The sequence below is a fragment of the Mesorhizobium sp. W067 genome, assembly GCF_054719525.1.
Map to the genome: position 1 here is coordinate 4,601,315 of NZ_JBTTII010000001.1, position 904,462 is coordinate 5,505,776.

The 904,462-nt window shown below is 63.2% G+C and carries 868 protein-coding genes, 5 tRNA genes, 11 pseudogenes and 1 riboswitch (2 of these 885 cut by a window edge); of the genes and pseudogenes, 446 read left to right on the forward strand and 438 right to left on the reverse strand.

Annotated elements, in window-relative coordinates:
• The 4 genes from ACYG97_RS22425 to tesB all read right to left on the reverse strand — a co-directional run.
• Positions 1–1,850: the 5' portion of a DNA translocase FtsK gene (locus ACYG97_RS22425; RefSeq protein WP_023732904.1), read on the reverse strand. Its footprint begins 820 nt before the window's first position; the window shows 1,850 of its 2,670 coding nt (coding positions 1–1,850); its start codon is at positions 1,848–1,850; the stop codon falls past the left edge of the window.
• Positions 1,851–2,195: 345 nt separating this feature from the next.
• Positions 2,196–3,626 (reverse strand): ammonium transporter, encoded by a 1,431-nt coding sequence (locus ACYG97_RS22430; protein ID WP_023670498.1) that lies wholly within the window; start codon positions 3,624–3,626, stop codon positions 2,196–2,198.
• A gap of 31 nt (positions 3,627–3,657) precedes the next feature.
• Complete coding sequence (locus tag ACYG97_RS22435; protein WP_023670499.1) at positions 3,658–3,996, reverse strand: P-II family nitrogen regulator; 339 nt, start codon at positions 3,994–3,996, stop codon at positions 3,658–3,660.
• Between the two features lie 218 nt (positions 3,997–4,214).
• On the reverse strand, positions 4,215–5,090 hold the full coding sequence (gene tesB / locus ACYG97_RS22440; protein WP_023687727.1) for an acyl-CoA thioesterase II: 876 nt from the start codon (positions 5,088–5,090) through the stop codon (positions 4,215–4,217).
• A 112-nt stretch (positions 5,091–5,202) separates the two neighbouring features.
• On the opposite strand from tesB, the gene ACYG97_RS22445 reads away from it, so the two are divergent.
• Positions 5,203–6,459 carry a ubiquinone biosynthesis hydroxylase gene (locus ACYG97_RS22445; RefSeq protein WP_023732903.1) on the forward strand — a complete coding sequence of 419 codons (1,257 nt, stop codon included), beginning with the start codon at positions 5,203–5,205 and terminating at the stop codon, positions 6,457–6,459.
• A 22-nt stretch (positions 6,460–6,481) separates the two neighbouring features.
• Here the strand turns inward: ACYG97_RS22445 and plsY are convergent.
• Positions 6,482–7,120, reverse strand: a pseudogene (plsY, locus tag ACYG97_RS22450) (glycerol-3-phosphate 1-O-acyltransferase PlsY).
• Positions 7,121–7,136: 16 nt separating this feature from the next.
• On the reverse strand, positions 7,137–7,667 hold the full coding sequence (locus ACYG97_RS22455; RefSeq protein ID WP_023670503.1) for a hypothetical protein: 531 nt from the start codon (positions 7,665–7,667) through the stop codon (positions 7,137–7,139).
• Between the two features lie 197 nt (positions 7,668–7,864).
• Between ACYG97_RS22455 and ACYG97_RS22460 the strand changes: the two are divergent.
• Both ACYG97_RS22460 and ACYG97_RS22465 read left to right on the forward strand, forming a co-directional pair.
• Positions 7,865–8,455 (forward strand): annotated as a pseudogene (locus tag ACYG97_RS22460) (FGGY-family carbohydrate kinase); the annotation flags it as partial.
• Positions 8,452–10,059 carry a GMC family oxidoreductase gene (locus ACYG97_RS22465; protein ID WP_023732902.1) on the forward strand — a complete coding sequence of 536 codons (1,608 nt, stop codon included), beginning with the start codon at positions 8,452–8,454 and terminating at the stop codon, positions 10,057–10,059. The pseudogene ACYG97_RS22460 and the gene ACYG97_RS22465, both read left to right, overlap by 4 nt.
• Before the next feature lie 16 nt (positions 10,060–10,075).
• On the opposite strand, the gene ACYG97_RS22470 is transcribed toward ACYG97_RS22465, so the two are convergent.
• Both ACYG97_RS22470 and ACYG97_RS22475 read right to left on the reverse strand, forming a co-directional pair.
• Positions 10,076–10,432 carry a YciI family protein gene (locus ACYG97_RS22470; RefSeq protein WP_023670506.1) on the reverse strand — a complete coding sequence of 119 codons (357 nt, stop codon included), beginning with the start codon at positions 10,430–10,432 and terminating at the stop codon, positions 10,076–10,078.
• Entirely contained in the window at positions 10,429–10,644 is a 216-nt protein-coding gene (locus ACYG97_RS22475) for a hypothetical protein (protein WP_023687714.1), read from the reverse strand. Before ACYG97_RS22475 ends, ACYG97_RS22470 begins: the two co-directional genes overlap by 4 nt.
• Before the next feature lie 219 nt (positions 10,645–10,863).
• On the opposite strand from ACYG97_RS22475, the gene ACYG97_RS22480 reads away from it, so the two are divergent.
• Positions 10,864–11,289 (forward strand): OsmC family protein, encoded by a 426-nt coding sequence (locus tag ACYG97_RS22480; RefSeq protein ID WP_023726055.1) that lies wholly within the window; start codon positions 10,864–10,866, stop codon positions 11,287–11,289.
• Positions 11,290–11,382: 93 nt separating this feature from the next.
• On the opposite strand, the gene ACYG97_RS22485 is transcribed toward ACYG97_RS22480, so the two are convergent.
• The 6 genes from ACYG97_RS22485 to ACYG97_RS22510 form a co-directional block, all read right to left on the reverse strand.
• Positions 11,383–12,012, reverse strand: coding sequence for a YceH family protein (locus ACYG97_RS22485; RefSeq protein WP_023732901.1), 630 nt, complete (start codon positions 12,010–12,012; stop codon positions 11,383–11,385).
• Positions 12,013–12,253: 241 nt separating this feature from the next.
• The gene (locus tag ACYG97_RS22490) at positions 12,254–13,033 is read right to left on the reverse strand and encodes a succinate dehydrogenase iron-sulfur subunit (RefSeq protein ID WP_023670510.1); all 780 of its coding nucleotides are present in this window, start codon (positions 13,031–13,033) and stop codon (positions 12,254–12,256) included.
• A 40-nt stretch (positions 13,034–13,073) separates the two neighbouring features.
• Entirely contained in the window at positions 13,074–14,903 is a 1,830-nt protein-coding gene (gene sdhA, locus ACYG97_RS22495) for a succinate dehydrogenase flavoprotein subunit (RefSeq protein ID WP_023687711.1), read from the reverse strand.
• Between the two features lies 1 nt (position 14,904).
• Complete coding sequence (gene sdhD / locus ACYG97_RS22500) at positions 14,905–15,303, reverse strand: succinate dehydrogenase, hydrophobic membrane anchor protein (RefSeq protein WP_023732900.1); 399 nt, start codon at positions 15,301–15,303, stop codon at positions 14,905–14,907.
• On the reverse strand, positions 15,303–15,722 hold the full coding sequence (sdhC, locus tag ACYG97_RS22505; RefSeq protein ID WP_023683884.1) for a succinate dehydrogenase, cytochrome b556 subunit: 420 nt from the start codon (positions 15,720–15,722) through the stop codon (positions 15,303–15,305). The genes sdhD and sdhC overlap by 1 nt, the downstream gene beginning before the upstream one ends.
• A 240-nt stretch (positions 15,723–15,962) precedes the next feature.
• Positions 15,963–16,433, reverse strand: coding sequence for a hypothetical protein (locus tag ACYG97_RS22510; protein ID WP_023687710.1), 471 nt, complete (start codon positions 16,431–16,433; stop codon positions 15,963–15,965).
• 253 nt (positions 16,434–16,686) lie between these two features.
• Between ACYG97_RS22510 and ACYG97_RS22515 the strand changes: the two genes are divergently transcribed.
• A complete protein-coding gene (locus ACYG97_RS22515) occupies positions 16,687–17,058 on the forward strand; it encodes a hypothetical protein (RefSeq protein WP_023726052.1) in 372 nt (123 codons plus the stop codon).
• 37 nt (positions 17,059–17,095) lie between these two features.
• On the opposite strand, the gene ACYG97_RS22520 is transcribed toward ACYG97_RS22515, so the two are convergent.
• Positions 17,096–18,292 (reverse strand): GGDEF domain-containing protein, encoded by a 1,197-nt coding sequence (locus ACYG97_RS22520; protein ID WP_023698369.1) that lies wholly within the window; start codon positions 18,290–18,292, stop codon positions 17,096–17,098.
• Positions 18,293–18,454: 162 nt separating this feature from the next.
• Between ACYG97_RS22520 and ACYG97_RS22525 the strand changes: the two genes are divergently transcribed.
• Positions 18,455–18,766 (forward strand): hypothetical protein, encoded by a 312-nt coding sequence (locus ACYG97_RS22525; RefSeq protein WP_023732899.1) that lies wholly within the window; start codon positions 18,455–18,457, stop codon positions 18,764–18,766.
• 107 nt (positions 18,767–18,873) lie between these two features.
• On the opposite strand, the gene leuC is transcribed toward ACYG97_RS22525, so the two are convergent.
• From leuC to rplS, 8 genes are all read right to left on the reverse strand, one after another.
• Positions 18,874–20,283, reverse strand: a complete 1,410-nt coding sequence (gene leuC, locus ACYG97_RS22530; protein WP_023670518.1) for a 3-isopropylmalate dehydratase large subunit — start codon at positions 20,281–20,283, stop codon at positions 18,874–18,876.
• 72 nt (positions 20,284–20,355) lie between these two features.
• Positions 20,356–20,565, reverse strand: coding sequence for a hypothetical protein (locus ACYG97_RS22535; protein WP_197031338.1), 210 nt, complete (start codon positions 20,563–20,565; stop codon positions 20,356–20,358).
• Positions 20,562–21,197 carry a class I SAM-dependent DNA methyltransferase gene (locus ACYG97_RS22540; protein WP_023732898.1) on the reverse strand — a complete coding sequence of 212 codons (636 nt, stop codon included), beginning with the start codon at positions 21,195–21,197 and terminating at the stop codon, positions 20,562–20,564. Before ACYG97_RS22540 ends, ACYG97_RS22535 begins: the two co-directional genes overlap by 4 nt.
• A 58-nt stretch (positions 21,198–21,255) precedes the next feature.
• Entirely contained in the window at positions 21,256–22,062 is an 807-nt protein-coding gene (locus ACYG97_RS22545; protein ID WP_023683878.1) for an amino acid ABC transporter permease, read from the reverse strand.
• Positions 22,063–22,304: 242 nt separating this feature from the next.
• Entirely contained in the window at positions 22,305–23,105 is an 801-nt protein-coding gene (locus ACYG97_RS22550; protein WP_023687705.1) for a transporter substrate-binding domain-containing protein, read from the reverse strand.
• A 237-nt stretch (positions 23,106–23,342) separates the two neighbouring features.
• The gene (locus ACYG97_RS22555; protein ID WP_023732897.1) at positions 23,343–23,840 is read right to left on the reverse strand and encodes a MarR family winged helix-turn-helix transcriptional regulator; all 498 of its coding nucleotides are present in this window, start codon (positions 23,838–23,840) and stop codon (positions 23,343–23,345) included.
• Positions 23,837–24,265: an organic hydroperoxide resistance protein gene (locus ACYG97_RS22560; RefSeq protein WP_023732896.1), complete on the reverse strand. Its 429-nt coding sequence runs from the start codon at positions 24,263–24,265 to the stop codon at positions 23,837–23,839. Before ACYG97_RS22560 ends, ACYG97_RS22555 begins: the two co-directional genes overlap by 4 nt.
• Positions 24,266–24,415: 150 nt before the next feature.
• Positions 24,416–24,976 carry a 50S ribosomal protein L19 gene (gene rplS, locus ACYG97_RS22565; protein WP_023732895.1) on the reverse strand — a complete coding sequence of 187 codons (561 nt, stop codon included), beginning with the start codon at positions 24,974–24,976 and terminating at the stop codon, positions 24,416–24,418.
• 326 nt (positions 24,977–25,302) lie between these two features.
• Here rplS and ACYG97_RS22570 point away from each other — a divergent pair, with 326 nt between their 5' ends.
• Complete coding sequence (locus tag ACYG97_RS22570; RefSeq protein ID WP_023732894.1) at positions 25,303–26,055, forward strand: sulfite exporter TauE/SafE family protein; 753 nt, start codon at positions 25,303–25,305, stop codon at positions 26,053–26,055.
• On the opposite strand, the gene trmD is transcribed toward ACYG97_RS22570, so the two are convergent.
• A complete protein-coding gene (gene trmD / locus ACYG97_RS22575) occupies positions 26,037–26,735 on the reverse strand; it encodes a tRNA (guanosine(37)-N1)-methyltransferase TrmD (protein WP_023732893.1) in 699 nt (232 codons plus the stop codon). The two genes, ACYG97_RS22570 and trmD, sit on opposite strands and share 19 nt — an antisense overlap.
• On the reverse strand, positions 26,732–27,331 hold the full coding sequence (rimM, locus tag ACYG97_RS22580) for a ribosome maturation factor RimM (RefSeq protein ID WP_023732892.1): 600 nt from the start codon (positions 27,329–27,331) through the stop codon (positions 26,732–26,734). The genes trmD and rimM overlap by 4 nt, the downstream gene beginning before the upstream one ends.
• 96 nt (positions 27,332–27,427) lie before the next feature.
• Between rimM and ACYG97_RS22585 the strand changes: the two genes are divergently transcribed.
• Together ACYG97_RS22585 and ACYG97_RS22590 are read left to right on the forward strand one after the other, a co-directional pair.
• On the forward strand, positions 27,428–28,366 hold the full coding sequence (locus ACYG97_RS22585; protein ID WP_023732891.1) for a tyrosine recombinase XerC: 939 nt from the start codon (positions 27,428–27,430) through the stop codon (positions 28,364–28,366).
• Positions 28,367–28,440: 74 nt separating this feature from the next.
• A complete protein-coding gene (locus ACYG97_RS22590; protein ID WP_023732890.1) occupies positions 28,441–29,502 on the forward strand; it encodes a TraB/GumN family protein in 1,062 nt (353 codons plus the stop codon).
• Positions 29,503–30,351: 849 nt separating this feature from the next.
• Here the strand turns inward: ACYG97_RS22590 and lpdA (ACYG97_RS22595) are convergent.
• The 11 genes from lpdA (ACYG97_RS22595) to mdh all read right to left on the reverse strand — a co-directional run bounded on the left by lpdA (ACYG97_RS22595) (position 30,352) and on the right by mdh (position 42,219).
• A complete protein-coding gene (gene lpdA / locus ACYG97_RS22595; RefSeq protein ID WP_023732889.1) occupies positions 30,352–31,758 on the reverse strand; it encodes a dihydrolipoyl dehydrogenase in 1,407 nt (468 codons plus the stop codon).
• A gap of 23 nt (positions 31,759–31,781) precedes the next feature.
• Positions 31,782–32,537, reverse strand: a complete 756-nt coding sequence (locus ACYG97_RS22600; protein WP_023670532.1) for an SDR family oxidoreductase — start codon at positions 32,535–32,537, stop codon at positions 31,782–31,784.
• On the reverse strand, positions 32,534–33,040 hold the full coding sequence (locus tag ACYG97_RS22605) for a hypothetical protein (protein WP_023732888.1): 507 nt from the start codon (positions 33,038–33,040) through the stop codon (positions 32,534–32,536). The genes ACYG97_RS22600 and ACYG97_RS22605 overlap by 4 nt, the downstream gene beginning before the upstream one ends.
• Positions 33,037–33,774 (reverse strand): DUF4241 domain-containing protein, encoded by a 738-nt coding sequence (locus ACYG97_RS22610; RefSeq protein ID WP_031195599.1) that lies wholly within the window; start codon positions 33,772–33,774, stop codon positions 33,037–33,039. Before ACYG97_RS22610 ends, ACYG97_RS22605 begins: the two co-directional genes overlap by 4 nt.
• 16 nt (positions 33,775–33,790) lie before the next feature.
• A complete protein-coding gene (odhB, locus tag ACYG97_RS22615) occupies positions 33,791–35,083 on the reverse strand; it encodes a 2-oxoglutarate dehydrogenase complex dihydrolipoyllysine-residue succinyltransferase (protein WP_023710224.1) in 1,293 nt (430 codons plus the stop codon).
• Between the two features lie 47 nt (positions 35,084–35,130).
• Complete coding sequence (locus ACYG97_RS22620) at positions 35,131–38,118, reverse strand: 2-oxoglutarate dehydrogenase E1 component (protein ID WP_352759608.1); 2,988 nt, start codon at positions 38,116–38,118, stop codon at positions 35,131–35,133.
• Positions 38,119–38,246: 128 nt separating this feature from the next.
• Positions 38,247–39,152 (reverse strand): succinate--CoA ligase subunit alpha, encoded by a 906-nt coding sequence (gene sucD, locus ACYG97_RS22625; RefSeq protein WP_023732886.1) that lies wholly within the window; start codon positions 39,150–39,152, stop codon positions 38,247–38,249.
• A gap of 12 nt (positions 39,153–39,164) precedes the next feature.
• The gene (locus tag ACYG97_RS22630) at positions 39,165–39,656 is read right to left on the reverse strand and encodes a DUF1579 family protein (RefSeq protein ID WP_023706739.1); all 492 of its coding nucleotides are present in this window, start codon (positions 39,654–39,656) and stop codon (positions 39,165–39,167) included.
• A gap of 3 nt (positions 39,657–39,659) precedes the next feature.
• Positions 39,660–40,031 carry a cupin domain-containing protein gene (locus tag ACYG97_RS22635; protein ID WP_023732885.1) on the reverse strand — a complete coding sequence of 124 codons (372 nt, stop codon included), beginning with the start codon at positions 40,029–40,031 and terminating at the stop codon, positions 39,660–39,662.
• A gap of 6 nt (positions 40,032–40,037) precedes the next feature.
• Positions 40,038–41,231, reverse strand: coding sequence for an ADP-forming succinate--CoA ligase subunit beta (gene sucC / locus ACYG97_RS22640; protein WP_023732884.1), 1,194 nt, complete (start codon positions 41,229–41,231; stop codon positions 40,038–40,040).
• Positions 41,232–41,250: 19 nt separating this feature from the next.
• A complete protein-coding gene (mdh, locus tag ACYG97_RS22645; RefSeq protein ID WP_023694518.1) occupies positions 41,251–42,219 on the reverse strand; it encodes a malate dehydrogenase in 969 nt (322 codons plus the stop codon).
• Positions 42,220–42,452: 233 nt separating this feature from the next.
• Between mdh and ACYG97_RS22650 the strand changes: the two genes are divergently transcribed.
• Positions 42,453–42,881, forward strand: a complete 429-nt coding sequence (locus tag ACYG97_RS22650; RefSeq protein ID WP_023687691.1) for a GNAT family N-acetyltransferase — start codon at positions 42,453–42,455, stop codon at positions 42,879–42,881.
• Between the two features lie 209 nt (positions 42,882–43,090).
• On the opposite strand, the gene zapE is transcribed toward ACYG97_RS22650, so the two are convergent.
• Both zapE and ACYG97_RS22660 read right to left on the reverse strand, forming a co-directional pair.
• On the reverse strand, positions 43,091–44,275 hold the full coding sequence (zapE, locus tag ACYG97_RS22655; RefSeq protein ID WP_023732883.1) for a cell division protein ZapE: 1,185 nt from the start codon (positions 44,273–44,275) through the stop codon (positions 43,091–43,093).
• 30 nt (positions 44,276–44,305) lie between these two features.
• A complete protein-coding gene (locus ACYG97_RS22660) occupies positions 44,306–44,845 on the reverse strand; it encodes a protease inhibitor Inh/omp19 family protein (RefSeq protein ID WP_023687689.1) in 540 nt (179 codons plus the stop codon).
• Between the two features lie 373 nt (positions 44,846–45,218).
• Between ACYG97_RS22660 and ACYG97_RS22665 the strand changes: the two genes are divergently transcribed.
• The 8 genes from ACYG97_RS22665 to ACYG97_RS22700 all read left to right on the forward strand — a co-directional run bounded on the left by ACYG97_RS22665 (position 45,219) and on the right by ACYG97_RS22700 (position 52,400).
• Complete coding sequence (locus tag ACYG97_RS22665) at positions 45,219–45,842, forward strand: hypothetical protein (RefSeq protein WP_245260742.1); 624 nt, start codon at positions 45,219–45,221, stop codon at positions 45,840–45,842.
• Between the two features lie 98 nt (positions 45,843–45,940).
• Positions 45,941–46,102, forward strand: coding sequence for a DUF1328 family protein (locus tag ACYG97_RS22670; RefSeq protein ID WP_023671746.1), 162 nt, complete (start codon positions 45,941–45,943; stop codon positions 46,100–46,102).
• Between the two features lie 73 nt (positions 46,103–46,175).
• A complete protein-coding gene (gene dapF, locus ACYG97_RS22675) occupies positions 46,176–47,060 on the forward strand; it encodes a diaminopimelate epimerase (protein ID WP_023732881.1) in 885 nt (294 codons plus the stop codon).
• A complete protein-coding gene (gene mtaB / locus ACYG97_RS22680) occupies positions 47,060–48,379 on the forward strand; it encodes a tRNA (N(6)-L-threonylcarbamoyladenosine(37)-C(2))-methylthiotransferase MtaB (RefSeq protein WP_031261991.1) in 1,320 nt (439 codons plus the stop codon). The genes dapF and mtaB overlap by 1 nt, the downstream gene beginning before the upstream one ends.
• 12 nt (positions 48,380–48,391) lie before the next feature.
• Positions 48,392–50,377, forward strand: coding sequence for a signal recognition particle-docking protein FtsY (gene ftsY, locus ACYG97_RS22685; protein WP_023732879.1), 1,986 nt, complete (start codon positions 48,392–48,394; stop codon positions 50,375–50,377).
• Between the two features lie 62 nt (positions 50,378–50,439).
• Positions 50,440–51,111: a septation protein A gene (locus ACYG97_RS22690; RefSeq protein WP_023687683.1), complete on the forward strand. Its 672-nt coding sequence runs from the start codon at positions 50,440–50,442 to the stop codon at positions 51,109–51,111.
• A gap of 60 nt (positions 51,112–51,171) precedes the next feature.
• Positions 51,172–51,792, forward strand: a complete 621-nt coding sequence (locus ACYG97_RS22695) for a pyridoxamine 5'-phosphate oxidase family protein (RefSeq protein WP_023732878.1) — start codon at positions 51,172–51,174, stop codon at positions 51,790–51,792.
• Between the two features lie 59 nt (positions 51,793–51,851).
• Positions 51,852–52,400 (forward strand): NADPH-dependent FMN reductase, encoded by a 549-nt coding sequence (locus tag ACYG97_RS22700; protein WP_023732877.1) that lies wholly within the window; start codon positions 51,852–51,854, stop codon positions 52,398–52,400.
• A gap of 83 nt (positions 52,401–52,483) precedes the next feature.
• On the opposite strand, the gene ACYG97_RS22705 is transcribed toward ACYG97_RS22700, so the two are convergent.
• Both ACYG97_RS22705 and ACYG97_RS22710 read right to left on the reverse strand, forming a co-directional pair.
• A complete protein-coding gene (locus ACYG97_RS22705; protein ID WP_023683852.1) occupies positions 52,484–52,690 on the reverse strand; it encodes a tautomerase family protein in 207 nt (68 codons plus the stop codon).
• Positions 52,691–52,853: 163 nt separating this feature from the next.
• The gene (locus tag ACYG97_RS22710; protein WP_023732876.1) at positions 52,854–53,774 is read right to left on the reverse strand and encodes an SMP-30/gluconolactonase/LRE family protein; all 921 of its coding nucleotides are present in this window, start codon (positions 53,772–53,774) and stop codon (positions 52,854–52,856) included.
• A gap of 286 nt (positions 53,775–54,060) precedes the next feature.
• On the opposite strand from ACYG97_RS22710, the gene ACYG97_RS22715 reads away from it, so the two are divergent.
• Positions 54,061–54,228, forward strand: a complete 168-nt coding sequence (locus ACYG97_RS22715; RefSeq protein ID WP_023687680.1) for a hypothetical protein — start codon at positions 54,061–54,063, stop codon at positions 54,226–54,228.
• A 185-nt stretch (positions 54,229–54,413) separates the two neighbouring features.
• On the opposite strand, the gene ACYG97_RS22720 is transcribed toward ACYG97_RS22715, so the two are convergent.
• The 4 genes from ACYG97_RS22720 to ccmA all read right to left on the reverse strand — a co-directional run bounded on the left by ACYG97_RS22720 (position 54,414) and on the right by ccmA (position 56,821).
• On the reverse strand, positions 54,414–54,995 hold the full coding sequence (locus ACYG97_RS22720) for a DsbE family thiol:disulfide interchange protein (RefSeq protein ID WP_023683850.1): 582 nt from the start codon (positions 54,993–54,995) through the stop codon (positions 54,414–54,416).
• Positions 54,992–55,195 carry a heme exporter protein CcmD gene (gene ccmD, locus ACYG97_RS22725; RefSeq protein ID WP_023683849.1) on the reverse strand — a complete coding sequence of 68 codons (204 nt, stop codon included), beginning with the start codon at positions 55,193–55,195 and terminating at the stop codon, positions 54,992–54,994. The genes ACYG97_RS22720 and ccmD overlap by 4 nt, the downstream gene beginning before the upstream one ends.
• A gap of 122 nt (positions 55,196–55,317) precedes the next feature.
• Entirely contained in the window at positions 55,318–55,983 is a 666-nt protein-coding gene (gene ccmB / locus ACYG97_RS22730) for a heme exporter protein CcmB (RefSeq protein WP_023824364.1), read from the reverse strand.
• Positions 55,984–56,212: 229 nt separating this feature from the next.
• Positions 56,213–56,821, reverse strand: a complete 609-nt coding sequence (ccmA, locus tag ACYG97_RS22735; protein ID WP_023732874.1) for a heme ABC exporter ATP-binding protein CcmA — start codon at positions 56,819–56,821, stop codon at positions 56,213–56,215.
• Between the two features lie 285 nt (positions 56,822–57,106).
• On the opposite strand from ccmA, the gene acnA reads away from it, so the two are divergent.
• The 3 genes from acnA to ACYG97_RS22750 all read left to right on the forward strand — a co-directional run bounded on the left by acnA (position 57,107) and on the right by ACYG97_RS22750 (position 61,973).
• On the forward strand, positions 57,107–59,797 hold the full coding sequence (acnA, locus tag ACYG97_RS22740) for an aconitate hydratase AcnA (RefSeq protein WP_023715753.1): 2,691 nt from the start codon (positions 57,107–57,109) through the stop codon (positions 59,795–59,797).
• 399 nt (positions 59,798–60,196) lie between these two features.
• Complete coding sequence (locus ACYG97_RS22745; protein WP_023683845.1) at positions 60,197–60,976, forward strand: DUF1223 domain-containing protein; 780 nt, start codon at positions 60,197–60,199, stop codon at positions 60,974–60,976.
• A gap of 610 nt (positions 60,977–61,586) precedes the next feature.
• Positions 61,587–61,973, forward strand: coding sequence for a DUF2794 domain-containing protein (locus tag ACYG97_RS22750; protein WP_023683844.1), 387 nt, complete (start codon positions 61,587–61,589; stop codon positions 61,971–61,973).
• A gap of 120 nt (positions 61,974–62,093) precedes the next feature.
• On the opposite strand, the gene ACYG97_RS22755 is transcribed toward ACYG97_RS22750, so the two are convergent.
• The 4 genes from ACYG97_RS22755 to ACYG97_RS22770 all read right to left on the reverse strand — a co-directional run bounded on the left by ACYG97_RS22755 (position 62,094) and on the right by ACYG97_RS22770 (position 67,023).
• A complete protein-coding gene (locus tag ACYG97_RS22755) occupies positions 62,094–62,675 on the reverse strand; it encodes a GNAT family N-acetyltransferase (RefSeq protein WP_023698867.1) in 582 nt (193 codons plus the stop codon).
• Between the two features lie 117 nt (positions 62,676–62,792).
• Positions 62,793–63,533, reverse strand: coding sequence for a Bax inhibitor-1/YccA family protein (locus tag ACYG97_RS22760; protein WP_023671726.1), 741 nt, complete (start codon positions 63,531–63,533; stop codon positions 62,793–62,795).
• Positions 63,534–63,772: 239 nt separating this feature from the next.
• Entirely contained in the window at positions 63,773–66,322 is a 2,550-nt protein-coding gene (locus ACYG97_RS22765) for an ABC transporter permease (protein ID WP_023732873.1), read from the reverse strand.
• Positions 66,322–67,023: an ABC transporter ATP-binding protein gene (locus ACYG97_RS22770; RefSeq protein WP_023732872.1), complete on the reverse strand. Its 702-nt coding sequence runs from the start codon at positions 67,021–67,023 to the stop codon at positions 66,322–66,324. The genes ACYG97_RS22765 and ACYG97_RS22770 overlap by 1 nt, the downstream gene beginning before the upstream one ends.
• Positions 67,024–67,109: 86 nt before the next feature.
• Between ACYG97_RS22770 and ACYG97_RS22775 the strand changes: the two genes are divergently transcribed.
• Positions 67,110–67,754, forward strand: a complete 645-nt coding sequence (locus tag ACYG97_RS22775) for an arylesterase (RefSeq protein ID WP_023702600.1) — start codon at positions 67,110–67,112, stop codon at positions 67,752–67,754.
• Positions 67,755–68,027: 273 nt separating this feature from the next.
• Positions 68,028–68,624 carry an RNA 2',3'-cyclic phosphodiesterase gene (gene thpR / locus ACYG97_RS22780; RefSeq protein WP_023671722.1) on the forward strand — a complete coding sequence of 199 codons (597 nt, stop codon included), beginning with the start codon at positions 68,028–68,030 and terminating at the stop codon, positions 68,622–68,624.
• Here the strand turns inward: thpR and ACYG97_RS22785 are convergent.
• Complete coding sequence (locus tag ACYG97_RS22785) at positions 68,528–69,055, reverse strand: low molecular weight protein-tyrosine-phosphatase (RefSeq protein ID WP_023702599.1); 528 nt, start codon at positions 69,053–69,055, stop codon at positions 68,528–68,530. The two genes, thpR and ACYG97_RS22785, sit on opposite strands and share 97 nt — an antisense overlap.
• A 104-nt stretch (positions 69,056–69,159) precedes the next feature.
• On the opposite strand from ACYG97_RS22785, the gene ACYG97_RS22790 reads away from it, so the two are divergent.
• The 5 genes from ACYG97_RS22790 to ACYG97_RS22810 all read left to right on the forward strand — a co-directional run bounded on the left by ACYG97_RS22790 (position 69,160) and on the right by ACYG97_RS22810 (position 72,563).
• Positions 69,160–69,456, forward strand: coding sequence for a 4a-hydroxytetrahydrobiopterin dehydratase (locus ACYG97_RS22790; RefSeq protein WP_023671720.1), 297 nt, complete (start codon positions 69,160–69,162; stop codon positions 69,454–69,456).
• 119 nt (positions 69,457–69,575) lie between these two features.
• Positions 69,576–69,938, forward strand: a complete 363-nt coding sequence (locus tag ACYG97_RS22795; RefSeq protein WP_023671719.1) for a YkvA family protein — start codon at positions 69,576–69,578, stop codon at positions 69,936–69,938.
• Between the two features lie 314 nt (positions 69,939–70,252).
• Positions 70,253–70,756, forward strand: coding sequence for an invasion associated locus B family protein (locus ACYG97_RS22800; RefSeq protein ID WP_023671718.1), 504 nt, complete (start codon positions 70,253–70,255; stop codon positions 70,754–70,756).
• 110 nt (positions 70,757–70,866) lie between these two features.
• Positions 70,867–72,099, forward strand: coding sequence for a dual-specificity RNA methyltransferase RlmN (gene rlmN, locus ACYG97_RS22805; RefSeq protein ID WP_023732871.1), 1,233 nt, complete (start codon positions 70,867–70,869; stop codon positions 72,097–72,099).
• Positions 72,096–72,563 (forward strand): hypothetical protein, encoded by a 468-nt coding sequence (locus ACYG97_RS22810; RefSeq protein WP_023694539.1) that lies wholly within the window; start codon positions 72,096–72,098, stop codon positions 72,561–72,563. The genes rlmN and ACYG97_RS22810 overlap by 4 nt, the downstream gene beginning before the upstream one ends.
• On the opposite strand, the gene ACYG97_RS22815 is transcribed toward ACYG97_RS22810, so the two are convergent.
• A complete protein-coding gene (locus ACYG97_RS22815) occupies positions 72,535–73,176 on the reverse strand; it encodes a LysE family translocator (protein ID WP_023694540.1) in 642 nt (213 codons plus the stop codon). The genes ACYG97_RS22810 and ACYG97_RS22815 overlap by 29 nt on opposite strands.
• A 188-nt stretch (positions 73,177–73,364) precedes the next feature.
• Here ACYG97_RS22815 and ACYG97_RS22820 point away from each other — a divergent pair, with 188 nt between their 5' ends.
• From ACYG97_RS22820 to ACYG97_RS22830, 3 genes are all read left to right on the forward strand, one after another.
• On the forward strand, positions 73,365–74,597 hold the full coding sequence (locus tag ACYG97_RS22820; RefSeq protein WP_023732870.1) for an argininosuccinate synthase: 1,233 nt from the start codon (positions 73,365–73,367) through the stop codon (positions 74,595–74,597).
• A gap of 140 nt (positions 74,598–74,737) precedes the next feature.
• Positions 74,738–75,160, forward strand: coding sequence for a hypothetical protein (locus tag ACYG97_RS22825; RefSeq protein ID WP_245260741.1), 423 nt, complete (start codon positions 74,738–74,740; stop codon positions 75,158–75,160).
• Positions 75,161–75,375: 215 nt separating this feature from the next.
• Positions 75,376–75,654, forward strand: coding sequence for a hypothetical protein (locus ACYG97_RS22830; RefSeq protein ID WP_023671712.1), 279 nt, complete (start codon positions 75,376–75,378; stop codon positions 75,652–75,654).
• 100 nt (positions 75,655–75,754) lie between these two features.
• Here ACYG97_RS22830 and ACYG97_RS22835 read toward each other — a convergent pair whose 3' ends face one another.
• Entirely contained in the window at positions 75,755–76,552 is a 798-nt protein-coding gene (locus tag ACYG97_RS22835) for a lytic murein transglycosylase (protein WP_023671711.1), read from the reverse strand.
• Positions 76,553–76,846: 294 nt separating this feature from the next.
• On the opposite strand from ACYG97_RS22835, the gene ACYG97_RS22840 reads away from it, so the two are divergent.
• The 7 genes and pseudogenes from ACYG97_RS22840 to ACYG97_RS22870 all read left to right on the forward strand — a co-directional run bounded on the left by ACYG97_RS22840 (position 76,847) and on the right by ACYG97_RS22870 (position 83,328).
• Positions 76,847–77,944, forward strand: coding sequence for a zinc-binding metallopeptidase family protein (locus tag ACYG97_RS22840; protein ID WP_023726017.1), 1,098 nt, complete (start codon positions 76,847–76,849; stop codon positions 77,942–77,944).
• Positions 77,945–78,006: 62 nt separating this feature from the next.
• A complete protein-coding gene (locus ACYG97_RS22845) occupies positions 78,007–78,606 on the forward strand; it encodes a DUF1236 domain-containing protein (RefSeq protein WP_023683834.1) in 600 nt (199 codons plus the stop codon).
• A gap of 147 nt (positions 78,607–78,753) precedes the next feature.
• A complete protein-coding gene (locus ACYG97_RS22850; RefSeq protein ID WP_023732868.1) occupies positions 78,754–79,704 on the forward strand; it encodes a CPBP family intramembrane glutamic endopeptidase in 951 nt (316 codons plus the stop codon).
• Between the two features lie 383 nt (positions 79,705–80,087).
• The gene (ffh, locus tag ACYG97_RS22855) at positions 80,088–81,674 is read left to right on the forward strand and encodes a signal recognition particle protein (RefSeq protein ID WP_023732867.1); all 1,587 of its coding nucleotides are present in this window, start codon (positions 80,088–80,090) and stop codon (positions 81,672–81,674) included.
• A gap of 7 nt (positions 81,675–81,681) precedes the next feature.
• Positions 81,682–82,008 (forward strand): chorismate mutase, encoded by a 327-nt coding sequence (locus ACYG97_RS22860; protein WP_023671706.1) that lies wholly within the window; start codon positions 81,682–81,684, stop codon positions 82,006–82,008.
• Positions 82,009–82,113: 105 nt separating this feature from the next.
• Positions 82,114–82,515, forward strand: a complete 402-nt coding sequence (rpsP, locus tag ACYG97_RS22865; protein WP_023671705.1) for a 30S ribosomal protein S16 — start codon at positions 82,114–82,116, stop codon at positions 82,513–82,515.
• Positions 82,516–82,603: 88 nt separating this feature from the next.
• Positions 82,604–83,328: pseudogene (locus ACYG97_RS22870) on the forward strand (acyl-CoA thioester hydrolase/BAAT C-terminal domain-containing protein).
• Positions 83,329–83,406: 78 nt separating this feature from the next.
• On the opposite strand, the gene ACYG97_RS22875 reads toward ACYG97_RS22870, so the two are convergent.
• The 3 genes from ACYG97_RS22875 to ACYG97_RS22885 all read right to left on the reverse strand — a co-directional run bounded on the left by ACYG97_RS22875 (position 83,407) and on the right by ACYG97_RS22885 (position 84,775).
• A complete protein-coding gene (locus ACYG97_RS22875; protein WP_023683830.1) occupies positions 83,407–83,670 on the reverse strand; it encodes a YMGG-like glycine zipper-containing protein in 264 nt (87 codons plus the stop codon).
• 152 nt (positions 83,671–83,822) lie between these two features.
• Positions 83,823–84,350 carry an SRPBCC family protein gene (locus ACYG97_RS22880; protein ID WP_023732866.1) on the reverse strand — a complete coding sequence of 176 codons (528 nt, stop codon included), beginning with the start codon at positions 84,348–84,350 and terminating at the stop codon, positions 83,823–83,825.
• Between the two features lie 14 nt (positions 84,351–84,364).
• Positions 84,365–84,775, reverse strand: a complete 411-nt coding sequence (locus ACYG97_RS22885; RefSeq protein ID WP_023687655.1) for a DoxX family protein — start codon at positions 84,773–84,775, stop codon at positions 84,365–84,367.
• 357 nt (positions 84,776–85,132) lie between these two features.
• Here ACYG97_RS22885 and ACYG97_RS22890 point away from each other — a divergent pair, with 357 nt between their 5' ends.
• Positions 85,133–85,540, forward strand: a complete 408-nt coding sequence (locus ACYG97_RS22890; protein ID WP_023671700.1) for an ACT domain-containing protein — start codon at positions 85,133–85,135, stop codon at positions 85,538–85,540.
• A 3-nt stretch (positions 85,541–85,543) separates the two neighbouring features.
• On the opposite strand, the gene ACYG97_RS22895 is transcribed toward ACYG97_RS22890, so the two are convergent.
• From ACYG97_RS22895 to ACYG97_RS22905, 3 genes are all read right to left on the reverse strand, one after another.
• Positions 85,544–85,846 carry a GNAT family N-acetyltransferase gene (locus ACYG97_RS22895; RefSeq protein WP_245260740.1) on the reverse strand — a complete coding sequence of 101 codons (303 nt, stop codon included), beginning with the start codon at positions 85,844–85,846 and terminating at the stop codon, positions 85,544–85,546.
• Between the two features lie 346 nt (positions 85,847–86,192).
• Entirely contained in the window at positions 86,193–87,227 is a 1,035-nt protein-coding gene (locus tag ACYG97_RS22900) for an aspartate-semialdehyde dehydrogenase (protein WP_023732865.1), read from the reverse strand.
• Positions 87,228–87,334: 107 nt separating this feature from the next.
• Positions 87,335–87,463, reverse strand: a complete 129-nt coding sequence (locus ACYG97_RS22905) for a hypothetical protein (protein ID WP_023732864.1) — start codon at positions 87,461–87,463, stop codon at positions 87,335–87,337.
• A 190-nt stretch (positions 87,464–87,653) separates the two neighbouring features.
• On the opposite strand from ACYG97_RS22905, the gene ACYG97_RS22910 reads away from it, so the two are divergent.
• The 4 genes from ACYG97_RS22910 (at position 87,654) to ACYG97_RS22925 (ending at position 91,610) form a co-directional block, all read left to right on the forward strand.
• Complete coding sequence (locus ACYG97_RS22910; protein ID WP_460221610.1) at positions 87,654–89,495, forward strand: DEAD/DEAH box helicase; 1,842 nt, start codon at positions 87,654–87,656, stop codon at positions 89,493–89,495.
• A gap of 324 nt (positions 89,496–89,819) precedes the next feature.
• Positions 89,820–90,542, forward strand: coding sequence for a DUF805 domain-containing protein (locus tag ACYG97_RS22915; RefSeq protein WP_023732863.1), 723 nt, complete (start codon positions 89,820–89,822; stop codon positions 90,540–90,542).
• A gap of 191 nt (positions 90,543–90,733) precedes the next feature.
• On the forward strand, positions 90,734–91,162 hold the full coding sequence (locus ACYG97_RS22920) for an SRPBCC family protein (protein ID WP_023732862.1): 429 nt from the start codon (positions 90,734–90,736) through the stop codon (positions 91,160–91,162).
• Positions 91,163–91,211: 49 nt separating this feature from the next.
• Complete coding sequence (locus ACYG97_RS22925) at positions 91,212–91,610, forward strand: MarR family winged helix-turn-helix transcriptional regulator (protein WP_245259985.1); 399 nt, start codon at positions 91,212–91,214, stop codon at positions 91,608–91,610.
• An 8-nt stretch (positions 91,611–91,618) separates the two neighbouring features.
• Here ACYG97_RS22925 and leuB read toward each other — a convergent pair whose 3' ends face one another.
• The 5 genes from leuB to leuD all read right to left on the reverse strand — a co-directional run bounded on the left by leuB (position 91,619) and on the right by leuD (position 95,547).
• Entirely contained in the window at positions 91,619–92,722 is a 1,104-nt protein-coding gene (gene leuB / locus ACYG97_RS22930; protein ID WP_023732861.1) for a 3-isopropylmalate dehydrogenase, read from the reverse strand.
• Positions 92,723–92,870: 148 nt separating this feature from the next.
• Entirely contained in the window at positions 92,871–93,221 is a 351-nt protein-coding gene (locus ACYG97_RS22935) for a VOC family protein (RefSeq protein WP_023732860.1), read from the reverse strand.
• A 12-nt stretch (positions 93,222–93,233) separates the two neighbouring features.
• The gene (locus tag ACYG97_RS22940) at positions 93,234–93,617 is read right to left on the reverse strand and encodes a RidA family protein (RefSeq protein ID WP_023732859.1); all 384 of its coding nucleotides are present in this window, start codon (positions 93,615–93,617) and stop codon (positions 93,234–93,236) included.
• A gap of 338 nt (positions 93,618–93,955) precedes the next feature.
• Positions 93,956–94,870, reverse strand: a complete 915-nt coding sequence (locus ACYG97_RS22945; RefSeq protein WP_023732858.1) for a hypothetical protein — start codon at positions 94,868–94,870, stop codon at positions 93,956–93,958.
• Between the two features lie 71 nt (positions 94,871–94,941).
• Positions 94,942–95,547 carry a 3-isopropylmalate dehydratase small subunit gene (gene leuD, locus ACYG97_RS22950; protein WP_023732857.1) on the reverse strand — a complete coding sequence of 202 codons (606 nt, stop codon included), beginning with the start codon at positions 95,545–95,547 and terminating at the stop codon, positions 94,942–94,944.
• Positions 95,548–95,801: 254 nt separating this feature from the next.
• Between leuD and ACYG97_RS22955 the strand changes: the two genes are divergently transcribed.
• The gene (locus ACYG97_RS22955) at positions 95,802–96,227 is read left to right on the forward strand and encodes a GNAT family N-acetyltransferase (RefSeq protein ID WP_023732856.1); all 426 of its coding nucleotides are present in this window, start codon (positions 95,802–95,804) and stop codon (positions 96,225–96,227) included.
• 145 nt (positions 96,228–96,372) lie between these two features.
• The gene (locus ACYG97_RS22960; RefSeq protein WP_023732855.1) at positions 96,373–97,104 is read left to right on the forward strand and encodes a DUF72 domain-containing protein; all 732 of its coding nucleotides are present in this window, start codon (positions 96,373–96,375) and stop codon (positions 97,102–97,104) included.
• A 171-nt stretch (positions 97,105–97,275) separates the two neighbouring features.
• On the opposite strand, the gene ACYG97_RS22965 is transcribed toward ACYG97_RS22960, so the two are convergent.
• The 4 genes from ACYG97_RS22965 to ACYG97_RS22980 are packed head-to-tail and all read right to left on the reverse strand — an operon-like array spanning position 97,276 to position 102,279.
• Positions 97,276–98,442 carry an NAD(P)/FAD-dependent oxidoreductase gene (locus ACYG97_RS22965; protein WP_023732854.1) on the reverse strand — a complete coding sequence of 389 codons (1,167 nt, stop codon included), beginning with the start codon at positions 98,440–98,442 and terminating at the stop codon, positions 97,276–97,278.
• Between the two features lie 30 nt (positions 98,443–98,472).
• Positions 98,473–100,068, reverse strand: a complete 1,596-nt coding sequence (locus ACYG97_RS22970; RefSeq protein WP_023732853.1) for a HAMP domain-containing sensor histidine kinase — start codon at positions 100,066–100,068, stop codon at positions 98,473–98,475.
• A complete protein-coding gene (locus tag ACYG97_RS22975; RefSeq protein ID WP_023671682.1) occupies positions 100,056–100,751 on the reverse strand; it encodes a response regulator transcription factor in 696 nt (231 codons plus the stop codon). Before ACYG97_RS22975 ends, ACYG97_RS22970 begins: the two co-directional genes overlap by 13 nt.
• Positions 100,752–100,755: 4 nt before the next feature.
• A complete protein-coding gene (locus ACYG97_RS22980) occupies positions 100,756–102,279 on the reverse strand; it encodes a DUF4153 domain-containing protein (protein WP_023732852.1) in 1,524 nt (507 codons plus the stop codon).
• Between the two features lie 653 nt (positions 102,280–102,932).
• On the opposite strand from ACYG97_RS22980, the gene ACYG97_RS22985 reads away from it, so the two are divergent.
• Both ACYG97_RS22985 and ACYG97_RS22990 read left to right on the forward strand, forming a co-directional pair.
• Positions 102,933–103,829 carry an HpcH/HpaI aldolase/citrate lyase family protein gene (locus ACYG97_RS22985; protein ID WP_023732851.1) on the forward strand — a complete coding sequence of 299 codons (897 nt, stop codon included), beginning with the start codon at positions 102,933–102,935 and terminating at the stop codon, positions 103,827–103,829.
• A gap of 39 nt (positions 103,830–103,868) precedes the next feature.
• Complete coding sequence (locus ACYG97_RS22990; RefSeq protein WP_023673921.1) at positions 103,869–104,075, forward strand: DUF1737 domain-containing protein; 207 nt, start codon at positions 103,869–103,871, stop codon at positions 104,073–104,075.
• A 33-nt stretch (positions 104,076–104,108) separates the two neighbouring features.
• Here the strand turns inward: ACYG97_RS22990 and ACYG97_RS22995 are convergent, their stop codons facing one another.
• From ACYG97_RS22995 to ACYG97_RS23005, 3 genes are all read right to left on the reverse strand, one after another.
• Positions 104,109–104,390 (reverse strand): helix-turn-helix domain-containing protein, encoded by a 282-nt coding sequence (locus ACYG97_RS22995; RefSeq protein ID WP_023732850.1) that lies wholly within the window; start codon positions 104,388–104,390, stop codon positions 104,109–104,111.
• A gap of 9 nt (positions 104,391–104,399) precedes the next feature.
• Positions 104,400–104,720: a type II toxin-antitoxin system RelE/ParE family toxin gene (locus ACYG97_RS23000; protein WP_023732849.1), complete on the reverse strand. Its 321-nt coding sequence runs from the start codon at positions 104,718–104,720 to the stop codon at positions 104,400–104,402.
• A 65-nt stretch (positions 104,721–104,785) separates the two neighbouring features.
• Positions 104,786–105,208, reverse strand: coding sequence for a metallopeptidase family protein (locus ACYG97_RS23005; protein ID WP_023673918.1), 423 nt, complete (start codon positions 105,206–105,208; stop codon positions 104,786–104,788).
• A 229-nt stretch (positions 105,209–105,437) separates the two neighbouring features.
• Between ACYG97_RS23005 and ACYG97_RS23010 the strand changes: the two genes are divergently transcribed.
• The 3 genes from ACYG97_RS23010 to ACYG97_RS23020 are packed head-to-tail and all read left to right on the forward strand — an operon-like array spanning position 105,438 to position 111,179.
• Entirely contained in the window at positions 105,438–106,490 is a 1,053-nt protein-coding gene (locus tag ACYG97_RS23010) for an ImuA family protein (protein WP_023732848.1), read from the forward strand.
• Positions 106,432–107,910, forward strand: a complete 1,479-nt coding sequence (locus ACYG97_RS23015) for a DUF6504 family protein (protein ID WP_023732847.1) — start codon at positions 106,432–106,434, stop codon at positions 107,908–107,910. The genes ACYG97_RS23010 and ACYG97_RS23015 overlap by 59 nt, the downstream gene beginning before the upstream one ends.
• A complete protein-coding gene (locus ACYG97_RS23020; RefSeq protein ID WP_023732846.1) occupies positions 107,907–111,179 on the forward strand; it encodes an error-prone DNA polymerase in 3,273 nt (1,090 codons plus the stop codon). The genes ACYG97_RS23015 and ACYG97_RS23020 overlap by 4 nt, the downstream gene beginning before the upstream one ends.
• A gap of 120 nt (positions 111,180–111,299) precedes the next feature.
• On the opposite strand, the gene ACYG97_RS23025 is transcribed toward ACYG97_RS23020, so the two are convergent.
• From ACYG97_RS23025 to ACYG97_RS23040, 4 genes are all read right to left on the reverse strand, one after another.
• Positions 111,300–111,542 carry a Trm112 family protein gene (locus ACYG97_RS23025; protein WP_023687636.1) on the reverse strand — a complete coding sequence of 81 codons (243 nt, stop codon included), beginning with the start codon at positions 111,540–111,542 and terminating at the stop codon, positions 111,300–111,302.
• Between the two features lie 30 nt (positions 111,543–111,572).
• On the reverse strand, positions 111,573–112,244 hold the full coding sequence (locus ACYG97_RS23030) for an LON peptidase substrate-binding domain-containing protein (RefSeq protein ID WP_023703197.1): 672 nt from the start codon (positions 112,242–112,244) through the stop codon (positions 111,573–111,575).
• A gap of 110 nt (positions 112,245–112,354) precedes the next feature.
• Positions 112,355–113,362 (reverse strand): thioredoxin, encoded by a 1,008-nt coding sequence (gene trxA / locus ACYG97_RS23035; RefSeq protein WP_023732845.1) that lies wholly within the window; start codon positions 113,360–113,362, stop codon positions 112,355–112,357.
• Positions 113,363–113,442: 80 nt separating this feature from the next.
• On the reverse strand, positions 113,443–113,940 hold the full coding sequence (locus ACYG97_RS23040; protein ID WP_023732844.1) for a prolyl-tRNA synthetase associated domain-containing protein: 498 nt from the start codon (positions 113,938–113,940) through the stop codon (positions 113,443–113,445).
• Positions 113,941–114,157: 217 nt separating this feature from the next.
• On the opposite strand from ACYG97_RS23040, the gene ACYG97_RS23045 reads away from it, so the two are divergent.
• A tRNA-Gly gene (locus tag ACYG97_RS23045) sits at positions 114,158–114,232 on the forward strand.
• 324 nt (positions 114,233–114,556) lie between these two features.
• A complete protein-coding gene (locus ACYG97_RS23050; RefSeq protein ID WP_460221611.1) occupies positions 114,557–116,584 on the forward strand; it encodes an SAM-dependent methyltransferase in 2,028 nt (675 codons plus the stop codon).
• Between the two features lie 20 nt (positions 116,585–116,604).
• Here the strand turns inward: ACYG97_RS23050 and ACYG97_RS23055 are convergent, their stop codons facing one another.
• Together ACYG97_RS23055 and ACYG97_RS23060 are read right to left on the reverse strand one after the other, a co-directional pair.
• Entirely contained in the window at positions 116,605–117,285 is a 681-nt protein-coding gene (locus tag ACYG97_RS23055; protein ID WP_023672127.1) for a redoxin domain-containing protein, read from the reverse strand.
• Positions 117,286–117,304: 19 nt separating this feature from the next.
• A complete protein-coding gene (locus ACYG97_RS23060) occupies positions 117,305–120,589 on the reverse strand; it encodes an adenylate/guanylate cyclase domain-containing protein (RefSeq protein ID WP_023732842.1) in 3,285 nt (1,094 codons plus the stop codon).
• 290 nt (positions 120,590–120,879) lie between these two features.
• Here ACYG97_RS23060 and ACYG97_RS23065 point away from each other — a divergent pair, with 290 nt between their 5' ends.
• Positions 120,880–122,643, forward strand: coding sequence for an adenylate/guanylate cyclase domain-containing protein (locus tag ACYG97_RS23065; RefSeq protein WP_023687631.1), 1,764 nt, complete (start codon positions 120,880–120,882; stop codon positions 122,641–122,643).
• Between the two features lie 20 nt (positions 122,644–122,663).
• On the opposite strand, the gene ACYG97_RS23070 is transcribed toward ACYG97_RS23065, so the two are convergent.
• The 3 genes from ACYG97_RS23070 to ACYG97_RS23080 all read right to left on the reverse strand — a co-directional run bounded on the left by ACYG97_RS23070 (position 122,664) and on the right by ACYG97_RS23080 (position 125,513).
• Entirely contained in the window at positions 122,664–124,037 is a 1,374-nt protein-coding gene (locus ACYG97_RS23070) for a hypothetical protein (RefSeq protein WP_031261984.1), read from the reverse strand.
• On the reverse strand, positions 124,037–124,555 hold the full coding sequence (locus ACYG97_RS23075) for a GNAT family N-acetyltransferase (protein ID WP_023698122.1): 519 nt from the start codon (positions 124,553–124,555) through the stop codon (positions 124,037–124,039). Before ACYG97_RS23075 ends, ACYG97_RS23070 begins: the two co-directional genes overlap by 1 nt.
• 136 nt (positions 124,556–124,691) lie before the next feature.
• On the reverse strand, positions 124,692–125,513 hold the full coding sequence (locus ACYG97_RS23080) for a hypothetical protein (RefSeq protein ID WP_023715730.1): 822 nt from the start codon (positions 125,511–125,513) through the stop codon (positions 124,692–124,694).
• Between the two features lie 298 nt (positions 125,514–125,811).
• Here ACYG97_RS23080 and ACYG97_RS23085 point away from each other — a divergent pair, with 298 nt between their 5' ends.
• Complete coding sequence (locus ACYG97_RS23085) at positions 125,812–127,227, forward strand: adenylate/guanylate cyclase domain-containing protein (RefSeq protein WP_023715729.1); 1,416 nt, start codon at positions 125,812–125,814, stop codon at positions 127,225–127,227.
• 15 nt (positions 127,228–127,242) lie between these two features.
• Here ACYG97_RS23085 and ACYG97_RS23090 read toward each other — a convergent pair whose 3' ends face one another.
• The 7 genes from ACYG97_RS23090 to ACYG97_RS23120 all read right to left on the reverse strand — a co-directional run bounded on the left by ACYG97_RS23090 (position 127,243) and on the right by ACYG97_RS23120 (position 136,814).
• Positions 127,243–127,722, reverse strand: a complete 480-nt coding sequence (locus ACYG97_RS23090) for a class I SAM-dependent methyltransferase (RefSeq protein ID WP_023715728.1) — start codon at positions 127,720–127,722, stop codon at positions 127,243–127,245.
• A gap of 147 nt (positions 127,723–127,869) precedes the next feature.
• A complete protein-coding gene (locus tag ACYG97_RS23095; RefSeq protein WP_031196756.1) occupies positions 127,870–129,051 on the reverse strand; it encodes an ABC transporter permease in 1,182 nt (393 codons plus the stop codon).
• Complete coding sequence (locus tag ACYG97_RS23100; RefSeq protein ID WP_023672136.1) at positions 129,048–130,046, reverse strand: ABC transporter permease; 999 nt, start codon at positions 130,044–130,046, stop codon at positions 129,048–129,050. Before ACYG97_RS23100 ends, ACYG97_RS23095 begins: the two co-directional genes overlap by 4 nt.
• A gap of 2 nt (positions 130,047–130,048) precedes the next feature.
• Complete coding sequence (locus tag ACYG97_RS23105; protein ID WP_023692891.1) at positions 130,049–131,947, reverse strand: ABC transporter substrate-binding protein; 1,899 nt, start codon at positions 131,945–131,947, stop codon at positions 130,049–130,051.
• Positions 131,944–133,839 carry an ABC transporter ATP-binding protein gene (locus ACYG97_RS23110; RefSeq protein WP_023672138.1) on the reverse strand — a complete coding sequence of 632 codons (1,896 nt, stop codon included), beginning with the start codon at positions 133,837–133,839 and terminating at the stop codon, positions 131,944–131,946. The genes ACYG97_RS23105 and ACYG97_RS23110 overlap by 4 nt, the downstream gene beginning before the upstream one ends.
• Positions 133,840–133,991: 152 nt before the next feature.
• Positions 133,992–135,332 carry an adenylate/guanylate cyclase domain-containing protein gene (locus ACYG97_RS23115; protein ID WP_023672139.1) on the reverse strand — a complete coding sequence of 447 codons (1,341 nt, stop codon included), beginning with the start codon at positions 135,330–135,332 and terminating at the stop codon, positions 133,992–133,994.
• Positions 135,333–135,635: 303 nt separating this feature from the next.
• Complete coding sequence (locus ACYG97_RS23120) at positions 135,636–136,814, reverse strand: DUF3095 domain-containing protein (protein ID WP_027050460.1); 1,179 nt, start codon at positions 136,812–136,814, stop codon at positions 135,636–135,638.
• 74 nt (positions 136,815–136,888) lie between these two features.
• Here ACYG97_RS23120 and ACYG97_RS23125 point away from each other — a divergent pair, with 74 nt between their 5' ends.
• The gene (locus ACYG97_RS23125; RefSeq protein WP_023732840.1) at positions 136,889–137,977 is read left to right on the forward strand and encodes a glycosyltransferase family 4 protein; all 1,089 of its coding nucleotides are present in this window, start codon (positions 136,889–136,891) and stop codon (positions 137,975–137,977) included.
• Positions 137,974–138,732 (forward strand): polysaccharide deacetylase family protein, encoded by a 759-nt coding sequence (locus ACYG97_RS23130; protein WP_023687625.1) that lies wholly within the window; start codon positions 137,974–137,976, stop codon positions 138,730–138,732. The genes ACYG97_RS23125 and ACYG97_RS23130 overlap by 4 nt, the downstream gene beginning before the upstream one ends.
• 1 nt (position 138,733) lies before the next feature.
• Here the strand turns inward: ACYG97_RS23130 and ACYG97_RS23135 are convergent, their stop codons facing one another.
• From ACYG97_RS23135 to ACYG97_RS23145, 3 genes are all read right to left on the reverse strand, one after another.
• Positions 138,734–139,585, reverse strand: a complete 852-nt coding sequence (locus ACYG97_RS23135) for an MBL fold metallo-hydrolase (protein ID WP_023687624.1) — start codon at positions 139,583–139,585, stop codon at positions 138,734–138,736.
• Between the two features lie 111 nt (positions 139,586–139,696).
• Complete coding sequence (locus ACYG97_RS23140; protein WP_023672144.1) at positions 139,697–140,164, reverse strand: cyclic nucleotide-binding domain-containing protein; 468 nt, start codon at positions 140,162–140,164, stop codon at positions 139,697–139,699.
• Between the two features lie 34 nt (positions 140,165–140,198).
• The gene (locus ACYG97_RS23145; protein ID WP_023732839.1) at positions 140,199–142,913 is read right to left on the reverse strand and encodes an ABC transporter transmembrane domain-containing protein; all 2,715 of its coding nucleotides are present in this window, start codon (positions 142,911–142,913) and stop codon (positions 140,199–140,201) included.
• A gap of 262 nt (positions 142,914–143,175) precedes the next feature.
• On the opposite strand from ACYG97_RS23145, the gene ACYG97_RS23150 reads away from it, so the two are divergent.
• A complete protein-coding gene (locus ACYG97_RS23150) occupies positions 143,176–143,847 on the forward strand; it encodes a class I SAM-dependent methyltransferase (RefSeq protein WP_081731080.1) in 672 nt (223 codons plus the stop codon).
• Here the strand turns inward: ACYG97_RS23150 and ACYG97_RS23155 are convergent.
• The 4 genes from ACYG97_RS23155 to ACYG97_RS23170 form a co-directional block, all read right to left on the reverse strand.
• Positions 143,825–144,973 (reverse strand): glycosyltransferase family protein, encoded by a 1,149-nt coding sequence (locus tag ACYG97_RS23155; protein WP_023732837.1) that lies wholly within the window; start codon positions 144,971–144,973, stop codon positions 143,825–143,827. The two genes, ACYG97_RS23150 and ACYG97_RS23155, sit on opposite strands and share 23 nt — an antisense overlap.
• Complete coding sequence (locus tag ACYG97_RS23160) at positions 144,970–146,214, reverse strand: glycosyltransferase (protein ID WP_023732836.1); 1,245 nt, start codon at positions 146,212–146,214, stop codon at positions 144,970–144,972. Before ACYG97_RS23160 ends, ACYG97_RS23155 begins: the two co-directional genes overlap by 4 nt.
• 1 nt (position 146,215) lies before the next feature.
• The gene (locus ACYG97_RS23165; RefSeq protein WP_023732835.1) at positions 146,216–147,430 is read right to left on the reverse strand and encodes a glycosyltransferase family protein; all 1,215 of its coding nucleotides are present in this window, start codon (positions 147,428–147,430) and stop codon (positions 146,216–146,218) included.
• Between the two features lie 590 nt (positions 147,431–148,020).
• Positions 148,021–148,461: an Lrp/AsnC family transcriptional regulator gene (locus ACYG97_RS23170; RefSeq protein WP_023685065.1), complete on the reverse strand. Its 441-nt coding sequence runs from the start codon at positions 148,459–148,461 to the stop codon at positions 148,021–148,023.
• Between the two features lie 145 nt (positions 148,462–148,606).
• Between ACYG97_RS23170 and rocF the strand changes: the two genes are divergently transcribed.
• Both rocF and ACYG97_RS23180 read left to right on the forward strand, forming a co-directional pair.
• Complete coding sequence (gene rocF / locus ACYG97_RS23175; RefSeq protein WP_023685064.1) at positions 148,607–149,542, forward strand: arginase; 936 nt, start codon at positions 148,607–148,609, stop codon at positions 149,540–149,542.
• Positions 149,539–150,600 (forward strand): ornithine cyclodeaminase, encoded by a 1,062-nt coding sequence (locus tag ACYG97_RS23180; RefSeq protein ID WP_023672154.1) that lies wholly within the window; start codon positions 149,539–149,541, stop codon positions 150,598–150,600. The genes rocF and ACYG97_RS23180 overlap by 4 nt, the downstream gene beginning before the upstream one ends.
• Before the next feature lie 5 nt (positions 150,601–150,605).
• On the opposite strand, the gene ACYG97_RS23185 is transcribed toward ACYG97_RS23180, so the two are convergent.
• Entirely contained in the window at positions 150,606–151,607 is a 1,002-nt protein-coding gene (locus ACYG97_RS23185) for a LacI family DNA-binding transcriptional regulator (RefSeq protein WP_023687616.1), read from the reverse strand.
• 224 nt (positions 151,608–151,831) lie between these two features.
• Between ACYG97_RS23185 and ACYG97_RS23190 the strand changes: the two genes are divergently transcribed.
• Together ACYG97_RS23190 and ACYG97_RS23195 are read left to right on the forward strand one after the other, a co-directional pair.
• Positions 151,832–152,503: a winged helix-turn-helix domain-containing protein gene (locus ACYG97_RS23190; protein ID WP_023732833.1), complete on the forward strand. Its 672-nt coding sequence runs from the start codon at positions 151,832–151,834 to the stop codon at positions 152,501–152,503.
• A 56-nt stretch (positions 152,504–152,559) separates the two neighbouring features.
• Positions 152,560–153,948 (forward strand): HAMP domain-containing sensor histidine kinase, encoded by a 1,389-nt coding sequence (locus ACYG97_RS23195; RefSeq protein WP_023736720.1) that lies wholly within the window; start codon positions 152,560–152,562, stop codon positions 153,946–153,948.
• Between the two features lie 192 nt (positions 153,949–154,140).
• On the opposite strand, the gene ACYG97_RS23200 is transcribed toward ACYG97_RS23195, so the two are convergent.
• Positions 154,141–155,010, reverse strand: a complete 870-nt coding sequence (locus tag ACYG97_RS23200) for a helix-turn-helix domain-containing protein (RefSeq protein ID WP_023672161.1) — start codon at positions 155,008–155,010, stop codon at positions 154,141–154,143.
• Between the two features lie 106 nt (positions 155,011–155,116).
• On the opposite strand from ACYG97_RS23200, the gene ACYG97_RS23205 reads away from it, so the two are divergent.
• The 5 genes from ACYG97_RS23205 to ACYG97_RS23225 all read left to right on the forward strand — a co-directional run bounded on the left by ACYG97_RS23205 (position 155,117) and on the right by ACYG97_RS23225 (position 161,454).
• Positions 155,117–156,385, forward strand: coding sequence for an ABC transporter substrate-binding protein (locus ACYG97_RS23205; protein WP_023732831.1), 1,269 nt, complete (start codon positions 155,117–155,119; stop codon positions 156,383–156,385).
• A gap of 202 nt (positions 156,386–156,587) precedes the next feature.
• Positions 156,588–157,448, forward strand: coding sequence for a carbohydrate ABC transporter permease (locus ACYG97_RS23210; RefSeq protein WP_023732830.1), 861 nt, complete (start codon positions 156,588–156,590; stop codon positions 157,446–157,448).
• 13 nt (positions 157,449–157,461) lie between these two features.
• A complete protein-coding gene (locus ACYG97_RS23215) occupies positions 157,462–158,298 on the forward strand; it encodes a carbohydrate ABC transporter permease (RefSeq protein ID WP_023672164.1) in 837 nt (278 codons plus the stop codon).
• A gap of 13 nt (positions 158,299–158,311) precedes the next feature.
• Positions 158,312–159,391: an ABC transporter ATP-binding protein gene (locus tag ACYG97_RS23220; RefSeq protein ID WP_023715719.1), complete on the forward strand. Its 1,080-nt coding sequence runs from the start codon at positions 158,312–158,314 to the stop codon at positions 159,389–159,391.
• A 29-nt stretch (positions 159,392–159,420) separates the two neighbouring features.
• Entirely contained in the window at positions 159,421–161,454 is a 2,034-nt protein-coding gene (locus tag ACYG97_RS23225; protein ID WP_023732829.1) for an aldo/keto reductase, read from the forward strand.
• Between the two features lie 179 nt (positions 161,455–161,633).
• Here ACYG97_RS23225 and ACYG97_RS23230 read toward each other — a convergent pair whose 3' ends face one another.
• Entirely contained in the window at positions 161,634–162,089 is a 456-nt protein-coding gene (locus ACYG97_RS23230; RefSeq protein ID WP_460221632.1) for an Lrp/AsnC family transcriptional regulator, read from the reverse strand.
• Positions 162,090–162,212: 123 nt separating this feature from the next.
• Between ACYG97_RS23230 and ACYG97_RS23235 the strand changes: the two genes are divergently transcribed.
• Complete coding sequence (locus ACYG97_RS23235) at positions 162,213–163,316, forward strand: saccharopine dehydrogenase family protein (protein WP_023732826.1); 1,104 nt, start codon at positions 162,213–162,215, stop codon at positions 163,314–163,316.
• Positions 163,317–163,476: 160 nt separating this feature from the next.
• On the opposite strand, the gene ACYG97_RS23240 is transcribed toward ACYG97_RS23235, so the two are convergent.
• The 5 genes from ACYG97_RS23240 to ACYG97_RS23260 form a co-directional block, all read right to left on the reverse strand.
• Positions 163,477–164,343, reverse strand: a complete 867-nt coding sequence (locus ACYG97_RS23240) for a glycosyltransferase (RefSeq protein WP_023707473.1) — start codon at positions 164,341–164,343, stop codon at positions 163,477–163,479.
• A gap of 206 nt (positions 164,344–164,549) precedes the next feature.
• Positions 164,550–165,938 (reverse strand): dihydrolipoyl dehydrogenase, encoded by a 1,389-nt coding sequence (gene lpdA, locus ACYG97_RS23245; RefSeq protein WP_023732825.1) that lies wholly within the window; start codon positions 165,936–165,938, stop codon positions 164,550–164,552.
• Positions 165,939–166,173: 235 nt separating this feature from the next.
• Entirely contained in the window at positions 166,174–167,577 is a 1,404-nt protein-coding gene (locus tag ACYG97_RS23250; RefSeq protein ID WP_023687604.1) for a dihydrolipoamide acetyltransferase family protein, read from the reverse strand.
• A 2-nt stretch (positions 167,578–167,579) separates the two neighbouring features.
• Positions 167,580–168,593, reverse strand: coding sequence for an alpha-ketoacid dehydrogenase subunit beta (locus ACYG97_RS23255; protein ID WP_023672171.1), 1,014 nt, complete (start codon positions 168,591–168,593; stop codon positions 167,580–167,582).
• A gap of 2 nt (positions 168,594–168,595) precedes the next feature.
• Complete coding sequence (locus ACYG97_RS23260; RefSeq protein WP_023672172.1) at positions 168,596–169,828, reverse strand: 3-methyl-2-oxobutanoate dehydrogenase (2-methylpropanoyl-transferring) subunit alpha; 1,233 nt, start codon at positions 169,826–169,828, stop codon at positions 168,596–168,598.
• Between the two features lie 413 nt (positions 169,829–170,241).
• Here ACYG97_RS23260 and holA point away from each other — a divergent pair, with 413 nt between their 5' ends.
• Entirely contained in the window at positions 170,242–171,285 is a 1,044-nt protein-coding gene (gene holA / locus ACYG97_RS23265) for a DNA polymerase III subunit delta (RefSeq protein WP_023732824.1), read from the forward strand.
• A gap of 271 nt (positions 171,286–171,556) precedes the next feature.
• Here holA and ACYG97_RS23270 read toward each other — a convergent pair whose 3' ends face one another.
• From ACYG97_RS23270 to mnmE, 5 genes are all read right to left on the reverse strand, one after another.
• Entirely contained in the window at positions 171,557–172,444 is an 888-nt protein-coding gene (locus ACYG97_RS23270; protein WP_023732823.1) for a ParB/RepB/Spo0J family partition protein, read from the reverse strand.
• Between the two features lie 61 nt (positions 172,445–172,505).
• Positions 172,506–173,303 carry a ParA family protein gene (locus tag ACYG97_RS23275; RefSeq protein WP_023672118.1) on the reverse strand — a complete coding sequence of 266 codons (798 nt, stop codon included), beginning with the start codon at positions 173,301–173,303 and terminating at the stop codon, positions 172,506–172,508.
• Positions 173,304–173,368: 65 nt separating this feature from the next.
• Entirely contained in the window at positions 173,369–174,001 is a 633-nt protein-coding gene (gene rsmG / locus ACYG97_RS23280; protein WP_023708807.1) for a 16S rRNA (guanine(527)-N(7))-methyltransferase RsmG, read from the reverse strand.
• The gene (gene mnmG / locus ACYG97_RS23285) at positions 173,998–175,872 is read right to left on the reverse strand and encodes a tRNA uridine-5-carboxymethylaminomethyl(34) synthesis enzyme MnmG (RefSeq protein ID WP_023732822.1); all 1,875 of its coding nucleotides are present in this window, start codon (positions 175,870–175,872) and stop codon (positions 173,998–174,000) included. Before mnmG ends, rsmG begins: the two co-directional genes overlap by 4 nt.
• A gap of 425 nt (positions 175,873–176,297) precedes the next feature.
• Positions 176,298–177,620, reverse strand: coding sequence for a tRNA uridine-5-carboxymethylaminomethyl(34) synthesis GTPase MnmE (gene mnmE / locus ACYG97_RS23290; protein ID WP_023732821.1), 1,323 nt, complete (start codon positions 177,618–177,620; stop codon positions 176,298–176,300).
• 32 nt (positions 177,621–177,652) lie between these two features.
• Between mnmE and ACYG97_RS23295 the strand changes: the two are divergent.
• Positions 177,653–177,831, forward strand: a pseudogene (locus ACYG97_RS23295) (DUF255 domain-containing protein); the annotation flags it as partial.
• Between the two features lie 259 nt (positions 177,832–178,090).
• Here ACYG97_RS23295 and yddG read toward each other — a convergent pair.
• The 4 genes from yddG to hemE all read right to left on the reverse strand — a co-directional run bounded on the left by yddG (position 178,091) and on the right by hemE (position 182,187).
• Positions 178,091–179,017 carry an aromatic amino acid exporter YddG gene (yddG, locus tag ACYG97_RS23300; protein ID WP_023732820.1) on the reverse strand — a complete coding sequence of 309 codons (927 nt, stop codon included), beginning with the start codon at positions 179,015–179,017 and terminating at the stop codon, positions 178,091–178,093.
• Between the two features lie 167 nt (positions 179,018–179,184).
• Positions 179,185–180,450, reverse strand: coding sequence for a transcription termination factor Rho (rho, locus tag ACYG97_RS23305; protein ID WP_023672113.1), 1,266 nt, complete (start codon positions 180,448–180,450; stop codon positions 179,185–179,187).
• Positions 180,451–180,613: 163 nt separating this feature from the next.
• Positions 180,614–181,156: a protoporphyrinogen oxidase HemJ gene (gene hemJ / locus ACYG97_RS23310; RefSeq protein ID WP_023692917.1), complete on the reverse strand. Its 543-nt coding sequence runs from the start codon at positions 181,154–181,156 to the stop codon at positions 180,614–180,616.
• The gene (gene hemE, locus ACYG97_RS23315; RefSeq protein WP_023726726.1) at positions 181,156–182,187 is read right to left on the reverse strand and encodes a uroporphyrinogen decarboxylase; all 1,032 of its coding nucleotides are present in this window, start codon (positions 182,185–182,187) and stop codon (positions 181,156–181,158) included. The genes hemJ and hemE overlap by 1 nt, the downstream gene beginning before the upstream one ends.
• A gap of 283 nt (positions 182,188–182,470) precedes the next feature.
• On the opposite strand from hemE, the gene ACYG97_RS23320 reads away from it, so the two are divergent.
• The 5 genes from ACYG97_RS23320 to dnaQ all read left to right on the forward strand — a co-directional run bounded on the left by ACYG97_RS23320 (position 182,471) and on the right by dnaQ (position 186,329).
• Positions 182,471–183,409, forward strand: a complete 939-nt coding sequence (locus ACYG97_RS23320) for a pyruvate, water dikinase regulatory protein (RefSeq protein ID WP_373420152.1) — start codon at positions 182,471–182,473, stop codon at positions 183,407–183,409.
• A gap of 58 nt (positions 183,410–183,467) precedes the next feature.
• Positions 183,468–184,067, forward strand: coding sequence for a Maf-like protein (locus ACYG97_RS23325; protein WP_023698100.1), 600 nt, complete (start codon positions 183,468–183,470; stop codon positions 184,065–184,067).
• Entirely contained in the window at positions 184,060–184,887 is an 828-nt protein-coding gene (locus ACYG97_RS23330) for a shikimate dehydrogenase (RefSeq protein ID WP_023698099.1), read from the forward strand. Before ACYG97_RS23325 ends, ACYG97_RS23330 begins: the two co-directional genes overlap by 8 nt.
• 27 nt (positions 184,888–184,914) lie before the next feature.
• The gene (gene coaE / locus ACYG97_RS23335) at positions 184,915–185,499 is read left to right on the forward strand and encodes a dephospho-CoA kinase (RefSeq protein WP_031261981.1); all 585 of its coding nucleotides are present in this window, start codon (positions 184,915–184,917) and stop codon (positions 185,497–185,499) included.
• Positions 185,500–185,624: 125 nt separating this feature from the next.
• Positions 185,625–186,329 (forward strand): DNA polymerase III subunit epsilon, encoded by a 705-nt coding sequence (gene dnaQ / locus ACYG97_RS23340; protein WP_023732819.1) that lies wholly within the window; start codon positions 185,625–185,627, stop codon positions 186,327–186,329.
• A gap of 259 nt (positions 186,330–186,588) precedes the next feature.
• On the opposite strand, the gene secB is transcribed toward dnaQ, so the two are convergent.
• A complete protein-coding gene (secB, locus tag ACYG97_RS23345) occupies positions 186,589–187,089 on the reverse strand; it encodes a protein-export chaperone SecB (RefSeq protein ID WP_023672105.1) in 501 nt (166 codons plus the stop codon).
• Positions 187,090–187,231: 142 nt separating this feature from the next.
• Positions 187,232–187,732: an FxsA family protein gene (locus ACYG97_RS23350; RefSeq protein WP_023714414.1), complete on the reverse strand. Its 501-nt coding sequence runs from the start codon at positions 187,730–187,732 to the stop codon at positions 187,232–187,234.
• Between the two features lie 196 nt (positions 187,733–187,928).
• On the opposite strand from ACYG97_RS23350, the gene ACYG97_RS23355 reads away from it, so the two are divergent.
• The 4 genes from ACYG97_RS23355 to ACYG97_RS23370 all read left to right on the forward strand — a co-directional run bounded on the left by ACYG97_RS23355 (position 187,929) and on the right by ACYG97_RS23370 (position 190,696).
• Positions 187,929–188,633 (forward strand): Tim44/TimA family putative adaptor protein, encoded by a 705-nt coding sequence (locus tag ACYG97_RS23355; RefSeq protein WP_023672103.1) that lies wholly within the window; start codon positions 187,929–187,931, stop codon positions 188,631–188,633.
• 79 nt (positions 188,634–188,712) lie between these two features.
• Positions 188,713–189,813, forward strand: a complete 1,101-nt coding sequence (gene mltA, locus ACYG97_RS23360) for a murein transglycosylase A (protein ID WP_023732818.1) — start codon at positions 188,713–188,715, stop codon at positions 189,811–189,813.
• Positions 189,810–190,328 (forward strand): Smr/MutS family protein, encoded by a 519-nt coding sequence (locus tag ACYG97_RS23365; RefSeq protein ID WP_023732817.1) that lies wholly within the window; start codon positions 189,810–189,812, stop codon positions 190,326–190,328. Before mltA ends, ACYG97_RS23365 begins: the two co-directional genes overlap by 4 nt.
• Complete coding sequence (locus ACYG97_RS23370) at positions 190,328–190,696, forward strand: helix-turn-helix domain-containing protein (RefSeq protein WP_023686054.1); 369 nt, start codon at positions 190,328–190,330, stop codon at positions 190,694–190,696. Before ACYG97_RS23365 ends, ACYG97_RS23370 begins: the two co-directional genes overlap by 1 nt.
• 95 nt (positions 190,697–190,791) lie before the next feature.
• Here ACYG97_RS23370 and ACYG97_RS23375 read toward each other — a convergent pair whose 3' ends face one another.
• The 4 genes from ACYG97_RS23375 to ACYG97_RS23390 all read right to left on the reverse strand — a co-directional run bounded on the left by ACYG97_RS23375 (position 190,792) and on the right by ACYG97_RS23390 (position 194,034).
• Complete coding sequence (locus ACYG97_RS23375; protein WP_023672099.1) at positions 190,792–190,998, reverse strand: hypothetical protein; 207 nt, start codon at positions 190,996–190,998, stop codon at positions 190,792–190,794.
• 336 nt (positions 190,999–191,334) lie between these two features.
• Positions 191,335–191,952: a transglutaminase-like cysteine peptidase gene (locus tag ACYG97_RS23380; RefSeq protein ID WP_023672098.1), complete on the reverse strand. Its 618-nt coding sequence runs from the start codon at positions 191,950–191,952 to the stop codon at positions 191,335–191,337.
• 192 nt (positions 191,953–192,144) lie between these two features.
• Entirely contained in the window at positions 192,145–193,422 is a 1,278-nt protein-coding gene (locus ACYG97_RS23385; protein ID WP_023687587.1) for a polyhydroxyalkanoate depolymerase, read from the reverse strand.
• 252 nt (positions 193,423–193,674) lie between these two features.
• The gene (locus ACYG97_RS23390) at positions 193,675–194,034 is read right to left on the reverse strand and encodes a septal ring lytic transglycosylase RlpA family protein (protein ID WP_023672096.1); all 360 of its coding nucleotides are present in this window, start codon (positions 194,032–194,034) and stop codon (positions 193,675–193,677) included.
• A gap of 309 nt (positions 194,035–194,343) precedes the next feature.
• Here ACYG97_RS23390 and ACYG97_RS23395 point away from each other — a divergent pair, with 309 nt between their 5' ends.
• Positions 194,344–194,529, forward strand: coding sequence for a hypothetical protein (locus ACYG97_RS23395; RefSeq protein ID WP_023687586.1), 186 nt, complete (start codon positions 194,344–194,346; stop codon positions 194,527–194,529).
• Positions 194,530–194,849: 320 nt separating this feature from the next.
• Here ACYG97_RS23395 and ACYG97_RS23400 read toward each other — a convergent pair whose 3' ends face one another.
• The 4 genes from ACYG97_RS23400 to ACYG97_RS23415 all read right to left on the reverse strand — a co-directional run bounded on the left by ACYG97_RS23400 (position 194,850) and on the right by ACYG97_RS23415 (position 198,626).
• Positions 194,850–195,653, reverse strand: a complete 804-nt coding sequence (locus ACYG97_RS23400; RefSeq protein WP_023687585.1) for an ATP-binding cassette domain-containing protein — start codon at positions 195,651–195,653, stop codon at positions 194,850–194,852.
• A gap of 7 nt (positions 195,654–195,660) precedes the next feature.
• Positions 195,661–196,437 carry an ABC transporter permease subunit gene (locus ACYG97_RS23405; RefSeq protein ID WP_023692926.1) on the reverse strand — a complete coding sequence of 259 codons (777 nt, stop codon included), beginning with the start codon at positions 196,435–196,437 and terminating at the stop codon, positions 195,661–195,663.
• On the reverse strand, positions 196,434–197,603 hold the full coding sequence (ssuD, locus tag ACYG97_RS23410) for an FMNH2-dependent alkanesulfonate monooxygenase (RefSeq protein ID WP_023687583.1): 1,170 nt from the start codon (positions 197,601–197,603) through the stop codon (positions 196,434–196,436). Before ssuD ends, ACYG97_RS23405 begins: the two co-directional genes overlap by 4 nt.
• 69 nt (positions 197,604–197,672) lie before the next feature.
• Positions 197,673–198,626 carry a sulfonate ABC transporter substrate-binding protein gene (locus ACYG97_RS23415; protein WP_023687582.1) on the reverse strand — a complete coding sequence of 318 codons (954 nt, stop codon included), beginning with the start codon at positions 198,624–198,626 and terminating at the stop codon, positions 197,673–197,675.
• A 283-nt stretch (positions 198,627–198,909) separates the two neighbouring features.
• Here ACYG97_RS23415 and ACYG97_RS23420 point away from each other — a divergent pair, with 283 nt between their 5' ends.
• Positions 198,910–199,197 (forward strand): GIY-YIG nuclease family protein, encoded by a 288-nt coding sequence (locus ACYG97_RS23420; protein WP_023687581.1) that lies wholly within the window; start codon positions 198,910–198,912, stop codon positions 199,195–199,197.
• Between the two features lie 136 nt (positions 199,198–199,333).
• Here the strand turns inward: ACYG97_RS23420 and ACYG97_RS23425 are convergent, their stop codons facing one another.
• From ACYG97_RS23425 to tauA, 4 genes are all read right to left on the reverse strand, one after another.
• Positions 199,334–199,516: a hypothetical protein gene (locus tag ACYG97_RS23425; protein WP_023687580.1), complete on the reverse strand. Its 183-nt coding sequence runs from the start codon at positions 199,514–199,516 to the stop codon at positions 199,334–199,336.
• Positions 199,517–199,597: 81 nt separating this feature from the next.
• On the reverse strand, positions 199,598–200,458 hold the full coding sequence (locus ACYG97_RS23430; protein WP_023687579.1) for an ABC transporter permease subunit: 861 nt from the start codon (positions 200,456–200,458) through the stop codon (positions 199,598–199,600).
• Positions 200,455–201,246 carry a taurine ABC transporter ATP-binding protein gene (locus ACYG97_RS23435; RefSeq protein WP_023732816.1) on the reverse strand — a complete coding sequence of 264 codons (792 nt, stop codon included), beginning with the start codon at positions 201,244–201,246 and terminating at the stop codon, positions 200,455–200,457. The genes ACYG97_RS23430 and ACYG97_RS23435 overlap by 4 nt, the downstream gene beginning before the upstream one ends.
• 160 nt (positions 201,247–201,406) lie before the next feature.
• Entirely contained in the window at positions 201,407–202,420 is a 1,014-nt protein-coding gene (gene tauA / locus ACYG97_RS23440; RefSeq protein ID WP_023710332.1) for a taurine ABC transporter substrate-binding protein, read from the reverse strand.
• A 232-nt stretch (positions 202,421–202,652) separates the two neighbouring features.
• Here tauA and ACYG97_RS23445 point away from each other — a divergent pair, with 232 nt between their 5' ends.
• The 6 genes from ACYG97_RS23445 to ACYG97_RS23470 all read left to right on the forward strand — a co-directional run bounded on the left by ACYG97_RS23445 (position 202,653) and on the right by ACYG97_RS23470 (position 208,252).
• Positions 202,653–202,814, forward strand: coding sequence for a hypothetical protein (locus tag ACYG97_RS23445; RefSeq protein ID WP_023740227.1), 162 nt, complete (start codon positions 202,653–202,655; stop codon positions 202,812–202,814).
• 416 nt (positions 202,815–203,230) lie between these two features.
• Positions 203,231–203,707: an RrF2 family transcriptional regulator gene (locus ACYG97_RS23450; protein WP_023692934.1), complete on the forward strand. Its 477-nt coding sequence runs from the start codon at positions 203,231–203,233 to the stop codon at positions 203,705–203,707.
• A 16-nt stretch (positions 203,708–203,723) separates the two neighbouring features.
• Positions 203,724–205,091, forward strand: coding sequence for an FAD/NAD(P)-binding protein (locus tag ACYG97_RS23455; RefSeq protein WP_023672083.1), 1,368 nt, complete (start codon positions 203,724–203,726; stop codon positions 205,089–205,091).
• A 227-nt stretch (positions 205,092–205,318) separates the two neighbouring features.
• Entirely contained in the window at positions 205,319–206,752 is a 1,434-nt protein-coding gene (locus tag ACYG97_RS23460) for a pyridoxal-phosphate dependent enzyme (protein WP_023687574.1), read from the forward strand.
• Complete coding sequence (locus ACYG97_RS23465; RefSeq protein WP_023681210.1) at positions 206,749–207,930, forward strand: trans-sulfuration enzyme family protein; 1,182 nt, start codon at positions 206,749–206,751, stop codon at positions 207,928–207,930. The genes ACYG97_RS23460 and ACYG97_RS23465 overlap by 4 nt, the downstream gene beginning before the upstream one ends.
• A gap of 130 nt (positions 207,931–208,060) precedes the next feature.
• Complete coding sequence (locus ACYG97_RS23470) at positions 208,061–208,252, forward strand: hypothetical protein (protein ID WP_196814107.1); 192 nt, start codon at positions 208,061–208,063, stop codon at positions 208,250–208,252.
• Between the two features lie 29 nt (positions 208,253–208,281).
• Here ACYG97_RS23470 and ACYG97_RS23475 read toward each other — a convergent pair whose 3' ends face one another.
• The 5 genes from ACYG97_RS23475 to ACYG97_RS23495 form a co-directional block, all read right to left on the reverse strand.
• Positions 208,282–208,587 (reverse strand): UBP-type zinc finger domain-containing protein, encoded by a 306-nt coding sequence (locus tag ACYG97_RS23475; protein ID WP_023672079.1) that lies wholly within the window; start codon positions 208,585–208,587, stop codon positions 208,282–208,284.
• Positions 208,587–210,254, reverse strand: a complete 1,668-nt coding sequence (locus tag ACYG97_RS23480) for an FAD-dependent oxidoreductase (RefSeq protein WP_023732814.1) — start codon at positions 210,252–210,254, stop codon at positions 208,587–208,589. The genes ACYG97_RS23475 and ACYG97_RS23480 overlap by 1 nt, the downstream gene beginning before the upstream one ends.
• A gap of 234 nt (positions 210,255–210,488) precedes the next feature.
• Positions 210,489–213,680 (reverse strand): amino acid permease, encoded by a 3,192-nt coding sequence (locus tag ACYG97_RS23485; RefSeq protein ID WP_084023693.1) that lies wholly within the window; start codon positions 213,678–213,680, stop codon positions 210,489–210,491.
• An 885-nt stretch (positions 213,681–214,565) separates the two neighbouring features.
• Complete coding sequence (locus tag ACYG97_RS23490) at positions 214,566–214,772, reverse strand: hypothetical protein (RefSeq protein ID WP_023681214.1); 207 nt, start codon at positions 214,770–214,772, stop codon at positions 214,566–214,568.
• Between the two features lie 74 nt (positions 214,773–214,846).
• Complete coding sequence (locus ACYG97_RS23495; RefSeq protein WP_023687568.1) at positions 214,847–215,146, reverse strand: DUF1236 domain-containing protein; 300 nt, start codon at positions 215,144–215,146, stop codon at positions 214,847–214,849.
• A gap of 206 nt (positions 215,147–215,352) precedes the next feature.
• Between ACYG97_RS23495 and ACYG97_RS23500 the strand changes: the two genes are divergently transcribed.
• From ACYG97_RS23500 to ACYG97_RS23510, 3 genes are all read left to right on the forward strand, one after another.
• A complete protein-coding gene (locus ACYG97_RS23500) occupies positions 215,353–215,583 on the forward strand; it encodes a hypothetical protein (RefSeq protein ID WP_084023692.1) in 231 nt (76 codons plus the stop codon).
• A 48-nt stretch (positions 215,584–215,631) separates the two neighbouring features.
• Positions 215,632–215,940, forward strand: a complete 309-nt coding sequence (locus tag ACYG97_RS23505) for a DUF1236 domain-containing protein (RefSeq protein WP_023672071.1) — start codon at positions 215,632–215,634, stop codon at positions 215,938–215,940.
• A 200-nt stretch (positions 215,941–216,140) separates the two neighbouring features.
• On the forward strand, positions 216,141–216,485 hold the full coding sequence (locus ACYG97_RS23510; protein ID WP_023672069.1) for a low affinity iron permease family protein: 345 nt from the start codon (positions 216,141–216,143) through the stop codon (positions 216,483–216,485).
• A 101-nt stretch (positions 216,486–216,586) separates the two neighbouring features.
• On the opposite strand, the gene ACYG97_RS23515 is transcribed toward ACYG97_RS23510, so the two are convergent.
• The 9 genes from ACYG97_RS23515 to ACYG97_RS23555 form a co-directional block, all read right to left on the reverse strand.
• Positions 216,587–216,671, reverse strand: a tRNA-Leu gene (locus tag ACYG97_RS23515).
• Between the two features lie 298 nt (positions 216,672–216,969).
• Positions 216,970–217,590: a 2,3-bisphosphoglycerate-dependent phosphoglycerate mutase gene (locus tag ACYG97_RS23520; protein WP_023672068.1), complete on the reverse strand. Its 621-nt coding sequence runs from the start codon at positions 217,588–217,590 to the stop codon at positions 216,970–216,972.
• Positions 217,591–217,617: 27 nt separating this feature from the next.
• The gene (dapB, locus tag ACYG97_RS23525; RefSeq protein ID WP_023687567.1) at positions 217,618–218,439 is read right to left on the reverse strand and encodes a 4-hydroxy-tetrahydrodipicolinate reductase; all 822 of its coding nucleotides are present in this window, start codon (positions 218,437–218,439) and stop codon (positions 217,618–217,620) included.
• Positions 218,436–220,295, reverse strand: coding sequence for an ABC transporter ATP-binding protein (locus ACYG97_RS23530; protein ID WP_023687566.1), 1,860 nt, complete (start codon positions 220,293–220,295; stop codon positions 218,436–218,438). Before ACYG97_RS23530 ends, dapB begins: the two co-directional genes overlap by 4 nt.
• Before the next feature lie 278 nt (positions 220,296–220,573).
• Positions 220,574–221,593, reverse strand: a complete 1,020-nt coding sequence (locus tag ACYG97_RS23535; RefSeq protein ID WP_023687565.1) for a glucokinase — start codon at positions 221,591–221,593, stop codon at positions 220,574–220,576.
• Positions 221,594–221,745: 152 nt separating this feature from the next.
• A complete protein-coding gene (gene mepA, locus ACYG97_RS23540; RefSeq protein WP_373420153.1) occupies positions 221,746–222,828 on the reverse strand; it encodes a penicillin-insensitive murein endopeptidase in 1,083 nt (360 codons plus the stop codon).
• Positions 222,829–222,874: 46 nt separating this feature from the next.
• Positions 222,875–223,804 (reverse strand): SDR family oxidoreductase, encoded by a 930-nt coding sequence (locus tag ACYG97_RS23545; RefSeq protein ID WP_023687563.1) that lies wholly within the window; start codon positions 223,802–223,804, stop codon positions 222,875–222,877.
• Positions 223,801–224,955 (reverse strand): tRNA epoxyqueuosine(34) reductase QueG, encoded by a 1,155-nt coding sequence (gene queG, locus ACYG97_RS23550; RefSeq protein ID WP_023732812.1) that lies wholly within the window; start codon positions 224,953–224,955, stop codon positions 223,801–223,803. The genes ACYG97_RS23545 and queG overlap by 4 nt, the downstream gene beginning before the upstream one ends.
• Positions 224,936–225,628 (reverse strand): glutathione S-transferase family protein, encoded by a 693-nt coding sequence (locus ACYG97_RS23555; protein ID WP_023732811.1) that lies wholly within the window; start codon positions 225,626–225,628, stop codon positions 224,936–224,938. The genes queG and ACYG97_RS23555 overlap by 20 nt, the downstream gene beginning before the upstream one ends.
• 169 nt (positions 225,629–225,797) lie before the next feature.
• On the opposite strand from ACYG97_RS23555, the gene ACYG97_RS23560 reads away from it, so the two are divergent.
• Positions 225,798–226,604 (forward strand): undecaprenyl-diphosphate phosphatase, encoded by an 807-nt coding sequence (locus ACYG97_RS23560; RefSeq protein WP_023732810.1) that lies wholly within the window; start codon positions 225,798–225,800, stop codon positions 226,602–226,604.
• Positions 226,605–226,707: 103 nt separating this feature from the next.
• Here the strand turns inward: ACYG97_RS23560 and ACYG97_RS23565 are convergent, their stop codons facing one another.
• Both ACYG97_RS23565 and rsmI read right to left on the reverse strand, forming a co-directional pair.
• Positions 226,708–227,085 (reverse strand): YraN family protein, encoded by a 378-nt coding sequence (locus ACYG97_RS23565; protein ID WP_023732809.1) that lies wholly within the window; start codon positions 227,083–227,085, stop codon positions 226,708–226,710.
• Complete coding sequence (rsmI, locus tag ACYG97_RS23570; RefSeq protein WP_023732808.1) at positions 227,078–227,986, reverse strand: 16S rRNA (cytidine(1402)-2'-O)-methyltransferase; 909 nt, start codon at positions 227,984–227,986, stop codon at positions 227,078–227,080. Before rsmI ends, ACYG97_RS23565 begins: the two co-directional genes overlap by 8 nt.
• A gap of 172 nt (positions 227,987–228,158) precedes the next feature.
• On the opposite strand from rsmI, the gene ACYG97_RS23575 reads away from it, so the two are divergent.
• Together ACYG97_RS23575 and ACYG97_RS23580 are read left to right on the forward strand one after the other, a co-directional pair.
• The gene (locus tag ACYG97_RS23575) at positions 228,159–228,344 is read left to right on the forward strand and encodes a hypothetical protein (RefSeq protein ID WP_023732807.1); all 186 of its coding nucleotides are present in this window, start codon (positions 228,159–228,161) and stop codon (positions 228,342–228,344) included.
• Positions 228,345–228,351: 7 nt separating this feature from the next.
• Positions 228,352–228,540 carry a hypothetical protein gene (locus tag ACYG97_RS23580; protein WP_023672058.1) on the forward strand — a complete coding sequence of 63 codons (189 nt, stop codon included), beginning with the start codon at positions 228,352–228,354 and terminating at the stop codon, positions 228,538–228,540.
• Between the two features lie 22 nt (positions 228,541–228,562).
• On the opposite strand, the gene hemW is transcribed toward ACYG97_RS23580, so the two are convergent.
• The 4 genes from hemW to rph form a co-directional block, all read right to left on the reverse strand.
• Positions 228,563–229,720 (reverse strand): radical SAM family heme chaperone HemW, encoded by a 1,158-nt coding sequence (gene hemW / locus ACYG97_RS23585; RefSeq protein ID WP_023672056.1) that lies wholly within the window; start codon positions 229,718–229,720, stop codon positions 228,563–228,565.
• Positions 229,720–230,367: an RdgB/HAM1 family non-canonical purine NTP pyrophosphatase gene (gene rdgB / locus ACYG97_RS23590; protein WP_023732806.1), complete on the reverse strand. Its 648-nt coding sequence runs from the start codon at positions 230,365–230,367 to the stop codon at positions 229,720–229,722. Before rdgB ends, hemW begins: the two co-directional genes overlap by 1 nt.
• On the reverse strand, positions 230,367–230,777 hold the full coding sequence (locus ACYG97_RS23595) for a VOC family protein (protein WP_023732805.1): 411 nt from the start codon (positions 230,775–230,777) through the stop codon (positions 230,367–230,369). Before ACYG97_RS23595 ends, rdgB begins: the two co-directional genes overlap by 1 nt.
• 190 nt (positions 230,778–230,967) lie before the next feature.
• Positions 230,968–231,684, reverse strand: a complete 717-nt coding sequence (rph, locus tag ACYG97_RS23600; RefSeq protein WP_023672052.1) for a ribonuclease PH — start codon at positions 231,682–231,684, stop codon at positions 230,968–230,970.
• A gap of 148 nt (positions 231,685–231,832) precedes the next feature.
• On the opposite strand from rph, the gene hrcA reads away from it, so the two are divergent.
• The 3 genes from hrcA (at position 231,833) to ACYG97_RS23615 (ending at position 234,611) form a co-directional block, all read left to right on the forward strand.
• Positions 231,833–232,918, forward strand: coding sequence for a heat-inducible transcriptional repressor HrcA (gene hrcA / locus ACYG97_RS23605; protein WP_023681233.1), 1,086 nt, complete (start codon positions 231,833–231,835; stop codon positions 232,916–232,918).
• A 36-nt stretch (positions 232,919–232,954) separates the two neighbouring features.
• Positions 232,955–233,155 carry a hypothetical protein gene (locus tag ACYG97_RS23610; RefSeq protein ID WP_023672050.1) on the forward strand — a complete coding sequence of 67 codons (201 nt, stop codon included), beginning with the start codon at positions 232,955–232,957 and terminating at the stop codon, positions 233,153–233,155.
• Positions 233,156–233,261: 106 nt separating this feature from the next.
• Positions 233,262–234,611, forward strand: a complete 1,350-nt coding sequence (locus ACYG97_RS23615; protein ID WP_023732804.1) for a PQQ-dependent sugar dehydrogenase — start codon at positions 233,262–233,264, stop codon at positions 234,609–234,611.
• A gap of 23 nt (positions 234,612–234,634) precedes the next feature.
• Here the strand turns inward: ACYG97_RS23615 and ACYG97_RS23620 are convergent, their stop codons facing one another.
• The gene (locus tag ACYG97_RS23620; protein WP_156937162.1) at positions 234,635–235,540 is read right to left on the reverse strand and encodes a hypothetical protein; all 906 of its coding nucleotides are present in this window, start codon (positions 235,538–235,540) and stop codon (positions 234,635–234,637) included.
• A gap of 178 nt (positions 235,541–235,718) precedes the next feature.
• Here ACYG97_RS23620 and ACYG97_RS23625 point away from each other — a divergent pair, with 178 nt between their 5' ends.
• From ACYG97_RS23625 to ACYG97_RS23635, 3 genes are all read left to right on the forward strand, one after another.
• Positions 235,719–236,336 carry a LysE family translocator gene (locus ACYG97_RS23625; protein ID WP_023698059.1) on the forward strand — a complete coding sequence of 206 codons (618 nt, stop codon included), beginning with the start codon at positions 235,719–235,721 and terminating at the stop codon, positions 236,334–236,336.
• Positions 236,337–236,515: 179 nt separating this feature from the next.
• On the forward strand, positions 236,516–237,490 hold the full coding sequence (gene cysK, locus ACYG97_RS23630) for a cysteine synthase A (RefSeq protein WP_023672045.1): 975 nt from the start codon (positions 236,516–236,518) through the stop codon (positions 237,488–237,490).
• A gap of 200 nt (positions 237,491–237,690) precedes the next feature.
• Positions 237,691–238,317, forward strand: a complete 627-nt coding sequence (locus tag ACYG97_RS23635) for a glutathione S-transferase family protein (RefSeq protein WP_023706962.1) — start codon at positions 237,691–237,693, stop codon at positions 238,315–238,317.
• A 9-nt stretch (positions 238,318–238,326) separates the two neighbouring features.
• On the opposite strand, the gene ACYG97_RS23640 is transcribed toward ACYG97_RS23635, so the two are convergent.
• Complete coding sequence (locus ACYG97_RS23640) at positions 238,327–239,571, reverse strand: RNA polymerase sigma factor (protein ID WP_023732802.1); 1,245 nt, start codon at positions 239,569–239,571, stop codon at positions 238,327–238,329.
• Positions 239,572–239,578: 7 nt separating this feature from the next.
• A complete protein-coding gene (locus ACYG97_RS23645) occupies positions 239,579–239,947 on the reverse strand; it encodes a YciI family protein (RefSeq protein WP_023681239.1) in 369 nt (122 codons plus the stop codon).
• Between the two features lie 235 nt (positions 239,948–240,182).
• Here ACYG97_RS23645 and ACYG97_RS23650 point away from each other — a divergent pair, with 235 nt between their 5' ends.
• Entirely contained in the window at positions 240,183–240,644 is a 462-nt protein-coding gene (locus tag ACYG97_RS23650; RefSeq protein WP_023687546.1) for a RidA family protein, read from the forward strand.
• 282 nt (positions 240,645–240,926) lie between these two features.
• Here ACYG97_RS23650 and ACYG97_RS23655 read toward each other — a convergent pair whose 3' ends face one another.
• Together ACYG97_RS23655 and ACYG97_RS23660 are read right to left on the reverse strand one after the other, a co-directional pair.
• Positions 240,927–241,352 carry a thiol-disulfide oxidoreductase DCC family protein gene (locus tag ACYG97_RS23655; protein ID WP_031261975.1) on the reverse strand — a complete coding sequence of 142 codons (426 nt, stop codon included), beginning with the start codon at positions 241,350–241,352 and terminating at the stop codon, positions 240,927–240,929.
• Between the two features lie 179 nt (positions 241,353–241,531).
• On the reverse strand, positions 241,532–241,681 hold the full coding sequence (locus ACYG97_RS23660; RefSeq protein WP_196813601.1) for a hypothetical protein: 150 nt from the start codon (positions 241,679–241,681) through the stop codon (positions 241,532–241,534).
• Positions 241,682–242,026: 345 nt separating this feature from the next.
• Here ACYG97_RS23660 and ku point away from each other — a divergent pair, with 345 nt between their 5' ends.
• Both ku and ligD read left to right on the forward strand, forming a co-directional pair.
• Entirely contained in the window at positions 242,027–242,893 is an 867-nt protein-coding gene (gene ku / locus ACYG97_RS23665) for a non-homologous end joining protein Ku (protein WP_023681243.1), read from the forward strand.
• 11 nt (positions 242,894–242,904) lie between these two features.
• On the forward strand, positions 242,905–245,415 hold the full coding sequence (ligD, locus tag ACYG97_RS23670) for a DNA ligase D (protein ID WP_023732799.1): 2,511 nt from the start codon (positions 242,905–242,907) through the stop codon (positions 245,413–245,415).
• 108 nt (positions 245,416–245,523) lie between these two features.
• Here ligD and ACYG97_RS23675 read toward each other — a convergent pair whose 3' ends face one another.
• Positions 245,524–246,213 carry an ArsR/SmtB family transcription factor gene (locus ACYG97_RS23675; RefSeq protein WP_023732798.1) on the reverse strand — a complete coding sequence of 230 codons (690 nt, stop codon included), beginning with the start codon at positions 246,211–246,213 and terminating at the stop codon, positions 245,524–245,526.
• Between the two features lie 165 nt (positions 246,214–246,378).
• Between ACYG97_RS23675 and ACYG97_RS23680 the strand changes: the two genes are divergently transcribed.
• The 3 genes from ACYG97_RS23680 (at position 246,379) to ACYG97_RS23690 (ending at position 247,269) form a co-directional block, all read left to right on the forward strand.
• Positions 246,379–246,486, forward strand: coding sequence for a DUF1127 domain-containing protein (locus ACYG97_RS23680; RefSeq protein WP_353028860.1), 108 nt, complete (start codon positions 246,379–246,381; stop codon positions 246,484–246,486).
• An 85-nt stretch (positions 246,487–246,571) separates the two neighbouring features.
• Positions 246,572–246,928 (forward strand): NIPSNAP family protein, encoded by a 357-nt coding sequence (locus ACYG97_RS23685; protein WP_023692959.1) that lies wholly within the window; start codon positions 246,572–246,574, stop codon positions 246,926–246,928.
• Positions 246,925–247,269: an antibiotic biosynthesis monooxygenase family protein gene (locus ACYG97_RS23690; RefSeq protein ID WP_023692960.1), complete on the forward strand. Its 345-nt coding sequence runs from the start codon at positions 246,925–246,927 to the stop codon at positions 247,267–247,269. Before ACYG97_RS23685 ends, ACYG97_RS23690 begins: the two co-directional genes overlap by 4 nt.
• 159 nt (positions 247,270–247,428) lie before the next feature.
• Here the strand turns inward: ACYG97_RS23690 and mbfA are convergent, their stop codons facing one another.
• Positions 247,429–248,412 (reverse strand): iron exporter MbfA, encoded by a 984-nt coding sequence (mbfA, locus tag ACYG97_RS23695; RefSeq protein WP_023714430.1) that lies wholly within the window; start codon positions 248,410–248,412, stop codon positions 247,429–247,431.
• Positions 248,413–248,575: 163 nt separating this feature from the next.
• Between mbfA and ACYG97_RS23700 the strand changes: the two genes are divergently transcribed.
• The gene (locus ACYG97_RS23700; protein WP_023728762.1) at positions 248,576–248,896 is read left to right on the forward strand and encodes a hypothetical protein; all 321 of its coding nucleotides are present in this window, start codon (positions 248,576–248,578) and stop codon (positions 248,894–248,896) included.
• A 117-nt stretch (positions 248,897–249,013) separates the two neighbouring features.
• Here the strand turns inward: ACYG97_RS23700 and ACYG97_RS23705 are convergent, their stop codons facing one another.
• From ACYG97_RS23705 to ACYG97_RS23735, 7 genes are all read right to left on the reverse strand, one after another.
• Positions 249,014–249,385 (reverse strand): endonuclease domain-containing protein, encoded by a 372-nt coding sequence (locus ACYG97_RS23705; RefSeq protein WP_023687538.1) that lies wholly within the window; start codon positions 249,383–249,385, stop codon positions 249,014–249,016.
• Between the two features lie 96 nt (positions 249,386–249,481).
• The gene (locus ACYG97_RS23710) at positions 249,482–249,853 is read right to left on the reverse strand and encodes a hypothetical protein (RefSeq protein WP_023681251.1); all 372 of its coding nucleotides are present in this window, start codon (positions 249,851–249,853) and stop codon (positions 249,482–249,484) included.
• 314 nt (positions 249,854–250,167) lie between these two features.
• Positions 250,168–250,515 (reverse strand): hypothetical protein, encoded by a 348-nt coding sequence (locus ACYG97_RS23715; protein ID WP_023732797.1) that lies wholly within the window; start codon positions 250,513–250,515, stop codon positions 250,168–250,170.
• 505 nt (positions 250,516–251,020) lie between these two features.
• Positions 251,021–251,209, reverse strand: a complete 189-nt coding sequence (locus tag ACYG97_RS23720) for a hypothetical protein (RefSeq protein ID WP_023732796.1) — start codon at positions 251,207–251,209, stop codon at positions 251,021–251,023.
• 408 nt (positions 251,210–251,617) lie between these two features.
• On the reverse strand, positions 251,618–253,231 hold the full coding sequence (locus ACYG97_RS23725) for a reverse transcriptase domain-containing protein (protein WP_084023690.1): 1,614 nt from the start codon (positions 253,229–253,231) through the stop codon (positions 251,618–251,620).
• A 483-nt stretch (positions 253,232–253,714) separates the two neighbouring features.
• Positions 253,715–255,520 carry a translation elongation factor 4 gene (lepA, locus tag ACYG97_RS23730; RefSeq protein WP_023673259.1) on the reverse strand — a complete coding sequence of 602 codons (1,806 nt, stop codon included), beginning with the start codon at positions 255,518–255,520 and terminating at the stop codon, positions 253,715–253,717.
• Positions 255,521–255,661: 141 nt separating this feature from the next.
• Positions 255,662–256,033 (reverse strand): endonuclease domain-containing protein, encoded by a 372-nt coding sequence (locus ACYG97_RS23735; protein WP_023681256.1) that lies wholly within the window; start codon positions 256,031–256,033, stop codon positions 255,662–255,664.
• Between the two features lie 194 nt (positions 256,034–256,227).
• On the opposite strand from ACYG97_RS23735, the gene ACYG97_RS23740 reads away from it, so the two are divergent.
• The 3 genes from ACYG97_RS23740 (at position 256,228) to msrA (ending at position 258,130) form a co-directional block, all read left to right on the forward strand.
• Positions 256,228–256,929, forward strand: coding sequence for a DUF1223 domain-containing protein (locus tag ACYG97_RS23740; protein ID WP_023732794.1), 702 nt, complete (start codon positions 256,228–256,230; stop codon positions 256,927–256,929).
• Positions 256,930–257,008: 79 nt separating this feature from the next.
• A complete protein-coding gene (locus ACYG97_RS23745; protein WP_023732793.1) occupies positions 257,009–257,293 on the forward strand; it encodes a hypothetical protein in 285 nt (94 codons plus the stop codon).
• Positions 257,294–257,404: 111 nt separating this feature from the next.
• Positions 257,405–258,130, forward strand: a complete 726-nt coding sequence (gene msrA, locus ACYG97_RS23750; protein WP_023732792.1) for a peptide-methionine (S)-S-oxide reductase MsrA — start codon at positions 257,405–257,407, stop codon at positions 258,128–258,130.
• A gap of 246 nt (positions 258,131–258,376) precedes the next feature.
• On the opposite strand, the gene ACYG97_RS23755 is transcribed toward msrA, so the two are convergent.
• Both ACYG97_RS23755 and ACYG97_RS23760 read right to left on the reverse strand, forming a co-directional pair.
• Positions 258,377–259,381: a cytochrome d ubiquinol oxidase subunit II gene (locus ACYG97_RS23755; protein ID WP_023732791.1), complete on the reverse strand. Its 1,005-nt coding sequence runs from the start codon at positions 259,379–259,381 to the stop codon at positions 258,377–258,379.
• Between the two features lie 108 nt (positions 259,382–259,489).
• On the reverse strand, positions 259,490–260,851 hold the full coding sequence (locus ACYG97_RS23760; RefSeq protein ID WP_023732790.1) for a cytochrome ubiquinol oxidase subunit I: 1,362 nt from the start codon (positions 260,849–260,851) through the stop codon (positions 259,490–259,492).
• A gap of 269 nt (positions 260,852–261,120) precedes the next feature.
• Between ACYG97_RS23760 and ACYG97_RS23765 the strand changes: the two genes are divergently transcribed.
• Together ACYG97_RS23765 and ACYG97_RS23770 are read left to right on the forward strand one after the other, a co-directional pair.
• On the forward strand, positions 261,121–262,047 hold the full coding sequence (locus tag ACYG97_RS23765) for an ABC transporter ATP-binding protein (RefSeq protein ID WP_023696074.1): 927 nt from the start codon (positions 261,121–261,123) through the stop codon (positions 262,045–262,047).
• Positions 262,044–262,805 (forward strand): ABC transporter permease, encoded by a 762-nt coding sequence (locus ACYG97_RS23770; protein ID WP_023703863.1) that lies wholly within the window; start codon positions 262,044–262,046, stop codon positions 262,803–262,805. The genes ACYG97_RS23765 and ACYG97_RS23770 overlap by 4 nt, the downstream gene beginning before the upstream one ends.
• 192 nt (positions 262,806–262,997) lie before the next feature.
• Here the strand turns inward: ACYG97_RS23770 and ACYG97_RS23775 are convergent, their stop codons facing one another.
• Positions 262,998–264,029, reverse strand: coding sequence for a phosphatidylglycerol lysyltransferase domain-containing protein (locus tag ACYG97_RS23775; RefSeq protein ID WP_023703862.1), 1,032 nt, complete (start codon positions 264,027–264,029; stop codon positions 262,998–263,000).
• A 133-nt stretch (positions 264,030–264,162) separates the two neighbouring features.
• Between ACYG97_RS23775 and ACYG97_RS23780 the strand changes: the two genes are divergently transcribed.
• From ACYG97_RS23780 to ACYG97_RS23790, 3 genes are all read left to right on the forward strand, one after another.
• Positions 264,163–265,365, forward strand: coding sequence for an NAD(P)-binding domain-containing protein (locus ACYG97_RS23780; RefSeq protein ID WP_156932432.1), 1,203 nt, complete (start codon positions 264,163–264,165; stop codon positions 265,363–265,365).
• Positions 265,366–265,758: 393 nt separating this feature from the next.
• Positions 265,759–266,244, forward strand: a complete 486-nt coding sequence (locus ACYG97_RS23785; RefSeq protein WP_023687520.1) for a MarR family winged helix-turn-helix transcriptional regulator — start codon at positions 265,759–265,761, stop codon at positions 266,242–266,244.
• A complete protein-coding gene (locus tag ACYG97_RS23790) occupies positions 266,241–266,921 on the forward strand; it encodes a GNAT family N-acetyltransferase (RefSeq protein ID WP_023732788.1) in 681 nt (226 codons plus the stop codon). The genes ACYG97_RS23785 and ACYG97_RS23790 overlap by 4 nt, the downstream gene beginning before the upstream one ends.
• 118 nt (positions 266,922–267,039) lie before the next feature.
• On the opposite strand, the gene ACYG97_RS23795 is transcribed toward ACYG97_RS23790, so the two are convergent.
• A complete protein-coding gene (locus ACYG97_RS23795; protein WP_023673272.1) occupies positions 267,040–267,264 on the reverse strand; it encodes a hypothetical protein in 225 nt (74 codons plus the stop codon).
• Between the two features lie 230 nt (positions 267,265–267,494).
• Here ACYG97_RS23795 and ACYG97_RS23800 point away from each other — a divergent pair, with 230 nt between their 5' ends.
• Entirely contained in the window at positions 267,495–267,836 is a 342-nt protein-coding gene (locus ACYG97_RS23800) for a hypothetical protein (protein ID WP_023681268.1), read from the forward strand.
• Positions 267,837–267,840: 4 nt separating this feature from the next.
• Positions 267,841–268,551, forward strand: coding sequence for a phosphatase PAP2 family protein (locus ACYG97_RS23805; protein ID WP_023687516.1), 711 nt, complete (start codon positions 267,841–267,843; stop codon positions 268,549–268,551).
• A 16-nt stretch (positions 268,552–268,567) separates the two neighbouring features.
• Here ACYG97_RS23805 and ACYG97_RS23810 read toward each other — a convergent pair whose 3' ends face one another.
• Entirely contained in the window at positions 268,568–268,759 is a 192-nt protein-coding gene (locus ACYG97_RS23810; protein ID WP_023755330.1) for a hypothetical protein, read from the reverse strand.
• Between the two features lie 79 nt (positions 268,760–268,838).
• On the opposite strand from ACYG97_RS23810, the gene ACYG97_RS23815 reads away from it, so the two are divergent.
• Positions 268,839–269,108: a helix-turn-helix domain-containing protein gene (locus tag ACYG97_RS23815; protein ID WP_023673276.1), complete on the forward strand. Its 270-nt coding sequence runs from the start codon at positions 268,839–268,841 to the stop codon at positions 269,106–269,108.
• A 79-nt stretch (positions 269,109–269,187) separates the two neighbouring features.
• Complete coding sequence (locus tag ACYG97_RS23820; protein ID WP_023692975.1) at positions 269,188–270,909, forward strand: SulP family inorganic anion transporter; 1,722 nt, start codon at positions 269,188–269,190, stop codon at positions 270,907–270,909.
• Between the two features lie 18 nt (positions 270,910–270,927).
• Here the strand turns inward: ACYG97_RS23820 and ACYG97_RS23825 are convergent, their stop codons facing one another.
• A complete protein-coding gene (locus ACYG97_RS23825) occupies positions 270,928–271,785 on the reverse strand; it encodes an NHL repeat-containing protein (RefSeq protein ID WP_023692976.1) in 858 nt (285 codons plus the stop codon).
• A gap of 116 nt (positions 271,786–271,901) precedes the next feature.
• Here ACYG97_RS23825 and ACYG97_RS23830 point away from each other — a divergent pair, with 116 nt between their 5' ends.
• The gene (locus ACYG97_RS23830; RefSeq protein ID WP_023732786.1) at positions 271,902–272,702 is read left to right on the forward strand and encodes a helix-turn-helix domain-containing protein; all 801 of its coding nucleotides are present in this window, start codon (positions 271,902–271,904) and stop codon (positions 272,700–272,702) included.
• Between the two features lie 174 nt (positions 272,703–272,876).
• Positions 272,877–274,253 carry an adenylate/guanylate cyclase domain-containing protein gene (locus ACYG97_RS23835; protein WP_023673280.1) on the forward strand — a complete coding sequence of 459 codons (1,377 nt, stop codon included), beginning with the start codon at positions 272,877–272,879 and terminating at the stop codon, positions 274,251–274,253.
• Positions 274,254–274,395: 142 nt separating this feature from the next.
• On the opposite strand, the gene ACYG97_RS23840 is transcribed toward ACYG97_RS23835, so the two are convergent.
• Positions 274,396–274,692, reverse strand: a complete 297-nt coding sequence (locus ACYG97_RS23840) for a YciI family protein (RefSeq protein WP_023703852.1) — start codon at positions 274,690–274,692, stop codon at positions 274,396–274,398.
• A 64-nt stretch (positions 274,693–274,756) separates the two neighbouring features.
• A complete protein-coding gene (locus ACYG97_RS23845) occupies positions 274,757–275,584 on the reverse strand; it encodes an oxidoreductase (protein WP_023673282.1) in 828 nt (275 codons plus the stop codon).
• Between the two features lie 125 nt (positions 275,585–275,709).
• Here ACYG97_RS23845 and ACYG97_RS23850 point away from each other — a divergent pair, with 125 nt between their 5' ends.
• Positions 275,710–276,300, forward strand: a complete 591-nt coding sequence (locus ACYG97_RS23850) for a TetR/AcrR family transcriptional regulator (protein WP_023732785.1) — start codon at positions 275,710–275,712, stop codon at positions 276,298–276,300.
• Positions 276,301–276,307: 7 nt separating this feature from the next.
• Here the strand turns inward: ACYG97_RS23850 and ACYG97_RS23855 are convergent, their stop codons facing one another.
• From ACYG97_RS23855 to ACYG97_RS23865, 3 genes are all read right to left on the reverse strand, one after another.
• Positions 276,308–277,108, reverse strand: coding sequence for a YiiX/YebB-like N1pC/P60 family cysteine hydrolase (locus ACYG97_RS23855; RefSeq protein ID WP_023732784.1), 801 nt, complete (start codon positions 277,106–277,108; stop codon positions 276,308–276,310).
• Positions 277,109–277,149: 41 nt separating this feature from the next.
• Complete coding sequence (locus ACYG97_RS23860) at positions 277,150–278,088, reverse strand: CHAD domain-containing protein (RefSeq protein ID WP_023732783.1); 939 nt, start codon at positions 278,086–278,088, stop codon at positions 277,150–277,152.
• Positions 278,089–278,174: 86 nt separating this feature from the next.
• Entirely contained in the window at positions 278,175–278,672 is a 498-nt protein-coding gene (locus tag ACYG97_RS23865) for a CYTH domain-containing protein (RefSeq protein WP_023681278.1), read from the reverse strand.
• Between the two features lie 91 nt (positions 278,673–278,763).
• On the opposite strand from ACYG97_RS23865, the gene ACYG97_RS23870 reads away from it, so the two are divergent.
• The 4 genes from ACYG97_RS23870 to ACYG97_RS23885 are packed head-to-tail and all read left to right on the forward strand — an operon-like array spanning position 278,764 to position 282,468.
• Positions 278,764–279,468, forward strand: a complete 705-nt coding sequence (locus ACYG97_RS23870; RefSeq protein WP_023687507.1) for a CerR family C-terminal domain-containing protein — start codon at positions 278,764–278,766, stop codon at positions 279,466–279,468.
• Positions 279,465–280,418, forward strand: coding sequence for an HlyD family secretion protein (locus tag ACYG97_RS23875; RefSeq protein ID WP_023687506.1), 954 nt, complete (start codon positions 279,465–279,467; stop codon positions 280,416–280,418). The genes ACYG97_RS23870 and ACYG97_RS23875 overlap by 4 nt, the downstream gene beginning before the upstream one ends.
• The gene (locus ACYG97_RS23880) at positions 280,415–281,335 is read left to right on the forward strand and encodes an ABC transporter ATP-binding protein (RefSeq protein WP_023673289.1); all 921 of its coding nucleotides are present in this window, start codon (positions 280,415–280,417) and stop codon (positions 281,333–281,335) included. Before ACYG97_RS23875 ends, ACYG97_RS23880 begins: the two co-directional genes overlap by 4 nt.
• The gene (locus ACYG97_RS23885; RefSeq protein ID WP_023696062.1) at positions 281,332–282,468 is read left to right on the forward strand and encodes an ABC transporter permease; all 1,137 of its coding nucleotides are present in this window, start codon (positions 281,332–281,334) and stop codon (positions 282,466–282,468) included. The genes ACYG97_RS23880 and ACYG97_RS23885 overlap by 4 nt, the downstream gene beginning before the upstream one ends.
• A 4-nt stretch (positions 282,469–282,472) precedes the next feature.
• Here the strand turns inward: ACYG97_RS23885 and ACYG97_RS23890 are convergent, their stop codons facing one another.
• The 3 genes from ACYG97_RS23890 to ACYG97_RS23900 are packed head-to-tail and all read right to left on the reverse strand — an operon-like array spanning position 282,473 to position 284,456.
• Positions 282,473–283,072 carry a DNA-3-methyladenine glycosylase gene (locus tag ACYG97_RS23890; protein ID WP_023710377.1) on the reverse strand — a complete coding sequence of 200 codons (600 nt, stop codon included), beginning with the start codon at positions 283,070–283,072 and terminating at the stop codon, positions 282,473–282,475.
• A gap of 17 nt (positions 283,073–283,089) precedes the next feature.
• Complete coding sequence (locus ACYG97_RS23895) at positions 283,090–283,470, reverse strand: nuclear transport factor 2 family protein (protein WP_023732782.1); 381 nt, start codon at positions 283,468–283,470, stop codon at positions 283,090–283,092.
• An 8-nt stretch (positions 283,471–283,478) separates the two neighbouring features.
• The gene (locus ACYG97_RS23900) at positions 283,479–284,456 is read right to left on the reverse strand and encodes a threonine ammonia-lyase (protein WP_023673293.1); all 978 of its coding nucleotides are present in this window, start codon (positions 284,454–284,456) and stop codon (positions 283,479–283,481) included.
• Between the two features lie 195 nt (positions 284,457–284,651).
• Here ACYG97_RS23900 and ACYG97_RS23905 point away from each other — a divergent pair, with 195 nt between their 5' ends.
• A complete protein-coding gene (locus tag ACYG97_RS23905) occupies positions 284,652–286,673 on the forward strand; it encodes a hydantoinase/oxoprolinase N-terminal domain-containing protein (protein ID WP_023732781.1) in 2,022 nt (673 codons plus the stop codon).
• 132 nt (positions 286,674–286,805) lie between these two features.
• A complete protein-coding gene (locus ACYG97_RS23910; RefSeq protein ID WP_023732780.1) occupies positions 286,806–288,977 on the forward strand; it encodes a malate synthase G in 2,172 nt (723 codons plus the stop codon).
• Between the two features lie 205 nt (positions 288,978–289,182).
• On the opposite strand, the gene ACYG97_RS23915 is transcribed toward ACYG97_RS23910, so the two are convergent.
• Together ACYG97_RS23915 and ACYG97_RS23920 are read right to left on the reverse strand one after the other, a co-directional pair.
• Positions 289,183–290,715 carry a YifB family Mg chelatase-like AAA ATPase gene (locus ACYG97_RS23915; RefSeq protein ID WP_023701949.1) on the reverse strand — a complete coding sequence of 511 codons (1,533 nt, stop codon included), beginning with the start codon at positions 290,713–290,715 and terminating at the stop codon, positions 289,183–289,185.
• 248 nt (positions 290,716–290,963) lie between these two features.
• Positions 290,964–292,028 carry a glycosyltransferase gene (locus ACYG97_RS23920; RefSeq protein WP_156937160.1) on the reverse strand — a complete coding sequence of 355 codons (1,065 nt, stop codon included), beginning with the start codon at positions 292,026–292,028 and terminating at the stop codon, positions 290,964–290,966.
• Between the two features lie 76 nt (positions 292,029–292,104).
• Here ACYG97_RS23920 and ACYG97_RS23925 point away from each other — a divergent pair, with 76 nt between their 5' ends.
• Together ACYG97_RS23925 and ACYG97_RS23930 are read left to right on the forward strand one after the other, a co-directional pair.
• Positions 292,105–292,632: a glycosyltransferase family 2 protein gene (locus ACYG97_RS23925; protein WP_084023689.1), complete on the forward strand. Its 528-nt coding sequence runs from the start codon at positions 292,105–292,107 to the stop codon at positions 292,630–292,632.
• Between the two features lie 74 nt (positions 292,633–292,706).
• Positions 292,707–293,285: a glycosyltransferase family protein gene (locus tag ACYG97_RS23930; RefSeq protein WP_156937159.1), complete on the forward strand. Its 579-nt coding sequence runs from the start codon at positions 292,707–292,709 to the stop codon at positions 293,283–293,285.
• 92 nt (positions 293,286–293,377) lie between these two features.
• Here ACYG97_RS23930 and gshB read toward each other — a convergent pair whose 3' ends face one another.
• From gshB to ACYG97_RS23945, 3 genes are all read right to left on the reverse strand, one after another.
• On the reverse strand, positions 293,378–294,331 hold the full coding sequence (gene gshB / locus ACYG97_RS23935; RefSeq protein WP_023673181.1) for a glutathione synthase: 954 nt from the start codon (positions 294,329–294,331) through the stop codon (positions 293,378–293,380).
• A gap of 134 nt (positions 294,332–294,465) precedes the next feature.
• Positions 294,466–294,840 carry a GtrA family protein gene (locus ACYG97_RS23940; RefSeq protein WP_023732779.1) on the reverse strand — a complete coding sequence of 125 codons (375 nt, stop codon included), beginning with the start codon at positions 294,838–294,840 and terminating at the stop codon, positions 294,466–294,468.
• Between the two features lie 4 nt (positions 294,841–294,844).
• Complete coding sequence (locus tag ACYG97_RS23945; protein ID WP_023732778.1) at positions 294,845–295,849, reverse strand: glycosyltransferase; 1,005 nt, start codon at positions 295,847–295,849, stop codon at positions 294,845–294,847.
• Positions 295,850–295,973: 124 nt separating this feature from the next.
• On the opposite strand from ACYG97_RS23945, the gene ACYG97_RS23950 reads away from it, so the two are divergent.
• From ACYG97_RS23950 to ACYG97_RS23985, 8 genes are all read left to right on the forward strand, one after another.
• On the forward strand, positions 295,974–297,773 hold the full coding sequence (locus tag ACYG97_RS23950; protein WP_023732777.1) for a hypothetical protein: 1,800 nt from the start codon (positions 295,974–295,976) through the stop codon (positions 297,771–297,773).
• Positions 297,774–297,873: 100 nt separating this feature from the next.
• Positions 297,874–299,223: a putative bifunctional diguanylate cyclase/phosphodiesterase gene (locus tag ACYG97_RS23955; RefSeq protein ID WP_023681311.1), complete on the forward strand. Its 1,350-nt coding sequence runs from the start codon at positions 297,874–297,876 to the stop codon at positions 299,221–299,223.
• Between the two features lie 169 nt (positions 299,224–299,392).
• Positions 299,393–300,160, forward strand: a complete 768-nt coding sequence (locus ACYG97_RS23960; RefSeq protein WP_023732776.1) for an SDR family NAD(P)-dependent oxidoreductase — start codon at positions 299,393–299,395, stop codon at positions 300,158–300,160.
• Between the two features lie 5 nt (positions 300,161–300,165).
• Entirely contained in the window at positions 300,166–301,110 is a 945-nt protein-coding gene (locus ACYG97_RS23965) for a 2-dehydro-3-deoxygalactonokinase (RefSeq protein WP_031261971.1), read from the forward strand.
• Positions 301,111–301,131: 21 nt separating this feature from the next.
• Positions 301,132–301,773 (forward strand): 2-dehydro-3-deoxy-6-phosphogalactonate aldolase, encoded by a 642-nt coding sequence (locus ACYG97_RS23970; protein WP_023732774.1) that lies wholly within the window; start codon positions 301,132–301,134, stop codon positions 301,771–301,773.
• On the forward strand, positions 301,773–302,648 hold the full coding sequence (locus ACYG97_RS23975; RefSeq protein ID WP_031261970.1) for an SMP-30/gluconolactonase/LRE family protein: 876 nt from the start codon (positions 301,773–301,775) through the stop codon (positions 302,646–302,648). The genes ACYG97_RS23970 and ACYG97_RS23975 overlap by 1 nt, the downstream gene beginning before the upstream one ends.
• A gap of 103 nt (positions 302,649–302,751) precedes the next feature.
• A complete protein-coding gene (locus ACYG97_RS23980; RefSeq protein WP_023732772.1) occupies positions 302,752–303,813 on the forward strand; it encodes a D-alanine--D-alanine ligase family protein in 1,062 nt (353 codons plus the stop codon).
• Between the two features lie 90 nt (positions 303,814–303,903).
• The gene (locus ACYG97_RS23985; protein WP_031261969.1) at positions 303,904–305,157 is read left to right on the forward strand and encodes a low temperature requirement protein A; all 1,254 of its coding nucleotides are present in this window, start codon (positions 303,904–303,906) and stop codon (positions 305,155–305,157) included.
• A gap of 18 nt (positions 305,158–305,175) precedes the next feature.
• Here ACYG97_RS23985 and ACYG97_RS23990 read toward each other — a convergent pair whose 3' ends face one another.
• From ACYG97_RS23990 to ACYG97_RS24005, 4 genes are all read right to left on the reverse strand, one after another.
• Positions 305,176–305,463 (reverse strand): DUF1330 domain-containing protein, encoded by a 288-nt coding sequence (locus ACYG97_RS23990; protein ID WP_023732770.1) that lies wholly within the window; start codon positions 305,461–305,463, stop codon positions 305,176–305,178.
• 13 nt (positions 305,464–305,476) lie between these two features.
• Positions 305,477–306,190 (reverse strand): orotidine-5'-phosphate decarboxylase, encoded by a 714-nt coding sequence (pyrF, locus tag ACYG97_RS23995; RefSeq protein WP_023696050.1) that lies wholly within the window; start codon positions 306,188–306,190, stop codon positions 305,477–305,479.
• Positions 306,187–306,783: an NADPH-dependent FMN reductase gene (locus ACYG97_RS24000; RefSeq protein ID WP_023701964.1), complete on the reverse strand. Its 597-nt coding sequence runs from the start codon at positions 306,781–306,783 to the stop codon at positions 306,187–306,189. Before ACYG97_RS24000 ends, pyrF begins: the two co-directional genes overlap by 4 nt.
• Positions 306,784–306,903: 120 nt before the next feature.
• Positions 306,904–307,515, reverse strand: a complete 612-nt coding sequence (locus ACYG97_RS24005; RefSeq protein ID WP_023687486.1) for a LysE family translocator — start codon at positions 307,513–307,515, stop codon at positions 306,904–306,906.
• Positions 307,516–307,637: 122 nt separating this feature from the next.
• Between ACYG97_RS24005 and ACYG97_RS24010 the strand changes: the two genes are divergently transcribed.
• On the forward strand, positions 307,638–308,546 hold the full coding sequence (locus tag ACYG97_RS24010) for a LysR family transcriptional regulator (protein WP_023732769.1): 909 nt from the start codon (positions 307,638–307,640) through the stop codon (positions 308,544–308,546).
• A gap of 96 nt (positions 308,547–308,642) precedes the next feature.
• On the opposite strand, the gene pmtA is transcribed toward ACYG97_RS24010, so the two are convergent.
• From pmtA to ACYG97_RS24045, 7 genes are all read right to left on the reverse strand, one after another.
• Positions 308,643–309,248, reverse strand: coding sequence for a phospholipid N-methyltransferase PmtA (gene pmtA / locus ACYG97_RS24015; protein WP_023681321.1), 606 nt, complete (start codon positions 309,246–309,248; stop codon positions 308,643–308,645).
• Positions 309,249–309,365: 117 nt separating this feature from the next.
• Positions 309,366–310,496, reverse strand: coding sequence for a molecular chaperone DnaJ (gene dnaJ / locus ACYG97_RS24020; protein WP_023681322.1), 1,131 nt, complete (start codon positions 310,494–310,496; stop codon positions 309,366–309,368).
• A gap of 219 nt (positions 310,497–310,715) precedes the next feature.
• Positions 310,716–312,632: a molecular chaperone DnaK gene (gene dnaK, locus ACYG97_RS24025; RefSeq protein WP_023673200.1), complete on the reverse strand. Its 1,917-nt coding sequence runs from the start codon at positions 312,630–312,632 to the stop codon at positions 310,716–310,718.
• A gap of 371 nt (positions 312,633–313,003) precedes the next feature.
• Complete coding sequence (locus tag ACYG97_RS24030; protein WP_023673201.1) at positions 313,004–314,002, reverse strand: LLM class flavin-dependent oxidoreductase; 999 nt, start codon at positions 314,000–314,002, stop codon at positions 313,004–313,006.
• 22 nt (positions 314,003–314,024) lie between these two features.
• Positions 314,025–314,228: an arylamine N-acetyltransferase gene (locus tag ACYG97_RS24035; protein WP_023673202.1), complete on the reverse strand. Its 204-nt coding sequence runs from the start codon at positions 314,226–314,228 to the stop codon at positions 314,025–314,027.
• 82 nt (positions 314,229–314,310) lie between these two features.
• On the reverse strand, positions 314,311–315,480 hold the full coding sequence (locus ACYG97_RS24040; protein ID WP_023673203.1) for an AI-2E family transporter: 1,170 nt from the start codon (positions 315,478–315,480) through the stop codon (positions 314,311–314,313).
• Between the two features lie 109 nt (positions 315,481–315,589).
• Complete coding sequence (locus ACYG97_RS24045; protein ID WP_023732768.1) at positions 315,590–316,651, reverse strand: LLM class flavin-dependent oxidoreductase; 1,062 nt, start codon at positions 316,649–316,651, stop codon at positions 315,590–315,592.
• 234 nt (positions 316,652–316,885) lie between these two features.
• Between ACYG97_RS24045 and ACYG97_RS24050 the strand changes: the two genes are divergently transcribed.
• Complete coding sequence (locus ACYG97_RS24050; protein WP_023673205.1) at positions 316,886–317,314, forward strand: DUF6481 family protein; 429 nt, start codon at positions 316,886–316,888, stop codon at positions 317,312–317,314.
• An 85-nt stretch (positions 317,315–317,399) separates the two neighbouring features.
• Here ACYG97_RS24050 and sugE read toward each other — a convergent pair whose 3' ends face one another.
• Complete coding sequence (gene sugE, locus ACYG97_RS24055; RefSeq protein ID WP_023681326.1) at positions 317,400–317,714, reverse strand: quaternary ammonium compound efflux SMR transporter SugE; 315 nt, start codon at positions 317,712–317,714, stop codon at positions 317,400–317,402.
• A 206-nt stretch (positions 317,715–317,920) separates the two neighbouring features.
• The gene (locus ACYG97_RS24060; RefSeq protein WP_032904772.1) at positions 317,921–318,187 is read right to left on the reverse strand and encodes a hypothetical protein; all 267 of its coding nucleotides are present in this window, start codon (positions 318,185–318,187) and stop codon (positions 317,921–317,923) included.
• Between the two features lie 71 nt (positions 318,188–318,258).
• On the opposite strand from ACYG97_RS24060, the gene ACYG97_RS24065 reads away from it, so the two are divergent.
• The 4 genes from ACYG97_RS24065 to ACYG97_RS24080 all read left to right on the forward strand — a co-directional run bounded on the left by ACYG97_RS24065 (position 318,259) and on the right by ACYG97_RS24080 (position 321,504).
• The gene (locus tag ACYG97_RS24065) at positions 318,259–319,068 is read left to right on the forward strand and encodes a transglutaminase-like domain-containing protein (protein WP_023687480.1); all 810 of its coding nucleotides are present in this window, start codon (positions 318,259–318,261) and stop codon (positions 319,066–319,068) included.
• Positions 319,069–319,180: 112 nt separating this feature from the next.
• The gene (locus ACYG97_RS24070; protein WP_023701969.1) at positions 319,181–320,134 is read left to right on the forward strand and encodes a cation diffusion facilitator family transporter; all 954 of its coding nucleotides are present in this window, start codon (positions 319,181–319,183) and stop codon (positions 320,132–320,134) included.
• A 77-nt stretch (positions 320,135–320,211) separates the two neighbouring features.
• Positions 320,212–320,616 (forward strand): GFA family protein, encoded by a 405-nt coding sequence (locus ACYG97_RS24075; protein WP_023732767.1) that lies wholly within the window; start codon positions 320,212–320,214, stop codon positions 320,614–320,616.
• 81 nt (positions 320,617–320,697) lie between these two features.
• Positions 320,698–321,504 carry a class I SAM-dependent methyltransferase gene (locus ACYG97_RS24080; protein ID WP_023732766.1) on the forward strand — a complete coding sequence of 269 codons (807 nt, stop codon included), beginning with the start codon at positions 320,698–320,700 and terminating at the stop codon, positions 321,502–321,504.
• 61 nt (positions 321,505–321,565) lie between these two features.
• Here ACYG97_RS24080 and ACYG97_RS24085 read toward each other — a convergent pair whose 3' ends face one another.
• Entirely contained in the window at positions 321,566–322,819 is a 1,254-nt protein-coding gene (locus ACYG97_RS24085; RefSeq protein ID WP_023732765.1) for a DNA recombination protein RmuC, read from the reverse strand.
• Between the two features lie 103 nt (positions 322,820–322,922).
• On the opposite strand from ACYG97_RS24085, the gene def reads away from it, so the two are divergent.
• From def to truA, 6 genes are all read left to right on the forward strand, one after another.
• Complete coding sequence (gene def, locus ACYG97_RS24090) at positions 322,923–323,453, forward strand: peptide deformylase (RefSeq protein WP_023732764.1); 531 nt, start codon at positions 322,923–322,925, stop codon at positions 323,451–323,453.
• Positions 323,454–323,550: 97 nt separating this feature from the next.
• The gene (locus tag ACYG97_RS24095) at positions 323,551–323,838 is read left to right on the forward strand and encodes a hypothetical protein (protein WP_023696043.1); all 288 of its coding nucleotides are present in this window, start codon (positions 323,551–323,553) and stop codon (positions 323,836–323,838) included.
• Positions 323,835–324,260 carry a type II toxin-antitoxin system VapC family toxin gene (locus ACYG97_RS24100; protein ID WP_023732763.1) on the forward strand — a complete coding sequence of 142 codons (426 nt, stop codon included), beginning with the start codon at positions 323,835–323,837 and terminating at the stop codon, positions 324,258–324,260. The genes ACYG97_RS24095 and ACYG97_RS24100 overlap by 4 nt, the downstream gene beginning before the upstream one ends.
• Before the next feature lie 38 nt (positions 324,261–324,298).
• Positions 324,299–325,249 carry a methionyl-tRNA formyltransferase gene (gene fmt / locus ACYG97_RS24105; protein ID WP_023703799.1) on the forward strand — a complete coding sequence of 317 codons (951 nt, stop codon included), beginning with the start codon at positions 324,299–324,301 and terminating at the stop codon, positions 325,247–325,249.
• Positions 325,246–325,752, forward strand: coding sequence for a GNAT family N-acetyltransferase (locus ACYG97_RS24110; protein ID WP_023728813.1), 507 nt, complete (start codon positions 325,246–325,248; stop codon positions 325,750–325,752). The genes fmt and ACYG97_RS24110 overlap by 4 nt, the downstream gene beginning before the upstream one ends.
• 11 nt (positions 325,753–325,763) lie before the next feature.
• Positions 325,764–326,519: a tRNA pseudouridine(38-40) synthase TruA gene (truA, locus tag ACYG97_RS24115; protein ID WP_023732762.1), complete on the forward strand. Its 756-nt coding sequence runs from the start codon at positions 325,764–325,766 to the stop codon at positions 326,517–326,519.
• Here truA and ACYG97_RS24120 read toward each other — a convergent pair.
• Positions 326,516–327,121: a hypothetical protein gene (locus tag ACYG97_RS24120; RefSeq protein WP_023732761.1), complete on the reverse strand. Its 606-nt coding sequence runs from the start codon at positions 327,119–327,121 to the stop codon at positions 326,516–326,518. The genes truA and ACYG97_RS24120 overlap by 4 nt on opposite strands.
• Before the next feature lie 2 nt (positions 327,122–327,123).
• On the reverse strand, positions 327,124–328,314 hold the full coding sequence (gene dapE / locus ACYG97_RS24125; protein ID WP_023732760.1) for a succinyl-diaminopimelate desuccinylase: 1,191 nt from the start codon (positions 328,312–328,314) through the stop codon (positions 327,124–327,126).
• A 115-nt stretch (positions 328,315–328,429) separates the two neighbouring features.
• Here dapE and ACYG97_RS24130 point away from each other — a divergent pair, with 115 nt between their 5' ends.
• Complete coding sequence (locus ACYG97_RS24130) at positions 328,430–329,443, forward strand: 2-dehydropantoate 2-reductase (protein WP_023732759.1); 1,014 nt, start codon at positions 328,430–328,432, stop codon at positions 329,441–329,443.
• Positions 329,444–329,501: 58 nt separating this feature from the next.
• On the opposite strand, the gene ACYG97_RS24135 is transcribed toward ACYG97_RS24130, so the two are convergent.
• The 3 genes from ACYG97_RS24135 to dapD are packed head-to-tail and all read right to left on the reverse strand — an operon-like array spanning position 329,502 to position 331,549.
• Positions 329,502–330,272, reverse strand: coding sequence for a hypothetical protein (locus ACYG97_RS24135; RefSeq protein ID WP_023732758.1), 771 nt, complete (start codon positions 330,270–330,272; stop codon positions 329,502–329,504).
• Positions 330,273–330,293: 21 nt separating this feature from the next.
• Entirely contained in the window at positions 330,294–330,698 is a 405-nt protein-coding gene (locus tag ACYG97_RS24140) for a DUF805 domain-containing protein (RefSeq protein WP_081725464.1), read from the reverse strand.
• Entirely contained in the window at positions 330,695–331,549 is an 855-nt protein-coding gene (gene dapD, locus ACYG97_RS24145) for a 2,3,4,5-tetrahydropyridine-2,6-dicarboxylate N-succinyltransferase (RefSeq protein WP_023696035.1), read from the reverse strand. The genes ACYG97_RS24140 and dapD overlap by 4 nt, the downstream gene beginning before the upstream one ends.
• Positions 331,550–331,697: 148 nt before the next feature.
• Here dapD and ACYG97_RS24150 point away from each other — a divergent pair, with 148 nt between their 5' ends.
• Complete coding sequence (locus ACYG97_RS24150; protein WP_023681343.1) at positions 331,698–332,543, forward strand: LOG family protein; 846 nt, start codon at positions 331,698–331,700, stop codon at positions 332,541–332,543.
• A gap of 80 nt (positions 332,544–332,623) precedes the next feature.
• Here ACYG97_RS24150 and ACYG97_RS24155 read toward each other — a convergent pair whose 3' ends face one another.
• On the reverse strand, positions 332,624–333,343 hold the full coding sequence (locus tag ACYG97_RS24155) for a pyrimidine 5'-nucleotidase (protein ID WP_023681344.1): 720 nt from the start codon (positions 333,341–333,343) through the stop codon (positions 332,624–332,626).
• Between the two features lie 174 nt (positions 333,344–333,517).
• Here ACYG97_RS24155 and ACYG97_RS24160 point away from each other — a divergent pair, with 174 nt between their 5' ends.
• From ACYG97_RS24160 to ACYG97_RS24170, 3 genes are all read left to right on the forward strand, one after another.
• Positions 333,518–334,279, forward strand: a complete 762-nt coding sequence (locus ACYG97_RS24160) for a GGDEF domain-containing protein (protein ID WP_023681345.1) — start codon at positions 333,518–333,520, stop codon at positions 334,277–334,279.
• 173 nt (positions 334,280–334,452) lie between these two features.
• Positions 334,453–334,623, forward strand: a complete 171-nt coding sequence (locus ACYG97_RS24165) for a hypothetical protein (RefSeq protein ID WP_023681346.1) — start codon at positions 334,453–334,455, stop codon at positions 334,621–334,623.
• Positions 334,620–336,059, forward strand: coding sequence for a GMC oxidoreductase (locus tag ACYG97_RS24170; protein WP_023732757.1), 1,440 nt, complete (start codon positions 334,620–334,622; stop codon positions 336,057–336,059). The genes ACYG97_RS24165 and ACYG97_RS24170 overlap by 4 nt, the downstream gene beginning before the upstream one ends.
• Positions 336,060–336,255: 196 nt before the next feature.
• On the opposite strand, the gene phhA is transcribed toward ACYG97_RS24170, so the two are convergent.
• Entirely contained in the window at positions 336,256–337,092 is an 837-nt protein-coding gene (gene phhA / locus ACYG97_RS24175; RefSeq protein WP_023732756.1) for a phenylalanine 4-monooxygenase, read from the reverse strand.
• Between the two features lie 139 nt (positions 337,093–337,231).
• Here phhA and ACYG97_RS24180 point away from each other — a divergent pair, with 139 nt between their 5' ends.
• The 3 genes from ACYG97_RS24180 to ACYG97_RS24190 all read left to right on the forward strand — a co-directional run bounded on the left by ACYG97_RS24180 (position 337,232) and on the right by ACYG97_RS24190 (position 339,874).
• On the forward strand, positions 337,232–337,708 hold the full coding sequence (locus tag ACYG97_RS24180) for an Lrp/AsnC family transcriptional regulator (RefSeq protein WP_023732755.1): 477 nt from the start codon (positions 337,232–337,234) through the stop codon (positions 337,706–337,708).
• 111 nt (positions 337,709–337,819) lie between these two features.
• A complete protein-coding gene (gene bchE, locus ACYG97_RS24185; protein ID WP_023732754.1) occupies positions 337,820–339,367 on the forward strand; it encodes a magnesium-protoporphyrin IX monomethyl ester anaerobic oxidative cyclase in 1,548 nt (515 codons plus the stop codon).
• Between the two features lie 108 nt (positions 339,368–339,475).
• The gene (locus ACYG97_RS24190) at positions 339,476–339,874 is read left to right on the forward strand and encodes a RidA family protein (protein ID WP_023687463.1); all 399 of its coding nucleotides are present in this window, start codon (positions 339,476–339,478) and stop codon (positions 339,872–339,874) included.
• Between the two features lie 42 nt (positions 339,875–339,916).
• On the opposite strand, the gene argB is transcribed toward ACYG97_RS24190, so the two are convergent.
• Together argB and ACYG97_RS24200 are read right to left on the reverse strand one after the other, a co-directional pair.
• The gene (gene argB / locus ACYG97_RS24195; RefSeq protein WP_013528489.1) at positions 339,917–340,810 is read right to left on the reverse strand and encodes an acetylglutamate kinase; all 894 of its coding nucleotides are present in this window, start codon (positions 340,808–340,810) and stop codon (positions 339,917–339,919) included.
• A 100-nt stretch (positions 340,811–340,910) separates the two neighbouring features.
• A complete protein-coding gene (locus tag ACYG97_RS24200) occupies positions 340,911–341,069 on the reverse strand; it encodes a hypothetical protein (protein ID WP_023732753.1) in 159 nt (52 codons plus the stop codon).
• A gap of 411 nt (positions 341,070–341,480) precedes the next feature.
• On the opposite strand from ACYG97_RS24200, the gene ACYG97_RS24205 reads away from it, so the two are divergent.
• The 5 genes from ACYG97_RS24205 (at position 341,481) to ACYG97_RS24225 (ending at position 345,932) form a co-directional block, all read left to right on the forward strand.
• Positions 341,481–342,020, forward strand: a complete 540-nt coding sequence (locus ACYG97_RS24205) for a sigma-70 family RNA polymerase sigma factor (RefSeq protein WP_084023687.1) — start codon at positions 341,481–341,483, stop codon at positions 342,018–342,020.
• Complete coding sequence (locus ACYG97_RS24210) at positions 342,017–342,739, forward strand: anti-sigma factor (protein WP_023732751.1); 723 nt, start codon at positions 342,017–342,019, stop codon at positions 342,737–342,739. The genes ACYG97_RS24205 and ACYG97_RS24210 overlap by 4 nt, the downstream gene beginning before the upstream one ends.
• Before the next feature lie 224 nt (positions 342,740–342,963).
• Positions 342,964–343,521 carry a fasciclin domain-containing protein gene (locus ACYG97_RS24215; protein ID WP_023681353.1) on the forward strand — a complete coding sequence of 186 codons (558 nt, stop codon included), beginning with the start codon at positions 342,964–342,966 and terminating at the stop codon, positions 343,519–343,521.
• A 210-nt stretch (positions 343,522–343,731) separates the two neighbouring features.
• Positions 343,732–344,232, forward strand: coding sequence for a peptide-methionine (R)-S-oxide reductase MsrB (msrB, locus tag ACYG97_RS24220; RefSeq protein ID WP_023732750.1), 501 nt, complete (start codon positions 343,732–343,734; stop codon positions 344,230–344,232).
• Positions 344,233–344,384: 152 nt separating this feature from the next.
• Positions 344,385–345,932, forward strand: a complete 1,548-nt coding sequence (locus ACYG97_RS24225) for an FAD-dependent monooxygenase (protein WP_023732749.1) — start codon at positions 344,385–344,387, stop codon at positions 345,930–345,932.
• A 117-nt stretch (positions 345,933–346,049) separates the two neighbouring features.
• Here ACYG97_RS24225 and ACYG97_RS24230 read toward each other — a convergent pair whose 3' ends face one another.
• Together ACYG97_RS24230 and ACYG97_RS24235 are read right to left on the reverse strand one after the other, a co-directional pair.
• The gene (locus ACYG97_RS24230) at positions 346,050–347,651 is read right to left on the reverse strand and encodes a DHA2 family efflux MFS transporter permease subunit (protein WP_023732748.1); all 1,602 of its coding nucleotides are present in this window, start codon (positions 347,649–347,651) and stop codon (positions 346,050–346,052) included.
• Positions 347,652–347,672: 21 nt separating this feature from the next.
• The gene (locus ACYG97_RS24235) at positions 347,673–348,854 is read right to left on the reverse strand and encodes an HlyD family secretion protein (RefSeq protein ID WP_023732747.1); all 1,182 of its coding nucleotides are present in this window, start codon (positions 348,852–348,854) and stop codon (positions 347,673–347,675) included.
• Positions 348,855–349,000: 146 nt separating this feature from the next.
• Here ACYG97_RS24235 and ACYG97_RS24240 point away from each other — a divergent pair, with 146 nt between their 5' ends.
• Positions 349,001–349,744, forward strand: coding sequence for a TetR/AcrR family transcriptional regulator (locus tag ACYG97_RS24240; RefSeq protein ID WP_023681357.1), 744 nt, complete (start codon positions 349,001–349,003; stop codon positions 349,742–349,744).
• A gap of 66 nt (positions 349,745–349,810) precedes the next feature.
• Here ACYG97_RS24240 and yihA read toward each other — a convergent pair whose 3' ends face one another.
• The 6 genes from yihA to rpmH all read right to left on the reverse strand — a co-directional run bounded on the left by yihA (position 349,811) and on the right by rpmH (position 354,663).
• Positions 349,811–350,470 carry a ribosome biogenesis GTP-binding protein YihA/YsxC gene (yihA, locus tag ACYG97_RS24245; RefSeq protein ID WP_023673242.1) on the reverse strand — a complete coding sequence of 220 codons (660 nt, stop codon included), beginning with the start codon at positions 350,468–350,470 and terminating at the stop codon, positions 349,811–349,813.
• Positions 350,467–351,105, reverse strand: coding sequence for a CatB-related O-acetyltransferase (locus ACYG97_RS24250; RefSeq protein WP_023732746.1), 639 nt, complete (start codon positions 351,103–351,105; stop codon positions 350,467–350,469). Before ACYG97_RS24250 ends, yihA begins: the two co-directional genes overlap by 4 nt.
• Before the next feature lie 318 nt (positions 351,106–351,423).
• Entirely contained in the window at positions 351,424–351,990 is a 567-nt protein-coding gene (locus tag ACYG97_RS24255) for a fasciclin domain-containing protein (RefSeq protein ID WP_023673244.1), read from the reverse strand.
• A gap of 339 nt (positions 351,991–352,329) precedes the next feature.
• Positions 352,330–354,144 carry a membrane protein insertase YidC gene (yidC, locus tag ACYG97_RS24260; RefSeq protein WP_023681359.1) on the reverse strand — a complete coding sequence of 605 codons (1,815 nt, stop codon included), beginning with the start codon at positions 354,142–354,144 and terminating at the stop codon, positions 352,330–352,332.
• A gap of 14 nt (positions 354,145–354,158) precedes the next feature.
• Positions 354,159–354,512 carry a ribonuclease P protein component gene (rnpA, locus tag ACYG97_RS24265; RefSeq protein WP_023681360.1) on the reverse strand — a complete coding sequence of 118 codons (354 nt, stop codon included), beginning with the start codon at positions 354,510–354,512 and terminating at the stop codon, positions 354,159–354,161.
• Positions 354,513–354,528: 16 nt separating this feature from the next.
• A complete protein-coding gene (gene rpmH, locus ACYG97_RS24270; protein ID WP_008833937.1) occupies positions 354,529–354,663 on the reverse strand; it encodes a 50S ribosomal protein L34 in 135 nt (44 codons plus the stop codon).
• A gap of 367 nt (positions 354,664–355,030) precedes the next feature.
• On the opposite strand from rpmH, the gene ACYG97_RS24275 reads away from it, so the two are divergent.
• Together ACYG97_RS24275 and ACYG97_RS24280 are read left to right on the forward strand one after the other, a co-directional pair.
• Positions 355,031–356,563, forward strand: coding sequence for an ATP-binding protein (locus tag ACYG97_RS24275; protein ID WP_023732745.1), 1,533 nt, complete (start codon positions 355,031–355,033; stop codon positions 356,561–356,563).
• 195 nt (positions 356,564–356,758) lie between these two features.
• Positions 356,759–356,835, forward strand: a tRNA-Arg gene (locus ACYG97_RS24280).
• A 254-nt stretch (positions 356,836–357,089) separates the two neighbouring features.
• Here the strand turns inward: ACYG97_RS24280 and ACYG97_RS24285 are convergent.
• Positions 357,090–357,632: an autotransporter gene (locus tag ACYG97_RS24285; protein ID WP_023732744.1), complete on the reverse strand. Its 543-nt coding sequence runs from the start codon at positions 357,630–357,632 to the stop codon at positions 357,090–357,092.
• Between the two features lie 148 nt (positions 357,633–357,780).
• Here ACYG97_RS24285 and ACYG97_RS24290 point away from each other — a divergent pair, with 148 nt between their 5' ends.
• Positions 357,781–358,509, forward strand: coding sequence for a GntR family transcriptional regulator (locus ACYG97_RS24290; RefSeq protein WP_031261966.1), 729 nt, complete (start codon positions 357,781–357,783; stop codon positions 358,507–358,509).
• A 30-nt stretch (positions 358,510–358,539) separates the two neighbouring features.
• Here the strand turns inward: ACYG97_RS24290 and ACYG97_RS24295 are convergent, their stop codons facing one another.
• Positions 358,540–359,430, reverse strand: a complete 891-nt coding sequence (locus ACYG97_RS24295; protein ID WP_023732742.1) for a sigma-70 family RNA polymerase sigma factor — start codon at positions 359,428–359,430, stop codon at positions 358,540–358,542.
• 32 nt (positions 359,431–359,462) lie between these two features.
• A complete protein-coding gene (locus ACYG97_RS24300) occupies positions 359,463–359,771 on the reverse strand; it encodes a hypothetical protein (RefSeq protein ID WP_023681378.1) in 309 nt (102 codons plus the stop codon).
• Between the two features lie 147 nt (positions 359,772–359,918).
• On the opposite strand from ACYG97_RS24300, the gene ACYG97_RS24305 reads away from it, so the two are divergent.
• The gene (locus tag ACYG97_RS24305; protein WP_023728831.1) at positions 359,919–360,284 is read left to right on the forward strand and encodes a VOC family protein; all 366 of its coding nucleotides are present in this window, start codon (positions 359,919–359,921) and stop codon (positions 360,282–360,284) included.
• A 53-nt stretch (positions 360,285–360,337) separates the two neighbouring features.
• Complete coding sequence (locus tag ACYG97_RS24310; RefSeq protein WP_245260738.1) at positions 360,338–361,186, forward strand: alpha/beta fold hydrolase; 849 nt, start codon at positions 360,338–360,340, stop codon at positions 361,184–361,186.
• An 84-nt stretch (positions 361,187–361,270) separates the two neighbouring features.
• Here the strand turns inward: ACYG97_RS24310 and ACYG97_RS24315 are convergent, their stop codons facing one another.
• From ACYG97_RS24315 to ACYG97_RS24330, 4 genes are all read right to left on the reverse strand, one after another.
• A complete protein-coding gene (locus ACYG97_RS24315) occupies positions 361,271–362,257 on the reverse strand; it encodes a Gfo/Idh/MocA family protein (RefSeq protein WP_023732740.1) in 987 nt (328 codons plus the stop codon).
• A gap of 78 nt (positions 362,258–362,335) precedes the next feature.
• Positions 362,336–362,911 (reverse strand): YceI family protein, encoded by a 576-nt coding sequence (locus ACYG97_RS24320; protein ID WP_023681381.1) that lies wholly within the window; start codon positions 362,909–362,911, stop codon positions 362,336–362,338.
• Positions 362,912–362,979: 68 nt separating this feature from the next.
• Entirely contained in the window at positions 362,980–363,558 is a 579-nt protein-coding gene (locus tag ACYG97_RS24325) for a cytochrome b (protein ID WP_023687445.1), read from the reverse strand.
• Between the two features lie 151 nt (positions 363,559–363,709).
• Positions 363,710–364,600, reverse strand: coding sequence for a LysR family transcriptional regulator (locus ACYG97_RS24330; RefSeq protein ID WP_023732739.1), 891 nt, complete (start codon positions 364,598–364,600; stop codon positions 363,710–363,712).
• A 96-nt stretch (positions 364,601–364,696) separates the two neighbouring features.
• On the opposite strand from ACYG97_RS24330, the gene ACYG97_RS24335 reads away from it, so the two are divergent.
• Entirely contained in the window at positions 364,697–365,692 is a 996-nt protein-coding gene (locus ACYG97_RS24335) for an aldo/keto reductase (protein ID WP_023732738.1), read from the forward strand.
• 148 nt (positions 365,693–365,840) lie between these two features.
• Here the strand turns inward: ACYG97_RS24335 and ACYG97_RS24340 are convergent, their stop codons facing one another.
• From ACYG97_RS24340 to infC, 8 genes are all read right to left on the reverse strand, one after another.
• Entirely contained in the window at positions 365,841–366,443 is a 603-nt protein-coding gene (locus ACYG97_RS24340) for a nucleotidyltransferase family protein (protein ID WP_023672277.1), read from the reverse strand.
• A gap of 160 nt (positions 366,444–366,603) precedes the next feature.
• The gene (gene pheT / locus ACYG97_RS24345; protein ID WP_023732737.1) at positions 366,604–369,012 is read right to left on the reverse strand and encodes a phenylalanine--tRNA ligase subunit beta; all 2,409 of its coding nucleotides are present in this window, start codon (positions 369,010–369,012) and stop codon (positions 366,604–366,606) included.
• Positions 369,013–369,014: 2 nt separating this feature from the next.
• On the reverse strand, positions 369,015–369,461 hold the full coding sequence (locus tag ACYG97_RS24350) for a GFA family protein (RefSeq protein WP_023696009.1): 447 nt from the start codon (positions 369,459–369,461) through the stop codon (positions 369,015–369,017).
• Positions 369,458–370,555, reverse strand: a complete 1,098-nt coding sequence (gene pheS / locus ACYG97_RS24355; RefSeq protein WP_023696008.1) for a phenylalanine--tRNA ligase subunit alpha — start codon at positions 370,553–370,555, stop codon at positions 369,458–369,460. The genes ACYG97_RS24350 and pheS overlap by 4 nt, the downstream gene beginning before the upstream one ends.
• 251 nt (positions 370,556–370,806) lie before the next feature.
• On the reverse strand, positions 370,807–371,208 hold the full coding sequence (gene rplT, locus ACYG97_RS24360) for a 50S ribosomal protein L20 (protein WP_023672281.1): 402 nt from the start codon (positions 371,206–371,208) through the stop codon (positions 370,807–370,809).
• 39 nt (positions 371,209–371,247) lie between these two features.
• Positions 371,248–371,451 (reverse strand): 50S ribosomal protein L35, encoded by a 204-nt coding sequence (rpmI, locus tag ACYG97_RS24365; protein ID WP_006201248.1) that lies wholly within the window; start codon positions 371,449–371,451, stop codon positions 371,248–371,250.
• A 184-nt stretch (positions 371,452–371,635) separates the two neighbouring features.
• The gene (locus tag ACYG97_RS24370; RefSeq protein WP_023681388.1) at positions 371,636–372,274 is read right to left on the reverse strand and encodes a methyltransferase family protein; all 639 of its coding nucleotides are present in this window, start codon (positions 372,272–372,274) and stop codon (positions 371,636–371,638) included.
• A 132-nt stretch (positions 372,275–372,406) separates the two neighbouring features.
• Entirely contained in the window at positions 372,407–372,943 is a 537-nt protein-coding gene (infC, locus tag ACYG97_RS24375; RefSeq protein ID WP_023744911.1) for a translation initiation factor IF-3, read from the reverse strand.
• Between the two features lie 246 nt (positions 372,944–373,189).
• Between infC and ACYG97_RS24380 the strand changes: the two genes are divergently transcribed.
• The 4 genes from ACYG97_RS24380 to ACYG97_RS24395 all read left to right on the forward strand — a co-directional run bounded on the left by ACYG97_RS24380 (position 373,190) and on the right by ACYG97_RS24395 (position 376,669).
• The gene (locus tag ACYG97_RS24380; protein ID WP_023732736.1) at positions 373,190–373,960 is read left to right on the forward strand and encodes an alpha/beta hydrolase; all 771 of its coding nucleotides are present in this window, start codon (positions 373,190–373,192) and stop codon (positions 373,958–373,960) included.
• A 6-nt stretch (positions 373,961–373,966) separates the two neighbouring features.
• Positions 373,967–375,109 (forward strand): benzoate/H(+) symporter BenE family transporter, encoded by a 1,143-nt coding sequence (locus ACYG97_RS24385; protein ID WP_023732735.1) that lies wholly within the window; start codon positions 373,967–373,969, stop codon positions 375,107–375,109.
• 117 nt (positions 375,110–375,226) lie between these two features.
• Entirely contained in the window at positions 375,227–375,712 is a 486-nt protein-coding gene (locus ACYG97_RS24390) for a DUF2852 domain-containing protein (protein ID WP_023672286.1), read from the forward strand.
• Between the two features lie 198 nt (positions 375,713–375,910).
• Entirely contained in the window at positions 375,911–376,669 is a 759-nt protein-coding gene (locus ACYG97_RS24395) for a M48 family metallopeptidase (protein ID WP_023732734.1), read from the forward strand.
• An 18-nt stretch (positions 376,670–376,687) separates the two neighbouring features.
• Here ACYG97_RS24395 and ACYG97_RS24400 read toward each other — a convergent pair whose 3' ends face one another.
• Positions 376,688–376,906, reverse strand: coding sequence for a hypothetical protein (locus ACYG97_RS24400; RefSeq protein ID WP_023672288.1), 219 nt, complete (start codon positions 376,904–376,906; stop codon positions 376,688–376,690).
• A gap of 109 nt (positions 376,907–377,015) precedes the next feature.
• Between ACYG97_RS24400 and ACYG97_RS24405 the strand changes: the two genes are divergently transcribed.
• The 6 genes from ACYG97_RS24405 (at position 377,016) to ACYG97_RS24430 (ending at position 382,657) form a co-directional block, all read left to right on the forward strand.
• Positions 377,016–377,675, forward strand: coding sequence for a phosphoribosylanthranilate isomerase (locus tag ACYG97_RS24405; protein ID WP_023732733.1), 660 nt, complete (start codon positions 377,016–377,018; stop codon positions 377,673–377,675).
• Positions 377,676–377,703: 28 nt separating this feature from the next.
• Positions 377,704–378,954 (forward strand): tryptophan synthase subunit beta, encoded by a 1,251-nt coding sequence (trpB, locus tag ACYG97_RS24410; RefSeq protein WP_023732732.1) that lies wholly within the window; start codon positions 377,704–377,706, stop codon positions 378,952–378,954.
• Between the two features lie 2 nt (positions 378,955–378,956).
• On the forward strand, positions 378,957–379,796 hold the full coding sequence (gene trpA / locus ACYG97_RS24415; protein WP_023687438.1) for a tryptophan synthase subunit alpha: 840 nt from the start codon (positions 378,957–378,959) through the stop codon (positions 379,794–379,796).
• A gap of 101 nt (positions 379,797–379,897) precedes the next feature.
• Positions 379,898–380,824, forward strand: coding sequence for an acetyl-CoA carboxylase, carboxyltransferase subunit beta (gene accD / locus ACYG97_RS24420; protein WP_023687437.1), 927 nt, complete (start codon positions 379,898–379,900; stop codon positions 380,822–380,824).
• A gap of 62 nt (positions 380,825–380,886) precedes the next feature.
• On the forward strand, positions 380,887–382,212 hold the full coding sequence (locus tag ACYG97_RS24425) for a bifunctional folylpolyglutamate synthase/dihydrofolate synthase (protein WP_023696004.1): 1,326 nt from the start codon (positions 380,887–380,889) through the stop codon (positions 382,210–382,212).
• A 25-nt stretch (positions 382,213–382,237) separates the two neighbouring features.
• Positions 382,238–382,657 (forward strand): VOC family protein, encoded by a 420-nt coding sequence (locus ACYG97_RS24430; protein ID WP_023696003.1) that lies wholly within the window; start codon positions 382,238–382,240, stop codon positions 382,655–382,657.
• A 22-nt stretch (positions 382,658–382,679) separates the two neighbouring features.
• Here ACYG97_RS24430 and ACYG97_RS24435 read toward each other — a convergent pair whose 3' ends face one another.
• The 14 genes from ACYG97_RS24435 to ACYG97_RS24500 form a co-directional block, all read right to left on the reverse strand.
• Positions 382,680–382,928, reverse strand: a complete 249-nt coding sequence (locus ACYG97_RS24435; RefSeq protein ID WP_023696002.1) for a hypothetical protein — start codon at positions 382,926–382,928, stop codon at positions 382,680–382,682.
• Positions 382,929–383,000: 72 nt separating this feature from the next.
• Complete coding sequence (locus tag ACYG97_RS24440) at positions 383,001–383,282, reverse strand: cupin domain-containing protein (protein ID WP_023696001.1); 282 nt, start codon at positions 383,280–383,282, stop codon at positions 383,001–383,003.
• Between the two features lie 190 nt (positions 383,283–383,472).
• Complete coding sequence (gene trxA / locus ACYG97_RS24445; protein ID WP_023672297.1) at positions 383,473–383,796, reverse strand: thioredoxin; 324 nt, start codon at positions 383,794–383,796, stop codon at positions 383,473–383,475.
• Between the two features lie 72 nt (positions 383,797–383,868).
• The gene (gene addA, locus ACYG97_RS24450; protein WP_023732731.1) at positions 383,869–387,387 is read right to left on the reverse strand and encodes a double-strand break repair helicase AddA; all 3,519 of its coding nucleotides are present in this window, start codon (positions 387,385–387,387) and stop codon (positions 383,869–383,871) included.
• Positions 387,384–390,521 carry a double-strand break repair protein AddB gene (addB, locus tag ACYG97_RS24455; RefSeq protein ID WP_286440518.1) on the reverse strand — a complete coding sequence of 1,046 codons (3,138 nt, stop codon included), beginning with the start codon at positions 390,519–390,521 and terminating at the stop codon, positions 387,384–387,386. Before addB ends, addA begins: the two co-directional genes overlap by 4 nt.
• Positions 390,518–391,222: a nucleotidyltransferase family protein gene (locus ACYG97_RS24460; protein ID WP_031197320.1), complete on the reverse strand. Its 705-nt coding sequence runs from the start codon at positions 391,220–391,222 to the stop codon at positions 390,518–390,520. The genes addB and ACYG97_RS24460 overlap by 4 nt, the downstream gene beginning before the upstream one ends.
• Before the next feature lie 14 nt (positions 391,223–391,236).
• The gene (tsaE, locus tag ACYG97_RS24465; protein WP_023732730.1) at positions 391,237–392,748 is read right to left on the reverse strand and encodes a tRNA (adenosine(37)-N6)-threonylcarbamoyltransferase complex ATPase subunit type 1 TsaE; all 1,512 of its coding nucleotides are present in this window, start codon (positions 392,746–392,748) and stop codon (positions 391,237–391,239) included.
• Between the two features lie 8 nt (positions 392,749–392,756).
• The gene (locus ACYG97_RS24470) at positions 392,757–395,321 is read right to left on the reverse strand and encodes a sensor histidine kinase (protein WP_023672300.1); all 2,565 of its coding nucleotides are present in this window, start codon (positions 395,319–395,321) and stop codon (positions 392,757–392,759) included.
• Between the two features lie 308 nt (positions 395,322–395,629).
• Positions 395,630–397,030, reverse strand: a complete 1,401-nt coding sequence (gene ahcY / locus ACYG97_RS24475) for an adenosylhomocysteinase (RefSeq protein ID WP_023681401.1) — start codon at positions 397,028–397,030, stop codon at positions 395,630–395,632.
• A gap of 206 nt (positions 397,031–397,236) precedes the next feature.
• Positions 397,237–397,527 carry an HPr family phosphocarrier protein gene (locus ACYG97_RS24480; RefSeq protein ID WP_023672303.1) on the reverse strand — a complete coding sequence of 97 codons (291 nt, stop codon included), beginning with the start codon at positions 397,525–397,527 and terminating at the stop codon, positions 397,237–397,239.
• Positions 397,524–397,925: a PTS sugar transporter subunit IIA gene (locus tag ACYG97_RS24485; RefSeq protein ID WP_023672304.1), complete on the reverse strand. Its 402-nt coding sequence runs from the start codon at positions 397,923–397,925 to the stop codon at positions 397,524–397,526. Before ACYG97_RS24485 ends, ACYG97_RS24480 begins: the two co-directional genes overlap by 4 nt.
• A gap of 164 nt (positions 397,926–398,089) precedes the next feature.
• Positions 398,090–398,551 (reverse strand): HPr kinase/phosphorylase, encoded by a 462-nt coding sequence (locus tag ACYG97_RS24490; protein ID WP_023732729.1) that lies wholly within the window; start codon positions 398,549–398,551, stop codon positions 398,090–398,092.
• 12 nt (positions 398,552–398,563) lie between these two features.
• Positions 398,564–400,345, reverse strand: coding sequence for a sensor histidine kinase (locus ACYG97_RS24495; RefSeq protein ID WP_023672307.1), 1,782 nt, complete (start codon positions 400,343–400,345; stop codon positions 398,564–398,566).
• Positions 400,346–400,429: 84 nt separating this feature from the next.
• Positions 400,430–401,131: a response regulator transcription factor gene (locus ACYG97_RS24500; protein ID WP_010912942.1), complete on the reverse strand. Its 702-nt coding sequence runs from the start codon at positions 401,129–401,131 to the stop codon at positions 400,430–400,432.
• A 346-nt stretch (positions 401,132–401,477) separates the two neighbouring features.
• Between ACYG97_RS24500 and ACYG97_RS24505 the strand changes: the two genes are divergently transcribed.
• The 4 genes from ACYG97_RS24505 (at position 401,478) to ACYG97_RS24520 (ending at position 405,649) form a co-directional block, all read left to right on the forward strand.
• Positions 401,478–403,088: a phosphoenolpyruvate carboxykinase gene (locus ACYG97_RS24505; protein WP_023732728.1), complete on the forward strand. Its 1,611-nt coding sequence runs from the start codon at positions 401,478–401,480 to the stop codon at positions 403,086–403,088.
• A gap of 86 nt (positions 403,089–403,174) precedes the next feature.
• Positions 403,175–403,609 carry an alternative ribosome rescue aminoacyl-tRNA hydrolase ArfB gene (gene arfB / locus ACYG97_RS24510; RefSeq protein ID WP_023732727.1) on the forward strand — a complete coding sequence of 145 codons (435 nt, stop codon included), beginning with the start codon at positions 403,175–403,177 and terminating at the stop codon, positions 403,607–403,609.
• A 150-nt stretch (positions 403,610–403,759) separates the two neighbouring features.
• Complete coding sequence (locus ACYG97_RS24515) at positions 403,760–404,389, forward strand: alpha-ketoglutarate-dependent dioxygenase AlkB family protein (protein WP_023703765.1); 630 nt, start codon at positions 403,760–403,762, stop codon at positions 404,387–404,389.
• Positions 404,390–404,512: 123 nt separating this feature from the next.
• Positions 404,513–405,649 carry a phosphatase PAP2 family protein gene (locus ACYG97_RS24520; RefSeq protein ID WP_023681407.1) on the forward strand — a complete coding sequence of 379 codons (1,137 nt, stop codon included), beginning with the start codon at positions 404,513–404,515 and terminating at the stop codon, positions 405,647–405,649.
• Here ACYG97_RS24520 and coaA read toward each other — a convergent pair.
• From coaA to hisB, 9 genes are all read right to left on the reverse strand, one after another.
• On the reverse strand, positions 405,636–406,595 hold the full coding sequence (coaA, locus tag ACYG97_RS24525; protein ID WP_023672313.1) for a type I pantothenate kinase: 960 nt from the start codon (positions 406,593–406,595) through the stop codon (positions 405,636–405,638). The genes ACYG97_RS24520 and coaA overlap by 14 nt on opposite strands.
• A 132-nt stretch (positions 406,596–406,727) precedes the next feature.
• Entirely contained in the window at positions 406,728–407,051 is a 324-nt protein-coding gene (locus tag ACYG97_RS24530; protein ID WP_023681408.1) for a phosphoribosyl-ATP diphosphatase, read from the reverse strand.
• 8 nt (positions 407,052–407,059) lie between these two features.
• Positions 407,060–407,866 carry an imidazole glycerol phosphate synthase subunit HisF gene (gene hisF / locus ACYG97_RS24535; RefSeq protein ID WP_023703763.1) on the reverse strand — a complete coding sequence of 269 codons (807 nt, stop codon included), beginning with the start codon at positions 407,864–407,866 and terminating at the stop codon, positions 407,060–407,062.
• A complete protein-coding gene (locus ACYG97_RS24540) occupies positions 407,863–408,699 on the reverse strand; it encodes an arginase family protein (RefSeq protein ID WP_023681410.1) in 837 nt (278 codons plus the stop codon). Before ACYG97_RS24540 ends, hisF begins: the two co-directional genes overlap by 4 nt.
• Complete coding sequence (gene hisA, locus ACYG97_RS24545; RefSeq protein ID WP_023703761.1) at positions 408,696–409,442, reverse strand: 1-(5-phosphoribosyl)-5-[(5-phosphoribosylamino)methylideneamino]imidazole-4-carboxamide isomerase; 747 nt, start codon at positions 409,440–409,442, stop codon at positions 408,696–408,698. The genes ACYG97_RS24540 and hisA overlap by 4 nt, the downstream gene beginning before the upstream one ends.
• A gap of 3 nt (positions 409,443–409,445) precedes the next feature.
• Positions 409,446–409,736, reverse strand: coding sequence for a DUF1330 domain-containing protein (locus tag ACYG97_RS24550; RefSeq protein ID WP_023703760.1), 291 nt, complete (start codon positions 409,734–409,736; stop codon positions 409,446–409,448).
• A 1-nt stretch (position 409,737) separates the two neighbouring features.
• The gene (hisH, locus tag ACYG97_RS24555) at positions 409,738–410,388 is read right to left on the reverse strand and encodes an imidazole glycerol phosphate synthase subunit HisH (RefSeq protein ID WP_023703759.1); all 651 of its coding nucleotides are present in this window, start codon (positions 410,386–410,388) and stop codon (positions 409,738–409,740) included.
• Position 410,389: 1 nt separating this feature from the next.
• On the reverse strand, positions 410,390–410,866 hold the full coding sequence (locus ACYG97_RS24560) for a DUF2628 domain-containing protein (protein ID WP_023703758.1): 477 nt from the start codon (positions 410,864–410,866) through the stop codon (positions 410,390–410,392).
• 4 nt (positions 410,867–410,870) lie between these two features.
• The gene (gene hisB / locus ACYG97_RS24565) at positions 410,871–411,470 is read right to left on the reverse strand and encodes an imidazoleglycerol-phosphate dehydratase HisB (RefSeq protein WP_023724184.1); all 600 of its coding nucleotides are present in this window, start codon (positions 411,468–411,470) and stop codon (positions 410,871–410,873) included.
• A 256-nt stretch (positions 411,471–411,726) separates the two neighbouring features.
• On the opposite strand from hisB, the gene hslV reads away from it, so the two are divergent.
• The 5 genes from hslV to ACYG97_RS24590 all read left to right on the forward strand — a co-directional run bounded on the left by hslV (position 411,727) and on the right by ACYG97_RS24590 (position 415,997).
• Complete coding sequence (hslV, locus tag ACYG97_RS24570; RefSeq protein ID WP_023672322.1) at positions 411,727–412,278, forward strand: ATP-dependent protease subunit HslV; 552 nt, start codon at positions 411,727–411,729, stop codon at positions 412,276–412,278.
• A complete protein-coding gene (locus tag ACYG97_RS24575) occupies positions 412,268–412,795 on the forward strand; it encodes a GNAT family N-acetyltransferase (RefSeq protein ID WP_023703757.1) in 528 nt (175 codons plus the stop codon). Before hslV ends, ACYG97_RS24575 begins: the two co-directional genes overlap by 11 nt.
• A 4-nt stretch (positions 412,796–412,799) precedes the next feature.
• Positions 412,800–413,399, forward strand: a complete 600-nt coding sequence (locus ACYG97_RS24580) for a DUF2585 domain-containing protein (protein ID WP_023695986.1) — start codon at positions 412,800–412,802, stop codon at positions 413,397–413,399.
• A gap of 4 nt (positions 413,400–413,403) precedes the next feature.
• Entirely contained in the window at positions 413,404–414,717 is a 1,314-nt protein-coding gene (hslU, locus tag ACYG97_RS24585; RefSeq protein ID WP_023703756.1) for an ATP-dependent protease ATPase subunit HslU, read from the forward strand.
• A 323-nt stretch (positions 414,718–415,040) separates the two neighbouring features.
• The gene (locus ACYG97_RS24590) at positions 415,041–415,997 is read left to right on the forward strand and encodes a DUF1402 family protein (protein WP_023732726.1); all 957 of its coding nucleotides are present in this window, start codon (positions 415,041–415,043) and stop codon (positions 415,995–415,997) included.
• Positions 415,998–416,129: 132 nt separating this feature from the next.
• On the opposite strand, the gene ACYG97_RS24595 is transcribed toward ACYG97_RS24590, so the two are convergent.
• From ACYG97_RS24595 to ACYG97_RS24605, 3 genes are all read right to left on the reverse strand, one after another.
• Positions 416,130–417,347, reverse strand: coding sequence for an NAD(P)/FAD-dependent oxidoreductase (locus ACYG97_RS24595; RefSeq protein ID WP_023732725.1), 1,218 nt, complete (start codon positions 417,345–417,347; stop codon positions 416,130–416,132).
• Between the two features lie 16 nt (positions 417,348–417,363).
• On the reverse strand, positions 417,364–417,678 hold the full coding sequence (locus tag ACYG97_RS24600) for a MocE family 2Fe-2S type ferredoxin (RefSeq protein ID WP_023732724.1): 315 nt from the start codon (positions 417,676–417,678) through the stop codon (positions 417,364–417,366).
• Between the two features lie 86 nt (positions 417,679–417,764).
• Positions 417,765–418,868, reverse strand: a complete 1,104-nt coding sequence (locus tag ACYG97_RS24605) for a fatty acid desaturase family protein (protein ID WP_023732723.1) — start codon at positions 418,866–418,868, stop codon at positions 417,765–417,767.
• A gap of 174 nt (positions 418,869–419,042) precedes the next feature.
• Here ACYG97_RS24605 and ACYG97_RS24610 point away from each other — a divergent pair, with 174 nt between their 5' ends.
• The 11 genes from ACYG97_RS24610 to ACYG97_RS24660 all read left to right on the forward strand — a co-directional run bounded on the left by ACYG97_RS24610 (position 419,043) and on the right by ACYG97_RS24660 (position 428,539).
• A complete protein-coding gene (locus tag ACYG97_RS24610; RefSeq protein WP_023732722.1) occupies positions 419,043–420,074 on the forward strand; it encodes a LacI family DNA-binding transcriptional regulator in 1,032 nt (343 codons plus the stop codon).
• A gap of 372 nt (positions 420,075–420,446) precedes the next feature.
• The gene (locus ACYG97_RS24615; protein WP_023684065.1) at positions 420,447–421,388 is read left to right on the forward strand and encodes a sugar ABC transporter substrate-binding protein; all 942 of its coding nucleotides are present in this window, start codon (positions 420,447–420,449) and stop codon (positions 421,386–421,388) included.
• Between the two features lie 107 nt (positions 421,389–421,495).
• Positions 421,496–422,572, forward strand: a complete 1,077-nt coding sequence (locus ACYG97_RS24620) for an ABC transporter permease (protein WP_023710443.1) — start codon at positions 421,496–421,498, stop codon at positions 422,570–422,572.
• Between the two features lie 2 nt (positions 422,573–422,574).
• Complete coding sequence (locus ACYG97_RS24625; RefSeq protein WP_027049093.1) at positions 422,575–423,357, forward strand: ATP-binding cassette domain-containing protein; 783 nt, start codon at positions 422,575–422,577, stop codon at positions 423,355–423,357.
• 113 nt (positions 423,358–423,470) lie between these two features.
• A complete protein-coding gene (gene iolG, locus ACYG97_RS24630; RefSeq protein ID WP_023732721.1) occupies positions 423,471–424,466 on the forward strand; it encodes an inositol 2-dehydrogenase in 996 nt (331 codons plus the stop codon).
• A 30-nt stretch (positions 424,467–424,496) separates the two neighbouring features.
• Positions 424,497–425,291 (forward strand): SDR family oxidoreductase, encoded by a 795-nt coding sequence (locus tag ACYG97_RS24635; protein ID WP_023732720.1) that lies wholly within the window; start codon positions 424,497–424,499, stop codon positions 425,289–425,291.
• 71 nt (positions 425,292–425,362) lie between these two features.
• Complete coding sequence (locus ACYG97_RS24640; RefSeq protein WP_023732719.1) at positions 425,363–425,626, forward strand: type II toxin-antitoxin system Phd/YefM family antitoxin; 264 nt, start codon at positions 425,363–425,365, stop codon at positions 425,624–425,626.
• Positions 425,623–426,045, forward strand: a complete 423-nt coding sequence (locus tag ACYG97_RS24645) for a type II toxin-antitoxin system VapC family toxin (protein WP_023732718.1) — start codon at positions 425,623–425,625, stop codon at positions 426,043–426,045. The genes ACYG97_RS24640 and ACYG97_RS24645 overlap by 4 nt, the downstream gene beginning before the upstream one ends.
• A gap of 474 nt (positions 426,046–426,519) precedes the next feature.
• Positions 426,520–427,611 carry a 3-deoxy-7-phosphoheptulonate synthase gene (locus ACYG97_RS24650; RefSeq protein ID WP_023732717.1) on the forward strand — a complete coding sequence of 364 codons (1,092 nt, stop codon included), beginning with the start codon at positions 426,520–426,522 and terminating at the stop codon, positions 427,609–427,611.
• A 75-nt stretch (positions 427,612–427,686) separates the two neighbouring features.
• The gene (locus tag ACYG97_RS24655) at positions 427,687–428,046 is read left to right on the forward strand and encodes an ArsR/SmtB family transcription factor (RefSeq protein WP_023687408.1); all 360 of its coding nucleotides are present in this window, start codon (positions 427,687–427,689) and stop codon (positions 428,044–428,046) included.
• Positions 428,024–428,539: an SRPBCC domain-containing protein gene (locus tag ACYG97_RS24660; RefSeq protein ID WP_023732716.1), complete on the forward strand. Its 516-nt coding sequence runs from the start codon at positions 428,024–428,026 to the stop codon at positions 428,537–428,539. The genes ACYG97_RS24655 and ACYG97_RS24660 overlap by 23 nt, the downstream gene beginning before the upstream one ends.
• Before the next feature lie 113 nt (positions 428,540–428,652).
• Here the strand turns inward: ACYG97_RS24660 and ACYG97_RS24665 are convergent, their stop codons facing one another.
• Positions 428,653–429,288, reverse strand: a complete 636-nt coding sequence (locus ACYG97_RS24665) for a LysE family translocator (RefSeq protein WP_023732715.1) — start codon at positions 429,286–429,288, stop codon at positions 428,653–428,655.
• 126 nt (positions 429,289–429,414) lie between these two features.
• Here ACYG97_RS24665 and ACYG97_RS24670 point away from each other — a divergent pair, with 126 nt between their 5' ends.
• Positions 429,415–430,113 carry a helix-turn-helix transcriptional regulator gene (locus tag ACYG97_RS24670; protein WP_023672341.1) on the forward strand — a complete coding sequence of 233 codons (699 nt, stop codon included), beginning with the start codon at positions 429,415–429,417 and terminating at the stop codon, positions 430,111–430,113.
• Positions 430,114–430,121: 8 nt separating this feature from the next.
• On the opposite strand, the gene ACYG97_RS24675 is transcribed toward ACYG97_RS24670, so the two are convergent.
• The gene (locus tag ACYG97_RS24675) at positions 430,122–431,231 is read right to left on the reverse strand and encodes a Gfo/Idh/MocA family protein (protein WP_023732714.1); all 1,110 of its coding nucleotides are present in this window, start codon (positions 431,229–431,231) and stop codon (positions 430,122–430,124) included.
• Positions 431,232–431,444: 213 nt separating this feature from the next.
• On the opposite strand from ACYG97_RS24675, the gene ACYG97_RS24680 reads away from it, so the two are divergent.
• The 10 genes from ACYG97_RS24680 to phnN all read left to right on the forward strand — a co-directional run bounded on the left by ACYG97_RS24680 (position 431,445) and on the right by phnN (position 441,918).
• Positions 431,445–432,290, forward strand: a complete 846-nt coding sequence (locus tag ACYG97_RS24680; protein ID WP_023714510.1) for a MurR/RpiR family transcriptional regulator — start codon at positions 431,445–431,447, stop codon at positions 432,288–432,290.
• 233 nt (positions 432,291–432,523) lie between these two features.
• The gene (locus tag ACYG97_RS24685) at positions 432,524–432,859 is read left to right on the forward strand and encodes a hypothetical protein (RefSeq protein ID WP_023732713.1); all 336 of its coding nucleotides are present in this window, start codon (positions 432,524–432,526) and stop codon (positions 432,857–432,859) included.
• A 249-nt stretch (positions 432,860–433,108) separates the two neighbouring features.
• The gene (locus tag ACYG97_RS24690; RefSeq protein ID WP_023732712.1) at positions 433,109–435,043 is read left to right on the forward strand and encodes a bifunctional 5-dehydro-2-deoxygluconokinase/5-dehydro-2-deoxyphosphogluconate aldolase; all 1,935 of its coding nucleotides are present in this window, start codon (positions 433,109–433,111) and stop codon (positions 435,041–435,043) included.
• Between the two features lie 33 nt (positions 435,044–435,076).
• Positions 435,077–436,927 carry a 3D-(3,5/4)-trihydroxycyclohexane-1,2-dione acylhydrolase (decyclizing) gene (gene iolD / locus ACYG97_RS24695; RefSeq protein ID WP_352609069.1) on the forward strand — a complete coding sequence of 617 codons (1,851 nt, stop codon included), beginning with the start codon at positions 435,077–435,079 and terminating at the stop codon, positions 436,925–436,927.
• A gap of 148 nt (positions 436,928–437,075) precedes the next feature.
• Positions 437,076–437,993: a myo-inosose-2 dehydratase gene (gene iolE / locus ACYG97_RS24700; protein WP_023732711.1), complete on the forward strand. Its 918-nt coding sequence runs from the start codon at positions 437,076–437,078 to the stop codon at positions 437,991–437,993.
• 9 nt (positions 437,994–438,002) lie between these two features.
• Complete coding sequence (locus tag ACYG97_RS24705) at positions 438,003–438,251, forward strand: hypothetical protein (RefSeq protein ID WP_023694642.1); 249 nt, start codon at positions 438,003–438,005, stop codon at positions 438,249–438,251.
• Between the two features lie 179 nt (positions 438,252–438,430).
• Positions 438,431–439,243, forward strand: a complete 813-nt coding sequence (gene iolB / locus ACYG97_RS24710) for a 5-deoxy-glucuronate isomerase (RefSeq protein ID WP_023732710.1) — start codon at positions 438,431–438,433, stop codon at positions 439,241–439,243.
• 153 nt (positions 439,244–439,396) lie between these two features.
• Positions 439,397–440,122, forward strand: coding sequence for a DUF1045 domain-containing protein (locus ACYG97_RS24715; protein ID WP_023732709.1), 726 nt, complete (start codon positions 439,397–439,399; stop codon positions 440,120–440,122).
• A gap of 15 nt (positions 440,123–440,137) precedes the next feature.
• Positions 440,138–441,292 (forward strand): alpha-D-ribose 1-methylphosphonate 5-triphosphate diphosphatase, encoded by a 1,155-nt coding sequence (locus tag ACYG97_RS24720; RefSeq protein WP_023732708.1) that lies wholly within the window; start codon positions 440,138–440,140, stop codon positions 441,290–441,292.
• On the forward strand, positions 441,289–441,918 hold the full coding sequence (phnN, locus tag ACYG97_RS24725; protein ID WP_023732707.1) for a phosphonate metabolism protein/1,5-bisphosphokinase (PRPP-forming) PhnN: 630 nt from the start codon (positions 441,289–441,291) through the stop codon (positions 441,916–441,918). Before ACYG97_RS24720 ends, phnN begins: the two co-directional genes overlap by 4 nt.
• 2 nt (positions 441,919–441,920) lie before the next feature.
• On the opposite strand, the gene ACYG97_RS24730 is transcribed toward phnN, so the two are convergent.
• The 3 genes from ACYG97_RS24730 to ACYG97_RS24740 form a co-directional block, all read right to left on the reverse strand.
• Positions 441,921–442,907: an ABC transporter permease gene (locus tag ACYG97_RS24730; protein ID WP_023672350.1), complete on the reverse strand. Its 987-nt coding sequence runs from the start codon at positions 442,905–442,907 to the stop codon at positions 441,921–441,923.
• Between the two features lie 44 nt (positions 442,908–442,951).
• Positions 442,952–444,490 carry a sugar ABC transporter ATP-binding protein gene (locus tag ACYG97_RS24735; RefSeq protein ID WP_352520620.1) on the reverse strand — a complete coding sequence of 513 codons (1,539 nt, stop codon included), beginning with the start codon at positions 444,488–444,490 and terminating at the stop codon, positions 442,952–442,954.
• Between the two features lie 122 nt (positions 444,491–444,612).
• Positions 444,613–445,575, reverse strand: coding sequence for a sugar-binding protein (locus ACYG97_RS24740; protein WP_023672352.1), 963 nt, complete (start codon positions 445,573–445,575; stop codon positions 444,613–444,615).
• 580 nt (positions 445,576–446,155) lie between these two features.
• Here ACYG97_RS24740 and ACYG97_RS24745 point away from each other — a divergent pair.
• Together ACYG97_RS24745 and ACYG97_RS24750 are read left to right on the forward strand one after the other, a co-directional pair.
• Positions 446,156–447,259 (forward strand): LacI family DNA-binding transcriptional regulator, encoded by a 1,104-nt coding sequence (locus ACYG97_RS24745; RefSeq protein ID WP_031261963.1) that lies wholly within the window; start codon positions 446,156–446,158, stop codon positions 447,257–447,259.
• Positions 447,260–447,462: 203 nt separating this feature from the next.
• Positions 447,463–447,660, forward strand: a complete 198-nt coding sequence (locus ACYG97_RS24750; RefSeq protein ID WP_460221612.1) for a hypothetical protein — start codon at positions 447,463–447,465, stop codon at positions 447,658–447,660.
• Between the two features lie 358 nt (positions 447,661–448,018).
• On the opposite strand, the gene ACYG97_RS24755 is transcribed toward ACYG97_RS24750, so the two are convergent.
• The 10 genes from ACYG97_RS24755 to ACYG97_RS24800 all read right to left on the reverse strand — a co-directional run bounded on the left by ACYG97_RS24755 (position 448,019) and on the right by ACYG97_RS24800 (position 457,772).
• Positions 448,019–448,612: a hypothetical protein gene (locus ACYG97_RS24755; RefSeq protein ID WP_286461242.1), complete on the reverse strand. Its 594-nt coding sequence runs from the start codon at positions 448,610–448,612 to the stop codon at positions 448,019–448,021.
• A gap of 547 nt (positions 448,613–449,159) precedes the next feature.
• Positions 449,160–450,071: an ABC transporter permease gene (locus ACYG97_RS24760; RefSeq protein ID WP_023734807.1), complete on the reverse strand. Its 912-nt coding sequence runs from the start codon at positions 450,069–450,071 to the stop codon at positions 449,160–449,162.
• On the reverse strand, positions 450,068–451,168 hold the full coding sequence (locus tag ACYG97_RS24765) for an ABC transporter permease (RefSeq protein ID WP_023734808.1): 1,101 nt from the start codon (positions 451,166–451,168) through the stop codon (positions 450,068–450,070). Before ACYG97_RS24765 ends, ACYG97_RS24760 begins: the two co-directional genes overlap by 4 nt.
• Positions 451,165–452,688 (reverse strand): ABC transporter ATP-binding protein, encoded by a 1,524-nt coding sequence (locus ACYG97_RS24770; protein ID WP_023734809.1) that lies wholly within the window; start codon positions 452,686–452,688, stop codon positions 451,165–451,167. The genes ACYG97_RS24765 and ACYG97_RS24770 overlap by 4 nt, the downstream gene beginning before the upstream one ends.
• A gap of 3 nt (positions 452,689–452,691) precedes the next feature.
• On the reverse strand, positions 452,692–453,789 hold the full coding sequence (locus ACYG97_RS24775; protein ID WP_198029759.1) for a BMP family ABC transporter substrate-binding protein: 1,098 nt from the start codon (positions 453,787–453,789) through the stop codon (positions 452,692–452,694).
• A gap of 26 nt (positions 453,790–453,815) precedes the next feature.
• A complete protein-coding gene (locus ACYG97_RS24780; protein ID WP_023734811.1) occupies positions 453,816–455,195 on the reverse strand; it encodes an amidohydrolase in 1,380 nt (459 codons plus the stop codon).
• 1 nt (position 455,196) lies between these two features.
• On the reverse strand, positions 455,197–455,856 hold the full coding sequence (locus ACYG97_RS24785; RefSeq protein ID WP_023699368.1) for a glutathione S-transferase family protein: 660 nt from the start codon (positions 455,854–455,856) through the stop codon (positions 455,197–455,199).
• Entirely contained in the window at positions 455,853–456,698 is an 846-nt protein-coding gene (locus ACYG97_RS24790; RefSeq protein WP_023734812.1) for an aromatic ring-hydroxylating oxygenase subunit alpha, read from the reverse strand. The genes ACYG97_RS24785 and ACYG97_RS24790 overlap by 4 nt, the downstream gene beginning before the upstream one ends.
• Positions 456,695–457,348, reverse strand: a complete 654-nt coding sequence (locus ACYG97_RS24795) for a Rieske 2Fe-2S domain-containing protein (protein ID WP_023734813.1) — start codon at positions 457,346–457,348, stop codon at positions 456,695–456,697. The genes ACYG97_RS24790 and ACYG97_RS24795 overlap by 4 nt, the downstream gene beginning before the upstream one ends.
• Positions 457,349–457,505: 157 nt before the next feature.
• A complete protein-coding gene (locus tag ACYG97_RS24800) occupies positions 457,506–457,772 on the reverse strand; it encodes an acylphosphatase (RefSeq protein ID WP_031262578.1) in 267 nt (88 codons plus the stop codon).
• Positions 457,773–458,252: 480 nt separating this feature from the next.
• Here ACYG97_RS24800 and ACYG97_RS24805 point away from each other — a divergent pair, with 480 nt between their 5' ends.
• The 3 genes from ACYG97_RS24805 (at position 458,253) to ACYG97_RS24815 (ending at position 461,041) form a co-directional block, all read left to right on the forward strand.
• Entirely contained in the window at positions 458,253–459,605 is a 1,353-nt protein-coding gene (locus ACYG97_RS24805) for a tyrosine-type recombinase/integrase (RefSeq protein WP_023699405.1), read from the forward strand.
• A 329-nt stretch (positions 459,606–459,934) separates the two neighbouring features.
• On the forward strand, positions 459,935–460,525 hold the full coding sequence (locus ACYG97_RS24810) for an ankyrin repeat domain-containing protein (protein WP_023695862.1): 591 nt from the start codon (positions 459,935–459,937) through the stop codon (positions 460,523–460,525).
• A gap of 12 nt (positions 460,526–460,537) precedes the next feature.
• On the forward strand, positions 460,538–461,041 hold the full coding sequence (locus ACYG97_RS24815) for a YHS domain-containing (seleno)protein (protein WP_023707420.1): 504 nt from the start codon (positions 460,538–460,540) through the stop codon (positions 461,039–461,041).
• A 15-nt stretch (positions 461,042–461,056) separates the two neighbouring features.
• Here ACYG97_RS24815 and ACYG97_RS24820 read toward each other — a convergent pair whose 3' ends face one another.
• From ACYG97_RS24820 to ACYG97_RS24850, 7 genes are all read right to left on the reverse strand, one after another.
• The gene (locus tag ACYG97_RS24820) at positions 461,057–463,237 is read right to left on the reverse strand and encodes an adenylate/guanylate cyclase domain-containing protein (protein WP_352445469.1); all 2,181 of its coding nucleotides are present in this window, start codon (positions 463,235–463,237) and stop codon (positions 461,057–461,059) included.
• Between the two features lie 102 nt (positions 463,238–463,339).
• Positions 463,340–465,517, reverse strand: a complete 2,178-nt coding sequence (locus ACYG97_RS24825) for an adenylate/guanylate cyclase domain-containing protein (protein ID WP_286461259.1) — start codon at positions 465,515–465,517, stop codon at positions 463,340–463,342.
• Positions 465,518–465,873: 356 nt separating this feature from the next.
• Positions 465,874–466,878, reverse strand: a complete 1,005-nt coding sequence (locus ACYG97_RS24830) for an ABC transporter substrate-binding protein (RefSeq protein WP_084013687.1) — start codon at positions 466,876–466,878, stop codon at positions 465,874–465,876.
• Positions 466,875–469,646: an MFS transporter gene (locus ACYG97_RS24835; protein ID WP_084023732.1), complete on the reverse strand. Its 2,772-nt coding sequence runs from the start codon at positions 469,644–469,646 to the stop codon at positions 466,875–466,877. The genes ACYG97_RS24830 and ACYG97_RS24835 overlap by 4 nt, the downstream gene beginning before the upstream one ends.
• 720 nt (positions 469,647–470,366) lie before the next feature.
• Positions 470,367–471,383 (reverse strand): NAD(P)H-dependent flavin oxidoreductase, encoded by a 1,017-nt coding sequence (locus tag ACYG97_RS24840; RefSeq protein WP_023746415.1) that lies wholly within the window; start codon positions 471,381–471,383, stop codon positions 470,367–470,369.
• Between the two features lie 180 nt (positions 471,384–471,563).
• Positions 471,564–472,376: a 2-keto-4-pentenoate hydratase gene (locus ACYG97_RS24845; RefSeq protein ID WP_023699229.1), complete on the reverse strand. Its 813-nt coding sequence runs from the start codon at positions 472,374–472,376 to the stop codon at positions 471,564–471,566.
• A 559-nt stretch (positions 472,377–472,935) separates the two neighbouring features.
• Positions 472,936–473,976: a LacI family DNA-binding transcriptional regulator gene (locus tag ACYG97_RS24850; protein ID WP_023751121.1), complete on the reverse strand. Its 1,041-nt coding sequence runs from the start codon at positions 473,974–473,976 to the stop codon at positions 472,936–472,938.
• Between the two features lie 181 nt (positions 473,977–474,157).
• Between ACYG97_RS24850 and ACYG97_RS24855 the strand changes: the two genes are divergently transcribed.
• Positions 474,158–474,487 carry a MoaF-related domain-containing protein gene (locus ACYG97_RS24855; RefSeq protein ID WP_023699226.1) on the forward strand — a complete coding sequence of 110 codons (330 nt, stop codon included), beginning with the start codon at positions 474,158–474,160 and terminating at the stop codon, positions 474,485–474,487.
• Positions 474,488–474,521: 34 nt separating this feature from the next.
• Entirely contained in the window at positions 474,522–474,908 is a 387-nt protein-coding gene (locus ACYG97_RS24860; RefSeq protein ID WP_023699225.1) for a hypothetical protein, read from the forward strand.
• A gap of 263 nt (positions 474,909–475,171) precedes the next feature.
• Here the strand turns inward: ACYG97_RS24860 and ACYG97_RS24865 are convergent, their stop codons facing one another.
• Positions 475,172–476,578, reverse strand: a complete 1,407-nt coding sequence (locus ACYG97_RS24865) for an FAD-binding oxidoreductase (protein ID WP_023699224.1) — start codon at positions 476,576–476,578, stop codon at positions 475,172–475,174.
• Positions 476,579–476,691: 113 nt separating this feature from the next.
• Between ACYG97_RS24865 and ACYG97_RS24870 the strand changes: the two genes are divergently transcribed.
• The gene (locus ACYG97_RS24870) at positions 476,692–477,696 is read left to right on the forward strand and encodes a GlxA family transcriptional regulator (RefSeq protein ID WP_245259990.1); all 1,005 of its coding nucleotides are present in this window, start codon (positions 476,692–476,694) and stop codon (positions 477,694–477,696) included.
• Between the two features lie 299 nt (positions 477,697–477,995).
• Here the strand turns inward: ACYG97_RS24870 and ACYG97_RS24875 are convergent, their stop codons facing one another.
• On the reverse strand, positions 477,996–478,118 hold the full coding sequence (locus ACYG97_RS24875; protein WP_023699222.1) for a hypothetical protein: 123 nt from the start codon (positions 478,116–478,118) through the stop codon (positions 477,996–477,998).
• 195 nt (positions 478,119–478,313) lie between these two features.
• Complete coding sequence (locus tag ACYG97_RS24880) at positions 478,314–479,786, reverse strand: winged helix-turn-helix domain-containing protein (RefSeq protein WP_023699221.1); 1,473 nt, start codon at positions 479,784–479,786, stop codon at positions 478,314–478,316.
• 1,014 nt (positions 479,787–480,800) lie between these two features.
• Here ACYG97_RS24880 and ACYG97_RS24885 point away from each other — a divergent pair.
• Both ACYG97_RS24885 and ACYG97_RS24890 read left to right on the forward strand, forming a co-directional pair.
• Positions 480,801–480,998, forward strand: coding sequence for an RraA family protein (locus ACYG97_RS24885; protein WP_196813640.1), 198 nt, complete (start codon positions 480,801–480,803; stop codon positions 480,996–480,998).
• Between the two features lie 270 nt (positions 480,999–481,268).
• Positions 481,269–483,041, forward strand: coding sequence for an adenylate/guanylate cyclase domain-containing protein (locus ACYG97_RS24890; RefSeq protein WP_023733665.1), 1,773 nt, complete (start codon positions 481,269–481,271; stop codon positions 483,039–483,041).
• A 280-nt stretch (positions 483,042–483,321) separates the two neighbouring features.
• On the opposite strand, the gene ACYG97_RS24895 is transcribed toward ACYG97_RS24890, so the two are convergent.
• Positions 483,322–483,600, reverse strand: a complete 279-nt coding sequence (locus ACYG97_RS24895) for a DUF1127 domain-containing protein (RefSeq protein WP_023736932.1) — start codon at positions 483,598–483,600, stop codon at positions 483,322–483,324.
• A 153-nt stretch (positions 483,601–483,753) separates the two neighbouring features.
• Between ACYG97_RS24895 and ACYG97_RS24900 the strand changes: the two genes are divergently transcribed.
• Positions 483,754–484,461, forward strand: coding sequence for a winged helix-turn-helix transcriptional regulator (locus ACYG97_RS24900; protein ID WP_286461255.1), 708 nt, complete (start codon positions 483,754–483,756; stop codon positions 484,459–484,461).
• Positions 484,462–484,713: 252 nt separating this feature from the next.
• Here the strand turns inward: ACYG97_RS24900 and ACYG97_RS24905 are convergent, their stop codons facing one another.
• Complete coding sequence (locus ACYG97_RS24905; RefSeq protein ID WP_023697480.1) at positions 484,714–485,385, reverse strand: GntR family transcriptional regulator; 672 nt, start codon at positions 485,383–485,385, stop codon at positions 484,714–484,716.
• A gap of 125 nt (positions 485,386–485,510) precedes the next feature.
• On the opposite strand from ACYG97_RS24905, the gene ACYG97_RS24910 reads away from it, so the two are divergent.
• The 9 genes from ACYG97_RS24910 (at position 485,511) to ACYG97_RS24950 (ending at position 495,260) form a co-directional block, all read left to right on the forward strand.
• Positions 485,511–486,098, forward strand: coding sequence for an amino acid synthesis family protein (locus ACYG97_RS24910; protein WP_023697481.1), 588 nt, complete (start codon positions 485,511–485,513; stop codon positions 486,096–486,098).
• Positions 486,091–487,890, forward strand: coding sequence for an alpha/beta fold hydrolase (locus ACYG97_RS24915; protein ID WP_023697482.1), 1,800 nt, complete (start codon positions 486,091–486,093; stop codon positions 487,888–487,890). The genes ACYG97_RS24910 and ACYG97_RS24915 overlap by 8 nt, the downstream gene beginning before the upstream one ends.
• Positions 487,887–488,924, forward strand: coding sequence for an LLM class flavin-dependent oxidoreductase (locus tag ACYG97_RS24920; protein WP_023697483.1), 1,038 nt, complete (start codon positions 487,887–487,889; stop codon positions 488,922–488,924). Before ACYG97_RS24915 ends, ACYG97_RS24920 begins: the two co-directional genes overlap by 4 nt.
• 10 nt (positions 488,925–488,934) lie before the next feature.
• The gene (locus tag ACYG97_RS24925; RefSeq protein ID WP_023734806.1) at positions 488,935–490,404 is read left to right on the forward strand and encodes an aldehyde dehydrogenase; all 1,470 of its coding nucleotides are present in this window, start codon (positions 488,935–488,937) and stop codon (positions 490,402–490,404) included.
• 60 nt (positions 490,405–490,464) lie between these two features.
• Positions 490,465–491,469, forward strand: coding sequence for an ABC transporter substrate-binding protein (locus ACYG97_RS24930; RefSeq protein ID WP_023697485.1), 1,005 nt, complete (start codon positions 490,465–490,467; stop codon positions 491,467–491,469).
• Between the two features lie 59 nt (positions 491,470–491,528).
• Positions 491,529–492,389, forward strand: coding sequence for an ABC transporter permease (locus ACYG97_RS24935; protein ID WP_023697486.1), 861 nt, complete (start codon positions 491,529–491,531; stop codon positions 492,387–492,389).
• 1 nt (position 492,390) lies between these two features.
• Positions 492,391–493,191 (forward strand): ABC transporter permease, encoded by an 801-nt coding sequence (locus ACYG97_RS24940; RefSeq protein ID WP_023734805.1) that lies wholly within the window; start codon positions 492,391–492,393, stop codon positions 493,189–493,191.
• Positions 493,188–494,264 (forward strand): ABC transporter ATP-binding protein, encoded by a 1,077-nt coding sequence (locus ACYG97_RS24945; protein WP_023697488.1) that lies wholly within the window; start codon positions 493,188–493,190, stop codon positions 494,262–494,264. The genes ACYG97_RS24940 and ACYG97_RS24945 overlap by 4 nt, the downstream gene beginning before the upstream one ends.
• Before the next feature lie 405 nt (positions 494,265–494,669).
• Positions 494,670–495,260 (forward strand): flavodoxin family protein, encoded by a 591-nt coding sequence (locus tag ACYG97_RS24950; protein ID WP_023697489.1) that lies wholly within the window; start codon positions 494,670–494,672, stop codon positions 495,258–495,260.
• A 544-nt stretch (positions 495,261–495,804) separates the two neighbouring features.
• Here ACYG97_RS24950 and ACYG97_RS24955 read toward each other — a convergent pair.
• On the reverse strand, positions 495,805–496,164 hold the full coding sequence (locus tag ACYG97_RS24955; RefSeq protein ID WP_023697490.1) for an SRPBCC family protein: 360 nt from the start codon (positions 496,162–496,164) through the stop codon (positions 495,805–495,807).
• A 5-nt stretch (positions 496,165–496,169) separates the two neighbouring features.
• A complete protein-coding gene (locus ACYG97_RS24960; RefSeq protein WP_023734803.1) occupies positions 496,170–496,721 on the reverse strand; it encodes an aromatic ring-hydroxylating oxygenase subunit alpha in 552 nt (183 codons plus the stop codon).
• Positions 496,722–497,265: 544 nt separating this feature from the next.
• Here ACYG97_RS24960 and ACYG97_RS24965 point away from each other — a divergent pair.
• On the forward strand, positions 497,266–497,898 hold the full coding sequence (locus ACYG97_RS24965; RefSeq protein ID WP_023697492.1) for a tyrosine-type recombinase/integrase: 633 nt from the start codon (positions 497,266–497,268) through the stop codon (positions 497,896–497,898).
• Between the two features lie 62 nt (positions 497,899–497,960).
• On the opposite strand, the pseudogene ACYG97_RS24970 reads toward ACYG97_RS24965, so the two are convergent.
• Positions 497,961–499,089, reverse strand: a pseudogene (locus ACYG97_RS24970) (IS30 family transposase).
• 229 nt (positions 499,090–499,318) lie between these two features.
• Between ACYG97_RS24970 and ACYG97_RS24975 the strand changes: the two are divergent.
• The gene (locus ACYG97_RS24975) at positions 499,319–499,831 is read left to right on the forward strand and encodes a hypothetical protein (protein ID WP_023731489.1); all 513 of its coding nucleotides are present in this window, start codon (positions 499,319–499,321) and stop codon (positions 499,829–499,831) included.
• A gap of 133 nt (positions 499,832–499,964) precedes the next feature.
• Here the strand turns inward: ACYG97_RS24975 and ACYG97_RS24980 are convergent, their stop codons facing one another.
• Positions 499,965–500,855: a LysR substrate-binding domain-containing protein gene (locus ACYG97_RS24980; RefSeq protein WP_023697495.1), complete on the reverse strand. Its 891-nt coding sequence runs from the start codon at positions 500,853–500,855 to the stop codon at positions 499,965–499,967.
• A gap of 117 nt (positions 500,856–500,972) precedes the next feature.
• Here ACYG97_RS24980 and ACYG97_RS24985 point away from each other — a divergent pair, with 117 nt between their 5' ends.
• Positions 500,973–501,185 carry a DUF1127 domain-containing protein gene (locus ACYG97_RS24985; RefSeq protein ID WP_444848989.1) on the forward strand — a complete coding sequence of 71 codons (213 nt, stop codon included), beginning with the start codon at positions 500,973–500,975 and terminating at the stop codon, positions 501,183–501,185.
• Positions 501,186–501,533: 348 nt separating this feature from the next.
• On the opposite strand, the gene ACYG97_RS24990 is transcribed toward ACYG97_RS24985, so the two are convergent.
• On the reverse strand, positions 501,534–501,812 hold the full coding sequence (locus ACYG97_RS24990) for a DUF1127 domain-containing protein (protein ID WP_023697496.1): 279 nt from the start codon (positions 501,810–501,812) through the stop codon (positions 501,534–501,536).
• 152 nt (positions 501,813–501,964) lie between these two features.
• On the opposite strand from ACYG97_RS24990, the gene ACYG97_RS24995 reads away from it, so the two are divergent.
• Positions 501,965–502,672 (forward strand): winged helix-turn-helix transcriptional regulator, encoded by a 708-nt coding sequence (locus tag ACYG97_RS24995; RefSeq protein ID WP_460221613.1) that lies wholly within the window; start codon positions 501,965–501,967, stop codon positions 502,670–502,672.
• 274 nt (positions 502,673–502,946) lie between these two features.
• Here the strand turns inward: ACYG97_RS24995 and ACYG97_RS25000 are convergent, their stop codons facing one another.
• On the reverse strand, positions 502,947–503,336 hold the full coding sequence (locus ACYG97_RS25000) for a cupin domain-containing protein (protein ID WP_023697500.1): 390 nt from the start codon (positions 503,334–503,336) through the stop codon (positions 502,947–502,949).
• Positions 503,337–503,503: 167 nt separating this feature from the next.
• Positions 503,504–504,781, reverse strand: coding sequence for an alpha-hydroxy acid oxidase (locus ACYG97_RS25005; protein ID WP_245260813.1), 1,278 nt, complete (start codon positions 504,779–504,781; stop codon positions 503,504–503,506).
• 177 nt (positions 504,782–504,958) lie between these two features.
• On the opposite strand from ACYG97_RS25005, the gene ACYG97_RS25010 reads away from it, so the two are divergent.
• From ACYG97_RS25010 to ACYG97_RS25040, 7 genes are all read left to right on the forward strand, one after another.
• Positions 504,959–505,786 (forward strand): methyltransferase domain-containing protein, encoded by an 828-nt coding sequence (locus ACYG97_RS25010; protein WP_031262176.1) that lies wholly within the window; start codon positions 504,959–504,961, stop codon positions 505,784–505,786.
• A gap of 642 nt (positions 505,787–506,428) precedes the next feature.
• A complete protein-coding gene (locus ACYG97_RS25015; protein WP_023699925.1) occupies positions 506,429–507,169 on the forward strand; it encodes an SDR family NAD(P)-dependent oxidoreductase in 741 nt (246 codons plus the stop codon).
• Positions 507,170–508,519: 1,350 nt separating this feature from the next.
• Positions 508,520–512,362, forward strand: coding sequence for a GAF domain-containing protein (locus tag ACYG97_RS25020; RefSeq protein WP_198020723.1), 3,843 nt, complete (start codon positions 508,520–508,522; stop codon positions 512,360–512,362).
• A 16-nt stretch (positions 512,363–512,378) separates the two neighbouring features.
• Positions 512,379–512,774 carry an Hpt domain-containing protein gene (locus ACYG97_RS25025; protein WP_023699256.1) on the forward strand — a complete coding sequence of 132 codons (396 nt, stop codon included), beginning with the start codon at positions 512,379–512,381 and terminating at the stop codon, positions 512,772–512,774.
• Complete coding sequence (locus ACYG97_RS25030; RefSeq protein ID WP_023733670.1) at positions 512,743–514,335, forward strand: response regulator; 1,593 nt, start codon at positions 512,743–512,745, stop codon at positions 514,333–514,335. Before ACYG97_RS25025 ends, ACYG97_RS25030 begins: the two co-directional genes overlap by 32 nt.
• Before the next feature lie 18 nt (positions 514,336–514,353).
• Positions 514,354–514,647, forward strand: coding sequence for a hypothetical protein (locus ACYG97_RS25035; RefSeq protein WP_460221614.1), 294 nt, complete (start codon positions 514,354–514,356; stop codon positions 514,645–514,647).
• A 122-nt stretch (positions 514,648–514,769) separates the two neighbouring features.
• On the forward strand, positions 514,770–515,378 hold the full coding sequence (locus ACYG97_RS25040; protein WP_245259940.1) for an NAD(P)-dependent oxidoreductase: 609 nt from the start codon (positions 514,770–514,772) through the stop codon (positions 515,376–515,378).
• Between the two features lie 413 nt (positions 515,379–515,791).
• Here ACYG97_RS25040 and ACYG97_RS25045 read toward each other — a convergent pair whose 3' ends face one another.
• The 4 genes from ACYG97_RS25045 to ACYG97_RS25060 form a co-directional block, all read right to left on the reverse strand.
• The gene (locus ACYG97_RS25045; protein WP_050592417.1) at positions 515,792–516,151 is read right to left on the reverse strand and encodes a TadE/TadG family type IV pilus assembly protein; all 360 of its coding nucleotides are present in this window, start codon (positions 516,149–516,151) and stop codon (positions 515,792–515,794) included.
• Positions 516,141–516,572: a TadE/TadG family type IV pilus assembly protein gene (locus ACYG97_RS25050; RefSeq protein WP_023746404.1), complete on the reverse strand. Its 432-nt coding sequence runs from the start codon at positions 516,570–516,572 to the stop codon at positions 516,141–516,143. Before ACYG97_RS25050 ends, ACYG97_RS25045 begins: the two co-directional genes overlap by 11 nt.
• Positions 516,573–516,617: 45 nt before the next feature.
• Positions 516,618–517,817 carry a pilus assembly protein TadG-related protein gene (locus ACYG97_RS25055; RefSeq protein WP_460221615.1) on the reverse strand — a complete coding sequence of 400 codons (1,200 nt, stop codon included), beginning with the start codon at positions 517,815–517,817 and terminating at the stop codon, positions 516,618–516,620.
• 475 nt (positions 517,818–518,292) lie between these two features.
• Positions 518,293–518,484 carry a hypothetical protein gene (locus tag ACYG97_RS25060; protein WP_023699408.1) on the reverse strand — a complete coding sequence of 64 codons (192 nt, stop codon included), beginning with the start codon at positions 518,482–518,484 and terminating at the stop codon, positions 518,293–518,295.
• 1,055 nt (positions 518,485–519,539) lie between these two features.
• Between ACYG97_RS25060 and ACYG97_RS25065 the strand changes: the two genes are divergently transcribed.
• The 4 genes from ACYG97_RS25065 (at position 519,540) to ACYG97_RS25080 (ending at position 521,486) form a co-directional block, all read left to right on the forward strand.
• Positions 519,540–519,764 (forward strand): hypothetical protein, encoded by a 225-nt coding sequence (locus ACYG97_RS25065; protein ID WP_023736937.1) that lies wholly within the window; start codon positions 519,540–519,542, stop codon positions 519,762–519,764.
• Positions 519,754–519,942 (forward strand): hypothetical protein, encoded by a 189-nt coding sequence (locus tag ACYG97_RS25070; RefSeq protein WP_245260321.1) that lies wholly within the window; start codon positions 519,754–519,756, stop codon positions 519,940–519,942. The genes ACYG97_RS25065 and ACYG97_RS25070 overlap by 11 nt, the downstream gene beginning before the upstream one ends.
• A 1,116-nt stretch (positions 519,943–521,058) precedes the next feature.
• Complete coding sequence (locus ACYG97_RS25075; RefSeq protein ID WP_155924055.1) at positions 521,059–521,199, forward strand: hypothetical protein; 141 nt, start codon at positions 521,059–521,061, stop codon at positions 521,197–521,199.
• Entirely contained in the window at positions 521,184–521,486 is a 303-nt protein-coding gene (locus ACYG97_RS25080) for a DUF1330 domain-containing protein (protein WP_023670645.1), read from the forward strand. Before ACYG97_RS25075 ends, ACYG97_RS25080 begins: the two co-directional genes overlap by 16 nt.
• 54 nt (positions 521,487–521,540) lie before the next feature.
• Here ACYG97_RS25080 and ACYG97_RS25085 read toward each other — a convergent pair whose 3' ends face one another.
• From ACYG97_RS25085 to ACYG97_RS25105, 5 genes and pseudogenes are all read right to left on the reverse strand, one after another.
• Positions 521,541–521,678, reverse strand: a complete 138-nt coding sequence (locus tag ACYG97_RS25085) for an SOS response-associated peptidase family protein (protein ID WP_023696775.1) — start codon at positions 521,676–521,678, stop codon at positions 521,541–521,543.
• A 1,118-nt stretch (positions 521,679–522,796) separates the two neighbouring features.
• Positions 522,797–522,889 (reverse strand): annotated as a pseudogene (locus ACYG97_RS25090) (KTSC domain-containing protein); the annotation flags it as partial.
• Positions 522,890–523,333: 444 nt separating this feature from the next.
• Positions 523,334–524,065 (reverse strand): hypothetical protein, encoded by a 732-nt coding sequence (locus tag ACYG97_RS25095; RefSeq protein ID WP_023716274.1) that lies wholly within the window; start codon positions 524,063–524,065, stop codon positions 523,334–523,336.
• 1,260 nt (positions 524,066–525,325) lie between these two features.
• Complete coding sequence (locus ACYG97_RS25100) at positions 525,326–525,883, reverse strand: carboxymuconolactone decarboxylase family protein (RefSeq protein WP_023699254.1); 558 nt, start codon at positions 525,881–525,883, stop codon at positions 525,326–525,328.
• 82 nt (positions 525,884–525,965) lie between these two features.
• The gene (locus ACYG97_RS25105; RefSeq protein WP_245260727.1) at positions 525,966–526,760 is read right to left on the reverse strand and encodes an alpha/beta fold hydrolase; all 795 of its coding nucleotides are present in this window, start codon (positions 526,758–526,760) and stop codon (positions 525,966–525,968) included.
• 108 nt (positions 526,761–526,868) lie between these two features.
• Between ACYG97_RS25105 and ACYG97_RS25110 the strand changes: the two genes are divergently transcribed.
• From ACYG97_RS25110 to ACYG97_RS25140, 7 genes are all read left to right on the forward strand, one after another.
• Complete coding sequence (locus ACYG97_RS25110; RefSeq protein ID WP_023699252.1) at positions 526,869–527,777, forward strand: LysR family transcriptional regulator; 909 nt, start codon at positions 526,869–526,871, stop codon at positions 527,775–527,777.
• A gap of 538 nt (positions 527,778–528,315) precedes the next feature.
• A complete protein-coding gene (locus ACYG97_RS25115; RefSeq protein ID WP_460221616.1) occupies positions 528,316–528,858 on the forward strand; it encodes a sigma-70 family RNA polymerase sigma factor in 543 nt (180 codons plus the stop codon).
• Positions 528,855–529,742, forward strand: a complete 888-nt coding sequence (locus ACYG97_RS25120; RefSeq protein ID WP_023732702.1) for an anti-sigma factor family protein — start codon at positions 528,855–528,857, stop codon at positions 529,740–529,742. Before ACYG97_RS25115 ends, ACYG97_RS25120 begins: the two co-directional genes overlap by 4 nt.
• A 231-nt stretch (positions 529,743–529,973) precedes the next feature.
• Positions 529,974–530,219, forward strand: coding sequence for a DUF680 domain-containing protein (locus tag ACYG97_RS25125; RefSeq protein ID WP_023670610.1), 246 nt, complete (start codon positions 529,974–529,976; stop codon positions 530,217–530,219).
• Positions 530,220–530,314: 95 nt separating this feature from the next.
• Entirely contained in the window at positions 530,315–531,286 is a 972-nt protein-coding gene (locus tag ACYG97_RS25130) for an MBL fold metallo-hydrolase (protein WP_023699249.1), read from the forward strand.
• 30 nt (positions 531,287–531,316) lie between these two features.
• Entirely contained in the window at positions 531,317–531,796 is a 480-nt protein-coding gene (locus ACYG97_RS25135; RefSeq protein ID WP_023732701.1) for a tetratricopeptide repeat protein, read from the forward strand.
• 108 nt (positions 531,797–531,904) lie between these two features.
• Positions 531,905–532,354, forward strand: a complete 450-nt coding sequence (locus tag ACYG97_RS25140) for a DoxX family protein (protein WP_023699247.1) — start codon at positions 531,905–531,907, stop codon at positions 532,352–532,354.
• A 402-nt stretch (positions 532,355–532,756) separates the two neighbouring features.
• Here the strand turns inward: ACYG97_RS25140 and ACYG97_RS25145 are convergent.
• The 3 genes from ACYG97_RS25145 to ACYG97_RS25155 all read right to left on the reverse strand — a co-directional run bounded on the left by ACYG97_RS25145 (position 532,757) and on the right by ACYG97_RS25155 (position 535,225).
• Positions 532,757–532,833: transfer RNA gene (locus ACYG97_RS25145), tRNA-Arg, on the reverse strand.
• 162 nt (positions 532,834–532,995) lie between these two features.
• Positions 532,996–533,904: a DUF1003 domain-containing protein gene (locus ACYG97_RS25150; protein ID WP_023732699.1), complete on the reverse strand. Its 909-nt coding sequence runs from the start codon at positions 533,902–533,904 to the stop codon at positions 532,996–532,998.
• A gap of 418 nt (positions 533,905–534,322) precedes the next feature.
• On the reverse strand, positions 534,323–535,225 hold the full coding sequence (locus ACYG97_RS25155; RefSeq protein WP_084023678.1) for a D-alanyl-D-alanine carboxypeptidase family protein: 903 nt from the start codon (positions 535,223–535,225) through the stop codon (positions 534,323–534,325).
• A gap of 333 nt (positions 535,226–535,558) precedes the next feature.
• On the opposite strand from ACYG97_RS25155, the gene ACYG97_RS25160 reads away from it, so the two are divergent.
• The 4 genes from ACYG97_RS25160 to ACYG97_RS25175 all read left to right on the forward strand — a co-directional run bounded on the left by ACYG97_RS25160 (position 535,559) and on the right by ACYG97_RS25175 (position 540,045).
• Positions 535,559–537,370 carry a methyl-accepting chemotaxis domain-containing protein gene (locus tag ACYG97_RS25160; RefSeq protein WP_023732696.1) on the forward strand — a complete coding sequence of 604 codons (1,812 nt, stop codon included), beginning with the start codon at positions 535,559–535,561 and terminating at the stop codon, positions 537,368–537,370.
• 236 nt (positions 537,371–537,606) lie between these two features.
• Positions 537,607–538,698: a hypothetical protein gene (locus ACYG97_RS25165; protein WP_023732695.1), complete on the forward strand. Its 1,092-nt coding sequence runs from the start codon at positions 537,607–537,609 to the stop codon at positions 538,696–538,698.
• 269 nt (positions 538,699–538,967) lie between these two features.
• On the forward strand, positions 538,968–539,588 hold the full coding sequence (locus tag ACYG97_RS25170; RefSeq protein ID WP_023689152.1) for a nucleoside triphosphate hydrolase: 621 nt from the start codon (positions 538,968–538,970) through the stop codon (positions 539,586–539,588).
• Between the two features lie 85 nt (positions 539,589–539,673).
• Positions 539,674–540,045, forward strand: coding sequence for a hypothetical protein (locus ACYG97_RS25175; protein WP_023732694.1), 372 nt, complete (start codon positions 539,674–539,676; stop codon positions 540,043–540,045).
• 25 nt (positions 540,046–540,070) lie between these two features.
• Here ACYG97_RS25175 and ACYG97_RS25180 read toward each other — a convergent pair whose 3' ends face one another.
• The 3 genes from ACYG97_RS25180 to ACYG97_RS25190 all read right to left on the reverse strand — a co-directional run bounded on the left by ACYG97_RS25180 (position 540,071) and on the right by ACYG97_RS25190 (position 542,397).
• Complete coding sequence (locus ACYG97_RS25180; RefSeq protein WP_023732693.1) at positions 540,071–540,775, reverse strand: glutathione S-transferase family protein; 705 nt, start codon at positions 540,773–540,775, stop codon at positions 540,071–540,073.
• Between the two features lie 153 nt (positions 540,776–540,928).
• Positions 540,929–542,137 (reverse strand): beta-ketoacyl-[acyl-carrier-protein] synthase family protein, encoded by a 1,209-nt coding sequence (locus ACYG97_RS25185; protein WP_023683604.1) that lies wholly within the window; start codon positions 542,135–542,137, stop codon positions 540,929–540,931.
• Positions 542,138–542,142: 5 nt separating this feature from the next.
• Complete coding sequence (locus ACYG97_RS25190) at positions 542,143–542,397, reverse strand: acyl carrier protein (RefSeq protein WP_023671226.1); 255 nt, start codon at positions 542,395–542,397, stop codon at positions 542,143–542,145.
• Between the two features lie 235 nt (positions 542,398–542,632).
• Between ACYG97_RS25190 and ACYG97_RS25195 the strand changes: the two genes are divergently transcribed.
• From ACYG97_RS25195 to ACYG97_RS25215, 5 genes are read left to right on the forward strand one after another with little or no spacing between them, the layout of a single operon-like run.
• Complete coding sequence (locus ACYG97_RS25195; protein WP_081839797.1) at positions 542,633–543,454, forward strand: urease accessory protein UreD; 822 nt, start codon at positions 542,633–542,635, stop codon at positions 543,452–543,454.
• A 30-nt stretch (positions 543,455–543,484) separates the two neighbouring features.
• Positions 543,485–543,787 (forward strand): urease subunit gamma, encoded by a 303-nt coding sequence (locus ACYG97_RS25200; RefSeq protein ID WP_023732691.1) that lies wholly within the window; start codon positions 543,485–543,487, stop codon positions 543,785–543,787.
• Between the two features lie 11 nt (positions 543,788–543,798).
• On the forward strand, positions 543,799–544,053 hold the full coding sequence (locus tag ACYG97_RS25205; RefSeq protein WP_023732690.1) for a DUF1272 domain-containing protein: 255 nt from the start codon (positions 543,799–543,801) through the stop codon (positions 544,051–544,053).
• Positions 544,054–544,082: 29 nt separating this feature from the next.
• Complete coding sequence (locus ACYG97_RS25210; RefSeq protein WP_023689154.1) at positions 544,083–544,676, forward strand: HupE/UreJ family protein; 594 nt, start codon at positions 544,083–544,085, stop codon at positions 544,674–544,676.
• Between the two features lie 8 nt (positions 544,677–544,684).
• On the forward strand, positions 544,685–544,990 hold the full coding sequence (locus ACYG97_RS25215) for an urease subunit beta (RefSeq protein WP_023671231.1): 306 nt from the start codon (positions 544,685–544,687) through the stop codon (positions 544,988–544,990).
• Positions 544,991–545,016: 26 nt separating this feature from the next.
• Here ACYG97_RS25215 and ACYG97_RS25220 read toward each other — a convergent pair whose 3' ends face one another.
• Together ACYG97_RS25220 and ACYG97_RS25225 are read right to left on the reverse strand one after the other, a co-directional pair.
• Positions 545,017–545,514, reverse strand: a complete 498-nt coding sequence (locus ACYG97_RS25220) for a hypothetical protein (RefSeq protein WP_023689155.1) — start codon at positions 545,512–545,514, stop codon at positions 545,017–545,019.
• A 123-nt stretch (positions 545,515–545,637) separates the two neighbouring features.
• Entirely contained in the window at positions 545,638–546,000 is a 363-nt protein-coding gene (locus tag ACYG97_RS25225) for a hypothetical protein (RefSeq protein WP_023671233.1), read from the reverse strand.
• A gap of 180 nt (positions 546,001–546,180) precedes the next feature.
• Here ACYG97_RS25225 and ureC point away from each other — a divergent pair, with 180 nt between their 5' ends.
• The 8 genes from ureC (at position 546,181) to ACYG97_RS25265 (ending at position 552,408) form a co-directional block, all read left to right on the forward strand.
• Positions 546,181–547,893: an urease subunit alpha gene (ureC, locus tag ACYG97_RS25230; protein ID WP_031261934.1), complete on the forward strand. Its 1,713-nt coding sequence runs from the start codon at positions 546,181–546,183 to the stop codon at positions 547,891–547,893.
• Positions 547,894–547,985: 92 nt separating this feature from the next.
• Positions 547,986–548,579 carry a hypothetical protein gene (locus tag ACYG97_RS25235; protein WP_023732688.1) on the forward strand — a complete coding sequence of 198 codons (594 nt, stop codon included), beginning with the start codon at positions 547,986–547,988 and terminating at the stop codon, positions 548,577–548,579.
• 42 nt (positions 548,580–548,621) lie between these two features.
• The gene (locus ACYG97_RS25240) at positions 548,622–549,227 is read left to right on the forward strand and encodes a glutathione S-transferase family protein (RefSeq protein WP_023683600.1); all 606 of its coding nucleotides are present in this window, start codon (positions 548,622–548,624) and stop codon (positions 549,225–549,227) included.
• Complete coding sequence (ureE, locus tag ACYG97_RS25245; RefSeq protein ID WP_023683599.1) at positions 549,224–549,826, forward strand: urease accessory protein UreE; 603 nt, start codon at positions 549,224–549,226, stop codon at positions 549,824–549,826. The genes ACYG97_RS25240 and ureE overlap by 4 nt, the downstream gene beginning before the upstream one ends.
• Positions 549,819–550,490: an urease accessory protein UreF gene (locus tag ACYG97_RS25250; protein ID WP_023683598.1), complete on the forward strand. Its 672-nt coding sequence runs from the start codon at positions 549,819–549,821 to the stop codon at positions 550,488–550,490. The genes ureE and ACYG97_RS25250 overlap by 8 nt, the downstream gene beginning before the upstream one ends.
• Positions 550,487–550,945: a DUF3995 domain-containing protein gene (locus ACYG97_RS25255; RefSeq protein ID WP_023732687.1), complete on the forward strand. Its 459-nt coding sequence runs from the start codon at positions 550,487–550,489 to the stop codon at positions 550,943–550,945. The genes ACYG97_RS25250 and ACYG97_RS25255 overlap by 4 nt, the downstream gene beginning before the upstream one ends.
• On the forward strand, positions 550,942–551,574 hold the full coding sequence (gene ureG, locus ACYG97_RS25260) for an urease accessory protein UreG (protein WP_023671240.1): 633 nt from the start codon (positions 550,942–550,944) through the stop codon (positions 551,572–551,574). Before ACYG97_RS25255 ends, ureG begins: the two co-directional genes overlap by 4 nt.
• Before the next feature lie 66 nt (positions 551,575–551,640).
• On the forward strand, positions 551,641–552,408 hold the full coding sequence (locus tag ACYG97_RS25265; protein ID WP_023732686.1) for a class II aldolase and adducin N-terminal domain-containing protein: 768 nt from the start codon (positions 551,641–551,643) through the stop codon (positions 552,406–552,408).
• A gap of 360 nt (positions 552,409–552,768) precedes the next feature.
• Here ACYG97_RS25265 and ACYG97_RS25270 read toward each other — a convergent pair whose 3' ends face one another.
• Entirely contained in the window at positions 552,769–553,401 is a 633-nt protein-coding gene (locus ACYG97_RS25270; protein ID WP_023671242.1) for an HAD family hydrolase, read from the reverse strand.
• A gap of 220 nt (positions 553,402–553,621) precedes the next feature.
• On the opposite strand from ACYG97_RS25270, the gene ACYG97_RS25275 reads away from it, so the two are divergent.
• Positions 553,622–554,581 (forward strand): sugar-binding transcriptional regulator, encoded by a 960-nt coding sequence (locus tag ACYG97_RS25275; protein WP_023689163.1) that lies wholly within the window; start codon positions 553,622–553,624, stop codon positions 554,579–554,581.
• A gap of 22 nt (positions 554,582–554,603) precedes the next feature.
• Here the strand turns inward: ACYG97_RS25275 and ACYG97_RS25280 are convergent, their stop codons facing one another.
• Complete coding sequence (locus tag ACYG97_RS25280; protein WP_023732685.1) at positions 554,604–554,789, reverse strand: hypothetical protein; 186 nt, start codon at positions 554,787–554,789, stop codon at positions 554,604–554,606.
• Positions 554,790–554,899: 110 nt separating this feature from the next.
• On the opposite strand from ACYG97_RS25280, the gene ACYG97_RS25285 reads away from it, so the two are divergent.
• From ACYG97_RS25285 to ACYG97_RS25330, 10 genes are all read left to right on the forward strand, one after another.
• Positions 554,900–555,808, forward strand: a complete 909-nt coding sequence (locus ACYG97_RS25285) for a LysR substrate-binding domain-containing protein (protein WP_023671245.1) — start codon at positions 554,900–554,902, stop codon at positions 555,806–555,808.
• Positions 555,809–555,980: 172 nt separating this feature from the next.
• A complete protein-coding gene (locus ACYG97_RS25290) occupies positions 555,981–556,262 on the forward strand; it encodes a hypothetical protein (RefSeq protein ID WP_023683593.1) in 282 nt (93 codons plus the stop codon).
• A 242-nt stretch (positions 556,263–556,504) separates the two neighbouring features.
• Entirely contained in the window at positions 556,505–557,815 is a 1,311-nt protein-coding gene (locus tag ACYG97_RS25295) for an ABC transporter substrate-binding protein (RefSeq protein ID WP_023671248.1), read from the forward strand.
• 119 nt (positions 557,816–557,934) lie between these two features.
• Positions 557,935–558,807, forward strand: coding sequence for a carbohydrate ABC transporter permease (locus tag ACYG97_RS25300; RefSeq protein WP_023671249.1), 873 nt, complete (start codon positions 557,935–557,937; stop codon positions 558,805–558,807).
• A gap of 11 nt (positions 558,808–558,818) precedes the next feature.
• Positions 558,819–559,643, forward strand: coding sequence for a carbohydrate ABC transporter permease (locus ACYG97_RS25305; protein WP_023732684.1), 825 nt, complete (start codon positions 558,819–558,821; stop codon positions 559,641–559,643).
• 50 nt (positions 559,644–559,693) lie between these two features.
• Complete coding sequence (locus ACYG97_RS25310; RefSeq protein WP_023689168.1) at positions 559,694–560,698, forward strand: ABC transporter ATP-binding protein; 1,005 nt, start codon at positions 559,694–559,696, stop codon at positions 560,696–560,698.
• On the forward strand, positions 560,695–561,465 hold the full coding sequence (locus tag ACYG97_RS25315) for an L-iditol 2-dehydrogenase (RefSeq protein ID WP_023683590.1): 771 nt from the start codon (positions 560,695–560,697) through the stop codon (positions 561,463–561,465). Before ACYG97_RS25310 ends, ACYG97_RS25315 begins: the two co-directional genes overlap by 4 nt.
• A 46-nt stretch (positions 561,466–561,511) precedes the next feature.
• Positions 561,512–562,990 (forward strand): mannitol dehydrogenase family protein, encoded by a 1,479-nt coding sequence (locus ACYG97_RS25320; protein WP_023732683.1) that lies wholly within the window; start codon positions 561,512–561,514, stop codon positions 562,988–562,990.
• Positions 562,991–563,001: 11 nt separating this feature from the next.
• Positions 563,002–563,661 carry an HAD family hydrolase gene (locus tag ACYG97_RS25325; RefSeq protein ID WP_023729776.1) on the forward strand — a complete coding sequence of 220 codons (660 nt, stop codon included), beginning with the start codon at positions 563,002–563,004 and terminating at the stop codon, positions 563,659–563,661.
• A gap of 134 nt (positions 563,662–563,795) precedes the next feature.
• A complete protein-coding gene (locus ACYG97_RS25330) occupies positions 563,796–565,382 on the forward strand; it encodes an FGGY-family carbohydrate kinase (protein ID WP_023732682.1) in 1,587 nt (528 codons plus the stop codon).
• Between the two features lie 53 nt (positions 565,383–565,435).
• Here ACYG97_RS25330 and ACYG97_RS25335 read toward each other — a convergent pair whose 3' ends face one another.
• The 7 genes from ACYG97_RS25335 to ACYG97_RS25365 form a co-directional block, all read right to left on the reverse strand.
• Positions 565,436–566,527, reverse strand: a complete 1,092-nt coding sequence (locus ACYG97_RS25335) for an ABC transporter ATP-binding protein (protein ID WP_023732681.1) — start codon at positions 566,525–566,527, stop codon at positions 565,436–565,438.
• Between the two features lie 2 nt (positions 566,528–566,529).
• The gene (locus tag ACYG97_RS25340; protein WP_023732680.1) at positions 566,530–567,576 is read right to left on the reverse strand and encodes an NAD(P)-dependent alcohol dehydrogenase; all 1,047 of its coding nucleotides are present in this window, start codon (positions 567,574–567,576) and stop codon (positions 566,530–566,532) included.
• A 15-nt stretch (positions 567,577–567,591) separates the two neighbouring features.
• Positions 567,592–568,404, reverse strand: a complete 813-nt coding sequence (locus ACYG97_RS25345; RefSeq protein ID WP_023671259.1) for a carbohydrate ABC transporter permease — start codon at positions 568,402–568,404, stop codon at positions 567,592–567,594.
• Between the two features lie 11 nt (positions 568,405–568,415).
• Positions 568,416–569,282 (reverse strand): carbohydrate ABC transporter permease, encoded by an 867-nt coding sequence (locus ACYG97_RS25350; protein ID WP_023729771.1) that lies wholly within the window; start codon positions 569,280–569,282, stop codon positions 568,416–568,418.
• Positions 569,283–569,380: 98 nt separating this feature from the next.
• On the reverse strand, positions 569,381–570,652 hold the full coding sequence (locus ACYG97_RS25355) for an ABC transporter substrate-binding protein (RefSeq protein WP_023693095.1): 1,272 nt from the start codon (positions 570,650–570,652) through the stop codon (positions 569,381–569,383).
• 229 nt (positions 570,653–570,881) lie between these two features.
• The gene (locus tag ACYG97_RS25360) at positions 570,882–571,799 is read right to left on the reverse strand and encodes an AraC family transcriptional regulator (protein WP_023732679.1); all 918 of its coding nucleotides are present in this window, start codon (positions 571,797–571,799) and stop codon (positions 570,882–570,884) included.
• A 95-nt stretch (positions 571,800–571,894) separates the two neighbouring features.
• Positions 571,895–572,704 (reverse strand): helix-turn-helix transcriptional regulator, encoded by an 810-nt coding sequence (locus tag ACYG97_RS25365; protein WP_023732678.1) that lies wholly within the window; start codon positions 572,702–572,704, stop codon positions 571,895–571,897.
• Positions 572,705–572,817: 113 nt separating this feature from the next.
• On the opposite strand from ACYG97_RS25365, the gene ACYG97_RS25370 reads away from it, so the two are divergent.
• From ACYG97_RS25370 to ACYG97_RS25395, 6 genes are all read left to right on the forward strand, one after another.
• Positions 572,818–573,954: an ABC transporter ATP-binding protein gene (locus ACYG97_RS25370; protein ID WP_023732677.1), complete on the forward strand. Its 1,137-nt coding sequence runs from the start codon at positions 572,818–572,820 to the stop codon at positions 573,952–573,954.
• A complete protein-coding gene (locus ACYG97_RS25375; RefSeq protein ID WP_023732676.1) occupies positions 573,935–575,098 on the forward strand; it encodes an ABC transporter substrate-binding protein in 1,164 nt (387 codons plus the stop codon). Before ACYG97_RS25370 ends, ACYG97_RS25375 begins: the two co-directional genes overlap by 20 nt.
• Positions 575,099–575,160: 62 nt before the next feature.
• Positions 575,161–576,024 carry an ABC transporter permease gene (locus tag ACYG97_RS25380; RefSeq protein WP_023671266.1) on the forward strand — a complete coding sequence of 288 codons (864 nt, stop codon included), beginning with the start codon at positions 575,161–575,163 and terminating at the stop codon, positions 576,022–576,024.
• Positions 576,024–576,836, forward strand: a complete 813-nt coding sequence (locus ACYG97_RS25385; protein ID WP_023732675.1) for an ABC transporter permease — start codon at positions 576,024–576,026, stop codon at positions 576,834–576,836. Before ACYG97_RS25380 ends, ACYG97_RS25385 begins: the two co-directional genes overlap by 1 nt.
• A 28-nt stretch (positions 576,837–576,864) precedes the next feature.
• Positions 576,865–577,626: an SDR family NAD(P)-dependent oxidoreductase gene (locus tag ACYG97_RS25390; RefSeq protein WP_023732674.1), complete on the forward strand. Its 762-nt coding sequence runs from the start codon at positions 576,865–576,867 to the stop codon at positions 577,624–577,626.
• A 245-nt stretch (positions 577,627–577,871) separates the two neighbouring features.
• A complete protein-coding gene (locus tag ACYG97_RS25395) occupies positions 577,872–579,275 on the forward strand; it encodes an MATE family efflux transporter (RefSeq protein WP_023732673.1) in 1,404 nt (467 codons plus the stop codon).
• A 51-nt stretch (positions 579,276–579,326) separates the two neighbouring features.
• Here the strand turns inward: ACYG97_RS25395 and ACYG97_RS25400 are convergent, their stop codons facing one another.
• From ACYG97_RS25400 to speB, 8 genes are all read right to left on the reverse strand, one after another.
• Complete coding sequence (locus ACYG97_RS25400; RefSeq protein WP_023671272.1) at positions 579,327–580,130, reverse strand: ABC transporter permease; 804 nt, start codon at positions 580,128–580,130, stop codon at positions 579,327–579,329.
• Entirely contained in the window at positions 580,127–580,981 is an 855-nt protein-coding gene (locus ACYG97_RS25405; RefSeq protein WP_023732672.1) for an ABC transporter permease, read from the reverse strand. Before ACYG97_RS25405 ends, ACYG97_RS25400 begins: the two co-directional genes overlap by 4 nt.
• The gene (locus tag ACYG97_RS25410) at positions 580,978–582,015 is read right to left on the reverse strand and encodes an ABC transporter ATP-binding protein (RefSeq protein ID WP_023732671.1); all 1,038 of its coding nucleotides are present in this window, start codon (positions 582,013–582,015) and stop codon (positions 580,978–580,980) included. Before ACYG97_RS25410 ends, ACYG97_RS25405 begins: the two co-directional genes overlap by 4 nt.
• 183 nt (positions 582,016–582,198) lie before the next feature.
• On the reverse strand, positions 582,199–583,287 hold the full coding sequence (locus ACYG97_RS25415) for an ABC transporter substrate-binding protein (RefSeq protein ID WP_023732670.1): 1,089 nt from the start codon (positions 583,285–583,287) through the stop codon (positions 582,199–582,201).
• Between the two features lie 68 nt (positions 583,288–583,355).
• Positions 583,356–584,003, reverse strand: coding sequence for an amino acid ABC transporter permease (locus ACYG97_RS25420; protein WP_023695893.1), 648 nt, complete (start codon positions 584,001–584,003; stop codon positions 583,356–583,358).
• On the reverse strand, positions 584,000–584,656 hold the full coding sequence (locus tag ACYG97_RS25425; RefSeq protein WP_023732669.1) for an amino acid ABC transporter permease: 657 nt from the start codon (positions 584,654–584,656) through the stop codon (positions 584,000–584,002). The genes ACYG97_RS25420 and ACYG97_RS25425 overlap by 4 nt, the downstream gene beginning before the upstream one ends.
• A 6-nt stretch (positions 584,657–584,662) precedes the next feature.
• On the reverse strand, positions 584,663–585,457 hold the full coding sequence (locus ACYG97_RS25430) for a transporter substrate-binding domain-containing protein (protein ID WP_023729762.1): 795 nt from the start codon (positions 585,455–585,457) through the stop codon (positions 584,663–584,665).
• Between the two features lie 83 nt (positions 585,458–585,540).
• Positions 585,541–586,602: an agmatinase gene (gene speB, locus ACYG97_RS25435; RefSeq protein ID WP_023732668.1), complete on the reverse strand. Its 1,062-nt coding sequence runs from the start codon at positions 586,600–586,602 to the stop codon at positions 585,541–585,543.
• Positions 586,603–586,814: 212 nt separating this feature from the next.
• Between speB and gcvA the strand changes: the two genes are divergently transcribed.
• The 8 genes from gcvA to ACYG97_RS25475 all read left to right on the forward strand — a co-directional run bounded on the left by gcvA (position 586,815) and on the right by ACYG97_RS25475 (position 595,835).
• Positions 586,815–587,783: a transcriptional regulator GcvA gene (gene gcvA / locus ACYG97_RS25440; protein WP_023671280.1), complete on the forward strand. Its 969-nt coding sequence runs from the start codon at positions 586,815–586,817 to the stop codon at positions 587,781–587,783.
• Positions 587,784–587,953: 170 nt separating this feature from the next.
• Positions 587,954–589,258, forward strand: a complete 1,305-nt coding sequence (gene pncB / locus ACYG97_RS25445) for a nicotinate phosphoribosyltransferase (RefSeq protein WP_023683568.1) — start codon at positions 587,954–587,956, stop codon at positions 589,256–589,258.
• Positions 589,259–589,449: 191 nt separating this feature from the next.
• Positions 589,450–590,892 carry a hypothetical protein gene (locus ACYG97_RS25450; RefSeq protein ID WP_023732667.1) on the forward strand — a complete coding sequence of 481 codons (1,443 nt, stop codon included), beginning with the start codon at positions 589,450–589,452 and terminating at the stop codon, positions 590,890–590,892.
• 152 nt (positions 590,893–591,044) lie between these two features.
• On the forward strand, positions 591,045–592,349 hold the full coding sequence (locus tag ACYG97_RS25455; RefSeq protein ID WP_023732666.1) for an ABC transporter substrate-binding protein: 1,305 nt from the start codon (positions 591,045–591,047) through the stop codon (positions 592,347–592,349).
• Between the two features lie 159 nt (positions 592,350–592,508).
• Positions 592,509–593,390: a branched-chain amino acid ABC transporter permease gene (locus ACYG97_RS25460; protein ID WP_023683565.1), complete on the forward strand. Its 882-nt coding sequence runs from the start codon at positions 592,509–592,511 to the stop codon at positions 593,388–593,390.
• Positions 593,387–594,349 carry a branched-chain amino acid ABC transporter permease gene (locus ACYG97_RS25465; RefSeq protein ID WP_023732665.1) on the forward strand — a complete coding sequence of 321 codons (963 nt, stop codon included), beginning with the start codon at positions 593,387–593,389 and terminating at the stop codon, positions 594,347–594,349. The genes ACYG97_RS25460 and ACYG97_RS25465 overlap by 4 nt, the downstream gene beginning before the upstream one ends.
• Positions 594,346–595,071, forward strand: coding sequence for an ABC transporter ATP-binding protein (locus ACYG97_RS25470; protein ID WP_023732664.1), 726 nt, complete (start codon positions 594,346–594,348; stop codon positions 595,069–595,071). Before ACYG97_RS25465 ends, ACYG97_RS25470 begins: the two co-directional genes overlap by 4 nt.
• On the forward strand, positions 595,068–595,835 hold the full coding sequence (locus ACYG97_RS25475) for an ABC transporter ATP-binding protein (RefSeq protein WP_023732663.1): 768 nt from the start codon (positions 595,068–595,070) through the stop codon (positions 595,833–595,835). Before ACYG97_RS25470 ends, ACYG97_RS25475 begins: the two co-directional genes overlap by 4 nt.
• On the opposite strand, the gene ACYG97_RS25480 is transcribed toward ACYG97_RS25475, so the two are convergent.
• Positions 595,836–597,203 carry a sodium:proton antiporter gene (locus ACYG97_RS25480; protein WP_023732662.1) on the reverse strand — a complete coding sequence of 456 codons (1,368 nt, stop codon included), beginning with the start codon at positions 597,201–597,203 and terminating at the stop codon, positions 595,836–595,838.
• A gap of 85 nt (positions 597,204–597,288) precedes the next feature.
• A complete protein-coding gene (pncA, locus tag ACYG97_RS25485; protein WP_023732661.1) occupies positions 597,289–597,903 on the reverse strand; it encodes a bifunctional nicotinamidase/pyrazinamidase in 615 nt (204 codons plus the stop codon).
• Between the two features lie 385 nt (positions 597,904–598,288).
• Between pncA and ACYG97_RS25490 the strand changes: the two genes are divergently transcribed.
• From ACYG97_RS25490 to ACYG97_RS25515, 6 genes are read left to right on the forward strand one after another with little or no spacing between them, the layout of a single operon-like run.
• On the forward strand, positions 598,289–599,152 hold the full coding sequence (locus ACYG97_RS25490; RefSeq protein ID WP_023732660.1) for an FAD binding domain-containing protein: 864 nt from the start codon (positions 598,289–598,291) through the stop codon (positions 599,150–599,152).
• Positions 599,153–599,163: 11 nt separating this feature from the next.
• Positions 599,164–602,127, forward strand: coding sequence for a molybdopterin-dependent oxidoreductase (locus tag ACYG97_RS25495; protein WP_031244818.1), 2,964 nt, complete (start codon positions 599,164–599,166; stop codon positions 602,125–602,127).
• Positions 602,124–603,665, forward strand: a complete 1,542-nt coding sequence (locus tag ACYG97_RS25500) for a hypothetical protein (RefSeq protein ID WP_023693116.1) — start codon at positions 602,124–602,126, stop codon at positions 603,663–603,665. Before ACYG97_RS25495 ends, ACYG97_RS25500 begins: the two co-directional genes overlap by 4 nt.
• Positions 603,665–604,549, forward strand: coding sequence for a UPF0280 family protein (locus ACYG97_RS25505; protein ID WP_023693117.1), 885 nt, complete (start codon positions 603,665–603,667; stop codon positions 604,547–604,549). Before ACYG97_RS25500 ends, ACYG97_RS25505 begins: the two co-directional genes overlap by 1 nt.
• Positions 604,542–605,126: an amino acid synthesis family protein gene (locus tag ACYG97_RS25510; RefSeq protein WP_023703687.1), complete on the forward strand. Its 585-nt coding sequence runs from the start codon at positions 604,542–604,544 to the stop codon at positions 605,124–605,126. Before ACYG97_RS25505 ends, ACYG97_RS25510 begins: the two co-directional genes overlap by 8 nt.
• Positions 605,123–605,584, forward strand: a complete 462-nt coding sequence (locus ACYG97_RS25515; protein WP_023671294.1) for a MarR family winged helix-turn-helix transcriptional regulator — start codon at positions 605,123–605,125, stop codon at positions 605,582–605,584. The genes ACYG97_RS25510 and ACYG97_RS25515 overlap by 4 nt, the downstream gene beginning before the upstream one ends.
• A gap of 1 nt (position 605,585) precedes the next feature.
• Here the strand turns inward: ACYG97_RS25515 and ACYG97_RS25520 are convergent, their stop codons facing one another.
• Positions 605,586–606,701, reverse strand: a complete 1,116-nt coding sequence (locus tag ACYG97_RS25520; protein ID WP_023732658.1) for an aminomethyltransferase family protein — start codon at positions 606,699–606,701, stop codon at positions 605,586–605,588.
• 70 nt (positions 606,702–606,771) lie between these two features.
• The gene (locus ACYG97_RS25525) at positions 606,772–607,542 is read right to left on the reverse strand and encodes an ABC transporter substrate-binding protein (RefSeq protein WP_023732657.1); all 771 of its coding nucleotides are present in this window, start codon (positions 607,540–607,542) and stop codon (positions 606,772–606,774) included.
• Between the two features lie 255 nt (positions 607,543–607,797).
• Between ACYG97_RS25525 and ACYG97_RS25530 the strand changes: the two genes are divergently transcribed.
• On the forward strand, positions 607,798–608,688 hold the full coding sequence (locus tag ACYG97_RS25530; protein WP_023732656.1) for an SGNH/GDSL hydrolase family protein: 891 nt from the start codon (positions 607,798–607,800) through the stop codon (positions 608,686–608,688).
• 22 nt (positions 608,689–608,710) lie between these two features.
• On the opposite strand, the gene ACYG97_RS25535 is transcribed toward ACYG97_RS25530, so the two are convergent.
• Positions 608,711–610,393: a hydantoinase B/oxoprolinase family protein gene (locus ACYG97_RS25535; RefSeq protein WP_023732655.1), complete on the reverse strand. Its 1,683-nt coding sequence runs from the start codon at positions 610,391–610,393 to the stop codon at positions 608,711–608,713.
• A gap of 1 nt (position 610,394) precedes the next feature.
• On the reverse strand, positions 610,395–612,479 hold the full coding sequence (locus tag ACYG97_RS25540) for a hydantoinase/oxoprolinase family protein (protein ID WP_023671299.1): 2,085 nt from the start codon (positions 612,477–612,479) through the stop codon (positions 610,395–610,397).
• Positions 612,480–612,699: 220 nt separating this feature from the next.
• Between ACYG97_RS25540 and ACYG97_RS25545 the strand changes: the two genes are divergently transcribed.
• The 5 genes from ACYG97_RS25545 (at position 612,700) to ACYG97_RS25565 (ending at position 619,396) form a co-directional block, all read left to right on the forward strand.
• Complete coding sequence (locus tag ACYG97_RS25545; RefSeq protein WP_023671300.1) at positions 612,700–613,527, forward strand: ferredoxin--NADP reductase; 828 nt, start codon at positions 612,700–612,702, stop codon at positions 613,525–613,527.
• A gap of 206 nt (positions 613,528–613,733) precedes the next feature.
• Entirely contained in the window at positions 613,734–614,783 is a 1,050-nt protein-coding gene (gene deoC, locus ACYG97_RS25550) for a deoxyribose-phosphate aldolase (RefSeq protein ID WP_023732653.1), read from the forward strand.
• A gap of 226 nt (positions 614,784–615,009) precedes the next feature.
• Positions 615,010–617,382, forward strand: a complete 2,373-nt coding sequence (locus ACYG97_RS25555) for an aldehyde dehydrogenase family protein (RefSeq protein WP_023732652.1) — start codon at positions 615,010–615,012, stop codon at positions 617,380–617,382.
• A gap of 290 nt (positions 617,383–617,672) precedes the next feature.
• A complete protein-coding gene (locus ACYG97_RS25560) occupies positions 617,673–618,404 on the forward strand; it encodes an SDR family oxidoreductase (protein WP_023671303.1) in 732 nt (243 codons plus the stop codon).
• Between the two features lie 146 nt (positions 618,405–618,550).
• The gene (locus ACYG97_RS25565) at positions 618,551–619,396 is read left to right on the forward strand and encodes a fumarylacetoacetate hydrolase family protein (RefSeq protein WP_023729743.1); all 846 of its coding nucleotides are present in this window, start codon (positions 618,551–618,553) and stop codon (positions 619,394–619,396) included.
• A gap of 81 nt (positions 619,397–619,477) precedes the next feature.
• On the opposite strand, the gene ACYG97_RS25570 is transcribed toward ACYG97_RS25565, so the two are convergent.
• Positions 619,478–620,497 (reverse strand): LLM class flavin-dependent oxidoreductase, encoded by a 1,020-nt coding sequence (locus tag ACYG97_RS25570; RefSeq protein WP_023711345.1) that lies wholly within the window; start codon positions 620,495–620,497, stop codon positions 619,478–619,480.
• A 340-nt stretch (positions 620,498–620,837) separates the two neighbouring features.
• Between ACYG97_RS25570 and msuE the strand changes: the two genes are divergently transcribed.
• From msuE to ACYG97_RS25595, 5 genes are read left to right on the forward strand one after another with little or no spacing between them, the layout of a single operon-like run.
• Positions 620,838–621,395, forward strand: a complete 558-nt coding sequence (gene msuE, locus ACYG97_RS25575; protein WP_023683545.1) for an FMN reductase — start codon at positions 620,838–620,840, stop codon at positions 621,393–621,395.
• A gap of 55 nt (positions 621,396–621,450) precedes the next feature.
• Positions 621,451–622,827: an LLM class flavin-dependent oxidoreductase gene (locus ACYG97_RS25580; RefSeq protein WP_023732651.1), complete on the forward strand. Its 1,377-nt coding sequence runs from the start codon at positions 621,451–621,453 to the stop codon at positions 622,825–622,827.
• Between the two features lie 24 nt (positions 622,828–622,851).
• Positions 622,852–623,700, forward strand: a complete 849-nt coding sequence (locus ACYG97_RS25585) for an ABC transporter permease (protein WP_023711343.1) — start codon at positions 622,852–622,854, stop codon at positions 623,698–623,700.
• Positions 623,701–623,742: 42 nt separating this feature from the next.
• The gene (locus ACYG97_RS25590) at positions 623,743–624,741 is read left to right on the forward strand and encodes an ABC transporter substrate-binding protein (protein WP_023732650.1); all 999 of its coding nucleotides are present in this window, start codon (positions 623,743–623,745) and stop codon (positions 624,739–624,741) included.
• A gap of 24 nt (positions 624,742–624,765) precedes the next feature.
• Positions 624,766–625,530, forward strand: a complete 765-nt coding sequence (locus ACYG97_RS25595) for an ABC transporter ATP-binding protein (protein ID WP_023732649.1) — start codon at positions 624,766–624,768, stop codon at positions 625,528–625,530.
• Between the two features lie 42 nt (positions 625,531–625,572).
• Here ACYG97_RS25595 and ACYG97_RS25600 read toward each other — a convergent pair whose 3' ends face one another.
• Positions 625,573–625,908 (reverse strand): hypothetical protein, encoded by a 336-nt coding sequence (locus ACYG97_RS25600; RefSeq protein ID WP_245260320.1) that lies wholly within the window; start codon positions 625,906–625,908, stop codon positions 625,573–625,575.
• A 362-nt stretch (positions 625,909–626,270) separates the two neighbouring features.
• On the opposite strand from ACYG97_RS25600, the gene ACYG97_RS25605 reads away from it, so the two are divergent.
• Positions 626,271–626,504, forward strand: coding sequence for a hypothetical protein (locus tag ACYG97_RS25605; RefSeq protein WP_156937154.1), 234 nt, complete (start codon positions 626,271–626,273; stop codon positions 626,502–626,504).
• 491 nt (positions 626,505–626,995) lie between these two features.
• Here ACYG97_RS25605 and ACYG97_RS25610 read toward each other — a convergent pair whose 3' ends face one another.
• The 3 genes from ACYG97_RS25610 to ACYG97_RS25620 all read right to left on the reverse strand — a co-directional run bounded on the left by ACYG97_RS25610 (position 626,996) and on the right by ACYG97_RS25620 (position 628,491).
• Positions 626,996–627,652 carry an outer membrane protein gene (locus ACYG97_RS25610; protein ID WP_023732648.1) on the reverse strand — a complete coding sequence of 219 codons (657 nt, stop codon included), beginning with the start codon at positions 627,650–627,652 and terminating at the stop codon, positions 626,996–626,998.
• 197 nt (positions 627,653–627,849) lie between these two features.
• Positions 627,850–627,925, reverse strand: a tRNA-Ala gene (locus tag ACYG97_RS25615).
• A 173-nt stretch (positions 627,926–628,098) separates the two neighbouring features.
• Positions 628,099–628,491: a TIGR02300 family protein gene (locus ACYG97_RS25620; RefSeq protein ID WP_023671313.1), complete on the reverse strand. Its 393-nt coding sequence runs from the start codon at positions 628,489–628,491 to the stop codon at positions 628,099–628,101.
• A gap of 206 nt (positions 628,492–628,697) precedes the next feature.
• On the opposite strand from ACYG97_RS25620, the gene aroA reads away from it, so the two are divergent.
• The 4 genes from aroA to ACYG97_RS25640 all read left to right on the forward strand — a co-directional run bounded on the left by aroA (position 628,698) and on the right by ACYG97_RS25640 (position 633,913).
• A complete protein-coding gene (gene aroA / locus ACYG97_RS25625) occupies positions 628,698–630,056 on the forward strand; it encodes a 3-phosphoshikimate 1-carboxyvinyltransferase (protein ID WP_023732647.1) in 1,359 nt (452 codons plus the stop codon).
• A 240-nt stretch (positions 630,057–630,296) separates the two neighbouring features.
• A complete protein-coding gene (gene cmk, locus ACYG97_RS25630) occupies positions 630,297–630,941 on the forward strand; it encodes a (d)CMP kinase (RefSeq protein WP_023671315.1) in 645 nt (214 codons plus the stop codon).
• A gap of 204 nt (positions 630,942–631,145) precedes the next feature.
• Positions 631,146–632,843, forward strand: coding sequence for a 30S ribosomal protein S1 (rpsA, locus tag ACYG97_RS25635; protein WP_023671316.1), 1,698 nt, complete (start codon positions 631,146–631,148; stop codon positions 632,841–632,843).
• A 248-nt stretch (positions 632,844–633,091) separates the two neighbouring features.
• Positions 633,092–633,913, forward strand: coding sequence for an MOSC domain-containing protein (locus tag ACYG97_RS25640; protein ID WP_023732646.1), 822 nt, complete (start codon positions 633,092–633,094; stop codon positions 633,911–633,913).
• Between the two features lie 137 nt (positions 633,914–634,050).
• On the opposite strand, the gene ACYG97_RS25645 is transcribed toward ACYG97_RS25640, so the two are convergent.
• From ACYG97_RS25645 to ACYG97_RS25660, 4 genes are all read right to left on the reverse strand, one after another.
• Positions 634,051–634,758, reverse strand: a complete 708-nt coding sequence (locus ACYG97_RS25645) for an SDR family NAD(P)-dependent oxidoreductase (RefSeq protein WP_023732645.1) — start codon at positions 634,756–634,758, stop codon at positions 634,051–634,053.
• A gap of 187 nt (positions 634,759–634,945) precedes the next feature.
• The gene (locus ACYG97_RS25650; RefSeq protein ID WP_023732644.1) at positions 634,946–636,526 is read right to left on the reverse strand and encodes a 5-guanidino-2-oxopentanoate decarboxylase; all 1,581 of its coding nucleotides are present in this window, start codon (positions 636,524–636,526) and stop codon (positions 634,946–634,948) included.
• Entirely contained in the window at positions 636,523–637,191 is a 669-nt protein-coding gene (locus tag ACYG97_RS25655) for a TetR family transcriptional regulator C-terminal domain-containing protein (protein WP_023823892.1), read from the reverse strand. Before ACYG97_RS25655 ends, ACYG97_RS25650 begins: the two co-directional genes overlap by 4 nt.
• Positions 637,161–638,033 carry a dimethylarginine dimethylaminohydrolase family protein gene (locus ACYG97_RS25660; RefSeq protein ID WP_023732643.1) on the reverse strand — a complete coding sequence of 291 codons (873 nt, stop codon included), beginning with the start codon at positions 638,031–638,033 and terminating at the stop codon, positions 637,161–637,163. The genes ACYG97_RS25655 and ACYG97_RS25660 overlap by 31 nt, the downstream gene beginning before the upstream one ends.
• Between ACYG97_RS25660 and ACYG97_RS25665 the strand changes: the two genes are divergently transcribed.
• From ACYG97_RS25665 to ACYG97_RS25700, 8 genes are all read left to right on the forward strand, one after another.
• A complete protein-coding gene (locus ACYG97_RS25665; protein ID WP_196813600.1) occupies positions 637,960–638,115 on the forward strand; it encodes a hypothetical protein in 156 nt (51 codons plus the stop codon). The two genes, ACYG97_RS25660 and ACYG97_RS25665, sit on opposite strands and share 74 nt — an antisense overlap.
• 144 nt (positions 638,116–638,259) lie before the next feature.
• Complete coding sequence (locus ACYG97_RS25670) at positions 638,260–639,075, forward strand: ABC transporter ATP-binding protein (RefSeq protein WP_023671322.1); 816 nt, start codon at positions 638,260–638,262, stop codon at positions 639,073–639,075.
• Positions 639,076–639,129: 54 nt separating this feature from the next.
• Entirely contained in the window at positions 639,130–639,930 is an 801-nt protein-coding gene (locus ACYG97_RS25675; RefSeq protein WP_023671323.1) for a transporter substrate-binding domain-containing protein, read from the forward strand.
• Between the two features lie 156 nt (positions 639,931–640,086).
• Positions 640,087–640,800 (forward strand): ABC transporter permease, encoded by a 714-nt coding sequence (locus ACYG97_RS25680; RefSeq protein WP_196814080.1) that lies wholly within the window; start codon positions 640,087–640,089, stop codon positions 640,798–640,800.
• Entirely contained in the window at positions 640,800–641,609 is an 810-nt protein-coding gene (locus ACYG97_RS25685; protein WP_023732642.1) for an ABC transporter permease, read from the forward strand. Before ACYG97_RS25680 ends, ACYG97_RS25685 begins: the two co-directional genes overlap by 1 nt.
• A gap of 114 nt (positions 641,610–641,723) precedes the next feature.
• Entirely contained in the window at positions 641,724–642,725 is a 1,002-nt protein-coding gene (locus tag ACYG97_RS25690; protein ID WP_023714560.1) for an Ldh family oxidoreductase, read from the forward strand.
• 326 nt (positions 642,726–643,051) lie between these two features.
• A complete protein-coding gene (locus ACYG97_RS25695) occupies positions 643,052–643,504 on the forward strand; it encodes a DoxX family protein (RefSeq protein ID WP_023732641.1) in 453 nt (150 codons plus the stop codon).
• Between the two features lie 104 nt (positions 643,505–643,608).
• Positions 643,609–644,589: a complex I NDUFA9 subunit family protein gene (locus ACYG97_RS25700; protein WP_023732640.1), complete on the forward strand. Its 981-nt coding sequence runs from the start codon at positions 643,609–643,611 to the stop codon at positions 644,587–644,589.
• A gap of 15 nt (positions 644,590–644,604) precedes the next feature.
• Here the strand turns inward: ACYG97_RS25700 and ACYG97_RS25705 are convergent, their stop codons facing one another.
• Positions 644,605–645,975 carry a cytochrome P450 gene (locus tag ACYG97_RS25705; RefSeq protein ID WP_023732639.1) on the reverse strand — a complete coding sequence of 457 codons (1,371 nt, stop codon included), beginning with the start codon at positions 645,973–645,975 and terminating at the stop codon, positions 644,605–644,607.
• A 212-nt stretch (positions 645,976–646,187) separates the two neighbouring features.
• On the opposite strand from ACYG97_RS25705, the gene ACYG97_RS25710 reads away from it, so the two are divergent.
• From ACYG97_RS25710 to gyrB, 3 genes are all read left to right on the forward strand, one after another.
• Entirely contained in the window at positions 646,188–646,757 is a 570-nt protein-coding gene (locus ACYG97_RS25710) for an NADPH-dependent FMN reductase (protein ID WP_023732638.1), read from the forward strand.
• 51 nt (positions 646,758–646,808) lie between these two features.
• Positions 646,809–649,463 carry a caspase family protein gene (locus tag ACYG97_RS25715; protein ID WP_245260726.1) on the forward strand — a complete coding sequence of 885 codons (2,655 nt, stop codon included), beginning with the start codon at positions 646,809–646,811 and terminating at the stop codon, positions 649,461–649,463.
• A gap of 145 nt (positions 649,464–649,608) precedes the next feature.
• Entirely contained in the window at positions 649,609–652,080 is a 2,472-nt protein-coding gene (gyrB, locus tag ACYG97_RS25720; protein WP_023732636.1) for a DNA topoisomerase (ATP-hydrolyzing) subunit B, read from the forward strand.
• A gap of 124 nt (positions 652,081–652,204) precedes the next feature.
• Here gyrB and ACYG97_RS25725 read toward each other — a convergent pair whose 3' ends face one another.
• Positions 652,205–653,662, reverse strand: a complete 1,458-nt coding sequence (locus tag ACYG97_RS25725) for a hypothetical protein (protein ID WP_031261923.1) — start codon at positions 653,660–653,662, stop codon at positions 652,205–652,207.
• Positions 653,663–653,992: 330 nt separating this feature from the next.
• Here ACYG97_RS25725 and ACYG97_RS25730 point away from each other — a divergent pair, with 330 nt between their 5' ends.
• Positions 653,993–654,910, forward strand: coding sequence for a membrane protein (locus ACYG97_RS25730; protein WP_023732634.1), 918 nt, complete (start codon positions 653,993–653,995; stop codon positions 654,908–654,910).
• A gap of 92 nt (positions 654,911–655,002) precedes the next feature.
• On the opposite strand, the gene ACYG97_RS25735 is transcribed toward ACYG97_RS25730, so the two are convergent.
• From ACYG97_RS25735 to ACYG97_RS25780, 10 genes are all read right to left on the reverse strand, one after another.
• Positions 655,003–656,400 (reverse strand): NAD(P)(+) transhydrogenase (Re/Si-specific) subunit beta, encoded by a 1,398-nt coding sequence (locus ACYG97_RS25735; protein ID WP_023671337.1) that lies wholly within the window; start codon positions 656,398–656,400, stop codon positions 655,003–655,005.
• 6 nt (positions 656,401–656,406) lie between these two features.
• Complete coding sequence (locus ACYG97_RS25740; RefSeq protein ID WP_032885960.1) at positions 656,407–656,832, reverse strand: proton-translocating transhydrogenase family protein; 426 nt, start codon at positions 656,830–656,832, stop codon at positions 656,407–656,409.
• The gene (locus ACYG97_RS25745; RefSeq protein ID WP_023732633.1) at positions 656,832–658,109 is read right to left on the reverse strand and encodes a Re/Si-specific NAD(P)(+) transhydrogenase subunit alpha; all 1,278 of its coding nucleotides are present in this window, start codon (positions 658,107–658,109) and stop codon (positions 656,832–656,834) included. Before ACYG97_RS25745 ends, ACYG97_RS25740 begins: the two co-directional genes overlap by 1 nt.
• 101 nt (positions 658,110–658,210) lie before the next feature.
• The gene (locus ACYG97_RS25750) at positions 658,211–658,435 is read right to left on the reverse strand and encodes an aa3-type cytochrome c oxidase subunit IV (RefSeq protein ID WP_023671340.1); all 225 of its coding nucleotides are present in this window, start codon (positions 658,433–658,435) and stop codon (positions 658,211–658,213) included.
• A gap of 164 nt (positions 658,436–658,599) precedes the next feature.
• Positions 658,600–658,749: a DUF3096 domain-containing protein gene (locus ACYG97_RS25755; protein WP_023671341.1), complete on the reverse strand. Its 150-nt coding sequence runs from the start codon at positions 658,747–658,749 to the stop codon at positions 658,600–658,602.
• Positions 658,750–658,853: 104 nt separating this feature from the next.
• The gene (locus ACYG97_RS25760; RefSeq protein ID WP_023732632.1) at positions 658,854–659,621 is read right to left on the reverse strand and encodes an N-acyl amino acid synthase FeeM domain-containing protein; all 768 of its coding nucleotides are present in this window, start codon (positions 659,619–659,621) and stop codon (positions 658,854–658,856) included.
• Positions 659,622–659,788: 167 nt separating this feature from the next.
• Positions 659,789–662,131 (reverse strand): EAL domain-containing protein, encoded by a 2,343-nt coding sequence (locus tag ACYG97_RS25765; RefSeq protein WP_031204556.1) that lies wholly within the window; start codon positions 662,129–662,131, stop codon positions 659,789–659,791.
• 112 nt (positions 662,132–662,243) lie between these two features.
• Positions 662,244–665,714, reverse strand: a complete 3,471-nt coding sequence (locus ACYG97_RS25770) for an indolepyruvate ferredoxin oxidoreductase family protein (protein ID WP_023732630.1) — start codon at positions 665,712–665,714, stop codon at positions 662,244–662,246.
• Positions 665,715–665,936: 222 nt separating this feature from the next.
• Complete coding sequence (locus ACYG97_RS25775; RefSeq protein ID WP_023729725.1) at positions 665,937–666,467, reverse strand: hypothetical protein; 531 nt, start codon at positions 666,465–666,467, stop codon at positions 665,937–665,939.
• Positions 666,460–667,068 (reverse strand): CGNR zinc finger domain-containing protein, encoded by a 609-nt coding sequence (locus ACYG97_RS25780; RefSeq protein WP_023732629.1) that lies wholly within the window; start codon positions 667,066–667,068, stop codon positions 666,460–666,462. The genes ACYG97_RS25775 and ACYG97_RS25780 overlap by 8 nt, the downstream gene beginning before the upstream one ends.
• A gap of 89 nt (positions 667,069–667,157) precedes the next feature.
• Between ACYG97_RS25780 and ACYG97_RS25785 the strand changes: the two genes are divergently transcribed.
• The 4 genes from ACYG97_RS25785 (at position 667,158) to ACYG97_RS25800 (ending at position 671,703) form a co-directional block, all read left to right on the forward strand.
• Positions 667,158–668,063 carry a branched-chain amino acid ABC transporter permease gene (locus ACYG97_RS25785; RefSeq protein ID WP_023732628.1) on the forward strand — a complete coding sequence of 302 codons (906 nt, stop codon included), beginning with the start codon at positions 667,158–667,160 and terminating at the stop codon, positions 668,061–668,063.
• 197 nt (positions 668,064–668,260) lie between these two features.
• Positions 668,261–668,866, forward strand: coding sequence for a TRAP transporter small permease subunit (locus ACYG97_RS25790; protein ID WP_023683517.1), 606 nt, complete (start codon positions 668,261–668,263; stop codon positions 668,864–668,866).
• Positions 668,863–670,641 (forward strand): TRAP transporter large permease, encoded by a 1,779-nt coding sequence (locus ACYG97_RS25795; protein ID WP_023695938.1) that lies wholly within the window; start codon positions 668,863–668,865, stop codon positions 670,639–670,641. Before ACYG97_RS25790 ends, ACYG97_RS25795 begins: the two co-directional genes overlap by 4 nt.
• Before the next feature lie 33 nt (positions 670,642–670,674).
• The gene (locus tag ACYG97_RS25800; RefSeq protein WP_023695939.1) at positions 670,675–671,703 is read left to right on the forward strand and encodes a zinc-dependent alcohol dehydrogenase family protein; all 1,029 of its coding nucleotides are present in this window, start codon (positions 670,675–670,677) and stop codon (positions 671,701–671,703) included.
• Between the two features lie 251 nt (positions 671,704–671,954).
• Here the strand turns inward: ACYG97_RS25800 and ACYG97_RS25805 are convergent, their stop codons facing one another.
• Positions 671,955–673,064: a TRAP transporter substrate-binding protein gene (locus ACYG97_RS25805; protein WP_023695940.1), complete on the reverse strand. Its 1,110-nt coding sequence runs from the start codon at positions 673,062–673,064 to the stop codon at positions 671,955–671,957.
• A 294-nt stretch (positions 673,065–673,358) separates the two neighbouring features.
• Between ACYG97_RS25805 and ACYG97_RS25810 the strand changes: the two genes are divergently transcribed.
• Entirely contained in the window at positions 673,359–674,132 is a 774-nt protein-coding gene (locus ACYG97_RS25810) for a gamma-glutamyl-gamma-aminobutyrate hydrolase family protein (RefSeq protein ID WP_023695941.1), read from the forward strand.
• A 10-nt stretch (positions 674,133–674,142) separates the two neighbouring features.
• On the opposite strand, the gene ACYG97_RS25815 is transcribed toward ACYG97_RS25810, so the two are convergent.
• From ACYG97_RS25815 to ACYG97_RS25835, 5 genes are all read right to left on the reverse strand, one after another.
• Entirely contained in the window at positions 674,143–674,553 is a 411-nt protein-coding gene (locus ACYG97_RS25815) for a hypothetical protein (RefSeq protein ID WP_023695942.1), read from the reverse strand.
• Positions 674,554–674,635: 82 nt separating this feature from the next.
• Positions 674,636–675,616, reverse strand: a complete 981-nt coding sequence (locus tag ACYG97_RS25820; protein ID WP_023695943.1) for a 2-hydroxyacid dehydrogenase — start codon at positions 675,614–675,616, stop codon at positions 674,636–674,638.
• Positions 675,613–676,635, reverse strand: coding sequence for a LacI family DNA-binding transcriptional regulator (locus ACYG97_RS25825; protein WP_023671355.1), 1,023 nt, complete (start codon positions 676,633–676,635; stop codon positions 675,613–675,615). Before ACYG97_RS25825 ends, ACYG97_RS25820 begins: the two co-directional genes overlap by 4 nt.
• 65 nt (positions 676,636–676,700) lie before the next feature.
• On the reverse strand, positions 676,701–677,585 hold the full coding sequence (locus ACYG97_RS25830) for a DMT family transporter (RefSeq protein WP_033003853.1): 885 nt from the start codon (positions 677,583–677,585) through the stop codon (positions 676,701–676,703).
• 181 nt (positions 677,586–677,766) lie between these two features.
• Complete coding sequence (locus tag ACYG97_RS25835; protein WP_023695945.1) at positions 677,767–678,669, reverse strand: LysR family transcriptional regulator; 903 nt, start codon at positions 678,667–678,669, stop codon at positions 677,767–677,769.
• Positions 678,670–678,797: 128 nt separating this feature from the next.
• On the opposite strand from ACYG97_RS25835, the gene ACYG97_RS25840 reads away from it, so the two are divergent.
• Positions 678,798–679,586, forward strand: coding sequence for an alpha/beta fold hydrolase (locus ACYG97_RS25840; protein ID WP_023689240.1), 789 nt, complete (start codon positions 678,798–678,800; stop codon positions 679,584–679,586).
• On the opposite strand, the gene ACYG97_RS25845 is transcribed toward ACYG97_RS25840, so the two are convergent.
• Positions 679,583–679,990: a DUF2000 family protein gene (locus ACYG97_RS25845; RefSeq protein ID WP_023695946.1), complete on the reverse strand. Its 408-nt coding sequence runs from the start codon at positions 679,988–679,990 to the stop codon at positions 679,583–679,585. The two genes, ACYG97_RS25840 and ACYG97_RS25845, sit on opposite strands and share 4 nt — an antisense overlap.
• A gap of 46 nt (positions 679,991–680,036) precedes the next feature.
• Here ACYG97_RS25845 and ACYG97_RS25850 point away from each other — a divergent pair, with 46 nt between their 5' ends.
• Positions 680,037–680,888 carry an AraC family transcriptional regulator gene (locus ACYG97_RS25850; RefSeq protein ID WP_023732626.1) on the forward strand — a complete coding sequence of 284 codons (852 nt, stop codon included), beginning with the start codon at positions 680,037–680,039 and terminating at the stop codon, positions 680,886–680,888.
• Positions 680,889–680,893: 5 nt separating this feature from the next.
• Here ACYG97_RS25850 and ACYG97_RS25855 read toward each other — a convergent pair whose 3' ends face one another.
• The gene (locus tag ACYG97_RS25855; protein WP_023671361.1) at positions 680,894–681,364 is read right to left on the reverse strand and encodes a MarR family winged helix-turn-helix transcriptional regulator; all 471 of its coding nucleotides are present in this window, start codon (positions 681,362–681,364) and stop codon (positions 680,894–680,896) included.
• A 421-nt stretch (positions 681,365–681,785) separates the two neighbouring features.
• On the opposite strand from ACYG97_RS25855, the gene ACYG97_RS25860 reads away from it, so the two are divergent.
• Positions 681,786–682,838 carry a CobW family GTP-binding protein gene (locus ACYG97_RS25860; protein ID WP_023695947.1) on the forward strand — a complete coding sequence of 351 codons (1,053 nt, stop codon included), beginning with the start codon at positions 681,786–681,788 and terminating at the stop codon, positions 682,836–682,838.
• A gap of 248 nt (positions 682,839–683,086) precedes the next feature.
• On the forward strand, positions 683,087–684,061 hold the full coding sequence (locus tag ACYG97_RS25865; RefSeq protein WP_023732625.1) for a WD40 repeat domain-containing protein: 975 nt from the start codon (positions 683,087–683,089) through the stop codon (positions 684,059–684,061).
• 1 nt (position 684,062) lies between these two features.
• Here ACYG97_RS25865 and ACYG97_RS25870 read toward each other — a convergent pair whose 3' ends face one another.
• Positions 684,063–684,515 (reverse strand): hypothetical protein, encoded by a 453-nt coding sequence (locus ACYG97_RS25870; protein ID WP_023683507.1) that lies wholly within the window; start codon positions 684,513–684,515, stop codon positions 684,063–684,065.
• Between the two features lie 155 nt (positions 684,516–684,670).
• On the opposite strand from ACYG97_RS25870, the gene ACYG97_RS25875 reads away from it, so the two are divergent.
• From ACYG97_RS25875 to ACYG97_RS25890, 4 genes are all read left to right on the forward strand, one after another.
• Positions 684,671–686,053 (forward strand): aspartate aminotransferase family protein, encoded by a 1,383-nt coding sequence (locus ACYG97_RS25875; RefSeq protein ID WP_023732624.1) that lies wholly within the window; start codon positions 684,671–684,673, stop codon positions 686,051–686,053.
• A 35-nt stretch (positions 686,054–686,088) separates the two neighbouring features.
• Positions 686,089–687,474: a glutamine synthetase family protein gene (locus ACYG97_RS25880; protein WP_023732623.1), complete on the forward strand. Its 1,386-nt coding sequence runs from the start codon at positions 686,089–686,091 to the stop codon at positions 687,472–687,474.
• 119 nt (positions 687,475–687,593) lie between these two features.
• Complete coding sequence (locus tag ACYG97_RS25885; protein WP_023694722.1) at positions 687,594–688,829, forward strand: putative DNA modification/repair radical SAM protein; 1,236 nt, start codon at positions 687,594–687,596, stop codon at positions 688,827–688,829.
• A 2-nt stretch (positions 688,830–688,831) separates the two neighbouring features.
• Positions 688,832–690,301 carry a UdgX family uracil-DNA binding protein gene (locus ACYG97_RS25890; protein ID WP_023732622.1) on the forward strand — a complete coding sequence of 490 codons (1,470 nt, stop codon included), beginning with the start codon at positions 688,832–688,834 and terminating at the stop codon, positions 690,299–690,301.
• 95 nt (positions 690,302–690,396) lie between these two features.
• On the opposite strand, the gene ACYG97_RS25895 is transcribed toward ACYG97_RS25890, so the two are convergent.
• The 4 genes from ACYG97_RS25895 to ACYG97_RS25910 all read right to left on the reverse strand — a co-directional run bounded on the left by ACYG97_RS25895 (position 690,397) and on the right by ACYG97_RS25910 (position 695,208).
• The gene (locus tag ACYG97_RS25895) at positions 690,397–691,677 is read right to left on the reverse strand and encodes a glycerate kinase type-2 family protein (protein WP_023732621.1); all 1,281 of its coding nucleotides are present in this window, start codon (positions 691,675–691,677) and stop codon (positions 690,397–690,399) included.
• Between the two features lie 175 nt (positions 691,678–691,852).
• On the reverse strand, positions 691,853–692,359 hold the full coding sequence (locus ACYG97_RS25900; protein WP_023732620.1) for a heme-degrading domain-containing protein: 507 nt from the start codon (positions 692,357–692,359) through the stop codon (positions 691,853–691,855).
• A 312-nt stretch (positions 692,360–692,671) separates the two neighbouring features.
• Positions 692,672–693,988: a guanine deaminase gene (guaD, locus tag ACYG97_RS25905; RefSeq protein WP_023711325.1), complete on the reverse strand. Its 1,317-nt coding sequence runs from the start codon at positions 693,986–693,988 to the stop codon at positions 692,672–692,674.
• Positions 693,989–693,990: 2 nt separating this feature from the next.
• On the reverse strand, positions 693,991–695,208 hold the full coding sequence (locus ACYG97_RS25910) for a urate hydroxylase PuuD (protein ID WP_023711324.1): 1,218 nt from the start codon (positions 695,206–695,208) through the stop codon (positions 693,991–693,993).
• Between the two features lie 135 nt (positions 695,209–695,343).
• On the opposite strand from ACYG97_RS25910, the gene ACYG97_RS25915 reads away from it, so the two are divergent.
• The 3 genes from ACYG97_RS25915 (at position 695,344) to ACYG97_RS25925 (ending at position 698,560) form a co-directional block, all read left to right on the forward strand.
• Positions 695,344–696,264, forward strand: a complete 921-nt coding sequence (locus tag ACYG97_RS25915; RefSeq protein WP_023711323.1) for a LysR family transcriptional regulator — start codon at positions 695,344–695,346, stop codon at positions 696,262–696,264.
• Positions 696,265–696,371: 107 nt separating this feature from the next.
• The gene (locus tag ACYG97_RS25920; protein ID WP_023711322.1) at positions 696,372–697,313 is read left to right on the forward strand and encodes an LLM class flavin-dependent oxidoreductase; all 942 of its coding nucleotides are present in this window, start codon (positions 696,372–696,374) and stop codon (positions 697,311–697,313) included.
• On the forward strand, positions 697,310–698,560 hold the full coding sequence (locus tag ACYG97_RS25925) for an LLM class flavin-dependent oxidoreductase (protein ID WP_023732619.1): 1,251 nt from the start codon (positions 697,310–697,312) through the stop codon (positions 698,558–698,560). The genes ACYG97_RS25920 and ACYG97_RS25925 overlap by 4 nt, the downstream gene beginning before the upstream one ends.
• Positions 698,561–698,572: 12 nt before the next feature.
• Here the strand turns inward: ACYG97_RS25925 and xdhC are convergent, their stop codons facing one another.
• The 4 genes from xdhC to uraH all read right to left on the reverse strand — a co-directional run bounded on the left by xdhC (position 698,573) and on the right by uraH (position 703,892).
• Positions 698,573–699,592 (reverse strand): xanthine dehydrogenase accessory protein XdhC, encoded by a 1,020-nt coding sequence (gene xdhC, locus ACYG97_RS25930; RefSeq protein WP_460221617.1) that lies wholly within the window; start codon positions 699,590–699,592, stop codon positions 698,573–698,575.
• 74 nt (positions 699,593–699,666) lie between these two features.
• Entirely contained in the window at positions 699,667–702,033 is a 2,367-nt protein-coding gene (gene xdhB, locus ACYG97_RS25935) for a xanthine dehydrogenase molybdopterin binding subunit (protein WP_023732617.1), read from the reverse strand.
• Positions 702,033–703,514, reverse strand: a complete 1,482-nt coding sequence (gene xdhA, locus ACYG97_RS25940) for a xanthine dehydrogenase small subunit (protein WP_023732616.1) — start codon at positions 703,512–703,514, stop codon at positions 702,033–702,035. Before xdhA ends, xdhB begins: the two co-directional genes overlap by 1 nt.
• A 3-nt stretch (positions 703,515–703,517) precedes the next feature.
• Entirely contained in the window at positions 703,518–703,892 is a 375-nt protein-coding gene (uraH, locus tag ACYG97_RS25945; RefSeq protein WP_023683492.1) for a hydroxyisourate hydrolase, read from the reverse strand.
• Positions 703,893–704,075: 183 nt separating this feature from the next.
• Here uraH and puuE point away from each other — a divergent pair, with 183 nt between their 5' ends.
• From puuE to ACYG97_RS25965, 4 genes are read left to right on the forward strand one after another with little or no spacing between them, the layout of a single operon-like run.
• Positions 704,076–705,494: an allantoinase PuuE gene (puuE, locus tag ACYG97_RS25950; RefSeq protein ID WP_023732615.1), complete on the forward strand. Its 1,419-nt coding sequence runs from the start codon at positions 704,076–704,078 to the stop codon at positions 705,492–705,494.
• 32 nt (positions 705,495–705,526) lie between these two features.
• A complete protein-coding gene (locus tag ACYG97_RS25955) occupies positions 705,527–706,384 on the forward strand; it encodes a bifunctional allantoicase/(S)-ureidoglycine aminohydrolase (RefSeq protein ID WP_460221618.1) in 858 nt (285 codons plus the stop codon).
• Entirely contained in the window at positions 706,381–706,881 is a 501-nt protein-coding gene (locus tag ACYG97_RS25960; protein WP_023732614.1) for an ureidoglycolate lyase, read from the forward strand. Before ACYG97_RS25955 ends, ACYG97_RS25960 begins: the two co-directional genes overlap by 4 nt.
• A 3-nt stretch (positions 706,882–706,884) precedes the next feature.
• Positions 706,885–707,478 (forward strand): nucleoside deaminase, encoded by a 594-nt coding sequence (locus ACYG97_RS25965; protein ID WP_023732613.1) that lies wholly within the window; start codon positions 706,885–706,887, stop codon positions 707,476–707,478.
• A 10-nt stretch (positions 707,479–707,488) separates the two neighbouring features.
• Here ACYG97_RS25965 and ACYG97_RS25970 read toward each other — a convergent pair whose 3' ends face one another.
• The gene (locus ACYG97_RS25970; protein WP_023671384.1) at positions 707,489–707,800 is read right to left on the reverse strand and encodes a BrnA antitoxin family protein; all 312 of its coding nucleotides are present in this window, start codon (positions 707,798–707,800) and stop codon (positions 707,489–707,491) included.
• A complete protein-coding gene (locus ACYG97_RS25975) occupies positions 707,787–708,041 on the reverse strand; it encodes a BrnT family toxin (protein WP_023732612.1) in 255 nt (84 codons plus the stop codon). The genes ACYG97_RS25970 and ACYG97_RS25975 overlap by 14 nt, the downstream gene beginning before the upstream one ends.
• A 182-nt stretch (positions 708,042–708,223) precedes the next feature.
• On the opposite strand from ACYG97_RS25975, the gene ACYG97_RS25980 reads away from it, so the two are divergent.
• From ACYG97_RS25980 to ACYG97_RS26020, 9 genes are all read left to right on the forward strand, one after another.
• Positions 708,224–710,209 (forward strand): CocE/NonD family hydrolase, encoded by a 1,986-nt coding sequence (locus tag ACYG97_RS25980; RefSeq protein WP_023732611.1) that lies wholly within the window; start codon positions 708,224–708,226, stop codon positions 710,207–710,209.
• A gap of 154 nt (positions 710,210–710,363) precedes the next feature.
• Positions 710,364–711,950 (forward strand): ABC transporter substrate-binding protein, encoded by a 1,587-nt coding sequence (locus ACYG97_RS25985; RefSeq protein ID WP_023671387.1) that lies wholly within the window; start codon positions 710,364–710,366, stop codon positions 711,948–711,950.
• A gap of 16 nt (positions 711,951–711,966) precedes the next feature.
• Entirely contained in the window at positions 711,967–712,926 is a 960-nt protein-coding gene (locus tag ACYG97_RS25990) for an ABC transporter permease (RefSeq protein WP_023671388.1), read from the forward strand.
• 9 nt (positions 712,927–712,935) lie between these two features.
• On the forward strand, positions 712,936–713,760 hold the full coding sequence (locus ACYG97_RS25995; RefSeq protein WP_023671389.1) for an ABC transporter permease: 825 nt from the start codon (positions 712,936–712,938) through the stop codon (positions 713,758–713,760).
• Complete coding sequence (locus tag ACYG97_RS26000) at positions 713,760–715,415, forward strand: ABC transporter ATP-binding protein (RefSeq protein ID WP_023695964.1); 1,656 nt, start codon at positions 713,760–713,762, stop codon at positions 715,413–715,415. Before ACYG97_RS25995 ends, ACYG97_RS26000 begins: the two co-directional genes overlap by 1 nt.
• 64 nt (positions 715,416–715,479) lie before the next feature.
• Complete coding sequence (locus tag ACYG97_RS26005; protein ID WP_023732610.1) at positions 715,480–716,385, forward strand: alkaline phosphatase family protein; 906 nt, start codon at positions 715,480–715,482, stop codon at positions 716,383–716,385.
• A 222-nt stretch (positions 716,386–716,607) separates the two neighbouring features.
• Positions 716,608–717,174, forward strand: coding sequence for a sigma-70 family RNA polymerase sigma factor (locus ACYG97_RS26010; protein ID WP_023683483.1), 567 nt, complete (start codon positions 716,608–716,610; stop codon positions 717,172–717,174).
• A 14-nt stretch (positions 717,175–717,188) separates the two neighbouring features.
• Positions 717,189–717,857: a hypothetical protein gene (locus tag ACYG97_RS26015; protein WP_023732609.1), complete on the forward strand. Its 669-nt coding sequence runs from the start codon at positions 717,189–717,191 to the stop codon at positions 717,855–717,857.
• Positions 717,847–719,262, forward strand: coding sequence for a S8 family serine peptidase (locus ACYG97_RS26020; RefSeq protein ID WP_023732608.1), 1,416 nt, complete (start codon positions 717,847–717,849; stop codon positions 719,260–719,262). The genes ACYG97_RS26015 and ACYG97_RS26020 overlap by 11 nt, the downstream gene beginning before the upstream one ends.
• A gap of 26 nt (positions 719,263–719,288) precedes the next feature.
• On the opposite strand, the gene ACYG97_RS26025 is transcribed toward ACYG97_RS26020, so the two are convergent.
• Both ACYG97_RS26025 and ACYG97_RS26030 read right to left on the reverse strand, forming a co-directional pair.
• The gene (locus tag ACYG97_RS26025; RefSeq protein ID WP_023732607.1) at positions 719,289–720,635 is read right to left on the reverse strand and encodes an NAD(P)/FAD-dependent oxidoreductase; all 1,347 of its coding nucleotides are present in this window, start codon (positions 720,633–720,635) and stop codon (positions 719,289–719,291) included.
• A gap of 165 nt (positions 720,636–720,800) precedes the next feature.
• Positions 720,801–721,823 carry a substrate-binding domain-containing protein gene (locus ACYG97_RS26030; RefSeq protein WP_023732606.1) on the reverse strand — a complete coding sequence of 341 codons (1,023 nt, stop codon included), beginning with the start codon at positions 721,821–721,823 and terminating at the stop codon, positions 720,801–720,803.
• Positions 721,824–722,188: 365 nt separating this feature from the next.
• On the opposite strand from ACYG97_RS26030, the gene ACYG97_RS26035 reads away from it, so the two are divergent.
• From ACYG97_RS26035 to ACYG97_RS26055, 5 genes are all read left to right on the forward strand, one after another.
• The gene (locus ACYG97_RS26035; protein ID WP_023732605.1) at positions 722,189–723,541 is read left to right on the forward strand and encodes an ABC transporter substrate-binding protein; all 1,353 of its coding nucleotides are present in this window, start codon (positions 722,189–722,191) and stop codon (positions 723,539–723,541) included.
• Positions 723,542–723,776: 235 nt separating this feature from the next.
• The gene (locus ACYG97_RS26040) at positions 723,777–724,790 is read left to right on the forward strand and encodes a carbohydrate ABC transporter permease (protein WP_023668891.1); all 1,014 of its coding nucleotides are present in this window, start codon (positions 723,777–723,779) and stop codon (positions 724,788–724,790) included.
• A gap of 1 nt (position 724,791) precedes the next feature.
• On the forward strand, positions 724,792–725,946 hold the full coding sequence (locus ACYG97_RS26045) for a carbohydrate ABC transporter permease (protein ID WP_023702525.1): 1,155 nt from the start codon (positions 724,792–724,794) through the stop codon (positions 725,944–725,946).
• 5 nt (positions 725,947–725,951) lie between these two features.
• Complete coding sequence (gene bglA, locus ACYG97_RS26050; protein WP_031261919.1) at positions 725,952–727,616, forward strand: beta-galactosidase BglA; 1,665 nt, start codon at positions 725,952–725,954, stop codon at positions 727,614–727,616.
• Between the two features lie 66 nt (positions 727,617–727,682).
• On the forward strand, positions 727,683–728,795 hold the full coding sequence (locus ACYG97_RS26055; RefSeq protein WP_023732603.1) for an ABC transporter ATP-binding protein: 1,113 nt from the start codon (positions 727,683–727,685) through the stop codon (positions 728,793–728,795).
• Between the two features lie 72 nt (positions 728,796–728,867).
• On the opposite strand, the gene ACYG97_RS26060 is transcribed toward ACYG97_RS26055, so the two are convergent.
• From ACYG97_RS26060 to ACYG97_RS26070, 3 genes are all read right to left on the reverse strand, one after another.
• Entirely contained in the window at positions 728,868–729,101 is a 234-nt protein-coding gene (locus tag ACYG97_RS26060) for a DUF680 domain-containing protein (protein WP_023715518.1), read from the reverse strand.
• Positions 729,102–729,172: 71 nt separating this feature from the next.
• Positions 729,173–729,376 (reverse strand): DUF680 domain-containing protein, encoded by a 204-nt coding sequence (locus tag ACYG97_RS26065; RefSeq protein ID WP_023668886.1) that lies wholly within the window; start codon positions 729,374–729,376, stop codon positions 729,173–729,175.
• A 66-nt stretch (positions 729,377–729,442) separates the two neighbouring features.
• Entirely contained in the window at positions 729,443–729,649 is a 207-nt protein-coding gene (locus ACYG97_RS26070; RefSeq protein WP_023732602.1) for a DUF680 domain-containing protein, read from the reverse strand.
• A gap of 499 nt (positions 729,650–730,148) precedes the next feature.
• Positions 730,149–730,350: riboswitch (cobalamin riboswitch) on the forward strand.
• 117 nt (positions 730,351–730,467) lie between these two features.
• Between ACYG97_RS26070 and ACYG97_RS26075 the strand changes: the two genes are divergently transcribed.
• The 8 genes from ACYG97_RS26075 (at position 730,468) to ACYG97_RS26110 (ending at position 738,310) form a co-directional block, all read left to right on the forward strand.
• Positions 730,468–731,715: an aromatic ring-hydroxylating oxygenase subunit alpha gene (locus ACYG97_RS26075; RefSeq protein WP_023732600.1), complete on the forward strand. Its 1,248-nt coding sequence runs from the start codon at positions 730,468–730,470 to the stop codon at positions 731,713–731,715.
• 37 nt (positions 731,716–731,752) lie between these two features.
• Positions 731,753–732,853 (forward strand): FAD-binding oxidoreductase, encoded by a 1,101-nt coding sequence (locus ACYG97_RS26080; protein ID WP_023732599.1) that lies wholly within the window; start codon positions 731,753–731,755, stop codon positions 732,851–732,853.
• A 161-nt stretch (positions 732,854–733,014) separates the two neighbouring features.
• The gene (locus ACYG97_RS26085) at positions 733,015–733,437 is read left to right on the forward strand and encodes a PqqD family protein (protein ID WP_023690259.1); all 423 of its coding nucleotides are present in this window, start codon (positions 733,015–733,017) and stop codon (positions 733,435–733,437) included.
• A 151-nt stretch (positions 733,438–733,588) separates the two neighbouring features.
• On the forward strand, positions 733,589–734,638 hold the full coding sequence (locus tag ACYG97_RS26090; protein ID WP_023690260.1) for a hypothetical protein: 1,050 nt from the start codon (positions 733,589–733,591) through the stop codon (positions 734,636–734,638).
• Positions 734,635–735,378: a glycosyltransferase family 2 protein gene (locus tag ACYG97_RS26095; protein ID WP_023690261.1), complete on the forward strand. Its 744-nt coding sequence runs from the start codon at positions 734,635–734,637 to the stop codon at positions 735,376–735,378. The genes ACYG97_RS26090 and ACYG97_RS26095 overlap by 4 nt, the downstream gene beginning before the upstream one ends.
• 33 nt (positions 735,379–735,411) lie before the next feature.
• A complete protein-coding gene (locus ACYG97_RS26100) occupies positions 735,412–736,164 on the forward strand; it encodes a glycosyltransferase family 2 protein (RefSeq protein ID WP_023690262.1) in 753 nt (250 codons plus the stop codon).
• Complete coding sequence (locus tag ACYG97_RS26105; protein WP_245260725.1) at positions 736,149–736,841, forward strand: glycosyltransferase family 2 protein; 693 nt, start codon at positions 736,149–736,151, stop codon at positions 736,839–736,841. The genes ACYG97_RS26100 and ACYG97_RS26105 overlap by 16 nt, the downstream gene beginning before the upstream one ends.
• Positions 736,841–738,310, forward strand: a complete 1,470-nt coding sequence (locus ACYG97_RS26110) for a nucleotidyltransferase family protein (RefSeq protein ID WP_023690264.1) — start codon at positions 736,841–736,843, stop codon at positions 738,308–738,310. Before ACYG97_RS26105 ends, ACYG97_RS26110 begins: the two co-directional genes overlap by 1 nt.
• 45 nt (positions 738,311–738,355) lie before the next feature.
• On the opposite strand, the pseudogene ACYG97_RS26115 reads toward ACYG97_RS26110, so the two are convergent.
• From ACYG97_RS26115 to ACYG97_RS26140, 6 genes and pseudogenes are all read right to left on the reverse strand, one after another.
• A pseudogene (locus ACYG97_RS26115) lies at positions 738,356–739,094 on the reverse strand (FAD-binding oxidoreductase).
• Positions 739,091–739,702 (reverse strand): molybdopterin-dependent oxidoreductase, encoded by a 612-nt coding sequence (locus ACYG97_RS26120; protein ID WP_023690266.1) that lies wholly within the window; start codon positions 739,700–739,702, stop codon positions 739,091–739,093. The pseudogene ACYG97_RS26115 and the gene ACYG97_RS26120 overlap by 4 nt, the downstream one beginning before the upstream one ends.
• A gap of 130 nt (positions 739,703–739,832) precedes the next feature.
• Positions 739,833–740,051, reverse strand: a pseudogene (locus ACYG97_RS26125) (PDZ domain-containing protein); the annotation flags it as partial.
• 27 nt (positions 740,052–740,078) lie between these two features.
• Entirely contained in the window at positions 740,079–740,843 is a 765-nt protein-coding gene (locus tag ACYG97_RS26130; RefSeq protein WP_050587501.1) for an MBL fold metallo-hydrolase, read from the reverse strand.
• Positions 740,843–742,009, reverse strand: a complete 1,167-nt coding sequence (locus tag ACYG97_RS26135; RefSeq protein WP_023732598.1) for a diphosphate--fructose-6-phosphate 1-phosphotransferase — start codon at positions 742,007–742,009, stop codon at positions 740,843–740,845. The genes ACYG97_RS26130 and ACYG97_RS26135 overlap by 1 nt, the downstream gene beginning before the upstream one ends.
• Before the next feature lie 99 nt (positions 742,010–742,108).
• A complete protein-coding gene (locus ACYG97_RS26140; protein WP_023732597.1) occupies positions 742,109–742,876 on the reverse strand; it encodes a L,D-transpeptidase in 768 nt (255 codons plus the stop codon).
• A 229-nt stretch (positions 742,877–743,105) separates the two neighbouring features.
• Here ACYG97_RS26140 and ACYG97_RS26145 point away from each other — a divergent pair, with 229 nt between their 5' ends.
• The 3 genes from ACYG97_RS26145 (at position 743,106) to xylB (ending at position 746,615) form a co-directional block, all read left to right on the forward strand.
• Positions 743,106–743,729, forward strand: coding sequence for a LysE family translocator (locus ACYG97_RS26145; protein ID WP_023732596.1), 624 nt, complete (start codon positions 743,106–743,108; stop codon positions 743,727–743,729).
• Positions 743,730–743,753: 24 nt separating this feature from the next.
• Entirely contained in the window at positions 743,754–745,079 is a 1,326-nt protein-coding gene (locus tag ACYG97_RS26150) for a tetratricopeptide repeat protein (RefSeq protein ID WP_023732595.1), read from the forward strand.
• An 81-nt stretch (positions 745,080–745,160) separates the two neighbouring features.
• Positions 745,161–746,615, forward strand: a complete 1,455-nt coding sequence (gene xylB, locus ACYG97_RS26155) for a xylulokinase (RefSeq protein WP_023732594.1) — start codon at positions 745,161–745,163, stop codon at positions 746,613–746,615.
• A gap of 191 nt (positions 746,616–746,806) precedes the next feature.
• On the opposite strand, the gene ACYG97_RS26160 is transcribed toward xylB, so the two are convergent.
• The gene (locus ACYG97_RS26160; protein WP_023732593.1) at positions 746,807–747,169 is read right to left on the reverse strand and encodes a nuclear transport factor 2 family protein; all 363 of its coding nucleotides are present in this window, start codon (positions 747,167–747,169) and stop codon (positions 746,807–746,809) included.
• Between the two features lie 113 nt (positions 747,170–747,282).
• Here ACYG97_RS26160 and xylA point away from each other — a divergent pair, with 113 nt between their 5' ends.
• Positions 747,283–748,608 (forward strand): xylose isomerase, encoded by a 1,326-nt coding sequence (gene xylA / locus ACYG97_RS26165; protein ID WP_023732592.1) that lies wholly within the window; start codon positions 747,283–747,285, stop codon positions 748,606–748,608.
• 205 nt (positions 748,609–748,813) lie between these two features.
• Entirely contained in the window at positions 748,814–749,017 is a 204-nt protein-coding gene (locus ACYG97_RS26170; protein ID WP_023668865.1) for a hypothetical protein, read from the forward strand.
• A gap of 61 nt (positions 749,018–749,078) precedes the next feature.
• Here the strand turns inward: ACYG97_RS26170 and ACYG97_RS26175 are convergent, their stop codons facing one another.
• Positions 749,079–750,059, reverse strand: a complete 981-nt coding sequence (locus ACYG97_RS26175) for a GlxA family transcriptional regulator (RefSeq protein ID WP_023732591.1) — start codon at positions 750,057–750,059, stop codon at positions 749,079–749,081.
• A 78-nt stretch (positions 750,060–750,137) separates the two neighbouring features.
• Between ACYG97_RS26175 and ACYG97_RS26180 the strand changes: the two genes are divergently transcribed.
• From ACYG97_RS26180 to ACYG97_RS26210, 7 genes are all read left to right on the forward strand, one after another.
• On the forward strand, positions 750,138–751,061 hold the full coding sequence (locus tag ACYG97_RS26180) for a beta-keto acid cleavage family enzyme (RefSeq protein ID WP_023732590.1): 924 nt from the start codon (positions 750,138–750,140) through the stop codon (positions 751,059–751,061).
• A 14-nt stretch (positions 751,062–751,075) separates the two neighbouring features.
• Entirely contained in the window at positions 751,076–751,699 is a 624-nt protein-coding gene (locus ACYG97_RS26185; protein ID WP_023732589.1) for an HD domain-containing protein, read from the forward strand.
• Between the two features lie 2 nt (positions 751,700–751,701).
• Positions 751,702–752,796, forward strand: a complete 1,095-nt coding sequence (locus ACYG97_RS26190) for a carnitine 3-dehydrogenase (RefSeq protein WP_023732588.1) — start codon at positions 751,702–751,704, stop codon at positions 752,794–752,796.
• Positions 752,797–752,801: 5 nt separating this feature from the next.
• On the forward strand, positions 752,802–753,965 hold the full coding sequence (locus ACYG97_RS26195; RefSeq protein WP_023694246.1) for an acyl-CoA dehydrogenase family protein: 1,164 nt from the start codon (positions 752,802–752,804) through the stop codon (positions 753,963–753,965).
• 3 nt (positions 753,966–753,968) lie between these two features.
• Entirely contained in the window at positions 753,969–756,047 is a 2,079-nt protein-coding gene (locus tag ACYG97_RS26200) for an acetate--CoA ligase family protein (RefSeq protein WP_023732587.1), read from the forward strand.
• Positions 756,040–756,822, forward strand: coding sequence for a carnitinyl-CoA dehydratase (locus ACYG97_RS26205; RefSeq protein ID WP_023732586.1), 783 nt, complete (start codon positions 756,040–756,042; stop codon positions 756,820–756,822). The genes ACYG97_RS26200 and ACYG97_RS26205 overlap by 8 nt, the downstream gene beginning before the upstream one ends.
• A 123-nt stretch (positions 756,823–756,945) precedes the next feature.
• Positions 756,946–757,881 (forward strand): alpha/beta hydrolase, encoded by a 936-nt coding sequence (locus tag ACYG97_RS26210; protein ID WP_023732585.1) that lies wholly within the window; start codon positions 756,946–756,948, stop codon positions 757,879–757,881.
• A 6-nt stretch (positions 757,882–757,887) separates the two neighbouring features.
• On the opposite strand, the gene ACYG97_RS26215 is transcribed toward ACYG97_RS26210, so the two are convergent.
• Positions 757,888–758,751: a hypothetical protein gene (locus ACYG97_RS26215; protein WP_023732584.1), complete on the reverse strand. Its 864-nt coding sequence runs from the start codon at positions 758,749–758,751 to the stop codon at positions 757,888–757,890.
• A gap of 6 nt (positions 758,752–758,757) precedes the next feature.
• Positions 758,758–760,350 (reverse strand): ABC transporter substrate-binding protein, encoded by a 1,593-nt coding sequence (locus ACYG97_RS26220; protein WP_023732583.1) that lies wholly within the window; start codon positions 760,348–760,350, stop codon positions 758,758–758,760.
• A 477-nt stretch (positions 760,351–760,827) separates the two neighbouring features.
• On the opposite strand from ACYG97_RS26220, the gene ACYG97_RS26225 reads away from it, so the two are divergent.
• From ACYG97_RS26225 to ACYG97_RS26245, 5 genes are all read left to right on the forward strand, one after another.
• On the forward strand, positions 760,828–762,804 hold the full coding sequence (locus ACYG97_RS26225) for an NHL repeat-containing protein (RefSeq protein WP_023732582.1): 1,977 nt from the start codon (positions 760,828–760,830) through the stop codon (positions 762,802–762,804).
• 10 nt (positions 762,805–762,814) lie between these two features.
• Positions 762,815–766,687, forward strand: coding sequence for a DUF7929 domain-containing protein (locus tag ACYG97_RS26230; protein WP_023732581.1), 3,873 nt, complete (start codon positions 762,815–762,817; stop codon positions 766,685–766,687).
• A 304-nt stretch (positions 766,688–766,991) separates the two neighbouring features.
• Positions 766,992–767,669 (forward strand): ribulose-phosphate 3-epimerase, encoded by a 678-nt coding sequence (gene rpe / locus ACYG97_RS26235; protein WP_023684266.1) that lies wholly within the window; start codon positions 766,992–766,994, stop codon positions 767,667–767,669.
• 494 nt (positions 767,670–768,163) lie between these two features.
• A complete protein-coding gene (locus tag ACYG97_RS26240) occupies positions 768,164–768,901 on the forward strand; it encodes a GntR family transcriptional regulator (protein ID WP_023732580.1) in 738 nt (245 codons plus the stop codon).
• 269 nt (positions 768,902–769,170) lie between these two features.
• Positions 769,171–770,682, forward strand: coding sequence for a malonate--CoA ligase (locus ACYG97_RS26245; RefSeq protein WP_031261916.1), 1,512 nt, complete (start codon positions 769,171–769,173; stop codon positions 770,680–770,682).
• Positions 770,683–770,754: 72 nt separating this feature from the next.
• Here ACYG97_RS26245 and ACYG97_RS26250 read toward each other — a convergent pair whose 3' ends face one another.
• From ACYG97_RS26250 to ACYG97_RS26275, 6 genes are all read right to left on the reverse strand, one after another.
• Positions 770,755–772,809 (reverse strand): ABC transporter ATP-binding protein/permease, encoded by a 2,055-nt coding sequence (locus tag ACYG97_RS26250; protein ID WP_023732579.1) that lies wholly within the window; start codon positions 772,807–772,809, stop codon positions 770,755–770,757.
• A 72-nt stretch (positions 772,810–772,881) separates the two neighbouring features.
• A complete protein-coding gene (locus ACYG97_RS26255; RefSeq protein WP_023732578.1) occupies positions 772,882–773,994 on the reverse strand; it encodes an NAD(P)/FAD-dependent oxidoreductase in 1,113 nt (370 codons plus the stop codon).
• A 9-nt stretch (positions 773,995–774,003) separates the two neighbouring features.
• On the reverse strand, positions 774,004–775,179 hold the full coding sequence (nagA, locus tag ACYG97_RS26260) for an N-acetylglucosamine-6-phosphate deacetylase (RefSeq protein ID WP_023732577.1): 1,176 nt from the start codon (positions 775,177–775,179) through the stop codon (positions 774,004–774,006).
• Positions 775,176–776,207, reverse strand: a complete 1,032-nt coding sequence (locus ACYG97_RS26265; protein ID WP_023694234.1) for an SIS domain-containing protein — start codon at positions 776,205–776,207, stop codon at positions 775,176–775,178. Before ACYG97_RS26265 ends, nagA begins: the two co-directional genes overlap by 4 nt.
• Positions 776,204–776,986 carry a GntR family transcriptional regulator gene (locus tag ACYG97_RS26270; RefSeq protein WP_023732576.1) on the reverse strand — a complete coding sequence of 261 codons (783 nt, stop codon included), beginning with the start codon at positions 776,984–776,986 and terminating at the stop codon, positions 776,204–776,206. Before ACYG97_RS26270 ends, ACYG97_RS26265 begins: the two co-directional genes overlap by 4 nt.
• Positions 776,983–777,861, reverse strand: a complete 879-nt coding sequence (locus ACYG97_RS26275) for a glucosamine kinase nucleotide-binding domain-containing protein (protein ID WP_023668846.1) — start codon at positions 777,859–777,861, stop codon at positions 776,983–776,985. The genes ACYG97_RS26270 and ACYG97_RS26275 overlap by 4 nt, the downstream gene beginning before the upstream one ends.
• Before the next feature lie 199 nt (positions 777,862–778,060).
• On the opposite strand from ACYG97_RS26275, the gene ACYG97_RS26280 reads away from it, so the two are divergent.
• The 6 genes from ACYG97_RS26280 (at position 778,061) to ACYG97_RS26305 (ending at position 784,855) form a co-directional block, all read left to right on the forward strand.
• Positions 778,061–779,017 carry an N-acetylmuramic acid 6-phosphate etherase gene (locus tag ACYG97_RS26280; protein WP_023694233.1) on the forward strand — a complete coding sequence of 319 codons (957 nt, stop codon included), beginning with the start codon at positions 778,061–778,063 and terminating at the stop codon, positions 779,015–779,017.
• Position 779,018: 1 nt separating this feature from the next.
• Entirely contained in the window at positions 779,019–780,278 is a 1,260-nt protein-coding gene (locus tag ACYG97_RS26285; protein WP_023689958.1) for an ABC transporter substrate-binding protein, read from the forward strand.
• Positions 780,279–780,518: 240 nt separating this feature from the next.
• The gene (locus tag ACYG97_RS26290) at positions 780,519–781,448 is read left to right on the forward strand and encodes a carbohydrate ABC transporter permease (RefSeq protein WP_023732575.1); all 930 of its coding nucleotides are present in this window, start codon (positions 780,519–780,521) and stop codon (positions 781,446–781,448) included.
• A gap of 226 nt (positions 781,449–781,674) precedes the next feature.
• Positions 781,675–782,514, forward strand: a complete 840-nt coding sequence (locus ACYG97_RS26295; protein ID WP_023732574.1) for a carbohydrate ABC transporter permease — start codon at positions 781,675–781,677, stop codon at positions 782,512–782,514.
• Positions 782,515–782,764: 250 nt separating this feature from the next.
• Positions 782,765–783,826, forward strand: a complete 1,062-nt coding sequence (locus tag ACYG97_RS26300) for a Gfo/Idh/MocA family protein (RefSeq protein WP_023732573.1) — start codon at positions 782,765–782,767, stop codon at positions 783,824–783,826.
• 30 nt (positions 783,827–783,856) lie between these two features.
• Positions 783,857–784,855 (forward strand): ABC transporter ATP-binding protein, encoded by a 999-nt coding sequence (locus tag ACYG97_RS26305; protein ID WP_023668840.1) that lies wholly within the window; start codon positions 783,857–783,859, stop codon positions 784,853–784,855.
• Positions 784,856–784,881: 26 nt separating this feature from the next.
• On the opposite strand, the gene ACYG97_RS26310 is transcribed toward ACYG97_RS26305, so the two are convergent.
• The 6 genes from ACYG97_RS26310 to ACYG97_RS26335 all read right to left on the reverse strand — a co-directional run bounded on the left by ACYG97_RS26310 (position 784,882) and on the right by ACYG97_RS26335 (position 791,838).
• Positions 784,882–785,775, reverse strand: a complete 894-nt coding sequence (locus tag ACYG97_RS26310; RefSeq protein ID WP_023732572.1) for an ROK family protein — start codon at positions 785,773–785,775, stop codon at positions 784,882–784,884.
• Positions 785,772–786,575 carry an alpha/beta fold hydrolase gene (locus ACYG97_RS26315; protein WP_023732571.1) on the reverse strand — a complete coding sequence of 268 codons (804 nt, stop codon included), beginning with the start codon at positions 786,573–786,575 and terminating at the stop codon, positions 785,772–785,774. Before ACYG97_RS26315 ends, ACYG97_RS26310 begins: the two co-directional genes overlap by 4 nt.
• Positions 786,572–787,408 (reverse strand): sugar phosphate isomerase/epimerase family protein, encoded by an 837-nt coding sequence (locus tag ACYG97_RS26320; protein WP_023732570.1) that lies wholly within the window; start codon positions 787,406–787,408, stop codon positions 786,572–786,574. Before ACYG97_RS26320 ends, ACYG97_RS26315 begins: the two co-directional genes overlap by 4 nt.
• The gene (locus ACYG97_RS26325; RefSeq protein WP_023732569.1) at positions 787,408–788,487 is read right to left on the reverse strand and encodes a Gfo/Idh/MocA family protein; all 1,080 of its coding nucleotides are present in this window, start codon (positions 788,485–788,487) and stop codon (positions 787,408–787,410) included. Before ACYG97_RS26325 ends, ACYG97_RS26320 begins: the two co-directional genes overlap by 1 nt.
• Before the next feature lie 14 nt (positions 788,488–788,501).
• Positions 788,502–789,737 carry an ROK family transcriptional regulator gene (locus tag ACYG97_RS26330; protein ID WP_050590355.1) on the reverse strand — a complete coding sequence of 412 codons (1,236 nt, stop codon included), beginning with the start codon at positions 789,735–789,737 and terminating at the stop codon, positions 788,502–788,504.
• Between the two features lie 298 nt (positions 789,738–790,035).
• The gene (locus ACYG97_RS26335; protein ID WP_023732567.1) at positions 790,036–791,838 is read right to left on the reverse strand and encodes a dipeptide ABC transporter ATP-binding protein; all 1,803 of its coding nucleotides are present in this window, start codon (positions 791,836–791,838) and stop codon (positions 790,036–790,038) included.
• A 191-nt stretch (positions 791,839–792,029) separates the two neighbouring features.
• On the opposite strand from ACYG97_RS26335, the gene ACYG97_RS26340 reads away from it, so the two are divergent.
• The 8 genes from ACYG97_RS26340 (at position 792,030) to ACYG97_RS26375 (ending at position 800,526) form a co-directional block, all read left to right on the forward strand.
• Positions 792,030–793,391, forward strand: coding sequence for an LLM class flavin-dependent oxidoreductase (locus ACYG97_RS26340; protein ID WP_023732566.1), 1,362 nt, complete (start codon positions 792,030–792,032; stop codon positions 793,389–793,391).
• A gap of 15 nt (positions 793,392–793,406) precedes the next feature.
• Positions 793,407–794,183: a DUF427 domain-containing protein gene (locus ACYG97_RS26345; protein WP_023732565.1), complete on the forward strand. Its 777-nt coding sequence runs from the start codon at positions 793,407–793,409 to the stop codon at positions 794,181–794,183.
• A gap of 36 nt (positions 794,184–794,219) precedes the next feature.
• Entirely contained in the window at positions 794,220–795,863 is a 1,644-nt protein-coding gene (locus tag ACYG97_RS26350) for an ABC transporter substrate-binding protein (protein ID WP_023732564.1), read from the forward strand.
• Between the two features lie 37 nt (positions 795,864–795,900).
• Positions 795,901–796,860: an ABC transporter permease gene (locus ACYG97_RS26355; RefSeq protein WP_023689971.1), complete on the forward strand. Its 960-nt coding sequence runs from the start codon at positions 795,901–795,903 to the stop codon at positions 796,858–796,860.
• Positions 796,857–797,738: an ABC transporter permease gene (locus ACYG97_RS26360; RefSeq protein ID WP_023732563.1), complete on the forward strand. Its 882-nt coding sequence runs from the start codon at positions 796,857–796,859 to the stop codon at positions 797,736–797,738. The genes ACYG97_RS26355 and ACYG97_RS26360 overlap by 4 nt, the downstream gene beginning before the upstream one ends.
• 100 nt (positions 797,739–797,838) lie before the next feature.
• Positions 797,839–798,324 carry a hypothetical protein gene (locus ACYG97_RS26365; RefSeq protein WP_023732562.1) on the forward strand — a complete coding sequence of 162 codons (486 nt, stop codon included), beginning with the start codon at positions 797,839–797,841 and terminating at the stop codon, positions 798,322–798,324.
• A 165-nt stretch (positions 798,325–798,489) separates the two neighbouring features.
• Positions 798,490–799,929 carry an aldehyde dehydrogenase family protein gene (locus ACYG97_RS26370; protein WP_023732561.1) on the forward strand — a complete coding sequence of 480 codons (1,440 nt, stop codon included), beginning with the start codon at positions 798,490–798,492 and terminating at the stop codon, positions 799,927–799,929.
• A gap of 15 nt (positions 799,930–799,944) precedes the next feature.
• Positions 799,945–800,526 carry a DUF1349 domain-containing protein gene (locus ACYG97_RS26375; protein WP_023732560.1) on the forward strand — a complete coding sequence of 194 codons (582 nt, stop codon included), beginning with the start codon at positions 799,945–799,947 and terminating at the stop codon, positions 800,524–800,526.
• A gap of 19 nt (positions 800,527–800,545) precedes the next feature.
• On the opposite strand, the gene ACYG97_RS26380 is transcribed toward ACYG97_RS26375, so the two are convergent.
• The gene (locus tag ACYG97_RS26380; RefSeq protein ID WP_023732559.1) at positions 800,546–801,325 is read right to left on the reverse strand and encodes a helix-turn-helix transcriptional regulator; all 780 of its coding nucleotides are present in this window, start codon (positions 801,323–801,325) and stop codon (positions 800,546–800,548) included.
• A 109-nt stretch (positions 801,326–801,434) separates the two neighbouring features.
• Between ACYG97_RS26380 and ACYG97_RS26385 the strand changes: the two genes are divergently transcribed.
• From ACYG97_RS26385 to ACYG97_RS26405, 5 genes are all read left to right on the forward strand, one after another.
• The gene (locus tag ACYG97_RS26385; protein WP_023732558.1) at positions 801,435–803,594 is read left to right on the forward strand and encodes a hydantoinase/oxoprolinase family protein; all 2,160 of its coding nucleotides are present in this window, start codon (positions 801,435–801,437) and stop codon (positions 803,592–803,594) included.
• Positions 803,595–803,606: 12 nt separating this feature from the next.
• The gene (locus ACYG97_RS26390) at positions 803,607–805,811 is read left to right on the forward strand and encodes a hydantoinase B/oxoprolinase family protein (RefSeq protein ID WP_023732557.1); all 2,205 of its coding nucleotides are present in this window, start codon (positions 803,607–803,609) and stop codon (positions 805,809–805,811) included.
• The gene (locus tag ACYG97_RS26395) at positions 805,808–806,293 is read left to right on the forward strand and encodes an acetone carboxylase subunit gamma (RefSeq protein ID WP_023732556.1); all 486 of its coding nucleotides are present in this window, start codon (positions 805,808–805,810) and stop codon (positions 806,291–806,293) included. The genes ACYG97_RS26390 and ACYG97_RS26395 overlap by 4 nt, the downstream gene beginning before the upstream one ends.
• 96 nt (positions 806,294–806,389) lie before the next feature.
• Positions 806,390–807,217 carry an SDR family NAD(P)-dependent oxidoreductase gene (locus tag ACYG97_RS26400; RefSeq protein ID WP_023732555.1) on the forward strand — a complete coding sequence of 276 codons (828 nt, stop codon included), beginning with the start codon at positions 806,390–806,392 and terminating at the stop codon, positions 807,215–807,217.
• 299 nt (positions 807,218–807,516) lie between these two features.
• Positions 807,517–808,800, forward strand: a complete 1,284-nt coding sequence (locus tag ACYG97_RS26405; protein WP_023732554.1) for an O-antigen ligase family protein — start codon at positions 807,517–807,519, stop codon at positions 808,798–808,800.
• A gap of 67 nt (positions 808,801–808,867) precedes the next feature.
• Here the strand turns inward: ACYG97_RS26405 and ACYG97_RS26410 are convergent, their stop codons facing one another.
• The 3 genes from ACYG97_RS26410 to ACYG97_RS26420 all read right to left on the reverse strand — a co-directional run bounded on the left by ACYG97_RS26410 (position 808,868) and on the right by ACYG97_RS26420 (position 812,190).
• Positions 808,868–809,959: an acyltransferase family protein gene (locus ACYG97_RS26410; RefSeq protein WP_023732553.1), complete on the reverse strand. Its 1,092-nt coding sequence runs from the start codon at positions 809,957–809,959 to the stop codon at positions 808,868–808,870.
• 116 nt (positions 809,960–810,075) lie between these two features.
• Positions 810,076–811,338, reverse strand: a complete 1,263-nt coding sequence (locus ACYG97_RS26415) for a polysaccharide biosynthesis/export family protein (RefSeq protein ID WP_023732552.1) — start codon at positions 811,336–811,338, stop codon at positions 810,076–810,078.
• A gap of 174 nt (positions 811,339–811,512) precedes the next feature.
• Positions 811,513–812,190, reverse strand: coding sequence for a sugar transferase (locus ACYG97_RS26420; RefSeq protein WP_023668816.1), 678 nt, complete (start codon positions 812,188–812,190; stop codon positions 811,513–811,515).
• Positions 812,191–812,797: 607 nt separating this feature from the next.
• On the opposite strand from ACYG97_RS26420, the gene ACYG97_RS26425 reads away from it, so the two are divergent.
• The gene (locus tag ACYG97_RS26425) at positions 812,798–813,070 is read left to right on the forward strand and encodes a hypothetical protein (protein WP_023711266.1); all 273 of its coding nucleotides are present in this window, start codon (positions 812,798–812,800) and stop codon (positions 813,068–813,070) included.
• 47 nt (positions 813,071–813,117) lie between these two features.
• Here ACYG97_RS26425 and ACYG97_RS26430 read toward each other — a convergent pair whose 3' ends face one another.
• The 6 genes from ACYG97_RS26430 to ACYG97_RS26455 all read right to left on the reverse strand — a co-directional run bounded on the left by ACYG97_RS26430 (position 813,118) and on the right by ACYG97_RS26455 (position 818,831).
• Positions 813,118–814,953 (reverse strand): ABC transporter ATP-binding protein, encoded by a 1,836-nt coding sequence (locus tag ACYG97_RS26430; RefSeq protein WP_023732551.1) that lies wholly within the window; start codon positions 814,951–814,953, stop codon positions 813,118–813,120.
• A gap of 5 nt (positions 814,954–814,958) precedes the next feature.
• Entirely contained in the window at positions 814,959–815,927 is a 969-nt protein-coding gene (locus ACYG97_RS26435) for a phosphoenolpyruvate carboxykinase (ATP) (protein WP_023732550.1), read from the reverse strand.
• Positions 815,927–817,843, reverse strand: coding sequence for a lasso peptide isopeptide bond-forming cyclase (locus ACYG97_RS26440; RefSeq protein ID WP_023732549.1), 1,917 nt, complete (start codon positions 817,841–817,843; stop codon positions 815,927–815,929). The genes ACYG97_RS26435 and ACYG97_RS26440 overlap by 1 nt, the downstream gene beginning before the upstream one ends.
• A gap of 3 nt (positions 817,844–817,846) precedes the next feature.
• On the reverse strand, positions 817,847–818,221 hold the full coding sequence (locus ACYG97_RS26445) for a lasso peptide biosynthesis B2 protein (RefSeq protein WP_023702339.1): 375 nt from the start codon (positions 818,219–818,221) through the stop codon (positions 817,847–817,849).
• 25 nt (positions 818,222–818,246) lie between these two features.
• A complete protein-coding gene (locus ACYG97_RS26450; RefSeq protein ID WP_245259933.1) occupies positions 818,247–818,516 on the reverse strand; it encodes a PqqD family protein in 270 nt (89 codons plus the stop codon).
• A gap of 162 nt (positions 818,517–818,678) precedes the next feature.
• Complete coding sequence (locus ACYG97_RS26455; RefSeq protein WP_023684233.1) at positions 818,679–818,831, reverse strand: lasso RiPP family leader peptide-containing protein; 153 nt, start codon at positions 818,829–818,831, stop codon at positions 818,679–818,681.
• 478 nt (positions 818,832–819,309) lie between these two features.
• On the opposite strand from ACYG97_RS26455, the gene ACYG97_RS26460 reads away from it, so the two are divergent.
• From ACYG97_RS26460 to ACYG97_RS26500, 9 genes are all read left to right on the forward strand, one after another.
• Positions 819,310–820,434 (forward strand): nucleotidyltransferase family protein, encoded by a 1,125-nt coding sequence (locus tag ACYG97_RS26460; RefSeq protein ID WP_023732547.1) that lies wholly within the window; start codon positions 819,310–819,312, stop codon positions 820,432–820,434.
• 142 nt (positions 820,435–820,576) lie between these two features.
• Positions 820,577–821,599 carry a glycosyltransferase family 2 protein gene (locus ACYG97_RS26465; protein WP_023703574.1) on the forward strand — a complete coding sequence of 341 codons (1,023 nt, stop codon included), beginning with the start codon at positions 820,577–820,579 and terminating at the stop codon, positions 821,597–821,599.
• 127 nt (positions 821,600–821,726) lie between these two features.
• Entirely contained in the window at positions 821,727–822,122 is a 396-nt protein-coding gene (locus ACYG97_RS26470; protein ID WP_023668807.1) for a cytochrome P450 family protein, read from the forward strand.
• A gap of 121 nt (positions 822,123–822,243) precedes the next feature.
• Positions 822,244–823,143, forward strand: a complete 900-nt coding sequence (gene exoK, locus ACYG97_RS26475; protein ID WP_023668806.1) for an endo-1,3-1,4-beta-glycanase ExoK — start codon at positions 822,244–822,246, stop codon at positions 823,141–823,143.
• Between the two features lie 55 nt (positions 823,144–823,198).
• Positions 823,199–824,530, forward strand: a complete 1,332-nt coding sequence (locus ACYG97_RS26480; RefSeq protein ID WP_023732546.1) for a UDP-glucose dehydrogenase family protein — start codon at positions 823,199–823,201, stop codon at positions 824,528–824,530.
• 31 nt (positions 824,531–824,561) lie between these two features.
• Complete coding sequence (locus ACYG97_RS26485) at positions 824,562–825,641, forward strand: glycosyltransferase (RefSeq protein WP_023668804.1); 1,080 nt, start codon at positions 824,562–824,564, stop codon at positions 825,639–825,641.
• A 223-nt stretch (positions 825,642–825,864) separates the two neighbouring features.
• Positions 825,865–827,106, forward strand: a complete 1,242-nt coding sequence (locus ACYG97_RS26490; RefSeq protein ID WP_023732545.1) for a glycosyltransferase — start codon at positions 825,865–825,867, stop codon at positions 827,104–827,106.
• A 221-nt stretch (positions 827,107–827,327) separates the two neighbouring features.
• On the forward strand, positions 827,328–828,497 hold the full coding sequence (locus tag ACYG97_RS26495; RefSeq protein ID WP_023732544.1) for a glycosyltransferase: 1,170 nt from the start codon (positions 827,328–827,330) through the stop codon (positions 828,495–828,497).
• Complete coding sequence (locus ACYG97_RS26500) at positions 828,494–829,957, forward strand: lipopolysaccharide biosynthesis protein (RefSeq protein ID WP_023684224.1); 1,464 nt, start codon at positions 828,494–828,496, stop codon at positions 829,955–829,957. Before ACYG97_RS26495 ends, ACYG97_RS26500 begins: the two co-directional genes overlap by 4 nt.
• 225 nt (positions 829,958–830,182) lie before the next feature.
• Here ACYG97_RS26500 and ACYG97_RS26505 read toward each other — a convergent pair.
• Positions 830,183–831,349, reverse strand: a pseudogene (locus ACYG97_RS26505) (polysaccharide pyruvyl transferase family protein); the annotation flags it as partial.
• Positions 831,350–831,526: 177 nt separating this feature from the next.
• Between ACYG97_RS26505 and ACYG97_RS26510 the strand changes: the two are divergent.
• The 6 genes from ACYG97_RS26510 to ACYG97_RS26535 all read left to right on the forward strand — a co-directional run bounded on the left by ACYG97_RS26510 (position 831,527) and on the right by ACYG97_RS26535 (position 839,164).
• On the forward strand, positions 831,527–832,699 hold the full coding sequence (locus tag ACYG97_RS26510; RefSeq protein WP_286439494.1) for a glycosyltransferase: 1,173 nt from the start codon (positions 831,527–831,529) through the stop codon (positions 832,697–832,699).
• Between the two features lie 44 nt (positions 832,700–832,743).
• On the forward strand, positions 832,744–833,739 hold the full coding sequence (locus ACYG97_RS26515) for a glycosyltransferase family 2 protein (RefSeq protein WP_023732542.1): 996 nt from the start codon (positions 832,744–832,746) through the stop codon (positions 833,737–833,739).
• A complete protein-coding gene (locus tag ACYG97_RS26520; protein WP_023732541.1) occupies positions 833,736–834,683 on the forward strand; it encodes a glycosyltransferase family 2 protein in 948 nt (315 codons plus the stop codon). Before ACYG97_RS26515 ends, ACYG97_RS26520 begins: the two co-directional genes overlap by 4 nt.
• Complete coding sequence (locus ACYG97_RS26525; protein WP_023732540.1) at positions 834,673–835,623, forward strand: glycosyltransferase family 2 protein; 951 nt, start codon at positions 834,673–834,675, stop codon at positions 835,621–835,623. Before ACYG97_RS26520 ends, ACYG97_RS26525 begins: the two co-directional genes overlap by 11 nt.
• A gap of 75 nt (positions 835,624–835,698) precedes the next feature.
• A complete protein-coding gene (galU, locus tag ACYG97_RS26530) occupies positions 835,699–836,595 on the forward strand; it encodes a UTP--glucose-1-phosphate uridylyltransferase GalU (RefSeq protein WP_023668795.1) in 897 nt (298 codons plus the stop codon).
• 190 nt (positions 836,596–836,785) lie between these two features.
• On the forward strand, positions 836,786–839,164 hold the full coding sequence (locus tag ACYG97_RS26535) for a polysaccharide biosynthesis tyrosine autokinase (RefSeq protein WP_023732539.1): 2,379 nt from the start codon (positions 836,786–836,788) through the stop codon (positions 839,162–839,164).
• 89 nt (positions 839,165–839,253) lie between these two features.
• Here ACYG97_RS26535 and ACYG97_RS26540 read toward each other — a convergent pair whose 3' ends face one another.
• Positions 839,254–839,955 carry a metallophosphoesterase family protein gene (locus ACYG97_RS26540; protein ID WP_348524264.1) on the reverse strand — a complete coding sequence of 234 codons (702 nt, stop codon included), beginning with the start codon at positions 839,953–839,955 and terminating at the stop codon, positions 839,254–839,256.
• A 71-nt stretch (positions 839,956–840,026) separates the two neighbouring features.
• Positions 840,027–841,934, reverse strand: a complete 1,908-nt coding sequence (locus tag ACYG97_RS26545; protein ID WP_023732537.1) for a propionyl-CoA synthetase — start codon at positions 841,932–841,934, stop codon at positions 840,027–840,029.
• A gap of 358 nt (positions 841,935–842,292) precedes the next feature.
• Here ACYG97_RS26545 and ACYG97_RS26550 point away from each other — a divergent pair, with 358 nt between their 5' ends.
• From ACYG97_RS26550 to ACYG97_RS26565, 4 genes are all read left to right on the forward strand, one after another.
• A complete protein-coding gene (locus tag ACYG97_RS26550; RefSeq protein ID WP_245260737.1) occupies positions 842,293–842,949 on the forward strand; it encodes a DUF2259 domain-containing protein in 657 nt (218 codons plus the stop codon).
• Between the two features lie 545 nt (positions 842,950–843,494).
• Complete coding sequence (locus ACYG97_RS26555) at positions 843,495–843,782, forward strand: PqqD family protein (protein WP_023684213.1); 288 nt, start codon at positions 843,495–843,497, stop codon at positions 843,780–843,782.
• The gene (locus ACYG97_RS26560) at positions 843,782–844,216 is read left to right on the forward strand and encodes a lasso peptide biosynthesis B2 protein (RefSeq protein ID WP_023668789.1); all 435 of its coding nucleotides are present in this window, start codon (positions 843,782–843,784) and stop codon (positions 844,214–844,216) included. Before ACYG97_RS26555 ends, ACYG97_RS26560 begins: the two co-directional genes overlap by 1 nt.
• Positions 844,213–845,208 (forward strand): phosphoenolpyruvate carboxykinase (ATP), encoded by a 996-nt coding sequence (locus ACYG97_RS26565; protein ID WP_023732536.1) that lies wholly within the window; start codon positions 844,213–844,215, stop codon positions 845,206–845,208. The genes ACYG97_RS26560 and ACYG97_RS26565 overlap by 4 nt, the downstream gene beginning before the upstream one ends.
• 17 nt (positions 845,209–845,225) lie before the next feature.
• On the opposite strand, the gene ACYG97_RS26570 is transcribed toward ACYG97_RS26565, so the two are convergent.
• From ACYG97_RS26570 to ACYG97_RS26640, 15 genes are all read right to left on the reverse strand, one after another.
• Complete coding sequence (locus tag ACYG97_RS26570) at positions 845,226–846,251, reverse strand: nucleotidyltransferase family protein (protein WP_023732535.1); 1,026 nt, start codon at positions 846,249–846,251, stop codon at positions 845,226–845,228.
• 448 nt (positions 846,252–846,699) lie between these two features.
• A complete protein-coding gene (gene dhaK / locus ACYG97_RS26575) occupies positions 846,700–847,686 on the reverse strand; it encodes a dihydroxyacetone kinase subunit DhaK (RefSeq protein WP_023668785.1) in 987 nt (328 codons plus the stop codon).
• Positions 847,687–847,708: 22 nt separating this feature from the next.
• Positions 847,709–848,134 carry a hypothetical protein gene (locus tag ACYG97_RS26580; RefSeq protein WP_023668784.1) on the reverse strand — a complete coding sequence of 142 codons (426 nt, stop codon included), beginning with the start codon at positions 848,132–848,134 and terminating at the stop codon, positions 847,709–847,711.
• A 10-nt stretch (positions 848,135–848,144) separates the two neighbouring features.
• Entirely contained in the window at positions 848,145–849,731 is a 1,587-nt protein-coding gene (gene ptsP, locus ACYG97_RS26585; protein ID WP_023732534.1) for a phosphoenolpyruvate--protein phosphotransferase, read from the reverse strand.
• Complete coding sequence (locus ACYG97_RS26590) at positions 849,715–850,017, reverse strand: HPr family phosphocarrier protein (protein WP_023684207.1); 303 nt, start codon at positions 850,015–850,017, stop codon at positions 849,715–849,717. The genes ptsP and ACYG97_RS26590 overlap by 17 nt, the downstream gene beginning before the upstream one ends.
• A 21-nt stretch (positions 850,018–850,038) precedes the next feature.
• Positions 850,039–850,428 carry a dihydroxyacetone kinase phosphoryl donor subunit DhaM gene (dhaM, locus tag ACYG97_RS26595; protein ID WP_023690004.1) on the reverse strand — a complete coding sequence of 130 codons (390 nt, stop codon included), beginning with the start codon at positions 850,426–850,428 and terminating at the stop codon, positions 850,039–850,041.
• Positions 850,425–851,027, reverse strand: a complete 603-nt coding sequence (gene dhaL / locus ACYG97_RS26600) for a dihydroxyacetone kinase subunit DhaL (protein ID WP_023732533.1) — start codon at positions 851,025–851,027, stop codon at positions 850,425–850,427. The genes dhaM and dhaL overlap by 4 nt, the downstream gene beginning before the upstream one ends.
• A 70-nt stretch (positions 851,028–851,097) precedes the next feature.
• Positions 851,098–852,741: a dihydroxyacetone kinase subunit DhaK gene (locus ACYG97_RS26605; RefSeq protein ID WP_023732532.1), complete on the reverse strand. Its 1,644-nt coding sequence runs from the start codon at positions 852,739–852,741 to the stop codon at positions 851,098–851,100.
• Between the two features lie 64 nt (positions 852,742–852,805).
• Positions 852,806–853,819 (reverse strand): ABC transporter ATP-binding protein, encoded by a 1,014-nt coding sequence (locus tag ACYG97_RS26610; RefSeq protein WP_023732531.1) that lies wholly within the window; start codon positions 853,817–853,819, stop codon positions 852,806–852,808.
• Entirely contained in the window at positions 853,812–854,924 is a 1,113-nt protein-coding gene (locus tag ACYG97_RS26615) for an ABC transporter ATP-binding protein (protein WP_023732530.1), read from the reverse strand. The genes ACYG97_RS26610 and ACYG97_RS26615 overlap by 8 nt, the downstream gene beginning before the upstream one ends.
• Positions 854,925–854,926: 2 nt before the next feature.
• Positions 854,927–855,130 carry a hypothetical protein gene (locus tag ACYG97_RS26620; RefSeq protein ID WP_023694181.1) on the reverse strand — a complete coding sequence of 68 codons (204 nt, stop codon included), beginning with the start codon at positions 855,128–855,130 and terminating at the stop codon, positions 854,927–854,929.
• Positions 855,131–855,344: 214 nt separating this feature from the next.
• Positions 855,345–856,295 carry a carbohydrate ABC transporter permease gene (locus ACYG97_RS26625; RefSeq protein WP_023696983.1) on the reverse strand — a complete coding sequence of 317 codons (951 nt, stop codon included), beginning with the start codon at positions 856,293–856,295 and terminating at the stop codon, positions 855,345–855,347.
• The gene (locus tag ACYG97_RS26630; protein WP_033003843.1) at positions 856,292–857,239 is read right to left on the reverse strand and encodes a carbohydrate ABC transporter permease; all 948 of its coding nucleotides are present in this window, start codon (positions 857,237–857,239) and stop codon (positions 856,292–856,294) included. Before ACYG97_RS26630 ends, ACYG97_RS26625 begins: the two co-directional genes overlap by 4 nt.
• Before the next feature lie 229 nt (positions 857,240–857,468).
• Positions 857,469–858,800 (reverse strand): ABC transporter substrate-binding protein, encoded by a 1,332-nt coding sequence (locus ACYG97_RS26635; RefSeq protein ID WP_352913243.1) that lies wholly within the window; start codon positions 858,798–858,800, stop codon positions 857,469–857,471.
• A 252-nt stretch (positions 858,801–859,052) separates the two neighbouring features.
• Positions 859,053–859,751 (reverse strand): PIG-L deacetylase family protein, encoded by a 699-nt coding sequence (locus ACYG97_RS26640; protein ID WP_023732527.1) that lies wholly within the window; start codon positions 859,749–859,751, stop codon positions 859,053–859,055.
• A gap of 26 nt (positions 859,752–859,777) precedes the next feature.
• Here ACYG97_RS26640 and ACYG97_RS26645 point away from each other — a divergent pair, with 26 nt between their 5' ends.
• The 5 genes from ACYG97_RS26645 to nhaA all read left to right on the forward strand — a co-directional run bounded on the left by ACYG97_RS26645 (position 859,778) and on the right by nhaA (position 866,739).
• Positions 859,778–860,668: a DMT family transporter gene (locus ACYG97_RS26645; RefSeq protein ID WP_023732526.1), complete on the forward strand. Its 891-nt coding sequence runs from the start codon at positions 859,778–859,780 to the stop codon at positions 860,666–860,668.
• A gap of 41 nt (positions 860,669–860,709) precedes the next feature.
• Complete coding sequence (hrpB, locus tag ACYG97_RS26650) at positions 860,710–863,172, forward strand: ATP-dependent helicase HrpB (protein WP_023732525.1); 2,463 nt, start codon at positions 860,710–860,712, stop codon at positions 863,170–863,172.
• Positions 863,173–863,204: 32 nt separating this feature from the next.
• Positions 863,205–864,530 carry an ActS/PrrB/RegB family redox-sensitive histidine kinase gene (locus ACYG97_RS26655; protein WP_023729620.1) on the forward strand — a complete coding sequence of 442 codons (1,326 nt, stop codon included), beginning with the start codon at positions 863,205–863,207 and terminating at the stop codon, positions 864,528–864,530.
• Between the two features lie 86 nt (positions 864,531–864,616).
• The gene (locus ACYG97_RS26660; protein ID WP_023672848.1) at positions 864,617–865,180 is read left to right on the forward strand and encodes an ActR/PrrA/RegA family redox response regulator transcription factor; all 564 of its coding nucleotides are present in this window, start codon (positions 864,617–864,619) and stop codon (positions 865,178–865,180) included.
• A gap of 371 nt (positions 865,181–865,551) precedes the next feature.
• A complete protein-coding gene (gene nhaA / locus ACYG97_RS26665; protein ID WP_023732524.1) occupies positions 865,552–866,739 on the forward strand; it encodes a Na+/H+ antiporter NhaA in 1,188 nt (395 codons plus the stop codon).
• A gap of 53 nt (positions 866,740–866,792) precedes the next feature.
• Here nhaA and ACYG97_RS26670 read toward each other — a convergent pair whose 3' ends face one another.
• Entirely contained in the window at positions 866,793–867,293 is a 501-nt protein-coding gene (locus tag ACYG97_RS26670; RefSeq protein WP_023732523.1) for an MmcB family DNA repair protein, read from the reverse strand.
• A 450-nt stretch (positions 867,294–867,743) separates the two neighbouring features.
• On the opposite strand from ACYG97_RS26670, the gene ACYG97_RS26675 reads away from it, so the two are divergent.
• Positions 867,744–868,313 (forward strand): Rha family transcriptional regulator, encoded by a 570-nt coding sequence (locus ACYG97_RS26675; RefSeq protein WP_023732522.1) that lies wholly within the window; start codon positions 867,744–867,746, stop codon positions 868,311–868,313.
• 154 nt (positions 868,314–868,467) lie between these two features.
• On the opposite strand, the gene ACYG97_RS26680 is transcribed toward ACYG97_RS26675, so the two are convergent.
• Positions 868,468–868,650, reverse strand: coding sequence for a hypothetical protein (locus ACYG97_RS26680; protein WP_023732520.1), 183 nt, complete (start codon positions 868,648–868,650; stop codon positions 868,468–868,470).
• Positions 868,651–868,950: 300 nt separating this feature from the next.
• On the opposite strand from ACYG97_RS26680, the gene ACYG97_RS26685 reads away from it, so the two are divergent.
• A complete protein-coding gene (locus ACYG97_RS26685; RefSeq protein WP_084023673.1) occupies positions 868,951–869,571 on the forward strand; it encodes a winged helix-turn-helix domain-containing protein in 621 nt (206 codons plus the stop codon).
• A 97-nt stretch (positions 869,572–869,668) separates the two neighbouring features.
• Here the strand turns inward: ACYG97_RS26685 and ACYG97_RS26690 are convergent.
• Together ACYG97_RS26690 and cueR are read right to left on the reverse strand one after the other, a co-directional pair.
• Positions 869,669–870,621, reverse strand: a pseudogene (locus ACYG97_RS26690) (IS1595 family transposase).
• Between the two features lie 685 nt (positions 870,622–871,306).
• Positions 871,307–871,726 (reverse strand): Cu(I)-responsive transcriptional regulator, encoded by a 420-nt coding sequence (gene cueR, locus ACYG97_RS26695; protein ID WP_023690019.1) that lies wholly within the window; start codon positions 871,724–871,726, stop codon positions 871,307–871,309.
• Between the two features lie 238 nt (positions 871,727–871,964).
• Between cueR and ACYG97_RS26700 the strand changes: the two genes are divergently transcribed.
• Positions 871,965–872,582 (forward strand): L,D-transpeptidase, encoded by a 618-nt coding sequence (locus ACYG97_RS26700; protein ID WP_023692663.1) that lies wholly within the window; start codon positions 871,965–871,967, stop codon positions 872,580–872,582.
• Positions 872,583–872,763: 181 nt separating this feature from the next.
• On the opposite strand, the gene ACYG97_RS26705 is transcribed toward ACYG97_RS26700, so the two are convergent.
• The 6 genes from ACYG97_RS26705 to ACYG97_RS26730 form a co-directional block, all read right to left on the reverse strand.
• Complete coding sequence (locus ACYG97_RS26705; RefSeq protein WP_023685140.1) at positions 872,764–873,333, reverse strand: NifU family protein; 570 nt, start codon at positions 873,331–873,333, stop codon at positions 872,764–872,766.
• Between the two features lie 201 nt (positions 873,334–873,534).
• Positions 873,535–874,026, reverse strand: a complete 492-nt coding sequence (locus ACYG97_RS26710) for a universal stress protein (RefSeq protein ID WP_023672856.1) — start codon at positions 874,024–874,026, stop codon at positions 873,535–873,537.
• A 100-nt stretch (positions 874,027–874,126) separates the two neighbouring features.
• Complete coding sequence (trpS, locus tag ACYG97_RS26715; protein ID WP_023732517.1) at positions 874,127–875,194, reverse strand: tryptophan--tRNA ligase; 1,068 nt, start codon at positions 875,192–875,194, stop codon at positions 874,127–874,129.
• A 172-nt stretch (positions 875,195–875,366) separates the two neighbouring features.
• A complete protein-coding gene (gene murJ / locus ACYG97_RS26720; RefSeq protein WP_023732516.1) occupies positions 875,367–876,974 on the reverse strand; it encodes a murein biosynthesis integral membrane protein MurJ in 1,608 nt (535 codons plus the stop codon).
• Between the two features lie 58 nt (positions 876,975–877,032).
• Complete coding sequence (locus tag ACYG97_RS26725; RefSeq protein WP_023732515.1) at positions 877,033–879,828, reverse strand: [protein-PII] uridylyltransferase; 2,796 nt, start codon at positions 879,826–879,828, stop codon at positions 877,033–877,035.
• A gap of 33 nt (positions 879,829–879,861) precedes the next feature.
• A complete protein-coding gene (locus tag ACYG97_RS26730; RefSeq protein ID WP_023690024.1) occupies positions 879,862–880,704 on the reverse strand; it encodes a glycosyltransferase family 25 protein in 843 nt (280 codons plus the stop codon).
• Between the two features lie 176 nt (positions 880,705–880,880).
• Here ACYG97_RS26730 and ACYG97_RS26735 point away from each other — a divergent pair, with 176 nt between their 5' ends.
• From ACYG97_RS26735 to ACYG97_RS26750, 4 genes are all read left to right on the forward strand, one after another.
• Positions 880,881–883,388 carry a heavy metal translocating P-type ATPase gene (locus ACYG97_RS26735; protein WP_023732514.1) on the forward strand — a complete coding sequence of 836 codons (2,508 nt, stop codon included), beginning with the start codon at positions 880,881–880,883 and terminating at the stop codon, positions 883,386–883,388.
• Between the two features lie 43 nt (positions 883,389–883,431).
• Entirely contained in the window at positions 883,432–883,815 is a 384-nt protein-coding gene (gene copM / locus ACYG97_RS26740) for a CopM family metallochaperone (protein ID WP_023732513.1), read from the forward strand.
• A gap of 92 nt (positions 883,816–883,907) precedes the next feature.
• The gene (locus tag ACYG97_RS26745; RefSeq protein ID WP_023732512.1) at positions 883,908–884,753 is read left to right on the forward strand and encodes an aldo/keto reductase; all 846 of its coding nucleotides are present in this window, start codon (positions 883,908–883,910) and stop codon (positions 884,751–884,753) included.
• A gap of 1 nt (position 884,754) precedes the next feature.
• Positions 884,755–885,564: an MBL fold metallo-hydrolase gene (locus tag ACYG97_RS26750; RefSeq protein ID WP_023732511.1), complete on the forward strand. Its 810-nt coding sequence runs from the start codon at positions 884,755–884,757 to the stop codon at positions 885,562–885,564.
• A gap of 4 nt (positions 885,565–885,568) precedes the next feature.
• Here the strand turns inward: ACYG97_RS26750 and ACYG97_RS26755 are convergent, their stop codons facing one another.
• From ACYG97_RS26755 to mutS, 3 genes are all read right to left on the reverse strand, one after another.
• Positions 885,569–886,123, reverse strand: a complete 555-nt coding sequence (locus ACYG97_RS26755) for a TetR/AcrR family transcriptional regulator (protein WP_023732510.1) — start codon at positions 886,121–886,123, stop codon at positions 885,569–885,571.
• 66 nt (positions 886,124–886,189) lie between these two features.
• A complete protein-coding gene (locus tag ACYG97_RS26760; protein ID WP_023729603.1) occupies positions 886,190–886,654 on the reverse strand; it encodes a nuclear transport factor 2 family protein in 465 nt (154 codons plus the stop codon).
• 73 nt (positions 886,655–886,727) lie between these two features.
• Positions 886,728–889,457, reverse strand: coding sequence for a DNA mismatch repair protein MutS (mutS, locus tag ACYG97_RS26765; RefSeq protein ID WP_023732509.1), 2,730 nt, complete (start codon positions 889,455–889,457; stop codon positions 886,728–886,730).
• 165 nt (positions 889,458–889,622) lie between these two features.
• On the opposite strand from mutS, the gene ACYG97_RS26770 reads away from it, so the two are divergent.
• From ACYG97_RS26770 to ACYG97_RS26780, 3 genes are all read left to right on the forward strand, one after another.
• The gene (locus ACYG97_RS26770) at positions 889,623–890,804 is read left to right on the forward strand and encodes a glycosyltransferase family protein (RefSeq protein ID WP_031261906.1); all 1,182 of its coding nucleotides are present in this window, start codon (positions 889,623–889,625) and stop codon (positions 890,802–890,804) included.
• A 144-nt stretch (positions 890,805–890,948) separates the two neighbouring features.
• Entirely contained in the window at positions 890,949–893,228 is a 2,280-nt protein-coding gene (locus ACYG97_RS26775) for an NADP-dependent malic enzyme (protein ID WP_023672870.1), read from the forward strand.
• A 124-nt stretch (positions 893,229–893,352) separates the two neighbouring features.
• Positions 893,353–894,426 (forward strand): sensor domain-containing diguanylate cyclase, encoded by a 1,074-nt coding sequence (locus ACYG97_RS26780; protein ID WP_023732507.1) that lies wholly within the window; start codon positions 893,353–893,355, stop codon positions 894,424–894,426.
• Between the two features lie 71 nt (positions 894,427–894,497).
• Here ACYG97_RS26780 and ACYG97_RS26785 read toward each other — a convergent pair whose 3' ends face one another.
• The gene (locus ACYG97_RS26785) at positions 894,498–895,490 is read right to left on the reverse strand and encodes an adenosine kinase (RefSeq protein WP_023732506.1); all 993 of its coding nucleotides are present in this window, start codon (positions 895,488–895,490) and stop codon (positions 894,498–894,500) included.
• A 215-nt stretch (positions 895,491–895,705) separates the two neighbouring features.
• On the opposite strand from ACYG97_RS26785, the pseudogene ACYG97_RS26790 reads away from it, so the two are divergent.
• Both ACYG97_RS26790 and ACYG97_RS26795 read left to right on the forward strand, forming a co-directional pair.
• Positions 895,706–896,607: pseudogene (locus ACYG97_RS26790) on the forward strand (DMT family transporter).
• 198 nt (positions 896,608–896,805) lie between these two features.
• Complete coding sequence (locus ACYG97_RS26795) at positions 896,806–897,507, forward strand: sulfate transporter family protein (protein WP_023672874.1); 702 nt, start codon at positions 896,806–896,808, stop codon at positions 897,505–897,507.
• A 5-nt stretch (positions 897,508–897,512) separates the two neighbouring features.
• Here ACYG97_RS26795 and ACYG97_RS26800 read toward each other — a convergent pair whose 3' ends face one another.
• The 6 genes from ACYG97_RS26800 to ACYG97_RS26825 form a co-directional block, all read right to left on the reverse strand.
• Positions 897,513–898,511: a proline racemase family protein gene (locus tag ACYG97_RS26800; RefSeq protein WP_023732505.1), complete on the reverse strand. Its 999-nt coding sequence runs from the start codon at positions 898,509–898,511 to the stop codon at positions 897,513–897,515.
• A gap of 13 nt (positions 898,512–898,524) precedes the next feature.
• Positions 898,525–899,328 carry an isocitrate lyase/PEP mutase family protein gene (locus tag ACYG97_RS26805; RefSeq protein ID WP_023732504.1) on the reverse strand — a complete coding sequence of 268 codons (804 nt, stop codon included), beginning with the start codon at positions 899,326–899,328 and terminating at the stop codon, positions 898,525–898,527.
• Positions 899,329–899,404: 76 nt separating this feature from the next.
• On the reverse strand, positions 899,405–900,223 hold the full coding sequence (locus tag ACYG97_RS26810; RefSeq protein WP_245260722.1) for a hypothetical protein: 819 nt from the start codon (positions 900,221–900,223) through the stop codon (positions 899,405–899,407).
• Between the two features lie 176 nt (positions 900,224–900,399).
• The gene (locus tag ACYG97_RS26815; protein ID WP_023732502.1) at positions 900,400–901,059 is read right to left on the reverse strand and encodes an HAD family hydrolase; all 660 of its coding nucleotides are present in this window, start codon (positions 901,057–901,059) and stop codon (positions 900,400–900,402) included.
• A 1-nt stretch (position 901,060) separates the two neighbouring features.
• The gene (dut, locus tag ACYG97_RS26820) at positions 901,061–901,546 is read right to left on the reverse strand and encodes a dUTP diphosphatase (protein ID WP_023725824.1); all 486 of its coding nucleotides are present in this window, start codon (positions 901,544–901,546) and stop codon (positions 901,061–901,063) included.
• A gap of 85 nt (positions 901,547–901,631) precedes the next feature.
• A complete protein-coding gene (locus tag ACYG97_RS26825; protein WP_023690042.1) occupies positions 901,632–902,102 on the reverse strand; it encodes an Lrp/AsnC family transcriptional regulator in 471 nt (156 codons plus the stop codon).
• Positions 902,103–902,217: 115 nt separating this feature from the next.
• On the opposite strand from ACYG97_RS26825, the gene ACYG97_RS26830 reads away from it, so the two are divergent.
• The 3 genes from ACYG97_RS26830 to ACYG97_RS26840 all read left to right on the forward strand — a co-directional run.
• Positions 902,218–902,472 (forward strand): DUF6356 family protein, encoded by a 255-nt coding sequence (locus tag ACYG97_RS26830; protein ID WP_023732501.1) that lies wholly within the window; start codon positions 902,218–902,220, stop codon positions 902,470–902,472.
• A gap of 15 nt (positions 902,473–902,487) precedes the next feature.
• Positions 902,488–903,282, forward strand: coding sequence for a class II glutamine amidotransferase (locus ACYG97_RS26835; protein ID WP_023703538.1), 795 nt, complete (start codon positions 902,488–902,490; stop codon positions 903,280–903,282).
• 301 nt (positions 903,283–903,583) lie between these two features.
• On the forward strand, positions 903,584–904,462 hold the 5' portion of the coding sequence (locus tag ACYG97_RS26840; protein WP_023732500.1) for an amidase. It continues 495 nt past the right edge of the window; 879 of the gene's 1,374 nt are visible here — the first part of the coding sequence; it begins with the start codon at positions 903,584–903,586; the stop codon falls past the right edge of the window.

Below are 904,462 nucleotides of genomic sequence, written 5' to 3' on the forward strand. Positions count from 1 at the left end.
CGCACGCCGACCTTGGACATCTTGCGGTAGCGGTCCTCCATCTCGCGCACCGTCCATTTCAACGCCACCACGGCCTTCTTCGGGTCGGTGACCACCGGCGTCAGAAGGTGCGGGATGCCGTCATAGACGGAAAGTTCGAGCATCTTCGGGTCGATCATGATCAGCCGGCAGTCCTGCGGCGTCAGCTTGTAGAGCAGCGACAGGATCATGGTGTTGATGGCGACGGACTTGCCGGAGCCGGTGGTGCCTGCGACCAGCACATGCGGCATCTTGGCGATGTCGACGATCACCGCCTCGCCATTGATGGTCTTGCCCAGCGCCAGCGCCAGCTTGGACTTGGTCGTCTCGAAATCGCGGCTGGCCAGGATCTCCCGGAGATAGACGGTCTCGCGCTTGGCATTCGGCAATTCGATGCCGATGGCGTTGCGGCCCGGCACCACGGCGACGCGGCAGGCAATCGCGCTCATCGAGCGGGCGATGTCGTCGGACAGGCCGATGACGCGGGACGATTTGATGCCGGGCGCCGGTTCCAGTTCATAGAGCGTGACGACGGGGCCGGGCCGCACCGCGATAATCTCGCCCTTGACCCCGAAATCCTCCAGAACGCCTTCGAGCAGGCGCGCATTCTGCTCCAGCGCGTCCTTGGACAGGCTGGCGTCGCGCACCACGTTCTTCGGCTCCGACAGGAAATGCAGCGACGGCATTTCGAATGTTTCCGAGCCGATCAGCGAGGTCTGCGCCTCGCGCTGGACGCGCGCGCCGGGAGCGGGACGCGGCGCAGGTGCGGCGACGCGGGTCGCCGCATCTGACCGGAAGTTCTGCACCTTGGCGTTCGGCGCGGCACGGCGCTGGACCGGCTCGTCGTCGAGTTCGACCTCCTCGTCGCCATTGTCGAAACCGGCATCGAGGACGTCGTCATCGTCCGGATCGACGGAAACGCTGCGGTCATTGACCATGGCGGCGAAGAATTCCGGCTCGACGCGGGCGCGGCCATCCGGGCTCATCCGCGCTTCGGCGAATTCCGCCGATTCGACCCGTTCGGCGGCGCGGCGCCATGCGGTGGAGCGCTGCTCCATCTCCGGCTCTAACTCGTCGCGCTCCTGCTGGCGGCGCACAGCCCGTCGATGCATCCAGGCGCGGAAAGACAGCCACCAATGGGTAATGGCGCCGAGCGCCAGTATCCCTTCGTCGCCCTCGTCGTCGTCTTCGTCGAAGAGCAGGTCGTCCTCTCGGGGATCGGGCTCCGCGGTGCGCTCCATGACGGCAAAGCCGTTCTTGCGCGCAATCAGCGCCGAGCCATAGGCAAACAGCCACAGCGCCGGCGCAATGAGCACCATGGCAATGATGCTGGCAACGATGCCGGTCGGGTAGCCGCCAATGACCAGGCCCGGAACATTGAGCACCATGTCGCCGAGCACGCCACCGAGGCCGGTCGGCAACGGCCACGTCTTGGGCGGCACCACGCAGCCGGCCATCGCCGCCGCGAGCAGCGCGAAGCCGAACCAGGCAAGGCCGCGCTTCGGCAGCCTGTCGACGCCGCGCGCCGAAAACAGAAGAAGGCCCCAGATCACCGCCGGCACCAGGGCGGCAACCGCGGCAAGGCCGAAGAACTGCATGGCGAGGTCGGAGAATACCGCGCCCGCATAGCCCATGGCGTTGGTGACGATGTTGTCGGTGGCGTGCGAGAAGCTGGGATCGGCGACGTTCCAGGTCGCCAGCGCCGCGACGCCAAAGGCGACCAGCGCAAACAAGCCGGCGCCGACCAGCCGCCCGACCTGGCGCCGCGCGAATGCCTGGATGCCGTGCCCCGTATCGGTCAGCGCGAGCGGTGCTGAAGCCCCTGAACGCATGCTTCGTTCCCCGTCTGTCATGGACTGGCCGGGCGCATGACGCACTCCGGCAGATTCGGATGTCAGACTATCGGGGGGAAGGTTAAGGCCGCATTAACTATACGCACCCAGAGCCACGATCTTGCTCACTCCACTGTAGGCAGTCTCAACAGTTCGGAACCAATCCGGTCGACGTCTCCCCGCCGGCGGCCATCACTAGAACGTGATTGCGCAGGGACGGAGGCCTGCCAGCACGGTTGCCAAAAAGAGAGGCCCGGAATGACCCGGGCCTCAAAGCGTGAACTCCTTTCGGGAGCGTCACGACGGGATGGGAGAATGCGGGCGGCCGAGGCCGCCCCGCAAGGCTTACGAGTGGTAGGCCGCTTCGCCATGCGAAGTCAGGTCGAGGCCTTCGCGCTCGGCGTCGGCTGTCGGACGCAGACCGATGATCAAGTCGACGACCTTGTAGAGGATTGCGCTGCCGATGCCCGACCACAGCAGGGTTACCAGGACGCCTTTGCCCTGCGCCAGGAGCTGCGTGGCCGTGCCGGCATAGCCGGCGGCGAAGTCGGCCGTCGAATAGTCGACGATGCCGGCGCCGCCGAGGGCGGGATTGACCAGAATGCCAGTGCCTAGCGCACCGATGATGCCACCGACGCAGTGGACGCCGAAGACATCGAGGCTGTCATCATAGTCGAACGTGTTCTTCACCACCGAGACGAAGAAGTAGCAGACGAAGGTGGCGACGATGCCAAGCACGATAGCGCCCATCGGGCCGGCAAAACCTGCAGCCGGCGTAATCGCGACGAGGCCGGTGACCGCGCCCGAAACAGCGCCGAGCATGGAGGCTTTGCCGCGCAGCAGCGATTCAAGCACGATCCAGGCCACTGCCGCCGCCGCCGTGGCGACGAAGGTGTTGATCATCGCCAACACCGCATAGGCGTTCGCTTCGAGGTTCGAACCGGCGTTGAAGCCGAACCAGCCGACCCACAGCAATGAAGCGCCGACCATGGTCAGCGTCATCGAGTGCGGCGCCATGATGTCCTTCTTGTAGCCGATGCGCTTGCCGATCATCAGCGCGCCGACGAGACCGGCAATGCCCGCATTGATGTGAACGACCGTGCCGCCGGCGAAGTCGATGGCGCCGAAGCTGAAGATCAGGCCGGACGGGTCGGCATAGGCGCTCGGGCCGCCCCAGAACCAGACCATGTGCGCGATCGGGAAGTAGATTAACGTCACCCATAGGATAACGAAAAGGATCAAGGCGGAGAATTTGACGCGTTCGGCGAATGCGCCGACGATCAGGGCGGGCGTGATGCAGGCGAAGGTCATCTGGAAGACGACGAACACCAGTTCAGGAATGGCGACGCCCTTGCTGAAGGTTTCCGAAAGCGTCGATACGTTGACGCCGGAGAGAAACATCTTCGAAAGGCCGCCGACGAAGGCGTTGCCCGGGGTGAAGGCGAGGCTGTAGCCGTAGAAGACCCAGATGATCATGACCACGCTGGTGATGGTGAAGACCTGCATCAGCACCGACAGCATGTTCTTGGTACGAACCAGGCCGCCGTAGAAAAGCGCAAGGCCGGGAATGGTCATCAACAGCACCAGCACGGTGGAAATCATCATCCACGTGGTGTCGCCCTTGTCGACGGTAAAAGCCGGCGCTGCTGGCGCTGCCGCCGCGACGGCGGGAGCCGCCTCCTGCGCGAAGGCAGCAACCGTGCCCAATGCTCCGAGCGCTAAGGAGCCCAGCAGCGCGGAGCGCGCCACTGACTTCAAGGTGGAAGGTATATTCATTGAACTCTCCATTGGAATACGTGTTCGCCGCTCAAAGTGCGTCGGTGTCTGTTTCGCCGGTACGGATGCGCACCGCCTGATCGATGCCGAAGACGAAGATCTTGCCGTCGCCGATCTGGCCGGTCTTGGCCGCCGCCGTGATGGCTTCGACGGCCTTGTCGACCAGGTCTGTGCTAACCGCGACTTCGATCTTGATTTTCGGCAGGAAACTGACCGCGTATTCCGCCCCGCGATAGATTTCCGTGTGTCCCTTCTGACGCCCGTAGCCTTTGACTTCGGTGACGGTCAGGCCCTGGATGCCGACGGCGGTGAGCGCTTCGCGCACCTCGTCGAGCTTGAACGGCTTGATGATTGCCATCACGATTTTCATAAGGTTTCACCCTTTGCTGTTGCGGTCCCCCGCGTTTGCACACCTTCACCGATCCCAAAAAGCCCGGAGAGTGCCCAACAGGATTCAAGCTCCGTGCCAGTTGCCGAAGCAGGGTGTTAACTCATTGTAAACAAACGGATCGCTCGAGTCCCGGCGCCACGGTGCGCACTGTCAACGGACAGTCACTGATTAAAAAGTAGGCAATTTTTCGAAAATGCCTATTCCGCAGGCGGCCGCTTCAGCCGGATCAGGCCTTCTTGGGCAACCGAGGCGATCAGCGTGCCGTCGCGGGCAAACAGCGAGCCGCGGGTGAAGCCGCGCGACCCCTGCGTCGACGGGCTGTCCTGCGTGTACAGGATCCAGTCATCGAGCGGATGGCTGCGATGGAACCACATCGCATGGTCGAGGCTCGCCGCCTGGATGTCGCGGTCGAAAATGGCGCGGCCGTGCGCAAAGGTCGAGGTGTCGAGCAGCGTCATGTCGGAGAGGTAGGCAAGCACCGCCGCCTGGATGCCGCGGTCGGCCGGCACCGGGCCGGTGGTGCGGATCCAGATGTTCTGCTGCGGCTCCAGCTTTTCGCGGCTGGTGTAATGCTTCAGCATCACCGGCTTCATCTCGATCGGCCGGTCACGCTCCCAGTAGCGCTTGATGCCGTCCGGCACCGCCTCGCCGAACTTGCCCAGCAATTCGCGCTGCGACAACAGGCTGTCGGGCGGCGGCACGTCGCGCGGCATCGGCAGCTGATGCTCAAGGCCAACCTCGTCCTGCTGGAACGAGGCTTCCAGCGAAAAGATCGCCTGGCCGTGCTGGATCGCCACCACGCGCCGCGTGGTGAAGGAGCCGCCATCGCGGATGCGGTCGACCTCGTAGACGATCGGCACCTTGGTGTCGCCGGGCCGCATGAAATAGCCGTGCAGCGAATGCACGTGGCGCTCGGGCTCGACGGTGCGCTGCGCGGCGACCAGCGCCTGGGCGATGGTCTGGCCGCCGAAAACGCGCTGCCAGTCGAGCTTGGGGCTGCGACCACGGTACAGATTGTGTTCCAGCTGCTCGAGGTCGAGAATGCTGAGAAGCTCGTCCATGGCCGCCGTCATGCTTCGTGACCTCGCCGTAAGATGCTATGGCGGTTTCCGACAGGAATGGCGGGCAGTCAAGGCCGGAATGCCCCAGTGGGCGGGGATGGTCGAGACTTCGAAAGGAATTGACATGGCGAACCGCAACCCGGACGCAAAAACCCCGCTCGACGTGCTGGTCGCTGGCGCCGGCTATGTCGGCCTCGCCGCCGCCGTGTCGCTGAAACAGGCGCGGCCGGGCCTCGCCGTGGCGGTCGTTGATGCTGCCCCCGCCGGCGTCTGGCAGAAGGACCGCCGCGCCTCGGCGATCGCCGCCGCCGCCTGCCGCATGCTCGACCAGCTCGGCGTCTGGCAGGAAATCGTCGGGCAATCGCAGGCGATCACCGAGATGATCGTCACCGATTCGCGCACCGCCGATCCGGTGCGTCCGGTGTTTCTCACCTTCGATGGCGAGGTCGCGCCGGGCGAACCGTTCGCCCACATGGTCGCCAACAAGGACCTGAACAGCGCCTTGCGCCGCCGCGCGCAAAAGCTCGGCATCGACATCATCGAAGGTGTCGCGGTCGCATCGTTCGACGGCAATGGCGCCGGCATCACCGTGCATCTGGCCGACGGCGCGGCGATTGAGGCGCGGCTGCTGGTCGCCGCCGACGGCGTCAATTCCAAATTGCGCGACATGGCCGGCATCAAGACGGTGAAATGGGAATATGGCCAGTCCGGCATCGTCTGCACGGTGGCGCATGAGCGCCCGCACAATGGCCGCGCCGAAGAGCATTTTCTGCCGGCCGGCCCGTTTGCAACGCTGCCGCTCAAGCCGACCGAGGACGGCACCAACCGTTCGTCGCTGGTCTGGGTCGAACGTTCCGAGGATGCCGAAAAGCTGGTCTCGGGCGACGACCTCGTCTTCGAGCAGGAGCTTGAATTGCGCTTCGGCCTGAAGCTCGGCGAAATCCGCGTCACCGACAAGCCGCGCGCCTGGCCGCTCGGCCTGACCATCGCGCGCGCCTTCGTCGCCCCGCGCGTAGCACTTGCCGGCGACGCCGCGCACGGCATCCACCCGATCGCCGGCCAGGGCCTCAATCTCGGCTTCAAGGATGTGGCGGCCCTTGCCGAAGTGGTGGTCGAGGCCGATCGCTTGGGACAGGATATCGGCGCGCTCGACGTGCTCGAGCGCTACCAGCAATGGCGCCGCTTCGACACGGTGCAGATGGGCGTCACCACAGATGTGCTGAACCGGCTGTTTTCCAACGACATCGGCCCGCTGCGCCAGCTCCGCGACATAGGCCTCGGCCTTGTCGAACGGATGCCCAGGCTGAAGGAGTTCTTCATCCGCCAGGCGTCGGGGTTGTCCAACGGCACACCACGGCTGCTCAAGGGTGAGGCGATTTAGGCCGGGAATGAGTGCCGCTTTGTCATAGACGCGGCTCGGCTCCTGACATCAGCCGCGCAATGTTGGCGCGGTGGCGCACGATCACGTAGATGCCGCCGGCGATGACCAGCAACCGGTAGGGCAATGGTTGTCCCATGCCGCCGACGAGGGCGATCGCGGTGAGCGCCGCCAGCATCGAACTCAGGGACACAATTCGGGAAACTGCCAACACCACGGCAAATGCCGTCGCCGCGCCTAGGCCCACAGGCCAGGACATCGCCAACAAAACACCCAACCCCGTCGCAGCCGATTTGCCGCCGGTGAAATTCAGCCAGATCGAACGGCTATGCCCAAGCAAAACAGCGAGTCCGGCCAGGCATACAATCCAAGGAGCTCAAACGGGCATATCAGATATTGCCGACGGCGGCGTTGCGGAGGACCAGAAACAAAACCAACGGGCAAAGATGACCGCTGCCGCCCCTTTCAGCACGTCCACCAGAAGCACCACCAATGCTGGCCATTTCCCGAGTGTGCGCAATACATTTGTCGCACCGGTGGACTTGGAGCCGTGCTCCCGGATATCGATGCCCTTAAGCAGTTTCCCCGCCAGATAGCCGGCAGGCGTAGAGCCGATAAGGTAAGCGGCAGCCGATCCTACCACGCTCGCTATCCAGAATGACATGCGCCCGGGCTGTTTCTCAGTTGACCTCAAACCCCAGCTTCTGCCGCAGTCGCAGCATGCGTTGGTCGGCGACCTTGAAACTCTGCTCGCCGCTCTTGGCAACACGATCCAGCATCTGCAGCAGATCTTCGCGCTCATGCGGATCGAGGCGCTCGCGCAGGAAGGGCGCCAGCTTGTCGATGACGATCGTCGTGTCGTCGATCTGCGCCGCGGCCCATTTGGCGTAGACGACGGCTTCATCGGTCTTCTTCTGGTTGTCCGCAATCTGCGAGATCACCTCGCGGATGACCGTTTCGCGCTTCGGCAGGATCGGGCCGTGCTCCGCTGCCAGTGCGGTGATCAGCGTTGCCGCCGCCACCACCGGATCGTCGATCGCCGTCAGCGGCGACAGCGCCGCCTGCTTGCGCAGCTTCTTGCGCCTTATGTTGCCCTGGACGCGGCCGACGACGTCGGCGACCTCGCGCGCGGCTTCGTTCATGGCCTTCATGCGATACCACCAGAACGCCCCGGCTCCCAGCACGCCGAGAATAGCAATCAGGAAAGGCATGTCGAATTCCCCCGAAAATTGCGGCGACGATAGGAGAACTCCGGCGTTGCTTCAACACGCAAGAATTGTATCTGATGAGAAAACAGAGCTGGCCCCCTAATCATCCAGACGCCGAGATCGGACGTCCTGGGTTCAGGTCGCTCGTCACGGGCACTAATGATGCAACCGCTTAGCGATAACGCCGACTTCGCGTCGAGCGCGGTGCCCATTATGACGATCCGTTCGGCCACTGCAATGCGGCTGTCGGCGCGGTGACGCCGGCCTGGGACGATCCGATGTTCCACCCGTTTCTCTACGGGTCGTGGCAAGGGGCGGAATACCGCGCCGGCTTCTACGGCCTTGCCGGCTGGCACAAGGAAGGCCATATGCTGCGCGCGCTGTTCGAGGGCGTGATGTTCGAGCATAGGCGCCACATCAATGTCCTGAAGGACGCCGGTGTCAGCTTCGACAAGGCGGTCCTGTCCGGCGGCGGCTCGCGCAGCGAGCACTGGCCGCAAATCTTCGCCGACGGGCTTGGGGTGCCGATCACCGTGCCTGAGGCGCGCGAGACCGGCGCGCTTGGCGCGGCAATCGGCGCCGGGGTCGCGGCCGGCCTGTTCGCCGACTATGAGGCCGGCGTCGACGCCATGACCCGGTCAAGCGCCGCCTACCGTCCGAACCCGGCCATGCAGGACCATTACAACAGGCGTTATCGCGCCTATTGCGGCCTTGCCGATACGCTGCGATCGTTCTGGGCCGAACACGCCGCAGAACCGAGTAGAACACCGCCGAGTAAACCACCGCAATGACCCAACGGCTCGATGGCGACTACGACTACATCATTGTCGGCGCAGGCACCGCCGGCTGCGTGCTGGCCAATCGCCTGAGCGAAAACCCGGCGACGCGCGTGCTGCTGCTCGAGGCCGGCGGCAGCGACAATTATCACTGGGTGCATATCCCGGTCGGCTATCTCTATTGCATCGGCAATCCGCGCACCGACTGGATGATGAAGACTGCCCCCGAAGCCGGCCTGAACGGCCGCTCGCTGGTCTATCCCCGCGGCAAGGTGCTGGGCGGCTGCACCTCGGTCAACGGCATGATCTACATGCGCGGCCAGGCGGCGGACTACGATGGCTGGCGGCAGATGGGCAATGTCGGCTGGGGCTGGGACGATGTGCTGCCCTACTTCCTCAAATCCGAGGACCATCATGGCGGCAAGACCGAGCTGCATGGCTCCCGCGGCGAATGGAAAGTGGCGCGGCAACGCCTGTCGTGGCCGATCCTGAACATCGTGCAGGAGGCGGCCAAGGAATTCGGCATCATGCCGCGCGAGGATTTTAACGACGGCGACAATGAGGGGTCCGGCTTCTTCGAAGTCAACCAGAGCAAGGGCGTGCGCTGGAACACAGCCAAGGCATTCTTGCGCCCGGCGCTGCGACGGCCGAACCTCAGGCTGGTCGTCAACGCGCATGTCGAGACGGTGTTGTTCGAGGGCAAGCGTGCTATCGGCGTTTGTTATCGCGTCGGCGGCCAAACCATCGAGGCAAAGGCCAGGAGCGAGGTGCTGCTGACCGCCGGCTCGATCAACACGCCGAAACTGCTGGAGCTTTCCGGGGTCGGCGAGCCGGATCGCCTCGCCGCGCTCGGCATCGATGTGGTTCACGCCAGCCCCGATGTCGGCGAGAACCTTCAGGACCATCTGCAGATCCGCACTGTCTACAAAGTGTCGTCGGCGCTGACGCTCAACACGCTAGCCAACAGCCTGAGCGGCAAGGCGAAGATCGCGCTGCAATATGCCTTTGGCCGCTCGGGACCGATGTCGATGGCGCCGAGCCAGTTCGGCATGTTCTCGAAATCCGATCCGTCGATGGCGACGCCGGACCTGGAGTACCACGTCCAGCCCTTGTCTACCGACCGGCTGGGCGACCCGCTGCACCCGTTCCCGGCAATCACCATGTCGGTCTGCAATCTGCGGCCCGAGAGCGTCGGCTCGGTGCATACCACGACGCGCGAGCTGGCCGTGCAGCCGGAGATCCGGCTGAACTACCTCTCTACGGCGCGCGACCGCGAGATCGCGCTGCGTTCGGTGCGCCAGGCGCGCAGCATCATGACCGCCAAGGCTCTTGCCGGCTTCCATCCGGAAGAAATCCTGCCTGGTCTCGCCCACCAGTCGGACGAGGACCTGCTGCACCAGATCGGCTCGATCGCGACGACCATCTTCCACCCGGTCGGCACCTGTAGGATGGGTGTCGACGGCCGCGCCGTCGTCAGCCCGGACCTGCGCGTGACCGGTGTCGAGGGCCTGCGCGTCGTCGACGCCTCGATCATGCCGCGCATCGTCTCCGGCAACACCGCCTCGCCAGTGGTGATGATCGCCGAGAAGGCGGCGGATATGATCCGCCGGCCTGCATGACCTCGCCGCTGCTGCCTTACGACCCCGGCACGTCGTAGATCGCCCTGACTTCGACGGTGCCGATTTCGGCCAGCGGAATTTTGCCGGCGATCTCCAGCGCCTGTTCGAGAGTGTCGGCTTCGATCATGACGAAACCAAGCAACTGCTCCTTGGTTTCGGCAAACGGACCGTCAGTGATCAGCCGCTTGCCTTGGCGCCGCCGCACCGTCTTCGACGTCTTCACCGATTGCAGCGCCTGCGCGATGATCAGCTTGCCTTGCTGGTCCAATGATCGGTCATAGGCCATCGAATCGGCGTCGAGCTTGGCCAGACGCTCCGGCGTCATGGCATGGAGGTCCTTTTCCTCGCCGTAGACCAGACAGACATATTTCATTTCCAGCTCCCTTGCTGTGACGAAGCATATGCGATCACGGCGCCGGCGGCATCCCTGCCGGCAGCAGCGTGGTCGAGCACGCAGACCGCAATGCCGATCACAGCGACCGCAGCAAGCAGCCGGCCGAAGCCGGAAGGTCGCGAGCAGTCGATCTCGTGTAGACGCGCGCTTTTGTCGGCGTCGTTCCAATGGGCAGAAAACAGATTGTTCATCTTGGATCTCCATCCGCCACGAGAATCCGTGGACGCTCGCAGGACGGCCGGCGCCGATGCAAGTCGACATTTTTGCACGCACATTTTTCAGAAAAAATTTGCAGGGCACGCCGGCGTCGCATCCGGCCGAAACAGCGCGGTGGTCTTCCCCTGCCGCCGCGCTATAGTTGGAGGGAACGCCGCGTGGCCGGCGCTGTCGCTGTAATCAAGGAGAATTTTATGGACCGCACCGCAAACGCCGTCTGGAAAGGCAATCTGAAGGAAGGCAAGGGCACGCTCGACAGCCAGAGCGGCACCTTGAAGGGCACGCCCTATTCGTTCAAGGCTCGCTTCGAGGACGAGAGCGGCAAATCCGGCACCAATCCCGAAGAGTTGATCGCGGCGGCACACGCCGGCTGCTACGCCATGCAGCTGTCGCATTTCCTGGCCGAGAACGGCACGCCCGCCACTGAACTCGACGCCAAGGCGGTGGTGACGCTGGTCCCCGGCACCGGCATCACCGGCAGCGCCATCACCCTGATCGGCAAGGTACCGGGCATCGATGCGGCGAAGTTCAAGGAATTGGCCGAGAAGGCCAAGGCCGAATGCCCGGTTTCGAAGGCGCTCGGCGCCATCAAAGTATCGCTCGACGCGAAGCTGGGGTGAAACGAAGGGATTCGAAGTGAGAAACGCCGGCTTAACGCCGGCGTTTGCATTTTCAGAGGCCAGCGATCCGTCGCGCCAACGCTCCGGTGATAGTTAAGCCCCCAGCGCATCAAGCCGGGCGCGAAGCGCTGCGACTTCCTGCTCCAGCGATTCAATCCTTGCTTCCAGGTCAGAGGCCGGCAGGACCGGCGAACTCCGTTGTGCAGAGAGGGCAGCAACGTCCACGGGGCCGGCGAGCAGATGCACAAAACGGTCCTCGCGCTGCCCCGGCCCGCGCGGTATTTCCTGGATAAGCGGCGGTCGGCGGCCGATCAGCATGTCGAGTTCAGCGCGCAGGTCTTCGATCGACGAAAACCGCGCCATGCGCTCAGCTCGCGCCAGCAACTCATGCGCCGTCTGCGGCCCGCGCAGCAAAAGCAGGCCGATCACCGCAGTCTGCGGCCTCGTTAGCGAGAAGCGCTGCGCCATCTGATGCTCATAGCGCTCGACGCGCGAGCCGAACATCTGACGCACCAGCCCCTTCTGCTCGAGCAGCTTCAGCGTCCGATGCACCTCTGTCGGCTCGAGCGCCATCACAGGCTCGCGCGCCGTCTTCTGGTTGGCGGCTACAAGTGCTGCATTCAGCGTCAGCGGATAGACATCCGGCGTCAGCTCCTTCTTCTCGATCAGGCAGCCGAGCACACGGGCTTCGACCGGATTAAGGATTGGAAGCTCTTCGCTCATTGGGTTGAGTATCCTTTCTAGCGCCGGCGAGACAGCGCCCCCCTCTCTGTCCTACCGGATATCTCCCCACGCGGGGGGAGATCGGCAGCTTCGCCGACAGCGCGCCATCCTTCAACCTTGGAGATTGGCGAAAGCCGCGATGACGGCCAATCTCCCCACCCGTGGGGGAGATGTCCGGCAGGACAGAGGGGGGCGCGAAGGATCGCCGCGTCCGAGATTGCCGCGAGCGAACTCGCCTCAACTAAACCCGACGCTCCACCATCATCTTTTTGATTTCGGCAATCGCCTTGGCCGGGTTGAGCCCCTTCGGGCAGGTCTGGGCGCAGTTCATGATGGTGTGGCAGCGGTAGAGCCGGAATGGGTCTTCGAGATCGTCGAGCCGTTCGCCCGTGGCTTCGTCGCGGCTGTCGATCAGCCAGCGATAGGCCTGCAGCAGCGTCGCCGGGCCGAGATAGCGGTCGCCGTTCCACCAATAGCTCGGGCACGAGGTCGAGCAGCAGGCGCATAGGATGCACTCGTAGAGCCCGTCGAGCTTTTCGCGGTCCTCATGGCTCTGCAGCCATTCCTTGGCTGGCTCTGGCGACACTGTCTTCAGCCATGGCTGGATCGAGGCGTGCTGGGCGTAGAAATTGGTGAGGTCGGGCACCAGATCCTTGACCACCTGCATATGCGGCAGCGGGTAGACTTTGACGGCGCCGGAAATGTCGTCGCAGCCCTTGGTGCAGGCCAGCGTGTTGGAGCCATCGATGTTCATGGCGCAGGAGCCGCAAATGCCTTCGCGGCAGGAGCGGCGCAACGCCAGCGTCGGGTCGATCTTGTTCTTGATCCAGAGCAGCGCATCGAGCACCATCGGCCCGCAATCGTCCATGTCGACGAAATAGGTGTCGATGCGCGGGTTCTCGTCATCGTCGGGCGACCAGCGGTAGATGCGGTATTCCCGCAGGTTGGTGGCGCCCTCCGGCTTCGGCCAGGTCTTGCCCGGCTGCACCTTGGAGTTCTTGGGAAGCGTGAGTTCGACCATTACCTCAGATCCTTTCGGATGACGGGCTTCGGCACCATGGTCAGTATACCCTGGCCTTCGGCGCGATCTTGGCAAGACTGATGCCGCCGTCCTTTTCCGCCACCAGCGGCTCGGTGTGCACGGGACGATAGCTGAGGCTCACCTGGCCGTCCTCGCTTAGCCGGGCCAGCGTATGCTTGCGCCAGATAATGTCGTCTCGGGCCGAAAAATCTTCGCGCGCATGCGCGCCGCGGCTCTCCTTGCGCGCCTCGGCGCCGTAGACCGTGGTGATGGCGTTGGCCATCAGATTTTCCAGCTCCAGCGTCTCGACCAGGTCGGAATTCCAGATCATCGAGCGGTCGGAGACTTTCAGGTCCTTGAGCTCGGTCCATATCTGCGAAATGCGCTTGCAGCCGTTTTCGAGCGACTCCTGTGTGCGGAACACGGCGGCGTCTTCCTGCATCGCCTTCTGCATTTTCTCACGCAGAACGGCGGTTGGCGTCGAGCCATTGGCGTGGCGCAGCCGGTCGAAGCGGTCCATGATGTTTTCGACCGAGGCTTCGTTGGGCGAAGGGATCGCCGAATTGCGGTCGATGACCTGGCCGGCGCGGATTGCGGCGGCGCGGCCGAACACCACCAGATCGATCAGCGAGTTCGAGCCCAGCCGGTTGGCGCCGTGCACGGAGGCACAGCCGGCCTCGCCGACCGCCATCAGCCCGGGTGACACCCGGTCAGGATTCTCGACAGTCGGGTTCAGCACCTCGCCCCAGTAATTGGTCGGCACGCCGCCCATATTGTAGTGCACCGTCGGCAGCACGGGGATCGGCTCCTTGGTCAGGTCGACGCCGGCGAAAATCCTGGCCGATTCCGAAATGCCCGGCAGCCGCTCATGCAGCACGGCCGGATCGAGATGGTCGAGATGCAGGAAGATATGGTCCTTGTTCTTGCCGACCCCGCGGCCTTCGCGGATCTCCAGCGTCATGCAACGCGAGACGACGTCGCGCGAGGCCAGGTCCTTGGCCGACGGCGCGTAGCGCTCCATGAAGCGCTCGCCCTCGGAATTGACGAGATAGCCGCCCTCGCCGCGCGCGCCTTCGGTGATCAGGCAGCCGGCGCCGTAGATGCCGGTCGGATGAAACTGCACGAACTCCATATCCTGCAACGGGAAGCCGGCCCGTGCCGCCATGCCGCCGCCGTCGCCTGTACAGGTGTGCGCCGACGTCGCCGAGAAATAGGCGCGGCCATATCCGCCGGTCGCCAGCACCACCATCTTGGCGGAGAAGCGATGGATAGTGCCGTCGTCGAGGTTCCAGGCGACGACGCCGGTGCAGGTGCCGTCCGGTTCCATGATCAGGTCGAGCGCAAAATACTCGATGAAGAACTGTGCATTGTTCTTCAGCGACTGGCCGTAGAGCGTGTGCAGGATGGCGTGACCGGTGCGGTCGGCGGCAGCACAGGTGCGCTGCACCGGCGGGCCGTCGCCATAATTCATCATGTGTCCGCCGAACGGCCGCTGGTAGATCTTGCCCTCTTCGGTGCGCGAGAACGGCACGCCGTAATGCTCGAGCTCGTAGACCGCCGCCGGTGCCTCGCGCACCAGATATTCCATGGCGTCGACGTCGCCCAGCCAGTCCGAACCCTTGACGGTGTCGTACATGTGCCACTGCCAGGAATCCGGACCCATGTTGGACAGCGACGCGGCAATGCCGCCTTGTGCCGCCACCGTGTGCGAGCGGGTCGGGAACACTTTGGTGATGCAGGCCGTGCGCAGGCCCTGCTCGGCCATGCCGAGCGTGGCGCGCAGGCCGGCGCCGCCGGCGCCGACGACCACCACGTCGAACTTGTGGTCGACAAAGGTATAGCCGGTGGCCGATTTCGCGTCCTTGGCCAAATCAGCCTCCGAATGCCAGTTTGAGCAGGGCGAAGATCGAGGCGACGCCGACCGCTATGGTGAAAAACGTGCTGAGTGCGATCAGCGCCAGCTTCATGCCTTCGGCATGCACGTAATCCTCGATAATGACCTGCATGCCGACACGCATATGGGTGAGACCGGAAACGAGCACCAGCGCCAACACCAGCGCCACGAACGGACTGGCGAGCGCCGCCCGCACCTCGGCGAAGCCGGCGCCATTGAGCGCGATCAGGAACCCGACGAAGAACAGTATCAGCGGGATGTTGGCAATGGCCGTCAGCCGCTGTCGCCAGAAATGCCCGGTGCCTTCGCGGGCCGAGCCCAGACCGCGGACCTTGGCCAGCGGCGTGCGCATATTGTTGTTGTTCGTGCCGCTCATCACAAGGTTCCCCGCGCCATGTAGCCGGCGACCCAGATCAGCAGCGTGAGCAAGATGGAACCGGCGAGCGTCGCCCAGGCGATCTTCGATGCCGTGTGTTTCTCCAGCCCGGCGCCGGTGTCCCAGACGAGATGGCGCACGCCGCCCAGCATGTGGTGCATCAGCGCCCAGGTGTAGCCGAACAGGATGAGCCGGCCGAGCCAGGTGCCGAAGGCCCAGTTGATCCAATCGAAAGCGCCTTGCGAACTCGCCGCCGCCATCAGCCACGCGGCGACCAGCAGCGTGCCGAAATACAGCGCCCCGCCAGTGATGCGGTGAATGATCGACATCGTCATGGTGATCGGTGGGCGGTAAATCGTCAGGTGCGGCGAGAGCGGCCGTTCACGTCTGGCGGTTCGGGTGGCTGGTGATTTGCTCATGGCTGCCCCAGTTCGATGTCCGGAGCCGCGGTGGAAAGCGGCACTTGCCGCCTCGATATATGACTTCAGACAGCCGGTTTCTAATGCTCTTTTTGCACCGCGTCAAAGCCAGAAAATCGTTTTGAAAACGTCATTTAGTCTGACAAAAGGCTGCTGTTTCGCTTCAATCGATTTGGCCACCGTCGAAAGCCGGCGCACCGTTCGCTGCAGTGCGGCATTTCCTTTGCAATCGACGCCAGGCTATCGTTTGCAGGTCTGTGGTGTCGAGCCCCTCTTCATCACCAGCGCCTCGCGCGCGTCGATCACGATTGCGTCATGCGACGCGGCTTCCTGGTAGCGGCTGGACTGGTTGGCGGGTGATGCGGCAAACTCCTCGGTCGTGCCATCGGGCCTGACAACACGCAACGCCGTGCCGAGGTTCTGGATGGTGATCATGCCGCCATTGCCGCATCTGTAAGTTGCCGTGCCGACAGCAGACCGCGGCGCGGTAAGATCGGTGACGATCTTGGCTGAAGGTGCGGCAGGTGCTGTCGGAGCCGTTGCGGAAGCCGGGGGCGCCACAGGTGCGGCGGACTGCTGAGCCGGCGCGGGCGCGACAGTGGGTGGTACGGTATTCACCGCCGTCGGCGCGCCGTTCTGCGGCACGCAGGCTGCGGCAGTCAGCAAGGGGATCGACAACAGCGTCACCCGAAACGTCCGGCGTAACGCCATATGCTGTCCTCCTGCGCGGCTAACTAGCCGCGATGTTCCACCAAGATCAAGCTCACCCGACGTCAGCGTAGTTGTGTGCGTCGCGGCCGATGGTGCGGGCAAGCATGGCCGAATGATGACGCCCGGGTTTTCCATCCCGTCGGATATTAACCATGTTTGGCGAGAGATCGCCGCCGGATGCGCCTGCCCTCTTAACAAAGGTTAAGAAAAGGTTAATTTCCGATTCGATCGGGTCCACAGCAGAGAGGACACCATGCTTTCGAATTCAGGAAGAGCGCGCCTTGCGGCGCTTGTGCTGGCGACAGCCAGTCTCGGCTTCGCCGCCCCGGCAATGGCCTGGTCGCGCCATCATGACCGCGTCTATGCCGATTCCCTGGGCAATCTCGTCATCGACAGCGCCGCCGGCTACAAGCGCATCATTGTCGGCCAAGGCAGGCTGGCCAAGAAATTGTCCGACTACACCAGCGCCGGGCAGCCGGAAGCGGGACCGGAAGTCCTTTATGAAGACGAGGCGGATCACATCTCCAGGCGTGGCTGCTACCAGCCGCCGGTGTTCGTGAAGGGCCGCTCCTATATGTACGGCCTCTCCGATGGCGAAATGCCCAACCTCAGCCCTTGCCGCTGATGATCCGGCACGGCCGAGAGGCCGTTTAAGCGAGACGCTAACCGACGCTGCCTGTATCCGGGATGAACACCGTTTCCGCCCGCTCATAGGACAATCGCACGCTGTCGCGGCCGTTCTTCTTGGCCTTGTAGAGCGCTTCGTCGGCGCGCCGCATCAGCGGCTCCAGCCCTTCGTCGCCGGTGCGCGCCGCGACGCCGAAGCTCGCGGTCACCCTGGTGCCCGGCGGCAACCCGTCGACACTGCCGGCCGAATAGTGCGTGCGCACGGCTTCGGCAAACAGCCGCGCCGTGGCAAGATCGCTCAGCGACAGAAGCACAGCGAACTCCTCGCCGCCGATGCGGCCGGCAACCGCACGCGTGCCGGCGGCCGCGCGAAGCTTGGCGGCGAAGTCGGCGATCACCTGGTCGCCCGCGGCATGTCCGTATTTGTCGTTGAGCGCCTTGAAGTGATCGAGATCGGCCAGCACCAGCGCGACCGGCACCTTGGTAACAGCGCAATGCTGCAGCACCAGCAAGGCGCGCTCCTCGAAACCCCTGCGGTTGAGCAGGCCAGACAGCGGATCGGTGTGCGTCTCGGTCTTCAGCGCCTTCATCACGTCGAGCGCAGCTGCCGAGAACAGGCAGAGCGCGATCAGCAACGACAGCAGCGCGTGCGTCAAAAGCGCCGTCGTCCAGTAGGACGAGCCATAAAACCCGTCATAGCTGGTGAACGGCCCGTGCGAGATGACGACGAGCAGCGTGCGGCCGATGAAGTTCAGCCCGGACAGCAGCGACAATACGAACAGGATTTTTTCCGTCGGGCCGTTCTTGCGCACGGCGCGCAGCTCGGCGGCGACCAGCAGGCTGAGGCCGCCAAAGCCGAAATTGATCGACAGGATGCGCCAAGTCAAGTCCGGCTGGACGAACAGGAACCAGCAGAATGCCACCATCCCGCCACCCGCCAGAATGCCGATCGCGATATAGGGCACGCGCCTGCCGTAGCGTGAGATGATCGCACCGACGAGGCAACAGGCGGCGAGCGTGAAGCAGAGGTTGGAGACCAGCTTGGTCAGCACCATGCCGCCGGGCAGCGTGAAATACTGCAGCAGGAAGCCGGGCGCGGACACGCAATAGCTCGTGCCGAGCACAGCCAGATAGGGCCGGTGGCGCTGATAGAACCACAGCACGAGGAACGCCGCGCCGAGCGCCAGCGCGATCGTCGGATTGAGCAGCGCTATGAACAGGCCGGTGTCCAAAGGACGGTGACTTCCCGCTTGACGTGAGGGAAGACCTTAGAGCGCAAGCCCCAACAAGCGGTTAAGCCGGGACGAATATGCAAGTCGCCACTCATGAAGCTGGTGCACGGAACCGGGACCTGAGGCCGGCGTTTCCTGACAGCAATCAAGGAGAAGTTGTTCATGGCCGACACGATCACGCTGACCGATCACGACGCAATTCGCTCATGGGCCGCAGGGCGCGCCGGATTTCCGGCGATCGTCGATGTATCGCCCGAGACCGGAACGCAGCCGTTGCTGAGGCTCGTCTTCGGCCAGCACGCCTATCAGGACCAGGATCAGCCTGAACGCCCGGTCAACGCAGGCGGCTACGAGCTGGTCGAATGGGACGAGTGGTTCAAGATCTTCGACGAGCGCGAACTGGCGCTGGTGGTCGCGGCCGACGAACCCGGCAGCCGGGAGGAATTTCATGAAATCATCCGCCGTGCCGGCTAGGGCATATACCCCAAGGGTCTTAGAGCGGCGCGCTTTAAACAAAACCCCGAACGGTTTTGCCGTTCGGGGTTTTGCATACGCTCAGATCAGGCTTGAACCAGTCTGCGCTATTTCCAGTCGCGGATGTCGACGAAATGGCCGGCGATCGCCGCCGCCGCCGCCATCGCCGGCGATACCAGATGGGTGCGGCCCTTGAAGCCCTGCCGGCCTTCGAAATTGCGGTTCGAGGTCGAGGCGCAGCGCTCATGCGGCTTCAGCCGGTCGTCGTTCATGGCCAGGCACATCGAGCAGCCCGGCTCGCGCCAGTCGAAACCGGCGGCAATGAAGATCTTGTCGAGACCCTCGGCCTCCGCCTGTTCCTTGACCAGACCGGAGCCCGGCACGATCATCGCATCGACATGCGCACTCACCGTCTTGCCTTCGACCACCTTGGCCACCGCACGCAGATCCTCGATGCGGCCATTGGTGCAGGAGCCGATGAAGACGCGGTCGAGCGTGATGTCGGTGATCTTCGTGCCCGGCGTCAGTCCCATATAGTCGAGCGCGCGGATCTTTGACGTCCGCTTGTTCTCGTCCGTGATCTCTTCCGGATTGGGAACGACGCCCTGCACCGAAACGACGTCCTCGGGCGAGGAACCCCAGGAGACGATCGGCGGCAGCTTGGCCGCGTCGAGCACGATCACCTTGTCGAAATGCGCGCCCTCGTCGGACTGCAGCGTCTTCCAGTATTCGAGCGCGGCGTCCCACGACGCGCCCTTCGGCGCGCGCGGCTTGCCCTTGACATAGGCGAAGGTGGTTTCGTCGGCCGCGATCAGGCCGGCGCGCGCGCCGCCCTCGATCGACATGTTGCAGATCGTCATGCGGCCTTCCATCGACAGCGCGCGGATCGCCTCACCGGCATATTCGATGACATAGCCGGTGCCGCCGGCGGTGCCGATCTCGCCGATGATGGCGAGGATAATGTCCTTGGCGGTGACGCCTTCCGGCAACTGGCCATCGACACGCACCAGCATGTTCTTGGCCTTGCGCTGGATCAACGTCTGCGTCGCCAGCACATGCTCGACCTCGGAGGTGCCGATGCCATGCGCCAGTGCGCCGAAGGCGCCATGCGTCGAGGTGTGGCTGTCGCCGCAGACGATCGTCATGCCAGGCAGCGTGAAGCCCTGCTCCGGCCCGATGATGTGGACGATGCCTTGGCGGATATCGTTCTCGGAATAATATTCGACACCGAAATCCCTAGCGTTCTTGGCCAAGGCCTCGACCTGGATGCGGCTTTCCTCGTTCTTGATGCCGAACTTGCGCTCGGGCGAGGTCGAGACATTGTGATCGACCACGGCCAGCGTCTTTTCCGGATGCCGGACTTTTCTGCCGGTCATGCGCAGACCTTCGAAGGCCTGCGGGCTGGTCACTTCATGGACGAGATGGCGGTCGATGTAGAGCAGACAGGTGCCATCATCCTGGCGATCGACGACATGGTCGTCGAAAATCTTGTCGTAGAGGGTGCGCGGTGCGCTCATGTGCGTAAATCCGTCGATTTGCAAAAAGGGGAAGGGCAGACGCGCCGAAGCCTTCGGCCCGGCGAAAGCGGCTTAGCTAAGTTGGCTGGTGAGCGCGCCGGAAATGCGCGAAGAGAAACGCGACGGCAGGCGTTTTCTGTCCTGCAGCACGAAACCCTTATAGGCCGGATCGCCAAAAAGCTCTTCCATGGCGTGGCTCATACCAATGTTTTGGCTTTTCGGCAATTGCGGCGTGTTTTCGCTTCTCCCCTTGTGAGAGAAGGCGAAGAGGGCGGCGCTCAAAGCACCTCGAACACAAAAGTCTTCACCAGCGCGTCCGGCTCGGCGATCGCATAGCAGCGGAACCATGGGCTTTGCTCGGCCGGCCGCCATTTCCCGGCCCGCTCCAGCCCGTCGAACACGGCCTGGAAGCCGCCGCTGTCAAACACCTGGTCGCGCACGGTGAAGATGGCGTGGCCGCCTTTTCTGGTGATGCGGACAAGCTCGTGCAGGCCGGACGCCGGCGCATGGCTGATGGTGAACACGCCAGTCGAGAAGAAGGCGCGGAAATGCCCGTCTGGCCAGGGCAGCGGCCCGCCGAGCATTGCCTGCTTCAGATCGCCATAGGCATTGCGGCTGCCGGCGATCTTCAGCATGTCGTCGGAGAGGTCGAGCCCGGCAATGTCGTGATAACCCAGCGCCTTCAATGACGGGCCCGACAGGCCGGTGCCGCAGCCGGCGTCGAGCAGCGGTCCTTCGCCCACCTGCACATGGCGCGCCACCCAGGCGGTGATCAGGAACGGCAGCAGATAGCCTAGCGAAGCGGTTTCGCTGTCATAGGTCGCGGCCCAGTCCGCATAGGCCTTGGACAGCCCTTTCGGCGTGTCGGCCGAATAGACGGTGCCCAGCGCCGCATTGGCCTTGTCGATCGTCATCGCCTGCATCCTCCGGAATCCTGTCGTCCGCGATCGTAGCCGTGCCCGCGTCGGACTTCTATTCCTGCTGCGCCCGCCGCAGTCGTTGCTCCAGCCCCCGCAGTGCCAGCGACAGGCTGACAGTGAGGATGAGATAGATATAGGCGACGATCGAATAGGTCTCGAAGAAGCGGAACGAGCCGGCGGCGTAGATCTTGCCCATCTGCGTGATGTCGGCGACGCCGAGCACCGAGACCAGCGAGGAATCCTTGACCATGGCGACGAAGTCATTGCCGAGCGGCGGCAGGATGGTGCGGATCGCCTGTGGGAAGACGATCAGCCGGAAGCGCTGCGTGCGCGTCAGCCCGAGCGCCTTGGCAGCCTCGATCTGGCCTTTCTCGACTGACTGGATGCCGGCGCGGAAGACCTCGGAGATGAAGGCGGAATAACCGATGGTCAGCGCCATGATCGCACGCCACAACAGCGACACGTCGCGCACCAAAAGCTCGCCGAGATAGCCGGCGTTTTGCAGCGGCGCGGTCAGCGCATTCCACGCAGCCACGAAGGCCGGCGCGCCGGCGAAGGCGATCCAGAACAACAGCACCAGGATCGGCACGCCGCGGATGATCTCGACATAGAAACGAGCGATCTGCTTGAGCCAACGCGACCCCGACAGCCCCATCAGCGCAATGCCGAGCCCGACGGCGGAAGCCAGCGCGAAGGCGACCACGGTGACAAGAATGGTGATGCCGATGCCTTTGGCGACGGTGGCAAAAACCTGGGCGTAGAGATCGCTGGCGGCAATGGAGAGCGCAGCGACGACGGCGAGCGCGATCGCGGCGGCAAGCCACCAGGGAAAATCGGGTTTTGAGGTTGAGGCGAGCATCAATGCCCAACGCTGGTGAACAGCTGCGCTCGCAAGATCTGCCGATCTCCCCCCTTGCGGGGGAGATGTCCGGCAGGACAGAGGGGGGTGCTGTCCCTCCAACCTGTCAAACGGTTACAGTCACAACCTTTGGCCTCTTTGGAAAAGCTCAAAACAAAAGGGAGGCGATCCTTCACACCCCCCTCTGCCCTGCCGGGCATCTCCCCCGCAAGGGGGGTCAGCGGCCGTCGCGCCAAGACGGCCTACTGCCCCATCTTGTAGTCGAGAAACCACTTCTTGTTCAGCGCCTCGATCGTGCCGTCGGCCTTCAGCGCCGCGATCGCCGCGTTGACCGGCTTCACCAGGTCCGAGCCCTTCGGGAAGATGAAGCCAAAATCCTCGGTGCCGAGCGGGCCGCCGATCAGCTTGAGCTTGCCGCCGGAGGCATCGACATAGCCTTTGCCGGCGGTGCCGTCGGTCAGGACGACATCGACGTCGCCGGATTTCAGTGCCTGCACCGAAGCGCCGAAGGTCTCGAACTGCTTGATGCGCGGGTTCTGCTCATTGCCGTCGAGCACGCTGTAGACGGCGGTGTAGAACGGCGTCGTTCCGGCCTGCGCGCCGATCAACCCGTCCTTGAAGGCGGCGAAGGTCTTGGCGTCGGTGAAGCGACTTTCATCGGCGCGCACCAGCATGAACTGCTCCGAACGCATATAGGGGTCGGAGAAATCGACCTTCTCCTTTCGGTCGTCCTTGATGGTGATGCCGGTCATGCCAATGTTGTACTGGTTGTCGGAAACCGCCTGGATCATCGCGTCCCAGGAGGTGTTCTGGTACTCCACCTTGAAGTTCAGCCGCTTGGCGATTTCGTCCATCGCGTCATACTCCCAGCCGATCTGCTTGCCGGTCTTGGCGTCGATGAACTGCAGCGGCGGATAGGCGTTTTCCGTCACCACCACGACCTTCTTGCCGCCGAGATCGGGCAGCGCATCGGCCGCCCATGCAGCGACGGGCGCGAGGAAACAGGCCGCGAGGGCGGCCAGCAGCAGCTTCGATTTGGTCATGACACGCTCCAGGATGAGAAGCCCGCTTGCAGCCGGGCTCGCATGAAAATCCAGGCGCGACTTTAGCCGTCCGCAGACGGCTTGCAAGCCGGTCCGGTGCTCAGCGTCCGGTGAAAGCGGATTCCAATGCCTTCAACCAACGCGGTTTTAGAACGCCCCGTGGTCGGAATTTATTCCGTGATTGCGCCGCCGGCAAACCAGGCCCCTCCTGGACACGGGAACCCGTCAGATGACGGATCAGGATGGTGACGTAGCCTCACGCAGCCTGGCGACAAATCCGGTCAAGGTCCGGTGCAGCGACTTCAGCTCCTCGACTTCCAGCGGCATGGCGCAGGCAAGGCCTGCGGATACGTCCTTGATGCGGGCGCGCAGCGCCTGGCCCTTGGCAGTCGGTTCGACCAGCACGCGGCGCTCGTCGGCCGGATCGCGACGGCGGGTGACGAGACCAGCCGCTTCCATCCGCTTGAGCAGAGGCGTCAATGTCGCCGAATCCAGCCCCAGCGCCTCGCCGAGTTCGCCGACCGTGCTCGGCGCATGCTGCCACAGCGCCAGCATCGCCAAATATTGCGGATAGGTCAGGCCGAGCGGGTCAAGCAGCGGCCGATAGAGCTTGGTCATCAGCCCGCTCGCCGAATAGAGCGCGAAGCAGAGCTGCTGGTCGAGGCGCGGAACGGCGATGCTCCCGGCGGTGTCCGCCGGGACTTCGCTGGCCCTGGTTTCGGTCTTCGTCGTCATGCTGCCTTTGCCGGAAGCGCCACGGTCGAAAGCGCCACCTCGACATTGCCTTTGATCGCATTGGAATAGGGGCAAATCTGATGCGCGGCCGATACAAGCGCTTCCGCCGCCGCCTGATCAAGGCCTTTGGTCTCGGCGCCCAGTGCGACACCAAGTTTGAAGCCTTCACCATTGGGAAGCAGGCTGACGGTGGCGCTCACCGCCGCATCGTCCAGCGGCAGCTTCTGCTTGCGCGCGACGAAGCGGATGGCGCTTTCGAAGCAGGCGGCATAGCCGACCGCGAACAGCTGCTCGGGATTGGTGGCGCCACCCTGTCCGCCGAGCTCCTTCGGCAAAGCGAGGTCGACCTTCAGCAGGCCGTCGCTGGTCTCGCCGTGGCCGGCGCGGCCGCCGGTGACGCGAGCCTGTGTGGTGTAGAGTGCCATGTCAGTTCTCCATTTTATTTGTCACTATCATTTAGTGTACAAGATAATTAGTCAACAGCCATGGCCAAACTCTCGGCCGGCAATCGTTCACAGTCTGGTGAAACGAAAAAAGGCGGCCGAAGCCGCCTTTTCAAAATCCTTGGACCAGGTTTATTCGGCCGGGGTCGCTTCCGCCGCCTTTGCAGCCTCGTCGGCGGCCTTGGCGGCTTCGTCGACGGCCTTCTTCTCGGCAGCTTCCTTGGCGGCCGTCTCGCCGGCCAGCGCCTGGGCAGCGGCAACCTTCTCGGCTTCGATGCGGGCCTTCTCAGCGTTCAGCGCGTCGCGCTCCTCATCGTTCAGCTTGCGGGCGCGCACGCCGGTGTTTTCCGAAATACGGGCCGACTTGCCGCGACGGTCGCGCAAATAATAGAGCTTGGCGCGGCGCACCTTGCCGCGGCGCACGATCTCGACGCCTTCGACCATCGGCGAGTAGACCGGGAAAACGCGCTCGACGCCTTCGCCGTAGGAGATCTTGCGGACGGTGAAATTTTCCTGGAAGCCGGCGCCGGCGCGGGCGATGACGACGCCCTCATAGGCCTGGACGCGGGTGCGGGTGCCTTCGGTCACGCGGACCTGGACGCGCACGGTGTCGCCGGGCTGAAACTCGGGAAGCTTGCGCTTGGCTTCGATCTTGGCGGCCTGTTCGGCCTCGAGCTGACGGATGATATCCATCTCAATAGTCCACTTCTTGTTCTTCCGACAGTCAGAGCGTCCGACACTCGCCTTGCAGTTCCATTGACCGCTCGGCTATGCCCTTTGTCCCCGAGACATCTTGTCTTCGAAACATTGGGCAGGGGCGACTACACCGTCATTGTTGACGGGTCCGGGAGATTTTTCTCGCCAGTACGGGCGGGCACATACAGCTATTTCACTGACTTGTCACGCCTTGGCCCTGTCTTTTTTGGTCGCATGCCACCACGCAATCGTCCAGTGCAGGGTTGCGCCGGCCCTTCAAGCTTCCTAATCCGGGAGCAGCACACTTGTCCGGCGGCCTCACAATGTCTGTTTTCGACGCAGTCCTGCTCTTCCTCGCGGGTTTTCTGTCAGGCGCCGTCAACGCGGTTGCCGGCGGCGGCACCTTCATAACCTTCGGCGCCATGACGCTGGCCGGCCTGCCGCCGATCGTCGCCAACGCCACGTCCTCGGTAACGCAGTTTCCCGGTTACATCACCTCGACGCTGGCTTACTGGACCGACATCAAGCATTTCTGGCGCGGCGCGCTGCTGCTTTGCCTGATCTCGGCTTTGGGCGCGCTGGCCGGTGCGCTCATCCTGCTGGCGCTCTCAAATCCGTCGTTCCGCGCCCTCGTGCCGTGGCTGCTGCTGGCCGCAACCGCCTTGTTCGCCGCCGGGCCGTGGCTGAAACCAACGCCGAAGCCTGGGCATGAAGCCACGGTCGGCTCTCTGGCCGGTTCGCTGGCGCAGTTCGCTACCGCCATCTATGGCGGCTTCTTCGGCGCCGGCATGGGCGTCATGATGCTGGCGACGCTCGGCCTGACGCAAGCCGGCGACTATCACCGGCTGAACGCGCTGAAGAACATGCTGGCCGTTGTCATCGCCGCCGTTGCCATACTGGTCTTCGTCTCCGGCGGCGTCGTCGCCTGGCCGCAGGCAATCATCATGATCCCCGGCGGCGCGCTCGGCGGCTATGCCGGCGTCTGGGCCGCCAAGCGCGTGCCGCAAAACGCAGTACGCGGCTTCGTCATCGCCGTCGGCCTGTTTCTCGCCGTCTACTACTTTGCCAAGGGCTGAGCGGCGAGCAAATCCGGCCGGCGCTCCCTGGTCAGCTTCTCGGACTCCGCACGCCGCCAGGCGGCGATCTTCTTGTGGTTGCCGGAGACCAGCACGTCGGGGATCGGCCTGCCCTCGAACTCCTGTGGCCGCGTGTAATGCGGGTGTTCGAGCAGGCCGTTCTCGAAACTTTCTTCCTCGCCCGACACCGCATTGCCCATGACGCCGGGCAACAGCCGCACCACGGCGTCGAGCAGCACAAGCGCCGCCGGCTCGCCGCCCGACAGGATGAAATCGCCGATGGAGACCTCTTCCAGTCCACGCGCCTCGATCAGCCGCTGGTCGACGCCCTCGAACCGGCCGCAAACGATGACGGCGCCTGGCCCGCCAGCCAGTTCGCGCACGCGCGCCTGCGTCAGCGGCTTTCCACGCGGGCTCATCAGCAAACGCGGCCGCGGATCGCCCGCCGGCGACGTGTGATCGATCGCCTTGGCCAGCACATCGGCGCGCATCACCATGCCGGCGCCACCGCCGGCCGGCGTGTCGTCGACGGTGTGATGGCGATCGCTGGCGAAGGTGCGGATCTGGATAGCTTCCAGCGACCATGTCCCGACTTCGAGCGCCCGTCCGGCCAGCGACAGGCCTAGCCCGCCCGGAAACATCTCGGGATAGAGCGTCAGCACCGACGCCTTGAACGTCACCGGTTGCCTCCGGCTTCGCGCGGCCCACGCGGTCGGCCCTTCGCGTCGAAATCTTCTTCGCGCGGCGCGTCGCCATCCTCATCCTCGACAAGGCCGGCGGCTGCCGGGTCGACGCGGAGAAAACCTTCGGCGATCGAAACCTGAGGCACGGCGGCCTGGGTGAACGGGATCAGCACGCCTTTGCGCCCGCCGAGGGTAACGTCGAGAATGTCGCCGCCGCCGAAATTATGCACCGCCACCACCTTGCCGATGACCGCGTCCTTATCGTCGCGGACTTCAAGTCCGACGAGATCGGCGTGGTAGAATTCGTCCTCCTCGCCATCGTCGGGCAGCATCGAGCGGTCGACGAACAGCTCGGTTCCGGCCAGCGCCTCGGCGGCGTTGCGGTCGGCAATGCCCTTGAAGCGCACCACCACGACGGTGTTGGCGGGCCTGATGTCGATGATCTGGAAGGCGCGGCCGTCCTTGGCATAGAGCGGCCCATAATCGGCCAGCGCCATCGGCTCGCCAGTGAAAGTCTTCACCCGCAATTCGCCCTTGATGCCGTGGGCGGCGCCGATCACGGCCATTTGCACGGGGTTCTGGGGCTTCGACATGGCTGATATCCTTTGCCCTGCTCTAACGCCCTACCGGCGTCATTTCAATGACAGGTTCTTCACCGCTTCCTAACCCGGCTGCCTGACAATGGCGGCATGCAGGAATTTCTCATCCCGGCAAAACCCGACCTCCAGGCAGCGCGCGAAAGCTGGCTGAAGATGCTGGCGTGCGAGCGCCGGCTGTCGCCGGCGACCGTCGAAGCCTATGAGCGCGACACGCGCCAGTTCCTGCATTTCCTCACAGGGCATTGCGGCGGCTCGCCTGGTCTTTCCGACATCGCCACTCTCCGCCCGGCCGATCTGCGCGGCTTTCTTGCCGCGCGGCGCAACGCCGGCGCCGGCGCCCGCACGCTCGGACGCGGCCTCGCCGGCATCCGCTCGCTGCTGCGCTTCCTCGAACGGCGCGGTCTCGCCAATGCCGCCGGTGCCGCGGCGTTGCGCGCGCCGCGCCAGCCGAAATCGCTGCCCAAGCCGCTGACCGCCAGCGATGCCAAACATGTCGTGTCGGTGGAAGGCCAGCTGGCTGAAGAGCCTTGGATCGCCGCCCGCAACGCCGCCGTGCTGACGCTGCTTTATGGATCGGGCCTGCGCATTTCCGAAGCGCTGGGCCTCAGCGCCGCCGACCTGGCATCGGAAGCCGACACCGTGCTGCGCGTCACCGGCAAGGGTGGCAAGACACGGCTGGTGCCGGTGCTGCCGGTGGCGCTCCGGGCAATCGCCGAATACCGAAAACGGTGTCCCTACCATCTCGATCCCAAGGGCCTGCTGTTTCGCGGCGCCCGCGGCGGGCCGCTCAACCCGGCCATCGTCCAGCGCGACATGGCCAGGCTGCGCTCGGCGCTGAACCTGCCCGACACCGCGACGCCGCACGCGTTGCGCCATTCCTTCGCCACCCATCTGCTCGGGCGCGGCGGCGACCTGCGCACCATCCAGGAACTGCTCGGCCACGCCAGCCTGTCAACGACGCAGGTCTATACCGGCGTCGACACCGCAAGACTGCTCGAGATTTACGAATCCGCGCATCCCCGCGCGTGACCACTGTATAAGTCCAGGACAATTTCCCCACGCCGGTTAACCGTTTCGCCGCTTTTCAGTCCTAGAACCGCACCATGAAACGCGCCCTTGCCATTGCCGATCGCGCGGCCCTTGTGTCGCTGAAGCTGCTCGTCGCGCTCAACGCCGTGTTTTGCCTGTCTTTTCTCGTCGTGCTGCTGCTTGCCATGGGCAGGGCGCATGCCGAAGCCCCGGCCTGCGCCGGCGCCGATCTGCTGTCGGCCCTGCAGAAGGAAGACCCCGCCACCTATTCCAGGATCGAGACGGAAGCAGCAGCGACGCTGAACGGCAAGGGCCTGTTGTGGAAGCTGGAGAAATCAGGCGAAAAGCCATCCTTCCTGTTCGGCACCATGCACATGACCGACCCGCGCGTGACCACTCTGCCGCCGGCAGCCAGGAAAGCCTATGACGCTGCCGGCACCATCATCATCGAGACCACCGACGTGCTCGACAAGCAGAAGATGATGGATGCCATGCTCAAGGAACCCGAGCTGATGATGTTCACCGACAACACGACGTTGTCGTCGCTGTTGTCGCCGGAGGATGCGGCGGTGGTGAACAAAGGGCTCGATGCGCGCGGCATTCCGCCGGCGAGCGTCTCCAAGATGAAGCCGTGGCTGCTGTCGGCCATGGTCGCGCTGCCGGTCTGTGAGGTCGCCCGTCAGGCAGGCGGCGCACCGGTTCTCGACGTCAAGCTGGCGCAGGACGCCAAGGCTAATGGCAAGCCGGTGGAAGGGTTGGAGACCGCAATCAACCAGCTGCGCGCCATGGCCTCGCTGCCGCTTGCGTTCCACATCAAGGGGCTGGTCGAGACCCTGAAGCTCGGCGACAAGATAAACGACATCAACGAAACCATGATCGTGCTTTACCAGCGCGGCGACACCGGCACCTTCTGGCCGCTGTTGCGTTCGATCTCGCCCGACGAAGACGACGCAGGTTACGCCGAATTCAACCGGACGATGATCACCGGCCGCAACAAGGTCATGGCCGACCATGCCGCACCGATCCTGGCCAAGGGCAATGCCTTCATGGCCGTCGGCGCCATGCATCTTCCCGGCCCCGAAGGCCTGGTCGAGGATTTTCGCAAAGCCGGCTATACCGTCACCGCCGTCGACTGAGCAGCGCCCGTCTTGAATACCGAATCACGTAAGGCCCGGCTCTGTCCGGTGCGCAACTGATTCGCAAAGCGAAGGCGGTTGGCCCTATTTTTGGCGGAAAAGGCCAGCTAAGCTCGTTCTACCTCGTTCGTGATTGATTTTGCGGGGGAAATACAGGCCAACAAGCGGTTGCGAATCAGAATTTTCCTGCGTTCGTCAATTTGAAGGCCTAGTATGAACCCGTTCAACGGTTGCGCGTTGAGGGGTGTTGATTGATGCTTTTCATCCACGGAGGACACTTTTATGGCGAACCCTAACGATCCAGCGCCCAGGTCGGGTGGTGGCAGCGGCTGGCTGATTGCGCTGGTCGTCGTCATCCTTGCGATTGTCGCGTACTATGTTTTCGGCAGAAGCGGCGAACATCCTGCACCCGCAGAGCCGCCGGCAGCCAGCACACCGGCGCCCGCACCTGCACCGGCTGAGCCGATGAAGCCCGCCGAACCGGCTCCCGCACCAGCCCCTGCTCCCGCACCGGCTCCTGCGCCAGCCCCGGCACCCGCGCCCGCTCCGGCGCCGAGCCCGTAATCTGGCCAACTGATCTGGCATCTTGATTCCAGCCAAGAACGGCCCGCTGAAAAGCGGGCCGTTTTGTTTGGGGCACCTATCGGCGAGCGTCGCGATTCTTCACCGCCCCCTCTGTCCTGCCGGACATCTCCTCCTCGAGAGGGGAGATCGGCAGTTCACGAACAGCGCCAGGTTAGAAACGTGAGAAACTTGAAAGCTCGCGACGCGGCGGTGAAGTCCAATCTCCCCGCTTGAGGGGGAGATGGCCGGCAGGCCACAGGGGGGTGCTGTCCCTCCAGCGTTTCCTTAAATATGGATCGGCTTGAAGAACGTCGCCAGCGCTGCTTCCTTCACCGCTTCCGACATTGTCGGATGCGCGTGGCAGGTGCGGGCGAGGTCTTCGGATGAGCCGCCGAATTCCATCAGCACCGCCGCCTCATGAATCATCTCGCCGGCGCCGAAGCCGACAATGTGGACGCCGAGCACGCGGTCGCTGGCTTTGTCGGCGAGGATCTTCACGAAGCCGTCCGTGTGCAGCATGGCGCGCGCGCGGCCGTTGGCGGTGAACGGGAATTTGCCGCTTTTGTAGTCGATGCCGGCCTTCCTCAGCTCTTCCTCTGTCTTGCCGACCGAAGCGATTTCCGGGCTGGTGTAGACGACGCTCGGAATGACGTCGTAATTCACATGGCCGGCCTGGCCGGCAATGGTCTCGGCCACCGCCACGCCTTCATCCTCGGCCTTGTGCGCCAGCATCGGTCCGGCGATGACATCGCCGATGGCGTAGATGCCGGCGACGTTTGTCCTGAGATGGCTGTCTATCTTGACCCGGCCGCGCTCGTCGACCTCGACGCCGGCTTCCTTCAGTCCAAGGCTATCCGAATATGCGCGGCGTCCGGTCGAGATCAGCACCGCGTCGGCCTCGATGGTCTCGGCCGCCCCGCCCTTGACCGGTTCGAAGGTGACGGTCGCGCCCTTCTTGGCCTTGGCAACGCCGGTCACCTTGGCGCCGAGCTTGAACTCGAAACCCTGCTTCGAAAGCAGGCGTTGGAACTGCTTGGAAACCTCGCCGTCCATGCCGCCCAGGATGGTGTCGAGGAATTCAACCACGGTGACCTTGGCGCCGAGCCGCGCCCATACCGAGCCAAGCTCCAGCCCGATGACGCCGCCGCCGACCACCACCAGATGGCCAGGCACCTTCTCCAGCGACAGCGCTCCGGTCGACGACAGGATCACCTTCTCGTCGATGTCGACCTTGACGCCGGGAATGCCGGCGACATCGGAGCCCGTGGCGATAACGATGTTTTTCGTCTCGATCTCCTCGACCTTGCCATCCTCAGCCGACACCGACACCTTGCCGGCCGCGACCACCTTCCCGGTGCCGCGAAACGAGTCGATCTTGTTCTTCTTGAACAGGAAGGCGACGCCATTGACGTTGGCCGAAACGGTCGCGTCCTTGTGCGCCATCATCTTCTTCAGATTGAGTTTCGGCGCCGGTATCTCGACACCCAGCGCATCGAAGGAATGGCCGGCCTCGGCGAACATCTCCGAGGCATAAAGCAGCGCCTTGGATGGGATGCAGCCGATGTTCAGGCAGGTGCCGCCGAAAGTGGCGTTCTTCTCGACCACCGCGACCTTGAGCCCGAGTTGTGCCGCCTTGATGGCACAGACATAGCCGCCCGGTCCCGACCCGATGATAACGACATCATAAGCCATGTTCGTTTCCCTTAGCTTGGGGCTCAGCGGCCGCCGCTTACATTCAGGATTGCGCCCGTCGTGTAGGACGCTTCATCCGACAAAAGATAGAGAACGGCATGCGCGACTTCATCCGCCGTGCCGGCTCGTTTCATCGGCAGCATGTCGCGGAACCGCTCGACCCGGTCCGGCTGGCCGCCCGAAGCGTGGATCTCGGTGTCGATGATGCCTGGCCGTATCGCATTGACCCGCACGCCTTCGGTCGCGACTTCGCGCGCCAGTCCGAGCGTGAAGGTGTCGATCGCCGCCTTGGACGCGGCATAGTCGACATATTCGCCTGGCGAGCCGTGTAGCGACGCAGCCGACGAGATGTTGACGATGGCGCCGCCCTGGCCGCCATGCTTGCTCGACATGCGCCGCACCGCTTCGCGGGCGCACAGAAACGAGCCGATGACATTGATGCGCATCATGCGCTCCAGCCGCGCCAGGCTCATCTCGTCGACACGCGCCTTGACGTCGACGATTCCGGCATTGTTGACCAGGGCGTCGAGCCGGCCATAGGCGCTATCGACGGCTTCGAACACGGCGACGATGTCAGCCTCGACGCCGACATCGCCCTTGACCGCTATCGCTTCACCGCCACCGGCCTCGATCTCGGCGACCAGCGCCTGGGCCGCGGCCTCGTTTGCGGCATAGTTGACCGCGACGCGGTAGCCGGCCTTCGCCGCAAGCCGGCAAGTGGCCGCACCAATGCCGCGGCTGCCGCCGGTGACCAGAAGAACTTTCTTCGCCGCGCTCATTTCTGGCAACCTTTCAGCAAAAACACATCCCACGGCAGTTTCGAAAAACCATTGGAGCCAAAGGCAGACGACATCTGCAACGATGGACCAAGATCGGGGAAGATCAGGCTCTGCGGCGCGTCCGTGCCTTCGGCCGCCAGCAGCGCAATGTTGCCCTTGTCGTCGGCGCTGTAGACCACGCCCTGCCAGACCGTGCAGGCGGCAAGCTCGTCACCGGTGACGTCGCCGGTCGGGCATTTGTACATCAGCGAGCCATGCGGTCGCGAAACACCGGAGGTCCACATCACAATGCCGTCGAGAACGATGCCCTTGTCGAGCACCATCTTGAACGAGTTGGTGACGGTGACCGCATCCGTCGTCGGCCGGAAATCAATGCCGGCCTCGCTTTCGGCATCGCCATAGACAGCAAGCGCCAGCGGGCAGGCGGCATGCGCCTCGTAACCCGCTGCGAGAACAGCCAGCCCGGCCATAAATCCGATCATTGGCGAAGCGATGTTTGTCATGAATTGCTCTGGCTGCTCTCGCGGCCGTCGGCGTTTTCGAGCACCTCGAAATCGGTCATCAAGACCAGCGGCTCGCCGGCCGCATCCAGTCCCCAGAAGGAATAATAGTTCCCATCACCGAAGCCAGTGTCGAACATGGCTATATTAAGCGGATTTCCATCAACCGGATTATCCATGCGGAACTTGTCGAACGAGCATGCAACGTCAGCAAGATAGCTGTCGAGTTCCTCCTGGTCGGACATCAGCGTCAGAACCGACTTGTCCATGAACGAAGCAACATTATCATCGACAATAAATCCAGACTTCCAGGACGATGTGCCGACGTCGCGGACGAAGGCAGCCAACTCCCACCGCACCGGCAAGCCAGTGCCAAACCGCAATACCGCTGCAGCAACACGGCCTTGCGCCTCAAGCAACGTGACTGGATAGCATCCCGGCCTGACCTTACGGCTAAACACAGGCCGTTCCAGCCCGGTAATCAGTGGATCGCAAGCGATGATTTCGCCGGTCGGTAGCTCAAGCTCACCGATCGCGGTGACGATGATCTTCCGCTCCGCCATTTCGGCTTCGCTGAGAGCGAAGACACCGAGATTGCTGCTCGCTGGCGCCGAATCCCATTCAGTCGATGTCGCCGGCGGAGAGATGGCGGCGGAAGCCGCCGGCCGGGAACGCCTCAATACGCTACCCGCTACTCGACCCAGCTTGAACCCAAACCGCGCCAGCCAGCCGCTCATGACGGATCAGCTCCGATCACAGATCGAGCACCAGCCGTTCCGGATCTTCCAGGCTGTCCTTGACGCGGACCAGGAAGGTCACCGCTTCCTTGCCGTCGACGATGCGGTGGTCGTAGCTCAGCGCCAGGTACATCATAGGCCGGATCACGATCTGGCCGCCGACCACGACGGGCCGGTCCTGGATCTTGTGCATGCCCAGAATGCCCGACTGCGGCGCGTTGAGGATCGGCGTCGACATCAGCGAGCCGTAAACGCCGCCGTTGGAGATCGTGAACGTGCCGCCTTGCATATCGGCGACCGAGAGCTTGCCGTCACGCGCGGCGATGCCCAGCCGGCCGATATCCTTCTCTATTTCGGCAATCGACATCTGATCGGCGTCGCGCACCACCGGCACGACGAGGCCCTTTTCGGTGCCGACGGCGACGCCGATATGGGCATAGTTCTTGAAGATGATGTCGGTGCCGTCGATCTCGGCATTGACCGAGGGGATCTCCTTCAAGGCGTGGGTGACGGCCTTGGTGAAGAAGCCCATGAAGCCGAGCTTCACGCCGTGCTTCTTCTCGAAGATGTCCTTGTACTTGGTCCTGAGCGCCATCACCGCCGACATGTCGACCTCGTTGAAGGTGGTCAGCATGGCGGCGGTCGACTGCGCTTCCTTCAGCCGGCGCGCAATGGTCTGGCGCAGCTTGGTCATGCGCACGCGCTCCTCGCGCGACGCATCGTCGCCCGAGGACGGCGCACGCACGGCGACCGGAGCCGGTGCGGCCTTCGGAATTTCGGCCGGCTGCGACGGCGCGCCCTTGGAAATCGCGTCGAGCACATCGCCCTTCAGCACCTGGCCGCGCTTTCCCGAGCCAGAAACCTGGTCGACCGACAGATTGTTCTCGGCGATCAGCTTTGCGGCAGCTGGCGCCGGCGGCATGGCGCGCGGCTCGACCGGCCCGGCATCGCCGGCAATCTTGGCGGTCTCGGCCGCAGCCTGCTTGGTCGTATGTGCCGCGTCGGGGCTCGACGCCTGCGACACAGCTTGCGGCTTGGTCTCCTGCTTGGACGCCGGGGCGGCGGCAGCGCCTCCAGCCGAGATCGAACCGAGCAGCGCACCGACGCCGACGGTCTCGCCTTCCTTGGCGGTGATCTCGCCCAGCGTGCCGGCGGCGGCGGCAGGCACTTCCACCGTCACCTTGTCGGTTTCGAGCTCGACCAGCGGCTCGTCGACGGCAATGGCATCGCCGACCTTCTTGAACCACTTGCCGATGGTCGCCTCGGTGACGGATTCGCCGAGAGTGGGAACGCGGATTTCGGTAGCCATTGTGCCTGTCCGTTTCTTCTCTGTCTGTTCTATTCGCCGGGTTTGTTCTATTCGCCGAGCGCGTCTTCGAGCAGGGCGGCGAGCTGCGCCAAATGCTTCGACATCAGACCGGTCGCCGGCGATGCCGCCGCCGGCCTGCCGGTGTAGCGCACCCGCTGATGCTTGGCGTCGATATGCGCCAGCACCCATTCCAGATAAGGGTCGATGAACGACCATGCGCCCATGTTCTTGGGTTCTTCCTGGCACCACACCATCTCCGCATTGCGGAAACGCGACAGTTCGGTGATCAGCGCCTTGGCCGGGAAGGGATAGAGCTGTTCGACGCGCAGCAGGTAGATGTCGTTGATGCCGCGCTTCTCGCGCTCCTCGTAGAGGTCGTAATAGACCTTGCCCGAGCACAGCACGACGCGGCGGATCTTGGAATCCTTGGTGAGCTTGATCGCCTGGTTCTGCAGCAGCTGGGCATCGTCCCACAAAAGCCGGTGGAATGAGCTTTCGCCCGAAATCTCCGGCAGCGTCGATACCGCCCGCTTGTGGCGCAGCAGCGACTTCGGCGTCATCAGGATCAGCGGCTTGCGGAAGTCGCGCTTCAACTGCCGGCGCAATATGTGGAAGTAGTTCGCCGGCGTGGTGCAGTTGGCGACTTGCATATTGTCTTCGGCGCAAAGCTGCAGAAAGCGCTCGAGCCGGGCCGAAGAATGCTCTGGACCCTGGCCTTCATAGCCATGCGGCAGCAGGCAGACCAGGCCTGACATTCTGAGCCACTTGCGCTCGCCCGACGAGATGAACTGGTCGAACACCACCTGGGCGCCGTTGGCGAAATCGCCGAACTGCGCTTCCCAGAGCGTCAGCGCCTTCGGCTCGGCCAGGCTGTAGCCATATTCGAAGCCAAGCACCGCCTCTTCCGACAGCATCGAGTTGATGACTTCGTAGCCGGCCTGTGCCGCCGACAGATTGTTGAGCGGGATGTAGCGGGTCTCGTCCTTCTGGTCGTAGAGCACGGAATGGCGCTGCGAGAAGGTGCCGCGTTCTGAATCCTGGCCGGAGAGCCGGATCGGATTGCCGTCGAGCAGGATGGCGCCGAAGGCCAGCGCCTCGGCCGTCGACCAGTCGATGCCTTCGCCGGAGTCGATCGCCTGGCGGCGGTTTTCGAGGAAGCGGATGATGGTCTTGTGCGCCTCGAAACCTTTCGGCACCTCGGTCAGTTTCTTGCCGATGTCCTTCAGCACCTTGACCGGCACGGCGGTCTTGCCGCGGCGCTGTTCGTCCTGGTTGTCGGCGGTGCGCAAACCAGACCAGGCGCCGTCCAGCCAGTCGGCCTTGTTGGGCTTGTAGTGCTGGCCGACTTCCCATTCGGACTCCAGATGGGCGCGCCAGTCGGCCTTCATCTTGTCGAGTTCGGCCTGGCTGATATGGCCCTCGGCGATCAGCCGGTCGCCATAGATCTGCACCGTCGTCTTGTGGTTGCGGATGTTGGCGTACATGATCGGCTGCGTGAAGGCCGGTTCGTCGCCCTCATTGTGGCCGAAGCGGCGATAGCAGAACATGTCCACCACCACCGGCTTGTGGAACTTCATGCGAAATTCGATCGCCACCTTGGTCGCATGCACCACCGCTTCCGGGTCGTCGCCATTGACGTGGAAGATCGGCGCCTCGATCATCTTGGCGACGTCGGACGGATAGGGCGACGAGCGCGAGAAGCGCGGATTGGTGGTGAAGCCGATCTGGTTGTTGATGATGAAATGCAGCGTGCCGGCGACGCGGTGGCCGCGCAGGCCCGACAGGCCGAGAATTTCCGCGATTACGCCCTGGCCAGCAAAGGCGGCGTCGCCATGCAGAAGCAGCGGCAGCACCTTGGCGCGCTCTTCCAGCGGCACGATCTCCTCGCGGCTGCGGCCGAACAGATAGTCCTGCTTGGCGCGCGCCTTGCCCATCACAACCGGATCGACGATTTCCAGATGCGAAGGATTGGCGGTCAGCGACAGATGCACCTTGTTGCCGTCGAATTCGCGGTCCGACGAGGCGCCGAGATGGTACTTGACGTCGCCCGAGCCCTCGACCTCGTCAGGAGCGGCCGAGCCGCCCTTGAATTCGTGGAAGATGGCGCGATGCGGTTTGGCCATCACCTGGGACAGCACGTTCAGCCGGCCGCGATGCGCCATGCCGAGCACGATCTCCTTCATGCCGAGCTGGCCGCCGCGCTTGATGATCTGCTCCAGCGCCGGGATCAGGCCTTCGCTGCCATCGAGGCCGAAGCGCTTGGTACCCTTGTACTTGACATCGATGAACTGCTCGAAGCCTTCGGCCTCGACCAGCTTCTGCAGGATCGCTTTTTTTCCCGTAGCGGTGAAGGAAATCTCCTTGTCGGCACCCTCGATGCGCGCCTGGATCCAGGCCTTCTCTTCGGGATCGGAAATGTGCATGAACTCGACACCGAGCGTCGAGCAATAGGTGCGGGTCAGGATCTCCAGCATCTGCCGGATGGTGCCGAATTCGAGGCCGAGCACATTGTCGAGGAAGATCGGCCGGTCGTAGTCGGCTGCGGTAAAACCGTAATTTTCCGGCGACAGCTCGTTATAGTCCTCAAGCGGCTTGGCGATGCCGAGCGGGTCGAGATTGGCATGCAGATGGCCGCGCATGCGGAAGGCGCGGATCATCATGATGGCGCGCACCGAATCGCGCGTCGCCTGATGCACGTCGGCATCCGACAGCACGACGCCATTGGTGACCGCCTTGTCCTTGACCTTCTTTTCCAGATGCTTCTCGACGATGCCCCAATTGCCGTCGAGCGCCGACACCAGTTCGCCATTGGCCTGCAGCGGCCAGGAGGGCTTTGCCCAGGAAGCGCCCTTGGCGTTCTTGCGCACATCGCCGGCGTCGTCCTTCAGCCCGGCGAAAAAATCCTGCCATTCGGGGTTTACCGACTCTGGATCATCCTCATAGGACGCGTACAGCGCGTCGATATAGTCGGCATTGCCGCCATAGAGGAAAGAGGTGAGCGAAAATTGGTCGTTGGCCTGATCTTGTCTTGCCATTTTTGTCCTCGGAGCCTGGCTCCGTCTCCTTTTCAAAAGCGAATAGTGAGTAGCGAATAGCGAGTAGGGATTTTTCCCGGGTCGCGCCGTTACTCTCTTTTCCCTATTCGCTATTCACTACTCGCTACTCACTTGGCCTTGATCGCCTCGACCAGCGTCGTGCCCAGACGCGCCGGCGATGGCGATACTTTAATGCCGGCCGATTCCATCGCCGCGATCTTGTCTTCCGCGCCGCCCTTGCCGCCGGAGATGACCGCGCCCGCATGGCCCATGGTGCGGCCGGCCGGCGCGGTGCGCCCGGCGATGAAGCCCGCCATCGGTTTCCTGCGGCCGCGCTTGGCCTCGTCCTTGAGGAACTGCGCGGCGTCTTCCTCGGCCGAACCGCCGATCTCACCGATCATGATGATCGACTTGGTCTCGTCGTCGGCGAGGAACATTTCGAGCATGTCGATGAATTCGGTGCCTTTGACGGGGTCGCCGCCGATGCCGACGGCAGTGGTCTGGCCGAGGCCGACATTGGTGGTCTGGAACACTGCCTCATAGGTAAGCGTTCCCGAGCGCGAAACAACGCCGACCGAGCCCTTGCGGAAGATGTTGCCGGGCATGATACCGATCTTGCATTCGTCGGGGGTGAGCACGCCGGGGCAGTTCGGGCCGATCAGCCGCGAGGTCGAGCGGTCGAGCCGCGCCTTGACCCTGACCATGTCCATCACCGGAATGCCTTCGGTGATGCAGACGATCAGCGGGATCTCGGCTTCGATGGCTTCGAGGATGGCTTCGGCGGCGCCCGCCGGCGGCACATAGACAACCGAGGCATTGGCGCCGGTCTTTTCCTTGCCCTCGGCAACGGAAGCGAAGATCGGCAGGTTTTCGCCCTTGGCGCCGGTCCAGGTCTCGCCGCCCTTCTTGGGATGGATGCCGCCGACCATCTTGGTGCCGTGATAGGCCAAGGCCTGCTCGGTGTGGAACGTGCCGGTCTTGCCGGTCAGGCCCTGAACCAGCACCTTGGTGTTCTTGTCGATGAGAATGGACATCGGAGCCCTTTTCTAAAAACCGTTGATCGAGGAAGGCGAGACGCGCCGGTAGACGCCGCTCACCATGTCTTGCCAGCTGTCGCTGCCGGCAGGTTTGAAATGCAGTCGCATCCGGTAGGCATCGACATTGTCGAAAATATACGTCACGCGTGCTGAGCCACGCGGCGACGACCGCTCCAGAACCAGCTCATCGCCGTTCCACGTTCCTGTGGCCGGCGAGGCCGGCACAAAACCCATGGAGTCGAACTGGTGCATGGTGAAGAGCCTGTTTGGCTGGTCGAAGCCGAACACGCTGTGCGAGCCGAACGAGACCGTGCCGTCGCGGCGCTGGCGATAGCGCTGCACCACGAACAGGCCGCCGAACTGTGGCTCTGCCAGCACTTCCGACGCCGCCGGTCCGCCATCGGCCCACTGCGTTTCCGCCACCTCTTCCTCGCCGCGCCAAGCGCCGACCAGTGCCTGCAGGCGCTGGTGATCGGCCGAGAGAGAGGAGAACGCGTTCATGGGTCAGAGCCGCTTCAAATCGGAGACGGTAAGGTCGCTCTTGGCGTTGCCGGTGTTGAGCGTCGTCGCCGGCTCGAACATCAGCACCACCGGCTCGGCGGTCAGCGACCGCGGCCGGTGCTCGACACCACGCGGCACGACGATGAAATCGCCCTCGCCAAGCTCGACCGGGCCATCGCGGAAATCGATGGCAATGCGTCCGCGCAGCACCAGGAAGGCCTCGTCCTCATGCTCATGCGCATGCCAGTCGAAGGACTCGCCGAACTTGGCAACCTTCGCCTGGCTGTCATTGACATCGCCGGCGATGTGCGGATCGAAGACCTTGGTGATCTTCGCGTCCGCCGCCTCGACGAGGTTTATCTTGCGTGGAGGCATTCGCCTTCAGCCCTTCACCGCCGCCACGATCTTCTTGGCTGCGTCGTCGAGATCGTCGGCCGACACGACGTTGAGGCCGCTGTCGTTGATGATCTTCTTGCCGAGCTCGGCATTGGTACCTTCAAGGCGCACCACCAGCGGCACTTGCAGGCCGACTTCCTTGACCGCGGCAATGACGCCCTCGGCAATGATGTCGCACTTCATGATGCCGCCGAAGATGTTGATTAGTATGCCTTTGACGGCCGGATCCTTGGTGATGATCTTGAACGCCGCCGTCACCTTCTCCTTCGACGCGCCGCCGCCGACATCGAGGAAGTTGGCGGGCTCGGCGCCGTAGAGCTTGATGATGTCCATCGTCGCCATCGCGAGGCCGGCGCCATTGACCATGCAGCCGATATTGCCGTCGAGCGCGACATAGGCGAGGTCGTATTTCGACGCCTCGATCTCCTTCTCGTCCTCTTCGGTGGTGTCGCGCAGCTCCATCAGTTCGGGATGGCGAAACAGCGCGTTGTTGTCGAACGACACCTTGGCGTCCAGCACGCGCAGGCGGCCGTTTTTCATCACGATCAGCGGGTTGACCTCGAGCAGGCTCATGTCCTTCTCGACAAAGGCCTTGTAGAGGATCGGGAACAGCGTGCCGGCATCCTTGGCGGCATCGCCAGTGAGGCCCAGCGCTTCCACCAATATGTCGACGTCGGTGGTCGTCACGCCGGCCAGCGGATCGATGGCGCGGGTGATAATCTTTTCCGGTGTGTCGTGGGCGACGCCTTCAATGTCCATGCCGCCCTCGGTCGAGACGACGAAAGCGATGCGGCCGACCGAGCGGTCGACCAGGATCGACAGATAAAGCTCGCGATCGATGTCGGCGCCGTCCTCGATATAGAGGCGGTTGACCTGCTTGCCGGCGGGGCCGGTCTGCTTGGTCACCAGCGTGTGGCCGAGCATCTCATTGGCGTTGGCAACGACGTCGGCAACCGACTTAGCCAGCCGCACGCCGCCCTTTGCGTCGGGCGACAGTTCCTTGAACTTCCCCTTGCCGCGGCCGCCGGCATGGATTTGGCTCTTCACCACATAGAGCGGACCGGGAAGCGCTTGTGCCGCGGCTTCCGCTTCGCTTGCCTTGAACACCGGCACGCCTTCGGCCACCGGCGCGCCAAAGCTCTTCAGCAGCGCCTTGCCTTGATATTCATGGATGTTCATCTGGATGGTCTCCGGAGGATTATTTCGAGGCGAGATGCGGGGCGATCTTGACGCAAGCCTCGGTCAGGCCCTGCACCGTCGCCACCGAAGCGTCGAACATCTTCTGCTCGGCCTTGTTGAGGTCGATCTCGATGATGCGCTCGACGCCGCCGGCGCCGATGACCACGGGAACGCCGACATAGGTGCCCTTGACGCCATACTGACCCGAGAGATGCGCCGCACAAGGCAGCACACGCTTCTTGTCCTTGAGATAGGATTCGGCCATCGCGATGGCCGAGGCGGCCGGCGCATAGTAGGCCGAGCCGGTCTTCAAGAGGCCGACGATCTCGGCGCCGCCATCGCGGGTACGCTGCACGATCTGGTCGAGCTTTTCCTTCGAGGTCCAACCCATCTTGATGAGGTCCGGCAGCGGAATGCCCGACACCGTGGAATAGCGGATCATCGGCACCATGGAATCGCCGTGGCCACCGAGCACGAAGGCGGTGACGTCCTCGACCGAGACCTTGAACTCCTCGGCGAGGAAATAGCGGAAGCGCGCGCTGTCGAGCACGCCGGCCATGCCGACGACATGGGTCTTGGGCAGGCCCGAAAACTTCTGCAGCGCCCAGACCATGGCGTCGAGCGGGTTGGTGATGCAGATGACGAAGGCCTTGGGCGCGTATTTCTTCAGCCCGGCGCCGACCTGTTCCATGACCTTGAGGTTGATGCCGAGCAGATCGTCGCGGCTCATACCCGGCTTGCGCGGCACGCCGGCAGTGACGATGCAGACATCGGCGCCCTCGATCCCGGCATAATCATTGACCCCGGTCAGCCGGGAGTCAAAACCATCGACCGGCGAAGACTGCGCGATATCGAGCCCCTTGCCTTGCGGGATGCCCTCGGCAATATCGAACAGCACCACGTCGCCGAGGTCCTTGAGGCCGATCATGTGAGCGAGCGTGCCGCCGATCATGCCGGAGCCGATGAGCGCTATCTTGTTGCGTGCCATGTGAGGAAATTTTCCCTTTGTCTGTGACGACGCCCAAATCTCTGGCGATCTGGTTGACGGCGTCGAGGAAGAGGCCGGAATGCTGTGGTGTCAGCGGATTTCGCCGCATCCAGTAGCCCTGGTGGAAAATATATTCAATCGATTATTTTCGAGTGAATAATTTCAATCGGTTAGAAACATTGGGATTTACGTAAACGTCAAAATTTGTAAGCCGACTTGGGAGATTTTACACAATGAACGTGGAAATCAGAAGACTATATCCAGGCGATGACGCCCTTGTGAAGCGCATCGCCGAAGACGTGTTCGATGAACCGGTACGGGCCGACAGACTGTCCGCCTACCTCGCCTCCTCAGGTCATATGATGATTGTGGCACTGGCCGATGGCGTCGTCGTCGGCCAGTGTGCTGCCGTCATCCACCGCCACCTGGACAAGGTCAGCGAACTCTACATCGACGAGGTCGGCGTCTCACCCGCCTACCAGCGCCATGGCATCGCGCGAAAGATGCTCGACGCCATGTTCGCGCTCGGCCGCGAGCAGGGATGCGGCGAAGCCTGGGTCGGCACCGAACCGGACAATGTCCCAGCGCGCGCGCTTTATGAATCGCGCAAGGAGGTGCATGGGCCGGCGGAGTCGTTTGTGATGTATGTGTACGAGCTTTAGGCGTCGGCGGGACAGCGCCCCCCCTCTGCCTTGCCAGGCATCTCCCCCACGAGGGGGGAGATCGGACGTCACGCGACCTTTCGCCAATCTCCAATGGCCGCATGAATGAGCGGAGCGCCGAAACCGCCAATCTCCCCCCGTGTGGGGGAGATGTCCGGCAGGACAGAGGGGGGCGCGAAGGATCACTACATAATGACCTCTTGGAACCCTCAGACCTGCGCTTCCGCGTTGTCCTTCTGCCGTTCCGCCCAGTCCTCCAGCCAGTCGCGGCTTTGCATCTCGATCAGCCGCGAGGCGGTGCGTTCGAATTCGAACACCTCGACGCCGCGCCTGGCCGTGTAAAGCTCAGGCGGGGGAGCCTCAGCGCTCACCACCAGCCGCGTGTGATGATCGTAGAGCGTGTCGATCAACAGGATGAAGCGCTTGGCCTCGTTGCGCTTGCCTTCGCCCAGCACCGGCACGTGATCGATGAAGACGGTCGAGAAGCGGCCGGCAATGGCCAGGAAATCGCGTGCGCCGAGCGGCTTTTCGCAGAGGTCGGCGAAGGAAAACCGCGCTGCATCCCCGGCGGCAGCCGGTATCCTCACTTGCCGCCCCTTGAGCGTCAGCGAGGTCTCGGCCGTCAGCGCTCCACGCGTCATCGCCTGCCAGGCCTCGTCGAGCACACGGTCGGCTTCGGCATCCGCCGGGGTGACATAAACCGGCGTGCGGGCGAGCTTTTCCAGCCTGTAGTCCTTGTCGGCATCAAGCGTCAGCACATGGGCGTGGCGCTCGAGAATGCTGATGAAGGGCAGGAAAAGCTGGCGGTTCAGCCCGTCGCGATAAAGGTCCTGCGGCGCGACATTCGAGGTGGCGACCAGAACCACGCCATTGGCGAACAGCGCCGAAAACAGCCGCGACAGGACCATCGCATCGGCAATGTCGGTGACCGAAAACTCGTCGAAGCACAGCACCCAGGCCTGTTCGGCAAGCTGGAGCGCGACCGGCGGGATCGGGTCGTCCTCCTTGACGTCGCCGTTCTTGCGCGCCTGCCGGTGCTTCTGGATGCGGTCCTGCACATCGGCCATGAAGTCGTTGAAATGAACGCGGCGCTTGCGCCTGACCGGCAACAGCTCGAAGAACATATCCATCAGCATGGTCTTGCCGCGACCGACGCCGCCATGAATGTAGAGGCCCTTGACGACCTCGCGCGTCTCGCGCTTGCGGGCAAACAGCCAGCCGAGCGCGCTCGACTTGTGCGCCAGCCGCTTGACCGAGATCTCGTCGGTCAGCCGGTCGAGCGCGGCGGCGATGCGCTCCTGCGCCGCATCGCGCTCGATGGCGCCGGTTGCGACCAGATGGTCGTAGCGCTGCCTGACGGTCGCATGGGTCTGGAGGCCGTCACGCAGATGCATCGGTCACGTCGCTGTCTAGGGATAGGCAGCCTATCTTGTAAGCGATATCGGCAAGCCGTTGGTAGTCTGGCCGTCGAATTTCGAACCGCCCGAGGAATAGAGCCGCGCCAGCGTGCCGCCATTCTCGTCATAGAGCGTCAGCTGCTTGCCGGCGACGTTCCACGATTTGATGCCGTCGATGGGCGGCGGGCAATGCAGCGGCCCGGCGCGGAAGCCGGCGCCGAATTTGGTCTGCGGCGTCGCCACCTTGCAGCTCTGTCCGGACACGCTGGCGTTCCAAACGCCGGCAACGCTCGCAGCGGTAAGGTCGGAGGCTCCGGCCGGCGCCGATCCGTCCGGCGGCAGCGAGGCGACCTGCGCGCCTGCCGGCGCGGTCGGGAATTGCGATGGGTCGGTGGTGCCCGGCGCTGCCGGGGGCGGCAGTTGGCTTCCGCTCACCGTGCCGGCGGGCGCGGGCTGCAGCGGGGCGGGCTGCTGGTCATCCATCGATGAAAAACGCGAGGTCGAACAGCCGCTCGCAACGAGCGCTGCCAGCGATACGGCCATCAGCCCGCTTCTCGAAAAAATCATTCCAACCTCCGTCGGATCCGGCTGGGGGGAAGCCGTCCGCACAATCTCACCCCTCACCAAGATGGAGAAGGTGGCGAAATTTCAACCCGATATGGTTAAAATAGGGTTTGCACCACGAATTGTTGTAAATTTGTCGCAAAATGGCTGGCGGACAAAAGGCATGTCTTCGCTCTAGCGCGGTTCCAACCGGTACATTGGTTGCGAAAGCGGCACCGGAGCCCGCGGCAGGTCGGCGCATCGGCGGTCGAGCGCAAATGCCGGCGCAAAACTGACTGAAGCGCTTGAGGCGCAAGGCCTGGGTGAGCGGTTTCGCGCCTTCCGTCCGGGCGAGCTTTGGGACGTTCCCGAGATCGAGCGCGGCTGAAGTCTGCATTTGGCCGTTTACGGCACTGCCGTTTTAGCCGATGGTCTATCGCAACAGGGGGAACAGATGAAATCAATCTTGGCAGTTTTGATCGCGCTGGTAATTTCGACGCCGGCCGCTTTCGCGGGTGAAATCACCGATCGCGCCGCTGAAGCCGAAAAGGCACTGCAGGCGGGTGATGGTGCCGGCGCGCTGGACAAATTCCGCAGCGCCGAGGACGCTCTGTGGCAAGCGATGCCGCTTGGCGTGCAAAATGTGAAGCACATCCTGTCGGCCAGCGGGTTCGGGGCCTACGCCGAGCGCCCGAACCATGTCTACAAGCCGGGCGAAGAGATTGTGCTTTATATGGAGCCGGTCGGTTACGGCTACGGCTCGGATGGGCTCGGCAACAACCAGATCGCGCTTTACGTTGACCTTACCGTGCTTTCCCAGTCGGGCGAGAAGCTGGGAACCGTCGAAAAGCTTGGCCGGGTCCAGCTCGCCTCGCGCTCGCATAACCGAGAGATGTTCTTCAAATTAAACGTCTCCCTGGATGGCGTTCCCCCCGGCAAATACCGCGCGGATTTCCTCATGCACGACGAGAACTCGCCAAAGACGGCGCCTTTCACGACCGACTTCGAGATTGCCGAATAGCGCGCCCAGTCGGAAAGAGCCTCGCGGCAACGGAACCAGAGCGCCGCAGATGCGTTCTTAAGCCGGCTGCAGGCCAGTCAATTTGCGAGGCATTGTCCATGATCAAATGGATCATCATTCTTCTGATCGTTGCTGCCGCCGCCAGCCTGCTCGGCATGCCGGCGCTGGCCGGTGCCGCCGCCACCGGCGCGCGCCTGCTGATCGGCATCGTTCTCGTCATCTTCCTGCTGATCGTACTCGGCGTTTTCGCGGTAACCTAGACGCAGCCCACACTGGTAATTCCCGCCCGTTTCCGCCATATAGCGGCGAAACGTACAGGAATTACCTCAGATCATGGCAGGCACTGCCCCCTTCGCCAAGATGAACGGCATCGGCAACGAAATCATCGTCGCCGACATGCGTGGCCGTGCCGATAGGGTCACGGCGGCGTCGGCTGTCGCGCTGAACGCCGATGCGGCGACCAGGTTCGACCAGATCATGGCGATCCACGATTCGCGCACGCCGGGCACCGCCTTTTACATCGACATCTTGAATTCCGACGGCTCGGGCGCGCAGGCCTGCGGCAACGGCATGCGCTGTGTCGTCCAGGCGCTGGCCGCCGAAACCGGCCAGAAGACTTTCACCTTCGAGACCCGCGCCGGCATCCTCAACGCCGTCGAAAATGCCGACGGCACCATCTCGGTCGACATGGGCACTCCGCGCTTTGGCTGGCAGGACATTCCGCTGGCCGAGGAATTCCGCGACACCCGCATGATCGAGTTGCAGATCGGCCCCATCAACGCGCCGGTGCTGCATTCGCCTTCGGTTCTCTCGATGGGCAACCCTCACGCCATCTTCTGGGTCGACAACGATGTCTGGTCCTACGAACTCGAGCGTTTCGGCCCGCTGCTCGAAAACCATCCGATCTTCCCCGAGCGCGCCAACATCACCATCGCCCAGGTAACGTCGCCGGAGACGATGATCATCCGCACCTGGGAGCGCGGCGCCGGCCTGACCAAGGCTTGCGGCTCGGCCGCTTGCGCTTCCGTCGTCGCCGCTGCCCGCACCCGGCGCACCGGCCGCAGCGTTACGCTGATGACGCCCGGCGGCGGCTCGCTGCATGTGGAATGGCGCGACGACGACCACGTCATCCTGACCGGCGCTGCCGAATGGGAGTTTTCCGGCAATTTCGATCCGTCGACCGGCACCTGGGCCCGCGACACCGAAAGCGCGGCCTGATGTTTGCACTTGCCGATACCAAGGGCCCCAACTCCCAAGGCATAGACGTCGTCACCTTTGGCTGCCGTCTCAACACCTATGAATCCGAAGTGATGCGCCGCGAGGCCGAAAGCGCAGGTCTCGGCGCGCTCAAAGGCGGCGCCATTATCTTCAACACCTGCGCCGTCACCGCCGAAGCGGTGCGCCAGGCCAGGCAGTCGATCAGAAAGGCCCGCCGCGAAAATCCGGCGGCGCGCATCATCGTCACCGGCTGCGCCGCGCAAACCGAACCGCAGAATTTTGCCGCCATGGACGAGGTCGACCTCGTGCTTGGCAACGAAGAGAAGCTGAAGGCCAACTCCTACCGCGCGCTGCCGGATTTCGGCGTCAACGACAGCGAGAAGGCGCGCGTCAACGACATTTTCTCGGTGCGCGAGACCGCCGGACACATGGTCGACGCCATTGAGGGCCGGGCACGTGCTTTCGTCCAGGTGCAGAACGGCTGCGACCATCGCTGCACCTTCTGCATCATCCCCTATGGCCGCGGCAACTCACGCTCGGTGCCGATGGGCGCCGTGGTCGAGCAGGTCAAGCGTCTGGCCGGCAACGGCTATGCCGAGATCGTGCTGACCGGCGTCGACATGACCAGCTTCGGCGCCGACCTGCCGGGCGCGCCGAAGCTGGGAAAGCTGGTGAAGACCATCCTGAAGCAGGTGCCTGATGTGAAGCGGCTGCGGCTGTCCTCAATCGATTCGATCGAGGCGGATGATGATCTGCTCGACGCCATCGCCACCGAACCCAGGCTGATGCCGCATCTGCATCTGTCGCTGCAATCAGGTGACGACATGATCCTGAAGCGCATGAAGCGCAGGCATTTGCGCGACCAGTCGATCCGCTTCTGCGAGGATGTGCGCAAGCTGCGCCCCGAAATCGTCTTCGGCGCCGACATCATCGCCGGCTTCCCGACCGAGACCGAGGAAATGTTTCAGAATTCGATAAAGATCGTCGAGGAATGTGGGCTGACGCACCTGCATGTCTTCCCGTTTTCACCGCGCGAAGGCACGCCCGCCGCGCGCATGCCGCAAGTCCGCCGCGAACTGGTCAAGCAGCGGGCGGCCCGGCTGCGCGCCGTCGGCGAGGCCGCCTATCGCCGCCATTTGTCGTCACTCCCGGGAACGCGCCAGTCGATCCTGGTCGAGCGCGACGGCCTCGGCCGCACCGAAGGGTTCACGCTTGCGGCGCTCGACACGGGCGCGCCGGGCGAGATCGTCGAGGCAGACATCACCGGCCATGACGGCGCGCGCCTGATAGCAGCCCCGCTCACTGCCCGCGCCGCCTGAGACGATTGAAGCATGGCCGGTTTTTTCAAGAACATATTTTCGTTCGGCAAGAAGGAAGTCGTCGAGGAGCGCATCGACGAAACCGCTCCCCTGCCGCCGATCAAATGGGATGCGCTTGAGGCGCTGAAGCCGGCGGCCGAGCAGGTCGTTCCGGAGTTCTTGAAGCGCGAGGAGCCCGAGCCGCCGACGCCCCACCCTCCCCTCGATGGGGAGGGTCGCCACGAAGTGGCGGGGAGGGGTGAGAGCGCCGACGCCGACGCCACTCACCCCCACCCCCAAGCTTCGCTTGGGGCCTCCCCCATCGAGGGGGAGGTAAAGCCTGCGCCGCAGTCGGCGCCAGAAGAACCGAAGCCCGAACCCACGCCGACCATCCCGCCCGCGCCGGAACCGGTCGTCCCATCCGAGCCGGAACCGTTGCCGGAGCCCGCGCCGGTAGAAGAACCGCAGCCTGAGCCGGAGATACCCGAGCCGCCTGCACCGGAAGAAGTTCCTGCGCCGCCAGCCGTTCCGGAGCCGGCTCCCGAGCCGCAGCCCCAAGAAGTGCCGCCGGCGCCGGCCGAGCCGGAGATCGAACCATCGCGTCCGGAACCGCAGCTGGAGCCCGCTCCCGTCGAAGTGCCGACGCCTGCCGAGACTCCAGCAGAACCGGCCGCCCCGATCGAAGTGCCGCAACCGTCCGCGCCTCCCGCACAGCCTACCTCAGAGGTCAGCGCCGCCCCTCATCCGCCTGCCGGCACCTTCTCCCCGTATAGCCACGGGGAGAAGGACGAGGCGACCCACCCTCCCCTCGATGGGGAGGGTCGACGCGAAGCGGCGGGGTGGGGTGATGGCGCCGACGCCAGCGCAAATCACCCCCACCCCCAAGCTTCGCTTGGGACCTCCCCCATCAAGGGGGAGGTAAAGCGCACGTCGGTTGAAGCTGTACCCGCGCCGGTCGAAGCCAAGACCATCGTTGCCGAGCTAGCGCCCGCGCCGGCCCCGCAACCTTCGCCACAGTCAAAACCAGCTCCCGGCAAAGTCACCGTCACCAAAAAGGTCGAGCAGAAAGCCGAGCCGCAAAAGGCGCCCGAACCGGCGCCGCGACGCTCCTGGTTCCAGCGCATGCGCGACGGGCTTGCCCGCTCCTCGAAAGAACTCACCGGCAACATTGCCGGCGTCTTCACCAAGCGCAAGCTCGACGAGGAGACGCTGCAGGATCTGGAGGACGTGCTGATCCGTGCCGATCTGGGCATGGAAACAGCCTTGCGCGTCACCGATGCCCTCGCTGCCAGCCGCTACGGCAAGGATGTCTCCGACGCGGATGTCCGCACCATCATGGCGGCCGAGGTGGAGAAGGTGCTGGCCCATGTCGCCATGCCGCTGGAGCTCGACCTGTCGCACAAGCCGCATGTCATTCTGGTGGTCGGCGTCAACGGCACCGGCAAGACCACGACCATCGGCAAGCTCGCCGCCAAACTGACCGATGGTGGCCTGTCGGTGATGCTGGCCGCCGGCGACACGTTTCGCGCTGCAGCCATCGAGCAGCTAAAGATCTGGGGCGAGAGGACGAAGTCGCCGGTCATCGCCTCGAAGATAGGCGCGGATGCCGCCGGCCTCGCCTACGACGCTTTCGAACGCGCCAAGGAGGCCGGCTCCGACGTGCTGATCATCGACACCGCCGGCCGGCTGCAAAACAAGACCGAACTGATGGCGGAGCTGGAAAAGATCGTGCGCGTGCTGGGCAAGCTCGATCCGGAAGCGCCGCATACCGTGCTGCAGACGGTCGACGCCACCACCGGCCAGAATGCGCTCAATCAGGTCGAGATCTTCCGCAATGTCGCCGGCGTCAACGGCCTGGTGATGACCAAGCTGGACGGCACGGCGCGCGGCGGTATTCTGGTCGCGATCGCGGCAAAGCACAAACTGCCGGTCTACTTCATCGGCGTCGGCGAACAGGTCGACGACCTCGAACCATTCTCGGCCGGCGAATTCGCCAGGGCGATCGCCGGCGTAGCGTAACAGGCAATGATCCCGAAGAGCTGACGGCTTTTTTGGACAAGATCATGCGTCAGAAGGAAGTCATGAACCCTCCCATCCTCGAACGCGACCCGTCCGACCCGCGAAAGAAGAAAGAAAGCGTCAATCCGCTGCTCAAGCTGGTGCTGGAACTCGGGCCGCTGATGGTGTTCTTCTTCGCCAATGCACGCGGCGCCTGGCTGGTGCAGAAATTTCCTGTCCTGGCCGAATTCGGCGGGCCGATCTTCGTCGCCACCGGCCTGTTCATGGCGGCGACCGCGATCGCGCTGATCGCCTCCTGGCTGCTGCTGCGCACCTTGCCGATCATGCCGATGGTCTCGGGCGTCGTCGTCTTCATCTTCGGCGCGCTGACGCTCTATCTGCAGGACGACGTGTTCATCAAAATGAAGCCGACCATCGTCAACACCCTGTTTGGCGGCGTGCTGCTCGGCGGTCTGTATTTCGGCCGATCGCTGCTCGGCTATGTCTTCGATTCGGCCTTTCGCCTCGATGCCGAAGGCTGGCGCAAGCTGACTTTCCGCTGGGGCCTGTTCTTCCTGTTCCTGGCTCTTGCCAATGAAGTGGTGTGGCGGAATTTTTCCACCGACTTCTGGGTTACCTTCAAGGTCTGGGGCATCATGCCGATCACCCTGTTGTTCACCTTCAGCCAGATGCCGCTGATCCTGCACCATTCGATCGAGGATAAGGCCGAGAAGGTGGAAGAAGCCGGCAAGTAGAGCAATTCCAGGAAAAGTGTGAAGCCGTCCGGAATTGCGTCCGAATAAACGGAGACGGCCATGGAATTCGTCACCACGCGCGATGAACTGAGGACGATCTACAAGACGCCGCGGCCGGCCGACGCCTCGATGCGCAAGGAACTCCGGGCGCTTGACGGCCACTGCCGCTCCTTCATCGGCAAGAGCCCTTTCGTGCTGATCGGTTCTTCCGACGGCGCCGGCAATGCCGACGTGACGCCTAAAGGCGACAGGCCGGGCTTTGCCCTTGTCCTTGACGACAAGACCATCGCCATTCCCGACCGGCCCGGCAACAACCGGCTGGACACGCTGGAAAACATCCTGCTCAACCCTTCGGTCGGGCTGCTTTTTCTCATCCCCGGCATGAACGAGACGCTGCGCATCAATGGCGACGCCCGCATAACCGTCGATGCCGGTTTGCGCGAGCGCCTCACCGTCGACGGCAAGCAACCGCAAAGCGTCGTCGTGGTGAGCGTCAAGGCCGCTTACATGCACTGCGCCAAGGCCTTCATGCGCTCCGAATTGTGGAAGCCGGACAGCTGGCACGACCGCGCGACGTTGCCGACGCTCGGTCAGATCCTGTCCGATCAGATGGCGCATGCCGAAACTGCCGACGATTTCGACCGCTCGCTGGACGAAGCCTACAGCAAGACCCTGTGGTAGATTTCGGGTACGATTCGCCATTGCGGTCCTTTGCCGGTTTTCCCTAGCCCTGTTTGCCCTTGATCGAACTCCTCGCCATCTCCGGCAGCCTGCGCGCCGCCTCGACCAATTCGGCGCTGCTGGCGGCGCTGTCCGCGAACGCGCCTTCGGATTGCCGCGTAACTGTCTATGACGGGCTCGGCCTGCTGCCGATCTTCAACCCGGATGACGAAGGCGAGCGCACACCGGCTGAGGCCATGCGGCTGATCGAGGCCGTCACCAGCGCCGACGGCATCATCCTCTCCTGCCCCGAATATGCCCATGGCGTGCCCGGCGGCATGAAAAACGCGCTCGACTGGCTGGTCTCGCGCGACGCCGCAGTCGCCAAGCCCGCCATGCTGGCCCACGCCTCCGCGCGCTCGCTCTACGCCCGCGCCGCGCTGGCCGAGATCATGCGCACCATGTCGTTCGCGCTTTGTGAGAATGCGGTTCTGGAGATTGCCTTGCTCGGCAAGAAACCGCCGGAGATAGAAGCGATCCTGGGAGAGGACGAGAACCTGCGGGCCATGCGCGAAGCGGTGCAGGTTTTCGTGAGTTTTATACGCGCAAACGTTGCCTCGTCATCCTAGGGCGGAGCAAGGAGCGAAGCGACGCGGCGCAGACCCTAGGATGACGAACGAAAGGGTGCGGCGCACCCCAACGTGCCGCAGTGCTACCCCTTCCGCAACGTCTCGACATCGGTCACACCGACATACCAGTCGCGCGCGTTGACCTCTTCGAACACCACCCAGACGTCGTCATTGCTAAGCCCGGTGGCGTCCATGATGGCCGCCGTGACCTTTTTGGCAATGTCGGCCTTCTTGCCAGCGGGATCAGCGGCGATCACTTCCTTGACGATGCGGATGTTGACGAATGGCATGATGTCCTCCCCTTGAATTGTGTCTGATAGCGCCGCGCCGCGGCTCCGAAATCCGCTCCGGCGAATCGCTTGTCGGTCGTTCCGGCCGGCCGCCGCGCAACAGGCGCCGCGGACATGCGCAGAAACGCCATCAAGGGCCGCCAGAGAAGCGTTTCCAGCAGCCTCAATACGTCTTCGCCCCGTTCACCATCAGCCGCACCATGTAGAGCGACGTGGTGCCGGCGATGTAGAGGCAGTTCAGCTTGTTGCCGCCGAACACGCAATTGGCGGTCACTTCCGGCACCTTGACCTTGCCGATCAGCGTGCCGTCGGGATCGTAGCAATGGATGCCGTCGGCGGCACTGGTCCAGATGCGGCCGGCCTCGTCGAGCCGAAAGCCGTCGAACAGACCGGCCGTGCAGTCAGCGAACACCTTCCCGCCCGAGACCTTCTTGCCGTGCTTGCCGACGTTGAAGACCCGCATATGCGCGGGGTTCTGCGCGCCATGGGTGCGGCCGGTGTCGACGACATAGAGCTGGCTTTCATCCAGTGAAAAGGCAAGCCCGTTCGGCCGGACCATGTCGGTGATGACGGCCTCGACCTCGCCCGTATCCGGATCGACCCGGTAGACATGGCAAGCGCCGATCTCGCTTTCGGCCTTGTCGCCCTCATAGTCGGTGTCGATGCCGTAGCTCGGATCGGTGAACCAGATCGAGCCGTCGGATTTCACGACCGCGTCATTGGGCGAATTCAGCCGCTTGCCTTTCCATTCGGCCGCGATGGTGGTGACGGAACCGTCATGCTCGGTGCGGCTGACGCGGCGGCCGGAATGCTCGCACGTCACCAGTCGGCCCTGGCGGTCGACGGTGTTGCCGTTGGAATTGCCGGAGGGCTGACGGAAGACGCTGACATTGCCGTCGGTCTCGTCATAGCGCAGCATGCGGTTGTTGGGGATGTCGGACCAGACGACATAGCGGCCGGCGGCGAACCAGGCCGGCCCTTCCGCCCACTGACATCCGGTAAACAGCTTTTCCACCTGGGCGTTGCCGTTGAACAGCCGCGCGAAACGCGGATCCAGAATTTCGTAATAGTCTGCGGTCGCCATGCATTTCCTCCGGGCATCACGTGACGCGCGGATCAAGCCAGCCTGCGGGCGTGATGGCAAGGTGGCGCAGGCGCAATTTGTAAGACAAAAGGTGCCCGGCCGGCATGGCCCGCCAGCCTGTCCGGCCGTTTATGGTGCTGTAGCGCTGTATTAACCCGCTATGCGCCCTGTGCAATGGTGCATTGCAACATCTTCTTTTTGCATCGCACCATTCCTATGTCATGGTGCGAACGACCAAGGGAGGAACAAATTCACCGCTGATATGCGGCACGAAAGGACCCTTGCTATGGCTTTTGACAACCTCTTCTCCCGCGCGCGCTCCTCGATGGCCAAGCGCCGCCACTACAACCGCCTCGTCGCGGAAATCGAAAACCTGACGAGCCGCGATCTGGCCGACCTGCGCGCCGACCGCTCGGAAATGCTCTACCAGGTCCACAGGCAGATCTACGGCTGAGCATTTCAGACGTCAGCGGGGCACCGCCCCCTCACCCGGATTGCCAAACCGAATTGCATGAGCAATTCGGGCAATTCGACCTCTCCCCCCGGGGAGAGGAGCTAGCCTGTGCCGATGCTTCCCTCTTCTCCCCACGGGGAGAAGGTGGCCGCGTAGCGGCCCGATGAGGGGGCATGGCGCCAACGTCAGCCCGGTGCCGCGAGCGCCTTTTCAATCTGCGGCAACAGAACATCCCTCGCCGACTCCCCTGTCAGCGGCCCGACATGCTTGTAGGCAATCTTGCCGTCCTTGCCGATGACGAAGGTTTCCGGCACGCCGTAGACGCCCCAGTCGATGGCCGTGCGGCCGGCCTCGTCGACACCTATCGCCTGGAACGGATTGCCGAGATCACCAAGGAACCGGCGCGCGTTTTGCGCTTGGTCCTTGTAGTTTAGCGCGGCCATGACGAAGCGCTTGTCCTGCGACAGCTGCAAGAGCACCGGATGTTCTTCCCGGCACGGCGCGCACCACGATGCAAAGACGTTGACCAGCGTTACCTTGCCGGCGAAGGCTTTCGAATCCAGCCCGGGCAGGTTTGACCCTTCCAGCGCCGGCAGGTTGGTCTGCGGCGCCGGCAGGCCGATCAGCGCCGACGGCACTGCCGCCTCATCGCGTCCCGACAAAAGCTGCGACAGGAACAATCCGGCGAGGCCGAGAAAAACCAGCAGCGGCAACAGCACGACCAGGCGGCGGCGCGGCGACGCCGGCGTTTCGCTTTCCGTGCTCATGGCTTGCTGGCCCCAGTGCTGGCCCCAGTGCTGGCCCCAGTACCGGCTTTGTCCGAGCGACGCCGCACGCCGGCCGCTTCGAGGTCTGCCAGTTCGCGCTTGCGGGTCCGCTGGTCGAGCAGGATCCAGCCGATCAGCCCGGCCAGCACGATCACCGTAATGCCATAGGCGGCCGCGACATAGAGTGCGTGTGCACTCATGCGCTTCGCTCCCCTTCCACCGTCACTTCGTCGTGCTCGATCATGGCCTTCCCATGGCTTTGCGGCTTTCTTAGCTTTGCGGCTGGGGCTTCGCAATTGATCGTCGCGCCGCAGCGGTCATATCAATCCGTTCCATGCCGCAGCGCCAGTGCTGCCGCCACCGGACCCAGCACGGCAAGAAACAGCGTCAGCGCGGCAAGAATGAGGAAGGGCTGCAGGAATGGATCAGGATCGGCCACCGCGCCGTAGCTCGCCGACACCCCGAAGATCAGCACCGGGATGGTCAGCGGCAGCACCAGCACCGAGATCAGCAGCCCGCCACGCGGCAGCGCCACCGCCACCGCCGCCCCGACCGCGCCGATGAAAGTGATCGCCGGCGTGCCGACCAGCAGCGTGAGCGCGGTGGCGCCGATGCTGAGCGGCTCCATGTTCATGAACAGGCCGAGCAGAGGTGCCGCAACCACCAGCGGCAGAACGCTGCCCATCCAGTGCGCCAGGCACTTCACCAGCACCGTCAGCGCCAGCATGTGGCGGTCATTGCCCAGCACCAGAAGATCGAGCGAACCGTCTTCGCGATCGGCCTGAAACAGCCGGTCGAGGCCGAGCAGGCAGGCGAGCAGAGCGCCGATCCAAAGGATCGCCGGACCGATGCGGGCGAGCAGCTTCAGGTCCGGTCCGACACCGAAGGGGATGGTGGCGATGACGGCGAGGAAGAAGATGACGCCGGTGAGCGCCCCGCCCCCGGCACGGATTGAGAGGCGGACGTCGCGCAGGAAGAGGGCTAGCATTGGCGAGCCGCGCCTGCGGTTTGATCGCCATCTTGCCGCAGGTGGCGTTCCTTCACACCCCCCTCTGTCCTCCCGGACATCTCCCCCGCAAGGGGGGAGATTGGCAGTTCCGTTGCTGACGCCTCTTTTTCAATGCCGGTGATTGGCGAAAGCCGGCATGACATCTGATCTCCCCCCCTGCGGGGGAGATGCCCGGTAGGGCAGAGGGGGGTGGGCGGGAATGCCGACATCACCCTATTGCTCCCATCCTCAATTCCTTCGCCCCATCCAATCCCAGTGGCAAATGCGTCGCCGCGACAATAATCCCGCCCTCCGCGCAATGCCTCGTCATCAGCCCCGCAAACCGCGCCTCCGAGGCCTTGTCCAGCCCAGCCGTCGGCTCATCCAGCAGCCACAGCGGCTTATGACTGACCAGCAATTTCGCAATCGCCGCCCGCCGCCTTTGCCCGGTCGACAGATATCCGAAAGGCAGATGGCCGATGCCGCCGAGACCAACCGTCTCCAGCGCCTCCCCCACACCCGACTGCCCGTCGCCGTTGAAATCGCGCCAGAAGCGCAGATTCTCCGCCACGCTGAGCGCCGTCTTCATTGCATTGAGGTGGCCGAGATAGTGGATCGCCGAAGCGATCGTCGGAAACGTCTCGCCGCCGCCCTCGATGCGCACATCGCCTTGCGCCTTCGGCAGCAGCCCGGCGATGACCCTGAGCAGCGTCGATTTGCCCGAGCCGTTCGGCCCGGTGACGACCAGCACCTGGCCCTTGTCGAGCGCAAAACCGATGCCGGAAAAGACCGTCTCGCCGCCGCGTTCGCCGCCCAGATTTTCGGCAATCAGCCGCATGCCTGCCCGTCCCGAAAACTCTACCGCGCGATAGCTGCCGCATCGCACAAATTTGCTCCGCAACTGTCTAGAACTATTCCAGAAAATTCTCTATATGCGGGACATCCGTGCCAGCGGTCGGCACGGGAACAGAATTTGCGCCGAACCAGCGCACGCGCCGCCTTGAACGGCTCGGGTTGGCTGGGAACGGACAGCGGAAATGGCCGTACCCGCACCTTTGCGCGTGATTGCATGCCCATCGGCGTCCGTTCCCTTTCAGGCTGAACAGACAAGGACGGACCGCACGTGTCAAAATCCCTCGACAGTTTCAATTGCCGCCGCACCCTCACCGTGGGTGGCGCGGACTATGTCTATTACAATCTGGTCGAGGCCGAGAGGAACGGCCTCACCGGCATTGCCCAGCTGCCTTATTCGATGAAGGTGCTGCTGGAAAACCTTTTGCGCAATGAAGACGGCCGCTCCGTCACCAAGGACTCTATCCAGGCTGTTGCCGGCTGGCTGACCGACAAGGGCACCGCCGGCGTCGAGATCGCCTATCGCCCGGCGCGTGTCTTGATGCAGGATTTCACGGGCGTCCCGGCGGTGGTCGACTTGGCCGCCATGCGCGACGGCCTCAAGGCGCTCGGCGGCGATCCGCAGAAGATCAATCCGCTGGTGCCGGTCGACCTCGTCATCGACCACTCCGTCATCGTCGACGAATTCGGCACGCCACTGGCCTTTGCCAGGAATGTCGAGCTCGAATATGAGCGCAACGAAGAGCGCTATAAATTCCTGAAATGGGGCCAGCAGGCGTTCCGCAATTTTCGCGTCGTGCCGCCCGGCACCGGCATCTGCCATCAGGTCAACCTCGAATATCTCGGTCAGGTCGTCTGGACCAACACGGAAGACGGCGAAACCACCGCTTATCCCGACACCTGCGTCGGCACCGATTCGCACACCACCATGATCAACGGCCTTGGCGTGCTCGGCTGGGGCGTCGGCGGCATCGAGGCCGAGGCGGCGATGCTCGGCCAGCCGGTTTCCATGCTGTTGCCCGAAGTCATCGGCTTCCGCCTCACCGGCAAACTTAGGGAAGGCATCACCGCCACTGACCTGGTGCTGACCGTCACCCAGATGCTGCGCAAGAAGGGCGTCGTCGGCAAGTTCGTCGAGTTCTTCGGCCCGGGCCTGTCCAACATGACGCTGGCCGACCGCGCCACCATCGGCAATATGGCGCCCGAGTATGGCGCCACCTGCGGCTTCTTCCCGGTCGATGGCGAGACCATCCGCTACCTCACAATGTCGGGCCGCGAGGAAAGCCGCATCGCCCTGGTCGAGGCCTATTCCAAGGCGCAAGGCATGTGGCGTGACGCCGGCTCGGCCGACCCTGTCTTCACTGACCTGCTCGAACTCGAGCTCGACAGCGTCGTGCCGTCGATGGCAGGTCCCAAGCGCCCCGAAGGCCGCGTTCCGCTCGAAGGCATTCCGGCCGGCTTCGCAAAGGCGATGGAAACCGAGTACAAGAAGGCTGCCGAAATCCACAAGCGCTATGCCGTCGAAGGCACCGACCATGATCTCGGTCATGGCGATGTCGTCATTGCCGCCATCACGTCCTGCACCAACACCTCCAACCCGAGCGTGCTGATCGGCGCCGGCCTTTTGGCGCGCAACGCCAACCGGCTCGGCCTCAAGCAGAAGCCGTGGGTGAAGACCTCGCTGGCGCCGGGCAGCCAGGTGGTCGCCGAATATCTGGAAAAGTCCGGCCTGCAGAAGGAGCTCGACCAGATCGGCTTCAACCTGGTTGGTTTCGGCTGCACCACCTGCATCGGCAATTCCGGCCCGCTGCCGGCGCCGATCTCCAAGACCATCAACGATAAGGGCCTGATCGCCGCCGCAGTGCTCTCCGGCAACCGCAACTTCGAAGGCCGTGTTTCACCTGACGTGCAGGCGAACTATCTGGCGTCGCCGCCGCTGGTGGTAGCCCATGCTTTGGCCGGCACCGTCACCAAGGACCTGACCACCGAGCCACTCGGCGAAGGCCGCGACGGCAAGCCGGTCTATCTCAGGGATATCTGGCCGAGTTCGGCCGAGATCCAGGAGTTCATCGAGAAGAACGTCACACGTGAGCTGTTCGCCCGCAAATATGCCGACGTCTTCAAGGGCGACGAATACTGGCAGAACGTCAAGGCGCCGGAAGGCCAGACCTATGCCTGGGACGACAACTCGACCTATGTGCAGAACCCGCCCTATTTCGCCGGCATGACCTCCGGTTTCGGCAAGATCGGCGACATCAAGGGCGCGCGCGTGCTCGGCCTGTTCGGCGACAAGATCACCACCGATCACATCTCACCGGCGGGTTCGATCAAGGCCGCTTCCCCGGCCGGCAAATACCTCACCGACCATGGCGTCGGCGTTGCCGACTTCAACCAGTACGGCACAAGGCGCGGCAACCATGAGGTGATGATGCGCGGCACCTTCGCCAACATCCGCATCCGCAACCATATGCTGGGCGAGAACGGCCGCGAGGGCGGCTACACCATCCACTACCCGTCGAAGGAAGAGGAATCGATCTACGACGCGGCGATGAGGTACAAAAAGGAAGGCGTGCCGCTGGTCATCTTCGCCGGCGTCGAATACGGCAACGGCTCCTCCCGCGACTGGGCAGCTAAAGGAACGAATCTCCTCGGTGTCCGTGCCGTCATCGCCCAGTCCTTCGAGCGCATCCATCGCTCCAACCTGGTCGGCATGGGCGTCATCCCCTTCGTCTTCGAGGAAGGCACCTCATGGGCCTCGCTCAACCTCAAGGGTGACGAGCTGGTCGAGATCGACGGCATAAGCACCATCAAGCCACGCCAGACGATGATCGCCAAGGTGACCTATGGCGACGGCACCGTGAAGAACGTGCCGATCATCTGCCGCATCGATACGCTGGACGAACTCGACTACTTCAAGAATGGCGGCATTTTGCAATACGTGCTGCGCGATCTGGCCGCGTAGCGGCCAGGGCTTAGGCAGTAGGGATTGGGCGGTAGCGGGGAACGACATCCCCTACTCCCTACTCCCTACTCCCTACTCCCTACTCCCTACTCCCTACTCCCTACTCCCTACTCCCTACTCCCTACTCCCAGTCTTTCCAAAGCATTGCCCGACCCGAACGAAGCCCCGCCCTGTACGACAGGAGTAAAAACCGGCTGGGCTCAGCAAGATCTGCCCCACGCTCCTGATGCCATGCTCCCGATCGAACCGGGCGGTGAAGTGCTCCCCCTGTGATGGCCATACCCATGGTTGCGGCAGCAAAAATTTCACCGCAACGTGACTTCCCGTTGACTGTCGCTTCTGCCACAAATCTGGGCAACCAGAACAAGGCCGGCGTCACCGGCGGGAATCGGAACGATCATGGCACCTCGACACCCTCTGCGGCTTGCGGCTTTTGCGCTGGCCTTCTCGGCGCTTGCCGGGACCGGGTTCGCTGAGGAATCGGGAACGACCCAGACCGACAAACCGCAGATTGACAGGCCCTTGGGCGTGGTCGAGCTGTTCACCAGCCAGGGCTGCAATTCCTGCCCGCCGGCGGACGCTTTCTTTGCCGAGCTGGCGGCCAAGGACAACGTCGTCGCGCTCGCCTACCACGTCAATTACTGGGACTATCTCGGCTGGCAGGACACGCTGAGCAGCAAGGACAATACCGACCGGCAATATGACTATATGCGCGCCTTCGGCACCCGCTCCGTCTACACGCCGCAAGCCGTCATCAATGGTCGCAGCCATGTCAACGGCGCCAGCCGCAAGGAGGTCGACGGCGCGCTTGCCCGCATGGAGAAATCCGGTGAAGGCATGCGGGTCAGCGTCAAGGTCAGCCGCACCAGCGATCGCGTCATGATCGATGCCGGCGACGCCGGTAGCGGCCCGAGCGACGCCCATGTCGTCATCGTCTATTTCGAACCACCGCAGACGGTGACCATCGCCAAGGGCGAGAACACCGGCCGCAGCATGACCTACTGGAACGCCGTCACCGGCATCCAGACCGCCGGCATGTGGCACGGCAAGGCGCAGCGCTACGAATTGCCGATGACCGAGATCGCCAAGAAAGGCGGCTGCGCCGTGCTGCTGCAATCGGTTGGCAAGGACGGCCTGCCGGGGCCTATTCTGGGCGCGGCGTTTATTCACAAGCCTTAAGAGGCTGGTCCATACCTTTTGATATCGGCGGGACAGCACCCCCCTCTGGCCTGCCGGCCATCTCCCCCGCAAGGAGGGAGATTGGCAGCTTCGCCGCATCCGCCATCCTGTCCCACGTTTGAGATTGGCGAAAGCAAACGCGAAATCTGATCTCCACCCTTGCGGGGAGATGTCCGGCAGGACAGAGGGGGGTGTGAAGGATCACGACGACAAGTGTCTGGCGCCGCCCAACAAAAAAACCGACGTCAGCTTGCTTCTGACGTCGGTCATTTAGGCTTTGGGATCGTCGCACCCGGTCTCTCCCTGAGGAAAGTCCGAGGTTGGTTCGATCCGACGCAGACCCGTGGGCGGGGGGCTTGGGGTTTACGAGCCGGTGCCGGACCGAACCGTCTCAGGCAACGCCGGTAAATTCGTCGGACATTGGGGCATGAGCGCGGATAAAAAAGGGCGGAAATGTGGCGAGGCATCACCAATTCAAACACCGCGTTTTATAAAAGTGACTGGACGTTGCGAAAACAGCGCGGTCCCGGGATGGTTAGCCGGGCCTTGCAATTCCACGGCGAACACGCCAACTTCTGCAAGCGAGATTCATTTTCAAAGGGATCGCGGGATGACCGATCGCAGCGGTGGGACGGAGGATGGGGACGCATCCGCAATATTGATCCCGCTGCACGAGGCGCGACGCGAACGCCTCGACCAGCCGGTCCGTTTCGACCGGCGTGAACTCGATGAGATCCTGAGGCTGTACGGACGCATGGTCGCCGCCAACGAATGGCGCGACTATGCCATCGATCATCTGTCTGATCGGGCTGTGTTTTCAGTCTTCCGCCGGGCCAGCGAAGTGCCGCTGTTCCAGATCGTCAAGGATCCGAAACTGGCGCGCCGGCAAGGCGCCTTCGCCGTCATCGCCGCCGGCGGCCGAATCCTCAAGCGCGGCCAGGAACTCGGTCGCGTGCTCAACGTCTTCGATGCTAAGCTGAAGATTGTCCAGGCCTAATTGAGAATTGGGGAATTGAAGAACTGAAGAACTGAAGAATTGAAAAAAGAGGATGTAACGGTCGAAATACCGCCGGGTTTGTTGCTATTCAAATCCTCAATTCTTCAGTTCTTCAACTCCTCAATTCCCGCTCCTCAGGCTCTCACGAAACTTCCGCTCCGGCAGCGAATGCGGATCGGGCGGAACCGTTGCGCCGCCATTCAGCGACAGCTGCATGAACACCGTGTCAAGCCAGCGCCCATGCTTGTAGCCGGAGCCTTCCAGGCGACCGGAATGGCGAAAGCCGAGCTTTTCATGCAGCCGCACCGAGGCGCTGTCTGCATGGCCGTCACCGATCACCGCGACGATCTGGCGAAAGCCCGCCATACGGCAGGCTTCAATCAGCGCCTGCATCAGCAGCAGCCCGACGCCCTGGCCCTTCGCATCAGGCGCGACATAGACGGAATCCTCTACGATGAAGCGGTAGGCCGGGCGCGGCCGGAACGCGCCGGCATAGGCGTAGCCGAGCAGCGCGCCATCTCGTTCCGCCACCAGATAGGGAAAGCCCCCCGCCGTCAGGCTGTCGAAGCGCCCACCCATCTCAGTGCGGCTGGGCGGCTCGAGCTCATAGCTCGCGGTGCCATGCGTCACGGCATCGCCGTAGATCTCGGTGATTCGGCCGAGGTCGCCTTCCAAGGCCGCGCGGATGGAAATAGTGCTCATGATTTATGCAGACGATTCATCTGCCTCCATGACAGCAAAGGCCGGCACAAAAGAAAAGGGCGGCCGTTGGCCGCCCTCTTGATATCAGCTGGTCCAGTTGCCTGATGGGAAGACCGCCTAGCGGCGATCGCCCATGAACTGCAGCAGGAACATGAACAGGTTGATGAAGTCGAGATATAGCCTCAACGCGCCCATGATCGCCTTGCGGCCGGCAACGTCGGCCTGATCGCCTTCGTAGTACATTTCCTTGATGGTCTGCGTGTCATAGGCGGTGAGCCCGGCGAAGATCAGCACGCCGATCGCCGAGATGGCGAAGCCGAGCGCCGACGACTGCAGGAAGATGTTGATCAGCATGGCGATCACCAGGCCGACCACGCCCATGACCAGGAACGAGCCGAACGCCGAAAGGTCGCGCTTGGTCGTGTAGCCGTAGAGCGACAGCGCGCCGAAGGCGGCCGCCGTGGCAAAGAAGGTCTGAGTGATCGAGGCGCCGGTGTAGACCAGGAAGATGGTCGACAGCGACAGGCCGACCAGGCCCGAATAGACCCAGAAGGTGGTTTGCGCCGCGGCCACGCTCATCGACTGGATCCTGAACGACAGGAAGAAGACGGCGGCGAGCGGAGCCAGGATGACCACCCAGCGGAAGGCGCTGGCATAGATCAGCGTGCCGAAAGCGGTCAGCTGTCCGTCGCCGGTGACGGCGAGCTGGAAAGCGCCCCAGGCGGCGACGCCGGTGATGAGGAGGCCAAGCCCCATCAAATTGTAGACCTTGAGCATGTAAGTGCGCAGGCCTTGGTCGATGTCGGCGCGCGCGCCCGGCACGGCCGAAGTCTGGTAGTTGCGAATGGGCTCAGCCATTGGAATCCTCTGTTGCTTCTGCCCCGTACGGTGTCAGGCCCTTTCGGACCTGGGCGCCGCTGGCGGGGCTCCAGCATGCCTGTGGCGAAATATGATGGTTCTTGACGTCAAGAACAAGACCGTAACGGGCTGCAACGCTTGGTGAATCTCCGGAAGCCGGTTTTCTTGGGCTTCCATGACTGCACATTACCAAGATTTAATCGGAAACGGCAGATTCGGCCAACCTTGCCGTTTTGGGCCTAGAGGTCGCGCAGCACCGGCGCCGCCTTGTGCCCGAGCACCCGCCAGGTGCCGGCAAGGCCGATGCCGACCGTGATCACCAGCGCAAACACCAAGGTCGCCACTGCCACCTCCGGCATGAAATGCGACGGCAACGTCATGATGCGGGCAACGATGTACCAGGCGGCGATGCCGCCGGCAGCCAACGCAAACACCGCGGTGGCCAGGCCGATCAGCATGTATTCCAGCGAAAACGCCGCGATCAGCGTGCGCCTCGTGGCGCCCAACGTCTTCAGCACCACGGCATCGTGGATGCGGGCGCGATTTCCCGCGGCGAGCGCGCCGGCCAGCACCAGCACCGAAGCGATCATCGCCACGCCGGCCGCGGCCCGGATCGCCGTGCCGAGCTGGCCGACCAGCCGGTTGACGACGTCGAGCGCGTCCTTGACCCGAACTGTCGTCACCGCCGGGAAGGCGCGGGTGACGGCGTTGAGCAGGCGGGCATCCTCTGCTGCCGTGGCATCCTTTTCGGTCAGCGTCGCCAGCCAGCCATGGGGCGCGCCTGCAAAAGTGTTGGGCGAGAACACCATGACGAAGTTGATGCCCATCGTCTCCCATTGCACCTCTCGGAAATTGGCGATCCTGGCCGTCACATTGCGTCCGAGCACATTGACGGTGACGGTATCGCCGAGCTTCAGGCCGAGCGCCTTGCCTTCATCGTTGGAGAACGAGACCAGCGGTTCGCCGCTGTAGTTCTCCGGCCACCAGCTGCCCTCGGTCAATGTCGCATTGGCCGTTTGTTTGGCGTCGTAGGTCAGGCCGCGATCGCCGCGCAGCACCCAGGCGCCTTCCGATGGCACATTGGCCTTGTCGACACTAACGCCGTTCAGCGCCATCACCCGGCCGCGCAGCATCGGCACCTTGACCAGCGTTCCCTTCGGCGCCTCATTGCCGATCAATGTCGAGAAGGCATCGACCTCGCTATTCTGGATGTCGACGAAGAAGAAATTCGGCGCCCGTTCCGGCAGACTGCCGGAGATCTGCTGCCTGAGATTGCCGTCGATCAGCGCCAGCGTCACCAAAAGCGTCAGCCCGAGGCCCAGCGACAGCACGACGGACGGCGTCAGCGCGCCGGGCCGGTGGATGTTGCCGATGGCGAGCCTGAGCGCGACCGACCGCACACGCGGGCTTTTGCGCGCCACCCACTGCACCAGCGCACCGACCAGGCGCAACACCAGAAAGGCAAAGACCGTCGCGCCGACGAAGATCAAGGCGATGCGCCGGTCGCCGGAAAACAGGATGGCGAGCGCCGCCAAAGCGACCGCGATGCCGACCGCCGTGGCAAGATAGGGCAGGCGTGGAAAGCCGCGGCCCTCAAAACCCATTTCGCGAAACAGCGCGGTCGCCGGCACATCGCGGGCGCGGCCGAGCGGCAACAGCGCGAAGGCAAGCGTCACCAGCAGCCCGAACAGCGCGGCAAGAGCCAGCGCACCGGGATAGAAGCCGCCTTTAGCCGGCACCGGAATGACCGACTGGAGCGCAGCGCTGGCAGCAAACGGCATGGCGGCGCCGAGGATGAGGCCAAGCGCGATGCCGAGGCCGGCGATCATCAGGATCTGCACGAGATAGACGGTGAAGACGAAGCCGCCCGAGGCGCCAAGGCTCTTGAAGGTGGCGATGACGCCGCGCTTGCCGTCGAGATAGGCGCGCACCGCATTGGCAACGCCGACGCCACCGACGACCAGCGCCGTCAGCCCGACCAGCGTGAGGAATTGCGAGAAGCGCTCGATGTTGGCCGACAGCGCCGGCGCCGCATTGGAACGCGTGCGGATCGACCAGCCGGCTTCAGGGAAATCGCTCGCCGCCCGATCTTGGATGGTCTTGAGATCGGCCTCGCTGGCGCCGGCCGGCAGCCGAACCTTGTAGGCATTCTCGACCAGGCTGCCTGGCTGGATCAGGCCGGACGCGGCAAGCCCCGCGGTCGAGACCATCAGCCGCGGCGCGAAGCCGAAACCGTCCGACACCGCATCCGGTTCGCTCACCAGCCTGGCCCGCAATTCGAATGTCGCGCTGCCGACCTTCAGCCGGTCACCGATCTTCACATTCAGCCGGTCGAACAACAGGTCGGGCGCGGCGGCGCCAAAGACGCCTGATTTCTCGCCGAACAAATCCTTTCTGCCAAGCTGCGGCGCGGTCTCGATCGCGCCATAGAGCGGATAGACGTCGTCGACGGCCTTGGCCTCGACCAGCGCCTGGTCGGAGCCGTCTTCCAGCCGCGCCATCGAGCGCATATTGGCGCTGTGCGACACAGTGCCGAGGCGGTCGAGGAAGGTGCTTTCGGCTGGCGTCGCATCGCGCTGGTTGAGCTGGAAGCGCAAGTCGCCGCCAAGCAGCGTCTGGCCCTGGTCGGCAACGCCTGCGGTGATCGCCTGCGCCACCGAATTGACCCCGCCGATTGCAGCGACGCCGAGCGCGATGCAGGCAAGGAAGATCATGAAGCCGGACAGTCCGCCGCGCATCTCGCGCAGCGAAAAGCGGAACGCGAGCTTCAGCGTCTGCGACAGTGGCATCAGGCCGGCACCTTGACCTGCGCTACCGGCGCATCCTCGATGCGGCCGGAGCGCATCGACACCTGGCGCGAGCAGCGCGCCGCAAGGGCCGGATCGTGCGTGACCAGCACCAAGGTCATGCCGCGCTCGGCCGCCTTGGCGAACAAAAGGTCGGCGACCTGCCGCCCCGTCGCCTGGTCGAGATTGCCGGTCGGCTCGTCGGCAATCAGAATGCGCGGCGACGGCGCCAGCGCGCGGGCGATCGCCACGCGCTGCTGTTCGCCGCCGGAGAGTTCGCCGGGATAGTGGGTGACGCGGTCGCTCAGGCCGACGGCCGCCAACTCCTGCGCGGCGACGCCGAACGGATCGGCATGGCCGGCCAGTTCCAGCGGCACCGCGACATTTTCGAGCGCCGTCATGTTGGGAATGAGATGGAAGGACTGGAAGACGATGCCAATGTTTCGGCCCCGAAACGAGGCGAGCTGATCCTCGCTTTTGCCGTTCAGCAATTCGCCGGCAATGCGCACCGTGCCCGAATCGACCCGCTCCAGCCCGGCCAGCACCATCAGCAAGGTCGACTTGCCGGAACCCGAAGGGCCGACAACGCCGGTCGCCTCGCCGCGCGTCACGTCAAGGCTGACGCCTTTCAGCACATGCACAGACGAAGCCCCTTGGCCCAGGGTCAGGGATATGTCTTTAAGCGCGATGACGGCTTCTGTCACAATTAAAGCGTCCTATATCAGGATGAAGGCTCTGCTTGCCGGAAGCCGTCGCCGGAAGAATTCCTCGGGTATATGGGGGCTGCCACATGTCTTTCAAACGCTTGAATGCCGCAGGGCTCGTCCTTTTCGTCACCCTTTGCGGCGCCATTTCGTCTGTGCGCGCCGAGACGTTCACCATCGTCGGCTTCGGCGACAGCCTGATGGCCGGTTTCGGCCTCGGGCCTGGCGATGGCTTTACCGACAAATTGCAAGCTGCGCTGCGCGCCAAAGGCCATGACGTCACCGTCGCCAACGCCGGCGTTTCAGGCGACACCTCGAGCGGCGGCTTGGCGCGGCTTGACTGGTCGGTGCCGGATGGGACAAGGCTGGTTATCCTCGAACTCGGCGCCAACGACATGCTGCGCGGCGTCTCGCCCAGCATTACGGAAAAGAACCTGGACGACATGCTGGCGAAGCTGAAAGCGCGCAAGATCGCGGTGCTTTTGGCCGGCATGCGCGCCGCTCCCAATCTCGGCGCCGACTACCAGAACGCCTTCGATGCGATCTACCCAAAGCTGGCCGCGAAATACGATGTGCCGCTCTATCCGTTTTTTCTCGATGGCGTCGCCGGGCAGTCCGGCCTGCAGTTGGAGGATGGCCTGCATCCCAATCCGAAGGGCATCGCAGCGATGGTCGAGCGCATCATGCCCGCCGTGGAGAAGGCGATTGCGGCAGTTGAGGGTGGCGGTTGAACGCCGGTCTGACGAGAATAACGCGGCGTTCGCCTCGCGCGAACTTTGAAACAAAAGACCGGGCTGCCGATGACCCGAGTCATCCATGCTGCGCTCGAAGAGCATATGCAGCATCTGGGTAATGCAAGCGCCGAGGCGGCACGGCAATAGTGCTTATTCATCGCTTGGAGGCGCCTGTTCGTAAAAATGCCTGCAACCAACAAACCACTTGCCCCGTTTGACTATCGATGATTCGCTAGGGGCACAGTTCGATTCGAGGAAGGGAGGCTCACCATGCCGCGTCTTTTCACCGCCCTCGAAATACCCCGTGACGCCGCTCTTTCGCTGTCCCTGCTCAGGGGCGGCCTGCCCGGAGCCCGCTGGATCGATGTCGAAAACTACCATCTGACGCTGCGCTTCATCGGCGACGTCGAAGGCCATATCGCCGACGAAATCGCCAACGCGCTCGACCGGGTGCACCGCCCATCCTTCTCGCTCACCCTGTCCGGAGTTGGCGCTTTCGGCCAGAAGAAGCCGCACGCCGTCTGGGCCGGCGTCTTCGCCTCGCCCGACCTTTCGGCGCTGCAGAGCGAAATCGACCGCATCTGCCAGCGGCTCGGCCTGCCCGCCGACCCGCGCAAGTTCACCCCGCATGTTACGCTGGCACGCTTGCGCAATTCGAGCCCGCTCGACGTCGCCCAGTACCTGTCGGCGCGCGGCAATTTTGCGACGCTACCGTTTCGCGTCGGCCGCTTCGTGCTGATGTCGTCGCGCGATTCGGTCGGCGGCGGTCCCTACATTGTCGAGGAGGCGTGGCCGCTCTCCGGCGTCGACGCCCGCGCCACCAATCTCGTCGCCAGCGCCTCCGACGCTTCGCGGATCATGCGGTAGACCGAAGCGAACGCTTCGGCCCCGTCATAATAGGGATCCGGCACGTCGCGGGTTTTGCCCTGCGCAAACTCTGCCAAGAGATGAATACGTTCCCGCGCACCGGCCGGCGCCAACGCCTTGAGGTCGCGGACATTTTGCCGATCCATGCCGAGGATCAGGTCGAAGCGCGAAAAATCCTCCGGCCTGACCTTGCGTGCCCGCTGCCCTGATATGTCGAGGCCGTGGCGGGCCGCAATCGCGATCGAGCGCGGGTCGGGCGCTTCGCCGAGGTTCCAGCCGCCGGTCGCCGCAGAGTCCAGCACGATGTCGTCCAGCACCATGTCGCGGCCGCGTTCCGCCAGCACGGCGCGGAACACGCCTTCGGCCAGGGGTGAGCGGCAGATGTTGCCGAGGCAGACGAAGAGTATGGAATTTATCGGCTTTACGCTCATTCGATATGCGCCGTTCGTGCATTTGGAAGCCCAAAACGCAAAGGACTTTTGGGCGACTTGCATTATGGTGAGGGTCGATATCTGGGATAGCACGGGAAATCATCATGACGAGAGAGAAACTCAGCAAGGACGCCATCGCCGCCGCACTGGCCGAACTGGCCGGCTGGTCGCAGGCAGCCGATGGCGCCTCCATCAAGCGCAGCTTCGACTTCAAGAATTTTTCCGAAGCCTTCGCCTTCATGACCCGCGTCGCGCTGGCCGCCGAGAAGATGGACCATCATCCCGACTGGTCGAACGTCTACAAGACTGTCGACGTGACGCTCAACACCCATGATGCCGGTGGTGTCACTGCGCTCGACATCGCGCTGGCCAAGAAGATGAATGGGTATGCTGGCGGCTGAACGCTGGGGCGGCAACGCCAAATCGGCGCCATCCTCTTGCAGTGGACCGGGACTTTCACCACATTTTCCGTGGCGGCCGCGCGCAACGCGTAGCGCGACGGCCGGCAAGGAGAGGATTGATGGCGCAGCAGCCCGGTTTTGATTTCTTCGGCTTCGGCAGCAAGCTCGGCGACGAGAGTGAAGTGCGCGCCAAATTCTGGCGCACGGCCAAGAAGGCCGCCCGGCAGATTCCGTTCATGGAAGAGGTCGTCGCCGGCTATTATTGCGCGCTCGACAGGAAGACGCCTTTGCGTGCCAAGGGCATATTGCTGGCAGCGCTTGGCTATTTCGTGCTGCCGGTCGACGTCATACCCGATTTCGTCTTCGGCCTCGGCTTCACCGACGACATCGCCGTGCTGACCGCCGCGATCTCCACGGTAAGCGCCCATATCACCCCTGCGCACCGCAAGGCCGCCAAGGAGGCGATCGCCGACAAGAGCTGAATCGGCGTCGCGTTGGCAACTTGGTTCAGAAGAAATCCTCCGCTCAAACAGGACGATAGCGGCTGGGCTTCGGGTTCCGCTGCGGCCGTTGGAAAAGTCAAACTCTTGCCGCTTTCGTGGCCTCCAAGTCGCCGCAGGGACATTGCGAAAGCCGTTTTTTCAAGAAGCGGCGCGGAAATGGCGGTGGTTTCCATGGGTGAATGTCCTTTTCCGAGGGAAATTCACCGTTTGGTAACCCAGATTAAATCAAAATGAAGCGACGGGCAGGACGCCAAGCCGGCCTGCCCCGCACCATTTGGAATACGGGAAAAGCGATGCGCGGATTGATTGCACTAGTCTCGAGCCTGGTCCTGGTGGCTTTTGCCGCGCCGGCGCTGGCGCAGCAGGCGACCAAGATCGGCCAGCACAATGCCTGGGGCACCTACAGCTACCAGGCGCAGGGCGGCAAGGTCTGCTATGTGCTCACCGTGCCGACCGACAAGCAGCCGCCGACGCTCGATCACGGCGACATGTTCTTCTTCGTCAGCCAGCGGCCGGGCCAGCAAGTGTCCTACGAGCCGCAATTCATCGCCGGCTACACATTCCAGGAAGGCTCCAAGGCCACCGTCACCATCGACAAGAAGACGTTCTCGATGTTCACCCGCGGCAAGTCGGCCTGGGTCGAGAACGCCGCCGAAGAGCCGGTGCTGATCGCCGCCATGAAGACCGGCACCGACATGAAGGTCTCGGCGAAGTCTGGCCGCGGCAATCCGACGACCTATGTGTTTTCGCTGAAAGGCATCTCGGCCGCGCTGACGTCGATCGCCAAGTGCAAGTAGGCTAGCGCGGTTCCCGCCGCATGACTCTCGCCGCAACCTGTGCTATGCGCCGCGCTTCTTTTCGGCACGATGGATGAAATCGGCCGCAATTCGCTTATATTGGCGCTGATATGACCCTTTCCTTCGATCTCACCACTGAGGGCGCACGCGACGCGTTGCGCGCTCGCGCCACGCCCGAGAAGCCGTCGCTGATCGGCCTGACCCGGGCCGAGCTCGGTGAAGCCCTTGTCAGTGCCGGCATCGTGCCCGAGCGCCAGGCGAAAATGCGCGCCCAGCAGCTCTGGCACTGGATGTATGTGCGCGGCGTCTCCGATTTTGCCGGCATGTTCAACATCTCCAAGGATCTGCGCGCCGAACTCGACAAGCATTTTACCGTCGCCCGGCCCGAAATCGTCGAGGAGCAGATTTCCTCCGACGGCACGCGCAAGTGGCTGTTCCGCTTTCCGCCGCGCGGTGCCGGCCGTCCCGTCGAGATCGAGACCGTCTACATCCCCGAAGAAGGCCGCGGCACGCTCTGCATCTCCTCGCAGGTCGGCTGCACGCTGACCTGTTCGTTCTGCCACACCGGCACGCAGAAGCTGGTGCGCAATTTGACGGCGGAAGAGATCCTGGCGCAATTGCTCACCGCACGCGACCGGCTCGGCGATTTCCCCGACCGCGACACACCCGACGGCGCCATCGTCCCTGCCGAGGGCAGAAAAGTCTCCAACGTCGTCATGATGGGCATGGGCGAGCCGCTCTACAATTTCGAGGCGGTGAAGAAGGCGCTGCTGATTGCCTCCGACGGCGACGGACTGTCGCTGTCGAAGCGCCGCATTACGCTCTCGACCTCCGGCGTGGTGCCCGAGATCTTCCGCACCGGCGACGAGATAGGGGTCATGCTGGCGATCTCGCTGCACGCCACCAATGACGATCTGCGCGACCTGCTTGTGCCGATCAACAAGAAGTATCCGCTGAAGGAACTGATCGAGGCCTGCCGCGCCTATCCCGGCCTGTCCAACGCCAAGCGCATCACCTTCGAATATGTGATGCTGAAGGACGTCAACGATTCCATCGAGGACGCCAAGGGGCTGATCAAGCTGCTCAAAGGCATTCCAGCCAAGATCAATCTGATCCCGTTCAACCCGTGGCCGGGCACCAACTATCAGTGCTCGGACTGGGAGACGATCGAGAAATTTGCCGACTACATCAACAATGCCGGCTATGCCTCGCCGATCCGCACGCCGCGCGGCCGCGACATCCTGGCCGCCTGCGGGCAGCTCAAATCCGACTCCGAACGCATGCGCAAGGTCGACCGCCTGGCGCTGGAAGCCATGATGATTGCGGGGCATGGCGAGGCGTGAGCCGCCTCTTCGCCTATATCCTCCGTTTCGCTGTCATCCTGTTCGGCTATGTCGTCGCCTCATTGGCGGCGAGCGCCTTTCTCAACGTGCTGTTCCTGGCTTCCGTCGGTTATATGCCGGACGATGCGCACCCAGCGGCGGCCGCGGCGCTGTATTTTTCGATCCCGTTCGTGGCGCTGTTTGTCGCCTATTTCGCTTTCATACCGGCGGTGGTCGCAATCCTGATCTCCGAGGTCCTCAGCCGCCGCGACTGGCTGTTCTATGCACTCGCGGGCGGCTTGGTGGCCGCGGCCTTCCTCGGCTTCGTCCACCAGAACGTGGATTTCGACGTCACCGAACCGCGCGCCATCGCCGCGGTGATCGGCTGCGGCATGGTCGGCGGCATCTTCTACTGGCTAAGCGCCGGCCGCTGGGCCGGAAGCTGGTGGCAGGCCGCTACTTCGCCTGAGCGGTCAGGATCTTGAGCGCGAAGGCCGAAAACACACCGGCAAAGAGATAGTCTACCACCCGCGTCACCCGCGGGCTGGCCTTCATCGCCGCCGAAAACCTTTCCGCAGCAAACACCATCGGCGCTGTCACCGGGACCGACAGCACGATGAACATGAGGCCGAGGAAGAACAGTTTTCCCGGCGCGTTCGGATCGTGAGCGGAGACGAACTGCGGCAGAAACGTCATGAAGAACAGGATGATCTTCGGGTTGAGCAGATTGACGCCAAGCCCGGCAGCCCAGCTGCGGAACAGCGAAATCTGCGGCCCGTTCTTCTTCTGCGGTGAAAACGCCGAGCCCTTGGTGATTGCCTGCCAGGCCAGGAACACCAGATAGGCGGCGCCGAACGTTTTCAGCACGAGGAAGGCCATTGGCGAGGCGACGATCAGCGCCGAGATGCCGACCGCCACCAAAGTTGTATGGATCAGCGTTCCGAACAGAGCACCCGCCAGCGAGGCAAAGCCGGCGGCGCGGCCCTGGCTCAGTGTTCGCGAGACGAACAGCGTCATATCCGGCCCCGGCGTGATCGCCAGGATCATGGTGGCGATGGCGAACTGGATCAGTGTTGTGGTGTCGGGAATGAAGGACATCGGTGGCCCCTGGCGAATGATCGTCGATCTATAACGCAGCCTCCCCGCTCACGCCAGCAACTGACTAGCGTGGCATCTGGTCCAGCGGCTGCGGCGGCCGGCGCCCGTTCATCCCTTGCGCTGGCCGGAAATGCCGTGATACCTCGCCCGCGAAACTCACGCGCGGAACCGCCAAAATGTCCCCAGCAATGCCCAAGACAAAAGACGTCAAGAAGGTCGTGCTCGCCTATTCCGGCGGTCTCGACACCTCCATCATCCTGAAATGGCTGCAGACCGAGCTCGGCGCGGAAGTCGTCACCTTCACCGCCGATCTCGGCCAGGGTGGCGAGCTGGAGCCGGCGCGCAAGAAGGCCGAGATGATGGGCATCAAGGATATCCGCGTCGTCGATGTGCGCGAGGAATTCGTCGCCGACTTCGTATTCCCGATGTTTCGCGCCAATGCCGTCTACGAAGGCACCTACCTGCTCGGCACCTCGATCGCCCGGCCGCTGATCTCCAAACACCTGGTCGAGATCGCCAGGGAGACCGGGGCCGATGCCATTGCGCATGGCGCCACCGGCAAGGGCAACGACCAGGTCCGTTTCGAGCTGTCGGCCTATGCGCTGAATCCCGACATCAAGGTCATCGCGCCGTGGCGCGACTGGTCGTTCAAGTCGCGCACCGACCTGATCAACTTCGCCGAGCAGCACCAGATCCCGGTGGCGAAGGACAAGCGCGGCGAAGCACCCTTCTCGGTCGACGCCAACCTCCTGCACTCGTCCTCCGAGGGCAAGGTGCTGGAAGACCCGTGGAGCGAGCCGCCGGAATTCGTCCATCAGCGCACCATCTCGCCGATGGAGGCGCCGGACAAGGTCACCGAGATCGAGATCGAATTCTTGAAGGGCGATCCGATTGCACTGAACGGCAAGAAGCTGTCGCCGGCCGCCATGCTGACGGCGCTTAACGATCTTGGCCGCGACAATGGCATCGGCCGGTTAGACCTGGTCGAGAACCGCTTCGTCGGCATGAAATCGCGCGGCGTCTACGAGACCCCCGGCGGCACCATCCTGATCGTCGCCCACCGCGCCATCGAATCGATCACGCTCGACCGCGGCGCCGGCCACCTCAAGGACGAGTTCATGCCGCGCTACGCCGAGCTGATCTACAACGGCTTCTGGTTCTCGCCCGAGCGGCTGATGCTCCAGGCGATGATCGACAAGAGCCAGGAAGACGTCGAAGGCACGGTGCGCCTGAAACTCTACAAGGGCAATGTCATGGTCACCGGCCGCAAATCCAAGAAGACGCTCTATTCCGACGCGCTGGTCACCTTCGAGGATGACCGCGGCGCCTACGACCAGAAGGACGCCGCCGGCTTCATCCGCCTCAATGCGCTGCGGCTGAGGACGCTGGCGGCAAGGAGCGGCAAGGGTGAACCAAACTAGTGTTCCAGGAAAACCCGGCGGTCACGCAGGGTTTTTATTTGGTACCTCTAATATAAGAGGCCAAGCTGGCTGACATGGTTTCCGTTTGACCTTTTAAAAGCCTCATCTAAATTCCTTCGCGGGACGGAGGGATTCTGATCGTGAAAAACGCCATTTTTCTCATGCTTGCGGCGGCCATCGTCTTTACCGGATGCCACTCCTCGCAGGCGGCCGCAAAACGCGAGCAGGACGGGTGCATCTCCGCCGTCCATCTATGGAGCATCACGTTCAAGCACGAAATCGCCTCTTTCATGGGCGTCTCGCAGGAGCGCATGCCGGCCCTGTTCTGCCAGCGCATCACCGAAGGAGTACGCAGCGGGCGGATCAGCTACTCCGATTTGAACAGAGTGCAGCTAGACCTGCCGACCGAGATATGGCTGGTCATCAAGGGCAAGTCAAAGGCGGCTGCCAGGGCCGCGCCGGTGCTGCGCAACTCCAAATTCCGGAGCTGCAAAGGTACTGAAGGCGCCTTCGAGGTTCCTATTTCCCAGAAGTGCCCGTTGAGCGGCTACGCACATTATTGAGAGCCCAGGCGCTCAGCCGGCATTTGCGCCAACGATCGAGCAATTCGAGAAAGAGCATGCCCGACTTCGTCCGTAACTGCGTAAAAACAAAGAAATAGAGCGACGGCAAAGAACTCAGTGCTTTTCCTGCTTGATCTTTTCGGGCCCTTATCTAGCCTCCTCACAATCGATGGGGGCAGCTGACAATGAAGCCGTGGTTTGTGGCCCTGCCTGCAATGGTCGTCATGCTGGCCGGTTGCCAGACTGGGCAGGAGCAAGTGAGACAGGATCCCGAGGCGGCATTCGATCGCTGCGTCAGCAAGGTGGCCATATCGAATATATCGGCCAAACACGAGATCGCCGCTTTTATGGGCGTTTCCCTGGAGCGCATGCCGCCACTGCTGTGCCGCCGCCTTGTCGATGCCATGAAGACCGGCCGGCTGACCTTCTCCGACATAAACCGCCTCCAGTTCGACCAGTCCACGGACATCTGGAAGGTCATAAAAGGCGGGTAGCCGCTCGGCTGCTGAACGGTTTGAACGCCAAAAGCTCCAGTCCTTGCAGAAAAGCCCGGCGCATGGCCGGGCTTTCCGTTCTTCGATCTGGATATTTCTATCAGCCGCCGTCGATCGCGTCGGCGATCTGGGCGATGGCCTGCTGGTAGACGCTGGCGGAATTCCAGCCGGCGATGGCCCCCATATTCGCACTCGCGCTCGCACCCGCCCGCCAGCCATGAGCCTTGAGAAAGTTGGCCGTCGAAGCCAAGGCCGTCGCCTTGTCGCGCAGATTTCCGTTGCCGACGCCATACTTCAGGACATTGCCGGGCAGGAACTGCGTATGGCCGATCTCGCCATGCGCAGCGCCGACCGACGAGGCGCTCAGCGCGCCGCGATCGACCAGCTTCAGCGCCGCAATGGCATGCGGGTAAAAGAAGCCCGGGCGACGGCAATCATAGGCAAGCGTCAGAATGGCGGAGACCGTGTTCTGGTTGCCCAGGGAGGCTCCGAAGCCGGTTTCCATGCCCCAGATGGCCAGCAACACGCCCGGCGACACGCCGTAATTGCTCTCGATCCTGTCGAACATCGCCGCATTCGACTTCTTCAGCGCACGGCCCCTGGAAATGATCGCAGCTCCGCCACGGCGCTTCATGAAGGCGTCCACCGAACCGCTGAAAGCCTTGTGGATGGCGCGGTCGACGGAGATTGTCTTTGTCGCGTAGCTGGCACCGGCCAGAGCAGCCAGACCCTTCCCGCCGACACCTTCGGACCTGGCCTGCGCGGCAAAGTCCTGCTTCCACGCTTCGAAGCCCGCGCCGGTCTTGCCGCAGCTGGCCGCCGCCTGCGCGCCCGTCGCCAGCGCAAGTACCGCGACCACCGCGGCAGCAATAATCTTTCCCTTGGCAAGCAATGCCATGCTTTTTCTCCTGATTGCCTGAATCACGTCCCGGTTGCGAACTTGCCAGCGAAACGCGCCATTGTCACCGTACCCCCGGCGCTACCCTGGCCAATGCAGCGGAATTTGCTTACGATCAAGTGCTTATTGTGGCCGAAACGCCCGGGCGCCGGGCAGGCGAATTCGCTGCTCGGGTAAAAAGAGGTGACGGGGGCATGGAACGGCGGCCCGTGGCGGGCGTTTGGGCGAGGCGCCGCTCCGCACCATATTCCTCCTCTGACGCCATACGCCAACGCCTGACGCATCGAGATCGACATGAAACTGTTCGACTGCCCGCATTGCGGCCACCGCCTCTACTTCGAGAATGCGCAGTGCCTGAATTGCGGGAGTCTCGTGCTTTACGATCCCGAGCATGCGCGCTTTGCCTTGTCTGACGTCGACGGCATCTTCCACTGCACCAATGCGGATGAATGCGCCTGCAACTGGATGGCCGAACCGGGCCATACCTACTGCCGCGCCTGCTTGCTGAACCAGCTGATCCCCGACCTCTCCGTCGACGGCAACCGCCGCCGCTGGATTCGCGTCGAGGCGGCCAAGAAGCGCGCCGTCTATTCGCTGCTCGCCTTCGGCCTTCCGGTCGCGCCCAAGCACAAGCACGGCGACGAAATCGGCCTCGCCTTCGACTTCATTGCCGATCCGATCGGCGGCGGTCCCGGCGGCGAACGCATCCTTACCGGCCACGACAACGGCCTGATCACGCTCAACGTCGCCGAGGCGGACTCGGCCGAGCGCGAGCGGCGTCGCGTCGAGATGGGCGAAAATTACCGCACGCTGCTCGGTCATTTCCGTCATGAGCTTGGCCATTACTACTGGGACCGGCTGATCCGCGACGAGCCGCAACGGCTCGATGCCTTCCGGGCGCTGTTCGGCGACGAACGCCCCGACTACGAGCAGGCGCTGAAGGCCTATTACGCCAATGGCGCTGCGCCCGACTGGCAGCAGAACCACATCTCCGCCTATGCGACGTCGCATCCATGGGAAGACTGGGCCGAGACCTGGGCGCACCATCTCCACATCACCGACACGCTGGAGATGGTGCACGCGCTAAATTTTCCACTCGGCCAGCTTGAGACGATGGAGACCAATGTGCTGCCGCAAGGCGACACCGGCGGCCGGTTGCAGGCGGCGCCCGCGGAACCTGACGCCGTGCCCGAGCCGTTCGAAAAGATTCTCGCCCGCTGGCTGGTACTCTCGGAAGCCTCCAACTCGATCAACCGCTGCATGGGCCTGCCCGACCTTTATCCCTTCGTCATTTCGGACGTGACGGCGCAGAAACTCAGCTTCGTGCATGAGCTTTTGACCGGCTTGCCGAAAGAAACCGGAACAAATCGTGAGCTGGCGTCGGTATTTTAGCCGGAACGCATGCGTTCTGGTTTCGTTTGGTGTCGCGAGGGACCATGAAAGGGAGAGAAACCATGAGACGCATATTGTTTCCGGCCGTCGCCGGGGCGCTTGTCGCGATGTCGGGTGCGGCACTCGCCGATACCGCCGTCTCGGCCGTCACCGATCTTAATGTGCGCGCCGGCCCCGGCCCGCAATATCCTGTGATCGGCGTGCTCGCCGCCGGCCAGTCGGCGACGCTCAATGGCTGCATCGAAAACAGCAAATGGTGCACCATTGCCGAAGCCGGAGGCCAGGGCTGGGTCTATTCCGACTATGTCACGGCCGATTTCGGCGGCAACCGGGTCGTTCTGACACGCCGCCCCGCCGACGCCGCCATCACCGTGGTTACACCGCCGCAGGATGATTATCCCGATACCTATACCGGTGCGATTCTGTCCGACGACGGCCCCGTCGACGCCATCGACAGGCCACCGGCGGAAGTCGGCACCTATGTCAGCACGCACCGGCTCGATCCTGTCTATCTCGAGGGCGAGGTGGTGACCGGTGCCACCTTGCCCGACACGGTCGAACTGCGCGAAATCCCCGACTACCGCTACCGCTACGTCTATGTGAATGGCCAGCAGGCGCTGGTCGACCCGCAGACACGGCGCATCATGTACGTCGTGCGCTGATTTTGCCTGGAAAGAATGACAAGTGAACTCGTGCCGCCCTCCTGCGGAGGCTGAGGGCGGCAAAAGGGTCGCTGAACAGCAGCAATTGCGCGAGAGCCGACGATCCCCTAGATCATGCGACCCGATGCGTTCGGCAGAGGAACTCGCGTGATATCAGATCCAGCCGCCTTCGAGCGCTATAGCAACACGGCCACCGAAAAGACGAACCTGCCGCGGCTGATAATTGGAACGGCGGTCGTCGTCCTGTTCTGGGTGGCGATCACCCTGGTTGTGGTGCTTGGCGGCACCTATGTCGCGATCGTCTGGCATGTATTGCCGGACGATCCGCGCGGGCCGCTTCAGGGCTTTCTGGCCTCGCCCATCGGCATACTCGCCGCACTCACCTCGTTTACCGGCATCTGGCTCGGCCTCTGGCTTGCCATGCGTTTCGTCCATGGCGAGCCGCTCTCGGCGCTTTTCGGCGCCAGTCGCCGCGTGTCCTTGTCGGGCTTCCTCAAGGGCCTGGTCGCGGTGCTGATCACATCGGCGCTTTCCGAAATCCTGCTCTACTGGCTACAGCCCGAAATCGCCCGCGGCACGATCAACCTGTCGACCTGGCTGCTGTTCCTGCTCCCGATCGTGGCGCTGACCCTGCTGCAGACCTCGTCCGAGGAGATGCTGTTTCGCGGCTATCTGCTGCGCGGCCTGGCCAGGCGCTTCGAGAGCCCTTACGTGTGGGCGCTATTGCCCGCTTTGCTGTTCACCTCCTTGCATTGGAGCCCGGGCTCGACCCCCGCCATCAACGCCTGCGTGCTGGCGTCGATCGCCGCCTTCGCCTTGCTGTTGACGCTGGTGGTTTATGTCACCGGCAATCTCGGCGCCGCCTTCGGCGCCCATCTCGGCAACAATCTCACCGGCTTCCTGCTGATCTCGCATCAGGAGAACTACAATTCCTTCGCCCTGTTCAACGCCAAGCCGCTGGAAGGTCCGGACTGGACGACGACGGATGCCGTCATCATCGCCGCCATCGGTATCGTCTGCACCTTGCTGACGATCCTGCTGCTTCTGCACCCGCGCTCGCCGCTGAAGGTTACGGCCGACCCTCGGGATGCAGGGTGAACTAAACAGGGACCGATCCAGAGACCGGGAAGCCGCCCTTGTCTTGACTCTTCGGCCGATTTCCTGTCTACAGCCCCGAAATCCGCGACGAGTATCCCTCCGAGCAAGCCGACCAGGACGCCAAAACCTTTTGAGGTGGGTGCTGTAAACAGATCCTGGAGGCCAACACCCGGCAGCGCTGAGCGCCCCCGGGTGCTTTTTGGTTTTGAGCTTTGCTTGGATGAGCGGCGCGAACGCACTACCTCTCGGGCACCATCGGGGTGCCTGAGAAAAAGGAAACGGAATGTTTGAATCGCTGCAGGAGCGCACAAGAGGCGTGGAGGGCCATCGGCCCGACAGGGATCACCATGAATCCAAGGCGCTCTCGCGCGGCGGGTTGACCAATGTTTGAATCACTTCAGGAGCGCCTTGGCTCCATCCTGAACGGCCTGACAGGCCGCGGCGCGCTGTCGGAGGCTGATGTCTCGGCGGCGTTGCGCGAGGTGCGCCGTGCGCTGCTCGAAGCCGACGTTGCGCTGGAAGTGGTGCGTTCCTTCACCGACAAGGTGCGCGAGAAGGCCGTCGGCGCCGCCGTCGTCAAGTCGATCAAGCCTGGACAGATGGTCGTCAAGATCGTCCATGACGAGTTGGTCGACATGCTCGGCGCCGAGGGCGTCGCCATCGACCTCAATGCGCCGGCGCCGGTCGTCATCATGATGGTCGGCCTGCAGGGCTCCGGCAAGACGACGACCTCCGCCAAGATCGCCAAGCGCCTGACCGAGCGCCAGAACAAGAAGGTTCTGATGGCCTCGCTCGACACGCGGCGGCCCGCGGCGCAAGAGCAGCTGCGCCAGCTCGGCGAGCAGGTCAAAGTCGCGACCCTGCCTGTCATTGCGGGCCAGAACCCGGTCGACATCGCCAGGCGCGCCGTCCAGGCAGCCAAGCTCGGCGGTCATGACGTCGTCATCCTCGACACCGCCGGCCGCACCCATATCGATGAGCCGCTGATGGTGGAGATGGCCGACATCAAGAAGATGTCGAGCCCGCACGAAATCCTGCTGGTTGCGGATTCGCTGACCGGCCAGGACGCCGTCAACCTTGCCAAAAGCTTCGACGAGCGCGTCGGCATCACCGGCCTGGTGCTGACCCGCATGGACGGCGATGGCCGTGGCGGTGCCGCGCTTTCGATGCGCGCCGTCACCGGCAAGCCGATCAAGCTGATCGGCACCGGCGAAAAGATGGACGGGCTGGAGGAATTCCACCCCAAGCGTATTGCAGACCGCATCCTCGGCATGGGCGACATCGTCTCGCTGGTCGAAAAGGCCGCCGAAAACATCGACGCCGAGCAGGCGGCGGCGATGGCCAAAAAGATGCAGTCGGGCAAGTTCGACCTGAACGACCTTGCCGGCCAGCTTCAGCAAATGTCGAAAATGGGCGGCATGGGCGGCATCATGGGCATGATGCCCGGCATGGGCAAAATGAAGGACCAGATGGCCGCCGCCGGCCTCGACGACAAGATGTTCGGCCGCCAGCTCGCCATCATCTCGTCGATGACCAAGGCCGAGCGCGCCAATCCGGACATGCTGAAACATTCGCGCAAGAAGCGCATCGCCGCCGGCTCAGGCACGGATGCGGCCGAGATCAACAAGCTCTTGAAAATGCATCGCGGCATGGCCGACATGATGAAGGCGATGGGCGGCAAGGGCAAAGGCGGCGGCCTGATGCGCGGCATGATGGGCGGCCTTGCCTCCAAGATGGGCCTCGGCGGCATGATGCCGGGTGGCCCCGGCGGCATGATGGGTGGCGGCATGCCCGACCTATCCAAGATGGATCCCAAGCAGCTCGAAGCCTTGCAGAAGCAGATGCCCGGCCTTGGCGGCATGAAGGGCCTGCCCGCCCCGAGCGGCGGTGGCCTGCCCGGTCTGCCCGGCGGCATGAAGCTTCCCGGCCTTGGCGGCGGTGGTCTGCCCGGCCTCAGCAAGAAGAAGTGAGGACGCTATGAACGAAGAAAAAGACATGGCCGACGCACGCACCATCCTGGCCGGCTATCGCGCCTCGATCGACAACATCGACGCCGCCCTCATTCATATGCTGGCCGAGCGCTTCCGCTGCACCAAGGCGGTCGGCGTGCTCAAGGCCGAGCATGGCCTGCCGCCCGCCGACCCGGCGCGCGAGCAGGAGCAGATCACCCGCCTTCGCCAGCTGGCGAAGGACGCTCATCTCGACCCCGATTTCGCGGAAAAATTCCTCAACTTCGTCGTCCGCGAAGTGATCCGCCATCACGAGCAGATCGCCGCGTCCAACGGCGCAAGCAAAACCGGCTAACAAAGTGCATGTCGCCCAAAAGTGCGCAGCGGTTTTGGGACAACGACCTGCACCAGACAAAGCCATTAACCCAACACTGACATCAGAAATTTTAGGAGAAATGAAATGCCCTTGAAGATCAGACTGGCCCGTGCGGGCTCGAAGAAGCGCCCTTACTACCACGTCGTCATCGCCGACGCCCGTTCGCCGCGTGACGGCCGGTTCATCGAGTCGATCGGCTCGTGGAACCCGCTGCTGCCCAAGGACGGCGAGCGCGTCAAGGTCGACGCCGACCGCGTCAAGCATTGGCTGTCGCACGGCGCTCAGCCGACCGACCGCGTGCTGCGCTTCCTCGATGAGGCCGGCCTCCTCAAGCGCGAAGCCCGCTCCAACCCGAAGAAGGCCGAGCCCGGCAAGAAGGCGCAGGAACGCGCCTCTCTGCTGAAGAAGGCCCAGGAAGACGCCGCCGCCGCTGTTGCCGCCGCTGCTGCAGCCCCGGCCGAAGCGGAAGCCGCCACCGCCGAATAAGCATCGCGTCATCGCATCGACAAAACGGCGGGCCTGTGCCCGCCGTTTTGCTATTGTGCGGCGATGTCATATGGCGTTCGAACGAAAGATGACTGAGCGGACCGTCACGGAAGAGACCCTTTTCGGCGGCGTAGCCGGAACGCTGTTGCGATGCGCCGGCGCCACGACAGGCGTCGTCGTGCTGAGCGGATCGAGCGGCCGCATCGACGTCACCCGCGCCCGGCTCTTTGCCAAGGAAGGAGCATCCGCTCTCGCGCTGCAATGGTTTGGCGGCGAAGGTCAGGTGCCCGGCATTTGCGAGATCCCGCTCGAAACGTTTTTCGCGGCGACCGGCTATCTTGTCCAGATGGGATGCCGGCGCATCGTCTATGTCGGGACCTCGAAGGCGCCGAGGCCTCCCTGCTTGCGGCGGCTCATGATCCACGCATTGACGTCGTGGTTGCGATCAGCCCGACATCGGTGGTCTGGGGGAATATCGGGCCGGGCCGCGACGGCGTCAGCTGGCCGGAACGATCGTCGTGGACGCTCGAGGGGATTCCTTTGCCGTTCGTCCCAAGCAATCCCGCTTGGAACGCGGAGTATGTCGACGGTCTGGTGTCCTACCGAGGCCTCTTCCAGCGTGCCTTGCAAACCTTCAAGGACGCTGCGGCCGAGGCTGCCATTCCCGCCGAAGCTATTTCAGCCGACATTGTTCTGGTTGCGGGCGGCGACGACGCGCTATGGCCATCGCTGGATTTTGCCCATGGCGGCAATGACGACGCCGACACACGCCTGGGCCGCCTGGCTTGGGAGCATATCCGGGGATTGCTGTAGCCATGGTCCAGCTGTCTTGGGCAACAGCGAAACCGGCGATCTATAGCCGCCGGTTTCCGATGTTGGACCTGGCTGTGTTCAATAACCGTCAGGGCAGCTGGCGATATAGGTGCGCCCGTTCCGGCCGCGGTAGCGACATTGACCGCTTTCGCTGGCACGGCCGATCAGCGCGCCGGCCACGGCGCCGACGGCGCCGCCGACGACGGCGCCCTGAACCGGATCATTTGCCACAGCTGCGCCAACCGCCGCGCCGCCGAGGCCGCCGACCGCGGCACCCTTTTCGGTTTGCGAGCACGCGCCCAGCGCGGTCGCCAGTACCAGAATGATCATCGCTTTTTTCATTGTCGTTCCTCTCTCACGCGGATCGCCGTCCTCGCCGCCACGGCTCTAACTCCCAGACGGCTGATTTGATCCCGAAGACGTGAGAGATCCCGGTGCGCGCGCCTGTCACATTCGTAACGACCGCCGCCGAGCTTGTTGAAATGCAGGACGTTTTACCTTTCAGTGGCCTTCTTCAGATTGGCGAGGCCAGCCTCGAAATCCTTGCCGATCAGCGTATCGAAATTCATGAAGAGGCCCATAAGCTTGGCAATGAAGGGCCGGCTGCCACGCATCGCCCAGGTGACTGCGGTGATGTCGCCCGAGGGTTTCAGGGTGAAGTCGACGCTGTTGTTGGCCCGGAACGGCTTCTCGAAGTCGAGCTTCAGCGACACCAGCGAAAATGGCACGGAATTGACGATCTCCATGCGTCCCTTGCCGGCCTTTGCGTTGCCTTCCCAGGCGTAGGCGGCGCCCTTGCCGGCATCAGCGCCCGACAGCGTGCGCTTCATCAGCGGGTCGAGCTTTTCGTAGGGCGACCATTCCGGCCAGTGCTTGAAATTGTTGATCAGCGGAAAGATCGCTTCCGGCGCGGCCTTGATGCTGGCGGTGCGGACGGTGACGAAATCATTCGACCTCGTCGCCGCATAGATGAGCACGGCGGCGATGATGACGACCAGGATGATGAGAATGGTGCTGAGCATGTTTTTCTCCTCGCTTAACGGCTGAACGGGATCAGGGCGCGCACGCTTGGGTCGCGCAGATAGAGACCGCCCCACAGGATGATGCCGAGATAGACGCTAAACAGCGTGTGCGAAAACAACGGGCTGCCGACGCGCATGTTTGTGGCGATGGCACCGCCGAGATAGCCGGTGAGCAGGATGGCGCCGAGCACCGAGGTGCGGGGCAGCGCATAGAGCGCGGTCGAGATCAGCCCGATAATGCCGAGCGTGCGCGCGACATTGACATCGGCCGGCCAGCCGAGCGGCACCATCGTCTGGGTGACGACATCGAGCGGCGGCAGCTTGATGACGCCGTCGAAGATCATGAACAGGATGATGAGGCCGCTGAGCACGCGGCCGGTCCACAGGGCGCCCGACGAGACGGGCATGGTTTGAGAAATACTCACGGGTGTTCCCTCCTAAGCGGTTCGAGCCGTTTGCTGGCTTCGGACCAAGGACGAGCGATGGGGCGGCGATCCTACAGGGTGCGGATTCTTTTTGGGTAGCAGCAAGCAAAAGCCGCTGCGTGGCGATCCTTCACACCCCCCTCTGGCCTGCCGGCCATCTCCCCCGCAAGGGGGGAGATTACACGCTCGACCGCTTCGGCAATGTTCCATGAATGAGCGGAGCATCGAAACCGCCGATCTCCCTCCTTGCGGGGGAGATGCCCGGCAGGGCAGAGGGGGGCGCTGTCCCTCCACCTTGACGGACTATCGACATCCACCAGTCACGGCTATTGATAGGGCTGGGCGAGAGACGAGCGAATGGCCGGCGAGACTGATCTGAAAAAGCTGCTGGCGGCGATGACGCCGGAACTGCTGCCGGACGTCTACGTGTTCGCTACGCTCACACCTGGAATCAGCCGGCAGGCAGGCCTCGATCCCGTGATGGTCTTTCGCGAGCGCGAGGGTGTGACACTGATCGTGACCGAGGACGCGGCACGGGCGGCCGGGCTGACCGCTTCGTTCCGCTGCCGCATGATCACCCTGAACGTCCACTCCTCGCTGGAAGCCGTCGGCTTCCTCGCCGCCATCACCGCCCGGCTGGCCGCCGCCGGCATGGGCGTCAATCCGGTCTCTGCTTTCTATCATGACCATCTGTTCGTGCCCGCTGAGCGGGCCGAGGAAGCGATGGAGTTATTGCGCCAACTGGCCAAGGATAACGCCGGCTGAATATCAAGCTCGACGCACGTAGAGAATATCCGGCAGGCCTTCTTCGTTGGTGGTGCCCGCGCCGAACGCCTCGGGGCGAAAGCCATGGCGCTCGTAGAAGCGACGCGCGCCGGTGTTGGCCTGGAAGCAATGCAGTTTAACGATCCGTAGCGCGGCGGTCGCTTGCACCAGCAGCCGGCTGCCGATGCCTTGCCCCATCCAGGCGGGGTCGAGATAGAGCTGTTCCACCCAATCGCCGCTCAGGGCAATGAAGCCGACAATGCCGGTGCCGGCCTCGGCGACCGTCACCTGCTGCCGGGACAGCACGATCTCGCGGGATGACCGGCATCCAGGAGAACGAGCCAAGTGCGGCCCGCATGACAATGGCGATGGTCGCGGCATCCAAAGCCGTGGCGGGGCGCAGCACGATTTTGGTGGGATCGTTCAAAGGCTTTTCTCAACAGAGGTCAGCGCTGCCCTCATCCCCCTGCCGGGACCTTCTCCCCGTGAACGGGGAGAAGGAAGGCTTCGGCCGAAGGCCGAGCCCGCGACTGCGGGCCGCCGGCTTTCCGGCGCCCCGCGGAGGGCCAGCCGCGGCAGCGGCGATACGGCCCGTGAGCGATAAACGGAATCGGCCGAAGGCCGAACCCCGTGAGCGAAAACAAACCAGCCGTCAGGCCGCCTTCTTCTTCGGCTGGATCAGGCCGCGCTCGACCAGAAGCTCGGCGATCTGCACCGCGTTGAGCGCCGCGCCCTTGCGCAGATTGTCGGAGACAATCCACATCGACAGGCCGTTGTCGATGGTCGAATCCTCGCGGATGCGCGAGATGAAGGTGGCGTCCTCGCCGGCCGATTCCAGCGGCGTGATGTAGCCGCCATCCTCGCGCTTGTCCAAGACCTGGCAGCCCGGCGCTTCGCGCAGGATATCGCGCGCCTCGTCGGCGGTGATCGGCTTTTCGAACTCGATGTTGACGGCTTCGGAATGGCCGATGAACACCGGCACGCGCACACAGGTCGCCGTCAGCTTGATCTTGGGGTCGAGCATCTTCTTGGTCTCGGCGACCATCTTCCACTCTTCCTTGGTCGAGCCGTCGTCGAGGAAGACGTCGATATGCGGAATGACGTTGAAGGCGATGCGCTTGGTGAACTTCTTGACCTCGACGCCATCGGCGACGAACACCGCGCGGGTCTGTGTAAAGAGTTCGTCCATGCCTTCCTTGCCGGCGCCGGATACCGATTGATAGGTGGCGACGACGACGCGCTTGATGGTGGCGACATCGTGCAGCGGCTTCAGCGCCACGACCAGCTGCGCCGTCGAGCAGTTCGGATTGGCGATGATGTTCTTGCGGGTGAACAGCGAGATCGCATCCGGGTTCACTTCCGGCACGATCAGCGGCACGTCCTGGTCATAGCGGAAGGCCGACGAGTTATCGATGACGACGCAGCCCTGCTTGCCGATCTTCGGCGACCACTCCTTCGAGACGTTGCCGCCGGCCGACATGATGCAGATGTCGGTGTCGGAAAAATCATACTGGTCGAGCGTCTTGACCTTCAGCGAACGGTCGCCGAACGACAGTTCGGTGCCCTGGCTGCGCCGCGAGGCCAGCGCCACGACTTCGCTTACCGGAAAGCCGCGCTCTTCCAGTATGTTGAGCATTTCGCGACCCACATTGCCCGTGGCGCCGACTACCGCAACCTTGAAACTCATCAGAAATCTCCTGTCCCTCTCCGCTTGGTTTTTGGAGAAAACCCGCCGGCCAATGCGGGTTTCGTCCCCCGGGCCGGACCCGGGAGAGGGTGGTTAGGCCAAGGGAATCACACCGTTTTGGTGGTGGTTTTTTTGGCCATGGTTTTGCTGGAACGGTAAGACGCGCCAACGCGCCCGGCCCCATGATTGTGGCCGGGGAAGTCGAATGCAAGAAGAGCCATCAGAAGGCCGCGCATCGAAAATGATCCCGTTCGATGCCGGCTTTTACGCGGTTTGCGTCAGGAGTCAATTGCGGCCAGGCACACGCCTGCCCTGTACAATAGCGGCCGCAAGAAGTACGAACGCCCAAATAGTGTTTGGCTGGCGTGCGTCAGCCCCGGCATGTGCTCCATGATGAGCCCAGACCCTGAATTCCGAAAGAGTGAGATGTCCAATTTCGAAGCTATTGTTCCTGCGCTGGCAGAAGCGCTGGAAAAACGCGGCTATACCGAGCTGACGCCAGTGCAGAAGGCCGTGCTGGAGCTCGGCGAGTCCGACGCGTTGGTGTCGGCGCAGACCGGCTCAGGCAAGACCGTCGCCTTCGGCCTCGCTTTGGCGCCGACCCTTCTTGGAAGCGCCGAACGTTTTGACCAGGCTGGCGCACCGCTGGCGCTGGCCGTGGCGCCGACGCGCGAGCTCGCTCTGCAGGTGATGCGCGAATTGCAATGGCTCTACGCGCCGACCGGCGCCACCGTCGCGTCCTGCGTCGGCGGCATGGACATGCGCTCCGAACGGCGCGTGCTGGAGCGCGGCGCCCACATCGTCGTCGGCACGCCCGGCCGCCTGCGCGACCACATCACCCGCAACTCCCTCGACATGTCGGCGCTGAAAGCCGTGGTGCTGGACGAGGCCGACGAGATGCTCGACCTCGGCTTTCGCGAGGACCTCGAATTCATCCTCGATGCCGCACCGGCTCAGCGCCGCACGCTGATGTTTTCGGCCACCGTGCCGCGCTCGATCGCCACGCTGGCGCAAGGCTATCAGCGCGACGCCGTACGCATCTCGGCCGGCGGCGAGGAAAAGCAGCATCTCGATATCGAATACCGGGCGCTGAATGTCGCCTATCCCGACCGCGAGAACGCCATCATCAACGTGCTGCGCTTTTACGAGGCGAAGAACGCGCTGGTGTTCTGCAACACCCGCGCCGCCGTCAATCATCTGACGGCACGCTTCAACAACCGCAATTTTTCCGTCGTCGCACTGTCGGGCGAGCTCAGCCAGAACGAACGCACCCACGCGCTGCAGGCGATGCGGGACGGCCGCGCCAAAGTCTGCATTGCCACGGACGTCGCAGCGCGCGGCATCGACCTGCCCAATCTCGAACTGGTCATCCACGCCGATCTGCCGACCAATCCCGAAACGCTGCTGCACCGCAGCGGCCGAACCGGCCGAGCCGGACGCAAGGGCGTCAGCGCGCTGATCGTGCCCAACGGCGCCCGCAAGCGCACCGAACGGCTGCTGCAGAATGCCGGGCTGAAGGCGACATGGGCGAGCCCGCCCTCCGCCGACGAAGTCATCAAGCGCGACGACGAGCGCATCCTTGCCGATCCAGCCTTCGAAGAGCCGATTGCCGAGGACGAGCGCGGCTTCATCGACGCGCTTCTGGCCAGGCATGGCGCCGAACAGGTGGCCGCCGCCTTCGTGCGCCAATGCCGCGCCAGCCGCTCGGCGCCCGAGGAACTGACGGAGGTCGCGGCCTTCACGCCGTCGCGAGACAGACCGGCGGGCGAAAAATTCGAACGCCGCGACGAAGCGCCCAGCCGCCGCGACGATTTCGGCGACAGCGTCTGGTTCTCGCTGTCGATCGGGCGCAAGCAGAATGCCGAGCCGCGCTGGCTGATCCCGATGCTGTGCCGCACCGGCAACATCTCCAAGCGCGAGATCGGCTCCATCAAGATGCAGCAGGATGAGACCTACGTGCAGATCGCGGCCGACTGGGCCGATCGCTTCCTCGCCGCCGTCGGCCCCGACAAGAAATTGCAGGGCAACATTGCGGTGAAACGCCTGGACGGCACGCCCGACCTGTCGCGGGCCGGCTACCAGGCGCCGAAGCCCGACAAGAAGCCGCATCGCGGCAAGCGCCCGTTCGAGGCGCCGCAAAGCGCACACAAGCCGAAATTCGAGAAGCGGGAACGGCCCCCCGGCGATGCAAAGCCTTGGGCCGGGAAACCGAAATTCGACAAGGCTGGACCGCCGAAGAACAAGAAACCGAAGAAGCGGCCGGTTTGAGGCTCTTATCGGCCAATTACAAATGCAGGCGCTGCCCCTCATTGCCCTGCCGGGCGTTTCTCCCCGTATAGTGACGGGAAGAAAGGGCTGACCGCAGCCTTGGCGCTCTTCTTGCAACGTTGGCGATTGGCGGAATCGTCGATAACAGCGACCCCTCTCCCCGCCACTATACGGCAGAGGATGCCGGCAGGCAGGTGAGGGGCAGCGCCAACGGACGGGAAAATGAAGCAACTCATGCCTGAACCGTTTACCCTCCATTTCGTCCAACCCCTTGCAGTCCACCGCAACTTTGAACAGTCTGTGCCTGCACGGGGGCGAGGCTAAATGCGCGGCGAAGTTCTTCACTATGACGAGGCCCAGGGTTTCGGCTTCATCACCGGGGCGGACGGCAACCGCTACACCTTCGCGCGCGAGGATCAGCGCCGTGATACCGTGATCGCGAACGGCGCCGTGGTCGAGTTTCTGCCGGCAAGCGGTCAGGCGCGCGACGTTTTTTCAATCCGCGCCCAGCCCGCCAGTCCCGCCACCGCTGCGCCAGCGGCAAGCGCCGCGCCGCCCAAGGCGGCTGCCGCTTCAGCCGCGCCACAGCATTTCGGCCGCCTGGCGGAAAACGGCGCGGTTCGCGATAGCGGACTGCCGGGTTATTTCTGGCGAGGCGTGACGCGCAACTACATCAACTTCGCCGAACGCGCCCGCCGCAAGGAATTTTGGGGCTACTGCCTGTTCTGGACCGTCAGCTTCATCCTGGTCGGAATTGCCGGCGCCCTCGCCGACCAGGCCGTCGGCAATTTCGATGCCGGCAACTGGCCGATTGTGATGATCGGCGTCTGGGGGCTGTTTTGGCTGGCGACGTTCCTGCCCTGGGTCGGGCTCGTCGTGCGCCGCTTGCACGACATCGGCCTGACCGGCTGGCTGGCAATACCTTACTTCGTAATCACCTTCATGTTTGCTCCGGCCACGCTGATTCTCGCGCTGATCCTCGGATTGATCCCGACCCAAGGCCACGAAAATCAGTGGGGGCCGGTGCCTGGAGGAGGCGGAGCCTAGACCGCACCAGGAATGAACTGCCGGCTGTTTGCGGACAGCCGTGCTTTAACAATGGCTTAGGTCGCAGCCAGGAAGGCAGCTGCTGTTTTGACCGGGCGAACAAAATATTTCTCTTGCCATTTAGTCTGCGCACAGATAACCTGTGCACTCATCAAATCGACCATCGAAAACGGATGATGGAGCCAAGACAAATGTGGACCAACGAGTACACCGCAATTTCCCCCCTTTCGGCGCAGGCCATCTGGAACGCGCTCAAGGCGCTGCACGAAGGCCGCCTCACCTGCGAAGGGTCCGATACGTTCGTGCTGCACGGCCCGTTCGCCAAGGGCACCCGCCTCTCTGTAACGCCCGTCGGGCAGGACACCTTCGAATCGACGATCGTCGATCTTGTCGACACTGTGACGTATGCCGACGAGACCTCGTTCGGCGACACGAAACTGCTGTTCAGGCATACGCTGACGCCGGTCGAGGGTGGCACTCAAGTGACGCATCGCCTCGAGATTTCCGGCCCATCGGCCGCCGAGGTCGGACCAGAGCTCGGGCCGCAGATCAGCGGCGATTTCGACACTTCGATGGCCAAACTGTTCGAGCAGGCAAGGGAGTTGGCGAACGGTGGCTGATCGGGGGGATCTGCAAACGCGCTTCAGCGGACCATCCGAGAGCCCCGGCTTGTTGCTCTGGCGAACCACCATGCGCTGGCAGCGCGTCATGACGGCGGCGCTGGCCCCGCTTGACCTTACGCATGTCCAGTTCGTGCTGCTGGCTTCGGCGATGTGGCTCGGCCGCTATGGCGAGCCGCCTAACCAGGTGCAGCTCGCCGCCCAGGCCGGCACCGAGGTGAAGATGACATCGGACGTCGTCGCCCGGCTCGAGGCAAAGGGACTGATTGTGCGGGACACCAACCCGCGGGATTCCCGCGCCAAGGTGATCCGCGTCTCCACGACGGGGACGGCCGCAGTCCAGCGCGCTATCGTCGCCGTCGAAGCCGCCGACGCTGCTTTTTTCTCAGCCGTGGACGAGGCGCAACTCGTCGGCCTGCTGAAACGGCTGGCCGGCGAGATCCGCTGAGTCGGCCGCTAAGCCAGGAACTTGGCGATGATGGCATCGCCCATTGCGACAGTGCCGACTTCGGTCATGCCCTCGGACAAAATATCCTTCGTCCGCAGCCCGTCGTCGAGCACGGCGGCTATTGCGCCTTCGAGCTTGTCGGCCTCATCGACCATGCCGAAGGAATATCGCAGGCACATGGCAAACGACGCGATCATGGCGATCGGGTTGGCGATGCCCTGTCCCGCAATGTCGGGCGCCGAGCCATGCACCGGCTCGTACAGCGCCTTGCGCTTCTTGGTCTTCACATCGGGCGCGCCGAGCGAGGCCGACGGCAGCATGCCGATCGATCCGGTCAGCATGGCGGCGATGTCGGACAGCATGTCGCCGAACAGATTGTCGGTGACGATGACGTCGAACTGCTTTGGCCAGCGCACCAGCTGCATGCCGCCGGCATCGGCCAGCATGTGGTCGAGCTTGACGTCGGCATAGCGAGTCTTCTGGGTCTGGGTGACGACCTCGTTCCACAGCACGCCGGATTTCATGACGTTGCGCTTCTCCATGGATGTCACATGGTTCTTGCGGGTGCGCGCCAGCTCGAAGGCGACGCCCGAAATGCGCTCGATCTCGAACGTATCGTAGACCTGCGTGTCGATGCCGCGCTTCTGGCCGTTGCCGAGATCGATGATCTGCTTGGGCTCGCCGAAATAGACGCCGCCGGTAAGCTCGCGCACGATCAATATGTCGAGGCCTTCGACCACCTCCTGCTTCAGCGAAGAGGACGCGGCCAGCGCCGGATAGCAGATGGCGGGCCGGAGATTGGCGAACAGCTCCATATCCTTGCGCAGCCGTAGCAACCCGGCCTCGGGACGCACCTCGTAAGGCACCTTGTCCCATTTCGGCCCGCCAACGGCGCCGAACAGAACCGCATCCGCAGCCATCGCCTTTGCCATGTCGGCGTCGGAAATCGCCGCGCCATGCGCGTCGTAAGCACAGCCGCCGACCAAGCCTTCATCAGTGGCAAAACCGCTGCCGAGCTTTGCGTTCATGGCCGCGATCAGCTTCTTCACCTCGGCCATCGCCTCGGGGCCGATGCCGTCGCCGGCGAGCAGGAGAAGATTTTTCGAAGCCATGGAGAACCGTCCCAATGCTGTTGGAGAAACCGCGGCCTTGCTAAACGCCAAGAGCTTGCAGCGCAAGGGGATGAAGAACGCTACGACGGCGCCCGCGTCTCAAGACCTGGGTTCCTCGCCGTGGCCAGAGGCGGGGGAGAGGAACAAATCACTTGTGCGACAAAATATTCACCAACCGGCCGAACGGATCGCGCACATAAAACCGCCGTACGCCCCAGGGTTCGTCGGCCGGACCATACTCGGCGGCAAAGCCGGCGGCCTTCATGCGTTGCAGCGCCGCATCGACATCGTCGACCTCGATGGAGAGGTCCGGCACCGGCGTGCCGGAGCCGCCCTGGGCCATGAAGCTGATCTGCACCTGCATCCGTGCGTCGGAGCCTAAGGTGACGATCCAGCCCTGATCCATCAGCACATCGAGGCCAAGCACGTCCTGATAGAAGCGTTTCGCCGCTGCCGCGTCTGGTGTCCCGATATTGGCCACGATGCGCCGGACCGTCATGGCTTTGCCTCCTCAAGCCGTACGCCGCAGCGCCGTGACTTCGATCTCGATCTTCATTTCCGGCTTGTTGAGCTGGCACACGATCATCGTCGCCGCCGGCCTGATCTCGCCGAAAGCCTCGCCGAGGATGGGGAAGACCACGTCCACGAAGGCCTGGTCGGTGATGTAGTAATGCGCCCGCACCACATCGGCCATGTCGAAGCCGCCATCCCTCAGCGCCTCGGCGATGGTCGCCAGACAATTGCGCGTCTGCGCCTCGACCGTCTCCGGCATGGTCATGGACGCGTAGTCGTAGCCGGTGGTTCCGGACACGAAACACCAATCGCCCTGCACCACCGCGCGCGAATAGCCGGCGGTCTTTTCGAAGGGGGAGCCGGTGGAGATGAGTGTGCGCATGGGGCCTCCTTGTGTTCGTAGGCGCCCGTCTAGCAGAGAAGGGCCGGGCGGGTCGTGGGCCAAACCGAGTGAATCGTTGTCACGAAGGCAAAGGCACAAACCTCGGGGATTAGCCGAATCCTCCGCGGCTTCGTCATCCTATGGCGAAGCAAGGAGCGAAGCGACGCGGCGCAGACCATAGGATCCATGCCGGGACGTCGGTGCGTCGCCACGGTGAAGAACTCTGATCCGCCGCGCGCCTCCGGCAACGGTCGCGGCATGGATCCTCGGGTCTGCGCTCCGCTACGCGTCGCTTCGCCCGTGGATGACGAAACCACGCAGGCGCAGCTGTGTCAGACCTAGTTCCCCTGCGCCTTGTCCATTGCTTCCTTCACATCGGCCGGCCAGGTCTTCACGTCAGGCCAGGCCTGCGGCTCACCGTCATCGCCGCGGCGGGCGAAGTAGAGCGTGTGCTTGGCCGGGTCGACCGCCATGAAACCGTCATTGCTGCCGCATGAGTGCGGCACGCAGCCGGTGGCGTAGAAGGCGCCCGACGCCGTCTTTTCGGTGCCGCCGCCGACCAGCAGGCTGGTCGCCATGTCGGGCATGGTGTCGCCGAGCAGCGTCTGCGCCGCCTTGTAGACGGCCTCATTGTGGAAGGCGTCGATGATGTTCTGGTATTTGGCCGGATCGACGTCCTTCCAGTCCGTACCCGGCTCCGGCGCGTAGGTCAGGTCGCCCGAGATCGTCAGCCCGTCGCTGGGTGACCATTGCAGCGCTTGCTTCGTATCGCCCGGCAACAGATACGGCACGAAATAGATGGCGTTGTCGGCCACCGCCGCCGGCGGCGCGCCGCATTCGTCCTGTTCGACCTTGAGGCTTTGTATCTCGCCGCCTTCCGGCTTCCAGACGATGACCTTGGCCGGGCCGCACTGGTTGCCGCCGTCGCCGACATCGACCAGCGCCACGTTGACGCCGCCGACCTTGACTGTTCTGTCGAAGAACACGTCGTAATTGCTGGCCAGCTGCTTGCCGTCATAGGCCAGCACCTTTTCGCCATCCTGCTCTGGCTTGGTAATGGTCAGCTGCCCGCCCTCGAACGGGACCGGCCCCTGGCTGTCATCGTCCGCCAGGGCCGCATTGCTCGACGCGCCCGGATCGGCGGACGGATCTTCTGCCGGCACGAGTATCTTGTCGGTCTGTGCTTGCGCGCCGGCCACCGGCATCAGCATCCACGCCAGCGCGCAGGCGCCGGCAAGAAGAAAACGTGTCATGACTGTCCCCTCCGTTCAGCCGCCACGAACCCGGCCTGCGACGGCCGGGTTATCGTCTTTGATCGTACTTGTCAGGCCCAGGGGCGCTCGGCGGCGTTCTTCTTCTCGAACGAGGCGATGGCGCCGGCCTTCTCCATGGTCAGGCCGATATCGTCGAGGCCGTTCAACAGGCAGTGGCGCTTGAAGTCGTCGAGGTCGAAGGTGACCACGCCGCCATCGGGTCCGCGGATTTCCTTGGCCTCGAGGTCGACCGACACCGTCGCATTGGAGCCGCGCGAAGCGTCGTCCATCAGCTTCTCCAGGTCTTCCGGGCTGACGGTGATCGGCAGAATGCCGTTCTTGAAGCAGTTGTTGTAAAAGATGTCGGCGAACGAGGTCGAGATGACGCAGCGAATGCCGAAATCGAGCAGCGCCCACGGCGCGTGTTCGCGGCTCGAACCGCAGCCGAAATTGTCGCCGGCGACCAGAATCTGCGCCTTGCGGTAGGCCGGCTTGTTGAGCACGAAGTCAGGGTTTTCCGAGCCGTCATCCAGGTAGCGCATTTCGGCGAACAGGCCGCTGCCGAGCCCGGTGCGCTTGATCGTCTTGAGATAATCCTTGGGGATGATCATGTCGGTGTCGACATTGACGATCGGCATCGGTGCGGCGACGCCGGTGAGCTTGGTGAATTTTTCCATGGCTTTTGCCCGTATTCTTGTTGCGGGGATTGCTGGCGCTCCGTTTACACAAAGCCGAGCGCAAATAAAAGGCAACTGTTCGTGCGCGATGCTGGCGGCGGACCCGCCCCGTCTCGACCGGGGGCCTCCAGCATACAACTGGCGCTCTTCCCCTGAGCTACGGGCCGCCGCGATGGCTGTATCATGCCACACGTCAAAACTGAACCTGGAAAAACGGCTTCGAAATCGCGTGGCCTTGGTGCAATCTGGCCATCATGACTAAGCGGTCCCGCATTCTTTACGCCAGCGAGCCAAAACTCGACGTCGCCGAATTCCGCCGCGTGCTGGTCGAATCCGCGCTCGGCGAAACACGCCCCGTCGATGACGACGCCCGGCTGCAGGGGATGCTTTCGGGCGCGAACCTGGTGCTCACCGCACGGCTCGACATCGAAGGCAGGCCGCTGATCGGCGTTATCAGGGCCATCACCGACTTTTCCTGGGTGTGCTACGTCTCAGAGCTCGCCGTATCGCAATCGGTGCAAGGCCTCGGCATTGGCAAGGGGTTGATGGACGCCGCGCGGCGCGAGCTCGGACCATCGGTCGCCATCAGCCTGATCTCGATGCCCGACGCCGTCGGCTTCTATGAACGCATCGGCATGACGCGCATGGCCGAGGCGTTCTGGTTTTCACGCAAGCACTGACAGCGCATCCGGCGCAATCGCCGATCGGGACCGGCAGTCAAGGCGGGCAAGGTTCTTGGGCGATGCGGAACGGTGTTCAGGGCCCTCCGGAGCAACGCCTCCTTGGCACCCTTGACCCGCGCTTGATCCGGTCCACATCCCCAGCATGGGAAACTGCCGATCTCTGATAGGCACCGCCGGCTGGGGAATTCCGGGGCGATACAAGGCTGACTTTCCGGAGTCCGGGTCGCATCTCGAACGCTACGCAAAACGCTTTTCGATCGTCGAAATCGACACCTCGTTCTACAAGCCGCACCGCCGCGTGACCTATGAGCGCTGGGCACGCTCGGTGCCCGAGCACTTCCGCTTCGCCGTCAAGACGCCTAGGAGCATGACCCATGAGCATCGCCTCGCCGATTGCGAGGCGCTGACTGAGGACTTTCTCGGGCAGGTCGAAGGTCTCGGCGAAAAGCTGAGCGTGCTTCTGGTGCAGCTGCCGCCAAGCCTGCCCTTCGAGCCGGAGGTCGCCGGCGGCTTTTTCGACATGCTGAGCAAGCGTAGCCAGGCAAGACTGGTATGCGAGCCGCGCCATCCCAGCTGGTTCAGTTGCGAGGCCGACGCACTCCTTGTCGACAACCGGATCACGCGCGTTGCCGCCGACCCGGCCCCGGTCCCTGAGGCGGCGATGCCAGGCGGCTGGACTGGCCTTGCCTATTTCCGCTGGCACGGCGCGCCTCGTGTCTACTATTCGGATTACGACGCCGAAAGCCTCCACCGGTTTGGTCGGCAAGTGGACGCAGCGGTCGCTTCCGTCGCCGAGGTCTGGGGGATTTTCGACAATACGGCCAGTGGGCATGCGCTGGGCAATGCGCTGGCTGTCGGTGCGATGGTGGAGTAGCGCTGCTTCTTCCTTCTCCCCTTGTGGGAGAAGGTGGATCGGCGCGATAGCGCCGAGACGGATGAGGGGTGTTCCAGCAGAGTGAGACGTTGGCTTTCCCTGGAACACCCCTCATCCGTCGCCTTCGGCGACACCTTCTCCCACAAGGGGAGAAGGGGAACCCAGCGCCCTTCAAATCACATTCAATTCCCGGAACGCCCTGCCCTCAGCCACGCGGCTGTACCCAAACGCCGAGCAATCCACCGTGCGATAACCGCCATGGACGATCAACTCCGCCAGCGCCTTGCCGACCGCCGGCGCCTGCTGCAGGCCATGCCCCGAAAACCCGTTGGCGAAGATGAAATTGTCGACCTCGGGATGCGGTCCGATCACCGCGTTCTGGTCGAGCGTGTTGTAGTCGTAGTGGCCGGCCCAGGCGCGTGTCGGCTTGATCGCCTCGAAGGCGGGGATGCGGGTTGCCAGCACCGGCCAGATCACCTCTTCGAACAACGGCCAGTCGACGTCGAAATCAGCTGGGTCGGCGGGACCGTCGCCCTCTTCCGGCTCGGCGCCACCGGTGAGATAGACCGAGCCTTCCGGCCTGACATAGATGCCGGAGGGATCGACCAGAAGCGGCATGTCGGCGTATTTTTCCCGCGCCTCGAAGACGAAGACGTTGCGCTTGCGCGGCTCGACCGGCAGCGCGAGCCCGGCAAGAGCGGCGACCTTGCCGGCATTCGGCCCGGCGGCGTTGACGACGATGCCGGCTTGCAGTCTTTCGCCATTGTCGAGGTCCACGCCGGTGACGCGGTTGCCCTGCCTCTCAATGCCGGTGACGTCGGCGGCGATGAAATCGATTTGTCTGTCGCGCAGCGCCTTGCGGAACAGCGTCAGCATCGCATGAGCGTCGAACCAGCCCTCGCCGCTGGCGCCGAAGGCGCCGGCGCTGATGCCTTCCGTCGACAGCCACGAAAAGCGCTTTGCCAGCTGGTCGGCGTCCTCGAGCAGAATGTCGGCGCCCTCGGCGACCTGCGCCTCGTGGTTGGCTTTCAGGATCGGCAACCCGGCCTCGCCGGCCAGGATGAGATAGCCGCCTTCGCGAAAACCGATATCGGCATCGGTGCCGAAGGTCTCCTTCAGTCGCCGGAACAGGTTTAGCGTGAACTGCGACAGCCGGATATTTTCCGGAATCGAGAATTGCTGACGGATCGAGGCCATGGACAGCGTCGTTGCCGCATGGGCGAATTGCGGGTCGCGTTCGATCAGCGCGATGGAGCCGGAAAAGCCTTCCTCGCGCAGATAATAGGCGACCGAGGAGCCGACGATGGCTCCGCCGATGATGACGGTGTCGTAGCGCACTTTGTTCTCCAATCCGGCCGCCGGCATCCTTCACGCCGCCGGCACAATGATCTCGAAGCGCGTGCCGCGCCCGGAGTCAACCAGCGCGATCGTGCCATCATGCGCTTTCAGGAGGGCCAGCACTATGCCGAGGCCCATGCCGGTCCCGCCGGACTCGCGCCGCGTGGTGAAGAACGGCTCGAAAATGCGTGCCCTGTTGCTCGGCGAGATGCCGGCGCCGTCGTCGCTGACTGCAATGGTCACCTTGCCCTCGGCGCTGCCAGCCGCCAGCAAAACCTGGGTCGCGCCGTGCCTGGCCGAATTGTCGATCAGGTTGGCAAGCAGGATCGCCGCATTCTCGGCCGAGATGCGCAGACCGATTTCGCCGCCCGTCTCGATGGTAACAGCCAGCCTGCCGTCCACCGGCAGCAATGCCAGCGCCGCATCAAGCGATGTGCTCTCGCCGCTCGGCGCCAGGTTTTCCGCGCGTGCCAGGTCGAGCAGGCGCCGTACCAGCAGATTGAGCCTTCCGGCATCGGTGACGATGTTGCCGGAAAACCGTTTGCGTTCGACGGCATCCATCGCCTCGCCGGAATCGCGCAACAGTTCCGCCGCGCCCTGGATCGCCGTCAGCGGCGATTTGAGCTCGTGCGAGACATGGGTGGCAAAGGTCTGGATCGAGTCGGAGCGCGCCTGCAGCTTTTCGGCCATGTCGAGAAAGGCCGCGGACAGCTCGGCCATTTCGCGCGTGCCGTGATGGTCGAGCGGCCGGATCGCGTCGCGGTCGCCGGCGGCGATGCGCCTCGTGCGCTCCATCAGCGCGTAGATCGGCCGGCTCACGGTGCGCAGGAACACCAGCGCGATCAGCAGCGTGCCAGAGAGCATGGCGATGGCCGCCAGCGTCACCTTGCCGCGTTCGCCATAGAGATGCTTGACGATGTTGTTCGGCGTTCGAGACAGGTAGATCACGCCGGCGACATGGCCGTCGACCGCGATCGGCATGGCGACAAAGACGCGAACTTTCGTGCCGCGGCTGACCGAATAGAGGGGCGGTGGCGGCTGGTCGGGAATTCTTTGTCTCAACACGCTGGCGTAGTGGCCGGCAAGGGCGGTGCGCACCTCTTCGACATTGGCCAGCGATAGTCCGACCTCGTCGCGCCCTGCAATGACAACGCCGCGCGGATCGAGCAGCCGGAAGCCGGCCAGCGTGGTTTTTTGCGTCGTGTCGAGAATGCCGGACAGGCTGGCGCCGATCGCCGCGAAGGCTGGATCGATGGCCGCGGCGATGCCGGCGGGTCGGGTCGGCAGCAGGTAGTCGGAAGCGAGATCGAGGCTCGGCTCGATCGGCTGGTAAGGCGAGTCGTCGCCGCGGCTGGCATCGCCGCTGTCAGCCTGCATCGGCACCCCTAGCTTCTCCGGGGCAATGGCGGCGTCACTGATATTCTGTGCATAGATGGCGGCGATGATGGCGCCTTGCGCGATCAACTCGCCCTCGGTCTGGCGGATCAGCTGGTTTTCATAAAGCCGGAAGAAGAACAGGCCGACCAGCGGCAGCGCCAGCACCATGATGAGGATGGCGAGAACCACCGTGGCCAGCCTTGGCCGCCATTTGGTGCCGATCCATTTGGCGTCGCTCAGGCGCCGCATCGGCCGAGCCGGAAACCGACACCATGCACGGTTTCAATGGCGTCGAGACAGCCCGCCGCCGCCAGCTTGGCGCGGATGTTGCGGATGTGGCTATCGACGGTACGGTCGGCGACGTGGATGTTGGCGGCATAGGCGCTGGCGACCACCAGGTCGCGGCCCAGCACATGCGCCGGCCGCGCCAGAAATCCCCTGAGGATCGAGAACTCGATCGCCGTCAGCGCCAGCGCCTTGCCGTCGAAACTGGCGCCGTGGCTGGCCGGCACCAGGCTGAGCTTGCCATGCGCAAAGTTCTTGTCACCGGCGGGGTCCGGGGCCACCGGGCGGGCGCGGCGCAGGATGACGTTGACGCGCGCCACCAGCTCGCGCGGGCTGAACGGCTTGGTCACATAGTCGTCGCCGCCCATTTCCAGCCCGAGGATGCGGTCGATCTCCTCGTCTCGCGCCGACAGGAACAGTACCGGCACATCGGAGCGCTGCCTCAGCCGCCGGCAGACTTCCAGCCCGTCCATCTCCGGCATGCCGATGTCGAGCACGACGAGATCGGGCACGCGGCGCTCGATCGCCTGCAGGGCCGCGGCGCCGTCGGACACGGCTTGCGTCTTCATCCCGGCCTTTTCCAGCGCAAAGCAGATGATCTCGCGTATGTGCGGATCGTCGTCGGCGACCAGGATCTGATGCGGCATGGATCTAACGGTCCGGCACTGAAGGTTGCGAGGGCTGGGTAGGTGGAGGAAGCACGAGCGGACCTCTCTTGTCGAGAACCTGCACGAGCCTCCAGCCGCGAAAGCTCCAGGCGCGCCACTGCCTCTGCTCGGCGATAGTGTCGTCGATCATCATTTGATCGGCCAGATAGGTGGTTTGGTTTCCGAATTGGTGCATGTAGAGGCGGTCCAGCGCCGGCATGGCGGCAGCGCCGAGCGAGCGCAGATATTCGGTATCGATAGGCGTGCCGTCGCCGGTCATTTCAAGGGAATGGTCGACATTGAAATTGGCGATCGTTGCGGCGAAGTTGATGAAGCAGCAGGCATAAAGCGTCGCCGATAACGTCGCAAGATTGGCGGAGAGCAGCCATTCGTTGGATTTTCCAAGCGCGATGCGGGCAATGATCAATGCAAGCCCTGACGCCACCAACCCCATCCAGACGAAGGCGGCGATGCGCCAGTAGGTCAGTGCATAGACGCCGATATAGAGATCGAGCCTGAGAATCGACGAGATGACCAGCACGATGTTCTGCGTCACCCAGGCATAGACCAGCCGGCGGATCAGCGGATCACCTGAGGTTTCGCTGCCCGGCCGCAGCGCCGCCAGCACGAAGCCGGCGGCCAGCAGCGCCGTGGCGATCAGCGGATAGGCACCGCGATGCGCATAGGCGGCATAGCTCAACCCGTCCGGCAGGGCGACCCCACCCCAGAGATAGGCTGCGTCGAGCCCCGTCTGCAGCGCAAACAAGGCGTTGAAGACGATCAGCGCGCGCAGGATCGCGGCCTTGCCGAAGACGACGGCCTCGATCGTTGTGGATTTTTGCACGGCCGGCGCGGTCACGGCTGCAGACGGCGTCAAAGGTGGAAGGCGGCGCAGGAAACGCGGCAGGCGAGGCCGCAGGAAAGCCCAGACGCCGGCGAGCACGAGCAGCCAGAAGACGATCCGCGCCAGCTGGATGAGATCGAGCAGCTTCATCAGGTCGATCAGCGACAGCCAGTATTCGATAACCGGGTTGGCGGCGCCGAACAAAAGCAGGAACACCGCGCCCAGCGTCACCGGCATGACCCAGACGGTGATGGACGCCAGGCGGATGCGGCGGCCGCCAAGCCGGCGCACCGTGCGGCGCCATTGGAAAAAGTCACGGATAAGGCGTAGCGGCGCCGCCAGCAGGAACAGCGCGACCTGGCCGGCAATGCGGGCGATGCCGTGCCGTAGCCGCCCGGACAGGGACAGCGCAAACACGATCAACGCCAAAAGCGCGATCGCGACCGACAGCACGCTGACATTTTCAGCCAGCGGCAGCAACGCGACGAACAGGGCTGCCGGCTTGAGCCACGGCCTCATGGAGTTCAGGGCGGACGGATGCACGACGACGACCGCGCCGGCGATCAGGATGGCAAACAGCAGCACCGTGATCCCGGCGGGCTGGCCGTAAAAGAAAAAATCCGCCAGCGCCACGAGCAGGACGGTGATGCCGAAGCGGCTGGAAAAGCTTGCAAACGATGTCATGCGCGGATTTTCCTGATGGGCTGGGTCCGCTCGGCCGGTGGGCGGATAAAAGGGAGCAGGCTTGCCTCCAGGCAAAGGCCGGCCTCCGTGCGAGGCGGATCGACCAGCCACCAGCTTTCGCTGCGCAGGCGATAGGGCAAGGACCAAAGGTGAGCGTTTCGCTGTTGCATGCCGCTGTTGTCACGGGCTCGCATGGAAACGGCGGGGCGGAGCGGAGGAGGTTTTCCGCAGGGATGTGCAGTTTTCGTGCAGGACCTGCGCTTACGGCCGGGGTGCTCCCCCCCAATCTTTCCGGACGTTGGCGCTGTCCCAGCCAGGCTCCTTTCCTCTCCCTCCGGAGGGGGGAGAGGTGGCTCGGCGAAGCCGAGACGGAGTGGGGGAACCACCTGGCAATCGCCGCGAACGGACACAGGAAGGGCATTCGGTGCAAACATCGCCTCGCCTTGCGCCCCAAGGGTCGACATCCACTCCGTCGATCCTCACTCCGTCGAGCTTCGCTCGACACCTCTCCCCCGATCGACGGGGGAGAGGAAAGGCCCCCCTTCCGCAACTGCTGCGGGACGGGCGGGGCAGCGCAAGCTTTCGCGGTTGGCTCGTCATCAGGTACCGGTCGGACGCTTGCCTCCCCCGCCCACACGCGGCATAGATCGGCCATGACAAGCGAACCTTACCGCCCGCGCCGCTCGGTGCTTTACGTCCCCGCCTCCAACGACAAGGCGCTGGCCAAAATCGCGACGCTGGCCTGCGATGCGGTGATCATCGACCTCGAGGACGCCGTTGCGCCCGCCGACAAGGTCGCCGCGCGGGACAAATTGGCCGGCATTTTCGCCAGCCGACCAGTTGCCAATCAGCATGGGCGCCGCTGCGAAATGATCGTGCGCGTCAACGCGCTGTCCAGCGAATGGGGCACTGAAGACCTGCTCGCCGCGGCAAAATTCGAGCCCGACGGCATCCTGTTGTCCAAGGTCGCCACGCCGCGCGATATCCTCGAAGTCGGCGACGTGCTCGACGATAATTTTGCCCCCGACAGCGTCAAGCTCTGGGCGATGATCGAGACGCCCAAGGCCATGCTCAACATCGGCGCCATTGCCGAACTCGGCCGCGACCCGGCCTCGCGCCTAGCTTGTTTCGTGGCCGGAACGAACGATCTGGTCAAGGAAACCGGCATTCTGGCGACGCCTGATCGGCGCTACCTCGTGCCTTGGCTGATGCAGATGGTGCTGGCGGCGCGGGCCGGCGGCATCGACATGCTCGACGGCGTCTCCAACGATTTTCGCGACCTCGACGCGTTTGCGCGCGAATGCACGGAAGACGCTGCCATGGGGTTCGATGGCAAGACGCTGATCCACCCCGCCCAGATCGAAACCGCCAACCGAGCCTTTGCTCCCGCGCCCGAAGCTCTGGCCGAGGCGCGCGCGGTGAAGGATGCCTTCGCCTTGCCAGAAAATGCCGGCAAGGGCGTGATTGCTTTGAACGGCAGGATGGTCGAGCGGCTGCACCTGGCGCAGGCCGAGAAATTGCTGGCGAAGGCCGCCGCCATCGGCGCATGATCCGCCCCGAAAAGACGAACTCACGACAGGATCTGACCCATGAGACTTTACCGCTTTTTGTCCGCCCCCGACGATTCAACCTTCTGCCACAAGGTGACCGCGGCGCTGAACAAGGGCTGGCACCTGTACGGCTCGCCGACCTACGCCTACGACAAGAAGACCAAATCGATGCGCTGCGGCCAGGCGGTGGTGAAGGATATCGACGGCCAGGAATACGGGCCGGATACGAAGCTGAGTGATTGGTAGGCGAGCTTTGCCAGCCTGTTGTCTAAGACAGCGCTAGGCTGCCTCGGCAATATCAAGACGCACTGTAAGTCCGGCCTGTGTGGCCAGATTGATCAAGGTGTCCAGACTAAAATTCGCGATCCTGCCCCGCAGAAGATCGCTAAGGCGTGGCTGGGTAATCCCGAGCCGGTTGGCTGCTTCGGCTTGGGTAACGTCCCAACTCCGCACCCGCTGTTCGATCGCGATCAGCAAATTGGAGCGCATAGTCATGTTGGCGGACTGAGCCGGGGTGTCTTCCAGCGCATCCCAGACATTTCCAAAGCTTTGACGTTCCATGAGCATGTCTCACTGAATTTGCCTGAACCGCGATGCGGCAAGAGCCAGGTCTCGTTTCGCCGTCTGTTGCGTCTTCTTCTGGAAGGCGTGCAAGACAAAGACGGCGTCACCTATGCTGGCGACGTAAAGCACCCGGATCGCGCCAGCATCGTCTCGGACACGGATTTCCCGTACGCCTAGGCCTATCGTCGTCATCGGCTTCCAATCGCTTGGCTCAAATCCGAGTTGAACCTTGTGCAGTTGAACGCCCGTTTCCTTGCGCACCGCCTCTGGAAAAGCCCGGAGCTTGGCAAGAGAATCTCCAAGAAACTCCAGTCGCTTGGTCGGCATACAGGCTTTATATCAAAACTTGTATAATTTCACAAGCAGGCTCGCCACCTGAATATCGCACAGCCTTACTCCGCCGCCTCTTCAAGCTTTTCCATATCGTCGTCCGACAGGCCGAAATGGTGACCGATCTCGTGGATCAGCACATGGGTGACGATGTCGCCCAGCGTCTCTTCGTTCTCGGCCCAGTAGTCGAGGATGGCGCGGCGGTAGAGGGTGATGCGGTTCGGGCCTTCGCCGGTCTGCGGGTTCCAGCGCTCGGCGATGCCGCGGCCCTCGAACAGGCCGAGCAGGTCGAACGGCGTCTCCAGCGACAGATCGTCCATGATCTCGTCGGTCGGGAATTCGGCGATCATGATGACGATCTCGCCGGTCAGCTTGCGAAAATCGTCCGGCAGATGTGCGTACGCCTCCAGCGCCAGAAACTCGATCTCCTCGATCGAAGGCGAGAGTTCATCGTGCCAGGTGCGGGTCTTGTAGATGCGGGCCATGCTTTGTCCTTTGATCCCGGCATATAGGCTTTCCCTCCGGACTCGGCAAATGGACGGGTCCCTGGCCAATGACTGTTTCTTTGCACCGAATGACTGCGACCAAAGTCCAAGGTTGGCCTCGCCACCTTTGATCAAGGAATAAATTCCTTCTGACTCCGCTTGACTCTTCCGGCACCCTCTGGAATCTATAGGAACATAACAGGAACAATTGTGAGAGAAATTGACCGTCATGGCGACATCAGCCGTGGCGCGGGAGACTGTTTTTGCCCTGCGCCGCCAGATCGCGAAGATCGAGGGAACGCTGCCCGAGCGCCTGGCTGCGCCGGCCAGCGAGCGGCCTCGTGCGCGTGCTGAGGGCTGTCTCCACGCCGCGCCTGAACCCGCTTCCGATGTCACCATCATCCGGCGCGGGCTTGCCGTGGCTTCGCCGGATGCTTTCCTGCCCACCGGCGTCGAACGCCTCGATGCGGCCCTCAGCGGCGGCCTGCCGAAAGCCGCCTTGAGCGAAATCCACGGCCTTGAGACCCGCAATGCCGGGGCCGTCGCCGGCTTTGTGCTGTCGCTGGTCAGCCTGATCCTCAAGGGCCAGCCCTTGCCCGTGCTGTGGATCGGCACGTCGGAGATTTTTCGCGAGGCCGGCTTTCCCTATGCCAGGGGAGTGCAGGGCATGTTCGGTATCGCACCGGAGCAGTTGCTGTTTTCCGAGGCGCCGAAACTCACCGATGCGCTGTGGGTAGCCGAGGAGGCCGCGAAGATGACGGCGCTCGCCGCAATCATCCTCGAAATCCGTGGCAGCCCGCAGCGGCTCGACCTCACCGCGACGCGCCGGCTGCACGCGCGCGCCCAAAACGCCGGCCGGCCGGTGTTCCTGCTGCGCCAGGCCGGCGAAGCCGAGCCGACCGCCGCCCCGGTGCGCCTCATCGTGTCGGCTGCACCAGCGGCGAGCCGCCGGACGATCGCCGGGTCGCTCGCCGGCTCGATCGGCCGGCCTGCCTTCACCGTCAGCATCGGCAAGAGCCGCACCGCTCTGCCTGGACAATTCACACTGGAGTGGAACCCCGATGAACACGCATTCGAAGAAAGAAAGCCCCGCGAAAAACGGGCAGAGAATTCTGTCGCTGTGGTTCCCGCATCTGGCGGCAGAACGGATCCTGCGCCAGCGCCTGGGACGGTCGTGGCGTTCCCGGCCTTCGGATCATCTGCCGCCATCTCACCCACCGCTCGTGATCAGCCATCGCGACCGCAACGCCCAGCGCATATCGGCCCTCGACGAGCGGGCTGAGGCGCTGCATCTGAAGCCTGGCATGGGCATTGCCGATGCGCGCGCCATGCATCCCTCGATCGACATCGTCGAGGCCGATCCGGACGCCGATCGCCGGCTGCTCGAAGGCCTCGCCGACTGGTGCGATCGCTATACGCCGCTGGTGGCGCTCGACGGTACTGATGGCCTTTATCTCGACGTCACCGGCTGCACGCATCTGTTCGGCGGCGAGCGCGCCATGCTGGACGACATCCTTGCGCGGTTTTTCCAGCAGGGTTTCGATGTCCGCGCCGGGTTGGCCGCGACGCCGGGTGCAGCCTGGGCGGCGGCGCGCTTCTGCGGCAACCGCATCGTTGTCTCCGGCGAGGAGGAAGCGCTGCTCACCCCCTTGCCGCTGGCGGCACTGCGCATCGAGGCCGATATCCGCGCCAGCTTGGAAAGCGTCGGCCTGCGGACCGCCGGCGCGGTCATGGCAGCGCCGCGCGCGCCGCTCGCCCGTCGCTTCGGCGCGACCTTGCTGTTGCGGCTCGACCAGGCGCTCGGCCGCCTCGACGAGGCGGTATCGCCGCGCCTGCCCGTGGCCCCGCTTTCGGTCGAACGCCACCTGGCCGAGCCGGTCGTGCTGACCGCCGAGATCGAACGGCTGGTGCTCTTGCTGGCGGTGACGCTGAAGGCCGATCTCGAACGCCGCGGCGAGGGCGCAAGGATGCTGGCGCTGCTTTTGTTTCGCGTCGACGGCGCTGTCAGCCGCATCGCTGTCGGTACCTCGCGACCGTTGCGCGAACCCAAGCTTATCCAGCGCCTGTTCCATGAGCGGCTGGCCGCGCTCGAACAGGACATCGATGCCGGCTACGGCTTCGACCTGGTGCGGCTTTCGGTGCTGGCGGCCGCCGGCTTCGACATGCAGCAGGCCGATTTGACCGGCGAGACCGAGGATGACGGCGCCGACATGGCACTCTTTGCCGACCGCATCCGCGCCAGGCTCGGCGACAGTGCGGTGCTGAAACCGGTCGCCCTCGAGAGCCATCTGCCGGAGCGCGCCATCGCCACCATCCCGTTCTCGGAAGCGCCACAACGCAAAACACCGCTCAGGAAGCCGGGCTCGAAAGACGCGCCGCGCGCAACCATCTTCCCGCCGGAACGGCCGATCCGGCTGTTCCGTTCGCCCGAGCCGATCGAGGTGCCGGCCACCGAAATGCCTGAGGGTCCGCCGATGAATTTCCGCTGGCGCCGCGCGCTCTACCGGGTCGCGCGCGCCGAGGGGCCGGAACGCATCGCGCCGGAATGGTGGCGTGAAACGTCAAGCGATCCGCTCACATCGACGCGTGACTATTTCCGGATCGAGGATGCCGACGGCCGCCGCTACTGGCTCTACCGGCAAGGCCTCTATGGCAACCCGCAGGTGCCGCCGCGCTGGTTCATGCATGGGGTCTTCGCATGAACGCGCTGACCGTCATCCCCTATGCGGAATTCGGCATCCAGTCGAACTTCTCCTTCCTGCGCGGCGCCTCCAAGCCGGAGGAGCTGGTGGTGGCGGCCAAATTCCTCGGCTTTTCCTCGATCGGACTGGCAGACCGCAACACGGTGGCCGGCGTCGTGCGCGCCTGGCAGCAGGCCAAGGTCGAGAAGCTCGCCTATCACCCCGGTTGCCGCCTGGTGTTCGGCGACGGCACGCCGAACATTCTCGCCTATCCGCAGAACCGCAAGGGCTGGGGCCATCTCTGCCGCATGCTGACGCAAGCCAATTTGCGCGATGAAAACGAGAAGGGCGCGACCCTTCTCCAGCGCAGCGACCTGCTCGAATGGGGCGACCTGCTGTCGCTGGCGGTGCTGCCGGATCTCTCGGCGAATGCCGACGATCCCCTGGCATTGGTCCGTCAACTGAAAGACCGTTTCGGCGCTAATTTGCGGCTAGGCATGGCGCCGGATTATCGCGGCAATGACCGTTTCCGCATCGAGCAGGCGGCGGGCATGGCGGACATCGCCGGCGTGCCGCTGATGGCGACCAACGACGTGCTTTATCACAGCGCCGAGCGCCGCTCGCTGCAAGATGTGCTCACCGCCATCCGCCTCAATTTGCCGGTCGCCGAGGTCGGGCTGGAGCTGACGGCCAACGCCGAGCGCCATCTGAAGCCGCCGCTGGAAATGGCCCGTCTCTTCCGCCGCCATCCACGGGCGCTGGCCGAGACGCTGCGCTTTGCCGGCGAACTGACCTTCTCGCTCAGCGACCTCCAGTACAATTATCCCGACGAGCCGACGCAATCAGGGCTTGGGCCGCAGGCCGAGCTAGAGCGTCTGGCCAGGGAGGGGGCCGCCACGCGCTATCCGGCGGGCGTCCCCGCTTCCGTCTTGCAGCGCATCAGTGAAGAGCTCGCTCTGATCGAGCGTCTGAATTATGCGCGCTATTTCCTGACCGTTTACGACATCGTCCAGTTCGCCCGCAATGAGGGCATTCTGTGCCAGGGCAGAGGCTCGGCCGCCAACTCGATCGTCTGCTACTGCATCGGCATCACCGAGGTCGGCCCCGAGCGCATCGACACGTTGTTCGAGCGCTTCATTTCCGAGGAGCGCAACGAGCCGCCCGACATCGACGTCGATTTCGAGCATGAGCGGCGTGAGGAGGTGATCCAGTATATCTACTCCAAATACAGCGCCAAGCGCACCGCGCTGGCTGCCGCCGTCATCAGCTATCGCGGCCGCTCGGCGCTGCGCGAGGTGGCCAAGGCCATGGGCCTGTCGGACGATGTCCGCATTGCGCTCTCCAGTTCGATCTGGGGCTGGTCGACCTCGGAGCTCGGCGAGAAGGAGGCGCATGCCGGCGGCCTCGACCGCAACGAGACCTCGACCCGTCACGTGATCGCCCACGCCAACGAGATCATGGGCTTTCCCCGGCATCTGTCGCAGCATGTCGGCGGCTTCGTCATTACCCGCGACCGGCTCGACGAGATCGTCCCCATCGTCAAGACGGCGATGGAGGCGCGCAAGATGGTCGAGTGGGATAAGGACGATCTCGACGCGGTGAAGATCCTGAAGGTGGATATTCTGGCGCTTGGCATGCTGACCTGCCTGAAGCGCGCCTTCACCTTGCTCACCGACCATTATCCGAAGACCCGGGATGATTACGGCCGACCCTATGTGCTGGCCACCCTGCCGCCGGAAGAGAACGACGTGTACGACATGATCTGCCGCGCCGACACGCTCGGCGTCTTCCAGATCGAATCGCGCGCGCAGATGTCGATGCTGCCGCGTCTACGCCCGCGCGAATTCTACGACCTGGTCATCGAGGTGGCGATCGTGCGGCCCGGCCCGATCCAGGGCGACATGGTGCACCCCTATCTGCGCCGTCGGCAGGGCAAGGAAGCGGCTGAATATCAAAAGCCAGAGCTGGAGGCTATTCTCAAGAAGACACTCGGCGTGCCGCTGTTTCAGGAACAGGCGATGAATATTGCAATCGTCGCCGGTGGTTTCAAACCCGGCGAAGCCGACGAACTACGCCGCGCCATGGCCACCTTCAAGCGCACCGGCACCATCGGCAATTACCGCCAGCGCATGATCGACGGCATGGTCGGCAAGGGATACACCAAGGACTTCGCCGAGCGCTGCTTCAAGCAGATCGAAGGCTTCGGCGAATACGGCTTTCCCGAAAGCCACGCCGCCTCCTTCGCTTTGCTCGTCTATGCCTCCTGCTGGTTCAAGACCTTTTATCCCGACGTGTTCTGCGCCGCGATCCTGAATTCGCAGCCGATGGGGTTTTACCAGCCGGCCCAGCTGGTGCGCGACGCGCGCGACCATGGCGTCGATATCCGCGACGTCGACGTCAATTTTTCCGACTGGGACTGCACCCTGGAGAAAGCCCAATTCGATCCGGGCCGCATCCTGGGGCGCCATGCCGAAATGCGCGGTGTCATCAAGACCCGGTACGCCGTCCGGCTTGGCTTCCGTCAGATCAAGGGCTTGGCCGAGAAGCGTATGGAAGCTTTCACCGCGCGGCGCGGCGCCGGCTATACAAGCGTCAGGGATGTCTGGCTGCGCTCGGGCCTCGATGTCGGCGAAATCGAAAGACTGGCGCAGGCTGACGCCTTCCGCTCACTCGGCCTCGATCGTCGTGAAGCCTTGTGGGCGGTGCGCGCGCTGGATGGCAAGAGCGCCGCCGAACGGCTGCCGCTGTTCGACCAGCCGGCGATCCGGCTGCGCGAACTCGAGCCCGAGACAAAACTGCCGACAATGCCGCTCGGCGAGCACGTCATCCACGACTACCGCGCGCTCGGCCTGTCGCTGAAGGCGCATCCGGTCGCCTTCCTGCGCGAGCGGCTCGACCGCGCCGGCGTCATTCCCAATGCCAATCTCGGCTCGGTGCGCGACGGCAGGCGGGTCTCGGTCGCCGGCCTGGTGCTGGTGCGGCAGCGGCCCGGCAAGGGCAATGCGATCTTCCTGACGCTGGAAGACGACAAGGCCGTCGCCAACGTCATTTTCTGGGAGCGGACCTTTACCCGTTTCCGGCCCATCGTCATGGGCGCGCGCTTCGTCAAGGTCACCGGCAAGCTGCAGTCGGAATCCGACGTCATCCACATCGTCGCCGAGAAGATCGAGGATTTGACGCCGTGGCTGACGGTGCTGCTGGAAGAGATGACGCCGGCTGCCCGGCCCGACATTGCCACCCTCTCGGACAAAGCTGAAAGGGTCATGCCCAAGGGGCGGAATTTTCAGTAGGCAAGTGCAGGGCGGTCGGGAGCCCATGACATTAATGCCGGCAAGGGCAGAGGGGGGCGCGAAGGATCGCCAACAGAATGGCTTCTTAGGCTGAGGTCCGTTTGAACCACCCCTGGTCCCTCAGCCCGGCCCACCCAATCGCGGCGGCGACAGCACGTCTTCCGCCGAAATCGTCCGCGCCTCCGAGGGCAGCATGATCGGGATGCCGTCGCGCACGGGATAAGCGAGCTTGGCAATCCGCGAGATCAACTCGCCGCGCACCGGGTCCCAGGCCAGCGGCCCCTTGGTCAGCGGGCAGGCCAGCAGCTCCAGCAATTTTGGATCGACATTGACCGACTTGCCGTCACGCCCATCCGCAGCCATTGGATCCCCCTTCAGCCATCGGCTCAGCCCTTATTGCAGGCTGGAACCAAAGTCCTCATTCTCGCGCGCCAGCGCCATTTCGGTGATGGCGATCAGCGTCTCCGCGCGGGCTTTCAGGTCGGGCGCCTCCAGCAGCGCCTGTTTCTCGGCCGGTCCGTAGGGCGCCATCATCGACAGCGCATTGACCAGCATGGTGTTCTCGGCGCGGCTGACGCTTTCCCAATCGGCTTCGAGATCGTTGGCCTGCAGATAGGCGCGAAACGCTTTCAACAGCGCCGGCCGGTCGATCTCGCTTGCCGCCTGGTCTTCGGCGAGATCGGTGAGGAACGGCGCCAGCTTGCATTGCCGGAACGGCGTCTTCACCGGCAATTCGCTGGTGATGCGGAAACGGCAGACGCCCTGCAGCGAAATCAGATAGCGGCCGTCGCCGCTCTCGGCCATCGAGATGATGCGCCCGGCGCAGCCGACATTGCACAGTTCCGGCTCGCCGTCGGCGCGCAACGCGCCATTGAGGCTGGGCTGGACGATGCCGATCAGCCGCGCGCCGGCGATCGCCTCATCCACCATCTGCAGATAGCGCGGCTCGAAAATGTTGAGCGGCATGCGCCCGCCCGGCAGCAGCAGCGCGCCGGCAAGCGGAAACACCGGAATGGTTGCCGGCAGATCCTTGCCGACCCGGTAAAATGCGTTTCCGACCTGCACCTTCACTCCTCCGACCCGCTTCGGGCGCGATGTTATCGGCCTAATCTGGCGCGGCGGCCGCCGACCGCAAGGCCCGACAGCCACGCCCCGGCAATTTGCCGGCAAACGGCTCAGGAAAACAGCAGCGACGACAATTTGCGCCGTGCCGCCAGCGTCGCCTCGTCGGTCATGCCCCAGGCCTCGAACAGTTTCAGCAGCTGCGCCCTGGCGCCGTCCTCGTTCCACGTCCGGTCGGCTTTTATAATCGCCAGAAGATTGTCGGCCGCCGCATGGCGCTCGCCCTTGGCGTTCTGGATCATGGCGAGGTCGAAACGCGCCTGGTGGTCGCCGGGATTGGCGGCCAGTCGCTGCTCGAATTCAGCTGGATTGCCAAGTGCTGCCGCTTCCGCAGCCAGCGTCATCTTGGCACGCAGCGCGGCAAGTGCCGGCGCATTTTTCTTGGCCTCCGGCGCCGTTGCCAGCAGCGCCTCGGCGCCGTCGCTGTCGCCGGCCTCGAACAGAAGCTCGCCCAGCCCGGCAATCGCCTCGATCGTCTCCGGCGCCTGCGCCAGGATGGCGTCGTAAATGTCGGCTGCGGTCTGCGCATCGCCCGCCGCATGCGCTTCCGCCGCCGCGGCCAGTGCTTCGGCGACGGGCGGCGCGCCATTGCCCTTGCCGCCGACCTTGGTGATGAACTCGGCAATCTGGCTCTCGGGGATGGCGCCCATGAAGCCGTCGACAGGCTGGCCGTCCTTGAAGGCGATGACCGCCGGGATCGATTGGATGCCGAGCTGGCCGGCGATCGAGGGATGATCGTCAATGTTCATCTTGACCAGCTTGACCTTGCCGCCGGCGGCCTTGATCGCCTTTTCCAGAAGCGGCGTGAGCTGCTTGCAGGGCCCGCACCACGGCGCCCAGAAATCGACCAGCACCGGCTGTTTGCGCGATTCCTGGATAACGTCGGCGGCGAAAGTGGCGGTCGTGGTGTCCTTGATCAGCTCGCCAGCGGCAGGTGCTGCGCCGGGTGTCGAGCCAAGTGCCGACTTGGCCGGCTCGGCGCCGCCATATTGCACGGAAGTGGTGTATTGGCCCGAATTGCCGCCGAATTGGCCGCCAAACGGATTGTTGTTGTCGCTCATGTCGTCGCCCTTCCGGTCGCGCCCAGCGGAGCAGCGCGACGTCCTTAACTAGAGGTCAGTTTTCGCCATCCATGTGGCGATCAAGCCGAGACTTTCAAGATAGCAGCATCATGTCCGGTTGCCTCGACGAATCTGATGAGGTCGGCGGACGCGATCGACGTCGTCGCCTCATTGGTCAGTGGATGCGCGTTGACTGTCGCATGTGCCATCAAATCCTGGTCGAGCACCACCTTGACCCGTCTTTCGGTATCGTTGATCAGCCCGAACACGGTGACCGCGCCCGGAATGACACCGAGCAGCTCCATCAGCATCTCCGGTTTGCCGAACGACACCCGGCTGGCGGCGCCGACGATCGTGTGGATCTGCTTCAGGTCGACGACCGCCTCCTCGCCGACGCTGACCAGGAAGAAATTGTCCTTCTTGTCCTTGAGAAACAGATTTTTCGTGTGCCCGCCCGGTATCTCGCCGCGCAGCGACTGCGAATCGGCCACCGTATAGAGCGGCGGATGGCGCACGGTCGACACTGATATGCCGAGATCGGCAAGAAAGGCGAAAAGCTCGGCTTCGGTCTTCGGCATTGGTGGTCTTCCCCTGTATCGGCGCGCGGCAAAGCCGTTTACGGCCAATGATGCCGCCGAGACAAGACCGTCATGCGGGAAGTCGATGAACCACCCGCGTGGCCGACAAGGTTCCGCCAAGCGATTTGGCGCGACCAAAAAGCCCGTCATTTCCCTGTTGCAATCGCCGCGCTCTTCAGCCATATAGGCCCGGCTTGCGGCCCCGAGGGCCGTGTGAGCGGGTGTAGCTCAGGGGTAGAGCACAACCTTGCCAAGGTTGGGGTCGAGCGTTCGAATCGCTTCACCCGCTCCAGTTTCCTCTAGGGGGAATCAAGCGATGAAGAGGCGCCTTTCGGGGCGCCTTTTGCTTTTTCCAGACCGGCGATGTAAGCGCGTTGCGGGACACTTGTTCTCCCTCAGAACCAGGCGCAGGTAAGACGGCGTGGCGCACAATCCCTCGGGTTCAATTTCGGCGAAAGGCGGCACCGCATCTGAAGCGCTTGCTTGGCTGGCGTTGCGGAACGCCGCGTCCGAATGCGGCTCAGGCTCGCGCTTGATCGACCCGCAGCCCCTGCGCGCACTCCCGGCGGGACGCAAGTGGGCGCATGAGATTGCCAAGGTAATCTTCGATGGCCTCATGGCAGGAAGCCTGTCGGTGCCGGCGCAATTGGCTGCCGGATGGGCGAGGTTCGGCAGCGCAACCACCGCGTTGATCATCGAACTCGGCAAGATCTGGGACAATCCCGCAGCGGCTCGCCGCGTCCAGTACCAGCTTGAGCAAATGCTTCTCGAACCCGACGATCTTGCCACGCCGCGCAGGCTGGCGCGAACGCTCGGAATTCGCGTCGACGCTCGCAATCCGACCGCGACCGAACTGCCGGAAGGCATCGATCAGATCTATGCCCATCTGATGCTGGATGGCCGGATCGAGGCTGTCGTGCAGTTCGGTGCACTCGGGACGGTGACGAGCGATCATTGGATTGAATTGATCCTGGATGTAGTGCCTGCTGAGCGGCTTGCGGGAGGATCGCCTGCACCGCAAAAGGGCGCCGGCGCGACCACGTCAAACACGCCTGCAGCCGAGGTATCGTTTGCCATGGCGGGAAGCGAGCCCGATCAGGACAGCCACTTCGGCAAACTCGCGCAATTGGCCGCACAGGCGCATGACCTGGTTCGGTCGAGCGCTGAACCGTCAGAGCCTGTTGCGCCGCGCCGCGCACGGGTCGCGGACAAGCACGACAAGGATCGCACGGCGTTCTGGAACAGCTATTTCGCGACCGAGGATCCCTGGAACTACAGCTCGCTCTATGAGCAGGAAAAATATGAGCGGCAGATCGAGATCCTGCCTGCCGGTCCCATCGGCCGGGCGCTTGAGCTGGCCTGTGCGGAGGGCCATTTCACGCGGCAGCTGGCGCCGCGCGTGGGCCATCTGACCGCAACCGACATCTCCGCCATAGCCATCGAGCGAGCCCGCGCCCGATGCAACAATCAGGCGAATGTCGAGTTCGGCGTACTCGATTTCGCTGCCGACACGCTGCCGGGTGAGATGGATCTGATCTTCTGTTCGGAGGTGCTCTACTATCTGGACGATCTCGCCGAGTTGCGGCGCATCGCCAAGAAATTTGCCGAGGCGTTGGCGCCTGGCGGTAGTTTCATCAGCGCACACGCATTCGTGCTGCGTGACAATGTCGAAAAGACGGGCTTCGACTGGAACACATTCGGTGCCCAGGCGATCTCCGAGACGCTGGCAGCGACCGAAGGCCTGGTGCTCGAGCAATCGATCCAGACCGAGCTCTACCGCATAGACCGCTTCCGCCGCCTATCGCCGGGCGATGTGGCGACGGACCCGGTGATCGATCATGTGCCGATCCGCGCGCCCATCGAAATCGGCGTCGCGCGAAATATCGTCTGGGGTGGGGCGCGAGCCTTGCGCCGCGACGTCGCACGTAACGAGCAGCGCCAGCATATCCCTGTCCTCATGTATCACGGCGTTGCCGATGAAGGTCCGGCCGCGCTCGCTCGCTTTCGGCTCACGCCCGCCGCATTCGCCAGCCAGATGGGATGGCTGCGCGCCAATGGCTTTCACGCCATTGGCTCCGAGCAGCTGGAAGCATCCATCGCCAACCGTCAGCCTTTCGTCGGCCGCCCGGTGCTCATCACTTTCGATGACGGCTTCCAGAACTTCGCCGACCATGCCTGGCCGATCTTGCGCGCCAACGACCTGAACGCGGAAGTGTTCCTGGTGACGGACCTGGTGGGCGAAAGTGCAAAGTGGGACACCGACATCGGTCCGCCGACGCCGCTTATGGGCGCCGGGACGGTGCGACGCCTCGCTGCCGAAGGCGCCTTCTTCGGCAGCCACATGGCGACGCATCGCGCCATAGATGGTCTGTCGAGCGCTGACCTGGCCGCCGAGCTCCTGCGCTCTCGTCTGTTCATCGAACGCTGGACCGGCCGGCCAACCAGGGCGTTCGCGGCCCCCTTCTCCGTCACCGACCGACGGCTTGGCCGGCTGGCTAGGGAGTGCGGCTATCGAGTAGGCTTCGGCCGCAGGCACGGGCCGGCGGACCTCCATAGCGATCTCATCGACCTTCCGCGCATCGAGATTCGCGGCGACCGCTCGCTCGATGACTTTGTCGCCACTGTCGAGGCCGTGCTCGGATAAACGGTGAACTTGTCAGTTCATTATTGGGCGACTTGCGACACGGCTGACATCAGCTCCTTCGGGTTTGGGGCGCCAAACATGTATCGCCCACCCTCCGGGACCTCCGTGAAGCTCCAGCGGACGATCCCCTGCCGGTCCAGCAGGAACTGACCAACCAGTTGTCCGTGTCCCGTGGCCATCATCTGCTCGTCGGCTTCGGTCAGTTCGTAGTGGTCCTTCTTGTCGAGGATTGCGGCGGCTGTCATCGGATCCATGGGACCGGGCAATTCGCCAGGTATGTCGACCCGCATGTCCTGTGCCGCTGCCATCGCGACCTTGTACGGCCAGTTCGTCTCGTTCTCGGTGAATTCGAGATTGGGCAGTCCAAAAGCACGATGTGAAGCGCGTTCCGGGTCCGACGCCGCAAGCAGGTTCGGCATTGGATGGTAGCGGAAATAGAGCCGCGCCCGTTCGATCGGCGTGTTGACCACCGTCAGGCTCTCCACGCCCTTTTCGCGCAGCTCCGGATCGAGACGCGCCTGAGCGGCGATGTGGCGCCGGCAAAACGCACAATGCAGACCTCGAAACAGGCCGACCAGCACCGGTTTTTGCCCGCGAAAGTCGTCAAGCGCAATCTTGCCTTCCTGGGTAATGGCGTCGAGTATCAGGTTCGGCGCCCGGTCGCCCGGTTGAAGCGGTATCAATCCACTAGGCGCGGACATGTCCAACCCCCTATCCCGGCTAGTCGAGAAAAGGCAGCACCACAAGCGCTTCCGGGTCGAGCCCGTGCTGGGCGCATATACCCTGCGCCAGGGAAAAGTAGCGTTCGGCCTCGGCCAGATTGTCGAGGTCGAGATTAAGCGTTGCGAGTCCATCATAGCACGGAAACAGCAGTTGGGGCTCGCCCGTTTCGCGGGCTACCTCCAGTGCTTCGTGGAACAAGCCGATCGCCAGTTCCGGATGGCCGTTGCACTGGTGGATCTGCCCAAGCACGATCAACGGCACTGGCAGGTGCTCGCGCTGGTCGAGCGCCCGGTCAATCTCGATGGCCTTCTCGGCAGCAGGCACGCCCTCCGTTGGACAGCGATCCGTGAAAGTACAACAAGCTACCGCCAGATTGGCGAGGAGGCGCGCCTGGAAACCCAAATCGCCAATACGGCGCGCCACTTCAAGACCGCGCCGACAGACCTCCATCGCCTTCGCCGGATCGATGGTCGTGTAGAGCACCCCGAGATTGGTGTAGCCGCGGCAGGCCGCGCCCAGCAGACCGGCGGCTTCGGCCAATTCAATGCTGCGCTCAACCTCACGCACGGCTTCATGGTTTCGCCCAAGGCGAGCCAGCGCAACAGCCTTGGTATTAAGTGCCTCGGCGGTCACGAGGGTGGCATCATCGGAGACATGTTCCGTTGTCAGAGAGCGTACGCAATCCAGCGCCGCGTCTGCCCATTTTGCCGCGAGAGTGTGATCTCCGCTGCGGAACGCCTGTCGGCCACGTTCTTGCCAGAGATGCGCCTGCTCGATCGGGGCATCCGCTCCATCGAGGAGCGCTGCCGCTTCAGCGTAGCGCGATTCCGCGTCGTCCCGCTTGCCCACGTCCCAAAACAGCCGACCGATCTTGCGCAAAACGCGCGCCGCCGCGACACGATCGGCTGACTCGCGATAGGCCTGCAGCACCGCCTCGTAGTGGCGGTGTGCAATCTCGCGGCGGCCTGCCGGGCCGCTCAAATCGGCAATGCGCTCTGCAATTGCCAGTTTGAGCGGTGTTTGCCCGATCGCGCCCAACGCAGTCAGTGCTCGCTCGTAGAAACGAAGGGCGTCGTCATTGGCGTATATCATGCGAGCGCGATCTCCCGCCGCCTGCAGGTAATGCGCGCCCCTCTCCCGCTCGGCGCTCTGAGCGAAATGATGACCGAGCACGGCCAGATCCTCGAACCGTTCCGGCTTGTCGCCGCACAGTTGCTCCAGGGCGGCACCTACCCGGCGGTGGATGTCGGTCCGGCGTTGCAGGAGCAGATTCTGGTAGATCACGTCCTGCAGCAATGTTTGCGTAAAGCGGTAGCTTTGCGACGAGACCGAGCCTGATCCGGCAACTTCCTCGATGATTTCCGCATCGCAAAGCAGTTCGCAGCCCGCTTCCAGTCGGCCGGGGTCGGCTGCCACGGCTTTCAGAAGCGTGGCATCGAAGCGCGGGCCGATTACCGCGGCTTCCTGGGCCAACCGGCGCACCTCTTGCGGCAGCCGGTCGACGCGAGCAAGCAACATTGCCTGGATCGTGGCGGGGATGCCGGTTGCGACTTCGCCTGCCACGGTCCGCCATTGCTGGCCCTCGCGCACCAATACACCGCGATCGATAAGGCCGCGAACGATCTCCTCCAAGAAAAGCGGGTTGCCGCCCGCGCGCTCGAGGATCTGGTCGAGAAGCCCTCCTGCGGCGTTTACCCAGCTCTCGCCGAAAAGCGCCGCCACCAGGCGGCGTCCGTCATCGCTGTCGAGCGGCGAAAGCCTGAGCGCTGTGTGGCTGACCCGACTTGAGTCGAGTTGGTCGTTGTCCGACGCCGGACGATGCGTGACCAGCAACATCAGCCGCGTGCGTTCCAGTCTGTCCATCACGAAACGCAGTGCCTCGAGCGAGACGGAGTCGGCCCAGTGCAGGTCTTCGACGACAATCAACAGCGGCGACAACGCAAGCCGCCGTTCCATGATTGTGCGGACCGCGTAGAGAATTTGCCGCCGCAGCTGCTCGGGCTCGACATGCTGCAAGGTGGCATCGGGGTCGCCGAGGCCAAGCACATGGTAGAGCAAAGGCATCAGCCGCTTCGCCTCCTCGCCCTGCAGGCCGAGATCGGCAAGCAAGGCTGCGAGCTTGCCCCGCATTTCGTCCCCATTGTCGTTTTGCATCATCCCGGCAGCGCTGCGCACCACTGCACCCAGGGCGCCAAATGATTGTTCACCCAGCGGTGAGCACGTGGCCTGCCGCACGGCGACGTTGCGAAAACGATCCTCGTCGCCGAGGCGGGCGACGAACTCCTTCACCAACCGCGACTTCCCGATACCGGCTTCGCCGACGAGGCGGACAAGCTGGGCCGAGCCGCCGCACGCCAAGTCAAGGCTCGCCAGCATTCTGTTGAGCTCCGCATCACGACCTATTATGGGCGCACTGAGGCCGAGCGCCTCGAGCCCGCGCGCTGCACGCGGCGCCGCAAGCGGTGCATCCAGTCGGTGGACGAGCACACTGCCAGCCTTGCCGCGAAAGACGACATCGCCCAGCGACTCGTACGAGAAGGCATGCCGGGTCAGCCTGTGCGTGAGTTCGCCCACCAGCACCTCACCCGGTGCAGCCAGCGATTGCAGGCGTTGCGCCGTATTCACCGTGTCGCCGGTCACCGAATAGGATTTGGCGGTGCCGATGCCCAATCCGCCAGTAACGACCGGACCCGTGTTTATGCCTATGTGGAGCAGCAGCGGCGAGCCGGAGTGGCGGGTGCTTTCACCGAGCCGCGCCGTCCGGGCGATCATGTCGAGAGCGGCTCGAAGCGCACGTTCCGGATCGTCCTCATGCGCGACCGGCGCACCGAATAAGGCGAGCAGAGCGTCGCCGATGAATTTGTCGACGAAACCACCAAAGCCTTGCACGGCCGCCGTCAATTCCTTGAACAGTTCGTTCTGCAGCGCCTGCATGACCTCGGGGTCGAGCTGCTCGCTGAGTGTCGTGAAGCCGCAGAGATCGGCGAACAGCACCGTTACCGTTCGTCGATCGGCGTCGGAGACGGAATGCGGCCCCTCTTCGCTTTCGATGTTCGGCGATGGAGCTCGAGAGGGCTGCGCAATGGTGCGGCTTGGTGTCGGAGCAGGCCGTTCGGCAGCTTTTGCGGACGCACCGACGCTTGCCCCACATTTAGGACAGAACTCGAAATCAGGTGCGCAGGCGTAGCCGCAACTGGCGCATGGCACGGGCTGGCGGCGGCCACACTTCGGACAGAAGGCGTAACCGCCCTCGATCTCGAAACCGCAGCCCGAGCAGTTCATGGACACCTCACCAGAGCATGATGCCGAAGAGTGTGAAGCGGTTTTCGGACGACATCATGCTCTATCTCTTTGACCTTGGGCCATGACGCGTGATCTCGCCACGCTCGTCACGGCCGGGGTATTCACAAGGATGAACCGATAGTCGTCAACCGGCAAGCGGCAGCGCAAATGGGCATCGGTCTGGGTTCGGCGGTGGAGCACTGCCGATACGGGCGGCTGCGTGGCCGTGATTTGCGAAAATTTCCTCGTCCCGCCGTCTTCCTGCTATGATGGAGATGAGGAGGCGACCCATGAGCGAGAACCGTAAGCTGGCCGCAATCCTGGCTGCAGATGTGGTCGGATACAGCCGGCTCGCGAGCGCGGACGAAGATCGTACCTTGGCGCGGTTGCGGGCACTGCGCAGCGACCTGATCGATCCGATCATTGCAGTGCACCACGGGCGGGTTATCAAGCGTACCGGAGATGGGGCACTGGTTGAGTTTCGCAGTGTGGTCGATGCCGTGCGCTGCGCCGTTGAGATTCAAAACGGTATGGTTGAGCGCAATGCCGGCGTACCGCAGGAGCGCCGCATCGAGTTCAGGATAGGCATCCATCTGGGCGACGTGGTCGAAGAGAGCGATGGCGACCTGATGGGTGACGGCGTCAACATCGCCTCGCGTCTGGAGGGCGTTGCGGCGCCCGGCGCCATCTGCCTGTCCGAGGATGCCTATCGCCAGGTCAAGGCCAGGCTTGACCTCTCGGTCAGCGATCTCGGCAGCACACAGCTCAAGAACATCGCCGAGCCGATCCGGGTGTATTCGCTGCAGGTCGGCGCCGGGGCCAAGGTGGCCGTGACCTCGCAAACCCCGACGAGCCCTCCGGCTGCGGCAGCGCCGCCGAAACTGTCGATCGCCGTGCTGCCGTTCGCCAATATGAGCGGTGATGCCGAACAGGACTACTTCGCCGACGGCATCTCCGAAGACATCATCACGGCGCTGTCCAAACTGTCACAGCTCTTCGTCATCGCTCGCAATTCGTCGTTCATCTTCAAGGGCCAGAACGTCCATGTGCAGGATGTCGGCACGAAGCTCGGCGTGCGCTATGTCCTTGAAGGCAGCGTACGCAAGTCGGGGAACAAGGTACGCATCACCGCGCAGCTCATCGATGCAATCTCAGGCGGCCATCTTTGGGCGGAGCGGTTCGATCGCGATCTGACTGACATATTCGCCGTGCAGGATGACGTGACGCAGCACATCGTCGGTGCGCTGGCGCTCAATCTGACCGAGGATGACCGTCTGCGGCTGGCGCCCGAACACCAGCGCAACCCGGAGGCGTATGACTGTTTCCTGCGGGGCCGGGAGCTGTGGCACCGGCTGACGAAGGACACGAACGTCGCGGCCCGCGAGCTCTTGCAGCGGGCCATCGAACTGGACCCGAAATTTGCCTCTGCCCACGCTTTCCTAGCCCTCACGTACGGGCTCGATTACCTCAACAGGTGGGGTGCGTCGGACTCGATGGCGCAAGCGGAAGAGGCAGCAACGCGAGCGGTAACGCTGGATGACAGCGATCCCTGGGCGCACTGGGCGCTGGCATCGGCCAAGCTTTACACACGGCGGCACGATGAAGCCATCGGCGAGGTCGAGCGCGCGATAGCCCTCAATCCGAACTTCGCCGAAGCGCACGTCGCCCGCGGCGAGGCGCTGTATTATTCGGGTAGACCCGCGGAGGCGCTAGAGAGTTTCGCCCGGGGAAAGACCTTGAATCCATACTTTCCGGATGTGCTTCTGCACTTCCAGGCTTTGACATCGTTTCAACTGGGAAGGTACGAAGAGGCCGTCGACCTCTTGCTGCAACGGCTGGCTCGCAACGCTGTCACCGACGTCTCGCGTGCGCTTCTGGCCGCATGCTACGGCCATCTGGGCCGTTTGGAGGAGGCCCATACGGCATGGCAGGACCTGCTTCGCGTCAATCCCGCCTATTCGCTGGAACACCGTCGCAAAGTCTTGCCTTACAAGAACCCTGCCGATTTCGAACTCATGGTCGAGGGGCTCCGCAAGGCCGGCGTGGTGCAATGACGGGCTAAAGCCCGGCCGGATCAGAGGCCTGAGGCCCGGCCGATCTTGCGCCATCGGGCGTTTTCGCGAACCGGTTTCAGGTCATCGGTCGTCTCGGCAAATGTCCGCAACCGGTATTGCCGCAGCAGGTCCGGGAACAGCGCCCCTTCCGGCAGTCCGGCAAGCTGCTCGCGGACCGAGATTTGTTCATCGATGACCCGCATGCCCCAGGCATTTTCCCGAACCTGCAGCTCGGCGGCCAGATCGCGCTCTTCTGGCGCGTTTTCATCAAGCGCAGCCAGCAGGATCGAGTGGAAAAGCGCGACATAGCCAATCTGTCTCAGGCCGCCCACAACCCGCACGCGCGGCAATATGGCAAGGGCAAGGAACATCAGGAACAAGTCCGGCAAAAGCATGCCGTCGAGCAGTGCCTGCTGGAGATGCGGCCGCTCGAACGGGATGGAAAGACCATGCGGCCTGTCAGGCTCGATCAGCCGCCCGTTCTCGAGGACGAGCTTGCGCACGCGCTGCTCGCGGATGCCCCAGAAATAGGCCGTGGCATTGGGCAGGAACCTGCCAAATGGGCCCGATGCGGCTTCTTGCAAGGCATGGTCGAGACGCCGGCGCCTTGCGGGCTCGAGGAGCAGCCTGGAAAGAAGGCTGCCTTCATCTTCCAGATGCCGCGACACGACAGTCGCGGCCAGCCTATCATCGACGAAAACCGGCCGGGCCATGCCGGAACGATCCCAATCGGCGACCAGATCCTCGTTGAGTTCTGTCAGCGCATCGGCGGCTGTTGCAAACACCCTGCCCTGGCTGGCAAGCAGCGTGCCCAGCCAGCTTCTGGCATCCGTCGCATTGCCCACCGTTTCGAGCGCGCGCCCGTTGAGGGCGACGGGACCGGCCGCGCAGGCGCTTTTGCGGCACAGTTTGTGGCGCCCCATGCCAAACAAATTGACCTTGTCGTCGCCGACATCGAGCCATCCCGGCCCCTCCCGGCCGGTTGTCTCCATGGTCATGGTCGTTCCCATGAAGCCGAAAAAAGCCGACAGCCCGTTTTCGACCGCGCCGAGCCAGGCAAGCAGCAGGGCATCGAAGGTGATGCGATCCATCAGAAGCAGGCAGTGCAGGCCGGACTGGATAACCGGTCTGTGGTCGAATTCGTCGAGGGCCTTGCCGATCGCTTCAGGCTGCATGATCGCACCGAGGCGCTGCTGCAGGACGTCGCGCAGGATCGAGCGGGCAGCGATCGACGGTGCCGATCCAGGCCTTGCCACCGGCCGCCACAGATGGCGGGCATAATCGGAAACCGGTGCATTCCAGTTCTGCTCGATGTCACGCACGACCTCCGGGCAGAGCAGCGACAGCACGGCCAAAATGTCCACCGGAGGGGCAGGGGCAGGGACGGTGGTCATCAGAACCGCAGCCGGGCCATGCTCAGGAGGTCGTGGTACTGCCCGTCGGTAAAACCGGCCTTCACATGCCGTCCCTCGACCTCGAAGCCGTGGCTTGTGTAGAGACGGATGGCCGGTTCGTTGTCGGCATAGACGCTCAATTCGACCCGCTTCAGGGCGCGCCAGTTGTCGGCCACGTCAAGCAGCGCGCCTAGGATGGCAGAGCCGATGCCTCTGCCGACAAAACCATCGTCAAGGCCGATATTGATCTCGCCGATATGCGAGCGGCGCGGCGAACCCTGCGCGACCAGGCTGCCATGGCCGACAACCTTGCCGTCCAGCTCCGCAACGATCCAGGTGGTTTCCGGGCCGGACTTGGCGATGCGCCGCTCCACCTGCTCCACCATCTCGAACGGCATCCTGAGCGTGCCCCAGCGGAACCCCGGCATATTGAAGATAGCGCACAGCGCCTCGGCATCGCTTGGCCGGACGGCCCGGAGCTGCGGCTGGATTTTCTCTAGGGGTGGCGTGCTGGTCATGGCTTTTCCGGCTACAGCAATTCCAGGAAAAGTGTGAGCGGTTTTCCGTCCGGAATTGCGTCAGAACAAAGGACAGAGGCAATATGCCCGGCACGATGCACCGGACGTCACCTGAAAATCCAGCCGTCTCTGCGACCTATGCCGATTGCGCGGCAAAATGCCGGGGGGCGGCGTAGAGTTTGAGGATACCGCTGATGCCGATCCAGCCGAAAAGGGCGAGCCAGCACAATGTCCCGGCCGCCGTCCAGTCGATCCGGTGCACGGCGGCGTCGGTGATGACGAGGCCAAGGACGGCAAGCAGGCCAACCAGAAACTGCGCCAGGCCGAGCACCAGCAATTCCTCACGCGGCGCACTTCTCCAGACGAGATAGGTGCCGCCTGCACCCGCGAGGAAGATGGCGCTGTAGACCTGGGCGTGAAAAGCATCGATCGGCCATGGCCAGAAGCCACCGAATGTCAGGGGAAACAGCAACAGGCCGACGCCGTAGGCCCCGAGGATCGTCATTTCCACCGGTAGGTAGGCGCGCCATGCGGGGTTCAAGATCACGCCTTTTGCAGAAGGGCGGGCCCTTGCCCGCCACAGGAACAGCCCGGATACCGCGGCTGACGCAAGATAGACCAGAAACCAGAGCCAGGGGGCTTTGCGCTCGAAGTTGAAATAACCGAGATTGATGAACGAAGCCGCCGACACGATGACGGTGAAGATGAAGGCCATGACCAGCACGAGCCTGCCGGGCGACCAGCGATTCCAGACCAGCAGCGCCGCCATCACTGCCATTTCGGCGGTGTAGAAGCCGCCGAGGAAGCGGGCATTGAACGGCGTGACGGCCCAGGGCCAGCGCGGCTTGACCAGCGCAGGCGCGAAAAACAGGCCGGCCCCGACGATCAGGACGATGATGACCCCCGCCGAGAAAAGGCGCAGGGCCGCCGGAAATGGCGGGTTGTCGCGTGTCGGCATGGAGAAAACCCCAGAGATGAATGCCCCATGGGCTATCATAGTTTGGAATTCAACAAATGGAAATTGACCTGTCACCAGGCTTGTCCATTCGAATGGCCGTACGGCCCGTTTAGCAGTATGATGGAGCGTTCGGGTCGAAGATCGGTCCGGCCAACACGCCTAGAGCCGGATGATTTCAGGTCTGTCCGACCTGAAATCTGAATCCGCCTCTGAATCAGGAAGAGCATGATGTCGTCCGAAAACCGCTTCACACTTTTCGGTATCATGCTCTAGCGGCGCAATTTCCGGAGCCTGCACGATGACCGAAGCTCAGGATCTGTTCTCGCTTCTGCGGCAATCGACCGATGTCGATCCGCAGGCAATCGACGCAATCCGGCAAACCATCGCCGAGGGCAAGGACCGCGAACTTTGCCGCATCAATGCGCTGGCCTTCGCCAGCAAGCGTGGCCTCGACGAAGAACGCACCATAAGCGCCTTTCTCCATGCGGCGCGGGTGGGCATCTTCGACATTTCCTGGAATGTTCTGTGCCCCGGCTGTGGCGGCGTGCTCGACACCAACGCCACGCTGAAAACCATGCAGAAGGACGAATACACCTGCGCGCTGTGCTCCCAGGGCTATTCGCCGACCCTCGACGAGATGGTCGAGGTGACATTCACCGTCAGTCCCCGCGTGCGCAGGATTGCCGCCCACAATCCACACGAACTGCCGTTGGTGGAATATTACCGCCAGATCTACTGGGCGTCCGGGGCCGATCTGCCGGACGAGGATCTGGCGGAAAAGATGGAAGCGTTCTCGCTGGAAGATATCGAGCTTGCGCCCGGTGAAAAGGCGGTTCTGCACATCCAGCTTCCGCCCCAATTCATCATCGTCTTCGAGCCGGTCACGCATTCGGCCCAGTTCATCGACGCGAAGGGCGAACCGGCAAAAGAGCGGCGAAACCTCTCTCTGGCCTTCGACCGCGACCATGTCCAGAGCCAGACGCTGGAGATGCAACCCGGCCCATTGCGCATTTCGCTGGAAAACAGGACCGACACGCGCGTGCTGCCGACGGTCTTCATCGCCTGCCCGGTATTGCATGATTTCCTGGGCAAGCGCCGGCCCTTCGTGACCGCCAAGCGCCTGCTCACCAACCAGACCTTCCGGGATCTCTATCGCACGGATACGCTCGACATCAACCAGCGCCTGAAGATCACCAGCCTGACATTCCTGTTCACCGATCTGCGCGGATCGACCGAGCTTTACGAGCGGGTGGGCGATCTTTCAGCGTTCGATCTCGTGCGCGAGCACTTCCAGGTTCTGCACGAGATCGTCGCGGCGGAGGCAGGCGCGGTTGTGAAGACGATCGGCGATGCGGTGATGGCGACCTTCGCGACGCCTGACCGTGCGATTGCCGCGGCGCTGCGGATGCGCGACGCCATGCGGGCGCTCAATGACAAAAGCGGGCGCGAGGACCTTCTGCTCAAGATCGGTGTTCATGCCGGCCCCTGCATAGCCGTGTCCATGAACGAGCGGCAGGATTATTTCGGCCAGACGGTCAACATTGCTTCGCGGGTCCAGAACCTCGCCAACGCACAGGCGATCTTCGCCACGCGTGCGGTGGTCGACGATAATCTCACCGCCGATTTGTTGCACAGGAACGCGCTGACGCCCGTGCCGCACGAGGTCTCGCTGCGCGGCATCGAGCGGGAGATTGCGGTTTATACGATCCCCTGAAGAGTTCTCTGCCGCTTACACGCGCTTGCAGAGGAAATAACGGTCGGCGGGCTCCGAAGTGGGCGCCGGGAGGTGTTGCAGCAGCGGGTGATCGAGCGGCGTGCCACTGACCGCGAAGCCGCCGACGCGAAGCAGGCTCGCAATCAGATCGGGAAGCCAGGTAGCGGTCACTGCATCGCGATCGTCATAGCCGGTGCCGATGTCGGCATGAACAAGGGCGGCTTCGATGCCAATGAACTTGCGGCCCGTCTCGCGTATTTCGCCGAGCACGAGGTTTTCAGCTTCGGGAACTGAGCTAGTGTGCGCGCCAACTTCGCGGTCGAACACCACGATCCGGCGCCCGGGCAGAAGCTCGCGCAGATGGTGGAATGTCCGGCCATTGCCGAGGCCGAGCTCAAGCACAAGCCCCTCCATCTTCGCCACCTCGGGGCAGATTCGATTGAGAATGTCGCGCTGCGCGGTCATCCTGCTGATGAAATTATCGAGGCGACTCATATGCGATTGTGTGTCCTGAACCAGCAGCCCCGATCGAGGCTTGCTGCATATAAAGGCGAACGACGAACCCTGCAATAACGCAACCGGCCGCCGACAAGCGTCATACCGGGTGGAGTGTTCGGCAGGCCGCGCGGTGGAACAGCGATATCACTTGTAGGGGTCTGCGGCGTCCCGCAAGCCGTCGCCGAGGAAGTTGAACGCCATGATAACGAGGATGACCGGCAGCATCGGCAAAAGCAGCCATGGATAGAACGCGATCACGCTGACGCTGCGCGCCTCGGTGAGCAGGATGCCCCAGCTGGTTATCGGCGCCCTCAGGCCGAGCCCGAGGAAGCTCAGCGCCGTTTCGCCCAGGATCATGCCAGGGATGGAGAGCGTCGCCGTCGCGATCAGATGCGACATGAAGCCGGGAATGAGATGCCGCCTGATGATGCGGCTGCTTCCGGCGCCCATCAACTGCGCCGCCAGAACGTAATCCTCCTCGCGCAAGGCCAGAAGCTTTGAACGCACGGCGCGCGCCAGTCCGGTCCAGTCGAGCAGCCCGAGGATGACGGTGATGCCGAAATAGATCAGGATCGGACTCCAGGTTATCGGCATGATCGCCGCCAGGGCCAGCCATAGCGGAATGCTGGGAATCGATTGCAGGACTTCGATTATCCGTTGGACGATCAGGTCGAAGATACCGCCGTGATAGCCGGCCAGTCCGCCGATGACGATGCCGAGCAGGAAGCTGAAACTGATGCCGACGAGGCCGATAGTCAGTGAAATGCGTGCGCCATAGATCATGCGCGAGAGCACGTCGCGCCCCAGCCTGTCGGTGCCGGCCAGAAACAGCTGCCCGTTTTCGGCAGGACAGACAAAATGCCTGTCACCTTCGATCAGGCCCCAGAACCGATAAGTGTCGCCCTTGCAGAAGAAACGGAGCCGCTGAACATCGTCGTGCTTCTCGATGTAGTTCCGCTTGAGCGTGTCCATATCCAGCGTCATCTGGCGGCCATAGACGAACGGCCCGACGAACTCGCCATTGTGGAACAGATGCACGTGCTGCGGGGGCGCATAGATGTAGTCCATGTTGCGCGAGTGCAGATTGTAGGGCGCCAGGAACTCGCAGATCAGTATCCCGGAATACAGCACTGCCAGGAATATGCCGGATATAAGCGCAAGCCGGTGTTTGCGGAATTTCCACCACATCAGCCGCAACTGCGATGCCTGAAAGACCTTCGATTGCTCCGGCGTCATCGCCTCGACCGACTGCAGGTCGAAGGGCGCGCCGGAAATGTAGTGTTGCAGTGGAGCACCCGGAGCGGGCAGCGGCGAGTCCTGCTTCATTTGGTGCTGCCACCCTGCAAACGAATTCGTGGATCAAGCAGCGCCAGCGCCAGGTCGGAAATCAGCACGCCGATAACCGTCAGGAAGGCAAGGAACATCAGGAATGACCCTGCCAGATACATATCCTGGCTTTGCAGCGCCTTGATCAGCATCGGCCCGGTCGTTTCCAAAGACAAAACGATAGCCGTGATCTCAGCGCCGGAGATGATGGCCGGCAGGATCGAGCCGATGTCGGAAATGAAGAAATTGAGCGCCATGCGCAGCGGATATTTGACCAGCGCCTTGAACGGATGCAGGCCCTTGGCGCGCGCCGTCACGACATATTGCTTGTGCAGTTCGTCGAGCAGATTGGCGCGCAGCCGCCGGATCATGCTCGCCGTGCCGCCGGTGCCGATGATCAGGACCGGGATCCAGAGATGGGCGAGGATCGACTTCGCCTTGGCCCAGCTCATCGGCTCGCCGAGATATTGCTGGTCCATGAGGTGGCCGATGGACGTGCCGAACCAGATGTTGGCGAAATACATCAGGATCAGCGCCAGCATGAAATTCGGAATGGCAAGGCCGAGAAGGCCGAAGAAAGTCAGGCCGTAGTCGCCCCAGCTGTATTGATGCGTGGCGGAGTACATGCCTATCGGAAAGGCGATGAGCCAGGTGAAGATGATCGTGACGAAGGAAACCAGCACGGTCAGCCACATTCGGTCGCCGACGACGTCGCGAACCGGCAGCTCATATTCGAAGGAATAGCCGAAATCGCCGTGCAGCATCCCGCCCACCCAGTAGAAGTAGCGAATGACCGGCGGCTGGTCGAAACCATATTCCTTGCGCATCATCTGGATGCGGTCGGAATCCACCGCTTCGCCCTGGGCCCGAAGCTCGGCGACATAGCTGTCGAAATAGTCGCCCGGTGGAAGTTCGATGATGGTGAACACAAGCGCCGATATGACCAGCAGCGTTGGAACCATCACGGCGATGCGCCAGACAAGATATCGAAGCACGCTCAGGAGCCTCCAAGCCAGAATGTGTCCGGCATGTAGACACCGAAATAGGAGGTCGGGTCGTAGCCGTAGAGTGCTTTGTCAGGCAGGTTGCGCAGCCGCGAGGATACCAGAATCGGCTGAAGTGTTTCGTTCACCGTACCGATAGAGAACACCTGATCGGTGTAGATCGACAGCATCGAGTTCCAGATTTCGGCGCGCTCGCTGGATTGGGTCGATCCGTTCCAGCGCTTGAGCAAAGCCATCAACTCGACCACTTCAGGAACATCGGGCGCCTCACCCATCTTGCCATGCGACAGATAGTAAGCGCCCCAGAGCGGCCATTGCAGCTGGTCGTCGATGGTGGGGGCCAACTGGTATGGATTCATGTCGGCGGTCGGCACGCCATTGTCGATGCCCGACGACATCGACATCAGGATCTGGCCGCCAAGCGCACGGCTGCGGAAGATGTCGCGCTGCGAAGTCCGGATGAACAAAGCGATGCCGATCTTGCGCCAGTGATCAGTGATGAGTTCGAGCGCATCAGTTTCCAGCGTGCTTTCGCCGGCCGTTTCCACGATGATCTGCGCCGGGCGTCCATCGGGAAGTAGCCGCAGGCCGTCATCGTCACGGGCCTGAAGGCCGACCTCGTCAAGCAGGGCATTGGCCTGGTCGGGATCGTGGGCGACCCAGGCTTTCGCGAATTCCGGCCGGTAGAGCGGGCTCTCCGGCAAGACCGTGTCGGCGCTTTCCTGCGCCAATCCGTAGAACACGGCCATGTTGATCTCGCGCCGGTCCACAGCGAGCGAAAGGGCGCGGCGCACGCGCACGTCACGCAAAAGGCCACGCCACACCGGGTCGGCACAATTCAGATTGGGCATCAGCGCCAGGCGCGAACCCTGTGTGCGTTTCCACAGATGCATCTTCACCGGGTAGCGCTTCTCCGCGTCCTTCAGGAAGGAGTAATCGCTGAAGTCGATTCCCATGCATTGCAGGTCGCTCTCGCCCGCACCGGTCTTGGCGGAGATGATCGCCGACGAGCTGACATTCATGATGATCCGGTCGACATAGGGCAGTTGCCGGCCGTTCTCGTCTGTTCGATGAAAGAACGGGTTGCGCTCGAAGATGAACTGCTCGGCCGGCGGCTTGGTCCGGTTCTGCCAGGGGTCGAGTGTCGGCAGATCCGGGTTCTCCGGGCGATACTGCCGCGACATGCGGATGTGCAGGAGCGTCCATTTTGCGGTCCGGTTCTCCTTCATCAGGCCGGCGAGCCGGAATGGATCCTGATATTTCTTGTGGAACTGCTTGAGATAGGCGGCTGGCAAAACAAGCGGTGTCGGCGAAGCAGCGGCAAGTTTGGGCAGGAAGTCGGGATTGGGCGCGTCCCAACTGTAGCGCACCGTCAACGGATCGACGATCTCGAAACGTGGCGGCTTGCCGTCCGCCAGCAGGGCAGGGGCGAGCCCCCCTTGCGAAAGCTCATCGTTCAGCCAGACATCTTCCCAGCAATAACGAAAATCCTCCGGCGTCAGCAGGCTGCCGTCTGACCATTTATGGCCTTCACGAATCTTGAACGTGAAGACGCGATCATCCTTTACGTCGAAACTTTCGAGAATGTCGGCCTGAAAGTTAAGCTTTTCGTCATAGCCGACCAGCCGGGAATACCCGTAGATCGTCATCATCCGGATATCTTTCTGGCTGCCGATGATCGTACGCAGCGTGCCGCCATACTGGCCGGGCTGCCGGCCCATCGCCGCGAGGTTCAACGCGCGCGGGCTTTTGGGCAGGCGCTCCGCGAGTGGCGGCAGAGCCCTGGCTTTCAGCTGCGGCTGAAGAAAATCCGGCTCCAGATCGCCGGCGCGCGCCGTGCCCGGCAGAAATGCCGAAGCCATGAGACCAAGGACAGTGCGGCGGCTGATCAATGGCGTAACTCGCTGACATCGGCCGAACGTCGGGCCAGCACGAGATGGCCGCCGCCGAGATCGAGCGGCGACAGCATATCCTCTTCGCCCTCGTCGCGGAATTGCGGGCCCCATGCGCTGGTGTCGGAAGCGCCGCCGAGCTTCAGCGTCTTGAAATCCATCGGCCGGTCGAGATCGGGGAAGGGGACTGCGGCGAGCAGTGAGCGCGTGTAGGGGTGGATCGGTTTCCTGAGCAGAATTTCGCGCGGTGCAAGCTCGACGATACGCCCGCCGCACATCACCGCGATGCGGTCCGCCATGTAGTCCACCACCGCCAGATTGTGGGATATGAACAGGTAGGTCAGGCCCAGTTCCTTCTGCAGGTCCTTCAGAAGGTTCAGGATCTGCGCCTGCACGGAGACATCGAGCGCCGAAACCGGCTCGTCGCAGATCAGCAGTTCAGGCCCCAGCGCCAACGCGCGCGCGATGCCGATACGCTGACGCTGCCCGCCGGAGAAGCTGTGGGGATAACGCTGGATGAAGCGCGGATCGAGCCCGATTGCCTGCATCAGGCTCTTGACCGTGGCTAGCCGGGACGCGGCATTGCCACGTTGATGGATTTCCAGCGGCTCGCTCAAGATGTTTTCCACGGTCATGCGAGGCGAAAGCGACGAGACCGGATCCTGGAAAACCATCTGGAGTTTCGCCCGCAGCAAGCGCAGGGCGTCTCCCTCGGCTTCCAGGACGTCGATCGGTCCGTCGCGGCCGTTGAAGATCACGGAGCCGCCGGTAGGGGTGACGGCCCGCATCAGGATCTTGCTGACGGTGGTTTTGCCGCAGCCGCTTTCGCCAACCAGGCCCAGGCACTCACCTCGCCTGATGTCGAAGCTGACGCCGTCCACGGCGCGAACAGAGGTCTGATGGCTCCCGCTGAACCATCCGGAGTTGCGGATGGTGTAGACCTTTTTCAGATCCCTGACCGACAGCAGAATGTCGTCCGGCCCCTTCGCTTCCGGCGCCGTCTGCTTGCCCAGCAGGGTCCCGACATTCACCGGCACCTCGCGGAGCGCCTTCAGCCTTTCGCCAGGCTTCAGGTCGAAATGCGGGACGGCTGCCATGAGGCCCTTCAGGTAAGGGTGGCCTGGCCGGCGGAATATTGCCTCCACAGGGCCCGCTTCCATGATCTCGCCATGGTACATGACCACCACCTCGTCGGCGACATTGGCAACCACCCCGAGGTCGTGCGTGATCAGCAGCATTGCCATGTTGAGCTTGGTCTGAAGCCCGCGCAGCAATTGCAGGATTTGCGCCTGGATGGTGACGTCCAACGCCGTCGTCGGCTCATCGGCGATCAACAGAGCGGGCCGGCAGATAAGCGCCATGGCGATCATGGCGCGTTGCCGCAATCCTCCCGAAAGTTCGAACGGATACATGTCGTAGGCGCGCTTGGGATTGGGGAACCCGACGAGGCCGAGCATTTCCTCGGTCCGTGCCTTGCGCTCCGTCCGATCCATGTGCGTATGAATCTGCAGGGATTCGCTGACCTGGTTGCCGATCGTGTGCAGCGGCGACAGCGATGTCATCGGCTCCTGAAAGATCTTGCCGATGCGGCTGCCTCTCAACGCCCGGATTTCGGGTCCGTCGCGCGGCATCTGCAGGATATCCTGCGTCGTGCCGGGCTTTTTGGGATCGGAAAACAGGATACGGCCGCGAACATGGGCCGTGTTCGGCAAGATGCCCATCACGGCCTGGCTGAGAACCGATTTTCCGGAACCGGACTCACCGACAAGTGCGGTGACCTTGCCGGGCAGGACGCGAAGATTTGCCCGCCTGACGGCATGCAACGGTCCCCCGACAATGGCAAAAGAGATGCCAACATCCTCGATCCGCAGCAGATCAACGCCTGCATCCATTCCCACACCAGCCCCAATCTGGCGCCTCCCGACCGGCCCCAAAAAAGCAAGACTAGCGCATTGTCAGCGCAGAGCAACTTGGATTCGAAACGAATTCCCCGGCGACCGGCGGCCGGACAGCATACCAGGGCGTCCAGATCGGATGGTGGTGACTACTGGAGCTTCCTCCGGTCGCCCGCCGACAGCCGCGCGGCATCGCGATGAAGCAGCATGACCTGCTCGGCGTCCGATATCCGATCGTGAAACGGCTGCAGCGCAGCGTCTTCATCGAGTGCGAGAGCACCCGACAGATCGGGTGAAAGCACCGTCAGCTTCTGCTTGCTGCCCGCCAGTTCCTCCTCGCCGAGCGTCAGCCAACTGTTGGCCCCGCAATAGCCGGCGAAGTCCTTGCTGGCGAGAACGCTGTGCGGATATTTCTTGGTCAGGGTCTGGAGACGCTGGACCTCGTTTACAGCCGAGCCGAAGACCGAGAATGTGAGTCGGTCGGTAAGCCCGACATTGCCGAACATCACATTGCCGACATGCAGGCCGATACCAAATTTTATGTCGCCCAGTCCTTGCTCTTTTCTGCGCAGATTGAGCTCCATCATGCGCATGCTGGCCTTGTGCGCAGCCGCAAGAGCAGCCTGGCAGGCGATCTCTGACTGCGCGCGGTGCCTTTCGCAGGGGTAGACGGCAATGAATCCATCCCCCAGGAAACTCATGATCTGCCCGCCTTTGCGATTGAATGGTGCTGCGATGGCATCGAAAAACTGGTTCAGCGTATCGATATAGACTTCGCGGCCGGAGGTTTCGGCGAGCCTTGTCGACCCGCGCATATCGCCCATCACCAGCGCGGCCCGGATTGTGTCGCCCTCGCCGCGCTTGATCTGGCCGTCCAGCACGCGCCTGCCGGCGTCACCGCCGAGATACGTGGTCATCATGTTGTCGGCAAGCTTGGTGAGCACCGCCATCTTGCTTGCTATGGCGAGATGGTTCTGGATCCGCAGCAGCGCCGAAATCATGCTGTCGCTGAAGCCTGAAGCACTGTCGGTGGACCAGGACCCCAACATGCCCTGACTTGTATCGCCGTTGAAGGGATGGACGAAAGCCATGTAATCGGTGACGCCCATAAGCCTGAGCTCATCGAAAACAGGAAACTCCGACCGCACCGACGGGTCGAGCCGGCGCCGCAGATGGTCGAGCTTGTTGCTGAGCAGATGGTAGTATGGGCTGGTTAGGAATCTGTCGGAATGGACGCCGTTCTCACTCCGGAAGCCTTCCACTTCCAGGCCTTGGCCGCGAATCCAGGTGAAACCGAGCGCGTCATAAAGCGGATGCAGCATCGAAAAGCTCAAATGCACCCGCTTCAGCGGCAGGCCGGCAGCAGCCAGCCGTTCACAAAAACCCTTGACCAATGTTTCCAGGTCGTCGCCCGCCAGCGCCGATTGGGTCAGCCAATCGGCAACCTTATCCATGAGAATGTTGGAAATTTCTGCTTGCGCTGTGCTCATGCTATCTCGAAACCCGTCGAAGACGAGCCATCTCCTTTGATCCGCAAAATTCTCGAAGTCAATGAAGCCGGCTTCGGGGGCAGAAGCCGGCGAAGAATATCCCGAATGACTGTCCTTGCAGGAAGCAAGCAGACGTCGACCGCACAAATCACCTGCAACACTATGTGGCGAGGCTGCCGGCGAAGTGCAATCCCGATCCTGACATCGCGCAAATAATTGGTCGGCTCAGGCACCGTTGGGCTCGCCGGGTCCCAAGAACCATGGCCGCGGCGCATTGCGGAAAATCGATTCCCCAAGCCGTCATCAGACCGGCGCCTTCGCCTTCAGGCTTGCGGCAGCCATTGCATAGCCGCCGGCGGCGCCATCGATGAAGTGAACATGATCGCGCTGCAGCGGCGAGATGACGAGGCATGTCATCAAGGCCGACTTCTGGCGGTGCAGGCCATAGTTGCAGATGCCGGCCTCTTCCGCTTGTTTCAGCCGGTTCTCGATCCGCTGCAACACATCCGCGTCGACGTCGATGGTCATCTTCAAGCCGTCGTCGAACTTGCGGAAATCCGAATTGCTGGCCACCTCGCGCTTGTAGACCTTCGGATCGAAACCGCCGATCGTCCAGCCCAATTTGTCGGTGACGGCCGTAAGCGTCATCAGGAAGATCACCCACAGCTTGGCCAGCCACCGCCGCCCCGGCGGCGCCGTGGCCCGTGCCTCGACATCGAGACCGGCGGGCAAGAGACTGTAGGCCGGACCGTCCACCGGCACCGGGTGGCCATCGCGCTCCTGCCTGCCGGCAAGGGTGATGATGTCGGAAGCCAGAAACTGGAAACCACGCAAGTCGCGCGATGCCCCGGGCACGGCTATGATCGAGACAATTTCGCCATGCCGGGCTTCGATCGGGTTCCAGCGGCAGGAGAGGCCGGTCAGATCCGGCCGCGCGCCGGCCGGGGCGGGGTCGACGCGGTAGCGCCCGGCTTTCATTTCGGCTTCCGCCCAACTGCCGCCGCCGCCGGCGAACATGGCATAGAAGGCTGCTTCAGAGGCCTGGAACCTCGCCACGCGAACGTCGAGGCCTTGCGCTCTTATGTCCTTTATCGGCACGATTGCGGCACGCAAGGTCAGGTCCAGTTCGTCCGCCACCCATCTCTGGACAGAAGCCAGCGCGTTACGGGCGATCTCCAGCGCCGAGCCGGGAAACGCCACGAGCGCGCCGTCGCCGCCGAAGACGAAGGGAAGATCTTGCCGGCCCAGTGCATTGAGCAGCGCCGAAATGACGCTGGCGCCGGCCATATTGACGGTTTTGTAGCGCCCGGCTTCGATCGCCTTGGTCGAGCCGACGATGTCGGCGGTGGCCAGCGCCCAGCCATCGGGGAGAGGCCGATAGTTGTCGATATCGGCAACGCTTTCGAACTTTGCGAAGACCGGCAAAGAAGCGACGAACGGGTCGGACGCGACAGCTGTTTCCATAAGCATCAGATAGCACATTCCAACGCTTGAAGGTGAAGTCGATCATGCCTCGAAATTGACTTGGGCAGGCTTTGCGATGATAGGATCGCGCGATGCGAATTGCCTTCTACGCCCCGCTGAAGTCGCCCAATCATCCCGTTGTCTCCGGCGACCGCCAGATGGCACGGATGCTGGTCCAGGCGCTGCAGCATGGCGGGCATAGCGTCGAACTGGCATCGGAGTTGCGCTTCTATCTACGCCAGCCGGAACCGAAAAGTTTCGATGCGCTCATGATCGAGGCCCGGGACGAAGCCGCGCGACTGACAAGGCTTTGGGACCGCGACGGCAAGCCCGATCTCTGGTTCTCCTATCATCCCTACTACAAGGCGCCCGACCTGATCGGGCCCGAGCTGGCGTTGGCCTTTGCCGTCCCCTATGTGACGGCCGAAGCCTCCTATTCCGAACGGCGCAACGCCGGTTCGTGGGCCGATAGCCAGGCATTGGTGGCGCGAGCCATAGAGCAGGCGGCGCTGAACATCTGCTTCACGCAAAGGGATCGCCAGGGGCTGGCGGATGCTGTTCCCCACGCCGCTCTCGGTATGCTTTCACCCTTCATCGACACATCGGCATTCTACGAAATGCCGGTACTGGATTATCCGACGCGCCTCGTGACCGTCGCCATGATGCGCCCGGGCGACAAGGTCTTGAGCTATCGCATGCTGGCGCAGGCGCTCGGGTTGATCGGCCACCTCCCCTGGACGCTGTCGGTCGTCGGGGACGGACCTGCCCGTGACGAGGTAAAGGCGCAATTCGCCGGCTTGCCCGCCGACCGTATCGAATGGCTTGGCGCGATTGAGCCGGTCGCCGTGCCGGATGTCCTCTATCGCGGGGGAATCTACGTCTGGCCGGGTTACGGCGAGGCCTATGGCATTGCCTATCTTGAAGCACAGGCCGCCGGCCTTCCGGTGGTGGCTCAGGACGTTGCCGGCGTGCCGGAGGTCGTGCGGCATGGCCAGACCGGGTTTCTCACCCCGCCAGGCGATGTAGCGGCGTTCGCTTCCGCAATTGCAAGGCTTCTGGCCAACAATGACGAAAGAACCATCATGGCTGCAGAGGCCAGACGTTTCGTTCTCGAAGAACGCTCTCTCGGTGCTGCAAAGGCCCGTCTGGCGGAACTTCTCAAGATGATCCCGTTGTCATGACATCCGACCCGATTTGGCAGCCCCTGGTGGACGAGCTGGCGCACCGGCAACGGGCGGGCCGCAAGGCAGAGTTCTGGCTGCGCGACGATGACGCCGTGGATCCTACGCCGGCGCTCGATCGGTTGCTCGACCTCACCGGTGACTTCGCGGTTCCGGTCACTCTGGCCGTCATTCCGGCCCAGACCGACGGGAAGCTTGTCGTCCGGCTTGACGCCGCGCCGCATGCCACGGTCGCCATTCATGGCTGGGCGCACCGAAATCATGCGCCCGAGGGTCAAAAAAAGCAGGAGCTCGGCGCGCATCGGCCACGCGAGGTGGTGCTGGATGAGCTGGCCGGCGGGCTGTCGCGTGTAACCGGCCTGCACGGCGCACGTGCGGTTCCGATGCTGGTGCCGCCCTGGAACCGGATCGACGCCGGCCTGGTACCCGACCTCGGATCGATAGGATTTGCGGCATTGTCGGTGTTCGGGCCGCCAAGGCCGGCTTCCTTGGCGGTCATCAACAGCAATGTCGACATCATGGATTGGCATGGCACGCGCGGCTGCCGCGATCATGGTCTGTTGGTTCAGGCCATCGTCGCGCAATTGCAGCGTGCATTCGACGGCGGCGAACCGGTCGGCCTGCTCACCCACCATCTCGTCCATGATGAATCGGCATGGCTTTTCCTCGAACGGCTGTTCACGATCACCGCGCGGACCGAAGCCTGCGCATGGCTTCCGATCAGCACATTGACCGAACGCAGCGCCGGAAAATAGCTCAGCGCTTTTTGTGCAAGACTGGAAATGTGAGCGTCTGGCCATCCCGCGCCGCAAAAGCGCCGGCAAACCTGTCCTTGGCCAGTTTCTCCATCTCGTCCAGCTCATCGTCGGTGCGTGCCGGATCGTGGTGAAACAGCGCAAGCCCGCGCGCGCCGGCCGCCTCGCAGAGCTTGACGCCCTGTTGCCATGTCGAGTGCCCGTTGCCGCGGTAGCGCTCCATTTCCTCCTCGGTGTAGGTGCAGTCGTAAATGACGAGGTCGGCATCTCTGATCAGGCCGAGCACCGCCTGGTCGAGTTTGCCCGGCTCGTGCTCGGTGTCTGTGATGACCGCCACGACGCGGCCCCCCCATTCGACCCGGTAGCCGATGCAGCCGCCCGGATGGGTAAGACTACCGGTTCGTACAACAACTCCTTCGCGTGGCCGAAGCAGGTCTCCGGATGCGAAATCGCGGCAGTCGAGGCTCGCCTTGCAGACACCGAGTGTCACCGGAAACCATGGCGGCCGAATGAATTCATCGACCATCTGCCGCGTCGTCATGCGTCCAGCGAGATGCCCGGACCAAAGCGTAACTTTGATGCCTCGTTCATAAATAGGCTTGAAAGCCGGCAGCCCGATGATGTGATCGTAATGGCAATGGGTAAAAAACAGGTCGAAATCGGTGACGCCCGACGCTCGAAGCGTCCTGCCGGCAGGCCGCAGGCCGGAGCCCGCGTCGAACAGAAGCGTATGATTGCCGCATTGCATCTCGATGCAGATCGTGTTGCCGCCATAGCGAGCAAATTCTGGCCCCGACACCGCAATGCTGCCGCGCACGCCCCAAAACCTGACAAGGAAGAAATCGTCGTCCATGCACCCTTTCGCCCATCGTAGCCAACCAACTGCTGCCAGAGTCGTTCCAGGAAAGGTGTGACACGGTTCCGGAAACTGCATCCAAACAAAGAAACAGAGCGGCTCGCCGCTTCAGTGCAACTGTGAATCGCTCTCGGCCGTTCGTGCGTCGATCAGGTCCGCGGTCGTACTGCTTAGCCTATCGGCAAGAACCCGCAATATCTCGATGGTCATTTCGGGAAACTCCTTCATAAGCCTCAGGAAATGGTCCTTGCGGATTCTCAAGGCCTCCAGCTCACTTGCCGCTTTGACGGTGGCAGTACGGGAGCTGTTGCACAATATGGCAATCTCGCCAACGATCGAATTTGGCAGCAATTCGGCAACTTTGATCGGCCCATTGTCGGAATCGACCAGAATATCCGCGCTGCCAGAAAGGATGACATAGGCGGCGTCTGCCTCGTCGCCCTGCCGGAAAAGAATCTGGCCGGCACTGTAGTTCACGCGATCGGACGTGAACGCGAGCAGCTTGAGCTTTGTCGGCTCGATGCCAGAGAACAAGGGAACGCGTTGCAGCATTCCAACTTCATCCTTGAGCAGCATTGTCGCAAACCTTCCTGAATTCGCGTTTGCCAGACTATGACACAAGTTCCTTGAAGATACCGTTTCCCGCCAAGAGTGTCTCGTGTGTTCCGTCTTCCACCAATTGGCCTGAGTCAAAGACCACAACCCGGTCGAACATCGTCGCCATTGCCGGATTCGTCACCACCCACACAATTGCCGGCGAATGGCCGTCGCGTCTGGCTTCGTCGAGCACATTCCGCAGCACCTTGTCCTGCACGCGCTGGTCGAGCGCCGACAGCGGCCGATTGAGAATGAGGAAATCGGGACGCTTGAGCAAGGCGCGGGCAACATCGAGCTTCTGTCGCTGTCCGCCGGTCAGCCGCCTGCCGGCGGCGCCGACGTTGAAGTCCAGGCCGACATCCAGAAGCTCGGCATAAAGCCCCAGTTCGTCAAGAATATCATAGACGATGGAGCGAATGCGGTCCGGCGCGTCGGGATGGTTGTTGCCGACACGCCCGAACAGGACGTTGTCCATGACGGTGGCCGCGGCGATGTATTTGGCAGGGTCAAACCGTTCGACAGCTTTCTCCAGCTCGGCCGGCAGGTTTTCATAGAACTGGTTGCGTGCAGCGATGATCTTGCTCATCAGCTCGTCGGTCAAGAGGCCGAAGCGATGCCGGGGCTCGATATAGGCAAAGCTCAACGTGACCATCATGGCGCGGTCGTTCTCCGAAACCGCATCGTAGGGGCGATTCTTGAGCCGTTGCAGCAAGGTTTCGTAGGCGGGTATCTCCTCGGCGCTCATGAAGGCGAGCTGCTGGAAGAACTGGTGTTCGGGCGGCAGGTCGGCAAACAGCTCGATCGCCTGTTCGGCGATCTCCATGCCCATTTCGTAGAGCGTGCGGTCGAGGCCGGCTTGCTTCAGCACGGAAGCAAAATAGGGATTGGACGCCAGTGCCTTGTGAGCCAGTTCGGGGCCGGCCGCAGCGCCGAAGAGCAGGTTCTGGCCGATCGTCGCTTCCTTGTTGTAGGCGCCCGGTTCAAAAGGAACCACCAGCGCGCTCAGGCCTTCTTCCTCCAACCGGGTTCGCAGCGCCGCACGCAATTCGACGATCCGCCCGGCAAGCTTCGTGTGGCGCTTGAGGTCGGCCGAAGAGCGCAAGCCTAGATCCAGAATGTCGCGCGACAGAAGAACCGCGTCGAGCACCCGGCGCACGGCTTCGAAGAGGTCGTGCGGGCCGGTGGCGCCGGCGGAGGCATAGTTGATCCAATCGCTGCGGATATCGAGATCCGGATTGCCCGACCGGCGCGCCTCGTCGATATTCCAACGGTGCTGGTCCGCCGCGGCGCCGTCATATGTCACCGATGTCAGCGGCGCATGCTTCAACCCGTAGAGCAAATTGTCGCGCAGGCTTGCCTGGAACAGGAAAACATCCGACGAAGCGTAGGACATGCGCCGGCCGGTCACGGCTTCGGGGAGATCGAGCAAGTCATCGGAGCCCGAAACGATCCTTCCGCTGTCCGGCCAGGTCAGCCGCGCAAAGGCTTCCGCAAGCGCCTCCGCTCCCCCTGTTGCGGTGCTGACCAGCGCCACCGTCTCACCCGGCTTGACCTCGAGCGAGATGCGATTGAGGAGCATTGCGCCGCCATCGTCTGCTATCGACAGGCTGACCGCCGACAGCGGCTTGGTCATCGGATCGGGATCGTCGACCGTCAGTGCTCCGATTTCCGGCGCGATGATATTCTCGACGGTGAACTGTTCGACGACCTGCTGATATTTGACCTGGACATCCTGCCGGTCCTGATCCCAGTCGATCAGTTCCTTCATCGGTCCGGGCAAGTCCTTGTAAGCGCCGATCACGGCCACGAGCTGGCCGACATCCAACCGCCCCTGGATGACCAGATAGCCACCGATCATGTAAAACAGAAAGGGCGTGAGCTGCGCGAGAAAATTGTTGAGGAACTTTACCATGAATTTCCATTGGTAAAGATCGAAGCGGATTTTGAAGATGAGCCCGAGCCGGGCTGCTATGTCGGCGCGCTCGTAGTTCGACGTATCGTGGACGTGAACCGCGCCGATGCCGTCGACGATTTCGCCAACCCGGCCTGAAAGCGCGCGCGCCGTCAACTGCCGCTGGCGCCCGAGCACGAGCAGCCGCCGCCGCATTCGCGGGATAAGCACGATCTGGATCGCCACGATCACGACCGCTATCATTCCGAGCCAGACGTTCTGGACCATGATGAACAGCATGGCCGTCAGCGCCTGGCCGCCGAGCAGCACCGGCTGCAGGAAGGCATCGCCAATGAAGCCGCCCAGCGGCTCCACCTCGTCCTTCACCATGGTCGCCACTTCGGCGGATTTCACCCGCTTGAAGTAAACCGGCGGAAACCGCAGCACACGATCGACCAGATCGAAACGAATACGCCGCAGCATGCGTTCGCCGAGCCGGCCCTTGTAAGTGTTGATGTAGAGCTTGAACAAGCCGTTGATGACGACCAGCAAGAGGAACACAAGGCTGAGCGCAAGCAGGGTCGAGGTGCGGTCCAGTTGAAAACCGGAGAAGAACTGGACCTCGCCGATGAACGGCAGGTTATAGTGCAACCGCATGAATGGCAGGGTCGCGCCCGGTTGCTCGAACCCCTTGCCCTGGATCGGGCCGTTGACGATCAGCTTCGGCAGGTCGAACGACATGAAATACGGGACCATCGAAAGCACGACGATCATCAATATCCAGAGCTGCTGCTTCCTGGTGTGCGTCCAGATATAGCGGGCTAGGCTGGTTTCCATATGCGATTGTCAGTTTGAAGGATGCGGAATGTAAAGGCACCTGCTGGCAAATGGTGTATCGGCCATGTCTTCGCCGCCAACGACGAGCTCAAAGCGGCAGCTGCGCGCCAGGCGGATGGGCGCCGATGGTCCGGACAAATTCAATCGGCCTCCTCCGGGCAATGGCGAAACGGCTTGCGGCACAGTCGCGTCCGCAAGTCGAACAGGCAAGAGGCAAGATTGCGTTGTGTCGCCGGAAATCCCAACATAGAAGACGAATATGATGGATGTCACGCAACCACGCAATGCCGGCATGGGTGGGCATGAGCAAGCCCTGGACCTCACGCGGGGAATTGCCGCCTACGTCGACCACCCTCTCGTGGCCGGGCTGGCGCGCGTCATCGCCAAGCATCCGCAGGCCGATATCGCCAATGCCTTCAACCACAAGCAGGTCGCCTGCAAGATGTGGGCGCTCGACAGGCTGTTCGAAAGCGACGGCGGCCGGTTCGAACGCATATGGGTTCTGGGTGGATGGTACGGCGTATTGCCGGCGATGCTTTTCAACGACGCCCGCTTCGACATCGCGGCGATCGACAGCATCGACATCGATCCCGAAGTCGGCGCGGTCGCCCGGACACTCAACCGGCAAGCCGGCGAGCGGTTTCAAGCGCTGACGGCAGATATGTACACACTCGACTATGCCGCCGGCGGGCCTGACCTGGTGGTCAATACGAGCTGCGAACACATAGCCGATCTCAGCGCCTGGCTTGCCCTGCTTCCGCGGGGTACGAACGTGCTGCTGCAGTCGAACGATTATTTCAGCGAGCCGACGCACATCAACTGCGTGGCGTCACTTGCGGCCTTCGAAGCCATGGCGGCGCTGCGGCAGATCAGGTTCTCCGGCGAATTGCCGACAAAAAATTATACACGCTTCATGCTGATCGGAACTGTTTGAAGCGCTCGCGCAGGATTTGCGCCGAGCGCCGCGCCCCTTCCAGATCGAGGCGATGCGCGGCTGGCGGCGGTCCCGCAAGCGCCTGCTCGATCGCTTGCGCCAGACCTTCAGGCGTCAGGTCCTGTTCCGTCAGCACCGTTGCAAGACCGAGCTCTTCAAGCATCAGGGCGCGACGCGTCTGCTCGGTTTCCCCGCCGGCTGCAAATGGAACGAGCAGCGAGCGACACCCCGCGCGCATGACATCGCAGACCGTGTTGTAACCCGCCTGCGAGACCGACAGGCGGGCGCCGGTCAGCAGGCTGGCGAAATCCTCGCGGAACCGGAAGATGGACAGGCGTGGGGAGGCATCGCGTGCAATCGCGTCAAACTCGTCCTTCGGCAGGTTTGGGCCGGTGATCAAACACCATGTCCAGGCGTTATCGGCACTTCGCGCCGCCGCGACGGTGGATCTGACAAGGCTCTTTCCGGCCGCCCCGCCGCCAACCGACACCAGAACGTCGAAGCGCTCTGAGGCCGCTTGCGCCGGCGGCGCGGCAACGAGCCCTGTGTAGGCGACCTCGGCCCTGATCGCCCCAGCCAGCGGAAATGTCTTGTCGATGGTTGCGAAAGCCGGATCGCCATGGACCATGACAAGATCGAAATGCCTGTTGACGATATCGACCGTTTCTTCGTTTCGGCTCGGCTTCACGCGCTCCTGAAGGATGTCGCGGACGGACGCCGCCAGCAGCGGTCTGGGCGATGTCGCTTCGATGGCCTCGATCAGTGGCAAGAGTTCGAAACGCATCTGCCGGCGTCCAAAGGGAAACGCCTCGATAATGACGATGTCGGGCCTGTAATCCCGGAAAGCCTGCAGCAGCATCTCTGAGCGCCGCGTCTTGAAATCATCGTCGACGGCTTTGCCCTGCAGGTCGACAAGTCCGGAAAATCCTTCGTCACCGGAGGTGACAGGCGGCAGGGTCACGGATTTTACACCCGATCCCGGAAATCCCGCGATCGGCGCTCCGCCGGTCACGACGGTGACGTCGAACCCGTCATCGACCAGAGCCGCCGCAATGCGGCTGGCGCGCGCGAGATGGCCGATGCCGAGCAGGTGCTGAACATAGAAGAAAGCGCGCAGCCGCTTCATTCGGCGGCCCGCCACTCCCGCTCGAACAGTTCCTTGAGCTGTCCAATGCCTGCCACATGATCGAAATTGCTTCGCACGCGCCGCTCCGCGGCGTCGCCGAGGCGGACGCGCAGGACGGGATCGCGGATCAGGCGCTCCAGCGCCTGTGCCAGGGCAGTCGGGTTTTCCGAGGGAACCAGCAGCCCGGTTTCATCCGACGATAAAAGCTCCGGCACGCCGGAAATATCGGTCGACACGCAGGCAAGCCGCTGGCTGGCCGCCTCCACCAGAACATTCGGCAGGCCGTCCCGGTCACCATCCGCGGTGATCCTGCAGGCCAAAGCGAAGATGTCGGCGCTGCGGTAGTGCTCAAGCACCTCCTCCTGCGCCAGCGCGCCTTTCCAGGAGACGCGCCCCTCCAGTCCGAGCCTTTGCGCCAGCGCCTTCAGCCGTTTCAGTTCCTCGCCGCCACCGATATGCTCGAAACACCACGCCAGATCGCCATGCAAGAGGGCAAGAGCCTCCAGCAACGTATCATAGCCCTTCTTTTCAACGGCGCGTCCGACACTCAAGATCATGACCGGTTCGGCCGGCGCCGAGCCGTCACGCTGTTTTCGCGCCTCGCCGAAACTGCCGAAGCGGTCAAGGTCGAGCCCATGATAGCTCAGATGCACGGACGAACTGCCGTTGGCGAGTTTTTTCAGATGGTCGAAGCCGGTTTTCGTGCACGTGACCGTCCAGCGCGCCGAGGAAAGCTTGCCGGCCAGATCCCAGTCCGCCGACGTCCAGATGTCCTTGGCATGGGCTGAGCAGCTCCAGGGCAAGCCACGAAGCTGGCTGGCATAGCGCGTCACCGATGCCGGCGTGTGCGCGAAATGGGCATGCAGCCATCCGGCATCTTGCGGCCATTCGGCCGCCAGCACCAGCGCTTGCCCGAAGCGCCGCGCGCGATTGCGGGTAAAGTCGCGGCGGATATCGGCAGCGAGCGATTTGAGCGCGCGCCAGAAGCCAGGCCGCGGCAGACAGGCAAACAGCGACCGAACCACGCGCAGCGGCTCTCTGTGCAGATATTCCGGCAGATAATGGACGGGGGCCTTGATCTCGTCATGCACGGGATGACGTTTTGCGTCGGTCGGCCGCCTGAGCGCGAAAAGTATCAGGTCGAACCCCGCACGCTCCAGACCGAGCAGCTCCTGCGCGATGAAGGTTTCCGACAGCCGCGGGTAGCCCTTCAGAACCACGACGATCTTGCGGTGTTGCAACTCAGTTCATGCCTTCAATGACCGAAAGGTGATGGCCGGCCCGCCGGTCGAGCAGTTCCGCGACGATTTCGGAAATATGAGGCAGCCCTTCCAGCGTCAGATGCGCATTGCTCTGCGATGGGCGGGGCCGGCCCGGCAAAACCTGCAGCGCATCGGCAAACCGCTGGGCATCCTCGGCCTCCTCGGGCAAAAGCATCTCGATGAGGCCGAGTTCGGCTGCGCGCCGTGCCCGGATCAGCTGTTCCTCGCGCGGCGTGACGCGCGGCACGATCAGCGCCGGCTTGTCGAAAGACAGTATCTCGCAATAGGTGTTGTAACCGCCCATCGCCACCACCGCCTTGGCGCCGGCAATCAGCTCTTCCATGCGGTTGTCGAATTCGATGATCTTGACGTAGGGGATCTTGGCCCCTTTCCTGACCAGCTTGTTGCGCTTGCGCGCCGGCATGTAGGGCCCAAGCACGATCAGCGCCCGGTGCTGCAATCGCGGATCCTGCTGATAGGCCTCGATGACGTTGTGGATCAGGTCGGCGCCGTCACCGCCGCCACCGGTGGTAACCAGGATATAGTCGCCCTCGGGCCGGTGGCCGGGCAACTGGTTCTGCTGCAGGCTCCGTTGCAGGAAACCGACGAACTTCATCTTTGCCCTGACCGCCGGCGGCACCTCCAGGCCGGTCAGCGGATCGTAGAAATCCGGCGGGCCATAGACCCAGACCTTGTCGTAGAACAGGCCGATCTTGCGCATCACATCCCTGCGTGCCCACTCCGCTTCGAGCAAAAGCGGCGCGTCCATCACCTCGCGCAGGCCAAGCACGAGCGTGGTGCCCCGCGTCTTGAGGTAGGACAGCGTATCCTCGATCTCTCCGCGCAGCCCCAGCGGTTCCTTGTCGACGATGAAGATATCCGGCCGGAAGCTCTCGGCTGTGTGGCGGATAATCGACTGCCGCATCCTTAGCGTCTCATGCAGATCGATGTCCTTTTCAAGCGAGGTGTATTCGCCGTTGCGCAGCTTGATGACGCTGGGAATCTTCACGAAGTCGACGCGGGCGCGGTAGTCGAAGGCGCCGGCGATGGTCGCGCCCGAAATGATAAGCACCTGAAGACCGCGGAAATCCCCGACCAGCGAATGCGCGATCGTTCGGCAGCGCTGCAAATGGCCGAGCCCGAACGTGTCGTGGCTGTACATGAGAATTCGTGCGTCTTTTGCGTGCTGTGTCATTGTGAACGTCTTTTAGAATTCTCGCCGGACCGTGGGCAACCCCGCAGGCTTCGAAACCATTCTCGCGGGTCTAACGACCTGTTTTGAAACATGGGGGCGAGAGGTACGCAACGGCATTCTTCACCTGGGCACGAATGCCAGGGGGCGCTGATTGTGGCGCCATGCCTTGTCTTCGCCGATGATAGACGGCCCGAGCACAAATCTCTGTCATGAGGCTTGACCCCGTGGAATTAAATGCCCTGCGGCCTGAGGCAGGCAAAGCGAACATTGCGAAAAATCAAGGGCGACCAAGGCGAAATGAGGCTGCCGCACATTGTGAGGAGAACCCGCACCTTGGGAAAATGCTTCATAATCCATCGAAACACAACGGCCGCCAGAGGCCGCACGTTGCGGCCTTTTATCCTGCCATCAGCCTTGGCCTGTGGCAAGCGTCCGGTCCTTGCACCGTTGAAGCTGGTGCAATCTCGCGTCATGCCGGCTTCCTCCGTCATGTGGAGGATAGCTGCGGCCCCAATGAGATTCGTCGGCCAGGCGACCCATTCGCCAGTTCCGCCCAAAGCTTTGCGTGAACACGCCGGCCGGAACGGCGGCTAAGCCAGCCGTGCCCTTGTCGTCCTCGGCGTTGCCAGCAGCAGACTTGTCTCGCTGCCGGTTATCCCGGGGATGAGCCGTATCCGCCTAAGCACCGCGTCGAAATCGGTGAGCGACGCCGTTCCGAGTTCGACCACCAGGTCCCAGCGGCCATTGGTGGTGTGAATGGTCGAAACCTCGGCGAGGCCGCCGAGCGCCCGGACCACGCGGTCGGCGGCATGGCCCTCGATCTCGATCATCATCACGCCGCGTATCCGCTGGTCGACCGCGTCGGCGCGCAGCACCACCGTGTAGCCGATGATCTCGCCCGTTTTTTCCAGCCGCTCCATGCGCGCCCTGACCGTGGCGCGCGACACCCCGAGATCGACCGCGAGATCGGAGATGCTGCGCCGGGCATCATGCCTGAGCAGCGTGACCAGCCTTTCGTCGAGCAAGTCCATGATTCTATCCACTTGACCAAACTGACTTATCGGGTTGATAAATCATTCTTCTCGAAATGCCAATTTCGCCTGTTCAAACTGCCGGGCCGGGATGGTTCATTCCACGCATCAACCGCCCAATCAATTTACAAGGACAACAAGAACCATGCGCTGCAGGATCGTTGGCGCGCCGGTGCAGGACGGCGCCGGCAGGATGGGATGCGAGATGGGGCCAAGCGCGCTGCGCACGGCCGGGCTTGTCTCGGTGCTGTCGGAACTTGGCCACGAGGTCGAGGACTGGGGCGCGGTGCAACCGGCCGCAGTGCGCGCTATCGTCCACGGCAATCTCGCGCTGAAGGCCCTGCCGGAGATTTCCGCCTGGACCGCGGCAATTGCCGAGACCGCCTATGCGGCTTCGCGGGACGCCATGCCGATCTTCCTTGGCGGCGACCACGCGATATCGGCCGGCACGGTGTCGGGCATAGCCCGCCGCGCCGCCGAACGCGACCGGCCGCTCTTCGTGCTGTGGCTCGATGCGCATCCGGATTTCCACACGCTCGATACCACCGTCAGCGGCAATCTGCACGGCGTGCCGCTCGCCTATGCCAGCGGCCGACCGGGCTTCAACGGTTATTTCCCGGACCTGCCTGTCGCCGTCGATCCTGCCCACATCTGCGTCATGGGCCTGCGCAGCGTCGATCCGGCGGAGCGCCGGGCGCTGAGCGAAGCGGGGGTTACCGTGCACGACATGCGCACCATTGACGAGCACGGCGTCGCACCTTTGCTGCGCGCCTTCCTGGCCATCGTCGAAAAGGAAAACGGCCTGCTGCATGTCAGCCTCGACGTCGACTTCCTCGACCCCTCCATCGCGCCGGCCGTCGGCACCACCGTGCCCGGCGGCGCCACCTTCCGCGAGGCGCATCTGGTGATGGAGATGCTGTCCGACAGCGGCCTGGTCTCCAGCCTTGATCTGGTCGAGCTCAACCCGTTCCTCGACGAGCGCGGCCGCACCGCCACGCTGATGGTCGACCTCGCCGCCAGCCTGATGGGCCGCCGCATCATGGACCGCCCGACCCGCAGCCATTCCGGAAGCATTGCATGACCCAGCCTTCCCGCCTTGCCATCGTCCCCTTCGTCAGCGTCGACCGCATGATGAAGCTGGTGCTGACCATCGGCGTCGAGCGGTTCCTCACCGAACTCGCCGCCTATATCGAGGAGGATTTTCGCCGCTGGGAGCTGTTCGACAAGACGCCGCGCATCGCCTCGCACAGCCATGACGGCGTCATCGAACTGATGCCGACCAGCGACGGCAAGATGTACGGCTTCAAATATGTCAACGGCCATCCGAAGAACATGCGGGAAGGCCGTCAGACCGTCACCGCCTTCGGCGTGCTCGCCGATGTCGGTTCCGGCTATCCGATGCTGCTCACCGAAATGACGATCCTGACGGCGCTGCGCACCGCGGCGACCTCCGCTGTCGCGGCCAAATATCTGGCGCCCAAAGGCGCGCGCTCGATGGCCATCATCGGCAATGGCGCCCAGTCCGAATTCCAGGCTGTCGCCTTCAAAGCGCTGCTCGGCGTCGACCGGCTGCGGCTCTATGATATCGACCGCTCCGCTTCGGAAAAATGCGCCCGCAACCTCGCCGGCAAGGGCTTCGACATCACCATCTGCGCCACCGGCCAGGATGCGGTGGAAGGCGTCGACATCATCACCACGGTGACCGCCGACAAGCAGTCCGCCACCATCCTCACCGACAACATGGTCGGTTCCGGCGTGCACATCAACGCGGTCGGCGGCGACTGCCCCGGCAAGACGGAACTGCACCGCGACATCCTTTTGCGCTCCGACATCTTCGTCGAGTTCCCGCCGCAGACGCGCATCGAGGGCGAAATCCAGCAACTCCACGCCGACCATCCGGTGACCGAGTTGTGGCAGGTGATGACCGGCAAGGCGGAAGGCCGCAAGACGGCGGAACAGATCACCTTGTTCGATTCCGTCGGCTTCGCCACCGAGGATTTTTCGGCGCTGCGCTATGTCCGCGACCAGCTTCAGGCCACCGGCCTCTACGAGGAGCTCGACCTGCTCGCCGATCCCGACGAGCCGCGCGACCTCTTCGGCATGCTGCTCAGGGCAGCGCTGCAGCCGGCCGCCGCCTGAGGGCTTCAGCCGCGCAACGGCGCGCAGCTCTCCCGTTCGACGAGCACCGGGGTGAGCACTTCGCGGCGCGAATGCGCCGCAGGCTCGGCAACCCGCTCGAGCAGCAGGCTGACGGCGCGGGTGCCGATCTTCTCGACCGGCTGTGCGATCGTCGTCAGCGGCGGCCATGTGGTGACGGCATAGGGGATGTCGTCGAAGCCGATCATCGACATGTCGCCGGGGACCCGCAATCCGCGCCCGCGCAGCACTGTCAGCGCGCCCATGGCCATCAGATCGTTGCAGGCAAACAGCGCCGTGATCCCCGGCGCCTGCGCCATCAGCCGCTCCATCGCCGTGCGGCCGCCGGCAAAGTGATAGTCGGAATCCACCACCGAGGCCGGCGGCAGGTCGAGGCCGGCTTCCTGCAGCGCCCTGGCGAAGCCGCGCAGGCGGGCCGGGCTGGAGCTGGAATCGCGCGGGCCGCCGATGACGCCGATCTTCTCGTGGCCGAGCCCGGCTAGATAGCGGCCGGCGAGATAGCCGCCATGATCGTGATCGACCAGCACCGAATCGACATTGACCGAATGGATCTCGCGGTCGAGCAGCACCGCCGGCACGCCGGGCAGAAGGCTGGAGAACACCCGCGCATGATCCGACGAGCCGGCGAAGATCAGCCCGTCGATCTGCTTGGCCATCAGCACCTGGAGGTAGCGCTCCTCCTTCTCGGCGCTGCCGTCGGAGTTGCACAGGATCACAGTATAGCCGGCAAGGAAGCCGGCATCCTCGATCTGGCGCGCCACGCCGGCGAAGAAAGGGTTGGAATTGTCCGGCAGCAGCAGGCCGATGGTCTTGGTCTCGCCGCGCCTCAGGCTGCGCGCCAGCGTGTTCGGGCTGTAGCGCAAGGCGGCGATGGCCGAATGCACGCGCTCGGCCGTCTCCGGCTCGACATGGCGCGTGCGGTTCATCACATGCGAGACGGTTGCGACCGACACTCCGGCATGGCGCGCGACATCGGCAATCGTCGTCATTTCCTGTCCCCTGACTCGATTAGCCTAATGATTGCGTAACCGGATGTGTCGCACGCTAGAGCGCAGCTTTCGAGTGTCAATGTCCCTTTGAGCAACCTGCTGAGCGGAGCGATCTGCCGCCAAGAAAAAGCCGCAAGGCTGGGTGTTTGGTGGTCGACCTGTTGTCACAACCGGATAAGGTTCGAGAGCCGCGAACTGCTCAATCGCCAACCATCGGAACAACGATGCGACTTCTCCTTGTCGAGGACGACCCACGCACCGCCGACTATGTCGTCAAGGGCCTTGGCGAGGCAGGCCATATCTGCGACCTCAGGCGCGATGGCCGCGACGCGCTGTTTGCCGCGACACGCGACGCCTATGACGTGATCGTCGTCGACCGCATGCTGCCCGGCCTCGACGGCCTGTCGATGATCAAGGCGGTGCGGGCGGCGGGCGTGCGCACGCCGGCGATCTTTCTGACCTCGGTCGGCGGCGTCGACGACAGGGTTGAAGGGCTCGAGGCCGGCGGCGACGACTATCTCGTCAAGCCATTCGCCTTTTCCGAACTGCTCGCCCGCATCAACGCGCTCGGCCGTCGCCCTGCGGTGCAGGAGCTGAAGACGACGCTGCGCATCGCAGACCTCGAAATGGACCTGATCCAGCGCCGCGTCACCAGGCAGGGCCAGGCGATCGACCTGCAGCCGCGCGAATTCAGCCTGCTCGAAGTGCTGATGCGCGGCGAGGGCCGCGTCATCACCCGCACCATGCTTCTGGAACGGGTCTGGGATTTTCACTTCGACCCCAAGACCAGCGTCGTCGAAACCCATATCAGCCGGCTGCGCGCCAAGATCGACAGGCCGTTCGAAACCACGTTGATCCACACCGTGCGCAACACTGGCTACAGTGTTCACGACTGAGGCGCGGCATGACAGAAACTTGCCATGACTGAAGCTTGCCATGACTGAAACGCACTATGACTGAGACAGGCTCTCGCCTGCTGCGCAGCACGCCGTTTCGGCTGGCCCTGACCTTCGCCTTGCTGTTCGTGCTCGCCTTCATCCTGTCAGGCGCCATCGTCTACCAGCTGATGAGCGCGGATCTTGCCGAGCAGCTCGACCAGTCGGTCAAGGAGACCTATTCGGTCGTGGCGGTGACCTATGCCGGAAACGACCGGGAGGATCTGGTTTCGGCAGTCGACAGCCACGCCGCGCTCAGCCCGAGCAAGGAACAGCTGTTCTCGCTCACCGATCCCGCCGGCAATCGCCTGGCCGGGAATTTCACCGCAGCCGACCTTCCCGATGGCTTTTCGGATTTTGCCGCTTCCCTGCCTGGCGTTGCGCCGGACACTATGTACCGCGCCTGGACCGGTTCGGTCGGGCCCAACAGCCTGACAATCGCCTTCTCGCTCTCCGAAACCGAGGAGCTGGAACGCATCGTTTTGATGAGCTTCGGCTGGGCCACCCTGATCATTTCAGGGCTGGCGGTGGCTGGCGGCGCCTTGCTGGCGTCGCGTGTGCAGCGTCGCCTCGACGGCATTGCCACCACCATGGACGATGTCTCCAACGGCCGGCTCGACGCCCGCATTCCACTGCTCGGCAATGGCGACGACATTGACGGCGTCTCGCGCCAGGTCAACGCCGCGCTGGAGCGGCTGGCGGCGCTGGTGGACGGCATGCGCCAGGTCAGCGCCGACATCGCGCATGATCTGAAGACGCCGCTCAACCGGCTGCAGATGATTTTGGAAGCTGCGGCCGACAGGACCGCGCGGGGTGAGGCCGTTGCCGATGAGCTGGCGGAGGCACGTGGGGAAAGCCTGCAGATCAACGATACTTTCGATGCGCTGTTGCGTATTGCCCAGATCGAGGCCGGCGCTCGCAAGGCGCGCTTTGTCGATCTCGACCTCACCGGCGTCATCGATGCCATTGCCGAAATCTACGCCGGTGTCGCCGAGGATGACGGCAAGTCGCTGTCGGCCACGATCGTCCACGGCACCCCATGCCTGGTCCACGGCGACCGCGACCTGCTGACGCAATTGTTTGCCAATCTGGTTGAGAACGCGCTGCGGCATTGCCCCGATGGCACGGCAATCCTTCTATCGGTGCGGCGGCAAGGCGACCGCATTCTGGCTGAGGTCGCCGACAATGGCCCTGGCATCCCGGCGCAGGAGCGCGAAAAAGTGTTCCAGCGGCTCTACCGGCTGGACTCCAGCCGCACCACGCCCGGCAGCGGCCTTGGCCTCAGCCTTGTGCGGGCCATCGCCGACCTGCATGGTGCAACGATTGCGCTGGAGGATCGCCGGCCTGGGCTGGCGGTAATTGTCGGGTTTCCTCGGGCGGAGGGCACCGGTCCCGGCTTGAAATGACAACGCCAGAGCCAGGTCGACCCCACTCCGTCGAGCGAAGCAGCGACGGAGTGGGGGAAGGCGCTCATGAAACGCCAAGTCGCTGACAACTTTCTCCAAGTTGATGATCGCATCCGACAAAGGCGGTCGCGATTAGCCTTGCACATGTTTCCACCCGGAACGGCTGCGGGTTGATCAAGATGACCGTTGAACCTATCGGCCCACCGCACCCCGGCGAAAATCCGAGGGCGACATCCCTGCCAGCTTGCGGAAGGATTTGTTGAAGGCGCTGAGCGAGCCGAAGCCTGAATCCATGGCGACGCGCAGCACATTGGCGTCTTCATGCATCAGCAGCGCCTGCGCGTAGCTCAGCCGCAGCAGATTCATATATTCGTTGAGCGTCATGCCGGTCGATTTCTTGAAAATGCTCATGGCGTATTTGGGATGGATGTCGGCCGCCGCCGCGATGTCGACGCAGTCTATGTCGTAGAGGAAATTCTCGGCGATGAAGTCGCACATGCGACCGACATTGCGCAGCGATTGCTGGTCGAACGGGCCGCCGGGTTCCTGGCCGATGGCGGTTTCCGGCACCAGCCGGTAGGGCTCGAAGCGCACCCGCTCCAACCGCAGCAGCAGCTCGTTCACGGCGTGCTCGGTTATCGCCGCATCGCCCGAGCGGAAATAGCGGTTCCAGCGCTCGAAATTGTGATGGTCGGCCTGGTCGGTCGCCGATGTCACCAGCGTGGCGCCGGTCATCAGCCTGTGGCGGACATCCGTCGGCAGATGCAGGCGGAAGAAATGCACCAGCGGCAGATGCGCGCCGGCATAGATGGCGTCGTCGGAGAGATCGTCCATCTGGTGCGGCAGCCCGCCCCAGAACAGGCACATGTCGCCGGCCGACAGCGAGATCTCGTGCTCGTTCATGCGGTAATGCACGCTGCCGCGGACGATGAAATTGACCTCGACCTGGGCATGCCAGTGCGGCTTCAGCATGACCAGCGGATGGTTGTGAAACATCTGCAAAGCCATCGGCAGGCCTTCGACGCTGCTGGCGCCAGGCTGGTAAAACGGCCGTTCCGGCATCTTACTTTCCGCCCATCTTTTATTCCCGTTGTCAGGGACAAGCCTTCCGCGCCGCCTAGTCTAGCCATGCTCGCGAAGAGAGAGCAAATGAAATGGGAGGATTTCAATGCGCACGACACTGATCTGTGCCGCGCTGGCGCTTGGCCTGGGCTCAGCCCCGGCTTTGGCGCAGTCCGGCGAAATTACGATCTGGAGCTGGAATATCGCCGCTTCGTCGCTGAAGGCGACGGTGGCCGGCTTCAACAAACAGTATCCCGACGTCAAGGTCACCGTTCAGGATCTCGGCAACCAGCCGACCTATGACAAGTCGATCGCCGGCTGTGCGGCCGGCGGCGTCGGCCTGCCCGATATCGTCTCGATCGAAAACGGCGAGGCCGAGAACTACTGGAGCCAGTTCCCCGATTGCTTCGTCGATTTGCACACGCTGGGCTACACCGCCGACGACCAGAAGAAATTCCCGGACTTCAAGCGCACCGAACTGGAGGTCGGCGACAAGGCCTATGCCATGCCGTGGGATTCCGGCCCGGTAGCCGCCTTCTACCGCCGCGACTTCTACGAGAAGGCCGGCGTCGATCCGGCCTCGATCAAGACCTGGGACGATTTCATCGCCGCCGGCAAGAAGGTCCAGGCCGCCAATCCCGGCGTCGCCATGACCAATGCCGATTTCAACGGCGACACCGAATTCTTCCGCATGATTTCCAACGAACAGGGCTGCGGCTATTTCGCCGCCGATGGGCAGTCGATCACCGTCAACCAGCCGAAATGCGTCGACACGCTGGCCAAGATCAAGGACATGAAGGACGCCGGCATCATCTCGTCGGCCGACTGGGGCACCAAGATCACCAACAACACCGCCGGCACCGTCGCCACCCAGGTCTATGGCGGCTGGTATGAGGGCACCATCCGCACCGAATCCGCCGGCGAAAACGGCAAATGGGGTGTCTACCTAATGCCGAGCCTGACCGCCGACGGCCCCCGCGCGGCCAATCTCGGAGGCTCGTCGCTCGCCATCACCTCAGCCTCGAAGAACAAGGAGGCCGCCTACGCCTATCTGAAATACACGCTCGAGACCAATGAAGGCCAGATCACCATGCTCAGGGATTTCGGCCTAGTGCCGTCACTGATCTCGGCCCTCGACGACCCCTACGTCTCGCAGGGCCTGCCCTATTGGGGCGGCCAGGCAGTGTGGAAGGACATTCTCGCCACGCTGCCCAAGGTGGTGCCGAGCCGCGGCACGCCGTTCCAGAGCGACGCCGAAATCATCATGCGCGCCGTGCAGACCAAATATCTCGGCGGCGGCTATCCCGATGCCAAGGCCGCCCTCGACGACGCCGCCAGCCAGATCGCTTCGGCGACGGGACTGCCGATCAAGTGACCAAGGCGGTGATGCTGGCGGGCCAGATATAGGGCAATTTGCCGGACTGTTGGCGCTGCCCCTCACCTGCCTGCCGGCATCCTCTCCCCGTATAGTGGCGGGGAAAGGGACGCTCTCGCCCAACAGATCGCCAATTGCCGGCGGCGTCCGCCGGCTAACAACACGCCGGATATCAGCCGGGAAAGAGGAAGGAGGAGGAACCATGCGCTACCAGAACGCCACGGCCTATCGCTTCCTCACGCCCTACCTCCTGATCTTCGCCATCTTCTGGGTGTGGCCGATCATCTCCTCGTTCATGATTTCCTTCCAGGCGACGCGCACGGTGCCCTGGCGCTTTGCGCCGACATTCAACTGGGGCCGCCTGATCGGCGACCCCGCTTTCTTCAACGCGCTGAAGAACACGCTGCTCATCCTCGTCATCCAGGTGCCGGTGATGATCTCGCTGGCGATCGTCATGGCGGTGCTGCTGAACTCGCCGCTGCTGAAAGCACGTGGCCTCTACCGCTTTGCCTTCTTCGCTCCGGTGGTGGTCGGCGAGGTCGCCTATTCCGCCGTGTTCCGGCTGATGTTCAACCTGGATTTCGGCATCATCAACAAGCTCCTCGCCGGCGTCGGCCTGGCCAAGATCGACTGGTTCTCCAACGTCACACCGGCCATGGCGCTGATCATGATCGCGGTAACCTGGCGCTGGGCCGGCTACAACGCCATCATCCTGCTCGCCGGCCTGCAGTCGATCCCCGAGGACGTCTATGAAGCAGCGACGCTCGACCGCGTCAGCAAGCTCAAGCAGTTCTTCTACATAACGCTGCCGCTGCTCAAGCCGGTCATCGTGTTTTGCGCCGTGCTGTCGATCATCGGCACGATGCAGCTGTTCACCGAGCCGTTCCTGATCACGGAGCGCGGCGGCCCCGGCGGCGGCACCGAGACGCTTGGCCTGCTGCTCTACCGCCAGGGTTTTCGCTCGCTCAATTTCGGCTACGCCTCGGCCGTCGCCTACACCATGGCGGGGCTGGCAATCGCCATCACGCTGGTGCAGCTGTGGCTGACACGAGAGCCGAAATGAGAGGGGAGCCGAAATGAGTTCGCTGTCGCAACGCCGGCTCGGCCGCAGCGTCCTGCTGCATCTGGTCCTGACACCGCTGGCGGTGATCTGGCTGTTTCCGCTGTGGATGATGGTGGTGTTTTCGACCATGCCCGACAACGGCATTTTCAGCCCCGGCATCGAGCTTCTGCCGCACGGCAATTTCGTCGACAATTTCAACAACCTGCAGCGCGACACCAATTTCGTCGGCGCTATCGGCATTTCGGTGGCGGTGGCGGTGACCTACACCTTCTTCTCGGTGCTGCTGACCTCGATGGCCGGCTGGGCGCTCGCCCGCTATCAGTTCTTCGGCAAGGGCGCGGTGGTGGCGATCATCCTCGGCACCATCACGCTGCCCTATGCGGTGGTGCTGATCCCGCAATTCATCATGGTGGCGCGCGACTTCCAGCTCGCCAACACCTGGATTGCGCTGATCGTGCCACCCTTGTTCAATTCGCTGGGCGTGCTGTTCATGCGCCAGGCTTTCTCGATGATGCCGGCCGACCTTTTCGACGCGGCACGTGTCGAGGGCGTCAAGGAATGGCGTATCTTCCTGTTCGTCGCTTTGCCGCTGGCGCGGCCGATGCTGGCGGCGCTCGCCATCATCCTGTTCCTCGCCTCGTGGAACAATTATCTCTGGCCGCTTTTGATCAACAGCCAGCCCGGCGCGATGACGGCCCCTGTGGCGCTCGGCACGCTGATCGGCCTGACCAAGGTCTCATGGGGCGGCATCATGGCCGGCGCCGTCATGCTGACCGTACCGATGCTGGTCGTCTTCGTGCTGCTGCAGCGCCATTTCATCGCCGGCATCGCCGCCGGTGCCGTCAAGTAGGGACAACAGCGATATGGCGGCAGTCACCCTCACCAATGTCGTAAAACGCTTCGGCGTCTATGAGATCATCCATGGCGCCAACATCGATATCGCCGATGGCGAGTTCGTCGTCTTTGTCGGCCCGTCGGGTTGTGGAAAATCGACGCTGCTCAGGATGATCGCCGGGCTGGAGGATATCAGCGGCGGCGAGATCGCCATTGGCGGCAAGGTGATGAACGATGTCGAGCCGGCCGAGCGCGGCATCGCCATGGTGTTCCAGTCCTACGCGCTCTACCCGCACATGAGCGTGGAGCAGAATCTGAGCTTTGGCCTCAGGATGACCGGCAACCCCAAGGAGGACACCGAGCGGCGGGTGAAGCGGGCCTCCGAAATCCTGCGCATCACAGAGTTGATGGCGCGGCGGCCGAGGCAATTGTCCGGCGGCCAGCGCCAGCGCGTTGCCATCGGCCGCGCCATCGTGCGCGAACCGCAAGTCTTCCTGTTCGACGAGCCGTTGAGCAATCTCGACGCCGAGCTGCGCGTCCAGATGCGGGTCGAGATCTCGCGCCTGCACAAGGAGCTCGGTACGACGATGATCTATGTCACCCACGACCAGACCGAAGCGATGACGCTGGCCGACCGGATCGTCGTGCTGCGCGGTGGCCATGTCGAGCAGATCGGCCGGCCGCTCGATCTCTACCACAATCCCGACAACCAGTTCGTCGCCGGCTTTGTAGGCTCGCCGAAGATGAATTTCATCAAGGGCCGCGTCGTCGGGCGCAACACGAGCAGCGTCACCGTCGAGCTGGCGGGCGAGGAAAAGACCCGCATTATGCAACCGTTGACCGGCGCCGTGCCAGAAACAGGAGCCAAGGTCATTGTCGGCGTGCGGCCCGAACATTTCGGCAATGGCGGCGAAGGCGAAGCCGACCTCACCGTCGGCATCGACGTGGTCGAGCATCTCGGCGGCACCAGCTTCATCTATGCCAGGACCGCCCATGGCGAAGACCTGGTGATCCAGCGCGACGCGGCAAAGGTCCCCGACACCCAGGAGATCACCGTGTCCATCCGCAAATCCTATCTGTTCGATGAAGACGGCCAGCGGCTGCGCTGAGCGCTTCCAGCCTTGCAAGGAGAATGATCATGACTGCAACCGCGCCCCTCCGCTGGGGGATACTTGGGCCCGGCGACATCGCCAAAGCGTTCGCCCGCGGCGTGGCAGGCTCGCGCACCGGCACGATCGTGGCGCTCGGCGCCCGCAATCCCGGCAAGGCAGGCCTGGCCGAGACGTTTCCCGGCGCCCGCATCCTCGACGGTTACGACGCGCTGCTCGCCGACCCCGAGGTCGACGCCGTCTATATCGCCATCCCGCATCCCGGCCATGCCGAATGGGGAATCAAGGCGGCGGAAGCCGGCAAGCATGTGCTGTGCGAAAAGCCGCTGGCGCTGACCGCCTTCGAGGCCGACGCCATGATCCATGCCGCGCGCAAGGCCGGCACCTTCCTCGGCGAAGCCTTCATGTACCGCCTGCACCCGCAGACGGCGAAGCTGGTCGAGGTGATCCAGTCGGGCGTCATTGGCGATGTCAGGCTGATCAAGTCGAGCTTCGGCTTCGCCATGCCGGGCTTCATGCCCGAGCACCGGCTCTACGCCAACGATCTCGCCGGTGGCGGCATTCTCGACGTCGGCGGCTATCCCGTCTCCATGGTGCGGCTGATCGCGGGCGCTGCCACAGGCAAACCCTTCGCCGAGCCGGACAAGGTTGTCGGCACCGCCCATCTCGGCAAGTCCGGCGTCGACGAATGGGCCTCGGCGCTGCTGCATTTTCCCGGTGGAATCGTTGCCGAGGTATCCTGCAGCATCTCGCTCAAACAGGACAATGTCCTGCGCATCCTCGGCACCAAGGGCCGCATCGAGGTGCCGGATTTCTGGTTCGCCGGCGGCGGCAACCGCGATGGCGGCCCTGGCCGGATCGATGTAATTCTCGCCGACGACACGCGCGAGACCATCAGCCTCAACGAAACCCGCCATCTCTATTCCTTTGAGGTCGACGCCGCCGGCGAGGCGATCCTGGCCGGCAAACAGGAATTCGCCTGGCCGGGCATGGGCTGGGCCGACAGTCTCGGCACGCTGCGTGTGCTCGACAAATGGCGCGCTGCCGTAGGGCTCGAATATGAAATCGAAAAGCCGGCTAAGCGAACCAACACCCTTTCGGGCCGGCCGCTGCGCACCGGCGGCACCGCCATCGGCAAGCGCAAGATTCCGGGCCTGTCGAAGCCGGCCTCCGTGGTGGCGCTCGGCTTCGAGGATTTCCGCACCTTCTCGTCGGGCGCAATCCTGCTCGACGCCTTCTTCGAGGCCGGCGGCAATCTGTTCGACACCGGCTATGTCTACGGCGCCGGCTACACCGAAACGCTGCTTGGCCAGTGGCTCAGGAATCGCGGCGTGCGCGAGCAGTCGGTGATCATCGCCAAGGGCGCGCACTCGCCGCTCTGTTATCCCGATGTCATCGGCAAGCAGCTCGCCCAGTCGTTGGACCGGCTGCAGACCGACCATGTCGACCTCTATTTCATGCACCGCGACAACCCCGATGTGCCGGTCGGCGAATTCGTCGATGCGATGGACGCCGAGGTCAAGGCCGGCCGCATCCGTGGCCCGTTCGGCGGCTCGAACTGGACGATGGCGCGCATGGACGAGGCGATTGCCTATGCCGAGCGCACCGGCAAGCAGAAGCCCGGCGTGCTCTCCAACAATTTCTCGCTGGCCGAGATGCTGGAGCCGATCTGGGCCGGCTGCATCACCTCGTCCACCGACGACTGGAAATCCTGGCTGACGAAAAGGCAGATGCCCAACTTCGCCTGGTCGAGCCAGGGCCGCGGCTTCTTCACCGACCGCGCCGGCCGCGACAAGCAGGACAATGAGGAGCTGGTGCGGGTCTGGTATTCCGAGAAAAATTTCGGCCGCCGCGACCGCGCCATCGAGCTGGCGCAGCGCCTGGGCAAAAGTCCGATCCACATCGCGCTCGCCTATGTGCTGGCGCAGCCTTTTCCGTCGGTGCCGTTGATCGGCCCGCGCACGCTGGACGAGCTGGAGGACAGTTTGAAGGCGCTGGATATCAAGCTGTCGCCGGAGGATGTGGCGTGGCTGGATAGCGGGCCGGAACGGCGGCGGGCTTAGCAGCTAATCTCCCCCCTTGAGGGGGAGATGTCGCCGAAGGCGACAGAGGGGGTCGCCTCGCGTGGAGCGCTAACCTCCTTCTGCAGCGGCAGGTAGGCCGAGCCCAGTCGAACCGACCCCTCTGGCCTGCCGGCCATCTCCCCCGCAAGGGGGGAGATTAGCAGCTCCATGCGTCCCACCTACCGATCAATCCGGGTCGACAAAATTATCGACGACGACGTCCGCTCGACCCCGTCCATCGCGCCGATCTCGTCCAGCAACGCATCCAGATCCCTGATCGACGGCGCGTCGACGATGACGATCATGTCGAAATTGCCGCTCACCGAATGCAGCGTCCTCACCGGCGGCAGCGCCTGCAGCGCCCGCACCACCTTGTCGGCGAGCTTGGGCGTGACGGTGAGCAGCACATGCGCCCGCACCAGCCCCTGCTCGTAGTCCGGCGCCATCCGCACGCCATAGCCGATGATGATGCCGCGCTGTTCCAGCCGCTCGATCCGGCTCTGCACCGTCGTGCGCGAAGCGCCGAGCTGGCGCGCCAGCTCAGTGGTCGATGCGCGGGCATTGGCGCGCAGCAGGGAAAGCAGTTTTTGTTCGGCGTCAGTGAGCATTTCGACGAACTTTATCGGCGTATTGATCAATTGTGGGGTTCGTTTCGAACAGTTTCACGCTTCCTTTCGGCAGGCAAGCTGCGATTCTTGAAGGCATAGCGTCCACCGCGCGGCGGTCTGGGCCAAGGAGTTTTCACGAGGGGCAAGGTCATGAAGAAAATCATCGTCGTCGGCGCCGGCAAGATCGGCTCGACCATTGCAGGCATGCTCGCCGACAGCGGCGACTACCACGTCACCGTTGTCGACCGCGCGGCGGCGCAGCTTGCCGCGGCCGAACTTCCCGCCGGCGTCGAGGGGCTGGAGCTCGATATCGCAGCGCCGGGCGCACTCGAGGCCGCCCTTGCCGGCGCCTTCGCCGTGCTCAGCGCCGCCCCCTTCCATTTGACCACTCGCATCGCCGAGGCCGCGGCCGCCACCGGCGTACACTATCTCGATTTGACCGAGGACGTCGTCTCCACCCGCCGCGTCAAGGAACTGGCGCGTTCGGGCAAGAGCGCCTTCATTCCGCAATGCGGCCTTGCGCCGGGCTTCATCTCGATCGTCGCCAATGATCTCGCCAGCCGCTTCGACACGCTGGAAAGCGTTCGCATGCGCGTCGGCGCGCTGCCGCAATACCCGTCCAATGCGCTGAACTACAATCTGACCTGGAGCACCGACGGCGTCATCAACGAATATTGCGAACCCTGCGAGGCGATCGTCGAGGGCGAGCTGATCGAGGTACCGCCGCTGGAGGAGCGCGAAGAGTTCTCGCTCGACGGCGTCACCTATGAGGCCTTCAACACCTCCGGCGGTCTCGGCACGCTGGCCGAGACGCTGAAGGGCAAGGTGCGCACGCTGAACTACCGCACCATCCGCTATCCCGGCCACGCGGCGATCATGAAGGCGCTGCTCAACGACCTCGGCCTGCGCCACCGCCGCGACGTGCTGAAGGATATCTTCGAGAGCGCCCTGCCGGCAACGCTGCAGGATGTGGTCATCGTCTTCGTCACCGTCTCGGGCCGCCGCAATGGCCGCCTGCTGCAGGAAACCTACGCCAACAAGATCTATTCGCAGCGCATCGGCAACCAGGTGCGCAGCGCAATCCAGATCACCACCGCCTCCGGCATCTGCGCCGTGCTCGACATGCTGGCCGACGGCACCTTGCCGGCGACCGGCTTCGTCAAGCAGGAAAACATCGCGCTGGATGCGTTTCTCGCCAATCGTTTTGGGCGCGCTTATGCGCAGCACGAGATGGTAAGCCGGCTGGCAAGCTGAGCTACTTCACCCTCCCCCTTGTGGGGAGGGTCGGCGCGCAATCGGAGCGAAGCGGAGATGGCGAGACGGGGTGGGGGTGAGCGCCGACGGTTGGCGAGGACCCCCACCCCGCTCCGCTCCGCGATCGACCCTCCCCACAAGGGGGAGGGTGAAGCGCCCGCTACTTCCGCAGAGCCATCGGTCGTCCGAGCAGAAACCGGATGAAGTTGCCTGCGGTCCGCGGCGCCATGCGGGGCTGCGTCGCCTGTCGTGGCGCGCTTTGCCTTCGCGCTGGCACCTTGGGTTCGACACCCGGTCGGCCCACCGTGAAGGAGGGCCCCGAGACCGGCTTCCCCCTCAACACGTTGGCGGCGTTGTTGTCATGGATGACGATGCACCATTGCGCGCCCTTCGATGCCGCCACGACGGTGTTGAAGCGCGTCGCCATTTTTGCGTGGTGCTCGCTGTAGACGCCGCTCATCGCCGGCGATCTCCTTTCGACCAGCGTGCCGAACGCCGACGTGACATAGTCGTGGTGCGTGTAGCGTCCGCTTGCCGTGTCGAAATTCTGGCCGTCCGGAAAGGCAATGTAGAGCGGCTGCAGGTCCACCACACGCTTTTCGATCTCCCGGCGCGCGTAGTGCTCGACGCGCTCCATGAAGGTCGGCGCCAGCGCGTCGTCGCTGTCGAGCCGCGTGAGCGAAACATAGTCGGCATCGGTATCGGCCTGGACGAAGGCATTGAAGCGATCATTGTAATCCTCGCCCGCCTCGACAAGGATCGGCCTGACGTCGACACCGGCCACGCAGCTGCACACGGTGCGAATATAGTTCTCGTGCGTATCGGCATCGAACGCCAGAAGGACAGTAAAATCCTTCAGCGACTGGCCTTCGAGCGACGACGCGCAATAGGTGTCGAACAACGCCAGGCGCTCGACCAGCCAGACCGGGTCGAGATTGGCGCGGCCCTTTCCGTCCCACTGGCTTGGCTTGAAGCCAGCGGCGATGTTGTAGCGTATGGCGATGTATTTCTTCAGGCCGGTGTCCATGGACCGACACTTAGTACATTCCGCTGATCTGCGACAACCGACGGCTGAGCGGCCACCCTCCCCCTTGTGGGGAGGGTCGGCTCGCGGTCGGAGCGAAGCGGAGATGGCGAGACGGGGTGGGGGTGAGCGCTGACGGTCGGCGAGGACCCCCACCCCGCTCCGCTACGCGGATCGACCCTCCCCACAAGGGGGAGGGTAAGCGCACTTCAAATATGCAGCGCGTGGCCCAGCGCCTTCAGCGCCGCTTCCTGGAAGCCTTCGCCTTGCGTCGGATGCGCATGGATGGTCCCGGCGATATCCTCCAGCCGCGCGCCCATTTCCAGCGCCAGGCCGAACGCCGCCGCCAGTTCCGACACGCCTTGCCCGACCGCCTGGATGCCCAGCACCAGATGGTTGTCCGCGCGGGCGACAACACGAACGAACCCGTCCTCGCCGAGTTTCGTCATCGCCCGGCCGTTGGCGGCGAAGGGGAACTGGCCGATCTTGATTTCGCCCAGCGCCTTCGCCTCTTCCGGCGTCAGCCCGGCGGTAACCAGTTCCGGATCGGTGAAGCAGACGGCCGGGATCGAGCGCTTGTCCCAGCTGCGCTTGTGGCCGGCGACGATCTCGGCCACCATTTCGCCTTGCGCCATCGCCCGGTGCGCCAGCATCGGCTCGCCGGTGACGTCGCCAATGGCATAGATGCCGCGCATCGAGGTGCGGCACTGGTCGTCGATCTTGATGAACTTGCCGGCCATGTCGAGATCGATCTGATCGAGGCCCCAGCCCTCCGTCACCGGCTTGCGGCCGACCGTGACCAGGATCTTGTCTGCCGCGATTTTGGTGCTCTTGCCGTCCGCGGTCTCGACCAGCAGCGCGTCGCCCTTGACCCCCTTGGCCTTGGCGCCAAGCATCACCTCGACGCCGAGCTGGGCCAGCCGTTTCACCACCGGCCGGGTCAGTTCCGCATCATACTGCGCCAGCACGCGCGGCAGCGCCTCGACCACGGTCACCGCGGCGCCCATTTTGGCGAACGCCATGCCGAGTTCCAGCCCGATATAGCCGCCGCCGACCACGGCGAGCTTTTTCGGCACTTCGCCGAGAGCCAGCGCTTCTGTGGATGAAATCACCGGGCCGCCGAACGGCAGGAACGGCAGTTCCACCGTCGCCGAGCCGGTGGCGATCACAACCGTTTCGGCGCGGATGATCTGGGTGCCGGTCTCGGTCTCGACCGCGACGGTCTTGCCGTCGCGGAACGTCGCCCAGCCATAGACGGTCTTGACCTTGGCCTTCTTCAGTAGCCCGGCAACGCCCCCGGTCAGCCGGCTAACAATGCCGTCCTTCCACGCAACCGTCTTGCCGAGATCGAGCACGGGCGCTGCTACCGAGATGCCGAGCGGACTGCTGCCGCCGGCCATATGCGCGACCTTCTCGAACTCTTCCGCCGCATGGATCATCGCCTTGGACGGGATGCAGCCGACATTGAGACAGGTGCCGCCCGGCCTGCCAGCTTGGACGATCACCGTATCGATGCCGAGCTGGCCGGCACGGATAGCGCAGACGTAGCCGCCGGGCCCGGCGCCGATGACCAGCAGCTTGCAGGAGATTTCTTTCATGGCGTGACCCTTTGATGCGAGGGAATGTTCCGTCGCGATCCTTCGCGCCCCCCTCTGTCCTGCCGGACATCTCCCCCACGAGGGGGGAGATCAGCAGCTTCTTCGCTTCGCTCATTCCTGCAACGATGGAGATTGGCGAAACCCTGCGTGACGTCCAATCTCCCCCCTTGTGGGGGAGATGCCTGGTAAGGCAGAGGGGGGCGCTGTCCCGCCGTCATCTCGGTCGTTCCGCCCCTCAATCCACAAATATCAGCGCCGGCGTCTCAATCAGCGCCTTGATGCGCTGCACAAACACCGCCGCGTCCCAGCCGTCGACCACCCGGTGGTCGAAGCTCGACGACAGGTTCATCATCTTGCGCGGGATGAACTGGGTGCCGTCCCAGACCGGCCGCACCATCATCTTGTTGACGCCGACGATCGCCACCTCAGGATGATTGATGACCGGCGTCGTCGCCACGCCGCCCATGGCGCCGAGCGAGGTGATGGTGATGGTCGATCCCGACAGCTCGTCGCGGCTGGCCGTGCCGGACTTCGCCGCTTCGGCCAGGCGGTTGAGCTCGGCCGCGCAATCCCAGAGGTCTCGCGCCTCGGCGTGCTTGACCACCGGCACCACCAGGCCCGACGGCGTCTGCGCGGCAATGCCGATATGGACGCCGCCATGCTGATGGATGATGCCGGCCTCGTCGTCGAACAGCGCGTTGATGTTGGGCTGGTCGGCAATCGCCTTGACCATCGCCCGCATCAGGAACGGCAGCAGCGTCAGCTTCGGCCTCTCCACACCCTTGCGCTTTTCCTTGTTGAGCGCCGCGCGCAACTCCTCAAGTGCTGTGACGTCGATCTCCTCGACATAGGTGATGTGCGGGATGCGTGACTTCGCCAGCGACATTTTTTCGGCGATCTTGCGCCTGAGACCGATGACCTTGATATCCTCGACGCTGTCATTGCGCGCCAGACCCGACGCCTTCGCCACCTGCGGCCCGCGCGCGAGAAAGGCCTCGATATCTTCGTGGCTGATGCGGCCGGCAGGGCCGGTACCCGACACCTGGCGCAGATCGATCCCCGCCTCCTTCGCCCTGAGCCGGATGGCGGGCGACGCCAGGGGCTTTTCGCCCTCCGGGCGCGGCGCGCCGGAGGGTGCCGCACCTTTAGATGTCGGCGCAGCACCCCCACCCTTAGCCCCTCCCCACAAGGGGGAGGGGGATTCAGTCTCAGCTGCCCGTGCGCTTTTGGCTGCTGGTGCAGGTGGTGGCGACTTGGCGTCGGATTTCGTGGCCGAAACGCCTCCCTCTTGTGGGGGTCCGGAGGACGGGCGAGACCCGTGGCTCGCCCCGGCAGGGGTGGGGGTCGGTGCCGCCGTGACCTCTGACGATTTCGAGCCTTCGGCGACATTGCCCTCCCCCGCCACTTTCAGCCGCACGATGGGCGAGCCGATCGCCACCGTGTCGCCGATCTCGGCGCCCAGCCACAGGATCTCGCCATCGACCGGCGAAGGTATTTCCACCGTCGCCTTGTCGGTCATCACGGCGGCGAGCAAAGCGTCCTCGCGCACGAGGTCGCCGACCTTGACGTGCCATTCCACAAGTTCGGCCTCGGCGACGCCTTCACCGACATCCGGCAGCTTGATGATGTGTTCGCCCATCCCTAGGCTCCCATGGTTTCGAGAAGCGCGCGGCCGACACGGGCCGGCCCCGGGAAATAATCCCATTCCTGCGCATGCGGGTAGGGCGTGTCCCAACCGGTAACGCGCGCCACCGGCGCTTCCAGATGGTAGAAACAATTTTCCTGCACCAGCGCCGACAGCTCGGCGCCGAAGCCGGAGGTCAGTGTCGCCTCGTGCACGACGACGCAGCGTCCGGTCTTCTTCACCGAAGCGACTATCGCGTCGAGATCGAGCGGCAGCAGGGTCCGCAAATCGATGATCTCGGCATCGATGCCGGTTTCTTCCACGGCCGCCTGCGCGACATAGACCATGGTGCCGTAGGCGAGCACGGTGACGGCCGAGCCCGCCCGGCGGATCGCCGCCTTGCCGAGCGGCACCGTGTAATGGCCGTCGGCGACCTCGCCCAGTTCATGCTTCGACCATGGCGTCACCGGTCGGTCGTGATGGCCATCGAACGGTCCGTTATAGAGCCGCTTCGGCTCCAGAAAAATCACGGGATCGGGATCCTCGATCGCCGCGATCAGCAGCCCCTTGGCATCATGAGGATTGGACGGCACCACCGTCTTCAGCCCCGACACATGGGTGAACAGCGCTTCCGGGCTCTGGCTGTGCGTCTGGCCGCCAAAGATGCCGCCGCCGGTCGGCATGCGGACCACGATCGGACAGGTGAAATCGCCGTTCGAGCGGTAGCGCAGGCGTGCTGCTTCCTGCGTCAGCTGGTCGTAAGCCGGGTACATGTAGTCGGCAAACTGAATTTCCACGCATGGCTTCAGCCCATAGGCGGCCATGCCGATGGCGGAGCCGACAATGCCGGATTCGTTGATCGGCGCATCGAAGCAGCGGGTCTTGCCGTACTTCGCTTGCAGGCCTGCCGTGCAGCGGAAGACACCCCCGAAGAAGCCGACATCCTCGCCATAGACGATGACGCGTTCGTCGCGCGCCATCGACACGTCCATGGCGTCGCGGATCGCCTCGATCATGGTCCGTCTCGGCATGGTCAGACTCCCGCCTGCTGGCGCTGGCGCCTGAGATGCGGCGGCATCTCGGCAAACACGCCCTCGAACATCTCGCGCGTCGACGGCTTGCCGCCGGCATGCAGCGTGCCGTGGCCTTCAGCTTCCTTCTGCGCCGCGATCACCGTGTCGAGGATTTCGGCTTCCGCCTGGGCATGGCGCTCATCCGACCAGACCCCGCGCAGGATCAGATGGTTCTTCAGCCGCATCACCGGATCACCGAGCGGCCAGGCGTCGGATTCGGTTTTCGGCCGGTAGGCCGACGGATCGTCCGAGCTCGAATGCGCGCCGGCACGGTAGGTGACATATTCGATCAGCGTCGGCCCGAGGTTCTGCCGCGCCCGCTCCGCGGCCCATTTGGCCACGGCATGAACGGCGAGATAGTCGTTGCCGTCGACGCGCAACGCCGGAATACCGAAGCCGAGGCCGCGCGCGGCAAAGGTGCCGGAGCCGCCACGCGCAATGCCTTGAAACGTCGAGATCGCCCACTGGTTGTTGACGACGTTGAGGATGACCGGCGCCTTGTACGTCGAGGCGAACACCAGTGCGGAATGGAAATCGGATTCGGCCGTCGAGCCGTCGCCGATCCACGCCGCCGCGATTTTCGAATCGTTGCTGATAGCGGAAGCCATCGCCCAGCCGACCGCCTGGATGTATTGCGTCGCCAGATTGCCGGAGATCGAGAAGAAGCCATGCTCCTTCGACGAATACATGATCGGCAGCTGCCGCCCTTTGAGCGGATCGGCCTCGTTGGAATAGATCTGGTTCATCATCGTGACCATCGGATAGCCGTCGGCGATGAGCAGGCCGGCTTGCCGATAGGTCGGGAAATTCATGTCGCCTGGCGCCAGCGCCTTGCGGAAAGCGCAGCTCACCGCCTCTTCGCCCAGATGCTGCATGTAGAACGAGGTCTTGCCCTGGCGCTGCGCCATCTGCATGCGCGCATCGAAGCTGCGCAGCGTCATCATGTGGCGCAACCCCTCGAGCAGCTCCTCGTCGGTGAGCAGCCCGGCCCACGGCCCGACCGCCTCACCGGTGCGGTTGAGCACACGGATGATGGAAAACGCCATGTCGCGGATTGTGCGCGGATCGACATCGATGTCCGGTCGCGGCACCGAGCCCGCCTTGGGGATAGGCACGTTGGAGAAGTCGGGCGTTCCGCCCGGCCGCACTTCCGGCTCCGGCACATGAAACCGCAACATCCCAGCATCGGTCATGACCATCGTCCTCCCATGTTGCCCGGTGGTGGATATTTGCACATCCGCGCGGCCGGCACAGCGCCAATTCATCGGGCCTCGAACCCAACCCGGCATCTCGGCCGTCAAGCGACCGCAAGATGCAGATATGGCGGCGAAATTTCTTGTCGATGTTTTGAGGCGGGGCGCAATTTGGCGCAAGATTGCGGGCGATTGCCGCCAGATACGAGCGCGACTGACCTTCTCCCCTTGTGGGAGAAGGTGGATTGCCGCGAAGCGGCAAGACGGATGAGGGGTGTTCCAGCGGAGTGAGACGTTGGTGCCTTCTGGAACACCCCTCATCCGTCGCCTTCGGCGACACCTTCTCCCACAAGGGGAGAAGGGAAGACCGCTTCTCCGTTCACTCCGCCCTCTCCCCATGCTAACCACCCCTCATGGCACAGAAGAAAGGATACGAGGTCGATTCGTGGCTGGCGAAGCCGGACGCGCGCATATCGATCGTCCTGCTTTACGGACCCGACCGCGGCTTGGTCGCCGAGCGGGCCAAAGCCTTTGCCGCGAAAACCGGCCTGTCGCTCGACGATCCGTTCTCAGTCGTCCGGCTCGATGGCGCGGAGGTCGATCGCGACCAGGGCCGGCTGCTGGACGAAGCCCGGACCGTGCCGATGTTCTCCGACCGGCGGCTTCTGTGGGTGCGCAACGCCAGCGGCCAGAAGCCGCTGGCTGAGGACGTCAAGGCGCTGACCGCGGAGCCCGCGCGCGACGCGATCATTCTCATCGAGGCCGGCGACCTGAAAAAAGGCGTCGGGCTGCGCGCCGTGGTCGAGGCGGCCGACAACGCCATGGCGCTGCCTTGCTATGCCGATGAAGCCCGCGACATCGACAGCGTCATCGACGACGAGCTGCGCAAGGCCGGCATGTCGATGGCGCTCGATGCGCGCCAGGCGCTGCGCCGCAATCTCGGCGGTGACCGGCTGGCCTCGCGCGGCGAGATCGAAAAGCTGGTGCTTTATGCCCACGGCCAGAAGGACATCGGCCTCGACGACGTCAGGGCGATGTCCGGCGACGTCTCCGGCGCCTCCTTCGACGACGCGGTCGATGCTGTGCTGGAAGGCAGGATCGGTGACTTCGACACCGCCTTCACGCGCCACTGCCTGTCCGGCGGCCATCCTTTCCTGGTGCTGTCCTCGGCGATGCGGCAGCTGCAGCAGCTTCAGGTCATGCGCGGCCAGATGGACACCGCCGGCCGCAACGCCGCCTCGGCGGTGGCCGGCGCCCGTCCGCCGGTGTTTTTCTCGCGGCGCAAGCTGGTGGAGAAGGCGCTGGAGCGCTGGAACGTCGAGGCGCTCAGCCGCGCGCTGAACCGGCTGCAGGCGGCGGTGCTGCAGACGCGGCGAAGGCCGGACTTGTCGGAAGCGCTGGCACGTCAGGCGCTGCTCGGCATTGCGGTGGAGAGCGCGAGGCTGGCGCAGCGGTAATCTCCCCCCTTGAGGGGGAGATGTCGCCAAAGGCGACAGAGGGGGTCGCCGCGCGTGGAGCGCTGGCGCATTTCGCAACCACAAACGAGGTCGGCGCTTGATGCGAGACGACCCCTTCTGGCCTACCGGCCATCTCCCCCTCAAGGGGGGAGATCAGCAGTTCGATCCCTTCGGCAATCGCCAATAAAAGAAGGGCCGGCAACCGCCAAGCCCTTTCTTCATCCTAAGCCAGAGCTTCAAAGCCGGCTAAATATGGCGCAACCCCAACCCTCTACCGCTCATCCTTCAACCGCCGGCATAGCTCGTCGAGCTGCTCCAGGCTGCGGTAGTCCACGCGGATCGCGCCGCCTTTGCCCTTGTGCTCGATGGTCACGATCATGCCGATCGTGTTGGTCATCAGTTTTTCCAGCGCCAGCGTGTCGGCATCCTTGCCCGATGCGCCGTGTGCCGGTTTTGCCTTGGGCGGCGTGCCGCCCGCCGGCATTTGCGCCAGCGCCTCGGCCTGGCGCACCGAAAGCCCGTCTTCGACGATCTGCTTGGCTAGCCCGGCGGGATCCTGCGCCGTCACCAGCGTCCGGGCATGGCCGGCCGACAGCGCGCCGTCGACCAGCATGTCGCGGATCACGTCGGGCAGCTTCAACAGCCTGAGCGTATTGGCGACGTGGCTGCGGCTCTTGCCGATGACATTGCCGAGATCGGCCTGGGTGTAGCCGTGATCGTCGATCAACTGCTGGTAGCCGAGCGCCTCCTCGACCGGATTGAGGTCGGTGCGCTGGACGTTCTCGATGATCGCCAGTTCGAGCGCCGTGCGGTCGTTGACGTCGCGCACGATGATCGGAATCTCGGTCAGCCCGGCGCGCTGCGCGGCGCGCCAGCGTCGCTCGCCGGCGATGATCTCATAGCGCCCGGCCTGCGTCGGCGAAGGCCGCGCCACCACCGGCTGCACCACGCCATGTTCGCGGATCGACTGGGCGAGATCGGTCAGGTCGGCGTCGCCAAAGTGCCGGCGCGGGTTTTTCGGGTTCGGGCTCAGGAACTCTATCGGCACCTTGCCGTCCGCATTCAAGCCCGGCTTTTCGGCTGCCACCGGGCGGTCGATCTCGCCGATCAGCGCCGCCAGTCCACGCCCCAGTCTCTTTCTCGAAAGGTCTTCGCTCATCTCAATTCCAGATTCTTGATCGTTTCGGTGACGGATCGGCTTGTTTATCGACCCTGCCTAATCAAGCGGCGCGCAATTTGCGCTCGCGGCGGATCACTTCGGACGCCAGCTGCAGATAGGCCTGGCTGCCTGAGCACTTGAGATCGTAGAGGATTGCCGGCTTGCCGTAGGACGGCGCCTCGGACACCCGCACATTCCTAGGAATGATCGTCTCGTAGACTTTGTCGCCCATGTGTGCCCGCACGTCCTGCACCACCTGGTTGGCGAGGTTGTTGCGGCCGTCATACATGGTCAGCACGATGCCCTGGATGATCAGGTCTGGATTGATCGAACGACGCACCTGCTCCACCGTTTCCAGGAGTTGGCTTAGCCCTTCCAGCGCGAAGAACTCGCACTGCAGCGGCACAAGAACAGAATCGGCTGCCGCCATTGAATTCAAAGTCAAAAGGTTGAGCGAGGGCGGGCAGTCGATCAGCACATAGCCGAACGGCGCACCGCGCTCGGTGGCGGCGCGCAGCGCGTTGCGCAGCTTAAGCACGCGATCCGGCGCCGAGGCGATTTCCATCTCGATGCCGAGCAGATCGAGCGTCGACGGCACGATCGACAGGCCGGGCACCGCCGTTGGAATGGCGGCCTCTTCCAGGCCCAGTTCGCCGGTCAGCACATCGTAGGAGGAGACGGTGCGGTCCTTGCGGTCGATACCGAGACCCGTCGAGGCATTGCCTTGCGGGTCGAGATCGACGATCAGCACCTTTTCGCCGATCGCGGCCAGCGCCGTGGCCAGATTGATGGCGGTGGTGGTCTTGCCGACGCCGCCCTTCTGGTTGGCGACGGTGATGATGCGAGGTCCGGTTTTCATGGGTCTGTGCCAGGTATTCATGTGGGCCAGGTATTCATTGCGTCGCCAAGGTTGCAAAGGAGAGCTTACGCCGTCCGCAGATCGGTCACTTCGAGGATGACGCCATGGGCGTCGGTCATGCTCGGATGTTCTACCAGATCGAAAGCCCAGCGGTGAGTGCTTTCTTCCACCTCGGAGCGGTAATCCCGGCCTTTGTGGAACAGCGCCCGCGATCCCTTGGTCAGCCACGGCGCCGACAGATCGAGCAGCGCCGGCAGCGCGGCCAGCGCCCGCGCCGTGATGATTTCCGGTGCGGAAACAAGCGCATAGCTGTCGTCGATGCGCCGGGCGACGACCCGTGCCGGCAAACCGAACTGGCCAATGACCGCCTGCAAAAACGATGCTTTCTTGCGGTTGCTCTCGACCAGATCGATCGACGCGCCGTCGCGCTCGCCCAGCAGGAAGGCCATTACCAGGCCCGGAAAACCGCCGCCCGAACCAAGATCGGCCCAGCGTTTGGCCTGGGGGGCGATTCGCGCCAGCTGCGCGCTGTCCAGAATATGGCGGCCCCAGACATCGTCCAGCGTCGACGGCGCGGCCAGATTGATGCTGCGGTTCCATTTCAGGAACAACTGTTCGAACGTCACCAACCGATCGAATGTTTCACGTGAAACCGGTCCCGCGGCCTCTTGCAGGCTCGCCCATGAGGCAGCGCTCACGCAACGGCCCTTTGCGCGGCCGTTTCAGCGTTGCGGACGTGCGCGACGATGATTGCCAGCGCCGCCGGCGTCATGCCTTCCATACGCTGCGCGTCAGCAATCGACCGGGGCTGACGCGTTAGCATCTTCTGCTTCAGCTCATTGGACAGGCCGGGAACATCGGCGAAATCCACCGACGCCGGGATCAACCGGCTTTCCTCGTGGCGGATCTGTGCGACATCTGCCTGCTGGCGATCAAGGTAAACCGAATATTTCGCTTCCGTTTCGAGCCGCTCGGCGGTTTTGGGGTCGATTGCGCCAAAGGCCGGCGCAACACGGGCCAGCCAAGCGATATCGACGCCGGGATGAGCGAGCAATTCGTAGGCGGAGCGGCGCACGCCGTCCCTGTTGATCTCCAGCCCATGCCGCGCTGCTTCGTTGGGCGTCATCGTCGTCGCAGCTGCGAGTTCGCGCGCCCTATCAAGATCCTGTGTGACTTGATTGAACCGCCGCGTTCGCTCCGGCGACACAATACCAAGCCGATTTGCCAGAGGCGTAAGCCTTTCATCGGCATTGTCGGCGCGCAGCGATAGGCGAAACTCCGCCCGCGAAGTGAACATGCGGTAGGGCTCGGCAATGCCGCGGCTGGTGAGGTCGTCGACCATCACACCGATATAGGCTTCGGTGCGGCTGAGCACGATTTGGTCGTCGGCCGCCGCCTTGCGCGCGGCGTTGAGCCCGGCGAGCAGGCCCTGCGCTCCGGCTTCTTCATAACCGGTGGTGCCGTTGATCTGACCGGCTAGGAAAAGCCCCGCAATACGTTTGGCCTCAAGCGTCGGCTCCAACTCGCGCGGATCGACATGGTCGTATTCGATGGCGTAGCCGGGCTGCAGCATGGTCGCCCGCTCTAGCCCGGGTATAGTTTTGAGAATGTCGAGTTGCACATCCTCGGGCAGGGAGGTCGAAATGCCATTGGGGTAGACCGTGTCGTCGTCCAGCCCTTCCGGCTCGAGGAAAATCTGGTGGCCTTCGCGATCGCCGAACTTGACGATCTTGTCTTCGATCGACGGGCAATAGCGTGGTCCGACCCCCTCTATCGAGCCGGAATACATGGCGGAGCGGCCGAGATTGGCGCGGATCAGCTCGTGCGTCGCCGGTGTCGTACGCGTGATGCCGCAATGGATTTGCGGATTCTTGATTGTGTCGGTGAGCAGCGAGAACGGCACTGGATGTTCGTCGGCCGCCTGGCTTTCCAGCGACGCCCAGTCGATGGTGCGGCCATCGAGCCGCGGCGGCGTGCCGGTCTTCAGCCGTCCAAGCGCGAAACCGGCGCGGCTCATCGTCGCCGACAGGCCAAGGCTCGCCTGCTCGTTCATCCGCCCGGCGACAATCTTCCTGTCGCCAATGTGGATGAGGCCGCGAAGAAAAGTGCCGGTGGTCAGGACGACTGCACCGCACGCCAACCGGCGCCCGTCGGCCAGGAGCACAGCGGCGATCCGTCCTTCTTCGATCTCGAAATCCAAGACTTCGCCTTCGACGACGTCGAGACCGTTCTGCTGCCGAATCGCTTCCTGCATGGCCAGCCGGTAAAGCTTGCGGTCGGCCTGCGTGCGCGGCCCGCGCACGGCAGGGCCTTTGCGGCGATTAAGCAGGCGGAATTGGATGCCGGCAGCATCGGCGATGCGGCCCATCAGCCCGTCCATGGCGTCGATCTCACGCACCAGATGGCCCTTCCCGAGGCCGCCGATCGCCGGATTGCAGGACATGACACCGATCGTGTCGAAGCGCAGCGTGATCAGCGCGGTCCTGGCACCGGCGCGCGCGGCAGCGCTCGCAGCCTCGCACCCGGCATGGCCACCGCCCACCACAACCACATCATAGTGATCGATCATTGTCCCTTCCAGATTCAGAGATTTCCCGACACATGTCCCCACGAGAGGACGCTGTCAAGGATTGCAGGTTGATTCGTTCACGGGGAACGGAGTGCTGAAAGCCGCAGAGGTGTTTCACGTGAGTGAGGGAAGCGGCGACAATTACCTCGGCCGGCGCTGCCCCTCATCTGCCTGCCGGCATCTTCTCCCGGTGAACAAGGAGGAGCTAAGCGCTGGCGCGCTTCGGTGGTTGGCGAAATCCCGGAGATAACAGTATCTTTCTCCCCGTCCGTGCGAAATGCCCGGGAGGACAATGAGGGGCGGGGCCGGCCTTCGGCACTTGCCGTTTTTGCCAAACTCCTCATTTCACGTAAAACACGCACTTGGGCGGCCCCCTGTGTTTCACGTGAGTCACTCACACAGCGCGCCCCCCTGTTTCACGTGAGTCACTTCCCAATGCAAAACTGCGAAAAGATCACGTCCAGCAGGTCCTCGACATCCACCGCGCCGACAATCCGGCCAAGCCGGTCCGCCGCAAGACGCAGCTCCTCCGCCCGTAGCTCCTGGCCGCACTCTTGCCCCGACAAAGCCGAGATCAGAAAGCGCCTGGTCTCATTGAGCAGCTCCACATGCCGCAACCGAGACGGCAGGATGTCACCGGCATCGCCGATAGCAGCCGCGGCGCGCCTGCCGATCTCAGCCAGCAGTTCAGCCAAACCAGTGCCGTCCACCGTCGATATCAACGCATCATACGCCTCTGATCGCGGCGAACCTTTCAAGAGATCGACCTTGGTGCCGATTCTCAAAGCCGGGGCGTCAACAGGCATGTTGCCGATCGCAGTAGGGTCCGCCAGATCTTCCAGCAACAGCACCAGGTCAGCCGTGTGCGCCTTGGCCCGCGCCTTTTCGATACCGATCGCTTCGATCTTGCCGGGCGACTCGCGCAGGCCCGCGGTGTCGGTTACCCTGACCCGCACTCCGTGGAGATCCAGCACCACTTCGAGCAAATCCCGCGTCGTGCCGGGCTCGTCGGTAACAATCGCCGCCTCACGTCTGGCCAGCACATTGAAAAGGCTGGATTTTCCGGCATTCGGTGAACCGAGGATGACAACCTCAAACCCGTCACGGATGATCTCGGCGGCATGGAAGCCATCGACATGCCGGCCGATCTCGCCCACCATTGCGCGCACATCGGACCAAACCGTGTCCGAAACGGAACCGGGCACGTCGTCTTCGTCGGCGAAGTCGATTTCCGCCTCGATCATGGCCCGTGCATGGATCAGGCGATGGCGCCAGCCAAGATAGAGTTCGCTTTGCACTCCTTCGGCATTCTGCACGGCAAAGCGCCGCTGCGCTTCGGTTTCGGCGTTGACCAGATCAGCCAACGCCTCCGTCTCGACCAGATCCAGCTTGCCGTTGAGAAGAGCCCGGCGCGTAAATTCCCCAGGCTCCGCATGACGCAGGCCGTCAAAGCCGGCGACGATCTCCAGCATCTTGCCGGCGACGGCGCGGCCGCCATGGACGTGGAACTCGGCGACATCCTCGCCGGTAAAACTGTTCGGCCCAGGAAAAAACAGCACCAGGCCGTTGTCGATAAGCGACCCGTCCACCGTTCGGAGCTTGCGCAGGGTCGCACACCGGTCCTTGACCGTGCCACCAGCCACCGTTTCGACAACGAATCGAGCCCTCGGTCCGGAAATGCGGATGACAGCGATGCCGGCGGGCAGGCGCCCGCTGGAAAGCGCAACGATCGAATCGCCCGAAATCATTTGCCCGTTCTCACCGGTCGCCTAGGTGTCAACAATCCCACAGTGTCGCGGCCGTCATGAACCGGCTGTTCGTCAATATCAAGGTCGATCGCGAGGAGCGGCCGGACATTACCAAATCTGTATAGCCGCCTTGTCATCCATGTGCGAGCAGGCGGGTCCTAATCCCGACGCCAAGCAGTTCTGGGCGGGCCAGCAAGCCCTACGGCAGGCCGGCATCGTTAATGCCTGTTCCTGGCCCGGAACCGTGAAGCTGGAGCCCATCTCCCCATGAGGCAAGCCTCGTTCCGGTTGCGAATCGGAAATCCCGACCCGCGTCACGCCGATCGTCTCCGCGATCGGAACGGATGCGAATCGACTTAACATTGGCCAGTGGCATTCGGCCGCAGACCGGCAGACCGGAGCTATGTACCGCTATCCTGCCCGTGGGGCCGGATCCGTAGGAACCGAGCCGCTGCTGCGACGCCGGTAGCTCAACCCGTGTTTCCGTCCAAGGCCGAAGGAAGCCGCGTCACATCAATGGATAGCGGCCGCGGCGCGAACAGCAAATCCTTGGCCGCGACCACCGCTCCGACCGTGATCAGGATGCAAGCAACAGCCACCGACCAGTGAAACACACCAAAGCCTGCCAGCAGAAGCACGATGACCGAGAAGAGGGGCGCGGCATAGGAGAGGGCGCCGAGGATCATGATGTCCCCGTGCTTGCAGCCATAGTCCCAGGCGTAAAAGCCGGCGCCTAGCGGTATTACGCCCAAGATGACGATGGCGCTCCACTCCGTCGCCGTCTGTGGCCAGACGGTGGTCTCAAGGGTGAGGTGCAGCACCAAGGCGACCGCAGCCGTGATGAAGCAGTAACCGACGACCACATCGGTCGGCACCTTGCCAAAGCGGCGCGATAAAACCGAATAGCCGGCCCAGATGAAAGCGCAGAACAGCGCGATGACATGCCCCTTCATCACACCATTGGCCAGTCCGATCGTGCCGCCCTTGGTGATCACCACAATGGCGCCGGCAAGGCCGAGCATGACGCCGGCAATGTGATGGGCCCTCAGCTTTTCTCCAGGCAGGAAGGCGGCAAAGACGACGATCAGCAACGGCCAGAGATAGGCGATCAGGCTGACCTCGACCGGCGGCGCCGACTGGATGGCGAAGAAATAGGCGCAGTGGTAGATGCACAGCCCCGCTGTGCCGAGCGCCCAGACCTGCCACGGCTGGCGCAGCGACTTGATCGCCGCCGGACGGACAAGCCAGCTCGACGCGCCGACCAACCCGCCAAGCAGAAACGTCATCGCCGCCAGCTGAAAGGGCGGAATCGGTCCCGCCGCCGTCGAAAGCAGCGCCAAGAAGGACCATGTCAGGATGGCCGAGAAGCCGATCAGGGTCGGGATTGTTTTCTCCATGCGGCTTCCGATCTTCGAGACGCGATTACTCGCATGACGACAGCTATGGAAATTGCCGCCCAAGGCCACGCCCTGTCGGAAATGCGACCTGTTTGCCCCCGCAATGAAAAACCCCGTCCCAGTTCCCGGAACGGGGCTTCAATGCGAAACGATGGCCGACGAGAAGCCTACGTGTTCATCGAATCGAAGAAATCGGCGTTGGTCTTGGTCTGCTTCAGCTTGTCGATCAGGAACTCGATCGCATCCGTGGTTCCCATCGGCGCCAGGATGCGGCGCAGGACGAAGATCTTCTGCAGATCCTGCTTGGAGACCAGCAGGTCTTCCTTGCGGGTGCCGGACTTCAAAATGTCCATGGCCGGGTAGATGCGCTTGTCGGCGACCTTGCGGTCGAGCTGGATTTCGCAGTTGCCGGTGCCCTTGAACTCTTCGAAGATGACTTCGTCCATGCGGCTGCCGGTGTCGATCAGCGCGGTGGCGATGATGGTCAGCGAGCCGCCTTCCTCGATGTTGCGGGCCGCGCCGAAGAAGCGCTTCGGCCGCTGCAGCGCGTTGGCGTCGACACCGCCGGTCAGCACCTTGCCGGAGGACGGCACAACGGTGTTGTAGGCACGGCCGAGGCGGGTGATCGAATCGAGCAGAATAACGACGTCGCGGCCATGCTCGACCAGGCGCTTGGCCTTTTCGATGACCATTTCGGCGACCTGGACGTGGCGCACCGCCGGTTCGTCAAAGGTCGAGGACACGACCTCGCCCTTCACCGAACGCTGCATGTCGGTCACTTCTTCTGGCCGTTCGTCGATCAGAAGTACGATCAGATAGCATTCCGGATGATTGGCCGTGATCGAGTGGGCGATATTCTGCATCAGCACCGTTTTACCGGTACGCGGCTGCGCGTTGATGAGCGCGCGCTGTCCCTTGCCGATCGGCGCCACCAGGTCGATCACCCGCGACGAGATGTCCTTGCCGGTCGGATTGTCGATCTCCATCTTCAGCCGCTTGGTCGGATAGAGCGGCGTCAGATTGTCGAAATGGATCTTGTGACGGATCTTTTCGGGATCGTCGAAATTGATCGTGTTGACCTTGAGAAGGGCGAAATAGCGCTCGCCCTCTTTTGGGCTGCGGATCGGCCCTTCGACGGTATCGCCGGTCTTCAAGGAGAAGCGGCGGATCTGCGAGGGCGAGATGTAGATATCGTCGGGACCCGGCAGATAATTGGCGTTGGCTGAGCGCAGGAAGCCGAAACCGTCCTGCAACAACTCGACCACACCATCGCCGATGATCTCGACGTCCTGGGCGGCCAGTTTCTTCAGGATGGCAAACATCAGTTCCTGCTTGCGCATGACGCTGGCGTTTTCCACTTCGAGCGATTCGGCATAGGCGATCAGCTCTGGCGGCTTCTTGTTCTTGAACTCTGCGAGTTTCATTTCTTGCATAGACGGACTCTGAATCTGCTTTGGGGAAAATATATCGGCTGGATGCGATAAATGCCGGGCGCGGCCGAAAGCAATCAAGGGCGGCGCATGACGGGAAGGAAGACCCGTCTTTTATCGTCGGTCGGGGGAAAGAGCAAGCTGCGTTTTGTCGACCGAAATGGGCCTAGAACGGCTTGACGACAACCAGGATGACGATGGCGATCATCAGCAATGTGGGGATCTCGTTGACGATTCGCCAGTGCCGCGCCGGTTTTTCATTGCGGTCCTCGGCGAATTTCCTGACAGCACCGGCCAGATAGCCATGCACGCCCGACAGCAACAGCACCAAGCCCATCTTGGCGTGCAGCCAGCCGCCGTGAAAGCCAAACACTTTCCAGGCAAGCCAAAGCCCGAACACCCAGGTGACGATCATCGCCGGATTGATGATGCCGCGCAGCAGACGCCGCTCCATCACCTTGAAGGTCTCCGATTGGACGGACCCCTTCTCTGCGTCGGCGTGGTAGACCAGCAATCGCGGCAGATAGAGCATGCCGGCCATCCAGGAGATGACGGCCAGGATATGGATTGCCTTCGCCCAGGGATAGAAACCCTCAGGCGCAAAGAAAAACAAAAGTGCGGTGAGAACAACAAGCACTCCGATGCCGATGGTCATGCGCATCATCGCCCCACGAGTGCTGTTGCCGCCCGTATTATCCGATTGAGCCATCAGCGTGTCGCGCTCCGCACCTGCTTCACCATCGCCTCGACATGCGCCACCGGCGTCTCCGGCGTAATGCCATGGCCGAGATTGAAGATCAGCGGTCCGTCGCCCAGCGCCTTGAGGATCGCATCGACGCCGTCCGACAGGGCTTTGCCGCCAGCCACGAGCCGCAAGGGATCGAGATTGCCCTGGACCGCCCCTGAATGCTGCAGTTCGTTCGCAGCCGACAGGGGCACGGTCCAGTCGATCCCCAGCCCCGTGACCCCGGTCTTCTCACGATAGGTCTCGTAGCGGGCGCCGGCGCCCTTGGGAAAGCCTATGATCGGAACATCGCGATGAACCGCACGAACTTGCCTGACGATCTCCGCCACCGGTTGCACGCAGAACTGCTCGAAAGACGCATCATCAAGCACGCCGGACCAGGAATCGAAAATCTGCACCACGTCGGCACCGGCTTCGATCTGGCGGATCAAATAGGCCGCGGAGTGATCGGCGAGCACTTTCAGGAGATGCTTGAAGGCCGTCGGTTCGCGATAGGCAAACAGCCGCGCCGGCGCTTGGTCGGGTGTGCCGTGGCCAGCGATCATGTAGGTCGCCACCGTCCACGGCGCGCCGCAGAAGCCGATCAGCGTGGTCTCGTCAGGCAATCTTGCCCGCAGCCGGCGAACCGTTTCGTAGACCGGTTCGAGATTCACGTGAAACGTTTCACTGTTGAGAGCCGAAATCTCAGCTGCAGTGATTGGCGTCAGCAGCGGCCCGCGGCCCTCCTCGAAGCGGACATCGCGCCCCAGCGCATGCGGCACGACCAGAATGTCCGAGAACAGGATCGAGGCATCGAAGCCAAAGCGCTCGATCGGCTGCAGCGTCACCTCAACGGCCAGATCAGGATTGTAGCAAAGATCGAGGAAGGACCCGGCGCGCTTTCTGGTCTCGCGGTACTCCGGCAGATAGCGCCCGGCCTGGCGCATCATCCAGAGCGGCGGCGGAAACACTGCCTCGCCTCTCAGCACGTCCAGCACGATGCGGTTCTCGGGCATTGAGCGCTCTCTTCCCTGCCTTCTCTATAATTAAATAGTCTATTTCTAGAATCTTCTGATTCTAAGAGTCTGTTGGTATCGGTGGTTGTCACCTGTCCCGCTTTGCCTTGGAAAAGGCCAGCCAGCATTTTGTCGCGTGTTTCTTCCGCGGGATTGGCAAAGAGTGTGGATGACCAGGATTCCATCATTGGAGTCAATGGTTTGGCGTAGCAGCTGAAAAACCGCCTCTGTGGATGAAGCGCTGGCAAAAACGCCCGTCCCCAGATTTGTCCCCAGCCGCACCGTGGAGCTGACAGCGCATCGAATTGTGGACAACTGGCCTTCTGATACAGTCGCCTCCAGCCGGTCGCCTTTGCGGTCCCTATTTATCCACACAAGCCCACAGCCTGAGGCGCCCCCTGTGAACAAACCCCAGAGCTTCTTTCATCTGCACCTGATTTCCGACGCCACCGGCGAGACGCTGCTGGCGGCCGGCCGAGCCGCCTCGGCGCAATATAAGGATGCGCGAGCCATCGAGCATATCTATCCGCTCATCCGCACCGAAAAGCAGGTGGCGAAAGTCTTCGAGGACATAGAGGAGGAACCGGGCATCATCCTCTACACCGTCGTCGACCAGAAGCTGGCGCGCGGCATTGACGAGCGCTGCGCCACCATGGGGCTGCCCTGTGTTTCGGTGCTGGAGCCGGTCCTCACCGTCTTCCAGTCCTATCTTGGCACGCCGGCCGGCCGCCGCGTCGGCGCCCAGCATGTGCTCGACGCCGATTATTTCCACCGTATCGACGCACTCAATTTCACCATGGAGCATGATGACGGCCAGCTGCCGCTCAATATGGACGACGCGGATGTGGTGCTGATCGGCATTTCCAGGACATCGAAGACGCCGACCAGCATCTATCTCGCCAACCGCGGCATCAAGACCGCCAACATCCCGATCGTGCTCGGCGTGCCGGTGCCCGAAAGCCTGGTCGCTGCCACCAAGCCGCTGATCGTCGGGCTGATCGCCACCGCCGAACGCATCTCGCATGTCCGGCAGAACCGCGTGCTCGGCAACAGCAGCACCTACGAAGCGACCGATTATGTCGACCGTGCCTCGATCGCCGAAGAGCTCGCCTATGCCCGCCAGATCTGCACCCGCCACAATTGGCCGATGATAGACGTCAGCCGCCGCTCGATCGAAGAGACCGCGGCAGCCATTGTTGCCCTGCGGGGGAAGAATAGATGATGGGATGGCAACGCGACCTCCTGCCCCAATCAACCACTATCGACCAGGCCCAGAACCCATGACCGAAAAAATCATCCTCGCCTCCGGCAGCCCGTTCCGCAAAGCAATGCTCATCAATGCCGGGCTCGGCATCGAAGCGGTGCCTGCCGATGTCGACGAGCGTGCGCTCGAGGCGCCGTTGCAGGACAGCGGTGTGTCGCCGGAAGATGTCGCCCTGATACTCGCCGAAGCCAAGGCGACCGAGGTCAGCGAACGCAGATCGGGCGCCTTGGTGCTCGGCTGCGACCAGACTTTGTCACTGGGAGATGAAGTGTTCCACAAGCCGGCCGACATGGAAGGCGCCCGCCGCCATCTGTTGGCGCTGTCAGGCAAGACGCATCAGCTGAACAGCGCCGCCGTGCTCTGCCGTAACGGCAAGGTGCTGTGGCGCCATGTCGGCATCGCCAGCCTTACCATGCGCAAGCTCGATCCGGCCTTCGTCGGCCGGCACCTGGCCCGCGTCGGCGCCAAGGCGTTGTCGAGCGTCGGCGCCTACCAGATCGAGGGCGAAGGCATCCAGCTGTTCGAAAAGATCGAAGGCGATTATTTCACCATTGTCGGCCTGCCGCTGTTACCGGTGCTGGCGGAATTGCGTGCGCTCGGAGCCATCGATGGTTGAGAAAAAAGCTTTCGTCACCGGCCATCCGATCGCGCATTCGCGCTCGCCGAAGATCCACGGCTATTGGCTGAACACATACGGCATCGACGGCAGCTATTATGCGATCGATGTCGCGCCGGCCGATTTTCCCGAGTTCCTCTCGTCGCTCGAGGCCAATGGCTATCAGGGCGGCAACGTCACCATTCCACACAAGGAAGTCGCCTTCGCCCGGGTCGAGCGCCGCGACGAAGCGGCGGAGATGATCGGCGCGGTCAACATGCTGTGGCTGGACGACGGCGTGCTGTGGGGCGGCAATTCGGACTGGATCGGCTTTGCCGGCAATCTCGACGAGCATGCCCCGGGCTGGGAGAGAAACGCTCCGGCCGTGGTGCTCGGCGCCGGCGGCGCGTCGCGCGCGGTCATCCACGCGCTTAAAGTGCGCGGCATCAACGATATCCGCATCGTAAACCGCACACTGGCGCGGGCGCAGGAACTCGCCGACCGCTTCGGGGCCGGCGTCTCGGCGCATGGCGCGGTCGGCGACTTGCTTGGCGATGCCGGCTTGCTGATCAACACGACGGCACTTGGCATGCATGGCGATGCGACGCTGGCCGCCGATCCGGCCGGCCTGCCAGCTCACGCCATTGTCGCAGACATCGTCTATGTGCCGCTGGAAACACCGCTGCTTGCCGCTGCCCGCGCGAGAAATTTGAAGACGGTCGACGGGCTCGGCATGCTGTTGCACCAGGCTGTGCCCGGTTTCGAACGCTGGTTCGGCAAGATGCCGCAGGTCACGCCTGAGTTGCGACAGATGATCGTCGCCGACATCCTCGCCAAATGATGGGTCGCAAATGATGGGCGCCAAATGATGACCGTGCTCGGCCTCACCGGATCGATCGGCATGGGCAAGTCGACGACGGCGAAAATGTTCGTCGACGCCGGCGTGCCGGTGCATGACTCCGACGAGACCGTGCATCGCCTCTATGCCGGCAAGGCAGCACCTCTCGTCGAGGCGGCCTTTCCCGGCACCGTGATTGCCGGTTGGGTCGACCGCACCGAGTTGGCGCGCCGCGTGCTCGGCAACGCTGCTGCGCTGAAGACATTGGAGGCGATCGTCCATCCGCTGGTGCGGGCCGATGCCGATGCCTTTCTGGCAAGGCACCGCGCCGCCGGCGCGCCGCTCGTCGTGCTCGACATTCCGCTGCTGTTCGAAACCGGCGGCCGCAACCGTGTCGACAAGGTCGTCGTCGTCACCGCGCCGGCCGATATCCAGCGCGCCCGCGTGCTGGCGCGTCCTGACATGAGTGAGGAAAAGCTGGCGGCAATCCTGGCCAAGCAGGTGCCCGACGCCGAAAAGCGCCGGCAGGCCGATTTCGTCATCGACACCGGTGAAGGCATGGACGCCGCCCGCACCGCGGTCGGCGCGATCATTGCCGAGCTCTCAGGATGCTGAGCTCGCCTGCTAACTCCTGGGGGATAAGTCGCGCCCATCAGGCCCCTGACGGCAGGCTGTCGGCATTACCCATTGCCATTTTGTTCCGCTCCATGATTCTACTCCTCCAGGAGTAGGTTGATTCTATGCGTGAGATCATTTTCGATACCGAAACCACCGGACTCGACATGCGCGACGACCGCATCATCGAGCTTGGCGGCGTCGAGCTGGTCAACCGCTTCCCGACCGGCCGCACCTTCCACAAATTCATCAATCCGCAGGGGCGCGCCGTCCATGTCGAGGCGCAAGCCGTGCACGGCATCAGCGCCGCCGACCTCGTCGGCAAGCCGACCTTTGCCGAAATCGCCGAGGAATGGCTCGCCTTCACCGACGGCGCCAAGCTCGTCGCCCACAACGCCAGTTTCGACATCGGCTTCCTCAACACGGAATTCGGGCGGCTCGGCCAGCCGGCCATAGACACCGGGCGCGTCGTCGACACGCTGGCGCTGGCGCGGCGCAAGCATCCGATGGGCCCTAATTCGCTCGACGCGCTCTGCCGCCGCTACGGCATCGACAACGGCCACCGCACCAAGCACGGCGCGCTGCTCGATTCCGAGCTCCTGGCCGAAGTCTACATCGAACTCATCGGCGGAAAGCAGGCCGCACTTGTCCTCGACGCGGTCGTGGTGCAGCTCAACAGCAATGGCGACGTTGCCGACATCGACATCTCGATCGCCGTCAGGCCAATCGCCCTGCCGCCGCGCCTGACTGAAGGCGAGCGAGCGGCGCATGCGGGGCTGGTGGCGACGCTGGGCGAAAAGGCGCTGTGGCTGAAGGTGGCGGCGGGGTGAACGGATCGCGGAGGTAGCGTTCCGTCACTCCCCTCTCTGGCCTGCCGGCCATCTCCCCCTCAAGGGGGGAGATCAGCAGCTTCGCCGCTCCAGCCCATTCCTGCAACGTCTAAATTTGGCGAAGGTCGCGATGACGGCCAATCTCCCCCTTAGGGGGAGATGCCTGGCAAGGCAGAGGGCGTGCTGTCCCGCCAGCATCTCAGTATATAAAAGCCCGGCACGAAGCCGGGCTTTCAACTCATGCGCGTGACGCTTGCCTTCAGCTCACCTTGACCTTCGATGCCGCCTGGTCCTCGGCCAGCTTCTGCTGGAACATCTGGGCAAAATCGATCGGGTCGAGCATCAACGGCGGGAAGCCGCCATTGCGGGTGGCTTCGGCGATGATCTGGCGGGCGAACGGGAACAAAAGCCGCGGGCATTCGATGAACAGGATCGGCAGCATGTGCTCCTGCGGGAAGCCGGCGATGGCGAAGACGCCGCCATAGACCAGTTCGACATTGAACAGCACTTCCTGGTCGAAGGACGCCTTGGCGTTCAAGGTCAGATTGACGTCGAACTGCTTGTCGGAGAGCGGGTTGGCATTGACATTGACATTGATCGCAATGCCTGGGGCCTTGTCGCGGCCGCGCAGCGAGTTCGGCGCGCCGGGGCTTTCGAAGGACAGGTCCTTCACATACTGGGCAAGCACGTTGAGCGACGGCTGCGCCGTTTCGCCGTTGCCGTTGGCGGCGCCGACCGGCGCGTCATCTTTGCTGGCCATGAGCCTTGTTCCTTTTGCCTGGACAGCAGCGCTGACCGAATTGAAATCGGGCGTTGGCTAGCATGGTCGGCATGACAAGACAAGGTTTGCCGCCTTCAGGCCGAAGGGGTCGATGTAGCCTCAGTCGTCCTCAAGGCGACGGTCAGTCGTCCTTCAGGCGGCGCCACGGCGAGTTATGGTCGGGACCGCGCTTGAAATCGTCCTCGCGCGAATAGTCGCCGTCGTCGAGGTCGATGACCTTGTCGCGCGACCTACCGCGAAAACCGCCGGCGGTGAAATCGGTCGCGACGACGATGCGGCCCTTGAGCCTGCGCCAGGCAAGGTCGCGCACCGGCGGCAGGAACAGCAGCAGGCCGATAATATCGGTAATGAAGCCGGGGATGATCAACAGGATGGCGGCGACCACGATCATGGCGCCATGCGCGAGCTGGCGGCTGGGGTCGCCGCCGCCGGCCATCTCGGCGCGGACCCGCGCCATGACACCAAAACCCTGGTGCCGGAGCAGAAGCACGCCGGCAATGCTTGAAGCCAGCACCAGGCCGACCGTGGCGAGCGCCCCGACCTCGCGGCCGACAATGACGAAACCGGCGATTTCCAGCAGCGGCAGCGCAAGCAGGAACAGAGGAAGGAAGGAAATGCGCAAGTCTTGACCGATCGTTTCCATGTTTGCCGGGCGGCGCATAATCGCCGCTGGCACTGAGGCCGTTAGATAGGTATGCCTGCCTTTGATTTGAATGATTGCGCCATGCGTTCTATATGCTTTGCATGTTTAACGCCATGCGACCGCCGCCCGATTGGCTGGCGGTCCCGGCCAGGTCAGGGATTGATTGGCGAAAGATATGGGATTCTTCGACTTCGGCACCATTTTCTTTCTGATTGCGGCGGTGGTGATCTTTTTCCAGCTGCGCAACGTGCTTGGCCGCCGCACGGGCAGCGAGCGCCCGCCCTTCGATCCGTACACGGCCAGCCGCACCGAGAAGGACGCGACCCAGAAGCCCGAAAATGTGGTTTCGCTGCCACGCAAGCGCATGCCGGGCGAGACGGCTGCCGAGACCTATGCGGCCATCGATGCCTTCGCAAAGCCCGACACCGACCTCAACAAGGGCCTGCGCGCGATCAAGGATAATGATCCCTCCTTCGACCCCAAAGTCTTCGTCGACGGCGCCAAGATGGCTTATGAGATGATCGTCATGGCCTATGCCGATGGCGACCGAAAAACGCTGAAGAACCTGTTGTCGCGCGAGGTTTTTGACGGCTTCGTTGCCGCGATTGGCGACCGCGAGGCGAAAGCCGAAAAGATCCAGTCCTCCTTCGTCGGCATCGACAAGGCCGACATCGTCTCGGCCGAGATGAAGGGCGGCGAGGCCCACATCACGCTGCGCATCGTGAGCGAACTGATTTCGGCGACCCGCGACAAGGCGGGTGCGGTCATCGATGGCGATCCCGAGACGGTGGCCGAGGTCAAGGATGTCTGGACCTTCGCCCGCGACACACGCTCGCGCGATCCGAACTGGAAGCTGGTCGCCACCGAGGAAGAAGACTGAGCCTATGCATGTCGCCCGATGCGGGCAGCTTTTTTGGGATAGCGACATGCAGGCAAACATGGGCAGTGGCGAGGCTGAGGTGTCGCTCTCGCCGCTTTTCGTGGAAAAGTCCTTCGATGATCTTCCCGGTTGGGATTCCGATGACCATCTGCCCGCTTTCGAAGCCTTCCGCCGTTCGGCCTTTCATGTCCTGAACAAGCCCTACCGCACCGGTTCGTTGGGCGTCCGGTTCAACGCGTTTGCCGGCGCTTATGACGAGGCGCGCACCGTTTCGCCGGCGAATCGGTCGGCGGTGAAGGCTTTTTTCGAGCGCCATTTCGCCCCAGTCCAGATTCGATCCGAAAACCCCGGCCTGGTCACCGGCTTCTACGAGCCCGAGGTCGAGGCCTCACCCGTGCGCACGGATGAATTCACGGTGCCGCTAATGGCGCGGCCTTCCGACCTCGTCGACATCGATGACGCCAACCGCCCCAAGGGCATGGACGACTATCTCGCCTTCGCCCGCGATACGCCGCAGGGCCTGGTGGAGTATTTCGACCGCAGTGAGATCGAGAGAGGCGCGCTGGCCGGCCAAGGCCTGGAAATCGCCTGGCTTGCCGACAAGGTCGACGTCTTCTTCATCCATGTGCAAGGTGCGGCCAGGCTGAAGATGACCGACGGCCGGCTTTGCCGCGTCACCTACGCCGCCAAATCCGGCCAACGTTTCAGCGGTCCGGGGAAGATTCTCGCCGAACTCGGCGAAATCCCACTGGAAAAAGTGACGATGCAGTCTATCCGCGCCTGGTTCAGGGCGCATCCAGACCGCATCGACGAGATCCTCTGGCAGAACCGCTCCTACATCTTCTTTCGCGAAGCCGATGTCGACGATGCCGCACTCGGTCCTATCGCCGCCGCCAAGGTGCCGTTGACGCCGGGCCGTTCGCTCGCGGTCGACCGGCTGCTGCACACATTCGGTACCCCCTTCTACATCGACGCTCCGTCGCTGACCGCCTTCGACGGAAAACCGTTCCGGCGGCTGATGATTTCGCAGGACACCGGCTCGGCCATCACCGGACCGGCGCGGGGCGATCTGTTCGCCGGCTCCGGGGATGCGGCCGGCGAGATCGCCGGCGTCGTTCGCAACGCGGCCGATTTCTATGCCTTGGTTCCACGCGCTCTCGTTTCGGAATCGAATCGATGAGCAAGCGTCCCGATAAACTCAATGAAGACGACCGGGTGCTGTGGAACCTGGTGGCGCGCACCGCCCGACCGCTGAAGGGCCGGACCGCGGTCGACATTCCCGACATCGTCGTCGACCCTAAGCCGGCACAGACGCCGGTCGCTGTCGGTCCGGTCCTCGCCGCCAAGCCGAAGGCGCAGCATGTTTCGCATGCGCTGGACGAACCGACGCTGGACAAGCTTAGGAAAGGCCGGCTGCCGATCGAAGGCCGCGTCGATCTGCATGGCATGACCCAGGACGAGGCCTATTCGCTGCTGTTTTCGTTCCTGCACCGGGCCCATGCCGGCGGCATCCGCTATGTCCTCGTCATTACGGGAAAAGGGTCGTCGTCGGGCGGCGACGGCGTCTTGCGGCGCGCCGTGCCTGCCTGGCTGTCGACGCCTGCCTTCCGGCCGCTGGTCTCCAGCCACGATCACGCCGCCCGCAACCACGGCGGTTCGGGCGCGCTATACGTTCGGCTCAGGCGAACCCGCTGATGACGCCGTTCGGCGAAAAACTGCGGGCGCTTCGAGCCGAGCGCGGCTTGCGCCAGAAGGACATGGCGCAGGCGATCGGAGTCAGCGCCGCCTATCTGTCGGCGCTGGAACATGGCCGCCGCGGCGCGCCGACCTGGACGCTGATCCAGAAGATCATCGGCTATTTCAACGTCATCTGGGACGATGCCGAAGAGCTGGCGCGTCTGGCCGAGGCCTCACATCCGCGGGTGAGACTCGATACGTCCGGCCTCAGTCCTGCCGCCACCGAGTTGGCCAATCTCCTGGCCGAGAACATCGAGAAGCTGAGCGAAGCCGAGCTTGCCCGCATCACCGCCTCGATCCGGGCCGCACTGGAGCGGCGTAAGTAGGGCGGCGCCAAGGCCACGAATGCTCATCAATAGCGCCGGCATTTCATCCTGAAGGCGATGCCCGCCGGCCGTTAGCCAGCGGGCATATAGCGAGATTACTTCGCGCCGGCCTGGCCGCCACGGCCGCCAGTGCTGTCATGATCGCCGCCGCGGCCGCCACCCAGGCAGTCCGAGGTGAGATCGCAACAGCGATTGCCCCACTGGTTGTTCTTGGCGCAGCCGGTCTGGTCGGCCATAGCGGATCCGGCCAGGGACGATACCGCGATGGCGGCGAGGAAAGCATTACGCAGGAAAGCAGTCATTTGAAGTCTCCATGGTTGGGTTTCTGTTTACGGCTGTGTGTCGCCGCTGGAGACGGTTTGGTTCACGCAGGTAGCGAAATTTTTTGAGGAGGCGTTTCGAGAGATAAGATTTCGAGGTCAGCGCTGCCCTCATCCGCCGCGCTGCGCCTATTTTGCAACGTTGACGATTGGCGAAATCACCGATGGCAGCATCTTTCTCCCCGTCACTATACGGGGAGAAATGCCCGGCAGGGCAATGAGGGGCAGCGCCGACTTGCGGTTATCTCGTGAAAGTTATTAGCCGCGGGCTTCCGACGAAGCTGTTCGCAGCGACGCGCTCACATGCATCGTCCTTATTTACTGAACCGCGCCGACCAGCACCTGCTGGCCGCCGCGGATCGAGACCCAGCGGCCGGTGTTGTCGATGGCCTGCCGCTTGAGGAAGCGATAGCCGGTGGCGTCCCAGATCTTCACCTTGTCGGTCAGATTGTCGAGGACGTAGTCGCCCTTGTCGGTGCGCACCGTCAGCACGGCATGGCCTTCGCCGTCCGGCTTGCGCACGACGGTGATCAAGAGATCGGCCAGCGACACGCCAGAGCGCGAGAGCTGGCGGCGCTTTTCCAGCACATAGTCTTCGCAGTCGCCGACGCCCTTGTCGGGATAGGCCCAGACCTCGTCCTTGCCATAGATGTCGTAGTCGCTCATCGGCTTGACGGCGGCGTTGACCCTTGACGTCACGTTGATCAGCTTGCGCATGAAGGCGTCGGTCATCGCGGCGGGGTTGAGGTTGCTCGGCCGGATCGAGCATTCGCCGGGCTGGGTTTTACAGAAATCATAGTGGCCGATCGGCTGCGAGGTCATGCCGCCCGTCGCCATGGCGCCGCCTGCAAGTGCCGGCACTGCCCAGCACGCAGAGATCGCCAGCCCTGCTGCCGCCCACAAGCGCAGCGTCCGTGCCATCGGTGAGGAAGTCATTGTCCCCGTTCGCCCTTGTTGTTAACGAAAGGTTAAAGGGGATTTACACTCCGTGTCAATTATCGGGGGAGCCAGATTCTTCGGCATGGTTACCCGCGCCCGCCCAACAGCGTCTATTGTGCAACAGAACGCCTGTGGGGCGCAAAATCGCCCCGCTTTTGCGGGCAATGCACGCTGCAGCCGGATCGAGCCTCAGCCTTTGGCGGAGCGGACCAGCTTGGGTTTCACCGCTACCCGTGTTTGGCGGCCGTAGCTTGTGATGAAATCGACGATGCGCGGCACGATTTCCGAGCGGAATCGCGACCCGTTGAAGACGCCGTAATGGCCGACGGCCGGCTGCATGTAATGCGCATGCCGGTCAGCCGGGATGTTGGGGCAGAGATCGTGGGCGGCCTGGGTCTGGCCGAGACCGGAAATGTCGTCGTTCTCGCCTTCGACCGTGAACAGCGCGACATTGCGGATCGCCTTGGTGTCGACCACCTCGCCGCGATGCGTCATCTCGCCCTTGGGCAGCGCATGGCGCACGAACACCGTGTCGACGGTCTGCAGATAGAATTCCGCCGTCAGGTCCATCACCGCCAGATATTCGTCGTAGAAATCGCGGTGCTTCTCGGCATTGTCGCCGTCATGCTTGACCAGATGCATGAAGAAGTCCTTGTGGGCGGTGATGTGGCGGTCGAGGTTCATGCTCATGAAGCCCGACAGCTGCAGGAAGCCCGGATAGACTTCGCGGCCGAAGCCCGGCACCGGCCAGGGCGCGTGCATGATGACGTTGTCGCGGAACCAGTCGATGCCCTTTTCCTTGGCCAGCAGATTGACCGCGGTCGGATTGCGGCGTGTGTCGATCGGCCCGCCCATCAAGGTCATGGTCGAGGGCACGAAGGGATCGCCGCGCTTTTCCATCAGCGCCACCGCCGCCAGCACCGGCACCGAAGGCTGGCACACCGCCATCACATGGGTGTCCGGCCCCAGCGCATGCAGCATGTCGATGATGTAGTCGATATAATCGTCGAGGTCGAAATGGCCGTCGGTCACCGGAACCATGCGGGCATCGACCCAGTCGGTGATGTGCACGTCGGCATAGGGCAGCATCGCCTCGACCGTGCCGCGCAGCAGCGTCGCATAATGGCCCGACATCGGCGCCACAATGAGAAGCTTGGGGTCGGCCTTGCGCCCGGCGGGCACCGACCGCTCGAAGCGGGTGAGATTGCAGAACGGCCGCGACCACACGGTCTTTTCGCTGACCTCGACGCTCTTCCAGTCGACCACGGTCTTGCTCAGGCCGAAATGCGGCTTACTGTAGCGGCGCGTTGTGCGCTCGAACAGTTCGGCCGTGGCGGCGACCGAGCGGCCCCACGGCGTATGCGAAAACGGATTGAGCGGGTTGGTGTAGAACAGCCGCACTGCATCGGCATAAAGCCGCGCGGGCTGCAGGGCGGCATGGTTCATTTCGTAGAGCTGGTAGAACATCAGGTACTCCGCAGCTGCCGTGACCGAAGGGACGACGGACAGCGCCGAGCCTTGAATGTCTCGCGCGGAGGTTAACAAGATATTGCTGCGATGCAATACGTCACGTGGCGTGACATATGCCAATCTTCCGTCCAAGGCATTGAGAAACCGCGTTGGGCGGGTGCAGCCGGCTCAATGTGCACTGCAAAATGCAAGGCTGTTGGACAACGGGGCAGGATGTGTCCGGCCCGATCGGGCCGGACTTGGACAGATCTAGACGCGCGCCATGCACACCGAGGTATGGCCGGAGCCGATGAAGCCGAGTTGGCCGGCGGCGCCCTTGGACAGATCGAGCACGCGCCCTTTGATGAACGGGCCGCGGTCGTTGATGCGCACGATGACGCTGCGGCCATTATTCTGGTTGGTCACTTTCAACTTGGTGCCGAAAGGCAGGCTGCGGTGCGCGGCGGTCAGCGCCGACGGGTTCATGCGTTCGCCATTGGCGGTCCTGGAATGCAGTGCGTACCAGGAGGCGCGACCGCACTGGCCAGCGGCGGAGGAGGCGGATGCACCGACCATTAGGCCAGCCGCGATCGTTACCGCGACAAGCGCGGTCTGGTTTGTTTTCTTCATGTTGGGGGGATGGCTCCGTTTTCGACAGACCCCAGCCGTTAAGTGTCGAATAAGGCAGGAAATGCGGCAAGCATCGGGCAGTTCCGTGGCACCGGCACACGTTTGGAGTCGCTGGGAAACAGTTTGTCAGGCATCTTTCGTGTGGCGCGGCCGTATCGCTGGCGATATTGCGAGCTGTTTCACAGACTCCGTGAGCAAGGCAGGACGTTATATTACAAGTAGAAGAGAGCGCGATTGGGCGCCGTCCTTTCGCTCTGTCATCACGGTCATGGCGCAGTTGACCATCGACTTTGAAAAGGGATTCCAACGATGAGACTGCTCAAATATCCGCTGGCTCTGATCGTACTGGCCATCGGCGCGCTGTGGTCGCTGCAAGGCATTGGCGTGGTCGGCGGCAGCTTCATGACCGGCCAGTCGCAATGGCTCTATATCGGCATCGTGACCATGCTGGTCGGTTTCGCCGGGCTGGTATGGGCGAGCCGTTCGCCGGGGTGAGTTGCGACGAAAGTCGACCGCCACAGATCGACCCCCACTCCGTCGAGCTTCGCTCGACACCTCTCCCCCGATCGACGGGGGAGAGGAAAGGCGCGAGCCTTGCAGGGGCGCGAACTTATGCGGCCTGGCTCCCTTCCTCTCCCTCCGGAGGGGGGAGAGGTGGCGCCGCGAAGCGGTGACGGAGTGGGGGAAGGCGCTGGTCAAACCCGCAGTCGCAAACAGGGCCAACCCGGCGAGCAAGAAAACAGCCACCCCATATTGCCGGTCCATTCTGTTACCTATCTATCCGGTTCGGATAGAATGCCCTGCCCGCGACAGCACTACCCGAACAGCTGATCCAGAATCCTGCCCTCCAGCCTGGCAAGCTCGACCGAACCGCGCCGGCGCGGCCGCGCCACCGACACGTCGAGATCGAGCGCGATGCGGCCCTCGTCGATCACCACCACCCGGTCGGCGAGCGCAACCGCCTCGGCGACGTCATGCGTGACCAGCACGGCGGTGAATTTTTGCTCCAGCCAGATGCGTCCCAGAAGCTGCTGCATTTCGATGCGGGTCAGCGCATCGAGTGCGCCGAGCGGCTCGTCGAGCGCCAGAATCTTTGGCTGTCCGATCAGTGCACGCGCCAGCGCCACGCGCTGCTTCTGGCCGCCCGACAGCACCGAGGGCCATTCGTCGGCGCGGTCGGCGAGGCCGACTTCACCCAGGATGGCGAGCGCGCGCCGCCTGGCTTCCGCACCGGTGGCAAGCCCGGTCAGCCCGACCTCGACGTTTTTCACCACGCTGGCCCAGGGCAACAGCCGCGGCTCCTGGAACATGAAGCGGCTCTCTTCGCCGGCGCCGGCCTTCGCCTCCGGCCCGAATGTAAGGGATCCAGCGGTTGGCCGATCGAGCCCGGCCAGCAGCCGCAACAGCGTACTCTTGCCGCAGCCGCTCTTGCCGATGACGGCCACAAACTGTCCGACGGGCACATCGAGATCGATGCCGTCGAGCACGACCTTGTCGCCAAAGCGCTTTTCCACGCCCTTGAAGGCAAAGGCGCGCTGCCTTTCGACGGCCTCCTCCGGCCGTGACGGTTCCGGCGCGGCGACGAAGGAACGGATGGCGGTCAGGCTGGCGGTTGGCATCGAACCCTCAGGCGTTCTGGAATGCGGGATGCCAGCCGAGCGACAGCCGCTCGAGCAGGCGGGCGAAGCTGTCGGCAAGCTTGCCGAGCAGCGCATAGATCAGGATCGACAGCACGACCACATCGATCAGCAGGAATTCGCGTGCCTGCATGGCCATGTAGCCGAGGCCGGAACTGGCCGAGATGGTTTCGGCAACGATCAGCGTCAGCCACATGATGCCCAGCGCATAGCGCAGGCCGACGAAGATCGCCGGCAGCGCGCCGGGCAGGATCACCTGAAAAAACAACGCGCGGCGGTCCATGCCGTAGACCCTGCCCATCTCGACCAGCTGCGGGTCGACGCTCTGGATGCCGAGCAGCGTGTTGACGTAGATCGGGAAGAACACGCCGAGCGCCACCAGGAACAGTTTTGCTTCCTCGTCGATGCCGAACCACAGGATGACCAGCGGGATCAGCGCCAGATGCGGGATGTTGCGGATCATCTGCAGCGTCGTGTCGGTCAGGCCGCGGCTGAGCGCCGACAGCCCGTTGGCAAGGCCGAGTGCAAAGCCGATCGAGCCGCCGATGGCAAAGCCGGCCAGCGCGCGCAGCGTGCTGACGCCGATGTTCTGTATCAGCTCGCCCGATAGCGTCAGCCGCCAGAAGGCCTCGGCCACCGCGCTCGGCGCCGGCAGCACATTGGCCGGCATCACGCCGGCGCGGCTGGCGGCTTCCCAGCCAATTATGACCAACGCCGGCAGCAGCCAGCCGATGCCGTTCTGTTTGGCCCGTTGAGCCAGGCTCATGACGACGCCTGAAGGCGGTTGGCGCCGTGGAAGCCGACGGCGAATTCATTGGCGATGTTCTCATGCGCCCGTGCCCGCCTGGTGCCCAGGCCGAGACGCGGGAACAGAAGCTCGGCGACGCGGTAGGCTTCCTCGAGATGCGGGTAGCCAGAGCCGATGATGGTGTCGATGCCGATCGCCTGATATTCGCGGATGCGCTCGACGATCTGCTCCGGCGAGCCGACCAGCGCGGTGCCGGCGCCGCCGCGCACCAGGCCGACGCCGGCCCACAGATTGGGCGAAACCACCAGCCTGTCGCGGCGGCCGCCATGCAGTTCGGCCATGCGCCGTTGTCCCACAGAGTCCATCTCCTTGGTGAAGCGGGCCTGGGCATTTTCGATCTGGGCATCGGTGACGTGGCTGATCAGCCGGTCGGCGGCGCGCCAGGCCTCTTCCTCGGTCTCGCGCACGATGAAATGAAGCCTGATGCCGAAACGCAGTTTGCGGCCGCGCCGTTCAGCCTTTTTGCGCGCCGCGCTGAGTTTTTCCGCCACCTGCGCCGGCGGCTCGCCCCAGGTCAGGTACATATCGACGAGATCGGCGGCGAGCTCCTGGCCGGCATCGGACGAGCCGCCGAAATAGAGCGGCGGCCGCTCCTGTTGCGGCAGAAGGTCAAGGCGGCCATTGTCGACGCGGTAATATTTGCCGTTGAAGTTGACGCTCTCGCCCGACACCAGCGCGCGCCAGATGGTCAGGAACTCTTGCGCCTGCGCATAGCGCTCATCATGCGGCAGGAACACGCCATCGCCGGCAAGCTCGGTCGGGTTGCCGCCGACCACGACATTGAGCAGCAGGCGGCCATTGCTCAGCCGGTCGAGCGCCGCCGTCTGGCGCGCCGCGAAGGTGGGCAACGTCACGCCGGGCCGTAGCGCCACCAGGAATTTGAGCTTTTCCGTCAGCGCTGCAAGGCCGGAGGCGGTGATCCAGGAATCCTCGCAATTCTGCCCGGTCGGCAAAAGCACGCCGGGAAAGCCGAGCCGGTCGACGGCCTGTGCGATCTCCTTGAAGTAAGCGAACTCCGGCGGCCGCTGCTGCTGTTCGGAGCCGAGATAGGAGCCGTCGCCATGCGTCGGGATGAACCAGAAGAAATCGAGCGGGCCGGCTTGCGGGCTTGATGAAGCGGTCATGGCGAAATCCCTGAAGCTTGAAACGGCAAAGGCGCCGGGCGTTTTCCGCCCGGCGCCACACAAGAAAGTTCAATTGCCCGGTGCGGTCCACACGGCGTCGGAGATGCGCACCGCGTTCGGGATCAGCTTGAGCTTGTAGAAGCGATCGGCTGTCGCCTGCTGGCCGGCGATGATCTCGTCGGTGATCGGGAAGATGCCGAATTTGGTGCGGTTGGCCGCGATCGTCTGTGCATCGAGCGGCACGCCGGTCACCTCATGCAGCGCCGCGGCAACCTTGTCGCGGTTCGCGTCCGCCCATTTCGCCGCCACGCCGAGCGCCGATATCGTCGTGGCGATCGTCTCCGGATGCGCCTTGGCGAAATCCTTGTTGGCGAGGAAATAGGTGTTCACCTTCAGCACCTCGCTGGAGCGCGCCAGCACGCGCGGCTGGTAGCGTGTCTCGGCGATGGCGTAGAACGGATCCCAGACCGCCCAGGCATCGATCTGGTCGCTGGCGAAAGCCGCCGCAGCATCGGCCGGGCTGAGATAGACCGGGGTGATCTGGTCGAAGGGGATGTTTGCTTTTTCGAGTGCCGCGACCAGCAGATTGTGCGCGCTGGTGCCTTTGCCGACGCCGATGCGCTTTCCCTTGAGGTCGGCGAGCGACTGGATCGGCGATGCCGGCTTGACGAAGATCGCTTCGCCGTCGCCATTGGCCGGCAGTGCCGCCGCATAGACGATGTTGGCGCCGGCCGACTGGCCGAAGATTGGCGGTGCGTCGCCGGTCCAGCCGACATCGATGGCGCCGACATTGAGCGCCTCGACCAGCGGCGGGCCGGCGGTGAATTCGACCCATTTCACCGCGACACCCTTGTCGCTCAGCGCCTTCTCGATCACCTGCTGCTGCCGGGCGATGACCGGCAGGCCGGTCTTCTGATAGCCGATGTTGAGCTGCTTCAACTCCTGCGCCGAGGCACTGAGCGAGGCAGCAATGCCCGCCGCCAAAAGGCCAAGGCCGAAAACGCGTCTGGTCAGGCTGAACATGATCCCTCTTCCTTCGCTGCGAACCGGCGCCGGGAAGGGCTCCCTGCCGTGGATGAGAGACAAGGCTAGGTAGGTCTATAAATTTAGTAGAGAAACGATTTTGCGAGTTGGCTGCTTGACGTGGAAATATTTTCTTCAGAACCCAGCGCTCGTCATCCTAGGGCGAAGCAAGGAGCGAAGCGACGCGGCGCAGACCCTAGGATCCATGCCGTGACGTTTGCCGTAGAGTGGAACGGATCAGAATGTCGCTTGTGCGCGAACCGAGGCTCGATACCCTGAAACCATGACCGGCTACGTCTACATGACTGCAAGCCAAAAACGCGGCACGATCTACATCGGCGTCACCAACGATCTCGCCCGCCGCATGCCTGAACACAAATCCGGCCAGGGCGCAGGCTTCACCAGCCGCTACGGTGTTCAACGGCTGGTCTGGTATGAGGAATTCTTCGACATCACCGATGCCATTCAACGCGAGAAGTCGCTGAAGCGATGGCCGAGACAGTGGAAGATCGAACTGATAGAGAAGGCCAATCCGGAGTGGTTTGAGCTGTTTGGCGGAACCGGGTGGTAGGCGCCCGGTTTGTTGCTCCCCTGGAGCGTAGCATCAGCGTCTCGGCATGGATCCTAGGGTCTGCGCCGCGTCGCTTCGCTCCTTGCTTCGCCCTAGGATGACGAAATCGCGAAGGCTGGCGCTAATCACCATCACCTCACTGCGACCAATACTGCCAGGCCCAGTAAAATCCCTCGTCGCGTGGCGGCAGGCGGTCGCGTTCGGCGTCGAGTTGCACGGGGGCCGGCGATTTCGGCTGCGGCTGCGACGACGAGTTCTCCCGCCAGGCGAGCAGCCAGTTGCCGAGATGGGCGAACAGCACCAAGGTGGACTGGGTCATGACATCACTCCTTCTGTTCCGGGGTCGGCGGTCGCCGTGCTGCGAAGGGAAGCAGCCGGTCAAACCGGCAGAAACTTGTTGTCATTCCTTTCCCGCCCACGGAACCAGCTGACGCTCGATCCGGCGGATGATGAATTCCAGCACGAAGGCTATTGTCGCGATCACCACTATTCCCATCACCACGACATCGGTGACCAGGAACTGGGCGGCCGACTGGATCATGAAGCCGAGGCCGCGCGTTGCCGCCACCAGCTCGGCTGCAACCAGCGTCGACCAGCCGGCGCCGAGCGCGATGCGCAGGCCGGTGAGGATCGACGGCAGCGCGCTGGGCAGGATGACATGGCGCACCACTTGGCGCTGCGTCGCACCAAGCGAACGGGCCGCATCGATGCGCTCCTTTGAGACACCGCGCACGCCCGAGGCCGTCGACAGCGCCACCGGCGCCAGCATGGCAATGGCGATCACCAGGATCTTTGACGGTTCGCCGATACCGAACCAGATGATGACCAGCGGCAGATAGGCGAGCGGCGGGATCGGCCGCAAAAATTCGAGCAAGGGATCGAAGATGCCGCGCCCGACCGTCCAAATGCCGATAGCCAGCCCAACCGGAACGCCGATGACGATGGCCGCGAGCAGCGCCGCGAACACGCGACCGAGGCTGGCGACGATATGCTGGAGCAAAGTCGCGTCGACGAAGCCGTCCTTGATCACCACGATGAACTTGGTCCACACGGCGGCGGGCGACGGCAGGAACACCGGCGACACCAGTTGCAGGCGCGCAGACAGCGCCCATGCCGCCAGCACGACCAGGATGGTGACGGCGCTGATCGCCCGCGAGGAAACCCCGCGCCGCTTCCGCACCGGCCGCGACCACGGCACCGAAATGGCATCGGCCTCGCCGGTCCCGGTGGCCGGCCGCTCGCTGTAGGAGGTGACGCTCATGCCGCCTCTCCTTCGAAGATCGCATCGGTCAGCTCGCCGCGCGCCGCGGCAAAGACTGGATCGGCCTTGATGGCGCGGATCGGCTCGCCTGCGGCATAGCGGCGGCTGAAACTGGTCTCGAATGTCCGCACCACGCGGCCCGGTCCGGGCGCCAAAACGACGATGCTTGTGGCCAGCACCAGCGCCTCCTCGATGCCGTGCGTGACCATCAGCACGCCGACCCGGCTTGCGGTCCACAGGTCGAGCAGCGTCGTCTGCATGCGCTCGCGCGTCAGCGCATCGAGTGCGCCGAGCGGTTCGTCGAGCAGCAGGAATTCCGGTTCGGCGGCGAGTGCACGGGCGAGTCCGACGCGCTGGCGCATGCCGCCGGACAATTCCCAGATGCGTTTGTCGCCGACGCCGTCAAGCTTGACCAGCGCCAGCAACTGGTCGGCGCGGCGCGCCCGCTCGGCTCGCGGCACGCCGCGCAGCCTGAGCGCAAAGGCGACGTTTTCACGAGCCGTCAGCCAGGGAAACAGCGCATCGTTCTGGAACACGACCGCCCGGTCGGAGCCTGGGCCGGTGATCGGCCTGCCGCCGATCGTGGCGACTCCGCGCGCGGGCTCGACCAGGCCGGCGGCGACATTGAGCAGCGAGGTCTTGCCGCAGCCGGAGCGGCCGACCAGCACGACGAAATCGCCCTTGGCGACATCGATGGAAACTCGGTCGACCGCCGGCGCTGCCTGGCCGTCATAGTGAACCGAGACCTTGTCGAGTACGAGATGCGGGTCGAGTACGAGATGCGGCATGAAAAGGGGCTCCGGAAGAAAATCAGCCTGCCCCGGCCCTCGTTAAGCGGATCCGGGACAGGCAGCACGCGGCGTCAGGGAAGAGGAACCCGCGCGTGTTCAGAGCATTCCAGGAAAAGTGTGAAGCGGTTTTCCGTCCGGAATTGCGTAAAACAGAAGATCAGTTCGAGGCCAGAGCCTCGGTCACGTATTTCGACGACACGTATTTCGAATAGTCGGGCAGCACGGCGTCGATCTTGCCCTGCTCCTTGAGGAAGGCCGAAGCTGCCTCGATCGCCTTGACCGTGCCGCCGCCGAGGAATTTGTCGGAAGCCTGCTCTTCCAATGTCGGGAAGACGTAACCCTTGAGGAGCTGCGGCACCTCTTCCAGTTTGGCACCGGTGATCTTGGCGATCTTGGCCGCTTCCGGCGACGAAACCGACCATGCCTCGGGCTTGGCCAGGAACTGGGCATAGGATTCGCCGGTCACCTTGACGAAATCGCGCACGGCGTCCGGGTTCTTTTCGGCGAAGTCGGTGCGCACGATCCAGGCGTCGAAGGTCGGCGCGCCCCAGGCGGCAACCTGCGAGGAATCCAGCACCACCTTGCCTGTCGTCTTGATCTGGCCGAGCGCCGGATCCCAGACATAGGCCGCGTCTATGTCGCCGCGAGCGAACGCGGCGGCTATTTCCGGTGGCCTGAGATTAAGGATTTCGACCGACTTCGGGTCGACGTTTTCGTGCTTCAGCGCGGCAAGCAGGCTGTAATGCGTGGTCGACACGAACGGCACCGCCACCTTCTTGCCGGCGAGGTCGGCGATCTTCTCGATGCCGGATCCATTGCGGGCGACCAGCGCCTCGGACTGGCCGATCAGGCCGACGACAAAGATGGTCTGGATCGGCAGTTCGCGGCTGGCGGCCGCGGCCAGCGGACTCGAGCCGACATAGCCGATATCGACCGAACCGGATGCAACGGCGGCGATGACATCGGCGCCCGAATCGAATTTGCGCCAGTCGATCGTGGCCTTGGTCGCCTTTTCATAGGCGCCGTCGGCCTGCGCTACTTTGGAAGGTTCGACCACCGTCTGGTAGCCGATGGTGATGTTGAGGTCCTGCGCCTGGGCCGGGCCGAGGAAGGCCGCACCCGCCAAAGCTGCCGACGACAGGAGGACAATGCGTCGCGAAATGCTGGACATGAAAGGCTCCATGAAAAATGAGAAAAACCGGATGCCTGTTCATAGTCAGCTAATTCTATCATTCTTGTAGAGTTAAATCCTTCCAAGCAAGAAGCACTTGTTAGAAAAAAACCACCGGCTGATGCGGGCGCGGTGACCGGCCCGTGTCGAACCGTGCGCAAACGCAAACGGCGCCCGAAAGGTGCTGAAGAGTTGGTGGTCCTGCCAACCCTGGCTACGGAAGAGGCCTGATTTGGTGCTCGGCGCGCCGCTTGCGGCCTGCCGCAGGATCGATGTCGAGCCGTTGAGCCTCACCGACTTCCGCAGCGACGGCCACCGCTGGATGCTGCGCTCAAGCGGCGTGCCGGTGGCCGCCAAGGCCGCCCGGTCTCAGAGCGACAACGCGGCGTCCTGATATCGGGCGCAGGGCGGCGCCCGAGTTGTCGGGAGTCATGTTTCGCCGATCCGCGGGCTGCGACCCAAAATTCCTGGCAAAGCCCCAAATGGCGCAAATCCATGCTGTAAAAGACGGTTGATTTGAAAACACGTTCCGCGTGTTCGACGGTAAGTATAGTAATCTTATCGACATTGGGAGCAGGAGCCGCCGCTCATCGCCGCTATCGCTCGCGGCTGGCTGTGACCTTAACGGCACAAAGCCTTGCCAAAGTGGCCCCTGCGGCGTGAAAACGAAGCAAAATCAAGGTTTCTCGGCTTGTATATCATGTCAGTAGAATTTATGTGTCGAAGCAGCTTGCACGCGGCGGGGAGGCACGTCAGGCGTTTCGCAACCGATGGTTTTGGGCCATCGCCTGACAGAGAAACATTCGGTCTATGCTCACCAAAAAAGGCAAGTACGGCCTCAAGGCGCTGGTCCATCTGGCGCAACTGCCGACGGGACAGCTCGCCTTTGTCGGCGACATCGCCAGCGGCAACAACATTCCGAAGAAATTCCTCGACGCCATTCTGGGCGAATTGCGCAATGCCGGTTTCGTCCAGAGCCGCAAGGGCAAGGATGGCGGCTATCGCTTGGCGCGCCCGGCCGACGAGATCAAGGTCGGCCATGTCGTGCGCGTCCTCGACGGACCGCTGGCGCCCATCCCCTGCGCCAGCCGCACTCAGTATCAGCGCTGTGAAGACTGCAATGAGGCGACATGCCAAGTCCGACATCTGATGCTCGAGGTCCGGCAGGCGATCGCCGAGGTGCTCGACCAGCGCACGCTGGCCGAGATGCGCGACATCGTCCTCGACGACCTTCCGGTCGCGAGGGACATCGACGAGCTTGCGCCGGCGCAAAAGGTCCCCGCCTGATCCTGAGCGTGCTCGCATGAGCGTCGCGCGCGCCAATTCGATCATCCGCAGCTCGATCATCATCGTCGGTGGCGGCGCCAGCGGCGTCGTGTTGGCCGCGCATCTGCTGAAGTCGCCCAACCCGGACCTTCGCGTCACGCTGATCGAAAAGCGTCCGCATTTCGGCCAGGGCATCGCCTATTCGACGCTTTTGTCGGCGCACGTGCTGAATGTCAGCGCTGCGGGGATGAGCGCCTATGCCGACGATCCCCTGAATTTCTGGCGCTGGTTGCAGGGGCGCGGCCTGATAAGCCAGGAACAGACGCCGCAGACACCCTTCTATGCACCGCGCAGCGTCTATGCCCGCTACCTCAAGGAAGTGCTCGACGAACTCGAAGCGCGCGAAAAGGAAACCGGCCGTCTCAGGCTGATTCGCGAGGAAAGCCTGTCGATCTCGCCGACATCGTCCGGCGTCGAAGTTGTGCTGGCCAACGGCACCAGCGTCGTCGCGCATCTGGCGGTGCTTGCCACCGGCCATGACGAGCAGCCCGGCGCCGGCCAAGGGCACGCAATCCGCATGGGCACCGAGGCCGACACCGCGCTCGATCCTGAAGCCCGCGTGCTGGTGCTGGGCACCGGGCTCAGCATGGTCGACGCCTTCCTGTCGCTCGAGCAGCGCGGCCATCGCGGCGAGATCGTCGCCGTATCGCGGCGCGGGCTGCTGCCGTCGCCGCACCGCAAGGGCAACCCGATCAAGCTCGACGTCGCCGACATTCCGCTCGGCACGCAGCTCTCCTATTTCGTCGGCTGGTTCCGCGATCTGATCCGCGAAAACCAGAAGGCCGGCATCGACTGGCGCGACGTCGTCGATGGGCTGCGACCCTTCAATCAGAAGATCTGGCAGAACTGGCCGTCCTCGGCCAAGCGCCGCTTCGTTGAGCACACCAAGGCCTGGTGGGACATCCATCGCCATCGGCTGGCGCCCGAGGTGCATGCCCGCGTCACCGAAGCGGTGCGCACCGGCCGCATCCGCCCGGTCGCCGGCCGTGTCGTCGGCATCGAGGCTGGCGATGGATTCACCGTCGGCATCCAGTCTCGCCACACAAAGGCGCTGGAAACGCTGCAGGTCGCGCGCATCTATGATTGCACCGGCATCGCCCGCGACATCTCGACGACGTCGAACAGCGTCGTGCGCTCGCTGGTCGACCGCGGCCTGGCGCGGCCCGACCCGCTGCGGCTTGGTCTCGATGTCACAGCCAAGTGCGAAATCATCGCCGGCGACGGCACCGCATCGGCCAAGATCCTCGCCGTCGGGCCGCTGACCCGCGGCACCTTCTTCGAGATCGACGCCATCCCCGACATCCGCGTGCAATGCGCTAGGCTGAGCAAGCAGCTGCTAGGGTAAAGCTGTTGACGTCGGCGGGATAGCACGCCCCTCAGAGGGGGGTGGGAAGGATCGCTACGGAGGGTGTTGGGCTTGAGTCCAAAGCCGGCTTCAAACTGGAATTCCATTCCCCCTCTCGCCGGTTGATTGGCACGATCTACCTTCTTTCCGACTGCAAACGGCCGGAAAAGAAGCTACGCTGCCGCTCTGCCCCCGAGGCGGTCGCTTGTTCAAGGGAGCACATCGACATGAGCGAGCACGGAAAAGCTGCGCCAGGCAGTTCGGACGGCACGTTATCGCGCCTGCGTCCGCCATACGCCTCGGTGCTCGACCTCATCGGCCAGACGCCGGTGGTCGAACTGACCAAATTCGACACCGGCAAGTGCCGGCTGTTCATCAAGCTCGAAAGCCAGAATCCCGGCGGCTCGATCAAGGACCGCATTGCGCTGTCGATGATTGCCGCGGCCGAGAAGGAAGGCAAGCTGAAGCGCGGCGGCACCATCGTCGAGGCGACCGCCGGGAATACCGGTCTCGGCCTCGCCCAGGTCGGCATCCCCAAGGGCTACCGCATCATCCTCGTCGTGCCCGACAAGATGTCGCGCGAAAAGATCCAGCATCTGCGCGCGCTCGGCGCCGAAGTGCGCATGACGCGCTCCGATGTCGGCAAGGGCCATGCCGAATATTACCAGGACATGGCCGAGAAGATCGCATCGGAAACGCCCGGCGCCTTCTACGCCAACCAGTTCGCCAACCCGGCCAACCCCGAGGCGCATGAGACCACCACCGGACCGGAAATCCTTGCCCAGCTCGATGGCGACCTCGACGCCGTGGTCGTCGGCGTCGGCTCCGGCGGCACGCTGACCGGGCTTGGCCGCTACTTCGCCAGAACATCGCCGAAGACCGAAATGGTGCTGGCCGATCCGGTGGGGTCGGTGCTGGCGCCGCTGATCAAGACCGGCAAGATGGAAGAGGCCGGCAGCTGGACCGTCGAAGGCATCGGCGAGGATTTTGTGCCGCCCAATGCCGATCTGTCGCTGGTCAGGAAAGCCTATTCCATCCCAGACAAGCAGAGCATGCTGGCCGTGCGGGACCTGCTTTCGAAGGAAGGCATTCTCGCCGGCTCGTCTTCCGGCACGCTGCTGTCGGCCGCGCTTCGCTATTGCCGCGAGCAGACGACAGCGAAACGCGTCGTCACCTTCGTCTGCGACAGCGGCAACAAATATCTGTCCAAGGTGTTCGACGATTTCTGGCTGGCCGAACAGGGGCTGGCCGAACAGGAACAGCATGGCGATCTGCGCGACCTTGTCATGCGCTCGCACCGCACCGGCGACACCGTCTATGTCGGCCCCGACGAAAGCCTGCTCAACGCCTATGGCCGCATGCGCCGCTCCGATGTCTCGCAGCTGCCGGTGCTGGACAATGGCAAGCTGGTCGGCATTATCGATGAGGGCGATATATTGGCCAAGGTCGACGGCCCCTATGACGGCCGCTGGGACCGCTTCAACGCCCCGGTGCGCACCGCCATGACCTCCAATCTGCACACGCTGCAGGCCAGCCAGACGCTGGATGCGCTGCTGCCGGTGTTCGACCGCAACGAGGTCGCCATCATCTTCGATGGCGACGAGTTCGTCGGCCTGATAACCCGTATCGACCTGATCAACCATTTGAGGCGCGCACGATGACTGCTGAAACATCCCCATCGGGCAAGAACCGCCTGGCTTTTTCCACGCGCACCATCCATGGCGGCCAGAGCCATGACCCGCTGACCGGCGCGGTGATGGTGCCGATCTACGCGACTTCGACCTATGGCCAGCAGTCGCCCGGCGTGCACAAGGGGTTTGAGTACGCCCGCAGCCAGAACCCGACCCGCTTCGCCTTCGAGCGCGGGGTGGCCGATCTCGAAAGCGGCTCGGCCGCCTTTGCATTCGCTTCCGGCCTGGCGGCGATCTCGACCGTGCTCGAGCTGCTCGACAGCGGCGCCCATATCGTTGCAACCGACGACATCTATGGCGGCTCGTTCCGGCTGATGGAGCGGGTGCGCAAGCGCTCGGCCAATCTGCAGGTGAGTTTTGTGGACTTCACTGATCTGGCGGCGGTGGAAGCAGCGATCCGTCCGGAGACAAAACTGCTCTGGGTTGAAACCCCGACCAATCCGCTCCTGCGCATCGTCGACCTCGAAGGCGTTGCGGCACTCGCCAGGCGCAAGGGCGTATTGACGGTCGCCGACAACACGTTCTGCAGCCCCTACATCCAGCGGCCGCTGGAACTCGGCATCGACATCGTCGTGCACTCGACGACGAAATATCTCAACGGCCATTCCGACATGGTCGGCGGCGTCGCCATCGTCGGCGACAACAAGGACCTCGCCGCCCAGCTGAAATTCCTGCAGAACGCCATCGGAGCCATCTCCGGTCCCTTCGACAGTTTTCTCGCGCTGCGCGGCATCAAGACACTGGCGCTCAGGATGGAGCGGCATTCCACGAACGGCCTGAAGATTGCGCAGTGGCTGGAGGCGCGAAAAGATGTGCGCCGCGTCGTCTATCCCGGCCTGGCCAGCCATCCGCAGCACGCCATCGCCGTCCAACAGATGCATGCCTTCGGCGGCATGATCTCGGTCGACCTCGACCGCGACCTCGCCGGCACCAAACGCTTCCTGGAACGGACGCAACTGTTCACACTGGCTGAAAGCCTCGGCGGCGTCGAAAGCCTGATCGAACACCCGGCGCTGATGACCCACGGCTCGATCCCGGCCGAAAAGCGCGCGGAAATCGGCATTTCGGATTCGCTGGTGCGGTTGTCGGCGGGGATAGAGGATGGCGATGATCTGATCGCCGACCTGGACCAGGCGCTGCGGGGGTAGGCGTACCGGATGCGTACCGATGACAATGAGGGGCGGCGCTGACCGTGGAGATTAATCCCAATCCGCCGCGCGTTAACACATTCAGCAGCCTTTGCTTAACCCTTCGCCGCTATGTCCCGCCTGGGGAGGCATGGCGAGAGTGAGTGTGATGGACAACAACCCGGAAAAGCGCAGCGAATGGCGCGCCATTTTTTATGTGCAGGCCCGCGTGGCCATCCTGTTCGTCCCGGTCGTCGCCAGTCTTCTGATCATTGCCGCACTTGCCGGCAACGACCACAATCCCAATGCCATAGACCGCACGGTTACTGGCTCGGTGAAATAGGCGCAGCGGTCGGCCGACAGTCGGCCGCCTCAGAAAAACTTCGGGATCGGGCCGTTCTGAGGCGTCACGTCGCCTTCCAGGTCGATGAACGCCTCGTCGACAAAGCACCATGCCCAGCCTTCCGGCGGGTCGTAGCCTTCGATGATCGGGTGCTTTGTGGCGTGGAAATGCTTGGTGGCGTGGCGGTTGGGCGAGTCGTCGCAGCAGCCGACATGGCCGCAGGTGCGGCACAGCCTGAGATGCACCCACATGGAGCCGCTCTTCAGGCACTCCTCGCAGCCGAGCGCGCTCGGCGTCACCGTCTTGATGTCGCGCGTGTGTTTGCATTCATCCATTATGCTCTCCTGGCCAGTTCGGGCGCTGCTGCGTTGGGTCGCGCGAGATACGCGTGCAAGGCAGCCACCACCTGGGCGCCTTCGCCGACGGCGGCGGCGACCCGCTTGACCGAGCCGGAGCGCACGTCGCCGATGGCGAACACGCCGCTGCGGCTGGTCTCCATCTGGCCCGCCCCTATGTCGGCGCCGGTGCGCACGAAGCCCCTGGCGTCGAGCGCGATATCGCACCCAGCCAGCCAATCGGTGTTGGGGTCGGCGCCGATGAACAGGAAGAGATGCTGGATCGGCCGCGTCTCGACGCCGCCGGGGTTGCGCCAACGCAACCGGGTGAGATTGCCGCCTTCGCCTTCCAGCGCCTCGATCTCGGTCTCGCCAAGCACCTCGATGTTGGGTTGCGCCTCGATACGCTCGACCAGATAGCGCGACATGGTTTCCCTGAGGCCGCCGCGGCGCGCCAGCATCGTCACCTTGCGCACCTGGCTGGCGAGATAGACCGCCGCCTGCCCCGCCGAATTGCCGGCGCCGACCAGCGCCACTTCTTGCCCTGTGCATAGCCGCGCTTCGATCGGCGAGGCCCAGTAATGCACCGACGTGCCCTCGAACTCGGCCAGCTTGGCGATGCCGAGGCGGCGGTAGCGGGCGCCGCTGGCGATCACCACGGTGCGTGCGCGCAGGCTTTCACCGTCGCCGACGGTGAGCGTGTAGCCCTCGCCTGCTGCACCGAGCAGCTTGGCCTCGTCCGGGATGACTATTTCGACGCCGAATTTCTGCGCCTGGTTATAGGCGCGCGCCATCAGCGCCATGCCGGAAATGCCGGTGGGGAAACCCAGATAGTTCTCGATGCGCGCGGAGGCGCCGGCCTGGCCGCCGAAGGCGCGGCAATCGAGCACGATGGTCGACAGCCCTTCGGATGCCGCATAGACCGCGGCCGCCAGCCCCGCCGGCCCGGCGCCGACAATGGCGACGTCATAGACCATGTCGGGATCGATCGGCCGCAGCAGGCCGATGCAGCGGGCAAGTTCGGTTTCGCCGGGATTGTGCATCAGCTTGCCGTTGGGGCAGAGCACGATCGGCAGATGATGCGGGTCGACATGAAAATGCTCAATCAGCGTCTTGGCGCACGGGTCGCTGTCGGAATCGAGCGCGCGGTGCGGCTGGCCGCTGCGGCGCAGAAACCCCTGCAGCCGCAGCGTGTCGCCATTGCCGGCCGGGCCTACGACGATCGGTCCGCTGCTGCCGCTTTCCAGGAGCCCGACGCGGCGCAGGATCAGCGCCCGCATGATCCGCTCGCCAAGGCTTGCCTCCTGCACCATCAGGTCGCGTAGCCGCTGCGAGGGGATGACGAAGGCCTCGACCGGCTCGGCCGCCTCCGCATTGACCAGCGACGGCCGGCTGGAAAGCTGCGCCAGCTCGCCGATGAAATTGCCTGGGCCATGGGTGACGATGGTCTCGCGCCGGCCGGGCCTGACATCCTGGGTGATATCGACCGTGCCCGACAGGATGACGATCAGCCCCGGCGCCACGGTGCCGGCGGTGACGATATGCTCGCCGGCGGCATAGGAACTTGCCTCGCCGAACCGGCGCATGCGCTCGATATCGGCGTCGCCCAGGATGGGAAACATCTGGTCGCGGCGGGTGACGGTGATCGGCTGGGTGGGTGGGGCCATAGGTGCGAACGTAGCGCCGAGACGGCCGGGTTTGAAGTGGTTTGTTCGGGGACTGGCCGGAAGGGGAGGTGGCTCCCGCGCCAGCTGGTGCGGATGCTTCGCATGCCCCGCGCTGCAAGGCAAACAGTGCGCCGACAAGTGCGACCTTTATAAGGGCGAGCCCGAGCAGTACCGCCAGCAGTCCTCGCTCACCAGTATGCTGCAAGAGCAGCGCGCCGACGGACGGCGCCGCGGCTATCGCGTTACGCCAAGCGCCTGAGGTGCGGTGGTATCCTCGGGCTCCCCGAAGGCAGATCCTGGCGAAAGCCCATTCGTCACATCTTTGTAGAGCGCTATCGGATGCGGGCGCCCCACCAGATATCCTTGGATTTCGGGACATCCTTCCCTCATCAGGAAGGCACGCTCGTCCTCTGTTTCGACACCCTCCGCGATGACAGGCAAGGCCAGCGCATTCCCCAGGCTGAGTATCGTGCGCACGATGGCCGCCGATTGGACATTCGAACCGACACCCGAAACAAAACTGCGATCGATCTTGATCTTGTCGAATGGAAACGCCTGCAACGAGGACAGCGAGGCATATCCCGTGCCAAAATCATCCATCGAGACCCTGACGCCCAACGCCTTCAACCTCCGCAAAACCGACAAGGCAGTTGCCCGGTCGCGGATGAGAACCCCTTCCGTGATTTCCAGTTCCAGCCGCCCCGGAGCAAGGCCGGTCTCGTAGAGGATAGAGTGAACGAGGCCTACCAGGTCCCCGAAACGGAATTGCACGGGAGAGAGGTTCACGGCGATCTGCAGCGGTGAGGGCCAGGAGGCCGCGTCTCTGCACGCCTGCCTGAGCGTCCATTCACCTATCTCAACGATCGTTCCATCCTGTTCGGCAAGCGAGACAAACGCGTTTGGGGAGATGAGCCCATGCTTTGGATGGTGCCATCGGGCGAGTGCCTCGAAGCCGAAGATTTCGCCGTCCATCCTGGCTTGCGGCTGATAATGAAGCACAAGTTCGCCATGGGCGACCGCAGAGCGCAAATCTCGCTGCAAGGCGTAGCGCTCTCTTAGCCGCTTATCCATCTCAGGATCGAAGAATTGCACCATTCGACGACCGTCCGCCTTGGCCCGGTAGAGCGCTGCGTCGGCATTTGCCATCAGCGCCGCTGCATTCTCTCCGTCTTTCGGATAGATCGCCGCCCCGATGCTCACCCCGATCGAAATGTGCTGGCCCCGGATTTCGAATTTGCCTGCCGCCGATTCGAACAGACGGTCCGCAACGTCCTTGGCACTCGCGGACCGGTCATCCATGGCCAGGACAACCGTGAATTCGTCGCCACCCATGCGCGCGATAAAGGCCTCAGGCGCCGCGGTTTGGAGACGCCGGGAAATGGTGCAAAGCAGATCGTCGCCGGCGGCGTGCCCGAAAACGTCGTTCGCCTCTTTAAAATGGTCAAGGTCGATGCTGAAGACGGCAAAGCTGGCGTGCGTTGCTTTTGCACGCTCGAGCGTCGTGGCCAGGTGTGCTGCAAGCGCGGCTCGGTTCGCCAGGCCGGTAAGCGGATCGTGGTGCGCGAGATGCGCGATTTCCTCGTGCCGTGCCATCAGTTCGGTGCGCGCTACGTTCATGTTCTCGCGCGCGTCGTCCAGGCCGTGGGCGGCTTCCCTCACCTTGTCCTGGAGCAGATTGAAGCTTTCGGCCATCTCTCCAAGTTCGTCACGAGAGTTTACGGTAACCGGCATGATGTTCACGGAGGCGTGCGCCGCCGCGAGGTCTCCCCGCCCCAAGGCGACCATGGCGAGAGAGAAGTCCTTCAGCGTTCCGGATGTCAGACGCTTTGCCGCGTTGCTCACCTCGGTTGCCGAGTGGGTGATCATTCCCGGCAAAATCAGGCCAACGCTGATGGTCAGCAGCGCGACAACGACAAAAATGTCCTCCAGCGCGGCGACCAATGAAGTGTCGCCTTGGGGAACGCTGCCGATCGCCAGGAAATAGCCGGCACCGTCAAGCACGAGCACAAAAAGCATGGCTCCGGTAAGCTTCAGGTGAAGCGTATGTGGCAGCAACTGTAGACCGAGTGCGTATCGATCCTCCATCGTGCGCCAGGCGTAGAGCGCAGCACCCGAATATGCCAAAGCCAGACCGAACAGGACGGTAGGAAGGCCAAATTGCTGAAATCCCAGTATGGCGGTCAACAGCCATATTGCAGCCGCGCCTACGCCAAGGATGATGGTTCCCCTGGGAGCCCGGAAGGGTCGCTCGGCTTCGGGACTGTCACGGCGCAATAGCCAGACTGCGATGTTTGGCATGCAGATGCTGATCAGGTACGTAAAATTGGCCGCGGCGATCATCCAGAGCGGATACCCGCACAGCATGAAGCCGATTGCCGCAGCAGCTGTGAGCAGCGTTGCCGCCCAGGGACAATCTGTTGAGGTGCGCCTGGCCAGGAAGCTCGGCAGCAGGCCGTCTTCGCTCAGCTGCGCAAGGGTCCGCGCGGCGCCTGCCAATGGCTGCAACGTTCCATGGAACATGTTCAGCATGATGAGCCAGATGGCGGCCGCCTTGCCGAAACTCCCCAACAAGGGCGCAAAGGTGGGCCCGAGAGCTATGGCGAGGTCGGTGCCGAGCGGCTCCGGCCCGAGCACACCCAGCCAGACAACCGGCAGGACCAGGAAATAGACGCCGGCCATTGCGGCGCTGGCCCACATCGCCAGAGGAATGTTGCGGTTGGGATCGATGGTTTCGCCAACATGGCAGGCTGCAGCCTCAAATGCCGGTGCGGCAAACCCGATCAGGTACAGTCCCGCCATCACCGACGTGATATCGCCGAACAGGCCGGTAAACGGGCTGGTCAGGGCAAAATCCGTCGCCTGCCGCCAGTCGACCGAGCCACTGATGACCGGGACGAGGGATGAGAGAAACGCAAGCGTCGCGGAGGCAGTGGCGATCGGGATCGCCAGTTGGACCACCCACTTGATTCCACACAGGTTGACCGCCGTAAAGAATGCGATGAGCCCGCAGGCGACCGCCTCCACGGGGAGGCCCGGCAGGTACCATTGCTGGATTGCAGACGCTGAAAGAACCGCTGTCAGTCCGCAGGTCGGCACCCAACCCCACCAATAGCAGGTGCCCGTCAGAGCCGAGAGAACGGGACTGTAAGGTCGGAAGGCTTCGGCGCACGCTGCAGAGATACCGCCGACGCGGTTTGGCCACATGAGAACCAATTCGGTCCACGCAGGCGCGGCGGCCCAGCCTAGAAGCAGACCAACAACGAGCAAAGGAACCGCAGCGCTTCCTTGACCGGGAATATTCCCCTGACCGACAAAAAGGGCGGCAATCAGAAACAGGCTTTGATTGCTGCCACCCATGGCGAGCGCTGTCGTGCCCATCCATCCCAAGGTTCTCGGGTGCGGTCGTGAAGGCGTGAGGCCCGGCATTCAGAGACATCCATTCGAGTGCGGAGCGCTGTCTGACTGGCGAATGTAACCTGCGGAGATATGTCTGTCGAACGTCGCGCTCCCGAAGTCAAAGTTGGACCTTAGGTGAGACGTATTAAGACTTCGTACCAAACCAGATCCGCCCGATGATCGCTGTCAACTTGCGGTAGCTGCGGTTCAATCATGCTGATGCCGGCCCGAATGGATCGATCTCCTCCGATCTGGGATATCATATCAACTTTATCTAATCGCCCACTATGAGGGATAGTCGCGGATACAGCCTAATATCGATTATTATCGACAAATCTCGTGATTGCGGGGCGCCATCATTCGAAACGGCGGCTGAAGTCGACTGTAGATCGCTAAGCACATTGACCGCTTTTGACTTCGTACCTCGCCATCATGGGGGCAAGCACCGAGACTTCACGCCGTGCCTCAAGTTGGAGCTAACTTGTGCGAGCATGCAGCATAGCCCCGCGTTGCAGGGCAAACAGCGCGCCGACCACGCTGGGCGCGGCGGTCGGCCTTGGCGCGCTGGTGGGTCCTTCCCAGGCCGGCGCCCGTACGGTCGATATGGCGATCGCTCGCTACCATCATCCGATCTGCACCAAACTGGCCTCGGTGACATTTCTGACCACAGGCGTGGCGACGCTCTGGACCGGCCTGCCCGGTTCTGCCGACCGCGGTGATTTTCTATGGCGCCCGCATCGGCTAGCATGGCCGAGTATCGTCACATGCGGCGACATGGTGTTCTGGACGATGCTTGAGCGCGACGCGACCTCGCCAGCGGGCACGCCTTCGACGCCGGCCCGTAGCAGGAATGTGTTCAGCACCAGAACACTTGGGATCAGCGTTGCGGGCGCCTGCACACGTGAGTACTCCGCCTCACAAGCCTTCCGGCTGGTCCTCGAGGACGAACGACGCTGCAATCAGGTCATCGCCGCTGATGCGGCCACTGCCGCCAACCATGATGGATGCGACTTTCTGAAAGGTCTTCATGTCGGCCTCTGTTATGCGCGCATCGCGCATTCTCGCCCTGAGAGAACCCAGGCGGGTATCAAGGGCTGGCGATGTCTCGACGTCATCGATCATCTTCGATCATCCTGGAGCGCAATGTGAAATCCGCTGCCCGCCGCCATGGCCGGCGGCGGGCGGCAGCTATTCGATCAGTCGTAGACCTTCACAATTTTCCGGGTGCCGGGGTCGACCAGGACGGTGCGGTTGTCGACCACGACATAGCGGTATTTGACGTTGGGAACTTCGTGCAGCTCGACCGTATCAGGCAAGGCACTGCCGACGTTCAGCTCCACGCCCGGGATCTTCACCGAAGCCAGCGGCTGCTTTTTCACGTATTCGCGGACGACCGTATCCTGCTCCGGTGTGATGACGACATCCTGAGCTGCGGCGCTGCCGACGCCAGCCAAAAGCAACAAGCCTGCAGCGGCACTTGCAAAGTGGATTTTCATGGTTTTCTCCTCGCGTAATCCGGCGACGGCACCACGCCTGTTCGCCGAGGGACCGAACTTGAGATCAGCCAGATTGTTCCTGTGACTTCAGTCCGCGGCGAACCAGACCAAAGTCGGATATCAGCTAAGACCCAAGTCCCGAGGCGGAACGTTCAAGCGGGGCAGGCGTTTCCCAAATGCAACTAAATAAAACAGGAGAGGAACACATGGCCGACGGCCCAACTGTTGTTAATTCTGGGGGTGGCGGCGGCACTGCGATTGCTGTTGTTCTTGCACTGATTGTGGTCGTAGTGTTGCTTATTTTTACCGGCGTGATCAATATCCGCGGCGACGGCGGCAAGGATATCAACGTCAAGGTTGAAGCGCCAAAGGTGGAAGCTCCGGCTGCACCTGCAAAGCCTGCGGCACCTGCCCCAGCCCCTGCGAGTGGCGGCTGATCTGCTCGTATCCACGCCTTCAAACTGACCTATGAAAAGGAAATTCCCATGACCAGGTATTTCGTCAGCGCCGCCGGCGCCCTCGTCCTTATGGCGGGCATCGGCACCTCGTTTGCCGAGGATGTTATTGTTCTCAAGCCCGAACAACAGACGGTCGTTCGCGAATATATCCATAAGCAGAAGCTGGCCTCAGTCAGTTTGCTCGGCGTCGAACTCAACGTCGGCACGGCACTTCCCGACACTGTCGAGCTCCACGCAATCGACGTTCCGGATGTCCGCTACAAGTATACGGTTGTCGGAGATCATGCGGTTCTCGTCGATCCCGACACGCGCAAGGTCGTGCAGATCATCGAGTAACGCGCGAGCCCGCCGCTCCGATCAGGAGCGGCGGGCTTTGGCTGCGCTGTGAAGGCTCTACGGGCAGCCGTTTTCTGAACGGGAGGATGTCTGATGTTTAGCGACAAGGAAACTTGGGTCCTGGAAGCTGCCTTACTCGCAGCAATTCCAATTTGCGTAGCCGTCACCGCACTCGTGGCATTTTTGACCGCGGCCTGGATATGAACCGCTTCCTCTTTGTGATGGGCGACTTTCTATCCCGGCCACCGGGCTTCTATGTCCTTCTTGTAGCCATGCTGCTCTGTACTGCGTTGGTGCCATTCGGCCTGACGAATGTGGTCACCTACGCATTGTCGGTAGCGGCCATCGTGATCACCGGCGTTGTGCTGATCCAGGGTTACCGCGACACGGCCGCCATTCACGCCAAGCTTGATGAGATTATCGTTTCGCTGAATGAGACCAGAAACGATGTCGTCGGCTTGGAGCATGCCGAGCCGGAGGAGATTCGGGAGAAGCTCCAGACACTCGAAGAAGAAGCAATGAAAGCGGTTCGCCCGCCGCATTGACCCTCCGCTGGACAATCTGTCATCCATCAGCAAAAAAGCCCGGGAACCGGGCTTTTTTGCTTCGCGTCTAAATCATTTCGGACTTATCCGAAACGGGAATTTGGTGCCCAGAAGAGGACTCGAACCTCCACTCCTTGCGGAACACGGACCTGAACCGTGCGCGTCTACCAATTCCGCCATCTGGGCTGGTGCGGGCTCATGTAAGCGGGCAAACGATATGTGTCAACGCGCTTTTTCGAGGGCCGCTGCCTGCCGGCTTAGTTTCCCGGGGGTCAGCGCCGCCCCTCACCTGCCTGCCGGCATCCTCTCCCCGTACAGTGACGGGGAGAGGGGCGCTCTCATCGATGATTTTCGCCGGTCACCTGCGTCACAAGAAGAGCGCCGAGGCTGCGGCCAGCCCTTTCTCCCCGTCACTATACGGGGAGAAATGCCCGGCAGGGCAATGAGGGGCAGCGCCGACTTGGCGAAGCGTTGGCCGAAAACCTCACCCCTCCAGCACGTCCTTCGACGCCACGGTGGAATCGGCGTTGAGCTTGTAGATCACCGGCACGCCGGTGCCGAGCTCAAGCTTGACGATCTCCTCGCCGCTCTTGCCGTCCAGCGCCATGATCAGTGCGCGCAGCGAATTGCCATGCGCGGCGACCAGCACGGTGCCGCCTTTCAGAACATGCGACTGCATGTCGTGCAGGTAATAGGGCCAGACGCGGGCGCCGGTGTCCTTCAGGCTTTCGCCGCCGGGCGGCGGCACGTCGTAGGAGCGGCGCCAGATATGCACCTGCTCCTCGCCCCACTTCTGGCGCGCGTCGTCCTTGTTGAGGCCGGAGAGGTCGCCATAGTCGCGCTCGTTCAGCGCCTGATCGCGGATCGTCTTCAAATCGCTCTGGCCGACGGCGTCTAGAATGTGCTGGCAGGTCTTCTGCGCCCGGATCAGCGCCGAGGTGAAGGCGATGTCGAACTTCAAGCCGCGCGCCTTGAGCTTCTGGCCGGCTTCCTTGGCCTCCTTATGGCCCTGCTCAGTCAGGTCGACATCGCGCCAGCCGGTGAACAGGTTCTTCAGGTTCCATTCGCTCTGGCCGTGGCGCACGAGCACGAGAGTTCCCGACATGTTTGCTCCTTCAAAATTATGGATGGTTTAGCTCAAGCCGAGCACGTCCCGCATGGAATAAAGTCCGGGCTTCTTGCCGCGCGCCCAGAGCGCGGCCTTGACCGCGCCGCGGGCAAAGATGGCGCGGTCCTCGGCATGGTGCGACAGCGTGATGCGCTCGCCGGTTCCGGCCAGGATGACGCTGTGGTCGCCGACCACCGAGCCGCCGCGCAAGCTGGCAAAGCCGATCGTTCCTGGCTTGCGCACGCCGGTATGGCCGTCGCGTGACCGCACATCGTTGCCGGCAAGGGAAATGCCGCGTCCCGCCGCCGCCGCTTCGCCGAGCAGCAAGGCGGTGCCCGACGGCGCGTCGACCTTGTGCTTGTGATGCATTTCGAGGATCTCGATGTCGAAATCCTCTGGACCGAGCGCGCGCGCGGCCTGCTCGACCAGCACCGCCAGAAGATTGACGCCGAGGCTCATATTGCCGGATTTGACGATCGTCGCGTGGCGCGCCGCGGCCTCGATCCTGGCGTCGTCTTCCGCCGAGCAGCCGGTGGTGCCGATGACATGGGCAATGCGTGCCTGCGCGGCATAGCCTGCGAATTCGACGGTGGCTGCCGGCATGGTGAAATCGAGCACGCCGTCGGCCTTGGCGAACACCGGCAGCGGATCGTCGCCGATCGTCACATTGATGATGCCGATGCCGGCAAGCTCGCCCGCATCCCTGCCGAGATAGGGCGATCCGGTTCGTTCGACCGCGCCGACGACGCGGGCGCCGGGGATCGAATGGATGGCGCGGATCAGCGTCTGGCCCATGCGGCCGGCCGCCCCCACCACCACCAGGCCCATTTCGCCGGATTCGCTCATGCTGTTCTCCCCACCGCCTTCTTGGCGCGGCTGCGCAGGACCGGAGTTTGGACGGGCTTCGAGTCGTCGACAAGCCCCAGTCCGTTCTTGCCTTGAATGCGGTGGAAGCGGGCGTAGACACTGTTTGGATCGGCCATCAGTGCGGCATGGGTGCCTTCCTCGACCAGGCGCCCCTCTTCAAGCACGATAATGTGGTCGGCGTTGACGACCGTCGACAGGCGATGCGCTATCACGATGGTGGTGCGCCCTTCCATCACATGGGTCAGCGCCTCCTGGACGCGCGCCTCGGCCTCGTTGTCGAGCGCCGAGGTCGCTTCGTCGAGCAAAAGGATCGGCGCGTTGCGCACGATCGCCCGCGCAATCGAGACGCGCTGGCGCTGGCCGCCGGAAAGTGTCGAGCCGCCCTCGCCGACGGGCGTGTCGTAGCCCTGCGGCTGCTGACGGATGAACTCGTCGGCCGCCGCCAGCACCGCCGCCCGCTCGATCTCGGCGTCGGTCGCCGAAAGTCGGCCAAAACGGATGTTGTCGCGTATGCTGCCTTCGAACAGATAGGGCGCCTGCGAGACATAGGCGATCGAGCCGCGCAGCGAGTGCTTGGTGACTTTGGAAATGTCCTGGCCATCGATCTCGATCGAACCCTTGTCGACATCGTAGAAGCGCTGCAGCAGCGCCACGAGCGTCGTCTTGCCGGCACCCGAGGCCCCGACCACCGCCGTAACCTTGCCGGCCGCGGCGGTGAAACTCAGGTTCCTGATCACCGGCATGTCGGCGCTGTAGCCGAACGTCACATTGTCGAAGCGAACCTCGCCGGTGGTGATCCTGGCTTCGACCGCGTCGGGCGCATCGCCCTGTTTAGGCTCCAGGTCGAGCAGCTCGTAAATCATCCGGGCGTTGACCAGGGCACGTTCCATACCGACCTGCGTACGAGCCAGGCGCCGTGCCGGATCGTAGGCCATGATCAGCGCGGTGATGAAGGAAAACACAGCGCCTGGTGGTTGTCCGAGCACCAGCGCCCGGTAGCCGGAATAGGCAAGGACGGAGGTAATGGCGAGACCGCCCAAAATCTCGGAAATCGGCGACAGCCGCTCCGCGACCCGGGCGATCTTGTTGTTACGCTGCTCGGCCGTATCGGCCATGATGCCGATCCGGCGCGCCAGCTCGGCTTCCAGGGTGAAGGCCTTGACGATGGCGATGCCTTGCGTGGCCTCCTGTACGGACCCGTTCAGCCGCGAGTTGATCAGCACCGATTCACGGTTGATGCGCCGCAATCGGCGGGTGATGTAGACGACGGCCCAGATCAGCGGCGGCCCGATCAGCAGCGAGCTGAGCGACAACACCGGATCCTGGTAGATCATGACGCCAACGAGGGCGATCAGCGAGACCGCGTCGCGGCTGATGGAGGTCAGCGTCAGCGACAGCAGATCGCGAACGCCGCCGACATTCTCGTTGACCTGTGCCGCCAGCCGACCGGAACGCGTATCGTTGAAGAAGTCGACGCCGAGCTTCATCAGATGGTCGAAGCTGCGCTTCTGGTAGCGGGCGACCAGATTGTTGCCGATCTTGGCCAACGCGACCGCCTGGCCGTAACCGGCGAAGCCGCGCAGCACGGAGGCGGCCATGAACCCGGCGCAGATCCAGACGATCATGTCGCCGCGTCGTTCGTAGAAGATCTCGTTGATCATCGGGGCCATGATCCACGCCGTGAAGGCGGTGGTGGCGGAAACAATCAGCAGGCAGCCGATGGCAACGACATAGGTCCAGCGATATTCACTACCGTTTTCGGCCAGGATGCGGCGCAGCACCGCAGTGACCTCAGCTGGCTGGACTTTCAGTTTGAGTGGACTTTGAGCGGTCAAATCGCGGGCGCTTCGTGGTTTGCTAGAGCATGATGCCGAAAAGTGTGAAGCGGTTTTCGGACGACATCATGCTCTATCTCTTTGATTTAGAGCCGGATGATTTCAGGTCGATTCGATCTGAAATCAACCGGCATCTAGGGATGCCAGGCTGGAATTCGGCCCCCTCTTAGCGCCCCGGCTACGGCTTGCCTATGGCGAAACTTCGTCGCGGCTCGAGGTCAGGGTCACGAAAGCGGCAGCCATTTCCAGGAACAGACCCATGTTCGGGACGAAATGGATTACGTGCGCCAGCGCCGCCCCGCGGTCTGGACGCCGAACAGCGACGGGTTGCGGGCATAGGCGGCAAGGCCCAGAAGCGCTGCCAGCGGGTGGATGATGACATAGACCGGCATCGAGGCCATCAGCGCGCTGTGCGGCGCTTTGTCCTCGAAGGCGGCACGGAAACTGCCTTCCTTCAGTGCCGGAACGATCTTTTGCGCGATGCCGCCGGTCAAAAACACGCCGCCGCGGCTCATGAACACCAGCGCGAGGTCGCCGGCGGTGCGGCCGAGGCAGGTGACGAACAGCGCCAGCGCTTCCTCGGCAACCGGGTCGGTCTTGGCCAGCGCCGCCCCGGTGATTTCGGCCGGCGTGGTGAACGGCGCCGGCTTGCCGTCGGCCTTGGCGACCGCCCGGTAGACATTGACCAGACCGCGCCCGCACAGGATCTGCTCGCCCGAAATGCGGCCGTCCAGCTTTTCGATATGCGGGAACACCTCGAAATCGCGCGGCGTCCGCGGACCGATATCCATATGGCCGCCTTCGCCAGGCACCGGGATCCAGTGGTGGAGGGCATGAACCAACCCGGCGACGCCGAGGCCGGTGCCGGGGCCGAGCACGACGCGTCCGGCATTCTCCTCCGGCGTGCCGCCGCCGATCTTTTCCATATGCTCTTCGCCGAGCGCCACGACGGCCAGCGCCTGCGCCTCGAAATCGTTGAGCACGACGATGTCGCCCAGGCCCAGATTGGCAAACATCTGCTTCGGCTTCACCACCCAGGGACAGTTGGTAAGCGGGATCTCGTCGCCATCGACTGGTCCGGCGATCGCCAGCACTGCCGAATTCGGCCGGATGGACGATCGGTCGAGCACCGCCGCCTGGATCGCCTCGTCTATGGTGGCGAAATTGGCGGTTTGCACGATATGCGGCTCACCGGCTTCCGAATTTGCGTCGAGCACGATCGAAAAGCGCGCATTGGTGCCGCCGATGTCGCCGATCAGCACTGGAAACCGCAACGCGGTGTCGTCGTCGCCTGACATGCTCTTGCTCGTCCCCTTTGCGGCGCCGTTGCGACCGTTTCAATCGCCCGGTTTTTCAATCGCCCGGTGTTCAATCGCCCGGTGTTCAATCGCCCGGTGTTCAATCGATTGACTAGCGCATGGCCCCGGAAAGGGAAAGCGTCAGTTCGCCATCACTGTCCGACGTTTGCCGGCGGCCGTCGCCTTGGCAGGGGAATGCCGATCTCCGGCGTGGCGGTGAAGGCGTTGGCTGCGTTTGGCAAGCCGCCCGCATTGCCCGCAATAGGCGGAGGCGCGTCGGGTTCCGGCGCCCTGGCGGCGATCGGCACGCCGCCGCCGCGATAGGTGACGGCTTCCGCCGAGTCCGCGTCGGGCTGGTCGAGCACGAACTGGCATTGTTTCGGCAGGTTCGCCATCGTCATCAGGTCGCGCGCCTTGGGCGCGTCCGGGTTCTTGTTGGGGCGCCACGGCTCCTCGGTAAACCACCAGGCCAGCGGCTTGCCGCAGCCGTCATCGTCGGGCGTCGCTTCCTGTCCCTTGCAGTTGGGCGAACCCGGCTGGCAGCCGATGCGGATGTGGAAATGATAGTCATGGCCCCAGAACGGCCGGATTTTTCTCAGCCAGGTACGGTCGCCGGTGACGGTGTCGCACAGCTTCTTCTTGATGCCTGGATTGACCAGGATGCGCTCGACTTCCGGATAGCTCGCGGCGCGCTTCAACAGCTTGGTATGTATCGGCTTCCACAGCCTGTCCTTCACCAGATGCGTCTTGTCGTCGACCATCAGCGTGGCGCTGATGTTTTCGCGCTCCTGGGTCGTAAGCTTGCGGTCGGGCATCGGCGTCAGCCAGATGTCGGCGTCGAGGCCGATCTGGTGCGAGGCGTGCCCGGTCAGCATCGGGCCGCCGCGCGGCTGCGAAATGTCGCCGATCAGAAGCCCCGGCCAGCCGTCGGCGGCGGCATCGCGCGACAGCTTCTCGATCAGCGCAATCATCGTTGGATGACCCCAGCGCCGGTTGCGCGAGGGACGCATCACCTCCCAGTTCTGGCCGTCCATCGGAATGGCGACGCCGCCGGTGAAGCAGCCCTTTGAATAGAAGCCGAAGGATTGCGCCGCAGCCACCGCCGGCAGCTTCTTGGCGCCGAACAGGTCTTTTGCCCGTGGCTCGGCCGTGATTGCGCCCGCCACCAGCCCGGCCAGCGCCACGATCGCCAGCGCCGCCGTCAGGAACGGCCGTCTGCCGGTCAAGGATCGCATCGAAATCGTCATGAACCCCACTGCAAAAGTCCGCAACACAATCGAATCATATCACCCTCGGGCTCGCGTTTCGATTATCTACCTTCATCGGGCTGCGCGGCTCGCCGTCGCGCCAGCTGCCGTCGGCCCACATCCGATCGAACGCCTGGCGGTAGTCCGGATAGCGGAACCGGTAGCCCGCTGCCTTGATCGCGGCGTTGGCGACGCGCTTGTTCTCGCCATAGAAGGACCGCGCCATGGGCGAAAGTTGGGCGGTCTCGAAAGGAATCTCCGGCGGCGGCTCGACGCCCATCAGCGAAGCGGCATAGGTGACGACATCCTGCGGCGGCGCCGGCTCGTCATCGGTGATGTTGAAAATGCCGCCTCTATTGCCACCGATGAGGTGCCAGAGCGCGCCGGCGATGTCGTCGCAATGGATGCGGTTGAACACCTGGTCGGGCTTGACCAGCCGCCTGGCCGTGCCGTTTTCCAGATTGACCAGCGCGTTGCGACCCGGCCCGTAAATGCCGGAAAGCCGCAGGATGGCCACCGGCTTGCCGGTCTCGAGTCCAAGCTGCAGCCAGCCCCGCTCGGCCGCCACTCGCATCGACGAGCGTTTCGACACCGGCCGGCATTCGGCCGTTTCATCGACCCAGGCACCGTCATAATTGCCATAGACGCCGACGGTCGAGAGATAGCCGATCCAGCGAAGCGCCGGCATCGCCTCGATCGCCTTGCGCGCGGCGAGAAGCACAGGGTCGCCGGCCTCCTCCGGTGCCACCGAGACGACGAGATGGGTGGTCTTTTCCAGCGCATCGCCGATTTCAGGGGTTAGGGCGCCGTCGAACAGCAGCGGCGCGATGCCGACCTGCCGCAGCGCGTCGAATTTTTCCGATGAGCGCGTGGTGCCGAAGATCGTAATCGCCTCCGCATTGGCCCGTGCAAAGGCTTTGCCCGAATAGCCGGCGCCGAAGATAAAAACCTGTTTTTCGCTCATGCATGCGCCTCGATTGGCAATGCGGACAGCCATTCGTCCTGCACTGTAGTGTCGGTTTCGGTTTTCAAGTAGACCGCCGCCTGCCCGTTGAATTCGGCGGCCGTCACCAGCCGCGCCAGCGCCCAGATCGCCGCGCCGCGCACCAGCGGCGAGGCATCGCCAAGCAGATCGCGCACCGGGCCGGCCAGCGAAACATCGCCGGAATTGCCGGCGGCGGTCAGCACATTGCGGACAAAGCGGTCGCGGCCGATGCGCTTGATCGGCGAGCCGGAGAAAAAGGTCCGGAACGCCGTGTCGTCCAGCTGCAACAGTTCCGCCAGCGGCGGTTCGCGCAGTTCATCGCGCGCGGCGAGCTTGGCCTCCGAGGCGGCGCGGGCGAACTTGTTCCACGGGCAGGCGGCGAGACAATCGTCGCAGCCATAGATGCGGTTGCCGATCTTTTCGCGGAATTCTTGCGGGATCGGCCCCTTGTTCTCGATGGTCAGGTAGGAGATGCAGCGCCTGGCATCGAGCCGATAGGGCGCCGGAAAGGCATCGGTCGGGCAGGCGTCGAGACAGGCGCGGCAGGAACCGCAATGGTCTACCTCGGTCGAATCTGGCGTGAGCTCCGCCGTGGTGAAGATGGTGCCGAGAAACAGCCAGGAGCCGTGCTCGCGGCTGACCAGATTGGTGTGCTTGCCTTGCCAGCCGAGCCCGGCGGCCTCAGCCAGCGGCTTTTCCATCACGGGCGCCGTATCGACGAAAACCTTCACGTCGCCGCCGGCCCGCGCGACGATCTTGCCGGCGATCTCCTTCAGCCGGCCCTTCATCACCTCGTGATAGTCGCGGTTTTGCGCATAGACCGAGATCGCGCCGAGATCGCGCCTTGCCTGCAGCGCACGCGGATCGTGGTCGGGGCCGTAATTCATCGCCAGCACGATGATCGAGCGCACGTCGGGCCACAGCGTCGAGGGTTCGCTGCGGCGCTCGAGCGTCTCGGCGATCCACGCCATCGAGCCGTGAAACCCGTCGGCAACGAATTCGGCCAGCCTTCCCGGCGCCAGTGGGATCGCGTTGGGAGAAGTGACCGCAACGGCATCGAAGCCGGCGCGCCGCGCCTCGGCGTCGATCAACGCGCGCAGGGTTTGGCTTTTAGAAGTCGAGGTCCGCATAATGCGACACCGGCGACAGGCCGCGCACCCGGTCGGAGAGCAGCGGCCTGAACGAGGGCCGCGATTTCACCCGCGTGTACCATTCGCGCGCCGCGGCATGCTCGCGCCAGTCGATCTCGCCGAGATAATCCAGCACCGACAGCGTCGCCGCGGCCGCGAGATCGGCATAGGTTACCTTGCTGCCGGCCAGCCAGTGGCGGGTGCCCGCCAGCCAATTGGTGTATTTCATATGCTGGCGGATATTGGCGCGCGCGGCACGGATCGCCGCCGAATCGGGGGAACCGCCGCCAGACGTTTCCGGCATCACCGGCTTCAGAACGCGCTCGCGCACCAGATGCCGGGTGACTTCGCCTTCGGCCTTGTTGAGATACCAGTCGGTGAGACGGCGGATTTCGGCGCGCTGCATAGGGTCTTCGGCAAACAGCCTTTTGTCGCGCTTCAGGACACCGCGCGTCTCGTCGAGATATTCGGCGATCACCATGGCGCCGACGATCGGCACGTCGCCTTCGGCAAGCAGGATCGGCAAGGTTCCGGCGGGGTTCAGCGCCAGAAACTCCTTGCGCCGCGTCCACGGCTTTTCCTCGATCAGCGCCAGCTCCTCGCCATATTCGCCGAAGGCGAGGCGAACGAAGCGGCAGGTGGCGAACATCGGGTGATGGAAAAGCGTCAGCATGATTCCGCGATATTAAGGCGCACTGGCGAATCGCCGTCCGCACCGGTAAGTCTTGGCGGCCCGTCATGCGGCCGTCACGGTGCTGCGACCTATAGGGGGACTTCCGCGCCGTGACAAGCAAGCCCTTTTGCCAGCCGTTTCCTTCAGTCCCTTGAATGCCGAGGTTGCCATGGATAGCCACACCATCGTCGAAGCCCTGCTGCTCGGCCTGCTGGAGGGGCTGACAGAGTTCATTCCGGTGTCCTCGACCGGCCACATCCTGCTCGCCGGCCATTTTCTCGGCTTCCATTCGACCGGCAAGGCCTTTGAGATCCTGATCCAGCTTGGCGCCATCCTGGCGATCCTCAGCGTCTATTTCCGCCGCCTGTGGCAGATGCTGCTTGACCTGCCGCATGACCGGCTGACGCGGCATTTCGTCATCGGCATCCTGATCGCCTTCCTGCCGGCGGCCATCATCGGCGCGCTGGCGCATGATTTCATCAAGACGGTGCTGTTCGAATCGCCGCGGCTGATCTGCATCATGCTGATCATCGGCGGCGTCATCCTGCTGGTGGTGGATCGCATGAAGCTTCAGCCGATCTACCGTGACGTCGAGCGCTTCCCCACCCGTCTTTACCTGCAGATCGGCCTGTTCCAGTGCCTGTCGCTGATCCCCGGCACGTCGCGCTCCGGCTCGACCATCGTCGGCGCGCTGCTTCTGGGCGTCGACAAGCGCGCGGCGGCGGAATTCTCCTTCTTCCTCGCCATCCCGACCATGGTCGGCGCCTTCGCCTTCGACCTGTTCAAGAACCGCAACGTCTTGACCACGGCCGACCTGCCGATCATCGCCATCGGCTTCGTCGCCGCCTTCCTCACCGCGCTGATCGTGGTCCGCTTCCTGCTCGATTACGTCTCGCGCAACGGCTACTCGCTGTTCGGCTGGTGGCGCCTGGTGGTGGGGGTTGTGGGGTTGGTGGCGTTGATGATTTGGGGGTGAGGAGTGGTCCGCGTAGCGGACGGAAAGCCAATTGCTTGGCTTTCCGAACGACGAACGCCCTGAGCCAGCGAAGGGCGAGCAATGCTTGTCAGTAAGCCGCCCCTCAACCCCTCCCGTAAAACGCATTCTCGACATGCACCGGCCAGCGCCAGGGCAGCACCGCCACCAAATCGAAACGCATCGACAGCTTTCCATAATCCGGCTGGCGCGACAGCCAGATGTCGGCGGCGCCCTCGATGCGGCGTTCCGATTCGTGGCCGATCGCCTCCATCGCTTCCATCAGCGTGCGCCGCGCCTTGACCTCGACGAACAAAACCAGGTCGCCGCGCCTGGCGATCAGGTCGATCTCACCGAAGCGCGTGCGATGGCGACGTGCGAGTATCCGGTAGCCCTTCAGCATCAGCGCCGCCGCCGCCAGCCACTCGCCGCGATGGCCGCGCCGATAGGCTTTTTGGCGGCTGGCGCTTGGGCGCTCAGCCACCTTCGCCTTCTCCAGCGGCGTCTCTGAGCTCCAGCAGCCGCCGGTACAGCGCCTGTTTCTGTCCGCCGGTCATTTTCGCCGCCTCCGCCGCTGCCTTCGACGCCGGCATTTCGGCAGCCAGCGACAGTAGAAGCCGGTCGATATCGGCGGGTTGGTCGGCCTTGACCTCGGCCGGACCGACGCAGAGGACGATCTCGCCTTTCGGCGTATCGGCCGCCGCATAGTGGTCGGCCAGCCCCTGCAACGTTCCGGTGCGCATCTCCTCGAAAGTCTTGGTCAGCTCGCGGCCGATGGCCGCCTTGCGCTCACCACCCAGCGCCTCGACCATCGCGACCAGCGTATCGGCCAGCCGGCGTGGCGATTCGAAGAAGATCAGCGTTGCTGGTACCCCCTTGAAGGTCTCCAGCTTGGTCAGTCGCTGCCCTGATTTCACCGGCAGAAAGCCGGCGAACAGGAAGGCGTCGGACGGCAGGCCCGACGCCGTCAGCGCCGCCAGTGGCGCCGATGGGCCGGGGATCGGCACGACGCGCAGGCCGCGCTCCAGCGCTTCGCCGACCAGACGGTAGCCGGGGTCGGAGATCAGCGGCGTGCCGGCATCCGAAATCAGCGCCACGCTCTGCCCGGCCTCGAGTGCCGCGATCAGCTTCGGCCCGGCCTCGCCGGCATTGTGCTCGTGATAAGCAGTGGTGCGCCGCCGGATGCCGTAGCGGTCGAGCAGCACGCGCGAGACGCGGGTGTCCTCGCAGGCGACGATGTCGGCGGCGGCAAGCGTTTCCAGCGCGCGCAGCGTGATGTCGGAGAGATTGCCGATCGGCGTCGCCACCAGATACAGCGCCGGCGCCAGCGGCCGGACTGCGATCTCGGTCTGCCCGATCACATAGCTGCGTTTCTCGCCGGTCACCGGGTCTCTCCATTTCGCCCTGTTTGGCATGGCGCGCGCCGGGTTGCAAAACTCCCGAACGTCGGGCCAAACCTGACGCCGATGTAACCCGGCGGCCATGTCTTTGCCACAGTGGGGAACGAAAGCGTGGCTGGCGGATTGAATACCTGAGTCTCTTGAGGAGGAGGACAGGATGGACAGCCTGGAATTGCAGGATGTTTTCGAGCCCTACTATGCCGGGCGCAACCGCGTGCCCGCGCCAAAGGGCAAGCGTGCGCTCGCCGAGAGCGACACCGGCCTGACCAGTCGGGCGGCCACCGCCTTGCCGACGAGTGTCAGGCTTTCGGACAACAAACCGGACAGCACGACGGAGCACTGACCGTACGATGCCCAATCGTTTCGATATCTTCATCACCCGTCTTGAAACGAAGAGCGCCCGCGAAGGCGCGCCGCCGCATCCGATGAACGACCAGAACAGCGTCCGCCGGGACAAGAGCGACGCCAAGCCGGCCCGGACCGGAGAGGCGCATGCCGAGAAACACCGCGGCAAGCGCCGCTTCAAGCACGACGCTTGACGAAGCACGTTTTTCAAAGGCGTTATCGCGCCAAATCCGCCACCACGGCATCGAGCACGATCATGCCGGCTGGCGTGGCGCGTAGCCTGGCATTGCCGATCGGCGCCACCAGCCCCTCATCCTGCAGCACGGTCAACCGGGCGCTCGACAAGCCGCGCCCGGAAAACGCCTCGTAGCGGGAAAGGTCGATGCCTTCGGCCAACCTCAGCCCCATCAGCAGGAACTCGTCGGCTTCTTCGGAGCGCGTCAGGATCTCGCCGCCGGTGACGCCATGGCCCCTGGCCTCCACCAGATTGGCCCAGGTCTCCGGCATCCGCTCGGCGATCGTCACAACACGGTGGCCGTTCTCGATAAAGCGGCCATGCGCGCCCGGTCCGACGCCGACATATTCGCCATAACGCCAATAGGTCAGATTGTGCCGGCTCTCGGCGCCCGGCCTGGCGTGGTTGGAAATCTCATAGGCCGGCAGGCCATGCGCCGCGGTGACCTCCTGAGTCAGCGCATAGAGATCGGCGGCCCGGTCATTATCGGGGATGATGAATTTCTTCGCCGCATGAAGGGCATGGAACGGCGTGCCTTCCTCGATGGTCAGCTGGTAGAGCGACAGATGGTCGGCGGCATGGCCGATCGCCTGTTCGAGCTCCGCCTGCCAGTCGTCCAGCGTCTGGCCGGGGCGGGCGTAGATCAGGTCGAAGGAGAGTCTTGGGAATATGTCCCGTGCCAGGCCAATTGCATGCAGCGCCTCGTCGACATTGTGCAGCCGGCCGAGAAAGCGCAGATCCTTGTCGTTCAGCGCCTGCACGCCGAGCGACACACGGTTGACGCCGGCGGCGCGGTAGCCGCGAAAGCGCTCGGCCTCGACCGAGGACGGATTGGCTTCCAGCGTCACCTCGATGCCGTCGGGCACCGTCCAGTTCTTCGCCACGGCGTCCAGCACCGCCGCCACCGTTTGCGGCTGCATCAGCGACGGCGTGCCGCCGCCGAGAAAGATGCTGGTCACTTCGCGCGGCCCGGTCCGCTCGCTCATGGTCTTCAGCTCGGTCTCGAAGGCGCGGGCAAAGCGCTCCTGGTCGACCGGCTGGTGACGGACATGGCTGTTGAAGTCGCAATACGGGCATTTGGCCGCGCAGAACGGCCAATGGATGTAGACGCCGAAGCCCGGGCTGCGGTCCAGCGACATTAAGCTGAGCCTAACCTGGCGCGGGCGAATTTCTGGAAGGCGCGGGCGCGGTGCGACAGCGCCGTCGGCTGGCCGGGCTTCCAGCCGTGTTTTTCCTCAGCGCTCATCTCGCCGAACGTCTTTTCGAAACCGTCCGGCAAAAACACCGGGTCGTAGCCGAAGCCGAGTTCGCCGCGCGGCGGCCACACCAGCGTTCCCTCAGCTTCGCCGCGATAATATTCAGCCTCGCCATTGGGGAAGGCCAGACAGATGACGGCGACGAACCGCCCCTTGCGCTGCGCTGGCTCGGCGGCGCCGACCTCCTGCAAGGCCACTTCGGTGCGCTGCATGGCCATCCCGAAGTCGCGGCTGCCGTCGGGAGCTTCGGCCCAATTGGCGGTGTAGACGCCGGGGGCGCCGTCGAGCGCGTCGACGCACAGGCCCGAATCGTCCGACAGCGCCGGCAGGCCGGTCGCCTTAGCCGCGGCGAAGGCCTTGATGTAGGCGTTTTCCTCGAAGGTGGTGCCGGTCTCCTCCGGTTCCGGCAGGCCGTAGTCCTTGGCCGACTTCGCCGCGAAGCCGAACGGACCCATCAAGTCGGCGAATTCGCGCAGCTTGCCTTCATTGTGGCTGGCAACGACGATCTTCTTTCCATCGAGAGAATGCATCAAAGGCCCCAGATCCTTGGCTCGGCGAATTCGATCGAATTGCCCGAGGGGTCGCGTATGTAGATCGAGCGCCCGCCCTGCGGCCATTCGAATTCGCTTTCGATGGCGATGTTTTTCGCCTCAAGTTGCGCCTTCCACTGTGCGAGTTCATCCGCACTTGCGGCAAAGCAGAGATGGCCCCCGCCGACCGTGCCATGCGGCGGCACTTTCAGCCGCGCATCCGGCGCCGGGGGGATTTTGGTGGCTTCGGCATTGAAGACCAGCAGCACGCCCGGGCCGCAGCGGAAGAAGAGATGGCGGCCGTCGACCTTGCCGAGGAGAGGGAGGCCGAGGACGTTGGAGTAGAAGGCTTCGGCAGCGGCGAGATCCGTGACGTAAAGCGCTGACTCAAGAATAGCGGAGGGTTGCATCAGGCACCCCCCTCTGCCCTGCCGGGCATCCCCCCCGCAAGGGGGGAGATTGGCAGTTCCGCTGGCGGCGTCTCAACGTTGATGGTTGGCGAAAACGGTAGCGACCTCTGATCTCCCCCCTTGCGGGGGAGATGGCCGGCAGGCCAGAGGGGGGTGTGAAGGATCGCCGACGTCATCACGTTAAATTCAATCAGGCCACAGCCATCTGCTGCAAGCTCACCAGCCGCTGAATGCCCTTCTTTGCCAGGCCCATCAGCTCCGCGAACTGCCCTTCCGAGAACGGCTCGCCCTCGGCGGTGCCCTGGATCTCGACGATGCCGCCCTTGCCGGTCATGACGAAATTGGCGTCGGTGCCGGCAGATGAATCCTCGATATAGTCGAGGTCGATGACCGGCTGGCCGTCATGGATGCCGCAGGAAATTGCCGCGACATGGTCTTTCAGCACCTTGGCAACGCTGGCCATCTGCCGCGCTTCCATCCAGCGCAGGCAATCGTAAAGCGCCACCCAGCCGCCGGTGATCGACGCCGTGCGGGTGCCGCCATCGGCCTGGATGACGTCGCAGTCGACGGTGATCTGCTGTTCGCCCAGCGCCTGCAGGTCGACAACGGCGCGCAAGGAGCGGCCGATCAGCCGCTGGATTTCCAGCGTGCGGCCGCCTTGCTTGCCGGCCGAAGCTTCACGGCGCATGCGCTCGCCGGTCGAACGCGGCAGCATGCCGTATTCCGCCGTCACCCAGCCCTTGCCGGAATTGCGCATCCAGCCCGGCACCTTTTCCTCCAGGCTCGCCGTGCACAACACATGAGTGTCGCCGAATTTCACCAGGCACGAGCCTTCGGCGTGTTTGGAGACGCCGCGCTCGAAGGAGATGGCGCGCATTTCGTCGGCTTGGCGTTTGGAAGGGCGCATCGAGGCCTCTTTCTGTTCTTTTATGGTTTCGTCGGCGGCTTGTAGACGCATGCAGCCCATGGCGCAAAGGAAAAGGCCCCCATACAGACGCCGGGTTGCGCGGGGGCGAGGGAAGTCTATATCCTTGGGCCGGAGGTTTTTGGCTCGAATGACCAAGGCAGTCACCGAACCCAGTCTGCTGGCGCCCGCGCTGCAATCGCTCGACATGCGTTCGCGCGACATTTTTAGGCGCATCGTCGAATCCTATCTGAAGGACGGTGAGCCTGTGGGATCGCGCAGCCTGTCGCGCATCCTGCCGTCGTCGCTGTCGCCGGCCACCATCCGCAATGTGATGAGCGACCTCGAACATCTCGGCCTGATCTATGCCCCGCACATCTCGGCCGGGCGCCTGCCGACCCAGACCGGCCTGCGCTTCTTCGTCGATGCCTTCATGGAGCTTGGCGATCTCTCCGACGAGGAACGCCGGGTCATCGAGGCGCAGGTGCGCGCCTCCGGCTCGGGCGCGACGCTGGAACACATGCTGACCGAGGCCAGCCAGATGCTGTCGGGCATGTCGCGCGGCGCCGGCCTGGTGCTCGCCACCAAGAACGAGGTGGCGCTGAAGCACATCGAGTTCATCCAACTCGAGCCGACCAAGGCGCTGGCGGTGATGGTGTCGCAGAATGGCGATGTCGAGAACCGCGTCGTCGACCTGCCGGCCGGCATCACCGTCTCGCAGCTGCACGAGGCCTCCAACTTCCTCAACGCCCATATCAGGGGCCGCACGCTCGCCGAGGCGCGCATCGAGATCGCCCGCATCAAGGACGAGACCAGGGCAGCGCTGGACACGCTGTCGCAGGATCTGGTCGAGAAAGGCCTGGCGGTGTGGGCCGGCGCCGATAGCGGCCTGCCGGCGCGCCTTATCGTGCGCGGCCGCGCCAATTTGCTCGAAAACGTCACCGCCCAGGCCGATATCGAATTGCTGCGCCACCTGTTCGAGGATCTGGAGACGCAGGACGGGCTGATCCAGCTGCTTGACCTCGCCGAGGACGGCCCCGGCGTGCGGATCTTCATCGGCTCGGAAAACAAGCTGTTCTCGCTCTCCGGCTCGTCGCTGGTCGTGGCGCCTTACCGCGACAAGGACGCCCGCGTCGTCGGCGCGCTCGGCGTCATCGGCCCGACCAGGCTGAATTATGCCCGCATCGTGCCTATGGTCGACTACACTGCGCAATTGATTACCCGGATGTTAAGATAATTCCGAAGCCGGGATCACCGTAAAGGAGGGCGCAGAATGGCGCTTGAATCGTTCAAGGCCCAGATCAGCATGCTGCTCGAAGAAATGGTCAACCAGCCGGAGGACGAGCACGAAATCCAGGAGCAGCTGCGCGAAAAACTGCGCGAAATGCGCGCCATGGGCTTGCCGCTGCCGGAAGATCTCGTCGCATTGGAAAAGCGTCTCGACGACGATCTGGACGTCGAAGAGGAAAGTTGAGCGGTTCTCTCGTCGAATCTGCGCGCGCACGCTTCTCTTTTGCGGCGGCCGCACAATATCTCCCTTGTCGTGACGCGCCGACCGGCGCGAGTTCGAGGAGAACAGCATGATCCGGATTGCCGGCTTCGCAGGCCTTGCCCTGCTTCTGGCCACCAGCGCCTTCGCCCAGCAGGCTGATCAACTGCTGCTGACCGGCAAGGACGCTTTCGGCGACTGGAAGGCCGACAAGCCAGGTGTGCGCCGGCTGATTAGGCCGGATGATCTGAAAAGACCCAACATCACCGAATCCGCCTCCAACAGCGCCGGCCTTGGCGATCGGCCCGAGGGCGCGAAGCCCGTCCTGCTGCCTGGGTTTTCGGCCGAACTGGTTGCTTCCGGCATTTCCAATCCGCGGGTCGTGCGCGTGGCGCCGAACGGCGACCTGTTCGTCGCCGACAGTGACGCCAACCAGATCCGCGTCTATCGGCTGGCCAAGGGTAGCGCGAAGCCGGCCGAAGAGGGCATTTTTGCCGACAATCTCAACCAGCCCTATGGCATCGCCTTCTACCCGCCTGGCGACAAGCCGCAATGGGTCTACGTCGCCAACAACGACAGCGTGGTCCGCTACGCCTATCGCGACGGCGACCTTAAAGCCTCCGGCGAACCGGAGACGATTGTCTCCGACATCCCTACCGGCGGCCACTGGACCCGCGATATCGCCTTCTCGCCGGACGGGAAGACGCTGTATCTCTCGGTCGGCTCCGGATCGAACGTCGCGGAGGGCATGCAGAAGGCACCGAAGGGCGGCCTTGACGCCTGGGCAAAATCACAGCCACTCGGCGCCACCTGGGGTTCCGAGGATGGCCGTGCCGACGTGCTGGCCTTCGGCCCCGACGGCAAGAATGGCCGCATCCTCGCTACCGGCCTGCGCAATTGTTCGGGCATGACCGTGCAACCGGCCACCGGCGCGCTGTGGTGTGTCGTCAACGAGCGCGACGGTCTCGGCGACGATGTGCCGTTCGAATATGCCACCTCAGTCAAGGACGGCGCCTTCTATGGCTGGCCCTGGTATTATATCGGCGCCAACGAGGACCCGCGTCACGAGGGCGCGCGCCCAGACCTCGCCGGCTCGGTCACCGTGCCCGACGTGCTGATGCAGGCGCATTCGGCGCCGCTCAACATCGCCTTCTATGACGGCGGCAATTTCCCGGCAGAGTACAAGGATGACGCCTTCGTCGCCCTGCACGGCTCCTGGAACCGTGGTATGAGGACCGGCTACAAGGTGGTGCGGCTGAGATTCAGCGACGGCAAGCCGACCGGCGAGTACCAGGATTTCATCACCGGCTTCGTCCTCTCCGACGACGCCGTCTGGGGCCGGCCGGTCGGCGTCGCGGTGGCCAAGGACGGCGCGCTTATCGTCACCGAGGATGGCAACGGCACCATCTGGCGCATCACCCATGTCGACGGCCCGTCCTGAGCCGGCGAACTGCGCAACCGGCCCTAATGTACGTCCCGATGGATCACCTTGGGATAGGTATGGATCACCTCGGCCGATGAGACACGGTCATCGAAACCGGTATCCCTGAGATTGAAGAGGCCGACCGAGCCGAAGGACTTCTTCGCCCCTTGCGCGAAGCGGCCGTCGCTGAAATCGTGTTCGTAAAGCGTCACCGTGACGTGGCCGGCATTGAGCTTCGGCACGTAAACACTGCTGATGGTGTCGTTGGCGAGGCCAAGCTGGTTGACGTTGAAGCGATAGAGGTCCTGCACCATGCGCCGGGCCGCATTGCCATTGATCATCCAGTATTCGCGGCGCGAAGCGCGGTTCGGGTCGATGAGTTTGAGCGGCGCCTTGCGGCCAAGCCCGAGCCAGTGCTCGAACACCATCACATTGGCGCCCCACGGATAGGGATAGTTGGATTTGTCGATGATGCGTGGCGGGCCATCCTCGGCAATCTCGGCGGTATCGACATAGTCCAGCCATTGCAGCTGGAACGACGCTTCCACGTTGAGGTCGGTATTGCGCGGATCGGCAGCGATGATGCGCCAGTCGGAGACCGGCGGATATTTGGTGTCGAGGTCGATGTAGAATTCGCCTTTGGCGGTGTCGTCGGGGTCTATCTTTTGCGGTCCGTCACGCTCGATCGCCACCAGCCGCACCTTGAAGGGGTTGTTGACGACCAGCGGATAGATCATCGGACGAATGGGGTGAGCGCCAGGGTTTCGGCTGTCGGTAAAATATCCAGTCTGCGGAACGACATCGCTATCGCCCTTGTCGAACAGGCTGAAAGCCTGACGCCCCTCGAACCACAGATACCATTCCAGCTCGTGGACGTGACCGCGTGCTTCGGAATAGTTGTTGGGCATCCACTTCATGAGCTGGATGTGAAGTCTTTTGGCTAACATGGGTGCTCCTGCCGTTCGGAGCCATGCGAGATAGCCGACCGCCTTCGGGACGTAAGTGAACCATCTCTCGCTTTCAGGCGAGGATGACCGGCTTTCATGTCCTGCTTGGCGCAATCGAATCCGTTTTGCCGTTGCAGGCTTTCATGGCATCAGAGTCGTTTCACGAGGTGCGACCGTCATGACCCTCACCGGCTTCCTTGCCTACAGTGCTGCGCTGGGCATCGCCGCCGCCATTCCCGGCCCCGGCGTCACCGCGCTTGTGGCGCGGGCGCTCGGATCCGGCTTCCGCTCGTCGCTGGCCATGTCGTTCGGCCTGATGCTCGGCGACCTCATTTATCTCACCGCGGTGGTGCTCGGCCTTGCCTTTGTCGCGCAAAGCTTCGGCATGGTGTTTCTCGCCATCAAATGGCTGGGCGTCGCCTATCTCGCCTTCCTCGGCTGGCGTTTCTGGACGGCCGGGATCACGCCCGAGACTGTCGAGGCCAGGAAAGGCAAGGGCGGCCTGGTATCGAGCTTCCTTGCCGGCCTCACCGTCACGCTGGGCAACCCGAAGACGATGATCTTCTACCTCGCCATCACGCCGACCATCGTCGACCTGAAGACCATCACGCTCGCCGACTACGGCATCCTGGTCGCGCTCACCGTCATCGTGCTCTTCGTGGTGCTGGTGCCATATCTTGCGCTGGCCGCCAAGGCGCGCTGGTTCCTGAAATCGCCACGCGCGCTGAAGGCGCTGAACCGCACCGCCGCCGGCTTCATGGTGGGCGCGGCCGCTGCCATTGCCGCACGTCAGTAGATCGGTTCAGGCCCATCCATTCCGCCGATCGGTCCATCCGGAAAATGCGGCTTGAGGAGACAAGCGTTTTCAGCAAGCGGCCCACTCGATATTTTCGGCCGGCAGCCTATCTTGCGCGGGCGAAAGCCCTATTCTGTCCGCCGACGCCAATTGCCTGATCTGATTTGGGAGCGAAACCAATGAACAAGCCTTCCGCGCGCGTGCCCGGCCGCGGCCGTGTCTACAACTCGATCACCGAGACGATCGGCGACACGCCGCTGGTGCGGCTCGACAAGTTCGCCAAGGAGAAGGGCGTCGTTGCCAACCTTCTTGCCAAGCTCGAATTCTTCAATCCGATCGCCTCGGTCAAGGACCGCATCGGCGTTTCCATGATCGAGGCGCTGGAAGCGTCGGGCCGGATCAAACCCGGCAAGACGACGCTGATCGAGCCGACCTCGGGGAATACCGGCATCGCGCTCGCCTTCGCCGCCGCCGCCAAGGGCTACAAGCTGATCCTGACCATGCCCGAAACCATGTCGGTGGAGCGCCGCAAGATGCTGGCGCTGCTCGGCGCCGAACTGGTGCTGACGGAAGGGCCGAAAGGCATGAAGGGCGCCATCGCCAAGGCCGACGAATTGGCCGCCACCCTGCCTGACGCCGTCATCCCGCAGCAGTTCGAAAACCCGGCCAACCCGGAGATCCACCGCCGCACCACCGCCGAGGAGATCTGGAACGACACCGATGGCGGGGTCGACATCTTCGTCGCCGGCATCGGTACCGGCGGCACGATCACCGGCGTCGGCCAGGTGCTGAAGCAACGCAAGCCCTCGGTGCATGTCGTCGCCGTCGAGCCGGAGGCCTCGCCGGTGCTGTCGGGCGGCCAGCCCGGCCCGCACAAGATCCAGGGCATCGGCGCCGGCTTTGCGCCCAAGATCCTCGACACCTCGATCTATGACGAGATCGTCAAGGTCTCCAACGAGGATTCGGTCGCCAACGCCCGCCTCGTCGCCCGCCTTGAAGGCGTGCCGGTCGGCATCTCGTCGGGCGCTGCCCTGCAGGCCGCCATCGCCGTCGGGTCGCGGCCGGAGAACAAGGGCAAGAACCTTGTGGTGATCATCCCGTCCTTCGCCGAGCGCTATCTGTCGACGATCCTGTTCGACGGGCTGGGCGCTTAACGTCTCAACGAGATAGGCGGCGATCCTTCGCACCCCCCTCTGCCCTGCCGGGCATCGGGGGGTGCTGTCCCTCCTACATCGGAAGTCTCATGGCTGGACCGCAGAAAACCCGGCTGTGGCGTCCGCCACCGGCTTGAGCGGGAGGCGGCTTCAGGGTCAAATCGCCCCGGCCTGCTTCGCGCGGGCAGGGGGAGAATCACATGTACAAGCTTTACACGCGCCCAGGCAGTGGCGGTTTCGTCGTCGAGGCCGCATTGGCGCTGGCAAACGCGCAATTCGACCAGATCGATGTGCCGAAGAAGGATCCGCCGGACCCGGCTTTCCTCGACATCAGCCCGTTGAACCAGGTTCCGGTGCTGACCTTGCCCAACGGTCAATCGATAACCGAATCGGCGGCGATCTGCATCCTGCTTGCCGAGCGCCATCCGGAGGCGGGTCTGGCGCCGGCCGCCGGATCGCCGGATCGCGCCGGTTTCCTGCGCTGGATGGCGTTCATGTCATCGGTGCTCTACCCCGCCATCCTGCGCCTCTACTATGCCCATCGCTACACCACCGATGCCGACGGCAAGAAAGCCGTCAAGCAGGCAGCCATTGCCGAGATGGACCGCGGCTTCGCCATTGTCGATGCAGCTCTCGAGGGGCGCGGCTGGCTGGTCGGCGACGCGATGTCGCTGGCCGACATCTACCTCGTCATGCTGGTGGCCTGGCACCCCGATATGGACAAGGCGCGAGCCGACTGGCCGAACATCGAACGCTTATGGTCGGCGCTGCGCGCGCATCCGCTGATGAAACGGCTCAACACCACGCATGAGATGTGGCCGGCCTGAACGGACGCTTCAATTTCGCAGGATCGCCCGTTTCGCCTGCAGGAAGCGGCGCACGGCGGGGTCGCGTTCAAGGCCAATCGCCCGGTCATAGGCTTCGACCGCTTGCGCCGCATTGCCGAGCCTGGCCAGCAGGCCGGCGCGAGCGGCCCAATAGGGCTGATAGTCGTTGAGCCGCTTGTCGTCGCCCAGCACGTAGAGCGCCGCCAGTCCTGCCGCCGCCCCATCGGCCTCGGCAATCGCCACGGCGCGGTTGATCGAAATCACCGGCGAGCCTGATATCGCCGACAGCGCATCGTAGAAGTTACGGATCGCCGCCCAATCGGTTTGGCCGGTCCGTCGCCGCGTCGCATGCACCGATTGTACCGCCGCTTCGAGCTGATAGCGGCCGATGACGCCCATGGTGGCGGCGCGGCCCAGCAGCGCCTCGGCTTCGTCGATCAGCGCGTGATCCCAAAGAAGACAATCCTGGTCGGCGAGCGGCACATAATCTCCAGCCGCATCGCGCCGCGCCGAGCGCCGCGCCTCGGCAAACAGCATCAGCGCCAGCAGGCCGAGCGCTTCCGGTTCGTCCGGCATCAGGGATGCCACCAGCCGCCCGAGCCAGATGCCTTCGGTCGCCAGATTGCGCGCTCTCGTCTCGGTCCCTGCCGGGTCGGTCCAGCCTTCGGCGAAAGCCGCGTAGATCGCTTCCAGCACCGTTTCCAGCCGCTCGCCGAGTTCGGCGCGATCCGGCACGCGGAACGGAATGCCGATCTCGCGGATGCGGCTCTTGGCGCGCACCAGACGCTGGCCCATCGTCGCCGGCGAAACCAGGAAGGCCGAGGCGATCGTCGCCGCGTCGAAACCCAGAACCGTTTGCAGGATCAGCGGCGCCCGCACGCTGGCTTCGATTGCCGGATGCGCACAGGCAAACATCAGCCTGAGACGTTCGTCGGGCAGGTCTTCGTCTTCCATGCTCGCCTCCATCTCCTCGGCCATCAGCTTGAGATGGTCGCGGCTCGCCTCGCTGGTCAGCCGACGGCGCACCGCATCGACACCACGGCGGCGCGCGACGGCCAGCAGCCATGCCTCAGGCTTCTCAGGCACGCCGGTCTGTGGCCAGCGCTCCAGCGCCGCGGCAAAGGCCTCGGCCAGCGCGTCCTCGGCGCCGGCCACGTCGCGGGTGCGCGCCGCTAGCCAGGCGACCAGCTTGCCGTAACTCTGCCGGGCGGCCGCTTCGGCCGCCGCCCGCGCGATCTCCGGGCGACTGTCCATCACATTGTCATTTCTTGGGCATGTAGTCGGCCATTTCCCAGATCGGCCGCAACTCGACCGTGCCGGCGCTCGCCGCCGGACAGCGCGCCGCCCAGTCGATGGCGGTATCGATATCGGCCGCCTCGATCATGTAGAAGCCGGCAAGCTGCTCCTTGGTGTCGGCATAGGGGCCGTCGATCACGTTGGTCTTGCCGTCTGTGATCCGCACCGAGGTGGTCGCCTGGGTCGGGCGCAACCGTTCGCCGGCGAGCCATGCGCCGGATTTCTTCAACGCTTCGGTATAGGCGGCATATGCTGCGCTCATCTGCTGAGCCTTCTCGATTGGCGTGTTCGCCTGCGCGGCTTCGTCGCTGTTGATCAAAAGCATGTATCGCATGGGTCTTCTCCCGTGGTTTCGAAGGCCGCGTCCTAGCGGGGCCAGACGTATGTCGCGCGGCGGCGGCCGATTTCGACAGGCTTCAGAAAAAACTTTCGCCTCCGCCAGGAGATTTCGCAAGGACCAGATGTTCCTCCGTCTGCTGGCGGATGACCGGCAGCGGACTGGCCGTGGCTCCGCACAGCACTATCCTCCGTCGTTGGCGGGCACGTCACACGAGGCATGGGAGAAGAGAATGGAACTCGTGACCCACAAGAAATTCAAGAACGGCCGGTTGATGCCATGGGGCAAAGGCACGGTCGTCAGCGGTGCGAAAGGCACCGTCTATCTCTGCGGCAACACCGCGACATCGGCTGACTACGATCCGGCCGGCAAGAAGGGTGGCGGCTTCGCCGGCGATGCCGCGGCGCAGTGGCGGGAAGTTCTCGGCAACATCAAATCGGATCTGGAAGAACTTGGCAGCGGGCTCGACCATCTCATCAGGCTGACCTTTTTCGTCAAAGGGCCATTTCCCGACGGCGGCGTCCTCAGCTCGCCTAATTTTCGTCTCGACGTGCTGGACGCGTTTTTCGCCGAGCATTGTCCGAAGCATTGCAGCGACAACAATCCGCCTCCTTCGGAGGTAATCGGCGTCGCAGCGCTTGCCCAGGCAGACATCGTCATCGAGATCGTCGCCGTCGCGGCGCTGCCGGACTGAGGCGCGAACGAACAGGCCGGCCTTGCGCGAGGTCACTGTTGCGACCGAAGCGCGCGCCGGCACGAGCTGCGCCGCCGCGCCGGTGCGGGCGTTGCACAAGGCCTCGGCTTTGGCCAGTGAGCGCCCGGCGACGAGCAGGATCAGGCGTGGCTCGCTCTCCAGCAATTGCACGATGAGGCCGCCGAAAATGCCATAGCCGCCAACGACCAGAAGCCTCATCGCGCCGCTCTTTTTGCGTATGTCGTTTTCCCGGAATCGAGGTCACTTTTGGGTGACATGCGATTAGCCGATCACGCGCGCACGTATCGCGGCGGACAGGATCTCGCAACTGTCCTTGCGGCCGAACATGGCATAGCGGTTTTTGGCGATGCGTTCGTAGAGCCAGTCACGCAAGGGGCGCGGGATGAGCAGCAGGGCCTTCGCCGCCCGCCACGGCCAGCCGAGTTCGGCCATCACCGCGATGAAACTGTCCAGCCGCATGAAGGGAGCGCCGCCGACAAGGACCAGATTGGTCTCGTAGCTGTCGGTGCGCAGCCCGTATTTCTGGAACAGCGCCTCGCCGAAGGGCGACTGCGCGGTGGCGAAGCGGAAGCGGTTTTTGCCGTGGATCCTGACCACCGTGCGTACGAAGCCCGAGCACAGCACGCAGACGCCGTCGAAAACGATCAATGGCTGGCTGGCATCGAAGGGTTCAGGAGAAGAAGTCACGGGACGTCCGGCAGCTTGTGTCTTCAGACACTAAGCCCGCCGGCAGCGGGATCAAAGCCGCGGCGTTGTCGCACGGCTTCTCGCGGCCAGCGCGGGGCGCTCGGCGCGATAGGTGGTTGCGCGGGGATCGGCCTCCGGTCTGCAGATCCGGCTGTCGTGACGCGTTTCGAATGTCATGATCAATGCGCGCCGAGCGAGCTGCCGCGACGGGCGCAGGCCGGACCCGGGCCGCGCATGTAGTAGCGCTCCGGCCGATAGGTCGGCGCGATGAACTCGCGGATGGCGGCGGCATAGCCGGCGATGTGGCCCCAGAATTTCATTTTACTCAAGTCCCTGTCCCGATTTTCGGATGTCCCGTCCGATTGCGGGGATCATAGTGTCGAGGCGTGAATAGTCGGTGAACACGATGTTAATCTTTGGTCGAAAACCCCATGCTTCGTGGCCGGAATGCGGCTGTTTGGGGGTCTTTCGGTGTGGTTCGTCGCCATTTCAGGCACTGTGACTTTTGCATCACATATGTTTCGTCTGGATGTCGCTTGGGCGCGGTTCTGTTTCAGATTTGGCGAGCCTCTCGAATTTTCCATGCTCGCTGCCGAAATGCCCCTGGTTGCGCGCCCGGAACCGGAACGGGCCTTGCCCGTTCTCGCTTGAACCGCATCGCGCAGGAGTTCGCCATGGCACCTCGCCCCGCCTGGAAGGGCTATCTGAAACTGTCGCTGGTCACCTGCGCTGTCGAACTGACCAACGTCGTCACCCACGCCGAAAAAGTTTCGTTCCGGGTGCTCAACCGCAAGACCGGCAACACGGTCAAGCGCATCTATGTCGATTCTGAAACCGGCAAGCCGCTGGGCGATGGCGACGAGATCAGGGGCTATGAGGTGAGCCCCGGTGAGTTCGTCCATATCGAGGACGAAGAGATCGAAGCGGTGCAGATCGAGTCCTCGCACACGATGGCGCTGGACGGCTTCGTCGACAAAGCCTCGATAGAGCAGATCTATCTCGACACGCCCTATTATGTCACGCCCGCCGACAAGGTGTCGGAGGAGGCCTTTGCCGTCATTCGCGATGCCATGGCGGACAAGAAGATGGCCGGGCTGGCGCGCGTCGTGCTCTATAGCCGCGAGCGGCCCGTGGTCATCGAGCCGCGCGGCAAAGGCATGGTGCTGACCACCTTGCGCTACGGCAACACGGTGCGGGAGCCGGAGAGCATCTTCGGCGACATCAAGGCGGTGAAGACCGACCAGGAGATGACCGATATGGCCGAACGCATCATCGACAAGAAGAAGGGGAAGTTCGATCCGTCGACATTCGAGGACAAGTATGAGGACGCGCTGCTCGAACTGATCCGCGCCAAGAAGGCCGGCAAGAAGGCGCCGAAAGCGCAGGCCGCGCCCAAGCCGTCCAATGTCGTCAATCTGTTCGACGCGCTGAAGAAGAGCCTGTCCGATGGCGGCCAGGCGGAAGGCCCGGCGAAGAAGGCCAAGCCGGCGGCAAAAAGCGGCAAGGCGAAAGCTTCTGCGCCCAAGCGCAAGTCGGCTTGAGGGTCGGCGCCGTGGCCAGCCTCGAACAATATCAGTCCAAGCGCGATTTCAAGAAGACGGCCGAGCCGGCGGGCAAGGTCGCGCGCGGCAAGCAGCCCGGCGGCATCTTCGTCGTCCAGAAGCACGACGCGACCAGGCTGCACTATGATTTCCGCCTCGAGCATGACGGCGTGTTGTGGAGCTGGGCGGTGACGCGGGGCCCGAGCCTCGACCCGCACGAAAAGCGGCTGGCCGTGCATGTCGAGGACCACCCGATCGACTATGCCGGCTTCGAGGGCACCATTCCCAAGGGCGAGTATGGCGGCGGTACCGTCATCGTCTGGGACGAAGGCACATGGACGCCAGAGATCGACCCGGCCAAGGCGATGAAGAAGGGCCATATCGACTTCGAACTCAACGGCCAGAAGCTGAATGGGCGGTGGCATCTGGTCAGATTAAGACCCCGCCCGGGCGAAAAGCGCGACAACTGGCTGCTGATCAAATCCGACGATGCCGCCGCCCGCCCCGGCGAGGATATCCTGAAGGACGCACCGAAATCGGTGAAGTCCAGCCTGACCATCGAAGAGGTCGCGGAAGGCAAGACCGCCGACGGCAAGAAGCCGAAGGTCTGGCACTCCAACAAGCCCGCGGCATCCAGCAAGGCGAAAGCCGGCAAGCGCCTCGACTTCGTCGAGCCGCAGCTGGCGACGCTGGAGCGCGAGCCGCCGCCCGGCGAGGACTGGCTGCATGAGGTCAAGTTCGACGGGTACCGCATGCAGGCGCAGATCGCCGGCACGGAAGTGCGGCTGCTGACCCGCACCGGCCTCGACTGGACGGAGAAATTCGGCCCCGAGATCGTCGCGGAACTGGCCCAGCTGAAATGCAGCGACGCCATCATCGATGGCGAAATCGTTGTGCTCGCCGACAGCGGCGTTTCGTCCTTCTCGCTGCTGCAGCAGGATCTCTCCGCCAATCGAACCGACCGCTTCACCTACTATGTGTTCGACCTGATGCGGCTTGACGGCAAGGATTTGCGCCGCGAGCCGCTGGTCGAGCGCAAGCAGGCGCTGCAGGAGCTGCTCGGCGAGACGGCCGAAAATGCCGCCGTCCGCTTCAGCGACCATTTCGCCGAGCCCGGCAAGATCATGCTGCAGCACGCCTGCCGCATGGGCCTCGAAGGCATCGTCTCCAAGCGCGCCGATGCGCCCTATCGCAGCGGCCGTGGCCCAAGCTGGGTTAAATCGAAATGCACGGCCCGCCAGGAATTCGTCATCGGCGGGTATCTGCCCTCGGACAAGACCGGCCGCGGCCTGCGTTCGCTGCTGGTCGGCTACCACGAGGGCGGCAAGCTCCACTATGCCGGCCGCGTCGGCACGGGCTTCACAGCCAGGAGCGCCACAGATTTGAAGAAAAAACTCGATGCGCTGAAGGCAGACGCCTCGCCCTTTGCCGCCGCCGTGCCGAAGGGCAAGGGCCTGGTCTGGGTCAGGCCCGAACTTGTCGGCGAAGTGGAGTTCCGCAGCTGGACCTCGGACCGTATAATACGCCACGCGTCGTTCCAGGGACTGCGCGAGGACAAGCCGGCGGAGGAAGTCGTGCAGGAAAAGCCATCGAAGGCGGCGAACAAGGCAAAGCCGGCGGCAAGCAGCGCCGGCAAGGCCGCCGGGGCTAAGGCGCCCGCGACGATCACGACCAGCGTAAAACTATCCCATCCCGACAAGCTGCTGTGGCCCGAGGAAAAAATATCCAAGCAGGCTTTGCTTGAGCACTACGCGCTGGTCTGGCCGCGCATGGAGCAGTTCGTCGTCAACCGGCCGCTCAGCCTGGTCAGGGCGCCGGATGGCATCGGCGGCCCGCGCTTCTTCCAGAAACATGCCTCGGCCGGCATGAGCGACAAGATTGCCCGCATGAAGGACCCGACCGATGGCGAGGAAATCCTGTTCATCCGCGATTTCGACGGCCTTGCCGCTCTGGTCCAGTATGGCGTGGTCGAGGTCCACATCTGGGGCTGCAAGATCGAGGAGCTGGAAAAGCCGGATCAGATCATCTTCGATCTCGATCCCGATGAAGGCGTCGACGTCAAGGCGGTGCGCGAGGCCGCACTCGACATCAGAGGCAAGCTTGACGACCTGTCGCTGCCGAACTTCGTCAAGCCGTCAGGCGGCAAAGGCTATCACGTGCTGGTGCCGCTGAAACCCTCGGCGGATTGGGAGGAAGTCAAAACCTTCTCCCATGATTTCGCCAAGGCGCTGGAGCAGGCCGCGCCCGACCGCTACACGGCGACGCTGTCGAAAAAGGCGCGCACCGGAAAAATCTTCGTCGACTATCTGCGCAACGGCAGGGGTTCGACCACCGTCGCGCCCTACTCTTCCCGCGCCAAGAAGGGCGCGACGGTGTCGATCCCGGTGACGTGGGCGGAGGTTGAAAAGGGGCTGGCGCCGAATTCCTTCCCGATCGGGGGCAAGACGACGCTGAAGGAACTAGCGGAGGCCGATCCGTGGGTGGACTTTTTCAAGCAGGGGAAGGTGCTGAAGCGGGGGTGAGCGTCGCGCGCCTCACCTGCTACGCAAGCGTTCCGTCACACCCCCCTCTGTCCGGCAGGACAGAGGGGGGTGCTGTCCCACCAGCGTCGCCCAATTAGCGCCTGCAAACTAACCCAAAAACACCCGCTCGAACGCCTGCTTCCCCGGCGGTGAAAACACCACCGCGCGGCTGTCCTTCTCCCGCCTTGCCCATTTCTCCGACAGGATCTTGTCCAGAATAGCCGCGCCGAGCGTTCCCGCGAGGTGCGAGCGGCGCACGCTCCAGTCGAGACAGGCGCGGCAGACCGGCCGGCGCGGCTTGGCGCCGACATCGATGCCGATGGCGGAAAAATGCGATGCTGCCGACGGCCCGAGCCGGATCTCCCCGAGCCTGATCTCATTGTCGTCGCGCAACAGGATGCCGCGCGCGACGAACCGGTCCAGCATCGCCACCGCCTGCTCGCCGGCGAGGTGGTCGTAGCAGACGCGGGCCACGCGCATGGCGCCGTCGCGCGGGCCGGGCCGCACCCGCTTGGGGCCGACCGCTTCGGCCACCCCGGTGATCGCCTCGATCATGCCGGCAACCTGCGGCCCGGCGAGGCCGTAATAGCGATGCCGTCCCTGGCTGGCCAAAGTTAAAAGCCCGCCCTCCATCAGTTTCGACAGATGCGAGGACGCCGTCGGCAGCGAGACGCCGGCCTCCAGCGCCAGTTCGCTCGCCGTCAAAGCCGTGCCGCCCATCAGCGCATTCAGCATGTTTGCCCGCGCCGGATCGCCGACCAGGCTGGCGATGCGGGCAATGTCGGGTCCTTCACGCATAGTTAGGCCTCCATCGAAGCATTCTCGTCAGATAAGCATTATTGTCGGGCGGGATCAAGGAGAACGCCGATGCCAACCGCTTCCGCCCCACTCGCCAGCCGCCGGCCGTTCCCGTTCGTCACCTGGCTGTAACGGCGGCTTCTCGCCCGCTGGTACGACCGCCATCTGCAGCGGCTAGACCTCGCGGAGGTCGACGACCATCTGCTGCGCGATCTCGGCCTGACCCGTGAGGATGTGCGCCGCGAATGCGCAAAATCCTTCTGGCAGGCCTGACCGCCAGCGCTTTTGCTTAGCAGACCCTGCGGCACAACGTTTCGACGCCGCTCGAACTATCGATGCGAAACCCAAGGAGATCACGATGACCATCACCTGCTTCATCCGCTATGAGATCGACCCGTTCGGCAAGCCGGCCTTCGAGCAATATGCCAAGGCCTGGGGCCAGGCGATCCCGCGCTGCGGCGCCGATCTGATCGGCTACTACGCCCCGCATGAGGGCTCGGCCACCACCGCCTACGCCGCCTACAGCATCGACAGCCTCGCCGCCTACGAAGCATATCGCGCCCGTCTCGCCGCGGATCCGGCGGGCAAGGCCAATTACGAATTCGCCCGCCGCGAAAAGTTCATCTTGAAAGAGGACCGCATCTTCCTGAAGCTGGTGTCGGGGCCGCATGGACCGCGGCAGCTGTTCCAGACCGCGGTCAAGGAGGAGATATGATCGCTGTCATCTTCGAGGTGCAACCGGCTGAGGGAAAGCGCGATGCCTATCTCGGCATCGCTGCGGAACTCAGGCCGCTGCTCGACGGCATAGACGGTTTCATCTCGATCGAGCGCTTCCAGAGCCTGGGCGATCCCAACCGGGTCCTGTCACTGTCCTTCTGGCGCGATGAGGAAGCGGTGAAAGCCTGGCGCAACACGGAAGAGCACCGGCAGGCGCAGCATGCGGGCCGCGGCGGAATATTTGCCGGCTACCGGCTGCGCATTGCGCATGTGGTGCGGGATTACGGGCTGACGGAGAGGGACGAGGCGCCAGAGGATAGCAGGGCGGTGAATGGGTGACTAGGTATCGGCGTCGCGCCAGGCCCCTCATCCGGCCGCTTCGCGGCCACCTTCTCCCCGCTGGGGAGAAGAGACTGGCGCAGGCTTCGAAAATCTCCTCTCCCCTCGGGGAGAGGTCAGCCGAGCGAAGCGGAGGCTGGGTGAGGGGGCGCTTGGCGCTCACGCATTCCCGATCAGCACCCCGGCCGCAAACACCAGCGCCCCGCCCAGCACCACCTGAAACGCCGCGCGCAGGAACGGGGTTTGCATGTAGCGGTTCTGCACGAAGGCGATCGCCCACAATTCGAAGAACACCACCACGGCCGCCACCGCCGTCGCCGTCCAGAAATGCGGGATGATGTAAGGCAGCGCGTGGCCGAGGCCACCCAGCGTCGTCATGATGCCGACAGTCAGGCCGCGCTTGATGGGCGAGCCACGCCCCGACAGCTTGCCGTCGTCCGAAGCGACTTCGGTAAAGCCCATCGAAATGCCGGCGCCGATCGAGGCGGCGAGGCCGACCAGCAGCGTCTGCCAGGTGTCGTGCGTGGCAAACGCGGCGGCAAAGATCGGCGCCAGTGTCGACACCGAGCCGTCCATCAGCCCGGCCAGTCCCGGCTGCACATAGGTCAGGATGAACTGGCGCTGCTCGGCGCTGGCTTCCTCGTCCTTCACCTCGCCCGGCACAAGTTTCTGCTCCAGCCGATGCGCCGAATTCTCATGGCTTTGCTCGGCCGCTGCAAGGTCGTTGAGCAGTTTCCGCGTCGAGGCGTCGCCGGTGCGCTTGGCCGCCTCGACATAGAAGCGATAGGCCTGCCGCTCCATCTCTTCGGCTTGGCGGCGCACATGCTCGATGCCCAGCGGCCGCACCAGCCAGTCGGGCTTGCGCTCGTAATAGCCTTTCACGTGCTCGCGGCGCAGCAGCGGAATGCGCTCGCCGAAACGTTTGCGGTAGAGCTCGATCAGGGAATCGCGATGCCCGTCCTCCTCCTCCGCCATCGCCTCGAACACTTTCGCCGATTGCGGAAAACTGTCCGCCAGCCCGTCGGCATAGGCGCGGTAGATGCGCCCGTCATCCTCTTCGGACGAAATTGCCAGCGCCAGGATCTCCTGTTCCGACAGCGTTTCGAAAGGACGGCGGCCGAAACCGAAGACACGGGAAAGCATGAGAAATTCACCCCAGTTTAGAACAATTCTAAACTAGGCGCTGCAGTCTCCGCGGTCAATCACCAGTCAAGAAATGTTGAAGCGCCGGATTGCAACGCGCTCTTCATTATCGGCAAATGTTCACCTATATTGTCGCGACACGCAAGCGAAAGGCATGAGCAAGATGACGGCAAAGCCGCACGACCACTTCGATCCGAAACCCGTCCTCGATCTGATCGCCAGCATCGAGGCCGATTTGCAGCGGCTGAAAGGCCTGGTCGAACAGCAAGTCGAAAAATTCGACCCCGCCAATCCGCACAACAAGGCGCCCGACGGCAAGCTGACCGAGGAGGGCGTCGAATGCTGCTACCGCCTGTTCGACGAAGGCAGGTCGCGCTACTCGGTCGCCCAGCAGATGAAGATCTCGTTTGCCGCCGCGACGCACCGGTTCAACTCCTGGCGCAAGGCGGGCGGGCCGAAGCGGCAGAGGGCGTTGCTGGGCTAATTGGCGAAAGCCGCGGGGAAACCCGATCTCCCCCCTCGTGGGGGAGATGGCCGGCAGGCCAGAGGGGGGCGCTGTCCCGCCGACCTTTCCCTGCCTAAAGCCCAGCACCGGCACGGTTCAGGATGCGCCTCCAAGCCCAGCCGCAATCACAATATGCTGGCAGACATTGTCGATGTCGCGGATGACGTCGTCATTCCAGAACCGCAGGACGGTCCAGCCATCTTGTTCGAGGTGCGATGTCCGCGTTTCATCACCGGCAGCCGCGCCGGCGTCCGCATGCTGGGAGCCATCGACTTCGATGACCAGCTTCTTCTCCGGGCAAGCGAAATCGACGATGTAGGCGGCAATCGGAAATTGTCGCCGGAAGCCAAGCCCCATCAGCCGATGGGCACGAAGTTCGTTCCAGAGCTTGAGTTCGGCTGGCGTCAGGACTTTGCGCATCGATCTGGCGTTTGCGCGATGTCGAGGCGGTAGAGGCGTGTGCGGCATTACGATGCCCGGTGGTTGCCGAGGCTTGCGCTCAATGGCGCCCCCCTCTGTCCTGCCGGACATCTCCCCCACTTGGGGGGAGATTGGCTGTACATCCTACGGCGTCAGTTCAATTTCCTCCGTCTCGCCGCCATTGCAGGTGTAGCAGCAATCCTCGCATCTTTCCTTGTTGTTGGGGCCGACGCCCCAGTAGGTCCCTTCGTCGCCGTCGACCCAGGCGCCGTAGCAGATGGACTCGCCTTCGTCGCACGAGACCGGGATCTGTTTGGTCTCGCCATCGTCGAGATAAAAATCCTTGTCGTTGCCCGGCCAGACATAGTCGCGGTCCTGGCTGTAGAGCTCGAGGCGCATGGCGTTGGGATGGCTGTTCTTGACGGCGAAGGTGATGTCGGCGGCATGAGCGGCCGGCGCAAACAGCGCGGCAAGCGACAGTGCGACGACGACGCGGCGCAGACAAGTGAAAGACATGGTGTTCCCCCGAGGCAAATCGGCCCCCCGGCCGAGGGGGCCAGCATCGCATGATGGCGGCTGACATTGAAGGGGAGCGGCTGACTGATTTTGGGGTGATTGGTGGAGGGCGGAACGGCTGATCTCCCCCCTCGTGGGGGAGATGCCTGGCAAGGCAGAGGGGGGCGCTGTCCCGCCGACCTCTCATTCCTGCAGCCACGTCATTCAATTTTAGGCTTGCTGATCCATACGCTGGCGATCCTTCGCGCCCCCCTCTGTCCTGCCGGACATCTCCCCCACGAGGGGGGAGATCAGCAGCTTCGGCGCCCCGCCCCTCACTCCACCAGATCGATCGTCTCGGTCGTCTTCTCCACGCAGATGAAGCAGCATGTATCGCACGGCTGGTCATTATCCGGCCCGACCCCGGCGGAGACCGCATCATTGCCGTTCACCCAGGCGCCATAGCAGATATTCTCGCCCGAGTTGCACGAGATCGGCACCGATTTCTGCGAGCTCGGCTCGATCAGAAACACCTGGTCGCCGCCCGGCCACGACATCTTGCGGTCATGGCTGAACAGTTCCACCGCCACCGCCTGGCTGCGCAGGTTCTTGACGAAGAACGCCATATCGGCGGCATGCGCCGGGGTGGCGAGGAGGAGAGCGGCAAGGGTGAGGCGGAGCATGATGGGCGGTCCCGAATCGGAGATGCGAGGGTCGCACGCCGCGAGGGCCGGGCCTAGAGCCACGGCTAGGCAAGTCCCCCTCACCCGGATTGCCAGCCGAATTGCGAAAGGCAATTCGGGGCAATCCGACCTCTCCCCGAGGGGAGAGGAGCTCGCTCGGCGCTGGTGCTCGCCTCTTCTCCCCAGCCGGGAGAAGGTGGCCGCGAAGCGGCCGGATGAGGGGGCGGCCTCGTGATACCCTACGCCCCCTACTGCCCCACTTCACATGCGGCGCCAGCCGCCAGATCGCGTCAATCACCTCGGCGTCTTCAGCAACGTCCAAATCCAGCCGGCAAAAGTCAGAACCAGGAACGGATAGCCGGCGGCGGGGCAGCGGCGCCGAGGTGGGCAGCAACGGCGCCCCACAGCACCATGGCACGGTCACGACAAACAGGATGGCGCGCCGGTGAGCCGCATCCACAGCGCAAAGGTTGTTCGACGCGCCTATCAAGACGAGCGTCGCTGCTCACAGCGAGATGCCGCCGACATAGCAAGGCACGCTGGCCTCCAGCCCCGCCGCATTGCCGGCCATGAGCAAGCTCTCGCCGGCAAGAAAGGGGAGGAATCCGGCCGCGACGCAGTCATTGCCCAGCCCTTGGTATTCATGGTCAGCAGCGCGGCCACCACTACGAGCGGCCACGCCGTCGATCTCCATAGTGTTTCACGCAGTGGGGCGCTGGCGACGAAGGTGCCGGCGAGGCCGAAGGCGCCACCGATGGCGAGACCGATTGCGGCGACGGTGTCGAGAGTGGTGCGCATGTGATGTTTCCCCCGAGCTGGCGAGAAAGATACTCTGGGATGGGGTGTTTTAAAATGTGGCTTCTCCAACGAGGAGCGCAGGATAGCGTCAAAGCGGAGAGCGTCGGACAATCATCGGGCCTGTAGAACTACCAAGCCCTGTCTCAAGAAGCGTCAGATCGCCGACACGCCGAATGCGTCGCCGAAAGCGCGGGCGATCTGGAAGGTCATGCTTGATGCGGACGTAGGGCGAAGTGAGCCCAAACGGAGGGTGGTGTCGGAGCGTGCAGTTGGCTACCGCGCTCTCAGCCGACGACCTTTGTCGTCAGGCGTCGTAGTGATCTAGGACAGCAGGAAAGTCCGATGCATGAGAGTAGTATCTCGGGCTTTCAAAATCATCCAAGCCATATTGCTTGTACTTCTTTCTCGCGGCCCTCCAAGCCATCACAAAGCTAGGCAGTCCGAGTTCCAACTCCAACTTCGATGGGCCATCGTACCAATCGCCCGAGATCAACGCCCCTTGACTCGGGACTTTCTTCGAAAGCGGACTTTTACCGGACTTCTTCAGTAAGGCGTCAACCAACCGATATCTCTCAGCGAGAGCCCTTCTCATAACATTAACAAGCCAACCATCAAGTTCTTGGAACCGCTCGATTGAATCCATAAGCGGACAAAAGCCAATGAACCCCCGCATCTTTCCCAATTTGCTATTGCCACTAAGGAATCCGGCAAGCTCACTTTGGGTAATCCCCCCATAAATGAATTTGCGTATTTCATTGACACACGTCACCAAATCCCAGTCGAAATGTTTCCCTATGACGCGCGATACATCCATCGTCCCGAGAGATTTCAAACTGTACAACAGATGTATATACAAAATCTTGCTTATCCGCCTTTTCGTTCTTTTAAATCCTCTCGTGGAGATTTCCACCTTATTGTTTGAAAACTTGTGCCCGATGCAATCGAAATCGCTGAGGATCATAATGTCATCGCCATCACCGTCGTTCACAAAAAACGATCTGCGCTCCGAACGTATATCTGACGACATCAGCGAGATCCCTGGAGACTTTTGGTGATTAATTGTGATGCCGGAATATCTACAGTGTTCCTCAAAGGCCTTTAAAATTTTGAGTGCGTCATCGTGGTTGTTAGTAACCGCAACGATGTCGTCAGCAAATCTCACAAATTGGCCGTTGGTCGCCTCAAGGCGCCGATCCAACTCGTGGCCTGCTAGATTCGCGAGAAAAAGAGACAGTGAGGAGCCTTGGGGGACACCTATCTGCCGAATCTCCGGCGGACCAGCCGCGTAGTGTTTCGCATCATGGATAGGATGTTGCAAAAATGCTCTAAGTACGTATTTTTCGGTGTCTGAAATGTTAAAATTCAAAACGCTGAACAGGTGTTCAATATATTTATGATCTATACTATCGAAATATTTTGCAAAGTCGAATTGAATAATGTATTTGGTTGACCCGGTCAAATATGAGTTCAGCTGAATAACGGCATCGAAAAGACCTCGGTCTTTCATATACGCATAGCTAAACGGGGAAAATAGATTTCTGTTTTTATCCCGAAGTTTCCTGTAGAAGAGGTTCGCGATGGCTGCGTCTGGGATGGCGAAAACCATTATCTCGCGGAAGCCACCAGAATCCTTAGCGATCTTGTATCTGACGGCTGGTTGCGGCTGATATGTCCGCTCTCGAATCTTCAGCCAGATAACACGAGCCAGAAATTTTGAATGAGCTAAGCAATATTTAGGATTGAAATGCGGAGCCACGCCCCAGATTCGCGGCTCGCGGTATACCCCTGTTTGTCCAGGAGTGCCAGTTCTTAGCTTATGTTTTCGCTGATACTTCCTATCCGCAAAGCGGCTTCGCTCTTCTTTCTTTAGCAATTTCTTGGATTGAAATTCGATTGCACGTCTTATTGCATCTTCCATCTTTTAAACCCTTGCGGGGTTGGGCCGCGCTAAGTCAGGGTCTCCCTAGGGAGACGGCGTTTGCGAGGGGCGACGATGCTTGCGACATCAACTGCATGGTGAAGCTTCGCGGCTCAACTAGCACGACACGTGCTTGACTCGCTTATTACAGTATTTACAGCGAATGGGAAGAGAGTTGGTGGCCGTTTGCTGCATGCTCTAACTAGAGCGCAACCCAAATTGCTTGCGCAGCGCGCTCTGTTCGTCCCATCGGCTGATATTCGCACGTTTCGATGGGATCGAGAAAATTACTGCAATTTCGAAAGAAGAATCGTCGCAGCGCCGGAAGCCATACCGCGCCGCTGCCCGGAAAGTATCTCACCGCGCAGCTTCAGTGTCGCGCTGGCGGGGGGCCCGCTGCCTCCGGCAGCTCCCCCGCTTTCGAAGCCTGTCATCGATTCACTGGATCGATGACTTGGCGGGCTTTGCGCGCCAACCGGCTTCTCAATCCCCCATCTTCAAGGCCTGGATAAACGCCTCCTGCGGAATATCCACCTTGCCGAACTGCCGCATCCGCTTCTTGCCCTCTTTCTGCTTGTCCAGCAGCTTGCGCTTGCGGCTCACGTCGCCGCCGTAGCACTTCGCGGTCACGTCCTTGCGCAGCGCCGAGATGGTTTCGCGGGCGATGACCTTGCCGCCGATGGCGGCCTGGATCGGGATCTTGAAGAGGTGGTTCGGGATCAGCTCCTTCAGCTTCTCGCACATCTGGCGGCCGCGCTTTTCCGCCGCGGTGCGGTGGACCAGCATGGACAGCGCGTCGACCGGCTCCTCATTGACCAGGATCGACATTTTCACCAGGTCGCCTTCCTTGTAGTCGGTCAGATGATAGTCGAAGGAGGCGTAGCCCTTGGAGATCGACTTCAGCCGGTCATAGAAGTCGAAGACGACCTCGTTGAGCGGCAGGTCGTAGATCAGCATGGCGCGCTTGCCGACATAGGACAGGTCGGCCTGGATGCCGCGCCGGTCCTGGCAGAGTTTTAGAATGCCGCCGAGATAGTCGTCGGGGGTCAGGATAGTGGCGCGGATCCACGGCTCCTCGATGGCCGAAATCTTCACGACGTCGGGCATGTCGGCGGGGTTGTGCAATTCCTTAACCGAGCCGTCATTGAGCAGCAGCCGGTAGACGACGCTCGGCGCGGTGGCAATCAGGTCGAGGTTGAACTCGCGCTCCAGCCGCTCCTGGATGATTTCGAGATGCAGCAGGCCAAGGAAGCCGCAGCGGTAGCCGAAACCGAGCGCGGCACTGGTTTCCATTTCATAGGAGAAGCTGGCGTCGTTGAGGCGCAATTTGCCGACGGCGGCGCGCAGATCCTCGAAATCGGCGGCGTCGACCGGGAACAGGCCGCAGAACACCACCGGCTGCGCCGGCTTGAAGCCGGGCAGCGCATGCGCCGTCTGGCGCTTGTCCTCGGTGATGGTGTCGCCGACGCGGGTGTCGGCCACTTCCTTGATCGAGCCGGTGAAGAAGCCGAACTCGCCGGGGCCAAGCTCGTCGACATTGATGCGGGCCGGCGTGAACACGCCGGTGCGCTCGACCAGATGCTTGGCGCCAGTGCCCATCATGCGGATGGTCGCGCCCTTTTTCAGCACCCCATCGATGATGCGCACCAGCACGATGACGCCGAGATAGGCGTCGTACCAGCTGTCGACCAGCATGGCTTTGAGCGGTGCTGAGGCATCGCCCTCGCGCGGCGGCGGCAATTGGTGGACGATGGCTTCCAGCACATCGGGAATGCCAAGGCCGGTCTTGGCCGAGATCAGCACGGCGTTGGAGGCGTCGATGCCGATGACCTCCTCGACCTGCTCGCGGATGCGCTCGGGCTCGGCGGCCGGCAGGTCGACCTTGTTCAGCACCACGACGATCTCGTGGTTGTTGTCGATGGCCTGGTAGACATTGGCCAGCGTCTGCGCCTCGACGCCTTGCGAGGCGTCGACGACCAGCAGCGAACCTTCGCAGGCGGCGAGCGACCGCGACACTTCATAGGCGAAGTCGACATGGCCGGGCGTGTCGATGAGGTTGAGGATATAGTCCTCGCCATTGTTGGCGCGGTATTTCAGCCGCACGGTCTGCGCCTTGATGGTGATGCCGCGCTCGCGCTCGATGTCCATCGAGTCCAGCACCTGCTCCTTCATGTCGCGCAGCTCCAGCCCACCGGTCGACTGGATCAGCCGGTCGGCAAGCGTGGATTTGCCATGGTCGATATGGGCGACGATGGAGAAATTGCGGATGTGGTCGAGAGGCGTGCTCATGATGGGGCGGCTTTAGCAGGGGCGGGTTGCAGGGGCAAGCGGGGTGGCGGTGCCCTTGCCTTCTCCCCTTGTGGGAGAAGGTGGATCGGCGCGCAGCGCCGAGACGGATGAGGGGTGTTCCAGCTTGACGCCGGCGTTCTTTCACCGCCATGGCTGCAAACTGACATCCCTTACATAAGCGATTATCGTGGTGCAGACGCTGTCCATGTCTTTCAGGACATCGTCGTTCCAAAAGCGCAACACACGAAAGCCTCTCGCCTCCAGTTCCGTTCTACGGGCCTGGTCTGACTCTGAGTCCGCATGCTGACTCCCATCGATCTCGATGATGAGGAGTGATTCAAGACAAGCGAAATCGGCGACGTATTTTCCAACAGGAACTTGGCGCCGAAATTTGATCCGATCGAGCCTGCGGTCACGTAGTTCGTGCCACAGTTTGTCTTCCGCCTCCGTCATTTCACGTCGGAGCGAACGGGCAAAGTTTCGTTTGGCAGGAGCGACGGGCTGATGTGGCATGACGTTAGATTAACCAACGTCTCACTCCGCTGGAACACCCCTCATCCGTCTCGGCGCTTCGCGCCGATCCACCTTCTCCCACAAGAGGAGAAGGCAACGACGCGTCCGCCCCCAATCACGAAGCGGTGAACCATGTAACGAAGCCTCTGGCAGCGGCGAAGTGTGGGAAGAACCCGCCGCAACGGAGACCCCCAATGACTGGATCCAACCCAAAACGCGCCGGCATGCTGGCTGCCGTAGGCGCCGCGCTGATGATGCTTGGCGGCACCGCCTTCGCCCAGCCGCTCACCGTGGTCGAATTGTTCACCAGCCAGGGCTGTTCGTCTTGCCCGCCGGCCAATGCCAACCTGATCAAGGTCAAGGACGAGCCGGGTGTTCTGGCGCTGTCGTTCAACGTCACCTACTGGGACTATCTCGGCTGGAAGGACATTTTCGGCCGCGAGGAATTCACCCAGCGCCAGGTGCGCTATGAGCCGTCGCTCGGCCGTTCCGGCCCGTTCACGCCGCAGGTGGTGGTCAATGGCGGTGCCGATGCGGTGGGCGCGGCATCAGGCGAGATCGAGCAGCTGATTTCCGCGAGCGGTCACACGAACGGGCCGACGCTGTCGCTCGACGGCGGCAAGATCAGCATCGGCGTCGGTTCCGCGCCGGCCGGCCGCGCTGATGTCTGGCTGGTCCGCTACAACAAGGGCGTCGTCGAAGTGCCGGTGGCGCGCGGCGAGAATACCGGGCGCACGCTGCCGCATGCCAATGTCGTGCACTCGCTGGAGAAACTCGGCAGCTGGAGCGGCGACGCCACCACACTGCCGCTGCCGGCGGCAAGCGGCGGGCTGAGCACCGCGGTGCTGGTGCAGTCGCCGGGTGGTGGGCCGATCCTGGCTGCAGCCGCCGACTGATTCTTTTTCTACGCAACGCCGCTAGCGCGGCATAACCGGGCTCGCATCCGCGCGCCCTCTTCAAGGAGGAAATACCATCATGACCAAGACCCTGACCGCGCTCGCTTTTGCGCTTTCGATGACCGCCTTCGCCTCCGGCGCCCGCGGGGACGAAGCGACCAGCGCCATGAAGCCGGCGATGGCAACCGATGCGATGAAGCCCGCGACCGATGCCATGGCGCCGGCGACCGATGCCATGAAGCCAGCCGATCCGATGGCGACGAATGCAATGAAACCCGCCACCGACGCCATGAAGCCGGCCGATGCCATGAAACCCGCAACGGATGCGATGAAGCCGGCGGACGCCATGGCGCCCGCGCAATAAGGCTGGGTTCCATGGCCCGGCCGCACAGTGGCCGGGCCGGCGCACGGCAATTTGAGAAACCAGGCGGGACGTTCTGTCGTATAGTCTTCGCCACCATCAAGGAGATCAGACATGACCGGCATTGCAAGGACGAGAACGCCGATCTTCAAGAGCGCGCTTGCCGCGCTCATCGTCGCCGCCGCCGCGGCCGCCTTCTGGCAGAGCCCGGCGCGCTCGGCCGAGGACGCGGTGGTGATCCCGCCGCCGGCAGTGGACGAGAAGGCCGCCAGCGGCAGCGAGAAGGCTATCTTCGCCGGCGGCTGCTTCTGGGGCGTGCAGGGCGTGTTCCAGCACGTCAAGGGCGTGACCAAGGCCGTCTCCGGCTACACCGGCGGCGCCAAGGATGACGCCGTCTACGAAACGGTGGGCAGCGGCCGCACCGGCCACGCCGAATCGGTCGAGATCACCTACGATCCGTCCAAGGTGACCTATGGCCAGCTGCTGCAGGTCTATTTCTCGGTCGCCCACAACCCGACGCAGTTGAACTTCCAGGGCCCGGACTCGGGCACCCAGTACCGCTCGACCATCTTTGCCGAGAATGACGAGCAGCAGAAGATCGCCCAGAGCTACATCGCCCAGCTCGACCAGGCCAAGGTGTTTTCAAAACCCATCGTCACCACGTTGGAGACGGGCAAAACCTTCTATCCGGCCGAGGAATATCACCAGGACTTTCTGACGCTGAACCCGACCTACCCCTACATCGTCTACAACGACCTGCCCAAGGTGGCGAATTTGAAGGCGCTGTTCCCGGGGTTGTATAGCGAGAAGCCGGTGCTGGTGCTGGCGGGGAAGAGCTGAGGGGCGATAGGACTTGGCCGGACGCAGAGAGCGGCGACGCCCTACCTGAGACGCCAGCGGGACAGCACCCCCCTCTGCCCTTCCGGGCATCTCCCCCTCAAGGGGGGAGATTGGCAGCGTCGCTGACGGTGCTCATCTTGCAAGGTTGGCGAAGGCCGCAGTGAGTAGCTGATCTCCCCCCTTGAGGGGGAGATGGCCGGCAGGCCAGAGGGGGGTGCCTCGCGCAAACCGCGATTAGAGAGCCCTTCAATCATACGTCAGATCCGTCGCCTTCCCGCCGAACACCCGATACGCATAGAACGAATAGAAGATGATCACCGGCAACACGACGACCGTGCCGGCGAGGATGATGGCCAGGCTTTCCGTCGCCGACGCCGCCTGCCAGATGGTCAGCCTGTCGGGCACCACGAAAGGATAGAACGACCAGGCAAGCCCGGCAAAGCCGAGCGCGAAGATGGTGGCGAGCGTCAGGAACGGCCGCAGCGCATGGCGGTCGTCGGGCTTGGGCAGGTGGAAGGTCTGCCGCCACAGCCACATGAACAGCAGCGCCGACAGGATCGGCAGCGGCGACAGATAGAGCATTTCGGGCCAGACGAACCATTTGGCGAAGATGCGCGGGCTGGCGAATGGGGTCGCCAGCGACACCGCCGCCATGCCGAGCGCGGTCAGCACCAGGGCTGTCCGCAGCCAGGCCACCGCCTTCCTCTGCAATTCGCCCTCGGTCTTGTAGATGACCCAGGCCGCGCCCATCGCTGCATAGGCCGCCGACAGGCAGAGCGCCACCAGCGCGCCGAAAGCGATGCCACCAAAACCGACATCGAGGCCAAGCACATAGACGCCGAGCATATAGCCTTGCGCCACCGAGGCGATGACGGAACCGAGGAAGAAAATGCGGTTCCAGCGATGCTTCTTGCCGGCCGGCACCTTGGCGCGGAAATCGAAGGCGACGCCGCGCAGGATGAGGCCGACCAAAAGCACGAAGACCGGAATGTAGAGCGCGGTGAGGATGACGCCATGCGCCAGCGGGAAGGCGACCAGGAGCAGGCCGACGGCCAGCACCAGCCAGGTCTCGTTGGCATCCCAGAACGGGCCTATTGCCGCGATCATGGTGTCCTGCTCGGCATCTTCGGCGACCGAGAACAGGATGCCGATGCCGAGATCGAAACCGTCGAGAATGACGTAGATCAGGATGGCGAGGCCCATCAGGCCGGCGAAGATCAGGGGCAGCGCGGTTGGCCAGTCGAAGCTCATCGGTCTGTCATCCCTCTCATCAACGGTTCTGCCCTTCGCTATGGCTCCGGGCGTTCGTCATTCGAAAAGCCGAATCGTTGGCTTTTCGTCGGCTACGCGGACCATTCCTCACTCTCCCGCGGCCGGTTGCGACATGGCCGTCTTCATCACCCCCGGCAGCGGCGAGGTATCGCCGTCCTTGGCGGCCTTCAGCGCCAGGTGCACCAGCACGCCGAGATAGGCGATCAGCAAAAGCACATAGAGGATAAGATAGATGGAGAGCGTCAGCGCGACATGGCTGCCGGCGACCGGGCCGATAGCGTCGGCGGTTTTCAGCACGCCGGTGACCAGCCAGGGCTGGCGGCCGATTTCGGTGGTGTACCAGCCGGCCAGCGTCGCCAGCCAGCCGGAGAGCGCCATCGGCACCATCAGCATGGCCAGCGGCCTCGGCAGGCTGTGGCGGCGCTTGAGGAAGAAGGTCGCCGACCACGAGACGATGAGCATCAAAATGCCGGTGCCGACCATGATGCGGAAGCCCCAGAACACCGGGAAGACCGGCGGATGCAGGCCGGGATAGTCGTTGAGCCCCGGCACGATACCGCTGGTGGAATGGCGCAGCACCAGGCTGGCGCCGTCGGGAATGGCGATCTCGAATTTGTTTTCCTTCGCCGCCTCGTCGGGCAGCGCAAACAGCACCAGCGGCACGTTGGGGCCGGTGTTCCAGTTCGCCTCCATGGCGGCGATCTTCTGCGGCTGGTGCTCCAGCGTATTCAGCCCGTGCTGGTCGCCGGCGAAGATCTGGATCGGGATCAGGATGGCGGCGGTGAAGACGCCGGTGCGCAGCGCCTTCCACATCGATTCCGACCGGTCGCCGGTGAGGTAGCGCAGCGCCGACAGGCCGGCGATCAGGAACGACACCGTCAGGCCGGAGGCAAGCAGCATATGCGTCAGACGGTAGGGCATGGACGGGTTGAAGACGATCGCCCACCAGTCGACGGGATGCGCCTTGCCGTCGATCATCTCGAAGCCGGCCGGCGTCTGCATCCAGGAATTGAGCGCAATGATCCAGAAGGCCGACAGCGTGGTGCCGCCGGCGACCAATACCGTCGCCAGCGTGTGGACGCGGTTGGAGACGCGGCGGAAGCCGAACAGCATGATGCCGAGGAAGGCCGCTTCGAGGAAGAAGGCGGTGAGGATCTCGTAGGCAAGCAGCGGCCCGGCGATGTTGCCTACATGCTCCATATAGCCCGGCCAGTTGGTGCCGAACTGGAAGCTCATGGTGACGCCCGAGACCACGCCCATGGCGAAGGACAGCGCGAACACCTTTACCCAGGTGAAATAGGCGCGCATCCAGGCGGAATCATTGGTGGCGTTGTAGCGGAGCTTGAAGAACAGCAGCACCCAGCCAAGCGCAATCGTGATGGTCGGAAACAGGATGTGGAACGAGATATTCGCCCCGAACTGCATTCGCGACAGGATGAGCGGGTCCATGCGGGCTCCGGCTGCTGTTTGTTGGCGCAGAATAGGCGGCGGATGCGGTCCGGTCAAAGCGGCTTGGCGTCACGCGGGGCGCGTTGTCGCAGCAGATCGTATCAAACCGTCAGCGCCCCGACACCCCATGACGAAACGGCAAAAGGGGAACGTTTGTCCACAATTGTCAGCAGCGGCATTGACTTCCGAGCCTGCACACCGACATTCAGCGCAATAATAATCCCCGCCTCTTTCAAACAGTCGTTTTCGGCCTCATGTCTTCCACGAATTTGCCTTCCATCATTTCGATTGCCGGGGTCACCAAGACCTACGCCACCGGCTTCAAGGCGCTGAAGGAAATCAACCTCGACATCGAACGCGGCGAGATTTTCGCGCTGCTGGGGCCGAACGGCGCCGGCAAGACGACGCTGATCTCGATCGTCTGCGGCATCGTCAACCGTTCGTCGGGAACGGTGACCGTCGACGGCCACGACATCAACCGAGACTACCGCGCCGCGCGCAGCCTGATCGGGCTGGTGCCGCAGGAGTTGACCATCGATGCGTTCGAGAGCGTCTGGGCAACCGTCACCTACAGCCGCGGCCTGTTTGGCAAGGCGCCCAATCCGGGCTTCGTCGAAAAGGTGCTGCGCGACCTGTCGTTGTGGGACAAGAAGGACGCCAAGGCGATCACGCTGTCGGGCGGCATGAAGCGGCGGCTGATGATTGCAAAGGCGCTGTCACATGAGCCGCGCATCCTGTTCCTCGACGAACCCACGGCCGGCGTCGACGTCGAACTGCGCCAGGACATGTGGGCGATGGTGCGGCGGCTGCGCGACGATGGCGTCACCATCATCCTCACAACGCACTATATCGAAGAGGCCGAGGCGATGGCCGACCGTGTCGGTGTCATCAACCGCGGCGAGATCATCCTGGTCGAGGGCAAGGCCGAACTGATGCGCAAGCTCGGCCGCAAGCGCCTGATCGTGGAATTGCGCAACCCGCTCACCGCCATTCCCGATGCATTCTCGCACTACGCCTTGGAGCTGTCGGGCGATGGCACACAGCTGACCTACACCTATGACAACCAGAGCGAACGCCCCGGCGTCGCATCGCTGCTGCGCGAACTCGAGACGGCCGGCATCCAGTTTCGCGACATGGACACGCAAAACAGCTCGCTCGAGGAGATCTTCGTCAATCTGTTGAGGCAAGAGCCATGAATTGGCGAGCAGTATGGGCGATCTACCGGGTCGAGATGGCGCGTGCGTTCCGCACCGTGCTGCAGAGCATCGTCTCGCCGGTGATCTCGACATCGCTTTATTTCGTCGTCTTCGGCTCGGCCATCGGCTCGCGCATCACCGAGATTGACGGCATCAGCTACGGCGCCTTCATCGTGCCCGGCCTGATCATGCTGTCGCTGTTGACGCAGTCGATCTCCAACGCCTCCTTTGCCATCTATTTCCCGAAATTCGTCGGCTCCATCTACGAGCTCTTGTCGGCGCCGGTGTCGTATCTGGAGATCGTCATCGCCTATGTCGGCGGCGCCGCGACCAAGTCGATCATCCTCGGCTTGATCATCCTGGCGACGGCCTCGCTGTTCGTGCCGCTCACCATCCAGCATCCGTTCTGGATGCTGGCCTTCCTTGTCTTGACGGCGGTGACCTTCAGCCTGTTCGGCTTCATCATCGGCATCTGGGCGAAAAGCTTCGAGCAATTGCAGCTGGTGCCGCTGTTGATCATCACGCCGCTGACCTTCCTCGGCGGCAGCTTCTATTCGATCAACATGCTGCCCGAGACCTGGCGCACGGTGACGCTGTTCAACCCGGTCGTCTACCTGATCAGCGGTTTCCGCTGGAGCTTTTACGGCAAGTCCGATGTCTCGGTCGCCGTCAGCCTGGGCATGACGACGGTGTTCCTCGCCATCTGCATCGCCATCGTCGCCTGGATCTTCCGCACCGGCTACCGGCTGCGCAACTGACCCTGCCGCTCTAAAGCGCGTCGCGTTTGAACGGACTCAGGCGACGCGCATTAGGTCTTTGTTTTTATGCATGTCGTTTGCTCAAATCGGGACCACTTTTGAGCGACATGCAAATAGGCGATCGCCCGTGCGCCGGTCAAATCAACAGTTTTGCTGAGGGCAAATTGGCCACGTTGGCCGCCACGGTTCTTGCTAGATCGCCTTGATGAGGCGCAGCAACCCCAGCATCTCGATCAGCCTGCCTTGGCGGAAGGCGATGTAGGTCGGTTCCTCGATGCCGTGGAAGCGGCGCTTGAACGCCGCCTGGCCCTTGAGGTTGAACTTGCTGCGGTTGACCCAGGGCGACTCATAGGCCCGCGCGAAGGCGTTGCGCCAGAAGCTCGATTCGGCAAAGCCGTTGGCTCCGACCTCGAGCATCGGCGACAGGCCGAGCGTGACGACCGAAATGCCCTCATTGCGAAACCGGTCGACGGCGAATTTGGTCAGCCCGATTTCGGCATGCGGCGAGGCATCGATGTGCTTGCGCTTGAACGAGGTGGTGTAGCCGATCACCTTGCCATCCCGGAACATCGGATCGAAATCGAGCAGAGCGACGAGCTCGCCTTCCGGGCTGTAGAGCACGAAACGGCGCATATCGATGCCGAGATGATCGGCAAAGGGGCGGTTGAGGAACGCCATCTCCCACCGCTTGACGATGCGGTCGGCCCGCCAGTTCTGTGACAGGCGCTGGACCTCGTCGAGATAGACCGCTCCTTCGCCAAAGGAAAACCCCTTCTTCAACAGCCAGCGTTCGGAATACCGCACGGTTTCGTTGCGCTTGCCGGAAAAATCGTGAGCCGGCAGTTCCAGCCGCGTGTCGACGCCGAGACGGTTGACCTGGTAGCCGAGCCCGGCCAGAACGCGCGCCGTCGGTTCGCCGATCTGCACGAACCACGGGCTGTCGGCGGCTTCGACAAAGCGCCTGATATAGTCGGGCCGATCGGCCGGATGGGCCACCGGGTCACCGAGCGCGAAATGGTGCTTCATCTTGGTGCCGAAGGCGATGTAGCCGTCGGCGTCGCCGAAATAGGACAGTTTTTGCTGCACGGCGGTCGAATAGGCCAGCGAGAAGTCGCCGTGCTGGCGGACAAGCGCCAGCCGCTCGACATGCGAAAAATCCTGGCGCGGCACCTTGGCTGCGGCGCCCTCCAGCAGTCTGTCGAGAAAGATGCGCAAGGAGGGCATGGTCGAGCTTCCGCGTGCCGATGATAAACAGAGGCTTGCCCCCAAGGCCTCGAATCAGTCGCATTGACGCGACCTCATTATCGATCATATCGCCCCTGTGCCATATGGGACGTGCCATATAGGACGGGTCCCCATGGCGCACCTGAAAGGAAATCTCGACCGAATGGCGGCTACGACAAGCGAAACGATGCCTATCGTCCTGGGGCCGAAAGGACCCGACTATACGGTTATCGTCATCGGCGCCGGAGCGGCGGGGCTGGCGGCCGCCGACGCGCTTGGCCGGCGCGGCGTGCGGGTCGTCGTGCTTGAAAAGGAGCCGCGGATCGCCGAACCGTGGCGACGGCGGCACGAGAAGCTGACCCTAAACACGCATCGCGCGCTGTCGACCCTGCCCGGCCTTGCCTATCCGCCCCGCACCGCCGCCTTTCCGAACAAGGATGCCATCATCGGTTATCTCGAGGATTTTGCCCGCGCGCGCGGCATAAGGGTCGAATTCGGCACCGCCGTCGAGCGGATCGAACGCAGAGGCAATGGATGGCTCGTCCATACGGGCCGGGAAACGCTGAGCGCCCGCAATGTCATCGTCGCCACCGGCCGCGACCGCTTGCCATGGACGCCGGACTGGCAAGGCAAGGCGACTTTCACCGGCAAACTTAGCCACGCCGCCGATTTCGGCACAGCACAGGACTATGTGGGCAAAAGCGTGCTGGTGGTCGGGGCCGGAAATTCCGGCTTCGACGTGCTCAACCACCTCGCCCGTGCCGACACCAAGGCCATCTGGTTGTCAGCCAGGCAGGGTCCGTCGCTGATGCCGAAACGGATCGGCAAGGTCGCCGTGGCGCGCTTCGGCGGTTTCATGGCGATGCTGCCGACGTGGATTGCCGATGCCGCGATTGCCGCGACGCAGCGGCTGGTGTTCGGCGACCTCGCCCGCTTCGGCCTGCCGCCGGCGCCGAAAGGCGGCGCCAGCCGGCTCGGCGTCGAGCAGATCGCGATCGCCGTTGACGACGGCGCGGTTGCCGCGCTGAAGGCCGGATGGATTTCGGTGGTGGCGCCGGTGGCGGCTTTCGAAGGCGCCGGCGTGCGGCTGAACGACGGCACGGTGCTCGAGCCGGATGTGGTGATCGCGGCAACCGGCTATCGCACCGGCCTGGAGGCCATGCTGGGCGATCTCGGCGTGCTCGACGCCAAGGGCGTGCCGAAGGCCAATGGCGGCACCCCGAGCGGCCAGCCCGGCCTGTGGTTCATCGGCATGCGGCCAAGCCTGACCAGCTATTTTCACAGCGCCGGCCTGCAGGCCGAAGCGATTGCCCGTCAGATCGCCAAGGGGTTGTAGACGAGCGCTTCTGGACGGAGAACCACCGCGCACTTCGGGCTGCTGCTATGGCGCGGACTGTGGTTCAACGCATCTGCAAGACGGATCGAATATCCTGGCGATTGGCTGAAACGCCGATCCCGTCGTCATCCACGGGCGAAGCAAGGAGCGTAGCGACGGCGCAGACCCGAGGATCCATGCCGTGACTTCTGAACTACGCTGCGTTGCAGGTTCTGCTCCGCTGCTTCCACGGCCAAGGCATGATCCCTGGGTCTCCGCGACGGAGCTTCGCTCCTGCTTCGCCCAAGGACGACGAAGTTGAGATGCTTGCGGCCAACCTCCAAAGCAGGCGCTTGAACTCGTTCATTGCATCGTTATATAACATGTTATGGTTATCCAGGAGACGGACCACCCATGGAAGACATCATTCGATCCCTTGGCTACCTCACCCTCGGCAGCAGGCTGAAGCGCATCGGCGAGCAGTTGCAGGCCGATACGCAGCGCATGCTCGATGGGCTGGAGGTGCCGGTGCAGTCCAGCCAGTATCCTCTGCTGGCCGCGCTCGACCGGCTTGGGCCGCTGCCTGTCGGCGAACTGGCGCAGTCACTGGGGATCACCCAGCCGGGGGTGACGCGCAGCGTGGCGCTGCTGGCCGAGTTGGGGCTGGTCGAGGCCGCGCCATCGAACGACGACCAGCGCCGCAGGATGATCTCGCTGACCGCGAACGGCCAGCGCCTGGTCGATAAGGCGAAGCGGGACGTTTGGCCGCGCATCGAGAACGCCGTTGCCGACTTGTGCAAAGGCCTTGCAGGGCCGCTTCTCGAACAACTCTCGGCAATGGAGGACGGCCTGGCGGCGGCCCCGCTCGACCGCCGTGTGAAACAGGATGTCGCGCCATGAGCCATGTCCTCGATCGTCCGGTCTGGAGCGCGCTCGACACGCGGCATCGGATCTTTGCGTATGGCGACAGGCTCGCCAGGCGCTATCCCTCCTCGATCGTCCCCTTCGCGGCTTCCGGGGCAGACGACGCTGAGAGTCTGCAGGCGCTCGCAAGCCTCATTCCTGCAGGTGAGAGCGTGTTCATGCTCCAGGCGGACCCCGTTGCCTTGCCGCCGGAACTGACCGCGACCGTGACCGCCTTCGGCGTTCAGATGGTTGCCGAGGCGCCATTGCCTTCCGTGTCGGACGAGCGTGTGCAGCAGCTGACGCAGGACGACGCGGCCGAGATGCTTGCTTTGGCGTCACTGACCAAGCCCGGCCCGTTCACGCTCAAGGCGCTGAGCCTCGGCGAGTTCTGGGGCGTGAAAATCGACGACCGGCTGGCGGCGATGGCCGGCGAGCGCATGAAGCAGCCCGGCTACAGCGAACTCAGCGGCGTCTGCTCGCATCCCGAATTTCGCGGCAGCGGCCTCGGCCGGCTGCTGTCGGTGTTCGTGGCCAACCGAATTTTTGCGCGCGGCGAAGTTCCCTACCTGCATGCCTATGCCAGCAATGCCAACGCGGTTGGATTGTACGAATCCATCGGCTTCAGGCTGCGGGCAGAGATGAATGTGGCCGTCGTGCAGCGCGCCGGCTAGAGCGTTTCACCGTTTCACGGAAACGGCGAACCGCTCCTAGGCCTTTATTTTTACGCAATTCCGGACGGAAAACCGCTTCACACTTTTCCTGGAATCGCTCCAGGCCGCCTTGCGGGCCTCAGGCTGATTTCGGCTCCAACCGGCGGAAACCCACGGTTTCCATAAGCATATCTTCCTCGACCATGCCGGCATTGTGCAGCGCAAGCAGGTTCAGCGCGATCTCCCGCGCCTCCGCCGAATCGGGATGCACGTCGCGCCTGCGGCAGGCTTCGTCGAACACGCGTTGCAGCCTGGCGATGTCGTCGGGTTTCAGCAGGCCACGGTCATAGACGGACTTTGGCATGGCACTCTCCTCCAGAAGAGGTAGGGCGCCATGTTTAAAAGTCCATTCTTTTCCAATGCTTGAGCGCAGCTGCCTGGGTTTGCACGAATCCGACCGAGCGTGGCAGTCAGACCGCGATCGCGCTGCCATTCATTCAGCACCTCGGCCGTGGCCTGTTCCGCCGCAGTCTGCTTGACGTGCCGCCACGCTTGCGAAACAAGAGCTGCCACAAAGGACAGCGAGGCACAAAAGTGAGTTTCTGGGGACTGGCGCAGCTCGTCATTTCGACGGTGATCTTCCTGCTGGCGGCCATCGCGGCCAAGCAATGGGGGCTGGCGCCAAGCCTTGGCAAGATCGTGCTGACACTGGCGCTCTATACGGCGGGCAATCTGATGATGCTGCGGCTGGTTCGTGAGTTCGGCATGTCGGTGTCGTTCAGTCTGTCGGCGGTGATCCAGCTGGTGGCGGTCAATGTGGTGGCGCTGGTGTTCTTCGGCGAACGCGTCAATGCCTTGCAGGCGACCGGCATCGTGCTGGCCATCGCGGCGGTGGTGCTGATCTCGCTCGGGCCTTACCTGCAGGGGCGACTGTAATCCGATGAAGACCCCGCGTGCGTTCACCAACTGGCTTGAATTTCCGGTGCTGCTGGCCGGGCTGGTGATAGCCGCCGGGCTGTGGGGCTTCGAGGAACTGATGGAGGTGGCGCGGGCCACCACGCCGCACGCTTTCGATACTGAGATCCTGCTCGCTTTCCGAAAAGTGGGTCAGCCGGATGTTCCCGTCGGCCCGGCATGGCTGGAAGGCGCGATGCGCGACATCACCAGCCTCGGCAGCTCCAGCGTGCTGGTGCTGATCGTAACGGCGGTGATCGTCTACCTCCTGCTGATCCGTAGGCCGAGGACGGCGCTGCTGATCTTTGTCGCGGTGGCCGGCGGGCAGCTGCTGTCGACCTTGCTCAAGGCCGGCATCGACCGGCCGCGCCCCGATCTTGTCTCGCACCTGGCCAACGAGACGTCGCTGTCGTTTCCCAGCGGCCACGCGATGCTGTCGGCGGTGACCTATCTCACGCTAGGCTCGCTCGCAGCGCGCTTCCTGCCGGGACGAACGACGAAAATCTATGTCCTCAGCCTGGCGGTGCTGGTAACGCTGCTGGTCGGCGTCAGCCGCGTCTATCTCGGCGTCCACTGGCCTTCCGACGTGCTGGCGGGATGGTGCGCCGGCTTCACCTGGGCGACGCTGTGCTGGCTGGCGGCGCGAATGCTGCAGCGGAACAAGGCGGTGGCCGATGGCAACGAGCCCGAAGACTGACGATCCGGAGCGACATTCAAATCAGCCGGTTGATCAGCCCGTGTCCGCAGCCTGCCAGCAGAAAAACCGCCGACAGCAAGGCTGCCGACGTCGTCAAGGTCCTGAAAATATTCAACTGATATTTCCCCGCCAGTAAGAGCCAAGGCGGTAGCGTAGCATGCTCATCCCGTATCCCGCCATCCGGCTTTGTGGAGAGATCATGTTTCATGCATGCTTTATGATGGTTGAAACATCACTATGATTGTATTACACGTCGTCTCCGCAGACTCAGACGGGGGTTCCGACCGATGATCACTGCCGCCCAGATGCGCGCCGCGAGGGCGCTGGCCGGCATCGATCAGAAGACGCTCGCCGAGCGTGCCGGCGTTTCGCTTCCGACAATCCAGCGCATGGAAGCGAGTGACGGCGTGGTCAGGGGTGTGGTCGATACGCTGATGAAGGTTATCCAGGCTCTCGACGAGGCCGGGGTGGAGCTCATCGGCGAGAACCAGACCAGCGAGCGCGGCGGCCGGGGCGTGCGCCTCAAGCCGGTCGCGCCGCCGAACCCGCAAGGCTGAGCCGGCATATAGTCGCGACGGCGACCGCCGACAGTCCTGCCGACGATCCCGCCGCCTTCACGCAAGCGGAAGGCAGTCCATGGATCAGATCCGGCGGGCAGTGCATCAACCGGCCCAGAAGTCGGCAAAGCCGACATTTTCAGAGCTGTTCACGCCCAAGCTGGTGACGGTCTGGCGCGAAGGTTACCGCCTGCCGCAGTTCAAGGCCGACTTCATGGCCGGGCTGACCGTCGCTATTGTCGCGTTGCCGCTGTCGATGGCGATTGCGATTGCTTCGGGCGTGACGCCGGAGCGCGGCCTGTTCACGGCCATTGTCGGCGGCTTCATCGTCTCGGCGCTCGGCGGCAGCCGCTTCCAGATCGGCGGCCCGGCCGGCGCCTTCATCGTGCTGGTGGCGGCGACGGTGCAGCGCGAAGGCGTCGACGGACTGCTGCTGGCGACGATGATGGCCGGCATTTTCCTGCTCGCCATCGGCTATCTCCGGCTCGGAACCTATATCAAATTCATCCCTTACCCGGTGACGGTCGGCTTCACCGCCGGCATCGCAGTCATCATCTTCTCCGGCCAGATCGTCGAACTGTTCGGGCTGAGGCTTGCCGGGCCGGAGCCCGGGCCGCTGCTGCCGAAGCTGATGGCGATCGGCCACGCGGCCGGCACGCTCAATATCTCGGCAACGCTGGTGGCGGCGCTGACCATCGCCACCATCGTCGGGGTGAAGCGCTGGCGGCCCGGCTGGCCGGGCATGCTGATCGCCGTCGGACTGGCCTCCCTTGTCGTGGCGCTGCTTTCGCTGCCGGCGGAAACGATCGGCACCCGCTATGGCGGCATTCCGCGCAGCCTGCCGTTGCCGGCACTGCCGGCACTCAACCTCGACAAGGCGCTTGCGGTGCTGCCGGATGCGGTGGCTTTTGCGCTGCTCGGCGCCATCGAATCGCTGCTCTCGGCCGTGGTCGCCGATGGCATGACCGGGCGGCGTCACCGTTCCAATTGCGAACTGGTGGCGCAAGGCTTTGCCAACATCGCGTCTGCCCTGTTCGGCGGCATCTGCACCACCGGCACCATCGCCCGCACCGCCACCAATGTGCGGGCCGGCGCGCATGGGCCGGTTTCCGGCATGCTGCATTCGCTTTTTCTGCTGGTCTTCATGCTGGTGGCCGCACCAATGGCGAGCTACATCCCGCTTGCCGCCCTTGCCGGGGTGCTGGCGGTTGTCTGCTGGAACATGTTCGAGAAGCAGGCCTTCGCCACGTTGCTGCGCGCTTCGCGCGGCGACGCCCTGGTGCTGATGGCAACCTTCCTGATCGTCGTCTTCCGCGATCTCACCGAAGGCATCGTCGTCGGCTTCGCGCTAGGCTCGATCCTGTTCATCGACCGCATGGCCAAGTCGATCGCCGTGGAGGCGGATTTGCCGCTGGTGCAGGACGATGTCGCCGACAGCAGCGGCCGCGCCTACGATGCAAGCGAGGCAAGCGACGCCGACACCGTCGTCTATCGCATCTCCGGCGCCTTCTTCTTCGGCGCCGCCTCGACTGTCGGCACGGTGCTCGACCGCATCGCCGACCAGCGCAAGAACTTCATCCTCGATTGCTCGGCGGTGCCGTTCTTCGATTCCACCGCGGCCAATGTCATCGAGGGCGCGGCGCACAAGGCGAAGCGCGCAGGGGTGCGTTTCATCATCGCCGGTGCCTCGCCGCAGACACGGCGCATGCTGATCAACCACGGCGTCAAGCGGCCGCTGGTGACCTTTGCCGCCTCGATCAAGGATTCGCGGGCGCAACTCAAAGCCGCGCCCGCTGGCTGAGCCGGCAAGTGTGCGCCGTCAGTCCAGGCTCAGCACCGCGATCTCGCCCTCGTTCATCAGCGGCACGAAGATCCGCGTGCCGTCTGTGCCGATATCGGCGCTGCCCGGCTTGAACTGCTCTACAGCCTTCGGCGCCTCGCCGACTTTGTACCGATAGAGCGTGCCGGTCATGAAGGCGGTGGCGTAGATGCTGTCGCCGATGGCGACGACGCCGTCGAGGTCGGCAAAGTTTTGTGCGCCAGGCAGCGGCGTCACGGCTTTCGTCGCGAGATCGACCGACAGCAGGCCCCCGGGCGCGGCAGTGCTGAAGTCCGGCTTGATGCCCTTGCCCCAGGACGCCACGATCAGCCGATCGCGATCGGCAAAGATGCCGTTGGGTGCGGCGAGCTTCGCATCCTTCACGAACAGTTCCGGCTTGTCGCCGTCAATGCGGTAGATCGCATCGGCCAGCATGTCGGTGACATAAACCTTGCCCGAACTGTCCGATGTCACGTCATTGAGGAAAACGGCGCCGGGCACATCGATCGTCGAGATGAGCTTGCCGCTGGCGAGATCGACGATGCGCACCTTGGTGATGTCGGCGACGTAGAGCTTGCCGCCAGAGATCGCCGAGCCCTTCGGTGCATCCATGCCGGCGGTCCAGTGCCGGCTAACGACCTTGCCGTCCAGCGACAGCACCGAGAGATAGCCGTTGCCGTCGGCCTCCCCGGGATTGCCGACGATGTTGGAGACGATAATGCGATTGTTGGCGGCATCGAACAGCGCCGATTCGGGTTGCTCGAAGCCCGAGGCGCGCCAGAGTTCGGCGGCCTCGGCCGCAGGCACGAGCGCGATACCGAAGGCGGCGAGACAAATAGAGGGGATGAGGGTTTTCACGGCCAGGTCTCCTGTGGTGGATGGCGGAGAGCTAGAGATGTCGATACTTTTCCGGAAGGGCGATTGCCGCTAGTATCGAAACGCGATACCAAACCGCGAGAAAAGAGGTGCATTCCATGAACGGCCTGATCTTCGAGGCGCTGAAGCGGACGCTGAAGGCCAAGGGCGTCACCTATCGTGAGCTAGCCGGGCGTATGGGCATTTCCGAGCCGACGGTGAAGCGCATCTTCCACGAGCGCAACTGCAAGCTCGACCGTCTCATCGGGATCTGCGCTGCCGCCGGCATCGAGCTGGAAAACGTGCTGGGGTCGATGAACCGGGGGCCGGGACCGGTCAATCGCATCGCGCCGGAGATCGAGCGCAAGCTCGCGGGACGGCCGGCGCTGCTGTTCATCTTCGTCATGCTGTCGGAGAAGTTCACGCCCGAAGGCGTCATGCGCTCGCAAGGCTTGAGCGAAGCCTCGATGTTCCTTTATCTGCGCGATCTCGAAGCGATCGGCCTGATCGCATTGGGCAGCGGGCTGTCGGCACGGCTGCTGGTCGACACACCGATCCAGTGGAATTTCGAAGGGCCGCTCAGGCCGCTATTCGAGATGACAAACAAGAATTTCATCGGCTGGGCGATCACCCATCTGGAGCGGGAAGCGACCTTCGTCTCTTTCTCCAGGCGGATGCGGCCGGAGACGGCGGAGATGGTGAAGCGCGAGGCGGAGGAACTGGCCGAGCGCGCCAAACTGCTCGCCCATCACGACCAGCACACGACGCCGGAAGACGGGCTGACCGGCTACAAATGGACGTTTGCTTTTGGCGCAACCCCGTTTCCGGCGATCATGCCGATCGGCCCGCACCCCAGGGATGCCGGTGCGTCCGACCGGCCCACCGCTCCGGCAAAGGGACGCCGCCCGTTGCCGGCCTGACTGGGCCATCATCCGAGCAGGATTGCATCTGGCGGCTGAGCTTGTCGCGCTCCAGTCCGGAGGTGCTTCAAAAATGAAGCCACATTCATGATAGAGTTCGCGCGCTGATTTGCCAGACTGTACGGGGCGGGTTTGCCGAATGCGTGACCGTCCCCGCAAAATCGAAGTGATCCTATGCCGACCGCGCCAACACTTGAACTTCGCCGCTATTCGCGCCTGAAAAATTTGCGGGAGCGCGCAGAACGCCAGGGTGCTGCATTGCAGTTCTGGGCGCGCACGGCATCGCTCGCCGTGATCTCCTGCTTCTTTTCCTTGATCAGCCGCTGGGATGCCTCGCTGCTCTTCGTGCTGGCGGGCCTCGCGCTGTTCCAACTCGTCGGCCTGATCCAGTTTCGCTTTGCGCGCCGTCGCAACGCGCCATGGTGGATCGGTTACCTCGTCGGTACGCTGGACATCATTCTGTTGACCGTTCTGCTGGTAACGCCCAACCCGTTTTCCCTCGAGGTCGCGCCGGCCGCGATGCAACTGCGCGAGGGCAGCTTCAAATTCCTGCTGATTTTCGTATGCCTTGGCGCGCTGACCCTTTCGACACGATTGGCGCTCTATCTCGGCGCGCTCGCGGCCTTGACGTGGACGATCGGGGTGGGATGGGTGGTTTTTCATGCGGGAACCGTCATTCCGGCAACGAACCTCTATTCGCTGCCGATGACAGAGCGACTGAATCTCTATCTCAACCCCAATTTCGTCGATACGTTCGCGCAGGCGACCAATGTGTTGGTTGTGCTGATTATCGGCGCGATCATGGCGCTGGTCGTCTCTCGTTCCCGACATCTGTCGGAAGACTATGTCAAGGCGGAGCGCGCCCGCGCCAATCTCGCCCGGCATTTTTCGCCCAATGTCGTCGACCAGCTCGCCACGGATGACGAGCCCTTCGGCCCGGTCCGCCGGCAGGATATCGCGGTGCTGTTCGCCGACATCGTCGGCTTCACACACTATTCCGAGGATCATCCGGCCGAAGCAGTGTTCGAACTACTGCGTCAGTTCCACCGTCGCATGGAGCAGGTCGTTTTCGACCACCATGGCACCGTCGACAACTATATCGGCGATTGCATCATGGCGACCTTCGGGGTTCCGCAAGCCAGCCATGACGACGCAACCCGGGCCATCCGGTGCGCTGAAGCGATGATCGCCGCTATCGAAGACTGGAATGTCCAGCGTGTGTCCAGAGGATATCCGCCGCTGGACGTTCGGATCGGTGCACAATATGGCGCCGTCGTCCTCGGCGCGGTCGGCAGCGAGCGCAACCTGTCCTTCGCGGTGGTGGGCGACACCGTCAACGTCGCCAGCCGTTTGCAGGCGCTCTGCCGGGAGCTTCAGGCGAATATTTGCTTTGGGTCACGACTGATTGAGGCCGCGAAGGCGGAATCGCTCGGGACACAGCTGAATGCGCGCGATCATGGACCGGTTAGCATCCGCGGCCGGGACGAACCGGTCCATGTCTGGGTCGAACACAGAGCCGAAAACCAGGGCGCTATTGCGGTTTCGGCGTGATGCAGGCCGCCATGTGAGACGCCTGCACCTCGGCAGGATGGACGCCAGAAACCTCGACAGGATCGCGCCCGCCAGCGTGCGCAAAGCTGGCCCGTTCGAGAGCGACTTTCGCTGCCGCATCGATGCGGTTTGGTCGAAATGGTTAGCCGTGCGTTTTCAAATGCAGCATCGGATGGTGTTCGTAGTGCCCGGCGCCATTCTTCACGATCGGGTCCTCCGAGGTGATCGCCTCTATGTCCAGATCATCGGCAATCCGATAGAGCGACACCCCATAACCGCCAGCCGGGTCCATCACGGGGCCGTGCGCGACGATAAGCCTCTTTTCAAGCAGGTCATCCAGGAATGCTCCGTGCTGCTTCATCCACTCTTCCTCATCGGTGGTCATCGTTGCCAGAAAGTCGGAACGCGGCGGAATATATTTGCACAAATAGGACTTCATTCGTCGCTCCTCGGCGAAAGGAGGCTCGCCTGCCGGACTGGCCTGGCGATGCCGTGATTTTAGATCAATCGGCCACGCCCATCTGCTTGCGGAAGCTCTTGTCGAACATGTTTTCGGGCACGAAGCGCCGCATGAAGCGAAGACGGCCTGCCGTTTTGCCAGGCGTATAGCGCATGCTCGGCGTCTTTTCGGTGGCTGCCTGTACCACTTTGTCGGCCACGGCTTCCACCGGATCGCCGCTCGCGATTCTGTTGCGCCAGGTCGAATTCATGGCTGAGCGCCCCTGTTCGTAGACGCCGGAAATCCGGTCAGGCTGTTCGGCGTTCTCTTCCAGTCCGGTGCGGGTGAAGGCGGGCTCGACAAGGGAAACCCTGATGCCGAACGTTCGAAGTTCGTGATCGAGCGACTCGGAATATCCTTCGACTGCGTGTTTGGTGGCGGTGTAGAGGGCGGTGAATGGCCCCGGCAGGAAACCGGACACCGAACTGATGTTGATGATCCGGCCCTCGCCCTGTCTGCGCATGATGGGCAGCACTTCATTGGTCATGCGAACGATGCCGAAGACATTTATGTCGAACAGGCTTTGGGCTTGAGCGACCGATGATTCCTCGGCGCCGCCGATCAGGCTGCGGCCCGCATTGTTTACCAGTACGTCGATCCGGCCGGCGAGGGCGACAACTTGCTTGATGGCGTCTCTGACGGACCCATCATCGGTGACGTCGCAAGGGACCATGTGAATGCCCTGACGCACTTCGTTGGGCGCAGCTCGGCGGCTGGTGCCGAACACGCGATACCCCGCCCGGATGAGCGCAAGTCCGGCCGCATGCCCGATGCCACCCGAAGCGCCGGTGATCAGCGCGATCTTCTCGGCGCGCGACTGAACTTGTGTCATCTCAACTTTCCTGCCTAATGATTATGATCGTAATCATTAGGTGATAATGACCGCCATAATCATTGTCAAGCGCCTCCGCCACGTCTTATATGTCGATCATCATCAATAGGAGAGAGGATGCGGTCGTGAAGGTGAGCAAGGAGATGGTCGAGTTAAATCGAGAGCGGGTCATCGATACCGCCGCAAAGCTCTTCCGCGAACAAGGGATCGACGGGATCGGCATTGCCGATCTGATGAGCGCGGCCGGGCTTACCCACGGAGGCTTCTACCGACAATTCAAGTCGAAGGACGACCTCATCGTTCAGGCCATGCAGCGGGCCTTCAGTGACATGAGCGCCGATCTATCCGCCCGGCTCGCTTCGACCGATACTCCGTTTGAGACGCTCGTGCGCCACTACATCTCGGACCATCATCGCGACAATCCGGGGCACGGATGCAGCCTCACCGCACTGGCGGCCGATGCCGCCCGGCACGACGATCCAGCGCTTCGATCGTTCTTCGGAAGCATCGTCAGCAATTATGTCGCGTTGATCATTTCACTCCTGCCGGGAAGCGACCCGGCCGCGAAGCGGAGTGCCGCGATCGCATTCCTAGCGGAAATGGTCGGATCGGTGATCCTCTCCCGCGTCGTGCCCGATCCGACGCTTTCCGCTGAGATCATCGACACTGTCTCGAATGATCTCATAGGGCGCCACTCGCCACCGGCGCCGGTTTGAATGGTTGCTATTCGGCGGCCTTCGCCTCAGCGGCCCTATCTTCCCAGGTCACCGCCCGGTAGTCGAAACCAAATTCCAGCGTCGGTTTCACGATGCGGAAGAAGGGCGACAGGTCGAAGTCGCGCGGCGTGTAAAGCGAGTGGTGGCGGATGTGCAGGATTTCGCGGCGCGAATAGTTCGACTGCGCCGAGGCGCGGCCGGGCGCGCGGGTGATCTCGGGCAGGATCGGGTAGCGGATCTCGCCATAGGCTTCGGCGATCAGCGTCGAGCAAATGGCGCGCGTCGGATCGCCGGAACCGAAAGCCAGCATGCGGCGGCGCCAGCGCACCGGCACCGGCGGCGTCGGCAGGAAAAAGCGCAGCATGTCGAAAATGTTCTTGAGATCGTATTTCAGGCCGAGCTTGCCGATCACGAAGGCGACGACATGGTCGCGGTCTTCCGGGGTCAGCCCGCTCGCCCGGCAGATACGGGTGTTGTAGGTGCGGTAGCGCGACAGCGGCACGGCGACACAGCCTTCGCCGAGCGTGACTTCGATCAGCCGACGCCGTTCCGATCCGTCCTCCGGTTCGGACAACGCATCGCCGATATAGAAGGCCGCATGCGACCAAGTCGACTGTGTCAGGTATTTGATGGCCGCGGAGATCTTCTGGTTGCCTTCGATGAGCAGGATGTCGCCGGGTTCGAGCGTGCGCCGCAACGTCTCGGCGTCGGACGGCGTGTAGGGCTCATAGCCCGAGGATTCGTCCTGCAGCCGGCCGGCAAGCCAGCGGCCAAGTCGGTCGAGAAGCGTGTCGCGCGGCGCGGTCATGGTAAAGTGTGACTAGCACGAGGTGACGTCCTCGGCCATGATCAACCGACCGGGACCTCTTTCGACAATACCGGGCCGGCGAGGTCGTCGCGCGCATTGCGCGCGAGTTTCTTCGTCGAGCGCTTGGGGCTGTCGCCGAACAGCTCGGCCGCTCCGGCAAGGCAGCTCTTCTTCAGGCTTTTTTCCGAGCGCTTCAAAAGCTTGCCAAGAAGCCTTGTGTCCTGCGCATCGCCGAGCGGCTCACCGTCGGCCTCGAGCAACACGCGCATGACGAAGACGTCGTGCAGTTCGCCGAGTTTTTCGCCAAGTTCATCAACTGCCTTGCGCCGCACCTTGATCGGCGTCGGCCACAGCCGGCCGAGCAGCGACAAATGCATCGAGTGGGTCTTGGCAGCCTTGCGCAGATCGTGGAAATCCTCTGCTTCGCCGCGCGATCCTGCCCGGTCCAGCGCCTTCCTGGCCCGGCGCAAGGTCTTGCGAGCGCCTTCCGCAAGCACATCGGCTGCATGCTCAGGCAGATCGGGGAGCAGCAGCCGCTCGATCCGGATCAGGCCTTCCTCGCAGGCGGCGGTGGCCGCGCCTATGGCGGCGTCGAGACCAGCCCCGGCATGGATTTCATGCTGGCGGGCGATAAGCCGGTCGCGCACGCTGTCGAGGCCGCCGCCGGCAACCTGCTCGGGAAAGGCGGCTGCCAGCCGGTCGACGGTCTCGACCAGCGCGGTCGCCTCGCGCGGCCCGGCAAGCAGCGCCGCCACCTGACGGTAGCATTGGTTCTCAGTCCGACAGAATGTTTCATTTCCGGAACGGACCAGCCGCAGCAAGGCGCGCGCGCTCTTCAGCCGCTTGCGGCATTTGTGCAATGCCTGCTCCGGCTGGTCGCGCGCGACGGCCAGATGGGCAAGCGCCTTGCCGATCTCCTCGCCAAGGATACGCCTGACCTCGCCGGTCAGCGGCAGGCGCGGATCGATGCGAAAGCTCATGCGGCGATCTCCGGAATCCCCCTAGAGCATGATGCCGAAAAGTGTGAAGCGGTTTTCGGACGACATCATGCTCCATCTCTTTTGATTTAGAGCCGGATTCCGATTTTAGGTCGACCCGACCTAAAATCATCCGGCTCTAGGGCGAGCGACGCGTTGTAAAATCTCTGCTCGCCGGTCACTTCGCGGCCGAGCCAATCAGGCAGCATTTCGTCAGGTACATCCTCCGGCGTCTCCAGTTCGGCCACCACAAGGCCGGCTAGGATCCCGCCGAAAACATCGACTTCGTAGAGATAGCCGCGATGCCTAACATGGTGGCGTGTCTTCTCGATGACATGTCCGATGGCGAAGGCCAGCATCTCCTCGGCATCAGTCAGAGGAATTTCATATTCGTATTCGTCGCGCTCGCGGATCTTGCTGCCGAATTTGAGCGTCAGCTTCGCCGAACTGCCGTCGCTGATGCGCACGCGCACGGTGCGGCCAGGTGCTGCGGCAAGATAGAACTGGCGAATGCGTATATTCGCCTCGGCCATTTCTAGCCATTCGGCGCTGGAGACCAGGAACTTGCGTTCGACTTCCTTGCCCATGGCCGCGCACTAAAGCGTCTGCGGCGCGACATGGCAAGCGGCCGTAGACAATCAATTTGACTTTAATCAATCGTTTGATTAAACAGGCCACATGATCAAATCCGCGCCCAACAAAATGCCTCGCCAGGAGACATCGCCCGCCGAGCAGACGCGCGCCGCACTGGTGCTGGCCGCGCTCAAACTGTTTGGGCGGCAGGGCTTCGACGGCACCTCGACGCGCGAGATCGCGGCGGAGGCGAAGGCCAACATCGGCTCCATCGCCTATCATTTCGGCGGCAAGGAAGGGCTGCGCGGGGCCGCCGCCGACCACATCGTTGAGACCATCCAGGCGGTTGCCGGCCAGGCGCTCGGCGGCATGCAGCTGCAAGGTCAAGCCAGTTCAGAGACGGCGCGGGCGCAGCTCTCGACCGCATTGGAGCGGATGGTAGGATTTGTCGTCGCCAGGCCGGAGGCGGGCGAGATCGTACAATTCGTACTTAGAGAGTTGTCGCATCCGACGGCCGCCCTCGACCGCATCTATGACGGGGTGTTCGAACCGACGCATCGCCGCCTCTGCCAGATCTGGGAACAGGCGACGGGCGAGCCGGCCGAGAGCGAGGCCACCAAGCTCGTGGTCTTCACGCTGATCGGCCAGGTCATCTATTTCCGCATCGGCCGCGAAGCAGTGATGCGTCGTATGGGCTGGCGCGAGATCGGTAACACCGAAGCCGCCAAGGTGGTGGCGGCGGTCACAAGCAATCTTGGCGCCATACTGGCGGCCCGAAATCCGGTCGCCCGCAAGGAGGGCAAGCGATGAGTTTTCTCTGTTCCCTGCCGCTCGCAGCCCAGCTGTTCGGCGCCTGCGCGCCGGCAGCGCCGCTTGCCGTCGGCTATGTCGAGGGCGACTATGTCTTGCTGGCGCCGATCGAAGTGGCGCAGGTCGAGACCGTCGCGGTCAAGCGCGGCGACCGTGTTGTATCAGGCACGCCGGTGGTGACTCTCGAAAGCGCCGACGCAAAAATCGCCGTCGCCCAGGCAGAGGCCGCGCTCGCCCAGGCGCAGGCGCAGCTGGCCGACCTGCAGATCGGCAAGCGGCCGGAGGAGATCGCGGTGCTGAAGGCCGAGGTCGACATGGCCAAGGCCCAGGCCACGGATGCCAAGCGCAAATACGACCGCGCCGCCGACCTGTTCAAGCGCGGTGCCGGCACGCAGGCCGACTACGACACCGCCGCCGCGACGCTGGAGACCGCCAATGCGCAGGTCGGCCAGGCGCAGGCCAACCTCGCCGTCGGCGGTCTGCCTGCGCGTCCCGAAACGATCAAGGCGGCAGACAATCAGGTCAAACAGGCACAGTCGGCGTTGAAGCAGGCTGAGTGGCGGCTATCGAAGCGCGTGCTGGCGGCACCCTCGCCCGGCCGCATCAATGACGTCATCCGCAATCCCGGCGACACCGCCGGTCCGACCGCGCCTGTCATTTCGATGTTGCCGGACGGTGCGGTAAAGCTCAGCGTCTATGTCCCGGAAAGTGCGTTCTCGTCGATCAAGGTCGGCACGCTGCTTGTCGTCCATTGCGACGGCTGCGGGCCGGAGGTGAAGGCGCGCGTCAGCTATGTCTCGCCCGACCCGGAATTCACCCCGCCGGTGATCTACTCGCTCGAGAACCGGCAGAAGCTGGTCTACCTCGTCGAGGCGCGGCCTGAGGGCAAGGCGCAAGCGCTGCAGCCGGGACAGATCGTCGATGTCGAGCTGGCGGCCTCCGCAAAATGAACGCCATCGACGTTCATGGCTTGGTCAAGCGTTTCGGCGACAAGACTGTCGTCGACCATGTGACGATGACGGTGGCCGAGGGCGAGATCGTCGGCTTTCTCGGGCCCAACGGGTCCGGCAAGACGACGACCATCCGCATCATGTGCGGCCTGCTGACGCCCGACGAGGGCGAAGGTACGGTGCTGGGTTTCAACATCCGCACCGAGTCGCTCCGCATCAAGCGCGAAGTCGGCTACATGACGCAGAAATTCTCGTTCTACGAGGATTTGACGATCGGCGAGAATCTCGAATTCGTGGCGCGGCTCTACCGGCTGAAGCCGGTCGAGGAGCATGTGTCGAAAACGCTGGAAGAGCTTGGCCTGACGAGCCGCCGCAACCAGCTCGCCGGCACGCTGTCGGGCGGCTGGAAGCAGCGGCTGGCACTGGCCGCCTGCATCATGCACAAGCCGAAGCTGCTGCTGCTCGACGAGCCGACCGCCGGCGTCGATCCGAAGGCGCGGCGCGAATTCTGGGACGAGATCCACCGGCTGGCGAGCGGCGGTCTGACCGTGCTGGTCTCCACCCATTACATGGACGAGGCCGAGCGCTGCCACCGCATCAGCTACATCTCCTACGGCAAGATGCTGGCCACCGGCACGGTGGACGAGGTGGTGACGAATGCCGGTCTGACCACCTTCGTGCTGCAGGGACCGCGCCTCGACCAGGTCGCCGATGCACTCAGGGACCGGCCCGGCGTCGACCAGGTGGCGCCGTTCGGCGCGACGCTGCATGTCGTCGGCTCCGACAAGGCAAAGCTCGAAAAGGCGCTCGCCGATGTCGAGAAGGAGCACAAGGGTGTCAGCGTAAAACCCGGCGAGACCAGCCTTGAGGACGTCTTCATCCAGTTCATGTCCGGCTCGAAGGACAATATGGCATGAACAGCGTCTTCTCCTTCGCAAGGCTAGGTGCGCTGCTGATCAAGGAATTCATCCAGATGCGGCGCGACCGCATCACCTTCGCCATGATGCTGGGCGTGCCGCTTTTGCAGCTGGTGCTGTTCGGCTACGCCATCAACAACGATCCCAAAAGCCTGCCTGCCGCACTGGTGGCGACCAGCAACGACCCCTACACCCGCGCCATTGTCGCGGCCCTGCAGACGACCGGCTACTACCGCTTCGACCATGTCGCGCAAAGTGCCGAGGATGCTGAATTCCTGATGGCGCGCGGCGATGTCGCCTTCGTCGTCACCATCCCGGCCGATTTCGGCCGCCGGGTGGAGCGCGGCGACAATCCGCAGATCCTGATCGAGGCCGACGCAACCGACCCGGCCGCCGCCAGCGGCGCCATCTCGACGCTAAGCAAAGTGGCCAGCCAGGCGCTGCTTCGGGCGCAAGGCATGCAGGAGGCGGCGAGTGAGGCCGCCAGGGGCCAGCTCGATGTGGTGGTGCACCAGCGCTACAATCCGGAAGGCATCTCGCAATACAACATCGTGCCCGGCCTGCTCGGCGTCATCCTGCAGATGACCCTGGTGATGATGACCTCGATCGCGCTGACCCGGGAGACCGAGCGCGGCACTATGGAAAACCTGCTCGCCATGCCGTCCAGCCCGTTCGAGATCATGCTGGGCAAGGTGCTGCCCTATCTGGTGGTCGGCGGCGTCCAGGTGGTGGTGGTGCTGGCGGCGTCGAAGCTTCTGTTCGCCATTCCTTTCACCGGCTCGATGTCGCTGCTGCTTACCGCCGTATTGGTGTTCGTGCTGGCGCTGGTGCTGCTTGGCTACACCATCTCGACCATCGCCCGCACGCAGATGCAGGCGCTGCAGCTGACCTTCTTCTTCTTCCTGCCGTCGATCCTGCTGTCCGGCTTCATGTTCCCCTATCGCGGCATGCCGGGCTGGGCGCAGACCTTCGGCGAGATTTTCCCGCTGACGCATTTTCTGCGCATCACCCGCGCGGTGATGCTGAAGGGCGCTGAACTGCCGGCGGTTGCGGGCGAGATCGCCTGGCTGGTCGGGTTCGTGGCCTTGTTTGCCGGCGTCGCATTGGTGCGGTTCAGGCGCACGCTCGACTGAGCGTTCAGGAATTGACCGATCGCGGACCGCTGACGAACGGGCTGCCCCTGACATAGAACCGCAGCGGGCGGTCCGCATCCTTCGTGATGCCGATGCGGATGCCTTGGCCGATGTCGCTGGCCTGATGCTCGTCGGCTGCCAGCCATAGCGGGCCTTGGCGGCACAGATCGAGGCCGTCCAGCGAACGGTCGATCCGCAATGCCTGGGCGAGCCGCCCCGGCCCGCGCGCCAGGTCGCGCAGGCGCTCCACGCCCCGGTTCAGCCGCATGATGGCGATGCCTTCGAGCGGCTCCAGCGCCCGGATCAGCACGCCGGTGCCGGTGCCCGGCCCCTCGCTCGAGACATTGAGCATCCAGGAGACCCCATAGGCGAGGTAGACGTAGGCGTGTCCGGGCCCGAGGAACAGCGAACGGTTGCGCGGCGTCATGCCGCGATAGCCGTGCCCGGCGGCGTCGCCGGTGACATAGGCCTCGGTCTCGACGATACGGCCGCTGACGATGCCTTCCGGCAGCTCCCGCACCACGAGCTTGCCGATGAGATAGCGGGCGAGATCGGCCGTATCATCAGGCAGTTCGGCACGATCGAGCGGATGGTGGCCGGTCATGCTACCGCCGCCGTGTTTCAAGGTATCCGTTCGACCCATTGCGCGCGCGACTGCCCCGGCTCGAACGGATCGCCGAAATACTGGGTCTCGCGAACCACCTTGCCATCGACGAACTCCATGATGCTCACCGTATAGGACGGAATCCCGTCATAGGTCAGGACATATTCGGTGATCCAGAGGTCGCCTGACCCGGTGATCCGCCGCACGGCAAAGCGCTTCCGGTTGGGCTGCGTGGCGCGCGACGACTGGATGTTGTGCCGTCCGCTGATGCGCTCGCCTGATTGCGGATAATCGAGCACCGCGTCCTCGCGATAGATCTGATGCTCCGTCTCGAGATCATTGGCATCGGAGGCAGCCCAATGGCGCTCGAGAGCCGCCCTTATCTCAGCGTCTGCCATATCGGTTCTCAGGCCGCGGCCATGATCTCGGCATAGGTGGTGAAATCGACATTGCCGCCTGACAGCACGACGGCGACGCATTTGCCCGACAGTTCGATCTCGCCTGACGAGAGCGCCGCCAGCGCCACGCAGCCGCCGGGTTCGACCACCAGCTTGAGATGGGCCATGGCGTCGCGCACCGCCTGTGCGGCCGCCTTGTCGGAGACGGCGATGGCGCCGGCGAGGTTCTTGCGGTTGATCTCGAAGGTGATGGCACCGGGCTCTGCGGTGAGGATGGCATCGCAGATCGAACTGTGGCCGGGCTCGTTGGAAACCCTTTTTCCTTCGATCAGCGAGCGGCGGGTGTCGTCGAAATGCTCGGGCTCAACGGCCCAGACTGCTGTGGCCGGCGAGGCATCCTTGACGGCGATCGAAATGCCGCTCGTCAGGCCGCCGCCTCCACAGGGAATGACGACCGCATCGAGGCTGACGCCGAGCGCTTTTGCCTGGCGCATCAGTTCGAGACCGATCGTGCCCTGGCCGGCGATGATGGCCGGATCGTCGAAAGGAGGCACCAGCACCATGCCCTTGTCCATGTAGGGTCGCACCACCGTCATGCGGTCGTCGCGAAAGCGGTCGAACGGCACCACTTCTGCGCCCATCTTGCGAACATTGGCGATCTTCATCGCCGGCGCGTCGGCCGGCATGGCAATGACCGCCTTGACGCCGAACATGGCAGCCGCCGCGGCGACGCCCTGAGCATGGTTGCCTGAGGAGAAGGCGACGACGCCGCGGCTGCGCTCTTCTTCGCTCAGCGAAGACAGTTTGTTGTAGGCGCCGCGGAATTTGAACGAGCCGGTGCGCTGCAGCGTCTCCGGCTTGAACAGGATGCGGCCGCCGAAGCGTTTGTTGAGTTCCAGCGATTCGATCAAGGTCGTTTCGGCGATCAGGCCGGAGAGCCGCGCGGCGGCGGCATGGATGTCGGCGATGCCGGGAAGCGTGGTCATGGCGAAGTCCTGAAAGGGATGAGATCGGCGCATGGTGCACGCAAAGGCAGGCCACGCACCAATGAAAAAATGTGACCGTTACAAAGTTTGGCGGGCATGAGCGGCGACGAGGGTCAAACTGGCCCACCTCTCCCGCCTTTATCCGCCGGGCCGTATCGGCTAAGGGCGGGGGAGCAGAATCCCGGACCGCCAGACATGACCGCCAAGCCAAAACCCCTGTTCCTCGGTATCGACACCGGTGGCACCTATACCGATGCCGTGCTGTGGTCGGAACAAGGCGGGCCAAAAGGCAAGGTGCTGGCCAAGGCCAAGGCGCTGACCACGCGGCACGATCTTGCCGTCGGCATTTCCGGCGCGGTCGATGCGGTGCTGGGAAAATCGGCCACCGATCCGGCCGCGATCAAACTCGTGTCGATGTCGACGACGCTCGCCACCAATGCGCTGGTCGAGGGCCAGGGTGGGCGTGTGGCGCTCATCATGATCGGCTTTACCGGGGCCGACCTTGCGCGCGACGGGCTGAAGATGGCGCTCGGCACCGATCCGGTGGTGTTTTGTCCGGGCGGCCATGACGTGCACGGCAATGCGGCCAAGCTCGATCTGTCGGGGCTGGAAGCAGCACTCCCTGAACTCGGCGCCTCGGTGTCGGGCTTTGCCGTGTGCGCCTATTTCGCCACCCGCAACCCGGCGCATGAACTCGCCGCGCGCGACCTCATCCGCGAAAAGACCGGCCTGCCGGTGACCGCCAGCCATGAATTGTCGGCCAAGCTCGGCGGTCCGCGTCGCGCGCTCACCACCTTGCTCAACGCCAGGCTGATCTCGATGATCGACCGGCTGGTGGCGGCAACCGAAGGATTTTTGGAAGCCCGCAACATCGCAGCGCCCTTGATGGTGGTGCGCGGCGATGGCGCGCTGGTTTCGGCGGCGTTTGCCCGCCAGCGGCCGATCGAGACCATCCTCTCCGGCCCGGCCGCCAGCCTGGTCGGCGCCCGCCACATGACGGGCCTGGACAACGCCATGGTGTCGGACATTGGCGGCACCACCACCGATGTCGCCGTGCTCGACGGCGGCCGTCCTCGGCTCGATCCCGAAGGCGCCACCGTCGGCGGCTTCCGCACCATGGTCGAGGCGGTCGCCATGCGCACTTTCGGCCTCGGCGGCGATTCCGAAGTGGCACTGGAAGATGGCGCGCTCAACCCGAAAATCCTGCTCGGGCCGCGCCGCCTGGTGCCGCTGGCGCTGGCCGGCATGATGCATGGTGTTTCCGTGACATCGGAGCTCGAGCGCCAGCTCAGGGCGCCCAACCCCGGCCGCATGGACGGCCGCTTTGCGCTGCGCACGGGCGTGCCGGACAGGCTCGCCGCCGGCCTGACCGCGCCCGAGGCGAAACTGTATGAACTCATTGGTGCCGTGCCGCTCGCCATCGACAGGCTGCTCACCTCGAACGCCCAGAACGCCACGCTGAACCGGCTGGTCTCGCGCGGTCTTGTGCATATCTCGGGCTTCACCCCTTCGGACGCCGCCCATGTGCTCGGCAAGCAGGCCAACTGGGACCCGCTTGCGGCCCGGCTCGGCGCCGAACTGTTTGCCCGCAAGCGCGACGGCCGCGGCCAGTACATCGCGCCGTCTCCAGAGGTGATTTCCGAACGGGTGCTGCTGACGCTGACGCGCTGGTCGGCCGAATACATTCTGGAGACCGCCTTTGCCGAAGACGGGCTGGATGGCGCCGCCACCGTCGCGCATGCGCTGGTGCAGCGCGCCGTCGATTCCCATCCCGGCATCGCAAGGCTCAGCGTCGCGCTCGATCGTCCGGTCATCGGCCTCGGCGCCTCGGCGCCGCTGCACTATGCCGGCTTGGCCGAGCTGGTCGGTAATGAGTGCGTGGTGCCGGAGGATACCGACGTCGCCAACGCACTCGGCGCCGTCGTCGGCCAGGTCCGCGTCTCGGCCGAAGCCCGCGTCAGCCAGCCTAAGGAAGGTTTGTTTCGTTTGGCGTCGGGGCAAACGGTGCGCGACTTCACGGACGAGGCCAAGGCGATCGCGGCAGCGGAGGCTGATGTGCGGGCGATCGTAGCCGAGCGGGCGAAGGATGCCGGCACGGATAATGCCGAGATCGACGTTTCGACCGAGTTCAAGGTGTCTACCGTTGAGGCCCAACGGATGTTTATCGAAGCGCATGTGGTGGCGGTTGCATCGGGTCGGCCGAGGATTGCGGTTTAGGTAATCTCCCCCTTGGGGTCCCCTTGGGGGGAGATCAGCAGCTTCAAAATCCCCGCCTTCACCCTAAGCTGAATTGACCCTTCACCCCTGACATGCCAAAGGCCGCAAAGCCTTTCATCTGGAGAAGCCCTGATGACCGATCGCGTCGAGATCGCCGGATTGCGGATTGCCCGCGAACTGCATGACTTTGTCGGCGAAGCGCTGCCGGGGACCGGTATTGCCGCCGACGCCTTCTGGAACGGCTTTTCGTCCATCGTCCATGATCTCGCGCCGAAGAACCGGGCGCTGTTGGCCAAACGCGACGCCATGCAGGAACAGATCGACGCCTGGTACCGCGCCAATGGCGCGGCCATCGACATGGAGGCCTACAAAACCTTCTTGCGTGAGATCGGCTATCTCGTGCCCGAAGGGCTGGCCTTCTCCGTGTCGACCGACAATGTCGACCCCGAGATCGCCAGCGTTGCCGGGCCGCAGCTGGTGGTGCCGGTGATGAATGCGCGTTATGCGATCAACGCCGCCAATGCCCGCTGGGGCTCGCTCTACGATGCGCTCTACGGCACCGACGCCATTGCCGAGACCGGTGGCGCCGAGAAGGGTAAAAGCTTCAACCCCGTGCGCGGCGCCAAGGTGGTTGCCTGGGCGAGGAGTTTTCTGGACGAGTCCGTGCCGCTCACCTCGGGCAAATGGGCCGGCGTGAACGGGCTGACGGTTTCGGGTGGCACCTTGCGGCTCGGCGCCGGCGCCGGCGGCACCACGCTGGCCAACCCGAAACAATTTGCCGGCTATCGCGGCGACGGTGCCAACCCGGAAGCCATCCTGCTGGTCCAGAACGGCCTGCACATCGAGATCCTCATCGACCGCACCAACCAGATCGGCCGCACCGACCCGGCCGGCATTGCCGACGTGATCCTGGAATCGGCGCTGACCACCATCCAGGACTGCGAGGATTCGGTCGCGGCGGTGGATGCCGAGGACAAGGTCATCGTCTACCGCAACTGGCTCGGCCTGATGAAGGGCGATCTGGCGGAGGAAATCAGCAAGGGCGGCAAAACCTTCACGCGCAAGCTCAATCCGGACCGCGCCTGGACCGCGCCCAGTGGTGGCGCGCTGAGCTTGCCTGGCCGCTCGCTGATGCTGGTGCGAAACGTCGGTCACCTCATGACCAATCCGGCCATCCTCGACCGCGATGGCAACGAGGTGCCGGAAGGCATCTTGGATGCGGCGATGACGGCGCTGATCGCGCTGCACGATGTCGGCGCCAACGGGCGTCGGATGAATTCCCGCACGGGCTCGATGTATGTGGTGAAGCCGAAGATGCATGGGCCGGAGGAAGTCGCCTTCGCAGTCGAGATTTTCGACCGCGTCGAAGCGCTGCTCGGTATGGCGGCAAACACCATCAAGATGGGCATCATGGACGAGGAGCGGCGCACCACCGTCAACCTGAAGGAGGCGATCCGCGCCGCCAAGGAGCGCGTCGTGTTCATCAACACCGGCTTCCTCGACCGCACCGGCGACGAGATCCACACCTCGATGGAAGCCGGGCCGATGATCCGCAAGGGCGACATGAAGCAGGCCGCCTGGATCTCCGCCTATGAGGCGTGGAATGTCGACATCGGGCTCGAATGCGGGCTCGCCGGTCATGCCCAGATCGGCAAGGGCATGTGGGCGATGCCGGATCTGATGGCGGCGATGCTGGAACAGAAGATCGCCCATCCCAAGGCCGGCGCCAACACCGCCTGGGTGCCGTCGCCGACAGCGGCGACGCTGCACGCCACGCACTATCACAAGGTCGATGTCCACGCCGTCCAGGCGGCGCTGAAGAGCCGGCCGAAGGCGAAGCTCGATGATATATTGTCGGTGCCGGTGGCGGTGCGGCCGAACTGGACCCCCGACGAGATCCAGCGCGAGCTCGACAACAATGCGCAAGGCATTCTGGGCTATGTCGTGCGCTGGATCGACCAGGGCGTCGGCTGCTCGAAAGTGCCCGACATCAACGATGTCGGCCTGATGGAAGACCGCGCCACGCTGCGCATCTCCTCGCAGCACATCGCCAACTGGCTGCACCACAAGGTTTGCTCCGAAATTCAGGTGATGGATTCGCTGCGGCGCATGGCAGCGATCGTCGACCTCCAAAATGTCGGCGACCCGCTCTACCGCCCGATGGCCACCGATTTCGACAATTCCATCGCCTTCCACGCCGCCTGCGACCTGGTGTTCAAGGGTCGCGAGCAGCCGAACGGCTATACGGAGCCGGTGCTGCACGCGCGGAGGCTGGAGCTGAAGGCGAAAGAGCGGGCGAATTAGCGCCTGCGTTTCCCTCCCCCTTGAGGGGAGGGTGGCCCGAAGGGCCGGGTGGGGTCCTGCGTGAAGTGCGGCGACTCCCTTCGGACGACACTACAAGCAATGTCATTGCAGAGGCCCCTTCTCGGCTCGGCTCCAAAAAGATCGACCATTCTTCGGCGACCCCCACCCTGCCGCTTCGGGGCCACCTTCCCCTCAAGGAGGAGCGTTACGCCGCCTGCGCCACGCGCTCCGACATCATGCGGTAGGAAATCGCCTCGGCCAGGTGAATTCGGCCGACGGTTTCGCTGGCGTCGAGGTCAGCCAGTGTGCGCGCCACTTTGAGCACGCGGTGATAGGCGCGCGCAGAAAAGCCGAGTTTCTCGCTGGCGTCTTTCAGCAGCGACAGGCCTGCTGCGTCCGGCGCGGCGATGTCCTCGATAACAGAAGGCGAGCAATGGGCGTTGGTGGTGGCGCTGGTAACGCCCAGCCGCTCGAAACGTTCGCGCTGGATGGTGCGGGCGCGCGCCACGCGCTGGGCGACGGCTGCACTTTTCTCCGCTCGGTCGGGCCGGATCAGGTCGGCGGCCGAGACCGCCGGTACCTCGATCCTGAGGTCGATGCGGTCGAGCAACGGGCCTGAGATGCGCGCCTGGTAATCGGTGCGGCAGCGTTCGCCGCGCAGGCAGCGATAGCCGGGCTCGCCGGCCATGCCGCAACGGCACGGGTTCATCGCCGCCACCAGCTGGATGCGCGCTGGATAGGTGACGCGGTGGTTGGCGCGCGCGATCATGCAGTCGCCGGTCTCCAGCGGTTGGCGCAGCGCATCCAAGGTCTGCGGCGTGAATTCGGGAAACTCGTCGAGGAACAGCACGCCGTTATGGGCAAGCGATACTTCGCCCGGCCGCGCCCTGATGCCGCCGCCGACCATTGCCGCCATCGAGGCCGAATGGTGCGGGGCGCGGAACGGCCGCCGGTCGGTGAGCTTGCCTTCGCCGAGCTCGCCGGCCACCGAGGCGATCATCGAGACTTCAAGAAGTTCCTTCGGTGCCAGTGGCGGCAGAATTGAAGGCAGCCTCTGCGCCAGCATCGATTTTCCCGAGCCGGGAGGCCCGACCATCAACAGATTGTGGCCGCCGGCCGCCGCCACTTCCAGCGCCCGCTTGGCGCTTTCCTGGCCCTTGATGTCTGAAAGGTCGGGCAGGTCGCGGGCCGAGACATGGATGCCGGGCTCGGGCCGCGACAGCACCTGCGTGCCGCGAAAATGATTGGCGATGGCAATCAGGCTGCGCGGCGCCAATATGTCGAAATCCTTGCCCGCCCAGGCCGCTTCCGGCCCGCAGCCGAACGGGCAGATCAGGCCTTTTCCCTCGGCATTGGCGCCGATCGCCGCCGGCAGCGCGCCGGCCACCGCGGCAATGGTGCCGTCGAGCGACAATTCACCCAGCACGACATAAGACGCCAGCATATCGCCCGGAATGGCGCCGAGTGCCGCCATCAGGCCGAGCGCGATCGGCAGGTCGTAATGGCTCCCTTCCTTGGGCAGGTCGGCAGGCGCCAGGTTGACCGTCACCTTCTTCGACGGCATTGACAGGCCCGAAGCGTGCAGCGCCGCCTGCACCCGCTCGCGGCTTTCGGCCACCGCCTTGTCGGCCAGGCCGACAATCTGCATGCCGACCTTGCCCGGCGCGATCATCACCTGGACATCGACCGGTACGGCCTCGATGCCCTGGAAAGCAACCGTGCGAACCCGCGCCACCATCTTGCTCTGCCCCCGGATATCAGCTCGCCTCGGCCTTGTGGTTCAGACCGCGAGCGACGTCAGGACAAGACAACCATAGATTTCAGGCCAAGGCAAGAACATTACAGGAACATGCATTCGTTGTGGTTGCAGCGCGCTGTGCCGGTTGCAAAAACGGAAGGTGGTTGAGCAAAATGGAACGGCTGCTCCGCCTCCTCGACCGCGTTAACAAGGCGACTAGGCCCTTCGGCAATCTGAGGGTGTTGCTTCTAAGCGGTGATGAAGGCATCGACCGAACCTGAAAGCGATCGATCGATCGCGACCTGCGGTGGAAGCCACTCCATGACAGGATATCTGAAAGGCCAAGGCAGGGCGATCCGGCGCGAAGAGCCGCTCTCCAGAAAAATCTCGTTTACAAGGTCTATGAACCGCCCGCGGTCTCGTTCGATTCGTTTCAAAGTTTGCGAACGAATGTAATCCCGGGGAATTCGTCGCTCCTTCAGCGCTAAGACAGCCTCCGCGATGGATCGAGGATCGGGTGGAATTGTAAGCGAATAGTCATCATCCAGATAAAGGTCTCGGCCGCCATGGTTCGGCGTCGTGACCACTGGAAGCCCCGCGAGAAGATATTCCGTGCTTGCGAACATTGGTCCTTCAAGGTGAGAGAGACAGATTCCCACGGCTGCACGATTTAGATGCGTGTTCACCTGAGCCGGTGCCAATCGGACAGGCTTGCCGGTGCCGTCAAACTCGTTGATAAAGACGTGATGCGGCGCGAGCTCCCTATGCCGATTTATTCGCGCTCTTTCCGACTCCGTCGTGGAGGATCCGCTTGAATCTCGATAGAAGACAAATGCGCAACGCTGGATGCCAAGCGACAAGTCATGGCGCTTCCACGGAGCCAGTTGCGCATTGTAGATTGCATCAAATTCTACAGGGACGTCATCGAGAGGCCTGAATATGTGTTCGGAGGTTGTTGACGTCTTGTTGTGCAGGACGGCGGCCTCGCCGGACTGGTTCAACAGATCAGCCTCTGCCTGAGTGTTGGATAGGAAGATTAGCGAGTGACGGGGGTTCTTGAGTCTATGCAGAACGGCATAGGTCCGGATGGTTTTGACGCTAGCACTGTTTTCGATGGACCAGGTTGGCGAGATGAGAAACCAGGCGCGGTGGCTGCGTGGACGGAAAGGCATATGACTTGCTAATCCGAGCGGCGTACCGGACATTCCCGAATAGGATATGAACGGATCGTCCGACAGCAAACTGGCCTGAAGAGCAGGTTGCGACTTCGCGGAAGGGTGCCCTTTTCTGAGGTTGTGGCCATGACGCAGCATGGCTCTGACAATCTCGAATTTGGTAGGAGGGCGATACCCGTGCTGTAGGGTCAACATGCGGCAATTGCGATCTTGAGTGCGGAGAAAAACTCGCTTCGATAGAGAGAAATTTGGCAAAGAAACACCGCCATTTGATCGACGGAATATCTCAGGCGATCAAAACTGGTGTACGGAGAAGCGCCTCTTGAAAGAAAACATCGTCCCAAGCGGAGCTGGTTCTCACATCGCGCTACCAACCGTATCCGTTTGCGTAGGCTGTTTCAATCAAGAGGCATTCATCGACACTGCGATCCGATCCGTAGCGGCGCAGACATACACTGCGTTCGAATGCGTGGTGGTCGATGATTTTTCGACCGACGGTTCCCGCCGAAGGATTGAAGAGTGTCTGTCCCAGCTTGGCGACAGTCGTTTCCGCTTTCTGCCCCGACTGCAAAATGGCGGGCAGTTGACAGTAATGATGACCGGGCTTGACGCGACAGCCGGGCCCCTGATCTCCTTTCTTGACGGTGACGATGCTTGGCATCCTGACTTCATAGAATGCCATGTGAGAGCGCATCTCAGCCAAACCGTATCGCGGCAATGTCGAGCTCCGATGAGGTGGTGATAGATACGGCCGGCAACCTGCTTGCGGGCGGTCATCCCGTATTCCACCTGAACGACCCGCGATCGATGCCGAAAATGAGCGGCTACCTGCATGTCGACACCGAAGCTGACCCGACATTATTATTTATTGATCGGGGTACCGTGGGTTGGTTTTGGTCAACCACATCGGGGATGATGTTTCGTCGAGCTCCGCTTGAAATCATGCGTCCATCCGATCCGGACGAAATAAAGATATGTGCCGATGGTTATATGGCTCGTGCCGCCCATATGATCGGCGGAACCGTGAGGATTGGGCGGGCTCTTGGCAGTTATCGGCTTCACGGCGGCAATGGCTGGGCGGACGGGCGCATCCTGGGTACCGGAGTTGGCCTCGGCAGGATGTCGCCTGATACTGAAATAGCGATACGGCGGGCACTGGCCAATCGTTGGTGCGAAGTGGCGCCGGGACTGGCGCATTTAATCTCCCGCCACTCAATGCGCAGGACCTTGGTCGACCTGATCGGACTGTCTGCGGCTTTTGCATTGCTGGAAAAGAACTCCGATGCGGGTTTTCTGCTGAAAGACTGGGCAACACCACAGCGAAAATTGCAGACCAGACTTATCGGTCTCCTTCCTCCGAAACTGAGGCCTCGGCGCTTCCGGGACATAGTTTGATTTGATGAGCCGCTTGCTCGGCAGTCTTACCCGATAAAGAGCATCTTTCGATGCTTCTCTGGACCCACCAAAGTCCTCCGTAGCAACGCACACTACGCGGCCAAATTCCGCCGCTTCGCCTCTACCGCGTCCCAGAACAGGCTGGCGATATCCGCGCCACCAAAGCGTTGCACTTCGCGCACGCCGGTTGGCGAGGTCACGTTGATCTCGGTCATGTAGTCGCCGATCACGTCGATGCCGACCAGGATGAAGCCGCGCTCTTTCAGCGACGGGCCGATGCGGGCGCAAATCTCGCGTTCGCGCTCCGTCAGCTCAGTCTTTTCGGCGCGGCCGCCGACATGCATGTTGGAGCGAGAATCGTGGTCGGCCGGCACGCGGTTGATGGCGCCGACCGCCTCGCCGTCGATCAGGATGATGCGCTTGTCGCCCTTGCGCACATCCTTCAGATAGCGCTGGACGATATACGGCTCGCGTGACAGCTGGGCGAACATTTCGAGCAGTGAGGCGAGGTTGCGATCGTCTTCCTTGAGATGGAAGATGCCGGCGCCGCCATTGCCATAGAGCGGCTTGACGATGATGTCGCCGAATTCCTTGCGGAAGGCCGCGACCTCCTGGGGATCCTTGGTGATCAGCGTTTCGGGCATCAGATCGGGGAATTCGGTGACGAAGATCTTTTCCGGGCTGTTGCGCACCCAGGCCGGGTCGTTGACGACCAATGTCTTCGGGTGAATGCGCTCCAGAATATGCGTGGTGGTGATGTAATTCATGTCGAAGGGCGGATCCTGGCGCAGCAGGATCACATCCATCTCCGACAGGTCGGTGCGCACCTTGTCGCCCAGCGTATAATGATTGCCCTTCTCGTCGCGGAGCTTCATCTCTTCGATGCGGGCAAACACCTTGCCGCCCAGCATCGACAGCCGGTCGGGCGTGTAGTGGAACAATTGGTGGCCGCGCCGCTGCGCCTCCAGCGACAGCGCAAAGGACGTGTCGCCGGCGATCGAGACGGTGGAGACATGGTCCATCTGGACGGCGATCTTCAGGGTCATCTTCTGGTCTCCAGCGGGTCGAGCAAGTCCAGGAAAAGTGCGTAGTGGTTTTCCGTCCGGAATTGCGGCAAGGCAAGTCGCCGATATACGGAACTTGGCGGCTTCTGCCAATCGCGCTTGCTTGGCCCAGACCTTTACCGGTCGAAGACCAGCCGGGAGTAACCGAGGAAGGACAGCGCCATGGCGACCAGCGAGGCGACGGCAAGTGCCGCCAGCGGCGGCATTGCCGGCAGCGCGAACAGGATGGCGCAGTAGACGAGATAGTTGACAATGCTGGTGGCGATGCCGACGCCGCCATAGCGCGCGCCCTCCTGCGCCACGCCGCGGCTCGACGGCGAAAAGGTCAGGTGCCGGTTGATCTGCCAGGTGACGCACAGCGCAAAGCCGATCGACAGGACACGGGCGACGAAGGGACCGAGCGGCGTCACCGCCAAGAGCAGCCAGAGCGCCGCGGCATCGGCGACGAAACCAACGCCGCCGGCCAGGACGAAGCGGACGAGCCGGCTCACGGCCTCAGGCGGCCCGGGGCGTCTTGCCCGGTTCGGCCTTCGGGATTTCACCAGTGCGTTCGCGCCGTTCGACCCGGCCCGACGGCACCGAGAGATAAAAAATGCGCTTCTGCTCGGCGCGTCCGCGCGATACCGAATCGAGGATCAATCCGGTCACCATCGCAAGCATCGAGAGCAGCAGCAGGCCGACCGACAGCACCCAGGTCGGCATGCGCGGCACGAGGCCGGTCTGGGCGAATTCGATCAGCACCGGCGTCATCAGGGCAAGGCTCGACGCCAGGAAGAAAATCGCGAAGGCGCCGAAGAAGCGCAGCGGCTGCGTCTCCTTCATCAGCATGGCGAACATCCACAGGATCCTGGCGCCGTCGCGATAGGTCGACAGCTTCGACGACGATCCCTCAGGCCGGCGGCCATAATCGAGCGCGATCTCGCTCACCGGCAGTTTGAGCTGCGAGGCATGCACCGACATTTCGGTCTCGATCTCGAAGCCGCCGGAAACCGCGGGAAAGCTCTTGACGAAACGCCTCGAGAAGACGCGGTAGCCGGAGAAGATGTCGGTGAAGTCGGTGCCGAACAGCCGCTTGTAGAGGCTGTTGAAGATGCGGTTGCCAAAGGCATGGCCGGAACGGCCGGCATCGTCGGTGACGCCGCGCCTGGTGCCAACCACCATGTCGCAGCGCTCGGTCTGCAGGATGTTGATCAGCAGCGAGGCATCTTCCGGCGCATAGGTGCCGTCGCCATCGGCCATCAGATAGATGTCCGCATCGATGTCGGCGAACATGCGCCGCACGACATTGCCCTTGCCCTGGCGCGGCTCGCGGATGACGATGGCGCCGGCCGCGCGGGCCTTTAATGCCGTCAGGTCGCGCGAATTGTTGTCATAGACATAGATCTCGGCCGATGGCAGCGTCTCGCGAAAGCGCCGCACCACCTCGGCGATGGTCAGTTCCTCATTGTAGCAAGGCAGGAGCACGGCAATGGCCGGCTCATGGCGGACTTCGTGCGGCATTTCCGTCTCCCGACGCCCGGCGGAGCCTCCGGCCGCGCTCATATGCGGCCTCGCTCAGGCGACTTTACTATTTATTGAAGCTGTTAAGGCTAGGTTTAAGGCCGCAGTCTTTCCGACGAAGGTCATGATGATGAACGCAGCCAAGGCGGGTGCTTCCTCCTGGAAGTCCGATATGACGCTGGCGCTGCTTGCCATGCTGGTGGTGCTGGCCGTCAATGCCGCCACGGGCTTTCGCGAATTGAGCAATGCCGGCGGCGACAATGACAGCCTGCTGCGGCTGGTCGAGGTTCGCGACATGCTGGCCGGCCAGGGCTGGTTCGACCTGCATCAGTACAGGATGGGGCCGGAAGGCGGTTTCGTCATGCACTGGTCGCGGCTGGTCGACGCACCGCTCGCCGCCATCATCCTCGCCGCCTCGGCGCTGACCGGCAGCATGGCCATGGCCGAAGCGATCGCACAGGTGCTGTGGCCGTCGCTGCTGTTTTGCCTGGCAGTGTTTTTTACAGCCCGTGCGGCACGCAGCTTCGCCGGCGTCGGCGCCGTGCTGCCCGCTATCGTCATCGGCGCGGCGGCGCTGCATTTCATCGGCATTTTCTTGCCGGGTGCGCTCGATCATCACAATGTCCAGCTGACGCTGACCATGGCCAGCCTCAGCCTGCTGCTCGAGGCGCCGGCGCGTCGCTGGGCGGCGCTGATTTCCGGGCTGTGTGCGGCCCTGACGCTGGCCGTCGGCATGGAAACCGCGCCCTATGTCGCCACCATCGGCGCCTGCATCGCTTTGCTGTTCGTCGTCGATCCCGGCGGCGAACGCCGGATCGCCAGGGATTTCGGTCTCGGCTTTGCCGGGGTTTCAGCCCTGGTCTTCGTCACCACCATCCCGCCATCGGCCATGGGCCAGCCGCAGTGCGATGCCTTCTCGGCTGTGCAGTTCGTGGTGGCGGCAATCGCCGGACTGGGCCTTGCCGCCGTGACGTCGCTCACGGTGTCCAATGGCACGGCCAGCCGCCGCCTGATCTCGCTTACCCTGCTCGCGCTTGGGCTGGGCGCCGTCGTCGTGGCGCTGTTTCCGCAATGCCTTGCGGCTCCCTACGCAAACCTCGATCCGCGCCTCAAGGAATTGTGGCTCGATCACATCGACGAGGCGCAGTCGCTGTTCAGTATTGCCGTCAATGAGCCGGCCTCGCTGGCGGCGCGCTATGTCACGCCGCTGGTGGCGATCGCGCTGATGGCGCTTCGCCTGCGCGGACCATGGCGCCGCCGGGACAGCCTCGTCGGCGCCTTGCTGGTCGGCGCCTTCATCGTCAGCGCCTGGCAGGTCCGCGGCTCGACATTCTCGATCGCCTTTGCCGCCATCCCGCTGTCGGCCTGGATCGCAAGCTGGCGCGAACGGGCGAGGATCAGCCCTGCGCGCAGCGTATCGCTGCGCATGGCGGCGGTCTGGGTGGTGTCGGTGAATGCCGTCTGGGCCGGTGCTGCCGCCGCGACGTCGAGCGTATTCGAGGCCAACAAGGTCTCGGTCGAGGCACAGGACACCGACAGCGATCCGTCCTGCGAGCGCAAGGCCTCCTTCGCGGCGTTGGCCCGGCTGCCGGACACCACGGTGCTTGCCATTTCCAATCTCGGCTCGCCCATCCTGGCCTATTCCGGGCACCGCGTCTTTGCCGGCCCCTATCATCGCAACATCGCCGGCGACCTGCTTGCGCTCGATGCCTTCCTCGGATCGGCGGACCAGGCGAGGATGATCGCGGCGGCTCACCACGTCGGCCTGATGGCGCTCTGCCGCGGCAGCGCCGAAAGCAAGATGCTTGCCGCCAAGGCGCCGCAAGGCTTCCTGGCCAGGCTGATGCAGGGAAGCGTCCCCGATTGGCTCGAACCGGTGGCCGAAACGCGCGGAACCCCGGTCGAACTCTACCGCGTCCGCTAAAGCATCATTCGCCAGCGAAAAATCGATTTCGCGATACGCTTCCTAAACGCTTTGCTGCCAGTCTCAGCCTAAATTTCGGGCGTCACAAACAGGGATACCGATGCAAACGACGTTTGGCACCGGGCAGGCAAGCAGGGAAAACTCGGATCTGGCGTTCACCGATGCGCTGACCGGGCTTGGCAACCATCGCCGCTTCTTCGACAAGGTCGATCGCCTGATCAGCGACCGTGCAGACGATCCCGCGCCGTTCACGGTCGGCATTCTCGACCTCGACGGCTTCAAGCCGATCAACGATCTGTTCGGCCACAAGGCCGGCGACGACATATTGATCCAGGTGGCGATGCGGCTGCGCGCCTCGATGGACAGCCACTCTACGGTCTGCCGCATCGGCGCCGACGAATTCGCCTTCCTCTACCCGATGGTGTTCTCGGAGGAGGCGGCGGCCGAGAAGTCGCGCATGATGATCGAAATCCTGTCGGCGCCCTACGATGTCGGCGAACGCACCGCCAGGCTTTCGGCGTCGGTCGGCTGCTCGCTGTTTTATTCCGGCGACGAAACCACGGAAATCCTCGTCAACAAGGCCGAAACGGCGCTCTACCACGCCAAGCGTTCGGGCCGTGGCCGCGTCGTCGTCTACACCCGCGAAATGGAAGAGGCGGCCAAGCGCGTCACCCGCATCGAACAGGCGCTGCGCCGCGCCGTCTCGGCCGGTGAGGTCGAGCCGCATTTCCAGCCCATCGTCGATCTGACCACCCGCCGCACCATCGGCTTCGAGACGCTGGCGCGCTGGACCGATCGCGACCTCGGCGTGGTGCCGCCGACCGTGTTCATCCCGATCGCCGAAGAGCGCGGCATCATCGGCCCGCTATCGCAGCTGGTGCTGCGCAAGGCGACCGAAGCGGCGCGCAGCTGGCCGAAGGACCTGTTCCTGTCCTTCAACCTGTCGCCCTCGCAGCTCGTCGACCAGAACACTGGCCTGCACATATTGTCGATCCTCGACCGCACCGGCTTCGATCCGCGACGGCTGGAGATCGAGATCACCGAAACCGGCCTGATGAACGATCCGGCCTCGGCCGAGAAGATCGTCGAGGACCTGCGTCGCGTCGGCATCCGCGTCTCGCTCGACGATTTCGGCACCGGCCAGTCCTCGCTCGGCCGCTTGCGCGAATTCCATTTCGACAAGCTCAAGATCGACCGCGCCTTCGTCTCCTCGATCCTCGACGACCGACCGTCGGAACACATCATCCGCGCCATTCTGGCCATGTGCGAAGGGCTCGGCATGGATGTCGTCGCCGAAGGCATCGAGGAGGAGGCGCAGGCCGACCGCCTCGTCCAGTTCGGCTGCGCCGGCGGCCAGGGCTATCTCTTCGGCAAACCGGTCGACGCCGACGCCACGCTCGGCTACCTCCGCGATTCCTATCGCGGCGCCCTCTACGCCAAGGCAGTCTGACCGGCGGTCTGGCCTGCGTCGAGCAAGTCAGCGGCGCGAGCCAAGATCGACTGTGGCCGCCATCTTGCGGCCTTTTGTCTGACATAAGCCAATCAAATCGCCGTCTTCGCCCTTGCTCCCCGGACTTGGCTGGATAGGATGCGCGCCGACCGGACCGGGAGATGAAGATATGATGCCATCGGCCGATTTTGCCGACCTCAGGGGAGCCTCGGTGCTGATCACCGGCGGCGGTTCCGGAATTGGTGCGGCACTGACCGAGGGCTTCGTTCGCCAAGGCGCCCATGTCGCCTTCATCGACATCGCCGATGGCCCAAGCACGCTGCTTGCCGACCGCGTCGAAAAAGAACTTGGCCGGCGACCGCTCTACCTCAAGACCGAATTGCGTGACGTCGAGGCGTTGCGCGCTTCGGCCGCCAAAGCGGCTGAGGCGCATGGCGACGTCACCGTGCTGGTCAACAATGCCGCATGGGACGAACGCCACGACGTCGCCGACGTTACCGTCGAGTTCTGGGACAACAATCTCGCCGTCAATCTGCGCCCGCATTTCTTCACCGCACAGGCGGTGGCGCCGGGCATGAAGCGGGCCGGCGGCGGGTCGATCATCAACTTCACCTCGACCTCCTATCTGATCAACCATCCTGATATGCCGGCCTACACCGCCGCCAAGGCCGGCATTCTGGGCCTCACCAAGGGGCTGGCCGGCAAGCTCGGCGTCGACGGCATTCGCGTCAACGCCGTTGCGCCGGGCTGGGTGATCACCGACCGGCAAAGGGAACTCTGGGTCACCGAGGAGAGGCTCGCCGCCCATGTCGCCAAGCAATGCATCAAGCAGGTCATGCAGCCCGACGACATCGTCGGCACGGTGCTGTTCCTGGCCTCCGACGCCTCGCGTATGCTGACGGCGCAGATGTTGATCGTCGACGGGGGTTTCCTGTGAGCCCGGTGAATCAAAATCCGGCAAAAGGCACGCCGGCAGTCGCCGCCGTCGACTGGGGCACGACCCGCATGCGGGTCTGGCTGGTCGACGAGGCGGGCGGGGTGCTTGCCGAGCGTCGCGGCGATGATGGGTTGATCACCGCGCAGCAAAAAGGCTTTTCGACCATCCTCGAGGGCCATCTGGCGGCGCTCGGCGCACCTGACACACTGCCGGTCATCATCTGCGGCATGGCCGGCTCGCGCCAGGGTTGGCTGGAAGCGCCTTACGTCACCGTGCCGGCGCCGCTCAGTGCCATTCTCGCGGGGGCCGCCCGCATTCCCGGCCAGAGCCGCGACATCCGCATCGTGCCTGGCCTGGCGCAGCAGCTGGAAGATGCGCCGGACGTAATGCGCGGCGAGGAAACCCAGCTTGCCGGCGCCGGTTTGCCGGCAAAAGGTCGCCATCTCGTCTGCATGCCCGGCACCCATTCGAAATGGGTTCTGGTCGAAGACGGCGCGGTCGACGGCTTCTGCACCTGGCCGACCGGCGAGCTGTTTTCGGTGCTGGCCACTCACTCTATCCTGCGCCATTCGCTGGGCGAGAGCCCGAAGCCGGTCACTCCGGACAATCCGTTCTTCCAGGAATGGTGCCGCAAGGCTTTGGCGGAGGGCGGCGATGTCACCTCGCGGCTGTTCTCGATCCGCGCCGCCGGCCTGCTGCAGGACCTCAAGGCCGACGATGCCGCCGCTTGCCTGTCCGGCCTGCTGATCGGCGGCGAGATCGCCTCGGCGGGCCGCCGCTATGGCGAAAGCACCACTGCAATCGTGCTGGTCGCCTCGGGGTCGCTAGCAGCCCTCTACCGGCAGGCGCTCGGCCTTGCAGGGCTTGCCGTCAGGACGGTCGACGCCGACGAGGCGGTGCGTGCCGGGCTTATCGAAGCGGCGCGAGAAAATGGCATGATCGCCAAATGACCACCAGAGTGGAGTGATAGCGTGACCCAAACCGCACCCTTCCCGAAGCTCAAGCGTGGTCTTGTCGCCATTCTGCGCGGCCTCAAACCCAGCGAGGCGGTTGCCATCGGCCAGGCGCTGTTTGACGCCGGTATCGAAGCCATCGAGGTGCCGCTCAATTCGCCGGAACCGTTTTCATCGATCGCCAGCATTGTCACCGCGTTGCCCAAGACAGCGCTGGTCGGCGCCGGCACGGTGTTGACTTCAGCCGATGTCGACGCCCTCGCCAAGGCCGGCGGGCGGCTGCTGGTCAGCCCCAACATTGATGCCGAAGTCATGGCCCGCGCCATGCACCATGGCATGGTGACGATGCCAGGCGTGTTCACCCCCACCGAAGCTTTTCAGGCGATTAGGCTTGGGGCTTCGGCGCTAAAATTCTTCCCGGCAAGCGTGCTCGGGCCCAGCGGCATTTCGGCGATGCGCGCCGTGCTGCCGGCCGATACCGTGGTCGGCGCCGTCGGCGGCGTTTCCGACAAAGACTTTGCCGGCTACAAAGCCGCTGGGGTGACTGCTTTTGGTCTTGGCTCCAGCCTGTTCAAACCCGGCATGAGCGTCGACGAGGTGGCCTCGCGCGCGCAGGCGGCGGTGACGGCCTGGGATGCGGCGTTCGGCGGAGCGGCATGATGGAAAACGTTTCGGTTTTCTCGGACCATGTCTGCGAGCTCGGCGAGGGGCCGAGCTACGATCCCGCCACCGATACGCTGTTCTGGTTCGACATTGTCAACGGCCTGCTGCTGGAGCAGGGTGTCACGTCCGGCGCGCGGAAAGTCCATGAGCTCGGTCAGATGGCCAGCGCCATCGCCATTGTCGATGACAATCGCCAGCTCATCGCCACCGAGACCGGCCTGCATGTCCGCGACGTCTCGACCGGCAAGCTGACGCTGCATACGCCCATCGAGGCCGACAATGCGCTGACCCGCTCCAACGATTCGCGCGTCCACCCTTGTGGCGCCTTCTGGGTCGGCACGATGGGCAAGGGTGAGGAGAAGGGCGCGGGCGCCATCTACTGGTTCTTCAAGGGAGAATTGCGCACGCTTTACACCGGTATCACCGTGTCGAACTCGATCTGTTTCTCGCAGGATGGAACGATCGCCTACTACACCGATACCTCGACCGGCCTGTTGATGCGCGTCGCCTGCGATCCGGCGACGGGTCTGCCGATCGGCGAGTCCAAAGTGTTCGTCGACCATCGCTCGTCGCGGGGCTATGTTGACGGCTCGGTTGTCGACCGTGACGGCGTGCTGTGGAACGCGGTCTGGGGCGGCAAGGCAGTGAAGGCTTATGCGCCGGACGGCACATTGTTGCGCGAAATTGCCGTGCCGGCGGGGCAGTCCTCGTGCCCGGCCTTTGTCGGGGCCAAGGCCGATCGGCTGGCGGTGACCTCGGCCTGGAAAGGCAAGGACGACAAGCAGCGCAAGCTCGACCCACAGGCCGGCATGACCTTCCTGCTCGACATCCCCGTCAACGGCCGCTTCGAGCCGCGCGTGGTCATCGCCTGAGCGTACCGGTTGTCGTGCAGGCGGCGGGCGCGGGTCGATTTCGCGCAAGCCGATCGCATTGGCCGTGCGATGGTGTGGCTGCATCACCGAGAAGCTTTGACCCATGCCGCGCCCGACCTTGATCCTCGTCTACGAGCCTGAAAAGGCCTGTTTCGACAGGCTGGTCGCCGATGGTTTTCCTGCCGAGCGTGCCTTGGAAATCTCGTCCTATCTGGCGCAATCGACCGATCTCGCGCCCGAATTCGATGAAATCACCGCCGCTTGCGGGCGGCGCGGCCTCGCCTTTATGCCGGTTGCACTCGACGATGCGGCAAGCGCGCTGGCGAAGGCCGATCCCGCAACCACGCTGGTCTGGACGCTGACCGACGGCATTGCCTATTTCCGCGGTGCTGCAGCGCCCGCACTTGCCAGGCTGAATGGGCTTAGAACCATCGGAGCCGACGATGCGCTGTTCGCGCTTTGCCAGGACAAGTTCCGTTCCGGCGCCGTGCTTTGCGCGCTCGGCCTGCCGGCGCCGCAGGCAGGCCTGGCCCGCGACGGCCGCTGGCTGGCCGACCCGCCAGCTTCGGAAGCCGGCTGGTTCGTCAAGCCGAACCGGCTCGGCTCCAAGGTAGGCATCTGGCCGGATTCACGCTGCAACGACCTGGCCCATGCGCTGGAGCTTAGCCGGCGGGTCTATGCCGCTTATCGCGACGATGTCGTCGTCCAGCCCTATGTCGGCGGTCGCAATGTCCGCGCCAGCTTCCTTGGGCTGCAAACGGATGCCGGGGCGGAAGCGCTCGGCGTTGCATTCGTCGACTCCGGCGGCGATTTCCAGACCATGGCGGACTCGATGGCGCTTTACGGCGACACCGGCGAGGCCGCCAAGGCGGCTGGACTATACAGCGAGCCGGTGCTGGAGGCGGTTGCCGACACCCAGCCGGCAGCCGCGGCAACCATCCGCCGCATCGCCGAGCGGCTGGTCAGCGGACTTGGCCTGCGCGACGTGTTTTCCATCGATTTCAGGGTCGAGGCCACCGATCATGCCCACCTCATCGAGTTCGAAGTCTGTCCCGGCCTGCCCTGCTTCGATTTCCGCGCCTATTGCCGGCTGCAATGGGGCATGACGCTGGCCGATGCGGTTGCCGAGACGGCGGCGAACCGACTGAACCGACAGGCGATCTGAAAGCCGCGGGGACCGGCACGACGTGCCGCGCCTTGACGGCTTTTGCTCCACCTTTAGTGTCGCGGGACAGCCCTCAGGCAAGGCCGCGCGATGAGCACACCAGCAAGCTCCCTCCACCATCACATCAGGCGCATGGCCGGGCGCGATCCTCACGAGGCGCATCGCGTCGCCACGCCGCTCGAGCTGCTGTTCGATCTGACCTTCGTCACCGCCTTCAGCCTTGCCGCCGCGCAACTGGCGCACGCCCTTGCCGAGGGCAACTACGCGGCGGCGCTGATCGGCTTCGGCTTTGCCAGCTTCGCCATCTGCTGGGCGTGGATCAATTTCTCCTGGTTTTCCTCCGCCTATGACACCGACGATTGGATCTTCCGCCTCGTCACCATGGTGCAGATGATCGGCGTGCTGGTGCTGGCCATCGCCCTGCCGCGCATGTTCGCCTCGATCGAGCATGGCGAACACCTCAACAATTCGGTCATGGTGCTGGGCTACGTCATCATGCGCGTCGCCATGATCTTCCAATGGCTGCGCGCGGCGCGGCAGGACCTTGGGCGGCGGCGTGCCTGTCTCACCTATGCCATCGCCATCGCGATCGCCCAGATCGGCTGGGTGGTGCAGATCCTGGTCGATTTCTCGCTGGCGACGAGCCTGGCTTTCGGCGCGGTCCTGCTTCTCATCGAGCTTGCCGGACCGGTCATCGCCGAACGCCGGGATGGCGGCACGCCCTGGCACGCGCATCACGTCGCCGAGCGCTACAGCCTGTTCGCCATTATCGCGCTGGGCGAAGGGGTGGTCGGCACGCTGGCGACGCTGTCGGCCGTGGTCGAGGAGCAGGGCTGGAACCTCGATGCCGCCTTGATCGGCATTGCCGGAATGGGTCTCACCTTCGGCATGTGGTGGGTCTATTACATGCTGCCCTCGGGGACGGTGCTGCACCAGCACCGCAGCCGTTCCTTCGTCTGGGGCTATGGCCAGATGGTGATCGTCGCTGCCATCGTCGCCGCCGGCGCCGGGCTGCATGTCGCGGCCTATTTCATCGAGCACAAGACCCATAACGGCCCGGTAGCGACCCTGCTGTCAGTCGCCATTCCGCTAGGCGTGTTCCTGGGGGCCATCTACGCGCTGTATTATTATCTCGTCCAGCGCTTCGATCCCCTCCATGTCTGGCTGCTGGCGGGAACGGCTGCGGTCGTCGCACTTGCCATCATCGCCGCCCTTGCCGGCGTCGACATGGCGGTCTGCCTCATCTTACTCACGCTAGCGCCGGCCGTCACCGTTGTCGGCTATGAGCTGTCGGGGCACCGCCATCAACTGGAGGTGCCGGCGCAGGAGGAAGCGCCGCACTGAGCAGAGCAGCTTCGCGCGTCAGATACCCTCGACCAGCACGATCTCGCCATCGGCTACTTTCTGACGGATGGCGACGGCGCGTTGGTATTCCGGCGAGTGGTAGCAGTCATGCGCCATCGCCAGCGATTCGAACTCGATAATGACGTTGCGGGCGCGGCCAGGCCCCTCGGCCTTTTCATGCTCACCGCCACGGGCAAGGAACTTCACGTTGAAACGGTCGAAAGCGAGCTTGGCGGCAGCGACATAGTCCTTGTAGCCTTCGGCGTCGCGCACATCGACGCGGGCTATCCAGTATCCCTTGGGCATTTTCTTCTCCTCGTTACGCCGCGCGCATCTCTTCCAGTATGGCCTCGGCAGCCGCGCGCCTGTCGCTTGCCGCCACGATTGGCCGGCCCACAACAAGATGGCTGGAGCCGTTGCGGATCGCCTGGCCGGGCGTCACCACGCGTTTCTGGTCGCCATGGTCGCTGCCCTTGGGCCGTATCCCCGGTGTCACCACCGCCAGGTCGGGTCCGACGATGCGGCGCACCGCTTCCGCCTCCTCGGCCGAGCAGACGACGCCGCCCATGCCGGCATGCAGCGCCTGTTCGGCGCGCCTCAGCACCAGCGTGTGCGGGTCGTATTCATAGCCGGCGTCGATCACGTCCTGCTCGTCCATCGAGGTCAGCACGCTGACCGCCAGCAGGCAGAGGTCGCTGCCCCTGGCGGCCTCCACCGCGGCTCGCATCGCCTTGGGATAGGCGTGGATGGTCAGCATGGTCATGCCCATGCGCACGATGTTCTCGACACCCTTCGCCACGGTGTGGTCGATGTCGAGCAGCTTCATGTCGAGGAAGATTTTCGTGCCGCCGCTGGCCAACTCCCTGGCGAAGTCGAGCCCGCCGGCGAAGGCCAGCTGATAGCCGATCTTGTAGAAGGAGACGACGCCGTCGAGTTCGCGCACCGCCTGTTCGGCCTCTTTCACCGTCGGCACGTCGAGGCCGACGATCAGCCTGTCTCTCATGGTATGGGCCTGCATGGCTGTGGAAATCATGCCCCGGTCCGGGTCGATAGCATGCGCGAGGTTTCGATCAGCGTGCGGCATAGGTGCTCCATCGATTTGGTCAGTCTATCATCCCTGAAATTGCCGTCGCCGTCGAAGGCACTGCCGCCATCGGATACCGAGCATTCCGGCGTCACCATCTCCAGCTGGCAGCGCACCAGCACGGCGCGCAGATGGTTGATGCAGCGGATCCCGGCGAAATGTCCGTTCGAAGACGAGCACAGGCCGGCGACCTTGCCGACAAATGGCCTCACCGGCCAGCCGCCATCGAGGCGCACCCGGCTTACCCAGTCGATCGTGTTCTTGAGCAGTGGCGGGATCGAGCCATTATATTCCGGCGTCGCGATCAGTAGCCCGTCATGGGCGGCGATCAGCCGGCCGAGCTTCACGGCGTTGTCGGGAACGCCTTTTTCCTTTTCGAGGTCCTCGTCGATGATCGGCAGCGGATAGTCGGCCAGCGAAATGCGCGTCACCTCGGCGCCTTGCATGGCCAGCTCCTTCTGCGCCACATCGGCGGTCCTGCCGCTGAAGGCGCCGCTGCGCACCGAGCCGGCGAAGACGAGGATTTTCGCGATCACAGCCATTGGCCACTCTTGTTCCCGGACAGGTACAGCCAGAGGCTGCGCAAATCAACGCACTGGCTCAAAAAACGGAAACGATCGGGGGGCAAGCGCGCGAAGGTGTGCCGAGCAGCTGGGCTATTGCTAGTGGGTGACCGCAATTCTTGCACTCAGCGCGATGAGTGCAACTCCGAGCAAGGCATCTATCGGCCTGCGGACGCTGCCATATACCGACCGAACCCTTCTTGTGGAGAACATTAGCGCAACAAGCCCAAACCACGCCATCGCGACCAGCCCGATTATGGCCAGCGACACTGCCTGGACCCAGATCGGAGCCTGCATCGGCAATACCGATATGAACAGGCTCGCGAAGAACGCGGCCGTCTTCGGATTTGTAATTCCGACAACGAATCCGCTTCGCCAAGGAGCCGTAGTCTCTGCGCCACCGACGGCCAGCGGTGGCCGCGCCTGCCAAGCCGACAAAAGGATCTTGCTGCCCAGGTAACCGAGATACACGGCACCGGCGATCCGGACGGCAAGGTGAGCCCATGCAATCTGCGTCAGTACGAGGCCCAGGCCACACATCGCGAGAGCCGCCCACACCATGATCGCTGCGGCAATGCCAAGCGCCACATGGAACCCCGCGCGACGGCTGATCAGCGCATGGGAAGTCACGGCTACAAAATCGGGTCCTGGGCTCATGGCGCCGAGCAGGAAGACCGAAGCAAGGGTCAGGAATTGCGGAAGGTAGCTCATGCGATACTCCAGTTTCAGTCTCGTCGTACCGCACGCCTGCATGCCGGAGAGGCCAGGAAAGCCGCTCGCCGATTTCGAGGGTCGTTTCCCTCACCTTCACAAAACCTACAGCGCTCTTTAATATGAGCGAAATGAAAGATATTTCGGCAGCCATGAACAAGGCTAATATCAACATCACGATGGTGCGCGTCCTGACATCGCTCAGCGAGACGCGCAGCTTCACCAAAACCGCCGAGCGGCTCTGTCTTTCTCAATCGGCCATAAGCCATGCAATGAAGGCGCTGGAGGAGATCGTTGGCGCGCCCCTCGTCATACGTGATCGGCGCGGTGTCGCTTTCACCGCAACCGGCGAGGCGGCTTTGGACGCGGCGCGCGCCGCTTTGCATGCTTTAGGCCGTCTTGTCGGCCTACGGGAACACTCCATCAAAGGCAGAGTACGGCTCGCGCTGGTCAGCAGCGCCTCGGTAAAGATTGCTCCATATGCGTTGAACATTACTTCCGTCCGGCACCCGGAGCTTGCTGTCGAACTGCTCTTGGGCACGGATACCGAGGTGGCGGAGTGGGTCGATCGCGGTGCCGCCGATATTGGACTGTCCTACATCGCCGGCAATTGCCAAGCCGAGGAACTTGTCGACGACGAACTCTTTGTGGCGTCATCGCAAAAGAACTCAGTCCAAGGCGGGTCATTTCCGATCCGCGCTCTCGACGGCCAGCCATTCATTATGTCGAGCGGCGGCTGCGGACCAATGCTTGCCGAATTGTTCCAGGATTTTGGCGTTGCGCCAGTTGTCATCCTGTCGGCGAGCGATATGGCGGCGCTGCTTGCTCTGGTTGGGGCCGGGCGCGGTTTGTCGATTGCGCCAGGCCTGGCGTTTCCGGCCGATTGGCAGCGAACCGTCGCGAGGCGTCCTCTTGAGCCGCGTGCGCGTCGGCCTCTGCTGCTTCTGTTCTCCAGCAGCGCCGAAGCAACGGCCGTGCGGGCCATGTGCGCGGCGATCAGAGAGGTCGCCGCGAGTTTGCGAGCCGGATAACAGTCAAGGATGTGGATCGACCCTCAATCGAGCTTCCTTCGGGAGACGTCGATCCTCTACAAGGCGCCAGAGACTTCTTCGGCTCTCGATACCAAGCTAATGCGCTTCGCGCCGGTAGATCCACAGCTGCGTCGGCGGGATGTTGCGGAAGATGAAGTCGAAATGCTTGACCGTGTAATTGCCGCGGCCGGGCGGGATCGGCGACAACGGCCCATAGGTCAGCTGCACGATTGGCCGTCCAACCGGGATGCGGTCTAGCAGGCTTTCAATATAGGCGATCCGCTGTGCGACCGGGAAATTGAGCAGCGGCACGCCGGAGACGACGGAATCGAAAACCATACCGCTCTTCTCGCCAAGCGTGGCGTTGAGATTGAAGGCATCGCCCTCGATGACGTTGACGCCGGGATAGAGCTGGCGCAGATGGCGCACGAAATCGGTGGAATATTCGACCGCGTAGAGGTTTTCGGGCTTAACGCCCTGGGCGAGGATTGCACGCGTGATGACGCCTGTGCCGGGGCCGACTTCAAGCACCGGCAGGCCCGACTTCGGATTGACGATGGAAGCCATCTTGCGGGCGGTGACGGAGCTTGTCGGCACGATCGAACCGACCGACTTCGGCTTGTCGATCCAGCCTTTGAAGAATTTGAGTTCGTCGTCGAACTTTTCCGCCAGCGCCTTCCGCAATCCCGGACCACGTGCCATGCAAGTTCTCCTCAACACTCCCCGAACGCTACTTAGCAGCTAACAGGTCCAAGGCAAGGCGCGATCTGGCATAAGATGTTGATGACGTTCGGGAAGCGTGGCGGCCTTGGTTTGGGTTCAGTGCTCGCCGAAGGATTCGAAAAAGTCCTTCATGCGGGCGAAAAAGCCGCTCGACTGGGGCGAATTGTCCTTCGACGACAGCTGCTCGAACTCTTCCAGCAACTCGCGCTGGCGGCGCGACAGATTTTGCGGCGTTTCGACCGCGGTCTGGATATAGAGGTCCCCGACATTGGGCTGGCGCAGCACCGGCATGCCCTTGCCCTTGAGGCGGAACTGGCGGCCGTTCTGCGTGCCTTCGGTCACTTTCACCTTGGTCTGACTGCCGTCCAGCGTCGTCACCTCGAACGAGCCGCCAAGGGCGGCCGTCGTCATCGATATCGGCACCTTGCAGTAGAGATCGGCGCCGTCGCGCTGGAAGAATTCATGCGGCTTCACCGCCAGAAAAATATAGAGGTCGCCCGATGGGCCGCCGCGCAGGCCCGCCTCGCCCTCATTGGCAAGCCGGATGCGGGTGCCGTCCTCGATGCCGGCCGGGATATTGACCGACAGCGAGCGTTCCTCGGTGACGCGGCCCTGGCCGGCGCATTTCGGGCACGGGTCCTTGATCGTCTGGCCGCGGCCTTGGCATTGCGGGCAGGTACGCTCGATCGAGAAGAAGCCTTGCGTCGCCCGTACCTTGCCGTGGCCATGGCACATCGAGCAGGTCACCGGCTGGGTGCCGGGCTTGGCGCCGGTCCCGGAGCATTCCGTGCATGAGATCGAGGCCGGCACGCGGATTTGCGCGGTCTTGCCGGCAAACGCTTCTTCCAGCGTGATTTCCATATTGTAGCGCAAATCGGCGCCGCGTTCGCGGCCGCCCGACGAGCGGCGCTGGCGCCCGCCCATCATGTCGCCGAAAATATCCTCGAAAATGTCGGCGAAGCCGCCGGCGCCAAAACCTTGCGCGCCGCCATTCATGCCGCCCTGCTCGAAGGCGGCGTGACCGAAACGGTCATAGGCCGCGCGCTTCTGCGGGTCCTTCAGCGTTTCGTAGGCTTCGTTGATTTCCTTGAACTTGTGCTCGCAGGAGTGATCGCCGGGATTGCGGTCTGGATGGAACTGCATGGCCAGCTTGCGGAAAGCGCTCTTGAGCTCCTTCTCGTCGGCGCCCTTTTGCACGCCCAGCGTCTCGTAGAAATCAGCTTTCATCTTTTCCCGCAGTCCGGATGCTCAACGTCTTGATGCATGTTGCGTCGTTTGCCGGCACGTTGTCTCGATTTAGGAGCGGTGATGCCCGGATGCTAGGGCCGGCGCGCTTGTGCCTGTGTTTTTCAGTGACTTTTTCGGCAAGGCCCGCACTTTTTCAGCGAGGGTTGCAAAAAAGCCCGGCTTTGCGCCGGGCTTTCCGCTTTATTTGCCGTCAACCGGTCAGGCCGACTTCTTCTTCTCGTCGTTTTCGTCGATTTCCTCGAAATCGGCGTCGACCACGTCGCTATCCTTGGCCGCGTCCGCCTTGGCGTCGGCTTCCGCCGCTTCCTTCTGCGAAGCTTCGTACATGGCCTGGCCGAGCTTCATGGATGCTTCGGCAAGCGTCTGCGACTTGGCCTCGATGTCGGCGGCATCGTCGCCTTCGGCAGCAGCCTTCAGCGCCGTGATAGCCTCCGATATCGCCGTGCGCTCGGTTTCCGAAACCTTGTCGCCATATTCCTTCAGCGACTTCTCGGAGGAGTGCACCAGCGCCTCGGCCTGGTTGCGGGCCTCGACCAAAGCACGCCGCTGCTTGTCGGTCTCGGCATTGGCTTCGGCGTCCTTGACCATCTTCTCGATGTCGGCGTCCGAAAGGCCACCAGAGGCCTGGATGCGGATCTGGTGCTCCTTGCCGGTACCCTTGTCCTTGGCCGAAACGTTGACGATGCCGTTGGCGTCGATATCGAAAGTGACCTCGATCTGCGGCACGCCGCGCGGCGCCGGCGGAATGCCGACCAGGTCGAACTGGCCGAGCGCCTTGTTGTCGGCAGCCATTTCACGCTCGCCCTGGAAGACGCGGATGGTCACGGCCGACTGACTGTCTTCAGCGGTCGAGAACACCTGGCTCTTCTTGGTCGGGATGGTCGTGTTGCGTTCGATCAGGCGGGTGAACACGCCACCCAGCGTCTCGATGCCGAGCGACAGCGGCGTCACGTCGAGCAGCAGCACGTCCTTCACGTCGCCCTGCAGCACGCCGGCCTGGATGGCGGCGCCGAGTGCGACGACTTCATCCGGGTTGACGCCTTTGTGCGGCTCCTTGCCGAAGAACTGCTTCACGATCTCCTGGATCTTGGGCATGCGGGTCATGCCGCCGACCAGGACCACTTCGTCGATCTCGCCAGCCTTCAGCCCGGCATCCTTGAGCGCCGCCTTGCAGGGCTCGATGGTGCGCTGGACGAGATCGTCGACCAGCTGCTCGAACTTGGCACGGGTCAGCTTCAGCGTCAGGTGCTTGGGGCCGGTCGCGTCGGCGGTGATGAAGGGCAGGTTGATTTCCGTCTGCGTCGTCGACGACAGCTCGATCTTGGCCTTTTCAGCCGCCTCCTTGAGGCGCTGCAGCGCAAGCTTGTCGTTCTTCAGGTCGATGCCCTGTTCCTTCTTGAACTCGGCCGCCAGGTATTCGACGAGACGCATGTCGAAATCCTCGCCGCCGAGGAAGGTGTCGCCATTGGTCGACTTCACTTCGAACACGCCGTCGCCGATTTCGAGCACCGAAATGTCGAACGTGCCGCCGCCAAGGTCATAGACGGCAATGGTCTTGCCATCCTTCTTGTCGAGGCCGTAGGCAAGTGCTGCAGCCGTCGGCTCGTTGATGATGCGCAGCACCTCAAGGCCGGCGATCTTGCCGGCGTCCTTGGTGGCCTGGCGCTGGGCGTCATTGAAATAGGCCGGAACGGTGATGACCGCCTTCTCGACCTTCTCGCCGAGATAGGCCTCCGCCGTTTCCTTCATCTTCTGCAGGATCATGGCCGAGATCTGGCTGGGCGACTGCTTCTTGCCGCCGGCCTCGACCCAGGCATCGCCATTGTCGCCCTTGACGATCTTGTAGGGGACAAGCTTCTTGTCCTTCTCCGTCACCGGGTCGTCATAGCGGCGGCCGATCAGGCGCTTGACCGCGAAGATGGTGTTTTCAGGATTGGTGACCGCCTGGCGCTTGGCCGGCTGGCCGACGAGACGTTCGCCGTCGCCCGAGATGGCGACGATGGAAGGCGTCGTGCGCGCGCCTTCCGCATTTTCAATGACCTTGGGCTCCTTGCCATCCATGATGGCGATGCAGGAGTTGGTGGTGCCGAGATCGATACCGATTACTTTTGCCATTTTTCTAGTCTCTCCGCTAAGCAGGCTCTCAGGACCCGTAAGGCGTTCCGACGAAAGCCCCTGTTCACAAGAAATTCCGCTCCGGCAACCGGCATTCCGGCACTGGGCGGCTTGGCGCGTATATAAGAACAGGCGGCATCGGGCGCAAGCATTCTGCGCATGGCATCCACCGCGCCGCGCTTGGCGCCTTTGAACAGCCGCCCGGCGGCCCGGATGTGCTCCAACCGCGCTCAAAACCCCAGGATCTGCGCGATCCCCCGGCGAAGCGCCCAGTCAGGGCTTCGAAACCACAAGAAAACGTCACCTATGCGTGAGAGAGGCGGCTCCTGGCTGAGGAAGGCGCCTGCCCACAGCAGACACAGGCAAAAGCGTCACGCGGCCTGCGACAGCGATTTATGCGCCTCGGCCAGGATTTCGAACGAGCGCACGCGTGCCGCATGGTCGAAGATCTGCGCGGTCACCATCAGCTCGTCTGCGCCGGTGCGGCGCACGAACGCGTCTATGCCTTGCCGGACGGTTTCGGGAGAGCCGACGACGGCGCAGGACAGCGCCTGCGAAATCATGGTTTTTGCCATCGGCTCGAGCGTCTGGTCATAGCCCTCGACCGGCGGCGGCAGGCGGCCGGCCCGCCCGGTGCGCAGATTGACGAAGGCCTGCTGGAGCGAGGTGAACAGCAGTTTTGCCTCTCCATCGGTCGGTGCGGCGAAAACGTTGAGGCCGAGCATGACATAGGGCTTGTCCAGCTGTTCCGAAGGCTGGAAGCGCGAACGGTAGATCTCCAGCGCATGGTCCAGTTCGGCCGGCGCGAAATGCGAGGCGAAGGCATAGGGCAGGCCGAGCATGGCGGCGAGCTGCGCGCCATAGAGGCTGGAACCGAGGATCCAGACCGGCACCTTCTGGCCTTCGCCGGGCACGGCGTGGATACGCTGGCCTTCCGCGGCCGGCTGGAAATAGCCCATCAGCTCGACGACATCCTGGGGGAAATTGTCTGACGCCTCGAGATTGCGGCGCAGCGCGCGCGCTGTTCCCATATCGGTGCCGGGCGCGCGGCCGAGGCCGAGGTCGATGCGGCCGGGGTGCAGTGCCGCCAGCGTGCCGAACTGCTCGGCAATCACCAGCGGCGCATGGTTGGGCAGCATGATGCCGCCGGCGCCGACGCGGATGGTCTTGGTGCCGCCGGCGACATGGGCGATGACGACGGCGGTCGCCGCGCTGGCGATGCCCGGCATGTTGTGGTGCTCGGCCAGCCAGTAGCGCCTGTAGCCGAGCCGCTCGGCATGGCGGGCCAGGTCGAGCGAATTTGCCAGCGATTGCGAGGCGTCGCTGCCTTCGACGATCGGCGACAGGTCGAGAACGGAAAGTGCGGTCATGGGCCTCAAGCCTTTACGATGTTCAACTGCCTGACCCTGGTTTCGAAGGCGCGGTCGGGAATGACGATGTCGAGCTGGTGCCAAGCAACGGGTCCATATTCTCGAACGGGATCGCCTGCGGACGCTGGCGATGCGGCGCGCTCAGCGTGCCGAGCGGAGCATCGATCGGGCCGCGATAGCCGATGCGGTCGAAATAGGAATCGAGGTCGAAGGAGGCATCTTTCATCGCAGGGTCCGGCTTGACCGGCTCGATATAGGCACTCCGCCTGAAGACAACAAATGCGCGATGACGGGCAGGCGCGGCAAGCTTATGCCGCTGCCTTTCCGTTCTCTTCGGCCGCTTCTTCCTCCACCACGGCCGTCTGCTGTGCGGCGAGAAAATTGCCGACATGGCTGAGGCCATCGAAATGATCGCAGAACACTTTGACGACGACCAACAGCGGCACCGCCATCAGCGCGCCGACAAAGCCCCAAAGCCAGGACCAGAAGGCGATGGCGATGAAGATCGCCACGGCGTTGATCTCGAGGCGTCGGCCGACAACCATCGGCGTAACGAACTGGCCTTCGACGATGTCGCACAAAAGCACGAAGCCCGGCGCCAAAAGGGCGTAGGTGATCGAGTCGAAGCTGATCATCGCAATGACGCTGACCAGCACGATGGTGATCAGCGCGCCGACATAGGGCAGGAAGTTGAGCAGCGCCGCCATCGTTCCCCAGACGAGCGGGTTGGGCATGCCGAGCGCCCACAGGCCAAGGCCGATAACCGCGCCGAGACCGGCATTGATGACGGTGACGGTGAGCAGATAATGCGAGATTTCGCGCTCGACGTCATAGACGACGCGCAAGGCCCGCTTCTTCTCGCTGAGGCTGGCGAAGGACTGGATGATCTTCTCATAGAACATCGTGCCCGACGCCAGCAGGAACAGCGACAGCACGAAGATGATGGTCAGGCTTGTCCCCGCCGACAGGACGTTGCTGGCGGCGGCCGACAGGACGCCGGACTGCGCCATCGCCACCTTCTGGATGCCCGGCTCCTGCGAGGTCTCCGTCATCTGCTCGATCTGATGCGAGATCTGCATGATCCTCTCGAGCGGACGCCGTAATTGCGCGAGCCGTTCGGTGAGTTGTTGGCCGATCGACGAGGTGTTGTTGAGAAGGTCGATGACCGGGCCGCTGAGCAGATAGCCGGCAACGCCGAAGACGCAGATCGACAGCACGACCAACATTGTCGCCGAAACCACTTCCGGAATGCCGCGCTTGCGCAGGAAGCGCACGATTGGTGTCAGCGTCAGCGTCAGCAGGAAGGCGAGGATGACCGGCATGAAGAAAGCACGCGCGAAATACAGCGCGTAGATGGCCATGAACAGGAAGATCCCGATGAGCAGCGAACGCATCAGATGCGTGTCGGCACGCGCCACAACTCTCGCCTCTTCGGTTTCGGCAAGGCCAGCACCCAAAGCGGCGGGTTCGGCTTTCATGATTTTCCCTCAGCGGCGCACCGCAATTGGTGCTTTCCCCTGACGGAAACGCCTCTGCAAGCCCAAGGTTCCGTTAGCCGGCAAGGCCTCAATCCGGGCCGCCCGTCGCTCAGGCGGCTGGCGCTGCGACGGCGACGCCGGGCTTGGCGGTCTCCTTGCGTACGATCGGCGCCACCTTGGTGCCGTACAGTTCGATCGCCTTCATGATCTTGGCGTGCGGCATGGCGCCGATCGCCATCTGCAGCAGGAAGCGGTCATTGTTGAAGATCTTGTGCTGGGCGACGATCTTTTCCGCCACCTGCTCCGGATCGCCGACGAATAGCGCGCCGTTCGGACCACGCGACTGATCGAAATGCGCCCGCGAGGTCGGGCCCCAGCCGCGCTCGCGGCCGATGCGGTTCATCACTTCGGCCTGCGGGCCATAGAAATCGTCGGCCGCCTGTTCAGTGGTGCCGGCGATGAAGCCGTGCACATTGATGCTGGTGGCAAGGCCCGAGGGGTCGGTACCGGCCCGCCTTGCGGCATCGCGATAAATGTCGAACAGCGGTGCAAACCGCGCCGGCTCGCCGCCGATGATGGCCAGTGCCAGCGGCAAACCGAGCACGCCCGCGCGCGCCGCAGATTGCGGCGTTCCACCTATTGCGATCCAGATCGGCAATTTGTCCTGTAGCGGCCGCGGATAGACGCCGAGGTCGTTGATCGGCGCGCGCAGATTGCCGGACCAGGTAACTTTGACGCCGCCGCGTATGGCCAGCAGCAAATCGAGCTTTTCGGCGAACAGCTCGTCATAGTCCTCGAGATTGTAGCCGAACAGCGGGAAGGATTCGATGAACGAACCGCGCCCGGCCATGATCTCGGCCCGGCCGCCCGACAAAAGGTCGAGCGTTGCGAACTGCTGGAAGACGCGAACCGGATCGTCGGAGGACAGCACGGTGACCGCGCTGGTCAGCTTGATGCGCTTGGTGCGTTCGGCGGCAGCGGCCAGCGCCACCACCGGCGCGGACGCGGCATAGTCGGGGCGGTGATGTTCGCCCAGACCAAAGACGTCGAGGCCGACCTGGTCGGCCAGCTCGACCTCCTCGATCAGATTGCGCAGCCGCTGATGCGGGCCGATCGCGCCGGGGCCGGGCTCCGGGCTGACGTCGGCGAAAGTGTAGAGACCGAGTTCCATGGCATGTCATCCAAATGTTCTGATTTGCCGCTAGAGGTAGCGGCGAGCCGCCCCGGCCGCCAGAGGGGCGGATAGTGAACAGTGCATGTCGGTTTCGGCCGGCTTTGTTTCAGGGAAAACGCGTCTCCCGGCTGCAACAGCCTAAACTTTCATGGCTGGCATACCGTTTTGGCGCTTGAACTCTCGGTTTTCGCGCGTATGTAAGCGTCGCGAATTGACTTCAGGGAAGTGGACTTGGCTATCTACAGGGAAAAAGACATTTTCGAGCGGCGCAATGCCGCGAACGAGGCAAAGAAGGCGCTTCTGGAGCGCTTCAAGTCGAAGCCGGCGGCTGATGATCCTGCGGTTCTGGCCAAACAGGCCGAACGCAAGGCGATTCTTGAGGCTCGCGAAATACGCGAGGCCGAAAAGGCCAGGCTGAAGCAGGAAAAGCTGGCACGCGAGGCGGTCGAGAAGGCCGAGCGCGAGGCAGCAGCCGAAGCGGCGCGTATTGCGGCCGAAGAGGCAGCGCAGGCTGAAGCGAAGATCAAGGAAGCCGAAGAAAACGAGCGCATCGCCCGTTTGCTGGCCGACGAAGCCGAACGCAAGGCCAAGCGCGACGCACGCTATGCGGCGCGCAAGCAGCGTACCGGCAGGACGCCTCCGGGCTTCTCCGCCCGCTAACGCTTCGATCGAAACGATCGGACATCAGGGTCGCCTTCCAGCGGCCCTGAATGTGTTTGTGCGTCGATTTCCTTGGTTGCTTTGCTCAGGCGGCGAGCTTCAGCCCCATAATGCCGCAGACGATGAGCGCAATGCAGGCGAGCCGGATGGCCGTCGCAGGCTCGCCCAGCAGCCAGATGCCAAGAAGCGCCGTGCCGACCGTGCCGATGCCGGTCCACACCGCATAGGCCGTCCCGACAGGCAGCGTCTTGAGCGCCAGGCCGAGCAACCCGAGGCTGATGATCATCGAGGCGACAGTGAGCACCGTCGGCAGCGGCTTCGAGAAGCCGTCGGTGTATTTGAGGCCGATCGCCCAGCCGATTTCGAACAGGCCGGCGAAAAACAGAAAAATCCACGACATCGGGATGCACTCCATTCCATGAGCATGGCGGGCCGTCCCGGCCGATTTATGGGAAGGCGCGAGGTCGTCCTCGCCGCTTCGACACAAGCGGCCGCGCCGGTGCGATCAACAAAAACACCGGCCGCATCGTTCATGCCGCCGGTGTCAAAATCTGCGCCGAAACGGTTTGTCCGGATTTCAACCGTCCAAGATCTTCCGAGGCGGGCTTACTTTTCCTTGAGCCTCATCGCCTTGACGGGCGGCGCCTTGAGTGCCGGAGCCGCTGCGGGCTTCTTGGCGTCTTTTTTCGGCTTCCGAGCTTCCTTGCCCGCCTTCATCGCACCTTTAGCCATGATTCGTTCCTCCAGTTGCTGGGAGGCCAAGTGAAACAAGAGAAACGCCGGACTGCAAGGGGGCTGCGTCTGTCGCCGGCGCCGTCGGGCCGCTTTCAACCGGTTTCTAATTTGCTCGTAAACCATTCCGGTCCGTGCCATGGTTGCCTTCGCACTGCAGCATCGGCCATGCCTTCGCCCGGCGATGATCAGGCAGTGCGGTCAGGACGACAATGCGAATCCGCATCGGCAGCGAGATGAGTTTCGATTTTCCGCAGGAAACGCCGCTGATCGCGATGCTCAACGTCCACTACTCCAGGGCCTCCGATCTCGAGCGCCCGGATTTCCTGACCTCCAACCCGCCGGTGCCGATCCAGAGCTACCGCGACAGTTTCGGCAATTGGTGCAACCGTTTCGTCGCCCCGCCCGGACGCTTCACCTTCGGCACCGATTCGGTAATCCGCGACCCCGGTACCTTCGAGATGGGCGACCTGATGGCCTGGCAGCATGAGGTGCGCGACCTGCCGTCGGACACATTGCTGTTCCTGTTGCCCAGCCGCTTTTGCGAGAGCGATCTGCTGGCCAGCGAAGCCTGGCGGCTGTTCGGGCACACTCCGCTCGGTATTGCCCGCGTCCAGGCGGTCTGTGATTTCGTCCACAACCACATCGTCTTCAGCTACGGCAATGCCCGACCGACGCGCACCGCGGCCGAAGCCTATCGCGAGCAAAGCGGCGTCTGCCGCGACTTTGCCCACCTTGCGGTCACCTTCTGCCGTGCGCTCAATATCCCGACCCGCTACTGCACCGGCTACATCAGCGACATCGGCCTGCCCAAACCTTGGGCGAGCATGGATTTCGCAGCCTGGATGGAGGTCTATCTCGGCGGCCGCTGGCATGTCTTCGATCCACGCAACAATTCGCCGCGCATCGGCCGCATCCTGATCGCGTCGGGCCGCGACGCCGCCGACGTGCCGCTCACCCACATCTTCGGACCGGGCACGCTGGCTGGTTTCAAGGTGTGGACGGACGAGATCATCGAATAGGGGCGTCTTTCCGCAAGCTGGCCTTCAACCTGAACGACCAGGCGATTCGTGCGTTGTGATGCCTGTGGAGCTCGGCGGCAGGCCGTTACATTGGGCGCCTTGGAGGGACAGCATGGCAGCACATGGCGGGTCGAAGACGGTCATCTACGCGGCGCTCGCCGGTAATCTCGCTATTGCTGTGACCAAATTCGTCGCCGCCTTCTTCACCGGCAGCTCGGCGATGCTGTCGGAAGGCGTGCACTCGCTGGTGGATACCGGCAATGGCGGGCTGCTGCTCTACGGCATGCACCGCGCCGCCCGTCCGCCGGACCGCACGCATCCGCTCGGCCATGGCCGCGAGCTGTATTTCTGGAGCTTCATTGTCGCCCTGCTCGTATTCGCGCTCGGCGCCGGCGTGTCCTTCTATGAAGGCGTCGTCCACATCATGGCGCCTGAGCCGGTCGCCAATCCCAAAATCAACTACATCGTGCTTGGCCTCTCGATGCTGTTCGAGGGCAGCTCCTGGTACGTGGCGCTGAAGGAGTTCCGCCAGCAGAAGGGCAAGCAAGGCTGGCTGCAGGCCGTGCAATCGAGCAAGGATCCGAGCGTCTACACGATCCTGTTCGAGGACAGCGCCGCCCTGCTCGGTCTGTTCGTCGCCTTCGCCGGCATATTGGCGGCCGAACTCCTCGACATGCCCGAACTCGACGGCGTCGCCTCGATCGGCATCGCGATGATCCTCGGCGCCACCGCCATCTTTCTGGCGCGCGAAAGCAAGGGATTGCTCATCGGTGAGCCGGCCTCCCCGGAAGTGCAGGCCAAGGTGCTGGCCATCGCCCAGCAGGATCCGGCAGTGCAGCGGGCCAACGGCGTTCTCACCGTCCATCTCGGCCCGCAACAGATCGTCGCTGGGCTGAGCATCGAATTCGAGGACCATCTGACGGCGCCTGAGATCGAAGCCTGTGTCGAGCGCATCGAGGCGCTCTTGAAAAAAGAAATGCCGGAGATCACCAGACTGTTCGTCAAGCCGCAGACGACCGGAACCTGGGAGCACCGGCGCAAGCAGGTCGAGGCGGCGTCGGACTAGTTCTGGACCAGCAGTCCACCGTTGGCCCCATCGCCTGGTCCCGCTAAGATCACCCGACGGATTTCGGAGAATCAACCATGAAAATCGATGGTGGGTGTCATTGCGGCGCCATAACTTATGAAGCAGAGGTCGACCCGGAAAAGACCTCTATCTGTCATTGCACCGACTGCCAGCAACTGACCGGCACCGCCTTTCGTGTCACTGTTCCCGCGCCTGAGGATCATTATAGGATCACCAAGGGAACACCGAAGGTCTATATCAAGGCGGGATCGAGCGGCGCCAAGCGTGCCCAGGCGTTCTGCGGCGACTGCGGTTCGCATCTTTACGCAACGTCGGTTGGCGACGGGCCGAAGGTCTATGGGATCAGGGCGGGGACCGCGCGGCAACGCGAGGATCTCGTTCCGACCCAACAGAAATGGCACCGATCGGCCCTGCACTGGCTTCCGGAATTCGAGGGCGTAAGCATCGTAGAGGCGCAGTAGCACCTGCCTCCCGGTTAAACGCGGCCCAAACCAGCCAATAATGTGCTAGGCTACCCATCAAACGGATGGCGGGGGATAGCAATGTCGGAAACGGACAAAGTGTTTGCCGGCTCGATTCCGGAAAACTACGACCGCTACATGGTGCCGTTGATCTTCGAGCCGTTCGCCGCGGATTTGGCACGACGGGCAGCGTCCTTGTCGCCCGGCGCCGTCCTGGAAGTCGCCGCCGGCACCGGCGTTGTCACCCGCGCATTGGCTCCAAAACTGTCTCCGGGCGCAAGCTATGTCGTGACCGACCTGAACCAGCCTATGCTCGACTACGCGGCCTCGCGACAAGCTCCCGACAGTCGCATACAATGGCGTCAGGCTGATGCTCTGGCGCTGCCGTTCGAAGATGCGGCTTTCGATCTCGTTTGCTGTCAGTTCGGCGCGATGTTCTTTCCCGACCGAGCCGCCGGCTATCGCGAAGCAAAGCGGGTCCTGAAGACCGGCGGCCATTTCCTGTTCAACGTGTGGGATCGCATCGAAGAGAATGTGTTCGCCAATGATGTGACGAATGCTCTTGCGGAGATTTTTCCGAACGATCCGCCCCGCTTTCTCGCCCGCACGCCGCACGGCTACAATGACACTGCATTGATCCGCGGCGAGTTGGAAGCCGCAGGTTTCTCCCGTGTGGTGATCGACACGAGGGCCGAACAAAGCCGTGCCCCCTCGCCGCGCCTTCCGGCGGTTGCCTATTGCCAGGGAACTCCGCTTCGCAATGAAATCGAGGCCCGAGGAAAATTGGAAGCCGCAACCGATCACGCCGCGTCCGTAATTGCAGCCAGACACGGCAGCCGCGAGGTTGCGGCCAAGATCCAGGCGCACGTGATCGTGGCTACGGTCTAATGCATGGCGCCCAGAAGTGTGCCGCGGTTCTGGGACAACGACATGCATCAAAACAAAGACTTTAATCGTCGCCTTCGACGACACGTAGCCTGAGCTGCCCCGTCTTGGAATCCGCCACCCGCACCCCGGCTTCGGCCTTGGCGGGTCCGCCACCGCGCACTTCGGCTTCGCTTTCGCCAAACTCCAGCGCTTCGATCTTTTGGCCGCGCTTGGTCACCTTCGAGGTCGACACCAGTATCTCGTCGATATCCTTGGCCGACTGGCCAAAATGCGTCTGCAGCCGGCGCACGCGTTCGTCGACACGCGCGACGTCCTCCATCAGCCGGATCACCTCGCCCTGGATCAGATGCGCCTGTTCGCGCATGCGGGCGTCCTTGAGGATGGCCTGGATGACCTGGATCGACAGCATCAAAAGCGACGGTGAGACGATGATGACACGCGCCCGGTGCGCCTTCTGGACCACGGCGTCGAAATTCTCGTGGATTTCGGCGAACACCGATTCCGACGGCACGAACATGAAAGCGGTGTCCTGCGTCTCGCCCTGGATCAGGTATTTTTCCGAGATATCGCGGACGTGAATTTCGATGTCGCGGCGGAAAGCCTGGGCCGCGATCTTCTGTTGTTCGGCGCCATCGGCGGCGCGGATGGCGTTCCAGGCTTCCAGCGGAAACTTGGCGTCGATGGCAAGCTGCGGCGCACCGTTCGGCATCCTGACCAGGCAGTCGGGACGGCTGCCGTTTGACAGCGTTGCCTGGAACTCGTAGGCGCCCATCGGAAGGCCGTCGGCGACGATCGCCTCCATGCGCGACTGGCCGAAGGCGCCGCGCGTCTGCTTGTTGGACAGGATCGCCTGCAATTGCACGACCTGGCCGGCCAGCGACTGAATGTTGCCTTGCGCGGTGTCGATGACCGCCAGCCGTTCCTGCAGTTTGGCGAGGCTCTCATGCGTCGATTTGGTCTGTTCGGTCATGGTTTGGCCGAGTCGGCCGGTCATGGCGTCGAGGCGCTGGCCGATCGACTGGTTGAGTTCGGCCTGCCTTGCGCCGAACACGTCGGCGATGGCGCCCATGCGGCCCTGCATCTCGGCCTGGCTTTGCAAAATGCCGGCCATCCGCGCCCCGGCGTCGCGGGCGTGGTCGGCGGCTTCCGCCGCGGCGATGGTGCGCGCCTTGGCCGATCGCCACAGCGCCACGACAAGCGCCAGGAACAGGCCGAGAAACACCAGCGCGCCGATGGCCAGTGCATGGCCGAGCGTGATCGTCGTCGCGCCAAGCCGGGCAACGGGTTCGGAAAGGATGGTGCTCAGGTCGTTCATCCCGCCAGCATAGCCGATTCGCAGACCTGGCACAGATCAAAACGTGAACGAGACCGATTCGCACCGGTTGACGCTTCTCCTGCGACGTTTTAGGTGAGGCGCCATGTCGATCAAGCCGCTCATCATCCTTCCCGATCCTATCCTGCGCCAGGTTTCCAAACCGGTCGAACGCGTCGACGCGCCTTTGCGCAAACTGACCGACGACATGCTGGCGACGATGTATGATGCGCCGGGCATCGGCTTGGCCGCAATCCAGATTGGCGAGCCGCTGCGCATGCTGGTCATCGACCTCGCCAAGGAAGACGAGCCGCCGGCGCCGCATGTCTTCATCAATCCCGAAATCCTCGAAAGCGCCGACGCTCGCTCCGTCTACGAGGAAGGCTGCCTGTCGATCCCGGACTATTACGCCGAGGTCGAGCGTCCCGCCTCGGTGCGCGTGAAATATCTCGACCGCGACGGCAAGCTGCAGGAGATCGAGGCCGAAGGCCTGATGGCGACCTGCCTGCAGCACGAGATCGACCATCTCAACGGTGTGCTGTTCATCGACCACATCTCGAAGCTGAAGCGCGACATGGTGGTCAAGAAGTTCAAGAAGCTCGCCAAGGACAAGGCGCCGGGCAAGCTGGTGGGATAGCCCTGCTTTCGGCGGCTCGCACAACATCCCTCTCGACCCGCCCCTATTGAGAGACGCTTCCTTGCGTGATATCATTGATATCAGACTGGAGACTCCGATGGGCGATATGTTGATCAGAGATATTCCCGAGCCGTTGAAGCGTGAAATCGAGCATGCGGCACGCAAGGGCGGCCAAAGCCTCTCGATCAAGGCGATCGATTTATTGCGAAAAGGCATGGTTGCGGAAAAAGAAGGCAAGGCCGAGCCTGGACTCACGGCTTGGGATGCGATTCGCGCTGCCTTCGCCTCGGAAAATGCAATCAGCGACGAATTTGCGCAGATGATGGATGAGATCGAAGCGGAACGGAAACGCGACTTTGGCCGCACCATTGAGAATTTCGAGTGATAATCCTCGATACCAATGTCGTCTCGGAAGCGAGCCGGCCCGCGCCCGATCCAAACGTCGCTAAGTGGTTTCGCAGACAGGACCTGCTCGACCTCTATCTCTGCGGTCCTGTTGTCATGGAGCAGTCCTTTGGAGCCGAAAGGTTTCTGAACAAGACCGGCTCGGACCGCCACGTCCGTGCACTTGACCACCTGGTTTCGAAGCAGTTTTCGGGACGTGTCGTCGAATTTGCCGGTCCCATTCCCCGTCTGGCGGGCAAGCTCCGGGCAATGCGGGAAACTATCGGCCGGCCGATCAGCCTTTCCGATGCCATGATCGCTGCCATCTGCCTGTCGCACGACGCTATGCTGGCGACGCGCAATATTAAGGACTTCGAAGAGCTTGACCTCAAGATCGTAAACCCGTTTGAAGCAGACGCTTGAGCGGACTGCCGCGCGCAGAACAGGATACTGGACGAAAAATGCCGCTTCGCGTCATCTTCATGGGCACGCCGGAGTTTTCGGTGCCGGTGCTGCGCGCGATTGCCGAGGCCGAGCACGAGATAGCAGCCGTCTACACCCAGCCGCCGCGCGCCGCCGGCCGCCGCGGTCTGGAGCTGACACCGTCGCCGGTGCAGCGCGAGGCTGAGCGGCTGGGCATCGAAGTGCGCACGCCGCTGTCGCTGAAGGGCGAGGGCGAGCAAGCTGCTTTCCATGCGTTGCGTGCCGATGTCGCAGTCGTCGTCGCGTATGGTTTGCTGTTGCCTAAGGCTATTCTGGAGGCTCCGCGCCTCGGCTGCCTCAATGGCCACGCCTCGCTTTTGCCGCGTTGGCGTGGTGCAGCTCCCATCCAGCGAGCCATTATGGCCGGCGACGTCGAAACCGGCATGATGGTGATGCGCATGGAAGAGGGCCTGGACACCGGTCCGGTGGCACTGGTTGAAAAATGCGCCATAGAGCCCGACATGACGGCCGGCGATCTGCACGACCGCTTGATGAATATTGCTGCCACGCTGATGGTGGAAGCGCTGTCCCGATTGGAGACAAATACCCTGGCATCGACTTTGCAGGCGGCTGACGGGGTGACCTACGCCAGGAAAATCGATAAGTCGGAGACACGTGTGGACTGGACGCGCCCGGCTGCGGAGGTCCACAATCACATTCGCGGCCTGTCGCCATTTCCCGGCGCCTGGTGCGAGGCCGACATCGGCGGCCGCACGGAACGGCTGAAACTGCTTCGCTCGACGCTTTTGGAAGGCACGCTTTCTGAAAGCATGGGCGAGTCGGGAGGAATTCTCGATGACCGGCTGACGGTCGCCTGCGGGTCGGGCGCGGTCAGGCTGGTCGAAGTTCAACGGGCGGGCGGAAAGCCCGCTGCCGCGCAGGAGTTTCTGCGCGGGGCCAAGATCGAAAAAGGAATGAAGTTCTCATGAGCATGATGTCGATACGCGGCGCGACGCCGCGGGACCGCGAGGCCATACGCCTGGTCGAGGAACACGCATTCGGCCAGCAGGCGGAGGCCGGGCTGGTCGACGCTCTGGTCACCGGCGGCGACGCCGTTGTCGAACTGGTGGCGGAAGAAGACGGCCAGGTGGTCGGCCACATCCTGTTTTCCAGGCTGTTCGTCCAGAACGGCGGCAAGCAGTTTGCAGCCGTGGCGCTGGCGCCGTTGGCGGTGGAACCTTCGTTCCACGGCTCGGGCATTGGCGGTGCGCTGATCCGCGAGGCGCATATCCGCCTCAGGGATGCCGGCGAGACGCTCGCCGTTGTGTTGGGCGATCCGGCCTATTACGGCCGCTTCGGCTACAATCATGCGCGCGCCGAAAAGTTCGAGAGCGAATATCAGGGCGAAGCGCTGCAGGCGCTGGCCTGGGGTGACGCACCCGAAAAAGGCAAACTGGTCTACGCCCAGGCCTTTACCGCACTCGCCGCCTGAACGAAGGGTGTATGCCGCGTTTTCGTCTCGATATCGAATATGACGGCAGCCTCTTCGCCGGCTGGCAACACCAGGCGGATCAGCCTTCGGTGCAGCAGGCGATAGAGCAGGCGATCGAGAAATTCTGCGGTGAGGCGGTGCGGATACGCGCCGCCGGCCGCACCGACGCCGGGGTGCATGCGACCGCCCAGGTGGCGCATGTCGACCTCGCCAAGGCATGGCCAAACGACAAGGTGCGCGACGCCGTCAACGCGCACCTGCAGGCGGCAGGCGCGCGCATCGCCATCCTGCAGGCGACGGTTGTCCCCAATGAGTTCGACGCCCGTTTCTCGGCCACCGGACGGCACTATCTCTACCGCATCCTCAACCGGCGCGCGCCTGCAGCGATGGAAAAGGGCAAGGTCTGGTGGGTGCCGAAGCGGCTCGATGCGGACGCCATGCACGAAGCGGCGAAAGTCCTGCTCGGCCGACATGACTTTACCACCTTCCGCTCGACGCAATGCCAGGCCAACAGTCCGGTGCGGACGCTGGAGCTGCTCGATGTAAGCCGCCAGGGCGACCTGATCGAAGTCAGGGCCTCGGCGCGCTCTTTCCTGCACAACCAGGTGCGCTCCATGGTCGGTTCGCTGAAACGCGTCGGCGACGGCGGCTGGACCGCCGCCGACCTCAAGGCCGCGCTCGCGGCGCAAGACCGCGCCGCCTGCGGCCAGGTGGCGCCGCCCGACGGGCTTTTTCTCGTCGGTGTAGACTATCCGGAAAAGTTCTAAGCCGGAGCGGCGGTCGGCACAGTGATGCCGAGCAGCGCCACCAGGCCGAACAAGACGGCCAGAGACACCACCAACATGCCTGCGAACACGGCACTGCCGACAGCCGCGCCCTTGCCGATCGTGGCGTTGGTCATCCGCCAGGTGAGTACCAGCGACAGCACCACCAGAACCAGCCACACCAATTCGGCAACCGGGTTGTCGGACGGCAGGAAAAGCCTGATCAACGCTGAAGGCAGCAGCATCCAGGCGGTGATCGCGGACGCCCAGTTGCTGGCGACGACATAGTGGACGAAGCGGTCGCCGATGCCGGCGCGCGATGCGACCAGGGCAAGCACAACCAGGGGCAGCAGCCACGAGCCGATGTCGACGGTCGCCAGGCGAATCAACATGCCCAGCCGCCCGGCGAACGCATTGGGGTCGCCGATCTCGTTGGCCGTGCCGACCCAGCCGACGATCATCGCCGGCGCGGCGACGACGATGGCGAAGAAGGAATTCCAGAAGCCGTCCGCCGAAAGGTCGAGCAGCCGCAAGCCGTCGGCCTTTCCGAGCATCAGCCGCCAGGCGCCGTTAAGCGATGAAGAGGTCTCGTCAACCGAAAGCATGATCAGCCCTGCTCGAACCAGTCATCGATGAAGCGCTGGTAGATTTGGGTCAGCGTCTCGAGGTCGGCCAGTGCGACGCGCTCGTCGACCATGTGCATGGTCTTGCCGACGAGGCCGAACTCGACCACCGGGCAATAGTCCTTGATGAAACGCGCATCCGAGGTTCCGCCCGAGGTGGACAGCGCCGGCTCCTTGCCGACCGTCGCCTTGATCGACCCGCGCAGCGTCCCGATCAGCTTGTCGTCGCGCGTCAGGAAGACATGGCTCGGCCGGTCGCGCCAGATCAGCTCGTAGTCGACCGGCGTCTTGCCGGTCCGGTATTTCTTGCGCTTCGCCGCCTGGTCGAGGCGGTTATGGATCTCGGCCTGCACCGTCTCGGCAGTCCATGTGTCGTTGAAGCGGATGTTGAAGGTGGCTGTCGCCTTGGCCGGAATAACATTGGTCGCCGGGTTGCCGACATCGATCGAGGTCACTTCCAGATTGGTCGGCTGAAAATCCTTCGTGCCCTTGTCGAAGACGGGCGACAGCAAGGCGTCGACCAGGCTGATCAGGCCGCGCACCGGATTGTCGGCGAGCAATGGATAGGCGACATGGCCTTGGCGGCCGTTGACCGTGACACTGCCCGACATCGAGCCACGCCGGCCGATCTTGATCATGTCGCCGAGCGTGTCCGGATTGGTGGGCTCGCCGACGATCGCGGCGTCCCATTTCTCGCCCCTGGCCGCCGCCCAGTCGAGCAGTTTTGTCGTCCCGTTGATGGCCGGCCCCTCCTCGTCGCCGGTAATCAGCAGCGAGACCGAGCCTTTCGGACCACCCTTGTTCTCGACATGGCGCGCCACGGCAGCGATGAAACAGGCAATGCCACCCTTCATGTCGACGGCGCCGCGGCCGTACATCTCGCCCTTGGCGATCTCAGCGGCAAAGGGCGGATGCGTCCACGACGCCTCGTCGCCCGCCGGCACCACGTCGGTATGGCCGGCAAACATCAGATGCGGCCCATTGCCGGAGCGGCGCGCGTAGAGGTTCTCGATGTCGGGGGTGCCGTCTTCGGAAAACACCGGGCGTTCGACGGAAAAGCCGAGCGGCTTCAGCATGCCTTCCAGGGCAGCCAGCGCGCCGCCCTCGGCGGGCGTTACGGAGGCGCAGCGTATGAGGGTCGCGAGGTTGGCGGCGGGATCGGTCGGCAGTTTCATGGGCAAAGCGATAATCGAAAGCGAAAGGCCTGTCACGGCCAGAGATGATGACCGGTCCTGCCGCCGACATTATGGTTTTCATGTCGTATAGTGCAGGCCAACACGAGATAATCGCATGGCCAACGCCGAAAAGACCATCGTCATTGCCGGCGCCGGCAGCATCGGCTGCTATGTCGGCGGTTGCCTGGCGCTGGCCGGACGCAAGGTGGTGTTTTTGGCGCGGCCAGGCATCGCGACGGCCTTGCTGGACGGTGGCCTGCGCATCACCGATCTCGATGGTCGCGACCGATCCATCCGGCCGGAGTCCGTCACCACCGATCCCGCCGCTGCCCTCGCCAGTGCCGACGTGGTGCTGGTGACGGTCAAGAACGGCGCTACCGAGGAGATGGCGTCGCTTGTTGCCGGACATGCGCGCGGCGATGTCGTGGTGGTCAGCCTGCAGAACGGCGTCGGCAATGCCGACCGGTTACGCGCCGGGCTCGGTGGACGGACTGTGCTCGCCGGCATGGTGCCGTTCAATGTCGTCCAGTCGGCCATAGGCAATTTGCCGCTTCACCTGCATCGCGCCAGCGACGGCAAGGTCATGATCGAAGATGGCGTGACCGGCCTTGCCGGCCTTCTCGATGTCGAAGGGCTTGGCGTGGAAACCCATCCCGACATGAAAGCCGTTCAGTGGGGCAAGCTGCTGATCAACCTCAACAACGCGCTTGTCGCATTGTCCGGCCTGCCGCTGGCGAGCGAACTTGCCGATCGCCGCTGGCGGCGAATCCTGGCCGGTCAGATCGACGAGGCCCTGGCGGCGATGAAGGCGTTACATATCGCGCCGGCGCGGATCGGCGGCTTGCATCCCGTCCTGCTGCCGAAACTGCTCCGGCTGCCGGACTGGCTGTTCCGGCTGGTCGCCCGCCGCATGCTCGCCATCGACCCGCAGGCGCGCTCGTCGATGTGGGACGACCTCCAACGTGGTCGGCCGACCGAGATCGGTGACCTGCAGGGGGCCGTCCTGAACCTCGCCGAAAAGGCCGGCACGCCGGCGCCTCTGCTGAAGCGGGTCACCGTGCTGGTGCGGCAGGCCGAGCGGGAAAAGCGCGGCTCACCCGGGCTGACGCCGGAAACCGTCACTGGATAGTCTACTTGCCGCGAGCCTCGGGCCTTGGCCCGCAAAATAGGCGCGTGGGCCCGCCGCGTCACAGCTTTGGTGCGCGCCTCGGAGCCGGCGCTTTGCTCGCCGAGCCTGGCGCCGGCAGGGGCTGCGCAGCCGGGTGGTTCTCGATCAGCGTGATCTTCTGCCAGATCTTGCGCGACAGGTTGGACGCCAGGTTCTCGACGTCGTTGACGCCGTCGATGACCACATCGTCATTGACGGACTGCGCAAACAGCGCCGCGATCTTGCCGGTGATCGACAGCATCTCCGAGCAATAGTCGAGGTAGCGCGCCAGGTCGGCGGCATTGGTGATGCGCGCCGGCGAATGCGCGGTCGGCCTGAAATTGGCGGACAATGCCGCCGGATCCTTGGTCAGCTGGTGCATGTCGATGACATGGATCAGCGATCTCAACCCATGCAGCTGGCGAAACACCCGCTTGCGCTTGATGCGCTCCTCGGTGCGGATTAGCGCCAGCAGGCCAAGCACGGCAAGGATCATCATGTTGATCGTGGCTTCGATGCCTTGCACCGACTGCACCGCATCGTCGGCCTGCGAGATATGGATGAGCGGCAGGATGGTGCCGACGAATAGGAAGATCAGCGCGCCGGCGGCAACAGCGGCGACGATGGCGCCGCGCAGCCACCAGATCGGCGCTTCCAGCGCCTGCGCCGCCTTGGCCAGGTCGCGCGACAGCGACACCAGTTCGGCGGCGACGCCGCGCAGGCCGGCATCGGGAAAACGCTCGGCGACGCGCTCTTCCAGCCGCTCGGCGGTGTCGATGATCAGTTTCGGATCAAGCGTGCGGTAGCGCATGGCGAGATATCCGGTCGGCGCTCATGGTTCAGCCGGCGCGTTGCTGCGTTTGCCGTAGCGGTTCGGACCGGGGTCACCGCGGAAACACGCTAGAACGATGAGAAGAATGGGGCCGATGATAAGAGAGATCAACGCGTAATAAGTCGGCTTGCCGAAATCATGAAACCGCTTTGCGGTTACCGCAAAGCTCGACCATGTCGAGATCAGCAAAACGACCCAGAACACAAGTGCCCAGTTCTGGCTGGTTGCGGTGCCGGGTTCCAGTCTCGACAACTGGTAGAGCGGGAAAAACTGTGCAAGCACCAGCAGCAGCCCGGCGAGCACGTAGGCACTTGGGCTGACGCGCCCTGAGAGGCTGAAGAAAAGCCAGGGAAGTGGTGGTGTGTTGGGCAATCTGGAGCGCTCTGGTTGCTCGGACAGGATCAATCACGCAGCAGTTCGTTGATCGAGGTTTTCGAGCGGGTCTTGGCATCGACGCGCTTGACGATGACGGCGCAGTAGAGGCCAGGGCCCGGCTCGTTGTTCGGAAAGGCCTTGCCCGGCATCGAGCCGGCGACGACGACCGAATTCGGCGGCACCTCGCCATAAAACACTTCGCCGGTGGCGCGGTCGACGATCTTGGTCGACTGGCCGATGAACACACCCATTCCGAGCACCGAGCCTTCGCGCACGATGCAGCCCTCGACCACTTCGGAGCGCGCGCCGATGAAGCAATTGTCCTCGATGATGGTCGGGCCGGCCTGCATCGGCTCCAGCACCCCGCCGATGCCGACGCCGCCCGAGAGGTGCACATTCTTGCCGATCTGGGCGCAGGAGCCGACCGAGGCCCAGGTGTCGACCATGGTGCCGCTATCGACATAGGCGCCGACATTGACGAAGGACGGCATCAGCACCGCGCCCGGCGCGACATAGGCAGAACGGCGCACGATCGAAGACGGCACGGCGCGGAAGCCTGCCTTCTCGAAGTCGACCGCGCTCCAGCCGTCGAACTTCGACGCCACCTTGTCCCACCAGACCGCCTGCCCGGGGCCGCCCTTGATGATCTCCATCGGATAGAGCCGGAAGGAGAGCAGCACCGCCTTCTTCAGCCACTGGTTGACATGCCATTTGCCATCCGGCTGGCGCTCGGCGACCCGCACGGTGCCACGGTCGAGCAGGTCGAGTGAGGACTGGATGGCGTCGCGCGTTTCGCCACGGGTCGCGGTCGAAATCGTGTCGCGCTCCTCGAAGGCCTTCTCGATGGTCTTTTCGAGGCTGGCCAGATCAGGCTTCGACATGAATTCGCTCCGTTACCACGCTGTTAAGGCCGTCGGCCTTAACCTTGTTTTGAAAGTCGCGCGGACCCTATGTTAAGGCGTATTGGGGGTCAATCGCGGGTGCGCCATGGGACGGCGCAAGTGAACTGTTGGGACGGGTAGAAAGCATATGACTCCTATGGAAAAGGCGGGATGGACGCCGCTGCCGCATTCGGACGAGGATCTGGAGCGGTCGAAAAGCGTGCCCGACACGCCGCAGACTCGCGCCGAAACCTACCGGCTGGCCTGGAACGATCCCGACTTCATGACGCGCCGGGAATTGCGCGCTGTGCGCTTGCAGCTTGAGCTCTTGAAGCCCGAAATGATCCTGGCCGAGCGCGGCATCCGCTCGACGGTCATCCTGTTCGGCGGCGCGCGTATTCCCGAGCCCGGCGGCGAGGCCTGGGCCGCCAAGAACGAGACGCAGAAGAAAAACCTCGAGGAAAACAGCAAATACTACGAGGAGGCGCGCAAATTCGCCCGCCTCTGCTCACAGCAATCGGCCACGTCCTACTACCGCGAATTCGTCGTCGTCACCGGTGGCGGCCCAGGCGTGATGGAGGCGGGAAATCGCGGCGCCGACGATGTCGGCGCGCCGTCGATCGGCCTCAACATCGTCCTGCCACACGAGCAGGCGCCGAACGCCTATGTGACCCCGGAGCTGTGCTTCAACTTCCACTATTTCGCCATCCGCAAGATGCATTTCGTCATGCGCGCCAAGGCCGTCGCGGTGTTTCCGGGCGGCTTCGGCACCATGGACGAATTCTTCGAGACGCTGACGCTGATCCAGACCGGCCGCATGGAGCGCGTGCCGGTGATCCTGTTCGGCAAGGCGTTCTGGCAGCGCGCGATCGACCTCGATTTCCTGGCCGAACAAGGCACCATCACGCCCGGCGACCAGGATATCATCGACTTTGTCGACACCGCCGACGAGGCCTGGGGGATCATCAGCCGCTTCTACAAGTTGGGGGAGTAGGGGAACCGGGAATTGAAGAACTGAAGAATTGAGGAAAAGGAGGTCCGGATCGGTCTCCCTTTCACCAGTTCTTCAATTCTTCAGCTCCTCAATTCCTCTACCCCCTCCACTATCCCCGTCAGAAACGTCGCGAGATCGTCGGTGACGAAATCGACGTCGTCCTCATTGGCCGGATCGCGCTCCCAGATCTCGGCAAAGGTCGGCTCGAAATTGCGCGGCACCACCAGCACCGTGGTCATGCCCAGTGATTTCGGCACCTCGAGGTTGCGGGCGAGATCCTCGAACATCACCGCATTGTGTCCGGTGACGGCGTGCAGTTCGGCAAACTTCTCATAGGTCTGCCGCGACGGCTTCGGCGTCAGCCCGGCGGCGACGATATCAAAAATGTCGTCGAAATGGTCGAGTATGCCGAGCTGGCGCGCGGTGCGCTCGGCGTGCCTGCGGTCGCCATTGGTGAAGATGAACTTGCGGCCGGGCAGCTGGCGGATAGCGGTGCCCAGCACCGGATCCGGCACCAGCCACGAATAGTCGATATCATGCACCTTTTCGAGAAAGTCGTCGGGGTCGATGCCGTGACGCGTCATCAGCCCGTTCAGCGTCGTGCCATATTCCTGATAGAGTTCCTTCTGCAGCTTGCGCGCTTCCTCGCGCGGCAGCGTGAGCAGTTCTCCGACATAGGCCGTCATCTTGACGTCGATCTGCGAAAACAGATTCGAATGGTGCGGATAAAGCGTGTTGTCGAGGTCGAACACCCAGTCGGTGACATGGGCGAAGCGGGCGGGATCGGGCAGCGTGGTCATGGCGTGTTATGGCATGAAATATCTGCCGTTCGAACCCCTTTCTGATGTAGAGCTTATCCACAACCTATGTGCATCTAGAGTTGTAAAAATGGGCTCACCATTCAAATTTTAGCCATCACGGAAAGGTGGCCTTCAGGGCTTGCTGGCACAGAGACGGTTCAGTGGGAGCCAGCGATGAGTCGCATAGTCTTAAAGTCCGCCGCGGTCGCATTCGGCTCGGTAGCCATCTCGCTTTTGCTGACGCTGATCATCGTTCCCGCCATGGGTTTTCCGGTCGACCGCACTGTCTGGCTGACATCGACGGTGTGCCCGCTGGCGCTCGCCTGGATCGCCTGCGCCAGCACCTTCTGGCAGAGCGACCGACTGAAAAACGCGCATCGCGATCTCGCCCGCGCGCATGCCCAGCTCGCCGCCGCGCATCGGCGCCTGTCGGCGAAGGCGAGCCGCGACGACATGACCGGCATGCTCAACCGCGAGAGCTTCTTTGCCGCGTTGGACGGCTCGCGGCGCAAATCCGATCGCGGCGCGCTGCTGATCATCGACGCCGACCATTTCAAGGCGATCAACGACAGTTTCGGCCATCTGACCGGCGATGACGCACTGGTGTTAATCGCCAGCGCCATCGAGCGCGGCGTCCGCAGCGGCGACGTGCTCGGCCGCATTGGCGGTGAGGAGTTCGGCGCCTTCCTGGTCGGCGCTACGGAAGCCGAAGCCCGGCGCGTGGCCGAGCGCATCCGCCGTGAAGTCGAGCTGGTCCGCTTTCGTCCGGTCGACGAGCGCACGGTGCCGCTGACCGTCTCGATCGGCGGCATCACCTGTGCGCAAGATGCCGATGTCTCGGACCTGATGCGCGCCGCCGACCGCCGGCTCTACGAGGCCAAGCACCGCGGCCGCAATTTGTCGATCCTCGACCGGGACATTTCCGAAGCTGCCTAGGTGTTGGTGGTGGGGCTGTTAACGGTTCGCCAACATTGTTTCCACGCAACTGCGCCGTTTACCGGGTTGTAACTCGTTTACAGGCAAGGCTTGGCACGGGAATGGCATGTCTGGCCGGTGTGCCGTTCAGGGAACGCCATGCGTGGATCGAAGCCCCCATCCAGAGACGTGTCATGAGTTTCTTCATCAGGAAAATATCGCGCCGCACCATCGTGCAGGCGCTGATTGCGATGCCGGCGCTACAGCTTTTTCGCAAGCAGCCTGACAGCGACCGCCCCCCGGCCGATCCCGACGAGATCGTCGTGGTCAATGGCTGGATCCTGAAGCGGAGCGACCTGGCATGATCTTCGACAGCTATGAGACGTTTCGAGCCTCGGATTTCAAGCCCAAGGTCTGCATTCTCGGCTCCGGGCCGGCCGGCACCACCATTGCCAGAAAGCTCGGCGCCGCCGGCATTCCGGTCGTGGTGCTGGAGGCCGGCGCACGCGAATTCAGCGACCAGTCGCAGGATTTCTACCGCGGCTCCACGGTCGGCGATCAATATTTCGATCTCGACATCACCCGGCTGCGCTTCATGGGCGGGTCGTCGAACCACTGGGCCGGCTGGTGCCGCGTGCTCGACAAGCAGGACTTTGAGCCCAAGGCATGGGCGCCGGACACCGGCTGGCCAATCGCCCGGACCGACATCGAGCCCTATCTGTCCGAGCTGCACGACATACTCGAGCTTCCCGACTTCAAGCCCGATGTGCCGATTTCAGACGACATACGCTGGGTGCAGCTGATCAAGAGCCCGGCCGTGCGCTTTGGCGAGAAATTCTCCGACGAGCTCGACAAGAGCAAGAACATAGCGCTCGTGCTCAACACCTATGCCACCGAACTTGCCGGGGACGGCAAACGAGTGACCGGCGCCAGGCTGTGGTCGAACGGCAAGGATGCCGGCGCCTTCAGCGCCGATTATTTCATCGTCTGCGCCGGCGGGCTGGAGAATTCGCGGCTGCTTCTATGGTCGAACCAGCGCTCGAATGGCGGCGTGGTGCCGAACGCCACGGCACTTGGCCGCTACTGGATGGAGCACCCGACCTTCGAGGGCGGCAATGCCATCCTGGCCGATTACAGGGAGTTCGAGGTTGATGCCGTCAACGAGGCGTTCTTCTCGCCGACGCTCGCCGCCATGGAGCGGCTGCAGATCATGAATTTCGGCATACGCCTGATCGAGACGCCCTATGCCGGCGTCAAGAGCCTGATTGCCGACCTCGCCTGCACCGCGCCCGAGGCCGCCGAATGGGTCGCCTACCAGCTCAGCCAGAACCTGCGCTGCGCCGCCCAGCTCTACGTCGCCTGGGAACAGGCGCCGCTGGCCTCGAACCATATCGAATTGTCGAAGACCGATGTCGACCGTGCCGGCGTGCCGCGCATCGAGCTGCACTGGAAGAAGTCGCCGTTGGAGCGCCGCACCATCCTCGAGGGGCTCAAGTTGTTCGGAACGACGCTGATCGAGAAGGACCTCGGCCGCGTCCGCATCATGGACTGGCTGACCAATGGCGAGGACTACCCGACGGATGAGGAACTGGCCGGCCACCACCACATGGGCGGCACGCGCATGGGCACCGATGTCGTCAAGAGCGTGGTCGACGCCAACTGCAAGGTGCACGGCATGGATAATCTCTATGTCGGTGGTTCCTCGGTATTCTGCACCTCTGGCGAATGCAATCCAACGACGACGATCACAGCGCTTGCCTGCCGGCTAGGCGACCATCTGACCAAAGTAATCACGGTGTGACGAAGTCATCCACGGTGTGACGAAGTCATTACCGTCTGATTGTCAAAAAAGCGAACGGCGCGACAGGATTGCTGCCGGCGCTACCCATGCCTTGGTGTCGAAACCCTCGGAAATCAGCGCCAACGAGATCTCCGTCCTCCTTTGTGGGGAGGGATTAAGGGTGGGGGTAGGTGCCGCGCAAACCCTTCAGGATTTGCTAAACCGTCGCTGGATCCAGCGCCGGCTGCCCCTTGCGGCGGGCGACGATCGCCTTGAAATCGGCGGTCCGGAACGCATCGCGCAACACGTCGAAGGACGGCAGCACGAAATAGGCGCGCTGGAACTTGTCGATCTCGTAGCCGGTGCGCATCACCGTTTCGAGGTCGAAGGGCACGTGGTGCGCGTCCGGGCTCGCGACGGCGAACTGCAATTCGGTGAACGACGACATCAGCCCGGCGCCGAAAGCTTTCCGCTTCTGGCCCTCCTCCTGTATCAGCCCGTATTCGGCGGTGTACCAGTAGAGCCGGGTGATCATCTCGTCACCGCCCAGTGCAATCACGCTCTCGGCCTTTTCGCCATACATCTGCATGAAGTCGGCAAACACCGGCTGTGTCAGGATGGGCACATGGCCGAAGAAGTCGTGGAACATGTCGGGTTCGACGATGTAGTCGAGCTCGTCCTTGGTGCGCAGCCAGTTGGTCACCGGAAAGCGCCGGTTGGCGAGATGGTCGAAGAAGGGCGCGGCCGGGATGAGGCCAGGCACGGCGACGATTTCCCAGCCGGTCAGCTTGCGCAGCTTGTCTGAGACCGCGCCGAAATCCGGGATCTTGTCGAGCAGGCCGAGTGCGGCGATCCCATCGAGATAGGAATGGTGCGCCAGCTTCTGCGTCAGCTTGGTCTGCCGGTCGCACAACGTGCGCCACACCGCCTGTTCGTCGGCGCTGTAGTTGTAGCCCTGCGCTACGGTGAAGTCGGAACGGCACACTGAATAGTCGCCACGCAGGCCTTGCGCCGCGCAATCACGGGCATATTCGGCAACGCTCATCGTCGTCATGGTTCTTCTCCCCTGATCGTGACACTTGAATCTGTCCGCAGAGTCTAGCGGCGGCCGGCGAGGCAATTCAGCTTTGATGATGGCTTGGGTCCATGATTTGAGGTAAAAATCACCAAGCAGAAGCTGAAAGAGAGTGAAAATGCCTCAGTTCGACGATTTCGAGATCAAGATGCTGGATGTTCTTCAGCGCGATGGACGCAAGCCCGTGTCCGAACTGGCGCAGGAGATCGGCCTGTCGACGACGCCTTGCGCCCGCCGCTTCGAGGCGCTGCAGGAGGCCGGCATCATCAAGGGCTTTGCCGCCGTGCTCAACCGCCGCGCCGTCGGCCTGATGGTCGAGGTGTTCATCCAGGTGCGCCTCACCAGCCACAGCGACGGTTCGCCCGAAAGCTTCATCGCCGCCGTGCAACGCATGGACGAAGTGTCGTCATGCTGGACGATGACCGGCGACCACGATTTCCTGCTGCACGTCATGGTGCCGTCGGTCGACGAACTCAACGCCTTCGTCATGCACCGCCTGATGCGCCTTGCCGGCGTGCGCGACGTTCACACCCAGCTGGTGCTGCAGAACATCAAGGGCCCGGGCCACGTGCCGCTCGCCCATCTCAGGCGGTAGGACACGCATCGCCATTTCTGCGGAAAAGCTGCACGCAAACTGCTGGACGGAGCCCAAATGCGAAACTGAAACGCCGGCTACGCCATGCGGACCGTCGCTCAAAGGTCCGTCATGAACATCGTGCTGATCAATCCGCCGCACACCGCCATCGGCAGCCGCGTGCCCGATGACCATCTGCCACCGCTCGGCCTGCTGGCACTGGGCGGCCCGCTTATCGACGCCGGCCATAAAGTCCGGCTGGTCGATGCCGAATTCGGGCCGATGCCGTTGGAAACGCTGGTGCGCGATGCGCTCAGCGGCCAGCCCGATTGCATCCTGATCGGCCACTCCGGCTCGACCTCGGCGCATCCCACCGCGCTCGCGATCGCCCGCATGGTCAAGGCGCTCGAGCCGGCGACGCTGGTGATCTATGGCGGCGTGTTCCCGACCTATCACTGGCGCGACATATTGGCGGCGAGCGATGTCTTCGACTTCATCGTGCGCGGCGAGGGCGAGGCAACCATCCTTGCCCTGGTCGTGGCACTGGACAATCGCCGGCCGCTGGGCGATGTCGCGGGTATCGCCTATCGCGACGATCTCGGCCGCCCCTTCGCGACGCGGCCGGCCGGGACCACTGCCAATCTGGACGAGTACCGCGTCAGCTGGGAGCTGATCGATCACCGCCGCTACAGCTATTGGGGCGGCAAGCGCGCCGTGGTCATGCAGTTTTCGCGGGGCTGCCCGCATCTGTGCAACTATTGCGGCCAGCGCGGTTTCTGGACCCGCTGGCGGCACCGCGACCCCAAGAAATTTGCGCAGGAGATTGCCTGGCTGCACCGCCAGCACGGCGTCGAACTGATCAACCTCGCCGACGAAAACCCGACCGTATCGAAGAAGGTTTGGCGCGCCTTTCTCGATGCGCTGATCGCCGAGAACGTGCCGGTGCTGATCGTCGGCTCGACCCGGGCCGACGACATCGTGCGCGATGCCGACATCCTGCACCTCTATCGCAAGGCCGGCGTCATCCGCTGGCTGCTCGGCATGGAAAACACCGACGAGCAGACGCTTCAACTGATCCGCAAGGGCGGCAGCACCTCATCCGACCGCGAGGCGATCCGGCTGCTCCGCCAGCATGGCATACTGTCCATGGCGACCTGGGTGGCGGGGTTCGAGGATGAGACCTTTCGCGATCTGTGGCGCGGCTTTCGCCAGCTGCTTGCCTATGACCCCGACCAGATCCAGGCGCTCTATGTCACGCCGCACCGCTGGACGCCGTTCTTCCGCATCGCCAAGGACCGCAAGGTGATCCAGACGGATGCCCGGCTGTGGGACTACAAGCACCAGGTGCTGCAGATGACGCGGCTGAAACCGTGGATGCTGTTCTTCTCGGTCAAGCTGATCGAGGTCGCGGTGCAGTCGCGGCCGAAGGCGCTGGCGCGCATTCTCTTCCACCCCGATCCCGAACAGCGCCATTCGATGCGCTGGTACACGCAAATGGGCCGCCGCGTCTGGTTCCGCGAGGTCTGGGGTTTTCTGGCCCGCGACCGCCGCCTCAAGGATGGTCCGACGCTGGCTGAGTTCTGGGGCGCGCCGCAGGATGCCGATGAGGAATCCATGGTCGACATGCGCCCGCCGCTCAAGCCGGCCGAAGCGGCTGTCGCGATCTCGGCCGGCGCCTGACGGGCTCGCTGCCCTTCATACCTACCGTATGCGTATTGACATACGCAGCGTATGTACTCACCTCATGCATACGGGACGTATGTGAGTACCCCGGACAATGGAGTGAAAATGACCAAACGTGACGCGATCTTTCCTGCCGGCCGGCAGGCTCTCTACGAGATAAATCGCTATTCTGCTGCAATCCGATCAGGCGATCTTTTGTTTGTCTCGGGCCAGGTCGGCAGCCGCGAGGACGGGTCGCCCGAACCTGTCTTCGAAAAGCAGGTCCAGCTTGCCTTCGATAATCTCGCGGCAGTGCTGAAAGCAGCGGGCGCCACGTTCGACGATATAGTCGACGTGACCACCTTCCACACCGATCCGGCAACGCAATGGCCCGTGATCGATGCCGTTCGGCTGAAGGTGTTCGGTGAACCGCCCTACACCAATTGGACGGCGGTCGGCGTCAACTGGTTAGCCGGCTTCGACTTCGAGATAAAGGTCATCGCGCGCCTGCCCCAGCCTGCCTAAGGGCTGGCCAGCCGACCAACTGGCCGCCAAGCCAGTTGCACCTCAGGGCACGATTAGCGTGCCGGCGCCGTGTTCGGTGAACAATTCCAGCAGCACCGCATGCGGCGTCTTGCCGTTGAGGATGACGACGCCTTCGACGCCGCGCTCGATCGCCTCGATGCAGGTCTCGACTTTGGGGATCATGCCGCCCGACACCGTGCCGTCCTTGATCAGCGCCTTGGCTTCGGCCACCGTCAGCTCGTCGATCAGCTTCTTGTTCTTGTCGAGCACGCCGGGCACGTCGGTCAGGAACAAAAGGCGCGTCGCCTGGCAGGCGCCGGCGATGGCGCCGGCGAAGGTGTCGGCATTGATGTTGTAGGTATGGCCATCGCGGCCGGGCGCCACCGGCGCCAGCACCGGGATCATTTCGGAGCGCGCCAGCAGGTCGAGCAGGGTGCGGTCGACTTCGACCGGTTCGCCGACGAAACCGAGATCGAGCACACGCTCGATGTTGGAATCCGGGTCGATCATGGTCTTGCGAGCCTTTTCGGCGAACACCATGTTGCCGTCCTTGCCGCACAGGCCGATCGCCCATTCGCCCTCGGCGTTGATCAGCGCGACGATCTCCTTGTTGATCGAACCGGCCAGCACCATCTCGACGATTTCGACCGTCTTCTGATCCGTGACGCGCAGTCCGCCTTCGAACTTGGATTCGATGCCCATCTTGGCCAGCATGGCGCCGATCTGCGGCCCGCCGCCATGGACGACGATCGGGTTGACGCCGGACTGCTTCAGCAGCGCGATGTCACGGGCGAAAGCCTTGCCGAGCTCGATATCGCCCATGGCATGACCGCCATATTTCACCACCACCGTCTTGTGCTCGTAGCGCTGCATATAGGGCAGGGCCCGCGAGAGCAGGGCGGCCTGCATTTCGGCGGTGGCGGTGATCTCCGTCATCGGCATGGTTCCCTGGATGCGGGTAAGGACGGCGGCGTCTTAGCGGGAATTGGCCCAGGCCGCAAACAGCTTTGCTATCACGATGATGAAATCTGCCGGATCAGGCCGGCACCTTGAGCGGCGCCCGCCGCGTCAGCCAGCCGGAAATCTTCTCCATCTGCGCGGCGAGCGACAAAACCGTCTGCTCGTCGCCGGGGCGGCCGACGCCCTGGATGTCGAGCGGCAGGCCATTCTGGATCGCTGGCCAGTGGTGAACCACAGGCTCTTGTCCATCAATCGCCCAAACAGGGATCTGATCTCCAAGGCACGGGTCAGATGCAATTTTTCGAGCAGGTTTCGATGAGCTCGTCGGCCCCCTTCGGGTCCATGGCGCGCAGGCAAGCGGCGGATGCGCAATGATCGGGTTGCCTCGGCGCGCGCGATCGCAGCATCGACAAGGTCCGGCGGCGAGATCTCGCCTCTGTGCAACAGCTCTGCCAAGCCGGTCGCATCGTTCTCCCACAGCATCCGTTCGGCCGACATTGCTGTTCCCCTATCTGCGGGAGGCTAACGACAGCCGATTTCCTTGGCAACCGACCGGCGATTACTGGCGATTGGGCGCGGACATCGATTGCGTGGACAACAAGATTTCTGCCTTTGCAAACAAATTGTGATCGCTTAGCTTGTCCGTATGACGCCGCAGGATATCTCCACCCTGATTGTCCGGACCTCGACGAAGGATCGGACTGCGTTCGATCTGCTTTACCGGCAAACCAGTGCGAAACTTTTCGGCGTGTGCCTTCGTGTATTGAAGGATCGCGGAGATGCGGAAGAAGCGCTGCAAGAGGTCTTCGTCAAAGTGTGGACGAAGGCGGATCGTTTCGCTGTTTCTGATCTCAGCCCAATCTCCTGGCTGGTGGCCATAGCACGCAATCATGCGATTGATCGCATCCGGTCGCGACGCAAGCCTGCTGCCGATATCGATGCCGCGCTCGACGTGGCTGACCCCGGTCCCGGGCCAGAGGCTATGGTTGTTGCGGGCGGTGAATCCGAGCGCATCTATCAGTGCCTTGAAGAGTTGGAACAAGACCGGGCGCAAGCCGTTCGGGGTGCGTATTTGAACGGCGAAAGTTACGCCGAGCTCGCGGAACGTCATAAGGTTCCGCTCAACACGATGCGGACATGGCTGCGCCGCAGCCTGTTGAAACTTAGAGAATGTCTGGAAAGATGACCCTGGCAGAAGAAAATGGACCGGAACGTGGAGGCGACGACCTGCTCGCAGCCGAATACGTTCTCGGCGTGCTGCCGGCGGATGAGCGCCAGATAGCCTCCGGACGCATCGACGCGGAGACCGGCTTTGCCCGTCTCGTCGATTCCTGGGAAGTGAACCTCTCGCCGATCGCTGCCGCTTATGCTGAGGTAGAGCCGCCGGCCACGGTCAAGCCGGCTATCGATCGCCGGCTGTTCTCCTCCACCGCGGCGTCGATGACGGCGCCGAGCGGCAGTCTCTGGTCCAGCCTTGCCTTCTGGCGCGGCCTCACCGCAGCGGCTCTCGCGGCCCTGGTACTCTATGTCGCCGTGCCCTACGTCAGGTCGCCGGTCGTCGTGCCACAGGAGCGCCTCGTCGCCTCGCTGGCCGCCGAAGGCAGCGATGTCAAATACCTCGTCGTCTACGACGCATCCCGCCGCGATGTCGGCCTGTCGCTGGTTTCGGGCGAACGCGCCGCCGGCAAGGACTTCGAACTGTGGATGATCGAAGGCAAGAATGCGCCGGTCTCGATGGGTGTCATTCCCGCCGGCCAGGTCACGCACATTCCGGTTACCCCGGCAGTGCAGCAGAAGCTGGCGCAAGGCGCCGTGCTTGCCGTCAGCGTCGAGCCGACGGGCGGTTCGACGACCGGACAGCCGACCGGACCGGTCGTTGCCGCGGGCGACCTGAAGGGCATCTGATAAATCGTAAGATCATGACGTGACAATGAAGGCAGCGGAAGTACATCTTCCGCTGTTTTCGTTTTGGATACGCTGCTGGAGATTAGAGATTCGATCTCCGGAGATAATTCGCCGACAAGATAAAGGATAAATTTTTCCCGGCGCGCGGAAACTCAGGCAGTTCTATTACGTATCTCCTCATGTTCCCGAAAGAGGAAACAATAACCCTGAGGAGTTCGAACACTATGCGTAGAATCGCCACCCTTTTGCTCGCCGGTACCATTGCCGTCTCCGCCCTCGCCACAATCGCCTATGCCGAGAATCCGATGGTTGGCGGCGCCGCCATGTACGCCAACAAGAACATCGTTGAGAACGCCGTCAATTCGAAGGATCACACGACACTGGTCGCCGCCGTCAAGGCTGCCGGCCTGGTCGAGACACTGCAGGGCGCCGGCCCGTTCACCGTGTTCGCGCCGACCAATGAGGCCTTCGCCGCGCTTCCGGCTGGCACGGTCGAGACGCTGCTCAAGCCCGAGAACAAGGACAAGCTCACCAAGATCCTGACCTGCCATGTCATCGGCGCTAAAGCGATGGGCGCCGATGTCGCCTCGATGGCCAAGGCCGATGGCGGCACCCATAAGGTCAAGACGGTTGGCGGCTGCGAGCTGTCGCTCAAGGCTGATGGCGGCAAGGTCACCGTGACCGACGAGAACGGCAATGTCGCCAATGTGACGATCGCCGATGTCGAGCAGTCGAACGGCGTCATCCACGTCATCGACAAGGTCCTGCTGCCGAAGATGTAACAAAGCCCTGCCGCCGACGAACAGGCGGTAAGCTCCTGCAGATTGCGCGGCCCCGCCCCCGTGGGCCGAGCAAACGACCGAGCGCTCCATCCCGTCCGCAACAAGCGCGGAGCCGGTGTGGAGCGTTCGTTTGCAGGGCAACCGTCACCGGCTTTTGATTTTCCAGTGGCGGCCAAATCTGGCAAAACAACCCGCAGGAGGATTTCTGTCATGAACCGTCGCGACTTGCTTTTGAGTGGCGTCGCCGTTGCCGCAGTTGCCGGCGCGGTGGCAACGCTGCGCATGGGCGGACCCCAACCCGCCAGAGCTGCTGAAACCTTCGAGGTCACCAAGACCGACGCCGAGTGGCACGCCATCCTGTCGGATGAAGCCTTCAACGTGCTGCGCAAGGAAGGCACCGAGTATCCCGGCACCAGCCCGCTGCTCAACGAGCACCGCAAAGGCATTTTCGCCTGCGCCGGCTGCGACCTGCCGGTCTATTCCTCGGAGACCAAGTTCGATTCCGGCACCGGCTGGCCGAGCTTCTGGCAAGAGATTGCCAACGCCGTCGGCAAGACCGAGGACCGTTCGCTGGGCATGTCCCGCACCGAGGTTCATTGCCGCCGCTGCGGCGGTCATCTCGGCCATGTCTTCGACGATGGCCCGGCGCCGACCGGCCTGCGCCACTGCATCAACGGCGTTGCGCTCAGCTTCAAGCCGGCAACTGCCTGACCGTTCGGCGTCTTTTAGCGGGGTGGGGATTTGGAGCCGGCGTGACGACCTCCTCCTATCTATTGAAATGGGGCGAAAACAGTCAACTTCAAGAATTGGCAGACGGCTTTTTATGCGTAGATTCCGCAGCCCTAACGAGAGGGCCAGAATCTATGCAACCAACCAAAGCACGGGCTCGCGACGGCGAGCCCAAATCGACCGCCAAATCGACCGACGGTGTTGATGCGGACCGGCCGCGAATATCCCATTCCGTGGTGATCGCCGGCGGCGGCCCGACCGGGTTGATGCTGGCCGGCGAGCTTTCCCTGGCCGGCATCGATGTCGCCATCGTCGAGCGGCGCGAGAACCAGGATCTCGCCGGCGCGCGCTCGGGCGGCCTGCATTCGCGCACCATCGAGATCTTCGACCAGCGCGGCATTGCCGATCGGTTCCTGTCGCAAGGCCAGACCGCACAGGTCGCAGGTTTCGCCGGCGTTTCGCTTGACATCAGCGACTTCCCCACCCGCCACAATTACGGGCTGGCGCTGTGGCAAAAGCACATAGAGCGCATCCTTACCTGCTGGGTCGATGAACTTGGTGTCACGGTCTACCGTGGCCGCGAGGTGACAGGCTTTGTGCAGGATGCAGGCGGCGTCGATTTCGCGCTGACAGATGGCGGGTCGCTTCGTGCCGATTATCTTGTCGGCTGCGACGGCGGCAGAAGCCTCGTGCGCAAGGCGGGGGGCATAGAGTTCCCCGGTTCCGAGCCGACAACCAGCAATTTGATCGCCGAGATCGAGGTGACAGAAGAGCCGCAATGGGGTATCCACCGCGATGCCATCGGAATTCACGGCCTCAGCAGACTGGAAGGCGGTACGGTACGGGTGCTGGTGACCGAGCGCGAGGTCGGGGCTGGCGGCGAGCCAACTTTGCGCGATCTCAGCGAGGCGCTCATTGCCGTCTACGGCACCGATTATGGCGTCCACAATCCGACATCGCTGGCCCGCTTCACCGACATGACCCGGCAGGCAGCCTCATACCGCAAGGGGCGGGTGCTGCTCGCCGGCGACGCCGCGCATGTCCATCCGCCGGACGGCGGACAGGGTCTGCAGACCGGTGTGCACGACGCGGTCAATCTGGGCTGGAAGCTCGCCCAGGTTGTCAGGAAAACTGCGCCCGAAAGCCTGCTCGACAGCTACCAGGCAGAGCGCCACCCGATTGCCGCGCGTGTGATGAAAAACACCATGGCGTCGGTCGCGCTGCGTCGCGAAGACGAGCGTACCAAAGCGTTGCGCGATACAATGGCCGAACTGCTCGCCATGGAAGAGCCGCGCAAGCGTTTTGCCGGGATGATGTCCGGCCTGGACATTCACTACGATCTTGGCGAAGGGCATCCGCTGCTGGGACGTCGCATGCCTGATCTCGACCTCGTCACCGCTGCCGGTCCGCTGCCGGTCTTTGCCCTGCTGCACGACGCCCGGCCGCTGCTGCTCAACTTTGAAAAACCCGGCGCTTTGGACATCCGCCCGTGGGCTGATCGGGTTCGGACTGTCGACGCCAGCTACGATGGCGCATGGGAGCTTCCGGTGCTGGGGGCAGTCGAAGCCCCACGCGCAGTGCTGGTCCGGCCTGACGGTTATGTGGCCTGGGTCGGCGGCCCTGAAGCAGCCGGGCTAACCGACTCGCTGACCAAATGGTTTGGGCCGCCTGCCGCAGCATAGCGCGCCGGGTGTTCGACCAAGGAGCTTGACAACGATCGATGCTTAAGCGTGACCCCGGAAATCGGGGGTGATTTCCGGGGTCACACATGAGGGCGCCAGGCGGGGGGTCCGGCGCGCTCAATGGCCTCCGCCACCGCTGCCCGCGGGCGGCGCCGGCTTGGCGATGACCAGGGTGAAGACCGCCATGGTCGCGAACAGCACGGTCAGCATGGTGAACACATCCATGAACGACAGCAGCGACGCCTGCTGCTGGACCATGCCCGACAGTTTGGAGATCGCCGCCTTGGTGGCGTCGAGGCCGGGAGTCTGCTGGAAGTCGAGCGTCATGTTCTGCAGCTTGGTCTGCGCCGCCGCACTGCCCCATTCCACATGCTCGGCCAGCCTGGCGTAGTGGAAGGCGCTGCGATCGATCAGCACGGTGTTGATGACGGCAAGGCCGACCGCACCGCCGAGGTTGCGGGTCAGGTTGAACAGGCCCGACGCGTTCTTCAGCCGGTCCGGCGGCAAGGTGCCGAGCGCAATGTTGTTGATCGGCACCATGCACAGCATCATCGAGCTGCCGCGCAGGATCTGCGGGATCAGCAATTCCCAGAAATCCCAGTCGGCGGTCAGATGCGTCATCCACCATGTGCCGGCAGCGAAGCCGAACAGCCCGATCATCATCATGATGCGCAAATCCATCTTGCTCGACAGGATGCCGGAAATCGGCGCAGTGACGAACATCGCCAGGCCGCTGACGAACAAGGCTTCGCCGATCATCATGGAATCGTAGCCGCGGATGCGCCCGAGGAACACCGGGTAGAGATAGGTCAGACCGTACAGGCCGATGCCGATGACGAAAGAGAACAGCGAACCGAAGGCGAAATTGACGTTGGTGAAGGCCCTGAGATCGACGATCGGCTCCTCGGCGGTGAAGGCACGCCAGAAGAACAGCGCCGCACCGACAACCATGATGATGGCGCAGATGAACACGGCCTGTTCCTGCAGCCAGTCATGGTTCGGACCTTCCTCGAGCACATATTCCATGCAGCCGAGAAACGCCGCCATGCCGGCAAGGCCCCACCAGTCGAACTTGCTGAACAGGCCGAGATTGGGCTTGTCGAAATCGATCAGGGTCCAGGTCGTGACCGTCACCAGAATGCCTGGAATGACATTGATGAGGAACAGCCAGTGCCACGACATGGCATGGCTGATATAGCCGCCGACGGTCGGGCCGATGGTCGGCGCCAGCGTCGCCACCAGGCCGATCATCGGCGACACCATGGCGCGGCGCGACGGCGGGAAGATGGTGAAGGCGGCGGCGAAAACGCTCGGGATCATGCCGCCGCCGATAAAGCCCTGGATGGCTCGGTAGACGATCATCTGGTCGATGTTGGTGGCGGTCGCGGCCAGCGCGCTGGCCGCCGTGAAGCCGGCCGCGGCGCCTGCAAACAGCACGCGCGTCGACAGCATCCGGCTGAGGAAGCCCGACAGCGGGATCATCACCACCTCGGCGATCAGATAGGCGGTCTGCACCCATGGAATTTCATCGGAACTGGCGCTGAGGCCGGCCTGGATCTCGGCCAGCGAGGCTGAGACGATCTGGATGTCGAGGATCGCCATGAACATGCCGAACACCATCGCCAGGAAGGCGATGAGGCGGCGCGTCGAGATGGTCGTCGGCACCGCCGGCATGGCAGGCGCCGGCGCCGCTCCTGCGGTTATGGTTGCGGTTGCCATGGCGTTGCTCCCGGCTTTCGCTCAGTTCGCCGTAGCCGGAGCCGTGCGGCTGTCGACGGCGACGACCACGCTCAGGCCGGCGCGCAGCCTGCCTGCCTTCAGCACATCGGCCGGAACGTCGATGCGAACCGGGATGCGCTGCACCACCTTGGTGAAGTTGCCGGTGGCATTTTCCGGCGGCAGCAGCGAGAACACCGCACCCGAAGCCGGCGCCAGCGACGACACCGTGCCTTCGAAATCATGGCCGTCCGTGGCGTCGACCGAGACCCGCACCTTCTCGCCGGGCACCAGCTTGGCCAGCTGCGTCTCCTTGAAGTTGGCAACGATGTAGAGCTTGTCCAGCGGCACCACGACGGCGAGCTTCTGGCCCGGGCTGACGAGGTCGCCCTGCTCGACCGAGCGGTTGCCGACGACGCCGTCATAAGGCGCCTTGAGCACGGTGAAGGACAGATCGCGCGCGGCCTTGTCGCGGTTCAGCCGCAGCGAAGCCAGCGTGCTGGCCGATTCGGCGCGCTGCGCTTCGAACACGCCGATATTGGCCTGTGCGGCTGCAATCTGCGCGTCGGCGCCGACGAGGGCCGCATTGGCCTGGTCGAGAGCGGTCTGGGCATCGTCCAGTTGCGCCTGTGTGCCGACATGCGTCTTGACCAGTTGCGCGGCGCGCTGCTGGGCGCGAGCGGCGTTGTCGGCTGCCGCCTGGTCGGCGACCTTCTGCGCCTGCGCCTGTTGCAGCGAAGCTTGCGCCGCCTTGGTCTGCGCGTCGATACGGTCGAGCGTCTTGGCCAGCGTGGCGATCTGCGCCTCCGCCTGGGCAACGGCTATTCTGTAGTCGCCGTCGTCGATCGTCAGCAGCGGATCGCCGGCCTTGACCTGCTGGTTCTCCGAGACCTTGACTTGATCGACATAGCCGGAAATCTTCGGCGAGACGAACGACATGTCGGCCTGGACATAGGCATCGTCGGTCGAGATCAGGAACCGGCCGTCGGTCCAGTAATTATAGCCATACCAGGCGCCGGCGCTGAGCAGAGCGAGGCCGATGATCGGCAGCATGAACGAGCGAGCCGACCGCTTCTTCTTGGCCGGCACCTCGGCCAAAACTTCGGCGGCAGGCTTGATGGGCGCTTCCGGCGCTTCGATAACCGGCGAGACCTTGGCGTTGGGAAAGGGGCGGACTTCGGCGGTGGTTGGCGTGTTCGAGGACATGATATCTCGCTACCGTAGCTACATAAGGAAAATGTGTTATACTGAACCGTTCGGTTCGATGCGAACGTTGACATAGCGCTAAAGCAGGCCCATATCAAGAGCAATCGAACCGCTCGGTTCGAATTATTTCGCGAGGTGTGACTTTAATGGCCGACACGTTACCCGACGTCGAAAATGATCCGTGCGATGTGCTGGATAGTGCGCGTCGCGGCCGCCCGGCGGCGGGCCAGGATCCGGTCAAGCGCAGCCAGATTATCGAGGGCGCGCGGCGCGTGTTCATCGACAAGGGCTTCGAAGCGGCGTCGATGAACGACATTACCCGCGAGGCCGGCGTCTCCAAGGGCACGATCTATGTCTACTTCGCCAACAAGGAAGAGCTGTTCGAGGCGCTGATCGAGGAAGAGCGCGGCACCATCTTCAAGAACATGTACGACATGCTCGACCGCGCCGACGATCTGCGCCAGACGCTGGTGAAGTTCGGCAAGGTGCTGTCGATGAAGATCACCTCGGCCAAGGTCATCCAGGCGCAACGCACCGTGATCGGCGCCTCCGACAGGATACCGGACATGGGCGCGCGGTTTTACGAACGCGGCCCCAAACGCGGCCACGACAAGGTGGTCAAGTTCCTCAATGCAGCCATAGAACGCGGCCTGCTCAAGATCGATGATGTCGATCTTGCCGCCTATCAATTCACCGAACTGTGCCTCGCCGGCCTGTTTCGCCAGTGCATCTTCGCCTACCGCACCAAGGCGCCGAGCCAGGATGAAATCGACCACATCGTGCGGTCGGGCGTCAGCCTGTTCCTGAAGTCCTACGGCACCGAAAAGCTTGCCGAGGAAGAAAGCCACCAGATGATCGCGCTCGAGGCGAAGTCCAAGGCAAAGGCCTAGTTAGCCAAAGGTCTTTTTTCGCAACTCCGGACGGAAAACCGCTTCACACTTTTCCCGGAGTTGCTTTTAACCGCCATTGGCCGCCAGCACGATCGCCGCGCGCAGTTCGTCCAGACCCTCGCCCTTTTCCGACGACGTGGCGAGCACGAACGGAAACGCCGCCGGCCGCTTCTTGATCTTCAGTAATGTCTCTTCGATCAGCTGCGGCACGCCGGCGGCCTTGATCTTGTCGGTCTTGGTCAGCACGATCTGGTAGGACACCGCCGCCTTGTCGAGCAGCGACAGCACTTCGTCGTCCTTGGCTTTGATGCCATGGCGGGAATCGATCAGCACATAGACCCGCTTCAGCGTCACGCGGCCCTTGAGATAGTCGAAGACCAGCTTGGTCCAATCGTCCACCTTTTCCTTCGGCGCGCTGGCATAGCCGTAGCCCGGCATGTCGACCAGCGCCATTGGCGGCAAGTCGGTGCCTTCGCCGGAAAACCCGCCCGGCACGAAATAGTTGAGCTCCTGCGTGCGCCCCGGCGTGTTGGAGGTGCGCGCCAGCCCGTTATGGCCGACCAGCGCATTGATCAGCGACGACTTGCCGACATTGGAGCGGCCGGCAAAGGCGATCTCCGGCGGCCCCTCCGGCGGCAGGAACTTCATCGCCGGCACGCCGCGGATGAAGATCCACCCCTTGGTGAACAGGTCGGTTCCGATGACGGTGTTGCCCAGCGCGTTCAAATCGCTGCCTCCAGCCTGGAAATATCGGCGCCCCGAATGGCGTTGAGGTTGCGGCCGATCTTGTCCACCGGCCAGTTCCACCACGCCACGGAAAGCAGCCGCCTGACCGTCCTGTCGTCGAAACGCATCTTCACCACCTTTGCCGCATTGCCGGCGACGATCGCATAGGCCGGCACGTCATGCGTCACCACCGATTTCGCCGCCACGATGGCGCCATTGCCGACCGACACGCCGGGCATGATCACCGCATCCATGCCGATCCATACATCATTGCCGACCACCGTGTCGCCGCGCAGTTCCTGCGACCACGTCTTCGGGTCGAAGCCTTGCTCCCAGCCATGGCCGAAAATGTTGAACGGATAGGTGGAAAAGCCGGACATGGCATGGTTGGCGCCGTTCATGATGAAGCGCGCGCCCTCGGCGATGGCGCAGAACTTGCCGATGATCAGCTTGTCGCCGATGAAGGGATAATGATGCAGCACGCACCGCTCGGCGAATTTGTCCGGTCCGTCAGGATCGTCATAGTAGGTGAACTCGCCGATCTCGATATTCGGCGCGGTGACCAGGGGCTTGAGGAAGCCGACGCGGGGGTGCATCGGGATCGGGTGTTTGATGTCTGGGTTGGGTCCGTCCATGGCGAGATCCGTCGAGAGTGGCGCAAATTAAAGCCGCCATTCGAGATGGCGTGATCCGCCCTATAGCACCAATCGCCCGATGAGCGAGCCCTGCTGGGCTTCGATGTTCAGTTCGTGCCGCGGCAGATCACGATCAGGTCGACCGCCGCCGTCGGCTAAGGCGCCCTGAAACAATAAAAACGGGGCCCTGCGAAGGACAAGCAGGACCCCGGTGGTGTCGAAGACGGCTTCAAAAGAATGGCACCTCCTCGTGAGGTGGGGAAGGCAGACCGAGAAAGCCCGTCGCAGCCCGCCGTCATTCCCCGTTGCGTAAAGCCGTTACTTCGGCAACAGCACCTTGTTGACGACGTGGATGACGCCGTTCGACTGGTTGACGTCGGCGACCGTTACCTTGGCGGCGCCGCCGGATTCGTCGACGATATAAAGCGCGCCTTTTTTTACCTCGGCGATCAGCGTGTCGCCGCTGACGGTCTTCATTTCATACTTGCCACCCATCGCCTTGGCCTTGGTCATCATATCCTTGGCCGAGATCTTGCCGGCCACGACATGGGCGGTCAGGATCTTGGTCAGCTTGTCCTTATTTTCGGGCTTCACCAGCGTGGCGACGGTGCCGGCCGGCAGTTTCTTGAAGGCGGAATCGGTCGGCGCAAACACCGTGAAGGGTCCCGCGCTTTCCAGCGTGTCGACCAGGCCGGCGGCCTTGACGGCGGCAACCAGCGTCTTGTGGATCGGCGAGTTGAGGGCGTTCTCGACGATGTTCTTCGAGGTCAGCATCGCAGCGCCGCCAACGGCGGGATTGGCGAGCGTATAGGCCGTCGTAGCTGCGAGGCCCGATAGAGCCAGGCCGGCGGAAAAGCAGAATGCCTTGAGGATGGACTTTGCCATTGGAGAACCCTTCTGGTGCGACAATTGTTGATTCGATTGTCGGGAAGAGTTACGCGGCGATTGCGGGAAAGTTTCGGTGCAGAGTAAAAAAGGATAATGATAACAAATATTTAAAGGCGAATGCCCATTCCACGCGCCGCATCCCCGCGATGGACATGACGGGGTCACGGATCAAAAACAGCGGTCTTCGGATTAGAGCTGATCGGTGTTGATCGGCCTTGGCGGTACAAGCAGCAGCCACGCCGGTTGCACGCCGCAAGTTTCGCGCCTCACGGGAACGTGATGCGCGCCTCGTCCACAAAAACACCGGACGAGCCGGGGCTTTGATTGCCACGCTGTTTATTCAGCTGGCGAGGGTTTCTTTCGGAACAATGCCGTCAGATTGTCCCACAATTCGATCTTGGCGCCCTGGCGCTTCATGATCACGCCCTGCTGCAGGATCGACAGCGTGTTGTTCCAGGCCCAGTAGATGACGAGGCCGGCCGGGAAGCTGCCCATCATGAAGGTGAAGATCACCGGCATCCAGGTGAAGATCTGCGCCTGCGTCGGATCCGGCGGCGTCGGGTTCATGCGCATCTGCAGGAACATGGTGATGCCCATGACCACCGCCCAGGCGCCCATATGCGGCAGGAATGCCGGCGGCGCGAAGGGCAGCAGGCCGAACAGGTTGAAGACCGAGGTCGGATCGGGCGCGGCCAGATCCTGGACCCAGCCGAAGAACGGCGCGTGCCGCATCTCGATGGTGATGTAGAGCACCTTGTAGAGCGAGAAGAACACCGGGATCTGCAGCGCCACCGGCCAGCAGCCGGCGAGCGGATTGATCTTCTCGGTCTTGTACAGCTCCATCATCGCCTGTTGCTGCTTCATCTTGTCGTCCGCGTATTTCTCGCGGATCTCGAGCATCTTGGGCTGCACCTTCTTCATGTTCGCCATCGACGCATAGGATTTGTTGGCGAGCGGGAAGAAGAGGGTTTTGACGACGACGGTGGTGGCAAGGATGGCCAGACCGAAATTGCCGAAGAATTTGTACAGCGTGTCGATCAGGTAGAACATCGGCTTGGTGATCCAGATGAACCATCCCCAATCGATCAGCCGGTCGAACAGCCTGATCTGGCGATCCTGGGCGTAGGCGTTGATCTTGTTGACTTCCTTGGCGCCGGCGAAGATCTCGGTCTCGACCGTCGCCGACTGGCCGGCGGCAATGGTGATCGGGTCGGTGAGGAAGTCCGACTGGTAGCGCGGGCGGCCATTGTCGTAATAGGCATAGTGCGGCTGGAAGGGCTGCTTCTCGGTCGGCACCAGGGTGACCGCCCAATATTTGTCGGTGATGCCAAGCCAGCCATCGGTCGATTTGCTCGGCGTATAGAGCTTGTTCTTCTCGATGTCGGCGTATTTGTGCTCCTGCAGGCCTTCGGTTCCCGTGACGCCGATCAGGCCTTCATGCAGCACATAGGAGCTGGCGACGGCCGGCTTGTCGAAACGGATGACGCGGCCGTAATTGGACAGCGTGACGGGGGTCGAGCCTGAATTCTGCACCGCATCGGAAACGGTGAACATGTAGTCGCCGTCGACGGAGATCGTGCGCTTGAAGGTCAGGCCCTTGTCGTTGGTGAAGGTCAGCGTCACTGGCGTCGCCGGCGTCAGCGTCGCATTGCCGTCGACGCTCCAGACCGTTTCCGGGCCCGGCACAGTGCCGGTCGTGTCGCTGCCGACAAAGCCGATCTCGGCATAATAGCCGGTGGGCAGCGCCTGCGGATTGAGCAGCTGGATCTGCGGCGATGTCTTGTCGACCGTCTCGGTGTAGTGCTTGAGCTTTAGGTCGTCGAGGCGGGCGCCGGTGAGGTTGATCGAGCCCGACAGGCTCGGCGTGTCGATGTTGACGCGGGCCGTCTTGGCCACTTCCTGCGCGCGGCCTTCCGGCGTCGTGACATAGGTGCCGGGCGCGTTTGGAATGGCGCCGGGCGCCGCGGGCGCCGGCGTGCCGCCGGGATTGGCGGCCTCGGCCGCCTTCTTCTGCTCCGCCGCCCGCTGCTCTTCGATGCGGGCCGCCTCGCGCTGCTGTTCGCTCCGCGGCAGCACATAGAAATATTGCCACAGCCCGAGGATCAGCACCGACAAGACGATGGTGATGTAGAAGTTCCGGTTATTTTCCATCGAAAGCCCTTGGCCTATCGTGTTCCGCTGAGACGGCGGGAGAGTTCGGCCTTCAAGTGGCCGAACGGAATGGTGAGCACGTCTTCACGCCCGACAATGACATAGTCATTGCCGGGCGCCATGTCACTTGCGGCATGGGTGCGCACGGCTTCTTTCAGCCGCCGCCTGACGCGGTTGCGCACAACCGCATTGCCGACCTTCTTGGTGACGGTGAAGCCGACGCGCGGCGGCAGACCGTCTTTGCGGTCGAGAACTTCAACGAGAAAAAGCCGCCCGCGCCGCTTTTCACCGCGGCGGACGGCCAGGAATTCCGCACGTTTCAGAAGCCGCTTGGGGTTTGGTCCCACTGGCTTGCCGGTTGCGGGCAACGATCTCGTCTTCCGTTCAGGCGCTGAGCCGCTTGCGGCCGCGGTTGCGGCGAGCTGCGACGACGCCGCGACCACCCTTGGTGGCCATGCGAGCACGGAAACCGTGCCGGCGTTTGCGGACGAGTTTGGACGGTTGGTAGGTACGCTTCATTTGTTTTAATACCGCGGGGTGCGGCCCTTCTTGATTCTGTCACTGTGTAACAGGAGCTTTGCCGGGCCGGCATTGGCGCGATCGAAACCGCGCCGGGACGAATGGCCCGAGCGTGAGCGGCTTATAGAAAGAAGGGTTTTGGGAGTCAATCCAGCGCGAACTATGAGTTCGTCGCAGCGCGAACGCCAGTTCGTCGCAGTGCGAACTGCCAGTTCGTCACGACGCGACACCCCGTTCGTCGCGGCGCGAACACCCAGTTCGAGGCTATCTTTATTGCTGGCACCATCGTCCAACGAAGGATGAAATTGGCAAAAAAGCCGCAATCACCTAATCTCAACCGATCAAGCGTTTGTGAAGACAGGCCTTAATGAGCGAAGTTGCATCAGCGGATGAAGGGAGCGGCCCGGCGACAGCCGATGCCAGCCCGGCGACCGTTCGCCCGGTTGCGAGCCGTTCGGTGCCCAATCGTTCAGTGCCCTTGGCGCGCGGCCTGTCGACCAAGCTGCTCTTGCTCACCATTGTCTTCGTGCTCCTGGCCGAAGTCCTCATTTTCCTGCCCTGGATCGCCAGCTACCGCCTGGCCTGGCTGAAGGAGCGGCTAAGCACCGCTGCCGCGGTGTCGATCGTGCTGGTGCAGGGCGAGCCCAATTCGCTCTCCCGCGCCGCCCAGAACGACGTGCTGATGGCAATCGGCGCCAAGGCGATCGCGGTGCGCGACGGCGGCGTATCGCGCCTGCTGGTGGTGGCCGAGATGCCGCCGCAGGTCGACGAGCACATCGACATCGCCAATGTCGGCATGATCAAGGGCATGACCGGGGCGCTGGATACGCTGTTCTTCGGCGGCAAGCGCATGCTGCGGGTGTTCGGCCCGGTCGTCGACAGCGACAAGGAATTCGAGCTGATCATGCCCGACTATTCCCTGCGCAACGCCATGCTGCGCTATTCGCGCAACGTCGCCTTCGTCTCACTGCTGATCTCGCTGTTCACCGCAATGCTGGTCTATGCCGCGATCGACCTGATCATGATCGGCCCGATCCGCACCATGACGCGCTCGATGCTGTCCTTCTCCGAGGCGCCCGACGATCCAGGGCGCATCATCCACCCGGCCGCCCGCGCCGACGAGATCGGCGTTGCCGAGCGCGAACTGTCGCAGATGCAGGAACGGCTGCAAAAGATGCTGTCGGAGCAGAAGCACCTTGCCGACCTTGGCCTCGCCGTCTCCAAGATCAACCACGACATGCGCAACATCCTGGCCTCGGCGCAGCTGATGTCGGACCGCTTGCGCCTGGTCAAGGACCCGACGGTGCAGGCCTTCGCGCCAAAGCTGTTGCGCGCGCTCGACCGAGCCGTCTCCTATTCCGAAGGCGTGCTCCACTATGGTCGCACGCAGGAGCCGGCGCCCTCACGCCGCCGCTTGCGGCTGCGCCAGCTGGTCGACGACGTCCACGGCCTGCTCGACATCGAGGGCGGCATCGAATTCGTCAATGCCGTCGAGCTCGCCTTCGAGGTCGATGCCGATTCCGACCAGCTGTTTCGCGTGCTCACCAATCTCTGTCGCAACGCGGTCCAGGCGATGGCGGCCGACGCCGAGAGCGCGCTGGTGCGCCGGCTCGCCGTATCGGCCGAGCGCATAGGCAGCGTAAGCCGCATCATTGTCACCGACACCGGTCCCGGCCTGCCGGCGAAGGCTCGAGAAAACCTGTTCGCGGCGTTTCGCGGCTCGGCCCGCAGCGGCGGCACCGGCCTTGGCCTGGCCATCGCGCACGAACTGATCCGCGCCCATGGCGGCACGGTGGAGCTGGTCGAATCGATCGGCGGACGCACCACCTTCGCCGTCACCATCCCCGACCAGCCGGTCCGCCTCGACCAGGCCCGCAACGGCCTGCGCCGCCCGGCCTGAGCAGTATTGATATTCAGCCGAAGCCGGACTTTAGCTGAATCTCAGCACACCTTGATCGACACCGTCGAAAGCAGCTGCGACAAAACTTTTGCCGGATTGGCTTGCTTTTCGGAAATTCAGTCGCTAGGGAACACGTCTTGTCGCGGCTGGTCGTCAGGATCGGTTAGCGGGGCTATGTAAAGCATGGCCTGTTGCGCGCCCGTAGCTCAGCTGGATAGAGCACCAGACTACGAATCTGGGGGTCAGGAGTTCGAATCTCTTCGGGCGCGCCATTTCCGCCGAAACTGTGATTTCCTGCGATCCGCTAGCCGGTCTTGGGCTCACATATGAAGAGCAGGTCGCGGAACACGTTGCCGAGCACCGCCTCATTCGAGTGCTGGAGAACTGGACGCCGCCTATTCCAGGCTTCTTCATGTATTACCCCAGTCGCCAGCATCAGCCTGCCGCACTAACTGCGCTAATCAACGCGCTGCGGTGTTCTTGAAATGGGCCGGTATGCGGCGACCGTTATTCCGCCTATCCCGGATCAGGACCCAATCGGCCTCGCACCAGCCAGATACCGAATATTGTCGAACGGCTCTGCCTGGTTGCTGTCCGGGCTCCACATGTGGCGGTGGGTCTCGGTAAGATTGCCGAGATAGACATGCAGGGCGCCTGAGCGGGCGCTGCCGGTGTTGGCCACCGCGTGCACCGTATCAGGGGTCATGTGCACCACCGCGGGCGCCGCGATGTCGTGGCGTTCCGGCGCATCGATCTCGCTGCCGTCGACGGGATAGATGAAGTTGGTCTCGCTGCCCTTGTAGATGCCGATCAGCGCATCCATTAGATGGTTGTGCGGCGGGTACCGCAGGCCGGGCGACAGCGTGATGTGGTAGATGGTCAAGTCAGGGCTGGCATGCAGCAGCACCTCATCGTCGTCTTCCTCATGCGCGAGCACGCCTGATGCATGGAAGCAGTCGGTGTGTTCGCGCAGCACCGCCTTGACCCGTTCGATGGCATGAGCACCTTTGGCTGCGTTGACGATACCGGCGGTTACGGCGTAGAGAGGCGAGTTGGCGGCAAGAGACATTTGTCGTCATCTCCATTGGGAAGCTCAACCAATACAGCTGAGATGCTCAGGCTAGCGAATGCCGACAGACCCGTCAACCCGGATGGTCGAAACGGGCAAGCAGACTACGCGGGCAGACCACGCGGGCAGACCAAACGGGCAGGCAGATATGGCTCTTCCGAAATCAGTGTCACCGTCCGCCGTCAAGGCGCCGTCGACCGCCGACATATTGCGCAGCGAGGAAGCTTATGAGCAGCTGAAGAGCGACATCGTCGCCTGCGTCCTGCAACCCGGCGAAAGCCTGACCGAAAAGCAGATCGGCGACCGCTACCAGATCAGGAAGGCGACGATCCGCTCGGCTTTGGCCCGCCTGACGCAGGAAGGGCTGATCAAGAGCGAGCCGCGCCGCGGCTATGTCATCGCACCGCTTAGCCTGCGCGACGTCAACGAGATCTTCGACGTCCGCAGCCTGATCGAACCGGAAGTGTTCCGGGTGGCCGCGGCAAACCTCACCGAACGCGGGCTCGACGACATCGGGCTGGCGGCGCAGAAGGTGCTGAAGCCGGAGACGCTGCGCAGCCATGTCGCCTTTCTGGCGGCCGACCGCGCCTTTCGCCTGGCCCTGGCTGAACTCTCCGGCAATCTGCGGCTGGTTCGCCTGCTCGACCAAACGCTCGACCAGTCGGAGCGTGTCCTCCATCTCGGCTTCAAATCGCGCGACTTCACGCAAGCGATCATCGGCCAGCAGAAGGAGTTGGTGCTTGCCTGCGAGCTGGCCGAAGTCTCGGCCATCGCAAAGCTTGCCCGCTCGCAGTGCCTGTCGCTCAAGAAGCAGGTGCTCGAGGCCTTGCTCGCCGGCTCCAAGCTGCAGGACGCCAATTTGCAAAGCTTCGCCTGAGGCGCGAAGCCCGCGCTCTCTGGCCGATGCTTACTCGTCGATGAAGCGGATGTCCGCATCGGCAAGGCAATAGGGCGCGTAGCGGAAATCGCGGATATGGCTGACCTTTCCATCCTGCCAGTCGACCAGCATGAAGCCGCGCACGGCGTCATCTCCCGCTTGCGGGCTGCGGATCAGGATGGCCGGCCTGCCGTCGACGAAGCCGAGCGACAGCGCCCAATCCTGGACACGGTCGTAATTGCCGAAATAGTTGGAAACCTGCGCCTTGCCGCGCATGCGGGTGCGATTGACGACTTCAAGCTGGATGTCCTCGGCGATCAACGCGCGCACGGCGTCGAAGTCGCGCGCGTTGAACAGGTCGACATAGCGGCGCAGGCGCCGCTCGTCACCGGCGTCGAGTTTTGGGGCAGGCGCCTGCTCGTCCTGTGACGCCAGCAGGCGCAGCTGCGACCGCCCGCGATGCAGCGCTGCCTTGGTCGCGGCCAGGGTCGCGCCGGACACTTCGCAGGTTTCGTGCAGGCTGAGGCCAAGCACGTCGACAAGGATCACGGCGCTGCGCTGCACTGTTGCCAGCTGCATGAAGCTTCGCAGGCTGGCGGCGGTGGCGAGCCTCGCATCGGCGCTTGCGGAGGGGTCTTCGATCGTCGTCATGTCGGTCTCGCTCATGCGCGCCTGCTCCCGCTGGCGCCGGCGCAGATGATCCTGCGCGGCATTGTGGGCTATGCGGAACAGCCATTGCTCCGGACGCTCGACGGCGGCGTCGCCGTCGATGGCCTGCAGTGCCTTGATCAGTGTCTCCTGGACGATGTCCTCGCCATCGATCACCGAGCCGGCCATGCGGGCGCAGTAGCGGTGCAGCTTCGGTCGCAAGGAGCCGAGCATCGCCTCCAGGGCAACGCGGTCGAGTTTTGCTGTGTTCATCCTGTCCGTTCCCTAAATGCCGGTCTTCGCATTCAAGCCGGCACGACCTCGCCGGCCAGCATACGATAATTGCCGACGATCTTTGCCGGCGATCTGGCAAGCGGCGTCGAGCGGCGTCCGGCATGATCGGCGCTGAAGGCCTTGAAGGCTGCGAGCCCGGTCAGGCCGTCGCCATCCTGGCTGACAAGATGGATGAACTCGCCATTCTCCAGTTCCAGGACGAGGTAGCGCACAGATTGCGGCTTCGTGTCGTCGAGTGCCTCGAACACCTGTGCAACCAGCATACGGTTCTCGGCGATGCTTTCGTCCTTCACGCCGTAGCGGATGAGATTGTAGCCCATTGTCGTCTCCTGTTTTTCAACTCTGCACGGAGAAGACGTTTCGCGGCCTCGAAAAGATTCGTCGCCCGGCGAATCTTTTCGATCGTCCGGATCGTCTTTCCCGTGGACGGCTGCGCGGCAGCCATCGAGGAGCAGGAGAGACCCATCATGCACATCCAGTTTGCCGAATTGCCGGTGTTCGACCAGGACCGCGCCAAGGCCTTCTACACCGGCCATCTTGCTTGCCAGGTGTCGGCGGACCAGCTGATGGGCGACAGCGGCTGGCGCTGGATCGAGCTGACATTTCCCGGCGCCGTCACCAATTTGCATTTCGTCAAACGCCCCGATGACACGCCGGGCACTGAGCCCGTGCTGGTGCTCGTTGATGGCGATGTCGAGGCAACGGTCGCGGGCCTGAAGGCGCGCGGCGTCGAAATCATCACCGAGCCGCAGGAAGCGACTTGGCAGCCGGGCCGCACGGTCGCCGAATTCCGCGACAGCGAGGGCAACCGCATGGTTGTCGCCAGCAAATGATCGGACCCGGCGCAAAGCCGAACTTTGACATGAGAACAACAGGAGAGATGGACATGACCCCCCAAACGTCGACGCTGAAAGTACCGGGCGCCAGCCTCTATTATGAGATGCGCGGTTCCGGCCCCGTACTGTTGATAATCCCCGGCGGACCGCAGGACGCCGGCGTCTTCGCCGATGTCGCGGGCCACCTCGCCGACCGCTACACGGTGGTCGCCTATGATCCGCGCGGCAATTCGCGCAGCACCTTCGACGGAGAGCCGCAAGAGCAGGACCTCGATGTCCATGGCGACGATGCCGCGCGATTGATCGAGGCGCTTGGCGCCGGACCGGCCTATGTGTTCGGCACCAGCGGCGGCGCCCAGATCGGGCTCAACCTCGCCGCCCGCCATCCCGGCCGGGTTCGTGCACTGGTGGCGCATGAGCCGCCCAGCATGATGCTGCTCGACGACCCGTCGCCGTCACTGGCCGGCATGCGCGACCTGCACGACACCTATCGCAGCCAGGGTGTCGAGGCGGCGATGCAGAAATTCTTCAGCGAGAACAGCCTGTCGGAAGGGCCGGGTCAGGATGAAGCCGGGCCGCAGGACGGACCGCCTTCGTTCGAACCGTCGCCCGAGGAGGGCGAGACCTTTGCCAGGGTCAGCGGCAATTTCGAATACTGGCTGGCGCATGGCGTCATGCCGCTGTCGCTCTATCGTCCCGATATCGAGGCGCTGCGCGGCCGCCCGGTCGTGGTCGGCATCGGCGAAGAGTCCGTCGGCCAGCCGATCGACGGCATGGGCAAGGCGCTGGCCGACAGGCTCGGCAGCAAGCGCGCCGCCTTCCCCGGCGACCACATGGGCTTTGCGCCCTATCCCGACCGCTTCGCCGAGACCTTGCACCTGACGCTCAGAGGCGCGTGAGATCGTCAGTTCAATAGGAAAGGGCGTCCGCATGCACAATGCGGACGCCCTTCTCCCATGAAATTACCGGCTAAGATTGCTGTATCAGACGGCCTCCCAGCCTTCCTTGCCGCCGGCGCGGAAGATGGCGTCGATGACCTTCTGGTTGAGCACGGACTCCTCCAGCGTGAAGACACGCTCCTTGCCACCCTGTGCCGCCCTGGCAAACGTCTCGACCTCGCGCCGGTATTGCTGGGTGCCGGGAAAGCGGAACACCTGCGCCTCCGTATGGTTCTGGTTGTGCAGTTCGATGCGGTGATGGTCGTAGAGCCCGGCATTGAACGGCGAGAACACCTCGATGAAACCCTTCTCGCCGTGAAACACCATCACCTGCCGCGCTGCCATCTGCGTCGAGAGGTAGAAGGACAGTTCGAAGTCGCCGAAATCGGCGCGGATCGAGGAGTAGATGTCGGTGCCGAATTTTTTGTCGCGCTCGATCGTCGCCTGCACGCGGAGCGGCTCCTTGCCGGTTGAAAACCGCGTCGACACCGTCGGATAGACGCCGATATCAGGCAGCGCGCCGCCGCCGAGATCGAGCTGGTTGCGCATGTTGGTGGGATCGACATTGTAATAGGAGAAGGCGCCCTGCACATGGCGCAGCCGGCCGATGGCGCCATAGGCGATGAGATCGCGCACCTTGATCCATTGCGGGTGGTAGATGACCATGAAGGCCTCGCAGACCAGCACCTTCTTGCTGTCGCGCAGCTTGATCAGCGGCGCGATGTCCTTGGCGTCGAGCGCTAGCGGCTTCTCCACCAGCACATGTTTTCCCGCTTCGATGGCCTTGGCCGTCCATTCGACATGCTGCGAGGTCGGCAGCGGGATGTAGACGCCGTCGACGTCTTTCGAAGCGAGCAGCTCCTCATACGAACCAAAGGCATGTCTGGCGCCGAACCGCTCGCCCAGGGCCTCGGCCTTCGACAGGTCGCGGCTGGCGATCGCGGACAAAACGCCATTCTCGGCCTCGACGATTGCCGGCAACAATTGCTCGCGGCCGATTTTGGCCGTCGACAAAACACCCCATCGGAACATCAGGCTTCTCCTATCGATTTACAGGCGAGGAGGTTTGCCCGAAATTGCGGGAAAAGCCAATGCGGATCGCTGGTCCTGCTAGCCTCGCTTGCCCGTTAGCGTCATGTCGAAATTGACGATATTCGAATAGATCGGCGTGCCGACATCCATGCCGTACCGGGAGCGCAGCACCTTGCCGGTGACGTGGAATTTAATGACGCCGCCCTTCAGCCCGCCGAGCTCGGCAGTGAACTTTTCCGCAAACGTCTTGCCGCGCGCCGTCAGCCGGCCGCTGACCAGCGCCGTGGTGTCGCTGGTTCGGGTTACGCTGGTCGAGCGGAACTGGATTTCGGGGCTGTTGGCCACGTCGAACACCGCATCGGAGCGCAGGAAGGCGTCGATGCGGCCCTGGCCGGTGCCGACGCTTTCGGGATAGATGGTGAAGTTGACCGCGGAACGGCCGACATCGCTGTTGTCGATGCGGATGGAGCCCTTGAAGCGGCCAAAGGCGCCGTCGAGGCCGCCGCCACCGACCTTGCCGATGGAGAAGCGAATGCTGGAGCTGGCCGGGTTGACCGTGTAGCTGCCGGCGGCGTCGCCGAGGTCCACAGCGGCGGAGACAGGCATGGCAAGGCAAGCGGCAACAGCCGCCAATCCGAAGATGCGCGCATACATGGGTTTTGTCCTTCTGGGGCAGGCGAAGTGTTGCGCCCTCACTCCAATGAACGAATGCGCGGCGCGCGCTATTCCATGTCCTGATCTGACGAAGGCGTGATCATGCGCGTGAGCACGCTGTCGCGCAGCCAGAAATGATGCCGCAGCGCCGCCAGCGCATGCAGCGCAACCAAGGCAATGCCGGCATAGGCGAGATACCAGTGTGCTACCGCCCAGAAGTTTTCCGCCGCATCGGACACGCCGAGCGGCAGGTTCGGCATCACGAAAAGGTTGAACGGCATGCTGGGGATCTCCAGCATCGACACCGAAACCAGTGCCCAGCCGGACAGCGGCACCGCGAGCTGGAAGCCATAAAGTGCCAGATGCGCCAGCGGCGCCGTCCGACGCTCCAGGCCTCCGACCGAGGCCGGCAAGGCCGGGGCCGCGTTGCCGAGCCGCCAGGCAATGCGCAGGATGAGGAGGCCGAGCAGCAGGAAGCCGAAGGATTTGTGCAGCTGGATCAGCTCGAAGGCGGTGCGCTGGCTGGTCAACCGCACCATGATGAAGCCGAGCATGAACTGGCCGATGAACAGGATGCCGATCAGCCAGTGGAGGACGATCGCCGCCCAGCCGTAGCGGGTTGAGTTGTTGGTGATGAATGCCGGCATGGCTGGTGAACGAATGGCAGCTGGGCTTTCTTCCACCCTCCCCCTTGTGGGGAGGGTCGGCGCGAAGCGACGGGGTGGGGGGGTAGCGCCCTACGAAGACTCCCACCCCGATCCGCTACGCGGATCGACCCTCCCCACAAGGGGGAGGTGGCTAAGCACCGACCTTGAAGAAATCCACAAACGCCCGCAGCGCCGGGCGCATCTGGCGGCGGCTGGGGTAGTAGACGAAGAAACCGTCGAAGGGCGGACACCAGTCTTCCAGCACGCGGATCAAGCGACCGTCGGCGAGCGGCGCGCGCACATAATCGTCGAAGACGAAGGCGAGCCCAGCGCCGTCGACCGCCGCCTGGGCGATCAGATGGTCTTCGTCGAGGATCAGCGGCCCTTGCGCCGCGATCTCGATCTCTTCGCCATCCTTCTCGAATTCCCAGCGGTAAAGAATGCCGCTGGAAAAACGGAAGCGGATGCAGCGGTGGTCGGCAAGATCGCGCGGATGGCGGGGTCTTGGCATGGTCGCGAAATAGGATGGCGCGCCGACCACGGCGCCGCGAAGGTCCGGTCCGATGCGCACCGCGATCATGTCGCGCTGCAGGCTTTCACCGAGCCGCACGCCGGCATCGAAGCCGCCTTCGACGACGTTGGTGAAGCGATCCTCGATGACGATTTCCAGCACGATGTCAGGATAGGCCGCGGCAAAGCCGCCGAGCCTGGGCGTCAATGCCAGGTGGGCCGCGGTGCGCGGCACGGTCAGCCGCAGGTTCCCGGCCGGCCGGTCGCGCGCCTCGATCGCCGTTTCCAGCGCCAGATCGATCTCGGACAGCGCCGGCCGCAGCCGTTCGAGCAGCTGCGCGCCCTCCTCCGTTGGTGCCACGCTGCGGGTGCTGCGCGCCAAAAGCCGCACGCCGAGCCGCGCCTCCAGGCTGGACACGGCATGGCTCACCGCTGAAGGCGCAATGGCCAATTCGCGCGCCGCGCCACGAAAACTGCCGCATTGGGCGACTGTCGCCAGCACAGCCAGTTGAGAAAGATGCGCTCGATTCATTGATCTATTTTATAGAACAGCCCGTGCGAATGACAGCCAATTATCGAACGTAAGACCAGGCACTATCTCTCCTTCATCGCAACAAGGAGACGCGCCATGAAAACCCGCAAACTTGGTACTGAACTCGAAGTCTTCCCCGTCGGCCTCGGCTGCATGGGCATGAGCTTCGCCTATGGCGGTCAGGCAGAGGCCGACGCAATCGCCACTTTGCGCCGCGCTGTCGAGATCGGCTTGACGTTTTTCGACACGGCCGAAGTTTACGGCCCCTTTGAGAACGAGATACTTCTCGGCAAGGCGTTGAAGCCGGTGCGCGACAAGGTGACGATCGCGACCAAATTCGGCTTCAAGATTTCCGAGGAAGGCTCGGGCCTCGGGCGCATGGTCGGCGTCGACAGCCGTCCCGAGCACGTCAAAGCGGTGGCGGAAGCCTCGCTGAAGCGGCTCGATACCGATGTCATCGACCTCTACTACCAGCATCGTGTCGATCCCAACGTGCCGATCGAGGACACGGTCGGCGCCATGGCCGAACTGGTGCGCGACGGCAAGGTACGGGCGCTGGGCCTGTCGGAGGTCAGTGCCGCCACCATCCGCCGGGCGCACGCCGTGCATCCGATTGCTGCCGTGCAGAGCGAATACTCGCTGTGGAGCCGCGACCCCGAAGACGAGGTGTTAGATCTCTGCCGCGAACTCGGCATCGGCTTTGTCCCCTACAGCCCGCTCGGCCGCGGCCTGCTTACCGGCACCATCGCCAAGCCCGAGGCCCTGAGCGACGACGACTGGCGCCGCACCTTGCCCCGCTTCCAGGCCGACGCCATGGCGGCCAATGCCAAGGTGATCGCCACGCTGGAAAAGCTGGCGACGGAAAAAGGCGTCACCTCGGCGCAACTGGCGCTGGCCTGGGTGCTGCACCAGGGCGACTTCATCGTGCCGATCCCCGGCGCGCGGAAAATCCGCCATCTCGAGCAGAACACGGCGGCGGCCGGGATCGAGCTGAGTGCGGCCGAAGTGGCGGCGATCGGCGATGCTCTGTCGCCGGACAAGGTGGTGGGTAAGCGGTACACCGAGGAATTGCTGGCGCTGGTGAATGGGTGAGTGCCTTTACCCTCCCCCTTGTGGGGAGGGTCGATCCGCGAAGCGGTTCGGGGTGGGGGTCCTCGTGAGGCGCACCCCCACCCCGTCTCTCTGTCTCCGCCTCGCTGCGACAGCGAGCCGACCCTCCCCACAACGGGGAGGGTAAGTCTCACCAAGGCACCACCGTAATCTCCGGCCAGCACGCCTTCGCCCTCGCCCCCTTGGCCTCATGCGTGCGCCTGTTATCCATCAGCCGGTTGGGCGTGATGCGAAACGCGAAGAGGTCATCCAGCCCGAACGGCGCCACGACCTCAAGCTGCCCATCGGCATCGTATCGCACCCCGACCGCATGCGTCTTCGAAGCAAAATAGCTCACCGACTCGCTGGAACTCGTATAGCGCGGGCAGGGCTGGCCGAATTTCTGCGGATACCACAGATGCACCCGTGCCTGGTTGCGCACCTCGGCCGGCAGAGCCAGCCCCTCGAAATGCTGCGCGGCTCGACGGATGACCGCGTCCTCGGCCTCGTAGGACAGGTCGCTGTCATCGAAGTAGAAGAGATCGACATCCTTGATGCCGTAGCCCGGCGCCTTGCCGGTCAGGTGGTTCCAGACGCTGTTGTAGAGCGCGCCGGACACCACCAGCCAGTCCGGCAACGCCAGCGTGCGGGCTCGCTCCAGCGCGTCGCTGACGAGCGCATCCGCCAACACCATGGCGAGAAACGCTTCGCGCTGGGCTTCGAACGGCAGACCGGAATAGCGCAGATGGTCCATCGCCCTTTGGAGAGCGATTCGCAACTGCCGGCAATCCTCAGAAGCAATTCCAGGAAAAGTGTGTAGCGGTTTTACTGGGAAAGCGCGCCGCGCTTTCCCTAAGACGCGCTTTCCCTAAGAATTGCGTGAAGTCGAAATACGTAGGGCGGCGTTAGCCGCTCTACGTTCTCAGCATGCCGCCCGTTTGCTTGCCAACATTGTCGACGATGCGCTTGGCCAGCGCCTCGAAATCCTCGTCGGTGAGCGTCTTTTCAACCGGCTGGATAGATACTTCGATGGCAATCGACTTCTTGGCGGTCCCGAGAGATGCCCCCTCGAACACATCGAACACCGAAACGCCGGTGACCAGCTTCTTGTCGGCGGCGAGCGCCGCGCGCACCAGCGCGCCGGCCTCCACCGTCTTGTCGACGACGAAAGCAAAGTCGCGCTTCACCGCCTGGAAGGCGGACAGCTCCAGCTTTGGCTTGGTTTTCGTCGGCTTGGCCTTCGGCTCGGGCACGGCGTCGATATAGACCTCGAAACCGCAGATCGGTCCGGAAACGTCCAACCCCTCCAGCGTCTTCGGGTGGAACTCGCCGAAGGTGCCGAGCACTGTCTTCGGGCCGAGCTTGATCGTGCCGGAGCGGCCGGGATGATACCAGGCCGGACCGCCTGGCTCGATCTGCAGCCTGTCGACCGGCGCGCCGCAGGCTTCCAGCGCTGCAATCGCGTCGGCTTTGGCGTCGAACACGCCGACCGGACCGGAATTGCCGGCCCAACTGCGGCCGGAACCGTCGAGCTTGGCGGTGCCGCGGCGCACACCGGCGGCAACGCGCCGCTGCTGGTCGGGGCCGTCGCCCTCATAGGTACCGGAGACCTCGAACAGCGCGACATCGCCGATGCCCTTGTCGGCATTGCGCTGCGCGGCGACGATCAGGCCGGGCAACAACGAGGGCCGCATATCGGACATGTCGGCTGCAATCGGATTAGCGAGCTTCAGCGCCGTCTGGCCGCCGCCGAACAGTTCGGCGTGTTTGGCCGGGATGAACGACCAGGTGAGAACCTCCAGCATGCCCCGCACGGCGAGCGAGCGCTTGGCAGTGCGGGTGCGAACCTGCAGCGTCGTCAGTATCTTGGAGTTGACCGCGTCATGCGCGCCGAGCGGCTGCGGCGCGATGTTGTCGACGCCGTGGATGCGCATCACTTCCTCGACCAGGTCGGCCTTGCCGTCGACGTCAGGACGCCAGGACGGCACAGCGACATCGACGACGTCGCCCGAGCCTGACGGCTTGAAGCCGAGGCGGGTCAGGATGTCGAGGCTTTCCGCCTTCGGCACCTCGATGCCGGTCAGCCGCTTCACTTCCGAGATCGGGAAGGAAACGATCTTCGGCTTGTAGCCGGCATAGCCGACCACCTCCGTCTCGGTCGGCTCTCCGCCGCAGAACTCCAGCACCAGCTTTGTCGCCAGCTCGACGCCGGGCACCATGAATTCTGGGTCGACGCCACGCTCGAAACGGTAACGGGCATCGGTGATGATGCCGAGCGTACGGCCAGTGCGGGCCGTGGTGATCGGATCCCAAAGAGCGGATTCGATCAGCACGTCCGTGGTGCTCTCGTCGCAGCCGGAATGCTGGCCGCCCATGACACCGGCGATCGATTCGACGCCATTATCATCGGCGATCACGCACATCTGCGGCGTCAGCGTGTATTCGCGCCCGTCGAGCGCCAGCACCTTCTCGCCGTCGCGTGCGCGGCGCACGACGAGATTGCCGGCGACCTTCTTGGCATCGAACACATGCAGCGGCCGGCCACGGTCGAAGGTGACGTAGTTGGTGATGTCGACCAGCGCGCTGATCGGGCGCAAGCCGATGGCGATCAGCCTTTGCTGCAGCCATTTCGGCGACGGCCCGTTCTTCACGCCTTTCACCAGGCGCAGCGCGAAACCGGGGCAGAGCTCCGGCGCCTCGATGGTCACCTTGACCGGCGTTTCACCTTTGCCAAGGACCGCTTCGACCGGCGCGGTCTTGAGCCGGCCAAGCCCGCTTGCCGCCAGGTCCCGGGCGACGCCGTAAATGCTGGTCGCATCCGGCCGGTTCGGCGTCAGATTGATCTCGATCACCGGATCGTCGAGATGCGCGTAAGCCGCGAAGCTGGTGCCGACAGGCGCATCGGCCGGCAGGTCGATAATGCCATTGTGCTCATCCGACAGCTCCAGCTCGCGCTCGGAACACATCATGCCATGGCTCTCGACGCCGCGGATCTTGCCGACGGTCAGCGTCACGTCGATACCGGGCACATAGGCGCCGGGCGCGGCGAAGGCGCCGATCAGGCCGGCGCGGGCATTCGGCGCACCGCACACCACCTGGACAGGGGCTGCGCCATTGCCGGTGTCGACGGTCAGCACCCGCAGCCGGTCGGCGTCGGGATGCTGCACCGCCGTCAGCACCTTGGCGATGACGAACGGCTTCAGGCCGGCCTTGTCGTCGACATGCTCGACTTCGAGGCCGATCGAGGTCAGCCTCTCGACGATCTCGTCGAGCGTGGCGTCGGTGTCGAGATGATCCTTGAGCCAGGAAAGGGTGAGTTTCATCACTATGTTCCGTTTTGTCTGTACCCGCCCGGACCTTGTCCATCGGGTCTGGGCACGCTTGTCTTCAAATGGCGCGGCAAGTCGTCGGGCATATGCACGAAGGGCAGCTGCTCGCGCACATAGGCATGGTGCGTCGGCCGGAAATAGGCCGGCATGTCCATGGCGCCCAGCATGAAATAGATGTGGTCTTCCAGCCGCTCGTCGACATAGGCGATAGGCGAGCCGCAAATGCCGCAGAACGAGCGCGTCACCGGCCCGTTCTCGTACATCTTCAGCGCCTTGCCGGTGAAAGCCACCTGCTCGGTCAGGAAGCCGACAAAGGCCGACACCGGCGCGCCGCTGGCGCGCCGGCAATCGCCGCAATGGCAATAGCTGATATGGTGCGGTTCGACTGATGCCTCGAACCGTACCGCGCCGCAGCGGCAGCCACCCGTGTGCGGCGCCGTCATGCGGAAAGACCTCCGAACAGCGTCGGCATGTCGAGCGGCCTGAAACCGTAATGCGACAGCCAGCGGACATCGGCGTCGAAGAAGGCGCGCAGGTCCGGCATGCCGTATTTCAGCATGGCGATGCGGTCGATGCCCATGCCCCAGGCAAAGCCCTGATATTCGTCGGGATCGAGCCCGCCGGCGCGCAGCACATTGGGGTGCACCATGCCGCAGCCGAGGATCTCCATCCAGTCCGAGCCTTCGCCGAATCGCACTTCGCCGGGCCGCGAGCGGTCGCACTGGATGTCGACCTCGAGGCTGGGCTCGGTGAACGGGAAGAAGGACGGCCGGAAGCGCATCTTGACCTGCGGCACCTCGAAGAAAGCCTTGCAGAATTCTTCCAGCACCCACTTCATGTTGGCGACATTGGCCGATTTGTCGATCACCAGCCCCTCGACCTGATGGAACATCGGCGAGTGGGTAGCGTCGGAATCCTGGCGGTAGGTCTTGCCGGGAATGACGATGCGGATCGGCGGCTTCTGCTTCTCCATGGTGCGGATCTGGACCGGCGAGGTGTGGGTGCGCAACAGCTTGCGCTCGCCCTTTTCGTCCGGCTGGAAAAAGAAGGTATCGTGCATCTCGCGCGCCGGATGCCCTTCGGGGAAATTCAGCGCGGTGAAATTGTAATAGTCGCTCTCGACATCGGGACCTTCTGCGATGGCAAAGCCGAGATCGCCGAAGATCGCCGCGATCTCGTCGATGACCTGGCTGATCGGATGGATGCGGCCGCGCTCGGCCGGCGATTGCCGCACCGGCAGCGTCACGTCGACCGTCTCGGCGGCGAGGCGCGCAGTGACAGCAACATCCTTCAGCTCGGCCTTGCGTGTCGTCAGCGCTTCGGTGACGCGGTTCTTCAGGCCGTTGATCGCGGGGCCCTTGACCTGGCGCTCCTCGGCGCTCATCGCGCCCAGTGTCTTCAGCAATTCCGAGATCGACCCCTTCTTGCCGAGAGCCGCGACGCGCACGGCTTCGATAGCAGCCTCATCGGCGGCCGACGCGACGTCGGCAAGCAGGGAGTTTTCGAGAGTATCCAAGCCGGTAGCTATGTCGTTCACGGTCAAACTCGCTGTGTTGGGAGTCAACTTTGAGGTGAAAGTCACTTTCAAGTTGAAAGTTCAGCCATAAGAAAAACCCGCGCCAGCCGTGCCAGCGCGGGTTCCCCAATCAGAATTGCGAATGCTGGGAAGCGCTGGGCTCGGAGCCCGATCCCGAAAAGTTGCAGACTTTTCGGAAAGATCGCGCTCCTCGCTAAATTTCCCTGAGCATGATGTTGTCCAAAAAGTCAGCAACTTTTTGGCATCATGCTCTAGGCGACAGCGCTTTCAAAAGCATTCGGGGTGGTGTTCTTCAGATATTCGAGCGCGACCTTGGCCTTGGCCACGAGTGCGGCGAACGCCTGCGGTTCATGGATGGCCATGTCGGACAGGATCTTGCGATCGATCTCGATACCGGACTTGTTGAGGCCGTCGATGAAGCGGCCATAGGTCAGGCCATGCTCGTGCGTCGCGGCGTTGATGCGCTGGATCCACAGCGCGCGGAACGAGCGCTTGCGGTTCTTGCGGTCGCGATACGCATACTGCATCGACTTTTCGACCGCCTGCTTGGCGATGCGAATGGTGTTCTTGCGGCGGCCGTAGAAGCCTTTCGCGGCTTTCAGGACCTTCTTGTGCTTGGCGTGCGAGGTGACGCCTCTTTTTACGCGTGCCATGTCATGATCTCCTTAAACGCTGTTCCTGAAACCGAATGCTCAGAGGCCGTTCGGCAGAAAATTCTTGATGACCTTCTTGCCATCCGGTTCAGCCAGAACCATCGTGCCGCGGGCATTTCGAATGAACTTGTTGGAACGCTTGATCATGCCGTGACGCTTGCCGGCCGCAGCCGACAGGACTTTACCCGTACCTGTGATCTTGAACCGCTTCTTGGCGGCCGATTTGGTCTTCATCTTGGGCATTTTGCTACTCCGTATTGGTGGCGCACAATCGCGCTTCTTGTTCGCTTCGGGCGGACCAAAAGCCCGAAAAGCAAATGAAACCGCCACGGCATGCCCTGCCGGGCGGTTTTCTTGGAACGGCGGTCCTATACGTCAAAGCGGGCTGGCGCGCAACACCCGAGCGGCTGCGACGCTCTGTCCGCGATCAGGGCAGCCTGAACAGCACCGGGAGTATGCCCGATTGCTGGGCGCCATCGATGGTCTCGAACACCGGCAACGCCACCAGAAACACCAGCCCGTCGAGCAAGGTGGTCAGCAAGAGGCGCGGCTTGAAGCTGCCGGTGTCGCCTTCCTGGTAGAGCGACAGCTGGGGGAAGAAACGCGGCACCCGCGCCAGATAGGCTGTGTAGGGCGCGCCGAGAACCTCCTTGAGATACCGTTCCTCGCGCAGGATGACGATGTGGAAGGCGCCGGCGCACAACAGCGCAAACAGGACGATGCCGGAGAACGAGCCGATCTGCGCCCCGACGCCGGCGGCGGCAACGGTCGAGAACACGTAGAGAGGATTGCGGGTGATCGAATAGGGTCCGCCGGTGACCACTTCGGAGGATTTGCGCCCCCCGATATAGAGTGTCGACCACAAACGGCCGACGACGCCAAGGAAGATCAGCAGCACGCCGACCATCTCGATCGTTTCATGCACCGGGGTATCGGGCGGGAAGGTCGACTGGCCGAACAGCAGTGCCGCAAACAGCACCACCACCAGCACCGCAAGCACCATGCGGCGCATGTGCTGGTAGCCGCCCAGCTCCTTGATGGGCGCAGGGTTGATTTCATTGGCCATGTCGGGAATCCGATCGTCGAGAAGCTTTGCCGGCGATCGCGGCGTCTGGGCAGGAGAATAGGCGTCCCGCCGATCGCCGGGACGCCATGAGACAGGATTCAGGCGGATTTAGAGCGCAATGCCCGAACTGATCTAGCGCGGGGCCAGCACCATCATCATCTGGCGGCCTTCCAGCTTCGGCTCGGCTTCGACCTTGGCGATGGTAGCCGTCTCCTCGCGCACCTTGTTCAGGAGCTGCATGCCGAGTTCCATATGCGCCATCTCGCGGCCGCGGAAGCGCAGCGTCAGCTTGACCTTGTCGCCTTCCTCGAAGAAGCGCCGCACGGCCTTCATCTTGGTTTCGTAGTCATGGCTGTCGATGTTCGGGCGCATCTTGATCTCCTTGATCTCGATGACCTTCTGGTTCTTGCGCGCCTCGGCCGCCTTCTTCTGGTTGGCGTATTTCAATTTGCCGAGATCGAGAATTTTGACGACAGGCGGCACCGCATTGGGCGAGATCTCGACCAGATCGAGCCCTGCCTCTTCGGCGAGCAGCAATGCGTCGTTGATGGAAATATCGCCGCGGTTCTGGCCATCGGCGTCGATCAGTTGGACCCGGGGAACCCGGATATCACGGTTTGAGCGCGGGCCATCCTTGGTGGGCGCCGCTGCTTTGAAAGGTCTGCGAATGGTCGTGGTCTCCTTGGCCGTTTCGTTCAGGGTTTCAATCTAAAAATGTTCGGGACGCGCCAATGTGGTGAGCGCGCGGGCGGAGTCAATAGCACAGCGCTGACAGAAAATCACCCTGATCGCAGGCCTGCACCAAACAAAGGATGTCGCGAGCACTTTCCGCCTCGCCTGTGCCTGTGTCAAAAGACCGGCGAGTAAAATCAGGCTCCCACAATCAGCCCCCAGAACCAGGATTGATCCACAGCCATGACCGCGACCACCCCAACCCTGCTGGATGTCGACGGCATCGATATCGCGGTTCGCCATTCCTCGGGCGCAACGCCCGGCGTCGTCTGGCTCGGCGGCTACAAATCCGACATGCTGGGCACGAAGGCGCAGACGCTGTCGGATTGGGCGGCCAGGGAAGGCCGCGCATATCTGCGCCACGACTATTCCGGCCATGGCGAATCCGGCGGCGCCTTTGCCGACGGCACCATCTCGAAATGGCTTGGCGAGAGCCTCGCCGTCTTCCGGCGTTTCACCGAGGACAGGCAGGTCCTGGTCGGCTCATCGATCGGCGCCTGGATCGCGCTGCGCATGGTGCAGGAAATGCGCAAGGCGGGCGACAGCAATGTGGTTGGCCTAGTGCTGCTCGCGCCGGCGCCGGATTTCACCGCCGAGCTGGTCGAGCCGGCTCTGACGGAGGAACAGAGGCGCGACCTCCGGGAGAAAGGCTTTTTCGAAGAACCTTCGGACTATTCCGCCGAGCCTTACATCTACACAAGCGCGCTGATCGAGGACGGCAGGGTGAACCGGGTGATGACCGGGCCGATCGATACCCATTGCCCCGTCCACATCCTGCAGGGTCTGGCCGATGCCGATGTGCCGGCAAGCCATGCGCTGAAGCTGGTCTCGCTGCTGCCAGCCGACGACGTCATCTTGTCGCTCATTCCCGACGGCGACCACCGCCTGTCGCGGCCGCAGGATCTCGACATGCTGCTGAGGGCGGTGGGCGACATGGTTCAGCGGGCGGGGTAGGCGAGAATGCGCATTTCCATCCCGATATCCGCCTTTGTCGCGGCAATCGTCGGCTTCGGCGGCACGCTGGCCGTCGTCATTGCCGCCGCCAAGGCGGTTGGCGCCACCCAGGCCGAGACCGCGAGCTGGGTGACGGCAGTGTGCGTGGCGATGGCGATCGAATGCCTGTGGCTGTCCTGGCGCACGAAAATGCCCATCATCACCGCCTGGTCGACACCGGGCCTGGCGCTGATGGCGGCATCGAGCGGGTTTACCATGGCCGATGCGGTCGGCGCCTTCATCGTCACCAGCTTGATGTTGATCGCCACCGGCCTGTTCAAGCCGCTGACCCAGCTGATATCAAGGATACCGGCGTCAGTCGCGTCCGGCATGCTGGCGGGCATCGTCGTCACCTTCGCGCTCAATGCCGTCAAGACCATTCCGGTCGATCCCTGGCTGATCCTGCCGCTGATCGCGGCCTTCTTCGTCATTCGCCTGTTCAACCCGGCGCTGTCGGTGCTGGCGGTGCTGATCGGCGGCGGCATCGCCGCATTCCTGACAGGCCGCGTCGGCGGACTGCCGGCGCCGGAACTGTCGACGCTGACGCTGATTGCCCCGCATTTCAGCGCCGCAGCTGTCATCGGCCTGGCGCTGCCGCTCTACCTCGTCACCATGGCGTCGCAGAACCTGTCGGGTCTCGCCGTCTTGCGCGCCGCCGGCTATCACCCCGAACCCGGCCCGCTGATCGGCGTCACCGGCCTGTTCTCGCTGCTGTCGGCGCCGTTTGGCGGCTCGACCACCAATCTGGCGGCTATCTCTGCGGCGATCTGCACCGGGCCGGACGTCCATCCCGACCCGGCCGAGCGCTGGAAGACCGGACCCTTCTATGCACTTGCCTATCTGATCTTCGCGGTTTTCGGCGCCTCGCTGGTGGCGATCTTCGCCGTCCTGCCGCAGAGCCTGATCGTTCTGGTAGCCGGCCTGGCGCTGATGGGATCGCTCGCCAACGCGCTGTCGATCGCCCTCAAGGACGAGGACCAGCGCATGGCGGCTACTGTCACCTTCGTTGTCACCGCGTCGGGGCTGACTTTGTTCGGCGTTGGCGCCGCCTTCTGGGGCTTGGTCGCCGGCCTGGTCGTGCTTTTCCTCGAAGCGGTCAAAAAGCGATAATCATTTCAGGACCTTGTCCGGTTTTGGCGGACGTTGTCTTGAATCGCCGTTTTTCTCATCCCATTTCGAATCCACGCAGCCGCTCTTGGCTGTCTCCAACCGAAGGAATGGGAGAAAATGAACACATCCGCATTGATCCGCCCGGCCTGGACGCCGGCGACCATCGCGTTGATGGTGATCGGCTTCATGGTTTTCTGGCCGCTTGGCTTCGCCATGCTCGCCTACATCATCTGGGGCGACCGGCTTGACGGCTTCAAGCGCGACGTCAACCGCGCCACGGACGGCATCTTCGCCGGCTGCCGCCGCGGTTCCGACAAGGCCGCGCGCTGGGGCCACGGTTCGGCCCGCACCGGCAATGTCGCTTTCGACGACTGGCGCGAGAAGGAACTCGAACGCCTCGCCGAAGAGCGTCGCAAGCTCGACGAGATGCTGAGCGAGTTCGATGAGTACGCCCGCGAATTGCGCCGCGCCAAGGACCAGGACGAGTTCGACCGCTTCATGGCCAACCGCAACAAGTCGACGGCGCCTGCGAAAACAGGCTCGGCCGAAACGGCCAAGCCCGCGACCCCCAAGCGCAAGGGCCCGAACCTGCTTGACGACTGAGGCTGCGCGCATGACCCCGAAAATCGGAACCGATTTTCGGAGAGGTTCATGCGCCAAATTAGAGTGCTACAGCGTCCTTTGCGCGTCAGAGACGCGCGGCGCTGTAGGACAGGCCTTGGCATGATGGACGGCGTCGCGCGAGCGGCGCCGTTTCTTTTTTGTTCTGGTCGTTTTCCTCGAATCGCGTATCGTTCAGCCATGTCCTTCGGCTTTTTCCGCAACCTGACCAAACCAAAACCCTCGCCTGTCGAAGAGCGAGAGCACGTCGTTGCCGGCCGCACACTGCCGCTCAGGATCGTCGAGAGCGCCCGCGCACGGCGGCTGACGCTGCGCATCGATTCGGGCGGCCAGGGGCTGCGCATCACCGTGCCGCCGGGCCTGCGCCGCGGCGAGGTGGAGAAATTCCTTCACCGCCACCAGGACTGGCTGGAGCAGCGTCTGGCCAAGGTGCCGACACGGCCGCAAGTGCGCCCCGGCATCAAGATCCCGATACGCGGCGTCGCGTATCGCATCGTCCACGAACCGTCGAAACGCGGCACCGTCACCGTGTCGCGCGACGACCGCGGTCCGCTGCTGATCGTCCATGGCGAGCGGATACATTTGCCGCGCCGCATCGCCGATTTCCTCAAGCGTGAGGCCAAGAAGGACATCGAGAAGCTGGTGGTCAAGCATACCGAGGCCATCGGCAAGCGCGCCAAGGCGATCCGCTTCAAGGACACGTCGAGCCGCTGGGGTTCCTGCACTTCCGATGGCAATCTGTCCTTCTCCTGGCGCATCATGATGGCGCCGACGCCGGTGATAAACTACCTGGTCGCGCATGAGGTGGCGCATCTCAAGGAGATGAACCACGGCCCGAAATTCTGGAAATTGTGCGAGCAGCTCTGTCCCGATACCGACCGCTGCAAGGACTGGCTGAAGCGGAATGGTGGGGCATTGCAGGCAATTGTGTTCGATTAGCCTGCGCCGGCGCCGCGCTCAATCATCATTGGCCGCATTAAGCTCTTCAGGCCGCAGCCCTTCGTCGCCATGGCGCGGCCATGGCAGGAAATTCTGCTCGAACGCATCGCTGCCGAAATAATCCAGGACCCGGTGCGCTTCTGCCCCGTCGAAGGCGGCCTTTTGCATCAGATGCGCGATGACGTCGCGCGCTTGCGCGATCTTCTGCCTGAGTTCGGCTATGCTCTGGTCGGCCATTCGTCTGCTCCGCCTTGCTTCTCCCATCAATAGGTAGCGCCTTTGGCGTTGCCGGCAAACAGCATGCTTTTTCTCGACTCTTGGCCGGTTTCGTGCCAATCCCCGCGCCATGGCGCTCGATATCAAGATCTGCGGATTGAAGACCGATGATGCAATGGCCGCGGCATTGGCCGGCGGCGCCAGCCATGTCGGCTTCATCTTCTTTGCCAGGAGCCCGCGCTATGTCGAGCCTGCGGCAGCCGGCCGCCTGCGCCAGGCGGCAATCGGCAAGGCCCTGGCGGTTGCCGTGACGGTCGATGCCGATGACGCCTTCCTGGACGAGATCGTCGAAAAGATGCGACCCGACATGCTGCAACTGCACGGCACGGAGACGCCCGAGCGGGTGGCCGAGGTGAAAGCCCGCTACGGCTTGCCTGTCATGAAGGTGTTCTCCGTCAGTGAGGCTGCCGATCTCGAGCGGCTACAGCCGTTCATCGGCGTTGCCGATCGCTTCATGTTCGATGCCAAGCCACCAAAGGGCTCGCAACTTCCGGGCGGCAATGGCGTCGCCTTTGACTGGCGGATCCTGGCCGGCCTTGACGTCGGGCTCGATTACATGCTTTCCGGTGGGCTCAATGCCGCCAATATCGGCGACGCCCTGAGATCAGCCAATCCGCCCGCAATAGACATTTCGTCGGGGGTGGAAAGCGCTCCAGGCGTCAAGGATCCGGCGCTGATCGAGCAGTTTTTCCGGGCCGTCATGGCCGCGCGCGACGACCGCGCCGCCTGAACAATTTTTTCGAACCAGGAGATCGGCGATGGACCAGCCGGCGACACCCAATTCTTTCCGCACCGGACCCGACGAACAGGGCATGTTCGGCATCTTCGGCGGCCGCTTCGTCGCCGAGACGCTGATGCCGCTGATCCTCGACCTGGAGCGGCACTGGAACGAGGTCAAGAACGATCCGGATTTCAAGGCCGAATTGACCGACCTCTCGACCCACTATGCCGGGCGGCCGTCGAAGCTCTATTTCGCTGAAGGCCTGACCAGACATCTTCGTGAGGTTTCCTCGGCGAAGGGCCTCGGGGGCGGCGCAAAAGTCTATTTCAAGCGCGAGGACCTGAACCACACCGGTTCGCACAAGATCAACAATTGCCTCGGCCAGATCCTGCTGGCCAAGCGCATGGGCAAGAAGCGCATCATCGCCGAGACGGGCGCCGGCCAGCACGGCGTTGCCGCGGCCACGGTCGCGGCGCGCTTCGGCTTTCCCTGCGTCGTTTATATGGGCGCCACCGACGTCGCCCGCCAAAGCCCCAACGTCTTCCGCATGAAGCTGCTCGGCGCCGAAGTGCGGCCGGTGACCGCCGGTCACGGCACGCTGAAGGACGCCATGAACGAAGCGTTGCGCGACTGGGTCACCAATGTCGAGGACACTTATTATCTGATCGGCACCGCCGCAGGTCCGCATCCCTATCCGGAGCTGGTACGCGACTTCCAGTCGGTGATCGGCATCGAGGCGCGCGCCCAGATCCTCGAACAGGAAGGCCGGCTACCCGACACCATCATCGCCGCTGTCGGCGGCGGCTCGAACGCCATCGGCCTGTTCCATCCGTTCCTGGATGACAAAGAAGTCCGCATCATCGGCATCGAAGCCGGCGGCCGCGGCCTTGACGGCATCGAGCATTGCGCCTCGATGAATGCCGGCGCGCCCGGCGTGCTGCACGGCAACCGCACCTATCTCCTGCAGAACGCCGACGGCCAGATCCTCGACGGCCATTCGATCTCAGCCGGCCTCGACTATCCCGGCGTCGGCCCCGAACATTCCTGGCTGCGCGATTCCGGCCGCGTCGAATACGTGCCGATCCTCGACGACGAGGCGCTGGAAGCCTTCAAGCTGACGACACGCGTCGAAGGCATCATCCCGGCGCTGGAATCCGCGCACGCCATCGCCCATGCGGTCAAGATCGTGCCGGATATGGACAAGGACCAGATCGTCATCGTCAACCTGTCGGGACGCGGCGACAAGGATGTGCACACAGTGGCCTCGATGCTGGGCATGGAGATCTGATCATGGTGACCCGCATCGACCGCCGCATGGCAAAACTAAAAGCCGAGGGACGCCCGGCGCTCGTTACCTATTTCATGAGCGGCGACCCGGACTACGACACCGCTTTGTCGATCATGAAGGCGCTGCCGAAGGCCGGCGCCGACATCATCGAAATGGGCATGCCGTTTTCCGATCCGATGGCCGACGGCCCGGCGATCCAGGCCGCGGGCCTGCGCGCGCTGAAAGGTGGCCAGACGCTGGTCAAGACGCTGCAGACGGCGGCTGATTTCCGCGCTGGCGACAATGAGACGCCGATCGTCCTGATGGGCTATTACAACCCGATCTACATCTACGGCGTCGACCGCTTCCTTAAGGACGCGATTGCCAGCGGCATTGACGGGCTGATCGTCGTCGACCTGCCACCGGAGATGGATGAGGAACTCTGTATCCCTGCGCTGAAGGCCGGCATCAACTTCATCCGCCTGGCAACGCCGACCACCGATGACAAGCGCCTGCCCAAGGTGCTGCAGAATACGTCGGGCTTCGTCTATTACGTGTCGATGACCGGCATCACCGGCTCGGCTTTGGCCGACACCGGCAAGGTTGCCGCCGCGGTCAAGCGCATCAAGGGCCACACCAACTTGCCAGTCTGCGTCGGCTTCGGCGTCAAGACCGCCGAGCAGGCGCGCATCATCGGCGCCAATGCCGATGGCGTCGTCGTCGGCACCGCGATCGTCAACGCGGTCGCCAATGTGTTGGGACCGAAGGGCGAGAAGACCGCCGACCCGGCCGAGGCCGTCGCCACCCTGGTCAGCGGACTGTCTCAGGGCGTGCGTTCGGCCCGCCTTGCTGCTGCCGAATAGTTTCCCTACTTAGGCCTTGTGCAAGTCGTTATCCCAAAACCGGTTCCCACTTTTGGGCGACATGCACGAACCAACTCTTCGTCAGGACAGGAGCCGAAGCGATGAACTGGATCACCAATTACGTTCGCCCGAGGATCAATTCGATGCTCGGCCGGCGCACCGACATGCCCGAGAATCTCTGGATCAAGGATCCCGAGACCGGCGAGATGGTGTTTCACAAGGACCTGGAATCCAACCAGTTCGTCATCCCGTCATCGGGCCATCACATGAAGATTTCGGCCAAGGAACGGCTGAAATTCTTCCTCGACGACGGCAAATACGAGCAGCTTGAGAACCCCAAGGTCATGCAGGACCCGCTCAAGTTCCGCGACGAGAAGCGCTACACGGACCGGCTGAAGGACGCCAAGGCCAAGACCGGCCTGGAAGACGCCATCATCAATGCGCTGGGCACGGTCGAGGGCCTGCCGGTTGTAGTGACGGTGCAGGATTTCGCCTTCATGGGCGGCTCGCTCGGCATGGCCGCGGGTGACGCCATTGTGCACGGTTTCGAGGTCGCCTTGCAGCGCAAGCGGCCGCTGATCCTGTTTGCCGCCTCCGGTGGCGCGCGTATGCAGGAAGGCATCTTGTCGCTGATGCAGTTGCCGCGCACCACGATCGGCGTCGATCGGCTGAAGGAAGCCGGCCTCCCATACATCGTCGTCTTGACCAACCCGACCACCGGCGGCGTCACCGCCTCCTACGCCATGCTGGGCGACGTGCATATCGCCGAGCCCGGCGCGCTGATCGGCTTCGCGGGCCCGCGCGTCATCGAGCAGACTATCCGGGAGAAACTGCCGGACGGTTTCCAGCGCTCCGAATATCTGATGGAGCACGGCATGGTCGATATGGTGGTGTCGCGGCTGGAACTGCGCGAGACGATTTCACGGCTGTTGAAAATCCTGCTCAAACTGCCGCAGGAGCAAAAGCCGCTGGAGCCGGAAATCCTGCCGCCGTCGGTCATCCCGACGGAAGCCCGCCCGCAGGCCTGACGCGACATTTCTGGCCGCAAACCGCGATTGCGTGCACCTGCGCGCATGCGTAGGATTCGCTCATGACAACGCTTGCCGCAGATCGTGAAATCGAAGCCCTGATGGCGCTGCATCCGAAAGGCTTCGACCTTTCGCTCGACCGCATCACAAGGCTGCTCGAACGCCTTGGCAATCCGCAGGAGCGGCTGCCGCCGGTCATCCATATCGCCGGCACCAACGGTAAGGGCTCGTGCGCGGCCTTTTCGCGCGCGCTGCTGGAAGCCGGCGGCCACCTTGTCCATGTCCACACTTCGCCGCATCTGGTGAACTGGGCCGAGCGCTACCGACTGGCGGCCGAGGGCGGCGGCCGGCTGGTCGACGACGAGACCTTCGCCGAGGCCATCGCCCGCGTCGCCCGGGCCAATCAAGGCCAGAAGATCACCGTCTTCGAAATCCTAACCGCCGTCACCTTCATCCTGTTTTCCGAACATCCGGCTGCCGCCGCCATCATCGAGGTCGGCCTTGGCGGCCGCTTCGACGCCACCAATGTCGTTGCCCGGCCGGCGGTGTCGGTGATCATGCCGGTGTCGATGGATCACGAAGCCTATCTCGGCGACCGGGTCGAACTGATCGCCGCCGAAAAGGCCGGCATCATGAAGCGCGGCTGCCCGGTGGTCATCGGCGCGCAGGAGAGCGAGACGGCGCTGCAAGTGCTGATCGAAACCGCCGAGCGGCTGGATTGCCCGACCTTCGTCTACGGCCAGGATTTTCTCGCCTTCGAGGAAAACGGCCGCATGGTCTATCAGGATGAGGACGGGCTGATGGACCTGCCGCCACCGCGCCTGCCCGGGCGCCACCAGTTCGCCAATGCGGCGGCAGCGATTGCCGCCGTCAAGGCCGCCGGTTTCGAAATCAGTCATCGCGCCACTGAGAAGGCGATGGCGAGCGTCGCATGGCCGGGCCGCATGCAGAAACTGGTACAGGGCCGGCTGATGGAGCTGGCGCCCAAGGGCGCCGACATCTGGCTCGACGGCGGCCACAATCCGGGCGCCGGCATGGTCATTGCCGAGGCGCTGGCCGAGCAGGAGGAAAAGAACCCGCGGCCGCTGTTTCTGATCTCCGGCATGATCAACACCAAGGACCAGAGCGGCTACTTCCACGCCTTCAAGGGCCTGGCACGGCATGTCTACACCGTGCCGGTGAGCAGGAGCGATGCCGGCGTGCCGAATGACGAGCTGGCGGTGCGGGCGACCGAAGCCGGCCTCACCGCTGAACCGGTTAGTTCCGTCGCCAGCGCGCTGATGCTGTTGCGCGACACCTGGGATGGGCCGGCGCCGCGCATCCTGATCGGCGGTTCCTTGTATCTTGCCGGCGCGGTGCTGGCCGAGAACGGCACGCCGCCGACCTGAAGCTATTCACTGCGAGGAGCCGAACATGATCAAGGTCAAGCAGCTCGCCCATGTCTGCATCTTTGCGCACGACCTCGAAGCGACGCGAAGCTTCTACCGCGACGTGCTTGGCCTCGACACCCGGTTCAATTTCCTGCGCGACGGCAAGATCTTCGGCTTCTACCTCAATTGCGGCGGCCGCAGCCATGTCGAGGTGTTCCAGAAGGACGGCACTGCATATAGCGAGCAGAACCAGATCAATCATTTCTGCCTTGAGGTCGAAGATCTAGACGCGGCGATCGCCCACATCAAATCGAAGAGCATCGACGTTACCGCCAAGAAGCATGCCTGCGACGACACCTTTCAGGCCTGGATCCGAGATCCCAACGGCGTGAAGATCGAGCTGTTCGAATACACCGCAAAAAGCGCGCAATTCGCCGGCGGCGACCGCATCGCCGACTGGTGAGCTGTGTTGGTGTCGACGAGGATCAAAGCTCCGGCCCTGTATGGACCTTGCGGCTTTTTCGGATGATTTCTTCCAGATCGATATCCGCGCCACTGCTTGCCGTCAGGCGGGAGTAGAAGGTGGACGCCGGTTCTCGCCCCGCCTCCCGAATCTCATAGGATTCAAGCGCGCGTTCGACGATATCCGCTATCGAGCGGTTTTCGCGATGAGCAAGACGATGCGCAAGATCTCGTGCTTTTGCGCTGCGGACGGAAAGCCGGGGTTCGGCCATTTCAAAATACCTTCGAGAAAATATATCCCCCATTTAGGACGAGCCATCAAGATGGCAGAGGATGGCAAGCCATCACCTTAGCTCAATCTCGATGAAGGCATACTCGCCGTCATTGGCGCTAATGACGTCGTGTTCGACGCCCTCCTTTCGGAAATAGGGCGCACCCTTCTTCATCTCGGCAAAACTCTCGCCGTCCTTGGTCACCAGCTTCACCTTGCCGTCCATCAGCGGCACCACGACATAGTCGTGGCCGTGGCGATGCCAGCCGGTGTTGTCGCCGGGCTGGAAGCGGTATTCGGTGACGATGACGCGCTCATTGTCGATGAAGACGGTGGCCTTGGCGGATCCGGTCATTCTGTTTCTCCCTGTCCTGCCTCAAGCAGATGACATGGAGTGCGCCGATGCGAGGGCCAGAGGCGGCCGGGCGATGACGCCAAAGAAAAAGCCCGGCGCGAGGGCCGGGCTTCGATCTCGGGAACTAATGCAGGTCGCCCAAAAGTGGTCCCGGTTTTGGGAGGACGACATGCATCAAAACAAGGCCAGATCAGGCGAGGCTGCCATTGATCCAGTGCGACAGCGCGGTCTTCGGCGCGGCGCCGACCTTCATGTCGGCGACTTCGCCGCCCTTGAAGATCATCAGCGTCGGGATCGAGCGCACGCCGAACTGGGCGGCAAGCTCGGGGTTCTCGTCGATGTTCAGCTTGGCGATCTTGATCTTGTCGCCGAGTTCGTTGGCGATCTCTTCCAGCGACGGACCGATCATCTTGCAGGGGCCGCACCATTCGGCCCAGAAATCCACGACGACGGGCTGCGAGGCGTTGAGCACATCGGCCTGGAAATTGCTCTTGTCGACCTTGACGGTGGCCATGCGAAATCCTTTCGAAATTTATCTCGCACCAAATGTGGTGGTTGAGCAGCCCTTCTTCAAGCAGAACTTGTGTCACGCTCCCGTGAGTCGGGCAAGGGCGTCATCCATCGCCTGCGCCGGCAGTTCGATAAGCCTCGGTGCCTCGGTAAACAGCAGCGCCGCCGTCACTGCGCGGCCGGGGTAAAGCGGCTTGAGCAGCGCGCGGTAGAGCGCCAGCTGCAGTATATAGGCCGGCGGCACCTGGGCCAGGCCTGCGGGCGCCGGCCGGTTGGTCTTGTAGTCGACGATCGATACGCGCCCGGGCGTCACCGCCAGCCGGTCGATCTTGCCGGAGATCGAGCGCAGCCTGCCCTTGACCTCGATACTGCCCATGACGGCCACTTCGGCGCGGGACGAGCGCGAAAACAGCCCGGCAAAACGCGAATCTCTGAGGATCGCCATCACCGAAGCCAGCGCCTTGTTGCGCTCGGCCTCCGGCCAGTCGGCGCCGGCTCGAATGAGATACTGCGCCGCCGCGCCTTGCCGTTCGTCTTCGGCAAAACCGGGCAGCATCTGCAGCAGCTTGTGCAGCGCCAGCCCGCGCATCACGGCAAAACCGGGCTCCGCTTCGCTGTCCAGCACCGGCGAACGCGTATCGACGACCGCCTCCTTGCCCTCGTCGATCAGCGCCGACGCGCCGGAAGGCGACAGCGGGCGCGGCAGCTCCTCATAAGGCGGCAAGGGCCGGAACAAGCCCACCGGCAGCGGCGGCACCTGTTGCGGCAGCCGCGACTCGTCGGCTGCCGCTTGCGCCACCGGCGGAAGCTTGGTCATGACGAAACGGTGCACCGGCTCGCTGCTGGCGGGGTGGCGGCGCTCGGTGCTTTCGGGTGCACCTGTCAGCGCGCGGCTGACGATCGAATGCCAGGTGCCGGTGCTGGGCTGACGCTTGCCGTGATAGCCGCAGACGATCAGCCGGTCCTCGGCGCGCGTCATGCCGACATAGAGCAGCCGCCGGTATTCGTCGTCGGCAAGCTCCCGCGCCCTGGCCGAGGCCGCCTTGGAGAAGCCGTTGGCGACATCGGCGGCCGAGCGCCAGAGATAGCCCTTGCCGTCGAAATTGCGGCCCGAAGCGTCGAACGGCATGAGCCGCGGCAGATGCTGGTCGCTGAACGGCGCCGAACCGCCATCGACCAGGAAGACAACAGGCGCTTCCAGGCCCTTGGCGGCATGCACGGTCATGACGCGGACCTCGTCGCGCGTCTGGTCCATCTCGCGCTTGATCTCCGGGCCGGTGTTTTCCAGCGTCGCCAGGAAAGCCTCCAGCCCCGGCAAGCCGGTGCGTTCTTCGGCCAGACAGAAACTCAGGAACTCGTCGAGAATATCGCCGGCTTCCGGTCCAAGCCGGGCGATCATCTTCTTGCGCAGGCCGTCGCGCGCCAGCACCCCGGCGTAGAATTCGAACACCGGCCGGAACGCCGCCTCGTTGGCCCAGCCGTCGAGCCGGGCAACGACATCGGTCAGCGCGGTATTGTCGCCAGCATGCTGGCGTAATGAGGCGATCAGCGATGTTCCGGCTGGCCGTCCGGCGCCAAGCGTAAAAAGCGTCTCCTCCGACACGTCGAAAACCGGGCTGCGCAGCACGGCGGCGAGCGACAGGTCATCCTGCGGCTGGATGAGGAAATGGCCGAGTGCGATCAGGTCCTTGACCGCGATGTGGCCGGGCAGGCTCAGCCGGTCGGCGCCGGCGACGGGAATATCGCGGTCCTTCAGCGCGCGCGACAGCGCATGGACGAAGCGGTCGCGCTTGCGCACCAGCACAAGAATGTCGCCGGCCCTCAGCCTGCGTCCCTTGCCCTCGATGATCTCGCGGTCCTTGAGCCAGGTCTGGATGGTCGCAGCCACGTGCTCGGCCACCCGCACAGCCGGCGCGCTGGCATGATTGACCGGCAACGTCCAGTCGTCGGGCTCCTCGACGGCGTCAGCGCCGAGCGACGGCCAGACCTCGACATAGCCAGGCGCGTCGTTGCGGATCGCCTTGTGGTCGAGCGGATCGGGGTCATGGCTGATGCCGCGCCGCACGCCCGGATCGGCAAAGACGCGGTCGACGGCGGCAAGCACGTCGTCGGTCGACCGGAACGACCAGGTCAGTTTCAGGTCGGCAAACGAAGCATTGGCGGCGTTCACGCGTCCGGAAAACAAGAGCCGGCTGTCGGCGAAGGAATCCGGCGCGGCACCCTGAAAGGAATAGATCGACTGCTTTTCGTCGCCGACGGCGAACACCGTGCGATTGGTCGTGCCGCGCTGGCCGTGGCCGGCAAAGAACTCCTCCGCCAGCCGCTTCACCACCTCCCATTGGTCGGGGCTGGTGTCCTGCGCCTCGTCCAGCAGGATGTGGTCGATACCCTGGTCGAGCTTGTACTGCACCCAGGGGCCGGCATCGGGCCGCGCCAGAAGGTTGACGGTGCGGATGATGAGGTCGTTGAAATCGAGAAAGCCGCGGCTGCGCTTCAGGCGCTCGTACCGCACGATCAGCCAGTCGGCTATGGTCAACGCCGCGACCGTGCCTTCCAGCATCCGGAACAGCGCCAGCCGGTCGGAGACGTCTGTTATCGACTTGACGGCCGCCAGATAGCGCTCGGGAAGGTCGGGCAGCCGGCCGAGCAGCGCCTTCTTGAACAACTTTGAGGGATCATAGGGGTCGCCATCGGCCTTGAGAAAGGCTTTGCCGAGCATCTGCAGCCGGCGGGTCGGGTCCGTCTCGGCAAAGGCCAAGCGGGCATAGGGCAAGAGATTGTTGAGCACGGTGCGGGCGTCGGTGGCCTCGGCGGCACTGGCGAACACTGCAAAGAAGTCCGGCAGGAAACCCGGCAGCGGCCATACCGATGCCGCTATGTCTTCGGCGCTCTGCCCGGGGCGAAAATGGAATTCGTCGAACAGGGCCTGAAAGCCGCCGCCGTCGCGCCGGACCGCACCGATGAAGCCGCGTAAGCCGTCGCGCTTGCGCACGATTTCGGCGAGCAGCGCATCGAGTCCGTGTTCGCCGCCGCGCTCCAGCACGGTGGCAAAGGCCTCGGCCAGTCCGGTGTCTCCGGCTGACGTGCCCGAAATCATGTCCCGGCGGGCGCCAGCAAACAGCGAGGCCTCCATCTGCGGATCGAGCATTTCGAAATGCGCCGGGATGTTGGCCTCCAGCGGAAACTGGTGCAGCACCGATTCGCAGAAGGCGTGGATGGTCTGGATCTTCAGCCCGCCCGGCGTTTCCAGCGCTTCGGCAAACAGCCGGCGCGCCCGCCGCATCGTGTCGCGGTCGGGTCGGCGGCCGTCCACCGCCTCAATCTTTGTGGCAAGCTCGGCATCGCCGAGCGCCGTCCATTCCGACAGGGTCGAGAACACGCGGTTCGACATGTTGGCGGCGGCCGCCCGCGTATAGGTCAGGCACAGGATCTTCGACGGATCGGTGCCGTTGAGCAGCAGCCGGATGACGCGCTGGGCCAGCACATGCGTCTTGCCCGAGCCGGCATTGGCGGACACCCAGGCCGAGTTCTTCGGGTCGGAGGCGCGCGCCTGGCTGGCGGCGGTTTCGCTGGGGATGGGATAGGCTTTTTTCATGCCTCCCCCGCCTCGTCATCGCTGTCGCCGCCGGCCGACCATTCGAGCACGCGCGCCAGATGGTCGTAATCGCCATCGCTCTCGCCCTCGCGAAAAGGCAGCGCCCGCGACAGATAGCCGGTCGTCGGATCGGCATAGTGGACCAGCAGCTTTTCCAACCGCGCCCAAGCCTCCTCGGCGAGGTCTTCGGCGGTCCGAGGCTGGCGGTTGTAGTCGAGGATGGATTCCTCGAACACTTCGCCATTCGGCTTCAGCCGCACGAATGCGAGCTGGGAGGGCTCGCGCGCGCCAAGCCCCTTGAAGGCGCCGCGCCGGAGCAGCGCCCCTTCGAGCGCCAGCTGTGGCGCCAGCAGCGTGTGGGCCTGCGCCTTGGACGGGGACGAGCCGGTCTTGTAGTCGAGAATGTCGGCCATGCCACCGGCCAAAAGGTCGACGCGGTCGGCATAGCCGGACAGCGTCACGCCGGTGCGGCCGACAGCGGTCTTTTCGGCGCGCTCCTCGGCATGCCGCCGGGCGACGGCGGGAGCGCGGCCGCGCTCCCATTCGATGATGTTGGCGGCAAGCTTTTCGAAGCGCGGCCACCACACAGCCTCGACGTCGGCGGGCAGGGCGATCTCGGCAAAGCAGGTCCGGCCGGCAGCGATGAGGCGTTCCAGAGCTTCGGGCGCGCGGGGATCCGCCACCTCTGTCGAGAACAGATGCAGGATGTCATGAAACAGCGTGCCGCGCTCGGCCGCACCGGGATCGCGGATCACCGGTTCGAGCGGCAGAAGGCTCAGAATACGCCTTGCATAGACCGCATAGGGGTCGCGTCGCAACGTCTCGATCGCGGTCACCGAGAAGTGGGTGGGCCGCATGCTCAGCGGCGGTTTCGGCTGCGGTCGCGGCGCGAAATGCTGCCGCTCGCCGGCATCGAGCGCGCGCGCCCAGGCAAGCAATTCGTCGCCGCGCCCGCGCAATGCGGCCGCCGGATCCTTGCCGATGAAGGTGAGGATGCGCTGCAGCCAGCGCGACGGCACCGCCGGTGCGTCGCCGGCTCGGGCGGAGCGCGTCAGCACCACCTTTTTCGCCCCCATCGCCATCTGGAAGTCGTGGGCGGCAAGGCCGATACGGCGCTCTGGCGGCTCGAGATCGATGCCGGTCTTCATCAACCGCGACATGAAGCGATCGCTTTCCGGCTTGCGTGGCCACACGCCTTCGTTCAGCCCGCCAATGACAAGCGTGTCGACGCTCTGCAGCCGTGCCTCCAGCGCGCCCCATATCGCGATGTTGCGGTCTGTGCCTTGCCCCGGCTTGACCGTTTCCGGTGCTACCAGCGCGTCCATCACATCAGGCCATTCGTCGGCCGGGAAGTCGAACGATGCAGACGCGGCGACCACACCGCGCAACAGCTCGGCGAGTTTCTCGCCGGCGTCGCCGGCATAAAATTCAGCCAGGCTGCCCTCCGCCGTGCGGCCGAGATTTTCCAGCGCGGCGACGCTCGCTCTGGTCAACGCGACGAGATCGGCGTTCTCTTCACCGCGAAAGGCGGTCAGCGGCGCCAGTGCCGTCACAAGCCGGCTCAGCATATCGCGGGCATCGTCGATGCCGCGCCCGCTCAGGCGCGAAAACCAGAAGGGCTGGCGCTTGTCCCCGCTCAGCCCGGCGAGACGCTCCTCGAACAGTGCTGGCAAAGAGGCGATGTCGGGGCGTCCGGTGCCGCCGCGCAGCGCCACGAGTTCGATGAGCTCGGCGGCATGGCGCACGCCGGTGCGCTCAAGTCCGAGCCCGAGCAGCGGATGCTTGAGCAGCGACAAAAGGCCGACGGGATCGCCGGGCCGGAATACCGCTTGAAGTGTGAGCCGCAGCAGGCTGGCGGCAGGCGTGTTGGCGAGCGGCGTGCCGCCGGAATCGTCGGCGATCACGCCGAAGCGCAACAGCTCGGCCGAGACGCGCCGCGCCAGCCAGCGGTCGCCGGTAACGAGCGCTGCCCTTAGTCCCGGCTGTTCCACGGCGGTTTTCAGCGCGATGGCGATCGCCGCCGCCTCGTCGCGTTCGCTGGCGGCTTCGATCAGCGTCACGTCGGCGAAGGCCTCGGCGATGTCTACGGCGTTGAAGCATATGCGGGTCTCGGCCCATAATTCCGTGGTCTCGGCCGGCCGCAGCGCCTCGCCGACAAGGGCCGCGCGGAGCGCCAGTGCGGGCTCGGCGGAGACCACTTCCTCGACATCGCCACGCAGCACGCCAATCTTGCCGATCAGCTTGGCCATGCCGTATTGCGGGTGGCCAAGCAGTGCCGGCCGCGCACCGGGCGCCCCAATCGCGGCAAAAGACGGTTCGTCCAGCATCCCATCGAGCCCGGGCAGCACCACGGCGCCGTTGGGCAGGCTGGCGACCGTGGCAAGCAGTTCGGCCGTGGCGGGAATAGAGCCCGTCGAGCCGGCGGCGATCACCGGGCCTTTGGGCGGGTTGCGTTCCAGCCGCTTCGCCTCGCGCCGGATCAGCGCATTGCGGTGCGCGGCCGGGTTGGAGCGGTCGCGCTCCTCCAGCAATTTCGGCCAGGCCTCGGTGACGATACGGAGGAAATCGAGCGTCACAAGCCACCATCCGGCAAGATTGCCGGTGACCAGATCGGCAAGCCTGGTCCAGTCCGTGCCTTCGGTTTCGATCTCGTCCATCAGCCGGGCGAGGTCGCGCGCCAGCCAGATCGCATCGGCGGCGGAGGCCGGCACGACGATCTCTTCGTTGAACATATCAAGGACATGCGCCGGCAAGGTGCGCTTCCAGGCCCGCACCAGCGGCGCCAGTAGCAGCAGGCGTTCGATGGCTGCGATCGGCGGCGCCATTTCAAGCTCGGTCGGCGTGCCGGCGTCGAAGGCGGCTTCGTCCTCGTCGAACTCTCCGAGCGGGCGGATGACCGGCAGGATCGCCGAACGGCGGCTCCCCCCCGGTCCCGAAAGCGCGTCGACAAAAGCGCCGCGCAGCGCACGGGCCGCGCGCCGTGTCGGCACATAGATGGTGACATCAGCCAGCGCCAGCGGATCGCCGTCGAACCGGAAGCCGGGCACCAGCCGTCCGGCCAGCAAGGCCTCGGCCAGAGTCGGCAGGAATGGCGCTCCGGGCGGGATCGAAAGAACGCGGCGCGCGCCGCTCATACCACCTTCGCGAGAGCTTCGGCGGCGGCCGCTTCCGCCTGCGGAATGGCGTCGGGAGTGCCGACGGTGATCCAGCTTCCGCGCATCTGCATGCCGAACAGACGGCCAGAGGCGATTGCCTTGTCGAAATAGGTGTTGAGCGAATGCGCCCCGGCCGGCGCATCCCTGAAGATGGCGGGATTGACGATTGCCGCTCCGGCATAGATCAACCCGGCCGGATCGCCTTTCGAGCGCCGCAGGCCGCCATCCGGCGCCATCAGGAAATCCGTGCCGACACCGTGTCCGGTGGCCGAGTCGAGATCGGTAAGCATCAGCAGAATATCCATTTTCGCGCCGTCCCATGCAAGGGCAAGGCGCTCGAGGCTGGGCTGGCCGCTGTCGATCCAGAACGTATCGGCGTTGATGATGTAGAAGGGGTCGCTGCCCAGCAGCGGCAATGCCTTGACGATGCCACCCGCCGAATTCAGCAGTGCGTCGCGCTCGTCGGAAATGACGATCTTTGGCGCCCGCCTGTGGGCTATATGGGCGACGATCTGGTCCGGCAGATAGTGCACGTTGACGATGGCTTTCTCGACGCCGGCCGCTTCGAGACTGTCCAGCCCCCAGTCGAGCAAGGTCCTGCCGGCGATCCGCACCAGCGGCTTCGGCATGGTGTCGGTGATCGGCCGCATGCGCTTGCCAAGACCCGCCGCCAGCACCATCGCTGTGGTCAAGGTCACGGGAGCCGTTCCTCCAGCAGGCCATGTGCCATGTAAAACTCCTTCAGCTGAGCCAGCGCCGGGTGCGCCAGCGCCCGCCTGAGATAATCGCGGATGCGCGGCAGGTGTCGGAGATAATAGGGCTTACCGTCGCGCTTTTCGAGCCGCACGAAAATGCCGAGGATCTTTGAATTGCGCTGCGCCGCCATGATCGCATAGGCTGCGCGGAAGGCGTCCTCATCGAAGCCGCCGGCGGCGTGGCGCGCAGCGACATAGGCGTCCACGGTCCGCTGCTCGATATCGGGCGAAACGGTGACGCGGGCATCCATGGCCAGCGACGCAACGTCATAGGCCGCAGGACCCATCAGCGCGTCCTGGACGTCGACGATGCCGAGGCGGTCGTGGCCTTTGCGGTCACCGCGCCAGATGATGTTGGGCGAATGGAAGTCGCGCAGCATCAGCGTGTATTCCTGTGTGTCCAGCCGATCGAGAACCGCGTTCCATTCCCTGTGATAGCCGGCGCGTAAAGCCTCGCTTGCCGGGCTGCCGGTCACCATCGGCACATACCAATCGACCAAGAGATCGGCTTCGATCAGCATGGCGTCGCGATCGAACGGCGGCACCTCATGGAAGACGCCCGGCACGGCCTCCATGCGCTGCGGCCAGGTCTTCCCATGCATCATCGCCAGCAATTCGGCCGCTGCCGCGTAGCGCTCGGCCACCGGCTCATCATTGCCGTCGAGAAAACCTTCCGAGCCTAGATGCTCCAGCAGCAGAAAGCCCCGTTCGAGATCCTCGGCATGGATTTTTGGGACACTGACACCTTGCGACAGCAGCGCCTTGTCGATGGCGACGAAAGCGGTGACCGACTGCGCCGTGTGGGCGATCACGGCATAGGGCTTGCCGTCCCGCACCGGCGGCCCCAGCACCAGCCGCGGCGAATTCATCAGCACGCGCGGCGCAAGGCCGGCGAGCGAAACAATCTCGTAAGAGCGCGCCGAGGCGTCGCCGACGAAATGGCGCCGCGCGGCGTCGCCCCAACCGGCCGTTTTGAGGAAATCGCGCATCGCCAGCGATCGCGCCACGCGTTCGAAGGCAACGCCTTGGCCCGATAGTTTCGCCAATCGTCCTTCGTCCTGATGGACGAGTTCGATCCAGATCGACGTTCTCGGAAAAGCGGCCTCCGCCCGTTCCGGCCACTCGACAAGGGCAGCGCCCTGCAGCAGCGCCTCGTCGAAACCCAGCTCGTCCATCTCGCCGGCCGAGGACAGGCGATAGAGATCGAAATGGTGCACGGGGATGCGCGTGTCGTAGCTTTGCACCAAGGTGAAGGTAGGGCTCGGCACATCGAGGCCGGCATCATCGGCCAGCGCCCTGATCAGGGCCCGCGCCAGCGTTGACTTGCCGGCGCCGAGATCGCCCTTGAGCGCCAGCACGTCGCCCGGCCGCAGCGCCATGGCCAGGTCTTCGCCGAGCCTTGAGGTCGCAGCCTCGTCGGCGAGAAAACGCTCCGGCACAACAACAGTCATCGAGCGCGCTACTCGGCCGCGGCGCGGATGCCCGACGGTGCATCGGGGAAGGTGCAGATGACGGTGGTGCCCTTGTCCTTGCCGGTCTCGATGCGCACGCTGCCGCCGTGCAGCTCGACAAAGCTCTTGACGATCGACAGGCCTAAGCCCGCACCGCGCCGGCGCCCGCCATTGGTGCGCGGCTCGAAGCGGCGGAACACCGAATCGAGCAGGTCCGGCGGCATGCCGGGGCCGTTGTCATGGACGGAGAATTCCACACCTTGCTCCAAATGCCGGCAGGCAAGCGTGATAGTGCTCGCCTCCGGCGCGTAATTGGCCGCGTTGCTGAGCAGATTGTAGAGGATCTGGCGAACCCGGGTCTCGTCGCCGTGAAAACTCTTCGGCGCCGCAGCGGCGTCGATCCGGAGCTTGATCGAATGCTCTTGCAGCCGGTCGGCGACCAGTTCGGCCGCGGCCTCGATGGTGCGCTCGACGCTTACCTCCGAAATGTCGAGCTGCATGATGCCGGCGTCGACGGTGGCGAGGTCGAGTATGTCGTTGACGATGGTGAGCAGCACCGAGGATGACGAGCCGACATGCTCGACATATTCGCGCTGCTTTGGGCTGAGCGGCCCGGTCGCCGGCAGCGACAGAAGCTCGGTGAAGCCGATGATGTTGGTCAGCGGCGAGCGCAGCTCGTAGGAGACGTGCTGCACGAACTCGTTCTTCAGCTGGTCGGATTTCTGCAGCGCTTCGTTCTTGTCCTTCAGCGCGCGCTCGACATTGACGCTGTCGGTGACGTCCACAAAGGTCATCATCACCTGGCCGTTGGGCAGCGGGATGACGGCGTAGCTGAGCACGGTGCCGTTCTTCAGTTCGGTCTGGCCATGGCGGTCGCGGCGCTCGTCGTCGAAACCGGTGATGGCGGCGACGAACCCGCCCCACGGGCTGTCGACGGCGCGCTGGTCGCTGAGATCGCGGATCGCCGAGACATGGACGTTGGGCTTGATCACATCCTGGCTCAGTCCCCACAGCGCGACAAAGGCCGGGTTCGACAGGCGCAGCCGCCCATCGGGACCGAACACGGCGACGCCTTCGGCCAGATTGTCGAGCGTTTCGCCCTGGACCCGCACCGCCGTCTGGTAGCGGCTTTCGAGGTCCATCTTCTCGGTCAGGTTCTCGAACACCCAGGTCACGCCGCCCTTCGGCTGGGGGTTGGCGACCACGCGGATGGTCTTGCCGTCGGGCAGATGCCACCAATGCTCTTGCGATTCCACCGCGCGGTAGGCGCCAAGCAGGCCTTCTTTCCAACGCCGCCATTCCGGCTGCTCGGCGATCTTGCCTTCGCTGCGCAGCCGGTCGAGCAGCAGCGCATTGTCGGGCGCGCTGTGCAGGAAGCCCGGGTCCAGCCCCCACAGTTTCTGGAACGCCTGGTTGAAGAAGCGCAACTTCTCGTTGGCATCGAAGATCGCCACCGCCGTGTTGAGCTGGTCGAGCGTGTCGGCATGGCTGCGCACCGTGCGCTCATATTCGCCGCGAATGGTTTCGGTGGCGCTGGTGTCGCAGGCAAGGCCGGCCGAGCCGTCCGCACCGGCGAAGTCGGTGACGGCGAACACGCGGCGGTCGCCCTCGATCACTGTCGACAGCGTTTGTTCGAAGATTGGGCGCGATTTGTGCTGCGCGGCGATCTGTTCGCGCGCTTGGGCGCCGAGGAATTCCTTGGCTTCGCGCACGGCGGTCTCGGCGTTCGGTGCCTCGACCGCTCCGGCATAGGCACGGTTGACCCATTTCAGCCGCCCGTCGGTGGCGCGCAGCCAGGCCGGCATCGGCAAGGCGTCGAGCAGGCCGATCATGGTCTCGTAGTCGGCGGCCAGACGCTGGTTCTCGATCTTCAGCCTGGCCTGGCTCCTCTGAGTTTCCGACAGCGAGACGAAGCGCACCAGCACATGCGCGGCGCTCTTGCGGCCATGCACTTCAAGCGGCGCCCCGGCCTGCGATTCGATCACGAGATCAAAGGGTTTCGCTTTCTCGCGCAGACCAGCGACGGCATTTTCGAGCGCCGCCGCCGAGCGCGGCATCAGCCAGCGGCCGAAGGCGAGGAAGGCTGCACGGTCGTCCGGCGCACCGCTTTCCAGCGGCAGCGTGCCGATCAGCTCCGGCTTCTTGTTCTCCGACGCCCAGACGATGACGCGCTGGTCACGCAGATTGAGCAGCGCCTCGGAGCGCTGCAGCGCCGCATTGATGTCGGCAATGCGGGCTCTGAGTTCGACATTCTGCGCCGAGGTGCGGGCTCTTTCGCGGATCAGGAAGATGGCCGAGACCAGTGCCGCGCCCATGACGCCGACGAACATGGCGAGCTGGATGACTTCGACCGCGCTGACCGACAGTCCGGCCTTCTGCGCAATGGCCGGCTCGGCATGGGCGGCAAACGAGGTGAGCGGGCCGGCAAGAGCTGAGGTGGCAAGAAAGCCGGCGGTGCGGGCGCCGACGCGCCTCTTCAGGCCACCGCCTGTCGTGACGGAGCCATTGCTATCGGAATCGTCATGGCCGCCGGAAACGGCCGATCCCGCGCGAGGCGGGTTTTCCCCCGGCATGCCTTGGTCCTCTTCGCCGCCTGAATGCAAGACCGCCTAGATCAGGATCACGTTTGATGGAAACGCCCTTCTGACCTAACTCTTTTCTAAAGAGCATGATCTTTTCCGAAAACCGCTTCCCACTTTTCGCTGACGCGGTCCTTCGGTTCGAATCATGCTCTCGATGCGTACGCCGGCCTCGTCCCCGGCCCACGAATCAGCACAATAGCGCGTGCTGGAATCGGCGTGAAGAATCATCCGCGCAAAAAAGAAGCCGGGCGAAAAGTCAATCGCCCGGCTTCAATATCTAGTGGTAAACGCCGCTTTGGCTAATAGCGGTAGTGTTCCGGCTTGAACGGACCCTGCGGAGTCACGCCGATATAGGCGGCCTGTTCGCCGGAAAGTTCGGTCAAGCGGGCTCCAAGCTTGTCGAGATGCAGACGCGCCACCTTCTCGTCGAGGTGCTTGGGCAGCACATAGACCTGGTTCTGGTACTGGCCGGGCTTGGTGTAGAGCTCGATCTGCGCCAGCACCTGATTGGTGAACGAAGCCGACATCACGAAGCTCGGATGACCGGTCGCGTTGCCGAGGTTGAGCAGGCGCCCCTCGGACAGCAGGATCATCCGCTTGCCGTCCGGGAAGGTTATCATGTCGACCTGCGGCTTGACGTTGGTCCATTGCAGGTTGCGCAGCGACGCGACCTGGATCTCATTGTCGAAGTGGCCGATATTGCCGACGATCACCATGTCCTTCATCGAGCGCATGTGGTCGAGGGTGACGACATCCTTGTTGCCGGTGGTGGTGATGACGATGTCGGCGGTCGGTGCGGCATCTTCCAGCGTGACGACTTCAAAGCCGTCCATCGCCGCTTGCAGCGCGCAGATCGGATCGACTTCGGTGACCTTGACGCGGGCGCCGGCGCCCTTGAGCGAAGCCGACGAGCCCTTGCCGACGTCGCCATAGCCGCAGACGACCGCAACCTTGCCGGCCATCATGGTGTCGGTGCCGCGGCGGATGCCGTCGACCAGCGATTCCTTGCAGCCATATTTGTTGTCGAACTTCGACTTGGTGACCGAGTCGTTGACGTTGATCGCCGGGAAGGGCAGCAGGCCCTTCTTCTGCAGCTGGTAGAGTCGGTTGACACCCGTGGTCGTCTCTTCGGTGACGCCGCGGATGGCTTCCTTCTGCTTGGTGAAGAACCCGGGCGAAGCCTTCAGCCGCTTCTTGACCTGGGCGTAGAAGTATTCCTCTTCCTCGCTCTGCGGGTTGGACAGCACGTCCTCGCCGGCTTCGGCGCGGGCGCCGATCAGTATGTACATGGTGGCGTCGCCGCCATCGTCGAGGATCATGTTGGAGAGGCCCCCATCGGCCCACTGGAAGATCCTGTCGGTGTAGTCCCAATACTCCTCGAGCGACTCGCCCTTGACGGCGAACACCGGGATGCCGGCCTCGGCGATGGCTGCGGCCGCATGGTCCTGGGTCGAGAAGATGTTGCACGAGGCCCAACGGATATCGGCGCCAAGCGCCTTCAGCGTCTCGATCAGCACCGCGGTCTGGATGGTCATGTGCAGCGATCCGGTGATGCGCGCACCTTTCAACGGCTTCTTGTCGCCGAATTCCTCGCGGCAGGCCATCAGGCCCGGCATTTCGGTTTCGGCGATATCGAGTTCCTTGCGGCCCCAGCCGGCAAGCGAGATGTCGGCGACCACATAGTCCTTGCTACCTGTCATGGCAGTGCTCCGGTGTGATTTGTCTTCAGAATGCGCCTGCGCCACACGGCGCGTCGAAGGGCGCGGAATGCCGGCCTGACTAGCAGATCGCCGCCAAGACGACAATGGGATATAAAGAAATCTTTATGCGCGTATGTGTTTACGGGGATGCATGCCGCCCAAAAGTATCCGGCGGTTTTGGGACAACGGCGTCCAAAGCAAAAACTTCAGCACTCTTCGCCGAAGCGCGAGGCGACCAGCTGCTCCAGCGCGTCCATCGCCGCTGCGGCTTCAGCGCCGCTGGCGGTGACGCGGATCGAATAACCGGGGCTCGCCGCCAGCATCATCAGCCCCATGATCGAGGTGCCGCCGACCTTGAGACCATCCTTCTCGACATGGACGGTGGCGTCGAAGCCGCTGGCGACCTGGACGAACTTCGCCGAGGCGCGCGCATGCAGGCCGCGCTGGTTGACGATCGGGAACTCGCGCACGATCTCACCGGGCGACAGCGCGTTCATTTGCTGCTCAGCAGCTGACTTGCGACGTTGATGTATTTGCGCCCCGCGGCCTGCGCCTCGTCGAGCGCGGTCGCCATGTTGTCGCCCTTGCGGATCGACGACAGCTTGATCAGCATCGGCAGGTTCATGCCGGCGATGACCTCGGTGCGACCGGATTCCATCACCGAAATGGCGAGGTTGGAAGGCGTGCCGCCGAACATATCGGTCAGAACGATGACGCCGGTCCCGGTGTCGACGCGGCCGACGGCGTCGACGATATCGCGCCGACGCTGCTCCATATCGTCGTCGGCGCCGATTGCCACGGTTTCGAAATTGTCTTGTGGCCCCACGACATGTTCCACGGCATGGCGGAACTCGGCGGCCAGTTGACCGTGCGTTACAAGCACGAGTCCGATCATTCTATGGTGGCTCCCGTCATCGCCGCTTCACAGGCGCTTTTTATGCTCGCCGGCCATCCCAGGCGGCGGGAGCGCTATCTTGTCGACGCGCGGCGCGTTGACAAGCCCAAAATTGCGTCGGCCATGGCCAATTTGACGCATTGCAGCAAAAAACCGGCGGCGGATCATACGAAAGGCGCAATCGCCAGCCGCGCCATTACCGCCGGCAAAGCCGCAGTGACGTTGCGCTGAACGAGGTCGATGCGCGGCACCACACAGCCGGCAATGGTCGCGCTCGACTCTTCCTGGAAACGCTCCACAGCGTTAGCGGCAACCAGCTGGATCGTAAGGTCGATGACTCCCACAGATTGGAACAAAAGCGGCTTCGGACCAAGTCCGGGCACCTCTGCGAGGCCGGCAATGCTGGCGGGCGCATGGCAGATCAGCCGCCCGAAACGCGCCGCGACAAACAGCTGGTCGTCGCCGATCAGCCGCGCAAACAGCCCGAGCCGGCTGAAATGGTCGATGAGCGCCAGCGCCAGCGTTGTCTTGCCCGAGCCGGACGGCCCGGTGATCAGGACGCCCCGCTCGCCAATCAGGACTGCGGTGGCATGGATGTTCTCGGGTTCCGCGGTGGGATCGGGCATGCGCAGCCGCGATCAGCCTTCGGCCGGCAGCGTAACGACGAAGCGCGCGCCCTTGATGTCGCCGGGCTTGGTGCCGGGGATGTTCTCGGCGGTCAGCGTGCCGCCATGGGCTTCGACGATCTGCCTGGATATCGACAGGCCAAGCCCCGAATTCTGGCCGAACGCCTCGCCGGCCGGGCGGTCGGTGTAGAAGCGCTCGAAGATGCGGTCGATGGCGTCGGCGCGGATTCCGGGGCCGTTGTCGTCGACGGTGACGATGTTGACCTTGCCCGAGCGTGCCAGGGAAATGGCGATATGGCCGTGGTCCTCCGGCACGAAGGAGCGGGCATTCTCGATCAGATTGGTGATGACCTGGCCGATCCTCAGATCATGGCCGGTGACGAAATAGCCTTTGACGCCTTGCGGCAGCTTGGCGGCCTTGAATTCGATCTCGACAGCCTTTTTGTTGCGCGTCGCTTCGCGCGACACGGCGACGAGATCGGTGATGAATTTCTTCAAATCGACCGTGGCGGCATCCTCACGCGCCAGTTCGGCGTCTAGGCGCGAGGCATCGGAAATGTCGGTGATCAGCCGGTCGAGACGCCGGACATCGTGCTGGATGATCTCCATCAGCCTGCCGCGTGAATTGTCGTTCTTGGCAAGCGGCAAGGTCTCCACCGCGCTGCGCAGCGAGGTCAGCGGGTTCTTCAGCTCGTGCGAGACATCGGCGGCGAAGCTTTCGATCGCCTCGATGCGGGCATAGAGCGCATTGGTCATGTCGCGCACCGCGACCGACAAATTGCCGATCTCGTCCTGGCGGTCGGAAAAGTCGGGGATCTCCTCGCGGCTCTTGACGCCGCGCCGCACCCGCACTGCCGCCGCCGATAGCCGGCGCAGCGGATTGGCGATGGTGGATGCGAGCAGCATCGACAGGATGGCGGTGACCAGGGCGGCGATGCCGAACACGCGCAAAATAGCCTTGCGCTCGGCGGCGACGATCTTGTCGATGTCGCCGCCTTCCGTCGACAGCATCAGCACGCCGAGAACGGCGCGGAAGCGCTGGATCGGCACCGCCACCGAAACGATCTGCTCGCCCTGTTCGCTCACCCGCACGATCGTCGACGGACTGCCGGTCAGCGCCTTGACCACTTCCGGGAAGGCCGCACCGTTGCCGCCGGGCTGCTCATGGTAGACGGGCAGGTCCTTGTTGCGGAAGAAGTCGAAGACGAATTTCTGCACGCGCTCCAGCATATCCGGCTGCTCGTCCTCGACCGGAGGCAGGTCGTAGCGCAGGATCTGGCCGCGCGAGTAGAGATGGCGCGAATCGAGCAGCAGATTGGCGTCGCGGTCATAGATGCGGGCCCGGGTGCGCGTCGGCGAAATCAGCCGCCGCAGCACCGGCGCGACGCGCTCGGGATTGATCGGGAAATCCAGATTGTCGAGCTGGTCTGAGCCCGGCCCCAGGCTTTCACCGGCCTGCAGTTCGAGTAGTTTTTCCGGATCGATGCTGATCGAATCGGTCTCGACCGTTGCCGACGCGGCAATGGCGCCGGCGATGATCTCGCCCTGCGTCATCAGGCTTTCGACGCGGGCGTCGATCAGCCCGTCGCGGAAGGTGTTGAGATAGAGGATGCCGGTGACCAGCACGGCGAGGCCGGCCAGGTTGAGGAACAGGATGCGCCGGGTCAGGCTGGAAAAGATGTGGTGGCCGAGGAAGCGGCGCATCGGCACCGTCAACCTCGACAGGAATGCGGGCAGAATCCGCGACCGCCTGACAGCGCTCGTTCGTCTGCTCCGCTGTACATCCACTGCCATCGAATAGCAGCTCCCGCCTAGTCTTTGGTTTTATGCATGTCGTCGTCCCAAAAACGCGACCACTTTTGGGCGACATGCATCAACTCAAGCTTCGCGGAACCGGTATCCGACTCCGTAAAGGGTTTCGATCATTTCGAAGTCGTCATCGACGGCCTTGAACTTCTTGCGCAGCCGCTTGATGTGGCTATCGATGGTGCGGTCGTCGACATAGACCTGCTCATCATAGGCCGAATCCATCAGCGCATCACGGCTTTTTACCACGCCGGGGCGCTGCGCCAGCGAGTGCAGGATGAGAAATTCGGTGACCGTCAGCGTCACCGGCTCGCCCTTCCAGGTGCAGGTATGGCGTTCCTGGTCCATGACGAGCTGGCCGCGTTCCAGCGAACGGGCCTGCTGGCTGGGCGCCTTTGCCGCAGCTTCGCGGGCGCTGGCGCGGCGCAGCACGGCGCGCACCCGCTCGACCAGCAGGCGCTGCGAGAACGGTTTGCGGATGAAATCGTCGGCGCCCATCTTGAGGCCGAAAAGCTCATCGATCTCATCGTCCTTCGAGGTCAGGAAGATCACCGGCAGGTCGGACTTCTGCCGCATCCGGCGCAACAGCTCCATGCCGTCCATGCGCGGCATCTTGATGTCGAGGATGGCGAGATTCGGCGGCCGCGCCGCCAGGCCTTCCAGCGCCGACGCACCATCCGTGTAGGTCTCGACGCGATACCCCTCGGACTCGAGGGCGATCGACACCGATGTCAGAATGTTGCGGTCGTCATCGACAAGCGCGATTGTTGCCATTTCAAGCGGCTCCCTCATGAGCTGTCCCTTCTGTCTTAGAGAAGGGGCTTTTGCAGGACAAATTAGGTACAAAATGTGGCACAGGCTCCACCCGCTGTCGCGGACGGCTTGCCGGCGGCCCCATCGGAACCTCTACACGGGTTGGACGAACACTGTGTGCCAATCCTTTGGGCAACCACCGTGATTTTTTGCACATATAAACGATTTAAACAACTTTCAAAATTTTTAAATCGATTAATGATTTGATATCATTCGAGTTTTCTGGTTCTCACCGTCTCAGCCCCTAACGCGGGCTCGCCGGAAACGCGCCGGCAAAGTGCGGCGAATCCAGAAGAAGGGACCCTTGATGTCGGAAGTCGGCAAACGCAATTCTGCTTGCGCGATCGATCGTATCGGCCTGAAAACCACCGGCACGGTGCATTATAATTTTGGTGCGGCCGCCCTTTATGAGGCAGCGATCCGTCGTGGCGAGGCCCGGTTGACCGCCGGCGGCGCGCTGCTTGCCGAGACCGGCCAGCACACTGGCCGCTCGCCCAAGGACAAGTTTGTCGTCCGCGATGGCGCCACCGAGCCCCATGTCTGGTGGGACAACAACAAGGCGATTTCGGCGGGCCAGTTCGAAATGCTGCTCGCCGATTTCCTTGTCCACGCCGCGAATAGCGATCTCTATGTGCAGGACCTCGTCGGCGGCGCCGATGCCGAGCTGAAGCTGCCGACGCGGGTCATCACCGAATTCGCCTGGCACTCGCTGTTCATCCGCAATCTTTTGATCCGCCCGCAGGCCGCCGAGCTTGAGGATTTCGTGCCGGAGATGACGATCATCGACCTGCCGTCCTTCCGCGCCGATCCGGCCCGCCACGGCAGCCGCACCGAAACGGTGATTGCGGTCGATCTCACCCGCAAGATCGTGCTCATCGGCGGCACTTCCTATGCCGGCGAGATGAAGAAATCGGTGTTCACCATGCTCAACTATCTGCTGCCGGAAAAGGGCGTCATGCCGATGCACTGCTCGGCCAATGAGGGCCCGGGCGGCGACGCAGCGATCTTCTTCGGGCTTTCCGGGACGGGCAAGACGACGCTGTCGGCCGATCCGTCACGTACGCTCATCGGCGACGACGAGCACGGCTGGGGACCGCACGGCATCTTCAACTTCGAAGGCGGCTGCTACGCCAAGACGATCCGGCTGTCGGCCGAGGCCGAGCCGGAGATTTTCGCCACCACGCAGCGTTTCGGCACGGTGCTGGAAAATGTAGTGCTCAACGCCGACCGCGTGCCGGACTTCAACGACGGCCGGCTCACCGAAAACACGCGCTGCGCCTATCCGCTGGATTTCATCCCCAATGCCTCGAAGAGCGGACGGGCCAGCCACCCGAAAAACATCATCATGCTGACCGCCGATGCCTTCGGCATCATGCCGCCGATCGCACGGCTGACCCCGGCGCAGGCGATGTACCACTTCCTCTCCGGCTACACCGCCAAGGTGGCCGGCACCGAGAAGGGCGTTACCGAGCCGGAAGCGACGTTCTCGACCTGCTTCGGCGCCCCGTTCATGCCGCGCCACCCCAAGGAATACGGCAATCTGCTGCGCGAGCTGATCGCCCGCCACGGCGCCGATTGCTGGCTGGTCAACACCGGCTGGACCGGCGGCGCCTACGGCACCGGCAAGCGCATGCCGATCAAGGCGACGCGCGCCTTGCTGGCCGCAGCGCTTGACGGTTCGCTGAAGGCGTCCGGTTTCCGCACTGACGCCAATTTCGGCTTCGAGGTGCCGGTTGCTGTGCCTGGCGTCGAGAGCGCCATTCTCGACCCGCGTTCGACCTGGGCCGACAAGGCAGCCTATGACCGGCAGGCAGCGCGATTGGTCGGCATGTTCGCCGTCAACTTCGAGAAATTCGAGAGCCATGTCGATGCCGTCGTGCTCGGCGCAGCACCCCGCCTGCAGGAAGCTGCGGAATAGTCCAGGCATCTTCACCGAAGCATCCTTGAAAGGCGCGGTCTCGATCGGGCCTTTTCTTTTTTGGTCCGCCGCGCCATGACTGCGGCATGCCTATCGACGACATCATCATATCAGACGAAGCCGTAATCCATCCGGGCGACCTGCACGAGGATTTCATCCGCTCGTCGGGTCCCGGCGGCCAGAACGTCAACAAGGTGGCGACCGCCGTCCAATTGCGCTTCGACGCCGCCAATGCAGCTGGCGTGTCCGAACGCGTGCGCGCGCGCACGATCAAGCTCGCCGGCCAGCGCGCCACCAAGGACGGCGTCATCGTCATCGAGGCCGGCCGCTTCCGCACCCAGGAGCAGAACCGGGCCGATGCCCGGGCAAGGCTGACGGCGCTGGTCGCCAAGGCCGCGGAACCGCCGCCGCCGCCGCGCAAGAAGACCAGGCCGTCGAAAGGCTCGGTGGAGCGGCGGCTGCAAAGCAAGGCAGGGCGCGGCACGATCAAAAAGCTGCGCGGCCGGGTAGAGAACGACTAAGGACCGCGCCGACTGCGCATAAAGCGGCCTCCCCTGCCGCAGCCGCAAGGTTTCGCCATTGCCACAGAAAGGGAGGCCGACAACGGTGGCTTTCGGGTCGCCGTTCTGATTGGCGGTGGCATGGTTTCAGTATCAACCGGAGGCGAAGTCATGCTCGTTCTGCCCAAAGGCGTCCGCCACTTGCCTGGTTATCTGTCCCGCGCGGCGCAGGAAGCGCTGGTCGAAGAGGTGAGGACAATTGTACAGCGGGCGCCGCTGTACGTGCCGGCGATGCCGCGGACCGGCAAGGAGATGAGCGTGCGCATGACCAATTGCGGCACGCTCGGCTGGGTCACCGACAAGGAGCTGGGCTATCGCTACCAGCCAACGCACCCACTCACCGGAGAGCCATGGCCGCCGATCCCGGACGCGCTGCTGCAATTGTGGCGGGAGGTCGCCGCCTATCCGAATCCGCCGGAGGCCTGCCTGGTCAATTTCTATACGCAGGACGCCAAAATGGGTCTGCACCAGGATCGCGACGAAGCCGATTTCTCGGCCCCAGTGGTCTCGGTGTCACTTGGCGACGATTGCCTGTTCCGGGTCGGCCAAGTGACGGGCAGGGGGGCCACACGCGACGGCGGTACCAAATCGTTCCGCCTGAAAAGCGGCGACGTCGTCGTGCTCGGCGGCGAAGGCCGGCTCTGCTTCCACGGCGTCGACCGCATCTATCCGTCGACCTCGGCGCTGCTGAAAAAAGGCGGCCGGATCAATCTGACGCTGCGGCGGGTGACCTTGCCTTGAAGAGGTGAGAGTGCATTCTTGCACTTACTGAACCACTGACCTTGCGAATAAAAGTCCCTAACGGAATTTAAGGTTTCGGCCGCTAGTCTGCGCCAAAACGTCATCATTCCCGGTGTGGATACCATGCTCGAAATCGAATCCGAAGTGATTTGGCGCTACATTCGAAATGCCGCATGGCGCACGGTTTCGATCGCCCGCTCGGATGCATCGCTCTACCTGTTCATTGGCATCTACACTGCAACGGGGCTGGGGTTTCTGGCTTGGGTCGGCGCGCTCCATCGCACCGCATACCAGACCTACGTGCCGATATGGCTTATGGTTTTCGGTTTCGTGCTGCCGGCGGTATCGCTTCTCCTGGAAACCGGCTGGCTTTTGCATCGATTTGAGCGTCGGCGGAAATTTGCTGCGGGCAAGATGTTCTCAGCCGAGCGGATGGCGGTTCTCTTTTCCGGCATATGTCTGTTGATGGGCATCATGATTTTCCAAAGCACCTTCACCTCGGTCAAGAACGGCATGTCCGTCCTGTGGAAAGGTTTCCCCTATGATCGCGCCTTGGCAGATATCGATGCCTATCTGCATTTCGGCACTGATCCGTGGCGATGGCTCTACGTTATCGGCAAGCATGACTGGGTACGGGAATCCGTCGGATGGAACTACGACATGCTGTGGTTCATCATTTGCTACAGCATGCTGTTTTTCATGGTCACGTCACCACGCACCACGCATCTGAAGAGACGCTATGTGCTGTCCTTCATGGTGGTGTGGGTAGTCGTCGGAAACATCCTGGCCGGGCTGTTCATGTCGGCCGGACCGGCGTTCTACGGCTATGTCACCGGCGATGTGCCACGCTTCGGTGAACAGCTTTCGTTTCTTGCGCAAAGCCCGTCGGCGAGTTCCGCCGCCGTGTACCAGCAGTATCTGTGGACGCTCCAGACCGAGGGTGTGACTGGACTCGCGTCGGGAATATCGGCATTTCCAAGCGTTCATGTCGCCTTGATCACCCTGAATGCGGTGTATACCTGGGAGTACGACCAGCGGTTGGGCGCCATCGCATTTCTGTATGTCGCCTTCATAGTCGCGAGTTCGGTCTATCTTGGTTGGCACTATGCGATCGATGGTTATGCGGCGGTCGCGCTCACGATCGCCCTATGTGCGGCCGTCCGCAAGCTGGTACCCGACGGCGAAATCCTGATGCCAGGCCCGGCCCGGCAATCGGCGGCTGGCGGCAGCCGCCCGGAGGCGGCCGTCACAGTTTCCTGAGCGCCACTTCCTCGACCAGATGATTGGCGCCCTTGCGCAGGATGAGGTCGGCGCGCGCTCGTGTCGGCACGATGTTCTCGCGCAGGTTTTTCAGGTTGATGTTGGCCCACAAGCCTTCCGCAATGGCACGCGCGGCGTCTTCCGAAAGCTGCGAATAGCGGTGGAAGAAGGAGTCCGGATTGCGGAAGGCCGTCTCGCGCAGGCGCATGAAGCGGGCGATGTACCATTGGTGGATCAGCTTTTCGTCGGCGTCGATATAAATGGCGAAATCGAAGAAATCCGACAGGAACGGCACTATCTTGCCGTCCTTCGGCAATTTGCCGGGTTGCAGAACGTTGATGCCTTCGAAGATCAGAATGTCGGGCCGGTCGATGGTGACGAACTCGCCGGGGATGACGTCATAGGTCAAATGCGAATAGACGGGCGCGCGGACATTGCGCTGGGCCGACTTGATGCCCGAGAGGAAACGCAGCAGCGCACCGACATCGTAGCTGTCGGGAAAGCCCTTGCGCTCCATCAGATTGTCGCGTCGCAACACCTTGTTGGGCAGCAGGAACCCGTCGGTAGTGATGAGATCGACCTTGGGGCTCGACGGCCAGCGCGCCAGAAGCTCCTTCAGCACGCGCGCCGTGGTCGATTTGCCGACCGCAACCGAACCGGCAATGCCGATGATGAACGGTGTCTTGACCACATCCAGCGCGTTGAAGAAGGCCTGGCGCTGGCGAAACAGCAGCTGGCTGGCCTCGACATGCGCCGAAAGCAGCCGCGAGAGCGACAGATAGATGCGCTTGACTTCTTCCAGGTCGACCGGATCGTTCAACGAGCGCAGACGGTTGATCTCGTCTTCGCCCAGCGTCATCGGCGTGTCGGCGCGGAAGTTCGACCATTGCTCGGCCGAGAAGAAACGATAGGGGGAATATTTCTCGGTCGGAGCGAGCTGGTCCATCGAGTTTCCTGCCCTCTAGAGCATGAGGCCGAAAAGTGTGAAGCGGTTTTCGGGCGACATCATGCTCCCTCTATCAATTGAGAGACGGATTCAGATTTAAGGCCTCGGCCCGAAATCATCCGGCTCTAGCGGTCAGCCTTTAGGCCGGGATGCCTTTTCAGTGACGCCCGAACGGCCGGTGCGGCCCTCAAGCTCCTTCAGCACCTCGCCCAGCGAAACGCCGGCCATGCCAAGCACGACGAGCCAATGATATATGAGATCGGCACTTTCGGAAACGAGGGCTTTCTCGTCGCCCTTGACGGCGGCAATGACGGTCTCGACTGCCTCTTCACCAAGCTTCTGCGCCGCCTTGTCGATGCCTTTGGCGAACAGTTTTGCCGTCCACGAGTCCGGGTCGCCGGAACGGGCGCGTTCGCCAATGATTGTTTCCAGATCGGACAGCGAAAATTCAGCCATGGCGCAGCCTACTGCCTTTGTGGAGTGGATTGAACCGGGTAGTCCAGCCGCATCGGTAGCCCGGCCGCGGCCATATGCGCCTTGGCTTCCGCAATCGTGTAAGTGCCGAAATGGAAGATCGAGGCGGCGAGCACGGCGCCGGCATGGCCGTCGCGAATGCCCTCGACCAGATGATCGAGCGTGCCGACGCCGCCCGACGCGATCACCGGCGCGCGCACCGCATCCGCTATCGCGCGGGTCAGCGCAATGTCGTAACCGGCCTTGGTGCCGTCGCGGTCCATTGAGGTCAGCAGGATCTCGCCAGCGCCGCGATCGACCATTTTTCGCGCGAACTCGACCGCATCGATGCCGGTCTTTTCGCGGCCACCGTGGGTGAAGATCTCCCAGCGGCCGGGCTCTTTCGGCGCCGACACCTTCTTAGCGTCGATGGCCACGACAATACACTGGTTGCCGAACTTGTCGGCGGCTTCGGCGACGAAATCGGGGTTCTTCACCGCCGCAGTGTTGATCGACACCTTGTCGGCGCCGGCCAGCAACAGTTTACGGATATCGGCGACCTGGCGCACGCCGCCGCCGACGGTCAGCGGCATGAAGCATTGTTCGGCGGTGCGGGCGACGACGTCGAAGATGGTTTCACGGTTGTCGGACGACGCGGTGATATCGAGAAAGCAAAGCTCGTCTGCGCCGGCCGCGTCATAGGCTTTGGCCGCCTCGACCGGATCACCGGCATCGATGAGGTCGACGAAATTGACGCCCTTGACGACACGGCCGTTCTTGACGTCGAGGCAAGGGATGATTCGGGCCTTCAGCATCAGCCCTTCTCCATCGTCGCCAGCAACTCGCTTAGCAGTTCGCCGACCAGCGGCGGAACCTCGGCCTGCGCATCGAACGCCGGATCGTAGGCGGAAATGGTGATGCCGGAAATCGGCAGCAGGCCGGCCATGCCGCAGACAGCCTGGCGCAGCTGTTTCGGCTCCGGGCCGCCGGGCGTGGTGTAGCGGTTGGCCTGCAGCGCACCGGGGTCGTGCACGTCGAGATCGAGATGCAGGTGCACCCGCTTCGCATCCGGCGCCTTCAGCCTGCCGCTCGCCGTCGCCCAGTCCGGGCATTCGGTGCGGATGACCGGCAACGTCTTCAACAGCTCCGTTTCGGCCGGATCGAGATCGCGCGCGTTGACCAGCACGCAGCGCGCCGGATCGATCGGCCTGAAGCCGGGGATGGCCGAGGCCATCGGCTTCCAGCACAGGCCGAGAACCGTGGCCAGCGCCATGCCGTCGAGAAAGCCGAAGATGGACGTCTCCGGCGTGTTGAGATCGCCATGCTGGTCGGCCCAGATGATCGCATCGGCATCCTCGCCGGCAACCGCACCGGCCGATGTCAGGCAATTGCCGGCCAGCACGATGGGAAACCGGCCGCGGTCTATGGCGATGCGGACCTCGCCGGAGACGGCACCGCACACGGCAAAGCCGGTGGCGATCTCGCGCTGCTGTTCGTCGCCAACCCTGCCGATATCGGTGACGACGACGTCATGCCCGGAGAGCGTCAGCGCGTCGACAAGCCCGCCGGCGATGAGTGCATCCGGGCCTCGGCCCATGCCGCCGTGATAGTGGCCGCTGTCATAGGAGGCCAGGATGATGGAGATTTTCACGGCCGGGTCTCCATCGCCTTGCGCTGCAGCACCGCCAGCGCCTCGGCCGGATCGATGCGCCCGTCATAGAGCGCGCGACCGGAGATGGCGCCTTCCAGTTTCTTCGCGTCGGGCATGGTCATGCGCACGATGTCGGCGATCGAAGCCAGCCCGCCCGAGGCGATGACCGGGATCGAGACCGCGTCGGCGAGATCTATCGTGGCATCCCAGTTGATGCCGGTCAGAACGCCGTCGCGGTCGATATCGGTGTAGATGATGGCGGCAACGCCGGCGCCTTCGAATTTCCGCGCCAGTTCGATGACGCCGAGGCTGGAGGCCTCGGCCCAGCCTTCGACCGCCACCTTGCCGCCCTTGGCGTCGATGCCCACGGCGATCTTTCCAGGAAATTCCTTGCAGGCTTCCCGGACCAGGTCGGGATCGCGCACCGCCACCGTGCCGAGGATGACGCGGGCCAGCCCGCGGTCGAGCCAGTCCTCGATCTGCGCCAGCGTGCGGATGCCGCCGCCGAGCTGCACCGGGTTTTTCGTCGCCTTGAGGATGGCGCCGACCGCCGCGCTGTTGACGCTCTGGCCCTTGAAGGCGCCGTTGAGGTCGACGACATGCAGCCATTCAAACCCTTGCTCTTCGAAGGCCTTGGCCTGGGCCGCAGGGTCGTCATTGTAGATGGTCGCGGTCGCCATATCGCCGTGCTTCAGCCGCACGCACTTGCCGTCCTTGAGGTCGATGGCCGGAAACAGGATCACCGTTCAGACCCCTTCCACAATGGCGAAATGCGAGGTCGAACAAGCGCGCCGGAATTTCAGCGCTGCCTGGTATTCGGGGGAATGGAAGCAAGCCAGCGCGACCTCGTAGCTTTCGAACTCGACGATCACATGGCGATTGCCGGATGGCCCTTCCGGGCTTGACGACTGACCGCCTCGCGTCAGGAATTTCGCGCCGTATTTGTCGAACGCCGCTTTGTTGGCGGCGATGTATTTCGGATAGTTTTCCGGATCGGTCACATCGACCATCGCCATCCAGTAGCCCTTCTTGCTCATCTCAAGGCCTCCAGCGCAGGAAGTTGGTGATCAGTGCCAGGCCGAGCGCCTGGCTCTTTTCCGGATGGAATTGCGTGCCGGCAAGGTTGCCGCGCTCGACCGCCGCCGTTACCGGGCCGCCATAATCGGCAACGGCCAGCACTTCGTCCGGCCTTGTCGCGTCGAGATGGTAGGAATGAACGAAATAGGCGTGCAGACCCTTGGGCCCGGTCGCAATACCGGAAAACAGCGGGTGCTTGCGGTCGAGGTCGATCGTGTTCCAGCCGATCTGCGGGATCTTCAGCGCCGGATCGGCGGGCGTGATCTCCTTGACGTCGCCGGCAATCCAGCCGAAGCCCTTGGTCACGGTCTTTTCCAGGCCGCGCTGCGACATCAGCTGCATGCCGACGCAGATGCCGAGGAACGGCCGCGCCTTGGCGATCGCTACCTCTTCCACCGCTTCCCACATGCCGGCGACGCCGCGCAGGCCCGCCGCGCAATCGGCATAGGCGCCGACGCCGGGCAAAACGATGCGGTCGGCGCTGCGCACACGCTCGGCATCGGCGGTCAGCTCGATGGCAGCCGCAATGCCGGCTTCATGCGCGGCGCGCTCGAAGGCCTTGGTGGCCGAGCGCAGATTGCCCGACCCGTAATCGATGATCGCGACCCGCATCTCAGGCTTTTCCCGGCGTATGGCTCAGGCCCAGCGTCAGCCCGGTCTGCGCCGGCCGGGCCAGGCTGGCGTCCGGCACGATGCGCGGCAGCGGCGCCGGCTCATCGGCAAGGGCCTCGGCGTCCAGTGACTGGCGGATGTCGGCATCGTCAGGATTGTCGGCTTCGACGACGCCCCATTCATGCCAGCCGCCGCGGCGCAGCGCTGCGAGCCGCAACCCTTGGCCTTCCAGCCCGATATAGAGCGACACCAGCAGCGACAGCGCCGAGCCAGCCCAATCCAGCCCCAGTCTTTCGCCAAGCAGCGAAAGCAGGCCCATGGCGACGAAAGCGAGCCCCGCCTCGATCCAAAGCCGGTGCCAGGCGAGCCACAGCGGCGCCACCAGGAAAGCCAGCCAGGAAAAACCGTCGCGGACCAAAATCGTTGCGTCGGCCGCCTCGGTGCGGCCTGGCGGTTCCATCACGACATAGATGGCCATCAGCCTACCCTTTCAGAGATCCCTTGGTGGAGGGAACCGCTTCCGGCTGGCGCGGGTCGCGCTCCAGTGCGAAACGCAGCGCGCGCGCCACCGCCTTGAAGCAGGTCTCGGCAATATGGTGATTGTTGGCGCCATAATGATTGGTGACATGCAGCGTGATACCGGCATTCTGCGCCAGCGCCTGGAAGAATTCACGCACCAGTTCGGTGTCGAACGTGCCGATCTTGGGCGACGAGAAGGCGACATTCCAGACCAGGAACGGACGGCCCGACACGTCGATCGCGGCCCGCGTCAGCGTCTCGTCCATGGCAAGGTCGACAGAGGCATAGCGCATGATGCCGCGCCGCTCGCCCAGCGCCTTGGCCAGCGCCTGGCCGATCGCAATGCCGGTGTCCTCGACCGTGTGGTGGTCGTCAATGTGCAGGTCGCCCTTGGCCTTTACCGTCATGTCGATCAGCGAGTGGCGCGACAGCTGGTTCAGCATGTGGTCGAAGAAGCCGACGCCGCTCGACATGTCGGATTTTCCGGTGCCGTCGACATCGACCGAGACGCTGATCTCGGTTTCCTTGGTCTTGCGGCTGACTTCGGCGGAACGGGACGCCATGACCTTGTCCTTGTCTTTGGGCATACGACACTTTTGGCAACTGACCGGGGCGAAACGAAAAGACAATGCCTCCAGGCGCTCATTTGCTTGAAAACGAAAGCCTTCTAGCAGCATGATCCGGCGATAGCCAGTTGCGATGCGGATCGCTATCGGCCGTGGCGGAGGCGGTTTGCAATCGTTAGCCCCATGCATACATATGGCCGATCGAAATCCCGCGCCAATCGCCTCATCGGGATCGCGCGAATCGGAGCAGCAGATGTCCAATGAACTGAGTATGCACGCCACGACCATTGTGACGGTGCGCAAGGGCAACAAGGTGGTGATCGCCGGCGACGGCCAGGTCAGCCTTGGCCAGACCATCATGAAAGGCAACGCCAAAAAGGTGCGCCGCATCGGCAAAGGCGGCAATGTCATTGCCGGTTTCGCCGGCGCCACGGCGGACGCTTTCACCCTTCTGGAGCGGCTCGAAGCCAAGCTCGAACAATATCCGGACCAGTTGACGCGCGCCTGCGTCGAGCTCGCCAAGGACTGGCGCACCGACCGTTATCTGCGCCGGCTGGAAGCGATGATGCTGGTGGCCGACAAGTCGGTTTCGCTGGCGCTCACCGGCACCGGCGACGTGCTGGAGCCCGAATTCGGCGTCATGGCCATCGGTTCCGGCGGCAACTATGCGCTGGCCGCTGCCCGCGCGCTGATGGATAGCGACAAGGATGCCGAGGAGATCGCCCGCAAGGCGATGCAGATCGCCTCCGACATTTGCGTCTACACCAACAACAACTTTGTTGTCGAAACGCTCGATGCCGGCTAACCCGCCGGTGCTCTATGATTTTCGACCGGTTACCGAAAAAGACCTGCCGATGATCGCCGGCTGGCTGGCCGAGCCGCATGTCGCCGAATGGTGGGACGACCCCGAGACGGAAATTGCCGGTATCAGGGAGAACATCGACTCGATTTCGGTCGAGCCGCTGATCGTCGAGCTCGAGGGCAGGCCGATCGCCTATCTGCAGAGCTACGATCCGCATCTGGAGGACGGCCATCCCTATGCCGACCAGCCGTTCGGCACGCTCGGCATCGACCTGTCGATCGGCGTGCCGGACCTGGTTGGCAAAGGTCATGGCTCGGCTATCGTCAGGCAATTCGTCGAGCAACTGTTCGAGGAAGGCGCGCCGCGCGTCATCATCGATCCGCATCCCGACAATGGCCGCGCCATCCGCGCCTATGAAAAGGCGGGCTTCAGGGCTATCGATCGCAGACACTCTAGATATGGGGACGTCGTGCTGATGGCCGTCGATGCCGAAGAGAGCGACGCGGAAGAAGGGGAATGAGTTGATGGCGACACCGGGCACTGCCAAAAATTACTCGGCCTATGAAGACAGCTGGCGGATGGGGCTTCTGCTCGTGCTCGCTCTGCTCATCTTCCAGGCCGGCGCGCTTTACGGCATGGGCCGCACGCCGATCTGCACCTGCGGTTACGTCAAACTCTGGCACGGTGTGGTGAACAGTTCGGAGAATTCCCAGCATATTTCCGACTGGTACACGTTCTCGCACATCATCCACGGCTTCCTGTTCTACGCCTTGGCCTGGTTCCTGTTCCCGCGCTCGCCAATCGGTCTGCGCCTGGCATTCGCCGTCGTCATCGAGGGCGGCTGGGAACTCCTGGAAAACAGCCCGTTCATCATCGAGCGCTACCGCGCCGGCACCATCTCGCTGGATTACTATGGCGACTCGATCATCAATTCGGTGTCCGACACGCTGGCCATGGTGCTGGGATTTGTGATGGCGCGAAAGCTACCTATATGGAGCATCGTCGGCCTCGCCCTCATCTTCGAACTGGGTGTCGGCTACCTCATCCGGGACAATCTGACGCTCAACGTGATCATGCTGCTGCATCCGTTCGAGTCCATCAAGCAGTGGCAAAGTGGAATCTAGTGATATGACCACCTTCTCTCCCCGTGAAATCGTTTCGGAACTCGACCGCTTCATCATCGGCCAGAAGGACGCCAAGCGCGCCGTGGCCATTGCCTTGCGCAACCGCTGGCGCCGCCAGCAGCTGGAAGGCCAGATGCGCGAAGAGGTGATGCCGAAGAACATCCTGATGATCGGCCCGACCGGCGTCGGCAAGACCGAGATCTCGCGCCGCCTGGCGCGACTCGCCGGTGCGCCCTTCGTCAAGGTCGAGGCCACCAAGTTCACCGAAGTCGGCTATGTCGGCCGCGATGTCGAGCAGATCATCCGCGACCTGGTCGAGATCGCCATCGGCCTGGTGCGCGAGAAGATGCGCGAGGACGTGAAGGCGCGCGCGCACCTCAATGCCGAGGAGCGCGTGCTGGAAGCCCTGGTCGGCAAGACGGCGAGCCCGGCGACCCGCGATTCCTTCCGCAAGAAGCTGCGCGACGGCGAGCTCGACGAAAAGGAGATCGAGATCGAGGTTGCCGACACCGGCACCGGCGGCATGCCCGGCTTCGAGATCCCCGGCATGCCGGGCGCTAATATCGGCGTGCTCAACATCAACGACATGCTGTCGAAGGCGATGGGTGGCAAGAAGACCAAGGCGCGCAAGACGACGGTCAAGGAGTCCTACGCGCTGTTGGTCAACGACGAGTCCGACAAGCTGCTCGACCAGGACGAGGTGGTGCGCCGGGCGCTCGACGCGACCGAAAATGACGGCATCGTCTTCCTCGACGAGATCGACAAGATCGCCTCGCGCGAAGGTGGCATGGGCGCCGGCGTCTCGCGCGAAGGCGTGCAGCGCGACCTGCTGCCGCTGATCGAAGGCACGACGGTGGCGACCAAATATGGGCCGTTGAAGACCGACCACATACTGTTCATCGCCTCGGGCGCATTCCATGTCTCGAAGCCCTCCGACCTGTTGCCGGAATTGCAGGGCCGCCTGCCGATCCGTGTCGAGTTGCGGGCGCTGGAGAAGGACGATTTCATTCGCATCCTCACCGAGACCGAGGCGAGCCTGATCAAGCAGTATATCGCACTGATGAAGACCGAAGGCGTCGATCTCACCTTCACCGACGACGCCATCGATTCGCTGGCCGGCATTGCCGTCGACCTCAACGCCAGTGTCGAGAACATCGGCGCGAGACGCCTGCAGACGGTGATGGAGCGTGTGCTGGACGAGATCTCCTACGACGCGCCGGACCGCAACGGCACCAGCGTCGCCATCGATGCCGCCTATGTGGAAAAGCATGTCGGCGACCTCTCGCGAAACACAGATTTGTCGCGATTCATCCTTTAAACGAGGGCGCCGGTTCATCCGGCGCCGGTATTAGAGCGCCGCGCGTCCTTTGGACACGCAAAGGTCGCTCTAGCAGTATTGAATCGATGCATCGGACTTTCCAAAAATCGGTTTCGATCTTTGGGCCGATGCTTAGGCAACAATCCGGCTAACAGCTTGATGTGTGGCCGGATGGTATCATCGGGCCACCTTTCGTCTTGCCGGGTGCAAGGGCGCTCTCGACTCAACCGGGAGCACTCCCTAGTTTGCGCGGCAATTCTCTAGACGCAATTCCGGACGGAAAGCCGTTTCACACTTTCCTGGAATTGCTTGGGCGGCGGCGCATGAAAAAACTGATCCTTGTCATTCTCGGCTTGACGCTGGCGGCGACGCTGTTCGCGGCTGACGCGGCGACATTGGTGCCGGCGGGCAACCGCAATGTCGTGCAGCCCGACATACCGGGCGCCTCCAGCCGCCGCACCCAGGCGACCAACACCACCTTCCAGGCCAAATACCGCAAGGTCTACGCCTTGCTTCAGAACGACGTCGAACTGCGCGCCAAGATCAGGAAGGCCGCCGCTGCCTACGGCATCAATCCTTTGCACATCGTCGGCGCCATCGTCGGCGAGCACACCTACAATGTCGACGCCTACGACCGGCTGCAGACCTACTACGTCAAGGCGATTTCCTACCTCTCCAGCAAGCTGTCCTTCGCCTATGACGGAGAGGACATCACCGATTTCGTGCAGCGGCCGGAATTCAAGAAGTGCACGATGTCGGACAGCTACGACCTGTGGGAATGCCGCGAGCAGGTGTGGAACCGCTCCTTCCGCGGCAAGACCGTCGGCGGCACAAGCTTTCCCAACGACCGCTTCGGCGCAACCTTCTTCCAGCCCTACTATGCCGGCCAGACCTTTGGCCTCGGCCAGCTCAACCCGCTGACCGCGCTGCAGATGAGCGATCTCGTGCACAAGGTGTCGGGGCTGCCCGAGCTCGATGTCGGCGATCCCAATGGGGTCTACAAGACCATCATGGATCCGGACCTGACATTGCCCTACGTCGCAGCGACGATCAGGAAGTCCATCGACGCCTACAAAAACATTGCCGGCTTCGACATCTCAGGCAATCCGGGGCTGACCGCCACGCTCTACAATGTCGGCAATCCCGAGCAGCGCGCCTATGCGCTGAAGGCCGAGAACGACAAGCGCCGCGCGGCGGGTGAGGCGGTCAAACTGCCCGAGGAGAATTATTACGGCTGGCTGGTCAACGACAAGCTGGACGAGCTGAAGGCGCTGTTTTAGCGGGCTTAGCTCAGCCGTCTACCTCCCCCTTTGTGGGGAGGTCGGACCGCAGGTCCGGGTGGGGGCCGGTGCCGCACCCCGCCCCGCTGCTTCGCAGCGACCCTCCCCACAAGGGGAGGGTAAGTCAGTCCTTCACGCTGCCAGCAACGACTTCAGCTTCACATCCGGCGACCCCAACGCCTCCGGCGCCGGCCTAGCCCGCTTGGCGATCAGCATCTCGGCCAGCCTGATGTCGCGCGCCACGGCATTGCCCGTACCGAGGCCGCTCGCCGCCACCAGCCTGCCATCCTCGGCCAGATGAAACAGAATAAAAGCACCGTCGCCGAGATCGCGGCGGACCGTGCTTTTGCCCTCGTCCGAAAGGCCGGCGATCTGCAGCGACAAACCATACTGATCCGACCAGAACCATGGCACCGCGGCATGCGCTTCGCGGGCGCCCAGCATGTTCTTCGCGGCCAGCGCACCCTGTTCCTGCGCATTGCGCCAGGCTTCCAGCCGCACCCGCCGGCCAGCATAGACAGCGAGCGGAAACGAGCAGCAATCGCCGGCGGCGAAGATGTCGGGATCGATTGTTTGGAGTTCGCCATTGACGGCGATGCCGTTATCGACGGTCAGGCCCGCTTCCGCGGCAAGCCCGGTCACCGGCACGGCGCCGATGCCGATGACGGCGAGATCGGCGACGATGTCCTGCCCATCGGCGAGCATGATGTGCACCTCAGCGCCGTCGTCGGCGATATCAGCGATGCCCTGACCGGTGAGCACGGTCACGCCTTCGGCCTCATGCGCCTGATGGATGATTTCAGCGATCTCCGCCGGCACCCCGCGCATGAGGATGCGCGGCTGCGCCTCAATGACCGTGACGCTGGCCCCGAGCTTGCGCGCCGAAGCGGCGAGCTCCAGGCCGATAAAGCCACCACCAATGATGGCGATGCGGTTTGCCGGGCTGAGGTGGGCGCGAATGGCCAGCGCGTCGGCAAAGGTGCGGAGGTAGACGCAGCGCGGCCCCAATCCCGGCATCGGCAGCTTGCGCGGTGTCGAGCCGGTCGCCAGCAACAGCTTGTCGTAGGGCAGGGCCGAACCGTCCGACAGCCGCACCGTATGCTCCGGCCGGTCGATCGCCACCGCTTGAACGGAATGGATATGCCGGATGGATTTCTCGGCCAGGATTTCGTCGCTGGCGATCGCCTTGATCTCGGGCGCGTCGCTCGTCATTGCGTCCTTGGACAGGGGCGGCCGCTCATAGGGCAGATGGGGTTCGTCACCCACCAGCGTCACCGGCCCGTCATAGCCCAGTTCGCGCAGAGCAAGGGCTGCCCGCCCGCCGCACTCGCCGGCGCCAATGATGACCATTCCCGCCTGCATGGTCCTACCCGATCTGGATCAGCACTTTGCCGGCCTCGACCTTTACCGGATGCGTGGCGAGATTGACGCAAACCGGCGCGCCGCGTGCCGCCCCCGTCTTGTAATTGAAGCGGCCATTGTGCTTGGGGCACTCGATGATGTCATCCATCACCAGCCCGTCGGCCAGATGCACCTTTTCGTGCGTGCACAGGCCATCGGTGGCGAAGTAGTCGTCATCGGGGCTGCGATAGATGGCGAAGGTGCGGCCGCCATGATCGAAGCGCATCACATCCTCTTCATCGATGTCGCCGGCAGCACAGGCCTCGACCCAGTCGCTCATTTTTTCTCTCCCAAAGCAATTCCAGGAAAAGTGCGTAGCGGTTTTCCGTCCGGAATTGCGTCAAAACAAACAGTCTAACAGGATCGTCATTCCGCCGCGGCGGCGACGGCGTCGTTGTGGAATTCCTCGCGATAGGGCCGCGCCGTCGGCGGCAGTTCGCGCTTGAGGAAATAGTCCTCGTTGCGCAGCTGGCGCAAAAAGGCCGGGATCATCTCGCGGTAGCCGGCCAGGATCGACGGCGTCGGCGCCGGCAGATCGTGCTTGATCAGCGCATGCAGTTTCGGCAGCGCATGATAGGGCACCATCGGGAACATGTGGTGTTCGACGTGATAGTTCATGTTCCAGTAGATGAAGCGGCTGACCGGGTTCATGTAGACGGTGCGGCTGTTCAGCCGGTGGTCGACGACATTTTCCGCCAGCCCGCCATGCTGCAGCAGGCCGACCATGACATGGTGCCAGGCGCCGTAGAGCCGGGGCAGCCCGACCAGCATCAGCGGCAGCCATGAACCGAAATACAGTGCGATCGCGATGGTGACGGCATAGATCGCCGTCCAGATTCGGGCGATGCGAATGGCTTTAGGCTGCTCCTGTTCGGGGATAAAAGTCTTTTCCGCCGCGCTGATATTGCCGGCGGCGTTGCGCAGCATGTCCGACATCGCCTTCCAGGCGTCGATCACGCCGACGAAAGCAAGCGCGACGCGCAACAGGTCCGGCGGCCGCATGACGGAGATTTCCGGGTCGCGGCCGACGATGATGGTGTCGGTGTGGTGGCGGGTGTGGCTCCAGCGCCAGGTCACCGGATTGCGCATGATCATGAAGCAGGCGATCTGGTAAACCGCGTCGTTCATCCACTGGGTGCGGAAGGCAGTGCCATGGCCGCATTCGTGCCAGCGTGAATCGGTGGACGAGCCGTAGAGGACGCCATAGACGAAGAAGAACGGCACGCACCACCAGCTGCCCCAGAACCAGGCGCCGCCGGCGGCACTCAGGATCAGCGCGGCGAGCCAGATCGTGGTGTCGCGGATCGCCGGCCCATCGGAGCGCTGCATCAGCTCCTTCATCTGCTTGCGCGGAATATCGGTGTGATACCACTCGGCCGCCGACAGGCCGGTCTCGACGGCGAGCTTGGCGTCGCGGCCGATCAGGCTGTAGTCGCGCCGGGACGGTGGTGTGGATAGTGTCGCTTCCATAGGGGCTGCCTCCGTCGGCCACAGCATCCGTCAGGACGGATATGTCCATTACAGGCGCCTGTGTCCGAGCGCAAAATAGCGCCATGCGGTGATAGTCTCAATATCACAAAGATAGTTTCTATCATTTTCCATCAGAACGATGTAAGCAGTTGCAGGCACTCATGCGGGACAGTCATGGCAAAACGGCCAACCATCACCGATCTGGCGCGCATCTCCGGCGTTAGCGTCGCCACTGTCGACAGGGTGCTGAACAACCGGCTGCCGGTGCGCGAGGAAACCGCGCGCCGCGTCTATGAGGCGGCGACCGGCATCGGCTACCACGCCGCCGGGCTGATCAAGCGGCGCATGCGCCAGGAATTGCCGGAATACCGCCTCGGCTTTCTGCTGCTGCGGGGCAATGATGTTTTTTACGGCGATTTCGCGAGGGAGCTAGAAATGGCGGTCTCGCAATCGCAGCGCTTCCGCGGCGTCGCCACCATCGATTTCGCCAGCTCGCTAGCCGCCGACGAGATCGCCGCCCAGATGCGCAAGCTGGCAGCGAAATCCAGAGCAATCGCCGTTGTCGGTCCGGACCATCCGACGCTGACGGCGGTCGTGGAGTCGCTGAAAGCGAGGGGGCAACCTGTCTTCTCGCTGCTGTCCGACTTTGCCGCTGGCATCCGTGAGGGATATGTCGGCCTCGACAATCGCAAGGTCGGTCGCACCGCGGCCTGGATGATCGCCAGGGCGGCAAAGAACCCCGGCAAGGTCGCCCTTTTCGTCGGCAGTCATCGCTTCCACGGCCATGAACTGCGCGAGATCGGATTTCGCTCCTTCTTCCGCGAACATTCGCCGGACTTCACGGTGATGGAAACGCTGGTCAATCTGGAAGCCAACCAGGTCACCCACGATGCGATGATCGATCTCCTGGTGCGGTATCCGGATCTTGCCGGCTGCTATGTCGCCGGCGGCGGCATGGAAGGCGCGGTCTCGGCGCTGCGCGCAGCGAAGCCCGCAAACATGCCGGTGGTCGTCTGCAACGAGATCAACGCCGAATCGCGCGCGGCACTCGCCGACAACATCCTGACAATGGTGATCTCGACGCCGCTCGCCGCCTTGTGCCGCGAGCTTGTCGACCTGATGGCGCATTCCATCGAGGCCGGCGCCGCCAACGCGCCGGGCCAGACCTTTCTGCCCTTCGACATCTATCTGCCGGAAAATATCTAACGCGTTGCCGCGCCGACCCGTTCGGCGTGGGCTCTCCGGCGATGATAGAATCTATCAGATTCTGCCTTCAGACTCGGCCTGGGCCGCTGTCGGCCTCGATTCGACGTGAAATTGCGGCGCGGCGACCGAAAATCCGCTTTCCGACTTAGGAATCGCTCTTGACGTCTTGCGAAAAAATGGAATAAATATTTCATCAGATTGGTATTTTGGTTCTTTCGTTCCGGAACATCTGTTTCAAACTGGGAGCCTGGCGTTCCATCCCTTGGACAAAACGCCATACGGAACAGGAAGGCATCAGGGAGCGATTCCTCGGGCTATCGGGGATTCCGGGTAGATCGGTGCAGCCGGACACCAATGTGGAGGAGAAACACAATGAAGAAACTGATTTTGGGCGTCGCCTTTGCGGCGCTGATGAGTTCGTCCGCTTTTGCCGCCAAGGTCGGCGTGTCGATGGCCAAGTTCGACGACAACTTCCTCACCGTGCTGCGCAACGGCATGATCGAGCAGGCCAAGGGCATGAGCGGCGTGGAACTGCAGGTCGAGGACGCGCAGAACGACGTCGCCAAGCAGCTCGACCAGATCAAGAACTTCGCCGCCTCGGGCGTCGACGCCATCATCGTCAACCCGGTCGATACCTCGGCCACGCAGGCGATGTCGGACGCCGCCGCAGCCGCCAAGATCCCGTTGGTCTATGTCAACCGCCAGCCGGTCAATGTCGACACGCTGCCGGACAACCAGGCCTTCGTCGCGTCGAACGAGGCCGATTCCGGCACGCTCGAGACCAAGGAAGTCTGCCGCCTGTTCACCGAGGCCGGCAAGAAGGAGGCCAATGTCTATGTCATCATGGGCGAGCTTTCCAACCAGGCCGCCGTGCAGCGCACCAAGGACATCGAAGAGGTGATCGCCACGCCGGAGTGCAGCTTCATCAAGATCATCGACAAGCAGACTTCGAACTGGAACCGCGACGAAGCGCAGAACCTGATGACCAACTGGCTGTCGACCGGCAAGCCGTTCGACGGCGTCATCGCCAACAATGACGAAAGCGCCATCGGCGCCATCCAGGCGATGAAGGCCGCCAACATCGACATGAAGACGGTCGTCGTCGGCGGTGTCGACGCCACGCAGGACGCGCTTGCCGCCATGCAGGCCGGCGACCTCGATGCCACCGTGTTCCAGGATGCGGCCGGCCAGGGCGCCGGCGCTCTGGACGCAGCGCTGAAGCTCGCCAAGGGCGAGAAGGTCGAGCACAAGGTCTACGTGCCCTTCCAACTCGTGACGCCAGCCAACATCGACAAGTTCCTGAAGAAGAACTGAGCCGGCGACTCGTTCGACTAACGGAGCGGCGCATCAATCGCGCCGCTCCCGTTTCCCTCACCGCCCTTACGTGCGGGAGGGCAAATGCCGCCTCACGGAGGACAGACATGTCACAGACATCTCATGGCGTCGGCGGGGTCAGCTATGACGCGAAGAGGCGGACATGGCCGGCCGAATTCAACGTCTTCCTGGCGCTGGTCATTCTGGTCGTCATCTTCGAAATGATCGGCCGCATCTTTCTTGGCGACAGCTTCCTGTTCAACACGCGCGACAACGTCGCCGGGATCTTCAATGAGGCCCGCCTGCAGATCATCATCCTGCAGGTGTCGATCGTCGGCATCATCGCCATCGGCGTCACGCAGGTGATCATTTGCGGCGGCATCGACTTGTCCTCGGGCTCGATCGTCGGCGCCACCGCCATGATCGCCATGAGTTTTGCCCAGGTGGCGACGGTCAACGGTAACCCCAACCCCAAGGCGATGTTCCTGGCGCAAGGCTGGACCGACCTGCCGGTCGTCGTGCCGGTACTGGTCGCCATCGGCTGCGGTCTGCTCGCCGGTCTCGTCAACGGCTCCTTGATTGCATACACGCGCATTCCGCCGTTCATTGCCACGCTCGGCATGATGGTGACCGCGCGCGGCATTGCCAAATGGTGGTCCAAGGGTCAGCCGATCTCGTTTCCGACCGAAAGTTTCGCTGGTATCGGCAAGGGCCTGATGCCGGTCATCATCTTCCTGTCGCTGGCGGTGCTGTTCCAGCTGATCATGACCTACACACGCTACGGCAAGCATTGCTATGCCATCGGCTCCAACGAGGATGCCGCGCGCATGTCGGGCATCAAGATCGCCAACCACAAGATCCTCGTCTACGTCATTGCCGGCATCCTAGCCGCGCTGGCCGCCGTCGTGCTCTCCTCCAAGAACCTGACGGCACAGTCCGGCATGGGCGTCATGTACGAGCTAGACGCCATCGCAATGGCGGTCATCGGCGGCGTCTCTTTGTCGGGCGGTCGCGGCTCGATCGTCGGCACCGTGATCGGCTCGCTGATCTTCGGCGTCATCATTTCCGGCTTCACCTTCCTGCGCCTCGACGCCTACTATCAGGAGATGGTCAAGGGCGTGATCATCGTCGGCGCGGTCGTTCTCGACCAATGGCGCCAGCGCATGCGGGCATTGAGGGCTTGACCATGCCAGATATCTCCACGACAGACATCGTCCTGAAGACCGAAAACCTGACCAAGCGTTATGGCGGCGTGCACGCGCTGGAAGGCGCGAATTTCGAGCTGCGCAAGGGCGAGCATGTCGCCATCATGGGCGACAATGGCGCCGGCAAATCGACCTTCGTGCGCCAGATCACCGCCGTCGAGCAACGCACCAGTGGCCAGATCTGGTTCGACGGCAGGGAAGTGAATTTTGCCGGGCCGATCGAAGCGCGCACGGCGGGCATCGAGACCGTGTTCCAGAACCTGGCGCTGGCCGACGATCTCGACGTGCCGTCGAACCTGTTCCTCGGCCGCGAAAAGGTGCTTTTCAATCTCGGGCCGTTCTCGATCCTCGACCGCAAATACATGCGCAAGGCGACCGAGGCGGCGCTGATCCGCACGGCAGTGAAAATCCCCAATTTGTCCAACACCATTCGCCACATGTCGGGCGGCCAGCGCCAGTGCGTTGCGATCGCCCGGACCGCGACCTTCGCCTCCAAGCTGATCATCATGGACGAGCCGACGGCAGCCCTTGGCGTGCAGGAGACGGCGCAGGTCGAGAACATCATCCGCACGCTGAAGGACAATGGCGAGCCGCTGATCCTGATCAGCCACAACATGCGCCAGGTGTTCGACCTGTGCGACCGCATCGTCGTCTTCCGGCGCGGCCGCATCGTCGCCAACCTGCGCAAGGAAAACACCGACGGCAACGACATCGTCTCCTACATCACCGGCGCCAAGACCGGGGAGGCGGAACTCGCGGCCTGAACAGGATGGTCATCCTGTTTTCTGGCGTGCTCGAAAAATTATCTTGCCACCTTTCTCAAAAGGAAGGTGGAGACACAACTCTCTCGAACCCATCCCCCTAGAGGAAATACCCCATGACTGTTCGTTTCGCCCTCCTCGGTGCCGGCCGCATCGGCAAGGTCCATGCCCGCGCCGTCGGCTCCAACCCGCAGGCCAGACTGGTGGCCGTTGCCGACGCTTTTGAAAAGGCGGCGACCGAGTTGGCAACCGCCTATGGCGCCGAAGTGCGCACCATCGACGCGATCGAGAAGGCCAAGGACATCGACGCCGTGGTCATCTGCACGCCGACCGACACCCATGCCGATCTGATCGAGCGTTTCGCCAAGGCCGGCAAGGCGATCTTCTGCGAGAAGCCGATCGACCTCGACGTCAAGCGCGTCGAGAAGTGCCTGGCCGTGGTCGACAAGGCCAAGGCGACGCTGATGGTCGGCTTCAACCGCCGCTTCGATCCGCACTTCGCCGCCGTGCGCAAGGCGATCGACGACGGCGCCATCGGTACTGTCGAGATGGTCACCATCACCTCGCGCGATCCGGGCGCGCCGCCGGTCGATTACATCAAGCGCTCGGGCGGCATTTTTCGCGACATGACCATCCACGATTTCGACATGGCGCGCTTCCTGCTCGGCGAAGAGGTGGCGGCGGTCAGCGCCCATGCCTCGGTTCTGGTCGACGAGAAGATCGGCGAAGCGGGCGATTTCGACTCTGTCAGCGTCATCCTCGAAACCGCGTCCGGCAAGCAGGCCGTCATCTCCAATTCGCGCCGCGCCACCTATGGCTACGACCAGCGCATCGAGGTGCATGGCTCCAAGGGCATGGTCGCCGCCGAGAACCAGCGGCCGGTGTCGATCGAGGTCGCCAATGAGAAGGGCTATACGCGCCCGCCGCTGCACGACTTCTTCATGACCCGCTATCTCGACGCCTACGCCATCGAGATTGCCGCTTTCATCACTGCTGCAACCTCGGGCAAGAAGGCATCGCCGAGCGGCGCCGACGGCCTCGTGGCGCTGAAGCTGGCCGATGCCGCGCTGAAGTCGGCGACATCAGGCAAGACCGTCCGTCTCGACAAGTAAGAACCGGAACCAAGGCACAGGAGCAGAGCGATGAGCACATCCGCCGATCGCAATTCGAAGACGCGCGCCATCGTCACCGGCGGCGCGCAAGGCATCGGCTTTGCCGTCGCCGAAGCGCTGGCCGACGAGGGCTGCAAAGCGCTGGCGCTCATCGGCCGCTCGCAGGAGAAGGGCGACAAGGCGGTCGCCCACTTCAAGAAGGCCGGCGTCGATGCGATCTTCATCAGCGCCGACGTCTCGAAAGTGGCGGACTGCAAGCGCGCGGTGGCAACCGCGATCTCGCATTTCGACACCATCAACGCGCTGGTCAACGCCGCAGCCACCTCCGCGCGCGGGTCGCTGGTCGAAACCTCCGAGGAGACCTTCGACCAGATTTTCCAGACCAACGTGCGCGGCCCGTTCTTCCTGATGCAGGGCGTGGTGGCCCATCTCCTGGACCAGAAGGCGCCGGGCTCGATCGTCAACGTGCTGTCTATGTCGGCGCATTGCGGCCAGTCCTTCCTGGCGCCCTATTCCTCGAGCAAGGGTGCGCTGGCGACGCTGACCAAGAACGTCGCCAACGCCTATCGTTTCAACCGCATCCGCTGCAACGCCGTGCTGCCGGGCTGGATGGACACCGAGGGCGAGGACATCGTGCAGAAGAAATGGCACGGTGCCTCCGACGACTGGCTGGCAAAGGCAGAGGCCGGCCAGCCCATGGGCCAACTGGTGAAGCCCGACCAACTGGCGCGGCTGATCAGCTACATGGCCAGCCCGCAATCCGGTGTCATGACCGGCTCGCTGGTTGACTACGACCAGAACGTCGCGGGGACCTCGCCGGAGTAGCCTCAAACCCTGTTGCAGCAACATCGCCATTCCCACATAGTCATGATAGTCAGGCTAGTCACGAGCATGCGATGCTAACGTCATCCAAAGACACCAACTGGACGGTTGCCGGGGCAAAAGCCCGGCTCTCCGAGGTCATCGAGCGCGCACAGTCCTCGCCGCAGACGATCACCAAGAACGGCAAACCAAGCGTGGTTGTCGTCTCGGCCGAGGAATGGCAGCGCAAGATCGCACGCAAGGGTACGCTTGCCGAGTTCCTGCTGGGCTCGCCGCTGCGCGGCGCCGATCTCGAGCTTGAACGTCAGCGCGACGAACCGCGTGACCTGCCGCTGTGAGACTGCTGCTCGACACGAATGTCCTGTCCGAGGTGACGAGGCCAGCGCCTGACGCAAGTGTCCTGGGCTGGCTGGACGAGCTTGATGAGGACCGCTCCTTCATCAGCGTAGTGTCGATCGCCGAGATCCGGCGCGGCGTCTCTCCGATGGATGAGGGCCGTAAACGCGAGGCGCTGGCCGAATGGCTCGCCCGGGACCTGCCCCAGCGCTTCGAACAGCGGGTTTTGCCGGTGGACGATGCAGTTGCCTTGGCCTGGGGCGACCTGATGGGTCTTGCCAAGCGCCGCGGTCGTGGTCTGTCGTCGATGGACGGCCTGATCGCAGCCACTGCGATTGCGCACGAGCTCACCTTGGCAACGTGCAATACGAAAGATTTCGAAGGCTTTGGGCTTGAACTCTTCGATCCCTGGACGGCATGAGCCGCTCCGCGTTATACGTGTTGGCGATTGGCGAAACCGCCGGCACTTCGTCATCCACGGGCGGAGCAAGGAGCGTAGCGACGCAGCGCAGACCCGAGGATCCATGCCGCGACTTCAGAGCGCTGCTACGGTCCAGAATTCTGCTCCGCCGCACTCCACGGCCCAGGTCACGGAATGGATCCCAGGGTCTCCGCGACGGAGCTTCGCTCCTGCTCCGCCCAGGGATGACGAAATCGCGAGGATTCGGCCCATCCCGAATTGTCTCCGCATACCCCACGTGACAAGCGCCTCGGCATCGACTATATGACGCCTGATGATCAACCTGACCGCCTCGTATTGGTACTTTAGCAGCTCGCTGGCGGCGGGAGGATTGCGCTCGATCTGAAGATTGCAGCAACAAGTCCGAACAGCCGCCAGACCTGGCGGCTTTTTTGTATCAGCCGGCAGGTCTCCTAAAAACAGGAGCAGAAAGCCGTGTTGACCACCACAGACGATCTTCGGGTCAAGGAAATCCGAGAATTGAGTACGCCGGACGAGGTGATGCGGGAGATCCCGCGCACGCTGACGGCAACGCGCACCGTGAGCGCATCACGCAACGCCACCCATGCCATCTTGAACGGCACCGACGACCGGCTGCTTGTCATCGTCGGCCCGTGTTCGATCCACGACCCGGTCGCGGCCGTTGACTATGCCAGCCGGCTAGTGGCGCTGCGCGAGACCCTGTCCGACCGGTTGGAGATCGTCATGCGGGTCTATTTCGAAAAGCCGCGCACGACCGTCGGCTGGAAGGGCCTTATCAACGATCCCGATCTCGACGGCAGCTTCAACATCGACAAGGGGCTGCGGATGGCGCGCAACGTGCTGTCGGCGGTCAACAATCTCGGCCTGCCCTCGGCCACCGAATTTCTCGACATGACGACGCCGCAATACATTGCCGATCTCGTCGCCTGGGGCGCCATCGGCGCGCGCACCACCGAGAGCCAGATCCACCGCGAACTGGCTTCCGGCCTGTCCTGCCCGGTCGGCTTCAAGAACGGCACCGACGGCAATCTCAGGATCGCCGCCGAGGCGGTGAAATCCGCCGCCCAGCCGCATCATTTCATGGCGGTGACCAAGGGCGGACGCAGCGGCATTGCGACTACTACCGGCAATGAGGACTGCCACGTCATCCTGCGCGGCGGCGTTCAGCCGAATTACGATGCGGCGAGCGTCGAGGCAGCCTCGGCCGAACTCGCCCGCATCGGCGTTGCACCCCGGCTGATGATCGACGTCAGCCACGCCAACTCGGCCAAGAAGCCGGAGAACCAGCCCAAGGTGGCGGCGGATGTCGCCGGTCAGGTCGCGGCGGGCGACGAACGCATCATCGGCCTCATGATCGAGAGCAATCTCGTTGCCGGCCGTCAGGATGTCGTGCCCGGCAAGCCGCTCGTCTATGGCCAGAGCATCACAGATGGCTGCATCGACTGGGCGACCACCGAGACGGTGCTGCACGGCCTCGCCGGCGCCGTAGAATGGCGCCGCTCAGCCCGCCGCGCCATGATGGAGAACCGGCCGGGCGCCGCCTGATACGAGGCGATGCGCGGGAAGGACGCTGCGGCTCCCCTTGCACCCCGGCCACCGGTCTGCTAGATACTGAACCATATGGTTCAGTATGCCGACTTGGACTCCTCGTTCGCCGCGCTCTCGGACGCCACCCGGCGTGGCGTTCTGGAGCAGCTCGGACGCGCAGATGCTTCGATCACCGAGCTTGCCGGAAAGTTCCACATGACCCTCACGGGCATGAAGAAGCACGTCGGCGTCCTGGAGCAGGCGGGGCTCGTCACCACGCAGAAGGTTGGCCGCGTGCGGACCTGCAAGCTCGGCCTGCGCGGACTGGAGGAAGAGGCGGCCTGGATCGAGCGGCACCGCCTGCTCTGGGACGCACGCTTCAACGAGTTGGACAAGGTTGTCGAGGAATTGAAACGGAAGGAGAAAGCCGATGCGCCAAAGAACCGAGAGTGAGCCCACGAACAACCGCACGACGGTCGAACGGAAGTCCGAGCGCGAGCTGGTCGTCACGCGAACAGTCAACGGTCCGGCGCGCATCGTGTTCGAGGCGTGGACCAAGCCCGAGCTGTTCAAGCAGTGGTGGGTGCCGAAGTCGATGGGCATGTTCCTGCGTTCCTGCGAGATGGATGCTCGTACAGGAGGCACGTACCGCCTGGTGTTCGGCCACGACGCCTCGGACCTTCACGAATTCTTCGGCAGGTATATCGAAGTGACACCGCACTCACGCCTCGTCTGGACCAATGAGGAAGGTGGTGACGGTGGACCCGTCACCACGCTGACCTTCGAGGAAAAGGGTGGCAAGACGCTGCTGGTCATGCACGAACTCTATCCCTCGAAGGAGGCTCTCGACGCGGCCGGTACCGGGGCGGCGGATGCGATGGGCGAGACGTTCGAGCAACTGGACGAGCTTCTCGTCGTCTTGGGCGCGAACGTGGGACGGTCATGACGTCGTCGATCTCGGGGACGCGGTTGCTGCCGCCCTCGACGACAAAGACCGGGATAGTGATCCGCAAGCGCAGCGCCGAGACGAAGAAACGCGGCGTCATCGCTTGATCGCGATCACGCCATCCTCAGCCCCTCCCAAGCCGTGAACACCGAGACCGCAAACAGCAGCAGTCCGGCCGCGCGGCCCGCAAAAGCGGTCGCCCGCGGGTTGGCCACCAGCAGATTGCGGCTGCGGCCGGCGGTGATGGCGAGCCCGCCATAGATCGCGGCCTGAGTCGCCACCGTCAGCAGGCCCATGACCGTCGCCTGCATCCAGATCGGGCCGTAATCCGGCTTCAGGAACTGCGGATAGACGGCAAATATGAAGAGATAGGCCTTCGGGTTGATCAGGCAGGTCACCAGTCCCTGGCGAAAGGCCTTCCAGGCCGTGCGGCTGCCGACGAGCCCGTCATGGCCGACGGTGATGGAACTGCGCATCAGCGAAATACCGATGAAGGCCATGTAGGCGGCGCCTGCTATCAGCAGCGGCTTGTACAGGATCGGTACGAAATGCATCAGCAGGCCGACGCCGATGGCGCCGTTCAGCGTGTGCACGATGCCGCCGACCATGATGCCGGCGGTGGCGGCGAGGCCCCGGTCGCGGCCGCCGGTGAGCGCATTGGCAAGCACGAACAGCATGTCCATCCCGGGTACGATGATGATGCCGGACAGCAGGATAAAGAACAGCCAGAGATTTTCCGCGTAGCTCATGTCAGTTGCCTGTCGCTTCCTGCTGGGGTGCCGTTGAGGAATTCGTTGATTTTCAACCCGATAGGCAGTCCAATAAATCACCCCAACTGACGGGGATGTGTCAGTAGCGTTCATCAGGGAGAGGAAATGCGCAAGGCGTCGCGGCTGTTCGAGATTATCCAGATCCTGCGGCTGGCGCGGCAGCCGGTGACGGCAGCCATGATCGCCGGGCAGCTGGAAGTCACGATGCGTTCGATCTATCGCGACATCGCCGCACTGCAGGCAATGCGCGTGCCGATCGAAGGCGGGCGCGGTATCGGCTACATATTGCGGCCCGGCTTCGACCTGCCGCCGCTGATGTTTTCGATCGAGGAGATGGAAGCGATCGTCCTGTCGCTCGCCCTGCTGGAGCGCACGGGAGACAGCGAACTCAAGCAGGCGGCCAAGCGCGTCAGCGCCAAGATCGCCAGCGCCGTGCCGCCGCCGTTGCGCCAGGCGTTCGACGCCAACGCGCTGCATGTCTGGGGGTTCGCAGCACCGGCAATCGGCACCATCGATCTGGCGCTTGTGCGCCGCGCCATCCGCGACGAGGAAAAGCTCGACCTGTCCTATCGCGACGAAATCGGCCGCGCCTCCGAGCGGCTGATCCGTCCGATCGCGCTGATCTACTATTCAGAAACCGCCAACATCGTCGCCTGGTGCGAATTGCGCCAGGCCATCCGCAATTTCCGCAGCGACCGCATCGCGGATTGCCGGGCGACCGGGCTGCGCTTCAAGGGCGAAGGCGATCGCCTGCGGCAGGTCTGGGTCAGTGGCTGGGAGGCGAACGCTGTCGCTGGCGGCTGAAGCGGATCTTACCGCACATCCACCCAGCGCTTTTCCTCGAACGACCTCGCCATCGCGTGCACGGTGCGCTCGATCTCCAGCCCTTCGGCAAATTCGATGACCCGTGCCGGCTTGCCGGCAAGCCGCGTCAGCAATTCGTGGCACTCGATGATCTTGAGGTCGTTGAAACCTAGCCCATGGCCCGGCGCCGGGAGGAAGGCGTCGTAAGGCTTGTGGTGCGGCGCCACCAATATGGTGCGGTAGCCCTGTTCGGTCGGGCGATCGGCGGTGACGTAGAGCTGGATTTCGTTCATCCGCTCCTGGTCGAACAGGATCGATCCCTTGGAGCCGAAAATCTGTATGGCGATGCGGCCCTTGCGGCCCCAGGCCGAGCGGTTGACCAGCAGCGTGCCGGCAATGCCGTTTTCCAGATGCATCAAAACGCTGGCGATGTCGTAGGTCTCCACCGCACGGCGGCCGCCGCTGGCCAGCTTGCGGTCGACATAGGGTTTGGCCATGTCGCAGATGACCTTTGCGACGCGGCCGAACAGCGTCGACACCAGCGACAGCGGATGCACGGCGAAATCGTCGAGCGCGCCATAGCCGGATGCGGCCTCATGCTTCCAGAAGAACAGCGCTTCCGGATCGGCCATGAAGTCCTCGTCCATCTCGATGCGCAGATGGTTGACCTCGCCGATGATCTTTTCCTCGAGCAGCGCGCCGATGTGGCGGATGGCCGGGCTCTGTATGTAGTTGTAGCCAAGCGCTGCGACCTTGCCGGACTTCTTCGCCGCGGCCGCCATCGCCGCTGCTTCGGCAAAGCTCGGCGCCATCGGCTTCTCGCACCACAGATGCTTGCCGGCTTCGAGAATAGCGATGGCCATCTCCGGATGGAACTGATTGGGCGTGGTCAGCGAGACGATATCGACCTCGGGGTCGTTGACGACGGCACGCCAGTCGCCCGACGCCTTGGCGAAGCCGAACTCACCGGCCTTGCGCTTGGCCAGCTCCTCGTTGATCTCGCCGAGATGGACCAGCTTCGGCTTGGCGACATCGGGAAAGACGGCACCGACGGCGCTCCACGCAATGGCGTGGCATTTGCCCATGAAACCCGTGCCGATAAGACCAACGCCGACCATTTCTTTCTCCCAATACCTGAAGCGATCGATGGATGAATTAGTCCATTTCTTCTCCGAATGGAATGTCTGCCTCATTTTTTATGGCCTTCTTGCGCAGGCTCGCTATGATGGGGCAGAGAGGACGTCACTTGAGTTAAAGAGAGCATGATGTCGTCCGAAAACCGCTGCACACTTTTCGGCATCATGCTCTAGATGAGCTTGGACGGGGCGACGATGGACGAACGGGTACCTCGCGACTTCGAGACGCTGCGCGCCACGATCCTCGATCGCCGTGAAACCTTGCCCAAGCGCATCGCCCAGATCGCCGCCTACGCGCTCGACAACCCTGATGACATCGCCTTCGGCACCGCCGCCAGCATCGCTGCTTCGGCGGGCGTGCAGCCGTCCACCCTGATCCGCTTTGCCCAGCAACTAGGCTTTGACGGCTTCACCAGCTTGCAGCAGGTGTTTCGCGAGCGGCTGCGCGAGCGCAATTCCTCTTATGACGAACGCCTTCAGGCGCTGCGCGCCAAGGCCGATGCGGGTGCTGGACACCGAGCCATCTTCGACGGCTTCGTCGCCGCCGCCAGCACTTCGCTCAACGATATTTCGCGAACGCTCGACGAGGCGCATCTGGAAGACGCGATCTCGCTGCTGGCCAAGGCCGAGACCATCTATGTCCTGGCCAAGCGGCGCTCCTACCCGGTGGCAAGCTATATCGCCTATGCCTTGGGCAAACTGAAGATCCGCAACCAGCTGATCGAATCCGCCGCCGGCCTCAATGCCGAAATGGTCGCCTTCGCCACCCCGGCCGACGCCGTCATCGCCATCAGCTTCTCGCCCTACGCACCGGCCACCATCGAGGAAGCCCGCACCATTTCCGAACAGGGCGTGCCGATCGTCGCCATCACCGACAGTTCGTTTTCGCCACTAGCGCAGTTCGCCAAGGTCTGGTTCGAAGTCGCCGAGGCCGATTTCGCCGGCTTCCGCTCGCTGTCGGCCACCATGGCGCTGGCCATGGCGCTCACCGTCGGCGTCGGCGAGAAGCGGCGCAGCACCGGAAAGAAGCGCAAGGTCTAGGCAATCCCAGAAAAAGGCGTGAAGCGGTTTTCCGTCCGGAAAATGCGGACTTGGGATCTGTGGAAAGGGATCATCCCGTATGCCATGCTAGAACCGAAGTTCATCGAGAATGGTTCATGCATGAATTGGGAACAGATCGCATCGGATTTCGCTTGGGACGGCTCATGGCGAGATATCTACGTTCTGAACACGTCTGAGGCAGATTGGCAGGCCGTCTGGGACATCCTCCTCGAATGGACCCCGCCAATTTCAGTGTCTCCGGCAAGATCGAATCGATGCCATTGGGGGTCGAAGCCGCCCTGGAAAGCGAAACAGACAGCCTACTTTCTTTTTACGTCGGGCCAATCCAGCTTGCATGTCACTTCTTCACCGTTGTCGAAATCGAGTTCGACTTCGATCCTAGGCAAGTCAGCGGAGAAACTGAGATTGAGCACCTTGACCGCTTTGTGCGATTGCTAGGTGACGCTACTTGGAAGCAGGTAACTCTGACGCAGGAAAATGATCAGGAGGCTATCATCGCCCGCTACTCTCCCGACCTTGGGAGTGTGGTCTGGCGTGCTTTTTCATAACCGAATCGTTTTGTCGGCTGGCGGCTTTCCCCCTCAAACTCGTCTCGATCCACATCTGGTTGCGCGGTAACGGGTCTCCATCCTAAGTCTCCAGCAGCCATCGCTCTTCGGCACTTTTAAAGGAAGGAATGCTCATTCCATATTGACTATGGATTGGAATTATTATTTCATATTCCCGGCGCCACGCTGCCGCTCGCGCGTGTCCCCCAACTACGTTGCTCAAGACAACAAGACCGACGGGAGGTTCCAATGAGCGAAGCCGTGGACGCCAAACAGGCGACGCTCGATGTCATCACCATCGGTCGCGCTTCCGTCGACCTTTACGGCCAGCAGATCGGCTCGCGGCTGGAGGACATCACCTCCTTTGCCAAATCGGTCGGCGGCTGCCCGGCCAACATCTCGGTTGGCACGGCGAGACTAGGCCTGCGCTCGGCGCTGCTCACCCGCGTCGGCGACGAGCAGATGGGCCGCTTCATCCGCGAGCAGCTGCGGCGCGAAGGCGTCAATGTCGATGGGCTCAAGACCGACCAGGAACGGCTGACGGCCCTGGTGCTGCTTTCGGTCGAGAGCGAAGGCGTCTCGCCGATGATCTTTTATCGCAGCGACTGCGCCGACATGGCGCTCGCCGAAGAAGACATCGATGAAGCCTTCATCGCCTCGGCCCGCTCGATCGTCGTCACCGGCACGCATTTTTCCCGGCCCAACAGCGACGCCGCCCAGCGCAAGGCGATCCGCATCATCAAGGCCAAGGGCGGCAAGGTGGTGTTCGACATCGACTACCGCCCCAACCTCTGGGGGCTCGCCGGCCATGCCGAAGGTTTTGAGCGCTATGTCAAATCCGACCGCGTCTCAGCCCAGCTGAAGACGGTGCTGCCCGATTGCGACCTCATCGTCGGCACCGAGGAAGAGATCATGATCGCCTCGGGCGCCGACGATTGCCTGAGCGCGCTGAAGACGATCCGCGCGCTGTCCAAGGCAACCATCGTACTGAAGCGCGGCGCCATGGGCTGCATCGTCTATGACGGGCCGGTCAGCGACGATCTGGAAGACGGTATCGTCGGCAAGGGCTTTCCGATCGAGATCTATAATGTGCTGGGCGCGGGCGATGCCTTCATGTCCGGTTTCCTGCGCGGCTGGCTGGGTGGCGAAGATCATGCGACAGCGGCGACCTGGGCCAATGCCTGCGGCGCTTTCGCCGTGTCGCGGCTGCTCTGCGCGCCGGAATATCCGACCTTCGAGGAATTGCAGTTCTTCCTCAGGAACGGCAGCAAGCACCTCGCTCTGCGCAAGGACGAGGCGATCAACCACATCCATTGGGCGACGACCCGCCGCCGCGATATCCCCTCGATGATGGCGCTCGCCTGCGACCACCGTGTGCAGCTTGAGGACGTCGCGGCAAAGACCGGCGCCGATCCGGCGCGCATCCGCGATTTCAAGGTGCTGGCGGTCAAGGCTGCGGCGAAAGTCGCCGCCGGCCGCGACGGCTATGGCATGCTGATCGACGAGAAGCATGGCCGCGAAGCGATGTTCGAATTCGCCCGCCACCCCTTTGCCTGGCTCGGCCGTCCCGTCGAACTGCCGGGCTCGCGGCCGCTGCGCTTCGAGTTCTCGCAGGACATCGGCTCGCAACTGGTGGAATGGCCGGTCGACCACTGCATCAAATGCCTGTGCTTCTATCACCCCGACGATCCGGCAGCGCTCAAGGAAGAGCAGCAGCAGAAGCTGCGCTCGCTGTTCGAAGCCGCGCGGAAGGTCGGCCGGGAGCTTCTGGTCGAGATCATCGCCGGCAAGCACGGCAAGCTCGACGAAACGACCATCCCGCGCGCCCTGGAAGAACTCTATGCGCTTGGCATCAAGCCGGACTGGTGGAAGCTCGAACCGCAGGCGTCGGCCGGCGCCTGGGCCAAGATCGAAGCGGTGATCCTGAAGCACGATCCCTGGTGTCGTGGCGTCGTGCTGCTGGGTCTCGAAGCGCCGCAGGACGAACTGGAAGCGGCCTTTGCCGCCACCGCCAAGGCACCGATCGTCAAGGGCTTTGCCGTCGGCCGCACCATCTTCGTCCACGCCGCCGAACAATGGCTGGCGGGCAAGATGACGGATGACGAGGCTATCGCCGACATGGCCGCGCGCTTCGAACAGTTGACCGAAGCGTGGCTTGCCGCGCGTGGCCGTAAAGCAGCATAAAGGCGCGGCAAGAGGACTGCGGAGGAAAACACCATGAGCAAGACAATCCGCCTGACGATGGCGCAGGCGCTGACCCGCTTTCTGAGCAAGCAGATGACCGAGATCGACGGCAGACGAGTGCCCATCTTCGGCGGTGTGTGGGCGATCTTCGGTCACGGCAATGTCGCCGGCATCGGCGAGGCGCTGTACCAGCTGCGCGACGAATTGCCGACCTTCCGCGCCCACAATGAGCAGGCGATGGCGCATGCGGCGATCGCCTATGGCAAGGCCAATTTCCGCCGCCGCTTCATGGCCGCGACCTCTTCGATCGGCCCCGGTGCGCTCAACATGGTGACGGCGGCGGCGCTCGCCCATGTAAACAGGTTGCCCGTCCTGTTTTTGCCGGGCGATGTCTTCGCCAACCGCATTCCCGACCCGGTGCTGCAGCAGGCCGAGGACTTTTCCGACGGCACCGCGACGGTCAATGACTGCTTCCGTCCGGTGTCGCGCTATTTCGACCGCATCACCCGTCCCGAGCAGATCATCCCGGCATTGGCGCGGACCATGCAGGTGCTGACCGATCCGGCGGAATGCGGCCCGGTGACGCTGTCGCTCTGCCAGGACGTGCAGGCCGAGGCCTATGACTATCCCGAGAGCTTTTTCGCCGAGCGCGTCTGGCACCAGCGCCGTCCGCGTCCGGACCGGCATGAATTGGCGGCGGCGGTCACCGCGCTGAAGGGTGCGAAAAAACCGCTGATCATCGCCGGCGGCGGCGTGCTGTATTCGCAGGCTTCGGATGAACTGGCGAAATTCGCCGAGAGCGCCGGCATTCCGGTCTGCGAGACGCAAGGCGGCAAATCCTCGCTGCCCGACACACATCCGCTCAACATGGCGGCGGTCGGCGTCACCGGCACGTCCGCGGCCAACCGGCTGGCGGAAGAAGCCGATGTCGTGCTCGCCATCGGCACCCGCCTGCAGGATTTCACCACCGGCTCGTGGGCGCTGTTCAAGAACTCCGGCAAGACCATCATCGGGCTCAACGTGCAGCCTTTCGACGCCGGCAAGCACCGCGCGCTGCCGCTGGTCGCCGATGCGGCCGAAGGGCTCGCCGAACTCGGTGCTGCGCTGGGGAAGTGGAAAGCACCGGCGACATGGACCGACAATGCGACCCAAGGCAAGAAGGCCTGGCAGGCCGAAGCCTCCAAGGTGACGGCGTCGACCAACGCCGCCTTCCCTTCGGACGCGCAGGTGATCGGCGCCGTGCAGCGCGCGCTCGGGTCCGGCGTAACGCTGCTGAATGCGTCGGGCGGCCTGCCGGGCGAGTTGCACAAGCTCTGGCAGGCAGGCGCGCCCGGCTCGTACCATGGCGAATATGGCTTCTCGACCATGGGCTACGAGATTGCCGGCGGGCTCGGCGCCAAGATGGCCAAGCCCGACCAGGAGGTCGTCGTCATGGTCGGGGACGGCTCATACCTCATGATGAATTCCGAAATCGCCACGTCGGTGATGCTCGGCCTGAAGCTGACCATAGTGGTGCTCGACAACAGGGGTTATGGCTGCATCAACCGGCTGCAGATGGCCACCGGCGGCGCCAACTTCAACAACCTCCTGAAGGACGCGCGCCACGAGATCCTGCCCGACATCGACTTCGCCGCGCATGCGGCGAGCATGGGCGCTATTGCCGAGAAGGTGCCGTCGATCACCGGCCTGGAGACCGCGCTGCAAAAATCGAAAACCAACGACCGCACCACCGTGCTGGTCATCGACACCGACCCGCTGATTTCCACCGATGCCGGCGGCCATTGGTGGGATGTCGCGGTGCCGGAAGTCTCCGCACGGCCGCAGGTCAACGCAGCGCGCAAAGCCTATGACGAAAAGCGGCAGATGCAGACAATCGGCGATTGATGCTAAGTCAGCGCTGCCCCCTACCTCCCCCTTGTGAGGAGGTCGGACCGCAGGTCCGGGTGGGGGTCTGGCGCCGCACCCCCACCCCGCTGCTTCGCAGCGACCCTCCCCACAAGGGGGAGGGTGAACAAGAGACCGGAGCTAAAACTTGAAAGCCAAACTGGGCATGTCCCCCATTGCGTGGTGGAACGACGATCTTGCCGAACTCAGCGACGACGTCTCGCTGGAAGAGTGCCTGCGCCACTCGCGCTCGGCCGGCTTCACCGGCATGGAAATGGGCCGCCGCTTTCCCAATGACCCCGAAATCATGCTGCCTATCCTGAAAAAGGCCGACGTGACGCTGTGCGGCGGCTGGTTCTCCGGCACGCTGGTCGATGAGGACATGGGCAAGAACAAGGATCGCATCCAGCCGATGATCGACCTGTTCAAGGCGGTGAATGCGCCTTGCATCGTCTATGGCGAGGTCGGCCGCTCGATCCAGGGCGATCGCTCCAGGCCTCTCGCCACCAAGCCGAAATTGTCGAACGACGAGATGAGAGCCTATGCCAGGCGCCTCACCGAATTCGGCGAATGGTGCGCCGAGCAAGGCATGCCGCTGTCCTATCACCATCACATGGCGGCAGTGGTCGAGACTGAGCCGGAGCTCGATGCCTTCATGCGCCATTCCGGCGAAGGCATTCCGTTGCTGCTCGATGCAGGGCATCTCGCCTTTGCCGGCGGCGACGTGCTGCGCGCCATCGACAACCACCACAAGCGGATCAGCCATGTCCATGTGAAGGATGTGCGCATGGGCGTGATCGACGGGCTCGACCGCACAAAGCAGTCCTTTCTCGACGCCGTGGCGCTCGGTGCCTTCACGGTGCCTGGCGACGGTTCGCTCGATTTCGGCGCCATCGTGCAGCGCTTCGCCGACCACGGCTATGAAGGCTGGTTCGTCGTCGAGGCCGAGCAGGACCCGAAAAAGAACCCGCCGCTGAAGATGGCCCACGTGGGTTACAAGGAATTGATGCGGGTGATGACGGCGGCCGGCTACACGGTCGAGACGCAAGGCTTTCCCAATGCGTAAGCCGGTCCGATGAAGGATTACGAGCACCCGTTCTTCCGGCCGCTGTGGCGGCGCGTTGCCGTCGTCGCCGTCTGCGTGATCTGGGCCGGAATAGAATTCGCCTCCGGCACCCCGTTCTGGGGCATCATTGCGCTCGGCTTTGCCGCCTACGCCGTCTGGCAGTTCTTCTATCTTTACAAGCCGGTGGAGGAGAGCAAGGCTACGCCTGATCGACCGAAGACCGGCGAAGCGAAGGCGGACGCCGAACCGAAGGAATGAAGCGGCCGTGGCTCGGAAGGGCTTGCGGGTCGGACACTCGACACCTGGCGTATCGCCTACGTCGGTGATTGGCCGGAATGTCCCTCGCTTCGTCATCCTAGGGTCTTCGCGACGGAGCTTCGCTCTAGGATGACGAAGTTGAGAGGCCGACCTCGAAGACTTGCGATAGGAGACAAAACATGTCGAAACTGCTCGTCAAAGCCGACAAGGGCCATGGCCGCGTCGCGCATGTCACGCCCAACAGCGCCGGATGGACCTATGTCGGCTTCGACCTGCACCGGCTGAAGCCGGGCGAGACCGCATCCGGCAAGACGCAGGATCGCGAAGTCTGCCTGGTGTTCGTCACCGGCAAGGGCACGGCAAAGGCCGGCGGCCGGGAACTCGGCCTGCTCGGCGAGCGCATGTCGCCCTTCGATGGCAAGCCGTGGTCGGTTTATATCCCCGAGGGTTCGGACTGGTCGGTCACCGCCGACACCGATCTCGAACTCGCGGTCTGCTCGGCGCCGGGCCTGGGCGGCGGCTTGCCCGTTCGCGTCATCGCACCCCACGACCTCGGCCAGGAGACTCGGGGCAAAGGCACCAACACGCGCTACGTCACCAACATATTGCCCGAGGGCAAGCCCGCCGACTCGCTGCTGGTCGTCGAGGTCATCACGCCCGGCGGCCACACATCGAGCTACCCGCCGCACAAGCACGACCAGGACAATCTGCCGGCCGAATCCTATCTTGAGGAAACCTACTACCACCGCCTCAACCCGCCGCAGGGTTTTGCCTTCCAGCGCGTCTACACCGACGCCGACAAGACCGGCGCCCGCGAGCTGGACGAAGCCATGGCGATCGAGGACGGCGATGTTGTGCTGGTGCCCAAGGGCTATCACCCCTGCGCCGCCTGCCACGGCTACGACCTCTATTATCTTAACGTCATGGCCGGGCCGAAGCGGACGTGGAAGTTCCACAACGCGCCCGAGCACGAGTGGCTGATGAAGGCCTGATCGGCCTACGCTTGCGGCGGAAGCTGTTGGTCCAGCAGCGAAAAATCGTCGGCTAACGACCATGGGGTCGATTTGCCTTCGAAAACCCGCATAAGCTTCGTCAATCCGTCATGGAAATCACCTATGGCAGCGGGCTGACGAGGATTTTTTTCGATGCGCTACGCCATCTATTTCACCCCAAGGCAGGACGAGCCGTTGGCCCGGATTGCCGCCAACTGGCTGGGCCGCGACCCCTTTGGCGCCGCCACAAGGCCGGTCGAGGCGGTGGGCGAGCTGTCGGCGGCCGAAGTCGCCTTTCACACCGCATCGGCGCGGCGCTACGGTTTTCATGCGACGCTGAAAGCGCCCTTCCGGTTGGCCGCCAACGAAACCGAAAGCTCGCTGCGCGCGGCGCTGGACGCCTTTGCCGAAGCAACGCCGACGGTCACCATCCCGCGCCTGGTCGTCAGCCAGATCGATGGTTTCTTCGCTTTGCTGCCGGAAGGCCCGCTGCCGCCGCTCAACCGTTTCGCTGATGATGTCGTGCTTAGCTTCGACCGTTTTCGCGGGCCGCTCACCGAAGCGGAAATCGAACGGCGCAGCCCGGATTCGCTGAAGCCGGCCGAGTTCCGCAATCTCTGTCAGTGGGGCTACCCCTACGTGTTCGAGACCTTTCGCTTCCACATGACACTGTCCGGCCGGGCCGGGCCGCAGGAAAGCCAACGTCTGCGCGCGGCAATTGACAGCCTGTTCGCCGATGTGCTGCAGCAGCCGGTGCTGGTGGATGCGCTGACGCTGTTCGTCGAAACCGAACCGGGCGCTCCGTTCATGGTGCTTTCGCATCATGCGCTCGGCCGCCGCGCTGCCCGAAAAACCGCTAACCGCAATTCGTCCGAGTAAGCAAGGACTGCCTGAATGACCGCCGAAACCGTTCTCCACAACGCCCGCATCGTGCTTGCCGACGAGATCGTCGAAGGGTCGCTCGTGCTGCGCGACGGTTTTATCTGCGGCGTCGACGCCGGCACCGGCCAAATCGGCGGGAATATGGCTGGCGAGGACATGGGCGGCGACTACATTATTCCCGGTCTGGTCGAGCTCCACACCGACCATCTCGAAGGCCACTATGCGCCGCGCCCGAAAGTGCGCTGGAACCCGATCGCCGCCGTCCTTGCCCATGACGCGCAGGTGGCCACCGCCGGCATCACCACCGTGCTCGACGCTTTGCGTGTCGGCATGGACGAGGACGCGGATATTACCTCCGACGACATCCGCAAGCTCGCCGGCGCGATCGAGGACAGCGTCGCGAAAGACCGGTTGCGGGCCGACCATTTCCTGCACCTGCGCTGCGAGGTCTCGGCGCCGGATTGCTTGCGGGCTTTCGCCAATTTCGATGGCGACGAGCGGGTCAAGCTGGCCTCGCTGATGGACCATGCGCCGGGACAGCGTCAGTTCGTCAATCTCGAGACCTACGCCCATTACTATCAGCGCAAGCTGAAATTGACCGATCGCGACTTCCAATTGTTCTGCGAAAAGCGGATGTCGGAATCGGCGAAGAATTCGGGACCGAACCGGGTGGCGATATCAGCCGCCTGCAACGAGCGGGGCATTGTGCTGGCGAGCCATGACGACGCCACATCAGGCCATGTCGACGAGGCGATCGAGCAGGGCGTGCGCGTCGCGGAATTCCCGACCACGCTGGAAGCCGCCAAGGCCTCGAAGGATGCCGGGCTCGGCGTACTGATGGGCGCGCCCAACGTCATGCGCGGCTCCTCGCATTCGGGCAATGTCTCGGCCCGCACGCTGGCCGGCGACGGCCTGCTCGACATATTGTCGTCCGACTACATTCCCTTCAGCCTGATCCAGTCGGCCTTCTTCCTCGGCGACGTCGTCGAGGGCATTTCCCTGCCGCAGGCGGTTGCGATGGTGTCGAAGAATCCGGCCGAGGCGATCGGCCTCAACGACCGCGGCGTCATCGAACAGGGCCGCCGCGCCGATCTGGTGCGTGTGCGCGTCGACGACCATGTGCCGGTCGTGCGCACTGTCTGGCGCCAAGGGCGCCGGGTCGCCTGATGGTCTCGGCGTCGATCGAGCGCGAACTCAGCAGCGAGGCCTTTCCGCTCCGCAACGGCGTGTTTGTCGCCGTCGTCGGCCCGAGCGGCGCCGGCAAGGATGCGGTAATCGGCTATGCCCGCACCTTGTTTGCCGACGAGACGAGGCTGGAGTTCGTCCGCCGGGTCATCACCAGGCCGAGCGACGCCGCAAGCGAGGATCACGACACGCTGGCCGACGCCGCCTTTGCCGAGGCCCAGGCCGACGGCGCTTTCGCCATTTCCTGGGAGGCGCACGGCCTGCGCTATGGCATCCCGGCCGATGTCGACTGGTCGATAGCCAATGGCCATGTCGCCGTGGCCAATGTCTCGCGCGCAGTCATCCCGGTGCTGCGGGAGCGCTATGCCAATCTGGCTGTCGTCGAGATCACCGCTTCGCCGGAAATCCTCGCCGAGCGTCTCGCCCAGCGCGGCCGCGAATCGCGCGGCGAAGTGCTGGCTCGGCTCGCCCGCAGCGCCAATGTCGCTTTGTCCGGACCCGGTGTCACCTCCATCGACAACGGCGGCCAGCGCGAAGCCGCCGGAGAACGCTTCGCCGAGGTGCTGCGCAAGGCGATGGCCTTCTCGGATATCTCCGGCGTGATGTAGCGCTACTCGGCCGCGACAGTCTTGCGGCTGGCATCGAGCATCAGCCGCCTTGCGCGGAACACGCCCCATTGCTGGTCGACCAGCACGCCAATCAGGATCACGCCGCCCATCACCGCGAAGTTGAGCGAGGACGGGATGCCGAGCAGATTGACCAGGTTCTGCAACTCCTGCAGCAGCACGGTGCCCAGGATGACGCCAACCAGCGAGCCTTCGCCGCCGCGCAGCGAGAAGCCGCCGAGCACGGCGGCGGCAATGGCGTAGAGTTCGTAGAACTGGCCGTGGCTGGCCGGCGAGATCGAGCGCGTGTACATGGCGAAATAGATCGCCGACAGCGCCGTCAGAACGCCGCAGATGACATAGGCGGCCATCACGACGCGGCCGGTGCGGATGCCCGAATATTTAGCCGCCTCTTCGTTCTTGCCGATGGCATAGAGGTAGCGTCCGAACACCGAGCGGTGCAGCACCACCCACATGACGATCGAAATGACGATCAGTGCGATGAAACTGTTGGGCACGCCATAGCTGCGGCCCGCGGTGAGGAATTCGAGCTCGGGAAAATTCTGGCCGAAGGCGAAGCCGGCGGTGCCGTCGGCGGTATAGAAACGGGCGACCCCGCGATAGATCAAAAGGCCGCACAGCGTCACCACGAAGGGCTGCAATTTCAGCCTTGTGATCAGCCAGCCATGCGCCAGCCCGATGATGCCGCCCAGCACCAGGATCAGCGGCAGCGCCAGCGGCCATGGCATGTCGCGCACAGCGATGAAATCGATGAACAGCGTGCCGAGCAGCGCCACCAGCGACCCCACCGACAATTCGATGCCGCCCGTGATGATGACGAAGGCCTGGCCGATGGCGAGGATCCCGAACAGGCCGATCAGGTTCGAGGTGTTGGCGAGGTTGATCGGCAAAAGGAAGCGCGGGTTGATGGCGGTCACCACGGCGCCGACCACCAGGATCAGGATCAGCAGGCCGAGATCTTTTTTGCTCATCGTCTTCTCCCCAATGCGCCGGACCGGCAATCGCCTGAAGCCCGCTAGTTTGCCGGCTTGCCGACCGCCAGCAACAGCACGTTTTCCTGGCTGAATTGTTCCTTGTCGAGAATGCCCGAGATCTGGCCCTCATGCATGACGGCGATGCGGTCGGACACGCCGATCACCTCTTCCATGTCGCTGGAGATCATCAGCACGGCGACGCCGGCATCGGCCAAGGCTCGCATCAGCCCGTAAATCTCGGCCTTGGCGCCGATATCGATGCCGCGCGTCGGCTCATCGAGGATCATCACCTTCGGGTTCATCGCCAGCCATTTGCCCAGCACCACCTTCTGCTGGTTGCCGCCCGACAGCGTGCCGGTTCGCGTCTGCACCGACGGCGCTTTGATGCCGAGATTCGTCTTCTGCTTCTCTGCGGTGGCGGCCTCGGAGCTTGCCGACACCAGTCTACGCTTCGCATGCGCCGGCAGGTTGGGCAGCGAGATGTTCTGCGCGATCGACAGGTCAAGCAAAATGCCGGTCAGCTTGCGGTCTTCCGGAACCAGGAAAATGCCATGCGCGACCGCATCGGCCGCCGAACCCAGTACAAGCGGCTTGCCGCCGAGTTCGAGCCCACCGCCAAGCGTGCTGTCGATGCCGAAGAACACCCGCGCCAGTTCGGTGCGGCCGGAGCCGACAAGGCCGGCGAGGCCGAGGATTTCACCGCGCCTGATGTCGAGGTCGACCGGCCGGGCAGGGTAGGCGGGGGTGCGGATGGCTTTGGCCGAGAGAGCCGTGGCGCCCGGCGCCCGCGCCGCCTCGGAGGCCTTCTCGCGCTCCTTCAGCATGCGGCCGATCATCAGCTTGACCATCTGGTCGTGGTTGATGGCGCTCTTCGGCAAGGTGCCGGCCAGCATGCCGTCGCGCAGCACCACGACGCGGTCGGCGACGCGCTCGACCTCATGCAGCCGGTGCGAAATGAAGATGACGCTGATGCCATCGGCCTTCAGCGCCTTGATGACGTCGAGCAGCTTGTCGGTTTCGGCAAGCGGCAGGCTCGATGTCGGCTCGTCGAGGATGACCAGCCGTGCCTTGATCGACAGCGCCTTGGCGATCTCGACCATCTGCTGCTGGGCAAGCGACAGCGAGGCAACCGGCGTATCGGCGGAAAAGTTGGCGCCGACACGCTTCAGCAGCGGCGCCACCATTTCGCGCAGCTTGGCGCGGTCGACCAATCTCAGCGGCCCGCCGCGCAACGGCTCGCGGCCGAAGAAGATATTGGCGGCAACATCGAGGTTTTCGAACAGATTGAGTTCCTGGTGGACGAAGGCGATGCCCGACCCCAGGCTGCCTTCGACGGTGAGCCCGTCATGCGCAACGCCGTCGACGGTGATGGCGCCGCTGTCCGGCCTGGTGACGCCGCCGAGGATCTTCATCAAGGTCGACTTGCCGGCGCCGTTTTCGCCGACCAAGCCGATCACCTCTCCCGGCCTGACCTCCATGGAAAAACCATCCAGCGCCACCACGCCCGGATAGGTCTTGCGCACGTTCTCGAGGCCGAGGAACGGGGTGGTTGCGACGATGGATGGGTCGGAATAATTCATCACGCCATATTTGATCAGGCTTGCCAGCAGCCGGTGGGCTACAGACTGACGGGCCTTGGCCGGCCCGTCAACACGATCGCCGGCTCAAGGCGAACCCTGAGCCGGCGCAACTGCTCGTGGTCTCAGTTTCCGGACATCGCCTTTAGATTGGCGGCATAGGTGTCGACATCGTCCTTACCGATGATCTTGGTCGGGATGATGATCAGGCCGCCTTCCGGAATGCCTGATTTGTCGCCCTTGAGATAGGCGGCCATCAGCTTCATGCCCTGATAGGCCCATTCGAAGGGCTGCTGCACGACGGTCGCCGCCACGGTGCCTTCCTTGACGCCGCCCAGCGTGATCGGATCGTCATCGAAGCCGACGACGGTGATCGAGCCGAGCTTGCCGGCGTCGCGCAGCGCTTCATAGATGCGCGGCGTGTTGTAGGAATAGAAGCCGACCATGCAGGTGATGTCGGGGCTGGCGACCAGCGCGTCCTCGACATTCTTCTTGGCGCGCGCCTGGTCGATGTCGTCGCCGCGCACGTCCACCAGTTCGATCTTGCTGCCGGCGAGGCCGTCCTTCATGCCCTGGATGCGTTCCTTGGCATTGTCGGCGCCGAGCAGCCCGACGAAGCCGAGGCACTTGCCGCCGTCCGGCATCGCTTTCTTGGCGATCTCGGCCGCCTGCTTGCCGGCGTCGACATTGGACGAGCCGATATAGGCAACGCGCTTGGTCTGCGGGGCATCGGAGTCGGTGGTGAACAGCGCCGTTTCCGACGCGATCTTGTTCAGGCCGTCGGTCGAGGTCTTGGGATCGACGGCCGAGACCATGATGCCCTTGACGCCGGCGGTCACCAGATCGTCCATCAGCCGCTGCTGGATGGCGACCGAGGACTGCTCGGGATATTTGAGTTCGAGATTGTAGTCGGGCAATTCGGCCTGCGCCTTCTTGACGCCGGCTTCGGCGGCCTTCCAGAAATCGGAAGCGCCGTTGACGACGAAGGCCAGCGTCGGCTTGTCGTCGGCGCGCGCAATGGCTGTCGCGGTCAGGCCAAGCAGCAGGGCTGCGGTGGCCACGGATGCATGTCGTATCAAGGATTTCATGTTCAACCTCCCGTTTTGGCTCAGTCGTCGGACTGAACCGATCTTGCATTCACTGACTTGCCGCTCGCGATTTGGACGCCCTCCTCCTCAGGGGTTCCCGGCGCTGAAGAATGGCGTCGTCGGTCGCGATCACGGACTTTAGAGACTCATCCCGTGCTCGTAAATAGTCTGATTTGTCTGACATATCACATGTCCGAGACCAAGCTTGCGGAGGCAAACCCCGCTCGCCATCGGGCCATTCACGTGCACTTCTCGCCGCACGGGTCCCACCTGACCGGACACGGCGGATTGACGTTACAGCGTCGTTTTGTATTAGTAAACACTATTAGCAGAGGTCTCGCGCGGACACTCGGCGGTGGCCCTAGGTCTAGTTTGCCCGAACAGGTGCAGCACGGCTTCGCGCAAGCAGATGCCTTGCAGTCCTTGAATTTCACGCAGCCCGCAGCGGCATGGCGGGGAACTTCAAAACTGCTAATAAAGATAATCGCCTTCGACTATTTCCATTGGTCGACGGCGCGACACCATCTTGTCGGTGTGGCAGGCTTGCGACTAGACAGGCTGGGGATTGGGACGCAATGCCATGAGCGAGACGAGGGATCCGGACGACACGGCGAAGCGGCGCAAGGCGCCGGCGAGAGCTGCCAAGGGCGGCCGCGTCACCATGACCGACATTGCCAGGGCAGCCGGTTGCTCGCAGGCGACCGTCTCTTTCGTGCTCAACGATTCGCCCGGCATCCGGCTGTCGCAGCAGACGCGCGAGCGGGTGATCGACGCCGCGCGTGCGCTCGGCTACGCAGCACCCGCCTTCTCGGCGCTGCGCAAAGCTGTTGCCGCCTTCGATGGACTTGACGGTGTCATCGGTTTCGCTGTCGACCAGCTGGCGACAAGCCCGGAAGCCGTTGTCGCCATCGAGGGCGCGCGCCAGGCATCGTGGAACGCCGGCAATGTGTTGCTCGTGGCGCAGACCATGGGCGACGCCGTCATGGAGCCGCGCGCCATTACGGCGCTCACCAGGCGCGGCATCTCGGCGCTGGTCTACATGACCATCTTCACCCGCGAGATCACGGCACCGGACTTCCTCTACGGCCTCGACATCCCGGTCATCCTGCTCAACTGCTACACGGCCGATTATGCCTTCCCGGCCGTGGTGCCGTCCGAGATCGCCGGCGGCCAGAACTCGACCCGGCATCTGATCGGCCACGGCCACCGCCGCATCGCCACCATCACCGGCGAGCCGTGGATGCAGGCCGCGCAGGACCGCCTCAAAGGCTACCGCAGGGCGCTCGCCACCGCCGACATCCCGTTCGATCCCGAACTGGTGGTCGAGGGCGACTGGTCGGCGAGCGCCGGCTACGCGGCGACCGTGAAGCTTTTGGCGCTGAAAGAGCGTCCGACCGCTATCTTCTGCCAGAACGACCGCACGGCCATCGGCTGTTACGAAGCGCTGAAGGAGGCGGGCCTGCACATCCCGCAGGACATCTCCGTCGTCGGCTATGACGACGAGGAGATCGCCCGCCATCTGTTCCCGCCGCTGACGACATCGATCCTGCCGCACATGGCGATGGGCCAATGGGCGATCGAACAGCTCGAAGTGCCGCCGCCTGCCGGCCGCGGCCGCTATCCCATCACCAAGCTGGAATGCCCGCTGGTCGAGCGGGAGTCGGTGGCAGCTGTGGCTGGATAAAGCTGAACCAATCCATCCCGATGCAAATCGGGATGGGTCTGTTTGGTGGTTGCGCCTCAGGGCAGGGACTATCCGGGAACGTGCCGCGGTTAGAACCGCAAGACGACAAAGGAGCGCCTGCGATAGCAGCGCCGGCGCAGCCGGCCATGCCGCCAGAACGTGCGGCAGTGCCGTCTCCAGACATGCCGCCTGTGGTGGCGACGATGGTGCCATCGCCGATGCGAGATCTGCTCAACATCGCCAGCGCCTTCGTCGTCATCAAACGAATTGGCATCCTGCTTGTCGAGTTCATCGAGAATGCCGTTACCGACATTGGGAACCCCGGCCACGGCCTCGAGAGGCCGAACCGCGGTAGCAAGCGCCGCGGCCCCCGCAACGCCAAACAATGCTGTCAAGAATGATCGCCGATCCATCAAAACCTCCATCAGCAAGACAAGGCTAACATGACGAGCCTAACACAATGCAGCTAGAGCGGGTGATACAAAAGGCCAGAGGCGAATCTTCGAGCCGGCCCAAACGGGTGACCGGACGGACGGTAGAGGTCAGATTAAGGCCGCAACCGGGCGGCGCGCTTCCTTCGGCTCGGTGACCAAGCCATGCAGAATGCCGCCGATGAAAGCGCACAGCCTGACCGGTTCCGCCTTTCCGCGAAACGCTGAACCGCTCGGCAAAGCTCGCTCCCTAAGAATGCCCGCCACCTTGCGGCATTGGGGCTGGCTGAGAGACTGATGCCCCACGGCACATGCGATGTTGCGGTACTCAGCGCCGCGCCAATATCCGGCAGAGCTCCTTCAGGTCCCGGTCGTAGGTGCCCTTGCCGCTGAGCACGCTGGCGCAGCGTTTCTTCATCTTGGCGATCTGGCCGGCCGACATGGCGCTGATGGCAACCACCGCCGGTCGCGTCGGCACCGCCGGCGTGTTGGGATCCCGAGGGCTGGTGGGCGCGGTCGGTGCGCCAATGCCGACCCCGACCCCGGCCGTCACCCCATTGCCCACCCCGACACCGGCGCCGACCCCGACACCGCTGCCGACGGTTGCGCCGACCCCGACCCCGACGCCCGTGCCCACCGATGCGCCGACGCCGGCCGCAACGCCGCTGGTGCCGCCAACCGTAGCGCCGACACTGGCGGTGGTGCCGCTGGTGCCGCCGACCGTTGCGCCGACATTGGCGCCCTTGCTGCCGCCGACCGAGACGCCGACGCCAAGCCCGCCGCCACTGCCGCCGACCGAGACGCCCACCCCACCGCTGCCGCCGATGCCCACACTGAGCCCGCCCGCGCCAGCCGGAAAGCACAAAGCCACGGCAACAGCGCCACCGGCCAAGGCCTTTGTTAAACTTTTAAAGAAATCCATAATGACGCTCCCCGTGTTGGTTGCCTGGACGCAGGTTGAACAGCATCCGTTACCAATATGATTACGCGAGTGTAGCGTTTTTAGTTTCTGCAAGAATAGGTAGTATTGGGAATCGTTGTTATGGCTTCTTGCGGCGACCGGAATATATATTTTGGAATTGGCGGAAAAAATCGAGGATTTGCGGTTAGACTCGGAACCTTAGACAGGCAGGACGAGTGCTCGCATGCGGGAATTTACCGGGCGCATGCCTCAGGCCATCTTGCGACGCCGCTTCGCTAGGCTGCGGTGGAGAATGGACCCTCGAGAATGGGGCTCGTACTGCAGAAAAGGGGACGACCCAAGAAACCCGCGACGATCTCCACCGATGTCGGGCGCGTTGTGCGTCACATCGTTCCGCTGCTCGCAGTCGACGGCGTCAGCGCTACCCTTGCGGGCATACCTTCGCCCCGTTTGGCGTTTCTGCCCTTTGGATCGGATGCCGATCGTCCGCTGGCGTTTCGAATCTCTTCAACTTACGCCGAGTTTCGCAAATCCACTTTCATCCCGGCTAACGTTCGAAGGGTTCGCCAAGCGAGGCGACACCGTTCAGCCTGAGCAAGCGGCGGTCCGCCGAGATGACACCGAGCACGACGATCGTAACGAGATAGGGAAGGCTGGAAAGCAGTTGCGATGGCAAGTCCAGACCGGTCGCCTGGGCGGCGAGGCTCATCAGCGAAACCGCGCCGAAGAGGCAGGCACCCAGGAAGATGCGGCCAGCGAGCCACGTACCAAAGACAACGAGTGCGATCGCGATCCAGCCACGTCCGGCAATCATACCGTCCGCCCAAAGGGGCGTGTACACCGCCGCCGCATAGGCGCCGGCAAAACCCGCCATCATGCCACCAAAAGCTATGGCCGCGACACGGATAGCGATGACCGGATAGCCGATGGCGTGGGCTGCCTTGGGATTCTCGCCGATTGCCCTCACGACAAGGCCGACTCTCGTATAGGCAAACATCGCCCAGATCGCAAACGTCACGGCAAGGGAAAGCCATACGACGACGTCCTGGACAAACAGCCTGCCGACTACCGGGATTTCCGAGAGGCCGGGAAAGACAAGTTTCGGGAGCCCCTTCACCGTCAAGCTCTCGTAGCTTTTGCCGAACAGCGCCGAAAGGCCTTGGCCGAGAATGCCGATCGCAAGGCCTGTCGCGACCTGGTTTGCCCGGAATCCGAGTGCCAGCACTGCAAAGACGAGGGACAGGACGGCGCTACCGAGGCCGGCGGCAACGAACCCCAGCAGGTGTCCACCGCCGTGGTAGACGACGATGAACGCGAGCACCGCGCCGAGGGCCATCAGGCCCTCTACGCCGAGGTTAAGAACACCGGCGCGCTCGACCACCAACTCGCCGAGTGCGGCAAGGAGAAAGGGGGTTGCCGCTGCGAGCATGCCCGAAATAATGAACTCGACGGCGTTCATGGCTGGCTCAGGTGATGGGGGCGGCGCCACTCGATGCGGTAGCGCACGAAGGCCACAGCGCCGAGATAGGCGAGCAGCAAGCTGCCTTGGAAGACGCGGACGGCGGCGATCGGCAGGTTTGCCGACACCATCGCATTGTCGCCGCCGATATAGAGGACAGCCATAAAGAGCGCGGAAAAGATGATGCCGACTGGATGCAAGCCGCCGAGATAGGCGACAATGATGGCCGCATAACCGTAGCCGGTCGAGATCGAGCGCTGCAGCTGGCCGAGCGGACCCGCGACTTCCGCCGCGCCTGCCAGTCCCGCCGCCATGCCACCGATCAGAAGCGATAGCCAAATCGCACGCCCTTCGCTGAAGCCGGCGTAACCGGCCGCGCGCGGGGCAAGGCCGCCGACCTTGAGCTTATACCCCATGAAGCTTCGCTGCATGAAAACCCAGGCCACCAGCGAGAGCGCAAGTGTGATGAGCAGCGAGACGTTGACGCGGGTACCGGTGATCAGGGTCGGCACCATCGCGTCGTTCTGAAACATGACGGATTGTGGGAAATTGAAGCCGGCCGGGTCCTTCCATGGGCCGAGCAGCAGGTAGTTGAGGACTTGCGCCGCAACGAGGCTCAGCATCAAGGAGACCAGGATCTCGTTCGCATTGAGCCTGACGCGCCAGAAGGCGGTGATAGATGCCCAAAGTGCACCGCCGAGGGCACCGAGAAGCAGCATCAGCGGCCAGATCCACTGCCCGGTCGCCTGCGGAAACCAGACGGGGATCGCCGAGGCGAAAATAGCGCCCAGGATAAACTGGCCCTCCGCGCCGATGTTGAACACTTTTGCGCGGAAACCGATCGCCAGCCCCTGAGCAATGAGGAGAAGGGGCCCCGCCTTCAGCAGCACCTCCGCAAACGATGCCCAGGAGAGGAACGGCTCGAGAAGCATCGCGTACAGGACGGCCGCCGGATCTCGGCCTATCAGCACATAAAGGCCCAGATTGAGGATGATCGCCATGCCAAGCGCGACAGCCGGGGCCAGCATGGCCGCGACGAGCGAGGCATGCTCCCGACGGACGAGCGCGGGGAGGAACGGCGCGGCCCAAACGCTCATGCAGGAACCTTCTCTGGCGAGGCATGTGCTCCGATCATGTATCTGCCGATGTCTTCGGGGCGCGTGTCCCGCGTGACCAGAGGCGGACTCAGCATTCCATGATGGAGCACCTGGATGAAATCGCAGAGTTCGAAAAGTTCCTCGAGTTCCTCGGAAATTACGAGGATCGCCACGCCCAGGTTGCGCAACGCGATGAGCCGCCTTCTGATGGCGGATGCAGCGCCAATGTCTACACCCCAGGTTGGCTGCGCCACGAAAAGCAGTTTTGGCGACAGCATCATCTCGCGACCGACGATGAATTTCTGCAAGTTGCCGCCGGACAGCGAGCCCGCTTCGGCATCCGGGCCGGAGGCGCGGACGTCGTACTGACGGATGCATTCGCTGGCGAAAGCCGACGCTGCGGCGCTGTTGATGAGGCCGCGCCTCACGAGATCGAAAGGATGGGCGGTAAGAACGGTGTTGAGCACGAGCGACATTTCAGGGACCGCGCCGCGTCCCAGCCGGTCTTCGGGCACGAAGGCGAAGCCAAATCTCCTGCGCGCGGCCGCATCGAGTGTGCCTACGTCGCGGCCCATCATGTAGATCCGGTCGCGTTGTTCCTTCAGCAGCATCGCTTCGCCCGAGATGAGCGCGGCAAGTTCGCCTTGGCCATTGCCCGATATTCCGGCTATGCCAAGGATCTCGCCTGATCGTACCGTGAGGCTGATGCCGGAGAGCGGCGTGGCAAAGGGGTCGTCCGGCGTGTAGTCCATGCCGATTATTTCCAGCCGCTTCTCCCCCTCGGGCATGGCCAACGCGGGCATCACCTCGGGCATGTCGCGGCCGATCATCATCCGGGCGAGGTCGTGCGCATCATAGTCGCGCGGGTCGACGGTGCCGATAACGCGCCCTCCACGCAAGACCGTCGCCTGGTCACAGATCGTGCGAATTTCCTCCAGTTTGTGGGAGATGAACAGGATGGACACGCCGCGGTCGCGAAGGCGCCTGAGCGTGTCGAACAGCTTCTTCACCGCCTGCGGCGGCAAGACCGAGGTCGGCTCGTCGAGAATGAGCAGCTTCGGGTCCGTCATCAGGCAGCGGATGATCTCCACCCGCTGCCGTTCGCCGACCGAGAGCGCGTGCACATCGGCGAGAGGATCTACTTCAAGGCCAAAATCCTGGCCGAGGCTGCGGATGCGCCCCGCCAGCTCCGCCTTGCCGCCGGGGACGACGAGCTGGATGTTCTCGACGACAGTCAGCGTCTCGAACAACGAGAAATGCTGAAAGACCATGCCGATGCCCCTGCGCCGTGCCTCAGCGGGCGAGGCAAGGCGCAGAGGCTCTCCGTTCCAGACGGCGGTGCCTTCGTCCGGCTGTTCAACGCCATAGATGAGCTTCATCAGCGTCGATTTGCCCGCCCCATTCTCCCCGAGAATCGCATGGATCGATTGGTGCGCCACGTCCAGATCGATGGCTTGGTTGGCCCGGATCTGGCCGTAGCTCTTCGAGATGCCGCGGAGCGACAGAAGGGGCGGGGTCATGACTTACTTCGGCAGTGGTGTGGTGACACCCTTGACGTGCCAGTCCATCGCGACGATCTCGGGATCCGCTATCGTCGCACCGGCGGCGGCGGCTTCGCTGCCGTCGGCCTTGGTGATTGGACCTGTGAAGGGCGAGAAGCTGCCGTCGGCGATCTTCGCCGCCACTTCCTTGATCTTCGTCATCGTGTCGGCTGGGATATCTGAGTTCCAGTCCACGACCTCCACCACCTTTTCGGCGACGCCGAGGAAGGTGTTGGCGCCCTTGAAGGTTCCGGCCAGATGGGCATCCACGGAAGCCTTGAAGAAGGGCGACCAGTCCGTCGCGATGCAGCCGAGATATTTCTTCGGTGCATATTTCTTCATCGACGAATTGAGGTTGAACGCGTAGACGCCAGCCTCCTCGCAGGCCGAGATCACGGAGGGTGTGTCCTGCGCGTTCGAGAAGATCACGTCGCAGTTCTGTGCCATCAGCGCCTTGGCGGCTTCCTGTTCCTTGGCCGGGTCGAACCAGGAGTTCACCCAGACGACCGATACCTCGATATCGGGATTTACGGTCTGTGCGCCGAGCGTAAATGCGTTGATCGAGGTGATCAGCTCCGGAATGGCGAAGGCCGAGACGGAGCCGACCTTGCCGGTCTTGGAAAGAGCTGCGGCGGCTATGCCGAGCAGGTAAGTGCCCTGGAAATACTTCGCCGCGAAGGGCGAGAAATTCGGCGCAGTCTGGAAGCCGGAGGCATGCAGCACGGTGACCGCAGGATCGCGGCGGGCGATCTGTAGTGCACCATTCTGGTAGCCGAATGAGCCGGCGATCAGGAACTTGTTACCGTCGGCGACGGCCTTGTTCATGATCCGGTCGGCGTCCGGCCCTTCGGCGATGTTCTCGATGACGGTGATCTTCACCTTGTCGCCGTATGCGGCCTTGACCGGCTCGAGGCCGGCGGCGAGCGCATGGCCCCAGCCGACATCGCCGACCGGCGACGGGAGCACGAGCGTGATACCGAGCGGCTCGTCGGCCGCAAAGGCGGGACGGCTGCCAAGCGCGCCGGCAAGCCCTGTTGCGGCAAGGCCCTTCATCAGAGTTCTGCGGGTCAGATAGTTCAGCATGTCAGTTCCCCTGTCTTAAGTTGTTAGAATTCCACCGCGGCAAAAGCGGTTTCCGCGTCCGCAGCAAGCCGGGCCTCGTTCAGCCCGGTAAACGCACCCTTCTCCCAGACGATGCGGCCGTTGATCATGGTCATGTCGGTGGGCATGCCGATGCCGACCTTGGCAATCAGGCTCAATGGATCGTGGCGCGTGCCGACATAATCCATGCGGCGCGTGTCGATCGCGAAGAGGTCGGCGGCCATGCCGGGCGACAGTCGGCCGATGTCATTGCGGCCCAGAAGCGCGGCCCCGCCCGTTGTCGCATAGCCGAGGAAATCGGCCGGCGCAGGCACGGGATGAGCGCGCGTCGGGGCCGCCAGGCATTGCAGCATGTAGGCGGAATGGATGCAGTGCATGAGGTTGGAATTGTCGTTCGAGGCAGCACCGTCGCAGCCGAGACCGACGCGCAGGCCAAAGGCGGACATGGCGGGAATATCAGTCACCTCCGCACCCACCAGATAGACCGGCTCCGGGCAATGCGAGACACCGGTGCCGCTCGCCGCCATCAGCCGCAGTTCGTCATGCGTCAGCTCCCAGCAATGGGCATAGAAAGTGTCTCGGCCGGCAAATCCGAGGTCCTCGAGATAGTCCACCGTACGCATGCCGTGGCGGGCCTCGATGATCGGGCTTTCGCCCTCGCCGACATGGGTGTGCATCCGCACCCCGCGATCACGCGCCAGCGAAACCGATTCCACGAAGGTCTCGCGGTAGCAGTTGACCGGCTGGCAGGGAGCGACCACGACCTGACGCATGCTGAAGGGACTGGTGTCGTGATAAGTGTCGATGAGGCGTGCGCAGTCGGCAATGAATTCGTCCGTGGTCTCCAGCATCTCGTCTGGAATGGTCGAGCCTTCCGATTTTGGCAGCGTGTTGCCGCCGCGGCCGGCGTGGAAACGCATGCCGAGAAGGTCGGCCGCTTCGAACTGCCGGTCGATGAGCCGTTTTCCGGCATGGCGCGGAAAATTGTACTGGTGGTCGAAGGCCGTCGTGCAACCGTGCTTTATCAACTCTGCCATCGCCGTGATCGAGGCGTGGTAGAAACAATCCTCGTTGAGCCGGGAGAAGATCGGATAGATCCGGTCGAGCCATTCGATGACCGACAGCTTCGTCCAGTCGAGTTCGGCACGGTTGCGCACAAAGCACTGAAAGAAGTGATGGTGCGTGTTGACGAGGCCGGGATAGACGAACCAGCCGTCGGCATCCTGCACGATAGTACCGGCCGGCAACTCGCTTCTGTGCAGGCCTTCCCCGATTGCCTCGATCTGCGGGCCATTCGTCAGCACATCGACATTGCGCCGGACGCTCGGACCCCTGCCCTCGTCGGTGATGACCGCTGCGCAATTCTTCAGGAGATAGCCGGTCACCTCACGCCTCGTCCAGCATGGGTCGCGGTTCGGGCTTCAACTCGTGCAGCCGGTGGATACCGGGCATTTCGATGAAATTGTCGAGGCTGCGGAGCGCTCGCGACCAGAGCCGGATCGTGGGATACGGATCGAGGGAAACGCCGCCGTCGGGCGCGAGCGCGACGTAGGGAAAGCAAGCAATGTCGGCAATCGTCGGCCGGTCGGATGCGAGAAACCGATCGCCACGCATTTTTTGTTCGAAGAGGCCGGCTTCCAGCTCACGCAGTGCCGCTATGCCATTGGCCTGAAGCGCACCGATGTCACCGGGACGCAGCAGCATCTCATGCAGGCGCGCGCCGCCGAGGTTGGCGGTCAGCCTGTGCGAGAAGGAAAGCCATTGTTGGATGCGCGCCGTCTCCTCGGGGGCGCCGCTGCCGAGCCAGGCCGGTGCTGCCTTCGCGGCGAGATAGCCAAGCATGGCGGAAGACTCGGTCAGGATCAGGTCGCCGTCTTCAAGGATCGGGATGGAGCCTCCCGGATTAAGTGCCATAAGCTCGGGGCCGCGATGCTCGGCGCCGGGATGGAAGTCGACCGGGCGGATTTCGAGCTTCACACCTGACAGCGTCGCCATCAGGCGCACCTTGTAGCAACTTGGGGAGAGGATGTAGTCGTAAAGCTTCATTGTGCCACCAATTGCGCGCCGTAGGTATAATTGTGGCGCTTCAGCCAGCGGCGATAGGCGACCGAGGTCAGGTCGGCGCGCGTCGGGATTTCCATGCCGGGATCGAGCGGCAAAAGACGCGGGATCTGGTTTTCGAGGATCGAGCGGTCCTGCAGGAAAATCGTCTGCTGGAAATGGATGAGGTCGGTCTGTGGCGTCTCGTCATCAAAAAGCGCCATCCACGGCCAGACGTCGCAGAGATCCTCGGCAAGCGGCTGGACGAATAGCGCAATCACATCCCATTCGCCCGGGCGCGGCGGGCAGGTCTTGTAGAGGACTGAGCAGGTCGGAGCCGGCACGCGGTACATGTATTCCGTCGTGATACCTCCGCTCGCGGATTTCGCCGCCTGCGGCTGGTAGAACTTCACCTGGGTCGCCCAGACCTCATCCTCTTCCTCGCGGATATCGACCTTGTAGTTTTCGACCTCGGTATGTGGCTCCGAGCCGAGGATGTCGGTATGGACGAAGGGGAAGTGTGCGATGTCGAGGAAGTTCTCGACGGCGCGGAGCGGCGAGCAGCGCACCCGCACCACGCCGACATCGACGAAGCGGCGCCCGGGCTGGTCTGCCTCGGGAATCGGGAAGACCGGTTTCTTCGGTTCGCCGAGCGACGACCAGATATGGCCATAGCGCACCGAAACCGGCAGCACGCGCCCGTTTTCGCCTGTCACTTTCGCCGCGCCATTGGCGTCGAGCGCAACCTTGATCGGCTCGTCCATCAGGGTGGTCTCGCGCCCATAGCGGTCGAGCCGGCTGAAAAGCCCGATCGGATACCATTCGTCGCGCATCGCATCGTCGATCATGGCACAGCCCCTTTCGCCTCGATCCCTTCGGCCATGCGCCGAAGGCTCTCGGCGGCTCGCGAGGCGGCGATGCGCTCGGACGCATCGCAATCGGCTGGAACAAGGACGTGGATCAGCGTCTCGCCGGCTTCCTGCGGGATAGGCAGCAGGCGGATTGCCGGCGCGCCGGGCGCCTGCCAGACGTATCCTTCAACGGTGGCCTTCGTACCGGCAGCGACCGAGAGTGCCGAACATCCGGCGCGGGCCGTCAATGAACGGAGCGGGGCGTAACCCTCAAAAAGGGGTGGCTTGCCGTCAGGCTCTCCATCAGCGACCCAGATGATCCCGCCCGCCTCTTCGACCAACCGGGTCGCAACGCGAATCGTCTCCGGCGGCGTGAGGCTGGGATGGGCAGGAATGCGCAGGCACTGACCGGCCTGCGAATAGGTCCAGCCGTGATAGATGCAGGAGAGCGCCTCGCCGCGCACGAAGCCATGGGAGAGGCGCATGCCGCGATGCGGACAGCGATCCGCCGATGCCGCCAAGCGCCCCGATTGGCTTCGCCAGAGGGCAATGGGACCGGCGGGCGTCCGCGCCGGCATTACCTGTCCTGTTGGCAGATCCTGGGTAAGGGCGACCGGCACCCAGGTGTCCGTCTTGTCGGACAGCATGACCTTACTTTCCGTACTGATACTACTGTTTCCCGATCAGAGAGATGCCGGCGCAAGGAGTTGGCTAACCGCTCGATGCGGCTGACGTATGCATAATTATTTCGCAATTGCAATATTGATTAAATTAAGTGCAAACGGAGGGTAACCACACGCAAAGCTATATGTTTTTTTGCTCGACAGGCGCGCGGTCGATCGTCTCGACCCAGACTTCAATGGGCCCAAGCGAACATCCCATCTCCATCATGTCGATCAGTTCCGCCGCACCGACAATATCGAGTTCGATGCGATCGGTGCTTGCATGAGCGATGTGGTGCGCGAGACCGAGCTTGGCCGCATGGCGCATGATCCAGGGCAGGAAGGACGCGGGTTCGAGGTGGCCGCGAATGGTCATCCGCTCATGCAAGCGGTGTTGACTTTGCTTCATCACGAACGCGCGCCTTGGTGTCACGTCAGCAGCATAGCGTCTGACTGAACGGGCGGAAGTGGTAATCGACGCGCCAATAACACCGAATATCGACTGATCGCCCGTGCCTAGACCCGGGCACTCATGCATGTCGCCCAGAAGTGCCGCGGTTCTGGGACAACGACATGCATTAAACAAAGACTTCAAGCGGTCGCATGAATCCGTTCAGCGCGACGCTCTTTAGGGTTATCTAAGTTGTTGTAATGCATCGGTAAGTTGGCGCACCCGACAGGATTCGAACCTGTGACCTCTGCCTTCGGAGAATGGATAGTGGCTTTCGCCGAACCTATCCGTTTCCATCCGAATGTGCGCTATGCCACTGAAATCACAAAAGAACTTTGAAATCGATCAGCGCCGACGGTACGACGGGACGGCTCAAACCCCTCCCTGCCGTGCTTACGCTTTGCTTACGCAGGGATTCTGTCAAGGAGACACCCTAGCATGGCGAAGCTGACCAAACGAACCATCGATGCCACCAAAATCAAGTCCTCGGACTATGTGATATGGGATGAAGAACTACCCGGTTTTGGCTTGCGTGTCTTCGCTTCGGGCAAGCGCAGCTATGTTCTGCAGTACCGCAGTGCCGGGCGCTCGCGTCGCTACACGATTGGCCTGCACGGAGTTTGGACTCCTGAGGAAGCCAGGCGCGAGGCGAAAGTGCTGCTGGGTCAGGTCGCAAGGGGCGGCAACCCTGCAGAGGAGCGCAAGCTTGATCGCGAGGCGATCACGGTCAAGGATCTCTGCACCCGCTACCTCGAAGATCTCAAGAATGGGCTCGTGCTCGGGAAAAGGGGACGGCCAAAGAAAGCCACGACAATCTCCACCGATGTCGGGCGCGTTGAGCGCCACATCGTCCCGCTGCTCGGCAGTCGACGGGTGCGAGATTTAGCCAAGTCCGACATCACCCAGGCTATGAAGGACATCATGGCGGGCAAGACACGCGCGAACGTCAAGACGGACAAGCTGCGGGGGCGCGCGATCGTGCGCGGTGGAGCGGGCACGGCGGCTCGAACGATAGGTCTCTTCGGTGGTATTCTCACCTATGCGGTCGAACTCGGCATCATCGAGCAGAACCCTGTGCATGGTGTTCGCAAGCCGAAGGACAGGGTTAACGCGCGCCGCCTCAGCGAGCAGGAGTATCGCACGCTGGGCGATATTTTGCGGAAAGCGGCCGCGGACGGGCAGCACGAGGCCACCGCGGAAATGATCCGGGTGATCGCCCTGACGGGCTGCCGGCGCAGCGAAGTGATCGGCCTACGTTACGGAGAAGTCGATGTTGAGGGCAGTTGCCTGCGCCTGACCGACAGCAAGGAAGGAGCGTCGGTGCGTCCGATCGGTCTGCCGGTCCTGGAATACCTCGAGGATCGCCGCCAAGAGGAAGAGGGCGCCGAAAATTATGTCTTCCCTGGCTGGGAGGATGACACGCCATTCGGGAGCTTCCCCAGGCACTGGACGAAACTACTCGAGAAGACCGACCTGGCCGGTATCACACCCCATGTTCTGCGGCACAGCTTCGCTAGCATCGCCAACGACCTTGGGTTCACCGAGGCAACAATCGCCGCCTTGGTCGGTCATTCACGAGGGTCGGTGACGAGCCGCTACATCCATACTGTAGATACCGCACTCATCATGGCGGCTGACAGCATTGCTGGCTACATTCAGGGCCTGCTGGACGGCGTAGCCTTCAGACATACCTCCTATGCGCTCGATCGGAATTCGAGGAAGTTGGCGCTTGCCCACTTCCTGGGAAAGCCGACACCGAAAGGAAGGAGTGCCGAGCGATCCGCAGCGTGATCGAACGTCCGCTTCGCGCCCAATGTCGGTCATTGAGCAAGCCATAGTTGCATCCGAAAGCGGACACTTCCGCCACCGGCCACCTTTGCGCTTACCGGCTATCCCAACGGAGCAACAGGCGGTTACGCTCGACGCCGCTCGGCGCCTCGGTAATCGACGCTCTTCAAAATTCAGACTGGACCCGGTGCCCCTACTGACGAAGCCAGTAGCACTAACGCCTTCCCGCCCTGGGCCGCGTTCGCTATGTCTGGCCGCGCCGTCCGCCTTGGATCCACCTGATGTGCCCAGGACAGCTTGTATGACCACAAGCTAATATGCTACCTTGCACAATGCGCGGATTGCTGGCACTTGGAATGCTGGTTTTGGCGGCTACGACAGCAGCCGCAGGTGAGCAGTTGTTCGACTCCATCGCCGCCGGCGACAAGGGTGCCGTGGAGCAAGCCCTGGCAGGCGGTGCCGACGTCGACAGCCGGGCGCGCGACCAGGCAACGCTGCTCATCGCTGCAGCGCTCGATAACCAGCCGGAAATCGCCGACTTCTTGCTGGCCAAGGGTGCCGACATCATGGCGCGTAACTCGGGCGGCTTTACCCCGCTTCATGCGGCGGCCTTCTCGGGCAGCCTGCCGATCGCCAAGCTGCTGCTGGAAAAAGGCGCGGTGCTCGACGATGCCGCCAACAAGGCGGGTGCTACGCCGTTGCTGGTGGCCGGCGAGGAAAACCACATTGAACTGGCCGAGTTCCTCATTGCGAAAGGTGCCAATGTGAACCATGCCGAGGGGCATGGCTACATGCCGATAACGCGCGCATTCTGGAAGGGCAACACGGATATCATACGACTTTTCAAACGCCATGGTGCTACCTGCCAAGCCAAAATTCTTGGCGAGGCGAACGCGGCGAAGTGCGCCGAGATCCACGATTAACGGAGGATACAGATGAGCACGATGATCAAGCCACGACTGGTTCGGAGTTTGGGGACGGCTGCCCTGGTCGCGGTAGCTGTGGTCGCCGGCGCGGGATCGGCATGTGCCGACGATTCGGTAAACACCGGCTATTTTGGTGGTGTGGCGATCATGGGCTACGACACGGTCGCTTACTTCACTGACGGCAAGGCCGTGAAGGGCTCCGAAGAGTTCACTTATGAATGGCTGGGGACACCTTGGCATTTCGCCAGCAAGAAACACCAGGAAATGTTCATGAGCGAACCGGTCAAGTACGCTCCTCAATATGGCGGGTACTGCGCCGGCGAAGTCGTGGGCGGGGGGGTCACGGTCAATGTCGATCCTGAGGCATTCAAGATTATCGACGGCAAGCTCTACCTGATCTACGACGTCGACAATGCGGATGATTTCGCCGCGCATGCAGCTGAAAATATCCCGAAAGCCGATGCCAACTGGCCGAAGGTCGCGGCCAATTTGGAACTCGATCACTATCATTGAGACGCGCGTGTGCGTCTACCGAACCACGGTGAAGTGAAACACCTTGCTTGTATTGGCATAGGAGTAGCTTTTGCCGGCTGCGTCGTTGCGTCTGTAGACGGGACCACAGTCGGGGCGACCGAACAGGTTCTCGCTCTGCTCGCACAACAGATCGCCATCGACGTAGACGGTCTCGGTGACTAGCCGCGTCGTAGAGCGGAAGGCCGCCTTGCCGTCGCTTCCAATCTGAAGGAAGGCTGGTTGGAGACCGGGTTCGATCTGGCCTTGCAGTGTATGGCCAATGACGAGGGACGCGATCTCGGCACCCTTTAACTGGTCCTGTTCGGCCGGGGTAAAGCCGAAGCGCCATTGGGGTAGGCCCGCCTGGCGCAGTGCGGCGACGAGTATCGCCAGATCCTGCGGATTCCGAAAATGTGCATGAGTCATCTCCCACCCAGCCAAAGAGTCCACGTAGCTGGACCCTGCTACGAGGCGGAGCCCCTCGGCGATTGCGGCTTTCGCATCCGGTAGGCGGCCGCCCCGGACATACGCCGCAGCGAGCGTAAACCGAAAGTTGCCAACCGTGGACGCATCGTCGCGTGTGTGCTCGAGAGTCTCGATCGCTTTCTCGACATTGCCCTGGAGCAGAAAAACCAGCCCAGCAGTTTCCCGGTTGATCGCTGAGAGGTCGGGGTCGAGCCTGAGCGCCGTCTCGACCGCAGTGGCTGCCTCGGCATGATTGCCGGCGTATAACTGAACATATCCAAGGGCTGCTTGCGCCTCTGCATCGCCCGGACCGATTGAAACAGCCTTCTTGGCAGAGGCAATCGCATCTTCGTAGCGGCGATTCACGACCTGCATGATCCCAAGAATAGCATAGGGCGACGAAAGGTCAGGGTCGAGTTCCAAAGCTCGGCTCGCCTTCTCATAGGCTCTCTTTCGTGCTGGCGCGCTCTGGATGACGTCGTTGAAGGCCTCCCGCCAGATATAGACTGTGGTGCGCGCGTCGGCCGCGAAGGCTTCGGCAAAGGCGGGGTCAAGCTCCTCCGCCTTGTCGTAGAGCGCAAGCGCCTCCCGCAGCCCGGCCTGCAGGACGCTGCGTGACGCCGTCTCGGCTTGTAGATAGTAATCATAGGCCTCGAGATTGCTCGTCGGCGGCCGCGCCATGCGCTCGCTTTCCGCTGCCGAAGGTTGCATGCCAAGCGCCTTGGCGATCTCGCCGCTCATCTCGTGCTGGACGGCAAACACGCCGGCCATGCCACGGTCGAACCGGTTGGCCCACAGATTGTCGCCCGTTGCCGTATCGATGAGCTGGGCATTGAGGCGAATCTGCTCGCCCGTGCGGCGGACGCTCCCCTCGACAACGAAGCGGACGCCAAGGTCGCGCGCGACGTCCGCCAGCGCTGCAGGCTTGTTCTTGTAGGCGAACACCGAGTTGCGCGCGATGACGTCCAGACCGGACAGCTTGGTGAGGTCGGTGATCAGATCCTCGGTGATGCCGTCAGCGAAATAGTCCTGGCCTGGATCGCCGCCGAGGTTTGCAAACGGCAGCACGGCAACCGATGGCCGCGATGGCACTGAGAACTTCTGCCATGCGAAAATGCCGGCAATCGCGGCGATCGCCAAGGCGGCGGCGCCTGCCAGGATGATGACGCGCGAGCTCGGCCGGTGTGGCGCGGCCGTGACCTTTCCCGATGCTGCGGGATCCAGCAGCAATCGATAGGCGCGAACCGGATCGGCGATGTTCTTGAGGCGCTGCTCGCCAAGACTGGCAAAGCCGACATCAACCTTGTGAACGGCATGATCAAATGCGGTTCCGGAGATACATACACCCCCCGGCTCGGCCATAGCCTCGAGGCGCGCGGCGATGTTGACGCCATCGCCGTAGATGTCATTTTCCTCTACGATGACATCACCGAGATTGACGCCGATGCGAAACCGGATGTGGCGGGGGTCGGAGGTGCCCGGGTCTCGGACAGCCATCCGGCGCTGAATCGCGGCAGCGCATTGGACGGCATCAACGACGCTGGCGAATTCGACCAGCGCCCCGTCTCCCATGAGCTTGATAATCCGACCGTGGAATTCCTTGATCGCGGGGTCGACCAGTTCTCGACGGCAACCCTTCAGTCGTTCGAGCGTGCCGACCTCATCCTCGCCCATGAGCGTGCTGTAGCCGACCACGTCGGCAGCAAGGATCGCGGTAAGCCTTCGCTCCATACCTGCCTGCGCCCTCCTTGGTCGATCAAGCGGCTTCGCGCAGCCTATTCTACTCCCGCATCGGACGCGAGTGTGTGCGTCCGTTATGACGCGCGTGTGCTTCTACTGAACAACCGTAAAGTGAAACACCTTGCTTGAGTTGACGAAGGAATAGCCGCCGCCTCCATCGTCGCGGCGTTTATAGACGGGTCCACAGTCGGGGCGCCCGAACATATTCTCGCTCAGCTCGCACAATAAGTCGCCATCGACACGGACGGTCTCGGTGACTAGCCGCGTCGTAGAGCGGAAGGCCGCCTTGCCGTCGCTTCCGATCTGAAGGAAGGCTGGTTGGAGACCGGGCTCAAGCTGACCCTGCAGAGTATGGCCCAGCACCAGCGAGGCGATCTCCTTGCCCTTCAAGCGGTTGTGCTCATCGCCGGTGAAACCGAACGGCCATTCGGGCAAGCCCGCCTGCTGCAACGCGTCGACGATGAGAGCCAAATCCTGCGGGTTACGATATTGGGCACCGTTGAGTCGGTATGCGGACAATGAATCGAAACCTGGTGTGGACATGGCACCTAGCCCCTCGGCCACTGCCGCCCTGGCATCCTGCAGGCGGCCGGCGCGGGCGTAGGCGGCACCAAGCGTGATCGTGAAATCTCCGACTGACGGCGCATCGTCGCGGGTGCGTTCGAGGGCCTCGATCGCCCTGTCGTTGCTCCCTTGAATTAGAAAGACCAGACCGGCAATTTGCCGGTTTACAGGTGAAAGGTTGGGATCGAGCCTGAGCGCCGTCTCGACCGCTTCGGCAGCCTCAGCATGACTGCCGGCGAACAGTTGCACGTATCCCAGGGCTATTTGCGTCTCAGCATCGCCGGGGCCGAGTGCGACGGCTCGCTCGACCGAAGCGATGGCTTCCTCGTAGCGGCGATCCACGACCTGCATGATCCCAAGAATAGCATAGGGCGACGAAAGGTCAGGGTCGAGTTGCAAAGCTCGGCTCGCCTTCTCATAGGCTCTCTTTCGTGCTGGCGCGCTCTGCATGATGTCATTGAACGATTCACGCCAGATATACACCGTCGTGCTTGCATCCGCCGCGAAGGCTTCCGCAAAAGCGGGGTCGAGCTGCTCGGCCTTGTCGTAGAGCGTGAGCGCCTCCCGCAGGCCGTCGCGCCGACCGGTCCGTGCTGTCTGCTCGGCACGAAGATAGAAGTCGTAGGCTTCGAGGTTTTCGGTCGGCGGCCGCGCCATGCGTTCGCTTTCCGCTGCCGAAGGTTGCATGCCAAGCGCCTTGGCGATCTCGCCGCTCATCTCGTGCTGGACGGCAAACACGCCGGCCATGCCACGGTCGAACCGGTTGGCCCACAGATTGTCGCCCGTTGCCGTATCGATGAGCTGGGCATTGAGGCGAATCTGCTCGCCCGTGCGGCGGACGCTCCCCTCGACAACGAAGCGGACGCCAAGGTCGCGCGCGACGTCCGCCAGCGCTGCAGGCTTGTTCTTGTAGGCGAACACCGAGTTGCGCGCGATGACGTCCAGACCGGACAGCTTGGTGAGGTCGGTGATCAGATCCTCGGTGATGCCGTCAGCGAAATAGTCCTGGCCTGGATCGCCGCCGAGGTTTGCAAACGGCAGCACGGCAACCGATGGCCGCGATGGCACTGAGAACTTCTGCCATGCGAAAATGCCGGCAATCGCGGCGATCGCCAAGGCGGCGGCGCCTGCCAGGATGATGACGCGCGAGCTCGGCCGGTGTGGCGCGGCCGTGACCTTTCCCGATGCTGCGGGATCCAGCAGCAATCGATAGGCGCGAACCGGATCGGCGATGTTCTTGAGGCGCTGCTCGCCAAGACTGGCAAAGCCGACATCAACCTTGTGAACGGCATGATCAAATGCGGTTCCGGAGATACATACACCCCCCGGCTCGGCCATAGCCTCGAGGCGCGCGGCGATGTTGACGCCATCGCCGTAGATGTCATTTTCCTCTACGATGACATCACCGAGATTGACGCCGATGCGAAACCGGATGTGGCGGGGGTCGGAGGTGCCCGGGTCTCGGACAGCCATCCGGCGCTGAATCGCGGCAGCGCATTGGACGGCATCAACGACGCTGGCGAATTCGACCAGCGCCCCGTCTCCCATGAGCTTGATAATCCGACCGTGGAATTCCTTGATCGCGGGGTCGACCAGTTCTCGACGGCAACCCTTCAGTCGTTCGAGCGTGCCGACCTCATCCTCGCCCATGAGCGTGCTGTAGCCGACCACGTCGGCAGCAAGGATCGCGGTAAGCCTTCGCTCCATGTGCGGTTGTCCTGCCTCCCTAGCTCAAAGCTTCGCTGAGCGTATTCGACTGGCGTTTCGAATGCGAGCATGCTTGGCCTACTGGACAGCGATAATGCAACCACGTCGTTTTGAAGACATTGCCCTCATGGCTTAGCCTTGTGCGAAACCGGATGTTGCCGCATGGCTGATGTGGGTCGAGATCGGCCTCTGTCGTTCTTAACTGACCACAAGCGGACTTACTGGTCCCGGCCCCAAGGCTGCCGGACCGCAATGCGCCTCACCTCGGTCATTAAAGTTAACTGTGTCACTGCCTTTAAGCGGACATTGCCGGCGACCACGCTGGGCGTCGCGGGTGCGGCGATAGTCGCTTCGCGTCACTCCACCTTCTCAACGAATTGCAGGAACTCGACAGGTGGAAACAAGTTGAGTTTCTTAGCGACCTTCATGTTAACCACATAGGCGAACTTCTCCATGGCGACGACAGGCATGTCGCCAGGCTTGGCACCCTCCGCCAGGATCTTGGCCACCTGCTCGCCGGCCAGCTTGCCGACGTCGTAGTCGCGGGCGGCCACCGACATCAGCGCCCGGGATTCGCTGACCAGATGCTCATAGGGGCTGAGCACCGGTAGACCATTTGCCACGGCAGCATCGGTGAAGACGTCCGCATTCTTTTCAAGGAAGGTGCTCGAGCCCAAGTAGACGAATTGCACGCCGGCCGCCTTCAGCTGAGCGACAGCCTGGGGGAGCTTGGCTGGATCCGGAGTTCCATCGGCAAGCGCCGGCAGTGGCAATGCGTCGAATTTGAACTTCATCTTTTCCGACAAAGCTGTCAGTTCCTCCGTCTTTTTCACCGAGTTGGGCTCACTACGGTCGAACAGGAGGCCGAGATGATCGAAGCTCGGCAGGTAGCGCTTGATGCTCTTAATGTTGACGCTTTCGGGAACTCGGTTTCGGGTACCGGTCACATTGGCGCGGCCAGTCTTTTCGTAGCTTTCGATGATACCCGCACCGATCGGATCGGCTACCACGGTGAACACCACGGGGATGTCATTGAGAAGATCGCTGTTCTGCTGGTCTTTCAACGTGCCGACCATGCCTAGAGTAGTCTTGGTGCCCCAGGTGACCACCACGTCAGCCTTGCGGTCGCGTGCATCCTTGACAAAGTCGGGCAGCTTGCTCTTGTCCTGTGCCGCATCGTCGACGACGAAACTGACATCAATTTTCTTTTCTTCAAGCGAGTCCTTGAGGCCCTTGCAGACATCCTCGCAGCCCAGCCACGTTATCATCACAACGGTCTTCTCCGCCGCCTCGACCCGAGGCGGAAGAACGAGGCAAGAAGCTAGCGCGGCCCCGGCCAACATAGGGTATGTCAATTTCATGCTTTCCTCCCTGCGATGATCGGCAAGCTGTGGCTTGCCACGTGGTAGATGAGATACGAGCCAACCCCGGCCAGCACCAAGATGGCGATGAAGCCCATTGCGGCGGAATAGCCAAAACTGCCAGCGACGCCGGCGATCGCGACGAGGCCCACAACGCTGCCAATTCGGTCCATGACCCTGACAGCGCCAAGGACCCTTTCCGAACCGATATGGGCCAGCCTTCCTTCCGCAAGTTCCATCACCGTGGCCGTCTGCGGCCCGCTCACCAGGCCGTAGCCAAGGCCGGTGCCGATTGCGGCAACGACCATTGTCCAGCCGTTGGTAACTGCCGCTGCTGCGAGCAGCGTCACTCCGCCAAGCAATGCTCCGGCGACAGTGATGCCCACTGCCGAGATCCTGCCGGCAGGCAGTCGCCCATACAGTGACCCTGACAGGATCACCATCAGAAAGTAGATCATCATCAGGCGTCCGGTATCGGCCGTGGAGGCGCCCAACGCGTTCATCTGCAGCGACAGGAGATAGGAGATGAAGACCTGATCGAGGATCGTTTGGGGCAAGATAATGCCAAACAGCAGGGTCGCGAACTGGCCATCAGCAATTGTTCCAAGCAACTGCCGCAGCTTAGAGCGGCCGCCCTGCTCGGTGAGCGCCGAAACGTGGGTGGGGCCAGGGAGCATGCGCAAGATCATCGCTGCGGAGATAACGATCAAGACGGCACAAACCAGAAATACGCTGCGCTCGCCCAGACGGTCGGCAACCACGCCCCCCAGTGCCGTTCCAGCATAGAAGCCGCCAAACATCGCTACGTGGAACAGCCCTAGCGCTTGGGCCCGCTGTTCCTTTGGGGCAGCGTCGATCACGTAGTCCTGGCAAGAGAGTGAAGCAAAAGCATAGCCAATGCCGCTGAACACACAGAAAAAGATAATTTCGAGCACATTGGTGGAAATGAAGAACCCAAAATTCGAGAGGGCCGCTGGGATGGAAGCAAACACGAACAGGTTGCGGTGCCCGAAGCGTTTCGCGAGCGGACGCGCATAGGGCGAACCGAAGACAATGGCTGTGAGATAGGCGGCGAGCGGCAAACTGATAACGATGCCTGGGTTGAGCCAAGTCAGCGGATTGTCGGCATCCCGGACATAAAGCGAAAAGAACGACAGTGGAAATGAGTCAGCCGCGGCGATGAGGAAAAGCGGAAGTCGCACATCGCCTAGACTGCAAAATCTCATGATGAGCGGCCGGCCAGCCGGTATAATGAAGTCCGGTTCCAGTTGCACGGCACGGGTGCCCTTGGGTAGCTCCTGGGCGGCTGCCATCATTGCCGCAAGCCGCTCAGCACGCAAGGAAAGGGCTTGGCCCAGCCTATCGACGGCGCTAATCCCGCTCACGAGGATGCGGTGGGAGAAATCGCCGGCCGCCTGAAGCTTCAGGATGTAGTCGAGGCGGGTCAACGGTCCGGTTAGCGAGTGATTGGTCATCAAGGAGACCAGTTCAACCGCCAACAGGATTGTCACCAGCGTCACCACCAGGAGGTCGAGAATGAGATCGCGGAATTCACGCGAAAGGTATCCCGCGTTCTTGATTACGACGACATTGGCCACCAGCTTGTTGTCGACGACGATCGGCACGACGGTCCCTGCCTGTAGCATCACCGACGTCGTGGTGGGCGGGCGGGTGCCCATCTCCAAAATGGGTCGGTTGGTGACCAGCGCGAAGTAGGAAATTTCTGGAAAGTCACGAAGCAGGGACGAGAAGAATTCGCGTCCACCGACCATCATATCGAGTGGCACACCCGCCTTAAGCGTGCGGGCAATAGCATCATTGGCAATGCTGCCAATAAGCCTCGTGCGCTTGTCGAGTTCGGGAGCAAAGGAGTCATCGATGCTGCGGTAGGCGACAGTGCCGAGCGATACGGTGATCCCCAGCACCAGGACGGCTATGAGCGCCGTAAGCCGTCGCGACACCGTTACAGCCATGGGGCTATCGGGAACCGAGATGACGTCGGCACCCTGTGGCCCCGCAGGTGGAGCTTCCGCGCGCTCTGCCCCAATAAGCGCAGCAAGTTTTGTAGTTGCCAAACGGTATTTTGCGGTGCCCGCGGCGAGCGTCGCTCGAAAATCGGCAAAGTCGCCGGCAGTCAAAGTGCTGTCGTCTTCGGCATGGCTGGCGATGTCGTCGAGGGTGTGGATAACCGGACGCAGACGATAGCGCAATGCGGCGTAAGCTAGGGTCGAGAATCCGGTCAGAAGCGCCAGCGCCGACAGCCAAATTTGCGAACTGATAAGGCGATTGTGGGTCCGCAATTCGTTCATCGGGTAGATAACTGCCAATGCAGCGGCCCGCTCGTCGTTCTCGTCCTTTATGGTGGCACCGCTGATCAGCGCGGTCGCAGTCTCAAGACCCCACTGGCTGTTGGAGCCCTCTTCCATTGCGCGACCCATTTGGCGCGCGCTAAATGGAACAGCAGCATCCGGAACAGAAAGGATAACTCCGCCGGCTGCATCAAGCAGAACAATGTTGGAAATCGTGGGATCGGTCTGCCAAGCCCGGTTCAGCAGCTCTTGGGCATTGCGCACCGTCGCCACCGTGAGACCAAGTTCCGAGACTGACCGGAAGGGGGCGGCGGTTGCCGCTGCAATGACCGAAAGTCGTTGCCGCACAAGCTGCGAATACACCGCCTCGTTTTGTAGCTTAACCAGCACCGCTAAGATAGTAACCACAATTGCCAGAACAACCGTCAACGCTAGCCATACGCGCACCAGAAATGTCATTTGTGCCCCTGCCGTTATCGCGGCCCTATGGCTGTTAACTATCCCTCGATTACTTCGTCGTGATGTCGTCTTGCTCGCTTTCGAGGCGGCGGGGATCGCCTCCAGGATTACTACTAGATGTTTGCCAGCTCGGCGCCCACGCGCCAGCGATCAAATTTGAAATCGGCCTGATCCCCAAGCTAGTTAACCATTAGCACGCCCTCCATTAGGAAGACAGCGGAGGGCTGGTTGCAAACCAGGGACCTCGGCCCCCGTTCCGGAAGCAAATGTCCGCATTGGTTCGATACTGTTGAAAAAGTCCGCGTCGCGGCTAACTACGGCATTTGCGTACCGTGGCGTTCCGAAAAGACCCCACAAGTGAATCCTGATTCCATGCAAGGCGTCAGGGTGGAACGGGATTCTATTATCGGTGGTGACTTCGCGGTGCGTCGGACTCTTCAACACAATCGGTCAGTTCACGTCGATGCATGGGGAGCGCCTGAACGTCCGCTTCTCACATTCCAGGCCTCGAAGCCGCAAGTCCGCAGTCGGCCCAAGGCTGCCGGACCGCAATGCGCCTCACGTCGGCCATTGAAGTGTCCTTGGTCGTCTCCCGAAAGCAGACATTCGGCTCAGGTGGAATTGTGTCCGCGTTCCCTGTTGCCGACCTTCGCGAGGGATACGCCTTCCGTCGGGCAATGGGCAGGCGGGCGATCGCACGCCATGGTCGAAGCCGACCACTCAGTTCTCGCCTGTCGTTCCCAACCGGGCTAGGACCGACTGCGCTTCAGCAGCGATTTCGCGAACTATCTCCGCGGCCGGCTGAATTTTCTTAACCAGCCCGACTCCCTGGCCAGCCCACATTGGCAAAGCGTCGATGTCACCCTCCACGTCGATGACCGGCGCCACCGGTGCGTAGCGCTTGATGTTGCCCCTTGAAGCTGAAACCGCGACAATGGCACCCTCACCGGGCCGTTGTCCAACTGGTGGTCGCCCGGCAACCTCCCATGCTGCCACTGTCTTGTTGCGCAGCACACGCGTGGGCGCATCTTTCCAAGGGCCGCCATCAAAAAGGTTCTCGAGATAGATTGTGTCTGTTTCCGACGCGGCCAGCAGCCGTTCGCGGTAGCGGGCGTGGAAGTTGGCCTCGGCGCTGGCGATAAACCGGGTGCCGATCCAAACACCAGCGGCGCCAAGGGCGAGTGCAGCGGCCATCCCCCGGCCGTCAGCGATCCCGCCCGCCGCAACCACCGGAACAGGCGCGACCGCATCCACCACGGTCGGAACCAAGGCCATAGTCGCGACCGTTCCCCAGACGTGGCCGCCAGCCTCCCAGCCTTGCGCAACGACCACATCGACCCCGCAATCGACGGCCATCCGTGCCTCATCGGCCGATCGAACTGTCTGCATCACTACCGCACCGCTCGCCTTGGCCCGTGGAGCCAGTTCCGACGGATCCCCCCAGAACATAGAGATAATCCGGACACCTTCCTCGAGGCAGGCATCGAGGCGAACGTCAGGATCCAAATCCAGTCGCAGATTGACGGCAAATGGCTTTGTGGTGAGCGACTTCATTTCCCGCACACGGGTCCGCAGCACTCCGAGCTCAGCAAGCCAAAGGGCTATCGTCCCGAGCCCGCCGGCCTCACTAACGGCGGCCGCTAGGGGCGGCCCCGCCGGTGCGCCTAAAGGGGCAATGATCGGCGCGAGGACGATAGGCACCTCGATGCCGAGCAGATCGCAGAGTGGCGTTCTCATAGTTCATTTCCTGCAGGGTTAATCTGTAGCGCTTCGGTGGGGCGGCAGGACGTTCGCAGAACTTCCGTGTTGCGGCACAAGGCTTTCCGACTTCGTTTACTTCACTATTCCATCTTGTGGTTTTTGGTCGCAGCACGCGGTCCTCCGCCTAACGGCCACTCGGCCTCTGCGCGTCGCTGGCTAAGTTAGCCGAACCTGGATGTCTGCAAAGTGAGCGCCCTTGACGCTGGCCCTCCACAGTTCGCTAGACACGGCGGGCAGCGCTTGCGTTAGCGTGCCTGTCGTGACGACTTCACCCGCGTGTAGTGGCTCGCCGTCGTAAAGTGCGAGTTGTCGCACAAGATACCCCAGCGCCTTGATCGGGCTGCCGAGGACCTGAGCACCGCCTCCCGTCGCGTGCGCCCCCGCCGCTTCTGAAAGTGTGACCGAAAACGATTCAAGCTCGTCGGCCCAATGTTTTCGAGTTTCGCCGATTGGGTATCGCGCGCCTAGCAGCAGTGCGACATGCACACCGGTCGCTGCCGCATCGGATACCTTGAATCGCCAATCCGGGAAGATCGAGGTGCAGATCTCAAAGTCAAGGGCGGCCCATTCGATGCAATGCAGAAGATCGATATCCTCCATACTCGGATCGGGTGCTTCACACAGCCCAAGTGCGACCTCAGTCTCCATGCGGACGTTTCGCCAAGCACCGAGTGGAAAGGTGCTTCCCGACTTCAAGTCGATAGTTGATGCGTCATAGAGATAATTCCAAATCGGCCCCGAAATGCCGTAGCCAGCCCATGCGGCAGCGTTGGTGAAGCCAATCTTCCGGCCGATAACGCGCTCACCCCGAGCCTCCCGTCGGCGTCGGATATCGTTGACGATCCGATAGGAATCCTCAAGGCCAAATCCAGGAAATCGCTCAGAGAAAGGCGGCACCTCACGGGGTGCGGTCATTGTATCGAACACCTCATCAGCAATCTTGGCCAATGTCTCGTCGGATACACCCATGTGGCTACTGTGCACTCATTTCGATCTAGCGACAACCATCATGCGATACCGGCCTTGACTGGGAACACTGAACGTCTGTTGTCAGTGGCACACTAGTGGCGCATTGCTGACCGGCACGAACCAAATGGAAGACGGATGCCCAAGGTCAAAGGTGAGAGCGCTCTCGACAAGGAGCGCGCCAAAACAGAGAAGCTCCTCAAAAAGGTTGGATACACAGCCTTGAAGGAGGCGGGTGTGGTGTCCAAGCGACCCGACCTCCCAAATCTAAAGATTGAAAAGCGAGGGAATTAGCGCGCCACTCGCGTACTGACCCGCAAACCTAAGCAGGGGCCATTCTCATTTTGAGGAGTCGTCTGCAAATTGGGTTTCACGACGGTGCGCGAAGATCAGAGTTGACGAGTGAACCGGCTACTTTCAGATTCAAAACCGCCGGACAGCAATGCGCCTCATCTCGGCCGTTGCAGCCACCTTTGATACCTTTTGAAAGCAGACTTTGACGGCGACCACGCTGGAGTTCGCAGTGCGCACTGTGCGTCACGACGAGTATGAGGTGACCGGCCTAACCGCGTGGTCGGGCGGTCGAGCCGCGGACCAAGAGTTCGACCGGTATGATCACCTGGCTCGGGGCGCCGTTTGCAAACACCGTCGTGGCGGCAAGTCTCCCCTTCCCGACAATGTCTTGAGCCACTGTCGTGAGCGGGGGCGTGGTGCGCGAAGACTCCGCAGTGCCATCGAAGCCGACGACAGACATGTGTTCGGGTATCTTGATATTGCGCCGACGCGCTTCGTCCAGGACGGTGATTGCCTGCCAGTCCGACATAGTCAAGATCGCCGTTGCCTGCGGAACCTGGTCGAATACGACCGCTCCGGCCGAAGGCTCACCTGGGGTCGTCTCTATGATCGGGACATTGTCGATTGACAGACCGAGCTCAGCCAAACCCTGTGCGAAGCCGAAAAGTCTCTCCTGATCGAGTTGAAAACCGGCAGAGATAGCGCGCGGGGAATTGCCAGGCAAATGGACGATGGGTGACCCCGATGTGCGCCGAATGGAAAGGATTGCAAAACGCCGATGTCCAAGAGCAGCCAGATGCCTGATGGCCGCCAGCGCCCCGCTCCTGCCGTCTATCCGGATAGAATTCACGTCCGGACCGGCATCGCTCTCGAGGATGACGAAGGGAAGCCGCCGGCGCCGTAAAGACGCGATCAACTCGATGTCCGCGCTGTGGCCCAGAATGAAGCCGTCAACCAAGGCCTCTCGAATGGTGGAGGTGCGTGTCTCGTCCGTACCATTGACCAAACTCAATGTCGCTCCAGCCTCGTCACAAGCAAGCGAAACGCCAAGCACCAGCTCGCGCAGATATGGGCTCCTGATCATATCGGCAATGGCGTATGCGCCCGGGGGGATCAGGCCTATGGCGTTGAACTTGCCGTCGCGCAGCACGCGTCCCCTCGGGTCGGGGCCATCATAACCAAGCTGACGCGCCGCGGTCTCGACGCGCTGGCGCAGATCGGATCGCACCAGATCCGGATGGTTGAATACGTTGGAGACGGTGCCGCGGGAGACTCCAGCGAGCCGGCCGACATCGGCGAGCGTAGGCATTTTAGAAGCGTTCATTTCCCTCAGTTAGACAATTTCTTGGAGCGCTCCAAGTTTTTTCTTGACGCTAGGTCCAAAATGTTGGAACTTGCACTTGGAGCGCTCCAAAAATTGAAAGTAGCAGTTCGGCATCTGTGCCGAGCATCGGCCAAGCTGATTTCGAAAATCATCAAGGAGGATTAGGATGGCTACGACCAATGGTGCTCCGACCTCGCTCGTCGGAAAGACTTTTGATTGCTCATTCGGACAGTTCGTACCGAGGTTGACGGTCCTGTCGCCGACCGAATTGCGGGTGCAGGCGACGATCGGCGCTACCGAGATCGACGAGGTGGTTCAGAGCAATCTGACCGGCGTTCGACCCGGACTTTTCATCATGAGTTGGACCGAGCAAGGCGGCAACTTCGTCGTGCAGGTTCAAGATCACGAGAACCAGATCGTTCATAACTATGCGCGACTGGCGGACGGGCAGCAGTTCTGCGCCCAAGGCACAATTCAACCAGTGACGACGGCGTGAGGGCCGCCTGTCTATCTGAGAGGAGAATTACGCCATGACTACCAAGGTGATCGACCAGACCGATCCTACGCAGTGGGATCCAAAGCTTGACGCCGTTATCGCGGCTCCCGGAAACCATAAGGTGTTGTTTGAGAATGACCGGCTACGTGTGCTTGAGGTAATCCTCAAGCCCGACGAGGAAGAGCCGACACATCACCACCGCTGGCCTTCAGTATTCGTGTTCGATGAGGTGGAAGGCCCTATCCACGACTTCGCGCCGGATGGAACCATGATGCCGCCCAATCGAGATGTCATCCAGGCGGTTCAGGCATGGGACGGTCAAGGCTGTCTCGTGGTGCATATGGCCCCCCAACCAGCGGGTCGCGTGCTCAACGCTTCGAGCAAGACCCTGCATGGTATCCGTGTCGAGATGAAGTCATAAAGCAGACGTGATCCTGGCCACCGGAACTCGCGCACGCTGAACGTCCACTTCTGACGGATTGAAGCCTTAAAGCTGCCAGTTGGCTTGCGGTCCCCAAGGTTGCCCGACAGCTTTGCGCTTCATCTCAGCCGTTGCGGACAGATTTGCCACTGATTGAAAGCGGGCATCGCGGCGACCACGCTGGTCGTCGCTCGCGACTCAGCGCGATCAAAGCTCCCACGGCGAGACGAGGGTCGCACCGTACACCCGATTTTGATTGTGCGTCAGCGCATTGGCAGGATGTTCTGGTTGAGGCGGAACAGATTGTCCGGATCGTATCTGTGCTTGATCTTGGCGAGCCGCGCGTAAGCCTCAGCGCCGAAGGCGTCGCGGACGAGATCCGATCCTTCGCCATGGCCGGGGAAGTTCAGATAGAGGCGGCCGGTCGAGTAGCGCTGCATGTCCTGCCAGAAGCTGCGAACCCAGCCGATGTTCGCATCGTCCTCGTCAGCGCCTGGCCAGATGGCGTCGAGGCTGAGCATGAAGGGCATGGAGCGGTCGCCGAAGGCAGTCTCATCGGCTGCAACGCGCTGGACGAAACCGCCGAACTTCCAGATCGAGGCGAAGGTCATTTCGGAGGGGCGCTTCGCCATCCAAGCAGTGGTCTCCCCGACGACCTCGTCGTCGAGGCGCGAGAGGTAAGTGGATTTCCAGTAGCAGCGGTCGCGGCCTTTCGGGAACAGCCCGTCATAGAGCGACTGGATGGTGCGATATGGCATGCGGCCGCTGAAATCGACGAGCGGTTCCCCAAAACTCCGCAACGGCGCCACGACCCGTTCGCCCTCGTCGGCCGGTCCGTCATAAACATGCGCGAGCGCCAGGACGCGCCGGCCCCTTGCATGCTCGGGAATCGAGGGGTCGTCGGGCAGGGTGGAGAACTCGGCCAGGCCGCTCAGGCGGTCGGGTGCGGTCTGCATGAAGTCGCGCCAGAGCGGAATGATCTCGTTGGCGTGCTCCTCGGGATAGGCCGGACCGCATAACATCAGCTCCGGTTCGATCGGGTGCAGCTTGAACTCGAAGCTCGTCACCACGCCGAAATTGCCGCCGCCGCCGCGTAGCGCCCAGAAGAGATCCGGGTTCTGCGTCGCGTCGGCATGGATGAGCCGGCCATCGGCGGTCACCAGATCGGCGGCCAGCAGATTATCGACGCTGAGGCCGTGGCTGCCGCGCAGCCAGCCGATGCCACCGGAAAGCGTCAGGCCGGCAACGCCCGTCGCGGAGATGAGACCGCCCGGCGTGGCGCGGCCAAGCGGGGTGGTGGCCGCATCGACATCGGCCCAGGTCGCGCCGCCCTCGACGAGGGCACGGTCGAGGCCGGACGCGACCCGCACGCCCTTCATCAGCGACATGTCGATCATCAGGCCGCCTTCGCAGACTGCGTAGCCTGCAACATTGTGGCCACCCGAGCGGATCGCGATCGCTAACCGATGCTCGCGCCCGAAATTCACCGACGCCACGACATCGGCAGCACTCCGGCAGCGCGCGATGAGGGCGGGACGGCGGTCGATCATGCCGTTCCAAACGACCCGCGTCGCGTCATAGGACAGGTTCGACGGCTCCAGCACCTCGCCGCACAAGATGGAACGGAAGCTATCGATGCTCGATTGTGCAAGGGTAGCGGTGGCGGCCATGTGGCAGTCTCCTCGTTTCATGCACGCTAGCGCGGCGCGGGCACGGCCGCTAAAGTCGAAAATGCTGGAAGGCGGTCATTTCTGCCATGGTTGAACAGGCGAGACCATTGAATGTGGCGATCCTTGCCGCTCCGGAGGCTACCGCCTCCACGATCTACGGCATGTTCGACTTGTTTTCCTCGCCCGGCAGGGATTTCCTGTTCATCACCAGCGGAGCCGCGGGCACGCCACGCATGCGGCCCTATGTGGTTGCCGGGGACGGCAGCCCGTTTCGCGCGGCAAACGGCATCTGGGTGCGCCCAGATCACAGCCTTGCCGATTGCCCGCCACCCGACATCGTCTGTATTCCAGATTTCTTCGTCAATCCGGGCGAAAGCGTTGCCGGGCAGTATGACGCCGAAGCCGCGTGGCTGAAGCGAGCGTATGACGACGGCGCCATGCTGGCCAGCGCATGTTCGGGCGCGGTGCTGCTCGGTGAGGCCGGGCTGCTCGACAATCGCGAGGCCACCATTCACTGGGGCTATGTCGAGACGCTCACGAACAATTATCCCGGCGTGAAGGTGAAGCCGGGCCAGTCGCTCGTGCTGAGCGGCGAGGCCCAGCGCATCGTCATGGCCGGGGGCGGCTCAAGCTGGCAGGATCTCGCCCTCTATCTGATCGCGCGTTTCGTCAGCCTCAGGGAGGCGATGGAGGTCGCCAAGGTCTACATGCTGCAGTGGCACGACATGGGCCAGCAGCCCTTCGCCGCGCTGATGCGCTTTCGCCAGACCGACGACGCGGTGATCAACCGCTGCCAGAAATGGGCCGAACGCAACTACCGGACCCCTTCGCCCGTCACCGCCATGACCAAGCTGTCAGGCCTGTCCGAGCGCTCCTTCGTGCGCCGCTTCGCAAGGGCCACGGACATGAAGACAATCGACTACATCCACGCGCTCCGGCTCGAAGCGGCCAAGGAACTGCTGGAGACCGGCGACCTGGCGGTCGAGGGGGTGGCCAATGAAGTCGGCTACGAGGATGCGAGTTTTTTCGGGCGCCTCTTCCGCCGCAAGGTCGGGCTGACGCCGGCGCAATATCGCATTCGTTTCAGTGCTCTCCGGCGAGTTCTGAGCCGCGGTTGAATGTCGGCCGCCGCGGCGCGATACCCATATTCCGCTTTGCGCCTCAATTCGACCAATGGGCCGAGCTCTGCCGCCGATTGAAAGCGGACTCTGGTGGCTGGTTGCGCGTAGGCAGGGGTGCCACGTTAGAGCAAACCCAAGTGTAGGGCCGGAGGGGATCGTGGCGCCCCCAGAACGAAAGCTTGTGGCGGTTTTGGCAGCAGAAATGACCGAAGCGCCGTAAGATTGCGGCAATCCTGGTGGCGGACATCGTCGGGTTCAGCCGTCTGGGGCGAAACGACCAGGATTGTAGGCCCCCTTCACGCACACTTCTTGCGCTCAGCCACCTCGACGCTAAGGCGGAAAGCCTGGCCATCCGCATAGGAGCGTTCGTAGCTTTCTGCCTCGAAAGCGAAGGTCAGCGTGTTGCTATAGGCCGGCACGCGGACAGTCCAATTTCTTGTAGCGGATGATTTCGAAAGCATGCTCGGGCGATCCCATAGTTCCTCCCGCGATCACCGACGAGAGCTCTCAGATAGCGTCGCAAAAATCTTTGAATGCAAACCATCCGACACATCGGTGTCGTAATGTTTCAACGTTGCCCAAAGCTCCGCCAGTCCGGCCGGTAACCAAACAGTTCAGGCGGCGCTCCACATCATCAGCGCTTTCGCGACTCCGTCGAGAAGATGGTCAGCGTCAGATTCATGCTCGTAAAGCATGCTGGCCCGGATCGACTCGAGTGGAGTGTAGGATGGCGCGATACGCTTGAGTTCCGAAACGAGCCGCGATACCGCGTCCTGGTTGCCCAACTTCGCCTGTGCCGCCGCCAGCCATGTGAGCCTTACGGCCGAAGTCATGGGCAACATCGACCAACTGACAACGGCTCCCTTGTAGTCTCCCGCCGCGTATTGGGCGAATGCACGGTCGGAATGATACCAGTCTGGATGTATCGGATTGATCTGAACCGCCTTGTCGATCCAGGTCAGGGCTTCGAAAGGCTTGCCCCTGATGGCAAGCAGATAGCCGATCTGCGCGATCGTGTCCGCATCGAAGGGATTGAGGTCATAGGATCTTCGAAAGTGCCGCTCGGCGGCATCGTATGTGCGCGTGCACAGCAGTGCTTGGGCAAGAATCCGATGGCAGCGAGGCTCCTCTGGTGCGAGTCCTACCGCGAAGCGGGCTTGCTCTACTATGTCGGCCAGCACCTCCGGAGGAGCCATTCCATAATCGCCGATAATCAGCTCGGCAAATGCAAGGTATGAGCGCGCGAGCGCATAATGCGTATCCTTGGTGACGGCCGCAGCAAAGTAGTTCCGCGCTGCCTGATTATCGTCGGCGCCGTAGCCACGCAAATGCACCAGCCCCTTGAGAAGAAGCTCGTAAGCCGCCAGGCTTGCTGGAGGCTTTGGACGGGCGCGCGTCAAGCCCGCATCGTCGAGCCGTGCGACAAGACGGTTCGTCACACGCAGCGCGATCTCTTCCTGCATGTCGAAAACAGCTGAGCCCGATGCTGTGAACTTCTCGCCCCACAAGACCGCGCCGTTTGCCGCTTCGATGAGGTTGACCGCCACTCGTACGGTGCCGTCGCGAAGGCCCATGCGTCCCCGAACCAGGAAGGTTGCCCCGAGTCTCCTGCCGACCTCGGTCCAGTTGCCGGGGTCCTCCGACGCAAAGGAAAAGCTTGAGTTACGTGCCAGGACAACAGCAGTGCGAAATCGCGCCAGAGCGTTGACAATGTCCTCGGCAAAACCATCGACCAGAGGCGTGTCGGTCGCATCGCCTTCATTAGTGAAGCGCAGCACCGCTACAGAAGGCAGGTCGGACGGCGGCCTCGCCGGCGCGCCAAGCGGTGAAAGGAGGTAGCCGCGGCCTGAGACGGTGCGAATTATACTTTGTGAGTCATCGCGCAGCGCCTTGCGCAACTCGCGCACGCCTTGGGTGAGCGAGTCTTCGGTTACAAACAGCCCAGGCCAGACGGACTCCATCAGCTCCGACTTGCTGACGACGTGCCCTGTTTTTCCAACGAGATGGCTCAGGAGTGCAAATGTCTTGGGACGAAGTTTGACGGGATGACCCTGGCGCAACAGCAAGCCGCGCGAAGTGTCAAACACGCACTCGCCGATTGCTATGCTCCCTGATTCTGTATGCGACATTCAGAAGCGCTCTGCCGAACCGAGCCGGGCTCGTCGACATACAGGGGCCATCCGCGCTTACGGTCAAGTCCTTTGCCGCAGCCGCAGGTTCTGCCCCCTCAGGCACGGGTTCATGGCGAGCCAGGGCGCCCAACTCTAGAAGTTCGAAGAAGGTGCCGGGCATTGGCGCGCAGGCCAAGCTGTTGACCCCACTGAAGTACAACTCGTAAAGCTCTTGCCGTATGCGGAGCCTTTCGACGTCGTTTTCCATGATGGCCACTCCCTAGATTGTAGGGATCATGGCGCATGTGGAGCGGTGCGTACCGGCGAAATTCTGAAACTTTTCTGAAACCTGGTCGCTGGAGTACAGATCGGCCGGCGCCGAGAAGCCAATGACTGGCTCGCCGGCGGCTATCGCGAAATGCGATCACGCGAATCGGGCGAACTATTCCTCGTCTTCCACTCTCGGCGAGGCGCCTTGGGTCGCTGCCTCGATGCGATCGACGACGCGCAGCTCTTTACGATGGCGAGGAATTCAGCTGCCAGGTGCTTGAACTTCACCTCGCCCCCAGAGCGAAGATCCTCGCCTTCGATATCTCTCAAGGGCATGGAAGTTGCGGCAGCGCCTTTGAGGAACCGCAAATATCCCGCTGCAGCTCGTCTTTCGTTCGTTCAGGGTGTGAGGCCGCCACATGATTGAAGACCCACCGCTGCTCACCATCAAAAGCCGTTTCGAACGGCCTGCGGCAGAGATCATCAGTGCCTTTTCCGGCTTGCCCGTGAGCCTAGTCCTAGACGCCATGGGCGGGCGAGGGGCGTTGCACCAGGGATTAAGGCACTCTCGCCAGGTACTGCGATACTGGCCGATATCATCGTTGCGGCCACCGACAGCTTTGCTGGTGCGGCGGTCACTGAGGATCTCGTCCTTGGCATGGTGTGAAACAAGGGGTGCGCCGGCCTCGTGCGCGATGTTGTCGGGATCGAGGCGGGCGGGTGCCGGTTTACTGTGCCGGGATCGTCGCGAACTCGCCGGCGCGCAATGGTCCAGGCACGGCCGGGTTCCCGGTGGTACTGGGAGGAATGACCATCTCGCGGGGAGACATACTGGTCGGCGACCGCGATGGTATCGCCGTGGTGCCTCGCCTCGAGGCTGAAACGGTGCTGGCGCGGCTCACCGTATCAGGGCGGTGAGAAAACTCTTGATGGCCTGGTGCGGCAAGGTCTCGCCCGATTTCGCCGAGGTCATCATCAAGTCTGACAGGACGCGCTTCGTTGACTGAAAATTTTCAACGGCACCTAAGGTCCGCCTCGCCAACAGATCGTGGTTGCCGTAATTCACTTCCAATCAGATCCCGCGCTGCTTTGTTTGAGGCTATCTCGGAATTCACCTATCGAACGTCGCCTTCGAAAACGGGATTCTGTAATCTGTGCTATGCCACTTAGTCGACAGGAGTGGGCGAAGTGAGCCAGACGCGAAAACTTGCGGCGATCCTGGTCGCTGACGTGGTCGGATATAGCCGGCTGGCGGGGTCAGACGAAGATCGAACGCTGGCGCGGCTACGGGCGCTCCGGAGCGATCTCATCAATCCGACCATCGCTGTCCACAATGGGCGCGTTGTGAAGCTTATGGGTGACGGCACCCTCGTAGAGTTCCGGAGCGTTGTTGACGCCGTACGCTGTGCAATCGAAATGCAGAACGGCATGGTTGAGCGCAACGCTGGCTTACCGCCCGGGCGACGCATTGAATTTCGCGTCGGCATTCATCTCTGCGATGTTGTCGAGGAGAGCGACGGCGATCTGATGGGAGATGGTGTCAATATTGCCGCCCGTCTAGAAAGCATCGCTGAGCCGAACGGCATCTGTTTATCGGCCGCCGCTTACGAACAGGTGCGCGACAAACTGAAGGAAGAATTTGTCGATCTGGGCGAGAAAGAGCTCAAAAATATCGCACGCCCGGTGCGCACCTATCGTCTACGTATGCGCGACACAGTCCCAAAAACCGATCTGGCTGCGACTGCCGGGTCCTCCGAACAGCTGGCGCTGCCCGACAACCCTTCGATTGCTGTCCTGCCATTCCAGAACATGGGCGGCGACCCCGAACAGGAATACTTCGCCGATGGCCTTGCCGAAGACATTATTACTCGGCTGTCGCGTCTTCGTTGGCTCTTCGTGTCCGCCCGCAACTCTTTGTTCACCTACAAGGGAAAAGCGGTCGACTTAAAACAAGTCGGTCGAGAGCTTGGTGTGCGGTATGTGCTGGACGGAAGTGTAAGGCGCTCAGGTCATCGCCTCCGGATAAGCGCGCAAGTCAGTGACACATCGACCGGGGTCCAAGTGTGGGCTGAACGATACGATGTGGAATTGTCGGAATTCTTCGCGCTTCAGGATCAGATTGCCGAAAGTGTCATCGCTACGATCGAGCCGCGGCTCTACACGGCGGAACAGCAACGCTTTCAGAGCAGGTCCCCCACCAATCTTGACGCTTGGGGATTCGTCATGAAGGCGATGCCATATGTCTGGACCTGGAGTTCGGCTACGGAAATCGAGATTGCACAGGGATTTCTGAAGCAGGCTACGGACCTCGATCCTGACTATCCCCGCGCCAACAGCCTGTTGGCGTGGGCTCACGCGGCCCGCGTTTTGTCAGGATGGGCCAACGCAGCAGACATTCTGCCCACCTCTCGCGCCCTCGCGCAGCGGGCAATCCAAGGCGACCCCGAGGACCCGTGGACGCATTTAGCGGCAGGGTTTGTGCACATGATTTCGCGCGGCTTCGACTCTGCTGTGAGAGAACTAAATGAAGCGATCGAGCTAAACCCGAGCTTCGCCTTTGCGCATTCGATCCTGGGCTCAACTTACGGATATGGGGGCATGCCCGCCGAGGGGCTCGACCATCTTGAAATCGCGGGTAGGCTAAGTCCTCGCGATCACACATATGCTGCGAATTTCTCCATCCTTGGCTTATGTCATTTCATGGCTGGACGATATGCAGACGCGGTCGAATGCGAATGTCGCGCGGTTGAACTCCGGCCCCATTTTGGGTCTGCATGGCGGACGTACGCGGCGGCCGCTGGGATGGCCGGTGAAATGGACATCGCGGTTCATGCGCTTTCGCAGGCCAAGCGCCTTCAACCGTCCCTGTCGCTTCAATGGGTAGACAAGTTTCATCCGATCGTTCACGACAAGCACCGGGCTCTCTATGTAGAGGGGCTGCGCATTGCCGGGCTTCGATAGTTGCGGATCGTGCCGTGCTCGTAGCTCGCTATCGGACCTACTATACCGCACGAGCGTGCGCTCAGCGCCTCAACTCGGTTGTCAAAGCTTCGGTGGGTTTCTTCCAACAGCAGACGTTCCTCACGATGAATCCGAAGAGCCGGCCGACCACTTGGAAGTATGCATTCGAATCGCTTCGGCGCGCTAGATCTCTGAAACCAAGGCGCTACTGGGATGGCCCTGAGTTCGGCTGATCAATTGCCGCCGTCAAAACGGCTTCCGCTCCCGGGGCTCTCCCTTCTCACCAATTTCCCGTGCGGTTCTGCGCTGCACTCTGGAGCGCGCGAGAGGCGGACCTATCGAAGCTGTCGGCGCAGGCCGCTTCGACGTCCGCTTCGGTCAAGCCAACGTCCCGCAGAAGGCAGTTGGACAGGTGACCGAGCCCGCGCTCTATGTTGCGGCGGGTCCTCCACTCACGGACAAGGGCCAGCAGGCGTTCGAGCGGAGGGTCAAGAAAAGTGCCCGGCAAGCGCCGTGCGGTCTGGCCTATTGTCGTTTGCGTCATGTTACGCCAAGTCATGGTGAACCTCCGTTGATCGGGAATGCGAATGGCGATCACGTGACGGCAGAAGGCGAGAAGGCGCCAGGGCAGCTTCGGAAGCGTTCCGCTTCAGATTGTGAACTGGCCTCAGACCTCCGAAAGGCCTAACCTGCGGCAAAGGAGCGGTCAGCCATGACGCGACGGCCTTACGGACTGGTCTGCCCGATCTCGCACGCCTGCGAGTTCCTGGAGCCCCGCTGGACAATTCAAATCCTGACCGAGCTCTGGAACGGCTCGACCCGCTTTAATGACATTCGCAAGGGGGTGGGCAACGTCTCGTCCGCCCTCTTGTCGAGGCGGCTCAAGGAAATGGAAGCGTTGGGCCTGGTCGAGCGCGTCGAGGACGAGGCGACGGGCACCATCAGCTATTTCCGTACCGAAAAGTCGATAAGGCTCGAGCCGGCGATGAACGCGCTGGCGGAATGGGCGCAATGCAACATCGAGGCGGAGATCGCGCTCGCCGACGTGGATGTTTCGACCCTCATGTGGGCCGTGCGGCGAAAGATTGACCTCGCTGAACTGCCGCGGCGGCGCGCCGTCATCCGCTTCCATTTCCGCGAAGATCCCCCACCAAGGTGTCCCCATTACTGGTTTGTGGTCGAGCCAGGCTCAGACTTGCCCGAGCTATGCTCGCTCGACCCCGGCCGGGACGTCGATCTTTACGTCGAGACCGGCGTTGTTTCGCTGGGAGCGATCCTGGAGGGCCGCTCCAGCATCGAGCGTGAGAAAGAGAGGGGCGGCCTTTTCCTCATCGGCGACCTCGGCCTCGCGCGAAGCATGGACCGTTGGCTGCGAATCTCGGTCTACGCGGCGCTTGAGGGAATCGTCCAGCTTCCTTGAAAGCTATGTTTGGAGTGCAGCCTTATGCAACCCGCCCAGGACGACAAAGCCATTTGGCTGGCCTCAAAAGCTATGGTGCAATCGTCCGTTGTTGATTGCTGCTCACCGAAAGCCGCCAGTCCGCATTCGGCCCGACGCTGCCGGACCGCTTTGCCGCTCAATCTCAGTCGTAAAGTTGCATTTTCGTTGCCGGGAAGCAGACATTTTCTGCAAGGCGCTTCGCAGGGCTGGATAGGCTAGGCTCACGCGGACTTAGACCATGCGAAGTTTATCTCGAGCGATCTGCCACGCCGATTCGACATGTCGCCTTGCCGCCGCTTCCGCTTCATCGGGCTTGCGCGCCCTTATCGCATCCATGATCTCATTCATCTCGGTGATCGCCGGCTCGCGGCGGTTCTCCGAATGAATAGTCATCGAACGAAGCTGATTGATGCGGACATTCAACCCGCTGACGATTTCCCAGGCGACACGCTTGTCCGCGGCCTCGAACAGCGCCTCGTAGAATTTCGTCGTTGCCCGCATAACCGCCGTCGGCATCGCGGACGCCCACGCATCGAACAAATCCGCCAGCGCCCCTTCGAGCGTTGCCAACTGCTCGCCGGTGGCCGACAGGGCACAGGCTCGGGCCGCGATGCCTTCAAGCAGAGCCCGAAGCTCGTAGATCTCGTCGGTACGGCCGAGGTCCGGCCTGGCGACGGCCGGCCCATGCCCAGGGATCATCTGCACGAGCCCCTCTGCCTCCAGCTGCCGTAGAACCTCACGCACGACGGAACGGCTGACGCCGAGCTGGTCGCAAAGCGGCCGTTCGACGAGCCTTTCGCCAGGCTGGAAATGGAAATCCATGATCGCTTCGCGCATGCGCTCCAGCGCCAGCGTCCTCAAGGTCTTGGCGCTGCGGTCGATGCGAAGCGTGTCGTCTGGCATGTATGCCTCCTGCGCCGCTACCAAAACAGATTCGACGCCCGGTTGACAAGGTACTTGGCGCTCCATATCATGGTATACCATAAGATGACAACGGACGTCCCGAGGCATTACCTACCGAGGAATCGATGCAGCCCGCCATTCGTAAGATCGTGACTTATACCGAGAACATGCTGATCGAAGGCGGCAAGGCCGCCCCCCGGCCGCTGCGCCTTATCGGCGTCGCCGCGGTGCTGACCAATCCCTGGGCCGGTCGCGGCTTCACCGACGATCTGTCGCCCCAAATCCGAGCCTGTGCGCCGGTGCTGGGGGAGATCCTGACCCGCGAGATCGTTGCCGTCGCCGGTTCCGGCGAGGCTATCGAGGGCTATGGCAAGGCCGCCATCTGCGGTACGTCGGGCGAGATCGAGCATGCGTCGGCGCTGATCCACACACTCCATTTCGGCAATCATTTTCGCCGTGCCGTCGGCGCCAAGACCTACCTTGCCTTCACCAACCTGCGCGGCGGGCCAAACACGCCGATCATGATCCCGCTAATGGACAAGAATGACGAGGGACGGCGCTCGCATTACCTGACCGTTCATTTCCAGATCGGCGATGCGCCGGCGCCGGACGAACTGGTGGTCGCGCTTGGCGCTTCGATCGGCGGTCGCCCGCATCACCGCATCGGCGACCGCTATCAGGACCTCAAGGAGCTTGGGGACGTGCATGGCTGATGCTTCTGCATGGGCTCGACAGGGCACGGCGCCCGACGGCACCGGCTTCATCCGGGCCGGTGTCGGTACCCCAGTGCTGTTCATCCATGGTGTCGGCATGAACGCTGCGATCTGGCAGCCGCAGCTCGAGCGCATGGTTGGCCGCTTCGACGCGATCGCCATCGACATGCTCGGCCATGGTCAGTCGCCGCTGCCACCTCAAGATCCGGAACTGGCCGATTATGCCGACCAAGCCATTCGCCTCCTCGACCATCTCGGCCTCGACAAGGTATCCGTCGTCGGCCACTCGATGGGTGCACTCGTTGCTCAGGAACTCGCGCTGCGCGCACCGGAGCGCGTCCGCCGCATCGTTTCCCTGAATGCCGTGTTCCGGCGTCCACCTGAACTGGCCGAAGCCGTTCGCCAGCGCGCGGTCGCGCTCAACGGCCGCAGCGATACGGCCGGCACGGCACGGACCATCGCCCGCTGGTTCGGCGATCCGGTGCCGGCCGAGTTGGAAGCGGCAGCGCAGAAGACGGCATCCGCACTGAGCGCGGTCGACCCGGAAGGCTATGCCCGCACCTATCTCCTGTTCAGTCGTGCCGACGGCGATCATGCTGATCGCCTGCCGACGCTGGCCGTGCCGGCCCTGTTCATGACCGGCTCCGAGGACAGGAACTCTTCACCGGCAATGTCAGCCGCGATGGCACGCCTGGCGCCGCATGGCCGCTGCACGGTACTGCCAGGTGAGAAGCACATGATGGCGGTCGCGGCACCGGACCTCACCACGCGCTGCATCGTTGACTTCCTCACAGAGGACGAAGCGACCGAACAAGACGGCCCTGCGGAAGCAAATACCGGGTTCGACAGCGGCGAATTCCGCCGTGCGCTTGGCTCCTTCCTCACCGGCGTCACCATCGTCACCACGATCGGCCCCGAAGGCGAGCCGCGCGGCTTCACCGCCAACTCCTTCACCTCGGTGTCGCTCGATCCGCCGCTGGTGCTGGTCTGCATCGCACACAAGGCGCTTGGCCATCCCGTCTTCGCGACATCGAAGAGCTTCGCCATCAACGTTCTCAACGAGGGTCAAAAGGCAGCGTCCGGCATCTTCGCCTCGAAAGTGGCCGACAAGTTCGCCGCCGTTGCCTGGCGGCCGGGACGGACCGGCAGCCCTGTGCTGGACGGCTCCGTCGCGTCCTTCGACTGTGACATGGAGCGACTGGTCGAGGCCGGCGATCATTCGATCCTCATTGGGCGCGTCCGCGATTTCGAGCACAATTCCTCGCAGCCGCTCGGCTATTGCCGCGGCGCCTATGTCGCACCCGGCCTCAGCCAGGACGCGCTCGCAGCAACCCAACCCGGCACCGATGTTGGCGCCATCCTCGAAAATGGCGGCCGGATCCTGTTCGTGGAAACCGCGGACGGTTTTGAACTGCCGCGTGGCCGAGGATTGGGCTCGGCCAGCGACGGCAAAAGCCTGCGAGGGCTGCTTGCGGCGAAAGCCATCGAGGCTCAGCTCGGCTTCCTTTTCGCCGTCTGGGACGATGCCGGACCTGTTTCACGCACGCATGTCTACTATCGCGGCACGTTCGACGTGCCCGCTTCCAGCGATCGCGGCATCCGGCTGATCGAGATCGACGCGATCGAAGGATTGAAGATCGCCGATCCGGCGATCCGCTCGATGCTCGCGCGCTATGTCAGGGAATGCTCGGTGGATGCATTCGGTGTCTATGTCGGTAACAATGTCGAAGGCGAGGTCCGGCCGCTCGCCAGCGCCGGCGCTTCCGCCGTCAATACAGGTGACCAGCGATGAAATTCTCGCTTTTCGTGCACATGGAACGATCGGACCTGGCCAAGCCGCATTCCGAGCTTGTGACCGAGCTAGAAGAACTGGTCCTGCTGGCCGAGCAGGCAGGGTTCGAGACCGCCTGGATCGGCGAGCATCACGGCATGGAATTCACCATCTCGCCGAACCCCTTCATCAACATCGCCTATCTCGCCGCCAAGACCAGCCGCATCCGCCTCGGTACCGGAACCGTGATCGCGCCCTTCTGGCACCCGATCAAGCTTGCCGGCGAAGCCGCGATGGCCGACGTAATCAGCGGCGGCCGGCTCGACATCGGCATCGCGCGCGGCGCCTACAGCTATGAATATCAGCGCATCTTTCCAGGCCTCGACGCCTGGGGGGCCGGCCAGCGCATGCGCGAGATCATACCGGCGATCCGCGGCCTCTGGGACGGCGACTTCGAACTCTCCGGCGAGTTCTGGCAATTCCCGGCCACCACCTCCTCGCCCAAGCCGCTGCAGAAACCCTACCCGCCCATCTGGGTGGCGGCCCGCGACCCGAATTCGCATGATTTCGCCGTCGCCAATGGCTGCAAGGTCCAGGTGACGCCGCTGGCTTCCGGCGATCACGAGGTGACCAGCCTGATGCAGCGCTTCAACGGCGCCTGCACCGCGCATCCCGAGATCGAACGACCGGAAATCATGCTTTTGATGCACACCTTCGTCGCCGAAGACGCGACCGATGCCGATCGCCTCACCCAGGACCTGTCGACTTTCTACTGCCAGTTCGGCGCCTGGTTCCAGAACAAGAAGCCGGTGCATCAAGGCATATTGGAGCCGCTGACGGCGGATGAGATCGCGGCCATGCCGCAATACGCGCCGGACAAGATCAGGCAGAACCTGGTGATTGGCGAGGCTGATGAGGTCATCGCCCGTTTGAAGGCTTATGAGGCGCTCGGCTACGACCAGTATTCGATCTGGATCGACAGCGGCCTTTCGCACCAGCGCAAGATGAAATCGCTGCAATTGTTCATCGACCGGGTGATGCCGGCCTTCCTCTGATCGCGAGCCCATGACCGACGCTGTTTTCAGGAACTTCATCGACGGCCGCTTCGACGAGCCGTCCGCCACGTTCGACAGCGTCGACCCATCGGCCGGGACGCCCTGGGCCAGGATGCCGGCGGCGAGCGAAGCCGATGTCGACCGTGCCGTCGAGGCGGCGCACCGCGCGCTGCGCTCAGACCTATGGCGAAGGATGACTGCGACAGCGCGTGGAAAACTGCTGGTCAAGCTCGGCGACCTCGTCGCCGCCAATGCCGGGCGCCTTGCAGAACTCGAGACGCGCGACACCGGCAAGATCATCCGCGAAACCCGCGCCCAGATCGCCTATGTCGGCGATTACTACCGCTATTATGGCGGGCTTGCCGACAAGCACGAAGGCGCGCATGTGCCTGTTGACAAGGCGGATCTCGACGTCACCATACGCCGCGAACCGATCGGCGTCGTTGCCGCGGTGGTGCCGTGGAATTCGCAGCTCTTCCTCTCGGCCGTCAAGCTCGGCCCGGCGCTCGCCGCCGGCTGCACCATCGTGCTCAAGGCCTCCGAAGATGGGCCGGCGCCGCTGCTTGCCTTTGCCGAATTGGTTCATGAGGCCGGCTTTCCAGCCGGTGTCGTCAACATCCTCACCGGCTTTGGCCATGATTGCGGCCGGCGCCTGACCAGCCATCCGCTGGTTTCGCGCGTCGCCTTCACCGGCGGTCCGTCGACGGCGCGCGCCGTCGTCAGGAACACGGCGGAAAACCTTGCCTACACCACGCTCGAACTCGGTGGCAAAAGCCCGGTCGTCGTCTTTGCCGACGCCGACCTCGACAGTGCCGCCAATGCGGTGGTCGCCGGCATTTTCGCGGCGACCGGCCAGAGCTGCGTCGCCGGCTCGCGGCTGCTGGTTGAACTTTCGGTGAAGGATGAATTCCTCGCTCGCCTGAAGCGCAAGGCCGAGGCGATTCGCATCGGCGATCCGCAGGATCCGGCGACCGAAATGGGTCCGCTCGCCACGCTGCGGCAGCGCGACTGGATCGAGAAGGTTGTCGCGGAAAGCCTCACCGCGGGCGGCATGCTGGTCACCGGTGGAACACGGCCAGTCGGCAGCGGCTTCTACTACGCACCGACCATCATCGATGCCGGCGGCAGCGATCTGCCCTGCGTGCGGGAGGAATTGTTCGGACCGGTGCTCAGCGTGCTTGCCTTCGACAGCGAAGCGCAAGCGCTGGCACTCGCCAATGACACGCCGTTCGGCCTGGCTTCCGGCGTGTTCACCAGCAATCTCGGCAAGGCGCATCGCATGGCGCGCGACATCCATGCCGGCGTTGTCTGGGTCAACACCTATCGCGCCGTATCGCCGCTCGTTCCCTTCGGCGGCTACGGCCTGTCGGGCCTCGGCCGCGAAGGCGGTCTCGACGCCATCAGAGACTACACGCGCTCGAAATCCGTATGGATCAACACCTCGGACGAGCCGATCCCCGATCCCTTCGTCATGCGCTGAGTTGCGAAGGACGCAGGTGCACTGAGAAAAACAAGAACAGACCAACAGAGGAGAATGAGAATGAAATTGATTTTGACCGGCCTGCTGGCCGGACTGCTCGCGGCGACAGCCGCCAAGGCCGATGAGATGGCGTTCACCAGCTGGGGCGGCACCACGCAGGAGGCGCAGACCAAGTCCTGGGCCGCCCCCTTCGAGGCCAGCTCCGGCATCAAGGTTTTGCAGGATGGACCGACCGACTACGGCAAGCTCAAGGCCATGGTCGACGCCGGCAACGTCACCTGGGATGTCGTCGACGTGGAGATGGATTTCGCCATCAAGGCCGCCAAGGACGGACTGCTCGAGCCGATCGACTATGCGGTCGTGCCCAAGACCGATCTCGACCCGCGCTTCAGCAATGAGCATGCCGTCGGCAGCTTCTACTATTCCTTCGTGCTCGCCTGGAACAAGGGCGCCGTCCCGGGCGAACCGGCCGGCTGGGCCGACATGTTCGACACCAAGAAGTTTCCCGGCAAGCGGACCTTCTACAAATGGTCGGCGCCGGGCGTGATCGAGATCGCTCTGCTGGCCGACGGCGTGCCGGCGGACAAGCTCTATCCGCTCGACCTCGACCGTGCCTTCAAGAAGCTCGACACCATCAAGTCCGACATCGTCTGGTGGGGCGGCGGCGCCGAGTCGCAGCAGTTGATCGCCTCCGGCGAGGCCGCCTTCGGGCAATTGTGGAACGGGCGCGTCTTCGCCCTTCAGCAGGACGGCACCGATGTCGGCGTCTCCTGGAACCAGAACCTCACCGCCGCCGACGTGCTCGTCGTGCCGAAGGGTACCAAGAACAAGGCCAGCGCGATGAAGTTCCTTGCCGCCGCCACCAGCCCGACCGGCCAAGCGAAATTCGCCGAAGCAAGCGGCTATGCGCCCATCAACACCAAGGCCAAGGCGGAGATGCCGGCCGATGCCGTCAAGGCCCTGCCAGATGCCCATGTCGAGGGCCAGATCAATCTGGACATGAACTACTGGGCCGAGCATCGCGACGAGATCGCGACGCGCTGGTATGCCTGGCAGACCAAGTAACGCCGTTGCAGACCCACGGGGCGCGGCTTGCGCGCCCCGTTTCGAGACAGGACCGCTCGATGCAAGGAAATTCTCCTAGACGCGGCTCGATCGTCGGCCTCCCGGCCGGCAGTGGCAGCGCCTTGCCGGCCCTGCTCCTGGTCGGGCTGTTCTTCATCGTGCCGGTGATCGCCCTGCTGCTGCGCAGCGTCACCGATCCCGAACCGGGCTTGCAGAACTACGCGGCGCTGTTCGGCAGCGGCACCTATGTGCGGGTGTTCCTCAACACCTTCCTGGTTGCATCGGTCGTCACCGCCGTCACCATCCTGGTGGCGTTCCCCGTCGCCTGGATGCTGGCGATCATGCCGCCCGCCCTGGGCTCGATCGTCTTCGGCATCATCATCCTGTCTATGTGGACGAACCTTCTTACCCGCACCTATGCGTGGATGGTGCTGCTACAGCGCACCGGTGTGATCAACCGGGCACTGATGGGCCTGGACATCATTCACGAGCCGCTGCCGCTCATCAACAATCTGACCGGCGTCACCATCGGCATGGTCTACATCATGCTGCCCTTCATGATCCTGCCGCTGGTCGGCACACTGAGGGCGATAGACCCGATGACGCTGCGCGCGGCAGCCCTTTGCGGCGCAAGCCCGTTCGAGGCCTTCCGCCGCATCCTCTTGCCGCTGTCGCTGCCCGGCGTCGCTGCTGGCGGCCTGATGGTCTTCGTCATGTCGCTTGGCTACTTCGTCACCCCGGCCCTGCTCGGCGGCACATCGAACATGATGCTGGCCGAGATGATCGCCCAGACGGTGCAGTCGCTGCTCAACTGGGGGCTCGGCAGTGCGGCCGCCTTTGTCCTGCTTGCCGTCACCATGGCGCTATACGCGATCCAGCTTCGCCTGGTTGTTGCCAGGCGCGCCGGGGGAGGGACCTGACATGCTGCTCGACTATGAACGGCTCGGATGGCTGCGCATGGTGCTTGGCGGCTTCACGGCGGCCGTCGCGGCTTTCCTGCTGCTGCCGGTGGTCTTCATCGTGCTCCTGTCATTCGGCTCGTCGCGCTGGCTGGCCTTTCCGCCACCCGGGTGGACGCTGAAATGGTATCAGCAGTTGCTGGGCGACCCGACCTGGATCGATGCCGCGCTGACCAGTGCCCGAATTGCCGCCATGGCCGCTATCCTCGCCGTCATCATCGGCCTGTTCGCCTCCTTCAGCCTGGTTAGGGGTGAGTTTCGCGGACTCCAGGTCCTGCGCGGCTTGCTGTTGACGCCGATGGTGCTGCCAGTGGTCGTTTTCGCCATCGCCATCTACGCCTTCTTCCTGCGCATCGGCCTTGCCGGCACCACGGTCGGCTTCGTCATCGCCCACACCATCTTGGCGCTGCCTTTCGCGATAATTCCGATCACGGCCGCGCTCGAGGGTTTTGACAAATCCATCGAGGACGCGGCCATCGTCTGCGGCGCCAGCCCGCTGCAGGCGAGGCTTAGGATCACCTTGCCGTCGATCAGGATCGGCATCTTCTCGGCGGCGATCTTCTCTTTCCTGGCCTCATGGGACGAGGTCGTGGTGGCGATCTTCATGGCGAGCCCGACCTTGCAAACCTTGCCGGTGAAAATCTGGGGCAGCCTGCGCGCCGACCTCAGCCCGGTCGTCGCCGCCGCCTCCAGCCTGCTTGTCGGCTTGACCTTGTGCCTGATGATCGTGACCGCACTCCTTCGCAGAAAATTGTCCAGATGATCCCTCCCTTCCTGTCCATACGCGCAGTAAGAAAGACGTTCGGTGCCTTCGTCGCCGTCCACGACGTAACCATCGATGTGCCCAAAGGTGAATTCCTGACGTTCCTCGGCCCGTCCGGCTCCGGCAAGTCGACGACGCTCTACGCCATTGCCGGTTTCCAGGATCCGAGCTCTGGCGATGTGCTTCTGGAGGACATGTCGCTGCTTTCGGTTCCGTCGCACAAGCGCAACATCGGCATGGTTTTCCAGCGTTACACCCTGTTTCCGCATCTGAGCGTCGCCGAGAACGTCGCCTTTCCGCTGCGCGTGCGCCGCCGGCCCGACGGCGAGGTCAAGCGCAAGGTTGCCGACATGCTGGCGCTGGTGCGCCTCGAAAACTTCGCCGACCGCCATCCGGGCGCGCTGTCTGGCGGCCAGCAGCAGCGCGTGGCGCTTGCACGCGCGCTGGCCTACGACCCACCGATCCTTTTGATGGACGAACCGCTGTCGGCACTCGACAAGAAGTTGCGCCAGGAGATCCAGGCCGAGATCCGCCGCATCCACCGCGAGACCGGCGTCACGATCCTCTATGTCACGCATGACCAGGAGGAGGCGCTGCATCTTTCCGATCGCATCGCTCTGTTCAGGGAAGGCCGTATCGAACAGATCGGCACCGGTGAGGATCTTTACCTCCGGCCGGCGAGCGAGTTTGTCGCCGGCTTCATCGGCAACTCGAATTTCTTGCCGGCCGAGCATCTGCTAACCGCAGGTGGTGCGGCGACGGTCCGCCTGGTCGACGGCTCGATCGTGACCGGCGTAAAGACGACAACATCCTTTGGTCAAGGCCAAAAGGTGCGCCTGATGGTACGCCCCGAAGCCTTCCGCCTGACGCCCGGGCCAGCGAGCGCAGCACTCGCCGTCGAGATCGTCGATACCGCCTTCTTCGGCGACCGCCGGCGCATCGTGGCGCGCACGGCGGCCGGGGAAGATATCGACGTCAGGCCAACCTCCGATGCAGAGGAAGCGGACAGCGCCATCGCACCGGGTCAACGCATTTTCTTCGATCCTGCCTCGGCATTCCTGTTCCCTGTCTAGGGCTTGGATTGCGCCCTGTTAGGTCGATTCCATTGCGGCATGAAAGTGCGCCTGTGAAAATTCATGCTTAGAAGCTGACAGTCCCATTTCGGCCCCAAGCTGTTATGCTGGCGATCCCTGTTTCTCCTATGGCCCGGCCGCTTCCGGGCGGCGGAGCTGGGGAAGCGGACATCCGCCGAACTTCGTAGACGAGGCCCTTTCATCTCGGCCATTCAGTAGCCGCCAGGGTTCCTGGATGCCGACGTTGCTTATAGCAGCGAAGCAATCGATACCGCCGCTCTTGCCACCTCGTATCGTGATGACGGTTGCGAGGGAGAATGCAGCTAGTGCACAGTAGCCTCGGAGGTGAAGATGTTGTTCGCGTCACACTCCGATCATGTTCGTGCCGCGCACGAGGATCCTCACATGGACAAAGCGACGACCATCGTTGGAATAGACTGTAGCCCACGCGCGTCCAGTAACTCAGGGCGGATGCTCGGCGAGGTTCTTCGCTCGCTCGAGAGAGATCGGCTGGTGAAGGTCGTGGAACAGGTGCGTCTGGCCGATGAGCGTATCGACTGTCTCGGGTGCGAGCAGTGTTATCAAACGTTCGGATACCACGGTGACGGGATCGATCGTGTTCTGTCATTCATGAAAGAGTCGGACGTGATTCTGATGGCTACTCCCACCTGCTTCGGAATGCCGCCGGCCCTGGGCGTCGTCTTGCTCAACAGATCGGATCCCCTGTGGCGCGACGGACAACAGCTCAAAGGAAAACTCGGAGCGGTCATCGTCAACGGCGCCAGCGATCCCTCGGACGATCCGAGTGTGCGCCTATGCGCGGACAACATGATCAAGTTTCTCGAGCAGCACGAGATGTCCTGCGTCCAGCCGGTCCATCTGGGCGGAACGCTCGCGTATCCCGAGCAACGGTTTCCAGACCCGCTCCCCGCCGGTACAACAGGCGTTCTCGGTCAATTGGCTGACGAGATCCGGCAGTGGGTCGGGAGCAGGTGATGCCGGCACATCTCTTGCTCAGTATTCTGTGCGAGAGTCGTTGCTCAGCTGGTCCGCGCTGCACTGCCGCGGAGGAACCGTGACGCCAGAAAAAGACAGCTTTCACATCGACAGCGTCGACGAGGTCGTAAGACGCGGTCGACATCAGCCCAAGCTGAGCGGTAGCAATTCGATCCTCGAACCCAGAAGCTTGGTCCGCGAACGGCCAGTTGGGCCTGCAACGGCAGCTTCGAGCAATCGTCGGCGACAGCGGAGCGACTGGAATGGGATCGGCAGCAGAACGGCAGCTTCTTGCAACTTCCCGGCGAAAAAACCGACGGTATCGGCCTCGTTCCAGCTGTCACGGGTCCGGCCGGTAAGAGCGCCCGCTAAACTTGGTCGTCAAAGCCGCGTTCGCCGATCTGCTCTGCGCATTGAGCGAGTTCCGATTGCCGCGACGCTCGTAACTAGTCTTACCGTGCCCGCCCTATACCCTCGACTGGCCGGGGGCTCTCGTGCCGGCGCCGAGCCGGAGCACTATGGCGGACAAGGACACCAGGGGCGGTCACAGTCCCAGTGCCGCAGCGAACCGTTCCTGGAAATACTGCACTCCCCGCTCATGCCGCCCCGAGAGCGGGCCGGAGCTATATGCCCCTGCGGCATAGTTGCGATGCGTATCGGGGCAGATGGTGTAGTCCTCGCGTACCACGGCCAGAGTGCCTTGCACGGATTTCGCCCTGCTCTCGGATGCTTCAGCAGCGATATCGGCAAAGAAGAAATGGTAATGCTGGTCTGTGTGATGCGGTGAGGTCGGATTGATCCGGCTAACGTTCATGCCGCCATCGAAAAGCGACAGCGTCCAGTTCGGCCACATCCAAAGCCATTTGCCGCGATAGAACAGATCGTCTTTCGGCGGTGCGGTCATCCGGACTAACCGGGATGGGCGGTGGTCTGGAAAGCTTCGAAGTCGATGGCAGCGTAGAACGAGGGATGCGTGCCAGGGGTGTGGTAGCCTTCGACGAAATTGTCGGTGTAGATCTTCCAGTTCGCCGCAAAGCTGACCGTGGCCTGATCGGTGGCGGCATAGGTCTCCAACGGCTCGTCCGCCAGTTCGGCGGGCAGAGAGCCAAGTTGATCCAGAAGACTTTCCTTCGGGTCAAGTGCCGCGAAGAGCAGCCCGCGCCATTCGGACAACTGCACCGTGTCCAGCGGCCAGTCTTCGGCGATGATCGCGGGATCCTTGCCATACCATGGGGCCTGCAGCAGCCGCCCGGTGTCGGCAAAGGACCATTTGTGATAGGGGCAAACGATCAGCCCACATTTGCCCGCGCCATCGGCCAGAAGTTTCGCCCCCCGGTGGCGGCAGACGTTCTTAAATCCGCGCAAGGTCCCGTCCCGGCCCCGGATGGCAAAGATCGGCGTGCCGGCGATGTCGATGGCAAGGTATTGACCGGACGTCGCGACCGAGGCGACAGGGCCCATGAACTGCTAGGTGTGCGCGAAGATGTTGCACCGCTCCTGCTGCCAGATATCATCGCGGACATAGAGCGACGGGTCCAAGTTCAGGTATTGCACGGGCGGAGTGTCGAGTGGCGGGTGGTCGGGGCGCAAGGTATCTGGCGTCATAGGCTAACCTCCAGTTCCGGCAATCCTGTCGTAAGCGGGGCGACATCCCAAGGGAACTGGCTCTGCTGCGCACAGCCTGTAAGCCGGTGCAATTTTGCTCTAACGCAGATTTGCTGGAGTTGCGGTTCATTTCCAATTCGCCGACCTAGTTGTCGACCGCGATCAACACGTCGGATGCCATAACAGCAGCATGGGCTCCAGGCCGACCTCGAGCCCAGTTCGTCGCCTGATGAACGGCGGGTCAGAATGGTGCGGTTCGCGCGCGAACGACGCGGATGGGGTCGGTTGCCGAACGGCAGCTATCCGCCGAGCCCGACCGAAACCTGACAGTCAGCAGCCGGCCCAGCAACAGTCTAGCGGCGTTTCTCTGGTGGCCAATCATGGCTGCAGGAGAAGCGAAATGGGACACTCGTGCTACGACCTCACCGACTCCGACCGCCGGGCATGGAATGCCGGGAAGAAGGTCGGGACGAAACGACCTCTGAAACCTCGACAGATATGGGCGATACGCTTCTTTCTCGATCGAGAGCTGCGTCTGCGAGACAGAGCGCTCTTCGATTTGGCGATCGACAGCAAGTTGCGCGGCTGCGATCTCGTCAAGATCAAAATCGGCAACCTCGTGGTAGGACCGGAAGTCCGAACTCGCGCGATGGTCATCCAACAGAAAACTGGCCGACCTGTTCAGTTCGAGTTGATGAGCGACGTACGCTCCAGCCTTCTCGCATGGCTGGAGCGACGCGGCGGAACAGTCGATGATTACGCGTTTCCGAGCAGGATCAATCCAAGGGCTCACATGAGTACAAGGCAGTATGCACGCCTCGTCGACGAATGGGTCGAGGCGATCGGGCTTAGACCAGAGGAATACGGAACCCATTCCCTGCGTCGCACCAAGGCCTCGATTATCTACAAAGCGACGGGAAATCTGCGAGCCATCCAGATTTTGCTCGGTCATACTAAGATCGAGAACACGGTCCGCTATCTGGGAGTCGATGTTGAGGATGCTCTCGAACTTTCCGAGGCAACTGAGGTTTGATCAGGTGCGGCTCCACTTCACGAGTGGAGCCGTGACCAATTTGCGCCGGTGGGTTCAACCGGTCATCGTAACACCTTCTGTAGCCTATCGGCCGGCGTTTCGAAGTCCAGGGTTTTCGGGGTCGCTGATTGAGCTGCAGGGCGACGGCGTTGAGTTGGGCCTGCGAGACATGGGAGAGGTTGGTTTCTCTCGGGAAGTACTGCCTCAGCGGACCGATGGTATTTTCATTGCTGCCGCGCTGACAGGGACTTCGCGGATCGCAGAAGTAGACCTGTAGATCGGTTGCAACGGTGAAGCTCATGTGCCGAGCCATCTCCTTGCCCTGGTCCCACGTTAGCGAGCGTCGTAACTCTTCGGGCAATGTGCCGTTCGTCTGGGCAAGGGCCGCCACGACGGTGGCCGAGTCCCTCCTCGCCACCTTTACAAGCATCGTGAACCGGCTGTGTCGCTCCACGAGGGTGGCGATGTGCGTGTCGTTCGCGCCGGTGAGCAGATCACCCTCCCAAATGGCCTGGGATGGCGCGATCCTCAGCCTCGGCGGGGCGCTCGCGGATGGAGATCATATCGAGTATTTGTCCTTGCCCCGTCCGGCTCTGTGCGCCTTTTGCGAGCCGCATCTGTCGTTTGGTACACAGGTGCGCTGTTAGTTCCTTCTTGAGCGCCCCTCGCGACTGGATGAATAGACTGCGATAGATCGCTTCATGAGATATCCGCATGCTTGGATCGCCTGGGTACTCTCGCCTCAGCCAGCCCGCTATCTGCTCCGGGGACCATTGCAGCGCTAGCTTTTGCGCCACCTGCCATCGTAGCCGCCCAGAGCTTGCCAGGCGACACTGCTTCGGGCGCAGCGCTCGCACCCAAGCATGCTTGTCGGCCCGGGTTGCACGATACGCTTGTGCACCGCCATTGCGCGAGATAACGCGACATATTGTCGATGGGGATCGCCCGAGACTTCGTGCAATAGCGCGGATCGCAAGACCCGCCGCGATCCCGCGAGAGATCTCTTCGCGTTCCGCCAGCCCGAGCGCCAAGGCCCCTCTACGCCTAGCTGACGGAGCAATGCCGCTGCGTAAGGATACGATCCGCTGAACGCCGGTCTTGTTCCGGCGGTCAAGTGCTCTGACCTCGGTTCCATCGCTCCCAAAGCTCGACCTTCTGCGCTGACGTAAACCAGATCCGTGAGGTCACCATGCAACACCTCTTCATCCTCTCAGATTAAAGCGGGTTGCGACGACCGGTTGAACCCGCCGCCTCATTCCGGTCGTTCGCCCACCTTCCGAAAACGGGTCGCCGGCGGTGAACTCAACTCTAACTTGTCGTCAGTAAGTTGTGTTCCGTGCCTCCTGGCCTAAGCGATTGCGTTTTTGCAATATCTCAGCTCAGCTCCGGCGTTAATTTAGATCAATCTAATGGACCCCTAATGAGTGCGCGCTTATCGACGGCCATTAGGATCGGGGAAGCCGCAAAGGCGATCTTCCGAAAAACTCAGAGCTTTCCAAGCCGAGAATTCGGAAAGCATGCAGACCTGAGCGAACGCGAACACGTCGGTGTTGAACCGATGCTTTTGGCGCTTTCTATGGAGCTGGCACTCAAAGCGTGGTTCGTCTTCGACCATGAAAATCCAAGAGTCGTCAAATCGCACAACCTGATAAGGCTGTTTGATCGCCTAAAGCCCGAAAGCCAAGAGAAACTCGACGCGGAGTTCAAAAGGTCAGTGGTCCCGTATCATCCCAATGGTTTCTACATCGAGTACAGCATTCGTCACATTCTGTATCAACACCAAGATGCCTTCACCGACTGGCGCTATCTTCACGAGGCAAAGAAATCGATGATGTTCGATCAGAGTGCTTTTGAGGCAACGCTCGAAATGGTGCTCCGTGAGTTCGAGAAGAGGTATCGGATTGAGCGGGTGAAGCCGCTTTGGCCATCCTGAATGTAGTCAGGATCGGAGGCCCCGATGCGGCCTTGATTGTTTCGAGCGGTAGCTTTGGGACCGGAGCTTTCCTTGCCGGAGGGAAGGGCTAACGACCGCAACGAGGCGGGCAGCGGCCTGACCGTTCCGGGCTTCAGGACCACGTGGCCTCGTCCGAAACCCACTTATGGAACGCGGCGATACGAGGGTCGGTCCAGCAATCTTTTCTGCAACACAAATGATAGGCCTCCGTGTCGTCAGAGATCTGCATATCTTTGAACGGCAGCACCAGTTCTCCCTTGGCAATCTCGTCGTGAAGCACAGAGAGGTCTCCGATCGCGACGCCCTGGCCCATGGCCGCGGCACGATAGGCCATATCGGCACTGGGAAAAACCTCACCCGAGTTCACGTCAAGAAGGTTCGGCGCAAATCGCCCAGCCCAAACTTTCCAATCGTGCCGATCAGGCGTCTCATGCAGCAGGTTATGGTGAACCAGGTCGGCAGGAAACGTTATTGGCACGCCCCTCTCCAGTAGCTTTGTAGAGCAAACTGGGGTGCCGAACGATTGCAACACCAACACCGCCTCGATATCTTTCGGCCGATTTGGATAACCGCAGTCAAAGGCGAGATCGAACTCACCTCCGAAGAAAATTTCCCAGTCAAAAGGAGCGGTCGTTACCCGAATACCGATTGCAGGCCATTGCTGCTTGAAACGGTCAAGCCGCGGTAGCAGCCACCGAATGGAGAAGGTGGGCGGGCAGATAACCTTCAGATGCCGAGGCTGGCGTTGCACGTCTTGAGCTCCCGCGGCAATGCTTTCGAACGCGGCCGCCAGGATCGGTTGAAAATTGCGCCCCGCATCGGTCAAAACCAACCGGCGCGGCAATCGTCGAAACAATTCCACTTGCAATGCTGTTTCCAACAGCTTGACGTGCCTGCTGATCGCTCCTTCGGTCACGCATAGCTCCTCAGCCGCGCGCGCAAAGCTTTCGTGGCGCGCGGCTGCTTCAAAGGCCCGAAGCGCATTGAGTGAAGGGAGACGCATCGACTGTCACTACCTCAGGAATTCTGAGCCTATCCCAGAGAAAGACTGGTTTGTAGCCGGTACGCTGTCTGCCTACGCTGTCATCTGCAAGCGCGAGGTTGGCACGGAGGCCTGACGGTGAGCAACAATCTTCTTGCATCGACGTTTCAGGACTTGTCCCATGAGGTTCGAGCAATCAGAATAGCTCGCTATGTCTCAAGATGGCGGCAACGGCATTTCTACCGCCGTGACCTAGCGCGACTATCGGGGGTAGCGCCGCACATGATCGACGATATTGGATTGACGGAGGACGAAGTGGAGTCTGAACTTGCAAAGCCATTCTGGCGATGATCGGATCCTGACTAGGCCGACCACTTGAAAGCTGGAACCCTTTGTCGAGTGCGCTAAGCTTCCCCTTCAGGTCAAGTCACGACGCGCCCACCCCAACCCTGAATGTCCGGCCTTGAAGATTCGCAGACCGAAGCTGCCGGTCAGCTACCGGCTCAAAAAATCTACCGGTCAGCAATGCGCCTTAACTCGACCAGAGAGTTCAATTTTGCAGCGGCCCGAATGGAGACATCGCCGGCGACCACGCCGAACGCCGCGGTTGCGCCTCAAAATCGTTGTTAAAGAATGGCCCCTAATTCGGCTGATCAATTGCCGCCCTCAAGCGGCCTCAGCCCGCGGGGCTTTCCCTTCTCACCAATTTCCCGTCTGGTTCTGCGCTGCACTCTTAAGCGCGAGAGAGGCGGATGTATCGAAACTGTCGGCGCAGGCCGCCTCGACGTCTGCTTTGGTTAAGCCAACGTCGCGCAGAAGGAAGTTGGACAGGTGACCAAGCCCACGCTTTATGTTGCGGCGGGTCCGCCACTCACAGACAAGGGCCAGCAACCGTTCGAGCGGAGGATCAAAAAAAGTGCGCGGCACGCGCAGTGCGGTCTCGCCTAGTGTCGTTTGCGTAATGTTACGCCAGGTCATGGTAGCCTCCGTTGGGGGATGCACGAATGACGACCACCATCATGGCAGAGGACGGGAAGGCACCAGGGCAGCTTCGGAAGCGTTCCGCTTCAGATTGTGAACTGGCCTCGGACCTCCGAAAGGCCTAACCTGCGGCAAAGGAGCGGTCAGCCATGACGCGACGGCCTTACGGACTGGTCTGCCCGATCTCGCACGCCTGCGAGTTCCTGGAGCCACGCTGGACAATTCAAATCCTGACCGAGCTCTGGAACGGCTCGACCCGCTTTAATGACATTCGCAAGGGGGTGGGCAACGTCTCGTCCGCCCTCTTGTCGAGGCGGCTCAAGGAAATGGAAGCGTTGGGCCTGGTCGAGCGCGTCGAGGACGAGGCGACGGGCACCATCAGCTATTTCCGTACCGAAAAGTCGATAAGGCTCGAGCCGGCGATGAACGCGCTGGCGGAATGGGCGCAATGCAACATCGAGGCGGAGATCGCGCTCGCCGACGTGGATGTTTCGACCCTCATGTGGGCCGTGCGGCGAAAGATTGACCTCGCTGAACTGCCGCGGCGGCGCGCCGTCATCCGCTTCCATTTCCGCGACGATCCCCCACCGAAGTGTCCCCATTACTGGTTTGTGGTCGAGCCAGGCGCGGACTTGCCCGAGCTCTGCTCGCTCGACCCCGGCCGGGACGTCGATCTTTACGTCGAGACCGGCGTTGTTTCGCTGGGAGCCATCCTGGAGGGCCGCTCTAGCATCGAGCGTGAGAAAGAGAGGGGCGGCCTTTTCCTCATCGGCGACCCCGGCCTCGCGCGAAGCATGGACCGTTGGCTGCGAATCTCGGTCTACGCGGCGCTTGAGGGAATCGTCCAGCTTTCTTGAAAGCCATGTTTGGAGTGCAGCCTTATGCAACCCGCCCAGGACGACAAAGCCATTTGGCTGGCCTCAAAAGCTATGGTGCAATCGTCCGTTGTTGATTGCTGCTCACTGAAAGCCGTGGGTTAGGCGAGCAAGATACGCTCAGCGAGCGTGCGATGACCTTCTTTGGGGCAGGCCATCATTTTGTCGATCAAAGAGCGCAGAACTCCTTTGACCCATTCGTTGCCCACGGCACGGATCGCGTACTGCGCGCCTCGATAATCGTCGAAATTCGGGATCAGTCTGCCGCCGATAGAAGCCAGCGACGGACAGGCTCGCTATCATCAAAGGCCGCCTCGAAAATTGATGATGCGAGCACGGCACATATGTGAAGGGTTTCAGAGCCGACGTTTCGAAACCCGTGTTTTCGATTAGCCGGAACAACAAGTGATTGCCCTTCGATTATGCTAACCGACTCGTTGTCAATCCAAATCTCTGCTTTGCCGGTGACCACAGAGAGCACTTCTTCAACACGGTGACTGTGCGTCGGGGCGCCCATAGCCGGCGCTACCCATTGCTCGAAAATGCACAGCTGAAGCGCGCCGTTCTCAGCGGATATAAGCATCCGGGTTTCTACTCCAACTCGCCATTCCTCCCGCCGCTGTTCCGCATGTGAGATTATCTTCATGATGATTGTGGACCCCTCTCACTTCAAGCAAATGTTCTTCTCCTGTAAGGACCCGCCCGCAACTCTGAAATGCACATCGAAGCAACGTCCCAACCTTGGCCAGAGCACAAGTAGATGGTCCGTGTCGGCACCCCCGGAGCCCTCAGCGACATCCATCCCCCTGCTTGTCACCAGATGAGACTTCGATCAATCTCGCCAATTGAGGTCCTCCCGGTTAACGCCATTGCCGTTTCAAATTCCCGGCGTAACAGGTCAACACAGTGCCTGACCCCATCGGATCCGCCCAAGGCAAGCGCATAAACATATGGGCGGCCGATCATCACCGCGGTTGCTCCAAGAGCGATAGACTTCAAAACATCCGTTCCCCGTCTGATGCCGCCATCGATAATAATTGGAATCCTGCCGGCCACCCGCTCGGCAACTGCCGGCAGTGCATCGATCGTTGCCGGCAGCGTGTCGAGGTTCCGTGCGCCATGATTGGAAACCACAATGGCGTCGGCGCCTGAGCTTATCGCCAGTTCAGCGTCCTCAGGATCAAGGATGCCTTTCAACACGATAGGCAGAGCTGTGAGAGAACGAAGCCACTCAACATCCGGCCATGTCAATATTGCACGCTTTGGCGAACCACCGATCTTGAAGAGGCCTGTATTGCGGTCATTGAAATAAGGGGTGGTGAGCGCATCGGGAATTTTGAAACCGGCTCGCATTTGCCTTCGCCGATCGCCGAGTGTTGGCATATCCACCGTTACGCAGATCGCCTTCGCTCCGCCCGCAGCGACTTGGGCGACAAGGTCACGGTTGAAACATCGATCGCTCTGCCAATACAACAGGAACCAGATCGGCACAGGGCTTGTGGCCACGCATTCCTCGATGGTTGCTGTTCCGCTGGTCCCCAGAGTGAATATCGCACCGGCTTCGCCCGCCCCGCGAGCGGCAGCCACCTCGCCCTCGGGGTGTGACATGCGTTGGAATGCCGTTGGCGCCAGAAAGATCGGATGAGAGAGCCTTTCACCGAAGAGCGTAATGCTTGTGTCGATCTTCGAGACGTCCCGCAAAACCCGCGGCCTGATCCGCAGCAGGTCAAACGCACCTACATTGTCCCGCATCGTAATTTCGTCACCAGCCGCGCCGGCGATAAACTCATAGACGGCATGGGGCAAACGATCACGTGCAGCAGGTTCGAAGTCTGCCAGGCAAAGAAATTCATTTGCGAGATCAGAAGGCATTTGCCACCCGGCTGCGGTGTTCAAGACGTTATGCTGAGTTGTTACGCTGTTCAACAGGCCGCCCGTGCTCCACGGCATCTTGAGCTTCTTTCCAGAGCTCCGGCGATACAATCGTGCTCGAATCGGAGTGACATTGAGTTGAGCCCATCCGTGCTGACCAGAAGCCAGAAGGCTCCTGCTGGACAACGCGCTTTTGTCGTCTGCCGTGCTGGTGGCCAAGCCGTCACGCCCTCTCTGAAGGACTTCTCTCGTTTGAGGATGCGCCTAGACGGCACCCTTTCAGATATTTATGTTAGACATCTCTAAAGTAGGGATGAGCCGCTCAGCTTCAGATTGCGCCAAGGCCTGCATTCAAGCTCTGATTTGTTGTGCTTTTTCATCCGGGGGCACGCCAGTATGACAAGCGAACGTCAGCACGAATACGAGTTGGGACATTCGGAAAGAGAACTGAGAAGGCTGGCGACGCAGGCGGCATTGGTTGACCCGATGACCCGGGATTACCTGCTGCGAGCTGGCCTTCGAGCGGGAATGCATGTCCTTGACGTGGGGAGCGGCGCTGGCGATGTCGCCTTTCTCGCGGCTGATATTGTCGGACCCACAGGTCTTGTTATCGGCTCTGACAGGTCGGCGGAGGCTCTTGACGCTGCTCGGGCGAGAGCCGCGCAACGTGGTTTGGAGAATGTAATCTTCCACCAGTGTGATCCTGCCACCTTCACTTTCGATATAGCGTTCGACGCTGTTGTTGGCCGATACGTCCTAATGTTCGCGCCCGATCCGGTCGAGATGTTGAGAGGGGTTGCGCGGCATCTTGGTCCCGGGGGCGTGATGGTATTCCACGAAGTCGACTGGACTGGCGCTGCCTCGTTTCCCTCCGTCCCAACGTACGACAACTGCTTTCGGTGCATTGTGGAGACATTTCGTCGTGTAGGGACCAACCCCAGCATGGGCCTGCAGCTCCATGCGACCTTCGTAAAAGCCGGGCTGCCGGCCCCTAGCATGGCGGTAAGTGCTCTCGCCGGAGGTGGATCAGACAGTATGAGTGGCATTGATCTGATCTCCGATCTCGCAGCGACCATGGCTCCGGTGATGGAGCAGATGGGCGTTATCGCAGCTTCAGAACTCGGTCCCGAAACGCTGCAAGATCGAATTCGCGCCGAGGCTTATGCAAGCGGAAGCGTGGTGGTCGGCCGATATGAGGTGGGCGCCTGGTCACGACGAATGTAGGCACCACGGTCATGCGCCCGCGCTTCCCTCGTTCAGCCCGCTCGAGCTGAAATTGACCGCTCAACAATGGAGGCGGAGAAGACGCATTAGAGCCGTCCGACCGCTACAGCGGTAGCGCCATCAAGACAGCGCTGCTACCTCAGAGCAGCAGGTGAATTGCCACAAGCTCGATGATCAGCAAAACGGCGCACACCACGCCCGCAAGGGCATAGCCTCTCCAATACGCGCGTATGTCCTGATCGGTTTGGAATGCTTCTAGCCAGAGCCCGTCGGGGGAGACGCCAAGGCAAATGGGGATAGGCATCGCGGCTGGCACGATTGTATTAGGTGCTAAAGCATCTCTGCCCAACATGCAGGCGGCTCTCTGACCGCGAAGAACAGATATTAGCCTGCGCTAACTAATGGCGAAAGCCCCTCATCGAAATATCGCCGGCCTGTCCTGATTGTCTCTTTGGTTGTTTCAAACTGGGCAATGGCGTGTCGCCGCAGGAGAGCGGGACAAAGAACAACATCGTCGGTGTACGACCTGGCTCGCTGCCGACCAGGTCATAGCTGGCTCCGGCGCTGCCAAGACTTGGTGACACCGGTCTGGCCGCTGGCGAAAATATGCGATCCTGCTAAACTTAGCCCGTGTGAACACGCATGAATGGGGGCTTTGTGCCGGTATCATATGACCTCATTGGCAAGACAGCCGTCGTAACCGGCGGAGCAAAGAGTATCGGCAAGGCAATCGTAGAGCGCCTTGTAGCGTCGGGTGCTGCAGTGCACGTGTGGGATCGAGATCAGATCGAACTGAAGGGTGTGGTGTCTACGAAGGTCGATATTACCAGCCGCGATCAGGTAACCCATGCGATCAACATGATCGTCGGTCGTGGCCAGCGTATAGACGTTCTGGTTAACAACGCCGGTTATCTAGGAACCCTTCACCCGTTTGACCAACACGAACCTGCAGACTGGCGAAGCATCATCGAAACCAATCTGATCGGCACGATGCAAGTGACGCAGTTGGTTTTGCCCCACATGCGAAAATGGGGTGTTGGCCGCATTGTCAATATGGGCTCTTTGGCGGGCAAGGAAGGTCTTGCCAACCTTGCCGCCTATTCAGCCTCCAGCGCAGGTATCGTAGTCTTCACAAAGGCGCTTGGGCGTGAGGTCGCCAATACAAACATACGCGTGAACTGCGTCGCTCCTGGGCCAATCGATACGGACATGATCCGAAACCTCGGGGTCGCAGCTGTCGAGACAATGATCGCCGATAGTCCAATGAACCGGCTCGGCCGGGTCGAAGAAGTTGCCCACATGGTGGCCTGGCTGTGCTCGGACGCCAGCAACTTCAATACCGGCGCGGTATTCGACATGTCGGGTGGGCGGGCGCGTTACTGAGCGCCGACTGTGTCTCGGTGCTTTCAGGCGGCCCCGCGTCACCGTGGACCAAATATTCCCACCCCTAACGGCGACCTATGTGATCCCCTCATGGCAACTCTGCGGTACGAGGTAAGGCGGGAACCGGATGGGACGTGGACGGTGTTCGACGTTTTCACCGGGCAGCCGGCTATTGTAGTGGGCCACCCTTCTGTCGACCTTCCCGACATGGAGTATGCTGAAGAGCTGGCAGCCATCCTGAATGCCAACGACCTGAAGCAGAGGCTATCTCACGGGAGGCTCCCCGGAGGGCTCGCCTGACCGAGGTGGCATGACAAGTTAGCCATTCAACGCCTTCGTACTGCCCTTCCAGGATGGCTCGTCCGATTCCGAGCAAGCATTTGTTATTGAATTCCCGACTACGACCGTCTTAAATCGACTTGCCATTGCGTTTCGTAGGGAGGATTTGATGGGCAACGTGGTGCCAATTCGCAGGGCCACGCGTTGCGTGGAAGTAGTCGGAGCCAGTGGCGAATGGGTCGTCCGCATCATAGAGACCGACCAGGAAATTACACGCTCATTGGGCCTGGAATCGTTTGCGCTGTCCTTAGCGGAAGGCCAGCGGATACGCCTGCATCTCGACAAAACGCTCTGGGTTGAACGGTGCTAAATCCCCGAGCCGTCCAGTTGCTGGCTGTCTTGCCTCCCCAGGGCGCCGGCATGGAGGCTCGGTTTTTCGGCAGTAACCTCGAGACGGCTCGACAAGCCTGAAGGTCGATCGTAAAATCGGCTCAAAGCTCCTGCCTCGGGCCGCGTTCTCGCCGCTCAATGATCGTCAAACTGCCTGCGTAGGTGATCAGGTGAAACCAGGACCTATTCCTTGCGCGTCACGCCCCTCTTTCAGCCGCGACGACTACATGCTGGCCCGCTTTCTGAGGATTTTCACCGCGAAGCTGACGGTCCGCTTGCGGCCCCATTGCTGACATTCAGTCAAGATGTCGGTTTTTGGGCCGCAAGCGGACTGACAGCTTCGGGCTTCGGATCCTCAATAGCGGAACTTTAATTCGGTGCGAACATCGTCGTGACGTGACCCGAAGCAGACTTTCGCAGGTGACATCGGGCATGACCGCCTCGCGCCTCATCTGGTTCAGCGGGCACCCATGGCCGCTCGCGAAAGCGGACATTTCTCATGACCGGGACTGGGTGATTTGTGGCAGAAGCGGACATCAGAGGCTAATGGCTGCGCAAAGACGCTGGCCGGGTACTGACAATCAACTGCGCGGCATGTAACAGTGCTTGCTAATGTATGATGAGCAGTTGGGGAAGGATGCCGCTCGCACTCTTGGCGGATTTTTGGGGGAGACAGCCGACATGCAGAGCTCAGTCGAAATCGACCTTGCTGGTCGACTCGAATCAGCGGACCGGTACATTGCCGAGCTGGAAGTCGCCAAAGCATCTGGGGCAACTCAACTCAGTCAACTTTCTGCCGACAACAAGCGTCTGCTCGACCTCACCGAGGACCGCGCAAAGGAACTCGCGATCCTCAACAGCGTCGGCGAAGCAATGGCCAAGACGTTGAACGTCAAGACTGTCACACGCATCGTCGGTGACAAGGTTCGGGAGATATTCGGGGAGGACATCACGGAAATACTGCTGCACGATGAGGTATCTGATCTCATCACCGTCCCGTATTCATTCTATCGTGAGTACCAGGACGTGGAGCCGTTCACTTTGGGCGCAGGACTTACCTCAAAGGTCATTCTCTCTGGAACACCGCTGGTTATTGATACGTTTGAGCAGTCCCTCAAGTTTGATGTGATCGCACTTACCGAAGCGGAGCGATCAGAATCGTACCTAGGCGTGCCGATCATCGCGGGAGGCAGAACTCTAGGAGTTGTCAGCGTGCAGAGTTACCAAAAGAACGCCTTTAGCGAAGATCATGTGCGTCTCTTGCAAGCTCTCTCGTCGAGCATGGGAGTTGCCATCTCGAATGCCCGCCTTTTCGACGAAACCCAGCGGCTGTTGAAAGTGTCCGAGGACCGCGCAAAAGAACTCGCGATCCTCAACAGTGTCGGCGAAGCAATGGCCAAGACGTTGAATGTCAAGACCGTCACGCGCATCGTCGGTGACAAGGTGCGCGAGATATTTGGAACAGACGTCACCGAAATCCTGCTGCGTGACGAGAAGTCTGATCTGATCACCGTACCCTATGCGTTTTACAGGGACTATCAGGACCCCGAGCCATTTGCGATGGGCGAAGGTCTGACGTCCAAGGTCATACTGTCAGGCAAGCCATTGGTTTTGGGCTCGACTGAGCAACACGTTGCTCTGGGCGCACTTATACCTACGGAAGATGACAGGACCGAATCCTACTTGGGCGTGCCGATCATCGCTGGTGACAGGATTTTGGGTGTCGTCAGCGTTCAGAGCTACGAGAAGAATGTCTTCAATGAAGATCATGTGCGTCTGTTGCAGGGGCTGTCATCCGGCATGGGCGTAGCCATCTCCAACGCACATCTATTCGATGAGACGCAGCGCCTGCTGAAAGTGACAGAGGACCGCGCAAAAGAACTGGCGATTCTCAACAGCGTTGGCGAAGCGATGACGAAGTCGCTTAACCTGGACACTGTTATTCGCTTGGTAGGCGACAAGGTGCGGGAGGCTTTCGGCATCGAAGTCAGTGAAATTTTGTTACACGATAGCGAAACCGGCTTGATCCATGTCCCTTATGCATACTTTAGGACCTATAGAGCTATCGATCCATTCCCAATGGGCATGGGAGTAGCTTCGAAAATCATCACAACAGGTGAGCCCTTTGTTTTTGGCACTCTTGAGGAAGGAAAAGAGCTTGGCGCCTACTTTCCACACGAAGAGGATAGGACTGCCTCTTACATAGGCGTGCCGATCAAGTCTGGTGAGGGAACACTGGGTGTTCTCAGTGTGCAGAGCTATCAGAAGCATGCGTTCGACGAAAACGACGTGCGCCTGCTGCAGACGGTGGCCTCCAGCATGGGGGTCGCCATCGCCAACGCCCGTCTATTCAATGAAACTCAGCGTCTGCTCAAGGTGACTGAAGCCCGCGCTGCCGAACTTGCCGCCATTGGAACGGTTAGTCAGGCGCTCATAGCGGAATCGGAACTTGACAGCACGATCCAGTTGATCGGTAACCAGATGCAGGAGATCTTTGATGCCGATATTGTCTACGTCGCACTGCTTGATCCGGAAACCAACCTAATCCATTTCCCCTATCAGTTTGGCGAGGCCTTCAACACACTAACCCTTGGCGAGGGGCTGACAAGCAAGATCATAGAGACTGGCGAGCCGCTGCTGATCAATCAGGATGTAGCGGAACGTGGAGCTCAGATCGGGGCTACCCCCGTCGGCAAGGATGCATTGTCCTATCTCGGCGTTCCGATCAAGACCGCGCAAGGAACGCTTGGAGTTATCAGTGTTCAGAGCACTACGCGGGAGGGCATATTTACCGATGACTCGCTTCGCTTGCTTTCCACCATTGCCGCCAATGCCGGTGCGGCCCTCCATAACGCGCAGCTATTTACCGAGCTCAAACAGCTTTCCCTGGCGCTGCAGCAGGCAAAAGAGGCGGCCGAGGCGGCAAATGAGGCGAAGAGTTCTTTTCTGGCGACGATGAGCCACGAAATCCGCACACCAATGAATGGCGTGATCGGAATGAGCAACTTGTTGCTTGGTACAAAGCTTGACACTGAACAACGCGAGATTAGCGAGACGATCAGCAACAGCGGCGAAGCCCTGCTAACGATTATCAACGACATACTCGATTTCTCCAAGGTTGAGGCCGGCAAGCTGGAGCTTGATCCAAGTCCCTTCGAACTCCGGGAATGCCTTGAGAGCGCAATTGATCTGGTGGCCTCCAAGACCGCGGAGAAGGGACTCGACCTGGCATACCTGGTGGAGCCCGGTACTCCTGGCGGGATTGTGGCAGACAGCACCAGACTGCGACAAATTTTGCTTAATTTCCTCAACAACGCTGTGAAATTTACCGAGCGGGGTGAAATTGTCCTGTCGGTGATGAAAGTTCCGCCCGCAGTTGAGGGCGCGGGGACACCCCATGGCGGAAGCGAAGAGGGCTTCTCCACCCTGCAGTTTGCAGTACGCGATACCGGCATTGGTATACCCGAAGACAGATTGGATCGCTTGTTCAAGTCTTTCAGCCAGGTCGATGCCTCGACGACGCGGCGCTACGGGGGCACCGGGCTAGGGTTGGCGATTAGCAAACGCCTGGCAGAACTGATGGGCGGGGAGGTATGGGTCGAAAGTGTTGAAGGGTCGGGTACGACATTCTTCTTCACGATCCGCGCTGCCGTTGCGCCCGCTCCCAGGCAGGCGCAAATGTCGCTGGCAAAAGTTGAACTCGCAGGCAAGCGGCTGCTGATCGTTGACGACAACGCAACCAACCGGCGCATCCTGTCTCTGCAAGCCCAATCTTGGTCCATGATTCCACACACGACCGAGTCGCCTCTGGACGCATTGCGCAGGATTTCGAGCGGCGAAAATTATGACGCCATCGTGCTCGACATGAACATGCCAGAGATGGACGGGATAAAACTGGCCAAACGATTGCGTGGGCTTGGTGAAAGAGGTGACCTTCCACTGATATTGCTGAGTTCCTTGGTGCCTCTTGATGAGCGAAACAAGGCAGATATCGAGAGCATCAAATTTGCGGCGATGCTTCCTAAGCCGATCAAGCCCTCGCCGCTCCTCAATGCTTTCATGTCCGTCTTTGCCGTGGCTCCAACGCGTTCAGCCAAGCCTGATCAACCCAAGGGACCATCCCTCGACAGCGAAATGGCGGCGAAATTGCCGCTTCGGATCCTGCTGGTTGATGACAACATCACCAATCGGAAGATTGGGTCCAAGGTGCTTGAACGGCTTGGCTACAAGGTAGACTTGGCGGTGGATGGAGAGACGGCGATTTCGTCATTTGCCAAGGGACAACACGATGTCATCCTGATGGATATCGAGATGCCGGACATGGACGGGCTCGAAGCCACAAGGTTGATCCGCGCATCAGGCGCCGGGGACTCGCTGCAGCCTTTCATCGTGGCACTTACCGCCAATGCAATGGCCGGCGACCGCGAGCGCTACCTGGAAGCTGGGATGGATGATTACCTAAGCAAGCCGTTGCGCGTGGAGGAGTTGGTCGCCTCTCTTACACGCGCCCACCAACACAACTGACAACAAAGGTCCGGTCATGGATGTTGCGCAGGACGCTCTAGACAAGCTCCTTGATCTCATAGGTGGGGATCAAGACTCTCTTGCAGAACTCATTGAGAGTTTTCTGGAGGAATCCCCGTTGCTAGTCGAGCAGATGCGCCGGGCTGCGGAGTCCGGCGACCGTTCAGGTCTTGGCCGCGCTGCCCATACGCTGAAATCAAGCGCGCGGGACTTCGGCGCCAACCAACTTTCCGCGCTTTGCGCGGCAATGGAACAATCCTGCCGCGACAGTATGCCCGGCGCGGCCGCGACGGAAGTGGAACTCATCGCGGGCGCGTGTGACACGGCCAGCCGAGATCTAAGCTCTCGCCTTGCCGATTTGAAACGAGGGGGACAACCGAATGAGCATAGAATCGGAGACACAATCACCTGATGCTCGCGCACCAGAAGGTGCGCGCGTCCTCATAGTCGATGACTCAGGCACTGTGCGCCTGAAACTCAGCAAAGCCATCCAGTCGCTCGGCCATGAAACAACCGCTGTCGCAAGCGGCAAGCTGGCGCTTGAACAGGTTGCTCAGAATCCATTCGACCTCGTACTCCTTGATATCGTCATGCCCGAAATGGATGGCTTCGAAGTGCTCAAGGCGCTCAAGTCTTCGCGGGCCACTCGCGATCTGCCGGTGATCGTCATTTCGGCCCTCGATGAAGAAATGGGCAGCGTGATTAGCGCCATCGAGCTTGGCGCGGAAGACTTTCTGCCAAAGGACTTTGAACTAGCTCTACTCAAGGCTCGTGTTGAGACCTGCATCGAGAAAAAAAGACTCCGCGACGTTGAGACGGAATATCTGCGGCAGGTGGCCAAGCTGACCAGGGCGGCCGCCACATTGGAGACCGGGCGGTTCAATCCTTCGAAGCTTGGCATCCGCGACGTAGCAAGCCGTACAGATGGTCTCGGCAAGCTTGCCACAGTGTTCGCGACAATGGCCCAGAAGGTTTACGAGCGAGAGCGAAAGATGCGGCAAAATATTCGCACGTTTCGTGGCGCTCTACTGCTGCTGGCATGTGGCGGGTTATGGGGCGTCGTCGTTCCACTTTCCAAGATGGCTTCGCTTGTTGAGGCTCATCCGGTCGGATTGGCAATCCTCATCGACATTATCGGAGCCGTGTTCTGCATCGGGATTAGTTTGAAGCGACGGACAATGCCAAGAATCAAGGATCTCACGCGAGCCGATCGGACGTTCATCCTTCGTTTTGCGTTCATTAGCTCGGTGATCAACCAGGTTCTGGTGTACTGGGTGGCAAGCAAGCTCCCAGCTTCCATCGTCTCCATTGTCATCGTGCTCGAGGGATTTGCTGTCTTCTTGTTCGCCGCTCTGATGCGGACCGAAGCTCCGAATTTGAAGCGCTTTTTAGGGCTTGGATTGGGTCTCGTCGGCATCTCCATCATCCTCCTGTACGGAGAGCCCGGAGAAATAGCCACCAGTTGGGTGTGGTTTGTCATCGCTCTTGTAATCCCCGTCACTTACGCAGTCGAGGATATCTATCTCTCAGAGTCCAAGCCCGCCAAAATCGATAACGTCGCCCTGTTCGGCATGACCCTAGTTGTTTCGGTTTTGATGCTGATCCCACTTGCCGCTTTTTATCAGGACTTCGTGCCATTTGGTCTATTGGCTGGTCGGCTTGGCGTCATCGTCTTGCTGATGGCTGCCGCCAGCAATTTGGCGATGCTGCTCTTCATTTTGCTAGTCTCCAGCACCGGTGCGGTCTTCGCCAGCCAGAACGCCTATGCGGGGACAGCCGCCGGCATAGGCTGGAGCATGCTGTTGCTCGGAGAGTCGATACCAGCGCTGACCTGGGCCTCTCTGGCTCTGGTCGTCGTCGGTCTCCTGATGGTGGAGCCAAAGCAGGAGGCTGAGGAAGAACCCCCGCCACTTGATGACTCGCTGGAGGATTTTGTGCCGCTCGTTGATCTGCTGCCGTCACCCACAGAATGAAAGATCGGACATCGAAGTGTGATGCCAGTTGATTCAAGCGGACAAGCGCCCGAAAAGCCTTCCGAAGCGGATGCAAGGCAGCCGTACAGCGGAAGCAATTCGAAGGTATTTGAGGAGGTCGCCACCATCATGAGCGCTCAAGGCTTGCCCAGCGTTCTCGCATTTGAACGCTACGACCCAACCGGCGCCTCGCTGGACTGGCTGCGCGAGCGTGGGGTCAACGTCATTTTCGGCAATGCGCTCTGGGAAATGCCGTGCAAGCGCTTTACCGAGGATGAGCTGATTGCCCGGCACATGGCTGTGTCGCCTTGATGGGGGCAAGCGGCACCCGCATCACCAGGCGCGTGATGCAGGCGCTTCCGGAACTGCGGTACGTCTAAAAATACGGCATTGGTATCGACGGCATCGACCTCGACGCTGCCACCGAGCACGGCATTCTGGTTTCGAGTACGCCGAACGATTTTCGGATCTTCACGGTCAGCGAGCACGCGGTCGCCCTGATGCTGGCTGTTGCCAAACAACTTGGCACGTGGACGCCCGAATTCATGCGGCGTGGCGGGTGGCGCGGCCTGACCCATGGCGCGGCGCCACCGTCGGCATCCTCGGCCTCGGCCGCAGCGGCCGTGGCGTGGCGCAACGGCTTTCGGCTGGGAGACCCGCATCCTTGCCTACGATCCCTTCCTGAAGGAAGCGCCTCCGTCGAACTCGTCGACTTCTCCACCCTGGTGGAGCAATCCGACTTCCTGACGCTGCACGCAACGCCGAGCCCCGATAACCATCACATCCTGAACGCCGCCGCGTTCTCGAAGATGAAACCGTCAGCCATCGTCGTCAACACCGGGCGCGGATCGCTGATCGACTACACGGCCCTGCGAGCAGCGCTGGCCAATGGCCAAATCGCGGGTGCGGCTCTCGACGTGTTCGACCAGCAGCCGCCGAAGACCGACGATCCGCTGTTTTCGCTACCCAACGTCTTGTGCACGCCGCATGTCGTGGCGATGAACGATCGCGTCGAGGATCGCTTACTAAGCGGCGTTTACTAGGTTCCGCTGGTCTAGCCCTACGCGATCACACCATAACCACGTGATGACAAATCAGCCATGTGTGTGGCGCGGCGGGCCTGTTCCGCTTGTGGCCGGCGCCTACCCACCCGGGTTCCCCAACCATGGCGTCGGCCATTTTCGTTCTCTCAGCAATTATGGGCCTTTGCTATCGGCCTATGTGTTGGCCTTGGATGGCGAGATCGCGGTTAGATCACCTCGTTCGTTTGGATGTTTCGCTGGCGTTGGCAGGAGGCGCATATGTTCGCCAGCCGGCGGATACCACACCGCCCCACCGGTCAGGCCCAGCGCGCCCGCTGCAAAGTCCCCGCAGACGGCTGCTGGGCCGCTGGCGGGCAGCGGCTACTTGCTGACGATCCAATCCACCAAGCCAGTTTCGATCAGCTCGCACCCAGTCAAATCGCGCACCAGGGGGCCTTAGCTAAATCGCGCCATTGACACTCAGGCGCTCCGGTTTCCCTGAGTAGGCGTCGGCATGCAGAGCGGAGAACGTCGGCTTGAAACGCAGAGACGGCAACAGTAGACGGGTCGGCATCTTCCCAGCCTAGCGCCACGTCGCGACGACGTTGACCAAGGCGCTTCAGAAGCTCGCGTGCCAGTGTATAGCGGACGGTCGACACGGCATTCATGGCCCAGCCGAAGGCGAAGATTCCGAACAAAAGCATCACCAGGAAAGGCGCGATCAAGGCGAATTCCAGCCCGGCTGCGCCGGAGCAGTCACGGCGCCACCTGGATCCGATCCTTTCAGCGGACACGGATCACCTGCTGATGACTGATCGCGCGCGGGTCCGGGAAGACACCGAAGTTAAACGGGGGCACCCAGGTGCCCGTCGCCGTTATCTGGACGAAGATTTTCTTTCCGCCGCAGATGGTGGTCTCATCCACGACCGTGGCGCCGCACAAATAGGAGCGGACCAGTACGACCGCGGCGTCCTCGGGCTTGTCGTTCCAGCTCGAAAGCGCGACCGCCTGCGTTCCGGTGTCATTGGACGCGCCGGCCATTACGAGATTGGCCGCGGTTTTAACGCCCGCGCGCATCTGCAGGTAACTCGTCACGTAGGACCAGCCGTCGGCGATGCCGAGGCAGACGAGGCACAGGATGGGCAGCAACATGGAAAACTCGACGGCAGCTATCCCGGATTTGTCCAGGACAATGCGCAAGGTCCGCCCACCCATCCCGCTACTCGACGAGCTGAACGGATTGCGTCGCCGGAATGTTCTTCATCCCGAGGCTGGTGCAGTCCTGCTTGATGGTCGTACTGCCGGACCACTGGATGGTGCGGCGACGACCTGAGTGCAGCCGCCGTTCCCGGAGAAGTTGCCAAGGTAGTTGACCTGCTGCCTGGGGAAATAGATGGCGCCGGTCAAAAGCGAGGCCGCGGTGCCGTTGAAGGTGCTCTGCGCCGTGGTCCCGGTCCTGTCGCCGTAGAACAGCACGCCGGAATAGGTTCCGGATGTCGGCGCGCTCAGCGTCACCTTGGCGTTGCCGTTCATGCTGACAGTGTTGCTGCCCGCCATGAAGATGGTTACCCCGCTGCCGGCGACGACCGCGTTGGCGTTGACCTTCATACCGCCCTGCACGACGTAGACGCCCGGCTGCAGGGTGACATTGCCCTTGAGATCCATGCCGCTGCAGTAGGTGCCAGGCTGGAGTGTTTGCGACGTCTTGTTGCCGTTGACACTCTTGCACGGGTTGCCGGCCGTCGGCTTCGCCAGGCTGGAGAAAGGATCAGCCGCCGGCAAGGCATGGGTCATGTTAGACTTGCAGACCGTGGTCGCTGGATTGTTCAGTACCATGCCGCCGACCGTGATCAGGCAGTCGGCCTTGAGCACCGCCGAGCCCTGCGTCTTTATGGCGTCCGAGGCAATCGAGTCCGACATGACCGAACAGCCGGTGAGGTTGACGGTGGTGTTGCCGGAAAAGAGCGCAGCCTGGGAGGCCGAGGGACTGAGCGCCAGCACGCAAGCTTTGGAGGCGTCATTGATCAGCGCCACCGCCCTTGCCTGTTCGGCAACGGGCGCCTGGTTGAAAATCGCCGTGAAGTAGCGATCGAGATTCTGCTTGACGATGACCTCTACCGCCTTCTTCGCGGTGTTCGGGCCGGACAATGGCGGCGTGTTGACCTGAATCGTGCCCGGCGTGGCAAAATTGTTCGAGGTCGCGGACTGCGTGGCGGCGGCGATGATGGTCGGGTTATCGGAACCCGCGACTTTCTCGAGCGCACCGGCATAGGCCGCGGCATCGGCGACGGCCTGCAGCTTGAGGCTGCTGTAGTACCAGAAGGACGTCTCGATACCGAGGCCGGCGCCGCCGACCACGACCGGCAAGGTGAAGGCAACGACGACGGCAACGTTACCGTTCCTGGCGCGTGTTGCGCGGACCAATGCAGGCCAGAACCGGATGAATGCACTGGATCCCATATTTTATTAGAAATCACGAATAGATAAACGAATTTCTAAAAAACCCATTCCGATTCGATGAAGTCCACGGCCCAGACGAAAGGTTTGCTGCAATTCCTCCTCACGTGCATGTGCTTCACGCTGCGTCATCTCTACGGCCAAGGGGGGGCGCATTCTGACCGGGAGCTTTGGGTCGCAAACTGACCTTCCGTGATTGCGAGCCACATGGCTAAGCGGCTGTTCCGCTAGTGAGCCTCGACTAGAGTCCTAGATCCGCACACAAGCGTATCCTGGGTCGATCGCGCTTCGCGAAATGCGCCAAATTGCAAGGTCGTGAGTTCGGACAGCGGAAGCATTCTCCTCATGGGTGTTGCTTGTCGAGCAGAAGATTTCACGATCACCACCGAGACAGCTTCGTGTCGATCCCGCTGCTCGGCATGGTCTGCGGTGAAGTCTCCGTGCTCCCGGCACTGAGGTTATCCAATCGTAGCGAGTCCTAAAGCCGCACAACCTGGTCGAGATGCAGGCGTATCCGCTGGCCTGCCGCGAAGGACAGCGCAAACGATTCCAGGCCGAATGAGCGTGTAATTTCCTGGTCAGTTTCAATGATGCGAACGACCCATTCGCCACTGGCTCCGACCAGTTCCACGCGAGGCGTGGCCTTGCGAATTGGTACCACGCTGCCCATCACAGCCTCCCTACGAAAAGCAATGGCAAGTCGATTAAGACCCTGGTAGTCGGAAGTTCAATAACAAATGCTTGTTCGGATCGGACAAACCACCCTCGATGGGCATTACGAAGGCGGGCGAATCACACCTCAGTTAGGCGAACCCTTTGGGGAACCTCCCGTGAGATAGCCTCTGCTTTAGGTCGTTGGCATTCAGGATGGCCGCCAGCTCTTCGGCATACTCCATGTCGGGAAGGTTGACAGATGGGTGGCCCGCTACAGATGCAGTGCGCGCCGGACGAGCCGAGTTCCGAGTCGGGCTAGTCGAGGACTTGCCCTTGCCGGATAGCATTCGACAAGGCGCTCAGCGTCCACACAGTGTACTTCTGGCAAAGCCTTAGAGCCGGATCCGCAGAGCTCGCTCGCGTCATCGAACCAGGCGGTCGCGTCGTCCTGGGCTTCCTCCCGAAGGCGCTTATGGACAGGATGAACATGCCGGCCGACATTTTTATACCTCGCGAGCCGATGAGGTCATTTGCTGCCTTGCGAGATGCAGGGTTCAGCGACCCTGAAGTGCGGAGACCGAGCACGGAAACCGCATGGCTCGTGGTGACAGGAACGCGAAGATAAGTTTCGGCGCCTGGAAGCGGAAAAGCCCGCCGCCGAAGCCAACTGGCTAGCGAATTTCGGCAAAGCGCCGGTCTAAAGGTTCTCACTCATCGGTGCAGGTTGATGGCGTGCACACAGCCGTTACGGCCGAGAGCTTCTCGCGCTTGTTATTTCAGGCTTCTGATAAGGCTTCTTCATTCAGGATCCCCAGTTTGTCCCTCAACGCGAAAATGCGGTGCGCCGATCACGATGGTCAACCAGAAACACTAAAGTAGCGGCCGAGCGGTGCCAGGGGACTGGCACGCGCGGTCAGGGCGGCGCACCATGGATGCTGCTATTGCCTGGCCGGTTGCCATGGCCTGCTAACGAGCGCACAATGTTGCCGTCGCCTCGAAAAATCAAAAACAAACAGGCACGAGGCGCTTGGGAGCGATCATCAGGCTTTCGCCCGACCAGGGAGAAGGCCCATGCCCACACAGGCACAGAGCCGGCTCATGTATTTTATGGGCCAACTCGGTCACAACGAGAGCATCGTTTCCAAGCAGGATATTATCGTCGGCTTACTGGATCACGAAGGCAGTCCGACGGCCGACGCCGACGAATTGCTGGCGAACTTGCATCGATCACTGCAACAGGCCCGACAGAGCTTGCACGAGGCGCAAGAGATCTATGGAGTCAGAAATGCGGAGTAGCGAAAAAACAAAACTCGCATACACAGCCGCAGAGTTCGCCGAAAAACACGGTTTGACCGTGAAGGCAGCCGAAATCATCTTGTCCGTGAACGGCTCCTCACGTGTCGCTTGCGATGCAGCAGCACGCGCATTCAAAGAAGCGGTTGCGCACCGACAACACAGCAATGACGGCGAATGAGCCCCGCGCCTGCTTTCGAGGCTGCGCGGGCCGACCATGACGAGTGGAGAGGACATCTTGGTCACCGGCAGGAATCGCTGAAGAACGAGCCGGGTGTGACCGAACAGCCTCAGAGTGAGGATGTTCCCGACTGACGCAAAAAAGCCCGCCAGCATGAGCCGGCGGGCCAAGTATGGGTCGCTGTCCAAATGAACGCGTTCGGTGTCTTCAGATGGATTTGGTCGAGAAGCCGCCGCGCGTCAGGCGCAACAGATCGGGCGCCGATCGAACGCCCCGCGGGCGCAGGAACGCCTTCGTCTCGCGGGCGCTCCGCGTAAGCAAATCTTCGCCGCCGAGAAGCTCAATCGTCTCGGCCCAACCGTCGTCTGGAAGCAATTCGTGTGTCGTCGCAGTTAGAATCACACCCGATTCCGCAGGGCAATACCTATCTTATCGCCTATGGCCTTTGCGCAGTTCATCCAAAGGAACGGGACAGGGCCGTCTCAGCCGCGCGGGAGCCGTCTGGCTGCCTTATGGTCGGTGATGTTCTCGACCGCCTTCAAAAGGGGTGGAGGGACCTCACAGAGCTTGGCATGCTCGCTGTGGTACGCCACAGCGGCCCGACGATGCTCTTGTGCAGCGCTTCGGCTGCTGCCAGGAAGCGGTCGATTTCAGCCCGGGAAAGCTGGTCGGAAGGTTTGGTTCTGGCCATTGGCGCGCAATTACTAATTTAGTGAAGCCTTACGTGCTTCTGGGGGGTAGACGTGAGACCGGTCGGTCCAGCTATGGGGCGCATTGAACATATTGTTTTTTCCGCGATTGCTGATTGGGATGTTTGCCATGTCGACCGTGGTAGCGACCTGGATTTACCTAGCAACGGATTCGTTCTGGAAGTCCCTTACATGGACCTTGCTGATTTTTATCATCTTTCAGGTTGCATATTTCCTATTTTCATTCGCGCTTTTCGACAAGTTTTGGATGAAAAGGACCGAAGAAAAACCGAACCCTGCCGAGCCTACCTGTCGAGACGGCGGTGTCTCATCTGAAGGGCGGTCGATGACGCTTTGAGGGAGACCGCCAGACACGAGAGCATGCGATCATGCTAATCTTTGCGAACCATGCGAAAGAAGGAAAGCCGTGGCAGCGCCAAAATCATCGAAAAGCGCGCTGGCGCTGGATGTCGCCACGGAGATCGTCGACAGGGTGCGGACCGACGACGCCGAAGCCGAGGAGCGCGAGGTAGGTCTAAGGAGGAAACACAGATGGCTGCCTATCTGATAGCGGATGTAGACGTAAAAGACGCTGCCTTGTTCGAGGAATATCGGCGGGACGTTCCCGCTACCGAAGAGCGGTACGGTGGGCGGTACCTGGGCCGCGGTGGCGCCACCAAGGTTCTGGAAGGTGATTGGGATCCACACCGACTGGTCATTGTCGAATTCCCCGACATGGCGTCATTGATGGGCTGGTATAATTCGCCGGAATACGCCCGGCTGATCGAGATCCGCAAACGTTCCGCTAACACCAGGATCATCGCTTTAGAAGGGATTGCAACGCCTGCGGCGTGACCCATGCAGCCAGCGGACCCGACGACAGTTGGCGTCCTCAGCGTCATTTCTTCCTCACGGCGAGATGCCGTCGGCAGGGATCAGGCAGCGTTTGGACATGAAGGCGTCGCGGAACGCGGGTGCTGTATTGATGCCCTCCATCCTCGCGTTGTCTTCGCACAGGTCGTCAAGGACGCCCTCAGCCAGAGCCATAAAGTCCCGCGCGCTTCCGTACCACGGCGAACGGCCGTCCAGGACATCTCTGGCAATTCTGCGGTGCAGACGAGCGAATTGATCAAACCGCCCGCCTCCTTATAGCCATTCATGAAATGCGCAAAGCGCGCTGACTGACGCCAACGGAAGGGACGCGGCATTTGCGAGAAGTCGCCTTCCAGGGAGCGTCGCTCCCATTCCTTCAACTCGTCAGGTGTCTCGTGACCGCCGTGTTATCCCGATCATGCGAAGACGTTCGCTCCGGTGCGGGACGACTTCAAGTCCTTTTCAAGGGTGTTGGGAGGTTGGCCCACGGCTGAAGGGCTGCACAACCAAGGGGCACGATCAGCTTCTGCACCTTCAGACACATCGTGATAACCTGTCGGTCATGAAATCGGAGGCTTGAGAGAAACGTGGGCGGGCCCCAGGAGAATAATTTCTGCCCATGGGGAAGGCGATGTCCGCGCTAGCCGGAATGTCAGCTACCGAAGATCCGCCGCCTGAAGGCTGCCAGTCCGCTAACGGCCGCCCCAAAGCTGCCGGTCAACACAAGGTCGCATCGGAACCGATCCTTCGCATCCCCCGTTATCGAATGGAAGGGACATTACTTGTCATTAGGAGATGAAGAATGAAACGGCTTCTTTTTGCCACTGCCATGATGGCTGTTTCCAGCGGGCTTGCGTTCGCGGGGACGACAGGGACAACAGGGACAACGTCGAGTGGCTCCTCCACTACCACAACGATGCCGACGACAGATAACAACACGGATTCGACCACAACGAAGTCGACCAATTCGAACTCAGCGAAGGACTGTGCGCCGGGCCAGCAGAGTGGCAGTGCCAAGCAGGCCGCTCCTGGTCAACAGGATGACACCAGTGCCCAGTCCGCAGCCCCTGGACAGATGAAAACGACTGCCGAAGGTTGCTAATTGTGCCGGGAGAGGCCGGTTTGCACCGGCCGTAATGGATGCCTCCCGCTGCCGACCGGCGGCAACGGTCCGGCCTGGGCGCCCTTCGATCAGCGCGGGCCGTTTTTCGGAAAGTACCTCCCTTAATCGTCCAACGAGCCTGCAGCCTTTTCTTGGGCGAGTCGGATCTTGGGCGAGTCGCAATGCATAGTTAGTTGCGGATGTGATTGTTGAAATAGCGGCCCTTGGCGAAAGCAGATTTGAACGCGACAAATGCCTCAAGCGGCACGTCCAGGAAATCGTATTGCTTCCCCCTTGGCTCAAAACCAGACCGAGAGAACCCTGGTCCGGGTCAATAGTCGAACTTGCGCATCGAGGTCGACGGCATGGTGCGTTTCAAGAAACCAGCGTGAGCCGCGGCCAGCCGGGTATGGACCGCCCTACAGGCTGAAGTGTATTCGAAGATGTGACCGGGCGTAGAATGACGTCTCGTTCCGCCGCTTCGCGCGCCGCCCTGATCGGAGTTTTCGCGTTGACGGTGTGGGTGGCCGTCACGGCATCGCCTGCCATCTCCTCAACACGGTATTTCGGCACTTTTGTTCCTACGCGTCGGTAGCTAGCAACTCCGCTTGTTTAGGGGTCGCCCTCAAAGAGGAGAATAAGGTGGCAAGCTCGGGTCGCCCTGCCGCCGGGGGGGGTGACCCGGCGGCTTGCACGTTCGACTAGGGTCGCTTCAGCTGTGACCGCCTTACGGCGTTGCCGCAGGAGTCTGCTTGGCAGCCATCTCGTCGATCTTCTCGGCAAGCACGCCGTTGGCCCATTCGGTGACCTCGGCGTCGACCGGCTTGTTGGCCATATCGGCGAGCGCGTCATCCAGCGACGGGACGGCGGCAGCAGCATCGGCCGCCGCTATATTGGCGGCATCGAGCGCCGCCTGCGCTGCGTCAATCTGCTCCTGGGTCGGGACTTGGTCGGCCGGAGTATTCGGGTCGTTCAATTTGGCGTTCAACGCGTCGACTTCGGCTTGGGCGGCATCTACCGCGGCTTGGGCACCCTTGGCGGCCGCCGACGCTGTCACATAAGCCTGAATGCCGGCGAATTTCTTGCTCTTGGAGTTCATGTAAGCGTTGATGTTGCGCTGCAGCGAGTTCAGCCGGCCAAGCTTGGCGTGAATGTTCTTGTCCTTAGGCGTCGCGGCGACCTCAATGTCGTCGACGGCGACCTGGTCTTCGCCCGAGGCCTTCTTTCCGGCGTGAGCCGATGCCGACTTGCCGTGCGAAGCGCTGTTGCCGGACTTCCCGCCGCTGTTGCCGGACTTGCCGCTATTGCCGTGACCACCGCCATTGCCGTGACCACCGCCATTGCCGTGACCACCACCATTGCCGTGACCACCACCATTTCCACCCGCGCCAGCGAAAGCAGGAGCGGTCACTAGCGCAAGCGCGGCAAGCGCTGCCAACAGCGTTTTTCGGGATGTCATGGTACCTCCTCAGGCGAATAGCCACCTCGCCGATTCGTTATAGAGCGGCTTATAAGAGTTTCCTAATTCGACTGAATGAACTTTAGATAAATGCTTGTTGCAATGAGCGACTGACGACTGCGAAGCGCTTTGTAACCCTCTGAAATCTAGCAAAAAAATCCGGAGTCGGAGACCGTATCGGCCCTTTGCGCGACTGAAGTCCCATACCGATCGGACCTTGGTCGGGCGATGCACAACCGCGGAATGCTTGAGTATGGCGTCACCGTGTGGCTGTGACTGCGCATTGGTAGACAACTCGCCGGGCGAAGACCCCAACTACCTCGAGCCCGGCGAGCCTTACACCTGATCAGAGTACGCGATCAGGACCGGGGATCAGCCGGCGAAAGATGTGGGTGCAATATGGGTGCCAAACTATTCGTCCCAAATTGGGACCATGCTGCGGCCTGCAAGCTGCGCTTAGGTCTCATAAAAGGCTTAGGCGTTCGCATCGGAAATGGCGATAGCTGGTTAGATCGCTTCCTTCCTCCGTTTGTATGATTCGTTGGCATTGGCAGTCGTGCGCATATTGTTTGCCGGACGGCGCTGAGTCTCACCGGTCGAGCCCAGCGGCCCGCCCGCCGCAAAGTGTCCCCCCGCGACAAAGGCTGCTGGGCCGTCCTAGCGCCGATCTGCTCCGGCAATGGCCGCGTGAATGCCCGCTCGACTCCAGCAACAGCTTCATCCTTGGTTGCGACGGTTCCGCGCGCGCCGCCGTCATCGAGCGTATCTTACTCGCCTAACCCGGATCGTGCCGCGTCCGCTTTCCGGGACGCACGGATCTATGCTCAACAGCTAATGTCAGGCGCGTACCTGAATTGGTCCTCGAGCCGAGATAGCGCGTTAGTCGATACACGACATTGCGATTTCCAGGAATCGACCGTTTCGCGAACAGCGATGACTACTCGGAACTGCTATCTCGTTTGCGCCACGAACTGTCCCCTGCCCTCAATGCTTCCAACGTCTCATTTGGGGCCGGAAGCGGAAGGTCGGCTTTTGGCCGCCGAAGAATGATAGCAGACGAAAGGGTCGGCAGACGAACGTCTGAAACCCACCATCAGCTGATTGATGAACGCCACCTGGGCATAGCTGAGATTAGATCACGCGACATGGAAAGCTCGATGACGGCCGCGTGGCAAATTTTACTCGGTCCTGGCGTTACATGGTCTTTGCCTCCGCGCCCAATGCATCGAACGCGCCCGGCACGACCGCATACTGTCCGGATCAGCCCCTACCTGTCTGCCAGACATGCGGCTGAAATGGCGTCTCCAGCGGCGGTTGGGTGATGTTGGACGTGTACTTGGTGATCGTAGACGCCGAAAGAACGGCGACCACCTCCAGCAACCGGCTCTCATCAAAGTCCGCATCGAGGAATTCGCGCTTTTCCACCTCGCTGAGCCCACCGCGCCTCTCGATAAGCGTACGCGTGAGTTTCGCCAGAGCCGCATGCCTGGCGTCCACAGGTAAAGCGCCCTCTCTGATGCTGGTGACAGATTCAGCGCCGACCCCCTCGGCAATCGCCAGATAGGAGTGAAAGGCCACAGCCCACTCTGCCTTGTTGGTGACTGCATTTGTCAAAAGCAGGATCTGGATCTCCGCCTCGCTGAAGCTCCCGCCATGTACCCGCGCGAAGAGATCGGTCAAGCTGCCGATAAGCACAGGCGAGGTTGCCATCGTGCCGGCAATATTTGGAATGAAGCCGAAGGCTGAATTCAGTGCCTCAAGTGCCGGCCTGGAAGCTCCGGGCGCCGTTTCGATGGAGTGAATGGGAAAGTTCGTCATGTGTCTGTCCTTGATGGCAATTGGGCGCAGTTTGGCGCCGCAAATGGGGTAGAGACCTGAATTCTCAGGTGACGGTGATCGCTCAATGGGCCTGCGCGGCCTCCTCGATCACTTCAGCAACATTTGCCGGATGAGAAAGCATGACAACATGCGATGCACCCTGCACGACCACGACTTCGCGCGCGTGCGCACGCTTCGCCATGAAGTCGTGCAGAGCCAGAGGGATGCTTTTGTCGGCCGCGCCGTAGACGAAGTACGACGGAAGGGTTTTCCAGGCGGCCGCGCCTGAAGCTTCCTTCAGCGCGGTCTCGGTCTCTGCGTGATAGCCATCAGTGCCACCTGCTCCATAGGCAGGTCGGCGGCAAAGGGTCCGGCAAATTTTGCCGGATCGACGCTCAACTGAAGGCTGCCATCTGGCAGCGCAATTGGCTTGGCCAGAGCCGCCAAGCTCGCTACCCGGAAACTTGCTGATCAAAGCGAAGGTGCTCTCGCCCTTGTCAGGCGCGAATGCGGCGACATAGACCAGCGCCCTGACATTCTTGCTGTTAAGCGCGGCGTTTGTAATGACGGACCCGCCATAGGAATGGGCAACCAGCACCACAGGCCCGTCGATGCTCTCCACCACGCTGGCAACGGCTGCGGCATCGCCAGAGACGCTTCGAAGCGGGTCCGCTACTGCCACGACCGTGTAGCCATCGCGAGAGAGAATCGGGATCACTGAATTCCAAGACGAACTGTCTGCCATCGCACCGTGAACCAGAACAATGGTGGGCTTGCTGGACGCGGCTTCGGTCGCCCCAGGGGCGAGCAAAAACGCAGCCACTGCCGTCACCGTCAGCGGCCAGCCGAACAGGACACGTTTGATTTCACACTTCATAGATCTCTCCTTGGAAGGCTCGGCTATCTGTCGTTGTATCGATGTAAACGATGATGACTGAGAGATAATGCTTGTATTTGGCATGATATTCATGCCAATTTTGCATGAATGGACGTTGACGACCTCAAGACATTCTGCCGCGTCGCTCAACTTGGCAGCATTGCGGCTGCGGCGCGGGCCGAAGCCAGCGAGGCATCGACATTGTCTCGCAGGATAGCTGGACTGGAAGCACAGCTTGGCACACGACTGTTCCAGCGAACGACCCGGAAACTGTCGTTGACGGAGGCCGGAGCGATTTTCCTGTCTCGCATCCTGCCTATTGTGGACGAGGTTACGGCGGCCCGCGAAGCAGCGCTTGCCACCGTCGAACAGCCAAGCGGCATGTTGCGCGTTACGGCCTCAAACGCCTACGGCGAAGCGGTCGTCGCGCCACTGCTGGCCGGATTCTGCGCGCAGTACCCGCGCATTGAAATTGATCTGCTGCTCTCGGACGCTTTGGTGGACCTCGTTGCCCAGCAGGTCGACGTCGCCTTGCGTCTCGGGCCGCGTCCGACCGGCGACCTCATCGTCTCCAAGTTAAAGACAATCGAGCGTCGTTTGGTGGCGTCGAAAGAATATCTGTCTTCAGTGCCTCCAGTCGATCGGCCAGAAGACATTGGTGCGCATGTCTGTTTGCCGACCACGAATTCACCTCAAACACCGCTGTGGCTGTTCAGGCGGGATCTCGAAAATATCGAATTGACCGTGCCGGCGAAGATCAGGACCAGCAACACACTGGCGCTTCGCCAGTTGGTACGCGACGGCGTCGGGATCTCGCTGCTGCCGGAGTGGTCGGTGGATGAGGACATCAAGAGCGGAAGGCTTGTCCAACTCCTCCCTGGTTGGAAGATCAGCGTCGGGGCGCAGGAGAGTGCCGTGTGGGTCGCTTATCCTTCCCGCGCCTACCTGCCGCTGAAGACGCGGAAATTTATTGATTTCTTTAAAAAGCAGATATTGTCGGAGGGTTCGAACTCTTGATCCTCTCGGCTAACGCCAGATGGACAATGTCTGTGCGCCGCTGGTGGCGCCTGTCGCATGGCCTCCAGTCATCTTTTTTCGCTGTCCGGGAATAATACGCCGCCCGCCCTGGTCTTCCATGCATACGCTGCTGATTGACCTTGAAGGAACGCCCCCCCTGCAATCCCACATACTGACGACTATGACGGCAACGGTCGACGCGTTCCCAAGACCTCTTGAAGGCGACGCGTTGGGCGCCTGCGGCTGGCTGGCTCCCAGCCTGTCTACCTTAAAACGTCCTGCCCCGGTCGGGATCGAGAAAGCTAAGACGCCACGGATCGGTGCCGGCCGTGGATTCGGCAATGCTTGTGCTCAAGAGCGCGTCCGGGTGGATGCATCGTTGCGGTCCTGTGTGTGATTGACATCGATGAGACAGTTGCCTTCAAATTCACCGCAGCTGGCGACCCGGCATGTTTCCTCTGGGTTCGATCGCAAGGCAGAACCATTCTCGCCAAATGAGCGTACGAGCTCGAGGCGAGGCGCATGTGACGGTGTACCGATGCTGAGCAGCAATGCGCGGGCCGACCGCTTCGGCGAAGTGGTAATGCCCCATCTCGCCGACGCGCTTTCGCTGGCCCGCTGGCTGACCGGCAATGCCACCGACGCCGAGGATGTCGTGCAGGACGCCTGCATGAAGGCACACGCCAACATCGCAAGCTATGCCGGCGGCAATGCACGTGCCTGGCTTCTCACCATCGTTCGCAACTCGTGCTACACATGGCTGGCGCGCAATCGCCCGCGCAGCATCGTCTCGGTGGGCGACCTCGGTGATCTCGACGAGGTGAGCGCCGCTCACGCAGTCGATCTGACTGAGAGCGAAAGCCCGGAGGCGAGCCTGATCGCCAAGGCAGAGGTGGCGGCCATGGAAGCGGCGATCGCCGCTCTGCCGCAACCCTTTCGAGAAACGCTCGTGCTGCGCGACGTGAATGGCCTCGCCTACCGCGATATCGCAGCCATGCTGGGCGTGCCGATTGGCACGGTGATGTCGCGGCTGGCGCGGGCGCGTGGCCTGCTGATCTCTGACCTTGGGAGGGCGCAATGAGTGCGCACAACGATGGATTGCCCGAGGACGCCGCAGGCATGAACCTGATGCTGCACGCGCTGATAGATGGCGAGCTTGACGCCGCCGCGGCCATGGCTGTCGAGCGGCGCATCGCGGCCGATCCCAAGCTGGCGGCCGAACATGCCCGCATCATGGTCTTGCAAGGGGCTGTGGCCAGGCTTCCGAAGCCCCAGGTGAGCGACGAGTTCAGCGCGCGCATTGCAGCCATGGCAGCATCCGGCAGCGTCGAGGTGCTGCGGCCCAGAGCGCCGATACGGGCGAAGTCGGCTCGAACGTGGTGGTCGGCGCGCAACTTCGGATCATTCGATTGGCGCGCAATGGCGGCCTCGATCATGATCAGTGCGGTGCTGGCCAGCGGCGCGACGCAATGGGCGATGCAGCCCAGCGTAGCCGACAGCTTTGCCGCAGGCGTGGCCAGCGGCCATCAGCGCAGCCTGCTGGCGACCAGCCCTGTCGATGTCGTCTCGTCGGACCGACACACGGTGAAGCCATGGCTCGATGCAAGGCTCGGCCTTTCGCCGCCGGCTCCTGATATGGTGAAAGACGGATTTGCGCTCATCGGTGGCAGGGTCGAGGTCATCGGCGGCCGGGCAGTGCCGGCGCTGGTCTATCGCCACCGCGAACATCTGATCACCCTTGTGGCCCAGCCTCAAAATGCCGGAGCCGTGAGCGACCCTATCGATCTCTCGGAGGGCGGCTTCTCGCTGGTGCAATGGAGCGACGGCGCCTTCTCCTACTGGGCGATTTCCGACATGGAGCGGCCGGAGCTCGACGACTTCGTGGCGCGCTTCCGCGCCGCATCGTCCCCGGCTGATAACCGACCGTCGGCACTCCAACCGATATCGAGTGCCGACCTGCGCTAGCCGTGACGTTCCTGCCCGGGTGACAGACCACGGCAGCAGCATGGCGCCGACGTCGAACGCGTCCTCGTGCAGCGTCGGCTCCAGTTCGGGGCGGACGCCGGCCCCTGTTTTCGGGAAATCTCAAAAGAATTTCGCGCCGCCCGGGAATAAAGGGATGTCCTGATGGGTCTCGTTGTTAGCGGGGCCAATTTCCCGGCACGCACCCAAGAAACGAAAAAAGGATCTACCGAAATGACCAAGCTCGCTCTCAGCGTGGCTGCCATGCTGCTTGCCTCAACCGCTGCCTTTGCCGGCAGCGACCATGGCGGCAACAACTCCAATCAGCCGGTCGCTACCGTTGACACCAATGCCACTGCTTCCATTTCCCCCTCCCCGCGCCAAGCCGGCGTCGACACCATGGTGACGACCGGGCCGCGCCAGGGGTCGGTTCAGGACATCATCACCAGGCACAACAACGACGGCATCTGGGGCCGCTGAAGACACCCTTCCGAACATCTTCTCTTACCACTCACGATGGAGAGCCAAACCTTTGGCTCTCCATCATCACCCCATAAGGCTGCAGGAGATCACCTATGTTCACGATGACACGTCGCACGTTGCTTGGAACCACGCTCGCCGCGACCGCCTTCGGTCTGGCCGGCAAGCTGGAATTCACCCGTCCCGCCTTCGCCGAAACGTCGGTCGAGCCGACCGTCGGCTTCTACAAATACAAGGTCGGTGATATCGAGGTCACCGCCATCTATGACGGCATCTGGCGCAAGCCGCACGACCCGGCCTTCATCAAGGATGTTTCCGTCGAGGACACCAAGGCAGCGCTTGCCAAGGCCGGCCTGACGACAGACTTCATGCCCATCCCGCTCACCGTCGTCGTCCTCAAGATGAACGGCAGGCTGATCATGATGGATGCCGGATCGGGCGTCGGCCAATGGCAGACCAATGCCACCCATCTGCCGGCCAACATGGCCGCCGCCGGCATCGACTATAAGACGATCGACACCATCATGATCTCGCATTTCCACCCCGACCATGTCTGGGGCCTGATGGAAAAGGGGACCGATGCACCGGTGTTCCCCAATGCCGAGCTGATCGTCAACGCCACGGAATACAATTGGTGGACCGACCCCAGCCGGCTGGCCAAGCTGCCGGAAGGCCGCAAGCCGGCGGGCAAGCGCATCGCCGAAAATTTTCCGAAATGGAAGAACTGGAAGCTGGTCAATGACGGCGCCGAAGTCGCACCCGGCATCCAGATCATCGCTGCGCCCGGCCACACGCCGGGACATTCGGTCTACCTCGCCAACTCCGGCAAGGAACAGCTGATGATCTCGGCCGACACCATGTATGTGCCCGCCCTTCTGGCGCCGCATCCGGAGTGGCAGGGCAGTTACGACCAGGACGGGCCGACCGCTATCGCCACCCGCCACAAGATCATCGACCGGGTGATCGCCGACCACATCCGCATTTCGGGTTCGCATTACCCGTTCCCCGGCACCGGCGTCTTCGTGAAAGACGGCAATGCCTATGGTTTCACCCCAGTTCAGATTTGAGCGCGAGCTCCAACCCAAGCGAGAAAGATGATGAAGCAATCCTATCTGGGCAAGCACGCCCTGTTTGGCCTGCTCGGCGCCATTGCCGTGCTGACCGTCGTTCCCGTGGCCACTATCATGCCGGCCTATGCGGTCGACGACATCGAAGGCACCGATGCACCCGACCTCACCGCCGTCCAGGCCAAGATCGCCGTCAAGGACTACAAGGGCGCGCTGGCCGATCTGCGTGATCTCGCGCAGGACAACCAGCAGGCCGACGTCTACAACCTGCTCGGCTTCACACTGCGCAAGACGGGCGATTTCGCCACCGCGCTGACCTACTACAACAAGGCGCTGGAGCTGAAACCCGATCACAAGGCCGCCCGCGAATATCTGGGCGAACTCTATGTAGAGACCGGCGACATGGCCAAGGCCAACGAGCAGCTGGCGTCGCTGCAAAGATTGTGTCCCGCCGGCTGTGAAGAACTCGAAGACCTCCACAAGGCCATCGACACCAAGGTGACCAAGTAAAACCAGGCAGGCGCTGCAAGGCGCCTGCCCCTTTCCCATCGCCTGGAGCCAATCGTGACAACGACACAAACCGCTTCGAAACTATATCTCGCCGACTTGACCCTGCTGATGGGTCGCCTGCTGCTCTCATTGCTCTTCGTGCATGAAAGCCTGGAGCTGGCGACGCATTTCGCCGGTGCAGCCAAGGCGATGACGGCGCTCGGCGTCAGCCTGCCGCTTTTGATAGCCACCATAGCGCTGCAGCTGGGAGCTGGCGTTTCGGTCGGCCTTGGTCTGCTGACGCGTCTGGGCGCGGTGGCGCTCGGACTTTTCTGTTTGGCAACGGCAGCTTTGTTCCACACCAATTTCGCCAACCAGAACGAATTGCTGCATTTCGAAAAGGATCTCGCAATAGCGGGCGGCATGTTCGCCCTGGCCATAGCCGGCGCCGGCGCGATATCTCTCGACAGGGTTCTGAACGGCCTCGTGAAGCGCCGGCAACAGGACAGAGAGACGGTTGCGGCGCTCATAGCGGCCGGTAGGCCTCTCTCGGTTGGCGAAATCAAGCTTCCATTCTAAATCGCCAAGACGCCGGGTCTCATATCAACCCGCCCGCCCGATCCGAACGCTACAAACGCCTCGGGCGACCCCTGATGACGAAAGCCGTTCACGGCGGGTTGTTTATCGACGTCCGCTTATCGGCACGGATAGGAACGCCCTATCGGCCGATATGAGGCGCATACCGGTCAAAACCACCACGAACCGAACGGTTTGAGTGCTGCCTCCAGGAGCAACGCTCAACCGTTCCCTTGGATCATGGGGCGCGCCGCCTCCGCAAAAATCAATGAATCCAACGCACACTTGTACCCGTCGACGTCAGTCAGCCAGTGGCCAAAGCTCGCTCCACTGCTTACGGGCATATTGCCTTGCGCAAGAGCATTTCGCCTATGGCCATCTAATACATTGAAATTCAAACGAAAATGGCGCACCCGACAGGATTCGAACCTGTGACCTCTGCCTTCGGAGGGCAGCGCTCTATCCAGCTGAGCTACGGGTGCCTTCAGGGAACCTGAAAACGAACCAGCCGATAGGCCGGCCAGCCACGGCTTCTTAGCGGAAGCCGCGCCGGGCTTCAACGGGCAATTGGCGTGGCGATATTTTCGAAGCCACCTTGCGCGGCCTGGCAAGTTCGCGTCCGCCCTGCAGCCTCAGCCCGGGACTCACCCCGCCACCTCCACCTTCGCCACCCGCCTGCGCACCCTGCGCGGCGCCCGCTTCGCCTTCTTCGCGCCCATCAGCTCATGCATCGCGTCCAGCTGCATCTGCTGCATTTCAGCCAGCCGCGTCCATTGGCGCGAGATCAGATAGTCGAGCTTTTCGTGCAAATGGCGCACTTCCAGCTCGGCTTTCAGGTTCACCCGGTAGTCGTTGAACGAGCGCAGGCGGTCCTTGGCCTCCGTCCGTCTCTGGCTCATCATGATGATCGGCGCCTGGATGGCGGCGATGCAGGAGAGCAGCAGGTTGAGCAGGATGAAGGGGTAGGGGTCGAAGGCGCTGCTCACGCCCGCGATCAAATTGATGCCGATCCACACCGCAAGCACGCTGCCGAACGAGATCAGGAACCACCAGCTGCCGCCGAAAGCCGCCATGTTGTCGGAGACGCGGTCGGCGAACGAGCGGTGCTCCTCGAACTCCTCTTCCGAGTTTTCCGAAATCGTGTCCTGCCTGGCGATCGATTCGACCACCTGGCGGTCGAGCTCGGAGAATTCGCCATGCTCCTGCTGCAGCAACTCCTCCATGTAGCGCATGCGGTAGCGGCCGAGCTCTTCGCGGCTGATGCGGGCGCCGCGCGGCAGGTCGGGATGGTCGGAGCGGATGCGGTCGGCCAGGCTTGGCCGCAGGTCGTCGATGCGCACCAGGTCGCGCTTGCGGAATTTGCGGCCCGATATCGCCGATGGTTTCCGCTTCGGCTTCAGGCGGCCATGGGGTTCGGAGTCCGGCACATCGGGCGCTTCCAGCGCCTCGTCGGCAGCCAGTTCGGCGTCGTGATCGCCGATGGGCGGCGCCTCGAAATACTCGCCGCCGCTGTCGTTTTCATTGGCGGCCTGTTCGGATGGTTTTGGGCTCATGATGCCGGCTCCTGCTGTCGCGCCCACGATACGCCAAGCCGGCACGCCATAGCCACTGTGGCGGTGAAGATTGGGGGCTTGTGCAAGCGCTTGTGATGAATGCCTGCTGCAATTGCCTGTGGCGGCGCAGCCCCCGGGGCCTCGCTCGCCTGCTGCTCGGCAACCAGACCGCCGAAGTGCTGTTGCGCCTGCTGCAGAGTTAAGATGAGGCAGCGATCCTTCACGACCCCCCCTCTGTCCTGCCGGACATCTCCCCCTCAAGGGGGGAGATCAGATGTCGCCATGGCTTCGCCAAACACGAAAAAGAGGCGAGACGCCGAAGCTGCTAATCTCCCCAGTTGAGGGGGAGATGGCCGGCAGGCCGGAGGGGGGTGCTGTCCCGCCGGCGTTTCAGAGTTCCTCCACCCAACGACGGGTTCTATTGCGGCGGTAAACCAGGCAACTGCGACCCCTGCGCCGGCAAACCAGGCGGCGGCAGGCCGGGCGACGCGGCCGGCTGATCTCCCGCAAACATCAGCCGCGTCTTCGTATCGGCCATGGCGGGCGACAGACTGCGCTGGATCAGCGCTTCGACATGGTCGTTGCGCTGCCTAGCGCTGTCGGCGCCCATCACCACGACGATCAGATGCCGGCCGTCGGCATTGTAGGAGGTCACGATGTTGTAGCCGGAGGCCCTGATATAGCCGGTCTTGATGCCGTCGACGCCGCGCACCCGGCCGAGCATGTCGTTGTGGCCGCGCACCAGCCGGCCGCGGAACATGAAGTCGCTTTCGGAGAAATAGTGGAACTGCTGCGGGAAGCGGGCGCGCAGCGCCATCCCCAGCGTCGCCATGTCGCGCGCCGATGTGTGCTGGCCATCGTTGGGCAGGCCCGATGCGTTGCGGAAGACGGTGCTGCTCATGCCGATCTGGCGCGCCTTCGAGGTCATCATGGCGGCGAACTGGTCCTCCGAGCCGCCGAGATATTCGGCCACCGCCACCGCCACGTCATTGGCCGACTTGACCACGATCGCCCGGATCGCCGAATCGACATCGATGCTCTCGCCGCGCTTGAAGCGCAATTTGGTCGGCGGCTGCCGGGCGGCATTGTCGGAGACCGGGATCTGCGTTTCCTTCGAGACGCGGCCGGACTCCAGCGCCTCGAACAGCAGGTACAGCGTCATCATCTTGGTCAGCGACGCCGGATAGCGTTGCGCCCTCGAACTGACTTCGAACAGCGTCTTGCCACTGCCGGCATCGATTACGATGGCGGCATATTTTTCCTGCGGCGCCGGCACCGCCAGCACGCTGTCGGGCGGCGCGGTGGTGCTGCAGCCGGCCATGAAGACAACCAGCAGGAGGGCTGCGAGAAATTTTTGGACGAGGGAGGGGAAATGGAAGTTTGGCAAGGCAAGTCCGGCGTTGCTGAGAGGGCCGGAACCTAGCCTAACCCATTGTGTTCGTCCATTTGGTTAACGGCGGAGCTGCCGATGACGCTGCCAATCTCCCCCGCAAGGGGGGAGATCAGATGTCGCTTCGGCTTCGCCAATCATCGGCGCTGAAACGGCAACCTCGACATCCGCCCACCCGCCCCGAAATCGCCTGCTTCCTGTCCTGTTTTGCCTGCGGGGTCGCGGTGCTGCTATAGAGGCGGCAATTGCTTGGGGGATTTGACAATGACCGGTGACATCGGCGCGGCTGCGCCATCTCTTATCAGGGCTTCGCTCAGCCGCACCGGCAAATGGGCCGGCAGCGTCGCTTTCATCGGCGGCGCTGCTTCCGACATCCTCAATCCGCTGGCGCCGTTCGCCGCCTATATCGCGCTGGTCGCTTCGGTTGCCGCCGCCGTCATCGCCATTGCCATCGTTCTGCGGCTGGTGCTGGCCGCCAAGGCGCTGCCGGCGCTGATCTTTGCCACCAGCGCTGCCGCCGTCGCCGGCGGCGTCTATGGCCTGCAGCAGCAGACCAATTCGCAGAACGGTGTGATCGCCGGCCTGGTGCCGGCCATCGCCCAGTTGCAGCAGCAGATGGGCATCGTCTCGGCCAGGGTGGCCAGGATCGAGCAAACGGTAACCGAGACGAAGCTGGCGGTCGACCAGGTCAAGCAATCGACCGACGCGGTGGCGAAGAAGACCGAGGAAATTGCGTCGACCCAGCAGCAGCAGGCTGAGCAGGGCGCGCAGACGCAAAAGTCGGTAGAGGCGGTCAAGCAGACGACCGAAACGCTCGCTGCCGGCCAGCAGAAACAGGCCGAGCAGGCGGATAAGCTTCAGGCGACCACCGAGCAGATCGCCGCCTCGATCGACACCATCGCCAAGGGCTTTGCCGCATTGGCCGCGCAGGGCGGGACGATCGCCGAGCCGAAGCGGCCGGACGAATTCTATCACAATGCCCGCGTCTACGAGCTTTCCGGCGACATGCTGAATGCGCGGCGCTCCTATCTCGCTTTCGCCGGTTTCGACGTCGACGCCGTCGATCCCTACACACGCTTCGCCACCCTGCTGCGCGTGCAGGACGGCAAGGCCGGCGCCCGCGAAGTGTTCGGCGCCCTGGCCGACAAGGCCAAGGCACTGTCGATCAAGCTGGTCCATATCCTGCAGTTCGACGATGCCCAACGTCTCGACAAGCTCAACGCCTTCATCGCGGCCAATCCGGATTTCGCACCGGCCTATTACCTGCTCGCGCAGGAGTTTTCCGAGGATCGCCTCGGCGTCCAGTCGCTGTCCGACAAGCGCAGCGAGGCCGAGGCGCTGACCAGGTTCGTCTCCTATGAAAAGGAAGGCGGGCTGCTCAAATATTTCGTCGACCAGACGCAGCTCGCCGACTGGCTCGACCGCAGCCGTACCCGCCTGACGGCGCTTGGCGACGTGCTCGACCCAGCACGCTTTGCCCCGACGCTGACGCCGATGCGCTCCAATGCCGGCTGGACGATCTCCATCTCGCTGCCCGAGGCCGCGACCGGCATTTCCTGGCGCATGGGTGTGTCAGGTCCGTTCACCGACACCGGGCTGATGGCGATGAACGACCAGCGCACCGGCAAGCCGATGCCCAATCCGAGCTTCGAATTGCCCGACAGCACCACGGCCACCACCATCGGGGTCAAATATCTCGATCTCAGGGGCCGCGAGACCGGGCCGTTCGACATAAGTTTCGATCCGGACGCGGCGCTGCAACAGGGCAACAAACAGATCCTCGACCAGTTCTGGACGTCGTGGATCGCCTTCGACGCCAGCGGCAATCACGGCCTGGTCTATTTCTCCCAGATGCTGTCATTCCGCTGCGGCATCAAGGAGGTGCGCTACAGCCTGAACGGCACGGCGCTCGACAAGGAGATCAAGCTGCCGCCTTGCGACAAGAAGGACCCCTACGCCATTCCTTATGACTACCAGCCTTACTTCAAGGTCGCCGACAACGTGACATCGATGGCGGTGCAGGTCACCTACACCGACGGCACCAAGTCGCCGGTCCGGGAGTACAAACGGCAGTAGGCGTCCACCCTTCCCCTTGTGGGGAGGGTCGATCCGCGTAGCGGATCGGGGTGGGGGTCCTTGTCGGGCGCTACCCCCGCCCCGTCGAACAATCTCCGCTTCGCGTCGAGCGCTCGCCGACCCTCCCCACAAGGGGGAGGGTAAAAATCGCCCTGATGCAAAATGCCGGTCGCTGTGCTTGCGCATCCCTCGCGGAGCGGGTTTGTTCGCTGCCATCAGAATCAGCAGGTGCGCGGATGGATACGGTCACGATCAAGGCAAAGGGCATTTCGGTCACGCTCGATCTCACTGTCGGCCATATCGCCGACATGACGGTCGACAGCGATGGCCGCCAGCTGAAGCCGCTGCACCGCGCGCCCTGGATCGATGCCGGCGAGACGCTGCCGCCGGATCTGCCTCAAGGCACGGTGCGGCTGTCTGGCGATTTCCTATGCGCACCGTTTTCGGCCAGCGACATCGAGGCCGCCCCGCTGCATGGCTGGCCGGCCAACAGCGCCTGGGATGTCACCGCCAGCGAAGCGACATCCGACGGCTGGCGGGCCGTCTTCCGGTTGCGCCGCACGGTGATGGGCGCGACGGTCGACAAGATCTTCACGCTCCGCAACAGTCATCCCTTCCTCTATCAGGAGCATGTCTTTTCCGGCGGTTCCGGCGCTGTCTCCGCCGCCCACCATCCGATGGCGGCGATGCGCGATGGCGGCCGGCTGGCCTTTTCGCCGAAGCGCTTTGCCGGGACACTGGACGCACCGCTGGAGCCCGATCCGGCCCGCGGCCGCTTCAAGCTTTCCTATCCCGCCCGCTCGACCGATCTGACGCGCTTTCCAGCCACTGGCGGCGGCACGCTCGATCTCACCGACTACCGCATGGAGGATGAGCGCGAGGATTTCATCACCCTGGTCGAAGCCGATCATGACGGTCCGGGCTGGACGGCGCTGGCGCGCCGGGCCGAACAGGATCTGGTGCTGGTGCTGAAGAACCCGGCGGAGCTTCCGGTCACCATGCTGTGGTTCAGCAATGGCGGCCGCGACTACGCGCCGTGGAGCAGCCGCCATCGCGGCGTGCTCGGCATCGAGGACGGCCGCGCCGCCATCGGCCATGCCGCATCGATCGACGACAATTGGCTGAAGCGCGAAGGGGTCGCGACCGCTTTTACCCTCGGCGGCGAAGTCTCCTTCCGCCATGTCATCGGCGCGCTGCCGCAGGCAAACGGCGAGCCGCCGCGCGCTATCGGGACAGCCTCAGGTCACATGCGTCTCACCGGAGCCGATGGTTCGACCCGCGATGTCAGGTTCGACAGCGATTTCCTGCGGATCGGCCAGCCCGGCTGATTTTCGAACGCTGGCCCTGCCCCTCACCTGCCTGCCGGCATCCTCGACACACGGCACATGGAGCTTGTCCGCCGCACCGCCGCGCCAACCAATCTGCTTGGCGCTGCGGCGGACGCATAGGGGGAGAAGTGTTACCCATCTATCGGCTGGACACCGGCAGGGCGACGAGGGGCGGCGCTGACGTGGCGGATGTCGTGAGATTGCCCAAATCGCGGTTTGAAATTTCCTCAAACTGCCGACAAGATGCAAAGCATAGCTGGAAGCGCCCAATGTCCGAAATCGCCCATCTCGCCGCCACCATCTTCAAGCGCGCCGGCAAGGCGAAACGCTTCATCGTCGCCATTGCCGGCCCGCCCGGCGCCGGCAAGTCGACGCTCTCGGCCGGGCTGCATGATCTGCTGCCGGAGGGCGCGGCTGAAGTCGTGCCGATGGACGGCTTCCACTATGACGACATCGTGCTCGACCAGCGCGGCCTGCGGCCAAGAAAGGGCGCGCCGGAGACTTTCGACTTCGCCGGCTTCGAGACGCTGTTGAAGCGCATCCGTTCGGGCGAGCCAGACATCGCCATTCCGGTGTTCGACCGCAGCATGGAATTGTCGCGCGCCGCCGCCTCCATCGTTGCCGCCGAGACCAAGTTCATCCTGGTCGAAGGCAATTACCTCCTGCTCGACGAGGAGCCGTGGTCGCGGCTGGCGCCGCTGTTCGACTTCACCATCTTTGTCGATGTGCCGCGGGCCGAACTCGAGCGCCGCCTTCTGGTGCGCTGGCACGAGCATGGCCGCTCCGACGAAGACGCCCGCGCCTGGATCGCTTCCAACGACATGCCCAACATCGATCGCGTGCTCGGCCGTCGCAGGTCCGCCGACCTGGTTGTTGGCGATCCCGCATAGTTCGCTGGACTTCGGAACGGGAACCTTAAGACTTACAGGTCGTTATCCCTCATCGGCAATCGTGCCGCCGTGAGGGAACCGTCAGATGGCAACCAAGGCAAAAACACCCGCCAAGAGCAAGACCGCTCAACCCAAAGCCAGGCAGGCAAAGGCCACGCAGGCCAATGCAGGCGCCGGCCCGGCGATCGCCGAGCGGTCCAAGGACGCAAAGCCGGCTTTCGGCAAAGCGGCGCCAAAGAAGGTAGAACCGGTCGCGACGGCGAAGGTGGCGGTGAAAACCGCCAAACCCAAGAAGCCGGCAAGCCGCGGCTCGATGGCCGGCGGGGCCATGCGCACGGTGAAGGCGACCGCCAATGTCGCCGCTGGTGCGGTGGCGGCGACAGCCAGGGGCGCCGCGTCGCTCGCTGCGTCCGTCATCGGCAAGGGCGGCTCGAAAAGCAAGGCCAAGGCGAAATAGACCTGGTTGCTTCGGCCGGCCGAGGTCAATTCCTGGCGGGAATGGTCAGGCCGCGCTGCACCGCGGGCCGCGCCAGCCCGCGCTCCAGCCATGCCGCGACGGTGGGGAAGTCGTCGAAGCCGACGAGTTCTCGCGCCTCGTAGAAGCCGATCAGATTGCGCACCCAGCCCAGCATCGAAATGTCGGCGATCGTATAGTCGTCGTCCATGATCCAGGTTCGACCCTTCAGCCGCGTCTCCAGCACCCCGATCAGCCGCCGCGATTCATTGCGGTAGCGATCCAGCGGCCGCTTGTCGGCGATCTCGCGCCCGGCGAATTTATTGAAAAACCCGACCTGTCCGAAAATCGGTCCGATCGCCGCCATCTGGAAGAACACCCATTGGATGGTCTCGTAGCGCCGCGCCGGATCGGCCGGGATCAGCTTGCCGGTCTTGTCGGTGAGGTAGAGCAGGATGGCGCCGGATTCGAACAGGCCGAGCGGCTTGCCGCCCGGCCCGTCGGGGTCGATGATCGCAGGTATCTTGCCGTTCGGGTTCAGTGACAGGAATTCCGGTGTCCAGCTCTGGTCCTTGCCGATATCCACCAGATGCGCCTCGTAGGGCAGGCCGAGTTCTTCCAGCGCGATCGAGACTTTCACCCCATTCGGCGTCGTCGCGGAATAGAGCTGCAGACGGTCGGGGTGGCTGGCCGGCCAGCGCTTGGTGATCGGAAAGACGGACAGGTCGGTCATCGAAAGCTCCGGTCGGGAATTTGGCGCGGTCTCGCGCCGTTTGGCGGGTTGCGAAGGATTATCCTCGGCGTCTTTGCCGATCAACCGGCCGACGGTGCGCACACCGTCTTCGCAGTCATTCAGGGCCAGTCGCTCAGGGCCAGTCGCTTGCCGTCAGACCGCCTTGAACGCCACCACGGCATTGGTGCCGCCGAAGGCAAAACCGTTGCTGATCGCCGCGCGCACCTTGCGCTCGCGCGCCACATTCGGCGTGATGTCGAGATCGCAGTCGGGGTCGGCCTGCCGGAAATTGGCCGTCGGCGGCACGATGCCTTCGCGGATCGCCATCACGCAGGCGATCATTTCCAGGCCGCCCGAGGCGCCGAGGCAATGGGCATGCATCGACTTGGTCGACGACACCGACAGCTTGTAGGCATGGTCGCCGAAGACGCGCTTGATTGCCGCCGTCTCGATCTGGTCGTTGGCCTTGGTGCCGGTGCCGTGGGCGTTGAGATAATCGACGTCCTCGGGATTGAGCCCGGCGTCCGCCAGGCAGGCGCGCATCGCCGCCGTCGGTCCCTCGACTGTCGGCGCGACGATATCGGAAGCGTCGGCGGAAAGGCCGGCTCCGGCAAATTCGGCCAGAATGGTAGCGCCGCGCGCCATGGCGTGTTCATACGTTTCCAGCACCGCCATTCCAGCACCTTCGCCGAGCGACAGGCCCTGGCGATCGGCTGAGAACGGCCGGCAGGTATCGGGCGCCAGCACCCGCAGGGCCTCCCAGCCCTTCAGGATGCCCCAAAGCAGCGGCGCGTCGGTGCCGCCGGCGACCATGACATCGGCGCGGCCGAGCCGGATCTGGTCGACCGCCGAGGCAAAGGCATGATTCGACGACGAACAGGCCGAAGTGACGCCGAACACCGGCCCGCGCAGGCCGAGATTCATACTGACATGGCCGGACGCCGCACTCGGCATCACTTTTGGCACGGTGAAGATGCCGGCCCGGTTCTTGCCGTCGACCAGGATGGCGCGGTAGTTCTCCTCGATCGCCTCCCAGCCGCAGACGCCGACGCCGACGACCGCGCCCATCCGGTAGGTGGTTGCTTCATTCGACGTCAGGCCGGCATGCTGCATGGCTTCGCGCGCGGCAATCGTCGCCAAAAGGCTGAACCGGTCCATCGACACGGTCTGCTTGTGGCTGATGCCATGGTCGGGCAGCGTCTTGATTTCGCAGCCGACCTTGACCTTCAAATCATGCAAACCGGGATTGCTGATTTGACCGATGGCCGATCGGCCGGCCCGCATTTCGTTCCAGATTGCAGGCGCATTGGCGCCGAGCCCGCATATGCCGCCGATGCCGGTAATGACGACGCGCTTTTGCATTCAGCTCAGGCTTTTTTCGCAATCAGCGCGCGAACAGCCTCAACCATATCGCCGACATTCTTGAGATTGCTCCAGGCATCGACCGTGTTCATCTCGATCTCGATGCCGTACTGCTCCTCGAGATCGAAGATGATCTCGGTCAGTTCCAGGGAATGGATGCCAAGCGCGGTCAATTCCGTATTGGTGGTGATCTCTTCGCCACCGGGCTCCGCATGTGCCCTGATCTTGGCGATGATTTCCGTTGCCAGCTCGTCAGCCATTCGATTCCTTCCCCAATTTTATAACGTCGCGGTGCCGATTGGTTGGCGCCCCTGTTGCCCGGACTGAAATCGCCGTCGCCTTCAAAAACCCGCCAGGCGCAGCATGACCGTTCCAAAGAGGCTCCCTCTATAGAAACGGAAACGCTGTCAAGCAACAAGCTATATCAACAAGCACCATATCGACAAAGCGCCGGGAGTGCTTAACGTTAGCGCCGTGGATACGTTGCAGCATGTCTTGATCTCAGCTCTTCCGGCCCAGCGCGCGGCCGGGGCGGCCCGGCTTGCGTGCGGCGTCAGGGATGGACGCACCCGGCTTTTGCGCCTCTATCAGGACGGCTCGGCCAAAATCCGCATGCCGGCCGTTGCGGCCGATCCGCTCGAAGCCGTGCTCATCAACACCGCCGGCGGTCTGACCGGCGGCGATCGGCTCGGCTGGGAAATCGATGTCGGGCCAGGTGCCTCCGCCTCGATAACCACCCAGGCCTGCGAAAAGATCTATCGTGCCGCTAGCGACCGCGCCGAAGTTCGGGTGAAGCTCAGCGTCGGCGCGGGCGGGCGTATCGCCTGGCTGCCCCAGGAAACCATCGTCTTCGACCGCTCGGCCTTTGCCCGCACGCTCGAGGTCGAGCTTGCCGCAGGCGCCGAGGCATTGCTGCTTGAAGCCACCATATTCGGCCGCCTCGCCATGGCCGAAGAGGCCGCGCACGGCCATTTCCACGACCGTTGGCGTGTCCGCCAGGATGATGCGCTCGTTCATGCCGAGGATTTCCGCATCGGGCCGGCTATCGCGGCAGCACTTGGCCGCCCGGCGGTCGCCGGCGGCGCCATTGCCGCAGCGACGCTGCTGATGGTCTCGCCGCAGGCAGAAGCCTTGCTCGAACCGGCCCGCGACATCATCGGCGCCGACGGCGATGCCAGCGCCTGGAGTGTCAAAAAATCTGGCAAGCTTCTTGCGAGGCTGTTTGCCGAGGACGGCTACCAGCTGCGCAAGCGGCTGGTTCCGCTGGTCGAACTGCTCAACGGGCGGGCGGGTCTGCCCAAATTATGGTCACTCTGAGCCAAATCCAAGCCAAATCCAGGAAAGCGCATGAACCTGACGCCGCGTGAAAAGGACAAGCTGCTCATCGCCATGGCGGCGATCGTGGCGCGCAAGCGGCTGGAACGCGGCGTCAAGCTCAATCACCCCGAAGCGATCGCGCTGATCACCGATTTCGTCGTCGAGGGCGCCCGCGACGGCCGCCCGGTCGCCGAACTGATGGATGCCGGCGCCCATGTCATCACCCGCGCGCAGGTGATGGAAGGCATCGCCGAGATGATCCACGACGTGCAGGTCGAGGCGACCTTTCCCGACGGCACCAAGCTGGTGACCGTTCACGAACCGATCAGGTGAGGAGAAAAACGATGCTGGAGCTGCGACCGAATTGCGAATGCTGCGACAAGGACCTGCCGCCGGAAGCGGCGGACGCGCTGATCTGCACCTTTGAATGCACCTTCTGCGCTGACTGCGCTGAACATGTGCTGGGCGGCGTCTGCCCGAACTGCGGCGGCAATTTTTCCGCACGCCCGATCCGCCCAGTGGAGAAACTGATGAAATATCCGGCCTCGACTCAACGCGTGCTCAAGGCCGAGGGCTGCGGCCCGCGCAAGGCTGCGTGATTGTTTTCGTGACTTCGAAGGGAAGACCGATGATCTCTGCTTCAACCAAACGCACCACGCTTGCAGCGATCCTGCTGCTGGCGGCGGCGATGCCCGCCTATGCCCATGTCGGCATCGGCACGACCTCGTCCTTCGCGGCGGGCTTCGCGCATCCGCTGTCCGGCCTCGACCATATGACCGTCATGGTAGCCGTCGGCCTGTGGGCGGCGCTCAAGGGCGGCAAGGCAATCTGGGCCTGGCCGCTGGCCTTTGTCGGCGTCATGCTGGTCGGCGGCGCGCTCGGCATGCTCCACGTGCCGGTGCCTTTCGTCGAACCGGGCATCCTTGCCTCCGTCGTCGCGCTTGGCTTGCTGGTGGCGTTGGCGGTCGATCTGCCGGTCTCGGCCGGAGTCGCCATCATCGGCCTGTTCGCGCTGTTCCATGGCCATGCCCACGGCACCGAAGTGCCGGAAAATGCCGGTGGACTTGACTATATGGCCGGCTTTGCCGTTGCCACCGCACTTCTCCATGCCATGGGCATCGCTGCCGGCCTTGGCCTCGGCATGCGCTTTCGCGGGCTTGCCCGCGCCGCTGGCGCCGCTTGTGCTGCAGTCGCCGTTGGCCTGGTCTTCGGCGTTTTGTGAGGCTAACGATGATTCCCGGCGAAATCATCACGGCAAGCGGCGACATCGAGCTCAACAAGGGGCTGCCGACGGTGACGCTGAAGGTGGCCAACAGCGGCGACCGGCCGATCCAGGTCGGCAGCCACTACCATTTCTTCGAGACCAATGAGGGGTTGAAATTCGATCGCGACAAAGCGCGCGGCATGCGTCTGGACATTGCCGCCGGCACCGCGATGCGCTTCGAACCGGGACAAGAGCGGGACGTCACGCTGGTGCCGTTCGGAGGAAAACGCGAGGTCTACGGTTTTCAGCAGAAGATCATGGGCAGGCTGTGAGATCGACGGGGTCGGGCGCCCTGAGGTCAGTTCGACGGCCTGGCCGCCGCGTAGATGACGATTCTTGCCGAGCCGTCGAATTCCACCGCAAGGACGTCTTCCGTAAGCACGCGCCGCGAATCGATGGCGTTGAACAGCAAGGCGTTGGCGTCGATCTCCTTGCGCAGTTCCGCAATGTCATCCTGATGCTGTTCGACCTTGCTCTCGACCGCCGGCGGCGGGCCGCCTTCGCTGCGCGCCGCGTCGGTGAGGAAGACGATATCCACAGTATCGAGCTTGGACGTCTTGCGCACGGCGCCGATGTTCTCACGCGTCCGCTCGATCGCGGTGATGATCTTGTTGGTCTGTGGTTCCGTCCGCGCCTCCTCCTGCCGGACATCGGAGCCGACGATCCTGTTGACGGTGTCGGCCCGGTTGACGGCGTCAGCGCTTTCAAGACCTTGCGCGGCTTGCGGGCCGAAAGCTGCGAGAAATGTGCAGGCAGCAAGGCTCTGGAGCCATCTGGTGTCGGCAAAGACAGGCATTGCTCGCTCCTGGTGGACTTTTCTGTGCAACGCCGTTCGGCGCCAAAGGAACGAAACGCCTCCTGTCGGGCGAAGGTTCCCTGTGGGCTGGCGGGCCGGGTGCCGGCCCGCCAAGCGCTTCTTTCAGCTTGCCTTCTTGGTGACAAGGGTCAGCGCGCCATCGGTGGTCATGCTGGCGGCGACCACCTGTGCCGAGGTGAGCCCCTTGGCTTCGAGCGCCGACTTGATCTGCGGCGTCGCGTCGATCGAAGAGCGCAGTTTCTGCAGCCCGGCATCGCCACGCTGGGCGATCACCTGATTGACCTGCGTCTGGGTGGCCTTGGGCAATTCGCTGATATCGACGATGTTGACCTTCTGGATCGCCGGCGCCGCCGGCTGAGCGCTGGGCGCCGCCGGCTTCGGTTGCGGCGTGGGCTGCTGCTGGGCGCCGGCTACGGTTGCGGAGGCCAGCGTGGCTGCGGCTGCAAGAACGATGATTTTGCGCATGTATTTTCCTTTCATCGATTTGGCCAAGGGTTTGGCAAACGGGCGGTTTGGGGTGGCACGGCCACCTCAACGGCCAAATGGGATCAGAAGGTGTCGCCGAGCGGGTCATTGCATGACCATTGGATGGCGACGATGTGGAGTTCGGCTGCGGCCGGACTCTCGTTTGGGGAGCATTGACTGATGGCTAGAATTACCCGCGCCGCCTACGCGCAGATGTATGGCCCGACGGTCGGCGACAGAGTGCGCCTGGCCGATACCGAGCTGTTTATCGAGGTCGAAAAGGACCTCACCGTCCATGGCGAGGAGGTGAAATTCGGCGGCGGCAAGGTCATCCGCGACGGCATGGGCCAGAGCCAGGTGTCGCGCGCCGGCGGCTCGGTCGACACCGTCATCACCAACGCGCTGGTGGTCGATGCCACGGCCGGCATCTTCAAGGCCGATATAGGTCTCAGGGACGGCCGCATCGCGGCGATCGGCAAGGCCGGCAATCCCGACACGCAGAACGGCGTCACCATCATCATCGGCCCCGGTACAGAGATCATCGCGGGCGAGGGCAAGATCCTCACCGCCGGCGGCTTCGACGCGCACATCCACTTCATCTGCCCGCAGCAGATCGACGAAGCGCTGATGTCGGGCATCACCACCATGCTCGGCGGCGGCACCGGCCCGGCGCATGGCACGCTGGCCACCACCTGCACACCGGGACCCTGGCACATGGCGCGCATGATCCAGTCCTTCGACGCTTTCCCGATGAACATCGGCCTGTCCGGTAAGGGCAACGCCTCGCTGCCGGCAGCGCTGGAGGAAATGGTGCTGGGCGGCGCCTGCTCGCTGAAGCTGCACGAGGACTGGGGCACGACGCCGGCGGCCATCGACTGCTGCCTGTCGGTTGCCGACGACTACGACGTGCAGGTGATGATCCACACCGACACGCTGAACGAATCCGGCTTTGTCGAGAACACCGTCGCCGCCATCAAGGGCCGCACCATCCACGCCTTCCACACCGAGGGTGCCGGCGGCGGCCATGCGCCTGACATCATCAAGGTTTGCGGCCTGCCCAACGTCATCCCGTCCTCGACCAACCCGACCCGGCCCTACACCGTCAACACGCTGGCCGAGCATCTCGACATGCTGATGGTCTGCCATCATCTGTCGCCGTCGATCCCCGAAGACATCGCCTTTGCCGAAAGCCGCATCCGCAAGGAGACCATCGCGGCGGAAGACATTCTGCATGACATCGGCGCCTTCTCGATCATCTCGTCGGACTCGCAGGCAATGGGCCGCGTCGGCGAGGTGGCGATCCGCACCTGGCAGACCGCCGACAAGATGAAGCGCCAGCGCGGGTCATTGCCGCAGGAGATCGGCAACAACGACAATTTCCGCGTCCGCCGCTACATCGCCAAATACACCATCAACCCGGCCATCGCGCATGGCCTGTCCAGGGACATCGGTTCGATCGCGGTCGGCAAGCGCGCCGATCTGGTGCTGTGGAACCCAGCCTTTTTCGGCGTCAAGCCCGACATGGTGCTGATCGGCGGCATGATCGCCGCTGCCCCGATGGGCGACCCCAACGCCTCTATCCCGACGCCGCAGCCCATGCACTACCGCCCGATGTTCGGCTCCTATGGCAAGGCCAGGACCAATTCGTCGGTGACCTTCGTTTCGAAGGCCGCGCTGGAGTCCGGCCTGCATGGCCGGCTCGGCGTCGACAAGCAGTTCGTCGCGGTCGAAAATACCCGCGGCGGCATCGGCAAGCATTCGATGGTCCTCAACGACGCTACGCCGCATGTCGAAGTCGACCCGGAGACTTACGAGGTGCGCGCCGATGGCGAGCTACTGACCTGCGAGCCGGCAAGCGTGCTACCGATGGCGCAGCGGTATTTCCTGTTTTGAGGCGAGGGGCGATTTGATCGACCCGGCAAATTCCATTGCGAGCCGGTCGGTGCCGCCGCAATATGCGGCTCAAAGAAACCGCGTAGCAGGTCATGGCCACCGAAATAGCCTCCGCCCACGACATCTTCCCGCATATCCGCATCGTCATGGGCATGGTGATCGGACTTGGCGTCGCTCGCCTGCTGTCGGGGGTGGCGCGAATCGTCCAGCATCCCGGCCAGTACAGGCTCTATCCCGTGCACCTCGGCTGGGTCGCCTCCATGCTGTTGCTGCTGGTGCATTTCTGGTGGTGGGAGTTCGGCCTCTACACCATAGAGGTCTGGACTTTCGGCAAGTACCTGTTCCTGATCTTCTACGCCATCACGCTGTTCCTGCTGTGCGCGCTGCTGTTTCCGGATTCGATGCTCGACTACACCAGCTACGAGGATTTCTTCTATTCGCGTCGCGGCTGGTTCTTCGGCCTGCTGGCGACGACCTATCTGCTCGATGTCGTCGACACGCTGCTGAAAGGTCCCGAGCATTTCGCCCGCTACGGCAATGAATATCTGTTCCGAACGCCGGTTTTCGTGGTGTTGTGCATTGCCGCCATACTGGTGCGTGACCGCCGTTTCCACATCGCCTTCGTCGTGGGCACGCTGATCTATCAGATATCGTTCATCCTGCGGCTCTTCGACACCATCGTCTGAACAGTGGCTATGGTTTAGGGTCGCAGGAAAGAGGGTTCAACCATGTACAAGGCCATCGGATCGCGTGGATCCCGCGTCAGCCGCGTTCTGTGGATGCTCGAGGAACTCGGGCAGCCCTATGAATTCGTCGAGGTCAAATTGCGTTCGCCCGAAGCCTATGCGCTCAACCCGTCGGGCAAGGTGCCGATCCTGATCGATGGCGAACTGACGGTGACTGATTCGGCGGCAATCTGCGTCTATCTCGCCGACAAGCACGCCGACAAAGGCATGGGCGCCAATCCAGGTGTGGCCGGACGCGCCGAAATGGATTCCTGGATGCATTTTGCCCAGTCCGAGTTCGAAGCGCCGCTGTGGAACAAGCTGCGCCACCGCTTCCTGTTGCCGAAGGACGTGCGGGTCGATGTCGGCCCCGCCGCCGCCTACGATTTCGCCTCGGAGGCCAAGGCGCTCGACGGCCGGCTGGGGGATCGGGAGTTTGCGCTGGGCGACCGGTTTTCCGCCGTCGACGTGCTGTTGGGCGACATGGGCGGCTGGGCCCGCGCCGGAAAATTTCCGATCGAATCCGAGCGCGTCAACGCGTATTTCGACCGCGTCCTGGCGCGGCCTGCCCGTGCGAGAGCCCAGGCTAACGGTGGAGCCATGCGATGAAACTCAACCTGAACACCGACTTCACCAAGTTCCCCCGGGCCGTCTCGGTGGTGCCTGCCGGCACTGCCGGAACTACGCCGCCATCCGGCCGTGCCGTCCTGCCCCATGACGAGCGTCATTTGCGCCGCCGCGCCATTGAGCTTGCCGACGGCAGCAAGGTGCTGGTCGATCTGCCCGAGCCCGTGACCTTGAACGATGGCGACCGGCTGGTGCTGGAGGATGGCGGCCAGGTCGAGATCACCGCGGCACCCGAAGAGGTCTATGATATCCGCGCCCGCGATGCGGTGCATCTGACGGAGCTTGCCTGGCATATCGGCAACCGCCATCTGGCGGCAGCGATCGAGCCCGGCCGCATCCTGATCCTGCGCGACCATGTCATCAAGGCTATGCTGGAAGGGCTGGGCGCCACGGTCCGCGAAGTCTCCGAACCGTTCAAGCCGGTGCGCGGCGCCTATTCCGCCCAAGGTGCGCATGGTCACGATCATGGCCATGCGCATGCGCACGCCGAAGCGCATTCCCATGATGGACGTTCCCACGCACACAGCGAGTCGCATTCGCACAGCCATTCCCATGACGGGCACCATCACGATCATGACTGACCAGCCATCCGGCATCGCTTTGCTGCGGCTCATGGCGTGGCTGTCGCCGGCCTTTCCGGTCGGCGGCTTTGCCTACAGCCATGGCCTCGAACGCGCCGGGCAAGACGGGCTGGTTGCCGATACCGCCAGCCTCGCCTTCTGGCTGGAGACGCTGGTCGAGATGGGCTCGGGCTGGAACGACGCCGTGCTCTTCACGGAAGCCTGGCGCCGCGCCCGCGACGGCGGCGATCTCCATGAAATTGCCGATCTCGCCGAAGCGCTGGCCGGCTCGCGTGAGCGTCACACCGAAACCATGCTGCAAGGCGCCGCCTTCCTGAAAGCGGCAGCGGCTTGGGCGAATCCGGTGTTGGGCCGCCTGCCGGCCGAATGCGCCTACTGTGTCGCCGTCGGCGCCGTTGCCGGCGGCAACGGCATCGCGCTTCAGGACGCGATGTCGGCCTTCCTGCAGGCCTTCTTCTCCAACCTCGTCCAGGCGGCGATCCGACTCGGAATCGTCGGCCAGACGGACGCTATGGCCTTGCTCGCCGGCTTCGAGCCGTTGGCGCTGTCGACGGCCGCGCGCGCCGCCGGCTCGACATTGGACGATCTCGGCGGCTGCGCCTTCATCTCCGACATCATGGCGATGAAGCACGAGACGCAGTATTCCAGGCTGTTCCGCTCATGATCGTCCTCGCCTTCGCCCTCTCGGCCGTCCTGCTGCTGATCACCGCGCTGCATGTCTATTGGGGCCTTGGCGGCATCTGGCCGGGCAGGGACGGCGTCTCCTGCGCCCACGCCGTCGTCGGCTTTCGCGGCGTCGACGAGATGCCGACGCCGTTTGCCTGTCTCGCCGTTGCCGCGTGCCTGTGCCTCGCAACCCTGTGGCCGCTGGCGCTGACCGGGGTCTTCGCCACCCCCTTTCCAAGGGAAGGCCTTGCCGCCACAGCGCTGCTCATAGGGCTGGTCTTCCTCGGCCGCGGCATTGCCGGCTTCACGCCGTGGTGGCGCCGTCTGGCGCCGGAACAGCCTTTTGCGCGGCTCGATGTCAGCTTCTATTCGCCGCTCTGCCTGTTGATCGGGCTCAGCTTCGCCATCCTCGCCATCACGGAGTTTTTCGGCATGACGGATTTTTCGCTATGACTCAGGCCAACGGTCCCCTGCGCATCGGCATCGGCGGTCCCGTCGGCTCCGGCAAGACGACGCTAACCGAAAAGCTCTGCAAGGCGCTGCGCGACGATTTCTCCATCGCCGTCGTCACCAACGACATCTACACCAAGGAAGACGCCATGATGCTGGCTCGCCTGCAGGCGCTGCCTGAGGACCGCATCGTCGGCGTGGAGACCGGCGGCTGCCCGCACACCGCCATCCGTGAGGACGCCTCGATCAATTTGCAGGCGATCGCCGGGCTGAACAGGAAATTCCCCGATCTCGACATCGTCTTCATCGAATCCGGCGGCGACAATCTTGCCGCCACCTTCTCGCCGGACCTTGCCGACCTGACCCTCTATGTCATCTCGGTTTGCCAGGGCGAGGAAATCCCCAGGAAGGGCGGGCCGGCGATCACCCGTTCCGATTTCCTGGTCATCAACAAGAGCGATCTGGCGCCCTATGTAAACGTCAACCTCGATGTCATGGAGAGCGACGCCGCCCGAATGCGGGGCAAGCGCCCGTTCGGCTTCACCGATCTATCGCGCGGCAAGGGACTGCAGGAAGTCATCGACTTCATCGTCGAACATGGCGGGCTGCAGTCGGCCCGCTCGGCGGCCTGACCCAGTACTTACCGGTTGCTGGTCGGCATTGGGCGCGGCATTCTCGGGGAAATGGAGGATTTTTTGATGAGCATCGCCCGTTTGCAGAAAGAGCCGCTGACCAACCTGCCCTATTATGAGGAGCGCGTCGACCTTGCCGCCGCCTTCCGCTGGACGGCGCGGCTCAACATGCATGAAGCCGTGGCCAACCACTTCTCGCTGTCGGTCAACGAGGCCGGCAGCAAATTCCTGACGAACCCCAACCAGGTGCATTTCTCGCGCATCAAGGCGAGCGACCTTTTGCTGATCGACGCCAACGATCCCGAGACATTGTCCGGCCCGAATGCGCCCGACCCGACCGCCTGGGGTCTGCACGGCGCCATTCACCGCAACGTGCCGCATGCGCGCTGCGCCATGCATGTGCATTCCATTCATGCCACTGTGCTTGCATCGCTGGCCGACTCGACTCTGCCGCCGATCGACCAGAACTCGGCCATGTTCTTCAACCGCCACGTCGTCGATGCCCACTATGGCGGGCTGGCCTTCGAGGAGGAAGGCGAGCGCTGCTCGCAACTGCTCACCGACCCTAAGGTCAAGGTGATGGTGATGGGCAATCACGGCGTCATGGTCATCGGCGACACCGTTGCCGACGCCTTCAACCGCATGTTCTATTTCGAGCGTGCCGCCGAGACCTACATCAAGGCGCTGTGGACCGGCCGTCCGCTGCGCACGCTCTCCGACGCCATTGCCGAAAAGACCGCCAGCGAAATGGACGACTATCCCGGCCAGGCGGAGCGTCACCTTGCCGAGCTGAAGGCGATCCTCGACGAGGAGGAGCCGGTGTACCGCAGCTAAGCGACCATCCGTGCTTCTCTCGTTTACGCTACGCACTCACCTTCTGTGATTTGTTATGACTGATCGGCGTAAGGTTGATTGCCAGGTGGTTCCCCCAATCCGTCGCTGCTTCGCAGCGCCACCTTTCCCCCTCCGGAGGGAAGGAAGGGAGCCTTTCTGGACGAGCGTTTGACGGCAAAAAGCTTGGCGCCTTTCCTCTACCCCGTCGATCGGGGGGTCCGAAGGACGGGCGAGACCCGTGGCTCGCCCCGGCAGGGTGGCTCGGCGAAGCCGAGACGGGGGTCGACCAGCGCAACATTAGACAATGCATGGCCAAGCTGAAGGGAGGATGAGGGGCAGCGCCGACGTTCATAGGCTCACTCAGAGTCCCAACTGAGCCCGCAACTCTTCCGCACTGTTGATCACGACAGCGCCCTTCGGTCCTGCCATCGGCGCTTCCGGCCAGAAGATCGTCCGCATCCCCGCGGCCAGGCCTGATGTGGCGCCGGTAACGCTGTCGTCGACGGCCACCGCGTCTGAAGGATCGACGCCGGCCAGCCACGCGGCGCGCAGGAACGGTTCGGGATGCGGCTTGCCTTCGCGCACGTCGTTTCGGCTGATCGTGCGCATGCCGGGATAGATCAGGCCGACGGCGCTCAGATTTGCATCGACGATCACCCGGTCGGAATTGGACACCACCGCCTGCTGCACGCCGAGCGCGCGCAACTCGTTGAACACTTCGATCGCGCCGGGGCGCGGCTTCAGCGTCTCGGCCATCGGCATGTAGTGATCGTATTTGCGCACGATCCAGTCGTCGAAGGGCAGGTCGAGGCCGAACTCGCTGCGCAGCATCTCGTAGACCGGTGCGGCGGCGACGCCCAGCACCCGCTCATGCAGGTCGGCCGGCGGCGTGATACCGACGCTGCGCAGCGCCGCCACCAAGGCCGCCTCGTGCAGCGGCTCGCTGTCGACCAGCGTGCCGTCCATATCCCAGAAAACCGCTTTCGGCGTCATGCGAGGCTCCTTTGCCGATCCCCTTAAAGCGTTTGTATCAGGAGATAAACCGCCGAGCCCGTCCGCTGGCGATTTTCGCTGGGTTGGTTGCCGCGCGGCGGCCGGATCGAAGCAGCAAGCAATTGTCTTCCCGATTGAACAATTGCGCGCCGACACATTCCCTGCAAGACTACGACGCTTCGCCCAAGGGCGCGCAAAGGGGCAGGGCTGGAGGCACATTTTGAATTCGCGGCAAGATGGCGGCAGCAGCAGGCTGGACGAGGCAGCGCGCGCCGGCTGGCTTTATTATGTTGCCGGCAACACCCAGGACCAGATCGCCGCCACGCTCGGCATTTCCCGGCAGACGGCGCAGCGGCTGGTGTCGCTGGCGGTGTCGGAGGGGCTGATCAAGGTTCGCGTCGATCACCCGATCGCCAATTGCCTTGATCTCGCAGCTAGACTGAAGTCACGCTTCGCGCTCGACCTCGTCGAAGTGGTGCCGAGCGATCCAACCTCATCCTCGACCACGATCGGCATTGCCGAGGCGGCCGCGGCCGAGATCGAGCGGCGGCTGCGGTCACCGACGCCCATCGTCTTGGCCATCGGCACCGGCCGCACGCTGAAGGCGGCGATCGAGCAATTGCCGCCGATGGAATGCTCGCAGCACAAGGTTGTGTCCTTGACCGGCAACATCTCGCCCGACGGTTCGGCCGCCTTCTACAACGTCATCTTCACCATGGCCGACCGGGTCAAGGCGCGCTCGTTCCCGATGCCGCTGCCGGTCATCGCCTCGTCGCCGGAAGAGCGCGAGATGCTGCTTGCCCAGCCGATGATCCAACCGACGCTGGCGCTGGCCGCGGAAGCCGACGTGACCTTTGTCGGCATCGGCGATCTCGGCCCGAAGGCGCCGCTCTACGAGGACGGTTTTATCTCGGAAAGCGAGCTGAAGGCGTTGCAAAAGGCTGGCGGCGTCGCCGAGATCGTCGGCTGGGTGTTCGATCGGGAAGGCCGCATGATCGAGGGCATCACCAACGACCGGGTATCGTCGGCAGCCTTGCCGTCACGCGAAAAGTCGCTGGTCATTGCACTCGCCATGGGCGAACGCAAATTGCCGGGCATCCTGGCTGCGGTGAACCGCCGGCTGGTCAATGGCCTCATCACCGACGAGCGGACCGCCACGGCCCTACTCGACGGCGCCTGATCTGGTGATAAAATCGGCACTGCTATTTGTGCCGTCCGCAAACATCATTTCCATCGAGGAAACCCATGTCGCGCTGCAGATGCGGCGACAATTCCCTGACGTCGACATAGCTGCGGCGGCGGCGTACCAGCAGGGAAAATTCGTGCGCCAGCACGGAAAACCAGCTCCGCGCCGGGGCCGAATGCAGCTTTTCCTGTACCGTGGTCATGATCTTCAGCCTCCGCTATGCTTGAACTGGATTGTTCCTCGACACCAAATATCAGTCTGATCGGCTCCGGCTTCCAATCAAACGTCGATCAAGACCCATAAGGAGGGCTTATGCCCGATCTCAAGGCACCACAGCTCGCCCAGTTGCCGCCGCTGCAGGCCATCAGGGTGTTCGAAGCCGTCGCGCGGCATCTCTCCTTCACCAAGGCCGCGCAGGAACTCGGCATGACGCAGGCCGCCGCCAGCTACCAGATCAAGCTTCTGGAAGAGCGCATCGGTTCGCCGCTGTTCCTGCGCCAGCCGCGCCAGATTGTGCTGACGGAACCCGGCCAGCGCCTGGCGCCCGCCGTCAGCGAGGCGTTCAGCCTGCTCTCAAGCGCCTATTCCGCCGCGCGTGGGGGCGCCGATGGTGTGCTGTGTGTCTCGACGCTGCTGACCTTTGCCTCGAACTGGCTGGCGCAGCATCTCGGCTCCTTCCAGGTCGCGCATCCGTCGCTGGCGGTGCGCGTCGATACCTCGAACAGGGTGATCGATTTTGCCCGCGAGGACATGGACATCGCTATCCGCTCCGGCAGCGGCAAGTGGCCTGGAGTGGAGACCCATCTTTTGTTCAAGGCCGATTTCACCCCGGTGCTGAGCCCGGCACTCGCTGCCACCATCGGTGGCGTCCACGAACCCGCCGACCTGTTCAAGCTGCCCATTCTCGATCCCGGCGACATCTGGTGGCGGGAATGGTTCGCCCTTGCCGGCGTTCCGGCGGACGAACTTGCCAGGCGCACCGGCACCAGCATGGGCGCGCAGGCCTATGAGGCGAACGCGGCCATCGCCGGCCATGGTGTGGCGATCCTGACCACCGCATTGTTCAAGACCGAGCTCGCCGCCGGCCGCCTGATCCAGCCCTTCGACCTGGTCGGCGACGACGGCCACGCCTATTGGCTGGTCTACCCGACGGCGCGTCGCAACGTGCCGAAGATAAAAGCCTTCCGGGACTGGATCCTGGCCGAGATCGCCTGCGCCTGAGGGCGAGCGACTCGCGGATTGATTTCCGAGATGCAAAGCGAGCCATGGATCCGCGACGAATGCTCGCTTTCGCGGACAAACAGCTGCGATCGGGCCACCCGGTTAACCAAGCTTGACAAAAACGCTGTCGATATCACTCGCCCGGCATAGGCTTGTGCTTGTGACGACCCAATTGAGCAGGATCAATCGTCTGCAGATTGAAACAGGGTCGATCAGCCGGCTGATGAAAGTCTATCGCGTCGAAGAAATCGAAAACAACACCGTGCGCACGACGCAGGTGATCGAAGCATTTACGCCGTTTCAAGCTGCCGTGAAGGCAATCGGCCGGGAAGTTAGGCTGCGCAAGGACGAGCCCAGCTGGATCCAGGTGACGGAAGTGCTGACCAGAGCCAAGCAAACACGCGACGGCAGGGTTTTCGAATATTCCGTCGGAAGCTACCCGTCCCACGGCTGACGGGCTGGGCCCTATCGCTCCCTTGGCGCCATGATTGGGTTGCGATGGGTCGGCATCAACCCGCTCTCACATCCCGTGCAAACAGCTTCCCAAATCCATTCAATATCCTCTACGCGCGCAACGCCGCGCTCCGCCTTGCGTGCTGCGCTGCAGCATCGAATCCGGCTTGACATAATTAACGCCAAGTGAGTAATTGCCCATTACCAAGGCAAATGCTCATCTTGGTTCATGGGAGGAATTTGATGAAACTGCGCACGCTCACTTTGGGCCTGTTGTCGGCCAGCGCCTTCGCTTTCGCCGCGCATGCCGAATCCATCACCATCGCCACCGTCAACAATGGTGACATGGTCCGCATGCAGAAGCTGACCGACGACTTCACCAAGGCTAACCCCGACGTCACGCTCAACTGGGTCACGCTCGAAGAGAACGTGCTGCGCGAGCGCGTCACCACCGACATTGCCACCAAGGGCGGCCAGTATGACGTTATGACCATCGGCACCTACGAGGTTCCGATCTGGGCCAAGCAGAACTGGCTGTTGCCGCTCGACAAGCTCGGCGACGACTATGACGCCAAGGACATCATCCCGGCCATCGCCGGCGGCCTGTCGGTCGACGGCAAGCTCTATGCCGCGCCCTTCTACGGCGAAAGCTCCTTCGTCATGTACCGCAAGGACTTGATCGAGAAGGCCGGGCTGAAGATGCCCGACGCCCCGACCTGGGACTTCATCAAGCAGGCCGCCGACAAGATGACCGACCGCGCCAATGGCGTGAACGGCGTTTGCCTGCGCGGCAAGGCCGGCTGGGGCGAGAACATGGCCTTCCTCACCGCCATGTCGAACTCCTTCGGCGCCCGCTGGTTCGACGAGAACTGGAAGCCGCAATTCGACCAGCCGGAATGGAAGAACACGCTGCAGTTCTATGTCGATCTGATGAAGGCCGACGGTCCCGAGGGCGCCTCGTCCAACGGCTTCAACGAAAACCTGGCGCTGTTCCAGCAGGGCAAGTGCGGCATGTGGATCGACGCCACCGTCGCCGCCTCCTTCGTCTCCGACCCGAAGAACTCGACCGTCGCGGACAAGGTCGGCTACGCACTGGCCCCCGACAATGGTCTGGGCAAGCGCGGCAACTGGCTGTGGGCCTGGTCGCTGGCCATCCCGGCCGGCACGCAGAAGGGAGACGCCGCACAGAAGTTCGTCTCCTGGGCGACCAGCAAGCACTACGCAGAACTGGTTGCTTCGAAGGAAGGCTGGGCCAACGTTCCTCCGGGCACGCGCTCCTCGCTCTACGCCAATGCCGAGTATCAGAAGGCGGCTCCGTTCGCCAAGATGACGCTGGACTCGATCAATGCCGCCGACCCGACGCATCCGACCGTCAAGCCGGTGCCCTATGTCGGTGTGCAGTTCGTCGCCATTCCTGAGTTCCAGGGCCTCGGCACAACCGTTGGCCAGCTGTTCTCGGCGGCGCTCGCCGGCCAGACCAGCGTAGACGACGCGCTCAAGCAGGCGCAGGACGCCGCCACCGCGACCATGACCGAAGGCGGTTATATCAAGTAAGGCTCCTCCCGGTGCCGAATGCCGGCCGCCTCCTTGGCCGGCAACGGCCGCCCGAATCCCAGTTCGGGCGGCCCCTTTCACACACCTGAAAATTTGGCTGACCTTGAAGGGTGACCGTCATGGCTACTCAGCAGACCCGTTCGCTTGCCCGCTTTATGTTGGCGCCATCCGTGGTGCTGCTGTTCGTCTGGATGATCGTGCCGCTGGCACTCACGATCTGGTTCTCCTTCCAGCAGTACAATCCGCTCAATCCGATCCGCGACGGGTTTGTCTGGTTCTCGAATTACTCGCTGTTCTATTCCAACCCGGCATTCCTGCAGTCGATCCTCAACACGCTGGTCCTGGTGGGCAGCGTGCTGCTGATCACCGTCATCGGCGGCATCATGCTGGCGCTGTTGATCGATCAGCCGATGTGGGGACAGGGGATCGTCCGCATCCTCGTCATCTCTCCGTTCTTCGTCATGCCGCCGGTGGCTGCACTTGTCTGGAAGAACATGATCATGCACCCGCAATACGGCGTCTTTGCCGACATTGCGCGCTTCTTCGGGGCTCAACCGATCGACTGGTTCGGGCAGCATCCGATGCTTGCCATCATCATCATCGTCGCCTGGCAATGGCTGCCCTTCGCAACGCTGATCCTGCTGACCGCATTGCAGTCGCTCGACGGCGAGCAGAAGGAAGCCGCCGAGATGGACGGCGCCGGCTTCGTCAGCCGCTTCATCTATCTGACGCTGCCGCACATGTCGCGCGCCATCACCGTCGTCATCCTGATCCAGACCATCTTCCTGCTGTCGGTCTATGCCGAAATCCTGGTCACCACCAATGGCGGACCCGGCTATGCCTCCACCAACCTGCCCTTCCTCGTCTACCAGAAGGCATTGCTGGAGTTCAAAATCGGCCAGGCATCGGCCGGCGGTGTCATCGCCGTCATTCTCGCCAACATCGTCGCCTTCTTCGCCATGCGCGCGGTCGGCAAGAACCTGGACAAGTAAGGGAGGATACGATGGCACGTGCAGTCACCACCCAACACAAGGTCATGGCGACAGGCGCCGCCTGGATCGTCGCGCTGCTGATCTTCTTCCCGATCCTCTACACGATCATCACCTCGTTCAAGTCGGAGCAGGAGGCCATCCAGGGCTTCGCGCTGATCCCGTCGGGGACGTTCGAGAGCTATACCGAGGTCCAGGCGCAGAGCGGCTACTTCAAGTTCTTCTTCAACTCGGTGCTGCTCTCGGTCGGCTCGACCATCCTGGCCCTGATAGTCGCGGTTCCGGCCGCCTGGTCGATGGCCTTCTCGCCGGGCAAGTGGACCAAGGACATCCTGATGTGGATGCTCTCGACCAAGATGATGCCGGCGGTTGCCGTGCTGTTCCCGATCTACCTCATCTTCCGCGATGCCGGACTGCTCGACAGCCGCATCGGCCTGATGATCATGCTGATGCTGATCAACCTGCCCATCGTGATCTGGATGCTCTACACCTACTTCCGCGAAATCCCCGGCGAGATCCTGGAAGCGGCACGCATGGACGGCGCCACCTTGTGGGGCGAGATCGTCTATGTGCTGACCCCCATGGCCGTGCCGGGCATCGCATCGACCATGCTGCTCAACATCATCCTGGCGTGGAACGAAGCCTTCTGGACCATCCGCCTGACCACCACCGAGGCAGCGCCGCTGACGGCCTTCATCAGTTCGTTCTCGAGCCCGCAAGGCCTGTTCTGGGCCAAGCTTTCGGCGGCCTCGACGCTGGCCATCGCCCCCATCCTGATCATGGGCTGGTTCAGCCAGAAGCAGCTGGTGCGCGGCCTGACATTCGGCGCGGTAAAATAACGGACGTTGCCTGAAGCAATCCGGCCAAATAACCCCTCGGGGAGGAAACCATGGGAAACATCACGCTCAAGAACGTCTCCAAGCATTTCGGATCGACGGTCATCATTCCAGGCCTCGACCTGGTCATCGAGAATGGCGAGTTCGTCGTCTTCGTCGGGCCGTCGGGTTGCGGCAAGTCCACGTTGCTGCGCCTCATCGCCGGGCTCGAGGACACCAGCGGGGGCACCATCAACATCGATGGCCGTGACGTCACCGGCGAGGCGCCGGCCAAGCGCAAGCTGGCCATGGTATTCCAGTCCTATGCGCTCTATCCGCATATGACGGTGGCCAAGAACATCGGCTTCCCGCTGAAGATGGCGGGCGAAGATGTGGCGACGATCGACAAGAAGGTGAAGGACGCAGCCCGGGTCCTCAATCTCACCAACTATCTCGAACGCCGGCCCGGCCAGCTCTCCGGCGGCCAGCGGCAACGCGTCGCCATCGGCCGCGCCATCGTGCGCCAGCCCTCGGCCTTCCTGTTCGACGAGCCGCTGTCCAACCTCGATGCCGCACTGCGCGGCACCATGCGGCTCGAAATCAGCGAGCTCCACCATCAGCTCAAGACGACGATGGTCTACGTCACCCACGACCAGATCGAAGCCATGACCATGGCCGACAAGATCGTCGTGCTCAACGCCGGCAACATCGAACAAGTCGGCTCGCCGATGGAACTCTACAAGTCGCCGAAGAACCTATTCGTGGCGGGCTTCATCGGTTCGCCGAAAATGAACCTGATCGAAGGTGCGCCGGCGGCCAAATACAACGCCAAGACCATCGGCATTCGTCCTGAGCATATGGGGATATCGACCACCGCGGGTGACTGGAAAGCCCTTGTCGGCGTCGCCGAGCATCTGGGCTCCGACACCTTCCTGCATGTCCAGGCCGACGGCGTCGGTCCGCTGACGGTACGCGCCGATGGCGAACTGGCCGTACGCCACGGCGACACCATCTATTTGACGCCGGACAAGGTCCGCATGCATCGCTTCGGCCCCGACGGAAAGGCGCTGACGCAGTGAGACTGAAAGGCAAATCGGCGCTGATCACCGGATCCGCGCGCGGCATCGGCAGGGCTTTTGCCGAAGCCTATACGCGCGAGGGTGCCACGGTGGCCATTGCCGACATCAATCTGGCGGCTGCCGAAAACACGGCCGCCGAGATTGGCGCCAACGCCTATCCGGTCAGGCTCGACGTCAGCGACCTTGCTTCGATCCAGGCGTCGGTCAAGGCGGTCGAAACAAAGACCGGCGGCCTCGACATACTGATCAACAATGCTGCCTTGTTCGACCTGGCGCCGATCGTCGAGATCACCGAAGCGAGCTATGACAAATTGTTCTCCGTCAACGTCGCCGGCACTTTGTTCATGCTGCAGGCAGCGGCGCGTTCGATGATCGCAAGGGGCAAGGGCGGCAAGATCATCAACATCGCCAGCCAGGCAGGACGGCGCGGCGAGCCGCTGGTCGCCGTCTATTGCGCCACCAAGGCCGCGGTGATTTCGCTGACCCAGTCCGCCGGGCTCGACCTGATCAAGCACCGCATCAACGTCAATGGCATCGCGCCCGGCGTCGTCGACAGCGATATGTGGGATGAGGTCGATGCGCTGTTTGCCAAATATGAGAACCGGCCGAAGGGCGAGAAGAAGCGGCTGGTCGGCGAGGGCGTGCCCTATGGCCGCATGGGCAAGCCGGAGGACCTGACCGGCATGGCGGTCTTCCTGGCCAGCGACGACGCCGAATACATCGTCGCCCAGACCTACAATGTCGATGGCGGCCAATGGATGAGTTGATGGGCCGGGATCACGAAGGCCGCAGCCCGGCCAAAAGGGTAGAAAAATGACCGTGAAACTCTCCTCCTCGATCCTCTCGGAACTCCCCGCCAAGGTCGCCGGTCCCAGATATGATCGCTCCAGGCTCAAACCCGGTATCGTCCATTTCGGCGTCGGCAATTTCCATCGGTCGCATCAGGCGGTCTACCTCGACGATCTCTTCAATGCAGGCATCGGCCATGACTGGGCGCTGGTCGGCGCCGGGGTCTTCGAGGGCGAAAAAATCGGTCGTTCCAAGCTGCAGGAGCAGGACTGGCTGACCACCGTGGTCGAGCAGGATTCCGACCATATGAGCGCCCGCGTCACCGGCGTCATGATTGACTTCCTGACGCCCGGCGATGCCGATGCCATCATCGACCAGCTCGCCGATCCGGCGATCAAGATCGTCTCGCTGACCATCACGGAAGGCGGTTATTTCATCGATCCGGCCTCCGGCAAGTTCAACCCGACCCACCCCGACATCGTCGCCGACGCACAGGCAGGCACGACGCCGAAGACGGTGTTCGGCCTCATCCTTGCGGGCCTGATACGCCGCCGGGCCGACGGCATCGTGCCGTTCACCGTCATGTCCTGCGACAACATCCCTCATAATGGCCATGTCACCTCGGATGGCGTCATCGGCCTCGCCCGGCTGATCGATGAGGATCTGGCAAACTGGGTCAGCGACAATGTCGCCTTTCCCAACGGCATGGTCGACCGCATCACCCCCGCCACCTCCGACCGCGAGCGCGGTATTCTCGCCACCGAGTTCGGCCTCGAGGACAACTGGCCGGTGTTCTGCGAGCCGTTCAAGCAATGGGTGCTGGAGGATCATTTCACCGACGGCCGCCCGCCGCTGGAAAAGGTCGGTGTGCAATTCGTGAGGGATGTCGCGCCCTATGAACTGATGAAGATCCGCATCCTCAATGGCGGTCATGCCACGATCGCTTATCCCGCAGGGTTGATGGACATCCATTTCGTCCATGAGGCGATGCAGGAGCCGCTGGTGCGCGGCTTCCTCGCCAAGCTCGAGCATGACGAGATCATCCTGACCGTGCCGCCGGTGCCGGACACCGTGCTGGAGGATTATTACCAGCTCATCGAGCACCGCTTTTCCAACCCCAAGATCGGCGACACCATCCGCCGGCTTTGCCTCGACGGTTCCAACCGGCAGCCGAAATTCATCATCCCGACCATCGCCGACCGGCTCAAAGCCGGGAAGAGCGTTGCGGGTCTCGCGCTGGAATCGGCGCTGTGGTGCCGCTATTGCTTCGGCACCACAGACAGCGGCGCGGTCATCGAGGCCAACGACCCGAGCTGGGACCGGCTGCAGGCAAGCGCGAAGGCGGCGAAGGACAAGCCCGGTGCCTGGCTTGCGATGGAAGATATATATGGCCACGTCGGCCGCTCGGCGCCGTTCGCCGAGGCCTTTGCCTATGCGCTCAACGTCTTGTGGGCGAATGGCACGCGCGCGACGCTGACGCGCTACATCTCCGGCAAGCTCTGACGCCAGCCGCAATGACGCCCGAACTGGTCATCTTCGACTGTGACGGCGTGCTGGTCGACAGCGAGGCGCTGTCGGTTTCGGCTCTGCTCGGCATGATCTCTGCCGCCGGGGGCTCGGTCAGCGAAGATACCGCCTACGAGCATTTCCTAGGCAAGAGCATGAAGAGCGTGCGCGAGATACTTCTTCGCGATTTCACCATCGACATCACCGACGTGCATCTGACCGACATGCGCGTCGAACTGATGCGCAAATTCCGCGAGGAGTTGAAGCCGATTCCCGGCATCAGCGACATCCTGCCGAGGCTGGGCGTACCCTGCTGCGTCGCTTCCTCCGGCACGCTCGACCGGATACGCTACGCGCTCGACGTCACCGGTCTGCTCGGCCTGCTCGAGCCGCATCTGTTCAGTGCCGCCATGGTCGCGCGCGGCAAGCCGGCGCCGGATCTTTTTCTCCATGCCGCCGCCGCCATGGGCGCGCATCCCGGTAATTGCATCGTAATCGAGGACAGCCCTGCCGGCATCGCGGCGGCGCGTGCGGCCGGCATGCGCGTCTTTGCTTTCACCGGCGGTTCGCACGCCGGCAACCCGGCCTTGAAAGCGCGGCTTGCGTCGAGTGAACCGGACTTTATATTCGCGGACATGCTGCAATTGCCCGATCTGATTGCAGGCTAGAGCATGATGCCGAAAAGTGTGAAGCGGTTTTCGGACGACATCATGCTCTACTTCTTTGATTTAGAGACGGATTCAGATTTCAGGTCGAACAGACCTGAAATCATACGGCTCTAGGGAGCGAGAGTAAAAGCATCTTGACGAAGAGCTTCGTTTGCGCGGTCGATGTCGGCACCGGGAGCGCCCGCGCGGGCATTCTCGATACGTCAGGCACCTTGCTCGGCCGCGCCGAGCATCCGATCGTCATGAACCAGCCGAAGGCCGATCACGCCGAGCACAATTCGCAGGATATCTGGTCGGCGGTCTGCATCGCGGTGCGTGCCGCGCGCGAAAAGGCCGGTGTGTCAGCCGACGATATTGTCGGCATGTCGTTCGACGCCACCTGCTCGCTGGTGGTGCTGGACAGGAATGCCGGCCAGCTCAGCGTCTCGGTGACGGGCGAACGGCGCTGGGACACCATCGTCTGGCTCGACCATCGCGCCATCGCCGAGGCAGATGAATGCACCGATAGCGGCCACGCCGCACTCGACTATATCGGTGGCGTCATGTCGCCGGAAATGGCGACGCCGAAGCTGATGTGGCTGAAGCGCAATCTGCCGGGAACATGGCATGAGGCCGGCTACCTATTCGACCTTACGGATTTCCTTACCTGGAAGGCGACCGGTTCGCTGGCGCGCTCGCAATGCACGCTGACCGCCAAATGGACCTATCTGGCGCATGAGGACACCGGCTGGCGCCGTGACTTCTTCGACAGGGTCGGGCTTGGCGATCTGTTCGAACACGGCAGCCTGCCGGAGAAGGCAAGTGCTGTCGGCGCAGACATCGGCACGCTCACCCCTGAAGCGGCGGCGGAGTTGGGCTTGAGCGAAAACTGTCGCGTCGGCGCCGGCGTCATCGATGCCTATGCGGGCGCGCTTGGCGTGCTCGGCGGCTTTGCTGGCGACGAGCAGAATATCGGCCGCCATCTGGCATTGATCGCCGGCACCTCGTCCTGCGTCATGGCCATGTCGCCCGATCCGCAGCCTTTCGCCGGCGTCTGGGGTCCATACTATGGCGCCGCACTGCCAAAGCTCTGGCTGTCGGAAGGCGGCCAGTCGGCTACCGGGGCTTTGCTCGACCACATCATCCGCTGGCACGGCGCCGGCGGCGAGCCGGATGCGGCCATGCATGCCAAGATCGCCAGGCGCGTCGCTGAACTGCGTAGCACCGAAGGCGACAAGCTGGCGGCGAGGTTGCATGTGCTGCCGGATTTCCACGGCAACCGCTCGCCGCTTGCCGACCCGCATGCCGTCGGCGTGGTCAGCGGGCTGACGCTGGATTCCTCCTTCGACAGTCTGTGCAAGCTGTATTGGCGCACCGCCGTCGGCATCGCACTCGGCGTGCGCCATGTGCTGGAGGCGCTGAACGAGAACGGCTATCTCATCGACACGCTGCATGTCACCGGCGGCCACACCAAGAACCCGTTGCTGATGGAGCTTTATGCCGACGCGACCGGCTGCGCGGTGATCGAGCCGCTGGCCGACGAAGCCGTTCTGCTCGGCACCGGCATGGTCGCCGCCACCGCGGCCGGTCTGTTCCCGGACCTGAATGCCGCTTGCGTCGCCATGCAGCAAGGCGGCAGGGCGCGCACCTCGAACCCGGCCGCGTCAGGCCGCTTCGACCGCGACTACAGGATCTTCCTCGAAATGCACCGCCAGCGGCAGGCGCTCGACGCCATCGGCTAGAGCAATTCCAGGAAAAGTGTGAAACGGTTTTCCGTCCGGAATTGCGTACAGATTTAGGCTTCTCGCCGGCGCAAGGATGCGCCGGTCGCCGCGTCGAACAGATGCACGCTCTCCTCCTCGAACGTATAGCGCACAGGCGCGCGCAACGCCGGGCATTCGCGGGCCGATACCAACGCGCCGACCTCCTTGCCGCCGCAGGCGAACGTCACCAGCGCGTCATTGCCATGGAACTCGATAAGGTCGGCGGTGCCTTGCAGAAGATTGATGCTCTGAGCGCCGGCGGTCTTCAGGTCCGGCGGTCGGATTCCAAGCACGGCGCGCTGGACGCCGCGCAGATCGAAGCCCGAGCCTTCTATGAAGAAGGTCGAGCCGCCGCCTGTCAGCGTCCAGCGTTCGTCCTTCCGCCCGACGGCCACGTCGATGAAATTCATGTTCGGCGTACCGATGAAGCCTGCGACGAACAGATTGCCCGGCTGGCGATAGATCTCGGCCGGCGAGCCGATCTGTTCGATGACGCCATCCCTGAGCAGCACTATCCGGTCGGCCAGCGTCATCGCTTCGAGCTGGTCGTGGGTGACATAGACGGTAGTGGTCTTCAGCAACTGGTGCAGGCGGGCGATTTCGACCCGCATATGGTTGCGAAGTTTGGCGTCGAGATTCGACAGCGGCTCGTCGAACAGGAACACTTTCGGCGTCTTGATCATGGCGCGCGCAATCGCTACGCGCTGCTGCTGCCCGCCGGAAAGCTCGGTCGGTTTGCGGGCGAGGTAAGGTTCGAGGCCGAGCGTCTTTGCCACCGCCTCGACCCGCTTCCGGATCTCGGCCGGGGCTACTTTCTGTCGCTTGAGCCCAAAGGCGATGTTGTCGAAGATCGTCATATGCGGGTAGAGCGCATAGTTCTGGAACACCATGGCGATGCCGCGCTCGCCGGGCTCGAGATCGTTGACCACTCTGCCGCCGATCGACACTTCGCCGCCGCTGATATCCTCCAGCCCGGCCAGCATCCTGAGCAAGGTCGACTTGCCGCAGCCGGATGGGCCTAGGAACACGACGAACTCATGCTCCTCGATCGAGAGATTGAGATCGCGGATGACGGTGGTAGCCCCATACGCCTTGTCGACATGGGAGCAAACGATCGCGGACATGGTCAGCCCTTCTCGCCGGTAAGCAGGATTTGCAGCTTGACGTCTTGCGGCTTGCCTTGCGCCGCCCGCTCGAAGGCCTTGATGCTGTCGGAGAAATCATAAGTGCCGGTGATCAGCGGCTTGAGGTCGACCTTCCCCGAGGCGATCAGCTGCAGCGCCCGGTCGAAGATGTTGGCGTAACGGAACACCGTCTCAATGCGCACTTCCTTGGAGATCGCCGCCGGAACGTTGAGGCTGACCGGTTCGACCGGCAGTCCGACCAGCACCACCGCGCCGCCCGGCCGCACGACATCGAACAGGTCGGCGAATGCCTTCGGGCTGCCGCTCGCCTCGAACACGATATCCGCGCCCCAATTGTCGGTCGCGGCGGAGACTGCGTCGACCAGCGATTGCTCGCTGATATTGACCGGCACGATGCCGGGATATTGTGCGGCAATCTCGAGCTTGGGTCCGGAAAAATCGGAGATCAGCACCTTCGAGCAGCCGCCGGCCAGCGCCGCCAGCGCGATCATGATGCCGATCGGGCCGCAGCCGACGACGACGGCGACGTCGCCAGGCACGATGCGGGCGCGGCTCGCCGCCTGCATGCCGATGGCAAAGGGTTCGACCATCGCGCCTTCGGCGAAGCTGACATTGTCCGGCAGTCTGTAGGTGAAGGCGGCCGGGTGCACGGCATAGGGCGCCAGCACGCCATGCACCGGCGGTGTCGCCCAGAAGCTGACATCGGGATCGACATTATAGATGCCGAGCCTCGTCGCGCGCGACGACAGGTTCGGCACGCCCGGCTCCATGCAGACGCGGTCGCCGACCTTCAGCGTGCCGACATTGGCGCCGACCTCGACGATCGTTCCCGCGGCTTCGTGGCCAAGCACCATCGGGGCCCGCACGACATAGCTGCCGATCGCGCCATGGGTGTAATAGTGCACGTCGCTGCCGCAGACGCCGACCGTGTGGATGGCGATCTTGACATCGCCCGGTCCGACGTCGAGCGGCAGCGCGATCTCGCGCAGCGACAGTTCGCCTTTTTTCTCAAGCACCAGTGCCCGCATAGGTAAGTCCTCGCATCAAGTCTTTTTTTGCCGGAAAACGGAATTCAGGAAGCCGCTGAGCACGCCGAGGAACAGCAGCGGCGGTAGCGACAACAGCACGACCGAGGCGTTGAGGATTCCCCACGGCACGTTCATGCCTTGCTGTGAAAGTTCGGAAGCGACGATCGGCAATGTCTTGGCGTTGGAACTGGACAGCATCAGCGCGATCAGGAATTCGTTCCACACCAGCACGAAGCTGAAGGCGACGGCGCCGATCAGCGAGCGCGCCGCTACCGGCAGCGCAATGCGCCAGAACACCGAGTAAGCGCCGTAGCCGTCGACGAAAGCGGCTTCCTCGATTTCCTTCGGCACGGCCTGGAAGGCGGGAATGGCGAGCCACATGATCACCGAGATGGTGAGCAGCGAATAGGTGACGATCAGCGCCGGCAAGGTGTCGTAGAGCCCGATCTGCAGCCAGATCACCATCAGCGGAATGGCGACTGCCACCGGGGGCAGGAAGCGCAGCGACAACACGAAGAACTGGATGTCGCCAGCGAAGCGATTGGGATAGCGCGCCACCGCATAGGCTGCCGGAAGGCCGAGCATGACGCCGATCAGCACGGCGACGCCGCAGGAAATGACCGAGTTATAGAGACCGGTCATGACGCTGTCGCGGCCGATGATGTAGCTGATATTGTCGAAGGTCGGGGTAAACACCAGGCGCGGCACGCGGGTGATGATGTCGACATTGTTCTTCAGCGAATTGACCGCCGTCCAGGCGAGCGGAAACACCGCCATGAAGCCGGCGAAGGCCAGGATGATCTTGCCGATGAGGCGGCCCGGTCTCATGCGATACGGCCTCATGCCTGCACCCGCTTCCACAGCATGGTGAAGGTGATGACAGTCGCGATCATCATCAGCACCGCCATGGCCGAGGCATAGGACACCTTGCCGGATTCGATGAAGCCTTGCGAGAAGGCGTACATGTCGAGCGTCTCGGTCGCCACGCCCGGCCCGCCGCGCGTCATCACATAAATCAGGTCGAAGGAGCGCAGCGATTCGATCATCTTGACGAACATCAGGCTGATCAGCGGCGCCTTCAGCATAGGCAAGGTCACATAGGCATGGATCTGCCAGCGTTTGGCGTGGTCGAGCCGCGCCGCTTCGATCGGCTGCGGCGGCAAGGTCTCCAGAAGCTTCAGCACGATGACCGCGAAGAACAGTCCCCACTGCCAGACATCGACCGAGGCGACGGCAAACAGGGCCGTCGACGGCTTCGACAGCGGGTCGAAGATCAACCCGCCGGTGATCAGCCTGTAGGGATAGGTGGCGATGCCGTAGAGCGGATGATAGGCAAACTTCCACACGAAGGCCGCCGAGACACGCGGCAACAGCACCGGGATGATGAACAGCAGGCAGTAGATGTTGCGCAGCCGCGGCGACGCTACTTCGAACATCAGCACGCCGAGCCCGATCGCCACCATCATCGTCGCCACCACGGTGACGATTTCCCACTTCACCGAAACCCAGACCGCGTTGAGGAAACGCCGGTCGGCGAACAGGTCGATGAAGTTCGACAGCCAGACCCAGGAATAGTTCGACGAGCTCAGCTCGCGGTTCTGCAGCGCAATGACGATGGCGTACAGCGTCGGCACCATCGACAGCACCAGAAGAATGGCGAGCGTCGGAACCAGAAACGTCACGGGCAGGGAAGAGCGTCGGCGCATTGCCTATCCTCGGGCTGTGCCTTTTTGGGGAGAACCCGCGGCGCACAGGTCCCGGCATCCGGTCGAATGCCGTGGACCGCGCGCCGCGGGCGGGAGGATTACTTCTTCTTCACCAGCTCGTTGGCGTAGGCCTCGAGTTCGTCGAGGCCGCCCTTGACGTCGGTGCGCGTGCCGGTGACCAGCTCTTCCAGGATGATGCCCCAGCGGTCGCCGAGATCCGGCCAGCGCGGATCCTGCCAGAAGTTCACCGCCGTCACCTTGCCGGTATCGGCAAGCGCCTGGCCGAGATCGGCGCCATAGATGTCGGCGAACTCCTTGCTGGACAGCACGCTGGTGCGGTTGAGCTCGCCGAATTGGTGCGCGTCGAGCCGGCGCTTCTCGTTCTCCTTCGACGTCGCCCAGGCGATGAACAGGCCGGCGCATTGCTTCGCGGCGTCATCGGCATTGGCCTTGGCGGCGATGGCGAGGCCGTGGCCGTAGCCGCCGCCGGTCAGTGGCGAGGGCGGCGGCAGGAAGCCGATCTTGCCGACCACTTGCGAGGTCTTCGGGTCGACCGCCATGCCCGACAGCGGCGTCGATTCGACCAAGATGGCAACCTGGCCCGACAGGAAGGCGCCGGTCGATTCATCCCAGCTGCCGGTCTGCGTGCCGGGCGCTGAATCCTTGAACAGTTTAAGATAGGTCTCGGTCGCTTTGACCGCGGCCTCGGAGTTGAAAGCCGGCTTGTCACCGTCGAACCATTTTCCGCCATAGGCCTTGAAGAACGGCATCCAGCGCCAGACATTGGCGCCCGAGCCACGCGCGCCGCGCAGCGCGATGCCGTACATGCCCTTGTCGGGATCGGTCAGCTTCGGCACGTCGGCGATCAACTCGTCCAGCGTCTTCGGCGGCTGGATGCCGGCGGCTTCCAGAATGTCCTTGCGGTAGACCATCAGGTCGCCGCCGCCGGTCAGCGGCGCGAACCACACCTTGCCGTCATAGGTGGCGACCTTCTGCCGGCCCGGGTCGAAATCGGCGTAGTCGTAGTCAGCCGGGTAATAGTCGGTGAGCGGCACGATCCATTTCGACGAGGCGAACAGCGCGACATTGGCTTCGTCGACATAGTAGACGTTGTAGTTGCCGACCGTGGACGCATCGGCGCGCGACTTTGCCCGGCGGTCGTTCTCGTTGAGATAGTCGATCTGGAAGCTGGCGCCGGCCAGTTTCTGGAACTCGTCCTTGGACGCTTCCAGCAGCGTCAGCCCGTCACGCGGTTGCGCCAGCACCTTGACCGGCGCCGAGCAGACCGGCGCCGCCAGCGCCATGGTCGAGAGGGTCGTGGTAAGCATGAAAGCTGCGCTTATGCTCGCAGCGAGCCGAATTGGTTTCATTGATTTTCTCCTCCAGGAACAGTCGCAGGAAGCGGAAGTCTTCGGTTGCGCGATCCTCGCCATCGCCCGAGCGACAAGCCACCCATCGCCAAAATGAGGAGTTGCTAAAGGCCGCGCTAGAAGCCCCGTTGCAGCAGACCTGTACTTTTATGCATTGTGCGCTGCAAAATCCGGCCCGCCTGCACGGCCTCTGTCACATGAGTACCGATGGAGTGAGGAAGGCCGGTTTTCAGGCGCGCATCGTCATCCGCTGCTTCGACAGCTTGCGGTAGGATGACGGCGTCATCCGGTGCTTGCGCAGGAAGGCGCGGTTGAAGTTGGAGATGTTCATGTAGCCGACCTGGAAGCAGATGTCGGTGATCGGAATATCGGTGTCCGCCAGCAGTTTGCAGGCTTGCCAGAGCCGGAGCTTGGCGATGTGGTCGCTGAAACTGTTGCCGGTGTTTTTCTGGAAGAAGCGCGAAAACGTGCTTTCGCTCATCCCCGCCAGCTCCGCCGCCTCCGGCAGCTTCAGGTCCTCGGCGAAGTGCTGGAAGAGATAGGTCAGCGTGCGCTGGATGATGTCCAGCGAGGTTGCGTCGAGCGCGGGTGAGAAATCCGGCGAGGACAAAAGCTCGTATTCGTCTGTCCTAGCCAGCAAATCGACCAGTTCGAGGAAGAGGCAAAACCGGGCGAGCCCGTGCACCGTGCCCATCCGTTCCATCAGCGCGGCGCCTTCGAGCGCGGCGCGGCCATGGAAGAGCATGCCGCGCAGCGATCGCTCCAGGAACGGTTCCAGTTCGCGCAGTTCCGGCAGCAGTCCCGCCGAGCCGCGCAGCCGCTGCGGATCGAATTGCAGCACGATGTCGCGTCCTTCGATCAGCTCGCCGGGTTGCACCGATGTCACCCAGTCATGCGGCAGCCCGCCGCCGACGATGCTCAGGTAGCCCGGCCCGAATTCGCCGATGTGATCGCCGACCAGCGCGACCCCGGAAGACTTCCTCAGGAGATGGATCTCGTATTCCGGATGAAAATTCCAGACATTGCGCTCCCAGGGATAGTCGTCGAGCCGCCACAGGAAACTGTCGCTCGCCTCGGTGACGATGTGCTCGAAAGCGGGCACCGTGCGAGGGATCGCGGCCGTGTTCTTTCTGCGCCTGAATGCCATCGTCTGTTCTCCGGGGCGAATGAGGAAGCGGACCGGTTTCGGGTAATCCGTAGCAGTCTGTCGCCGGCAAGTGAACGATGTCTGCCTCAGCGAGTTCAACGCCGGCTCTCGATGATCTCGATGAAGCGGGCGAACAGCCCGGCCTGGGATTTGATGCCGAGTTTGCGATGGATGTTGCGGCGATGGACCTTCACCGTTCCCGGCACGATGCGCATGGCTCTTGCGATCGACTCGGTGGAATGCCCCTGCAGCACCAGATCGACGACATGCTTTTCGCGCGGGGTCAGCGACAGGCTTTCCCAAATGTGGGCGCGGTCGAACTCGTTGACGGCGGCGATCGTCTCGCCCTGCTCCGCTTCGTCCTGCTCCTCGGCCGAAAGTGCGGGCCAGCGCAACCGGGCGAAGTTGATGACCGCCGGCGCCATGTCGCGCAGCAGCCTGGCATCGGCGGTGCCGAAGGGACCCGAGGCGTGCAATCGCATCAGCGACAGCACCAGCGCATCCTTGCCGGGCAGCGGCACGAAGAAGCCGACCTCCTCGGCCAGCCTTGTCTGGCTATAGTAGGTGCGAAAATACTCGCTGGCATAGAAGCGGTCGGGCGCCAGCTCGCGCATGCGCCAGAACCCCTCCTTGCGCTCCACCGCCGCGTGATGAAATGGGTCGAGCAGATAAGGTCCTTCCTGATAGAGCGTGACGAAGACATGGCTCTCGGCCGGCGAGAAGGTTTCGAACAGCAGCGGCGGTCGCGATGCGCCGCGATAGCCGAAGATAACGCAGTGGTCGAAGCTGACATGCTGGCTCAGCCAATCGACCATTGCCTGGCCGAACATTTCGCCGCTGGTCTCTCGCGTTGCCGCGACAAGGGCTGCGAGCCGGCTGTATTCGTCGCTGCGGGACGCACTCAACCTATACCCCCTCAAACGAGAAAATAGATAAGATATACCACCTGCGAGGTATATACTAGCCGCCATCGGCTCTGGTAGCGTCCTGAAATAGCCCTGTTGCTGGAGCCAGCACTTTGACCGCAGTGCCCGACATCGAGTTTCGCGGCGTCACCAAGCGCTATGGCGCCGTGACCGCTGTCAGCGGCATCGATCTGGCTGTGCCGCCCTCCGCCTTTGTCGCCCTTCTCGGACCGTCCGGCTGCGGCAAGACCACATGCCTGCGCATGATCGGCGGCTTCGAGCAGCCGAGCGAAGGCCAGGTGTTCATCCGCGGCCAAGACATGGCCGGCACACCGCCCTATCGCCGCCCGGTCAACATGGTGTTCCAGCAATATGCGCTGTTTCCGCACCTCGATGTCGAAGCCAATGTATCCTACGGGCTGCGCCAGGCACGGCCACGCCTGTCGTCGCAGGAAATCGGCCGTCGCGCCGGCGAGGCGCTCGAAATGGTGCGGCTCGCCGGCTATGGCGGCCGCAAGATCCACGAACTGTCCGGCGGCCAGCAGCAGCGCGTCGCGCTGGCGCGCGCACTGGTCAACAAGCCGGCCGTGCTGTTGCTCGACGAGCCGCTGGCGGCGCTCGACAAGAAACTGCGCACCGATATGCAGATCGAGTTGCAGAACCTGCAGCGCGAGATCGGCATCACCTTCGTGCTGGTCACCCACGACCAGGAGGAAGCGCTGTCGATGAGCGACTTCGTCTGCGTCATGAATGGCGGCCGCATCGTACAGCTCGGCCAGCCGAGCGAGATCTATGACGAGCCGGCCGACCTGTTCGTCGCCGACTTCGTCGGCAAGACCAATCTGTTGAGCGGCAAGGTTGCGGGGCATACAGGCGATCTTGTCAATGTGGCGCTGACGGACGGAACCGTCATTGCCGCGCGCAAACGAACCGCCTTGCAGCAGGGCGAGACCGTTTCCGTCAGCCTGCGTCCTGAATCGCTAAGCCTCGGCTCCACCAAAGGCAGCCCTTTCAAGGGCATCGTGCGCAACCGGATCTTCTTGGGCTCGACGGCGGAATACGCCATCGAGGTGCAGGGCATCGGAACGCTGCTGGCCAAGGCCGACCATGTGATCGGCCATGGCAATCTCTTCAAGCCGGGCGAACCCGTCGCCATCGGCTTTGCCTCTGGGACGCCGCTGGCGTTTCCGGAGAACAAGAACAACGGGACCAACCAGAGGGTAGCAAAAAATGTCGAAATCATATCGTGACGGACTGCCGATTAGCCCCGAGAACTTCGTCGACCAGCTGATGCGCCTGGAGCGCGGCTCGATCGGCCGCCGCGATTTCCTCGGCCTCACCGGCCTGGGCATCGCAACCGCGGTGATGGCGCGCGAGCTCGGCATCATGCCGACGCCGGCCTTCGCCGCCGAAAACCTCGGCGACCGCATGTCGATCGCCACCTGGCCGAACTATCACGACCCGCAGACCTTCGAGAATTTCAAGAAGGACACCGGCGTCGCCGTCGAGGTCAACGTGTTCGGCTCCAATGAGGAGATGCTGGCCAAGCTGCAGGCCGGCGCCTCGGGCTGGAGCCTGTTCGTGCCGACCAACTACACGATCTCGACCTACAAGAAGCTCGGCATCATCGATCCGCTCGATATGGCCAAGCTGCCGAATTTCGACGGCACGCAGGAAGACCCGCGCTTCACTGGGGAAGGCACGATCGACGGCACGACCTACGCGGTGCCGAAGAACTGGGGCACCACGGGCTTTGCCGTCAACACCAAGAAGCTGGCCAAGCCGATGACGAGCTGGAAGGAATTCTGGGACGTTGCCATGGCTGAGGGTGATGGCCGCACCATGGTGCATGACTACCAGCTGACCACCATCGGCAACGCGCTGAAATATTACGGCTATTCCTTCAACTCGCTGAAGCAGGATGAACTTGCCAAGGCCGAGGAACTGCTGCTCAAGGTCAAGCCGCATCTGTTCGCGGTCTCTTCGGACTACCAGCCGGGAATGCGGGCGGGCGACGCCTGGATGACCATGTGCTGGACGAATGACGGCGCGCAGTTGCATCGCGATATCCCGGAGATCGCCTACGTGCTGGGCAAGGAGGGCGGGGAAATCTGGACCGATTTCTACGCCATCCCGAAGGACGCGCCGAACAAGCCGGCCGGCTATGCCTTGCTCAATTATCTGATGACCCCGGAGGTTGCTGTGAAGGAGCATCTCGCCAATGGCGCGCCCTCGACCGACGCGCGGGTCAACAAACTGCTGCCCAAGGAAGTGCTCGACAATCCGATCCTTTACCCGGCGGCCGACCTGTTGACACCGCTGGAGTTTGGTGCGGCGGCGACGCTGACCGATCCCGGCCGCGCCGAGCTGATGGCGCGCTTCAAGTCGGCTTGAGGCCTGGCCTGACGCAAACGGAAACCGGCGGGCCTATGTCCGCCGGCATCGGGGCGGTTTCCATGCACGGCAACAGATTTCGGTATAACATCCTGACAGCGCTGCTGCTCGCTCCGGCTACAGCGTGGCTGGTGGTGTTTTTGGTGTTGCCGTTCATCGCCATGGCCGTGTTCAGCGTCGGCGAGCGGGCGCCGGAGGGCGGCTATCAGGCCGCCTTCACGCTGGCGCAGTATGCCAATCTTCCGGCGCGGGCGACTGCTTTCTGGAACACGATGATGCTGGCGCCGGTGGGCGCGCTTGCCTGCCTGCTCGTCGCCTACCCGGTTGCCTACTATCTCGCCCTGAAGGCGCCGGAGCGCTGGCGGCTGATCCTGCTTGCGCTCGTCGTCATTCCGTTCTGGACCAGCCTTTTGATGCGCACCTACGCCTGGATGTACATTCTGGGCGGACGCGGCATTCCCGCACTGCTGGCCTTTGTCGGCATCGAGGATGTCAGGTTGATCAACACGCCGGGCGCCGTGCTGCTCGGCATCGTCTATGGCTATTTGCCCCTCATGATCCTGCCGATCTATGTCAGTCTCGAGCGGCTCGACCGAAGGCTGCTGGAAGCCTCCGCCGATCTCGGCGCGACGCCGCTCTCAACCTTTCTGGGGGTAACGCTGAAGCTGTCGCTGCCGGGCGTGATGACCGGCTTCTCGCTGGTCATGATCCTGCTGCTTGGCGAATACCTCATCCCGACGCTGCTTGGCGGCGGCAAGGTGTTCTTCATCGGCAACGCGTTGGTCGACCTGTTCCTGCAGTCGCGCAACTGGCCGTTCGGATCGGCCATCGCCATCACGCTGGTGGCGGTTTCGGTGGTGGTGCTGATCGCGGCAAACCGCATTTCGACACGGGTGTCGGGCGCCCGCAGGGTGGATCTGATCTGATGCGCGCCTTCGTCACAGCCGTCTTCGCCTTCCTCTATCTGCCGATCGCGTTGGTCGTGCTGTTTTCCTTCAACGCCGGCCGCCATGCCAGCGAGTTCACCGGCTTTTCGGTGCAGTGGTACGGCACGGCGCTGTCGAACCCGTTCCTGGTGGAGGCGTTGAAGAACAGCCTGTTCATCGCCACCACCAGCGCCCTTCTGGCGGCGGTGTGCGGCACGGCGGCGGCACTCGGCCTGGCGCGGGTCGGGCTCAGAACCCGCGCCGTCTTCGACGCGCTGATGGGTGCCGCGATCGTCGTTCCCGGCGTCGTCATCGGCATCTCGACGCTTGTCGCGCTGGTCCAGCTGTTTGGCGTGCTCAACCCGTTCCTCGCCTCGATCTGGCCAAACGACCAGCCGCCGCGCCTGTCGCTCGGCTATGGATCGATCATTGCCGCGCATGGCCTGTTTTCGATGGCGCTGGTGACGATGATCGTCGGCACGCGTCTCGCCAGCCTCGACGGCAACCTGGTCGAGGCCTCGAGCGATCTCTACGCCACGCCGCTGACGACGTTTCGCTCGATCGTGCTGCCGCAGATCATGCCGGCGGTGATCGCCGGCTTCCTGCTCGCCTTCACCTTCTCCTTCGACGATTTCATCGTCGCCTTCTTCGTCGCCGGCGCGCAGACGACGCTGCCGATCTATGTCTTCGCCTCGATCCGGCGCGGCGTGACGCCGGAAATCAACGCCATCGCCACCATCGTGCTCGTCGCCTCGGTTCTTCTGGTGGTGCTTGCCCAATGGCAGCTGCGCCAGCGCCAGCCGTCAAACTGAACAAGCCATCCAGCTGAAAGACAAATTCATGATCCTTAGAGACCGCATCGCCATGGTGACGGGCGCCGGTTCCGGCATCGGCCGCGCCGGCGCCATGATCATGGCCAGGGAAGGCGCTGTGGTGGTCATCGCCGACCGGGATAAGACCAGCGGCGAGACGACAGCGGCGGACATTCGGGCAGTGGGCGGGCAGGCCGAGGCGATTGTCACCGACGTCTCTGACGACGCGGCGGTCGGGCAGCTCATCACAGGCACGCTCGGCAAGTATGGCCGCATCCACATCCTGCACAATCACGCCGGCATCCAGGTCGGCGGCACGCTGACCGAGGTCGAGGTCGATGGTATGGATGCGTCATGGCGCATCAATGTACGGGCGCAGTTTCTGGCCGCGCGGCTGGTCATGCCGGCAATGGTCGCGCAAGGCGGCGGCGTCATCCTCAACACGGCTTCGAATTCGGGCGTCTTCTACGACCGCGAGATGATCGCCTATGCCACGTCCAAACATGCCGTGGTGGCGATGACCAGGCAGATGTCGCTCGACTATGCCCGGCACAATGTGCGCGTCAACGCGCTCTGCCCCGGCTGGGTCGACACCCCCTTCAACGAACCGTTCATCGCCCAGATGGGCGGCCGCGAGGCGATCGAGACCTATGTCCGCACCAGGATTCCGATGGGGCGCTGGGCGAGCGCCGAAGAGATCGCCGAAGCGATCCTGTTCCTCGTCTCGGACCGCTCATCCTTCATGACCGGCCAGGCGCTGGTGATCGACGGCGGCGAAAGCATCGGCTGATCTAGAGCAATTCCAGGAAAAGTGTGTAACGGTTTTCCGTCCGGAATTGCGTAAAACAAATAAGGGCAGCCGGATAGGAGGGTTCCCGCCTCTGGCTCAATCGCCGGCTGCCCGTCCTCCCTTGCCTTCATGCCGCATTTCGTCCAATAGAACGACGCAAACGCTGCGAAACCGAAGGTTTTGCCGTTTGGAAGTGCGGCTTCCGGCCTCGTTGCCGACGCGCCGCAACCGGAAAGAGCAGGACAATGTCTGCGATCGAAGCCGGCGCTCGTGCGCCGGAAAATCTTTGGCGTCAGGAAATCAGGGCGACGCTGGCGCTGGCCTGGCCGATGGTGCTGACCAATCTCGGCCAGACCGCGATGACCGCCACCGACGTCATGATGATGGGGCGTCTGGGCGCGGACACGCTGGCCAGCGGCGCGCTCGGCGCCAACCTCTATTTCATGCCGCTGATCTTCGGCCTCGGCCTGATGCTGGCGACCTCGCCGATGATCGCCACCGAGCTTGGCCGCCGCCGATATTCGGTGCGCGATTTGCGCCGCACCGTGCGGCAAGGGCTGTGGCTGGCGATCCTGATCTCGATCCCGATCTGGATGGTGCTGTGGCATGGCGAGGCCATTCTGCTGGCCATGGGCCAGGAGCCGGCATTGGCACATCAGGCCGGCATCTATCTGCGCTGGCTGGAATGGGCGGTGCTGCCGTTCTACGGCTATATCGTGCTGCGCTCGTTCATCTCGGCGCTGGAGCGGCCAGGCTGGGCGTTGGTCATCGTTTTCGTCGCCGTCGCCTGCAACGCCTTTTTCAACTGGGTGTTCATGTTCGGCAATCTCGGCGTCACCTCGATGGGCATTGCCGGTTCGGGGCTGGCGACCACGCTGTCGAGCACGCTGATGTTCTGCGGCCTGGCAGCCGTGGTGATGCTGGAGAAGAAGTTCCGCCGCTACCGCCTGTTCGGCCGCTTCTGGCGCTCCGACTGGCCGCGTTTCAAGGGTCTGCTGCGGCTCGGCATGCCGATCGCCGGCATCCTCGCCTTCGAGGTGACGATCTTCAACGCCGCAGCCCTGCTGATGGGCCTGATCGATGCGGATTCGCTCGCCGCGCACGCCATCGCCATCCAGATCGCCTCGATCTCCTTCATGGTGCCGCTCGGTCTCAACCAGGCCGTCACCGTGCGCGTCGGGCTGGCCCACGGCGCCGGCAATCCGGCAGGCGTTTCGCGCGCCGGCTGGACTGCCTTCGTCATCGGCGTCTCGTTCATGGCGCTGATGGGGCTGGTGATGGTCCTGTGGCCGCATCTGCTGATCAGCGCCTTCATCGACATGACCGACCCGGTCAATGCCAGGGTGATCGCCCTTGCCGTGTCGTTCCTGGCCTTTGCGGCGCTGTTTCAGATTTTCGACGGCGCGCAAGCCGTTGCCGCCGGCATGCTGCGCGGCCTGCACGACACCAAGGTGCCGATGATCTATGCCGCCATCGGCTATTGGGGCATCGGCCTGCCGCTCGGCGTGCTGCTCGCCTTCCATTTCGGCTTGCACGGCGTCGGCATCTGGATCGGCCTGGCGTCGGGGCTGGCCGTGGTGGCGGTGCTGCTCCTGGCCCGCTGGCTCAGGCGGGATAGGATCGCGCCGCCGCTCGTCTTCAGCCATTAAAAGCAAAACGGCCGCCGGGTTCGGCGGCCGTTCTCGTTTGGCGTGGCTCGCTCAGCTCCCGTCCGACGACATCGCGCCGAGCAGCCTGCGTATATCGCCGAACCTGGCGATCGAGCCGAACACCAATGCGGCCACCGCGACGAAGAACACCGACACCGAAGCCATGGTCGGCGTGTAGCCATAGCGCAGCGCGTTGAAGATCTTGATCGGCAGCGTCTCGGTGGTGAAGCCGATCGTCATGTAGGCGACGATGTATTCGTTGAGCGACAAGACGAAGGCGAAGGCGTAGCCCGAGACGAGGTAGGGCAGGATCAACGGCAGCACCACGGTTTTCAGCACTGTGCGGTCGTCGGCGCCCATGGTGGCGGCGGCCTCTACCAGCGAGCGGTCGATCGAGGCAAAGCCCAGCGACAGCGTCACCAGCGGCAGCGTCACGAAGAAGATGGCGTGGCTGATGATGGCGGTGAAGAACTGGCCGAACAGCCCGACCGTCGCCCAGAAGGAGAGGAAGCCGAGCGCGGTGATGACCGGCGGCAGGATGAAGGGGGCAAGCCCCAGCACCTGGAAAATGTTTGCCCAGGGCGCGATGCGCCGCCACAGGAACCAGGCCAGCGGCAGCGCAACAGCAACCGCAATGGCCGCCGAGCAAACGGCCAGCGTCACCGAATGGATCAGCGCCAGCCGCCATTCCGGGTCGGTGAAGATCTGGGCGTACCAGGCGAGCGAGAAGCCGACCGGCGGGAAGCTGAGTTCCTGCCGCGAGTTGACCGAAACCCCGGCCACCACGATCAGCGGCGCCGCCAGGAACAAAGCGACGATGGTGAAATAGACACGGCGCAGCAAGGTCGCGGTCATAGTGCATTCTCCCGGCGTCCGACGAGCAGTGTCAATCCGACCAGCGCCAGCGAGATCAGCACCAGGAACACCGCCATTGCGGCTGCGAACGGCATGTTGGACTGGTAGATCGCCTGGTCGGTGATCAGCACGGACAGCGTCCAGTGTTGCGGCCGTCCGAGAATCTGCGGCAGCAGGTAGGAGCCGAGCGCAAACACGAAGACCATGATCAGCGTCGCCACGATGGTGTTGCGCAGCGCCGGCGCGACGACGTTGAAGAAGGCGCGGATAGGCGAGGCGCCGAGCGTGCGCGCGGCCTCGAGCAATGTCGGGTCGAGGCGGACCAAAGCGGGGTAAAGCACCAGGATCGTATAGGGCAGCGCCTGGTAAACCATGCCGGTGAGCACCGCGCCGAAGGTCGGCAGCAGCGCCACCGGCTTGTCCATCAGCCCGATCGCCACGAACAGATTGGTGATGCCCGCCGTGCGCGAAAACAGCGTCGACCAGGCAAAGCCGATAATGACTTCCGACAGCGACAGCACCGACAACAGGCCGACCAGCCATAGCGTCTGCACGCGGCGCGGCCGGCGGGTCAAAAGGTAGGTGAAGGGGAAGGCGATGGCCACGCAGCAGACGGCGACCAGCACCGCCAGCATCAGTGAAAAGCCGAGCACGCCGCCGAAGAATACCGACAGGAAGCGGGCGTAATTGTCGAACACGAAATCCGGTGTGTAGAAACCGGACGGATTGCGCTTGAAGAAGCTCACCGCGATCATCGTCGAGAACGGCACGACGAAGAAGACGATCAGCATCAGCGCCGGAAAGAACAGCGGCGTGTAGTCGGCTATCGACTTCGGCGCTTCGCGTCTCATGCGCCGAGCACCACGCAGCTTGCCGGCGGCAGTGTGACGCCGACCTTGGCGCCGACCGGCACGTCATGCCGCTCGCGCGGCGTCGTCACCGCAATGATGCTGGTGCCGCCGACGTCGACGAAGGTCTCGATGGTGCCGCCGAGATCGCGCACGAAACTCACCTCGCCGGTGATGGCCGAGCCGCCGGGGCTGCCGAGATGCACATCCTCGGGGCGGACCGATACAGACGCTTTAGTCTGACCCGCCGGCATGGCAAGACCTGGAATGGCTGTGCCCAGAATGGTGGTGCGCCCGGTGCTGTCGATCTCGGCCGGCAGCAGATTGGTGATGCCGATGAAGTCGGCGACGAAGGCGTCGGCCGGCTTGCGGTAGATCTCGATCGGCGGCGCCGCCTGCAGGATCCTGCCGTGGCCCATGACGACGACGAGGTCGGCCATGGTCATGGCTTCGCGCTGGTCGTGGGTGACGACGATGGTGGTGATGCCCAACCGCTGCTGCAACTGGCGCAGTTCCACCTGCATGGCCTCGCGCAATTTGGCGTCGAGCGCCGACAGCGGTTCGTCGAGCAGGAACAGCTTTGGTGACAGCGCCAGTGCCCGGGCGATCGCCACGCGCTGGCGCTGGCCGCCCGATAGTTTGGCCACCGGACGGTCGGCAAAGCCGGTCAGATGGATCAGGCCCAGCAACTCGTCGACGCGTTTCTTCTGCTCCTCGTTCGAGGCGCCGCGAATGCGCAGCGCATAGGCGATGTTGTCGCCAACAGAGAGATGCGGAAACAGCGCCAGCGACTGGAACACCATGCCGAGATTGCGCTTGTGCGTCGGCAAAGGCGTGATGTCCTCGCCGTCGAGCACGATGGCGCCGCTGGTCGGCTCCTCCAGCCCGGCGATCATGCGCAGCAGCGTGGTCTTGCCGCAGCCCGACGGGCCGAGCAGGCACACGAACGTGCCGTGCGGCACGTTGAGCTGCACATTGTCGACGGCGGCGAAGTTGCCGAATTTTTTGGTGACGGCGTTGATGTCTAGTCCGGACATGCTCATCCCTCTCAGGCTGTGCGCTGGAGCAATTCCAGGAAAGTGTGTAACGGTTTTCCGTCCGGAATTGCTTACAAACAAGAAAGTTGGAGTAGGTCGCCGTTTCCATGAAACGGTGAACTGCTCTAACTGGCCGCCGGAAGAGGTCCGGCGGCCGATCAGTTTTTAAGCGGATCGAACGGCTCAGCCGACGATCAGCTCGGTCCACTTCTGGTTGATCCAGTCGGCCTTCGACGTATAGAGGTCGTAGCGCGGGATGATCGGATCGATATCCGACGACACGGCTGCGAACTCTTCCGGCTTGAGGTCGAGCACCTCTTTCTTCAGCGTCGGCGTGGTTCCGACCTTGCGCGACATCAGGCCCTGCATCGACGGCTGGCTCATATAGTCGATGAAGGCATGCGCCTCGTCGACCTTGGTCGAGGCGCGCGACAGCACCCAATTGCCGGAATCCTGGATGCCGCCTTCCTTCGGGAAGGTCGAGCGGACATGGAAGCCGTCGGCGACCGCGAGGCCGGTGACGTCGTGATAATACTGGCCCATCGGGATCTCGCCCGACTTCAGCGCCTGCTCGAACTGCGCCTCGTCGCGATACCACAGCCGGACATTCGGCTTGAGCTCGGCGAGCTTTTCGAACGCCTTGTTCAGTCCGTCCTCAGTGTCGAGCGCATTGGTGCCGCCCATGAAGGTCTTTGCCGTCACTTCGAGCAGGAACGAGTTCGAGGCAAGTGCCAGAAGGCCAAGCTTGTCCTCATTGGCCTTGTCCCACAGAGTCTCCCATGAGGTCGGCGCATCCTTGTAGACGTCGGTGTTGGAGACCAGCGTGATCCACCAGGCGACGGCGCCGATGCCGGCGACCCGGCCATCCGGATATTTGTTGACGAAGCGCGGCAAGAGGTCGTTGTAGTGCTTGAACTTCAACGTATCGAGCGGCGTCCACAATTCGGTCGACTGGCCCTTCAGCGTCGAGGTCTGCGACATCATCGAAAGGTCGGCCGGCGCCTGGCCGGCCTTGGACGCTTGTTCGAGCTGCACCAGCCAGGCTTCGCCGGTCGGCTCGGCGACCGATTCCACTGCAATGCCGGTGGCCTTGGTGAAATCGGGGAAGACGTGCTCGTCGAAGGATTTCTTGAAATAGCCGCCATAGACGCCGACCTTCAGCGACTTGTCCTGCGCGCGCAGGATCGACGGCATGGCGAGCACGCCGGCTGTAGCGAGGCCCGCACCAAGCACGCCGCGCCGTGTCAGGGATTTTCCAATCAGTCTGTTCATCTGGTTTCTCCTCAGTTGATGCCGTTCTATTCCGGTAGGTTCCCTTCACGCACTGTCGCCGCCTGGCGTCAGTGGGCCGCCGCTCGTTGTTCGAGCGTACGGGCGTATTGCGTCAGTGGAAAGCACATGACGAAGAAGATCAGCGCCACCAGCCCGTAGACCTTGAACGGTTCGAAGGTGGCGTTGTTGATGGCGTTGGAGGTTCTGACCAGCTCCTCGAAGCCGATGATCGAGGTCAGCGCCGTCGATTTGATCAACTGCACCAGGAAGCCGACGATCGGCGCCCTTGTGATCGAGAACGCCTGCGGCAGGATGATCAGCCTGAGCTCCTGCAGACGGTGCAGGCCAAGGCTGGCGCCGGCGTCCCACTGCCCGCGCGGCAGCGCATCGACGCCGCTGCGCCAGATCTCGGCCAGATAGGCGCTGGCGAAGAAGGTCAGGCCGAGCACCGCTGCCGTCCATGGCTCGATGCGCAGGCCGAGCATCGGCAGGCCGAAGAACATTAGGAACAGCTGCATCAACAGCGGCGTTCCCTGGAACAGGGCGATGTAGCCGGAAGCGACCCGCTGGCTCCATTTATTCTCTGCGATCCTGAAGAACAGCACGATCAGCCCGACCAGCGCCCCGCCGACGAAGGCGGCCAGTGACAACAGCACCGTCCAGCGGGCGGCGAGCAGCAGATTGCGAACGATGTCCCAGAAGGTGAATTCGATCATGTGACACCTGCCCCCAGTACGCGGCGCCCGCCTGTGACCAGCAGCCGGCGCAAGGCCATGGACAGGACGAGGTAGACCAAGGTCACGACGAAATAGGTTTCGAAGGACCGGAAGGTGCGGGCTTGCAGCATGTCGGCCTCATAGGTCAGCTCGCGCACGGCGATCTGCGACACCACGGCCGATTCCAGCATCATGATGACGATCTGGCTGGTCAGCGCCGGGTAGATCACCTTGAGCGCCTGCGGCAGCACGATCTTGACAAACACCTGGCGTGGCCGAAGCCCGAGTGCCAAGGCGGCTTCCGTCTGTCCGCCGGGCACGGCATCGAGGCCGGCGCCGACGATTTCAATCGTGTAGGCCGCCATGTTGAGCGTCATTGCCAACATGGCGGCCAGGATCGGATCGAGCCTTATGCCGAGGCTGGGCAGGCCGAAGAAGATGAAGAACAGCTGCACCAGGAACGGCGTGTTGCGCATCACCTCGACATAGACCGCGATGGCGCGCTTCACGAATACCGGGCCGTTGCGCCGGCCGGCAGCGCCCAGGATGCTGAGCAGCGTGCCCACGAGCGCGGCCACGACGATCAACAGGATCGTCGTGGCCGCGCCGCGCGCGATGTCGCCCACAGCACCTGGGAGCCAGGCAAAGGCCACGAGAACTCAATCCTTGAGGTTGTCGGGATTGAGCGGCGTCTTCAGCCAGGCCTTCGAGCTCTCATCGAGCTTGCCGTCGGCCAGCATCTTGGCAACCGCATCATTGACCGCCGTCTTCAGCCGGTCCTCTTTCTTGTTGAGGCCGATATGCGAAGGCGAGGTCAAAAGCTGGAACTTCTGCTCCGGCTTCAGCGCGTCCTGCTTGGCCAGCACCTGCGCGCCGACATCATTGCCGACCACCATCAGCTGCGTCTGGCCGGAGATGAAGGCCTGGATGACGGAGTTGTAGTTGTCGAAGCGCTTGATGTCGGCCGATGCCGGCGCCGCCTCGGTCAGCGACGTATCCTCCAGCGTGCCGCGATTTACGGCGATCGACTTGTCGGCAAGGTCTTCCTTGCCTTTGACGGAGAGCGCCGCCGGACCGATGACGGCGATGTAATAGGGCGCGTAGGCGGCGGCGAAATCGATCACCTCCTCGCGCTCCTTGGAATAGCCGACGCTCATCAGGATATCGACGCGCTTGTCGGTGAGATACGGGATGCGGTTCTGGCCGGTGACGCTGACTAGATTGAGCTTCACCTTGAGTGAATCGGCGATCGCCTGCGCGACGTCGACGTCATAGCCCTTGATGCTCATATCGGCGCTGGCCGAGGAGAAGGGCGGAAAGTCGGAGAAGATGCCGACATTGATGGCGCCGGCCTTGGTGATGTCGTCGACGGCGTCGGCATTGGCCGGGGAGGCGAAGCCGAGGCCGGCGAGCATCAGCGCGGCGGCGATGGTTGATTTCATTTGGATTGTCATTGGTATTCCCCTTCTGGAAGCTTGTTTGTTTTGGAAACGGCCGCCGGCTCCAGCGCGGCGGCCGCCTTTGCATGTGAAATCCGTCAGGCCCCCTTGCCGGTGATCGCCGGGCTGAACACCATCAGGCTCAGGATCTCGAACAGGACCTGGGCGCCGACATGGGCGGTGTTGGTGGTCGCGTCATATTGCGGCGCCACCTCGACGACATCGCCGCCGACAATGTTGAGGCCTTTCAAGCCGCGCAGCAGTTCGAGCACCTCGCGCGTCGTGAGGCCGCCGATTTCCGGCGTGCCGGTACCCGGCGCGAAGGCCGGATCGACACTGTCGACGTCGAAGGAAATGTAGGTCGGGCTGTCGCCGACGATTCTGCGCGCCTTCTCGATGATGGCCGGAATGCCGAGACCCGTCACCTCTTCGGCATGCACGACCGTCATGCCGGATTCGTAGGTGAACTCCCACAGATACTCCGCCGAGCCGCGGATGCCGATCTGGATGGTGCGGGTGGGGTCGAGCACGCCGTCCAGCACCGCGTTGCGGAACGGTCCGCCATGATGGAACTTGGTCATGTCGAACAGCCCGCTTGTGTCGCAATGGGCGTCGATATGGATCATGCCGACCGGCGCCTTCTTGCCGACCGCCTTCAGGATCGGATGGCTGATCGAGTGGTCGCCGCCGACCGAAAGCGGCAGCACGCCGGCATCGACGATCTGGTTGGTGCGGCGCTCGATGTCTTCGTGGCTGACCTCCAGCCGGTAGCGGCTGCGGAACGGCGTATCGCCGATGTCGGCGACGCGCAGCTCATGCGTCGGCGCGCATTCCAGCACATGATTGTAAGGGCCGATGCGCTCGATGGCGCGCAGCGCCCTTGGCCCGAAGCGCGAGCCGGGCCGGTTGGTGACGCCGAGATCCATCGGCACGCCGATGATCGCCACCTGCAAATCGCCGAAATCCGGATTGTCGGCAGCGATTTCACGGTAGGGCGCGGCGAGGAAGGTGGGGATGCCGGCATAGGGCGCCAGCCTTGTGCCGCTCTTGGAGAAGATCTTGTCGGCGACCTTGCGGAACTTCGGGTCGAACATCTCGCCGCCATGGCTCTCGCCATACTTGCGGCGCAAGGCTTCCAGCTTGCCTCTGTCATAACCCATGTCGGTCTCCTCCTGCGGGCTGATGCATGCGGCCGTGGCGACACCTGCGAACTGACCATCATCCGGCCGGGCCGCTGTCCCGCTGGCTGCCTGTAGATTTCACGTCATTGATGCTGTTGACCTGCCAAAGTGTCCAGCAGCCGCATTGAAAAATCAATTGATATTGTTACGGTGCTGATTGTGAGAAAATCTCACAGAGTATCCGGTTGCTCATGGCCAAGCGTCTGCCCCCCTTGAATCCCTTGCGCGCCTTCGAGGCGACGGCGCGGCATGCCTCGCTGACCAAGGCGGCGAGTGAGCTCAACGTCACCCACGGCGCAATCAGCCACCAGATCAAGGCGCTCGAGCAATCACTCGGCGTAAAACTGTTCGAACGCACCGGACAGCGGGTAAAGCTCACCCCGCACGGCGCCGAATTGCTGCCGGCGGTCTCGACCGCCTTCGACGGCATCGCCGCCGCCACCCAGCGCATGACCAGGCCAGCCAGCGCCGGTACGCTGTCGGTCTCCTGCGTGCCGGCGCTGCTGCTTCTGTGGATGACGCCGCGGCTCGGCAGCTTCATGGCGCAATATCCTGATATCAGGTTGACGCTGATCCCGTCCAACGACCCCAAGGACATCCGCGCCCCACAGGTCGATGTCTGCGTGCTCTATGGCGACGGCAGCTGGACAGATTGCTGGATGCGCAAATGGTCGGGCCTCGAACTGTTCCCGGTGGTCAGCCCGACGCTGATCAACAACCGGCCGCTCCGCATCTGCCGGGATCTTGCTGGCCATGTCATCCTGCATGGCGATGATGGCCGCGAATGGCACACCTGGCTGGCCGCCGCCGACGGGCTCGACCTCGAACGCGGCCGCCGTCACCATCTCGGCGACGCCCGCACGGCCATCGAAGCCGCGGTTCACGGCCATGGCGTGGCGCTCGGCGATTCCGTCACCGCCAGCATGCTGCTCGCCAGGGGCCTGCTGGTGGCGCCGTTCAGCCTGTCGGTGCCGGCGGTCGACGATTTCTATGTCGTCTGCCGCAACGAGATGCGTTCAGCGCCGATCGTGCAATTGTTCGTCGACTGGCTGTTTGCCGAAAAGGAACAGGCCGACAGCCGCGCCGACGCGCCGGTGGCCGGCCGCATCGGCAGCCGCCGGAAGCGTCCGGCGCTGCGGGTGGTGGGCGCCAAGAGTTGAGGCTGGACCGGGAGCGACTGCTTTTTGTCGGGCCAGCCCGGAAAGCGGGAAGCGCTTTCAAAAATTCAATGCTAATAAGCTCTTGCCCGGCAATTCCAGGAAACGAGTGCGGCGGTTTCCCGTCCGGAATTGCGTAAGACAGACGTGAGCAGCGAAGGCGACGGCAGGACATGGCAAGAACCGATATAGCGCGGCGCGTCTATAACCACACCTGGAAGCTGGACCCGATCGTCCGCAGCCTGCTCGACACCGATTTCTACAAGCTTCTGATGCTGCAGATGATCTGGGGCATGTACCCCAAGGTCGACGCCACCTTTTCGCTGATCAACCGCACCACCTCGGTGCGCCTGGCCGACGACATCGACGAAGGCGAATTGCGCGACCAGCTCGACCATGCCCGCACGCTGCGCTTCTCCAAAAAGGAGATGATCTGGCTTGGCGGCAACAATTTCTATGGCCGCAAGCAGATCTTCGAGCCGGAATTCCTCGCCTGGCTGGAAGGTTTTCGGCTGCCCGACTACGAGCTCTCCAAGCGCGACGGGCAGTACGAGCTCTCCTTCAGTGGCCCCTGGATGTACACTACGCTGTGGGAAATCCCGGCGCTGGCGATCATCAACGAGCTTCGCTCCCGCGCCGCCATGCGCGCCTTCGGTCCCTTCGCGCTTGACGTGCTCTATGCACGCGCCAAGGGGAAGATGTGGGCCAAGACCGAACGCTTGAAGGCGCTGCCCGGCATCCGCATCTCCGATTTCGGCACCCGCCGCCGCCATTCCTTCCTGTGGCAGCGCTGGTGCGTCGAGGCGCTCAAGGAAGGTATTGGCGAAGCCTTCACCGGCACCTCGAACGTGCTGCTGGCGATGGACAACGACCTCGAAGCGCTCGGCACCAACGCGCATGAATTGCCGATGGTTTTTGCCGCCCTTGCCAAGTCGGAAAAGGAATTGAAGGAATCACCCTACAAGGTGCTGCAGGACTGGCAGCGCTATTACGGCGGCAACCTGCTGATCGTGCTGCCCGACGCTTTCGGCACCGCATCCTTCCTGCGCGACGCCCCGGACTGGGTCGCCGACTGGACCGGCTTCCGCCCCGACAGCGCGCCGCCGATCGAAGGCGGCGAAAAAATCATCGACTGGTGGCGCGAGAAGGGCAAGGACCCCAGGCAGAAGCTGCTGATCTTCTCCGACGGTCTCGAGGTCGAGACCATCGAGGAGACCTACAGGCACTTCAAGGGCAAGGTGCGCATGTCCTTCGGCTGGGGCACCAACCTCACCAACGATTTCGAAGGCTGCGCGCCGACCGAAACCAACAGCCTGGATGCGATATCGCTGGTCTGCAAGGTGACGGAGGCCAATGGCCGGCCGGCGGTGAAGCTGTCGGACAATCCGGCGAAAGCGACGGGCGACAAGAAGGAGATCGAGCGCTATCTCCGGATTTTTGGGGCGAAGGACCGCGTGGAGCAGCTGGTCAAGGTTTGAGGGTCGGCGGGTGCCTTGCTGGACGAAATGGAAATCGCGATAGCGTGAGTTCCCGCCCACCCCCCTCTGTCCTGCCGGACATCTCCCCCGCAAGGGGGGAGATTGGCAGCGTCGAGTACCGCGCCTCTTTCTTTACCCTTGAAAGTTGGCGAAAGCCCCGGCGACATCCAATCTCCCCCCTTGCGGGGGAGATGGCCGGCAGGCCAGAGGGGGGTGTGAAGGATCGCGTCAGGCTGACATATGTCGCCTGCTCCCCCACCCTCACACTCCTCCCCAACCCTGCCTTCGCCCACGCCTCCGACCGCGGCCACGTCCTCCTCCTGCCCACCGGCTACTACATCGCCGGCGGCGCGCTCGCCGTCGCCGTCAGCTTCCTCGTCCTCGCCCTGCTGCCACCCGCAACCCTCGACCGCTTCTGGCGCCGCCGCCTGCCGCTCTTCCCATTCGCCGACACCCCTCGCACAATCATCAGCCTCATCTCCTTTGCCGGCTTCGCAACGCTCAACGCCGCCGGCCTGTTCGGCAGCCGCGATCCGCTCTCCAATCCGCTGCCGCTAACCATCTGGACGCTGCTCTGGGTCGGCCTTGCCATCGCGCAAGGCCTGTTCGGCGATCTCTGGTCGTGGCTGAACCCATGGTATGGCCCGTGGCGGATCGTAAGCCGCCTGTTCAAGCTTCGTGGCGGTGAGGGACAGGAATCGCGTTTGCCTTCATGGCTCGGCTGCTGGCCAGCCGTTATCCTGTTCTTCGCCTTCGCCTGGTTCGAGCTGATCGACCCGGCGCCCGACGACCCGGCGCGGCTGGCCTATGCCGCCGGCCTCTACTGGTTGCTTACCTTCATCGCCATGCTCGCCTTCGGCTACCGCGATTGGAGCCGGCGCGGCGAATTCCTGACGGTGTTCTTCGCCATGGTGGCGCGCTTCGCCCTTATTGAGCGCGATGAACACGGGCGGCTCGCTCTCTGCTGGCCGGGCTCAAAACTGCTCGGCGCGGCACCCCTGCCGGCAAGCGGCATCGCTTTCCTGCTGCTCAGCCTGTCATCGGTGTCCTTCGACGGCCTGTCGAAAACCTTCTTCTGGCTCGGCCTGTCCGGCATCAACCCGCTGGAATATCCCGGCCGCACCGCGCTCATCGGCATTAGCAGCTTCGGCCTCGTGCTGACCTTCGTCTTGCTCGCGGCGGCATTCCTGCTGGCCGTCATCCTCGGCCAGCGCCTCGCCGGCAGCCGACATTCCCTCCGCGAGGCCGCCGGGCTGCTGGTCTGGTCGATCGTACCGATCGCGCTCGCCTATCATGTCGCGCACTATCTGACGGCGCTGCTGGTCGACGGCCAGTATGCGATTGCCGCTTTGTCCGACCCGTTCGCGCTGGGATGGAACCTGTTCGGCGCCGCCGACATGCAGATCGAGGCCGGCATCGTCGCCGGGGCCGACTCCGCCTGGTGGCTGTGGAACCTGCAGGCCGGCATCATCATCGCCGGGCACATGCTGGCGGTGCTCGTTGCCCATGGACTGGCCTGGCGACTGCACCAGATGCCATCGCGCGCCGCCCTCAGCCAGTTGCCGCTCACCATGCTGATGATTGCCTACACGATCTTCGGCCTGTGGTTGCTTGCCACGCCGACGGCCGGATGAGACAAGCTGATCAACATGCCTTTGCGGAAAGCCCGCTTGCAAGCTCTGTGCTTTGGTGATTTAGTTTGTACACATGCAATTTCTGCCCCTCCTGCAAGGGAGTGGCCTTGCCTCGTTACAGACAGTCAAAACTCAAAAACAGGGGAACTGCCGTGACTGACAAGAATGGGTTTTTCGATCTCTCCAAATCCACCCTTAGCCGCCGCACCGCGCTGAAAGGTCTCGCCGCCGGCGCCGGGCTGACGCTCGCGCCCGGCTTCGTCCGCTACAGCCAGGCGCAGAGTTCAGCGCCAATCAAGATCGGCTTCCAGTCGCACCGCACCGGCATCGGCGCCGCCTATGGCCGCTGGTATGAAAAGACCAGTGCCGCCGCGGTCAAGGCGATCAACGACGCCGGCGGCATCAATGGCCGACCTGTCGAACTGGTGATCGAGGATGACGGCACCGATCCCGGCCGTGGCGCCGAGGTGGTCGGCAAGTTCGCCACCCAGCACAAGACCGACATCGTCTTCGGCACGCTGTTCTCGCATGTGGTGATCGGCTCGGCGCCGGCCGCCGGCGAAAACAAGATCCCGTATTTCGTCGTCAGCGAAGGCCACCACGTCGCTTCGACCAAACTCAACCGCTATGTCTTCCAGCCTGGCATCACCGATGTGAAGAGCCAGATCCAGTCGATGGCGCCGTGGATCGCGGCCAATGCCGGCAAGAAGGTGACGCAGATCTTCCCGGATTTCGCCTTCGGCTACGACCATCGCGACTACCTGCCGCCGGCGCTGAAGGCGCAAGGCGCCGAGGTCATCGCCCAGATCGCCATCCCGCCGACAGAGTCGTCTTTCACGAAATACTTCCCGCAGATACCGGCCGAGACCGAAGTCATCTACCACGTGATGGTCGGCCCGGCCGTGCTCACCTTCGTCAAGGAACTCGGCGAGTTCTACGGCTCCAACCGGCCGCAGCTGTTCGGCTTCATCGATTCGCTCGAAGCCACCGACATCAACAGCCCCGGCCTCGAATTCCTGGACGGCAGCCATTTCTGGGAAGGCTCGCCGCGCTATGCCCAGGCCAATGACTCGGCCGCGCAGAAAGCCTACCGCGCCGCCGTTGGCATCGACGACAATGGCGCTGCCGTCGGCGACCCCAAGGACGTCTCCACCGCCGCCCACATGTTCGGCTGCTGGGAGACGCTCTATGTCGTCAAGAAGGCGATGGAAGACGCCGGCTACAAGGGCCCGGAAGACCGCGCCAAGCTGGTCGAGGCGACCGAGGCGCTGACCGAATTCGCCGAAGGCCCGGAGCATCCGCAGGGGCCGAAGACCTTCAACGGCAAGATCCACCAGTGTTTTGGCATCCAGAACATCTCCAAGGTCGAAGGTGGCAAGCTGAATGTCGTCCACAAGACCAAGATCGAGGACGGGCTTTACGAGGCCGAAGGGGATTATACGACGCAGGCGCTGTGAGGCGCCTTACCCTCCCCCTTGTGGGGAGGGTCGGCACGCAAGCTTCGCACTTTTGCGAAGCTTGCGAGACGGGGTGGGGGTCGCGACGGCCCGTGCCCAACCCCCACCCGACCGCTGCGCGGTCACCCTCCCCACAAGGGGAGGGTAAGGGCGCCCTGAATGCATTTCGGACCCCATCTCCTCCTCGCCGCCCTCGAAGGCCTTGTCACCTCAGCCGTGCTGGCGCTGACGGCGCTTGGGCTGTCGCTGGTGTTCGGCGTCATGCGCGTCGTCAACGTCGCCCATGGCGAGTTCTTCATGCTGGGCGCGGTGCTGGCCTGGGCGATCTCGACGGCGATACCCGGCCATCCCACGCTCGGCTTCCTGGCGGCGCTGGTGATTGCGCCGCTGATTGTCGGCGCCATTGCGCTGGTAGCCGAGCGGCTTGTGCTGCGGCGGCTCAATTACAATCCGGAAGCCACCATCGTCGCCACGATCGGCATGCTCTACATCATCCAGCAGCTGGCGTTGAGCTTCTATGGCCCGGAAGCCCGCCCGGTGGAGCCGCCCTTCAGCTACCGCATCCTTTTGCCCTGGTTCGGCTATTCCGGCTACAAGCTGTCGATCATTGCCGCTTCGGCCCTTCTGCTCATCGCCACCTGGCTGGTGCTGACGCGCACCAAGATCGGCCTCATCATGCGCGCCACCCAATATGACAGCGAGACGGCGCAGGCCTTCGGCATTCCGGTCGCCCGCGTCTATGCCGGCGTCTTCGCGCTCGGCGCCATGCTGGCGGCCATCGCCGCCGTGCTGATCGTGCCGATCAGTCAGGCGCACTACCTGATGGGGCAGGACCCGCTGCTGTTGTCCTTCATCGTCGTCATCATCGGCGGCCTCGGCTCGCTGCGCGGCACCGTCGTTGCCGCCGTGCTGATCGGCCTGTCCGACGGCATCATCTCGGTGTTCTTCTCGCCGACTTTGGCCAAGATCATAGCCACGCTGCTGGTGGCCATGGTGCTGGTGTTCAGGCCGCAAGGCCTGTTCGGGCAGGCGCCGCGATGAGCGAAGCTTCGCCGGCAAAAGCCTATGCATTGCATGTCGGCGCCATCGCGCTGCTGTTTGCGCTGAGCTTCGTCCTGCCCGACTACCATCATGGCCTGCTGGCCCGAATCATGGTGCTGGCGGTGTTCGCCATGGGCTACAACATGCTGTTCGGCTATGTCGGCCTGCTCAGCCTCGGCCACGCCATGTTCTTCGCCGCCGGGCTCTATGGCGCTGGTCTCGCCGTCATCCATCTCGGCTGGAGCGTGCCTTTGGCTTTCCTCGCCGGCATCGCCTGCGGCGCGCTGCTGGCACTGGTGATCGGCCTGCTGGCGCTGCGCACCACCGGCGTCGCCTTCATGATCGTCACCATGATGTTCGCGCAGGTGTTTTACCTCGTCATCCTCTATTTCGCCGCTTGGACCGGCGGCGACCAGGGTCTGGTCGTGCCGCAGCCGGCGCGGGTTCTGGCCTTCGGCGCGACATCGCTCGACCTAACCAACCCGACCGTGCGCTACATGAGCGCGCTAGCGCTGTTCTCGGTCGTGCTGCTGATCACCCTCGCCATCGTCCGCTCCCGCTATGGCCGCGTGCTGGTCGCGGTGCGCGAGAACGAGGAGCGCACGAAAATGCTGGGCTACGACACCTTCTCCAACAAGCTGATCGCCGTCGTCGTCTCCGGCACCATCTGCGCCGCCTCGGGTGCGGCCTATGCGCTGCTGTTCGGCTATGTCGGCTCGAGCTTTGCCTCGGTGCAGTATTCCATCCTGCCGCTGCTCTGGGTGCTGCTCGGCGGCGCCGCCACGACGCTGGGCGCGCTGCTCGGCACGGTGTTCATGTACTATGTCATCGACACCGCCAGCGGCTACACCTCCGCCTATCTCCTGATCGTCGGTATTGCGCTCATCCTGCTGGTGCTGTTTTTCCCCAAAGGCATTCTGGGCACCATCCGCCAGCGCTGGCTCGGGTGGCTGCCATGATGCCGTTGCTGACCACCAAAGGCCTGGCGCGCAATTTCGGCGGCCTGCGCGCCGTCGACGGTGTCGACTTCCAGCTGATGCCGGGCGAGATCCGCGCCGTCATCGGGCCCAATGGCGCCGGCAAAACCACCTTCGTCAGCCTGGTCAGCGGCCGCATTCAGCCATCGTCCGGCATGATCGTCTTCGACGGCGCCGACATCACCAGCCAGCCGGCCTATCTCAGGGTGCGCCGGGGCATCGCCTACACCTTTCAGATCACCAGCGTCTTCGCCAACCTCTCTGCCTACGATAATGTCGCGCTGCCGGTGCAGCGCACGCTGACCGACGGCCGCTCGAAAGGTGCGGTGCGCACCGGCGTCATGGCCGCGCTGGAACGCACCGGACTTGCGGGCCGCGCCCATATGCCGGCCGGCCAGCTTTCCTACGGCCATCAGCGCCTGCTGGAAGTGGCAATGGGCCTGGCGCTGAAGCCGCGGCTTTTGATCCTCGACGAGCCGACGCAGGGGCTGGCCGACAGCGAGATCGACAATTTCATCGAACTGGTGCGCGAGATCGCCAAGAGCGCCACCGTGCTCCTGATCGAGCACAACATGCCGGTCGTCATGCAGCTGGCCGACCGCATCACCGTCTTCAACGCCGGCAGGATCCTGGCCGAAGGCACCCCCGAACAGGTTCGCGCCAACACACAGGTGCAGGAAGCCTATCTGGGGACGGCGCCATGAGCGAAGCCCCCAAGACTGAGGCCCCCAAGACTGAAGCCCACAAGACTGAAGCCCACAAGACTGAAGCGCTGACCATCTCCAGGCTCGAATGCTTCTATGGCGAGGTTCAGGTGCTCTACGAGCTTGATCTCGTGCTCAACAAGGGCGAGGTGCTGTGCCTGTTCGGTCGCAACGGCGCCGGCAAGACGACGGCGCTGAAAGCAATCATGGGGCTGGTTCCGTCGAGCGCCGGCTCGATCCGGCTCGCCGGCAAGGAGTTGACCGGCCTGCCGGCGCATGAGGTGCCCAAGGCCGGCGTCGCCTATGTACCGCAAGGCAGGCGGCTGTTCGCCGAGATGACGGTGGCGGAAAACATCGAGATCGGTCTGATGGCGCGCGGCAAGGGCAGAGCGACGCGCGAGAGCGTGCTCGATCTCTTCCCGCTGCTGCGCCAGCGGCTGCGCCAGCGCTCCGGCACTTTGTCCGGCGGCGAGCAGCAGATGCTGGCCATGGCCCGTGCGCTTTGCCTTGAGCCGCAGGTGCTGTTGCTAGACGAGCCGACGGAGGGGCTGATGCCGTCGATGATCGCCAAGATCCGCGAGACGGTGGTGAAGCTGCGTGAGCTAGGTGTCTCCACCATTCTGGTCGAACAGCGCGTCGACGCCGTGCTGTCCGTCGCCGACCGCGTCTGCTTCATCGAGAACGGCCGCAACCGCGAGACCGTCGATGTCGAGCAATTGCGCGCCGACCCATCGGCAGTCAGGCGCTATGTCGGCATCGGCTGATCAGCCGAAAAACAGGAACCCGGCGATCAAAAAGATCGGGATCAGCACCAGCCCTGACCATGCCATGTAGCCGAAGAAGCCCGGCATCTTCACACCGCGGTGTCGGGCAATGGCGTAGACCATGAAGTTGGGTGCATTGCCGATATAGGTGTTGGCGCCCATGAACACCGCGCCGGCCGAGATCGCAGCCAGCGTCGAGGCCGCCTCCGTCATCAGGTGCCGCGCGTCGCCGCCTGCGAGTTCGAAAAACACCAGATAGGTCGGCGCATTGTCGAGGAAGGACGACAGCCCGCCGGTCAGCCAGAAATAGGCGAGATCATTGGGCTGGCCGGTGGGTGACGTCACCAGCGCCACCAGCGGCGCCAGCGCGCCGTCATGGCCGGCGCGAAGGATGGCAATGACCGGCACGATGCAGATGAAGATGCCGGCAAACAGTTTCGCCACCTCCGCGATCGGGCCCCAGGTGAAGCCGTTGGCCTCGCGATGGCTCTTGAGGGAAACGACAAGCGACAGTCCGGCGAGCCCCAGGATAATGGCGTCGCGCGCCAGGTTCTGCAGTTCGAGGCTCACGCCCAGCACTGAAAAGCTCACGCCTGGCTTCCATGCTGCCGACAGCAGGATCGCGGCAATGACGCCGGCCAGCAGCGGCAGATTGGCCAGGCCGCGAAGGCGCACCTTTGTATCCGGCGTCGGATCCTTGATCTTCGGCGCGCCGCCTTCACGGCGATGCAGCATGATGTCGATGGCCAGGAAGACAAGCAGCACCAAGCCGCCGGTGAACAGCGTCTCGCGCCAGAGGTTCGCCGTCGTCCAGAAGAAGTCGACGCCGCGCAGGAAGCCGACGAACAATGGCGGGTCGCCCAAGGGCGTCAGCGAGCCGCCGATGTTGGACACCAGGAAGATGAAGAAGATGACGACATGGGCGTTGAACTGCCGGTTGTCGTTGGCGCGCAGCATCGGCCGGATCAGGATCATCGAGGCGCCGGTGGTGCCGATCACCGAGGCCAGCATTGCCCCGACGAGCAGCAGCCCGGCATTGACCAGCGGCGTGCCATGGATGTTGCCGGCCACAAGGATGCCGCCCGAAATGGTGTAGAGCGCGAACAGCAGGATAATGAACGACATGTATTCGGTGAGCAGCGTGTGCAGCACGGCTTCACCGGCTACCGGAACGCCGAATGCAACCATCAGCGGGATGACCGCCAGCGCTGCCCAGCCGGCGGCGATCTTGCCGTAATGATGCTCCCAGACATGGTGGAACAGCAGCGGTCCGGTGGCGATCGAGAGCAGCAGGCCAGCGAAAGGCAGCGCCCACCACAGCGACATGGCAGCATCGGGCAGACCGCGGGCCTCGGCCGCGAAGGCCATTTGCGGAAACACAGCGGAAGCGAGTACACCTGCCGCGAAAGCCTTCCCCAACTGTGTGCAGCCCCCTCGATGCGTCACGATCCAGTCACTCCGAGATCGGGTCTTCGAGCCTCACCCCGGCATCGCGCATCCTCTTCAGCATCGCCTCGACCGAACCGTTGAGATCGATGCCGCGGCACGCGTCGAGCCGCACCGTCGTCTTGAAGCCTTGCTTGACCGCGTCGAGGGCCGAGAAGGCGACGCAGAAGTCGGTCGCCAGGCCAACCACGGTCACGGTGCCGATGCCGCGCTCCTTGAGGTAGCCGGCGAGCCCGGTCGGCGTCTTGTGGTCGTTCTCGAAGAAGGCGGAGTAGCTGTCAATATCGGGGCGGAACCCCTTGCGGATCACCAGCTCGGCCTTGGTCCAGGCGAGCCCCGAGTGAAAATCCGAACCGAGGCTGCCCTGGATGCAATGGTCGGGCCACAGAGTCTGCGGCCCATAGGGCATCTCGATTGCGCTGAAGGGCTGCGCCCCCGGATGGCTGGAGGCAAAGCTCGAATGTCCGGCCGGGTGCCAGTCCTGCGTCAGCACGACATGCTCGGCATGCCGGATCAGATCGTTGACCAGCGGCACGATTTCGTCGCCGCCGGCAACCGCCAGTGCGCCGCCGGGGCAGAAGTCGTTTTGCAGGTCGATGACAACAAGCGCTTCGTCGGCCATGGCGCCTCTCCTCTTCTACGTCTCGAACGGGGGATCGAGTGAAATACGCCGCTGATGCGACCGGATGCAGAAACTCGACCGGATGGCCGCCTGCGTCAACCTCCTACAGCGCCGCGCGTCCCCTTCGGACGCGCAAAGGACGCTGTAGCACTTTACTTTGCGCAGGATCCTTTCCGAAAATCGATTCCGATTTTTGGGGATCATGCGCGGACGTAACAAATGCATGGCGGCCGGGTTCCCTTAAACTCCGGCTTTGACAATTTCCGCCAGCTTGATATCATTTGCATACGAATGAATTTGGCCTGATCAGACATTGGCGGGGTTCGGGAAGACCCCACCTTTTGAAGGTCCCAATGGGAAGGCCTATTTTTTTGGAAGGCAAAGCGTGATCCGTTACGCGAAACCCGCCACGCTCGACGAGGCGCTCGCTCTGCTGGGCGAGGGCGCCTGGCGCGTGCTTGCCGGCGGCACCGATTTCTATCCGGCGCAGGGCGCCAAACCGTTCCGCGACAATGTTCTCGATATTAACGGCCTGGTCTCGCTGCGCGGCATTGCCGAGACCGAAACCCATTGGGTTTTGGGCGCCCGCACCACCTGGACCGACCTTGTCCGCCATCCATTGCCGGCGGCTTTCGATGCGCTGAAGCAGGCCGCGCGCGAAGTGGGCTCCCTGCAGATCCAGAATGTCGCCTCGATCGCCGGCAATCTCTGCAATGCTTCGCCTGCCGCCGATGGCGTTCCGGGACTGCTGGTGCTGGACGCCGAGGTCGAGCTGCGCTCTGCAGCCGCGACGCGTCATCTGCCGCTGCAGCAGTTCATTCTCGGCAACCGCCGCACCGCTTTGCTGCCGGGCGAACTGGTCACCGCCATCCGCATCACGAAGCGGGCCTCTGCCGGCACGTCGGCCTTCGTCAAGCTCGGTGCGCGGCGTTACCTCGTCATCTCCATCGCCATGGTGGCGGCGCGCCTCGTTGCCGAGAGTGGCATAGTCATGGAAGCCGCTGTCGCGGTCGGGTCCTGCTCGGCCGTCGCCAGGCGGCTCGCCGCTGTCGAAGCCGTGCTGGTGGGCAAGCCTGTCGGCCCGGCACTCGCCGATGCTCTCCTGTCCGCGCCGATGGCCGAGCTCTCGCCGATTGCCGACGTGCGCGGCAGCGCCGAATACCGGCTCGACGCAGCGCGCGAGCTTGTCGCTCGCGCCGTGCTGGGAGCCTGCGGGCTGACGAACGACAACAGCATGGTGGCGGCATGAGCCACTCCGAGATGATTGAAGCCCTGCCCGACCTCGTGCCGGGCCTCGGCATCGAGCGCGCCGAGATCGCCTTCGCCGTCAATGGCGCCGCCGTCTCGGTCAATGTGCCGCCGCTGCGCCGGCTGTCGCAGGTTTTGCGCGACGAATTGCAGCTGACGGGCACCAAGGTTGGCTGCGATGCCGGCGATTGCGGCGCCTGCACGGTGCTGGTCGACGGCGACGCCGTCTGCGCCTGCCTGATGCCGGCGGCCTCCGCAGCCGGGACGTCCGTAACGACCGTCGAAGGCCTCGCCGATGGCCGGCTCTCGGCTCTGCAGGCGTCCTTCCTGGCGCATGGCGCCGCGCAATGCGGCATCTGCACGCCGGCGCTGCTGGTCGCGGCAACGGCGTTGCTGGATGGCACGCCGAATCCGACCGAGACCGAGGTGCAGGATGCGCTGGGCGGCATCCTCTGCCGTTGCACCGGCTACAGAAAGATCATCGCGGCAGTGATGGATGCGGGACGGTTCGAGACGTCGACCGACGGCGCTGCCCCTCATCCGCCTGCCGGCACCCTCACCCCGTATAGTGACGGGGAGAAGGGAAGTGCTCCAGCGCCGACGCTCCCCGCTCCCCGTTCTTCACGGGGAGAGGGTAAGGGTGAGGGGCAGCGCCAACGTCATTCGTTGGAATTCAACTTTGAACGTAGAATGCCAACCACAGGGAATGCTGTAGGCGCCTCCCCGGTCCGGCTCGACGGCGTGCCAAAAATCACCGGCGCTGAAAAATTCGGCGGCGATGCCTTTCCCGCCGATGCGCTGGCTGTGCTGGTGGTCCGCTCGCCGCATTATCATGCCGGCTTCGCCTTCGGCGACCTGGAGGGCTGGGTGAAGTCGCATCCCGGCATCGCCGGCGTCTTCACCGCCGCCGACATCCCGGGAAAAAACTGTTTCGGCGTCATCGGTCCGTTTGCCGACCAGCCGGCGCTGGCCGAAGGCTTTGCGCGGCTGCGCGGCGAGGCAGTGGCGCTGGTCGCCGGCGAGCGCGAGGCCATGCTCGATCTCGACCTCCAGGATTTCCCGGTCCGCTGGACCGAGCTGCCGCATTTTCTGCAGCCCGGCGACGCGCAGGCAGAAGGGGCTGCGCTCATCCACGCGAACCGCCCGGCCAATTTGTTGACCAAGGGCTTTGTCGAGCGCGGCGACCCCGAGACGGCGCTTGGCGAGGCTGCTTACACGGTGTCCGGTGCCATCGACACCTCCTATGTCGAGCACGCCTATATCGAGCCGGAAGCCGGCCATGCCTACATGGACGGCGACACGCTGGTCGTCGTCGCCTGCACCCAGGCCCCCTATATGGACCGTGACGAAACGGCAAAGGTGCTCGGTCTTGCCGTCGACAAGGTGCGCATCGTGCCGACCGCGACCGGCGGCGGCTTCGGCTCGAAACTGGACGTGTCGCTGCAGCCGCTCATCGGCCTTGTGGCACTGAAAACCGGCCGGCCGGCGGCGCTTGCCTACACCCGCACCGAATCGATGATGTCGACCACCAAGCGCCACCCCGCCGAGATGAAGGCGACCATCGGCACTGACGCCGAAGGCCATGTCACCGGCATGATCTTTTCCGGCGATTTCAACACCGGCGCCTATGCCAGTTGGGGGCCGACTGTCGCCAACCGCGTGCCGGTGCATGCCTCCGGTCCCTATGCGACGCCGAATTACCGCGCCGAAGGCCGCGCCATCCACACCCACGGGCCGATTTCCGGCGCCTTCCGTGGCTTCGGCGTGCCGCAGGCGACGATCATGCAGGAGACGCTCTATGATGAGCTTGCCGGCAAGCTCGGCATGGACCGGCTCGATTTTCGCCTGAGAAACTGCCTTCGGAACGGATCCGAAACGGTTACCGGACAGCGACTGGAGTCGGGAGTCGGTATCTTCGAGTGCCTCGACTCCTTGCGGCCGCATTGGGCTCGCGCGAAGGTCGACGCAGATACATTCAACAATGCCAATACGAGCAAAAGGCGCGGCGTCGGCATCGCGTCCTGCTGGTATGGCTGCGGCAACACCTCGCTGCCCAATCCGTCGACCATAAGGGTCGGTATCTCGCCGGAGGGCGAGGTCATCCTGCACCAGGGCGCCGTCGATATCGGCCAGGGCTCCAACACCGTCATCGCCCAGATCTGCGCCGACGCACTCGGCCTGCCGCTGGAAAAATTCAAGCTGAAGAGCGCCGACACCGCGATCAGCCCCGACGCCGGCAAAACATCGGCCTCGCGCCAGACTTTTGTCACCGGCAAGGCGGCCGAGAAGGCCGGCCGCGCCTTGCGCGAAAAGATCCTGCGTTTTGCCAATGTCTCGGAGAACGCGAGCCTGCAATTGGACGGCCCGGCGATCGTCATTCGCGAGGGCGAAGCCACTCGGCGCATCGATCTCCCCGCCCTCGATGTCGATGCGGACGGCTACGTCTTCCGCGCCGAGGAAACCTACGACCCGCCGACGCTGCCGCTCGACGCCAAGGGCCAGGGCAAGCCTTACGCCGTCTATGGCTATGGCGCGCAGATCGCCGAACTGGAGGTCGACCTCAAGCTCGGCACGGTGAAGCTCTTGAAAATCACCGCCGCGCACGATGTAGGCAAGGCGATCAACCCGCTTCTGGTCGAAGGCCAGATCGAGGGCGGCATCGCGCAAGGCATCGGCATGGCGCTGATGGAGGAATACATCCCCGGCCGCACCGAGAATCTGCACGACTATCTCATTCCGACCATCGGCGACGTGCCTGAGATCGAGCACATATTGATCGAGGTTCCCGATCCCGAGGGGCCGTTCGGCGCCAAGGGCCTGGGCGAGCATGTGCTGATCCCGACCGCACCCGCCATCCTCAATGCCATCCGCCACGCAACCGGCCTTCTCATCACCAAGGTTCCGGCGACGCCGACGCGCATCCGCGCCGCCATCCGCGAAAAAGATGGCATCGACGACAAGGAGGCACGCCGATGAGCGAGCTTGCCGAACGCTTCGAAACCCACGATCCCGGCGAAAAGCTGGTGGCGGAAAAGATCCGCTGCGATGCCTGTCCGGTCATGTGCTACATCGCCGATGGCCGCACCGGCGCCTGCGACCGCTACGGCAATGTCGGTGGCCGCATCGTGCGTATGGACCCGCTGACCATCCTCGACCATGCGGCAGAGAGCGGCGCCGCGGTCGTGCCTTTCACTGCCGAGGGCGAGCAATGGGACGGCGAACTGGTCAACACCGGCCGCCGCTTCGTCACTGCAATCGGCGCCGGCACCACCTATCCCGACTACAAGCCGGCTCCCTTCATCGTCAGCCAGGAGGTCGAGGGGGTCGATCTGGTGACCGTGGTCACCGAAGGCATTTTTTCGTACTGCGGCGTCAAGGTGAAGATCGACACGGACCGTCATCTCGGCCCCGAAACGGCAATCGTGCGCGCGCAAGGCGAGCCGATCGGCCACGTCACGACAGGCGAATATGGCTCGCAGATGCTGTCGCTGGGCGGCGTGCATCATCTGACCGGCGGCTCCAAGGCCGAAGGCCGGGCAACCTGCGACGCGATGCTCAATCTGTGCAACCGCAAGCCTGTCGAACTGACCATCGACGGTGGCGCCACCATCATCGTCGAAGCCGGCAAACCACCTGTCATCGACGGCAAGCAGGAACATCGCATGCGCGTCGGTTGCGGCTCGGCCACCATCGGCATGTTCGCCACGCAATGGCGCGGCCTGGTCGACGAAGTGGTGGTGGTCGACGACCACATCACCGGCGTCGTGTCGGAGCATCAAGCCGGCAAGGTGCTGGGCTGGCAGGATACGGGGATAAAAATCATCGGCCGCCGTTCGACGCCGGGCCGCTACTTCAAGGTCTCCGAGCCCGGCCTCGGCTGGGGCGGCACAAGCATTTCCGACCCGCTGTCGATCCTCGGCGAATGGAATTCCAAGAAGGGCGCGCGTCCTGGCCTGTCGCTGTTGATGGTGTCGACCACTGGCGAGCAGTTCGCCTATTACGAGCTCGACGACGAGTTGAAGCCTGTGGAAAAACCGTTCCCGGACCGGTTGCAAAAATCGGTCGGCCTGATCGAGGACAATTGCGAACCGGCGCTCTGCACCGTGCTGTTCATCGGCGGCGCCGGCGGGTCGCTGCGCGCCGGGGTCACCGAAAACCCGGTCAATCTCACCCGCTCGGTGCAGGGCTTGAAGACCTATGTCACCGTCGGCGGCGCGCCGGTCTATGTCTGGCCGGGCGGCGGCATCACGCTGATGGTCGACGTCACGCGCGTGCCGGAAGGCGCGTTCGGCTATGTGCCGACCCCGGCCCTGGTGGCGCCGATCGAGTTCACGCTGCGCCGCGACGACTATGTCAGGCTGGGCGGCTACGAGGCCGAGATACGCAGCGTCGAGGATATTGTTGCCAAGGGCGGCGAATACCTCAATCCGCGTCGCGGCTCCGGGGCTGCCTGTCAAAATCCATGGCCGCCGCTGGCGCAGTTGCGCCGCGCCGGCTCGAACGGGGCCGCGTGATGCAAGGCCCGCAAGTCCACTGGCTGCAGGACGGCAAGCGGCTGCACCTCAACCACGGGCCGATCGACCTGATCGTCGAGGCCTTTGGTGAGGCGGCTGAGTGTCGTGCCGCCTACGATCAGGCGATCGAGCGCTTCCAGACGATCCTGATCGAGTTGGTCGAGGAGCTTCCCGAATTGCGGCTGCCGGCATTTTTCCTGGCGCCGCGCACCTTCGCCGGCCCGACCGCGCGGCGCATGGAAGCAGCCGTCATGCCCTTGGCGGAAAGCTTCATCACGCCGATGGCCGCCGTCGCCGGATCGGTAGCCGACGAAATGCTCTCGGCATTGCTTGCAGGCCGCAGACTCGACCGCGCCTATGTCAACAATGGCGGCGACAGCGCACTCCACATCGGCAAGGGCCAGTCGATGAACCTGGCGATCGCCGGCACCGGCAACGGCTTGGCCGACCGTCTCACCATTCGCTCGGCGGACGGCGTGCGCGGCGTCGCCACGAGCGGCTGGCGCGGCCGTTCGTTCTCGCTTGGCATTGCCGACGCCGTCACCGTGCTCGCGCGCACCGGCGCCGAGGCCGATGCGGCCGCGACACTCATTGCCAACGCCGTCGACCTGCCCGGCAATCCCGCCATCAAGCGCATTCCCGCGCAGGACTTGGTGCCCGACAGCGATCTCGGTGCACGGCTGGTGACACAAGCCGTCGGCATGCTCGCGCGTGGCGATGTGGAGCGGGCGCTGGACAATGGCCTTGCCGTCGCCGAAGATTTTCGCCGGCGCGGCCTGATTGCCGCATCGGCGCTGTTTCTAGGCGGGGAAGCCCGCATCAGTGGTTCCATGGCGCTTGCCGCGCCCAACAAAAGTCCAGGGAAGGAAGTTGCCCATGCCTGAGTTTCCGATCCGCAAGATCGCGGTTCTTACCGAAGAGATCTTTCACGATGGCGGGCCGGTCGCTGCTCTGCCGCGCCGCCGCGCTGCAGCCGTGGCCCTGGTGAAGAACCCGTTCGCCGGCCGCTACGTCGAAGAACTGCAGAGCGCCATGGACGATCTGAAGCCGCTCGGCCTGCTGCTCACCGACAAGCTCATTGCCGCATTGGGCGGCGACATCAAGCAGATCGACGCCTACGGCAAGGGCACCATCGTCGGTTCGTCAGGGGAGCTGGAGCACGGCGCGCTCTGGCATGTGCCGGGCGGTTATGCCATGCGCGAGCGGCTGGGCGACGCCAAGGCGATCGTGCCGTCGGCAACCAAGGTCGGGGCGTTCGGCTCGCGGCTCGACGTGCCGCTCGGCCACACCAACGCTGCCTATGTCCGCAGCCATTTCGACGCCATGGAGGTCGGCCTCAGCGACGGGCCGCGTGCCGACGAAATCCTGTTTTGCCTCGCTATGAGCTGCGGCCCGCGCGTGCACGACCGCATGGGCGGCCTGGCTGCAGGCGACATCAAGGCCTGGGATGGCCTGCGATGAGCGGCGGTGACAATCTTCTCAAGCTGGTCGAGGCCGAAGAGCCCGACGAACATGATTACCGCCTGCAGGAGCAGGTCGGCTTCATCCTGCGCAAGGCGCATCAGCGCCATGTCTCGATCTTTGCCGCCCAGATAAGCGACCTGACGCCGCCGCAATTTGCTGCACTTGCCAAGCTGCACGATGTCGGCGAGACCTCGCAGAACCAGTTGGGCACGCTGATCGCCATGGACGCGGCGACGGTCAAGGGCGTCATCGACCGGCTGAAGGCGCGAGGCCTGGTAGACCTGACCAAGCACGAGGTCGACAAGAGGCGGCTGCTGGTCAACCTCACGCCAGAGGGACGCGAGGCGATCGAACGGCTGATCCCGTTGGCCCGCGCCATCACCCAGGAGACACTGGCGCCGCTGACGGCCAAGGAAGCGGCCACGTTTATGCGGCTGCTAGCGAAGTTAGCCTGATTTAGGCCCGCAGCCGAGCGCCTTCAGGATCGAAGAATGGCATCGGCGCCACCACCGCGCGGGTCGGCTTGCCGTCAATGTCGATGCTGAGTTCGGTCCCGATGGCGGTGAACGGCAGCCGCAAATGCGCCGTCGCCAGAACTTTGCCTAAGGAATAGCCGTGATCGCTGTAGGTGACGACGCCGGCATCCTCGCCGTCGGCGAAAACCCTGGCATCCGTCGCGGCCGGCTTGTCACCGTCGAGAATCAGCCCGGTCCAGCGTTCGTCGAGCCCCTTGTCACGCACCTTGAGCAGCGCGTCGCGGCCTATGAAATCGCCCTTGTCGAACTTGATCCAGCGATCGAGCCCGACATGGAACGGCGTGCGGGTCTCGTCCATGTCGATGCCATGCGCCGGATAGGCCTTCTCCAGCCCGAGCGTGAACATCGCCAGCACGCCGTAAGGTTTTAGACCGAAATCGGCGCCGGCTCGCATCAGCGCGTCCCAGACCGAAGTCGCCTCGTCAGCTGGCACGAACAGTTCGAAGCCGAGCTCGCCGGTGACGCCTGTGCGCGAGATCAGAACCTTGGTCTCGCCGACGCGTCCTGAAGTGAACGCCCAGCGTTTCAACCCGTCGAGATCGGCATCCGACACCATCGTTTTCAGCAGCTCGCGTGAGCGCGGCCCCTGTATGGTCGGGAAGGCGACGGCCGCGGTGATGTCGGTAGCATAGGCCTTTCGGCCTTCAGCATGATGTTGCAGCCAGGGCAGCATCTTCAGCCGGTTGACCGAGCCGGTCACCAGCATGAAATGCTCTGATGCGAGCCGGAACACGGTGAGGTCGTCCATGATGCCGCCATCCTCGCGGCAGACGGTGGAATAACGCACCTGACCGGGCTTCATCGCGGCCGCGTCGTTGACGATGACGTGGTTGACCAGCGCCTCGGCTTCCGGCCCCTTGATATCCATCTTGCCCATGGTGCTGAGGTCCTGCACGCCGACATTTTTGCGCGTGTTCAGGTGCTCGTCGGCAATGCCGGAGTAAGTTTTGGCCGAGATGAAATCGCCGCCGACCCGGCCCATCGTCGCGCCCAGGCCGACAATGCTGTTGTATAAGGGGGAGCGCCGCTCAACCAAGAAACTTCTCCGTTATCTCATGAAAACGGCAGCGCCTGATGGCGCTGCCGAATGGTGCTTGTTGTCGGTCTCAGCTGCCGTAGACGTCGAACGAAAAGTATTTGTCGTTGATTTCCTTGTACTTGCCGTTGGCGCGCAGCGCGTCGATCGCGGCATTGACCTTGTCGGCAAGCTCCTTGTTGCCCTTCTGCAGCGCAATGCCGACGCCGGGCCCGTGAATGGCCGGGTCGGCGGTCAACGTGCCGAGCAATTTGCAGCAGGCGCCGTCGGGCTTCTTCAGCCATTCGGTCAGGATGATCGAGCCGTCCATCATCGCATCCAGCCGGCCATTGGCCATGTCGGTGCGGGCATCGTCGCCGGTCGGATAGGCCTTGACGGTCGAGCCGGAGTATTTCTGCTCGGCGAAATTCTGGTGGATGGTGGCGCTCTGCACACCCAGCACCTTGCCCTTCAGATCGTCCGGCGACGTGCCGGCGATGGTCGAATCCTTCGGCACGGCGATGGCCGGCGGCGTCTGGTAATATTTGTGGGTGAACTCGACCTTCTCGGCCCGTTCCGGCGTGATGGTGATGTTGATGATGGCGTCGAACTTGCCGGCCTGAAGCGCCGGAATGGAACCATCGAAATCCTGCACGGAGAACTCGCACTCGGCCTTCATCTCGGCGCACAGCGCCTTGCCGAGGTCGATGTCGAAACCGCCCAGCGTGCCGTCCGAATTGGCATAATTGAAAGGCGGATAGGCACCCTCGGTGCCGATCCTGAGTTTCTCGGCAGAGGCAGCACCGGTGGCAAGCAGCAAAGCGGCGGAAGCGGCAAGCACGAAACGACCGAAAAGACGCATGTTCTGGTTCCCCGTTGACTAAAGCAATTCCAGGGAAAGTGTTGGCGGTTCCCGTCCGGAATTGCGGAAAAAACAAGATAGAAGTCTACGGTCTTTGCGGTGCGCGGCGGAGACGGAAACGACATGCTCTGCGGCGATCACGGCGCGGCAAGCCGTCCTTCCCCAGGAAATCTTACTGTGATCTAAATTACAGACCGATCATGGACATCGGCGCATACTCAGCCGGACATTGACGGTGATGGGAGGGACCTGGGGATGGACCAGCAGGAATTCGTGCAGGAAGCCGCGCAACGGCGCATCGACGACGATATCGCCAAGCGCATCAAGGTCCACCAGGCCAACATCGAGCGGCTCGAAACCGCAATAGAAAGTGCCGGCAATCTAGAGGCGGCCGTAGCCAACCGCCCGCTGGTGATGTTGGCGCAGGGCGATTCCTGGTTCGACTATCCGCTGACCGGCAACGGCTTCCCTTTCGTCGACACCGATGTGATCGCGCAGTTGCGCCGCATCGGCGCGATGCCGCCGACGATCCTCAACCTTGCCCATCATGGCGACGCCGCGACCGACGAGATGTCGCTACCCAAGCAGCAGCGCATGATCGCGGCGTTGCGCAACAAGGCAAACTGGCTGGACGGCAAGCCCGACGCCATCCTGTTTTCGGCCGGTGGCAACGACATTGCCGGTGACCAGTTCTGCATCTTCCTCGACTTCAATGACGGCCATGCCCCCGGGCTGAACAAGAACCGCTTCACCAAGGCGCTCGGCATGGTCGAGGCCTGCTATCTCGATTTGTTCGCGCTGCGCGACCGCGTCGCGCCAGGCGTGCCGATCTTTGGCCATTGCTATGATTTTCCGATCCCGAACGGAGCGCATCCGTCCTGTGTCGGCCCGTGGCTGAAACCGTCGCTCGATTTCTGCAACTGGACGGTCGCCAAGGGCACGGTCATCGTCCACGACGCGCTGGCGGCGTTCCGCGATGTGGTGAAGCGCCTGGCCGACGATCCCAACAACAATTTCCATCTGGTCGACACGCAAGGAACGTTGAAGCTGGCCGACTGGGCCAACGAACTGCATCCCGATCCCGCCGGCTTCAAGAAAATCGCGCAGAAATTCGCCGATGCGCTGAAGGCCAAGCTGCAGAGCTAACGCAGCTCGGGCCTGTCGGCTGTCAGGTTCCGAACAGCTCTTTGGCTTGTTCATCGGTGTAGTAACCAAGACGGACGTCCTCGGCGACCAGTTTCGGATCGCGCTGACGCGGATCGCCATAGCCGCCGCCGCCCGGCGTGCCGACGCGCACGCGGTCGCCGGCCTTGAGCGCGATGTCCTGTTCCTTGGACAGATGCGGCGGCACATGTGCCTCGCCGTCGCGGAACACGGTCACTGTGTTGACCGCGCCGTCCTTGCCGCCGAGCGCGCCTTGCGGGCCGAAACGGCCATGGTCCATGACGAAGGACGCTCGCGCCTCGCCTCGCAATATCTCGACCTCATAGGCGAGGCCGAAGCCGCCGCGCTGCTTGCCGGCGCCGCCGGAGCCTTCGCGCAAGGCATAGTGGCGGTAGAGAACCGGAAAGGCCTGCTCCATGATCTCGACCGGCGGCGATTTCGAAATGCCGATGGTCGAGCAGCCATTGGTCAGCCCGTCATGTCCCGAATTGCCGCCATAGCCGCCGCCGGAGATCTGATACATCACATAGTCGCGGCCGCGGGCCGGATCGTTGCCGCCGAGCGCGAAATTGCCGCTGGAGCCGGCGGGTGCAGCCGTCACCTTTTCCGGCAGCGCCTGCACCATCGCCGCGAACACCGCCTCGGCGATGCGCTGCGACACCTCAGCCGCGCAGCCCGAGACGGGCCGCGGGTATTTGGCATCGAGAAACGTGCCTTCTGGCCGTTTGACGATCAGCGGCTCGAAAGCCCCGGCGCTAATCGGCACATCGGGAAAGATATGGCGCATGGCGAGATAGACCGAGGATAGCGTCGTCGCCAGCACGCTGTTCATCGGCCCCGCGCAGGGTTTTGAGGAACCGGTGAAATCGAAGGTCAGCGTGTCGCCCTTCTTCTCCACCGCAAGTGCAATGGTCAGCGGCTCGTTGACCACGCCGTCCGAGTCGACAAAGGCCTTCGAGCTATAGGTGCCGTCTGGAATGGCGGAGATGTTGGCGCGCATCTGCTCGGCGGCGCGGCGACGCAGTTCGGCGATCGCCCCGACGACGGTTTCGTCCCCGTAACGATCGAGGATTCCATTGAGCCTGTCCTGACCGATCAGCAGTGCCGCGGCTTGCGCCCTTATATCGCCGATGCGCTGGTCGGCGACGCGGATGTTGGAGCAGATGATGGCGTAGATTTCGGTGTCGAGCACGCCCTTCTTGAACAGCTTGACCGGCGGCAGCCGCAGGCCTTCCTGCTCGACGGCTGTGGCGGAAGCGGAGAAGCCGCCCGGCACCGAGCCACCGATATCGGGCCAGTGGCCGGTATTCGATAGCCAGCAAAATATCTTGCCGTCGCGATAGACCGGCATGGCGAAGCGCACATCCATCAGATGAGTGCCGCCGAGATAGGGATCGTTGACGATATAGATGTCGCCCGGCTCAGGTGGCAGGCAGCGGCCGTCGGCGATCATCTCGATCACCGTCCTGGTCGAATACTGCATGACGCCGACGAACACCGGCAGGCCCTGGCTGCCTTGTGCGATCAGCGAGCCGTCGACGGCCGAGTAGATGCCGTCGGAGCGGTCATTGGCTTCGGCGATGACAGGCGAGAAGGCCGCGCGGGAGAAAGTGAGATCCATCTCGTCGCAGACCTGCTGGAGGGCAGCCTGCAGGACCGAAAGCGTGATGGCGTCGAGCTTTTGCATCTCAGGCCTCGCCGATATCGATGATGATGTTGCCGTCGGCGTCCGATCTTGCGCGGTCGCCGGGTTCGAGCACGGTGGTGGCGTCCATCTGTTCGAGGATCGCCGGCCCTTCGATGACGGCATCGGGCGGCAGCTTTTCGCGTGCGTATATCGGCGTATCGTGCCAGCGTCCTGCGTACCAGACAGGCCTTGTTTCGCGCAGCGCCTCGTCTAGCGTCTTTGTACGTCCGGCCGGGTCGATCAGCCGTGACAGGTCGATCGCCGGCCGCACGCCCGTCACCGACGTGTTGAGGTTGACCAGATTGGCGCGGATCTCCGGCAGCTCGACCTTGAAGCGGGCGAAATAGGCTTTTTCGAACAGCGCCTGCAACTCCTGCCTTGTCACCGATGAAGACGGCAACGGCACGTTGATGATGTGGGTCTGGCCGACAAACTGCATGTCGGCAGAGTGCGTAACGCGGATCGTTTCCGGCTTCACCGCTTCCTTGCCGATCAGTTCCTCGCCTTCCCCGCGGTGACGTTCCAGCACCTCGCGAAGCCTGGCTTCATCGAGCACGGCGACCGGCTGGTTGATCGTGTTGACGAAGTCGTGACGCAGATCGGCCACGACGCAGCCGAGCGCATTGGTGATGCCCGGACGCGCCGGCACCAGCACACGGGGCAGGCCGAGTTCGCGCGCCAGGGCGGAGGCATGCAGCGGCCCGGCGCCACCGAAGGCGAACAGCGCGAAATCGCGCGGATCATGGCCGCGCGACACCGAGACCATGCGGATGGCGCCGGCCATTTTCATGTTGCCGAGCCGCAGGATTGCACCCGCCGCCTCGACGCCGGAGAGGCCGGTGGCCTTGCCTATTCTGTTCTCGAAAATGCCGGTGACGCGCTCGACGGTGACCGGATTTTCGACCGCCAGCAGTTTTTTCGGCGCCAGCCGTCCCAGCACCAGATTGGCATCGGTGATGGTCGGCTCCAAGCCGCCGCGGCCGTAGCAGATCGGACCGGGATTGGCGCCGGCACTTTCCGGGCCGATCTGGATCAGGCCGGCCGCATCAACGCGCGCGATCGAGCCGCCGCCGGCGCCGACCGTATGCACCGCCACCATCGGCACATGGATCGGCATCGCATATTCGATCTCGATCTCGTTGGAGACCGCCGGCTCGGCGTTGCGGATCAGCGCCACATCGGTCGAGGTGCCGCCCATGTCGTAGGTGACGAGGTTTTCAAAGCCGGCGCGCTTGCCCGTATAGGCGGCGGCGATGACGCCGGAGGCCGGGCCGGACATCACGGTCTTGGCCGACTCGCGCGTGACGAAACGGGCCGAGATCATGCCGCCATTGCCGTTCATGATCAGGAAGTCGCGGGCATAGCCCTTGGCGGCCAATTCCTTGCGCAGCCGCTCGACATAACGCTCGAGGATCGGCTGCACCGAGGCGTTGACCGCGGCGGTAACGCCGCGCTCGAATTCGCGGGCTTCCGACAGCAGCGCATGGCCAGTCGTGATGTAGCCGTTCGGCCAAAGCTCGGCGGCGATTTCGGCCGCGCGCCGCTCATGTCCAGGGTTGGCGTAGGAATGCAGGAAATGGATGACGAGGGACTCGCAGCCGGCCGCGATCAGCGTCTTCACGGCGTCGCGCATCTCGGCCTCGTCGAGCGGCGTGCGCACCGCGCCGGATGCTTCGACGCGCTCCGAGACTTCGAGCCTGAGATCGCGCGGTATGATCGGAACGAAGGTGCCTGTCATGCCATAGGGCTGCGGTCGGGTCCGCCGTCCCAACTCGATCACGTCGCGAAAACCGCGTGTGGTGATCATGCCGGTTTTCGCCAGCCGGCGTTCCAGAACTGCATTGGTGGTGGTGGTCGTGCCATGCACGATGAGGTCGATGCCGTCTATGGCAAAGCCGGTGGCGCCCAGCGCTGAAACCACGCCGAACGCCTGGTTGTCGACCGTCGTCGGCGTCTTGGCGATATGCACCTTTCCGCCGTCATTTCCGTCGATCAAAATGAGGTCGGTGAAGGTTCCGCCAACATCGATGCCGGCAACGACGTGACCCAGGGAATCCGGTTGTTGCACCGAAAAATTCTCTTTCATTGTCGAAATCCGAAATGGCGGAACTACGAATATGCCGCAGTTTGGAAAGCTGTTTTAGCGTGGTATCTTGACACAAATATCGTTTGTATACTAATAAATTTGGGACACAAGAGCTCACTGCTTTGGAGTGTGTGAACGGCTCGCCGGGACCTGAATGGTCTGGGCGCGCAGGAAACGGTTTGGCGCCCGCACAGGCGTGGGCAAGACAGAGTTGGATTTGATGAACACCACATCCGCACTCAACACCGCCGGCGCCCGTCCGCTGCAGTTCCCGATTCCGGCCAACGTCTATGCCGAAACCGTCGTCTCGGTGAAGCATTACACCGACCGCCTGTTCTCGTTCCGCATCACCCGTCCGCAGTCGCTGCGCTTCCGCTCCGGCGAGTTCGTCATGATCGGGCTGCCCAATGCCGAAAAGCCGGTGTACCGCGCCTATTCGGTGGCAAGCCCGGCCTGGGACGAAGAGCTGGAATTCTTCTCGATCAAGGTGCCGGACGGCCCACTGACCTCCGAACTGCAGAAGATCCAGGTCGGCGACACCGTCATCATGCGCCAGAAGTCGACTGGCACGCTGGTTGTCGACGCGCTGACCCCGGCAAAGCGCCTGTTCATGATCTCGACCGGCACCGGCATTGCGCCCTTCGCCAGCCTTCTGCGCGACCCCGATACCTACGAAAAATTCGATCAGGTCATCCTGACCCACACCTGCCGCGACAATGCCGAACTGACCTATGGCCAGGAACTGGTGGCCGCGCTCGAGAACGATCCCCTGATCGGCGAACTGACCGGCGGCCGCGTCACCCTCTACAATTCGACGACCCGCGAAGAGTCGGCGCGCATGGGCCGCATCACCGCGCTGATCGGCTCCGGCAAATTCTACGACGACCTCGGCATCGAGAAGCTCAATCCGGAGACGGATCGCATTATGATCTGCGGCTCGATGCATATGCTGAAGGACGTCAAGGAAATGGCCGAAAGCCTCGGCTTCCATGAGGGCTCGCTCAGCCATCCCTCGACCTTCGTCGTCGAGCGCGCTTTCGTCGGCTGACATCAGCCGGCGCCTCGGCGCCACGACTTGAATTGACGTTTTGACCATGTGGTCAAAATTCAGCTGCTTTTGCCGCCTTTTTCCGTTATGAGCCCTTGAAGGACTCGTGAAGCATCGATTCACGGGCTATCTTCGGTGTGTGTCGCCCAAGTCCGGGAGCAACGACACGCACCACGACGTAAAATCGTCGAGCGAAAGGGCAGGAGATGAGCAGCACAATCCGCGAAGCCGATCTCGGCGGGTCCAAGGTCACGCCGCTGCCGGCGCGTGCCGCAGCCAACACGCCCGTGCCGCAAAGCCACGGTATTGCCCGCAACACCGGCATGCGGCTCGATCTCGGCTTCATGGAATCGGTGCGCTCGGTCAACCGCTCGGCGCTGGAACGCAGGGTCGCCAGCCTCACAAAGCGGCGCTCGATCAAGGCTGACAACCAGGCCGCCTGGCTGCTGCGCGCGGTCTCCTGCATGGATTTGACGACTCTGAATTCCAACGACACCGAAGAGCGGGTGCGCCGCCTATGCGCCAAGGCGATCAACCCGTTCCGCCGCGACATCGTCGAGGGGTTTGGCATCGAGGGCGAAAAAATCCGCCCGGCGGCGGTCTGCGTCTATCATCCATTCGTCGCGACGGCTGTTGATGCCGTGCGCGGCACCGGCATCCATGTCGCCGCCGTCTCCACCGCTTTCCCGCACGGCCTTGCGCCGTTGTCGACCCGCCTGCAGGAGATCGAGGCATCGGTGCGCGACGGCGCCGACGAGATCGACGTCGTCATCCCGCGCGGCCTGGTCTTCGGCGCCAAGTGGCAGGAGCTCTACAACGAGATCGTCTCGATGCGCGAAGCCTGCGGCGATGCGCATCTCAAGGTCATTCTCGGCACTGGCGACCTCGCCACGCTGCGCAATGTCATGCTGGCCTCGATGGTGGCGATGATGGCCGGCGCCGATTTCATCAAGACCTCGACCGGCAAGGAAAGCGTCAACGCCACGCTGCCCGTCGGCCTTGCCATGGTGCGCGCCATCCGAGCCTATTTCGAGGAGACCGGCTTTCTCATCGGCTTCAAGCCGGCCGGCGGCATCTCTACAGCCAAGGCTTCGCTCGACTGGCTGGTGCTGATGAAGGAGGAGCTCGGCCGGCCATGGCTGGAGCCAGACCTGTTGCGCTTCGGCGCCTCGAGCCTGCTGACCGATATCGAGCGCCAGCTCGAGCATCATCTGACCGGGCATTATTCGGCCAACCACCGCCACGCAATGGCGTGAGGCGGGTGAAGGCCTTGAACGCCGAGTTTTTTCGCGCCCCCCTCTGTCCTCCCGGACATCTCCCCCACCTGGGGGGAGATTGGCTATCATTGACGATTTCGCCAGTCGTCGACGTTTCGGAGCCGACAGGCGCGAATGCTGATCTCCCTCCTTGTGGGGAAGATGTCCGGCAGGAAGGAGGGGGGCGCCACAGAGCGCCTGCCAAGAAGATTATCTGGAGCGCGTCATGAACATTCTCGAACGCTATCACGCCATGGAATACGGCCCGGCGCCGGAAGCCCGCACCGAGGCCGATGCCTGGCTTGCCGGACGCGATTTCGGCAAGGCGCTGTTCATCGATGGCGGCTGGAAGGCGGCCGCCAGCGGCAAGACTTTCGAGACCAGCGAACCCTCCTCCGGCAAGCTGCTGGCCAAGATCTCCGATGCCGGCGCCGCCGATATCGACGCAGCCGTCGCCGCAGCCACCAAGGCCTTACCGAAATGGTCGGCATCCTCGGGCTACCAGCGCGCAAAAGTGCTTTACGCCATTGGCCGCGCGATGCAGCGTCATCAGCGCCTGTTCGCAGTGCTTGAGTCAATCGACAACGGCAAGCCGATCCGCGAAAGCCGCGACATCGACGTGCCGCTGGCCATCCGCCATTTCATCCATCATGCCGGCTGGGCACAGGCGCTGGACAAGGATTTCCCAGGCCACAAGGGTGTCGGCGTCGTCGGCCAGATCATCCCATGGAATTTCCCGCTGCTGATGCTGGCATGGAAGATTGCGCCGGCGCTCGCCGCCGGCTGCACGGTGGTGCTGAAGCCGGCCGAGTTCACGCCGCTCACCGCCATCCTGTTTGCCGAGATCTGCGAGCGTGCCGGCGTGCCCAAGGGCGTCGTCAACATCGTCCAGGGCGGGCCGGAAGCGGGCGTCGCCATCGTCAACCATCCCGGCATCCAGAAGATCGCCTTCACCGGCTCTTCGGAGGTCGGCAAGATCATCAGGAAAGCCACGGCTGGATCGGGCAAGAAGCTGTCATTGGAGCTTGGCGGCAAATCGGCCTTCATCGTCTTCGAGGACGCCGATCTCGACAGCGCCGTCGAAGGACTGGTCGACGGCATCTGGTTCAACCAGGGCCAGGTCTGCTGCGCCGGGTCACGGCTTCTGGTGCAGGAAGGCATTGCCGATGCCTTGATCGCCAAGGTCAAGGTCAGGATGAGCCGGCTTCGCGTCGGCAGCCCGCTCGACAAGAACACCGATGTCGGCCCGCTGGTCGACGCCACGCAGCTCGACCGCGTCAAGGGTCTGGTCGCCGAAGGCGCCAGGCAGGGCGCCGTCTGCTGGCAGCCCGATGCGGTGCTGCCGTCTTCCGGCTACTACCACCTGCCGACGCTCGCCACCGGTGTTTCGCCGGCAAACATACTGGCGCAGGAAGAGGTGTTCGGTCCGGTTCTGGCCACCATGACCTTCCGCAACACCGAGGAAGCGATCGAGCTTGCCAACAACACGCGCTATGGGCTGGCCGCCTCGGTGTGGAGCGAAAACATCAACCTCGCGCTGCATGTCGCTCCGCAATTGAAGGCCGGCGTCGTCTGGGTTAACGGCACCAACATGTTCGACGCCGCCTGCGGCTTCGGCGGCTATCGCGAAAGCGGCTTTGGCCGCGAGGGCGGGCGCGAGGGCATGTTCGAATATCTCTCGGCAAAACTGCCGCTCGGCCCGGTGATCAAGCCGACGGCGTCTTCGGCGCAGCCCGTCGAGCAATCGGATGGCGGCGCCATCGACCGCACGGCCAAGCTGTTCATTGGCGGCAAGCAGGTGCGTCCCGATGGAAATTACTCGGTTTATGTCGCCACTGCCAGGGGCAAGCTGGCCGGCGAAGTCGGTCTCGGCAGCCGCAAGGACATCCGCGACGCCGTTGCCGCCGCCCGCGCCTGCAAAGCGTGGCCGGAGGCGACCGCCTACAATCGCTCCCAGGTGCTATATTATCTCGCCGAAAATCTGTCCGGCCGTGCCGGCGAGTTTACCGCACGCTTGACCGAACTGACCGGCGCCAACGCCAAGGCCGCGCGGGAGGAAGTGGAACAATCGATCGAGCGCCTGTTCCTCTATGCCGGCCTTGCCGACAAGTATGAGGGCAGGGTGCATCAGCCACCGGCCCGCGCCGTCACGCTCGCTTTGCACGAGCCGGTCGGCGTCGTCGGCATCGTCGCCCCGGACAGCGCGCCGCTGCTCGGCTTGATCTCCCTGATCGCACCTGCGCTTGCCATGGGCAACACGGTAGTGGCCGTGCCGTCGGAAAAATACCCGCTGCTTGCCACCGATCTCTACCAGGTGATCGAATATTCCGACGTTCCGGCAGGCGCCATCAACATCGTCACCGGCCGCACGGCGGAGCTTGCCGGCGTGCTGGCCAAGCATGACGATGTCGACGGGCTCTGGCTGTTTGCCGATGCCGACACTTGCGCCAAGGCGGAGGCCGATTCCGTCGGCAATCTCAAGCGCGTCTGGACCGGCAACGGCAGCAGCCTCGACTGGGCGTCCGACGAGGCCGCCGGCGATGCCCTGCTGCGCCGCGCCGTCGAAGTGAAGAACGTCTGGGTGCCATACGGCGACTAATGCCGCCTGAAGCGCGCTGTGCTTGAGTGAACCATGGCAGCGTGACTCGTTGTCCGGTTGTCATACATGTTGTTGCATCAGAGCAAGCGATGTGCATTACATCAGCCGTCGCGAAGGTGATCGCGTTCGGGCTTGACGCTTGGACATGTGTTCTTTAACCAGAAAAAACATTTGTTATGGACTGATGGATTGTGCAGGGCCGCATAGTCGCGCCTGTCTGGCACGGGACGCCCCAGTCAGCCGGCAGTAAATCGGGCCGAGCAGTGGCCAAAGAGGGCGAGGAGAAACGCATGGCGGATCTAGCAGGCAAGGTCGTTGTCGTCACCGCGGCGGCACAAGGCATCGGCAGAGCGAGCGCATTGGCCTTCGCCAAGGCAGGTGCCATCGTGCACGCCACCGACATCAACGAGGCGCTGCTGGCCGAACTCGCCAAGACCTCCGGCATCAAGACCCGCAAGCTCGACGTTCTCAACGACGATGCGGTGGCATCCGGCTTCGCCGAAATCGGCCGCGTCGACGTGCTGTTCAACTGCGCCGGCTTCGTCCATTCCGGGTCCATCCTCGAGATGAAGGACGCCGATCTCGATTTCGCCTTCAACCTCAATGTCCGCGCCATGATCCGCACCATTCGGGCCGTACTGCCCGGCATGCTGGAGCGCGGCGATGGCTCGATCATCAACATGTCGTCCGTCGCCGGCGCCGGCAAGGGTGTGCCCAACCGCTTCGCCTACGGCGTCACCAAGGCGGCCGTGATCGGTCTCACCAAGGCGATTGCCGCGGACTATGTCGCCAAGGGCATTCGCTGCAACGCCATCTGCCCCGGCACCGTCGAGAGCCCGTCGCTACAGGACCGCATGCATGCGCAGGGCGATTACGAGGCGGCCCGCGCGGCCTTCATTGCCCGCCAGCCGATGGGCCGTCTCGGCACGCCCGAGGAAATCGCCGACCTTGCCGTCTACCTCGCCGGCGCCACGTACACCTCAGGCCAGGCCTATAATATCGACGGCGGCTGGTCGATCTGAGCAATAGCCTCGATCCGCAGGTCCAGGCTCGAACAGTTCTAAAGTCCGGCTTGCCCTAGGTCGGGTCCGATAGCCAGAGTCCACCCAGTCATCGCTTGGCGGAACGAGTTTTGAAAACGGCCTTGGGCCGCAATTTGGAGAGCAAGATGAAACTGCTGCGCTATGGCGAGATAGGGAGCGAACGCCCCGGCCTGCTCGATGCGGATGGAACGATCCGCGATCTTTCGGGTCATGTCACCGACATTGCCGGCAAGGCGCTCGATCCGGCGTCGCTCGAGACATTGTCGAAGCTCGATCCGAACTCGCTGCCAGCGGTTTCCGGCAAGCCGCGCCTCGGCGCCTGCGTCGCCGGCACGGGCAAGTTCATCTGCATCGGCCTGAATTATTCCGACCATGCCGCCGAAACCGGCGCCACCGTGCCGCCGGAGCCGATCATCTTCATGAAGGCAAGCTCGGCCATTGTCGGTCCCGACGATGACGTGCTGATCCCGCGCGGCTCGGAAAAGACCGACTGGGAGGTTGAACTCGCCGTGGTCATCGGCAGAAAAGCCAAATATGTCAGCGAGGCCGATGCGCTGGATTATGTCGCCGGCTATGCCGTTGCCCATGACGTGTCCGAGCGAGCCTTCCAGGCCGAGCGCCAGGGCCAGTGGACCAAGGGCAAGAGCTGCGACACGTTCGGTCCGACCGGGCCGTGGCTTGTCACCAAGGACGAGGTTGCCGATCCGCAGAACCTCAAAATGTGGCTGACGGTCAACGGCAAGACGATGCAGAACGGCTCGACCAGGACCATGGTCTACGGCGTCGCCTATCTCGTTTCCTATCTCAGCCAGTTCATGTCGCTGCATCCTGGCGACATCATCTCCACCGGCACCCCGCCCGGCGTCGGTCTCGGCATGAAGCCGCCGGTGTTCCTGAAGCCCGGCGATGTGGTGGAACTGGGCATCGAGGGGCTCGGCCAGCAGAAGCAGACCTTCAAGGCGGATGCCTAGCCGCCTCTTCCCTTAGAGCGTTTCACCGTTTGCCGGCGAAACGGTCTATCTCTTTGTTTGCCGGGCGGCTGGCGCCTCTTGTCAGCGCCAGCCCAGAGCCGGCGCGACGTGCTTCAGGATCGCCTCGATGACGTGGGCGTTGTACTCGACGCCAAGCTGGTTGGGGACGGTCAGAAGCAGCGTGTCGGCCTCGGCGATCGCTTCGTCCTCTTTCAGCTGATCGATCAGCACATCGGGCTCCGCGGCATAGGAGCGGCCGAAGACGGCAAGCTTCTCAGGCTCGATATAGCCGAAATGATCTTCGCTGCTGCCGCCGCCGAAATAGGCGCGGTCGCGGTCGTTCACCAGCGCAAAGATGCTGCGGCTGACCGACACGCGCGGCTCGCGTGTGTGGTCGGCCGCCTTCCACGCCGCGCGATAGGCGCGGATCTGTTCGGCCTGCTGGATGTGGAGCGGCTGGCCGCCCTCATCGAACTTCAGCGTCGAACTTTGCAGGTTCATGCCGAGCTTGCCCGCCCATTCGGCGGTCGCGTTGGTAGCGGCGCCCCACCAGATCCGGTCGCGCAGGCCGGCCGAGAATGGCTCGAGCCGCAGCATTCCCGGAGGATTGGGGAACATCGGCCGCGGATTGGGTTGCGCGAAACCTTCGCCGTGCAGCACATTCAGGAAAACCTCGGCATGATTGCGCGCCATGTCGGCATCGCTTTTGCCGTCCTGCGGCACGTAGCCGAAGTAGCGCCAGCCGTCGATCACCTGCTCCGGCGAACCGCGGCTGATGCCAAGCTGCAGCCGGCCACCGGCGATCAGGTCGGCAGCACCCGCATCCTCGGCCATATACAGCGGATTCTCATAGCGCATGTCGATGACGGCGGTGCCGATCTCGATGCGGCTGGTGCGGGCGCCGACCGCGGCCAGAAGCGGAAACGGCGAAGCGAGCTGGCGGGCAAAATGATGGACGCGGAAATAGGCGCCGTCCGCGCCCAGCTCCTCGGCGGCGACGGCCAGGTCGATCGACTGCAGCAGCGCGTCGGACGCCGAGCGCGTCTGCGATTGCAACGAGGGCGACCAATGGCCGAAGGAAAGAAAGCCGATCTTCTTCATGCGCGTATCCTGTTCTTTGATTGCAGTTGCCTACTTCGTCGCCCACGCGATTGGGTTCAATCGACACTGACACAACGCAGTGTCAATGCCGCCGGCCCTTGACGGTTTCGCGACGATACCCATCGGTGCGCAAAGGACCAAGGCCATGGTCCCCGGCGATGCCCTGCGCGACCGCGTCAGCATCTGCCGCGGCGCTTTTGGGGCCAAATGAACCAACCAAAGGCGATGTACCGCAAACTCCATTCGCTTCAGAGCCCGGTTTTGAAATCTTCTCGCTCATTTAATTCTACAAAATCGGTAGGCTTAATGCGGATAGTGCGTTTGCGAGAAGGAGCCTCGGATGTCAAAAAAGCTGGTGGTGGGGTTGTCCGGCAACCTGACCCGTCCGTCCAAGACGAAGGCATTCGTCAGCCACATCGCCGGTGAGGTGGCGAGCCGGGCCGGCTCGGCTTTGAGCGTTTTCGACATCGAGGATCTCGGCCCGTCCTTTGCGCCTGCAAGACAGCTTGGCGATCTCGATCCGGCGGCGCGCGGTATTATCGAGCAGCTGCTCGGCGCCGACGTGCTGGTGGTCGGCTCCCCGACCTTCAAGGGCAGCTACACCGGGCTGTTCAAGCACTTCTTCGACCTGCTCGACCCGTCGTCACTGCGCGGCAAGCCGATCATCCTGGCGGCAACAGGCGGCGGCGAGCGTCATTCGCTTGTCGTCGAACACCAGTTGCGGCCGTTGTTCGGCTTCTTCGAGGCGCAGACCCTGCCGACCGCGATCTACGCCTCGGACAAGGACTTTGCAGATGGCGTGCTGGTGTCAGAGGCAGTCAAGGCGCGAGCCCGGCAGGCGGTCGCCGAGGCATGCCGGGTGGCCGGCGTGCCCTACAGCGTCGTCCTTGCCGCCTGAAACCACGATCCGCGACGCAATATTCCATCCCGCATAGACCAGAAGGACGCCTGCAATGACTCGAGCCAGCAAGTCCGATAGCAGGCCGCGGCAGATCAAGCTAGGCGCTTTCCTGCCCGGCGGCGGGCAGCATATCGCCGCCTGGCGTCATCCCGATGCGCCGGCCGACGGCGCCACCAATTTCGAGTTCCACAAGCAGCTGGCGCTGACCGCCGAGCGCGGCCTGTTCGACGCCTATTTCCTGGCCGACAACCTGACCGTCGGCCTCGGCGCCCGCGAGGGCGGCAACGCCAAGATCGCCGGCTTCGAGCCGGTGACGCTGTTTGCGGCGCTGGCGCCGCTGACGACGCATCTCGGCTTCATCGCAACGGCGTCCACCACTTATGAGGAGCCTTACACGCTGGCGCGCAAATTCGCTTCGCTCGACCTGTTGTCGAACGGCCGCGCCGGCTGGAACGTGGTGACCTCGGCCGGCGACGAAACGGCACGCAATTTCAACCGCGACGTCCAGCCCAGCCATGCCGAGCGCTATGCCAGGGCGCATGAGCATGTCGAGACGGTTAAGGCGCTGTGGGACAGCTGGGAGGATGACGCCTTCATCCGCGACAAGCAGTCGGGCCGTTTCTACGACAAGGACAGATTGCACGACATCGACCACAAGGGCGAGCATTTCAGCGTCAAGGGTCCGCTCAACGTGCCGCGCCCGGTGCAAGGACATCCGGTTGTCGTACAAGCGGGGCAGTCGGAAGACGGCCGTGGGCTTGCCGCGCACTCGGCCGAGGTCATCTTCACGGCCCATCAGAAGCTCGAGACGGCGCAGGAATTCTACCGCGACATCAAGGCGCGCGTGGCTGAAGTCGGCCGCGGTCCCGACCAAGTGCTGATCATGCCGGGCGTCGCGCCCTTCGTCGGCCGCACCGAGGACGAGGCCCGCGCCAAATACCAACAGCTCAACGACCTTATCCTGCCCGAGGACGGTGTTGCGCTCCTCAACGGTCTTGCCGGCCAGACGCTCGACATCAGGGGCTATCCGCTCGACGGCCCGTTGCCGCCGAGCAAGGAAACCGAAGGCATGAAGAGCCGCCAGGCGCTGATCCGGCAGATTGCCGACGAGCACAATTTCAGCATCCGCCAGCTTTACCAATGGGTAGCGACGGCGCGCGGCCACTACACCATCGTCGGCAGCGTCACGCAGGTCGCCGATCAGCTGGAGGAATGGTTCACCAGCGAGGCGGCCGACGGCTTCAACATCCTGCCGCCTTGGCTGCCCGGCGCGCTCGACGATTTCGTCGACCTGGTCATTCCCGAACTGCAACGGCGCGGCCTGTTCCGCACGGCTTACGAAGGCCGCACGCTGCGCGAGAATCTCGGCCTCAGGCGCCCGGAAAATCCATGGACCGTCGCCCGCTCGACCGTCCTTGCCGCCGAATGACCTTGGCATCGAAGGGGTGAAGCAATGACGCTGCAGCACATCGATCGGCAGATCACGGTTCGCCGCAGTGGTGGCGAAACTGGGCTCGGCACCGACTTCCTGAACCTCGGCAGCAAGGCGGCTGTTCGCTTCCTGAAGCGCTACGGCGTGCTTGCCGGCTTCCTGGCGCTCTGGCAGGTGGCGAGCAGCGTCGGCTGGGTCAACGCGGCGGTGCTGCCGCCGATCGACATGATCGTCGTCGCACTCTGGAAGGGGCTTGCCGGCGGCAGCCTGCTCGGCGACATCGCCATCAGCCTGCAACGCGCCGGCATCGCCTTTGCGGCGGCTGTCGCCGTTGCCATTCCGCTCGGCCTGTTCATGGGCCAGGTGCGCCCGGTCGAAACCGCGCTCGATCCGATCCTGCAGGTGTTCCGGCAGACGTCGGCGCTGGCGCTCTATCCGGTGTTCATCCTGCTCTTGGGACTTGGCGAGACCTCGAAGATCTTCGTCATCTTCTGGGCGACGCTGTTTCCGCTGCTGCTCAACACCACCAGCGGCGTCAAGGAAGTCGATCCCAAGCTGCTTGAAATGGCGCGCGTCTATGGTGCGAGCCGGCTCACCGTGTTTCGCCGCGTCGTACTGCCGGGCGCCGTGCCGTCGATCTTCGTCGGCTTGCGGCTGAGCGCCACCACGGCGCTGCTGCTGCTGATCGCGTCCGAGATGATCGGTGCCAACAAGGGCATCGGCTTCCAGGTGATGAACGCGCAGTACAATTTCCAGATCCCGCTGATGTTTGCGGCAATCGTCATCCTCGCCGGGCTTGGCCTGATCGCCAACCAGGCATTGGTCACCCTGCAGCGGCGGCTCTGTCGCTGGAGCAATCCTGTCAACTGAGCAGTCCGCCCCTCACCGTTTACCTCCAGGAAGGACCCGATCATGAAAATCACCCGCCGTTCGCTGCTTGCCGGCGCGCCGCTTGCCGCCGGCCTCATCGCCGCCGGCCTGCCGCGCATGGCCTTTGCGCAAGCCGCAGCCGTCAAGTTCCGCTACCTCGCCAGCCGTGGCAGCATCTCCCCGCACGAGCTGGCCGACGAGCTTGGCTACTTCAAAGGGCTCGGCGTCGAGCTGGAGAATGTCGGCTATTCCTCGGGTGGACCGGAATCGCTGTTTGCGCTGTCTTCCGGCAGCGTCGACATCGGCTCGGCCGCCACCGCGGCGGTGATCAACTCGATCTCCGGCGGCAACGACTTCGTCGCGGCGTATCCGAGCAACGGCATCAACAAGGATGTGAAGAGCGTCTTCTACGTGCTGGAAGACAGCCCGATCAAATCGATCGCCGACATTGCCGGCAAGACCATCTCGGTCAACACGCTCGGCGCTCATCTCGACTATACGGTGCGTGAGGCCCTGCACAGCGTCGGCCTGCCGCCGACCGCCGCCAACCTCATTGTCGTGCCCGGCCCGCAGCTTGAGCAGACGCTGCGCTCGCGCCAGGTCGACATTGCCGGCCTCGGCTACTGGCAGGCGACCTTTGCCGGCGCGCTGGTCGCCAACGGCGGCGTGCGCGGCGTGTTCGACGACACCCAGGTGCTCGGCGAACTCGCCGGCGGCTTCGTCGTACTCAGGCGCGACTTCATTGCCGCCAACCCGGATGCGGCGCGCAACTTCGTCGAACAGTCGGCGCGCGCCTCGGACTGGTCGCGCCAGAACCCGGACGAAGCCCGCAAGGTGCTGGCCACTATCCTCGACAAGCGCGGCGAAAACGGCGATCTCGCCCGCTACTGGACCGGCTTTGGTCTGCGCGAAGGTGCGCAGGCGACCGATCGCGACATCGACTTCTGGGTCGCCGTGCTGGAGCGCGACGGCCGTCTGGCCAAGGGCAAGCTGAAAGCCGCCGACATCCTGTACCGGCCCGGCGAAACCAAGATCAACTGAGCTTTGAAATAGCTGAGAGACAAGATGGCCGGTTCCAACCGTGGCGGAGAGGTCTCGATCCGCGACCTGTCCAAATCCTTCAGCCTCGGCGGGCGCCAGCTTGCCGTGCTGCGGACGCTCAACCTCGACATTCGTTCGGGGGAATGCCTGGTCATCGTCGGCGCCAGCGGCTCCGGCAAGACCACGCTGCTGCGTATTCTGGCCGGGCTGGAGGCGGCCGACAGCGGCGGTGTCGCGATCGACGGCCAGCCGGTGCATGGCGTCGGCGCCGAGCGTGCCGTGATCTTCCAGGAGCCGCGGCTGCTGCCGTGGCTGAGCGTGCTCGGCAATGTCGCGTTCGGCCTCGAAGTGCGCGGTGTTCCCAAGAGGCAGGCCGAGGAACGCGCCCGCTGCTACGTCGCCCTGGTCGGTCTTGCCGAATTCGCCGATGCTTTTCCGAGCCAGCTTTCCGGCGGCATGGCGCAGCGCGTCGGCATCGCCCGGGCGCTCACCGTGCAGCCCGAAATCCTTCTGCTCGACGAGCCGCTCGGGGCGCTGGACGCCATGACCAAGATCGGCATGCAGGAGGAACTGGCGCGCATCTGGAGCGAGGAGAACGTCACCATGGTGATGGTCACCCACGATCTGGAGGAGGCGATCTATCTGGCTGACCGCGTGCTGATCCTGCCCAAGGAGAAAGGCGGCGCGGCGCGGTTGATCGACATCGACCTGCCACGCCCGCGCGAGCGCAGCGAGAGCCGCTTCGTGCGCTATCGCGAAGAACTGCTGCGCGAATTCGGCCTGCACTGATCGGGGCAGGCGCGAACCGTAGGCTGACACTCGCTCTCGCGATTACTGCTTGGTGAACGTGCCCGTATAGGTGCGGTCGGCAAGCCCATAGGTGACGGCCAGCGTTCCGTCCGCCTGAATGACCGCGCTGACGTCCGCGCCATTGGGAAGGCGCCGCAGTTTCAGCGTGTTGCCGAAAATCTTGCCTTCGCCATCGGCCACGCCCGGTTTGTTGTCGCCGACATCGCCCCAGGCATAGGTGGCGGTGACATTGCCGCCGCGCGTAATCGTCAGCACGGCGAGCTTGCCGTCATACATCCCGTCCAGCTGTCCGCCCCATATGCCGGAAAACGCGACATATTTGGCCGGGACGCCTTCGCCCGGGGGCATGACCCGCACGGATGGATCGAGGACCGCCGCACCATCCGGAGCAGAGATCGCGGCAGGCGCCATGGGCTGAGGTGCGGGCGTTGGCGGCGGCGATGATGGTTCAGGCGCCGACTGGCAAGCGACAAGCACCAATGCCGCGAAACCGAGCGTCGGAAAGAGACTGTTTGGTGGAGCCAATCGGGATCGAACCGACGACCTCTTGAATGCCATTCATAGGGCCTTTCTTTCGTTCTGTTTCCGTGCGTTGCAGCCAGTGTCCGGGAAGTTATTAGTTTCAACGCAAATCAGCTACGGTGCTTCCGTGAGTGTCGCCGGGTTGTCTATTTTATGGTGCCCTGGCGGTGCCCCGACCCTCCAAGCGGTGCCACAGTATGTCCGAAGGCGCCAAATCAGTCAAAATCACAAAGCGCGTGGTGGGCGCTACGAGCCGAACGGCACGGACTTCTGTATTCGACAGCGAGCGGATCGGGTTTGGCCTTCGCGTTCGCGCCACCGGCGGCATTTCGTGTTATCTTGCGCTACCGAGCCTGGTCCGGGCGATCTGCGTGACAATTGCCAAGGTTGGCAAGGTGACGGCCACTCACGCGCTCGACGTGACGACTTAGCAGGCGTAGGTCTATGGGAGCCTTGGAGAGCGGTGGCTGGTAAGCCAGGCAGGTAAAGGGACCATCCAACCCGCCGCTCGTTCGTCTATGCTGGCTCATTCCAGCTACTCCAGACCGATTGCCCCCAGCTCAAGCTGGCGGGCTTTTTCGTGCGGCCCAAGAACATCCTTGGAGCGAGGATGTTCAGTCGCACCCGGACGTTCTTCATCGGTCGCCCGTGCTTTTCGCCCTTATTATTTTCTCTGCCGCCGGCGCCACTGTCTGTTGTCGGTGGCGAGGCCGCTATCACCTTCTGAGCGGGCTAGCGAGGGAGTGCCTTCGACGGTGAAGACGATTCCGGCCTCTTCAAACGCTTTGCGGACTGCCGCGATATCGTGAGGACGCGATTTCCTGAATCCGTTCTCGAGACCACTGATCGCCATTCCGCTAAGGTCGACCTTTGCGGCAAGTCGCACACGCGACCAGTTCAGCAAGGCTCGTGCTGCTAACAGCTAGAATTTCATCGCGACGCCGACGCGGAAGTCGTGCGTCTGAACCGTGTGTTCGAGTGTGCACCCGCCACCGCAATATTCTAGCGATTTCTTGCCAAAGAAGGAGAAATCATACTCTCCGCGCAAAAACACGTTGTGGGTGAGTGCGACGTCTAAACCTGCTCCAACGATGCCGCCTACCAAGGTGGCATCGCGCTCCGCGTCACCACCTGGATAGAACGTCTTCAACTTTGCGGCGGTTACCCCCGCCGTGACGAACGGCATGTACGCTCCCATGTCCATTCCGACTCGACCCTTTACAGAGCCAAACAACCCGGTGGAAGCGTCGAGGACGCCTGGGCCAGGAATGTCGTTGAAGGTGTTCTTCTTGAAGCGATACCCAAGCTCGCCTTCGACGCCGTAGACAATCTTGCCCGACTGGAAGTTATAGCCCGCAAAGCCGCCGATTGTTGCCGAGCCGGGGCTGTGGGTAGCTCCGGCGCCAATGTTCGGCTCATGGATCTTGTAGTGCTCCAGCGTTCCCGCGCCGAAGATACCAGCGTAAGGTCCTTGCCAGGTCCATTCAGGGGTGTCCACAGGAGCAGTAATGGTGTCGGCGGCGATTGCCGGCGCGGTCACCGAAAGCGCGATAAGTGAAGCGAAAAGAAAGACTTTCATCGGAATCCCAGCACAATGTCAGGCAACTAGTAGAATATGCCTGCAACTTTGTATGTAGCTAGGAAGCCACACCTGTCGGCAAAGTGTGCCCGCAGTGGAATCCGTCGACGTGAAACACTGCGGTGCCCCGGAACTAATCACAGTAACAGCGTTAAGCCAGCCGCGATGCTAAATGCATGGAAACATTGCAGACTGTTTGGTGGAGCCAATCGGGATCGAACCGACGACCTCTTGAATGCCATTCAAGCGCTCTCCCAACTGAGCTATGGCCCCACTCCGGCAGTCAGCCGTCGCCGTTGCCGGCGAGAGGTCCGGCGCGGGTTTCAGGACCGCGCCGTTTAGTGCAGGCGGCTTCTAACCCCGCCTTCCCTGAAGATCAAGCCTTCGAGGGCCGCTTTTTCGTCATAGCCCGTGAACGCCGCTAAATGCATGCGTTCGAAGCGTTCTTAGACTTCGTCGTCGTCGTCGCCGACGCCGATCATGTCGGCGACATCGTCGTCTTCTTCCTCTTCGTCGGCAAGGAAAGTATCGTCCTCATCGTCGCCTAGATCGACATCGTCCTCGTCGTCGCCCAGGTCGGGAAGCTCGTCGCCGGCCTTGACGTCTTCGTCGGCCTCTTCAAGCGAGACGACTTCAACGCCTTCTTCTTCCTCGGCGTCCACTTCCTTCTCGGCCACTTCCTCTTCCTCTTCGAGGGCGGCGATCTTGCCGTCCTCGAAATAGGAACGCGGATACGTCTTGCCCGTATAGGGCGAGACGACAGGGTCCTTGTTCAGGTCGTAGAATTTTCGGCCCGTTTCAGGGTCGACACGCTTTGTGCCAAGTTCGTTTTTTGCCACGTCAAGCCTCGTCAGTAAAAGAGTGGTCCCCTTAACCACAGTTTACCGCGCTGTCAAAGCGAAAAGCCGGCGTCACAAAACCAAGCACTGAAAGGCCTCGCGCCAAGCGACGACCATGGGGATGACCATTTCCCCCCGCCGTGATACGAGACCGCCGCAACAAATGAAAAGCGCCGGTGCGCCGGCATTCCGTCCAGGGAAATTCCATGTCTCACGCCGCCGCTGCCAAGCCGGCCACCGCCCGCAAATCATCCGCCCTTTCCGGCACCGCGCGGGTGCCGGGCGACAAGTCGATTTCGCACCGTTCCATGATGTTCGGCGGCCTTGCCTCCGGCGAAACCCGCGTCACCGGCCTGCTCGAAGGCGAGGATGTGATGCGCACGGCGGCCGCCATGAAGGCGATGGGCGCGCATGTCGAGAAGCGCGGCGCCGAGTGGGTGATCCGCGGCACCGGCAATGGCGCGCTGCTGCAGCCGGAAGGCCCGCTCGATTTCGGCAATGCCGGCACCGGCTCCCGCCTCACAATGGGCCTCGTCGGCACTTACGACATGGAAACGACCTTCATCGGCGACGCATCGCTGTCGGGACGGCCGATGGGCCGCGTGCTCGAACCCTTGCGCCAGATGGGCGTGCAGGTGCTGAAGGCGACGCCGGGCGACCGCATGCCGATCACGCTGCATGGGCCGAAACACGCCGCACCCATTACCTACCGCGTGCCGATGGCCTCGGCGCAAGTGAAGTCGGCCGTGCTGCTGGCAGGCCTCAACACGCCCGGCATCACCACCGTGATCGAACCGGTGATGACGCGCGATCATACCGAAAAGATGCTTAGGGGATTTGGCGCCAATCTCTCGGTCGAGACCGACGAGCGCGGCGTGCGCCACATCTTCATCGAGGGCCAGGGCAAATTGACGGGGCAGACCATCGCCGTGCCCGGCGACCCCTCCTCGGCCGGCTTCCCGCTGGTCGCGGCACTGATCGTGCCGGGTTCGGACATCGTCATCGAGAACGTGCTGATGAACCCCACCCGCACCGGCCTGCTTCTAACGTTGCAGGAAATGGGCGGCCAGATCGACATCTTGAACCCACGCAATGCCGGCGGCGAGAATGTTGCCGATCTGCGCGTGCGCTACTCCGAGCTCAAGGGCGTCACCGTGCCGCCCGAGCGGGCGCCGTCGATGATCGACGAATATCCGGTGCTGGCGGTTGCCGCGAGCTTCGCCGAGGGCGAGACGTTGATGCAGGGGCTGGAAGAGCTGCGGGTGAAGGAATCCGACCGACTGGCAGCGGTTGCCAATGGGCTGAAGCTCAACGGCGTCGACTGCACCGAAGGCGAAGCTTCGCTCGCGGTGCGCGGAAAGCCCGGCGGCAAGGGGCTGGGCGGCCATCCCAATGGCCAGGACACGACGGTGCAGACGCATCTCGACCATCGTATCGCCATGAGCTTCCTGGTGATGGGGCTGGCAACGGAAAAGCCGGTAACCATCGACGACGCCGCCATGATCGCGACGAGTTTCCCGGAGTTCATGGGGCTGATGACGGGGCTCGGTGCGGAGATCGGGTAGGTTGATGCCAAGCGCAAAGCAAGCAGAGATGTCGGCGGGACAGCGCCCCCCTCTGTCCTGCCGGACATCTCCCCCTCAAGGGGGGAGATCGGCCGTCACAGCGGCTTTCGCCAGTTTTCGAAATTGCAGGAAAGAGTGGGGCGCAGAAGCTTCTGATCTCCCCTCTGGAGGGGGAGATGTCCGGCAGGACAGAGGGGGGCGCGAAGGATCGCGGCGTCTGTCTTTCGTGTTGGCCCGCCAATGACCTTCACCATCGCCATCGACGGTCCCGCCGGCGCCGGCAAAGGCACGCTGGCCCGACGGCTGGCCGACCACTACCGCCTCAACCTGCTCGACACCGGCCTCACCTACCGCGCCGTCGCCTATGCGTTGATCCGGCACGCGCTGCCACTCGACAATGTCTCAGCAGCCGAAACCGCCGCACGCCAGGTCGATCTGGCAAAGCTCGACCGTGCGGTGCTGTCGGCGCATGCGGTTGGCGAGGCGGCCTCGAAGGTCGCGATTTACCCTACCGTCCGGCGCATCCTGGTCGAAAAGCAGCGCGATTTCGCCAGGACACCGCCAGGCGCGGTGCTCGACGGGCGCGACATCGGCACGGTTGTGTGCCCTGACGCCGACATAAAGCTCTATGTGACGGCGAGCGCCGAAGTGCGGGCGCAGCGCCGGCTGGCCGAGATCGAAAGCATCGGCGGCACCGCCGATTTCGCCGAAATTCTTGCCGATATTGTGCGCCGCGACGAGCGCGACATGGGCCGCGCCGACTCGCCGCTGAAGCCGGCGGCGGACGCGCACTTGCTTGATACCTCCGAAATGGCTATAGAGGCCGCGTTTCTGGCGGCCAAAGCGATCATCGACGACGCCCTGGCCAAGAGAGACAAAGCCTGATCCAGGGTTTTCCCGCTCCACCGATTGCCGGAAGCGAAGAAAATACCCATATCGGGCACGAACCAGCCTGCCAGCATTCTTCATGCGCCGGAATTGCCGCTTAGGCGGCCCAGGGCTTTTGTAGCCCGGAACGCCGGCAGGCCAACGCAACGCTAACCCACGGCGCCCGTCCCGCTTAAGATGCGGGGCACTCCAGGAGAAAATATGTCAGCTGCAAATCCCACTCGCGACGATTTCGCGAGCCTGCTCGAAGAATCATTTACCACCGGTCACTCCGGCGAAGGTCAGGTCGTCAAGGGCACGATCCTGGCGATCGAAAAAGACATGGCCATCATCGATGTCGGCCTCAAGGTCGAAGGCCGCGTGCCGCTGAAGGAATTCGGCGTCAAGGGCAAGGACTCGACGCTCAAGGTCGGCGACACGGTCGAGGTCATGGTCGAGCGCATCGAAAACGCGCTGGGCGAAGCCGTCCTGTCGCGCGACAAAGCCCGCCGCGAAGAGAGCTGGGTCAAGCTCGAAGAGAAGTTCACCAAGGGTGAGCGCGTCGAAGGCGTCATCTTCAACCAGGTCAAGGGCGGCTTCACCGTCGACCTCGACGGCGCCGTGGCGTTCCTGCCGCGCAGCCAGGTCGATATCCGCCCGATCCGCGACGTCTCCCCGCTGATGCACAACCCGCAGCCCTTCGAGATCCTCAAGATGGATCGCCGCCGCGGCAACATCGTTGTGTCGCGCCGCACCGTGCTCGAGGAAAGCCGCGCCGAACAGCGTTCGGAAATCGTGCAGAACCTCGAAGAAGGCCAGGTTGTCGAAGGCGTCGTCAAGAACATCACCGATTACGGTGCGTTCGTCGACCTCGGCGGCATCGACGGCCTGCTGCATGTCACCGACATGGCATGGCGCCGCGTCAACCATCCGACCGAAATCCTCAACATCGGTCAGACGGTCAAGGTGCAGATCATCCGCATCAACCAGGAAACCCACCGTATCTCGCTCGGCATGAAGCAGCTCGAGAGCGATCCGTGGTCCGAGATCGGCACCAAGTTCCCGATCGGCAAGAAGATCAAGGGTACCGTCACCAACATCACCGACTACGGCGCGTTCGTCGAGCTGGAGCCGGGCATCGAAGGCCTCATCCACGTTTCGGAAATGTCGTGGACCAAGAAGAACGTGCATCCCGGCAAGATCCTGTCGACGACGCAGGAAGTCGACGTTGTCGTGCTCGAGGTCGATCCGGCTAAGCGCCGCATCTCGCTCGGCCTCAAGCAGACGCTGGAAAACCCGTGGCAGGCTTTCGCCGCGAGCCATCCGGTCGGCAGCCAGGTCGAGGGCGAGGTCAAGAACAAGACCGAGTTCGGCCTGTTCATCGGCCTCGAAGGTGACGTGGACGGCATGGTGCACCTTTCCGACCTCGACTGGACCCGTCCGGGCGAGCAGGTCATCGAAGAGTACAATCGCGGCGACATGGTCAAGGCGCAGGTGCTCGACGTCGACATCGACAAGGAGCGCATCTCGCTCGGCATCAAGCAACTGGCCAAGGATACGGTCGGCGAAGCCGCGACTTCAGGCGAACTGCGCAAGAACGCGGTGGTCACCTGCGAAGTCACCGGCATCAAGGATGGCGGTCTGGAAGTGCGGCTGGTCGACAGCGGCATCGAGACCTTCATCAAGCGCAACGACCTCAGCCGTGACCGTGACGAGCAGCGCCCCGAGCGCTTCTCGGTCGGCCAGAAGCTGGACGCCCGCGTCATCGCCTTCGACAAGAAGACCCGCAAGCTGCAGGTCTCGATCAAGGCGCTGGAAATCGCCGAAGAGAAGGAAGCCGTCGCACAGTACGGCTCGACCGACTCCGGCGCTTCGCTGGGCGACATCCTTGGCGCCGCGCTGAAGAAGCAGGGCAGCTAAGCCGCTTGGCGCGCAGCGCGTAAGTCGCTTCGCGCAAGCGTAAACCTCGGCTGCGCCTCACGCGCGGCTTGAACAAGAAGACCCGCGGGCCGCAAGGCTCGCGGGTTTTTTCATGCTCGGCGACGCGGTTGGCACAAGACAAAGCCGGCGGAACCCCTTCAATTCCGCATGCGCGGCTGTAGGCTCGGCTGTCGTTGCAGACGTAAACACGGAAGTCCGGCCCTTCGAGCAACGGAGAAGCATGCGCGATGAAGGTCGTCGAACTCTATCGCTATCCGGTCAAGAGCCTGCGCGGCCATGCCGTGCCGAGCGCCGACATCGAGACAATGGGCATGGAAGGCGACCGCCGCTGGATGGTCGTCGACAAGGATGGGCAGTTCCTCACCATTCGCCAGATACCTGATATGACGACGATCGACGTCGAGCATCGCGGAACGGGCATCCTGTTGAAACATGACAGGCATGGCTCGCACTTCGTCGAGGCTCCGGCTCCCGGCACCGCGCTCCGGCAAGTCAAGATCTGGAAGGATATGGCTGCCGCGCGGCCGGGCGATCCGGCCGCCGGCGCCTATCTCTCGGCTATTCTTGGCCGGCCTGTCGATCTCGTCTATTTCGACGATCCGCAAAACCGGCCGGTCGATGCGGAATTCGGCCAGCCCGGCGATTTCGTCGGCTTTGCCGACGGTTTTCCGCTGCTGATCGCCACGACAGGCTCGCTGAACCATCTGAACAGCCATCTTGCCAGGCCCATCGAGATGGCGCGGTTCCGGCCAAACATCGTCGTCGACGCAGACGGCGCATGGCCTGAAGACAGCTGGAAGACGATCCGCATCGGCACGGTGGAGTTGCGGATCGCAAAGCCCTGCTCGCGCTGCGTCATCACCACCCGAGATCCGTTGAGCGGCGAGCAGCCGGACCCGCGCGAGCCGTTGCAGACGCTTGGCAAACTCCACCGCTCCGCCAAGGGCGGCATCATTTTCGGCCAGAATGCCATTCCCAACAACGCCGGCACGATCGCCATCGGCGACGCAGTCGAGGTCGTGGAAGCGGGCGTCTCGAACCTGACGTAGTCGCAGCCCTTCTAATGCCGTGGAGGCGTCGGCGGGTCGCCATGATTGAATGGCCAACCTCCGCTGTAGATCAGGCGAGGTCGGCAAAGGCCGCCATCGGAAGCCAAACCAAATGAGCCGCTCTGCGCGGCGGAACTTCAGGCGCGGCCGTAGAGCGGCGCCAGCGTTCCGCTCATTGCCAGATTGGCCGGTGATGCCAGATAGGCGATTGCCTCGGCGGCGGCTTCGAGGCTGACCCATCTGCCGAAATCGGCGTCCGGCATGTCGGCGCGGTTGGCTGGCGTATCGAGCGTCGAGGGCGCCACCGCGTTGACCAGTATGCCTTTGTGCTTCAGCTCTTCCGCCATCGCCACGGTCATCGCCGCCACCGCCGCTTTGCTGGCGGTATAGGCGACCATGCCGGCGCCTCGGCGCGGATCGAGCCCGGCGCGTGCCGTGACATTGACGATGCGGCCCGCTGTGTTCGAGCCCAGCATGGAGCGCACCGCAGCGCGGCAGCACAGAAAGGCGGTGCGGGCGTTGGTGTCCATCATTTCGGCAAAGGATGCGGATTCGATCTTCTCGACCGGGGCTGCGGCAAAGCCGCCGGCCAGATGGATGGAGGCCCACAATTCGGGGACGCTGTCATAGAAGGCATCGACCTTGGCAGGATCGGCGAGATCGACATTGTGCGCCAGCCGGACGCGATCATGGGCCGCGAAGGGGAAATGCGAGGGGGCCGACGCGTGGGCATTCGGCACATGGCAGATCGCGCCGTCCCCCAGCAATTTGCCGACGACCGCGGCACCCAGCGCCCCGGTGCCACCGGTCACCACGATATGCTTGCCCTGAACTGTTTCCGTCATCCTGGACGCTCCTGTCGTTTCTTATGATTATGTCGCTTGTCGTGCCGCGCCGACGCAGAGCGTCGCGCCTTTTGCACGATCACTCAACCGACATCTCGACATGGCAGTTGTTGCGTCTTTGCATCGCTCGAAGTCGCCGACCGCCCCCTTCTGACCCGCGCATTGACGTAAAGCGCGCGGTCAAGCGTCAGTCGATGGTGATTTCGACGACGTGAGGCATGCCCGTTGCGCGTGCGCGTTTGAGCGCATCGGCGAGACCGGCAGTACCGGCAAGCCGTTCGGCTGATATGCCGTAGGCCTCGGCCAGCTTGCAGAAATCCGGCGGCGCCGGCGACACGCCGACCGGCTCGACGCCGACATCGAGCATCGACGTTTCGATCTCGCGATAGCCTCTGTTGTTCCAGACGACGAAGATGACCGGTGCGGGTGCATCGAGCGCCGCGCCTAGCTCCGGCAAGGTGAACTGGAAGCCGCCGTCGCCGGTCAGGCAAACCACCGGCACGCCGGGCATGGCGAGCGCTGCGCCGATCGCCGCCGGCGGCCCGTAGCCGAGCGCGCCGAAACCGGTGGCGGCGTTGAACCAGCCGCCTGGCCGGTCATGGTCGTAATAGAGATTGGCGGCGTAGATCGGCTGGGTGGAATCGCCGACGATGATGGCGCCCGGCAGTGCGTCGCGGATGGTTTCCACCGCACGCACCTGCGCGGCATAGGCCGGGCTGAGCTCGGCAAAGGCCGCCTTTCTCGACGCGGCTGCGCGGCTCTCGCCGTTCTTCGCTGCGGCATGATCAGGGTGGAGCGCGCCTAGCAGTGCACCAAGCGCCTCCGCGCAATCGGCCTGGATGCCGACGCTCACCGGGCGGCGGGCGAGCTGGTCGGCGCCGATATCGATGCGGATCAGATTGGCGGGCAGCACGAAGCCGCCGTCGCTGTAACCGTCATAGTCGGTCGGGCCGAATTCGGTGCCGGCGGCGATGACCAGATCGGCGTCTGCCATCAGCGCACGCACCGCCTTCAGGCTGGGGCTGGCCGGCACGCAAAGCGGATGCGCGTGCAGCAGACCGCGCGCATTGGCGGTCTGGACGACAGGTGCGCCGAGCCGCTCGGCCAGGCGCTGCAGTGGCTGTTCGGCGCGCTTGGCGCCGCCACCGGCAAGGATCAGCGGTCGGCGCGCGGCTGCGATCAGTTTGGCTGCCTCGGCAATGGCCGCGCCATCCGGCGCCGGCGGCGCTGCATTGGTGAGCGAAGCAGCGATGCCGTCGGCCGGTTTGACCATGACGTCGGTCGGGATCTCGATATGGACGGGGCCCGGCCGCGACGACGAAAACAGCGCGAAGGCCCGCGCCAAAGCGCCAGGCAATTCGCTGGCCTCGGTGACACGCTGCGAAAACAGCGCCACCTTCTCCATCATGCCGCGCTGGTCCGGCAGTTCGTGCAGGAAGCCCAGCCCCTTTCCCAGCGTCGGCATCGCGTTGACGCCCGAAATCACCAGCATCGGCACCGAATCGGCGCGCGCCTGGCCCATTGCGGTGATGGTGTTGGTCAGCCCCGGTCCGGTGATGACAAAGGCAACGCCCGGCCGGCCGCTGGCACGGGCATAGCCGTCGGCCATGAAGCCGGCGCCCTGTTCGTGACGCGGCGTGACATGGCGTATCTTTGAACGCGCCAGCCCGCGGTAAAGCTCGACAGTGTGGACGCCAGGAATGCCGAAAACGGTGTCGACGCCATGCGCTTCGAGCAGCGTGATCAGCGCTTCGCCGATGGTGGTCATAGCTTCTCTCCCTTTTGCGGCGCGAGGCCGAGCTCGGCCTCTATGGCTTTGACGCCGATCGCCGCCAATTCGCCAGGCGAGAACATCTCTGCGGCCAGACAGCCTTCGATCCAGAGCCCGTCGATGATCGCGTTGATGGCAATGGCATGGCGGCGCAGTTCATTTGCGTTTGGCCTGCGCTGCTCGGCGCCGAGCACTTCGGCAACGACTGCTTCCACCTCGTTGCGAAAGCCAAGATAGCCTTCGCGGTGGGCGCGAGCCAGGCTCGGATCCGCGCCGGCGCGGCCGATGAAGGTTGCCCACAGCGAAAACACGCGTGCATCGATGATCGGCGCGTTGAGGTTGGCGGTAACGAAGGCCGCAAGGCGCTGGCGCGGCGAGGCGTCTTCCATGAGCAATGCCGCCTTCGCCCGCTCGGTCATGCGGCCCATCAGCGCCGCGTACGTTTCCTGCAGCAAGTCTTCCTTGCCGGGGAAATAGTGCCGGATCAGCCCGGCGGTGACACCGGCGCGCAGTGCGATGGTGCGCAGGCTGGCGCCCTCCAGCCCATGTTCGGCCACGCTGTCCAGGGTCGCGTCAATCAGATCCTGCCGCCGCCGCTCCTCGCCCTCGCGGCGGAACTTGCGGCGCTCATTCATTGCCGCAGGATGGGCCGCGTCAGGCATGTCGGCCCACCTTCGCAGGCGATGCAGAGGGCATCCGCCTCGAAGATTTGAACCGTGCAGCCGGCGGCTTCCATCGCGGCCCTGGTCTTGGGAAAGCCGGCGACGGCAATGACCTTATGCGGGCTGGTCGGCAGCACGTTCAGGCTGAGGCCGTTGGACGCGGCAAACTCTTCGGCGTCGCCTTCCACCAGCCGGATGCCGCGCGCCTTCAGCAACTGATAGAACGGCGCCGGCAAAAGCGGTGAATAGACCAGGGCCAGGTCGTCGGCCAGCGGGCTGATCACCGACATCAGATGCAGGCACGCCTCCTCGCCCTGCCACAGCGGCAGATCGAAACCGTAGACGGAAATGCCGAGCGGCGTCAGCAGATTGGAAACCTGCTGTATGCCTTCCTGGTTGGAGCGCACCCCGCGCCCGATCACCAGCGTGCTGGCATCCAGCCAGACGCAATCGCCGCCTTCTACCTGGCCGGGAGCCTGGACGCGGCCGAGGATGGGAATACCCAGGCGTGTGTAGGTTTCCTCATGCAGCGATGGCTCCCGGGCGCGCAATGGCTTGCCCATGGACAGGATCAGCGCGCCGCGGTCGGTCATCAGCGACGGGTCGTGGGTGAATACGGAATCCGACAGCCCGTCGGCCTTGTCATCGATCCATTCGATTTCGGCGCCGGACGCCGTCACCAGCTCAGCGAGAGCCGCGTGCTGCGCCGCCGCTTTCGCCGGGTCGAAACCCGGGCCATAGTGCCAGGTAGCCCGGTCGGCACCGCGCATGGCATTGGCCGCCGACCGCATCAGCACGCGCCGCAACGGCGCCGCCATGGATTGTGATCCGAAAGCGCTCATCAGTGCCCTTTTCAATGCCGTGTTCAAGGTGAAAAAAATGGAAAAAATTTCATCGGAGGCTATTTATACACTTGCACAATAAGGCCGCAAGTGCCGTAATGAGCGGGATTGACGGGCTCGCGCTGTTGGGTCCATGCTGAAGTCTGGAGTGGGCATTACAGCGTATGTTGATTAGCCGGATAGACGTTCGACGATCTGCCGTGGACCCTGTGGCAGAGGTTCCCCGGTGAGCGCGGCGGGAACCGCCGCAGTCCAATCCGGCAAGGCGCAGGACGGCGCCGCCGAAGCCATCCATGTCGAGAACCTGCACAAGAAATTCGGCCATCTGCATGTGCTGAAAGGCGTTTCGCTGTCGGCGCGCGACGGCGAGGTGATCGCCATTATCGGCGGCTCGGGTTCCGGCAAGTCGACGCTGCTGCGCTGCATCAACTGCCTGGAAAACCCGACCAGCGGCATCATCCGCGTCAATGGCGAGGAGATCAAACTCAAGGCCGACAGCCACGGCCACACCGTGCCCGCCGACCGCCGGCAGATCGAACGCATCCGCGCCAAGCTCGGCATGGTGTTCCAGAACTTCAACCTGTGGAGCCACATGACGCTGATCGAGAACGTCATCGAGGTTCCGGTGCATGTTCTGGGCGTCAGGCGCGACGTGGCGATCAGGGAAGCCGAAAAGCTTTTGGCGCGCGTCGGCCTGGCCGAAAAGCGCGACGTCTATCCGGCCTATCTCTCGGGCGGCCAGCAGCAGCGCGCGGCGATCGCCCGCGCCCTGGCCATCAACCCGCGCGTCATGCTGTTCGACGAGCCGACCTCGGCGCTCGACCCGGAGCTGGTCGGCGAGGTGCTGAAGGTGATCGGCGACCTGGCGCGCGAGGGCCGCACCATGGTGCTGGTCACGCATGAAATGAAATTCGCCCGCGAGGTCGCGACCCATGTCGTCTACCTCTGCAACGGGCTGGTCGAGGAAGAGGGGCCGCCGGAGCAGATATTCGGCGCACCGAAATCCGAAAGGCTGAAGCAGTTCATCCGCAACATCGGCTAGGACAAGCCGGGACGGAAGAAAACCGGGAACCAACAACAAACTGGGAGTCGTGACATGAAGACTGTTCTGAAAACATTCGCCGCAGCGCTGCTGCTCGGCGTTGCCGCCATGGGCGTGGCCAAGGCCGATCCGGTCAAGATCGGTGTCGCCGCCGAGCCCTATCCGCCCTTCACCTCGCCGGACGCTTCCGGCAAATGGGTTGGCTGGGAAATCGAGTTCATCGACGCCGTCTGCGCCGAGGAGAAGCTCGACTGCGTCATCACGCCTGTCGCCTGGGACGGCATCATCCCGGCGCTGACGACCAAGAAGATCGACGTCATCGCCAGTTCGATGTCGATCACCGCCGAACGCGAGAAGACCATCGACTTCTCGGATAAGTACTACAACACGCCGACCGCCATCATCGGGCCGAAGGACCAGAAATTCGGCGCCACGCCGGACGATCTCAAGGGCAAAGTGCTCGGCGTGCAGGTGTCGACCACCCATTCGGCCTATGCGAAGAAGCATTTCGGGCCCACGGCTGCCGAGATCAAGGAATACCAGACGCAGGACGAAGCCAACAACGATCTGGCCGCAGGCCGCCTCGACGCCGTCCAGGCGGATTCGATCGCGCTCGACGCATTTCTGAAGTCGGACCAGGGCAAGGCCTGCTGCGATCTGAAGGGCATGGTGGCTCCGGACGATGAAGTGCTCGGACCGGGCGTGGGCGCCGGCGTGCGCAAGGAAGACACTGACCTTAAGGCCAAGATCAACGCCGGCATCAAGGCGATCCGCTCGAACGGCAAATATGACGAGATATCGAAGAAATACTTCGATTTCGACATTTACGGTGGTGGCGGCGCGCAGTCGAACTGACGATCCTCGCATGAGCTAGGGGGCATGGCGTTAGCGCCATGCCTCCCTGCCCGATCTTTCCCAGACATGCTTGCCGCCGGCGCTGCCGTCGGCGGTTAGAGCCAGCATCCGGGGGCGACGCTGATCGACGCACTTCTTTCGGCCTCGGCGGCCGGCATCATAGAGCTCCTTTCGCCCAATCCGCCGGGCTGGGGCGGCACGCTCTTGCTTGGACTGCTCCATTCGATCGAGATCGCGCTCGGCGCCACCGTCCTCGGTCTCCTGATCGGCACCGGTGGCGCCTTTGGCAAGCTTTACGGCGGTCCGGTCGTGCGCGACCTGCTGGCGGTTTACACCACCATCGTGCGCGCCGTGCCCGAACTGGTGCTGATCCTGCTGCTCTATTATGCCGGGACGGACCTGATCAACCAGGCGCTGACGGCAATGGGCTACCAGCGCGTCGACATCAGCGGCCTTGCCGCGGGCATCGCCGTGCTCGGCTTTGTCCAGGGTGCCTATTCGACCGAAGTGATCCGCGGCGCCATCCTGGCCATACCGCAGGGCCAGATCGAAGCCGCCCGCGCCTATGGCATGTCACCCGGGCTCATGCTGCGGCGCATCACCTTGCCGGCGATGCTGCCCTTCGCCATACCCGGGCTCGCCAATCTGTGGCTGATCGCCACCAAGGATACGGCCCTTCTGGCGGTCGTCGGCTTTTACGAGCTGGCGCTGGCGACGCGGCAGGCTGCGGGGGTCACCAAAGCCTATTTCACCTTCTTTTTCGCCGCGGGCGTGCTCTATCTCATCTTGTCGCTGGTCTCCAACCTGCTCATCGGCCGCGTCGAGGCCTGGTCGCGGCGCGGTATGCCGTCGCTCAAGGATGCGCGCTGATGGCCGGAGAAGCGACCATCATCAACGCTGCCGCGCGCACGTCGCTGTGGCTGCAGCCGCATCGCATCGTGCTGATCCTGGTCGCGATCGCGCTGGTTTTCGGCGCAGCCTTCTTCATGCGCTGGGATTGGCTGCCGCAATATTACGAAATGGGGCTTCTCGGCATCTGGCGGTCGCTGTGGATCCTGGCCGTCACCTGCTTTCTCGGCTTCCTGCTCGCCGTGCCGCTCGGGCTGGCGCAGGCCGCCGGCCCGTTCTGGCTTTCCGCCCCCGCCAGGACATTCTGCACCGTCATCAGGGGCACGCCGCTGCTGATCCAGCTATGGCTGCTCTATTACGGGCTGGGCTCGCTGTTTCCGCAATTTCCCTGGATCCGCGAATCCTGGATGTGGCCGTATCTGAGGCAAGCCTGGCCTTATGGCGTGCTGGCACTGACCTTGTCCTTCGCCGGCTATGAGGGCGAAGTAATGCGCGGCGCCTTTGCCGGCGTGCCGAAGGGGCAGTTAGAGGCGGCCCGCGCTTTCGGCATGAGCCGCTGGAAGATTTTCCGCCGCATCTGGCTGCCGCAGGCCATCTACCGGGCGCTGCCGACGCTGACCGGCGAAACCGTGCTGCAGCTGAAGTCGACGCCGCTGGTGGCGACGATCAGCGTCATCGACATCTTCGCAGTCTCGTCCAAGGTCCGGCAGGACACCTACCTCACCTACGAACCCTTGCTGCTTTTGGCGCTGATCTACATGATCATCACCGGCATACTGGTGTTTGCATTCAGCAAGATCGAGGCGCGCATACCGAACAAGGTGGGCTAGGGAATAGTGAGCAGGCAGTAGTGAGTAGTCAGCATATGACCGGGAAACCGCTTGCTTTCGCTACTCCCTACTGACTACTCCCTACTCACTCTCACCACCAATCGGGTCCGCACCATGCAACTCTCTCTAGACCAGGCAACAGGGCTGTGCCGGATGGCGGCGCTCGGCGCCGGCGCCAATGAGGAGGCGGCGCGGTCGCTCACCGCCTCGATCATTGCCGCCGAGGCGGAAGGGCTTTCGACCGTCGGGCTGACCCATTTCATCGATTACCTCGAAGCGCTGGAAGCCGGCCGCATCGACGGCAATGCCGATCCGGTGATCACCAGGCCGGCGCTCGCCGTCTATCTCTCCGATGCGCGTGGCGGCCTCGCCCATACCGGCTTCGACCGCACCATCGACGACCTCGCCAAGGCGGCAAAGCTGTTCGGCGTCGCCATCTTCTCGCAGAAGAACGCCTATACGTGCGGCGCACTAGGCTATTTCACCGGGCGTCTGGCGCAGCTGGGATTGGTCTCCTTCGCCGCCACCAACGGGCCGGCGGTGCTGGCAGGCTCGGGCTCGGTCAAGCCGGTCTATTGCACCAACCCGATGTCGTTTGCGGCACCCGCCGCCGATGGCGCGCCGCTGGTCATCGACCAGTCGTCGAGCGCCACCGCCTTCGTCAACATCCGCAAGGCGGCCGAGGACGGCAAGAAGATCCCCGAAGGCTGGGCGCTGGACGCCAGCGGCAACCCGACCACCGATCCGGCCGCTGCCATGAAGGGCGCCATGCTGGCCTTCGGCGGCCAGCGTGGCGCCAACATCGCGCTGATGGTCGAAGTGCTGGCGGCTGGCCTGTCGGGCGCCAACTGGTCGCTCGACGCGCCCTGGTTCTCCGGCGGACCGGACAGCCCGGGAACCGGCCTGTTCGTGCTCGCCGTCGAGCCCAAGCTGCTCGACCCGGATTTCGAGCAACGCATGAAGGACCAGCTCGACCGGCTGCGCCGGCGCTTTGGCGTGCACGTGCCGGGCCGGGCGCGGGCCGAAGCGGCCGAGAAGGCGCAGGCGCGCGGCATCAATGCCCCCAAAGCCGTGGTGCAGCGCATTTCCGAATTCGCCGAGCGCTATTCGGGCTGAAGCAGTCCTGCGACAACGGATTTTTACGCGACCTGGCTGAACCTTTCTACCGATCGCAACGACCAATAGCTGCCGGGTCGGGTTTGCCCGGTCGGTGTCTTCTGTCGGATGCGTTTAGGGCCCGGGCGGGCGTATGCCGTCTCAGGTTATCCGCCCCGTTGCGCTCTGTCTCGACCGTTGCGTCACCCGGAAAACCCCGCTTCGGCGGGGTTTTCTGCGTTCGTGCTCTGTGTGCTAAAACATGATGGCGGAGTTAACTTTTGTGAACTTGACTTGCCGGAACCATCGGGCGTTTGCAAGGGATCGTCACAACAACAGGAGCTACGATGTCCGCAACCACCGACGCTTCCCGCGGCAAACTTATCGTTCCGGTGTTTGGCCGCCTGTATTCGTCGCTGCATGATGGCGCCGAAACCCTTCTGCGCGTCGTCGCCGGCGGGTCTCTCACCATTCACGGCTCGCAGAAGATCACCAACCCTTTCGGCGCCGCCGAGATGGTCGAAGGCCTCGGCTTCTATCCCGGCGCGTTCTGGTCGCTGCTTTTGTCCTGCACCGAATTCTTCGGCGGCATTCTGATCGCCATCGGCCTGTTGACTCGGCCCGCCGCCTTTGCCGGCATGATCGTGCTGCTGGTCACCGTCTGGTTCCACTGGATCACTATCGGCCAGGGCTTTTCCGGCGCTGAAAAGTCGCTTCTATGGGCGGCGATCCTGCTGTTCTTCGTTATCCGCGGCGGCAACCGCCAGTCGGTCGACGCGCGCATCGGCAAGGCGTTCTGAAGGGTCTATAAGAGGGTGGCAGCGACGACGCGTCACCCTTTGCCTTTGGCCCAAAACGGATTAAGAAACGGCTTCAGCCAAGCTTTCGAGCGCCGGAGCCAGCCATGACCGAAATCCTGCAGATCCCCAAGCTCGTGGTCGTCTTCGGCGGCTCCGGCTTCGTCGGCCGCCACATCGTGCGGGCGCTGGCCAAGCGCGGCTACCGCATCAGGGTGGGGGTGCGCCGGCCCGATCTAGCGGGACATCTGCAGCCCCTCGGCAATGTCGGCCAGATCCAGCCGGTGCAGGCCAATGTGCGCGTGCGCTGGTCTGTCGACCGCGCCGTGCAGGGCGCCGACCATGTCATCAATCTGGTCGCCATCCCGCATGAAAGCGGCCGGCAGAAATTCAATACCGTGCACGAATTCGGCGCCCGCGCCGTCGCCGAAGCCGCACGCTCGGTCGGCGCAGGGCTCACCCATATTTCGGCGCTGGGCGCCGACCTCAACGCCGAATCCGACTATGCCCGCACCAAGGCGCTCGGCGAAAAGGCCGTCCTGGAGACGATCCCGGACGCCGTAATCTTCCGTCCGTCGATCAATTTCGGACCCGAGGACAGTTTCTTCAACCGCTTCGCCGACATGGCGCGCTATTCGCCGGTGCTGCCGCTAATCGGCGGCGGCCAGACCAAGTTCCAGCCGGTCTATGTCGGCGATGTCGCCGAAGCCGTGGCGCGTTCGGTCGAGGGCAAGATCAAGGGCGGCCAGATCTATGAACTCGGCGGGCCGCAAGTGCTCACCTTCAAGCAGTGCATGGAAGAGCTGCTGACCGTCATCGAGCGCAAGCGGCTCCTGGTGCCGGTGCCGTGGTGGATGGCCAATCTGCAGGCCTCGATCCTCGGCCTGCTGCCCAACCCGTTGCTGACCAAGGACCAGGTGCTGCTGCTGCGCCAGCCCAATATTGTTTCGGAGGAGGCCAACAAGGCCAACCGGAACCTTGCCGGCCTCGACATCCAGCCGCAGTCTATCGGCACAATCCTGCCCAGCTATCTCTGGCGCTTCCGCGCCGCAGGCCAGTTCCAGCGCAAGCCTGCCGGGATCGCGTAACAAGGCGTTGCGCCGTTAAACGCGCCGCGTGACCTGCATCGGCAGGCCGCCTTGCGGCTGTGTCGTCAGTTTCTGCACCGGCCACGGCTTGGTCTCGGCCGTCACGTCGAAGCGGAAGCGCGACAGCATGACGGCCAGCGCAATGATCGCCTCCTGCATGGCGAAGCTGGCGCCGATGCAGATGCGCGGACCGGCGCCGAATGGCAGATACTGGAAGCGGTCGATCTTCTCGCGGTTTCCCGGATGGAAGCGTTCGGGCATGAAGGCGTCGGGCATGTCCCACAGTTTTCTGTGGCGGTGGACGACCCAGGGCATGACCAGTACGGCCGCGCGCTTGGGGAGCACCAGATCGTTCCAGGTCTCCGTCTCGATCGGCTCGCGGTTGATCGACGGCGCCGGCGGATAAAGCCGCAGCGCCTCCTCGAAGGCGGCGCGGGTGAACGGCATTGCGTCGAGCCATTTCGTTGGGTCGGGTTCGCGCGCCAGCACGGCCTCGATCTCGCGCTCGACCTTTTCACGCTCCCACGGCGCTTCGGCGAGGCAGTAGATCGTCCAGCCCAGTGCCCTCGCGGTGGTCTCGTGGCCGGCGCCGATGAAGGTGATGATGTTGTCCTCGACTTCCGCCCGCGTCAGCCCGTCGGGGCCTTCGGCGCGCAGCAGAAGCGTCAGGAAATCCTGCGGCGCGGTGTCGGGGTCGCGCTTCAGCCGCTCCTCGCGCATCTTGACCGTATCGGTGACGATCTTGCGGAAATAGGCCATGGTCTTGCGGCCGCGGATGCGGGTCAGCCGCGGCAGCCATTCGGGCGCGCGCAACAGGTCGAGCGGATCGACACGGCCCATCGTTTCGAACAGGCGGTCGATCTCCTGCGCGAAACTGCCGGGCTCGCCCGCAATCTCGCCCGAAAACAGCGTCTCGGCCAGGATATCGTAGGTGAGCAGCGTCATGTCATGGGCGACATCGGTCATGCCGCCTTCGTCATAGCGGGCGACGAACTGCATCGTGAGGCGCAGCATCGGCTCGGCGAAGCCGAAGATATGCCGCGGCGTGAACACCGGCGCCATCGCCTTGCGCGAGCGCTTCCACACCTCGCCTTCGGCGGTCAACAGCCCGTCGCGCAAGATCGGTCGCAGGATCATCTGGCGCACCGTCGCCATCTTGTAGTTCTTGGCGTTGTCGATCAGCACGTGGCGGATAAGGCCGGGATCGTTGGCGACGATCAGATGCCCGCCGACGCCATTCGCCGAAATCCAGGGCTCGTTGTAGGTGTGCTCGCCCCACAGTTCGAGCGGATTGCGGTAGACGATCCGCATCATCTCCAGCGTCGAAGGCGGCGTCGTGCGCGGCTTGGGCGCCGGCGGCACGAAGGGGGCGGGCTGTGTGTCCATGAGGTGCTCCGCTGATACCTTAGATGTAGTGGCTGGCAATCCGGGCGTCCATGTGACCGAAGAGCAAACCAAAACGCTGCGGCGCGGGCAAGCTCGACAGACAGTGTGTTCATCGGATCGTGACCGCCGGTGAAACGCTTGCGCCTTGTCCGGCAGGACACTCTGCCGTAGGGGACAGTCACCAACAGATACTGCCACCAGGAGACCCCGCCTTGAAACACCAGCTGAACATCATCATCGGCAGCACGCGGCCCGGCCGCGCCGGGCCGGTCTTCGCCCACTGGCTCGAGGGTTTTGCACGCGAGCACGGCAAATTCGAACCGGTGCTGACCGACATCGCGGCGTTTCACCTGCCGGTGCTGGACGAGCCGCATCACCCAAAACTCGGCAAATACGAGAAGGACCATACGAAGGCTTGGTCGAAGGCAATCAACGCCGCCGATGCCTTTGTGTTCGTGGCGCCGGAGTACAATTATTTCGTCGCGCCGGCGATCGTCAACGCCATCGACTACCTCGCGCGCGAATGGAAATACAAACCAGCCGCCATCTTCAGCTATGGCGGCGTCTCCGGCGGCCTGCGCGCCGCGCAGGCGCTGAAGCCGCTGCTGACCGCGGTGGGCGTCATGCCCATCTCGGAAGGCGTCGCGCTGCCGATGTATCAGAAACTGCTGGAGAGCGACGGCTCCTTCCAGGCTAGTGAGCAGGTAGAGGGTGGGACCAAGACCATGCTGGACGAGCTCTCGCGCTGGAGCGAGGCGCTGAAGCCGATGCGGGCTGCGTAACGCAGCCGGCCCCGGCTTGCTCATGCCATAAAGAGGTGGAATGGTCGGCAGGTGACTGAGCCGGGGCGGTTCGATTTGCGCCTGTTGTTTGCCTTGCTGTTGATGCTTGCGACCACCGCCACAGCGGTGGCGGAGCGGCGCGTGGCGTTGGTCATTGCCGAGGACGACTACCGGCTGGTGCGGAAGCTCTCCAATCCGGTCAATGACGGCGAGGCGATGGAAGCGGCGCTGAAGAGGCTCGGCTTCGAGGTCGTTCTCGAAACCAACCGCGATCTCAGGCGCATGCGCCGCGCGCTCGACGATTTTCGCGAGGACGCCAAGGGCGCCGATGTGGCGCTGGTGTATTTCTCCGGCCATGGCGTCGAAATCTCCGGCGACAACCGGCTGCTGCCGGTCGATGCCGATGCCTCCTCGCTCGACCAGCTGGAGAAGACCAGCCTGCCGCTGGAGGAAGTGCGCGATGCGGTTGCCGCCACGGCGAAGGTCGGGCTGATTGTGCTCGACGCCTGCCGCAGCGATCCGTTCACAGCCGGCAACGGCGACGGGCGTGGCGCCACATCGCTGATCAAGGACCTGGTGGACAAGATCAAGCCGGGCCTCGGACGCGTAGGCAAGGCGGAAAACATCCTGTTCGCCTTTTCGGCGGCGCCCGGCGAGACGGCTGCCGACGGTACCGGTGCGAATTCGCCCTTTACAGCGGCGCTGACCAAATACCTCGGCACCGACGGGCTCGAAATCCGCTCGGTGCTGACGCTGGTGCAGCAGGAGGTCTACGACCTTTCGCGCGGAAAACAGCTGCCCTACGTCGAGAGCGGGCTGCCGAAGCTGTTCTTCGCCTCGGCGGCCAAGGAACAACTGCCGGAGCGCGAGCGGCTGTTGCTTGCCATGGCCGATGTGACGCCGGAAATGCGCGGCGCGGTCGAACGGGTCGCCAGCGATGCCGACATGCCGCTGGCGCCGCTCTATGGCGCGCTGATCAGTTCCGACACCAGCCATCTCTCCGGCGAAAGCCTGAACGCCAAGCTGCGCGAGGCGGCCGACGCCTTCGTCAAGGTGCGCGGCGAGATGAAGACGCTGGCCGCCGATGACCCGAAGGTAACCGAACTGCGCCGCCAGGCCGAGGAACAGTTGGCGCTCGGCGCTTTCGATGGTGCACGCGTGATCCTCGCCAAGGCCGCCGACGTCGACAATGTCTCGCGCCAGGCGTTGAAGGCCAATTTCGTCAGCCGCACCCTGTCCGAAGCCGCGACGCGATTTCTCTCGGGCGGCGCGGCGCGCGCCACCCTGGACTATGCCACCGCCATCAAGGACTATGAAACGGTGCTGGCGCTCTATGGCGAAGCCGGACAGACCTCGCTTAGCCTGGAACAGGCCGACCGCCAAAGCCGCACGCTGGAAGAGCTCGGCATCCTCTACACAACGATTGGCAAAACCGACGCCGCCGGCCGCGCCTTTGCGGCGCTGGTCGCCAATCTTGAGCAGCGAGCGCGCCAGGAAACCGATCCGAGCGTCAAGCGCGACCTCGCCATTGGCCATATCAAGTTCGCCAACATCAAGATGGCGCAAGGCGATCTGCCGGCCTCCCTGCAAAACTATGAGGCGGCCAGGGACATGTTGCAGGGCCTGACCACAAACGTGCCGGACAAGAAGGACTGGCTCGGCGATCTCGCCATGGCCAATGACAAGATCGGCAATGTGCTGGCCACGCAAGGCGACGTGGGTGCGGCAGCCCAGGCCTACCAGCAAAGCCTGTCCATCAAGCAGCAATTGGCCGACGCGGAGCCGAACAGCGTCTATCTGCTGCGCGACCTGACCATTACCTACGACGAAATCGGCGGTCTTGCCCGCACCGCCGGCCAGCTGGATGGCGCCCAGACTGCATTCGAAGAGAGCCTGAGAATTCGGCTGGCGCTGGCGCAGAACAACCTCGACGACCCCAGGCATCAGCGCGCCGTCTCCGTGAGCTACACCAGGATCGGCGACGTCCTGCGCGAGCGTGGCGACGCTGCGGGCGCGCTCGACGCCTACAACAAGAGCCAAATAATCGCCGAAGCGCTGGTGCGCCGCGACTCAAACGACACCGATTTGAAGCGCGACCTGTCGGTCGGTTACGCCAAGATCGGCAATGCTTACGGCGACCAGAAGGACTGGCCACTCGCGTTGGAGGCCTACCAGCAGGCGCTGGCCACGGCGCGAGACCTTGCCGCCAGCGACCCAGGCAACACCGATTGGCAGCGCGACCTGTCGGTCTGTCTGGAAAAAATTGCCGGCGTGTTTGATGCCCAGGGCGATATCGCCGGTGCTTTGCAGAACTACCAGGACAGTCTCGTCATTGCCGACCGGTTGGCAAATCTCGACCCGGGCAATTCCGACTGGCAGCGCGACCTGTCGATCACGTTCGAGGAAATAGGCCTGCTGGAGACCAAGCAGCGCCACTATGAGGGCTCGAAGAAGGCCTTCGAAGCCAGCCTGGCCATCCGCCAGCGGTTGGCCCTGTCCGATCCGGACAATGCGATCTGGCAATTCGATCTGGTACAGGCCTACATCAACTATGCCTATGTGGCGAAGAATCCGAAGGCTGTGTTGTCGCAGGCGCTAGACCTGACGCTGGAGCTTGACCGCACAGGCAAACTGGCGCCGAGGGACAAACCCACGATCAAATATCTGCGCCGTCTTCTGGCCAAATTGAAAGCCGCGAAAAAATAGCCGGCTGCCAGCTCGGGATTCAGCCCTGAAATGCCCGCAAACCTTGGAAAAACCGCCTTTTGCGCCTATATCTAGGACATCAAAGCGGCGTGATTCGAAGCCATTTTTTCGCGCTGAGCATGCGGCATCAATCAGACAGGTTTTCATGAGCGATCAAAGCGACAACGCCAACGGCGCTGAGGCCGAATACGGCGCCGATTCCATCAAGGTTTTGAAGGGGTTGGACGCTGTCCGCAAGCGGCCGGGCATGTATATCGGCGACACCGACGACGGCTCGGGCCTGCATCACATGGTCTATGAGGTGGTCGACAACGCCATCGACGAGGCGCTGGCCGGCCATGCCGACCTGGTCACGGTGACGCTTAATCCCGACGGTTCGGTCACCGTTATCGACAATGGCCGCGGGATTCCGACCGATATTCACACTGGCGAAGGCATTTCGGCGGCCGAAGTGATCATGACGCAGCTGCATGCCGGCGGCAAATTCGACCAGAATTCCTACAAGGTGTCTGGCGGCCTGCACGGCGTCGGCGTCTCGGTGGTCAATGCGCTGTCGGCCTGGCTGAAGCTGAAAATCCGCCGCAACGGCCAGATTTTCGAGATGAGCTTCACGCATGGCAATGCCGATGCGCCGCTCAAGGCCACCGGCAGCTATGAGCAGAACAAGCAGCCCGGCACCTATGAGGGCCGCAGCGGTTCCGAGATCACCTTCTTTCCGTCGTCCGAAACCTTCACCATGGTCGAATTCGACTTCGGCACGCTGGAGCACCGGCTGCGCGAGCTCGCCTTCCTGAATTCCGGGGTGCGCATCATTTTGACCGATGCCCGCCATGCCGATCTCGTGCGCCACGAACTGCACTATGATGGCGGCCTGGAAGAGTTCGTCAAATATCTCGACCGGGTCAAGAAACCGCTGATCGACAAGCCGATCGCCATCAAGGCCGAGCGCGACGGCATCACCGTCGAAGTGGCGATGTGGTGGAACGACAGCTACCACGAGAACGTGCTGGCCTTCACCAACAACATCCCGCAGCGCGATGGCGGCACCCATCTGGCCGGCTTCCGTGGCGCGCTGACGCGCCAGATCACCGGCTATGGCGAATCGTCGGGCCTGACCAAGAAGGAAAAGGTGGCGCTGATCGGCGACGACTGCCGCGAAGGCCTGACGGCGGTGCTGTCGGTCAAGGTGCCCGACCCGAAATTCTCCTCGCAGACCAAGGACAAGCTGGTCTCGTCAGAGGTGCGGCCCGTGGTCGAAGGCCTGGTCAACGAGGCGCTTGGCACATGGCTGGAAGAACACCCGACCGAGGGCAAGGTGGTCATCGACAAGGTGATCCAGGCGGCCGCGGCGCGTGAAGCCGCGCGCAAGGCCCGCGACATCACCCGCAAAAGCTCGCTCGGCGTCACCTCTCTGCCCGGCAAGCTTGCCGACTGCCAGGAACGCGACCCGGCGAAATCCGAAATCTTCATCGTCGAGGGTGACTCGGCCGGCGGCTCCGCCAAGGGCGGCCGTTCGCGCCAGAACCAGGCGATCCTGCCGCTGCGCGGCAAGATCCTCAATGTCGAGCGCGCCCGCTTCGACCGCATGCTAGGCTCCGAGATGATCGGCACGCTGATCACCGCGCTCGGCACCTCGATCGGCAAGGACGAGTTCAACGCCGACAAATTGCGCTACCACAAGATCATCCTGATGACCGACGCCGACGTCGACGGCGCCCATATCAGGACCTTGCTGCTCACCTTCTTCTTCCGCCAGATGCCGGAGCTGATCGAGCGCGGCCATCTCTACATCGCCCAGCCGCCGCTCTACAAAGTGACGCGCGGAAAAAGCTCGCAATACATCAAGGACGAGAGCGCCTTCGAGGAATTCCTGATCGGCTCCGGGCTGGAGGAGGCGTCGCTGACGCTTGCCTCCGGCGAGGCGCGGGCCGGACAGGATCTGCGCGGCTCGATCGATGATGCACTGGCCGTGCGCCAGCTCATCAACGGGCTGCACACGCGCTACAACAGGGGCGTGGTCGAACAGGCGGCGATCGCCGGCGCGCTCAACGCCGATGTGCTAAACGACCTCGGCCGCGCCAATGCCATGGCCGAACGCGTCGCCCAGCGCCTCGATATCATTGCCGAGGACACCGAGCGCGGCTGGACCGGCCGGCTGTCGACCTCCAATGAAGGCGTCGGCGGCTATGTGTTCGAACGCACGGTGCGCAGCGTCAAGGAATTCGCGCAGCTCGATGCCGGGCTGATAAATTCAGCCGACGCACGCCAGCTCGACCGCTATGCCCCGCGCCTCATGGAAGTCTATGGCGAGCCGCCGGTGCTGCGCCGCAAGGATGTCTCCGAAGTCATTTCGGGGCCGCTGGCGCTGCTCAACGCGGTGTTTGCGACCGGCCGCAAGGGCCTGACCATGCAGCGCTACAAGGGCCTCGGCGAGATGAATGCCGAGCAGCTCTGGGAAACCACGCTCGACCCGAATGTGCGCTCGCTGCTGCAGGTCAAGGTGAATGACGCAACCGATGCTGACAGTTTGTTCTCGCGGCTGATGGGCGACGAGGTCGAGCCGCGGCGCGAATTCATCCAGGACAACGCGCTGTCGGTGGCCAATCTGGACATTTGATGGCTGCGCGCCCATCGCTTCGTCATCCTAGGGTCTTCGCGACGGAGCTTCGCTCCTGTTTCGCCCTAGGATGACGACGTGGGTGAGGTCTCAGCCAATCTCCAGCGTTTGCGATGAACCGTTCTCAACGCCGCCACTCAACTCGGTCCAGCTTTCGCCCGAGATCGACGGCGTCGCGCAGCACTTGCAGATGCGAGCGCGGCGCGGTGCCCGCCGGCGGGGCGATTTCGACGCCGTTTGCCGTCGATGACCAATAAAGCGTGTGGGTGAAGATACGGCCAAGTGAGCTGCGAAGCTCGACCTGGATGGTCTCCACACCGGGGCCGAAATTTTCCGTCATCGGACCGGAAATCGGATCGCCTGTCGCCCAGCCATTGCCGCGGTCGTAGACGTTCGTCCAGCGCGTTGCCGCAAACACCGCGCCATGATGCACCGCGCGCTGCGCCTTGCCTGCTTGGCTGTGTCCTTCCTGGTAAAGCACGGTGCCGCCGGCGCGCCCGTCATCGGCAATCGGCGGGCAGGCCGAGAACAGGCGCTCGGCAAGGCCACGCCTGAATTCCGCGAGATTGTAGGTCACCAGGAATTCGCTGTGGGAGAGCGGACTGCCAAGCGTGACGAAATCGCTGATCTTCCAGGGCAGCGGGTGGTCGGCGTCCTTGGTCCGAAGCTGCTGGTAGAGCGCCCATTGGCCGCGCCGGAACCCGGCGAGGTCTTCAAGATTGTTTGGCCACGCTGACCCATCAGAGCCGAGCGTTGCCTTGTCGATGGCCTCGACCGCCGCCAGTTTGGCCTTGTCGCGGACCGCTTCCAGCCTTCGCGGCCGGAACTCGGCCCACAGGATCTGCAGCAGATCATAGGCGATGATCGACCCAAGGCTGTGCGAGACCAGCACGATGCGGTCGTAAGCATCGTCCTTCATCAGCGTCTTGAGCAACGTCAGGCCTCTGTCGCGGATCAGCGCACGCTTCTCGATCGTCGCCGCCTCGGCGCGCACATAAGCGGCGACGTCGCCGAAATAGGGCAGGGCGAACTGATCCACCGCCCAGATGACAAAAGAAGCGAGGGTGGTGATCATCAGGCCGGTCGTCAAGGTAACGGCCTGTTGCCAGACCGATGTTGCCAGCACGAGTGCTGCGCCCAGGATGACGATAACGATCAGAAGTGTGGCGACGTAAAGCTTGCGGGCGTCGAGCGGAATGTCGGCGAGCTTGCGCCACAACAGGTTCGTCACCCAGGCGGCCAGCCGGCCGCGCGTCGTGCCTTGCGTGATGTCGGCCCAATAAAGCTCGTAGAAATCGGTACGGCGGCCATCGACGTCGTAGGGCGTGGTGATGCGGCGCAGCTCGTGTGACTTGGTCCGGCTGTCGGGCGTGATCCAGCTCTGGTTGATCGTGGCGCCGGAAACGGCCGGATCGGGAATCTGGGCGTAGGGTGGAGCACGGGTGGGATCGCTGCTCCAGACCGCCTGGACGAATCCCCTCAGCGTACCCATCGGCCGCTGCTCGCCCATGCCGTGCACGATCACCACCGCCTGGCCGGGCTGCGCCTTTTTGTAAGCCAGCGATGCGACAGTCTTGGGCATCAGCGTCTCCGTTGACGACATCCGACGGCGGGATCGCTCATGCTACCCCGGCTCACCGAGCCAACAATACACGGCAGCCCATGTGGAACTCCGTGAACCAATCCACAGTTTCGCAGTCGTGCCTCGGGCCGCGCGGAAAATAGTTCCGTTCCCGGCAAGCAAATCATTTCATTGCCCTTCGGAACGGAAATCGCTCAGGAACATTGTGACGACATCGATCAATTTCTCGCAGGGAGGCTCTTTATGGGACGCGGTATTTTGCTCTGGTTGCTCGGTATTCCGATCCCGATCATCATTCTCATCATGCTGTTCGTACGGTAGGAGGCGTCGATGCAGTCCACCGTATCGGCTGTCGACGTATCCGCCTCAACAGAATCCTCCGCCCCGGCCGTCAGCTGGGGTCCGATCATCGCCGGCGCCTTCGCGGCCTCGACGCTGACCTTCATCCTCATGCTGCTCGGTTCGGGGCTGGGGCTGACCATGGTCTCGCCGTGGTCCGGCGCCAGTGCCTCGCTGACCACCTTCGCAGTGTCCGGCGCCATCTGGCTCATCATCGTGCAATGGCTGTCCTCCGGGGTCGGTGGCTATCTTGCCGGACGCCTGCGCACCAAATGGGTCGGCATCCACACCGACGAGGTCTATTTCCGTGACACCGCGCACGGCCTCCTCGCCTGGGCGCTGGCGACATTGCTGGTCGTCGGCATTCTCGGGTCGGCGCTGTCGGCAGTGCTTGGTTCAGGCGTGCAGGCGGCTTCTACTGTTGCCTCGGGCGCCGCCATGGGTGCTTCGGCCGGCGCGTCCGCCAATGCCGGCAGCGCACCGACCGACAATGCGACATCCTATCTCGTGGATACGCTGTTCCGTCCGGCTGATGCCGCCAGGCTCGCGGCGGCCAATCCGGACAGCGATGCGGCTGCGGCCGGGCAGGCTTCGCGCATCCTCATCGCCAGTGCGGCGGCAGGCGAAATTTCGGCTGACGACAAGACCTATCTGTCGCAGCTCGTCGCCGCCCGCACCGGGCTTTCCGAGGCTGACGCCAAGGCGCGTGTCGACGCCCTGGTGGCCAGGGTCGAGGACGCCAAGGTCAAGGCCAAGCAGGCCGCCGACGCCGCCCGGAAAGGCAGCGCCACCTTCGCACTGCTTGGCGCCCTGTCGCTGGTTATCGGCGCCTTCATCGCCAGCGCTGCGGCAGCACTGGGCGGCAGGCAGCGCGACGACGAGGAAGCGGTTTTCCTGACCAGCCGCTGAACCGGTCTTCAACATAGAAAAGTCCGGTCGAACCGGGCTTTTTTGTTTCCGATGATGGACCGACAACCTTCCAGTGGAAGGTTGCGGCGGGATCAGTGATCCATCGCCTTGACGATTTCCTCGGTCATCTTCTTGGCGTCGCCGAGCAGCATCATGGTGCCGTCCTTGTAGAACAGCGTGTTGTCGATGCCGGCGTAGCCCGAGCCGAGCGAGCGCTTGACGAACAGGCAGGTGCGGGCCTTGTCGACGTCGAGGATCGGCATACCGTAGATCGGCGACGACTTGTCGTCGCGGGCGGATGGATTGGTGACGTCGTTGGCGCCGATGACATAGGCGACATCGGCCTGCGCGAACTCGGAGTTGATATCTTCCAGTTCGAACACTTCGTCATAGGGAACATTGGCTTCGGCGAGCAGCACGTTCATGTGGCCCGGCATGCGGCCTGCCACGGGGTGGATGGCGTATTTGACGTCGACGCCATTGGCCTTGAGCTTATCGGCCATTTCGCGCAGCGCGTGCTGGGCCTGGGCGACCGCCATGCCGTAGCCCGGCACGATGATGACCTTCTGTGCGTTCATCATCAGATAGGCGGCGTCGTCGGCCGAGCCCTGCTTGACCGTGCGTTCGATGCCGTCATCGGCAACCGCCGCGGTCTCGCCGCCGAAGCCGCCGAGGATGACCGAGATGAACGACCGGTTCATGCCCTTGCACATGATGTAGGACAGGATGGCGCCGGACGAGCCGACCAGCGCGCCGGTGATGATCAACGCCAGATTGCCAAGCGTGAAGCCGAGTGCCGCGGCGGCCCAGCCGGAATAAGAATTCAGCATCGAGACGACGACCGGCATGTCGGCGCCGCCGATCGGGATGATCAAGAGGACGCCGAGCGCCAGCGACGCCGCGACGATCAGCCAGAACACCAGCTTGGCCTCGGTGGTGACCAGAAGCACGATCAGCACGATCAGCGCGATGCCGAGGACCGCGTTGATGATGTGACGGCCGCCGATCATGATCGGCTTGCCCGACATGCGGCCATCGAGCTTGAGGAAGGCGATGACGGAGCCGGTGAAAGTGATGGCGCCGATGGCAACGCCAAGGCTCATCTCGATCAGCGCCTGGGCGTGGATGTCGCCATTCGTGCCGATGCCGAAACTTTCCGGCGCGTAGATGGCGGCAGCCGCTACCATGACGGCGGCAAGGCCGACCAGCGAGTGGAAAGCGGCGACCAGCTGCGGCATCGACGTCATGGCGATGCGGCGCGCTGTAACGGCGCCGACGCCGCCGCCGATGGCCAGACCAAGCACGATCAGGCCGAAGCGCCCGGCGGACGGAGTCGCCAGCGCCAGCGTGGTGGCAATGGCAATGCCCATGCCGATCATGCCGTAGAGATTGCCTTGGCGGCTGGTGGTCGGATGAGATAGGCCGCGAAGCGCCATGATGAACAGGACGCCAGAGACCAGGTAGAGGAAGGACGCGAAGTTGGCGTTCATGGCGCTCTACCGGTCCTTCTTCTTGTACATGGCCAGCATGCGCTGGGTGACCAGGAAGCCGCCAAAGATGTTGACCGAGACCAGCATCAGCGCGACGAAGCCGAAGCCGGTGGCAATGCCAGAGGCCGAGATGCCGACGGCCAGCAGCGCGCCGACGACGATGACCGAGGAGATGGCGTTGGTGACCGCCATCAGCGGCGTGTGCAGCGCCGGCGTCACCGACCAGACGACGTAGTATCCGACGAAGATCGCAAGTACGAAGATGGCGAAGCGGAAGACGAAGGGATCGATGGCGCCGCCGGACAGTGCGTGCGCGGCATCGCCCGCCGCATCGGCGCCACCGGGCGCGTTGGCCAGGTTCTGCACAGCCAGCCGGACGGCGGCACTTGCCTGGTCGAGCTGATCGAGGGCTTTCTGCAAGGTCTGATCCATCACGCGATCCCCTTCGGCTTGGCGGCGGACTTGCCGACAGTGGCTTTGTCGGACGCCTTTTTCGGTGCAGCCTTTTTCGGCGTGGCATCAGCCACCATGGTCTCCGCCGGAATGGCCGCCGGTTCGACATGGGGCTGTTCCGCCGCCTTGGCGAAGGCCGGATGCACCACGCGGCCAGCGTCGGTCAGCATCGTCGCCTTGACCAGATCGTCTTCGCGGTTGATGGCGAGCGTCTTGCTGGTCTTGTCGACCAGCGTCTCGAGGAAGGCGAACAGGTTCCTGGCGTAGAGCAGCGAGGCCGATGCGGCGACGCGGCCGGGCACGTTGAGGTGGCCGACGATTTTCACGCCATTGGCCGTGGTCACCACCTGGCCTGCAACTGCGCCTTCGACATTGCCGCCGCGCTCGACGGCGAGGTCGACGATCACCGAGCCCGGCTTCATCGAGGCGACCATCGCCGACGACACCAGCTTCGGCGCCGGACGGCCGGGGATCAGCGCCGTGGTGATGACGATGTCCTGCTTGGCGATGTGCTCAGCGGTGAGCGCTGCCTGCTTGGCCTGGTACTCCTTCGACATTTCCTTGGCGTAGCCGCCGGCGGTCTCGGCCGCCTTGAACTCCTCGTCCTCGACGGCGAGGAACTTTGCGCCGAGCGACGCCACCTGTTCCTTGGCGGCGGGACGAACGTCGGTGGCGGTGACGACGGCGCCGAGACGGCGCGCCGTGGCGATCGCCTGCAGGCCGGCAACGCCGACGCCCATGATGAAGATCTTCGCCGCCGGCACCGTGCCGGCCGCCGTCATCATCATCGGCAGCGCGCGGTCATACTCCGATGCGCCGTCGATCACGGCCTGGTAGCCGGCGAGATTGGCCTGCGACGACAGCACGTCCATCGACTGGGCGCGGGTGATGCGCGGCATGAATTCCATCGAGAAGGCGGTGATCCCAGCCTCGGCAAGCGCCGCGACCGCGGCGTCATTGCCGTAGGGATCCATGATGGCGATGACCGCCGCACCCGATTTGTAGCCCTTCAACTCGGCATCGGTCGGCCGGCGCACCTTCAGCACTACATTCGCCCGGCTCGCATCCGAAGCCTTGCCGATCGCGGCGCCCGCCTTGGCGAACTCCTCATCGAGAATGCGCGACCTGGTGCCGGCGCCCGTCTCGACGGTGACGTCGAAGCCCAGCGCCGCCAGCCGCTTCACGGTGTCGGGCGAGGCCGCGACACGAGGCTCGCTGGCATCGAGCTCGCGAGGGATGAAAACCGTCTGTCCCACCGCATGATCCTTTCGGCTGGAACCTGTTTGCGCAAGAGTGCGGCTTTGCGAAAGAGTGCGGCCGGATGTCCGGCTACGCCCTTGGCAAGGGTCTGAAGAGACTATCGGAGAATGAAGGCGCCGAGGGCGAGGATCAGCACGAACAGGATGGTCGCGGAGAAGAAGCCGCCTGCGAAGAAGCCGAAAGCCATGGCCAGGAGCAGGGCGCCGCAGAACAGCGAGCCGTATTTGGCCAGCGCCAGAAAGCCATGATAGGTGCGGTCATGTTCGGCATAGTCCATCTTCGCGCCCAGTTCGACAGGACCGGTCGGCGTGTGATCAGCCATAGGAATACCCCTTCGAAGACATCTTTGAGGCACATAGCGAAAAGCCGGGCCAAGAGCAATGGCGCTATTGCCGCACGACCAGTGACAACAGCCTCAAAGGAATGTTGAAAGCCGGCGGTAGGGCTTGTCGCCGGCCTAACGTCGAACGTTGAGGGTTTTGCGTTTCAACCGGCCAGATGCGGAAACAGCCCGAGCAGCCCAATGACGATCAGATAGAGCGCGACGATGTAGTTGAGCAGCCGCGGCATCACCAGGATCAGCACGCCGGCAATCAGCGAGATCAGCGGGGTCAGTGCTAGCTCGGGAATATGCATGTCGGTTCCTTTCTATGGCCGCGTCGGGGTCGTGACGTCCAGAACGCCGAAGCGGCCGGAAAGCTCCTCGCACCGGGCGCTAAAGTGCGCCGGCTTTGCCGACATTACGCTGCTTCGCGAAAATATTTAGCGGTGGGCAGGATGGTCAGCGGCGCGAGCTCGCCGGCCGGCGCCTTGGCAAACAGCATACGCCGCTCCAGCGCCGTCGACTGGAAGAAGGGAAAGCGCTCCAGCGTCGGGGCCATGTTCTGCTCGCAGATCGATTCATAGAAGAAGATCGGCATGGTGAAGGGCGGGTAGAGGCGCGGCTCGCCGACCTGCACCGATCCGAAGATGCGATGGTAGAAGGCCGTGTGCTCCTCGCGGATCATCGAAATGCAGCTGGTGGCGTTGAAGAAGGTGTTGGCGATAACCGCGAGCCGCAGCGTGACATAGGGCAGGGCGCGGTTGGCCGACGACATTTGCGGATCGATCGCCAACCGGCTCGGGTCGATGAAGGTTTCACCGCGCGCCAGCCGCAGCAGCAGCCGGTCGCCGAAAACGGTCATGATCGGCGCTTCGGGGGTCTCACGGGTCAAATGGTGGAGCCTGACGGTGCTGACCAGCTCGCCATCCATGAAGACGCCGAAACAGTAGCAATTGCGCACTTCGTCAAGGTGATCGACGAGCTTCTGTTCGGTAATGGTATCAAGCAGGCCGTGTGTATGAAAGGCCTTGTAGCGCAGCCGGTAGACCGCTTCGAGATCCTCGCCGCTTTCGCAGCGCCGGTATTCGACACGATCGAGGACGTCGAGGACGTTGCGGGCGAACAAGGAAGGCGGGCCAGATTTGACTGCCGCACCCGAAAGCACACCTGACTGATGCGTGTCCATTACTTCCCCTCGTACCGCCGCAGGAGAACAATACCGGACGACCGAAGGAACAAGAAGATGAAACTCTAATCGTCTGTGTTTACCGATCATTAACCTTAACAATCAGTTAACGCCTAGACAATACAACGCTTTTTAGACGGGCTTTTCAAGCGCAATTTAATGACGGGTCAGGGCGTGGCGAGTTTTGCCGCCGGCCGCAGCTCGGCGGCGAAAGGCCAGGTCACGTTGGACATGGTCTCTATGCCCGAGGCACTGAGTGCTGCGCCAAACAGGAAGCCCTGGACGAGGTCCGGCTTGACCGAATGCACCAGGATCTTCAGCTGTTCGAAGGTTTCCACACCTTCGATGGTGACGGTCAGCCCGAGCACGCGGGTCAGGTCGACGATGCCCTTCAACAAGTCGAGCGAACGCTTGTTTTGGGTCACGTCCATCAGGAACGAACGGTCGATCTTGATCTTGTCGAGCGGCAGCTTGTGGAGGTAGCTCAGGCTTGAATAGCCGGTGCCGAAATCGTCGAGCGCGATGCGAACGCCAAGCTGCTTCAGTTCCTCGATATACTGGCGCGTTAGCGATTTGTCGTCGAGCAGCGCGGTTTCGGTGACTTCGATCTCGAGGCGGCCGGCGGCGAGCCCCGAAGTGGCAAGCGCGTCGCGAACCTTCTGGACAACGTCGCGGTTGCGGAAATCCTTGGCCGAAAGGTTGACCGAGACGCTGGTCTGGCCCGGCCATTTGGCGCATTCGGCGCAGGCAGCCGCGAGCACAAAAGTGCTGATCTCGGAAATGATGCCCATTTCTTCGGCCAGCGGAATGAAGATGCTGGGCGAAACCGGCCCGAGATCGGGATGATCCCAGCGGCACAGGGCCTCGCAGCTGGCGATGCGCATGGTGTTCATCGCCACGATCGGCTGATAGACCACCCGCAGCGCCTTGCCTTCGACCGCCGTGCGCAGATCGGCCTTCATCAGCTGGCGGTTGCGGAACGCCGCATCCATCGCTGCCTCGAACAGCCGCCAGTTGTTCTTGCCGAGTTCCTTGGCCTTGTAGAGCGCCAGATCGGCCTTGACGATCATGGCGTCGACATCGGTGTCCTCGACCCTGGACAGCACGGCGCCCGCGCTTGCCTGGATGCGCAGACCGTGGCCTGCGACGTCGACCTCGCCCTGCAGATCGGCAAAGATCTGGTCGAGCAGGCCCGTCAGATGGCTTTCATCCTCGACGCGGTCGAAGAAGATCATGAACTCGTCGCCGCCGAAACGGCTGACATTGACGCCTTGCCCGGCGACGGCCGCCAGCCGCTCGGCAACGGCATAGATAAGTCCGTCGCCGACCGGATGGCCAAGGGTGTCGTTGACGCTCTTGAAATCGTCGAGATCGAGCACCGCCAGGGCACACAGGCGGTCGCGGCTGCCCGACGCCATGGCCTCGCCGACCAGCTCATGGAAATACGCGCGGTTCGGCAGGCCGGTAAGGCTGTCATATCGCGCCATGAAGCGGATTTTTTCCTCAGCCTCGACACGGGCGGTGACGTCCTCGAAGGTGATGACACCGAGGTCCTGATTGCCTTCACGGGCCGAGAACTCGTAGTGCTGGCCATTGGAGAAGGAGACCAGCACCTTGCGGTCGCGGCCCTCGCGCAAGGCGCGCGTCAGCTGCGCTTCGACATAACGACAGTCTTTCGGCGCCAGCATGCCGCCGGCGACGCCGCGCAGGAGCAGCGAATGGATCGACCGCCCGAGCAGTTGGTCGGGCGAGCGCAGCGACATCAGATGCGCGGCTTCGGCATTGCCGACCACGACCTTGCCGTCGGGGCCGAGCATGACCAGGCCATGCGACATGGTGTTGAGCGCGCGGTTGAAGCGCTCGGCGAGCCTGGCGGCCGTCTTGCGCTCCGAAATGGCGTTGAACAGCACGGTGCGGACGTGGCTGGCCATCCGGGTGATGATGAAGATGAACGGCACGATGTAGAGGCCGAGGATGAAATCGCCGAGATGTCCCTTGAGCATCAGCCCGACCGCGATCGGCAGCACCACCGTGAAGGCCTGCACCGCAACCATGGTCTTGGAGCCGTAATTGCGGCCGACAATGGTCACCGTCGAGCCCATTATGACGGCGATGGCGGCGCTTTCCCCGAAGACATCGGGAATGAGATAGATTGAGGTGAAGCAGAAAAGCCCCATGAAGAAAGCCTGGATGGTGCCGCCAACCAGGTAGTAGCGTTCCCACTTCTTGGCTTGTTCATAAGTTTCGAAACTGCCTATGCGCAGGCCTTTGCGGATGCCGTAGTAACGGTAAAGCCCCGCCCCAAGCATAAGCGCGGCCAATGCAAGATAGGCCGGATGCCCCGAGGTAAAATAAACCAGAATGCCGATGAGGCCATGGCAAAATGCGCCAATCAGCAGGATCCCGGGATCGTTGAACAACGATCGCACGAACCCAGCATAGACGTCCTCACCTATCTCTGCGGCTTTGTTTTCTTGCATGGCCTGCGGTGTCGCACGAACCGCAGTCATGTCACATTCGCCTTAAGAAAGGTTTAGAGATGCCGTTTCGACGCTTGGCGTCAAGTCGGCTCCACCGGCGTAAACCGCGAAAATTCGTGTTCAGGTAAACAAGGCGTATCGATCACTCGGCGGCCTGAAGTTCAGGCCGCGCCGGCGTGTTGGCCAGCCGCTCGACAAGCCTTGTGCGCTCGCCCTCGGCCTTTTCGGCGCTGGCTTGCCTGACATGGCCGTAGCCGCGAATGAGCGCCGGCACTGAGGCAAGGGCGATGGCGGCCTCGATCCTGCCTGGCGCAAGTGCCTTGGCGACAAGCTCCAGATCGGCCTCATAGCGGGCCAGAAGCTGCCGCTCCATGCGCCGCTCAGTGCTGTAGCCGAACACGTCGAAGGCCGTGCCGCGCAGGCCTTTCAGCGCGGCCAGCAGGCGAAATCCCTTCATCATCCACGGGCCGAAGCTCGATTTCCTCGGCTTGCCGTCATTGCCGCGCCTGCCCATGATCGGCGGCGCCAGATGAAATTCGAGCTTTTCGTAGCTCTGGAACTGTTTTGACAGCTCCATAGCGAAGGAGCCGTCAGTGTAGAGCCGCGCCACCTCGTATTCGTCCTTGATCGCCATCAGCTTGAACAGATTTTTGGCGGCTGCCTCGGTCACCGCGGTCGAGCCGGGCACGGCCTTTGCCTCGGCGGCACGCAGGACCGCCAGCCGCTCGACATAGCGCCTGCCATAGGCGGCATTCTGATAGGCAGAGAGGAAAGCGACGCGGCGGGCGATGATATCGTCCAGCGTCTCGGCGATCTCAGTGGCCTTGCTCGGTTGCGCGATGAGGCCGCGCACAAACTCCGGCTGATGCGCGGCGCGCCGGCCCCAGCGGAAGGCGGCGATGTTCATCGCCACCGCCTCGCCATTCAATTCAATCGCTCTTTCAACGGCTTGCGCGGACAGCGGCAGCCCGCCATGCTGGAAAGCGAAGCCGAGCATGAACATGTTGGCGCCGAGCGAATTGCCGAACAATTGGGTGGCGGTGCGCGTGGCGTCGAAGAAATGCGTCTTGTCGCCGCCAGCGGCAGCGCGGATCGCCTTCTTCAGGCGCTCGATGGGCAGCGAGAAATCGGCCGAGCGGGCGAATTCGCCAGGCATGATCTCGGCAGTGTTGGCAAGGAAGATGGTATGGCCTTCGCGCACCGCGCCAAGCACCTTCTTGGCGCCCGAGACGACGAGGTCGCAGCCGAGTACCAGGTCGGCCTTGCCGGCCGAAACGCGGATCGCGTGGATGTCGTCCGGCGTGCGGGCGATGCGGACATGGGTGAACACCGAACCGCCCTTCTGGGCGAGGCCGGCCATGTCGATCATGCCGCAGCCCTTGTCCTCGAGATGGGCGGCCATACCGAGCACAGCACCTATGGTGACGACGCCGGTGCCGCCGACGCCGTCGATGATCGCCGCCCAACCCTCGCTACCGAGCGGGAATTCGGCTGGCACCGGCACGCCGTCAAGCGGGTCGGAGCGCCCGGCAATGCCTTCGGCCTTCCTGATCTTGGCGCCGTGCACGGTGACGAAGGACGGGCAGAAGCCGTTGACGCAGGAGAAGTCCTTGTTGCAGCTCGACTGGTCTATTCTGCGCTTGCGGCCGAACTCGGTTTCGACCGGCTGGATCGAGACGCAGTTCGATTGCACCCCGCAATCGCCGCAGCCCTCGCAGACCAGTTCGTTGATGAAGACCCGCTTGTCGGGATCCGGGAAGGTGCCGCGCTTGCGGCGGCGGCGCTTTTCGGCGGCGCAGGTCTGGTCGTAGAGCAGCACCGAGACGCCCTTGACGTCGCGCAGCTCGCGCTGGACGAGGTCGAGGTCGTCGCGGTGGTGGATGGTGGCGCCGGAGGGGAATTCGGCCTTCCCCGCATATTTGTCCGGCTCGTCGGTGACGATGGCGATGCGCTCGACGCCTTCGGCGCGCACCTGCCTGGCGATCATGTCGACAGTCAGGCCGCCCTCATGCGGCTGGCCGCCGGTCATGGCGACGGCGTCGTTGTAGAGGATCTTGTAGGTGATGTTGGCATCGGTCGACAGCGCGAAGCGGATCGCCAGCGTGCCGGAGTGATTGTAGGTCCCGTCGCCGAGATTCTGGAAAATGTGGCCGCGCTTGGAGAATGGCGCCTGGCCGACCCATTGTGCGCCCTCGCCGCCCATGGCGGTGAAGCCGACCGTGTTGCGGTCCATCCACAGCGCCATGAAATGGCAGCCGATACCGGCGGCGGCGATCGAGCCGACCGGCACCTTGGTCGAGGAATTGTGCGGGCAGCCGGAGCAGAAGAACGGCGTGCGCGAACCGATATCGCTGGTGTCGGCAAGCATCGCCTGGAACTGGCGCAGCTTTGCCACCTTGGCAGTGATCTCTTCCGAAGGGCCGATTGTGCGCAGGATGCGCTCGCCCAGCGCAATGGCGATCTCGTTGGGGTCGAGCGCGCCCTTGGCCGGGAACAGCCAGTCGCCGCGCTCGTCCTTCTTGCCGACGATCATCGGCTGGGTGGCGGTGCCGTAGAGGTTTTCGCGCAGTTGCACCTCGATCAGCGAGCGCTTCTCCTCGACGACGACGATGGTGTCGAGGCCGCGGGCGAATTCGGCGATATGCTGCAGGTCGAGCGGCCATGGGCAACCGACCTTGAACAGGCGGATGCCGATGCGGCCGGCGGCGGCCTCGTCGATGCCGATGTCTTCCAGCGCCTGGCGGACATCGAGATAGCTCTTGCCGAGCGTGATGATACCGAGCTTCGGCGCGCGGCCGCCCGAATAGACGATGCGGTTCAGGCCGTTGGCATGGATGAAGGCGGATGCAGCGGCGCGCTTGTATTCATGCAGCCGCTCCTCCTGGCCGAGCATGTCGATCTCATCGCGGATGTTGAGGCCGCCGGGCGGCATATCGAACTCCGGCACGACGATGTTCAGGCGCTCGAGCGCGGCATCGACGGAGGCCGTGGATTCGATGTTGTCCTTGACGCATTTGATAGCCGCCCAGGTGCCGGCGAAGCGCGACATGGCAAAGCCGTAGAGGCCGTAGTCGATGATCTCCTGAACGCCGGCCGGGTTGAGGATCGGCACCATGGTGTCGACGAACAGGAATTCGGTGGCGTGCGCATTGGTCGATGATTCGGCCATATGGTCGTCGCCCATCAGCGCAAGCACGCCGCCATACTTCGACGATCCCGCGAGGTTGGCGTGGCGGAAAACGTCGCCGGAGCGGTCGACGCCCGGACCCTTGCCGTACCAGACCGAAAATACCCCGTCATGCTTGCCTTCGCCCAGCAATTCCGTCTGCTGAGAGCCCCAGCAGGCGGTGGCGGCAAGCTCCTCGTTGAGGCCGGGCTGGAAAACGATGTCGGCCTGCGCCAGCTGCTTTTTCGCCCGCCACAGCTGCATATCGAGGCCGCCGAGCGGCGAGCCGCGATAACCGGACACGAAGCCGGCCGTGTTGAGGCCGGCCCGGCGGTCGCGCTCGCGCTGCATCAAAAGCATGCGGATGACCGCCTGTGCGCCGGACAGGAAGATGCGCTCCTTACCGAGATCAAACTTGTCGTCGAGCGCGACGTCGTGCAGCGTCATCAGGCATTTCCTCGGCGGAGGCAGCACCGGGGGGCGCGCAGCCAACGTAGGAGTGAGATGGCCCAGTCTTTCTCCGCTTGCAAGGCAGGTCAAACGAAATCGAAAGTGCCAGGCAAAGCGCAACGAACGATCCGCTGCCGTCGCGTATCCGGCACGAAATCGGTCCGCGGCGGTTGTCCGGCGACCGAAAATTTCCACGCAGTCGCGCCCGGCAAAGACGCGTCAGCCTTTCGAGCAATCCGGCTTCGGCTCACCCGGCAGCTTGCCGTCGGGATGGCCGGCAAGATCGGGATTGGCCGTATAGAGCTGGTCGACCACCAGCGGCCGGTCGGGAAGGATCGACTGGTCCTCGCTCGACATCAGCGTCGTGTCGATCTTCTGCAGGAACGTGCCGTCAGGACCCCTGATGCTGATGGAGATCGCATAGGGTTTGTCCTTGACGATGCAGGTGAGCGCCGGGCTCTCCAGGCTGACCTTGTCGAGCTTCGGCCAGACCTTCTGCTCGACTACCAGGGGAGGGCCGCCGGCCGGATTCTGGAAACTGGCGACCGCCACCTGGCCTTCGCCCATCGGCTGCAGGGGCCGCAGCGTCACGACATAGGTCGCCCGGGCGAGACGGTAGTTGAAGACGACGACCTTGCCGGAAACCTCGAACAGCTTGCCGTCGCCGCCGGTGTCGCGGCAGGCGCCAAGCGCAACGGCTGCAATGAGCGCAGCACCGACAAGGATTGAACGAAAAACAACCCTAGGCATTGTTGACCTCATGTGCCGCCGTGCGGCGGCGATAGTGACGGCTTGCTTTCTGGCGGTTGCCGCACACAGCCATATCGCACCAAAGGCGGCTGGAATTGCGGCTCCTGTCGAGAAACAGCCAGCTGCAATTGGGACAGATCCTGAGCCTGGCGACCGTGTCGTCGCGCAGCAGCGACAAGGCCGAAACCGCCAGCGCCGCCTCGAACGCGATCGGCGTCGATGGATCGCCGAACGGTCTACCCGGTGCGCCGATTTCGGCAGGGCTCCGATCGAGGCCGTTGGCGCAGGCCTTGAGAAAAGCGGCGAGGTCGCCGGCGGCAAGCGCACCTTTCGACACCGCGCCGCGAAACAGGCGGTCGGTCGTCTCGCGGATCGCCAGCACCACCGGAGCGATCCTGTCCGGCGAGGTCGCCTCCAGCGGTCTGCCGCCAAGCTCGGCACCGCGAAAGCCGCTTGCGGCATCGGCGAAGCGCGCGATCTCGGCCGGATCGTCAAAACGGTCGAAGGTCTTTTCCGGATCCTTGCGCAACACCACGGTGTTGGCCGTATCGAGCGCAAGAATGCCGCCGGTGAAGCGATGCGGGGTCCAGGATACCGTCATATCAGAAATCTAACCGATAAACCGCATTTGACAAGTTAGATTCTACGATGCAAACATTGGCGCGGGCTCCAGCGCCCGGAAAGCTGTCTATGCTCTATTTCTTCCAGCAGGTGCTGAACGGGCTGCATTCCGGCGCGCTCTATGCGCTGCTTGCCTTCGGCTACGTGCTGACCAACGGCATCCTGCACCGGACCAATCTCGCTTATGGCGCGCTGTTCGCCTTTTGCGGCCAGACGATGATCCTGACCGTGGCCTTCGGCTATCAGGTATTGTGGCTGACCTTGCTGGCGGCAGTGGTGCTCGGCGTCGTCACGGCTTTCCTTTATGCCGCGCTGATCGGCCACGTGCTGTCGCGCAGCGTCTTCGAACCGCTGGCCGACCGCACGCCCAATGCCATTGTGGTGACGACGCTCGGCATCCTGCTGGTGCTGTCGGAAGCAAGCCGTATCGCCGCCGACACGCATGACTGGTGGCTGCCGCCTATGCTGGCGCAACCCATTGTCTTCGCTCAGGATGCCGGCTTCCAGGCGACGCTGACGCTGATCCAGCTCATCGATTGCGCGGTGGTTCTGGCGGCAATCATGCTCGCCGCATGGGCGTTCGCCAGCTCAGGCTTCGGTCGCCGCTGGCGAGCCGTCTCTGACGATCCCAAAGCGGCTGCCATGTGCGGCGTGGACGTGCGCGCAGTGTTCCGGCATGCGGTGTTGTTTGGCGGTTTCTGCGCCGCGCTGGCCGGAATCATGGCCGCCCTTTACTACGGCAATGTCAGCTTCGGCTCGGGCCTCGTTTACGGGCTGAAAATCCTGTTCGTGACGGCGGTGGGCGGCTATCTCTCGCCGCCTCGGGCCGCGCTCGGTGCGGCCGCCTTCGGCATGGCCGAATCGCTATGGGCCGGCTATTTCCCGATCGAATGGCGCGATGGCTGGATGTATCTGTTCCTGGTCGCGGCACTTGTGCTGATCGGTCCCGGCCGCGACCAGCAGAAGATCGCCTGATCGCCGCATCCGCTGTCAGACTTTGGTTGCATGACGCAGCAGCCGGTCGGCACTTATCCCCTGCCTCCCGTCACGACGGCGTTGATCGCGCCCATGCCATGTTGACCCGCCGAACCACGCACGGCATACCGTTGGGCCACAGCGGCGCGACGGAAAATAGGGGAGCCGGCGCGCCTTCGACCTCAGGGAGGAAATGCATGGCAGGGCTGCTCGCTCTATCCAGAACGATCGACCGTATGAACGAGTTCATCGGCCGGTGGATATCGTGGCTGATCCTGCTGGCAATCCTGGTCAGCGCCGCCAATGCCATCATCCGCAAGGTCTTCGACGTCTCGTCGAATGCCTGGCTGGAACTGCAGTGGTACCTGTTCGGCGCCGCCTTCATGCTGGCCGCCGCCTATACGCTGAAGCAGAATGACCATATCCGCATCGACATCGTCTACGGCATGTGGTCGCGCCGCGTGCAGCACTGGATCGACCTGCTCGGTCATGTCTTCTTCCTGATGCCGTTCGTGACGCTGATGGTGATCTATTTTGTCCCCTACGTGTCGCTGTCGTTCCGCAGCGGCGAAATGTCGAACAATTCCGGCGGCCTGATCATCTGGCCGGCCAAGGCGATCCTGCTCGTCGGCTTCTTCCTGCTGGCGCTGCAAGGCATCTCCGAGATCATCAAGAAGATCGCCATCATGCGCGGCGACATGGACGATCCCAATCCGTTCATCTCGGTGCACGAACAGGCCGAGCTCGAGGCTAAAGCCCTTGCTGAAGAGGCCAAGGCGCTCGCCCAGGAGGCGCGCCCATGATCGAGTTCATCGCCCAGAACATGGCGCCGATCATGTTCGCTTCGCTGATCATCTTCCTGCTGATCGGCTATCCCGTCGCTTTTTCACTCGCCGCAAACGGCCTGATGTTCTTCTTCATCGGCGTCGTGCTGTCGCCCTATTCGGGCGGCTCGATCAACCTGGCGTGGCCGCTGCTGCATGCGCTGCCCGACAATTTCTACGGCAGCCGGGTGATGTCGAACGACACGCTCTTGGCAATCCCGTTCTTCACCTTCATGGGCATCGTGCTGGAACGATCGGGCATGGCCGAGGACCTGCTCGACACGATCGGCCAGCTGTTCGGCCCGGTTCGCGGCGGCCTTGCCTATGCGGTGATTTTCGTCGGCGCGCTGCTTGCCGCTACCACGGGCGTGGTCGCGGCTTCGGTCATCGCCATGGGACTTATCTCGCTTCCGATCATGCTGCGCTACGGCTATGACCGACGACTGGCGTCGGGCGTCATCGCGGCATCCGGCACACTCGCCCAGATCATCCCGCCGTCGCTGGTGCTGATCGTTCTGGCCGACCAGCTCGGCCGTTCGGTCGGCGACATGTATGCCGGCGCGCTGATCCCCGGCCTGGTGCTGACCGGCCTTTACACGCTCTACATCCTGATCATGTCGATCGTCCGGCCGAACTCGATGCCGGCGTTGCCGCTGGCGGCCCGCACGCTTGGCCACGGCGTGCTGTCGCTGCTCGCGGCACTGCTGGTGGCAGTCGCGGCTTCCTATGCGGCCTATCGCTACCTTGAGCCGGCGCATGGCGACAATGCCGACATCCTTGGCGCCAGCATCGGCGTGATCCTCATCTACATCGTGGCGATCGCCGACAAGGGCCTGAACATCAACATGATGTCCAGGCTGGCGCAGCAGGTGATCATCGTTTTGATCCCGCCTCTGGCACTGATCTTCCTGGTGCTGGGCACCATCTTCCTTGGCATCGCAACCCCGACGGAGGGCGGCGCCATGGGCGCGGTTGGCGCCCTGGCGATGGCGGCAATGAAGGGGCGGTTGTCGCTGGATGTCATCAAGCAGGCGCTGGCGTCGACCACCAGGCTTTCCTCCTTCGTGCTGTTCATCCTGATCGGCGCGCGGGTGTTCTCGCTGACCTTCTACGGCGTCAACGGCCACGTCTGGGTCGAGCATTTGTTGACGTCGCTGCCGGGCGGCGAAGTCGGCTTCCTGATCGGCGTCAACATCCTGGTCTTCGTGCTCGCCTTCTTCCTCGACTTCTTCGAGCTCGCCTTCATCATCGTACCGCTCTTGGCGCCGGCTGCCGATAAGCTCGGCATCGACCTGATCTGGTTCGGCGTGCTGCTCGGCGTCAACATGCAGACAAGCTTCATGCACCCGCCTTTCGGCTTTGCGCTGTTCTACCTGCGCTCTGTCGCCGCGCGCGTGCCCTATCTCGATCGCCTCACCGGCAAGCAGATCGCGCCGGTGACCACCGGCCAGATCTATTGGGGCGCCGTGCCCTTCGTCTGCATCCAGGTGATCATGATCGGGCTGACCATCGCCTTCCCGCAAATGGTCATGCGCTACAAGGGTGCGGCCGTCGATCCGGGAACGATCGAGATCAACTTGCCTGATATGCCAGGCCTTGCGCCTCTCGGCACACCACCACCAGCCAACGGTGGCCCATCACCCGCGGCGCCACCGTCGAACGATCTCTCGCAGCCGCCGAATTTCGGCGAGACGCCGCCCGCCAAGCCGGCGCCGCCGGCGACCGACCTGTCGCAGCCGCCGAACTTCAACTGATGTGTGAACACTGAGAACCTGAGTGAGGATGTCATGAGAGCCGTGCGCCTGGAAGCCGTGGCCAGCATTGCGCTACGGGAGGTCGACAAGCCTGTTGCGGGACCGCAGGACGTTCTGGTGCGCGTTGAAGCCTGCGGCGTTTGCGGCACCGACCGTCACCTCCTCCACGGCGAATTCCCTTCGAGCCCGCCGGTGACGCTTGGTCACGAATTCTGCGGCATCGTCGAGGCTGTCGGCGACGCGGTTTCCGGCATCGCCATCGGTGACCGTGTTACCGGCGATCCCAACATCTTCTGCGGACGCTGCAGTCATTGCCGAGCCGGCCGCGTCAATCTGTGCAGCAATCTCAGGGCCATCGGCATCCATCGCGACGGCGGCTTCGCCGACTACGTCGTGATGCCGCAGAACCAGGCCTTTCTTCTGCCTGCGAACCTCAAGCCAACGCATGGCGCCTTCTGCGAGCCGCTGGCCTGCTGCCTGCACGCTGTCGACCTCGCCGGAATCAGACCCGGCGCTGCCGTGGTGGTGCTTGGTGGCGGCGTCATCGGCCTGCTTACCGTGCAATTGGCGAGGCTCGCAGGAGCGGCGACCATCATCCTGTCGACGCGGCAGGCCTCCCGCCGGGCGCTCGCTGAAGAACTCGGTGCAACGGCGACGGTCGACCCAAACGCGGTCGACCCGATCGAGGCGATCGCCGGCCCAGCCGGTCTTGTGCCCGGCGGGGCCGACGTGGTGCTCGAATGCGCCGGTGTCCCCGATACCGTCGAACAATCGATGCGGCTGGCGAAGTCCGGCGGCTCGGTGGTGATCGTCGGCGTGATGCCGCAAGGCGTGAAAGTGCCCTTCGAACCGTTCGACATCCTGTTTCGCGAACTGAAGGTTCTCGGCTCGTTCATCAACCCCTTCACCCACAGGCGGGCGGCGGACCTTGTCGCGTCCGGCGCAATCGAGATCGACAAGCTCATCTCAAGGCAGGTCGGCCTGGAGGAAGCCGCCTCGGTGATCGCCAATCCGGCAGCGCCCGGCGAGGTCAAGGTGTTGGTGGTGCCGGGCAGGGAATGAAGGGCAGCCTCAATCCTGCGACGTTGGCGATTGGCGAAACGACGATGACCGCGTCCCTCTCCCCGTCACTATACGGGGAGAGGATGCCGGCAGGCAGGTGAGGTGCAGCGTCAACGCTTGGAGAGATAAGCTATAATTTCGGGGCGGCTACCAAGCCCAAGGCGATCAATCGCCGAAGTTTGCGCCGCCCCTCATCCACCTGCCGGGACCTTCTCCCCGTATAGTGACGGGGAGAAGGGACAGATCCCAGCCTACAGTTTGCCGTTGCGCTGCTGGACCATCATGAAGGTGTCGTAATTGTACTCGGCCACCTGCGCCCACAGATAGTGCTCCTTGCGGAAGCCCTTGATCGAGTCCCAGATCTTCTTGAACGGTGCGTTGGTGGCTTCCATTTCGGTGTAGACCTCATTGGCCTTCTCGAAACAGGCGGCCATGATGTCCTGGCTGAACGGGCGCAATTTCGCGCCGCCGGCCACCAGCCGCTTGACTGCTGCAGGATTGAGGTAGTCGTATTTCTGCAGCATGTTGGCGTCCGCCGCGTGCGCGGCCGTGTGCACCAGCGACTTGTAGGCCGGCGAAAGCTCTTCGTACTTCGCCTTGTTGAACAGGAGATGGACGGTCGGGCCGCCTTCCCACCAGCCGGGATAGTAGTAATAGGGCGCGACCTTGTAGAAGCCGAGCTTCTCGTCGTCATAGGGGCCGACCCATTCGGCGGCGTCGATCGTGCCTTTTTCCAGCGCCGGATAGATGTCGCCACCGGCGATCTGCTGCGGCACGACACCGAGCTTCTGCACCACTTTGCCGGCAAAGCCGCCGATGCGCATCTTGAGGCCGGACAGGTCGGCGACGGTGTTGATCTCCTTGCGGAACCAGCCGCCCATCTGCACGCCGGTGTTGCCGCCGGGCAGGCCGAAAAGACCCTGCGTGGCAAGAAACTCGTTGAACAGGTCGATGCCGCCGCCATGATAGTGCCAGGCATTCATGCCGCGCGCGTTGAGCGAGAACGGCACTGCCGCACCGAGCGCCCATGTCGGGTCCTTGCCCCAGTAATAGTATGACACCGTGTGGCAGGCCTCGACAGTGCCGGCAGTGGTGGCGTCGGCGGCCTGCAGGCCGGGCACGAGTTCGCCGGAGGCGAAGACCTGGACCTGGAAATTGCCGTCCGTCGCTTCCGACAGCATCTTGGAGAAGACTTCCGCGCCGCCATAGATCGTATCGAGTGACTTGGGGAAGGATGACGCCAACCGCCACGTCACTTTCGGATTGGACTGGGCGATTGCCGGTGCGGCTAGCGTCGCGGCAGCCGCCGCGGCGCCCACGCCGGTGACCCCGGCCTTGCGGATGAATGAACGACGATCCATGCAGAACCTCCCTTTTGGACCAACAAACCGACATCAGGGACATCTCCTCGCGCCCGCTGTCGATTTGCCCGAAACAATACACGGGCAAGGGGTCGAGTCCAGCATGGCGGCGGGATTTGAGGCGGCGCTAATGACAAATCCGCGAGGCGCGCGCCCGGCCTGCAACTATAGTCTAACGGTCGCGCGTGGCCCATGCGAGATGGCGAAACTTGGCATGGAAAAGCGCCTTCGGATCGCCTATTTTGCAGGCACAATAGATTATTCGCTTCGCTCCAAATGGAATCCGGACCCAAAATGCACCAGCCGCTCGTCGCCATATCAACCGACGTCCGTCAGTTCGACAACTACACTTGGCATGCCGTCCCGCAGCAATATATCGAGGCAGCACTTTCCGGCGCCGGCGTGTTCCCGCTTTTGGTGCCGTCATTCGGTGACCGGCTCGACTTCGACGAGCTGTTGTCTTCGGTCGACGGTGTCATGGTCACTGGCTCGAAGTCCAACGTGCATCCATCGCTCTATGGCGGCGACGCCAGCGAAGCCAACGGCCCCTACGACCCGGCGCGCGATTCCACCACGCTGCCGCTGATCCGCAAGGCGATCGAGCGCGGCGTGCCGCTGCTTGCCATCTGCCGCGGCATCCAGGAGTTGAACGTGGCGCTAGGCGGCACGCTTGGCACCGAGATCCAGGAGCGCGAAGGTTCGCTGGACCATCGCGCGCAGGTGAGCGACAATCAGGACGAACGTTTCGCCATTCACCAGACCATTTCGATCAAGCCGGGCAGTTGCCTGGCCGGTGTATTCGGCGCCGGCGACATCAAGGTCAACTCGCTGCACCGCCAAGGCATCGACCGGCTCGGCTCGAAGCTGCAAGTCGAGGCGGTTGCCGGCGACGGCACGGTGGAGGCGGTTTCGGTGAAGGACGCCCGCGCCTTCGCCGTCGGCGTGCAATGGCACCCCGAATACTGGGTCAAGTCGGACGGCAACTCGGCCAAGATCTTCCGCGCCTTCGGGGATGCGGTGCGGCTGCATGCGGCGGCGAAGGCCGGTGCACGGGCGGCGGCGGAATAAATCCCGACGATCAATTGCCGGCGGATTGATCCCGTTCGCCGGTTGTCGCCAGCGAAAGCAGCGGCGTGGCCGGAGCGTAGGATTCGTAGCCGTCGCCATCCGCAACCGAGAAGGTGACGATCGGGTCGGTGCCGTCGGCGCTGAACGCGATTGTGCCGTCCTCGCCCTCTCGCCAGAATTTTGCCCGCTCGATCCCCGGCAGCAACCCGCGGCAACTCGGCGCCACGGCCAACAGCGACAGGCCATCGTCAATCGCGGCGCCGCGGCTAACCGCGCAGTCGCCTTCGTCGCCATTGGCGACCAGCCTGAAGGTGGTTGCCGGCCTTGCTTCATTGGCCGAACTTTCACTGCTGCCGCCGTGAAACAGCTGAAAGCCGGCGAAAAGTGCCGCTGCCGCAATCAATGCCGGAACTTTCGTCATCTTGCACTCCGCGCCCCCCGGCGCAGATGCAGAATGATTCCAAAGCGTTAAGCCGACGTTAACGAGTGTGGCAGAGAGCCGCTCAGCTTCGTGGCTTGACTTGCGCCGTCTCAGGCACCGGGGTCAGTGGCCGGCGCTCGCTGAACCAGGATACCAGATTGTCGACGCACAGATCCGCCATGGCGCGGCGCGTATGGTGCGAGGCCGAGCCGACATGGGGCAAAAGCGAGGTTGGCGCGTCCAGCAAAGCCTTGGGCACATTCGGTTCATCGGCGAAAACATCGAGCCCGGCCGCGGCGATGGTGCCGTTGGCAAGCGCTGCGGCGAGGTCTGCCTCGTCGACCGTGCTGCCACGGCCGATGTTGACGAAAACGCCGTTGGCGCCAAGCGCCGCCAGGATTTCGGCATTGACCGCCTTCTCCGTGGAAGCGCCGCCCGGCACTACGGAAATCAGCGTATCGACCGCTTCGGCAAGGCCCTTCAGCGTCGGGTGGTATTCATAAGCCAGACCTTCGACCTTGCGCCTGTTGTGGTAGGCCACCGGAAGCCCGAACGCTTCCAGCCGGCGCGCAATGGCAAGGCCGATGCGGCCCATGCCGAAAATGCCGACATGCCGACCGCGCAAGGTCAGCCGGCTCAGGGGATAGTTGCCCTTCTTCACCCAACTGCCGTCGCGCAGCCATTTCTCGGCCTTGTAAAGTTCACGCACGGTGTTGAGCAAAAGGCCGACCGTGGTGTCGGCGACCTCCTCGGTCAAAACATCGGGGGTGTTGGTGACCATGATGTTTTTCTTGGCCGCATGGCCGGCATCGACCGAATCATAGCCGACGCCGAAGGAGGCGATGAGTTCGAGGTTGGGCAATGCATCCATCAATGCCGCATTGACGCCGGCGAAGGACGCAATGGCGCGCACGTCATGGCGCATCTCGTCGGTGACCAGGGCGGGATCGGCGCGCTCTATCTTGACCCGCTTGAAGGTGCGGTCGATGCGCTCGACCGCATGGTCGTTGAAATGTCCTGGCACCAGAACGGCGACGGTCTGCAACGCATCAGTCTTGGTCATGCACGCTCCACCGGCTTGCCGGTCGACTGGCGCACATGCAGTTCCGGCTTGATCAGTTCCTGTGACGGCCGTACCGCCTGTCCGTTCAGCTTGTCGAGCAGCGCGCTGGCGGCACGGCGGCCGACCTCTCGCTGGCCATTCCAGACTGTGGTGAGCGCCGGTGTCGCGATTGCCGCCTCCTCGAGATCGTCATAGCCGGTCACCGAGATGTCGGCGCCCGGCACCAGGCCGGCGCGGGCAATGCCGTTCATCAGGCCGATGGCGACCAGATCATTCCAGCAGCAAGCGGCGGTTGGCTTGTCTTTAAGCGCCAGAAACTGTCCAGCCGCCTCGAATCCGCCCTGCTTGGTGCGCGGCCCGGCGATGCGCCAGGACGGCCTGACCTCAAGCCCGGCGGCCTCCATGGCGTTGAGATAGCCCTGGTAGCGGTCGCGCCCGGTCGAGGTCTGGTCGGTGCCGCCGATCATGGCGATGCGCTTGTGCCCGAGCGAGATCAGATGATTGGTGGCAAGTGCCGTGCCATAGGCATCGTCGCCGCGAAACACCGGCACGTCGGCGCCTTCCACGCTGCGTGCGATCAGCACCGCCGGCAGGCCGTTTTCCTCGGCCATGACGATGTCAGAGGCCGGCGTGCCGATGGCCGGGGACATGATGACGCCGTCGGCGCCGAGCTGCAGCAGCGTATCGATGAAGGTGCGTTGCTTTTCCAACTGGTCGTAGTGATTGGACAGGATGAAGGTCTGCCGGCTGCGGTCGAGTTCGCTCTCGATCGAGCGCAGGATCTCGGCGAAGAACGGGTTCATGATGTCATGCACGACGACGCCGACAATGCCCGAGCGCGAGGTGCGCAGTGAGGCGGCGCGGCGGTTGTAGATATAACCGATGGCCCGCGCGTGCTCCTTGATGCGGTCACGCGTGGCGCCTGCGACCAGCGGGCTGTCGCGCAAGGCGAGGGAGACGGTGGCCGTGGAGACGCCAAGCGCATCCGCGATCGTCGAAAGCTTGATCTTTTGTGCCAGCCCTTGGCTCCCCGAGTCTTTTAAATTTTTTAAATGCGGCGTTATGCCATCGGATTCGGCGCAAATCAAAGTTTTTTCGCCAGAGCCTCCGCCTCGACATCGACGGTCGTGCGATTGCGCAGCCGCAGACGGTGCTCGCGATGGATGATGTAAAGGCCGCTGGCGACGATGATGGCTGCACCCACCAGCGTCCAGCGGTCGGGGAACTGGTGGAAGATGATCCAGCCGGACAGGATCATCCAGACCATCTGCGAATAGGGGTACGGCGCCAGCGCCGTGGTGGTCGCCAGGCGGTAGGCCTGCACCAGCAGCCAGTGGCCGCCGGCGCCGAACACGCCCAGCATCACCAGGATGAACCAGTGCCAGCTATCCTGCGGCAGCCCATGCGAGAACGGCAGCATCGGCAGAAGCAGCACGGCCGGCGCCAGCGCCGAAAACAGGATCAGGCTTTCCGAGGTTTCGCTGGCTGACATCCGCCGCGTCATGATGACGTAAAAACTGTTCGACAGCATCGAGCCGAGCGCGAAAAGATGGCCGATGCCGAACACGCCGATGCCCGGCCTTGTAATGACGAGCACGCCGACAAAGCCCGACAGGATTGCCAGCCAGCGCCGCCAGCCGGCCCATTCACCAAGCAGCGGCCCGGCAAGGGCGGTGATCACCATCGGCCCGAAGAAGTAAATCGAGGTGGTCTCGGCCAGTTGAAGCGTTTTGAGCGCCATGACGTTGCACATCGTCGAGCCGAACAGCAGACCGCCGCGCAGGATGTGGGCCGGCAAATTGTTGGCGCGGAAGCGCGACGGCTCGCGCCAGCCGCGCAGGAAGACGCCGACAAGCAGGACATGGACGGTGAAGCGGGCCCAGGCGACGATCAGCGCCGAGACGCCGGCCAGGACCAGATATTTGCTCGATGTGTCGAGAAAGGTGAAAAAGACATAGGTGGAAAGCATGAACAGCATCGCCGCGGGCGGCGTTGCGCTTTCGTCTGCTTTTGCGGGAACGTTCAATGTCAGGCCGGGCAGGGAGGAGCAACGCTTAACCTTTGCGGCAATCGCCTGCGCCCGGCAAGCCAAAAGCGACTGGCACAACAGGAGCCGCGCGCAGGCTCAGCGCGGGCCGATCCTATGCCGGCTAAAGCGCCTCGCCGGATGCCACTTGCGCCTGGAGATGAAGCCACAACGCCTGGGCGACGGGTCCATGCGGTCGGTCGCGCCGGCGCACCGCCGCCAGGGTCTCCGTCCGGCCGGGCAGATGTGCACCAGCGATCGAGATCAGCCTCCTATCCCGCAGTTCGTCCTCGATCAGCCATGCCGGCAGATGGCCCCAGGCCAGTCCGTGAAGGATCAGTTCCTTCTTCATCAGATGATCCGGCGCCGAGCACTGATGCGCACCGTCGATGAGGAAATAGCTCTCCGGCGATGGCCGCCGCGCCGTGTCGCGGATCACGCACTGGGTGAAGGGCCGCATCTGCTCCGGCGCAATCTCGCGGCCAGGCGCGAACGGAAGGAACCCAGGCGCCACCACCGGCACGAGGGGCACCGCGCAGAGATCGATCCGCTCGAGATGCGGATCGGAAGGATCCGCGCGATGGAAGATGAGGTCAGCCGAGCCTTCCATCAACCGTTCGAGCGGACCGCCGACCGCCTCGTACTCCAGGTGCAGGCGTGTCCCGGTGCGTTCGGCAAAGAAGCCGCTGAGCATACGCAGGATTTGCGGTCGCGGGCAGAGATCACCCATGACGACACGCAGGACCGTCTCCTCGCCGCTCGCCAACTGGCCCGCATAGGTTCGCAGATGGTCGAGCTCGCGCAATGTCAGCTGCGCTCGCGCGTGAAACTCGCGGCCCGCCTCCGTCAGCCCCACCCGATATCCGCTGCGGTCGAGAAGTGTGAGCCCGAGCAACTGCTCGAGGCGTGCGACAGCGGCGAAGACGGATGGATGCGATCGGTTCAAGGCAAGGGCGGCCGCCTGGAAGCTGCCCTCGCTTGCCACGGCGTCAAAGCACCGTAGGTCGTGGAGTTTTAGACCATTCATTATCGTAAAAACCTACTGAGATCGTCCAATCATAGTAATTTTCCTGGATAATTACGAGGCCTAGGGTGGCTCATTCAAAGGGCGGCGGGAGCATCGAACTCCTTTCGCCAGGGTGAGATGAGGACCAGATGACTGACACGCTTTATTTTACGACGGGCGACGGCTGCCGGATCGCCTATCAGCTGGCGGGGGCCGGCCCTGTGCTTGTGCTCTCGAATTCCATTGCGACGAACCTGCATATGTGGGACCGGCAGCTTGCGGAATTTGCCGGATCTTTCCGGGTGCTGCGCTATGATCTGCGCGGCCACGGCAGTTCCGATGCTCCGGCCGGAGCCTATTCGCTCGATCGGCTGGGCCGCGACGTCCTTGAGCTGCTGGATGCGCTTCAGATCGCCCGCGTGCATTTCTGCGGGCTGTCGCTGGGCGGCTTCGTAGGGCAGTGGCTGGGTATCCATGCCCCGGACCGCATCGAGCGTCTCATCCTTTCCAACACCTCGCCACATCTCGGGCCGGCTTCTTACTTTGACGAGCAGATCCGTACTGTCCTTGCTGCGAGCAACATGTCGGCCGCCGCGGACATGTTCATGCACAACTGGTTTCCCGCCTCGATGCTTGCCGGCCCAAACGAAACCGTCGACGCGTTCCGCGCGATGGTCCTGGCGACGCCGCCCCAAGGTCTCGCGGGATGCTTCGCCGCCGTACGCGATTGCGATCTGCGCCGGACTGTCTCCCTCATTACCGCCCCCACCCTGGTGATCGGTGGAGAAGACGACAAGGTAACACTGGCAAGCCACAGCGAGGCGATCGCAGCCAGCATCCCCGGCGCCACGCTTACACTGCTTCCGGGCGTCCATATGCTGAACGTCGAGCGGCCGACTGAATTCATGAGCGCCGTTACACGCTTCCTGCTGAATTAGGCGTGCATGCGGGCGCCCTTGGTGATCTTGTCGACGAGTTTCTTGTCGGCACGCAGCGCGATGCCGACGATCTTGGCGTCCTCAGGGCCGAACTCGGCGAAGACGGCGCGGTTGGCCGCATCGAAGCCGGTGGCAAACATCTCCTCGACATAGGCTGACGCCGTCACGCGCCGCTCCAGCGCCTTCCGGTGGATGGAGTTGAGCGTCGGCCCATCGGCCGAAAGCACGATGACCGGCTGGATCGACAGAGGATTGTAAAGGTTGCCGGCGCGGTCGCGGTAGGGTTCGCCGATAATGTCGGGGAATTGCGCGACGACGCCGCTGGTCAGGAAGGCCGTGACGTTGAGCTTTTGCCAGACGGCGAGATCGTCCCGCAGCACGATTGCAAATTTCGTATCGAACACCAAAATGAGGACTCCGGAGCACGCCCATGAAGGGCAGGGATAGGTGATGACGCACGAGGCGACACAGGGTCTTGGACGTTCGTGCGCGGATGAAGACCGGATCGTCTCGGCGCCAGGCAGCACCGGCATCGAGCGCATCGAGGCGCATTTCCATGGCAACGCCTTCGACCTACACCGTCATGATACACTTGCCGTCGGCGTGACGCTTTCCGGTGTGCAGCGCTTCCACTACAGGGGCACTGTCAACCACAGCCTGCCCGGCCAGGTTATCGTGCTGCATCCCGACGAAGTGCACGATGGCGGCGCCGGGACCGAGGATGGTCTGCGCTACCGGATCCTCTATCTGGAACCCTCACTGCTGCTCGACTGCCTCGACGGCGCGCCGCTGCCTTTCGTCAGGGATGCTGTGGTCAGCGATCCTGCCTTGCGTGGCACGCTGCTTTCGGCCCTGTCGCCGCTCGATGAGGAACTGGACGAGCTGTTCGTCGCCGATTTCGTTGCGGAGCTGGCGCAGCATCTGGGGCGTCATGCGGGACAGAAAGCAAAGCCGATGGGGAAGTCGGCCTCGCGTGCGGCAGCGCTGGCGCGCGGCTATCTCGAGGAGAATGCCGAGCGGTCCGTTCGTTCCGATGAGCTGGAAGCCGTCACCGGGCTCGACCGCTATGCGCTGTCACGCCATTTTCGCGCGACCTATTCCACCAGCCCGCATCGGTTCCTGCTGATGCGCCGGCTGCAAAAGGCAAGACGGATGATCGAGGTGGGCGAGCCGCTGGCCGAGATTGCCGTTGGCGCCGGCTTCAGCGACCAGAGCCATTTCAACAGGCATTTCAAGAAAGCATTCGGCTTGACGCCCGGCCGCTGGTCGACCCTGGTGCGCGGGCCTTCGGTAGCCGCCTAGGAAGATCAATCGTCGATGTCGCCATCGTCGTCGACAAGCACCAGCTCCTCGTTCGACAAATTGGCCTCGATGCGGGCGAGCAGCTTGAACAGCGTCTTCTGTTCTTTCTTGTCGAGGCCCTTCAACGCCTGCTTCTCGGTCTTCTTCACCGACTTCTCGATGGCGTGGATGATCTCGCGGCCGGTGTCGGTGAGAAAGATATGCGCCTGGCGTGCATCCGCGGAAGAGGCGCGCTTTTCCAAAAAGCCCTGGGCCTGCAGCCGGTTGATGGTCTTGGTGATGGTCGGCGGGCGAACGCCGAGGCGGCCGGCGAGATTGCCGGGCGTCTGGCCGTCCTCGCGGTCGAGCGTCAGCATGATCTGGTCCTGGCCGGCATAGAAGCCGTGCGCCAGAAGCCGCGCCGCCAGCGCGGTCCTTGCCAGCCTTGCCGCCGAATGCAGCCGGCTCATCGTTGCAGTCTTGTCCGCCTTGGCCATGGTGATCCCTCTTCGGCCGTACCGGTGCGTGCAGCATAGACGCAGCCGGCCGGTTGGCAATCGACGATCCAAAAGATTCCGGCTTTCGAAACAGCTTTGCCGGCAAGCATTTGTGGTGCTCGAAATGGTGATGCCAGATGTTTATTTCAGTTAGATGACAAACGAGTTTCCGCCAAGGCGATTGCAACGGTTTGACGCGGCGCGGCTCAGCACAGGTCAACGAAGAGGCGTTTCCGGCGACACGTTGATGGTCGGCATCCCTCGCACTCGGCCTCTCGGGTCTACCCATCCGCTTCGTCAATCCTGGGTCAAACACCCAGGCGGTTTGCCTCGTGCAAAAGGCCGGCACACATCCTATATCAGGCCAACAATCCCTTCTTGCGGCCCGCAATTCCGTGGCCCAGCCATTTCGAGGCAAGATATGAGCGAAGCACAGACGCAAATCCCAGTGACCGTTCTCACCGGCTATCTCGGCGCCGGCAAGACGACGCTGCTCAACCGCATCCTGTCGGAAAACCATGGCAAGCGTTATGCCGTCATCGTCAATGAATTCGGCGAGATCGGCATCGACAATGATTTGATCGTGGAATCCGACGAGGAAATCTACGAAATGAACAATGGCTGCGTCTGCTGCACGGTGCGCGGCGACCTGATCCGCGTCGTCGAAGGCCTGATGCGCCGTCCCGGCCGCTTCGACGCCATCGTCGTCGAGACCACCGGCCTCGCCGATCCTGTGCCGGTGGCGCAGACCTTCTTCATGGACGACGACGTGCGCTCCAAGACCAAACTCGACGCTGTCGTGGCCCTGGTCGACGCCAAGCACCTGCCGCTCAGGTTGAAGGATTCCAAGGAAGCCGAGGACCAGATCGCCTTCGCCGATGTTGTCGTGCTGAACAAGACCGATCTGGTGACGCCCGAAGAGCTGGCCAAGGTCGAAGCCACCATCCGCGCCATCAACCCGGCGGCCAGGATCCACCGCACCACGCGCGCCGGCGTGGCGCTGTCGGAAGTGCTCGACCGCGGCGCCTTCGACCTGTCGCGCGCATTGGAAAACGATCCGCATTTTCTCGAGGCGCACGATCATGATCACGACCACCATGATCACGACCACGATCACCACGACCATGATCACGACCATCATCATCACGATCACGCGCATCCCTCCGACATCCATGACGTGACCGTGCAGTCGGTGTCGCTGCGCGGCGGCGAGATGGACCCGAAGAAATTCTTCCCGTGGATCGAGAAGATCACTCAGATGGAAGGTCCCAACATCCTGCGGCTGAAAGGCATCATCGCGCTCGAGGGCGACGACGAGCGCTATGTCATCCAGGGCGTGCACATGATCATCGAAGGCGACCACCAGCGCGCCTGGAAAGACGGCGAAAAGCATGAGAGCCGGCTGGTGTTCATCGGCCGCGAGCTTGACGCCGAACGGCTGAAGAAGAGCTTTGACGCCTGCCAGGCGGCTTGATTTCCGGACTCTATGGCGCTAGCGCTGCCCGCTCTTCCTTCTCCCCTTGTGGGAGTAGGTGGCCTCGCGAAGCGAGGTCGGATGAGGGGTGCTCCAGCTCGGCACCGACGGCGATCCGTCCAACACCCCTCATCCGTCTCGGCGCTGCGCGCCGATCCACCTTCTCCCACAAAGGGGAAGGTTGACGCCAGGCCTGGCCGCCTCAGTGGCTTCCCGGGAGTGGTGACAGCTTCATTGGAATGGTCCTGATGCCCACAGTTGCTCCCCTCGACCTGGAAGGTCACTGCCTTGCCGCCGTCTTCCTCGACAACGTGCCGCATTTTGCGCTGGCCGATGGGACAGTTCATAGGCTCGACAACGGCCACAAGACAATTCAGGCCAATGACGGCCTGCTCTCCACGTTCCATGATGCCGCCAACGACCGCCTGATCACCGGCGGCGAGGACGGCAAGATTTTTGCCGTTGCCGCCGGCGGCAATGTCAGCGAACTCGCCAGCGCCGGCAAGAAGTGGATCACCAGCGTCGCCGCCGGGCCGCAAGGCGCTATCGCCTATGCCACAGGCAAGACTGCGTTCGTGCGCTTTGCCGACGGCAAGACCAAAGAGTTTGCCCATCCGCGTTCGGTCGAGGGGCTGGCCTTCTCCCCCAAGGGCATACGCTTCGGCGTCGCCCGCTACAATGGCGCGACGCTGCATTTCCCGGCCGCCGAGGGCAAGCCGGTGGAGCTGGAATGGGCCGGTGCCCATACCGGCGTCACCTTCTCGCCGGATGGCGCCTTCCTCGTCACCACCATGCAGGAAAACGCGCTGCATGGCTGGAAGCTCGCCGACGGCAAGCACATGCGCATGACCGGCTATCCCGGCAAGGTCAAGAGCCTGTCGTGGAGCGTGAAGGGCAAATGGCTGGCGAGTTCCGGCGCGCCGGCGGCGATCGTCTGGCCGTTTTCGGGCAAGGACGGCCCGATGGGCAAGGCGCCGCTGGAGCTCGGCACGCGCGGCAACGCCATGGTGACATCGGTTGCCTGCCATCCGAGCCAGGATGTCGTCGCCGTCGGCTATGATGACGGCATGGTCATGGCGGTGCGCTTTACCGATGCCAAAGAGGTGCTGTTGCGCCGCCCGGGCAAGGGCGCCATCACCGCGATGATGTGGGATAAGGAAGAGCGCCGGGTCGCCTTCGGCAGTGCCGCCGGCGACTGCGGCGTCATCGATATCTCGGCGTGACCTATTCGGCTCCGCACGACACCTTGCCGGTCAATTCTTTCGGCTTGCCGTCCTGTTCCGTGTCGGCGGCGTTGTCGTAGACGGCAAGCGTGTACCGGCCGTCATAGACGCCCTCGTCACTGGTCTTGGTCAGGATCGTCAGTTCGACAGAGTTGAATTTATCTCCGAGCTGATGCTCGTGGTAGACGTTCAGCCGCAACTCCTTGTCGTCCAGCCAGTACTGGGTGAGGTCGGAATCCTCGAAGACGGTCTTGCGCAGACTGTCGCCTTCCGGCCGGCCAAGTATCTCGAGATCGCCGCGAAAATTGAAGGTCGGGCCGCCCATACCTCTGGTGACCCCGGCGCCGACCTCGAATTGCACCGCTTTGTCATCGACGGAACACCAGACGCCGCCCGATGCGGAAGCCGCAGCGGCCGACAAGAGTAGCGCAATAGCGCAGATGATCGTCCGCATTTTTCTCCCCAAACCACAGACCCGATCGCATTGGCGCCCGACTGCGCCGGAAGGTCAAGTCTGCCGAACTTGCTGCTGACCCAATGCAGCGCACCAACACGGCCAATTGCGGTTGCCGTCGCCAATTGGGTAGTGTGCCGGCCGAGAGGGATTTCATGCACAGCACGAACAGTTCAAAGGCGTCCATCGGCGGTATCAGCCGTGACCGCATCGCTGCATTGCGCGATAGCGAGGCGAACACCTTCCGCAAAGCGCGGCCGAAATCGCAGGCCAAGGTCGGTAACGGCCTGCCAGGCTTCTTCGGCGGCGTGCCGATGCACTGGATGAACGACTGGCCGACGCCATTCCCGATCCTGGTCGACAGCGCCAAGGGCGCCACCATCACGGATATCGACGGCAACCGGCTCGACGATTTCTGCCTCGGTGACACCGGCTCGATGTTCGGCCATGCGCCGCCGCCGGTGGCGCGCGCCATCCGCCGCCAGGCCCGGCGCGGCCTGACCTATATGCTGCCTTCGGAAGATGCTCTGGCCATCGGGCCGCTGCTGCAAGAGCGTTTCGGTCTGCCGTTCTGGCAGATCGCCACCACCGCAACCGACGCCAACCGCTTCGCGCTGCGCGTCGCCCGCGCCGTCACCGGCCGCGAAAAGATCCTGGTCTTCAACGGCTGCTATCACGGCTCGGTCGACGAGACGATGGTCCGGATGGTCGACGGCAAGCCCGTGAATCGGCCGGGGCTGGCGGGTGAGTTTCGCGACCTGACCAAGATGGCGAAGGTCATCGAGTTCAACGATGTCGCCGCGCTGCAAGCAGCGCTCAAGGACACGGATGTCGCCTGCGTCATTGCTGAGCCGGTGCTGACAAATTCCTGCATGGTGCTGCCCGATCCGGGTTTTCACGACGCGTTGCGCAAACTGACGCGCGCGGCAGGAACGCTGCTTCTGATCGACGAGACGCACACCATTTCGACTGGACCCGGCGGCTACACCAGGAAATTCGGACTGCAGCCCGACCTGTTCGTGCTGGGCAAGCCGATCGCCGGCGGCGTCCCGGCAAGCGTGTGGGGCATGAGCGACGAGGTCGCCTCGCGCTATGCCGACTACAATCGAACCAAGGAGCCGGGCTATTCCGGCATGGGCACGACGCTGTCGGCGAACCCGCTGCAGTTCGCAGCCATGCGCGCAACGCTCGAAGAGGTGATGACGCAGGAGAATTATGCCCGGGCGGATCGCCTGGCCCTGCGGCTCGATGCAGGGCTGACCGGCGTCATCGATCGCTACAATCTGCCCTGGCATGTCGCCCGCGTCGGCGCCCGCGTCGAGTTCATCTGCGCCCCTGGCCCGCTCAGGAACGGCGCCGAAGCCGAGACTGCCCATGCGCCGGAGCTTGAGGCGGCTATCCATGTCGCGCTGGTCAACCAGGGCGTGCTGATCGCGCCCTTTCACAACATGATGCTGATCTCACCGGCCACCACCGGCGCCCAGGTCAACCGGCTGATCACCGCCTTCGCCACGGTTGCGGCAAGGCTGACGGCATGAGACAAGCTGCCAAGCCAAACTCGAGTACACTAATCATGACTTCACCTTCGGGCTCGACGCCCGCCGAGGCGCAAGCCTTTCTCGACGCCCATCCCGAAATCGAAGCCTTCGATATCGTCTTGACCGACGCCAACGGGGTCGGCCGCGGCAAGATCGTGCGCCGGCATGAGCTGAAAAGCATCTTCGAGGGCGGCCGTCACATGCCGATCTCGATCCTCGGCCTCGACATCACCGGCGAGGATGTTCACGAAACCGGGCTGATCTGGACGACCGGCGATGGCGACCTCAGGGCCTGGCCGATCCCCGGCACCCTGGTGCCGCTTTACGGCACGAACCCGCCGCGCGGCCAGTTGCTGATGGCGATGTACCATCTCGAGGGACAGCCTATGTCGTCGGACCCACGGCTGGCGCTGGCCAGGCAGGTCGACATCTTGGCGGCCAAGGGCCTCTATCCCGCCGGCGCCTTCGAACTCGAATTTTTCCTGCTTGCCAATCAGCGTGACGCCGACGGCAAGGTAAAGCCGGCGGACGCCGTGCTCGACGGCCGCCGCTCGGCCAAGACGGAAGTCTATTCCGTCGACCATCTGCACGGCATGGAGCCGCTGTTTTCCGACATCTATGCCGCGTCTAAGGCGCAAGGCATTCCGGCCGAAACGGTGATTTCCGAATACGCGCCCGGCCAGTACGAGCTGACGCTGAACTATCGCAAGGATGTCATGCGGGCGGCCGACGACCTCGTCATGTTGAAGCGGCTGGTGCGGGCGCAGGCGCGCCGCCATGGTGTCACCGCCTGCTTCATGGCCAAGCCGATCGAAAAATACGCCGGCTCCGGCATGCATTTCCATGTTTCGTTGCAGGACAAGAACGGCCGCAACGTTTTTGCCGAGGCTGGCGGCGAAAGCTGGTCGCTGCCGCTGCTGCAGGGGCTCGGCGGGCTGATCCAGACCATGGCCGAATCGATGCTGGTGTTTGCGCCGCACGCCAATTCCTGGCGGCGCTTCGTCTCGCAGTCCTATGCGCCGGTGGCGCCGACCTGGGGCGTCAACAACCGTTCGGTGGCGCTGCGCATCCCGGCGGGCGACGCCAAGAACCGGCGCATCGAGCACCGGCCGTCGGGTGTCGACGCCAATCCCTACCTGATCGCGGCAACGGTGCTGGCCGGCATCATCAAGGGTCTGGATGAAGGCCTCGACCCCGGCCCCGAAACCACTGGGAATGGCTATGAAGCCGCCATCACGCGCACGACCATGCCGGTCGACTGGCGCGCTGCGATCGAGGCGGCGCGGGCATCGAGCTTCCTGAAAGAGGCGCTTGGCGAGGATCTGCATCGCACCTTCGTGGCGATCAAGCAGTCGGAGTATCTGCGCGTCGCCCGCACCGTCAGCGAGCTGGATTACCACCTCTACCTCCACGAGGTCTGAGAGACCGCCTGGAACTCGGGCAGTCGTCCTGCTAGCCCGACGATCAGGCGGCGATTACTTTTTCGCCGCCTGCATCAAATGACGTGGCGCTGCAGCCTTCAAGAACATATCATGAACGGATGAGCGCACCCACCGTCCGTGAAAAGCTGGCAATCCTGTCTGACGCCGCCAAATACGATGCTTCCTGCGCCTCGTCCGGCTCGGCGAAGAAGGATTCGCTCCAATCCGGCGGTATCGGCTCCACAGAAGGCATGGGCATCTGCCATTCCTATGCGCCGGATGGCCGCTGCATTTCGCTCCTGAAAATCCTGCTCACCAATTTCTGCATTTACGATTGCAGCTACTGCATCAACCGCTCGTCATCGAATGTGCGCCGCGCCCGCTTTAGCATCGACGAGGTGGTGAAGCTGACCATGGATTTCTACCGGCGCAACTACATCGAGGGCCTCTTCCTGTCCTCAGGAGTCATCCGCTCCCCGGACGAGACCATGGCCGAAATGGTGGAAGTGGCGCGGCGGCTGCGGCTGGACGAAAAATTCTCCGGCTATATTCATCTGAAGACCATTCCGGAAAGCTCGGCCGAACTGGTCGAGCAGGCCGGGCTCTACGCCGATCGGCTGTCTATCAACGTCGAACTGCCGACCGATGAGGGCGTCAAGAAACTGGCGCCGGAGAAGAAGCCGGAAACGATCCGGCTTTCCATGGCGAACCTGCGCCGGAAGATGGAGGAAAAAGCCGAGCCGACGCTGAGGACCAAGAAGCGCGAACGCTTTGCGCCCGGAGGTCAATCGACGCAGATGATTGTCGGCGCCGACAAAACATCCGACGACGGCATTTTGCACACCAGCGCGCGGCTCTATGGCAGCTATCACCTGCGGCGCGTCTATTATTCCGCCTTCAGCCCGATCCCGGATTCGTCATCGTCGCTGCCGCTGCAAAAACCGCCGCTGATGCGCGAGCACCGGCTCTATCAGGCCGACTGGCTGATGCGTTTCTACGGCTTTTCGCAGCCGGAAATCCTCGCCGGCAGCAGCGACGGCATGCTCGATCTCGCCATTGACCCCAAGCTCGCCTGGGCTTTGCGCAATCGGGCGAGGTTTCCCGTCGACATCAACCGCGCCGACCGCGAAGCGCTGCTGCGGGTTCCGGGTCTGGGCACCAAGGTGGTGGCGAAGATCCTTGAAACCCGCCGCCACCGACGCATGCGGCTGGAAGATGTCGGACGGATCTGCCATTCGATCGCCAAGCTGAGGCCCTTCATCATCGCCGAAGGCTGGTCGCCGGGCGGACTCACCGACAAGACAGGCCTGCGCGACACGATCGTAAAGTCCTGCGAACAACTGTCGCTGTTTTGACCATGCAGCCGGCTCAGCTCGACCTTGCCCGATACACTGTCCGGCTAGCGAGCCAGACCGATTTCGCCGGTTGGCGCGATGCGGCACGGCGTCTGGCGCTGAATGAGGTCCGGCCTGAGGATATTAGTTGGGGTGTCGGGTCCGACGCCAATGATCCTCAAGATGCCTTGCCGGCGGTGCCAGAGGGCGCGCAGCTTACCGTCCCGCGCGAGTTCATCGCCCATGCCGAAACCGCCTTCTGCCACTCCGACCCCGGCCGGTTTGCCTTTCTCTACTGGATGCTTTGGCGCCTGCGCACCGAGCCGAAACTGCTGGCGATCGCATCCGATCCCGACACCAGGCGGCTCGAAGCCATGGAAAAGGCGGTGCGGCGCGACAGCCATAAGATGCATGCCTTCGTACGCTTCCGGAAGATCGGCGACGGCGAGAACGAGCGCTACGTCGCCTGGTTCGAGCCGGAGCATTTCATTGTCGAGCGCAACGCGGATTTCTTCGTCCGGCGGTTCACCGGCATGCGCTGGACCATCCTGACGCCCTATGCCTCCGCCGACTGGAACGGCGAAAGGCTGGCGATCGGGCCGGGTGCGGCCAAGGGCGATGCACCCGATCAGGACGACACCGAGGCGTTGTGGCTGACCTATTTCGAAAACATCTTCAACCCGGCGCGGCTCAAGGTGAAGGCGATGCAGAAGGAGATGCCGAAGAAATATTGGCGGAACCTTCCCGAGGCCTCGCTCATTCCAGATCTGATCGCAGGAGCGGACGAGGCCGCCAGGGATATGATTGCCAGACTGCCGACAACGCCGGCGCCGCACCACGCCAAGCTGCAGGCAAGACATTGGCCGAAGCCCGAGCCGGCCGAGGCGCCGGATGAAGACGATGCCAAGACGATTTCCGATTTGCGCGAGGCTGCAAAGGGTTGTCGTCGCTGCCCGCTCTGGCGCGACGCGACACAGACCGTGTTCGGCGAGGGGCCGGATGACGCCAAAGTGGTCTTCGTCGGCGAACAACCTGGCGATCAGGAAGATCTCGCCGGCAAACCTTTTGTCGGGCCAGCGGGCAAAGTGTTCGATGCGATTCTCGATGACGCAGGCGTCGACCGGCAAAAAGTCTACGTCACCAACGCCGTCAAGCACTTCAAGTTCGAGCCGCGCGGCAAGCGCCGCATCCACTCGAAGCCAAATACCGGCGAAGTCCAGGCCTGCCGCTGGTGGATCGGCCGGGAGCTTGAGCTGATCAAGCCGGACCTCGCCGTGGCGCTTGGGGCAACGGCGGCGTTGTCGCTGCTGGGCAAGGCCATTGCCGTGACGAAAATGCGCGGCCAGTTGATCGAACGCGAGGATGGCTTGCGCGTGTTCATCACCATCCACCCCTCCTTTATCCTGCGCATTCACGAGCCGACGGACAAGGAGGCTGAGCGCGAGCGGTTCCTAAAGGATATGAAAGAGGTGAAGCGGCTGATGGGGTCGTGAGATGAGCGAAAGCCGCAGCGACGAAGCTGAGTTGCTTCAGCCAATCACCTACGGTCGTGAATCCAACGTTGGAAACTTCGGCCGCCACGGCCGAATTAACTGATCAGGATTGCCCTCAGATCATTCACATTCGTACCCGTCGGCCCCGGCACGAACAGATCGCCGATCGCGTTGAACGCCGTCCAGGCATTGTTGCCGGCCAGCATCGCCTTGGCGTCGACGCCGGCGGCACGCATGCGCGAGACGGTCGAGCCATCGGCAAAGGCGCCGGCATTGTCTTCCGAGCCATCGATGCCGTCGGTATCGGCGGCCAGTGCATGAATACCTTCCGCGCCGCTGATGCCGATGGCAAAGGCGAGCAGGAATTCGGAGTTGCGGCCGCCCTTGCCCCTTTTTCCGTCAACAGGGGCCCGCAAGGTCACGGTCGTCTCGCCGCCGGACAGGATCAGCACCGGCTTTTTGAACGGCCGGTTGCGCGTCGCCACTTCGCGCGCAATGGCTGCATGCACGCCACCGACCTCGCGCGCCTCGCCCTCGATGGAATCGGAGAGGATGACGGCTTCGATGCCCTGCCGTTTTGCCTCAGCGGCTGCCGCTTCCAGCGACACGCCAGCCGAGGCGATCAGGTGCACTTCATTGCGTGAAAAGCGCTGGTCATCCAGATCTGGCGCATCGGCCTCTGGCGAGTTGATGTGCGCCATGACGGCGTCGGGCAGTTTCATGCCGTAGGCCGCTATCGAGGCCAGCGCATCGGCCCGGTTGCCGGAGTCGGGCACGGTCGGGCCGGAGGCCACCAGCGCCGGGTTGTCGCCGGGAATGTCAGAGACAACCAGTGATACCAGTCTGGCCGGCCAGGCGGCAGCTGCCAGCCGGCCGCCCTTGATGGTCGAGAGATGCTTGCGGATTGTGTTCATCGCCGCGATCGGCGCGCCGGAGGCAAGCAGCGCCTCGTTGACGGCGGTTTCATCGGCGAGCGTCAGGCCGGCGGCAGGCGACGGCAGCAGCGCCGATCCTCCGCCCGATATCAGCGCCACTACCAGGTCGTCCGCAGTCAGCCCTTGCACCTTTTCGAGCAGGCGCCGCGACGCCTCAAGACCGGCAGCGTCCGGCACCGGATGTGCCGCCTCGATGATTTCGATGCGCTCGCATTTGGCGCCATAGCCGTAGCGGGTGACGACCAGCCCTTCGATCGGCCCGTCCCACACCTTCTCGAATGCCGCCGCCATCTGCGCCGATCCCTTGCCGGCGCCAATGACAATGGTCCGCCCCTTCGGCCTGGCCGGCAGATGATCCCGGATGGTCCGTTCAGGATCGGCAGCGGCAACGGCGGCATTGAAGATCGAGATGAGAAAGGATTTTGGGTCGAGCACGGTCATAATTGGCCGCCATCCGCGGTTTGCGAGCTTCCGAAAAGCCGGCGCCGCCCCTCACCCTTACCCTCTCCCCGTATAGAGACGGGGAGAGGGGTTCGCCGGCGTTGGGGTGCTTCTCTTCTCCCCGTCACTATACGGGGAGAAGGTGCCGGCAGGCGGATGAGGGGCAGCGCTAGCGTCACGATTTATCTTCCGGCGGCAGCGCCAATTGTGTCCGATCAACGCCGAGATGATTGCACAGTGCATCGACGACGACGCCGTGGTCCTGGCGTTCCGGCAGGCCGGAGACGGCGATGACGCCGATCACGCCAGCCCCCTTTACAGTCACCGGAAACCCGCCGCCGGCCAGTACGTAATCAGCAATATCCAGCCCCTCGCCGACCTTGAAGGTGCGGTCCGGTCGCTGCTGTTCCAGCACCAGGCGATAGGTGCTCCTGAGGTAGCGCTTGACCACATTGATCTTGCGTCGTGCCCAGTCGGGGTTGGAGGCGTTTGAACCGGGCATCGCGGCATAAAACAGCGGCCGATCCCACAGCCTGATATCGACAATGATGGGCAGCTTTTCGGCCAGCGCCCGCTCGCGGATCGCCGCGCCGACCTTGAAGGCGACGGCCTCGTCGAAGGCCGGGAAGACCAGCGTCTCTTCCTGTTTCTGGATCAGAGCGATGTCGTCTGCGGCGGCCATTTTTGTTCTCCGAAATCGTCACAAATCGTGTGTACGACAAGCTCCGCCCGGTCAAGGTCTCGTCGCGGTGGTGGTCTTGCCCCGCCAGGGTCGCCCCCCACTCCGTCGAGCTTCTCTCGACACCTCTCCCCCGATCGACGGGGTAGAGGAAGGGCGCAAAGCTGTCCGAACCGGCGCCCGTCCTCCGAAGCAAAGGCTCCCTTCCTCTCCCTCCGGAGGGGGGAGAGTTGGCGCCGCGAAGCGGCGACGGAGTGGGGGAACCTCTTGGCAACCAGGCGCAATCATCATCTTGTCCCGCGCGGATGATGAGTCCTAACCCGCGATCATATCACTCTTGGCTGGCCGCCCCGCAACATAGACCTCGCGCACCGCGCGGTCGTCGCCCAATGTCTGCAGCAGGAACAACTCCTCCGCCAGCGTCTCCGCAGTCTCCATCCTCAGCCGCATCGCCGGCGTGGCGCGGGCGTCGAGCACGGTGATGTCGGCATCGGTGCCTTCATCCAGCGTGCCGACCTTGTCCGCCATAGACAGCGCCTCGGCATTGCCACGTGTTAATTGCCAGAAGGACTGGAACGGGTTCAGCTTTTCGCCAGTCAGCGCGATCACCTTGTAGCCCTCGTCCATGGTGCGCAGCATCGAATAGTTGGTGCCGCCGCCGACATCGCTGGCCGCGGCGATGCGCAGCGGCTTGTCGCGGCCCCGAAAGCGCTGGTAATCGAACAGGCCAGAGCCGAGGAACAGGTTCGAGGTCGGGCAGAACACCGCCACCGAGCCGCTGTCCGACAGCGCATCGGCCTCGCGTTCCGAGAGATGGATGCAGTGGCCGAACAGGCTCTTTGGCCCCAGCAGGCCATACTGCTCGTAGACATCGGTGTAGTCGCGCGCCTGCGGATAGAGTTTTTGCGTGAAGGCGATTTCGGCGTGGTTTTCCGACAGATGCGTCTGCATATGCAGATCGGGATGCTCGCGGCAGAGCGCGCCCGACATCTCCAACTGTTCGGGCGAAGAGGTGATGGCGAAGCGCGGCGTGATCGCATAAAGCTGGCGGCCCTTGCCGTGCCATTCCGCAATCAGTGCCTTCGTATCGTCATAGCCGGATTGCGGCGTGTCGAGCACGCCTGCCGGCGCGTTTCGATCCATCATCACCTTGCCGGCAATGTTGAGCATGCCGCGCGCATGCGATTCGGCAAAGAACGCTTCGGCAGACGCCTTGTGCACCGAGCAGTAGGCGGCGACCGTCGTCGTGCCGTGGCGCACCATCTCGTCCAGGAACAGCCGGGCGATGCGGCGGCCATGCTGAGCGTTGGCGAATTTGGTCTCTTCGGGAAAGGTGTAGGTGTTCAGCCAGTCGAGCAGTTCGGCGCCGTAGGAGGCAATGACCTGCATCTGCGGAAAATGCGCATGCGCATCGATGAAGCCGGGCAGCAGCAGATGCGGCCGATGATCGATCTTTTTCGCACCGTCGCCCGCTTGCTTTTCGACTTCCGTGTAGCTGCCTACGGCAACGATCCGGCCGTCGCGGATCAGCAGGCCGCCATCCTCCTCATAGCGCCAGGCGGCATGGTCGTCGATGGCTTCGGGCCAGCGCAAAAAACTTAGGGTGCGGCCGCGCAGAAGTGTGGAGGTCATCCCTATTTCCCTGCGCCTTCGAACCAGGCGACCAGCAGCGCCCGTTCCTTGTCGCTGATCTGGGTGACGTTGGCGGGCGGCATGGCGTGGCTGCGCCCGGCCTGCAAATAGATTTCACGCGCATGCTCGGCAATGCCGGCGTCGGTGTCGAGCATCACGCCCTTCGGCGCATGGTAGATGCCTTCATAGACCGGCTCGGCCGTATGGCACATCGAGCAGCGGCCAAGCACGGTGTCGCGCACCGCCGGGAAATGCGACGAGGCGATATAGACTTCGGCCGCGGCGGATGCCTTGGGCTCGCCGGTCAGTATTTTCGGCGCTGTCGACAGCCACATGATGATCATGAACAGAACGGCAGCTGCCATCCAGGTCCAGTGCGGATTGCCGGCACGCTTGTGCACGGTGTTGAAATAGTGCCGGATCAAGACGCCGATGATGAACACCAGCGAGGCGATGACCCAGTTGAACTCCGTCGCAAACGCCAGCGGATAGTGGTTCGACAGCATCAGGAACAGCACGGGCAGCGTCAGGTAATTGTTGTGCAGCGAGCGCTGCTTGGCGATCTTGCCGTATTTCGGGTCGGGCTTGCGGCCGGCAATCAGGTCGGCGACGACGATCTTCTGGTTTGGAATGATCACCATGAAGACATTGGCCGACATGATCGTGGCGGTGATGGCGCCCAGATGCAGGAAAGCGGCGCGGCCGGTGAACAGATGCGTCAGACCCCAGGCGATGAACACCAGCACGCCATAGAGCACCAGCATCAGTCCGGTGTCACTTTTGCCGAGCGGCGAGCGGCAGAGCAGATCGTAGACTACCCAGCCGACGCCGATGGTGGCCATCGACAAAAGGATGCCGACCGGCACCGACATCGGCAGCACATTGGGGTCGATCAGGAACAAATCGGCGCCGGCATAGTAGACCACGCACAGCATGGCGAAGCCGGACAGCCAGGTGGCGTAGGATTCCCACTTGAACCAGGTCAGGTGTTCCGGCATTTCGGCCGGCGCCACCAGATATTTCTGGACGTGGTAGAAGCCGCCGCCATGCACCTGCCATTCCTCGCCGAATGCGCCGACCGGCATGCCGGGGCGCTGGCGCAGGCCAAGGTCGAGCGCGACGAAATAGAAGGACGAGCCGATCCAGGCGATGCCGGTGACGACGTGCAGCCAGCGCACGGCGAAACTCAGCCAGTCCCAGAAAATCGCGAAATCCATCATGTGAAATCGTCCCTGCCGATCGGCTGACTTTACGGTGTGGGGCGCAAACGAAAAGAGGCGAGGTGTACGATGACTTTCAAAAAAAAATGGAAAATACTAGGCTGACCACGTACGCCGCCACATAAAGAGCCACGAATGGCCTATCTCGACAACATCGCCGTCTTCGTCCGCGTCGTCGAGCTTGGTAATCTCTCGGCGGCGGGCCGCGACATGCGCATTTCGCCGGCGGTCGCCTCCAACCGCATCAAGGAGCTGGAAAAACACCTCGGCGTGCGGCTGTTCAACCGCACCACACGGCAATTGATGCCGACGGAGCATGGCACGGTGTTCTACTCCGGCGCCAAGCAGGTGCTGGAGGCGATCACCGAGGCGGAAGCCGCGGTCTCGGCTCTTTCCGGCCAGCCGCGCGGCACCATCAAGGTGACCGCCCCGCTCGGCCTTGGACGGCGGCTGGTTGCGTCGGGCATTCCGGATTTCCACGACAAATACCCCGATATCGAGGTGCGGCTGAGGCTCTCCGACCACAATATCGACATCATGAAGGAAGGCATCGACGTCGCCTTCAAGCTCGGCATCATTGAGGATTCCAGCCTGCGGATGCGCGGCATCATGGAATGTGAACGCGTGCTGGTGGCGGCACCGAAATATCTTGAAGCGCGCGGCGAGCCGGTGGCGCCACAGGAGCTGATCGGCAAGAAGCACGACTGCCTGATGCTGCGCTATTCCGGGGCGCGCGAATATGTCTGGACGCTGCAGACGCCGTCCGGCCCGCAGAAATTCGAGGTGCACGGCCCCTACGACACCGACGATGGCGATGTGCTGACCGGCTGGGCGCTGTCGGGCCGCGGCATCATCAACAAGCCGCGCTTCGAGGTGGAACCCTTCATCCGCGACCGGCGGCTGCAGGTCATCCTGGCCAGCACGCCGCCAACGCCGGTGCAGTTCGCCGCCGTCTATCCGCACAAGAAGCTGCAAGACCCCAAGGTGCGGCTGCTGCTCGACTTCATGGCCGAGCGTTGCCAGCGGCTGATCAAGGATTTGCTGGCCGGCAGGTGAGAGGCTGTTGGCCCAGTCGCCAGGGTTGTCTTACAAGCAGGTGACCTTAGGGTCGCATACGCTGCCCTATGATCGATGGTCCCATGCCGACTGACCAGCAAGCCACAATGCATCTTGCCGTTTCGCTCAACATTACTTCCGGGCAGCCGCTCGGGTTTAGCGACCTGGCCGGCTTTGCCAAGCAAGCGGAAGCGGCTGGGCTGGACATGATTGTCCTCGATGATTCCGCGCCGAACAGCGCCGGGTCGAGTTCTTTCGAAGCGACGACCTTGCTGGCGGCGCTGGCGACGGTGACAAGTCGGATCGGCCTTGTCGCTGCAGCCTCGACGGTCGCTCACCAGCCGTACAATCTGGCGCGCCGTTTTGCTTCGCTCGACATCATCAGCCATGGCCGCGCCGGCTGGCACGCGACCATGGCGCAGGCGCCAGGGGAAGCCGCCAATTTCAGCCGGCCGGATGGATTTTCGGACGATGTGTTCCGCCGCCGCACGCAGGAATACATTGGCATCGTTCAGCGCCTGTGGCAGGGCTGGGATGCCGACGCGCTGCTGTTCGACAAGGCCGGCGGCCGCTTCCACGATCCCGAAAAAATGCACCTGCTCGACCACAAAGGCGAATTTTTCTCCGTGCGCGGGCCGCTGAACGTCGCGCGCTCGCCGCAGGATACGCCGGTGCTGGTGCTGTCCGGCCTGTCCGAGGCCGACTTGGATATCGCCGCCCGCACCGCCGATGTCGTCCTGCTGGACAGACCCACAGAGGACGCCAAGGCGCGCCATGACGATCTCAAGCGCCGCGTTGTGGCCTGCGGACGCGATCCGGGTGCGGTCAAGCTGCTGCTGAACGTTGGCGCAGATGTCGCTGCTAACGCGCTCGAAACATTGTTCAGCTCGCAAAGCTGCGACGGGTTCAACATCGCAATACCGCCTGCCGCGATTGACGGTTTCATCGGCCGCGTGCTGCCGGAATTGCAGCGCCGCAGCCTCGTCCGCCCGGATTATCCCGGCACCATCTTGCGCTCGCATCTCGGATTTGCCGGAGGAACGCAATGACCCGCCAGATGAAGCTTGGCGCCTTCCTGTGGGCGACGGGCCACCACATCGCCGCCTGGCGTCGCCCCAAGGCGCATGTTACGGCAGGCATCGACATCGATCATTACATCCAGCTGGCGCGCACGGCGGAAGCGGCAAAGTTCGACATGGTGTTCTGCGAGGACGCCGCCGGTCTGCGCGAAGCCAATGTCGGCATCGCCAGCCAGACCTCACGCTCGATCGGCTTCGAGCCGATCAGCCTGCTGTCCGCGCTCGCCGTGCAGACCAGCGGCATCGGCCTCGTTTCGACGGCGTCGACCAGCTACAACGAGCCCTACGGTCTGGCGCGCACCTTTCTGTCGCTCGATCATCTGAGTGGTGGCCGGGCTGGCTGGAACCTGGTGACGTCGGCCAGCCCCATCGAAGCCGCCAATTTCGGCGCGATGGGCCTGAAACCCCATGCCGACCGCTACGAGCGGGCGCGCGAATTCGCCGAGGTGGTATCAGGACTTTGGCAAGGCAGTGGCTTTCACGGTCACAACGGCCAGAGCTTTTCGGTGCGCGACCCGCTCGACCTGCCGCGCTCGCCGCAGGGCGCGCCGGTGATGGTGCAGGCCGGCGCCTCGGATGTCGGCCGCGACCTTGCCGCCCGCACCGCCGACGTCGTGTTCACGGCGGCGCAGACCCTCGAGGAAGCCAAGGGCTTTTACGACGACCTCAAGGGCCGTATGGCTGCCTATGGGCGTCAGCCCGACGACATCAAGATCATGCCGGGCGTCTCCCCCGTGGTGGCGGAAACCGAGGCCGAAGCGCGGGAGAAACAGGAGGAATTGCAGGCGCTGATCCCCGACGATGTCGGCGTGGCGCTGCTGTCCAGCTATCTCAGCATCTCCGATCTCGGGAGCTATCCGATCGACGGACCGATGCCCGAGCTGCCGGAGACCGAGGGAATGAAAAGCCGCCAGGCGCTGGTCATCGAACAATCGCGCCGCGACGGCCTGTCGATCCGCCAGCTTGCGCGCCATTTCGCCGGCGCACGTGGCCATTGGCGTATCGTCGGCACGCCGGCGCAGATCGCTGACGAATTGCAGGCGCGGTTCGAGGGCGGCGGCGCGGACGGCTTCAACGTCATGCCGTCATACTTCCCCGGCGAGCTCGATGCCTTTGCCACGCTGGTGGTGCCGGAACTGCAGCGGCGCGGACTGTTCCGTCGGGAATACGAAGGCAGCACCTTGCGAGATCATCTCGGCCTGAAGCGGCCTGCTTAGCCGCGCCGAAGCTTAGCCGGCCATCATCTTGTGCTGGACTTCATGGTCGGCATTCGGCGCGGTGTTGTGAACGACCAGTGCCGTCATGATCTCGGCTGCCGCGAGCGCCGCGATCACCGGCGGGCGCTTGTCCCTGACGGCGTCGCCGCCGATCGGGGAGACGAGGCGGGCCAACTCAGCCTCCGTGCCATCCGCCGATTTCAGGAACCAGTTCCTGAACGTCGCTCTCTTGGTTTTCGAGCCGATCATGCCGACATAGGCCGCGTCGTCGCGCTTCAGCGCCTCGGCGACGATGAGGAAATCCAGCGCATGGTCGTGGGTGAGGATGGCGAAGGCGGTGCCGGCGGGGGCGTTTCGCACCTCGGCCTCGGGCATCGGCGTCAGCAGCGTCTCGACGGTTTCCGGCATGCCTTCCAGCGCTTCGGCCCGCGTCTCGATGACGACACCACGCACGGGAAGAAGTGCAACGGTCGAGGCCAGCGCCTGGCCGACATGGCCGCCGCCGAAGATATAGACATGCGGCAGGTGGGCTTCCTCGGCTTCTGCGGCCGCGATCAGCTCGGCAGCAAGCGCGGCATCGACGATACGGATCAAGACTTCGACGCGCCCGCCGCAGCACTGGCCGATCTCGGGACCTAGCGGCACGTCAAGCGTGGCGCGGACTTCATCGACCGCGATGCGGGCTTCTTTACCCTCCCCCTTGTGGGGAGGGTCGGTGAGCGGACGCCGCGTGGCGGCGTCCGCGAAACGGGGTGGCTTGGCACGATCGTCCGCACCCCCACCCCGGCCGGCTTCGCCGGTCGACCCTCCCCACAAGGGGGAGGGTGAAGACCCCACCATCTGCCTCGCCTTGTCGATCGCCATGTACTCGAGCTGACCGCCGCCGATCGTGCCAAAAATCGCCGCCTGCGATACGAGCATGAAGGCGCCCTTCTCGCGCGGAGTCGAGCCTTTGGTGCCGGCCACTTCGACTAGAGCAAGCCGGCCGGCGCTGGCGAGAAAAGCTCTGAGGCTTTGCACTTTCGACTTCATATTTCGCATTCCCGTACGGGAAATATAGGGTTTTTCAGTCTGAATTGCACGTTTTGCCAGAATCCAGGTCAGAGTCAGGCGCTATTCTTGGCTTCACCCTTCAGCCGTTCGATCGCCATCAGCACCCGTTCTGGTGTTGCAGGAGCGTCGAGACGCGGACAGACCTTATGATCGGCCACACTTGCCACCGCGTCCGACAGCGCATGCAGCACAGACATGCCGAGCGGGAAGGGCGGTTCGCCGACCGCCTTGGAACGGTGCACCGTCGGCTCGTTGGCCTCCGGCCAGTCGGCCAGCGTGACGTTGAATATCTTCGGCCGGTCGGACGCGAGCGGGATCTTATAGGTCGACGGCGCATGCGTGCGCAGCCGGCCCTTGTCGTCCCACCACAGCTCCTCCGTCGTCAGCCAGCCCATGCCCTGGATGAAGCCGCCCTCGATCTGGCCGAGATCGATGGCGCGGTTCAGCGAGCGGCCGGTTTCATGCAATATGTCGGTGCGCTCGACGACATATTCGCCGGTCAGCGTGTCGACCGAGACTTCCGAGCACGAGGCGCCATAGGCGAAATAATAGAACGGACGGCCCTCGCCCTTGTCACGGTTCCAGTGGATTTTCGGCGTCTTGTAAAAACCCGCCGCCGACAGTTGGATGCGGGCCATATAGGCCTGCTTGACAAGGTCGGTGAAGGCGATCTCCTGGTTGCCGATGCGCACCCGGTTGGGCAGGAAAAGCACCTGCTCGCGCGGCACCTGGTATTTTTCGGCGGCGAAGTCGGTCAGCCGTTCCTTGATCTGGCGGGCGCCGTTCTGCGCCGCCATGCCGTTGAGGTCGGTGCCGGACGACGCCGCGGTGGCCGAAGTGTTGGGCACCTTGCCGGTGGTCGTCGCGGTGATCTTGACCTGGTCGAGGTCGATCTGGAACTCTTCCGCCACCACCTGGGCCACCTTGACGTAGAGGCCTTGCCCCATCTCGGTGCCGCCGTGATTCAGATGCACCGAACCGTCGGTGTAGACATGCACCAGCGCGCCGGCCTGGTTGTAGTGGGTGGCCGTGAAAGAGATGCCGAATTTGACCGGCGTCAGCGCCAGGCCGCGCTTGATGAAGCGGCTGTTGGCGTTGAAGGCCTGGATGATGCGGCGGCGCCCCGCATAGTCGGCGCTCGCCTCCAGCTCGGCGACGATGCGGTGGATGATGTTGTCCTCGACCGTCTGGTGATACGGGGTGACGTTGCGGCCCCCGTCTTTATCACCACTGGTGCCATAAAAATTCTGCTTGCGGATTTCGAGCGGGTCCTTGCCGACGGCAAAGGCAACCTCGTCGATGACGCGTTCGGCGCCGACCATGCCTTGCGGGCCGCCGAAGCCGCGAAACGCCGTGTTCGACACGGTGTTGGTGTAAAGCGGCGCCGATTGCGCATGCACCGCCGGCCAGAAATAGGTGTTGTCGCAATGGAACAGCGCGCGGTCGGTGACCGGGCCGGACAGGTCCGATGAAAAGCCGCAACGCGCCGCGAACATGAAGTCGACGCCAAGAATGTTGCCGTCGTCGTCGAAACCTACTTCGTAGTCGACGAGGAAGTCATGGCGCTTGCCGGTGGCAATCATGTCGTCGTCACGGTCGGGCCGGATCTTGATCGCGCGATGGTGTTTCTTGGCGGCGATCGCCGCCAATGCCGCAAACTGGTTGCCTTGCGTCTCCTTCCCGCCGAAGCCACCGCCCATACGGCGGATTTCCACCGTGATGGCATTGCTCGGCACGCCCAGCGCATGGCTGACCATATGCTGCACTTCGCTCGGATGCTGGGTCGAGGAATAGATGGTGACGTCCTGGTCCTCGCCAGGAATGGCCACTGCGATATGGCCTTCGAGATAGAAATGCTCCTGGCCGCCGATGCGCATCTTGCCCTTCAGCCGGCGCGGCGCCGACTTGATCGCGGCAGCGGCATCGCCACGCTTCAGCGTGAGCGGCGGCGTGACCAGCTTGTCCTTGCGGGGGTCGAGATCGCCAATGTCGGTGACGAAAGGCAATGGACTGTATTCGACCTTGGCCAGCCGGGTGGCGCGGCGCGCCTGTTCGCGCGTCTTGGCAATAACGCAGAAGATCGGCTGACCATAAAACTGCACCTTGTGGTCGGCCAGCACCGGCTCGTCGTGTCGACCGGTCGGCGAAATGTCATTTTCGCCCGGAACGTCCTTGGCCGTCAGCACATCGACGACGCCCGGCGCCGCGCGCACCGCCGACAGATCCATTTTGCTGATCGTCGCATGCGTCGCCGTGGACAGGCCGAGGCAGCCATGCAGCATGCCCGCCGGTTCCGGCATATCGTCGATATAGACCGCGCTGCCGCTGACATGCTTGTGCGCGGAATCGTGGCGCTGGTCGGCGGCGACGCCACCGGAAATCTTCTGCGCCTTGAGATCTGGAGAGGCGTGCTTGTTCATCAGGCCGCCTCGTTGCGTGACACCTGGAACGGCGCCTTGCTGCCGCTGGTTTCGGCAAAAAAGCGCAGCAGCAGGTTCCTGGCCGCCAGCGCCCGGTATTCGGCCGATGCCCGCATATCGGTCAGCGGGGTGAAATCGCCGGCATATTCAGCCATGGCCGCTTCCACCGTTGTCTCCGTCCACGGCTTGCCGAGCAGCGCTTTTTCGACACCGAAAGCCCGCTTCGGGGTGGCCGCCATGCCGCCATAGGCGATGCATATATCGGCCACGGTTCCGTCCTTGGCCAAGTCGAGGAAAAAGGCGCCAAGGGCTGCGGTGATGTCCTCGTCGCGGCGCTTGGTGATCTTGTAGACGGCAAACTTCGTGCCCTTGGCCGGCACGGGAACGTGCACGGCCTCGACGAATTCGCCTGGCTGCCGGTCCTGCTTGCCATAGGCGATGAAGAAATCCTCGAGCGCGATGGTGCGCCGCTTCTTGCCGCGGCGCAGCGTCAGTTGCGCACCAAGCGCGATCAGGGGCGGCGGCGTGTCGCCGATCGGCGAGCCATTGGCGATGTTGCCGCCGATGGTGCCCATGTTTCGTACCTGTTCGCCGCCGATGCGGTCGAACAATGGCCCGAGCGCGGGGATGCGCTTGGCCAGTGTCGCGAAGGCGTCGGTGTAGGTGACGCCGGCGCCGATGGTGATGACGTCATTGTCTTCGGAGATCGCGCACAGCCCCTCGAGATTGCCGATGAAGACTACCGGTGAGATGTCGCGCATGTGCTTGGTGATCCACAGGCCGACGTCGGTCGAGCCGGCGACAACAGTGGCGCCGGGCTCCTTGTCCAGTACAGCGGCGAAATCGTCGACGTCAGCCGGCACAACCAGCCGCTGCTTGCCGGCGCCGATTTCGACGCGGGCACCGTCATGCATAGCCTCGAGCCTGGCGGTGATCGCCTTGCGCTCGGCCGCCAGCGGATCCTTCGCCGCCTTGCCGTAGCTGGAGATGGCACGCGCGGCGCGCATGATTGCCTCATAGCCGGTGCAGCGGCAAAGATTGCCTTGCAAGGCCTTCTCGATCGCCGCATTCGACGGGTCCGGCGACTTCATCCACAGGCCGTAGAGCGACATGACGAAGCCCGGCGTGCAGAAGCCGCATTGCGAAGCGTGGAAATCGACCATCGCCTGCTGCACCGGATGCAATTGGCCAGGCGCGCCGCGCAGATGCTCGACGGTGACGACATGGGTGCCGTCGAGCGAACCGAGGAAACGGATGCAGGCGTTGACGCTTTCATAAACCAGCTTGCCGGCGGACAATTTTCCGACCAGGACCGTGCAGGCGCCGCAATCGCCCTCGGCGCAGCCTTCCTTGGTGCCGCGCATCGAGCGGTCGAGCCGCAGCCAGTCGAGCAAGGTCGCGTCGGGCGCCACCGACGACAGCGCGACATCCCTGCCATTGAGGATGAAGCGGATCTCGTTGCGTATTGTGATCTTGGCCATGCGTCAGCTCCCCCTGTAGGTCGAGTAGCCATAAGGAGAGATAAGCAACGGCACGTGATAATGCACGGATTCCGCCATGCCGAAGCGGATCGGCACACTGTCGAGGAAGGCCGGTTCCGGCAGTTTGGTGCCCTGGCCGCGTAGATAGTCACCGGCGGCGAACACCAGTTCGTATTCGCCGAGGCGGAATTCCGCTCCTGCCAGCAGCGGCGCATCGCAGCGGCCGTCGGCATTTGTGACGATGGTCTTCAAATGTATCCGCGCGTCGCTCTCAAGATGATAAAGCGCGATCGACAGGCCCGCCGCCGGCTTGCCGGTCGCGGTGTCGAGCACATGCGTCGTCAGACGTCCGCCATCGGCTCTCGACGTTTCTGCCACTGGCGCCTCCCATTTCCGATACAGCCGAACAAAGCAGTGAATTGTGCGCCAATTAAAGGCGATGCATAAGTCCCGGTCGAGCGGAGCGGCACAAAAACACTTTCAAAAATTTCGGGGGAATGCGCAGGCACCCCTTTCGACTATCCTGATCACAACTTCCGGCGGTGTCCGGCAGGAGGGGCAATGCGTTACTCTAGAGACATGCGCGGCTACGGAGCCAACCCACCGGATCCGAAATGGCCAGGCGGCGCGCATGTGGCCGTGCAGTTCGTCGTCAACTACGAGGAAGGCGGCGAAAACTGCGTGCTGCATGGCGACAAGGCTTCCGAAGCCTTCCTGTCGGAGATCGTCGGCGCGGCGCCCTGGGTGGGCCAGCGCCATTGGAACATGGAATCGATCTACGAATATGGCGCCCGCGCCGGCTTCTGGCGGCTGCTGCGCCTGTTCAGTGAGGCTGACGTGCCGGTGACCTGCTATGGCGTCGCCTCAGCGCTTGCCCGCTCGCCCGACCAGGTGGCGGCGATGCAGGACGCTGGCTGGGAAATGGCCTCGCACGGGCTCAAATGGATCGACTATCGCGACCACAGCGCCGAGGACGAACGCCGTGACCTCGAAGCGGCGATCAAGCTGCATTACGAGGTGACGGGACAGCGCCCGACCGGCTGGTACACCGGCCGCACCTCGGTCAATACGGTGCGGCTGGTCGCCGAAGAGGGCGGCTTCGACTATGTCTCCGACACCTACGATGACGAACTGCCCTACTGGTTCGAGCACAGCGGCGGCACGCAGCTCGTCATTCCCTACACGCTCGACGCCAACGACATGCGCTTCGCCACGCCGCAAGGCTTCAATTCGGGCGATCAGTTCTTTGCCTATTTGAAAGACAGTTTCGACACGCTCTGTGCCGAAGGCAAGGCCGGGCGGCCACGCATGATGAATATAGGCCTGCATTGCCGCCTCGTCGGGCGGCCGGGCCGGGTGGCGGCGCTGAAGCGCTTCGTCGATTATGTGAAATCGCACGACAAGGTCTGGCTGGCGCGGCGCATCGACATCGCCAGGCACTGGCAGGAGCACCATCCCTACCAGCCGGCGGCGCTCAAGCCGTCGAAGATGGAGTTCGAGACCTTCGTACACACATTCGGCGGCGTATTCGAACATTCGCCCTGGATCGCCGAACGCGCCTTTGAGCTTGAGCTCGGGCCTGCGCATGACAGCGCCGGCGGCCTGCATAATGCGCTGTGCCGTGTCTTCCGCGCCGCCAGCGAGACCGAACGGCTCGGCGTGCTCAACGCCCATCCCGACCTTGCCGGCAAACTGGCCAAGGCCAAGCGACTTACTGCGGAATCGACGAAAGAACAGGCCTCCGCCGGACTCGACGCGCTGACCGACAAGGAACGCGAACTGTTCTCCAAGCTCAACGCCGCTTACGTCACCACCTTCGGCTTTCCCTTCATCATCGCGGTGCGGGGCAAGACCAAGGAGGAAATCCTCGCCGAGTTCGAGGCGCGCATCGGCAACAGCCGTGGCGTCGAACTCGATACCGCCTGCAAACAGGTCGAGCGCATCGCGCTGCTGCGCCTGAAAGACATGCTCCCGCTCTAATGAAATGACTGAGGGGTCAGGACCCAATGGATATGATCAAGACTGACCAGAAAACCTATTATGCACCGCATGGCGGCCATCCCGGCCAAAATGAGCTTTTGACCGGCCGCGCCGTCTTCACCGAGGCCTATGCCGTCATACCGAAGGGAGTGATGCAGGACATCGTCACCAGCCCACTGCCGTTCTGGGACGAGACCAGGGCCTGGATCATCGCCAGGCCGCTTTCGGGTTTCGCCGAGACATTTTCGCAGTACATCGTCGAGGTCCTGCCCGGCGGCGGCAGCGACCGGCCCGAGCCGGACGCCGGCGCCGAGGGCGTGCTGTTCGTGGTTGAGGGCGAGTTGACCGTTTCGCTGGCCGGCAAGAAGCACGTGCTGCAAGCCGGCGGTTTTGCCTTCCTGCCGCCGGACAGCGGCTGGACGGTGCGCAACGAAGGTCGCGACGCCGTACGCTTCCACTGGATCAGGAAGGCCTATGAGGCCGTCGACGGCATCGACGCGCCGGAAGTCCTGTTCAGCAGTGACCAGCAAATGGCGCCGACGCCGATGCCCGGCACCGAGGGTCGCTGGGCGACGACCCGTTTCGTCGATCCAGCCGACATGCGCCACGACATGCATGTCACCATCGTTACGCTCGAGCCTGGCGCCGTCATCCCGTTTGCCGAGACGCATGTCATGGAGCACGGGCTCTATGTCTTGGAAGGCAAGGCGGTCTACCGCCTCAACCAGGACTGGGTCGAGGTCGAGGCCGGCGACTTCATGTGGCTGCGCGCCTTCTGCCCGCAGGCCTGCTACGCGGGCGGCCCAGGCAAATTCCGCTATCTCCTTTACAAGGACGTCAACCGGCACGCCAAGCTCGGCGGGGCGGGCATTGGCGGTCGCGCGCGGTGACCCGCATCACAGCGCGGCCGCTGACGCGCGAAAGCTTTGCCGGCTTCGGCGATGTCATCGACATGGGCGGCGGCAATCACTACCCGATCAATGGCGGCAAGACCGAGCGCTACCACAATCTCGCCACCGCTGAAGCCGCGGGACCGAATGCCTGCGTGCTGATCTCGATGGCGCGCGGCACGCCTTACGACCTGCCGCTGAAGCTGACCATGGTCGAGCGCCATCCCTTAGGCAGCCAGGCGTTCATCCCGCTATCACCGCGGCCTTTCCTGGTCGTCGTCTGCCATGACGGCAAGGACGGTCCGCGCGAGCCGCACGCCTTCATCACCGCACCCGGGCAAGGCGTCAACTATCCGCGCAATCTCTGGCACGGCGTGCTGACGCCGCTCGGCGAAGCGCAGGATTTCGTCATCGTCGACCGCGGCGGTGACGGCTCCAACCTCGAAGAGTTCCATTTCTCGCACCCCTACGAAATCCATCTCCCCAACGAGACCTGAGAAATGACCGACATATCGCTGATCGACCGCCTGCTCGATGTCATCGAGCACGACATCGTGCCGAAAACGGCAGAGGGCGTGGCCCATGGGAACAAGCTGTTCGGCGCCGCCATCCTGCGGAAGGGCGACCGCTCGCTGGTGCTGGCCGAAACCAACAACGAGATGGAAAATCCGCTCTGGCATGGCGAGGTGCACTGCCTGAAGCGTTTCTATGAAATGCCGAAAGCCGAGCGCGTCGACACCAAGGACGCCGTCTTCATCGCCACGCATGAGCCCTGCTCGCTCTGCCTGTCGGCGATCACCTGGACCGGCTTCGACAATTTCTACTACCTCTTCAGCCACGAGGATTCACGCGACAGCTTTGCGATCCCGCACGATCTGAAAATCCTGAAAGAGGTCTTCACTCTTGATCCCGGCGGCTACAATGCCGAGAACACTTATTGGAAGAGTTTTTCCATTCGCAGGCTGGTGCGGGCGCTGCCCGAGGCCGAGCGCGGCCGGCTTGAGGCAAGGATCGGCAATATTTCCACCCGCTACGACGAACTGTCCGGCGCTTATCAGGCGCGCAAGTCCGAAAACGACATTCCGCTGAACTGACGCGGATTGCCTAGCCTACCTTCGCGTTTTTCAGCACCTCGTTGATCCTGGCCTGCCAGCCCTTGCCGGTCGCCTTGAATTTACTGATGACATCCTGATCCAGACGGATGGACACGACTTGCTTAGGCTTCTCCACGGCTGGCCGGCCACGAGCACGCCTTATGCTCTCGAAAAGTTCTGGAAACACTTCCGCGAAAGGCCTGGCTTGCGCCAACTGTTCGTCTGTCGTCTCCGCATCGTCGGGATCATCAACAATTTGTCTTTGAATTTCCACTTCCTCCGCATCGGTAAGCGGTCGAACACGCGATTTAGGATTGTTCATATACTGACCTTTCCTTTCGGCTGGCACGGCGCATCGAGATCACCGAAATCGCCTCCGAACCAAGCGGCTTGAAAATCACGGCCAGAATGATCTCTCCGAATTCGCCAATCGCCTTGAACCGGTCGGCCTTGGCTGGAAGGACGGTTGAAGTCGCAAAAAACTCAATATCGAGTTCGGCAAAATCGAGACCCCGGCTGTCCAGGTTCGTCACGCGCTTTGGCTCATCCCAAACGATGTTCAGGCGAAACCATCCTCATCACGTTGGGTTCAGGTAATAAATGTAATACATTAATTATAATCCTGCAACATCAGGGCAAAACAATCGGGCTACATATCGTGGCGTCGTCGCGGCGACACCGGCCGTCGCCCGTTTGACTTCATGACATGCCCGCTTCATGCGTCACTGACATCCTGGAGCATCGCATGAAAACCATCACCGAATTTCCCCGCAAGGTCATCGAATTCCCCGATATGGGCATCGTCATGCCGGATGGTTGCCGGCTGTCGGCGCGGGTGTGGATGCCGGACGATGCGAGCGAGGATCCGGTGCCGGCAATCCTTGAGCACCTGCCCTATCGCAAGCGCGACGGCACCATCTTTCGCGATCAACTGACGCATCCCTATTTTGCCGGCCACGGCTACGCCTCGATCCGCGTCGACATGCGCGGCAATGGCGATTCCGAAGGGCTGATGGACGACGAATATTCCGAGCAGGAATTGCAGGACGCCTGCGATGTGATTGCCTGGGCGGCAGCACAGCCCTGGTGCAATGGCAGTGTCGGCATGATGGGCATTTCCTGGGGCGGCTTCAACTGCCTGCAGGTGGCGGCCAAGCAGCCGCCGGCGCTGAAGGCGGTGATCAGCCTGTGCTCGACCGTCGACCGCTACGCCGACGACATCCACTACAAGGGCGGCTGCCTTTTGACGGAAAATTTCGGCTGGGCCTCGACCATGTTGTCCTATTCGTCGCGACCGCCGGATCCGCTGATTGCGGGCGACAACCGCTGGCGCGACCTCTGGCTGACGCGGCTGGAGAACCAGTCTTTCCTTCTGCCGCTCTGGCTCAGCCATCAGCATCGCGACGCCTATTGGAAACGCGGTTCGATCTGCGAGGATTTCTCCGCGGTCAAAGCCGCCGTGCTGTCGATCGGCGGCTGGCATGACGGCTACCGCAACACGATTTCGCATCTGGTCACCAACATCCAGGCGCCGGTGAAGGGCATTGTCGGGCCATGGATCCACAAATACCCGCATTATGCCGAACCCAAACCCGCCATCGGCTTCCTGCAGGAGGCGTTGCGCTGGTGGGACAGCTGGTTGAAGGGCGTCGACACCGGCGTCGAGGCCGACCCGGACTACCGCGCCTATGTCATGGACAGTGTGCGGCCGGCGCGCTGGCACCCGGAGCGGCCGGGCCGTTGGGTGGCCGAACAGGAATGGCCGTCTCCCAACATCAAGGTCGGGGCGATCGAACTCATTGCTGACGGCGTCAGGCCGGCGATCGTGGCGACCCCGCAAAGCTGCGGGCTCGCCGGCGGCGAATATTTTCCCTTCACCTTTGGCCCGGAACTGCCGGGCGACCAGCGCCCGGACGATGCGCTGTCCGTCTGCTTCGATCAGCCTGTGCTTGCCGAGACACTCGACATCGTCGGCGCGCCGGAGCTTCTCATCCGGGTGTCGTCCGATCGCCCGCAGGCGAACATCGCGGTTCGACTGTGCGACGTGCACCCCGACGGCGCCTCGGAACTGATCTCCTACGGCGTGCTCAACCTGACGCATCGTTCTTCGCACGAACAGCCGCAAGCGCTGGTGCCGGGCGAAACGGTTTCGGCGCGCGTTATTCTCGACCAGTGCGCCTACCGCGTGCCGGCCGGACACCGCCTGCGCATCGCGGTTTCCAATGCTTACTGGCCGATGATCTGGCCGTCGCCGGAGCCGGTGCGGCTCGACCTTTCAGCGGCGACGCTGAGGCTGCCGCTGCGCCCGCTCGCAAAAGCCGACGAGACCTCGTTCCAGTCTCCCGAAGGCGCAACACCCTGGGCAACCGCGACAGTTCGTGCAGCGAATTCCGAGCGTCACGTCGATCGCGATGAGAAGACCGGCATCGTCACGCTGTCGATCACGGATGATTTCGGAGAAGTGCGCGATCTCGCGCATGGACTGGCCAATGGCAGCATTGCCCGCGAGAGCTGGACGATCCACCCCGACGAGCCGCTGTCTGCCTCGGGTCGCACGCACTGGACGCAGACCTTGTCGCGAAACGGATGGTCGGTGCGCACCGAGACGTCGGCTGAAATGCGCTGCGATGCGCAAAACTTCATCGTCAGCGCCAGAATCGAAGCCTATGAGGGCGAAACGCTGGTTTTCGAACGCGATTTCGAAGAGACGATCCCGCGCGACCTGCTCTGAGCGTCGACCCGACTGGTCCAGTTGCGACGCACGATTTACGCCACGGCATGTCGCATTCCGTCTTGCTTACGGCTTTGCCTTCCGGTCAATATCCCTTTGGTAACAACAAGCAAAAAACGACCATAAGGTCGAACCAACAGAGTGAGGAACTCAAATGTCCAACGAACTCGAATATCTGAGCCGGCGCGTTGCGTCTGGCAAGCTGAGCCGTCGTGATTTCCTCGGCCGCGCCGCAGCACTCGGCGTCACAGCGCCCTTCGCCAATATGCTGCTTTCCAGTGCGGCTCGCGCGGAAGGCCCGGTCAAGGGCGGCACGCTGAAGGCCGGCCTCGTCGGCGGCGAATCCACGAACAGCCTGGACCCGGCTTTGTTCATGACGCAAGTGCCGTTCGCTTTTGGCAAGATGTGGGGCGAGCTGATCGTCGAGCTGTCCCCGGAAGGCAAACTCGAGAACCGCATCGCCGAAGAGATCGGCTCGTCGGACGACGCCAAGGTGTGGACGCTGAAAATCCGCGACGGCGTCGAATTCCACAACGGCAAGACGGTGACCGCTGAGGATGTGGCGGCAACCCTCGAGCGCCATTCCGATGAAAAATCGAAGTCCGGCGCGCTGGGCTACATGAAAGGCATCGACAGCATCAAGGCCAGTGGCAAGGAAGTCGTCCTGACGCTGAAGGAGGCCAACGCCGACCTTCCCTATCTCCTCAGCGACTACCACCTCATCGTCCAGCCCAACGGCGGCAAGGACAAGGCGGATGCCGGCATCTCGGCAGGACCCTACAAGGTCACCACCAACGAGCCCGGCGTGCGCCATGGCGGCGAGCGCTTCGCCAATTACTGGCAGGCCGACAAGATGGGCCATGCCGACCAGATCGAGATCATCGTCATCAACGACGCGACCGCGCGCACGGCGGCCCTGCAGGGCGGCCAGGTCAACATGATCAACCGCGTCGAGCCGAAGATCGTCGACCTCATCAAGCGCGTACCGGGCGTCACCATCCGCAACCATGCCGGCCCCGGCCACTACGTCTTCATCATGCATTGCAACACCGCGCCCTTCGACAACAGCGACCTGCGCATGGCGCTGAAGCTCGCGATCGACCGCGAAGAGATGCTGAACAAGGTGCTGCGCGGCTACGGCTCGCTCGGCAACGACTTCCCGATCAATTCGTCCTATCCGCTGTTTTCCGAGATCGAGCAGCGCAAATATGATCCCGACAAGGCCAAGTTCCACTACAAGAAGTCGGGCCATGACGGCACCGTGCTGCTGCGCACCTCCGACGTCGCCTTCCCGGGCGCGGTCGACGCCTCGCAGCTCTTCCAGCAGAGCGCGGCCAAGGCCGGCATCAAGATCGAGCTCAAGCGCGAGCCCGGCGACGGCTACTGGAACGAGGTCTGGAACAAGCAGCCCTTCTGCGCCTCCTATTGGGGCGGCCGCTCGACCCAGGACCAGATGTACTCGACTGCCTATCTGTCGACCGCCGACTGGAACGACACCCGTTTCAAGCGTCCGGACTTCGACAAGCTGGTGCTGGCCGCACGCGCCGAACTCGACGAGACCAAGCGCAAGCAGATGTACCACGACATGGCCGTGCTGGTGCGCGACGAGGGCGGCCTGATCCTGCCGATGTTCAATCAGTTCATCGATGCGACAGGCGCTAAGGTCGGCGGCTGGGTAGACGATCCGCATCAGGAGCTGATGAACGGCTACGCGCTGGCGAAGTGCTGGCTCGAAGCCTGAGCCCGGCTTTGCGGATATGTCCTCACCCGTCGTGAAACTTGTGGCCCAGCGCGTTGCGCTGGGCATCGTCCTCTTGCTGGCCGTTTCGGTCCTGATCTTCGCCGGCACCCAGATCCTGCCCGGCGACGTCGCGCAAGCCATTCTCGGACAGTCGGCGACGCCGGAATCGCTCGCCAATCTGCGCGAGCAGCTCGGCCTGAATCAGCCGGCTTACATCAGGTATTTCCATTGGCTAGGCGGTGTGCTCACCGGCGATCTTGGCACGGCGATGTCGAGCGGCCAGGATATTGCCACGTCGATCAAGGGGCGGCTGTGGAACACGCTGTTCCTCGCCTTCTGGGCTGCGATCGTGGCCGTGCCGCTGGCCATCATCCTCGGCCTGATCGCCGTGCGTTACCGCAATGGCTGGGTCGACAAGCTGATCTCCGGCCTGGCGCTCGCCTCGACATCTTTCCCGGAATTCTTCATCGGCTATGTGCTCGTCTATTTCTTTGCCGTGAAGTATCAATGGTTCCCGGCCATTTCCACGGTCTATGACGGCATGCCGTTCGGTGAGCGCATGCAGGCGATCGCGTTGCCGGCCACCGCGCTGACGCTGGTTGTGCTGGCGCATATGATGCGCATGACCCGCGCGGCCATCCTCAACGTCATGCAGTCGGCCTATGTCGAGACGGCAGAACTGAAAGGCCTGTCGGCCTTCAACGTCATCCGCAAGCATGCTTTCCCCAATGCCATAGCGCCGATCATCAACGTCGTCATGCTCAACCTCGCCTACCTCATCGTCGGCGTCGTCGTGGTCGAGGTGATCTTCGTCTATCCCGGCATGGGACAATATCTGGTCGACCACGTCACCAAGCGCGACGTGCCGGTGGTGCAGGCGGTCGGCCTGGTCTTCGCCGCCGTTTATATCAGCCTGAACATCATTGCGGACATCGGGGCGATTGTCGCCAATCCGCGCCTCAGACATCCGAAATAGGCGGCGGGCATGCTCGACATCAAACGCATCCCCATCCCCGCGCTGATCGGCATCGTGCTGACGGCTATGTTCGTGTTGGCGGCAGTTTTCGCACCGTTGATCGCACCGTACGGCAATGCCGAAATCGTCGGCGACGTCTGGGAACCGATGACGGCGGCACATTTGCTGGGCACCGACAATCTCGGTCGCGATCTTCTGTCGCGCATGATCTACGGCGCTCGCATCACGCTGTTCATTGCGGTGCTGGCCACCGCGCTGTCATTCTCGCTCGGCGCCATCCTCGGCTTTTCGGCGGCGGTGTTCGGCGGCTGGTTCGACACGCTGCTGTCGCGCCTTGTCGATCTGCTGATGTCGATCCCGACCTTGATCATGGCGCTCGTCGTGCTTTCGGTGCTGCCGACCAACCTGGTGACGCTGATCCTGGTGATGGGCGTCCTCGACTCGACCCGCGTCTACCGGCTGTCGCGCGCGGTGGCCGTCGACATCAACGTCATGGATTATGTCGAGGCCGCCAAGCTGCGGGGCGAAGGCAGCGGCTGGATCATCTTCCGCGAGATCCTGCCCAACGCGCTTTCGCCGCTGGTCTCGGAACTTGGTCTGCGCTTCATCTACGCGGTGCTGTTCTTGTCGACGCTCTCCTTTCTCGGGCTTGGCGTGCAACCGCCGGATGCCGACTGGGGCGGCATGGTCAAGGAGAACAAGGACGGCATCGTCTTCGGTATCGGGGCGGCACTCATTCCCGCCGCGGCGATCGCGGCACTGGCGATTTCGGTCAATCTGGTCGCCGATTGGGTGCTCAACCGCACGACAAGCCTGAAGGGAGGACGCGGGTGATGGCTGACACAAAAGCAAAGCCCGGCCTGCTGCTCGATATCCGCAATCTGCGCATCGAAGCGACAGTGTTTCCGCCCGGCGAGGCGCCGAAGAACATCGTTTTGGTCCACGATGTCTCGCTGACGCTGGAAAAGGGCAAGGTGCTCGGCCTGATCGGCGAGTCCGGCGCCGGCAAGTCGACCATCGGCCTGTCGTCGATGGGCTATGGCCGTGGCGGCGTGCGCATCACCGGCGGAGAGGTGCTGCTCAACGGCCGCGATATTCTCAAGGGCGGCAAGGAAGGTTTCCGCAAATTGCGCGGCCGCGAGGTCTGCTATGTCGCGCAGTCGGCGGCCGCCGCCTTCAATCCGGCGCACAAGCTGATGGACCAGGTGGTGGAAGCAACGCTGCTGCACGGCACGGCGACACGCGCCGAGGCAGAGAAACGTGCCGTGGCGTTGTTCAAGAAGCTCAGCCTGCCGAACCCCGAAACCATCGGCGAACGCTTCCCGCACCAGGTCTCCGGCGGCCAGTTGCAGCGCGTGATGACGGCGATGGCGCTGTGTTCGGAACCCGACCTGATCGTCTTCGACGAGCCGACCACGGCGCTCGACGTGACGACGCAGATCGACGTGCTGGCGGCGATCAAGGACGCCATCCGCGACACCCATGTCGCGGCGCTCTACATCACCCACGATCTTGCCGTCGTCGCCCAGGTCTCGGACGAGATCATGGTGCTGCGCCATGGCAGGTTGGTCGAATGGGGCGGCACCCGCCAGATCATCAAGGAGCCGCGCCAGGAATACACCAATGCGCTGGTCTCGGTGCATGAGATCGAGCATGCCGAGCAGAAGCCCGGCGCCGCGCCGTTCCTGTCGGTCAAGAACGTCACCGCCGCTTACGGCGGCAGCCACGTCAAGGTGCTGAAGAACGTCTCTGTCGACATCTATCCGGGACAGACGCTGGCCGTCGTCGGTGAATCCGGCTCCGGCAAGTCGACGCTGGCGCGCGCCATCACCGGGCTGTTGCCGCCGGAAGAAGGCACCGTCACCTTCGACGGCAGGCCGCTCGCCAACAGGCTTGCCGACCGGCCGAAGGAGGATCTGCGGCAATTGCAGATGATCTACCAGATGGCCGACGTGGCGATGAACCCGCGCCAGACCGTCGGCACCATCATCGGCCGGCCGCTGGAATTCTACTTCGGCATACGCGGTCGCGAGCGCGACAAGCGCGTCGCCGAACTGCTCGACGAGATCGAGATGGGCAAGGGCTTTCTCGATCGTTATCCGGCCGAACTCTCCGGAGGCCAGAAACAGCGCGTCTGTATCGCCCGCTCGCTCGCCGCCAAGCCCAAGCTGATCATCTGCGACGAGGTGACATCGGCGCTCGACCCGCTGGTGGCCAACGGCATTCTCAAGCTGCTGCTCAACCTGCAGCAGCACGAGAAGGTCGCCTACCTCTTCATCACCCACGATCTGGCGACGGTGAAGTCGATCGCCGATTCGATCGCGGTGATGTATCGCGGCGAGGTGGTGCGCTACGGCGCCAAGAGCAAGGTGCTGACGCCGCCCTTCGACGCCTATACCGACCTGCTGCTGTCGTCCGTTCCCGAGATGGAGATCGGCTGGCTGGAAAAGGCGATCAAGGGACGGCGCATGGCGAGCGCGGGGAACTAGTAGGGAATTCGCGGCCTTTGTCGCGAAAACTTCCTTCAACGGCAAAAGCTTTCCGGAGCCGCCCATGGCGCTCAAGACCAAACTGCTGCTCATCATTCTCGACGGCGTGCCCTACCGGAACTGGCGCCGGCTGATGGGCAATCTCGAGGGCTGGGTGCAGTCGGGCGAGGCGCAGGTGTGGAAGATGCGCTCGGTGCTGCCGTCGACCTCGGCCTGCTGCTATGCCTCGATCCACACCGGGGTTTCGCCGCAGGAGCACGGCATCCTATCCAACGAGAACCGTTTTCTCGTCAATAAGCCGGATATTTTCTCCGAGGTCAGCAAGGCCGGCGGCAAGACCGGCGCAGTGACGCATTCCTACTGGTCCGAATTCTTCCGTTCCTATCCGTTCGATCTGGTCGAGGACATGGAGTATGACGAGCCCAACGGACCGATCGCGCATGGCCGCTTCCACACCATGACCGGCTATAATGCCCGCAACCAGATGACGCCGAGCGATGTCGACCTGTTTGCGACGCTGACCATGCTGACCCGGCGCCATGCCATCGACTACGGGATCCTGCACACCTGCACGCTCGATTCGATGGGCCATCGCTTCGGCCATGACTGCCACGAAATGGACCATGCCTGCTATGCGATGGACGGCATGCTGGCAGCCTTCCTGCCGGGCTGGCGGCAAGCCGGTTACGAGGTGATCGTAACCGCCGACCACGGCCAGACAGACCGCGGCCATCATGGCGGCCGCGACGATGAAATGCAGGATTTCGCGCTGTATTATTTCGGAGCCGGCAAAGGGCCGGATCCGGACACGCTGCTTGATCAGCTGCAACTGGCGCCGACGGTGCTGAAGCGGCTGGGTGTGCCGGTGCCGGAGACCATGAAGGCTAAGCCGTTTTTTGGGGTGACGGAGGTCGTCGCTGAGCCGCCGTTCGCTACCCCCTCTCCCCGTCACTATACGGGGAGAGGGTAAGGGTGAGGGGCAGCGCAACATCAAACATAAATACCCCAACGCCGGTGCCGCCCCTCATCCGGCTGCCGCCACCTTCTCCCCGTATAGTGACGGGGAGAAGGGAGACACTCTGGCAACACTCACCTTCTTCGGTTAGCTTCGCCAAAATTCCTTGGCGGAAGGATGAACCTTTTTGAACCTATCGGCGACAGAGCAGACAGGAGCCAGGCGGCTCGACCGGCCATGACGGCAGCGACCGAGACTGATCGCGCGCTTGTCGACCGGGTCGCGAAGGGCGACCGTGCCGCTGTTCGGCTGCTGTTCATGCGTCACCACGCGCGGGTCTATCGCTTCGTGGTGCGCCAGACGGGATCGGAAATGATGGCCGACGATATCGCAAACGAGGTCTTTCTCGAGCTGTGGCGCCAGGCGCCCGGTTTCGAAGGGCGCTCGGAAGTCTCGACATGGCTGCTCGGCATCGCCCGGTTCAAGGCGCTGTCGATGCTTCGCAAGAAAAAAGAAGACTGGATCGATGACGACGATGCGGCGCAGGTTCCCGACGGCGCCGACACGCCGGAAGTCGCCACCATGAAGGAAGACAAGGGCGCCGCTTTGCGGCGCTTCGTCGATGCCTTGCCGGAGGAACACCGCTCGGTGATCGACCTTGCCTATTACCATGGACAGTCGGTGACGGAGATTGGCGAGGTGCTCGGCATCCCGGTCGCCACCGTCAAGACCCGAATGTTCTACGCCCGCAAGAAACTCGGCGAAGCCCTCAAGGCCGCCGGTTACGACAGGGGGTGGCCATGAGCAATCCTGAAGATATGAGCGCCGCTGAAAATATGTCGCGCCGCGACGAAATGGAAACGCTGCTGCCGTTCTACCTGAACGGCTCGCTCGAAGGCTCGGACCTCGAAGCCGTCGAGGAATGGCTGGCGAGCGATCCGGCGGCGATGGCGGCGCTTGGCGAGGCTGAGGCGGAATTCTCCGGCGCCACCGCCGCCAACGAGGCGATCCGGCCGCCGGCCGATGCGCTCAGCCGCTTTGCCAGGGCGCTCGACGCCGAAGCCGGACCGGTCCGCGCTCCCGCGGGCCGTTCCTGGCTGGCGCAGGCACTCGGCCGTTTCATGGCGGTGCCGGTCGGTATCGCCTGGGCGGCAGCGGCGGTGCTGCTGGCGTTGGTCGTGGTGCAGTCCTACGTGCAGACCGGCGGCAAGAGCCATGATTTCGAGATTGCCGGCGCCGAGGATGATCTGGCGAAACTGCCGTTCGCGCTGGTCAAGTTCAAGCCGGATGCGAAGATGTCCGACATCGCTGTCTTCCTCGACCAGAACGCGCTGAAGATCGCCGGCGGGCCGGCCGCCTCGGGCGTCTTCCGCATTGCCATCCCGGTCAAGACCGGAGCAGACTACACCAGGCTCGTCGGCCTTATTGCCGCCCAGCCTTTCACGGAGACCGTGATCGAGGGAAGGAAACCCGTTGATGGCAGCTAGGGTGGTCATTCGATTTGCGGCGATCCTGGTGGCGGCGACGACAATCGTCGCCGTGCCGGCGTCGGCGCAGACCAATGATCCCAATGCCGGCCGGGCCGACTGCACCGACGCGGCCGGAGCGGCGGCTGCCGACTGCCCGAAAGACGGCAATAAGGCCAAGGGCGGCGCAGGCGAATCAGGCGCAGTTACCCTTCCGGCCCTGATCGTCGACCTGTTTCCCAACCCACCGGCTCCCGTAGCGCCCGTGCCGACGCCACGGCCGTCAGCGCCGCCTGCCGACACGCAGGCCGGGCCACCCGCCGGCGGGGCGATCGTTTCGCCGACCGATCTTGTCGCGACCGCGCCGCGCCGTGCCATCGCCGGCGAGTTCGTGCCCGACGAGGTGCTGGTGACCGTCGACGGCGATGCCGGCGCCGTCCAGCAGATCGCCGCCTCCTTCGGCCTTGAAGTGCGCTCGCAGCGCCAGTCGCGGCTGCTCGGCACCACACTGGTGCGCTTCGGCATTCCCGACGGCCGCCCGGTCGGCGCCGTGCTGGCGCAGCTGGCCGCCGATGGCCGCACCCTGCGGCGCGAGCCAAACCATATCTATTCGCTGCAGCAGGCGGCCGGCATCGTCAACTATGCCTTCGAGCGCATTCAGCTCGACAACAAGCAAGCCAGTGGCGAAAACGTGCGCATCGCCGTCATCGACACCGGCATAGACGACACCAATCCGGCGCTGTCCGGCGTCATTGCCGACCAGTTCGACGCCATGCCCAACGTGCCGGTCGAAAAGCGTGACCACGGTACCTCGGTCGACGGGCTGATCGCCGGCGTCGGCGCGCTCGAAGGCATGGCGCCCGGCGCCAGGATCTCTCACGCCCGCGCCTTCGAGGACGGCAAGTCGACCATGGATGTCATCCTGTCGGCGCTCGACTGGGCGGCGGACCAGAATGTCAGCATCATCAATATGAGTTTCGTCGGCCCCAAGAACGATCTGCTCGCCACCGCCTGCCGCAATGCGCGCGGGCTCGGCATCATCCTGGTCGCTGCTGCCGGCAACAACGGGCCGAAAGCGCCCTATGGCTACCCCGCCGCCTATGACGGCGTGATCGCGGTCACCGCCACCGACGCCAAGGACGGGCTGATGCAGCAGGCCAATCGCGGCGCTTATGTCTTCATCTCGGCGCCCGGCGTCGAGATGGTGGCGCCGAGCGGCGCCGGCTCTGACGTCGTCACCGGCACCTCATTTGCCGCCGCGATCGTGTCCGGCGCAATCGCCAACCTGATCCACGCCTCACCCGAGCGCTCGGCCGACGATATCGAAAAGGCGCTGGCCGCCACCGCCAGGGACCTTGGCCCGAAGGGACGGGACAATGATTTCGGTTATGGGCTGCTGGATACGAAGGCGGCGGCGAACAAGTAAACCGGGCGAATTTCGCGCCACCCAATTCAGAGCGCCGGACCCAGCCGGACAGGGCTGCCATCATGGAAGCGAGACAGCCGGAAGCGGCTGAGGTCGTGCCCGGTCTGGTTTCCCTGGATCATGTCGGCAACGACCCGGCCTATGCCAGGCCCGATGCCGAAGCCGTGACCGCTCATTCCCGTCGCGACGAAAAGACGGCCGACGGCCTGCACATGATCCACGATGGGGACGACGTCCGGCATGGCGTCGATCATGCCGCCCCAGCCTGCCTTCAGGCGAACTGCTTCGAACTGTGGAAAAAGACACCCGAAGTTACGTTCTATCGAACGCAGACCGGCTCGTTCAGGGGGCGGGTTCAGCACTCGCATTTTTTCGAAAGGACTGACGGAATCCGGCACCCAATCGCGCGGCGTCGACCAGGCATCAGGGTAGCCTGACGGGGCGAACGGAAAGTAGCGCGTCCCGAACGGATTGTCCCTGAGGGCGGGAAGGTATTTGGTGGCGTGCCGGAATGCGTCAGGCCCCAGGTAAAGCAAATGGCTGCCGCCCGCGGCGAGCGTATATCCGCCATCCTGCCTGCGCCGGAACGCGATGTGTTCGTCGGCGGCCGCACCTGCATTGACCTCAGGCATGGGCTCCGTTGCGGCTGCGGTTACTCTGACGCTGAGCTGGGGGATGGAGATGCCGTGTCTGCGCAAGAACAGAGATGACCAGGCGCCGCCGGCGACCAGCACGCTGGAGGCCTCGACATACCCCGCCTCGGTCCACACGCCCTTGATCTTGCCGCCTGAGATTTCGAGGGTTCGCGCCGCACAATTCTCGACGATTTTGACGCCTTTTCGCGCGGCGAGCCGGGCAAGTGCCGGCACTGCCAGCCAAGGCTCCGCGCGCATGTCGGAGGGCGTCGTCATCGCGCCCTTGAATTTGCGCGACATGCCTTTGATGAGTGCCGCGGTTTCGTCTGCATCCAGGAGACGCGTGTCGAGCGCATGCGTCGCGGCGATTTTCATGAACGCTTCGAAGCCGGCCATGTCCTTGTCGGTGTTCGCGAGGTAGGTCACACCTGTCTGGGTCAGGCCGATGTCCTCGCCACATTCCTCAGCCAGTTGCCGCCACAGGCGAATAGCCTCGATGACGATGGGCAGCTCGTCGGCGTCGCGTCCCTGCTTTCGAATCCAGCCCCAGTTTCGGGACGACTGTTCGGCCGCAATGCGTCCTTTTTCCAGCAGCGTCACCGGGATGTTCCGCTGTGCCAGGAAAAGCGCCGTCGTCACACCGATGATGCCGCCACCGACAATGACCACCTCCGACGTTTTCGGCGGTGGGCCAGGATGCCGGATTGGATCCGTTTCGGAGAACGGGAATATGGGCAAGTGGCGCACCCTGAGGACTGGTTGATGGCTCTGGCTTACTGGTTGCCACCCACTCGAAGCCAAATCAAGGACAGGTCCAGGCAGACCGTTGTCCCAACAAAGTCAATCTATCTGCGGGCAACATCCACAAGGGTGAACTTGCCCAGCGGAGCGATGGATTAATCCCTAGACGGGGGCGCCTGCGACCGAACCCCTCACCACCAGATCGACTGGCCAGACCTCGCCTCGCGCCCCTTCTTCCAAGCCGGAAATGCGCGCTGCCAGGCGTTCGGCGATGCGGGCGCCGGCGAGGCGGATCGACGAGCGCGTCGTCGACAGCGGCACGGAAAAATTCTCCGGCTTCAGCCATGGAAAGACGTCGTCATGGGCAATCAACGACAGGTCGCCGGGAATGGTCAGGCCAAGGTCGCGCACCGCGCGCACGACGCCGAGCGACATGATCAGGCTGGAGCAGGCGATCGCCGTCGGCCGCTCGCTCTGTTCGAGCAGGCGCCTGGCGGCGCGATAGCCGTTCTCCTCGGTCATCGTCACCGAGCAGACATGGCGCTCGCCGAGCGTCAGGCCGCTCGCGGCCAGCGCCCTGCGCATGCCGCGCTCGCGGTGGATGGCGAAGGTCTCGCGGTCGTCGCCATTGATCAGCGCCAGCCGGCGGTGGCCGAGCTGAACCAGCAGCCGGGCGGCGTCGTGGAAGCCGCCCTCATTGTCGATGTCGGTGAAGGGATAGTCGAAATCGAAGCCTTCGCTGCGGCCATGGACGATGAAGGGAATGCCGAGCGTGTTGACCAGCGCCACCCGCCGGTCGGCCGGGCGCGGCGAGGAGATGTAGACGGCGTCGACCTGGCGGTTGGCGACGATGCGGCGATAGGTGGTTTCCTGGTCGTCGGCATCGGCCGGCGACAGCACTAGGTCGAGTTCGTGCGAGCGGGCATAGTCGCCGAGGCCGGAGAGGAATTCGACGAAATGCGGGTCTATGTCGACGGAGGCGCCCGTCGGCAGGACATAGCCGATCATGCCCGTCTTGCCGGTCGCCAGCCGGCGCGCGCTCGGGTTGGGACGGTAGCCGTGGCGCTTGGCGGCATCCACCACACGCCGGCGGGTTTCCTCGTTGACCTCGGGATAGCCGTTCAGCGCACGGCTTACCGTTGTCTGCGACAGAGCAAGCATATGAGAGAGCTGCTTCAGGTTCACCGGGAGGTCTCCAAGCCTCAAAGCGGTTTTAATTTTTAATCTCTGTGGCCGCCAAGACGAGCGCAACGGAACCGGGCGACCATACGCACTGGTCCGGCCAGTTTGAAGCAAAATGTGCTGTTGCAGCGCGAAAATACTATGCTGCAGCGCACTTTAACAACGTCTCGCGACTAAAATTAAATCGATTAGCCCACCGCCCTCTTGACTTCCAGACGATTCAATGGCGAGATCAAAAAGGCCAAAGCGCTTTGGAAGACTCTTCGAAAGGTTGCGGTTCCTTACTGAACGAGTCACAGTCCTGCAGCGTCGGCGGGCGGAATGGAGGTTCCGTCCGGGTGTATGTGTCCACACTGGGAGGAATACCGATGAAGAAGATGCTTCTGCTTGGCGCAGCGTTTGCCACGCTCGTGTCCCTGCCGGCGCAAGCCGAACTGAAGTTCAAGCCCGGGGAAGACAAGCGCTTCAACTGGGCCAATTACGAAGAGCTGAAGAAGGTCGATCTCAAGGGCGAGACGCTGACCATCTTCGGGCCCTGGCGCGGCGAGGACGAAGGCCTCATCCGCACTGTTCTCGAATATTTTCAGGAAGCCACCGGCGCCGAGATCAAATACTCCTCGTCGGAAAATTACGAACAGCAGATCGTCATCGATACCCAGGCCGGCAGCCCGCCCAATATCGCCGTACTGCCGCAACCGGGCCTGATCCAGGATCTGGCGTCCAAGGGCCTTTTGACGCCGCTGGGCGACGACACCGCCAAATGGATCAAGGACAATTACGGCGCCGGCCAGTCATGGGTCGATCTCGGCACCTTCAAGGACAAGGACGGCAAGCCGGGCTTCTTCGCCTTCCCCTACAAGGCCGACGTGAAATCGCTGGTCTGGTATTCGCCCGACAATTTCGAGGAAGCCGGCTACAAGGTTCCCAAGACCCAGGAAGAGCTCGCCGACCTCGAGAAGAAGATCATCGCCGACGGCGGCACGCCGTGGTGCATCGGCCTCGGCTCAGGCGGCGCTACCGGCTGGCCGGCGACCGACTGGGTCGAAGACATCATGCTGCGCACCCAGGCGCCCGACGTGTATGACAAGTGGGTAAAGAACGAGATCCCGTTCAACGATCCGGCGGTGGTCAACGCCATCGACATTTTCGGCAAGATCGCGACCGACGACAAGATGGTCGACGGTGGGGCCAAGGCGGTTGCCGCGACCGACTTCCGCGACAGCCCGAAGGGCCTCTTCTCGGTGCCGCCGAAATGCTACCTGCACCATCAGGCATCGTTCATCCCGACCTTCTTCCCGGAAGGCACAAAGGTTGGACAGGACGCCGACTTCTTCTACTTCCCGCCCTATGCATCCAAGCCCGAGCTGGGCACGCCTGTGCTCGGCGCCGGCACGCTGGCCATGATCACCAAGGATTCGAAGGGTGCACGCGCGTTCATCGAATTCCTGAAAATGCCGCTGGCGCATGAAATCTGGATGGCCCAGGGCGGCTTCGTCACGCCGCTCAAGTCGGTCAACAAGGATGCCTATGCCAGCGACGCGCTGAAGAAGCAGGGCGATATCCTCGCCAATGCCTCGACCTTCCGCTTCGACGGTTCGGACCTGATGCCGGGCAAGATCGGCGCCGGCGCCTTCTGGACCGGCATGATCGATCTGGTCGGCGGCAAGTCGGCGCAGGATGTCGCCACCGACATCCAGAAGAGCTGGGACGCTATCAAGTAGTCAGCTGGCAAGCAGTCAACTGGCAAGTAACCACTGCCAAGTAATCAGCCGCTTTGGCGGCAAATTCAGGACTTCCTCCACAGACTGGATCCGGGCCGCTATGGCCCGGATCCGACCGGCGCCTTACGCCGGACCGATTTGCGTTCGTTCGTTCCAGAATAACTTAAATCGGCGCAGAGCCACATCGCCAGGGCTGTTCAAGGCCCGGCCGATCATGCGCAGGGAAGAGGGACCCATGGCTGCTCAGATCTTATCGGCCATTTTTGTCATCATCATCGGCGTCGGCGGCTGCGTCGCCTATTTCTGGGGCGCCAACAAGCTGGTCGACCTGATATTCCCGTCGCGCGGCGTGGCCGGGGCTGCGGCCATCGACAATCTGCGCCGGCAAGGACTGGTCCGTCCGTGGCTGTTCGTCGGCCCGGCGATGATCATCCTCACCGTCTACCTGATCTATCCGGTGGTGGCGACGCTCTGGCTGTCCTTCCTCGACCGCGGCGGCCAGCATTTTGTCGGCTTCGCCAACTATGAATGGGCGTTCGGCGACCGCGAGTTCCGCAACTCGATCCTGAACAACATCATCTGGCTGGCGGTGGTGCCCGCCGCCTGCACCTTTCTAGGGCTGATAATCGCCGTGCTCACGGACAAGATCTGGTGGGGCACAATCGCCAAGAGCCTGATCTTCCTGCCGCTGGCGATCTCCTTCGTCGGCGCCAGCGTGATCTGGAAATTCATCTACGAATACCGCGGCGAGGGCCAGACGCAGATCGGCCTGCTCAACGCCATCATCCAGTATTTCGGCGGCCAGCCGCAGGTCTGGATATCGCTGCCGTTCTGGAACAATTTCTTCCTGATGATCATCCTGATCTGGATCCAGACCGGCTTTGCCATGGTCATCCTGTCTTCGGCGTTGCGCGGCATCCCCGAAGAGACGCTTGAAGCCGCGGTCATCGACGGCGCCAATCCGTTCCAGATCTTCTGGAAGATCATGGTGCCGCAGATCTGGGGCACCATCGCCGTGGTCTGGACGACGATCACCATCCTGGTGCTGAAAGTGTTCGACATCGTGCTGACCATGACCAACGGCCAATGGAACAGCCAGGTGCTGGCCAATCTGATGTTCGACTGGATGTTCCGCGGCGGCGGCGATTTCGGCCGCGGCGCCACCATCGCCATCATCATCATGATCGCGGTCATCCCGATCATGGTCTGGAACATCCGCCAGGCGAACAAAGAGACGGGAGGACATTGAGATGGCCGTCGCGACCGGGAAGTCCTTTGCCAGCCGCTTCGGCGTCCACATCGCTGTGCTCGTCTTCGTCGCCATCTGGACCGTGCCGACGCTCGGCATCCTGGTCTCGTCACTGCGCGACAAGGACCAGATCATCGCCTCGGGCTGGTGGAACTCGTTCTCCAGCTCCAGCCAGACCGAAGCCGGCCGCCTGCCGCCGGCCTCGGCGCAGGTCGAGAAGGACGGCAAGTTCGTGCTTGCCGGCAATATCTTCGGCGACGGTGCTGCGCGCAACATCAGCGCCTTCGGCGTCAAGTCGGCGGCACCGACGCAATATCCGGCCGGCACCACTGCCGATCTCGGCGACGGCGTGACCTTGCAGCTCAATGCCGACGGAACGTTCGTCATGAGTTCGCCCAAGGCTTTCGAAGGCGACCGTGGCCAGCGCGTCTATTACGCCTCGTCGGCGCCACCGAAATTCACCACCGACAATTACCAGACCGTGCTGTTTTCGGAGGGCATCGGCCGCTCGTTCATAAACTCGCTGACCGTTACCATCCCGGCGACGGTCATCCCGATCCTGATCGCCGCCTTCGCCGCTTATGCATTGGCGTGGATGCGTTTTCCCGGCCGCGCCTTGCTGATCGCCACAATCATCGGCCTGCTGGTCGTGCCGCTGCAGATGTCCTTGATCCCGCTTTTGAAGATCTACAACGGCGTCGGCATCTTCTTCGGTGTGCCGTCGAAAACCTATCTCGGCATCTGGCTGGCGCATACCGGCTTCGGCCTGCCCTTCGCCATCTATCTCCTGCGCAGCTATATTGCCGGCCTGCCGCGCGAGATCATGGAATCGGCGCGCATAGATGGCGCCAGCGATTTCGAAATCTTCGTCAAGATCGTGCTGCCGCTGTCCTTCCCGGTGCTGGCGTCCTTTGCAATCTTCCAGTTCCTGTGGGTGTGGAACGATTTGTTGGTGGCAATGGTTTTCCTCGGTACCGAAGGGGACCAGATCGTGCTGACCGCGAAGCTCAACGCGCTGCTCGGCTCGCGCGGCGGCGACTGGGAAATCCTGACGACATCGGCCTTCGTCACCATTATCGTGCCGCTGATCGTGTTCTTCTCGCTGCAGCGCTATTTCGTCCGCGGGCTGCTGGCCGGCTCGGTCAAAGGAGGTTGAGACTTATGCAAGCCGCTTTGAAGGCGACCTCGAAGCCCGATCTCGCCGTCGATCGCGACTGGTGGCGGGGCGCGGTGATCTACCAGATCTATCCGCGCTCCTATCAGGACTCCAATGGCGACGGCATCGGCGACCTCAAGGGCATCATCCGCAGGCTGCCCTACATCGCCTCGCTCGGCGTCGACGCCATCTGGATTTCGCCCTTCTTCAAGTCGCCGATGAAGGATTTCGGCTACGACGTCTCGGACTATTGCGACGTCGACCCGATGTTCGGGACGCTCGCCGATTTCGACGCGCTGGTTGCGGAAGCCCATCACCTCGGCCTCAAGGTGATGATCGACGAGGTGCTGTCGCACACCGCCGGCATCCATCCATGGTTCAAGGAGAGCCGCGGCAGCCGTAGCAATCCCAAGGCCGACTGGTATGTCTGGGCCGACGCCAGGCCGGACGGCACGCCGCCCAACAACTGGCTGTCGATCTTCGGCGGCTCGGCCTGGCAGTGGGACACCAGCCGCCAGCAATATTATCTGCATAATTTCCTGTCCGAGCAGCCGGACCTCAACTTCCACAATCTGCAGGTCCAGGACGCGCTGCTCGACGTCACCCGCTTCTGGCTGGAGCGCGGCGTCGACGGCTTCCGCCTCGACACCATCAATTTCTACTTCCACAGCCAAGGGCTGGAGAACAATCCGCCGCTGCCGCCCGAAGAGCGCAACGACCAGACAGCACCTGCGGTCAATCCCTACAACTACCAGGACCATATCTACGACAAGAGCCGGCCGGAAAACCTTGCCTTCCTCGAACGGTTCCGGGCGCTGCTCGACGAATATCCGGCAACCGCCGCAGTCGGCGAAGTCGGCGATTCGCAGCGTGGGCTGGAAGTGGTCGCCGCCTACACCGCCGGCGGCAAACGCGTCCACATGTGCTATTCCTTCGATTTCCTGGCGCCGGAAAAGATCAGCGCCGCCAAGGTGCGCCAGGTGCTGGAAGCCTTCGGCAAGGTCGCCAGCGACGGCTGGTCGTGCTGGGCATTTTCCAACCACGACGTGATGCGTCCGGCCTCGCGCTGGGCCGCCGACGAGGCCGACCCGGCTGCCTATCTGAAGGTTATCTCGGCGCTGCTGATGTCGCTGCGCGGTTCGGTCTGCCTCTATCAGGGAGAGGAGCTTGGGCTGGGCGAAGCCGAGTTGCAGTTCGAGGATCTGCAGGACCCCTACGGCATTCGCTTCTGGCCCGAATTCAAGGGCCGCGACGGCTGCCGCACGCCGATGGTGTGGGATGCAACCGCCAGCAATGCCGGCTTTTCGACGGCCAAGCCCTGGCTGCCGGTGCCGGGCAAGCACTTGTCGCAAGCGGTCAATGTTCAGCAGGGCGACGCGGCCTCGCTGCTCGAGCACTACCGGCGCTTTCTCGGTTTCCGCCGCCAGCATCCGGCCCTGGCCAAAGGCGATATCGAGTTCATCGAAAGCGAGGGCGACACCGTCGCCTTCACCCGCCGTGAGGGCAATGAGCAGATCGTCTGCGTCTTCAATCTGGCCAGCAAGCCGGCCGAGGTCGATCTCGGTGGTCAGGCGCTGCTGCCATTGGCCGGGCACGGTTTTTCGGGACAATCCGGCACAGGTTCCATCCGCCTCGGCGGCTACGGCGCCTGGTTCGGGCGCATCGACTGAGTTTTTGACGAAACTGGATTTTTTGAGGAAATCCAGGTTCTCTAGGGAAATCACTGGGAGGAAATTATGGCCGATGTCACGCTGAGACAGGTGAAGAAATCATACGGCAATCTGCACATTCTCCACGGCATCGACCTCGACATAAAGTCGGGCGAGTTCATCGTCTTCGTCGGCCCGTCGGGTTGCGGCAAGTCGACCTTGCTGCGGTCCATCGCCGGGCTTGAGGAGATCACCTCCGGCGAGCTGAAGATCGCCGGCGAGGTGGTGAACGACGTGCCGCCTTCCAAGCGCGGCATTGCCATGGTGTTCCAGTCCTATGCGCTCTATCCGCACATGACCGTCTACGACAACATGGCCTTCTCGATGAAGATCGGCAAGGAAAGCAAGGCCGAGATCGACAAGCGGGTGCGGCAGGCCGCCGAAATCCTGCAGCTGACCAAATATCTCGACCGCCTGCCCAAGGCGATGTCGGGCGGCCAGCGCCAGCGTGTCGCAATCGGTCGCGCCATCGTGCGCAATCCGAAAGTGTTCCTGTTCGACGAGCCGCTGTCGAATCTCGACGCGGCGCTGCGCGTCGCGACCCGCATCGAGATCGCCAAGCTCAAGGAATCGATGCCTGCCACGACCATGATCTACGTCACCCACGATCAGGTCGAAGCGATGACGCTCGCCGACCGCATCGTCGTGCTGAAGGATGGCCATATCGAGCAGGTCGGCACGCCGATGGACCTCTACAAGAAGCCCGGCAATCTGTTCGTTGCCCAGTTCATCGGCTCGCCGGCCATGAACATCCTGCCGGCGACAATCGACAGGACGGGCAACCCGACAATCGTCAGCCATGTCGGCGGCCGCAAGGCAACGGTGCCGATCGCAACGCCGGCGTCAGCAAGGGGTGCGGCAGTCAGCTTCGGCGTGCGGCCGGAGGATCTGTCGGCCGCCACCGGCGCGGAATATCTTTTCGAGGGCGTGGTGGACTATGTCGAGCAACTCGGCGAGGTGCAGCTTGTCTATGTCGATATCGGCCGCGCTGACCTGCCGTTGGTGACCAAGCTGCCCGGCAATGTCGAGGTCAGGCGCGGGGCAAAGCTGCGACTGACCGCAGATGCCGGGGACCTGCACATCTTCGACGCCGATGGGCACTCCTTCTCGCTGAAGCCGGTGGAAGTGAAGGCGGCTTGAGATAGCTGCGTCGTACAGGCATGAAAAAAGAGCGGCGGGCCAGGCCCGCCGCTCTTTTTTAAGCTTCGGCTATTAGTTGTTGCCGAACCGATCCCTGTCGCTGCTCTGAGGAACGAACTTCTGTTGGTCGTTCGACGAGTTCAGCAGCTTGTAGACCGCCGAGTTGGTGCCGGTCGACGAAGTGCGGGTGGTGTCGACGGCAGCGGCCGGCTGGTTGGCGCCATTGGAGCCATAATTGTCGCTGCCGGCAAAGGCAGCGCTCGAAACAGCCAGAACGGCTGCGGTGGCAAGAACGATCTTCTTCATTTTAGTCTCCTGAATTTTTCTGATGCCGCCAGCTGCAGCAGATAAGCCCGCCACGTGCCGGAAACCGGCTTTTAGCGGCCGAAAAGGTTACGGTCGGCACCGTGGGCAGGCGCCTGCTCGGCTGGAGCCGACTTCTCAACCGAAGCCGTATGGCCACTATCGGTCGACGTAATCGCAGGCTGGTTGGCGCCGTTCGAACCGTAGTTGTCGCTGCCGGCGAAAGCGCTACCGGAGATGGCCAAAACGGCGGCGGCAGCAAGGATGATCTTTTTCATTTCAAATACTCCTGAATTTTTTGGGATCCCGAGAGCGACGGGTTAGCCGTCCTTCTTTGGTCGGGATCAGCGATTGCCGTAGAGGTCGCGGTCGGCGCCCTGAACGACAGGCTGCTTGTCAGCGTGCGCCGGCTTCTGAATGGAAGCCGTATACGAGCTGTCGACCGAGACGGCTGACTGGTTCGCACCATTGGAACCGTAATTGTCGCTACCGGCGAAGGCGCTGCCGGTGACCGCCAAAACGGCTGCGGCAGTGAGGATGATCTTTTTCATTTTTAGTACTCCAGTTTGTCTGTCCGTCTAGCGGCGTGTCTTGGGAGGAATTCGCGTCGATCGGACAGCCCCGATGTGGGAAAGCCATAGGCTGGTTTCCAATCACGAAGTTGTTCCGTGTGGACCACGGTCCTGCACCTTGAAATTGTGCCAGGAAGTTCCTCTATGGTCATTTATCGCATTGTTTTCAGTCGCTTATGCCGAACCGAGTGGTTCGCTCCGACGTCGGTTTCCGGGCCGTCGTCCACACCGTCCTGCACGCATTGTCAACAGAAACGAACCGTTCGGTTCGATTAGAGATTGCTAATAGTAACTTTTCGATACCGTTGAGCCATTTTTGCCCGCGATCGAACTGGATCGGCAGCGATTCGAAACGGCGATGATGGCGTCGCAAGAAACGTCTCAGCTCTTTGACCGGGGGCGGGGGGCGTAAGCCGCGCGTGTCGCGCCGCATGGATATGATGTCGCTTTCATGCCGACGTCGCGATCGCTGCCGTGATTAGATGATCGCATCTCAGGTGCCGCTTCGTGACGACGCAGCGGAGAATTGGGAAGCCGGTCAGAATCCGGCGCTGCCCCCGCAACGGTGGTGGAGTTCAAGTCGCAACGGGAGACCACTGGGCAAGAGCCTGGGAAGGTGTCGCGATGGTCCGCAAGGACAACTCCAGAGCCCGGAAACCAGCCGGAGATGCCTAGACTCGACTGATCGCGGTGGGCGGTCAAGAGGTGGATAGTGCATGTCCGGCGCCGCGCCGGCCTGCGTCCGATCCTTCCTCCATCACCACCAAGTTCAGTCCTTAAACCACGAGGACAGAACTATGGATACGCGCAACGACATGCTGAGGCTCCTGAACGGCCGCAAGCAAGGCTTTTCGCTGGAACAGCCCTTCTACACCGACCCGGACTATTTCAAGCTCGACATGGAGCTTATCTGGTATCGCGACTGGCTGTTCATCGGCCATGATTGCGAACTGCCGAAGCCCGGCAGCTATATCACCGTGCAGATCGGCGATTATCCGGTGGTGCTGGTCCGCGACCAGAAGGGCAACATCAACGCCTTTCACAATTCCTGCCGCCATCGCGGCAGCCGTGTCTGCAACACTGAGAAGGGCATGGCGGCAAAGCTTGTCTGCCCCTATCACCAGTGGACCTACGAGCTGGACGGCCGGCTGCTGTTCGCCCGCCAGATGGCCGACGGCTTCGACAAGAGCCAGTTCGGCCTGAAGCCGGTCGCCTGCGAAAGCGTCGGCGGTTACATCTTCATCTGCCTGGCGAAAGAACCTGCCGACTTCGCGCCGATGCGCGCCATGATCGAGCCCTACCTCAAGCCGCACCGGCTGAGCGAAGCCAAGGTCGCCTTCGAGAGCACGATCGTCGAGAAGGGCAACTGGAAGCTGGTCTGGGAAAACAACCGCGAATGCTATCACTGCGCCGGCAATCATCCGGAGCTGTGCAAGACCTTCCCGGAAGCGCCGACGGTGACCGGCGTACAGGGCGCCGACAGCGATCCGGAGATGCTGGCGCACTGGGCGAAATGCGAGGCGGCGGGCCTGCCGAGCAAGTTCCGCATCGATCCGGCCGGACAGTACCGCGCCACCCGCGCGCCGCTGCTGCGCGATGCCGTCAGCTATACGATGACGGGCAGGTGCGCGGTGACGAAGAACCTCTCCGACACTGTTGCCGCCGACCGCATCGGCACCTTGATGCACTACCACTATCCGACGACCTGGAACCACATCCTGATCGACCATGCGGTCACCTTCCGGGTGCTGCCGATCAGCGCCACGCAAACCGCGGTGACGACCAAGTGGCTGGTGCACAAGGATGCGGTCGAGGGCGTCGACTACAACCTTGAAGAGCTCACCCACGTCTGGACCGAGACCAACGACCAGGACCGCCGCATCGTCGAGGAAAACGCCTTCGGCATCCTGTCGCCGGCCTATGAGCCCGGCCCCTATTCGGAGCTGCATGAGGGCGGCGTGATCCAGTTCGTCGAATGGTACGCGGCCTTCATCGGCCCGCGCCTTGCCGAAGGCGGCCGGCCGGCGCTGCGCAGCGTCGCGTGAGCTGGAGCAGGCGAAGAGGGACCAGAGGATGAATGCGATGACGGATCTTGGGCTCTATCGCCATCTCGACCAGATGGCGCCGTGGAACGATAGGCTGCAGGTGCTGGAAGTGATCGGCGTCAGCGACGAGGCGCCCGACGTCAAGACCTTCACCTTCCGCTCCGACAACCAGACCTGGTTCCGCTACAAGCCGGGCCAGTTCCTGACGCTGGAACTGCCGACACCGGACGGGCCGCTGATGCGCACCTACACGCTGTCGTCGTCGCCATCGCGGCCGTTTTCGATCGCGGTGACGATCAAGGCGCAGGCCGGCAGCATCGGCACGCGCTGGATGTTCGACCATCTGGCACCCGGTTCGCACGTCAAGGCCTATGGACCGGCGGGCGACTTCTCGTTGCACAGCCACCCGGCGGCCAAATACCTGTTCATTTCGGCTGGCTCCGGCGTGACGCCGATGATGTCGATGCTGCGCTGGCTGAACGACTGCGCGCCATGGACCGATGTCGGTTTCGTCAACTGCGCGCGGCGTGCCGAAGAGATCATATTCCGCAAGGAACTCGAACTGCTCGGCGGCCATATGCCCGGCCTGTCGCTCGGCTTCATGATCGAGGAACGTTCCAGCCGCGAGGGCTGGTACGGTCATATGGGGCGCATCGACGCGATCCGGCTGCCCTTGCTGGCTCCGGATTTCCGCGAGCGCGAAATCTTCTGCTGCGGCCCCGATCCGTTCATGCGCGCCGTGCGCGGCATGCTGGATGCCGCCGGCTTCGACATGACGAAATACCATCAGGAGAGCTTTGCCGCGCCTGTGGTGGAGGAAATTCCGGCGCCGATTGCCTCCCCGGTCGAGGACGGCATCGCTGCACCTGTCGAAGCCGTGACGCCGATCCGCTTCTCGCTTTCGGAGGTCGATGCCGAATGCGTCGCCGGCCAGACCGTGCTGCAGACCGCGCGCAGCTCGGGCGTGCGGATTCCCGCCGCCTGCGAGTTCGGCCTGTGCGGCACCTGCAAGGTGAAGAAGGTCTCCGGCGAAGTCGAGATGAGCCACAATGGCGGCATCCTCGACCACGAGATCGATGACGGTTTCATCCTTGCCTGCTGCTCGAAACCGTTGTCGGCGCTCGAAATCGAGGCTTGAGCCGGTCGACTTCGCCGCAACGGTCGCCGACGCAGGCGTTGTGTTCGCGGGTCTTTGTCTTGCCAAGCATAGGCCGAGTGATTTAGACGCACTTAGGAAGGGCTGGCAGACCGTGAAACCGGCGCATCCCTTCATGAGCGCATGGAACGGGGGACAGAGCGATGCAACAGCGGGTCTACGCGGTCGCAAGCAAGGACATCGTTTTCGAATCATTCGATGGCGAAGCCGTCGTTCTCGATCTTTCGAACGGTAAGTATTTCGGCTTTTCCGATTCCGGCAGCCGGGTCTGGCAGGCTTTGTCGTCCGGCGTCGCCACTGAAGCGCTGGTCGGAGCTGCCGCGGGCGCCGCAAAAATAAGCCTGGCCGACCTCGAAAGCTTCGTTGCCCGACTGCTCGATTTCGGGTTGCTTGCGCCAGCCGAAACACCGGCGCAACCGCTTTCAGGCGAGCTGTCGGCCGCGCTTGCTGCCAGCAATGAGCCGCTCAAGGTCGAGGTCCATGACGACCTTGCCGATCTCATCATTGTCGACCCGATCCATGAGGTCGAGGAACCTCTCGGCTGGCCGGCGGTGAAACAGGCATAATCGTTTCCCTAAAGCGCGTCGCGTTTGAACGGACTCAGGCGACGCGCTTAGATCTTTGATTTTATGCATATCGTCGTCTCAAAACCGGGGCCGCCCCGAGCGACATGCATCAGGCGACCCGGCGCAATTCTGGACGCTGAACAACCAACACATGCCTTTGATCACGCTGCAAACCCTGCCGGATTATGCCCGCCATGTGCTGGCGGCCGCGGAAAGCGCCGCCGCCTTCTATCCCGTTGCCGCCAGCGTCCGGTTGCCGGGGCTGGACCTGAGTGTCCATCTCGACCATGGCACGCTGGCAGATACCATCGGCCATGCCTTCATACCGGCTCCGGGCAATCCGTCTGCATCTGACGGCTGCCGCATTTTCGTCGCCCACCCGGGCATCGATGGCGTCCCCGCCCCGGGCACCTGGGGCCGAGGCGATTACAACCATCATGCCTTTGCCAACCGGCTGGAAGAGGCCGGATTGCGCGGCAGCTACTATCATGACCTCGACTTCTGGCAGTTCCATGATCCGCAACGCCATGTCGGGGCGCAGCTGATGATGTCGGCCAAGGCCTTTCCGCCATGGGAACAAGGGGCGCCGCTGCGCGCCTTCCTGCATTGGGAATATGCGGCGCGCGGCATGCGGCTTACCCATGCCGGCACGCTGGGCATCGATGGCAAGGGCGTGCTGCTGGCGGGCTCTGGCGGAGCCGGCAAATCGGGAACGGTCGTCGCCGGCCTGCTCAATGGGCTCGATAGCGTCGGCGACGACTATGTGCTGATCGACCGGACCGAGGGGGTGACGGCCTATCCGCTGTTTGCCACGCTCAAGCAGGATCCGGAGGGCTTCAGGCGGCTGAAGCTGGAGGAGCGGCTAGAGTCGTACCAACCGCTGAACTGGCAAGGCAAGCATGCCTTTCACATCGACGAGATCGCGCCTCGACCAACTCCTGCAAGTCTGGACATTATTGCTTTGATAGTGCCCCATATCAGGGGAGGTGCGAGAAGCTCGGTCATGCCCATATCGCGCAAGGATGCCATGATTGCCCTGGCGCCGTCCGGCATCGTGCAGATGCCGGGCGAACGGGAAGCGGGCTTTCGCTTTTTCAGCGAGCTTACCCGCGACCTGCCATGCTACCGGCTGTCGCTGGGGACCGAGCCGCGCGAGATCGCCGGCACGATTGCGGATTTCGTCCTTCGGGGCGCTGCATGAAGTTGAGCATCATTGTGCCGGTGTACAATCGGGAGATCTATGTCGTTTCGACGTTGCGGTCCCTGCTCAGGCAACGCGACGATGCCGATCTCGATATCATCGTTGTCGACGACGGCTCGACGGACAGCTCCGTTGAAGCAGTCCGCGCCATCATGCGGGAAGCGTCGCGCATCCGCCTGTTCCAGCAGGCCAACCAGGGCGTGGCCAACGCGCGCAACACAGGGCTGAAGCAGTTGCTGCCGCAAACCGAACTGGTGTCGTTCCTGGATTCGGACGACGTCTCGCCGGCTGGACGATTCAAGGCTGGCCTACCCCTGTTCGCGGCCGACCCTGCGCTCGAGCTGACCTACTCGCTGATGACGCGCGTCGATCTCATGGATGACGAAGCCCTGCAGCCGGCGCCGGGCGGCGCAGGTCGTACCGTGCGCGGCGTCAGCCTTAGTGCCGGGATATTCCGCAGGGCACTCATCGACCGTACCGGTGCTTTCGACGAGGAGTTCCGGCAGGGCGAAGACGCCGACTATCTGCTGCGCATTTTCGAAACCAGCCCAAAGCACATTTTTCCCGACACCGTCGCGGTATACTACCGGCGCCACCCCGGCAATTTGACCAAGCAAAGGGATGTGGCGGTGCGCGAATATCTACGTGTAATTCAGAAATCCTTGCGGCGGCGCAAGGCCGATCCGTCGCGGCGCCCGGTCGAGGGGCTTTTCGAGATCAAGCGCCCGGCAGAGTGGTGAAAGAATGAACAGATCACAGCCTGGAATGCGTGCGTGAAGCTGAGCGTGATCATGCCGGTCTACAACCGCGAACGCCATGTCGGCTCGGCGCTGCGCTCGCTGCTGAGGCAGCGCGATGCCGCCGATCTCGACATCATCGTTATCGATGACGGTTCGACCGACAGTTCGGTGGCGGTCGTGCGCTCGCTGATCGCGGAGGCGCCGTGCATTCGCCTTTTCCAGCAGCAGAATGCCGGGGTGACGCGGGCACGCAACGCGGGCTTGCGGCAATTGCTGCCGCAGACCGGGCTGGTATCGTTTCTCGATTCCGACGACATTTCCCCGCCGGGCCGCTTCAAGCCGGATCTGGCCTGTTTCGACGCAGACCCCACCCTCGAGCTCACCTATTCGCGCATGACGCTGGTCGACGACATAGATGACGATACGCTGGAGCCGACAGCCGACAGCCACTCGGTGACGGTTCGCGGCATTCACCTGTCGCCCGCTATCTTCGTCCGGCGGTTGGTCGAACGCATCGGCAGCTTCGACGAGGATTTCCACCAGGCCGAGGACACCGACTATCTGCTGCGCACTTTCGAAAGCGGGCCGAAATTCACGATGCCCGACACTGTTGCGCTCTATTACCGGCGCCATCCCGGCAACATGACCAGGCAGGCCGATGTTCCTTTTCGCGAATTCATGCGCGCCGTCTACAAGTCGATGAAACGGCGCGAGGCCGACCGCTCCTTGCACCCTGTCGACGGCATCTTCGATTTCAAGGAACTTGCGAATTGGCGTTTCCTGTGATGGCCAGCTACGGCGTCGTCATTCCGGCCTTCAACGCGACCGCCACCATCGCCGAGACGCTGCGATCGGTCGCGGCCCAGACGGTCCAGCCCGACGCCATAATCGTCGTCGATGACGGCTCGACCGACGATACGGTCGCGGTGGTCAATGCGCTGGGCATGCCGGTGCAGGTGTTGCGCCAGGACAATGCCGGACCAGGCAGCGCCACCACCAGGGGCATCGCCGCGCTGGCGACGCCCTTCGTCGCCACGCTCGATGCGGACGATCTGTGGCTGCCGACCAAGATCGAAAGGCAGCTGGAGCATTTCGAGCGGTTTCCCGCGACGGCAGGAGTCTTTGCCCACTGGCGGACGTTTCGCGATGACAAGCCCGATGTGCAACAGGACGTGGCGGTGGCGGGCTGGTCGCGCACGACGATGATGATCCGCCGGGAGGTAGCCGAGGCCGTCGGTCCGATCATCGACCCGCAAGGCGGTCGCGGCGACATGGTCGACTGGATCGCCCGTGCCCGCGAGGCGGGCTTTGCGCTTGCCATGCTCGACGATGTCCTGACCTTGCGCCGCATCCGGCCCGACAGCATGTCCTATGGACGCGACCCCGTGCGCGACCGCGGTTATGTCGAAGTCGTAAGGCTGGCCATGCAAAGGCGAGCAGCGAAAAAGGCGAGCGCCGACTGATGGCCAATGCCATGCGCCGTATCGGCCGTCGGTTTCCGGACTATGGTTGGTCATGGCCAACTGGCGGACTCGACCAGCTGCTGAAGGCCGCATTGCTGCCCGATGAAGAAGCGGCAGGGCGTTACGCGGCGCGCTGGCTCGACGAGAACGATATCGACCATGTTGCCTTCCGAGAGCATCGGCTGCTGGCCGCGATCTCCGACAGGTTCGGCCGCAAGCTCGCTGGGCATCCGGCCTATCCACGTCTTGTCGGCCTGCAAAAGATGCTGTGGACCAAATCGCGGCTGGCTGCGCGCGAGGCCGAGCCGGCGCTACAGGCCATGATCGACGCCGGCTGCGCGGTGATGCTAATCAAAGGCGCCAGCCGGATCGCCGTTAACGCGTCGGCGCAGCGCGGCCGGGTGGCGCATGACATCGACATACTGATGCGCCCGCAGGCCATGATTGCCGCCTTCGATGTGCTTAGCGAACGCGACTGGCAGATCGCCACCGGCGTCAGTCCGCAATATCTGCGCACCAGGCTGGCGTCCTTGCGTTCGATGAATTTTTTCAAGGGCAGTTTCGGCGACATCGACCTGCACCAGCTCGCTTATGACGGGTCGCAGCAAAGCGCGGAAGATGATCTGGCGATCTGGCAGCGGGCGCTGTCAGCCGATTTCAATGGCGTCCGCGTGCTTGTTCCCTCTCCGGCCGACCGCATGGCGCTCGCCATCGCACATGGCGGCCTCGATGCCCACACCCACAGCGACTGGCTGGTCGACTGCGCCGTCGCCATCGAGGGCGACGAGGTCGACTGGGACGTGTTCGCCGATATCGTCGCCAGGCGCCACCTGGCCGTAGCCGCGGCGGTGGCGCTGTCCTACCTCAGCCTGGAAATCGGCATTGCAGTGCCGCCGGCTGAACTGGCACGGACGGTTGCGAACGCCGATCACGCCGGCCTGTCGCGCTGGTCCTCGGTGCTGCAGGCCAAGCCGCGCACCGATTTCGGCGGTCTCGTCTGGCTGTCGCGCGGCTTTGCCAAGCAGTTGCGCCTGAAACGCAAGAAGGGCCGACTGCAGCATCCGACGCCTGCTGCCGTCTGGCGCGGCAGGCCGACATTGCGCAAGGCAAGAGCGACGCCGGAACCGTCCGCGCTTTCTCAGGCCCTGCCGCGTCCGGACAGGACTGGAGAGATGATGCTGGACGTCACCGTCAGGATCGTCGTTCCGCCAGTCCGCCGCCGCATCGAGATGGAAATCAATGCCGGCAGCGGTCACGTCGCCCGCTTGCGTTCCATGGTGATCAGCCGCGCCGGCGGCGGACGTGTGCTGCGCTTTCGCGGCAAGGTAACGGTGGACGACACCGGCCGGCCTCTGGTGATCGAGGCACGGCCATCGCGCCAGTTCCGCAACTGGGACAATGAGGCCGAAGTCGCCGCCTATGGCGCGCTGCCGTTCCAATTGCTGTCGGCAAGGTTTTCACCCGCCTGAGAGCGGGTCGCTGTCTCCATGAAACGGTGAACCACTGTGGCCCTCTCAGACGCCATAGCGCTCGGTGCGGATGATTTCCGCTGGTATGCCGGCGTCGATCAGCGCCCGGGCAGCCGCCGAGACGAAGGTGTTCGACCCGCAGACGAAGGCGAGCGCCGGCGGCCGCGGCAGCCGCGTGAGCGCCTGCATGACCATTGCCGTGTCGATGCGCCTCGAATAGTCGGACGGGCGCCGTGCCGCCTCGCGTGTCAGCGTCAGCACCAGCTCGAACCCGTCGCGGCCGTCGCCGAGGCCGATCAGCTCGTCGCGGAAGATCACCTCGTCCGAGACCCGCACCGAAAACATCAGCGCCACCGGCACCGCCGATTTGCGCAAGGTTCTATGCCGCACCATCGCCATCAGCGGCACCACGCCGGAGCCGCCGCCGACCAGAAGCAGCGGCCCGCCATCCCCATCGGACCAGACGAAATGGCCCGAGCGGCCCGCGCAGTTCGATCTCGTCACCGACAGCGGCGATGTCGTGGAAGAAGGGCGAGACTTCACCATCGTCGAGCTTCTCGATCACCAGCTCGATCGTGGCGCCGCTCTCCGGCGCCGAGGCGATGGAATAGGAGCGGCGCGCCTGGTAGCCGTCAGGCGCAGTCAGCCTGACATCGACATGCTGTCCGGCGCGATAGGCGAATGGCCGTGACAGCGCGAAGAAGAAACTAGCAACGCGTGGCGTCCGCTTTTCGATCCGGGTGATTTTCGCCGTCTGCCAGGGAGATTGCGGCGCTTCGCTCATGGATCGCCGCTATAGCGCTGCTCGCGCCACGGGTCGCCATAAATGTGATAGCCGCGCAATTCCCAGAAGCCCGGCTCGTCGCGCTCGGTGAACTGCAGCCCGTTCAGCCATTTGGCCGATTTCCAGAAGTAGAGATGCGGCACCAGGAGCCGCGCCGGGCCGCCATGGTCGGCCGTGATCGGCTTGCCTTCATAAAGCAGCGCCACCATCGCCTTCCCCTCGGTGAGATCCTTGGCCGGCACGTTGGCGGTATAGCCGTCATAGCCATGCGCCAGCAGGAAGCCGGTCGGCGCTTCGATGCCGGCATCGGCAAGGATATCGTCGACCAGCACGCCTTGCCAGGCGGTATCGAACTTGGTCCAGGCGGTAACGCAATGGATGTCGCGCGTCATCTTGGTCAAGGGCAGCGCGTTGAACTCGGCCCAGTTCCACTTCTTGATCGGGCGTGGCCCGTGCTTGAGCGTGAACGACCAGTCCTCGGTGCGCACGCGCGGCGTCGGCCCCGCCGACAGCACCGGAAAGCCCTGTTCGAGATACTGACCGGGCGGAATGCGCGCATCGGTCTCCGTCGGAGGCTTTCGACCGGAGGAAAAACCGCGAGTGACCATTTGACTGTCCGTTTTTAGCAGGCCATTGCCGGCCTGCCGTAATGTTCTCGAAGATGTCGCGGCGGGCAATAGGAATTTCGGCGGCCGTGCGGCAGGCCTGTCGGTGGTCCGGCGAGCCTGCCATGATGTCTCAACCGGCGGCGAAGGATACGGCGACGAAGATTTGCGCGTCGCCGCGATCGATCAAAAGCAGCACCGACTTCCGGCCCGATCTGCCGGCCTCGGCGATCGCCTGGTTGGCTTGCCGCGCATTCCGCACCGGCGACTGGTCGACGGCGACGATGACGCCGCCCGGCTGCAGGCCCGCATTGGCGGCTGCCTTGTCCGGATTGACGCGCTCGACCACGGCGCCACGCTGGTTCCGATCACAATGTCGTCAGCGGCCTTCGGTGCGCCTGAGATAGGTTGTGGCGATCTCGCGCATCCGGTTGCCGTCGAAGCTCGGCCCATGGCCGCCATGGCCGAGACGGACAGGCAGATCGAGGAGCCGCTGCATGGTACGGCGATAATCAGGCCGGGAGGAATCCGGCAGGTCGTCGATCAGCATGGAATCGTAGATGGCGTCGCCGGCAAAGAACAACCCGTCCGTCTCTTCGAACAAAGCGATCGAATCCGGCGAATGTCCGGGCAGATGCAGGACGCGGAACTGCCGGTCGCCGAGGTCGACGACGTCGCCCTCGTCCAGCGTGCGCGTCAGCGGCGCCGGCGGGATCTTGTAGTCGGCCGCCGTCCAGCCCGGCGTCGGCAATTTCGAAACGGCGCCGTCGAGATTACAAAACATGTAGGCGTAGGTCACTGCCTCGTTCATGGTCTCGAAATGCTCGGCACTGTGCCGCGGCCCGGCGCGCAGCGGAAACTCGTGCAGCGAGCCGACATGGTCGAGATGGATGTGGGTGGCGACAACGATGAGCGGCTTGCCCTCGGGCGTGTCGATCTCAGGCGCCAGCGGGCAGATGCCCATGCCGGTGTCGACCAGCAGGTCGGCGTCGCGTCCCCTGAAATGCCAGATGTTGGCGCGCACGAAATCATGCACGAACGGCTCGGTCAGCATCGTCGTGCGGTCGTCGATGATCGTCTTGCCGAACCAGTCGCCGACAACGCGCTCGCCACCAAAACGGGTGCCGCCAAAACGGCCGCCCATCAGACGAAGGGCTTTCCCACCTTGTATTTTTCCGGCACCAGCCGCTTCAGGTAAGCCATGCCCGCTTCCGACAGCTGGTTGACATCGGGCTTCATGAAATCGTCGGGCATATGGCGCGTCTTGCCGGCGACGTTCTTCAGCGGCACCTTCTTCAGCACGGTTTTCGTGCCGTCATATTGCAGCGCCACCGAGCCACCGCCTTCGCCGGCAACGGCAACCGCGAAGGCGCCGGCGTCGAAAGCCTCCCGCGCGTCGACGGCGCTGATCGCGCCGACATAGCCGCGCGGCATGTAGCCAAGCGCATCGACGCGGGCGCGCTTGCCCGGCAGGCCTTCGGCGAGCGCACGTTCCAGAGCTGACGGCAGGTCGCTGCCCGACAGTTTGACGTTGCCATGCGCGTCGCGCTCGAGCTTGTCCGGCGGCACCAGGCTTTCGACCAGCGCCTTGCCGTCGGCGGTGCTGACTCCTTCGGAGACGGCGACGATGCAACGCTTGTGGCGGTCGAGCGTGGCGCGCACGTCGTCGATGAAACCGGCGGCGGAGAACGGCCGTTCCGGCACGTAGACCAGATGCGGGCCGCTGTCGGGATCGAGCTGCCAGGCTGCAGCCGCCGCGGTGAGGAAGCCGGCATGCCGGCCCATGACGATGCCGACATAGATGCCGGGCAATGCGCGGAAATCGAGATCGACGGACAGGAAGGCGCCGGCGACGAATTCGGCCGCCGAGATGAAGCCCGGCGTGTGGTCGTTTTCCTCGAGGTCGTTGTCGATGGTTTTTGGCGCATGGACGAAAGCGATGCTGCCGCCGGCTGCGTCGGTCAGGATCTGCTGCGTGCCCGACGTGTCGTTGCCGCCGATATAGATGAAGGCGTCCGCGCCGGCCTTCTTCAGGCCCTTGAGGATGACCTCGCAATAGGCGGCATCCGGTTTGTCGCGCGTCGAGCCTAGCGCGGCACTCGGCGTGCCGGCGATCAGCCGCAGCCGGTCCTCTGGGATGGCGGAGAGGTCGACATAGTTGCCGTCACGAATGCCGCGCACGCCGTGGAGCGAGCCCAGCACCTTGGCGCCGGGATGGCGCTTGCGGACTTCCAGCGTGGCCCCGACAACCGTCTGGTTGATGACGGCGGTCGGGCCGCCACCCTGTGCGATGACAAACGTTCCAGCCATGCTCGATTTCTCCCGGCGCTGTGGTTTTCAAGGCACCTTGGCCTAGCTTGCCGCATCGCGCAACGGGAGTTTCCAGCGGCGCCAAACCGCCGCACAGGATCAGACGACGACGACCGGGTTCTTCTTGGAAACGCGGCTGTAGAGGTCGATGATATCCTGGTTGATCAGGCGCACGCAGCCCGACGACATCGCCTGGCCGATGCTCGCCCATTCCGGCGAACCGTGTATGCGGTAGCCGGTGTCCTTGCCGTCCTGGTAGATGTAAAGAGCGCGTGCGCCGAGCGGGTTGGTGAGGCCACCGGGCTGGCCGTTTTGCCATTTCACCAGTTCCGGCTTGCGCTGGATCATCTCCGGCGGCGGCGTCCAGTTCGGCCATTCCTTGCCGTACTGGATGTTGGCGCGGCCGGACCAGCGGAAGCCGTCCTTGCCGATGCCGACGCCGTAGCGGATGGCGTCGCCGCCCTCCTGCACCAGATAGAGCTTTCGCTCCTGCAGATGGACGACAATCGTGCCGGGCGCCTCGCCGGTCTCGTTGACGACGATCTGGCGGCGGAACTCCGGCTTGACCTTCTGATAGGGCACCGCCGGCACTTCGAAGCCGCCATCGTTGAGCGAAGCGTACATGACATCGGGGCCGGTGACGTTCTTGTCGACGCTGATCGCCGGACGGATCGGCCGCACCGAGCCGGTGACCGTGTCATCCAGCTGGAATTGCGGCAGCTCGAGCGTCGAAGTGCTGCAGCCGGCCATGCCGAGCAGCGTCATGGCGCCGGCCCCTGACAGGACGAAGCGGCGGGAATAGAGATGTTCGGTCTCGTTTGCGTCGCCATTTGCTGGCGGCGTCACATTCTGCGGCAACTCACGCATGCACCCAAACCCTACGCTGTCGGCGGGAAACACGGTCCGGCCGGATAGCAGGCAGTTTCGCCAAACATGGTTGAAAAAGGGTGAAGGCCCAACAACCGGCATTAAACTTGTGCCGCCAATAGCCGCAGCGGTCGGGCGAAATGGTCCGCCGTGCATTTTTGGGAGAGGGCTCTTTACATTCCTCCGCACACGAGGATTTATCCTTTTCTTTGCGCTCAAGGAGACAAAGATGTCGTTCGAAAACTGGGCCGCCTTCGCCGCCGCCTCCACCGTCCTGCTCATCATTCCGGGCCCGACCATTCTTCTGGTCGTGTCCTATGCGCTGGGCCAGGGCTGGCGCACTGCCTTGCCGATGGCCGTCGGCGTGGCGCTGGGGGACTTCACCGCCATGACCCTGTCGATGCTGGGCATCGGCGCGCTGCTGGCCGCGTCGGCGACCGTGTTCACCATTCTGAAGCTGATCGGCGCCTGCTATCTGATCTATCTCGGGGTAAAACTGTTTCGCGCCGGCGGCGCGCTCAAAGCCGAACCACGCACAGATGCCGTCTCGGCCGCCAAGATGATGGCGCACGCCTGGCTGGTCACCGCACTCAACCCGAAGAGCATCACCTTCTTTGTCGCCTTCCTGCCGCAGTTCCTCAATCGGGAAGCCGATTTCTGGACACAGATGCTGATCTTCGAAACGACCTTCCTGGCGCTCGCCTTCGCCAATGCCTTCGGCTACGCGCTGATTGCGGCGCGCGCCCGCAACGTCGTACGCAACCCCAAGGCGATCCGCATCTTCAACCGCACCGGCGGCACGCTGCTGGTCGGCGCCGGGATCGCCACGGTGGCGATGCGCTCGGGCCATTAGGAACTGCGGAGCATCAGGGCCGATATGGCAGTAAGAGATCCATTCGGCCTAATGTTTTCGGGCGCGACCGAGGCCGGGTTTTCACCCTACAACCAGGCCGTTCATGAATTGCAATGCTTCGTCGGCGACCCGGTCGGCTCCGTTGACCGCGCCATATCGGCAGATCCCGGTTTCGTTATGGCGCATGTCTTCAAGGGGTATTTGTTCGGCCTCGCCACCGAACGCGAGGCAATGGCGGTCACCCAGGCATGCCATGCTGCGGCACTGCCGCTTGCCGCGACGCCGCGCGAACAGGCGCATGTGGCGGCCCTTGGCCACCTTGCCGAGGGACGCTGGCATGACGCCGCGCGCCTGCTCGAAGATATCGCCATCGACAACCCGCTCGACGCGGTGGCGTTGCAGGTCGGCCACCAGATCGACTTCTTCACCGGCAATGCCCGCATGCTGCGCGACCGTATCAGCCGCGCGCTGCCGTCCTGGCAGAGCGGCATGCCAGGTTACCACGCCATTCTCGGTATGCAGGCCTTCGGTCTCGAGGAGATGGGCGACTATATCAGAGCCGAAAGTTTCGGCCGACAGGCGATCGAGATCGAGCCGCGAGACGGCTGGGCGCAGCATGCGGTCGCCCATGTCATGGAGATGCAGAGCCGGCAACGCGACGGCATCGCCTGGATGCGCGCCAACCCCGAGGCGTGGACCAAAGAAAGCTTCCTGCAGGTGCATAATTGGTGGCATCTGGCGCTGTTCCACTACGATCTCGGCGAGATCGACGAGGTGCTCAAGCTCTATGACGGGCCGATCTATGGCGAGCGTTCGACGCTGGCGCTGAACATGGTCGACGCCTCTGCGATCCTGTGGCGGCTTTATCTCGGCGGTGTCGATGTCGGCGACCGCTGGGCAGCGCTCGCTGCCAACTGGGCGCCCAAGGCTGGAGCCGGCAATTACGCCTTCAACGATGCGCATGCGATGATGGCATTCGTCGGCGCCGGTCTCGAAGCGCCGGTCAAGATCTTGCTCGAAGCCCAGCATGAGGCGATGCGCGCCAGCGACGACAACGCCGCCTTCACCCGGGATGTCGGCCAGCCACTGACGGAAGGCATCAAGGCATTCGGCGAGGGCAATTACAGCGAAGCGGTGCGCCTGATTCGACCGATCCGCGCCATTGCCCATCGCTTTGGCGGCAGCCACGCCCAGCGCGATGTGATTGATCTCTCGTTGATCGAGGCGGCGTTGCGCGCCGGCGACACAGCGCTTGCCCGGGCGTTGACGGCCGAGCGCGCACTGGCCCGGCCGGACAGTCCGCTGTCGGCGCTGTTTTCGCAACGCGCCGCCAATTTGTCAGAGAATTGACCCGCGGCGGATCTTGTTTTAAAAACTGGCAAGCCAGATTTTTTCGAGACCCGAAAAAATTAATGGCAATGGGAGGAATGCATGTATCTCGGCCTCGATCTCGGCACGTCGGGCGTCAAGGCGCTGTTGATCGATGCCGGGCAGAAGATCATCGGCTCCGGCCATGCTTCGCTTGACGTATCGCGGCCGCATCCCGGCTGGTCCGAACAAAACCCCACGGACTGGATCCGCGCCTGCGAGACGGCCATTGCCGAGCTGAAAGCCTCGCACCCGAAAGAGCTTGCCGCGGTCAAGGGCATCGGCCTTTCCGGCCATATGCATGGCGCCACCTTGCTCGATTCCGGCGACCAGGTGCTGCGCCCCTGCATTCTGTGGAATGATACGCGCAGCCACGCTGAGGCCGCGGCGCTCGATGCCGACCCGCGCTTTCGCCAACTCACCGGGAATATCGTCTTCCCCGGCTTCACGGCGCCGAAACTCGCCTGGGTGAAGAACAATGAGCCCTCCGTCTTCGCCAAAGTGGCGAAGGTGCTTTTGCCGAAGGATTTCCTGCGGCTGTGGCTGACCGGCGAGCATATCTCAGAAATGTCCGACTCGGCCGGCACCTCCTGGCTCGATGTCGGCAAACGGCGCTGGTCCCCCGAGTTGCTTGCGGCGACATCGCTCGACGAAAGGCAGATGCCGTCGCTGGTCGAAGGCACGGAGAAGGCCGGAGCCTTGCGCGCCGAACTGGCCGCCAGCTGGGGCATAGCATCGGGCACCCCGGTTGCCGGCGGCGCCGGCGACAATGCTGCTTCGGCCTGCGGCATGGGCACGGTCGGCGCCGGCCACGCTTTTGTGTCGCTGGGCACATCTGGCGTGCTGTTTGCCGCCAACGCGTCCTATCTGCCCAATCCGGCCAGCGCGGTGCACACCTTCTGCCATGCCCTGCCCAACACCTGGCACCAGATGGGGGTCATCCTGTCTGCGACCGATTCGCTGAACTGGCTGTCGGAGATTTCAGGCAAGAAGGCCGGCGAATTGACCGCCGAACTTGGCGATGTGCTGAAAGCGCCGAGCGGGGTGTCGTTCCTGCCCTATCTCTCGGGCGAGCGCACGCCGCATAATGATTCCGCCGTTCGTGGGTCCTTCACCGGACTGGCGCATGAGTCGAGCCGCGCGGTGCTGACGCAAGCCGTGCTCGAGGGCGTTGCCTTCGCATTCCGGGACAGTCTCGAAGCCCTGAAGACCGCCGGCACGGATTTGACCCGGGTAACCGCGATCGGCGGCGGCTCGCGCTCGCGCTACTGGCTGAAGGCGATCGCTACGGCGCTGCAGGTGCCCGTGGACATTCCGGCCGACGGCGATTTCGGTGCTGCCTTTGGCGCGGCGAGGCTTGGTCTGATCGCTGCAATCGGAGCCGATCCGCTGGCGGTGTGTACGGCGCCGAGGACGGATGCGACGATCGAACCGGATGTCCCGCTTGGCGGGGCGTATGCCGATGCCTATCAGCGCTACCGGGCGCTGTATCCGGCGATCAAGGGCGCCATGGCGTGAGTGAGCGCGAGGCACCCCCCTCTGCCCTGCCGGGCATCTCCCCCGCAAGGGGGGAGATCGGCAGCGTCGGCGGGTATGCCAGTCTTGTAAGGTGGGTGATTAGCGAAGGCGTGGATGCCAGCCAATCTCCCCCCTTGCGGGGGAGATGCCCGGCAGGGCAGAGGGGGGTGTCTCGCGCCACCCTTAATCGATCACTGCGCCGGCACCTTGTCCAGAAACCCGGTGACGCTCTTCAGGCGCCCATTTTCGATAACACCGATATCGGTGCCTTCGATAACCGACGGCACGCCTTCCGGCCCAAGATTCCACGAGAAGCGGATGCGGTCGCCAAACCCGTCCGGCGTACCCTTCAGCGAGAACCGGAAGCCGGCGAAGCGCTGCTGTACGCCGTCGATCAGCCCAGCAATGCCGGCGTGGCCGTCGCCCTGCATGAGCGGATCGCGGTAGCTGACGTCTTCGGTGAAGGTGGCCTTGAGCAGTTCGGCACGGCGATCCGCATCGGCCTCGTTCCAGGCGGTGATGTAGTTCTCGGCGATCGTGTTGAGGTCGGTCATGGTCTGTCTCCTTCGTTGAGTGGCTTTGACACGAGCCTTTTCACCCCAAGCGAGAGCGAAACCAATTACGCCTGAGGTAATCAGGGCGAACTATTCGAGAGAGGACAGAAATCATGAGCAGCGGATTTTTCGGCGACATCAAAGCGATCAAGTATGAGGGGCCGGATTCGACCAATCCGCTGGCCTACCGCTTCTACAATCCCGACGAGGTGGTGGCCGGCAAACGGCTGGAAGACCATCTGCGCTTCGCCGTCGCCTACTGGCATTCTTTCGCCTGGCCGGGCGGCGATCCCTTTGGCGGCCAGACCTTCGACCGGCCCTGGTTTCCCAAGGCTGGCGGCATCGACACGATGGAGCTGGCCAAGCTGAAAGCTGACGTCGCCTTCGAGATGTTCTCGCTGCTCGGCGCCCCCTATTTCTGCTTCCACGACGCCGACGTGCGGCCCGAGGGAAAGGATTTCTCCGAAAGTGCCGCGCGGCTCGACGAGATCGCCGACTATTTTGCCGCCAAGATGAAGAAGACCGGCGTCAAGCTGCTCTGGGGCACGGCCAACCTGTTCTCCAACCGCCGCTTCATGTCGGGCGCCGCCACCAATCCCGATCCGGATGTCTTCGCCTATGCGGCGGCGACGGTGAAAAGCTGCATCGACGTCACCAAGCGGCTGAAGGGCGAGAATTATGTACTGTGGGGCGGGCGCGAGGGCTATGAAACGCTGCTCAACACCGATCTTGCCCGCGAGCAGGAGCAGGCCGGGCGCTTCCTCAATCTCGTCGTCGATTACAAGCACAAGATTGGCTTCAAAGGCACGATCCTGATCGAGCCGAAGCCGCAGGAACCGACCAAGCATCAGTACGACTACGACGTCGCCACGGTCTACGGTTTCCTCAAGCGCTTCGGGCTGGAGAAGGAAGTGAAGCTCAACATCGAGCAGGGCCACGCGATTCTTGCCGGCCATTCCTTCGAGCACGAGCTGGCGCTGGCCAATGCGCTCGGCGTCTTCGGCTCGATCGACATGAACCGCAACGACTACCAGTCGGGCTGGGACACCGACCAGTTCCCCAACAATGTGCCCGAGATGGCGCTGGCCTATTACCAGGTGTTGCAGGCCGGCGGCTTCAAGACCGGCGGCACCAATTTCGACGCCAAGCTGCGCCGCCAGTCGCTCGACCCGCAGGACCTGCTGATCGGCCATATCGGCGGCATGGATTCCTGCGCACGAGGCCTCAAGGCAGCCGCCAAGATGGTCGAGGACAAGGCGCTGTCGGGTCCGCTGGCCGAGCGCTATGCCGGTTGGAACACGGCCGAGGGCAAGGCGATGCTGTCGGGCAAGCGCTCGCTGGAAGACATCGCCGAGCGCGTGGTGAAGAAGAAGATCGAGCCGCAGCCACGCTCCGGCCGCCAGGAGTTGCTGGAAAACATCGTCAACCGCTACGTCTGAGGGCGGAAAGCCGATTCGTTGTGCTCAAGGGTGGCTGGATAACATTCCGGTCGCCCCGGAATGGGGTTTGCGCAAGACCCTATCCGACGACAAGGGTTTGCCCTTTGGCGCCCCTCAATGACCTCGCTCTTGCCTTCAAACTGCCGTCACGTATCTCGTATAAGGATGCGGTTGTGGCGGGTGAAAAGGAAGGAGGCGAACCGATATGCAGCATGAACGCGAAATCGACGCCCTGCTCTCATCCGGCGAGACCGGATCGATCATCGACCGGCTGATGGCGCTGCCGCGGCCGACCGACAGCGTGAAAAACGAATGGGATCGTGCTGTCAGCAGCCGATTTGAAGTCCGTCTGGCGAGGCAGATGCGCTCGCAGATGGACGCCGGCAGCGATCGACAGAACGCAGCCTGATCTCCCTTTGTCTGTGCATGTCGTAATCCCAAAACCGCGACACACTTTTGGGCGACATGCATCAACCTCGGCGCAGCCTGACCGGGGCTTCGCCGAACGCTCTTGAAAACGCTCTGGAAAATGCCGCGGCGGACGAGAACCCCGTCCGCCCGGCAATATCCGCCATGGCGATCCGCGTGTCGACCACCAGCCGCCGCGCCGCGCCCAGCCGCAGCCTGAGATAATATGCGCCCGGCGTCTCGCCGATCGACTTGCGAAAAATGCTCTCCAATGTCCGCGCCGTCACCCCGGCGCGTTTTGCCACCGCGTCGATGGTCAGCGGCTGGTCGACATGCGATTCCATCAGCCGGATAGCCTGCGCCAGACGCGGGTCGTAGCCGTCGAGCCGGCCGAGCGAGACCAGCGGCTGCGCGTCGGTCGCGGCGCGCGCCTGGTCGTAGATGAAGACGCTGGCGACATCGAGCGCGACGGCCATGCCGAGCCGGGTGCGGGTCAGATGCAGCATCAGGTCGAAGGTCGGCGACGCCCCGCCCGAGGTGAACACCGGTCCGTCGATGACGTAGCGGTCCGGACGCACGTCGACGCCGGGAAAGGCGGAGGAAAAATCCTCCATGTCTTCCCAATGGGTGGTGGCGCTGCGGCCTTCGAGGAGGCCGGCGCGCGCCACCAGCCATGTGCCGGCCTCGACGCCGCCGCAGGCGCGAGCCGCGCGGGCCGCTCGCCGTAATCCGGAAAGCAGAGCCGATGTCGCGTAATTCTGGGTGCCGAAGCCGGCGACGACGACAAGCACGTCGGTCGGCTCGGCCGCATCGAAGCGGCCCCTGACCGCCACCGGCAGGCCGCATGTGGTGACCGGCGCCTCGCCGGTGACCGAGACCAGTTTGAAATCGAACAGCGTCTCGCCTGAGATGCGGTTGGCGGCGCGCAGCGGGTCGACGGTCGACGCCACGCACATGATGGACGAGCCTGAAAACACCAGCAGCGTCACCTTGAGCGGCGATCGCTCAGCGCGAAAGATGGTCGGTTTTTCGCTTTTGATCACGAGAGCTTCGTAAATTGCAAAACAGTTTCCGGCAAGTCGGTCATTGTTAGGGTCTGTTTCTATGGGGAGGAGATGTCCATGCCGCTCGCGATGAACCGTGAGGTTTTCATTACCTGTGCCGTGACCGGGTCCGGCGGCTCGCAGGACCGCTCCCCGCATGTGCCACGCTCGCCCAAGCAGATCGCCGATTCGGCGATCGATGCGGCCAAGGCCGGCGCCGCCATCGTCCACTGCCATGTCCGCGACCCCGAGACCGGCAAGCCGCGCCGCGATGTCCATCTCTACCGCGAAGTGACGGACCGCATCCGCGCGGCAGAAGTCGATGTGATCCTGAACCTGACCGCCGGGATGGGCGGCGACATGGTGTTCGGCTCACCGGAAGCGCCGCTGCCGCTCAATGAAAAAGGCACCGATATGGGCGGCGCCACCAACCGCATGGAACATGTGCGCCAGTGCCTGCCAGAAATCTGCACGCTGGATTGCGGCACCATGAACTTCGCCGAGGCCGATTATGTCATGACCAACACGCCCGGCATGCTGCGCGCAATGGGCGGCATGATGACGGCGCTCGGCGTCAAGCCGGAGATCGAAGCCTTCGATACCGGCCACCTCTGGTTCGCCAAGCAGCTGGTCGAAGAAACTATCTTGAATCCCGACGCGCTGGTGCAGCTCTGCATGGGTGTGCCGTGGGGGGCGCCGGACGACCTCAACACCTTCATGGCCATGGTTAACAACGTGCCGTCGACCTGGAACTGGTCGGCCTTCGCCATCGGCCGCAACCAGATGGCCTATGCAGCCGCTGCAGTGCTCGCCGGCGGCAATGTTCGCGTCGGTCTCGAAGACAATCTCTGGCTCGACAAGGGCGTGCTGGCCACCAATGCGCAGCTGGTCGAGCGCGCCGCCAGCATCGTCACCAATCTCGGCGCCAGGATTTTGGGGCCGGAGGAAGTGCGCAGGAAGCTCAACCTCACCAAGCGGGCGCCGATCGCAGCGGCTGCTTAAGACGGGAGCGGATCATGGCTACCGTCAAATTCACTGCGATGAAGGATGGCGACAGGCAAGACTATGAGTTCCTGACCGCCCATGAGATCGACTATGCCGCCAGGACCGGCGAGCGGCTGCTCGACGCACTGGTGCAACTCGACGAAGGCCTGTCGGGCTACAAGATCACCAGGCTCGGCCATTCGCTGCAAGCGGCGACGCGGGCCTGGCGTGACGGCGCCGACACCGACTGGATCGCCTGCGCGCTGCTGCACGACATCGGCGACATCTACGCACCGTACAATCACGACGAATACGCCGCCTCGATCCTGAAACCTTTCGTGCGCGAGCAATGCACCTGGGTGGTGGAAAAGCATGGCGACTTCCAGCGGCTCTATTACGCGCATCATCTCGGCGGCAACCGCCATGCTCGCGACCGCTTCGCCGGCCATGCCTATTTCGACGATTGCGACCAGTTTTGCGAACGCTGGGACCAGTCGAGCTTCGACCCGGACTACGACACGCTGCCGATCGAATTCTTCTGGCCCTTCGTGCTCGAAGTCTTCGCCCGCAAGGCCTACGACCCCTCCGTGATCCGCTCCGGCGAGCGCGTGCCTCTCATCGACCCCGAAACCGCCAAGACAAGAACCGGAGCCTGACCATGAGCATCATCAACAAGGCAGCCGCCATTGGCGGCGGTGTCATTGGCGCCGGCTGGGTGGCGCGGCTGCTGCTCAACGGCATCGACGTGTCGATCTTCGATCCCGATCCGGAGGCATCGCGCAAGGTCTCGGAAGTGATGAAGGGCGCGCGCCGCGCCTACAAGCAAATGGTTCCAGGCGGCCTGCCCAGGGAAGGCAGACTGACCTTTGCCAAGACCATCGCCGAGGCGGTGGCCGACGCCGATTTCATCCAGGAGAGCGTGCCGGAGCGGCTCGACCTCAAACACCGCGTGCTGGCCGAGATCGACCTTTATGCGCCGGCGAACGCCATAGTCGGCTCGTCCACCTCGGGCATCAAGCCGACCGACATGCAGGTGGCGATGAAGAAGCATCCGGAGCGTCTGGTTGTCGGACATCCCTTCAACCCGGTCTATCTGCTGCCGCTGGTCGAGATCGTCGGCGGAGAACAGACCTTTCCAGAGGCGATCGAGGTCGCAAAGGAGATCTATGCATCGATCGGCATGAAGCCGGTGGTGATCCGCAAGGAGATCGAGGCCTTTGTCGGCGACCGCCTGCTCGAAGCGGCCTGGCGTGAGGCGCTGTGGCTGATCAAGGACGGCATCTGCACCGTCGAGGAACTCGACGACATCATGCGCTATGGCTTCGGCCTGCGCTGGGCGCAGATGGGCATGTTCCAGGTCTATCGCGTCGCCGGCGGCGAAGCCGGGATGCGCCACTTCATGGCGCAGTTCGGGCCGTGCCTGAAATGGCCGTGGACCAAGCTGATGGACGTGCCGGAGTTCAACGACGAGCTGGTCGATCTGATCGCCACCCAGTCGGACGACCAGGCGCACGGCCTGTCGATCCGTGAGCTGGAAAAGATCCGCGACGACAATCTGGTCGCGATCATGGATGCTCTGTCGAAACAGAACAAAGGCAAAGGCTGGGGCGCCGGCGCCTTGCACAAGGACTATACCAAGCAACTGGCCAAGCTGGCGGCGAAGAAGCCGGCCGCATCCAGGGCCGCCGAAAAGGCCAAGGCATCGAAGCCGGTGAAGAAGGCGGAAAAGCCGAAGAAAAAGAAGAAGGGCTGAGGACCATGGATTTCGGTCTTTCGGAGGAACAGAAGCTCATCGTCGAGACGACGCGCGCGTTCGTCGAGAATGAGCTTTACCCGCATGAACGCGAGGTCGAGCGCACCGGCGTGCTGCGCCGCGAGTTGATCGAGGAGATCAAGGTCAAGGCGATCGAAGCCGGGCTCTATGCGGCCAACATGCCGGCCGATGTCGGTGGCGCCGGCCTCGATACGGTGACTTGGCTGCTCTACGAGAAGGAACTCGGCCGCGCCAACTATGCGCTGCACTGGACCTGCGTCGCGCGCCCCTCCAACATCCTGCTCGCCGGCACGCCCGAGCAGCGCGAAAAGTACCTGTTCCCGTGCATCCGCGGCGAGAAGTGGGACTGCCTGGCGATGACCGAGCCCGGCGCCGGCTCCGACCTGCGAGGCATGAAGGCGACCGCGGTGCAGGACGGCCACGACTGGGTCCTTAACGGCACCAAGCATTTCATCTCCCATGCCGATCTTGCCGATTTCGCGATTTGTTTCATGGCTTCGGGCGAGGAAGAAACGCCGCGCGGCAAGCGCAAGAAGATCACCGCCTTCTTCGTCGACAAGGGCACCAAGGGGTTCACCGTGCGCGACGGCTACCGCAACGTCTCGCATCGCGGCTACACCAACGCCATCCTCGAATTCGACGATTGCCGCCTGCCGGCAAGCCAGGTGCTGGGTGAGGTCCACAAGGGCTTCGACGTCGCCAATTCCTGGCTCGGCGCCACGCGCCTGCAGGTCGGCGCCACCTGTCTCGGCCGCGCCGAGCGGGCGCTCGGTCATGCCATCGAATATTCCGCGCAGCGCCAGCAGTTCGGCCAGCAGATCGGCAAGTTCCAGGGCGTGTCGTTCAAACTCGCCGACATGGCGACCGAATTGAAGGCGGCGGACCTGATGGTGTTCGAAGCCGGCTGGAAGTACGATCAGGGCACCGTCACCGATCAGGACATGGCCATGGCGAAGCTGAAGGCTACCGAAATGCTCGCCTTCGTTGCCGACGAAGCCATCCAGATCCATGGTGGCATGGGGCTGATGGACGACCTGCCGTTGGAACGCATCTGGCGCGACGCCCGCGTCGAGCGCATCTGGGAAGGGACGTCGGAAATCCAGCGCCACATCATTTCGCGGGCGCTGCTGCGCCCGTTCGGGGCATAACCCATGCACAAGCTTGAGCGTCTGTTGCGCCCAAAATCCATCGCGGTGTTCGGCGGGGCCCAGGCCGCCGCCGTCGTCGCCCAATCGATCAAGATGGGCTTTGTCGGCGAAATCTGGCCGGTGCATCCGAACAAGGACGAGGTCGCCGGCCGCAAGGCCTATCGCTCGGTCGCCGAATTGCCCGGGGCGCCCGACGCCGCCTTTGTCGGCGTCAACCGGCATCTCACCATCGAGGTAATCAAGGCGCTGGCTGAGCGCGGCGCCGGCGGCGCCGTCTGTTTTGCCGCGGGCTTTCTCGAGACCGAGGCCTATGACGACGACGGCGAGCGGCTGCAGGCCGAACTGGTGGCCGCGGCCGGCCAGATGCCGATCATCGGGCCGAACTGCTACGGCCTGATCAACTATGCCGATGGCGCGCTGTTGTGGCCCGACCAGCATGGCGGCATCAGGCTGCCCGAAGGCGCCAAAGGCGTCGCCATCATCACCCAGTCCTCCAACATCGCCATCAACATGACGATGCAGAAGCGCGGCCTGCCGATCGCCTTCCTGATGACCGCCGGCAACCAGGCGCAGACCGGCCTCTCCGAAATGGCGCTCGGCCTGATCGAGGATGAGCGCGTCACCTCGCTCGGCCTGCACATCGAAGCCTTCGATTCGGTAGCCGGCTTCGAGAAGCTGGCGGCGCGGGCGCGCGAACTGAAGAAGCCGATCATCGCCATGAAGGTCGGCCGGTCCGAACAGGCCAGGCAGGCGACCGTCTCGCACACAGCTTCGCTCGCCGGTTCGGATGCCGCTTCGGGCGCTTTCCTGCGGCGGCTCGGCATTGCGCGCGTCGATTCCATCCCCGCCTTTATCGAGGCGCTGAAGCTTCTGCACGTCACAGGACCACTGCCCGGCTATAGACTGTCATCGATGAGTTGCTCGGGCGGCGAAGCCTCTGTCATGGCCGACAGCGCCGAAGGCCGCTGGGTCAATTTCCCGGAGCTCACCAGCAAACACCGCGCCCATGTCAAATCGACGCTCGGGCCGCTGGTCGCGGTCGCCAACCCGTTGGACTATCACACCTTCATCTGGAACAACGAACCGGCGATGACCGCCACCTTCACCGCCATGGTGTCGGGCGGCTTCGACCTCAACATGCTGGTGCTCGACTTTCCACGCCCCGACCGCTGCTCGGTCACCGACTGGTGGGCGACGCTGCGCGCCTTCGAATCGGCGCTGAAGACCAACAAGGCGCATGGTGCGATCGTCTCCTCGCTGCCGGAGAACCTGCCGGAGGAATATACCGCCGAACTGATGGCGCGCGGCATGGTGCCGTTGTTCGGCATTTCCGAGGCCATGGACGCCGCAGGCGCGGCAGCCTTCATCGGCTGGGCCTGGGCCGAGCCGCAGGCGCAGCCGATCGACACCACGGCTGCAGGTGCGGCCGGAGGCGACCATGTCACGCCTGATGAGGCCGAGGCCAAGGCGCGGCTGATCGAGGCCGGCTTGCCGGTGCCGAAGGCCGAACGTGCCGCTAACGCTGTCGAGGCCGTCATCTCATCCATGGCGCTCGGCTTCCCGGTGGCGCTGAAGGCGCTCGGCGTCACCCATAAGTCGGAAGTCGGCGCGGTGCGGCTCAATCTGAAAGACGCCGAATCGGTCAGCACGGCGGCGCATGATCTGCTGCCGCTCGGCACCGGCCTCTATGTCGAACGCATGGTGCGCGACGGCGTTGCCGAGTTGATCGTCGGCTTCACCCGCGATCCGATGTTCGGCGCGGTCATGACACTGGGCACCGGCGGCGTGTTGGTCGAACTGTTGCGCGACAGCGTTACGCTCATGCTGCCGGCGACGCGCGACGACATCGAGGCCGCCCTGCGTGGCCTTAAACTGTTTCCGCTGCTGGACGGCTATCGTGGCCGGCCCAAGGCCGATGTCGGGGCTGCCATCGACGCCATCGCGGGCATTGCCGGCTTCGTGCAGACGAATGCCGGAGAGATCGAGGAACTCGACATCAACCCGCTGATCGTCTGCGCCGAGGGCAAGGGCGCCTGGATCGCCGACGCGCTGCTGGTGCTGGGAGAGAAGAAGAATGTCTGACGTCATTTCCACCCGCCGCGAGGGCACCATCCTCGAGGTCACGCTCGACCGGCCCAAGGCCAACGCCATCGACCTCAAGACCTCGCGGCTGATGGGCGAGACCTTCAAGGCGTTCCGCGACGATCCCGGATTGCGCGTCGCCATCGTCAAGACCGCCGGCGACAAGTTCTTCTGCGCCGGCTGGGATTTGAAGGCAGCCGCCGGTGGCGACGCGGTCGACGGCGACTATGGCGTCGGCGGTTTTGCCGGCCTGCAGGAGCTGCGCGACATGAACAAGCCGGTGATCGCCTGCGTCAACGGCATGGCGGTGGGCGGCGGCTTCGAATTGGCGCTGTCCTGCGACCTCATCTTCGCCTCCGACCATTCCTCCTTCGCCCTGCCCGAAATCCGCGCCGGCACGCTGGCGGATGCCGCGACGATCAAGTTGCCGAAGCGCATTCCCTATCACGTCGCCATGGACCTCTTGCTCACCGGCCGCTGGATGGATGTGGCGGAAGCGTATCGCTGGGGGCTGGTCAACGAAGTGCTGCCCAAGGACAAGCTCGAGGAGCGCGTCTGGGAGATCGCCCGGCTGCTCGCCGGCGGTCCGCCACTGGTGTTTGCCGCGATCAAGGAGACGGCGCGGGTGGCCGAGGCGCTGACCTTCCAGGACGCGATGAACCGCGTGACGCGCCGGCAATTGGCGACGGTCGATGCGCTGTATGGCTCGGAGGACAATATGGAAGGGTTTCGTGCGTTCGCAGAAAAGCGCGACCCGGTGTGGAAGGGGAAGTAGCCTCTTTACCCTCCCCTCGATGGGGAGGGTCGGACCGAAGGTCCGGGGTGGGGTGATGCGCCACCACCCCCACCCGCCGCTTCGCGGCGACCTCCCCCATCAAGGGGGAGGTAAAGGAGCTGCATGACCGACTACAAAATCCTCATCGACGCGGAAACCTGGGCCTTCATCGAGAAGACCAACTCCTACTATCCTCCCGACACGATCGACTACACCATCGCCCAGCAGCGTGCGATCTATGACAGGATGTGCCGCGAGTTTTTTGCCGGCTATCCCGATGGCGTGACGGCGGAAACGACAATCATTGCCGCCCACGACATCCCGATCCGCATTTATCGCAGCGCGACACCGGGCCATGCCGCGATGGTGCTTTACATCCATGGCGGCGGCTTCATCCTCGGTGGGCTGGACAGCCATGACGATGTCTGCGCCGAGCTGTGCGCCCGGACCGGCTTCGAAGTGGTCTCCATCGACTACCGGCTGGCGCCGGAGCATCTGCACCCGGCCGCCTTCGACGATGCGCTGCATGCCTTCGAATGGGCGGCCTCAAACTACGACTGCCCTATTTTGCTCTGCGGCGACAGCGCCGGCGGCAATCTCTGCGCGGCTCTCGCCCACGCGACGCGCAGCCATACCAAAAAGTCGATCGGCCAGGTGCTGATCTATCCCGGCCTCGGCGGTGACCGTTCGCAAGGCTCCTATTTGACGCATGCGGAAGCGCCGATGCTGACGGTGCGCGATCTCGACTTCTACAGGGATGTCCGCACCGGCGGCCTCGATGGGACCGGCGACATCACTTTGTATCCACTGGCCGACGCAGACTTCATCGGCCTGCCACCGACAGTGCTGATCACCGCGCAATGCGACCCGCTGTCGTCGGACGGCGAGGCCTATCGCGACCGCGTCCTCGCTGCCGGCGGCCATGCCGCCTGGTTCGAGGAGCCGGGACTGGTGCACGGCTATCTCCGGGCCAGGCACATCGTCGGCCGGGCCCGCGCCTCCTTCAGCCGCATTGTCGAGGCGGTTTCCGTGCTGGGCAAAGGCGACTGGATCTGGTGATCCGGCTCAACCGCGGACAAAGGCGATCAGTTCCTCAGCCATGCGATCGTTGAATTCCTGACGAAAGCGATTCTTCTTCAGCCATTCAGGGTTTGAGCCGACGGTCTTGTTGGCATCCACGACAACGCCTTTGCCATCGACAATGAAATAGTCGATGGCGCCGAAGTCCAGGTTGAGCCGCTGCCGCACCGCCAGCACTTCCGGTGGCACGGCGCCGCCCACCTCATTGCTCAGGATTTTTGAGCCGGCGCACAACACATCGTCGTAGACCTGCCGCATGTTGACCTCGGCACCGAGCAGGAACATGTAGCGGTGCTTGACGATGGGCAGGTCGAGCGTATCGAAAGCGAACTTTTCCACCATCAGGCGATTGTTGCGCCATACATCCCGCGGAACCTCGCCGATCGTCTGGTAGACCTTATAGGGCGGGCACAGGCGGTCCTTGTAGCCGGGTTCGAAGAGCTTGCGGATGGCATGCGCGCTCCTGGTCAGGCCGTTGCGATGCTGCCACCAGCGCTGCTCTGGTCGGCCCCTGGAGTTGAGGACCGTCTTGACGACAACCGGCCCCTTGTGGCTGTCGCCGGCCTCCAGCTTCAGTGTCGAATAAAGGTGCCGGTGGATGGACAGCGCGCGGCCATTGATGGTGCGGTCGTAGAGGTGGCCGAGACCGCGGTACGGTGGCGGCACGACTGTCAGGTCGACATGCAGAAAGGCCACCGGCGCCCGATCTCGGCCGGCTGGCCGGTCGAGCAGGCGCACTTTCAATCCAGCCTGTTCCAGGTAAGGCAGCAACTGCGCGATGCTATAGCTCCGCACCAGTCGGAAATTGCGCAGGCTCTCTACATAGACATCGAGATCTGCGGCAGACACCGAACGCTATTCCTTGATATCGACGCCCGAGAAATCGTGGTGATCAAAGGGATCCATGACATAGCCCGTCACCTGTTCGCGCATCGGGATCGAGACCACGGAGTGGGCGATAGCGACCCACGGCATCTGCTCCCTGAAGATCGTTTGCGCCTGCGAATAGAGTTTTGCGCGGGCAGCGGGATCGACGATCCCGGCTGCCTGCTTGAGCAGATCGTCGAAGGCCGGAAAACACCAGTTGGCACGATTGGTGGTGCCGACGCCGGCACAGCCAAGCGGCACCGACAGGAAGTTATCGGGGTCGCCATTGTCGCCGGTGAAGCCGAACAGCATGGCGCCGTCGCGGTCGCGTGACTTCGAGCGGGCAAGGTATTCAGTCCACTCATACGTCACGACTTCCACGGTGACACCGATCTTTGCCAGGTCGGACTGGATCATTTCGGCCATACGCTGCGCATTCGGGTTATACGGACGCTGCACCGGCATCGCCCAGATCTTCATGTGCAGGTCTTTTACGCCGGCATCGGCGAGCCCCTGCCTGGCGGCAGCGGGGTCGAAGACATGATCGGGGCTCGTCTTGTCATAGGCCCAGGAGGTTGGCGGCAGCGGATTGCGTGCGACTTCGCCGGTGCCGCGGAATACGACGTCGACCAGCGCCTGCGTGTCGATGGCCATGGCGATCGCCTTCCTCACCCTTGGATCGTCGAAGGGCTTCTGCAAGGTGTTGAAGGCGAGGTATCCCGTATTGAGGCCCTCCTGCCGCATGACCTTGATTCCGGGCGTCGCCTTGATCGCCTCCAGGTCGGCCGGATTTGGATAGGGCATGAGATCGCATTCGCCGGCGCGCAGCTTTTCCATGCGAATGCTGGCATCGGTGGCAATGGCGAAGACGAGATCGTCGATCTTCGGCTTGCCGCGCCAGTAGTCCGGATTGGCCTTGTAGCGGATGACTGCATCCTGCTGGTAGTCGACAAGCTGGAACGGACCCGTCCCGACCGGCTTCAGCGCCAGGTCGAGAAGCCGCTTCTCTGCGACGAGCTTGTCGGCATATTCCTTGGAAACGACCGAAGCGAAATCCATCGCCAGGTCGGCAAGCATCGGCGAATGCGGCGCCTTCAGCGTCATCACCACAGTATGGTCGTCAAGCTTGCGCCAACCGGCGACAAGATCCGGCATGCCGATGCCGTCGAAGTAAATGTACTGGCGTTTGGCGTAATTGTTGAACGGGTTCTGCGCGTTGGCCTGCCGGTCGAAGGTGAACAGCACGTCATCGGCATTGAAGTCGCGACTAGGCGTAAAGCCCTCGACGCTGTGGAATTTCACGCCCTGCCGCAGGTGGAACGTGTAGGTGAGGCCATCGTCGGAAATCTCCCAGCTTTCGGCAAGGCCGGGGCGCACCTTGGTGGTGCCGGGCTCGAACTCGACCATGCGGTTATAGAGAGCGGTGGCCGAGGCGTCGCGGGATCCGGAGGCGAGTGCGGGATCGAACGTATCGGGGCTAACCTCGGTGCAGTAGACCAAGGTCTTGGCTAAGGATTGATGGACCGGCAACGCACATGGAAAAAGCGCCGCCAGCAATAGAACGAAGTGCCTGCGTGTCATGATACCCCCCAGGGTTGGGAAGACGCTAGCAGAAGCCGGCACTGACGGTAAGTAAGCCGGCCGGTCTTTCGCGCGCCAAGACTGTTTTCCACCTGAGTTGACACAAGGAATTAGCCGCGCCTCTGTGAAATGGCGGACAGACCCGGCCGCCGTTTTGCATGAACCTTTCTGCTCCAGCCGGCGACTGACGACCAGGCGCCGCATGGTGCGGGCCGGAAAGGATGCCCCATGACCAGGACCCCAGAGGCTCCACGGTCTCCGGGACCAACGCAAGCTCAGCGCGACCACCGCCTTCGGGATGGAGTCGATGCGCTGGGCTTTCGGCTGATTCCGTTGACCCTGCGCAGGAGCAGGCGTATCGTGAAGATGAGGAAAGCAGACAATTCGATCAGGGACGAACGTGCCGGAACGCCGCGCCTTGCCCTGTTTCGCGCGGCCGGACCGGATGTTCCTCCCGAAAACTTCGGGGGGAGTTTTATGTCCTGCTATCGCGGCGCGTCCATGTCGTTTCCAAGCGGTTTCCGCCGTTCGCTCCATCTGGGCGGCGGTTTGCTTGCCCTGGCGCTGAGCGCCACGCTCTGGTTGGGCACAGCCGCCCAAGCGCAGGAAACCCAGATCGTCTATCCCGGCTCGATGGCGGTCACCGGATTTTCCGGCACCGTCATTCCCAATTTCGACTCTGCCGATTCCGAAAGGGGGGGGCTGCCGCCCGGCGTCGACCCGGTCGACGAAACCTTCATCGACACGACGCGCGCCACCTTGCGCGTCTTCGACGTTTCGGCGCTCGGCGGACCGGCTTCCGGCCAGCTCGTCTACACGCCGCCGCCTTTCGAGGTGACGGCCGAACAGATCGGCCAGGTGTTCGCCATTACCTATGATGACGGTGTGCGCGACGGCGTTCCCACGGGCGTCCCCAACCTCTATGCCGGCGCGACCTCGCTGCACGGCATCCGTATCGTCACCCCGGACGAAGATGCCGACGGTCGGCCCGAGCGACAGCGCCGCGGAACCGCAGGCGCCGTCTTCATGGACGGCCAGTTCGGCACCGAAAGCGGTGGCGGTCCGGGCACGATCTGGAAGATCGACGGCATCACCGGCGCGGTCTCCAAATTCGCCGACATTGACACCAACAGCGGTTCCGGCATCGGCGACATCAGCTTCGACAGCAATCACCGCGAGTTCTTCGCCAGCGACCTCGACACGGGCTTCATCCACCGCCTCGACGCCAACGGCACGCTGATCGACACATTCGATCACGGCGTTGCCGGGCGGCCGGCGCATGGGCTGGCTCCCGTCGCCGATGACGGTGCGGTGATGGACATACAGGGTGCTGCCTTCGACTCGGAAGACCCCGACACATGGGGCTACACGCAGGACGAACGCCGCGTCTGGTCCGTCGCCTATCATGGCGGCCGGCTCTATTATTCGGTCGGCGAAAAGGCCGAGATCTGGTCGGTTGGCATTGCCCGCGATGGCAGCTTTGCCGGTGATCCGCGCTGGGAGCTGACGGTCAAGGCCGACAAGGACTACGCCGTCACCGACATCGCCTTCGACAACCAGGGCTTCATGTATCTGGCGCAGCGCGGCCCGGTCGAGAATCGCTACGATTACAGCCAGTTCGCCGATTCCGGCAAGGGCGAGGTCATCCGCTACTGGCGCGAAAACCCGGACGATCCGGCGACGGAATCGGTCTGGGTGGAAGAGCCGCAGGAATATGCGGTCGGCTTCCCGCAAGGCAACCGGCAGTCGGCCGGTGGGCTCGACCTGCAATATGGCTATGACGCCGACGGCAATCTCGACACCGGCGTGTGCACCGACACGCTGGTCAACACCGGCGACAAGCTGCGCGACAACCCGACACTTGCCGACCAGCTCGCCGCCGGCGGGCCGCTTGCCGTGCACGGCGTGCAGATCACGCCGACGCCGTTGGTCAAGCCGGCCAACGTGCCGCCTTTCGGCTCGTGGTTCGTCGACTTCGACGGCTATTTCGAAGACCCAGAAGTGGAAGGCCATGTCGGCGACGTCGAGGTCTGGCACCCCTGCGACGGCCGTGCCGGCTATTATGAAGAGATCCCAGGCGGTTATCTGCCGCCGTTCTATCCGCCGGGCTTCCCACCGCCCGGCGATCTGCCTCCGTGCATCGATATCGAGGATGTTCAGTTCTACTGCACGCCTCGCGGCCTCCAGGCCGACCTCTATCTCCATGACCATGCCGGCTTTGGCGGCGATTCGATCAAAGTCCAGTCCATGACACCAGGCGTCGGGGTGACATCACCCCAGTCGCATGCTCCCGGCAAGCCTTACACGGTCGACATCACCGGCCATTCTCCGGGCGACAGAGTCGATGTTGGACTTTGCTTCTACAGGCAGTCCGACAAGGACAAGGGTGGCTACTACCCTTGCTGCAAGATGACTTTGCCGCTCAGAACCCCAGCCGTCAGCTGCGAACGTTGAGGAGGGGAAGATGAAAAATCTCGCACTTTCCCCGACCGCGAACAGCAGTCAATCCACCGGCAAGCAGCCAACCGTCATGGAGACCATCATGAAACCCCTGTCATATGCCAGGCGCGGCGCGCGCTGGCTGATGGCGGCCGGTATCGCGGTCGCCATGTTCACCCCTGTGGCAAGCCACGCCGAAGATGCAGTCCCGATCACTCCGGAACTGCGGCTCGACCTCGACAATTCAAAAATCGTCAATCCGAGGCCGGAACGGATCGTGCCGTTCTTCACCAAAACAGGCACACAGAGGAGCTGCGACTACGTCGTCTACTCCCTGAGCTTTGGCCTGCGCGGCGACTCGCAAGGCTTTGCCGACCCAAGCTTTTCGGCCAGGCTGAAGAAACTCCAACTCGACTTCAAGGATCAGCTTCCGCACGGTCTTGCGATCGTCAACGTCAACGTGTCCGGCGACGGCACGGATGCGTCTGGCGGACCGCTGCCGGGTGCGACAATCAGCACCTCGGCTAATCCGAACGATACGGCAACGGTTTCCGATTTCCGGATTTCCACCACCGATCTCGACGGCGCTGGGGCTGGCAATGAACGCGTCATCAATTTCAAGATCACCGCCAAGATCGACCATGCGGCGTTTCCTTCGCCGACCATCGTCGACAACCAGGGCATGATCAAGGTGACGCCGGGCGTCGGCACGGGGGCCATCATCCCGTCGCAGGATCCGGGCAAGCCCGACGACGGCGACTACAAGACCGGGGCCAAGACCTCGATCAAGATCGACCTCACCAATTGTGACAAGCGGCCTCCGCCTCCCGACCGGGAATGTTTCAAGGTGGAGCGCGGCACGGTCGATTGCATGCAAGGCGGCGGCGCGTTCATCTACCACATGCCTGTCGGCCCGGAGATGGGCGGCAAATGGGTGCAGGTATCGACGACGACCCCAGGCATCACCATCATCCCCGACACGCAATTGGTGCCGGCGGGCGGCGGTGTGCTGAACTGGAAGATCGTCGGTGCGTCGCCCGGCGACGTCATCCACCTCATCGTCACCGGCATCGAGACCTATGCCGGCCCGAAGGAGGGCTGGGGACTATGCTGCACGCAGACCATCGACATCGTCATCCCGCGTGACTTGAGATGTCCGCCCAAGGACAAGGAACCGGACCTCAAGGTCGAGAAACGCGCCGACGCGACGCGTTGCACGATGGGCGGCGGCTGCGACTTCACCATCAAGGTCACCAATGTCGGCGACGGGCCGTATCACGGCAAGATCGTGCTCGACGAGGTGACGCTGCCGGCCGGCTCGACTCTGGATTCAGGGCCCAATCCGCCCTGGGTATGCATGCCCGGCGTGACCCCGATGACGTGCACCTATCCGGTGACCACGCTCAATCCGGGGGCCTCCATCAACCTCAAGCTCGGCTTCAAGCCGGCGGGTGGTTGGCAAGGCAGCGCGCTGCGCAACTGCGCCACCTATAACTACGGCGCCAGCGGCAAGCCGCTGTTCGGCAGCCAGCAGAACGATCGCGGCTGTGCCTCGATCCCGATCTGCCGGCGTGGCGACCGCGACCGCGATTGCCGGCCCCCGGTCGACAAGAAGGTCGACCTGATCCTGAAGAAGCGTGCCCGCATCCCGGTCTGCACGCCCGACGGCATCTGCTACTTCGTGATCGACATCATCAACAATGGCAGCGTCCCCTATAATGGGCCGTTGACGGTTGTCGACAATTACCCGGGCGGCGCGCCGGCCTCTTCGACCTTCGGCCCGTCTCCGCCCTGGACATGCGGACCGAACGGTCCCGGCCAGTTCCGCTGCGACAATGCCGGGATCGTGCTGATGCCGGGCGCATCGACGCCGATCGTCGTCAAGGCGGTCATGCCGGCCGGCTACCAGTCGGATTCGGTCGAGAACTGCGCGGCGCTGAAGCCCGTCCCCGGTGAGGTCGACCTCACCAACAACAAGGCCTGCGCCAAGGAACGCTTCCGTCATCCCAATGGCGGCAAGCCGACCCTACGCATCACCAAGGTCTGCAATGGCTCGCTCGCCGGTGCGGCGGTGGTTTCCTGCCGCATCACCGTCATCAGCCTTGGCACCTCTGCCCCCACCGGTCCGGTGCGGGTCAACGATGCTGCCACGCTGATATCGGGTGGCGCGCCGGTCCAGATCCAGACCGTCACACCCGACGGCGCGGAATGGGCCTGCGGAGCGGTTCCGGCCAATGCGCTGTCATGCCAGATACCCGGCGCCGCGATGACGCCCGGAACCTCCAGGCACTTCGACGTGACGGTCTTGGCCAATGGCGCGTTCGAGAACTGCGCACGCGGCTCATACGGCCCGGCCCCTGGAGACGACGTCGTCTACCCGATCGGCCAGGCCTGCGCCAAGGGCGGCGGCACGTCCACCGTCAGCGTCAAGAAGACCGGCGATGCCGAGTGCCAGCCGGGGCAACCCTGCTCGTTCGAGATCACCATCACCAATGATGGCCAGACCGCCTTCTCCGGTCCGGTCCGCATCGGCGATGCGATCGGGGTGGACGGGCTGGGGCGGCTGCAAGGCGTCGCGATCACCTCGATCGAACCGCCCTTTGGCTGCTCGCCCGAACCGACGACCTTGCCGTTGACCTGCATTGCCAACCTGACGCTCGGCGCCGGGGAAAGCCATGTGCACAAGGTCACCGTGGTCCTTCCCGACGCTCCCCTGGTCAATCTGCGGGGCAACGTCAGCGGCCAGAACTGCGTCGGCGTCTTGTCTCCCGACACCAGGGTGCAAGGCGGCGGCGACGTACTGCCCGGTGACCTGACCAACGTCCAGGGCGATCGCGGCAAGGCCTATGCCTGCCATCCCTTCACCATCAAGCGCGAGGTGAAGAAGGAATGTTCGCCAGGCTTCGTCATGAACGATGCCGGCCGGTGCGTGTGTCCGGAAGGCACGACGTTCCGCAACGGCCAGTGCTCGCCCGACGGCGGCGTCATCATCCAGCCGAAGGATCCGAGGCCCTGCGTGCTGCTCAAGGGCCAGATCCGCACCGAGGATGGACGCTGTGTCTGCCCACGCGGAACCGAACTTGAGAACGGCGCTTGCGTCAAGACGGACAAGTCTGGCTGCACCATCCCCGGTTCGGTCCCGACGTCGGACGGCAATGGCTGCTACTGCCCGGAGGGTACGCATCTCGACCGACAGGCAAATGCCTGCGTGCGCGACAAGCAGAAGCCCGAGCAGTGTAGCATACGCGGCCAGGTTCATGACGCCGATGGCGATTGTGTCTGCCCGCGTGGGACAGAGGTGCGCAATGGAGCCTGCCGGCCGATCCGGCCAAAGCCTGAACAGTGCTCGGTCCGTGGTCAGATCCACAACGCCAATGGCGATTGCGTCTGCCCGGACGGCACAGAAGTCAGGGGCAAGGTCTGCCGGCCGATCCGGCCGAAGCCCGAGCAGTGCTCGATCCGCGGCCAGGTCCACGACGCCAATGGCAATTGTGTCTGCCCGCGGGGTACCGAGGTGCAAGGTAATGCCTGCCGGCAGAAGAAGCCTGTGCTGGAACAGTGCGACATACGCGGCCAGGTGCACAACAAGCGCGGCGAGTGTGTTTGCCCGCGCGGCACCCAGGCGATCGACGGCGCGTGCCGCAAGCCGAGGCCGCAGGTGGGAGACTGCGCCCCGGGCTCGCAGATGGTCGGCGGCCAGTGCGTGCCGATCATCAAGCGGCGCTGCCCCGAAGGCACGGTTGGTCGGTTCCCGAACTGCAGGGCGATCCGGCAGCAGCCGTCGCTCGATCCGACCCTGTTGCTCAATCCAGGTGTCCTTCAGCAGTTCATACCGAAGCGCACGCCGCAGACGCAGGTACAGCCGCAAAGGGATCCGGCGGCCAACTTCAAGCCATAGGATCTGGATACGAGTCAAAACTCAGAACCCCGCCGGAGCGATCCGGCGGGGTTTTTCCTTGGGCGCGCTGCGGCGATCGGGCGGCCAGGTATTCGCCGAACCCGCTGCCGGCCGCAGCAAATACCGACTTTCCCTTTTCGGGATCATGGTCTAGAGCAGTTCATCGTTTCGTGGAAACGCCGAACCGCTCTATCTCTTTGTTTTGACGCAATTCCGGACGGAAAGCCGTTCCCACTTTTCCTGGAATTGCTCTAGCAGTCGTCAAGGCCGCGCCCGCAAACAGGGCGCCCAAAGGGGCCGCATCATGAGCAGGAAGACCCTGATCGCGCCATCGGTGCTGGCGTCGGATTTCTCGAAGCTCGGCGACGAGGTCGAGGCGGTGGCGGCGGCCGGCGCCGACTGGATCCATCTCGACGTGATGGACGGGCATTTCGTGCCCAACATCACCTTCGGCCCGCCGGTGATCAAGGCCATCCGCAACCGCACCAAGGCCTTCTTCGACTGCCATCTGATGATTGCGCCGGCCGATCCTTATCTGGCCGCCTTTGCCGATGCCGGCTGCGACGGCATGACCGTGCATGCCGAGGCCGGACCGCATCTCGACCGCTCGCTTCAGACCATCAAGGGTCTCGGCAAGAAGGCCGGCGTATCGCTCAATCCGGCGACGCCGGAAAGTGCGATCGAATATGTGCTCGACCGGCTTGACCTGATCCTGATCATGACCGTCAATCCGGGTTTCGGCGGGCAGGCCTTCATCCCGGCCATGGTCGACAAGGTCAAGCGGGTGAAAGCGCTGATCGGAAACCGGCCGATTCGCATCGAGATCGACGGCGGCGTGTCGCCGGAAACTGCCCCCCTTGTCACATCAGCCGGCGCCGATGTGCTGGTGGCAGGCGCCGCCATCTTCAAGGGCGGCAGCGTCGAAGCCTACCGGGCCAATATAGAAGCCATCCGAACCGCGGCCGACCGGGCTGCCGGCTGACATCAGTTCCAGAGCAAGTTCCCGGCTGGTCGGTTCTCCTCGGCCTGATCTCCCTGCCTGATCCTTCGATCTCCCAAGAAGCCGTCAACGGGTGGCAGCCGCAAGGGCATCGCGGCACGCGACAGGATCGCGGCATCCGGCACTAGTTTTGGCCCATAAACCTAGTGGATAACTGCCGAAGGGATCTGCATGCGGGGAGAGGTCAATCCGGCGGCATGACGCGCGTTAAGACAAAATTATCCGTATTCGGGATCTCGAAGCTGTTTCTCGAGGGCACCTGCCATGCTGGGAGACAAACTTTCTTCAGAAGAACAAGTTTTTCACGATTTTAGTTACTTCCGGCGGATAAGATGCGGTCAACCTTCCTCTTTAAGTCGAATATCGTGATCTTTCGCTTGAGGGGCGGATGCCTTAGGAGCTACAGTAGATTCACACGGGAAATCGTTTGCTTCGCGAACGGGCTAGCGGAGCTTGGGAGAGCTACAGGAGTCATATTGACCTACGGATCTACCGATGTGAGCGAAGGCGCGGGACCCAAGAGCACACTCGCTAGTACGGTCTATCAACAGCTTCGCGACGATCTCCTGCGCGGCGTGTTTGAAAGTGAAAGCAAGCTTCGTGTCGAATGGGTGGTTTCCCGTTACGGCGCCGGCGCCTCACCGGTTCGCGAGGCCCTCAACCGACTTGCTTCGGAGGGTCTGCTCGGCCGCCACGACCAGCGCGGTTTCTTCATCATGCCGGTCAGTGCCCCGGAACTTGAGGAATTGACGCGCACTCGCTGCTGGCTGGAAGAGCGGGCCCTGCGTGAATCCATTGCCAACCGCACCGGCGAATGGGAAGAGCAGCTCGTGCTGGCCTTGCATCGCCTGGCGCGTGCCCCGCGCCGCTTGCCGGAGGATCCGTCCTCGAACAATCCGGAATGGGAAAAGCTGCACCGCGCCTTCCATCGGGCACTGATCGCAGGCTGCCGCTCGCATTGGCTGACCGGCTTTTGCGACCAGCTTTCGGATCAGGCCTCCCGCTACCGGCTGATCTCCCAGGACGGCAGCGAGCGCGACGAAATCAGTGAACATCGGCTAATTGCGGAGCGCACGGTGGATGGCGATGCCGATGGCGCCGTTGAAGCCCTCCTCAGCCACTACCGTCTCACGGCAGCCATGTGCATGGAGCGCTTCAACGACAGCGGCGATCCACGCGTGAGCGCCACCAAGGCGCTGCGCAGCCGCAGATAGAAGCGCTTCCGGTCCGCTATCCAAAATCCGCCCGCTATCCAAAATCGCTCGCTATCCAAGTCCGCTTGCCTTCATCTGATCGGCGGCAAACCCGATTTCACGTTTTTGCCGGACGGAGGCGAAATCGTTTCCTTTGTTCCAAGGCCATGCGCTGGAGCCGGATGATTTCAGGCCGAATCGACCTGAAATCATCCGGCTAAATCAAAGGGTAGAGCATGTCCTCCGAAAACCGCTTCACACTTTTCGGCATCATGCTCTAGGGAAGGCGCATGACCAATCACCTGTTCGACGCGTTCCGCAGCCGGATTTCAGCCTCCGAGCGCATCCTGATGGCGACCGATGACGGACGCGCGATCGCCTATCGCGACATGCTGGCGCAATCGGCACAGCTGGCACATGCGCTGAGGCATTTCGGCGTCGAGCCTGGCGACCGCGTTGCCGTGCAGGTCGAAAAAAGCCCCGAATGCATTTTCCTTTACCTCGCCTGCCTGCGCGCCGGCGCGGTCTTCCTGCCGCTCAACACCGCCTACACGCTGGCCGAACTCGGCTATTTCTTCGGGGATGCCGAGCCGCGGCTGGTCGTCTGCGACCCGGCCCGCGCCGGCGCTATCGCGCCGTTGGCGCAGGCGTCGGGTGCTGCCACCTTCACGCTTGGCAGCAATGGTGAGGGCTCGCTGACCGAACTGGCGGCACAACAGCCCACGGATTTCGACGCCGTGGCGCGCGGGCCGGACGATCTGGCCGCAATCCTTTACACATCGGGCACCACCGGACGCTCCAAGGGCGCCATGCTCAGCCACGAAAACCTGGCCTCCAATGCGCGCGTGCTGGTCGAGCAATGGCGTTTCACCGGGGATGACGTGCTGATCCATGCCCTGCCGATCTTCCACACGCATGGCCTGTTCGTCGCCACCAACGTCACCCTGATGGCCGGCGCCTCGATGCTGTTCGAGCAGAAATTCGACGCCGGCCGCATCGTCTCGCTCTTGCCCCGCGCGACAGTGCTGATGGGGGTGCCGACCTTCTATACCAGGCTCCTGCAGCAGGACGGGCTGGATGCCCAGGCGGCGAAGAACATCCGCCTGTTCGTTTCCGGCTCGGCGCCGCTGCTCGCCGAAACGCACAAGGCCTGGCGCGAGCGCACCGGCCACGCCATTCTCGAGCGCTACGGCATGACCGAGACCAACATGAACACGTCGAACCCCTATAAGGGCGAGCGTCGGGCCGGCACGGTCGGCTTCCCGCTGCCCGGCGTTTCGCTGCGCATCGCCGACCCTGACAGCGGCGATGCGCTTGGCCAGGGTGAAGTCGGCATGATCGAGGTCAAAGGTCCGAATGTCTTTTCCGGCTATTGGCGCATGCCGGAAAAAACCAAGGCGGAGTTTCGCAAGGACGGCTTCTTCATCACCGGCGACCTCGGCATCATCGACGCGGACGGCTACGTCCACATCGTCGGCCGCGGCAAGGATCTCATTATCTCCGGCGGCTACAACATCTATCCCAAGGAGATCGAGAGCGAGATCGACGCCGTTGCCGGCGTCTTGGAAAGTGCCGTCATCGGAATTGCCCATCCCGATTTCGGCGAAGGCGTCACCGCTGTCGTGGTGCGGGCGCCGGCATCGCAGATCACCGGGGCCGAGATCGTTGGCGCCATTGCCGGCCAACTGGCCAAATACAAGCACCCGAAGCAGGTGATCTTCGTCGACGAGCTGCCGCGCAACACGATGGGCAAGGTGCAGAAGAACCTGCTGCGCGAGACCTACAAGGGTCTCTACGGCTAATCCATAGCCGGCTAATGTCTTTGCCCAAGCGCTTCGCCTGGACATCTGTTCGCGGTTCGGCAGTGGCGCCTTTTACCTGCGCGGCTTTTTCACCCGAGTGCTGGAACCCCACAAAGCGCGGTTCAGCAGGCTGCGTTTGCGCTTGCGCGGGATGAGGTCGACGTCGCTGACGAGCTTGGCGCCGCCCTCGCGCCGCTCCAGGGTGATCTTGCGGCTGTGGAAGGCTTCGAGCTCCGCACGATGCGCCACGCTGATGATGGTGACGTCAGGCAGTTCGCGGATCACCGTCAACATCATTGTGTCCTGGCTCTTCTCGTCGAGCGCCGAAGTCGCTTCATCCAGCACCACGATATCGGGGCGATGCAGCAGCAGGCGCGCGAAGGCGAGGCGTTGCTTTTCGCCGCCCGACAGCGTCTGGTCCCATGGCGCCTCTTCCTTGATCCTGCCGGTGAGATAGCCAAGCCCCACCTTGTCGAGGGCAGCCTTGATTTGCTTGATGGTCCACTTGTCCGCCGCCGCGGGATAGGCGACCGCGCGGCGAAGCGTTCCGGAAGGGATGTAGGGGCGTTGCGGCAGCATGAACAGGCGCCTGTCGGTGTGGAAATTGACGCTGCCGCCGCCCCATGGCCACAGGCCCGCGACGGCCCGCACCAGCGTCGACTTGCCTGAACCGGATTCGCCTGAAACCAGCACCCGCTCGCCCGGCTCGATCACGACCTCGGTTTCCTTGACCACGGAGGTGCCGTCGTCGAGTGTCACGGAAAGATTGTCGAGGCTGAGGATGGCGCCGTCTTCGGCTTCGCCTCGGTTGATGCGTCCGAGCGCATCGCTCTGCTCGGCGCGCTCGAGCCCGTCTAGCGACATCATCAGCGAGGCAATGCGCCGCGCGGAGGCGTTCCAGTCGGCGAGGCGCGGATAGTTGTCGACCAGCCAGCCGAACGCGCCTTGCACGATGCCAAAGGCAGACGCCGCCTGCATCACCTCGCCAAGCGTCATCGAGCCTTCGAGGAATTTTGGCGCGCACAAAAGGATCGGCACGACCGGCGCAAACAGGCTCGATCCCTGCGACACCGCCGCCGTGCACATGTGCTGTCCGGTCAGCAGAGCCCATTGCCTCAGCACGTGGCCGAAATTTCTGTCGATGCCGCTGCGCTCCTCGTCCTCGCCTCCCAGCAAGGCGATGCTCTCGCCGTTTTCGCGCACGCGCGTCAGCGTGTAACGCAGTTCGGCCTCCGCCTGGTTCTTCCGCTCGGAGAGCTGGACGAAATCGCGGCCGATGACCACCATCGAGGTCGAGGTGATGGCGGCATAGATGATCGCGGTGATGACCAGAAAGCCGGGAATGGTGATGCTCTCGCCGCCGATCGGCAGGGTGAGCGCGCCGCCGATGGTCCACAGCACGACGATAAAGGTCGAGGCCGACAGGAACGCGTTGAGGACGCCGGCGGTGAAATCGACCGGCGACTCGGTGGCGATGCGCAGATCCTCGGTCATGCGGGCCTCGGGGTTCTGGTGGTCGCCGCCCACGAGGTTCAGCTGGTAGTAGCGGCCGTTTGCCAGCCAGCGCGCGACGACCCCGGTGGTCAGCCAGGAACGCCAGCGGCGCTGGATCGTCATGCGCAGATAGACCTGCGCGACGACAAGGCTGCCGCTGCAGATCACCAGCGGCACGAATACGGCGCTGAGGAGATAGACCGTGCGGGCGTTGCGCTGCTCGAGGGCATCGAACATCGAGCGGTTCCAGACGTTGATGCCATACTGGAAACCGATGTTGATGCAGATCAGCAGCAGCACTCCGATCGTCAAAGGCCAGGCGAGCTTGTCGCCATGCCTCCCCCAATAGCCGCGCCCGCTGATCCAGAAACGCCGCAGCAGATATTTTTTGCGCGCCTGCTCGGCCTGCTCGGGCGTCAGCTTGGGATCGGGTTCGACGGCATCCGGCGGCGGCGCAGCCTCGCCAACGGGCTCGGACGCGGCTTCGGCGGCCGATGCTTTTTTCTCGCGCGGCGTGTCCTCGCGCGGTCCATCTCCGCGCGTTTGCCGTGACGGCTTTTCCCGACGCGACTTCGTGGCATCGCGCGCTTCGATGCCGTCGGCCGGTTTCGATTTGGGTTTTGCCTCGGACATATGCCCCGACAACGACCTCCATATCAAAAGGTTTCATGGTATGCGCCTGCCCGACGTTTCAGGAAACGCCCGTCATTGCGGATATAAAAGCCCAACGACATGTTCTGCGATGGCGAGGCTGGCGGTAAGGCCAGGGCTCTCGATGCCGAACAGATTGACGATCTGACCGCCCCCGTGGTCAGCCGGTCCCTGGATGGCGAAGTCGGCGGCCGGCTGGCCCGGACCGGACAGTTTCGGCCTGACGCCGGCATAGGCCGGTTGCAGGGCGCCGTCCGCCAGGCCGGACCAGTAGCGCCTGATTTCGTCGTAGAAGGCAGCGCCTCGTGCGGGATCGACGGTATAGTCGACGCGATCGATCCATTCGACATCCGGGCCAAAGCGCGCGCTCCCCGACATGTCGAGGGTCAGATGCACGCCGAGGCCGCCATGGACCGGCACCGGATAGATCAGCCGCGAAAAGGGCGAGCGGCCGGAAAGCGCGAAATAATTGCCGCGCGCCAGCCACAGCGGCGGAACACGGTCTTGCGGGAGGCCTTCGATGCGGCCGGCGAGCGCCTGCGCGTCGAGGCCGGCGGCGTTGATGAAGGCGCCGGTCTTCAAGGTGAAACCCTCGCCATCGGCGTCGCGCGTGTCGATCCGGATGCCGTCGGCTTCGATGCTCGCGCCTGAGACAACGGTGAGCAAGGCGAAAGATGCGCCGGCCGCTTCCGCGTCTCCACGCAATGACAGCATCAGCGCCTGGCTGTCGACGATGCCGGTTGACGGCGACAGCAGCGCGCCGGCGCAGCTCAGCGCCGGTTCCAGGCTTTCGGCCTCTGCGCGCGTCAAAAGCTTGAGGTCACCGACTCCGCATTGCGCCGCGTTGATCTGGATCGCCTGCAGTTTGTCCAACTGGTCGGGTTCGACGGCAACGATCAGTTTGCCGGTGCGATGATGGGCGACGTCGTGCTCGCGGCAATAGGCATAGAGACGCTCGCGGCCGTTGACGCAGAGACGGGCCTTCAGGCTGCCCGGCGTATAATGAAGCCCGGCATGGATGACTTCCGAATTGCGCGAACTGGTGCCCGTGCCGATGGCTGCGGCCTTCTCGACCACCAGCACCTCGCGGCCCGACAGCGCCAGCGCGCGGGCAATGGCGAGGCCGACAACACCGGCTCCGGCGACAACGCAGTCGACATCATGCATGGGTGGACTTTAGCGCGGACTGTCCGCGCCTGCAAAAACCTTGTCGCCGCCGATCCAGACGCCGTTGACGTCGAGGGCGTCCGACAGAGCGACGATATCGGCAGCCGTGCCATTGGCGAAGCGGCCGAGCCGGTGGGCCTGGCCGACCGCCTGCGCCGGATAGAGCGAGGCCATGCGCAACGCTTCCGACAGGTCCAGCCCGACGATCCTGTGCATGTAGCGGACGGCCGAGATCATATCGAGATCGGCGCCGGCCAGCGTGCCGTCGGCCAGCCGCAGACTGCCATCCTTGCGATAGATGATGCGGCCGTTAAGGGTGAACGACGTCATGTCGGTGCCGATCGTCGCCATGGCGTCGGTGACCAGCACGATCCTGCCCGGCCCCTGCTTGGCGCGCAGCGCGATTGCCATGGTGGCGGGATCGACATGGATGCCGTCGGCAATGATCCCGGCCGACAGACTGCCTATGTCGATGGCCGCACCCGCCAGCCCCGGCTCACGGTTGCCGATCTGGCTCATGGCGTTGAACAGATGTGTGACCACGCTGGCGCCCGCGTCGGCAAAGGCTCTGGCCGTGGCATAGCCGGTATCGGAATGGCCGAGGCTGACGACGATGCCGGCCTTGGCCAAAGCCGCAACACGGGCGGGCTCGACGGATTCGGGCGCGATCGTCGTCAGCAGCACCGGCAGGTTTTTGCGTGCCGCGACCAGCGCCGCTTCATCCGCATCCGTCATCGGCCGGATCAGAGCCGGGTCATGCGCCCCCTTGCGGGCGACCGAGAGATGCGGTCCCTCGAGATGCAGGCCGAGAAACCCCGGCAGTTTTTGCCGTGCCGCCTCGGTGCCGGCGGCAATGGCCGCGCCGGTGATGTCAGGCGTATCTGTGATTAGCGTCGGCAGCAGTGCGGTCGTGCCGAACGGCGCATGCGCCCGGCAGATTGTTGCCAGCGAGGCGACATCGGGATGGTCGTTGAGCATGACGCCGCCGCCGCCATTGACCTGCAGGTCGACAAAACCCGGCACCAGCATGCCGCCCCCGGCGTCGATGCGGGCAACGCCCGACGGAATGGCGCCGACGGGATGAATGCCTTCGACCACATCGCCGTGCACGACAAGGGCGGCGTTATCATGCCAGTCGTCGCCATCGAAAATTCGGGCGCCAGTCAGGGCAAAACGGTCGCTCATACGGTTTCCGTCACCTTGCGCAGATTGCGCGGTACGTCCGGATCGAGGCCGCGATGGCGGGCGAAGGCTTCGACGAAGCCGTAGAAGGAGACGATCAGCGTCAGCGGGTCGGTCAAGGGATGACCGGTGGCGACATGCGGCAGCCGCGCCGCGCTCTTGGCTTTGTCCGAGGTTACAAAAACTGCTGCACCCTTGCCGGCAAGGTTGTCGGCAGCCTCTGCCACGGACGGCTCGGAGGCATCGCGGGCGGCGAGCGCCAGCACCGGGAAGCCTGGCCCGACCAGCGCCAGCGGGCCGTGCATGACTTCGGCTGCACTGTAGGCCTCGGCATGCATGCCGCAGGTCTCCTTGAATTTCAGCGCCGCCTCGTCGGCCATCGCTGCCGACGGGCCACGGCCGAGGATGAACAGCGATTGCGGCGTCTCCAATGCGCCGGCCAGCGCCATCCAGTCGCAGGCGATCGCCTTGCTGAAATGCTCGGGCAGGCGGGCAAGGGCGGCCAGCAGTCTGTCGTCGCCGGTGCAATGCGCCATCAGCGCCAGGCCGGCGACCGCCGAATTGACGAATGTCTTGGTCGCCGCGACGCTGCGCTCGGGGCCGGCCAGAATGTCGATGGCAAAATCCGAAGCCCGCGCCAGCGGCGAATCGGCGGTGTTGGTGATGGCGACGGTGAGCGCACCGCCGGCCCGTGCCGTCTCGGCCATGGTGACGATGTCAGGGCTCTTGCCGGATTGCGAGATGGCGAGGCAAGCGGAACCGGCGAGCTTGAGCTTGGCGCCGTAGATCGAGGCGATCGACGGACCGACCGATGCCACGGCCAGGCCGGCGGTCAGTTCGACGGCATATTTCATGAAGGTGGCGGCATGGTCGGACGAACCGCGCGCGACGGTAACGACGAAGCTCGGATCGCGCTCGCGAATGCCGCGTCCGGCCTCGGTCAGCACCGCCGCCGAGCCATCGAGCAGACGCGCGACGGCTTGCGGAATTTCGTCGATCTCGCGCCGCATATGGGTGGTCTTGGGGATCATGGTCGGCCCTCTTCGCTCGGCCCTGTCAGGCGCAGTTCGGCGACGAAATCATAGGCGTCGCCGCGGTAGATGGAGCGGGTGAACTCGATCACCTTGCCGCTCGCGAGATAGGAAATGCGTTCGATGTGCAGGCCGGCAATGCCGGATGGCACTTCGAGCAGACGCGCATCGGCGTCGCCGAGATTGGCGGCGGAAATGCGCTGCACCGCCCGCACCGGCCGGTTGCCGGTCAGTTGCAGCGCCGCATAGAGTGACGAGCCTATCCCGGCCGGATCCGGCAGCACGCTGGCCGACAACGAGGCGCGCTCGATGGCCAGCGGCGTGTCGTTTGCGATGCGCAGGCGCGCCACGCGCGCCACCAGCTCGTTCGACGACAGGCCGAGCACCATCATCTCGTCGGGCGAGGGCGCGTAGAGGCCGCGATCGAGCCAGGCTGAACGCACCGCCATGCCGCGCCTTGCCATGTCTTCGGTGAATGAAGTGAGCCTGGACAGCGACTGCTCGACGCGCTCCATGCGCGGCGCGACGAAGGTGCCGGAGCCGTGGCGCTGCACGAGGATGCCGCCCTTGACTAGGTCCTGCACCGCCTTGCGGACGGTGACGCGCGAAATGTCGGCCTTGGTGGCGATGTCGCGCTCGGAAGGCAGCGCATCGCCCGGCCCGATCAGGCCGCGATTGACGGCGTCCTCGATGCTTTTCCTGAGCTGCAGGTAGAGCGGGGCGCCGCTCTGCGACGACTGCCTCAGCGTGGCGAAGATCTGGTCGGCGGCATCGCTCATCGCGTCGCCTCCGCTTTGACGAAGATGCGGGCCGCCATCTGCACGGCGCCGCCCAGGGCATCGTCGAGCGGCGCTTTCAGCAGCGCCTGGTAGCGCTGGGAAAGGCGCGGCCCATAGAGCGGCGCCAGCCCGCCGAGCAGGCAGAGCGGGGCGTCATCAGAGAGGTCGAGCGCGTGGAGCGACGCCTCGACATCGGCAACCGACTTGTCCACGATCCAGTTGGCGACGCTGTCGCCCTTCTCGGCATGCTCGAAAACCTTGGGCGCGAAGCCGCCGAAATCGCCGGGCTTGGCATTGGTGGTGAACTCGACCACGTCTTCGGGATTGTTGCGGAAAATGGCCATCATGCTGTCGGTCAGGGCTGAGCGCGGCCGGACGCCGTCATGGGCGAGCAGCGTCTGCTCCAGCAGGTCGCGGCCGATCCGGGCGCCGCTGCCTTGATCACCGACCTGAAAGCCCCAGCCGCCGATGGCGCGCGACGTGCCGCCCTTGCGCGCCATATAGGCGGTGCCGGTGCCGAGGATGGCCATGGCGCCGTCACCAGAGCCGACTGCCCCTTCGAGCGCGATCTCGGCGTCCGTCTCGACGCGGCTGATGCTGAACGGCAGGATTGCTTCAAGCTGCTGGCGGTAGGTGCCGACATTGGCGCCGGCAAGGCCGAGAATGGCTGGTGTCTGCGGGATCAGGTCCGGATCTTGCCCGGCGGCGATGAAGGCCTGACGAGCAGCCTCGACGATGTGGGTGCGAGCGCCGGTGAGATCGGTGCGGATGTTGGCGGCGCCGCTTTTGGCACGGCCAATGACAACGCCATCGCCTGTCGCAAGGGCTGCCCTGCAGCTGGTGCCGCCGCCGTCGATACCGAGCACGAATTTCACGCGATGTCTCCTCCGGGCGGATAATACCAATAAAATACCAATAGCCAAGGGATTAATTTCCGTTTCAAAAAGATTAAGGCGTATCAGATTGAAAAACCCGGGAATTTTGCTGGCTCAACGCTTTCCAGTTCGCAATTTCGTTAATGCGTGTGGACAAGTGGTATTTTTTTGGTATTGTTCTTCCATCGGAGGGACAGGGATGGCCGAACCGCGCACCGAAGCGCTTCACAGCAATGCCGAGGGACTGGACATCCAGGCCCCGGACGCCATCCTTTCTTCTTTGGTCAATGCGCAGATCGAGGCCGCCAAGGCTGTGCGCGACGCCATTCCCGCCATCGCCGCCGCAGCCGAAATCATCGCCGGGCGGCTGAACGGCGGCGGCAAGCTCGCCTATGCTGCGGCCGGCAGCTCCGGCCTGATGGCGCTGGCCGACGCGCTGGAGTTGCCCGGCACCTTCGGCATCAAGCGCGAACGCATCGCCATCCTCATCGCCGGTGGCGACGACGCTTTCAAGACCCTGGCCGGCGGACCGGAAGACGACACCGACGAAGCCTCGACGGCAATTGCCGGCGCCGGCATCGGCAAGGGCGACTGCCTGATCACGATTTCGGCCAGCGGCTCGACGCCCTATGCGGTGCAGGCGCTGAAGGATGCGCGCAGCCGGGGCGCGGCAACCATCGCCATTGCCAACAACAAGGACACGCCCCTGCTCAGGCTGGCCGACGTCGCCATACTGCTCGAGACGCCACCGGAGGTGATTGCCGGCTCGACGCGCATGGGCGCCGGCACTGCCCAGAAGATCGCGCTCAACATGCTGTCGACGCTTACCGCCATTCATCTCGGCCATGTCCATGACGGCTACATGGTCAATCTCACCGCCGACAACATCAAGCTGCGCGACCGCGCGGCTCGCATCGTCGCCGCTATCAGCGGCCGCGACCGGCAAGACGCCGTGCGGCTGCTCGAAGCGAGCGGCGGCGTCGTCAAGACAGCCATTCTGCTCGCCGCCGGCGCTGCCAACGCCGTTGCGGCCGAGAAGATACTGGAAGGGACCGGCCAGAAGCTGCGGCCAGCCCTTTCCGCGATCGAGGGGAACAAGGGCGCGAAGGCCCCTGTTCTCAAAACCGAACCTGAAAAAGGTCAACAGGGAGACTAGCATGACAACGAAATTACTGACGGCACTGCTTCTCGGCACCAGCATTCTCGGCACCGCCGGGTTGGCTCACGCCGATGACGTAACGCTCAATATCGAAAGCTGGCGCGGCGACGACCTTGCCATCTGGAAGGACAAGCTGATCCCGGCTTTTGAGGCCAAGAACCCGGGCATCAAAGTGGTGTTCGCACCGTCGGCGCCGACCGAGTATGACGCCGCACTCGGCGCCAAGCTCGCCGCCGGCTCGGCTGGCGACCTGATCACCTGCCGCCCGTTCGACAAATCGCTCGAACTGTTCAAGAAGGGCAACCTTGCCGACCTGTCGGCGCTGCCCGGCATGGAAAACTTTTCGCCCGTTGCCAAGGCCGCCTGGCAGACCGACGACGGCAAGGCGAGCTTCTGCGTGCCGATGGCCTCGGTCATTCACGGCTTCATCTACAACAAGGACGCCTTCGACAAGCTCGGCCTCAAGGTGCCGACGACGCGTGACGAGTTCTTCGCCGCGCTCGACAAGATCAAGGCCGACGGCACCTACATCCCGATGGCCATGGGCACCAAGGACCTCTGGGAAGCCGCGACCATGGGCTATCAGAACATCGGTCCGAACTACTGGAAGGGCGAAGAGGGCCGCGCAGCGCTGATCAAGGGCGACCAGAAGCTGACCGACAAGGACTGGGTTGCTCCCTATGAGGAACTGGCCAGGTGGAAGCCTTATCTCGGCGACGGCTTCGAGGCCCAGACCTATCCGGACAGCCAGAACCTGTTCACGCTTGGCCGCGCCGCCATCTACCCGGCGGGATCGTGGGAGATCGGCCTGTTCAACACCCAGGCGCAGTTCAAGATGGGCGCCTTCCCGCCGCCGGTCGAGAAGGCCGGCGACACCTGCTACATCTCCGACCATACCGATATCGGCATGGGCCTGAATGCGGCGTCGAAGAATGCCGACGCGGCCAAGACCTTCCTGTCCTGGGTCGCCTCGCCGGACTTCGCCACCATCTACGCCAACGCACTGCCGGGCTTCTTCAGCCTAAATTCCACCCCGGTGAAGATGGAAGACCCGCTGGCGCAGGAATTCGTCTCCTGGCGCGACAAGTGCAAGTCGACGATCCGCTCGACCTACCAGATCCTGTCGCGCGGCACGCCGAACCTCGAGAACGAAACCTGGGTTGAATCGGCCAACGTCATCAACGGCACCGACACGCCGGAAGCTGCCGCCAAGAAGCTGCAGGACGGCCTCGACAGCTGGTACAAGCCGGGCAAGTAAGCTCAGAGACAGACAGGGCCCAAGTGGACGGCCCTGCGTTTTTCGATAGCATCATCGACTGCGAACGACGGCGCCGCCCCTCATCCGCCTGCCGGCACCTTCTCCCCCTATAGTGACGGGGAGAAGGATCAGCCGAAACGCAGGCGCCCCTCTCCCCGTCCTTCACGGGGAGAGGGTAAGGGTGAGGGGCAGCGCTGCCGTCGAAGGCATTGCTAAACCTGATCGGCGGGGACCGCACTCATGGCCGCACAAACACGACCGAAACGACCGTTCGGCTCGCATATCGGCGTCTTCCTGGCGCCGGCGCTGCTGGTCTATACGGCGATCATGATCCTGCCGCTCGCCGGCACGCTGCAGCTGTCGCTGTTCCGCAATGTCGATCAGCATCAGGTGTTCGTCGGTTTCACTAATTTCCGTACGTTGTTCGGCGACCCCAACTGGTCGGTCGGCTTCTGGAACGCGCTGCGGAACAATACCTGGTTCTTCATCATCCACATGGTGGTGCAGAACCCGATCGGTGTCATGCTGGCGGCATTGCTGTCCAGCCCGAGGCTGAGATTCGCCGCCTTCTACCGCACCGCGATCTTCGTGCCGACCATCCTGTCCTTCGTCATCGTCGGTTTCGCCTGGAAACTGATCCTGTCGCCGTTGTGGGGCGTGGCGCCGCATCTGATGGACCTGGTCGGCTTGAAAAGCCTGTTCACGCCGTGGCTCGGCAAAGAACAATATGCCCTGACCGCGCTCAGCCTGATCTCGGTCTGGCAGTTCGTCGGCATTCCGATGATGCTGATCTATGCGGCACTCCTGTCGATCCCCGAAGAGGTGATCGAGGCTGCCGAATGCGACGGCATCACCGGCATGTCGCAGTTCTGGAAGATCAAGCTGCCGCTGATCCTGCCCTCGATCGGCATCATCTCAATCCTGACCTTCGTCGGCAATTTCAACGCCTTCGACCTGATCTACACCGCGCAAGGGGCGCTGGCCGGCCCGAACTATTCGACCGATATTCTGGGCACTTTCCTCTACCGCGCCTTCTTCGGCTTCCAGCTGCAGACCGGCGATCCCAATATGGGTGCGGCGATCGCCACGATGATGTTCCTGATCATCCTCGGCGGCGTCTGCGTCTACCTGTTCCTCGTCCAGACGCGCCTGCGTCGCTACCAGTTCTGAGGGGCGAGATGTCGAGCTTGAACACCGCCGTCTGGCCTGCCGGCCATCTCCCCCGCAAGGGGGGAGATTGGCAGCTCTGGCCTTGCCGCTCGTCTTGCAACGTTGGCGATTGGCGAAAGCAGTCGCGGCATCTGATCTCCCCCCTTGCGGGGGAGATGTCCGGCAGGACAGAGGAGGGTGCCTTGGTGCCGACCTCAACAGTCATCGCTCGTCAGGAGACCTTCCAATGAGCACCGCCACCCGTTCGCTGCCCCGCACCATCGGCGCCCACGCGATCCTGTTGACCTACACGGCGATCGCGCTGTTTCCGGTGATCCTGGTCATCATGAACTCGTTCAAATCGCGCGCCGGCATCTTCAGCGAGCCGCTGACGCCGCCGACGCCAAAAACCTTCGACCTGATCGGCTACACCACGGTGATCGGCCAGGGCGACTTCATCCATTATTTCCAGAACAGCCTGGTCGTCACCGTCGCCTCGCTGTTCTTCGTGCTTCTGTTCGGCGCGATGGCGGCGTTCGCGCTCTCGGAATACCGCTTCCGCGGCAACACGCTGATGGGGCTTTACCTCGCGCTCGGCATCATGATCCCGATCCGGCTCGGCACCGTCGCCATCCTGCAATTGATGGTGGCGAGCGGGCTGGTCAACACGCTGACGGCGCTGATCCTGGTCTACACCGCGCAAGGCCTGCCGCTGGCGGTCTTCATCCTGTCGGAATTCATGAAGCAGGTGTCCGATGATCTGAAGAATGCCGGCCGCATCGACGGTCTGTCGGAATACACGATCTTCTTCCGGCTGGTGCTGCCGCTGGTACGGCCATCGATGGCGACGGTCGCCGTCTTCACCATGATCCCGATCTGGAACGACCTGTGGTTCCCGCTGATCCTGGCGCCGTCGGAAGAGACCAAAACGGTGACGCTCGGCGCGCAGCTTTTCCTCGGCCAGTTCGTCACCAACTGGAACGCCATCCTGGCCGCACTCTCGCTGGCGATCATGCCGGTGCTGACCCTCTACATCATCTTCTCGCGGCAGCTGATCCGCGGCATCACATCCGGAGCCGTCAAGTGAGCGGAGCCCTACAAATCTCTGCTGGAGCCTTCACCCCACCCGGCGCTGCGCGCCGACCTCCCCATCAAGGGGAGGTAAAAGGTCGTGGCTTCATTCAAGACCGCCAAAGGGCGACTTTCGGAGAAGCTTCTTTGGCAGTGAGGGTGTTCGCGCCAACGTCCTACCTCCCCTCGATGGGGAGGTCGGCGCGAAGCGCCGGGTGGGGTGACACCCTCTCAGAAGGAACAACTGGAACATCTGGAGTAGTTAGGTGACCTCTAAATCGCCCCTTCGCGTCGTCGTCGCAGGCCTCGGTAATATGGGGCGTAGCCATGCGCTGGCCTACCACACTAATCCGGGCTTCGAGATCGCGGCCCTGATCAACCGCTCCGACGTGCCGTTACCGGACGGGCTGTCGGGCTATGACATCCGTCGTTCCTTCGACGATGCATTGCGCGATGAAAAGCCCGACGTCGCCTGCATCGCCACCTATTCCGACAGCCATGCCGACTATGCGGTGAAGGCATTCGAGGCCGGCTGCCACGTCTTCGTCGAGAAGCCGCTCGCAACAACGGTGGCGGACGCCAAGCGCGTCGTCGCGGCGGCCAAGGCCAATGGCAGAAAGCTGGTGATTGGCTATATCCTGCGCCATCACCCGTCCTGGGTCCGGCTGATCGCCGAGGCGCGCAAGCTCGGCGGCCCTTACGTGTTCCGCATGAACCTCAACCAGCAATCGTCAGGCCCGACCTGGCAGACGCACAAGCAGTTGATGCAGACGACGTCGCCAATCGTCGATTGCGGCGTGCACTATCTTGACGTCATGCTGCAGATCACCGACGCCAAGCCGGTCGAGGTGCGCGGCATGGGGCTGCGGCTGACCGAGGAAATCGCGCCGACCATGTACAATTACGGCCATCTGCAGGTGCTGTTCGATGACGGTTCGGTCGGCTGGTACGAAGCTGCCTGGGGACCGATGATTTCGGAAACGGCGTTCTTCGTGAAGGACGTGATGTCGCCCAATGGCTGCGTGTCGATCGTCATGAAGGAAGGTGTGAAGTCGGACGACATCGACACCCACACCAAGACCTCGACCATCCGCCTGCACAGTGCGGCGACCGGCGCGGACGGCAAGTTCGCCAGGCCGGACGAGATGCTGTCGATGGACGGCGAACCCGGCCACCAGGATCTCTGCGACCTCGAACAGGCCTTCGTGCTGAAGGCGATCCGGGAAGACATCGACCTGACCCGCCACATGGACGACGCGGTGAAATCGCTCGCCGTCTGCCTTGCCGCCGATGAGAGCGTGCGCAGCGGCGCCCCAGTTAAGCTCTAGTAGGGCAAACTCTAGAACAAGGACGAAGCCGTGGGCTCGCTGGTAATCGAGAATGTGAAGAAGGCCTTCGGGCCGGTCGAGGTGCTGAAAGGCATCAACCTCGAAGTGACCGACGGCGAATTCGTCGTCTTCGTCGGCCCATCTGGCTGCGGCAAGTCAACCTTGCTTAGGGTCATCGCCGGGCTGGAGGATTCGACCTCCGGCAGGGTGGTGATCGACGGCGCCGATGTCTCGGCCACGCCCCCGGCAAAACGCGGCATCGCCATGGTGTTCCAGACGTACGCGCTCTACCCGCATCTGACGGTGAAGAACAATATGGGCCTCGGCCTCAAGCAGGCCGGCACGCCCGCCCCGGAGATCGAACGCCGCATCGGCGTCGCCTCGTCGATGCTGTCGCTGGAACCGTATCTCGAGCGGCGGCCGGCGGAGCTGTCGGGCGGCCAGCGCCAGCGCGTCGCCATCGGCCGCGCCGTGGTGCGCGAGCCAAAACTGTTCCTCTTCGATGAGCCCTTGTCGAACCTCGACGCAGCGCTTCGCGTCAACACGCGGCTGGAGATCGCGCAGCTGCATCGCCGGCTGAAGGCGACGATGATCTACGTCACCCACGACCAGGTCGAGGCGATGACGCTGGCCGACAAGATCGTCGTGCTCAACGCCGGCCAGATCGAGCAGATCGGCGGCCCGATGGAGCTCTACAATTCGCCGGCAAACGAGTTCGTCGCCGGCTTTATCGGCTCGCCGAAGATGAATTTCATCGACGGCGCCAGATTGGGCGAGACGGCCAAGACGATCGGCGTGCGGCCGGAGCATCTGACCGTGGATCCAAGGTCCGGCGCCTGGAAGGGAACGGTGGTGCATGCCGAACATCTCGGCGCCGACACCAACCTCTATCTCGACTGCGAAAAGGCCGGGCTGATCACGGTCCGCATTTTCGGTGTCTACGACGCCGAGCCAGGTGCGACGCTGTATGCAACGCCGGAGCCGGGTAAGACATACCGGTTTGGGGCGGACGGGAAGACGATCAAGTAATCCTTCGCCGACAGCAACCACGGCGATCACACCGCGCCGAGCAGCACCGCGCCATGGATCGCCGCCTGCCAGCCCAGGGCCGCCCAGCGTATGTCCAGAGGCTCTACAACAAGCGAATGCGGCAGGCTGTCCGCGATGCGCTGCTTGAGCGCCTGGCGGGGATAGGACTTCATGTCGACAATGCCGCCACCGATCAGGATCGTCTGCGGGGAAAACAAAGCGGCTGCCGTTGCGATGGTCACCGCCTGCTGCCAGACGATCTCATCGAGCCATTCGCGCAGCGACGGCGGCTGCCCGGTCGCCGAAAACAGCTCGGCAATCGGGACATCGTAGTCCGCGGCAAGGTCGACAAGCGTTGCCCCTGAGGCATAGGTCTCGACCCGGTTTGGCGGACCGCTTTCGTCGGGCCGGTAGATCGGCATGTGGCCGATCTCGAGCGCCCAGCCGCCACCCCTGAAAATGCCGTCCTTGCCGAGATAGGCCGCACCGATGCCGGTGCCGAGATAGACCGCCAGCACCTCCTTTTGCCGCTTCACTGCGCCGGCGACGCTTTCACCCAGCAATTGCAGCACGACGTCGCGTTCGAGCCGCACGGGAGCGCGGAGCCGCGATGCCAGTTCCGTACCCAGCCGGATGCCGTTCAGCTCGGGAATGTTGGCCGTGTGCAGCACCGTGTCGAAGTCGCGGTCGATGAACCCAGGCACCGTCGCAACGACCCGTGCAGGTTTGAGCCCGGCATCGCGGCAGGCTGCGGTGACCGCATCGGCCAACCCCGCCACAGGCGCGCCCTGGCGCAGTTGCGCGGTCGGGTAGGTGCGCGCAAAATCCACCGGGATGCCGTGGTCGGCAAAGCCAACCTTGACCGACGTGCCGCCGATCTCGACCACGGCGATCGTGTCGTCCATCGTTTGATGCGTCATGCCAGCGCTTCCAGGAACTCCGAAAGACAGGCGCGGAATTCCCGCCGGTAGGCGGCGCGATCCTGCGATTTGGCTGTGATGGTGCAAAGCCGGGCCGACGGGATGAGCCCGGCCAGCGTCTGTGCGTCGTCCAGTCGATGGACGAGGTCATGGTCATGGCCGATGACAAGGGTCGGAACCGCGATAGCGCGGATGTCCGCCTCGCTCACGCCGGGACCGTCGCCGGCGATCGCCAAAAGCAGCCTGCCGAACAGAACCGGGTCCGGGCGACTGAAGAAGCCCTGCAGACTGCTGAGATTGTCTGGCGCCAATCTGGCCAGTTCGCCGGCAACAGCGCTGTCATCGAACAGACGCCTGGCGTCTTCAGGCGAATGCCGCATCAAGAGATCGCCGACGACGGCATAGGGCTTCATATTTTCCGGAGCCGCCTGGACCACCCAGGCTGGTCGGGCGAGCACCAACGCCCGCACACGAGCCGGCTTGTGCACCGCCAGGCGCAGCGCCAGTGCGGCACCCATCGAGATGCCGCCGACGACGGCCGGACCGATGCCGAGAGCGTCGGCCAGCGCTTCGACGTCTTCGGCAAACGTCGCAACCGAAAGCCGCTCGACCGGCCCGTAGCTGGATCCGCCCTGGCCCCGGCATTCGAGCGTCACCCGCCGGGTCACCGGCAGATCGGGAAACACGTCGGCGACCTGCGCGTCGTCGCCGCCTAGGCCGTGCTGAAAGATGACGGGAAGCCCGGCGCCGACGTCCCGGTAGGCAAGATCGACGCCATCGCGGCTGAAGGTCTCTTTCACGCGCGCTCGCTCGCTTCCAGCACGGTGCGCAGAAAGGCGCCCACGCCGGGCGCCTCGGCCTCTGTCAGGCCATGCGTGATCAGGGGTCCGTCGAAGCCAGCGGCTTTCAGACGGCCGATGAAATGCGGGAAGTCGACAACGCCATGTCCGGCCGCGGCAAAGCTGCCACCGGCATAGCGGTCCTTGGCATGGGCCATGCCGATCTCGGCGGCCAGCAAGCCGACGGCCTCGTCGATCAGGCGATGACGCTCCGCGCTGTCGGCCACTTCGAACAGATTGGCCGGGTCGAGCACGATGCGCAGCCGCGTGCTGTTCATTTCGTCCAGCAGGCGGCGTGCGGCCCGGGCGTTGGAGACGACATTGGCCAGTTCCGGTTCGATGCCAAGCTCGATGTCGAAGCGCTCGGCAATCGCAATCGCCGCTTCCATGTCCATCCGCAGATCGCTCCATGCCGCCTCGCTTGCATTGTCGGCATGCCAGCGCCACGGATCCTGTGCATCCCTTGTGCCGGTGCACAGCGTGATCAGGCGCGTGCCCATGTCAGCGCATGACGCCGCCAGCACCTCCAGCCGAGCAAGACCTGACACACGAACCGAGCGATCCGGGTGGATCATGTTGTAGGTTCCCGAAACCGCCGCGATCGAAACGCCGGTCTTGCCGCTGGCCGTTGCGATGGATCGGGCCGCATCGGGCTCAATGCTGTCCGGCATCGACGGCAGGCCAAGGCACGCCATGTTGAACTGCGCCGCGGTGTAGCCGGCATCCGCCACCGCGCGCAGCACCGGCAGAGCGCCGGTGGCAGCGAAAGTCTTGGCGAAAATACCAAGCTGCATCACACCACCCCGTCGACATCGGCGAGACGGACGGCGCGGCCGCCGGCAGCGGCGGAGCGGGCGATGGCCGCCATTCCCCTGATGGAGGCAATGCCGTCATCGATGCCGGCGCCGACCATGGGCGCGCTATTCAGCACGACATCGGCGAAGCCTTCGAACTGGCGGCGGTAGAAGTGACCATCCGCGCCAAGCGTGCGATGCCAGCTGCCATCAGCCTCGCGGAAAATGTCGACCTCGCTGCTCTTGTAGTACCAGGGGTTGTAGGTCTTCGCGAGAACGCTGCCATTCTGGCCGTAGATCTGGAACCCTTCGTGCCAGTCCATGCGCACGGCGACCGTCAGGTCGAGATGGCCGATCGTGCCGTCGGCGAAGATGGTGGTGATGAACCAGCAATAGGCGCCGTAGCGCTCGGTGAGCCGGGCCTCGACCGCCTCGATCGGACCATGCAGATGGCGCGCCGTATCGATGAGATGGCTGCCATGCGCCAGCATATAATACTGGCGCAGATCCGCCTTGGGATTGACGGAGGGCTTGCGTGCCTTGGCGCTGGTGATGATGAGCGGCTGCACCGCATCGGTCATCGGGTAGCGGTGGGTGCTGTCGCAATACCAGCCCTTGAATGCCAGACGCTCGCCCATCTCGTTATCTACGAAGGCCTTTGCCGCCTGGATGCCTGGATCGAAGCGCTTCATATGGCCGACCTGAAGCACCTTGCCGCTCTTGTCGAGTGCGGCCCGCAAGCCTTCGACTTCCTCGACCGAAACGCCCAGCGGCTTCTCGCACAGCACATGCTTGCCGGCATCGAGCGCCAGTTCGGCGGCCTTGACGTGGAACGTGTCCGAGGTCGCGATGATGACGGCATCGAGGTCGGGATCGGCCAGCATCTGGCCGTAGTCGGCATAGGATTTTTCGGGCGCGTAGGTCGCGGCCATCCTGTCGCGCAGATCGTCGGCGACATCGCAGATGGCATAGAGGTCGGCGTTGCGCGCCTTGGTGCAGGATTCGAAATGCGCGGCCTGCGCAATCGGGCCGCAGCCGAGCACGCCGACACGCAGCCGCTTTTCGTCTTTGCGAGGCATGGAATCTCTCCTGATTAGCGCGCGGCGAGGCCGCGAAGTTGAAATTGCGGATCGCCCGACAAAGCTGCCTGATGCAGCAGACAGGCAGCGCCCAATGCCGGACCGTCGGCGCCGACGCGCGACAGTTCGACCGTGGGAACGGGATAACCTTCAGCCAGGAAGTCCGAGAGGAAAGCTTCCACCTGTTCGGCGACAAAGGGATAGATGGCATTGACCGAGCCGGAGAGAATGATGCGCTCCGGCTGCAAGGTGCAGGCAAGCGTCGCCAGGCCGCGACCGAACCACAGCGCCCAGTCGCGCGCGGTGGCGACGGCTGCCGGATCGCCGCCGGCCAGCGCTGCGACAAACTCATCCACGCCGGCGCGCCGCCCGCTTATGTGCAAATAGCGCGCCAGCAAAGCATCCTTGCCGACATAGGATTCCAGCCGCCCCGGGCGCTTCGCGTCGAAGACAAAACCTTCGTCGCCAATGCGTAAGTGCCCGATTTCGCCGGCGCCGCCGAGCCGGCCGCGATGCAGCCTGCCGGCATTGATGATGCCGCCGCCGACGCCGTTCTCGATCAGGATGATCAGCGCATCCTCATCGTCCTTTCCCGGCTGCGCCCAGTATGTCTCGGCCACAGCGACGGCATTGGCATCGTTTTCCAGCAGGATCGGAAAATCGTCGCCAAAGGCGTTGCCCAAAAGCTCAGCCAGATTGACCCCGTGCCAGCCAAGGATGGTGGCATGGTATGAGACGCCATCAGCGGCGGGGAAGCCGGGCACGGCGACATTGAGCCCGTAGGGGCGCGTGCCCGCAGGCAATTGTGAGCGGATCTCGGCGACGAGTTCCCCGATGATGTCGACCGCGGCTTCGGGCGTGCTACCGGGGCCGGCAAATGCCCTAGAGGCGCTCGCACGCCGCGCCCCGGCAAGGTCGACAGTCACGACTGCGATCCAGTTGACGCCGATATAAGCGCCAAGGAAGAAGCCGCCATTGCCGTCGATCTCGACCAGGATACCGGGACGGCCGACCCGACCCTCGCTATCCTGCTCGTCATCCGCTCCATCCGACCGCTCGCGCGCCAGACCGGCTTCCGTCAGCCCCAGCACCAGGGCGCCGGTGGTCGACCGGGTCAGGCCGAGATCGCGTGCGAGCGCCGCCCGGCTCAACGCGCCGGCACGAAACAGCGCCGCAAGGGCCCGCGTTTCATTCGGCCGAAGATCGGTCGACACCAGCACGTCTTCCTCCGCGATTTGTTTGATTGCCATACTAATAGATTTTTTATGCGATTTGAAAGGGTCAAACGGGGCGCACTGTAACAAAATGTTCTGCGTTCTGAATCTGTTGACCCAAGTTTCAAACGATGATTTGTATCAAAAACTTACAAATTGACATGGGAGGATGCGATGCCGGTTCTAGCGCCATTGTCACCCACCAGGCCAAAAGCCTCGCCCTCATGATGTCGAGCGAGACATTGTCCAGCGCGCGGACGGCACCGAAATCCTTCACAATATGGGGACATCTCTTCGAATGCAGGCTTGTCGGTCAGCCTGGCCCGCTTTGCGATCAGAGATCGTCGCCGTCTCTCCAGCAGGCGATCAGATGACCGTCGCCGGCCTGCCTGATGGGCGGTTGCGCCTTTCGGCAGTCGGGCAGGGCCACGGGACAGCGGCTGGCGAAGGCGCATCCGGAGGTCTCGGCATCCTGCGCGGCGAGGTCGAGCTGAGCCGGAACCTTCGGCGCCGTCTCATCCGAGGCTGCGGCCAGAAGCAGCTTCGTATAGGGGTGGTTGGGCCCGCGAAAAATCTGCTCTGACGAACCGGTCTCGACCAGCCGGCCGCGATAGAGCACGCCAATCCTGTCGGCCATGTAGCGCACCACCCTGAGGTCGTGGCTGATGAACAGATAGGTCGTGTCCTTGTCGCGCTGCAGGTCGTTGAGCAAATTGAGTACCGTCGCCTGCACGGAAACGTCGAGCGCCGAGGTCGGCTCGTCCAGCACGACGAGCTTCGGCACGCCGGCGAAGGCGCGCGCAATGGCCGCCCGTTGGCGTTGGCCGCCGGACAGCGAGCGCGGCTTCTGGTCGACGGTCGCGGCGGCTAGACGGACCGAGGCCAGCAGATCGCCGACGCGCTGCTTCACCTCGCTGCGGCGCAGGCCAGCCAGCCGCCGCAGCGGACGGCCGAGAATCCTGCCTATCCGCTGGCGCGGATTGAGCGTGCGATCGGGTGACTGGAAAACCATCTGCACGTCGCGCCGTTCGCCTGCACTTCTCTTCTCGACGCGCGCCGCGACCGGGCGGCCGAACAGTTCGACCGATCCGGCGTTCGGCACCTGAAGGCCGGTGACGATCCTTGCCAGTGTCGACTTGCCGGACCCGGATTCGCCGATCAGCCCGAATGTCTCGCCCTGGCCTATCTGCAAATCGATGTCGTGCAACACAGGCTGTGCGCCGAAGGCATGGCTGATGCCTTTGCAGGCGACGGCAATCGGGCGCGGGGCTTCCGGCTGATCACTGTGGACAGGCATCGACGGTTCGGCCGCGTGCGTCTCCGCAAGCCTGCCGTCGCGCTTGGTGAAGTTGAGCGCCGGGATCGAGGCGATCAGCGCCTTTGTGTAGGCGTGAACAGGGTTCTCGAAGACATCGTTCGCGACGCCGCTCTCGACCACCGTTCCCGACTGCATCACGGCCACCCGGTCGCAGGCGCGGCGGACCATTTTGATGTCGTGGCTGATCAGCAAGACGCTGGTTTTGTGGTCGCGCCGCAAATCCTGCAGGATGGCGATGATCTCGGACTGGACGCTGGCGTCGAGCGCCGTCGTCGGCTCGTCCAGCACCAGCAGCGACGGGTCGAGCGCAATGGCAATCGCGATGTTGGCGCGCTGCTGCATGCCGCCCGACAATTCGTGCGGATAGAGATCGAGCACCCGCTCCGGATTGCTCACCCTGACGCGGCCGAGCAGCTCGGCGGCGCGGGTGCGTGCTTCGTCCTGCCGAACCGGGCGATGCCGCATGATCGTCTCGGTGATCTGCCGGCCAATCGTCATGGCCGGATTGAGCGCCGCACCCGGATGCTGGTAGACGGCCGCGATGCGATCGCCCCTTAGCCGGCGCAGCTGTTCGCCGGAGAGATTGCGGATCTCGCGGCCCTGGAACTCGAGCGCCGACGCGGCGATCCGGGCGTTACTCGGCAGATAGCGCAGAATAGCGAGTGCCACCGAGCTTTTGCCCGAGCCGGACTCGCCGACAAGGCCGAGCGCTTCGCCTTCGCCGATGGTGAGCGACACGCCGTTGACGGCCGGATGCGATCCCCGGCGTTCATCATAGGCGACGGTGAGCTGCTCGACGTTCAGAACCGATGACGACATGTCTTGCTGAAACCACTTTCTTTCGGCGCGGTCTTCGAGGGCAATCGCTTCCGCTTTCGCGCCGCACAATCTCTATAAAATTACTCGAATTAAGCTGGAGCGCAATCTACCTTTCACCGCTCAGGAGAGATTGTCGCAGCCGGTCGAGGCATCGCGACGGTCGCCTGAAGCAGTTCTGCAAGGAGACCGGCATGGCACTGGATCAAATGATCCTCAGCGCGTTTTTCTTCAATCCGCAGGGCGATCATCGCATGTCGTGGCGCCATCCGCGCGCGCCGGGCCGCGAAGTGCTCGACTTCGACTTCTACCGCGGTCTCGTCCAGTCTGCCGAGCGCGCCAGGATCGATACGATCTTCGTCGCCGACCATGTCGCGATCTGGGATTCCGTACAGAGCGGCGTGGCCCATTACGCCAATGCCCGCCTGGAACCGCTGACGCTGTTGTCGGCACTTGCCGGCGTGACCAGGCATATCGGCCTCATCACCACCGCGTCGAGCTCCTACAGCGAGCCCTACAACGTCGCCCGCATGTTTGCCTCGCTTGACCATATCAGCAAGGGCAGGGCGTCTTGGAATGTGGTGACGTCGGCCATGGACGAGGAGGCCCGTAATTTCGGCCGCGACGGCAATATCGAGCACGCCTTTCGCTATGAGCGCGCCACCGAATTCCTCGATATCGTCAAGGCACTGTGGGACAGCTGGGAAGACGAAGCCCTGCTTATCGACAAGGCATCGGGCTATTTCGCCGATCCCGACAAGGTCCATGCGATCAACCACAAGGGCCCGCACTTCAAGGTGCGCGGACCGCTCAATGTCTCGCGCCCGCCGCAGGGCCATCCGCTGATCGTCCAGGCCGGCTCGTCCGACGACGGCAAGAATTTCGCTACCGCGCACGCCGATGCGCACTTTGCCATCTACAGCACAAGGGAAGACGGCATCAAATATAGGCAGGACATCAACGAGCGCCTCGCCCGTTACGGTCGCAAGCCCGAGAGCTTCAAGATCCTGCCGGGCATCCTGCCGATCGTCGCAGCTTCCGAAGCGGAGGGACGCGAGCGGCAGGAGTATCTGCAGAGCTTGCTTCCCGATAGGGTCGGCATCGACCTTCTCTCGAGCTGGAGCGGCGTCGATCTCTCGGTCTATCCGCCGGACGGCCCGCTGCCGCCGCTGCCGGACGAGAGCACCTTCAATGGCGGCCGCACCTCGCTCAACCGGGTCAAGGAATGGTCGAAGCAGAACCTCAGCCTGCGCGAGATCGCCCGCAAGCTTGCCAACAGCGGTTCGGTGCCGACTGTCGTCGGTACGCCCATACAGATCGCTGACCAGCTGCAGGACTGGTTCGAGGCAGGTGCCGCCGACGGCTTCAACTTGATGTTCCCGCTGCTGCCGGAGGATTGGGTGAATTTTGCCGACCAGGTCGTACCCGAGCTGCAGCGCCGCGGCGTATTCCCAACCGAATACGCGCCGGGAACGCTGCGCGACCGCTTCGGCCTGGCGCGGCCGGCCAACCGCTTTGCCGAACAACAGCGCGACAATGCGCGCGCCGTATCCTGACTTGGGGCAACTGATATGACCGCAGCGCCAAAACTTCAGCCCCGCGAAGCCACGGCTCCGCAGCTCATCAATGTTCTGCACAGCCCCAAGCGCATTCGGGTCAAATTCGCCGGCCGCACCATCGCCGACAGCCGCAACGTCCTGGTGCTGCGCTCCAACCATTTTCTGCCGATCTATTTCTTCCCGGCCTCCTCGGTGGACCGCTCGCTCTTGAAGCCGTCCGAGCATCGCCAGCCGCATCCAGTCGGCGGCGAAACCACCTATTGGGACCTGGAGACGGGATCGAAAGCTTCTCCCAATGCGGCCTGGTCGTTTGTCGCGCCGCCGGATGAAAGCCTGTCGCCACTGGCCGGCCGCATCGCCTTCACCTGGAAAGCGGTCGACCAATGGTTCGAGGAGGAGGAAGAAGTCTTCGTCCACGCCCGCGACCCATACGCCCGCATCGACGCTCTGCAGAGTTCAAGCCATGTCCAGATCTGGTTCGACGGCGAAGTGATCGCCGACAGCCATCGCCCGGTGCTGCTGTTCGAAACGCATCTGCCGACGCGTTTCTATTTGCATCCGGACGATGTCAGGCTCGACCGTCTGGTCGACTCGGAGAGCACGACGCGCTGTCCCTACAAGGGCATTGCCTCTTACTGGTCGGGCCTGCGCGCCGACGGCTCGGTAAGCCCCGATGTCGCTTGGAGCTATCGCGATCCCATTGCCGAAATGCCCAAGATCAAGGGCCTCATCGCCTTCTACCCGCAAGCCGTCGACCGCATCCATCTCGACGGCGAACCAGTCGCTTAAAGGCATTCAACAGTCATTTCAGACAGGGGTTTCAAAATGACCAAACGCAACGACATCGATACGCTTCGCAATCTTTCCGGCGACATCTGGAACGTCGCCGTCGATGAGCACCAGGCCGGCTTCCTCAAGCGCCGCGATCTCCTGAAATACGCAGCCTTGATCGGCCTCACCGGCTTTGCCGCCTCGCAGGGGCTTGTTGGTTTTGGCACGGCGCGCGCTGCCGGCGCCGGCGGCACGGTCCGCGTTGGGCTCGGACAGCCGACCAAGGCGATCGATCCCGTCTCCATCACCGATCCGGCCAGCATCGGCGTCATCAGCCAGGTCGGCGAATATCTCATCCTCGACGATCCCAAGGACGGTCTGCAGCCCAAGCTCGCTCTGTCGTGGGAGGCCGACGAGACCGCCAGCCGCTGGACCTTCAAATTGCGGCCGGGCGTGAAATTCCACGACGGCCGCACCGTCACCGCCAAGGATGTGGTGGCGAGCTTCGAGCGGCTGGTCGATCCGGCCAGCGGTTCGTCCGCTTTGTCGGCCTATAAGGGCATCCTGTCCAGGGGCGGCGCCAAGGTCGTCGACGACCAGACAGTCGCCTTTGATCTCGACGGCCCCAACAGCAACTTCCCCTTCTATGTCTCCTCCGACGTCTACAACGCCGTCATCCTGCCGGCCGACTATGCCGGCGATTTCGAGAAGAATTTCAACGGCACCGGCCCGTTCAAGCTCGAATCCTTCCGCCCCAAGCAGGGCGCCAGCTTCGTGCGCAACCCTGACTATTGGGGCGACAAGGCGCTGCCCGACCGCGTCGAAATCAAGTTCTTCGACGACGAGCAGGCGCAGGTGCTGGCGCTGCAGGCCGGCCAGCTCGACGTCATCCCGAGCACGACCCGGCTGGAATTGGCGATCGAGGGCAATCCCAACTTCAAGCTGCTCAGCGTGCAGGCAAGTTCGCATGACGAGGTGCATCTGAGGACCGACCAGGCGCCGTTCACCGACAAGCGCATTCGCCGTGCACTGGCGCTCACCATCGACCGCGAGGCGGTGGTCAAGGGCTTGCTCAAGGGCCGCGCTATCGTCGGCAACGACACCCCGTTCGCGCCGATCTTCCCCTCGGCCGATCCGTCGGTGCCGCAGCGCAAGCAGGACATCGCCGAGGCCAAGCGCCTGCTTGGCGAGGCCGGCGTGCCGAACGGCTTCCCGGTTACGCTGACCACCGAACGCGCGTATGACATTCCCGACTATGCCGTGCTGATCCAGAACTTCGCCAGGAAAGCCGGCATCGATATCAAGCTCAACGTGCTGCCGCAGGACGCCTATTATGGCTCGGCGAAGTTCGGCTCGTCGCCATGGCTCGATTCCAATCTCGGCATTACCGATTTCGGACATCGCGGCACGCCCGACATCTTCCTCAACGCGACGCTGAAGAGTTCGGGCGCCTGGAATGCGGCGCATTTCAACAACCCGGCCTATGACGGGCTGCTGCTCGAATATGGCAAGGCCCGCGACCTTCAGGCGCAACGCCTTGCCGCGGGCAAGATCCAGACCTTGCTGCTGGACGAGACGCCGCTGATCATCAGCTACTTCTCGCAATACAGCCGCATCGTCTCGTCGAAGGTCGAGGGCGTCCGCTTCACGGCGATCTCGCATCTGCTGCTCGACCGCGTGACGTTCGCCCAGGCATGATTGCGAGACGTCCAGCCACTCCGGGCACTAAAATCCGATGCTGACCGGCCGCACTGTGTCGGTGCGGGCAGCCTCGCTTCTGCTCACGCTGTGGCTGGTCAGCATGCTGGTGTTCTTCGCCGGGCAGGTTCTGCCCGGCGATGTCGGTCGCCTCATGCTCGGGCCGTTCGCCGATGCCGAGGCCGTCGCGGCGCTGAACAGGCAGCTCGGCGCCGACCAGCCGGTGCTCGTGCAATACTGGCACTGGTTCAGCAGCGTGCTGTCAGGCGACTTCGGCACCTCCCTGTCGCTGCGTCTGCCGGTGGCGCCCTTCGTTCTGGAAAGCCTCAAGCGCTCGGCGGCCCTTGCCGGAATTATCCTCGTCTTTCTGCTGCCGCTGGGCATCGGCGCCGGCATCGTCGCCGGTCTCAACCAAGGCCGCTTTATCGACCGCCTGATCGTACTCGCCGGCGTGTCCTTCGGCATTGTCCCGGACTTCGTCTCCGGCCTGCTGTTGCTCATCGTCTTCGGCCTGTGGCTGAACTGGTTCCCGATCACGGGCGCTGCTCCCGATGGCGCCGGGCTCTGGGTCAGTGGCTATTACCTGATCCTGCCGGCGCTGCCGCTGGTGCTGAACCTTGCCGGCTACATCGCCCGCATGACGCGGGCCGGCGTGATCGAGGCGCTGGCCGCCGACTATACGCGCACCGCCGTCCTGAAAGGCCTCGAGCGTCGCGAAATCCTCATCCGGCACGTGCTGCGCAATGCGCTGACGCCGACCATCGCCGTGCTCGCGACGCAGACCGGTTACATGCTTGGCGGGCTGGTGGTCATCGAAGCGCTGTTCGGCATACAGGGTCTCGGCAATCTGGTGCTCAACGCCGCCAAGTCGCGTGACTTCCCGATGCTCGAAGCCGGCGTGCTGGTCATGGCGACCATCTTCGTGCTGTCGGCCGCGGCAGGCGATCTCGTGAATGCCTTGCTCGATCCGCGGCAGCGCCGCCGTGTGTCGCCATGATGGAACTGATGGAATTGCCGGAGCGCCGTACGCTGGGCTGGCGGGCAGCAAGTCGCATCCGCGAGACTGTTTCGCAGCTGCCGCCCTCGGTGATCGTTGGATCGCTGATCCTGCTGTTCTGGGTCGGCTGCGCCGTGTTAGGCAGCCTGTTTGTGCCCTACGATCCCTATGCCGAGGATTTCCTCGTCATGCTGGCGCCGCCTGATGCCGCGCACTGGTTCGGCACCGACCAACTTGGCCGCGACGTGCTGTCGCGCATCGTCGTCGGCTCGCGTGACATCCTGCTGGTCGCGCCGGCAGCAACACTGCTCGGCGTTGCCGCCGGCAGCGTGCTTGGCCTCGTGCTCGGCTATTTCGACGGGCTGATCGACGCCATCGGCGCCAGGCTGCTCGACACGCTGATGGCCTTTCCCTTCATCGTCCTCGTCACCATGGCGCTGGTCGCGCTTGGGCCATCGAACCTCACCGTCATCCTTGTGATCGGCATCGCCTATGCCCCGCTGCTGGCACGGACGGTGCGTGCCGCCGTGCGCGAGCAGCGCGAACGCGACTATGTCAGCGCCGCTCGTCTCGGCGGCGAGAGCGCTCTTGCCATCATGTTCCTTGAGATCCTGCCCAATGTCAGGGAGACCATCCTCATCGAACTGGTCACACGGCTCGGCTACGCCTTCTTTTCAATCGCCACGCTGAGCTTTCTCGGCCTCGGTATCCAGCCGCCTTCAGCCGACTGGGGACTGGCGGTCGCCGACGGCTACGGCTTCCTGACCGGCGGCAAATGGTGGGTGGTGATCTTCAACTCGGCGGCCATCGTTTCGCTTGTCATGGCAACCAATCTGATCGCGCAAGGCATGGGCGCCTTCGAAAACAGCGATCGGTGAAGAGCGCAACGCTCAGCAAAGCTGACGCGCAATCGCGGACCGTGCGCTAAAATCGTTCCTCGTGATTCGGCTCTGACAGGGCCTCAAAGCAAGGAACGGCATGAGCAAGGCCCTCATTACATTCGCATTGGTCGCGGTGCTCACCGCATTGCTCATGGCGCTCAGCCTGGCGGTGGCCAGGCACGGTTATCCCTATGGCGCGATCGGCGTGAGGCGGCTGGACGGCATTGCCGATGCCGGCTCGTTCCTGCCGCTCGCCGCCGTCTATTTCTTCGGCGCCATGCTGATGATGATCCTGCCGATCCGCGCCGCGGGCATCGTCTTGACCCATGCTGCGGATGCGCTGTTCTGGGCGGTGATCGCCTTGTTCGCGACCATTGTCGGCTGTCTCGCCGCCCGCTGGGCCTTCGGACAGAGCAGCGTGCTGTGGGCGCTCCTGAACTGGCGTTTCCTGTTTGCCGCGGCCATCGTTGGCAGCCATTTCACCATGAACGAGCTGCGCCGCAACATCCTGCTCAGGAGCCTGTTTTTCGTCATCTTCGCCGCGGCGACGCTGGCTTGCCTGTTCTGGACTTTTCCGACCTGACAGGGCCGCTTCATATTGTCCATCTTGAGGTCGCGGCTTTCATAGCCGCGCGCCATCGGCTATCCAGTCCGCAGCCAGATTTCAGCCCTCACAGTGTCGTCATTTGTCTGATAAATAATTCAGGCATACGGCACCCCCAGCGAACCAATACAAGGAAACCGCGACATGAGCCTGTTTCGTAAAAATCTGATCGATGGCGAGTGGGTGGGCGAGGCCGGCTCGCGCAACATCAATCCCTCGAACACGGGGGATGTCGTTGGCGAATATGCCTCGGCCGGCGCCGAACAGGCAAAGCAGGCCATAGCGGCGGCCAAAGCCGCCTTCCCGGCCTGGTCGCGTTCGGCGCCGCTGGTGCGCCACGCCGTGCTGAAAAAGGCGTCGGACGAGATCATGGCGCGCAAGGACGAGATCGGCCGCGCGCTGTCGCGCGAAGAGGGCAAGACGCTGGCCGAGGGCATTGGCGAGACCATCCGCGCCGCCCAGATCTTCGACTTCTTCGCCGGCGAGACGCTGCGCCTGTCGGGTGAATTGGTGCCCAGCGTGCGCCCGGGCGTCGGCGTCGAGATCACCCGCGAGGCCGTTGGCGTCGTCGGCATCATTACGCCGTGGAATTTCCCGATCGCCATTCCCACCTGGAAGATCGCGCCGGCGCTCGCCCACGGCAACACCATCGTCTTCAAGCCAGCCGAACTCGTTCCCGAAAGCGCCTGGACCATCGTCGACATCTTGCACCGCGCCGGCCTGCCGAAAGGCGTGCTCAATTTGGTCATGGGCAAGGGCTCGGTGGTCGGCCAGGCCATGCTCGACAGCCCCGACCTCAACGCCATCACCTTTACCGGCTCGGTCGGCACCGGCAAACGCGTGGCCGCGGCAAGCGTCGAGCACATGCGCAAGTTCCAGCTCGAAATGGGCGGCAAGAATCCGATGGTCGTGCTCGACGACGCCGACCTCGCCACGGCTGTCGAGTGCGCCATCAACGGCGCCTATTTCTCGACCGGCCAGCGCTGCACGGCATCGTCGCGCCTGGTGGTGACCGAAGGCATTCACGACCGCTTCGTTGCCGCGCTCAAGGAGCGCCTGGAAAAGCTCGTCATCGGCGATGCGCTCGATGCCAAGACCCAGATCGGGCCCGTCGTCGATGCGAGCCAGCTGAAGCAGGACGAGGACTATATCGCCGTCGGCAGCCAGGAAGGCGCCAACCTCGCCTTCGGCGGCGAGCGGCTGGACCGCGAAACACCCGGCTTCTATCTCAGGCCGGCGCTGTTCACCGAGAGCACTAACGCCATGCGCATTTCGCGGGAAGAAATCTTCGGGCCGGTCGCCAACGTCATTCGCGTCAAGGACTATGACGAGGCGCTTGCGGTTGCCAATGACACCCCCTTCGGCCTGACCTCCGGCATCTGCACCTCTAGCCTCAAGCATGCCACGCATTTCCGGCGCAATTCCGAGGCCGGCATGGTGATGGTCAATCTGCCGACCGCCGGCGTCGATTTCCACGTCCCGTTCGGTGGCCGCAAGGGATCGAGCTACGGCCCGCGCGAGCAGGGCCGCTATGCCGCGGAGTTCTATACCACGGTGAAGACAGCCTACACCTTTGCCGGCTAATCCTCGGGTGAACCGATGACAGCGGCGAAAGAGGAACTGACCTGGCTCAACCCGCCGCCGCACCATGCTTTCGGTAATGGCATCGTGCATGTGCGCACCGGCGGGGAAACCGACTTCTGGCGCGAAACCTTTTACGGCTTCTGGCGTGACAATGGCCATTTCCTCTATCGTCCGGTTGAGGGTGACTTCAGCGCCGAAGTCACCGTCAAGGGCGACTACAAGGTGCTCTACGACCAGGCCGGGCTGATGCTGCGGCTGAGTGAAACGCACTGGATCAAGGCCGGCATCGAATACACCGACGGGCTGGCTTACTTTTCGGTGGTGGTCACCAACGACACCTCGGACTGGTCGCTGCTCAGCATTCCCACCGGCCCCGACGGCGTGCGCATCCGGCTGACCCGCCATGCCGAGGCGATCCGCATCCAATATCTTGATACCACCGATGGCAAGTGGAAGCCGGTGCGGCTGGCTTATTTCCCGATCTCCAAATCCGTCGATGTCGGCATGATGTGCTGCTCGCCGCAGCGCGAAGGGTTTGAGGTAACATTCTCCGGCTTTACTGTCGGCCCGCCGATTTCCAGGCAATTGCACGACTGACGGCCATATCGATGGCGGACTAACCGTCTGCCCGATGCTGGAAGAACTGCAAAAACAGCTCCCGTTCGGTGGTTATGTCGAGCTTCTCGTAGATGCGGCGGCGGTGGTTCTTCACCGTGCCGACGGCGATGCCGAGCCGTTCCGCGATGTTGGCGGTCGGATGTCCCGCCAGGATCAACTGCACCAATTCCCGCTCGCGCAGCGACAGCTCCGGCCACAGGCTCGCCGGGATGGCCGGCTCCTGCCGGGGCGAGGCGCCGGGGCCGGTCGGCGCCGATGTGCGGGAGAACTCGGTGCCGCGCGCCTTGATGTCGAGCGCATGCAAGGCCTCGAACACCGGCAGCCGCTCGTCCAGCAGGGCGATCTCGCTCTCCTTGAAGGTGGAGGTCGAGCGGTCGAGGAAGATGCCGAGGCACCAGTCGCCGCCATCGGCCAGCATGATGCCGACCTCATCGCAGATTTCCGACTGCGCCAGGAAGCCGGCTATGTACTGGCCGCGCTTGGCCTCGTCATCGGCAAGCCGCTTCAGCGGCAGGATGCCCAGCCTCTGCTCACGCCGCCACGAGGCATAGAACGGGTCGAAGACGTAGTAATTGTCGAGATAGCGCCGGACCATCTCGTCGGAGAAGCGCCGGTGCTTGATGAATTCCGGCGTCTTCGTCGCCGAATATCGGGTCACGGTGACGAGATCGTGCTCGATGTCGGCGCCGATCAGGTCGATCAGGCAGTCGACATGCCTGTCCGTACCGGTGGCGGCAATCGCCCTGGCGAGCGGCCCCCAGATATTGCCCATGCGCATGCCCTTTTCTCAGCGATCCCGGTCCGGCGGTCATTGTGTCTTTTGGCACATGGCGCAAGGCCGCCCAAGGAATCTAGCTTGAGCATCCTAGAGCAATCCCGAGGCGACCGTGACACAACCCAACCTCACCAGTCCCATCGTCGGCAATCCAATCGTCATCGGCATCGACGCCGGCGGCACCATGACCGACACGATCCTTGTCGACCAGGACGGCCACTTCAAGATCGGCAAGTCGGCAACCACGCCCAAGAACGAGGCCGAAGGCTTCCTCGCATCGGCCGAAGACGCGGCCGACGCCTGGGGCATCTCGCTGGAGCAGCTGTTCTCCGGCGTCAACGTCGTGCTCTATTCCGGCACCGGCATGCTCAACACGCTGTTGTCGCGCACCGGGCGCCGGCTTGGCCTGATCACCACCAAGGGTCTGGAAGACATGATCCTGATGGGTCGGGGCCTGCAGGCCTGGGCCGACTATTCCTATGCCGACCGGCTGCATGCGGTGACCCACCATCATCCCGATCCGCTGGTGCCGCGCCGTCGCACCCATGGCGTCACCGAGCGCATCGACCAGTTCGGCGACATCGTGCTGCCGCTCTACGAGCATGAGGTCGCGACTGCAGCCAGGAAGCTGATCGCCGACAAGGTCGAGGCGATCTGCATCATGACCATCTTCTCGCACGTCAATCCGGTGCACGAAAAGCGCATCGCCGAGATATGCCGCGAGGAGGTCCTGAAAGCCGGCGCCGACATCCTCATCTACACCAGCCACGAGGTCCGCCCGGTCATCCGCGAACAGTCGCGGCTGAACTCGGTGCTGATCGAAGCCTACGCGACGTCGCGCGGCCGCAAGCAGCTTAGGGGTATCGAGGACGTTTCGAAAAAATACGGCTTCAAATACGGCGTGCAGACGCTGCTGTCCTTTGGCGGCCTGACCTCAATCAACCATCCGCGCCTGCACGAAACCATGATTTCCGGCCCGATCGGCGGTATTCTCGGCGCGGCCTATGTCGGCAAGCTCATCGGCAACGACTCCCTGATCTGCTCGGACATGGGCGGCACCTCCTTCGACATGGGCGTCATTTCGCGCGGCCAGACGCGGATCGAGAACGAGCCGCTGATGGACCGTTTCAAGCTCAACGTGCCGACGCTGCATCTCGACACGATCGGCGCCGGCGCCGGCATGATCCTCAAGGTCGACCCGCTGACCAAGAAAGTCTCGCTCGGGCCGGAAAGCGCCGGTTCCGACCCCGGCCCCATCTGCTTCGCCAAGGGCGGCACTGAACCCACCATCGCCGATTGCGACGCCATACTAGGCCGCCTCAACCCGTATTATTTCCTCGGCGGCAAGGTCGTCTTGCAGGTCGAGAAGGCGCGCAAAGCGTTTGAGGAAAAATGCTCCAGCATCCTTGGCGTCGGTGTCGAGGAGGTTGCCGAAGGCATGATCGACATGCTGGAAGCCGATGCCAACAACGCGCTGCGCCGGGTCATCTCCGGCCAGGGCATCCATCCCTCGGAATTCACGCTGCTGTCCTATGGCGGCTCGGGTCCGCTGCATCTGGCCGGCTGCTCCAGGGGCATCGGCTTCAAGGACATCATCACCTTCCAGTTTGCCGCCGCCTTCTCGGCCTTCGGCTGCACCACCGCCGATTTCATGCGTCGGCATTCGGTCTCGACGCAGCACGACATCGGCGCCCGCGCAAGCGATGACGAGCTGCTCGCTTTCGGCAAGAAGGTCACCGACGTCTGGAATGATCTCACCAAGGCGGCGGTCGACGAGATGATCAGCGACGGCCATATCAGAGACAAGATCAAGACCGTGCCGTTCCTGATGATGCGCTACACCGGCCAGCTCGAGGATGTCGAGGTCATGGCACCGCTTGCCGAGGTCAATTCGGCTGACGACATGCGTAGGGTCATCGACGAATTCGAGGCGGTCTACGCCAAGGTCAACCATCGCGTTTCGCGCTATGGCGAAGCCGGCTTCACCATCACCGAGCTCGGATTGATCGCCACCGCCGACAAGGTCAAGCCGGTGCTCTTGAAGCGCCCGCTCGGCAGATCGGCCCCGGCAGCAGCGCACAAGGGCGTGCGCGAGGCCTATATCGGGGGACGCTGGCACAAGGCCAATCTCTACGAGATGGACCTACTGCAGCCCGGCCATGAGGTGATCGGTCCGGCCATCATCGAACATCCCGCCACCACGCTCGTTGTTCATCCGCAGGACCGTGTCCATGTCGATGAGTGGACGCTGCTGCATTACACCCATTCTTGAAAGGGGACCGCCATGTTGGACAGACCTGCCTCGGCCCTGCGCCTGCGCGAACGGCTGCTCGAATCAGAACGGCTGATGGAAGAGACCGGCTGCTATGACGGCATCACCGAGCTCACGCTACGCAACCAGGACCCGCTGAAATTCGAGACGCTGCACACCAAGCTGCGCGCCTATTGCGTCTCGGCCCGCGAAATGGCCCGCCGCATCTCGGCCTCGCCCGGCGTGCGCGAAGTCGGCGAAATGGTGGTGGCGATCTATACGCCCGAGGGCGATGCGATCGCGCTGTCCAACGGCATCATGGTCCACGTCCACACGATGAGCCGCTTCATCAAATGGATGATCAAGAACAATTACGAGGAAAACCCGAAGATCCGCGAAGGCGACATCTTCGCCAACAACGATGCTTTCATCGGCACCGTGCAAGTGCCCGACGTCATGGACGTAATGCCGATCTTCCATGAAGGCACGCTGGTCGGCTGGGCCGGTGCGGTCTGCCACGAGCTCGAAGCCGGCGGCATCACGCCCGGCGGCGACGTCTGCCTGGCGCAGGAGCGCTTCACCGAAGGCCTGTTCGTCTGCGCCGAAAAGATCGGCGAGAATGACGAGATCCGCCGCGACTACGTCATCCGCTGCGAGCGCAATCTGCGCATGCCGATCTACTGGGTGCTGGACGAGAAGGCCAAGGTCGCCTCCTGCATCGACATGCGCGAAAGCGTCAAGCAGCTGATCTCCGAGATCGGCCTCGACTACTGGATGAAGGTGTCGAAGGAGTTCATCGAGGAAGGCCGCCGCGCCCAGCTTGCCCGCACCCGCCAGCTCACCGTGCCCGGCATCTATCGCGGCCACACGTTCTATGGCCACGTCACGGCGGGCAAGCCGGGCTTCCAGCTGCTAGGTGATCCCGATTGGCTCTATAACATCCCGATCGAGATGGAGATCACCACCGACGGCAAGATCACCATGGATTTCGAGGGCACGCAGCCCTGGGGCTACCATTCGATGAACTGCACGCCGGCCGGCATGGATGGCGGCATGTTCGTCACCTTGACCCAGCACATGAATTTCGAGGGCCTGGTCAATGACGGCGCCTGGATGGCGACCGAGCTGAAACTGCCGCTCGGCACCTGGACCAACCCCGACAACGAGATGGTGGCGACCGCCACCTCATGGGCGCTGCTGCTGCCGGCCTATGGCGTCTTCCAACGACTTTTGTCGCGCGGCTTCGTGGCCCGCGGTTTCGTCGAGGAGGCGTTCGTCGGCCAGGTCAACAGCCCGATGATCGAGATGGGCGGCGAAAGCCAGTACGGCACGCCGTTCGGCATGGCGCATTTCGAATGCGCCGCCGCCGGCTCCGGCGCGCTGGCCATCGCCGATGGCCTCGACACCGCCTATGTCGGTTGGAATCCGGAATCCGACATGGGCAACATCGAGGTCTGGGAACAGTCGATGCCGATGGTCTATATCGGCCGCTCGATCGTGCCGAACTCCGGCGGTGCCGGCAAATATCGCGGCGGCTGTTCCTTCATCTCGACCTGGCTGATCAACAAGACCTCGCACCTTCGTCTGCACACTTCGGAACACTCCTCGCGCGTGTTCGACAATGGCGGCATGTGCGGCGGCTATCCGGCGCCGACCTGCCAGAAGCATCGCGCCGTGCGTGACTCCAACATTCATGACCTGGCGGCAAAAGGCGAACCTCTGGCGCATGCACCGGGGATCGACCCGCATGTTTCCGACTACGAGAGGAACATCGGCGGCGACCACGCTCTGGTCGAAGGCCCCTATATCACCTCGCCGCACAAGTCGGGCGACATCTTCAGCCATTCCTATAATGGCGGCGGCGGCTACGGCGACGTGCTGGAGCGCGACCCGATCAAGACGGCATGGGATGTCGAGAACGGCTACCTCACCCGCCAGGCGGCGATCCAGATTTTCGGCATCGTGCTGAAGGACGATGCCGAGGGTTATCCAGTTGCCGATATCGACGCCACGGTCGAACGCCGCGCCGCCATGCGCAAGCAGCGTCTGGTCAAGGCTATCCCGGTTTCGGACTGGATCGCCGCCGAACGTAGCCGCGTCGAGAAGGCCGACTTCGCGCCTGAGGTGAAGAAAATGTATGCCAGCGCGATCAAGCTTTCGTCGCGCTTCACCAAAGATTTCAGCGATTTCTGGAACGTCGACGCCAGGTCGGTTTTCATGCCGGGAGCCAAGCCATGACCTCATACCGCAAGGAAGTCCTCGGCGATCTGGCCGCCGGCAAGCTGCCCTGGCCGCAGACAAGGCGCATCATGGGCGCCTACAAGGACGATGACCGCTTCTTCAAGATGGTTGCCGTCTATCAGGACCGTGTCGCCTGGAAGGACCCGATCCTGCTGCCGGTCTCGGATCATTTGTTCATCTGCCAGAGCGGCGACGAGCGGATCACCCGCTGCGAATGCGGCCATTCCTTCGGCGACTGTCGCAAGAACTGGAAGCTGAAGGCCGCGATCATCGTGCGCAACACCGAGGAAGCGCTGCGCGAAATCTACCCCAACAGCGACATCCCCGATCCGCAATGGATGGAAATCCGCGAATTCATCTGTCCGGAATGCGGCACCATGCACGAGGTGGAAGCGGCTGCACCCGGCTATCCCATCGTGCATGATTTCGAGCCCGACCTCGAAGGCTTCTATCGGGAGTGGTTGGGCAAACCACTCTAGTAGTGTCGTGGCCAGCACCGCAGGCAAGGTAGCGCTCGCTGCCGAGCTGGGTCTAAGACTATCGCATCAGATGTCGGCATCGGAGATCCATTGCCTATGACAGACCTTTCCGGCCGCAGCGCGATCGTCACCGGCGGGTTTTCCGGCATGGGCTTCGCCATTGCCACGGCACTGGCGCAAGCCGGCGCCAATGTCGCCGTCGGCTCCTACATCGCGCCTGCCGGCACGGACAGAACCGATGCCGCCTACTATCCCGGCGCCGATGAAATCGAGCGTGTGCGGTCTGCCCTGGCAGCACATGGCACCAGGGTTCATGCCGCTCATCTCGATGTCCGCGACAGCGAGGTGACCAACCGGTTTACGGCCGACGCCGAAGCCGCTGTCGGACCGGCCGACATCCTGATCAACGCCGCCGGCACCACCGCCGAGCAGCCGGTCTGCGGTCATTCCGACGCGCTCTGGGACAAGATCGTCGACACCAATCTGACCGGCGCTTTCCGCGTCACCCGCGCCGTGTTGCCCGGCATGATCGAGCGCGGCTGGGGCCGCATCGTCAACATCGGCTCGACGGCCGCCACTGTCGGCTGGAAGGACAACCCGGCCTACTGCGCCTCCAAGGCCGGCCTTCTCGGCCTTACCCGCTGCGTGGCGCTGGAAGGTGCGGCGCACGGCGTCACCTGCGTCATGATCAGCCCGACCTGGGTCGAGACCGAGTTGATGCGCCGCAATGTGGCGCAGGTCGTCGAGCGCGAGGGCAAGGGCCGTACAGCCGAGGAAGCGATCGCCGAGATCGCCAAAGGCAACCCGCAGCAGCGCATGCTGCAGCCGCAGGAGATCGCCGCTTTGGCCGTCTTCCTGTGTTCGGATCTGGCCAAGGGCATCACCATGGAAAACATCCAGGTCACCGGCGGAGCGCTGTGGTAGCAGCCAAGCCCTGATTTTGCGCGAAGCCGCATTCGTGCCATCTGGCTGTTGCATGGTCGTTCTGGCCGGTGGATTTGCCCGTGACAACTTTACCATTTGAGTGACAGGCGATACAGGTTATATTGCACTGCACAATGGATGCCCGCAGATCGGGCTCCGGCAAAGGCAGCGGTCGTGTGCGGCCACCGGCGGGCGTCACGCCCGAGGCCCGACGCGAAAAGCCGGTTCATGGGCGCTTATGCGGCTGAAAGGCGGCATGCCCATTGAAAGATAGCTAGGATGAGAAATCCGGTACGTATATGAAGATTCCGAAATCCATTCTGATCGATCCGGAAGGCAACAAGGCCTATGCCGCCTTCGCCGTTGCCGTGTCGGTCTTTGCCTTCGCGTATTCCACCAATTTCGGCAAGATCCTGATCCTTGCCTATTATCTGGTGTGGCTGCCGCTGCTGTTCGTCGACTACCGGCGCTTCACGCGCGATCTCTCCAGCACCTGGCTGCCGCTTGTCCTCGTAGCCTATATCTGCCTCTCGGTCTTCTGGTCGCAAGCGGCCGGCGCCAGTGCGCGGGCGGGTTTGCAATATTTCTCGCACATCCTGTGCGCCTACATCGCCGCGCGCACCATAAGCGTGCGCACGCTGGTGCTGGGTTCGCTGATCGGCATCTTCATCGTGCTGCTTTATTCGCTGAAGGTCGGCGGCTATGCGCTCGACACAATTGACGGCACCACCAATTTCGTCGGCGCCTTCGGCTCCAAAAACCAGATCGGCTTCTTCGCCTCGCTGGGCATCTTCTTTTGCCTTGCCTTTCTCGGCTTTTACCGGCGCAACTGGATGAGTTTCGTCTGGACCGCGCCAATCATGCTGTTGTCGGTCTACATGCTGGCGATCGCCCATTCGGCGACCTCGGTCGCCTCGCTGCCGGCGGTGATCGGCATCGTTGCCTTGCTTAGCATGAGCAAGATCCTGTCGCGGGCCTATCGGCGCGTCATGTTTGTCGTCGGCGCCGTCGCGCTGGTCGGGGGTGTGGTGGCCGCCCTTAACCTCGGCCTGCTCGACTTCGTGCTCGGCTTATTCGGCAAGGATTCGACGCTGACCGGCCGCACCTATCTCTGGGAACAGGGCTGGCTGGCGGCGCAGCAGCGTCCAGTGCTCGGCTATGGCTACGCCGCCTACTGGATACAGGGCTTTGCCGATCCGGAACGGCTCTGGGCGGAGTTCTACATCTCGACCCGCACCGGCTTCCATTTCCATAACACCTATATCGAGACACTGGTCGAGCTCGGCTTCATTGGCATGGCCATACTGGCGGTCATCATCCTGCGCTCCTTCTACGGCCATGTCTCGAAAGTGGTGTTCGGCGAATGGAGTGCCGATTCGGTGGTGCTTGCCGGCGCGGTCGGCTTGATGCTGATCCGCTCCTTCTTCGAGGTCGAGATCCTCGGCCCCTATTTCACAGCCTCGTTCATCGTCTATTACGGCCTGTTCAAGCTGCGCCCGGTACCGGTTGTCCGGCCAAGGCGGGCCTATGCTCCCGTGCGGGACGAGAAGGCCGCCAGCGGCCACATGCCGGCACGCGTCTAGAGCAATTCCAGGAAAAGTGTGAAGCGGATTTCCCTAGGGGATTGCTTCAAAACAAGAAGTTAGAGGATCAGGCGACGGCCCGCTTGCGCTGCATCAGCCGCTGCAGGAAGCGGCGCAATGGCTCGTCATAGATGCGCGTCGCAATATCGGCGATGACGATGACCGAAACCGCCATGAGGATGCCGAACCAGGGATGGTGCGCGAACGGGTCGATCGACGCGGCCTTGCCCGCGCCGGCGATGATCATCAGCATCGGCGTGTGGATGATGTAGATCGGGTAGGAAATTCGCCCGAGCCAGCCGTAGAGGCCTGACAGGCGCGGTGCAGTGGGCGCCACAGCGCCGATTACCACCAGGGCCGGGAAGATGAAGACGGTGCAGGCGAGATCGTAGGCGATGCGCGCCCCGCCGGCCGGCGCGATGGCGAAGACGACAAGCGTCAGCGCGATCACGGCCTCGACCCACCAGCCGCGCCGCAGGAAGTCCAGCCCGCCTTGATAGCGCGCCATGGATCGACAAAGCAGCACGCCCAGAAAGAACGAGAAACAGACGCGCGGCAGGCCGCTGATGATGGTCTTGCCGGTCATGCCGAAGTCGAGCGTGCCGGCAACGATCGAGGCGACCACCAGCAGCGCCAGGCTGACGGCGATGAGGACTGTCAACACGCGTCTCGATAGCAGGAAAAACACGGCGACATAGGCGATGTTGACGGTCAGTTCGAAGAACAGCGACCACGACGCCGGATTGAGCGGAAAGATCGTGTGATAGGCATCGCTGACCAGCGGAATGAACAACATGCCCGTCGTCAGCATGGTGCCGATCTCGGAGATCGGCATGTACTCCGCGGGGATCAGCCTGTTCTTGACCAGCAAATAGAAAAAGCCGAGCAGCGTGCCGGCAAGGTAGAGCGGGTAGAGGCGTATCAACCGGATCAGCAGGAACGTGCCGACGCCCATGCCGTTTTCGATCTTGCGGTCATAGGCATGCGCGATGACGAAGCCGCTGAGCAAGAAGAAAAGGTCGACCGCGAGATAGCTCGACGGCAGCACCTTTCCGTCGGCCAGGAATGGCGAGAAGTGGTAGAGCATCACGCTGATCGCCGCCACGCCGCGGATGGCATCGAGATTGATGTAGACGTGGCGTGGCGCGGCGGGCTGCATCTTATGCCTTCAAGCGGTCCAAACGGAATTGCCCGCCCGCACCTTGGCGCGAACGAGCCGAATTTGTTCCTCCCGCCTCCGCCGCTCCGGTCTCACTGAACGAGCCCTGCGCGAAACTACTGGCTCGCCATCGGCGCCAGCTTCACCTTGATGACGTCGCCCGGCAGCACCGGTGTGTCTTCCTTGGCTTCGATCTCGCTCGTCTTGCCGTCGGTAACACGCACCAGCGAATAGAGAAGGGTAGGTTCCTCGCTGCTTGTGATGGCGGCCGTCGTGGCGGGATCCGATGCCTGGGCCATCAGGCCCTTCTGCATGCTCACCCTGAGCGCGGCCTCGTTCAGATCGGCTTCGACCTGCTGCCGGCTGGCGGCAAGGTTCGAATTCAACGTGTTCTGAACATCGATGGTGTCCTGCGACGCTTTGCTGATCGACTGCTTGGCGGTGAGGATGGCCGTTTCATAATCCAGGATCTGGCCTTGCAGATTGGCGACGGATTGCTCGGAGCTTAAGACGCGCGTGTTGACGACGAGGCCCTTTTGCACCAGCGGGCTGATGCTTTCGAGCTGCTGCTTGGCAAGGTCAACCTGCCGCTGCTGGTTGACGATCTTCTTTTGAAGCGCTTCGATTTCGGCCTGCAGAACGCCCTTCAACTCGTCAAGCGCCTGCAGCTTCAGTTTCAACGCCTTCTGGTCGGCAGTCAGAATCTGCATTTCGTCGGCGACGATGGCCGGGAGTCGCGGATCGCCCTCGACCTCCTTTGGCACCTCGAAATTCTCCTTGCCGGCGAGATCCGCATCGATGCGGGCACGCTTGACGATCAACCTGACCCGCTGGTCGTCATAGATGTCGAAATTGCCCTTGGCGGTCACCAAGTCCTTACCAAGCTGAGGGCCGTAATCGGCGTTGCGCCTGATGCCGCCGGCAACGCTGATTGCCTTGAGCACGGTCAGGTCGGGTACATAGGGAAACTGGCCAGGCGTCTGGATTTCGCCCGAAATGTAGAACGGCCGGAACTGCACCATTTCCACCGAGGCTTCCGGCTTGTCCGACAGGGCAAGCTTTCGCTGCAGGGCTACGCTGATGGCGGCTGCAACCTCCGACGTGGTCTTGCCGGCAGCGGGCAATTCGCCGACGAACGGCACCGATAGGGTTCCGGCGGGACCGACCGAATATTCGCCGTTTACCGCCGACCAGTCACGGAACGTGCCTTCCACCGTCTGCCACTCGGCGACGCGGATGTTGAGCTTGTCTTGCGAGCCGAGCCGGTACTCGTCGGCCATGGCCGGAACCGCGAGCGACAGAGCGAGGCACGTGGCGACGAGCCGTGCCGGCCGCATCGGGCCGGCAAGGCGAAAATACGCTGATATGTCTGTTTTCAACTGAACGTTTCCGATCCGTTTTGGCCCCATCCGCCCGATAGACCTGCTGCCGAGTGCCTCCTTCGGAACCTGGCAGAATTATGGCTGCAATGCGAGACCGGCCCATCGCCGAATAGCTTTGGACCGGATTGGCTTCGGGCCGTACCGGCCCGATTGCTGACCAGTTGCGGTCGGTCAGTAGGAACCGCGCGACATCCACACCGCAGGCACGGTCTTGAGGATGATGCGAACGTCTTCGAACAGCGACCAGTTCTCGACATAGTGACGGTCGAACGCGACGCGGCTGTCATAGGAGACATCGTTGCGTCCGCTGACCTGCCAGAGCCCGGTCAGGCCCGGCCGCGACTTCAAATAATAGACCGCGGCGCTGCCGTAGATCTCAAGCTCGTCACGCACCACCGGGCGAGGCCCGACAAGGCTCATATCGCCCTGCAGGATGTTGATGATCTGCGGCAGCTCGTCGAGGCTGAGCTTGCGCAGAACGGCGCCGACGCGGGTGACGCGCGGATCGTTCTTCAGCTTGCGGGTCGCGATCCATTCGGCGTTGGCTTCCGGATTGGCCGCGAGATAGGCGGCCAGCACACGTTCGCCGTCTTCGACCATGGTGCGGAACTTGAGGCAGGGGAAAATCCGCCCACCGCGTCCGATGCGCTTGTGGCCGTAGAAGATCGAGCCGCCGTCGGAAAGCTTGACCAGAAGGGCCACCATCAGGAACAGCGGGCTAAGCGCCACCAGGCCGACAAGTGAACCGAAAATATCGAAACTGCGCTTCAGCAGCCCGCCGATGGGTGGCGGAAAATCTACGCCGACATGCGAAAATGCCGCATTGGCCGACTTGGCAACGTCCCTCATGCAAAAGCTCCATACGTTGAACGGATGGTTTATGCCACGATACCAAAAAAATGCTGCAGCGCAACACACAATTTCCCATATGGCTGAAATAGTCACGTCAGGAATTGACTAAATAATAAACGCTCCTTGCCCAAATTTTGCCCTTTATGGCGGGTTTGTGACGAATAATTAGCAACCCTAGGAAATGTAATGCCTTTTTTCGGCGGGTTTTGGGCAAATCGTCCTTTGCCGCAGAGGGAACGGCTTTAACTGATTTTCGAATCACTGGCTTTGCTAAATTAATCAAGTAAAATACTAATCAACATTGTTGATTCTACTGCAGTATAAAGCGCATGACGAGTTAGGTCACCACCCCTGCGTGTGCATCGCAGCATGGCGGAGTCCAAGCCGCCGCCAAGCCGAAAATTATTGCAGGTTGCCCTTGCCGTCAGTTTCGCGCCTTAATAGAGTCGCAAATTATTCCTGATAGAGTCTGGATGGGTTGGGAAGGCCGGAAGCAACCGGCCGAAAAAGAGCAGCTAAATAAGCTCGCATGGCGAATGGGGAGATACTCGGGTGGGTAAGTCATCGCTTTTGCATGCTCGGGCCGGTTGACGGGCCGCCGAACATGTCATTACCAAAATTCGTCATTGGAATGGTTTTCGCCCTCGCGATCGTGGTCGCGTGGTCCTATGTCGACGGCGCGACGGTCACCACAACGGTGCTTCGCGTCATCGGCTGCGCTGTCCTCATCCAAGTCGGTTATTTCCTGTTGGTGTATGTTATGATCGCCAGGAGCGCGCCGACATCGGCCGACAGGGCTCGCGACGCCGAAAGAAGCCTCGGCGCCGACAAGGCGGTTGAAGGCGAGAAGCTCTCGGCGAGGCGCAGCGTGCATTGAACAGTCTGAAGCCACAAGGTCGGCCTCGGATCATCTTGCAGCCGGACTCAGCCTGCTTCGGCCGGCTCGGGTTCCGATTGCTCGCCTGAAAGCATTTTCGACAGGCGGCTGCCGGCCTTCGCTTTCAACCTCTGATATTGCCCGACTTCGACGATTCGCCCGTTTTCGACTGCAACCACCCAGTCGGCGAAGGCGATCATCGATGGCCTGTGCGCAATGGTCAGGATCGTCATCGATCCGCGCAAGCCGTCGATCGATTTGGCGATCAGGGACTGGTTCTGCCAGTCGAGCGCGCTGGTCGCCTCGTCGAGAATGAGCAGCGAAGGTTTGCGCAGCAGCGCGCGCGCCAGCGCGATGCGCTGGCGTTCGCCGCCCGAGAGCCGGACGCCGCGGTCGCCGACCACCGTGTCGAGCCGCAACTCCAGCCGCTCGACGAAGTCGGCGCCATGCGCAGCGCGCAGTGCAGTCCACAGCTCCGCGTCACTGGCTTGCGGCGCGGCAAGGCGCAGATTGGCGGCGATCGTATCGTGCAGCAGGAACACGTCTTGCGGCACATACGCCACCTGGTCGCGCCAGCGCCGGCGATTGGCCGCGCCGATCTCGACGCCATCGGCCAGGATCTTGCCCTCGCTCGGTTCGAGCAGGCCAAGCAGCATGTCGGCAAGCGTGCTCTTGCCCGATCCTGACGGACCGATCAGCGCCGTTACCTTGCCGGCGGGAAGGCCAAACGTCACATCGCTCACCACCGGCTTGCCGCCGGCCTCATAGGCAAAGGAGACGTTGCGGATGTTGAGCCCGACATCGAGCGACAGCTTGGCATCCGATTCGAGGTTTGCCGGCTCGCGTTCGGCATCGAAACGCGCCTGCATGTCGCGCATCGAGGCATAGGCCGGCAGGTTGATCAGCACCTGCTGCGCCTGCATCTGCATGTCCATGAAACGCGGCGCAATGCGCATGAACACCAGAAGCAGCACAACGATCTCGGCCAGTGAGAGGTTGAAGCGGATCAGGGCGACATAGATGAACAAGCTCAGACCAATGACGCTGGCGACCTGGAACAGAGCGGTGCCGATGGTACTGTTGCGGACGTAGTTGATGTTGTCGGCCTTCATCTTCCCCAGCGTCGAGCGAAGCTGTGCGTAATAGGTCGCCTCGACATTCAGGCTCTTGGCCACCTTGATGCCGCCGAGGAACTCCGAGACCGTTCGGTACTGCTCCTGGCGATTGCTGGTCAAAACCCGGCCGAAGGCGCTGGCTCGTGCCCGAAACGGCTGCAGCGCCAGGAAGGTGACGATGCCGACGACAATGGCAAACGCCGTCATCACTGGCGAAATGAACAGCGAGACAACGAGATAACCCGCCAAAAGCACGGCGATCTGCACCAGCATCAGCAGCGAGAACGCCGCCGACTGCACGCGGTCGATATCGCCGGTCAGCGCATGGTCGAGATCCGAGCTGCGCATGCGCGCGAATATCCCCCACCGCGCCTTGCCGATGCTCTCGAACAGGTTCATGCGCAGGCGATTGATGAAGTCGAGCAGCAGCCGCGCCATGTAGACGGATTTATAGCGGTTGAACGCTGCCTGCAGCGCGACAAGCCCGACCAGCAGGCAAAGCACCGTGGTCAATTGCAGCGTTCCGTCCGGAGCCAGCCAGCGCACCCAGTCGCGGTCAGGCAACCTGACCGCGAAATTCTGCTCGGGTCGCCCGACCAGATGCAGCAGCGGCACCAGAAGCAGGATCGAGATGCCTTCGGTCAGGCTTCCCAGGATCAGGAACAGCAATGCCGTGAAGGTCCTGCGCCCGCCGATCCGGGCCATGGCGGCGCCGAAGCCGGCGACATCGCGGTAAAACGAAAAGCGCAGGATCTGCGATGCGGACATGTCAGTCACCGCGGCCCTTTGTCGGCCGCCAGATCGTTTTCGATCAGGGCGACGGCTTCGCCGATACGGTCGAGCCCGGTGGGCACTTCGAGGCGACAGACGCCGATCTGGCTGGCCAGGGCGGCGCATTGGCGAAGATGTGTCGTGGCAAAATCGCCGACCAGGGCTGGACGGCCGAAACGCGTCACATAGGAAAATTTGATGATTGCCGGCAGGGCGCCGATGCCTGGCAGCGGCGTGATCGCTGCCTTGTCGTTGCGCTCGAGGATATAGATCCGGGTCGCCGGCACCGCGTCTGCCGCAAATCCGGCGTGCAGGCGGTGCTGCATCTTGTCGATCGCCGCATGCACCTGCGGGCGTATCTCTGCCTGGCGGATGGGAAACGCGGCGGCGGCATCGGCGGCGAGCTTCAACTGCGGAAAACCCGGAACGATCATCGGCCGGTCCGTGAGATCGAGCGCCACGACATCGTCGGTCAGCAATCGATGCCCGGCACGGATCATCGCGCTCGCCGTCGTCGATTTGCCGGCGCCCTTGTCGCCCATGAAGACAGCGCTCTTGCCGCCGACCGCAATGGCGCTGGCGTGCAGGATAAGCAGGCCGCGCTGGTGCAGGAGCAGTGCCATGACCGGACCGAGCAGCGGAAACGCCAGCAGCGCATCGTCGACATCGGGCGCCGGCTCCACCTCGATGCGGCAGGCATCGGTGATCAGGAAGGCGCCGACCGTCTGCCATGCCAAATATTGCTGCCGCGGCTCGAAACGGAAAGCGGTTCCGGTCTCGGGCGAGGGTTTTGGCAGGTCGATCGGGCCGACCGTGATCAGCACATCGACGCAAGCTGGTTCGCTCGGCTCTAGCTCAGGCAGTTCGACCTGCGAAGCGATCGTCAGCCCATAGGCTTTGTAGAAGTGCTGTGCGCGAGCAGCAATTGCATGGCGGTCATCAGCGGCAAGAGGCATGTTGGCCGGCATCATCAGTGGCTCCCGCGCTGTTGCACCTGCCGCAGCCACAACGATAGCGAAATCGAACGCCAGACATACTGGACATCGGGCAGGGTGGCTTCGTCCGGTTGCCGCGCGATGCGGCCATAGGCGGCGGTCACCTCAGGCAGGTTGACGTAAGGGGCGATCCGCGCCGCATCTTTCACCAGCACCTTGTCCAGGAGATCGCGGTGATTGCCGAGCATGCCTTTGACCAAATTGGAGGTGAAATCGATCTTGTCGCGCCGCCACTGCACCGCCGGGGGCAAAATTCCTTCCATGGCACGGCGCAACACCGAGCGGCCAAAGCCCTGGTTCAGCTTTTCCGCGCCGGGCAGTGCCAGGCAGAACTCGACCAGAGGCTTGTCCCAGAAGGGGTAGCGCGGCTCGACGCCGAAATTCGCCGCCGCCTTGTCGAGTACCTCGAAGGCGTGCGGCACCATGCCGTTCGACAGCAGCCAGCGATGGGTCAAGGTCTCGCTGGCGCTGACCGCGGGCGACATGTAGCCGGCCCGGCGAAAGCGCTCGACGAGGTCGGTGCGCATCGCCAGGTCCGGATTGATCAGGCCGCGCCAGCTCGTCGCCGGCCGCCCAGTTGGATGGCGCCGCAATTTGCCAAGCACGCGGTTCGCGAACCGCTTGATTCTCGCGATGCGCCAGGCCGGCCCGTAAAGGGTAAGGAACTGGTAGTAGAGGCCGAGCATGCCGTCGCCATAGGTGTTGGAGGCGCTGCGCAGCTCGCGCCACAGCTCCATCCATTTGCCGGCATCGGCGAGTTCGTGCAGATGGCCGTGGCCCTGCGAAACCACCTCGTCGCCGCCATGGCCGTCGAGCAGAACCTTCATGCCCTTGGCGCCGGCGGTCCTGTAGATGTCGCGGGTCAGCGACAGGCCGGGGGCCAGGAACGTTTCCTCCTGCTCTTCCAGAATGCGTTCGAACTCGGCGAAGGGCGCGTAGTTGCCGACGGAAATCAAAGTGCCGTCGACCTTCTCCTGTCCAAGCACTGCCTCGATGAACGGACGCTCATCCATCGGCGAGCCCTTTTCGAACACCAGCGAGAAGGTCGGCAGCCTCGGTCTTTGCTGGGCGGCATTCTGCAGGCCCGCCACGCAGGCGATCGAGGAGGAATCGAGGCCTCCGCTCAGCATCGCCCCGACCGCAGGCGTGCCGCGCATGCGGTTGCGGACCGATTGCGAGAACAGATGGCGGAATTCCTCGGCCGTGTCCGCCCGCATCGGTCTTGGCGACGGTTCGATCTGCCAGTAGCGGCGCAACACCACCTGGTTCCCGGTCACCGTCAGGCTATGGCGCGCCGGCAGGCGGAAGATATCGGCATAGGCAGTCGATTGCGGATCGTCGGGCAGCCCGGCGAGGAAGCCGGAAATCTGGTGTTCGCTGATGCGCATGTCGACGCCGCCGACATCGAGGATCGGCCCGATCTCGGAAGCAAAGACGAAACGCCGGTCGCTCGAATGGTAGTAGAAGGGTTTGACGCCGAAATGATCGCGCACGCAAAACAGCTTCTGGCGCTCGGCGTCCCAGATGGCAAAGGCGAAGTCGCCCTGCAGATATTCGGGACAGGCTTCGCCCCAGCGCAGATAGGCGCGCATCACAAGCACGGCGTCGGCAACCGAATTGTCCCGGATGCCGAGCCTGGCCAAGAGTTCGTCGCGGTTGTCCAGCCGGCAATCCGCGGTGATTGCGAGCTTGCCGCCGGCCATGGTCAGCGGGCCGGGGCCGGCTTCATCGGTGGTGTTGAGCCAGGCGTGGCCAAGAACGACGCCCTCGTCGATCCACCACGAACTGCCGTCAGGCGCGCGATGCTGCATGCGGGCAAGCATGCGCTGGATGTCGGCCGCGGCGGCCTGCCTGCCTTCCTGCCTCAGCAGAATTCCGGCGACGCCGCTCATCGCTCACTGGCCGTGGTCGACGAGATGGTTAAACCCGCCAAGCGAGCCGCCGAGCACGATATGGTCGCCGCTGACCAGCCAGGCATGCGCCTTCAACTCGGTGCCGGTATCGCGCTCGATGCCGATGCGGATTTTTGAGGCGTTGCCCTGGCGGGCAAGCAAATATTGGCCGGAAAGCGCTTGGGTCAGACAGCTTGCGCCAGGCACCAGGCGGGCAGCCGCAGCCACGCCCCAGGCGACACGCCTGAGATCGCCGATGTCGGCTGGTTCGCGCGCGTCGAGCCGGGTCACCATGCGGCGCACTTTGTTGTAGGAAAGCAGCGTCAGCCCCAGCCGCACCGCCACGACCACCGCAAGGCAGTGGGCGAGAAAGAGCATCTCCGGCCCGCTAAGTGAGAAAGCTCTAGACAAGTTCCTCATCATGGAGCCTCGCAAGCCCGGCGTCCGCCAAGCCCTTCAACAATCCATCGACATCGGCCTTGCAGCGTTCCGGATCGACATTGTAGCGATCCAGCACGGCGCTGCGGATTTCGGAAATCGGCCGCGGCTCCTGGATCAGCTCCCAGATATAGGCGCCGACGCTGTTCAGGCTGTAATAGATGTTGGACCTCATATCGAGCAGCGCCAGGCCGTTGCCGAATTCGCAGGCCACGGCATCCTTGCTCGCGCTCATCCGATCATGGTCCGTGGGGTTCCAGTCCATTCCTAAACCTCGCTCACAACCAACGCTTCGGCAATTCCGGACAAAGACGCGAGAGCCGGGGTTTGACCCCCGACTCTCCTTAGTGCGCTCTGTTTGCAGAGTCCGGACTTTGTCACCCCAACGAGAGAATACTCAGGAGAAGGTGAGTTCGCCGACCGGCGTATGTGCCGGAAACGAGGCGTCGAGTGCCGTAGTACCGCTACCGCCTTGCGTGATGGTCTCGATCGAGCCGTGGACCGTCAGGCTAGGGGTTTCGTACTCATGCTTTTCAACATTCTGTTCCAATTTACTCTCCACTTGTGGACTGGAAGCGGCCTGTCGATTGCCGGCAGCGAGCTATTGCTGCACCGCAATAGCTGCATGGCAGCATTTATGAGTCAAGCCTGATTTACCAGCCGTTAATCAATTCTCGGTTGCGACTCCCTTCAATGGTGATCAAAGCGCTTTGCATTTTCACATCCCAGGAGAATTCAGCAGAGTGTCCGAGGCCATCAACTAAGTATCTGATTTAATTACGTTAAATTTTCCTTCGAATGCTCCTCACTTGGGCGCTGGCGCATTCCCACAAAATTGTTGCTGACGTACCCGTCACAAGCCCCGATCAGGCGGCGCCTTGCATCTAGGACTGTGTTGCGAAACGTTCAGGTTGCAGGAAATTGGCGCCAAAGGAAAAACTGGACGCGGCGCATGAATTTGGCGATGCTTTGCTTCGCACTTGCAATATAACGCGCCTGGCGAATTTTTTGCGGAGATGCTGCAGCAGATGGCCTTGCAGGAAGGGACCTTCGAAAGGTTGCGCGCCGCTGGCTGCGCCGACGAAGTGGCCTATGTGCAGGCGTGCCTGCGGCTGTTCTTCGCCTCCGGGGCGAGCCCCAGCGCCGCGCCTGCACCGGCCATCTCCGTTGCCGATGTTTGCGACATCGCCAGGCTGAACAAGGTCGCCACCTTCATGCTGAAGGCGCTGTCGCGCCCACCGGCGGGCGAGACGCCGCCGGGATTGCTCGAGTGGCTCGACACTTATCGCCGGCGCACGATTGCGATGAACTCGTCCGGCATCATGGATTCGATGGCCATCGACAAGGCGCTGCGCGGCAGCGGCATCGATTTCGTGTTCCTGAAGGGGCCCCTCCAGCAGCAACTGCTCTATGGCGACCATTTCATGAAGCCGTCCGGAGATGTCGACATATTGGTGTCGCCGGCCGGCTTCTTTAGGGCTCGCGATGCGCTGCGCTCGATCGGCTACGAGGTCGCCGGCAAGTCCCGCTCCGTCTGGTGGGTGCGCTTTCTGGGCGAGCAGCACATGGTTCGCAGCCAAGGTCGGAAATTGTCCACCGTCGATCTCCATTACCGGCTCCAGCAGCCGGGATCGCCCAGCCCGCGCGATACGGAAGGGTTCCTGCGCCGCAAGCGCGCGCTTGCGATCGCCGGCTCCAGCGTGCCGTTCATCTCGGCCTCCGACACTTTGCTTCTGTCCTGCATCAGTGTCGCAAAGGCGCTGTTCAACCGCGAGCCATGCGCGGGCTATGTCTGCGATGTCCGGGCCGCTGCCAGTCGGCTGAGCGAGGCCGAGCAGCAGACTGTGCTCGACTACGCGGCCGAGCAGGGGCTGGCTGACACCCTGCTGCTGGGCCTGCGCGCCGCCGATGTGCTGCTTGGTGGCGCCGGCACGCTGCTGTCGGATCGGGCCACCAGGATCCTGTCACGCATCGGCAATGAAGACCTGTTCCACATGGTCATCGCGCCGTGGCTGTCGTCGCTCAGATGGCCGCAACGGCGCACCGTTTTGTGGGAATTGTGCGGCCGCGAACCTGTCCGCTACCTGACCGAGGCCGGCTGGGCCGCGTCAGCCGACCTCAGCCGGCGGATTTTCGAGCGGGAAAGCCGGTGACGATGAGGGTCGTCATGCAGCAGGCAGATAACGTTCCGTCCCGATCCGCTGGGGATGGATCGGGGGATGGATCGGGGTCCGGCGCCGCGCGCCGGGAGCGCGAGGGGCCTCGCGACACTTTATGCAATCGAAAGGCCACCCTATGTCCATGACAGAATCCCGGGTCTGCGTGATCATCGCGGCGCGCAACGCGGCCCGGACCATTCCCGCAGCCATCGCCTCGGCGCTGCGCGAGCCGGAGGTGGCGGAAGTCGTCGTCGTCGACGACGCCTCCACCGATGACACCGCAAAGGTGGCCAGCGCTGCCGATGATGGCAGCGGCCGGCTTTCGGTCATCCGGCTCGACGCCAATCGCGGCCCGTCCTTCGCCCGCAATACCGCCATTGCCGGGTCGAAATCACCTTTCATCAGCATTCTCGACGCCGACGATTTCTTCCTTCAGGGACGGTTTCGCCAGCTGTTTGCCAGCGCCGACTGGGATTTCGCCGCCGACAACATCATGCTGATCCGTGACGATACGGCGACCGATGTCTCGAAGATCGTCGCCCCGTCCTTTTCGGCGGACCCGGAATTCCTCGACTTCGAGCGATTCATCGAGGGCAACATCTCCAGACGGCGTGTCCAGCGCGGCGAACTCGGCTTTCTCAAGCCGGTGATATCAAGAGCTTTCCTCGACAGGCATGGGCTGCGTTACGACGAGAACCTGCGTCTCGGCGAAGATTACGAACTCTACGCTCGCGCCTTTGCCCTTGGCGCACGCTTCAAGGTCATCCGTTCCTGCGGCTATGGCGCGATCGTGCGCGCCGATTCGTTGAGCGGGCGCCACAAGACACAGGATCTGAAGCGCCTCGCCGATGCGGATCTGGCACTGCTCGAGATCGACAGCCTGCCGGAAGGCTCCAAGGCCCTGCTGCGCAAGCACGAGCGGCATGTGCGTGACAAATACCGGCTGCGCAATTTCCTCGATGTGAAGGCCGAGCGCGGCATGGCGTCTGCCGCCGCCTATGCGCTGGCCAGCCAGTCGAACTTCATTCCCATCGTTGTCGGCGTGGCCGCCGACAAGCTCGATGCGTTGTTTCGCCACGCCGGTCTGTCCCCGCGGCAGCAGCCGGTGCCGCCTTTGCGCTTCCTCATGGCCGCTACCAACACGGCGGCGCAAAAGTAGGCTCCGCCAAGTCCGGGACGGCGGCCGCAAGGCTGAAAAAATTGCCTTTCTGAAACTCGGAGGTTGCCTACACGCCCCGACGATGGCACTGTATGTTGCGGTGCAGCAATTTTGGAAGGCCAACCGGATGGCTTCAATTTTCGGCTTCAGGTCCAGGGACCCAGCGCGCGACAAGCAGACCGATCTGGCGCGTTTCGACCGTCTGGCAAAGCTGTTGGATCAGATCACGGCCGAGATTGCGGCCGAGAAGACCGGGTTGGAGGCCCGCTACCGGTCGAAGTCCACCAACGCGGCCTTCCTGGTCGAGTCGATGGAGAACGGCTCGGCGTCGGCACGCAAGCTGTCGGAAGTCGGCGAGCTGACGAAGTCCATCCTGAACTGCGAACAGCGCATCGCCGAGCTGGTGCGCCAGACGAGCCGGATGAAGGAACTGCGTCATTCACTCGACGCGATCGTCGGCGAGGATGGCCAGAGTTCTGATTCGCACGGGGAATATGTCAAACCCGCAGGTCGCTTCGGCTGAACACGGTCACACGAGACACAGAAGAGAAAGTTCGGGGACGGAGGATCGGGATCGGCCCGTTAGCAATGTGGGCCAATCGGTGACTTTGGGTTGGGGCGGAACAGCACAAAGGTGAATTGATATGAACGCAGATCCGAAGACGACGCCCATGGCGGCAATCGATGCCATGATTTCGACGCGGCCAAATCGGCCAATGCGTCTTGTAAACCCAACGCGTCTTCTATCCGTTGGTGCGCTTCTGTTGGCGGCAGCCGCAGCTCTGCTCGGCGCCGCCCACCCCTCCCGCGCCCAGGACGCCTCCCCGGAGATGCAAAGCGCACCGTCCTTCGTCGACGATTTCAAGAGTTTCGATCGTTCGCGCTGGTATGTCTCCGACGGTTGGTCGAACGGCAATCACCAGAACTGCACCTGGTCGAAAAGCCTGGTAAAATTTTCCGACAACATGCTGACGCTCGGCTTCGAAAAGCGCAAACTGAAGGACCGCGAGTTCGCCTGCGCCGAGATCCAGACCAAGCAGCGCTTCGGCTATGGGACCTATGAAGCACGGATGAAGACCGACACCGGATCCGGTCTCAACGCCGCTTTCTTCACCTATATCGGCCCTGCCGACAAACAGCCCTGGTATGAGATCGACTTCGAGGTGCTGACCAAGGATACATCCAAGGTGCAGGTCAACAGCTACATCGCCGGCAAGCCCAAGAACGAGAAGCTGGCCGAGGTCGAAGGCGGCGCCGACAAGGGCTTCAACGACTATGCCTTTATCTGGGAAAAGGACCGGCTGCGCTGGTACGTCAACGGCAAGCTGGTCCAGGAAGTGACCAATCCCGAGCAATTGCCGACCCACTCGCAGAAGATATTCTTCAGCCTCTGGGGCAGCGACACGCTGAAAAACTGGATGGGCGCCTTTTCGGACCCCGGCCGCCAGGTGACGATGCAGGTGCAGCGCGTCGCCTTCACCGCGCTCGGCCAGCCGTGCCAGTTTCCGGAATCGCTGGCATGCAGTGTAAGCAGCATAAAGTAGATCTGAACCGGCCCGGCTATATAAGGCCAAAGGGCGTGAACAGGAATTAACCCGAATGAATTTGACGGTCTTTGGAATTGGCTATGTCGGTCTCGTGCAGGCCGCGGTGCTGGCGGAGGTCGGGCACCAGGTGGTGTGCGTCGATGTCGATGAAAAGAAGGTCGAGCGGCTCAACCAGGGCCTGGTGCCGATTTTCGAACCGGGACTGGAGGCCCTGGTCAAGGAGAACCACGCCGCCGGCCGCATCAAGTTCACCACCGATGCCGCCGCCGGCGTCAAGCATGGCGAGATCCAGATGATTGCGGTCGGCACGCCACCCGGCGAAGATGGTTCGGCCGACCTCAAATATGTGCTGGCGGTGGCCGAGACCATCGGCCGCGAGATGGACGGTCCCAAGATCGTCGTCGGCAAGTCGACCGTGCCGGTCGGCACCTGCGAAAAGGTGAAGGCCAAAATCGCCGCGACGCTGAAGGCGCGCGGGCGCCAGGACCTGGCTTTCGACGTCGCTTCCAATCCTGAGTTCCTCAAGGAGGGTTCCGCCGTCGCCGACTGCATGAAGCCTGACCGCATCATTATCGGCACCAACAGCGAGGGCACCGAGGCGGTGATGCGGGAGCTCTACGCGCCGTTCAACCGCAACCACGAGAAGATGATCATGATGGACGTGCGCAGCGCCGAATTCACGAAGTACGCCGCCAACTGCATGCTGGCGACCAAGATCTCCTTCATGAACGAAATGGCCAATTTGGCCGAGCAGCTCGGCGCCGACATCGAGGAGGTACGCAAGGGCATCGGCTCGGATCCGCGCATCGGCTACCACTTCATCTATCCCGGCCTCGGCTATGGCGGTTCGTGCTTTCCCAAGGATGTCCGCGCGCTGATCAAGACCGCCGAAGGTGTCAAGTTCGACGCCAAGCTGCTGCGCGCCGTGGAGGAGCGCAACAATGCCCAGAAGTCGGTGCTGTTCGACAAGGTGCACCGTTATTTCAAGGGCAGTCTCAAGGGCAAGACCTTCGCGCTCTGGGGCCTCGCCTTCAAGCCCAACACCGACGACATGCGCGAGGCGCCGGCGCGCGTCCTGATGGAGGCGCTGTGGCAGGCCGGCGCCAATGTGCAGGCCTACGACCCCGAGGCGATGCAGGAATGCCAGGCCATCTACGGCCTGCGCGACGACCTTTTGTTGTGCGGCACCAAGGAGGCGGCACTGCGCGGCGCCGACGCGTTGCTGATCGCCACCGAATGGAAGAGTTTCCGCGCCCCGTCCTTCGACGCGGTGAAGGATGCCCTGACCACGCCGGTCATCTTCGATGGCCGTAACCTCTATGATCCCAAGGTCATCGCCCGTCACGGCATCGAGTATTTCTCGATCGGCAGGATGGCGGCGTGAAGGCAGGGCGGCACAACGCGGAGCCAGGTTCATGAAAGTTCTGTTTGCAGGCGGCACCGGCTACACGCCGCAATTCAGCGGGGGCGTCCAGTCGAGCACCCACCACCTGGTCGAGCAATTGCGCGAAAACGGTCACGAGGCATCCGTTCTGGCAGCCCTGTTCGGCGACGGCATGTTCGGCTTCAGGGCGCGCGCCAAGATGAAGCTCCTTCGTCAGCGCGCGGTCATCGACAATTTCCCGGGCTATCCGGTTGTACGGGCGTGGTTCCCCTGGGAAGCGGCCGACTTCGCCGTCAAAAAGTTGAGGCCGGATGTCGCGGTCGTGCAGTGCCACAATTCGGTGCCGATCGGCAGAGAGCTGCAGAGGCTTGGCGTGCCGCTGACCGTCTATCTGAGGAATGTCGAATTCGACGAATTGGCCGGCGATCTGCGTGAGCTCCATTCGGCGGTCTATATCGCCAACTCCGAGTTCACCGCGCGCGCCTATAAGGCAAAATTCGATATCGATTCGACGGTTATTCCGCCGACCATCAATCCCGCGTTCTACAGCACACCGACGACCGGTGAATTTGTCACGCTCATCAATCCATATGAGGAAAAAGGCTTCGATCTTGCGGTGCGCATTGCCGCCGCCTGTCCCGAGATCCCGTTCCTGTTCGTCGAAAGCTGGAAGCTCGACGACGATCATCGAGCCCGGATCGAAGCAACAATCTCTCCCCTCCAGAACGTCAAGCTGGAAAGCCGCACCAGCGACATGAAGACGGTCTACGGCCGCACGAAAATCCTGCTTGCGCCCAGCAAATGGGAAGAAGCCTGGGGCCGGGTGGCCTCGGAAGCGCATTGTAGTGGCATTCCCGTGGTCGGCTCGCGGCGCGGCGGTCTGCCGGAAGCGATCGGCGCCGGCGGCGTGGTACTGGACTACGACGCCCCGCTCGCCGACTGGGTCGCAACGATCAGGCGGCTGTGGAGCGATGAGGCCGAGTACAAGCGGCTGTCAGCGACAGCACGTCAGTTTTCGGAGCGGCGGCAAATGAACCCCGACAGCCAGTTCGCAACGTTCATGGGCGTTCTCGACCGCGCAAGACGTGTCGGTTTGGAGCGCGCAGCCTAAACGCGTCGTGTTGCATTTCAGCTGAGACGCTGCACGACCGTGGTCGCGCAAAGTTCCCGTTAGCCAGGTCCAGGCGTCGTGCGCCCGTCCGGATCACTTTTAATTGCTGCAGTGCAATATTTTGTGGCACTGCAGCAATCAACGTGTATTCTGCCTGTCTACATTAGGGCTTGTGCGATATGGACCGCTTGGTCCGAGCAAGCCCCAACCTTATGGGCGGGTCATGCGCGTGGGCTTTGTCGTCGGCGAATTCCCTCTGCTTTCGGAAACCTTCGTCGTGGACCAGATGGCTGGGCTGCTGGCGCGGGGCTTTCAGGTCGAAGTGGTCTGCGAAAAGATGCAAGGTGACCACCGAATTGACCGGCAAAGCGAGCCGATGGCGACGCTGCTCGCCAGAACCCGACATTGGTGGCGATGGGCCGCTGTAATCAGCAAATTTGTACAGCGTCTGCCGCCGCGTCTGCGATACAAGGCCTCGACCGTTCTCGACATCGCCTTTGCACGCCGCCTGAACCGCTGCGAGGTGATTGTCGCCCACTTCGGACAGAACGGCGAGAGAGCAGCCGCACTGAAGAAATGGAAGGTGCTCAAACCACCGATCATAACCATCTTTCACGGCGCGGACGTGGCGATCCCGGCGCGGCAGGCAGTGCTCGCGACACAATATGCCGGGCTGATCAAGCATGGGACCCTGAACCTGCCCGTCAACGATTACTTCCGCACGATGCTGCTGGAAGCCGGCCTGTCGCAGGCGAGCACGACGGTCCACCATATGGGAATTGACGCCCGCGAAATCGGCTATCGCTGGGAATCGTGGGAAGGCACCCAACTGGTCGTGACGACGGTTTGCCGCCTGGTCGAAAAGAAAGGCGTCGAGTTCGCCTTGCGAGCCTTGGCCTCCCTCAACGCCTCCCAGCCGCAGCTAGACTGGCGTTACGACATTGTTGGCGACGGTCCTCTGCGGATGAATCTGGAGAAGCTGGCCGTAGAGCTGGGCTTGGCTGGTCGCGTAACATTCCTCGGCAGCCTCCCTCACGCAGAGGTGAAAAGACGGCTTCGCATGGCTCATCTCTTTTTGCTGCCAAGTATCACTGCCAGCGACGGGGATATGGAAGGCATTCCGGTCGCGCTCATGGAGGCCATGGCCGCCGGATTGATTGCGGTCAGCACGTATCATTCGGGAATCCCGGAGCTCATCAAGGATGGGGAGACGGGGTTGCTTGCGCCCGAGCGAGATATTTCAGCGCTTGCCGGCAAGCTTGCCTGGGCCGGGGAGCACCCGACCGAATGCGAGCGTATCGCGCTTGCCGCACGCCGCAAAGTCGAGGACGACTTCAACGCAGATGTTCTGAATGAACGTTTTGCGCAGATCGTTACCCAACTGGCCACATCGAGCCCTGCGCATGAACCTGCCGGTCATGTCGGGGTTTCCGAGGGCTTGGCGGATCCTTCATCTGCCGGCTGACACTGCTGCTCTGCGTTTGATCGGCAGACACGCCAAGCCGAGGGAAATCTTGCTACACTGCACCAAAAATGTTGCAGTGCAGCAAGACCTATACTAACGTCCCTGCGGGTGGGCCAACAGCGGTAGAGTTCCATGCTGCATGTCTTGTGCCTCCGGCACCCTGTTTTCGGCCCGGCTTTTGTCAAGGGCACACCGGCTCTCCGCACGAGCGCATCCTGCCGATGAAGATTTGCTTCGTAGTCGACAAGTTCCCCTCATTGTCCGAAACCTTTGTTCTCGACCAGATAGCCGGATGCCTTGAGCGCGGCATGGAAGTCGGCGTCGTCTGCAACGAGACGTCCTTCGGCAGGGACAGCAACATCGATGATCCGCGCTGGCAGGCGCTGCCAGGAAAGGTCGTATGCTGGTGGGGTGGCCTGGGTCGCTATCGCCCGCTGCTCAGGAAGTGGTCCGGCAGGTTCTGGGACAAGCTCTCGACCGCCATCGACATTGCTCATGTGCGAAAACTGCAGGGCGCCGACGTCATCGTTGCCCATTTCGGCAACAACGGCATGCGCGTGGCCCGCGCCATCAAGCGCGGGAGGATTTCCGCTCCCCTGGTGACGATATTTCACGGCCGTGATGTCGGCGAACCGCTGCATGACAATACGCTCGCGCGCTACAAGATTGTGTTCGAAAAGGGCGTTCTTCAACTGCCGGTGAATGCGTTTTTCCGCGATGCCTTGATTGAGGTCGGTGCATCGCCGGAGCAGGTTGTGGTTCACCATATGGGGGTGCGGCCGAGTGACATCGACTATCGGTGGCGTTCATGGGAGCAGGCTACGCTCTCTTTCATCTCGGTCTGCCGCCTGACTGAAAAGAAGGGCATCGAATATGCGCTTCGCGCGCTTGCTGGCCTGCCGCGGCGAGACTGGATCTACTCGGTGATCGGCGGCGGAGAACTTCTCGAGCAGCTGAAGGGGATCGCCGCAGAGCTCGGCATTGCCGACAGGGTGAATTTTCTTGGGCCCCGGCCGCACAGCGAAGTCAAACAGCGTCTGCGCGATGCGCATGTGTTCCTGCTGCCCAGCGTCGGCGCCCGCGATGGCGATCTGGAAGGCATTCCGGTTTCGCTGATGGAAGCGATGGCCGCCGGCCTGACGGTGGTCAGCACATATCATTCCGGGATCCCTGAACTGATCGATGATCACAAGACGGGTTTTCTCGTGGCTGAGCGGGACGTTGCGGCGCTGACCGGAAAGCTTGCATGGATCGCCGAGAATCCGAAGCCGTGTGAAGAGATCGCTCTCGCGGCGCGCAAGAAGATCGAGGCCGAGTTCAACTCCGATCTGCTGAACCAACATTTCGTGGAAATCGCCATGCGGCTTGGCGAAACGAGGTCGCTTGCATGAACGCCAATCCGCCCCCCCAGTTCGGTCGTGTCGCCCTGCGCGGCGGGCTGGTAACCATCGGCGCCCAGGGCTTCAAGATGGCGATCCAGTTTCTCTCCGTCATCGTGCTGGCCCGTCTGCTCGTCCCCGAGGATTTCGGTCTGGTGGCTTCCGTCGGGCCGATCGTGGCCTTCGTCGGGCTGCTTCAGAATCTGGGCCTGCAGCAGGCTGTGGTTCAGCGCAAGGACATCAGCAACCAGCAGCTCAACCAGGTGTTCTGGATCAGCGCGCTCGTCGGGCTGGGTAGTGCCGTGGTAGTGGCCGGCCTGGCGCCTGCCATCGCCGCGTTCTATGGCGATCAACGTATGTCCGGCATCACCCTTGGCTCCGCCCTGCCGCTGCTTCTCGGCAGTCTCGCCGCAGTGCCGCTGGCGTTGATGAACCGGCACCTGCAGTTCGGCCAGCTCGCACTGAACGACGTGATAAGCGCCGCCGCCGGACTTCTGGCCGCCGCAATCGCGGCCTATGCGGGGTTGGGCTACTGGTCGCTGGTCATCGGCCCGGCGGTTTCGGCAGCTATCGCCCTGGCTGCCGCCTGGCTGGTGGCGCGTTGGACGCCTTTGCGGCCGGACCTGAAGGTCGATGCCGATATATTGTCGTTCGGCGCCAACCTGACCGGCTTCAACCTCGCCAACTTCTTCTCGCGCAATCTCGACAACATTCTCATCGGAAAATATTCCGGTGCGATCGAACTCGGCTATTACGACCGCGCCTACAAGCTCCTGTTGTTCCCGCTGCAGAACATCAACCAGCCGCTGACACGGGTTATGGTGCCGCTGCTCAGCCGCATCCACGATGACAAGGCCCGCTTTCGCGATATCTATGTGCGCACCAACTGGATGCTGGCGGCCGTTACCATGCCGGGCATCGCGGCGCTGACGCTGACCTCCAATCAGATCGTCGGACTTCTCTTCGGCGCGGGCTGGGCACCGGTCGCACCGATCTTTGCCTGGCTGGGCATCGCCAGCCTGGTCCAGTCCGTTTCAAGCACGACGGGATGGATATTCATCTGTCAGGGCAAGACGAAGACCATGTTCCATTGGGGCATCTATTCGTCGCTGACGACCGTCGCTGCCTTCGTCGTTGGCCTGCACTGGGGCGCCGTCGGCGTTGCCGCGGCCTATGCCATCAGCGGTTACGTGCTGCGCGTTCCCGTGCTGGCGCTCCTGGTCCATCGCGTCGGTCCGGTGACCGCCGCCGACTTCCTGCTCATGCAGGGGCTTTTCATCGCCTCGTCCCTGCTTGCCTGGTTCCTGTACCTGTGGTTGCCGGCGTCTCTAACGGGCCAGTCAGACCTGCTCGCGGTCTTTTTGGCGCTTGCCCTCAACTACGGCATCGGTCTCGTTTTCATGCTTGCCGTCCCGCAGTCGCGACGCGCTTTGTTCACCACCCTGTCCAACGCCGCGCGCAATATCCGCTGAGCGGCCGGCGATCAGCGGCGCCAGCAGGTTTGTGGCCGACATTGCCGAAGCATGTTCTTCGAGCACGGCCTGAAGGCTTGTCTTGCGATAGCGGTCGAGATCTCCCGCAAACCGGCCGAGCTTTTCGCGCGCCTCTTCGGGCGTCACGGTGTCGATGTCGAGCAGCACATCGTCGACACCGATTCGCTTGGCCACTTCCTTGGTTTTGAACTCGTAGGCGATCGGCAGCACCGGCGTGCCGACGCAAAGCGACATGATCATCATATGCATGCGCGTCGCGACGACGAAGTCGAAGCCCTTCACCAGCGCCATCAACTGGTCCGGCGTGTGGAACGAAGCGTCCACTGTCATGTGGCTGGCGATCTCAGGATCGAGCTTGGCAACGATGGCCTGCGCGGTCTTGGAATCGTCATGGGCATATTCCGGCACGCCCTGACACGTGGAGACGAAGGTCACCTCCTTGCCAAGGTCCCTGACAAGAATTGTGGCGATCTCGCGGATCGAATCCAGATAGCGGCGCATGCCGCCCTCACCGTCGCTGACGTAGTTCCAGTGGCGGACCGAAATAGCGACGCGGCCCGTCGACGCCGGCGGCTGGCTGGAAGCGAGACGCTTGCCGATCCTGTCGGTATCCGCCAAGGCGAATACGGCATCGGCCACCACGTGGCACTTGCCGAGATCCTTCACCAAATCCCGGATATGGGTCCGCGACCGTTCGTCGCGCAGCAGGACGAGCGGGCTGCGGTTAAAGATCGGGCCGAGCTCCTGGCGGTTGTAACTTTTGTCGAACGGACCGAGGGATTGCGTGAAGAAGACCGGATCCTTGCCAAATACGGCATCGAGCCTGAACTGATTGAGGCGTCGTTCGAGATTGTAGTTCTCGACGAGATAGGTTCCCCCTGTGGTGACCACCATGTCCGCGTCGGCGTAGATATCGAGACCGCGCCGGTCGCGATGGCTGAAAAAATTGCCTAGCGCGCTGCTGCCAAACCAGCGCAGGGCCTGGAGAACGAGCCGATTGTAGATCGGCTTGAACCGGTCCCTCAGCCCGCTGCCATTCTTGTATCGGAACAGGGATTCCGACAGCAGCTTATGAAATTCGAGGTCGGGATAATCCGTCTTCGGATAGAGTCGTTCCGCAACTTCGGGCTGGCTGTCGAAGACGGCAAACCGCACGTCGCCTTGCACGATCGTCTTGAGAATGTGGCGGATCGCCAGCAGAATCGCCGCATCCCCGGTATTCAGGCAGACTGTGTTTTCAACGACGATCTTCATGGGATACCTCATTTCGTCAGCAGATTCCGCGGCGTGGCCTGCGGTGCCTAGGACGGGCATGGTGACCGAAAATACCCACGCCAGGACGATCCCGATGCGGCTCGCGTCACAATCCATCGCTGCATCGGGCTGGGTGACCAGCCAGAGCGGCGCTCAAGCCCGACGGAGGGTAACGCATCAATTTTGCAGTGCAACAAAAAACGTGCACTTATGCTACGGCGCACCAAAAATGTTGCGATGCAGCAAAAGCTGGGTTAGCATTCCCGTGGGTGGGCCAACAGCGGTCGAGTTTTCATGCTGCATGTCTTGTACCTTGTGCACGATGTTTCCGACCCGGCGGTGCGCCGGCGGATCATAATGCTCAAGGCAGGCGGCGCGCGGGTCACGTTGGCCGGCTTCCGTCGGACCACAAATGCTGTTCCCGACGTCGAGGGGCTGCAGCCGGTCGACCTCGGCGCGACGCGTGACGGCCGATTCGGCCAGCGTCTGGCGGCGGTCGCCAAGGCGGCGCTGTCGATAGGCTCAAAGCTTGCGGCGATGCCGAAGCCCGACCTCATCATCGCGCGCAATCTGGAAATGCTGGCGCTGGCCAGGCGCGCCAAGGCCGCCTTTCGCGGCGGCGTGCCGATCGTCTACGAATGCCTCGACATCCATCGCCTGGTGCTGCGCAATGACATGCTGGGCAAAGCACTGCGCACAGCGGAGCGTTATCTCGCCCGCGACGTGAAGCTTCTGGTGACGAGCTCACCGGCCTTCATCGCCAATTATTTCAAGCCGTTCGGGCAGGTCGCCGCACCGGTGGAACTGGTCGAAAACAAATACTTCGAAACCGCGCCGATCGCCTTGGATGACAGGTCAAAGGCCGAAAACCCTGCAGCACCCCCGTGGCGCATCGGCTGGTTCGGCGCGCTGCGCTGCCGCCGCTCGCTGGAGCTGCTGGCCGACTTCACGCGCCGTCAGGGCGGGCGCTTCGAGGTCGTCCTCCGGGGCCGTCCGGCACTCTCGGAATTCCCGGATTTCCACGCTTTTGTCGAGGCCGAACCCTATCTCTCCTTTCGTGGCCCCTACCGCAACCCGGAAGACATGGCCGCGATCTACGGCGAAGTGCATTTTTCCTGGGCGATCGATTTCTTCGAGGAAGGGCAGAATTCGGAATGGTTGCTGCCCAACCGCCTCTATGAGGGCTGCCGCTTCGGCGCCGTACCGATCTCGATGGGCAATACCGAGACGGGGCGCTTTCTCAACCAGCAGGACATTGGCATCCTGCTTTCCGATGCCACGCCCGAAATCCTGGAAACCGCGCTCGGCCGCATGGACCAGGAGCACTTCGGCAAGGCCAAGGCGCGCGTGCTGGCCCGCAACCCACGAACCTGGAGCTACGACGGCAGCGACTGCCGCGCCTTTGTCGACAGGCTGCGCGGTCTGGCGGCGGTCCCCGGTCCCTTCGTCACCGAAGCGCTGGCTTAGCGATGGCTGATGATGGGAAAAATACAGAGCATGGGAAGGCGCCGATGACGCAAACCGAAGCGCTGCCGTCGAGCCTGATCGTCATTCCGTGCCTGAATGAGGCAGCCCATATCGGCGCGTTGCTCGAGCAGCTCAGGCCGGCAGCGCTAAGGCTCGGCGCCCGCATCGTCGTTGCCGATGGCGGCAGCACCGATGGTACTTTGGCCATTGTCGAAGCGGTTGCGGCCAAGGACCCTCAGGTCGTCCTCCTGCACAACCCAAAACGTATCCAGAGCGCGGCGATCAATCTCGCCGTCGCCAGCCTCGGTGACGGCGCCGAATACCTGATCCGCATTGATGCCCATGGCGGCTATCCCGCCGATTATTGCGACCGGCTGGTCGAGGAGGCGCTCGCCACTTCAGCCGATTCGGTCGTCGTCTCGATGCTGACCAGCGGCAGCGGCGCGGTGCAGAAAGCGGTCGCGGCGGCGCAGAATTCCAAGCTCGGCACCGGCGGCTCCAAGCACCGGCACCTTTCCGCCGGCGAATGGGTGGACCATGGCCATCACGCGCTGATCCGGATCTCGGCCTTCACCGCGGTCGGCGGCTATGACGAGACCTTCAGCCACAATGAGGATGCCGAACTCGACTACCGCCTGCGCCGGGCAGGCTACCGCATCTGGATGAGCGGCAAGACGCAGATGGTCTACTATCCGCGTTCGTCGCTGAAGGGCCTGTATTTCCAATATCTCGGCTATGGCCGCGGCCGCGCCAAGAATGTGCTCAAGCACCGCATGATCCCGAAAGTTCGGCAGATGATCCCGCTGCTGGTGGCGCCGGTCGTCCTTCTCGCGGTATTTTCCTTTATCCACTGGCTGGCGGCGGTGCCGCTGCTGGTCTGGGCTTCGGTCTGTCTGGGCTACGGCGCTGTGACCGCCATCAGCCAGCGCAATCCCAACAATGTGCTGGCGGGCATTTCGGCGATGGTCATGCATTTCGGCTGGTCGCTCGGGTTTTGGCTGCAACTGCTCGGCTCGCGATCGCAGCGCGGGGTGGCATGATGGTCGCCGACAGCCGCCGAATCGACATCTGCGTCTGCACGTTCCGGCGGCCGGAACTGGCCGACACGCTGCGGTCGCTCGCTGCCATGGATATGCCTGCCGGTTTCGGCATCGGCGTCATCGTCGCCGACAATGACGACGAGCCGACCGCCGAGCCGCTGGTGACCGCGCTGGCGAGCGAATTGAAGCTCGTGGTCCGCTACCGGCACGCCCCGGCGCGCAACATCTCGGTCGCCCGCAACGCCTGTCTTGATGCCAGCACGGCCGATTTTCTCGCCTTCATCGACGACGATGAAACCGCTTCCCGGCAATGGCTGGCCGAACTGATTGCTATCGCGGAGACAAGCGGCGCCGAGGCCGTGCTCGGTCCGGTGCGGGCGCTCTACCGCCCGGATGCGCCGGACTGGATGCGCAAGGGCGATTTCCATTCGACCTTGCCGGTCTGGGTGCAGGGCGAAATCCGCACCGGCTACACCTGCAACGTCCTTTTGAGGATGAGCGCCGACAGCTTGCGCGACCGTCGTTTCAGCCTGGCGCGCGGCCAGAGCGGCGGCGAAGACACCGAATTCTTCGACCGCATGGTCAAGGCAGGCGGTCGCATCGCCTTTGCGCCGGAGGCGTTGGTCGAGGAAGTCGTGCCGCGTTCGCGAGCCGCTTTCGACTGGCTGCGCCGCCGCCGCTTCCGCTTCGGTCAGACGCATGGCCACCTTGTTGGCCACAATGCGGGCGCAGTCCGTCGGGCGAAGGAGGTCGGCCTCGCCTCGGCCAAGGCCGCCTATTGCTTCGGCATGGCGGCGTTGACCGCGATTAGCCCGGTCCGCCGCAACCGCAGCGTGCTGCGCGGCATCATGCATGTCGGCGTCGTCAGCGGCCTGGTCGGTATCAGCGAAATTCGCCAATACGGACTGTCTTCCCCGCAGCAAGGAGGCAAGCGTGCAGCCTGACGTCTCCTTTGTCATCGCAGCCTACAATGCCGCGGCCACGCTCGACCGGGCGATCGCAAGCGCCATGGCCCAGCGCGATGTCAGCGTCGAAATCATCGTCGCCGACGACCAGTCGCGCGACAACACGCTCGACGTCGCAAGAGCCTATCCAAAAAATGTCGTCAAAGTGGTTGCGCTGCCGGCAAATCGTGGCCCTGGCGGCGCCAGGAATGCCGGCCTCGACCTCGCCACAGGCCGCTGGGTCGCGGTGCTCGATTCCGACGATGCCGTCCTGCCCGGGCGGCTCGCCGCCATGATCGCGCGAGCCGAAAGTGCGGGCGCTGTAATCGCCGTCGACAACCTCCAGGTGGTGCGCGAGGACGGCATTGCCGAAGCGACGATGTTTCCCGCCAAATATCTGGAGGGCCTGCGTGAAATCACGCTCGCCGACTACATCGCTGGCAACATCGTTTTCGAATCCACGTTCAACCTTGGCTATCTCAAGCCGATCTTCCAGCGCCGTTTCCTGATCGAAAACGGGCTTCGCTATGATGAAAGTCTGAGCATAGGCGAGGATTACATCCTGCTCGCCAACGCGCTGGCCAAGAGCGGAAAATGCGTCGTCGAGCCGACGACCGGCTATATCTACCACATCCGCACGGGCTCGATCTCGCGCGTGCTAGAGCTTCACCATATCGAGGCGATGCGCAAGGCCGACGCGGTCTTCGCCGAGACCAATTCCATGGACGCTGCTGCTGCGGCCGCCTTCGCCAAACGCGCCCGCAGCCTGCGCAAGGCGGCATCGTTCCTGTCGCTGGTCCAGCACATCAAGGCGCGTTCGCCGTTGAAAGCGATACGCACCGCGCTAAGTGATCCGGCGGCTGTCAGGCACATGTCGATGCCGATCGCCGTCCGCCTCAAAAGGGTGGCGGCGCAGTTTGCCGTCGGCGCGGAGAGGTAAGGAGGGCGAGTACATGAAGACGTTTGTTCGTGGCCTGCAACAGGCTGAAATCGATCTGCTCAGAAGGAATTTGCGATGAAGAAAATCAGGAAGGCAGTCATCCCTGTGGCGGGGCTTGGAACACGGTTCCTGCCGGCAACCAAGTCGATTCCGAAGGAGATGCTGCCCGTGGTCGACCGGCCGGTCGTCCAATATGCGGTGGACGAGGCCTTCGAAGCCGGCATCGAGCACATCGTGTTCGTCACCGGCCGCAACAAGGCTGTCATCGAGGACTACTTCGACCTGCACCCCGAACTGATTGGAACGCTCGAACAAACCGGCAAGAAGACCCAGCTGGAGGCGCTCGAAAGCATGCTGCCCGTGGCCGGCGCCACCAGCTTCATCCGCCAGCAGTCGCCACATGGTCTCGGCCATGCGGTGTGGTGCGCACGCGAAGTCATCGGCGACGAGCCCTTCGCCCTGCTGCTCCCCGATATGGTGTCGTTCGGTCGCCGAGGTTGCCTGGCTGAAACAGTCGATCTCTATCAGCAGACCGGCGGCAATGTGATCGCCGTCGAGCGCTGTGATCCCAGCGAGACCAGCAAATACGGCATCGTCGGGCGCGGCGCCGAGACAGGGAGCGGCTTCGAGGTGACTGCCATGGTCGAAAAGCCGGCGCCGGCCAATGCGCCGTCGAACTATTACATCAACGGCCGCTACATCCTGCAGCCCGAGATCTTCTCGCTGCTGGGCAACCAGCAGCGCGGCGCCGGCAACGAAATCCAGCTTACCGATGCCATGGTGCGGCTGGCGAAAAGCCAGTCTTTCTTTGCCCAGCCTTTCAATGGCCGCATGTTCGACTGCGGCTCCAAGGAAGGCTTCATAGAGGCGACCATCGCCTTCGCGCTGGCGCGCGACGACATGAAGGGACCTGTGCTGGAAATGCTGCAGGCGTTCGTGCGGTCGCATGAGCGTCAGGAAGTGGCCGCATAATGCCCATCTTTCGAGGGCATATGCGTTTGGACGATGGCGCGGCTCATGCCTGCACGCCTGGCCGCTCAGGCCCGGCGCCGGATGGCATGAAGCTTGCGTTGCATATCTTGCCCCCGATCTCCGCAGCTTCGGACGAGGTGGGACCTGACCCGTCTCGCTCCGGCGCCTGTAACCTAGAATTGGATCGAAGATGAATTATGCCAGCTTTCCTCTCGACAAGAGGATGCCATTGCCCAACCCCGATCAGGAAAAGGGTGAAGACTTCATCGACGTCGAGCGCCTGCTTGGCATGGCGGCGCGTCAGGTCAAGGTGGTGGCGGTCTGCGCCATCATCGGCCTGTTCCTGGGGTTGCTCTATCTGCAGACCACGCCCAAGCAATACATGTCGGTCGCCAGCGTGCTGATCGACGAAGGCCTGAACAAGGTCATCGACGACATCTCGGCTGCATCCGTCACCATGCAGACCGACGCCGCCCTGCTCAGCCAGATCGAAATCATCACCTCGGCGCGGCTGGCCTCGGTGGTGGTCGACAAGCTGAAACTCGACCAGAACGCAGAGTTCATGAACCCGCCGCAATCGGCGCTGGTCAAGGGCATCGGCTTCGTGCGCGGCGTGATCGGCTATTTCCGCTCAAGTTCCGCCGAGCAGATTCCCGGCATGGAAAACGTCGATGAGGCGACACGCCAGGCCATGATGCAGACGGCGCGCCACGACTATGCCGTGCTGAAGCTGCAGAGCGAGGTGCTGGCGCAGCGCAACGGCCGCTCCTATGTGCTCGCCATCGGTTACCAGTCGACCAATCCGGCGCTCGCCACCGCCATCACCAAGGCCTATGCCGACGCCTATCTCGCCGACCAGCTCAATGCCAGCTTCGACGCCACCGAGCGCGCTGCGGTCTGGCTGCAGGGCCGGCTGACCGAGCTTCGTCAGAACTCACAGGCGGCCGCTATGGCGGTCGAGAAATTCAGGGCCGAGCATGGTCTGGCCGCCAACAGCGACGGCCAGCTGATCAGCGACAAGCAGATTGCCGATCTCACCGCGCAACTGATCGTCGCGCAGGCCGATACGGCGCGCGCCAGCGCCCGCTATCAGCAATACAAGACCATCGTCGAAAGCGGCTCGGACAATGCCTTCAACGATTCCGCCATCTCAAGCGATCAGCCGGCAAGCTCCGTCATTGCAACGCTCAAGACCCGCTATCTCGCAGTGGCCAAGCGGCTGCAGGACGTGACGGCCAATTTCGGCGCCGACCATCCGCAGGCGGTGGCGCTGGCCAAGGAAAAGGCCGACCTGTCGACCCAGATTTTCGGCGAGTTGAAGCAACTGACCGAAAGCTATCGCAATGAATATGAAGTCGCGCTTTCACGCGAGACCTCACTGAGGCAGAAGATCGCCGACGCGGCCGGCAAGAGCTCCATCGACAACCAGAGCCAGGTCAAACTGCGCGAACTCGACCAGCAGGCGCAGGCGCTGACCACGCTCTACCAGACCTTCCTTAGCCGCTACGAGGAGGCCTCGCAGCAGCAATCCTTCCCGGTCGGCAAGGTCCGCATCATCTCGGATGCCTCAACGCCGCTTTCCGCCTCAAGCCCGCGCACATCCAGGGTGCTGGCGCTGTCGCTGGTGCTTGGCGTGCTGCTTGGCGCCGGCTTTGGTGGCCTGAATGAGTTCAACGAGCGCTTCTTCAGGACCGGCGAGGACATTCGCGATCGCGTCGGCCTCAAATTCCTCGGCTATTTGCCGATGATCGGCGGCAGGCTCGGCAAGGACGCCGACGACGGTGCGGCGGATGCCAAAGGCGCCAACACATTGTCGGCGGTCGAGAAACGGGCGCGCATGCGGGTCAGCGTCGATGCGCCGGCATCGATGTTCTCCGAAACGCTGCGCAACGCCAAGATCGCCTTCGACGTCGTCATGGAAGGGCAAGGCAGCCGGGTCATAGGCGTGGTCTCGGTCCTGCCCGGCGAGGGCAAGTCTACGGTCGCCGCCAATCTCGCCGGATTGCTGGCCGCCAACGGCTCGAAGACGCTTTTGATCGACGCCGATCTGCGCAATCCTGGTCTCAGCCGCAACCTCGGCATGGAGGCCGAGCAGGGGCTGATGGAGGCCGTGGTCAACGGCCAGACATGGCAGTCGGTCGGCAAGGTCGACCGCCAGACCAAGCTGGCGATCATCCCGGCCGTGCTGCGCGGCCAGTTCTCGCACACCAGCGAGCTGCTGTCGTCGGCCGGCATGCGGCGCTTCATCGACAACGCCAAGGAGACGTTCGAGTACATCATCGTCGACCTGCCGCCGCTCGGCCCCGTGGTCGACGCCAAGGCGTTTGCGCCGCTGGTCGACGGCTTCGTGCTGGTTGCCGAATGGGGCCGCACGCCGCGCGCCATGGTGCGCTCGCTGCTGGAGCAGGAACCCTACGTCGCAAGCAAGGTCGTCGGCGCGGTGCTCAACAAGGTCGATCTGAAGAAGCTGCCGAAATACGGCTCGCTCGGCGGCTCGGAAAAGTTCTTCGACCGCTATTCGACCTACTATCTGGAGAAATCGGACGTGCGGGCCAAGACCGCCGCCTGAACGGAGCGCGATCCTGAAAAGGAGCGTGATCCGGAAAAGCGGATCCGGTTTTCGGAAAGGATCACGCTCAAACGAAGAAGCACGGCAGGTCAGGAAAAGATCAGCTTGCCGAATTTACCGGCGATCCTGAGCGCTGTCAGCCGGCCGCTTTGAAAGGCGCCGGTGTCGATGCCGAGCCTTCGCCCGTCAATCCTGGGGATATCGACCGGCGTGTGCCCATGCACCACAAAGCGGTCGAGCAGATAGGCGGCGTTGAAGAACTCGTCGCGGATGTTGAGCAGATCCTGCTCATCCTGTGCGACCAGGTCGATGCCCGGCCTGATGCCGGCATGGACGAAAACGAATTTATCCGAACAGAGCAGCACCGGCAGGCTGCGCAGGAAGTCGATATGGCTGGCCGGAATGACTTCCTTCACGCGCCGGTCGACCGCGTCGCTTGAGGCATAGAGGCTGGCAAGCCGCGCCGGATCGACCCCATAGGAAAACAGCGTCTCGAGGCCGCCGACCGCCAGCCAGCGGTCCCGCGACAGATAGCCGTCGAGATAGTTCAGCATCGCCACTTCGTGGTTTCCCGCCAGGCAGACGCGCAGGAACCCTGTTGGCGGCAGAGCCAAGAGGTGGTCGAGCACGCGCGCCGATTGCGGCCCGCGATCGATATAGTCGCCGAGCATGACGATAATCTTGCGGCCGCGAAATTGCAGCGCGTCGAGCTGGATCTTCTGCTCCAGCGACAGCAATTCCTTGTAGCAGCCATGCACGTCGCCGATCGCGTAGACGACGGTGTCGTCCATATCCATTTCCAGGCGCTCGCGCGGCGCCGGCCGGGGAGGTCTGGACCGCTGAAACAACGCCACTGGGGCCGTCAGACCCCGATGCCGCGGGCTTTGAGCGCCGCGGTGATCTCGTCAAGAATGGCGGGATCGTCGATGGTCGCCGGCATCGTCCATTCTTCCTTGTCGGCGATCTTCTGCATGGTGCCGCGCAGGATCTTGCCGGAGCGCGTCTTGGGCAGGCGCTTGATCGTCACCACGGTCTTGAAGGCCGCGACAGGGCCGATCCGTTCGCGCACCAGCCCCACCACTTCGCCTTCGATGGCAGCGGTATCGCGCGACACACCGGCATTGAGCACGACGAAGCCGAGCGGGACCTGGCCCTTCATAGCGTCAGCGACGCCGATGACGGCGCATTCGGCAACATCGGGATGCGCTGAAAGCACCTCCTCCATGGCTCCGGTCGACAGCCGGTGTCCGGCGACATTGATGATGTCGTCTGTGCGCGCCATGACATAGAGGTAGCCGTCCTCGTCGATCATGCCGGCATCGGCCGTCTTGTAGAAGCCGGGAAATTCCTCGAGATAGGCTTGCCGGAAACGCTCGTCGGCATTCCACAGCGTCGGCAGGCAGCCGGCCGGCAGCGGCAGTTTCACCACCACATTGCCAAGTGTGCCGCGCGGCACTTCATGGCCGGCATCGTCGAGCACGCGAATGTCGTAGCCCGGCATCGGCACGCCGGGCGAGCCGTATTTCACCGGCAGCAGGCCGAGGCCCGCCGGGTTGATGGTCATCGGCGAGCCGGTCTCGGTCTGCCACCAATGATCGACCACCGGCACGTTGAGTTTCTGCTCCGCCCATTTGATGGTTTCCGGGTCTGCGCGTTCGCCGGCCAGGAACAGAGTGCGGAATTTCGACAGATCGTAGTTCGGCACGAATTCGCCCTTGGGGTCCTGCCCCTTGATGGCGCGGAAGGCTGTCGGCGCGGTGAACAGCGCGACCACGCCGTGTTCGGCGATCACCCGCCAATAGGTGCCGGCGTCGGGTGTGCCGATCGGCTTGCCCTCGAACAGCACGCTTGTCGCACCATGCAGCAGCGGTCCGTAAACGATGTAGGAATGGCCGACCACCCAGCCGACATCGGAGGCCGCCCAGAACACTTCGCCCGGTCTGACGCCGAATTCGTTTTCCATCGTCCATTTGAGCGCGACCATGTGGCCGCCATTGTCGCGCACGATGCCCTTAGGCTGGCCGGTCGTGCCGGAGGTGTAGATGATGTAGAGCGGGTCGGTGGCGAGCACCGGAACGCAATCGACGTTGGCGCCCGCGGCGCGCTCGCGGGCAACGGCGTCGGCAAAATCGATATCGTAATGCTCCCTCAGATCGCAGCGCAGCTGGTCGCGCTGCAGGATCAGGCAGGCGTCCGGCTTGTGGCGGGACATTTCGATCGCCTTGTCGAGCAGCGGCTTGTAGGCCACGACACGTCCAGGCTCCAGGCCGCAGGACGCGGAGATGACCAGCTTCGGCTTGGCGTCGTCGATGCGGGTGGCGAGCTCGTGCGAGGCAAAGCCGCCGAACACCACCGAATGCACCGCGCCGATGCGGGCACAGGCAAGCATCGCGACCGCCGCTTCGGCCACCATCGGCATGTAGATGATGACGCGGTCGCCTTTGCGAATGCCGCGGTTCTTGAGCACCGAAGTCAGCGCTACCACTTCGCGCTTCAATTCGGCATAGGTGAATTTCTTGACCGTGCCGGTAATCGCGCTGTCGTAGATAAGTGCGATCTGGTCGGCGCGGCCGCCTGCGACATGGCGATCGAGAGCGTTGAAGCAGGTGTTGCAGCTGGCGCCGTTGAACCAGCGCCCGTAAACGCCCGCCTTGGCATCGAAGACGCTGGCCCACGGCGAATACCAGTCGATCGCCTCGGCCGCATCGGCCCAGAATTGTTCCGGGTCGCGTTTCCAGCCGTCATAGACCTCGTGGTAGCGTGACGCCATTCATCCCTCCTCGGGAAAACTCTCTATCTTGCAATAGCCTATGCGGGTTTTCCCGGCCACGTCTTTCCCCAAATGCCATGTCTTTCCCGAAATTTGGGGCTTGGCCGATCTCGCCTTGGCCATAAATTGCAGGCACCATGGCCGGGTTTGAAACCGGGGCAGGGCGCGCAATGACGGTACGATACGGGGTTGGATCTGCCGTTGGAGCAGCGCTGCTGTTGACGATCGTTTTCGCCGCCCAGGCCGGCGATGCCGCCCGCGGCGCATCATCGGCTTTTCCCCCGACGGCAAATATTTCGCCTTCGAGCAATATGGCGAGCTCGACGCTGCCGTTTCCGGCTGGTCGCAGATCGACATCATCGACACAAGCACAGACGAGTTCGTCGGCGGCAAGCCGATCCTTGTCCTCGATGAATCGGAAGAGGCGACCACGACGGTGGAGCAGGCACGGGCGCAGGCCGCAAAGCAGGCCGCGCCAATCCTGGCCAAATATGCCATCGCCGAGCGCGGCACGCGCACGGCCTCCGACAGGTTCACCTTCCCGGACGACACGGTCGACTACAACGACATCCGTCGCCTCGATCAGGCCGCGCAGAAATGGCTGTCGCCGTTCTATGGCGAAACACAGATTTCGACCATCCAACTCGATGAGATCCTTGCCGACAGCAAGGAGGATTGCTCGGCAAGCTTTGATGACGCGAAGCCAAGCGACCAAGTTCTTCCGGGCGACAAGACACTTCAAGGCGACAAGACACTTGAAGGGGACAAGACGGGCAAGGCCCGCGGCTTCCGCCTGTCGCTGCAGGGGCAGGACGGCAAGCCGTTCAAGGTGCTGCACGAGGACAAGGCCGTGCCGGGCTCGCGCAACTGCCCGACTTCCTACAGCCTGTCGGAATCCTACGAATACACCCCGCCCGGCAGGCCCGCGGTAGTGGCGGTGCTGGTGCAGCGCTTCAGCCAGGGCTTCGAAGGACGCGACCGCCGCTTCATCGCCGTAACCGGCCAGGCACGCTAAGCTGCGGCCCCCCTTGTGGCAGGCAGAAAAAGCTCATGCGCCCGGAAAAGCAGGGCGTTCGTGTCGGATATAAGCTCTTAAAGCGGCAAGGCCGCCAGCATCAGCCCGACGCCACCCGCAATCAATATGGCGGCTGCCAATGCTTTTCGATGACGTTCGAACGCGGTCGGAGCCCGCTCCCAATTGTAACGCATACCCAATGCTCTCCCAAAACCCCGCGACTCCATAGCTTACTTTAGGTAAGAAAAGCAAGACCTTGACCCTGCGAGATAGCTGGCTTGACAGTTTGCGGCGGTGATTCCCAGCTGCAATCACCGACTATTTCTGGGGTGCTTCCCTGTTCTCAGGCTCTGAACGATGTGGAAGTTACCACAATCTGAAGTTGGATGTCTCCATTAGGCTTCGGTTGCCTGTGTCGTGAGGATGGTGGCGTTGCCGGATTGCCACAGAACGGTCAGGCCTGCCTGTTCTCACTCTCGTCCGCGCAATGGACAGACCCGCATCGCCGCGCTATCTGCTCTCCAGGAAAATGGTGGAGGGGCTCCATGGCCCAAATCGGTTCTGAAATGGTTCTGCGGCTCGCGGACGACGCCTCGGTCCAGCATGTCGGCGATGGCGCAGTCGTTCTCTTGGCGCGCAGCGGCCAGCTTTACACCTGCAACGGCACCACCGAAGCCTTTCTCGACAAGGTGGACGGCGCCCGCAGCCTTGACCAGATCGTCGTCCTGTTGTCTGACGAGTTCGAGGTCGACAAGGGCACGCTCGACCAGGACATGGCGGCGCTGGCCGCCGAACTGGTGAGCGAAGGCATTCTCGCCGACCCGGCTCCCTGATGGTGGACGGCGTTCTCCTGCGCGCTTTGTTTCGTGTCCATTTATGGGCAAGCGCGCGGCTGATGCCGACCCTGATCGGCCGCCGCAGCTTCGAATCGGTGCTGAAATGGGCGCCGCTCAGCGCACCCACCCCTTATCGCGGCCTGTCGTCAGCCTACATCGTCGCTGCCGTCAACCGGACCGTCCGGCACCCCTGGCTGATGCGCGACCGCAGATGCCTGCGCGAGGGCCTGCTCGCCCACCGCTTCCTGCGCTTTGCCGGCTTCGATCCGGATCTGCGCTTCGGCGTCGATCCGAAGTCGATGCAGGCGCCGCGTATGTCTGCTCATTGCTGGGTCTGTCTCGATGGCCGCCCAGTGGTCTCGGACAGCCTCCCCGGCATGGTCCAGATCTATCGCCATCACGCCGATGCCGGAAAGGCACACGCTGCTTGACCGGTCCGGCGACCACCTTCTGCTACGATCTCCAGGGCCAGGTCATCAGCATATCGGCCTCGCGGGCCGATCTCTGGCCGAGCTTCGACCTCATGCTCGGCACGTTGCGCGTGAGCGGGCCGGCCGAGCCCGATTTCCGCGTCGACATCGTCGAGACGCGGGAGTTACCGGAATCGCCTGCCGGAAAACTCGCTTTCGACGGCGACGTGCCGGAGGACGGCCATTGCCGGCTGATCGACGGTGGCGGCACCGTTCATCTGGTCTTTCCCGGCCTGCAGACCGTCTCGATCAATGCCGATGGAGGCTGGGCCGAGATACGAGTCCATCCCGATGCCAAGGTCAAATGGACGGTGCTGATGATGGTGCTGGATGCAGCACTTGATGCCGGCGACCAGCACATGCTGCACACCGCCGGCCTGACATTGCCCGGCCGAGAGGCGCTGGTGCTGATCCATGCGCCGAGCGGCACCGGCAAGTCGACGACGTCGCTGGCGCTGGCGTCGCAAGGCTTCGGCCTGTGCTCTGATGACGCCATGATCCTCAAGATTTTGGCCGGCGGCGGCATCACGGCCTGGGGCTTGCCGCGCAAGGTGAAGGTCCACCGCCACACGGCGGCAATGCTGCCCTTCGTGGCGCCTTGCCTTGGCGACAAATGGGACGCCAATGGCGAGCAGGCCGTCTCGCTGGAACGTCTCGCCGAGATCATCCGCATCGAGGAGACTGTCGGCAGACCGGTTGCGGCACTGCTTCATCTCGCCCGCTCGGCGGACGCGCAAACCCGGCTCGTGCCCATGACCAGGACAGACGCCCTGGTGGCGCTTGCCACCGACAATGTCAGGACCGGCATGACCGGCCTTTTGCCGGCGCAGAGGCGCCGCATGGCAACTATCGCAACGCTGGTCAAAGCCGTCCCGACCTTTACCCTGGAAGTCGGCGAAAAACCGGCCGAGGCGTCACCGTTGATCCGCGCCGCGCTGCCGGCGCCGGACTGACGGCCGGCGCGGCAAGTTCAGGCAAAACGTGACTTTGGCCTGGCGAGCCGCTGGATCCAGCGGAAGGCGTCGCGGCGCAGGCGCGAATGCATCTTGTCCCTGGAATTGACGCCGAGCAGCGTATCGCCGGTGATCAGCCATTTGGCCAAAAATATCGAGAGGTCGGGCTTGATGCGGTCGGCCAGTTCGATCGCGCGCGGTGCATCAAACAGCCGCCCCGTCACATTGAGAACCGTCGCCAGTTCGAGCTCGATGCCGCTGATGCGCGCCGCCTCGAAAAGCCGGTCTTCATCCGCGGGCGACCGCAGCGCGCGCACGCCCTGCAGCACGTCGACGCAAAGCTGCAGCCGGTGGAACTTGTGCCCGCCGGCGGCGTGAACAATGGCGATGGTCAGCAGCGCAGCCGGCGTGTCGGCCTCGCTGCCGTCGATGATCTGCAATTCGCGAAAGCCGAGCGACAGCCGCCGCCGCATGCCGGAATCATGCACCAGGTTGCCGTGCAGTTCGATCAGCAGGCTGGTATTCTCCTTCTCCAGCCACTTGAACTCCTGCAGGTCCTGCGACTGCGTCTCCTCGCTCCAGAGTTCAAAGCCGCATCCGGCAATCACAGCGTTGGCTGCGGCGATGCTGGCCGGCTCGACCAGAATGTCGATGTCGGTGAAAGGCCGGTCGGCGGCGTGGCGGTAAAGTTTGCGGGCGAAGACAGGCCCCTTGACGATGCGCGCCGGCACGCTGGCGGCGGCGAGCCCCTTGATGATGCGGTCGCCATGATATTGCAGCAGCATCGACTGGCCGGTCGCCAGCGTCGACTGATCACGCAGTTCCGACAGCTTTTGCCGCAAGGCCGCGTCCGCAGGCAGTCGGGCGTCGCCGATCTCGCTGAGCTTGCGCAGCATGATGGGAAGCACGCCGTGGAACTCGGCATTGACGAGCAGTGCCAGCAAGCTTTCGGCAGCAACGTCACGGCCAATGGCAGCCGGCGCCTCCGGGTCGGCGAAGGTCAGCAGCAGTTTTTCATCGGCAGGCGCAAGAGATGGCAGCATCAAACCCGGATTGCGTTCGCCCACATCAGCAATTCCCGTCCGGAATTGCGTCAAACAACCAACTCAGAGGAGCGTATGTTGCAGAAAAGCATGCATGAAGCCAGCGTGTGGTGGCAGAACCAGCTCATGAATTGACTTTCCACGGTTTCGGTCCATTCTTTTGCACTGGACTGAAAAGGGTGTTTGGAATGGCCAAGAAAAAGTATGAAGCGCCCGTGCTGCGCAAGGCAGGAAAGTTGTCCAGCGTGGTGGCCGGGCCGTCGCTGCCGATACCGCGATAAGACTTCTACGGCTTCGGTTTGGATGAAGCCGGAGCGGTCGGCCGCAAGGCAAGCCGCGCTGCAGGCGGGCAATCTGTCGGCGTGACTGCGGGTAACGGTCCGTCCGGTCCCGCAGGCTAAGGCAAGTTCATAAGCCGCCTGTTCGGGATATGGGCAAGGCCCCTCCGTTACAGTCCCCAGCGCAGCGCGGCTGTGTGCACCGGCGCGTCCCACATTGACGTTGCCTCGTCATCCAGCATGGTCAGCGTGATCGAGCAGCCGGCCATGTCGAGCGATGTCACGTAGGACCCGACCAGCGAGCGGGTCACCGTCACGCCCTGTTTTTCGAAGATGTTTCGGGCGCTGTTGTACATCAGATAGAGCTCCATCAGCGGCGTGCCGCCAAAGCCGTTGATGAACAACAGTGCCGGGCCTTTCGCCCTGTCGCCGAGATCGCCCAGGATCGCGGCGCAAATCTCTTCGGCGATCGCATCGGCGCTTTTCAACGTGTCGCGACGCCGGCCGGGCTCGCCATGAATGCCGACGCCGAATTCCATCTCGCCATCACCAATCTCGAAGGTCGGCCTGCCGGCCGCCGGCACCGTGCAACTGGTCAGCGCCACGCCCATCGAACGCGTCGCGCTGTTGATGCGACCGCCGAGCGCCTTGAGATCCGCCAGCGCCATGCCTTGCTCGGCGGCGGCGCCGACGATCTTCTCCACCACCAGCGTGCCGGCGACGCCGCGCCGGCCGGTCGTAAAGGACGAATTCTCGACGGCGACGTCATCATTGATCACCACCTGCAGGACGCCGTCGGCCATTTCGCCGGCCATGTCGAAATTCATCACGTCGCCTTCATAGTTCTTGACGATGAACAGGCAGCCGGCGCCGGTATCGACGGCGGCGGCCGCCGCCAGTATCTGGTCCGGCGTTGGCGAGGTGAAGACCTGGCCGGGGCAGGCGGCGTCCAGCATGCCGTGACCGACAAAGCCGGCATGCAACGGCTCGTGGCCGGAACCGCCGCCCGAGATCAGCGCCACCTTCCCCGGCTTCATCACCTTGCGGCGAATGAATTTGTGCTCCTCGCCCAGCACCAGGATGTCGGCATGAGCTGCAACGAAGCCGTTGAGGCTTTCGGTCAGCACCGTGTCGACGGAATTCATAAACTTCTTCATGTGTCCTCCCGACACAACACGATCAGCCGCCACTCCTGCCGGTGATGCTGGTGATCTTCTGGATGAATTCGTTGATCGCCTTGTCGAGCGCTGCATTCTGCTTGTCGTCGCCGAAATCGGGCACGATCAGCGAGACATGCCGGGTCTTGCGCATGCCTGCCGCAACCGACATCTTGCCGGGATGCGCCAGATGATAGGCAGCCAGAAACTGATCGCGCTCGGCCGGACTGAAATGGCAGACCGAAAAAATAGCCGGCAGATGTTTTGACGGGATCGGGGTCGAATAGGCCGCGCTGGAAATCTGGGTGACGAAGCTGCGGTGCTTGCCAAGCGCGTCGGCAAGGCGTTGTCGCATACCCGACGGTCGCTGGTCGATGACCTGCGACAGGATCGTCTTGTAGGCGCGGATCGCCTCTTCCGAGCCGGCTTCTGGTGTCTTGTCGGCCATCTCAGTCATCCTAGACCGATGCATCCGAGATGGCCGCCTTGGCCATGGCGAGTTGGGCGGGAGCCACCGAGAGATCCCGCAGGCCGGCCTCGAGCAGTGCCGGGATCGATGCCGGATCGCCGCCGGCATCGCCGCACAGGCTGACTGGGATTTTCGCGCGCAGGCCAAAAGCGGCAACCGAGCCGATCAGCCGCAACACGGCGGGATGGCGGACAGAATTAAGAAGCGCCACGGCTGCGTTATCGCGGGCAGCCGCCATTACATATTGGGTCAGATCGTTCGAACCGATCGAGAAGAAGGCGACATCGGCGAACGCCTCCGGCGCGATCGCCACCGAAGGCACCTCGACCATGATGCCGAGCGGCGGCATTTTTTGCGCGATGCCGCGCGCGGCAAGCCCGGCCTGCTCCTCCACGAACAGAGCGGCGGCGCGTTGGTATTCCTCCGCGACGGCGATCATCGGAAACATCACCTTCAGATTGCCGTGCACCGCCGCGCGCAGCAGCGCCCGGATCTGTACGCGAAACACCTCCGGCCTTGCCAGCGACAGCCTGATGCCACGCAGCCCGAGGAACGGGTTGCTCTCCTCGACGGTGAAGCCCGGCACCGGCTTGTCGCCGCCGGCGTCGACGGTACGGATGGTCACCGGCTTGTCGCCTGCCCATTCCAGCACCTTGCGATAGGCCTGGTATTGCGTCTCCTCGTCCGGCGGCGCCTTGCCGAACAGGAATTCGGTGCGCATCAGCCCGACCCCGTCGCAGGTCGAAATGTCGATGCCGTCGACCTCGGACGGATCGGCGATGTTGACCTGCACGCGCACTGTCGTCCCGGCCCGGGTTACCGCCGGTTTCGCGAGATAGACTCCGGCCTTGTCTCGATGTGCCACAAACGAGGACGAGGACCGGTGGAACGCTTCGATCTCGGTCGTGGTCGGCGAAAGCACGACACCGCCATGCTCCGCATCGAGCAGAGCCAGACCGACGGGGTTAGCCGGCGAAGCGCCAAGCCCCACCACCATCGGCACGCCGCGCGAGCGCGCCAGCATGGCGACGTGGCTGGCGGCGCTGCCGGCCCTCAGCGCGATGCCGCCGCCGGTGCTCCAGTCGGTCTCGAGAAAGCGCGTCGGCGCGATGTCCTCGCCATAGAGAATGGCGCCCGCTGGTGGAGCGCTCTCCTGCTCCTCGGTAAGGGCGCGCAGCACGCGGTCGCGGATATCGCTGATATCGGCGGCGCGAGCCCGGAAATAGTCCTGGTCTGACGTTTCGTAGCCGGAGATCTCGGCGTCCAGCGCCTGTCGCCAGGCCATGTCAGCCGGCATGCCGGACGCGATCGCGGCAAAAGCCGGGCCGGTCAGTGCCTCGTCCCCAAGCATGGCGAGCTGGAATTCGAGAATGCCGGCGGCCTCGTCATCGGCGGTTTCGATCAGGGTCGCGAGCCGGTCCGTCGCGCTGGCGATAGCTGCTTCCAATGCGGCCTTCTCGTCCGCGGCGCTCGCCTTGCCCGTGTAGTGCGCGGTGCCGTTGTCGAGGTTGAACAACGGCCCCTCGGCATAGCCGGCCGAGGCCGAAATGCCTTGCAGCCTAAGCGGTTCGGGCATGGCCCGCATCCTCGTCGAAACCGCGTCGCACCAGCTCGGCCAGCGCTCTCACGGCATCATCGGCGCCGTCGCCTGTGGCCCGGATGTGCAGCATGGTGCCTTTCGGCGCCCTGGCCGCCATCACCTTGACGATGCTCTTGGCGTCGAACCATGGGCCGTTGGCGGCAAGCGCAATCTCCACCTCGGCGGCAAAGCTCTTGGCAAGCTTGGTGAACTTCACCGAAGGGCGCGCGTGCAGACCTACCTCGTGGGTGATCAGGACGGTGGCCTCGGCAAATGCGGACATCAGGTCAAAATTCCCGTTCGCTCACGACGGCGACAATTCATGCGCCGTCGCCACCACTTCCTTCAGCGAGGCCCCGCCGGACGCCTCCGTCGCAGCCATCACCGCGCCTTCGACGATCGGCGCGTTGCAGACGACGATCTTCTGCGCCCGCGGCTCGCCGATCATTTCCACCGCCATTTCCGAATTGGTCTCGGCGCCGCCGAGATCGACCAGTATGGCGACGCCCGCCTCCGACCACGCCTTGTCGATGGCGCCCATGATCGCTTCGACGCTGGTGCCGAGCCCGCCATGGCCGTTTCCGCCGCACCATGCAAGCGGCACTTCGTCGCCCACCATCTGCCGCACCATGTCGGCCGTGCCTTCGGCAACCAGCGGCGAATGCGAGACGATGACGATGCCGACATTGCTCATGCTTGGCCCTCGACGGTTTCGGCGACGGTCCGCACCAGCAGCGCCACAGAGCGTCCGCCGGCATCCATATGACCGATTGAGCGGTCGCCGAGGAATGAGGCGCGACCGCGTGTTGCCTTCATCGGCACGGTCGCTTCGGCAGCCGCGTCGGCAATATCAGCGATTTCCGAGCCTGTCTTTCCATTCGCGAGCGCGTCATGCACCGGATACAGCACATCCAGCATCGTCTTCTGGCCGACCTGCGATTTGCCTCTGGCGGCCACCGCCTCGATTGCCTTGCCGAAAGCAGCCGTCAGCTTGGGGCGATCCGGCTCTCCTGAAATCTCCTTGCCCAGCGCCAGGAACAATGTGCCGAACAGCGGCCCGGACGCGCCGCCGACCGTCATCACCAGCTTGGTGCCGATCGCCTTCAGCGCCTCGGGCAGCGGCTTTGCAGCGAACGCCCCGGCATCGGCGCGCACAGCCTCGAAGCCGCGCTTCATGTTCAGCCCATGGTCACCGTCGCCGATCGCCTGGTCGAGCGCGGTCAACTCTTCCGAGTGAGCGGCGATCGTGTCCGCGGCGGCGGTGATCAGCCTGGCAAGGTCGAACGCTGCCATGTCCAGATTCCCGGTTTCGATCCTGCCGGCAGTATCGCAAGAGTTTTCATTCGACAATCGAAGCATGCCGTCAGGCCGCTGCATGCAGCGCGGCGGCGGCCGCGAACACTTCGGCCACGGCATGGGCGCCAGGGTCGACTACGCCTTGCAATTTGGCGCCAACATAGGCGGAGCGTCCGGCCTTCGCCTTCTCCATGGCAGCGGTCGCCTCGGCGCCGTGCCGTGCCGCTGTAGCCGCGGCATCCAGCCCCTTGGCATCGAGCGCCTTCAGCGCCGGCTCCAAGGCATCGACCATGGTGCGGTCGCCGACCCTGGCGCCGCCATAGAAGGTCATCCGGTCAAGCCCGGCAAGCAGCGCCTTGGACAGGGTTGCTCCGCCGTTCGAAGCCTGAGCCGCCGCCGTGAAGAAGATCGACAGCAAGACGCCTGAGGAGCCGCCCATTGCGACGCCCAGACTATCGCCTATAGCCGCAAGCGTGGCGGCAGGGTCGGCCAGCGGCAGCGCATCGAGCCGTTCCAGCACGCTGCGCGCGCCGGTCGCAACCGTCGAACCGGTATCGCCATCGCCCGCCTTGGCGTCGAGCCCGTTCAGTGTCTCTTCGAGCGCGATCAGCCGTTCGCAGACCGTGACGATCAAACGCCTGGTGCCGGAATCCTGGCTGGCCCTTTGGGCTGCGCTGTTTCCAGCCGCTTTCGCCATAGGCACGATAGCCGGCGCGACGACAGTTTTGGCGGGCATCCAGGCATGTGGGCCGACAGGCGCCAGCAAGGCTGCCTCGCGCGCCGCATCGAGCTTGATCAGCGACAGCGAAAAACCGTTCATGTTGAGCGCCGTCATCAGCGGTCCGGGGCCGATCGCAAGCTTCACGGTCTTGGCCAGCGGCGAGGCCAGCACGGCATTGGCGACCAGCGACATTTCGAGCGGCGGCACCGAGCCGAGATTGTTGATGAGCAACGCGTGGCTGGCGTTCGGGTCGAGCCGCGCGGCCAGCCGCTCCGCCATGATCGCCACAAGTCTGTCGGCGCTCTGCACGGCGATGCGCTCGACGCCCGGCTCGCCATGGATGCCGAGGCCGAGTTCGCCGTCATTTTCGCCGAACCGCTCTTCATGTGGCTGGCCGGGGATCGAGCAGGACGACAGCGACATGCCGAGCGAGATGATGTCCTTCGCCGCCGCGCGAGCCGCTGTCGCGATCGCTGTCAGACCGCTTCCCGTCTCCGACAAATGGCCTGATATCTTGTGCACGAACAAGGTGCCGGCGACGCCGCGCGGCTGGTTGATATCGGGCAAGGCAATGTCGTCGGCGACGATCGCCATCTCGACGCGAAACCCCTCGGCGCGCGCCTTCTCGGCCGCGAGGCCGAAATTGAGGCGGTCGCCGGTGTAGTTCTTGACGATCAGCAGGCAGCCAGCCGGGCCGGTCACCGCGCGAATGGCCGCCAGGACCGCCTCGACGCTGGGCGAGGCAAAGATCTCGCCCGAGACCGCCGCCGTCAGCATGCCCTTGCCGACAAACCCGGCATGGGACGGTTCGTGCCCGGCACCGCCGCCGGAGACGACGGCAACCTTTGCCTTGTCCCAGTCGGCGCGCAGCACGACCTTGATCTCGGGATAGCCGTCGAGGCGGGCGAGATCGCCGGAACCGATAGTCCGCAACAGCCCGTCCAGCGCCTCGGTGACGATCGTTTCCCTGCGGTTGAAAAAGTGCTTCATCGAATTCGTCCTGTATTCGTCAATCAGAAGCCGGTGCCGTGCCCTTGGCGAGATACCGAAAACCTCACATCAGTCTTTGTCCGTCGGCGCCGAAATAAAGTGGCGAGCGGTAGCGGATCACCACTTTGTCGCCCTCGGCCAGATCCGTATCGGGGTCGGTGAGCGTCACCAGTTTCTTCGGGCCGACCGTAACATGCAGATGGTTCTGGTCCCCGAGATGTTCGACCCAGTCGACGACGCCGTCGGCATGGCCGCTTGCGGTCTTCTCGATCGACAGATGCTCGGTGCGCGCGCCGATGGTCTTGGTTCCGGTCGGCGCCCCACCATCAGGCAGCAGCCCGGCCGGCAGCAGGTTGATCGCCGGCTGGCCGAGGCGGGCCGCGACATGAAGGTTGGCCGGCTCCGAATAGATTGTGCGCGGCGTGCCGATCTGCACCAGCACGCCGTCATTGAGGATGCCGATGCGATCGGCCATGGTCATCGCCTCGATCTGGTCGTGCGTGACATAGAGCATCGTGGCGCCGAGTTCGGCCTGGATGCGCTTGAGTTCGAGCCTGAGATCGGCGCGCAATTTGGCATCCAGCGACGACAGCGGTTCGTCCATCAGATAGATCGACGGTTTGCGCACCAACGCTCGGCCGATGGCGACGCGCTGCATCTCGCCGCCCGACAGCTTGGTCGAGCGGTTGGCGAGCTTGTGGTGGATGCGCACCATCTTTGCCACCTCTTCGACGCGGCGGCGAATCTGGTCCTCCGGTACTTTCCGCGCCGGCGAGCGCAGCGGGAAGGCGAGGTTGTCGTAGACCGACAGATGCGGATAGAGCGAATATTGCTGGAAGACGAAAGCGGTGTCGCGCTCGGCCGGCGACAGCGTCGTCGCATCGTGGCCGCCAATATCGATCCTGCCGCCATCCGGCCGCTCCAGTCCGGCGATCAATCTCAGCGCCGTCGTCTTGCCAGCGCCGGTCGGGCCGAGCAGCACGACGAATTCGCCATCGGCGATGTTAAGGTCGAGGCCATCGACGGCGACATGGTCGCCGAAGCTTTTTGTCACGCCCTTGATGTGCACGTCAGCCATGCTGCGCTCTCCCTTGAGAGGCGGTATCGTGAACAGCGGTGCGCACCGCCCGACCCGAGCCCTTGTCGAACAGCGACAACCGCGCGCTGTTCAGCGTCAGGCCGACATGGTCGCCGGCAGCAAGCCGGATTTCGGCCGGTACCCGCGCCTTGATGATCCCGCCCGCCGTTTCCACGGCCACGATCTGCGTCGTGCCGAGATATTCGGTGCCATAGATGGCGCCGCGTAGTTTCGAGGCGTCGTCGAAGCGAATGTGCTCGGGGCGGATGCCGAGCGCCATGTCGGCCGGCGCGATATCCTCGCGCACTTCCGGCACCGCCACCTTGGCGCCTTGCACTACGATCTCCTTCGCCCCCTTCGCCAATCCGCCGCCAAAGCCGAGAAAGTTCATTGGCGGCGAGCCAATGAAATCGGCGACGAACATGGTTGCCGGGCGGTCGTAGATTTCGCGCGGGCTGCCGAACTGTTCGATGACGCCATGGTTCATGACGGCGATCTTGTCGGCCATCGACATCGCTTCCATCTGGTCGTGCGTGACATAGACGGTGGTGGCGTGGATGCGGTTGTGCAGCTCGCGCAGCTCATGCACCATCAGATCGCGGAATTCGGTGTCGAGCGTGCCGAGCGGCTCGTCCATCAGGAAGCATTTTGGCCGTCGCACGATGGCGCGACCGAGCGCCACGCGCTGGCGGTCGCCGCCGGCAAGGCCCGAGACCGATTTGTTGAGCAGATGGTCGATGCGCAGCAGCTTCGCCGTTTCCTCGACACGGCTTCGAATCTCGGCCGAGGGCATGCCTTGCGCGAGAAGCGGGAAGCCAATGTTCTTGCGCACATTCATATGCGGATAGAGCGCGAACAGCTGGAACACGAAGGCGATGTCCCGCTCCCGCGCCCGGCGCATGGTGACATCCTCGCCGCCGAGCAGGATCTGGCCGCCCGTAGGCAGTTCCAGCCCGGCGATCATGCGCAGCGTCGTGGTCTTGCCGCAGCCCGACGGGCCAAGCATGACGAAGAACTCGCCATCCTCGACGATGAAGCTGGAATCCTGCACGGCGACGAAATCGCCGAAGGCCTTTCTCAAATGTTGGACGCGGATTTCGGCCATGATTATTCCGGGAATTTCGAGACGATGATGAACATCACTGTGCCGGCGAGCATGGTGATGAACGAGTAGGTGTAGAGCGCGAGCGCGAAAGGCTGGAACAGCATCAGGAAGCCGACGGCGATGAGCGCCGTCGCAATGTTTTCCATGAGGCCGCGCCGGGCCCAGCGAGGCCAGGATGACTTTTTGGAGATGGCTGGGCGCGTCATGCGTAGCTGCCTTCCTTCTGCCCGGCAACGGGGCGAGACGGTTGCCAGGTGGTTCCCCCACTCCGTCGCTGCTTCGCAGCGCCACTTCTCCCCCCTCCGGAGGGAGAGGAAGGCAGCCTGCCTGAATGAAGTTCGCGTCCTTCCTCTACCCCGTCGATCGGGGGAGAGGTGTCGAGCGAAGCTCGAGGGAGTGGGGGTCGACCTGGCACATCAATCATTTGCGCACCGCCCCAAAAGTGATGCCGCGCAGCAATTGTTTGCGAAGCAGGACGGTGAAAACCAGGATCGGCACCAGGAAGATCGTCGTGCCGGCCGCAACCGCCGGCCAGTCCTGGCCGCCTTCGCCGATGATGGTCGGGATGAAGGGCGGCGCGGTCTGCGCGGTGCCGGACGTCAAGAGTGCGGCGAAGGCATATTCGTTCCAGGCGAAGATCAGGCAGAAGATGGCGGTCGCGGCGATGCCGGTGGTGGCTTGCGGCAGCACGGTGCGCCAGAAGGCCTGCAGCCTGGTGTAGCCGTCGATCATCGCCGCTTCCTCATACTCGCGCGGGATCTCGTCGATGAAGCCTTTCAGCAGCCACACCGCCAGCGACACGTTTACCGCCGTGTAGAGCAGGATCATGCCCAGCGCGGTGTCGGACAGGCCGAGCTCGCGGTACATCAGGTAGATGGGAATCGCGACCGCGATCGGCGGCATGAAGCGCGTTGACAGGATGAAGAACAGAAGGTCATCGGCCAGCGGCACCTTGAAGCGCGAGAAACCATAGGCAGACAGCGTGCCGAGGAATACGGCGCAGAAGGTGGAACCGAAGGCGATGATCAGTGAGTTGACGAAGCGCGGCAGGAAGTTGGACGGGCCGGCAATCACCATGTTGCGCTTGCGCGAGGTCTCGTCGCAGAAACCGGTCGCGGGTCCGAGCGAGTTGATGTAGTCGGGCGTTTGCCTGGTGCGCGTCGTGAACAGGTTGCAATAGCCCTCGATGCTCGGCTGGAACAGAATCTTGGGCGGATAGGCGATCGAATCCGGCGGCGTCTTGAAGCTGGTGGCGAAGATCCACAGCAACGGCACGATCGAGATCAGCGCGTAGAGCACGATGATCGTGCCGGCGATCCGCTTCGAATTGGCCGAGGGGGCGACGACGGAGTGGGCGGTGGTCAGGCTCATCTCTGCTTCACCTTGTTCAGCGCCTTGACGTAGATGTTGGCCAGCCCAAACACCGCGACGAACAGGATGATGGCGAAGGCCGAGGAATATCCGGTGCGCCAGCTCTCGAAGGCCTGCCGCTTCAGCGTGATCGAGGCGACCTCGGTGGTCGAGCCCGGCCCGCCACCGGTCAGCAGGTTGACCATGTCGAACATCTTGAAGTTCTCGATGCCTCGAAACAGCACCGCCAGCATGATGAAGGGCAGCGCCATGGGCAGCGTGATCGACCAGAACTGCCGCCAGTTGGACGCGCGGTCGACCTCGGCGGCTTCATAGATGTATTCGGGGATGGAGCGCAGGCCGGCGAGACAGATCAGCATGACATAGGGCGTCCACATCCAGGTGTCGACGATGATGATCGACCACGGCGCCAGCGACACGTTGGACAGCATCTGGATGTCGGTCGGTGGTATCCGGGTGACGAACGAGATGGCGTAGGCGAACAGGCCGATCTGCGGCTCGTAGAGGAAACGCCAGAAATTGCCGACCACCGCCGGCGACAGCATCATCGGCACCAGGATGATGGTCGTCCAGAAGGGGTGGCCGCGAAACTTCCTGTCGATCAGCCACGCCAGCGTGAAACCGATCAGCGTCTGCAGCAGGATCGTCCAGAACACGAAATGCGCCGTCGTCTGCATGGCGATCCAGATGTCCTGGTCGCCGAGGATGCGCTGGTAGTTGGCGAAGCCGAGGTTTTTCACCACCTCGTTCGGGCGGTTCGCGCGGAAGTTGGTGAAGGACAGGTAGATCGCCCAGAACAGCGGGAAGATGTTGATGGCCAAGAGCAACAGGATCGTCGGCGAGATGAACAGCCAGGCGAGGCCCTTGTCGCTGATCCCCCGGACCTTGCGGGCCAACGGCTCCGGGGTCGCCCGGGCAACGTTCTCCGCAGTCCGATTGAGCATGGTGAGTCCTGCTTCGGTCACGTCAAGTCTCGACACTGGAATTTATCTGAACTGCGTCCCGTGCCAAGGGCAGCACGGGACCAAGAGCATGATGCCGAAAAGTGTGAAGCGGTTTTCGGACGACATCATGCTCTCTCTCTTTTTAGCCCTGAGGCGGATGATTTCTGATCGATTCGGCCTGAAAATCATCCGCCTCTGGGGTCAGGCTCGGGAGGAGCCGTTGGTCCGGTTACATCTTGCCGTCGTCCTGGAACACTTGCGTCCAGTCCTTGACCAGGCCGTCAAGCGCGTCCTTGGCCGAACCCTGGCCGGCAACGACATAGTCGTGGAAGCGCTTCTGCGACGCCTGCAGCAGCGGTGCGTAGCTCGGCTCGGCCCAGAAGTCCTTCACGATCGCCATCGAGTCGAGGAAGGTCTGTGCATAGGGCTGGCTGGACGGGAAGGCCGGGTCCTTGACCACCGCGTTCAGGCAGGAATAGCCGCCGAGCGACCACCATTTGGCCTGCACATCCTTGTTGGCGAACCACTTGATGTATTTCAGCGCCGATTCCTGCTTGTCTGAATAGGACACGACCGAAATGCCCTGGCCGCCAAGCTGCGCAAACTGGGCGCCGCCGGGACCCTTCGGATTGACGAAGTAGCCGATCTTGTCACCGCCGACATTCTCGTCCTTCTGCAGGCCGGGCCAGGTGAAGGCGAAGTTCATGTGCATGGCCACCTGACCGGATTTGAAGGCGTCGACGCCTTCGCCCATGTAGCTGTTCGACGCGCCGGGCGGGGTGCAGCAATCATAGAGCGACTTGTAGAATTCCAGCCCCTTCACCGATTTCTCGGAGTTGACGAAGCCTTCCATCTCGTAGGGCTTCTTCGGGTTTTCATACTGGAAGCCGAAGCTGTAGAGCACGTCCATGGCGCCCATGGTGATGCCCTCCGAGCCGCGCTCGGTGTAGATAGAGGCGCCATAGACGGTCTTGCCGTCGATCTCGCGCTTCTGGAAGAACTCGGCGACCTGCTTCAGCTGGTCGAAGGTGGTCGGTGGGCCGAGGTCCCAACCATACTTTTCCTTGAATTCCTTCTGCAGTTCCGGCTTGGAGAACCAGTCCTTGCGGTAGGTCCAGCCGACGACGTCGCCCATGGCCGGCAGCGCCCAGTAGTTCGGCGTGTTCTTCGGCCATTCGGAATAGCCGACGACGGTTGCCGGCACGAAGTCGTCCATGCTGATCTTCTCCTTGTCGAAGAAGTCGTTCAGCTTGACGTAGTGGCCGTTCTCGGCCGAGCCGCCGATCCACTGGCTGTCGCCGATGATCAGGTCGCAAAGTTTGCCGTGCGAGTTGAGCTCGTTGAGGAAGCGGTCGGCATAGTTGGTCCACGGCACGAATTCGAATTTCATGCCGATGCCGGTTTCCTTGGTAAAATCCTTGGACAGTTCGACCAGCGCGTTTGCCGGATCCCAGGCGGCCCAGCAAAGCGTCAGGTCTTCAGCGTGCGCCGCGTTCGAGACGGCTGTCGACGCGGTAATCGCCGAGGCCAGCCCCAACGCCAGTTTCAAGCTCGATTTCATGCCTTCCTCCCATTTGCGAAACGCGCCCGGATGGCCGTTTCAAGAACCCCTCAACCCTCGCTCCTCCGAGGGGCTAAACACGGCACGCTATGCCGCCAGGGCGGCGCGGTGCGCCGCAGATGTTTAGTAATTTGTTTAGTGATGCAATTTTTACTAAACAAGGCAAGCGAATTCGTCGCTGCGCCGCAACATGGCGAAACGGCGATTGAAATCGTTGGGAAATGATTGCCGGACGGCTCGCCCGGAAGTTGCTTAGCCGGGGTCGCCTATAATTTTCGTCTGCGGCGTCACCCGCCGAACAGGGGGCGCGGGCGGCAGCAGCGCGCGGATGTCGGCGAAGGGAAATGTCGGCTCGAATCGGAAGGCCTCGGCCAGGGAGCCGGGAACGCTGTTGCATTGCCCGGCGCGAAACTCATTCTGGACGCGCGCTCTGTCGACATATTGCTCCGGCCACTGCGACTGGTGCGCTCGGATCGCCTGCGTCTTGATATCGCCGTAGGCGGAAATGTCGACGTAATGCGTCGGCACAAAACCGGTGCCGCCCATCGTGTCGGCATGCAGCACGGGGACGCCGAACGAGGCCGCGATGCGCACGCCGTCCGACAAAGCACGATGGTCGGCGTGATAGTCGTTGGGGGCATGCGTGATCACCAGATCCGCCGCGGTCTCGCGTATCAGCGCTTTCAGCGAAGCGATCAGTGCCGCATCGGCCACCAGTTCGCCGTCGGGAAAGTCGAGAAAGCGAAGGGTTGCGCCGAGCAACGCCGCAGCGGCCGACGCCTCGTCGCGGCGGACACGAGCCAAAACGCTCGGGTCGCCCATGCCGCCCCTGGCGCCATCCGTGGCCACGGCAAAAGTCAGTTCTGCGCCTTGCGTGGCATAGGCAGCCAGCGTACCGAACATGAATATCTCGATGTCGTCGGGATGCGCGCCGAGCGCCAATACCTTCACTGCACTCTCCCCGGAAATGGAAAAACGTGACGAACGGAATCCTGCTCGCCCTCATCGCCTATGCAAGCTATTCGTGCAGCGATGCCGTTATCAAGAGCCTTGGCGGACAGTTCACCGTCTTCGAGATCGGCTTCTTCACCACGCTGTTTGCCGGCTGCTTCCTGTTTTTCAGCCGCCCAGTCGATGAGCGCTGGCGCGACTTCTGGCGCACCGGGCGGCCATGGGCGGTGCAGGCCCGCGCCTGGGCCGGCATCGCCTCGGGCGTGCTCAGCGTCTACGCCTTCACCACCATTCCGCTGGCCGAGACCTATGCACTGATCTTCCTGGCGCCGCTTTGCGTTACCATTCTCTCGACCGTCATCCTGAAAGAAAAGGTCGGTCCATGGCGCTGGCTGGCGGTGGTTGCCGGCTTTGCAGGTGTCATGCTGGTGGTGCGGCCAGGTTTTCGCGAGTTGCATCTCGGACACCTTGCCGCCTTCACGGTGGCCTTCCTCGCCGCGGCCAGCGTCATCCTGATGCGGTCGCTCGCCCAGCAGGAAAAGCGCACCACCATGCTCGGCGTGCTCATCGGTTACGGGCTGCTGTTCAACGGGGCCGGCACCATCGCTACATCGTTCACCCTCCCCAACGCCATGCAGCTGCTGTGGCTGGTGCTGGGCGGCGCCTTTACCGCCGGCGGCCAATTGCTGCAGCTGCTGGCCGCCAAATACGCGCCGGCCAACCGCATGGCGCCGACGCATTATTCGCAGATCGTCTGGGCGGTCATCCTCGGCGCGCTGTTCTTCCAGGAGTATCCGGACTGGATATCGCTGGTCGGCCTTGCCGTCGTCGGCGCGTCCGGCCTGCTCACCATGGTGCGCGAGGAGGTGCGGCTGGGCACGGTGCGCTGGAACCCGTTTTCACGCACAAGGCTTTGATCCGGTTGCATGGCCATGGTGACCGCTGATATGCGGACGCAATGACGACGAGATCCTTGCCCGAGCTTCCGGTCTCGGCTGTGCTGCCGGCATTGAGCGAGGCGCTCGCCTCCGGCAACAGCGCCGTCCTGGTGGCGCCGCCTGGCGCCGGCAAGACGACGCTGGTGCCGCTGGCGCTGCTCGATGCGCTGTGGCTGGGCGCCGGCAAGATCGTCCTGCTCGAACCGCGCCGGCTCGCCGCCCGCGCCGCCGCCCGCCGCATGGCCGAATTGCTTGATGAAGAGCCCGGCGCCACTGTCGGCTATGCCATGCGCATGGAAAACCGCACATCGGCCCGGACAAAAATCCTGGTCGTCACCGAAGGCGTCCTGGCGCGCATGATCCTAGACGATCCCGAGCTGCCCGGCGTCTCCGCGGTGATTTTCGACGAATTCCACGAGCGCTCGCTCGACGGCGATTTCGGCCTGGCGCTGGCGCTCGACGTGCAGGGCGCGCTGCGGCCGGATTTGCGGCTGCTGGTGATGTCGGCAACGCTCGATGGCGCGCGCGTCGCGAAACTCCTGTCCGGCGCCCCGGTGATCGAAAGCCAAGGCCGTGCGTTCCCCGTAGATGTCAGATACGACGAGCGGCCAGCCGGCGTTCCCATCGAAGACGCCATGGCCAAGGCGATCCGCTCCGCTCTTGCCGGCGAGAGCGGCAGCGTGCTCGCCTTCCTGCCGGGACAGCGCGAGATCGAGCGCACCGCCGAGCGGCTGCAGGGCCGGCTCGGCGCCGACACCGACATCGTGCCGCTCTACGGCCAGCTCGACAACAGGGCGCAGGATGCCGCCATCAAACCGGCGCCGCCCGGCCGCCGCAAGGTGGTGCTGGCGACGTCGATCGCCGAGACCTCGATCACCATCGACGGTGTGCGCGTCGTCATCGATTCCGGCCTGTCGCGGCTGCCGCGCTACGAACCGGCGAGCGGCCTGACCCGGCTGGAGACGGTGCGCGTTTCCAGGGCGTCCGCCGACCAGCGCGCCGGCCGCGCCGGGCGTACACAGCCAGGCGTCGCCATCCGCCTTTGGCGGGCCGAGCAGACGGCGGCCCTTCCCGCCTTCACCCCACCCGAGATTCTCGAAGCCGACCTGTCCGGCCTGCTGCTCGATTGCGCCGCCTTCGGCGTCGCCGATCCCGCAAGCCTGTCCTTCCTCGATCCGCCGCCCATTCCCGCGCTCAACGAGGCGCGGGCCCTGCTCCTGGCGCTGCACGTCATCGATGCGGCTGGCCGGCTGACGGAGGCGGGCGGCGCGATGCGCAAGCTGGCCCTGCCCGTGCGGCTCGCACACATGGTCGCTGAAGCCGCTGGCGGCGGCCACGCGCTCGAGGCTGCGATGCTAGCCGTCCTGCTCACCGAGCGTGGTCTCGGCGGCGACGGCGCCGACCTCGAACGGCGCTTGATGCGCTTCCGCACCGAAAAGTCACCGCGCGCCGTTGCGGCAAGGCAGCTTGCCGGGCGATTGGCGAAGGAGGCGGGCGGCGCCAAGAGCAGCGAAACCGCTTCTGCCGGTCTTCTCCTCATCCACGCCTGGCCGGACCGTGTCGCAAAAGCGCGCGGTGAGCGCGGCCGTTTTGTGCTGGCCAATGGCTCCGGTGCAATGGTCGACGCCGCCGATCCGCTGGCCGGCGAGACCTGGCTGGTCGTCGCCGATCTGCAAGGCAAGGCGCAAAACGCTCGTATAACCGCCGCGGCCGCGGTCCACGAGACCGACATCCGTGCCGCTCTCGCCGACAGGATCGAGACGCGCCGCGAGACAAGCTTCGACCGCGAGCGGCGCGCGGTGCGCGTGCGCGAGACCGCCAGGCTCGGCGCCATCACTTTGTCGGAGCGCATGCTGCCCGCACCAAACGGAACAGACGCCGACCGCGCCATCCTGGATGCCTTGTGCGAGCACGGCCTGTCGCTGCTGGAATGGGGCAAGGACGGCGAGACGCTGCGCCAACGGCTTGGCTGGCTGCATCGCGGCCTCGGCGCGCCCTGGCCCGATGTTTCGGAAGCCGCCCTGCTCGAACGCCTCGACGACTGGCTGCTGCCGTTCCTGTCGGGCAAGGCATCCTTCGCCGCCATCGATCCCGGCGTGCTGTCGTCAGGCCTGATGGCGCTGGTGCCGCACGAATTGCAGCGCAAGATCGGCACACTGGCGCCGACCCATTTCGACGCGCCCTCCGGCAGCCATGTGCCGATCCGCTATGACGGCGAATGGCCGGTGCTGGCCATCCGCGTGCAGGAACTGTTCGGCCTTGACCGCCATCCGGCAATCGCCAACGGCACCGTGCCGCTGACGCTCGAGCTGTTGTCGCCGGCGCACCGGCCGATCCAGACGACGCGCGACCTGCCCGGCTTCTGGCGCGGCTCCTGGGCCGATGTGCGCACCGACATGCGCGGCCGCTATCCCCGCCATGTCTGGCCGGAAAATCCGCTGCTCGCTGCGGCCACCGCCCGCGCCAAACCGCGAGGGACCTAGCGCTCGTCCTTTCCCGGCTATAATCCTTGGCCATGATCAACATTGTGCACGCGCCAGACTTCCAGCAAAGCCAGCGGCTGCGCCTCAACACGCTGATCCGGCTGCGCTGGCTGGCCATCGTCGGCCAGAGCCTGGCGGTGCTGGTCGTCGCCTATGGGCTCAAATTCCCGCTGCCGGTCAGCCTCTGCTTCGCGCTGGTCGCCTGCTCGGCCTGGCTCAACCTGGTGCTGACCTTCCGCTATCCGGCAGCGCACCGGCTGACCCCGTTCTCAGCCTTTTTCATCCTAACCTTCGACAGCCTGCAGCTTGCCGGCCTGCTCTTTTTGACTGGCGGCCTCACCAACCCGTTCTCGGTGCTGATGACCGTGCCCGTCGTCATCTCGGCGGCGTCGCTGCCGCTGCGGCTAACTGCGGTGCTCGGCGCGCTGGTCATGGCGGCGGCCACGTTGCTGGTCTTCTTCCACCAGCCGCTGCCATGGTATGAGGGCGCGCCGCTGCCCATGCCATTCATCTATGTCGCCGGCATATGGATGGCGGTGTTTTCCTCGATCGCCTTCACCGCCATCTATGCCTTCCGCGTCGCCGAGGAAGCCCGCCTGCTCGCCAATGCGCTTGCCGCCACCGAACTGGTGTTGCAACGCGAACAGCATCTGTCGGCGCTCGATGGCCTCGCCGCCGCCGCCGCGCACGAGCTCGGCACGCCGCTCGCCACCATCGCCCTTGTCTCCAAGGAAATGGAGAAGGCGCTGGGCAACGATCCGAAATATGGTGAGGATGTGAAGCTGTTGCGGTCGCAGAGCGAGCGCTGCCGCGAGATCCTGAAGCGGCTGACCAGCCTGTCCTCCGAGGGCGAGGCGCATCTGTCCCGTCTGCCGCTGACCTCGCTGGTCGAGGAGGTGACGGCGCCGCACCGCGATTTCGGCATCTCGATCAAGCTTCGGCCGGGCGAGCGCGTCGGCCCCGAACCGGTGGGACGACGCAACCCCGGCGTCATCTACGGCCTCGGCAATCTCGTCGAGAACGCCGTCGACTTCGCCCGCAACAGTGTGACGGTGCGATGGAGTTGGGACGAACTCGACGTCACCTTCTCGATCATCGATGACGGGCCGGGCTTTCCCCCCGAAATCATCGACCGCATCGGCGAGCCCTATATGTCGACGCGCCAGGGCAACGAAGCCGGCGGTGGCCTGGGCCTCGGGCTGTTCATCGCCAAGACCTTGCTCGAACGCTCCGGCGCCACGCTCGATTTCCGCAATTCGAGCGGACTGGGCGAGGGCGCCATCGTGCAGATATCGTGGCCCCGCACCGTCTTCCTTAACCCGGAATCGGTGGGGATCTCGATGTTCGACACCGCGTAAAAGCCTTGGCGGAGGCGGCAAAATTGGACAATGGCGTTCAGGAACTATATCTGCGTAAAATTAAGGCAGCAGGATTTTTTAAGATAATGACTGGCGAAGAAGCAATTGGCGCAATGGTCGAAGGCGAGGACACCTCGCTGCTCATCGTTGACGACGACAAGCCGTTCCTGACGCGGCTGGCCCGCGCCATGGAAACCAGGGGTTTCGTGGTCGAGACGGCCGAGAGCGTCGAGGAGGCAGTGGCCAAGGCGCGCGCCCACCCGCCGGCCTATGCGGTGGTCGACATGCGGCTTGGCGACGGCAACGGCCTCGACGTCGTCGCCGCCATCCGCGAGAAGCGCGACGATGCCCGCACCGTCATCCTCACCGGCTACGGCAACATCGCCACCGCGGTGACCGCGGTGAAGCTCGGCGCCATCGACTATCTGTCGAAGCCGGCTGACGCCGACGACGTGTTTGCAGCGCTCACCCGCACCGCCGGCGAGCGCGCCGCCCCCCCGGAAAATCCGATGTCGGCCGACCGCGTGCGCTGGGAACACATCCAGCGCGTCTACGAAATGTGCGACCGCAACGTGTCGGAAACCGCGCGCCGGCTCAACATGCATCGCCGCACGCTGCAGCGCATACTCGCCAAGCGCGCACCACGCTGAGGTTCACGCGCCGGCGGCGCCGGCCGCCAATTGCCGAACCTTAGCGCTGCCCCTCACCTGCCTGCCGGCATCCTCTCCCCGTATAGAGACGGGGGAGAGGGGCGCTCTCATCGCCGGTTTCGCCAATCGCCGGCGTTGCAGGAGACGACGGCTAGGCTGAAGCTGCCTCTTTCTCCCCGTCGCTATGCGGGGAGTTGAGGAATGGTCCGCGAAGCGGACGAAAAGCCAACTGCTTGGCTTTTCGAATAACGAACGTCCGGCAGGACAATGAGGGGCGGCGCCAACGCTGGAAACAGTTGCGCTTGCCGTGCCATCGACCTTTGCCCATCATCGGCAATAACGCCGCCGGAAAACCCGGCAACGGAGCACAGATGCGCGACAAGCAGCCGAAATCCATCCTTCGCGAATTCCTCGATGGCGAGGCGGCGGGCGGCATCATCCTGATGGTTGCGGCAGCCCTTGCGCTGATCGTCGCCAATTCACCATTGGCCGAAACCTATTTCGCCGCTCTCCACGCCTATCTCGGCCCGCTCAGCGTGTCGCACTGGATCAATGATGGGCTGATGGCGGTGTTCTTCCTGCTGGTCGGCCTCGAGATCAAGCGCGAGATGCTCGACGGTCAGCTCTCGACCTGGCCGCGCCGCGTGCTGCCGGGCGTCGCCGCCGCCGGCGGCATGCTGGTTCCCGCGCTGGTCTATGTCGCCATCAACCGCAACAACGCCGCCGCGCTCTCCGGCTGGGCGATCCCGACCGCCACCGATATCGCCTTTGCGCTCGGCGTACTGTCGCTGCTCGGCAACCGCGTGCCGGCGTCGCTCAAGATATTTCTCACCGCGCTCGCCATCATCGACGATCTCGGCGCCGTCATCATCATCGCCATCTTCTACACAAGCGGCCTGTCGCTGGCCTATCTCGGTGCGGCCTTCGCCGTCATCGCGGTGCTCATCGTGCTCAACCGCATGCGGGTGACGAGGCTGACGCCTTACCTCGTGCTCGGCGCCGTGCTGTGGGTGCTCGTGCTGAAATCGGGTGTGCATGCGACGCTGGCCGGCGTGGCGCTGGCGCTCACCATTCCGCTGAAAACTTCTCCCGGCAGCGGGCACGATCTCGACCATTCGCCGCTGCACCGGTTGGAGCACGGCCTGCACAAGATCGTGCCGTTCTTCGTCATCCCGATTTTCGGCTTTGCCAATGCCGGCGTGTCGCTGGCCGGCCTCAGCGCCTCTGCCCTGGTCGAGCCGCTGACGCTCGGCGTTGCCGCCGGCCTGGTGCTGGGCAAGCTGGCCGGCGTCTTCGGCTCCTCGGCGCTGGCGATCCGGCTCGGCTTCGCCGACCTGCCGGTCAATGCCGGCTGGCTGCACATGATCGGCATTTCGCTGCTCTGCGGCATCGGCTTCACCATGAGCCTGTTCATCGGCCTGCTCGCCTTCGCCAACGACATGGCGCTGCAGGACGCCGTCAAGGTCGGCATCCTGGCGGGGTCCTTCGTTGCAGCGCTGCTGGGTGCCGCCGTGCTCCTGATGGCGCCGGCGGCAGGGGTGGAGGAGGTGGTGGAGTAGGTGTTCTTGGGTTCCTCGCCCCCGCAAAGCGGGGCGAGGAACTTGAGCTTCGTCTACTCGCTCTCTCCCGCCAGCGCCGGCACCGCCACACCCGCCAGTTCCGCCGCCAGCAGCCGCGCCGCACCCGCCCGTGCGATGCGCAGCATCAGCGCCTTGCGCGTTGCCGCCGCCATCCGGTGCTCGGGCGCATCGCGCAGAATCTCGGCGCCGTAGCCGTCGGAGAGGATGAAGCCGCATTCCTCGGGGAAGATATCCGATGGCACGCCCGGATGGGTGGCGAAGAAGAAGCGGTCGGAGTGCAGCCGGTAGTCAGGCCATTTGCGGTCGACGCGGAAATCCTCGATCGAGGATTTGACCTCGATGATCCAGATATCGCCCTGCCGGGTCAGCGCCACAAGGTCGGCGCGCCGCCCGGTGGCCAGCGACAGTTCGGGCAGCACATGCATGCCCATTTGCATCAACAGCCTCTGCACGCCGCGCCGCACCAGCATGGCGCGTTCGGACTGGCGGCCGTCGATGAGAGGATTGAGGGGAATCGGTGAAATGATCGGCATGGCAGCCACCATGCCAGATTTTGTTCACGGTTTGAACCCTGTGTGACCAGGCGATTATCCGGTTGACAAACCCAAAGTGAAATAGGATTATATGCCTGACAGGCCGGCGCAGGGGACAATTCAAGCCCTGCTATCAATCTTTAATATATAACTCAAAAAAGGATACAATTATTCCAATAATTACGGCGATATGAAGCGCTATATAGACGTATAGCAGAGGTTTTCTATCGGTCTTTTTCCACCTATTTGTTCTGATATCTAAAAGACTGAAATATATAAATATCATGACTGGCGTTGCAGCAAAAAGAAACATCGGAAGTGGCACGGAGCGCCTCGAAGAATCTATGGAACGCTAAACATACCGTGCGCAATTTCCGAAAGCTACCCAGCCGTAGGGGAATAGAGCCACCTGTGCTAAATGTTGCCGCCTTGGGCAACGGGGGCACCGCGATGGTTGATTCTGGTGAGCAACAGTTGACGATGTTCGATGCGATGAAGTTGTTGAACTTCACCGACGAGCGCTTGCTTGTTGACTCTTTGGCCGTGGCGGAACGGTTCGGCAAATTACACAAAAATGTCCTTCGCGATGTCGAAGGCATTGAATGCTCAGAGGAATTTTATCGGCTCAACTTTGAGCCGATTGAATACGAGGATAATCGTGGCCGCCTTCAGCCTATGTTCCGCATGACGCGGGATGGGTTCTCGTTGCTAGTTATGGGCTTTACCGGCCCTAGGGCAATGCGCTGGAAAGAGCGCTATATCCAAGCGTTCAATATGATGGAGGCGGAGCTTCTCCACGTAGCATCGAACGCGCTGAAACTCGGGGCCGAAGCAAAACTATCCGAATTGCCGCAACCGATTCCTACAAGGAGCATGGTGCGACGGAGTGGTTCCACTATTCGAATAACACCGATGCGATTTACAAAATCATGTTCGGCGGGACGGCAGCCCAACTGCGGACGAAATGGAAGCTCCCGGGTAAGTGCAATGTCCGCGACCATCTATCCACCGACCAGCTAAACATGGTCATCCAGGTTGAAGGTGCGGTTACCCTTCAACTTGAAGCGAGGAAAATCTCAAACCCCGACGACCAAGTCGCAGTCGTCAAACACGTCGCAACTGGCTATAAGGCGCTGATCGATGCGCCGATTCAAACCACACGGCGCATTGGGGCCTAGTCCTTGGCTTCCTCTCGCTTCCGGCGCACCAGTTCTTTTATCTGCTCATTGGTGAGCTTCGGTGCGTGGGCGATCTTGTTCACCACGGCTTCAAAGGCGGCGTCTGACTGATCGGTTTTCAGTTCGCCGGCGGCTTCCCGGAACTTCTCGACTTGCGACTTCGGCTGCTTGGATACCATCACAGGATGTCCTGCTTGAGTTTTGAGTGGGTTTCGTAGCGGCCAACCCTAGCGCTGCTTGTTTATTCCAGCGACTCATGCGATAAGGGCTGTGTGGGGGTTCGTGGCCCCACACAGCCCTTTAACCTCAACCCAGCCCGGTAGGCCAAGAGACGAGGAGGTTGCAAAGAAGATGACGGTCAGAATAGCAGGAGGGGGTCCACGACCCCTGATGTCCCACTGAAAGCCGCCAGTCGGCTGCTTCGCAGTCAGTATCGACGGCTTCCCGTATAGCACCACTAAGCTCTGGGAGCAACAAAAATGTCTGTGGAATCAATGGCCACTGACCCGTACGAGGTTGTGCTTAATGATCTCCGGGCCAAGAAGGCTCAAATAGAACAAGCCATTAGCGCCATCGAAGCGATGCGTGGCGGAACCCCATCCGGCTCTTATTTGACGGCGGCTTCGGTCGCCCCCACGGGGCAAAATTCGGACATTGATTCGCCGGGGGCCTTCTTGGGAATGTCCATTGTCGACGCTGCTAAAAAGTTGCTGGCGGCCAAGCGTCAACCTTTGCGCAATCCCGACATTGCTGCCGCATTCAAGCGTGGCGGCCTCGCAATGAACTCCAAAGATGCCGTCAACACCATTGGTTCGGTCCTTACACGCCGCGCTAATGATGTTGGCGATCTCGTGAAGGTTGACCGCGGAACTTGGGGTCTCAAAGAATGGTATCCCAACAGGAGTTTCAAGAAGGGCGTTCCTGTCGAGAAGGGTGAGGTAGTTGCACGGCCACTCCTATCGGACGAGGAATTCCTCGGTGATAGCCGCATGCTTTCCTTAGACCAGCTTGCCAAGCTTAAGGCAGCCGGCATGACCGAGGAAGAACTTCGGGCAATGCCAAAAGACGAAGCCGACCAATATCTGGACTTGCTCTCATAGCAAAGCCGGGGTTCATCGCCCCGGCTTCGTGTGCCTCGCATATCGCCAGTAGGGCAATTCGAGTTGCACCGCCTTCCGGAAATGCGTCCGCTTCTCGTCAAGCAGGTCTATGATAGGTGAGGCGCTTACCAGCGGCACCCTTCAACGCGATGAAAGTGCGGGTGCCGTCATCAACACCCATGGCAATGCGGTTGCTGTAGCGGAAGTCGAATTCAGCGAGGTAGCGGTGCAGATGGTGTTCGCCGCAATGCTGATAGACGCCTTTCATGCCGCGCTTGAAAATCGAATAGAAGCCTTCCACGGTGTTCGTGTGGATGGTCTTCTCGCCTTCGTAGCGCACGTACTCGTCCTTGGAATGCGTGACGACATCGTGCGAGGCGAAATCCTGGCTGGCACGGCGATAGATGCCGCTTTCGTCGCTCATCAATGCGCTCTCGCGAGCGATGTTGGCGCGAACGATTGGCATGACGTTGCCCATGCGGGCCGTATCGACGTGGAAGGAACGGGCGCGGCCACCACGCTCTACCAGCGTAACGACCGTGTTCTTGTGAGCGCCACCGCCACGTTTGACGGGAGCGTTAGCAAGCGGCCAATGTAGGTCTCGTCAACTTCTACGGTCTTGCCGTTGCCGCCAAGCGGGGAGAAGTCGCCAGATGCCATTGCAAGGCGAATGCGGTGGCACAGGAACCAAGCGGTCTCATACTTGCATTCGAGTATGCGGTGCATCTGGTGAGCGCTGATGCCCTTCTTAGAGGCACACATAAGGTGGATAGCCTGAAGCCACTTGGTGAGCGGCATATGGCTTTCCTCAAAGATCGAACCCATACGGACGGTAAACTGCGAACGGCAAGCGCTGCACTTGTACAGGCCGTGACGCTCGACGCCGTTGGGGTTTTTCTTGGACGGCTTGGTGCGAACGCCCTTCAATGCGTAGTGGCGATCAACAGAGCCGCACTTGGGGCAAACCGGACCATTCGGCCACAAGATGCCTTCCACATGCTCGAAAGCCTTGGCTTCGTCGTGGAACTCGGGGCGGGACAGAACGGACATGGAAATCTCCTATGCCCTTACCCCACGTAATCACTTTAGGTTTGTCAACGGGATAATCGCCTGTGACCATGGCGATCGTATGGTTGACAAACCCATAGGCGAATTTTCTCTCGCAATGATAAGAAGCACGGTCCTTGGCACGAGGGGAGACACCATGGGGTTTTTGGGATTCATCAACCGGCTTTTCCCCGCGACCGAAGAGTTGCGCCGGTACTCAGCGATCGCGGGTCCCTATTCATTCATGTTTCTGGTGAAGCGCATCCCAGCCGAAAACCGGAAATTCGTACGCTTCGCCTCAGCCATATGGGAGCGGTCCAGGATAGTTACACATTCAGCGTCGAGGAGTTCGGTTCCCTCGTTGATGCCGTCCTGAAGACAAAGGCAGAGCTAGATGACCCACTGCTCACGAGCGCTACCCAGCCGTAGGGGAATGGCGGCAATTATACGGTTGACAGAACTGAGGCTACGACTTGATCCGAGCGCCTTCCGCGATCGCACCATATCTGTATCGGCGCGGTCTGGTATTGCTCCGGAACGCCCCTGCGTCCGCCGATCAACTTCCGTTCTTAGCTATAAGGCGGCCGGACTAAAGTCTTGCGCCGGGAACGCAAAGGTCTGATGTAACCGCTTTGGTTCCGTTCTTGTCCCTTGGACGTTCCCGTATTTTAGTCAGTCGAGATACTACCTATATGGCCGAAGCCGGCCTGTTCTCGAGCAGCGCAGCCCCCGCAATATCATCCAAAATCGGGCAATCCGGCCGGTCGTCACCATGGCAGGCCTGGATCAGCGTCTGCAAGGTCGTGCGCATCGACTGCAGCTCGCGCACCTTTTCCTCGATGGCGCTGACATGGGCGGCGGCGATCTCGCGCACATCGTGGCTGGCGCGGCTGCGATCCCGGTAGAGCGCCATCAGCTGGCGGCAATCTTCGATTGAAAAGCCGAGGTTGCGGGCGCGGCGCAGGAAGGCCAGCCGATGGATGTCGTCGCTGGAATAATCGCGGTAGCCATTGCCGGCGCGCGCCGGCGCGATCAGGCCGATCTCTTCATAGTAGCGGATGGTCTTGGCCGGCAGGCCGGACCGCGCCGCGGCATCGCCTACATTCATTGTGATTCCTCGATGTGGTTCCCTGATTCTAGGCTATCCGACAGGGCCGCCCATTGTTTTTCCTTCACAATCCCGTGAGTCCTGTTGCCGAAATGCCATAGTTGACGGCTTACCGGCACGTAAGCTCCTGCATATAGGCATCGCGCGCTTGGCAAGCAAAGCAAATGCCAGCATGAATGATTTCAGGAAAAGCGGCCGTAACGTGTCGCGACATCTTGGCGGGGCATCGGACCATTTCATGCGCATGAAGTCATTTGCAATCGTCGCCGCACTTGCGTTGTCGGCCGCGATCTCGGGTTGCAGCACGATCGGCTCGCAGCTGTTCACCAACAACTACGGTTCGGTGAACGATGCAGGCTACCAACTGCCGCGCATCCCGATCGAGAGGGTGCCGCTGAAGTACCACCGGCAAGAGGTAAATTACGACACCTCGGAAAAGCCGGGCACCATTGTCGTCGATACCCAGAACAAGTTTCTCTACTTCGTCGAAGGCGACGGCCGGGCGATCCGCTACGGCATCGGCGTCGGCCGCGAAGGCTTTGAATGGCACGGCACCGCCCATATCGCGCTGAAGCGCGAATGGCCGACCTGGACGCCGCCGCGGCAGATGATCCAGCGCCAGCCGGAGCTAGCGAAGTTCGCGAGCGGCATGGAGCCGGGCTTGAAGAACCCGCTCGGCGCGCGCGCCATGTATCTGTTCAACAAGGGCGGCGACATGGGCTACCGCCTGCACGGCAGTCCGGAATGGAATTCGATCGGCAAGGCGATGTCGTCAGGCTGCATCCGGCTGATGAACCAGGACATCATCGACCTCTACGACCGCACGTCGGTCGGTGCCAAGGTCATCGTGATGTAGGACCATGATCCGGAACCGAGGTCCACGAAAGCGAAAAGTGGAACCGGTTTTCGGGAAGATCATGGTCAAAATAGGCGTTACCCTTCGTACGCGGACCGTCTAGGCAACAACGGACGTCCAAAACAGAAAACCGGGCAATCTGGCCCGGTTTTTTGTTGCTCGCTCGAATGCGTGAAGGGTCTTAGGAGACCTGCTCGACCTGCTGTACTTCCGGCACGAAGTGGCGGAGCAGGTTCTGGATGCCGTGCTTCAGCGTCGCCGTCGAGGACGGGCAGCCGGCGCAGGCGCCCTTCATGTGCAGGAACACGGTGCCGTTCTCGAAGCCGCGGAAGGTGATGTCGCCGCCATCCTGGGCAACCGCCGGGCGCACCCTGGTGTCGAGCAGTTCCTTGATGGTGATGACCAGTTGCTCATCGGCCTTGTCGTAGAATTCGCCGGTCTGGCTGGTCTCGGCGGCGGGGCCGGCGTTGACCATCACGGGCGCGCCCGACATGAAATGCTCCATGATGGCGCCCAGGATCGCCGGCTTCAGGTGCTGCCAGTCCGGGCCGTCCTTGGTCACGGTGATGAAGTCATAGCCGAAGAAGACGCCGGTCACGCCGGGGATCTCGAACAGCCGGCCGGCCAGCGGCGATGCGCTGGCTGCACTGTCGGCGTCGCGGAAATCGGCGGTGCCTTCAACAAGGACTTCCTTGCCGGGCAGGAACTTCAGCGTTGCCGGGTTCGGCGTCGATTCGGTCTGGATGAACATGGCCGTCTCCGTGCCCCAGTCGGGCAGCTAGTTTGGAATAGTTCTAAATAGGCTCAATCGGCTGGACATTCAAGCGAAACGCGTCGCTCAAAACGGCTGGCTGGCGGAATGTTTTTGCTGGCTGGGAATGAATCCCGCGCGGGCTATAAATCCAGGATCGTGATGTTATCCGAAACCGCTTCACACTTCCGGCATCACTCTCTATGCGAGGCTGTCGATCTCCTCGTCAGACAGGTTCTGCGGCACCACTGTGACCGGAATAGGGAAGGCGGCGCCCTTGCCGGCAACAGCCCCGACCAGCGGCCCGGGTCCTTCCTTGCCGGCACCTGCCGCCAGCACCAGGATGGCGATGTCCTGGTCTTCCTCGATCAGCTTGTGGATCTCTTCGGTCGGCTTGCCTTCGCGCACCACCATCTCGGGCTCGATGCCGAGCTTCTGGCGCACCTTGTTGGCGTAGCCGTCGAGTGCCGCGCGTGCCGTGGCATTGGCTTCCTCGCGCATGATCTTCTCGACGCCCAGCCAGTGCTGAAAGTCGTCCGGTGTGATGATGTAGAGCAGCACCAGCGTGCCGCTGGTGCTCTGCGCCCGCTTGGAGGCGTAGGCGACGGCGCGCTCGCACTCGGGCGTGTCGTCGATGATCGTCAGGAATTTCCTGCGATGGCCGGCTTCGCGACTGAGGCGTTTGGAGACCATGTCTATCTACTCGATGTTTCGGCCGCAATCTGCCACCGCGACAGACCGGCGGCAAGCCGCCGGCCTTGGGCCAGAATGGTGCGGTGCACTGACGGTAGGATCAGCCCTGCAACAGGCCGATAATCTCGCGTACCGTCTTCATGGTGGTCTCAGCCAGCGCGCCGGCGCGTTCGCCGCCGTCTCTCAGCACCGCGTCGACATAGGCGCGGTCGCCCTTGATACGGCGCATCTCGCCGGCGATCGGCGCCAGTTTTTCCACGGCAAGGTCGGCGAGCGCCGGCTTGAACACGGAAAACTGCTGACCGCCGAATTCCTTCAGCACGTCCGCCTTCGACATCTCGGCCAGCCCTGCATAGATGCCGACCAGGTTTTCCGCTTCCGGGCGGCTTTCCAGGCCGTCGACTTCGCTTGGCAACGCTTCCGGGTCGGTCTTGGCCTTGCGGATCTTCTTCGAGATGGTGTCGGCATCGTCGGTCAAATTGATGCGGGACAGATCCGACGGGTCCGACTTCGACATCTTCTTGGAGCCGTCGCGCAGGCTCATGATGCGCGCCGCCGGCCCGCCGATCACCGGTTCGGTGATCGGGAAGAACCCGTTTACCGTCTCTTCGCCAACCTGCATCTCGACGCCGGCGCCAAGACTGGCGATGCGGCTCGAAAAGTCATTGTTGAACTTTTGCGCGATGTCGCGGGTCAGCTCCAGATGTTGCTTTTGATCCTCGCCCACCGGCACATGGGTGGCGCGGTAGAGCAGGATGTCGGCCGCCATCAGTGAGGGATAGGCTAGCAGGCCCAGCGAGGCATTTTCGCGGTCCTTGCCGGCCTTGTCCTTGAACTGCGTCATCTTGTTCATCCAGCCGATGCGCGCCACGCAGTTGAAGATCCAGGCAAGCTCGGCATGCTGCATCACCCGCGACTGGTTGAAGACGATGTGCTTCTTCGGGTCGATGCCGGAGGCAAGGAAGGCGGCGGTGATCGAGCGGGTCTGGTCGGCGAGGTCGTCATGGACGAGTTGTGCCGTCAGCGAATGCAGGTCGACGACGCAATAGATGCAGTCGGACGTTTCCTGCAGGGCGACGAATTTCTTGATGGCGCCGAGATAGTTGCCGAGATGCAGATTGCCGGTCGGCTGTACCCCGGAAAAGACGAGCTGTTTGAAGGCGGTCATGGGTTCCTCATGGCTTGTGGAGGGCCGTATAAGCGTGATTCCGAAAAGTTGCAGACTTTTCGGAGCCAATCACGCGGCTGGAAACCACGCGCGGCGAAAGTCTTGCGACGGCGCGCTTATGGACGAAGGGGCGGAGAGGATCAAGGCCGGTGTTGCTGTTAGCTCGCCCGGACTATTCGTCCAGATCGGCGTTTGGCGCTGGCGCCGCTGCCTTGCTCGAGCCGCGTTTCACATTGCGCCGGATCATTCCGAAATCGGCGCCGCCGGTGGCGAAAGCCGTGACGAAGTAGAGCAGCGCCCCGCCGGCCACCAATGAGAGAAGCGTCACGGCCTTGATCACCAGTGGCGAGCCGGGGCCGAGCCTGACGGCCAGCCAATGCTCGGCGAAATAGAGTGCTGTCGCCATCACCGCCGCCGACAGCACAAGACGCGGAATGCGCTTCAACAGCGGCACGTCGCGGCCCCAATGGCCACGTCGGATCAGCACCGCAAGCAGCATCACCGCGTTGACCCAGCCGGCAACGGCCGAGGCCACCGCAATGCCGGGCGCGCCCATTTTCGGGAACAGCGTTAGCGCGGTGATCACGTTCACGCCGACCGAGATGGCGGCGAACATCATCGGCGTGCGCGTGTCCTCGCGGGCGAAATAGCCGGGGGTGAAGGCCTTGATCAGCACGAAGGCCGGCAGGCCGAGGCCAAAGATCGCCAGGATCGCCGCCACCGTCGGCGTCGAGCCGGTGGCGGCGAAGGCGCCGCGCTCATAAACCAGCCGCACGATCGGCTCCGCCATGACCCACAGTGCCGCCGCCGCCGGTAAGGTCATGAACAGGGTGAACTCGACCGAGCGGTTCTGCAGATTGGCCGCCTCGACCAGATTGCCCGATTTCAGCGCCCGCGACAGCTCCGGCAGCAGCACGATGGCGACGGCAACGCCGACGACGCCGAGCGGCAGTTGGTAGATGCGGTCGGCATAGGCAAGCGAGGACACGGCGCTGTCCTGCGCCGACGCGATCGCCGTGCCGATCAGCTGGTTGATCTGGGTGATGCCGCCGGTGATCGCCGCCGGCAGCGCAAGGATCAGCAGGCGCTTGACGTTGGGCGTCATCTTCGGCCGGCGAAAACCGATCGCGATGCCGGCATTGCGCACAGCCACCCAGACAATGGCGAGCTGTACCAGCCCCGCCGCCAGCACGCCCCAGGACAGGCTGAAACCAACCTCACGGGCATCCATGCCGTGGTACCAGGCGTAGCCGAGCACGCTAATCAGGATGATGTTGAGGAATGCGGGGGCCACGGCAGCCGCGAAATAGCGACGCAGCGAATTCAGCATGCCGGCCATCATGGCTGCGAGCGACATGCAGATGAGATACGGGAACATGATCGTCGCCAGCAGGACGGTCGTCTCGAATTTGCCCGGCGTGTCGGCAAAGCCCGGCGCCACGAGATAGCGCACGATCAGCGGCATCGCCAATTCCATGACGATGGTCAGCGCCAGAAGTGCGGTGAACAGGACGCCGAACACTTCCTCCGAAAAGCGCTTGGCGCCGTCGGTGCCGTGAGTCTCGATCTCCTTGGCAAACAGCGGCACGAAAGCGGCGTTGAAGGCGCCTTCGGCAAACAGCCGGCGAAACGTGTTGGGAAACTGAAAGGCGGCGTTGAAGGCGTCCGCCACCGGCCCGGTGCCGAGTGCGGCCGCCATCAGCATTTCGCGGCCAAAGCCAAGGGCGCGGCTCATCAGCGTGCCGGACGCAACCGTGGCGAATTTCTTGACGAGGCTCATGCGCGGGGAGATTGCCTGGATGATTGGGACAAAGGGGGTGATTGGGACAAAGTGATGGTCACTCGGCCGCCGCCTTGGCCTTGCCGCCGCGCTCTGGGACAACGCCTTCAAGCGCCGCGATCAGCCTGGCGTGGATGGTGGCGGTGCGTGCCGGGTTGTCGATCTTCTGCCCCGTAAGGTCGGTGACATAGAAAGTGTCGATCACCTTCTCGCCGAAGGTGGTGATGTGAGCCGAGGCGATGTCGAGCGAGAGATCGGACAACGCACTGGTGATTTCCGACAACAGCCCGGGCCGGTCCAGTCCCTCGACCTCGATCACCGAAAACCGGTTCGACAGCGTGTTGCGGATTTCGGCGCGCGGCGGAATCTTGAACACCTTGGCGCCGCGCCGCGGCCGGGTTCGCTTCTCGATCATCTCCGGCAACCAGCTCTTGCCCGACAGCACGTCCTCGATCAGCCGGCCGACGCGCTCGGCGCGACGGCGCTCATCCTCGTCGCGGTCGAATTCCCGTGAGATCAGGATGATGTCCAGCGCGCGGCCGTCGGACGTGGTGAATATCTGCGCGTCGACGATGTTGCCGCCGGCGCCGGCACAGGCGCCGGCAATAACCGAAAGCAGGCGCGGATGATCCTGCGCCAGCACGGTGATCTCGGTCACCGCCTCGAATTGGTGCGTCCTGACCACGGTGGCGAGCTTCTTGCCTGCCGCGTCGGCTTCGCGGATGAATTCGGCATGACGCAGCTGATCGGGGAGGTCGACCGTCAGCAGATAGTTCTCGTAATGCAGGCCGACATAGCGCTTGCGGGCCTTGTCCGGCCAATCGGCTAGCGCCTCGGCTAGCCGCTCGCGCGCCGCCGCCGTCCGCTTGGCGCGCGACACTTCCGAGAAGCCGCCGGTCAAAAGCAGTTCGGTCTCGTAGTAGAGCGTGCGCAGGAGCTGGCCCTTCCAGCCGTTCCACACGCCCGGCCCGACACCCCTGATGTCGCAGACGGTCAGGATCAACAGCATTTTCAGCCGCTCGACCGATTGCACGATCGAGGCGAAATCCTCGATCGTCTTGCGGTCGTTGAGGTCGCGCGTCTGCGCCGTCATCGACATCACGAGATGGTTCTCGACCAGCCAGGCGACTGTCTCGGTGTCGGCCGCCGACAGCCCCATATGCGGGCAGATGCGGCGCGCGATCCGGGCGCCGGCCTCTGAGTGATCCTCCGGCCGGCCCTTGGCGATGTCGTGCAGCAGCACCGCGACATAGAGCGCCTCGCGGCTCTTCTCTAGCCCCGGCATCAGCGTGTGCGAGAGCGGATGCACCTTTTCGCCGTCGCCGCGCTCGATCTCGGCCAAGACGCCGATGCAGCGGATCAGGTGCTCGTCCACCGTATAGTGGTGGTACATCGAGAACTGCATCATGGCGACTATTCTGCCGAAATCGGGGATCAGCCTGCCGAGCAGGCCGGCCTCGTTCATGCGCCGCAAATTAAGCTCGGCATTGCGGTCCGAGGTCAGGATGTCGAGGAACAGCCGGTTGGCCTCCTCGTCGCGCCGCAGCGACTTGTTGACCAGACCGAGCGAGCGGGTGAGCAGCTTCAGCGCATCGGGATGGAACTCCAGCCCGTGCTTGTCGGCGAACCAGAACAGCCTGAGCAGATTGACCGGGTCGCGCTCGAACACGCTGTCGTCGGCGACGTTGATGCGGTGATTGTCGACAATGAAGTCCGACGTGCCTGCCAGCTTGCGCTTGCGGCGCTGGAAGGTGAGGAAGATGCGGTTGAAGCCGGGCACATGCTTGGCCTGCTCTTCCTCGAGCGCGGCGCAGAAGATGCGGGTGAGGTCGCCGACATCCTTGGCGACGAGGAAGTAATGCTTCATGAAGCGCTCGACCGCCGACAGACCGGGATGGGTGGTGTAGCCGAGACGTTCGGCAATCTCGCGCTGGATGTCGAAATGCAGCCGTTCCTCGGCCTTGCCGGTGAGGAAATGCATGTGGCAGCGCACCGCCCAGAGGAAATCCTCGGCCTTGAGGAATTCCCGGTATTCGGCCTCGGTGAACACAGCCTTGTCGACCAATTCCTCGCCGGTGCGCACGCGATAAAAATACTTGGCGATCCAGAACAGCGTCTGCAAATCGCGCAGGCCGCCCTTGCCGTCCTTGACGTTGGGCTCGACCAGATAGCGGCTTTCGCCGGCCTTGGCATGGCGATCGTCGCGTTCGGCGAGCTTGGCCTGCACATATTCCGGTCCGGTGGTGCGCACCACTTCATGGTCGAAGCGGGTGAGCAATTCGTCGAAGAGCTTCTGTTCGCCCCACAGGAACCGCGCTTCCAGGATCGTGGTGCGGATGGTGATATCGCTGCGCGACAGCCTGAGACACTCGTCGATGTTGCGGGTGGCGTGGCCAACCTTCAACCCGAGGTCCCACAGCATATAGAGCATATATTCGACGATCTGTTCGCCCCACGGCGTCTGCTTGTAGGGCAGCAGGAACAACAGGTCGATGTCGGAGCCCGGCGCCAGCGTGCCGCGGCCATAGCCGCCGACGGCAACGACCGCCATGCGCTCTGCGGTCGAGGGGCTTTTCACCCGGTAGACGTGGGTCGCGGCGAACTCGTAGAGGGCGCGGATGATCTCGTCCATCAGATGCGACAGCCGGGCGGCGCAGGCCGTGCCGCTGCCATCGTCCATCAGCATGCGCTCGGCAACCTTGCGGCCCTCGGTCAGCCGATCCTTCAGCAGCCGGAGCGCACCGACGCGCGCGCCGGGCTCGATGCCGCTGGCCGCCGAGATCAGCGCCGTCATGTCGCGGCGCAAAGCCTCGCTGTCGATCAGCGCGTCGAGCTTGAGGGAGATTTTTGCCATGGATTGCCGGTGGGCCTCGCCTTTGCGCGGCGTCTATAGCGCGTTTTCACGGCGCTGTGTATGGGGCGGACGGACGCGTCGGCCGCGATACCAGAAAGGGATGATCATCTCGCGCCGGAGCCGGAAGAGATCGGCGATCTGCCGCGTCAACCGCCTGGTCTCGATCCTTACCTTGGCGGTGATTGGCCTGGGGCGCCGTTTACCTATCCCGCTTGCCACCCATTCCTCTGTTCGCTCCTGCTTGAGCAGGCTTGGCAATCTCACCGGACTGTCGCCGAGGAATTGTGCCTGCAGGCACAATGCTGGGACGAGTTGGTAAATGACCTTGTCGGACGAGGTAGCAAAACGCGGATTGAAGATGAGGTGATCGACGGGAATGCTGATCTCATTCGTTGCCGCAAGAAGGTCCCGCGCGGCCTGTCTGGACAGGATGTATCCCGCCGTACCGATATGGAGCCCGTGCAGTCTGCTCGCAGAAAAACCGTGGCCGCAGGCAACTTGCTTGCGTGAAATTACGGTCCGGTTGAAGAACGTTTCCAACTTGACGATGTCCGCATCGGCGGGAATCCAGCCCGCATCGGCAAGCAAAGCGCCGGCTTTGTCCGGGAAAACGACATCGTCCTCGAAAATCGCCGCGTAAGCATCCTCACCTGCAGCGATCGTCGACCAACACTGTTGGTGGCTGAGCAGGCAGGCAATCTCGGCGTCGGCCAGGCGCAAATGCTTCTTGCCCTGCGGCATTTCGGCCAGATCCGGCCGATCTCGCGCATCGATGGCGGCGACCCGCTCGAAGGCGATGCCGATGCGGGCGAACTCCGCCGTTACATGGGCGAGGCGATCGCGGGACCGATCGAGATTGATAATCAGGCATTTCATTTGGGTGGGATCGATGCAGTGGGACGCGCGTCCATAGCATGGGAACGAAGTTGCGTAAGCGATTTTCCCTCGATGTGCGCGATGACGGCCACGATCGAAAAGTGGAAATCGCCCCTTGACCTTCCAGTTACTGGAAGCACTACCTCCTCACCCAGACAGATATAAGGCACTTTTCGATGGCGCATTCCGAGCATCACCACCACGCGGCCGATGGCAGCTGTTGTGCGGCAAAGGCTGCTGAGCCGGCCGCCGAAGCCGTGGTGCGCGATCCGGTGTGCGGCATGAGCGTCGATCCGGCAGCCGGCAAGCCGACGGCCGAGCATGGCGGCCGTCTTTTTCACTTCTGCAGCGAGGGTTGCCGTACGAAATTCGTCGCCGGGCCTGAAAAATACCTGACCGCCACCGACCCCGTCTGTGGCATGAGTGTCGACCGCGCTACCGCCAGGCATTTTTTCCGCCACGAAGGCCAGGGTTTCTATTTCTGCTCGGCCGGCTGCCGGGCGAAGTTCGAGGCCGAGCCGCAAAACTATCTCGGCGATAGGCCGGCGGCGTCGCCAGTGCCGAAAGGCACTCAATACACCTGCCCGATGCACCCCGAAGTGATAAGAGACAAGCCCGGCTCCTGCCCGATCTGCGGCATGGCGCTTGAGCCGATGGGCGTTCCCACTGGCGATGAGGGCCCGAACCCCGAACTGGTAGACTTCACCAGACGGTTCTGGGTCAGCGCGGTGCTGTCCCTGCCGCTGCTGATCGTTGCCATGGCGCCGATGCTCGGCCTGACGTTCCAGGCGTTTGTCGACGGGCGAACGATGGTCTGGCTGGAATTGGCGCTGGCCAGCCCAGTGGTGCTGTGGGCGGCCTTCCCCTTCTTCCACCGCGGCTGGGAGTCGCTGGTCAACCGCAGCCCCAACATGTGGACGCTGATTTCGCTGGGTGTGGGTGCGGCCTACCTCTACAGCGTCGTCGCCGCACTGTTTCCGGACATCTTTCCGCATCAGTTCCGTGGCCATGGCGGCACCGTCCCGGTCTATTTCGAGGCAGCTTCCGTCATCGTCGCGCTGGTATTCCTCGGTCAGGTGCTCGAATTGCGGGCGCGCGAAAAGACCGGCTCGGCCATCCGTGCGCTGCTCGACCTGGCGCCGAAGACGGCACGGCTGATCGGGGAGGACGGCTCCGACACCGACGTGCCGCTCGATGCGGTCAGGACCGGCGACCACCTGCGCCTGCGTCCAGGCGACGCCGTGCCGGTCGACGGCATCGTAACGGAAGGCCGTTCCTCCATCGACGAATCGATGATCTCGGGCGAGCCGCTGCCGGTCGAAAAAACGAAAGGCGATGCCTTGACCGGCGGCACGCTCAACAAGAACGGTTCGCTGATCATGCGCGCCGAAAAGGTCGGCTCCGAAACGACGCTTTCGCGCATCGTCGAGCTGGTCGCAAAGGCGCAGCGTTCGCGCGCGCCGATTCAAGGTCTAGCCGATCGCGTCTCCTTCTACTTCGTGCCGGCCGTCGTGCTGGTCGCGCTCGCGGCCTTTGCCGCCTGGGCGATCTTCGGTCCCGAACCCAGCTTGATCTTTGCCATCGTCTCGGCGGTCTCGGTGCTGATCATCGCCTGCCCCTGCGCGCTCGGCCTGGCGACGCCGATGTCGATCATGACCGCCACCGGGCGCGGGGCGCACGCGGGCGTGCTGATCAAGGACGCGGCCGCGCTCGAGCGCTTCGCTTCGGTCGACACGTTGATCGTCGACAAGACCGGCACCTTGACCGAAGGCAAGCCTCGCTTGACCGATGTCGTCGCTGCCGAAGGCCTGTCTGAGAATGAATTGCTGGCGCTCGCCGCCGGCCTGGAAAAAGGCTCGGAGCATCCGCTGGCCGAGGCCATTGTCGGCGGCGCCGACGTACGCGGCCTGACGCTCGTTGAGGCCAGCGGCTTCGACGCCGTCACCGGCAAGGGCGTATCCGGCACGGTGTCTGGCAGGAAGGTTTCGCTCGGCAACGCCGCTATGATGGCCGATGTTGGCATCGACACCGCTTCCCTGTCGGCCAGGGCCGAGGCGCTGCAGGCAGAAGGCAAGACGGCGATGTTCGTTGCGGTGGACAAAAAACTGGCCGGCATTGTCGCGGTCGCCGATCCGGTCAAGGCAACGACAGCCGAGGCGATCAGGGCGCTGCACGACAGAGGCTTGCGGATCATCATGGCGACCGGCGACAACGAGCGCACGGCGCGCGCCATCGCCAAAAGCCTTGGCATTGACGAGGTGCGCGCCGGCCTGCTGCCGGAACAAAAGGCAGCCCTTGTCGAGGAGTTGCGTGCGAAAGGTGCCGGCATCGCCATGGCCGGCGACGGCGTCAACGATGCGCCGGCCCTGGCCAGCGCCGATGTCGGCATCGCCATGGGCACCGGCGCCGATGTCGCTGTCGAGAGCGCCGGCATTACGCTGGTCAAGGGCGATCTCAACGGCATCGTCAGGGCGCGAACGCTCGCGCAGGGGACGATCCGCAACATCCGCCAGAATCTGTTTTTCGCCTTCCTCTACAATGTGCTTGGCGTGCCGGTTGCTGCCGGCGTGCTATATCCGCTCACCGGCACGCTTTTGTCGCCGATGCTGGCGGCGGCGGCCATGAGCCTGTCTTCGGTTTCGGTCATCGCCAACGCATTGCGGCTGCGGACGTTGAAACTCTGAGCAAAGCCCCCAGATACGAATTTCAATCAACAGGAGATCATGGATGACCTTGGCTAAGAAAATCGTGCTTTTGATGATGGCGGCGGGAATGCTGCTTGCCGTTTTCCTCGAAAGCGTCCCGGCGCAATCCGAAGAGATGAAACACGACATGGGCGCGATGGGCGCGCAAGGTCCTTCGACCGACGGCTACAAGGCGGCGATGGACAAGATGCACACCGACATGATGATCGAATATTCCGGCAATGCCGATGTCGATTTCGTGCGCGGCATGATCCCGCATCATCGGGGCGCGATCGACATGGCCAAGGTGGAACTCGCCAATGGCAAGGATCCCGAAATCCGCAAGCTGGCCGAAGATGTCATCGACGCGCAGGAAGCCGAGATCACCAAGATGCAGGTCTGGCTCGCCGCCCATCCGGCGAAGTAAGGCAGCAACGGCCATGCCGGAGAGATTCATTCTGGATTTCTCTCCGTGCTTGTGATGCCATTCGCATCGATTACACGGCGCCAGGAGCCCACATGCCATCGACGATAAGAGCCACCACACTGCCTTCGGGCGAGGCCGTCCAGGTGCTGGGACAGGGCACATGGAAGATGGGCGAGGATTCCCGCCGCCGCGCCGGCGAGGTCAATGCCCTGAAGCTCGGGCTGGACCTCGGCATGACGTTGATCGACACCGCTGAAATGTATGCCAGCGGCGGCGCCGAGGAGGTGGTAGCGGAAGCCATTGCCGGGCGCCGCGACGAACTCTTTCTTGTCTCCAAGGTATTGCCGTCCAATGCCTCGCGCGCCGGCGTGGCGCGGGCCTGCGAAAACAGCTTGAAGCGCCTGCGCACCGACCGCATCGATCTCTATCTCCTGCACTGGCCGGGCAGTGTGCCTCTATCTGAAACCGTCGAGGCGTTCGAGGCGCTGAAGGAGGCCGGCAAGATACGCCACTGGGGTGTCAGCAATTTCGACACCGACGAGATGGAGGAGTTGACCGGCCTGTCGTCTGGCGATCATGTCCAGACCAACCAGGTGCTCTACAATCTGTCGCGGCGCGGCCCCGAATTCGATCTCGCACCGTGGAGCCGGCAGCGCGGCATCCCGCTGATGGCCTATTCGCCGGTCGAGCAGGGCGCGCTGGCGCGCAATTCCAGGCTGGAAACCATCGCCGCCCGCCACAACGCCACGGCAGCACAGATCGCGCTTGCCTGGGTGATGGCGCAGCCCGGTGTCATCGCCATCCCGAAGGCGAGTAGCCAGGAGCATGTCCGCCAGAATTTTGCCGCGCTCGACATCGAGCTGACGGCCGAAGACCTCGCCGAACTCGACCGCGCCTTTCCACCGCCGGCGCGCAAGCGCGGGCTGGAGATGATCTAGATTGGAACGGGTTTCGACCGGGTATCATCATACGGCGTATAGAGTCGGAGCCATGACGGTCACGTCGCTGCGCGACGGTTACGTCGACATGCCAATCAGGCGGCTGCGCCAGCCCGGAGACCTGACATTCGGTGACAACCTGCCCTCGCATGTACCGCTCGTCGACGGTGCGCTCAGGCTGTCGGTCAACGCCTTCGCCATCGATGACGGCGACGACATCACGCTGATCGACACAGGGGCTTCGAACGCCTGGCACCCGACAATGGGGCACCTGCCCGAGGCGCTGCGCGAGGCGAAGATCGCCACCGAGCGGATTCGGACTGTTGCTTTCACCCACACCCATCTCGACCATATACACGGGCTCATCCTTGCCGATGGTGGCGACGGCTTCCCGCAGCTCTCTCGGCTGCTTGTCCCGCGCGCTGAGCTCGGCATGTTTCGCGACGTGGCGAGGCTGGAACGCTTCCACGATCGCGCCCAGCCTCTCGATGCTGGACAGCGCGTCAGCGCTGACATCGATACGATCGGCTCCGCTGGCCATGAAGCCGGCCACACTTGCTTTCGCTTTGTGAGCGCAGGCGAAACACTGTTGATCTGGGGCGACATCGTACATGTGCCGTCGCTTCAATTCGATCGACCCGAGATCACGTGGGAATTCGACGCAGACCAGCAGCAGGCGAGGGAAAGCCGGTTGCAAATGCTGGCGCTTGCGGCCAACACCGACTGCTACGTCGCCGGCGCGCATCTTGATTCGCCCGGCGTCGGCCGGGTTTTTCGAACCGAGACGGCTTTCCGCTTCGAGCCCTTGTAGCACTCTAGCCGAGCGCCGCCCGCGCCCGTCGCAACGCGCGCGAAAACACTGCGGTGTCGTCGAAGGCGCGCGCCAGCGTGAGCGCGCCCTGGATGGCGCCGACTGTTTCTTCGGCGAGTTCGTCCGCCCTGGCAGCGCTGTGCCCGCTTCGGGTCAGCGCTTCGGCAAGATGCGCCACCCAGCGGCCGAAATAGCTTTTGATGGCCTTGGCGAAGAGGTCGCGGGATTCGTCCAGCGCGAAGGCGCCGATCAGGCACACCTGGCGGCCCGACCGGAAATAGCTCTCGGTCGCTTCGAACATCCGGTCGATGCCCGTGCGAGGGTCGGCCCTGTCCAGCAACGGCACGAAGACATTCTCCTCGAACCAGCCATCTATATGGGCAATGACAGCCGCCGCCATCTCTTCCTTGCCGCCCGGGAAGAAGTGGTAAAGGCTGCCTTTGCCTAGGCCGGTCGCCGCACCGATCCGCGCCAGGCTCGCCCCTTCATAGCCGTGTTCGCGGAAAACCTCGCCGATGATGGAGAGCAAATCGGCGCGATCGGGCGCGATCCTGCGCATGCGCTAGTTTTTCCGCTTGAGCATGATCTTTGCCGAAAACCGCGACACAGCTCTAGGGATCATATTCTAAAGTCCGAGTTCGGACAGGCCGGGATGGTCGTCCGGCCGGCGGCCGAGCGGCCAGTGATATTTGCGCTCACCCTCGGCGATCGGCAGGTCGTTGATGCTGGCGACGCGCCTACGCATCAGCCCGGCCGCGTCGAATTCCCAATTCTCATTGCCGTAGGAGCGGAACCAGTGGCCACTGTCGTCGCGCCATTCATAGGCAAAGCGCACCGCGATGCGGTTGTCGTTCCAGGTCCAGACCTCCTTGATCAGGCGGTAGTCGAGCTCGCGAGCCCATTTGCGCGTGAGGAAGGAGACGATCTCATTTCTGCCCGAGACGAACTCGGCGCGGTTGCGCCAGGTGCTGTCCTGCGTATAGGCGAGCGAAACCCGTTCGGGATCGCGGCTGTTCCAGGCGTCTTCGGCAAGCCGAGCCTTCTGCGCGGCGGTCTCGGCGGTGAAGGGCGGCAGCGGCGGACGGCTCATGTCATTCTCCCATCGGCAAAGGCGATGGCGAGCATTGTACCAATCGGTACAATTGGTCAAGGCCGAAATCGGGCTAGGTTTTCCCCGCCAGCCCCTTCAGCCGGTAGAGCGCTTCCAGCGCCTCGCGCGGCGTCATCTCGTCTGGATTGATCTCACCCAGCGCTGCGCCCAATGCGTCGCTCTTCGCAGGCTTTGCCGCTTCCCGCTTCATTGCCACCGAAAACAGCGGCAGATCGTCGACCAGCCGGTTGGCCTTGCCGGAGACATCGCCTTCCTCGAGCTGATGCAGCACCTCTTTGGCGCGGCCGACCACCGCTTCCGGCAGACCGGCAAGGCGAGCGACCTGAACGCCATAGGAGCGATCGGCGGCACCCTTGCCGACCTCGTGCAGGAAGACGACGTCGCCTTCCCATTCCTTGACCCGCATGGTGACGTTGGAAAGGCGCGGCAGTTTGCCGGACAGCGCCGTCATCTCGTGGAAATGGGTGGCAAAGATCGCCCGGCAGCGGTTCTTCTCGTGCAGGTACTCGACCGCCGCCCAGGCGATCGACAGGCCATCGAAAGTGGCGGTGCCGCGGCCGATTTCGTCGAGGATCACCAGCGCCCGCTCACCGGCCTGGTTGAGGATCGCCGCCGTCTCGACCATCTCGACCATAAAGGTGGAGCGGCCACGCGCCAGATCGTCCGAGGCGCCGACCCGCGAGAACAACCGGTCGACGACGCCGATATGGGCCGATGTCGCCGGCACGAAGGAACCGGTTTGGGCGAGGATGGCGATCAGTGCGTTTTGCCGCAGGAAGGTCGACTTACCGCCCATATTCGGACCGGTGAGCAGCCAGATCGCGCCGGCCTTGGCCCCGTCTTGCGGCGACAGATCGCAATCATTGGCGACGAACGGCCCTTCGCCCGAGCGCCGCAGCGCCTGTTCCACCACCGGATGGCGTCCGCCCGAGATATCGAAGGCGAGGCTGGAATCGACCAGCGGCCGGCACCAGGCTTCGCTCTCCGACAACAGCGCGAGCGCCGCCGACACGTCGAGCACGGCGAGCGCATCGGCGCCGGCGCGGATCTTCTGCGCCTCGCCGACCGCCTCAGCCGTCAGCGTATCGAAAGCGGCAAGCTCGATGCTCAGCGCCCGGTCGGCGGCATTGGCGATCTTGGTCTCGAGTTCGGCAAGTTCGGTCGTGGTGAAACGCATGGCATTGGCCATGGTCTGGCGGTGGATGAAGCGCGCCTTGGCGCCGTCGCTTCCGGTCATGATCGAATGGTGGTTGGCGGTCACCTCGATGTAGTAACCCAGCACATTGTTGTGCCGGATTTTCAGCGAGCGGATGCCGGTCTCCTCGATCAGCGAGCGCTCCAGTCCGGCGATCACCTTGCGCGATTCGTCGCGCAGCGCCCGCATTTCGTCGAGTTCGGCATGGTAGCCGCCACGCACGAAGCCGCCGTCGCGCCTCAGCAGCGGCAGTTCCTCGCCAAGAGCCTGGGCCAGATGCTTGGCCAGCGCACGCGGCAGCGCCTTTATCGCGGCAAGTGCTTCCGTCAATTCATGGGGCAGCGCTGTTGCGGCGAAGATTTCGGCAATGGCGCCCGCCGCTTCAAAGCCGGCACGCAGCGCGCCGAGGTCGCGCGGGCCGCCGCGGTTGAGCGCCAACCGCGACAGCGCTCGCGGCATGTCGGCGACGCTCTTCAGGCTTGACCGCACAGCTTGGCAGAGCCGCGTCTCGGTGCGGAAGAACGATACCGAATCAAGCCGGGCAGCAATCGCCGCCGGATCGGTTAGCGGCGCCATCAGCCGGTCGGCGAGCAGCCTGGCGCCGCCGCCGGTGACCGTGCGGTCTATAGCCTTGAACAGCGAGCCGTCGTGGCTGCCCGACAGCGTGCGCAACAGTTCCAGATTGCCGCGTGTCGCAGGATCGATGAACAGCGTCGAGCCCTGCTCCTCGCGTTCGGGACGCGACAAAGGCGGCCGCTCGGCCTTCTGCGTCTTTTCGACATAGGCGATGGCGCCCGAGATCGCCGACAATTCGGCGCGCGAGAAGGCACCGAAACTGTCCGGCGTCGCCACGTCGAAGAAGCGCGCGATCCGCCCCGCTGCCGAAGCCGAATCGAAAAGCGACGGCGGCTGCGGGCTGGCGACGCGGCCGATGACGTCGAACACCGGCTTCAGCTCGGGATCGTAAAACACCGGCTCGGCGACGATCAGCTCGCGCGGGTCGACGCGGAAGACATCGGCCAGCAGGCGGTCGGCCGTGGTTTCGGCGACGCGGAAGACGCCGGTCGAGATCTCGATCCAGGCCAGGGCGAAGGCGTCACCGCTGTTGCCGCCCTTCACCCGCCCTAGCGCCATCAGGAAGCTCGATTCCGACGGCGCCAGCAATTTATCCTCGGTGATGGTGCCTGGCGTCACCAGGCGCACCACGTCACGGCGTACGACCGATTTGCCGCCGCGCTTCCTGGCTTCCGCCGGGTCCTCGATCTGCTCGCAGACGGCAACGCGAAAACCCTGGCCGATCAGCTTTTGCAGATAGTCGTCGGCCGCATGCACCGGAACGCCGCACATCGGAATGTCATGGCCCTGATGCTTGCCGCGCTTGGTCAGGACGATGCCCAGCGCCCGGCTCGCCTTCTCGGCGTCGTCGAAGAACAGCTCGTAAAAATCGCCCATGCGGTAGAACAGCAGCGAATCCGGGTTCGCCGCCTTGATCTCGATATATTGCTCCATCATCGGCGTGACGCTGCCGACGGGCGCAGGCGGTGTCACCTCGGGGGCGTCGGTTTCTGCTGAAGTGTGCATGTTCATGCCCGCACGCTAGCAGATGTGGGTGCGGGGTTTAATGCCGGCGGCCCGAAAAGCAGGGGACGACCGGCCTCGACGGCGGCTTGTGCTCCTTCTACGCCGGGTGAAGCCGTTGGTTGCTTCGGGCGCCAACCAGACCCTATGATCGCCATGGCGGGGATAAGCGGCATGGATCAGGACAAACAGGAGGCGTTCGAAGAGCTGGTCGGTCCGGCTGGATCGGCGCGTGAGCGCCTGCTGCTGTTGGCGGCGCGGCGCGTCCACCGCACCAAAAGCAAGCTTAGGGGGACAGTGCGCAAGCGCATCCCCTTCCTCCTGCCGACACGCGGGCCGCTGTCCGATGTCGATGGCGGCATCGACATGTCGCTGCATGTGCTCAGCCGCGACCCGCTGGTGCTCTATGTCCCGATTGGCGGGGCGCGGCCGCTCTATCCGCTGGCAGCGCTCGGCCGGCGCCTGGCGGCGCGCCGCGTCACCTTTCTAACGATGCAGACGTGGACCATGGAGCGGCCGGCTGTCATCGCCCGGATGGGCCGCGATCTCGCCTGGTATGCCGGCCGGTTTCCGCTGCACGAAATCATCTTCCTGTGCAACACCGAGGAAGAGCGCCGTCTCATCGCCGCTGCGGGCGGCAATGCCATCTTCTCCAACCACAATCTGATGGTATCGGAGGAGATCTTCCGGCCACTGCCGGACGTGCCGGTCGAATTCGACGCCGTCTACAATGGCCGCATCTCGCCGATCAAACGCCATCACCTCGCCTTCGACATAGAGCGGCTGGCCCACATCACCTATTCGATCGGCGAATTGCCGCCGGTTGCCGCCCGCGCCTTTGTCCGGCGACTGCAGGCGCAATCGCCGCTCCACAAAATCGCCAATCCGCTCGTCGACGGCTGGCCGGGCAAGCTGACGGCCCAACAGGTCAACCGCGTCTACAACCAGGCCGCCGTCGGGCTGTGCCTGTCGGCCGTGGAAGGAGCGATGTACTCCTCGATGGAATATCTGATGGCCGGTCTGCCGATTGTCAGTACGCCGAGCCTTGGCGGTCGCGACGTCTATTTCGATCCGGATTATTGCATCGTCGCCGAGCCGGAACGGGCTGCCATTCGCCGCGCTGTCGAAACGCTGCTCGACCGCGCTATACCGCGCGAGGAGATCCGCCGCCGGACACTGGAGAAGGTCGGTACCCAGCGCATCGAATTCATGGCGTTCCTGACTGCATTGCTGCGGCGCAAGGGGAGCCGTGGGCCACTCATCGAGACGTGGCCTTTCCCCGGCACAGACGGCATGATGCGACGGGGAACGGTGCGCGAAATCGCTGCCTTCGTGAGCGAGCCAGAGCCGACGTGACGCCATCCGACCCTCGGGAGATTTCGCTGCGGGCGTGAAGATCGCTTGGCGATTTACAGCGGTGGCGTGTAGCCTTGATCCAGAAGTTTCAAAAACACGCACCCGTCTCAAGGGGGCGACACCGGCGAGGAAATCAAAAGCATCATGGCCAAGAAAACCGAAAATAGCGGCCCCTCCGTCAGCGCCGAGGAGGCGCTGGAATTCCACGCCATGGGCCGCCCCGGCAAGCTGGAGATCGTCGCCACCAAGCCGATGGCGACGCAGCGCGATCTGAGCCTCGCCTATTCGCCGGGTGTCGCGGTTCCTGTGCTGGCCATTGCCGAAGACCCCAGCCGCGCTTTCGACTACACGACGCGCGGCAACATGGTCGCCGTCATCTCCAACGGCACCGCCATTCTCGGCCTCGGCAATCTCGGCGCGTTGGCCTCCAAGCCGGTGATGGAAGGCAAGGCGGTGCTGTTCAAGCGCTTCGCCGATGTCGATTCCATCGATCTCGAGGTCGACACCGAGGATGCCGACGAATTCATCAATTGCGTGCGCTTTCTCGGCCCGTCCTTCGGCGGCATCAACCTGGAAGACATCAAGGCGCCGGAATGCTTCATCATCGAGCAGCGGCTGCGCGAACTGATGGACATCCCGGTCTTCCATGACGACCAGCACGGCACCGCCATCATCTCGGCCGCCGGGCTGATCAACGCGCTGGAGATCACCGGCCGCGACATGAAGACCACGAAAATGGTCTGCAACGGCGCCGGCGCCGCCGGCATTGCCTGCATCGAACTGATGAAGGCGATGGGTTTCGCCCCGGAAAACATCATCTTGTGCGACACCAAGGGTGTCGTCTACCAGGGCCGCACCGAAGGCATGAACCAGTGGAAGTCGGCGCATGCGGTCAAGACCGCCACGCGCAGCCTGGCCGAGGCGCTGGATGGCGCCGACGTCTTCCTCGGCCTGTCGGCCAAGGGCGCATTGACCACCAGGATGGTGCAATCGATGGCCAAGAACCCGATCATCTTCGCCATGGCCAATCCCGACCCGGAGATCACGCCGGAGGAAGTGGCCGAAATCCGCACCGACGCCATCATGGCCACCGGGCGTTCCGACTACCCCAACCAGGTCAACAATGTGCTGGGCTTCCCCTACATCTTCCGCGGTGCGCTGGATGTCAGGGCCACCACCATCAATGACGACATGAAGATCGCCGCAGCGAGAGCGCTGGCCGACCTGGCGCGCAAGGACGTGCCCGACGATGTCGCCGCCGCCTATCAGGGCAACCGGCCGAAATTCGGCCCGAACTACATCATCCCGGTGCCGTTCGATCCGCGCCTGATCTCGGCCATCCCGCTCGCTGTGGCCAAGGCGGCGATGGAGTCAGGCGTCGCCCGCAAGCCGATCCTCGACCTCGACCGCTACGCGCAGGAACTGTCGGCCCGCCGCGACCCGATCGCCTCGACCTTGCAGCGCATCTACGACCGCGTCCGCCGCCAGCCCAAGCGCATCGTCTTTGCCGAGGGCGAGGAAGAACAGGTGATGCGCGCCGCCGTCTCCTATGTGAACCAGAAGCTCGGCACCGCGATCCTGCTCGGCCGCGACGATGTCATCAAGGAAAACGCCAGGCACGCCGGCATCGACCTCAACAAGCAAGGCATCGAGATCATCAATGCCAGGCTGTCGCGCCGCAACGGCATCTATACCGATTATCTCTACGAGCGCATGCAGCGCAAAGGCTTCCTGTTCCGCGACTGCCAGCGGCTGATCAACAACGACCGCAACCATTTCGCCGCCTGCATGGTGGCGCTGGGCGATGCCGACGGCATCGTCACCGGCGTCACCCGCAACTATTCCACGGCGCTCGACGATATCCGCCGCGTCATCGACGCCAAGCCCGGACACCGCGTCATCGGCGTCTCCATCGTGCTCGCGCGGGGCAAAACAGTCCTCGTCGCCGATACCGCCGTGCACGACATGCCCAATGCCGAGCAGATCGCCGATATCGCCGAGGAGGCCGCGGGCTTCGCCCGCCGCATGGGCTACGAGCCGCGGCTCGCCATGCTTGCCTATTCGACCTTCGGCCACCCGCAGGGCGAACGTTCCGAGCGGGTGCAGGAAGCGGTGCGTATCCTGGACAAACGCCGGGTCGATTTCGAATATGACGGCGAAATGGCCGCCGACGTCGCGCTCAATGCCCGCGCCATGGCGCAATATCCGTTCATCCGGCTGACCGGCCCTGCCAATGTGCTGATCATGCCGGCGTTCCACTCGGCCTCGATCTCGACCAAGATGCTGCAGGAACTCGGCGGCTCCACCGTCATCGGCCCGCTGCTGGTCGGCTTGAACAAACCGGTCCAGATCGTCTCGCTCAACGCCAAGGATTCGGACATCGTCAACATGGCTGCGATCGCGGCCTATAGCGCGGGAGCCTGATTGGCGGCAAAATAGCCAACCCATAAGAGATTGATAATATTCGGCTGCTATAGGGAACGTTCTCGCCCCCTATGGCCTTATGGCATTGGCGGCGCGCTCAGACCGCCAAAACGGGGGTGCGGCCATGAAGCATGACACGGCATCTGTGGTCGGCCAGGGGGTCTATCACGACGAGCGCCTGGATGCGCTGCTGAGCATCACCGGCCGCATGGACGGTTATCTCTACCGTTGCCGCAACGATGCGTCCTACACCATGCTCTACATCAGCGACGGCATTTTAACCGTCAGCGGTTATCGGCCGAGCGACTTCATTCAAAATGCCGTGCGCGACTATGTCTCGGCGATCCACCCGGATGATCTCGCTGCGGTCTATGCCGCCGTCGATACCGCGCTCGAGGCGCGCTGCAACTGGAACGTCGACTACCGCATCGTGCCACAGGTCGGCGAGCCGCTCTGGGTGCGCGAGATCGGAGGCGGGGTCTGGGATGGTGCCGGCGAACTCGAATTCCTCGAAGGTTTCGTCGTCGACATTAGCGACCGTAAGGTAGTCGAGGATCTCAATGCCGAACTGCTGCTCGAACTCAAGGCCGCCAACGAGGAACTCTCCGTACAAAAGCGCGAGATCGAGCTGGCCAAGCAGCAGAGCGATCATTCGGCCAACCACGATGCATTGACCGGCCTGCCCAACCGGCGCGCCTTTCACAACGAGCTGAGGTCGGTGATCGACCGCTGCGACAGCACTGGCCAGGCGGCCGGCCTGCTGTTCATCGACCTCGATAGGTTCAAGAAGGTCAACGACACGCTCGGCCACGAGGCCGGCGACGCGCTGCTGCAGGAGGTGGCGGGTCAGCTTCGCACCATCCTGCGCAGCGCTGATTTCGTGGCGCGGCTCGGTGGAGACGAGTTCGCATTCCTGTTTTCAGGAGAGGCTAGCCGGGCCCGACAGAAGGCCGTGGGCGTCGCCGAACGTATCCTGGAAAAGCTGCGGATCAAGGTGCCGACGCCGAATGGAGCCATCCATGTTGGTTGCACCGTTGGCGTCGCCATCTACCCGGCGGAAGCGTCCGATTCGGAGGCGCTGATAACGCTCGCCGACCGACTGATGTACATCGGCAAAAAGAGCGGCCGCAACCGGCTGGTCACCGCCGGGGCTTTGGAACCCGGGCCTACGTCCGACGACCTTCGCCGCACCGCCTGAGCGGAGCGCCGGACAGCCTGATCCGGCGGGAACCCCTCATCTGGCTCGGCGCTGCGCGCCGAAAGACGGCCCTACAGCAACCCCGCCAATTGGGCCGCGCTGCGCAGGTTTTGCCGCGGCCGTGGCCCGAGCTGCTGGATCACCAGCCCGGCTGCCAGCGAGCCGAGATCACCGCAATCCTGCAGGCTGCGTCCCGTCGTGTAGCCGTAGAGGAAGCCGGCGGCGTAGAGGTCGCCGGCGCCGGTGGTGTCGACCAGTTCGCGGATCGTCGTCGCCTGGATGGTGACGGTCTCCTCGCCACGCACGATCACCGAGCCTTTTTCGGAGCGGGTGACGGCGGCGATCTTGCAATCCTTGCGGATCGCCGCCAGCGCCTCGTCGAAGGATTTTGTCTGGTAGAGCGACTTGATCTCGTGGCTGTTGGCAAAGACGATGTCGACGGTGCCCGAGCGCATCAGCTCGAGGAACTCGTCCCGGTAGCGGTCGACGCAGAACGAATCAGACAACGTCATCGACACTTCGCGCCCAGCCTCGTGTGCGAGCTTCGCCGTCTGCCGGATCGCCTCCTTGGCGCGCGGCGGATCCCACAGATAGCCCTCGAAATAGGTCACCTTGGCGCCCGACGCCTTGTCGGCCTCGACGTCTTCCGGCCCGAGTTCGATGCAGGCGCCGAGATAGGTGTTCATCGAGCGCTCGCCGTCGGGGGTGACAAATATCATCGAGCGCGCCGTCGGCGGCTGTCCCTGGAGCGGCCTGGTGTCGAAGGCGACGCCCTGGGCATGGATGTCGTGGGCGTAGATCTCGCCGAGCGGGTCGTTCGATACCTTGCCGAAGAATGCGGCGCGGCCGCCGAAGCTGGCGACGCCAGCGGCGGTATTGCCGGCGCTGCCGCCGGAGGCCTCGATCGCGGGGCCCATGCGGCTGTAGAGCAGCTCGGCGCGCTTGGTGTCGATGAGGTTCATCGCACCCTTGATGATGCCGTTGGTCTCGAGAAAAGCGTCGTCGCACTGGGCGATGATGTCGACAATGGCATTGCCGATGCAAAGCACGTCATAATCGGGCATCAATTTCTCCGCCTGGGAACTGCCGGCTTTCTGCCACGCCCGGGCGGGTCTACAGCATCACCCCGAAAAATGGCAACCGATTTCCACCCTTTGCCGGCCCAGGCCGGCGCGCGCGCCTGGGACGAGGCTCCATCACAGTTCGACCGTGGCCGAAGCATCTGACCGCCGGGTCGCCTACAAGCTTGGCCTCAGATCAAGCGCTGGAAGCACCCTGCATGCAAGCAAAGACCGACATGGCCACCGAACTGGCGCTGCTTGGCGTGCTGGCCGCCCTGTGGGGCGCGTCCTATACCTTCATCAAGATCGGTGTCGAGACGATCCCGCCGATAACCTTCATCGCTGCTCGCACCCTGATCGCCGGCGCCATCCTGCTCGCGCTGATCCGCTGGCGCGGCCTTTCCATGCCCAAGGACGGCGCGACCTTGTGGCGGTTCATGGTCCAGGCCTGCCTCAACAGCGTCGTGCCGTTCACGCTGATCGCCGCCGCCGAGCGCTCCATCGACGCCGGTCTGGCCACCATTCTCAACGCGACCTCGCCGATCTTCACCTTCCTGCTGACCGCGCTTATCACCCGCCATGAATCCGTGACCGCACGCAAGCTGTTCGGTGTCGGTGCCGGCATTGCCGGCATTTGCCTGATCGTCGGCACCCAGGCGCTTGGCGGGCTCGGCCATCAATTGTGGGCGCAGCTTGCCGTCATTGCCGCCACGGTCTGCTATGCCGGCGCCGCCATTTTCGGCCGCAGCTTTAGGGGACTCGACCCGATGCTGCCGGCCGCCGGCTCGATGCTGTGCGGCGCGGTCATCCTCGTCCCCTTGAGCCTGGCCTTCGACCGCCCGTGGACGCTGTCCCTTCAATGGCGTCGATACTGGCCTTGTTGGCATTGTCGGTGTTCTCCACGGCGCTGGCCTTCTGCATCTTTTTCCGCCTCATCCACACGCTTGGTTCGGTCGGCACGACGTCGCAGGCCTATCTGCGCGTGCCGATCGGCGTCGGCATCGGCGTCCTGTTCCTCGGTGAAAGCCTTGGGCCGACAGCTTTCTGGGGCATGGGCTGCGTCGTCGCCGGCGTTGCGGCAATGACCATCCCCGCCCGCTCCCGGGCGCTGGCGCGCTAGATCATGATGAGATTTGGTTGAAATCTCATCATGATCTAACCCTTTGTTGGAGCATGATCTTTTCCAAAAACCGGTACCCACTTTTTGGGATCATGCTCTAGTTCCCGTCCGGAATTGCGCCCGCTCCAGCAGGCTTGCGGCTGACAGGGTCTCCGCCTATGTCGGAGATATCCGTTTGTTCCTGGGGGTGGAAACGCCGTGATCTCCAACGCTGCCCGCGCCGCCTTCAGCCGGCTGTTTTCTCCCGAATTCCGCGCGGTTTTCCTGAAGACGCTGGGCTTGACCGTCCTGGCGCTGGTCGCCTTGTGGTTCGTCTTGACCGGGCTTGTCGATTGGCTGGCCCTGCCATGGGTTCACTCCTTGCTGCCCGGCCTGCCGTCCTGGGCCGGATGGCTGAGCGGCATCATCGCTGCCATCGCGCTTGCCTTCGGGATGGCGCTGCTGATCGCGCCGGTGACGGCAATCGTGGCCGGCCTGTTTCTCGACGACATCGCCGAAGTGGTCGAGCGCACCGACTATCCGGCCGATCCCGTCGGACGCGCCATGCCGGCGCTGCGCTCGCTCGTGTTGTCGGTGAAATTCTTCGGCGTCGTCATCCTGGGCAACATCGTCGCCTTGCTCCTTCTGTTGGTTCCGGGCGTCAACATCGCCGCCTTCTTCATCGTCAACGGCTATCTGCTCGGACGTGAATTCTTCGAATTCGCCGCCATGCGCTTCCGCCCGGAAGATGAGGCGAGGGCGTTGCGCCGGAAATATGCCGGCACCGTCTTTCTGGCCGGGCTGCTCATCGCTGCCTTCCTCGCCGTGCCCCTGCTCAACCTGCTGACGCCGCTCTTTGCCGCCGCCATGATGGTGCATCTGCACAAGGCGGTCGGCGCGCGGGAGAGCGCCGGGCGATAGGCCTATCAACGCAGAAGAAAACCGCGTCCCAATTCGTCATCCGGCTCGACGGTGAATTCCGCCCGGCCCGAATAGTAGGCGCGGCCGCCGACGCGGGCGATGATCGCATCATGCGGGCCGGCCATGGTCGTGCGCGCCACCGCTCCGGAAAAGCGCGAGCCGGCGATGCTTTCGAAGGACCGCTCCTGACCAGGGTTGATCTCACCCTTGGCATGCATTGCCGCCAGCCGCGCGGTGACGCCGGAGCCGGTCGGCGAGCGGTCGACCTCGGCATCGGCAAAGACGCAGATGTTTTTTGTTGCCTCGCCGGAGAACGCATCGTGTCCATCGGTGAGGATGGTGCCGTAGAGGAAAGCGAGATCGGCATGGTCGGGATGCGATAGAGGGAACGCCGCCTTCAGCCGCTCGGTCAGCGCGGTTGCCGCGTCGACGAAATCGCGCACCCGGCTGCGGCCGAACTCCAGGCCGAATTGATGGCAGTCGGCCAGCGCGTAGAAGGCGCCGCCATAGGCGATGTCGAACGCAATCTTGCCGTATCCCCCCAATTCGATTTGTTGGTCATGGGCAAACAGAAAGGCCGGCACGCTTTCGAACGACACCGATCCCGCTTTGCCGTCCTTGACCTCCACCGAAGCGACGACCAAGCCGCACGGCGCCTCGATGTTGACCATGGTGATTGGCTCCTGTTTCGCCACCAGGCCTTCGTCGACGGCGTAGCGGCCAAGCGCAATGATGGCGTGGCCGCACATCGTCGAATAGCCCTCGTTGTGCATGAACAGCACGGCCAGCTCGGCGCCGGGCAGGTCGGGCTCCACCAGCAGCGCGCCATACATGTCGTAGTGACCACGCGGCTCGAAGACCAGCAGCTTGCGCAAATGGTCGAGGTGGTCGCGCACATAGGCGCGCTTTTCCAGGATCGTGCCTTTGGGAATGTCTGGATAGCCGCCGGTGACGATCCTGAGCGGCTCGCCGCCGGTGTGCATGTCGACGACGGTGAGCGTCATGCGCCGGGACCCCCTAGCCTGAGGATTTGGAAAACAGCGCCTGCAATTTGCCGAACGGGATGGCGGCCCGGGTGAAGCCGAACGTGCCGTCCTGCTGGATCTCGCGCGCCGCGGTTTCCAGCATGCCGAAGGCGAAATTGGTCAGCCACGGACCGAGCGAGATGCGCTTGACCCCGGCCATGGCAAGGTCGGCGATGGTGAAGGCCGGGAGTGCCATGACATTGACCGGCCTGCTCACCGCCGAGCAGATGTTCCGGATGGTCTCGACATCTTTGAGGCCGGGCGCATAGAGCACATCGGCGCCGGCCTTTTCGAAGGCCTGCAGCCGCTTGATCGTGTCGTCGAGATCCGGTTTGCCCCAAAGGAAATTCTCGGCCCGTGCGGTGAAGACGAAATCATGCTTGAGCGCCCGTGCGGCCTCAGCAGCAGCTGCAACGCGCTCGACGGCGTGTGAAAACTCATAGATGGGCTTGTCGGGATCGCCGGTATGGTCCTCGATCGAGCAGCCGGCGAGACCTGCCGCTTCGGCCGCAAAAACCGTCTCGGCGGCACTCGTCGCGCTGTCGCCCTTGCCTTTCTCGAGATCGGCCGACACCGGCAGGCTGGTCGCCGCCGTCAGCTCGCGGCAATGGTGGATCATCGCCTCGAAGGTCACTGCGCCATCGGGCAGGCCGCGCGAGAAGGCAAAACCGGCGCTGGTCGTCGCCAGCGCCTTGAAGCCGAAGGAGGCCAGGAGCTTGGTCGTGCCGACATCCCAGGGGTTGGGCATGACGAAGGTCGAGGCGTGCAGGTCGCGAAAGATCTTGCCCTTGTCCATGAGTGCTCCCTTCAGATGCGGAATATCGGCAGATTCTATCGTGCAGAAATGCACCGGGCAAACGAATGCGGTTGGCTCAGAAGCGTTTGGCGTTCTCTCCTGCCAATCTGTCCAGCGCGTCGGAATCCCTGACGTAGTGCAACGTCTTCTTGTCCCAATGATAGGTAACGGAAATTGCGTGGGCTTCAGGCTTGGGCGGCTGGCCGTCGCAGCTCTCGCCGTTGAGCACCGTGGCGTCGGTCACCGTCACTTTGACTGCGGCATAAGGCTGCCCGTCAGCGATCGTCTGGAAAGCAACGTCCTGCTTGCGGCTGTAGGCGCACAGGTTCTCATCGAAGGTGAAGATCATGTCGATCAGTTGGAATTTGTCGTCGCGCACCATGATCAGCGGCGTGATCGCGTAATTTTGGCTTGAATTGAAATGCGCGCTCATGGTGATCACGATGTCGTCGTTCGGCCCAACGGAAAGCTTGCCCGGTTCACGGAAATAGGTGCCGCGGTCGAGCGCAACATTGACGGCGTCGAGCAGCTTCGGCTTGTCTGTGATGTCGTAGAGCGCCAGCACGGCATAGCCTTCGGCGCTGTCGGGAGAGTCGCCGAGGTCGTAGAGCATCGCCAGCCGGTCCTTGCCCCCGGCCTTGATGGCGAGCACGCCGGCGTTGGAGAGGCCCGATGTCTCAGGCGGCGAACCGCCGTCATCCGGCCCCTCGATGTGGCGCATCTCGATCGGCAATCCACCCCGGTAGAAACCGTTGCTGTCACCTGCCAGGCCGGGAATGACCATCCTTGCGAGGTCCAGATAGGTCACATCCATGTGGCCGGGGATGGCGCTGCCGAATTCCGGGAAGCTGACGGCTTGCGCGCCGGCTGCGGTCCAAAGCCACGGCAGCAGCACAAGCGCTAGAGCAATTTCAGGAAAAGTGTGTGCGGTTTTCCGGCCGGAAATTGCGACAAAACAAAAAGATAGAGCGGTTCGCCGTTTCCATGAAACGGTGAAACGCTTTAGGATGGAGCGAAGCAGGTTCGTTGGCATGGGTGCCTCAGGCTGGCCGCGCGGAACCTAACACAGCTTCAGTGGATCGGCACCAGCCCGGCAAGTTCGCGCATGTCGTCGAACAGGACGCCGCCAGCGCCGGCCAGGCCATCGCGGTCGGAATAGGGATCGCCATGATAGGAATAGACACGCATGCCGGCGGCAATGCCGGCCTGCGTGCCGGCAACGCTGTCCTCGATGACGATGCAGTCGGCGGGCGCAAAGCCCATGGTCTTTGCCGCATGCAGGAACAGGTCCGGGAACGGCTTGCCGCGGCCGACCATGGTCGAAGAGAACATGGCGTGCTCGAACAAAGGCAGCAGCCCGGTCTGGCCGAGCGTGATGTGCATCTTCGAGATACGCGCAGAAGTGGCGACGCAATAGGGAATGCCGGCCGCGCGAACCGCCTCGATGAAGTCGCGCACATAGGGGATCGCCTCGACGCCATGCGCAAACAGATCGGGCAGGCCGGCATTCCAGCGATCGACGAAATCGGCGCCGAGCCGCACCGTGGTCGTCTCTTCGATTTCCTTCTGCACAGAAGCCATGCTACGGCCGGAAAAATATTTGCGGCAATATTCGAATGTGGTGGGATAACCGGCGGCAACAAACCACTCGGCAAGCCGCCGGTTGGCAAGGTTCTCGGTGTCGACCAGGATGCCGTCGCAGTCGAAGATGACCAGTTTCGGTATGCTCATTTCAGGCGGTGCCGGTCGATCCGAACCCGCCCGCGCCGCGCGTCGTGGCGCCGGCCAGCGAGCGCTCCTCAACCGTCACCTGCGTCACCGCGGCAAAGACGAGCTGGGCAATGCGCATGCCGCGCGTCACCGCGAAATCCTCGTCGCCGAGGTTGACCAGCAGCACCTTAACCTCGCCGCGATAGTCGCTGTCGACCGTGCCTGGTGAATTGAGGACGGTCAGCCCATGCTTGAAGGCAAGGCCGGAGCGCGGCCGCACCTGGCCTTCCATTCCTTCGGGAATTTCCAGGATCAGACCGGTCGGCACCAAGGCGCGCTTGCCAGGCAGGATCAGCAGCGGCCGGTCTTCCGGCACCGCGGCGCGCAGATCCATGCCGGCGGCGCCGGTGCTTTCATAGGCGGGAAGAGGAAGTCCATCTCCATGCGGCAACCTGACGAAGCCGACAGTGGGACCAATGACGGAGGAATTTTGGAAGGCTGCGCGCATAAAATCGATCCTATCGGCGCGAACGGCGATTCGGTCAACTCGTCCGCAGGCCTATCAACGGCTTTCTTTCAGGCGTCAGTGTGACCTAGCGCAATTCCACCGGAACGACGGTCGTCTCCTTGATCTCCTCCATGACGAAGGAGGCCGAAACGTCCGACAGCGCCACCTTGGCGATCAGCCGCTGATAAAGCCGGTCATAGGCCTTCATGTCAGCGACGCGGGCGCGCAGCACGTAGTCGAGATCGCCGGACATGCGATAGACCCCGGTGATCTCGGGAAAACCGGTCACCGCCGCACGGAACTTCTGCAGCCAGTCCGGGTCATGATTGGAGGTGCGGATCAGGATGAACACCGAGAGCCCGAGCCCGAGCTTGTCGGCATCGACCAGCGCCACCCGTCCGGTGATGACGCCGTCCTCTTCCAGCCGCTTGACCCGGCGCCAGCAGGCGTTGCGCGACAGCGACACTTTTTCGGAGAGCTGATCGACCGACAGTGTGCCGTCGCGTTGCAGCTCGGCCAGCAATCTTCGGTCGATTTCATCAAATTCAAGCGCCATGTTGGGATGAATGTCCCGAACCACGGCGTTAGACAAGGACAAATTGAGACCGATGAACCTTTACCCCGTGGCAGGATACCCAACATCGGGGCTTATCCCGGCAGGAGGGATCACCATGACGACACGGCTTGCAGGGCTTTTCACCTCCCACCCGGCCAAGGTGGGCGAGACCTATTTCAGCCATATGGCCTTTGCCGCCTGGTTCTGCTCGCGCCTCCTGATGGCCGCTGGTGCGGCACTCGTTCACGCTTTCTTGCCGTTTCTCTTCGAAACTGCGGCAAGCCGAATCGTTCGCGAACTCTACGAGCGGACGCACAACAGAGGCTCGCACGCGGTCAAGGAGCCCCAGGCTCTCTTGGATCGCGCCTAGGATTGGTTAGAAGCCATGTGTCGATGGGCGGCCTATCTGGGTGAAGCGGTCTTCCTCGAAGACGTCGTCACCGCGCCTTGCCACTCGCTGATTGCCCAGAGCCATTGCGCCCAGGAAGCCAAGTCGCCGACCAATGGCGACGGTTTCGGCCTTGCCTGGTATGGCGACCGGCCCGAGCCCGGCCTCTACCGCGACATCCTGCCGGCCTGGTCGGATCCCAATCTGAAAAGCCTGTGCCGGCAGATCAAATCCGGCCTGTTCCTCGCCCATGTCAGGGCGTCGACCGGCGGCGCCACCAGCCGCATGAACTGCCATCCCTTCATCTCCGGCAGCTGGTCGTTCATGCACAATGGCCAGATCGGCGGCTTCGAAAAGATCCGCCGCGCGCTGGAGAACTCGCTCTGCGACGCCGTCTTCGACCAGCGTGAAGGCACCACCGATTCCGAGCTGCTTTTCCTGCTGATGATCGACGAGGGTCTTGCTGGCGACCCGCAAGGGGCAGTATCGCGCGCCACCGCTCGGGTTCTGGAGGCGTCACGCCACGCCGGTCTCGAACCGGCCTTGAAACTCACTGCGGCCCTTTCCGATGGGCGCGCGCTCTATGCCGTGCGCTACGCAAGCGATGCCCACGCACCGACGCTGTACACGTCGCTCCGCAACGGCGGTCGTTGCATCGTGTCCGAACCCTTCGACCGCGAAGGCGGCGACTGGCAGGCGATCCCGCCGGCGAGTTTTGTCACGATCACTGGCGATGGGATGAGCATTCGGCCGTTCGTGCCGGCTGTGGCAAGGCTGGCACTGGTCGTCTAGGCCCTAGTCTAAGCCGCATTCCTTCGCGCCCCCCTCTGTCCTGCCGGACATCTCCCCCACGAGGAGGGAGATTGGAGGTCACGGCGGCCTTCGCCAATTTTCAACGCAGGAAAAGGGGCGCCGAAGCCAAAGCTGCCAATCTCCCCCCAAAGTGGGGGAGATGTCCGGCAGGACAGAGGGGGGCGCCGTAGAGCGCCAACCTCAACCGACCGGCAAGCGCAATTTTGATCAAGCGCCGATGATCTCCGAATGCTGAACTTGGTTTTAAACCGCGATACGTTTGGCAGCAGCCGGAGCAATCATGGACCTCGCCTTTTCCTCTACCATCGATCTCGCCGCCGCAATCGCGGCGCGAAAGATCTCCGCCGTCGAAGCTCTGGACGCCCATCTGGTCCAAATCGACCGACACAACGAGGCCGTCAACGCCATCGTCAATCTCGACCGCGAAGGCGCCCGTGAGCGCGCTGAAAACGCCGACGTGGCATTGGCGCATGGCGATGCGCTCGGCCCGCTGCATGGCGTGCCCTTCACCCTGAAGGATACGCACGAAACGGCCGACATGGAGACCACGGTCGGTTTCCCGCCTTTCGCCAACCATACGGCAAAATCGGACAGCCCGGTCGTCGCCCGATTGAAAGCAGCAGGCGGCATCCTGATTGGAAAGACCAATGTCGCGACGATGCTGGGCGACTGGCAATCGGACAATCCGCTGTTCGGTCGCACCAGCAATCCGTGGAACCGCTCGCGCACGTCAGGCGGGTCCAGCGGTGGCGCAGCGGCAGCGGTGGCGACCGGCATGACGCCGTTCGATGTCGGCACCGACATGCAGGATTCGATCCGCCTGCCGTCGGCTTTTTGCGGTGTCTGCGGGTTGAAACCGACCGAGCACCGCGTGTCCCTGGCCGGCGCCTTCCCCGATCCGAACGGCGCGGCGCGCAGCGTCCGCTTGATGTCCTGCCTCGGTCCGCTGGCGCGCAGCGTGGACGATCTTGCGCTGATCTACAAAATCATCGCCGGCCCGGACGGAGCAGACACGGACCTCGGGCCGGTGCCCGTAGAGGCCATGCCCAGGCTCGACCTCAAGACATTGCGCATCGCCTTCGCGCCGTCCTTCCCCGGCTTTCCGGTGGCTGGCAAAATCGCTACCGCAGTCGAAAGCCTGGCCAAGCGGTTGCAATCA

Coding starts and splice junctions, on each gene's coding strand:
- ACYG97_RS22430 (WP_023670498.1), bottom strand. CDS start 3,626: ATGAATATACCTTCCACCTTGAAGTCAGTGGCGCGCTCCGCGCTGCTG.
- ACYG97_RS22435 (WP_023670499.1), bottom strand. CDS start 3,996: ATGAAAATCGTGATGGCAATCATCAAGCCGTTCAAGCTCGACGAGGTG.
- tesB (WP_023687727.1), bottom strand. CDS start 5,090: ATGACGGCGGCCATGGACGAGCTTCTCAGCATTCTCGACCTCGAGCAG.
- ACYG97_RS22445 (WP_023732903.1), top strand. CDS start 5,203: ATGGCGAACCGCAACCCGGACGCAAAAACCCCGCTCGACGTGCTGGTC.
- ACYG97_RS22455 (WP_023670503.1), bottom strand. CDS start 7,667: ATGCCTTTCCTGATTGCTATTCTCGGCGTGCTGGGAGCCGGGGCGTTC.
- ACYG97_RS22465 (WP_023732902.1), top strand. CDS start 8,452: ATGACCCAACGGCTCGATGGCGACTACGACTACATCATTGTCGGCGCA.
- ACYG97_RS22470 (WP_023670506.1), bottom strand. CDS start 10,432: ATGAAATATGTCTGTCTGGTCTACGGCGAGGAAAAGGACCTCCATGCC.
- ACYG97_RS22475 (WP_023687714.1), bottom strand. CDS start 10,644: ATGAACAATCTGTTTTCTGCCCATTGGAACGACGCCGACAAAAGCGCG.
- ACYG97_RS22480 (WP_023726055.1), top strand. CDS start 10,864: ATGGACCGCACCGCAAACGCCGTCTGGAAAGGCAATCTGAAGGAAGGC.
- ACYG97_RS22485 (WP_023732901.1), bottom strand. CDS start 12,012: ATGAGCGAAGAGCTTCCAATCCTTAATCCGGTCGAAGCCCGTGTGCTC.
- ACYG97_RS22490 (WP_023670510.1), bottom strand. CDS start 13,033: ATGGTCGAACTCACGCTTCCCAAGAACTCCAAGGTGCAGCCGGGCAAG.
- sdhD (WP_023732900.1), bottom strand. CDS start 15,303: ATGAGCGGCACGAACAACAACAATATGCGCACGCCGCTGGCCAAGGTC.
- sdhC (WP_023683884.1), bottom strand. CDS start 15,722: ATGAGCAAATCACCAGCCACCCGAACCGCCAGACGTGAACGGCCGCTC.
- ACYG97_RS22510 (WP_023687710.1), bottom strand. CDS start 16,433: ATGGCGTTACGCCGGACGTTTCGGGTGACGCTGTTGTCGATCCCCTTG.
- ACYG97_RS22515 (WP_023726052.1), top strand. CDS start 16,687: ATGCTTTCGAATTCAGGAAGAGCGCGCCTTGCGGCGCTTGTGCTGGCG.
- ACYG97_RS22525 (WP_023732899.1), top strand. CDS start 18,455: ATGGCCGACACGATCACGCTGACCGATCACGACGCAATTCGCTCATGG.
- leuC (WP_023670518.1), bottom strand. CDS start 20,283: ATGAGCGCACCGCGCACCCTCTACGACAAGATTTTCGACGACCATGTC.
- ACYG97_RS22540 (WP_023732898.1), bottom strand. CDS start 21,197: ATGACGATCGACAAGGCCAATGCGGCGCTGGGCACCGTCTATTCGGCC.
- ACYG97_RS22545 (WP_023683878.1), bottom strand. CDS start 22,062: ATGCTCGCCTCAACCTCAAAACCCGATTTTCCCTGGTGGCTTGCCGCC.
- ACYG97_RS22550 (WP_023687705.1), bottom strand. CDS start 23,105: ATGACCAAATCGAAGCTGCTGCTGGCCGCCCTCGCGGCCTGTTTCCTC.
- ACYG97_RS22555 (WP_023732897.1), bottom strand. CDS start 23,840: ATGACGACGAAGACCGAAACCAGGGCCAGCGAAGTCCCGGCGGACACC.
- ACYG97_RS22560 (WP_023732896.1), bottom strand. CDS start 24,265: ATGGCACTCTACACCACACAGGCTCGCGTCACCGGCGGCCGCGCCGGC.
- rplS (WP_023732895.1), bottom strand. CDS start 24,976: ATGGATATCATCCGTCAGCTCGAGGCCGAACAGGCCGCCAAGATCGAA.
- ACYG97_RS22570 (WP_023732894.1), top strand. CDS start 25,303: ATGTCTGTTTTCGACGCAGTCCTGCTCTTCCTCGCGGGTTTTCTGTCA.
- rimM (WP_023732892.1), bottom strand. CDS start 27,331: ATGTCGAAGCCCCAGAACCCCGTGCAAATGGCCGTGATCGGCGCCGCC.
- ACYG97_RS22585 (WP_023732891.1), top strand. CDS start 27,428: ATGCAGGAATTTCTCATCCCGGCAAAACCCGACCTCCAGGCAGCGCGC.
- ACYG97_RS22590 (WP_023732890.1), top strand. CDS start 28,441: ATGAAACGCGCCCTTGCCATTGCCGATCGCGCGGCCCTTGTGTCGCTG.
- lpdA (WP_023732889.1), bottom strand. CDS start 31,758: ATGGCTTATGATGTCGTTATCATCGGGTCGGGACCGGGCGGCTATGTC.
- ACYG97_RS22600 (WP_023670532.1), bottom strand. CDS start 32,537: ATGAGCGCGGCGAAGAAAGTTCTTCTGGTCACCGGCGGCAGCCGCGGC.
- ACYG97_RS22605 (WP_023732888.1), bottom strand. CDS start 33,040: ATGACAAACATCGCTTCGCCAATGATCGGATTTATGGCCGGGCTGGCT.
- ACYG97_RS22610 (WP_031195599.1), bottom strand. CDS start 33,774: ATGAGCGGCTGGCTGGCGCGGTTTGGGTTCAAGCTGGGTCGAGTAGCG.
- odhB (WP_023710224.1), bottom strand. CDS start 35,083: ATGGCTACCGAAATCCGCGTTCCCACTCTCGGCGAATCCGTCACCGAG.
- ACYG97_RS22620 (WP_352759608.1), bottom strand. CDS start 38,118: ATGGCAAGACAAGATCAGGCCAACGACCAATTTTCGCTCACCTCTTTC.
- sucD (WP_023732886.1), bottom strand. CDS start 39,152: ATGTCCATTCTCATCGACAAGAACACCAAGGTGCTGGTTCAGGGCCTG.
- ACYG97_RS22630 (WP_023706739.1), bottom strand. CDS start 39,656: ATGAACGCGTTCTCCTCTCTCTCGGCCGATCACCAGCGCCTGCAGGCA.
- ACYG97_RS22635 (WP_023732885.1), bottom strand. CDS start 40,031: ATGCCTCCACGCAAGATAAACCTCGTCGAGGCGGCGGACGCGAAGATC.
- sucC (WP_023732884.1), bottom strand. CDS start 41,231: ATGAACATCCATGAATATCAAGGCAAGGCGCTGCTGAAGAGCTTTGGC.
- mdh (WP_023694518.1), bottom strand. CDS start 42,219: ATGGCACGCAACAAGATAGCGCTCATCGGCTCCGGCATGATCGGCGGC.
- ACYG97_RS22650 (WP_023687691.1), top strand. CDS start 42,453: ATGAACGTGGAAATCAGAAGACTATATCCAGGCGATGACGCCCTTGTG.
- zapE (WP_023732883.1), bottom strand. CDS start 44,275: ATGCATCTGCGTGACGGCCTCCAGACCCATGCGACCGTCAGGCAGCGC.
- ACYG97_RS22660 (WP_023687689.1), bottom strand. CDS start 44,845: ATGATTTTTTCGAGAAGCGGGCTGATGGCCGTATCGCTGGCAGCGCTC.
- ACYG97_RS22670 (WP_023671746.1), top strand. CDS start 45,941: ATGATCAAATGGATCATCATTCTTCTGATCGTTGCTGCCGCCGCCAGC.
- dapF (WP_023732881.1), top strand. CDS start 46,176: ATGGCAGGCACTGCCCCCTTCGCCAAGATGAACGGCATCGGCAACGAA.
- mtaB (WP_031261991.1), top strand. CDS start 47,060: ATGTTTGCACTTGCCGATACCAAGGGCCCCAACTCCCAAGGCATAGAC.
- ftsY (WP_023732879.1), top strand. CDS start 48,392: ATGGCCGGTTTTTTCAAGAACATATTTTCGTTCGGCAAGAAGGAAGTC.
- ACYG97_RS22690 (WP_023687683.1), top strand. CDS start 50,440: ATGAACCCTCCCATCCTCGAACGCGACCCGTCCGACCCGCGAAAGAAG.
- ACYG97_RS22695 (WP_023732878.1), top strand. CDS start 51,172: ATGGAATTCGTCACCACGCGCGATGAACTGAGGACGATCTACAAGACG.
- ACYG97_RS22705 (WP_023683852.1), bottom strand. CDS start 52,690: ATGCCATTCGTCAACATCCGCATCGTCAAGGAAGTGATCGCCGCTGAT.
- ACYG97_RS22710 (WP_023732876.1), bottom strand. CDS start 53,774: ATGGCGACCGCAGACTATTACGAAATTCTGGATCCGCGTTTCGCGCGG.
- ACYG97_RS22715 (WP_023687680.1), top strand. CDS start 54,061: ATGGCTTTTGACAACCTCTTCTCCCGCGCGCGCTCCTCGATGGCCAAG.
- ACYG97_RS22720 (WP_023683850.1), bottom strand. CDS start 54,995: ATGAGCACGGAAAGCGAAACGCCGGCGTCGCCGCGCCGCCGCCTGGTC.
- ccmD (WP_023683849.1), bottom strand. CDS start 55,195: ATGAGTGCACACGCACTCTATGTCGCGGCCGCCTATGGCATTACGGTG.
- ccmB (WP_023824364.1), bottom strand. CDS start 55,983: ATGCTAGCCCTCTTCCTGCGCGACGTCCGCCTCTCAATCCGTGCCGGG.
- ccmA (WP_023732874.1), bottom strand. CDS start 56,821: ATGCGGCTGATTGCCGAAAATCTGGGCGGCGAACGCGGCGGCGAGACG.
- ACYG97_RS22745 (WP_023683845.1), top strand. CDS start 60,197: ATGGCACCTCGACACCCTCTGCGGCTTGCGGCTTTTGCGCTGGCCTTC.
- ACYG97_RS22750 (WP_023683844.1), top strand. CDS start 61,587: ATGACCGATCGCAGCGGTGGGACGGAGGATGGGGACGCATCCGCAATA.
- ACYG97_RS22755 (WP_023698867.1), bottom strand. CDS start 62,675: ATGAGCACTATTTCCATCCGCGCGGCCTTGGAAGGCGACCTCGGCCGA.
- ACYG97_RS22760 (WP_023671726.1), bottom strand. CDS start 63,533: ATGGCTGAGCCCATTCGCAACTACCAGACTTCGGCCGTGCCGGGCGCG.
- ACYG97_RS22765 (WP_023732873.1), bottom strand. CDS start 66,322: ATGCCACTGTCGCAGACGCTGAAGCTCGCGTTCCGCTTTTCGCTGCGC.
- ACYG97_RS22775 (WP_023702600.1), top strand. CDS start 67,110: ATGTCTTTCAAACGCTTGAATGCCGCAGGGCTCGTCCTTTTCGTCACC.
- thpR (WP_023671722.1), top strand. CDS start 68,028: ATGCCGCGTCTTTTCACCGCCCTCGAAATACCCCGTGACGCCGCTCTT.
- ACYG97_RS22785 (WP_023702599.1), bottom strand. CDS start 69,055: ATGAGCGTAAAGCCGATAAATTCCATACTCTTCGTCTGCCTCGGCAAC.
- ACYG97_RS22790 (WP_023671720.1), top strand. CDS start 69,160: ATGACGAGAGAGAAACTCAGCAAGGACGCCATCGCCGCCGCACTGGCC.
- ACYG97_RS22795 (WP_023671719.1), top strand. CDS start 69,576: ATGGCGCAGCAGCCCGGTTTTGATTTCTTCGGCTTCGGCAGCAAGCTC.
- ACYG97_RS22800 (WP_023671718.1), top strand. CDS start 70,253: ATGCGCGGATTGATTGCACTAGTCTCGAGCCTGGTCCTGGTGGCTTTT.
- rlmN (WP_023732871.1), top strand. CDS start 70,867: ATGACCCTTTCCTTCGATCTCACCACTGAGGGCGCACGCGACGCGTTG.
- ACYG97_RS22815 (WP_023694540.1), bottom strand. CDS start 73,176: ATGTCCTTCATTCCCGACACCACAACACTGATCCAGTTCGCCATCGCC.
- ACYG97_RS22820 (WP_023732870.1), top strand. CDS start 73,365: ATGCCCAAGACAAAAGACGTCAAGAAGGTCGTGCTCGCCTATTCCGGC.
- ACYG97_RS22830 (WP_023671712.1), top strand. CDS start 75,376: ATGGTCGTCATGCTGGCCGGTTGCCAGACTGGGCAGGAGCAAGTGAGA.
- ACYG97_RS22835 (WP_023671711.1), bottom strand. CDS start 76,552: ATGGCATTGCTTGCCAAGGGAAAGATTATTGCTGCCGCGGTGGTCGCG.
- ACYG97_RS22840 (WP_023726017.1), top strand. CDS start 76,847: ATGAAACTGTTCGACTGCCCGCATTGCGGCCACCGCCTCTACTTCGAG.
- ACYG97_RS22845 (WP_023683834.1), top strand. CDS start 78,007: ATGAGACGCATATTGTTTCCGGCCGTCGCCGGGGCGCTTGTCGCGATG.
- ffh (WP_023732867.1), top strand. CDS start 80,088: ATGTTTGAATCACTTCAGGAGCGCCTTGGCTCCATCCTGAACGGCCTG.
- ACYG97_RS22860 (WP_023671706.1), top strand. CDS start 81,682: ATGAACGAAGAAAAAGACATGGCCGACGCACGCACCATCCTGGCCGGC.
- rpsP (WP_023671705.1), top strand. CDS start 82,114: ATGCCCTTGAAGATCAGACTGGCCCGTGCGGGCTCGAAGAAGCGCCCT.
- ACYG97_RS22875 (WP_023683830.1), bottom strand. CDS start 83,670: ATGAAAAAAGCGATGATCATTCTGGTACTGGCGACCGCGCTGGGCGCG.
- ACYG97_RS22880 (WP_023732866.1), bottom strand. CDS start 84,350: ATGCTCAGCACCATTCTCATCATCCTGGTCGTCATCATCGCCGCCGTG.
- ACYG97_RS22890 (WP_023671700.1), top strand. CDS start 85,133: ATGGCCGGCGAGACTGATCTGAAAAAGCTGCTGGCGGCGATGACGCCG.
- ACYG97_RS22900 (WP_023732865.1), bottom strand. CDS start 87,227: ATGAGTTTCAAGGTTGCGGTAGTCGGCGCCACGGGCAATGTGGGTCGC.
- ACYG97_RS22905 (WP_023732864.1), bottom strand. CDS start 87,463: ATGCGCGGCCTTCTGATGGCTCTTCTTGCATTCGACTTCCCCGGCCAC.
- ACYG97_RS22910 (WP_460221610.1), top strand. CDS start 87,654: ATGTCCAATTTCGAAGCTATTGTTCCTGCGCTGGCAGAAGCGCTGGAA.
- ACYG97_RS22915 (WP_023732863.1), top strand. CDS start 89,820: ATGCGCGGCGAAGTTCTTCACTATGACGAGGCCCAGGGTTTCGGCTTC.
- ACYG97_RS22920 (WP_023732862.1), top strand. CDS start 90,734: ATGTGGACCAACGAGTACACCGCAATTTCCCCCCTTTCGGCGCAGGCC.
- leuB (WP_023732861.1), bottom strand. CDS start 92,722: ATGGCTTCGAAAAATCTTCTCCTGCTCGCCGGCGACGGCATCGGCCCC.
- ACYG97_RS22935 (WP_023732860.1), bottom strand. CDS start 93,221: ATGACGGTCCGGCGCATCGTGGCCAATATCGGGACACCAGACGCGGCA.
- ACYG97_RS22940 (WP_023732859.1), bottom strand. CDS start 93,617: ATGCGCACACTCATCTCCACCGGCTCCCCCTTCGAAAAGACCGCCGGC.
- ACYG97_RS22945 (WP_023732858.1), bottom strand. CDS start 94,870: ATGACACGTTTTCTTCTTGCCGGCGCCTGCGCGCTGGCGTGGATGCTG.
- leuD (WP_023732857.1), bottom strand. CDS start 95,547: ATGGAAAAATTCACCAAGCTCACCGGCGTCGCCGCACCGATGCCGATC.
- ACYG97_RS22955 (WP_023732856.1), top strand. CDS start 95,802: ATGACTAAGCGGTCCCGCATTCTTTACGCCAGCGAGCCAAAACTCGAC.
- ACYG97_RS22960 (WP_023732855.1), top strand. CDS start 96,373: ATGGGAAACTGCCGATCTCTGATAGGCACCGCCGGCTGGGGAATTCCG.
- ACYG97_RS22970 (WP_023732853.1), bottom strand. CDS start 100,068: ATGCGGCGCCTGAGCGACGCCAAATGGATCGGCACCAAATGGCGGCCA.
- ACYG97_RS22975 (WP_023671682.1), bottom strand. CDS start 100,751: ATGCCGCATCAGATCCTGGTCGCCGACGACGATCCGCACATACGCGAG.
- ACYG97_RS22980 (WP_023732852.1), bottom strand. CDS start 102,279: ATGACATCGTTTGCAAGCTTTTCCAGCCGCTTCGGCATCACCGTCCTG.
- ACYG97_RS22985 (WP_023732851.1), top strand. CDS start 102,933: ATGACAAGCGAACCTTACCGCCCGCGCCGCTCGGTGCTTTACGTCCCC.
- ACYG97_RS22990 (WP_023673921.1), top strand. CDS start 103,869: ATGAGACTTTACCGCTTTTTGTCCGCCCCCGACGATTCAACCTTCTGC.
- ACYG97_RS22995 (WP_023732850.1), bottom strand. CDS start 104,390: ATGGAACGTCAAAGCTTTGGAAATGTCTGGGATGCGCTGGAAGACACC.
- ACYG97_RS23000 (WP_023732849.1), bottom strand. CDS start 104,720: ATGCCGACCAAGCGACTGGAGTTTCTTGGAGATTCTCTTGCCAAGCTC.
- ACYG97_RS23005 (WP_023673918.1), bottom strand. CDS start 105,208: ATGGCCCGCATCTACAAGACCCGCACCTGGCACGATGAACTCTCGCCT.
- ACYG97_RS23010 (WP_023732848.1), top strand. CDS start 105,438: ATGGCGACATCAGCCGTGGCGCGGGAGACTGTTTTTGCCCTGCGCCGC.
- ACYG97_RS23020 (WP_023732846.1), top strand. CDS start 107,907: ATGAACGCGCTGACCGTCATCCCCTATGCGGAATTCGGCATCCAGTCG.
- ACYG97_RS23025 (WP_023687636.1), bottom strand. CDS start 111,542: ATGGCTGCGGATGGGCGTGACGGCAAGTCGGTCAATGTCGATCCAAAA.
- trxA (WP_023732845.1), bottom strand. CDS start 113,362: ATGAGCGACAACAACAATCCGTTTGGCGGCCAATTCGGCGGCAATTCG.
- ACYG97_RS23040 (WP_023732844.1), bottom strand. CDS start 113,940: ATGCCGAAGACCGAAGCCGAGCTTTTCGCCTTTCTTGCCGATCTCGGC.
- ACYG97_RS23050 (WP_460221611.1), top strand. CDS start 114,557: ATGGCAGGAAGCCTGTCGGTGCCGGCGCAATTGGCTGCCGGATGGGCG.
- ACYG97_RS23055 (WP_023672127.1), bottom strand. CDS start 117,285: ATGTCCGCGCCTAGTGGATTGATACCGCTTCAACCGGGCGACCGGGCG.
- ACYG97_RS23060 (WP_023732842.1), bottom strand. CDS start 120,589: ATGAACTGCTCGGGCTGCGGTTTCGAGATCGAGGGCGGTTACGCCTTC.
- ACYG97_RS23065 (WP_023687631.1), top strand. CDS start 120,880: ATGAGCGAGAACCGTAAGCTGGCCGCAATCCTGGCTGCAGATGTGGTC.
- ACYG97_RS23070 (WP_031261984.1), bottom strand. CDS start 124,037: ATGACCACCGTCCCTGCCCCTGCCCCTCCGGTGGACATTTTGGCCGTG.
- ACYG97_RS23075 (WP_023698122.1), bottom strand. CDS start 124,555: ATGACCAGCACGCCACCCCTAGAGAAAATCCAGCCGCAGCTCCGGGCC.
- ACYG97_RS23080 (WP_023715730.1), bottom strand. CDS start 125,513: ATGCCGACACGCGACAACCCGCCATTTCCGGCGGCCCTGCGCCTTTTC.
- ACYG97_RS23085 (WP_023715729.1), top strand. CDS start 125,812: ATGACCGAAGCTCAGGATCTGTTCTCGCTTCTGCGGCAATCGACCGAT.
- ACYG97_RS23090 (WP_023715728.1), bottom strand. CDS start 127,722: ATGAGTCGCCTCGATAATTTCATCAGCAGGATGACCGCGCAGCGCGAC.
- ACYG97_RS23095 (WP_031196756.1), bottom strand. CDS start 129,051: ATGAAGCAGGACTCGCCGCTGCCCGCTCCGGGTGCTCCACTGCAACAC.
- ACYG97_RS23110 (WP_023672138.1), bottom strand. CDS start 133,839: ATGGATGCAGGCGTTGATCTGCTGCGGATCGAGGATGTTGGCATCTCT.
- ACYG97_RS23115 (WP_023672139.1), bottom strand. CDS start 135,332: ATGAGCACAGCGCAAGCAGAAATTTCCAACATTCTCATGGATAAGGTT.
- ACYG97_RS23120 (WP_027050460.1), bottom strand. CDS start 136,814: ATGTGCTATCTGATGCTTATGGAAACAGCTGTCGCGTCCGACCCGTTC.
- ACYG97_RS23125 (WP_023732840.1), top strand. CDS start 136,889: ATGCGAATTGCCTTCTACGCCCCGCTGAAGTCGCCCAATCATCCCGTT.
- ACYG97_RS23130 (WP_023687625.1), top strand. CDS start 137,974: ATGACATCCGACCCGATTTGGCAGCCCCTGGTGGACGAGCTGGCGCAC.
- ACYG97_RS23135 (WP_023687624.1), bottom strand. CDS start 139,585: ATGGACGACGATTTCTTCCTTGTCAGGTTTTGGGGCGTGCGCGGCAGC.
- ACYG97_RS23140 (WP_023672144.1), bottom strand. CDS start 140,164: ATGCTGCTCAAGGATGAAGTTGGAATGCTGCAACGCGTTCCCTTGTTC.
- ACYG97_RS23145 (WP_023732839.1), bottom strand. CDS start 142,913: ATGGAAACCAGCCTAGCCCGCTATATCTGGACGCACACCAGGAAGCAG.
- ACYG97_RS23150 (WP_081731080.1), top strand. CDS start 143,176: ATGGATGTCACGCAACCACGCAATGCCGGCATGGGTGGGCATGAGCAA.
- ACYG97_RS23155 (WP_023732837.1), bottom strand. CDS start 144,973: ATGAAGCGGCTGCGCGCTTTCTTCTATGTTCAGCACCTGCTCGGCATC.
- ACYG97_RS23165 (WP_023732835.1), bottom strand. CDS start 147,430: ATGACACAGCACGCAAAAGACGCACGAATTCTCATGTACAGCCACGAC.
- ACYG97_RS23170 (WP_023685065.1), bottom strand. CDS start 148,461: ATGGACTTGCTCGACGAAAGGCTGGTCACGCTGCTCAGGCATGATGCC.
- rocF (WP_023685064.1), top strand. CDS start 148,607: ATGCGCTGCAGGATCGTTGGCGCGCCGGTGCAGGACGGCGCCGGCAGG.
- ACYG97_RS23180 (WP_023672154.1), top strand. CDS start 149,539: ATGACCCAGCCTTCCCGCCTTGCCATCGTCCCCTTCGTCAGCGTCGAC.
- ACYG97_RS23185 (WP_023687616.1), bottom strand. CDS start 151,607: ATGACGACGATTGCCGATGTCGCGCGCCATGCCGGAGTGTCGGTCGCA.
- ACYG97_RS23190 (WP_023732833.1), top strand. CDS start 151,832: ATGCGACTTCTCCTTGTCGAGGACGACCCACGCACCGCCGACTATGTC.
- ACYG97_RS23195 (WP_023736720.1), top strand. CDS start 152,560: ATGACTGAGACAGGCTCTCGCCTGCTGCGCAGCACGCCGTTTCGGCTG.
- ACYG97_RS23200 (WP_023672161.1), bottom strand. CDS start 155,010: ATGCCGGAACGGCCGTTTTACCAGCCTGGCGCCAGCAGCGTCGAAGGC.
- ACYG97_RS23205 (WP_023732831.1), top strand. CDS start 155,117: ATGCGCACGACACTGATCTGTGCCGCGCTGGCGCTTGGCCTGGGCTCA.
- ACYG97_RS23210 (WP_023732830.1), top strand. CDS start 156,588: ATGCGCTACCAGAACGCCACGGCCTATCGCTTCCTCACGCCCTACCTC.
- ACYG97_RS23215 (WP_023672164.1), top strand. CDS start 157,462: ATGAGTTCGCTGTCGCAACGCCGGCTCGGCCGCAGCGTCCTGCTGCAT.
- ACYG97_RS23220 (WP_023715719.1), top strand. CDS start 158,312: ATGGCGGCAGTCACCCTCACCAATGTCGTAAAACGCTTCGGCGTCTAT.
- ACYG97_RS23225 (WP_023732829.1), top strand. CDS start 159,421: ATGACTGCAACCGCGCCCCTCCGCTGGGGGATACTTGGGCCCGGCGAC.
- ACYG97_RS23235 (WP_023732826.1), top strand. CDS start 162,213: ATGAAGAAAATCATCGTCGTCGGCGCCGGCAAGATCGGCTCGACCATT.
- ACYG97_RS23240 (WP_023707473.1), bottom strand. CDS start 164,343: ATGGACACCGGCCTGAAGAAATACATCGCCATACGCTACAACATCGCC.
- lpdA (WP_023732825.1), bottom strand. CDS start 165,938: ATGAAAGAAATCTCCTGCAAGCTGCTGGTCATCGGCGCCGGGCCCGGC.
- ACYG97_RS23250 (WP_023687604.1), bottom strand. CDS start 167,577: ATGGGCGAACACATCATCAAGCTGCCGGATGTCGGTGAAGGCGTCGCC.
- ACYG97_RS23255 (WP_023672171.1), bottom strand. CDS start 168,593: ATGCCGAGACGGACCATGATCGAGGCGATCCGCGACGCCATGGACGTG.
- ACYG97_RS23260 (WP_023672172.1), bottom strand. CDS start 169,828: ATGACCGATGCTGGGATGTTGCGGTTTCATGTGCCGGAGCCGGAAGTG.
- holA (WP_023732824.1), top strand. CDS start 170,242: ATGGCACAGAAGAAAGGATACGAGGTCGATTCGTGGCTGGCGAAGCCG.
- ACYG97_RS23270 (WP_023732823.1), bottom strand. CDS start 172,444: ATGAGCGAAGACCTTTCGAGAAAGAGACTGGGGCGTGGACTGGCGGCG.
- ACYG97_RS23275 (WP_023672118.1), bottom strand. CDS start 173,303: ATGAAAACCGGACCTCGCATCATCACCGTCGCCAACCAGAAGGGCGGC.
- mnmG (WP_023732822.1), bottom strand. CDS start 175,872: ATGATCGATCACTATGATGTGGTTGTGGTGGGCGGTGGCCATGCCGGG.
- mnmE (WP_023732821.1), bottom strand. CDS start 177,620: ATGATTTCGGGCGATTCGATCGTTGCGCTTTCCAGCGGGCGCCTGCCC.
- yddG (WP_023732820.1), bottom strand. CDS start 179,017: ATGGAGAAAACAATCCCGACCCTGATCGGCTTCTCGGCCATCCTGACA.
- rho (WP_023672113.1), bottom strand. CDS start 180,450: ATGCAAGAAATGAAACTCGCAGAGTTCAAGAACAAGAAGCCGCCAGAG.
- hemJ (WP_023692917.1), bottom strand. CDS start 181,156: ATGGCTCAATCGGATAATACGGGCGGCAACAGCACTCGTGGGGCGATG.
- hemE (WP_023726726.1), bottom strand. CDS start 182,187: ATGCCCGAGAACCGCATCGTGCTGGACGTGCTGAGAGGCGAGGCAGTG.
- ACYG97_RS23325 (WP_023698100.1), top strand. CDS start 183,468: ATGACCGAAAAAATCATCCTCGCCTCCGGCAGCCCGTTCCGCAAAGCA.
- ACYG97_RS23330 (WP_023698099.1), top strand. CDS start 184,060: ATGGTTGAGAAAAAAGCTTTCGTCACCGGCCATCCGATCGCGCATTCG.
- coaE (WP_031261981.1), top strand. CDS start 184,915: ATGACCGTGCTCGGCCTCACCGGATCGATCGGCATGGGCAAGTCGACG.
- dnaQ (WP_023732819.1), top strand. CDS start 185,625: ATGCGTGAGATCATTTTCGATACCGAAACCACCGGACTCGACATGCGC.
- secB (WP_023672105.1), bottom strand. CDS start 187,089: ATGGCCAGCAAAGATGACGCGCCGGTCGGCGCCGCCAACGGCAACGGC.
- ACYG97_RS23355 (WP_023672103.1), top strand. CDS start 187,929: ATGGGATTCTTCGACTTCGGCACCATTTTCTTTCTGATTGCGGCGGTG.
- ACYG97_RS23365 (WP_023732817.1), top strand. CDS start 189,810: ATGAGCAAGCGTCCCGATAAACTCAATGAAGACGACCGGGTGCTGTGG.
- ACYG97_RS23370 (WP_023686054.1), top strand. CDS start 190,328: ATGACGCCGTTCGGCGAAAAACTGCGGGCGCTTCGAGCCGAGCGCGGC.
- ACYG97_RS23375 (WP_023672099.1), bottom strand. CDS start 190,998: ATGACTGCTTTCCTGCGTAATGCTTTCCTCGCCGCCATCGCGGTATCG.
- ACYG97_RS23380 (WP_023672098.1), bottom strand. CDS start 191,952: ATGACTTCCTCACCGATGGCACGGACGCTGCGCTTGTGGGCGGCAGCA.
- ACYG97_RS23385 (WP_023687587.1), bottom strand. CDS start 193,422: ATGTTCTACCAGCTCTACGAAATGAACCATGCCGCCCTGCAGCCCGCG.
- ACYG97_RS23390 (WP_023672096.1), bottom strand. CDS start 194,034: ATGAAGAAAACAAACCAGACCGCGCTTGTCGCGGTAACGATCGCGGCT.
- ACYG97_RS23395 (WP_023687586.1), top strand. CDS start 194,344: ATGAGACTGCTCAAATATCCGCTGGCTCTGATCGTACTGGCCATCGGC.
- ACYG97_RS23400 (WP_023687585.1), bottom strand. CDS start 195,653: ATGCCAACCGCCAGCCTGACCGCCATCCGTTCCTTCGTCGCCGCGCCG.
- ACYG97_RS23405 (WP_023692926.1), bottom strand. CDS start 196,437: ATGAGCCTGGCTCAACGGGCCAAACAGAACGGCATCGGCTGGCTGCTG.
- ssuD (WP_023687583.1), bottom strand. CDS start 197,603: ATGACCGCTTCATCAAGCCCGCAAGCCGGCCCGCTCGATTTCTTCTGG.
- ACYG97_RS23415 (WP_023687582.1), bottom strand. CDS start 198,626: ATGTTCAGCCTGACCAGACGCGTTTTCGGCCTTGGCCTTTTGGCGGCG.
- ACYG97_RS23420 (WP_023687581.1), top strand. CDS start 198,910: ATGACCGGCTACGTCTACATGACTGCAAGCCAAAAACGCGGCACGATC.
- ACYG97_RS23425 (WP_023687580.1), bottom strand. CDS start 199,516: ATGACCCAGTCCACCTTGGTGCTGTTCGCCCATCTCGGCAACTGGCTG.
- ACYG97_RS23430 (WP_023687579.1), bottom strand. CDS start 200,458: ATGAGCGTCACCTCCTACAGCGAGCGGCCGGCCACCGGGACCGGCGAG.
- ACYG97_RS23435 (WP_023732816.1), bottom strand. CDS start 201,246: ATGCCGCATCTCGTACTCGACCCGCATCTCGTACTCGACAAGGTCTCG.
- tauA (WP_023710332.1), bottom strand. CDS start 202,420: ATGTCCAGCATTTCGCGACGCATTGTCCTCCTGTCGTCGGCAGCTTTG.
- ACYG97_RS23450 (WP_023692934.1), top strand. CDS start 203,231: ATGCTCACCAAAAAAGGCAAGTACGGCCTCAAGGCGCTGGTCCATCTG.
- ACYG97_RS23455 (WP_023672083.1), top strand. CDS start 203,724: ATGAGCGTCGCGCGCGCCAATTCGATCATCCGCAGCTCGATCATCATC.
- ACYG97_RS23460 (WP_023687574.1), top strand. CDS start 205,319: ATGAGCGAGCACGGAAAAGCTGCGCCAGGCAGTTCGGACGGCACGTTA.
- ACYG97_RS23465 (WP_023681210.1), top strand. CDS start 206,749: ATGACTGCTGAAACATCCCCATCGGGCAAGAACCGCCTGGCTTTTTCC.
- ACYG97_RS23470 (WP_196814107.1), top strand. CDS start 208,061: ATGGCGAGAGTGAGTGTGATGGACAACAACCCGGAAAAGCGCAGCGAA.
- ACYG97_RS23475 (WP_023672079.1), bottom strand. CDS start 208,587: ATGGATGAATGCAAACACACGCGCGACATCAAGACGGTGACGCCGAGC.
- ACYG97_RS23480 (WP_023732814.1), bottom strand. CDS start 210,254: ATGGCCCCACCCACCCAGCCGATCACCGTCACCCGCCGCGACCAGATG.
- ACYG97_RS23485 (WP_084023693.1), bottom strand. CDS start 213,680: ATGCCGGGCCTCACGCCTTCACGACCGCACCCGAGAACCTTGGGATGG.
- ACYG97_RS23490 (WP_023681214.1), bottom strand. CDS start 214,772: ATGATCGATGACGTCGAGACATCGCCAGCCCTTGATACCCGCCTGGGT.
- ACYG97_RS23495 (WP_023687568.1), bottom strand. CDS start 215,146: ATGAAAATCCACTTTGCAAGTGCCGCTGCAGGCTTGTTGCTTTTGGCT.
- ACYG97_RS23500 (WP_084023692.1), top strand. CDS start 215,353: ATGGCCGACGGCCCAACTGTTGTTAATTCTGGGGGTGGCGGCGGCACT.
- ACYG97_RS23505 (WP_023672071.1), top strand. CDS start 215,632: ATGACCAGGTATTTCGTCAGCGCCGCCGGCGCCCTCGTCCTTATGGCG.
- ACYG97_RS23510 (WP_023672069.1), top strand. CDS start 216,141: ATGAACCGCTTCCTCTTTGTGATGGGCGACTTTCTATCCCGGCCACCG.
- ACYG97_RS23520 (WP_023672068.1), bottom strand. CDS start 217,590: ATGTCGGGAACTCTCGTGCTCGTGCGCCACGGCCAGAGCGAATGGAAC.
- dapB (WP_023687567.1), bottom strand. CDS start 218,439: ATGAGCGAATCCGGCGAAATGGGCCTGGTGGTGGTGGGGGCGGCCGGC.
- ACYG97_RS23535 (WP_023687565.1), bottom strand. CDS start 221,593: ATGTCAGGCGACGACGACACCGCGTTGCGGTTTCCAGTGCTGATCGGC.
- mepA (WP_373420153.1), bottom strand. CDS start 222,828: ATGCGATCCTTGACCGGCAGACGGCCGTTCCTGACGGCGGCGCTGGCG.
- ACYG97_RS23545 (WP_023687563.1), bottom strand. CDS start 223,804: ATGAGCGAAAAACAGGTTTTTATCTTCGGCGCCGGCTATTCGGGCAAA.
- queG (WP_023732812.1), bottom strand. CDS start 224,955: ATGCGGACCTCGACTTCTAAAAGCCAAACCCTGCGCGCGTTGATCGAC.
- ACYG97_RS23555 (WP_023732811.1), bottom strand. CDS start 225,628: ATGCTGACGCTTTTCCATCACCCGATGTTCGCCACCTGCCGCTTCGTT.
- ACYG97_RS23560 (WP_023732810.1), top strand. CDS start 225,798: ATGGATAGCCACACCATCGTCGAAGCCCTGCTGCTCGGCCTGCTGGAG.
- ACYG97_RS23575 (WP_023732807.1), top strand. CDS start 228,159: ATGGACAGCCTGGAATTGCAGGATGTTTTCGAGCCCTACTATGCCGGG.
- ACYG97_RS23580 (WP_023672058.1), top strand. CDS start 228,352: ATGCCCAATCGTTTCGATATCTTCATCACCCGTCTTGAAACGAAGAGC.
- hemW (WP_023672056.1), bottom strand. CDS start 229,720: ATGTCGCTGGACCGCAGCCCGGGCTTCGGCGTCTACATCCATTGGCCG.
- rdgB (WP_023732806.1), bottom strand. CDS start 230,367: ATGCATTCTCTCGATGGAAAGAAGATCGTCGTTGCCAGCCACAATGAA.
- ACYG97_RS23595 (WP_023732805.1), bottom strand. CDS start 230,777: ATGCAACCCTCCGCTATTCTTGAGTCAGCGCTTTACGTCACGGATCTC.
- rph (WP_023672052.1), bottom strand. CDS start 231,684: ATGCGCCCTTCCAAACGCCAAGCCGACGAAATGCGCGCCATCTCCTTC.
- hrcA (WP_023681233.1), top strand. CDS start 231,833: ATGACCAAGGCAGTCACCGAACCCAGTCTGCTGGCGCCCGCGCTGCAA.
- ACYG97_RS23610 (WP_023672050.1), top strand. CDS start 232,955: ATGGCGCTTGAATCGTTCAAGGCCCAGATCAGCATGCTGCTCGAAGAA.
- ACYG97_RS23615 (WP_023732804.1), top strand. CDS start 233,262: ATGATCCGGATTGCCGGCTTCGCAGGCCTTGCCCTGCTTCTGGCCACC.
- ACYG97_RS23620 (WP_156937162.1), bottom strand. CDS start 235,540: ATGTTAGCCAAAAGACTTCACATCCAGCTCATGAAGTGGATGCCCAAC.
- ACYG97_RS23625 (WP_023698059.1), top strand. CDS start 235,719: ATGACCCTCACCGGCTTCCTTGCCTACAGTGCTGCGCTGGGCATCGCC.
- cysK (WP_023672045.1), top strand. CDS start 236,516: ATGAACAAGCCTTCCGCGCGCGTGCCCGGCCGCGGCCGTGTCTACAAC.
- ACYG97_RS23635 (WP_023706962.1), top strand. CDS start 237,691: ATGTACAAGCTTTACACGCGCCCAGGCAGTGGCGGTTTCGTCGTCGAG.
- ACYG97_RS23640 (WP_023732802.1), bottom strand. CDS start 239,571: ATGGACAGTCGCCCGGAGATCGCGCGGGCGGCGGCCGAAGCGGCCGCC.
- ACYG97_RS23645 (WP_023681239.1), bottom strand. CDS start 239,947: ATGCGATACATGCTTTTGATCAACAGCGACGAAGCCGCGCAGGCGAAC.
- ACYG97_RS23650 (WP_023687546.1), top strand. CDS start 240,183: ATGGAACTCGTGACCCACAAGAAATTCAAGAACGGCCGGTTGATGCCA.
- ku (WP_023681243.1), top strand. CDS start 242,027: ATGGCACCTCGCCCCGCCTGGAAGGGCTATCTGAAACTGTCGCTGGTC.
- ACYG97_RS23675 (WP_023732798.1), bottom strand. CDS start 246,213: ATGCGTGAAGGACCCGACATTGCCCGCATCGCCAGCCTGGTCGGCGAT.
- ACYG97_RS23685 (WP_023692959.1), top strand. CDS start 246,572: ATGACCATCACCTGCTTCATCCGCTATGAGATCGACCCGTTCGGCAAG.
- ACYG97_RS23690 (WP_023692960.1), top strand. CDS start 246,925: ATGATCGCTGTCATCTTCGAGGTGCAACCGGCTGAGGGAAAGCGCGAT.
- mbfA (WP_023714430.1), bottom strand. CDS start 248,412: ATGCTTTCCCGTGTCTTCGGTTTCGGCCGCCGTCCTTTCGAAACGCTG.
- ACYG97_RS23700 (WP_023728762.1), top strand. CDS start 248,576: ATGACGGCAAAGCCGCACGACCACTTCGATCCGAAACCCGTCCTCGAT.
- ACYG97_RS23705 (WP_023687538.1), bottom strand. CDS start 249,385: ATGCCGCACACGCCTCTACCGCCTCGACATCGCGCAAACGCCAGATCG.
- ACYG97_RS23710 (WP_023681251.1), bottom strand. CDS start 249,853: ATGTCTTTCACTTGTCTGCGCCGCGTCGTCGTCGCACTGTCGCTTGCC.
- ACYG97_RS23715 (WP_023732797.1), bottom strand. CDS start 250,515: ATGCTCCGCCTCACCCTTGCCGCTCTCCTCCTCGCCACCCCGGCGCAT.
- ACYG97_RS23720 (WP_023732796.1), bottom strand. CDS start 251,209: ATGGAGATCGACGGCGTGGCCGCTCGTAGTGGTGGCCGCGCTGCTGAC.
- ACYG97_RS23725 (WP_084023690.1), bottom strand. CDS start 253,231: ATGGAAGATGCAATAAGACGTGCAATCGAATTTCAATCCAAGAAATTG.
- lepA (WP_023673259.1), bottom strand. CDS start 255,520: ATGAGCACGCCTCTCGACCACATCCGCAATTTCTCCATCGTCGCCCAT.
- ACYG97_RS23735 (WP_023681256.1), bottom strand. CDS start 256,033: ATGCCACATCAGCCCGTCGCTCCTGCCAAACGAAACTTTGCCCGTTCG.
- ACYG97_RS23740 (WP_023732794.1), top strand. CDS start 256,228: ATGACTGGATCCAACCCAAAACGCGCCGGCATGCTGGCTGCCGTAGGC.
- ACYG97_RS23745 (WP_023732793.1), top strand. CDS start 257,009: ATGACCAAGACCCTGACCGCGCTCGCTTTTGCGCTTTCGATGACCGCC.
- msrA (WP_023732792.1), top strand. CDS start 257,405: ATGACCGGCATTGCAAGGACGAGAACGCCGATCTTCAAGAGCGCGCTT.
- ACYG97_RS23755 (WP_023732791.1), bottom strand. CDS start 259,381: ATGAGCTTCGACTGGCCAACCGCGCTGCCCCTGATCTTCGCCGGCCTG.
- ACYG97_RS23760 (WP_023732790.1), bottom strand. CDS start 260,851: ATGGACCCGCTCATCCTGTCGCGAATGCAGTTCGGGGCGAATATCTCG.
- ACYG97_RS23770 (WP_023703863.1), top strand. CDS start 262,044: ATGAATTGGCGAGCAGTATGGGCGATCTACCGGGTCGAGATGGCGCGT.
- ACYG97_RS23775 (WP_023703862.1), bottom strand. CDS start 264,029: ATGCCCTCCTTGCGCATCTTTCTCGACAGACTGCTGGAGGGCGCCGCA.
- ACYG97_RS23780 (WP_156932432.1), top strand. CDS start 264,163: ATGGCGCACCTGAAAGGAAATCTCGACCGAATGGCGGCTACGACAAGC.
- ACYG97_RS23785 (WP_023687520.1), top strand. CDS start 265,759: ATGGAAGACATCATTCGATCCCTTGGCTACCTCACCCTCGGCAGCAGG.
- ACYG97_RS23790 (WP_023732788.1), top strand. CDS start 266,241: ATGAGCCATGTCCTCGATCGTCCGGTCTGGAGCGCGCTCGACACGCGG.
- ACYG97_RS23795 (WP_023673272.1), bottom strand. CDS start 267,264: ATGCCAAAGTCCGTCTATGACCGTGGCCTGCTGAAACCCGACGACATC.
- ACYG97_RS23805 (WP_023687516.1), top strand. CDS start 267,841: ATGAAGACCCCGCGTGCGTTCACCAACTGGCTTGAATTTCCGGTGCTG.
- ACYG97_RS23810 (WP_023755330.1), bottom strand. CDS start 268,759: ATGAAACATGATCTCTCCACAAAGCCGGATGGCGGGATACGGGATGAG.
- ACYG97_RS23815 (WP_023673276.1), top strand. CDS start 268,839: ATGATCACTGCCGCCCAGATGCGCGCCGCGAGGGCGCTGGCCGGCATC.
- ACYG97_RS23820 (WP_023692975.1), top strand. CDS start 269,188: ATGGATCAGATCCGGCGGGCAGTGCATCAACCGGCCCAGAAGTCGGCA.
- ACYG97_RS23830 (WP_023732786.1), top strand. CDS start 271,902: ATGAACGGCCTGATCTTCGAGGCGCTGAAGCGGACGCTGAAGGCCAAG.
- ACYG97_RS23835 (WP_023673280.1), top strand. CDS start 272,877: ATGCCGACCGCGCCAACACTTGAACTTCGCCGCTATTCGCGCCTGAAA.
- ACYG97_RS23840 (WP_023703852.1), bottom strand. CDS start 274,692: ATGAAGTCCTATTTGTGCAAATATATTCCGCCGCGTTCCGACTTTCTG.
- ACYG97_RS23845 (WP_023673282.1), bottom strand. CDS start 275,584: ATGACACAAGTTCAGTCGCGCGCCGAGAAGATCGCGCTGATCACCGGC.
- ACYG97_RS23855 (WP_023732784.1), bottom strand. CDS start 277,108: ATGACCGCGCCGCGCGACACGCTTCTCGACCGACTTGGCCGCTGGCTT.
- ACYG97_RS23860 (WP_023732783.1), bottom strand. CDS start 278,088: ATGAGCTTTCGCATCGATCCGCGCCTGCCGCTGACCGGCGAGGTCAGG.
- ACYG97_RS23865 (WP_023681278.1), bottom strand. CDS start 278,672: ATGGGCAAGGAAGTCGAACGCAAGTTCCTGGTCTCCAGCGCCGAATGG.
- ACYG97_RS23870 (WP_023687507.1), top strand. CDS start 278,764: ATGATCAAATCCGCGCCCAACAAAATGCCTCGCCAGGAGACATCGCCC.
- ACYG97_RS23875 (WP_023687506.1), top strand. CDS start 279,465: ATGAGTTTTCTCTGTTCCCTGCCGCTCGCAGCCCAGCTGTTCGGCGCC.
- ACYG97_RS23880 (WP_023673289.1), top strand. CDS start 280,415: ATGAACGCCATCGACGTTCATGGCTTGGTCAAGCGTTTCGGCGACAAG.
- ACYG97_RS23885 (WP_023696062.1), top strand. CDS start 281,332: ATGAACAGCGTCTTCTCCTTCGCAAGGCTAGGTGCGCTGCTGATCAAG.
- ACYG97_RS23890 (WP_023710377.1), bottom strand. CDS start 283,072: ATGACCGGCCACCATCCGCTCGATCGTGCCGAACTGCCTGATGATACG.
- ACYG97_RS23895 (WP_023732782.1), bottom strand. CDS start 283,470: ATGGCAGACGCTGAGATAAGGGCGGCTCTCGAGCGCCATTGGGCTGCC.
- ACYG97_RS23900 (WP_023673293.1), bottom strand. CDS start 284,456: ATGACCACGCTTCCCGGCATCGCCGACATCCATGCCGCCGCCGCGCGG.
- ACYG97_RS23905 (WP_023732781.1), top strand. CDS start 284,652: ATGACCGCCAAGCCAAAACCCCTGTTCCTCGGTATCGACACCGGTGGC.
- ACYG97_RS23910 (WP_023732780.1), top strand. CDS start 286,806: ATGACCGATCGCGTCGAGATCGCCGGATTGCGGATTGCCCGCGAACTG.
- ACYG97_RS23915 (WP_023701949.1), bottom strand. CDS start 290,715: ATGGTGGCGCGGGTTCGCACGGTTGCTTTCCAGGGCATCGAGGCCGTA.
- ACYG97_RS23920 (WP_156937160.1), bottom strand. CDS start 292,028: ATGCTGCGTCATGGCCACAACCTCAGAAAAGGGCACCCTTCCGCGAAG.
- ACYG97_RS23930 (WP_156937159.1), top strand. CDS start 292,707: ATGAGCGGCTACCTGCATGTCGACACCGAAGCTGACCCGACATTATTA.
- gshB (WP_023673181.1), bottom strand. CDS start 294,331: ATGACCCTGAAGATCGCCGTCCAGATGGACCATGTCTCCACCGTCTCG.
- ACYG97_RS23945 (WP_023732778.1), bottom strand. CDS start 295,849: ATGCCGCACGAAGTCCGCCATGAGCCGGCCATTGCCGTGCTCCTGCCT.
- ACYG97_RS23950 (WP_023732777.1), top strand. CDS start 295,974: ATGATGATGAACGCAGCCAAGGCGGGTGCTTCCTCCTGGAAGTCCGAT.
- ACYG97_RS23955 (WP_023681311.1), top strand. CDS start 297,874: ATGCAAACGACGTTTGGCACCGGGCAGGCAAGCAGGGAAAACTCGGAT.
- ACYG97_RS23960 (WP_023732776.1), top strand. CDS start 299,393: ATGATGCCATCGGCCGATTTTGCCGACCTCAGGGGAGCCTCGGTGCTG.
- ACYG97_RS23975 (WP_031261970.1), top strand. CDS start 301,773: ATGGAAAACGTTTCGGTTTTCTCGGACCATGTCTGCGAGCTCGGCGAG.
- ACYG97_RS23980 (WP_023732772.1), top strand. CDS start 302,752: ATGCCGCGCCCGACCTTGATCCTCGTCTACGAGCCTGAAAAGGCCTGT.
- ACYG97_RS23985 (WP_031261969.1), top strand. CDS start 303,904: ATGAGCACACCAGCAAGCTCCCTCCACCATCACATCAGGCGCATGGCC.
- ACYG97_RS23990 (WP_023732770.1), bottom strand. CDS start 305,463: ATGCCCAAGGGATACTGGATAGCCCGCGTCGATGTGCGCGACGCCGAA.
- pyrF (WP_023696050.1), bottom strand. CDS start 306,190: ATGATTTCCACAGCCATGCAGGCCCATACCATGAGAGACAGGCTGATC.
- ACYG97_RS24000 (WP_023701964.1), bottom strand. CDS start 306,783: ATGGCTGTGATCGCGAAAATCCTCGTCTTCGCCGGCTCGGTGCGCAGC.
- ACYG97_RS24005 (WP_023687486.1), bottom strand. CDS start 307,515: ATGAGCTACCTTCCGCAATTCCTGACCCTTGCTTCGGTCTTCCTGCTC.
- ACYG97_RS24010 (WP_023732769.1), top strand. CDS start 307,638: ATGAGCGAAATGAAAGATATTTCGGCAGCCATGAACAAGGCTAATATC.
- pmtA (WP_023681321.1), bottom strand. CDS start 309,248: ATGGCACGTGGTCCGGGATTGCGGAAGGCGCTGGCGGAAAAGTTCGAC.
- dnaJ (WP_023681322.1), bottom strand. CDS start 310,496: ATGAAAGCTGATTTCTACGAGACGCTGGGCGTGCAAAAGGGCGCCGAC.
- dnaK (WP_023673200.1), bottom strand. CDS start 312,632: ATGGCAAAAGTAATCGGTATCGATCTCGGCACCACCAACTCCTGCATC.
- ACYG97_RS24030 (WP_023673201.1), bottom strand. CDS start 314,002: ATGACCGCACTTTCCGTTCTCGACCTGTCGCCGATCGTCGAAGGCAGC.
- ACYG97_RS24035 (WP_023673202.1), bottom strand. CDS start 314,228: ATGAAAGATGCCTCCTTCGACCTCGATTCCTATTTCGACCGCATCGGC.
- ACYG97_RS24040 (WP_023673203.1), bottom strand. CDS start 315,480: ATGAAAGCCGAACCCGCCGCTTTGGGTGCTGGCCTTGCCGAAACCGAA.
- ACYG97_RS24045 (WP_023732768.1), bottom strand. CDS start 316,651: ATGGAACTCGGTCTCTACACTTTCGCCGACGTCAGCCCGGAGCCCGGC.
- sugE (WP_023681326.1), bottom strand. CDS start 317,714: ATGTCGTGGATTTTTCTGTTTTTCGCCGGCCTGTTCGAAATCGGCTGG.
- ACYG97_RS24060 (WP_032904772.1), bottom strand. CDS start 318,187: ATGGCACGGACCGGAATGGTTTACGAGCAAATTAGAAACCGGTTGAAA.
- ACYG97_RS24065 (WP_023687480.1), top strand. CDS start 318,259: ATGCGAATCCGCATCGGCAGCGAGATGAGTTTCGATTTTCCGCAGGAA.
- ACYG97_RS24070 (WP_023701969.1), top strand. CDS start 319,181: ATGGCAGCACATGGCGGGTCGAAGACGGTCATCTACGCGGCGCTCGCC.
- ACYG97_RS24075 (WP_023732767.1), top strand. CDS start 320,212: ATGAAAATCGATGGTGGGTGTCATTGCGGCGCCATAACTTATGAAGCA.
- ACYG97_RS24080 (WP_023732766.1), top strand. CDS start 320,698: ATGTCGGAAACGGACAAAGTGTTTGCCGGCTCGATTCCGGAAAACTAC.
- ACYG97_RS24085 (WP_023732765.1), bottom strand. CDS start 322,819: ATGAACGACCTGAGCACCATCCTTTCCGAACCCGTTGCCCGGCTTGGC.
- def (WP_023732764.1), top strand. CDS start 322,923: ATGTCGATCAAGCCGCTCATCATCCTTCCCGATCCTATCCTGCGCCAG.
- ACYG97_RS24095 (WP_023696043.1), top strand. CDS start 323,551: ATGGGCGATATGTTGATCAGAGATATTCCCGAGCCGTTGAAGCGTGAA.
- fmt (WP_023703799.1), top strand. CDS start 324,299: ATGCCGCTTCGCGTCATCTTCATGGGCACGCCGGAGTTTTCGGTGCCG.
- ACYG97_RS24110 (WP_023728813.1), top strand. CDS start 325,246: ATGAGCATGATGTCGATACGCGGCGCGACGCCGCGGGACCGCGAGGCC.
- truA (WP_023732762.1), top strand. CDS start 325,764: ATGCCGCGTTTTCGTCTCGATATCGAATATGACGGCAGCCTCTTCGCC.
- ACYG97_RS24120 (WP_023732761.1), bottom strand. CDS start 327,121: ATGCTTTCGGTTGACGAGACCTCTTCATCGCTTAACGGCGCCTGGCGG.
- dapE (WP_023732760.1), bottom strand. CDS start 328,314: ATGAAACTGCCGACCGATCCCGCCGCCAACCTCGCGACCCTCATACGC.
- ACYG97_RS24130 (WP_023732759.1), top strand. CDS start 328,430: ATGGCCAACGCCGAAAAGACCATCGTCATTGCCGGCGCCGGCAGCATC.
- ACYG97_RS24135 (WP_023732758.1), bottom strand. CDS start 330,272: ATGCGCTACCGCACGCTTGATCCGAAACTGATCATCGACACCGCCGAG.
- dapD (WP_023696035.1), bottom strand. CDS start 331,549: ATGTCGAAGCCTGATCTGGCCAGCCTCGAAAAGACCATCGAGAAGGCC.
- ACYG97_RS24150 (WP_023681343.1), top strand. CDS start 331,698: ATGACTCCTATGGAAAAGGCGGGATGGACGCCGCTGCCGCATTCGGAC.
- ACYG97_RS24155 (WP_023681344.1), bottom strand. CDS start 333,343: ATGACCACGCTGCCCGATCCCGCCCGCTTCGCCCATGTCACCGACTGG.
- ACYG97_RS24160 (WP_023681345.1), top strand. CDS start 333,518: ATGAGTCGCATAGTCTTAAAGTCCGCCGCGGTCGCATTCGGCTCGGTA.
- ACYG97_RS24165 (WP_023681346.1), top strand. CDS start 334,453: ATGAGTTTCTTCATCAGGAAAATATCGCGCCGCACCATCGTGCAGGCG.
- ACYG97_RS24170 (WP_023732757.1), top strand. CDS start 334,620: ATGATCTTCGACAGCTATGAGACGTTTCGAGCCTCGGATTTCAAGCCC.
- phhA (WP_023732756.1), bottom strand. CDS start 337,092: ATGACGACGATGAGCGTTGCCGAATATGCCCGTGATTGCGCGGCGCAA.
- ACYG97_RS24180 (WP_023732755.1), top strand. CDS start 337,232: ATGCCTCAGTTCGACGATTTCGAGATCAAGATGCTGGATGTTCTTCAG.
- bchE (WP_023732754.1), top strand. CDS start 337,820: ATGAACATCGTGCTGATCAATCCGCCGCACACCGCCATCGGCAGCCGC.
- ACYG97_RS24190 (WP_023687463.1), top strand. CDS start 339,476: ATGACCAAACGTGACGCGATCTTTCCTGCCGGCCGGCAGGCTCTCTAC.
- argB (WP_013528489.1), bottom strand. CDS start 340,810: ATGACGGAGATCACCGCCACCGCCGAAATGCAGGCCGCCCTGCTCTCG.
- ACYG97_RS24205 (WP_084023687.1), top strand. CDS start 341,481: ATGACGCCGCAGGATATCTCCACCCTGATTGTCCGGACCTCGACGAAG.
- ACYG97_RS24210 (WP_023732751.1), top strand. CDS start 342,017: ATGACCCTGGCAGAAGAAAATGGACCGGAACGTGGAGGCGACGACCTG.
- ACYG97_RS24215 (WP_023681353.1), top strand. CDS start 342,964: ATGCGTAGAATCGCCACCCTTTTGCTCGCCGGTACCATTGCCGTCTCC.
- msrB (WP_023732750.1), top strand. CDS start 343,732: ATGAACCGTCGCGACTTGCTTTTGAGTGGCGTCGCCGTTGCCGCAGTT.
- ACYG97_RS24225 (WP_023732749.1), top strand. CDS start 344,385: ATGCAACCAACCAAAGCACGGGCTCGCGACGGCGAGCCCAAATCGACC.
- ACYG97_RS24230 (WP_023732748.1), bottom strand. CDS start 347,651: ATGGCAACCGCAACCATAACCGCAGGAGCGGCGCCGGCGCCTGCCATG.
- ACYG97_RS24235 (WP_023732747.1), bottom strand. CDS start 348,854: ATGTCCTCGAACACGCCAACCACCGCCGAAGTCCGCCCCTTTCCCAAC.
- ACYG97_RS24240 (WP_023681357.1), top strand. CDS start 349,001: ATGGCCGACACGTTACCCGACGTCGAAAATGATCCGTGCGATGTGCTG.
- ACYG97_RS24250 (WP_023732746.1), bottom strand. CDS start 351,105: ATGGACGGACCCAACCCAGACATCAAACACCCGATCCCGATGCACCCC.
- ACYG97_RS24255 (WP_023673244.1), bottom strand. CDS start 351,990: ATGGCAAAGTCCATCCTCAAGGCATTCTGCTTTTCCGCCGGCCTGGCT.
- yidC (WP_023681359.1), bottom strand. CDS start 354,144: ATGGAAAATAACCGGAACTTCTACATCACCATCGTCTTGTCGGTGCTG.
- rpmH (WP_008833937.1), bottom strand. CDS start 354,663: ATGAAGCGTACCTACCAACCGTCCAAACTCGTCCGCAAACGCCGGCAC.
- ACYG97_RS24275 (WP_023732745.1), top strand. CDS start 355,031: ATGAGCGAAGTTGCATCAGCGGATGAAGGGAGCGGCCCGGCGACAGCC.
- ACYG97_RS24285 (WP_023732744.1), bottom strand. CDS start 357,632: ATGTCTCTTGCCGCCAACTCGCCTCTCTACGCCGTAACCGCCGGTATC.
- ACYG97_RS24290 (WP_031261966.1), top strand. CDS start 357,781: ATGGCTCTTCCGAAATCAGTGTCACCGTCCGCCGTCAAGGCGCCGTCG.
- ACYG97_RS24295 (WP_023732742.1), bottom strand. CDS start 359,430: ATGAACACAGCAAAACTCGACCGCGTTGCCCTGGAGGCGATGCTCGGC.
- ACYG97_RS24300 (WP_023681378.1), bottom strand. CDS start 359,771: ATGGGCTACAATCTCATCCGCTACGGCGTGAAGGACGAAAGCATCGCC.
- ACYG97_RS24305 (WP_023728831.1), top strand. CDS start 359,919: ATGCACATCCAGTTTGCCGAATTGCCGGTGTTCGACCAGGACCGCGCC.
- ACYG97_RS24310 (WP_245260738.1), top strand. CDS start 360,338: ATGACCCCCCAAACGTCGACGCTGAAAGTACCGGGCGCCAGCCTCTAT.
- ACYG97_RS24315 (WP_023732740.1), bottom strand. CDS start 362,257: ATGTTCCGATGGGGTGTTTTGTCGACGGCCAAAATCGGCCGCGAGCAA.
- ACYG97_RS24320 (WP_023681381.1), bottom strand. CDS start 362,911: ATGTATGCGCGCATCTTCGGATTGGCGGCTGTTGCCGCTTGCCTTGCC.
- ACYG97_RS24325 (WP_023687445.1), bottom strand. CDS start 363,558: ATGCCGGCATTCATCACCAACAACTCAACCCGCTACGGCTGGGCGGCG.
- ACYG97_RS24330 (WP_023732739.1), bottom strand. CDS start 364,600: ATGAATCGAGCGCATCTTTCTCAACTGGCTGTGCTGGCGACAGTCGCC.
- ACYG97_RS24335 (WP_023732738.1), top strand. CDS start 364,697: ATGAAAACCCGCAAACTTGGTACTGAACTCGAAGTCTTCCCCGTCGGC.
- ACYG97_RS24340 (WP_023672277.1), bottom strand. CDS start 366,443: ATGGACCATCTGCGCTATTCCGGTCTGCCGTTCGAAGCCCAGCGCGAA.
- pheT (WP_023732737.1), bottom strand. CDS start 369,012: ATGAAACTCACCCTTTCCTGGCTCAAGGATCATCTCGACACCGACGCC.
- ACYG97_RS24350 (WP_023696009.1), bottom strand. CDS start 369,461: ATGACGGCGCCGCACACGGGTGGCTGCCGCTGCGGCGCGGTACGGTTC.
- rplT (WP_023672281.1), bottom strand. CDS start 371,208: ATGGCACGCGTAAAAAGAGGCGTCACCTCGCACGCCAAGCACAAGAAG.
- rpmI (WP_006201248.1), bottom strand. CDS start 371,451: ATGCCCAAGATGAAGACCAAATCGGCCGCCAAGAAGCGGTTCAAGATC.
- ACYG97_RS24370 (WP_023681388.1), bottom strand. CDS start 372,274: ATGGCCAATGAAATCAACCCTGCGCCCATCAAGGAGCTGGGCGGCTAC.
- ACYG97_RS24380 (WP_023732736.1), top strand. CDS start 373,190: ATGACCGCGACCACCCCAACCCTGCTGGATGTCGACGGCATCGATATC.
- ACYG97_RS24385 (WP_023732735.1), top strand. CDS start 373,967: ATGCGCATTTCCATCCCGATATCCGCCTTTGTCGCGGCAATCGTCGGC.
- ACYG97_RS24390 (WP_023672286.1), top strand. CDS start 375,227: ATGAACACATCCGCATTGATCCGCCCGGCCTGGACGCCGGCGACCATC.
- ACYG97_RS24395 (WP_023732734.1), top strand. CDS start 375,911: ATGTCCTTCGGCTTTTTCCGCAACCTGACCAAACCAAAACCCTCGCCT.
- ACYG97_RS24400 (WP_023672288.1), bottom strand. CDS start 376,906: ATGGCCGACCAGAGCATAGCCGAACTCAGGCAGAAGATCGCGCAAGCG.
- ACYG97_RS24405 (WP_023732733.1), top strand. CDS start 377,016: ATGGCGCTCGATATCAAGATCTGCGGATTGAAGACCGATGATGCAATG.
- trpB (WP_023732732.1), top strand. CDS start 377,704: ATGGACCAGCCGGCGACACCCAATTCTTTCCGCACCGGACCCGACGAA.
- trpA (WP_023687438.1), top strand. CDS start 378,957: ATGGTGACCCGCATCGACCGCCGCATGGCAAAACTAAAAGCCGAGGGA.
- accD (WP_023687437.1), top strand. CDS start 379,898: ATGAACTGGATCACCAATTACGTTCGCCCGAGGATCAATTCGATGCTC.
- ACYG97_RS24425 (WP_023696004.1), top strand. CDS start 380,887: ATGACAACGCTTGCCGCAGATCGTGAAATCGAAGCCCTGATGGCGCTG.
- ACYG97_RS24430 (WP_023696003.1), top strand. CDS start 382,238: ATGATCAAGGTCAAGCAGCTCGCCCATGTCTGCATCTTTGCGCACGAC.
- ACYG97_RS24435 (WP_023696002.1), bottom strand. CDS start 382,928: ATGGCCGAACCCCGGCTTTCCGTCCGCAGCGCAAAAGCACGAGATCTT.
- ACYG97_RS24440 (WP_023696001.1), bottom strand. CDS start 383,282: ATGACCGGATCCGCCAAGGCCACCGTCTTCATCGACAATGAGCGCGTC.
- trxA (WP_023672297.1), bottom strand. CDS start 383,796: ATGGCCACCGTCAAGGTCGACAAGAGCAATTTCCAGGCCGATGTGCTC.
- addA (WP_023732731.1), bottom strand. CDS start 387,387: ATGAAAAAAGCCTATCCCATCCCCAGCGAAACCGCCGCCAGCCAGGCG.
- addB (WP_286440518.1), bottom strand. CDS start 390,521: ATGAGCGGCGCGCGCCGCGTTCTTTCGATCCCGCCCGGAGCGCCATTC.
- ACYG97_RS24460 (WP_031197320.1), bottom strand. CDS start 391,222: ATGGTGCTGGCGGCGGGTCTTGGCAAGCGCATGCGGCCGATCACCGAC.
- tsaE (WP_023732730.1), bottom strand. CDS start 392,748: ATGACTGTTGTTGTGCCGGAGCGTTTTCTCGCCGACGAGGCTGCGACC.
- ACYG97_RS24470 (WP_023672300.1), bottom strand. CDS start 395,321: ATGCCGGGGGAAAACCCGCCTCGCGCGGGATCGGCCGTTTCCGGCGGC.
- ahcY (WP_023681401.1), bottom strand. CDS start 397,030: ATGACAGGTAGCAAGGACTATGTGGTCGCCGACATCTCGCTTGCCGGC.
- ACYG97_RS24480 (WP_023672303.1), bottom strand. CDS start 397,527: ATGAACGCGCTGTCGCCCGGTGAGATCGTGCGCGAGTTCCCGATCGTC.
- ACYG97_RS24485 (WP_023672304.1), bottom strand. CDS start 397,925: ATGATCGGACTCGTGCTTGTAACGCACGGTCAACTGGCCGCCGAGTTC.
- ACYG97_RS24490 (WP_023732729.1), bottom strand. CDS start 398,551: ATGCCCGATCCCACCGCGGAACCCGAGAACATCCATGCCACCGCAGTC.
- ACYG97_RS24495 (WP_023672307.1), bottom strand. CDS start 400,345: ATGGCAGTGGATGTACAGCGGAGCAGACGAACGAGCGCTGTCAGGCGG.
- ACYG97_RS24500 (WP_010912942.1), bottom strand. CDS start 401,131: ATGGCAACAATCGCGCTTGTCGATGACGACCGCAACATTCTGACATCG.
- ACYG97_RS24505 (WP_023732728.1), top strand. CDS start 401,478: ATGTCGGAAGTCGGCAAACGCAATTCTGCTTGCGCGATCGATCGTATC.
- arfB (WP_023732727.1), top strand. CDS start 403,175: ATGCCTATCGACGACATCATCATATCAGACGAAGCCGTAATCCATCCG.
- ACYG97_RS24515 (WP_023703765.1), top strand. CDS start 403,760: ATGCTCGTTCTGCCCAAAGGCGTCCGCCACTTGCCTGGTTATCTGTCC.
- ACYG97_RS24520 (WP_023681407.1), top strand. CDS start 404,513: ATGCTCGAAATCGAATCCGAAGTGATTTGGCGCTACATTCGAAATGCC.
- coaA (WP_023672313.1), bottom strand. CDS start 406,595: ATGGACCAGCTCGCTCCGACCGAGAAATATTCCCCCTATCGTTTCTTC.
- ACYG97_RS24530 (WP_023681408.1), bottom strand. CDS start 407,051: ATGGCTGAATTTTCGCTGTCCGATCTGGAAACAATCATTGGCGAACGC.
- ACYG97_RS24550 (WP_023703760.1), bottom strand. CDS start 409,736: ATGAGCAAGAAGGGCTACTGGATGGCGATGGTCGATGTGACCGATCCG.
- hisH (WP_023703759.1), bottom strand. CDS start 410,388: ATGCGGGTCGCGATCATCGATTACGGGTCGGGCAATCTGCGCTCGGCC.
- ACYG97_RS24560 (WP_023703758.1), bottom strand. CDS start 410,866: ATGGCCATCTATGTCGTGATGGAACCGCCAGGCCGCACCGAGGCGGCC.
- hisB (WP_023724184.1), bottom strand. CDS start 411,470: ATGGCGTCCCGTTCCGCCGAAGTCAGCCGCAAGACCAAGGAAACCGAG.
- hslV (WP_023672322.1), top strand. CDS start 411,727: ATGTCCAATGAACTGAGTATGCACGCCACGACCATTGTGACGGTGCGC.
- ACYG97_RS24575 (WP_023703757.1), top strand. CDS start 412,268: ATGCCGGCTAACCCGCCGGTGCTCTATGATTTTCGACCGGTTACCGAA.
- ACYG97_RS24580 (WP_023695986.1), top strand. CDS start 412,800: ATGGCGACACCGGGCACTGCCAAAAATTACTCGGCCTATGAAGACAGC.
- hslU (WP_023703756.1), top strand. CDS start 413,404: ATGACCACCTTCTCTCCCCGTGAAATCGTTTCGGAACTCGACCGCTTC.
- ACYG97_RS24590 (WP_023732726.1), top strand. CDS start 415,041: ATGAAAAAACTGATCCTTGTCATTCTCGGCTTGACGCTGGCGGCGACG.
- ACYG97_RS24595 (WP_023732725.1), bottom strand. CDS start 417,347: ATGGTCATCATTGGCGCCGGCGAGTGCGGCGGGCGGGCAGCCCTTGCT.
- ACYG97_RS24600 (WP_023732724.1), bottom strand. CDS start 417,678: ATGAGCGACTGGGTCGAGGCCTGTGCTGCCGGCGACATCGATGAAGAG.
- ACYG97_RS24605 (WP_023732723.1), bottom strand. CDS start 418,868: ATGGAAGCGACACTATCCACACCACCGTCCCGGCGCGACTACAGCCTG.
- ACYG97_RS24610 (WP_023732722.1), top strand. CDS start 419,043: ATGGCAAAACGGCCAACCATCACCGATCTGGCGCGCATCTCCGGCGTT.
- ACYG97_RS24615 (WP_023684065.1), top strand. CDS start 420,447: ATGAAGAAACTGATTTTGGGCGTCGCCTTTGCGGCGCTGATGAGTTCG.
- ACYG97_RS24620 (WP_023710443.1), top strand. CDS start 421,496: ATGTCACAGACATCTCATGGCGTCGGCGGGGTCAGCTATGACGCGAAG.
- ACYG97_RS24625 (WP_027049093.1), top strand. CDS start 422,575: ATGCCAGATATCTCCACGACAGACATCGTCCTGAAGACCGAAAACCTG.
- iolG (WP_023732721.1), top strand. CDS start 423,471: ATGACTGTTCGTTTCGCCCTCCTCGGTGCCGGCCGCATCGGCAAGGTC.
- ACYG97_RS24635 (WP_023732720.1), top strand. CDS start 424,497: ATGAGCACATCCGCCGATCGCAATTCGAAGACGCGCGCCATCGTCACC.
- ACYG97_RS24640 (WP_023732719.1), top strand. CDS start 425,363: ATGCTAACGTCATCCAAAGACACCAACTGGACGGTTGCCGGGGCAAAA.
- ACYG97_RS24655 (WP_023687408.1), top strand. CDS start 427,687: ATGGTTCAGTATGCCGACTTGGACTCCTCGTTCGCCGCGCTCTCGGAC.
- ACYG97_RS24660 (WP_023732716.1), top strand. CDS start 428,024: ATGCGCCAAAGAACCGAGAGTGAGCCCACGAACAACCGCACGACGGTC.
- ACYG97_RS24665 (WP_023732715.1), bottom strand. CDS start 429,288: ATGAGCTACGCGGAAAATCTCTGGCTGTTCTTTATCCTGCTGTCCGGC.
- ACYG97_RS24670 (WP_023672341.1), top strand. CDS start 429,415: ATGCGCAAGGCGTCGCGGCTGTTCGAGATTATCCAGATCCTGCGGCTG.
- ACYG97_RS24675 (WP_023732714.1), bottom strand. CDS start 431,231: ATGGTCGGCGTTGGTCTTATCGGCACGGGTTTCATGGGCAAATGCCAC.
- ACYG97_RS24680 (WP_023714510.1), top strand. CDS start 431,445: ATGGACGAACGGGTACCTCGCGACTTCGAGACGCTGCGCGCCACGATC.
- ACYG97_RS24685 (WP_023732713.1), top strand. CDS start 432,524: ATGGACCCCGCCAATTTCAGTGTCTCCGGCAAGATCGAATCGATGCCA.
- ACYG97_RS24690 (WP_023732712.1), top strand. CDS start 433,109: ATGAGCGAAGCCGTGGACGCCAAACAGGCGACGCTCGATGTCATCACC.
- iolD (WP_352609069.1), top strand. CDS start 435,077: ATGAGCAAGACAATCCGCCTGACGATGGCGCAGGCGCTGACCCGCTTT.
- ACYG97_RS24705 (WP_023694642.1), top strand. CDS start 438,003: ATGAAGGATTACGAGCACCCGTTCTTCCGGCCGCTGTGGCGGCGCGTT.
- iolB (WP_023732710.1), top strand. CDS start 438,431: ATGTCGAAACTGCTCGTCAAAGCCGACAAGGGCCATGGCCGCGTCGCG.
- ACYG97_RS24715 (WP_023732709.1), top strand. CDS start 439,397: ATGCGCTACGCCATCTATTTCACCCCAAGGCAGGACGAGCCGTTGGCC.
- ACYG97_RS24720 (WP_023732708.1), top strand. CDS start 440,138: ATGACCGCCGAAACCGTTCTCCACAACGCCCGCATCGTGCTTGCCGAC.
- ACYG97_RS24730 (WP_023672350.1), bottom strand. CDS start 442,907: ATGAGCAAAAAAGATCTCGGCCTGCTGATCCTGATCCTGGTGGTCGGC.
- ACYG97_RS24735 (WP_352520620.1), bottom strand. CDS start 444,490: ATGAATTATTCCGACCCATCCATCGTCGCAACCACCCCGTTCCTCGGC.
- ACYG97_RS24740 (WP_023672352.1), bottom strand. CDS start 445,575: ATGAAATCCTTGATACGACATGCATCCGTGGCCACCGCAGCCCTGCTG.
- ACYG97_RS24745 (WP_031261963.1), top strand. CDS start 446,156: ATGAGCGAGACGAGGGATCCGGACGACACGGCGAAGCGGCGCAAGGCG.
- ACYG97_RS24750 (WP_460221612.1), top strand. CDS start 447,463: ATGGTGCCATCGCCGATGCGAGATCTGCTCAACATCGCCAGCGCCTTC.
- ACYG97_RS24755 (WP_286461242.1), bottom strand. CDS start 448,612: ATGGATTTCTTTAAAAGTTTAACAAAGGCCTTGGCCGGTGGCGCTGTT.
- ACYG97_RS24760 (WP_023734807.1), bottom strand. CDS start 450,071: ATGAACGCCGTCGAGTTCATTATTTCGGGCATGCTCGCAGCGGCAACC.
- ACYG97_RS24765 (WP_023734808.1), bottom strand. CDS start 451,168: ATGAGCGTTTGGGCCGCGCCGTTCCTCCCCGCGCTCGTCCGTCGGGAG.
- ACYG97_RS24770 (WP_023734809.1), bottom strand. CDS start 452,688: ATGACCCCGCCCCTTCTGTCGCTCCGCGGCATCTCGAAGAGCTACGGC.
- ACYG97_RS24785 (WP_023699368.1), bottom strand. CDS start 455,856: ATGAAGCTTTACGACTACATCCTCTCCCCAAGTTGCTACAAGGTGCGC.
- ACYG97_RS24790 (WP_023734812.1), bottom strand. CDS start 456,698: ATGATCGACGATGCGATGCGCGACGAATGGTATCCGATCGGGCTTTTC.
- ACYG97_RS24795 (WP_023734813.1), bottom strand. CDS start 457,348: ATGCTGTCCGACAAGACGGACACCTGGGTGCCGGTCGCCCTTACCCAG.
- ACYG97_RS24800 (WP_031262578.1), bottom strand. CDS start 457,772: ATGAAGCAAAGTCAACACCGCTTGCATGAGCGGATGACCATTCGCGGC.
- ACYG97_RS24805 (WP_023699405.1), top strand. CDS start 458,253: ATGGCGAAGCTGACCAAACGAACCATCGATGCCACCAAAATCAAGTCC.
- ACYG97_RS24810 (WP_023695862.1), top strand. CDS start 459,935: ATGCGCGGATTGCTGGCACTTGGAATGCTGGTTTTGGCGGCTACGACA.
- ACYG97_RS24815 (WP_023707420.1), top strand. CDS start 460,538: ATGAGCACGATGATCAAGCCACGACTGGTTCGGAGTTTGGGGACGGCT.
- ACYG97_RS24820 (WP_352445469.1), bottom strand. CDS start 463,237: ATGGAGCGAAGGCTTACCGCGATCCTTGCTGCCGACGTGGTCGGCTAC.
- ACYG97_RS24825 (WP_286461259.1), bottom strand. CDS start 465,517: ATGGAGCGAAGGCTTACCGCGATCCTTGCTGCCGACGTGGTCGGCTAC.
- ACYG97_RS24830 (WP_084013687.1), bottom strand. CDS start 466,878: ATGAAATTGACATACCCTATGTTGGCCGGGGCCGCGCTAGCTTCTTGC.
- ACYG97_RS24835 (WP_084023732.1), bottom strand. CDS start 469,646: ATGACATTTCTGGTGCGCGTATGGCTAGCGTTGACGGTTGTTCTGGCA.
- ACYG97_RS24840 (WP_023746415.1), bottom strand. CDS start 471,383: ATGAGAACGCCACTCTGCGATCTGCTCGGCATCGAGGTGCCTATCGTC.
- ACYG97_RS24845 (WP_023699229.1), bottom strand. CDS start 472,376: ATGGGTGTATCCGACGAGACATTGGCCAAGATTGCTGATGAGGTGTTC.
- ACYG97_RS24850 (WP_023751121.1), bottom strand. CDS start 473,976: ATGCCTACGCTCGCCGATGTCGGCCGGCTCGCTGGAGTCTCCCGCGGC.
- ACYG97_RS24855 (WP_023699226.1), top strand. CDS start 474,158: ATGGCTACGACCAATGGTGCTCCGACCTCGCTCGTCGGAAAGACTTTT.
- ACYG97_RS24860 (WP_023699225.1), top strand. CDS start 474,522: ATGACTACCAAGGTGATCGACCAGACCGATCCTACGCAGTGGGATCCA.
- ACYG97_RS24865 (WP_023699224.1), bottom strand. CDS start 476,578: ATGGCCGCCACCGCTACCCTTGCACAATCGAGCATCGATAGCTTCCGT.
- ACYG97_RS24895 (WP_023736932.1), bottom strand. CDS start 483,600: ATGACTTGGCGTAACATGACGCAAACGACAATAGGCCAGACCGCACGG.
- ACYG97_RS24900 (WP_286461255.1), top strand. CDS start 483,754: ATGACGCGACGGCCTTACGGACTGGTCTGCCCGATCTCGCACGCCTGC.
- ACYG97_RS24905 (WP_023697480.1), bottom strand. CDS start 485,385: ATGCCAGACGACACGCTTCGCATCGACCGCAGCGCCAAGACCTTGAGG.
- ACYG97_RS24910 (WP_023697481.1), top strand. CDS start 485,511: ATGCAGCCCGCCATTCGTAAGATCGTGACTTATACCGAGAACATGCTG.
- ACYG97_RS24915 (WP_023697482.1), top strand. CDS start 486,091: ATGGCTGATGCTTCTGCATGGGCTCGACAGGGCACGGCGCCCGACGGC.
- ACYG97_RS24920 (WP_023697483.1), top strand. CDS start 487,887: ATGAAATTCTCGCTTTTCGTGCACATGGAACGATCGGACCTGGCCAAG.
- ACYG97_RS24925 (WP_023734806.1), top strand. CDS start 488,935: ATGACCGACGCTGTTTTCAGGAACTTCATCGACGGCCGCTTCGACGAG.
- ACYG97_RS24930 (WP_023697485.1), top strand. CDS start 490,465: ATGAAATTGATTTTGACCGGCCTGCTGGCCGGACTGCTCGCGGCGACA.
- ACYG97_RS24935 (WP_023697486.1), top strand. CDS start 491,529: ATGCAAGGAAATTCTCCTAGACGCGGCTCGATCGTCGGCCTCCCGGCC.
- ACYG97_RS24940 (WP_023734805.1), top strand. CDS start 492,391: ATGCTGCTCGACTATGAACGGCTCGGATGGCTGCGCATGGTGCTTGGC.
- ACYG97_RS24945 (WP_023697488.1), top strand. CDS start 493,188: ATGATCCCTCCCTTCCTGTCCATACGCGCAGTAAGAAAGACGTTCGGT.
- ACYG97_RS24950 (WP_023697489.1), top strand. CDS start 494,670: ATGGACAAAGCGACGACCATCGTTGGAATAGACTGTAGCCCACGCGCG.
- ACYG97_RS24955 (WP_023697490.1), bottom strand. CDS start 496,164: ATGACCGCACCGCCGAAAGACGATCTGTTCTATCGCGGCAAATGGCTT.
- ACYG97_RS24960 (WP_023734803.1), bottom strand. CDS start 496,721: ATGGGCCCTGTCGCCTCGGTCGCGACGTCCGGTCAATACCTTGCCATC.
- ACYG97_RS24965 (WP_023697492.1), top strand. CDS start 497,266: ATGGGACACTCGTGCTACGACCTCACCGACTCCGACCGCCGGGCATGG.
- ACYG97_RS24975 (WP_023731489.1), top strand. CDS start 499,319: ATGAGTGCGCGCTTATCGACGGCCATTAGGATCGGGGAAGCCGCAAAG.
- ACYG97_RS24980 (WP_023697495.1), bottom strand. CDS start 500,855: ATGCGTCTCCCTTCACTCAATGCGCTTCGGGCCTTTGAAGCAGCCGCG.
- ACYG97_RS24990 (WP_023697496.1), bottom strand. CDS start 501,812: ATGACCTGGCGTAACATTACGCAAACGACACTAGGCGAGACCGCACTG.
- ACYG97_RS24995 (WP_460221613.1), top strand. CDS start 501,965: ATGACGCGACGGCCTTACGGACTGGTCTGCCCGATCTCGCACGCCTGC.
- ACYG97_RS25000 (WP_023697500.1), bottom strand. CDS start 503,336: ATGAAGATAATCTCACATGCGGAACAGCGGCGGGAGGAATGGCGAGTT.
- ACYG97_RS25010 (WP_031262176.1), top strand. CDS start 504,959: ATGACAAGCGAACGTCAGCACGAATACGAGTTGGGACATTCGGAAAGA.
- ACYG97_RS25015 (WP_023699925.1), top strand. CDS start 506,429: ATGAATGGGGGCTTTGTGCCGGTATCATATGACCTCATTGGCAAGACA.
- ACYG97_RS25020 (WP_198020723.1), top strand. CDS start 508,520: ATGCAGAGCTCAGTCGAAATCGACCTTGCTGGTCGACTCGAATCAGCG.
- ACYG97_RS25025 (WP_023699256.1), top strand. CDS start 512,379: ATGGATGTTGCGCAGGACGCTCTAGACAAGCTCCTTGATCTCATAGGT.
- ACYG97_RS25030 (WP_023733670.1), top strand. CDS start 512,743: ATGAGCATAGAATCGGAGACACAATCACCTGATGCTCGCGCACCAGAA.
- ACYG97_RS25050 (WP_023746404.1), bottom strand. CDS start 516,572: ATGGGTGGGCGGACCTTGCGCATTGTCCTGGACAAATCCGGGATAGCT.
- ACYG97_RS25055 (WP_460221615.1), bottom strand. CDS start 517,817: ATGGGATCCAGTGCATTCATCCGGTTCTGGCCTGCATTGGTCCGCGCA.
- ACYG97_RS25060 (WP_023699408.1), bottom strand. CDS start 518,484: ATGGGCAGCGTGGTACCAATTCGCAAGGCCACGCCTCGCGTGGAACTG.
- ACYG97_RS25065 (WP_023736937.1), top strand. CDS start 519,540: ATGCCCACACAGGCACAGAGCCGGCTCATGTATTTTATGGGCCAACTC.
- ACYG97_RS25070 (WP_245260321.1), top strand. CDS start 519,754: ATGCGGAGTAGCGAAAAAACAAAACTCGCATACACAGCCGCAGAGTTC.
- ACYG97_RS25080 (WP_023670645.1), top strand. CDS start 521,184: ATGGCTGCCTATCTGATAGCGGATGTAGACGTAAAAGACGCTGCCTTG.
- ACYG97_RS25085 (WP_023696775.1), bottom strand. CDS start 521,678: ATGGCTCTGGCTGAGGGCGTCCTTGACGACCTGTGCGAAGACAACGCG.
- ACYG97_RS25095 (WP_023716274.1), bottom strand. CDS start 524,065: ATGACATCCCGAAAAACGCTGTTGGCAGCGCTTGCCGCGCTTGCGCTA.
- ACYG97_RS25100 (WP_023699254.1), bottom strand. CDS start 525,883: ATGACGAACTTTCCCATTCACTCCATCGAAACGGCGCCCGGAGCTTCC.
- ACYG97_RS25105 (WP_245260727.1), bottom strand. CDS start 526,760: ATGAAGTGTGAAATCAAACGTGTCCTGTTCGGCTGGCCGCTGACGGTG.
- ACYG97_RS25110 (WP_023699252.1), top strand. CDS start 526,869: ATGGACGTTGACGACCTCAAGACATTCTGCCGCGTCGCTCAACTTGGC.
- ACYG97_RS25115 (WP_460221616.1), top strand. CDS start 528,316: ATGCTGAGCAGCAATGCGCGGGCCGACCGCTTCGGCGAAGTGGTAATG.
- ACYG97_RS25120 (WP_023732702.1), top strand. CDS start 528,855: ATGAGTGCGCACAACGATGGATTGCCCGAGGACGCCGCAGGCATGAAC.
- ACYG97_RS25125 (WP_023670610.1), top strand. CDS start 529,974: ATGACCAAGCTCGCTCTCAGCGTGGCTGCCATGCTGCTTGCCTCAACC.
- ACYG97_RS25130 (WP_023699249.1), top strand. CDS start 530,315: ATGTTCACGATGACACGTCGCACGTTGCTTGGAACCACGCTCGCCGCG.
- ACYG97_RS25135 (WP_023732701.1), top strand. CDS start 531,317: ATGAAGCAATCCTATCTGGGCAAGCACGCCCTGTTTGGCCTGCTCGGC.
- ACYG97_RS25140 (WP_023699247.1), top strand. CDS start 531,905: ATGGGTCGCCTGCTGCTCTCATTGCTCTTCGTGCATGAAAGCCTGGAG.
- ACYG97_RS25150 (WP_023732699.1), bottom strand. CDS start 533,904: ATGAGCCCAAAACCATCCGAACAGGCCGCCAATGAAAACGACAGCGGC.
- ACYG97_RS25155 (WP_084023678.1), bottom strand. CDS start 535,225: ATGGCCGGCTGCAGCACCACCGCGCCGCCCGACAGCGTGCTGGCGGTG.
- ACYG97_RS25160 (WP_023732696.1), top strand. CDS start 535,559: ATGACCGGTGACATCGGCGCGGCTGCGCCATCTCTTATCAGGGCTTCG.
- ACYG97_RS25165 (WP_023732695.1), top strand. CDS start 537,607: ATGGATACGGTCACGATCAAGGCAAAGGGCATTTCGGTCACGCTCGAT.
- ACYG97_RS25170 (WP_023689152.1), top strand. CDS start 538,968: ATGTCCGAAATCGCCCATCTCGCCGCCACCATCTTCAAGCGCGCCGGC.
- ACYG97_RS25175 (WP_023732694.1), top strand. CDS start 539,674: ATGGCAACCAAGGCAAAAACACCCGCCAAGAGCAAGACCGCTCAACCC.
- ACYG97_RS25180 (WP_023732693.1), bottom strand. CDS start 540,775: ATGACCGACCTGTCCGTCTTTCCGATCACCAAGCGCTGGCCGGCCAGC.
- ACYG97_RS25185 (WP_023683604.1), bottom strand. CDS start 542,137: ATGCAAAAGCGCGTCGTCATTACCGGCATCGGCGGCATATGCGGGCTC.
- ACYG97_RS25190 (WP_023671226.1), bottom strand. CDS start 542,397: ATGGCTGACGAGCTGGCAACGGAAATCATCGCCAAGATCAGGGCACAT.
- ACYG97_RS25200 (WP_023732691.1), top strand. CDS start 543,485: ATGAACCTGACGCCGCGTGAAAAGGACAAGCTGCTCATCGCCATGGCG.
- ACYG97_RS25205 (WP_023732690.1), top strand. CDS start 543,799: ATGCTGGAGCTGCGACCGAATTGCGAATGCTGCGACAAGGACCTGCCG.
- ACYG97_RS25210 (WP_023689154.1), top strand. CDS start 544,083: ATGATCTCTGCTTCAACCAAACGCACCACGCTTGCAGCGATCCTGCTG.
- ACYG97_RS25215 (WP_023671231.1), top strand. CDS start 544,685: ATGATTCCCGGCGAAATCATCACGGCAAGCGGCGACATCGAGCTCAAC.
- ACYG97_RS25220 (WP_023689155.1), bottom strand. CDS start 545,514: ATGCCTGTCTTTGCCGACACCAGATGGCTCCAGAGCCTTGCTGCCTGC.
- ACYG97_RS25225 (WP_023671233.1), bottom strand. CDS start 546,000: ATGCGCAAAATCATCGTTCTTGCAGCCGCAGCCACGCTGGCCTCCGCA.
- ureC (WP_031261934.1), top strand. CDS start 546,181: ATGGCTAGAATTACCCGCGCCGCCTACGCGCAGATGTATGGCCCGACG.
- ACYG97_RS25235 (WP_023732688.1), top strand. CDS start 547,986: ATGGCCACCGAAATAGCCTCCGCCCACGACATCTTCCCGCATATCCGC.
- ACYG97_RS25240 (WP_023683600.1), top strand. CDS start 548,622: ATGTACAAGGCCATCGGATCGCGTGGATCCCGCGTCAGCCGCGTTCTG.
- ureE (WP_023683599.1), top strand. CDS start 549,224: ATGAAACTCAACCTGAACACCGACTTCACCAAGTTCCCCCGGGCCGTC.
- ACYG97_RS25250 (WP_023683598.1), top strand. CDS start 549,819: ATGACTGACCAGCCATCCGGCATCGCTTTGCTGCGGCTCATGGCGTGG.
- ACYG97_RS25255 (WP_023732687.1), top strand. CDS start 550,487: ATGATCGTCCTCGCCTTCGCCCTCTCGGCCGTCCTGCTGCTGATCACC.
- ureG (WP_023671240.1), top strand. CDS start 550,942: ATGACTCAGGCCAACGGTCCCCTGCGCATCGGCATCGGCGGTCCCGTC.
- ACYG97_RS25265 (WP_023732686.1), top strand. CDS start 551,641: ATGAGCATCGCCCGTTTGCAGAAAGAGCCGCTGACCAACCTGCCCTAT.
- ACYG97_RS25270 (WP_023671242.1), bottom strand. CDS start 553,401: ATGACGCCGAAAGCGGTTTTCTGGGATATGGACGGCACGCTGGTCGAC.
- ACYG97_RS25280 (WP_023732685.1), bottom strand. CDS start 554,789: ATGACCACGGTACAGGAAAAGCTGCATTCGGCCCCGGCGCGGAGCTGG.
- ACYG97_RS25285 (WP_023671245.1), top strand. CDS start 554,900: ATGCCCGATCTCAAGGCACCACAGCTCGCCCAGTTGCCGCCGCTGCAG.
- ACYG97_RS25295 (WP_023671248.1), top strand. CDS start 556,505: ATGAAACTGCGCACGCTCACTTTGGGCCTGTTGTCGGCCAGCGCCTTC.
- ACYG97_RS25300 (WP_023671249.1), top strand. CDS start 557,935: ATGGCTACTCAGCAGACCCGTTCGCTTGCCCGCTTTATGTTGGCGCCA.
- ACYG97_RS25305 (WP_023732684.1), top strand. CDS start 558,819: ATGGCACGTGCAGTCACCACCCAACACAAGGTCATGGCGACAGGCGCC.
- ACYG97_RS25310 (WP_023689168.1), top strand. CDS start 559,694: ATGGGAAACATCACGCTCAAGAACGTCTCCAAGCATTTCGGATCGACG.
- ACYG97_RS25320 (WP_023732683.1), top strand. CDS start 561,512: ATGACCGTGAAACTCTCCTCCTCGATCCTCTCGGAACTCCCCGCCAAG.
- ACYG97_RS25325 (WP_023729776.1), top strand. CDS start 563,002: ATGACGCCCGAACTGGTCATCTTCGACTGTGACGGCGTGCTGGTCGAC.
- ACYG97_RS25335 (WP_023732681.1), bottom strand. CDS start 566,527: ATGTCCGCGATCGTTTGCTCCCATGTCGACAAGGCGTATGGGGCTACC.
- ACYG97_RS25340 (WP_023732680.1), bottom strand. CDS start 567,576: ATGCGGGCACTGGTGCTTGAGAAAAAAGGCGAACTGTCGCTGCGCGAG.
- ACYG97_RS25345 (WP_023671259.1), bottom strand. CDS start 568,404: ATGAGACCGGGCCGCCTCATCGGCAAGATCATCCTGGCCTTCGCCGGC.
- ACYG97_RS25350 (WP_023729771.1), bottom strand. CDS start 569,282: ATGCGCCGACGCTCTTCCCTGCCCGTGACGTTTCTGGTTCCGACGCTC.
- ACYG97_RS25355 (WP_023693095.1), bottom strand. CDS start 570,652: ATGAAACCAATTCGGCTCGCTGCGAGCATAAGCGCAGCTTTCATGCTT.
- ACYG97_RS25360 (WP_023732679.1), bottom strand. CDS start 571,799: ATGGCATTCAGGCGCAGAAAGAACACGGCCGCGATCCCTCGCACGGTG.
- ACYG97_RS25375 (WP_023732676.1), top strand. CDS start 573,935: ATGTCGAAATCATATCGTGACGGACTGCCGATTAGCCCCGAGAACTTC.
- ACYG97_RS25380 (WP_023671266.1), top strand. CDS start 575,161: ATGCACGGCAACAGATTTCGGTATAACATCCTGACAGCGCTGCTGCTC.
- ACYG97_RS25385 (WP_023732675.1), top strand. CDS start 576,024: ATGCGCGCCTTCGTCACAGCCGTCTTCGCCTTCCTCTATCTGCCGATC.
- ACYG97_RS25390 (WP_023732674.1), top strand. CDS start 576,865: ATGATCCTTAGAGACCGCATCGCCATGGTGACGGGCGCCGGTTCCGGC.
- ACYG97_RS25395 (WP_023732673.1), top strand. CDS start 577,872: ATGTCTGCGATCGAAGCCGGCGCTCGTGCGCCGGAAAATCTTTGGCGT.
- ACYG97_RS25400 (WP_023671272.1), bottom strand. CDS start 580,130: ATGACCGCGACCTTGCTGCGCCGTGTCTATTTCACCATCGTCGCTTTG.
- ACYG97_RS25405 (WP_023732672.1), bottom strand. CDS start 580,981: ATGAGACGCGAAGCGCCGAAGTCGATAGCCGACTACACGCCGCTGTTC.
- ACYG97_RS25410 (WP_023732671.1), bottom strand. CDS start 582,015: ATGTCCGGACTAGACATCAACGCCGTCACCAAAAAATTCGGCAACTTC.
- ACYG97_RS25415 (WP_023732670.1), bottom strand. CDS start 583,287: ATGAACAGACTGATTGGAAAATCCCTGACACGGCGCGGCGTGCTTGGT.
- ACYG97_RS25420 (WP_023695893.1), bottom strand. CDS start 584,003: ATGATCGAATTCACCTTCTGGGACATCGTTCGCAATCTGCTGCTCGCC.
- ACYG97_RS25430 (WP_023729762.1), bottom strand. CDS start 585,457: ATGACAATCCAAATGAAATCAACCATCGCCGCCGCGCTGATGCTCGCC.
- speB (WP_023732668.1), bottom strand. CDS start 586,602: ATGGGTTATGACAGAGGCAAGCTGGAAGCCTTGCGCCGCAAGTATGGC.
- gcvA (WP_023671280.1), top strand. CDS start 586,815: ATGGCCAAGCGTCTGCCCCCCTTGAATCCCTTGCGCGCCTTCGAGGCG.
- pncB (WP_023683568.1), top strand. CDS start 587,954: ATGGCAAGAACCGATATAGCGCGGCGCGTCTATAACCACACCTGGAAG.
- ACYG97_RS25450 (WP_023732667.1), top strand. CDS start 589,450: ATGGCCGGCAGGCCAGAGGGGGGTGTGAAGGATCGCGTCAGGCTGACA.
- ACYG97_RS25460 (WP_023683565.1), top strand. CDS start 592,509: ATGCATTTCGGACCCCATCTCCTCCTCGCCGCCCTCGAAGGCCTTGTC.
- ACYG97_RS25465 (WP_023732665.1), top strand. CDS start 593,387: ATGAGCGAAGCTTCGCCGGCAAAAGCCTATGCATTGCATGTCGGCGCC.
- ACYG97_RS25470 (WP_023732664.1), top strand. CDS start 594,346: ATGATGCCGTTGCTGACCACCAAAGGCCTGGCGCGCAATTTCGGCGGC.
- ACYG97_RS25475 (WP_023732663.1), top strand. CDS start 595,068: ATGAGCGAAGCCCCCAAGACTGAGGCCCCCAAGACTGAAGCCCACAAG.
- ACYG97_RS25480 (WP_023732662.1), bottom strand. CDS start 597,203: ATGGCCTTCGCGGCCGAGGCCCGCGGTCTGCCCGATGCTGCCATGTCG.
- pncA (WP_023732661.1), bottom strand. CDS start 597,903: ATGGCCGACGAAGCGCTTGTTGTCATCGACCTGCAAAACGACTTCTGC.
- ACYG97_RS25495 (WP_031244818.1), top strand. CDS start 599,164: ATGATTGAAGCCCTGCCCGACCTCGTGCCGGGCCTCGGCATCGAGCGC.
- ACYG97_RS25500 (WP_023693116.1), top strand. CDS start 602,124: ATGAGCGAGCTTGCCGAACGCTTCGAAACCCACGATCCCGGCGAAAAG.
- ACYG97_RS25505 (WP_023693117.1), top strand. CDS start 603,665: ATGCAAGGCCCGCAAGTCCACTGGCTGCAGGACGGCAAGCGGCTGCAC.
- ACYG97_RS25510 (WP_023703687.1), top strand. CDS start 604,542: ATGCCTGAGTTTCCGATCCGCAAGATCGCGGTTCTTACCGAAGAGATC.
- ACYG97_RS25515 (WP_023671294.1), top strand. CDS start 605,123: ATGAGCGGCGGTGACAATCTTCTCAAGCTGGTCGAGGCCGAAGAGCCC.
- ACYG97_RS25525 (WP_023732657.1), bottom strand. CDS start 607,542: ATGCGTCTTTTCGGTCGTTTCGTGCTTGCCGCTTCCGCCGCTTTGCTG.
- ACYG97_RS25530 (WP_023732656.1), top strand. CDS start 607,798: ATGGACCAGCAGGAATTCGTGCAGGAAGCCGCGCAACGGCGCATCGAC.
- ACYG97_RS25535 (WP_023732655.1), bottom strand. CDS start 610,393: ATGCAAAAGCTCGACGCCATCACGCTTTCGGTCCTGCAGGCTGCCCTC.
- ACYG97_RS25540 (WP_023671299.1), bottom strand. CDS start 612,479: ATGAAAGAGAATTTTTCGGTGCAACAACCGGATTCCCTGGGTCACGTC.
- ACYG97_RS25545 (WP_023671300.1), top strand. CDS start 612,700: ATGAACACCACATCCGCACTCAACACCGCCGGCGCCCGTCCGCTGCAG.
- deoC (WP_023732653.1), top strand. CDS start 613,734: ATGAGCAGCACAATCCGCGAAGCCGATCTCGGCGGGTCCAAGGTCACG.
- ACYG97_RS25555 (WP_023732652.1), top strand. CDS start 615,010: ATGAACATTCTCGAACGCTATCACGCCATGGAATACGGCCCGGCGCCG.
- ACYG97_RS25560 (WP_023671303.1), top strand. CDS start 617,673: ATGGCGGATCTAGCAGGCAAGGTCGTTGTCGTCACCGCGGCGGCACAA.
- ACYG97_RS25565 (WP_023729743.1), top strand. CDS start 618,551: ATGAAACTGCTGCGCTATGGCGAGATAGGGAGCGAACGCCCCGGCCTG.
- ACYG97_RS25570 (WP_023711345.1), bottom strand. CDS start 620,497: ATGAAGAAGATCGGCTTTCTTTCCTTCGGCCATTGGTCGCCCTCGTTG.
- msuE (WP_023683545.1), top strand. CDS start 620,838: ATGTCAAAAAAGCTGGTGGTGGGGTTGTCCGGCAACCTGACCCGTCCG.
- ACYG97_RS25580 (WP_023732651.1), top strand. CDS start 621,451: ATGACTCGAGCCAGCAAGTCCGATAGCAGGCCGCGGCAGATCAAGCTA.
- ACYG97_RS25585 (WP_023711343.1), top strand. CDS start 622,852: ATGACGCTGCAGCACATCGATCGGCAGATCACGGTTCGCCGCAGTGGT.
- ACYG97_RS25590 (WP_023732650.1), top strand. CDS start 623,743: ATGAAAATCACCCGCCGTTCGCTGCTTGCCGGCGCGCCGCTTGCCGCC.
- ACYG97_RS25595 (WP_023732649.1), top strand. CDS start 624,766: ATGGCCGGTTCCAACCGTGGCGGAGAGGTCTCGATCCGCGACCTGTCC.
- ACYG97_RS25605 (WP_156937154.1), top strand. CDS start 626,271: ATGTCCGAAGGCGCCAAATCAGTCAAAATCACAAAGCGCGTGGTGGGC.
- ACYG97_RS25610 (WP_023732648.1), bottom strand. CDS start 627,652: ATGAAAGTCTTTCTTTTCGCTTCACTTATCGCGCTTTCGGTGACCGCG.
- aroA (WP_023732647.1), top strand. CDS start 628,698: ATGTCTCACGCCGCCGCTGCCAAGCCGGCCACCGCCCGCAAATCATCC.
- cmk (WP_023671315.1), top strand. CDS start 630,297: ATGACCTTCACCATCGCCATCGACGGTCCCGCCGGCGCCGGCAAAGGC.
- rpsA (WP_023671316.1), top strand. CDS start 631,146: ATGTCAGCTGCAAATCCCACTCGCGACGATTTCGCGAGCCTGCTCGAA.
- ACYG97_RS25640 (WP_023732646.1), top strand. CDS start 633,092: ATGAAGGTCGTCGAACTCTATCGCTATCCGGTCAAGAGCCTGCGCGGC.
- ACYG97_RS25645 (WP_023732645.1), bottom strand. CDS start 634,758: ATGACGGAAACAGTTCAGGGCAAGCATATCGTGGTGACCGGTGGCACC.
- ACYG97_RS25650 (WP_023732644.1), bottom strand. CDS start 636,526: ATGACCACCATCGGCGAAGCGCTGATCACGCTGCTCGAAGCGCATGGC.
- ACYG97_RS25655 (WP_023823892.1), bottom strand. CDS start 637,191: ATGCCTGACGCGGCCCATCCTGCGGCAATGAATGAGCGCCGCAAGTTC.
- ACYG97_RS25665 (WP_196813600.1), top strand. CDS start 637,960: ATGGCATTGGCCGCCGACCGCATCAGCACGCGCCGCAACGGCGCCGCC.
- ACYG97_RS25660 (WP_023732643.1), bottom strand. CDS start 638,033: ATGAGCGCTTTCGGATCACAATCCATGGCGGCGCCGTTGCGGCGCGTG.
- ACYG97_RS25675 (WP_023671323.1), top strand. CDS start 639,130: ATGAAGACTGTTCTGAAAACATTCGCCGCAGCGCTGCTGCTCGGCGTT.
- ACYG97_RS25685 (WP_023732642.1), top strand. CDS start 640,800: ATGGCCGGAGAAGCGACCATCATCAACGCTGCCGCGCGCACGTCGCTG.
- ACYG97_RS25690 (WP_023714560.1), top strand. CDS start 641,724: ATGCAACTCTCTCTAGACCAGGCAACAGGGCTGTGCCGGATGGCGGCG.
- ACYG97_RS25695 (WP_023732641.1), top strand. CDS start 643,052: ATGTCCGCAACCACCGACGCTTCCCGCGGCAAACTTATCGTTCCGGTG.
- ACYG97_RS25700 (WP_023732640.1), top strand. CDS start 643,609: ATGACCGAAATCCTGCAGATCCCCAAGCTCGTGGTCGTCTTCGGCGGC.
- ACYG97_RS25705 (WP_023732639.1), bottom strand. CDS start 645,975: ATGGACACACAGCCCGCCCCCTTCGTGCCGCCGGCGCCCAAGCCGCGC.
- gyrB (WP_023732636.1), top strand. CDS start 649,609: ATGAGCGATCAAAGCGACAACGCCAACGGCGCTGAGGCCGAATACGGC.
- ACYG97_RS25725 (WP_031261923.1), bottom strand. CDS start 653,662: ATGCCCAAGACTGTCGCATCGCTGGCTTACAAAAAGGCGCAGCCCGGC.
- ACYG97_RS25730 (WP_023732634.1), top strand. CDS start 653,993: ATGCAGTCCACCGTATCGGCTGTCGACGTATCCGCCTCAACAGAATCC.
- ACYG97_RS25735 (WP_023671337.1), bottom strand. CDS start 656,400: ATGAACGCCAACTTCGCGTCCTTCCTCTACCTGGTCTCTGGCGTCCTG.
- ACYG97_RS25740 (WP_032885960.1), bottom strand. CDS start 656,832: ATGGATCAGACCTTGCAGAAAGCCCTCGATCAGCTCGACCAGGCAAGT.
- ACYG97_RS25750 (WP_023671340.1), bottom strand. CDS start 658,435: ATGGCTGATCACACGCCGACCGGTCCTGTCGAACTGGGCGCGAAGATG.
- ACYG97_RS25755 (WP_023671341.1), bottom strand. CDS start 658,749: ATGCATATTCCCGAGCTAGCACTGACCCCGCTGATCTCGCTGATTGCC.
- ACYG97_RS25760 (WP_023732632.1), bottom strand. CDS start 659,621: ATGGACACGCATCAGTCAGGTGTGCTTTCGGGTGCGGCAGTCAAATCT.
- ACYG97_RS25765 (WP_031204556.1), bottom strand. CDS start 662,131: ATGACTGCGGTTCGTGCGACACCGCAGGCCATGCAAGAAAACAAAGCC.
- ACYG97_RS25770 (WP_023732630.1), bottom strand. CDS start 665,714: ATGACGCTGCACGACGTCGCGCTCGACGACAAGTTTGATCTCGGTAAG.
- ACYG97_RS25775 (WP_023729725.1), bottom strand. CDS start 666,467: ATGCCTAGGGTTGTTTTTCGTTCAATCCTTGTCGGTGCTGCGCTCATT.
- ACYG97_RS25780 (WP_023732629.1), bottom strand. CDS start 667,068: ATGACGGTATCCTGGACCCCGCATCGCTTCACCGGCGGCATTCTTGCG.
- ACYG97_RS25785 (WP_023732628.1), top strand. CDS start 667,158: ATGCTCTATTTCTTCCAGCAGGTGCTGAACGGGCTGCATTCCGGCGCG.
- ACYG97_RS25790 (WP_023683517.1), top strand. CDS start 668,261: ATGGCAGGGCTGCTCGCTCTATCCAGAACGATCGACCGTATGAACGAG.
- ACYG97_RS25795 (WP_023695938.1), top strand. CDS start 668,863: ATGATCGAGTTCATCGCCCAGAACATGGCGCCGATCATGTTCGCTTCG.
- ACYG97_RS25800 (WP_023695939.1), top strand. CDS start 670,675: ATGAGAGCCGTGCGCCTGGAAGCCGTGGCCAGCATTGCGCTACGGGAG.
- ACYG97_RS25805 (WP_023695940.1), bottom strand. CDS start 673,064: ATGGATCGTCGTTCATTCATCCGCAAGGCCGGGGTCACCGGCGTGGGC.
- ACYG97_RS25810 (WP_023695941.1), top strand. CDS start 673,359: ATGCACCAGCCGCTCGTCGCCATATCAACCGACGTCCGTCAGTTCGAC.
- ACYG97_RS25815 (WP_023695942.1), bottom strand. CDS start 674,553: ATGACGAAAGTTCCGGCATTGATTGCGGCAGCGGCACTTTTCGCCGGC.
- ACYG97_RS25820 (WP_023695943.1), bottom strand. CDS start 675,616: ATGACCAAGACTGATGCGTTGCAGACCGTCGCCGTTCTGGTGCCAGGA.
- ACYG97_RS25830 (WP_033003853.1), bottom strand. CDS start 677,585: ATGCTTTCCACCTATGTCTTTTTCACCTTTCTCGACACATCGAGCAAA.
- ACYG97_RS25835 (WP_023695945.1), bottom strand. CDS start 678,669: ATGAATGGTCTAAAACTCCACGACCTACGGTGCTTTGACGCCGTGGCA.
- ACYG97_RS25840 (WP_023689240.1), top strand. CDS start 678,798: ATGACTGACACGCTTTATTTTACGACGGGCGACGGCTGCCGGATCGCC.
- ACYG97_RS25850 (WP_023732626.1), top strand. CDS start 680,037: ATGACGCACGAGGCGACACAGGGTCTTGGACGTTCGTGCGCGGATGAA.
- ACYG97_RS25855 (WP_023671361.1), bottom strand. CDS start 681,364: ATGGCCAAGGCGGACAAGACTGCAACGATGAGCCGGCTGCATTCGGCG.
- ACYG97_RS25860 (WP_023695947.1), top strand. CDS start 681,786: ATGAGCGAAGCACAGACGCAAATCCCAGTGACCGTTCTCACCGGCTAT.
- ACYG97_RS25865 (WP_023732625.1), top strand. CDS start 683,087: ATGCCCACAGTTGCTCCCCTCGACCTGGAAGGTCACTGCCTTGCCGCC.
- ACYG97_RS25870 (WP_023683507.1), bottom strand. CDS start 684,515: ATGCGGACGATCATCTGCGCTATTGCGCTACTCTTGTCGGCCGCTGCG.
- ACYG97_RS25875 (WP_023732624.1), top strand. CDS start 684,671: ATGCACAGCACGAACAGTTCAAAGGCGTCCATCGGCGGTATCAGCCGT.
- ACYG97_RS25880 (WP_023732623.1), top strand. CDS start 686,089: ATGACTTCACCTTCGGGCTCGACGCCCGCCGAGGCGCAAGCCTTTCTC.
- ACYG97_RS25885 (WP_023694722.1), top strand. CDS start 687,594: ATGAGCGCACCCACCGTCCGTGAAAAGCTGGCAATCCTGTCTGACGCC.
- ACYG97_RS25890 (WP_023732622.1), top strand. CDS start 688,832: ATGCAGCCGGCTCAGCTCGACCTTGCCCGATACACTGTCCGGCTAGCG.
- ACYG97_RS25895 (WP_023732621.1), bottom strand. CDS start 691,677: ATGACCGTGCTCGACCCAAAATCCTTTCTCATCTCGATCTTCAATGCC.
- ACYG97_RS25900 (WP_023732620.1), bottom strand. CDS start 692,359: ATGGCCGCCGCAGACGACATCGCTCTGATCCAGAAACAGGAAGAGACG.
- guaD (WP_023711325.1), bottom strand. CDS start 693,988: ATGACCTCCACACTTCTGCGCGGCCGCACCCTAAGTTTTTTGCGCTGG.
- ACYG97_RS25910 (WP_023711324.1), bottom strand. CDS start 695,208: ATGATGGATTTCGCGATTTTCTGGGACTGGCTGAGTTTCGCCGTGCGC.
- ACYG97_RS25915 (WP_023711323.1), top strand. CDS start 695,344: ATGGCCTATCTCGACAACATCGCCGTCTTCGTCCGCGTCGTCGAGCTT.
- ACYG97_RS25920 (WP_023711322.1), top strand. CDS start 696,372: ATGCATCTTGCCGTTTCGCTCAACATTACTTCCGGGCAGCCGCTCGGG.
- ACYG97_RS25925 (WP_023732619.1), top strand. CDS start 697,310: ATGACCCGCCAGATGAAGCTTGGCGCCTTCCTGTGGGCGACGGGCCAC.
- xdhC (WP_460221617.1), bottom strand. CDS start 699,592: ATGAAGTCGAAAGTGCAAAGCCTCAGAGCTTTTCTCGCCAGCGCCGGC.
- xdhB (WP_023732617.1), bottom strand. CDS start 702,033: ATGAACAAGCACGCCTCTCCAGATCTCAAGGCGCAGAAGATTTCCGGT.
- xdhA (WP_023732616.1), bottom strand. CDS start 703,514: ATGGCCAAGATCACAATACGCAACGAGATCCGCTTCATCCTCAATGGC.
- puuE (WP_023732615.1), top strand. CDS start 704,076: ATGCGTTACTCTAGAGACATGCGCGGCTACGGAGCCAACCCACCGGAT.
- ACYG97_RS25955 (WP_460221618.1), top strand. CDS start 705,527: ATGATCAAGACTGACCAGAAAACCTATTATGCACCGCATGGCGGCCAT.
- ACYG97_RS25965 (WP_023732613.1), top strand. CDS start 706,885: ATGACCGACATATCGCTGATCGACCGCCTGCTCGATGTCATCGAGCAC.
- ACYG97_RS25970 (WP_023671384.1), bottom strand. CDS start 707,800: ATGAACAATCCTAAATCGCGTGTTCGACCGCTTACCGATGCGGAGGAA.
- ACYG97_RS25980 (WP_023732611.1), top strand. CDS start 708,224: ATGAAAACCATCACCGAATTTCCCCGCAAGGTCATCGAATTCCCCGAT.
- ACYG97_RS25985 (WP_023671387.1), top strand. CDS start 710,364: ATGTCCAACGAACTCGAATATCTGAGCCGGCGCGTTGCGTCTGGCAAG.
- ACYG97_RS25990 (WP_023671388.1), top strand. CDS start 711,967: ATGTCCTCACCCGTCGTGAAACTTGTGGCCCAGCGCGTTGCGCTGGGC.
- ACYG97_RS25995 (WP_023671389.1), top strand. CDS start 712,936: ATGCTCGACATCAAACGCATCCCCATCCCCGCGCTGATCGGCATCGTG.
- ACYG97_RS26000 (WP_023695964.1), top strand. CDS start 713,760: ATGGCTGACACAAAAGCAAAGCCCGGCCTGCTGCTCGATATCCGCAAT.
- ACYG97_RS26005 (WP_023732610.1), top strand. CDS start 715,480: ATGGCGCTCAAGACCAAACTGCTGCTCATCATTCTCGACGGCGTGCCC.
- ACYG97_RS26010 (WP_023683483.1), top strand. CDS start 716,608: ATGACGGCAGCGACCGAGACTGATCGCGCGCTTGTCGACCGGGTCGCG.
- ACYG97_RS26015 (WP_023732609.1), top strand. CDS start 717,189: ATGAGCGCCGCTGAAAATATGTCGCGCCGCGACGAAATGGAAACGCTG.
- ACYG97_RS26020 (WP_023732608.1), top strand. CDS start 717,847: ATGGCAGCTAGGGTGGTCATTCGATTTGCGGCGATCCTGGTGGCGGCG.
- ACYG97_RS26035 (WP_023732605.1), top strand. CDS start 722,189: ATGAAGAAGATGCTTCTGCTTGGCGCAGCGTTTGCCACGCTCGTGTCC.
- ACYG97_RS26040 (WP_023668891.1), top strand. CDS start 723,777: ATGGCTGCTCAGATCTTATCGGCCATTTTTGTCATCATCATCGGCGTC.
- ACYG97_RS26045 (WP_023702525.1), top strand. CDS start 724,792: ATGGCCGTCGCGACCGGGAAGTCCTTTGCCAGCCGCTTCGGCGTCCAC.
- bglA (WP_031261919.1), top strand. CDS start 725,952: ATGCAAGCCGCTTTGAAGGCGACCTCGAAGCCCGATCTCGCCGTCGAT.
- ACYG97_RS26055 (WP_023732603.1), top strand. CDS start 727,683: ATGGCCGATGTCACGCTGAGACAGGTGAAGAAATCATACGGCAATCTG.
- ACYG97_RS26060 (WP_023715518.1), bottom strand. CDS start 729,101: ATGAAGAAGATCGTTCTTGCCACCGCAGCCGTTCTGGCTGTTTCGAGC.
- ACYG97_RS26065 (WP_023668886.1), bottom strand. CDS start 729,376: ATGAAAAAGATCATCCTTGCTGCCGCCGCCGTTTTGGCCATCTCCGGT.
- ACYG97_RS26070 (WP_023732602.1), bottom strand. CDS start 729,649: ATGAAAAAGATCATCCTCACTGCCGCAGCCGTTTTGGCGGTCACCGGC.
- ACYG97_RS26075 (WP_023732600.1), top strand. CDS start 730,468: ATGGATACGCGCAACGACATGCTGAGGCTCCTGAACGGCCGCAAGCAA.
- ACYG97_RS26080 (WP_023732599.1), top strand. CDS start 731,753: ATGACGGATCTTGGGCTCTATCGCCATCTCGACCAGATGGCGCCGTGG.
- ACYG97_RS26085 (WP_023690259.1), top strand. CDS start 733,015: ATGCAACAGCGGGTCTACGCGGTCGCAAGCAAGGACATCGTTTTCGAA.
- ACYG97_RS26090 (WP_023690260.1), top strand. CDS start 733,589: ATGCCTTTGATCACGCTGCAAACCCTGCCGGATTATGCCCGCCATGTG.
- ACYG97_RS26095 (WP_023690261.1), top strand. CDS start 734,635: ATGAAGTTGAGCATCATTGTGCCGGTGTACAATCGGGAGATCTATGTC.
- ACYG97_RS26110 (WP_023690264.1), top strand. CDS start 736,841: ATGGCCAATGCCATGCGCCGTATCGGCCGTCGGTTTCCGGACTATGGT.
- ACYG97_RS26120 (WP_023690266.1), bottom strand. CDS start 739,702: ATGGTCACTCGCGGTTTTTCCTCCGGTCGAAAGCCTCCGACGGAGACC.
- ACYG97_RS26130 (WP_050587501.1), bottom strand. CDS start 740,843: ATGGGCGGCCGTTTTGGCGGCACCCGTTTTGGTGGCGAGCGCGTTGTC.
- ACYG97_RS26135 (WP_023732598.1), bottom strand. CDS start 742,009: ATGGCTGGAACGTTTGTCATCGCACAGGGTGGCGGCCCGACCGCCGTC.
- ACYG97_RS26140 (WP_023732597.1), bottom strand. CDS start 742,876: ATGCGTGAGTTGCCGCAGAATGTGACGCCGCCAGCAAATGGCGACGCA.
- ACYG97_RS26145 (WP_023732596.1), top strand. CDS start 743,106: ATGTCGTTCGAAAACTGGGCCGCCTTCGCCGCCGCCTCCACCGTCCTG.
- ACYG97_RS26150 (WP_023732595.1), top strand. CDS start 743,754: ATGGCAGTAAGAGATCCATTCGGCCTAATGTTTTCGGGCGCGACCGAG.
- xylB (WP_023732594.1), top strand. CDS start 745,161: ATGTATCTCGGCCTCGATCTCGGCACGTCGGGCGTCAAGGCGCTGTTG.
- ACYG97_RS26160 (WP_023732593.1), bottom strand. CDS start 747,169: ATGACCGACCTCAACACGATCGCCGAGAACTACATCACCGCCTGGAAC.
- xylA (WP_023732592.1), top strand. CDS start 747,283: ATGAGCAGCGGATTTTTCGGCGACATCAAAGCGATCAAGTATGAGGGG.
- ACYG97_RS26170 (WP_023668865.1), top strand. CDS start 748,814: ATGCAGCATGAACGCGAAATCGACGCCCTGCTCTCATCCGGCGAGACC.
- ACYG97_RS26180 (WP_023732590.1), top strand. CDS start 750,138: ATGCCGCTCGCGATGAACCGTGAGGTTTTCATTACCTGTGCCGTGACC.
- ACYG97_RS26185 (WP_023732589.1), top strand. CDS start 751,076: ATGGCTACCGTCAAATTCACTGCGATGAAGGATGGCGACAGGCAAGAC.
- ACYG97_RS26190 (WP_023732588.1), top strand. CDS start 751,702: ATGAGCATCATCAACAAGGCAGCCGCCATTGGCGGCGGTGTCATTGGC.
- ACYG97_RS26195 (WP_023694246.1), top strand. CDS start 752,802: ATGGATTTCGGTCTTTCGGAGGAACAGAAGCTCATCGTCGAGACGACG.
- ACYG97_RS26200 (WP_023732587.1), top strand. CDS start 753,969: ATGCACAAGCTTGAGCGTCTGTTGCGCCCAAAATCCATCGCGGTGTTC.
- ACYG97_RS26205 (WP_023732586.1), top strand. CDS start 756,040: ATGTCTGACGTCATTTCCACCCGCCGCGAGGGCACCATCCTCGAGGTC.
- ACYG97_RS26210 (WP_023732585.1), top strand. CDS start 756,946: ATGACCGACTACAAAATCCTCATCGACGCGGAAACCTGGGCCTTCATC.
- ACYG97_RS26220 (WP_023732583.1), bottom strand. CDS start 760,350: ATGACACGCAGGCACTTCGTTCTATTGCTGGCGGCGCTTTTTCCATGT.
- ACYG97_RS26225 (WP_023732582.1), top strand. CDS start 760,828: ATGTCCTGCTATCGCGGCGCGTCCATGTCGTTTCCAAGCGGTTTCCGC.
- ACYG97_RS26230 (WP_023732581.1), top strand. CDS start 762,815: ATGAAAAATCTCGCACTTTCCCCGACCGCGAACAGCAGTCAATCCACC.
- rpe (WP_023684266.1), top strand. CDS start 766,992: ATGAGCAGGAAGACCCTGATCGCGCCATCGGTGCTGGCGTCGGATTTC.
- ACYG97_RS26245 (WP_031261916.1), top strand. CDS start 769,171: ATGACCAATCACCTGTTCGACGCGTTCCGCAGCCGGATTTCAGCCTCC.
- ACYG97_RS26250 (WP_023732579.1), bottom strand. CDS start 772,809: ATGTCCGAGGCAAAACCCAAATCGAAACCGGCCGACGGCATCGAAGCG.
- ACYG97_RS26255 (WP_023732578.1), bottom strand. CDS start 773,994: ATGCATGATGTCGACTGCGTTGTCGCCGGAGCCGGTGTTGTCGGCCTC.
- nagA (WP_023732577.1), bottom strand. CDS start 775,179: ATGAGCGACCGTTTTGCCCTGACTGGCGCCCGAATTTTCGATGGCGAC.
- ACYG97_RS26265 (WP_023694234.1), bottom strand. CDS start 776,207: ATGATCCCCAAGACCACCCATATGCGGCGCGAGATCGACGAAATTCCG.
- ACYG97_RS26270 (WP_023732576.1), bottom strand. CDS start 776,986: ATGAGCGATGCCGCCGACCAGATCTTCGCCACGCTGAGGCAGTCGTCG.
- ACYG97_RS26280 (WP_023694233.1), top strand. CDS start 778,061: ATGGCCGAACCGCGCACCGAAGCGCTTCACAGCAATGCCGAGGGACTG.
- ACYG97_RS26285 (WP_023689958.1), top strand. CDS start 779,019: ATGACAACGAAATTACTGACGGCACTGCTTCTCGGCACCAGCATTCTC.
- ACYG97_RS26290 (WP_023732575.1), top strand. CDS start 780,519: ATGGCCGCACAAACACGACCGAAACGACCGTTCGGCTCGCATATCGGC.
- ACYG97_RS26295 (WP_023732574.1), top strand. CDS start 781,675: ATGAGCACCGCCACCCGTTCGCTGCCCCGCACCATCGGCGCCCACGCG.
- ACYG97_RS26310 (WP_023732572.1), bottom strand. CDS start 785,775: ATGACGCATCAAACGATGGACGACACGATCGCCGTGGTCGAGATCGGC.
- ACYG97_RS26320 (WP_023732570.1), bottom strand. CDS start 787,408: ATGCAGCTTGGTATTTTCGCCAAGACTTTCGCTGCCACCGGCGCTCTG.
- ACYG97_RS26325 (WP_023732569.1), bottom strand. CDS start 788,487: ATGCCTCGCAAAGACGAAAAGCGGCTGCGTGTCGGCGTGCTCGGCTGC.
- ACYG97_RS26330 (WP_050590355.1), bottom strand. CDS start 789,737: ATGGCAATCAAACAAATCGCGGAGGAAGACGTGCTGGTGTCGACCGAT.
- ACYG97_RS26335 (WP_023732567.1), bottom strand. CDS start 791,838: ATGTCGTCATCGGTTCTGAACGTCGAGCAGCTCACCGTCGCCTATGAT.
- ACYG97_RS26340 (WP_023732566.1), top strand. CDS start 792,030: ATGGCACTGGATCAAATGATCCTCAGCGCGTTTTTCTTCAATCCGCAG.
- ACYG97_RS26345 (WP_023732565.1), top strand. CDS start 793,407: ATGACCGCAGCGCCAAAACTTCAGCCCCGCGAAGCCACGGCTCCGCAG.
- ACYG97_RS26350 (WP_023732564.1), top strand. CDS start 794,220: ATGACCAAACGCAACGACATCGATACGCTTCGCAATCTTTCCGGCGAC.
- ACYG97_RS26355 (WP_023689971.1), top strand. CDS start 795,901: ATGCTGACCGGCCGCACTGTGTCGGTGCGGGCAGCCTCGCTTCTGCTC.
- ACYG97_RS26360 (WP_023732563.1), top strand. CDS start 796,857: ATGATGGAACTGATGGAATTGCCGGAGCGCCGTACGCTGGGCTGGCGG.
- ACYG97_RS26365 (WP_023732562.1), top strand. CDS start 797,839: ATGAGCAAGGCCCTCATTACATTCGCATTGGTCGCGGTGCTCACCGCA.
- ACYG97_RS26370 (WP_023732561.1), top strand. CDS start 798,490: ATGAGCCTGTTTCGTAAAAATCTGATCGATGGCGAGTGGGTGGGCGAG.
- ACYG97_RS26375 (WP_023732560.1), top strand. CDS start 799,945: ATGACAGCGGCGAAAGAGGAACTGACCTGGCTCAACCCGCCGCCGCAC.
- ACYG97_RS26380 (WP_023732559.1), bottom strand. CDS start 801,325: ATGCGCATGGGCAATATCTGGGGGCCGCTCGCCAGGGCGATTGCCGCC.
- ACYG97_RS26390 (WP_023732557.1), top strand. CDS start 803,607: ATGTTGGACAGACCTGCCTCGGCCCTGCGCCTGCGCGAACGGCTGCTC.
- ACYG97_RS26395 (WP_023732556.1), top strand. CDS start 805,808: ATGACCTCATACCGCAAGGAAGTCCTCGGCGATCTGGCCGCCGGCAAG.
- ACYG97_RS26400 (WP_023732555.1), top strand. CDS start 806,390: ATGACAGACCTTTCCGGCCGCAGCGCGATCGTCACCGGCGGGTTTTCC.
- ACYG97_RS26405 (WP_023732554.1), top strand. CDS start 807,517: ATGAAGATTCCGAAATCCATTCTGATCGATCCGGAAGGCAACAAGGCC.
- ACYG97_RS26410 (WP_023732553.1), bottom strand. CDS start 809,959: ATGCAGCCCGCCGCGCCACGCCACGTCTACATCAATCTCGATGCCATC.
- ACYG97_RS26420 (WP_023668816.1), bottom strand. CDS start 812,190: ATGAGGGACGTTGCCAAGTCGGCCAATGCGGCATTTTCGCATGTCGGC.
- ACYG97_RS26425 (WP_023711266.1), top strand. CDS start 812,798: ATGTCATTACCAAAATTCGTCATTGGAATGGTTTTCGCCCTCGCGATC.
- ACYG97_RS26430 (WP_023732551.1), bottom strand. CDS start 814,953: ATGTCCGCATCGCAGATCCTGCGCTTTTCGTTTTACCGCGATGTCGCC.
- ACYG97_RS26435 (WP_023732550.1), bottom strand. CDS start 815,927: ATGATGCCGGCCAACATGCCTCTTGCCGCTGATGACCGCCATGCAATT.
- ACYG97_RS26440 (WP_023732549.1), bottom strand. CDS start 817,843: ATGAGCGGCGTCGCCGGAATTCTGCTGAGGCAGGAAGGCAGGCAGGCC.
- ACYG97_RS26445 (WP_023702339.1), bottom strand. CDS start 818,221: ATGCTCTTTCTCGCCCACTGCCTTGCGGTGGTCGTGGCGGTGCGGCTG.
- ACYG97_RS26450 (WP_245259933.1), bottom strand. CDS start 818,516: ATGAGCGCGAGCAAGGATGCCGTGGCCTGCGAATTCGGCAACGGCCTG.
- ACYG97_RS26460 (WP_023732547.1), top strand. CDS start 819,310: ATGGCCTTGCAGGAAGGGACCTTCGAAAGGTTGCGCGCCGCTGGCTGC.
- ACYG97_RS26465 (WP_023703574.1), top strand. CDS start 820,577: ATGTCCATGACAGAATCCCGGGTCTGCGTGATCATCGCGGCGCGCAAC.
- ACYG97_RS26470 (WP_023668807.1), top strand. CDS start 821,727: ATGGCTTCAATTTTCGGCTTCAGGTCCAGGGACCCAGCGCGCGACAAG.
- exoK (WP_023668806.1), top strand. CDS start 822,244: ATGAACGCAGATCCGAAGACGACGCCCATGGCGGCAATCGATGCCATG.
- ACYG97_RS26480 (WP_023732546.1), top strand. CDS start 823,199: ATGAATTTGACGGTCTTTGGAATTGGCTATGTCGGTCTCGTGCAGGCC.
- ACYG97_RS26485 (WP_023668804.1), top strand. CDS start 824,562: ATGAAAGTTCTGTTTGCAGGCGGCACCGGCTACACGCCGCAATTCAGC.
- ACYG97_RS26490 (WP_023732545.1), top strand. CDS start 825,865: ATGCGCGTGGGCTTTGTCGTCGGCGAATTCCCTCTGCTTTCGGAAACC.
- ACYG97_RS26495 (WP_023732544.1), top strand. CDS start 827,328: ATGAAGATTTGCTTCGTAGTCGACAAGTTCCCCTCATTGTCCGAAACC.
- ACYG97_RS26500 (WP_023684224.1), top strand. CDS start 828,494: ATGAACGCCAATCCGCCCCCCCAGTTCGGTCGTGTCGCCCTGCGCGGC.
- ACYG97_RS26510 (WP_286439494.1), top strand. CDS start 831,527: ATGCTGCATGTCTTGTACCTTGTGCACGATGTTTCCGACCCGGCGGTG.
- ACYG97_RS26515 (WP_023732542.1), top strand. CDS start 832,744: ATGACGCAAACCGAAGCGCTGCCGTCGAGCCTGATCGTCATTCCGTGC.
- ACYG97_RS26520 (WP_023732541.1), top strand. CDS start 833,736: ATGATGGTCGCCGACAGCCGCCGAATCGACATCTGCGTCTGCACGTTC.
- galU (WP_023668795.1), top strand. CDS start 835,699: ATGAAGAAAATCAGGAAGGCAGTCATCCCTGTGGCGGGGCTTGGAACA.
- ACYG97_RS26535 (WP_023732539.1), top strand. CDS start 836,786: ATGAATTATGCCAGCTTTCCTCTCGACAAGAGGATGCCATTGCCCAAC.
- ACYG97_RS26540 (WP_348524264.1), bottom strand. CDS start 839,955: ATGGACGACACCGTCGTCTACGCGATCGGCGACGTGCATGGCTGCTAC.
- ACYG97_RS26545 (WP_023732537.1), bottom strand. CDS start 841,934: ATGGCGTCACGCTACCACGAGGTCTATGACGGCTGGAAACGCGACCCG.
- ACYG97_RS26555 (WP_023684213.1), top strand. CDS start 843,495: ATGGCCCAAATCGGTTCTGAAATGGTTCTGCGGCTCGCGGACGACGCC.
- ACYG97_RS26560 (WP_023668789.1), top strand. CDS start 843,782: ATGGTGGACGGCGTTCTCCTGCGCGCTTTGTTTCGTGTCCATTTATGG.
- ACYG97_RS26570 (WP_023732535.1), bottom strand. CDS start 846,251: ATGCTGCCATCTCTTGCGCCTGCCGATGAAAAACTGCTGCTGACCTTC.
- dhaK (WP_023668785.1), bottom strand. CDS start 847,686: ATGAAGAAGTTTATGAATTCCGTCGACACGGTGCTGACCGAAAGCCTC.
- ACYG97_RS26580 (WP_023668784.1), bottom strand. CDS start 848,134: ATGGCCGACAAGACACCAGAAGCCGGCTCGGAAGAGGCGATCCGCGCC.
- ptsP (WP_023732534.1), bottom strand. CDS start 849,731: ATGCCCGAACCGCTTAGGCTGCAAGGCATTTCGGCCTCGGCCGGCTAT.
- ACYG97_RS26590 (WP_023684207.1), bottom strand. CDS start 850,017: ATGTCCGCATTTGCCGAGGCCACCGTCCTGATCACCCACGAGGTAGGT.
- dhaM (WP_023690004.1), bottom strand. CDS start 850,428: ATGAGCAATGTCGGCATCGTCATCGTCTCGCATTCGCCGCTGGTTGCC.
- dhaL (WP_023732533.1), bottom strand. CDS start 851,027: ATGGCAGCGTTCGACCTTGCCAGGCTGATCACCGCCGCCGCGGACACG.
- ACYG97_RS26605 (WP_023732532.1), bottom strand. CDS start 852,741: ATGAAGCACTTTTTCAACCGCAGGGAAACGATCGTCACCGAGGCGCTG.
- ACYG97_RS26610 (WP_023732531.1), bottom strand. CDS start 853,819: ATGGCTGACGTGCACATCAAGGGCGTGACAAAAAGCTTCGGCGACCAT.
- ACYG97_RS26615 (WP_023732530.1), bottom strand. CDS start 854,924: ATGGCCGAAATCCGCGTCCAACATTTGAGAAAGGCCTTCGGCGATTTC.
- ACYG97_RS26620 (WP_023694181.1), bottom strand. CDS start 855,130: ATGACGCGCCCAGCCATCTCCAAAAAGTCATCCTGGCCTCGCTGGGCC.
- ACYG97_RS26625 (WP_023696983.1), bottom strand. CDS start 856,295: ATGAGCCTGACCACCGCCCACTCCGTCGTCGCCCCCTCGGCCAATTCG.
- ACYG97_RS26630 (WP_033003843.1), bottom strand. CDS start 857,239: ATGCTCAATCGGACTGCGGAGAACGTTGCCCGGGCGACCCCGGAGCCG.
- ACYG97_RS26635 (WP_352913243.1), bottom strand. CDS start 858,800: ATGAAATCGAGCTTGAAACTGGCGTTGGGGCTGGCCTCGGCGATTACC.
- hrpB (WP_023732525.1), top strand. CDS start 860,710: ATGACGACGAGATCCTTGCCCGAGCTTCCGGTCTCGGCTGTGCTGCCG.
- ACYG97_RS26655 (WP_023729620.1), top strand. CDS start 863,205: ATGATCAACATTGTGCACGCGCCAGACTTCCAGCAAAGCCAGCGGCTG.
- ACYG97_RS26660 (WP_023672848.1), top strand. CDS start 864,617: ATGACTGGCGAAGAAGCAATTGGCGCAATGGTCGAAGGCGAGGACACC.
- nhaA (WP_023732524.1), top strand. CDS start 865,552: ATGCGCGACAAGCAGCCGAAATCCATCCTTCGCGAATTCCTCGATGGC.
- ACYG97_RS26670 (WP_023732523.1), bottom strand. CDS start 867,293: ATGCCGATCATTTCACCGATTCCCCTCAATCCTCTCATCGACGGCCGC.
- ACYG97_RS26675 (WP_023732522.1), top strand. CDS start 867,744: ATGGTTGATTCTGGTGAGCAACAGTTGACGATGTTCGATGCGATGAAG.
- ACYG97_RS26680 (WP_023732520.1), bottom strand. CDS start 868,650: ATGGTATCCAAGCAGCCGAAGTCGCAAGTCGAGAAGTTCCGGGAAGCC.
- ACYG97_RS26685 (WP_084023673.1), top strand. CDS start 868,951: ATGTCTGTGGAATCAATGGCCACTGACCCGTACGAGGTTGTGCTTAAT.
- cueR (WP_023690019.1), bottom strand. CDS start 871,726: ATGAATGTAGGCGATGCCGCGGCGCGGTCCGGCCTGCCGGCCAAGACC.
- ACYG97_RS26700 (WP_023692663.1), top strand. CDS start 871,965: ATGCGCATGAAGTCATTTGCAATCGTCGCCGCACTTGCGTTGTCGGCC.
- ACYG97_RS26705 (WP_023685140.1), bottom strand. CDS start 873,333: ATGTTCATCCAGACCGAATCGACGCCGAACCCGGCAACGCTGAAGTTC.
- ACYG97_RS26710 (WP_023672856.1), bottom strand. CDS start 874,026: ATGGTCTCCAAACGCCTCAGTCGCGAAGCCGGCCATCGCAGGAAATTC.
- trpS (WP_023732517.1), bottom strand. CDS start 875,194: ATGACCGCCTTCAAACAGCTCGTCTTTTCCGGGGTACAGCCGACCGGC.
- murJ (WP_023732516.1), bottom strand. CDS start 876,974: ATGAGCCTCGTCAAGAAATTCGCCACGGTTGCGTCCGGCACGCTGATG.
- ACYG97_RS26725 (WP_023732515.1), bottom strand. CDS start 879,828: ATGGCAAAAATCTCCCTCAAGCTCGACGCGCTGATCGACAGCGAGGCT.
- ACYG97_RS26730 (WP_023690024.1), bottom strand. CDS start 880,704: ATGAAATGCCTGATTATCAATCTCGATCGGTCCCGCGATCGCCTCGCC.
- ACYG97_RS26735 (WP_023732514.1), top strand. CDS start 880,881: ATGGCGCATTCCGAGCATCACCACCACGCGGCCGATGGCAGCTGTTGT.
- copM (WP_023732513.1), top strand. CDS start 883,432: ATGACCTTGGCTAAGAAAATCGTGCTTTTGATGATGGCGGCGGGAATG.
- ACYG97_RS26745 (WP_023732512.1), top strand. CDS start 883,908: ATGCCATCGACGATAAGAGCCACCACACTGCCTTCGGGCGAGGCCGTC.
- ACYG97_RS26755 (WP_023732510.1), bottom strand. CDS start 886,123: ATGCGCAGGATCGCGCCCGATCGCGCCGATTTGCTCTCCATCATCGGC.
- ACYG97_RS26760 (WP_023729603.1), bottom strand. CDS start 886,654: ATGAGCCGTCCGCCGCTGCCGCCCTTCACCGCCGAGACCGCCGCGCAG.
- mutS (WP_023732509.1), bottom strand. CDS start 889,457: ATGAACATGCACACTTCAGCAGAAACCGACGCCCCCGAGGTGACACCG.
- ACYG97_RS26770 (WP_031261906.1), top strand. CDS start 889,623: ATGGATCAGGACAAACAGGAGGCGTTCGAAGAGCTGGTCGGTCCGGCT.
- ACYG97_RS26775 (WP_023672870.1), top strand. CDS start 890,949: ATGGCCAAGAAAACCGAAAATAGCGGCCCCTCCGTCAGCGCCGAGGAG.
- ACYG97_RS26780 (WP_023732507.1), top strand. CDS start 893,353: ATGAAGCATGACACGGCATCTGTGGTCGGCCAGGGGGTCTATCACGAC.
- ACYG97_RS26785 (WP_023732506.1), bottom strand. CDS start 895,490: ATGCCCGATTATGACGTGCTTTGCATCGGCAATGCCATTGTCGACATC.
- ACYG97_RS26800 (WP_023732505.1), bottom strand. CDS start 898,511: ATGACGCTCACCGTCGTCGACATGCACACCGGCGGCGAGCCGCTCAGG.
- ACYG97_RS26805 (WP_023732504.1), bottom strand. CDS start 899,328: ATGGACAAGGGCAAGATCTTTCGCGACCTGCACGCCTCGACCTTCGTC.
- ACYG97_RS26815 (WP_023732502.1), bottom strand. CDS start 901,059: ATGAGCATACCGAAACTGGTCATCTTCGACTGCGACGGCATCCTGGTC.
- dut (WP_023725824.1), bottom strand. CDS start 901,546: ATGCGCGCAGCCTTCCAAAATTCCTCCGTCATTGGTCCCACTGTCGGC.
- ACYG97_RS26825 (WP_023690042.1), bottom strand. CDS start 902,102: ATGGCGCTTGAATTTGATGAAATCGACCGAAGATTGCTGGCCGAGCTG.
- ACYG97_RS26830 (WP_023732501.1), top strand. CDS start 902,218: ATGACGACACGGCTTGCAGGGCTTTTCACCTCCCACCCGGCCAAGGTG.
- ACYG97_RS26835 (WP_023703538.1), top strand. CDS start 902,488: ATGTGTCGATGGGCGGCCTATCTGGGTGAAGCGGTCTTCCTCGAAGAC.